The sequence below is a fragment of the Edaphobacter sp. 4G125 genome (assembly GCF_014274685.1).
GTDB lineage: Bacteria > Acidobacteriota > Terriglobia > Terriglobales > Acidobacteriaceae > Edaphobacter.
Genome location: NZ_CP060393.1, coordinates 1,156,451 through 2,079,196 on the forward strand (window position 1 = coordinate 1,156,451; position 922,746 = coordinate 2,079,196).

At 54.9% G+C, this 922,746-nt stretch carries 763 protein-coding genes, 6 tRNA genes, 1 other RNA gene and 4 pseudogenes (2 of these 774 only partly in view); 400 read left to right on the forward strand and 374 right to left on the reverse strand.

From position 1 onward, the window contains the following. The 3 genes from treZ to H7846_RS04835 form a co-directional block, all read left to right on the forward strand. Positions 1–3, forward strand: partial view of a malto-oligosyltrehalose trehalohydrolase gene (gene treZ / locus H7846_RS04825; RefSeq protein WP_186695380.1) — the 3' end only. It extends 1,746 nt beyond the left edge of the window; only the last 3 of its 1,749 coding nucleotides appear in the window; its start codon lies beyond the left edge, outside the window; it ends in the stop codon at positions 1–3. Positions 4–211: 208 nt separating this feature from the next. Further along, the gene (locus H7846_RS04830; protein WP_255460848.1) at positions 212–1,396 is read left to right on the forward strand and encodes a DUF5666 domain-containing protein; all 1,185 of its coding nucleotides are present in this window, start codon (positions 212–214) and stop codon (positions 1,394–1,396) included. Positions 1,397–1,446: 50 nt separating this feature from the next. Then, complete coding sequence (locus H7846_RS04835; RefSeq protein WP_186695381.1) at positions 1,447–4,371, forward strand: TonB-dependent receptor; 2,925 nt, start codon at positions 1,447–1,449, stop codon at positions 4,369–4,371. Between the two features lie 54 nt (positions 4,372–4,425). On the opposite strand, the gene hmgA is transcribed toward H7846_RS04835, so the two are convergent. After that, positions 4,426–5,721 carry a homogentisate 1,2-dioxygenase gene (gene hmgA, locus H7846_RS04840; protein WP_186695382.1) on the reverse strand — a complete coding sequence of 432 codons (1,296 nt, stop codon included), beginning with the start codon at positions 5,719–5,721 and terminating at the stop codon, positions 4,426–4,428. A gap of 218 nt (positions 5,722–5,939) precedes the next feature. Between hmgA and H7846_RS04845 the strand changes: the two genes are divergently transcribed. The 4 genes from H7846_RS04845 (at position 5,940) to H7846_RS04860 (ending at position 12,213) form a co-directional block, all read left to right on the forward strand. Beyond that, complete coding sequence (locus H7846_RS04845; protein ID WP_186695383.1) at positions 5,940–7,655, forward strand: alkaline phosphatase family protein; 1,716 nt, start codon at positions 5,940–5,942, stop codon at positions 7,653–7,655. Positions 7,656–8,016: 361 nt separating this feature from the next. After that, on the forward strand, positions 8,017–9,117 hold the full coding sequence (locus H7846_RS04850; protein WP_255460849.1) for an AAA family ATPase: 1,101 nt from the start codon (positions 8,017–8,019) through the stop codon (positions 9,115–9,117). A gap of 210 nt (positions 9,118–9,327) precedes the next feature. Then, positions 9,328–9,669, forward strand: coding sequence for a PadR family transcriptional regulator (locus H7846_RS04855; RefSeq protein ID WP_255460850.1), 342 nt, complete (start codon positions 9,328–9,330; stop codon positions 9,667–9,669). A gap of 9 nt (positions 9,670–9,678) precedes the next feature. Then, a complete protein-coding gene (locus H7846_RS04860; protein ID WP_186695384.1) occupies positions 9,679–12,213 on the forward strand; it encodes an ADOP family duplicated permease in 2,535 nt (844 codons plus the stop codon). Between the two features lie 20 nt (positions 12,214–12,233). Here H7846_RS04860 and H7846_RS04865 read toward each other — a convergent pair whose 3' ends face one another. Further along, positions 12,234–14,132, reverse strand: a complete 1,899-nt coding sequence (locus H7846_RS04865) for a M61 family metallopeptidase (RefSeq protein ID WP_186695385.1) — start codon at positions 14,130–14,132, stop codon at positions 12,234–12,236. Between the two features lie 47 nt (positions 14,133–14,179). Then, positions 14,180–14,746, reverse strand: a complete 567-nt coding sequence (locus H7846_RS04870; RefSeq protein ID WP_186695386.1) for a glutathione peroxidase — start codon at positions 14,744–14,746, stop codon at positions 14,180–14,182. A 70-nt stretch (positions 14,747–14,816) separates the two neighbouring features. Here H7846_RS04870 and H7846_RS04875 point away from each other — a divergent pair, with 70 nt between their 5' ends. Further along, entirely contained in the window at positions 14,817–16,685 is a 1,869-nt protein-coding gene (locus tag H7846_RS04875) for an APC family permease (protein WP_186695387.1), read from the forward strand. 98 nt (positions 16,686–16,783) lie between these two features. Here the strand turns inward: H7846_RS04875 and H7846_RS04880 are convergent, their stop codons facing one another. Next, a complete protein-coding gene (locus H7846_RS04880) occupies positions 16,784–17,965 on the reverse strand; it encodes a cysteine desulfurase family protein (RefSeq protein ID WP_186695388.1) in 1,182 nt (393 codons plus the stop codon). 148 nt (positions 17,966–18,113) lie between these two features. On the opposite strand from H7846_RS04880, the gene H7846_RS04885 reads away from it, so the two are divergent. Next, entirely contained in the window at positions 18,114–18,719 is a 606-nt protein-coding gene (locus H7846_RS04885) for a DinB family protein (RefSeq protein ID WP_186695389.1), read from the forward strand. A gap of 27 nt (positions 18,720–18,746) precedes the next feature. Here H7846_RS04885 and H7846_RS04890 read toward each other — a convergent pair whose 3' ends face one another. The 3 genes from H7846_RS04890 to H7846_RS04900 form a co-directional block, all read right to left on the reverse strand. Further along, positions 18,747–19,715, reverse strand: coding sequence for a hypothetical protein (locus H7846_RS04890; RefSeq protein WP_186695390.1), 969 nt, complete (start codon positions 19,713–19,715; stop codon positions 18,747–18,749). A 113-nt stretch (positions 19,716–19,828) separates the two neighbouring features. After that, the gene (locus H7846_RS04895) at positions 19,829–20,962 is read right to left on the reverse strand and encodes a citrate synthase (RefSeq protein ID WP_186695391.1); all 1,134 of its coding nucleotides are present in this window, start codon (positions 20,960–20,962) and stop codon (positions 19,829–19,831) included. A 107-nt stretch (positions 20,963–21,069) separates the two neighbouring features. Further along, positions 21,070–22,137, reverse strand: coding sequence for an NAD(P)/FAD-dependent oxidoreductase (locus H7846_RS04900; protein ID WP_186695392.1), 1,068 nt, complete (start codon positions 22,135–22,137; stop codon positions 21,070–21,072). Between the two features lie 129 nt (positions 22,138–22,266). Between H7846_RS04900 and H7846_RS04905 the strand changes: the two genes are divergently transcribed. The 3 genes from H7846_RS04905 to H7846_RS04915 all read left to right on the forward strand — a co-directional run bounded on the left by H7846_RS04905 (position 22,267) and on the right by H7846_RS04915 (position 25,411). After that, complete coding sequence (locus tag H7846_RS04905) at positions 22,267–23,091, forward strand: hypothetical protein (protein WP_186695393.1); 825 nt, start codon at positions 22,267–22,269, stop codon at positions 23,089–23,091. A gap of 368 nt (positions 23,092–23,459) precedes the next feature. After that, positions 23,460–24,647, forward strand: a complete 1,188-nt coding sequence (locus H7846_RS04910) for an acetyl-CoA C-acetyltransferase (RefSeq protein WP_186696187.1) — start codon at positions 23,460–23,462, stop codon at positions 24,645–24,647. Further along, complete coding sequence (locus H7846_RS04915; RefSeq protein WP_186695394.1) at positions 24,644–25,411, forward strand: class I SAM-dependent methyltransferase; 768 nt, start codon at positions 24,644–24,646, stop codon at positions 25,409–25,411. Before H7846_RS04910 ends, H7846_RS04915 begins: the two co-directional genes overlap by 4 nt. 3 nt (positions 25,412–25,414) lie before the next feature. Here the strand turns inward: H7846_RS04915 and H7846_RS04920 are convergent, their stop codons facing one another. Then, positions 25,415–26,887 (reverse strand): L-serine ammonia-lyase, encoded by a 1,473-nt coding sequence (locus H7846_RS04920; RefSeq protein ID WP_304487890.1) that lies wholly within the window; start codon positions 26,885–26,887, stop codon positions 25,415–25,417. A 119-nt stretch (positions 26,888–27,006) separates the two neighbouring features. Here H7846_RS04920 and H7846_RS04925 point away from each other — a divergent pair, with 119 nt between their 5' ends. Continuing rightward, positions 27,007–28,599: a YifB family Mg chelatase-like AAA ATPase gene (locus H7846_RS04925; RefSeq protein WP_186695395.1), complete on the forward strand. Its 1,593-nt coding sequence runs from the start codon at positions 27,007–27,009 to the stop codon at positions 28,597–28,599. A gap of 599 nt (positions 28,600–29,198) precedes the next feature. On the opposite strand, the gene H7846_RS04930 is transcribed toward H7846_RS04925, so the two are convergent. Continuing rightward, positions 29,199–30,221: an NAD-dependent epimerase/dehydratase family protein gene (locus H7846_RS04930; protein WP_186695396.1), complete on the reverse strand. Its 1,023-nt coding sequence runs from the start codon at positions 30,219–30,221 to the stop codon at positions 29,199–29,201. Further along, positions 30,218–31,327 (reverse strand): Gfo/Idh/MocA family protein, encoded by a 1,110-nt coding sequence (locus H7846_RS04935; RefSeq protein WP_186695397.1) that lies wholly within the window; start codon positions 31,325–31,327, stop codon positions 30,218–30,220. Before H7846_RS04935 ends, H7846_RS04930 begins: the two co-directional genes overlap by 4 nt. Before the next feature lie 226 nt (positions 31,328–31,553). Here H7846_RS04935 and H7846_RS04940 point away from each other — a divergent pair, with 226 nt between their 5' ends. Next, positions 31,554–31,967 (forward strand): DUF2237 family protein, encoded by a 414-nt coding sequence (locus H7846_RS04940; RefSeq protein WP_186695398.1) that lies wholly within the window; start codon positions 31,554–31,556, stop codon positions 31,965–31,967. Between the two features lie 201 nt (positions 31,968–32,168). Beyond that, positions 32,169–35,468 (forward strand): TonB-dependent receptor, encoded by a 3,300-nt coding sequence (locus H7846_RS04945; protein WP_186695399.1) that lies wholly within the window; start codon positions 32,169–32,171, stop codon positions 35,466–35,468. A gap of 65 nt (positions 35,469–35,533) precedes the next feature. On the opposite strand, the gene H7846_RS04950 is transcribed toward H7846_RS04945, so the two are convergent. Continuing rightward, on the reverse strand, positions 35,534–36,196 hold the full coding sequence (locus tag H7846_RS04950; RefSeq protein WP_186695400.1) for a GntR family transcriptional regulator: 663 nt from the start codon (positions 36,194–36,196) through the stop codon (positions 35,534–35,536). A gap of 65 nt (positions 36,197–36,261) precedes the next feature. Then, positions 36,262–37,152 carry a dihydrodipicolinate synthase family protein gene (locus tag H7846_RS04955; RefSeq protein WP_186695401.1) on the reverse strand — a complete coding sequence of 297 codons (891 nt, stop codon included), beginning with the start codon at positions 37,150–37,152 and terminating at the stop codon, positions 36,262–36,264. 29 nt (positions 37,153–37,181) lie between these two features. On the opposite strand from H7846_RS04955, the gene H7846_RS04960 reads away from it, so the two are divergent. The 3 genes from H7846_RS04960 to H7846_RS04970 all read left to right on the forward strand — a co-directional run bounded on the left by H7846_RS04960 (position 37,182) and on the right by H7846_RS04970 (position 43,194). Beyond that, a complete protein-coding gene (locus H7846_RS04960) occupies positions 37,182–38,444 on the forward strand; it encodes an MFS transporter (protein ID WP_186695402.1) in 1,263 nt (420 codons plus the stop codon). A 256-nt stretch (positions 38,445–38,700) separates the two neighbouring features. Continuing rightward, on the forward strand, positions 38,701–41,994 hold the full coding sequence (locus H7846_RS04965; RefSeq protein ID WP_186695403.1) for a TonB-dependent receptor: 3,294 nt from the start codon (positions 38,701–38,703) through the stop codon (positions 41,992–41,994). Between the two features lie 24 nt (positions 41,995–42,018). Next, a complete protein-coding gene (locus H7846_RS04970) occupies positions 42,019–43,194 on the forward strand; it encodes a sialidase family protein (protein WP_186695404.1) in 1,176 nt (391 codons plus the stop codon). Positions 43,195–43,341: 147 nt separating this feature from the next. Here the strand turns inward: H7846_RS04970 and H7846_RS04975 are convergent, their stop codons facing one another. The 4 genes from H7846_RS04975 to H7846_RS04990 are packed head-to-tail and all read right to left on the reverse strand — an operon-like array spanning position 43,342 to position 48,084. After that, on the reverse strand, positions 43,342–44,037 hold the full coding sequence (locus H7846_RS04975; RefSeq protein WP_255460851.1) for a cupredoxin domain-containing protein: 696 nt from the start codon (positions 44,035–44,037) through the stop codon (positions 43,342–43,344). Between the two features lie 16 nt (positions 44,038–44,053). Beyond that, complete coding sequence (locus H7846_RS04980) at positions 44,054–45,574, reverse strand: hypothetical protein (protein WP_186695405.1); 1,521 nt, start codon at positions 45,572–45,574, stop codon at positions 44,054–44,056. Further along, positions 45,571–47,385 (reverse strand): sensor histidine kinase, encoded by a 1,815-nt coding sequence (locus H7846_RS04985; protein WP_186695406.1) that lies wholly within the window; start codon positions 47,383–47,385, stop codon positions 45,571–45,573. The genes H7846_RS04980 and H7846_RS04985 overlap by 4 nt, the downstream gene beginning before the upstream one ends. A 12-nt stretch (positions 47,386–47,397) precedes the next feature. Beyond that, positions 47,398–48,084: a response regulator transcription factor gene (locus tag H7846_RS04990; RefSeq protein ID WP_186695407.1), complete on the reverse strand. Its 687-nt coding sequence runs from the start codon at positions 48,082–48,084 to the stop codon at positions 47,398–47,400. 244 nt (positions 48,085–48,328) lie between these two features. Here H7846_RS04990 and H7846_RS04995 point away from each other — a divergent pair, with 244 nt between their 5' ends. From H7846_RS04995 to H7846_RS05020, 6 genes are read left to right on the forward strand one after another with little or no spacing between them, the layout of a single operon-like run. Further along, positions 48,329–49,417, forward strand: coding sequence for a hypothetical protein (locus tag H7846_RS04995; protein WP_186695408.1), 1,089 nt, complete (start codon positions 48,329–48,331; stop codon positions 49,415–49,417). After that, a complete protein-coding gene (locus tag H7846_RS05000; protein WP_186695409.1) occupies positions 49,414–49,698 on the forward strand; it encodes a hypothetical protein in 285 nt (94 codons plus the stop codon). Before H7846_RS04995 ends, H7846_RS05000 begins: the two co-directional genes overlap by 4 nt. A 41-nt stretch (positions 49,699–49,739) precedes the next feature. Beyond that, positions 49,740–50,096 carry a cupredoxin domain-containing protein gene (locus tag H7846_RS05005; RefSeq protein WP_186695410.1) on the forward strand — a complete coding sequence of 119 codons (357 nt, stop codon included), beginning with the start codon at positions 49,740–49,742 and terminating at the stop codon, positions 50,094–50,096. Positions 50,097–50,099: 3 nt separating this feature from the next. Continuing rightward, on the forward strand, positions 50,100–50,591 hold the full coding sequence (locus H7846_RS05010; RefSeq protein WP_186695411.1) for a c-type cytochrome: 492 nt from the start codon (positions 50,100–50,102) through the stop codon (positions 50,589–50,591). Beyond that, positions 50,581–51,549, forward strand: coding sequence for an aldolase (locus tag H7846_RS05015; RefSeq protein WP_186695412.1), 969 nt, complete (start codon positions 50,581–50,583; stop codon positions 51,547–51,549). The genes H7846_RS05010 and H7846_RS05015 overlap by 11 nt, the downstream gene beginning before the upstream one ends. Then, positions 51,546–52,841 (forward strand): nucleotidyltransferase family protein, encoded by a 1,296-nt coding sequence (locus H7846_RS05020; protein WP_186695413.1) that lies wholly within the window; start codon positions 51,546–51,548, stop codon positions 52,839–52,841. Before H7846_RS05015 ends, H7846_RS05020 begins: the two co-directional genes overlap by 4 nt. Here the strand turns inward: H7846_RS05020 and H7846_RS17960 are convergent. The 14 genes and pseudogenes from H7846_RS17960 to H7846_RS05085 all read right to left on the reverse strand — a co-directional run bounded on the left by H7846_RS17960 (position 52,836) and on the right by H7846_RS05085 (position 68,538). Beyond that, positions 52,836–53,408, reverse strand: coding sequence for a radical SAM/SPASM domain-containing protein (locus H7846_RS17960; RefSeq protein WP_255460968.1), 573 nt, complete (start codon positions 53,406–53,408; stop codon positions 52,836–52,838). The two genes, H7846_RS05020 and H7846_RS17960, sit on opposite strands and share 6 nt — an antisense overlap. 48 nt (positions 53,409–53,456) lie before the next feature. Continuing rightward, a pseudogene (locus H7846_RS17965) lies at positions 53,457–53,864 on the reverse strand (radical SAM protein); the annotation flags it as partial. Then, positions 53,854–55,350, reverse strand: a complete 1,497-nt coding sequence (locus H7846_RS05030) for a B12-binding domain-containing radical SAM protein (RefSeq protein ID WP_186695415.1) — start codon at positions 55,348–55,350, stop codon at positions 53,854–53,856. The gene H7846_RS05030 and the pseudogene H7846_RS17965, both read right to left, overlap by 11 nt. Position 55,351: 1 nt before the next feature. After that, positions 55,352–57,286, reverse strand: coding sequence for a methyltransferase domain-containing protein (locus tag H7846_RS05035; protein WP_186695416.1), 1,935 nt, complete (start codon positions 57,284–57,286; stop codon positions 55,352–55,354). Then, positions 57,283–58,746 carry a B12-binding domain-containing radical SAM protein gene (locus H7846_RS05040; RefSeq protein WP_186695417.1) on the reverse strand — a complete coding sequence of 488 codons (1,464 nt, stop codon included), beginning with the start codon at positions 58,744–58,746 and terminating at the stop codon, positions 57,283–57,285. Before H7846_RS05040 ends, H7846_RS05035 begins: the two co-directional genes overlap by 4 nt. Beyond that, positions 58,743–59,723, reverse strand: coding sequence for a class I SAM-dependent methyltransferase (locus H7846_RS05045; protein WP_186695418.1), 981 nt, complete (start codon positions 59,721–59,723; stop codon positions 58,743–58,745). Before H7846_RS05045 ends, H7846_RS05040 begins: the two co-directional genes overlap by 4 nt. Continuing rightward, positions 59,720–60,535 carry a class I SAM-dependent DNA methyltransferase gene (locus tag H7846_RS05050; RefSeq protein WP_186695419.1) on the reverse strand — a complete coding sequence of 272 codons (816 nt, stop codon included), beginning with the start codon at positions 60,533–60,535 and terminating at the stop codon, positions 59,720–59,722. Before H7846_RS05050 ends, H7846_RS05045 begins: the two co-directional genes overlap by 4 nt. Beyond that, positions 60,532–61,929: a B12-binding domain-containing radical SAM protein gene (locus H7846_RS05055; protein ID WP_255460853.1), complete on the reverse strand. Its 1,398-nt coding sequence runs from the start codon at positions 61,927–61,929 to the stop codon at positions 60,532–60,534. Before H7846_RS05055 ends, H7846_RS05050 begins: the two co-directional genes overlap by 4 nt. Continuing rightward, positions 61,926–63,386, reverse strand: a complete 1,461-nt coding sequence (locus H7846_RS05060; RefSeq protein WP_186695420.1) for a B12-binding domain-containing radical SAM protein — start codon at positions 63,384–63,386, stop codon at positions 61,926–61,928. The genes H7846_RS05055 and H7846_RS05060 overlap by 4 nt, the downstream gene beginning before the upstream one ends. 40 nt (positions 63,387–63,426) lie before the next feature. Further along, positions 63,427–64,953 (reverse strand): B12-binding domain-containing radical SAM protein, encoded by a 1,527-nt coding sequence (locus tag H7846_RS05065; RefSeq protein ID WP_186695421.1) that lies wholly within the window; start codon positions 64,951–64,953, stop codon positions 63,427–63,429. Positions 64,954–65,360: 407 nt separating this feature from the next. Further along, positions 65,361–65,915, reverse strand: coding sequence for a hemerythrin domain-containing protein (locus tag H7846_RS05070; RefSeq protein ID WP_186695422.1), 555 nt, complete (start codon positions 65,913–65,915; stop codon positions 65,361–65,363). A 17-nt stretch (positions 65,916–65,932) separates the two neighbouring features. Next, positions 65,933–66,196, reverse strand: a complete 264-nt coding sequence (locus H7846_RS05075; protein WP_186695423.1) for a 4Fe-4S dicluster domain-containing protein — start codon at positions 66,194–66,196, stop codon at positions 65,933–65,935. A 37-nt stretch (positions 66,197–66,233) separates the two neighbouring features. After that, positions 66,234–67,889 carry a cytochrome c oxidase subunit I gene (ctaD, locus tag H7846_RS05080; protein ID WP_186695424.1) on the reverse strand — a complete coding sequence of 552 codons (1,656 nt, stop codon included), beginning with the start codon at positions 67,887–67,889 and terminating at the stop codon, positions 66,234–66,236. A 28-nt stretch (positions 67,890–67,917) separates the two neighbouring features. Next, positions 67,918–68,538 carry a DUF2249 domain-containing protein gene (locus H7846_RS05085; protein WP_186695425.1) on the reverse strand — a complete coding sequence of 207 codons (621 nt, stop codon included), beginning with the start codon at positions 68,536–68,538 and terminating at the stop codon, positions 67,918–67,920. A 113-nt stretch (positions 68,539–68,651) separates the two neighbouring features. Between H7846_RS05085 and H7846_RS05090 the strand changes: the two genes are divergently transcribed. Then, complete coding sequence (locus H7846_RS05090) at positions 68,652–69,398, forward strand: Crp/Fnr family transcriptional regulator (protein ID WP_186695426.1); 747 nt, start codon at positions 68,652–68,654, stop codon at positions 69,396–69,398. Positions 69,399–70,980: 1,582 nt separating this feature from the next. Here the strand turns inward: H7846_RS05090 and H7846_RS05095 are convergent. Beyond that, positions 70,981–72,105, reverse strand: coding sequence for a substrate-binding domain-containing protein (locus H7846_RS05095; protein WP_186695427.1), 1,125 nt, complete (start codon positions 72,103–72,105; stop codon positions 70,981–70,983). 315 nt (positions 72,106–72,420) lie between these two features. On the opposite strand from H7846_RS05095, the gene H7846_RS05100 reads away from it, so the two are divergent. The 10 genes from H7846_RS05100 (at position 72,421) to H7846_RS05145 (ending at position 83,641) form a co-directional block, all read left to right on the forward strand. After that, a complete protein-coding gene (locus H7846_RS05100) occupies positions 72,421–73,962 on the forward strand; it encodes an alpha-amylase family protein (RefSeq protein WP_186695428.1) in 1,542 nt (513 codons plus the stop codon). 96 nt (positions 73,963–74,058) lie between these two features. After that, positions 74,059–77,268 carry a TonB-dependent receptor gene (locus tag H7846_RS05105; protein WP_186695429.1) on the forward strand — a complete coding sequence of 1,070 codons (3,210 nt, stop codon included), beginning with the start codon at positions 74,059–74,061 and terminating at the stop codon, positions 77,266–77,268. A gap of 78 nt (positions 77,269–77,346) precedes the next feature. Further along, on the forward strand, positions 77,347–78,234 hold the full coding sequence (locus tag H7846_RS05110) for a DUF2334 domain-containing protein (RefSeq protein WP_255460969.1): 888 nt from the start codon (positions 77,347–77,349) through the stop codon (positions 78,232–78,234). A gap of 4 nt (positions 78,235–78,238) precedes the next feature. Next, positions 78,239–79,405 carry a M24 family metallopeptidase gene (locus H7846_RS05115; protein ID WP_186695431.1) on the forward strand — a complete coding sequence of 389 codons (1,167 nt, stop codon included), beginning with the start codon at positions 78,239–78,241 and terminating at the stop codon, positions 79,403–79,405. Between the two features lie 2 nt (positions 79,406–79,407). Next, on the forward strand, positions 79,408–79,806 hold the full coding sequence (locus H7846_RS05120; protein WP_186695432.1) for a sensory rhodopsin transducer: 399 nt from the start codon (positions 79,408–79,410) through the stop codon (positions 79,804–79,806). After that, the gene (locus H7846_RS05125) at positions 79,803–81,272 is read left to right on the forward strand and encodes a hypothetical protein (protein WP_186695433.1); all 1,470 of its coding nucleotides are present in this window, start codon (positions 79,803–79,805) and stop codon (positions 81,270–81,272) included. Before H7846_RS05120 ends, H7846_RS05125 begins: the two co-directional genes overlap by 4 nt. Positions 81,273–81,290: 18 nt before the next feature. Further along, a complete protein-coding gene (locus H7846_RS05130) occupies positions 81,291–82,028 on the forward strand; it encodes a PIG-L deacetylase family protein (RefSeq protein ID WP_186695434.1) in 738 nt (245 codons plus the stop codon). A gap of 14 nt (positions 82,029–82,042) precedes the next feature. Then, the gene (locus tag H7846_RS05135) at positions 82,043–82,519 is read left to right on the forward strand and encodes an EamA family transporter (RefSeq protein ID WP_186695435.1); all 477 of its coding nucleotides are present in this window, start codon (positions 82,043–82,045) and stop codon (positions 82,517–82,519) included. A gap of 2 nt (positions 82,520–82,521) precedes the next feature. Further along, positions 82,522–82,941, forward strand: a complete 420-nt coding sequence (locus H7846_RS05140; RefSeq protein WP_186695436.1) for a hypothetical protein — start codon at positions 82,522–82,524, stop codon at positions 82,939–82,941. Between the two features lie 559 nt (positions 82,942–83,500). After that, entirely contained in the window at positions 83,501–83,641 is a 141-nt protein-coding gene (locus H7846_RS05145) for a hypothetical protein (RefSeq protein WP_186695437.1), read from the forward strand. A 504-nt stretch (positions 83,642–84,145) separates the two neighbouring features. Here H7846_RS05145 and H7846_RS05150 read toward each other — a convergent pair. Then, positions 84,146–84,514, reverse strand: coding sequence for a hypothetical protein (locus H7846_RS05150; protein WP_186695438.1), 369 nt, complete (start codon positions 84,512–84,514; stop codon positions 84,146–84,148). Between the two features lie 250 nt (positions 84,515–84,764). Beyond that, positions 84,765–85,370 (reverse strand): carboxypeptidase-like regulatory domain-containing protein, encoded by a 606-nt coding sequence (locus tag H7846_RS05155; RefSeq protein WP_186695439.1) that lies wholly within the window; start codon positions 85,368–85,370, stop codon positions 84,765–84,767. Positions 85,371–86,325: 955 nt separating this feature from the next. Here H7846_RS05155 and H7846_RS18175 point away from each other — a divergent pair. Beyond that, positions 86,326–86,619, forward strand: a complete 294-nt coding sequence (locus H7846_RS18175) for an AMP-binding enzyme (protein WP_449240079.1) — start codon at positions 86,326–86,328, stop codon at positions 86,617–86,619. A 1,036-nt stretch (positions 86,620–87,655) separates the two neighbouring features. Here H7846_RS18175 and H7846_RS05160 read toward each other — a convergent pair. The 4 genes from H7846_RS05160 to H7846_RS05175 all read right to left on the reverse strand — a co-directional run bounded on the left by H7846_RS05160 (position 87,656) and on the right by H7846_RS05175 (position 92,052). Continuing rightward, complete coding sequence (locus H7846_RS05160) at positions 87,656–87,793, reverse strand: hypothetical protein (RefSeq protein ID WP_186695440.1); 138 nt, start codon at positions 87,791–87,793, stop codon at positions 87,656–87,658. Positions 87,794–88,297: 504 nt separating this feature from the next. After that, positions 88,298–89,218: a PfkB family carbohydrate kinase gene (locus H7846_RS05165; RefSeq protein WP_186695441.1), complete on the reverse strand. Its 921-nt coding sequence runs from the start codon at positions 89,216–89,218 to the stop codon at positions 88,298–88,300. Beyond that, on the reverse strand, positions 89,219–90,511 hold the full coding sequence (locus H7846_RS05170; protein WP_186695442.1) for an MFS transporter: 1,293 nt from the start codon (positions 90,509–90,511) through the stop codon (positions 89,219–89,221). Between the two features lie 47 nt (positions 90,512–90,558). After that, on the reverse strand, positions 90,559–92,052 hold the full coding sequence (locus H7846_RS05175; RefSeq protein ID WP_186695443.1) for a mannitol dehydrogenase family protein: 1,494 nt from the start codon (positions 92,050–92,052) through the stop codon (positions 90,559–90,561). A gap of 234 nt (positions 92,053–92,286) precedes the next feature. Between H7846_RS05175 and H7846_RS05180 the strand changes: the two genes are divergently transcribed. The 8 genes from H7846_RS05180 (at position 92,287) to H7846_RS05215 (ending at position 103,424) form a co-directional block, all read left to right on the forward strand. Then, positions 92,287–93,423: a GntR family transcriptional regulator gene (locus tag H7846_RS05180; RefSeq protein ID WP_255460855.1), complete on the forward strand. Its 1,137-nt coding sequence runs from the start codon at positions 92,287–92,289 to the stop codon at positions 93,421–93,423. Between the two features lie 246 nt (positions 93,424–93,669). Then, entirely contained in the window at positions 93,670–97,074 is a 3,405-nt protein-coding gene (locus tag H7846_RS05185) for a TonB-dependent receptor (RefSeq protein WP_186695444.1), read from the forward strand. 109 nt (positions 97,075–97,183) lie between these two features. Then, the gene (locus tag H7846_RS05190; protein ID WP_186695445.1) at positions 97,184–98,545 is read left to right on the forward strand and encodes an alkaline phosphatase family protein; all 1,362 of its coding nucleotides are present in this window, start codon (positions 97,184–97,186) and stop codon (positions 98,543–98,545) included. A 95-nt stretch (positions 98,546–98,640) separates the two neighbouring features. After that, positions 98,641–99,879, forward strand: a complete 1,239-nt coding sequence (locus tag H7846_RS05195; RefSeq protein ID WP_186695446.1) for an SGNH/GDSL hydrolase family protein — start codon at positions 98,641–98,643, stop codon at positions 99,877–99,879. A gap of 1,329 nt (positions 99,880–101,208) precedes the next feature. Then, entirely contained in the window at positions 101,209–101,505 is a 297-nt protein-coding gene (locus H7846_RS05200) for a type II toxin-antitoxin system RelE/ParE family toxin (RefSeq protein WP_186695447.1), read from the forward strand. A gap of 17 nt (positions 101,506–101,522) precedes the next feature. After that, the gene (locus H7846_RS05205) at positions 101,523–102,680 is read left to right on the forward strand and encodes a HigA family addiction module antitoxin (RefSeq protein WP_186695448.1); all 1,158 of its coding nucleotides are present in this window, start codon (positions 101,523–101,525) and stop codon (positions 102,678–102,680) included. Between the two features lie 21 nt (positions 102,681–102,701). Next, positions 102,702–103,166, forward strand: a complete 465-nt coding sequence (locus H7846_RS05210) for a hypothetical protein (RefSeq protein WP_186695449.1) — start codon at positions 102,702–102,704, stop codon at positions 103,164–103,166. 45 nt (positions 103,167–103,211) lie between these two features. Continuing rightward, the gene (locus H7846_RS05215) at positions 103,212–103,424 is read left to right on the forward strand and encodes a hypothetical protein (RefSeq protein WP_186695450.1); all 213 of its coding nucleotides are present in this window, start codon (positions 103,212–103,214) and stop codon (positions 103,422–103,424) included. A gap of 332 nt (positions 103,425–103,756) precedes the next feature. Here the strand turns inward: H7846_RS05215 and H7846_RS05220 are convergent, their stop codons facing one another. The 4 genes from H7846_RS05220 to H7846_RS05235 form a co-directional block, all read right to left on the reverse strand. Next, positions 103,757–104,749, reverse strand: a complete 993-nt coding sequence (locus tag H7846_RS05220; protein ID WP_186695451.1) for a hypothetical protein — start codon at positions 104,747–104,749, stop codon at positions 103,757–103,759. Positions 104,750–104,984: 235 nt separating this feature from the next. Further along, a complete protein-coding gene (locus tag H7846_RS05225; RefSeq protein WP_186695452.1) occupies positions 104,985–105,719 on the reverse strand; it encodes an AbiU2 domain-containing protein in 735 nt (244 codons plus the stop codon). A 47-nt stretch (positions 105,720–105,766) separates the two neighbouring features. Continuing rightward, complete coding sequence (locus tag H7846_RS05230) at positions 105,767–106,276, reverse strand: PIN domain-containing protein (RefSeq protein ID WP_186695453.1); 510 nt, start codon at positions 106,274–106,276, stop codon at positions 105,767–105,769. Then, positions 106,257–107,357 carry a helix-turn-helix domain-containing protein gene (locus tag H7846_RS05235; RefSeq protein ID WP_186695454.1) on the reverse strand — a complete coding sequence of 367 codons (1,101 nt, stop codon included), beginning with the start codon at positions 107,355–107,357 and terminating at the stop codon, positions 106,257–106,259. The genes H7846_RS05230 and H7846_RS05235 overlap by 20 nt, the downstream gene beginning before the upstream one ends. Before the next feature lie 176 nt (positions 107,358–107,533). On the opposite strand from H7846_RS05235, the gene H7846_RS05240 reads away from it, so the two are divergent. The 4 genes from H7846_RS05240 (at position 107,534) to H7846_RS05255 (ending at position 116,817) form a co-directional block, all read left to right on the forward strand. Then, a complete protein-coding gene (locus H7846_RS05240; protein ID WP_186695455.1) occupies positions 107,534–108,619 on the forward strand; it encodes a PIN domain-containing protein in 1,086 nt (361 codons plus the stop codon). 80 nt (positions 108,620–108,699) lie between these two features. After that, on the forward strand, positions 108,700–110,409 hold the full coding sequence (locus H7846_RS05245) for a hypothetical protein (protein WP_186695456.1): 1,710 nt from the start codon (positions 108,700–108,702) through the stop codon (positions 110,407–110,409). Positions 110,410–110,457: 48 nt separating this feature from the next. Further along, a complete protein-coding gene (locus H7846_RS05250) occupies positions 110,458–115,806 on the forward strand; it encodes a DEAD/DEAH box helicase family protein (protein WP_186695457.1) in 5,349 nt (1,782 codons plus the stop codon). Positions 115,807–115,872: 66 nt separating this feature from the next. Further along, complete coding sequence (locus tag H7846_RS05255; protein ID WP_186695458.1) at positions 115,873–116,817, forward strand: phage exclusion protein Lit family protein; 945 nt, start codon at positions 115,873–115,875, stop codon at positions 116,815–116,817. Between the two features lie 6 nt (positions 116,818–116,823). Here the strand turns inward: H7846_RS05255 and H7846_RS05260 are convergent, their stop codons facing one another. From H7846_RS05260 to H7846_RS05275, 4 genes are all read right to left on the reverse strand, one after another. Next, entirely contained in the window at positions 116,824–117,654 is an 831-nt protein-coding gene (locus H7846_RS05260; protein ID WP_186695459.1) for a hypothetical protein, read from the reverse strand. A 72-nt stretch (positions 117,655–117,726) separates the two neighbouring features. Further along, positions 117,727–118,470 carry a hypothetical protein gene (locus H7846_RS05265; protein WP_186695460.1) on the reverse strand — a complete coding sequence of 248 codons (744 nt, stop codon included), beginning with the start codon at positions 118,468–118,470 and terminating at the stop codon, positions 117,727–117,729. Positions 118,471–118,656: 186 nt separating this feature from the next. Next, a complete protein-coding gene (locus H7846_RS05270) occupies positions 118,657–120,447 on the reverse strand; it encodes a hypothetical protein (RefSeq protein ID WP_186695461.1) in 1,791 nt (596 codons plus the stop codon). A gap of 759 nt (positions 120,448–121,206) precedes the next feature. Further along, positions 121,207–121,281 (reverse strand) — tRNA-Phe (locus tag H7846_RS05275). 217 nt (positions 121,282–121,498) lie between these two features. On the opposite strand from H7846_RS05275, the gene H7846_RS05280 reads away from it, so the two are divergent. The 5 genes from H7846_RS05280 (at position 121,499) to glgP (ending at position 128,114) form a co-directional block, all read left to right on the forward strand. After that, positions 121,499–123,160: an adenosine deaminase family protein gene (locus H7846_RS05280; RefSeq protein WP_255460857.1), complete on the forward strand. Its 1,662-nt coding sequence runs from the start codon at positions 121,499–121,501 to the stop codon at positions 123,158–123,160. A gap of 54 nt (positions 123,161–123,214) precedes the next feature. After that, complete coding sequence (locus H7846_RS05285) at positions 123,215–124,123, forward strand: alpha/beta hydrolase (protein ID WP_186695462.1); 909 nt, start codon at positions 123,215–123,217, stop codon at positions 124,121–124,123. A 36-nt stretch (positions 124,124–124,159) separates the two neighbouring features. Then, on the forward strand, positions 124,160–124,468 hold the full coding sequence (locus tag H7846_RS05290) for a hypothetical protein (RefSeq protein ID WP_186695463.1): 309 nt from the start codon (positions 124,160–124,162) through the stop codon (positions 124,466–124,468). Between the two features lie 97 nt (positions 124,469–124,565). Next, on the forward strand, positions 124,566–125,930 hold the full coding sequence (locus tag H7846_RS05295; RefSeq protein ID WP_186695464.1) for a pyridoxal phosphate-dependent decarboxylase family protein: 1,365 nt from the start codon (positions 124,566–124,568) through the stop codon (positions 125,928–125,930). Positions 125,931–126,353: 423 nt separating this feature from the next. Further along, complete coding sequence (gene glgP, locus H7846_RS05300) at positions 126,354–128,114, forward strand: alpha-glucan family phosphorylase (protein WP_186695465.1); 1,761 nt, start codon at positions 126,354–126,356, stop codon at positions 128,112–128,114. 357 nt (positions 128,115–128,471) lie between these two features. On the opposite strand, the gene H7846_RS05305 is transcribed toward glgP, so the two are convergent. From H7846_RS05305 to H7846_RS05315, 3 genes are read right to left on the reverse strand one after another with little or no spacing between them, the layout of a single operon-like run. Continuing rightward, positions 128,472–131,762, reverse strand: a complete 3,291-nt coding sequence (locus tag H7846_RS05305; protein ID WP_186696193.1) for an efflux RND transporter permease subunit — start codon at positions 131,760–131,762, stop codon at positions 128,472–128,474. Positions 131,763–131,818: 56 nt separating this feature from the next. Continuing rightward, on the reverse strand, positions 131,819–135,004 hold the full coding sequence (locus tag H7846_RS05310; RefSeq protein ID WP_186695466.1) for a multidrug efflux RND transporter permease subunit: 3,186 nt from the start codon (positions 135,002–135,004) through the stop codon (positions 131,819–131,821). Further along, positions 135,001–136,479, reverse strand: a complete 1,479-nt coding sequence (locus H7846_RS05315) for an efflux RND transporter periplasmic adaptor subunit (RefSeq protein WP_255460858.1) — start codon at positions 136,477–136,479, stop codon at positions 135,001–135,003. The genes H7846_RS05310 and H7846_RS05315 overlap by 4 nt, the downstream gene beginning before the upstream one ends. Positions 136,480–136,684: 205 nt before the next feature. Here H7846_RS05315 and H7846_RS05320 point away from each other — a divergent pair, with 205 nt between their 5' ends. Together H7846_RS05320 and pheS are read left to right on the forward strand one after the other, a co-directional pair. Next, positions 136,685–138,175, forward strand: a complete 1,491-nt coding sequence (locus H7846_RS05320; protein ID WP_186695467.1) for a UbiA family prenyltransferase — start codon at positions 136,685–136,687, stop codon at positions 138,173–138,175. A 50-nt stretch (positions 138,176–138,225) separates the two neighbouring features. Then, complete coding sequence (gene pheS / locus H7846_RS05325) at positions 138,226–139,341, forward strand: phenylalanine--tRNA ligase subunit alpha (RefSeq protein ID WP_186695468.1); 1,116 nt, start codon at positions 138,226–138,228, stop codon at positions 139,339–139,341. Between the two features lie 6 nt (positions 139,342–139,347). On the opposite strand, the gene H7846_RS05330 is transcribed toward pheS, so the two are convergent. Both H7846_RS05330 and H7846_RS05335 read right to left on the reverse strand, forming a co-directional pair. Then, a complete protein-coding gene (locus H7846_RS05330; protein WP_186695469.1) occupies positions 139,348–140,100 on the reverse strand; it encodes a bestrophin-like domain in 753 nt (250 codons plus the stop codon). A gap of 10 nt (positions 140,101–140,110) precedes the next feature. Beyond that, positions 140,111–140,467, reverse strand: coding sequence for a phage holin family protein (locus H7846_RS05335; protein ID WP_186695470.1), 357 nt, complete (start codon positions 140,465–140,467; stop codon positions 140,111–140,113). A 113-nt stretch (positions 140,468–140,580) separates the two neighbouring features. Here H7846_RS05335 and H7846_RS05340 point away from each other — a divergent pair, with 113 nt between their 5' ends. Continuing rightward, positions 140,581–141,129, forward strand: a complete 549-nt coding sequence (locus tag H7846_RS05340; protein WP_186695471.1) for a pyridoxamine 5'-phosphate oxidase family protein — start codon at positions 140,581–140,583, stop codon at positions 141,127–141,129. 14 nt (positions 141,130–141,143) lie between these two features. On the opposite strand, the gene H7846_RS05345 is transcribed toward H7846_RS05340, so the two are convergent. Together H7846_RS05345 and H7846_RS05350 are read right to left on the reverse strand one after the other, a co-directional pair. Beyond that, the gene (locus H7846_RS05345) at positions 141,144–141,638 is read right to left on the reverse strand and encodes a nuclear transport factor 2 family protein (protein WP_186695472.1); all 495 of its coding nucleotides are present in this window, start codon (positions 141,636–141,638) and stop codon (positions 141,144–141,146) included. A gap of 67 nt (positions 141,639–141,705) precedes the next feature. After that, the gene (locus H7846_RS05350; RefSeq protein WP_255460859.1) at positions 141,706–143,346 is read right to left on the reverse strand and encodes an amidase; all 1,641 of its coding nucleotides are present in this window, start codon (positions 143,344–143,346) and stop codon (positions 141,706–141,708) included. Between the two features lie 238 nt (positions 143,347–143,584). On the opposite strand from H7846_RS05350, the gene pheT reads away from it, so the two are divergent. From pheT to H7846_RS05370, 4 genes are all read left to right on the forward strand, one after another. Beyond that, on the forward strand, positions 143,585–145,711 hold the full coding sequence (gene pheT / locus H7846_RS05355; RefSeq protein ID WP_186695473.1) for a phenylalanine--tRNA ligase subunit beta: 2,127 nt from the start codon (positions 143,585–143,587) through the stop codon (positions 145,709–145,711). A gap of 430 nt (positions 145,712–146,141) precedes the next feature. Beyond that, positions 146,142–146,399 carry a hypothetical protein gene (locus H7846_RS05360; RefSeq protein ID WP_186695474.1) on the forward strand — a complete coding sequence of 86 codons (258 nt, stop codon included), beginning with the start codon at positions 146,142–146,144 and terminating at the stop codon, positions 146,397–146,399. A 9-nt stretch (positions 146,400–146,408) separates the two neighbouring features. Further along, a complete protein-coding gene (locus tag H7846_RS05365) occupies positions 146,409–146,780 on the forward strand; it encodes a cell division protein ZapA (protein WP_186695475.1) in 372 nt (123 codons plus the stop codon). A gap of 39 nt (positions 146,781–146,819) precedes the next feature. Continuing rightward, complete coding sequence (locus H7846_RS05370; protein WP_186695476.1) at positions 146,820–147,434, forward strand: class I SAM-dependent methyltransferase; 615 nt, start codon at positions 146,820–146,822, stop codon at positions 147,432–147,434. 108 nt (positions 147,435–147,542) lie between these two features. Here H7846_RS05370 and H7846_RS05375 read toward each other — a convergent pair whose 3' ends face one another. After that, entirely contained in the window at positions 147,543–149,303 is a 1,761-nt protein-coding gene (locus H7846_RS05375) for an Ig-like domain-containing protein (protein ID WP_186695477.1), read from the reverse strand. Further along, entirely contained in the window at positions 149,201–150,697 is a 1,497-nt protein-coding gene (locus H7846_RS05380) for a right-handed parallel beta-helix repeat-containing protein (protein WP_186695478.1), read from the reverse strand. Before H7846_RS05380 ends, H7846_RS05375 begins: the two co-directional genes overlap by 103 nt. 268 nt (positions 150,698–150,965) lie before the next feature. On the opposite strand from H7846_RS05380, the gene H7846_RS05385 reads away from it, so the two are divergent. The 5 genes from H7846_RS05385 to H7846_RS05405 all read left to right on the forward strand — a co-directional run bounded on the left by H7846_RS05385 (position 150,966) and on the right by H7846_RS05405 (position 155,021). Beyond that, the gene (locus H7846_RS05385) at positions 150,966–151,601 is read left to right on the forward strand and encodes an FMN-binding negative transcriptional regulator (RefSeq protein WP_186695479.1); all 636 of its coding nucleotides are present in this window, start codon (positions 150,966–150,968) and stop codon (positions 151,599–151,601) included. 96 nt (positions 151,602–151,697) lie between these two features. Beyond that, positions 151,698–151,885: non-coding RNA, 6S RNA (gene ssrS, locus H7846_RS05390), on the forward strand. Between the two features lie 143 nt (positions 151,886–152,028). After that, positions 152,029–152,772, forward strand: coding sequence for a prolipoprotein diacylglyceryl transferase (locus H7846_RS05395; RefSeq protein ID WP_186695480.1), 744 nt, complete (start codon positions 152,029–152,031; stop codon positions 152,770–152,772). Continuing rightward, positions 152,762–153,871: an RluA family pseudouridine synthase gene (locus H7846_RS05400; protein ID WP_186695481.1), complete on the forward strand. Its 1,110-nt coding sequence runs from the start codon at positions 152,762–152,764 to the stop codon at positions 153,869–153,871. Before H7846_RS05395 ends, H7846_RS05400 begins: the two co-directional genes overlap by 11 nt. A gap of 43 nt (positions 153,872–153,914) precedes the next feature. Next, complete coding sequence (locus tag H7846_RS05405; protein WP_255460860.1) at positions 153,915–155,021, forward strand: VWA domain-containing protein; 1,107 nt, start codon at positions 153,915–153,917, stop codon at positions 155,019–155,021. A 3-nt stretch (positions 155,022–155,024) separates the two neighbouring features. Here H7846_RS05405 and H7846_RS05410 read toward each other — a convergent pair whose 3' ends face one another. Together H7846_RS05410 and H7846_RS05415 are read right to left on the reverse strand one after the other, a co-directional pair. Then, positions 155,025–155,663, reverse strand: a complete 639-nt coding sequence (locus tag H7846_RS05410; RefSeq protein ID WP_186695482.1) for a LuxR C-terminal-related transcriptional regulator — start codon at positions 155,661–155,663, stop codon at positions 155,025–155,027. Positions 155,664–155,671: 8 nt separating this feature from the next. Next, positions 155,672–157,078: a sensor histidine kinase gene (locus tag H7846_RS05415; protein WP_186695483.1), complete on the reverse strand. Its 1,407-nt coding sequence runs from the start codon at positions 157,076–157,078 to the stop codon at positions 155,672–155,674. A 183-nt stretch (positions 157,079–157,261) separates the two neighbouring features. Between H7846_RS05415 and H7846_RS05420 the strand changes: the two genes are divergently transcribed. Both H7846_RS05420 and H7846_RS05425 read left to right on the forward strand, forming a co-directional pair. Then, positions 157,262–158,215, forward strand: coding sequence for a bestrophin family protein (locus H7846_RS05420; RefSeq protein WP_186695484.1), 954 nt, complete (start codon positions 157,262–157,264; stop codon positions 158,213–158,215). A 16-nt stretch (positions 158,216–158,231) separates the two neighbouring features. Further along, positions 158,232–159,110: a universal stress protein gene (locus H7846_RS05425; protein WP_186695485.1), complete on the forward strand. Its 879-nt coding sequence runs from the start codon at positions 158,232–158,234 to the stop codon at positions 159,108–159,110. A 6-nt stretch (positions 159,111–159,116) separates the two neighbouring features. On the opposite strand, the gene add is transcribed toward H7846_RS05425, so the two are convergent. The 4 genes from add to H7846_RS05445 form a co-directional block, all read right to left on the reverse strand. Further along, positions 159,117–160,154 carry an adenosine deaminase gene (add, locus tag H7846_RS05430; RefSeq protein ID WP_186695486.1) on the reverse strand — a complete coding sequence of 346 codons (1,038 nt, stop codon included), beginning with the start codon at positions 160,152–160,154 and terminating at the stop codon, positions 159,117–159,119. Positions 160,155–160,163: 9 nt separating this feature from the next. Further along, a complete protein-coding gene (locus H7846_RS05435; RefSeq protein WP_186695487.1) occupies positions 160,164–161,747 on the reverse strand; it encodes an amino acid permease in 1,584 nt (527 codons plus the stop codon). A gap of 141 nt (positions 161,748–161,888) precedes the next feature. Beyond that, on the reverse strand, positions 161,889–162,044 hold the full coding sequence (locus H7846_RS05440; RefSeq protein WP_186695488.1) for a hypothetical protein: 156 nt from the start codon (positions 162,042–162,044) through the stop codon (positions 161,889–161,891). Between the two features lie 32 nt (positions 162,045–162,076). After that, positions 162,077–164,872 carry an ATP-dependent helicase gene (locus H7846_RS05445; RefSeq protein ID WP_186695489.1) on the reverse strand — a complete coding sequence of 932 codons (2,796 nt, stop codon included), beginning with the start codon at positions 164,870–164,872 and terminating at the stop codon, positions 162,077–162,079. A gap of 232 nt (positions 164,873–165,104) precedes the next feature. On the opposite strand from H7846_RS05445, the gene H7846_RS05450 reads away from it, so the two are divergent. The 4 genes from H7846_RS05450 to H7846_RS05465 all read left to right on the forward strand — a co-directional run bounded on the left by H7846_RS05450 (position 165,105) and on the right by H7846_RS05465 (position 168,090). Then, complete coding sequence (locus H7846_RS05450; protein WP_186695490.1) at positions 165,105–165,443, forward strand: hypothetical protein; 339 nt, start codon at positions 165,105–165,107, stop codon at positions 165,441–165,443. A gap of 216 nt (positions 165,444–165,659) precedes the next feature. After that, on the forward strand, positions 165,660–166,202 hold the full coding sequence (locus H7846_RS05455; RefSeq protein ID WP_255460861.1) for an LOG family protein: 543 nt from the start codon (positions 165,660–165,662) through the stop codon (positions 166,200–166,202). 79 nt (positions 166,203–166,281) lie between these two features. Further along, complete coding sequence (gene hmpA, locus H7846_RS05460) at positions 166,282–167,517, forward strand: NO-inducible flavohemoprotein (RefSeq protein ID WP_186695491.1); 1,236 nt, start codon at positions 166,282–166,284, stop codon at positions 167,515–167,517. Positions 167,518–167,655: 138 nt separating this feature from the next. Beyond that, positions 167,656–168,090, forward strand: coding sequence for an RrF2 family transcriptional regulator (locus tag H7846_RS05465; protein ID WP_186695492.1), 435 nt, complete (start codon positions 167,656–167,658; stop codon positions 168,088–168,090). Between the two features lie 89 nt (positions 168,091–168,179). On the opposite strand, the gene H7846_RS05470 is transcribed toward H7846_RS05465, so the two are convergent. The 5 genes from H7846_RS05470 to gyrB form a co-directional block, all read right to left on the reverse strand. Then, positions 168,180–168,602, reverse strand: coding sequence for a gamma-butyrobetaine hydroxylase-like domain-containing protein (locus H7846_RS05470; RefSeq protein WP_186695493.1), 423 nt, complete (start codon positions 168,600–168,602; stop codon positions 168,180–168,182). A 74-nt stretch (positions 168,603–168,676) separates the two neighbouring features. Continuing rightward, a complete protein-coding gene (locus H7846_RS05475) occupies positions 168,677–169,465 on the reverse strand; it encodes a sulfite exporter TauE/SafE family protein (RefSeq protein ID WP_186695494.1) in 789 nt (262 codons plus the stop codon). A gap of 37 nt (positions 169,466–169,502) precedes the next feature. Further along, on the reverse strand, positions 169,503–170,270 hold the full coding sequence (locus H7846_RS05480; RefSeq protein ID WP_255460862.1) for an ATP-binding cassette domain-containing protein: 768 nt from the start codon (positions 170,268–170,270) through the stop codon (positions 169,503–169,505). A gap of 55 nt (positions 170,271–170,325) precedes the next feature. Continuing rightward, the gene (locus H7846_RS05485) at positions 170,326–172,182 is read right to left on the reverse strand and encodes an amidase (protein WP_186695496.1); all 1,857 of its coding nucleotides are present in this window, start codon (positions 172,180–172,182) and stop codon (positions 170,326–170,328) included. Positions 172,183–172,285: 103 nt separating this feature from the next. Further along, positions 172,286–174,928, reverse strand: coding sequence for a DNA topoisomerase (ATP-hydrolyzing) subunit B (gyrB, locus tag H7846_RS05490; protein WP_186695497.1), 2,643 nt, complete (start codon positions 174,926–174,928; stop codon positions 172,286–172,288). A 791-nt stretch (positions 174,929–175,719) separates the two neighbouring features. Between gyrB and rpmI the strand changes: the two genes are divergently transcribed. From rpmI to H7846_RS05510, 4 genes are all read left to right on the forward strand, one after another. Continuing rightward, on the forward strand, positions 175,720–175,917 hold the full coding sequence (rpmI, locus tag H7846_RS05495; RefSeq protein ID WP_035350027.1) for a 50S ribosomal protein L35: 198 nt from the start codon (positions 175,720–175,722) through the stop codon (positions 175,915–175,917). 217 nt (positions 175,918–176,134) lie between these two features. Continuing rightward, positions 176,135–176,515, forward strand: a complete 381-nt coding sequence (gene rplT, locus H7846_RS05500) for a 50S ribosomal protein L20 (protein WP_186695498.1) — start codon at positions 176,135–176,137, stop codon at positions 176,513–176,515. Positions 176,516–176,673: 158 nt separating this feature from the next. Continuing rightward, the gene (locus H7846_RS05505) at positions 176,674–178,029 is read left to right on the forward strand and encodes an FAD-binding oxidoreductase (protein WP_255460863.1); all 1,356 of its coding nucleotides are present in this window, start codon (positions 176,674–176,676) and stop codon (positions 178,027–178,029) included. Next, positions 178,026–178,799: an SDR family oxidoreductase gene (locus H7846_RS05510; RefSeq protein WP_186695499.1), complete on the forward strand. Its 774-nt coding sequence runs from the start codon at positions 178,026–178,028 to the stop codon at positions 178,797–178,799. Before H7846_RS05505 ends, H7846_RS05510 begins: the two co-directional genes overlap by 4 nt. 6 nt (positions 178,800–178,805) lie before the next feature. Here H7846_RS05510 and H7846_RS05515 read toward each other — a convergent pair whose 3' ends face one another. Continuing rightward, entirely contained in the window at positions 178,806–179,441 is a 636-nt protein-coding gene (locus H7846_RS05515; protein WP_186695500.1) for a cysteine dioxygenase, read from the reverse strand. A gap of 175 nt (positions 179,442–179,616) precedes the next feature. Here H7846_RS05515 and typA point away from each other — a divergent pair, with 175 nt between their 5' ends. The 3 genes from typA to H7846_RS05530 all read left to right on the forward strand — a co-directional run bounded on the left by typA (position 179,617) and on the right by H7846_RS05530 (position 184,439). After that, positions 179,617–181,434, forward strand: coding sequence for a translational GTPase TypA (gene typA / locus H7846_RS05520; protein ID WP_186695501.1), 1,818 nt, complete (start codon positions 179,617–179,619; stop codon positions 181,432–181,434). 428 nt (positions 181,435–181,862) lie between these two features. Further along, complete coding sequence (locus H7846_RS05525) at positions 181,863–183,035, forward strand: glycoside hydrolase family 130 protein (protein ID WP_186695502.1); 1,173 nt, start codon at positions 181,863–181,865, stop codon at positions 183,033–183,035. A gap of 108 nt (positions 183,036–183,143) precedes the next feature. Next, a complete protein-coding gene (locus H7846_RS05530) occupies positions 183,144–184,439 on the forward strand; it encodes a glucuronyl esterase domain-containing protein (RefSeq protein ID WP_186695503.1) in 1,296 nt (431 codons plus the stop codon). Positions 184,440–184,549: 110 nt separating this feature from the next. On the opposite strand, the gene H7846_RS05535 is transcribed toward H7846_RS05530, so the two are convergent. Continuing rightward, a complete protein-coding gene (locus tag H7846_RS05535; RefSeq protein ID WP_186695504.1) occupies positions 184,550–185,167 on the reverse strand; it encodes a superoxide dismutase in 618 nt (205 codons plus the stop codon). A gap of 213 nt (positions 185,168–185,380) precedes the next feature. Between H7846_RS05535 and H7846_RS05540 the strand changes: the two genes are divergently transcribed. From H7846_RS05540 to H7846_RS05580, 9 genes are all read left to right on the forward strand, one after another. Beyond that, the gene (locus H7846_RS05540) at positions 185,381–187,816 is read left to right on the forward strand and encodes a glycoside hydrolase family 15 protein (RefSeq protein ID WP_186695505.1); all 2,436 of its coding nucleotides are present in this window, start codon (positions 185,381–185,383) and stop codon (positions 187,814–187,816) included. 124 nt (positions 187,817–187,940) lie between these two features. Beyond that, complete coding sequence (gene tkt / locus H7846_RS05545; RefSeq protein WP_186695506.1) at positions 187,941–189,944, forward strand: transketolase; 2,004 nt, start codon at positions 187,941–187,943, stop codon at positions 189,942–189,944. A gap of 188 nt (positions 189,945–190,132) precedes the next feature. Beyond that, positions 190,133–190,987 carry an oxidoreductase gene (locus H7846_RS05550; RefSeq protein WP_186695507.1) on the forward strand — a complete coding sequence of 285 codons (855 nt, stop codon included), beginning with the start codon at positions 190,133–190,135 and terminating at the stop codon, positions 190,985–190,987. Positions 190,988–191,014: 27 nt separating this feature from the next. After that, complete coding sequence (gene gnd / locus H7846_RS05555; RefSeq protein ID WP_370561354.1) at positions 191,015–191,971, forward strand: phosphogluconate dehydrogenase (NAD(+)-dependent, decarboxylating); 957 nt, start codon at positions 191,015–191,017, stop codon at positions 191,969–191,971. Between the two features lie 40 nt (positions 191,972–192,011). Then, on the forward strand, positions 192,012–193,568 hold the full coding sequence (zwf, locus tag H7846_RS05560; protein WP_186695509.1) for a glucose-6-phosphate dehydrogenase: 1,557 nt from the start codon (positions 192,012–192,014) through the stop codon (positions 193,566–193,568). Between the two features lie 110 nt (positions 193,569–193,678). Further along, positions 193,679–194,464 carry a 6-phosphogluconolactonase gene (pgl, locus tag H7846_RS05565; protein ID WP_186695510.1) on the forward strand — a complete coding sequence of 262 codons (786 nt, stop codon included), beginning with the start codon at positions 193,679–193,681 and terminating at the stop codon, positions 194,462–194,464. After that, positions 194,465–195,508: a glucokinase gene (gene glk, locus H7846_RS05570; RefSeq protein ID WP_186695511.1), complete on the forward strand. Its 1,044-nt coding sequence runs from the start codon at positions 194,465–194,467 to the stop codon at positions 195,506–195,508. An 84-nt stretch (positions 195,509–195,592) separates the two neighbouring features. Next, positions 195,593–198,184, forward strand: coding sequence for a M1 family metallopeptidase (locus H7846_RS05575; RefSeq protein ID WP_186695512.1), 2,592 nt, complete (start codon positions 195,593–195,595; stop codon positions 198,182–198,184). Beyond that, a complete protein-coding gene (locus H7846_RS05580; RefSeq protein ID WP_186695513.1) occupies positions 198,160–199,428 on the forward strand; it encodes an MFS transporter in 1,269 nt (422 codons plus the stop codon). Before H7846_RS05575 ends, H7846_RS05580 begins: the two co-directional genes overlap by 25 nt. 409 nt (positions 199,429–199,837) lie before the next feature. Here H7846_RS05580 and H7846_RS05585 read toward each other — a convergent pair whose 3' ends face one another. Continuing rightward, a complete protein-coding gene (locus H7846_RS05585) occupies positions 199,838–201,025 on the reverse strand; it encodes a glycoside hydrolase family 27 protein (protein ID WP_186695514.1) in 1,188 nt (395 codons plus the stop codon). Between the two features lie 157 nt (positions 201,026–201,182). On the opposite strand from H7846_RS05585, the gene H7846_RS05590 reads away from it, so the two are divergent. Continuing rightward, on the forward strand, positions 201,183–201,833 hold the full coding sequence (locus H7846_RS05590) for a pyridoxamine 5'-phosphate oxidase family protein (RefSeq protein WP_186695515.1): 651 nt from the start codon (positions 201,183–201,185) through the stop codon (positions 201,831–201,833). 9 nt (positions 201,834–201,842) lie between these two features. Here the strand turns inward: H7846_RS05590 and H7846_RS05595 are convergent, their stop codons facing one another. From H7846_RS05595 to H7846_RS05615, 5 genes are all read right to left on the reverse strand, one after another. Further along, complete coding sequence (locus tag H7846_RS05595; RefSeq protein WP_186695516.1) at positions 201,843–202,130, reverse strand: hypothetical protein; 288 nt, start codon at positions 202,128–202,130, stop codon at positions 201,843–201,845. Positions 202,131–202,196: 66 nt separating this feature from the next. Next, entirely contained in the window at positions 202,197–202,778 is a 582-nt protein-coding gene (locus tag H7846_RS05600; protein WP_186695517.1) for a hypothetical protein, read from the reverse strand. A gap of 19 nt (positions 202,779–202,797) precedes the next feature. Further along, positions 202,798–206,811, reverse strand: a complete 4,014-nt coding sequence (locus H7846_RS05605) for an NHL domain-containing protein (RefSeq protein WP_186695518.1) — start codon at positions 206,809–206,811, stop codon at positions 202,798–202,800. Positions 206,812–207,055: 244 nt separating this feature from the next. After that, a complete protein-coding gene (locus H7846_RS05610; protein ID WP_255460864.1) occupies positions 207,056–207,937 on the reverse strand; it encodes an EamA family transporter in 882 nt (293 codons plus the stop codon). Positions 207,938–207,941: 4 nt separating this feature from the next. Next, positions 207,942–209,240, reverse strand: a complete 1,299-nt coding sequence (locus H7846_RS05615; RefSeq protein WP_255460865.1) for a VWA domain-containing protein — start codon at positions 209,238–209,240, stop codon at positions 207,942–207,944. Between the two features lie 223 nt (positions 209,241–209,463). On the opposite strand from H7846_RS05615, the gene H7846_RS05620 reads away from it, so the two are divergent. Continuing rightward, positions 209,464–210,489: a VWA domain-containing protein gene (locus H7846_RS05620; RefSeq protein ID WP_186695519.1), complete on the forward strand. Its 1,026-nt coding sequence runs from the start codon at positions 209,464–209,466 to the stop codon at positions 210,487–210,489. 279 nt (positions 210,490–210,768) lie between these two features. Here the strand turns inward: H7846_RS05620 and H7846_RS05625 are convergent, their stop codons facing one another. The 9 genes from H7846_RS05625 to hisI form a co-directional block, all read right to left on the reverse strand. Next, complete coding sequence (locus tag H7846_RS05625) at positions 210,769–211,470, reverse strand: 1-(5-phosphoribosyl)-5-[(5-phosphoribosylamino)methylideneamino]imidazole-4-carboxamide isomerase (protein WP_186695520.1); 702 nt, start codon at positions 211,468–211,470, stop codon at positions 210,769–210,771. A 102-nt stretch (positions 211,471–211,572) separates the two neighbouring features. Next, positions 211,573–212,352, reverse strand: coding sequence for an imidazole glycerol phosphate synthase subunit HisF (gene hisF, locus H7846_RS05630; protein WP_186695521.1), 780 nt, complete (start codon positions 212,350–212,352; stop codon positions 211,573–211,575). Between the two features lie 49 nt (positions 212,353–212,401). Then, a complete protein-coding gene (locus H7846_RS05635; protein WP_186695522.1) occupies positions 212,402–212,695 on the reverse strand; it encodes a biotin/lipoyl-containing protein in 294 nt (97 codons plus the stop codon). Positions 212,696–212,698: 3 nt separating this feature from the next. Further along, positions 212,699–213,307 carry an imidazole glycerol phosphate synthase subunit HisH gene (gene hisH / locus H7846_RS05640; protein WP_186695523.1) on the reverse strand — a complete coding sequence of 203 codons (609 nt, stop codon included), beginning with the start codon at positions 213,305–213,307 and terminating at the stop codon, positions 212,699–212,701. 85 nt (positions 213,308–213,392) lie between these two features. Continuing rightward, positions 213,393–213,989 carry an imidazoleglycerol-phosphate dehydratase HisB gene (gene hisB, locus H7846_RS05645; RefSeq protein WP_186695524.1) on the reverse strand — a complete coding sequence of 199 codons (597 nt, stop codon included), beginning with the start codon at positions 213,987–213,989 and terminating at the stop codon, positions 213,393–213,395. A 132-nt stretch (positions 213,990–214,121) separates the two neighbouring features. Beyond that, positions 214,122–215,219 (reverse strand): histidinol-phosphate transaminase, encoded by a 1,098-nt coding sequence (gene hisC / locus H7846_RS05650; protein WP_186695525.1) that lies wholly within the window; start codon positions 215,217–215,219, stop codon positions 214,122–214,124. Then, complete coding sequence (gene hisD, locus H7846_RS05655; RefSeq protein ID WP_186696201.1) at positions 215,216–216,484, reverse strand: histidinol dehydrogenase; 1,269 nt, start codon at positions 216,482–216,484, stop codon at positions 215,216–215,218. The genes hisC and hisD overlap by 4 nt, the downstream gene beginning before the upstream one ends. 144 nt (positions 216,485–216,628) lie before the next feature. Next, positions 216,629–217,510, reverse strand: coding sequence for an ATP phosphoribosyltransferase (hisG, locus tag H7846_RS05660; RefSeq protein ID WP_186695526.1), 882 nt, complete (start codon positions 217,508–217,510; stop codon positions 216,629–216,631). Beyond that, a complete protein-coding gene (gene hisI / locus H7846_RS05665) occupies positions 217,510–217,851 on the reverse strand; it encodes a phosphoribosyl-AMP cyclohydrolase (RefSeq protein ID WP_186695527.1) in 342 nt (113 codons plus the stop codon). The genes hisG and hisI overlap by 1 nt, the downstream gene beginning before the upstream one ends. Positions 217,852–218,169: 318 nt before the next feature. Here hisI and H7846_RS05670 point away from each other — a divergent pair, with 318 nt between their 5' ends. Continuing rightward, positions 218,170–218,496, forward strand: a complete 327-nt coding sequence (locus tag H7846_RS05670) for a ComEA family DNA-binding protein (protein ID WP_186695528.1) — start codon at positions 218,170–218,172, stop codon at positions 218,494–218,496. A gap of 64 nt (positions 218,497–218,560) precedes the next feature. Further along, on the forward strand, positions 218,561–221,200 hold the full coding sequence (locus tag H7846_RS05675) for a SpoIIE family protein phosphatase (protein ID WP_186695529.1): 2,640 nt from the start codon (positions 218,561–218,563) through the stop codon (positions 221,198–221,200). On the opposite strand, the gene H7846_RS05680 is transcribed toward H7846_RS05675, so the two are convergent. From H7846_RS05680 to H7846_RS05705, 6 genes are all read right to left on the reverse strand, one after another. Next, positions 221,201–222,496 (reverse strand): LssY C-terminal domain-containing protein, encoded by a 1,296-nt coding sequence (locus tag H7846_RS05680; RefSeq protein WP_186695530.1) that lies wholly within the window; start codon positions 222,494–222,496, stop codon positions 221,201–221,203. A gap of 135 nt (positions 222,497–222,631) precedes the next feature. After that, on the reverse strand, positions 222,632–224,068 hold the full coding sequence (gene ahcY / locus H7846_RS05685; RefSeq protein WP_186695531.1) for an adenosylhomocysteinase: 1,437 nt from the start codon (positions 224,066–224,068) through the stop codon (positions 222,632–222,634). A 136-nt stretch (positions 224,069–224,204) separates the two neighbouring features. Then, positions 224,205–225,533, reverse strand: coding sequence for an MFS transporter (locus H7846_RS05690; RefSeq protein WP_255460866.1), 1,329 nt, complete (start codon positions 225,531–225,533; stop codon positions 224,205–224,207). Positions 225,534–225,551: 18 nt separating this feature from the next. Continuing rightward, a complete protein-coding gene (ada, locus tag H7846_RS05695; RefSeq protein ID WP_186695532.1) occupies positions 225,552–226,652 on the reverse strand; it encodes a bifunctional DNA-binding transcriptional regulator/O6-methylguanine-DNA methyltransferase Ada in 1,101 nt (366 codons plus the stop codon). A gap of 111 nt (positions 226,653–226,763) precedes the next feature. Next, positions 226,764–227,933: a methionine adenosyltransferase gene (gene metK / locus H7846_RS05700; RefSeq protein WP_186695533.1), complete on the reverse strand. Its 1,170-nt coding sequence runs from the start codon at positions 227,931–227,933 to the stop codon at positions 226,764–226,766. Between the two features lie 348 nt (positions 227,934–228,281). Further along, complete coding sequence (locus H7846_RS05705; RefSeq protein WP_186695534.1) at positions 228,282–228,704, reverse strand: helix-turn-helix domain-containing protein; 423 nt, start codon at positions 228,702–228,704, stop codon at positions 228,282–228,284. A 324-nt stretch (positions 228,705–229,028) separates the two neighbouring features. On the opposite strand from H7846_RS05705, the gene H7846_RS05710 reads away from it, so the two are divergent. The 8 genes from H7846_RS05710 to H7846_RS05745 all read left to right on the forward strand — a co-directional run bounded on the left by H7846_RS05710 (position 229,029) and on the right by H7846_RS05745 (position 240,979). Next, on the forward strand, positions 229,029–230,534 hold the full coding sequence (locus H7846_RS05710; protein ID WP_186695535.1) for a hypothetical protein: 1,506 nt from the start codon (positions 229,029–229,031) through the stop codon (positions 230,532–230,534). Between the two features lie 40 nt (positions 230,535–230,574). Further along, a complete protein-coding gene (locus tag H7846_RS05715) occupies positions 230,575–231,666 on the forward strand; it encodes an ABC transporter permease (RefSeq protein ID WP_186695536.1) in 1,092 nt (363 codons plus the stop codon). A gap of 108 nt (positions 231,667–231,774) precedes the next feature. Then, entirely contained in the window at positions 231,775–233,394 is a 1,620-nt protein-coding gene (locus H7846_RS05720) for a glycosyltransferase family 39 protein (protein ID WP_255460867.1), read from the forward strand. 161 nt (positions 233,395–233,555) lie between these two features. Beyond that, positions 233,556–234,641: an MlaD family protein gene (locus tag H7846_RS05725; protein ID WP_186695537.1), complete on the forward strand. Its 1,086-nt coding sequence runs from the start codon at positions 233,556–233,558 to the stop codon at positions 234,639–234,641. Between the two features lie 171 nt (positions 234,642–234,812). Further along, on the forward strand, positions 234,813–236,807 hold the full coding sequence (locus H7846_RS05730; protein ID WP_255460868.1) for a M13 family metallopeptidase: 1,995 nt from the start codon (positions 234,813–234,815) through the stop codon (positions 236,805–236,807). Between the two features lie 208 nt (positions 236,808–237,015). Beyond that, positions 237,016–238,293 carry a lactonase family protein gene (locus H7846_RS05735; RefSeq protein ID WP_186695539.1) on the forward strand — a complete coding sequence of 426 codons (1,278 nt, stop codon included), beginning with the start codon at positions 237,016–237,018 and terminating at the stop codon, positions 238,291–238,293. Positions 238,294–238,407: 114 nt separating this feature from the next. After that, positions 238,408–239,643 carry a lactonase family protein gene (locus H7846_RS05740; protein ID WP_186695540.1) on the forward strand — a complete coding sequence of 412 codons (1,236 nt, stop codon included), beginning with the start codon at positions 238,408–238,410 and terminating at the stop codon, positions 239,641–239,643. A 67-nt stretch (positions 239,644–239,710) separates the two neighbouring features. Beyond that, the gene (locus tag H7846_RS05745; protein ID WP_186695541.1) at positions 239,711–240,979 is read left to right on the forward strand and encodes a lactonase family protein; all 1,269 of its coding nucleotides are present in this window, start codon (positions 239,711–239,713) and stop codon (positions 240,977–240,979) included. 125 nt (positions 240,980–241,104) lie between these two features. Here H7846_RS05745 and H7846_RS05750 read toward each other — a convergent pair whose 3' ends face one another. From H7846_RS05750 to H7846_RS05790, 9 genes are all read right to left on the reverse strand, one after another. Continuing rightward, positions 241,105–242,241 carry an acyltransferase family protein gene (locus tag H7846_RS05750; RefSeq protein WP_186695542.1) on the reverse strand — a complete coding sequence of 379 codons (1,137 nt, stop codon included), beginning with the start codon at positions 242,239–242,241 and terminating at the stop codon, positions 241,105–241,107. Positions 242,242–242,313: 72 nt separating this feature from the next. After that, on the reverse strand, positions 242,314–243,018 hold the full coding sequence (gene pyrH / locus H7846_RS05755; RefSeq protein ID WP_186695543.1) for a UMP kinase: 705 nt from the start codon (positions 243,016–243,018) through the stop codon (positions 242,314–242,316). Between the two features lie 618 nt (positions 243,019–243,636). Beyond that, positions 243,637–243,900: a hypothetical protein gene (locus H7846_RS05760; protein ID WP_222597549.1), complete on the reverse strand. Its 264-nt coding sequence runs from the start codon at positions 243,898–243,900 to the stop codon at positions 243,637–243,639. A gap of 70 nt (positions 243,901–243,970) precedes the next feature. Continuing rightward, positions 243,971–244,633 (reverse strand): translation elongation factor Ts, encoded by a 663-nt coding sequence (gene tsf / locus H7846_RS05765; RefSeq protein ID WP_186695544.1) that lies wholly within the window; start codon positions 244,631–244,633, stop codon positions 243,971–243,973. 115 nt (positions 244,634–244,748) lie between these two features. Further along, positions 244,749–245,666, reverse strand: a complete 918-nt coding sequence (gene rpsB, locus H7846_RS05770; RefSeq protein ID WP_186695545.1) for a 30S ribosomal protein S2 — start codon at positions 245,664–245,666, stop codon at positions 244,749–244,751. 208 nt (positions 245,667–245,874) lie between these two features. Further along, positions 245,875–246,270 (reverse strand): 30S ribosomal protein S9, encoded by a 396-nt coding sequence (gene rpsI, locus H7846_RS05775; RefSeq protein ID WP_186695546.1) that lies wholly within the window; start codon positions 246,268–246,270, stop codon positions 245,875–245,877. 65 nt (positions 246,271–246,335) lie between these two features. After that, complete coding sequence (gene rplM / locus H7846_RS05780) at positions 246,336–246,770, reverse strand: 50S ribosomal protein L13 (RefSeq protein WP_186695547.1); 435 nt, start codon at positions 246,768–246,770, stop codon at positions 246,336–246,338. A 455-nt stretch (positions 246,771–247,225) separates the two neighbouring features. Then, on the reverse strand, positions 247,226–248,512 hold the full coding sequence (locus tag H7846_RS05785; protein ID WP_186695548.1) for a glycosyltransferase family protein: 1,287 nt from the start codon (positions 248,510–248,512) through the stop codon (positions 247,226–247,228). Between the two features lie 78 nt (positions 248,513–248,590). Further along, positions 248,591–248,974: a holo-ACP synthase gene (locus H7846_RS05790; RefSeq protein ID WP_186695549.1), complete on the reverse strand. Its 384-nt coding sequence runs from the start codon at positions 248,972–248,974 to the stop codon at positions 248,591–248,593. A gap of 121 nt (positions 248,975–249,095) precedes the next feature. On the opposite strand from H7846_RS05790, the gene H7846_RS05795 reads away from it, so the two are divergent. After that, positions 249,096–249,470 carry a hypothetical protein gene (locus H7846_RS05795; protein ID WP_255460870.1) on the forward strand — a complete coding sequence of 125 codons (375 nt, stop codon included), beginning with the start codon at positions 249,096–249,098 and terminating at the stop codon, positions 249,468–249,470. Between the two features lie 15 nt (positions 249,471–249,485). Here the strand turns inward: H7846_RS05795 and H7846_RS05800 are convergent, their stop codons facing one another. The 5 genes from H7846_RS05800 to H7846_RS05820 form a co-directional block, all read right to left on the reverse strand. Continuing rightward, the gene (locus tag H7846_RS05800) at positions 249,486–250,691 is read right to left on the reverse strand and encodes a transporter (RefSeq protein ID WP_186695550.1); all 1,206 of its coding nucleotides are present in this window, start codon (positions 250,689–250,691) and stop codon (positions 249,486–249,488) included. Positions 250,692–250,888: 197 nt separating this feature from the next. Beyond that, positions 250,889–251,575 carry a C39 family peptidase gene (locus H7846_RS05805; RefSeq protein WP_186695551.1) on the reverse strand — a complete coding sequence of 229 codons (687 nt, stop codon included), beginning with the start codon at positions 251,573–251,575 and terminating at the stop codon, positions 250,889–250,891. Then, positions 251,575–252,006 carry a hypothetical protein gene (locus H7846_RS05810; RefSeq protein WP_186695552.1) on the reverse strand — a complete coding sequence of 144 codons (432 nt, stop codon included), beginning with the start codon at positions 252,004–252,006 and terminating at the stop codon, positions 251,575–251,577. Before H7846_RS05810 ends, H7846_RS05805 begins: the two co-directional genes overlap by 1 nt. A gap of 71 nt (positions 252,007–252,077) precedes the next feature. Next, positions 252,078–253,646 (reverse strand): hypothetical protein, encoded by a 1,569-nt coding sequence (locus H7846_RS05815; protein ID WP_186695553.1) that lies wholly within the window; start codon positions 253,644–253,646, stop codon positions 252,078–252,080. A 459-nt stretch (positions 253,647–254,105) separates the two neighbouring features. Next, on the reverse strand, positions 254,106–254,720 hold the full coding sequence (locus tag H7846_RS05820) for a DUF4352 domain-containing protein (protein ID WP_186695554.1): 615 nt from the start codon (positions 254,718–254,720) through the stop codon (positions 254,106–254,108). Between the two features lie 37 nt (positions 254,721–254,757). On the opposite strand from H7846_RS05820, the gene H7846_RS05825 reads away from it, so the two are divergent. Next, a complete protein-coding gene (locus H7846_RS05825) occupies positions 254,758–255,522 on the forward strand; it encodes an ABC transporter ATP-binding protein (protein ID WP_186695555.1) in 765 nt (254 codons plus the stop codon). A gap of 535 nt (positions 255,523–256,057) precedes the next feature. On the opposite strand, the gene H7846_RS05830 is transcribed toward H7846_RS05825, so the two are convergent. Then, on the reverse strand, positions 256,058–257,998 hold the full coding sequence (locus H7846_RS05830; protein ID WP_255460871.1) for a M1 family metallopeptidase: 1,941 nt from the start codon (positions 257,996–257,998) through the stop codon (positions 256,058–256,060). Positions 257,999–258,130: 132 nt separating this feature from the next. Here H7846_RS05830 and H7846_RS05835 point away from each other — a divergent pair, with 132 nt between their 5' ends. Beyond that, a complete protein-coding gene (locus tag H7846_RS05835) occupies positions 258,131–259,015 on the forward strand; it encodes a magnesium transporter CorA family protein (RefSeq protein WP_186695556.1) in 885 nt (294 codons plus the stop codon). Here H7846_RS05835 and H7846_RS05840 read toward each other — a convergent pair whose 3' ends face one another. Genes H7846_RS05840 through H7846_RS05850 form a run of 3 tightly spaced genes read right to left on the reverse strand, consistent with a single transcriptional unit; the run spans position 259,016 to position 261,192 of the window. Beyond that, positions 259,016–259,936 carry a bestrophin family protein gene (locus tag H7846_RS05840; protein ID WP_255460872.1) on the reverse strand — a complete coding sequence of 307 codons (921 nt, stop codon included), beginning with the start codon at positions 259,934–259,936 and terminating at the stop codon, positions 259,016–259,018. It abuts the gene before it with no gap. After that, on the reverse strand, positions 259,933–260,583 hold the full coding sequence (locus tag H7846_RS05845) for a carbonic anhydrase (RefSeq protein ID WP_186695557.1): 651 nt from the start codon (positions 260,581–260,583) through the stop codon (positions 259,933–259,935). The genes H7846_RS05840 and H7846_RS05845 overlap by 4 nt, the downstream gene beginning before the upstream one ends. A gap of 36 nt (positions 260,584–260,619) precedes the next feature. Then, positions 260,620–261,192: a thioredoxin family protein gene (locus tag H7846_RS05850; protein WP_186695558.1), complete on the reverse strand. Its 573-nt coding sequence runs from the start codon at positions 261,190–261,192 to the stop codon at positions 260,620–260,622. Positions 261,193–261,244: 52 nt separating this feature from the next. On the opposite strand from H7846_RS05850, the gene H7846_RS05855 reads away from it, so the two are divergent. The 11 genes from H7846_RS05855 (at position 261,245) to H7846_RS05905 (ending at position 276,818) form a co-directional block, all read left to right on the forward strand. Beyond that, a complete protein-coding gene (locus H7846_RS05855; protein ID WP_186695559.1) occupies positions 261,245–261,532 on the forward strand; it encodes a Dabb family protein in 288 nt (95 codons plus the stop codon). 18 nt (positions 261,533–261,550) lie between these two features. Then, a complete protein-coding gene (locus tag H7846_RS05860; protein WP_186695560.1) occupies positions 261,551–262,051 on the forward strand; it encodes an HNH endonuclease in 501 nt (166 codons plus the stop codon). 114 nt (positions 262,052–262,165) lie between these two features. After that, positions 262,166–265,414 carry a TspO/MBR family protein gene (locus tag H7846_RS05865; protein ID WP_186695561.1) on the forward strand — a complete coding sequence of 1,083 codons (3,249 nt, stop codon included), beginning with the start codon at positions 262,166–262,168 and terminating at the stop codon, positions 265,412–265,414. Between the two features lie 663 nt (positions 265,415–266,077). Further along, positions 266,078–269,380: a vitamin B12-dependent ribonucleotide reductase gene (locus tag H7846_RS05870; protein WP_186695562.1), complete on the forward strand. Its 3,303-nt coding sequence runs from the start codon at positions 266,078–266,080 to the stop codon at positions 269,378–269,380. Positions 269,381–269,648: 268 nt separating this feature from the next. Beyond that, complete coding sequence (locus H7846_RS05875; RefSeq protein WP_186695563.1) at positions 269,649–271,196, forward strand: anti-phage dCTP deaminase; 1,548 nt, start codon at positions 269,649–269,651, stop codon at positions 271,194–271,196. A gap of 289 nt (positions 271,197–271,485) precedes the next feature. Beyond that, positions 271,486–271,902, forward strand: a complete 417-nt coding sequence (locus H7846_RS05880) for a biopolymer transporter ExbD (protein WP_186695564.1) — start codon at positions 271,486–271,488, stop codon at positions 271,900–271,902. Positions 271,903–272,021: 119 nt separating this feature from the next. Beyond that, positions 272,022–272,462, forward strand: a complete 441-nt coding sequence (locus H7846_RS05885; protein WP_186695565.1) for an REP-associated tyrosine transposase — start codon at positions 272,022–272,024, stop codon at positions 272,460–272,462. A gap of 152 nt (positions 272,463–272,614) precedes the next feature. After that, on the forward strand, positions 272,615–273,052 hold the full coding sequence (locus H7846_RS05890; RefSeq protein ID WP_186695566.1) for a hypothetical protein: 438 nt from the start codon (positions 272,615–272,617) through the stop codon (positions 273,050–273,052). 91 nt (positions 273,053–273,143) lie between these two features. Beyond that, the gene (locus H7846_RS05895) at positions 273,144–273,869 is read left to right on the forward strand and encodes a hypothetical protein (RefSeq protein WP_186695567.1); all 726 of its coding nucleotides are present in this window, start codon (positions 273,144–273,146) and stop codon (positions 273,867–273,869) included. Between the two features lie 265 nt (positions 273,870–274,134). Next, positions 274,135–275,613, forward strand: coding sequence for a sulfatase-like hydrolase/transferase (locus H7846_RS05900; RefSeq protein ID WP_186695568.1), 1,479 nt, complete (start codon positions 274,135–274,137; stop codon positions 275,611–275,613). Between the two features lie 377 nt (positions 275,614–275,990). Continuing rightward, complete coding sequence (locus H7846_RS05905; RefSeq protein ID WP_186695569.1) at positions 275,991–276,818, forward strand: phytanoyl-CoA dioxygenase family protein; 828 nt, start codon at positions 275,991–275,993, stop codon at positions 276,816–276,818. 140 nt (positions 276,819–276,958) lie between these two features. Here H7846_RS05905 and H7846_RS05910 read toward each other — a convergent pair whose 3' ends face one another. Continuing rightward, positions 276,959–277,633 carry an adenine nucleotide alpha hydrolase gene (locus H7846_RS05910; protein ID WP_186695570.1) on the reverse strand — a complete coding sequence of 225 codons (675 nt, stop codon included), beginning with the start codon at positions 277,631–277,633 and terminating at the stop codon, positions 276,959–276,961. A gap of 90 nt (positions 277,634–277,723) precedes the next feature. Between H7846_RS05910 and H7846_RS05915 the strand changes: the two genes are divergently transcribed. From H7846_RS05915 to H7846_RS05935, 5 genes are all read left to right on the forward strand, one after another. Next, on the forward strand, positions 277,724–278,458 hold the full coding sequence (locus H7846_RS05915; RefSeq protein WP_186695571.1) for an MgtC/SapB family protein: 735 nt from the start codon (positions 277,724–277,726) through the stop codon (positions 278,456–278,458). A gap of 414 nt (positions 278,459–278,872) precedes the next feature. Next, the gene (locus H7846_RS05920; RefSeq protein WP_186695572.1) at positions 278,873–279,184 is read left to right on the forward strand and encodes a YXWGXW repeat-containing protein; all 312 of its coding nucleotides are present in this window, start codon (positions 278,873–278,875) and stop codon (positions 279,182–279,184) included. Positions 279,185–279,230: 46 nt separating this feature from the next. Beyond that, positions 279,231–279,812: a KdsC family phosphatase gene (locus H7846_RS05925; protein WP_186695573.1), complete on the forward strand. Its 582-nt coding sequence runs from the start codon at positions 279,231–279,233 to the stop codon at positions 279,810–279,812. Positions 279,813–279,898: 86 nt separating this feature from the next. Beyond that, a complete protein-coding gene (locus H7846_RS05930) occupies positions 279,899–284,311 on the forward strand; it encodes a DEAD/DEAH box helicase (RefSeq protein ID WP_186695574.1) in 4,413 nt (1,470 codons plus the stop codon). A 2-nt stretch (positions 284,312–284,313) separates the two neighbouring features. Further along, positions 284,314–284,502, forward strand: a complete 189-nt coding sequence (locus H7846_RS05935) for a DUF5522 domain-containing protein (protein WP_186695575.1) — start codon at positions 284,314–284,316, stop codon at positions 284,500–284,502. Between the two features lie 9 nt (positions 284,503–284,511). Here H7846_RS05935 and H7846_RS05940 read toward each other — a convergent pair whose 3' ends face one another. The 4 genes from H7846_RS05940 to H7846_RS05955 all read right to left on the reverse strand — a co-directional run bounded on the left by H7846_RS05940 (position 284,512) and on the right by H7846_RS05955 (position 291,898). After that, positions 284,512–285,411, reverse strand: coding sequence for a tetratricopeptide repeat protein (locus H7846_RS05940; RefSeq protein ID WP_186695576.1), 900 nt, complete (start codon positions 285,409–285,411; stop codon positions 284,512–284,514). 77 nt (positions 285,412–285,488) lie between these two features. Then, positions 285,489–287,648, reverse strand: coding sequence for a VWA domain-containing protein (locus H7846_RS05945; protein WP_186695577.1), 2,160 nt, complete (start codon positions 287,646–287,648; stop codon positions 285,489–285,491). 19 nt (positions 287,649–287,667) lie between these two features. Further along, the gene (locus tag H7846_RS05950) at positions 287,668–291,117 is read right to left on the reverse strand and encodes a TonB-dependent receptor (protein WP_255460873.1); all 3,450 of its coding nucleotides are present in this window, start codon (positions 291,115–291,117) and stop codon (positions 287,668–287,670) included. 28 nt (positions 291,118–291,145) lie between these two features. Next, a complete protein-coding gene (locus tag H7846_RS05955; RefSeq protein ID WP_186695578.1) occupies positions 291,146–291,898 on the reverse strand; it encodes a DUF5666 domain-containing protein in 753 nt (250 codons plus the stop codon). A gap of 127 nt (positions 291,899–292,025) precedes the next feature. On the opposite strand from H7846_RS05955, the gene H7846_RS05960 reads away from it, so the two are divergent. Together H7846_RS05960 and egtB are read left to right on the forward strand one after the other, a co-directional pair. Then, positions 292,026–292,787 (forward strand): VIT1/CCC1 transporter family protein, encoded by a 762-nt coding sequence (locus H7846_RS05960; protein WP_186695579.1) that lies wholly within the window; start codon positions 292,026–292,028, stop codon positions 292,785–292,787. A 75-nt stretch (positions 292,788–292,862) separates the two neighbouring features. Then, positions 292,863–294,236, forward strand: a complete 1,374-nt coding sequence (gene egtB / locus H7846_RS05965) for an ergothioneine biosynthesis protein EgtB (RefSeq protein WP_186695580.1) — start codon at positions 292,863–292,865, stop codon at positions 294,234–294,236. Positions 294,237–294,252: 16 nt separating this feature from the next. Here egtB and H7846_RS05970 read toward each other — a convergent pair whose 3' ends face one another. Next, a complete protein-coding gene (locus tag H7846_RS05970; protein WP_186695581.1) occupies positions 294,253–295,032 on the reverse strand; it encodes a ThuA domain-containing protein in 780 nt (259 codons plus the stop codon). Between the two features lie 89 nt (positions 295,033–295,121). On the opposite strand from H7846_RS05970, the gene H7846_RS05975 reads away from it, so the two are divergent. Beyond that, the gene (locus tag H7846_RS05975; RefSeq protein ID WP_186695582.1) at positions 295,122–296,168 is read left to right on the forward strand and encodes a YncE family protein; all 1,047 of its coding nucleotides are present in this window, start codon (positions 295,122–295,124) and stop codon (positions 296,166–296,168) included. Between the two features lie 116 nt (positions 296,169–296,284). After that, on the forward strand, positions 296,285–297,328 hold the full coding sequence (egtD, locus tag H7846_RS05980) for an L-histidine N(alpha)-methyltransferase (protein ID WP_186696208.1): 1,044 nt from the start codon (positions 296,285–296,287) through the stop codon (positions 297,326–297,328). A 1-nt stretch (position 297,329) separates the two neighbouring features. Here the strand turns inward: egtD and moaC are convergent, their stop codons facing one another. The 10 genes from moaC to H7846_RS06030 all read right to left on the reverse strand — a co-directional run bounded on the left by moaC (position 297,330) and on the right by H7846_RS06030 (position 306,483). Beyond that, complete coding sequence (gene moaC, locus H7846_RS05985) at positions 297,330–297,794, reverse strand: cyclic pyranopterin monophosphate synthase MoaC (RefSeq protein ID WP_186695583.1); 465 nt, start codon at positions 297,792–297,794, stop codon at positions 297,330–297,332. Positions 297,795–297,857: 63 nt separating this feature from the next. After that, complete coding sequence (locus H7846_RS05990) at positions 297,858–299,120, reverse strand: molybdopterin molybdotransferase MoeA (RefSeq protein WP_186695584.1); 1,263 nt, start codon at positions 299,118–299,120, stop codon at positions 297,858–297,860. Positions 299,121–299,194: 74 nt separating this feature from the next. After that, complete coding sequence (locus tag H7846_RS05995; protein ID WP_186695585.1) at positions 299,195–300,391, reverse strand: tetratricopeptide repeat protein; 1,197 nt, start codon at positions 300,389–300,391, stop codon at positions 299,195–299,197. Positions 300,392–300,472: 81 nt separating this feature from the next. Next, positions 300,473–301,192, reverse strand: coding sequence for a 7-cyano-7-deazaguanine synthase QueC (queC, locus tag H7846_RS06000; protein ID WP_186695586.1), 720 nt, complete (start codon positions 301,190–301,192; stop codon positions 300,473–300,475). Then, positions 301,189–301,455, reverse strand: a complete 267-nt coding sequence (locus H7846_RS06005; RefSeq protein WP_186695587.1) for a putative signal transducing protein — start codon at positions 301,453–301,455, stop codon at positions 301,189–301,191. Before H7846_RS06005 ends, queC begins: the two co-directional genes overlap by 4 nt. 8 nt (positions 301,456–301,463) lie before the next feature. Continuing rightward, positions 301,464–302,096 (reverse strand): DUF3108 domain-containing protein, encoded by a 633-nt coding sequence (locus H7846_RS06010; protein ID WP_449240080.1) that lies wholly within the window; start codon positions 302,094–302,096, stop codon positions 301,464–301,466. A 298-nt stretch (positions 302,097–302,394) separates the two neighbouring features. Next, the gene (locus H7846_RS06015) at positions 302,395–302,952 is read right to left on the reverse strand and encodes a methyltransferase family protein (protein WP_186695588.1); all 558 of its coding nucleotides are present in this window, start codon (positions 302,950–302,952) and stop codon (positions 302,395–302,397) included. 93 nt (positions 302,953–303,045) lie between these two features. Continuing rightward, the gene (locus tag H7846_RS06020; protein WP_255460874.1) at positions 303,046–304,131 is read right to left on the reverse strand and encodes a glycosyltransferase family 9 protein; all 1,086 of its coding nucleotides are present in this window, start codon (positions 304,129–304,131) and stop codon (positions 303,046–303,048) included. Between the two features lie 12 nt (positions 304,132–304,143). Next, positions 304,144–305,181 (reverse strand): tetraacyldisaccharide 4'-kinase, encoded by a 1,038-nt coding sequence (gene lpxK / locus H7846_RS06025; RefSeq protein WP_186695589.1) that lies wholly within the window; start codon positions 305,179–305,181, stop codon positions 304,144–304,146. 3 nt (positions 305,182–305,184) lie between these two features. Continuing rightward, positions 305,185–306,483, reverse strand: a complete 1,299-nt coding sequence (locus H7846_RS06030; RefSeq protein WP_255460875.1) for a 3-deoxy-D-manno-octulosonic acid transferase — start codon at positions 306,481–306,483, stop codon at positions 305,185–305,187. 59 nt (positions 306,484–306,542) lie between these two features. Here H7846_RS06030 and H7846_RS06035 point away from each other — a divergent pair, with 59 nt between their 5' ends. From H7846_RS06035 to H7846_RS06105, 15 genes are all read left to right on the forward strand, one after another. Then, complete coding sequence (locus H7846_RS06035; RefSeq protein ID WP_255460876.1) at positions 306,543–307,214, forward strand: hypothetical protein; 672 nt, start codon at positions 306,543–306,545, stop codon at positions 307,212–307,214. A gap of 117 nt (positions 307,215–307,331) precedes the next feature. Next, a complete protein-coding gene (locus tag H7846_RS06040; protein ID WP_186695591.1) occupies positions 307,332–308,126 on the forward strand; it encodes an NIPSNAP family protein in 795 nt (264 codons plus the stop codon). A 613-nt stretch (positions 308,127–308,739) separates the two neighbouring features. Beyond that, positions 308,740–310,638, forward strand: coding sequence for a 1-deoxy-D-xylulose-5-phosphate synthase (dxs, locus tag H7846_RS06045; RefSeq protein ID WP_186695592.1), 1,899 nt, complete (start codon positions 308,740–308,742; stop codon positions 310,636–310,638). 110 nt (positions 310,639–310,748) lie between these two features. Next, entirely contained in the window at positions 310,749–311,306 is a 558-nt protein-coding gene (locus tag H7846_RS06050) for a DUF2127 domain-containing protein (protein WP_255460877.1), read from the forward strand. Positions 311,307–311,645: 339 nt separating this feature from the next. Then, positions 311,646–312,086 carry a division/cell wall cluster transcriptional repressor MraZ gene (locus tag H7846_RS06055; protein ID WP_186695593.1) on the forward strand — a complete coding sequence of 147 codons (441 nt, stop codon included), beginning with the start codon at positions 311,646–311,648 and terminating at the stop codon, positions 312,084–312,086. A gap of 77 nt (positions 312,087–312,163) precedes the next feature. Beyond that, entirely contained in the window at positions 312,164–313,066 is a 903-nt protein-coding gene (rsmH, locus tag H7846_RS06060; protein ID WP_186695594.1) for a 16S rRNA (cytosine(1402)-N(4))-methyltransferase RsmH, read from the forward strand. Between the two features lie 179 nt (positions 313,067–313,245). Continuing rightward, positions 313,246–313,773 (forward strand): FtsB/FtsL family cell division protein, encoded by a 528-nt coding sequence (locus H7846_RS06065; RefSeq protein WP_186695595.1) that lies wholly within the window; start codon positions 313,246–313,248, stop codon positions 313,771–313,773. Between the two features lie 44 nt (positions 313,774–313,817). Further along, complete coding sequence (locus H7846_RS06070) at positions 313,818–316,169, forward strand: penicillin-binding protein (protein ID WP_186695596.1); 2,352 nt, start codon at positions 313,818–313,820, stop codon at positions 316,167–316,169. 43 nt (positions 316,170–316,212) lie between these two features. Beyond that, positions 316,213–317,703, forward strand: a complete 1,491-nt coding sequence (locus H7846_RS06075; RefSeq protein ID WP_186695597.1) for a UDP-N-acetylmuramoyl-L-alanyl-D-glutamate--2,6-diaminopimelate ligase — start codon at positions 316,213–316,215, stop codon at positions 317,701–317,703. Then, positions 317,700–319,082 carry a UDP-N-acetylmuramoyl-tripeptide--D-alanyl-D-alanine ligase gene (locus tag H7846_RS06080; RefSeq protein WP_186695598.1) on the forward strand — a complete coding sequence of 461 codons (1,383 nt, stop codon included), beginning with the start codon at positions 317,700–317,702 and terminating at the stop codon, positions 319,080–319,082. Before H7846_RS06075 ends, H7846_RS06080 begins: the two co-directional genes overlap by 4 nt. Positions 319,083–319,226: 144 nt before the next feature. Then, entirely contained in the window at positions 319,227–320,363 is a 1,137-nt protein-coding gene (gene mraY / locus H7846_RS06085; RefSeq protein ID WP_186695599.1) for a phospho-N-acetylmuramoyl-pentapeptide-transferase, read from the forward strand. A 22-nt stretch (positions 320,364–320,385) separates the two neighbouring features. Further along, a complete protein-coding gene (gene murD / locus H7846_RS06090) occupies positions 320,386–321,741 on the forward strand; it encodes a UDP-N-acetylmuramoyl-L-alanine--D-glutamate ligase (RefSeq protein WP_186695600.1) in 1,356 nt (451 codons plus the stop codon). A gap of 19 nt (positions 321,742–321,760) precedes the next feature. Further along, complete coding sequence (gene ftsW / locus H7846_RS06095; RefSeq protein WP_186695601.1) at positions 321,761–322,852, forward strand: putative lipid II flippase FtsW; 1,092 nt, start codon at positions 321,761–321,763, stop codon at positions 322,850–322,852. Further along, complete coding sequence (gene murG / locus H7846_RS06100; protein WP_255460878.1) at positions 322,839–323,936, forward strand: undecaprenyldiphospho-muramoylpentapeptide beta-N-acetylglucosaminyltransferase; 1,098 nt, start codon at positions 322,839–322,841, stop codon at positions 323,934–323,936. Before ftsW ends, murG begins: the two co-directional genes overlap by 14 nt. 429 nt (positions 323,937–324,365) lie before the next feature. Beyond that, on the forward strand, positions 324,366–324,974 hold the full coding sequence (locus tag H7846_RS06105; RefSeq protein ID WP_186695602.1) for a class I SAM-dependent methyltransferase: 609 nt from the start codon (positions 324,366–324,368) through the stop codon (positions 324,972–324,974). Positions 324,975–325,098: 124 nt separating this feature from the next. On the opposite strand, the gene H7846_RS06110 is transcribed toward H7846_RS06105, so the two are convergent. The 5 genes from H7846_RS06110 to ftsZ form a co-directional block, all read right to left on the reverse strand. Next, on the reverse strand, positions 325,099–326,337 hold the full coding sequence (locus H7846_RS06110; RefSeq protein WP_186695603.1) for a hypothetical protein: 1,239 nt from the start codon (positions 326,335–326,337) through the stop codon (positions 325,099–325,101). A 602-nt stretch (positions 326,338–326,939) separates the two neighbouring features. Continuing rightward, the gene (locus H7846_RS06115; RefSeq protein ID WP_186695604.1) at positions 326,940–328,424 is read right to left on the reverse strand and encodes a sulfatase/phosphatase domain-containing protein; all 1,485 of its coding nucleotides are present in this window, start codon (positions 328,422–328,424) and stop codon (positions 326,940–326,942) included. A gap of 304 nt (positions 328,425–328,728) precedes the next feature. Further along, entirely contained in the window at positions 328,729–329,739 is a 1,011-nt protein-coding gene (locus tag H7846_RS06120; RefSeq protein WP_186695605.1) for a YXWGXW repeat-containing protein, read from the reverse strand. 259 nt (positions 329,740–329,998) lie between these two features. Then, positions 329,999–331,309 carry a penicillin-binding transpeptidase domain-containing protein gene (locus H7846_RS06125; RefSeq protein WP_370561359.1) on the reverse strand — a complete coding sequence of 437 codons (1,311 nt, stop codon included), beginning with the start codon at positions 331,307–331,309 and terminating at the stop codon, positions 329,999–330,001. Positions 331,310–331,448: 139 nt separating this feature from the next. Next, on the reverse strand, positions 331,449–332,903 hold the full coding sequence (ftsZ, locus tag H7846_RS06130; RefSeq protein ID WP_186695606.1) for a cell division protein FtsZ: 1,455 nt from the start codon (positions 332,901–332,903) through the stop codon (positions 331,449–331,451). A gap of 284 nt (positions 332,904–333,187) precedes the next feature. Here ftsZ and H7846_RS06135 point away from each other — a divergent pair, with 284 nt between their 5' ends. The 7 genes from H7846_RS06135 (at position 333,188) to H7846_RS06165 (ending at position 338,507) form a co-directional block, all read left to right on the forward strand. Beyond that, positions 333,188–333,505, forward strand: a complete 318-nt coding sequence (locus H7846_RS06135; protein ID WP_186695607.1) for a PadR family transcriptional regulator — start codon at positions 333,188–333,190, stop codon at positions 333,503–333,505. Further along, on the forward strand, positions 333,502–334,182 hold the full coding sequence (locus H7846_RS06140; RefSeq protein WP_186695608.1) for a hypothetical protein: 681 nt from the start codon (positions 333,502–333,504) through the stop codon (positions 334,180–334,182). The genes H7846_RS06135 and H7846_RS06140 overlap by 4 nt, the downstream gene beginning before the upstream one ends. Positions 334,183–334,327: 145 nt before the next feature. Further along, a complete protein-coding gene (locus tag H7846_RS06145) occupies positions 334,328–335,227 on the forward strand; it encodes an alpha/beta hydrolase-fold protein (RefSeq protein WP_186695609.1) in 900 nt (299 codons plus the stop codon). A 139-nt stretch (positions 335,228–335,366) separates the two neighbouring features. Next, positions 335,367–335,945, forward strand: a complete 579-nt coding sequence (gene greB, locus H7846_RS06150; protein WP_186695610.1) for a transcription elongation factor GreB — start codon at positions 335,367–335,369, stop codon at positions 335,943–335,945. 329 nt (positions 335,946–336,274) lie between these two features. Beyond that, positions 336,275–336,640: a YciI family protein gene (locus H7846_RS06155; RefSeq protein WP_186695611.1), complete on the forward strand. Its 366-nt coding sequence runs from the start codon at positions 336,275–336,277 to the stop codon at positions 336,638–336,640. A gap of 14 nt (positions 336,641–336,654) precedes the next feature. Beyond that, positions 336,655–337,236, forward strand: coding sequence for a dihydrofolate reductase family protein (locus H7846_RS06160; protein WP_186695612.1), 582 nt, complete (start codon positions 336,655–336,657; stop codon positions 337,234–337,236). Positions 337,237–337,331: 95 nt separating this feature from the next. Continuing rightward, positions 337,332–338,507, forward strand: a complete 1,176-nt coding sequence (locus H7846_RS06165; RefSeq protein WP_186695613.1) for an SPL family radical SAM protein — start codon at positions 337,332–337,334, stop codon at positions 338,505–338,507. Between the two features lie 21 nt (positions 338,508–338,528). Here the strand turns inward: H7846_RS06165 and tsaE are convergent, their stop codons facing one another. Together tsaE and H7846_RS06175 are read right to left on the reverse strand one after the other, a co-directional pair. Then, positions 338,529–338,969, reverse strand: coding sequence for a tRNA (adenosine(37)-N6)-threonylcarbamoyltransferase complex ATPase subunit type 1 TsaE (gene tsaE, locus H7846_RS06170; protein WP_255460879.1), 441 nt, complete (start codon positions 338,967–338,969; stop codon positions 338,529–338,531). Between the two features lie 86 nt (positions 338,970–339,055). Continuing rightward, complete coding sequence (locus H7846_RS06175) at positions 339,056–340,645, reverse strand: NAD(P)H-hydrate dehydratase (protein ID WP_186695615.1); 1,590 nt, start codon at positions 340,643–340,645, stop codon at positions 339,056–339,058. Between the two features lie 136 nt (positions 340,646–340,781). Here H7846_RS06175 and murC point away from each other — a divergent pair, with 136 nt between their 5' ends. The 3 genes from murC to ftsA all read left to right on the forward strand — a co-directional run bounded on the left by murC (position 340,782) and on the right by ftsA (position 344,848). After that, positions 340,782–342,227, forward strand: a complete 1,446-nt coding sequence (gene murC, locus H7846_RS06180) for a UDP-N-acetylmuramate--L-alanine ligase (RefSeq protein ID WP_186695616.1) — start codon at positions 340,782–340,784, stop codon at positions 342,225–342,227. Between the two features lie 201 nt (positions 342,228–342,428). Then, positions 342,429–343,619, forward strand: coding sequence for a cell division protein FtsQ/DivIB (locus H7846_RS06185; protein ID WP_186696215.1), 1,191 nt, complete (start codon positions 342,429–342,431; stop codon positions 343,617–343,619). Further along, positions 343,616–344,848, forward strand: a complete 1,233-nt coding sequence (gene ftsA, locus H7846_RS06190; RefSeq protein WP_186695617.1) for a cell division protein FtsA — start codon at positions 343,616–343,618, stop codon at positions 344,846–344,848. Before H7846_RS06185 ends, ftsA begins: the two co-directional genes overlap by 4 nt. On the opposite strand, the gene H7846_RS06195 is transcribed toward ftsA, so the two are convergent. Beyond that, a complete protein-coding gene (locus tag H7846_RS06195; protein ID WP_186695618.1) occupies positions 344,826–345,176 on the reverse strand; it encodes an antibiotic biosynthesis monooxygenase in 351 nt (116 codons plus the stop codon). The genes ftsA and H7846_RS06195 overlap by 23 nt on opposite strands. Positions 345,177–345,293: 117 nt before the next feature. Between H7846_RS06195 and H7846_RS06200 the strand changes: the two genes are divergently transcribed. From H7846_RS06200 to H7846_RS06235, 8 genes are all read left to right on the forward strand, one after another. Then, positions 345,294–346,286 carry an aldo/keto reductase gene (locus tag H7846_RS06200; protein WP_186695619.1) on the forward strand — a complete coding sequence of 331 codons (993 nt, stop codon included), beginning with the start codon at positions 345,294–345,296 and terminating at the stop codon, positions 346,284–346,286. A 161-nt stretch (positions 346,287–346,447) separates the two neighbouring features. Then, complete coding sequence (gene rplA, locus H7846_RS06205; protein WP_186695620.1) at positions 346,448–347,158, forward strand: 50S ribosomal protein L1; 711 nt, start codon at positions 346,448–346,450, stop codon at positions 347,156–347,158. Positions 347,159–347,245: 87 nt separating this feature from the next. Continuing rightward, positions 347,246–347,914 carry a 50S ribosomal protein L10 gene (rplJ, locus tag H7846_RS06210; protein ID WP_186695621.1) on the forward strand — a complete coding sequence of 223 codons (669 nt, stop codon included), beginning with the start codon at positions 347,246–347,248 and terminating at the stop codon, positions 347,912–347,914. Positions 347,915–348,046: 132 nt separating this feature from the next. Continuing rightward, a complete protein-coding gene (gene rplL / locus H7846_RS06215; protein ID WP_186695622.1) occupies positions 348,047–348,424 on the forward strand; it encodes a 50S ribosomal protein L7/L12 in 378 nt (125 codons plus the stop codon). Between the two features lie 604 nt (positions 348,425–349,028). Further along, positions 349,029–353,501: a DNA-directed RNA polymerase subunit beta gene (gene rpoB / locus H7846_RS06220; RefSeq protein WP_186695623.1), complete on the forward strand. Its 4,473-nt coding sequence runs from the start codon at positions 349,029–349,031 to the stop codon at positions 353,499–353,501. Between the two features lie 179 nt (positions 353,502–353,680). Beyond that, positions 353,681–357,871 (forward strand): DNA-directed RNA polymerase subunit beta', encoded by a 4,191-nt coding sequence (gene rpoC, locus H7846_RS06225; RefSeq protein ID WP_186695624.1) that lies wholly within the window; start codon positions 353,681–353,683, stop codon positions 357,869–357,871. A gap of 322 nt (positions 357,872–358,193) precedes the next feature. Next, positions 358,194–358,934, forward strand: a complete 741-nt coding sequence (locus tag H7846_RS06230; protein WP_255460880.1) for an ROK family protein — start codon at positions 358,194–358,196, stop codon at positions 358,932–358,934. A gap of 79 nt (positions 358,935–359,013) precedes the next feature. Continuing rightward, on the forward strand, positions 359,014–360,531 hold the full coding sequence (locus H7846_RS06235; protein ID WP_255460881.1) for an ATP-binding protein: 1,518 nt from the start codon (positions 359,014–359,016) through the stop codon (positions 360,529–360,531). On the opposite strand, the gene H7846_RS06240 is transcribed toward H7846_RS06235, so the two are convergent. Further along, positions 360,528–361,058, reverse strand: a complete 531-nt coding sequence (locus H7846_RS06240; protein ID WP_186695626.1) for a VOC family protein — start codon at positions 361,056–361,058, stop codon at positions 360,528–360,530. The genes H7846_RS06235 and H7846_RS06240 overlap by 4 nt on opposite strands. A gap of 150 nt (positions 361,059–361,208) precedes the next feature. Between H7846_RS06240 and H7846_RS06245 the strand changes: the two genes are divergently transcribed. Further along, a complete protein-coding gene (locus tag H7846_RS06245) occupies positions 361,209–361,466 on the forward strand; it encodes a GlsB/YeaQ/YmgE family stress response membrane protein (RefSeq protein ID WP_186695627.1) in 258 nt (85 codons plus the stop codon). Between the two features lie 50 nt (positions 361,467–361,516). Here the strand turns inward: H7846_RS06245 and H7846_RS06250 are convergent, their stop codons facing one another. After that, entirely contained in the window at positions 361,517–363,862 is a 2,346-nt protein-coding gene (locus tag H7846_RS06250) for a sensor domain-containing protein (protein ID WP_186695628.1), read from the reverse strand. Between the two features lie 327 nt (positions 363,863–364,189). On the opposite strand from H7846_RS06250, the gene H7846_RS06255 reads away from it, so the two are divergent. The 4 genes from H7846_RS06255 to pyk all read left to right on the forward strand — a co-directional run bounded on the left by H7846_RS06255 (position 364,190) and on the right by pyk (position 368,464). Continuing rightward, positions 364,190–365,314: a VWA domain-containing protein gene (locus tag H7846_RS06255; protein WP_186695629.1), complete on the forward strand. Its 1,125-nt coding sequence runs from the start codon at positions 364,190–364,192 to the stop codon at positions 365,312–365,314. Positions 365,315–365,397: 83 nt separating this feature from the next. Beyond that, positions 365,398–365,886, forward strand: coding sequence for a thioredoxin family protein (locus H7846_RS06260; RefSeq protein ID WP_186695630.1), 489 nt, complete (start codon positions 365,398–365,400; stop codon positions 365,884–365,886). A gap of 43 nt (positions 365,887–365,929) precedes the next feature. After that, positions 365,930–366,790: a YihY/virulence factor BrkB family protein gene (locus H7846_RS06265; RefSeq protein ID WP_255460882.1), complete on the forward strand. Its 861-nt coding sequence runs from the start codon at positions 365,930–365,932 to the stop codon at positions 366,788–366,790. A gap of 114 nt (positions 366,791–366,904) precedes the next feature. Further along, on the forward strand, positions 366,905–368,464 hold the full coding sequence (gene pyk / locus H7846_RS06270) for a pyruvate kinase (protein ID WP_186695632.1): 1,560 nt from the start codon (positions 366,905–366,907) through the stop codon (positions 368,462–368,464). 68 nt (positions 368,465–368,532) lie between these two features. Here pyk and H7846_RS06275 read toward each other — a convergent pair whose 3' ends face one another. Both H7846_RS06275 and H7846_RS06280 read right to left on the reverse strand, forming a co-directional pair. After that, a complete protein-coding gene (locus H7846_RS06275) occupies positions 368,533–369,561 on the reverse strand; it encodes a DUF6807 domain-containing protein (RefSeq protein WP_186695633.1) in 1,029 nt (342 codons plus the stop codon). After that, positions 369,554–370,903, reverse strand: a complete 1,350-nt coding sequence (locus H7846_RS06280; RefSeq protein WP_186695634.1) for a Gfo/Idh/MocA family protein — start codon at positions 370,901–370,903, stop codon at positions 369,554–369,556. Before H7846_RS06280 ends, H7846_RS06275 begins: the two co-directional genes overlap by 8 nt. 322 nt (positions 370,904–371,225) lie before the next feature. Between H7846_RS06280 and H7846_RS06285 the strand changes: the two genes are divergently transcribed. After that, entirely contained in the window at positions 371,226–371,759 is a 534-nt protein-coding gene (locus H7846_RS06285) for a PEP-CTERM sorting domain-containing protein (protein WP_186695635.1), read from the forward strand. A gap of 61 nt (positions 371,760–371,820) precedes the next feature. Here the strand turns inward: H7846_RS06285 and H7846_RS06290 are convergent, their stop codons facing one another. Further along, positions 371,821–372,360, reverse strand: coding sequence for a methyltransferase family protein (locus tag H7846_RS06290; protein WP_186695636.1), 540 nt, complete (start codon positions 372,358–372,360; stop codon positions 371,821–371,823). Between the two features lie 254 nt (positions 372,361–372,614). On the opposite strand from H7846_RS06290, the gene mutL reads away from it, so the two are divergent. Next, positions 372,615–374,576 (forward strand): DNA mismatch repair endonuclease MutL, encoded by a 1,962-nt coding sequence (mutL, locus tag H7846_RS06295; protein ID WP_186696217.1) that lies wholly within the window; start codon positions 372,615–372,617, stop codon positions 374,574–374,576. Positions 374,577–374,593: 17 nt separating this feature from the next. Here mutL and H7846_RS06300 read toward each other — a convergent pair whose 3' ends face one another. Next, a complete protein-coding gene (locus H7846_RS06300; protein ID WP_186695637.1) occupies positions 374,594–375,376 on the reverse strand; it encodes a hypothetical protein in 783 nt (260 codons plus the stop codon). Between the two features lie 279 nt (positions 375,377–375,655). Here H7846_RS06300 and H7846_RS06305 point away from each other — a divergent pair, with 279 nt between their 5' ends. From H7846_RS06305 to H7846_RS06315, 3 genes are all read left to right on the forward strand, one after another. Beyond that, complete coding sequence (locus H7846_RS06305) at positions 375,656–377,794, forward strand: hypothetical protein (RefSeq protein WP_186695638.1); 2,139 nt, start codon at positions 375,656–375,658, stop codon at positions 377,792–377,794. Positions 377,795–377,858: 64 nt separating this feature from the next. Then, on the forward strand, positions 377,859–378,659 hold the full coding sequence (cmk, locus tag H7846_RS06310) for a (d)CMP kinase (RefSeq protein WP_186695639.1): 801 nt from the start codon (positions 377,859–377,861) through the stop codon (positions 378,657–378,659). Positions 378,660–378,890: 231 nt separating this feature from the next. After that, positions 378,891–379,091, forward strand: coding sequence for a cold-shock protein (locus H7846_RS06315; RefSeq protein WP_022845525.1), 201 nt, complete (start codon positions 378,891–378,893; stop codon positions 379,089–379,091). A 312-nt stretch (positions 379,092–379,403) separates the two neighbouring features. Here the strand turns inward: H7846_RS06315 and H7846_RS06320 are convergent, their stop codons facing one another. The 5 genes from H7846_RS06320 to H7846_RS06340 all read right to left on the reverse strand — a co-directional run bounded on the left by H7846_RS06320 (position 379,404) and on the right by H7846_RS06340 (position 389,035). Beyond that, positions 379,404–381,896, reverse strand: a complete 2,493-nt coding sequence (locus H7846_RS06320; RefSeq protein ID WP_186695640.1) for a 2-oxoglutarate dehydrogenase E1 component — start codon at positions 381,894–381,896, stop codon at positions 379,404–379,406. A gap of 132 nt (positions 381,897–382,028) precedes the next feature. Next, positions 382,029–383,543 (reverse strand): UxaA family hydrolase, encoded by a 1,515-nt coding sequence (locus H7846_RS06325; RefSeq protein WP_255460883.1) that lies wholly within the window; start codon positions 383,541–383,543, stop codon positions 382,029–382,031. 109 nt (positions 383,544–383,652) lie between these two features. Next, positions 383,653–384,591 carry a polyprenyl synthetase family protein gene (locus H7846_RS06330; RefSeq protein WP_186695641.1) on the reverse strand — a complete coding sequence of 313 codons (939 nt, stop codon included), beginning with the start codon at positions 384,589–384,591 and terminating at the stop codon, positions 383,653–383,655. A gap of 18 nt (positions 384,592–384,609) precedes the next feature. Continuing rightward, complete coding sequence (locus tag H7846_RS06335) at positions 384,610–386,310, reverse strand: hypothetical protein (protein WP_186695642.1); 1,701 nt, start codon at positions 386,308–386,310, stop codon at positions 384,610–384,612. A 40-nt stretch (positions 386,311–386,350) separates the two neighbouring features. Then, on the reverse strand, positions 386,351–389,035 hold the full coding sequence (locus tag H7846_RS06340) for a penicillin acylase family protein (protein WP_186695643.1): 2,685 nt from the start codon (positions 389,033–389,035) through the stop codon (positions 386,351–386,353). Positions 389,036–389,163: 128 nt separating this feature from the next. Here H7846_RS06340 and H7846_RS06345 point away from each other — a divergent pair, with 128 nt between their 5' ends. After that, positions 389,164–390,768: a Na+/H+ antiporter gene (locus H7846_RS06345; protein WP_186695644.1), complete on the forward strand. Its 1,605-nt coding sequence runs from the start codon at positions 389,164–389,166 to the stop codon at positions 390,766–390,768. On the opposite strand, the gene H7846_RS06350 is transcribed toward H7846_RS06345, so the two are convergent. Further along, the gene (locus H7846_RS06350) at positions 390,765–391,787 is read right to left on the reverse strand and encodes a CPBP family intramembrane glutamic endopeptidase (protein WP_186695645.1); all 1,023 of its coding nucleotides are present in this window, start codon (positions 391,785–391,787) and stop codon (positions 390,765–390,767) included. The two genes, H7846_RS06345 and H7846_RS06350, sit on opposite strands and share 4 nt — an antisense overlap. Before the next feature lie 253 nt (positions 391,788–392,040). Here H7846_RS06350 and H7846_RS06355 point away from each other — a divergent pair, with 253 nt between their 5' ends. Together H7846_RS06355 and H7846_RS06360 are read left to right on the forward strand one after the other, a co-directional pair. After that, positions 392,041–393,033, forward strand: a complete 993-nt coding sequence (locus H7846_RS06355) for a DHH family phosphoesterase (protein ID WP_186695646.1) — start codon at positions 392,041–392,043, stop codon at positions 393,031–393,033. A 49-nt stretch (positions 393,034–393,082) separates the two neighbouring features. Continuing rightward, on the forward strand, positions 393,083–393,241 hold the full coding sequence (locus H7846_RS06360; RefSeq protein WP_186695647.1) for a hypothetical protein: 159 nt from the start codon (positions 393,083–393,085) through the stop codon (positions 393,239–393,241). A 75-nt stretch (positions 393,242–393,316) separates the two neighbouring features. On the opposite strand, the gene rseP is transcribed toward H7846_RS06360, so the two are convergent. From rseP to H7846_RS06375, 3 genes are all read right to left on the reverse strand, one after another. Then, on the reverse strand, positions 393,317–394,663 hold the full coding sequence (rseP, locus tag H7846_RS06365) for an RIP metalloprotease RseP (RefSeq protein WP_186695648.1): 1,347 nt from the start codon (positions 394,661–394,663) through the stop codon (positions 393,317–393,319). Between the two features lie 36 nt (positions 394,664–394,699). Further along, on the reverse strand, positions 394,700–395,890 hold the full coding sequence (locus H7846_RS06370) for a 1-deoxy-D-xylulose-5-phosphate reductoisomerase (protein WP_186695649.1): 1,191 nt from the start codon (positions 395,888–395,890) through the stop codon (positions 394,700–394,702). Between the two features lie 350 nt (positions 395,891–396,240). Continuing rightward, the gene (locus H7846_RS06375; protein ID WP_186695650.1) at positions 396,241–397,104 is read right to left on the reverse strand and encodes a phosphatidate cytidylyltransferase; all 864 of its coding nucleotides are present in this window, start codon (positions 397,102–397,104) and stop codon (positions 396,241–396,243) included. Positions 397,105–397,209: 105 nt separating this feature from the next. Between H7846_RS06375 and H7846_RS06380 the strand changes: the two genes are divergently transcribed. Together H7846_RS06380 and H7846_RS06385 are read left to right on the forward strand one after the other, a co-directional pair. Next, complete coding sequence (locus H7846_RS06380) at positions 397,210–397,830, forward strand: PadR family transcriptional regulator (RefSeq protein WP_222597551.1); 621 nt, start codon at positions 397,210–397,212, stop codon at positions 397,828–397,830. Continuing rightward, complete coding sequence (locus tag H7846_RS06385; protein ID WP_186695652.1) at positions 397,831–398,154, forward strand: DUF3861 domain-containing protein; 324 nt, start codon at positions 397,831–397,833, stop codon at positions 398,152–398,154. Here H7846_RS06385 and H7846_RS06390 read toward each other — a convergent pair. The 4 genes from H7846_RS06390 to H7846_RS06405 all read right to left on the reverse strand — a co-directional run bounded on the left by H7846_RS06390 (position 398,146) and on the right by H7846_RS06405 (position 401,025). Continuing rightward, complete coding sequence (locus H7846_RS06390; RefSeq protein WP_186695653.1) at positions 398,146–398,763, reverse strand: nucleotidyltransferase domain-containing protein; 618 nt, start codon at positions 398,761–398,763, stop codon at positions 398,146–398,148. The two genes, H7846_RS06385 and H7846_RS06390, sit on opposite strands and share 9 nt — an antisense overlap. A 34-nt stretch (positions 398,764–398,797) precedes the next feature. Further along, positions 398,798–399,712: an isoprenyl transferase gene (locus tag H7846_RS06395; RefSeq protein WP_186695654.1), complete on the reverse strand. Its 915-nt coding sequence runs from the start codon at positions 399,710–399,712 to the stop codon at positions 398,798–398,800. Between the two features lie 133 nt (positions 399,713–399,845). Then, positions 399,846–400,319 carry a nucleoside deaminase gene (locus H7846_RS06400; protein ID WP_186695655.1) on the reverse strand — a complete coding sequence of 158 codons (474 nt, stop codon included), beginning with the start codon at positions 400,317–400,319 and terminating at the stop codon, positions 399,846–399,848. Positions 400,320–400,491: 172 nt separating this feature from the next. Then, positions 400,492–401,025, reverse strand: a complete 534-nt coding sequence (locus H7846_RS06405) for a helix-turn-helix domain-containing protein (RefSeq protein WP_186695656.1) — start codon at positions 401,023–401,025, stop codon at positions 400,492–400,494. Between the two features lie 212 nt (positions 401,026–401,237). On the opposite strand from H7846_RS06405, the gene H7846_RS06410 reads away from it, so the two are divergent. Further along, entirely contained in the window at positions 401,238–401,855 is a 618-nt protein-coding gene (locus H7846_RS06410; RefSeq protein WP_186695657.1) for an HD domain-containing protein, read from the forward strand. Here the strand turns inward: H7846_RS06410 and pncA are convergent. Continuing rightward, on the reverse strand, positions 401,848–402,498 hold the full coding sequence (pncA, locus tag H7846_RS06415) for a bifunctional nicotinamidase/pyrazinamidase (protein ID WP_186695658.1): 651 nt from the start codon (positions 402,496–402,498) through the stop codon (positions 401,848–401,850). The two genes, H7846_RS06410 and pncA, sit on opposite strands and share 8 nt — an antisense overlap. A 2-nt stretch (positions 402,499–402,500) precedes the next feature. Further along, positions 402,501–402,980 (reverse strand): hypothetical protein, encoded by a 480-nt coding sequence (locus H7846_RS06420; RefSeq protein WP_186695659.1) that lies wholly within the window; start codon positions 402,978–402,980, stop codon positions 402,501–402,503. A 65-nt stretch (positions 402,981–403,045) separates the two neighbouring features. Between H7846_RS06420 and H7846_RS06425 the strand changes: the two genes are divergently transcribed. The 5 genes from H7846_RS06425 (at position 403,046) to H7846_RS06445 (ending at position 407,787) form a co-directional block, all read left to right on the forward strand. Then, positions 403,046–404,770 carry an acyl-CoA carboxylase subunit beta gene (locus H7846_RS06425; protein ID WP_186695660.1) on the forward strand — a complete coding sequence of 575 codons (1,725 nt, stop codon included), beginning with the start codon at positions 403,046–403,048 and terminating at the stop codon, positions 404,768–404,770. A gap of 75 nt (positions 404,771–404,845) precedes the next feature. Next, complete coding sequence (locus H7846_RS06430) at positions 404,846–405,721, forward strand: hydroxymethylglutaryl-CoA lyase (protein ID WP_186695661.1); 876 nt, start codon at positions 404,846–404,848, stop codon at positions 405,719–405,721. Positions 405,722–405,763: 42 nt separating this feature from the next. Further along, positions 405,764–406,543 (forward strand): enoyl-CoA hydratase/isomerase family protein, encoded by a 780-nt coding sequence (locus H7846_RS06435; protein WP_186695662.1) that lies wholly within the window; start codon positions 405,764–405,766, stop codon positions 406,541–406,543. A gap of 26 nt (positions 406,544–406,569) precedes the next feature. Then, positions 406,570–407,007, forward strand: coding sequence for an acyl-CoA thioesterase (locus H7846_RS06440; RefSeq protein ID WP_186695663.1), 438 nt, complete (start codon positions 406,570–406,572; stop codon positions 407,005–407,007). A 45-nt stretch (positions 407,008–407,052) separates the two neighbouring features. After that, positions 407,053–407,787 carry an SDR family oxidoreductase gene (locus tag H7846_RS06445; RefSeq protein ID WP_186695664.1) on the forward strand — a complete coding sequence of 245 codons (735 nt, stop codon included), beginning with the start codon at positions 407,053–407,055 and terminating at the stop codon, positions 407,785–407,787. Here the strand turns inward: H7846_RS06445 and H7846_RS06450 are convergent. The 4 genes from H7846_RS06450 to cyaY are packed head-to-tail and all read right to left on the reverse strand — an operon-like array spanning position 407,777 to position 411,200. Then, a complete protein-coding gene (locus tag H7846_RS06450; RefSeq protein ID WP_186695665.1) occupies positions 407,777–408,193 on the reverse strand; it encodes a cobalamin B12-binding domain-containing protein in 417 nt (138 codons plus the stop codon). The two genes, H7846_RS06445 and H7846_RS06450, sit on opposite strands and share 11 nt — an antisense overlap. A 52-nt stretch (positions 408,194–408,245) precedes the next feature. Beyond that, a complete protein-coding gene (locus H7846_RS06455) occupies positions 408,246–409,850 on the reverse strand; it encodes a M28 family peptidase (RefSeq protein WP_186695666.1) in 1,605 nt (534 codons plus the stop codon). A gap of 27 nt (positions 409,851–409,877) precedes the next feature. Next, the gene (locus H7846_RS06460) at positions 409,878–410,819 is read right to left on the reverse strand and encodes a glycosyltransferase family 2 protein (RefSeq protein ID WP_186695667.1); all 942 of its coding nucleotides are present in this window, start codon (positions 410,817–410,819) and stop codon (positions 409,878–409,880) included. A 30-nt stretch (positions 410,820–410,849) separates the two neighbouring features. Continuing rightward, on the reverse strand, positions 410,850–411,200 hold the full coding sequence (gene cyaY, locus H7846_RS06465) for an iron donor protein CyaY (RefSeq protein WP_186695668.1): 351 nt from the start codon (positions 411,198–411,200) through the stop codon (positions 410,850–410,852). Between the two features lie 121 nt (positions 411,201–411,321). Here cyaY and H7846_RS06470 point away from each other — a divergent pair, with 121 nt between their 5' ends. The 4 genes from H7846_RS06470 (at position 411,322) to H7846_RS06485 (ending at position 417,009) form a co-directional block, all read left to right on the forward strand. Continuing rightward, positions 411,322–412,161 (forward strand): hypothetical protein, encoded by an 840-nt coding sequence (locus H7846_RS06470; protein ID WP_186695669.1) that lies wholly within the window; start codon positions 411,322–411,324, stop codon positions 412,159–412,161. 996 nt (positions 412,162–413,157) lie between these two features. Further along, positions 413,158–415,023, forward strand: a complete 1,866-nt coding sequence (locus H7846_RS06475; protein WP_186695670.1) for a chloride channel protein — start codon at positions 413,158–413,160, stop codon at positions 415,021–415,023. Positions 415,024–415,237: 214 nt separating this feature from the next. Continuing rightward, the gene (locus tag H7846_RS06480) at positions 415,238–416,353 is read left to right on the forward strand and encodes an NAD(P)/FAD-dependent oxidoreductase (RefSeq protein WP_186695671.1); all 1,116 of its coding nucleotides are present in this window, start codon (positions 415,238–415,240) and stop codon (positions 416,351–416,353) included. Between the two features lie 20 nt (positions 416,354–416,373). Next, complete coding sequence (locus tag H7846_RS06485; RefSeq protein ID WP_186695672.1) at positions 416,374–417,009, forward strand: YceI family protein; 636 nt, start codon at positions 416,374–416,376, stop codon at positions 417,007–417,009. 61 nt (positions 417,010–417,070) lie between these two features. Here the strand turns inward: H7846_RS06485 and H7846_RS06490 are convergent, their stop codons facing one another. The 7 genes from H7846_RS06490 to H7846_RS06520 all read right to left on the reverse strand — a co-directional run bounded on the left by H7846_RS06490 (position 417,071) and on the right by H7846_RS06520 (position 422,717). Continuing rightward, positions 417,071–417,541, reverse strand: a complete 471-nt coding sequence (locus H7846_RS06490) for a single-stranded DNA-binding protein (RefSeq protein ID WP_186695673.1) — start codon at positions 417,539–417,541, stop codon at positions 417,071–417,073. Positions 417,542–417,799: 258 nt separating this feature from the next. Beyond that, complete coding sequence (locus H7846_RS06495; RefSeq protein ID WP_186695674.1) at positions 417,800–418,024, reverse strand: hypothetical protein; 225 nt, start codon at positions 418,022–418,024, stop codon at positions 417,800–417,802. An 18-nt stretch (positions 418,025–418,042) separates the two neighbouring features. Then, positions 418,043–418,600: a DUF420 domain-containing protein gene (locus H7846_RS06500; protein ID WP_186695675.1), complete on the reverse strand. Its 558-nt coding sequence runs from the start codon at positions 418,598–418,600 to the stop codon at positions 418,043–418,045. Beyond that, the gene (cyoE, locus tag H7846_RS06505; protein WP_255460884.1) at positions 418,600–419,682 is read right to left on the reverse strand and encodes a heme o synthase; all 1,083 of its coding nucleotides are present in this window, start codon (positions 419,680–419,682) and stop codon (positions 418,600–418,602) included. Before cyoE ends, H7846_RS06500 begins: the two co-directional genes overlap by 1 nt. Before the next feature lie 92 nt (positions 419,683–419,774). Next, positions 419,775–421,520, reverse strand: coding sequence for a DNA polymerase/3'-5' exonuclease PolX (gene polX / locus H7846_RS06510; RefSeq protein ID WP_186695676.1), 1,746 nt, complete (start codon positions 421,518–421,520; stop codon positions 419,775–419,777). 151 nt (positions 421,521–421,671) lie between these two features. After that, positions 421,672–421,893: a cold shock domain-containing protein gene (locus tag H7846_RS06515; RefSeq protein ID WP_186695677.1), complete on the reverse strand. Its 222-nt coding sequence runs from the start codon at positions 421,891–421,893 to the stop codon at positions 421,672–421,674. A 155-nt stretch (positions 421,894–422,048) separates the two neighbouring features. Further along, positions 422,049–422,717, reverse strand: coding sequence for an NUDIX hydrolase (locus H7846_RS06520; protein ID WP_255460885.1), 669 nt, complete (start codon positions 422,715–422,717; stop codon positions 422,049–422,051). Positions 422,718–422,945: 228 nt separating this feature from the next. Between H7846_RS06520 and bshC the strand changes: the two genes are divergently transcribed. From bshC to H7846_RS06540, 4 genes are all read left to right on the forward strand, one after another. Continuing rightward, the gene (gene bshC, locus H7846_RS06525) at positions 422,946–424,598 is read left to right on the forward strand and encodes a bacillithiol biosynthesis cysteine-adding enzyme BshC (RefSeq protein ID WP_186695678.1); all 1,653 of its coding nucleotides are present in this window, start codon (positions 422,946–422,948) and stop codon (positions 424,596–424,598) included. A gap of 57 nt (positions 424,599–424,655) precedes the next feature. Then, on the forward strand, positions 424,656–424,964 hold the full coding sequence (locus H7846_RS06530; RefSeq protein ID WP_186695679.1) for a hypothetical protein: 309 nt from the start codon (positions 424,656–424,658) through the stop codon (positions 424,962–424,964). 139 nt (positions 424,965–425,103) lie between these two features. Continuing rightward, positions 425,104–426,912 carry an ABC-F family ATP-binding cassette domain-containing protein gene (locus tag H7846_RS06535; RefSeq protein ID WP_186695680.1) on the forward strand — a complete coding sequence of 603 codons (1,809 nt, stop codon included), beginning with the start codon at positions 425,104–425,106 and terminating at the stop codon, positions 426,910–426,912. A gap of 27 nt (positions 426,913–426,939) precedes the next feature. Further along, a complete protein-coding gene (locus H7846_RS06540; protein ID WP_370561363.1) occupies positions 426,940–428,241 on the forward strand; it encodes a metal-dependent hydrolase family protein in 1,302 nt (433 codons plus the stop codon). Positions 428,242–428,314: 73 nt separating this feature from the next. On the opposite strand, the gene H7846_RS06545 is transcribed toward H7846_RS06540, so the two are convergent. Both H7846_RS06545 and H7846_RS06550 read right to left on the reverse strand, forming a co-directional pair. Beyond that, a complete protein-coding gene (locus tag H7846_RS06545) occupies positions 428,315–428,827 on the reverse strand; it encodes a DinB family protein (protein ID WP_186695681.1) in 513 nt (170 codons plus the stop codon). 119 nt (positions 428,828–428,946) lie between these two features. Further along, positions 428,947–429,708, reverse strand: a complete 762-nt coding sequence (locus tag H7846_RS06550; RefSeq protein WP_186695682.1) for an enoyl-ACP reductase FabI — start codon at positions 429,706–429,708, stop codon at positions 428,947–428,949. A 126-nt stretch (positions 429,709–429,834) separates the two neighbouring features. Here H7846_RS06550 and H7846_RS06555 point away from each other — a divergent pair, with 126 nt between their 5' ends. The 3 genes from H7846_RS06555 to H7846_RS06565 all read left to right on the forward strand — a co-directional run bounded on the left by H7846_RS06555 (position 429,835) and on the right by H7846_RS06565 (position 431,678). Next, on the forward strand, positions 429,835–430,263 hold the full coding sequence (locus H7846_RS06555) for a Fur family transcriptional regulator (RefSeq protein WP_255460886.1): 429 nt from the start codon (positions 429,835–429,837) through the stop codon (positions 430,261–430,263). Between the two features lie 250 nt (positions 430,264–430,513). Next, a complete protein-coding gene (locus H7846_RS06560; protein WP_186695684.1) occupies positions 430,514–431,053 on the forward strand; it encodes a peroxiredoxin in 540 nt (179 codons plus the stop codon). Between the two features lie 67 nt (positions 431,054–431,120). Further along, positions 431,121–431,678 (forward strand): carboxymuconolactone decarboxylase family protein, encoded by a 558-nt coding sequence (locus tag H7846_RS06565; RefSeq protein ID WP_186695685.1) that lies wholly within the window; start codon positions 431,121–431,123, stop codon positions 431,676–431,678. Positions 431,679–431,874: 196 nt separating this feature from the next. Here H7846_RS06565 and H7846_RS06570 read toward each other — a convergent pair whose 3' ends face one another. Continuing rightward, a complete protein-coding gene (locus H7846_RS06570; protein WP_255460887.1) occupies positions 431,875–432,939 on the reverse strand; it encodes a M28 family peptidase in 1,065 nt (354 codons plus the stop codon). A 110-nt stretch (positions 432,940–433,049) separates the two neighbouring features. Here H7846_RS06570 and H7846_RS06575 point away from each other — a divergent pair, with 110 nt between their 5' ends. Next, positions 433,050–434,147 (forward strand): lactonase family protein, encoded by a 1,098-nt coding sequence (locus H7846_RS06575; protein ID WP_186695686.1) that lies wholly within the window; start codon positions 433,050–433,052, stop codon positions 434,145–434,147. Positions 434,148–434,309: 162 nt separating this feature from the next. Further along, complete coding sequence (locus tag H7846_RS06580) at positions 434,310–435,494, forward strand: SH3 domain-containing protein (RefSeq protein ID WP_186695687.1); 1,185 nt, start codon at positions 434,310–434,312, stop codon at positions 435,492–435,494. On the opposite strand, the gene H7846_RS06585 is transcribed toward H7846_RS06580, so the two are convergent. The 3 genes from H7846_RS06585 to queG all read right to left on the reverse strand — a co-directional run bounded on the left by H7846_RS06585 (position 435,495) and on the right by queG (position 439,911). Beyond that, positions 435,495–437,669, reverse strand: a complete 2,175-nt coding sequence (locus tag H7846_RS06585) for a PP2C family protein-serine/threonine phosphatase (protein ID WP_186695688.1) — start codon at positions 437,667–437,669, stop codon at positions 435,495–435,497. Further along, a complete protein-coding gene (locus tag H7846_RS06590; protein ID WP_255460888.1) occupies positions 437,656–438,714 on the reverse strand; it encodes a YihY/virulence factor BrkB family protein in 1,059 nt (352 codons plus the stop codon). The genes H7846_RS06585 and H7846_RS06590 overlap by 14 nt, the downstream gene beginning before the upstream one ends. Positions 438,715–438,783: 69 nt before the next feature. Beyond that, positions 438,784–439,911, reverse strand: a complete 1,128-nt coding sequence (gene queG / locus H7846_RS06595; protein WP_255460889.1) for a tRNA epoxyqueuosine(34) reductase QueG — start codon at positions 439,909–439,911, stop codon at positions 438,784–438,786. A gap of 59 nt (positions 439,912–439,970) precedes the next feature. Between queG and H7846_RS06600 the strand changes: the two genes are divergently transcribed. Continuing rightward, a tRNA-Ser gene (locus H7846_RS06600) sits at positions 439,971–440,062 on the forward strand. 70 nt (positions 440,063–440,132) lie between these two features. Here the strand turns inward: H7846_RS06600 and H7846_RS06605 are convergent. Together H7846_RS06605 and H7846_RS06610 are read right to left on the reverse strand one after the other, a co-directional pair. Then, complete coding sequence (locus H7846_RS06605) at positions 440,133–440,933, reverse strand: family 1 encapsulin nanocompartment shell protein (RefSeq protein ID WP_186695689.1); 801 nt, start codon at positions 440,931–440,933, stop codon at positions 440,133–440,135. Continuing rightward, entirely contained in the window at positions 440,926–442,035 is a 1,110-nt protein-coding gene (locus H7846_RS06610; protein ID WP_186695690.1) for a Dyp-type peroxidase, read from the reverse strand. The genes H7846_RS06605 and H7846_RS06610 overlap by 8 nt, the downstream gene beginning before the upstream one ends. Before the next feature lie 209 nt (positions 442,036–442,244). Here H7846_RS06610 and H7846_RS06615 point away from each other — a divergent pair, with 209 nt between their 5' ends. Beyond that, on the forward strand, positions 442,245–442,472 hold the full coding sequence (locus tag H7846_RS06615) for a hypervirulence associated TUDOR domain-containing protein (RefSeq protein WP_186695691.1): 228 nt from the start codon (positions 442,245–442,247) through the stop codon (positions 442,470–442,472). A 61-nt stretch (positions 442,473–442,533) separates the two neighbouring features. Here H7846_RS06615 and H7846_RS06620 read toward each other — a convergent pair whose 3' ends face one another. From H7846_RS06620 to H7846_RS06670, 11 genes are all read right to left on the reverse strand, one after another. After that, positions 442,534–444,306 (reverse strand): AsmA family protein, encoded by a 1,773-nt coding sequence (locus tag H7846_RS06620; protein ID WP_186695692.1) that lies wholly within the window; start codon positions 444,304–444,306, stop codon positions 442,534–442,536. 21 nt (positions 444,307–444,327) lie between these two features. Then, positions 444,328–445,125: a signal peptidase I gene (gene lepB, locus H7846_RS06625; protein WP_186695693.1), complete on the reverse strand. Its 798-nt coding sequence runs from the start codon at positions 445,123–445,125 to the stop codon at positions 444,328–444,330. Between the two features lie 110 nt (positions 445,126–445,235). Then, a complete protein-coding gene (gene lepB, locus H7846_RS06630; protein WP_186695694.1) occupies positions 445,236–446,081 on the reverse strand; it encodes a signal peptidase I in 846 nt (281 codons plus the stop codon). Then, entirely contained in the window at positions 446,082–446,930 is an 849-nt protein-coding gene (gene rnc / locus H7846_RS06635; protein ID WP_186695695.1) for a ribonuclease III, read from the reverse strand. Positions 446,931–446,991: 61 nt separating this feature from the next. Further along, positions 446,992–448,770, reverse strand: coding sequence for a tetratricopeptide repeat protein (locus H7846_RS06640; RefSeq protein ID WP_186695696.1), 1,779 nt, complete (start codon positions 448,768–448,770; stop codon positions 446,992–446,994). A 628-nt stretch (positions 448,771–449,398) separates the two neighbouring features. Next, entirely contained in the window at positions 449,399–449,536 is a 138-nt protein-coding gene (locus H7846_RS06645; protein WP_186695697.1) for a hypothetical protein, read from the reverse strand. A gap of 2 nt (positions 449,537–449,538) precedes the next feature. Continuing rightward, complete coding sequence (locus H7846_RS06650; protein ID WP_186695698.1) at positions 449,539–450,282, reverse strand: cytochrome c biogenesis protein; 744 nt, start codon at positions 450,280–450,282, stop codon at positions 449,539–449,541. Positions 450,283–450,559: 277 nt separating this feature from the next. After that, complete coding sequence (locus tag H7846_RS06655; protein WP_186695699.1) at positions 450,560–451,249, reverse strand: heme exporter protein CcmB; 690 nt, start codon at positions 451,247–451,249, stop codon at positions 450,560–450,562. Beyond that, positions 451,246–451,752, reverse strand: coding sequence for a Cys-tRNA(Pro) deacylase (gene ybaK, locus H7846_RS06660; RefSeq protein WP_186695700.1), 507 nt, complete (start codon positions 451,750–451,752; stop codon positions 451,246–451,248). The genes H7846_RS06655 and ybaK overlap by 4 nt, the downstream gene beginning before the upstream one ends. Beyond that, entirely contained in the window at positions 451,749–452,444 is a 696-nt protein-coding gene (locus H7846_RS06665) for an ABC transporter ATP-binding protein (protein ID WP_186695701.1), read from the reverse strand. Before H7846_RS06665 ends, ybaK begins: the two co-directional genes overlap by 4 nt. A 40-nt stretch (positions 452,445–452,484) precedes the next feature. Further along, positions 452,485–452,934 carry a cytochrome c maturation protein CcmE gene (locus tag H7846_RS06670; RefSeq protein ID WP_186695702.1) on the reverse strand — a complete coding sequence of 150 codons (450 nt, stop codon included), beginning with the start codon at positions 452,932–452,934 and terminating at the stop codon, positions 452,485–452,487. A 140-nt stretch (positions 452,935–453,074) separates the two neighbouring features. On the opposite strand from H7846_RS06670, the gene H7846_RS06675 reads away from it, so the two are divergent. Next, entirely contained in the window at positions 453,075–453,428 is a 354-nt protein-coding gene (locus H7846_RS06675) for a PadR family transcriptional regulator (RefSeq protein ID WP_186695703.1), read from the forward strand. Beyond that, positions 453,425–456,094 carry an ABC transporter permease gene (locus H7846_RS06680; protein WP_255460890.1) on the forward strand — a complete coding sequence of 890 codons (2,670 nt, stop codon included), beginning with the start codon at positions 453,425–453,427 and terminating at the stop codon, positions 456,092–456,094. The genes H7846_RS06675 and H7846_RS06680 overlap by 4 nt, the downstream gene beginning before the upstream one ends. A gap of 59 nt (positions 456,095–456,153) precedes the next feature. Here the strand turns inward: H7846_RS06680 and H7846_RS06685 are convergent, their stop codons facing one another. Further along, the gene (locus H7846_RS06685; RefSeq protein ID WP_186695704.1) at positions 456,154–456,657 is read right to left on the reverse strand and encodes a YciE/YciF ferroxidase family protein; all 504 of its coding nucleotides are present in this window, start codon (positions 456,655–456,657) and stop codon (positions 456,154–456,156) included. Between the two features lie 249 nt (positions 456,658–456,906). Between H7846_RS06685 and thiC the strand changes: the two genes are divergently transcribed. Next, positions 456,907–458,385: a phosphomethylpyrimidine synthase ThiC gene (gene thiC, locus H7846_RS06690; protein WP_186695705.1), complete on the forward strand. Its 1,479-nt coding sequence runs from the start codon at positions 456,907–456,909 to the stop codon at positions 458,383–458,385. A 59-nt stretch (positions 458,386–458,444) separates the two neighbouring features. On the opposite strand, the gene H7846_RS06695 is transcribed toward thiC, so the two are convergent. The 3 genes from H7846_RS06695 to H7846_RS06705 form a co-directional block, all read right to left on the reverse strand. Next, a complete protein-coding gene (locus H7846_RS06695; RefSeq protein WP_255460891.1) occupies positions 458,445–460,616 on the reverse strand; it encodes a M28 family metallopeptidase in 2,172 nt (723 codons plus the stop codon). 81 nt (positions 460,617–460,697) lie between these two features. Further along, on the reverse strand, positions 460,698–461,093 hold the full coding sequence (gene mscL / locus H7846_RS06700) for a large conductance mechanosensitive channel protein MscL (RefSeq protein ID WP_186695707.1): 396 nt from the start codon (positions 461,091–461,093) through the stop codon (positions 460,698–460,700). Positions 461,094–461,181: 88 nt separating this feature from the next. Further along, entirely contained in the window at positions 461,182–461,487 is a 306-nt protein-coding gene (locus H7846_RS06705; protein ID WP_186695708.1) for a permease, read from the reverse strand. 140 nt (positions 461,488–461,627) lie between these two features. Between H7846_RS06705 and H7846_RS06710 the strand changes: the two genes are divergently transcribed. After that, positions 461,628–462,998 carry a hypothetical protein gene (locus tag H7846_RS06710; RefSeq protein WP_186695709.1) on the forward strand — a complete coding sequence of 457 codons (1,371 nt, stop codon included), beginning with the start codon at positions 461,628–461,630 and terminating at the stop codon, positions 462,996–462,998. 30 nt (positions 462,999–463,028) lie between these two features. Here the strand turns inward: H7846_RS06710 and mtnA are convergent, their stop codons facing one another. From mtnA to H7846_RS06725, 3 genes are all read right to left on the reverse strand, one after another. Further along, the gene (gene mtnA / locus H7846_RS06715; RefSeq protein ID WP_186695710.1) at positions 463,029–464,099 is read right to left on the reverse strand and encodes an S-methyl-5-thioribose-1-phosphate isomerase; all 1,071 of its coding nucleotides are present in this window, start codon (positions 464,097–464,099) and stop codon (positions 463,029–463,031) included. A gap of 12 nt (positions 464,100–464,111) precedes the next feature. Next, a complete protein-coding gene (pyrE, locus tag H7846_RS06720; RefSeq protein ID WP_186695711.1) occupies positions 464,112–464,717 on the reverse strand; it encodes an orotate phosphoribosyltransferase in 606 nt (201 codons plus the stop codon). Between the two features lie 442 nt (positions 464,718–465,159). After that, the gene (locus H7846_RS06725) at positions 465,160–465,807 is read right to left on the reverse strand and encodes a hypothetical protein (RefSeq protein WP_186695712.1); all 648 of its coding nucleotides are present in this window, start codon (positions 465,805–465,807) and stop codon (positions 465,160–465,162) included. 186 nt (positions 465,808–465,993) lie between these two features. Here H7846_RS06725 and H7846_RS06730 point away from each other — a divergent pair, with 186 nt between their 5' ends. Next, a complete protein-coding gene (locus tag H7846_RS06730; protein WP_186695713.1) occupies positions 465,994–466,719 on the forward strand; it encodes an N-acetylmannosamine-6-phosphate 2-epimerase in 726 nt (241 codons plus the stop codon). Positions 466,720–466,856: 137 nt separating this feature from the next. Here H7846_RS06730 and H7846_RS06735 read toward each other — a convergent pair whose 3' ends face one another. Then, a complete protein-coding gene (locus H7846_RS06735) occupies positions 466,857–467,633 on the reverse strand; it encodes a GntR family transcriptional regulator (RefSeq protein ID WP_255460892.1) in 777 nt (258 codons plus the stop codon). Between the two features lie 320 nt (positions 467,634–467,953). On the opposite strand from H7846_RS06735, the gene H7846_RS06740 reads away from it, so the two are divergent. Next, positions 467,954–471,202: a TonB-dependent receptor gene (locus H7846_RS06740; protein WP_186695714.1), complete on the forward strand. Its 3,249-nt coding sequence runs from the start codon at positions 467,954–467,956 to the stop codon at positions 471,200–471,202. Between the two features lie 209 nt (positions 471,203–471,411). Here the strand turns inward: H7846_RS06740 and H7846_RS06745 are convergent, their stop codons facing one another. The 4 genes from H7846_RS06745 to H7846_RS06760 all read right to left on the reverse strand — a co-directional run bounded on the left by H7846_RS06745 (position 471,412) and on the right by H7846_RS06760 (position 476,506). After that, a complete protein-coding gene (locus tag H7846_RS06745; RefSeq protein WP_186695715.1) occupies positions 471,412–472,584 on the reverse strand; it encodes a diflavin oxidoreductase in 1,173 nt (390 codons plus the stop codon). Positions 472,585–472,709: 125 nt separating this feature from the next. Further along, positions 472,710–473,600, reverse strand: a complete 891-nt coding sequence (locus H7846_RS06750; RefSeq protein WP_186695716.1) for a helix-turn-helix domain-containing protein — start codon at positions 473,598–473,600, stop codon at positions 472,710–472,712. Between the two features lie 70 nt (positions 473,601–473,670). After that, positions 473,671–475,314, reverse strand: coding sequence for a cytochrome c3 family protein (locus H7846_RS06755; RefSeq protein WP_186695717.1), 1,644 nt, complete (start codon positions 475,312–475,314; stop codon positions 473,671–473,673). A gap of 121 nt (positions 475,315–475,435) precedes the next feature. After that, positions 475,436–476,506 (reverse strand): sialidase family protein, encoded by a 1,071-nt coding sequence (locus tag H7846_RS06760; RefSeq protein WP_186695718.1) that lies wholly within the window; start codon positions 476,504–476,506, stop codon positions 475,436–475,438. 195 nt (positions 476,507–476,701) lie between these two features. Here H7846_RS06760 and H7846_RS06765 point away from each other — a divergent pair, with 195 nt between their 5' ends. Beyond that, positions 476,702–477,412: an SAM-dependent methyltransferase gene (locus H7846_RS06765; protein WP_186695719.1), complete on the forward strand. Its 711-nt coding sequence runs from the start codon at positions 476,702–476,704 to the stop codon at positions 477,410–477,412. A 70-nt stretch (positions 477,413–477,482) separates the two neighbouring features. Here H7846_RS06765 and holA read toward each other — a convergent pair whose 3' ends face one another. The 5 genes from holA to H7846_RS06790 all read right to left on the reverse strand — a co-directional run bounded on the left by holA (position 477,483) and on the right by H7846_RS06790 (position 484,474). Next, entirely contained in the window at positions 477,483–478,649 is a 1,167-nt protein-coding gene (gene holA / locus H7846_RS06770; RefSeq protein ID WP_186695720.1) for a DNA polymerase III subunit delta, read from the reverse strand. After that, positions 478,649–479,164, reverse strand: a complete 516-nt coding sequence (gene lptE / locus H7846_RS06775; RefSeq protein ID WP_186695721.1) for an LPS assembly lipoprotein LptE — start codon at positions 479,162–479,164, stop codon at positions 478,649–478,651. Before lptE ends, holA begins: the two co-directional genes overlap by 1 nt. Before the next feature lie 188 nt (positions 479,165–479,352). Next, positions 479,353–481,272 (reverse strand): ATP-dependent zinc metalloprotease FtsH, encoded by a 1,920-nt coding sequence (gene ftsH / locus H7846_RS06780; RefSeq protein ID WP_186695722.1) that lies wholly within the window; start codon positions 481,270–481,272, stop codon positions 479,353–479,355. A 224-nt stretch (positions 481,273–481,496) separates the two neighbouring features. Next, positions 481,497–482,594, reverse strand: coding sequence for a tRNA lysidine(34) synthetase TilS (gene tilS, locus H7846_RS06785; RefSeq protein WP_186695723.1), 1,098 nt, complete (start codon positions 482,592–482,594; stop codon positions 481,497–481,499). A gap of 98 nt (positions 482,595–482,692) precedes the next feature. After that, the gene (locus H7846_RS06790) at positions 482,693–484,474 is read right to left on the reverse strand and encodes a MutS-related protein (protein ID WP_255460894.1); all 1,782 of its coding nucleotides are present in this window, start codon (positions 484,472–484,474) and stop codon (positions 482,693–482,695) included. A gap of 58 nt (positions 484,475–484,532) precedes the next feature. On the opposite strand from H7846_RS06790, the gene H7846_RS06795 reads away from it, so the two are divergent. The 3 genes from H7846_RS06795 to ispF are packed head-to-tail and all read left to right on the forward strand — an operon-like array spanning position 484,533 to position 486,397. Beyond that, positions 484,533–485,012, forward strand: coding sequence for a GNAT family N-acetyltransferase (locus H7846_RS06795; RefSeq protein WP_186695724.1), 480 nt, complete (start codon positions 484,533–484,535; stop codon positions 485,010–485,012). A 54-nt stretch (positions 485,013–485,066) separates the two neighbouring features. Continuing rightward, entirely contained in the window at positions 485,067–485,783 is a 717-nt protein-coding gene (gene ispD, locus H7846_RS06800; RefSeq protein ID WP_186695725.1) for a 2-C-methyl-D-erythritol 4-phosphate cytidylyltransferase, read from the forward strand. Further along, entirely contained in the window at positions 485,780–486,397 is a 618-nt protein-coding gene (gene ispF, locus H7846_RS06805) for a 2-C-methyl-D-erythritol 2,4-cyclodiphosphate synthase (protein ID WP_186695726.1), read from the forward strand. Before ispD ends, ispF begins: the two co-directional genes overlap by 4 nt. A 36-nt stretch (positions 486,398–486,433) precedes the next feature. Here the strand turns inward: ispF and H7846_RS06810 are convergent, their stop codons facing one another. Further along, positions 486,434–487,237: an O-methyltransferase gene (locus H7846_RS06810; RefSeq protein WP_255460895.1), complete on the reverse strand. Its 804-nt coding sequence runs from the start codon at positions 487,235–487,237 to the stop codon at positions 486,434–486,436. Here H7846_RS06810 and H7846_RS06815 point away from each other — a divergent pair. The 7 genes from H7846_RS06815 (at position 487,184) to H7846_RS06845 (ending at position 499,254) form a co-directional block, all read left to right on the forward strand. Next, on the forward strand, positions 487,184–489,043 hold the full coding sequence (locus H7846_RS06815; RefSeq protein WP_255460896.1) for a M14 family metallopeptidase: 1,860 nt from the start codon (positions 487,184–487,186) through the stop codon (positions 489,041–489,043). The genes H7846_RS06810 and H7846_RS06815 overlap by 54 nt on opposite strands. 55 nt (positions 489,044–489,098) lie before the next feature. Further along, positions 489,099–491,033, forward strand: a complete 1,935-nt coding sequence (locus H7846_RS06820) for a CocE/NonD family hydrolase (RefSeq protein WP_186695727.1) — start codon at positions 489,099–489,101, stop codon at positions 491,031–491,033. A gap of 832 nt (positions 491,034–491,865) precedes the next feature. Then, positions 491,866–493,158 (forward strand): amidohydrolase/deacetylase family metallohydrolase, encoded by a 1,293-nt coding sequence (locus tag H7846_RS06825; RefSeq protein WP_222597552.1) that lies wholly within the window; start codon positions 491,866–491,868, stop codon positions 493,156–493,158. A gap of 94 nt (positions 493,159–493,252) precedes the next feature. Beyond that, positions 493,253–493,888 carry a response regulator gene (locus tag H7846_RS06830; RefSeq protein WP_186695728.1) on the forward strand — a complete coding sequence of 212 codons (636 nt, stop codon included), beginning with the start codon at positions 493,253–493,255 and terminating at the stop codon, positions 493,886–493,888. A 169-nt stretch (positions 493,889–494,057) separates the two neighbouring features. After that, positions 494,058–497,348: a TonB-dependent receptor gene (locus tag H7846_RS06835; RefSeq protein ID WP_186695729.1), complete on the forward strand. Its 3,291-nt coding sequence runs from the start codon at positions 494,058–494,060 to the stop codon at positions 497,346–497,348. 162 nt (positions 497,349–497,510) lie between these two features. After that, on the forward strand, positions 497,511–498,794 hold the full coding sequence (locus H7846_RS06840; protein WP_186695730.1) for an amidohydrolase/deacetylase family metallohydrolase: 1,284 nt from the start codon (positions 497,511–497,513) through the stop codon (positions 498,792–498,794). A gap of 220 nt (positions 498,795–499,014) precedes the next feature. Continuing rightward, positions 499,015–499,254 (forward strand): TraM recognition domain-containing protein, encoded by a 240-nt coding sequence (locus tag H7846_RS06845; protein WP_186695731.1) that lies wholly within the window; start codon positions 499,015–499,017, stop codon positions 499,252–499,254. Positions 499,255–499,324: 70 nt separating this feature from the next. Here the strand turns inward: H7846_RS06845 and H7846_RS06850 are convergent, their stop codons facing one another. After that, positions 499,325–501,367: a M13 family metallopeptidase gene (locus H7846_RS06850; RefSeq protein ID WP_186695732.1), complete on the reverse strand. Its 2,043-nt coding sequence runs from the start codon at positions 501,365–501,367 to the stop codon at positions 499,325–499,327. Positions 501,368–501,585: 218 nt separating this feature from the next. Further along, positions 501,586–502,890, reverse strand: coding sequence for a M24 family metallopeptidase (locus tag H7846_RS06855; RefSeq protein WP_186695733.1), 1,305 nt, complete (start codon positions 502,888–502,890; stop codon positions 501,586–501,588). 88 nt (positions 502,891–502,978) lie between these two features. Between H7846_RS06855 and H7846_RS06860 the strand changes: the two genes are divergently transcribed. From H7846_RS06860 to H7846_RS06875, 4 genes are all read left to right on the forward strand, one after another. Further along, the gene (locus H7846_RS06860) at positions 502,979–504,073 is read left to right on the forward strand and encodes a purine-nucleoside phosphorylase (RefSeq protein ID WP_186695734.1); all 1,095 of its coding nucleotides are present in this window, start codon (positions 502,979–502,981) and stop codon (positions 504,071–504,073) included. A gap of 88 nt (positions 504,074–504,161) precedes the next feature. Further along, positions 504,162–505,178 carry a class 1 fructose-bisphosphatase gene (gene fbp / locus H7846_RS06865; protein ID WP_186695735.1) on the forward strand — a complete coding sequence of 339 codons (1,017 nt, stop codon included), beginning with the start codon at positions 504,162–504,164 and terminating at the stop codon, positions 505,176–505,178. Next, entirely contained in the window at positions 505,175–505,429 is a 255-nt protein-coding gene (locus H7846_RS06870; protein WP_186695736.1) for an alanyl-tRNA editing protein, read from the forward strand. Before fbp ends, H7846_RS06870 begins: the two co-directional genes overlap by 4 nt. Before the next feature lie 144 nt (positions 505,430–505,573). Beyond that, positions 505,574–505,649: transfer RNA gene (locus H7846_RS06875), tRNA-Ala, on the forward strand. 710 nt (positions 505,650–506,359) lie between these two features. Here the strand turns inward: H7846_RS06875 and H7846_RS06880 are convergent. After that, complete coding sequence (locus H7846_RS06880) at positions 506,360–507,184, reverse strand: hypothetical protein (RefSeq protein ID WP_186695737.1); 825 nt, start codon at positions 507,182–507,184, stop codon at positions 506,360–506,362. A 269-nt stretch (positions 507,185–507,453) separates the two neighbouring features. On the opposite strand from H7846_RS06880, the gene H7846_RS06885 reads away from it, so the two are divergent. Beyond that, positions 507,454–507,768 (forward strand): hypothetical protein, encoded by a 315-nt coding sequence (locus tag H7846_RS06885; RefSeq protein ID WP_186695738.1) that lies wholly within the window; start codon positions 507,454–507,456, stop codon positions 507,766–507,768. A gap of 622 nt (positions 507,769–508,390) precedes the next feature. Here H7846_RS06885 and H7846_RS06890 read toward each other — a convergent pair. From H7846_RS06890 to H7846_RS06905, 4 genes are all read right to left on the reverse strand, one after another. After that, positions 508,391–511,864, reverse strand: a complete 3,474-nt coding sequence (locus H7846_RS06890) for a TonB-dependent receptor (protein ID WP_370561366.1) — start codon at positions 511,862–511,864, stop codon at positions 508,391–508,393. Between the two features lie 285 nt (positions 511,865–512,149). Further along, complete coding sequence (locus H7846_RS06895; RefSeq protein WP_186695740.1) at positions 512,150–513,340, reverse strand: glycoside hydrolase family 71/99-like protein; 1,191 nt, start codon at positions 513,338–513,340, stop codon at positions 512,150–512,152. A 440-nt stretch (positions 513,341–513,780) separates the two neighbouring features. Then, on the reverse strand, positions 513,781–514,983 hold the full coding sequence (locus H7846_RS06900; RefSeq protein WP_186695741.1) for a hypothetical protein: 1,203 nt from the start codon (positions 514,981–514,983) through the stop codon (positions 513,781–513,783). A 297-nt stretch (positions 514,984–515,280) separates the two neighbouring features. Then, positions 515,281–515,973, reverse strand: a complete 693-nt coding sequence (locus H7846_RS06905; protein ID WP_186695742.1) for a TetR/AcrR family transcriptional regulator — start codon at positions 515,971–515,973, stop codon at positions 515,281–515,283. Positions 515,974–516,130: 157 nt separating this feature from the next. On the opposite strand from H7846_RS06905, the gene H7846_RS06910 reads away from it, so the two are divergent. Then, positions 516,131–517,723: a DHA2 family efflux MFS transporter permease subunit gene (locus H7846_RS06910; protein ID WP_370561368.1), complete on the forward strand. Its 1,593-nt coding sequence runs from the start codon at positions 516,131–516,133 to the stop codon at positions 517,721–517,723. 238 nt (positions 517,724–517,961) lie between these two features. Here the strand turns inward: H7846_RS06910 and H7846_RS06915 are convergent, their stop codons facing one another. Further along, positions 517,962–518,627: a DUF5666 domain-containing protein gene (locus H7846_RS06915; protein WP_186695744.1), complete on the reverse strand. Its 666-nt coding sequence runs from the start codon at positions 518,625–518,627 to the stop codon at positions 517,962–517,964. 487 nt (positions 518,628–519,114) lie between these two features. On the opposite strand from H7846_RS06915, the gene H7846_RS06920 reads away from it, so the two are divergent. From H7846_RS06920 to H7846_RS18105, 5 genes are all read left to right on the forward strand, one after another. Then, positions 519,115–520,782 (forward strand): alpha-L-fucosidase, encoded by a 1,668-nt coding sequence (locus H7846_RS06920; RefSeq protein ID WP_186695745.1) that lies wholly within the window; start codon positions 519,115–519,117, stop codon positions 520,780–520,782. A 560-nt stretch (positions 520,783–521,342) separates the two neighbouring features. Further along, positions 521,343–522,011: an HD domain-containing protein gene (locus tag H7846_RS06925; RefSeq protein ID WP_186695746.1), complete on the forward strand. Its 669-nt coding sequence runs from the start codon at positions 521,343–521,345 to the stop codon at positions 522,009–522,011. A 377-nt stretch (positions 522,012–522,388) separates the two neighbouring features. Continuing rightward, positions 522,389–523,783 (forward strand): multicopper oxidase family protein, encoded by a 1,395-nt coding sequence (locus tag H7846_RS06930; protein WP_186695747.1) that lies wholly within the window; start codon positions 522,389–522,391, stop codon positions 523,781–523,783. Positions 523,784–523,824: 41 nt separating this feature from the next. Beyond that, a complete protein-coding gene (locus H7846_RS06935; RefSeq protein WP_186695748.1) occupies positions 523,825–524,772 on the forward strand; it encodes a GlxA family transcriptional regulator in 948 nt (315 codons plus the stop codon). Positions 524,773–524,876: 104 nt separating this feature from the next. Then, on the forward strand, positions 524,877–524,921 hold the full coding sequence (locus H7846_RS18105; RefSeq protein WP_186696231.1) for a twin-arginine translocation signal domain-containing protein: 45 nt from the start codon (positions 524,877–524,879) through the stop codon (positions 524,919–524,921). A 4-nt stretch (positions 524,922–524,925) separates the two neighbouring features. Here H7846_RS18105 and H7846_RS06945 read toward each other — a convergent pair whose 3' ends face one another. Next, complete coding sequence (locus H7846_RS06945; RefSeq protein WP_186695749.1) at positions 524,926–525,093, reverse strand: LysR family transcriptional regulator; 168 nt, start codon at positions 525,091–525,093, stop codon at positions 524,926–524,928. Between the two features lie 198 nt (positions 525,094–525,291). Continuing rightward, on the reverse strand, positions 525,292–526,740 hold the full coding sequence (locus H7846_RS06950) for a catalase (RefSeq protein ID WP_186695750.1): 1,449 nt from the start codon (positions 526,738–526,740) through the stop codon (positions 525,292–525,294). Between the two features lie 585 nt (positions 526,741–527,325). Between H7846_RS06950 and H7846_RS06955 the strand changes: the two genes are divergently transcribed. Together H7846_RS06955 and H7846_RS06960 are read left to right on the forward strand one after the other, a co-directional pair. After that, positions 527,326–527,655: a hypothetical protein gene (locus H7846_RS06955; protein WP_255460898.1), complete on the forward strand. Its 330-nt coding sequence runs from the start codon at positions 527,326–527,328 to the stop codon at positions 527,653–527,655. 83 nt (positions 527,656–527,738) lie between these two features. Beyond that, the gene (locus H7846_RS06960) at positions 527,739–528,035 is read left to right on the forward strand and encodes a hypothetical protein (RefSeq protein ID WP_186695751.1); all 297 of its coding nucleotides are present in this window, start codon (positions 527,739–527,741) and stop codon (positions 528,033–528,035) included. Positions 528,036–528,278: 243 nt separating this feature from the next. Here H7846_RS06960 and H7846_RS06965 read toward each other — a convergent pair whose 3' ends face one another. Beyond that, positions 528,279–529,169, reverse strand: coding sequence for a LysR family transcriptional regulator (locus H7846_RS06965; RefSeq protein WP_186695752.1), 891 nt, complete (start codon positions 529,167–529,169; stop codon positions 528,279–528,281). A gap of 103 nt (positions 529,170–529,272) precedes the next feature. Between H7846_RS06965 and H7846_RS06970 the strand changes: the two genes are divergently transcribed. Beyond that, positions 529,273–530,025 carry a glucose 1-dehydrogenase gene (locus H7846_RS06970; protein WP_186695753.1) on the forward strand — a complete coding sequence of 251 codons (753 nt, stop codon included), beginning with the start codon at positions 529,273–529,275 and terminating at the stop codon, positions 530,023–530,025. 384 nt (positions 530,026–530,409) lie between these two features. On the opposite strand, the gene H7846_RS06975 is transcribed toward H7846_RS06970, so the two are convergent. The 8 genes from H7846_RS06975 to H7846_RS07010 all read right to left on the reverse strand — a co-directional run bounded on the left by H7846_RS06975 (position 530,410) and on the right by H7846_RS07010 (position 543,822). Further along, positions 530,410–531,840 carry an efflux transporter outer membrane subunit gene (locus H7846_RS06975; protein ID WP_186695754.1) on the reverse strand — a complete coding sequence of 477 codons (1,431 nt, stop codon included), beginning with the start codon at positions 531,838–531,840 and terminating at the stop codon, positions 530,410–530,412. A 10-nt stretch (positions 531,841–531,850) separates the two neighbouring features. After that, the gene (locus H7846_RS06980) at positions 531,851–533,050 is read right to left on the reverse strand and encodes an efflux RND transporter periplasmic adaptor subunit (RefSeq protein WP_186695755.1); all 1,200 of its coding nucleotides are present in this window, start codon (positions 533,048–533,050) and stop codon (positions 531,851–531,853) included. Then, on the reverse strand, positions 533,043–536,216 hold the full coding sequence (locus H7846_RS06985; protein WP_186695756.1) for an efflux RND transporter permease subunit: 3,174 nt from the start codon (positions 536,214–536,216) through the stop codon (positions 533,043–533,045). Before H7846_RS06985 ends, H7846_RS06980 begins: the two co-directional genes overlap by 8 nt. 27 nt (positions 536,217–536,243) lie before the next feature. Continuing rightward, on the reverse strand, positions 536,244–536,636 hold the full coding sequence (locus H7846_RS06990) for a response regulator transcription factor (protein WP_186695757.1): 393 nt from the start codon (positions 536,634–536,636) through the stop codon (positions 536,244–536,246). A 57-nt stretch (positions 536,637–536,693) separates the two neighbouring features. Next, positions 536,694–537,110: a LuxR C-terminal-related transcriptional regulator gene (locus tag H7846_RS18110; protein WP_370561371.1), complete on the reverse strand. Its 417-nt coding sequence runs from the start codon at positions 537,108–537,110 to the stop codon at positions 536,694–536,696. 1,143 nt (positions 537,111–538,253) lie between these two features. Then, the gene (locus H7846_RS07000; protein WP_186695759.1) at positions 538,254–541,394 is read right to left on the reverse strand and encodes an efflux RND transporter permease subunit; all 3,141 of its coding nucleotides are present in this window, start codon (positions 541,392–541,394) and stop codon (positions 538,254–538,256) included. After that, entirely contained in the window at positions 541,391–542,530 is a 1,140-nt protein-coding gene (locus H7846_RS07005; protein WP_255460899.1) for an efflux RND transporter periplasmic adaptor subunit, read from the reverse strand. The genes H7846_RS07000 and H7846_RS07005 overlap by 4 nt, the downstream gene beginning before the upstream one ends. Further along, positions 542,527–543,822 carry a TolC family protein gene (locus H7846_RS07010; RefSeq protein WP_186695760.1) on the reverse strand — a complete coding sequence of 432 codons (1,296 nt, stop codon included), beginning with the start codon at positions 543,820–543,822 and terminating at the stop codon, positions 542,527–542,529. The genes H7846_RS07005 and H7846_RS07010 overlap by 4 nt, the downstream gene beginning before the upstream one ends. A gap of 152 nt (positions 543,823–543,974) precedes the next feature. Here H7846_RS07010 and H7846_RS07015 point away from each other — a divergent pair, with 152 nt between their 5' ends. The 4 genes from H7846_RS07015 to H7846_RS07030 all read left to right on the forward strand — a co-directional run bounded on the left by H7846_RS07015 (position 543,975) and on the right by H7846_RS07030 (position 549,392). Continuing rightward, on the forward strand, positions 543,975–545,369 hold the full coding sequence (locus H7846_RS07015; protein ID WP_186695761.1) for an ATP-binding protein: 1,395 nt from the start codon (positions 543,975–543,977) through the stop codon (positions 545,367–545,369). Beyond that, positions 545,362–546,018, forward strand: a complete 657-nt coding sequence (locus H7846_RS07020; RefSeq protein WP_186695762.1) for a response regulator — start codon at positions 545,362–545,364, stop codon at positions 546,016–546,018. The genes H7846_RS07015 and H7846_RS07020 overlap by 8 nt, the downstream gene beginning before the upstream one ends. 329 nt (positions 546,019–546,347) lie before the next feature. Continuing rightward, a complete protein-coding gene (locus H7846_RS07025) occupies positions 546,348–547,928 on the forward strand; it encodes an FAD-dependent oxidoreductase (protein ID WP_255460900.1) in 1,581 nt (526 codons plus the stop codon). Between the two features lie 552 nt (positions 547,929–548,480). Then, positions 548,481–549,392, forward strand: a complete 912-nt coding sequence (locus H7846_RS07030) for an N-acetylglucosamine kinase (RefSeq protein WP_186695764.1) — start codon at positions 548,481–548,483, stop codon at positions 549,390–549,392. Position 549,393: 1 nt separating this feature from the next. On the opposite strand, the gene H7846_RS07035 is transcribed toward H7846_RS07030, so the two are convergent. Further along, entirely contained in the window at positions 549,394–550,881 is a 1,488-nt protein-coding gene (locus tag H7846_RS07035) for a glycoside hydrolase family 125 protein (RefSeq protein WP_255460901.1), read from the reverse strand. A 133-nt stretch (positions 550,882–551,014) separates the two neighbouring features. Here H7846_RS07035 and H7846_RS07040 point away from each other — a divergent pair, with 133 nt between their 5' ends. After that, positions 551,015–553,333, forward strand: coding sequence for a GH92 family glycosyl hydrolase (locus H7846_RS07040; RefSeq protein ID WP_186695766.1), 2,319 nt, complete (start codon positions 551,015–551,017; stop codon positions 553,331–553,333). A gap of 72 nt (positions 553,334–553,405) precedes the next feature. On the opposite strand, the gene H7846_RS07045 is transcribed toward H7846_RS07040, so the two are convergent. From H7846_RS07045 to H7846_RS07060, 4 genes are read right to left on the reverse strand one after another with little or no spacing between them, the layout of a single operon-like run. Further along, positions 553,406–555,490, reverse strand: a complete 2,085-nt coding sequence (locus H7846_RS07045) for an FUSC family protein (RefSeq protein WP_186695767.1) — start codon at positions 555,488–555,490, stop codon at positions 553,406–553,408. Further along, positions 555,487–556,704, reverse strand: a complete 1,218-nt coding sequence (locus H7846_RS07050) for an HlyD family efflux transporter periplasmic adaptor subunit (protein ID WP_186695768.1) — start codon at positions 556,702–556,704, stop codon at positions 555,487–555,489. Before H7846_RS07050 ends, H7846_RS07045 begins: the two co-directional genes overlap by 4 nt. A gap of 12 nt (positions 556,705–556,716) precedes the next feature. Further along, on the reverse strand, positions 556,717–557,019 hold the full coding sequence (locus H7846_RS07055; RefSeq protein WP_222597553.1) for a YtcA family lipoprotein: 303 nt from the start codon (positions 557,017–557,019) through the stop codon (positions 556,717–556,719). Beyond that, on the reverse strand, positions 557,016–558,260 hold the full coding sequence (locus H7846_RS07060; RefSeq protein WP_186695770.1) for a TolC family protein: 1,245 nt from the start codon (positions 558,258–558,260) through the stop codon (positions 557,016–557,018). The genes H7846_RS07055 and H7846_RS07060 overlap by 4 nt, the downstream gene beginning before the upstream one ends. Before the next feature lie 283 nt (positions 558,261–558,543). On the opposite strand from H7846_RS07060, the gene H7846_RS07065 reads away from it, so the two are divergent. Both H7846_RS07065 and H7846_RS07070 read left to right on the forward strand, forming a co-directional pair. Continuing rightward, positions 558,544–559,467, forward strand: coding sequence for an AraC family transcriptional regulator (locus H7846_RS07065; RefSeq protein WP_186695771.1), 924 nt, complete (start codon positions 558,544–558,546; stop codon positions 559,465–559,467). Between the two features lie 73 nt (positions 559,468–559,540). After that, a tRNA-Gly gene (locus H7846_RS07070) sits at positions 559,541–559,615 on the forward strand. A 19-nt stretch (positions 559,616–559,634) separates the two neighbouring features. On the opposite strand, the gene H7846_RS07075 is transcribed toward H7846_RS07070, so the two are convergent. Next, on the reverse strand, positions 559,635–560,429 hold the full coding sequence (locus tag H7846_RS07075; RefSeq protein WP_186695772.1) for an META domain-containing protein: 795 nt from the start codon (positions 560,427–560,429) through the stop codon (positions 559,635–559,637). Between the two features lie 87 nt (positions 560,430–560,516). Continuing rightward, complete coding sequence (locus tag H7846_RS07080) at positions 560,517–562,151, reverse strand: S41 family peptidase (protein ID WP_186695773.1); 1,635 nt, start codon at positions 562,149–562,151, stop codon at positions 560,517–560,519. Between the two features lie 272 nt (positions 562,152–562,423). On the opposite strand from H7846_RS07080, the gene H7846_RS07085 reads away from it, so the two are divergent. From H7846_RS07085 to fmt, 6 genes are all read left to right on the forward strand, one after another. After that, on the forward strand, positions 562,424–564,364 hold the full coding sequence (locus tag H7846_RS07085) for a peptidylprolyl isomerase (protein WP_255460902.1): 1,941 nt from the start codon (positions 562,424–562,426) through the stop codon (positions 564,362–564,364). A 91-nt stretch (positions 564,365–564,455) separates the two neighbouring features. Beyond that, complete coding sequence (locus tag H7846_RS07090; protein WP_186695775.1) at positions 564,456–565,445, forward strand: 3'-5' exoribonuclease YhaM family protein; 990 nt, start codon at positions 564,456–564,458, stop codon at positions 565,443–565,445. A gap of 324 nt (positions 565,446–565,769) precedes the next feature. Further along, complete coding sequence (locus tag H7846_RS07095; protein WP_186695776.1) at positions 565,770–566,921, forward strand: glycoside hydrolase family 172 protein; 1,152 nt, start codon at positions 565,770–565,772, stop codon at positions 566,919–566,921. A 46-nt stretch (positions 566,922–566,967) separates the two neighbouring features. Beyond that, positions 566,968–568,143, forward strand: a complete 1,176-nt coding sequence (aroC, locus tag H7846_RS07100) for a chorismate synthase (RefSeq protein ID WP_186695777.1) — start codon at positions 566,968–566,970, stop codon at positions 568,141–568,143. Between the two features lies 1 nt (position 568,144). Continuing rightward, on the forward strand, positions 568,145–568,669 hold the full coding sequence (def, locus tag H7846_RS07105; RefSeq protein WP_186695778.1) for a peptide deformylase: 525 nt from the start codon (positions 568,145–568,147) through the stop codon (positions 568,667–568,669). Between the two features lie 548 nt (positions 568,670–569,217). Beyond that, the gene (gene fmt / locus H7846_RS07110) at positions 569,218–570,153 is read left to right on the forward strand and encodes a methionyl-tRNA formyltransferase (protein WP_186695779.1); all 936 of its coding nucleotides are present in this window, start codon (positions 569,218–569,220) and stop codon (positions 570,151–570,153) included. A 1-nt stretch (position 570,154) separates the two neighbouring features. On the opposite strand, the gene H7846_RS07115 is transcribed toward fmt, so the two are convergent. Next, on the reverse strand, positions 570,155–570,322 hold the full coding sequence (locus tag H7846_RS07115) for a hypothetical protein (RefSeq protein ID WP_186695780.1): 168 nt from the start codon (positions 570,320–570,322) through the stop codon (positions 570,155–570,157). Between the two features lie 286 nt (positions 570,323–570,608). On the opposite strand from H7846_RS07115, the gene H7846_RS07120 reads away from it, so the two are divergent. Both H7846_RS07120 and H7846_RS07125 read left to right on the forward strand, forming a co-directional pair. Then, entirely contained in the window at positions 570,609–571,328 is a 720-nt protein-coding gene (locus H7846_RS07120) for an AraC family transcriptional regulator (RefSeq protein WP_186695781.1), read from the forward strand. Between the two features lie 20 nt (positions 571,329–571,348). Beyond that, positions 571,349–572,623 carry a transcription antitermination factor NusB gene (locus tag H7846_RS07125; RefSeq protein WP_255460903.1) on the forward strand — a complete coding sequence of 425 codons (1,275 nt, stop codon included), beginning with the start codon at positions 571,349–571,351 and terminating at the stop codon, positions 572,621–572,623. A 5-nt stretch (positions 572,624–572,628) separates the two neighbouring features. Here H7846_RS07125 and H7846_RS07130 read toward each other — a convergent pair whose 3' ends face one another. Genes H7846_RS07130 through aroB form a run of 4 tightly spaced genes read right to left on the reverse strand, consistent with a single transcriptional unit; the run spans position 572,629 to position 576,810 of the window. Next, positions 572,629–573,423 carry a PASTA domain-containing protein gene (locus H7846_RS07130; protein ID WP_186695783.1) on the reverse strand — a complete coding sequence of 265 codons (795 nt, stop codon included), beginning with the start codon at positions 573,421–573,423 and terminating at the stop codon, positions 572,629–572,631. Continuing rightward, entirely contained in the window at positions 573,420–574,865 is a 1,446-nt protein-coding gene (locus H7846_RS07135; protein ID WP_186695784.1) for a cation diffusion facilitator family transporter, read from the reverse strand. The genes H7846_RS07130 and H7846_RS07135 overlap by 4 nt, the downstream gene beginning before the upstream one ends. 38 nt (positions 574,866–574,903) lie before the next feature. Then, positions 574,904–575,680: a bifunctional demethylmenaquinone methyltransferase/2-methoxy-6-polyprenyl-1,4-benzoquinol methylase UbiE gene (ubiE, locus tag H7846_RS07140; protein ID WP_186695785.1), complete on the reverse strand. Its 777-nt coding sequence runs from the start codon at positions 575,678–575,680 to the stop codon at positions 574,904–574,906. Next, the gene (gene aroB, locus H7846_RS07145) at positions 575,680–576,810 is read right to left on the reverse strand and encodes a 3-dehydroquinate synthase (protein WP_186695786.1); all 1,131 of its coding nucleotides are present in this window, start codon (positions 576,808–576,810) and stop codon (positions 575,680–575,682) included. The genes ubiE and aroB overlap by 1 nt, the downstream gene beginning before the upstream one ends. Positions 576,811–576,882: 72 nt before the next feature. On the opposite strand from aroB, the gene nadB reads away from it, so the two are divergent. Then, positions 576,883–578,505, forward strand: a complete 1,623-nt coding sequence (gene nadB / locus H7846_RS07150) for an L-aspartate oxidase (protein WP_186695787.1) — start codon at positions 576,883–576,885, stop codon at positions 578,503–578,505. Between the two features lie 71 nt (positions 578,506–578,576). Here the strand turns inward: nadB and H7846_RS07155 are convergent, their stop codons facing one another. Continuing rightward, complete coding sequence (locus H7846_RS07155; RefSeq protein ID WP_186695788.1) at positions 578,577–579,515, reverse strand: TerC/Alx family metal homeostasis membrane protein; 939 nt, start codon at positions 579,513–579,515, stop codon at positions 578,577–578,579. A gap of 46 nt (positions 579,516–579,561) precedes the next feature. Then, a complete protein-coding gene (locus H7846_RS07160; protein WP_186695789.1) occupies positions 579,562–579,759 on the reverse strand; it encodes a hypothetical protein in 198 nt (65 codons plus the stop codon). Positions 579,760–579,972: 213 nt separating this feature from the next. Here H7846_RS07160 and H7846_RS07165 point away from each other — a divergent pair, with 213 nt between their 5' ends. Then, positions 579,973–580,476: a DUF3761 domain-containing protein gene (locus tag H7846_RS07165; RefSeq protein WP_186695790.1), complete on the forward strand. Its 504-nt coding sequence runs from the start codon at positions 579,973–579,975 to the stop codon at positions 580,474–580,476. Positions 580,477–580,705: 229 nt separating this feature from the next. Here the strand turns inward: H7846_RS07165 and H7846_RS18065 are convergent, their stop codons facing one another. Beyond that, complete coding sequence (locus H7846_RS18065) at positions 580,706–580,927, reverse strand: GDCCVxC domain-containing (seleno)protein (protein ID WP_370561374.1); 222 nt, start codon at positions 580,925–580,927, stop codon at positions 580,706–580,708. Further along, a pseudogene (locus tag H7846_RS18115) lies at positions 580,924–581,579 on the reverse strand (mercuric transporter MerT family protein). Before H7846_RS18115 ends, H7846_RS18065 begins: the two are co-directional and overlap by 4 nt. Positions 581,580–581,645: 66 nt before the next feature. Here H7846_RS18115 and merR point away from each other — a divergent pair. Then, positions 581,646–582,044, forward strand: a complete 399-nt coding sequence (gene merR, locus H7846_RS07180; protein ID WP_186695793.1) for an Hg(II)-responsive transcriptional regulator — start codon at positions 581,646–581,648, stop codon at positions 582,042–582,044. Between the two features lies 1 nt (position 582,045). On the opposite strand, the gene H7846_RS07185 is transcribed toward merR, so the two are convergent. Genes H7846_RS07185 through H7846_RS07195 form a run of 3 tightly spaced genes read right to left on the reverse strand, consistent with a single transcriptional unit; the run spans position 582,046 to position 584,466 of the window. Then, the gene (locus H7846_RS07185; protein WP_255460905.1) at positions 582,046–583,188 is read right to left on the reverse strand and encodes a M28 family peptidase; all 1,143 of its coding nucleotides are present in this window, start codon (positions 583,186–583,188) and stop codon (positions 582,046–582,048) included. After that, entirely contained in the window at positions 583,185–583,964 is a 780-nt protein-coding gene (tatC, locus tag H7846_RS07190) for a twin-arginine translocase subunit TatC (protein ID WP_186695794.1), read from the reverse strand. The genes H7846_RS07185 and tatC overlap by 4 nt, the downstream gene beginning before the upstream one ends. Then, positions 583,957–584,466, reverse strand: coding sequence for a twin-arginine translocase TatA/TatE family subunit (locus H7846_RS07195; RefSeq protein ID WP_186695795.1), 510 nt, complete (start codon positions 584,464–584,466; stop codon positions 583,957–583,959). Before H7846_RS07195 ends, tatC begins: the two co-directional genes overlap by 8 nt. A 344-nt stretch (positions 584,467–584,810) precedes the next feature. On the opposite strand from H7846_RS07195, the gene nadA reads away from it, so the two are divergent. The 3 genes from nadA to H7846_RS07210 all read left to right on the forward strand — a co-directional run bounded on the left by nadA (position 584,811) and on the right by H7846_RS07210 (position 587,516). After that, on the forward strand, positions 584,811–585,950 hold the full coding sequence (gene nadA, locus H7846_RS07200) for a quinolinate synthase NadA (RefSeq protein WP_255460906.1): 1,140 nt from the start codon (positions 584,811–584,813) through the stop codon (positions 585,948–585,950). Between the two features lie 113 nt (positions 585,951–586,063). Further along, entirely contained in the window at positions 586,064–586,957 is an 894-nt protein-coding gene (locus tag H7846_RS07205) for an FkbM family methyltransferase (protein WP_186695796.1), read from the forward strand. 121 nt (positions 586,958–587,078) lie between these two features. Further along, positions 587,079–587,516, forward strand: coding sequence for a DUF2203 domain-containing protein (locus H7846_RS07210; protein WP_186695797.1), 438 nt, complete (start codon positions 587,079–587,081; stop codon positions 587,514–587,516). Between the two features lie 12 nt (positions 587,517–587,528). Here H7846_RS07210 and H7846_RS07215 read toward each other — a convergent pair whose 3' ends face one another. From H7846_RS07215 to H7846_RS07245, 7 genes are all read right to left on the reverse strand, one after another. Beyond that, a complete protein-coding gene (locus H7846_RS07215; protein ID WP_186695798.1) occupies positions 587,529–588,251 on the reverse strand; it encodes an RsmE family RNA methyltransferase in 723 nt (240 codons plus the stop codon). After that, on the reverse strand, positions 588,248–588,856 hold the full coding sequence (locus tag H7846_RS07220; protein WP_186695799.1) for a hypothetical protein: 609 nt from the start codon (positions 588,854–588,856) through the stop codon (positions 588,248–588,250). Before H7846_RS07220 ends, H7846_RS07215 begins: the two co-directional genes overlap by 4 nt. Before the next feature lie 105 nt (positions 588,857–588,961). Next, complete coding sequence (locus tag H7846_RS07225) at positions 588,962–590,065, reverse strand: AI-2E family transporter (protein ID WP_370561402.1); 1,104 nt, start codon at positions 590,063–590,065, stop codon at positions 588,962–588,964. Continuing rightward, positions 590,059–590,655, reverse strand: coding sequence for a shikimate kinase (locus H7846_RS07230; protein ID WP_255460907.1), 597 nt, complete (start codon positions 590,653–590,655; stop codon positions 590,059–590,061). The genes H7846_RS07225 and H7846_RS07230 overlap by 7 nt, the downstream gene beginning before the upstream one ends. A 227-nt stretch (positions 590,656–590,882) precedes the next feature. Next, entirely contained in the window at positions 590,883–591,176 is a 294-nt protein-coding gene (locus H7846_RS07235; RefSeq protein WP_186695801.1) for an anti-sigma factor, read from the reverse strand. Beyond that, positions 591,173–591,841, reverse strand: coding sequence for an RNA polymerase sigma factor (locus tag H7846_RS07240; RefSeq protein WP_255460910.1), 669 nt, complete (start codon positions 591,839–591,841; stop codon positions 591,173–591,175). The genes H7846_RS07235 and H7846_RS07240 overlap by 4 nt, the downstream gene beginning before the upstream one ends. Positions 591,842–592,003: 162 nt before the next feature. Further along, on the reverse strand, positions 592,004–593,107 hold the full coding sequence (locus H7846_RS07245; RefSeq protein WP_186695802.1) for a ThiF family adenylyltransferase: 1,104 nt from the start codon (positions 593,105–593,107) through the stop codon (positions 592,004–592,006). A gap of 245 nt (positions 593,108–593,352) precedes the next feature. On the opposite strand from H7846_RS07245, the gene H7846_RS07250 reads away from it, so the two are divergent. From H7846_RS07250 to H7846_RS07270, 5 genes are all read left to right on the forward strand, one after another. Then, entirely contained in the window at positions 593,353–596,571 is a 3,219-nt protein-coding gene (locus H7846_RS07250; RefSeq protein WP_255460911.1) for a POTRA domain-containing protein, read from the forward strand. Continuing rightward, positions 596,572–597,339: a SurA N-terminal domain-containing protein gene (locus H7846_RS07255; protein WP_186695803.1), complete on the forward strand. Its 768-nt coding sequence runs from the start codon at positions 596,572–596,574 to the stop codon at positions 597,337–597,339. It abuts the gene before it with no gap. Beyond that, on the forward strand, positions 597,336–601,709 hold the full coding sequence (locus H7846_RS07260) for a translocation/assembly module TamB domain-containing protein (protein ID WP_255460912.1): 4,374 nt from the start codon (positions 597,336–597,338) through the stop codon (positions 601,707–601,709). The genes H7846_RS07255 and H7846_RS07260 overlap by 4 nt, the downstream gene beginning before the upstream one ends. 50 nt (positions 601,710–601,759) lie before the next feature. Further along, positions 601,760–602,533, forward strand: coding sequence for a BON domain-containing protein (locus tag H7846_RS07265; RefSeq protein WP_186695804.1), 774 nt, complete (start codon positions 601,760–601,762; stop codon positions 602,531–602,533). Positions 602,534–602,607: 74 nt separating this feature from the next. Beyond that, positions 602,608–603,471, forward strand: coding sequence for a UbiA-like polyprenyltransferase (locus tag H7846_RS07270; RefSeq protein WP_186695805.1), 864 nt, complete (start codon positions 602,608–602,610; stop codon positions 603,469–603,471). Positions 603,472–603,521: 50 nt separating this feature from the next. On the opposite strand, the gene H7846_RS07275 is transcribed toward H7846_RS07270, so the two are convergent. Beyond that, complete coding sequence (locus tag H7846_RS07275) at positions 603,522–603,671, reverse strand: lmo0937 family membrane protein (protein WP_130418194.1); 150 nt, start codon at positions 603,669–603,671, stop codon at positions 603,522–603,524. A 143-nt stretch (positions 603,672–603,814) separates the two neighbouring features. On the opposite strand from H7846_RS07275, the gene H7846_RS07280 reads away from it, so the two are divergent. Next, on the forward strand, positions 603,815–604,663 hold the full coding sequence (locus H7846_RS07280; RefSeq protein WP_186695806.1) for a prephenate dehydratase: 849 nt from the start codon (positions 603,815–603,817) through the stop codon (positions 604,661–604,663). Here the strand turns inward: H7846_RS07280 and H7846_RS07285 are convergent. The 5 genes from H7846_RS07285 to H7846_RS07305 form a co-directional block, all read right to left on the reverse strand. After that, a complete protein-coding gene (locus H7846_RS07285) occupies positions 604,650–605,030 on the reverse strand; it encodes an EVE domain-containing protein (RefSeq protein ID WP_186695807.1) in 381 nt (126 codons plus the stop codon). The genes H7846_RS07280 and H7846_RS07285 overlap by 14 nt on opposite strands. Positions 605,031–605,073: 43 nt before the next feature. Next, positions 605,074–605,907 carry a glutamate racemase gene (murI, locus tag H7846_RS07290; RefSeq protein WP_186695808.1) on the reverse strand — a complete coding sequence of 278 codons (834 nt, stop codon included), beginning with the start codon at positions 605,905–605,907 and terminating at the stop codon, positions 605,074–605,076. After that, the gene (locus H7846_RS07295) at positions 605,904–606,533 is read right to left on the reverse strand and encodes a GerMN domain-containing protein (RefSeq protein WP_186695809.1); all 630 of its coding nucleotides are present in this window, start codon (positions 606,531–606,533) and stop codon (positions 605,904–605,906) included. The genes murI and H7846_RS07295 overlap by 4 nt, the downstream gene beginning before the upstream one ends. Further along, a complete protein-coding gene (locus H7846_RS07300; protein WP_186695810.1) occupies positions 606,530–607,339 on the reverse strand; it encodes an N-acetylmuramoyl-L-alanine amidase in 810 nt (269 codons plus the stop codon). Before H7846_RS07300 ends, H7846_RS07295 begins: the two co-directional genes overlap by 4 nt. A 103-nt stretch (positions 607,340–607,442) precedes the next feature. Next, on the reverse strand, positions 607,443–608,798 hold the full coding sequence (locus tag H7846_RS07305) for a DUF1015 domain-containing protein (RefSeq protein ID WP_186695811.1): 1,356 nt from the start codon (positions 608,796–608,798) through the stop codon (positions 607,443–607,445). 274 nt (positions 608,799–609,072) lie between these two features. Between H7846_RS07305 and H7846_RS07310 the strand changes: the two genes are divergently transcribed. The 4 genes from H7846_RS07310 (at position 609,073) to H7846_RS07325 (ending at position 613,480) form a co-directional block, all read left to right on the forward strand. Then, positions 609,073–610,167: a VWA domain-containing protein gene (locus H7846_RS07310; RefSeq protein WP_255460913.1), complete on the forward strand. Its 1,095-nt coding sequence runs from the start codon at positions 609,073–609,075 to the stop codon at positions 610,165–610,167. Continuing rightward, on the forward strand, positions 610,151–611,317 hold the full coding sequence (locus H7846_RS07315) for a VWA domain-containing protein (protein WP_255460914.1): 1,167 nt from the start codon (positions 610,151–610,153) through the stop codon (positions 611,315–611,317). The genes H7846_RS07310 and H7846_RS07315 overlap by 17 nt, the downstream gene beginning before the upstream one ends. Positions 611,318–611,319: 2 nt before the next feature. Then, complete coding sequence (cysK, locus tag H7846_RS07320; protein WP_186695812.1) at positions 611,320–612,237, forward strand: cysteine synthase A; 918 nt, start codon at positions 611,320–611,322, stop codon at positions 612,235–612,237. A 91-nt stretch (positions 612,238–612,328) separates the two neighbouring features. Beyond that, positions 612,329–613,480, forward strand: a complete 1,152-nt coding sequence (locus H7846_RS07325; protein ID WP_186695813.1) for a trans-sulfuration enzyme family protein — start codon at positions 612,329–612,331, stop codon at positions 613,478–613,480. A 465-nt stretch (positions 613,481–613,945) separates the two neighbouring features. Here H7846_RS07325 and H7846_RS07330 read toward each other — a convergent pair whose 3' ends face one another. After that, entirely contained in the window at positions 613,946–614,515 is a 570-nt protein-coding gene (locus H7846_RS07330) for an RbsD/FucU domain-containing protein (RefSeq protein WP_186695814.1), read from the reverse strand. A 48-nt stretch (positions 614,516–614,563) separates the two neighbouring features. Then, complete coding sequence (locus tag H7846_RS07335) at positions 614,564–616,756, reverse strand: DUF4139 domain-containing protein (protein WP_186695815.1); 2,193 nt, start codon at positions 616,754–616,756, stop codon at positions 614,564–614,566. Between the two features lie 235 nt (positions 616,757–616,991). Here H7846_RS07335 and H7846_RS07340 point away from each other — a divergent pair, with 235 nt between their 5' ends. Continuing rightward, positions 616,992–618,146 (forward strand): acyl-CoA dehydrogenase, encoded by a 1,155-nt coding sequence (locus tag H7846_RS07340; RefSeq protein ID WP_186695816.1) that lies wholly within the window; start codon positions 616,992–616,994, stop codon positions 618,144–618,146. Between the two features lie 37 nt (positions 618,147–618,183). Here H7846_RS07340 and H7846_RS07345 read toward each other — a convergent pair whose 3' ends face one another. Then, positions 618,184–618,369 carry a DUF3311 domain-containing protein gene (locus H7846_RS07345; protein ID WP_255460917.1) on the reverse strand — a complete coding sequence of 62 codons (186 nt, stop codon included), beginning with the start codon at positions 618,367–618,369 and terminating at the stop codon, positions 618,184–618,186. Between the two features lie 90 nt (positions 618,370–618,459). Between H7846_RS07345 and mazG the strand changes: the two genes are divergently transcribed. The 3 genes from mazG to menC are packed head-to-tail and all read left to right on the forward strand — an operon-like array spanning position 618,460 to position 621,300. After that, positions 618,460–619,299 carry a nucleoside triphosphate pyrophosphohydrolase gene (gene mazG, locus H7846_RS07350; protein WP_186695818.1) on the forward strand — a complete coding sequence of 280 codons (840 nt, stop codon included), beginning with the start codon at positions 618,460–618,462 and terminating at the stop codon, positions 619,297–619,299. A 36-nt stretch (positions 619,300–619,335) separates the two neighbouring features. Further along, positions 619,336–620,112 carry a GNAT family N-acetyltransferase gene (locus H7846_RS07355; RefSeq protein WP_186695819.1) on the forward strand — a complete coding sequence of 259 codons (777 nt, stop codon included), beginning with the start codon at positions 619,336–619,338 and terminating at the stop codon, positions 620,110–620,112. Positions 620,113–620,172: 60 nt separating this feature from the next. Continuing rightward, positions 620,173–621,300 carry an o-succinylbenzoate synthase gene (menC, locus tag H7846_RS07360; protein ID WP_186696242.1) on the forward strand — a complete coding sequence of 376 codons (1,128 nt, stop codon included), beginning with the start codon at positions 620,173–620,175 and terminating at the stop codon, positions 621,298–621,300. 2 nt (positions 621,301–621,302) lie between these two features. Here menC and H7846_RS07365 read toward each other — a convergent pair whose 3' ends face one another. Then, positions 621,303–622,229 carry a hypothetical protein gene (locus tag H7846_RS07365; RefSeq protein ID WP_186695820.1) on the reverse strand — a complete coding sequence of 309 codons (927 nt, stop codon included), beginning with the start codon at positions 622,227–622,229 and terminating at the stop codon, positions 621,303–621,305. Positions 622,230–622,382: 153 nt separating this feature from the next. Here H7846_RS07365 and H7846_RS07370 point away from each other — a divergent pair, with 153 nt between their 5' ends. Next, on the forward strand, positions 622,383–622,787 hold the full coding sequence (locus H7846_RS07370; RefSeq protein ID WP_186695821.1) for a bactofilin family protein: 405 nt from the start codon (positions 622,383–622,385) through the stop codon (positions 622,785–622,787). Between the two features lie 27 nt (positions 622,788–622,814). After that, on the forward strand, positions 622,815–623,450 hold the full coding sequence (locus H7846_RS07375; protein ID WP_255460918.1) for a class I SAM-dependent methyltransferase: 636 nt from the start codon (positions 622,815–622,817) through the stop codon (positions 623,448–623,450). 59 nt (positions 623,451–623,509) lie between these two features. On the opposite strand, the gene H7846_RS07380 is transcribed toward H7846_RS07375, so the two are convergent. From H7846_RS07380 to H7846_RS07390, 3 genes are all read right to left on the reverse strand, one after another. Further along, positions 623,510–623,749, reverse strand: a complete 240-nt coding sequence (locus H7846_RS07380) for a hypothetical protein (RefSeq protein ID WP_186695822.1) — start codon at positions 623,747–623,749, stop codon at positions 623,510–623,512. A 140-nt stretch (positions 623,750–623,889) separates the two neighbouring features. Next, complete coding sequence (locus H7846_RS07385; protein ID WP_255460919.1) at positions 623,890–626,250, reverse strand: APC family permease; 2,361 nt, start codon at positions 626,248–626,250, stop codon at positions 623,890–623,892. A gap of 118 nt (positions 626,251–626,368) precedes the next feature. Continuing rightward, positions 626,369–626,524, reverse strand: a complete 156-nt coding sequence (locus H7846_RS07390) for a hypothetical protein (RefSeq protein WP_186695823.1) — start codon at positions 626,522–626,524, stop codon at positions 626,369–626,371. Between the two features lie 44 nt (positions 626,525–626,568). Here H7846_RS07390 and lnt point away from each other — a divergent pair, with 44 nt between their 5' ends. The 8 genes from lnt (at position 626,569) to H7846_RS07430 (ending at position 634,320) form a co-directional block, all read left to right on the forward strand. Beyond that, entirely contained in the window at positions 626,569–628,206 is a 1,638-nt protein-coding gene (gene lnt, locus H7846_RS07395) for an apolipoprotein N-acyltransferase (protein WP_255460922.1), read from the forward strand. Between the two features lie 4 nt (positions 628,207–628,210). Then, positions 628,211–629,342, forward strand: a protein-coding gene (prfB, locus tag H7846_RS07400; protein WP_186695824.1) for a peptide chain release factor 2 whose coding sequence is annotated in 2 segments (ribosomal slippage) — positions 628,211–628,279 and positions 628,281–629,342 — 1,131 coding nt in all. Because the reading frame shifts where the segments join, the coding sequence is not laid out codon by codon here. 45 nt (positions 629,343–629,387) lie between these two features. Beyond that, positions 629,388–630,131 carry a class I SAM-dependent methyltransferase gene (locus H7846_RS07405; protein ID WP_186695825.1) on the forward strand — a complete coding sequence of 248 codons (744 nt, stop codon included), beginning with the start codon at positions 629,388–629,390 and terminating at the stop codon, positions 630,129–630,131. Between the two features lie 52 nt (positions 630,132–630,183). Then, the gene (locus tag H7846_RS07410; protein WP_186695826.1) at positions 630,184–630,684 is read left to right on the forward strand and encodes a DinB family protein; all 501 of its coding nucleotides are present in this window, start codon (positions 630,184–630,186) and stop codon (positions 630,682–630,684) included. Positions 630,685–630,713: 29 nt separating this feature from the next. Beyond that, on the forward strand, positions 630,714–631,136 hold the full coding sequence (locus H7846_RS07415; RefSeq protein ID WP_186695827.1) for a CoA-binding protein: 423 nt from the start codon (positions 630,714–630,716) through the stop codon (positions 631,134–631,136). A gap of 23 nt (positions 631,137–631,159) precedes the next feature. Next, entirely contained in the window at positions 631,160–633,268 is a 2,109-nt protein-coding gene (locus tag H7846_RS07420; RefSeq protein WP_186695828.1) for a protein-disulfide reductase DsbD family protein, read from the forward strand. After that, on the forward strand, positions 633,255–633,656 hold the full coding sequence (locus H7846_RS07425; protein ID WP_186695829.1) for a YybH family protein: 402 nt from the start codon (positions 633,255–633,257) through the stop codon (positions 633,654–633,656). Before H7846_RS07420 ends, H7846_RS07425 begins: the two co-directional genes overlap by 14 nt. 61 nt (positions 633,657–633,717) lie before the next feature. Continuing rightward, on the forward strand, positions 633,718–634,320 hold the full coding sequence (locus H7846_RS07430) for a thioredoxin family protein (protein ID WP_186695830.1): 603 nt from the start codon (positions 633,718–633,720) through the stop codon (positions 634,318–634,320). Between the two features lie 14 nt (positions 634,321–634,334). Here the strand turns inward: H7846_RS07430 and H7846_RS07435 are convergent, their stop codons facing one another. Then, positions 634,335–635,672, reverse strand: coding sequence for a replication-associated recombination protein A (locus H7846_RS07435; RefSeq protein ID WP_186695831.1), 1,338 nt, complete (start codon positions 635,670–635,672; stop codon positions 634,335–634,337). After that, positions 635,669–636,535, reverse strand: coding sequence for a TrmH family RNA methyltransferase (locus H7846_RS07440; RefSeq protein WP_186695832.1), 867 nt, complete (start codon positions 636,533–636,535; stop codon positions 635,669–635,671). Before H7846_RS07440 ends, H7846_RS07435 begins: the two co-directional genes overlap by 4 nt. A gap of 110 nt (positions 636,536–636,645) precedes the next feature. Between H7846_RS07440 and H7846_RS07445 the strand changes: the two genes are divergently transcribed. Together H7846_RS07445 and H7846_RS07450 are read left to right on the forward strand one after the other, a co-directional pair. Then, positions 636,646–637,290 carry an L-threonylcarbamoyladenylate synthase gene (locus tag H7846_RS07445; RefSeq protein ID WP_186695833.1) on the forward strand — a complete coding sequence of 215 codons (645 nt, stop codon included), beginning with the start codon at positions 636,646–636,648 and terminating at the stop codon, positions 637,288–637,290. A gap of 17 nt (positions 637,291–637,307) precedes the next feature. Next, on the forward strand, positions 637,308–638,021 hold the full coding sequence (locus H7846_RS07450; RefSeq protein WP_255460924.1) for a YdcF family protein: 714 nt from the start codon (positions 637,308–637,310) through the stop codon (positions 638,019–638,021). A 27-nt stretch (positions 638,022–638,048) separates the two neighbouring features. Here the strand turns inward: H7846_RS07450 and H7846_RS07455 are convergent, their stop codons facing one another. Further along, a complete protein-coding gene (locus H7846_RS07455) occupies positions 638,049–638,888 on the reverse strand; it encodes a DUF92 domain-containing protein (protein ID WP_186695835.1) in 840 nt (279 codons plus the stop codon). An 88-nt stretch (positions 638,889–638,976) separates the two neighbouring features. On the opposite strand from H7846_RS07455, the gene H7846_RS07460 reads away from it, so the two are divergent. Further along, positions 638,977–640,329: a YncE family protein gene (locus H7846_RS07460; protein WP_255460925.1), complete on the forward strand. Its 1,353-nt coding sequence runs from the start codon at positions 638,977–638,979 to the stop codon at positions 640,327–640,329. Positions 640,330–640,381: 52 nt separating this feature from the next. Here H7846_RS07460 and H7846_RS07465 read toward each other — a convergent pair whose 3' ends face one another. Together H7846_RS07465 and H7846_RS07470 are read right to left on the reverse strand one after the other, a co-directional pair. Continuing rightward, positions 640,382–641,308 carry an anti-sigma factor gene (locus tag H7846_RS07465; protein ID WP_186695836.1) on the reverse strand — a complete coding sequence of 309 codons (927 nt, stop codon included), beginning with the start codon at positions 641,306–641,308 and terminating at the stop codon, positions 640,382–640,384. Next, entirely contained in the window at positions 641,305–641,856 is a 552-nt protein-coding gene (locus tag H7846_RS07470) for a sigma-70 family RNA polymerase sigma factor (protein WP_222597554.1), read from the reverse strand. Before H7846_RS07470 ends, H7846_RS07465 begins: the two co-directional genes overlap by 4 nt. Positions 641,857–641,993: 137 nt before the next feature. Between H7846_RS07470 and H7846_RS07475 the strand changes: the two genes are divergently transcribed. Together H7846_RS07475 and H7846_RS07480 are read left to right on the forward strand one after the other, a co-directional pair. Next, the gene (locus H7846_RS07475) at positions 641,994–642,758 is read left to right on the forward strand and encodes a TlyA family RNA methyltransferase (protein WP_186695838.1); all 765 of its coding nucleotides are present in this window, start codon (positions 641,994–641,996) and stop codon (positions 642,756–642,758) included. A 32-nt stretch (positions 642,759–642,790) separates the two neighbouring features. Then, positions 642,791–643,651, forward strand: coding sequence for an NAD(+)/NADH kinase (locus H7846_RS07480; RefSeq protein WP_186695839.1), 861 nt, complete (start codon positions 642,791–642,793; stop codon positions 643,649–643,651). Positions 643,652–644,102: 451 nt separating this feature from the next. Here H7846_RS07480 and H7846_RS07485 read toward each other — a convergent pair whose 3' ends face one another. From H7846_RS07485 to H7846_RS07510, 6 genes are all read right to left on the reverse strand, one after another. After that, the gene (locus H7846_RS07485) at positions 644,103–647,462 is read right to left on the reverse strand and encodes an FG-GAP-like repeat-containing protein (protein WP_186695840.1); all 3,360 of its coding nucleotides are present in this window, start codon (positions 647,460–647,462) and stop codon (positions 644,103–644,105) included. Positions 647,463–647,924: 462 nt separating this feature from the next. Then, positions 647,925–648,845: a type I pantothenate kinase gene (gene coaA / locus H7846_RS07490; RefSeq protein ID WP_186695841.1), complete on the reverse strand. Its 921-nt coding sequence runs from the start codon at positions 648,843–648,845 to the stop codon at positions 647,925–647,927. Between the two features lie 232 nt (positions 648,846–649,077). Next, positions 649,078–649,839: an ABC transporter ATP-binding protein gene (locus tag H7846_RS07495; RefSeq protein WP_222597555.1), complete on the reverse strand. Its 762-nt coding sequence runs from the start codon at positions 649,837–649,839 to the stop codon at positions 649,078–649,080. A gap of 6 nt (positions 649,840–649,845) precedes the next feature. Continuing rightward, positions 649,846–650,952, reverse strand: coding sequence for an ABC transporter permease (locus H7846_RS07500; RefSeq protein WP_186695842.1), 1,107 nt, complete (start codon positions 650,950–650,952; stop codon positions 649,846–649,848). Then, positions 650,949–652,250, reverse strand: coding sequence for an ABC transporter permease (locus H7846_RS07505; RefSeq protein WP_186695843.1), 1,302 nt, complete (start codon positions 652,248–652,250; stop codon positions 650,949–650,951). The genes H7846_RS07500 and H7846_RS07505 overlap by 4 nt, the downstream gene beginning before the upstream one ends. Before the next feature lie 232 nt (positions 652,251–652,482). Beyond that, on the reverse strand, positions 652,483–653,757 hold the full coding sequence (locus H7846_RS07510; protein WP_186695844.1) for a Fe-S-containing protein: 1,275 nt from the start codon (positions 653,755–653,757) through the stop codon (positions 652,483–652,485). Positions 653,758–653,876: 119 nt separating this feature from the next. Here H7846_RS07510 and H7846_RS07515 point away from each other — a divergent pair, with 119 nt between their 5' ends. Together H7846_RS07515 and trxA are read left to right on the forward strand one after the other, a co-directional pair. Further along, complete coding sequence (locus H7846_RS07515) at positions 653,877–654,044, forward strand: hypothetical protein (protein ID WP_186695845.1); 168 nt, start codon at positions 653,877–653,879, stop codon at positions 654,042–654,044. Between the two features lie 55 nt (positions 654,045–654,099). Continuing rightward, positions 654,100–654,432, forward strand: coding sequence for a thioredoxin (gene trxA / locus H7846_RS07520; protein ID WP_186695846.1), 333 nt, complete (start codon positions 654,100–654,102; stop codon positions 654,430–654,432). Between the two features lie 82 nt (positions 654,433–654,514). Here the strand turns inward: trxA and H7846_RS07525 are convergent, their stop codons facing one another. Continuing rightward, complete coding sequence (locus H7846_RS07525; protein ID WP_186695847.1) at positions 654,515–655,036, reverse strand: hypothetical protein; 522 nt, start codon at positions 655,034–655,036, stop codon at positions 654,515–654,517. 146 nt (positions 655,037–655,182) lie between these two features. Here H7846_RS07525 and H7846_RS07530 point away from each other — a divergent pair, with 146 nt between their 5' ends. Both H7846_RS07530 and H7846_RS07535 read left to right on the forward strand, forming a co-directional pair. Beyond that, positions 655,183–656,583 (forward strand): hemolysin family protein, encoded by a 1,401-nt coding sequence (locus tag H7846_RS07530; protein WP_186695848.1) that lies wholly within the window; start codon positions 655,183–655,185, stop codon positions 656,581–656,583. Further along, the gene (locus H7846_RS07535) at positions 656,580–657,527 is read left to right on the forward strand and encodes an ABC transporter permease (RefSeq protein WP_186695849.1); all 948 of its coding nucleotides are present in this window, start codon (positions 656,580–656,582) and stop codon (positions 657,525–657,527) included. The genes H7846_RS07530 and H7846_RS07535 overlap by 4 nt, the downstream gene beginning before the upstream one ends. A 10-nt stretch (positions 657,528–657,537) precedes the next feature. On the opposite strand, the gene H7846_RS07540 is transcribed toward H7846_RS07535, so the two are convergent. Continuing rightward, a complete protein-coding gene (locus tag H7846_RS07540; protein ID WP_186695850.1) occupies positions 657,538–658,110 on the reverse strand; it encodes a helix-turn-helix domain-containing protein in 573 nt (190 codons plus the stop codon). Between the two features lie 125 nt (positions 658,111–658,235). Here H7846_RS07540 and aceE point away from each other — a divergent pair, with 125 nt between their 5' ends. Then, on the forward strand, positions 658,236–660,893 hold the full coding sequence (gene aceE / locus H7846_RS07545; RefSeq protein WP_255460926.1) for a pyruvate dehydrogenase (acetyl-transferring), homodimeric type: 2,658 nt from the start codon (positions 658,236–658,238) through the stop codon (positions 660,891–660,893). Positions 660,894–660,897: 4 nt separating this feature from the next. Here aceE and H7846_RS07550 read toward each other — a convergent pair whose 3' ends face one another. From H7846_RS07550 to H7846_RS07575, 6 genes are all read right to left on the reverse strand, one after another. Further along, positions 660,898–661,938, reverse strand: a complete 1,041-nt coding sequence (locus H7846_RS07550; RefSeq protein WP_186695852.1) for a VWA domain-containing protein — start codon at positions 661,936–661,938, stop codon at positions 660,898–660,900. Positions 661,939–661,967: 29 nt separating this feature from the next. Further along, positions 661,968–662,969, reverse strand: coding sequence for a polyprenyl synthetase family protein (locus tag H7846_RS07555; RefSeq protein WP_186695853.1), 1,002 nt, complete (start codon positions 662,967–662,969; stop codon positions 661,968–661,970). A gap of 186 nt (positions 662,970–663,155) precedes the next feature. Next, positions 663,156–663,656: a YajQ family cyclic di-GMP-binding protein gene (locus tag H7846_RS07560; protein WP_186695854.1), complete on the reverse strand. Its 501-nt coding sequence runs from the start codon at positions 663,654–663,656 to the stop codon at positions 663,156–663,158. Positions 663,657–663,694: 38 nt separating this feature from the next. After that, positions 663,695–664,558 (reverse strand): TatD family hydrolase, encoded by an 864-nt coding sequence (locus tag H7846_RS07565; protein ID WP_186695855.1) that lies wholly within the window; start codon positions 664,556–664,558, stop codon positions 663,695–663,697. 509 nt (positions 664,559–665,067) lie between these two features. Continuing rightward, the gene (locus tag H7846_RS07570; protein ID WP_186695856.1) at positions 665,068–667,677 is read right to left on the reverse strand and encodes an ABC transporter permease; all 2,610 of its coding nucleotides are present in this window, start codon (positions 667,675–667,677) and stop codon (positions 665,068–665,070) included. Between the two features lie 16 nt (positions 667,678–667,693). Then, positions 667,694–668,053, reverse strand: a complete 360-nt coding sequence (locus tag H7846_RS07575) for a PadR family transcriptional regulator (protein ID WP_186695857.1) — start codon at positions 668,051–668,053, stop codon at positions 667,694–667,696. Between the two features lie 170 nt (positions 668,054–668,223). Here H7846_RS07575 and H7846_RS07580 point away from each other — a divergent pair, with 170 nt between their 5' ends. The 3 genes from H7846_RS07580 to H7846_RS07590 all read left to right on the forward strand — a co-directional run bounded on the left by H7846_RS07580 (position 668,224) and on the right by H7846_RS07590 (position 669,938). Beyond that, positions 668,224–668,589 carry an ArsR/SmtB family transcription factor gene (locus H7846_RS07580; RefSeq protein WP_186695858.1) on the forward strand — a complete coding sequence of 122 codons (366 nt, stop codon included), beginning with the start codon at positions 668,224–668,226 and terminating at the stop codon, positions 668,587–668,589. A gap of 11 nt (positions 668,590–668,600) precedes the next feature. Then, positions 668,601–669,053, forward strand: a complete 453-nt coding sequence (locus H7846_RS07585) for an SRPBCC family protein (RefSeq protein WP_186695859.1) — start codon at positions 668,601–668,603, stop codon at positions 669,051–669,053. Positions 669,054–669,185: 132 nt separating this feature from the next. Further along, a complete protein-coding gene (locus tag H7846_RS07590; protein ID WP_186695860.1) occupies positions 669,186–669,938 on the forward strand; it encodes a DUF899 domain-containing protein in 753 nt (250 codons plus the stop codon). 63 nt (positions 669,939–670,001) lie between these two features. Here the strand turns inward: H7846_RS07590 and H7846_RS07595 are convergent, their stop codons facing one another. After that, complete coding sequence (locus H7846_RS07595) at positions 670,002–670,367, reverse strand: VOC family protein (RefSeq protein WP_186695861.1); 366 nt, start codon at positions 670,365–670,367, stop codon at positions 670,002–670,004. Between the two features lie 405 nt (positions 670,368–670,772). On the opposite strand from H7846_RS07595, the gene H7846_RS07600 reads away from it, so the two are divergent. Beyond that, positions 670,773–674,231 (forward strand): TonB-dependent receptor, encoded by a 3,459-nt coding sequence (locus tag H7846_RS07600; RefSeq protein ID WP_186695862.1) that lies wholly within the window; start codon positions 670,773–670,775, stop codon positions 674,229–674,231. Positions 674,232–674,340: 109 nt separating this feature from the next. Then, complete coding sequence (locus H7846_RS07605; RefSeq protein WP_186695863.1) at positions 674,341–674,820, forward strand: cupin domain-containing protein; 480 nt, start codon at positions 674,341–674,343, stop codon at positions 674,818–674,820. Positions 674,821–674,852: 32 nt separating this feature from the next. Here H7846_RS07605 and H7846_RS07610 read toward each other — a convergent pair whose 3' ends face one another. After that, entirely contained in the window at positions 674,853–675,863 is a 1,011-nt protein-coding gene (locus tag H7846_RS07610; RefSeq protein WP_186695864.1) for a zinc-dependent alcohol dehydrogenase family protein, read from the reverse strand. 102 nt (positions 675,864–675,965) lie between these two features. On the opposite strand from H7846_RS07610, the gene H7846_RS07615 reads away from it, so the two are divergent. After that, complete coding sequence (locus tag H7846_RS07615; protein WP_186695865.1) at positions 675,966–676,268, forward strand: ArsR/SmtB family transcription factor; 303 nt, start codon at positions 675,966–675,968, stop codon at positions 676,266–676,268. A 160-nt stretch (positions 676,269–676,428) separates the two neighbouring features. Here H7846_RS07615 and metG read toward each other — a convergent pair whose 3' ends face one another. The 3 genes from metG to H7846_RS07630 form a co-directional block, all read right to left on the reverse strand. After that, a complete protein-coding gene (gene metG / locus H7846_RS07620) occupies positions 676,429–678,813 on the reverse strand; it encodes a methionine--tRNA ligase subunit beta (protein ID WP_186695866.1) in 2,385 nt (794 codons plus the stop codon). A gap of 77 nt (positions 678,814–678,890) precedes the next feature. After that, a complete protein-coding gene (locus tag H7846_RS07625; RefSeq protein WP_186695867.1) occupies positions 678,891–679,241 on the reverse strand; it encodes a VOC family protein in 351 nt (116 codons plus the stop codon). A gap of 197 nt (positions 679,242–679,438) precedes the next feature. Beyond that, positions 679,439–680,191 (reverse strand): FadR/GntR family transcriptional regulator, encoded by a 753-nt coding sequence (locus tag H7846_RS07630; protein ID WP_255460927.1) that lies wholly within the window; start codon positions 680,189–680,191, stop codon positions 679,439–679,441. 178 nt (positions 680,192–680,369) lie between these two features. Here H7846_RS07630 and H7846_RS07635 point away from each other — a divergent pair, with 178 nt between their 5' ends. From H7846_RS07635 to H7846_RS07650, 4 genes are all read left to right on the forward strand, one after another. Continuing rightward, the gene (locus H7846_RS07635; RefSeq protein ID WP_255460928.1) at positions 680,370–681,458 is read left to right on the forward strand and encodes a hypothetical protein; all 1,089 of its coding nucleotides are present in this window, start codon (positions 680,370–680,372) and stop codon (positions 681,456–681,458) included. A gap of 170 nt (positions 681,459–681,628) precedes the next feature. Then, positions 681,629–682,276 (forward strand): nitroreductase family protein, encoded by a 648-nt coding sequence (locus tag H7846_RS07640; protein ID WP_186695868.1) that lies wholly within the window; start codon positions 681,629–681,631, stop codon positions 682,274–682,276. 17 nt (positions 682,277–682,293) lie between these two features. Further along, complete coding sequence (locus tag H7846_RS07645) at positions 682,294–682,755, forward strand: NUDIX hydrolase (protein WP_222597556.1); 462 nt, start codon at positions 682,294–682,296, stop codon at positions 682,753–682,755. After that, complete coding sequence (locus tag H7846_RS07650) at positions 682,752–683,714, forward strand: alpha/beta fold hydrolase (RefSeq protein WP_186695870.1); 963 nt, start codon at positions 682,752–682,754, stop codon at positions 683,712–683,714. Before H7846_RS07645 ends, H7846_RS07650 begins: the two co-directional genes overlap by 4 nt. Here H7846_RS07650 and H7846_RS07655 read toward each other — a convergent pair. From H7846_RS07655 to purB, 3 genes are read right to left on the reverse strand one after another with little or no spacing between them, the layout of a single operon-like run. After that, positions 683,711–684,328 carry a UbiX family flavin prenyltransferase gene (locus tag H7846_RS07655; RefSeq protein WP_186695871.1) on the reverse strand — a complete coding sequence of 206 codons (618 nt, stop codon included), beginning with the start codon at positions 684,326–684,328 and terminating at the stop codon, positions 683,711–683,713. The genes H7846_RS07650 and H7846_RS07655 overlap by 4 nt on opposite strands. 15 nt (positions 684,329–684,343) lie before the next feature. Continuing rightward, positions 684,344–684,958, reverse strand: coding sequence for a YkgJ family cysteine cluster protein (locus H7846_RS07660; protein ID WP_186695872.1), 615 nt, complete (start codon positions 684,956–684,958; stop codon positions 684,344–684,346). Positions 684,959–685,001: 43 nt separating this feature from the next. Further along, positions 685,002–686,309 (reverse strand): adenylosuccinate lyase, encoded by a 1,308-nt coding sequence (gene purB, locus H7846_RS07665; protein WP_186695873.1) that lies wholly within the window; start codon positions 686,307–686,309, stop codon positions 685,002–685,004. 148 nt (positions 686,310–686,457) lie between these two features. On the opposite strand from purB, the gene H7846_RS07670 reads away from it, so the two are divergent. Then, positions 686,458–686,919, forward strand: coding sequence for a MarR family winged helix-turn-helix transcriptional regulator (locus tag H7846_RS07670; protein ID WP_186695874.1), 462 nt, complete (start codon positions 686,458–686,460; stop codon positions 686,917–686,919). Beyond that, the gene (locus H7846_RS07675; protein WP_186695875.1) at positions 686,916–688,820 is read left to right on the forward strand and encodes a chloride channel protein; all 1,905 of its coding nucleotides are present in this window, start codon (positions 686,916–686,918) and stop codon (positions 688,818–688,820) included. Before H7846_RS07670 ends, H7846_RS07675 begins: the two co-directional genes overlap by 4 nt. Here the strand turns inward: H7846_RS07675 and H7846_RS07680 are convergent, their stop codons facing one another. Next, positions 688,821–689,078, reverse strand: a complete 258-nt coding sequence (locus tag H7846_RS07680) for a glutaredoxin family protein (RefSeq protein ID WP_186695876.1) — start codon at positions 689,076–689,078, stop codon at positions 688,821–688,823. Between the two features lie 108 nt (positions 689,079–689,186). On the opposite strand from H7846_RS07680, the gene H7846_RS07685 reads away from it, so the two are divergent. After that, complete coding sequence (locus H7846_RS07685; RefSeq protein WP_222597557.1) at positions 689,187–691,268, forward strand: glutaminase family protein; 2,082 nt, start codon at positions 689,187–689,189, stop codon at positions 691,266–691,268. A 65-nt stretch (positions 691,269–691,333) separates the two neighbouring features. Here H7846_RS07685 and H7846_RS07690 read toward each other — a convergent pair whose 3' ends face one another. Both H7846_RS07690 and ribA read right to left on the reverse strand, forming a co-directional pair. Then, positions 691,334–692,680 (reverse strand): Gfo/Idh/MocA family protein, encoded by a 1,347-nt coding sequence (locus tag H7846_RS07690; RefSeq protein WP_186695878.1) that lies wholly within the window; start codon positions 692,678–692,680, stop codon positions 691,334–691,336. A 256-nt stretch (positions 692,681–692,936) separates the two neighbouring features. Further along, positions 692,937–693,575, reverse strand: coding sequence for a GTP cyclohydrolase II (gene ribA / locus H7846_RS07695; protein WP_186695879.1), 639 nt, complete (start codon positions 693,573–693,575; stop codon positions 692,937–692,939). A 284-nt stretch (positions 693,576–693,859) separates the two neighbouring features. Between ribA and H7846_RS07700 the strand changes: the two genes are divergently transcribed. Further along, positions 693,860–694,612, forward strand: a complete 753-nt coding sequence (locus tag H7846_RS07700) for a CAP domain-containing protein (protein WP_255460974.1) — start codon at positions 693,860–693,862, stop codon at positions 694,610–694,612. Positions 694,613–694,699: 87 nt separating this feature from the next. On the opposite strand, the gene H7846_RS07705 is transcribed toward H7846_RS07700, so the two are convergent. Then, positions 694,700–697,978 carry a TonB-dependent receptor gene (locus tag H7846_RS07705; RefSeq protein ID WP_186695881.1) on the reverse strand — a complete coding sequence of 1,093 codons (3,279 nt, stop codon included), beginning with the start codon at positions 697,976–697,978 and terminating at the stop codon, positions 694,700–694,702. 140 nt (positions 697,979–698,118) lie between these two features. Continuing rightward, the gene (locus H7846_RS07710) at positions 698,119–699,255 is read right to left on the reverse strand and encodes an alginate lyase family protein (RefSeq protein WP_186695882.1); all 1,137 of its coding nucleotides are present in this window, start codon (positions 699,253–699,255) and stop codon (positions 698,119–698,121) included. Between the two features lie 149 nt (positions 699,256–699,404). On the opposite strand from H7846_RS07710, the gene H7846_RS07715 reads away from it, so the two are divergent. Continuing rightward, positions 699,405–701,642, forward strand: a complete 2,238-nt coding sequence (locus H7846_RS07715; protein WP_186695883.1) for a TonB-dependent receptor plug domain-containing protein — start codon at positions 699,405–699,407, stop codon at positions 701,640–701,642. 102 nt (positions 701,643–701,744) lie between these two features. On the opposite strand, the gene H7846_RS07720 is transcribed toward H7846_RS07715, so the two are convergent. Both H7846_RS07720 and H7846_RS07725 read right to left on the reverse strand, forming a co-directional pair. Continuing rightward, entirely contained in the window at positions 701,745–703,196 is a 1,452-nt protein-coding gene (locus H7846_RS07720) for a sensor histidine kinase (RefSeq protein WP_186695884.1), read from the reverse strand. After that, a complete protein-coding gene (locus H7846_RS07725; RefSeq protein ID WP_186695885.1) occupies positions 703,193–703,876 on the reverse strand; it encodes a response regulator transcription factor in 684 nt (227 codons plus the stop codon). Before H7846_RS07725 ends, H7846_RS07720 begins: the two co-directional genes overlap by 4 nt. A gap of 111 nt (positions 703,877–703,987) precedes the next feature. Here H7846_RS07725 and H7846_RS07730 point away from each other — a divergent pair, with 111 nt between their 5' ends. The 3 genes from H7846_RS07730 to H7846_RS07740 all read left to right on the forward strand — a co-directional run bounded on the left by H7846_RS07730 (position 703,988) and on the right by H7846_RS07740 (position 708,368). Further along, positions 703,988–704,410 (forward strand): EamA family transporter, encoded by a 423-nt coding sequence (locus H7846_RS07730; protein WP_186695886.1) that lies wholly within the window; start codon positions 703,988–703,990, stop codon positions 704,408–704,410. A 213-nt stretch (positions 704,411–704,623) separates the two neighbouring features. Next, positions 704,624–707,461: a bifunctional YncE family protein/alkaline phosphatase family protein gene (locus H7846_RS07735; RefSeq protein ID WP_186695887.1), complete on the forward strand. Its 2,838-nt coding sequence runs from the start codon at positions 704,624–704,626 to the stop codon at positions 707,459–707,461. Beyond that, a complete protein-coding gene (locus tag H7846_RS07740) occupies positions 707,448–708,368 on the forward strand; it encodes a type I phosphomannose isomerase catalytic subunit (protein ID WP_255460931.1) in 921 nt (306 codons plus the stop codon). The genes H7846_RS07735 and H7846_RS07740 overlap by 14 nt, the downstream gene beginning before the upstream one ends. A 17-nt stretch (positions 708,369–708,385) precedes the next feature. Here H7846_RS07740 and H7846_RS07745 read toward each other — a convergent pair whose 3' ends face one another. Further along, complete coding sequence (locus H7846_RS07745; RefSeq protein ID WP_186695888.1) at positions 708,386–709,249, reverse strand: IclR family transcriptional regulator domain-containing protein; 864 nt, start codon at positions 709,247–709,249, stop codon at positions 708,386–708,388. Positions 709,250–709,458: 209 nt separating this feature from the next. On the opposite strand from H7846_RS07745, the gene pgi reads away from it, so the two are divergent. The 3 genes from pgi to H7846_RS07760 all read left to right on the forward strand — a co-directional run bounded on the left by pgi (position 709,459) and on the right by H7846_RS07760 (position 712,847). Then, entirely contained in the window at positions 709,459–711,096 is a 1,638-nt protein-coding gene (pgi, locus tag H7846_RS07750) for a glucose-6-phosphate isomerase (protein WP_186695889.1), read from the forward strand. Positions 711,097–711,448: 352 nt separating this feature from the next. After that, complete coding sequence (locus tag H7846_RS07755; RefSeq protein ID WP_186695890.1) at positions 711,449–712,012, forward strand: YdeI/OmpD-associated family protein; 564 nt, start codon at positions 711,449–711,451, stop codon at positions 712,010–712,012. Positions 712,013–712,385: 373 nt separating this feature from the next. Beyond that, on the forward strand, positions 712,386–712,847 hold the full coding sequence (locus H7846_RS07760; protein WP_186695891.1) for a hypothetical protein: 462 nt from the start codon (positions 712,386–712,388) through the stop codon (positions 712,845–712,847). 16 nt (positions 712,848–712,863) lie between these two features. Here the strand turns inward: H7846_RS07760 and H7846_RS07765 are convergent, their stop codons facing one another. Next, a complete protein-coding gene (locus tag H7846_RS07765; RefSeq protein WP_186695892.1) occupies positions 712,864–713,328 on the reverse strand; it encodes a GlcG/HbpS family heme-binding protein in 465 nt (154 codons plus the stop codon). A gap of 217 nt (positions 713,329–713,545) precedes the next feature. Here H7846_RS07765 and H7846_RS07770 point away from each other — a divergent pair, with 217 nt between their 5' ends. The 7 genes from H7846_RS07770 (at position 713,546) to H7846_RS07800 (ending at position 720,556) form a co-directional block, all read left to right on the forward strand. Continuing rightward, a complete protein-coding gene (locus tag H7846_RS07770) occupies positions 713,546–714,736 on the forward strand; it encodes a GGDEF domain-containing protein (RefSeq protein ID WP_186695893.1) in 1,191 nt (396 codons plus the stop codon). Positions 714,737–714,800: 64 nt separating this feature from the next. Continuing rightward, positions 714,801–715,178, forward strand: a complete 378-nt coding sequence (locus H7846_RS07775; protein WP_186695894.1) for a group III truncated hemoglobin — start codon at positions 714,801–714,803, stop codon at positions 715,176–715,178. Between the two features lie 182 nt (positions 715,179–715,360). Beyond that, on the forward strand, positions 715,361–716,722 hold the full coding sequence (locus H7846_RS07780) for an alpha-L-fucosidase (protein ID WP_186695895.1): 1,362 nt from the start codon (positions 715,361–715,363) through the stop codon (positions 716,720–716,722). Further along, entirely contained in the window at positions 716,706–717,293 is a 588-nt protein-coding gene (locus tag H7846_RS07785) for a GNAT family N-acetyltransferase (RefSeq protein WP_255460933.1), read from the forward strand. Before H7846_RS07780 ends, H7846_RS07785 begins: the two co-directional genes overlap by 17 nt. A gap of 31 nt (positions 717,294–717,324) precedes the next feature. Continuing rightward, positions 717,325–718,854 (forward strand): helicase HerA-like C-terminal domain-containing protein, encoded by a 1,530-nt coding sequence (locus H7846_RS07790; RefSeq protein ID WP_186695896.1) that lies wholly within the window; start codon positions 717,325–717,327, stop codon positions 718,852–718,854. A gap of 56 nt (positions 718,855–718,910) precedes the next feature. Continuing rightward, entirely contained in the window at positions 718,911–719,822 is a 912-nt protein-coding gene (locus H7846_RS07795) for a dienelactone hydrolase family protein (protein WP_186695897.1), read from the forward strand. Positions 719,823–719,863: 41 nt separating this feature from the next. Next, positions 719,864–720,556, forward strand: a complete 693-nt coding sequence (locus tag H7846_RS07800) for a peroxiredoxin-like family protein (RefSeq protein ID WP_186695898.1) — start codon at positions 719,864–719,866, stop codon at positions 720,554–720,556. Between the two features lie 45 nt (positions 720,557–720,601). Here H7846_RS07800 and H7846_RS07805 read toward each other — a convergent pair whose 3' ends face one another. The 5 genes from H7846_RS07805 to ffh all read right to left on the reverse strand — a co-directional run bounded on the left by H7846_RS07805 (position 720,602) and on the right by ffh (position 724,517). Beyond that, a complete protein-coding gene (locus tag H7846_RS07805) occupies positions 720,602–720,877 on the reverse strand; it encodes a hypothetical protein (RefSeq protein WP_186695899.1) in 276 nt (91 codons plus the stop codon). Between the two features lie 612 nt (positions 720,878–721,489). Beyond that, positions 721,490–721,648 (reverse strand): hypothetical protein, encoded by a 159-nt coding sequence (locus H7846_RS07810; RefSeq protein WP_186695900.1) that lies wholly within the window; start codon positions 721,646–721,648, stop codon positions 721,490–721,492. Between the two features lie 145 nt (positions 721,649–721,793). Then, positions 721,794–722,258 (reverse strand): REP-associated tyrosine transposase, encoded by a 465-nt coding sequence (locus H7846_RS07815; RefSeq protein ID WP_186695901.1) that lies wholly within the window; start codon positions 722,256–722,258, stop codon positions 721,794–721,796. Between the two features lie 229 nt (positions 722,259–722,487). Beyond that, a complete protein-coding gene (locus H7846_RS07820; protein WP_222597558.1) occupies positions 722,488–723,120 on the reverse strand; it encodes a DUF4145 domain-containing protein in 633 nt (210 codons plus the stop codon). A gap of 11 nt (positions 723,121–723,131) precedes the next feature. Beyond that, positions 723,132–724,517, reverse strand: coding sequence for a signal recognition particle protein (gene ffh, locus H7846_RS07825; protein ID WP_186695902.1), 1,386 nt, complete (start codon positions 724,515–724,517; stop codon positions 723,132–723,134). 149 nt (positions 724,518–724,666) lie between these two features. Between ffh and H7846_RS07830 the strand changes: the two genes are divergently transcribed. Together H7846_RS07830 and H7846_RS07835 are read left to right on the forward strand one after the other, a co-directional pair. After that, complete coding sequence (locus H7846_RS07830; protein ID WP_186695903.1) at positions 724,667–725,599, forward strand: site-specific tyrosine recombinase; 933 nt, start codon at positions 724,667–724,669, stop codon at positions 725,597–725,599. A 3-nt stretch (positions 725,600–725,602) separates the two neighbouring features. Beyond that, positions 725,603–726,583, forward strand: coding sequence for a tyrosine-type recombinase/integrase (locus H7846_RS07835; RefSeq protein ID WP_186695904.1), 981 nt, complete (start codon positions 725,603–725,605; stop codon positions 726,581–726,583). Here H7846_RS07835 and H7846_RS07840 read toward each other — a convergent pair. After that, on the reverse strand, positions 726,507–727,736 hold the full coding sequence (locus tag H7846_RS07840; protein WP_186695905.1) for a two-component system sensor histidine kinase NtrB: 1,230 nt from the start codon (positions 727,734–727,736) through the stop codon (positions 726,507–726,509). The genes H7846_RS07835 and H7846_RS07840 overlap by 77 nt on opposite strands. 319 nt (positions 727,737–728,055) lie before the next feature. Beyond that, positions 728,056–728,382: a rhodanese-like domain-containing protein gene (locus H7846_RS07845; protein ID WP_186695906.1), complete on the reverse strand. Its 327-nt coding sequence runs from the start codon at positions 728,380–728,382 to the stop codon at positions 728,056–728,058. 201 nt (positions 728,383–728,583) lie between these two features. Between H7846_RS07845 and H7846_RS07850 the strand changes: the two genes are divergently transcribed. Genes H7846_RS07850 through H7846_RS07860 form a run of 3 tightly spaced genes read left to right on the forward strand, consistent with a single transcriptional unit; the run spans position 728,584 to position 732,530 of the window. Next, positions 728,584–730,032 carry a sigma-54-dependent transcriptional regulator gene (locus H7846_RS07850; RefSeq protein WP_186696253.1) on the forward strand — a complete coding sequence of 483 codons (1,449 nt, stop codon included), beginning with the start codon at positions 728,584–728,586 and terminating at the stop codon, positions 730,030–730,032. A 3-nt stretch (positions 730,033–730,035) separates the two neighbouring features. Then, complete coding sequence (locus tag H7846_RS07855) at positions 730,036–731,961, forward strand: sensor histidine kinase (protein WP_186695907.1); 1,926 nt, start codon at positions 730,036–730,038, stop codon at positions 731,959–731,961. After that, positions 731,961–732,530: a hypothetical protein gene (locus H7846_RS07860; protein ID WP_186695908.1), complete on the forward strand. Its 570-nt coding sequence runs from the start codon at positions 731,961–731,963 to the stop codon at positions 732,528–732,530. Before H7846_RS07855 ends, H7846_RS07860 begins: the two co-directional genes overlap by 1 nt. 62 nt (positions 732,531–732,592) lie before the next feature. On the opposite strand, the gene secA is transcribed toward H7846_RS07860, so the two are convergent. Together secA and H7846_RS07870 are read right to left on the reverse strand one after the other, a co-directional pair. After that, positions 732,593–735,607 (reverse strand): preprotein translocase subunit SecA, encoded by a 3,015-nt coding sequence (gene secA / locus H7846_RS07865; RefSeq protein WP_370561381.1) that lies wholly within the window; start codon positions 735,605–735,607, stop codon positions 732,593–732,595. Positions 735,608–735,736: 129 nt separating this feature from the next. Continuing rightward, positions 735,737–737,350 (reverse strand): DHA2 family efflux MFS transporter permease subunit, encoded by a 1,614-nt coding sequence (locus H7846_RS07870; protein WP_186695909.1) that lies wholly within the window; start codon positions 737,348–737,350, stop codon positions 735,737–735,739. 38 nt (positions 737,351–737,388) lie between these two features. Here H7846_RS07870 and H7846_RS07875 point away from each other — a divergent pair, with 38 nt between their 5' ends. After that, positions 737,389–737,892 carry a MarR family winged helix-turn-helix transcriptional regulator gene (locus H7846_RS07875; protein ID WP_186695910.1) on the forward strand — a complete coding sequence of 168 codons (504 nt, stop codon included), beginning with the start codon at positions 737,389–737,391 and terminating at the stop codon, positions 737,890–737,892. 1 nt (position 737,893) lies between these two features. Here the strand turns inward: H7846_RS07875 and H7846_RS07880 are convergent, their stop codons facing one another. Both H7846_RS07880 and H7846_RS07885 read right to left on the reverse strand, forming a co-directional pair. Then, positions 737,894–738,244 (reverse strand): DUF488 domain-containing protein, encoded by a 351-nt coding sequence (locus tag H7846_RS07880; protein ID WP_186695911.1) that lies wholly within the window; start codon positions 738,242–738,244, stop codon positions 737,894–737,896. A 24-nt stretch (positions 738,245–738,268) separates the two neighbouring features. Continuing rightward, on the reverse strand, positions 738,269–738,676 hold the full coding sequence (locus H7846_RS07885) for a cupin domain-containing protein (protein ID WP_186695912.1): 408 nt from the start codon (positions 738,674–738,676) through the stop codon (positions 738,269–738,271). A 145-nt stretch (positions 738,677–738,821) separates the two neighbouring features. Here H7846_RS07885 and H7846_RS07890 point away from each other — a divergent pair, with 145 nt between their 5' ends. From H7846_RS07890 to ribB, 10 genes are all read left to right on the forward strand, one after another. Continuing rightward, positions 738,822–740,222, forward strand: coding sequence for a dipeptidase (locus tag H7846_RS07890; RefSeq protein ID WP_186695913.1), 1,401 nt, complete (start codon positions 738,822–738,824; stop codon positions 740,220–740,222). After that, positions 740,223–740,936: a molybdenum cofactor guanylyltransferase gene (mobA, locus tag H7846_RS07895; protein WP_186695914.1), complete on the forward strand. Its 714-nt coding sequence runs from the start codon at positions 740,223–740,225 to the stop codon at positions 740,934–740,936. A gap of 263 nt (positions 740,937–741,199) precedes the next feature. Further along, positions 741,200–742,015, forward strand: a complete 816-nt coding sequence (locus tag H7846_RS07900; RefSeq protein ID WP_255460975.1) for an ABC transporter ATP-binding protein — start codon at positions 741,200–741,202, stop codon at positions 742,013–742,015. A gap of 328 nt (positions 742,016–742,343) precedes the next feature. After that, positions 742,344–743,855, forward strand: a complete 1,512-nt coding sequence (locus tag H7846_RS07905; protein ID WP_186695915.1) for a sugar transferase — start codon at positions 742,344–742,346, stop codon at positions 743,853–743,855. Between the two features lie 46 nt (positions 743,856–743,901). Further along, positions 743,902–745,578: an NAD+ synthase gene (locus H7846_RS07910; protein ID WP_186695916.1), complete on the forward strand. Its 1,677-nt coding sequence runs from the start codon at positions 743,902–743,904 to the stop codon at positions 745,576–745,578. A 49-nt stretch (positions 745,579–745,627) separates the two neighbouring features. Next, positions 745,628–746,701: a DsbA family protein gene (locus H7846_RS07915; protein WP_255460934.1), complete on the forward strand. Its 1,074-nt coding sequence runs from the start codon at positions 745,628–745,630 to the stop codon at positions 746,699–746,701. Between the two features lie 181 nt (positions 746,702–746,882). After that, entirely contained in the window at positions 746,883–747,341 is a 459-nt protein-coding gene (locus tag H7846_RS07920) for a rhodanese-like domain-containing protein (RefSeq protein ID WP_255460935.1), read from the forward strand. 88 nt (positions 747,342–747,429) lie between these two features. After that, positions 747,430–748,986 (forward strand): S10 family peptidase, encoded by a 1,557-nt coding sequence (locus H7846_RS07925; RefSeq protein ID WP_255460936.1) that lies wholly within the window; start codon positions 747,430–747,432, stop codon positions 748,984–748,986. Between the two features lie 165 nt (positions 748,987–749,151). After that, entirely contained in the window at positions 749,152–749,379 is a 228-nt protein-coding gene (locus tag H7846_RS07930; protein WP_020713518.1) for a hypothetical protein, read from the forward strand. A gap of 118 nt (positions 749,380–749,497) precedes the next feature. Then, positions 749,498–750,655, forward strand: coding sequence for a 3,4-dihydroxy-2-butanone-4-phosphate synthase (gene ribB / locus H7846_RS07935; protein ID WP_186695917.1), 1,158 nt, complete (start codon positions 749,498–749,500; stop codon positions 750,653–750,655). Positions 750,656–750,689: 34 nt separating this feature from the next. Here the strand turns inward: ribB and H7846_RS07940 are convergent, their stop codons facing one another. Continuing rightward, on the reverse strand, positions 750,690–751,385 hold the full coding sequence (locus tag H7846_RS07940) for an HAD family hydrolase (RefSeq protein WP_255460937.1): 696 nt from the start codon (positions 751,383–751,385) through the stop codon (positions 750,690–750,692). Here H7846_RS07940 and H7846_RS07945 point away from each other — a divergent pair. After that, the gene (locus tag H7846_RS07945) at positions 751,367–752,515 is read left to right on the forward strand and encodes a pyridoxal phosphate-dependent aminotransferase (protein ID WP_186695918.1); all 1,149 of its coding nucleotides are present in this window, start codon (positions 751,367–751,369) and stop codon (positions 752,513–752,515) included. The genes H7846_RS07940 and H7846_RS07945 overlap by 19 nt on opposite strands. Before the next feature lie 95 nt (positions 752,516–752,610). Here H7846_RS07945 and H7846_RS07950 read toward each other — a convergent pair whose 3' ends face one another. Together H7846_RS07950 and smpB are read right to left on the reverse strand one after the other, a co-directional pair. After that, positions 752,611–754,167: a leucyl aminopeptidase gene (locus tag H7846_RS07950; protein WP_186695919.1), complete on the reverse strand. Its 1,557-nt coding sequence runs from the start codon at positions 754,165–754,167 to the stop codon at positions 752,611–752,613. A 106-nt stretch (positions 754,168–754,273) separates the two neighbouring features. After that, positions 754,274–754,816: an SsrA-binding protein SmpB gene (smpB, locus tag H7846_RS07955; protein ID WP_186695920.1), complete on the reverse strand. Its 543-nt coding sequence runs from the start codon at positions 754,814–754,816 to the stop codon at positions 754,274–754,276. Positions 754,817–754,995: 179 nt separating this feature from the next. Here smpB and H7846_RS07960 point away from each other — a divergent pair, with 179 nt between their 5' ends. The 5 genes from H7846_RS07960 to H7846_RS07980 all read left to right on the forward strand — a co-directional run bounded on the left by H7846_RS07960 (position 754,996) and on the right by H7846_RS07980 (position 760,905). Next, on the forward strand, positions 754,996–757,530 hold the full coding sequence (locus H7846_RS07960) for a cohesin domain-containing protein (protein WP_186695921.1): 2,535 nt from the start codon (positions 754,996–754,998) through the stop codon (positions 757,528–757,530). Positions 757,531–757,616: 86 nt separating this feature from the next. Then, the gene (locus H7846_RS07965; protein WP_186695922.1) at positions 757,617–758,123 is read left to right on the forward strand and encodes a type II secretion system protein; all 507 of its coding nucleotides are present in this window, start codon (positions 757,617–757,619) and stop codon (positions 758,121–758,123) included. Continuing rightward, on the forward strand, positions 758,117–758,572 hold the full coding sequence (locus tag H7846_RS07970) for a type II secretion system protein (RefSeq protein ID WP_304487888.1): 456 nt from the start codon (positions 758,117–758,119) through the stop codon (positions 758,570–758,572). Before H7846_RS07965 ends, H7846_RS07970 begins: the two co-directional genes overlap by 7 nt. 201 nt (positions 758,573–758,773) lie before the next feature. Next, positions 758,774–759,406, forward strand: coding sequence for a PEP-CTERM sorting domain-containing protein (locus H7846_RS07975; RefSeq protein ID WP_186695923.1), 633 nt, complete (start codon positions 758,774–758,776; stop codon positions 759,404–759,406). Positions 759,407–759,744: 338 nt separating this feature from the next. After that, positions 759,745–760,905 (forward strand): M48 family metallopeptidase, encoded by a 1,161-nt coding sequence (locus tag H7846_RS07980; RefSeq protein WP_186695924.1) that lies wholly within the window; start codon positions 759,745–759,747, stop codon positions 760,903–760,905. A 141-nt stretch (positions 760,906–761,046) separates the two neighbouring features. Here the strand turns inward: H7846_RS07980 and H7846_RS07985 are convergent, their stop codons facing one another. The 3 genes from H7846_RS07985 to H7846_RS07995 all read right to left on the reverse strand — a co-directional run bounded on the left by H7846_RS07985 (position 761,047) and on the right by H7846_RS07995 (position 762,369). Continuing rightward, complete coding sequence (locus H7846_RS07985; protein WP_186695925.1) at positions 761,047–761,448, reverse strand: c-type cytochrome; 402 nt, start codon at positions 761,446–761,448, stop codon at positions 761,047–761,049. Between the two features lie 115 nt (positions 761,449–761,563). Beyond that, the gene (locus H7846_RS07990) at positions 761,564–761,740 is read right to left on the reverse strand and encodes a hypothetical protein (protein ID WP_186695926.1); all 177 of its coding nucleotides are present in this window, start codon (positions 761,738–761,740) and stop codon (positions 761,564–761,566) included. Between the two features lie 125 nt (positions 761,741–761,865). Further along, the gene (locus H7846_RS07995) at positions 761,866–762,369 is read right to left on the reverse strand and encodes a cupin domain-containing protein (protein ID WP_186695927.1); all 504 of its coding nucleotides are present in this window, start codon (positions 762,367–762,369) and stop codon (positions 761,866–761,868) included. A gap of 61 nt (positions 762,370–762,430) precedes the next feature. On the opposite strand from H7846_RS07995, the gene queF reads away from it, so the two are divergent. Continuing rightward, a complete protein-coding gene (gene queF, locus H7846_RS08000; protein ID WP_186695928.1) occupies positions 762,431–762,865 on the forward strand; it encodes a preQ(1) synthase in 435 nt (144 codons plus the stop codon). 79 nt (positions 762,866–762,944) lie between these two features. Here queF and H7846_RS08005 read toward each other — a convergent pair whose 3' ends face one another. Together H7846_RS08005 and H7846_RS08010 are read right to left on the reverse strand one after the other, a co-directional pair. After that, complete coding sequence (locus tag H7846_RS08005) at positions 762,945–763,556, reverse strand: PEP-CTERM sorting domain-containing protein (protein WP_255460938.1); 612 nt, start codon at positions 763,554–763,556, stop codon at positions 762,945–762,947. Between the two features lie 235 nt (positions 763,557–763,791). After that, a complete protein-coding gene (locus H7846_RS08010) occupies positions 763,792–764,868 on the reverse strand; it encodes a type III polyketide synthase (RefSeq protein WP_186695930.1) in 1,077 nt (358 codons plus the stop codon). 316 nt (positions 764,869–765,184) lie between these two features. On the opposite strand from H7846_RS08010, the gene H7846_RS08015 reads away from it, so the two are divergent. From H7846_RS08015 to H7846_RS08025, 3 genes are all read left to right on the forward strand, one after another. After that, the gene (locus tag H7846_RS08015) at positions 765,185–765,646 is read left to right on the forward strand and encodes a RidA family protein (RefSeq protein WP_186695931.1); all 462 of its coding nucleotides are present in this window, start codon (positions 765,185–765,187) and stop codon (positions 765,644–765,646) included. A gap of 388 nt (positions 765,647–766,034) precedes the next feature. Continuing rightward, a complete protein-coding gene (locus H7846_RS08020) occupies positions 766,035–767,288 on the forward strand; it encodes a spinster family MFS transporter (RefSeq protein ID WP_186695932.1) in 1,254 nt (417 codons plus the stop codon). Then, a complete protein-coding gene (locus H7846_RS08025; protein ID WP_186695933.1) occupies positions 767,285–768,463 on the forward strand; it encodes a glycosyltransferase in 1,179 nt (392 codons plus the stop codon). The genes H7846_RS08020 and H7846_RS08025 overlap by 4 nt, the downstream gene beginning before the upstream one ends. A gap of 9 nt (positions 768,464–768,472) precedes the next feature. Here H7846_RS08025 and ispG read toward each other — a convergent pair whose 3' ends face one another. Then, positions 768,473–769,705 (reverse strand): flavodoxin-dependent (E)-4-hydroxy-3-methylbut-2-enyl-diphosphate synthase, encoded by a 1,233-nt coding sequence (ispG, locus tag H7846_RS08030; RefSeq protein ID WP_186695934.1) that lies wholly within the window; start codon positions 769,703–769,705, stop codon positions 768,473–768,475. A gap of 64 nt (positions 769,706–769,769) precedes the next feature. On the opposite strand from ispG, the gene H7846_RS08035 reads away from it, so the two are divergent. After that, positions 769,770–769,846, forward strand: a tRNA-Arg gene (locus H7846_RS08035). A 578-nt stretch (positions 769,847–770,424) separates the two neighbouring features. On the opposite strand, the gene H7846_RS08040 is transcribed toward H7846_RS08035, so the two are convergent. After that, positions 770,425–771,324, reverse strand: coding sequence for an ROK family protein (locus H7846_RS08040; protein WP_186695935.1), 900 nt, complete (start codon positions 771,322–771,324; stop codon positions 770,425–770,427). A gap of 45 nt (positions 771,325–771,369) precedes the next feature. Then, complete coding sequence (locus tag H7846_RS08045) at positions 771,370–773,133, reverse strand: class I mannose-6-phosphate isomerase (RefSeq protein ID WP_186695936.1); 1,764 nt, start codon at positions 773,131–773,133, stop codon at positions 771,370–771,372. Positions 773,134–773,299: 166 nt separating this feature from the next. Between H7846_RS08045 and H7846_RS18120 the strand changes: the two are divergent. The 5 genes and pseudogenes from H7846_RS18120 to H7846_RS08065 all read left to right on the forward strand — a co-directional run. Continuing rightward, positions 773,300–773,470 (forward strand): annotated as a pseudogene (locus tag H7846_RS18120) (DeoR family transcriptional regulator); the annotation flags it as partial. Positions 773,471–773,482: 12 nt separating this feature from the next. Next, positions 773,483–774,091 carry a DeoR/GlpR family DNA-binding transcription regulator gene (locus H7846_RS08050; RefSeq protein WP_255460939.1) on the forward strand — a complete coding sequence of 203 codons (609 nt, stop codon included), beginning with the start codon at positions 773,483–773,485 and terminating at the stop codon, positions 774,089–774,091. Between the two features lie 124 nt (positions 774,092–774,215). Beyond that, the gene (locus tag H7846_RS08055; RefSeq protein WP_186695938.1) at positions 774,216–775,229 is read left to right on the forward strand and encodes an L-rhamnose/proton symporter RhaT; all 1,014 of its coding nucleotides are present in this window, start codon (positions 774,216–774,218) and stop codon (positions 775,227–775,229) included. Between the two features lie 201 nt (positions 775,230–775,430). After that, the gene (locus H7846_RS08060; RefSeq protein WP_186695939.1) at positions 775,431–778,868 is read left to right on the forward strand and encodes a TonB-dependent receptor; all 3,438 of its coding nucleotides are present in this window, start codon (positions 775,431–775,433) and stop codon (positions 778,866–778,868) included. Between the two features lie 178 nt (positions 778,869–779,046). Next, a complete protein-coding gene (locus H7846_RS08065) occupies positions 779,047–781,191 on the forward strand; it encodes a hypothetical protein (RefSeq protein ID WP_186695940.1) in 2,145 nt (714 codons plus the stop codon). Here H7846_RS08065 and H7846_RS08070 read toward each other — a convergent pair. Then, a complete protein-coding gene (locus tag H7846_RS08070) occupies positions 781,148–781,843 on the reverse strand; it encodes a GntR family transcriptional regulator (protein WP_186695941.1) in 696 nt (231 codons plus the stop codon). The genes H7846_RS08065 and H7846_RS08070 overlap by 44 nt on opposite strands. Before the next feature lie 300 nt (positions 781,844–782,143). Here H7846_RS08070 and H7846_RS08075 point away from each other — a divergent pair, with 300 nt between their 5' ends. From H7846_RS08075 to H7846_RS08090, 4 genes are all read left to right on the forward strand, one after another. Continuing rightward, positions 782,144–782,911, forward strand: a complete 768-nt coding sequence (locus H7846_RS08075) for an SDR family NAD(P)-dependent oxidoreductase (RefSeq protein WP_186695942.1) — start codon at positions 782,144–782,146, stop codon at positions 782,909–782,911. 8 nt (positions 782,912–782,919) lie between these two features. After that, positions 782,920–784,140, forward strand: a complete 1,221-nt coding sequence (locus H7846_RS08080; protein WP_186695943.1) for an enolase C-terminal domain-like protein — start codon at positions 782,920–782,922, stop codon at positions 784,138–784,140. Next, complete coding sequence (locus H7846_RS08085; protein WP_186695944.1) at positions 784,137–785,135, forward strand: L-rhamnose/proton symporter RhaT; 999 nt, start codon at positions 784,137–784,139, stop codon at positions 785,133–785,135. The genes H7846_RS08080 and H7846_RS08085 overlap by 4 nt, the downstream gene beginning before the upstream one ends. 147 nt (positions 785,136–785,282) lie before the next feature. Next, positions 785,283–786,638, forward strand: coding sequence for an alpha-L-fucosidase (locus tag H7846_RS08090; protein WP_186695945.1), 1,356 nt, complete (start codon positions 785,283–785,285; stop codon positions 786,636–786,638). Positions 786,639–786,709: 71 nt separating this feature from the next. Here the strand turns inward: H7846_RS08090 and H7846_RS08095 are convergent, their stop codons facing one another. The 7 genes from H7846_RS08095 to H7846_RS08125 form a co-directional block, all read right to left on the reverse strand. Beyond that, positions 786,710–788,188, reverse strand: coding sequence for a hypothetical protein (locus tag H7846_RS08095; protein ID WP_186695946.1), 1,479 nt, complete (start codon positions 788,186–788,188; stop codon positions 786,710–786,712). Between the two features lie 28 nt (positions 788,189–788,216). Beyond that, a complete protein-coding gene (locus H7846_RS08100) occupies positions 788,217–789,782 on the reverse strand; it encodes a hypothetical protein (protein WP_186695947.1) in 1,566 nt (521 codons plus the stop codon). An 88-nt stretch (positions 789,783–789,870) separates the two neighbouring features. Continuing rightward, positions 789,871–793,131, reverse strand: coding sequence for a TonB-dependent receptor (locus H7846_RS08105; protein ID WP_186695948.1), 3,261 nt, complete (start codon positions 793,129–793,131; stop codon positions 789,871–789,873). Positions 793,132–793,500: 369 nt separating this feature from the next. Then, positions 793,501–794,982 carry a hypothetical protein gene (locus H7846_RS08110; RefSeq protein WP_186695949.1) on the reverse strand — a complete coding sequence of 494 codons (1,482 nt, stop codon included), beginning with the start codon at positions 794,980–794,982 and terminating at the stop codon, positions 793,501–793,503. A gap of 549 nt (positions 794,983–795,531) precedes the next feature. After that, positions 795,532–796,596: a LacI family DNA-binding transcriptional regulator gene (locus H7846_RS08115; RefSeq protein ID WP_186695950.1), complete on the reverse strand. Its 1,065-nt coding sequence runs from the start codon at positions 796,594–796,596 to the stop codon at positions 795,532–795,534. A gap of 33 nt (positions 796,597–796,629) precedes the next feature. Further along, positions 796,630–798,210, reverse strand: a complete 1,581-nt coding sequence (locus tag H7846_RS08120; RefSeq protein WP_255460940.1) for a glycoside hydrolase family 27 protein — start codon at positions 798,208–798,210, stop codon at positions 796,630–796,632. Between the two features lie 1,287 nt (positions 798,211–799,497). Continuing rightward, entirely contained in the window at positions 799,498–799,731 is a 234-nt protein-coding gene (locus H7846_RS08125) for a hypothetical protein (RefSeq protein WP_186695951.1), read from the reverse strand. Positions 799,732–799,776: 45 nt separating this feature from the next. Between H7846_RS08125 and H7846_RS08130 the strand changes: the two genes are divergently transcribed. From H7846_RS08130 to H7846_RS08145, 4 genes are all read left to right on the forward strand, one after another. Further along, a complete protein-coding gene (locus H7846_RS08130; RefSeq protein WP_186695952.1) occupies positions 799,777–802,233 on the forward strand; it encodes a TonB-dependent receptor in 2,457 nt (818 codons plus the stop codon). Between the two features lie 58 nt (positions 802,234–802,291). Continuing rightward, complete coding sequence (locus tag H7846_RS08135) at positions 802,292–803,701, forward strand: PepSY-associated TM helix domain-containing protein (protein WP_186695953.1); 1,410 nt, start codon at positions 802,292–802,294, stop codon at positions 803,699–803,701. 72 nt (positions 803,702–803,773) lie between these two features. Further along, entirely contained in the window at positions 803,774–806,086 is a 2,313-nt protein-coding gene (locus H7846_RS08140) for a GH92 family glycosyl hydrolase (protein ID WP_186695954.1), read from the forward strand. Positions 806,087–806,217: 131 nt separating this feature from the next. Next, positions 806,218–807,174, forward strand: a complete 957-nt coding sequence (locus H7846_RS08145; protein WP_186695955.1) for a vWA domain-containing protein — start codon at positions 806,218–806,220, stop codon at positions 807,172–807,174. Here H7846_RS08145 and H7846_RS08150 read toward each other — a convergent pair. From H7846_RS08150 to H7846_RS08160, 3 genes are all read right to left on the reverse strand, one after another. Beyond that, the gene (locus tag H7846_RS08150; RefSeq protein ID WP_186695956.1) at positions 807,161–808,228 is read right to left on the reverse strand and encodes a Gfo/Idh/MocA family protein; all 1,068 of its coding nucleotides are present in this window, start codon (positions 808,226–808,228) and stop codon (positions 807,161–807,163) included. The genes H7846_RS08145 and H7846_RS08150 overlap by 14 nt on opposite strands. 166 nt (positions 808,229–808,394) lie before the next feature. Then, on the reverse strand, positions 808,395–810,065 hold the full coding sequence (gene groL / locus H7846_RS08155) for a chaperonin GroEL (protein WP_186695957.1): 1,671 nt from the start codon (positions 810,063–810,065) through the stop codon (positions 808,395–808,397). Between the two features lie 116 nt (positions 810,066–810,181). Further along, complete coding sequence (locus tag H7846_RS08160; protein ID WP_022845622.1) at positions 810,182–810,475, reverse strand: co-chaperone GroES; 294 nt, start codon at positions 810,473–810,475, stop codon at positions 810,182–810,184. A 369-nt stretch (positions 810,476–810,844) separates the two neighbouring features. On the opposite strand from H7846_RS08160, the gene H7846_RS08165 reads away from it, so the two are divergent. Next, complete coding sequence (locus tag H7846_RS08165; RefSeq protein ID WP_255460941.1) at positions 810,845–811,438, forward strand: Ig-like domain-containing protein; 594 nt, start codon at positions 810,845–810,847, stop codon at positions 811,436–811,438. A 12-nt stretch (positions 811,439–811,450) separates the two neighbouring features. Further along, a complete protein-coding gene (locus H7846_RS08170; RefSeq protein WP_186695958.1) occupies positions 811,451–812,179 on the forward strand; it encodes an SDR family NAD(P)-dependent oxidoreductase in 729 nt (242 codons plus the stop codon). On the opposite strand, the gene H7846_RS08175 is transcribed toward H7846_RS08170, so the two are convergent. Continuing rightward, on the reverse strand, positions 812,176–812,622 hold the full coding sequence (locus H7846_RS08175; RefSeq protein WP_186695959.1) for a DUF6249 domain-containing protein: 447 nt from the start codon (positions 812,620–812,622) through the stop codon (positions 812,176–812,178). The genes H7846_RS08170 and H7846_RS08175 overlap by 4 nt on opposite strands. 100 nt (positions 812,623–812,722) lie before the next feature. Between H7846_RS08175 and H7846_RS08180 the strand changes: the two genes are divergently transcribed. After that, positions 812,723–813,274: an RNA polymerase sigma factor gene (locus tag H7846_RS08180; protein ID WP_186695960.1), complete on the forward strand. Its 552-nt coding sequence runs from the start codon at positions 812,723–812,725 to the stop codon at positions 813,272–813,274. Then, complete coding sequence (locus H7846_RS08185; protein ID WP_186695961.1) at positions 813,271–813,600, forward strand: hypothetical protein; 330 nt, start codon at positions 813,271–813,273, stop codon at positions 813,598–813,600. Before H7846_RS08180 ends, H7846_RS08185 begins: the two co-directional genes overlap by 4 nt. A gap of 48 nt (positions 813,601–813,648) precedes the next feature. Here H7846_RS08185 and pdxT read toward each other — a convergent pair whose 3' ends face one another. Further along, positions 813,649–814,269, reverse strand: a complete 621-nt coding sequence (gene pdxT / locus H7846_RS08190; protein WP_186695962.1) for a pyridoxal 5'-phosphate synthase glutaminase subunit PdxT — start codon at positions 814,267–814,269, stop codon at positions 813,649–813,651. 596 nt (positions 814,270–814,865) lie between these two features. Between pdxT and H7846_RS08195 the strand changes: the two genes are divergently transcribed. Next, positions 814,866–815,636 carry an SDR family NAD(P)-dependent oxidoreductase gene (locus H7846_RS08195; protein WP_186695963.1) on the forward strand — a complete coding sequence of 257 codons (771 nt, stop codon included), beginning with the start codon at positions 814,866–814,868 and terminating at the stop codon, positions 815,634–815,636. A 119-nt stretch (positions 815,637–815,755) separates the two neighbouring features. On the opposite strand, the gene pdxS is transcribed toward H7846_RS08195, so the two are convergent. Continuing rightward, positions 815,756–816,709: a pyridoxal 5'-phosphate synthase lyase subunit PdxS gene (pdxS, locus tag H7846_RS08200; protein WP_186695964.1), complete on the reverse strand. Its 954-nt coding sequence runs from the start codon at positions 816,707–816,709 to the stop codon at positions 815,756–815,758. Between the two features lie 249 nt (positions 816,710–816,958). On the opposite strand from pdxS, the gene H7846_RS08205 reads away from it, so the two are divergent. After that, positions 816,959–817,681, forward strand: coding sequence for a glycosyltransferase (locus H7846_RS08205; RefSeq protein WP_186695965.1), 723 nt, complete (start codon positions 816,959–816,961; stop codon positions 817,679–817,681). Positions 817,682–817,705: 24 nt separating this feature from the next. Here H7846_RS08205 and H7846_RS08210 read toward each other — a convergent pair whose 3' ends face one another. After that, complete coding sequence (locus tag H7846_RS08210; RefSeq protein WP_186695966.1) at positions 817,706–818,212, reverse strand: PaaI family thioesterase; 507 nt, start codon at positions 818,210–818,212, stop codon at positions 817,706–817,708. Between the two features lie 211 nt (positions 818,213–818,423). Between H7846_RS08210 and H7846_RS08215 the strand changes: the two genes are divergently transcribed. After that, entirely contained in the window at positions 818,424–819,218 is a 795-nt protein-coding gene (locus tag H7846_RS08215) for a CAP domain-containing protein (protein WP_186695967.1), read from the forward strand. A gap of 26 nt (positions 819,219–819,244) precedes the next feature. On the opposite strand, the gene H7846_RS08220 is transcribed toward H7846_RS08215, so the two are convergent. Beyond that, positions 819,245–819,982, reverse strand: coding sequence for a dienelactone hydrolase family protein (locus H7846_RS08220; protein WP_186695968.1), 738 nt, complete (start codon positions 819,980–819,982; stop codon positions 819,245–819,247). Positions 819,983–820,051: 69 nt separating this feature from the next. Between H7846_RS08220 and H7846_RS08225 the strand changes: the two genes are divergently transcribed. The 4 genes from H7846_RS08225 to H7846_RS08240 all read left to right on the forward strand — a co-directional run bounded on the left by H7846_RS08225 (position 820,052) and on the right by H7846_RS08240 (position 824,128). Further along, positions 820,052–821,326 carry a lactate racemase domain-containing protein gene (locus H7846_RS08225; RefSeq protein WP_186695969.1) on the forward strand — a complete coding sequence of 425 codons (1,275 nt, stop codon included), beginning with the start codon at positions 820,052–820,054 and terminating at the stop codon, positions 821,324–821,326. A 211-nt stretch (positions 821,327–821,537) separates the two neighbouring features. Then, positions 821,538–822,791 carry a tagaturonate epimerase family protein gene (locus tag H7846_RS08230; RefSeq protein ID WP_255460944.1) on the forward strand — a complete coding sequence of 418 codons (1,254 nt, stop codon included), beginning with the start codon at positions 821,538–821,540 and terminating at the stop codon, positions 822,789–822,791. 36 nt (positions 822,792–822,827) lie between these two features. After that, complete coding sequence (locus tag H7846_RS08235) at positions 822,828–823,325, forward strand: gluconokinase (RefSeq protein ID WP_186695971.1); 498 nt, start codon at positions 822,828–822,830, stop codon at positions 823,323–823,325. A 26-nt stretch (positions 823,326–823,351) separates the two neighbouring features. After that, the gene (locus H7846_RS08240; protein ID WP_186695972.1) at positions 823,352–824,128 is read left to right on the forward strand and encodes an SDR family NAD(P)-dependent oxidoreductase; all 777 of its coding nucleotides are present in this window, start codon (positions 823,352–823,354) and stop codon (positions 824,126–824,128) included. A gap of 28 nt (positions 824,129–824,156) precedes the next feature. Here the strand turns inward: H7846_RS08240 and H7846_RS08245 are convergent, their stop codons facing one another. Further along, complete coding sequence (locus H7846_RS08245; RefSeq protein ID WP_186696263.1) at positions 824,157–824,981, reverse strand: ABC transporter permease; 825 nt, start codon at positions 824,979–824,981, stop codon at positions 824,157–824,159. 104 nt (positions 824,982–825,085) lie between these two features. On the opposite strand from H7846_RS08245, the gene H7846_RS08250 reads away from it, so the two are divergent. Genes H7846_RS08250 through H7846_RS08260 form a run of 3 tightly spaced genes read left to right on the forward strand, consistent with a single transcriptional unit; the run spans position 825,086 to position 828,460 of the window. Next, entirely contained in the window at positions 825,086–826,342 is a 1,257-nt protein-coding gene (locus tag H7846_RS08250; protein WP_186695973.1) for a glycosyltransferase WbuB, read from the forward strand. Positions 826,343–826,384: 42 nt separating this feature from the next. Continuing rightward, positions 826,385–827,470: a GDP-mannose 4,6-dehydratase gene (gene gmd / locus H7846_RS08255; protein WP_186695974.1), complete on the forward strand. Its 1,086-nt coding sequence runs from the start codon at positions 826,385–826,387 to the stop codon at positions 827,468–827,470. Positions 827,471–827,491: 21 nt separating this feature from the next. Next, positions 827,492–828,460, forward strand: a complete 969-nt coding sequence (locus H7846_RS08260; protein ID WP_186695975.1) for a GDP-L-fucose synthase family protein — start codon at positions 827,492–827,494, stop codon at positions 828,458–828,460. Here the strand turns inward: H7846_RS08260 and H7846_RS08265 are convergent. Together H7846_RS08265 and H7846_RS08270 are read right to left on the reverse strand one after the other, a co-directional pair. Beyond that, on the reverse strand, positions 828,457–830,244 hold the full coding sequence (locus tag H7846_RS08265; protein WP_186695976.1) for a RecQ family ATP-dependent DNA helicase: 1,788 nt from the start codon (positions 830,242–830,244) through the stop codon (positions 828,457–828,459). The genes H7846_RS08260 and H7846_RS08265 overlap by 4 nt on opposite strands. Positions 830,245–830,342: 98 nt before the next feature. Next, positions 830,343–831,353 (reverse strand): zinc-binding alcohol dehydrogenase family protein, encoded by a 1,011-nt coding sequence (locus H7846_RS08270; RefSeq protein ID WP_186695977.1) that lies wholly within the window; start codon positions 831,351–831,353, stop codon positions 830,343–830,345. Positions 831,354–831,784: 431 nt separating this feature from the next. On the opposite strand from H7846_RS08270, the gene H7846_RS18125 reads away from it, so the two are divergent. Continuing rightward, complete coding sequence (locus H7846_RS18125; protein ID WP_370561404.1) at positions 831,785–831,865, forward strand: hypothetical protein; 81 nt, start codon at positions 831,785–831,787, stop codon at positions 831,863–831,865. Positions 831,866–831,886: 21 nt separating this feature from the next. On the opposite strand, the gene H7846_RS08275 is transcribed toward H7846_RS18125, so the two are convergent. Next, entirely contained in the window at positions 831,887–833,479 is a 1,593-nt protein-coding gene (locus H7846_RS08275; protein ID WP_186695978.1) for a fucose isomerase, read from the reverse strand. Between the two features lie 7 nt (positions 833,480–833,486). After that, entirely contained in the window at positions 833,487–834,374 is an 888-nt protein-coding gene (locus H7846_RS08280) for a dihydrodipicolinate synthase family protein (protein ID WP_186695979.1), read from the reverse strand. Positions 834,375–834,532: 158 nt separating this feature from the next. Between H7846_RS08280 and H7846_RS08285 the strand changes: the two genes are divergently transcribed. Then, positions 834,533–835,246 carry a GntR family transcriptional regulator gene (locus H7846_RS08285; protein ID WP_186695980.1) on the forward strand — a complete coding sequence of 238 codons (714 nt, stop codon included), beginning with the start codon at positions 834,533–834,535 and terminating at the stop codon, positions 835,244–835,246. Here H7846_RS08285 and H7846_RS08290 read toward each other — a convergent pair. Both H7846_RS08290 and H7846_RS08295 read right to left on the reverse strand, forming a co-directional pair. Then, entirely contained in the window at positions 835,224–836,477 is a 1,254-nt protein-coding gene (locus H7846_RS08290; RefSeq protein ID WP_186695981.1) for an MFS transporter, read from the reverse strand. The genes H7846_RS08285 and H7846_RS08290 overlap by 23 nt on opposite strands. A gap of 113 nt (positions 836,478–836,590) precedes the next feature. Next, a complete protein-coding gene (locus H7846_RS08295) occupies positions 836,591–837,055 on the reverse strand; it encodes a metallophosphoesterase family protein (protein ID WP_186695982.1) in 465 nt (154 codons plus the stop codon). A 37-nt stretch (positions 837,056–837,092) separates the two neighbouring features. On the opposite strand from H7846_RS08295, the gene H7846_RS08300 reads away from it, so the two are divergent. Beyond that, the gene (locus tag H7846_RS08300) at positions 837,093–837,704 is read left to right on the forward strand and encodes an HAD family hydrolase (RefSeq protein WP_186695983.1); all 612 of its coding nucleotides are present in this window, start codon (positions 837,093–837,095) and stop codon (positions 837,702–837,704) included. Positions 837,705–837,825: 121 nt separating this feature from the next. Here the strand turns inward: H7846_RS08300 and H7846_RS08305 are convergent, their stop codons facing one another. From H7846_RS08305 to H7846_RS08315, 3 genes are all read right to left on the reverse strand, one after another. Next, on the reverse strand, positions 837,826–839,322 hold the full coding sequence (locus tag H7846_RS08305) for a M16 family metallopeptidase (RefSeq protein WP_186695984.1): 1,497 nt from the start codon (positions 839,320–839,322) through the stop codon (positions 837,826–837,828). An 8-nt stretch (positions 839,323–839,330) separates the two neighbouring features. Then, a complete protein-coding gene (locus H7846_RS08310; RefSeq protein ID WP_255460946.1) occupies positions 839,331–840,860 on the reverse strand; it encodes a M16 family metallopeptidase in 1,530 nt (509 codons plus the stop codon). Between the two features lie 100 nt (positions 840,861–840,960). After that, on the reverse strand, positions 840,961–843,495 hold the full coding sequence (locus H7846_RS08315) for a glycoside hydrolase family 2 protein (RefSeq protein ID WP_186695985.1): 2,535 nt from the start codon (positions 843,493–843,495) through the stop codon (positions 840,961–840,963). A gap of 198 nt (positions 843,496–843,693) precedes the next feature. On the opposite strand from H7846_RS08315, the gene H7846_RS08320 reads away from it, so the two are divergent. Continuing rightward, on the forward strand, positions 843,694–844,869 hold the full coding sequence (locus tag H7846_RS08320; RefSeq protein WP_186695986.1) for an ROK family transcriptional regulator: 1,176 nt from the start codon (positions 843,694–843,696) through the stop codon (positions 844,867–844,869). A gap of 20 nt (positions 844,870–844,889) precedes the next feature. Continuing rightward, positions 844,890–846,131, forward strand: coding sequence for a glycoside hydrolase family 88/105 protein (locus H7846_RS08325; RefSeq protein ID WP_186695987.1), 1,242 nt, complete (start codon positions 844,890–844,892; stop codon positions 846,129–846,131). Positions 846,132–846,392: 261 nt separating this feature from the next. On the opposite strand, the gene H7846_RS08330 is transcribed toward H7846_RS08325, so the two are convergent. After that, entirely contained in the window at positions 846,393–847,580 is a 1,188-nt protein-coding gene (locus H7846_RS08330) for an alginate lyase family protein (protein WP_186695988.1), read from the reverse strand. 300 nt (positions 847,581–847,880) lie between these two features. On the opposite strand from H7846_RS08330, the gene H7846_RS08335 reads away from it, so the two are divergent. The 4 genes from H7846_RS08335 (at position 847,881) to H7846_RS08350 (ending at position 856,450) form a co-directional block, all read left to right on the forward strand. Continuing rightward, positions 847,881–850,367 (forward strand): 3-hydroxyacyl-CoA dehydrogenase/enoyl-CoA hydratase family protein, encoded by a 2,487-nt coding sequence (locus H7846_RS08335; protein ID WP_186695989.1) that lies wholly within the window; start codon positions 847,881–847,883, stop codon positions 850,365–850,367. Positions 850,368–850,376: 9 nt separating this feature from the next. After that, positions 850,377–851,558 (forward strand): acetyl-CoA C-acyltransferase, encoded by a 1,182-nt coding sequence (locus H7846_RS08340; RefSeq protein ID WP_186695990.1) that lies wholly within the window; start codon positions 850,377–850,379, stop codon positions 851,556–851,558. Between the two features lie 16 nt (positions 851,559–851,574). Further along, the gene (locus H7846_RS08345; protein WP_186695991.1) at positions 851,575–853,386 is read left to right on the forward strand and encodes an acyl-CoA dehydrogenase family protein; all 1,812 of its coding nucleotides are present in this window, start codon (positions 851,575–851,577) and stop codon (positions 853,384–853,386) included. A 286-nt stretch (positions 853,387–853,672) separates the two neighbouring features. After that, positions 853,673–856,450 carry a protease pro-enzyme activation domain-containing protein gene (locus H7846_RS08350; RefSeq protein ID WP_186695992.1) on the forward strand — a complete coding sequence of 926 codons (2,778 nt, stop codon included), beginning with the start codon at positions 853,673–853,675 and terminating at the stop codon, positions 856,448–856,450. Between the two features lie 39 nt (positions 856,451–856,489). Here H7846_RS08350 and ppk1 read toward each other — a convergent pair whose 3' ends face one another. After that, a complete protein-coding gene (gene ppk1, locus H7846_RS08355) occupies positions 856,490–858,670 on the reverse strand; it encodes a polyphosphate kinase 1 (protein ID WP_186695993.1) in 2,181 nt (726 codons plus the stop codon). Positions 858,671–858,792: 122 nt separating this feature from the next. On the opposite strand from ppk1, the gene H7846_RS08360 reads away from it, so the two are divergent. The 4 genes from H7846_RS08360 (at position 858,793) to H7846_RS08375 (ending at position 860,312) form a co-directional block, all read left to right on the forward strand. Then, entirely contained in the window at positions 858,793–859,380 is a 588-nt protein-coding gene (locus H7846_RS08360; protein ID WP_186695994.1) for an RNA polymerase sigma factor, read from the forward strand. Positions 859,381–859,411: 31 nt separating this feature from the next. Beyond that, positions 859,412–859,741 carry a hypothetical protein gene (locus tag H7846_RS08365; protein ID WP_186695995.1) on the forward strand — a complete coding sequence of 110 codons (330 nt, stop codon included), beginning with the start codon at positions 859,412–859,414 and terminating at the stop codon, positions 859,739–859,741. 42 nt (positions 859,742–859,783) lie between these two features. After that, on the forward strand, positions 859,784–859,939 hold the full coding sequence (locus tag H7846_RS08370) for a hypothetical protein (RefSeq protein ID WP_186695996.1): 156 nt from the start codon (positions 859,784–859,786) through the stop codon (positions 859,937–859,939). An 85-nt stretch (positions 859,940–860,024) separates the two neighbouring features. Next, positions 860,025–860,312 (forward strand): hypothetical protein, encoded by a 288-nt coding sequence (locus H7846_RS08375; protein WP_186695997.1) that lies wholly within the window; start codon positions 860,025–860,027, stop codon positions 860,310–860,312. A gap of 56 nt (positions 860,313–860,368) precedes the next feature. On the opposite strand, the gene H7846_RS08380 is transcribed toward H7846_RS08375, so the two are convergent. From H7846_RS08380 to H7846_RS08400, 5 genes are all read right to left on the reverse strand, one after another. Then, complete coding sequence (locus tag H7846_RS08380) at positions 860,369–861,319, reverse strand: COX15/CtaA family protein (RefSeq protein WP_186695998.1); 951 nt, start codon at positions 861,317–861,319, stop codon at positions 860,369–860,371. Between the two features lie 25 nt (positions 861,320–861,344). Then, positions 861,345–862,199 carry a pyrroline-5-carboxylate reductase gene (proC, locus tag H7846_RS08385; RefSeq protein ID WP_186695999.1) on the reverse strand — a complete coding sequence of 285 codons (855 nt, stop codon included), beginning with the start codon at positions 862,197–862,199 and terminating at the stop codon, positions 861,345–861,347. Between the two features lie 27 nt (positions 862,200–862,226). Then, entirely contained in the window at positions 862,227–864,050 is a 1,824-nt protein-coding gene (locus H7846_RS08390) for a DUF885 domain-containing protein (protein WP_186696000.1), read from the reverse strand. Positions 864,051–864,094: 44 nt separating this feature from the next. Continuing rightward, a complete protein-coding gene (locus H7846_RS08395) occupies positions 864,095–865,009 on the reverse strand; it encodes a sigma 54-interacting transcriptional regulator (RefSeq protein WP_186696001.1) in 915 nt (304 codons plus the stop codon). A gap of 110 nt (positions 865,010–865,119) precedes the next feature. Then, a complete protein-coding gene (locus H7846_RS08400; protein WP_186696002.1) occupies positions 865,120–865,548 on the reverse strand; it encodes a BrxA/BrxB family bacilliredoxin in 429 nt (142 codons plus the stop codon). A 383-nt stretch (positions 865,549–865,931) separates the two neighbouring features. Here H7846_RS08400 and H7846_RS08405 point away from each other — a divergent pair, with 383 nt between their 5' ends. Then, positions 865,932–867,017, forward strand: a complete 1,086-nt coding sequence (locus H7846_RS08405; protein WP_186696003.1) for a UDP-N-acetylmuramate dehydrogenase — start codon at positions 865,932–865,934, stop codon at positions 867,015–867,017. Between the two features lie 246 nt (positions 867,018–867,263). On the opposite strand, the gene H7846_RS08410 is transcribed toward H7846_RS08405, so the two are convergent. The 3 genes from H7846_RS08410 to modA form a co-directional block, all read right to left on the reverse strand. Then, positions 867,264–868,022: an ATP-binding cassette domain-containing protein gene (locus H7846_RS08410; protein WP_255460948.1), complete on the reverse strand. Its 759-nt coding sequence runs from the start codon at positions 868,020–868,022 to the stop codon at positions 867,264–867,266. Then, positions 868,012–868,698, reverse strand: a complete 687-nt coding sequence (gene modB / locus H7846_RS08415) for a molybdate ABC transporter permease subunit (RefSeq protein ID WP_186696005.1) — start codon at positions 868,696–868,698, stop codon at positions 868,012–868,014. The genes H7846_RS08410 and modB overlap by 11 nt, the downstream gene beginning before the upstream one ends. 165 nt (positions 868,699–868,863) lie before the next feature. After that, entirely contained in the window at positions 868,864–869,595 is a 732-nt protein-coding gene (gene modA / locus H7846_RS08420) for a molybdate ABC transporter substrate-binding protein (RefSeq protein WP_255460949.1), read from the reverse strand. 83 nt (positions 869,596–869,678) lie between these two features. On the opposite strand from modA, the gene thrC reads away from it, so the two are divergent. The 6 genes and pseudogenes from thrC to H7846_RS08455 all read left to right on the forward strand — a co-directional run bounded on the left by thrC (position 869,679) and on the right by H7846_RS08455 (position 878,402). Beyond that, complete coding sequence (thrC, locus tag H7846_RS08425) at positions 869,679–871,076, forward strand: threonine synthase (RefSeq protein ID WP_186696006.1); 1,398 nt, start codon at positions 869,679–869,681, stop codon at positions 871,074–871,076. Continuing rightward, entirely contained in the window at positions 871,073–871,999 is a 927-nt protein-coding gene (gene thrB / locus H7846_RS08430) for a homoserine kinase (RefSeq protein WP_186696007.1), read from the forward strand. The genes thrC and thrB overlap by 4 nt, the downstream gene beginning before the upstream one ends. A gap of 210 nt (positions 872,000–872,209) precedes the next feature. Further along, positions 872,210–872,527, forward strand: a pseudogene (locus H7846_RS17970) (integrase core domain-containing protein); the annotation flags it as partial. 132 nt (positions 872,528–872,659) lie between these two features. Next, positions 872,660–874,024, forward strand: a complete 1,365-nt coding sequence (locus tag H7846_RS08445; RefSeq protein ID WP_186696010.1) for a TolC family protein — start codon at positions 872,660–872,662, stop codon at positions 874,022–874,024. Further along, positions 874,021–875,307 (forward strand): efflux RND transporter periplasmic adaptor subunit, encoded by a 1,287-nt coding sequence (locus H7846_RS08450; RefSeq protein ID WP_255460950.1) that lies wholly within the window; start codon positions 874,021–874,023, stop codon positions 875,305–875,307. Before H7846_RS08445 ends, H7846_RS08450 begins: the two co-directional genes overlap by 4 nt. Then, on the forward strand, positions 875,307–878,402 hold the full coding sequence (locus H7846_RS08455; RefSeq protein ID WP_186696011.1) for an efflux RND transporter permease subunit: 3,096 nt from the start codon (positions 875,307–875,309) through the stop codon (positions 878,400–878,402). The genes H7846_RS08450 and H7846_RS08455 overlap by 1 nt, the downstream gene beginning before the upstream one ends. A gap of 188 nt (positions 878,403–878,590) precedes the next feature. Here the strand turns inward: H7846_RS08455 and H7846_RS08460 are convergent. Continuing rightward, positions 878,591–878,665, reverse strand: a tRNA-Val gene (locus H7846_RS08460). Positions 878,666–878,906: 241 nt separating this feature from the next. Here H7846_RS08460 and H7846_RS08465 point away from each other — a divergent pair. From H7846_RS08465 to H7846_RS08490, 6 genes are all read left to right on the forward strand, one after another. After that, entirely contained in the window at positions 878,907–879,557 is a 651-nt protein-coding gene (locus H7846_RS08465) for an RNA polymerase sigma factor (protein ID WP_255460951.1), read from the forward strand. Positions 879,558–879,575: 18 nt separating this feature from the next. Beyond that, positions 879,576–880,079 (forward strand): anti-sigma factor, encoded by a 504-nt coding sequence (locus H7846_RS08470; RefSeq protein WP_186696013.1) that lies wholly within the window; start codon positions 879,576–879,578, stop codon positions 880,077–880,079. A gap of 81 nt (positions 880,080–880,160) precedes the next feature. Then, on the forward strand, positions 880,161–880,823 hold the full coding sequence (locus tag H7846_RS08475; protein ID WP_186696014.1) for a DUF3106 domain-containing protein: 663 nt from the start codon (positions 880,161–880,163) through the stop codon (positions 880,821–880,823). A gap of 169 nt (positions 880,824–880,992) precedes the next feature. Continuing rightward, a complete protein-coding gene (locus H7846_RS08480; RefSeq protein ID WP_186696015.1) occupies positions 880,993–882,285 on the forward strand; it encodes a peroxiredoxin family protein in 1,293 nt (430 codons plus the stop codon). 847 nt (positions 882,286–883,132) lie between these two features. Next, the gene (locus tag H7846_RS08485) at positions 883,133–884,092 is read left to right on the forward strand and encodes a sugar phosphate isomerase/epimerase family protein (protein WP_186696016.1); all 960 of its coding nucleotides are present in this window, start codon (positions 883,133–883,135) and stop codon (positions 884,090–884,092) included. Positions 884,093–884,247: 155 nt separating this feature from the next. After that, positions 884,248–885,393 (forward strand): Gfo/Idh/MocA family protein, encoded by a 1,146-nt coding sequence (locus tag H7846_RS08490; protein WP_186696017.1) that lies wholly within the window; start codon positions 884,248–884,250, stop codon positions 885,391–885,393. A gap of 15 nt (positions 885,394–885,408) precedes the next feature. Here the strand turns inward: H7846_RS08490 and H7846_RS08495 are convergent, their stop codons facing one another. Continuing rightward, complete coding sequence (locus H7846_RS08495; protein WP_186696018.1) at positions 885,409–885,888, reverse strand: cupin domain-containing protein; 480 nt, start codon at positions 885,886–885,888, stop codon at positions 885,409–885,411. Positions 885,889–886,066: 178 nt separating this feature from the next. On the opposite strand from H7846_RS08495, the gene H7846_RS08500 reads away from it, so the two are divergent. Beyond that, positions 886,067–887,572 carry an outer membrane beta-barrel protein gene (locus H7846_RS08500; RefSeq protein ID WP_186696019.1) on the forward strand — a complete coding sequence of 502 codons (1,506 nt, stop codon included), beginning with the start codon at positions 886,067–886,069 and terminating at the stop codon, positions 887,570–887,572. Positions 887,573–887,623: 51 nt separating this feature from the next. On the opposite strand, the gene H7846_RS08505 is transcribed toward H7846_RS08500, so the two are convergent. Further along, complete coding sequence (locus H7846_RS08505) at positions 887,624–888,583, reverse strand: carbon-nitrogen hydrolase (RefSeq protein ID WP_186696020.1); 960 nt, start codon at positions 888,581–888,583, stop codon at positions 887,624–887,626. A gap of 313 nt (positions 888,584–888,896) precedes the next feature. Here H7846_RS08505 and H7846_RS08510 point away from each other — a divergent pair, with 313 nt between their 5' ends. The 4 genes from H7846_RS08510 to mdh all read left to right on the forward strand — a co-directional run bounded on the left by H7846_RS08510 (position 888,897) and on the right by mdh (position 893,750). Further along, positions 888,897–890,324, forward strand: coding sequence for a glutamine synthetase family protein (locus H7846_RS08510; RefSeq protein WP_186696021.1), 1,428 nt, complete (start codon positions 888,897–888,899; stop codon positions 890,322–890,324). A 116-nt stretch (positions 890,325–890,440) separates the two neighbouring features. Then, entirely contained in the window at positions 890,441–891,217 is a 777-nt protein-coding gene (locus tag H7846_RS08515) for an SIMPL domain-containing protein (protein ID WP_255460953.1), read from the forward strand. A 134-nt stretch (positions 891,218–891,351) separates the two neighbouring features. Next, entirely contained in the window at positions 891,352–892,755 is a 1,404-nt protein-coding gene (locus H7846_RS08520) for an NADP-dependent isocitrate dehydrogenase (protein ID WP_186696022.1), read from the forward strand. A gap of 65 nt (positions 892,756–892,820) precedes the next feature. Next, positions 892,821–893,750 carry a malate dehydrogenase gene (mdh, locus tag H7846_RS08525; RefSeq protein ID WP_186696023.1) on the forward strand — a complete coding sequence of 310 codons (930 nt, stop codon included), beginning with the start codon at positions 892,821–892,823 and terminating at the stop codon, positions 893,748–893,750. Positions 893,751–893,818: 68 nt separating this feature from the next. Here the strand turns inward: mdh and H7846_RS08530 are convergent, their stop codons facing one another. The 14 genes from H7846_RS08530 to H7846_RS08595 all read right to left on the reverse strand — a co-directional run bounded on the left by H7846_RS08530 (position 893,819) and on the right by H7846_RS08595 (position 908,056). Continuing rightward, on the reverse strand, positions 893,819–894,340 hold the full coding sequence (locus H7846_RS08530) for a peptidylprolyl isomerase (protein WP_186696024.1): 522 nt from the start codon (positions 894,338–894,340) through the stop codon (positions 893,819–893,821). Positions 894,341–894,406: 66 nt separating this feature from the next. Beyond that, positions 894,407–895,168 (reverse strand): peptidylprolyl isomerase, encoded by a 762-nt coding sequence (locus H7846_RS08535; RefSeq protein ID WP_186696025.1) that lies wholly within the window; start codon positions 895,166–895,168, stop codon positions 894,407–894,409. A 343-nt stretch (positions 895,169–895,511) separates the two neighbouring features. Next, the gene (locus tag H7846_RS08540; RefSeq protein WP_370561388.1) at positions 895,512–896,783 is read right to left on the reverse strand and encodes a dipeptidase; all 1,272 of its coding nucleotides are present in this window, start codon (positions 896,781–896,783) and stop codon (positions 895,512–895,514) included. A 409-nt stretch (positions 896,784–897,192) separates the two neighbouring features. Next, entirely contained in the window at positions 897,193–897,939 is a 747-nt protein-coding gene (gene sdhB / locus H7846_RS08545) for a succinate dehydrogenase iron-sulfur subunit (protein WP_186696026.1), read from the reverse strand. Between the two features lie 23 nt (positions 897,940–897,962). After that, the gene (locus tag H7846_RS08550; RefSeq protein WP_186696027.1) at positions 897,963–898,958 is read right to left on the reverse strand and encodes an acyltransferase family protein; all 996 of its coding nucleotides are present in this window, start codon (positions 898,956–898,958) and stop codon (positions 897,963–897,965) included. Positions 898,959–899,145: 187 nt separating this feature from the next. After that, positions 899,146–899,358, reverse strand: a complete 213-nt coding sequence (locus tag H7846_RS08555) for a hypothetical protein (RefSeq protein WP_186696028.1) — start codon at positions 899,356–899,358, stop codon at positions 899,146–899,148. A 95-nt stretch (positions 899,359–899,453) separates the two neighbouring features. Then, a complete protein-coding gene (gene sdhA, locus H7846_RS08560) occupies positions 899,454–901,229 on the reverse strand; it encodes a succinate dehydrogenase flavoprotein subunit (protein WP_186696029.1) in 1,776 nt (591 codons plus the stop codon). Between the two features lie 99 nt (positions 901,230–901,328). Then, entirely contained in the window at positions 901,329–902,123 is a 795-nt protein-coding gene (locus H7846_RS08565) for a succinate dehydrogenase (protein ID WP_186696030.1), read from the reverse strand. Positions 902,124–902,317: 194 nt separating this feature from the next. After that, complete coding sequence (locus H7846_RS08570; RefSeq protein ID WP_370561389.1) at positions 902,318–902,941, reverse strand: non-canonical purine NTP pyrophosphatase; 624 nt, start codon at positions 902,939–902,941, stop codon at positions 902,318–902,320. A 335-nt stretch (positions 902,942–903,276) separates the two neighbouring features. Beyond that, positions 903,277–904,683, reverse strand: a complete 1,407-nt coding sequence (locus H7846_RS08575) for a hypothetical protein (protein ID WP_255460955.1) — start codon at positions 904,681–904,683, stop codon at positions 903,277–903,279. Positions 904,684–904,766: 83 nt separating this feature from the next. After that, positions 904,767–905,135, reverse strand: coding sequence for a hypothetical protein (locus tag H7846_RS08580; RefSeq protein WP_186696031.1), 369 nt, complete (start codon positions 905,133–905,135; stop codon positions 904,767–904,769). Positions 905,136–905,209: 74 nt separating this feature from the next. Continuing rightward, entirely contained in the window at positions 905,210–905,677 is a 468-nt protein-coding gene (gene fliS, locus H7846_RS08585; RefSeq protein WP_186696032.1) for a flagellar export chaperone FliS, read from the reverse strand. A gap of 18 nt (positions 905,678–905,695) precedes the next feature. Continuing rightward, positions 905,696–907,060 carry a flagellar filament capping protein FliD gene (gene fliD / locus H7846_RS08590; protein ID WP_186696033.1) on the reverse strand — a complete coding sequence of 455 codons (1,365 nt, stop codon included), beginning with the start codon at positions 907,058–907,060 and terminating at the stop codon, positions 905,696–905,698. Positions 907,061–907,207: 147 nt separating this feature from the next. Next, on the reverse strand, positions 907,208–908,056 hold the full coding sequence (locus tag H7846_RS08595) for a flagellin (RefSeq protein WP_186696034.1): 849 nt from the start codon (positions 908,054–908,056) through the stop codon (positions 907,208–907,210). Between the two features lie 236 nt (positions 908,057–908,292). On the opposite strand from H7846_RS08595, the gene H7846_RS08600 reads away from it, so the two are divergent. Genes H7846_RS08600 through H7846_RS08610 form a run of 3 tightly spaced genes read left to right on the forward strand, consistent with a single transcriptional unit; the run spans position 908,293 to position 910,124 of the window. Beyond that, the gene (locus tag H7846_RS08600; protein ID WP_186696035.1) at positions 908,293–908,565 is read left to right on the forward strand and encodes a flagellar FlbD family protein; all 273 of its coding nucleotides are present in this window, start codon (positions 908,293–908,295) and stop codon (positions 908,563–908,565) included. A 27-nt stretch (positions 908,566–908,592) separates the two neighbouring features. Beyond that, positions 908,593–909,372: a flagellar motor protein gene (locus tag H7846_RS08605; protein ID WP_186696036.1), complete on the forward strand. Its 780-nt coding sequence runs from the start codon at positions 908,593–908,595 to the stop codon at positions 909,370–909,372. Further along, positions 909,369–910,124, forward strand: coding sequence for a flagellar motor protein MotB (locus tag H7846_RS08610; protein ID WP_186696037.1), 756 nt, complete (start codon positions 909,369–909,371; stop codon positions 910,122–910,124). The genes H7846_RS08605 and H7846_RS08610 overlap by 4 nt, the downstream gene beginning before the upstream one ends. Here the strand turns inward: H7846_RS08610 and H7846_RS08615 are convergent. Further along, positions 910,090–910,521 (reverse strand): secondary thiamine-phosphate synthase enzyme YjbQ, encoded by a 432-nt coding sequence (locus H7846_RS08615; RefSeq protein ID WP_186696038.1) that lies wholly within the window; start codon positions 910,519–910,521, stop codon positions 910,090–910,092. The genes H7846_RS08610 and H7846_RS08615 overlap by 35 nt on opposite strands. A 200-nt stretch (positions 910,522–910,721) precedes the next feature. Between H7846_RS08615 and H7846_RS08620 the strand changes: the two genes are divergently transcribed. Both H7846_RS08620 and recO read left to right on the forward strand, forming a co-directional pair. Next, on the forward strand, positions 910,722–910,982 hold the full coding sequence (locus tag H7846_RS08620) for a 4Fe-4S dicluster domain-containing protein (RefSeq protein ID WP_186696039.1): 261 nt from the start codon (positions 910,722–910,724) through the stop codon (positions 910,980–910,982). A gap of 67 nt (positions 910,983–911,049) precedes the next feature. Continuing rightward, positions 911,050–911,787 (forward strand): DNA repair protein RecO, encoded by a 738-nt coding sequence (recO, locus tag H7846_RS08625; RefSeq protein ID WP_186696040.1) that lies wholly within the window; start codon positions 911,050–911,052, stop codon positions 911,785–911,787. Here recO and H7846_RS08630 read toward each other — a convergent pair whose 3' ends face one another. The 4 genes from H7846_RS08630 to H7846_RS08645 all read right to left on the reverse strand — a co-directional run bounded on the left by H7846_RS08630 (position 911,788) and on the right by H7846_RS08645 (position 916,110). Next, positions 911,788–912,069 (reverse strand): 4a-hydroxytetrahydrobiopterin dehydratase, encoded by a 282-nt coding sequence (locus H7846_RS08630; protein WP_186696041.1) that lies wholly within the window; start codon positions 912,067–912,069, stop codon positions 911,788–911,790. A 70-nt stretch (positions 912,070–912,139) separates the two neighbouring features. Beyond that, positions 912,140–913,219 (reverse strand): HD domain-containing phosphohydrolase, encoded by a 1,080-nt coding sequence (locus tag H7846_RS08635; RefSeq protein WP_186696042.1) that lies wholly within the window; start codon positions 913,217–913,219, stop codon positions 912,140–912,142. 113 nt (positions 913,220–913,332) lie between these two features. Continuing rightward, a complete protein-coding gene (gene glmU / locus H7846_RS08640; protein WP_186696043.1) occupies positions 913,333–914,742 on the reverse strand; it encodes a bifunctional UDP-N-acetylglucosamine diphosphorylase/glucosamine-1-phosphate N-acetyltransferase GlmU in 1,410 nt (469 codons plus the stop codon). 63 nt (positions 914,743–914,805) lie between these two features. Then, on the reverse strand, positions 914,806–916,110 hold the full coding sequence (locus H7846_RS08645) for an NCS2 family permease (protein WP_186696044.1): 1,305 nt from the start codon (positions 916,108–916,110) through the stop codon (positions 914,806–914,808). A gap of 160 nt (positions 916,111–916,270) precedes the next feature. On the opposite strand from H7846_RS08645, the gene H7846_RS08650 reads away from it, so the two are divergent. The 3 genes from H7846_RS08650 to H7846_RS08660 are packed head-to-tail and all read left to right on the forward strand — an operon-like array spanning position 916,271 to position 917,860. Next, positions 916,271–917,107 (forward strand): sulfite exporter TauE/SafE family protein, encoded by an 837-nt coding sequence (locus tag H7846_RS08650; RefSeq protein ID WP_186696045.1) that lies wholly within the window; start codon positions 916,271–916,273, stop codon positions 917,105–917,107. Beyond that, positions 917,107–917,496, forward strand: a complete 390-nt coding sequence (locus H7846_RS08655; protein WP_255460976.1) for a DUF1634 domain-containing protein — start codon at positions 917,107–917,109, stop codon at positions 917,494–917,496. Before H7846_RS08650 ends, H7846_RS08655 begins: the two co-directional genes overlap by 1 nt. 43 nt (positions 917,497–917,539) lie before the next feature. Next, entirely contained in the window at positions 917,540–917,860 is a 321-nt protein-coding gene (locus H7846_RS08660) for an HPF/RaiA family ribosome-associated protein (RefSeq protein ID WP_186696047.1), read from the forward strand. Between the two features lie 17 nt (positions 917,861–917,877). Here H7846_RS08660 and pgm read toward each other — a convergent pair whose 3' ends face one another. Continuing rightward, complete coding sequence (gene pgm / locus H7846_RS08665; protein WP_186696048.1) at positions 917,878–919,524, reverse strand: phosphoglucomutase (alpha-D-glucose-1,6-bisphosphate-dependent); 1,647 nt, start codon at positions 919,522–919,524, stop codon at positions 917,878–917,880. A 323-nt stretch (positions 919,525–919,847) separates the two neighbouring features. On the opposite strand from pgm, the gene H7846_RS08670 reads away from it, so the two are divergent. Together H7846_RS08670 and H7846_RS08675 are read left to right on the forward strand one after the other, a co-directional pair. Continuing rightward, positions 919,848–921,806: a DNRLRE domain-containing protein gene (locus H7846_RS08670; protein WP_186696049.1), complete on the forward strand. Its 1,959-nt coding sequence runs from the start codon at positions 919,848–919,850 to the stop codon at positions 921,804–921,806. A gap of 110 nt (positions 921,807–921,916) precedes the next feature. Beyond that, positions 921,917–922,746 carry the beginning of a glycoside hydrolase family 88/105 protein gene (locus tag H7846_RS08675; RefSeq protein WP_186696050.1) on the forward strand. Its footprint extends 1,108 nt past the window's final position, so 830 of the gene's 1,938 nt are visible here — the first part of the coding sequence; the start codon lies at positions 921,917–921,919; its stop codon lies beyond the right edge, outside the window.

The following is a 922,746-nucleotide window of genomic DNA, read 5'->3' on the forward strand; positions in this document are numbered from 1 at the left end:
TAGTAATGGGCTGATTTTTCCCATTCGGGACGAAAATCCGAGAGAATAGAGTGTCGGTTTCAAGAGGGATTCTCACCTTGGAATCTCGTCACACTCCGGAAACTTTTCAAATTCCACAGCGTCTTTCACGTACAGAACCACACGGAAAGACGTGCGGCACGGTAACTGCGTGACCATTACCAGATTTTGTGTATTTTTTGGACGGACAGACATGATGTGGACGAAGAAAGCTGTTTTGGCGGTTTCTCTCATCGTTACGGGAATTGGGGTAGAAGGGGCGCAGCCATATGCTGTGGCACAGGGCGCGCCCGCTGCAGCTCGCCAGATCGGAACTGTTAAGGCGGTTTCCGGTAACACCCTGACGCTGGCTACGGATAATGGTTCGCAGGTCAGCGTAAGCGTCGCGGAAGGCGCCCGCATTCTCCAGTTGGCGCCCGGCAGCACGGATTTGAAGTCGGCCCAGCAGATTGCCTTGAGCGATATTGCTGTGGGCGACCGTGTTCTGGTGACAGGAAAGGCGGCGGACGACAGCTCGTTCGCCGCGTCTCGTGTCATCTTGATGAAGTCTACTGCCATCGCGCAGAAAAATGAGTCTGAAAAGGCCGATTGGCAGCGACGGGGAGCAGGCGGTCTGGTTAATGCCGTCAATGGCACGACGCTCACCATCTCTTCCGGAACCAAAAAGATTCAGGTCGAGACGACAGCGGCTACGAAGTTCCGGCGCTATGCCGAGGATTCGGTCAAGTTTGAAGACGCGAAGCCGGGGACTCTGGATCAGATCAGGGCGGGTGATCAGCTTCAGGTGCGAGGCAATAAGTCCGAAGATGGATCGACGATTCAAGCCGAGGAGATTGTAAGCGGAACTTTCAAGAACCTGGCTGGAACGATTGCAACGCTGAATCCTGCCGCCAACACCATGACGCTTAAGGACCTTGCGACGAAGAAGACCATGACCGTCAGTGTTACCGCCAATTCTGACCTGCGGAAGCTGCCTCCTGAGATGGCGGCGCGACTTGCGGCTCGTGCGCGCGGAGGTGCTTCGTCGAATGGAGAGAGAGGCGCGGGAGGACCTCCTCCTCAAGGCGCTGCCGGTGCGGGGACCCCGCATGAAGCTGGAGCAATGGGTCGTCCGGCGCGGGCCGAGGGAGGCGATCTGTCCCAGATGCTCTCCCGCCTGCCGACCGAGACACTTGCAGATTTGAAGACGGGCGATGCCGTAATGATTGTTGCCACGGAACTAACGCCGGGCAGCGACAAAGTAACCGCCGTGACAATGCTTTCAGGAGTGGAACCGATCCTGGCAGCAGCGCCGAGCGGGTCTCCAGCTATGACGCTCTCACCGTGGAATTTGGGCGGTGGAGCGGCAGCGGCTGAGAGCGCAGGCGGCCCACAGTAAGAGAACGCACTCCCTGGTCGAACTAAGAAGTGATTGTATGAGGAGAAGGAATGGGATTTCGCAGGACACTGAAGGTCTTTTTGTTTCTTTTGATTGCCTTGATGCCTCTGGGGCTGAGAGCGCAGTCCGCAGGAGGGACGGTGCATGGCACCGTTACAGATCCTGATGGAGCGGTGATTCCAGGGGCGGCGGTTACGTTGACTCCGCCGAAAGGGAAAGAAGTTGTTGTTCAATCAAAAAACGACGGCAGTTATTCAGTCTCTGGTGTAACTCCGGGAACATATGCTGTAACTGCGACGATGACCGGCTTCGCGACGTTTGTGCGGCAGAACGTTCATGTCACAGCAGGGCAGTCGCTGGAACTTGATATTAAGATGGCCCTCCAGGTGGAGTCGCAGGAGGTCCAGGTTACGGCGCAGAATCAGCAGGTCAGCGTAGATGCCGACAGCAATGCCAGCTCGACAATCATCAAAGGTAAGGATCTGGACTCGCTCTCCGACGATCCAGACGAGCTTTCGTCTGAGCTTTCCGCGCTTGCTGGACCCTCTGCCGGTCCCAGCGGTGGCCAGATCTACGTCGATGGATTTACCGGCGGCCAACTTCCTCCGAAGTCCTCGATTCGTGAGATTCGTATCAACCAGAACCCGTTCACGGCTCAGTACGACAAGCCGGGCTATGGACGTGTTGAGGTCTTCACCAAGCCGGGCACCGATAAGTTCCATGGGAGCTATAGCATCCAAGGTGGCGACAAATCCTTCAACACCTCCAATCCCTTTCTTGGCCCGGGCAATACGCAGCCGGATTACCACACGGTCTTTATGATCGGGAGCATCAACGGGCCGATCAATCACTCTTCATCGTTTACAGTCGGAGGCTCGCACCGCAATATCGAGGACAACTCGATCGTGAACCCGGGTGGTTTTTATGCCAGCTCGGCGGACGCGACGAAGCCTTGCATGCCGGGGGATCTAACCTGCACCTACTATCCCTCGATTCCGGCGTCGGTACGCGCTGTGGCGCATCCGCAGACGCGTAGCGATATTTCACCACGAGTCGATTTTGCTCTGGGTGAGAAGAATACGCTGACCATCCGCTACCAGTACTACGTCAATGGGACGAAGAACAACGGAGTGGGCAATACAACCCTGGCGACCGCTGGATACAACAGCGAAGCGACAGAACACACGATCCAGGTGAGCGATACGCAGATCGTGAGCTCGCGAGTCATCAACGAGACCCGGTTTGAATATCAGCGGGATTACTCGACACAAGACCCGCTCAGTACCGATCCGACGCTCTCAGTTCAGGGTATCTTTACGGCTGGGGGTTCGAGCCAGGGTAAGCAGCACAGCACTCAAGACCATATTGAAGTGCAGAACTATACATCGATTGCTCTTGAGAAACACTTTCTCCGCTTAGGCGGAAGACTGCGGACGACGTCAGAGTCGTTGACCTCCTATCAGGGCGCGAATGGGACGTTTACCTATTCCTACCTTCTCGATCCGTGCACCGATCCAAATCCAAGCATCAAGAAGCCAAGCAATTGTGCTTCCAATGTGACGGTACCCTGCGACAAGCTGAATTCGGGTATCTCGTCATATCAATGCGGTATTCCAGGACAGTATGCGATTACGGCGATCAATAAGCCTACAATTCATGCTCGTCTTACCGATGTAGGACTTTACGCAGAAGATGACTGGAAGCCAAAGCAGAATCTGACGGTCAGCGTTGGAGTCCGTTACGAGGCGCAAAATGTCATCAATAGTGCCCACGATATTGCTCCACGCGTGTCTTTCGCCTGGGGTATTCCCCGGGGCGGAGGCAAGTCGCCGGTGACAGTGATCCGTGGAGGATACGGCATCTTCTATGACCGTTTCTCCCTGGACAATTACGCCAACACCCTTCAGCTCGATGGCTCGGCGCAAGTTCGATCGACCTATATCAATCCTGGTAGCTCTTGTGGTCCGCAGGATCCAAGTGGTTGTGGCACTGCTACAGCAAGCCGCGGAACCATCTACTCCTTGGGAGACGGGATTCGTAGTTCGTATACGCTGCAGGCTGCTATCGGTATCGACCAGCAGATTGGGCGCGTGGGAAAAATCTCGGTTAATTATGTAAACTCTCGCGGCCTGCATGAGTACTTGAGCCGGAACTACTTTGACCCTGCTACTGCAAACAGCTCATATAACTATCAGTTCCAGTCGGGAGGGGTCTATCGTCAGAACCAACTGATGGTGAATGGAAACAGCCGTCTGCGTGGTGTAAATCTGTTTGGCTTCTATGCGCTTAGCTTTGCGGATGCGAATACAACGGGAGCGAGTTTCTTTCCCACCAGCAATACGAATACCCGGGCCGACTATGGTCCAGCGAGTTTTGCTCGTCGCCAATTTGGAGTCTTCGGCGGCAGCATGAATTTTCGTTATGGTATTACGGCTAGTCCATTCTTGATCGCGATGGCCGGACAGCCATACAACATCATTACCGGTCTCGATCCGAATGGGACATCGATCTATAACGCTCGGCCGTATTTTGTGAATGGAAATCGCGGTAACTGTGCGAACCCTGCCGACTTCAGTGCAACACAGACCGGCGGTCTTGTCGCGGTTCCATATAACTATTGCACGGGACCGGCGAATGCTACCTTCAATCTTCGGTTAGCCAAGGTCTTCGGTTTTGGGCCGAAGATTGGTGGAGCGAATTCTGGAGGCGGTTCAGGGCCGCAGGGGCAAGGACGACATGGCGGTGGTGGCCGAGGTGGATTTGGCCCGATGGGCATGAGCGCAAGTTCTGGACATCGCTATACGTTCACGCTCGGAGCGCAAGCGATGAACCTGTTCAATATGGTCCCTTACGGAACTCCGACGAGCAGCTTGAGCTCTCCGCGGTTTGGTCAATTTACCACGCTGGCGACAGGGCCATTCAGCTCGCAGACAGCGGTGCGGCGCATCATGCTGCAAGCCACGTTCAACTTCTAACCTGAACCAGAAAAAACGAAAAGGCGCGATCCTTCTGACGATCGCGCCTTTTTTCTACTTCGATTTGAAGTTCTTCTTCAAAGGCAGCCAGCAGGTGTAGTACTCGTGCTGGCGAGCGGCTGTATCCATTGCAAATTTTGTAGGGCGGCAGATAAATCGAGTCTCAAACATGAAGGCAAGGGTGCCTTCGAGTTTTAAGGGTTTGAGTTCGGATTTTACGGCGCGGTCGAAACTCTCCGCATCGGGGCCGTGTCCTGACATGCAGTTATGCAGACTGGCTCCGCCTGGGACAAAGCCTTCGGCCTTGGCGTCATACTCTCCTTCGATCAGGCCCATGAATTCGTTCATGAAGTTGCGATGGAACCAGGGAGGACGGAAAGTGTGCTCGGCTACCATCCAGCGCGGAGGAAAGAGCACGAAGTCGACGTTAGCCGTCCCGGGAATCTCGCTGGGAGAGGTCAGCACTGTAAAGATGGAAGGGTCCGGGTGATCGTAGCTTACGGTGTTAATGCAGTTGAATCGGTGGAGATCATATTTATAAGGCGCATAGTTTCCGTGCCACGCGACAACGTCAAGCGGCGAGTGGTCGAACTCTGTGGTCCAGAGGTTTCCTAGAAACTTTGCGACGACCTGAAAACTGCTTTTGTCGCGATCGTCAAAGGCAGCGTGTGGAGTTAGGAAGTCGCGCGAGTTTGCAAGACCGTTGGCTCCGATTGGACCGAGATCGGGAAGACGGAAGGGTTGACCATAGTTCTCCAGGAGATATCCGCGGGCTTGCTTGTCACGAAGCTCAACACGGAATTTGATTCCTCGTGGCACAACAGCGATCTCGCCGGGAGATAGCTCAATAATCCCAAGCTCTGTGTGGAGTAGAAGACGCCCCAGTTGCGGCACGAAGAGGAGTTCTCCGTCGGCAGAGTAAAAGAAGCGGTTTTTCATACTGGAGCTCGCAGCATAGATGTGAATCGCGACTCCGGAGTGCATGCTTGCATCACCGTTACCGGCGAGAGTCGTCAACCCGTCGATGAAGTCCGTGGCTTTTGAAGGAAGTGGGAGCGGGTCCCATCGTAGCTGATTCGGTGGAGTTTCAATCTCGTTGAATGGAGTCGAGCGGACAAGTCCGTTCTCGATCCGTTCATACGGCTTGTGCATGACAGAGGGGCGAATCCTATAGGTCCACGTTCGACGATTTGTACTTCGCGGCGCGGTAAAGGGGCTTCCGCTGAGCTGCTCGGTGTAAAGCCCAAGAGGAGACTTTTGGGGAGAGTTTTGACCAATCGGAAGAGCGTGAGGAAGGGCTTCAGTAGCGAACTCATTTCCAAAGCCGGTGAAGTAGTGAAGATCAGACATTGAGGTACACCTCTCCTGACCGAGAAACTTCCGCGATCGAAAACCAGCTATCGCGCGGACACCGTAGCTTACGGCATTTGAGTGCTTCCTGTCTGCTGCTGTAAAAAAACAAACTTCAGGCAACCCAATACCGACGAGCGCTTTTTCTCCTATTTTTCATAGGACTGTTGCTACCCGCGTGTTCTGTGGAGAATAAGACATTTTGCCAGGAGGCAGTCATGAAAAAGATTGCTCTATTTCTCGCGTTTATTTCTTTGCTGGGTATTTCGGCAAGGTCGCAGGATGGGGATTCGCGGTGGAACGCACCCATTCGCCATGTTCTTCTGATCAGCATTGACGGGATGCATGCAGTAGATTTCGCCAACTGTACTCATGGGATAGCAGGAGTGAACAACGATAACCCGTATTGCCCAAATCTTGCGTCTCTTGGGCAATCCGGAGTGAGCTATGTTGGCGCGAGCACGTCGCGGCCGTCAGATTCGTTTCCGGGACTGATGTCGATTGTGACGGGAGCGACGCCAAGGACGATGGGAATTTACTACGACGTGGGCTACGACCGCTCGCTGGACGCTCCGGCAAAGACAACGGGCAATGGAGTGGCTGCGGGGCCGTGCACACCAGGCGGCGTGCCGACGGGTTCGGAGGCAGAGTATGAAGAGGGCATCGATCTCGACCAGACGCTGCTGAATGGAGGAGCTAAGGGAGCTGGACTGACGGATGGTGGTATAGCTTCGATTGACCCGATGCGGTTGCCGCGCGACCCAAAGAAGAACTGCGCTCCGGTGTATCCATGGGAGTTTGTGCGGACGAATACGATCTTCAATGTAATCCATAATGCCGGTGGATATACGGCGTGGTCCGACAAGCATCCGTCGTATTCATCGGTTGCCGGACCTGGTGGAAATTCAGTGGATGATTACTATTCACCGGAGATCAACTCAACAGTGGTCGCGCTCCCTGGAGTGCAGACGCCCGAGGGGCTATCGTGTGCAACGGTCCCGGATCCTTCACAGACAGGGGCGTGGACGGACAGCTTTAAGAACATTCAGTGCTACGACACTCTGAAGGTGAATGCGATTCTGAACGAGATTGCAGGAAAGACGCATGACGGTAAACATGCGAAGTTTCCGGCGATCTTTGGTATGAACTTCCAGGCAGTGAGTGTAGGACAAAAGCTGATTGAAAAAGACATAGCAACAGGTGGTTATCTGGATGCCGCCGGCACGCCTTCGCAGGAGCTGCTTGGAGAGATCAAATATGTAGACGATTCTATCGGCGAGATGATCGATGCCCTGAAGGATCACGGAGAGTACGATTCGACGCTGATCGTGATTACCGCGAAGCACGGCCAGTCGCCGATCGATCCGAACCGTTATCTTCCGGTTCCTGGACATTCGGGCAACAATGGCACGGACCCCGCAACTTTAATTGCGAACCTGATTCCTTATGTGCAGTCGCCGCTGAATACGACTGGGATTGGGCCTACAGAAGATGACGTCGCTTTACTGTGGTTACAGGATTCGAGCACGACGACTCAGGCGGTACAGATTCTGGAGAAGAACGCAGCGCAGGCAGGCATTGGTCAGATCTACTACGGCCAGTCGCTTGCATTGAACTACAACACACCCGGTCTTCCGCCGTACGGCGATCCGCGGACGCCGGACATCATTGTGGCTCCGAACGTTGGAGTGACTTATACCGGCAGCACGGCGAAGCTGGCGGAACATGGCGGGTTTTCACATGACGACACCAATGTCATGCTGCTGGTCGCGAATCCCAGAATCGGCAGCAAGACTGTCTATACGAACGTGGGTACAAACCAGGTGGCGCCAACCATCCTGAAGTTTCTTGGGTTTGATCCAAGGAGACTGGATGGAGTGAAGCTGGAGGGTACGTCAGTATTGCCTGATTTGCACTATCCAGAGTTTCAGTAATCTATTGAAGATAAGGGGCCCGCTTGTAACAGAGAGGGCTCTTTATTTTTGCAGTTCGGTCTTATGCAGGATGACCCCCGTATAAAAGTGTGCAAAATATTCTAAACAGATAACTTAGGTCCAGACCAGCCTGTGCATGTCTTATGCCATTCTGACAAGAAGCAGAAAGCCCGGCCATGTGGCCGGGCTTTCTTTCTCCTGATTTAACGCTATCAGTCATGTCAAGGATAAGTGTGGAAAATTGACTCTGCGAGCTTTGGCGATATCGAACGAAAGCGACGCTATTCTGTGTCTTATGATCCACACGGTCGCAGTTCAAGGTTACAGATCCTTACGAGATCTGATTCTTCCGCTCGGGCAGTTGAGTTTGATTACCGGAGCGAATGGAAGCGGAAAGTCCAGCGTGTATCGGTCGTTGCGATTGCTTGCCGATGTGGCGCAGAACTCTGTGGTGGCTTCTCTCGCTCGAGAAGGAGGACTGCCGTCGACTTTCTGGGCGGGGCCGGAGACGATTGCACGGAGCGTTCGGCAGGGAGTGCATTCGGTAGAGGGCCTTGCGAAGAATAAGGTCGCTAGTTTGAAACTAGGGTTTGGCGGCGACACCTATGGCTACAGCATTGACCTTGGCTATCCTCCACCAGCAACGACCATGTTCGGGCTCGATCCGCATGTGAAGCGGGAGTGTATCTGGCATGGCCCGGTCTATCGGAAGGCATCTGCTCTTGTGGACCGAAGAAACAATTTTGTCTGGCTCTCGACGACGCGGGATGAAGAGCCAGTCATGCTGACGCAGCATCTCTCTGACACCGACAGCATGCTTGCCAGTATTGCCGATCCGCAGCGTGCGCCGGAGATGCTGGCAGTTCGAGAGGCTCTCCGTAGCTGGCGCTTCTACGATCATTTCCGCACGGATTCCGAAGCGCCAGCGAGGGCTGCGCAGATCGGTACCTTTACTCCTGTACTTCATCCGGACGGAAGCAATCTTGCAGCAGCGTTACAGACCATTCTTGAGATTCGGTCTGACGAAGCGCTTGCCACGACGATTGAGGATGCTTTTCCGGGAAGCAGGCTTTATGTTGAAGTGCAGAACGGACGATTCGAGTTGCAACTGCAACAGCATGGTCTGCTACGGCCTCTTTCGGCAGCAGAGTTGTCGGATGGAACGTTGCGGTATCTGCTATGGGCGGCTGCGTTGCTCACACCACGTCCGCCAGAGCTGATGGTGTTGAACGAACCGGAGACCAGTCTGCATCCAGATCTGCTGCCAGCGCTCGCCAGACTCATCCTTGCGGCTGCGGCGAACACACAGATCATTGTGGTTTCGCATTCCAATGTATTGATTGAGAAGTTGACAGCCGCGGCGAGCTGTACGCGTCTTCATTTGTTGAAGTCATTTGGGGAGACGACGTTAGAGGGAGCGACTTTGTTCAATACACCAAAGTGGAGTTGGCCAGTACGGTAGATCAGCATTGGTAGCGAAGCAGATTTCTCTGTTTCGGCCCCTTCAGTCGAAATGACACATGGATGAGGGAAAGAGTTCGAGCTTTGCTCGAATGTCCCACACATGTCGCGATGCTCCATGTATGGGGCACCCACCTCCATAATGCATATGCTTACCCTGTTTGTGGGAGGGAAAACTTGACAAGTCTATCTATGCAGGCATAGATAATCTATGCCTATGAAATCTACACCTAAATCTTTGATGCCTTCAGGTGCCTTGGTGATGCTGATTCTGCGGGTGCTGCAATCCGGGCCGCTGCACGGATATGCCATTGCGCAAAAGATCCACTTGCTTTCGAGAGAAGTTCTTGGAGTCGAAGAGGGATCGCTGTATCCGGCATTGCAGAAGATTCTGCTGAAGGGATGGGCGAATGCAGAATGGGGAATCTCGGAGACCAATCGGAAGGTGCGGTTTTACCGACTGACGGCCGCTGGACGGAAGCAGCTGGAGGCTGAACTCCAGGACTACGACCGTGTGACCGAAGCGATTAAGACGGTTCTACAGACTGCGTAGGAGGCTGTGATGGGTGAGTTGTGGCGGAGAATGTGGTACCTGCTGAATCGCCAGCGTATGCAGGAAGAACTGCGGGACGAGATGGAGTTCCATCGCGAGATGGCGGAGAGCGCGGGTGCGGAGAGGAGATTGTTCGGCAATGCGGATGTGTTGCGAGAGCAGGCGCGTGAAGCGTGGGGCTGGACGTGGATCGACCGGCTGTTCCAGGACATCCGTTTCGGGATGAGGACCCTGACGCGATCCCCAGGGTTCACCATCGCCGCGGTGCTGGTGCTGGCGGTGGGAATTGGGGTGAATGTTGCGGCGTTTGGGGTGTTCGACATGTTTGTGTTGAAGCCGCTGCCGGTACGCGATCCGGATACGCTAGTGCGGCTGGAACGGAAGGGACCGGGTGGGAGCTTTGCTTCAAATGTAGCGTATCCGTCGGTTGAGTTTTACCGCGACCATGCGAAGACGCTGAGTGCAGTGTTAGTGAGTACGGACCGCGAGGTGGTGCTGGAGAACGAGAGCAAGCAGGTTCGTGCACGATTTGTGACGGGAAACTTTTTTCATGAGCTGGGAGCGGAGACGGCATGGGGAAGACTACTGAATGAGGACCGGGACGAACGTAAAGATGCAGCTCCAGTGGTGGTGTTGAGCCATACGTTCTGGGAGGAGCGGTATAACAGCGATCCAGCGGTTGTGGGTCGCGTAGTGCATTTGAATCATAAGGCGGCGACGGTAGTGGGTGTGGCTCCACGGAATTTCAGTGGGCTGGGCATACCTCATGAGCCTGCCTTCTGGGTACCGCTGACACAACAGCCCTACTTCGTGGAGGGCAGCACGGCGCTGACGGACACATCGCTGGGTGCCTACATGGATATGTGGGCGCGGCTGGAGAAGGGTGTGACGCCGAAGATGGCGGAGCAGGAGCTGACAGCCCTGACGAATGATCTGCGCAGGCAGTCGCCAGAGTCGGTGTGGAAGGACGAGAGAATTATCAGCAAGCCGGGCGGATATCTGCAGACGGTGCATAAAGATGACGTCCCGATGATCAGCCTGGTGGCGACGCTGGTGTTGCTGATTCTGACGGTGGCGTGCAGCAATCTGGGAGGTCTGCTGCTGGCTCGCGGAGTAACGCGCGGGCACGAGATTTCGATACGGTTTGCGCTAGGAGCGAGCCGAGGAAGGATAGTGCGGCAGCTCTTCACGGAAAGCCTGCTGCTGGCGTTGATGGCAGCTGCAGCAGGGCTGGGGTTGGGGTATGTCTTCCTGAAGGCATTTTTGGCGAATATGAATGTTGCGCCGTGGTTGGATCCTGTGCCGGATTGGAGAGTCGCGGCGTTTGCCGGTGCGGTAGGGTTGATCGCGGCGATTGTGTTTGGCTTGGCTCCAGCGCTGCAACTTACAGCGAGACGCAGAAGTGGTGCACGAGCACGGCAGGTGCTGGTGACAGCACAGATTGCTGCGAGCTGTGTGTTGCTGATTGTCGCGGGGTTGCTGGTCAGGGCGTTGCAGTTTGCAGTGTCGAACGATCCGGGCTATGACTACGAACATATTCTGGTTGTGGATCCGGACCTTGCGGCGCATGGGTATTCGGCTTCGGCGGCGAAGAGCTATCTCGACACGGTGCAGGCGAGGCTGCGCCAGCTGCCAGGAGTGATCTCGGTGGGGCTGACGTCGATGGCTCCGCTGGGGCACAAGAATGTAACGGGGCTGACGGGGTATCGATTTGGAATCTTCGTGAGCCGCGTGGAGCCGGGGTTCTTCGAGACGATGGGGATTGCACGGTTGAGCGGACGCGATGTGCAGCGCGGCGACACGGATGGGGATGTAGTAGTGAGCGAGTCGCTGGCGAAGCAGATGTGGCCAGCAGAGGCTCCGTTGGGTAAGCAGTTTCTGCTGGAGCCGACGGACCCGACCTCAAAGAAATTCACGGTGGTTGGCGTTGTGGCGAATGCTCGAACTATGTCGATGCATGATCCGGATGCGACGGAGCTGTACCAGATGAGCGATGATGCGTCGTTGCCCCACATGGTAGCGCTGGTGCGGACGCAAGGGAGACCGCAGGATATTGCCGCCGGAGCGAGGACGATTGCTACAGGTGTTGATGCTGGACTGTTTCCCAATGTTCGTTTGCTGAGCGATGCGTTTCATGAAGAGGTGGGATCGGTGGAGAAGGGCGCATTGATTGCGAGCCTGATGGGAGCATCGGCAGTTCTGTTGGCAGCTGTGGGATTGGTAGGGCTGGTGGCATACGCGGTTTCGCAAAAGACACGAGAGATTGCGATCCGTCTGGCTCTGGGGGCGAAGAAGGAGCATGTGCTTGCAGCGATGCTGCGGCAGTTTGTGGGACCGGTTGCTCTCGGATTAATTGCAGGCGCGGGATTAGCCGCAGCAGCATCGCAGATGTTGCGACGGATTCTGTATGGAGTGAGTGGGCTCGATCCGCTGAGTTATGCCGGGGCGATTGGATTGCTTGCGACAACCGCAGCGCTGGCGGCTTTATGGCCGGCACGAAGAGCGCTGCGGATTGATCCGATGGAGGTTTTGCGGCACGAGTAGAACTCATGCCGCAAGCAACGCTACTCGGTTTTCTTTTCTGTGGGTACTTTCTCTGGAGTAGTGAGAGGTTTCGTGATGTCGTCGAGGTAGGCTGGGGTGCCTTCGATGCGCTGAAGGACGGGGTAGCGCTCGCCGTCGTGGTAGTTGATGTCAGCCAGTCTTACGAAGGTATCGTTCTGCAGGATGAGGTGGATGGGCTCAGTCTTGCCCTTGGCGTCCTGGATAGCTTTTCGCAGGGCACCCGAGGAGTAGATGTTTCCGTCGACGGCAAGAACCTTTGTTCCGGGACCGATGTTGGCTTTATCCGCGGGGCTGCCCCATCGGACATCGGAGATGAGACCTTCGGCGGAGATGCGGAGGCCAAGGGAATACCACGCGCTACCGCCACGTCGCGCTCCGGCGGCTGCGCCGATCATCTTCTCTGAAGGGTTGGGCTTATCGGTGAAGACGAGTTTGTAGCCGCCGCGCTCGATGCCGTCGAGATCGGCGCGTGGGTTGATGTTGTCGATGCGGTCATGGATGAAGGTGGCCCAATCGTAGGGGAGCACCTGGTTGAGATCGGCGATCAGCTCCTTGCGGTCGTATGTGACGATCAGTGGACCTGTGTTGCCGCCTTTGGCCAGGAAGATGTGCAGGAAGTCGGTGAGGGACTTCTGGTTGTTGGTCTTCTGACGGATGAAGGTATCGGCGTCGAGCCAGAAGAGCTCGCCTTCCTGGTAGTAGTCCTGACCACGGCGCCAGTTGGCCCAGGCGGAATTGCCTCCGCGGAGGATGCTGGCTGCGATGGCGGTGTCTTCCGTAGAGCGCCACTGGCGGCCGGGCTTGTAGTCAAGATTGGCGGCCGACATAGCGAGGAGGTCGCGATACTGTGCCTGTGATTTGAGGCCAGAGCGCGCGGCGAGCACGTTGCCGAGGTACTGCGTCATGCCCTCGTAAACCCAGAGCAACGAGCCTTGCTGCATCTTGGCGAAGGTGTCCTGATAGAGGTTGTCGGGGCGGCGGTATTTGCCATTCCAGGAGTGAGTGAACTCGTGCGGGAGCAGATCGGCGTCGGCCAGGAGATGGGCTTCATCCGTGAAGGTCTTTTCGTCGGTGCCGTTGTCGGAGGACTGACCGTGCTCGAGACCCTCGCCTCCAGCCACATCGGAGAGTGTGAGGAGGAAATGGTAGGCGTTGTAATGATGCGAGGCGTAGGCAGCCTGAGCTTCCCGGACGAGGTTGTTGAGCTGTGTCAGGACCGCAGGGCGAAGGTTGGCATCTTCGGGCTCATCAGAGACGACGTCGATGTAGTGTTTCGGTGTGACCTCGGGAGCGAGAGCGAACTCGCGGAAGTACTGGCCGGTGATAACGGGAGAATCTTCAAGCTGCTCGACGGTGGTGACGGCGAAGTGTGTGGTTCCGCCCTTGGGGTGTTGAGGATCGTATCCGTCGGTTGGCGTCAGCGCGGTGCCAATGCCCCAGCCTGCCGGGACCGTGACCGACGGTTGAACGGGAATGTCCTTCACAGGCGTATTGGCGGGATAGAGGAGGAGCTTTTCCCACTCAAGCACGGCAAGCCTCTGTGAGATGCGCGAGGTAACGATGCAGTCAAGATGAGCGTGCAGGGTAGTGACGCCTTCAGGCACCGTGACATGGAACTGGTAGAGGTCGGTGTCATCGCGCCGCCAAGTCAAGGGTCTGCCATTCGCCGAGAAGACGACGCCGGTGATGTCGCTGACCGGGCCTGTAGGGCGGTGGTTCCCGGGGATCCACTGGGGTGTGGTGAGTGAAACCACGCCGGAGGTGACGGGGATATCGACCTCGGCGTGGTAAATCTTGCGGGGAGCATCCGAGAGATCGGCAGTGATCTTGATGGGAGTTTTCTGGGCGAAGGCAGAGGAGGTAACAAGCAAGGTTAGTACGACGAAACGGTTGAGCATTGAGCAGTCCGATCGTAAAGCGAAATTGGGTTGGGGAGGTGCTGGCCTTAGGAGGCCAGCGCAGATTCAATGGCGGCGACGATCTTTGGGTCGTCAGGTGTGACTTCGGGCGAAAATCTGGCGATGACGTTTCCTTTACGGTCGACCAGGAACTTTTCGAAGTTCCAGAGGATTCCGGGTTCGGGGTTCGTAGTGGCACCATTGTGCTTATCGCGGAGGAAGCCGTTGAGTCTTTCGCGGAAACTGGAGCGGGTTTCGCTGGTGGTGTTGGGTTGAGCGGCGATAAGGGCTTGATAGAGGGGATGCGTCGAAGGTCCGGTGACAGCGATTTTGGAGAATATGGGGAAGTCGACCGAGTAGTTGGCGCGACAGAAGGCTGCGATCTCATCGTTTGTGCCGGGTTCCTGAGCCCCGAAGTCGTTGGCGGGAAAGCCACAGACAACCAGGCCCGAGTCTTTAAATTGTGAATAGAGCTTTTCAAGGGCCTCGTACTGGGGCGTAAGACCGCACTGAGAGGCTACGTTGACCAGGAGCAGTACTTTGTCACGGTAATCGGCCAGGGAGGTTGGAGTACCGTCGATGCGCTGAAGCGGGATGTCATAAAGGTTAGGCATGGGTCCAGTTTATCGCCGGCATAAAAAAACACTGAAAATTTGACGAGCCAAGTTAGTATCGAATACGGCCATGTCATTTACTGATGTACTTTTTGGGCGCCCTCTGGCGTCCAGTGACGAACGCGCCGAGCATATCGGCGTTGCAGCGGGAATTCCGATCTTTGGACTGGATGCTCTGACGAGCGCGGCTTATGGGCCTGAGGCAGCGATGACGCTGCTGATCCCGCTGGGGCTCATGGGGCTGGATCATATCGTTCCTGTCATCTCAGCGATCCTGATCCTTCTGGTTATTGTGTATTTCAGCTATCGCCAGACGATTGAGGCGTATCCGAGCGGCGGCGGGTCGTACACGGTTGCGACGGAAAACCTCGGTGAGGGGGCTGGACTGCTGGCGGCGGCGGCCCTGATGATTGATTACATTCTGACGGCGGCGGTGGGTATTTCGGCCGGCGTGAGTGCGCTGACCTCGGCGGTTCCTGAACTGCATAATCATCGCCTGTCGATTTGTCTGGTGATTCTGGCAATTCTGGCGATTGTTAATCTACGAGGCGTAAAAGACACCGGTGCGGCGTTCATTATTCCCACATTTCTTTTTGTTGCAACACTGCTGACTGTGATTGCGGTTGGGGTATTTCGCGTTTATGCCAGCCACGGACATCCGGTTCCAGTTGTTATACCCCCTCCTCCTGCGGTCCAGACGGTGAAATATCTCTCGTTGTGGTTACTGCTGAAGACGTTTTCCAGCGGTTGTGCTGCGATGACAGGAGTGGAAGCCGTATCGAATGGTGTGATGGCGTTCGAGGAGCCTCGATCCAAGAAGGCGCAGCGTGCGCTAACAATTATTGTTGGGACACTGATTGTTCTTTTATTTGGCATTGCGTGGCTTTCGAAGGCTTACGGAATTACCGCGATGGATCCGGAGGCTTTTCACTATCAGAACGTTATTAGCATCCTTACTTCGGCGATCCTAGGACGCGGCTGGTTTTATTACCTCACCATGGGAAGTGTGCTGTTGGCGTTGTCGCTAAGCGCGAATACGGCGTTTGCAGATTTTCCGCGACTGGCACGAGCTATCTCCATGCATGACTATCTCCCGCATGTCTTCACGCTTCGCGGCAGACGTTTGTTGTATTCACACGGCGTCTATGCGCTGACCGGATTCACAGCGGTCATTTTGATTCTCTTCGGAGGCGTGACCGACCGTCTGATTCCGCTTTATGCGATCGGTGCGTTTCTGGCCTTCACGCTTTCGCAGGCCGGAATGGTGGTGCACTGGATGAAGGCGGAGAAGCACCCAGGACGTATATGGCACATGTTCGTCAATGGCTTTGGCGCTGTGGCGACTGGAATCACGCTGGTGGTTGTTCTTGTAGCGAAGTTTGTTGCGGGAGCCTGGGTGACGGCCCTGCTGGTGCCGCTGATGATCGGAATTATGCTGGGCGTCAAACGGCACTACACGCGTGTCAAGCGTGAGATGAAGGACATGACCCCACTGAACCTGAGCAACCTTGAGGATCCTGTAGTGGTGATTCCAATGGCTCGCTGGGACCGGATTGCAGAAAAGGCACTCCGCTTCGGAATCCTGATGTCAAAGGATCTGAAGATCGTCCATGTGCACTCGGATGATGAGCCGGTGGGCCTTGAAGCTGATTGGGAGAACAATGTGCTGGCTCCAATCCGGAAGGAAGGGATGAAGGAGCCAGAACTGGTGACAATTCCTTCGAACTACCGGTTCATCATCAATCCGTTGATGGATTACATCCTTGAGCTTGAAAGCACCCACCCCGGAAGGAAAATTGCCGTGTTGCTTCCGGAACTTGTAGTACGGCACTGGTGGGAGAACGCATTGCATAACCAGCGTGTTCAGCTGCTGAAGCTATTGCTGCTACTCAAGGGAAATCAGCGAATCGTGGTGGTGAATATTCCCTGGTATTTGTAAGGGAGAGATCGCGGCCCATAGAGAAACCACAGATTCTTCAGAAGATTCTAGCGGTACTTGAATATCCCATTCATGTCTTACACGGGTGGGATATTTGTTTATGCGGTGACTTCGGCGGGCTTTCCGTAAGTCGGCGAGAGTTCGCGGAGATGAGCCACAGCCGCTGGAATGATCCGGAGCGCTTCGTCTACCTCGGCTTCGGTCGTCAGCTTCGAGAGAGAAAAGCGAAGGGTGGCGCGTGCGCGGGTAGCGGAGAGGCCCATCGCAGTCAGGACATGGGAAGGTTCACTTGCGCCGGACTGGCAGGCGCTGCCTCCGCTGACGGAGAGGCCCTTGAGGTCGAGAGCGATCAGGAGAGCTTCAGCCTCGACGTGATCAAAATGGATGCTGGTGGTATTGGCCACACGAGGAGCTCCAACGCCGTTTACTCCTGTCTCTGGAATCTGTGAGAGGATGCCTTGCTCCAGACGATCACGAAGGGCAGCGAGCTTGGCTGGACCGTCGGCTCTGAACCACTCGGTCGCGAGCTCAGCAGCTTTGCCGAACCCAACAATACCGGGGACATTCTCGGTACCTGCGCGACGCTGACGCTCGTGGGCTCCGCCATGAAACATGGGAGAGAGCTGCACGCTACGGCGTACATAGAGGATGCCCGTTCCCTTTGGGGCATGGAATTTGTGCCCGGAGAGGGTGAGCAGATCAACGTCCTTGAGGAAGCCATGGGGGCTGACGTCGAGAGGGAGCTTCCCGCCTGCCTGAACAGCATCGGTATGGAAGAGAGCTCCGCCAGCATGGGCGATTCCTGCCAGCGCATCGATGGGCTGGATGGCGCCCGTCTCGTTATTGGCGTACATGATGCTGACCAGACGGGTGTTAGGCTTGAGCGCGGTGAGAAGCTCGGCGGGCTCAACCAGTCCCTGGGGAGTTACCGGCAGGAAGGTGACTTCTACACCGCGAGAGGTCAGCGACTGAGCTGCATGGAGCACAGCGTGATGCTCGATCGAGGTGGTGATGAGGTGGTCGCCCGGGGCGAGAACCCCAAAGAGGGCGAGATTGTCGCTCTCCGTACCGCCAGAGGTAAAAACGACCTCTGCGGGACGGCAATGCAGCATACCGGCTACGGCTTCGCGAGCGCGGTCGACAGCGGTTCGGGCCTGTTGGCCCTGCTGATGGATGGAACTGGCGTTGCCGTAGTGCTCGAGGTAGAAGGGGCGCATCGCCTCAAACACCTCCGGAAGTAGGGGGGTGGTGGCGTTTGCGTCCATGTAGATTCGCTGCATAGTTTTATTTTACTTCTGCTTAACTGATTCGTTGAAAATTACGAGGTTTTCGGGGACGAACAACATGCCGGGCGAAGGACAGGTTTGATAGCCTGAGCGCGGTTCTGCGGGTACTGCCCGCATATCGAGTGGACTGGAGAGAAAGACAATGATGAAACGGATGATTGTCGCGATAGCTCTGATGGGTTGTTGCATCACGGGAATGCGAGCACAGGTACCTGCCGCAGAGGCGAAGGCCACGATAGAACCGGCAAAGTCGTTCGATTCGGTCCTGACTCTCTTCGAGAATCAGTTCATGGGAGTGGCGAACGCGATGCCGGCGGAGAAGTATGGTTTTGCTCCCAGCGCGGCGATCTTTGTTCCATCGCAGAAGAGCGATTACCTTTCTCCAAACAATCAGGGTGTGAGGACCTTCGGACAGATGGTGGCGCATGTTGCTCAGGCAAACTATTTCTTTGCGAGCCAGGTTAGTGGGCAGAAACCGGATGTGGATGTGAAGGCGATCGCTAATATGAAGGACAAGGATCAGATTGTGGCAGCGGTCCAAGGGTCCTTCGCTTTTGCCCATAAGGCGATGGCTACACTGACGACACAGAACGCCTTTGAGAGTGTAACGTTCAAACCCCTGGGGCCCGATGCAACACGGACGAGCGTCGCGGGTTTTCTGGTAGCTCATGGTTTCGATCACTACGGCCAACTGGCAGAGTATCTGCGTATGAACGGAATCATTCCGCCGGCGAGTGAGAAGAAGTAGACCTGACGCAAGGCGCTCGTCTGTTTGTCAGCGCATGAGCTCGTCGAAGGAGAGATTCTCGCTGCTCGATGGAGCGCCATGTAGCGTAAATGTCAGGGATATTCCGACGTCATCGATCCCGCGGCGGAGACTGCGATTGTAGTAGCTGGAGAGAATTGTCTTGCGATTCAAGGGGATATCGATCGCATTGATAAATCCGTTGTCTTCCGTAACGTTATGACCGATGACAATGGTCGGGCGGCCTTTGCGATAGGCGCTGTAGATCTTTTGGTCGCCAATAGGAAGCTGTTCGTAAAGGTCGGACTCGAAGGAAGCCCAGCGAGAGAGATTCGAGACGAATCCAAGTTGGAAGTGCGCTAGCGGGCCGAGAGATGTGTAGTTTTTCTTAACCTGCCTGTTGACCAATGTTGCAGAGTCTCCCGCGCCGATCTCAAGCAGAGGAGTGAGGCGACGATAGTTGCGTGAAAATCGATTGTTGATGTCAAAGGTTACGCGGCCTGTCGTCAGGCCATAGTCCGTGTCGCCGGTTGGCGCTGTGAAAGAGAGGATGGTCTCATACGAGAATCTTTCGGGTGTGAACAGGGCATGGAGAGAGAAGAAGGCGTCTCCAAGCTCGCCTCGCTGCTTGACGAGCCGCTTGTCAGGCTTGGGGTGTGCGGCCTTACTTTCAGCCAAACGATAGAAGTAGATAGGGATGTTTCCTTCAATGAAGAAGGTGTTATTGATGGTGTAGCTGACGGAGGGGATGGCGAGAGTTGACCAGCCTGTGAGGGAGTCGTGGACGCTGGTGAAGGTAATCCCGGCATTGAAATTAGGCAGGATAGCGTTAGCATCCGGTTGATCAAGGTCCAGAGGGATGGTGGACAGGCTGGCGACGATTGCAGAGGGGTCTGCAGGGACAGGTGTTCTGGCCGCGGCTTGCGCTAGAGCGGATGAGGGGAGCAGGAGGCATAGAAGAACCCTGCAATATTGCCCGCTGGCCGAGAAGAATGACAAAACAGATGTCCTGATTGCTTGAGGATGGCATTTTTCTGAGCAGTTGCCAAGCAGGATTTAAGCCACAACGGGCGGGAAAATTTCCCGCCCGTTGTGGCTTAAAGGATTTGCTCTTAGCGATTTTCGATCGATGAGTAGGGCGCTGGATAAGCGGGCCCGACATACTCGGCGCGAGGCCGGATCAGACGATTGTCGTCGTGCTGTTCGATGACGTGGGCAGCCCACCCCGAGATACGGCTGACGGCAAAGATTGGTGTAAAGAGATCGATGTCGATACCGAGCAAGGTATAGGTCGAAGCGGAGTAGAAATCGACGTTGGCGTTCAGTTTCTTTTCCTGCTTGACGAACTGCTCGATCTTGCGAGAAAGCTCAAACCATTTCATGTTGCCGGAGGTCTTGCTCAGCTCTTCGGACATGCGACGAAGGTGGGTCGCACGGGGATCTTCAGTGTGATAGACGCGGTGACCGAAACCGGAGATCTTCTTCTTTTCGGCAAACATCTGGCGGACGTATTCGATGGGGTCGGCTCCGGCCTTATCGATGGCATAGAGCAGGCGCATAGTGGCTTCATTGGCTCCACCATGAAGCGGTCCCTTGAGCGCGCCGATGGCGCCGGTAATGGCGGAATGAATATCAGCCAGCGTCGCGGCGATGACACGGGCGGCAAAGGTGCTGGCATTCAGTTCGTGGTCGGCATGGAGGATCAGAGCGATGTCGAAGGTACGAACTGCGGTATCGGAGGGTTTCTCTCCGTTGAGCATCCAGAGGAAATTTGCGGCGTGCGAGAGGGAAGGATCGGCTTCGACGATTTCCTTTCCTTTGCGGATGCGATCGAAGAGAGCAACGATCATCGCGATCTGTGAGGTAAGCCGGTAAGACTTTCGCACATTGGCATCGTGGGAGTTATCGGCTTCGTCCACGTCGTACATGCTGAGCATGGAGACAGCAGTTCGCAGGACCTGCATCGGAGTTGTGGTCTTTGGAACGGTGCGAAGAAGATCGATGATCTTAGGGTCGACCTTACGAGCCTCGGCCAGCTTCTTTTTGAAATCTTCGAGCTCGGCCTTGTTGGGTAATTTGCCAAACCACAGGAGGTAGGTGGTTTCTTCAAAGGTTGAGCGCTGGGCGAGCTCATGAATATCGATGCCGCGGTACGAAAGCACCCCAGCATCGCCGTCGATCCAGCAGATGGATGAATTGGTGGCTACAATGCCTTCGAGGCCTTTCGGGGCAACAGCAGTTGACATAGATGGACTTCTCCCAGCAAAACGTAATTACATCTGGTTATAGCTCAGCCAGGAAACGATTGTCACGGTGACCGTTCGAATATCGTAAGGCTTGTGCGATTCCAGTTCTATGGTTTCCGTCGAGGAGAGAACGAGGCGAGGTCGACCTGAGGGGATTCTCCCAAAAGGAGTTGCGCCATAACGAATGCGGTTGCGGGAGCCAGAAGGATGCCGTTGCGATAATGTCCTGCGGCTACAAAATGGTTTTTTACGACCTCACCTAAAAGGGGAAGCCCGTCGCTGCTTCCGGGACGAAGCCCAGCCCAAGTCTCTGCTTCCTGAGCCTGGGCGAGATCAGGGAGGAGTTCGGTGGCGCGGGCGCGAAGTCTGGCGATCTCGCCAGGATAGACTTTTTTGTCGAAGCCGGCGTCCTCGACGGTAGCTCCGATGATGGCCCTTCCGGACATGGGGCCTGTGGTTCGGGGAACAATATAGATATCGGGTGTTCGAACGACCAGGTTAAGCGGCAGGGAGGATGGAAGCGTGACGGCGAGCATCTGTCCTTTTCGAGGGATTGCGCGCACATGTCCGGGAGGGAACTGGGTTAGTCCCCATGCGCCGGTGCAGTCGACCACGGAGGCGGGAGAAAGAACTCGATCTGCGGTGTGGACCTCGACATTTCCTGCATTGGAGCGAACAAAACGGACGGGTGTCTGAGAGATCAGTTCAATGGTTGTGGAACGGACGGCTGCCAGCAGAGCTTGCGCCAGCTCTCGTGGGTCGAGGCTGTTCTCGTCGAGGCGGGCGAATTGACGTGATCCCGGGGCCAGTTGCGGCAGTAGCAAGGAGAGGTCTTCGCGGGTTGCGAGAGGAAGGTGGTGACTCCTATTTGATGCATGAGCAGGAATCTCTTGCAGGGTCGTATTTGTCTGAAAAGGGACGATGATGCCGGAGAGGCGAAATAACCGAGCGAGGTAGTCGGGATAAAGAGAGCGGCTTAACTCAGACAAAGGCAGAAGCTCGGGAGGGTTATCAGGATCATTTGCGGCGAGCATGCCAGCCGCAGCGGTGGAGGCTTCGGCAAGAGGTTCACCCTGGTCGAGAACGGTAACCTTGGCGCCGCGGTGGTGAAGTTCAAGCGCGAGCGAGAGGCCGATGATCCCTGCTCCGGCAATGCAGATGTCTGAGTGGTCCATAAGACCAGTCTATGGTCTTCCGTAGGAAAGGGGAGAGAAGAGAGATATAGTCTGTTAGTGCCTGTTCATCAGTACGCCCAGGCAGAAGAAGCAACGCAGTGAAATTTAGGCAATCTGAAGGAGAGTGCGATGGAGGAAAGAGGATATGTTGAGGAGAGGTCGATCTCTGGAGCGCTGCTTGCAGTCGTGGCAATTTCACTGCTGGCGGCACTAGGAGGTTTGATCTGGTGCTATTCCCTGCAAAAGGACCTGGGAGCGGCGACCCAGAAGCTGACGGTAGCGGAGCAAAAGAATGCGGAGCTGAACCAGAAGCTGGAGGCGACGAATGCCCGTCTGCGAGCGACCAGCGAAACTCTGGGACAGAGTGTCGGAATGACCCAGAAGCAGCTTGAACTGAAGGCGCAGAGCATTCTTGCTCAGCAGAAGTTGGCTCAGGCGAAGCTGGAAGAGGCCCAGGCTGCAACCCAGAAACAGATCGGTGCCGTGTCGAGCGAGGTCTCGAACGTGAAGACAGATGTTGGAGGTGTGAAGACGGATGTCGCGGCTACCAAAACCGATCTGGAGCAGACCAAGACCCAGCTTACGCGCGTGATGGGCGATGCCGGAGTGATGAGCGGCCTAATTGCGAAGAACCATGATGAGCTGGAGATCCTGAAGCATAAGGGCGACCGGAACTACTACGAGTTCACCTTGCAGAAGGGGCAACAGCCGACGCTGCTTTCGACGATCAAGCTGCAATTGAAGAAGGCGGACCAGAAGCATTCCAGGTACACCTTGAATGTGAGTGCGGACGACAAGATCATTGAGAAGAAGGACAAAGGATTGGATGAGCCGGTGCAGTTTTATACGGGCAAGGATCCTGTTCTGTATGAGCTGGTGGTGAACTCTGTTGAGAAGAACAAGGTTTCCGGTTATCTTTCCACTCCGAAGAGCGTGAAAGTGCCTACGCCCTAGAAGCATTTTGCAGCTGACACGAAACGGGGGACGCTGATGGCGTCCCCCGTTTGTTGCCTTTGTTGTTGCTGGTTTACTTCTTCTTTGCGGCCTTCTTTGCAGCTTTCTTGGCCGGTGCTTTTTTGGCTGCCTTCTTCGTTGCCATGTGCCTATTCTCCCTAGTGATTAGACATTGCCTCTGCAACACGCTTCATTGCAGCTAACGAAGGTATAGATTTAGGGAAATTCACTGTCAAGAAAAATCCATCAATTTAGAAAAATATTTTTTGGAGCTTTCCCGCTCCGTGTTTCGTTCTTTGCGCGACTCGAAGGTGCACTCATCCAGAAAAGAGTCCTATACTGACGCGTTGAAGAAGAGAGGCATGTCGATGAATCAAGCAGTTCTTGTCTCCGCGGTTCGTACACCAGTCGGAAAATTTCAAGGAGCGCTGTCGGAGTTGTCCGCGGTGGAACTTGGCGCCATTGCGATTCGCGAGGCGATTCACAGAGCGAAGATTGATGCGGCGTATGTTGATGAATGCGTGATGGGCTGCGTACTTCCAGCGGGCCTGGGACAGAACCCGGCGAGGCAAGCTGCCTTGCGTGGAGGTCTTTCGGATACCGTCTCTGCGTTTACGGTAAACATGGTTTGTGGAAGCGGCTTGCGCGCGGTTGCCCTGGGAGCGCAGAACATTATGACGGGAGATGCGGAGGTGGTTGTAGCCGGTGGGATGGAATCCATGTCGAATGCGCCGTATCTTCTTCCGGGAGCGCGCAAGGGGATGCGGATGGGGGATGGAACCATTATTGATTCCATGATCCGTGACGGACTGTGGTGCGCCTGCGACGATCAGCACATGGGAATGACGGCAGAGCTGGTGGCGGAAAAATATGGCATTTCGCGTGAGCAGCAGGACGTGTTCGCGTTAGAGTCGCATCGCCGTGCTGCTGCCGCCTGGCGAGAGGGAAGGTTTCAAGCTGAGGTGGTTCCTGTCACGTTGGCTCCGAAGAAGAAGGATGGCGATCCGGTTGTCGTTCGCCGAGATGAAAGCATTCGGGAAGATGCATCTCTGGAGTCGCTGGCCGCTTTGCGGCCTGCATTCAAGAAGGATGGAAGTGTCACGGCAGGAAATGCTCCTGGAGTGAATGATGCGGCTGCGGCTGTGGTGGTGATGTCTTCTGCCAGGGCGAAGACGCTGGGACTTACGCCGATGGTAAGGATTCGCGCACAGGCGGTCAGCGGTGTCGAACCTCGATGGGTGATGATGGCTCCGGTGACGGGCGTACGCCGCGTGCTTGAGAAGGCAGGTTGGCATCGGGATGAGGTAGACCTCTACGAGCTGAATGAGGCCTTCAGCGTTCAGGCGTTGGCGGTCACACAGGAACTTGGCGTCCCACTCGAGAAGGTCAATGTGAATGGCGGCGCGGTGGCGATCGGACATCCTATCGGGGCAAGTGGCGCTCGTGTGCTCGTGACTCTGATCCACGAGATGATCCGGCGCGATGTAAAGAAGGGAGTTGCGGCGCTATGCCTGGGGGGAGGTAACTCGGTTGCGCTGGCGGTGGAGAGGGATTGAAGGAGAAGAATGTAGGTCGGTTTTCCGGGAAGGCTACGGCGTATGCTCGCTATCGCGAGAGATATGCTCCAGAGGTTCTGCTACCTCGACTTCGTGTATGGTGCGAGCTGATTCCAGAGTGGACAGTTGCAGATGTCGGAGCCGGCACGGGAATGCTGAGCGATGTCTTTCTCGAGAATGGCAATCGCGTCCTTGCGATCGAGCCGAACGAGGAAATGCGGCAGATGTGCGCCGATCTGCATGGCGACGATTTGCGTCTAGAGATCGTTGATGGAACGGCGGAGGCTACCGGCTTGGCTGCCTCCTCGGTGGAGATGGTGGTTGCTGGACGTGCTTTGCACTGGTTCGACCTGGACCGAGCGATGGTGGAGTTTCGTCGCGTTCTTAAGCCAGAGGGTTGGTTCGCGAGTATCGCCTTTGGCCGCAGGGAATCGGGGCGCGAAGAGAATGAGGCCTTTGAGCATCTTCTGCGGATGTATACAAAGGACCATGCCAGTACCCGAGCTACATATCAAGCCTATCGACGACTAGAGGATTTTCTAGTGCGCGACTATCGTCACGAGGAGATTGTGGGCTCCATGGAACTGGATTGGGACGGTCTGTATGGGATGGCAATGTCGATCTCTCACAGCCCACGGATTGATGATCCTGGATATGTTCAGTTTGAACAGAGCCTGAGGGCTTACTTCAACCGCTATGCGGTTGGTGGCGTCGTGACATGGGAGACTCGCTACTGGATCAACGTGGGTAGACTCTCTGCATAAGGCTCAGCACTCGATGATGTTCAATGCGAGTCCTGCCAACGAGGTCTCCTTGTAACGTGACTGCATGTCGAGTCCTGTCTGGTACATGGTTGCAATTACCTGGTCGAGCGAGAGCTTGTGGCCGAGTGTCTCGTGCATCGCCATGCGAGTTGCATTGATTGCCTTTACGGCCCCCATACCGTTGCGCTCGATGCAGGGAATCTGGACGAGGCCGCCGATGGGGTCGCAGGTCATGCCGAGGTTGTGCTCCATCGCGATCTCAGCTGCGTGCTCGACTTGATCATTTGTTCCACCGAGTGCGGCGGCGAGTCCTCCTGCTGCCATCGAGCAGGCGACGCCGACTTCGCCCTGGCACCCAACCTCGGCTCCGGAGATGCTGGCGTTCTCTTTGTAGAGGATGCCGATGGCGGCGGCAGTGAGGAAGTAGCGAATGATTCCTTCTTCGGCTATTTTTTCTTCAGAGATTCCGTCTGATTTTTTTTCGATAAAGCGCATGTAGTAGTGCCCAATAGCAGGAATCACTCCGGCGGCTCCGTTGGTGGGAGCGGTGACGACCCGGCCTCCAGCGGCGTTCTCCTCGTTGACGGCCATGGCGTATACGGTCACCCAATCCATCGGAGCGAGTGGGTCTTTTGAGCCTTCAGTTTCGAGACGGCGGGCCAGTCGTGGTGCTCGACGGCGGACGTTAAGACCACCGGGAAGGATTCCTTCTGTGGTGAGTCCACGGGCGGTGCAGGACTGCATGGTGTGCCAGATGGAGAGAATGCTGGCTTTGATCTGATCCTGCGGGGTGGCTATGGGTGCTCCCTCTACTGGTGAAGGACGGCGGATGGAGTGGTCACTGAGCAGAGCGACTTCGTTGGCGAGCAGAAGATCGGCGATGGCCAGATTGTGCTTGGCTGCGAGCGCAAGCAGTTCGGCAGCGCTACGGAACGGATAGGGAACAGAACGCGTAGTTGTTGTCTTTGCGTGCTGCTGCGCTTCGAACTCTTCAGCAGAGAGAATGAAGCCTCCTCCGATGGAGTAGAAGACATTTTGCGCGAGAAGATAGCCCTGAGAATCGAAGGCTGAGAAACGCATACCGTTTGGATGAGTCGGCTTCTCCGGATCGGGGTACATCTGGTTGCGGTGGAAGAGCAGGTGTTCGGCTTCGGTGAAGGGTATCGGGTCGCGATCGAGCAGGTAGAGGGTTCCGGTCGAACGGATGGCTTCGATCTCGGCGTCGATCACCTCGGGATTAACGGTATCGGGGGCTTCGCCCGTGAGCCCGAGAAGAATTGCGCGGTCCGTTCCGTGCCCGTGGCCGGTGAGGGCGAGAGAGCCATAGAGATCGACAATGACATGTTCTATATCTGCCAGATGTCCTCTGTGGTCGAGAGACTCCACGAACCGCAGTGCGGCTCGCATGGGGCCTACAGTGTGAGAGCTTGAGGGCCCGATGCCAATCTTGAAGAGCTCGAAGAGGCTGGTATTCACGACCATCATTGTAGGCCCGGGCGATGCAGTCTGCCGCTTCTGTGGGAGAGAGACAAGGCGGACAGCGATGCTATACTCGCCCAACACTTAAGCTCTCAAGGACATAGAAGTTTCTGACGATGCTTTTTAAGGCCCGTAGTGCTGCCGTTTATGGAATCGATGCCCACCTGATCGACGTTGAGGTCGATTTTTCTCAGATCAAGCTGGATAAAGAGCAGTTCAGCACGGTGGGTCTTCCCGATGCTGCAGTGCGTGAAAGCCGCGACCGTGTGCGATCGGCGATCAAGAACTCCGGGTTCGAGATCCCGCCGACCAAGATCACCATCAATCTTGCTCCTGCGGACCTGAAGAAGGAAGGATCGGGGTTCGATCTTCCGATTGCCATCGGCATTCTTGGAGCCTATGGCGCGTTGACGATCCGCGAATTGGACGACTTTCTTCTGGTGGGAGAGCTTGGACTCGACGGGACACTGCGAGCTGTTCCGGGTACGCTGCCGATTGCTGTTGCGGCGCGAGCGAATGGAATTAAGAACGTTATCGTTCCGGCAAGCAATGCTCGCGAAGCCGCAGTGGTCGAGGGCGTCAACGTGTATCCGGTGAAGAGCCTGATCGAGGTTCGCGAGTTGTTGAACTCTGCGGCGAACGGTCCGATTTCTGTGGCACCGCTGGCGGTGAAGGCGGGCGAACTGCTGAATGAGGCGCAGAGCTTTCCGTCTGACTTCAAAGACGTTCGCGGACAGCATGTCGCGAAGCGGGCCCTCGAAGTCGCTGCAGCGGGTGGACACAATATTCTGATGATTGGGCCTCCGGGTTCGGGCAAGACGATGCTGGCGAAGAGACTGCCATCGATTCTTGCTCCGCTGAAGTTTGAGGAGGCGCTGGAAACGACGAAGATCCATTCGGTTGCAGGCGTTCTCGATGGCGAGCAAGGTTTGGTGGCATACAGGCCGTTCCGTTCGCCGCACCATACGATCTCGGATGCGGGGTTGATCGGCGGAGGAATGGTTCCGCGGCCGGGTGAAGTCTCGCTGGCGCATAATGGCCTCCTATTTCTGGATGAGCTGCCGGAGTTTCCGCGCAATGTGCTGGAGGTTCTGCGGCAGCCGCTGGAGGATGGGACGGTGACGATCTCGCGGGCGGCGATGAGCCTGAGCTTTCCGGCGCGGTTCATGCTGGCTGCGGCGATGAATCCGTGTCCGTGCGGTTACTTCAATGACAAGCGGCGAGAGTGCATGTGTACGCCGCCGATGATCCAGCGGTATGTCTCGAAGGTTTCAGGGCCGTTGCTGGATCGGATCGACATCCATATTGAGGTTCCGGCGGTTGAGTACAAGGAACTTCGCGGAGGAGCAGCGGCTGAGGGTTCAGCCGAGATCCGTGAGCGTGTTCTGGCGGCTCGACGAAAGCAGCATGAACGGTTCGGCGAGACGGCGGAGCGGACCAAGGGATCGAGCAAGGCAGCTTCGCGGAGGGTCTTTGCCAATGCGCAGATGAGCACTCAACAGATCAGAATGTTCTGCATGTTGGAGTCAGACGCAGAACGAATGCTGGAGCGGGCCATGCAGCAGCAGGGATTGAGCGCCAGGGCACATGATCGGATCCTGAAAGTTGCCCGGACGATTGCAGACCTGGATGCCGCAGAGAGCATCGGGACGAAACATATCGCCGAGGCGATCCAGTATCGAACTCTGGATCGAAGTTACTGGAGCTGACCCCCCTCCCCTTACTTATTGCGCAAAGTATTGAATCGAAAATACTTATCTCCGCACTTGTTGCGCAAAATATTCTATCTAAATGATTTAGGTGCCAAAATATAGAAAATAAATGAGTTATGGGAATCGTGCGGAAGTTAGCCCCGTCTTTTTTCTCTACTCTTTCAGTGTAATGAAACGCACGGGGTGGATCTGCAATTTTGAGGGGTAAATTTTTTCTAATAAACCATTTATTTTGTGTGTTTTACAGGTTTTGGTGGTGTAGTCGGGTGTTGACAAGGGATTCAGGTTCGCGCTTCGCGCGAATGAACCTACTCATGTCGCTGTGCTCCATGAATGGGTATCCGATTTCTGGAGAGGAAGAAAATACGGGGATTTCTCCGCTCGTGCTTCGCAGTTCGGTCGAAATGACACTTTTGTGGTGGAAGCCGCGAACGAACCCATATCTGACGATAAAGCTGCCAGATATGGGGCGCCCGGCACCCGGCGGTGTGCCGATCTACCGCAGATCCTTCGATTCCGTTTGGCCAGAAAACCGCCAAACTTCGCTCAGGATGACACTTTATTGATGGTGCGAACTTTAGACTTAGGACACTAGCCTATTTCGCCTTTTCGGGTTCATTGCGGAATGCTGTGAAGGCTCGTTCGAGGCCTTCGCGGGTTGAGATCAGCGGGCGCCAGCCGATGCTTTTCAGTTTTGCATTGCTGAATTGGTTACCGGCCCACATCGCCTTTGTCTTATAGGGAGTGAAGATCGCCGGGAGCTGTCCACGCGAACGCTGGCTGTAGCGTTCTACCATCTTCGATCCCCACATCAGAGCAAAGTAAGGAATCGGGATCGAGCGCACGGGTCGTACCTTGCTCTTATACAGAGCAAGGTATTGCCGCGAGGTGACCAGATCATCGTCCACCACGTTGTAGACCTGATTGTTGGCCTCTGGATGCAGAGCGGCGACGACGATCGCTTCGGCGCAGTTGTCCACGTAGGTCAACGGAAGCAGGTTGTTTCCACCCAGGTGGATAAATCGTCCGAAGAGGCTGAGGCCGACGCGGTTGGAGAAGTGGCCTCCGCCTGGGCCGTAGATCACTCCAGGACGCAGAACGACCAGCTCGAAGCCATACTTCGCCTGATACTCCCAGAAGAGCTGTTCCTGGCGAAGCTTGGTATGGGAATAGACATCTCGCCACTCCGGATGGCGTTCGAGCGGAGTATTTTCGTCGACCAGGGCTCCACGCTGCAATTCGGCTACGCCCATAGCGCCAAATGAACTGACGAGAACCACTCGGATGGGACGCAGTTCGTTGGCAATGTTTTCCAGCAGGTTGCGCGAGGCGGCCACGGAGTCGAGAAACATCTCGGCGGGTGAACCTTTGAGCGCAGCCGCAGCATGGATCACCATATCGCAGCCAGCAATGGCGGGAGCGATTTCAGACGGGTTCCGGAGGTTTGCAGTGACGAATTCGAGGCGAGCCTGTGGGTAGCGGGCTGCAATGGTTTCGAGTCCTCGGGCCTTCGAGGTATCGCGCAACATGCAGCGCAAATCCGTTTCTCCGTGAGCGAGCAGACGCTCAACGATTGCCTTACCTAAAAAGCCACCTGCACCGGTGATGAGGATCTTCATCGTGCATCCTCCGCAACAGGTTTTGGATAGACCTGCTCAATGATGCGATCCATCACTGAGGCGACACGCAAGATCTCTGAATAGGGGATAGGAGGAGCTCCGCCTGTGCGGATGCTGTCATAGAACAATTCCAGCAACTTCGACATTCCGGCGAAGAAGTGGAATTCATAGCGACGGAACTGGCCGATGTTTTTCTTCGCCTCGGCCAGATACCGGCCAGCCATCTGGAGTGGTGGTGCCAGCCTGCCGACAGCGCTCGGATAGCGTTGCGAGGTTGTAGAGACGACAGTGCGATTATTGAAATCGACTTCGACGGTTGCCTTTGTTCCGTAGACCTTCATGGTGTTTGCGATTGGGCGGGCATGAGAGCACAGGCTGCCAAAGGCGGAGACATTTCCTCCGCGCATGTAGACCCGCAGCTCGTCCAGCATGGCATCGGTAGCGTTCCCGCGAACACCTTCTCGACGTTTATAGGCAAAGGCATGGACCTCAGGTTCGACATCGGGAAACAGCGGGACGATGCGATTGAAGATGTGATCCATCATGTTGTGAAACAGCTTGCCGGGGAGTTTATGTACCCAATAGCCAGGATCGCTCATCAGAACCTGGCCATAGTTTCCGGCGAGGTCGTATCCGATAAATGCTTCCACGTGCACGGGATCGCCTAGTTCGCCGCTTGCCAGCATCTGCTTGAACCGCATTGCCGGAGGATCGAAGTTGGGCCAGTAGTTGATCGTCATCTGACGTCCTCCGGCCACGACCACATCGATCAATTCTTTTGCCTCTGGAGCGGTCAGGGCCAGAGGTTTTTCCAGGAATACGTGGGCGCCAGCAGAGACGCACTGTCGCGTCAGCGCCAGATGTACCGCTGGAGGAGTTGTGATATGAACGACATCCAGCTTTTCGCGTTCGAGCATCTCGGCGGTATCGCCGTACCAGGCAGGAACCCCGTAGCGAACGGCGAGCTGTTCAGCGAGCAACGGCTCACGATCACAGACAGCGGCCAGTTCCGCTCCTTCCAGATACTTGACCACGTCAGCATGACCGTCGGCGATCTTTCCGCAGCCGATGATTCCAATCCGCAGCTTCCTTTTTGTTTCCAGCATCTTTTCTAGCCTATCGTATGGATTCCGTCGATTCTGGTAGAGGGTCCATTTGAAAGTATCTCAGGGGCTAAAGCCTATTTTCTCTTATCAAGGATGGCGGCATCCTTCGGCTGTGCTCAGGACAGGCTCAAAAGCCGTGCCCTTAACAAAAACAATTTGATCCACTACCCCAATTCGGAATGATTCCTCAGATGGGCCAAACATGGGATACTTTGATCGGGGAACGATGTCCAGCACTGAATTCACACCGGAACGCGTCAAGGCCCGCGGTAAAAATGTCCTGGGACAGCCACTTGATCTCTGTGGTTGCCAACCGATGACGGGCTTTTATCGTACGGGGTGCTGCGAGACAGGGCCGGACGACCTCGGAGTTCATACGATCTGCTGCATCGTTACGGAGGATTTCCTTCGTGTTTCCAAAGAACTAGGCAATGACCTGGTGACACCGATGCCCCAGTTTGGTTTTCCTGGACTTCGGCCCGGGGACCGATGGTGTGTCTGTGCAGCGCGCTGGCTGGATGTTCAGCAGGCGGGCGCCGCCTGCCCGGTTGTGCTGGAGGCTACGCACGAGGCCACGCTTGCAATTGTTCCCTTTGAAATATTGATTCAGTACGCTGTTATTCCCGATACGTTGCACTAGCGGGACTAGCTGTTTTCGCCGTTCTTTTCTCCGAGAGCTTGACAGACATCCCTGCATGGGATGACCGTAGAAGTAATACAAGTTTTTAGATTTTCTCCGCATTTAAACGCTCTTTGGCCAAAGTAGCCAGGAGCTGAATGCAGGAGTTTTCTTTCTACGCCGTTTTTCGTTGGTGTTGTTCTTCAAGGAGCCAGGACCCAAATGAGTACCCCTTCTGCATGTAAGCGTCTTCTCGTTCTAGCCGCTGCCGCGGCTTTTGTTGTCTCGGCAGCGTTGCCCGTCGCGGCGCAGACTTCGGCCGTGGGAAATATTACCGGCACGGTTACGGATTCCAGCGGCGCGGCAGTTTCCGGCGCGACCATTACCATTCTGAATAACGATACGGGCGCTTCGCGTACTCTCACGACCGGCAATAACGGGGACTATACCGCGCCGTTTCTGCAGCCTGGTCACTACGAGATCATCTTTACCGGGCCTGGCTTTGGTAAGGTCGATCGCAAGAACCTGGTTCTTACGGTTGGTCAGACCCTTTCTGTCGATGCATCTCTGCCCGCTGCCCAGGCTTCATCAGAGATTACTGTCACCGATGCATCCCCTCTGATCGACACGGAGAAGTCCGAGGTGTCGCAGACGGTTGGAACGCAGCTGGTCTCGAATCTTCCAGTCAATGGCCGCCGATGGGATAACTTCGTTCTTCTGACTCCCAACGTGGTCCCCGATGGTAATACCGGTTTGATCTCGTACCGTGGCATCTCTGGCCTCTACAACACTAATCTGGTTGATGGAACGAATAACCAGCAGGCCTTCTTCTCGGAAGCCCGCGGACGTTCTCTAGGTGCACCATACGTCTTTTCGCAGGATTCGATTAAGGAGTTCCAGTCCTCCGCCTCCGGTTACTCGGCCGAGTTCGGACAGGCTGCGGGCGGACAGATTAATGCCATCACTAAATCCGGAACGAACGCACTGCACGGAGATCTTTTCTACTACCTTCGGTACCCCTCGCTCAATGCACTGGATCCTTTTGCGAAGTTCACGGGTCTGCAAAATCATCAGCCCTTCCTGCTTCAGCCCACGGTTCACCAGCAGCAGCAGTTTGGCGGTTCGGTCGGTGGCCCCATCATCAAAGACAAGCTGTTCTACTTCTTTACCTATGATGGCTTCCGCAAGGTGAACCCGATTCTGTTTACCTCATCCATTCCCAGCACGACGATTCTGCAGTATGGGAGCAACACCTATCTCTCGAACGGCGTTGCCATCAATACCTGTCCGGCTCCTCTAACCACTGCTCAATGCACCGCGGCAGCGCAGTACATTACCAATAGCCTGACCGCCTTTCCCCGCACGACAACCCAGGACATCTTCTTCCCGCGTCTGGACTATCAACTCAACGACCGGAACCACCTCTCGGCCAGCTTCAACTGGCAGAACTTCAAACTGCCGAACGGCTATCGCACCGACAATACCCGCAACAACGACTCCAATACATCGAATGGGCGCAATGATTTCCATGAGCGATTCTTTGTCGCCAACTGGGAATCGGTCGTAAACGCGAATTCCGCCAATGCATTGCACTTTCAGTGGTCGCGCGATCTTGAGACGACGGGTTCCAATGCTCCTGGACCGGCCGTTACGATCAGCGGTCTGTTTGGTTATGGTGGCAACCTTGCTTTGCCGCGTCCCGCATTTCCGGATGAACACCGCTGGCAGATTGCGGATGTCTATTCAACCACTCATGGTAAGCACTCGCTCAAAGCCGGTGTTGATCTCAACTTTATCCATGACTACATCGCCAATCTTTTTCAGGGGAATGGAAATTACACCTACTCCCGCGGTTCGGGCGCGACGGCAACGGCCACGAACTTTACCGATTGGGTGCAGGACGTTTATGGGGTGAATGGCGCACGCCATTACCAGAACTTCACTCAGGTGGCAGACCAACTAAGCAAGGTTCCTGGAAGCGATGACTTTTGGAATAAGGATCTCTCTGTCTTCGCAGAAGATAGCTGGAAGATCATTCCTACATTCACGCTGACGGCAGGTGTCCGATACGATACGCAGCTTGTGCCTCAGCCTCCGCGCCCATATACCACCAGCGCAAATGGCCAGCCTAGTCCGCTGGGGCAGTATTACACCAATACGATCAAGATCAACTACAAGATGATTCAGCCTCGTATTGGCTTCTCGTGGTCACCGCAGCCGGGAACGGTCTTTCGTGGCGGATATGGCATGTTCTATGGCCTGACTTCGAACTCGACCTTTTATGCGCTGCGCGTGGAGAACGGCGTCTTCCAGCAGCAGTACAACTTCTCGAACGCGACTGCTCCGGGAGCGCCTGCGGCTCCCAACGTTCTATTTACGCCTCCGGGACCGGCATTGGCGGCTCCATTTGCCGGTGCGGCGACTCCGCAGGCAGTTGGACTTGGAAATGCAAGTTTGCCCACGATCTCTTTCCGTGGTCTGAGCCCCACGTTCTCGAACCCCTTTACCCACTCAATGGACCTCAGCGTCGAACAGGAGCTTCCGCTGCACTCGTCGCTCTCCCTGGGTTACGTGGGAACGCGCGGTCTGCGTCTGCCTTACTTTATCGATGTTAACCAGCCTGCGCCGACGACAACCCGGACGTACGACGTCTACAACGCAGCGGGTGCTCTTGCTCAGACGGTAACGGTTCCGTACTCGCCTTCGACATCGGCTCGGCCTTCTCCCAACGATGGCAGCATTCTGGCGGGCTTCAGTGGACTCAACTCCTGGTACCACTCGCTTGCAGCAACCTTCCGGAAGCCGATGGGGCATGGTGTCGAACTGTTGATCAACTACACCTGGTCCAAGGCAATGGATAACGGTCAGGTCTCTGGAGTGAATGGAACGTTCAACGGAACCAACGTAATCCTCGATCCCTTCAACCTGAAGAACAGCTACCCCAGCAGTATTAACATGACGCGCGAGTATTCCCGGTCTGACCTGGATATGCGCTCTCGCTTTGTTGGAAGCCTCATCGCGACTTCTAACTTTACCCTTCCCACCTATGCCCGGACGTTCGTCAATGGATGGACTCTCTCCGGTACCTTTACTGCGCAGTCGGCAAGCCCGCTGACTGCGTTTATGTCTAACAATCCCGGTGGTGGTCTCGATGGTTCGGCGACGGGTATGGGCGTCAACCTGAATAACTCTCCTGGCTCGACCTTCGGCCGCGCTCCATTCCTGGCCCGTAATAGTGCTGTCTTTGGTGGAGTCCGGAATCTTGACGCACGTTTGTCGCGCGATTTCCCGGTCCATGAATCCGTGAAACTCCAGGTGTTGATGGAGGCTTTCAATGCCGCCAATCGCCGTCAGGTGCTTGGTGTCAATTCCAATGCATACTCCTTCGCTGCGCCGCTTGCAGCAGGAGGAAATTCACGAATCGTACCCTACACGGTAACTCCATTTGGCGCTCCCACACAGACTTCGGGTGTGCTCTATGGACCTCGCCAATTGCAGTTTGCTGCGAAGCTGTTCTTCTAGACAGTTTTTCAAACAATAAGAAAGAGGCTCCTGTACAGGAGCCTCTTTGCTTTAGTAGATATTCGTTAGGCAATGGAGGATGGTATGACAGCATCGGGCGCAAGATGCTCATTGACACCTTTTCGGATCGTCTTCAGATCCCGGGAAAGGAGGGCTTCGAGTAGCTTTTTATGTGATTTGACGGCTGATTTCATCGTTTCGCCCGCGGCGTGACGCTTTAAGCTGACGAACGCGTAGACCGCGATACAGAGGCGTTGCAGCGTTTTCTCCAGCACTTCGTTGCCTGAAGCGCGCCACACGGCCTGATGAAATTTGAAATCCTCTTCAGCTACAGAAAAGTGATCGTTGTTCGCTGCCGCTGCACTCATGGCTTTGAGATGGTTTCGTAGCTCTTCTTCAATCTGCGGGGAGAGGCGGCTGGATGCGAGCTCAAACGCCATCTGCTCCAGATGTCGACGAACCTCCATCATCTGCTCAATTTCAGTGCGGCTGAGCTGGGTCACAGTCGTTCCACGGTCGGGAACACGGACAACCAAACCCAGGTGCTCAAGCTGAAGGAGAGCTTCGCGAACTGGAACCTGGCTTACGTTGAGCTGCTTTGCCAGATGCGCCTCACGCAGCGCTGTACCGGGAGCAAGATCGCCTGACCAGATTGCATCGCGCAACCGCTCAAAGACCTCTCGCGATTTACTGAGGGTTCGAACTGGACTTAAATCTCGGGTGGACACGCGCTAATCCTATCGGAAAGAGAAAGCACCGGCAATGCGAAGAAGGTGAACCACTGAAGAAGCCGTTAGTCGCGGCTTTCAGATTGGAGACGCTGCGTGACTTGTTCGAATTCTGTAAGAAGCTGTTGACGGCTTGCATCGGAGGGAAGCTGTTCTCCACTCATGAGGGGGCCGCAGTCCAATCCTTTCTTCTGCATAATGGCGCGCAGGGCAGGGAAGAATGGATATTTCAATAACGTCTCGATCACGTCATTGACCCCGATTTGTAAGCGTCTTGCTTGATTCCAGTCCCCTTGAGCGGCAGCGCGATAGATCGAAAGGTAAACCTCGGGCATGACGTTATAGGTGGATCCGATCCCCCCCTGCGCCCCCATGAGCAGCCCTGCGGCCAATGCCTCATCATATCCGTTGAAGACCAGCTTCCCTCGCTTCACCAGGCGCTGCAAAAGGTAGAAATTGAAGTCAGTAAACTTGACCCCTAATACATTGGGAAGATCGCAGACATCGATTAATTTCTCCGGCTCTGCAAAGGCATGGGGAGCGATTTTGGGAAAGTAATACACGATGAGAGGCAAAGGAGATATCGCCGCAAGTTCACTGTAGTAACTCATAACTGTGGAGCTATCCCCCTTCGGGGGGAGGCTGCTGATGGCATGAGCTCCGTGCCGCGCCGCGTGCTCAGCCAGCTTGAAAGCGTCCTGCTTTTGCGAGGCCCCAACATGAACGATCAACTTCTTATCTTTCGGAAGAGAGTGAGCCAGAGTCTCGACAAGCAGCCTTCGTTCCTCGGCGGGAAGGAGCAGTCCCTCTCCCGTGGTCCCCGCAACGTAGGTCCCATGAATACCGCTCTGAAGCAGATGATCGATCATCCTTTCGGCGACGGCGGGATTAAACTTTCTGTCGGAGGTCAAAGGAGTCAGGAAAGCGGGATAAATACCTCGAAGGTCGATGTTCAAGTTATGCCTCAATCTAATGATAATTGATAATGTATCATAAATCCGTGATTGAAACCTCTCAGCCCATCAAGTCGTCGCGCACCTATGCCTGGCTTGTGGTTCTGTTGCTAACGGTCGTATGGCTGCTTAACTATCTTGATCGCCAGGTTCTCTTTTCAGTCTTTCCTCCACTGCAGAGAGAGCTTCAGATCTCGAGCTTTCAACTTGGCTTGCTGGGAACCACCTTTCTTTGGGTATACGCGTTTTGTAGTCCATTGGCAGGGTATCTGGCGGACAAACTGGGCAGTAAGCGAATGATCTGCGCGAGCTTGCTGGTCTGGTCGGCAGTGACCGTCGCGACAGGACATGCGCGCACCTTTTCACAGTTGCTATGGCTTCGTTCGATCATGGGGGTAAGCGAAGCCTGTTATCTCCCCGCAGGGCTGGCGCTGATTGCCGCCTATCATGATCACCGTACACGAGCGCGTGCCGTTAGCCTGCATTACACCGGAACGTATATCGGTACCGTACTTGGAGGGACGCTTGGAGGGTATATCGCCTCGCAGTATGGCTGGCGATCGGTGTTCGGAGTCTTTGGCGCTGTCGGGTTGACTTACGCTCTTTTTCTATTTTTTCTACTGCGTGACCGCCGCATTGAACAACAAGAGATTACAGACGCGAAATCGTTGAGCATACTTCAGGCGGCTTCGAGAATCCTTCGTACTCCTGGTTTTCGTTCCTTGTTAATCGTCTTTGCGATCGCTTCGATCTGCGATTGGGCGATCTATACCTGGATGCCGCTTTACCTCTTCGAGAGTTTTCATTTTTCCTTGACCAAAGCTGGGTTTACAGCGACTTTTTACATGAAAGCCGGTGGTTTTGTCGGTCTCCTGATTGGAGGCACACTGGCGGATGCGTGGTTTCGCCGATCTTCGCAGGGGCATACCTTCACTCAGACCGTCGGCCTTCTTCTAGCCGCTCCATTTCTTATTTTGAGCGGCCTGACTCATACTCCGCTCTTGCTTTACGTAGCGATGGTGCTTTTCGGTTTAGGCAAGGGAATGTATGACGGTAACACCATGCCTGTACTTTGCGAGGGTGTTTCCGCAGAACAACGCGCGACCGCCTTCGGATTACTGAACTTTGCAGGAACGTTCTGTGGGGGCATCGTGGCAGCCGGTGCAGGCGGACTGAAGAGCCATCTCGGTCTGGGCGCCATTTTTAGTCTCTGTGGTGTCCTGCTACTTCTTGCGGGGTTTGTGACACTTCGCATCCGGATGGGGCCGCTCGAAAGAGGCTCGCTCCGAAGCTAAGAATATTGCCGAGAAGGATTATCCGGCGCGATCTCTGCTTCCTTTATTTCGGATGAAAACCACGCTGCAGCTGTGGCTTGAGCAGTAGAGCTGCGCCATTTTTTGAGTCTGGTTCGAAGAAAAAGATCTTTTTGAAAATAGACTCTTGACAAATTTATTCTCGATTATCAATTATCAATGACTATCAAGAGAACAACCCCATCTCCATCTCTCGAAGCCCTTGATGGCAATGAGAGTGAAGGATTCGAGATTTCGTATGAAGAAAACTGGATTTTCCCCGCTTTGTCTCAGCATCGTACTTGCGCTGGTGTTCGCAGGCTGTTTCGAGGGCCGCCTATGGTCGCAGGCGGTAGCAGTGGCCGAACTGCATGGGACTGTTACCGATACGTCCGGTGCAGTGATCCCCAATGCAAACGTGAAGGTCACTAACGCGGATACGGGAGCTATTCGCATCGCTATGAGCAATAGTGATGGGCAATTCAACGTTCCATCTTTGCCTGTGGGGCCATACTCGCTCAGAGTGCAGGCGACAGGGTTCAAAAATTTCGAACAGACCGGCATTATTCTGCAGGTTGGCGCCTCCGCCGCTGTGCAGGCAGTTATGGCAGTGGGAAGTTCTTCTGAAGTTGTCGAGGTGAACTCAAATGCGCTGATGGTTGAGACGCAGAACGTGGCTATCTCTACCGTGATCGACAACCGCGAGATCAACGATCTTCCACTCGATGGTCGGCTGGCTACGCAGCTCGTTCTTGTGGCCGGAGCTTCGGTTAATGTTTCGGGCGGCGACCTTACCGGGAGCAAGCAATTTTTCAGTTCGCAGGCTATTGCTGTCGCAGGTTCGCAAGGAAACTCGCTGAATTACATGTTGGATGGCAGTTATCACAACGATCCCTTTTCGAACGTAAATCTTCCTTTTCCCTTTCCGGATGCGCTCCAGGAGTTCAGCGTGTCGACCAGCGCGCTTCCAGCGCAATATGGAGTACAACCTGGAGGCGCCGTAAACGCCGTAACGAAGTCTGGAACGAACCATTTCCATGGCACGGTATTTGAATACTGGCGCAACAATGTTTTCAACGCCGTGGGGTATTTTTCTCAGAAAGACACCCTGCATCGGAACCAGTACGGTGGAACGATTGGAGGTCCGATTCGACGGGATCGCATCTTCTTTTTTGCTGGATACCAGGGAACTCACAATGTGCAGCAATCGGTTTCGACCAAGGCGCGAGTACTGACGCCTGCAATGATCAATGGAGACTGGTCTGCTTATGAGTCAGCGGATTGCGTATCGACGGGAAAGATGCGGCAGCTTCATGATCCTGACACCAAGAAGAACTATCTGAACAATCAGATTCCTGTTGGTAAGTTCAATCCATCTTCCGTAAAGCTGCTCCAGTATCTTCCTCAGGCAATCGATAAGTGCGGCAACGTTTACTACGGGATATTGAACAACAGCAACGATAACCAAGAGATCGGCAGGGTCGATTGGACGATAAGCCCACGACAGTCGATGTTTGCACGATACCTCATTGACGATTATCAGCTGCCCGCTACTTATGATCAGCACAATATCCTGGTCACTGCGCAGTCTGGTAATTATGAACGGGCGCAGGCGCTCATTTTTGGTCATACGTTTGTCGTCAGCAGCAGGACCCTGAATTCAATCCGCGCTGGATTTACGCGCAGAAGAGACGATCGTAAACCGTCCGACAGCGGCATCAATGGTCCGGCAATCGGAAGCAATATCTATTCCAGCGAGAAGAATTCGTTGCGGATGTCGATCAGCGGCAATTTCAATACGAGTTGTTCTTCCTGCGCTCGAGGCAAGTTCAACGACAACACCTTCATGGGGTCCGATGACGTTACATTGACGCCCGGACACCATCAGATTGATTTTGGCGGCAGCATCATGCGGATTCAGCTCAACCAGGAGAACAATTATCTGCTGGATGGGAACTATCTCTTTGCCGGTAATTACACAGGCGACAACATGGCAGACTTCATCTTAGGCAGATTAAGTCAGTTCAATCAGAGCGCACAGCAGGCCACTGCAAATCGTCAGACGTTGCCAGGACTCTATGCGCAGGACACGTTCCGCCTGTCCAGAAAATTAACGGTTATTGGGGGGCTTCGATGGGAGCCGCATCTGTTTCCGACAGATTATTTTGGTCGTGGAAGTTCATTTGACCGCGCGGCCTTTGATGCCGGTGTGCATAGCTCCGTCTTTGTGAACGCTCCTGCGGGGAGCTTCTATTACGGAGATAAAGGGATACGAAAGAATTTTGTCGAAAACGATTGGATGGGCTTTTCTCCGCGCATTGGCCTTGTTCTATCCCCACAAGGCGGGCAAGATGTATTTCGCTTAGGGTATGCCCTGCTGTACGACAATATCGAGCAGTACTATGACGAGCGAGTGCAATCCAACCCGCCGTTTACGAATGAAGTAGATAATACGAACCCTGGAACCTTCGATAATCCATGGGCGAATTATCCAGGAGGGAATCCGTTCCCAGCCAGTAAGCCAAGCCAGAATGTTCAGTTTCCCCTGTCTTCGCTCTATGCAGTTCTTCCCAACAAATTAAAGCCCACATACATCAGTCAGTGGAACGCCAACTTTGAACACCAGTTCAGCGGCAACTGGCTCTTTAGCCTGAGCTATCTCGGAAACAAGTCGACGCACATCTGGGCAGGTCGCGAAACAAACCCTGCGGTCTACGTTCCTGGGCAATGTGGCTCTTCAAATTGTTCGACGACTTCAAATACGCAGAACCGGCGTGTGCTTACACGGGCCAACCCCATTCAGGGTGCGTATTACGCCTCTATGCCCACGCCGAACGATGGAGCGAATGCAAGCTACAACGGGTTGTTGACCTCGCTGCAACATCGGTACAGTCATAACTTTTCTGTACGACTCAACTACACCTGGTCGCATTGCATCAGCGATTCCGATTTCAACATCGAGTTGACAGGACCGACTTATATGAATCCCGACAACCTGAAACAGGATCGGGGTGATTGTAACCACGATGTTCGCCATGTCTTCAACGGGACAGTGATTGCCACATCCAGATTCAATGGGCCTCGGCCATGGCACTTCCTGCTCTCAAACTGGAAGATCGCCCCCCTGGTCCGGATCATGTCTGGCGCTTCCGTTAATGTGCAATCGGGAATCGACAACTCTTTGACTGGGATAGGACTTGATCGTCCGAATCTGGTGACTGCTGACACAGTCTACAAGCGTGGTTATCATGCGGATCCAAACCATACCTACCTCAATGGCCTGGCGTTTAGTCAGAATGCAGTGGGAACATTCGGCAACCTGCGGAGAAATGCATTCAAAGGACCCGGGTATTTCGATCTGGATGCCTCAGCCAGCAGGATCTTTGATCTACGAGAAGGTTTGAATGTCGAATTTCGTGCAGATGCATTCAATGCCACCAATCACGTCAACTTCAATAATCCGGCAACGGGACTCAATTCAGGCACATTTGGTGAGATCACAAGTGCAAAAGCGAATCGTGTCCTGCAATTTTCAGCAAAGATTCGGTACTAGTGAAATCGCAAAAGGGGAAACCAGATGGTTCGGAAACTGACTTTCCTGGGGTGGATGTTGATAGCTGTTACGACGGTAGCGCAGCAACAGCAAGAGCCTCCGCCCCGGATGCAGAGCACATTGCTATGGCAGGCGAGAACGGAAGGTTATGAGACGTTTCGCATCCCCGGGATCGTTGCAACGGCAAAAGGAACAATCCTGGCGTATGGCGTAGGAAGACGTTTTCTGAAGGATGGTGATTGGTCCGATAGTGATATCCTTCTTCGCCGCAGCCTGGATGGCGGCAAGACATGGGAGCCATCGAAGAAAATTGCTGGAGACGGGCACGGAGTGACGGACAATCCTGTTGCGATTGCATCGCGCAAAAAAGGCTGGGTCCATCTGCTGTACCAGCATAACTACGAACGCATCCTCTACATGTGGAGCAAAGACGACGGCGCAAGCTTCAGTCACCCGGTGGACATTACTGCTGCCCTAGAAGGCTTGCGCTCGCAGTTTGCCTGGACCGTGGTGGCGCTTGGTCCAGGACATGCTATTGAGCTTCGCAATGGGCGTTTACTTGTTCCTGTATGGATGGCCGAAGGTGTTCAAACCGTCGATGGCCGTCGTAGACACGCACCGAGCGGAATTACCACTCTCTATAGCGACAATGGAGGCAAAAGCTGGCAACACGGAGACATCATTGCCGTCAATTCCACAGAGATGGTGAACCCAAATGAGATGCAACTGATTCAGTTGGCAGATGGAGTGGTCATGGCCAATATTCGTACCGGCGATACAGCCAGGCAGCGAGCTGTTGCCTTCAGTCCAGATGGAATCCATCATTGGACGAAGCCGGAGTTTGATCCTCATTTGTATGATCCCATCTGCGCAGCCGGAATTGTGCGCTACAGCATGACGCCTCGGGATGACCACAATCGCATTCTCTTTGTGAATCCAGACAGTGAATCCTCGCCCAAGGCGCATCAGGGAAACTCTGGGCCGCGCCAGAATTTGACATTGAAGATGAGTGAGGACGAAGGAGGAACCTGGCCCATCAAGCGTGTGTTACACGCAGGAAGCTCCGGGTACAGCGACATCGCAGTGGCGCCAGATAAGACGATTTATGTACTTTACGAGAGCAATCTCAATCCGTCTATCAAAGGGAATAGTCTCACGGTTCTTCGATTTCAGCTGGATTGGCTTAATCAAAAAAGATGACTCTGTAGAAATCGAGGTCAGCGGCCTCCGCTGAATTATCTTGCCTGCATGTTTTGTCATCACTTTGCCTGAGCAGGAAGGTTTAGGGCGCTCCATTCGAAAGCTATTCGATGATGTTTCTCGGACAGATCTAGTGATCGGCTTCGGTCAGTAGGCAGAGGTCGTCGCTGGCGGGTAGTCTTTCCCAAACTTGTTTTTGTGATGGGCAGGAATTGCATTTGAGGGTTTGAAATCCAGATGACCCAGGTCCAGCGAGTCGGAAGATATATCGACGATTCGATCAGACACGGATGGAAGTGCGGGGAGCAACTGCTCCGACCAAAGTTGCAATCGATACCTGCCGGGCGGAACGTCGTGAACAGTGACAGACCCCTTGGCATCGGATATGCCGAAATATGGAGAGTTCAGCGCTATAACGACCGCCCCCATTTCGGGATGGATGTTACAGAAGATGTAGGACACCCCTTCGCGGTCGAATGTGACGGAGCGGCGTGCTCCGGTCTCATAGAGGCCAAGATCAAAGCGCTTGCCGTTGAAGAGTGAGAAGACGTTGTGAAAGAAGGGATCGAGGTTGGGGAACTCAATGCTCGTGCCGGTAGGTACGACGAGAAGATGCGGGGTAAACTCCTTGTTCTTTTGAATGAGTCGCACGTTCTGCCGTGGGACCGGATGCGGTGTTGGAGCATCGATGGGGGTAAGCCATACAACCACGTTGGCAGGCGAGAGCCCTGGCGTGTGTTGCTCAAGGTGTATGGTTGCGGTGATCTCCGCGGCACGCGCAGCGATAACCGATACCGTAGTCAGCAGCAGAAACCACCATCCGTGTTTTGCAAGCTTCATCATAGGTTTGCGCGTGCCGTTAGAAGCGGTATCCCAAAGAAAGTGTAAAGATGTCGGCTGACGACGAGCTGCTGTTGATGTTGAAGGTGCGGATGTGACGGAACTCGGGTGAAAGAATGAGATATGTCTTCGGGCTGTAGATCAGGTTCGCCGACCACATCTGATTGCGAGCGCGAAGTTGAACCGCGCTCGCAGTGGACGGAATAATGATGGAGTGAAAGTCACGTGAGAAGCCATTATCAAGGCCAAAGGCTCCGTTCGCTTCGAGAACGCTGGTGAAGCGCAGCTTAGCTTGTGTCCAGCCACCAGCGTCGTTCAGGAGTCGAAAGGTCGAGGCGCCGGTGAGGGGGTCGTTGCCTGCGACGACGTTTTTGTAAACTCCACCGCCGAGGCCGCCAAGAGCGCGACCGCGGTATGCTTCACCGCTTAGCTCAAAGTGATGTGTAACCGGAAACTTCCAATCTCCGCTGATCGCGTAAGAGTCGCCATTGCGGCCGCCGTTATAGGCCTGACGAGAATAGTAGCCACCGATGCCGAACTGCAGCTGGCCGAAAGTATTTTGTTCGTGTCGGTTGAATGCGATGCGTGATTCGTACGCGGGTTGTCCGCTGCGTTCCCCTGCTGATGGCACACGATAGATGTCCGCATTGGTGTATCCAGCGGCGGGAGGATCCCATAGGCCGAACTCCCATGAGAGATTGCCACGTGATGACATATCGAACCGATGCTCATAACGGAGTTGAGGTGCCCAGGTCCAGAGATTGCCTGCCCACGCCATAGCCGGCTCGGCAACCGATGCGTATGAAGTTGGTGACAGCGGAGAGATGAGAGGTTCGACAAGGCCGACCTCCGCAGTATCGTTCTTCCACATCAGGCGAGCAACGGCGGTACGCATGTGAGCTAGCCCTCCTGTGGAACCGTAGTTGCTGTATTGAAGGCCTCCATAGAAGTCCATGTTGATCTCTGCATAGCTGGAGGCACCAGCCAGATGCGGACCGTAGGCTTGGACGCCAATGATGGTCTGTCGCAGACTGGCACCGAAGGCCGTTGATGGAGTGTCGGGAGCGAGCGGTACAGCGATCGTGGGCTGATCGAAGTTGTCGACGGCCCCGTGATTGGAGAAGGTATTGAACAAGAGGAGGCCGGTAAGTCGCAGAGGATACTTTGAAGCACTCTCGACTTTGATCTGCTCGTGTTGCTCAATCTCCGATTGCATCATTGCAATCTGGTCCCTGGCGTCAGGTGCAGGTGATGAGGCTGGCGTTACGGCTGCTTCTGCGGGTGGTGTCGTGGGCACTGCGTTGGCCGCGGCCAACTGCCCGCGCAGCGCATTAATCTGATCGCGAAGATGATCGATTTCCTGTTGTGATTGCTTCAAGTGGTCTTCCGCTGCGGAGAGCTGGGCGGCAATGCTCTCAAGCTGAGCCTGCGATGCCTGAGAAGTCACTGGAGTCGGCTGCTGTGCGAGGGCCATTGTTGACGCGAGAGCTGCAGCTGAAAGTAAACCGATGCAGCGGATCATGAGAAGGGATGTTTTCACGATGTCACCTTCGAAACGTCCGGAGAAGTGTCTGGGCGGCCGGCAACTTCAGGCCAGATGCTTCTGGGGAGGGAAATTGAAAAGACGGTGAGATGATCTGCCGTGCGAAAGTAGCGGATGTGGCCACCATGCTCGGTGGCGATGTGTTCCGCCAGCGTGAGCCCGAGTCCTGTGCCGCTCTGTTTGCCTTCGCTGACGAAAGGCATAAACATGGTCTCGTTTACAGAGTTTGGAACGCCATTGCCGTTGTCGATCACGCTAACACGTATGAAGTTGTCATCTTCTTCGAGGGAAAGATGGACAGCAGGCGCAGTAGAGGAGCTTCGTGCAGCCTCGCATGCATTGAGAAGAAGGTTATAGATTGCCCGGGAAAGTTTGCGTCCATCGACGTGTGCGCGGATATCCGATGTAGCGTCGAGTGTAATGGCAACGTCCCGCGCCGCGGGGTGGGACTTCATTGTCGCCACCGACCTCTCAAGAAGCACTGACATCATCTCGACGGATCGATGGAAGGCTTTGCCGGTCTGACTGAAGAGCAGAAGCGATTCCAGAAGATCGGTCATATCGTGGACTGCGTTGGTTGCTTCGGCGAGGAGTTCTTCACGTTCACTCTGCTGCAGGCTCGGACTGCACATGAATTCCGCATTGGCATAAATGGCGGAGAGATGGTGACGGAGGTCATGCGAGATGGAGCTGGCCATGCGTCCGATGGTGGCCAGCCGCTCAGACTGAACAAGTTCTTTTTGCGACTGTTCGAGTTGAGTGCGCATGCGATCAAACGCACCGGCGAGTTCGCGCACCTCTTCAGCGCCGCCCTTTATTTCCAGTGGATAGCCATAATCGCCTGCGGCCATCGCTCGCACACCTTGCATCAGCGAGCTGAGCGGTCGCGTGATGGATCGCGAGATAGCAAGAAGAATGATGGTGCCAGCACAGAGCACGAGCAGGCTCAGACCGGTAACCCAACGATTGACACGGCGGATAAGAGCCTGTCCCTGCTGAAAAGATTTTAGGACAACCAGGCGTGGTTCTGTGGCATCCGCTACATCTGAACTCAGTGGCCGCGTTGTTGCGAGATAACGCTGGCCATCGAGGCGAATCGTCTCGCCGTCCGTCGTCGATTCGATTCGAGGAAGCTCAGAGATCAGTTGATCATGCAGGTCCGATCGCAGCGTGCCCGCGAGTCGTTTATTGCCGTACGCGAATAGAACCTCTGCCGCTGCCGCTTCGCTTACCTGGCGAGCCACGGTGGCATCGAGCGCATAACCAACGACAAGGTAACCAAGGAGAGAGCCAGTTGTACGATCGCCGAAGACGATCGGCTGCGCGGCGACCTCGTAGAGTGCGTTATCAAGCACAATATAAAACGATTCCTCATCGTTCTTCAGATGTGAGGGAAGAGATAACAATAATTCGTTGCCAGAGGGCGGAGCGCCTTTGCCGTAGACGGCTGCGAGGTCGAGGCTGGAGTTGAAGAGGGCAAATAGATCAGTGTCGCTGGTCTTCCAGAGGGCTGCAGCTCCATCCTCAATGGTATGACGGTCGTTCGATGTCATGAGCGCCTTGATGGTTGGTAAGTCTGCGATGAGCGCAGCCTGGCGGCGCATGAGCTCATGGTGCTGTCGCTGAAGATTTTGGTATGTAGAAATCGAGTGACTGAGATCAGAAGCGAGTTCGTTGCGTGTCTGCTGTTCAACTATGATGCGGAGGATTAGAATGCTCAACAGCGTCCAGCCAAGGAAGACAATGAGAAGCGGCACCAGCAGCGTGGTACGCATGCGAACCCGTTCCAGTAGATTGGCGTTAACCATAATGTCTCTCGACTAAGAAGGCCCACCGACGAACTTATAACCGATCCCGTGCATGGTGCGGAAATATCGGGGATTCGCAGGGTCGTCTTCCAGTTTATGGCGCAACTTCATCACCTGGTTATCGACGGTGCGTGTGGTTGGGTATGAGTTATATCCCCAAACATCAATTAGCAATTTTTCGCGCGTGATAACCCGTTCAGGATGATTGATGAAGTAGCGAAGCAGTTTGAGTTCATGCGCCGTCATGATGACGGGTTCACCGTCTTTGCGGACCTCCATCCTCGCAAAGTCGGCAGTGATGTTTCCAAAGCGCATAAACTCGCTCGGCTCTTCGCGGCGTTGACGTCGCAGCGCGACCTGGACACGGGCGAGCAACTCGCGGGGACTGAAAGGCTTGGTGATGTAATCATCGGCACCAAGCTCGAGCAATAAAACCTTGTCGGCAATCTCGGAGACTGCACTAAGGATGAGGATAGGTATTTCTGGGAGCGATGCCCTGATGGCGCGACAGACATCGCGGCCCGACATCCCAGGCAGCATGAGGTCGAGGATGACGGCGTCGGGGTTGATGGTTTGGGCGGCGGCTACACCTTCCGTTCCACTCCCGGTGATCATGACGCTAAAGCCTTCGACAGTGAACTGACGCTGGAGTGCTTTCTGTATCCGCGGATCATCTTCGATTACTAGAATCTTCTGCATAACACGGCCTCGTCCGTACTCTCAGTGTGGAGTTAAATTAGCTGCAATGTTACGGGGATATCAGCAAAATGCAATCCTGTGACAAAACCCTGACAAATGAAGCCCGTCTGCGCCTGAGTCAACTGTAAGCCTCTAAAAGAGGTTTCGGTTCCCTAATTCGTGACGAACGGATGTCGGTACTAAGCCAACGCTAACGCACACAAGTAGATTGCAACCATAAGACAGCACCGTGACAAGCAGAGGTGTGCGCCGTTCCTATACTCGGCTTGTGCTCAAACAGATAGGGACTAAACGGAGCGACGTTCTCTTCTTCCTCATGATGGCCATGACGGCGAGTGCACAGCAGCCAAAACCAACCGGGGATCATGCGGGGTTTGTGCCGATCATCTCTGGGGGTGCCGGTTATGTTCATAACGTCAGTGGAGGTATTCCCACGCTGGAACCTCAGATCAACCCTGTGCTGCTTGTTCCGTTTGGACGGCATGTTTTGCTGGAGTCAAGAACGGATTTCACGGGATTCTTTGAACGGGAACATCTGACGGACGGACCCTTCAAGGGAAAGGTATTTAAAACAGTCGAGTTCGTACAGGTGGAGTGGTTGGCAAACACCCACTTCATCGTAGTGATGGGAAAGTATCTTCTTCCATTCGGTATCTACAATGAACGGCTGCAACCGATATGGATAAAGAACCTCCAAGATGCACCGATCACGGCCGCGGTTGGAACACGTACGAGTGGCGCCGGTGATGGATTCCAGCTGCGCGGAGTCGTTGTGCAGCGCCCTCGCTACACAATTCAGTATTCCACTTATTTTTCAGCGAGAAGCAATATCAATCAGCTACAGGCAGCTCGCACTGCGGGGGGAGATGTGAGCATATTTCTTCCTGCACCAAGGCTCGAGATTGGAACGTCATACCAACGCTTCCTTCAGGGCCAGCAGATCAACAGTGCCGCGACGTATGTGTCATGGCAGCCACGGCACATTCCGATGGATCTCAAGGCGGAGTTCGACGGCAGCTATTACGGTAAGGGTTACTGGCTTGAGTCGGCATACAACCTTACCGCGTTACCTGTACCAGCATTGATCCGAAAGGCGCAGTTCGTGGGGCGAATACAGCACTTCTCGCCGACGCATGGAGGAGGCAACAGTTTGCCGCGCGTCAACAATGAACGAGTCGATTTCGGACTGAACTACTATGTGCGCGATGATCTTCGGTTTATCTCAAGTTATGGGCGCGCCTTCAGTTCACAGGGGAACACGAATATCTGGAATGTCGGACTCACCTATCGCTTTCTCTTCCCGTTATGGCCAGCAAGGAGGCAACAACGATGACACGATCTCTGCTGAGTATCGCACTGGCAGCAGCAGTGGTGAGCCCGCTGCCAACGATGCAGGATAAGAAAGTCGATACCGCGACGCAGGCTCCGACAACCTCTGCCAACAGAAAAGAAATGACAGGCGACGATGTCTTCCGGGCCAATTGCCAGCGCTGCCATATGCCGCCAATGAGCATCTCTCAGCGCACCACCGGAACTGTTCTTATGCACATGCGGACGCGCGCGCGGCTATCAAGAGAGGATGAACTCAAGCTGCTGCACTTCATGGCTCCGTAGGTCCGGACCGCAGACAGCAAATACACCAAAGGAGAATATGGATGCGGAGACAGTTGTCGATAGCCCTGGTTGTACTGATTGCGAATACATTTGGCGTCGGCGAGATGGCAGCGCAAGAAGCACCCAGGACGATTGAGGTTCATTTGAAGAGATTCGCCTTTTTGCCATCCGAGATTACGGTGAAGAAGGGGGAGACCGTGGATATAAGGCTTATTTCGGAAGATGTAACTCACGGCCTCGCAGTGCCTGAGTTGAACATCAATCGCGAGGTCAGCAAAGGACATCCTGAAGACATTGTAATCACGCCACAGGCGGTGGGCGATTTTCACGGTCAGTGCGCAAGGTTCTGTGGAGTCAATCACGGGATGATGACTTTCACCATTCACGTTACGGAATAAACCATGAGCATCCAGCCCTGTGTGCGTTTTGTCGTCAGTCTGTTTTGCCTCTCCGCACTGGGCTGTCGCGTGTCTTCGCCAGGGAAGCTAGAGAGTGCGTTGATTCAATGGACTAAGCACCACGTAACGGTAGGTGGGAGCCGAGACATCAATCCAGTGCATGTGTCGAACAAAACAGTCGAGGATGGCAAGCAAATATTCGCTTCGTATTGTGTCGTCTGCCACGGTCGCGACGGTCAGAATACGGGGGTGCCTTTCGCGACCAATATGGCACCGCAGATTCCACCTCTGAACTCGGCTGTTGTGCAGAGCTATAGCGACGGACAACTGAAGTGGATTGTGGAGAACGGGCTTCGCCCCTCTGGCATGCCAGCATCCAAAGGCATCTTGACCGATGAAGATATGTGGACCATCGTCGTGTATCTAAGGCATCTACCTCCGGCGGGAAGCCTGGGCGAGCCGCGCGCATATTCAGGAGAAGAGTATGGCAAGTAAGACCGTCACTGTAGTCGAGCCAGAAGTGCCACTGCGCTATACAGAGACCTTTTTCCCTTTGGGCTTCCCGGTTCAGATAGAAACCAATCGCTTTAAAGTGTTGACGATTGCACGGAATGGCTGGGGAATGCTGACTCCGCGATACTCGCGAGAGCCGCTCCGGATAGCACTCGAGATCGTTGACGGTTTCCCAGGGATGTTAAGAGATCGACCCGAATGCCGAGTCGTTGAAAGTTCATTGGAGATCACTTTCAATCAGAACAACAAAGTCATTGTTAACCTTGCGGACGGCGTTGCCCAGGGGCGCTTGGACAGCGCCATTCTGCAGAATCAAGCGAGCTTCCAGTATTACGTGCTTGAAGCGGCTGTGTCGTCAATGATCTCCACGATGCATGCTGTTGCCCTGCACGCCGCATGTGTCGATTGGAACGGAAGCGGTGTCATGCTGTGTGGAGACTCGGGGGTAGGGAAGACCTCATTGGCATACGCCTGCTCCGTTGCAGGGTGGGGTTATTTGTCGGACGATGCGAGTTATCTGCTGCTCAATGGTTCTGATCGCACGGTGACGGGTAACAGTCGGCAGATACGATTTCGCGATGCAGCGATCCGATTATTCCCAGAGCTAGCGGGACGAGAAATAACACCGCGAGCCGTAGGTAAGCCGTCCATCGAGATAGAGACAAACGAGCTCGGTCCTATCCGGTGTATCGAAAGCACGACTGTACAACACATCCTCTTTTTGAATCGTAGTTCCGAATCAGATCCAGGACTCTATCCGATAAAGAGGCAACATGTCCTGGACTATTTCGCAAAGTATCTCCTCTTGCCAACCGAGGCTGACTCACGTGCTCGATTGGCGCTCGACCGCCTGATCAATGCGCAGACCTACGAATTGCGATATCAGCGACTTGATTGGGCCGTGAAGCAGATGCGCAGCCTGGTGGAGGCCGGACGATGATAACTGAATTCGAATCTAGGCTATCGAATAACTCCGTTATTCCGATGGAGATAAAAGCACTGATGGCTGCCCTCCATCTAACGAATAGACAGTTTGATGGCCTGCGAGAACTCAGCGACGAGCAATGGCAGCGCTTGTTTCACTTTAGTGATCTTGCACACGTCAGTCTGTCGCTCGCCGCGCTCGGTATCGAGGGTTTGCCGGTTTGGGTTGCTGATCGACTTCAAAAGAATCTTGAAGACAATCGGAGGCGCTTTCAACGTGTGAGAGATACCTACACTGAAGCGGCCAAGACCCTTCGCTCTGCCGGCGTCGATTTCATTGTGATAAAAGGCTTCACGCTTGCCCCTGATTTCGTGCCTGCGCCATGGTTGCGCCAGCAGTCGGACATTGATCTCTATTGTGCGCCGCAGGACATTGCTCGCGCAGAGGCGGCGCTCGCTACCGTCGGGTATGTCCCCGATAGAAGGTTGAACTATGGATTTGCCGATCACGTTCCAACGTTAATCAGGAAGGGTGAGTGGCATTGGCAAGGCAATGCCTTTGATCCGGACATGCCACTGTCAATTGAGCTTCACTTCTGCCTCTGGAATCGTAAGATCTCGCTACTACCCATTCAGCTAGATGAATATTTTATGGGGCGGTCCGAAGTGCGAGAGATCGCGTGCCTGCCGGTTCCATCGTTTACTCTCATAGATCAGATTGGGTATCTTTCGATGCATATCCTGAGAAATCTATTGGGCGGTGATTGCATCTTGCACCATCTCTTCGAGCTGGCTTCATTCTTGGCAGCGAGAGCACATGATGCAGTTTTGTGGAAAACATGGCATATCCTGCATGAAGAATCACTGAGGCAGAAGGAAGTACTTGCCTTCGAGTTGGCGAGGCTATGGTTTGGGTGTGACCTGCCTGCCACTGTAGAAGACATGATCGCTGAATTACCTGAAGCGCAGCTTCTTTGGTTGAGATATTTTACTTTCTCTCCATTAGAAGGGATGTTCCTGGCGAACAAAGATGCATTATGGTTACATTGGTGTCTGCTTGAAGGTTCTAAACAAAAGGCGATCCTGTTGCGCAGACACTTGTTTCCCAACCAGACAGCAAATCTTAACGTACCATGGGCTGTTCTGAACGAACGAAAGGCTCACGAGGGCGACGAATTCGCTGACAGGCGAAGTAAAGTTGTGCGCCTAATCGAATACTATTGTCGTCGACTCCTTCCGTACTGTGCGTTACGTGCCAGAACGCTATACCGAGGTGCGGTCTGGGCTGTGCAAGACGAACTTCTATGAGTCGTAGTTCAGAGAGCAGACACAACGCTGGCAGGTCGGGTTGCTTTTGACATCGAGTACCTGACGGAAGGCCTTTGCTTCCGATGTGTTTAGCGCTAGATGCAGTGGCAATAATTCCGTACTGCCTATTTTCTTGTGGAAGAAGCATGGTCGAATGGCGCCGTCAACTTCAACGACAGCTGAGACCCATGGCGCGTTGCACATCGGGGCAAGGAGGGGCAATTCTCCGAGGATGCGCCGAAAGTAGCTGACTATTCGTCTTAACTTTTCTGGATTCTCCACGATGTACCCGCTTGCGAAATCTTCGACGTTTTGCGCGATGAGAAGTTCAAGCTCCTCTTCAAGGAGTGCCGCTTCGTAAGATGCGATTCCGATTTCTGCTTGTCGTGGGATGGGCCATATCAAATCTCGATTGAATGCCTGAGATGAAGTGTCGACAGCCAGGAACGATATGGAGTCGGAGCAAATATCTTTCGCTGCATTGACGGTCTCTCGAAGACAGCCGGCATTTGCTTGTTGGATGGTGCTTCGTGCATAGATAGGAAAATGTGGACGAATTTGCCGCAACCTTTGGATTCCATCACGCAGAAGATCGTACGCGCCAGGTACACGACGAATGGAATTGTGTATGCTCCGCGGCCCGTCGAGAGAGACGATCACATCGTCAACACAGTCTGCTATCGTCTCCGCCTTCTTGCCCAGCAGCAAGCCCGTGCTGAGCAGCGTTAGATGTACATCGCACTCTTTCAATATTGTGCAGAGCTCGCGAAGGTGAGCGTGAAGGAGAGGCTCACCGCCGGTAAGGACTATTTGTCGCACAGCAAGTGTGCGAATGGAGTCCTGATATGTGCGAACCCTCTCGATGGAGAGTTGAGAGCCAGCGGGGCGCTTCCAGATATCACACATGCGGCATTTACAGTTGCAGTTTTCGTGCACATTCAGAATCAGAATCGGCAATGAGTCAATGGTGCCTTCGCTTCCGGCCGTTTCCGCCTGCGGGACGGATTGTAATTCAACAGACATTCACGGCCTCGGTCGGTAATTCTCTACCATCGATTAGGGAGCGTCTCCGCACGAGATGCTCAGAGAGAGCATTAATCCATATTTCCCATGGAAAGGAATAGTTTCCATGATCGATCCGCCAACGCACCGGCTTTACCAGAATTTTTCTGAATGCTCGCTGTATCCGTGTGGCCCCGTGAGACGAGCGATCGGCGTGGCGATCGATAAGAAAGTAGTGAAGCATGCGATTGAAGCGGATCAGATTGACGTCCCGCAGCCACGGAAGCATATTGACGCCAAGAGCAAGATCGCCCCACTCCTTCAGGCTGCGCGGCTCGCTAACGCCCATCTGGCGCAGTTGAGGCCAGATAGGAATGCCTGGATAAGGCGTAAAGATATTTGGTGAAAAGCGCGCATTGGAGAAACGTCTGCCGATGTCACTCATTGTTTTGAAAGTGATCTGCCGATCGACCTCTGTCTCTTCTGGGTAACCGAAGATGAGATTGAACGTAACCTTGATGTTTCCGATCGCGGCGCGCCGAGCCGTCTCATACATCTCATCGATATGCTGATGCCGCTTGTTCATCAATTTCAGAACTGTCTCGGAAGCGGATTCCGTACCGAAACCCATATGCATTACCCCGCTGGCACTCAAAAGACGAATCTCATCTTCTGTCATGCGACAGATAAAGTCGGTTGAAGCCTGGAACGTCCAACGAAACTTTATGCCGGAGTCAACTATGCCCTTCGCAATCGCGATTGCACGGCGAAGATCTACAGGAAAGTTCGAATCAAGCAGAGCAATCTCTTCAATCTTGTAACGCCGTACCAGCTCCGTCATTTCGCGTACAACGCGTTCGGCGGATAATGCATTGAATCTACGTTTGTAAAAGACCGTGTCGGTGCAGTAATTACACGCGTACGGACATCCGATGCTGGTTGCGTACGCTAGTTTTCGCATGCCTTCTGCTCTTTCGTATGCGTCGTAGTCAACCAGGTCGAATGCAGGTAGCGGCAGGTCGTCGAGCGGTACAACGGGGCGATCAGGATTATGTGTTCGCATCACACCGGTCTTCCATGAGATGCCGGTAATATTCTTCAAAGAGAGGCCCCCTGCGAAAGCCTCGACGACCTTACAAAATGTGATTTCTCCCTGTCCACGGACTACAACGTCGATGTAAGGTTCTGCGAGTGTCTGATCAGGAAGCAGCGTTGGGTGCCATCCGCCGAAGACCACAGGCAAGTTCGGGTGTAAGGACTTAGCAAGTTTCGCGACTTCTATTGCGCCGCGGATCATAGGTCCGGTCAGAACTGAGATGCCCAGGCACAAAGCATCAGCAAGAGTTTCTGAAATTGCTTTCTTATACTGCGGCACGACAGCAGCATCGATGATGACCGGCTCGAAACCGTTTTGTCGCAAGGTAGCTGCAAGTGCGAGAAGGCACAGAGGCGCTCCTAGAGGCTGACCTTCATACGGTGGATAAAAGAGGATAACCTTATGTGACACGTTACACCTCGCTCATTGAAAGGCGCCGCCCATTGAGAAATAGGTTGCTAACGCCGAGAACTTCAGCAGCTGACGTGAAGAGATCACGGAGTGGGGCATCAATCCAGCGCGACAATCCATCAATGGATATGCACGCGAGGTTCCAGCGTGATTTATAGGGCAGACGAGGCAATATCTCGGGGGATGCCAGCCGCACGACGCCTCGCACCATCACAAGTTCCACGTCGCGCCAACTGATTGAGGAAAGGAGTGTGGCTGGGTCAAGTGCTGTGGTGCGTACAGCGAATAAATCTGCGGGTGAATGCGGCCCGATTCGCCCTTGTCCGCTCTTTAGGCGGAGAATCCTTGCCGGGAGCCGCGTCACTGAGTCGTATATCGTTTGAGCAGATAGACCAATTTGTTCATGGCAGAATCCAATTTCGTCGAGGAGATCACCTGTCGCGGTAAGGGATGAATCGCTTCCAATGGCAAGCCTCTCGACGGAAAGGAGTTGTTGCAGTGAAGGAAACCGCGAAAACAAGTAATCGTTCGATGAGGGGCAGATAATCAGCGATGCACCTTGTTGATTGAGTCTCTGGGTATTAAGCGGAGTCAACGCAGTGCCATGCACTAAGACCAATCGTTCGTCGACTAGGCGAAGCGCTTCCAATTCTTCGAATTCGTTGACCGCCGCAGAGTCGATACCTTCACAAGCATGAAGTATGAAAGGTTGTGAAATGGTTGATTGTCGGTGTGCACCTTCAAGGTTCGTGGCAAAACGAAGAGAATGTTCCCACCCAAACCCTTTAACAACATTGATGGGAAATCGATGATCGTCAAAGACAGGATGGAGAGGATTGTGATGGCACACCGTTGTTACGCCGCACAAGATATTGCGGAGGCCCCCCCACCAAAGCCGTACGTCCTTGGGAACCTGTTTATGCAGGTCGATTTCTCTGGAATAGCGGCGTTGGATTTCCAGTGCCCATTCTGTCGCGTTTTTATAAGGTGGATCACCGAGACGTGGGAAGAGGGCAAACTCGAGATGATCGTGTGCGTTGATCAACCCTGGAAAGAGACTGTAACCAGATAGGTCGATTTCATCACAAGCTGTATCGAGCGGCTTTGCCGTATTGATCGTGATCTCGTCGCGTCGTATGGCAATATCAGCGACAACCGATTCTTGCGGGCCGAGAACGCAGCGGGCATCACTGAGAATGAGCTCGGGGGCGCCGCTCTCTACAGATTCTCGTATGAAGTGAAGGATGTAGATGGCTGGCCTTCCGGCTGCCCTCCTATACTCTGCCTCTTTGCCCTTTGAGCGAAAAATACATCGCTCGGGTTCGCCAAATGACGGCTCATAAAGAGAGGCAAGACGCAGACCGTGATCTGCCATGGCGGTGATGATGCTTGCGAGGGAGTGTGGCCGAGCGTCTAGGCGCACAGGACCTTGTGAAGAATGAAAGCCACGCTTCCAGCCAAGTTCGATGGCTGTTTCGGGATGCATATCTGTGAGGAATAGTTCTCCGCTTCTGCGTAGGGTTCTTGTCAGTTCCTGGGCAAAGAACCCTATCTCAGGTATGTAGCTGAGAACGAAGGATGCGAGTGCGAAATCTATTGACGCAGTGTTGATAGGCAGGTGGGGCAAATTTGCCTTGAGAAGCAAAGTATTGTCCAGATGTTTCCGGCGTGCCACAGCAAGCATCTCGCTGGAATTGTCGACACCGCAAACCGATCGCGCTGATCCAAAGCGTACCAGGCGCTCAAGCCAGCGGCCAGTACCGCAGCCGACATCCAAGATGTCTTTGCCGTCGATGTCTGGGATTACGCAAGAGAGAAATCGCTTTTCAAGCTCAATGAGTGGATTCGCTTGTTGGTCATAGACGCGAGCCCATGCATCGAATGCGTATAGGTTCGAATCAGTGAACTCCTCACGGTCTGTAGCTGTATTGCTCAAAGGCTCTCTCGTTTGGGTTTGCGCAGATTGATAAAGTTATGGGCCCACTGAAGTTCTATTGGGTAGTTATAGATTCGAAACGTATAGCGCCATGCGCTCAGCGTCTTCAGCATGAGGCGGCTCCACCTCGGCGCTCGGATGTCCTGCACGGTAGGCCAGCGTGAAGCGACGACTAGTTCGAAGTTGTCGATGAGCTCCTTGGTCGTTTTGCGCAGCCAGGGGACACTGGTATCGATGCGAAGCGTAAAGTTCATCCACTGTTTTGTTGCCCACTCTGCAGGCGTCGATGGGAATGCGATCTTGTCGTCAACGTTCCCATACATCTGCCCTGGTTGAGGGGTAGGAGTGTAGTGCTGAATGATGATCTCGCTATCAGGATTGATACGCTTGATTCTGCGAATGAAAGCAAGTGTCTCTCGCGTATCCCTATCAGGGTCCTTGGGATTGCCGACGACAAAGGAGAACTCGGGGATTATTCCGAAGCGACGTGTTCGTTCGGCCATGATGAGGGTCTGCTCTGTGGTGATGCCTTTCTGCATGTCCTGCAAGACCCAGTCGGCGCCTGACTCAGCTCCGAAGAAGATCATGGTACAGCCGGCGCGTGCGATTGCCGCCATAGTCTTATCGGAATAACGAGACATAATGTCGACGCGCGCTTCGCACCACCAGCGCAGATTAAGTGGAGCTATCAGCTCGCAGAGCTTCTGCGTATGATCTTCGCGCAGAAAGAAGTTCATATCATAAAACTGAACGGAATCGGCGTCGTATCTCGCGACGAGGTGTTTAAGAATCGATACGGTACGCTCCGGTGACTCCATCTTTTCGTCTCGTCCATAGGCGGCATGGACGCCACAGAACGAACAGTTGAATGGGCAGCCAATACTGGCGTGATGAACCGCGGTTCGTTTGCCGAAGAACGACGGACGGAGATAACGTTCTACTGGAATGCGGTGGTAGGGAGACCAAGGGAAGTTGTCCGGCCCCTTCATCGGACGTTCAGCGTTATTGTGATGCAGCCCGAACTCATCCTTGTACGAAAGACCTCGGATGGAAGACAACATGCGCTGGCCTCGTATCGCCTCGATCAGCTCGATGAGCGTCTCCTCTCCCTGTCCACGGACAACGTAGTCGACGTATCGGGCGTTGAGCGCCGCTGCGGGATAAATCGATGGGAAATAGCCGCCCCATACGATCTTCACGCCGGGACGCAGACGCCGCACTTCACGTGACAGGTCCATGCCAGCCACCATCTGTGGTCCCGGCATCACCGAAACCCCAAGTAGGATTACATCGTTGTTGTCGATGAGCGTAATGATGGCGTCGAGTGGATCATCGTCGAGATTCCCATCAACGATCGTATATCTCTCACGCCCCTCCAGCACAGCAGCAAGCGCAAGCACCGCTAGCGGCATGCGGCAGTTGCGAGGCTTCGTGGCGCGAGGATGGAAGAGGATAATCATGCAGATTTCTTTGCGGTGTAGATGCGAAAAGTTGAAGGCTCGCGATGCTTTTTGAGTCTCGCTACCAATGGGCGCAGCGACCAGCGGAGGCCGTAGTTGGGGCTATGCCGTTGCCAAACAAGATTGAACTGACGAGCAAGCTGTTCCAGGCGTTGATCCGTGAGAAACTCTTGACTGCGAATCGAGTTGGAGAATATGCCAAAACGGCTGAAAAAATGAGAGTGGCGCTCGGCGAGCATTCGCTCGCCGCTCTCTTGGCGGGAATACCATGGCGAGTCTGCGATAATGAGCAGCCCCCCAATTCTCAGGCACCGCAATGCTTCCTGAAGGGTCCGTTCATAGCTCTCTGTGTAATGAAATGAGGCATTGAAGATGACTGCGGCAAATTGGGCGTCTGAAAATGGCAGGCGGTTGCACTCGGCTCTAACGCGCATGAATGGTTGAGGCAGATGTGAATCATAGTGGGCAGATGCTCCAAGCCCATCCATCTCATTGACGAGAAGATCTACGGCGACGGGACGTAGTCCCATTTGTGCGAGTCTGTAGCTAAGCCACCCGTTACCCGCACCGATGTCTAGAACCCGGGGTGCAAGTAAATGAGAGTTAATTTGAGGCAGGATACGGTCTCTTAAAAACCCATACGTAATAGCGCGAATCTTCCATTGATCAGCGTTCACGGCGGATCGACTGACACTTGGAAGCTTCAGGTAGTAGCTGCTGTCGTGGCTTCCGCGTCCCTCCGCCGTGCGTATATATTCATAGTCCTTTATAAAACGCGCATAATATGTCATCCGCTCGACTGGCAGTGCATGCCAGATTCCCTCCTTGAACTCCATCGGGAAATGGCACTCGATGCAGGCAAAGGTTGGGACTTCTGCTTCAATCGTCTCCATTCGTGCAGTGCAACGCGGGCAGCGGATCTTGAGGCCGTCGATTACTGCCGGATGCAACAGCTTGTATGTGGATTGAGTAATCATGCGGGTAGCCTCTCAAGATGCAAAAGCATGTGATCGCCTAGTACGCGAAGCCCGGGAAACCGCCGAATAGCGGCATCAGTTATTTCAAATAAGTGCAGAAGGCGGGGACGCTGAGAGATCCAGGAGTCCGCATAAGAAGGAGGTACCGTAACACCGATGCCGGTGATCGAGATGAGGCGGAAGTGACGGGAAAAGCTCTTCCGAATCCCGCTGCACAAAGGATAGTAAATGGGTAGCGTGACGTCGCTGAGGCAGGTCTCGTGGTAACCGTTCCACCTGCGGAATGCTCGTGAGGTATCGCCACGAAGTAGATACCACACCATCTCCCACACGCAGTAGCGCGCCGAAAAGCACAGTAGTGTGGGGGAACGTGGGAGCAGGAGTGGCGCAAGAGCTTCAGCAATATCGTCCAGGTTTCTAACACAATTGAGGCCGGAGAAATTCGAAAATACGCCACTAAAAGGCTGCTCGTGGGCAACTTCACTGATTCTCTCTGTTGCCTGCACATAGAAACGAACGCGATCAGAGACTCCTTCGAGCAACGCCTTCTTGCGAGCCTCCGCGATCATTGCTGTCGATACATCACATGCTGTGACGTGAAAGCCTTGCCGCGCGAAGTGAAGCGCATCTTCACCCGTCCCGCAATTGAGCTCAAGCAGGCGGCTATGCGGAGTGAACACATGTTGCGCGCATTCCCATACGGCTATGCGCTGTGCGCGGCCGACAGAAGTCTCTGTAAATTTCTTGTCGTAGTCTGGCGCAAGGCGATCGAAGGCGAGGGCAGCAACCCTGTTAGGGATCGCGTGTATCACTGTTCCACCTCGTTGTAAGCGGCCATCATCGCAGTGCGGATGTCGCGAATACTCTTCTGCATGAGTGTAAGATCCTGCGATGGCGAACCCGCCTCATCTTTTGCACGGGAGAGCGCGACTTCTTCGCGAAGTAACATGTCGGCGTGGGAGTAAAAGTTGCGGGAGCGCCTTCCTTTTATGCGAAGTTCGCGATCTGAGGTCTGACCCCATGGAGCAATCTGGATCAATTTATTCGATATGCGATCGTAGTAGGGGGTGCCTTTGATCGGATATGAGACAGTGGTGAAGAATATGTCCGGCTTCGAGGTAGACACGTGCCTGATGGTCGCTTCAATATCCTCAAGGTCTTCGCCCTCGTATCCCCACATCAGGAACATGCCACTCTGCACACCACGTTCTCGGCACATCTCCACTGCCCGATGCACCTGCTCGATCTTGACCCCGCGATCCATGGAATCGAGAATTCGCTGGGAACCGCTCTCAGAACCGATCCACATACGAAAACAACCTAGCTCGGTTAGTAGATCCATCATCTCCGGTGTCAAACGATCCGCCCGCGAGATGCATTCGAAAGGAATGCGAAGGCCTCTTCGTTTCATCTCGTCGTAGTAAGTACGAATCCACTGGTGATTGATGGTGAAGACATCGTCGGAGATCCACACCATGTCTGGAGCGTAGGTTTGAAGCAGCCACTCAACCTCGTCAACGACCTTGATCGGATCTCGACGTCGATGGCTTTGTCCATAGACTTGATGGCTACACCAGTTGCAACGAAACGGACAACCTCGAGCCGTAATAAAGTTCACTGAACCCATCCCGTGGTGTTGGCGCCATGTCTGGACATAGCGAGGCAAGTCAATAGCATCTCGCGCTGGCCACGGCTGACGATCCAGGTCTCGCATTTGCTCGCGAGGAGCGTTCTTGTGCAAATTGCCATCATGATCCAGATAGGCCAGCCCGGAGATATCCGAGAAATCAGATTGTCCGACCCGAAGTGCATGAAGCAGCTCCTCGAGTGTGTTCTCACCCTCACCGAATACGACGAACTGCGCCCCTTCTTGCAGGTACTCCAAGGAGTACGCTCCAGGCTCAGGACCTCCTACGATCGTGGTCCATCCTGCATTCCGTGCCGCTGCGAGAATCTCAACAATATTGCTGCGCGTCATCAGATTGGCGTAGAGGCCGAGCACTGACGGCGGTTCAGAATCGAGGAATCGAAACAGCTCTGCCTTGTTTGAAAACGTGGTATCGAAGACGTCTACATCAAAGCCCTTCGAGCGAAGGTGCGAACAGAGATATAGAATTCCCAGGGGCGCGTAGGGCTTCATGATGACACGCTCCTTCGGGTCCTCGAGAAGAAAATAGCCGTGTGCAAGAACGAGATCGCGCATCATGCCCCCACCTTGATTGTCAGTCGATCGAGGCTGACGAAGCCCATGGAGCGCGAGACGGGCTCTTCTATATTGCGTGCCCGGCTTGTCGGCTCCAGTCTGTGGACCTCATCCCAGAGAAGGTCCGCATCGCGCGATGGTGTTGTCCAGTTATCGACCTCGGCGTGCAGAGCATTGCGGACAGCTCGGTAAAAGTCAGTTGTGTATTCGGCCTTAAACAGCATGCAGAGATCGTCGCTTTCGATCCAGTTGCGTTTTGACCCCAGTTCCGCCCGGGTGCGTTCGTAAAATACCGTGCCCGGCAGAGGATATGAAAATGAGATCCCGATATCGTCTGGGCGCGTATCTCGCACAAATTTGATTGTCTGCTGAAGCTCTGGCCAGCGTTCACCTGGGTAGCCAAACTGCAGGAAGTAGCACGCGCGGATGCCGGCGTATTTCAAACGTCTTCTCGCATCTTCAATGTCAGATATCGTCAGCCCTTTGTCCATGGCGTCAAGTATCTTTTGAGATCCAGACTCGACACCCATCCAGACCTCCTTGCATCCTGCTTGCTTGAGAGCTTCGACAGTCTGATCTGTGATTAGATCGGCGCGGCTCTGAATCTTGAATGGAATCATGGCGTGTCGCGCAGTTACCTCTCGGGCGAAGTCCTGAACCCAATGATGATTGAGCGCAAAGACATCGTCGCTGAACCATATGTGATCCGCATGGATGGTGGATTTTAAGAGACGCATCTCCTCGGCCACATCAGCAGCAGGACGCGAATGGAATCTGTTGCCCGAGATTGGTTTTGCGCACCAGTTGCACCGGAAGGGGCACCCGCGGCTCGCGACCATATTGACTGAAAAGTACCCATGCGCCCGCGTCCATGCCTCTTGATACAGAGCAAAATCGGTAAGATCAAGTGGCGGTATGGAAAGTCGTGCCCATCCAGGATTCAGAGAAAGTGATTGTGCTGGATGGACCGTTGTCCCGGGCCCAGTTCGCAGTATAAGGCCAGGGATTTGATTCGTTGAGCTGTGATTGATGATAGCGAGGCATAGATCGGTCAGGGCTGCCTCGGCCTCGCCGCGCAAGAGGTAATCGACCCCGCGATCGAGAAATATGTCAGGATTATCGCTGGCATCGGATCCATGAATCACCACCGGTATCTTTCGATCGCGAGCCATCTGTGCAAAGGTCCATGCGACTTCGCGCATGCGGCTCAGGCACATCTTGGTAAGAAAGTTGAAGTCATCTTCGTAGATTGCGACGATCTTAGGTTTCGTCTCGTCGAGAAAAGATGAAAACTCATTCGGGTCTCGCATCATCGTATCGAAGAGCGCTACTGTGAGCCCCTTGCCTCGCAAGGCGCTGGCGGCGTAGAGCGTGCCCAGAGGCCGATAGGGTTGCATCTTCTGCTTCTGCTTCGAGTCGTACTGCAGGTGATATGTGTGTGTGAGCAAAATGTCTATCAAAGCATCACCTCCATGGAGCTCGAACGAAATAGAGACGACATTAGCAAGTTGCCTCCGCCGGTGTGTTTGCCAGTCGTTTTGCATCCACTGCCGGTTTGGTCGAGATGTGTTTCTTGATCTTGTCGTTGATCCACAATTCCAGCGGCATACGGTACACGTCATGATCCAGACGCCACCGTGCAGGCAGAGAGATCGCCTTCTGAACCAGGCGTGTGATCCTTCCACGTCGATCGGCGGCGATAGGTATTCGATCAAAAGCGAGCCGCAGATAGTCGCGCGTAGTTTGCAGGCGTTCGTGCTCTCTTCCATCGAGCCAGGGCAGACGCGTATAGCGTGGAAAATAATCCGCCCATGCTTCGAGCGAGGTTGGCAGATCGATCCCTAGTTCAGTTGTCTTGGAAAAGATGGGAGAGCCGGGGTAAGGCGTAAAGATGTTCGTCCAGAACTCGGCGCCCGGAAAACGGCGACAGACGCTCATCATGAAGTCGATGGTCTCGCGCCGCTCTTTGCGCCCTTCTCCAGGAAACGCGAAGATGATGTTGAACGAAGGACGAATCCCTGCCTCGAGACAACGCGCTGCGCTCTCATAGATCGATTCGAAGTCCTGCCAGTCCTTATGCATCGCCTTCAGAACTGCCGGTGAACCCGAATCAACACCCTGGCAGATCTGTCGTAGTCCGGCACGCTTGAGCATGCGCAGGTCTTCAGGCGTAAGACGGGCAACGACGTTGCTGGTGGCTTGAATACTCCAAGTGAAGTGTGAGTTTTCGCGGACCAGGCCCTCAGCGATACCGCGTGCGCGGTCCATGTCGACGAGAAAGTTATCATCGACCACCCAGATCATTTCCAGTGCATAGCGACGGCTGAGGTCTACCGTTTCTTCCACAAACTGCTCGTGCGGCAGAGCGTTCCACTTACGTCCGTAGACTCCGGCGTTCGTACAGTAGGCGCAGTTAAACGGACATGCCAGGCTTGAGGTATACATTGCCCAGCGGCGCCCACACTTGCGTTCGTACGCGTCGAAGTCTGCGATGTGATATGCCTTTGGAGGCATCTCAATAAGCGGGCGCAGTGCGCGCTCCTGCGTCAGGATCATCCTTCCATCACGCTTGAAGCCGATACCAGCAATCAGATCTGGAGCGGCACCCACCTGAAGATGGCTTACCAGTTCGAGAAGGCCGTCTTCTCCCTGGCCGCGCACAATGTAGTCGATATATGGAGCCTCGAGCGTCTGTCCAGGTAAGAGCGAGGGATGCCAGCCGCCGAGAATGATCGGAAAATCTCCGCGCCACGCCTTGATGCTCTTGGCGATATCGACGGTTTCACGGATCATCGGGCCGGTAACAAGGGAGATACACAGACAAAGTGCATCCTTTACCTCGCTTAGGATTTTTTGTTTAAAGTTTGGCGTTATTGTCGAATCCACGAGGACGATCTCGAAGCCGGCCCGCAGCAATGGAGTTGAAACTGCCAAAATGCCGAGTGGGGCTGTTGCTTCCGAGCTCGCGAAGGAGGGAAAGAAGAAGACAATCTTCTTAGAGTTTCGTAGTGCTCTCTCCGTGGCCATGAGGGGAGTCTAGAGAGATGACTTCTAAGAGTTATCAGCGAACTGTCTCTATATCGTCTTCGTTTTGCTGAAGCGCCGTCGTTGTAGGCGACGCTTTTCTTCACGGCCTTGGCGTGCGATGGGAGACCGAGTCCGACAAGGCAAACGGCTGAACAATGGCAGGAATGATTGGTGGATCCGATCGGGATCGAACCAATGACCTTACCTACACGGAAATGGCAAATTGTTGGCTGTAAGAGACTTATAGAGTCGGCATAACCGGTATTTACGATCAAAATGCTACAGTTTTTCTACTGCAAACTTTTTCACCAAGCGGAGCATGGGCTGGCTGTGGGGCCAGGGGAAGATACCCCGCTTCAGGGTTTGACGTCAGATCTGGAGCGGCATAAAGAGCTGATGTATATATTTCACCGCCGTAAGATTCCGCGGCGAGCGGCCATCTCTCGGCCAACCAGATCTTTTTCATTGCGCGACAATACCCCATCAGCCAGAGCAAAAATCTCGGCCTCTTCCATGACAAGATGGCGTTTATAAAGCCTCGTGAGATTGGCTAAGAGAATTCTCATCTGTCGAAAGTCTTCTTGCGAGAGAGCGCCATCTGATAGCCACCGACGGCCAATGGCGTCGACATCGTCATGATCGGCTTCCGCTTGTCTATGATCAACTTCAAGTTTTTCGATCTTTTCTAGTGCCCGACGAACCCTAGGTATGTTCTTGGCTCGCAGAACAGGAAATAGCGACTTCTCTTCATCCTCCGTATGCCTTGGACCTGCTTCGCGGAAGTACCAGAGAGCCTTTTCCAAAACTGTTCGCTGATCAGGAGTAAGTTGCTTTTCAGCAGCCTGTGCACAAACACTAACAAGTACGTTTAGAAAATACCGTATCCGTTGATGACAATCACTCAACAGACCAAGCGGATCACTAAAATCACTCTCGGGTTTTCCGCCTATCTGTGTGAACATCGCAAATCCAACCTCGCCTACTTTCTTACATAGTGTTCTGCGTTGATCTGCACATACTTTTCCCATTTTTCCGGGAGATCGCCTTCAGCATAAATTGCAGACACCGGGCAGGCTGGAACGCAAGCTCCGCAGTCGATGCATTCAATAGGATTGATGAATAGCATGGAGTTGGAGCCAAAATCGCTCTCGCTCTTTTTCGGATGGATGCAATCTACTGGGCAGGCATCGACACACGCAGTATCCTTTGTCCCAATGCACGGCTCGGCAATAATGAATGCCATATGCTCATCCCTTCTTCTGTTCGCCGCCTGACATTACTCAGAATGCAGTAAGCGATTTGTCAGCGACTACCGTCGGATTGTCGATTCTTCCATAATCGTAAGCCTCTCTTGTCACAACCTGGACTTCCAAAAAATTTTCGGTGATGGGTGGTGATTGAGTTGTCCATTCCAATCCTGAAGCGCGCCATGGGTTGTTTCCAGCAATCTCTCCGTATCTCAAAGACCAGAGGAGATAGGCAGCTGGCAATAAATAACCGATCGCAAGAACGGAGGCCCCGGCCGTGGAAAGGGCGTTCAGCACTTGAAACTCCGGAGGATAGGAGTGATAGCGTCGTGGCATACCGAGATAGCCAAGGATGAATTGCGGAAAGAACGTGAGATTAAAACCAATAAAGAGGACACATGCAGCGAGCTTTCCCAGTTGTTCCGAATACATCCTTCCAGTAATCTTTGGCCACCAGAAATGTAGGCCAGCCATATAAGCGCTGATCATGCCGCCGACCATAACGTAATGGAAATGAGCCACGATGAAGTAGGTCTCCGTCATCTGGATATCCATGCCTAAAGAAGCGAGCATTACCCCGGTCATGCCACCCATTGTGAAAAGGCCGATGAAGCCAAAGGCATATAGCATCGGAGTCGTAAAACTTATAGAGCCGCGGTACATCGTTGCTGACCAATTAAAGACCTTGATCGCTGAAGGAATGGCGACCAACATACTCATGAGTGAAAATACCAACGCCGAATAATTGGATATGCCCATAATGAACATATGATGGGCCCAAACAAAGAAGCTAAAGATGGCGATGGCAACCGATGAAAATGCGACTGCGGTATAACCAAAGACCCGTTTTCTGCAAAAACACGCAATCACCTCAGAGATGATTCCCATTCCAGGCAAGATCATGACATAAACAGCTGGATGAGAATAAAACCAAAATAAGTGCTGAAATAGGAGCGGGTCGCCGCCTAGTTTGGGGTCGAAGATGCCGAGCCCTAAGACACGTTCCAGCACGATCAACACAAGCGATATCGCGATGACGGGAGTTGCAAGAACGAAGATAATCGACGTCGCATAATAGGACCAGATAAAGAGGGGCAAACGAAACCAGGTCATTCCTGGGGCGCGCATCCGATGAATGGTGACGATGAAATTGACTCCAGTCAGGATGGAAGAAAACCCTGCGACAAAGATGCCCATGGCCGCGCTGACGACATTACTGTTCAAGTAATGAGTGCTTAGTGGAGTAGTAAAGGTCCACCCCGTATCCACGCCGCCAAAGATCATCGAATACAACTCAATAGCACCTCCAATCATAAATAGGTACCAACTTAGAAGATTGATCTTTGGGAACGCGACATCTCGGGCACCAATCATGAGAGGAATGAGGAAATTTCCCAGCACCGCGGGCGCCACCGGTACAAGGAAGAAAAAGACCATAATGATTCCGTGGATGGAAAATAACTTGTTATATGTATCAGAAGATACTAGATCGCCTGCAGGAGTCAGCAATTCCAATCGGATGAACGCTGCGGCCAAGCCGCCAATGACGAAAAAAAAGCTTGTCGTGAGGATATAAAGAATCGCAATACGCTTATGGTCTTGAGTTAGCAACCATGACTTTAGACCAAATCCGTTATTGAGGTAGGTCCTTTCGGGTAAAGTGGGTGCTATCGCTGGTATCGTTGCCATTTCTTTCCTCTTCTGCTTTTGAATCTAGCTATGTCGTGCGACTTTGGATCTGAACTGGCGAAACGCTTTCTCCGGGTAAGACGTCCTGCGTATTCTGAGGCGAAATCCTCGTAATTTTTATGCGGAATATATTGGGCCCACGCTCGAGGTATTCCCACTCTGCTTGTCCATGTCGCAAACTCTCAAATTGCTGACTCAGAGGCACCGGGTCGTGATCATTGAGAAGCTGGAAGGAACTTCCCACGGCCAACGAATCGAACTTTGCGAAGATGAGCGGATGGCGTTGCGGGCGTGGCACTGTGCGGATATCGATTTCGTCATCCAGGTCGGTAGGCTCCCCTCTGACGGTTCCTGTCGCGAGTACCAGGAGGGCCGAATCTTCATATGCATCAACGTGATGCTTAATTCCGGCTGCGATGCTGACAACTTCTCCTGAATGCAGCTCGCAAGGAACTTCCTGTTCATAGAAAATTACGTGTCCGCGAACGACATATACCGTGACCTTTCCCGATGTCATGTGTTCAGGAACAGACTGACCGGCTTTTATTCCGAGGAGAACCAGACGATAGTCCGGGCTATTGATCAACACCTTGGGCTTGAATTTTTGGCTGTCGAATTCAATCAAATCATTCAGATTATGTTTGAGCATCGTGTCCTCTCGTATCTCGCACCACTCCTCTCGTTTGTCCTGAACTTACTCCGCGTCGATCAGATGTGCTATGACTTGAGTCGTACAAGAAAGCGACACTTGGAGTGAGCAAAATGGAGAGGATCGCTGCTCTGCGGCGCACGAAATTATTCAGTGAAGTAAACACCGAAGGGATTGCCAAACTTGCACAGAGAGCCACAGAAATGCAGTTTCAACCTGGGGAAATGCTGTTTTTCTCAGGCGATACAGCAAAGGGGTTATTTGCAGTTGTAAGTGGTAAGGTGCGTGTTTTCCGGCACAATACCGAGGGTCGAGAGCAAGTAATGCATATGGATACCGCCGGTGCAACGATTGGCGAAGTTCCCGTGTTCGATGATGGGTCATATCCCGCTTCTGCAATCGCGGAAGAAGCTACAGAAGTTTTATTTATCAATAAGCGGGATATTCATGCCTTTTGTCTAGAGCATCCGACTTTCGCTCTGAGGGCGCTAAAGCTGATGGCAGAACGGGTAAGAAGGCATGCTCAACTGGTCGAGGCATTGTCTTTCCATGAAGTTGGCCAGCGGCTCGCTTTGCTCTTGTTGCATGAGGCAAGGAACAACGGGGTCGATGCACGTGGCTATTCGACATTCAAGCTAGCTCTCTCCAATCATGAAATCGCCATCCGCATCGGTTCCGTGCGTGACGTCGTCTCCCGTGCACTGGCACGGCTCCAAAACGAAGGGATGGTGATTATTAAGAGGCGTTCTGTAACGATTCCAGATTTCCATGCTCTCGAGCTCTATTCGGAAAATCGTTGTAAGCAACGAACCGCATCGCCGAGGCTGGCGGTCGGCAAGAACACTGAACGCGTTCAATAATCCATTCAAGAGATGTTGTGGAGCCCTTCAGGCAACGCACGGTTTAGTCCGGACCCTATAGAAAACCCTCAACGTTGGAAAGCGGAGTACAGGAAAATGGTAATACTTGTTTAGATAAATTATTGATTCTAAATGATGGCCAGAGACGGCTTTGTCTAGCATTACACACCGCTGCACGTTCTCTGAATGGCCTCATCCTTTATTCAGCGGCTTGATGTTTGTGCGGGATCTGAACCCGCAGCCTTTGATTTATGAGTGGCTGCGCACTCGCGTATCTAACTGATTCTACGACTAAAATGGCAACACAGCAGTAGTGAAAAGTACCCAATAGGCACTCCTAATAGCAAGTTTTGAACGAAGACGGCTGGCGATCGAACCTACTGGGGAATCGAAGCGGGAGTCGAAACCTGCATCCCGTCCCAGAGTCCTGGTTGCGATCTCGTATTCCTTGACGATCCTAGCTGGTGATCAAGAGCGTAGCACCGACTATGCTGATCTGTGGACACCTAAGACATTTTGGCAGGTCACGATCACCAGCCTTAATTTCGAGGCCGGCTTATCGGCGAGACGGGTTCGTTTCGGCAGTCCACAACATTGCATATCCCACTCGTTGACTCTACACCCACCCTGCTTGATTCCCTGACCTGCAAATTGTCGCGATGGAGTTCATAGCAGCATGATGGCTATCCAGAGCCTATCGAGTGTTCTCTTTGGCGGTTAGATAGACACTGAATTCTAGGTCCTACTTTTTCTTGACACTGATTCAGATGTTTAGCTAGACTCTGCTACACATAAAATAAAATAATTTTTTATATACAAAAATCAAGATGACGATTTCACCCGTTGCGACGACACCGTGTTCCGATGACTGCGAGCCGACTTTGGTCTTCAAGGCCGAGCGATAAATGGCAGCATCGACTCTCCTCTCGAACCCCAGCCGGCACCGAGCTTGCATCAAGACAGCTCATCAAGAGTGCGAATAGAAACAAGGTGGAGAGCAACGGACGATGCCAGAGAAAATGAGTGTGAACGGATCAATAGTCATGAAACGGGTGAAGAAGAAATCTAAAACGAAAAACAGAATGGAGCGGGATAGAGATCAGCATCCAAGCAACAGTGAAAACCATCCCTCTTCCGGTATTCCCGATCATCTTCCATGCAGCTCTGCAAGGGTCCAATAAGCGTTTCGTCGGGTTCATTTCCGCGCTTTAACGCTTTGCTCAGTGCGGCTAAGTTACTCAAATTGCGTCAGAACGAGGATTGGGGTGGTTCGAAACAGAAGATCTATTCGAAATCGGCCAAGGGCTCTCGTTTCACAAGCTTACGTAGACGGATGCCCATCATGTTGTCCTCTTGACTAGACACAAGTAGTTGGTCGGTCATGGGGCACAGTACTGATCATGGGGCTTAGTGCCAATCATACCGACGACAATTGGAATAAGTTGCGTCGAACGCTGCTCCAGGATTCTTGTTGTGTTTGCGTGTGCGCAATTTTTTTGAAATACGCGAGACAAAGATCGGTGAGACAGGCAGAGGACTTGGAGAATATACCTAGTGGGCTGGCACGAGATGCACTAGAGGTTTAGGCGTAACCCAAAAGCCCATCATTTGGGTAGAATCGGTCGACATTCTGTGGGGTGATAAGAGAATGTTTGATGAAGATTGCTGGTGGAAGCTTTTTATCTGTCAGCAGATCCAATGCGATTCTTAGCAAAGCCGGGCCGTACTTCTCGGGAAAGTAAGCAACTGAACCAATGAGACGGGTTCCTGGCCGACGTAATTCTCTTCTCGCCTCAGGCGCCGCATTCTGTCCCATGATCGCGCAGCACTCCAGTCGTCCCGCTTCTTCGAAAGCTTGTAGTGCACCAAGCGCTCCCATATCGCCGAGCGCGAAAACCAAGATGCGCTTCGATTTTGTATACCGCAAATACCGACGGACAACTAACAAGCTTCTCCTCAAATCGTCGTCGCCATCAAGATGCGCAACGGGCCAGTGTTGGCTCTGTGGTAGCGATTCGGCGAGCCCGGCCAGTGACCCAGCAAGACGCGCCTGCGGTAAAGGGCCGGCACGGTGCTGTTCCATGAGAACAATCTCGTCCACGTTCCCCTTCCAGCGCACCTTCGCCCAAGCAGCAAGGTGACGACCTCCGATTAGGCCTGCTTCATAATTGTTGGCGCCAAAATACATCGCGCCTGGATGAGGCACTTCAACTGCAATCAAAGGAATGTTTGCGGCTGCACACTTCTGAGCAACAATCGGAGCGACGCTATAGTCAGTCTGATATTCAATAATGAGGTCGACACGTTCTTTCACGAGGCTTTCGATTGCACGCAAAGCGCGTTTGCGACTAAATCGATTGTCGGCGACAACAATATCGACGTTGTAGTCTTCGGCTGCCTTCATTAACCCTTGCGTAATTTCTTTATTAAAAAGAGATTGGTCCCCGCCGCTTGCAAATCCGATTCTGTATTTCATGCGCTTGCGGAGTTGAATTGGCGCCCCATATTGATTCGTTCCCTGCTTCTCCAGAAATCCACAAGCGCTCAGAGTATGCAATAGGCGAAACGCCGTAGCTCTATCCAAACCCGTTCTGGTGACAAAATCACGCAGATGCAACACCTCACCCGGTGTTTCGAAAGCCGTTAGGATTTCTGCGGCCCGAACGATGGATCTCACCATGTAGCGCCCCGACTGGGATTCAGTCATCTCGTTACTCCTGAAATAATTTCAGTAATTGTAATACTTTCAAATAAGTCCCTCATGATAAGGAGAGGTAAATTTGCTTGTAAAAAGCAATATCTTATTGAATAAGCGAGATAATCTCTCAGTATTTGATCTTTACTATGCATTTCATCAAATGAAATTTATTTAGTGACTCATACGGTGCTTGACCCTAGAGAACATCGTCGATAGGTTCTTTCAAAGACTTAGCAGAGACATAGAAAGAAGCGATCTATAAGACGCGAGAATGTCTTCTAGACGGAAGCGAGAGGGTAAGGTTTGATGCAAAAGAGTCTACGGATGAACCGCCGCGATTTCTTGGGTTCCGCAGCCCTATGTAGCATTGCCGCCGCCGCGCCTAACCGGATCACGGCACAAGGGGTTAATCAGATGGCGGCACAAGGGGTGCTGAGCAATTTAGCTGACCTAGGCGCTGGTACCATCATGCGCTCATTCTCGGCAGACGATCATCGCCGTCGCTTGGAGAACATTGCCGCTTGCGAGAGTCGCATTCGGAAGTGCGGGAAGAAGCACCTTATCACCAACTACATACCCGGGCAGGTCTCTTACAACATCGGCGAGTATCCGTCGCGCACGCCGTACAATCCGGACGAGTATGACGAAGCAGAGCTCGATCGCCTGCATGCTGGCGGTATACGTCTCATCCAGCTGATGGAGGACTGGAATGACCTGCTTCGGTTATTTGGAGGAGACAAGTTCACTGCGGTGAACCCCGCCGGTCTGCGGCGATTCATCAACATGGCTCATAAGAGGGGAATGAAAGTCATTCTCTATGCTTCAACCGGCTACATGCAAGAGGGGGATCCGGATCTCCGCGAGGAATGGGTTCGGGGCGGGCCAGGGAAGCGACCAGTAGTAAAAGGCAATCATTGGAAGCTCATTCGCTGTTCGCCAGCTAGCGCCGGTTGGCGTGCGTATATTCTGCCGCGCACGTTGCAGGTGCTGGACGACTATGGTGCAGATGGATTGTTTAACGATTGGGGTTACATTCCACTCTACAACAATCCTTTACCGCCCACCAAGGATGAGGTCTTAGCGTTTCATGAAAGTAAGGGTCACGACGCGGCTCTCGAGGACATGGTGTCGTTGATCTATTCCGAGGTAAAACGTCGCGGCGGTATCTACAAGCTACATGCTGATCGGAACAATCGCCCGATGTTTGATGCGCAGCTATATGACTATCTTTGGGTTGGCGAAGGAGTTGGAAGCCTCGATAAGACTCGACAGGACACAAAGTACTACCCACCCTATGTGGTGCCGTGTTTTGATTTCCGCAACGGCAAAGTGGATAACCAGGATGAGATGTACCTGCAAACGATCCCTTATATGCAGTTCCCACTTCTCCTTGCCGGGCGGCCTATGACGGGCGAACGTGGATTCATCCCCGGTGTCGAGTACATGCCGGAAGAGAAAGATAAATTACGTCGCGAGTATCACGAAGTATGGGACTACTATCGCGCACATCCCAACGGACCATTCGTATATGGCCCATGGGATGCATTTCCGCCAAACCCGAACGCTCGAGCAACTCACGCTCACTGGCTTGCTCGTTACCTTCCTCTCGTACAAGAGGGAACGTGGGCTTATATCGATATTGGTGATTCCGATCTCTTTGTAAAGCCATTGCAACTCAACGTAGTCACCTCGACATTTGTAAACCTCGAGACCTATCTCGTTCTGGCGAATTATGGCACAGAAGAAGCGACAATCGAGACCGCTGACACTTATTTTTCGGCGTATGACTCGACGAGTGCACCAAGCAAAGTGTGGAAGTTGAAGGGGCGATCTTTAGTCATTTTGCGGAGACAGCACCCCCTCTGATCGCAGCACGGTTTCACGATTAAAAGTACAAGAGCGCATTCGGACGCAGTTCTGCGCCAGTAATCTCTCATACCCAGATAACCCAGGAGGATGGTTATGTTGCCATTGAAAGCCCTAAAGTCTCTCAGCGTCGCGGTGGTCGCTCTATGTTGCGCTAGTGTGACTTTCGCGCAAACGACTGCTTCCATCGTTGGGAATGTGACTGACGCTAGTGGTGCAGTCGTTGGCCATTGCTCCGTACAGGTTGTCGAGACGTCGACTGGGCAAGCGCGAACGACAACCACTGATGAAACAGGAGCATATCTGTTTACACTGCTGCCACCTGGTTCCTACTCCATTCGGGTAGAGGCAGCAGGCTTCAAGGTAGCCATTCGTACGAACGTTGCCGTTTCGGTACAGGCTAACGTGCGAGTGGATATTCCCCTTTCCGTTGGGAATGTCTCCGAAACGGTGACGGTTGCCAGTCAGGCTCCAGCTGTCGATACGCGTCAGGCTTCGATTGGAGAGACCATCGATTCTGAACGGATGGTGGAAATGCCATTAAGTGGCCGAAGTCCTACAGCGCTGCTTTCCTTGATTCCCGGAGTTATCGTAACCGACCCCGGAGTGTCACCCACCAGTTACAACGTAGTTGTACAAGTGGCAGGCGGACAACAGAGCGCGAACAATTTCATCTATGACAATACCCGCTATAACTCGGTCCAGTATGGACAAGGAAACCCGCTTCCTCCACCTGACTTTTTGGACGAGATGAAGGTTATTACGAATGCCTATGACGCTGAGAAGGGACTTGCAGCCGCGGCAACCGTTCAGGTTGTGACTAAATCGGGCACCAATTCGTTCCACGGCAGCCTTTTCGAATTTCATCGTGACAATGCACTAACAGCGAGGAATTACTTCGCGCCAAAAACACCGTTCCTCATCCAGAATCAATTCGGGGGCACCATAGGCGGCCCTATTATTCGCAACAAGACGTTTTTCTTCTTCGGTTACCAGGGGACGGCTATCCATAACTCCGTCTTGAATAACGCAGCGATCCCGCCAACGGATGCGGAAAAGAATGGTGATTTTTCACAATCTGTCGGTGGTGTGCCAGTTGATCCAGCTACAGGTCAGCGCTTTCCCAATGGAAGAATTCCCAGTTCGCGTTTTGATCCGGCGGCAGTCAAATATTTATCCATCATGGCTGCTGCGAATTCTGCCGGGGGCGGCTACACCAGCCTGAGCCCCAGCATAAACAATGGCAAGCAATTCGCGCTTAAGGTAGACCACAATCTCACAGGGAATAATCAACTTAGTGGACGATATTGGTATAGCCGCGGCACATCGAATACGCCCAACGGCAATCTTCCGTTCGGTCAAACCAACTATTCATTGCGTTTTCAGAATCTCAACGTGTGGGACATCCATACATTTACTCCAAATCTTCTGAACATGGCGTCATTCGCCTGGAACAGAAAATTTGAGGCTCAGACAAATGCAAATATGCCGTTCAATAATCCAAAGGATGCCGGGGTAAATCTACCTGACACGTACACTCATCCCTACCCTCCGGCCGTCAATATTACTGGCAGAGTCAATCTGACACCCGGAACCGCAGGCGATCCTTTACGACAGGATGCAACAGAAGATTTCTCAGATACGCTCACTTGGATCAGCGGAAAGAGTACATGGAAGCTTGGAGGTAACTATGACCGAGTCCGCTTCGGACCTGATCGAGCTTCCTTCGATAACGGACGATTTGCATTCAATGGGCAGGTCACAGGTAATGCCATGGCGGATTTTATGCTGGGGCAGCCCAGCTCGTTATTGCTCTACGACGAACAGGAGAATCACCGTACCTATTGGGTTGGATTTTTCGCTCAGAACGACTACAGAGTGTCTAAACGGATCACGCTCAATTTGGGCCTTCGCTATCACTATGAGCAACCAACGGAGCAGGTCGATGGGAATTCTGCCACGTTCATTCCGGGTTTTCAATCGACTCGTTTCCCGAATGCGCCAGCTGGAATGGCTTTTGCTGGGGACCCCGGAATCCCGAAAGGGATCTTCAATCCACAGTATCGGAATTTTAACCCTCGATTCGGTATCGCATGGGATGTTTTCGGTGACGGCAACACGAGCCTTCGCCTCGGCTACGGTATCTTCACCGAAGTTCTTATCAATGGATACTCTCAATATCTGAGCTTGAATCAGCCGTTCCTTGAATCATTCACATTGACGACTGTTCCATCGTTCTCAAATCCATTTGGGACTGGAGGGCTCGGGTTCACTGTAGTTCCTGGTAATCCAGCCGCTCAGTATAATCCCGAGACTGGACAGGCGCAATTCTTGCTTCCCGTTACGGGTTGGGGAGCCGATCAATACATGCCCAATCCCAACCTCCAGCAATTTAGCGTGTCATTGCAAAGGCAGCTGATCAGGGATTTTTCTGTGGAAATCAACTACATCGGTAGCGCGGGTCGGCATCTCCCTTTGGTCTATCAAGCGAATCCGGCAGTCTACCAACCCGGAGCTACGCTGGCCAATGCAAATCAACGCAGGCTGTTTGGGGGTGGAAAGATATCGGGTGTTACCTATTTCAAAGATGCGGGAACAAGCTCTTACAATGCTCTCGCATTGAGTATGAAGAAGCGCCTTTCAAAATCTTACTTGATCGATGTTTCCTATACCTGGGCTCGCTCGATCGACATACAGTCGGGTCAACCTTATACGGCATCGACGATTCAAGACCCATTCAATTTTCGCGGAAGTCGTGGTCTGTCTGATTTTCAACGAAAACATGTCTTGGCTATCTCTGGTTTATGGGATCTACCCACGTGGCACAGTGGTGGTTTCTTTGGGCGCAATATTATCGGGGGTTGGCGTCTGTCAGGAATCTTCGGCGCACAGAGCGGAATGCCATTCAATGTAGTCAGCGGGCGTGACTACTCGCTGACCGCAGTCAATTCGGACCGTCCTAACCTTGTAGGGAATCCGGTTCTTTCTTCCGGAAGATCCCAGGAACAGATGATTGCTCAGTACTTCAATACAAGCGCATTTGTTGCAAATTCAGCGGGTCAATATGGGAATTTTGGCAGGAATGCTTTGGTGGGACCAGGTTTAGTAAATCTGGATTCCGGTCTTTTCAAAGAGATTCGGGGCTGGGAAGACACACGCTTTCAATTCCGCGCAGAGTTCTTCAATACATTCAATCACGCGAACTTCTCAAATCCCGTGCCGACGCTTGTTTCACCGGCATTCGGGAGAATTCAGAGCGCGGGCACAGCACGTCAGATCCAGTTTGCGATGAAGTTTCTATTCTGAACACAAAAGGTCGCCTTCATCGCGTTTTATTAGCGTGTCAGCGGGATGGCACATTCCAATAAACGGACCACAGAGACGATGATATTTTGTTTGACTGTCGACGACGTTTGCCTCGAAGGCTACTCCACTGAAGAGGATATGCATGCCCTACTGCAGTTCTTTAGGTCAGAAGGCATCCTATCAACTTTCTTTGTGGTGCCGCGCGCTGAAAGAATTCGGCTGCAAGAAAGACCTGGATATGTAGAACTGTTGAAACAAGCTTTAGCGCAGGGACATGCACTGGGGCAACATGGTCTTGAACATGATCGTTTTGAGACGGGTATTCCTCCGCGGATGATTTTGGACTTGCCTCACGAATCGGCGTCGCGGGAACGATTGGCGAAAGAGCAGGCAGCGATTGAAGAGGGTCTCGCGGTTCCCAAGCTTCGAGAAAGGCTTTGCCAAGGACGTCAAATCCTAGAAGATGCGCTGGAGTGCAAGATAGGAGGTTTTCGAGCTCCATGCCTTTCGACGTGTGAGAATTTCTTTACTGCGCTGAGCGCAGAAGGGTTTTCCTACGATAGTTCGATGTATTTACAGGAGGGGGGGTGGGACCTTCTTCAAGGAAAGGCACTCGCTCCGCGACCGATCTCGCGTGTCGATTTCGACCGTTCTCAGCATTCAAGTGGAATAAGATCGCTCCCGCTGACTACCGAATACACATGGTATCTCCGGCAAACAGATTTCGAAGCAACGATGGCACTGGCGCAACATGATTTCGATTCGTGCCTACGCGCCGGCATACCATTTGTGACGCTCGCGCATGTTTCTCCGCTAAACCAGTGCGAGGACGGATGCGGCTTCGACTTCTATCGCCAACTCATCGCATATGCGCACGAAGCTACATCTGCTGTAGGCGACGAACTTCGGTTACTCAATCTAGATGAAACCTATGAAGTACTTTTCGATGAAAAGGAGCTTGCCTGAGAATATGATTACGATACCCAAAGCCGAATTCGAAGACCGTATTTCGCGTATACAAGCAGCTTTCGACATACAGAAGCTCGACGGTCTGATGGTCTACGGAGATGAGTACCGTAGAGAGAACCTCCGTTACGTTTCCAATTTTTGGCCGATATTTGAGCGCGGCGCCTGTTTTATTCCCAAGACGGGGAAGCCCATTTTTGCGGGTGCACCCGAAGGAGAGTGCTACGCCAGAGAGATGTGCCCGTGGACCGACCTCAGAAATATTAAGGAATTTGCCTGCGTTTCTGTCCCAGAAGAAATTGAGTATCCCTTAGCCAAATTTTCTTCTTTGCGGCAAATCATTGGCGACGTTCTTCGTGGGGGACAGCGGTTGGGCGTCGTTGGCAAGTTCGATATGCCAGGACCAATCTTGGATCGTGTACAAAATGCGCTTCCGGGGCTCGTGATAGTCGAAGCAGATTCAATCCTCAGAGACCTACGGGTGGTGAAGAGCGCCAACGAGGTTGCCTGTCTGCGGGAAGCAGGACGAATCGCTTGCCTCGGATACGAAGCATTAGTGGCATCGGCAGTACCCGGAAAGAGCGAGCTGGAGGCGACCGGCGCGGCAGAAGGCGTGGCGCGCTCGGCTGGAGCCGAAAGCATCCCGTTTACCGTGTTCGGTAGCGGCCAGCGTACAAACACAATCATTGGACGGCCCACTCGCAAGATCATCCAGGACGGAGAGATGGTGATGGTGGCTTTTGCGGTTCAGTATGAGGGATACATCGCAACGGTTGAGTATCCCTTTGTTGCCGGTGTCGCCACCGATGCACAGAAGCGCTTCTTGAGTGCACTATTCGAAGCTTCCACCATACAAGTGAGTTACCTCAAGAATGGAGTGATATCCGGAGAGATGGTCCGCGCGGTTAAAAGCGTGTTCCAAAAGCACAAACTGGAGCGATACGATCTGTATCCTCCCATGCATGGTATTGGTTTGGCGGAGGCCGAATCGCCCTATCCGGATGAAAAGGCGACATATCCACTACGCGCCGGGATGTGTGTGAACTCCGACATCAGTCTCTTCGGACACCTGGAGGGCTCCAATCGAATTGAAGAGGGATTTGTTATCACCGAGTCCGGTTGCGAATCCCTAACACCCTCTATTCGCGCCGCCTGCGCTGCCGGAGTTTAGCCATGACAAAGCACGGCGCGAAGATTTGGTACTTCGTTGATGGATATCTCCCCGAGAAAATCGGCTCTGGGCCCATGGAAGCGCACGAGGCTCTAATGATTTTGAATCCCAATGCCGCTGCGGCGACGGTCTTACTTGATTTCTATTTTGAAAACAAAGATCCAGTAAAAGGCATCGAGGTGATTGTCGGTGCGGAGCGTGTACGGGCTTTGCGGCTCGATCATCCTGGCGATATTGGCGATCTAAAAATTCCTTCCTTAACGCAATATTCTCTGCGTCTTCGGTCGGATGTGGACGTTGTGGCCCAGTTCGGAAGGTTGGATACCACGCAGGTCAACATGGCGTACTACAGTTGCGCCGGATTTTGCACTAGCAGCGAAAATAACGAGGCAAACAAATGAGTGATGTGACCGTGTCGTTCGAAGCGGGAATTGGTTCCGAGTTCGGAGATATATTGTCGAACAGGCCAAACATTTCTGAAAAGTTAAAAGTGGGTCTTTTGGCATGTGCTTATTTCGAGTATTGGCGTATGTTCTCTCCGGAATTTAGGCAAGACGTCGAAAGTGATTTGGAACGTATCGCGAAAAGGCTTGGGAAGGACGTTGATCTCATCTACCCGGGGGTAGTGGACACGCTCGATAGCGCGGACCGAGCGGGTCGCGCTTTCGCCGAAGCTGGCATCGGGATGCTTATCGTTGTCGATGGCACCTACGTGCCCGACTATATGGCCCTCCAAGCGATCGACTATATCCCGCATGTTCCTGTAGTGATGTTTACGACGCAAGTGGAAGAGAACATCACCCCCCAGGACAATTACGAATATCTCATGCGCAACAGTGCAATGATCGGCACTGCTCAGCTTTCAGCTACGTTTACAAAGATGGGGCGAGAATACGACATTGTGGTGGGCTCGCTTGCCGAAGAACGTCCGTTTGAAGAGATTGCTGGGATAGCTCGTGTACATCTCGTCGTCGCTCGCTTAAAGAAATTGAATATTGGTGTCGTTGGCCATGTGTTTCGGGGAATGTACGATCTGGAAAATGACCGGACCAGAGTGCGAGGTTTCCTTGGGCCCAATGTCATCACGGTTGAGCTTGCACATCTTCTTCGGCAGTGGGAAGGCGTGCAGGACGAAGACACAAGGGAGGTTGCAAAGACTCTAGCTCGGCGCTTCCGCCAGCAGGGACCAAAAGAAGAGGATTGGTACAGATCCGTACGGCTGGCGATCGCCATGGAGCGCTTGGTTGAACATTTGCGCCTAGATTCGTTGTGTGTGCTAGGGCAGCATCACATCGAAAAAGCTACTGGAGCGCCGACCCGACTTGGCGCCTGTATGATGCTCGAAAAAGGAAAGCACCTCGTCGGGTCGGAAGGAGACATTATTGGTCTTACGATGATGCATATCCTGTACTGGCTTACAGGGAATTCACCGCTGGCGGCCGAATGGGGTCAGTACGATGCTGCTCACAACGCGCTCTTGCTTGTTGGACATGGCATGGCCTCACCTGCGCTCGCTGGCTCCGATGACCGCATAACGCTAACCAGCGCCCCGGAAGAATGGGGCTTTCAGGGGGCGGGTATCAATATGGAATTCATTATGAGTCCGGGAACAGTAACAATGGCCCATATGCTCGACACGCCGAAAGGATGGCAAATGCTAATCTCTGGAGGCGAAGCGCTGGATTACCCATGCCTTCCTTGCCAAGAGGTACACGCTCTGGTCAAGGTTGAGCGGCCAGTGAAGGAATACTTAGTGGAGCTACAGCGTCGTGGTGTCACTCACCATGTAGTTGTCGCTCACGGCGACGTTCGGCGCGAATTACAAAAATTAGCGTCGGTCCTGCAGATTGGATCGTTCGTTCTTTAACGAAAAGAGGATATTCGATTGAAAGCACTTGTTCTCGGCGCGCATCTCGATGATAGTGTCATTGCCCTCGGTGGAATATTGCGCAAAATGGCGAATGCGGGATGCGATGTAAATGTCGTTTGCTTCGGCCATAGTGATGAGGACTTTGCGGATATTGCCGACAAAGAAACGGCCGCGGAGCGTATTACGGCTCAGGCTGTCGCAGCTCACAAGATCCTCGGAGTGAAGTCGTTTGAATGTTTCCACTATCCAGACTATGCAGTTCAGGAGAACCGAGAGACATACCGGCTTTGCATTGAAAGTATCCGCAAATACGAACCGGATATCGTTTTTGGTCACTCCTGGAATGAATATTTTCAACATCGGGCGATGGCGCGCTTGAGCTGCGACTCATGGTGGCAGGCGGCTTGGAGTTGCAGTGCCGATTTAGGACCGCCATGGTTCGCAAGGTCTCTTTACCATTTCGAGGTAATCCAATCGCTCTCAGAGCCAAGCGATATCGTCGATATTTCCGAAACTTTCGAGGCGAAGATGGCAGCCTGGCGATGCTTCCAATCGAGTTCGGATATCGTCGAGCCGAAATCAGAGGATGAAAAATCTTCTCGTCGAAACTATGGCTCAACGATGGGATCGCTAACTGAGCAACTTGAAACGCGCGCTCGGTATTACGGAAGTCTAATTGGCGTTAGATATGCGGAAGCATTGAAGAGATCCGATTTCCTCCCCCGAGCAGTACATGACATCAAGCTTCTTTAAAAAAGGTAACGACAATGCCCTATGGATTTCTTTTTCTGGCCGTAGCGAGCCTCGGCATGATCGGTGTTTTGCACAAGGTGGCGGATCATAGGCGATGCCGGCCAGAGGCCATCAATTTATTTATCTTTCTTGGTGGCGTTGTAGTAATGAGCGTACTCTCCTTCTGGCGCTTCGGAGCTGCAGGCGTGCTGGATACCCCCCGTATCGCATGGGTTACTGCTGCGACGTGCGGTCTTCTTGCCTCTCTGGCCATCTTGAGCTTTCAGCGCGGAGTCCGGTACGGAAAAATATCAACAAGCTGGCTCGTTATTAATCTCTCAATGGCCGTCCCTACTGTGTTATCGATTGTGGTCTACCGCGAAGAAATCACGAGACGACGAGCGGTTGGGTTGCTGTTGGCTGTTGCGACGCTTGTTATTCTTTGGCGGGAAAGAGTGCGAGAGGAAGCAAGCGGCGAGGTTATTGCCATTGCCCAAGTGCCGGAGAAATAAATATGTATCAGCGTTACATGGCATTGGCATTTGTTACTAATGGCCTCGGAGCTTATGGGCTTCGTGTTTTGGCCGGCGCGGGCCTCGGGAACCTAGAAACCCGATATTTAGTGATATGGTATTCGGCCGGCTCGATCCTGGCTCTCGCGGTTGCCATACCTCACTTGGGTAAGCTTGCGGTAAGGGAACTTGGCATCGGCATTTTGATGGCATTTTGTAGCGTTCTTGGACAGACCGGTATGGCTCTTGCAATGTCGGGCGGAATTCCAGGCTACGTGGTTTTTCCTGTGGCAGTTGGAGGTGGTCTAATTTTAGTGGTGATGGTAGGTGTATTTGTGTTTGGTGAGCGGCTGAGCCTCCTCATTGGTATCGGAATCGCAAGCGGTCTTGCATCTCTGATTCTTCTCGCACTGCCGAGTTGAGCATCTACTGTTCTAGGAGTTCGCAGCAGGAATAGGACGCATTGCTCTCCGCGGGCCCCTTTGTACTGGACGATAAATCTTGGGTAAATTGGCTGCAGTATTGCATGACATATATCTGCGGTACGCGCCTCCGGGAACTTTGGAAGTTCCTGAAAATCTCAACTTGCTTCCCATAACCAGCTTTTCTTAGATAGTGCTTCTGTGTGCGGCGATCCGATACAGTCTGCGTGACAGAGTTACCCAGCTTGTAGCCAATTGTGTTGACTGTAGGCATGGCATTGGACATCTGCGTCCTGGCGGTCTCAATCGTGAAACGGGAATCATCGCTAGTATCCAGCCGCACAAGCCGGTACTCGGAGCGACAAGGAGAACCATCGTCGCCTTGCGGTATTTTGGCTTCTGAATATCAACATCAGGTCTATCCCGGACTACTGGGAACCCAGGAAAGGCGTGAAGATTCTTCAATTGGGTGGGTGACCTTCCGGCAGCTTGATCGACTAGCTTTCTAGATAGAGTTTCCACTTTCAGGATCTCGCTATATCACTTCGGGCCGAAGTGTATGATGATTTCCTGTTTTCGCGCTGAAGTTGTTCTGGCGGCTGTTGCCACCGTTGGGCAGCAAAGTGAGGAGATAGTCAGCCTGCATGAGGCGCCATCCAATGTGCGTACTCAGGGAGACATCGATGCCTCCACCGGTTGAGGCAGAGAAGGCATTTGCAGAGCCGGAGGAGGAACTGCTTTGGGTATAGAGGCTCCCATTGGCGTGGGCTCCGAAGGACAGTGTCGATTCCGGAACTTTGAGTGGTGCAGTCGACCCTCAAAACCACACTTTCAATTAGGGGGTGCGTGTCATTCCGATCAGCTTGTCGGCTAGCAAGTCGCAAACATCGCAGGACTCGGGGATCTCCTTTCGCCTGTAAACATACATAAGACCTGGGTTCTTTGGAAAGATTGAAGCCGGAGGCGACGATCTCGACTCTTCAAGGAAAAAGCTTAATGACCACGAATTCCGAAGATGCTCCCGATACAGTAAAGCCCGTGAGGAGCATGAAACGTTCAAAGGCCCCTTCCGCCACGTATTTCCTGCGGGGAGTGTGACCGTTATAGCCCTTCGATTTCAATAGTTGAGCCCCTGTCTCACAATCGAGAAGGGGCTCGAAGAGTATGGAGCACCATAGCTAGCCAATGTCGGTCGTTCAATATCTCATTGTTTATTCAAGCTGCGAAGATAGTCGCCAAGCTCGGTGTGGATTTCAGGACGATCCCACATAAACTTTCTGGGGAATTGCCTAGTGAGAACATATGGAGCAGGTTCAGGCGGCATCATCCGTTTCATTTCAGCTTTTGTCGCGCGGTATTCGCCGATTCTGTACCCATACATATCAAGATGGCGTATCCCAAGTTTCAAAGCGACTTCGCATACACTCTTGATCTGAGCAGCCGTCGGGTACTTTGCGGGAGCGGTGCCTAACTCTTCAGCTGTTGGCAGACCAGAAGGTATAGATAATCTTTTTCTTGTCTCCAACCACCCGATGCACACTTTCGATTGCATAAGCGCGTGGTACTGGCTCAACTCCGCTCCCAAGACAGACTGGGAGGGAGATTTCGTCACGATGAAGCATCTAGGATTTACTGATGTGCTTCTATCCTGGGGGCTTGACACAGCGGGACTCATTACTCGCAAAGAAGACACGAAACAGGCAATGCGTTGGGCTCATAGGGCCGGCATGGGTTCTTACGTGATCGTCTGGCAGCCTGAAGCCAATTCTCTGCCACGCATCGCGGAGTTCGTTCACATAAACGCTGACGGCAAAGTGCTCGATTCATTCGATGTCTTTAATCCCACGTGGCGCTCGACTTACTGGAAAAGCTACCTCCAGGAGATCGCGAAGACATACGGTTCCCGGAGGAACCCCGGTGTAGGAAGTCTTCGGTCCAACAATGATGTTCGAGGCTGTAGCAGCCAGATCCATTGCGTGGCGCCCTATGATGGGCAAATTGGCAACTTTTTTCTCGTCTATTGTTTCGCCGATGACTGCGTCGTCGGTTGAAAGAGGCGGATTCGTTGCGGAGATTGTGACAGCAGAGTTTGTTGAGCCCACACGGAGCGTGATGTCGGTGCGCGCTGCTAGATTCAACTGCACAATGGTTCCCTTGTTCACGACCTTTTCGAAGCCGACCATTTCAACGGATACATCGTATGTTCCAGGTGAAACATAGGGTATTGAGTAATAACCCTCTCTATTAGTAGTCCCCGCATACGAAACGTTGGTGGCCATATTGACTGCGCTCACTGTAGCACCTACTATGACGCCGCCCGATGGATCTGTGATGGTCCCCACGAGTGTGGTGTTGTTTGCGATTTGTGCCCAAATGCTGACGGAGAATGAAAGAAGTAACGTTAGGAGAAAACGATGCAACAAGTACATAGATTGTCCTTCCTGTTTGCAGCAATTATTCCGGCGGATAAGCAGAACAGTCCGCTATCGTCGTCGCCCATTCAGGGATATAAGTGAGGGTATGCCGCTCCGCACCCTCGGATGTCTCGTCCTGTAGGTTATGGAGGCCATAATGGGATACGGGGCAGGGATTACAAGCATCTTCAGATCGGAGTTCAGACCGCTGGACAAATTCTCTAATCTCTTATCTCCAGCTGCACGGATTCTCGATTTCGAAGACATATTATGCACTCCGCCTTGAAGGCAATGATTCTGCCATCCCAATCATCGGTGCCGGTGGTAGGGTTCCCACCATTACGAGCCTCTAAATATCGCTTCCAGTCGTACAAGCGGTGATTCGTTATACCGCCAGAAATCATCACCAGCGCATGGATATAAATGAGAGCGTGCAATCTCTTAGTTCTTCATCAGATTGTGCTCAAAACTGTCTGAATGTGAGCGAGACCCCAAGCCTTTCGCACCGATACTTCGTGCATAGGAAACAGAAGAGAGGATGTCCGACAATGCACAGTAAAACATTCAAAGACATTCACCAAAGTGCAAACCTGCTTGTTCTGCCAAATGCTTGGAGCCTGCGACTCCTGGCCGCCTGTTGACCGACGGCTCCAAAATGTAAAACAACTGCCTTCGTTTCGTGCTTAGGAAAGTGTTGACGTCCGATTTCTCAACGAGTGTTTGGCGATGATGCATCAGCCGGCTGCATTACTCCCGAGCAGCGTGTTTCTCGGTATACATGCACATGCGCGTCGTATTGAGTTAGGAGTTACGTTGGCCTCGAACAGCCAGACAAGTGGACGGGAAAAGGGTGGTTTCGTAGAGGAGATGCGGTCACAATCGATTTGGAAGGGATAGGTAAAAATCACGGATCGTCTGAAGGACCTGATCAGGTCGGGCGGGGAATGGATCAGCTCGGCCGACCGGCAGAATGCGTTGGTTGGACACACGGCGATCCGAGAGGCGGCTGTCATTGCTGTGCCCCACCCGAAATGGCAGGAGCGCCCCCCTAGCTCTAGTGGTCCTGAAAGAGAATCTGACCGTTGACCCTTGCGAGGTGCGTTCCTTCCTGCAGCAAAACTTCGCGTCATGGCAAGTGCCCGATGCATTCATGGTTGTCGCGGGGCTTCCACATGCTTCAACCGGAAAGTTGCAGAAGAGCAACCTGCAGGAGCAGCTCAACGATTGGCGATGGGATACTGATCGCGGAGTTGCTGTGTCCTGACTGCTCCCTGACTTTGCTCAAGGGAGGCGCAGGGAGATCCGTTACATGCGCTCAACGAGTGATAATAGGGCAATGCACTCATCGAGCTTGCCCTGTGCTCTGCATTGTAAAATGTGCTCTTGAATCCGACTTTCCCACGCTTTGTCGTCCGTGTCGCGTTGATGCGACCCGTAAGTGTGGGTCCATTTGCGGGTCCAATAAGGGGCCCATAAGCGTTTCGTCGGATTCTTTTCCGCTCTTTAGCTCTTTGTTTTGTGCAGCTAAGTTACTCAAATTGCGTCAAAACGAGGATTGGGGTAGGTGAGATCATAAGTTCGACCATTCCAAGCTCAAGCCGCGATGCGGAGAACCAGCCCTCTAATGGGAATCGCAAAAGGTGTGTAATGCAGGTGGTGGCCAGAGACGGGATCGAACCGCCGACGCCGGCCTTTTCAGGGCTTCCTAGCAAGCGAACTAAGTAGTCTGGAATCAGCGGATATGTTGAGACGGTTAGCGTTATGCCCTTCTCGATTTAGGATCATCTGGGATTGTTTCGACCATACGATGATCGTGTATTGGTCGTGCGAGCCACGACCTCGTGGCGAATGTCCACCCCCACACAAACGTATCACTGGATCCCGATCTAGCGACCGCACAAACATGCGACGCCGTTCGGATCACAAATGGTTGTGCATACTCCCCCATACACTGAAGCAGAAGACGAAGCACATTGAAGATATCAGATCGCACGAATCGAAGAGGACGCCCCTACAGCTTGTAATGGATGTACAGAAAGTGCTCGCGACCCTGATGTCATCATGGATCCGAGCCCACACTCTATAGCTTGCGGCGGTTCCGCATCCAAGTTGTTGATAAGAACCGTGGCTTGACTTTGCGAGCTCTCTCGGAACGTCGCGAGATCCTTGGCTCCATCGTCATCCCAGCGGAGTACCTCGCTCTCTTCCCCACGGCTCAAATCAAAAAACTGCGAAGCAAATGTTAAGTTTGGTGCTGGGCTCAGCTGTACTGGTGATGTAAAAGCCCGACGAGGATTTTCTCACAAGGCTTCTGTGCCTTTGTAGTAGATGCTGGCGGCCCAGGTCTGTGGATTGGGACAATTGTCGTTGTATCCAGCTAGACCGAAGCAGAGTTTAGCGCTGCTGCGTGTGAGTAAGGAGTTGAGGTAGATGGCCATGCCCTCCGGTTCGCGTTCTCCGATGGAGTAGCCGGCATTGGAGCTACTTTGCCAGGTAGTGCCTGTGTTTAGTTATATTTTTGGGGGAAGGTGTGGGGCTGGCTTGTGCGTCATTTCGTGGCGTATGGAAATCTTAGACGGGGGGATAGTTGGCGTTATATACCCGGTACGGGCGGTTTCGATTCGCTCGCGATCGACTTCTATGGTGTTAGAGAGTTGCAAAGACGCAGCTCGCGACTGAGCTGGTTTCGTCGTCCTCCCAACACTGCGCGCGGTGTTGGATCAAATCAAGTACCACCTATAAACAGACTAATGTCCTTTCTTCAATTTTCCCCGAAGGGGCTGGCCTGGATAGTGGGGCATTGATTGACCTGCAGAGAAAGGCGAAAGACTGTGTATGCCTTAGGTCGAAAAATCGTGGCTGATTTTGAGTTCTTAGGATGCCTTCTGTCCTGAAATAAGATTGGCATCCGTATGCTGCGAACTGCGGTTAGTCTTAACGCCTCATTGCTGAGCGATGTGATTGCAGTCTCCATAGGTCCACTCGGGAGTGGCACCCGGACGGCTTGCCACCAGGGCGCCGGCCGCGTTTGCGAAGCGGGCAATATCTTCAGTAAGCCACTTGGAGTGATATCCATGCAGGAACGCAGCTGCAAAAGCATCGCCCGCCCCCACGGTGTCGTGTACCTCGATAGAAAATCCGCTGTGGGTATCTACGGAGCCGCTGCTATAGATCAAGCAGCCTTCCGCGCCTAGCGTTACGCACATCGTATCGATGTCGTATTCGGAGGTCCATTGCTGACAGAAGGATGTGAGATCGAAGGTTTGCGATGAGGGATGAGCGAGTCCAGACAGGATTTTTGCTTCATCGAGATTGAGCTTCATCACATGGCAACGATGGCTCAATCGCTGTACCAGCGCATAGTTCCAATGACCCGTACGAAGGTTCAGATCATAGAAGCAACGAACATTTGGCTGGGTGTAAATGAGTTCCGCGATGAAATCTTCCAGAGCAGGTTCCGTCTGAAGAAGGGTTCCAAAGTAGATCCATTCGATCAATCGCAGAGTTTCTGCGGAGATGGAAGATGTACTGGTGTCGATGCGATCAAATGCGACAGGGCGGGGTATATGGAACGTCGTTTCTCCGCTAGGAGTGGACTCGACGAGCGCGATGCCTGTCGCCTCGCCGGGCACAATTTGAACGGCCTTCGTGCTCAATCCAAGAAGCTTCATTGCATCGATCGCTCGATAGCCGCGATCGTCTGCGCCGACGCCGGTAATCAGTGTGGCTGCGCCACCGAGACGCTGAATATTTGCGCTGAAATTAAGCGAGGCTCCGCCGAGAATCTCTGTGCCGTCAAATATGTCCCAGAGGATCTCACCGACAGCGAGCACACGTATCCCCTCCCCTGTAGTATTTCTCATCTACGCGTGACTCCCTTGCGCAACCCTGTCGGTCTCAGATTCGTTTGGTAGTTTGAGGGTGTAGCTGATAAATGCCGCAAGCAGATACAGACCGGCAAAGACCCAGATGACACCTTCAATACCGAAGCGAGGCAGGCAGAGTCCCACGACAGCAGGGCCAAGCCAGATGCTCATGCCGGAGCCGAGGTTCATGATCGACATGGCCGCTCCGCGCGCTTCGGGCGCCAGAGATGCCATGATCGCGGCGATCGGAACATAACCGGCGAGTGCTATGCCGTAGGCCATGCCTGCAAGCGTGACGAGCAGATAGTTCGGGCCGAAAATGTGCGGCACATAATAGAGGCCGAGCGTCGTAAGTGCACATCCGCACGAACCCGCGAAGGTGATTGTCTTTCTCCAGCCGATGCGGTCGCCGACGATACCCCAGAAGAGATTGAAGACAACGTTGGTGGCGAACATGATGCTGAGGATGCGTAGCCATTGCGGAAGTGTGAAGCCGACCGTATGCACATAGAAGATTGGAAGACAGACAAGGAAACCGAATTCGGAGGTCGTGGTGACGGTTGCGACGATGCCTCCAAGCCCGACCTTAGGTTTTTTCCATGCGATGGAAAGACTGGATAACACGACCGCGAAAGGGTTGGCATCACGGTTTGCCGCAGGGCCCGCACCGCGCGTTTCTCTCACGCCCAACAGTGCAATGAGTCCACCAGCGATAACCAGGGCCAAGGAGATCCAAAGGCTGCGATAAGCGCCGTAGTGCGGAACAGAGTAGCTGGCAAAGAGTGAGCCAAGGGTGGGAAGGCCGCCTGTGCGAGCACACCAGAACCAGCCAACGGCAGTGGCGAGATAGCGCTGCGGCGTGATGTGTGTGATCCAGATGAGAAAACCAAAGGCGAACAGGGGATATCCAAATCCCCTCAACATGTAGCTCGCCAGAATGACAGGAAAGTTATGAGCATGGATCCCGAAGAGCAGGAAGGGGATTTCGAAAACGACCCAGATGATGAGTCCCATCCACATGACGCGCTTGGCTCCGAAGATATCGGACAGTGCGCCGCTGAGCCAGGAGGCGATGGCGGCCGTGACACCATAGAGCGTAAAGATGAGGGCAATGCGTGACTCGCTGAAGTGAAGCTGATCCAGCAAATATGGGGAAAGGAATCCTGCTTCCACGCCGTCGCCGATCATGAACAGCAGCAGGCCTAGATAACCAATCGCCAGTCCAGGATGCATGCCGAGGCGTTCGAGTCTGGATGCTGGTGAATCTGAGCGAACTTCAAGTTCTTGCATGCTTATGCTCTCCGAAAGAGTATCTATTTTCGCGATGATAGTTATGCCTATGAGGCGATAACCGAGGTTATTCCTGCGTAAACGCCATCTTTGCGCAACCGGTCAAGATTCTGTTGCACGTCGTTCACGAACTGCGTGGACTGAGAGGCGATATCGCCAAACACCGAGGTTGCGTTGAGTGCGAGCTTTGCATTACCGCCGCCTTGCGCGAGGAATTCGGTGAAGAGATGGCCCGATGCGTCGGCAATCGTAAACGAATTGCCGCGATCATCCCTGCCCCTTATGGCATGCAACCAACTGGCGATCACAAACGGGATTACTCTTGGACGCCGTTGCTGCTTCAGCAACTCTGGAACAGTGGGCATGATAAATTTCGCAATCTTTGCGGACGCCTCCGAGCAGATGCGCATCACCTGATCGCGAATCGTAGGATTTGCGAATCGGTGCAGGATGCTCGCCTTGTAACTGTTCAGATCGAGACCTGCAATATGCGGAACGGCAGGCGTTGTCTCTTCTAGGTACGTTTGTACAAGCCGATGAATTAGAGGATCGGCAGCAGCGTCCGACACCAAAGTGTAGCCCAGGACCGCAGCGACATAAGCCAGTGTGGAGTGCCCACCGTTGAGCAAGCGCATCTTTGTAATCTCGTAGGGCTTGACGTCGCTGGCGATCTCCGCGCCTGCCAGTTCAAATCGCGGGCGAGCACCGGCGAATGAGTCTTCGATGATCCATTGGCGGAACGGCTCGGTGACGACTGGAGACTTATCCACGATGCCGAATGCAGCATTGATGGAATGACGATCCTCTTCCGTTGTAGCCGGAGTAATGCGGTCGACCATGCTGTTGGGAAAGGCGACATTGGCTTCGATCCATGCGCCCAGCTTGTCGTTGCGCAATGTTGCAAACGCAACCAAAGCCTGGCGAGCGATCTCTCCATTTCCTTGCACGTTGTCGCACGACATAACTGTGAATGGCTTACCGCCATTGCGCATACGCCGTTCTGCCGCAGAGGCAAGATAGCCGAGAAAGGTGCGTGGCGAAAGGGGGAATTCAAGATCATGCAGCACATCTGAGTGCTCAGTACAGAAGCGTCGCGTCGCGTCTTCGATGAAGTATCCGCCTTCAGTAACAGTAAGAGAGACAATCTCGCACTCCGGGGCACTGAGCCGTTGCAGTACCGCCTCCTGTGCTGCGGGAGCGAAAATGTGTTCCGTCAGTGAGCCGATGAGCCTCAAATCGCGTGTACTGGCATCCCGGGTCAAAACGCAGTAAAGATAATCCTGGCTCTTGAGGGCCTGGTGAATCTTCAGGTCGCCAGGAAGCAGTCCTATGCCGCACTCGCCCCATCGCGGCTCTGCCGGATGATGTAGAAGGTCGTCGAGATAGACAGCGAGATGCGAGCGATTGAATCCCCCGACGCCAAAGTGAACGATGCCGGGAACAAGCTCAGCCCGGTTGTACTTCGGCACCTGGGCTCGCCGTGACAACTCGGAGAAGTTCTCCATGCAAAGAGTTATGGGCGGATGATCAGCAATCTTCATCGTTGTTCAGTTCCTTGGTAGTTCTTCATTGAAGGCAGCCGGTGAAAGGGAGCTCTTGGGGTGCGATCAAATTGGATGCAGTAAGTTGATGAATATCTAGCAACAAGATGTATACGTAATAAGTGGCTAAGTTGTCTACATGTACGTTACATTCAAGATGCGACGAGCGGCAGAAGATTACTCATCAAACCAAGGGCCGGCAGCTGTTGCTAGATTTATGGAGAGTTCCATTTGTTGACCAAACTGCGAAAAAACGGGAATCCATTGAGAGCAGAAGACTCAGATCAGCCGAAGTACAAACTGATTTTTGATGCACTTCGACAAGGCATTGCCTCCGGTGAGTACAAGGAGGGAGCCCGGCTGCCCAGCGAGGGAGAGTTGAGCCGACGTTTTGCTGCCTCGCGCATGACGGTGGTAAAGGCAATGCGCGAGCTGCAGCAACAGGGACTCGTAGTGCGCCGGGTTGGTTCAGGAACATATGCGGCTCCCCAGCAGGGCAAGGGAAATGGCCTGTTTGGTCTCCTGATCCCAGAGTTGGGAGAAACGGAGATCTTCGAGCCTATCTGTCAGGGAATGGCGCAGTTCTCCCACTCCAGACAACATTCGCTAATCTGGGGCAACCTAAACTCCGGCGAGAAGAAAGAACAGATTGCCGAGGAGCTTTGCCATCAGTACATCAAACGCGGGGTCTCCGGTGTCTTCTTCGCGCCGCTCGAACTGACGCGCTCCAAGGACCGCGTCAACCACAAGATTCTTGTCGCCCTGGATCGCGCACAAATCCCCGTAGTTTTGCTGGATCGCTGTGTTTCTCCATATCCTCTGCGCAGCCGTTATGACCTGGTAGGCGTTGAAAACCGGCGTACCGCATACATCGCGACCGAGCATCTCATCAACCAAGGCGCGAAAAAGATAGCATTTTTTGCCAAGGAACTTTCCGCTTCTACAGTCGATGCCCGCATCGCGGGGTATCGCGAGGCGCTGACCACTCATCGGCAAAATGGCACGCACGATCTTGCGTTTCGTGGGGAACCGTCCGATGACGCTCTGGTTGCATCGATCCTCGCGAAACACAAACCCGACGCATTTCTTGCGGCAAACGATCATACCGCTGCCAACCTCATGCAGAGTCTTATGCGTTTAGGCCGCAGCATCCCCGACGAAATTCGCATCGTTGGCATCGATGACGTTCGCTATGCCAGCCTGCTCCCGATTCCTCTCACCACGCAGCATCAGCCTTGTCCGCAGATCGGGATGGTAGCGATGTCCACGATGTTGCAGCGACTGGAAAGCCCGGACCTTCCGGCCCGGGACATCTTGCTGAGTTGCTCTCTGGTAGTACGTGAGTCCTGTGGCGCAAGACTTGTGAAATAAGCCCCATTTTCTGAAGCACCGTACCGCTTGCAGGCGGGAGATTCATTGCATGCTTGCTTAATGGCATATACAGGTTTGTGGACATATTCACGGTAAATTGATTGACATTGTCTACTTTAGCTAAGTAGAAATCGATTTGCTTGTGCGTAAGGTCGCAGGACCTTAATCCAACGAATCAATCCCATCAATGTTGACACTAAAAAAAATTGAACAGTTATACGGTCGTTTGGCCGATGGAGGTCGTAAGTGCGTATCTCGTGGTTGAAGCATTTGGTCTATGTGGCGGTCCTCTGCGTAGTCGGGTTTTTCGTTCCCTCTGCGTATGCCCAGAACAGCCAGCTCGTCGGTGTGATTACGGATCCCGATGGTCTCTCTATCGGTGGTGCCGCTGTCGAGGTTCGAAATGAAGGCACAGGAGTCTTTCATCAGACGACCACAACGAACTCGGGAGAATTCACAGTCCCTGGATTGAGCTCTGGTTCCTATACAGTGCGCGTCACGCAGCGTGGGTTTGAGACAGCGGAGCGAAAGGGTATTACCCTGTTTGTCGCGACGACCACCCGTCTCGACCTTCATCTTTCGATTGGCCAGCAGACGCAGACCGTCAGTGTGGATGCCGATACGGTGCTGCTCCAGCCGGACAACGCACAACTTTCCACCACGGTTACGCGAGAGCAGTATGACGAACTCCCGCTTGTGCAACAGGGGAGGATCCGCAGCCCAACAGCCTTTGTCTACCTTGCGCCCAGTGTGCAAGGTAACTATAACGCCACGGGGTCGGAGAATGTTGCGGCCACGAACTACATCTCTGTCAACGGAAGCCAGATGAAGCAGACCGAGTTCTATCTCAGCGGTCTTTCTTCCGGCCAAATGGCAAACGTAGGTAGCTACAACGAGAGCGCTCCGCCGGTCGACGCCGTGCAAGAGTTCAAGATGATCACGACGATGGTTCCTGCGGACTACGGTCACACAGGCGCCGCTGCTGGAATCTTCGCAATCCGTAACGGCACGAACGCCTGGCATGGATCGGTCTACGAGTATTTCCGGAATAATGTGCTAGACGCACGCTCGTGGGGCGCGGTCACGCCGCCGAACACCAAGCAGAATGAGTTTGGCGCGACGATTGGTGGGCCAATCATCCTGCCAAAGCTATATGACGGCCACAACCGCTCCTTTTTCTTCTTCTCCTACGGAGGCTCCCGCAAGGCTGGCATGGACACGCTGAAGACCTCGCAGATTCCTACGCCGGCTCAGATTCAGGGCGACTTTACGGGAAAGAACATCATTTACGATCCGGCAACGACTCGTCTCAACTCCGCGGGTACAGGCTATATTCGCGATCCATTCCCGGGAAACAAGATTCCGATTTCGCGTATGGATCCCACAGCGATGAAGATCGCCTCGTATTACCCAGCTCCTAATGCTCCTGGCACGCTGAACTTCAGAACGTATATCGGCGAAAAACTGCTGAATCCGGATGTTTACACAGCGCGTGTTGACCATAATCTGACACAGGCGCAGCACCTTTACTTCACTCTGGTGCAGACTCGTATTCCGCGCTACAAGCCGGAAGGCTCAGGATTGCCGCAGCCGCTCTCGACGGTGTACAACCAGTTTCTGAGGGCCACTACGACTCGTATCAATCATGACTGGACGCTGAGCAGCAGAGCGATGAACAGTCTTGCCATTGGCTACTATCGTATCTTCGCGAGAACGAAGGACGGTGGCAGCGAGTTTTCTGTTCCCAACCAGATCTCTGCGTCTCGTCCGAACATCACCTTCAGCAATGGGTACGCCTCGATCTCGACCGATAATGGTCAGAAGACCGCGGAGCATCAGTATCTTCTCGGCGACACGTTCTACTGGACCAAAGGCGCGCACAACTTCCGTTTCGGCGGAGAGTTCCGTCGGGTGCACTTCAATGCCAATGCCCCCAACCCCGGCACGAACACACTGGCCATGTCGAACCTCGAGACGGCCAATCCAACCAGCACGGGCACGACGGGTGACGGGTTCGCCAGCTTCCTGCTGGGACAGGTGCACAGCGGTGCTGTGACCGCGCCTGCCATCAATGGAATGCGCTACTCGTATGGCGGTCTTTTCGCCCAGGACGACTGGAAGATCAGCCATACGCTCACAATGAACCTGGGTGTTCGCTGGGAGTTCGAAACCATTCCTACGGACGCGCATGACAGAAGCAGCTCGGTTGATTTGACCCTGGCAAACCCAGGTGCAGGAAATCTTCCCGGTGCTCTCGCGTTTGCCGGAACAGGCGCTGGCCGCACGGGAAGCCATTCCTTTGCATCCACGAAGTACGCCAGCTTCAGCCCACGTATTGGACTGTCCTATCAGGTCAATCCGCAGGTCGTGGTTCGCGCTGGCTATGGCATCTTCTACACCGATCTGGGTTGGAACTTCGGCACGGCGATCGATAACAACGGCTTTACTCCTGCTGCCAGCTTCACCTCAACCAACAATGGAATCACTCCTGCATTTACGCTGGCTTCGGGCTATCCTGGCTCACCAAGCCTGCAACCCTCCATCTCGCCGACCCTGTTGAACGGACAGAGTGCAAACTATCGAGATCGTTCGATTGGCAATATGCCCTACATCCAGCAGTGGAATGGAAGTGTTCAGTACAGCCCGGCCAAATCCTGGATGCTTGAGGTGGCCTATGTGGGGAATACGGGACATCGTCTCCTCGACTCCCAGTTCTCGAACATCAACCAGGTAGATCCGAAGTACCTTTCTCTCGGTTCGTTGCTCACCGTCTCTGCATCTTCCGCGGCGGCGCAGGCGGCTGGAATCAAACTTCCTTACGCTGGATTCACAGGTACGGTCGCGCAGGCTCTTCGGCCGTATCCTCAGTACATGACTCTCACAAGCGTATCGGCGAAGACCGCATACTCGAATTACAACGCAGCGCAGGTGATCGTCAATAAGACCACCAGCTTCGGTCTGCGCTTCTCCGGAAACTATACCTTCGCGAAGAACATGGGCATCAACAGTCCAAGCTGGATGGATAGCACCACCGACAGCGTTCTTCAGAACTCCTTCGACCCTGGCGCGGAGTATGCCATCAGCCCAATCGATGTGCAGCACGCCCTGGTTCTGAACTACTCGTATGAACTGCCGTTCGGGAGAGGAAAGAAGTTCCTGTCCGGAGGAAAATTCACGAACGCGCTGGTAGGCGGATGGAAGGTCTCTGCGATCCAGCGATATCAGAGCGGCTTCCCGCTTCCGATCAAGACCAGCAACTCACTGCCAATCTTCAATCGCGTCATGCGTCCGAATGTCGTTCCCGGAGTTGATCGTTCGACGCATCTTTCTGCGAACGAATATTTCCCTGGATCGAGCCGCATCATTAACCCGAATGCGTTTACACAGCCTGACCAATATAGCTTCGGCAACGCGAAACCGACCTACTCTGACATCAGGGCATTCCCGATCTATAACGAAGACCTTGCTTTCATGAAGGACACTCATATTACCGAGCGAGTGACCTGGACCATTGGCGCAAACTTCTTCAATGCGTTCAATCGCCACCGCTTTACCAGCTTCAATACGACGTGGTCGGATGCCGCTTTCGGTCAGTCAACGGCTGTCAGCGCTCCCCGCTACGTCCAGATCAATACAAGAATCAAGTTCTAGCGACCGAGCACGAACAGCCTCTAGACCTCAACCTGACGGTGTTTCGAGTCTCATAAACTGAAACACCGTCTTTCTATTTATTCCACAGTAGTTCTGGGAGATATCGATCTTGCTTCGCAACGTAATGTTTCAACTTGCTTTGGCTGCTTCGGTGTCGGCAGTCGCTATCCATACAAACGCCGAAACGCCAAAACGTCATCCTGTACTGATGATCTCAATCGACGGCCTGCGCCCCGACTATGTAACGGAAGCGGACAAGCACGGTCTGAAGATCCCCGTCCTGCGCTCGTTTCTGCAAAAAGGCGCGTACGCGGATAGCGTGCAGAATGTATCGCCCACGGTCACTTATCCGAATCATACGACGCTGGTGACCGGCGTTTCGCCGAACGAGCACGGCATCTACAACAACACCGTCTTCGATCCCATGGGGAAGGAGCAGAGCGCATGGAACTGGTACGGAGCGCAGGTGAAGGTTCCCACGCTTTGGCAGGCGGCAAAGGCCAGCGGCCTTACCACCGGAAGCGTTCTGTGGCCCGTCACGGTGCATTCCAGGGGAATCGACTACAACGTGCCGGAGTACTGGCGCACCAAGACGGAGTATGACCACTATCTTCTGGAGGCGGTGTCCACGCCATCCGGCTTTCTGGAAGAGGCAGAGAAAGATGCAGGTCCTTTCTACTCAGGCGAGGGCAATCTCGTTCTGGATGAAAAGATCACCAGAACCGCAATCTCCATGATCCAAGCCCACCATCCGGACCTCGTGACGATTCATATCGTCGCACTGGATCATTTGGAGCACGCGCACGGCCCCTTCAGCCCAGAAGCGAACGAGACGCTGGAGCAGATCGACGCGAAGGTCGGCCGGATCATTTCCGCGGAGCTGCGAGTCCATCCTGATGCGGACATCGTGATTACTTCGGACCACGGTTTTTTGCCGGTAACGCACAAGATGAATCTGAATGCAGCGTTGGTGAAGGCGGGACTCCTTACGGTGAGCGCGGGGCCGAAGCCTCATGTCACCGCCTGGAAGGCATTCGCCTGGAGCGCAGATGGAAGCGCTATGGTCGTGCTCAACGACAACAGCGACAAGGCAACGGAGCAGCAAGTTGCACAGCTGCTAAGTGATCTCGCGAAGGACCCTGCGAACGGAATTAATCAAGTGTTATCGCGTAGCGAGGCTGCTGCTATCGGCGTACCGGAACAGGCAGCTTTCATCGTCGATTGGAAGTCTGGCTATCACATGGGCTCAGGTCTCAGCACGCCACTGGTGGAAGACACAGCACCTGGAGGCGCTCATGGATATCTGGCAACTCATCCCGAGCTGCATTCGTCGTTCTTTATTGTGGGACCGGATATCGCCAAAAGTAAAAAGCTAGGAACAATCGATATGCGTCAGATCGCCCCAACCTTGGCGAGGGAATTGGGTATCGTCCTTCCTTCAGCAAAGATGCAACCACTTACATTGAAATAGGCCGCCGCTAAGCAACCGTAATTGCATGAGTAATCAATGTGCAAAGCTTCACAGAGCTTCGATCTCAGATCGAGAAAACGAAACAGTAGGAATCCATGAAATTAATTTATTGTCTGTTTGCGGTTAGCTTGATTGCAGCAAGGACGGTCACTGCGGAGTCCTTCTGGATTGGTACATGGGCAGCAGCACCACTTCGTGCTGAACAAGCGCATGTTGATAAAGTCAGGATAGGAGAAGCAGAAAGGACTATCCGACAGACCATTCGCATCTCGCAAGGCGGTTCTGAGGTACGCATCTCTTTTACGAATGAATTTGGCCTTCTCCCGTTACAAATCAAGAACGTCCATGTTGCCATTCAGAAATCGAAAGACACTATCGATCCAGCATCAGATCATGCCGTGACGTTCGATAACCTTACGAATATTACGATCGCCCCAGGAGGTTATGTAACGAGTGACCCGATCAAGATGACTGCACCACCATTAAGCAGCCTTGAAGTAAGTGTCGTATTGCCCGAACAGAAAATTGATGGGATCACATTCCACGGCACAGCAGTTTCCAGCACATACATAGCCACTGGCGATCACGCTCAAGATCCATCGATTCCTGTTGCGGAGGTAACTCATTCCTGGTATTTCCTGAAGAACATCCAGGTGAAAAAGGAAAAGGGTTCTGCAGCGATTGTCGCAATCGGCGATTCGATAACAGATGGATCGTTCTCTGAATATGACGTGAACCATCGGTGGACTGATCGCTTGGCGGAGCGCTTGGTACACAATCGAGGGACAAAACATCTATCTGTTATGAATGCGGGCATTGGAGGAAACCGCCTACTACATAACTACATAGGCCAACGAGCGTTGGATCGATTTGATCGAGATGTATTATCGGCACCGGGCGTGAAGTACATCGTGCTGTTAGAAGGTATCAACGATATTGGCTTCACAGGCAAGCCGCGTGGAAAAGGGGATCAGATTACCATCGAAGAGCTTATTGCAGCAATGAAACAACTTATAGATCGAGCTCATGCAAAAGGGTTGGAAATTTTTGGAGCTACGCTGACTCCATATGAGGGCGCTCGCTACTCTACACCCGAAGGTGAACAGATGCGCCAGACCATGAATGCATTCATTCGCAAATCGGGTAATTTCGACGGTGTTATCGATTTCGATAAGGCGGTTCGCGACCCGGGCAATTCGACGGCACTGTTTGCAAAATATGATCACGGTGATCATTTGCATCCTTCCGATGCTGGCTACATAGCCATGGGAGATGCAATAGATCTGTCGCTCTTTTCAGTGAATCCGCAAAAAGCAAACAAGTCGGGTGATTGACATCCTGGGCGCCAATGTTTAGAGCAGTTTCAAGTGAGAACCTTCTCGAACAGATACTCTCCTCGTGCGCGCAGGACATTGGGAATTATATGGCGCCGTCATTGCCGCATTAATTCGAGCTCCGACGCAACAAAAACTGCCGCGAAAGGCCGATGACCTCTTCAGCGCAATATCCCGCACTACCTGGGACGATGGTCTGTCATACAAGGGGCGAAGTCCGTTCCCAAAAAAACGAATCCATTAGCTGCAACCTTCGGGACGGCTTACCCAGGTCGTTTAATATCTAGCCCAATCAGGGATCGCAGAAGGACTACGGCTATGAGTTTGCATCAACCTCCGCGCGGGAAGTCCGAGACATCGTCTCCGACAAGCGGCAGCGATGGTTTCGATTCGATACGAACACCCGTGTAACTCTTCCAGTGTCCGATCTCCCCAAAATAGGCTACGGGGATGCCAGAACAGATTTTCTGAGGCTGGGGAGGGAAATGCAAGATGCATCGGATCAAATACAGCAATCTGCAGTCCCACTTATTAAGGTCCTGCAGGCCGTGGCTGGAGCGGTGTCCAACAGAGTGCCAACGCGACATCTATAGAGAAGGCGGTCATTAAGTGCGCCAGCATAGGAGTTAGTGGCGTGCAGGGAGGCCCGCCAAAGTACTTATTTCTTCGTCGCAGTTTGCATAACTGGTCCCCCAGCAAAAAAGCGATTTTTGAATAGGCTGGCGTCGCCATTCTGAGACCGTGCATCTCGCACATTCCAATAGGCTTGGAAAATCATTTCATCAGCAAGGTAGCTCACGACCAATACACGACCACATCGAAGAGGCACCATATTACTCAAAACAGGGTAGTTATAAAGAAACATGAAAGCCTACCGAACAGGGAGGCTTATGATTGGTTTCTTGTAAGCTATTGATTCTAAATGGTGGCCAGAGACGGGATCGAACCGCCGACGCCGGCCTTTTCAGGGCTCGCCTCCCAATTTGCTAAGCGGTTTAGAATCAACATAAATACTTCAGAATGAGAGGATTGCAAGGACTAAAGATGTAGTACTGAGTGGCATAGATAGGTGCCTTTTGGTACGCAAAATGTGTCCTATATGTGTCCGAAACTTTTAAGTGTGGCTTGGGCACCTCTTGGTGTTGTCTTGACGATTATCGCATCGGCCCTCCGATGGAGGGCGGATGCGATAGTTCCTTGTTCCTCTCTCGAACTTGCCTGAAGCGTGTACGGCCTTCCCGCTCTCCACTACCTATTACAACTTTCCGAATTACATTATGTGTAATTCATGTATACTGAAATAGGAAGCTAAAGAGAGGCTGCACTTGCATGGATGTTCGTTTCAAAGATCCAAAGCTCGATCGGCTGGAGACGGATCCGACCTACGATGCCGGTTTCTCCCAAGCGATCGTGACGGCGTACCGGAGCAGGATGCAGGTCATCCGGGCAGCTTCGGACGAACGGGTCTTTTACAGCTTGAAGTCTTTGCATTTTGAAAAATTGAAGGGCAATCGCAGCTCCCAGCATTCGATGAGGTTGAACAAGCAGTGGCGTTTGATTATCGAGTTTGAAGGAGTAGCGCCCAACAAGCTCGTCGCGGTGATAAGCATCGAAGACTACCACTGAATGAAGCGAAAGAGGTGATGATCGTGGAGGTAATGGACAGAACTCCGGCTGAGGTATTTCCTCCGGGTGAGTTCATTCGGGAGGAGATTGAAGCGCGTGGATGGAGCCAGGTAGAACTTGCAGAGATTCTCGGGCGTCCTCCCCGCTTAGTAAGTGAACTGATTGCCGGCAAGCGGGCAATCACGCCGGAAACGGCGAAGGGATTGGGAGAGGCTTTCAATACCGGAGCACAGTTCTGGATGAACCTGGAAAGTTCGTACCGGCTTGCTCAGGTTAAGCAGGACAGCAGCAATTCAGTAGCGCGACGAGCGAAGCTGTACGAAAAAGCTCCGGTAAAAGAGATGATGCGGCGGTACTGGATTCAGCCGACCGAGAACATCGACGTTCTGGAGAAGAGTGTGATGGACTTCCTGCATATCAAATCTCTTGATGACCAACCGCAGTTGTTGCCTCACGCAGCACGGAAGTCCACTTCTTACATCGAACACACTCCTGCGGAGCAGGCGTGGCTCTTTCGTGCGCGACAACTCGCGCAGGCAGTGGATGTGAAGTCGTTCTCGGAGGCGTCCTTCACCACTGCTCTTGCACGGCTCAAAACCCTGTTGCGTGATCCTGAAGACGTGCGCCAGGTACCACGAGTCTTGGCCGATGCAGGCGTTCGGTTTCTGGTCGTTGAGACATTGCCACAAACCCGAATAGATGGCGCGTGTCTCTGGCTGAATGACAAATCCCCGGTAATCGCAGTGTCACTACGGTTTGATCGCATCGATGGATTCTGGCATACGCTTTTGCACGAGTGCGCACATGTGAAACATAAAGATGGCCTGGAAGCTGGAGGTCTACTCGACTTGGATCTAGTAGGAGAAGGCTCTGGCACCGGCGAAGAAAAACCTGCAATTGAAAAGCGCGCTGATGACTTCGCTGCTAACTTCTCGATTCAGAAAAGCGACCTCGACAATTTCATTTTGAGAGTTCGGCCGCTCTTCTCGAAGACGAAGATTCAAGGCTTATCAGCTCGGCTGAATGTTCATCAAGGTATAGTCGTCGGCCAACTCCAACATCGCAAAGCAATCCCATATTCGCATAGTCGGGAAATGCTAGCGAAGGTACGACACATCGTGACCGAAGCAGCACTGACGGATGGGTTTGGCAGTTTTTTGACAACAGCGGTTTGATCTCAAACTGTGAGGAACGATATGTCCTATAACGAACAGCTCCAGCGAATTGTGAAGAAGTATGAGGACGCAGGAAATCCTCTTCCAGCCACTGCACACGATATTGCAATTTGGGCCATTGAGCAGGGCCTATGGCAACCGCAGCGTTCGACTGTCGTGGATCGCTGCGCGGAGGAGATCGCTCGCGCAATGCGCGAAGAGCATATCACCGATCCTCAAGGTCGTCGCGTCCGCGTGAAGCATGTTGCGACAGTGGAACGAAACGGAAGGCAGGCGGCGTTTTGGGCGGATATGCGCACGGCGCCGCGCGAGCACATGGAAATCGCGTTCCAGCAACGCCGGCAGCAGATTGTCGGGGACTGTCGACAATTGAAATGGGATGTGGATAGCTACAACCAGAACCACAATGACGGCGAGTCACTTCAGATGGTTTTTGACTTCACACTCGATTTGGAGGAAATTGAGGCGCTTGCTGCCATTGCCTGATTTGAGGCTTACTTGCGTAGCTACATTTTTTGAAGGAGGAACGAAATGAAAGAACCCGGACTGGATAATCGACATCGCGATAAGAATCCGCCTAAGGCCGGCGAGATTCAGCAAAAGCGCAGTGACACACTGAATAAAAACCTGCCGAAGCCAATTCCGCAGTTTTCACCCAATGCGAAGCTTGGAACCATGCGCGTGGAAACAGGTAAAACAAGCGTGGAGGCAGTTCGAAGAGCGGCCAAACGATTGCGGCCATAACGCTCGCTCGTCCCGTGGTCAAGCAATCGACCATTTCAATAATCAATTGATTCTTCTGAGGCTGAACTCCAAAGCATTCCCGGAACGGTCTCGGTGATTTGCCGATGGTTGAGTTCTCGTTCCCGCAACGCTTTCTCGGCCAGATTACGATCCTCATTGCGGTTCAACGGACCTTGACTACCAGAGCTTCTCGAACGGCGAGGATGACACGATTTATGAAGTAACGTGCAAAGAGTGTGGACACCGGACCACATCCTAACGATGGGATGGCTCAGACTTGCGCGCCTCTCATCAACGCGGAGAAGCTGATCGCCGGATATAAGCTCTGAGTTCTACGGTAATTTGGTTTGGGATTCTTCTTCTGACGAAGTGTCAGCAAGCCGGTGCTTTCCTCTCGGCAGGAAGAAATTGGCGCGAATCAGGGCAATTGCAGGCTGAATCTTCTTAGAACCGTTGCTTTCTTTGATCGAGAACTCGCGATTTTCGTGGAGCAATTCGTGCAGTGCCAACGCCGTCTCCAGCGTATTCAGAAGCCGCACGATTTCGGTCTTCGTGTTGGGCGGTTCGGTTCTTCCGTGTTGAACGCCATGCCGGGAGAGACCAGCAGAATCAGGAATGTTTAAGGGCAGATTCCCCCAGAGCAGCTTCACGACCTTGAGCAGGGACAGCCAGATCGCGGCGCAGAAAAGATCTTCCTGCGCTTTCTCGGCGATCACACCCTTAGCCCGAAGTGTCTTCGGGACATCTGTAGACGCGTGGAGAGATTCTGGGTTCAGGGTCTGTATGACCCTCTCTAGCATCGCAATAAGATTCGGAACAGCGATGGCGTAGTCTGCTCGCCGTATAGCTCGGAAACATTGCGGCAGCACAGTCTGAAACTCCGAAAGATGCGGATCGGTACAGAGCCGCGCTTCCATTTGCGACCAATCGGAATCCATTGAGTCGAATCGTTGGACCAGATAGGCCGCGGCAGCTTCACCATCTGGTGAGCGAAGAAAATCGATGAGTTCCGAAACCGTGAGTTCGGTAGGGACAGTCCAGCCACAATCAGCCAGCCGCTCCACCTCTCCAAGCATCTCCGCGAACCGTTGGGAGGCCTCGTCCATTTCGACGAGGAAAGTACCTACCTTCGCTCCCACTTCTTGGACCGCTTGGCCAACACGTAGGAACGTTTCGCGGTTATCTTCAACCCAAGTAAACCAAGCGTGGCGAACCATTTCGATCTGCTGAAACAATGGCTGGAGATAAGGAGCAAGAACGGTTTCCAATTCTGATGGCGGAAGATTAGCAGCCTTGCGGAGCTCGGCATCAATTTGCGCCTTCAACTCTGCTCCGAGATTTCGTTGCTCATTCATTCTGATACCAACTATTGCTGTGATTCCACTGCTCGATCGTGCTTCGATTCTCTTATAGAACAGCAGGGGGCGCCACCTAACCAAAGCTGCACCGGCCAACTCGAACCCGGCGTTCGCCCGACGCGGCACCCCAAAGATCCCCTAATCGCCCAGCATGCCCCTCCCATGTCGTGGCTTGCTCTGCCCAGCACACGCCGCGCGGCCCTTATAACTCACGGCCAGCGACGTCCCTAACCACGTCGCGCAAAAAGCGTCTCGGCGTCAGGTCGAGTGCCTTCGTGCCGCGCATGCCCACCCTAGGCCTCATCCCGTTGTCGTAGAAAAAGCGCAGTCCACCCATTAATTGGCGTAACGTGTCGAGGGTCTCCCCAAGCTCCACCCTGTTCGTCTGTTCAAACATTGCGCGGGCGTCAATCCCAGCGGGCCGGTGCCCGTAGTAGGAGTTTCTGATAGGTGAGTAGATTGTCTCGATTCGGCGTAGATGGCTTGAGACCTCCGTCTTCAAGAACCGGAAATCTGTACCGCTGCCGGGGATCCAAGCGCTTGCCAATAAATGACTCGTAAGACTGTCCGTTAGGCCTCGCTTCGCAAGCCTCCGCCCCAAAGCGTCCGTTGAGAAGAATTCGGGATGGTTCATTGCGCCATTAAGTACGCGCGTAACATTGACGGTATCGGACGAATTGTCGCAAAGCCTGCCCAAGCCCATAAACATTGACTCTTGCAGGCAAGCCCGAAAGACGTTCCAGAACAACGGCGTTTTATTGAACGCTGCGAGCGCGATCTCGCTTTCATTGCTGAGTCGGAAGAGTTCCTCAAGGAAATTGAATACGTCGAGAACATGGGTCAGTTGATTGTCTATGTGCTCCAACTCCCTAATCCAATCTGCTTCGGTTAGTTCCCTAATTGGATTCAGCTTTCCTAAATTCTTCCTATTTCCCATTCCAAAATCCTCTTGTCTGTGGACCTGGCTTGGCCAACTGCGGTTTGTCACTTAAGCGTCTGATAGCGTCGAATATATCCAGCCAGCTCTTTTTTCGGCAGCCGGACTGCCGGGTCTGCCGCAAGTTGTGAGAGTGCCTTGTGGAGCTGTGCCGCCGAAGAGAGCTTGCCTTCGAAGAGTTGATCACAGACCCAGAGCACGCCGTGCACTTCGATACGGCTGCTCTCCGCCAGCGACCGAAGCTCTAAATCTCCAGTGAGCAAGATACAGCCGGAGTGTGTCTCGGCGAGAGCAAACGCGAATCCATCGTGAATGCTGAGGCGTGGCCGAGCACGAATGACATCGCGCGCCCGAGAGACCTGCGGTCCCGGCAGGTCCACTACTTTCAGGCCCGCCTCAAACAGAACTTTCTTCTCTCTTGCGGTGAAGCTTAGAAGCTCTTCTTCGAATAGAGTGTTGGGGATGAGAATCTCGAACGGCAGGCGGAGAAAGCCCGCCAGCAGAGCGGCCTTGCGCAGATCAATGAGGCAGCTGGTGTCACTGATGATGATCCGCATGGTCGATCTGCGGTCCTTTCAGGCCGGCCTCGACCTTCGGTAGGGGGATTCTCAGCAGTTCGGCCGCCTTACTCAGCGACACGAAGTTCTCGGCAAGTGCGCGATAACAGAGGCGTTCAAAGCGCCTGGGGCGCTCCCGCTCGCCGCGGATCTTCTCTTCCTCAAGCTCCTCGGGCTCGTGAGTTCGCCAGCCGCGTGCGATCGTCTGGAAAGCGTAGGTCAGAATGGACTCGTTGATTACGCCTATCTGTTTGAGGCGCATGAGCAATGCTGCTCCGCTAACGCGGTAGAGCCGTTTTAGCGCGATGAGTTCCTTGTAGCCCAGAGCGTTGCGCTGCTTGCCCACCTCGCGCAGCAGGTGCTCTTGTGGCATCAGAAAGGCACCGGCAAAAAGGTTGGCGGCCTTCTCTTCTTCTTTGTCGGGAAGGCTGGTTGGGTCGATGACGCGGTGGGCGAGCTCGTGGGCCAAGGTCAGCCGTCGGCGTTCGAGCGAGAACTGCCGGTTTACGACGATGACCGGCAGACCGGGAGAGCCTTCCTCTCTCGCTACGATGCAGGTGAATCCGGAGACACGATCGGGCAGATCGACGATGAGGACCTTGAGCCCCTTCTCTTCGAGCAACTCGGTCATATTGGGGATCGGGTCGGTGCCGAGCATCCACTTCGACCGGACCTCGCGGGCGAGGCCTTCGGAGTCTTCGATTCGCTGAAGTTTTTTGAGGGTCGCGAAGGGCGGCTTCCACTCTGCGCTGTCGAGGTCGAGAATATGCTCGATCTGGAGGTAGCGCTCGATCCATTCGAGGACTTCGGTCTCAACGGTCGCGCGATCAGCCGAGGTGGTATTGGCCTTAGTGCGAAACTCGACGCCGGAGAGCACAAGTCCTTGGGTATCCATGAGGTAAGTGACGGATACTTCGAGGGCTTTAGCTAGCGCGATTAGGACACCGGAGCTGGGAATGTCCTCTCCCCGTTCATACTTGCCGATGGCCTGCGCGGTGACCCGGTTGTCCATCTTAGCGGCCAGATCCCGTAGCGAGAAGCCTGCCTTGCGGCGGGCGAGCAGGATGCGGTCAGCAATCATAGGGCGTCTCCGTCGGTTTACAAATGCAAACCATCTGTATTTACTGTAAACTATTATGTGAACATGCTCCGTAACTACGAAAGTACCTTGCCGCATTCATTTCGGCGCACCTGGATTACCGGATCAATGGAAATAGCAGCATGGAATACAGGCACAAATCCGATTCGGAGCACGCAATGGACCGACTCATTCGGTCCGACATTTTGCCGCACGTCGTCGAGCTTACAGAGGCAATGCCCGCGCTCGCGGCACTGTGGCCTCGGGTTCTTCAGATGCGACTTGTCTTCGACGCGAACCGTGTTCACGCCGAACTGCGCTGGCGCCTGACGCGGCGAAAGAACCCCTCGGATCGCAGCGCCATCCATGAAGCAATCGTTGCGGGTGTGGTGGTCCTTTTTGCGCCGGAACAACTGAAAAGCGAAATAGCAAAATACCTCGAAGACATTGCGGAAGACACCGGTGTCTCGGTCGCGGATGTGCAGCGGGAATGGGAACTCTTCCAGAAGCACCTCTGTTTCTATGAACCGAAGAGTCGGCCTTCCTCCGCTGAATCGTATGCGGATGTCGATGACTTCCCGTACCTCGCGACTTTGCGCGAGGTGGACACGCAGGCTGTCTACACCTCGGACCGTCATCTGGCCGCGATGCACGCTCCGGTTGTCTCCGCTTTTATCGACACCCACCTGCGCGACTACGCCCGCGCAAGCAGCGTTCAGATTGTGCTGCAACTAGGCTCATCATTTTCCGTGATCGTGAGCTGGGAGTTTCTCTGCGCTGCCTACCGCCTGTTTACCCGTTCTATCCAGGCACTGAAACGGCTCCCGCCTGCAGCACAAGTGGTCCTGGCAGGAGTCACCGCCGCTGCTGTCCTTAACCCGAAGAGCCGGGAAAAGCTCATTGCCGGCTGGAACTCGCTCTTTCATTCCGAGGCCGCCGCTCTCGTTTGGAAGGCGATCAACCATCTCGTGCTGACGGCGGACGCGGCGAAGCGAGACGTCGACAATCACTATTCGCATCTGCATACGGTCGTTCCGGCACAGCAACGGCGGCCTTTGCTCCATCACATCCGTGCGGTCTGCGTTGCGGCCGGTTCGGGAATAAACCTTGATGAGTTGGAGCGTCGCGTCCGGCGGGGTGGATATGAAAGCCGGTCGAAGACATCTCGGCAGTACCTTTGCCGAATTCTTCGAAGTGATGAATCGTTCATCGAACTAGCGCCTGGGCTGTGGTCGCTTCGCACCACATCGGGCTCGCCGAATTGAGATGAGCGTGCCCGCTCGATCCTGGCTATTTAGTGCCTGGTACTTGGCGGCGCACAGGAAGTGTAGAAAGCAGCCAGATCATGACTGAAATCGAAACATATCTCCGGTATCAGGATGTCTTCGGGACGGCGTCGAGCCTTGGGCAGTTTGAGACGCTGATGCGCGCGCTCGATCTCGGCCTTATGCTCCGACTCTTCTCTCCGGTCAACACTATATGTGCGCGCAGGGGCCTGCCGAACCGCGACCAGGCGCAACTCGGGCTCATTCGAGAGTTGTTCGATGAGGCTACAGCGCGGAAGACGCTTGCGTATGGAACCAGCAGTGGTCGCGGCATCACCGTCTTCCATCGAAAGCAATGCCTGTTCATCTTGCGTGAAGCGATGCGGCTGTGTCCCGACCTGCCCGGGATGCAGCCCGCAGATATTCGGGAATCGCTTGCGCTGGTCAGCCTCATGGCAAACGACCACGTATCCGCGACGTCCCAGCAGGGCACCTCAGCGCTCGACCAGATTGCAGCTCTGATGTGCGACTTCATTCCTGTAACGGAGGCGAATGAACTCAGGTTCGAGATGGCATCTGTCTCGCGGATGCACAAGATAGTCCATGACATCGCACCGGCGCGAGCACAGGAGCCGGCTTACTTTGATATCGGCCAACTGTTTGAACAGGCAAGCAGGCTTCCCCTGACGACGTACGAGGCCCTCAGTCTCGCTATCATGCCCCGTGTCATTAAAAGTGCTGTCGATGTTCTGACCCACTCGCCTGACTACGGCGTTCATATAAACTTCTTCGACCAAACGCAACTCTCTGAGAGTCAGCGCGATGCGTTCTTTCGTCTGCTGGCGAGGACCCCAGATGAGTTCCGGGCGCGCGTGGAGGGCCGGGTTCCTTCTCTCAGTGATTTCACGATCTTTAAGGAGACACCCTTCCTGCGTAACCCGGATCGGCTCGTCCCGATGGACATGACCGCTTGCATGGAAAAATTTGAAGCCTCCGTCTTCTGGACGATCTTCCGGTCACTCCCCGAGAAGCAGAAGGAACCCTTTACGTCCTTCTGGGCGACTGTCTTCGAGGACTACATCGACTGGCTGCTGACCAATTCCGTTGATCAATCGCTGAACCGTTTTTATCCGTCGCCCCGGTACGCCGATGGCGGCCGCGAAGAGGTCTGCGATGGCATTGTTGTCTCCGGGACAACGGCCATTTTTATCGAGTGCAAGGGAGGTTTCATCCGCGGAGACGCCAAGTATGGAGGCGACCCGGCCGCGTTGAGGGTTGAGATTGAAAAGAAGTACGTCACACCGAAAGGTGTTTTTCAGATTGCCAAGGCCATCCGCACGGCAACGACTCGCGCAAACCAGCGCCCGATCGAGGGAGTGGACCTGAGTCGAGTTACGACAATCATGCCCGTGCTGATCACCCGCGATGACATCGGAGACGGGTTCTATGTCAACACGTATTTGAACGCTCGGTTCCAGGACGCGAAAAGAGAGCTGGACATTTCGAAAGCCATCGGGCCTGTTTACTGCACGCAGCTGATCTGCATGTCGGTGGATGTCATCGAGAAGCTAACGCCCTATCTCATCGATACCCGCCTTTCGGGAATACTCGCGGACCGTATGATGTCTGATCGGGATTTGAGTGCTCCTTTTTTTATGAAGCCACTCTCTTCGCTTTCGGCGAAGGGCACCCGGCCGCCACACCTCTTGAGAGAGCTCAATGCGGAGCTCAGCAGGGTTGCTGCGGCATTTCTCAAGGTTGAACCAACGAGCGAGCGTGACGCTGCCTGATAGAAGCGCCAAGCGATTTGCAGGCAAGGATGATGGGGTTTACGGGAAATGGCAACAGATCTCACCACCGAGGATAGCAAGACGTTGAGGGAAAGCTCATCAGCTGCCGCGACTGGCGGCAAAGGCTATACCTTTGCTGATAAGGTGGCCGCAGGTTTCCTCGTGCAGATGCTTGCCCGTGCTTTCCCGCTCGAAGCGACGCTGGGGTTTATCGCCGAGCTTCATTTCGAAACGAAGGAGTCCGGCAGGAACCTAGACGACCTTCACCTGGTCCTTCAGAACAGCGCCGGTGTTGCCCGCTGGTCCGTCTCCATCAAAAGCAATCGGCAGCTTTCGGGGAATGGGTTCAACAATACGCTGGTGGGTGATCTCTGGGCGGATTGGAGAGGGGAACGAGGCGCCAGCTTCGACCCAAGCTCTGACGTATTCGGGCTGATCACGGGCACGGTTGCTGATGGACCACTGCATGATTGGGAGGAACTGCGGCAGGAGGCAGCAGACCCGACGCCAGTGCGATTCCTGCAACGGATCGATGGTGAGAAGCAGATCTCCGCAGCAAAGAAGAAGATATTTTCCAGTCTTTACCCGACCGTAAGCCCCAACCAGGCACAGCGCGAGGCCACCGTGCGTCTGGCGGCACGGCTGCACGTGCTGCGCTTCGATAAAAACCTGGAAGAGGGGCGTTATATCAATCAGTGCGCCTTGTTAGTTTCTTCGGGCAGTGTCGAAGAGGGCACAAAGCTATGGAATGCGCTCTGTCAGCTTGCGGCGGACAATCGCGGCACCGGCGGATATTTTGATCTGCAAAAACTGTTGCAACGTCTTCGCGGCACCTTTGACCTGGTTGAGTACCCCGACTTCAGGGCGGACTGGGCGCGACTGGACGCGATCAGCGGAGACAATCTAGCGAACGTGAGGTCGGTCCTTGGTTCGGGCATTCATTTCGATCGAACTTCCGAACTTGCCGCTATCTCAGAGAGCATCGGCGAACACAGGATCACCTTCGTGGCCGGCGAGTCCGGCTCCGGCAAGTCTTCCCTCATCGCGCAGCTTGCACGCGAACCTGGCAGGTTCGGCCACACTCTCTGGCTGACGCCAGCCCAACTGTCGAAGACGAGCCAGACCGAGATCGCAACGAGCAATGGCCTGCGGCACACGCTGCTCGAGTTGGTCCGCTCCTCCTCTCGGAGTTCCTCGCTTCTGGTGATTGATGCGTTGGAGAAGTTCGAAGGTGAAGCCCGGTCGCGGGTCATTGAGCTGCTCCGCACAGTTTCTGAGAGAGGCTTTGCCGGATGGAAGGTCGTCATCTCCGGGCATCTTCAATCATGGGAGAAAGCGCAGGGTCTCCTCCGAGAAGCCGGTGTCACTGACTTCGTCAAGACCGATCTTGAACTGCCAAGCATCGCGGCGATCCGGAGTGCGGTTCAAAAGGTTCCGGGAATCAATTTGCTGCTGTTTCGTCAGGAACTGCAGCAAATCCTACGCAATCTCATGGTGCTGGATTGGGTCTTGCGGACCAACGTAGTCCAGAGCTTGTCGAACGAACCCGGAGGGCGGATCGGAGAGACCGGTCTGATCAACCTGATCTGGGAGCACTGGATTGGGAAGGATCGAAGGCTCCAACGCGACAGACTCCTTCGCGAGCTGGGCGAGCACGAAGGGGAAAAGCTGAGCGGCGCGGTGAGCGTCGATGCCATCCAAGACGTCCAGCTCCTCGACCTGCTTGAGACTTTGTCGAATGAGGACCTCGTCAGGATTACCCTGCCGACGGTGCGGTTCACCCACGACCTCATGGGTGATTGGGCACGGTTCCGCGCCCTGTCCAATCTTGACGGGAATTCGATCGCAAGAATCCGGACGGTCGTCCAAAGCCCTCGTTGGAATCGTGCCATACGGCTCTATGCTCAATCCCTACTTGAGGGGAAGGCGGACCTCGCCGACTGGAATAAGGCCCTAGCTGACCTCGATGCGCTGGATGCGGAATCGAAGGTGACAAAGGACCTCTTCCTGGAGGCGCTGATCTTCGCGACCGACGCGATACCGTTGTTGGAGGCAGCTTGGACGAATCTCATAGCCGATAAGGGGAAGCTCCTTAATCGGCTGATGGATCGGCTACTCTTTGTGGCCTCGTTCCCGGACCCACGGCTTCGTTCCTTCGTATCCGAGGAGAATGCTCAGGCATCGGAATCCTGGTTCCGCATTCCCATGCCGCTCCATTGGATTCCCGCTCTTTTCATTTTCTCGGCACACGCGGAAGATGTCGCGACGCTTGCCCTGAAAAAAGGGGCTGAGGTCTGTACGCTCTACTTGCGGAACATGCCGGCAGAGATGCCTGGTAGAAAGGAAGCGGCACATCTTGCGTTTGCTCTGGCTCGCGAACTTCAAGATCAAGTAGCGGCGTGGCCTTATTCCGGACGGGACAGCAAGGTCGTTTACGAGGCGATGCTGTTTGGAGCCGCTGAGGATCCTGACAGCGTAGCCCAGGTGGCCCTCGAAATTGCAGGTCGCAGGGCGGAGCCGGATCACGCAGTAAATCGCCGCGACCGCGCGGAAGAAGAGGCGGCAGCGCGCGAAGCGCGTTGGAGAGAGGAGCATCCGGAAGAGTACGAACAGCGCAGGATCTCTGTGGCATCCCTGCCGGGGGGCAGTTACTTCCCGAGTCGCAGACGATCGCCACTGCCCGATGGGCCGCAACGACGCATTCCCGAGGGTTTCCGCAGCGCGGTTATGGATTGGAGCGCCCTGACGTCTCTGATGCTACTCCGGCCGGATGCAGCGAAGGAGATTCTCCTGGCCGTCTGTCTAGAGGACCCAGGACACCGTGACCAAGAAGGGCCGATTCGCTCTTTTGGTCTTGAACATTGGCTGAACGGCTATCCCCCTATCTACTTCAAGGGTCCTTTCTACACCTTTCTTCAGCAATCGCCTCAGGCCGCTCTGGAGACGATCGTGAAGCTCTCGAATATTGTCACGGAACAAGGGCTGAGAGCCGAGCGAGTCGACCCGCTCAACGCCGACGATCGCGAGCGCTGCGCCCTCAAATTCACGGTCAAGGGGCGGACCGTCTATTGGTTCGGCAACGGACAAATCTACTATCTCCATCGGGGCGGGCGTCTCAATGATGATGTCCTTGTCTGCGCCCTTATGGCGCTTGAGAAGTGGTTGTACGACGAGCTGAGTGCCGGCCGGGAGATCGACAACTACGTTCAGTACATCTTCGAGAACGCCACATCCCTTGCTTTCGCGGGGATTCTGGTATCGGTCGGCTTGTATCACCCTGCGTTGTTTCACGGTTGCCTACGGCCACTTTTAGGAAACATGCACATCTATGAATGCCAGAGCCACGCGGCGTTGAATGAGAGCTCCGAACCGTGGAGGATTTCCTTTGCCGGGCGGCCGCAACAAGAGATCCAGCTCGCTATTCAGTGGAACCGGATGCCGCACCGCTGCGTCCTTCTTCGTGATCTGGTGCCAAGACTCCTTGTTGAGAACACTGAAACGCAGACGTATCTCAAGGAATGCGCGGCAGAGTGGGAAGCAACTGTGAAGCCGACGACCGACGACGACAAGGAGAGTTTCACGTTGTTCCTTGCCCGATTCAAGCCCGAAACCTATGTGCTGACACCGCGACCGGACAACATGATCGAGATCAGGCCGACTCTGCCAGACGAGGTTGAGCAGAAGAGGCAGGAGTCGCAGGCAGAGGCTGAGTTCCGCTTGTTATCGCACGGCATGGCGCTGCAGGCCCGCCAGATCCTCAACACCGGGGAAAGCCTGACCGCAGACAAGCTACCAGAGTTCTTTCAGCAGCTCCAGAGGATACATCAACCCGAGTATCCGGATTCTAGTGAGGACGAAATGCGGATTCGCCTTCAATCGATTGCTGGCGGACTCGCAGTGCTTTTCATCTACCACCGAGCGTGGTTGTCGGTCAACGAGGGCATGCAACAGTGGTGCTTCGATGCGTTGAGGAATCTGCAGGACGCCCCTACCGAAGAGCATGAGGGGCCCGAGTCCGGCAATATGGGGATCTGCGTCGAAACCTTTCTCGGCGAACTTGGCGTCTTCCTCCTGCAGGAACGACAGGACGAGTGGGTCAAGCGGTTGGCGTTTGAAGGAGTGACAGGCTTTTATTACCGCTCAACACGTTTGTCGATGGGGAGAGCATACCTTTGCCGAGAAGGACTCGGCGAGATCTTTGATGAACTGATCTCCGTCGTTCTGCTATGGTCTGCTCTCAGGCGCGGCGCAACGCGGAAAACAGGGCGATACACCCAACGGCCGGTTCTTCCTGGCTATAAGTCGGCTCTCTGTGCACGTTTCCTCGACGGCAGACTCAAGCGGCGTCCGGTCACGGTCGCGATGGCTACTCGTCTCGGGGCAAACCTCGTTGAACGCGTCGAGCGGCTTGACCCCTCAGAGATCGCCAGGAGGCAGTGGGAGAAGCAACGCAAAGCCTTCGACAAGAAGGATCGGGACCGCGATGCAAGCCGCGAAATGGCGCAGGTCGATTATGAGGTGATCGTCGCCGGATTTTGCTTCCTTTCACTCGAATTGACTTCCGGTGAGCAGACCGACCGGAGTCGCGCCACGGGATATATCCGGCAACTCTTCGATCTTGAGATGACGACTCTCCCCATTCTCGAGGGAGAAGACGAAGGGAGAGAGGTCGGCGGCACACCCTATGAGTTTGATCGCTGGATACTCGGTTTGGCAGCCGAACTGCTCGCCACTGTCACCTCGCAGGACCAGGCGCGGGCGATTTATGAACCAGTGTTGCGCCGCGGACCTGCTGCCCACTATTGGACGCGCGATTTTCTTCAATCCTGGATGACCAGCGCACTCCCGCGGATGTCTGACCATAAGCTCTTTGCCGAGATCTGGCAGGGTATGGTGGACTACACGTTTTCGCTTCCGCTATGGGTGGGAAGAAGGCCCGGCATTTGGTTCCATGCCGAGGACCTGTCCGTCGATCTCATGGGCTTGCGCACCGACGCGGTGAAGGTCTTCGGTCGTAAAGAATATGCCGACCTTACAAGGGTAATGGCGCCGACGTTCAAAGGGTGGGGCGATCAGTGGTTGAAGTTCGGTCGCGTCGCGGCATGGTTTGCCAATTATCTCGCCACAGAGTCTGGAAGGTCTCTTCTTCCCCAAGGTATCCAGCAGCTTAGCGAGGTTGTGGGTTTCTTTAGTGAACGTGATTGGGAGGAAGGAGGGCTGCCGCTGACTCTTACGTCTGCCTTGGCTGCGGGCTGGCGGTACGCCTCCAGTGAGATTACAGCAGATGCGGCCCTAAGAGAGGCTTACCTTCGCATCCTGATGGAGCTCTGTTCCCGCTCTGTCGCAGAAGCGATCCATCTGAGGGACCGCATCTCGCACATCATTCCGATGGGCTAATGCACGAGCGTGGGCCCCTGGATCAAAGCGATGCACGGCGTTAGAACGAATCTTCGAGGTGATCTGTTGAACTCCGTAAAATCTCCGTCTCTCGAATCGTTTGAAAAAATCGTAGCAGCTGTGCTGGCGCGCGTACCTGATGGAAGCACGCCGACATTTTCCCTCCTTCCGGAGATTTGGGCCGCTCCACAGGCGATTGCCCCGGAGAAGCTGAACTTGTTGCTTCCGCTACTGCGTGAAGTAAAGCTCTATCCGCAAACATGCGACTTCAGGTTTTCCACCTCGGGCGATTATCTCCATATCTCCGATGGGGCTCTCAACCTGATCTGGTGCTCAAGCTATACTTCGTGGTTCATCTATCAGGCTTACAGTAGAGCTCAGAAAAATGGGAGAGATGTTGTGCGCTTTGACGACGACACAAAGACGGAGGAAGCAATCAATCTTTATCAATGGGCGATTCGTAGCGTGCGCAACAAGACATACACTCCGTGGCCGGAGGGCGCGCCACGGCCGACGAGAACACCTGTGCATGGGAGTGAACTGCATCTGGCCAACGAGGTATTTCTGACGTGCACAGCGTGGATGCTGCTGCACGAGCTAGGACATCTTGAACGAAATCATCCGTTCCTGACATCTTCCCGTTCCCTGGATGAAGAGCATGAAGCTGATTTCTTCGCCACGGATCATGTCCTCGGCGGGGTCACGAATGAGGATGTGCGATTCAAGCGGAGCGTCGGGATCGTTGTGGCGAATGCCATCCTACTTGTGCTCGAACTGATGAATGGCCCGGTCACTTCTCAGACACATCCACCTATCGAGGAGCGTATCAGCCGAAATCTTCGCGGACCCCAACTTGAATCCGACAATAAGATTCATGCGTTCGCAACTGCGCTGCTTCAGTTTCACCTCGGCGTAGTCGGGATCTTCCCGCAGTTGGATGAGCGCGCCCTGTTCGGAGAGTTCGTAGACGATTTCTGCCTAGCGGTCAACCGGTGGAGGAGATCTGCCTGACTCTGGTTATGGGGAAGGCGGCAGCCATTCGTTCTTCTCTAGGAATGAAACAATCATGCGCACGTTCATCGTAATCGCCTGAAGTCGATGAGGGAGCGTGTCGTTCGGGTGGCAAGGAGCCGTCAAGCCATCGAGCCACAAATCAATATCAGCAAGAGGATTGGCGAACAACTTCATGCCACGTTGCCAACCACTCAGCGAAAAACGGGCTGCGGGTCCCTCCATCGAGGACATTGGACGAACCTCAAGCTTCTCAAGCCGCGTGCCCTCGGGAAGCTCAAACAGAGGCCGATCTATTGAAATTCCGGCGATAAGGGTGTGCAGGCGCCGATGCCTGTCTATCCGAGCTAGTTCGTTTAGGAACCGCAGGCATCGATTCGAATTCAAGACCAAGAGAGAGGCTTCGAGCGGCGGCTCGGCGAACGGTTGAGTCACCTCGATGAACCGTTGTCTGCCGACATTTAGCAGTGCGATTTTTCGAGATTGCTTGGCCCATTCTTCCTTCCTCTCGCAAATGGGAAATTCGATGGAAGATGTTTTTGGCGGAGGATTTTGACCAGAGTCTTGAATCGCAGACGCGTAGACAGCGCCGTCGAGCGCAGCCCGCAGCTGATACAAGAACTCTCCGAGTTCGAGTTCGAGATTCTCTGGGAGCGGTTCGACTTGATTGACGTCTAGAGTCCCGGTACCGTCATCTTTGACGAACAGTGTGACCGCGAGCAGACGCATAATGTCGAGACCGTTCCAGATCTCGGCCGTTTCGTTTGAGTGATGGACAGCACGACCGATTCTCGCGTGGCATTTTGAAAAGAGTTCCGAAACACTCGTCTGTGCCATTAGGCAAAATCCTCAACACCACAACAACTGATAGGACAAACTTCCGGATCGCCGAACAGGATAGTGTGGAGGCTACTTCAACCGCATGGTACCTTCGGCGCTGTTAATGAGAATTTCCTTGAACGGCAGACCATCTTCCTTGTGAGCTTCACGAAAAGCCTCAACTTGTTGTGCATCGACCAGCGCCTCCACACCGATCACCAAAGTGAGGTCTTTGACCGCCTCCGGGCCGCCATATCGTCTCAGTTTCAATGCAAGTCCAGCCTCGATCCAGCTGCCATCGTCGGGAAGCTCGGTCGCGACACCTGGGGTGAGCACGAGTACTTCTGGATTGGCTTCATCCCGGAACAGGACGACATTGGACAAGTAGCCGCTCAACTCAGGGTCAATAGCAAATAGTTCCATGAAGTCGAGCGCGCGCGTGTCCTGCGGCGGTTCAGGCTGGCGCGCCGCCAGATAGTCGGCAAGACTTTCAATCTGTGCCCGAGGGATGCCACGCTCCATAGCGTATCCGAGCGGTGTGAAGCCAACGGAGAGGTTGGACGCATGTCGTATCTTGAGCGCTGTCGTCAAATCACGCACGAAGCGCGCAAGGTTCTGATTGTCAGCTCTTATTTGGTAGTCGTGCGGGATGGTCACTACCTGAACCATACGTTCAGGGAATTCCTGGCTTCTGCTGACAAAGAGGACGTCAGCAGGCTCCCAGTCACTTGAAATCACCTCGTAGTCTGCGCCAAGCTCCTGGTTCAGGTAAGCTGCGGCTTCTGTCCCCTCTGCAAGTTCGCGTCGTTTCTTTTCGACTTCCTTCGCGCTCATCAATGGTGCCTGACTCCTCTCTCAATACCAATACAGATCATAAGGTCAGGCAGCCAAACTGCTGCTTATCTGAATGGTGACATGACGTGTTCTACGGAGCAGTAAGACAACGAGGCCGAGATCGTCGAGGACATCATTGTGACCCCCAGGGTATGCGGGGCCAACGATTCGCTCACCACAAGACGGTCACGCTGCGGAGGCTTGGTCCTGCGGAGGGTCCGCCGGAGCTTTCCACTTCTCGCCTGGAAACAGATAGGAAGTGATCGTCTCAAAGAGATTCTGGAGGATCTGCTCCAGCCGCGGCGACGCCTTCCGCCCAAAGTCCTTGAACTCGGATAAATAGTCATGCATCTGGGAAAGGACTTCGACATCCCGCACGGTGCGATGATGCAGCGCGTAAACAAAGTCAAAATCCACCGCCTCGACGGAATGGATCATGCTTTCCAGATCGTGAATGCTGAGAACCGTCAGAGAGCGAACGACGACTCCCGATCGCAGCTCATGACTACGGAGACGCTGCTGAAATCGTAGGTTGAGATACCAGTTGAGGCCGGGCACTCGAAATATGTGATCCTGGAGCACAAGGACGGGTACGACGGCCCGAACTACGTCGGAGTCTATTCCATCTATGGAGTTAATCTTCCGTTCGTCGGCCGCAAACGCAGATGCGATGCCGTCAGCGAGCTGCTCGCAGCCATCCGCGAACTTCCGGTTCAGCTCCTCCAGAAAGACCTTGGAATCGCCGGAGTAGCGCGCCTTTCTCGACAGGAATCCGCCCTTGTACTCGCAGGCCACGAGGACCCCTCCTTGAATCAGAGCACCGTCAAAAGCTTCCTCCACGGTGCCGGCAAACTTGGGCGAAGGGAGATAGCTGACCGGGAGGTTGGTCTTCATGTCCCTGAACAACCAGTGGACATACTCCTCGAAGAGGACGCCCCATACATTGAACAGCGTCTGCCTCATCCGAGATGGCAAGCAATCATGGAGCGTCCACTGCACTCCCGTGTGGCACTTCTCGAGGATGAAAGTGGTATCGGCCGGAGCGAGTTTGGATGACTCCAGACGAATTAGTGGAGTCGACCGCAGCGACACCAAGTCGTACCGGGGGTCAGTCTGTCCCTCGGCAAGAATCCTCTTACGGAGTTCATCCGGTGAGCTCGATATGGTCTGCAAGACGACCTCGAGCTCGTCTTGCGTAATACCTGACTCCCCACGGAAGATAGAGGGGTCGATCTGCATATATTTGACATCAGGTTGGACCGATGAGCCGATGCCTGTGAAATATGCGTAGATCGAGAACACTACAAGAAGCCAGCGTTCTAGCGAGATACCCACGCCCTTTTCGAATTCAGTCTCAAAGTCAAAGCCAGGATACTGACGAGCGATGCGGGACTTTACGGTCGCGTCCCGTAGCAGCATTCGGTACATCACCTCCAGCCGCGGCATCAGGTGGTCGGCCTGGGGCGCATTGGCAAGCTCGAACCCCGCAAGCGTCTGAACAATCAACTCAACCCGCCGGTCGTCCTGGGTTCCTACCGTCAGAGCCGCAGCTTCCTCCTTGCTGACGAGGAGATCGTTCACCATGAGGCACGCACGGCCGATGAGAAAGCGAATCCTTTCATCCTCGTCATCTCTCGGCTGCAGCGCTGGGTCTCCGACGGTCAATACGATGCGGAGAACATTCAGGATGCTGTGGGGCAAAAAGATCGGCCTGTCCTCGCATCTAGCGAAGGGCAGCCGTTGCTTGACCCGAGCGAAGGATTCGTCGTCCAGGTGGCCCGCGAACAGTTGAGCCTGAATCTTGCCAAAATTTTCGCGGCTCTTTTCCTGCATTGCTGCGCGAACGAGAAGATTCATGTAAGACAACACATGCGTAGCATGGCGCAGCGGTATTCCCTTGAGCAGCGACACGAGCCCATTCGTCGTTGGCCTCTCGTCGAAGAGGTCGGAATACGTGATGTAGAGGCCTGGTTTCATCTGGGAGGCCTGCTTCTGGCCCCTCTCTCTGCGCGACGTGCCTTTGCAGCGCTGGACGGCTCCAGTTTACATCAAATACGATTTTCTTTTTATCGTAAACCGAATGGCGACGATCCGAGCAACACTTCGATGACGGCTCCGCAGCTTCTAACGGCTGCGGAACTCAATAGCGATCTTAAGAAGACATGCAGTGAGCACGCCTCAAAGCTGAGGCTCTGGTGCGCGAGTTCCAGTGCGACGGGTTTCCATCGCTGATCCCAGTCACGACCTCTCCATCGAGCAGGGTGCGCGACTTTCTGATTCCAAACGAACTGGAGATTGCTATCACATCGGTCTGCGGCCCCAAAGCCGCCAGCTCTCCTGGAACGAGAAGCGGTTGTTGTTGAGTCGGTTAAGCAACCTAATCAGTTGGCGAGATGATTCTCTCAACAAGACCTCTACATACCACTCCGTACAAGAGAGACCCATTCAAAAAAATTGAGTGTGTCTCATCCAAATCCATACTTTCCGCTAAAAACCCGGGAAATACGGTAACAAAACGGGTGGGAAGACACTTAAATGTGTCCTATATGTGTCCCTTTGAAATATATGGATTTCCTTTTGGGGTAAACTATTGATAATAAACGACATAACAAAGATCAATTAGGGACGCCAGCCTTTTGAGGGCTAAGAAGTCTATGTTATTCAAAACAAATGTCTTACCGTAAAAACGAAAAAGCCACCTGAAAGGTGGCTTGTCTGTAAGTTGTTGATTCTAAATGGTGGCCAGAGACGGGATCGAACCGCCGACGCCGGCCTTTTCAGGGCCGCGCTCTACCACTGAGCTATCTGGCCATGGCTAGGTGCAAACGCTCAGTTTCGGGGAACGCCAGGAGCCCCGGAGCGTACGTCTGATGCATCGACCTTTTTAAGGGAGCTTGTCGCAGGTGAGAGCCGGCAACGCAAACGCAAATCAAGTATAACAATCCGGAGCCATTCTTCCAACTCTCCGAAATTCTCAGGCAATTTCTGGTCGAGTATCCTGCTCATACCGCTTCCATAAGGACACCATATGCTTCGTTCTGCCTTCTATCCGAGCATCGCATTTTCTTTGTGCCTCGCCCTCATGGGAGGAGCCCAGGCCCAGAAACCTGTCGCCTCCAGCCCTCAGGCCACAGTCTCTGCGTCCGAGCAGCGAGCCGTCCGCGCTTTTAATGCGGCTGTGGAAAGCCCACTTCAGATCACGGCCTTTCTTGCCGAAATGCCAAAAGGCGGCGATCTCCACATGCACCTGAGCGGAGCGGTCTATGCCGAGAGCTTCATCCGCCAGGCTGCTGCCGATGGACTCTGTTATAGCCCGAACACTCGCAGCTTCTTTAAGCCATCCGCTACGACTCGCAGCATGCCTCCTCAACCCGTCTGTGGAGAAGGGAACCGTCGCGCTGAAGATGCCTTGAAGGACCAGGTGCTTTACGATGCTCTGATCGATAACTTCTCGATGCGCAGCTTCGTTCCCAGTGCAGGAGTCAGCGCCCACGACCAGTTTTTTGCAACCTTTGCTCGCTTTCAAGCCTTAGGTCGAGCCCATCTGGGGGAGTGGCTCGACGAGGTCGCCAGCCGCGCCGCAGCCCAGAACGAGCAATATCTCGAGGTCATGCACACACCTGACTTCTCCGCGGTTGCCAAGCTAGGTTATTCCATCCCGTGGCCTTCAACTCCCGCTGAGGCTGCCAGCAGCTCCACGGGCAATGCAACTGGCGCTGACGCTGCGGATCTCGCAAAACTCCGCGACGAACTTCTTGCCAAGGGGCTGCGAGAGATTGCCGTCGCCAATCGCAAGGAGTTTGCCGACGCACTCGATGCGCGTAACCGCATCGAACACTGTGGAACGCCCGCAGCAGCTCCGGCCTGCAAGGTGAAGCTCCGTTTCCTCTACCAGATCCTTCGTGGCTTCCCTCCGCAGCAGGTCTTCGCTCAGACTCTGCTTGGCTTTGAGACTCTCCAGGCCGAGCTCGACTCCGGCCATCCCATCGCGATCGGCATCAACTTTGTCATGCCCGAGGATGGTTACCTCTCCATGTCCGAGTACCATCGCCAGATGTTGATGCTCGACTACCTGCACAGTGTCTATCCCAAGGTCCACATCACTCTTCATGCTGGCGAAATCGCTCCTGGCCTGGTTTCTCCCGATGGGCTCCGTTTTCATATCCGCGAGGCCATCGAGCATGGCCATGCCGAGCGCATCGGCCATGGCGTCGACATCATGTATGAAGATCATCCACACGAGCTATTAAAGGAAATGGCCTCGCATCACATCATGACCGAGATCAATCTCACCTCGAACGACGTCATCCTGGGCATTCAAAAACAATGGCATCCACTGCCGATCTATCGAGCAGCCGGAGTTCCCGTTGCTCTCTCTACCGATGATGAGGGTGTCTCACGCATCGACATCACTCACGAATACACCCGCGCCGCGCTCGACTTCCACCTCGGGTATCTCGATCTCAAGCGCATGGCTCGCACTTCTCTGGAGCATAGCTTTCTGCCAGGAGCCAGCCTCTGGGCACAGCGGGATCAGTTCACTGCTGTAAACACTGCTTGTGCTGTGCAACCACTAGGTTCCGAAAGTCCCACTCCAAAATGCGCGGTTTTTTTGCAGGCGAACGAAAAAGCCGCTGAACAGTGGCAGCTCGAACATCGATACAAAGTCTTCGAAGCCACTGTTCAGTAAAGTTGTTTGCATCTTTTGTCATTCCATAGCGAAGTGGAGGAATCTGCTTTTACTATGTTGGCTGTGCGAATCCACCTTCTTTTCACCCTTGCTCTCCTTGTGCTGGTTGGACCTGCACTTCACGCGCAGCAGACTACACTTCCGCTTTGGCCTAACGGCAATCCAGAACCGTATAGCGGAGGCCCGGAGGCAGACATCACCAAGCCCACCGATCCCTTTGTTGCAGGTAAGGTGCTCCAGCACCTGACCAACATCGGCAAGCCAACGCTAGCCTTTTATCCTGCTCCCTCGAACCACAACACGGGAGCCACCGTCGTCGTCTTTCCCGGTGGAGGCTACCGTATCCTCGCCTACGATCTCGAAGGTACCGAGGTCTGCACCTGGCTCAACTCTATCGGCGTCAACTGCGCTCTTGTGAAATATCGCGTTCCGATGGAGAAGCGCTTCCCCGAGAGCACTGCCGATCTCGAAGACGCGCAGCAGGCTGTACGCCTGACTCGTTCTCACGCCGCCGAGTGGCATCTCGATCCCCATCGTGTCGGAGTCCTCGGCTTCTCCGCGGGAGGCCATCTCGTCGTCATCCTCGGCAATCACCCCGATTTCAAGCGCGCGGACGAGCCAGCCAGCGAAGCAGCGATCAGCGCGCGACCTGATTTTGTTGTTGCCATCTATCCGGCTTATCTCGCGGAGCCTCCTGCGCTCACGCAGCTGGCAGAGGGCATCGATCCCAGCGCCAACACGCCGCCGACCTTTCTTCTGCAAGCTGAAAACGATCCCGTTCATGTAGAAAATGTTCTGGTCTATGCCGAGGCTCTCAAGCAGTTGAAGGTTCCTGCTGAGCTTCATGTCTACTCAGAAGGTGGTCACGGCTATGGTCTTCGCCCCTCGGAGCTTCCCATTACGCACTGGCCTTCTCTGGTCGAGACATGGTTGCATACCATTCACGCTCTGCCGGGGCGTTAAGATAAATCTGATCGTCGTTAGAAAGGGCGCACCCGTATGAAGAGAGTCCTCCAGATCCTCACACAAGCCTTGCTGTTCTTTGTTCTCTTTGCCTTGGGAAGTTTTCTGCATCCGTTCAATTTGCACTGGGCAACGACCGTGACTCCAGAGGGAACGAGATTCTTCGTTGCGGATGGCCTATTGCTCGCCCTGGGAGCCTTCCTGGCCATCGTCATCGCTCAATCCTTTCGCAAGCGCCTCTGCAACACACCACGAACGATCATTGCCTTTGTTCTCGCAGTCGTTGTGGGCTACATCGTCAAGCTGGGTTTCGTGACGACCGAGGTTATCCGCAACCAGTTTTAAACCGTCCAACAATTGGATATAAGGAAGTGTCATCCTGAGCGAAGCTGCATAGCAGCGGAGTCGAAGGATCTGCGGTTATCAAAAAGCCAAGGCTCGCATGACTGACTCCAATCTCTTCTCTCTCCTCTCCCGTGCACAGAGTCTTCTCGACAAAGGCTTCGCCACACTTCCTTTGGCTCCTTCTCAGTCGCTTGACTCTCAGGCCGCGGAGATTCTCAACGAGGCCGCTACTCGCCTGCACGATAACTATCCTTACGAGCATCCTCTTTATGCTGGCCAGATGCTCAAACCGCCGCACCCGATTGCGCGTGCAGCTTACGCATTGGCCATGTCGATCAATCCGAACAACCATGCGCTCGATGGCGGCCGCGCCAGCTCCGCGATGGAGATCGAAGCCGTCGCTGCTCTCGCGAAGATGTTCTCCTGGCCACAGCACCTTGGCCATCTCACCAGCGGGGGCACCTTCGCCAATCTCGAAGCTCTGTGGATCGCCGGTCAGCTGGTACCAGGGAAAAAGATCGTAGCCTCCGATCAGGCCCATTACACGCACTCGCGTATCTCCGCTGTGCTCGGGCTCCATTTTGTAAGTATTCCTTCCGATGACACAGGACGCATGGATCTCGTTGCGCTGGAAGCTGAGCTTGCCACCGACAAGATTGGTACTGTAGTTGTCACGCTTGGAACCACGGCAATAGGGTCTGTCGATCCGCTCGATCGAATTCTCGCACTGCGCGAAAAATACGGGTTCCGGATTCACGTCGACGCCGCTTACGGTGGCTACTTTACTCTGGCGTCAAACCTCGCTCCACAGGTACGAGCCGCCTACGACGCCATCCCGCAGGTAGATTCCGTCGTCATCGATCCTCACAAGCATGGCCTTCAACCCTACGGCTGCGGAGCCGTGTTGTTCCGCGATCCTACCGTGGGCCACTTCTATAAACACGACTCACCTTATACTTACTTCTCTTCGAAAGAACTGCACCTCGGCGAGATCTCCCTCGAGTGCTCCCGCGCCGGAGCCTCCGCCGTTGCTCTATGGGCCACGCAACGACTTCTTCCCTATATGCCAGGAGGAACTTTTGCTCGCGGTCTCGAATCCGGGCGCAACGCCGCACTCGAACTAAACCACCACGTTGCCGCAGATACCCGTTTTATGACGCCGCTCTCTCCTCCGCAGCTCGATATTGTCTTCTTCGCCGCTCGCGATCCCCACACCACACCAACACCAGAATCTTCCTCTGCGCTCGCGCAACGCATCTTCGATCAGGCAGCACAACTAGATCTTCACCTCGCGCTGGCGAACCTTCCAATCCGATTCTTTCCGCCCGGCAGTTTTCCAGGCCACTCGACCGGCACAGTCACCTGCCTTCGCTCCGTCCTGATGAAGCCGGAACATTTCGAATGGATTGATCCAATATGGCAGCGTCTCGTCCAGGCCACCCAAGAGGCTCTTCGCTCTTAGAGCTTGCTCTGCAAGGGATAACCACGGTAGTCAGAAAATCTGTGCCACCCTGAGCGACTCCGAGCTGGTCGAGGAGGAGTCGAAGGATCTGCGGTTTCACCAGAAATCCTGCCCTTTCCATCATTACTGAGCTGCTTAGCAACGGGTACCCCTACAAGCTTCCTCATCAAAGGGAGTGGCTCCCTCAGGCGGAGTCTCACCGAAAACAGAAAGCTTCCCATAAAATTCCCTATCCCTAAGAAAACCCTACCGTTTTCACGGAAATGAACCAGAATTGGTGCCTACTCTTGCACAGTCTCAGGGGCATGGTTTGATAAACTCACGCCAAACATACCTGAAACGCTTACGTTCAACCCTTTTGGGTAATCTGCGTGCCAGGTGAACCGGTATAAGGCCTCCGGTTTTAACGAGGATGACCGCCGCATGAGTATTTCCAAAGCTGTTCCGTCCACCGACTTCGATCTCTCTAGCCGAACCATCGCGTACTTCTCCATGGAGATCGCTCTCTCCCCCCAGCTTCCTACCTACTCCGGTGGTTTAGGAATGCTCGCCGGCGACACCCTTCGCTCTGCCGCCGACGCCTCAGCCCCGGTGATGGCTATCTCGCTGGTTTATCGTCGCGGTTACTTCCGTCAGCAGCTCTCCGATGTGGGGCAGCAGACCGAGGTCGATGTCCCCTGGGATCCAGCCTCTCTTCCCATTGCCGGACCGACTGTCTCGATTAATATTCAGGGGCGTCCTCTCCAGCTTCGTGCCTGGCGTTACGACGTCATCGGAACCACCGGTCATATCGTCCCCGTCTTTCTTCTGGATAGCGACATCGAAGACAACGACTCCTGGGATCGCAAGCTTACCGACCATCTCTATGGTGGCGATACCTACTATCGCCTCTGCCAGGAGGCCATTCTTGGCCTCGGCGGAATCGCTCTTCTCCAGGCACTCGGAGCAAGGCCCGAGGTCTATCACATGAACGAAGGTCACGCCGCTCTGCTCACCATTGCGCTTCTCGAAGAACGGCTCAACGGAAGAACCCTGGCCGAGGTCACCGATGCCGATCGTGCAGCGGTCCGTCAGCGCTGTGTCTTCACGACCCACACTCCCGTTCCAGCCGGACACGATCAGTTTGGGCTCGACCAGATGAACCAGGTGCTCGGCCCCGAACGGGGAGCTGCAATCGAGACGGCAGGTGGTCTCCATAACGGCTTGCTGAACATGACTTATCTCGCCCTCTGCCTCTCCCGTTACGTCAACGGAGTGGCCATGCAGCATGGCAAAGTCTCCCAGTACATGTTTCCCGAGTACAAGGTGCACTCCATCACCAACGGTGTTCATGCTGCAACCTGGATGGCCCCATCTTTCCAGGAGCTTCTGGACGATGAGATTCCCGAGTGGCGTACCGACAATAACTACTTCCGCTCGGTCTATGGAATCGACCCGGCACGCATCTCGGCCTGTCATATCAAGAGCAAGCATCGCCTCTTCGCCTGGCTTGCCCGCCGCACCGGACACTACTTCAACCCGTCAGTCCTTACCCTCGGTTTTGCTCGTCGTGTAGCGACCTACAAGCGTGCTGGTCTGCTGTTGCACGATCCCGAACGGCTCTGCGTTCTCGCGGAGAAGATCGGTGGCCTGCAGATTCTCTACGCAGGTAAGGCCCATCCGGCCGATAACGCCGCTAAAGCGCTCATTCGCGATGTCTATGCCGCAGCTGCGAAGCTGAACTCCGGCTCGCTCAAGATCTTCTACATCGAAAACTACGACTGGGAACTCGGTGCGATGCTCACTCAGGGAGTCGACGTTTGGGTCAATACTCCGCGCCGCCCCTACGAGGCCTCCGGAACATCGGGAATGAAGGCAGCTCTCAATGGCGTTCCCTCGCTCTCGGTCCTCGATGGCTGGTGGATCGAGGGTTGTGCCGAAAATACTACAGGGTGGGCGATCGACGACGCCGAGACCGAGGAGATTGAAGCGAACAATCTCTACAACAAGCTTGAAAAAGCTGTTGCTCCTCTGTGGGCAAATCCCAATGCCTGGGCGCGACTCCAGCAGCACTGTATTGGCATCAACGGAACCTTCTTCAATACCCAGCGTATGTTCAGCCAGTACGTCGCCAACGCTTACTTTCCGGCAGGCACACCAACCGACGTGTCGCAATCAGTGGCGGATGAGGCCGCTCTGGTTTAGGCTGCATCAACTAGCTCGATCTTTCGACTCCAGACTCCCGATGGTCCATCAAAAGTGCCATCCTGAGCGAAGGGTGTCGCGTTTCGCGACCCCCGAAGTGAGATGTCCAAATTATTGTCAAGGGGCTTTTCTGCCTAACGGACACAAAATAAAACGGATATCGATTGCAGATCCGCCCTGTTCCCTCCGGTAAAATAGAAATAGCAAAAGAAAGAGCCCGATTCATTGGACCGGGCTCTTTCTTTGCGTCCCACCTGCCGTCAGTCGGCTGGTCCACCCTTATCTTATTTATTTCGAATACTTTGTGAGCTTTTTGGGGAGGGGGGTATAGGAGAGCCCACCCCTTGACCCAACCCCTCAGTCTCCGGCGACTGCCTGCGGCTCTCGAGCAGGACTCTTGTGCGCACTGGCCGCCATTCTCTGGATTCGCAGCCGCAGCCGATCAAAGAACAGATAGACAATCGGAGTCGTAAACAGGGTGAGGCACTGCGAGACGATCAGACCGCCGACAATAGTGATTCCCAGCGGGCGCCGCAGCTCGCTCCCTGTACCAGTCCCGAGCGCCAGCGGCAGTCCGCCCAGAAGCGCAGCCATGGTGGTCATCATGATGGGGCGGAAGCGCAGCAGGCAGGCCTGATAGATTGCCTCTACCGGCGTCTTACCCTCAAGTCGCTCGGCAACCAGAGCGAAGTCGATCATCATGATGGCATTCTTCTTCACAATGCCGATCAACAGGATAATGCCGATCATTGCAATCACGCTCAACTCGACATTGAAGAGCAGTAACGCCAGGATCGCTCCCACGCCTGCCGAGGGAAGCGTCGAGAGAATCGTCAGCGGATGGATGAAGCTCTCATACAACATGCCCAGCACAATGTAGACCGCGATCAACGCCATCAGGATCAGCCACGGCTCGCTCGAGAGCGATGCCTGGAAGGCCTGCGCAGTTCCAGCGAAGCCGCCGTGCACCGACGAGGGCATTCCGATGTTTACCCTGGCCTGTTCGATGGCCACGGTCGCTTGGCTCAGCGAAACGCCCGGCGTGAGATTAAAACTGAGTGTAGTAGCCGGCGACTGCGATTGGTGATTCACCGTCAGTGGAATACGCTGCGCCTCGTAGTGGGTAACAGCCGAGAGAGGAACCATCGCACCGGTGGTGCTTTTGACGTAGATACCCTTTAGCGAATCGGGGTTGCGCTGATACTGCGGCGCGACCTCCATCACGACGTGATACTGGTTCAACGGTCGATAGGTGGTCGAGACCTGTCTCTGCCCAAATGCGTCCGATAGCGTTGCATCGATGGTTAACGGTGAGACGCCCAGTCGCGATGCAGTATCGCGATCGATCACCAACTGGGCCCGCAGCCCCTGGTCCTGCTGATCGGTTGCCACATCTTTAAGTTCGGGCAGCTTCTCCATGGCTGCCATTAACTTTGGAGACCACTCTTCAAGGTCCTTCAGGTTATCTGAGGTCAAGGTGTACTGATATTGGGTTGCCGAACTGCGGCCGCCGATTCGAAGCTCCTGGTAGGACTGCAGATAGAGCATAGCCCCTGGCATTCCCGAAACCTTTGACCGTAGACGGGCGATGATCGCGTCGGCGGTATCGCCCCGCTCGAGGCGTTCTTCGTCTGGTTTCAGCGAGACGAACATGTTGCCCATGTTGCTGCCACCACCACCTGGACCGCCCCCGCCCACAAAGGACATCACATTCTCAACGCCAGGATCTTGCTGAACGATCGCTGCCAGTTCCGCTACCTTCGGCTTCATCGCATCGAACGATATGTCCTGTTGTCCGCGAATCTGTCCTCCGATACGACCAGTATCTTGTTGGGGGAAGAAGCCCTTGGGAACCAGGAAGTAGAGATAAACATTCAGGACGAACGTAGCGATCCAGATAGCGAGCACCAGACCCTGGTGTTGCAGAACCCACTTCAGACCGTGCTCGTACTCCTCGGTCAGCCAGGCCAGTCCCCGCTCACCCATACGGTAGATGCGTCCATGCTTGCGCTTGTCGTGCGACTCCAGAAACTTCGCGCTCAGCATGGGAGTCGTGCTCAACGAGACGACTAGGGACATCATGATCGCGATCGATAGGGTGACGGCAAACTCGCGGAAGAGCCGTCCGACAATCCCTCCCATCAACAGGATGGGGATGAAGACAGCGATTAGCGAGGTGCTCATCGAAAGGACCGTGAAGCCGATCTCTTTGGAACCGTCCATCGCCGCCTTGAAGGGGCTCTTGCCACCTTCCAGATGGCGCGAGATGTTTTCGATGACTACGATCGCATCGTCGACCACGAAACCGGTCGAGATCGTTAACGCCATCAGGCTCAGATTGTCCAGCGTGTAGCCCAGAAGATACATGACACCGCAGGTTCCCAGAAGGCTCATCGGAACCGAGACGCTGGGAATCAGAGTGGAGCGGATCTCCCGCAAAAAGACGAAGACAACCAGGATCACGAGCAGAACGGAGATGATCAGAGTTCGCGTGACGTCCTTGATGGAGGCGCGAATCGTCGTCGTTCTATCGAGTGCCACATGAAGCTGAATGGCGGGTGGGATGGAGGCCTGAAGTGAAGGCAGCAGCTTCAGGACACTGTCGGTCGTTTCGATGACGTTTGCGGTCGAAGTCTTGAAAACGATGACTAGAATGGCTGGTTTGCCATTGAAGAAGCCGCCCGTGTAAATGTTTTCTACGCTGTCGACGACCTGGGCGACATCTTGGATGCGGACGATGCCGTGGGACGCCGCCGCGGGACTCGCACTGGAGGTTGCAGTGTTTGAGCTGGAACTTGGGGTCGAACTTTGATTTGAAGCGATCGCGCTCTGGAGGGAACTGGGGAGACCGCTGGAAGCAGCGGCGGAGCTGACAGGGCCTCGGTCGGTAGCAATGATCAGGGGAGCATAGGCAGCGGCGTCAAAGAGCTGATCGGTGGCGCTGATAGTCCAGCGCGTGGTGTCATTCTGTAGATATCCCTTGGGCCGATTTACGTTGATGGTGCCGATAGCCGCCCGCAGAGCCTCAAGCCCCAGGCCGTAGTTGAAGAGCTGGGTCGGATTGGCTTCAATCCGCACAGCAGGCTTGGCACTGCCGCCGCAGAAGGTCTGGCCGACGCCTTCCACCTGAGCAATTTTCTGCGCCAGAATGCTGTCGCAGGCGTCGTAGATCTGAGGCACTGAGAGCGTATCCGAGGTCAGTGCCAGGATCAGGATGGGCGAATCCGCGGGATTGATCTTGCGGTAGGAGGGATTTTGGGGAAGGTTTGCCGGTAGCTGACTGCGTGCAGCATTGATAGCGGCCTGTACATCGCGTGCGGCACCATTCACGTCGCGACTCAGATCAAACTGTAGGACAATCGATCCGTTTCCCAGCCCGGAACTGGAGGTCATCTCATTGATGCCCGCGATTCTGGCGAACTGCCGCTCGAGTGGCGTGACGATAGCCGAAGCAACCGTTTCAGGATCAGCGCCAGGAAGTCCCGCACCAATAGAGATGACCGGATACTCAATCTGGGGTAAGCTAGCGACCGGAAGCATCTTGTACGCCACAACGCCGGCCAGAATCATCGCGATGGAGAGCAACATGGTGGCTACTGGTCGCTTGATAAATGGCGCAGAAAAATGTACGCCCGCCGCCTTCGGCATCTTGGCTACCTCTTCGCGTGCGTGATTCAGATCGCGATCTGGAGTGAGATTTTCCATCAGTCCGCACTCACCGCGTGTTCATGCTCACGGAACTCCGCATCTGCTTCGGCGGTGTGGAAGTACTTCCTCCCGATCCGGTCAAAGAAAAGATAGACCACCGGAGTCGTGAACAACGTCAACACTTGCGATACGATCAGGCCACCCACGATGGCGATACCGAGTGGCCGGCGGAGCTCGCTTCCGGTTCCGGTTCCCATTGCCAACGGGACCCCGCCAAGCAACGCGGCCATAGTCGTCATCATGATGGGACGGAAGCGCAGCAGGCAAGCCTGGTAGATCGCCTCCTCGGGCTCCATGTTGTGCTCGCGCTCCGCCTCAAGGGCGAAGTCGATCATCATGATGGCGTTCTTCTTCACGATTCCGATCAGCAGGATGATGCCGATCAGAGCGATGACACTCAGGTTGACACCGCATATGAGCAGTGCCAGGATGGCGCCTACACCAGCGGAAGGTAGTGTCGACAGAATCGTGATCGGGTGGATGTAGCTTTCATACAGTACACCCAGGACGATGTACACCACGATCAGAGCCGCAAGGATCAATATCGGCTCATTCGAAAGCGAGGCGACAAAGGCCCGCGCGGTTCCCTGGAACTCTGCGTTGACGCTGGGAGGCAGATTCAGCTCGTCCTTTGCGCGATTGACGGCTTCTACAGCATCGCCGATGGACTTGCCCGGTGCCAGGTTGAAGGAGATGGTTACGACGGGGAACTGGCCCTGATGATTAATCGCCAGCGCGGCCTTTCGCTCTTCCAGGTGGGTGAAGGTCGAAAGAGGAACCTGTGTTCCGTTTGAGCTCTTGACGTAGATGTCGTTCAGCGACGAAGGAGTGAGCTGGAACTTTGGCGCGACCTCAAGCACCACGTGATATTGGTTCTGTTGGGTGAACATGGTTGAGACCTGCCGCTGCCCGAAGGCATCGTCCAGGGTGTCGTCGATGTTCTGAGGCGTGATTCCCAGCCGCGATGCAGTGTCGCGGTCGATCACCAGGTGAGCCTCAAGCCCGTCAATCTGCTGGTCGCTGGCGACGTCTGTCAGCTCTGGAAGCTGACGGAGCTTTTCAAGCATCCGGTTGGTAGCGGAAGCCAGTTCCTCAGCATTTGCGTCCTCGAGCGAGTACTGATACTGGGTGCGGCTGACGCGATCTTCCACTGTCAGGTCCTGCAAGGGTTGCAGGTAGCACTGGATGCCTTCAATTCTCGCCAGCTTCGGTCCGAGCCTTCGAATGATGTCGACTGCCGAAGTGGAGCGCTCTTCGCGGTCACGAAGATTAATCTGGATGCGCCCGCTGTTCAGCGTGGTGTTAGTGCCATCGATTCCGATGAAGGAAGAGATGCTTACAACGTCCGGGTCTTTCAGGATCTCTGCAGCCAGGGCCTGCTGCCGCGACTTCATTGCATCGAAGCTGATCGTCTGAGGGGCCTCGGTGATGCCGAGCAGAACGCCCGTATCCTGAACCGGAAAGAAGCCTTTGGGTACGATGATGTAGAGGTAGATGGTTAGGACAAAGGTTGCGAGAGTCACTAACAAGGTGAGCGTCTGGTGGCGGAGCACCCATCGTACGCCGACCCCATACTTCGCGATGACGTAATTAAAGAACTGTTCACTCTTGTGATAAAACGCGTTTTGTTCGCTCGCGGGCTTATGCTTCAGCAGCTTAGCGCACATCATTGGCGTCAGCGTCAGCGAGACGACGCCTGAGACCAGGATAGTGACCGAGAGAGTCACCGCAAACTCGCGGAAGAGACGGCCGACGATGTCGCCCATGAACAACAAGGGAATCAGTACGGCGATCAGCGAGATGGTCAATGACAGAATGGTGAAGCCGATCTGCTCGGAACCCTTGAGGGCAGCAGTCAGCGGATCATCCCCCTCTTCCAGATAGCGCGAGATGTTTTCAATCATCACGATCGCATCGTCGACGACGAAACCGGTCGAAATGGTCAGCGCCATCAGGCTGAGGTTGTTAAGCGAATAGCCCAGCAGGTACATCACCCCGAAGGTGCCAACGATGGAGAGCGGCACGGCGACAGAGGGAATGATGGTGGCTGCCAGAGAACGCAAGAAGAGGAAGATGACCATCACGACCAGGGCGATGGTCAGCATCAGCTCGAACTGTACATCTTTGACGGAGGCCCGAATGGTATTCGTCCGGTCGGTCAAAATCTCAACGTTGACGCTTGCAGGGAGAGCTGCCTTTAGCTGAGGCAGAAGACGCTGCACCTCGTCGACGACGCCAATAATGTTGGCTCCCGGCTGACGCTGGATATTGAGAATGATGGCAGGTTTTAGCTGGGAATCCCGTCCGGGAATCTCATTGCCGTTGGCATCCTTGCTGGGTGGTTGGGCTGCAGTTCCCACCCAGGCGGCCTGGTAGAGGTTTTCGGGGGCATCGATTGAATTTGCTACGTCGGAGAGCCGAACCGGAGAGCCGTTCCGGTAGGCGATGATCACCTTGGCGTAATCGGCGCTGGAGAGCAACTGGTCATTGGCGCCGATGGTGTAGGCCTGATGTATTCCGTTCAGGTTGCCCTTGGCCTGATCGACGTTAGCGGTGCCGATTGCAGATCGCAGGTCTTCAAGGCTCAGCCCATAGTTGGCCATCGCCGTTGGATTCGCCTGGATCCGGACTGCCGGTTTCTGGCCTCCGTTGATCGAAACCAGGCCGACACCAGAGAGCTGAGAGATCTTCTGGGCCATCATGGTATCGGCGAGATCCTCAACCTTGATCATCGGCAGGGAGTCGCTCGAGATCGCAAGGGTCAGGATTGGAGCGTCAGCCGGGTTGACCTTGCTATAGACCGGAGGAATCGGAAGATCTTGCGGTAGATAGCTGGAGGCGGCATTGATGGCAGCCTGCACGTCCTGCTGTGCAATGTCGATCGACTCATTCAGGTCGAACTGGAGCGTGATAACGCTGCCCCCGCCCGAACTGATGGAAGTCATCTGGGTAAGGCCCGGAATTTGGCCGAATTGGCGCTCCAGCGGGGCCGTGACCGACGAGGTCATGACCTCCGGACTTGCGCCCGGATAGAACGTCATGACCTGGATGGTGGGATAGTCCACCTGGGGAAGAGCGGAGACGGGCAGCTGCAGATAGCCGACCCAGCCGGCAAGCAAAATGGCCACCATCAGGAGCGAGGTGGCCACCGGCCGGAGAATAAATGGCCGGGATGGGCTCATGGCTGGCTGCCTCCTGTACGTCCCTGATTCGCCGGTTGACCGGAACCATGATCAGAAGAACCGGCCCCCACACCTGTATCGGCGCGGTTCGGATTCACAGCACGAGGTCCGTTGGGATTGGAAGATTGCTTGGGGCTGACGCGACTGCCATTCCGCAGCTTCTCCTGGCCGTCGACGACGACCGTGTCGCCAGCCTTCACACCACTATTCAGGATGACCTGCGCCCCTTCCGTCAGGTCGACCTTTACAGTCGTCGCTTCAACATAGAACGGCGGCTGCTTCTGGCTCTGCCCTGAACCTGCGCTGTTGCCCGCGCCTGCATGGCCTCTTCCACCTTTATGTCCTGCCGCAGCGCTTTCCTGCAAATCAGCGGGAGGATTGCCCGGCTTTACCGTGTAAACATAGTTACCCTGCGATCCGGTCAACAACGCGGCGGCCGGAATCACAATTGCGTTCGGACGTTGTTGAAGTACCAGACGCACATTGACGAACTGGTTCGGGAATAGTGCCCCATCCTTATTATCGAAGACGGCCTTCACCTTTACCGTTCCAGTCGTCGTGTCGATCTGGTTATCGACGGTGAGAACGGTTCCCGTGGCGAGATGATTTGTGCCGGAGCGGTCATACGCTTCTACAGTTAGTTTTCTCCCCTGCCGAATCAGATCGAGAACTTCGGGCAAATGGTCTTCAGGAAGAGTGAAGATCACGGCGATTGGTTCAAGCTGGGTAACGACGATCAGTCCATTGGTATCGGAAGCATGCACGATGTTGCCCGGATCGACCTGACGAAGACCGACGACTCCATTGATAGGGGACAAAATCTTGGTGTAATTCACGTTGACCTTCGCGGCCTGGATCGCCGCGAAATCGGCTTGAATGGCGCCACCGGATTGTCCGGCGGCGGCGACCATCGCTTGAGTGTTCTCCTGTGAGACAACGCCGGCATTAAGCAACGCTTTGTATCGATCGGCTTGCGCTTGATCATTGGCATGCTGGGCCTGATCGCGTGCCAACTGGCCCTGGGCCTGGGCAAGAGCTGCCTGATAAGGAGCGGGATCGATCTCTGCGATCAGCTCTCCCTGCCTTACCCGTTGCCCCTCTCGCACATTCACCTTGATGAGTTGTCCATCGACCCGAGATTTAACCGTGACCGTGTAATAGGCAGTCACCGTTCCCAGGGCAGTCAAATAGATGGGCATGGTTTTTTGCTGAACCTGGACGGTCTGTACAGGTGTAGGACGATCCATCATCGCCGCCATCTTCTGGCCTTGAGCGGTCTGGTTCTCGGTGTTTTGGCGGATTTTCCAGACGGCAGCCCCGATTGCCAGGGCAATGACGAGCAGAATGATCCACTTCCGTGCACCCGAACGCTGAGATGGCTCCGGCTCGGGCAGGGAAGGATGCGACTTTGCGGCAGGCAAAGCTGCCTTGGTCTCTTGTTCGCTGATGGGGGCTGATGACATTGGCGCGCTCACCGTGCTCTCTTGATTTCCGAAACTGACTGTAAAGAAATGTTCAAAACAGGGGTCTGAAGGTTCCTGCGGAGCCTCCAGAATAATTAATAATGACGTAGAAGGAGAACTGTTTGTTTCGCCTCGTTTGTGTCAAAAAGAGAGACAATCTTACGGATACTGCTATTTTCGTCCGGTAATCGTTCCTTAAGGAAAGGGAATCAGACCTTTGGCCTATTCCGATTCTGTTCTTAGTTCAACAATTCAATCCGCTTTATGTGTCGATCTCGATGGCACCCTGGTCAAGTCGGATACGTTAGTGGACTCGGCGCTGGCGCTGGCGAGATATCGACCGGAGATGCTGCTCCGGATCCCCGGATGGCTGTTTCAGGGCAAAGCCGCCCTCAAGCGGCACATCACCTCGGCTGTCTCCTTAGATGTCACGCACCTTCCCTACAACCGGGAATTACTACAATATCTTGAACAGCAACATGCGATCGGCCGCCAGATTTACTTAGCAACTGCCGCCGACTCGGCGCTGGCCCAGAGGGTCGCCGATCATCTAGGTCTCTTTGATGGCGTTTTGGCTTCGGATGGTGTCCTGAATCTCGCCGGTTCGAATAAATTGGCCGCCTTCCGGCAGGCTTTCGGGGAGAACTTCTGCTATATCGGCAATGCCCTCCCCGACCTCACCCTGCTCGAGAACTGCCAGTATCCGATGGTCGCGAACCCCACGCGGGGTCTTCGCTCTGCCCTGCGCAAGGCCCGCATTACTCCGGCCCACACCTTCCTCGAAAAAGCCTCGCCCATCAAGGCATGGATGAAGGCCATTCGGATTCATCAGTGGGCGAAGAACATCCTGCTTTTCCTGCCCATGCTGTTGGCTCATGCGCTGCGACCGGCACTCATGGTTGCGGCCGTTCTGGCCTTCTTTGCCTTCGGCTTTTGCGCCTCGGGCACCTACATCATCAACGATCTATTGGACATCGAAGCCGACCGGCAGCATCCCCGCAAGCGCCGTCGACCCTTTGCCTCCGGAGACCTTTCGGCCATCTCAGGAATCGCCGTTGTGATCCTGTTCCTGGTCATCTCGGTTGCAATTGCGATTGCGTTACCTCATGTGCTGTCGCGGTTGGCTCCAGATCTCGCGCTGAAGAGGCCCTACCACTTTTTGACCTGGCTCGGAATCTACGCTGTCACTACGCTGGCCTACTCACTTCGCCTGAAGCGGGCCGTGCTGGTCGACGTTATCGTGCTCTCCGGCCTCTACACCATCCGCATTCTGGCCGGCTCGGCTGCAACTGGAGTAGAGGCTTCGGCCTGGCTGGGCAGTTTCAGCATCTTCTTCTTCCTCTCATTGGCTTTCGTCAAGCGATTCGCTGAGCTTGGAAACCTGCGTGAGCGCGGAGGAGCCACAGCCAAGGGACGCGGCTACCACATTACCGACGTAGAGCAGCTCCGCAGCTTTGGTTCAGCATCCGGTTATGTCTCGGTCGCGGTGTTGACGTTATACATTTCAAACCTCGACGCTGCCCAGCTCTACAGCCACACCAAACGGTTGTGGTTGCTGATTCCCGTGCTTCTGCTCTGGATCAGCCGCTTGTGGCTCAAGGCATCGCGAGGTCAGCTGAATGAAGATCCGGTGGTCTATGCCATTACCGACAGCCGCAGCCTTCTGCTCGGCGCCATAGTCATCGCTATCGTGTTATCAGCCCTGTAAGGTTCGAGGAATAGAGAGAGAGAAGAAGCATTTATCCTGATAACTGAGACATGACAGACACCATTCCTCAGCTGAACAGCTACGACCCCTCCGCCCTCGATCAAGCCTTTGCCACCCTCTCGGAAGAAGTTCGCCAGCAGAGTGGCTCACTGAAGACTTCCGAGGAGCAGGAGGCATTTCGTCTCCACTGGCTTGGCCGCAAGCAGGGCCGCCTGAAGCTGATCTCCGAGGCATGGCTCAAGTCCGCACCTGCCGAGGCACGTAAACCGCTCGGCATGCAATTCAACCAGCTCAAACAGCAAATCGAGCAGGCGCTGGAAGCGCTCGCCGCTACCAAGTCCTCCGCTACGGTGCAAGGGATTGATATCTCTCTCCCCGGCAGCGCGCGTCGTCCGGGAATCCCGCATCCGCTGCTCAGCACTATGCACGAGGTGGTGCGGGTCTTTCACCAGCTCGGATACTCGACCAATCTAGGCCCGCAGGTCGAGAGCGATTTCTATAACTTTGAGGCTCTCAACTTCCCGCCTAACCATCCGGCGCGCGACACCCAGGACACGCTTCAGATCGCTGGCCAGCAGGTCCGGCCTTCGCGTGATCGCCTGCTGATGCGGACCCACACTTCGCCGGTGCAGATCCGCACTATGATCGCGCAGACTCCGCCCGTGCGCATTGTGATCCCGGGCAAGGTCCATCGCAATGATGCCGCCGACGCCACCCACTCGCCGATCTTCCACCAGATCGAAGGGCTTTGCGTCGATACCAATATCACCTTCTCGGACCTGAAAGGGACGCTCGATCACGCCATGAAGGCGCTCTTTGGTTCCGCGGTTAAGACCCGCTTTTTCCCCAGCTTCTTCCCCTTTACGGAACCTTCGGCAGACGTACAGATCTCCTGCATTTTCTGCGGAGGTTCAGGCTGCAGAAAGTGCAAGCACTCCGGTTGGATTGAGCTGCTGGGCTGCGGCATGGTTGACCCAGCGGTCTTTGCCGCTGTCACGGCAGAGCGTCGCAAAATTGACCCAGCCGATGATGCCTACAATCCAGCCAGGATCTCAGGCTTTGCCTTCGGTATGGGCGTCGAACGCATCGCCATGATGCTCCACGGAGTCTCAGACATCGGTCACTTCTATTCCGGAGACATGCGATTCCTGGAGCAGTTTGCATAAAGCTCTTTACCGCAAGCTATCTCGCAAACTCTCAAGATTCTGCGGGTGCACACGAATCACCCCGCGGCGAGGGCTGTCGATATCGGCGATCAGGAAGAACGAGATCGAAACCACCAATGGGAGCACGATAAACAACTTTGGCTGGAGCCGCTTCGCTCCATAACCGAGCAGCCCATTTGCGAAGATAGCAATCAAAAACATCAGCCCCCAGGCAGACTCCGGAATCCTGTTCCACCACGCTGCCTGTGTGTAGCCCTGCGAATTGATTACGTCGTTCATTCCAGCAACAGCAAGCGTGGTCAGAGGAGATGGTTGGGCGGTCACCGGACGAACCACTGCCTGCCACAGCTGGTCTTGGACCGAGGCTCTCTCGAGAGCGATCTTCTTCAGCTCCTCGTGGTCTCGCGTCTCATAGAAGGCGATGCGGAGGTCTGTGTATCTTCGAAGAAGATCTCGAATCCGGTTCGCGTCTGCTTGCGGTAGTAGGTCTGCGCGGACATACTCTGTCCCAATGGCATTAGCCTCGGCCTCTTCGTAGGTTTTGCGCTGGTCGTAACGGCCAATTGCCATCGAAAAACTGAAGCCGATAATCAGGCCCAGCAGGGTCAGCGTCGCTCCCTGAATGAGGTTGAAATCTGTACGCAGATCCTCATCGAGCCTCCGCCTCTGTTGCAGCCAGCCACCGATCCAGGCTGCCAGCCAGAGGACGAAAAACGAGATCAAAAAGACCAGACGTGGATAGTTCAAGAGCGACTCCATCGAAATCTCTTTAAGACTCGGAACGTCCTCCGCGGAGCCCGATGAAGCCAAAAAGGATCTGAATCAACGCCAGGGCTAGCGCGCCGAGAAACGCTGCCTTGAATCCCGTCACTGCAAAGCCGGGGACGAACTTGCTTGAGAACCAGAGCACGACGGCATTGATTACCAGGAAGAACAATCCGAAGCTCAGAATGCCCAGCGGCAGAGTGACAAACTTCAGCAACAGGCCCAGTGTCGCGTTCAATAGTCCAATCACGATGACAGCGATCAACGCCGAGACGAATCCGCTGATTTCAAATCCCTGAACAAAATGAGAGACGATCAGGAGCGCAACGGCATTTAGGATCCAGTGCAGTAACCAACGCATAACGTCCTTTCTGTTGCTGGATTCGGTGCTTCGACCTGAAGCATACGCGAGTCCTATCCTCCTTACCATCAAAAGTTTGGAGAGTCTCGTAGGAGAGGCTCTAAACTATCTCTATGGGCAAAATGTTTTCTGCCATTGAACCGGCCCATCGTGAGTTCATTGAGCGCCAGCACATCTTCTTCAACGCTTCGGCCGCGCAGCAGGGACGGGTAAACGTCTCTCCTCGCGATGTGGCTTCACTGCGCATACTCGATGACCATACGGTGATCTATCTCGATCGCACCGGAAGCGGCAATGAGACGGCGGCGCATCTGATTGCCGACGGGCGCCTGACACTCATGTTCTGTGCTTTTGAGGGTGCACCACTGGTCATGCGGCTCTACGGCAAGGGACGGATCATCGCTCGTCGTAGCCCGGAATATCTCTCGCTGCTTGCAGCACACTACGGCAACATTGAGGCACCCGGAGCTCGTCAGATTGTGCACCTGACGGTCGACTCCATCCAGACCTCGTGCGGCATGAAGGTCCCCTTCTACGACTACGTAGGCGAGCGCGACCAGCTCGATCGCTGGGCTACGGTCAAAGGCGAGTCCGCACTTGAAGAATATCGACGGCAGAAGAACAGCGTGAGTATCGATGGACTACCCACAGGGCTCGTATAGGCCTGCTTATCGACTCACTTCGCTCCATGATGGTCGAAGCTGATTACGCGCGTGACCTTCCAGGCACCATCCCTGTACTGCCAGAGGTGGATAAATTTTGCTTCTCCCACTTCGCCGTGGTCTTGTTTCCACGGATGCGTGAAGCGATGTACGCCGATCTCAACGGCGCCATAGTCTTTAATCGGATAGATCTCAAGCGATCCGGCTACCAGCTCCCGTTGCACCTTGCCGCAGATGTTGTTCCGGACAGCATCAAGAAAGACCTGTCGCCCCACGGCCAGCCCGGTCTTGTCATGGTAGAACTCAAGGTCCTCGGAAACCAGAGCTTTCATCTTGTCGAGATCGCACGTGTTGAAACCATCGAAGAGCTGTTTATCGAGCGCGGTGATGGCGCGAGTAAGCTCAGCATCCGTCTTGATGGTATCCAGCGATGGGATACTTTGTGCGTTCAATGGAGCCGACAAAACAGCAGCGAAGACAAGAGCAACTACAACAGAGAATCTACCCATAGGGAATGCCTCCTTGAAGAACGACATCCCCGATACGCGAATCTCTCACCAAAGGTTCACGCTACAACTACTTCTTTGCTCCCTCCACCAGCTTCGGAAGCCTGCGGTTATGGGTCGCTTGTTCGTAAGCATAGGCGTACCCGAACAGGTCGCCATCCTTCCAGCGCACGCCGGAGATCTCCAACCCGAAGGGAAGCCCATCGGCATAGAAGCCTCCCGGAAGCGAAACCGCCGGAACTCCGATGCGATTGACCCATCCCGTCTCGCTGTAAGGACCAGCCGTAGAAGCTCCGGGAACGGTTTCGTCATATGTCGGGATCTGTAGAGCGGGATACACGAAGCCATCCAGCTTCCATTTCCTTCGTGTCTGTTCGTAGATCTCGAGCGCCTTGCGCTGAGGGCCGTAATAATTTGCCTCAGCCTCAGGATCGCTCTCAAGCAATCTCTGTGGCATCACCTCATTGCCAGTCCTCGTACCGCCGATCATGTAAGCCGGGAATGCATCTCCAATAGCCTTCTCATATTCGGCAACGGAGTGGTACTGCGGCGGTCCAAAGTCACGCAGAAAGTTGTCTACGCCCTCTCTGCGATAAGGCCGCGTATTCACCGAGCGAATCACCATAAAGAAGCTCTCCGGCAGGATCTCTTTGTCGATGATGACCGTTGCTCCAGCGGCCTTTAGTTGTTCCACTGCCTTCATGAAAGCTGCACGCGTTTCCGAAGAGACTGCACCGCTGTTGGGAGGAGCATCAGGCCCGGTTCCATAGATACTTGGCGAGCCTTCCAGCACAAACCAGGGCACACCGAATCGCTTACCCTTCAACGCGCCTTTCTTCAGGTATTGCGTATAAGGCCGAGCCTCAGCCTTTTTCGTCGCGCCTTCGGTCCACTTGTCCAGCGGATCTTCGGCCTGCATCACGTCGAGCGTAATAGCTGCGCTGGTTACATCGCGAGCTAGCGGACCGGTATTGTCGCGCAGCCAGTCCAGCGGATGAATCCCGGCGATGCTGGTTAACCCCCGAGACGGCAGAAATCCGACCAGGCTATTATTCGCCGCAGGCTGACGGATTGAGTTCGCTGTATCTGTCCCCGTACCTACGACCGCGAAGTTCGCCGCCAAAGCAGTCGCTGTTCCACCCGACGATCCGCCCGGAGAGTACCGCACATCGTACGCATCGCCCGTGCGCCCTCCGGCTGTACTGATATTCGTGTCGCTCGCCGCGAAGTCCGGCATGTTGGTCTGCCCCAGAATCACCGCGCCCGCCTCTTTTAGACGCTCCACTACGACGGCATCGCGAGGGGCGACGAGTTCCTCGCCTGGCTTCAGGTAGCCCTCCCACCCTGCGCTCGTCACCAGGCCTTTGACGCTGGTGTTTGTCTTAATCACAATGGGCACTCCCCACAACACACCATGTTTCGCAATCTTCGGCGCAGCATCCTCTTCCGCGGCGCGGCGCAGCGCTCCCTCGCGATCGACATGCAGCAGGGCCCGATAAGTACCGTCGTAGCGGTTGATCCGGTCCAGATACCACTGGGTCACCTGGGTAACGGTGTACTTATGTGCTGCATAGAGAGCTTCGATCTGCGGCACCGAGACCTCCATCAGGTCGCGGTCCATCATCGATGAGTCATGCGAGGGATCCTGAGTCCACACCGGCATTGCACCCATCGCCAACGCCACAGCAAACACACAGATCCCTCGCCTCATCTGTTCCTCCGGTTCTGCCTTTTAAGCACAAAGGCTACCAGAATCGCGTTTCTTTAATGCTTCTTTGCTACTTCGCTCAATATGCCGTCCGGCCTTGTTAAGGGCACGGCTTTAGCCGTGCCAAAGAAGTTTCCTGAGAAAAGGGGCTTTAGCCCCTGAGGTACCTCTTTCAAGCTGACCACTCCTTGTATGCCTACAGTTTCCTCTTGTAGAACATTTAGACTGGAAGCTGCTCATCATGAAAGTTCTTACAAGCTGGCTGCGCCATTATCTCCCCACCCTTACCGTCACTGATCGGCAACTTGCCGACGACCTCACCCTGCGCGGCATCGCCGTCGAAGGTGTGCATCCTCTGGGAGAAGGCAACGGCCATCTGTTCGAGATGGATATCACCACCAACCGCGTCGACGCCATGAACCACTACGGCATCGCCCGCGAGGCTGCGACCATCTATGGTCTTCCTCTCGAACCTCTGCATCCCAGGCTGCCCGTCGGCACGCTGGTGGATAAGCCATTCCCGGTCCGTATCGCGGATGACGCTCGCGGACTCTGCGGTCGTTTTACTGCGCAGGTCCTGCGCAACGTCAACATTGCACCCAGCACTGGGCTCATCGCCGAGTACTTCGCCCTCCTCGGCCAGAAGCAGATCTCGAACGCGGTCGACGCCTCGAACTTCACCCTGCTTGGCATGGGACACCCCACTCATGCCTTCGACCTGGACAAGATTGAAGGCGGCATCGTTGTCCGCCTCGCGCGCAAGGGAGAGAAGCTACGTTTGCTCGATGGAACCGAGCGCACCCTTGAGGCCGACGATCTCGTCGTCGCCGACGAGAAGAAGGCCCTCGCGCTGGCAGGAGTCATGGGCGGTTGGGACTCGATGATTACTCCCGAGACGAAGAACATCCTCGTCGAGGCCGCGTGGTTCGATCCCGCAACCGTTCGCCGCAGCTCGCGCCGGCACCTGTTGCATACCGATGCCAGCCATCGCTTCGAGCGCGGAGCCGACTTTAACGCCGCTCCTCTCGCGAATGCCCTCGTATCGCAGCTCATCCTTCAAGGCGGCGGCTCGGTCGAAGGCGAGTTGGTGGACCTGATCGATTCTGAAGTCGCCGTACGCACCGCCGATCGTCCATCCATCGAGCTTTCGGTTGCTGAGGTCAGACGTCATCTCGGTACCACCCTTGATCCCGAGGGCATCACCAGCGAGATCGTCTCCCGTTTCCTCACCTCGCTTGGCTGTGAACTGGTTCTGCACGGGCTTGATCTCTACTTGGTGAAGCTGCCCTCCTGGCGTCTCGATCTGGAACGCGAGATCGATCTCGTCGAAGAGATCGCCCGTGTCTACGGCTACAACCGTTTTGCCAATACGCTGCCCACGGCGCTGCCGGTCACGGACTATTCTTCTGCCGCCGCCGAGCGCGCAATCCGACGCAGGCTGCTCGAGCTTGGTTTCAGCGAGGCGGTCTCCAGCACCTTTGCTGGTCAGCAGGACGCCGCGCTCTTCTACGAGTCCAGCGTTACGAACACTAAGAAGAAGACCGTTGCAATGGAAAATCCTCTCTCAGAAGAGGCATCGTTGCTGCGTCCCTCGCTTGTTCCCGGCATGCTCGCCATGCTGGCACATAATCTCAATCGCGACGTTCAAGAGGTTCGCCTCTTCGAGCAGGGCGAAGTCTTCACCGGCACCGCCGCGCCTGATGCTGGCTGGATCTCCGAGGTCCACGAGGCTCCGCAGCTCTCGCTCGGCATTACCACCGCGTCGCCCTCTCCCAGCAACCTCTACCCCGCCTCCGACGCGCCCATCTTCGAGCTCAAGGGCATCATCGAATCGCTGGTTTCCCTCTTCGCGCCTCCCGGAGGGGCCGCTGCTCTCACATTTACAGCCAACGGAACTCCTTCGTGGCTCGAACCCGGCCGTGGCGCTGTGGCCCTGCTCGACAATCAGCCGCTGGCCAGCTTCGGTGAACTGGCTACGACCGAGCGCGAATCCCGCAAGCTGCGCCAGCCGGTCTACCTCGCGCAGATTGATCTCGCCCGCCTCTACGAGCTTCCTCTTCGCCGCGCCACCTCGCACGATCTCTCGCGCTTCCAGGCCGTCGAGCGCGATTTTTCCTTTGTCCTTCCCGATACTGTCCAGTGGCACACCGTTGCTGCTGCGGTCGACGCTCTTGCCGTTCCCGAGATGCAGAGCCGCACGCCGGTCGAGATCTGGCGCGACCCGAAGAAACATCCCGGTGTCTATTCGCTGCTGTTGCGTACGGTCTTCCAGTCGCATGAGCGTACGCTGCGCGACGAGGAATTGTCCGGCTGGTCGCAGCGAATCATCGATGCCCTGACTGCCCTTGGCGGAGTCCTGCGCGCCTAAACTTCGATAGTTAGAGAGTGTCATCCTGAGCGATTCCGAGTGCAGTCGAGGAAGATCTCCGGTTCTCATTTACGCGCACGTTCCCAACTGTGTCATTTCGACCGAGCGCGCAGCGCGAGTGGAGAAATCCCGCATTTCTTTGTGACATCAGATGAGTCCCCGATATATTCTCCGCAACCGTTTGTCGTGGAATAATTCGGTTCGTTAAGCACAGCTTCAGAGCCTGCCCCGAGCGCAGTCGAACGGGTGCCGAAAAAACCTAAAAAAAAGGGGCTTTAGCCCCTGCGGGACTTCCAAACTGTTTTGCGACAGTCTCCTGCCAGGCCTATTGCAGAATCCGATGCACCCATCTGGATTCCCCCTGTGAATATCCACTTCTTCGGCATCTATACTTTTCAGCAGAACATTTTTTGAAGTGGGAGTAGATGTCATGAGTACAGCAACGGTCAGCGTCGACGAATTCCAGGCCCTCGAACAGAAGGTGCTTCGCGCCGTCGAGATTATCAAGCAGGAGCGCGAGGCTCGCGCCAAGGCCGAGGCTGAGATCGCCAATCTTCGCGAGCAGATTGAGTTCCAGACCCTCGTGGCTCAGGAAGCCCAGACTGCCGTCAACACTTTGACCAAGGATCGTGACAACGTTCGCCAGCGCGTCGAAAAGATGTTGCAGCAGATGGACGAGCTGGTCTAGGAGAACCGGATGGAATACAACTCCTCCCAGACTGTTGCCCCACCCACTCAGCCAGAAAACCTGCCGGAGAGCAGGGCGATCGCCGTCGAGATCTACGACCAGATCTATCGTCTGCGTGGAACCGACCCCGCTTATATTGAGCGACTTGCCCAGGTCGTCGATGCCAAGATGCGGGCCGTCTCTTCCATGGGCAACACGGTCGACTCGCTTCGTGTCGCCGTTCTTGCCGCTCTCAATATCTGTGACGAGCTCGAAACCCTTCGTCAGCGTTACGAGGCTCTCGCCGGAAGTCTCACGGTCTCACAGGTGACGTTACGCTCCCGTGCCGGTTCATTGGCAGGAATGCTTGACGAAATTCTCGAAGATCGTAAGGTCGGTTGAACGGGAACAGCTTCCTTTCCTATCGGCAAAAGAGGCGGGATGAGCATCGGCGCAAAGTGGGAGGCAGTCTACAGCACTAGGGCTGCAGACGAGGTCAGCTGGTTTCGGCCACACCTCGAAACCTCTCTGGAGTTGATTAACCGCTTTGCGGGTGGTTCTTCTGCAGCAATCATCGATGTGGGCGGCGGCGAAGCCACTCTGGCCGACGACCTCCTGCAGCAGGGATTCCAGAACCTCACCGTACTGGATATCTCAAAGACCGCACTTGAGGTGGCCAGAAAACGAATCGGATCTGCCGCAGATCGTGTGCATTGGATCGTCAGCGATATTACAGAAGTCAATCCGCCTGCATCTGCGTATGACCTTTGGCACGACCGCGCAGTCTTTCATTTCCTGACCATGCCCGAAGCGCGAAAAGCCTATATCGAAAGGGCCACTTCCGCGATCAAGGCGGGTGGACATCTGGTTCTGAGTACCTTTGGTCCCAATGGTCCCACGAAATGCAGTGGACTGGATGTGATGCGTTACAGTCCTGAAGCTCTACAGGCCTTGCTGGCTCCAGCGTTTCGTCTTGTCGCAGATCTGACCGAGATCCACACCACTCCCGCAGGCGCCGAACAGCAGTTCACGTATGGCGTGTTTCAGAAAAGCTGATTCCTTCTACAGAATGAATTTGAAGTGGCATCATCTTTGTTAGTGCATGGCTTCAGAGCCTTTCCGGAGCATAGCTAGGACAGGCCAGAAGTTGGAAGAGACAGAAGACTACGGCGTTACGGTCAGGGTCAGCTGCACGGTTCGAGTGATTCCGGTGGTCATGCCAGTCGCTGTAACCGGTATCGTATATGTGCCCGGCGTCGCCGATGGCGGAATACTGACGGGTGGAACACTGACTGAAGCGCCTTTGCCTCCGCAGCCGCTAAGCATCCCGGCTATACAGGCGAATGCGAGGAAGAGGCCGCAGAGACGTAGTTCTGATCGCATGCGCAAACGAAGTCCAACGAAAGAGAGCAATCCGACTGGACAGAGCAGAACCGCCAGGGTTGTCGCTGAACGGCGAGTGGGATCTAAACGCATGGCGTAGCCGGGAACGGAATTCGTATCCACGTACAAGGAAACAGAAGCTGATCCTCCCGAGGCGAGTGTGGGGGCGGACGGGGTAAAGCTGCAGCTGACGTATTGGGGGAGCGTGCCGCAGGTGAGCGAGATAGTGTCGGCGAAGCCATTGAGGCTCGAGAGTGTGACCGAAGCGGTCGCATGGTGCTGGGTCTGGATCGTCAACTGCGGGTTCGAGAGGACGAGTGTAAAGTCCGGGGAAAGCTGTATGGTCTCGAGCAATGGTGCTGACGTGCTTCCGGTGTGTGTCGCATCGCCAGGATAGGTGGCACTGAGTGAGTGCACTCCAATGGCGAGAGCGGATGTGTTCAGTGTTGCATTGCCCTGGGCATCGAGAGGGAGTGAGGCAATCGGTGCGGCACCATCGAGGATAGTAACAGTTCCAGTAGGGATGCTAGAGGGACTTTTCACAGTGGCGGTGATGGCGACGCTGCTTCCGAGGGATGCTGGGTTCGGTGAAGCTGTGATGCTTGTACTGGTTGGGAGGTTGACGACTTGTAACAAGGCGGCGGTAATGGTTTGTGAGCTCTGGTTGAGCTGAAACGCGGCAGTGATCGTGTGTGTGCCAAGAGCCAGGCTGCTGGTAGAAAGGGACGCGGCTGATGCTGTACCGCTTGTTGCGGTCAATGGCACCGCCCCAATTAGTTTTGCACCGTCGCTAAAGTACACCGATCCGGTAGGCGGGGCCAGGCCGCCGCAAGTGTTGACGACCGAGGCGGTGAAGGTGATGGGCTGGCCAAGGGTCCCCGGATTGGTGGAGGAGACCAGAGTGCCGCATGTCGAGTTGCCGGTGACGCTTACCTGCACAGTCTGACTATCCCCATCGAAGTACGGAGTAGGAGAAAAGGTGGCGGTGATGCTGTGAACGCCTGGAGTAAGGGTACTTGTGGAATACGTAGCCACGGCTGTGTTGCCGGTGCCCGGCACCAGGGTCTGGTTGGAAAGGATAGAAGCACCTTCAGTGAATGCCACGATGCCGGAGGGCGGCGAGGCAGGAGACGCGGTGCTGGTGACGGTGGCCGTAAAGGTGACCGACTGGTTGTAAGCAGTCGGATTGGGGGACGGGGTGAGAACAAGGGTCGACTGCGACGCAGGAACACGCACATAAACGACCATGCTTGTTGCGGAGGAAAGGGACGTGGAGCCGGCGTAGCTTGCTGTGAAACGGTAGATGCCTGCCGGGAGCTTGGGGAGGCTGAGCGTCGCGGTACCGGTTGCGTCTGCATTGACGGGAGGGAGAGGAACATCATTCTGAAGAAAAGTGATGGGAGCGGAGACGGGGCCGCTGGGCGAGCGCAGAATTGCGGTCAGGATAATCGGCTCCGGCCTGAGCTGATAGTAGGTAGAGGGGGTAAGCGTAAGGGTGGAAATGGCCGGAGTCTGGGAGCCTGAGGCTTCGTAAGCACCCATGTCGATGACGGGATAGCCAATGCCTTTGGAATCCTGACGCGTGGGTTTCCATCGAGGTCAGTGCCGGCAATGCCGGCGGCAGAATTGTTCGCAGAGTCCACCGACGGCGATGAGGGGCCCAGGTGCAAGTCCGTAGAGGAGGCAAAGAGGGGATTCGCGGAGATGTTGCCATTGAGCCCGATGAAGGATGCGGGGTATCCGCAATCGTTCAGAAAGAGCGCGCTCGAGGAAGTCTGCATGTTGTAAATGTTGTTGTGGTCGAAGACGGGAGGAGTTCGATTGACGCCAGATACTCCTCCCAGGGAATCGCAGTTGATGACAGGAGAGACGGACGAACTGCCGATGATGAGATTGTTGAACAAGGCCATCCGCGAGTAAAAATCGCTGAGAACGACCTCGGCAAGTGGGCCGCGGCCTGTGTTGTCGTAATACGTACCAGCAGTGAGATTGTTGTAGAGGGTGTTGTTAGTGGCGACCATGGTGACCGGGGCCACGCCATAAGGAACGGAGCCAAAGAAGGGAAAATAGTCGAAGTACAGGCCGCCGTAGCGATTGTTATAGATCAGGTTCTGACGGACGATAACGTGCAGGTTGTCATCGGTGCGCTGAAGATCGCTGACACCGATTCCCTTGGTGGTTCCACGTACGGTGTTGTCCTCAATGAGGACGGGACTGTTAGCGTTGACGCCTATGCCCGAGCCAGAGCAGAAGGTACCATCGCCTTCGATGAGATTGCCGCTGATGCGGGTCTGCGCCGGCGCAATCTGACCAGGGAGCGTGCTACTTACCATGTTGATGCCGTTCAGCGCGTAGACATAGCAGTAGGCCTGACCGGCGTTTGGAGCGGTTGTGACGATATGGTTATTGAGGATGTTTACGCTTCCGCCTTGAACAGTGATGCCGTAACCCCAGTTCGCGCGGATTATGTTGTTCTGAATGGTGGCAAAGCCGTATGCAACGACTCCACCGTTAGAGGGTGAAAGTGAAGTGGCTCCATTCTGAATTGTGAAGCCGTCGAGGGTAATGTTGAACCCAATACCGGCGTTGATGTTAGCGACCACATTGTTCTTGCCGCCGTCCACGATCGTCTGCGCCGCTCCTTTGTCGCTCCGGACAGTGATCGATTTGTTCTGAATCTGGAGATTCTCGTAGTACGTGCCAGGCGCGACCAGGACGGTGTCGCCATTCTGAGCGGCGTCGATTGCAGCCTGTATGGTGGGTTGGTCTGCCGGAACATGTATCGTACTCTGCGCACAAAGAGCCCGCGTTCCTGTCAGGAGAAGAATCGCGACGATCATGGCAAGGAGCAGCGGAGATCTGACGGCGACCAGTGTCGCGCGGGCACAGCAAAACGACCGGCAGGCCCGTGTCGGGGCGAATGTGACAAGATTCATAGGATCTTGGCCACCTTATCATTTAGTCAGCCATACCCAAAATGGAGCCAAAATTCGTTGTCAAGCTAAAAACCTCACAACATACACAAAACAAATAAGATCGATTTGCGAATCCACCCCTACCCACTTGCTAAAATAGAACCTATAAGGATCAGAAGTTCAAAAAGCTGAACCTCCGGGTTAGCCGATCAGGGATAGACCTAGTCCGAACCTAAACCAAATTAATCCAATACTTTGCGAGAAATTGATAGGGGGGAGGGGGCGGCGTATGTACATTCCGAAACACCATGAAGAGACTCGCATTGAGGTGATCGATGGCCTGATGCGGTCGCAACCCCTGGCCTCGCTCATTACCATGGGAAGCTCCGGCCTCTTCGCCTCTCATCTCCCCATGGTGCTTCACCGCACCGACGAAACCCGGGCGATTCTGCGTGGTCACCTCTCCCGTGCCAACAGTCAGTGGAAGGAGTTCTCCCCGGAGATCCAGGCGTTGGCCATCTTCTCCGGCCCGCAGCACTACATCACGCCTGGCTGGTATCCAGAGAAGGCTGAAACCGGCAAGGTGGTTCCTACCTGGAACTATGCCGTGGTCCATGCCTATGGCCCGCTCCGCATCATCGAAGATCCACAGTGGCTCCTCACGCATCTGCATTCGCTCACCGATACGCATGAGTCCTCGCAGACTATGCCATGGAAAGTAAGCGATGCTCCCGAAGATTTCATCGCAGCCCTTCTCCGAGGGATCGTAGGAGTAGAGCTCACCATCGAACGGTTGGAAGGGAAGTGGAAGGTCAGTCAAAACCAGACCGAACGTACCCGCGCTTCCGTAGTCGAAGGGTTGGCAGCCCTCAACACCGAAACCAGCCTCGCCATGCGCGATCTGGTCAAGGGAGAACGCCCCTGATTTTAAGATTGAAATAAATTCACGAACCCCGCATATTTCCGCGCCTTCGTCAACTTGCAAAGCGTCCGCCTCGCAGGTAGCATCACAACTCAAGAGACCGGCCTGCAAAGCAGGTGCGCGATCCACGCTGGTTGAACCAACATTCATTGAACAGGGGCCTGGCTCGTATATATGGTTCGGTGTGCAACGTCCGCCAGTCCGGAATGCCTAAAGAGCCACGGCAGGGTCCCACCGTCTTAGGACGGGTTCACCAGCGCATCTGCGCACGGCCCCGCGGGTCGGTCTTCTTGCTTTCTAACCTAGCCGCATCTTCTATTCGTCTAAATTCTGGATGTGTCATGCTGAGTGAAGCCCGAAAGGCGCGAAGAGCCTGCCCTGAGCGAGCCAATGGCGAGTCGAATGGGAAGGATCTGCGGTTTTACAAAAAATGCACCCCATCTTTCTCCACCTCGGCTTCCTCACCCTGCCCACCTTCGGGGTGCTGGCAGCCATCGGACTGATGCTCGCGCTCAGCCTCAGCCTGAGAACTGCCGTAATTGTGGGAGCCAAACCCGACCCTTTATGGAACGCCGGACTCTTCGCCATCATTGCTGCGTTTGTTCTCTCTCGCGTCCTTTTGGTCGTGACGAATCTGCATACCTTTTTTACCTATCCCATCATTCTGCTGATGGTTCCATCGCTTACGCCGCTTGGGTTGTTGCTGACAGCGCTGGTGACCCTGATCTATCTCCGCGTGCGCGCCATGCCCATCCTGGCTTCACTCGACGCCTGGGCTCCATGCGGAACCTTTGCCTGGGTCTTCCTCGCCCTGGGACATTTCGCAGAAGGCAGCGATCCGGGGCTCCCCAGTAATCTTCCCTGGGCCGTCGCGATGCCCGGAACCGTGCGACAGCATCCGGTCGCGATCTATGCCGCCATCGCCGCCGCAGTAATTACTGTGGTCCTGCTGGTGCAGCTTCCGCGTCGTCACCGCGATGGCGATGCCGTCGCGCTTGCATTTGCTCTGAGTGGACTGGCACAGTTCCTGCTCAGCTTTTTCCGTGAGCCAGCGCTTTACCCTGGAACGCTGGGTAACCTGCTTGACCCGGTTCAGTGGTTAGCTCTTGGAATGATCGTCTTTGCCGGAATCCTCTGGCAGCGACCGCGAAGGATGGCCGCCTATGCCGTCTAAACACATGCTGCCCAAAGGCAAGCGCCGCCAGACGGTGAAGCCGGAGTATCGAGCGACCCGCGGACTAGAGCCACTACCGCAGCCGGTGATTCCTGTACTGGAGATGGAAGAGGAGGCAGAAGATCGCCTGCATTCCTTTTCTGCTGCTTCTGAGGCAGCGGGTCTGCGATTGGATCAGTACCTGGCCCAGACGATTCCCGACATCAGTCGTGCGCGAGTGCAGATGCTCATCGAGCACGGTCAGGTGCGAGTCAACGGCCAGCCTGCCAAGGCCAAGCTCAAGATCCAGGGTGGAGAGGCGATTGAGATTGAGGGCGCTCCGCATCCGCCGCCGCTCCATGCCTTTCCGGAAGATATCCCGCTCAACATCCTTTACGAGGATGACCACCTGGCGGTGATCGATAAGGCTGCCGGCATGATGGTCCATGCAGGTTCGGGAGAGACCGACGACGAGCGCAATCATGGCACGCTGGTGAACGCCCTGCTCCACCATTTCAATCAGCTCTCGCATGTCGGCGGTGAGCTGCGCCCCGGCATCGTACATCGTCTGGATAAGCAGACCAGCGGCATCCTCGTCGTAGCCAAGGACGACAGCACCCATCGCAAGCTGGGGGAGATGTTCGCTAACCGCGAGCTTGAGAAGACTTACATCGCCTTAGTGCATGGCAATCTCTCTCGCGACAACATTACGGTGAACCTCCCGATTGGTCGTGATCTTGTCCGCCGCACCCGGATGACGACGCGTCGACCGTCAGAAAGCGAAGGCGTCCGCCCGGCAGTTTCGCATGTCAAAGTGCTCGAACGCATACAGTCACCCCGATATGGGCAGTTCACTCTGGTTGAGGTTCGCATCGAGACTGGGCGCACGCATCAGATTCGCGTCCACCTCCAGGCGCTCGGACATCCCGTTGTTGGGGATACGCTATATGGCGCGCCCCATAAATTCGGCCAGGAGCCACAGGTACTTTCGCTCGATCGCAACTTCCTCCATGCCGCGCGCCTGGTTTTCCAGCATCCTAAGACCCGTAAAGTGATGACGATGGAGTCTCCTCTTCCGGCAGAGCTCCAGAACCTGCTGGGGTTCCTCCGCGCCGATTAGCAATCAGGTTGGGTAGAATGGTTGTCAGAAACTAGTGAAAAGAATGAATCGTTCTCTCAGGCTTTTATCAACATTTTTTGCATTGATGGTGGTGCCTCTTTTCGCACAGGCGCAAACGCCTTCTTCCTCCACCACAAATCTTCCCGCGGCTCCCAGCGCGAGTTCTAAAGTTTCCGCGCCTGCCCCTCAGCAGTCACCAGCCGTAGCTCCGTCGCAGCCAGCTACGACGACCGCGGCACAGCCCCCCGTGGCTGCGGCACAACAGCCAGCGGTGAATCAGACGCCTGAAGACCAGGCCCCTGTCAACGAAGCGCCAACGATTCGGGTGCAGGTCAACGAAGTTAATCTGATCTTTACGGTCACTGATAAGAAGGGCCGTTTTATCACTGGTCTGAAGCGCGAAAACTTCGGGCTCTTGGACGATGGACGCCCTCCAGTGGCTGTGCTTCGCTTCAGCCAGCAGACCAACCTTCCGCTTCGCGTCGGCATTATGCTCGATACTTCGAGCTCTATTCGTCAGCGCTTCCAGTTCGAGCAAGACTCCGCCATCGAGTTCCTTCTACAGATTCTGCACCGCAATGACCGTGCGTTCGTAATGGGGTTCGATATTGAGACGGACATGTCGCAAGGATTTACTAACAATATCGACCTGCTGAATCAGGGTATCCGCAAGCTGCGCCCAGGTGGGGGTACGGCACTTTACGATGCGCTTTATAAGACCTGCCGTGATCAAATGCTGACCCTTCAGGAAGATGGTGCAGTACGGCGTGCCCTTATCGTCGTCTCGGACGGTGATGATAACTACAGCCGTGCACAGCAGTCGGACGCGATCAAGATGTGCCAGCGTGCTGAGACGATTGTGTACACCATCAGCACCAACGTCAGCCCCAGTAAAGATAAGGGCGACGACATCCTCAAGACTATCTCTGAGGCGACAGGCGGTATGGCATTCTTCCCGGTAAAGATCGAGGATGTTGCCACGGGGTTCCGCAACATTCAGGAAGAGCTTCGCAGCCAGTACTCCCTGGTGTATCGTCCGGCAGACTTCAAACAGGATGGCTCCTTCCGAACGATCTATCTGCAGGCTCTCGATCCTCGTTATAAGGTGCGCGCCAGCAAAGGGTATTTTGCTCCGCGTCCAAAGCCGTAAGTTTTAAAGCTGATCGCGATATTTTTCGATTGCCAGCAAAACCAACTGCGATCGTGTGCGCACTCCAGTTTTCGAGAAGAGTTGCTGCAGTGTTGCTTTGACCGCGCTCTCCGAGATGTCGAGGTTCGCAGCAATCTGCTTGTTTGCCAGTCCCTGAAGAAGATATCGGAGGGTAATTCTCTCCCGCTCTGTAAACCGTATGGTCTCCTGCGGCTGAGCGGCCGCTACAACCGCCTGAAGATATTGCTGATCGATCAGGACTCTTCCTTGTGCAACCTCCAGGATTGCGCGCTGAAGGTTTTCTGGCGACTCCTGCTTGTGAAAGATACCCGAGATACCACCCTTGATGAGAGCCAGCGCGTTCTTGTCGGGAAATCCTGCGGTCACGACCAGAATCTTTCCGGCAAAGTTCATCGATTGCAGCGGGCCGAGCATATCGAGGGCGTTGTCTTTTCCCAGGTCGTAGTCCAGCACAAGCACATCGACCGGCGTTGTTTGCAGATCGGCCAAGGCCTGTGCGGGATCGCCGCTCTGGCCTGCGATGATAAAGCGGCAATCTGAGCCAAGAAGGCGACGTAGCCCTTCGCGAAAAAGCGTGTGATCGTCGAGCAGGTAGATGCGGATAGCGCCAGTTGGGTTCATGCGTGTTCCTACTCGGTCTCCTCTGTTGTGTGAGCTAATCCTTCTTCATTCTGCGCGGCGGTCAAGGTGATCACAAAGCAGCATCCAACCTCCACCGGTTCGAAACGAAGCTCGCCTCCGAAGCTCTCGATCAAGGCGCGAGAGACATAAAGGCCAAGGCCGGAGCCATCTGAGTCCGGCCGAAAGGGTTGGAACAGGTGTTCGGTGGTCTTCATTCCCGGTCCTGTGTCGCAAACGCGAAGCGAGACTCTTCCATCGTGGAACGAGGTATCAATGGTGAGTCTTGGGTTCGGTGAATCCTGAATTGCGCGTAAGGAATTCTGAGAGAGATTTAGAAGAATCTGGATAAGCCCCTGGCGATTTGCGCGGGCTGCGGGTAAGTCTTCCGGAACATGCCAGTTGAATTCACCATCGATATCGATCCAGTCCTGTCCGATGATGATGCGAACTTCTTTGGCCAGGTCCTGCAGGCGAACCGGAGAGATCTCCATACGTACTTTTCTGCGAAGGTCGACGGAGGCAAGATCGCGCAGCCCTGTCGCCAGGTTTTTCAGCGCGGCGAAGTCTGGATGTTCCGCGATGTCGTCGCTCCGCTCCATGTTGGAGGCGACAACAAAGATAGCGGAGCATAGATTTCGTATCTCGTGGGAAACAGCACTCGCGAGGATTCGATCGTGACTTACGATCTGCTCGTACTGCGCGTGCTCTCGCTCTCGTACTTCGTTGGCCACATCGACAACGATCGCCGCGAGATGACGGGAAACACCTTCACCGTAGATCGAAAACCATGTCGTTGCAGGGACAAGAGTTCCATCCCCTCTGCGCGCCCAGGCGCTGGCGGACGTGCTGACATCACCGATCCCGGAAGGGAGTTGCAGAGCGTCGTAGAACAGAGGAATGAAGTTACGAATGTTCTGCCCCAGGAGTCCTTCGGCTGGCTGCAGGATATTTGCGGCCGCCTTATTTGCGGCTACGATCTTGCCATTGGAGTCTATAGTCAGAATGGCGGCGGGGCTGCTCTCCGCCAGTAGCCTTGATTGCTCCTGGGCGCGACGCCTCAAGCGCTGTTCGTAGCGCAAACGAGAGTAGTGTTTGAGAACTACACGGCGGGAATCTGCAATCTGATAGATCCACAGCCCACAACCGGTATATGCAATCGTCGCCATGCTGAAGCGGAGCATGTGCTCGAGCGGCGTTTGGTCGGCGGTGAATCGCCCGCGAACATAGGCGCAGAAGATGGCCGCAATCATGATCTGCCAGCGATCGAGAATTGTTGCGGCGATCATCACCGGAAAGATGTAAAGGATCCCGAGAGAGAAGTTGAAGTCGTAATACCACTCGAGAATGACGAGAAGGACAACAAGTACCAGGGCGATTGCGAAGATACGACCCTGGCCGCCTTCGGCCGTTCGCATGCGAACGAATCGTCGATAGAAGGTATTCACTTCTTTAGATTAGCCGTCGTTTGACCACAGATCGAGGACGAATAGCCAAAAGATAGGTTTTTTGCCATCTTGGGAGTGTTTCGAAAGAAGGGCTGGAAGATAGGAACCTGTCGTGTAGATACAAGGGTCTAATCGGAGTAATCAGGAGTTTGGATGATCGTTCGAGATCGATTACCGTTGAAGCGAATCTGGCCGCAAGCCTGGAAGCGCCTGTTGGTATTGCTTATCTTCGATTGCACGGTAGCCATTGTTTATTCCATCTTTCATCATGAATGGATCTCTTTAAATGGCTTGCCGATTGCGCCTTTGGCCTCAGCTCTGACCATCTTTCTCGCCTTCCGCACAAATGCGGCGTACGGTCGATGGTGGGAGGCCCGCCAGCTCTGGGGGCAGCAGGTGAACACCTCTCGCGCTCTTGCGGTGCAGTTTCTAACGATGTTGGACGATGAGACAGAAGACCCGCACCGTATTCCCTTACGGAACTCCCTTGTCCTGCACCACATCACCTTTACGCACGCATTAAGATGCCATCTACGAAGACAGACCGCGCTACCTGAGGTGCGAACACTATTAGGCGAAGACGCTGCCCGCGAGTTGAGTGTCTACAAAAACCTTCCCGCCGGACTTGTGTTGCGAATGGGTAACCTGCTCCGGCAGGCGCGCAATGAGGGCATGCTGGATAGTTTCCGCTGGACAAAGATTAATGAAAATCTCACCGTATTGACCAACATCCAAGGCGCTCTCGAGCGCATCAAGAATACGCCATTGCCCAGGCAGTTTGACTACCTTCCCAGTATTCTGGTCGATGTTTTCTGCTGGTTATTGCCACTGGGGTTGGTTGAGGGATTGGGACTAATGACTCCCATCGCCAGCGTTTTGATCAGCTTTATGTTTATCGCTGCAGACCTGATGAGTCGCGAGATCTCAAACCCATTTGAGAACACGATTCACGATATCCCGATGACGGCACTCTCACGCACGATTGAACTCAACTTGCGAGAGCAGATGGAAGAGATCGATCGTGAGCGAGGCTGGACGGGAGGCGCGAGATATCGTCGCTCGCGACCAATTACAGATGTTCAACCTGTTGACGGATTTGTGTTTTAGGACAAAGGAGAGCGCTATGCTCGATCAATCCACTGAGATTGTGTTTGCAACGGACTTTTCCGATTCAAGCCACGCTGTTATTCCGACCGTGGCACGCTGGGTAGACACCCTCAACGCAAAGTTGACCTTGCTTCATGTTTATAACCCGAATAAGACGTTATATCGTGAGGCAGAAGTCCTTCTCCGGTCCTTCTTTGCGGAGGCGGATAACTACAAGTATTGCGATCGCGTCCTGATCAGCGGCGATCCCTGCGAGGGGATCATCGCTTACTGCGAACGCCGTCCAAATGTTCTGTTAATGCTTCCTCCGAGTGATCTGACAGGACTGCCACGTCCCTGGCATCGGTCACTGCGCGCCCGGCTCATAAAGCGTCTTTCGATTCCAGTGTGGACCGTGGGACGCGTCAATGTTGGTAACAGTTCGCCCTCTGGAGATCATCATATTGGTGTGTGGCTGGGTGACCCGGAAGATGGTCTTTCGCACTTGCAGCAGGCGGCGCGTTATGCCTCAGAAACTGGAGGTACGTTGCATCTGTTGCATGTAGTGGATGAGGTCAATGAGGGGTCGATGCTCAAGCCTCTTCTTTCGAATGGCCCGATGGGCGAGGAGATGGCGGATACATGGCTGCAGGAGATTGCTGACACGTTGGACGCGGATTGCAGGGTCGAAATTCATGTTGCGCAGGGAAGGATGTCGCGCGAGCTTCCTCAGCTTCTGCGGCGCAGCGGAGTCGACATGCTGATGCTGAATCAACAAAGCGCAGTGCAAAACAGTTGGATCATGGGGCCGGAGATTAATCCTGTCTTCCGGAAGTGTGCAATCAGCTTGATTTGCATGCCGTACTATGCAAAGTTCGAGGAATTGCATCGGCAGATGGCAGAGTCTGCCGCTTAGTCTGTATCAGATGTACTGTTCGACACGCTGCAACAGGGCAAGCTTTCGAGTGGGTTCGAGAAAGCTTGCCTCAACGGCATTGGAGGCAAGTTCACGCATCTGTTCCAGAGTGAAGCCGTAGCGCTCTTGTGCCAGAACGTATTCCCCCAGCAGATCACTACCGAACATCGGTGGATCGTCGGAGTTCAACGTAATCATCAGGCCCGAATCGAAGTAGTCTCGTACCGGATGGTCTTCAAAACATTTGCAACATCCGGTCTTGATGTTGCTGGTGACGTTGATCTCAAGTGGAATCTGTTTTTGTGCAAGAACTTCGAGCAACTCTACGTCGTGTTGCGCAGCCAGAGCATGACCAATGCGTTCCGCGCCGATATTGATTGCAGACCAGATGCTTTCTGGACCTACGGATTCTCCGGCGTGAGCGGTCAGGCGTAGTCCTGCTTCCTTGGCTTCTTTGTATAAATCGCGGAACTGATCGGCTGGTCCGCGAGCCTCATCGCCACCGATGCCGATGCCAACGAGACTCGGATATTTTTCGCGAAGCTCAGCCGCACGCCGAAAAACGCGAGCGCACTCTTCCACGCCGAAATGGCGAACGGCATCGACGATCCACAGCAAGGTAGTGCCAAAGTCTTTTTCCCCACGGATGCGACCGCGCTCGATGGCTTCAACGTAAGGCTCTACGTCGGTCTTCTTCCAGTAGAAAATGATACCGAAGGAAATGTACACCTCGGCATGGACCACGCCCTGATGGGCAAGTTCGCGGACCATGTTATAGGTAATCAGCTCGTAGTCGGCAGGTTCTTTCAGACGTTCAGTGACGGCCTTGAACGCCATCAGGAAACCAAGAAAATTTTCATACTGATAGAGAGCACGAGCGGTTTCGAGCGTCAGCGGTTCCTCATCGTGACGTTTGCTCAACTCAACCAAGGTTTCTGGCTTGATCGTGCCTTCGAGATGAAGATGCAATTCAGTCTTTGGAAGACCTCGCAGCCATTCCATCGGGTCGATCTCAGAGTTCTGTTTTACGAGCCTTCGAGCCATCTTCTTATCTTAGGCTTTTGGCGAGTAAAACTCACTTCGCTTCCGGCTATAGAACGCATAGACGATGAGCCCCACGACGAGCCACACGAAGAAGCGCAGCCACGTTTTGACGGGAAGTCCCGCCATCAGCAAGGTACAAAAGAGGACGCTTAGGACCGGGATCACAGGGCCAAAGGGAACCCGAAAGCCGCGATGCCGCTCGGGTTGCCGAGCGCGCAGGACCAGAACTCCGATCGAGACCAGAACAAAGGCGAACAGCGTGCCGATGTTCGACATTTCGGCGAAGGTCCCCACGTCGAAAAGGCCAGCAGGAATAGCGACAAGAAATCCTGCAACCCAGGTGGCAAAGGCCGGAGTCCGGAATCGCGGATGGACCTTGCTGAACGCGCCTGGCAACAGTCCATCGCGCGACATCGCAAACCACACCCGCGCCTGTCCAAGCTGAAAGACGAGGATGGAAGAGATCATGCCGACGATTGCGCCCAGCAGCACGGCCAATCGAACCCAATGCAGGCTATGACCTCCGGGCATTAGGGAGACACGTTTCAATGCATTTACGACGGGAGCGGCATCTCCGGCGACGGTTTGCCACGGCACTATACCGGTCAATACAACGGCAACGCCAATGTAGAGGATGGAGCAGACGATCAGGGTCGCTAGAATTCCGATCGGTACATCTTTTTGAGGACATCGGCACTCTTCACTCGCCGTGGAAACAGAATCGAATCCGATATAGGTGAAGAAAATGATTGAGCCGCCTGCCAGAATTCCGCTCCATCCATTGGGAGAGAAGGGGACATAGTTGTTGGGATGGATAAAGCTCAGTCCGAAGAAGACGAAGACCAGAATGGCCATGATCTTCACCAGGACCATGATGTTGTTCGTCCGTGCCGATTCGCGAATCCCACGCACCAGAACCACCGTAAGCAGAAGCACAATCAGGAACGCCGGGATATTGAAACCCATGTGCCACCCGGGCGAATAGATATTGTGTCCTTCGAGGTCCTGCAGACCCAGTGGCAGATAGGCCGGTGAAAGCCATTGCGGAGAGATTCTGATGCCGAGCCAGTCCAGTAAGTCGACGACGTGCGCGGCAAAGCCCACACTTACGCTCATGTTGCTGAAGGCGTATTCGAGGATAAGGTCCCAGCCAATGATCCATGCCACCAGCTCACCCAGCGTCGCATAGGTATAGGTGTAGGCAGATCCCGCGATGGGGATCATGCTCGACAGCTCCGCATAGCAGAGCCCCGTCAAGGCGCAAACAATGGCGACCAGCATCAGTGAGACAGCAAGAGCCGGTCCCGCTCCAGGACGTCCAGCTACGGCTCCACTAGTGTGATGCAGCAGACCGACGATCAGGTCGATCACTGGAGAATCCGAGATCTTGACCTCGGTGGCGGGATTGCCGCCGATTGCTGTTCCGATCACTGTAAAGATGCCCGAACCGATTACGGCGCCGATTCCAAGCGCAGTAAGGCTTACCGGTCCCAGCGATTTCTTCAGCGCGTGCTCTGGACGCTCCGATTCTGAGATCAGCTTGTCGATCGATTTAGTTTTAAAGATTTGCCTGGCCAGCGCCCTGCTCCTCAAACAGAATTGCCCGGCAGAAATCGTACCGGACTCACCCAAGAATCACCATACCTTGAAGTAGGGAACTTGTTGGGGAGGAGCGTCCTTCCGGTCGAATCGAGCTCAATGCCCGACTCGCCCCGGAAGGCCTCATGGATTGAACTAACGCTTCGACTGACCACGTACCAGCTTGCGTACCTTTGCTTTGTTCGAGCCACGTGGGGTCGTACGCTTCGCCTTTGGGGCAGCCTTCTTGCGGGAAGCCCGCTTGACCTTCTTGCGCTCAGTCTTATCGGTAATGCTCTTGGTATTTGCCATTCGTCTCTGTGTCGAATCTTTCTCTTTGAATGCTAAAGGCGTTCCAGCTGGGCAAACTTCTCCACCAGCTTCTTCACGCCATGCTGTTGAAATTGTACTGTAATCTTGGCGTCATCCCCATCTCCTTCACGGCGAAATACCGTTCCTTCGCCGTATTTGGGGTGCCGGACACGAGTTCCTTGCCTGAATCCGGTCTTGCCCGTGGGTTCCGGAACCCCCATCTTCGGGCGTCCTGTCGTTGCCGCCGGCTTTTGGCCGCGACCAGCAAAAAAGCTGGCGATATTGTCCAGAGATCCTGATCCGCCAGCTTGTCCACGGGGTACGCTCTTCCGGCTCGTGCTGGCATGGGATCCCTCGCGCTTTCCGCTCTGGTCCTCGTCTTCGTAGCTCCAGTGGCGTTCGCCACCCTCGTATTCATTGCGGCCAAAGCGGTTGGCCTTGGGATATGGTGTCGCATACAGTCCGCTGTAATCTCCACTGAACTGCGGTCTCGCCGGCGGGCTCCCCAGGTCTTCCACCAGCCGAGACGGAACCTCTTCGAGGAACCGGGACGGTACACTCTGCTCCGGCATATCGTTTCCGTAACGTCGGCGATAGCGGGCGCGGGTCATCACCAGCGTATCCATCGCCCGGGTCATACCCACGTAGCATAGCCGCCGTTCCTCCTCCAGACCCGAAGGGTCCATCATGGTGCGAGCGCTGGGAAACAGACCTTCCTCCATGCCTGCCACGAAGACCAGGGGGAACTCCAACCCCTTTGCCGCATGGAGAGTCATTAAGGTCACCTTCGCTTCAGCCGAGTACTGGTCCGCGTCGCTTGCAAGTGCAGCATGGTCTAGAAACTCGTCCAGAGTCTCACCACGCTCTTCCGCATCCTGAGCAGCGTTAGCCAGTTCCTTCAGGTTCTCAATGCGGGAGAAGGCTTCAGGAGTCCCTTCCTCTTCGAGCGAGCGAATGTACCCGCTGCGCTCGTTGATGAACTTAATCAGTTCAGGCAGGGTAGCCTTGCCCCCTGGAGTACGGAACGCGGGGCGCTCGTTGCCTTGGCCAACAAAGGTGTCATCCTGAGCGGAGCGGAGCGGAGTCGAAGGATCTGCGGTCTTCTTTTTCCTCGGCTCTTCCTTTAGCGCAACCGGAGCAAATGGATTGAAGCTCGCAGAGTCAACTCCAAGCCCCGCATCCGAACCCTGAGAATTTTCCGCTGCAATGGTCGAGATCTCCTCGCTCGGCCCGAAATCAAAGGCAAAGTTGAAGCTGGTATCGAACTCCTCATTCTCACCCGCAATCTCCGGAGCTGTCTCGGAGATGGTTTCCTCTGATTCTGTGCCGAACCCCGAGACATCAAACGATTCATCTTCGTCTATCTCTTCATTCACATCCTCGGTCAGTTTCTCTGCAAATCCCGGCCCAAGCATCGCGCGCGCATCGCCAATCAGCCTGCGAAAACCCTCTAGCGAATTCAGTGTTCGCTGCGGCAGCAGACGATCTTCCATGGCGCGGGCCATTGCATCCCACGTACTCATCCCCGAGCTCAACGCCATGCGCTCCAAGGTTTCCATCGTGGTTTTGCCGATGCCTCGCGGAGGAGAATTTACCACTCTCTGCAACGCAATAGAGTCATGCGGATTCTGCACAAGCTTCAGATAGCTCAGAAGATCTTTCACTTCGGCACGATCGTAGAAGCTGAAGCCACCCACCATGTGGTACTGGATCTGATACCGCCGTAGGGCTTCTTCTACCAGCCGCGACTGCGAGTTGGTTCGATACAACACAGCACATCGTGGCTCATCTGCCTGCTGTCCAGCTTCGCGCAGATACTGTTTAATGCGGTCTGCGATAAACAGAGCCTCATTTTCCCCGTCGGGAGCCTCGTAGTAGCCGATCAGCGAGCCACCTTCGCGCGAAGTCCACAGGTTTTTGCCCTTGCGCTGCGTGTTCTGGGACACCACGGCACCCGCGCCCTCAAGGATCACTTGCGTCGAGCGGTAATTCTGCTCCAGGCGAATCGTCTTTCCATTCGGAAAGTCTTTTTCGAAGTCGAGAATATTTTTGATGTCCGCGCCGCGCCAGCTATAGATCGACTGGTCCTCATCGCCGACGACGCAGACATTCTTCTCCGGACCTGCCAACAGCTTCATCAATTCATACTGCGGCCGGTTCGTATCCTGGTACTCATCGATCATCAGGTAGCGATATCGCCGGTTGTATCGCTCGCGGACCTCAGACGAAGACTTTAGCAGTCGCACTGTCTCCAGCAGCAGGTCATCGAAGTCCATCGCATTGGCCTTCGCCAGTTCCTTACGATAGATCTCGAAGATATGCGCGATCTTCTCTTCCATCGGGTTGGTCGAGGCAAGAAAATACTCCTGCGGATCGATCATGTGGTTCTTTGCCCAGCTGATTCGACCCAGCGCCACACGTGGCTTCAAAGATTTGTCATCGATACCAAGCCGTTTTAGCGCCGCTTTCACGACCGCCTGCTGGTCTTGCTCGTCATAGATGGCGAAAGTCTTCGTCAGCCCCACGCCATTTACGCGCAGTGCTTCGATATCGCGTCGCAGGACGCGTACGCAGAAGCTATGGAAAGTCGCCAGCGTTGGTTTTGCCAATGTCGAATGCCCAAGAATCTTCTCGACGCGCTCTTCCATCTCCTTCGCGGCCTTGTTGGTGAAGGTCACCGCGAGAATAGAATCGGCGGATACACCGCGCTCTTCAATCAGGTAGGCGATGCGATGCGTGATCACTCTCGTCTTGCCGCTGCCAGCACCCGCGAGCAACAGTACAGGTCCATCCACGGCGCGGATACCTTCCTGTTGCTGAGGATTCATATTTTCTAAAAGACGACTCAATCTGATACACGCTCCATCTGTTTCTAATTTTAACCTTCACGACACATTCGCATCTTCCACACGCAGTTGGTCACCGTTTCTACACACTTCGTCACTCCACAAAATCTTTGGGAACTTCTGCGAGTCCAATGCGTATCGACTTATCGAAGGGCTTTCTGAACCATGGCAGCAAGCCCATCGTACGAAATGCAAAAACATCCGGGAGCTAACAATGAAATTCCGCAATCTTTGTGCAGCCACTGCTATCGTCGCCACCTCGTTGCTCGCATCGCCTGCTGTTTATGCCGCCACTAGCGTGCATTCACCTGTTCGGGCCATGTTCGCCAAGACAAAGAATGTCAAGCTCACCTTCCTCAACGACACCGGCTCACCCATGGAACTGAAAGCCGGTGAGGAAATCATCAAGCTGGAAGCGGGCAAGCCCACTACGGTGAGCGTGCCAAATGGAACCCGTGTCGTCTCCAACACTGCGACTTCAACCCATCAAGTCGGTTCCCTCATCACAGAGATCAACACTGCGCTCAACGGCGCAACGATCCACATCAAGTAAAACCTTCCCATAAAAAACTCCCGGCCTTTGAGGCGGCGTCCCGATCAGGGCATCGCGTCAAGGGCCGCATCCCTTTTATTCATTCATATACAAAGCCATCAGGCACATCTCCATTTCGCTCAAATAAAGTGTCGTCCTGAGCGAAGCGCAGCGTAGTCGAAGGATCTGCGGTTGCATTTCACACTGTATTGCCAGTTACCTTGCTATTCTCAAAATGTGATCCGCAATGTTGCTATCTTTTGTGCCTCCTCAGATGGCGCAGATCCTCTCTACCGCCAATCTGCCATTGCATTAGGCCGCGCTCTTGCAGAAAAGAACATCGGCGTTATCTACGGAGGAGCAAATGTTGGCCTGATGAAGGCTGTCGCAGAATCCTGTCTCGCCTGCCAGGGCCGCGTCGTTGGAGTTATCCCCGAGGCGCTCGTCGATCTCGAAATCGCTCATCGCGGATTGACGGAGCTGCACATTACGACCACGATGCATACCCGCAAGGCGAAGATGGCCGAACTTGCCGACGCCTTCCTCATTCTGCCAGGCGGTTTCGGAACACTCGAGGAGATGTTCGAAGTTCTCACTTGGCAATATCTGCGTCTACATCAGAAGCCCACCGTTTTGATCAATATCAACGGCTTCTATGACAAGCTGCTCGAATTTCTAGACCACTGCGTCACGAAGGGTGTTCTCAAGCCCCACGCTCGTGAGCTGCTTCAGGTTGCGGATACGATAGAAGAGGTTTTCTCTCGCATTGCACTGCTCTAATTTCGATTATCGACCATTTGTTGCCATAATCGACCAATTCAAGTGAATATGTATTTCAAATACATATTCAGGAGCTAGCATGCTGCCTCAGCAAAAAGACCTCGTCAAAGCTACAATCCCTGCGCTTCAACAGCACGGCGAAGCCATCACCCGGGCTTTTTACGGGACGCTCTTTGAGGAGCATCCCGCCTTGCTCAACGTCTTTAACCCTGCCAACCAGCAAAATGGCGGACAGGCCCGCAGCCTGGCTGCATCCATTCTGGCTTATGCTGCGCACATCGATCACCTCGATCAGCTTGGTGGAATGGTCAACCGTATCACGCATAAACACGCCAGCCTCGAGGTGCAGCCGGAGCACTACCCCATCGTGGGCGATCATCTGCTGCGCGCGATTCGTTCTGTTCTCGGCGAGGCAGCTACACCTGAGATTCTCGATGCTTGGGGAGCGGCCTATCAGCAGCTTGCAACGATTATGATCGGTGTCGAACAGGATCTGTATCAGAAGGGAAGGGAGCAGACCGGCGGATGGACTGGTTATCAGCCGTTGCTTGTAACCCGCAAAGTCGTGGAGAGTGAGACCATCACCTCGTTCTACCTCGCTTCTCCTGAGGGGCGCCCGCTCCCTCGGTTCCAACCAGGACAGTACCTCGCGGTCAAAGCGCATGTCGCGGATGCCCCCTTCCAGCAGATTCGCCAGTACAGCCTCTCCGGGACCAACGATGGAAAGACCTATCGCATCAGCGTAAAGCGGGAGCTCGCCCCGGGACATATCGCCGCTGCAAACAATGGGCTGATCTCCAACCACCTGCATGACGACGTCCATGAAGGCGATACCATCCTCGCGCATGTTCCCCAGGGAGACTTTACGCTGCGGCAGAATGACCGACCCGTTGTGCTGCTGAGCGGAGGTGTTGGTGTCACCCCTGCCATCTGCATGCTGCATCACCTTGCCTCCCAGTCCTCGCGGCCGGTCCTCTTTATCCATGCGGCGCAGCAGGGAAGCCACCATGCCTTCCGCGACGAGATGCGTTCCCTGACTTCTGCGAACCCCCATCTTCGCAGTCTGGTGTTCTACGAGAAGCCTTCTGCTAGTGATCGCGCTGGTGAGGACTACGACCACGTCGGTCGCGTCTCCGTGGAAACCCTGCGCCAGCATCTGCCGCAGCAGACAGCGGATTTCTACTACTGTGGACCTGTGGGCTTCATGGGCGCAGTCGAATCGATGCTCGACTCCTTGAATGTTCCGCTCGAATGCCGTTTCAGCGAAGCCTTCGCTCCCGATCCCTCCTTTGCGACTGAGATAGCGCGAGCTTAAGGGCAGTCTCCCGGCTGCTATCGCTCCCTGAAAGTGCCTCGGACTTCGCTTGTCGCATTCGCGCGGCAAGCGAAGTCAAAGGATCGGCCATCTGCTTCCGACTACACTATTCAGGATCAGCTTAGGAGCAACATCGGCATGAACATTACCCGCTTTTCGGATCTGGCCCTGCGCCTTCTCATGTACCTCGGCAGTCGTGCCGAACCCATGCAGGCCACGGCTACGGTTCGGGAGGTAGCTGAGCTCTTTAATGTTCCCTATGCGCACCTTGTTAAAGTAGCGCATCAGCTGGGGCAGCATGGATATCTCATAACCACCAAAGGCGCAGGAGGAGGTCTTCGTCTGGCTCGCCCTGCTGAAGTTATCCGGTTGGGAGAGGTGCTCCGCATCACTGAAACCTCCGACGCGGTTATCGATTGCACCACGCAACTCTGTCCGCTCGCCGGGGCCTGCATTCTCAAAGGCGCCCTCGATAGTGCCTACGCTGCATTCCTCGACACGCTCGACCAGTACACGTTGGCCGAGGTCGCAAGAACTCCGCGACTTCAGAAGCTCGTCACCTTGAAGATATAGCTCAAAGATAAAAAAGAGTGCCATCCTGAGCAAAGTTTGTCGCACATATTGTGCGGCAAACGTAGTCGAAGGGTCTGTGGTTCCGGCGTTTACTGGTTGCAGTTCTCGCATTGGCATACGCGCCGCAAATACTCCCATGAGTAGATGCCGCTCTCGTGCCCATCGCTCCACTTGAATTTGACCGCGTATTTTCCTGCTGGAATCACCTCCAGCGGCCGTATTGGAGCCTCATACATCGGAAGTAGCGTCTGTGGCTTAGGTTTTGGTTCTCCAGGCTTGCGTCCGCTGTGTCCGCGTTCTTCATGGCAGGTTGCGCAAGGGCAGGCATTTCTTAGCCACGCAAAGCTCCATGCGCTGCGATGGCCGTCCTTCCAGTCGATCTCGACTCCGGTACCCTCGGTCTTATGGACCCTGACCTTAACTGGAGTAACCGCTTCTATGGGAAGCTTTTCCTCCACTGTAGCTCCGCTTGCCTCATCGGCGCTGACGATCCTGATTCCTTCGTGACTCATGTCCCTGCTTCTTTCTTATCGTACTGCGAAAACGATCGACAATTTATCTGTCGGGTTTGGCGCGACGTTGATCCTTATCCCAAACTTCCATTCTTCCAGAAGAAGTAGGCGGCGATGATACATCCTGTTACGACGACGATCGCGCGCAATACATTTGCATTCATCCTTCGCGCATATTGAGCTCCTACATAGCCCCCTGCACCGGCAAAAACCATCGAGACCAAACAGTATCTCCATACCACTGCTCCACTTAGGATGAAGGTCAACACCGCGCACAGATTTGAAAGGCATGCTGCCAGCACCTTCATGGAGTTCAGGGCGTGCATTTCCTCAACACCAAATAGTGCCAGCACCGTCATCACCAGAAATCCTGCACCTGCACCGAAGTATCCGATGTAAAAACAGATCGGCAACAACGCAAGAAATACCGGAACGATGGCAATCTTCCTCTCCACATGCGGTGTCGCAGAGCGGTTCTTCAGCCAGCGCGAAACCGGTCCACTCAACCCGAAGAGCAAGGAAGCGATCAACAGCAACCAAGGCACCATGTGCAAAAAGGTGATCTGTCTTGTATGCAGCAGGACCACGGCTCCGGTGATGCCTCCAGTAATGGAGGCGACGACTACCACCGGCAGTAGATCTCGTCTCAGATCGCTTCGTAGCGCTGCAACGGAGGTCAACTGCCCTGGCCACAGCGCAACTGTGTTGGTTGCATTTGCCTGAACTGGAAGAACACCCACGCCGAGCATGGCGGGAAAAGAAAGGAACGATCCCCCACCGGCCATCGCATTCATCACCCCGGCAATCAGCGATGCAGTAACCAGCCAGGCATAGCGCCAGTGCGGAATTGAATGGAAGAGCATTCCATTCAATTCTATGGGGCGTTCTATTATCGCTCGCTTACAGGCGCATCTCTGGCGTCGCCGCAATCAGTTCGCGCGTATATGTCTCTTGCGGAGCATCACACACCTGCTTGCAGCCCCCCAACTCTACCAGTCTGCCTTTTTGCATCACGGCTACCCGATCGCAAAGATATCGCACCAGTGGCATCGAGTGCGAAATGAACAGATAGGTCAGCCCATAGCGCTGCTGCAGATCACGCAGCAGGTTCACCACCTGAGCACCAACGCTTACGTCCAGCGCACTTACCGGCTCATCCAGGACGACGAACTCTGGCCGCAGCGCCAACGCGCGGGCAATGTTGATTCTCTGCCGCTGCCCTCCACTAAACTCGTGTGGATATCGCTCCAATGCCGAGTTGTCTAACCCCACCTCTCCCAACATCTCGGTCAGTTTTGCTTGCAGGGTCCTTTTCCCTCTTACTTCCTGATGGATTGCAAACGGCTCCGCCAGAATCTCTCGTACTCGCATCCTCGGATTCAATGCAGCAAAAGGGTCCTGAAAGACGACTTGCATCTTGCGCCGCATCGCTCGCATTTCAGATGAGCTCATTGCCAACAAATCGCGACCGTCATAACTCACTTCACCTGCAGTCGGCTCGATCAATCGAAGCAGCATCCTCGCCACGGTACTCTTACCTGATCCTGATTCACCCACCAGCCCTAGCGTCTCGCCTCGGTGAATCGTGAATGATACATCGTGCACAACGCGCACTCCCGCGCCATACTCCTTGACCAACCCGCGAGCTTCGACGAATACATCTGCCACAACCACTCCCCAAAACTGACAACCTGAAACCTGTAACTGACAACTTTGTTGTATCTCAATCTAACTTTGGATGCAGCCGATGAAAACCAGTCTTTTCCTGATAGGCCCAAGCAAATGCAGCAAGACGCGCATCCGAATACAGTCCACCCAGGAATGTTAACGACACCGGAGTTCCCGGTCCCCCTACATTCCTCCGATCGCCATCCTCCGTATGATTCGGCAATGGAGCATCTCCTCCTCTCACTCCATTCGGCACAATCACCGCTGGATGCCCGGTAAGATTTGTCGCAGAAAGCTGAGCCCCATCGCTGGGGGTCACAATCACATCAACCTCATTGAAGAGCCTCTCCATTGCGTCGATTGTCAACGTTCGCGCCCTCTGAGCCTGGATGTAGTCCACCGCGGAATAGAAACGCGCTCGTCGAAATGAATTTGGCCAATCGAAGCTCTGCTGTCCATTCAGCAAGGCATCGCGTCCACTCAGCGTTAATTCATCAAATGCTGCGGCAGCTTCTGCACCAAGCAGACGTGTCTGATCTCCAAAGTGATATCCCTTCGGAAGCTTTACTTCGATTAGATTTACTCCCATCTTCTGTAGTGCCTCGAGCGCTGCCTGTCCATATCTTGCGTCGTATGCATCGCGTGCGGTTTCTCTCTTCTGCTCTTCCGTAGCATCCTTCGACAGGTCCTGCACGACAAACTCGTTCTTCAGATATCCGATTCGTAACTTCTTCCAGTCATACTCAGCGTCCCAGTTGAAAGCCGCATCCTTCACACTACGGTCGTGTCCGTCCGGGCCATAAATCGCGCTCATCACCAGCGCACAATCTTCCACGCTCCGGCAGATCGGCCCGATCTTGTCCATCGTCCAACTCAGTGTCATGGCCCCTGTACGCGGAACAAACCCGAATGTCGGCCGCAGCCCCGTTACTCCGCAACGTGTCGATGGGGAAGAGATTGACCCCAGCGTCTCTGTGCCAATGGCAAACCCCACGCATCCCGCTGAAACGGCACTCGCGCTTCCTGCCGAAGATCCGCTCGATCCCTGTTTCGGATTCCACGGATTCCTCGTCCGTGCTCCGAACCACAGATCGCCCTGCGCCAACGCCCCCATGCTCAGCTTTGCGAGCAACACTGCGCCCGCTGTGTCCAGCCGCTGCACTACCGTAGCGTCATAATCGAACTGTTGTTGCTCAAATCCTCCCGCACCCCATGTCGTGCGATATCCCTTCACCGCCAGCAAATCCTTCGCGCCCCACGGAATCCCGTGCAGCGGTCCACGATACCTGCCCGATGCAATCTCTTTATCCGCATCTGCGGCCTGCTTTAGCGCGCGCTCTTCCGTCAGCGTGATCACGAAGTGCAATCGCGGATCATACCGCTTCAGCCGTGCCAGGTACATCTTCGTCAGCTCCATCGAGCTGACCTTGCGTCGCCTGATGAGTTCTGCCAGCTCTCGCATTGTGGCGAAAGCCAGCTTTTCTTCTTCGCTTGCTCCTGCTTTTAGACCACTCACATCCGGAGCCTTACCAGGCCGCGCTGGTTTCCGCTCCGTATCCAGCTTCATTCCTGCAGGTACCGGATCAAAGACAAACGCCGGAGCCACGTTGTTCGGAATCTTCATACTTCGAATGACCAACACCGAATCACGTTGCTCTTTCAGGTCTTCCAACACCATAGCCTTTTGCTCGGTTGTTAGCTTCAACCCAGCAATCGCGGCGGCGGCATCGATCATCTCCGGAGTGATTGCAGCCAGATGATCGTGATCTACTCCGGCTCCATCAAAACTTTTGGAGTCCGCTTGTACGGCCATCCCCCACAGTACCCCTGGTAGCAATGTCTTTCCTAAACCAGCCGCTGTACACACTCCTAGAAAGTGCCGCCGGTTGAGCATTCCAGATTGTTCGTTCATGCGGGAATTATTGCACTCCATCCGGGATGGACATAGAAGAAAGGCAATAAAAAAGTCTGGCACTTTGGTGCCAGACTTTTCGTTAGTTTTGTTTGCGCTTCGTTTAGATATCCAGGTTCTTTACATCCAGTGCATTCTCTTCGATGAACTTCCTGCGGCTCTCGACATCTTCGCCCATCAGGGTGGTGAAGATCTCTTCGCAGGCCGCAATGTCTTCCAGCTTCACTTGCAGCAGCGTCCTGCGCTCCGGATCCATCGTGGTCTCCCAAAGCTGCGGAGCCGTCATCTCGCCCAGACCCTTGTATCGCTGGACTTGATACTCTTTGCGACCCTGTTCGATCACATATTCGAAGACCTCGCGTGCCGTTTGCTTCTCTACAGGATCCTGTGATCCCTTCGCGGCGCGCTTACCCGGCTTGGCTTCTAGGGCTGTGCCTGGTGCCGCTGCCGTCTCAGCTACACCCTCTTCCGCGGCAACCTCCTCGGCTTCATCTGTAGCATCGGCCTTCGTTGTCTTCGCTGCATACTCGATCACGAATGGCCCAACCAGCTTGTCCTGAATCTGTGCGTGCTTGGCCAGCATCTGTCGTGTCTCAGGAGCAGACGCCAACACCCAGTCGATCTTTCGAACTGCTCCCTGAGCATCCGTAAAGTTCACCGAGTACATCTTGTGCTCCTCGTCGAACTCCACGTCGCCCACATGCTTGAACTGGTAAGTCTTGGCCACAGCTTCCAGCTTTACCTTCATAGCCTTCAGCTTCTCCGGAGACTCGAAGTCAGCACGCTTGGCCGGCTCCTTACCCTCATGGGCAAACAAATCGGCAAATTCGCGCGTGACCTCTTCGTTGCGCAGACGCTTTTCTACCTTGTCGAAGAAGTCGAGATAATCCTTTAGCTGCGACATGAACTTCGTCAGTGCCGCACCTTCCAGCTTTGAGGCTCCTTCGCCGTAGCGGATGATCATGCCGTCCGACGCGCGTTTCACCATCACGTTCACGTATTCGCGGTCATCCTTGATGTATTGCTCGAACTTGCCCTTCTTGATGCGGTACAGCGGTGGCTGCGCGATGTAGACATGTCCGCGCTTGATTAGTTCCGTCATGTGGCGGAAGAAGAACGTCAGCAGCAGTGTGCGGATGTGCGATCCGTCGACGTCGGCATCGGTCATCAGAATCAACTTGCCGTAGCGCAGCTTCGTCGCATCGAAGTCTTCTTTGCCGATGCCGCAGCCCAGGGCTGTGATCATCGCGCGAATTTCTTCGTGGCCCAGCATCTTGTCGTAACGGGCTTTCTCAACGTTGAGAATCTTACCCTTCAGCGGAAGAATCGCCTGGAACTTCCGATCGCGACCCTGCTTGGCGGTTCCGCCTGCGCTTTCACCCTCGACGAGGTAAAGCTCGCAACGGTCCGGCTCACGTTCGGAGCAGTCCGCCAGCTTGCCCGGCAGTCCGCCGCCATCCAGCGCACCCTTACGGCGGGTTAGATCGCGTGCTTTGCGTGCAGCCTCCCGCGCTCGTGCCGCGTCGATGGCCTTGTTGATGATCCTCTTGGCGACCTGCGGGTTCTGCTCCAGAAAGGCTCCCAGACGCTCATTGATGAACGCCTGTACCGTTCCCGCGATGTCCGAGTTCAGCTTGCCCTTCGTCTGGCCTTCGAACTGAGGCTGCGACAGCTTTACGCTGATCACGGCGACCAGGCCTTCGCGAACGTCATCGCCCGAAAGGTTTTCTTTCACGTCCTTGAACAGGCCCATCTGCTGGCCAGCCCAGTTGATCGTGCGGGTCAGCGCCGCTCGGAATCCTTGAAGGTGCGTTCCGCCATCAACAGTGTTGATGTTATTGGCGAAGGTAAAGATCGTCTCGGAGTACGCATCGTTGTATTGCAGCGCGATCTCCATGGCCACGTTGTCACGCTCGGCCTCCATATAGATCGGCTTGTCGTGCAGAACCTGCTTGCCCTTGTTCAGGTGCTTGATGAACTCGGCGATGCCGCCAACGTACTTGAACTCCTGATGCTTGGCTTCACCCGTCTTCGTATCCGTCGTGCGCTCGTCGGTCAGGTGAATCTCAAGCCCCTTGTTCAGGAAGGCGAGCTCGCGCAGCCTCTGGGCCAGCGTGTCGTAGTTGTACTCGGTGACGGTGAAAATCGACTTGTCCGGCAGGAAGTGGATCTTCGTTCCGAGGCGTTTGCTTGGGCCAACCTGGCGTAGCTTGCTGATGGGGTCACCCTTGGAGTAGTCCTGGGTCCAGGCAAAGCCATCGCGCCACACTTCAACATCGAACTCTTCGCTCAGCGCGTTTACGCAGCTTACGCCTACCCCGTGCAGACCGCCCGACACTTTATAGTTCGAAGCGTCGAATTTGCCGCCCGCGTGCAGCATCGTCAGCACCACCTGCACGCCCGGCATAGTCTTGCCGTTCACTGTTTTGTTGTCGACGGGAATGCCGCGACCATCGTCCGTCACGGTAATGGAGTTGTCCACATGGATCGTCACGTCGATCCGGGTGGCATGCCCCGCTAGGGCTTCGTCCACCGAATTGTCGACCACTTCGTAGACCAGGTGGTGCAGACCCTGCTCGCCGGTTGAACCAATGTACATCGCCGGCCGTTTGCGGACCGCCGCCAGACCTTCGAGAACCGTAATGTTTTCAGCGGAATAATTGCCCGTTGCCTTGGGTTCCGCCGTGGTTGCCGTCTTCTCGTGTTCCAAAACCTCTGTTCCGGTGGGGACTGCCGTAGTTGCCATGGATCTCCTGAAAAGTGCGGGGAAAAATCTGCGGGAACCCTGCTCTCCGGAATCCGCAAAAAGCCGCGTCAATCAAGGACTTCCTACAGGTTTCAACCGGGATTTTTCGTAACTTAAGTATAACATGCTCAGGGTATCGAAACCCTCGGGATTGAAAGGGAATCCTGAGCGATTCCTGCCCGTTAAGTAATTGATAATAAAAGATTATACCGCGTTGTCCTCAAGTGGCCTGAATACAGGCTGCCACAGCTTCATCTCATCCTGCCATTCTGAGCTGTAGGTGAAGAATTCCTCTATTCCGAATTCGAGGTAGAGCGGAAATCGGAGTAGGTGGCCCTCCCTTCTGCGTGTTGTTTTGGCCGGATTCGTTCCCCCTTCTTCCCATAGGTGTCATTCCGACCGAGCGCAGAGTGCGCGCGAGTGGAGGAATTCCCGGACCCCGATCTCTGTCAAGTCCTGAATCGCCCCAAACTACACATTCTAAGTTAGATATCGTTTGCAAAAATACGCCTATCTCTCCTGTACCATTTAAGTAGGTTTCCAGAGGATCCCTTCTCTCCTGCTTCTACTCGGCTGGTACGCGGCTAAAGCAAATATTTCGAATACTTTGCGCGAAAACAGGGGGAGGGGTCCCTAGGAGTTAAGGGCACGGCTTCAGCTGTGATGTAGGCGTATTTTGCGATGAAGGGCTTTAGCACGCTGATAGCTTGGCAAGGCTTTCTCTCCCCGTCAGCAGCTGAACTCAGGTATACTCAATAGGTTGTATAAAAGTAGTCACTCAGGAATCACCAATGCCAAAGTTGAAGACACACTCAGGCGCTGCCAAGCGCTTCAAGAAGACCGGCACGGGCAAGTTCAAGCGCGGCCAGTCCAAGATGCGCCACATCCTCACCTCGAAGAAGACCAAGACCAAGCGCCACCTGCGCTCGATCACCCTGGTCTCTGAGGCGGATTCGGCCAAAGTCGCCCGCATGATTCCTTACGCCTAAAGAAAGACCGTGGAAACAGGTCTTTTTAAGCTAAAGGAATTGAACAGTTTTCAGATCGAGCCGCTGATTACAGCAAAGGGTCAGTCAAAGCGTAAAGGCCCCTGGAGAATCGTAAGCACGAGCGAAGCGAACTCCACCGAGATCTGAAGTAGCAAGCGAGTGAAGAGGTATCTCTTACCTCCAGCCGCTAAACGAACTACGCAAAAGGAGAACTAAGATGCCCCGCGTAAAACGGAGTACAAAACGCAGCGACCGCCGCAAAAAGATTCTTAAGCGCGCAAGCGGTTATTTCCTCACGAAATCCAAGCTCTATCAGGCAGCCCAGGAAGCCGTCGAGCGCTCCCTGATGTTCGCCTATACCGGACGCAAGCAGAAGAAGCGCCAGTTCCGCTCCCTCTGGATCGTCCGCATCGGCGCTGCCGCCAAGCTGAACGGTCTAAGCTACTCGACCTTCATCGACGGCCTCAAGAAGGCTGGCAATCAGCTTGATCGCAAGATCCTTGCTGACATCGCCGCCAACGATGCGGCAGGCTTCACCGCCCTCGCCGAGCAGGCCAAGGCAGCTCTCGCTGCCGCGAAGTCCGCAAAGGCTGCGTAAGTTTTAGAAGAGAATTTCAAAAAGAGGCGCAGCCCGGCTGCGCCTCTTTTTGCATCTGAGTCAAAGAATAGAGAAACGCAAAGGAAACTTAACGGTCGTCTTATCGGTGATCGTCTATGCTTGAAACTATGCCGACTGCTCAAAAAGAAACCAGGCAAATGAGCCTCCGCAGTACCGGCGAAGAGTCTTCGGTGAAAGCTCCTTTCGAATCATGGGGTCGTTATCCCCTCTATCGGGCCAACGTTATTCCTTTGCACTGGCAGAGCGACTTTCCTGCCGTTACGCAGAACCTGCACAACGGAATCCTTCCTGTCGGCCTCGGGCGTAGCTACGGTGACGTAGGTCTGCTCAAGGACGGTAATCTGCTCGTTACCACGGGCATGGACCGCATCATCGCCTTCGATCCCGAGACAGGTCTGCTTACCGCAGAAGCTGGAATCTCGCTGGCACAGATTCTTGACTTCGCCGTACCGCGTGGCTTCTTTCTTCCGGTTACTCCTGGAACGAAGTACGTCACCCTTGGCGGTGCCATCGCGAACGATATTCACGGCAAGAACCACCACGTTGCCGGAACCTTCGGTTGTCATGTAACCGAGTTTGAGCTGGTTCGCTCCGATGGAACCGTTATCCGTTGCTCGCCTTCCCAGAACCCTGAGTTCTACGCCATGACGATTGGCGGTCTCGGCCTAACCGGATTCATTCGCTGGGCGACCCTGCGACTCAAGCCCATCGTCTCGCGCAAGATCGATTACGAGGGCATCCAGTTCCACGGTATCGATGAGTTTCTCGCCCTTACCGAGGCCAGCAAAGAGATTGAGTACACGGTGAGCTGGGTCGACTGCACCTCGACCGGAAAAAACTTCTGCCGCGGCATCTTCATGCAGGGCGATCACTCGACAAAACGCGCCGAGTTGAAGCGTTCACCCGAGCCGAAGCTGGTCTTTCCCTTCGACGCTCCCGGATTCCTGCTGAACCATCTGAGCGTCGCGGCCTTCAATACGCTCTTCTTCCATAAGCAGATTCAGAAGCGCCAGGTTACCTTGCAGGATTACGAACCCTTCTTCTATCCACTCGACAAGGTCCTGCACTGGAATCGCATGTATGGAAAGAGCGGCCTCTTGCAGTTCCAGTACGCGATCCCGTGGGACCTCGCGCGCGAAGGTACGGTCGCAATCCTAAAGGAGGTCGCAAAGTCTGGCCTCGCCAGCTTCCTTGCGGTCCTCAAGGCCTTCGGCGATGTTCCGTCTCCCGGTGTGATGAGCTTTCCCAAGCCGGGCATCACGCTTGCGCTCGACTTCCCGATTAAGCCGGATAAGAGCTTTCCGCTTTTCGAGCGGCTCGCCGATATGACGCTTGAGTTTGGCGGACGGCTTTATCCTGCGAAGGACGCGGCAATGACCGCTGCGCAGTTCCAGGCCTTCTATCCGCAGTGGCAACAGCTGGCCCGCTTCCGCGATCCCATGATCACTTCCAGTTTCTGGGAGCGGGTCACCGGAGACCAACCGAATCTATGAGTCAAAGTCAGATCGCAAATACCTCCCCATCGCAACGCAGGATTCTTGTTCTCGGGGCCACCTCGGGAATCGCCGAGGCGACTTGCCGCATCTGGGCCTCGCAAGGCGCGAGTCTCTTTCTCGTCGCGCGGAATGCTGAAAAACTCGCTGCTGTGGCAGCCGATCTCCGCGCCCGTGGAGCCAGCTTTGTCGATACCGCCGTCTCCGACCTCGACGATACGGATGCGCATCCAGCCCTGCTGGCCCACGCGGTGAACTCGCTTGGCGGACTCGATGTGGCTTATCTGGCGCATGGTGTTCTGGGTGATCAAACTCGCGCCGAGCAGGAATTTAACACCGCCGCGCACATTCTTCATACCAACTTCATGGCTCCTGTCTCGCTCGTCACCTGGCTGGCGAACTTCTTCGTTCAGCGACGCTCCGGTGTGATCGCGGTATTGTCGTCGGTCGCTGGTGATCGTGGCCGCAAGTCAAACTATGTCTACGGCTCATCGAAGGCTGGCCTCTCGGCGTTCCTTGCGGGGCTTCGCAACCGTGTCGACCGCGAGGGTGTCACCGTTCTAACCATCAAACCCGGCCCGACAAAGACAGCAATGACAGCCGGAATGAAGGGTGCGGAGAAGTTTGCGGACGTCAATGCCGTTGCACGGTCTATCGTGGCGGCCATCGATAAACGCAAGGACAATCTCTACGTTCCGTTCCAGTGGCAGCCCATCATGTTCGTGATCCGCCACATTCCAGAGCGCGTCTTCAAGAAGCTGAACCTGTAAGGCTCCTTACTTCTCGATGCGGTGGCCTTCTTTGCTGAAGTAGCTTAGCTGGCGGCGATAGCAGCGCTGGTGTTCGAGGTCGAAGGCGATGCAGGAGTCGAAGGGCTTCGAATAGACATGCAGGCTGATGCAGCCGGTTTTCCCGGCATTTTCGATCTGATGAATCGTCTGGAGCTTATCGACAGTCACCATTCCGGTGCCTTCGGCGCAGCTTACGGTGCGGATCTTGTCGAGCTGGATCTCCGTGGCGCCGCCGAGACAGTCGATGTTAACGACGTTCTGGTTCTCAGGAGCGTTGCAGCGTTCGTGGTGGTATTCGTGGGTGAAGATCTCGCCTTGCGATACAGTCATCCAGCCGAGCTGGCCGTTGTGAGTATGGATCGCGGTCTTTTGACCAGGCGACCAGCAGATGGTCATGACCTCGAAGAGTTCATCGCGGTAGATCAGATTGCGTGTGTAGAAACTGTCGCGCCACCAGACGTAGTCGTGCAGCGCTTCGGGACGCAAGGTGGTTGCGGCCATGTATTCGGCGATTCTGTCTTTGGTGATAAGGTCCCGCTCCAGTTCGCGTAGTCCGGTGACGAAGTCCGCTACGCTTGTCCGCAGCGGGTGGGTACAGTCAGCAATCTCTGGAATCGACATGGATATGCTCCTCTACTGAGCTTCCATTATCTCGCGGATAGGCGGCATTCAGCAGGTTTTAACGGAATGCGGTTTCTGGCGGCATCGCTCGGCTACCTGACTGCGGTAAACTATAAGACGCGCGCATTTTCAGTTTTTCCCATCCTTGAGGCGCGAAGACAGGACATTCAGAGCAGTGAGCACCCAGCAGACGATCCGTAACATCGCCATTATCGCCCACGTTGACCACGGCAAGACCACGCTTGTTGATGCCATGCTCCGCCAGTCGGGCACCTTTCGCTCGAACGAGGCCATCGCTGAACGAGTCATGGACTCGAATGATCTTGAAAGAGAGCGTGGCATTACTATTCTGGCTAAGAACACGGCCATCCACTACAAGGGTTCGAAGATCAACATCGTCGATACGCCGGGCCATGCCGACTTTGGCGGTGAGGTAGAGCGCGCACTGAAGATGGTCGATGGTGTGGTGTTGCTGGTCGACGCCTCCGAGGGGCCGTTACCGCAGACCCGTTACGTGCTGGGCAAGGCGCTTGAGGCGAAGCTGACTCCGATCCTGGTGATCAACAAGATCGATCGCCCCGACGCCCGTCCTCAGGAGGTCGTCAACGAGGTCTATGACCTGTTTATCGACCTCGACGCCGACGAGAGCGTGCTCGAGTTCCCGATCATCTACACCAACGGTAAAGCGGGGACGGCAACGATGGACCTGGCTAAGCCGGGCACGGACCTGATGCCTCTCTTCGACCTGGTCCTTAACACGATCCCGGTCGCACCCGGCTCGCCCGACGGCGATCTGCAGGTGCTGGTCACCAACCTCGATTACTCGGATTATTTGGGTCGTCTGGCGATCGGCCGTGTCTTCAACGGCACCCTGCGCAACGGGCAAGAGGTCAACGTCTCGCGCGCTGATGGTTCGCTGGCACCGGTCAAGATCACCAAGCTCTTCACCTACGATGGCCTGAAGCGTATCGATACCGACTCTACCGAAGTTGGCGACATCGTCGCGATTGCGGGCATTGAGAACATCACAATCGGCGATAGCTTCTGCGCAATTGAGGACCCAAAGCCACTGCCGCGCATCAAGATCGATGATCCGACGATTGCGATGGTCTTCTCGGTCAACAACGGTCCGTTTGCGGGCAAGGAAGGCAAACAGGTCACCAGCCGCAACATCAAGGAGCGTCTGGACCGCGAGCTACTGGTTAATGTCTCGATTAGAGTCGAGGACACCGGGTCGCCGGACAGTTTCAAGGTGATGGGCCGTGGCGAGCTGCAGCTCTCCGTTCTGATCGAGAATATGCGTCGCGAAGGCTTTGAGCTGATGGTCTCGCGTCCAACAATCGTCACCAAGCGTATTAACGATGAGTTGATGGAGCCTTCGGAAATCCTCTCGGTAGACGTTCCCGAGGAGTTTTCGGGCACGGTTATCCAGAAACTTGGGCCGCGCAAGGGCGAGATGGCCAAGATGAGCAATCACGGTTCTGGGCGCGTTCGCATGGAGTTCAATGTGCCGTCGCGTGGCCTGATCGGTCTGCGCAACGAGATGCTGACCGAGACCCGTGGCACGATCATCATGAACTCGATCGCCGGCGACTATATTCCATACACGGGCGAGATCCCGCAGCGTCCCTCTGGCGCGCTGATCTCCGACCGTCAGGGTACAACGACGACATATGCTCTTTCGGGCTTGGAGGATCGCGGCATCCTGTTCGTCCCCGATGGCATCGAGGTCTACGAAGGCATGATTGTCGGCGAGCACTCGCGCGATAACGATCTCGACGTGAACTGCGTGCGCGAGAAGAAACTGACCAACATGCGCGCTTCGGGTTCTGACGATGCTCTGCGCTTGACGCCGTACAAGCAGCTGACCCTGGAGCAGACAATCGAGTTTGTGGCTGATGACGAGCTGGTTGAGGTGACTCCGAAGTCGCTGCGTATGCGTAAGAGAGTCTTACAGGCGAATCGCAGGCCACGAAAAGGACAGGTGGAGTAAGAATTACCTTTTCCTGAAACGGATTTGAAAATCCCCCACCATGGACCTAAATGCATGGTGGGGATTTTTGTTTAGGATGCGTGCCGCCGAGTGATCTCCAGCACCTCTTCGGCCGCTTCGAGAGGAAATTTCAGCTTCGGAATGGCAGCACCCGCTGCAAAGCGTGATGCGGAGGCAAGATCAGAAGCAAGGAGTTCTCGTTGAAGAGTACGAGCCTGGTTCTTTAGATGTTCGAGGTTTGAGCGCGCGGGAAGTTCGCGTAAGGACAGGACTCACTCCTTCTTTAGGGTCTGTGATCCGCTTCGTCGGCGAGAAGAGAGTGGTTGAGATGAAACAGGCCTTCAAAAGTAGGATGATCCCTTTCCGCGGACGGGGTGCACCCTTGATGTGCATCTTAAAGCTAGCATTGTGAGTCAGGGAGCGTTCAGATGAAGAGAGCGTACTTTGGGTTTTGCGGATCGCAGAGGTGGTGTCGCGTGCTTGTGGCAGCGGGGATTGTCTTTACGCTGCACGGACAGGTCGCTGCACAGGGAAAAGCTGCATTGAAGAAGGCTGATTGGATGATTGGACCGTTCGAGAGACCGGTGGAGAAACCGGTGATCAGTCCGCTCAAGGAACCGACATTTACCGATCCGATCACGTTGGAGAACGTCCATTGGGAGGCGCTCCATACGTTTAATCCAGCAGCGATTGTGCGGAATGGAAAAATCGATGTGCTGTATCGCGCCGAGGACGACACGGGATCGATGATGATCGGCGGACATACCTCGAGGATTGGGCTGGCGGAGAGCGATGACGGTATTCACTTCGCACGGCTGCCGACTCCAGTGCTCTATCCGGGGCAGGATACTCAGAAGGAAAATGAGGTTCCTGGTGGAGTGGAAGACCCGAGGCTCGTGGAGCGGGAGGATGGTCTGTATGTGATGACCTATACCCAATGGGCGCGCGAACGAAATAGTTACACGGTGGGAGTCGCAACGTCGAAGGACCTGCGCACATGGACGAAGTACGGACCGGCGTTCGGGACAGAAGGCAAATATGCGACCTTGAAATACAAGTCCGCAGGGATTCTGACTCAGAGGGTGGGAGATCGTCTGATTGCAGCGAAGGTGAAGGGCAAGTACTGGATGTACTGGGGCGAGATCCAGATCCGGCTGGCGACCTCGAATGACCTGATCCACTGGACACCAGTGGAAGATGCAACGGGGCAGCCGATCGTTCTGATGCGTGATAGGCCGGGACTCTTCGACAGCGCATTTCCGGAGGTGGGACCTCCGCCGCTTCTAACGCGCAATGGAATCGTCGTGATTTACAACGCAAAGAACGCTGAGAATGGCAGCGGCGATCAGAGTCTGAAACCTGGAACGTATTCGGTGGGTGAGGCGCTGTTTTCAGGGAGTGATCCGAGCAAGTTGCTCGAGCGTCCGGAGAAGCCGATCTTTCAACCGGAGCGGTCGTATGAGAAATCTGGACAGTACAAGGCGGGAACGACATTTGCTGAAGGACTGGTTTTGTTTCACGACAAACTTTATCTGTACTACGGCTGTGCGGACTCGCATGTGGCAGTCGCGACAGCTCCCGTTCCGGATGGGATGAGGTAGCCAATCGCATCATTGCTTGTTGCCGAGGTGAAATTTCAAAGGTAAATTGTTAGTCCTATTGAAACTAGCGGGCCTGGGAGCTCGTACTCGGTGAGGAGTGTGATTGCGATGAAGATGAAGCAGGCGATTCCCGCGTGTGTGATGATGCTATGCGCGATGGCATGGGGACAGAATCCACCTCCTAGCATGGTCGCGGGGATTCCGGTGAACTACGACGAAGCGAAGGTGGGGACATATACGTTTCCTGATCCTCTGATGTTGAACAATGGCAAATCGGTGAAGGATGCAAAGACGTGGTGGAAAAAGCGGAGGCCGGAGATCGTCTCGATCTTTGAGAAGCAGCAATATGGGATTGCTCCAGGACGTCCCAAGGAAGAGAGTTTCGAGGTGGTGGAGAGGGGTACGCCTGCGCTGAAGGGGAAAGCAATCCGGAAGCGAGTCGATATCCATCTTTCGACAGAGAAGAACACGCCAGTGATCCATCTGGTGGAGTACCTTCCGGCGGCAGCAAAGAAGCCGGTCCCGATGCTGCTGAGCATCAGCTTTGGCGCGCCATCCAATTCGGTGGACGATCCGGGGCTTCCGGTAGGTGAAGTGTGGGATATAAAGACCCACGCGAAGATTCCTGCGAACAAGGCACGCACCTTCGGCAAGTTGAATGTAGAGCCGGTTCTGGAAGCGGGAATTGGAGTGGCGACCTTCTACTACGGCGATGTCGACCCGGACTTTGCCGAGGGCTTTGCGAATGGAATTCGCTCGCATTACCTCAAGCCTGGAGAGACAAAGCGTGGCCCGGAGGATTGGGGTTCGATTGCAGCATGGGCCTGGGGGATGAGCCGTGTGCAGGACTACTTCGAGACTGACAAAAGCGTGGATGCGAAGCGGGTGGCGATCCATGGAGTCTCACGGCTGGGTAAGACAGTGATGTGGGCCGGAGCACATGACCAGAGATTTGCAGCGGTGATTGCAAGCTGCTCAGGCGAGGGCGGAGCCGCGCTGAGTCATCGTGACTACGGCGAGACGATTGCGCACCTGACGGCGCCAACGAGGTTTCCATATCAGTTTGCAGAGAACTACGGGAAATGGGCGGGGTTCCCGGACAAGGCTCCGATGGATGCAAATATGCTGATCGCGCTGATTGCGCCGCGGCCACTACTACTGCAAACAGGAAATACGGATTACTGGTCCGATCCGAAGGGAGAATTTTTAGCGGAGGTAGCGGCAGGGCCGGTGTACAAGTTGCTGGGCAAGAGTGATCTGGGAACGGAGACATGGCCTGCGGCGAAGCAACCGATCCTGCATGATCTGAGTTACTACATGCATGACGGCGGGCACGGGATGGTACCGAGCGACTGGGACGTCTATGTGGAGTTTCTGAAGGTGCATCTACATCCGGAACGGTAGGGATTGGATCGCGCGCGTTGCTCGGCTCAGAATGACGATTTAGGGAAACGGTTAATGCAGAAAGAGGCTACCGGAATGGCAGCCTCTCGCGTGTGTTTTTGTATTGAAGTTTACTTATAGCTCTTTGCAGTGGCGAAACGCTTGTTGACCTCATCCCAGTTGACGGTGCTCCACCATGCGGCGAGATAGTCAGGACGCTTGTTCTGATATTTCAAGTAATAGGCATGCTCCCAAACGTCGTTGCCGAGGATGGGGTAGTGGCCCTGCGAGAGGGGATTGTCCTGGTTGGCGGTGGTGACGATCTTCAGCTTGCCACCCTCGAAGATGAGCCAGCCCCAGCCAGAGCCGAACTGCTTTGCGGTAGTCTCGTTGAACTGCTTCTTGAAAGATTCGAAGTCACCGAAGTCAGCCTTGATCTGGGCTGCGACTTCGCCGGTAGGCTCGCCGCCACCCTTAGGCTTCATGATCTGCCAGAACATGGTGTGGTTGACGTGTCCGCCGCCGTTATTCTGCACAACTTTGCGCACATCTTCGGGGATCGCGCCGAGGTTCTTGATGAGATCTTCAGGTGACTTGGAGCCGAGCTCGGGATGCTTTTCGATAGCGCCATTGAGGTTGGTTACGTAGGCCTGGTGATGCTTGTCGTGATGGAGCTTCATGGTCGCTTCGTCGATGTGGGGCTCCAGTGCGGCATAGTCGTAGGGCAGAGGGGGAAGTTCGTAAGCCACTGTAATCTCCTGTCTTGTGTTCAATCCGGTCGCAATCGGCAGGCCGGGGGTTCATTTGTTCAGATGCCTGTGACGCCGGGAGCGATGCAAGCCAGCGCGTTTCGGATTCGATATTCGTAACCCTGGCCATCATAGCGCAATTGCAGGAATTGATTTGCGATTCATCTTCGAGGAGTAGTACGACATCGAGGGATTTGCGTTCTAATAGCAGCTATGAGCATGCTTGCGGCAGGTTACCGTTGGCTGGACGATGAGGGAGCAGCATTTGGCGCACCAGGACTGGAAGGGCGATGGACCTCGAGCCGGAAGGATGCTGTGGGAACAGCGTATTCGGCTTCGAGCCGAGTTTGGTACACGCTCTCGCATGGAATCCTGAACGAGATTTATTTTCCAACGATCGATCGTCCGCAGACGCGCGATATGGAACTGCTGTTTAGCGACGGCGAGACATTCGTACATGAAGAGAAGCGTGACTTGGAGTACGAGTTCGAGTATGTAGATAGAGCTGCGCTGGCAGTCAAGGTGAAGTCGAAAGAACGTGGCGGACGATATTGGGTGACGAAGACCTTTATTGCGAATCCGCACTCGTCTGTTGTGCTGATGCACGTCAAAGTCGAAGGCGAGAAGGCGCTTTTGCAGCGGATGAAGTGCTATGCTCTGCTGGCCCCGCATTTGAACGGAGGTGGTGCGGGAAACTCAGCGCGAAGCATCGATGTTGCGGGGAAACGAAGCCTGTTGGCGTGGAAGGAGAATACGTCGCTGGCGATGGGAGCCAATTGCGGATTTACACGGTCGTCATGCGGCTATGTCGGTTCGAGCGATGGATATCAGGACTTGTTTGATGACATGCGCATGACATGGCAGTTTGGGCAGGCGCTGGATGGGAATATCGCCGTGATGGGCGAGATCGATCTCGAAAAGAATCCTGAATTCACTATTGCGATTGCATTTGGCGACGGTCATCATGCTGCACTGACTGGGATGCTACAGAGTCTGGCGACGCCATTTGAAGATCATCTGAAGCGATTCCTGGTGCAGTGGGAGAGAGCTCGCTCTCCGGAGCATCTGACCAAGGCCGCGACAGATGGAGGATGGCTTGCGAGAATCAGCCAAAATGTCCTGCTGACGCACGAAGACAAGAGTTTCTCGGGCGCATTTATCGCATCAGCTTCGATTCCGTGGGGAGCATCGAAAGGTGACTATGACCTGGGCGGATATCACTTGGTGTGGACGCGTGACATGGTCCAGACTGCGACGGCATTATTGGCCTGCGACCGAGAAGACACGGCACTGCGAGCACTGGTGTATCTGGCTTGTACACAGCGTCCGGATGGGAGCTTTGCACAGAATTTCTGGATCGATGGAACGCCGTATTGGCAAGGCATCCAGCTCGATGAGGTTGCATTCCCCATCATTCTGGCGTGGCGCTTGTGGAAGCGCGAAAAGCTGGGGAGTTTTCAGGTATTTCCTTTTGTTGAGCGTGCCGCGAGTTTCCTGATCAAGTACGCTCCAATTACGCAGCAGGAGCGCTGGGAGGAGACGGCGGGGTATTCACCTTCGACGCTGGCAGCGGTGATTGCGGGCTTGATCTGTGCGGCCGATATTGCGCGTGCACATGCTTCGCTGGAACTGGCCGGATTTTTGGAAGGATACGCAGATTGGATCGAGGCGCACCTGGACGAGTGGACAACAACCGATGACGGTGTGGTACTTCCAGAGGTGAAGCGTCATTATGTGCGGGTTCATCCTCCATGTCCAGGCGAACCATTTCACGATGACAGCGTTCCGGTAGGTTCGTTCCGGATCGCCAATCGTGGACCAGAGGAAAAAAGCGTCTTCGAGGCTCGCGAGGTAGTCGATGGCGGGTTCCTGGAGTTAGTGCGATACGGAATCCGAAGAGCAGACGACCCACTCATCGTAGATTCACTGAAGGTGGTCGATCATGTTCTGAAGGTGGATACTCCGTTCGGTCCATGCTGGCGCAGATATAACCATGACGGTTATGGTCAGAAAAAAGACGGCGGACCTTATGACGGTTGGGGGCAAGGTCGCCCATGGCCCTTGCTGACAGGTGAGCGGGCGCACTACGAACTGGCGGCAGGGAAAAATTGCAGCAAACTGACCACGGCGATCGAGGGGTTTAGTTCGAAGGGCGGCATGTTACCGGAACAGATCTGGGATGAGGCCGATCTTCCGTCGAGGAGAATGTATCTAGGACGCTCCGCGGGAGCGGCACAGCCGCTGGTATGGGCCCACTCTGAATATCTGAAGCTGTTGCGGTCATTGGCCGATGGCGAGGTCTTTGACCGCATTCCCATTGTTGCGGAGCGTTATGCGGTTGCTCCCGGCGAACGGAACTTTAAAAATCATCTGGAGATCTACTCTGCAGGGCGGCCGGTCAGGAAGATTCGGGCAGGATCGACGCTGCGAATTGTGGATATGGGACATTTTCGGGCGGTCTATACGACAGATGACTGGTCGACGGTCAAAGAGGTGGTTTCGACGCTGGTGAGCGCATCAGGAGCCTATGTAGATATTGCAACGGACGCTAAACAGGCAGGGAAGATCATCTTTACGCAGTGCTGGCCCCAGGATGGTGAGCCAGACCGTTGGCTTGGGAAAAATGTGGAAGTTGAGATTGTGTCCTGATCCGAAGATGCGGGAAGGATGGTTCGACCTGTACACTGGATAGGGCTCTTGTCCTAAATCGAAATTTAAGCGAATCGAGCGCCGCGACGAGCGCGCCGGAATCTGAAGAGGAAGAAAAAGAAGAATGAGCGAACAGCAGAATGATCAGCAGAATGCGCTAGACCAGCTCTCCATCAATGCTCTCCGTTTTCTCGCCGTGGATGCGGTACAAAAGGCGAATTCAGGCCATCCCGGTGCTCCTCTGGGTTGCGCCCCGATCGCCTATCTGCTCTACCACAAGTTGATGAAGTACGATCCGTCAGATCCAAAGTGGATCGACCGCGATCGCTTTGTGCTGTCGAATGGACATGCTTCGGCATTGTTGTATGGCGTTCTGCATCTTGCTGGCTACGATTTGCCGATATCGCAACTGGAGCAGTTCCGCCAGTGGGGATCGCACACGCCGGGGCATCCGGAATATGGTGAAGCCCCTGGCGTTGAGGTTACGACGGGGCCGCTCGGACAGGGATTCGCAATGGCCGCAGGTCTTGCAACCGCGGAAAAGCATATGGCAGCTGTTTACAACCGCGATGGGCACAAGATTATCGATCACTACACCTATGCTTTGTGTGGTGATGGCGACCTCATGGAAGGAATTTCGCACGAAGCAGCTTCGTTGGCCGGAACGCTAGGCTTGGGCAAGTTGATTGTGCTGTATGACGACAACCTGATTTCGTTGGATGGTCCGACAGAGTTGAGCTACACCGAGGACGTGACAGAGCGCTTCCATGCCTATCACTGGCATGTACAGATGGTGGACGACGGGAATGATCTTGTTGCGCTTGAAGCAGCGATCAAGGCGGCAAAAGCGGAAACGACGAAGCCTTCACTGATCCGTGTACGCACTGTGATCGGTTATGGCAGTCCCAAGGCAGGCACCAGCAAGGTGCACGGCGAACCCTTAGGGGCAGAGGCCGTCAAAGAGACCAAGAAGAATCTCGGCTGGCCTGAGGATAAAAGCTTCTATGTTCCCGAAGAAGCCGCGAGGAACTGGGCTCAGGCCAAGGAGAAAGGCAAGAAAGCCCACGCGGAGTGGCAAAAGAACTTTGACGAGTACAAGAAGGCCTATCCCGAGCCGGCTGCAGAGTTTGATCGCGTTATCAAATCGAAGCTCGCCGATGGTTGGGAAAAGAAGATTCCGACCTTCCCGACAGAAAAGGCTGTGGCGACCCGTAATGCTGGTCAGGTAGTGATGAACGCCGTTGCCGGAGTTGTGCCTGAGTTGTTCGGCGGGGCAGCCGATCTCACGGCTTCAACCAAGACGATTTTCAAGGACTCGCCAAACTTCCACGTCGATCCCAAGGGGCGCAATGTTTTCTTCGGTGTGCGCGAGTTTGGAATGTGCGCGATGGTGAATGGCATGGCAGCCCATGGCGGATTGATTCCGTTCGGTTCGACGTTTTTCACCTTCTCGGACTACGCGCGTAATGCGATCCGTCTTGCAGCGCTGATGAGCATACACTCGCTGTTTATCTTTACGCACGACTCGGTGGGCCTTGGTGAAGATGGACCGACGCACCAGCCGATTGAGCAGCTGATGTCGCTGCGTCTGATTCCGCACCTGACGGATTTCCGTCCTGCTGATGCAAATGAGACAGCAGCAGCATGGCAGTTGGCCCTTGAGCGCAAGAGCGCAAGCTGGATGGCGTTATCTCGTCAGGATCTTCCAGTATTGGATGCCGCGAAGTACAAGGTTTTCGAAGGCGTACGCAAAGGAGCCTATGTGCTGGAAGAAAAGGGTAAGGACATTATCCTTATTGGCACAGGCTCAGAGGTTTCGCTAGTGATGAAAGCCGCAGAAGAGTTGAAGGCGGCAGGCATTGGAGCCACGGTGGTCTCCATGCCTAGCTTCAAACTGTTCGACGAACAGGACGAGGCATACAAGGTTTCGATCTTCCCCGAGAACACACCGAAGCTGGCGGTTGAAGCAGGTTCGACGATGGGCTGGTACAAGTACGTCGGTCACAATGGTGGCGTGATCGGAATCGATCGCTTCGGCGCTTCGGCTCCTGGACCGGTTGCCATGGAAAAGCTGGGCATCAGCGTTGCACATGTTGTCGAAAAGGCGAAGCAGCTAGTGAAGAAGTAAGAAAGAGGGCGAGGAGAAAATTCCTCGCCCTTTCCTATAACGGACGAATCCGCGTCCGATGGGCGGTGGCGGGCATCCAAAAGTGAGAGGCGATGAGAATCCAGACTCTCCAGGTGGTATTCGATGAAGTTCGTAAGAGGGCGGGTTTCCGCTCTTTTATGGATGCGCCCGAATGTTGAGGAGTAGGAATGGCAGAGACAGGTAAGCCGCGCGTATGGTTCATTACGGGTAGCTCGACCGGATTCGGTCGGCTACTAGCGGAAGAGGTCCTGAAAACTGGAGATGTTGTTGTCGCAACTGCGCGCAAAGTTGAACAGGTTGCCGACCTTGAAGTTCAATATCCAGAACGTGCACTTGCACTCGCATTAGACGTGACGAACCAGCAGCAGGTGAATGCAGCTGTTGCCAAGACGTTGGAGCGATTTGGCCGTGTAGACGTGTTGGTCAACAACGCTGGTTACGGAGTAGCGGGTGCGATTGAAGAGGTCTCCGACACAGAGTTGAGGCCGATGTATGAAGCAAACGTCTTTGGCTTGTTGCGTGTAACAAGAGCCTTTCTTCCCCAGCTTCGCAAACAGCGCAGCGGTCATATTCTGAACTTATCTTCGATTGGTGGACTGACGGCCGGACCGGGGTGGGGGCTGTATCAGAGCACAAAGTTTGCAGTAGAAGGTCTATCAGAGGCTCTTGCCCAAGAGATAGCTCCTCTGGGGATTCGCGTCACGATTATTGAGCCGGGACCATTCCGAACGGACTTTCTGGGGCGTTCGAGCCAGGAGGCTACCAAAAAAATTGAGGATTATCACTCGACAGCGGATAACGCTCGCTTATACCGGAGTGAGCAAGATGGAAAACAGCCTGGAGATCCATTGAAGGCGGTGCAGGCAATGATTCAAGTGGTGGATTCTCCGAATCCTCCGTTGCGTTTGTTGCTGGGCGCAAGCGCACTGAAGCGTGTGAAACAGAAGATTGAAACGTGGCAGAAGGAGATTACAGCCTGGGAGCCGGTAACGGTAGGCGCTGATTTTCCGGAAAGCCAGTAAAGTTCCCCTATAAGTGTTGACGGACGAGTGCAGAAGAGTTTCCAGGTACATCGTCTAGTAAGGAAAGGAAAGAGGATGGAATTAGGAATTATCGGACTCGGCAAGATGGGATTCAACATGGCAGAGCGGCTTAAGCTCGCGGGGCATAAAGTAGTCGGGTTCGACTTTAACAAGGATGCGACGGCGAAGCTGACTGCTTCGGGCTCGCTGGGCGTGAACTCCCTTGAAGATCTGGTGAAAAATCTCTCCGCGCCACGTGCTATTTGGATCATGGTTCCCTCGGGCGATCCCGTGGACCAGACGATCGCAGAGCTCGAGGCATTACTGGAGAAGGGTGACACCATCATCGATGGCGGCAACTCGAACTATAAGGACACGCAACGTCGTCATGCGACCGTGACGGCGAAGGGTTTTGAATATGTCGACTGCGGAACCTCCGGTGGAGTGTGGGGGCTCAAGGAGGGCTACAGCCTGATGATCGGCGGTGACAAGGCTCCTGTGGAACGGCTGACTCCGATCTTTCAGGCGCTGGCTCCTTCGCCAACTGAGGGCTGGGGGCATGTTGGGCCTTCTGGTTCAGGGCACTTCGTGAAGATGGTTCACAACGGAATCGAGTATGGCCTGATGCAGGCCTATGCCGAGGGGTTCTCGATTATGAAGGCGAAGCAGGAGCTGAATCTTGATCTGACGCAGATCTCGCATATTTGGCAGAAGGGCTCCGTGGTGCGCTCGTGGCTGTTGGATCTTACAGCAGGTGCGTTGGACAAAAATCCCACGCTGGCAGGACTCGAAGCTTGGGTTCCAGATTCAGGAGAAGGGCGCTGGACTGTGATGGAAGCGATCGACCTGAACATCTCCGCGCCGGTCATTACAGAGTCGCTGATCCGCAGGGTGCGCTCGCGTGAGGAGAACAACTTTACGGATCGCATGATCTCGATTATGCGTGGTGCATTCGGCGGCCATGATGTGAAGAAGGCGGAGTAAGCTGCAGGGCAGATTGGAAAGAACGAGAGGATATTAATTTATGGCTACTACACAAGTGCAGGTTGCTCCCGATAAGCTTGCGGCCGCGCGTGGCTCTGAAAGGACGCCGGAACCTTGCGTTGTTGTGATCTTTGGAGCGTCGGGCGATCTGACTAAGCGTAAGCTGTTGCCTGCGCTTTATCATCTGGAACAGGCGAACCTGTTACCGAAGGATTTTGCCGTGTTGGGTGTGGCGCGGCGGCCGCTGGAGCAGAGCTTTGCTCCGGACATGAAGGAAGGCATTATCGCGGGTGGAGGTGTAGAGGAGAGCGATCCGAAGCTGGCTCCCTTCATCAACCGTGTGCAGTACTACGCGATGAACTTCGATGATGATTCGGGCTACGACGGTCTGAAGAAGAAGCTGGTGGAGATGGACAGCAAGTTCAATACCCGTGGCAATCGCCTGTTCTACCTGGCGACGGCGCCGGAGTACTTCTCGGACATCATCAACTATCTTGGTCATCACAAGATGGCGCAGCCTGAGTCGGATAAGGATGGCAAAGCTCCGTGGGTCCGCACGATCATCGAGAAGCCGTTCGGACACGATCTTGAATCGGCACGTGCTCTTAACGATGAGGTCAACAAGGTCTTCAACGAAGATCAGATCTTCCGCATCGATCATTACCTGGGCAAGGAGACGGTGCAGAACATTCTCGTCTTCCGCTTCGCCAACGGCATCTTCGAGAACATCTGGAACCGCAACTACATCGATCACGTCGAGATCACCGCTGCAGAATCGATCGGCATCGAGGGGCGTGGGCCGTTTTATGAACAGGCCGGCGCGTTGCGCGACGTAGTGCAGAACCACGTGATGGAATTGCTGAGCTTCGTTGCGATGGAACCGCCAGTCTCATTCCAGGCGGACGCGGTCCGTGCGGAGAAGGTAAAAGTATGGAAGGCGATCTCTCCGATTCATCCTGCCGATACGGTGCGTGGACAGTATGGTCCGGGCACTGTTGACGGCAAGTCAGTGCCAGGATATCGCCAGGAAGATCGGGTTCATCCACGGTCACAGACCGAAACCTATGCTGCGTTGCGAGTGGAGATTGAGAACTGGCGCTGGGCCGGAGTTCCGTTCTATATTCGCGCCGGAAAGCGACTGGCAAAGCGCGTGACGGAAATCACAATCCAGTTCAAGCAGCCGCCGATGCTGCTGTTCAAAGGCGGAGAGTGTCATGACAGCGATGCCATCAAGCCGAACCTGATCTCGATGCGGATTCAGCCGGATGAAGGCATCTCGCTGAGATTCGGTGCAAAGCTGCCAGGGCCGAGCATGGATATCAGTCCGGTGCAGATGAACTTCAGCTATGCAGATGCCTTTGGCAAGTCGTCGGCGAACGGCTACGAACGCCTTTTGCTTGACGCCATGCTGGGTGACGGAACACTGTTTGCCCATCGCGATGGCGTAGAGGCAACGTGGGCGCTTATGACGCCGATTCTTAAGGCATGGGCAGAGACTCCAGTGAAGGACTTCCCCAACTATGCCGCAGGCACTTGGGGACCCTCTGCTGCCGATGCGCTGCTCGAATCCGAAGGGCGCAAGTGGCGTAAGTTGTAAATTGAATGATGGGCCTCCAGTTTTGGCTTTCTGCTGAAACTGGAGGCTTCCGTCGTTTTAGAGCAGTGAGACGGACTCACCACGAAGAGTCAGGAGACCCAGAGGAGATCATGCGGCGTCCTACAACTGTTACATATCGCGTTTTTCCAACCCCACTTGAGGTCGCGAAGGCTGCTGCTGAGCTCTTCACGAATTCAGTTACTACCGCTGCAGCAGCGCGTGGCATTGCACGTGTGGCCATCTCAGGGGGAACGACTCCGAAGGCGATGTTTGCTCTGCTGGCTTCAAATGATTTCGTGAAGCGAATTCCGTGGGACAAGCTGGATCTCTACTGGGTAGACGAGCGCTGCGTCGGACCGGAGGATGCGGACTCCAACTACCGCATGACTCGTGAAGCGTTACTGTCGAAGGTGCCTTTATCTGCCGAGCGAATTCATCGCATGGAAGGTGAACTGGAGCCCGAGGAGGCTGCGGCACGATATGAGGCGGCGATTCGCAATGGATTCCGGCTCGAGGGAGCGGAGACGCCAACCTTTGACCTTGTGCTATTGGGCATGGGAGACGACGGCCATACGGCCTCGCTGTTCCCCCACACAGAAGCTCTCGATGACATGACTCACATCGTTGTTGCCAACCATGTCCCGCAGAAAGATACCTGGCGCATTACTCTGACGTGGCCGGTGATTAATCAGGGTAGGGAGGTAGCATTTCTGATTGAGGGCGCGGGCAAGGCGCAGGTTCTGAAAGAGGTCTTTCAGGGACCATACCAGCCGGAGACTTATCCTTCGCAGATCATTCGTCCGGCAAGCGGAAAACTGACGCTCTTGCTTGATACTGCGGCAGCCGCTAAGCTGCCAGAACCGGTAAATGGAACCGGAACTCTGGAGTTGAAATAAATGATTCTTGCTGGTGATGTTGGCGGTACAAAGGTCCACCTTGCTCTTTATGACTTCACCGGAGGTCAGTTGCATCCGCTCCGCGATCAGAAGTTTCCTGCGCATCAGTTCTCCTCGCTCGATGAGGTGGTCAATAAGTTTCTCAGTGGAGACGAGAGCATCCCGGCTACGAACCGGAGTGAAATTCTTGCTGCCTGCTTTGGCTGTCCTGGGCCGGTACGCGATGGCAGACTGAAGCTGACGAATTTACCGTGGACGTTAGATGTGCGCGATCTTTCTCGCTCACTCCAGATCAAACATGTCCTCCTGATTAACGATCTTGAAGCCAATGGTTACGGAATTCCAGAGCTCGCAACAGACAAAATTTTCACTTTGCATGAAGGTGACAAAGATGCAGTGGGGCATCGTGGTCTGGTTTCCGCAGGGACAGGGCTCGGGCAGGCGTTGCTGATCTGGGACGGCAAAAAGCATAATCCTGTTCCCTCCGAAGGGGGTCACTGTGATTTTGCGGCACGTTCTACGCGTGAGATTGCCCTGCTTCAGTATCTGAAGAATAAGCTGAACGGCCGCGTCAGCTTTGAGCGCGTTGTCTCCGGGCTCGGGATCAAGAACGTCTATGGATTTCTGCGCGATGTCGAAAAAATCGATGAGCCGAAGTGGCTGTGCGACCGCATGGCTGCTGAAGATCCCAACGTTGTCATCGGAGAATGCGCCGAAGATGGCTCGAGCTCTATCTGCTTTGAGACGATGAAGCTCTTTGCTTCGGCATATGGAGCTGAGGCGGGTAACGTAGCCTTGAAGGTGCTGGCGACAGGCGGTGTCTATCTTGGTGGAGGTATTGCGCCCAAGCGTCTGAAGACGATGCAGAATGGTTTCTTTATGCAGGCTTTTCTGGACAAAGGGCGCATGTCGGCGCTGTTGCAGTCGATGCCGGTTCGCATCATTTTGGATGAAACCTGCGCTTTGCTGGGAGCGGCAGCCTACGCAGAGGCGCGTGCTGCAGAGCTGAGCGGGATTTCAGAGCGGGCCGCTTCATTGAAGTAGAGTAGGAAAGCGGGAGAGCCTTGGCCACAAAATCCTGACGGGTTTGGTGGCTTGGCCGCGTTCGTTCGTTATCCTTAGAAAGATATGTCTTCGAATCGTGTCTTCCCTCGCGCTGTCTTTTCCGCGTTTATTTTCTTCTTTGCCGCTACGGTTGACGTTCATGCGCAGCGTCTTCCTGGCGGTGTGCACCCGGAGCACTACTCGCTTACGTTGACGCCTGATTTGAATGCAGCAACGTTTACAGGCGAAGAGACGATTGATGTCGTTCTCGATGCTCCAAGCAAAACGATTACTCTGAATGCAATTGAGATTAAGTTCCTTTCCGTGAAGGCAGGATCGCAAACCGCAGAGGTCTCCGAAGACAAAGAAAAGGAGCAGGCGACCTTCACTTTTCCTGAAGCTCTCCCCGCGGGTAAAACGACACTCCGAATCAGCTATACCGGAATTCTGAATGATAAGCTGCGTGGCTTTTATCTCTCGAAGACGAGGGCGCGCAACTATGCCGTGACGCAGTTCGAGCCGACCGATGCGCGGCGCGCTTATCCCAGCTTTGATGAACCTGCATTGAAGGCGACATACGATGTCTCACTCATCGTCGACGTTGCCGATACGGCAATCTCGAATACGCAGATTGTCTCCGATACGCCGGGGCCCATTGCAGGCAAGCACACGCTGAAGTTTGCGACGACTCCGAAGATGTCCACTTATCTTGTGGCCTTTCTCGTAGGTGACTTCAAGTGCACCAGCGGTAAAGCTGATGGAGTACCGATTCGCGCCTGCTCAACACCTGACAAGGTTGCGATGACGAAGTTCGCCGTTGAGAGCGCAGAGTACATTCTCTCGTACTACAACAAGTATTTCGGGATTAAGTACCCCATGCCGAAGCTCGACATGGTGGCGCTGCCGGACTTCGAAGCTGGAGCGATGGAGAACTTCGGTTGCATTACCTATCGTGAGACCGATCTCCTGGTGGATGCGAAGTCCAGCTCGATTCCTGCAAAGAAGCGTGTTGCCGTCGTCGTCGCTCACGAGATGGCACACCAGTGGTTTGGCGATATGGTGACGATGCAGTGGTGGGACAACCTGTGGCTGAATGAAGGCTTTGCTTCCTGGATGGAAACCAAACCCATAGCCAAATGGAAGCCCGAGTGGAACTTCCAGCAGGATGATGCGCAGGAACTGGATGCAACGTTGAACCTCGATTCGCAGAAGACGACTCGCACGATCCGCGCCAAAGCCGAGACCCCGGACGAGATCAACGAGATGTTTGATGGCATCGCCTATGGCAAGGCAGGCGCTGTTCTGGGGATGGTGGAGAACTACTTGGGCGAAGAAACCTTCCGCCAAGGCGTGCACAACTATCTGGCGGCACATCTATACGCAAATGCGACGGCTGAGGACTTCTGGAATGCGCAGACTGCGAATTCGCATCAGCCGGTCGACAAGATCATGCAGAGTTTTGTGACGCAGCCAGGCGTGCCTCTGCTGACTCTGTCGCAACAGAATGCCGGAGAAGCGCCACTGACGCAGAGCCGTTTTTTTCTTTCAGGAGCAGCCGATTCATCGCAAAGCTGGACGCTTCCAGTCTGCGTGAAGAGCGATGGCAAACCCGTATGTCAGCTCATCACGCCTTCCGATAACGCTCTGAAAATCCCAGCCGGGGCGGACTTCTTCTATGCGAATGGAGCGGGTAAGGGATACTACCGCACGGCTTATACTCCGTCCCAGCTCGAGGCGATTACTGCAAAGGCTGAAACTGCTCTGACCCCGCCGGAGCGCATTGGGCTACTTGGAGATCGTTGGGCATTAGTTCGCTCGGGTCAGGGAACCGTTGGCGATTATCTGAACCTCGTGCTGGCGCTCAAGACAGATCCGAATGGCCTGGTTATGGAGACTGCGCTCGACAAGGTGAGGTATATCGATACTCGCATCGCGACGGATCAGGATCGTCCACAATTTGCCGCGGTTTTGCGGCGTGAATTCTCTCCGGTTTATACCGCTCTGGGCCAACCGCAGCGCGGGGAATCCTACGATCGTCAGCAGCTTCGCGCCGAGCTGATGGGAATTCTAGGAGCTGCGAAAGATCCTGCCGTGCTTGCCCAGGCAAAGATGCTGGCGAATCAGGCTTACGCTGGTGGGAAGAAAGAGCGCGGGCTCGATCCAATCCTGACCGACGAAGCGATTGCGGTTACAGCAAAGAATGGTGATGCCGCTCTTTATGAAAAAGTGATGGCAGCAAGCAAGGATCCGAGCGATCCCGGGCTTCAGTCCGACGCGTTGCGTACTTTGGCTATGTTTCCCGAACCCACGCTGGTGAATCGAACGATGGATTATGCAGTCTCCGGGCAGGTCCGCAATCAGGACAGTTGGATCCCGATGGTCATTCTGCTCTCAGGGCGCGATACCCGCGAGCAGACCTGGTCGTACATCCAACAGAATTGGGACAAGGTCCATGCCCAGTTCACGACAAACTCCGGTTCTCGGGTCGTCGGCGCTGCCGGAAGTTTCTGCTCTGTCGAAAAGCGGGCTGAGGTCGCCAACTTCTTTGCAACGCATAAGGTCGATGCCGCAGAACGCACCCTGGCGAAGGCGCTCGACAGTATCAACGATTGCGTTCATCTTCGCGAGCAGCAGGAGCCAACTCTTCGTGAATGGCTGGCAGGCAAGGCAAAGTAGTGACGACCTCGTCTGAGGTTGTGACACCTCCGCGATCTTTATTTCGTCAGTGGGCTCCAGTCGCGTCAATGACGCTGCTGGGCCTGCTGAGTTATGTGGATCGCAGCGTGCTCGCAATTTTGAGCCCGACGATTCTCTCGGCGCTGCATCTTTCAGCAACGCAGTACGGTTATGCGATTCTCGTCTTCAGTCTGTGTTACATGCTTGCGAATCCTATCTGGGGCTTCTGGATGGATCGCGCCGGCTTATGGATGACCACGCTGTTTGCAGTTGCCTTGTGGTCCGTAGCATCGGGAAGCCACGGCCTCATGGTAGGCTTCGTCAGCCTGTGTGTCGCGCGTGGTGTGCTCGGCTTTGGCGAAGGCGCGACTTTTCCTGCCGGGCTCAAGACCGTGAGTGAGACGCTGCCACCAGAGCAACGATCCTTCGGGCTTGGTATCGCTTACAGCGGAAGCTCTCTCGGTGCCGCGCTTACGCCATTGTTGATCACTCCGATTGCGATTCGTTGGGGCTGGCGCGCCGCCTTTGGTGTCACGGCGGTGCTCGGCCTGCTATGGATTGCGTTGTGGCTGCTGCTGCGAATCTCCGGCTGGTATGCAGCACCGGCGAGATCCACTATTCTCGCCTCAACGACGACGGGCAAATCGCGTTGGAGCAAGAATCTCTTTGCTGCTGCGGTTGTCTATGGTCTTGGAGCTGCTCCTCTGGCCTTCGGACTCTATGCAGCACCGCTTTATCTGACGCGTGTACTGCATCTGAGCCAGGCCTCTCTCGGTCATCTGTTGTGGCTGCCTCCAGCAGGATGGGAGGCAGGCTATCTTATCTTTGGCCGTCTCGCAGATCTCCGAAACCGGAACAACCAACGGGCGAGTCGTCCTGCCGGCATCTTTTGGCTACTATCGGCAGCAGGGTTCCTCATCCTGCTTGCTCCTGTTGCCGCAAACAGCTCAGTTCCCGTTGCGGCGACGATGCTTCTGTTCTTTCTACAAATGTTCGTCGCCGGAGGATTCGTGGTCTTCGCGCTCTCTGACGGCATGGCGGTGTTGCCGAAGGAGCATTCAGCTTTTCTCGCCGGTTTCAGCATTTCGGCCTGGGCCCTTACGACCGGGCTCCTGATGCCAGTTCTGGGCCACCTCTTCGACCATCAGCGCTACAACCTGACGTTCTGGCTGGTGGCGAGCCTGCCGCCGATTGGAACACTCTTGTGGCGAGTGCTGGCATCTCCTTCCGAAAGACAATTCTGACGTCGCGCTTTCTTCAGGAGTCCCCTCCCCCTGTTTTCGTGCAAAGTATTCGAATCATGTATGTTAAGTCCGGACTTCGCTGCGCACGTTTCGTGCCAGACTGATATGCGACAAAAGCAAAAGCCCCGGGTATCCAGGGCTTTGAGGTTTCCTCTATTTCTATTTTAGAAGATTCGATGAAGTAATTCTGCAATGAAGAAATCGTTTTGTTTGTATGAATTAGATCGTTTTGGGACTTGACAGGCCCGATGAGTCTCTGAAAAAGCGGAGATGCAGGAATCCCGTTCCTCAGAGGCTAAAGCCTCTTTTATTCTGCTTACTTACGGCATTATTCGGCTGCTTTCGGGACAGGCTTTGAGCGAAAAAGGGATCGGCTGATCGGCGGACTTGCCGATCAGCCGACTCGCGGTTATGGCTTTACCCGAACCATCACGACACCGTGGCTTGGAACCTCGGCGGAAAACGACCCCCTTACTGCCTTCTCTTCCTTTTTCGTCCACAGGTCACGAACTGAGGCTGTGAGCGAATCCGGATAGCCGATATCGGTCCACGAGGCCGTGATCTTTGTCGGCGTCTTGCCTCGGTTGACGAGAGCAACTGCACGGCCACCATCTGCCAGCTGCTTCGACCAGATGTCAAAGTCAGCTGTTTTTTTCACACGCCGGGCCTGCTGGCCGAGCGGGTCCTGATCGATGGCGATCACATCCTTGTTGAGAAGAATCTCCTTCGTGTCGCTGGACATGTTGGCGATATCATTTCCGGCCAGCATGGGAGCCGACCACATCGCCCACATGCTGAAGTGGGTCTTGTACTCGTCTGTGGTCATGCCGCCATTGCCGACCTCGAGCATGTCAGGATCGTTCCAGTGTCCCGGGCCAGAGTAGCTCTCGATCCCATCCATCAGATCGAAGATCTGAGTCAGACCGCCGCCGCCCCAATTGCGTTTGCAGTCCCAGCAGTCCTGAATATCCGGTGTCGCGCGCCAAAGATTCCCGATTGCTCCGGCCCAGAGCCAGGGTTTAGTCGAGCCCCATTCGCAGATGCTGAAGACGATGGGTCTTCCCGCAGCCTTCAGCGCCTCGCGCATCAATGTGTATGAAGACTCACTGTTCTGTCCGGGCAGGGTATTACACCAGTCTTCTTTCAGATAGTCGACACCCCAGGCGGCATATTGACGTGCGTCCTGGTACTCATGGCCGATGCTTCCAGGCCGCTTGGCGCAGGTCATCGTGCCTGCGTCCGTGTAGATTCCAAATTTCAGACCTTTGGAGTGGATGTAGTCGGCCAGTGCCTTGATGCCTGAAGGAAACTTCTCCGCATCGACGACAATGTTGCCCTGGGCATCGCGGCCAGTTTGCCAGCAGTCGTCGATAACGACGTACTCGTAACCCGCATCCTTCATGCCGTTCGATGCCATCTGATCGGCTGTTTCGCGCACGACCTTTTCGTTAATGCCTTTGCAGCCAAACTTATTCCAGCTGTTCCATCCCATGGGGGGCGTGCGGGCCAGTCCATTGTCGAGCGCTTTGCTCATCACTGGAGTCAGCATCAGAAAAACCGCGACCCAGATACAGGTCCGCTTACGGCCTATATTCATGTTTCCTCCTGCTTTCGCTTTCGTTGTGAGTTGTAACTTTATTGTTTTGCGAAGAGAATTCTACCTCTCTTGAATGAACCTTTCATGCCCGATTGAAACGACGCATCGCCCGGTGAACCTGCGAATCCAATAAGAACCAGGAAGGGAGAGGGTTGCTATGGGGCGCAGGTTTGCTCAGATCGCCTTTACGCCGCACGTCAAAGAGGAGCAGGTGCGGCAGGGAAGTTATCTCCAGTATCAGCGGGCAGAACAGAATGGCCGTGCTGACCATCTTCTGACAGAACATGAGAGCGAATTCATTCAATCGCGGGACTCTTTCTATCTTGCGACAGTATCGGAGACTGGATGGCCCTACGTTCAGCATCGAGGCGGACGGCCCGGCTTTCTTCATGTTCTTGATGAACACACGCTGGGGTTTGCGGACTACCGCGGTAATCGCCAGTACGTCAGTCTTGGAAACATCAAGCACGAAGATCGAGTCGCGCTGTTTCTCATGGATTACCCATCCAGAAGCCGCCTTAAAATTTTAGGGCACGCTGTCGTACACGAAGGAGAGGCCGCTCGCAGCTATATTGATGTGCTGAGCAGTCCGCAGGACAGGAATCTGATTGAACGGGTGATCCTGATCCAAATTGAAGCCTTCGATTGGAACTGCCAGCAACACATCACGCCACGTTATACCGAAGAACAGATCCTGAACCTGATGGACCCGGTACGTCAAAGACTCGCTGCACTGGAAACGGAGAATAAACGGCTGCGGCAGAAGGTTGAGATGCTATCGCAGGCCTCCATTCCGCAAGTGACATAACGGCACTGACTACATGATGCGAAAGCGTTCCCGCATCAGGCGCTGAAAGCGCGGCTTCCAGATTAGATCGTAGGCCAGCTCCTTGCCCGGAAACATTGCCAGCGCAGCCTTTCTGGAATCGGCAATCATCTGCGAAGCCTCGTCGATGGTCAGAGTGCTGTCTTGCGCGATGGTTTGCATCACCATGTTCATCATGAATTGCAGACGCCGTAACCGCTTGTGTTCGGCGGCGCGTTCGTCTGCATCCGGCACAACGAGATTCTTCTCAGGGTCTTTCAGGTCCTGCTTCTGTTCCATGTGATCCTGCCTCCGCTGCTCTCACACTACTCCTTATGGGATGCTTTGAGCGGCGACGAGGTTCGATCAATAGATAGGGATGCGAAAGACGATTCCCGCGGCGAGTTTGAGATCATGCTGAACGTTACTGGCCCCGTTCGGGAACTGTGTTCGCACATAGCTGGCCTCGATGGCGCGAACGGCGATGTGGCGTTTCCAGTCCACATCGAGTCCTCCGCCAGCCTGCATTGCAAAGGCATTGGCCGAGCTGGAAGCTCCGTTTATAGCTGGGAAGGTGGCATCGAAGCCATGCGCCGTACCCAGCAGTGCCTCGCCATAGAACCGCATCCTGCGTAGCGGAACTGTGTAGCGTGGTCCGGCGACAAAGCTGATTTTGCTGAAGCCTCCTTTATCCGTGCCAAGGTTGCCATTGTGTTCTCCGGTGACATTGAAGGCTGCGCCGAGATTTTTGTAGAGAGGGAAGGCGAGTTCGCCGCTTGCGCCCTGTAGCCAGGCGGAATCGCCGCCAGTGGTCTTAATACGCTCCGCCGAGTACATCACGCTCGCATCCAGAATCGGCAGTGGCCCCTTCGCTGGTGCTTTTTGTGCCAGGGCCGTCGTCGCAATCATCAGTGCTCCAGGCAGGAGCATCCTCTTCATTCCTTGCATGGGTCGGTTTTCCTTCCTGTTACTGGAGGTTGAGGGTGTAGTTCATCGTGCGCTGAACGCTGCCGCTGGTTACGGTCACGGTGACGGCGTAGTCCTTTGGGTTCTGCGCAAAGATGCCGGTATCGGAGCCGCAGCCACTGACTCCGGCGGCGCTGATGGCCAGCAGGACGATCAGCACTCCTGCGCGCCCAATGCGGCGGCGGACGTTGCGTACTCCGAGGAACGGAAACAGCAGTAACGCCAACGCGAGTTTGCTCGAAGAGCGAGGTAGCTTTGCTGTTGCGGAGAGCTTGGCTGTCTGAATCGTCATCTGCACCTGGCCACCTGCGGAACCGGTGGGGAAGCCCGATGGGTTGAAGGTGGCTGTTGCTCCGGCAGGTAACCCCGATGCGATGAAGGTGACGGGAGCCGAGAAGGTCCCTGAGGCCGGAGTCACGCCGAAGCTGAAGGTGGCGGCGTTGCCGGGAATTACGCTCTGGCTTCCGCCACCTCCGTTCAGTGAGAAGTCCGGAGAAGCGATGGTGATCGTTGGAGTCGTGATTGTTGTCGCAGGGGCAAAGTTGGTGTCGCCACTGTAAACCGCAGTGATGTTGTGTGCGCCGACCGCGAGTGCAGTGGTGCTGAGCGTTGCCTGACCTGCGCTTAATGTGACTGTGCCCAACAACGTGGTTCCGTCCAGGAAGTTGACGCTTCCAGTGGGTACTCCGCTCGTAGTCGAAGCAACCGTCGTGACGAGCGTCACCGGTTGACCGGCAAAGATAGTGCCCACGTTTGTGGAGAGAATGATGGTTGCCCCTGCCTTGCTGATGGTCAGGATTCCGTTGCCATAAGTGACGTTGTAATTGGAAAGGTTCGGACCCGTCACCGTGGGGACAATGGGATAGGTTCCGGTTGACGAAGTTGTTGTTGCAGTTGTTGTCGCGACGGGAGTGAAGACATCCCCGAGGATGGTTCCGGTCACGGTGGCAGTCAGTGTGGGATTCGCTGCGCCGTAGACCCGCGTTGCATTGCTGGCTGTCACGGTGAGGGGGACAGGATTCACTGTAATGCTTTGCGTTATCTGTGGCGCGGCGTTGTAGTTTGTATCGCCAGGCTGGTCTGCCGCCACCACGATGGTGCCTGCACCTGTGATGGTCAGGGTACTTCCACTGAGAGTGGCCGGGCCGGAGACAACACTGAAACTTACGGTCAGCCCTGAGCTTGTTGTAGCCGAAAGTGTGATCGGAGCATCCCCGTAGGCTGCGGTGGAGGGAGCCGTGAAGCTGATCGTTTGTGTGCCTTGGGTCGCAGTGCCACTGAGCGAGATGCTCTGAGTGGCATAGCCAGGAGCAGCGGCGTTGAGCGCGTTATCCCACAAGGTGACCGCGCCGGTGAAATTACCCGCGGAATGAGGCGCAAACTGCGCCGCCAGCGTGCAGGAGCTGCCCGCAGTCAATGTCCCGGGAGCCGAAGTGCTATACACCAGCGGGCAGGTGGTGTTGCTGCTGGTGTCTATCGCAAATCCCGAAGCTACGCCTGGATTGCTGCCTGTCGATGGAGTCGGGAAGGTCAGGTCCTGATTTCCGAGGTTTGAGACCGTGATGCTCTGCGAACTGCTGGTCGCGTCAACTCCGGTCTGCGGAAAGTTCAGCCTTGCGGTGCTGACATCTACCTTGCGGATGCGGTCGTTTCCAAAATCCGCGATATAGAGATTGCCTGCGCCGTCTACAAAGATGCTATTGGGGTTGTTCAGTTGAGCACTGGTAGCCGGACCATTATCTCCACCATAGCCTGAAGAGCCATTGCCGGCGATGGTGGTGATGATTCCGGTTGCGTCCACTTTGCGAATGCGGTTGTTTCCGGCTTCCGCGATATAAAGATTGCTCGCGTTGTCTATGGAGACACCGACTGAAGTGCGAAGTTGAGCGCTGGTGGCCGGGCCATTATCTCCGCTATAGCCTAAAGTGCCATTACCAGCGACGGTGGTAATGATACCGGTTGCTGCATCTACTTTACGGATACGGCTATTTCCGTAATCCGAAATATAAAGATTGCCCGCGCCGTCTACTGCAACTGCATTGGGATAGTTAAGTTGAGCACTGGTAGCCGGACCATTGTCTCCACTGTAGCCTGAAGAGCTATTGCCGGCGACGGTGGTGATGATGCCGGTTGCTGCATCCACTTTGCGGATACGGCGGTTTAAGGACTCCGCGATATAGAGGTTACCGGAACCATCTGCCACAACATCATTTGGGATGGCCAGATTGTCGGCAGCGGTGGTGATGATTCCGGTTGTTGCATCCACTTTGCGGATACGGCTGTTTCCGACATCTGCAATATAAAAGTTGCCCGCGCCGTCCACGGAAACTCTGATTGGATTGTTGAGTTGAGCAGCGATCGCTGGGCCATGATCTCCGCTATAGCCTGCAGAACCATTTCCGGCGACGGTGGTGATGATTCCGGTCGTTGCATCGACTTTGCGGATAAGGTTGTTCCCATAATCCGCGATATAGAGGTTGCCGGAACCGTCCGCGGAAACACTGCCTGGAAGGCTGAGTTGGGCGCTAGTCGCTGGATTGTTATCTCCGCTATAGCCTCTTGTGCCATTTCCAGCTATTGTGGTGATCGTGCCCGGAGTAAACCCGACCTGGGGTCCCGTACCGGAACCATAAAGATTCGTCGTTGCGAGGGCGTTTCCGGAGCTGTCCTGGATGATGATCGCTCCCAACCGTTGGCCCGGATATCTGGGGGTAAAGGTGACATCGACCGTACACATCGTTGTGGTGTTGTAGGTCTGCACCTTGCACAGAGTCGTGCTGCTATCGTTGGGGGTCGGGTTGAAATCCAGGCCGGTCGCTCCCTGAGTAACGACCTTGACCGCTCCAATAGTGGTGCCGCTGGTTACCTGATAGTTGACTGTTATCTGCTGGCTGCATGGGGCGGGAGCCGTTGCTCCAGCGAGACAGACATTCGCCGTCCCCATGTTTTGAGCTCCAGACTTCCATGCCCAGGTATCGTTGACAGCGCTGCTACTGGAAAAACCTCCGAAGAGGATGACCTGGCTATGCGCCGCATCGTACGCCATCGAAAGGGCGGTTCGGCCCGAAGGGGCGTTTGTCTGAGATTGCTGTGTCCAATTGGTCCCGTCCCATGCCCAGGTAGCGTTATTGCCGGTGAATCCCCCGAAGAGGACAGTCTGGTTGTGCGCAGCATCGTACGCCATCGCAATATAGTAAGTGCCGCCTGTTGGTGAATTGGCTGGTGTCTGTTGTGTCCAGTTCGTTCCATCCCACGTCCAGGTATCGGAAGGGCGATTGCTGGAAACAGTTCCGCCAAAGAGGACGACCTGGCTATGCGCTACGTCGTACGCCATCGTAGCTGCATATCTTGCAGAGGGCGAGTTGACCGGTGTTTGTTGCGTCCAGTTGGATCCATTCCAGGTCCATGTGTTGTTCGTTTCAGCATAAGAGGTGTCCCGACCGCCAAACAGAACGACCTGGCTGTGCGCCGCATCGTAGGCCATCGAGGCATAGGCCACAGGTGCGGGGGAAGTGGCTGGAGCCTGTTGCGTCCAGTTGGTTCCGTCCCAGGTCCAGGTGTCCGCCAGAAGGTTGTTGCCGTTATTATTTGCAGAACCGCCAAAGAGAACGACCTGGCTATGCGCTGCGTCATACGCCATCGTTGCCCCCATTCTTGCAGGTGGCGAGTTCGTTGGAGACTTCTGGGTCCAGTTGGTCCCATCCCACACCCAGGTATCGCCCAGAACGGAGTTGTCCGTTCCTCCAAAAAGGACGACCTGGTTGTGCGCTGCATCGTAAGCCACTGCAGCTGAACCTCGTGGTGACGGCGCATTGACTGGATTCAACTGAACCCACATCGGAAGCTGTGTAACCTGCGCCTGTGCGCTTCTGGTGGTTGTGCCTACCAACAGGAAAAGAGCCAATCCTGTCCAGAGAGAAAGACGAGGTGCCGTCTGAAGTTTGCGTAAAAGATTGTTCTTACGAATGCATGCGAAGAAAACCTCAACAGAGAACCACAAAGCAGAAAAACGCATGAGAAACCTCAATCCATCCTGGAAAGATGAAGCCAGCCAAATCAGAAGGTGACGATGTAGTAGATCTTTAGCGACGACAGAAGAACCCGCAGAAACCATCCGGAGCGGTTCTTCGGATGGCCAAAGCAACAATCCTGCAATCTTTTGCAGGTTAAATGATTTCTTTAGCTTGTCAAGTAGGAATGGATTTTGCAAATCAGAGGAACGATTAGACTTAGGGCATCCTGCTACAGCGTGGCGGAGTTTAGAGGGTAATCATCACTACTGCCGCAACCGCTACCACCATTCCGAATCCCTGTCGTCGTGTCGGACGTTCATGCAGCATCCAGGCCGCCAGCAGGATTGTCGATGCAGGATAGAGCGAGGCCAGCACTGCGGCGACATCCAGCCTTCCGGCTCGGGTGGAGGCGATAAAGAGCAGGTTGCCGCAGGTGTCCAGAAGCGCGGTCGAAAAGGCCCAGAGCACTGCCCGGCGGGGTAACCATCTATCCGCGCTATACCGGTTACCCGTGATCGCCATCAGAATCAGGAAGAGCGAGCATGTCGTCAGGCTCCCGATCCTGGCTGTTGCCATGGGCCAAATGATTCCAGCGGTTCCGGCAAATTTCAGCAGGGTAAAGTAAACACCGAAACCTGCACCTGAGAGGATCGCAAGCCAGGTCGTCTTTACGGGAACCGGTTTGGCCTCGGGATTTTCCCCCGCGGCGATCATCCAGATGGCAACTCCGGCTACCACGAAGCCGGCGATTCGCCTCCCCCCGGGCCAGCCTTCTTGAGCGCTCGAGATCGCTGCGGGGATGGCTGCTGCCAGCAGGCCGCTGACCGCAGCCGGAACGCCCATCGCTCCCTGGGCCAGCGCAATGTAAAAGCCGGTGAGTGAGAGTCCGCCCATGACACCGGCCAGGAGCCCGCAGTAGAGCGGTATGCCATGAGGAAGTGGATCTCCGCGCAGAGAAGCGAGGGTGATCAGTACGCAGAAGCTGACCGCATGGCTGGTGAGGACGACGCGCAGTGTTCCCGGGACGGAGCCACCGGCGCACTTCGTCCCCATGCCTCCAGAGAAGTCACCGCCGCCCCAAAGGACGGCGGCGGATAGTGCCAGAAGTGCGTTTGCTTGAAAGACCACCAGTCTATTTATCTGGAGTGACGGTATTGACCGGGCGGGAGTCACTCGCCGAGGGATAGTAACCCTTCTTGGCGATGACCGTCAGATCCGGCCGCAGGATGCGTACATCGATCGTGCGGTACTTGCCATCGATAAACGGCTGATGGGTGTAGTAGCCGATCAAGTACTGTGTCCGAACCTCTTCGAAGATCTTCTGGAAGCTCTGCTCGATGCCACGCTGACGGAACTCTGCATCCAGATTGCCTCCAGTTTCAGAGGTATAGATGGGTAATACGTTGTCGCGCATGGTGTATGGCAGGTGGATCTTGTCGAGGAATCCAAGGACGGGGAGCGAGGAATCGCCAACGAGGGTGCCGAATACGGAGATCTGGTGTCTCAGAAGATAGCTAACGACCTCCTTCGTCTTGACCTTCGATCCATACTCCTTACCGTCGCTGATCACGTAGATCACGCGCCGACGGCCTCTCTCGCGCGTGGTCAGCGACTTGGCCGCCTCGAAGATGGCGTCGTTCAGGGTATGGACTTCCTTCGGAACCTTCAACTCGATGGCCTGGCTGTTGCGGATAGGCGCGGTATTTGGGTCAAATTGACGTCCATTGATTACCGTGGTCTGTGCCAGCGGTCCGCCCATGTTCATGTAGACTTCGCGACCCGTGCTCTTGGAGTTGTTGAGTGCATACTCCAGACGGGCGCTGTTTGCGGCGGTAAAGTCTGTCCTCTTCTGAGGTCCGTTGTTGTAAGTGTAGACCGCGACCTCGTCGTAGGGGGCGAAAGCTCCCTGGAGTGCTGCCAGAGAGTTATTGACCTTGGCCATGTTGTCCGGTGTCAGGCTCTGATCGATCACGATAGCGACCGAGAGTGGTGCAGGATCCACGGAGAAGTTGGTAATCCGCTGCGGTTGGCCGTTCTCATAGACCCGGACTTCGCGCCAGGTAATGCCCGCAACCTCTTGTTGTTTCTTATCTTTGACGGTGAAGGGAACTTCGACAAAGTTCGTCCGCACAACCAGTTTAAAGGCGTTAGCTCCCATATCTGGCGGTGGACCTTCGTCCGGCTGTTGCTGCTGAACGGCAGGAGCCGCGGGTTGGGCGGGTGCTTGCTGATCGGCTGGAGGATGATCGCCGTTAGAGGTTGGGGTCGTTCCCATGCCCGGCCTGACGGTATCAAGAGTGGGCAGGCCAACCTGCGGTCGTGGCGCATCCGGAATCTGTTGCGCTGCCGAGGCCTCCTCGGTCGCTTTTTGTGTCTGCTGTCCCAGCGCCATAAATGCCAGAACTCCCGCCAGTACGCTTTGTCTTACCAATCAACCCCCCTGCAAGCTTCCACCGGCAATCTGCTCCGAATGTTAGCAACTACCAGAGTACCAGCGCCGGGGTGCTGAAGCTATCCCGGCGTTACCCTATCTTTAGACTTCTCCCACCTATTGGATGTTGTGCTTTGTTATATCGTTACACCGCCAACGCCAAGAGGGTCCTCTGGATGATTTTTTCGCTGACTTAGAGGCCGTTTCGCTCGTCTATCCCCATATGCGCCCTTTTCGGAGTGTCCTGGCTGTCTTGTGTCTCTTATCTTTTGGCCCTATTGTTCTGTCCGCCCAGGAAGCTCCGTCGCCCGGAGGACCTCCACCTGCCAGCAATGCTGCTCCAGAGCAGCCGGTGGACATTGGCGATACCCAGACACTGAAGGTAAACGTCAACCTGGTGAACGTCTACTTTTCGGTCCGGGATAAGAACGGCTACATCACAAACCTGCACAAGGACGACTGCCAGATCTTCGAAGACAAGGCCCTGCAGAAGACCAAGAACTTTACCCAGGAGAAAAACCTGCCGTTGACGATTGGAATTCTGCTGGACACCAGCGGCAGCCAGCAGAACGTTCTGCCTCTGGAGCAAGATGCGGGAGCAGAGTTTCTGAAGGACGTGTTGACTCCCAAGGATGAGGCATTTCTGATTTCGTTCGACATTAATGTGGATCTGCTGGCCGACTATACGAACTCACCGAGTGAACTGCGACGAGCGATGCAGAAAGCCTCGATCAACACAGGCGCGGGGACAGGCTCGGTCACGGGCAACAGCACGCCTCGGGGAACACTGCTTTACGATGCCGTCTACCTGGCGGCGCACGATAAGCTGCGCCAGGAGGCAGGACGAAAGATCCTCGTCATCCTGACCGATGGGCAGGACCAGGGATCGCAGGAGAACATCAGAACCGCCGTAGAAGCTGCACAGAAGTCCAACGCGATTGTTTACGTCATCCTGATTGCGGATCGTGGCTTCTATGGCGGATTTGGCTACTATGGCGCGGGTGATATGGACAAGCTGGCGAAGGAGACCGGCGGCCGCGTGATCAATGTAGGGAACAACGGCAAGAAGCTACAGGACGCCTTCAACCAGATTCAGGACGAGCTGCGAACGCAATATCTTGCCAGCTATACGCCGACAAACCTGAAGGCTGATGGCACCTTCCGCGCCCTGAATATCGATTGCGGCAAGGATACGAAGGTGCAGGCGAGGAAGGGATACTACGCTATCGCGGACTCAAACAGCGAGTAAGAAAGTTGCAGGTTGTCGCGGGTATCGATAAAGGGTGCCTGTTTGTTTTCGGCAGATACAGGGATTCTTTGCCGCCGTTTTGCCTGGCTCAGAATGACGATGACAATCCGCAGATCCTTCGGCTTCATTTGGGCGCGCGAAAGCATACCCGAATGAAGCTCAAGACGACATCTTTAAGAGGTAAGCGAGATTTCCCCATACCGCCTAGTTATAGGTTGTCAGTTGAACTACTTCTTTTCCACACAAATGACAAACTGCAACCCTGTAACTGACCACTTCCTAGGCATCCATCGCTCCGCTATAGACGGCCATTCCTGCGACGGCATCGACGCCCATCTGGTCGAGCGCATCGACTTCGGCGCGTTCCTTGATGCCGCCCGCGACGATGAGTTGTTTGGCTGTGGTGGCGCGCAGGATTGCGGCAACATCGATAGGGAATCCAGTCATGGTGCCTTCGGTATCGACGTGCGTGTAGAGGAAGGCTGCACAGTAGTCCTCAAGCCAGGTGACGGCCTCTTCGGGCGTGAGTGCGACGTTTTCTTTCCAGCCGCGCACGGCGACCTGACCGCCTTTGGTGTCAACGGAGAAGACAAGCTGCTCTTCACCGAGGGCATCGCGCAGTTTTTGAGCGAAGTCGAGATTGATGAGCGGATGACGCTTGCGGTCGGCCTCGTTGTCGCCGCCAAAGAGTGAAGAGCCATAGATGAGGCGCCTGGCGCCAAGATCGAGCACGCGCCTGCCGTCTTCAGCAGTGCGCAGACCGCCGCCAACCTGGCAAGGCAACTTCGAGGTGAAACGCGAGATCAGATCTGCGTTTGAACCTTGGCGCATGGCAGCGTCGAGATCGATGAGCTGCACGAGCGGGTATTTCGAGAAGCGTTCGATCCAATAGTCGAAGTCGTCGAAGGCGAGCTTGAGTTTTTCGCCCTGGACGAGCTGGACGATGCGACCTCCCATAAGGTCGATGGATGGAATTAACAAGGGTCCTTCTCCTGTGTATACGTGATCGGTCGGGAAACAATGACTTCAGGGGCTGAAGCCCCTTTTGCTGCGTTTTTGTTCGGCACGGCTAAAGCCGTGCCCTTAACAGGGCAGACGCACAGAGACTCCTGTGCGCTGAAGTTCTGCTTTAAGTTCACGTGAATCTGTTATGCCGAAGTGAAAGATGCTGGCGGCGAGTGCAGCGTCTGCTTTGCCGCGGCTAAAGACGTCCGCGAAGTGTGCTGCGGAACCCGCACCGCCAGAGGCGATGACGGGGATTTGCACGGATTGGGAGACAAGCGCGGTCAGCTCGCAGTCGAAGCCCGACCGCATGCCGTCGGTGTTCATGCTGGTCAAAAGGATCTCGCCTGCGCCGCGCTGTTCGGCCTCGCGTGCCCATTCGATCACCTTGCGGCCCGTGGGCTTGCGGCCACCGGCGACGAAGACCTCGGCATCGCCTACGGGGTCGGCAGAATTTTCGGCGCGTCGTGCGTCGATGGCGACGATGACGGCCTGCGCGCCGAAGCTGGCGCCGATCTCGCTGATCAGCTCGGGCCGCGCGATGGCGGAGGAGTTGATGCTGACCTTGTCGGCTCCTGCGTCGAAGACGGCTGCGGCATCTTCGGCAGAGCGGATGCCTCCGCCGACGGTGAAGGGAACGAAGAGCGTTGCGGCAGTGCGCTTCACGGTGTCGAGCAACGTGCCGCGGCCCTCATGTGTTGCGGTGATATCAAGCAGCACGATCTCGTCGGCTCCTGCAGCAGCGTGGCGGTGCGCGAGTTCGGCGGGGTCGCCCGCGTCGATGATGTCAACGAACTGGATGCCCTTGACGACGCGTCCGTCACGGACGTCTAAACACGCGATAATTCTCTTCGTTAGCAAGGGATGTTCCTTCCGCACTTTGCGTCAAGGCAGGCGATGATGCGTTTGGTCAGCATGGTTGAATCCTTACGGGTGTGGAGGCGCTTACGACGCGCTCGGCTCCTTCGGCGACGATACGTGCGATGGGCTCATCGGGCGAGAGGGTATCACCGGTCGATGCGAACCACTCGGCGACGAGGCCTTGCAGTGGCGCGCGCAGATGAAACTCGTTTTTGCCGTCCATCAGTACGGCGATATTCTGGCCGGTTCCGACGAGCGTTCCTTGAGGTATAAGTTGCTGCGTGAGTTTGTACGCAGGCTGAGGCGACTCTTCGGCGAGTTCGAGTTCGTAAACAAAGGGCATTCGCTAAAGCTCCACGAAGTTCTTGAGTATCTGGAGACCAACGGCGCTGGACTTCTCGGGGTGAAACTGCACGCCCATCACGTTGTCGCGCTCGACGACAGCGGTAAAGTTGCCGCCGTAGCTGGTGGTAGCGGCGGTATCGGCGCTCACTGGCGCGCGCCAAGAGTGCGTGTAGTAGACGAAGCCGCCATTCTGGACTCCACGCAGCAGGCGTGAGTCCTCGCGGATGTTCTCGAGCGAATTCCAGCCTACGTGAGGAGATTTGAGTTCTGCTCCATTGAAAGCGGCGGGGAAACGCTCGCATTTTGCGGCAAAGTGCCCGAGGCCTGCGGTGTCAGGTGCTTCGGTTGAACCTTCGTACAGCCACTGCAAGCCCACGCAGATGCCGAGGAAGGGAGTGCCCTTCGCTACTACCTCGCGTACTGCGCCGGTAAGCGAAAGGTCCTCAAGCAACTGCGTCGCCTGAAAGTGTCCCACGCCGGGAAGGACGATCTTCGTCGCGTTACGCACGTCGTCCGGCGACTGCGTGACGTGCGTCTCCGCGCCGAGGTAATTCAGCGCTTTGAGTACGCTGGTGAGATTGCCCGCTTTGTAGTCGATGACTTGAATCATAGGCACTCCGCGCCAGGGAGCAGAGGACGGGGAATAGGGAACAGTCGTCCTATCCCCGCGTCCATCTGTTTGCGGTTCTCCGGCATTACAGTAGCCCCTTCGTACTCGGTAGAATCTCTGCCATCCTCTCATCGCGCGAGCAGGCTCCGCGCAGGGCGCGGGCGAAGGCTTTGAAGATTGCTTCGATCTTATGGTGGTTGGAGCGGCCGTACATCGTCTTGACGTGGACGTTGGCCTTGGCTCCGCGGGCGAAGCCGTCGAAGAAGTCGGCGAGCAGCTCGGACTGGAAGTCCCCCACCAGGCGCACCTTCACTTTGTCGTCGACGACGTAGGCGACGCGGCCCGAGAGATCGACGGCGGCGACGGCGAGCGTTTCGTCCATTGCCATGACGAAGTAGCCCGCGCGCAGGATGCCCTTCTTGTCGCCGAGTGCTTTGTTGAACGCCTCGCCCAGCGCGATGCCCACGTCTTCGACGGTGTGGTGCTGGTCGACGTCGAGGTCGCCGTTGCAGGTGAGCGTGAGGCCGAAGCCGCCGTGGCGGGTGAAGAGCTCGAGCATGTGGTCGAAGAAGCGGATGCCTGTCGTGACCTTGTAGACGCCGGTTCCGTCGATGTTGAGCTTCAGGGCAATCTTGGTCTCGGTGGTGTCGCGCTTAATTATTGCGGTGCGTGCTTTTGGCATTCTTTCCCTCAGGGGCTAAAGTCCCTTTCATTTCAGCTTTCTGATGGCACGGCTAAAGCCGTGCCCTTAACAAAACCAGATGATCTAAAACAAACTTCGCCAAACGGTGTCTTTCTCTAGCTTAGTTCCATCCTAAAACTCGGACTTCCAGCCGATCTCATCAAGCGATGCCTTGAGCGCTTCGAGGCCGCGCGTGACGTGCTCGCCGATTCCAATCGTGATGCGAACGTAACCATCGCAGCCGGGGTCGGTAGAGCGGTCGCGCAGCAGTATGCCGCGTTTGCGCATTGCAGCGACGAGCTCTCTGTGGAGCGGGCCGATTTTCATCAGCACGAAGTTGGCGGCGCTGGGGAAGTAATGCACGCCCAGCTCGTCGAGGCCACCCATCATGCGTTCGCGCCCGATGCGAATCTGTTCGGCGTACCAGGTGATGTAGGCATCGTCTTCGATGGCAGCCGTGAGACAGTCAAGCGCTACGCCGTTGACGTTGTATGGCGACGAGACCTTGTGCAAGTAGCCAATGAGTTCGGGGCTTCCAGCGAGCATTCCGATGCGAAGGTTTGCAAGACCGTATGCCTTGGAGAAGGTACGGGCGACGATGAGGTTCGGCGTGGTGGCAAGGTCGTTGAGCACAGTTTCGCCGTGGAAGTGAAAGTAAGCCTCATCCACCAGGACAACAGCGTGGGGAGCGGCATTGGCGATGGCCAGAATCTCAGAGCGGCCGACGGTGGCTCCCGTGGGATTGTTGGGAGAGACTATAACGATTAGCTTGGTGCGTTCATTGATGGCGGCGAGAAATCGCTCGAAAGGGAACTGCAGCGTCTCGTCAGCCTGCACTTTGACCAAGTGACGAGTCATCATGGAGATGGAAACGTCGTACATGAAAAACGACGGGGGAGCGATGATTGCTTCATCTTCGGGTTCGAGAAATGCGCAACAAACCAGATGAATCGCTTCATCGACTCCATTGGTCAAAAGAAGCTGATTTGACGGGAGGCCGAGGTGCGCGGCGACCTGGCGCTCAACCGGTTCACGCTCAGGATAGACCGTCAGTCGTTCGGCAGGGATCTGCTTGAGGCGGTCCATCACGACCGGCGATGGCGCAAGCGTGTTCTCGTTGAAGTCGAGGCGGAGTGCGTTGTCACGCCCGGCAAGCGGAGGGTGATACTCGGGCATCTCGAGGATGAGGCGGCGCGGCTTGACGGTGACCTTGCTCGTAGGTGTGCTCATCGGGTGGACCTCATTCTGACGCTGACGCTTCGGGCGTGGCCTGTGAGGCCTTCGGCGGTGGCCAGTGCGATGGCATGCGGGCCTAGTTTCCCGAGGCCCTTGCGAGTGTACTCCTGCACGGTGATGACCTTAACGAAGTCCATTACACTGAGGCCCCCACGGACGCGACCGACGCGGCCGGTAGGAAGAACATGGTTCGGGCCGGAGATGTAGTCGCCCATCGACTGCGGAGCGTAATCGCCTACGAAGACGGAGCCAGCGTTCTGGACCCATTTGAGATCGGCGGCAGAATCGACGGTGAGGTGCTCCGGAGCAAGACGGTTGGTCAGATCACGGGCCTCGGCAATCGTTTTGGTGATAAAGATGGCGCCTTGTGCGGTCAAAGACTGTTTTGCGAGCTTATTGTCCTTGGCCTGAAGTTTGACCTCGGTCGCAACTTCTTTCGCGAGGACTTCGTTGCTGGTAATTAGAACGGCGAGTGTCTCGGGGTCGTGCTCGGCCTGGGCGACGAGGTCGGCAGCGATGCCAGGAGCGTAACCTTGATCACTCGTCACGACGATCTCCGTGGGGCCGGCGGGCATGTCGATACCGCACTCGGTGGAGACGAGTTGCTTGGCCGCAGTGACAAAGAGATTGCCGGGGCCAACGATCTTATTAACTGGCTGCATCAAGGCGGTGCCGTAAGCAAGCGCGGCGATGGCCTGGGCTCCGCCGATGCGATAGAACTCGTTGACTCCGGCGAGGTAGGCGGCGGCGAGTGTCTCTCGTGCTGGTTTGGGAGAGCAGACGACGATCCGTTCCACTCCGGCGACCTGAGCGGGAGTGACAGTCATCAGCAACGTGGAGGGAAGGGGATAACGTCCGCCGGGGACGTAGCAACCTACCGAGCCGAGCGGACGAATGATCTGGCCGGTCTTGACTCCGTCGGCGGTGGAGATGCTCCACTCTTTCGGCAGCTGGGCTTCGGCGAAGGCGAGGATGTTGCCACGCGCGACCATCATGGCTGCCTGTAGCTCAGGAGCTGTAGCTTCCCACGCCGCCTGCATCTCTTCGCGGGTAACGAGAAGGGGTTGATTCTTCTTCAGGCTGTCGAACTTCGCGGCATATTTCTTGACTGCTGTGTCACCGCTCTTGCGAACATCTGCGAGGATGCGGCGAACGACAGGCTCAACCCGCGCAGTGCTGACTGCGCCACGCTGCTCAATAGAGGCGATCAGCGCAGCAGCGATCTTTGCGGTTCGGCCATAGGTTTTGACCAGCTTCATCATGGCTCCAGTATTGCTGCTCGTGTTGAATCGAAGCTTACATTGTGCTGACCAAGGGAACCGCAGATCCTTCGATTGCGCTCCCGTTGGTCGCTCCGCTCAGGATGACACGATACAAAGATGCCGTATTCGGCATAACAAGCGTTATAAAACGACTTTGCTCAACGGATATTCGACGATGCCGGTGGCTCCGACGGATTTCAGCTTCGGAATCACGTCGCGGACTTCGGCCTCATCGAGAATAGTATTGAGGGCAACCCACTGTTCATCGCTGAGCTGAGAGATCGTTGGCGAGTTGAGAGCAGGAAGCACCGCGAGCACGAGGTGCAGGTCCGCCCTCTTGGCATTGAGCATCAGACCGACTCGACCCTGAGCGGCGATGGCAGCGTTGAGCATGAGCGAGATGTTGTTGATCTTCGCCTTCTTCCAGTCATCTTGCCAGGCGGCCTTATTGGCGATGAGCTGTGTCTCGCTCTCCATCAGGGTCTCGATGATGCGCAGGCGGTTGGCGCGTAACGAGCTTCCCGTCTCGGTGACTTCGACAATGGCGTCGGCAAGCGTTGGAGGCTTCACCTCGGTGGCGCCCCAGCTGAACTCGACCTTGACGGGGATGTTTTTGGACGCAAAGTAGCGCTTGGTGAACTCCACCAGTTCGGTGGCGATGATCTTGCCGGCGAGGTCTTCAGGCTTCTGGAAAGGAGAGTCCTCCGGAACAGCGAGCACCCACTTTACCTTCTGGCGACTCTGCTTCGAGTAGGTGAGGCTGGTGACGTATTCCACGTCGGTCTCGTTCTCAAGCACCCAGTCATTTCCGGTAAGGCCGGCGTCCAATGCACCATGCTCGACGTAGCGCGCCATCTCCTGGGCTCGAACGAGCATGCACTCAATCTCGGGATCGTCGATGGTTGGAAAATAGCTGCGGCCATTGGCGAAGATCTGCCATCCTGCACGCTGGAAGAGCGCGATGGTGGCGTCCTGCAGACTGCCTTTGGGGATACCGAGCTTCAGTTTCTTGATCGTGCTCATTAGTTCTTCTCCGTTTCGATCTTCTTGGTGAAGCAGCTTACGGTGCCTTCGTGGCAGACCAGGCCATCGCCTTCGACCTCAACGCGAAAGAGCAGGGCGTCGTTGTCGCAGTCGGTCGAGGCTTCGATGATGCGCAGACGGTTTCCGCTGGTCTCGCCCTTCATCCACAGCTTGCTGCGGGTGCGACTCCAGAAAGTGACGAATCCTGTTTCCAGCGTCTTCTGGTAGCTGGTCTCGTTGAGAAAGCCCAGCATGAGCATCTCTCCGGTCTTGTAGTCCTGGACGATGCCTGGAACCAGGCCATCCATCTTGGCAAAGTCAATCTTTACTGCTTCTGACATTCCGACATCTCCCGTTTCTTTTGTTTTGAACAAGAAAAAGCCCGCTCGCGGAGTGCGCGTTAGCGGGCTTTTTCAGAATCCTGTGATCTGCGTTCGTTACTTCGCAACACCGGACATAGCCGCCAACACGCTTTGCGCATGGTGATGGTGATGATACCCGTGATGGAGGTTCAGCGAACGCATCGCAGTTTCAGAGTAGCGTTGGTGCCGTCGGAAGTCAACTATGGCGGGAGATTTCCTGATTGACGCCGTTCTTCGACTCTCGTAGTCTTCCGGTGGAACTGCTGTCCACCCCTAGTGCAAGGAGCTGAATCCACTATGCGCATCTTTCGAAAGACCCTTCTGGCGGCATCGCTTTTGTTAACACTTCCTCTCACCCTGACCGCGCAGAAGGCTGCTACGACCAAGGCTTCGACGGCAAAATCTGCCCCGGCGGCGGCTACCCCGGACAATAAGCTCGATATCAACACCGCCACGGCGGACCAGCTGAAGGCCTTTTCTGGAATCGGCGAAGCCTACTCAAAGCGGATTATCGATGGGCGCCCGTATACGGCAAAGAATCAGCTGGTCTCTCGCGGCGTTCTGCCGGAGAACGTCTATAACAAGATCAAGGACTCTATCATCGCCAGCAAACCGAAGAAGTAGGCAAGAATAGATCTTTCTGATTAACCAGGGCTGGCTGCTACTATGCAGCCAGCCTTTTTCTCTTATGTGGCAACGATCTGCACGTCTGCAATACATATTTCTGGCGCTGGTGGCAGCGTTGGCGCTAACGCACGTCTATCTCGGCATTCAGAACACTTACCAAAATCTTGCGAACGGACAACTTCGCTCCAGGCTTCCTTTTTATGACAGCTATTATGGGCCGTTTGTTGCTCATGTAAATCCGGAGGGAAGGGCAGCAGGGCTTGAGAATGGAGACCCTGTTCTTGCAGTCAATCAGCGTCCATACAGCGGAGGCATCGTCCTTTTGCAGGCGGTCCGCAGCAGCCAACCTGGTCAGCCTCTGGAGATTACCTACCGCAGGGGAGAATCTTCTGCCGTGCTTGCATCGGTTGTTTTGCGCGCAGAACGCGATGCTCCTTCTTCGATGGTCGCATGGGTGCTTCACTTCGCTTTTCTGCTAATCGCTCTGCTCTGTCTGCTGGTCGGCATCTATGTTGTCTTTGCCCGGCCTCACAGCTTGAATGCGTGGCTGATCCTTGGCATTCTCGCTTATTTCGATCCGCTGTTTATCGATGCATCTCAACTTAGCGGATCGCTGAGACTGGTCGCCCAGGTGTGGAGCGATCTTGCGCAGACCGCGATGCCTCTCTGCCTGATGTCGTTTGGGATTTATTTTCCGGAGCGATCGTCGATCGACGTCCGTTTTCCCTGGATTAAATGGGTGATCGCGATCCCGATTCTGATCCTGTTTCCGACGGACCTTCTCTACATCTATGGGCATGGATACAATTTTGCGGCTTCTGCATGGCTGGATCCCTGGTTCTACCGGATTGCGATCGTGGAGGATGTCTTTGCCGCGCTCGCCATCTCCTGTTTCTTCCTTTTTCTGGCGCCTAAGCTGGTGCAGAGCAGGGGAGACGCGCGTCGTCGTCTCCGCATTCTTTATTTTGGGTCCTTCATTGGACTGACGCCTGCATTTGTCCTATTCCTTGTTTCCCTGATTCGGAAATCGGATTTTGGCCAGGACATCAGCAACTGGATCATGGTTCCAGTGCTGGCTGTCCTGCTGCTTTTTCCGATTTCACTGGCCTATGTTGTTGTGGTTCAGCGGGCGATGGATCTTCGCCTGCTGATTCGCCAGGGAACGAAGTATTTCTTTGCACGTAGCACGATCTTTGTGGCATCCATCCTCCTGGCCGGATGGATGTCCTATGCACTCAGCCTCTTTTTATCGAGTGCGAGTCATCGCCACCCGATGGACTTCGTTCGTATCTTTGCGATCATCGGCTTATTTTTTTTCTTTCGCTTTGTTCTCTCCAGACGCCTGCAGCAGCGTATTGATCAGAAGTTCTTTCGTGAAGCCTACTCCTCTGAGCAAGTGCTTTCCGAGCTTTCTGAAGAGGCCCGTAATTTCACTGAGGTCGAACCTCTGCTGCACACCATTACACAGCGGATTAGCGATACATTGCACATTGATCGGATTGCGGTCTTTCTTCATGCGGGAGATCACTATCGTCTGCAACTCGCTACTGGCATTCCTGTCACAAGTTCCATGATGCCTCCCATTCTGGGGTCGCTTTCTCTGGCCGAAACTTCGGCGACGATTACGAACCTTACTCGCGGGCGCGCCCCTGCGACGATCTACCGCGATGATCCATCGAGCTGGCTGCTTGAGGCCACCGAAACGGAACGGACAGCACTGAACGATCTCTCCGCGGAACTGCTGGTTCCACTGCCGGGGCGCAAAAAGCTGGCTGGAGTGATGGCTCTTGGGCCGAAACGCTCGGAAGAACCTTATACGAGGATGGATAAACAACTACTGCAATCCGTGGCTACCCAGGCAGGTCTGGCGCTTGAGAATGCGGAGCTTTTGGAGAGCCTGAGCAGCGAGATTGCGCATCGCGAAAGAGTTTCGCGTGAGATTGAGATCGCCCGCGAGGTTCAGGAACGCCTCTTCCCGCAGGGATCTCCCCGGATCGAAGGAGTCGACTTGGCGGGGTTTTGCCGTCCAGCGCAGGTTGTAGGAGGGGATTACTTTGACTTCTTCCTTTTGTCCGGGAGTCCGGTTACTTCAAGTGAGCCTAGTAACGAGAGAGCGCGACTGGCGCTGGCATTAGGCGACATCTCGGGCAAGGGAATCTCTGCGGCTCTGTTGATGGCAAGTCTTCGGGCTAGTCTCCGCAGTGCGGCACAACTGCAACCCGGTGATCTGGCAACGCTCATGAATCACGTCAACCGGTTGGTCTATGAGTCCTCCACGGCGAACCGCTACGCGACCTTCTTTTATGCAGAGTATGATCCGCATCTCCGCCGGTTGACGTATGTGAATGCCGGGCATAATCCGCCGGCCATTCTTCGTGGAGAGACGGTTTTGCGGCTTGAAGCGACTGGTACTGTAATCGGGCTTCTTCCCGATACCGATTACACTTGCGGGAATATCTATCTTCAGCCAGGCGATGTATTTCTTGCCTTTACCGATGGAATCTCGGAGGCGATGAATGCGGCAGATGAGGAGTGGGGCGAAGACTGCATGATCGATGCTGCGCGAGCATTGCTGCGCCATCCGGACTGCATTATCACGGCAGACCAGTTGCTGCAATGCATCTTTCAAGAGGCGGATCGTTTTACCGCAGGTGCACCGCAGCACGATGACATGACCTTGCTGGTTTGTATGATTCGCTGATTACTTCAGTTCCATGACGACGATGCGGCCGTCGGATTGGAAGCTCCCACCGGTCGCTGTCTTTGCGTCGAGCAGCGGATTGGTTGGAGTAACGTAGGCAGCACTGGAGAAGACTCCGGCGGCATCGAAACTCTGCAGCAGGTAATCGCGCTCCTTATCGATCTCGGGATCGATCTTGTGGGTCACGCCACCGTTGCGCTGATCTTTTTCAAAGCCGATATCGTGTGTGGCAGAGCCTACCCAGAGCGGCCGACCTGCGATTGTCTGGTCCGTTTGCCAGACACGGAGGTGATGACGTTCAGCAGCGACCAAAAGGGGATCAGCGCGAGCGAAGGACATATCTTGCGGACGACCGAAAAGATAGAGGGTACTCATCGGCATCGCGGTGTAAGCTTCTTTGCTTAGGGTTTTCAGCAGGCCATTGAGGATGGCATCCTGGACGGACTTATCGACGGCAACCCAGCCTGCTGCCTTGAAGGCATCCTGGACCTGCTCTTTGGTTCCGACCATTGCGAAGTTCACCATGTCCCCGGGATTTCCTTCCCCTGAGGCAACATCGGAGACGCGACGCGGAACATCGTCGAAGGCAGCGGGCGTAATCACTGTATTGATGGGGGCAGTTGGAGTAGAGACCGCTTTGGGCTGGACCTTCGGTGCAGCAGCGAATTTGATCTTTACGGTGTAGTCTCCCGTGAAGGTGAGATCGCTGCTGGCGTTTACACGAAGATAGAGTTCGCCGGTTGTCGGCATCGGAACCTGGCCAGAGGCTCCGATGGAGAAGGGAACAGAGGCTCCCATATCGCTGACTCGGCCGATCACTGCACCGACTTTTGCCTGGTTGAGAGGGAACTGACGGATCAGGTCCTTCCACCCGCGGTCTACGCCATCCGGTGTGGTCTTGCGTCCATCGGCCAGGCTGATCTGTCCGGTCGTGGTGAAGGTGGCTACTTCGCCTGCGGCGACGACTGCTCCGGTGTCGAGCCACTCGGAGTCTTTGAGCTTGAACTCATAATTCTGTTTGTGAGCAGCCACAGCAGCGGCAGTTTTAACCTGCTTGTCGCGCATACTCACAATGGCCTGTACTCGAGGTCCGATCGCCGGAGCGGCTGTTGCCGGTACAGGGGAAGGTGGTGTTGAAGTTGTAACCGGTGGCTGTGGCGGAATCGGGTTCTGTGATGTAGGAGTATTTTCCTGCGCTTGGACTGAGACGGTACAAATACCAGCTCCCAGCAGGAGTGCAAACATGAGCGAAGAGGGCGATCGCCGATAGTGGGGAAAGCGGTTGCAGGAATTCATAGCGATTCTCAATCTATGATGCTGAACCCGGCCCAGGGGCTCTTGTCGCTCTATTGTTTCACCAAAAGATCTCCAGAGATTCAAAGGGAAAGCCGCCGGGTGATCCGGCGGCTGGATACTTTGGTTGAGCAGATTTTAGTAACGATACTGCTCGGACTTATAGGGACCATCCACAGAAACTCCGAGATAATCGGCCTGCTTCTTCGAGAGAGTGGTCAGCTTCACGCCGATTTTCTCAAGGTGAAGACGTGCGACCTCTTCGTCGAGCTTCTTGGGAAGAATGTAGACCCCGGGCTTGTAGATGTCCTTGTTCTTCCAGAGATCGAGAGCGGCCAGCGTCTGGTTGGAGAAGCTGTTCGACATCACGAAGCTCGGATGGCCGGTGGCGCAGCCCAGGTTTACGAGACGGCCTTCGGCGAGGACGAAGATCGCGTTGCCACCGGGCAGGGTGTATTTGTCGACCTGCGGCTTGATGTTGAGCCGGGTGACGCCCTTGGCTTCGTTGAGCGCATCCATCTGGATCTCGTTGTCGAAGTGTCCGATGTTGCAGACGATCGCCTGATCCTTCATCTGTTGCATGTGCTCATATGTGATTACATCTACGTTACCGGTTGTAGTCACGTAAATGTCGCCTGTCCCGAGCGTCTCTTCGATCGTCGTGACCTCGTAACCTTCCATCGCGGCCTGTAGCGCGTTGATGGGATCGATCTCGGTGACGATGACACGAGCGCCTAAGCCGCGTAGTGAACGGGCGGAGCCCTTACCTACGTCACCGTAGCCGCAGACCACAGCGACCTTCCCGGCGACCATCACGTCCGTGGCGCGCTTGATGCCGTCGACCAGCGATTCACGGCAGCCGTAGAGGTTATCGAACTTCGACTTGGTGACTGAGTCGTTGACGTTAATGGCAGGGACGAGCAGCTTGCCCTGCTCCATCATCTTGTAGAGACGATGAACGCCGGTCGTGGTTTCTTCAGCGACGCCCTTCCACTCCTTGGCGATCTTCTGGAAGTGAGTGGGGTCTTCGGCGTGAATCTTCTTCAGCAGGTTCTTGATGACCTGCTCTTCCTGGTTGCCTGAGGGCGTATTGACCCAGCCGTCGCCCTTCTCGAGTTCGACGCCTTTATGGATCAGCAGGGTGACGTCGCCGCCATCGTCGATAACGATCTGTGGGCCGAGGCCACCCTTGTGGCGAAGTGCCTGATCGGTGCACCACCAGTACTCTTCGAGCGTCTCACCCTTCCAGGCGAAGACGGGCACGCCAGCGGCGGCGATGGCGGCGGCGGCGTGGTCCTGCGTAGAGAAGATGTTGCAGCTTGCCCAGCGAACGTCGGCTCCCAAGGCGACCATGGTCTCGATCAGCACGGCCGTCTGAATCGTCATGTGCAGCGATCCGGTAACGCGTACACCTGCCAGCGGCTTCGACGGAGCGTACTTGTTGCGGATAGACATCAGGCCGGGCATCTCCTGCTCGGCAATGTCGATCTCTTTACGTCCGAAGTCTGCGAGCGACAGATCGGCAACCTTGTACTCGGTCGCTACTGCAGTTTTATCGATCGTGGCTGACGCCATGGAAACACCTCTTTTGGGGATAGATTACTACTGAAAATATGACGACGTTCTTCTCTTCAAGGATACCATTCATAGTTCTGGTTCAAGGTCAGGAAAGAGAGTTGGGTGCTTCCTGAAAAGAAAGGGCGCGGCGGCTTCAGGATTGAGTTTGCTGTTGTTTGAGTCCGCGAGTTGCAATGCTTACTAGAGCCGCGATCAGAGCAAGAACACTCACTGCATAAAGCCCATTGGAGAAGCTGTGTGTTGCTTCTCGAAGTCGTCCAGTAATGTAAGGTCCCAGAAAGCCCCCAAAACCTCCAAGGGTGGTGATCAGAGCGACTCCCGCAGCGGCTGCTGTTCCGGCGACGGTGCGCGTCATCAAAGCCCAGAAGGGCCCCATAGTGCTCCATAGACCCATCGCCGCCAGACAAAATGCGCATAAAGCGATGGAGACGCTACCTGCCATTGCGGCCCAGGCAAAGCCAGCTGCGGCTAACGCCATGCATCCAGCCAAGTGCCCACTTCGTTCGTTGGAGCGATCTGAACTCCAGCCGATGAAGACGGTGAAGGCCGCCGCAAGAAGATATGGCAATGTGGAATAGCGTGCAATCATGCTCGCGTCATGTCCGGCATTGCTCGAAAGACTATCGAGCATGAGCGGCATCCAGAGATTAACGATGTAGACGCCAATCTGGATCGAGACATAGACAAAGGCAAGCATCCATACCGCAGGAAGCCGAAAAGCATCGGTAAAGGCGTGATGTTTCGTTGCACCATAACGAGCGCGATCCAGCTCAAGCTCGTTGGTCAGCCAATGTCGTTCTTCCGCAGTCAGCCAATCGGCCTGTTCCGGACCATCCTTGAGGATAAAGAGCACGGAGACGCCTAGCAGTATGGTGGGAATCCCCTCAGCAATAAAGAGCCACTGCCATCCATGCAAACCCCAGAGTCCATCCAGCTTTAGCAGAGCGCTGGAGAGTGGACCACCGACGACTCCGGCCAGCGAAGTTGCCGTCATAAACCAAGCTACGGCACGTGCACGCTCGTGGGAAGGAAACCAGTATGTGAGATAGAGCAACATGCCAGGGACAAATCCCGCCTCGCCGACGCCGAGGAGAAATCGGAGCGCGTAGAACGAGCCGGCTGAATGGATGAATGACATGCAGGAGGCAATCAGACCCCAGGTAATCATGATGCGTGCAATCCAGAGGCGTGTGCCGACGCGCTGTAGCACCAGATTGCTCGGCATGTCGAAGAGGGCATAGCCGAGGAAGAAGATTCCGGCGCCGGTTCCATAAACGGTGTCACTGAAGCCGAGCTGCCGCTTCATATCCATGGCGGCGAAGCCTACATTGACGCGATCGACGTAGGCCACGATGTAAAGCAGAAACAGGTAGGGAATGAGCCGCCACGTGATCTTGCGGTAGAGAGCGCGCGCATGAGTGGAGTCAATATCGGGTGTATTGGTTATTTCGCTCGGCGTCACGCTCCCTACTGTACCGGATCAGGAGGAGAGTGCGAACTTCTTCTCTACCTCCAGTAGCTTGCGTTTGCGTTCAGTTCCCCATCGATATCCCGTCAGTGAGCCATTCTTTCCGACGATACGGTGGCAAGGAACGACGACCGCGACCGGATTCGCGGCGCACGCTCCGGCGACGGCTCGGGTTGCCGTCGGCGAACCAAGTTCGGCTGCAAGCTGGGAGTAACTACGCGTCTCACCGCGGGGAATGGCTTGTAGCGCATTCCATACACGCTGTTGAAATGCCGTCGCACGCACGTCGAGCGGGAAGGTGGCTGCGGTGGGATGTTCGCCTATCTGGTTGATGATGTACTCGACCGCTTCAGCAAGCCAGCCTGACTTCGGCGTCTCGACTATTAGAACGGCATTCTGAAAACGCTGCCGAAGGATTTCAATGACTTCACCATCGTCTTCTCCGAAGGCGATGGTGCAGATCCCCTTGTCGGTTGCGGCTACGAGCATTCTGCCGAGAGGGCTGTCAGTCGTTGTATAGCGGACCCTGATTCCCTGGGCGCCGTTCCTCATCTCGCGCGGAGTCATCCCCAACTTGGCTGCACTGTTTTCATAGAGCCTGCTGCTGGATCCAAAGCCAGCAGCGTAGATTGCATCGGTTACTCGCATGGTGGACTCCCTGATGGATTGATTGAAAGTTTTGAGGCGCTGCTGTCTCGCATACTGCACGGGGGTGACCCCGAAGATGCGCAAGAAGGCGCGATGTAGAACCAATCGGTTGGTTCCTGCGGCCCTGGCTAAACCGCTGGTGGTGATCCGTTCGCCGACATGCTTTTCGAGGTAGCGTGCGGCGCGAGCAACGGCCCTGGCCTGCGGATCGGGAGCCGGTATCGTTCGTTCCGGATGACACCGTCGGCAAGGGCGAAATCCAACTTCAATTGCCTCGTCGAGAGTCACAAAGAACTGAACGTTAGCCTGCGTCGGTCTTCGGCTGGGACAGGTTGGGCGACAGACGATCCGGGTGGAGCGGACAGCATAGAAGAACTTCCCATCGGCACCAGGATCTCGCTCTAATACCTGCTGCCAGCGCTTGGCGGAGAGTATGTCGGTGATGTTGCCTGTGGTCATGCTCATATCTAGTATCTTCCCGCGAATGGCGAGTCGCTACACTCCGAATTGTTCGTTCAATGTAGGAAGGGCGAGCCCGGAAGGACTCGCCCTTTTACTTACTTTACTATGTGCGATTTACTTCGCGACAGCGAGTGCTCCTGCCTGTTCCTTGAGAGCAGCGGCCTTGTCGGTAGCCTCCCAGGTGAAGGCGTCGCCAGTGCGGCCAAAGTGACCATAGGCCGCTGTCTGCTTGAAGATAGGACGGCGCAGCTGAAGGCTCTCGATGATGCCCTTGGGGGTCAGCGAGAAGTTCTTGCGAACCAGTTCGACGAGCTTGACCTCATCGACCTTGCCGGTGCCGAAAGTGTCGACCAGCACGCTGACGGGCTCGGCGACGCCGATGGCATAGGCGAGCTGTACTTCGCAGCGGTCAGCAAGACCGGCAGCGACGATGTTCTTGGCAACGTAACGCGCCATGTAAGCAGCCGAGCGATCGACCTTGGTGGAATCCTTGCCGCTGAAGGCTCCGCCGCCGTGACGGCCCATGCCACCGTAGGTGTCGACGATGATCTTGCGTCCAGTCAGGCCAGTGTCGCCCATCGGTCCACCGACGACGAAGCGACCGGTCGGGTTGATGTGGTACTTGGTGTTCTCGTCGAGCAAGTTGGCAGGAATGACGGCCTGGATGACGTTCTTAAGAATGTCGGCGCGAAGCTCGTCGTTGCCGACGGTCTCTGCATGCTGTGTCGAGATAACTACGGCATCAACGCGTACCGGCTTGTGGTTGGAATCGTATTCCACCGTGACCTGGCTCTTGCCATCGGGACGAAGGTATGACATCAGTCCGTTTTTGCGGACCTCGCTGAGCTTGAGTGCGAGACGGTGCGCGAGAGAGATGGGAGTCGGCATCAGCTCGGGGGTCTCGTTGGTCGCATAGCCGAACATCATGCCCTGGTCGCCGGCGCCGCCGGTGTCCACGCCCATCGCGATATCGCCAGATTGCTTGTTGATGGTCGAGATCACTGCGCAGGTGTTTGAATCGAATCCATAGAGAGCGTTGTCGTAGCCGATCGACGCGACGGTTCCGCGAACGAGGGCCTGAAAATCGACGTAGGCCTTGGTGGTGATCTCACCGGCGATGACGACGAGGCCAGTGCAGGTCAGGGTTTCACAGGCCACGCGGCTGTAGGGGTCCTGCGCCAGGCAGGCGTCGAGAATGGCATCAGAAATCTGATCGGCGATCTTATCGGGATGGCCTTCGGTAACGGACTCGCTGGTAAACAGAAAACGCTCGTGTGTAGACAATACAAACTCCTTCGGGGCGGGCTGCAGAGGACGTATTCCCCATGCTTTGATAGAACCCTCTTATTTTACCTTTGGCGAAAGCGGCCTATCAAAGGTGTACAGTGACCCGTCGCGTTTGGGTTCTCAATGGCAAGATTCCGCATTGAATGGATGTGGTGAAAGAGAAAGAAAAGGTGTCACCGAAGCAGACGCCGAAGAGATAAGAAACCAATAACTTAGAAGATGAATTTTGCTCCAAGTTGAAGGGTTTGCTTATCGCGATACTCTGTGATGTTAGAGGAGATCTGCGGCGCGCTAGTCGGTCTGCATTGACATCAGTTTCGGCAACGCAGCGCTTTGTTCAGAATTTTACGAAAGAAACAGTCGACCGTGAAGAACATACTTCCAGACGCCCCACCCAAGAACAACGAGAGCGCCAATCATAACAACAATGCCGATCCAGCGAGGATCGATGCGGGATCCGATGAGGCCGCCACGATTTTTGCGAATATTTTCGGCAAATTCGGCCCACTCTTCTTCTGTCTCCACTGTACCGCTCGACCTTAAGTCGGCCTCGAACCGTTTCAGCCAGTCACCTTCTTCAAGACCTGCAGCACGGAGATAGCTTCGTACGATCCCCTTGCGAAAGACCCCTCCAGGGAGCTCGTTGTATCTTCCAGACTCGAGCGCTTCGAGATGACGCACGGAGACCTTTGTGATCTCGCAGATGGTTTCCAACGTAACCTGCCTGCGTTCGCGCTCTCTTCGTAACTCTTCGCCGAATCGTTCCATTTCCTTGGGCCCGTTTTTAACGTTTCAGACTGCCGTGGTTCAACCTCATGGATAGGTGGTTTTGGGGCAGGATAGTCTTCTTTCCGAATCAAGTCAAAGGTTGAATACCCCTTAGTCCCTTGGAATCAAAGTGGTTAGCTCATATAAGTATGAAATGGTCCTCGATTCAGAAACAGAAGTTTTGACGGCCCTTTGGTAGCCCTTCTATGATTAAGGTGCCCCAGAACTGACTTTCCTGGTCGTCTTCAGGCCGGATAGTTCCTTGTCTGTCCTTTATCTTCAACGGCGGTTCCCCGGAAGACGCGGAGGTCGAAAAGAGAACGCGTGCGCATCCCTTTCCCCGTTCACATCCCTTTATCGCGCGTAACTGCTTTTGCTGCAATGCTTTTGATGGTCCAGCTTCATCAAGGGACTTCTCCTGAATTTGCCATCTACAGTTTTCTCTTCATTGTTGTAGCGGGGGTTACATTCAATGTCGCCGGAGGGTTCTCTCGTACTTCGGGCGCGTATGTTTTCTGCTACGCAGTTCTGGCTGTGATTTTGGGACTTTGCTGGAAGGCGGTCTTGGGAGAACCCGCGGATAGCAATCTTAAAAATCCAGCTCTCACTATGCAAGCGTATGTGGGGTCCATTGTGGCGATGCTAATTGCAGTCATCATTAGCAAGAGGCTGACCCCGCGACGTCCTTTGTTAGGGGAGTTATTAAAAGGGACAACGATTCAAAATGCGACGGTAGGGTGCCTGGTGACGGGAATAGCGGTCACGTTCCTCTTGTACGTGATACCGACCAAAGAGGGGAGTATTCTCAGCGCATTAGCCCAGGTGAATCGTTTTCTTCCTATTGCCCTCATTCTGGGGGTCATGCATACGGTCCGATCGAGTGGCGGACGGAAAAGCATGAATACTGCCGCCCTGATTGCGGGCGGAGTATCCCTTGCTTCGGGATTGGTTTCCTTTTCCAAAGAAGGCATTTTTACGCCTTTCGCTTGCTGGTTTATCGCCGCAGCTTCGCAAGGGTACCGCCCGTCGAAGGCGCGGATTGCAGGATTGATTTTTATGTTTTACCTGATGGTGCACTATCTAGTGCCCTACTCGCAGTATGGAAGGAATTTTAGAGAAGATGCCACGTTGTCTGAGAAGGCTGCTCTAGCAGTGGGCTTTCTGGGGGACCTGGGGCGAATTCGCACCGACTACGAACAGTTGAATCAGGAATACGAAAACACTCCGATCCAGGCATATTTCAATGCTCCGCAAGGCTTTATGGATCGTTTGCAGATGATTTCCATGGACGATGGCTTGATTTACGTTACGGAACAGCGCGGACCTCTTGGACCCTACCCTCTTCTAATGGGATTTGCGAACCTTGTTCCGCGCTTTCTATGGCCCAATAAGCCGTCAATCAACTTCGGAAACTTCTATGCGCACGAGATGGGAATGCTCTCGCCCGACGATGTTACGACCGGAATCTCCTTTTCCCCAACCGGAGAGGCATACCACGTAGCCAAATGGTTAGGGGTCTTTTTCTGGGCCCCCCTGCTTTGGATATTGCTCTTTGTTATTTTTGATACTTTATGCGGAGATACGAGGAGTTCTCCCTGGGGTCTTGTAGTGTGCGCATATTTCGCCCACCTTGCACCAGAAGGGGCATTAGGTCAGGTTATTTATTCGTATGTATATGTGACGGTGGGCATCATCTTTGCTGCACTTTCCGCAGCGTATTTCATGCCCATCCTGGGAACCTTGATTAAGGGGCCGGAGAAGGCACGCATGCATCGTGTGGCGGCTGTTCGCAGCATTCCCCGACGTCCCGACCCATTGCCGCCTCAATAAACCAGGATTCCGGGTTCAACTGCCATACACTAATACATGCATGAATAAACTTGTTGTCGGCAATCTTGTCCATCGTCCCCTTCGTTCTTTGATCAGCGCGCTGGCGATCGCGATCGAGGTCATTATGATTCTCTCGATTACGGCGATCCTGCTGGGCAAGATCAGCGGATTCAAGGCCCGTCAGAACGGGATTGGAATGGATATGATTGTGCGGCCCGCAACCACGAATAATTTTCTTGGAATGAGCTCGGCGGCTGCCTCCATCAAGATTGCCGATCTGCTGGCCAAGGTTCCCCATGTGGCCGTAGCAGCCCCCGTAAATATTAATCTGACCGGCTCGCTCGATAGTATTTATGGAATTGACTACAAGAGCTTCAATGGTCTGGAACCATTCACTTATATCGCTGGCGGTCCTTTTCAGGGGCCCGATGACGTCATCGTGGACGATTACACCGCGACCGGAAAGAAGATCGGCGATACGATCTCGATTCTGAATCACAGCTTCCGAATCTGCGGAATCGTAGAACACGGCAAAGGGGGACGAAAGTTCATTCCCATTGAAACGATGGGGAATCTGACAGGAACCGAAGGGAAGGCTTCGCTCTTCTATCTCAGGACAGATGATCCTCCCCGCTACCAAGAGGACGTTCGCAAGGCCATTCTTGCCATTCCGGGGATGAGCCAATACAACGTCAGCACGGCGGAAGAGTATCTTTCCATGATCTCTCCAACCCGGCTGCCGTATATGGCTACAGCGATTCGTGTCGTTGTAGGCATTGCGCTGGTGATCGGATTCCTCGTGATCTTCCAGTCCATGTATACGGCAGTGATGGAGCGGACACGAGAGATTGGCATCCTGAAATCCCTAGGAGCTTCTCGGCTCTATATCGTTTCTCTGGTTCTGCGTGAGACTGCTTTTATCGCCGTCGCAGGCATCGTACTCGGGATCGTTGCCAGCTATCTGCTAAGTTCGGCGTTGAGCGCGCGCTTTCCTACGTTGGACTTTGTCATCGATCTGCCTTGGGTATGGAAATCGGCGATTATTGCTTTTGTTGGCTCAGTCCTGGGAGCGCTTTACCCGGCCTATAAGGCAGCGGGGAAAGACCCAATTGATGCACTGGCTTATGAATAGGCTTTGGTCGCCGCCGCATCTCAGAAATCGGAGCGATCTCTGCGAATGATGGCGCGGATCTTTCAGGTCAGAAACATGGGCTCTTATAGGCAAACATCACATCGTAGTTTGAAGCGGATCACGCTCCGCCGTTCGGCAGAGTTATTTCTGCTTGCCATTGCAGCAGCCTTTCTGCTGTTGCACCTGGTTCATCTCCGCGCTGATTTTCCTAACCACTCCCCATGGATGGACTGGGCGAAGTACACCGATGAGGGATGGTACGGCGATGCAGCCATTCGGCACTTCCAGCGTGGAGGCTGGTATGTCCCTGGAGATTTTAATCCGGCTGCCGCGCTTCCTGTCTGGCCTCTGATTGAAGGCGCAGTCTTTCGCGTTACCGGAGTCAATGTGGTCGCAGCCCGCGCGTTAACGGTGGCCATCTTTGGACTTATCCTGGCGAGTGTTTATCTTCTTGTGCGGCGATGGCAGGGGCGATCTTCACTGGCCCCTGCCGTGGCTGTTCTGTTGCTGGCGGTTAGTCCGTACTGCTATGCGTTCAGCCGTATGGCCATCCTCGAGCCGATGCTGATCCTGCTGACCCTGCTGGCGCTCCTGGCGGCATCTTCTTTGCCTGACGCCGATGCGGTGAGAACCTCATGGTTCGACTGGAGGCGAAGGGCGCTCCCTTCCCTGGCTCTGGGACTTTTGCTGCCACTCATGATTCTGACCAAGACGACCGCAATCTTCCTGTTTCCTGCCATCGGATGGATGGTCTTCGCTCGGTCAGGGCACAAAGCAAAGAACGCTCTGAAGGTCGGTGCTCCCATTGTGGCATTGGGGATCCTGGTTTGGACCGCTTATTACGGACTTGTCGTTCGTCCGCATTTCCTCAGCGATTACCGATATCTCTTCAGTGCCAATGCCTATACCGGCATTACCGCACAGAATGCCCTGGAGGTCTTACGGGATACCTTCCAGGATGGAATGTGGGTCGGAGATCTGCTTTATCCTCTCGGACTCCTTGCCATGACCGCGACGTTCTTTTTTCGCCCGCAGCTGTTGAAGAATCCTCTGCTCACCGCGTTGCTGTTGTGGATTCTTGGCTATCTAACATTTATTGCCTATCACAATAATCTGCAGCCCCGGTACTACCTTGTGCTCGCGGTTCCGTTTACGGTTGTTCCTGTCATCGTATTTGCCAGCTTCTGGAGTCAATGGCAGGGGCGCCCAACGGTCTCCTCCGTTGCAGGAGCCATTGGAGCAGTAGCATTGTTGATTGTGGCTGTAACGGATGCGGGCCAGACGATCAGCTATGTGACTCACCCGGAGTACACCTTCGCCAGTGCGGCGGATCGTATCCGTCAGATCGTCGAGTCAGACCGTACGCATAATCCGTTGGTGCTTTCGATCAGCGGCTCGGACCTGTCTTTGATGACCGGGCTTCCTTCCATCTGCGATGACTTTGGCACGATGGAATTAGAAGATAGAGTGAAGGTATATCGCCCCGGTTGGTACGTCACCTGGAACCAGGTGGATGATGACAAGATGGATGCCTTGACGCCGATCTATCACTTGAAACGGGTAGCGTCCTTTCCTGCGATGGATGATCCTGAGCGGAACCTGATGATTCTCTACCGGCTCGATCCACCTGAGGCCACGCCGCGACGTCGTTCCCGTCCGCGGCCGATTCCGCAGTTTTTGCGCACTGGCTTTGGGCAACAGGCAGATCCTCTTCAGCTTCAGCATTGAATTTTCTGCCCCTAAATCAAACCTGCTGCATCCGAGACTTTCTACTCCGCATCCATCTCTTGGCGAGGTAATGTATTCTCTGAATTGTCAGGAACCTGGAAGCCGAGCCTGAACTAAGTCGCTGTTGTTTGCGAAGTTAGAATCTGATTTCAAGGAGAGCTATGCCGAATCAGCAGGAGGTGCGGTGGTCACAGTTGAAAGTGGGCCTCATCGTCCTGATGGCTTCGGTCATTCTGGTCACCTTGCTTTTTTTGATGACCAGCTCGGCGGGTCTCGGAATCTTCTCGCATAAGCTGACCATTACTACCTACTTTGAGAACTCCGCAGGCTTGAAGCAGGGAGCTGCGGTCAATCTGCAAGGCGTCACCATCGGGACCGTCAAGACCGTTACGGTGGTAGCCACACCCGAAAGAAAGCTGACCCCCGTCAGGGTGGTGATGAAGCTCAATGAGAAGTACGCAGAAGAGCTTCACAAGGATTCGAAGGCATCCTTAACTACGATCGGTGTTCTGGGCGATACCGTCATCGATATCAACAGTCAGTTTGCTGTCGGTCCGCCACTACAGGATGGCGACGAGCTCAAGACGCTCGAAACCCCGAGCCTGACCGATGTTGTTAAGGCGAGCCAGGGAACGATTGAAAGCCTCAATGTGATCCTGGCCAAGATGAATACGATCGTCGATAACCTTCAGTCAGGAAAAGGGTCGATCGGGCAGCTGATCAATAATCCTGATCTTTACAACAAGCTCAACAGTACAGTGGACGAACTGCACAAGCTGACGGTGAACCTGAATCAGGGTAAAGGAACGGTTGGTAAGCTCGTCAATGACGATACCCTTTACAATCGTCTGAACGAGACGACGGCGAAGCTGCAAAATATCGCGACCGAGTTGGACACCGGCAAGGGAACTGCGGGCAAGCTGTTGAAGGATCCCGAGCTGTATGACAATCTCAACTCCACCCTAAAACATGCCAATTCGTTGATGGCTGATGCGGATGCCGGCAAAGGCGGACTGGGACTGATGTTGAAGGACCCCAAGTTCCGCAAGCAGCTCGACGATACCTTTACACAGGTAAATCAGCTGGTCACGGGAATTAATCAAGGAAGAGGCACACTCGGTAAGCTGGCGACGGAAGATACGCTTCACACGAACATGAACAATCTTCTGACTAACAGCAACGATTTGGTGACGGCAATTCGTCAGAATCCCAAGAAATACCTCACCATCCATCTAAAGATTTTCTAGCTTTTTTACGGGGCAAAACGCTCATCCTCGCCTTTCCTTTGCCGAATCGCGGGAGTAGTGTGAATACATTCAAGGTTTGATTGTTGATCTGCTTCAAGGAGAACCATGAGAAGAATCGCGTCCAGGTTTTTGCTTCCAACCCTTTTGTTATCCGTTGGCTTATTGTCTGCGATGGCAGAGGACGCATCGGGCCCCAAGTCTGCCCCTAAAAAGCCCGTAATCTTCGATCAGTCAGCGATCGATACCTCGGTCGATCCGTGTGTGGATTTCTATCAATACGCTTGCGGAAACTGGCGCAGGAATAATCCCATCCCGCCAGATCAGACGCGCTGGGGGCGTTTCAACGAGTTGGCGGAGTACAACAATTACCTGCTCTATTCGGATCTCAAGGCCGCAGCGGATGCTCCCAAGACGCCTCTGCAGAAGAAATATGGTGACTATTTTGCGGCCTGCATGAACTCGGATCTGGCCAACCGGCTGGGTGCGAAGCCGATCGAGCCCATCCTCAAGACTATTGATGGCTGGAGCGACCGCAAGCAGTTCGCAACCCTGATGGGGGCGATCGAGAACAAGTATGCGCTCAGTTACTTTTTCACCTTTGCCTCCGATCAGGACCAGAAGGACTCCAGCAAGCAGATTGGCGAGGTTGATCAGAGCGGTCTGGGGCTGCCTGATCGTGACTACTACCTGAATCAGGACGATCGCTCGAAGAAGCTCCGCGCTGAGTATGTGGAGCATGTCACAAAGATGTTCACGCTGACAGGTGACAACCCTGAGCAGGCTGCAAAAGAGGCCCAGAGTGTCCTTGCCATCGAGACGGTACTGGCCGAGGGGTCCATGTCGCGCGTCGATCGCCGTACTCCGGCAAATGTCTATCACGTGATGACAATTGCAGAGTTGCGGGCATTGACCCCGGAGTTCGATTGGAAGGTCTACTTTGCAGCCAAGAAGCAGAGTGCACTCAAGACGGTCAATGTAGCTTCGCCTGGATTCTTCAAGGCGCTGAGCCAGGAGCTGTCCTCAGCCGATATGGATGCCCTGAAGAGTTATTTGCGCTGGCATACGATTCATCGCTACGCTGCCAGCCTGAGCGATGCTTTTGTGCAGGAAAATTTTCATTTCTATGCTGCGACGCTGGCTGGGCAGAAGGAGCTTGCGCCTCGCTGGAAGCGCTGCACGCAGTCGACGGATCGTGCTTTAGGTGAGGCTGTGGGCCAGGACTGGGTCGCGAAGAACTTCCCTCCTGCAGCAAAAGACAATATGGAGAAGCTCGTCAAGGCTCTCGAAGCTGCGCTCGCAGAGGACATTAAGCATCTGGATTGGATGAGCGATGCAACCAAGGTTGAGGCCCAGAAGAAGCTCGCTGCTTTCCGCAACAAGATCGGCTACCCGGAGAAGTGGCGCGACTATTCTTCCGTGAAGATCGATCGCAACAACCCTATAGGAAACGTGCAGCAGATTTCCGCCTTCAATGATCGTCGCGATCTGGCCAAGATCGGCAAGCCGGTCGATGAGAAGGAATGGGACATGACTCCGCCGACGGTCAATGCCTACTACAATCCTGCGATGAACGACATCAACTTTCCCGCAGGCATCCTGCAGCCGCCGTTCTATGACTTCAAGATCGATCCTGCGGTCAATTTCGGCGGTATCGGAGTCGTGATCGGGCATGAGATGACGCACGGCTTTGATGACCAGGGAAGCCAGTATGACCCACAGGGAAATGTGCGGAGCTGGTGGACCTCGGAGGACAAAAAGAAGTTTGATGAGCGCACCGACTGCGAGGTTAAACAGTACAGCAGCTTTGAGGTGGCACCTGGCCAGAACCTGAACGGCAAGCTGACGTTGGGCGAAAATACCGCCGACAACGGAGGGCTCCGCATCGCCTATCAGGCTCTCATGAGTACCCTCGCTGAAGAACATGCGTCCCAAACGGCAAAGGTCGATGGCTACACGCCGGCGCAACGCTTCTTCCTTGGCTTCGGACAAGTGTGGTGCGAAAACGTAACGGAACAGGCGGCCCGGCTGCGTGCGAAGACCGATCCTCACTCCTCGGGTCGTTGGCGCGCGAACGGCACGGTGCAGAACTTCGACGAGTTTGGCAAGGCCTTTGGCTGTAAAGTAGGGCAGCCGATGATGCCGGTCAATGCCTGCCGCGTCTGGTAAGACCTGTGGGGGAGGGAGGGAGTCCCTTCCTTCCCCATACCTTCGGGGTTTTTCGTAAAGTCAGTGCTCGTCAATATTCGTGGAACGAAGGTGGCACAAACTCGTCTCACCTTCTACAATGTCCAAAGGAATTTATCCCTAGAGATTGGCTCGCGGGCAGTAAGCGGCTTCAGGAAATGCCTGGCGTCGGCGAGGATTAAGGAAACGCATGAGGTTGAGCAGGGTTGGCCGTTTTTCGTTGGCCTTAGTAGTATCCGTTGCGATAGGTCTGGGCATAACAGCATGCGGGGGCGGTACGGTCGCCTATATCTGGGTGCTTGGTACGCAGTACAACCAGGTCGGTGCATTCAAGGTCGACAACTATTCAGGCAACCTGACCCAGGTGGTGGGATCGCCTTTCAGTTCTAATGGCACCAATCCGATCGCGCTTGCGATCAAGCCTGGCGGCCGTTACGTTTACGTGGTGAATAAGGGAGTCCCCGCTGCAGGAACGACTGCCGCCACCCCTGGCAATATCGCGCTTTTCAGCGTGGGCGGAGACGGTACGCTAACCTTCCAGCAGACCTATACCAGCCGCGGCAGCACTCCGGTCTGGGCTACAGTCAGCAGCGATGGTAATTACCTCTACGTGCTCGATACGCTGTATCCGGACACTCCGGAGTATCCCAATCCCAATGGACTGGGCGATATTACGGTCTTCGCCATTGACAACAACACTGGCCGCCTGCAGCTTGTGCCCAACCAGCAGTTTAAGGACAGCAACCAGACCCAGCTGACCTTTTTCCCAGTGGGCAAGGTGCCGACCATGATGCGCGTTTCTAACAGCTGTCTCTTTACCATCAATACTGGCGATCAGACGGTTACACCCCTCGCTGTGGGAACGAGCGGACAGTTAACCATAACGGCAAATTCGACCATCACGACCGGTGCCGGCAAGCTCACTTCGATCAGCACCAACGGCAACTACGTATACCTGACTGATGCAGCCGCGACTGCTGACAGCCCCGGTGGACGTATTCTGCCTTATACAGTCGGCGCGGGTTCCTCGGCCTGCTCCCTCAACACCCTAACCGGCGGTCCGGTGAACAATCTACCGCTGACTTCGAATCCGGTTTATTCCATGACGGACAACAAGGGCAAGACACTTTATGTTCTGAACCGTTCCTCACTCGATCCAAACAACCCAACCAGCTCAATCTCGGCGTTTACGATTGATCCCACGACAGGAAAGCTGTTCGTTCTGGGAACTGGAGCAGGCGGTGGCACTCCCCTGCCTGGCAATCCGTACGCAACGGGTTCCGGCCCGGTCTGTATGGTGGAAGATCCTACGAATCAGTGGGTCTACACCTCGAATAATATCGACAATACGCTCACCGGAAAGAGAATTAACTCGGTCTCTGGTGAACTAGGACCGTTACCACGCAACTCGACCTTCCCGACCGTGGGTCAGCCTACCTGCATGGCGTTGAGCGGAAGCGTCAACTAGCCGTTGTGAGTTAATTAAATCCGCCGCATTCTCTTTCAAGACAGGAGATGCGGCGGAAAGAACCGCTTCCTGGATTGACAGTAAATGGAAGCGGTACTGGAGTAAGAGATACACATGAGCTTGAAGACGATGGGCCGTGGAGCATTAGCCTCAGTAGTGTCCGTGATGATGGGGCTTGGCCTGACGGCATGTGGCCGCGACTATACCGTCGGCTACGTCTACAGCGTTTCGTCGCAGGCGACGGCTGGCCTGGTCAACGGTTACAAGGTCGATTACCAGCAGGGATACCTGGTTCAGCTTGCGAACTCTCCCTTGCCCTCTGGAGGGAAGAACCCCGTCGCTGTGGTCGCTTCTCCCGATCACAAGAGCATCTATGTCATCCACCGCGATGACTCCAATCTGGTTCACTTCCTGATCGGAGTCGACGGTAAGCTCTATCCGCAAAAAACCTATAACATCAGCGGTAGCTTTGCGACGGACGCATCGATCGATGCCTCCGGCAAGTTCCTCTATGTGACGTACACGTATCAGAACTCTCTTACTTTCAATCCGGATGGAACGGTCGCAACGCAGGGACAGCTCTATACTCCTGCCAACCCTGGCCCTGGCGGCGTGTCGGTCTTCCCCATCAACTCGGATGGGACGTTGAATGCTCCGCGAAATGTCAATGTGGGGCGCAATCCGGTCAAGATCTCTGCGACGAATCCGAACCATTTTGTATATGTCGTGGATCAGGATGCCGAGACCAATTCAAATCTCTTTGGCTTTTCGCAAAATTCGGACGGTACTTTGAACCCCTTGCCTGGGGTCACGATCAATCCCGGCAATGTAGTTTCGACAGGCTTTCCGTCTGGAATTACTCCTGCGGGCATTATTGTGGACAGCACGGGTTCCCATCTTTACGTCACAGACCAGACCGCAAATACGGTCATGGGATACTCGATTGCTTCCAATGGAGTTCCTTCCATGTTGGGAAGCGCCACCACTGACTCCGTTCCCGCTGGTATGGCAATCGATCAGACCGGAAAATATCTTTATGTCGCAAGCAATGGTGCTGGAGCCATCAATGGATACACCTTTGCTTCCAATGGTCAACCGGTCCGTTCCAGCACAGTCGGAAGCTATCAGGTCGGTACCGGGCCAACATGCCTCTCCTTTATTGGAGCTCCGAGCAGTGGTGAGCCGACTCACGCCGTTTATCTTTACACTTCCAACTACCTGGCCAACAACATCTCGGGAATTCAGATGAGCCCGTCGGACGGGAGTCTCCGGCAGATTCAAAAGACGCCGTTTACCACGAACGCATTACCCTCCTGCCTTGTGACTGTGCCCGCTATCTCCGGGAGTTGATCCACTAAGGTTCAGGTGTGCAAGATTAGAATGAGCATGGCGGTTACCCGCCGGATGAAGGAAAAGGATGAGTTTAATAGGGAAGATCTTCGAATCGACGTCGACGGATGTAGCCGTTATGCCGGTGATCAGGAAGACCTCGGCGGTTTCACGAATCGTTTCGGTCCTGCTGTTGACCGGTGCCTTCGGGCTGACGGCCTGCACTCGCGACTATACAGTTGCCTATCTTTACGCAACTGCTGCTGGTGCTGGAATCAATGAGTACGCCGTCGATTACCAATCCGGCGCCCTGGTTCCCATCTCTGGTTCTCCGGTCGCCGCGGGAAATAACCCTACCAAGCTCATCGCGTCTCCTAACGGACTCTTTATTTATGTTCTGAACCAGGGGGATTCCACGGTTCAGGAGTTCGCTATTGACGAGGGGTCCGGCAAGTTGACCTCGAAGAATACTTATCCCACAGGATCGCGCCCCACTTCGTTGGCCATGGATGCCGCAGGTAAGTTTCTCTATGTGACCTTCACCTATCAGCAGGGATACTCCGATGCCAACCCAGGTCCGGGCGGCGTAAATATATTCCCGGTGAATGCCGACAATTCGTTGGGCAATCCTACCGTTCAGGTTGTTGGAAATAACCCCGTTGGAGTTGCCACAACGAATCTCAGCAACTTCGTCTATGTTATCGATGCAGAGCCGGCCATCGGCTCCGGATCGCCAGTAGGCTACATCCTGGCATTCTCCCAGAACACCAGCAATGGGGCCCTGACTCCGATCGGTAAGACCAACATCTCTACTGATACGAGCGGAAAAACGGTTGCGATTGGTTATGGCGCAGGAACTGTACCCAGCGCGATTGCTATCGATCCGACGGCCCGTTTTGTCTATGTTACTGATCGCGCCACCAATCAGCTCTATGGAAACGTCGTAATCTCGGGTGGGCTCCTGCAGCCAATGCAGAACTCTCCTTTTGCTACGGGACTGCTGCCTATGGCTGTTACGGTCGAGCCGCGCGGAAAGTATATGTTTGTGGCTAACTATAACGACAATACGGTCAGTGCCTATGTGATCAATGGGGCCACTGGCGCTCCTACAGGGGCAGTCGGCTCCAGCGCGACCAAGGTTGGTACCGGACCGCTTTGCCTTTCCATCGAGCCTGCTCTTGGCATCTACCTCTATAGCTCTAACAGCCTGGACAATACGACCAGCGGCTTGAAGATGGATGCTCACAACGGAACGCTGCAGAATGCGCAGAACACTCCGTACCCCGCGTCGGGAACACCGAGCTGCGTCGTCGCTGTCGCTAATGGCTCGCACGCAACCCAGGTGGTCAACCCCTAATCAGGGGCGCGAAAGATCCCAAGATGCAAACCAAAAAGATAGGACTCGCTTTTAGCGAGTCCTATCTTTTTGGAGAAGGCGGTCTGAGATCTCCAAAATGAATCCTCTCTTCGGAGAGGCTTTATTTATGCAGTCCTGCGTGAAGTTGGTGGAAAGCGGTTGAGAATGGCTCTGCGAACCGGGTTTTCGAAGAACTTGTAGATCAGGATCGACAGGACCAGCAGTACGGCATAGGAGATCCAGGGATCCAGGTTCGCTACATGTAGCCTTTCCGGCAAGTGGTATTGGTGAATCATGACAAAGAGATTGAAGTGGAGCAGGTAGAGGCAATAGCTGCTCTCTCCGACCAGTAGCAAGGGACCCCAGGAGAAGACCTTCGCGATCGCATGCTTTCCGCTTAGACCGAAGACCAGCAGCGTAAAGAGTGGCAGCAGGAGCCCGCCATGCAACACGAGATAAGGCACATGTCCTGCTGCCAGATAAAAGAACAGCCCAAGTCCAGCAAGCGCTATAGCAGCAAGGGTCATGCGTCGTCGCTCCGAGACCGTGACCAGGGTTTGCAGTCGTGAGAGAGCAATCCCGGAAAGAAACGTCGGCGCATAGGGCAGAGGCGTGTACTTCAGAAAACGAATCAGTGTGGTCGAGGTGTAACGGTCGACCGGTGAGGTCAGATGCTCTGGGTTGAGCCACAGATAGAGCATCGCTGGGATCAGATCAACTACCCAGAGCACAAAGATCGCCAGGACCAGCCGGGAGGGTTTACGTGGCCAGGGAAGACGAATCAGCCAGGGGAAGGCGGCATAAAACGCCATCTCGCAGGAGAGCGTCCATGCCACCGTGTTCCAGAAGGTGGCGAGGGAAGGGCTCCATCCCTGGAGGAGCAGGGGGGTCATCACCAGTCCCTGCCAAAACTCCGAGGCCGAGCGGGCATGCCACTCCAGCTCGAGCATAGGAAACGAGATCAGGAGAACGAGCAGGTAGACCGGGTAGAGACGCGAGAACCGAGCCATCCAGAAGTCGCGCTTCACGAGGTTGGCGCCGCGGTCAAAGTAGTTGTAGGAAAGGATGAAGCCCGAGATCAGGAAGAAGACATTGACGAAGACAAATCCATGCTCGACGAACGGACGAATTGGGCCAAGGTACGGGGGAGTGAAATGAAACAGAACGATATTGAAGGCCAACAGGGTCCGGATGCCCGTCAGTGCCGGCAGGGGAGGCTTTCGGGCTGGTTTCACCAGGGGCGTCGTTGCAGTAGAAGCCAAATTCCAGTGTCCTGTATAGATTGAACGCGCTCCTCGGCTATTTGATGCGCGGAAATGGAAGCACGAGATGATTCAGGCGGTGACTAGGGAGCCGATCTTCTCGCCCGAAACCACGCGGACGATGTTGCCCGGTTCTCGCATACTGAAGACCATCATGGGCATATTGTTGTCTCTGCATAACGAAACCGCTGCTGTATCCATGACACCCAGATTCAGGCGGACAATATCGTTATAGGTAATCTGATCGAACCGCGTTGCTGTGGGGTCCTTCTTCGGGTCGGCGCTATAGATGCCATCGACCGAGGTTGCCTTGAGCAGAATGTCTGCCTTGACTTCCATGGCGCGCAATGCTGCGGCTGTATCGGTCGAAAAGAACGGATTTCCCGTCCCGGCGGCAAACACTACGATGCGGCCTTTCTCAAAATGACGAATGGCGCGGCGTCGGATATATGGTTCCGTCACCTGATGCATCTCAATGGCGCTCATCACGCGGCAGAAGATGCCTCGCTTCTCAATCGCGTCCTGCAGAGCAATAGCATTAATGACGGTCGAGAGCATCCCCATGTGGTCCGCCGCAACCCGGTCCATATCGATAGCCTGCTGGGCGACACCGCGGAAGAAGTTTCCTCCTCCGACCACGATACCCACCTGGCAGCCCAGGGCGTGAACAGCAGCGATCTCTTCGGCTACTTTGTGGATGAAAACTGCATCGATACCGAAGCCTCTGCCTGCGGCCAGGGCTTCTCCGGAGAGCTTGAGGAGGACTCTTTTGTACATGTCAGGTTCTAGTATCGCATGGCGGAACAGCCGCTTCAGGCAGGGAAACCGCCCTTGCCTGGATCAGGGAGTTCTTGCGAGGAGCAACTTCACAGTTTCCTGTGCAAACTCCGCACATGTCTCACAGCTTGCAGGTGCCACACGGCATCCGCATCGCTCGATGATGGAAGGTCAGGGCGGTCAAAGTTGCTGTAAAGGCTCCTCCCAGTAATGACGGTCGGAAGGGAATACAAGATTTGCAGCAGGCATGGAGAAACGACCAGTGACTGCGGCAACAGAGCCGTTTGCACACTGAGCACTCTCGATGTCCTACGCGGGTTTTTTTACGGGAGGCGAAGTTAAATATGATGGAAGAGATCGAAGGAGCCAGCATGCTTTCAAAAGCGGTTGGCTTGACAACACTTGCTGCGCGGATCATCGTTCGTCCCGCTTTCCTGCCCAAGGCATAAGAGATAAAAACTTTCAAAAACTTCAAAACTGGGAACGTTTATACCCAACAGAATTGATTCCTGTCGAGATGTCATGTTTTGCATAGTGGCATGAATCGTCAACATTGCCAGAGACAACCTTCAAAGCTGGCTTAGAGAAGAAAGAGCCTGGGAAGTCCCAGGCTTTGGATCAATCCTTATACGGATCGAATTCATTCGCCCCTGCCATGGCTACCCCCAGAGGGGTGAGCGTGTGGAGGACACGAATGGTCTTGTCGTGCGCGGTTAGCACCTCAGGCAACCACGCAAAGTTGTGATGGTTATGCACCTCTTCGACAATAGTGGTTCCCAGCAGACGCGCGACACGAGCGTAAACCCAGTCGCGACCCGCGTAAGCGTAAACACCACCGAGCTGTATCGCAGCGACGTACTGCGCACCGAGGTCAGCGCTCATCGCGTTCAGAGCAAAAAGAAGAGCCCAGGCTGTCGCCCGGGCTCGTTGGTCCTGCGAGTCTGAGGTCAGCTTATGCTGAAGCCTCCTCCGAGGAGGTCTGGGCGGTGGTGGCAACAGTCCAATTGGGGTCGCCTACCTTGAAGCGGGCGAAGCGGCGCACGCTGATGTTTTCGCCGAGCTTGCCGACGCGGGCAGCGATGATCTGCGAGATCGTCTGGCCCTGGTCTTTGATGAACGGCTGGTCCAGCAGGCAAACCTCTTCGTAGAACTTGCTCATCTTGCCTTCGAGCATCTTCTCGATGATGTTGGCCGGCTTTCCACTCGAAGCAGCCTGGGCGCGATAGATGTCCTTCTCACGCTCGATGTCTTCGGTGGTGACATCCTCGCGGCGAACATAGCGCGGGTCGGCGGCGGCGATGTGCATGGCGATATCGCGCAGCAGCTCCTGGAAGTCAGGCGTGCGGGCCACGAAGTCGGACTCGCAGTTCAGCTCAACCAGGACACCGATCTTTCCTCCGGCGTGGATGTAGGTTCCAACGGAGCCTTCGTTGGTCGTGCGCGAAGCCTTCTTGGCGGCCGAGGCCATGCCACGCTTACGGAGGACGACGAACGCCTCCTCCATGTCGCCCTTGGCTTCCTGCAGGGCCTTCAGGCAGTCGCCCATCGGGGCGCCAGACTTCTCGCGAAGCTCTTTGACCAGTTTCGCATCGATCTTTACGGCAGTTTCAGACATTGGTAGATCCCTTCTTCAAGTAGAACGAAATTCAGACAAAAGGGGCGCGGGATTTACCCGCGCCCCCATGATTCCAGATGACGGTTACAGCACTGCGAATGCGGTGCCTGGGGGCTTAGGCTCCTGCGTCGGCGACGGCCGAGTCCTGCTCGTCGATCGAGGCGGCAGCCGGTGCCTTGCGGATGTTTCCGCCCAGAACGGCAGCGAGATCGACGTTGTCGTCCTCGTCCTCGTCTGCAGCGGTGATGGTGGCCTGGATCTCGGCAACTTCTCCGTCTTCGCCAACGAATTCAGGCGAGACCTCGGTCTGCTGAACGTCGGCAACCTCGTCCGAGAAGGCACGTTCAGAAACCATCTGGGCGCCCTCGTAGGCCGAGTCAGCAATCTTTGTCGTGAACAGGCGGATCGCACGCAGAGCGTCATCGTTTCCGGGGATCACGTAATCGACTACCGTTGGATCGCAGTTCGTGTCCACGACCGCGACGACCGGGATGCCGAGCTTACGGGCCTCGGAGACGGCGATGGCTTCGTTGTTCGAGTCAATGACGAACAACGCATCCGGCAGGCGCTTCATGTTCTTGATGCCGGCGAGGTTGGTCGAGAGGTGCTTCCGCTCACGCTCGAGCTTGATGACTTCCTTCTTGGTCAGCAGCTCGTAGCGTCCGTCGGTCGACATCTCGTCGAGTTCCTGCAGGCGCTTTACCGACTTCTGCACCGTTACCCAGTTGGTCAGCAGACCGCCGAGCCAGCGCGAGTTGATGTAGGGCATTCCGGCGCGGTTGGCTTCTTCGGCCACGGCATCCTGCGCCTGGCGCTTGGTGCCGACGAAGAGGATGAGCTTGCCAGTGGAGGTAAGGTCGGTGACGAACTTCGACGCGTCCTTGAACATCTTGAGCGTCTTCTGCAGGTCGATAATGTAGATTCCGTTACGCTCGCCGAAGATATACTCCTTCATCTTCGGGTTCCAGCGCTTGGTCTGATGCCCGAAGTGAACTCCGGCTTCGAGCAGCTCTTTCATCGTAATAGTAGCCAAATCGATCTCCTTGGTTGAGGCCCAAACGGAGTGTGTTCATCCTGGACCTGTATTGATCCCCCGTAGGGGAGATTGGACTCCTTGCCGCAGAAAATATTTCTTCTGCGGGTGTTGCGAACAGGAACCGAACCCCTAGGATCCGATTCCTGTCAAAGCTGAAATTCTCGAAAGCAAAAGCAGCAGCCAAAAACTTTGCTGAGGAGCTTTTCTATCGCTTCGAGAACTGGAACCGTGCGCGAGCGCCCTTCTGCCCGTACTTCTTGCGCTCCTTAGCGCGCGAGTCGCGGGTGACGAGGCCTTCGCTCTTGAGCGCCTTGCGGAGCTCAGGGTTGAACTGCATCAGAGCGCGTGCGATGCCGAGCTTGACCGCATCCGCCTGACCCATCACGCCGCCGCCACGAACCGTGGTGATGACGTCAAAGGTCTCGCCGATATTTTCGATGCCGAGCGAGCGCTTAGCGGCAGCACGCTGCTGCGCCGTTACGAAGTAAACGTCAACGTCCTTCTTGTTGACGGAGAATTTGCCGCTGCCCGGGCGCAGAAAAACGCGCGCAATCGAACTCTTGCGTCGGCCGGTGCCATAATACTGGACGAGATCTGCCATGTTGATCCTCAAAATCCTTTTCAAACGGGGCCGAAGCCCACAAACTTAGTTGCAAACCGCCAAACTTAGACAGTCGCTTCGAGAGCCTCAGGCTTCTGCGCCTGATGCGGATGCTTGTCGCCCTTGTAGACCTTCAGCTTGGTCGCCATCTGACGGCCCAGCTTGGACTTGGGGAGCATGCCTTTGACGGCCTGCTCAATCACGGCTTCAGGACGACGCTTCAGCAGGTCCACGAAGGACTCTTCGCGAAGACCGCCGGGGAATCCGGTATAGCGGCGATAGAGCTTCTGGTCCGCCTTGAGGCCCGTCAGAACGATCTTTTCGGCATTGACAATCACAACATGATCGCCGGTATCAATATAAGGCGTGTAAAGCGGATTGAGCTTGCCCGACAGCACATTGGCTGCCTGCGTAGCGAGCCGGCCAAGGGTCTTGCCGCTCGCGTCGAGGACAAACCACTTGCGTTGAATATCTTTGGGGCTCGGGATTCTGGTAGACATCGTTGTATTACTCCTTGCTTCTGCCGTCTTCCTTGGTCGGCGCACTACGGAAGAATCCTGGAACAGATGGGTGCTGCAAAAAACTGAAGATGAACCAACAAACGCCCTAGCCATCTCCCTGCAAAAAGAATATTTCGCAGAAACGAACTGCCGGATTGCGCACAGAACCTGGTTCGTGGCCTGAGAATGTGGGTGCTTTAGGGCTTAGAAATCCAATCGCCCGGGTGGATCCACTCAATGTCTCGCAGGTACACAGAAGCGTACACGCAAGACTGCGCGAGGTTTAATCATATCGGAGGGGATACAGAGAGTCAATGATCGAAGGGGGGCACCCCCCAGATTTCACCCAAAAGGGGTGCGAAGCCCTAGACCGCACGCTTCACACGCTTTATCGCTAAGCCATAAAACTGATAAACAACACAATCTAATATAGATAGTTAGTCTATCTCTGCTCCTTACGGATGGGAGGAGAGGGATGGATCAAACTCCTTCGCGGAACAAATCTTCCGAAGAGCAAGTGACAGGAGCCATCCATAGCCCCCGATCAGGGCCAGTTCCAGTGCCAAAAATACGAAATATACAGTACGGCCCGACAGGAGACCGAGGTGAAGTTCCTGGGCCGTCAATTGATTGAGAATCGTTGCCCAGTAGCTATGCTCGACGACTGCAATCACACTGAATCCTGCGAGTCCCGCAAGGTGAAGCCAGCGCCGTGCATCGATCGAGAGGCAGATTGGAAACAGCGTCAGCATCAGGTACGGAGGCCAGGACTTCTTCGAGAAAAACAGCAGAGCCAGCGAAAGAGCGGCGACTGCAAAGACGATTCCTCGCAGACGCACCTCCGGGGTAGCTCCTCGAAGGGTTCGAGCAAGTAAGAGGAAGATTGCAGCGAGGACTGCGACCAGCAGAAGGTCCCAGATTCTGGAAGGAACCGTAACTCCCAGAAGCGATTCCACTACGTACGGAAAGCTACCCGCTCCTTTTTTGTCTCCTTCGATCTGCAGAGGGACAAGGATCGGAAGATGCATGGCAACAAAGGCGCCATAGATGAAAAGGATTGGAATGGCCATTCCAACCACCCAGCGCCATCGTCGCGGAAGAGCGAGAAAGAAGGCCGGTACATAGAGCAGCGGAAGGAATTTGATCGCTGCGACCGCCGTTCCGATCGTAGCGCCGGAAAGCAACTCCTTTCTTCGCGAAAGGAGAAAGAGAGAGAGCGTCACGAAGACGCCTACGATCACCGTATCCTGGCCATCAACGGCGACGAACTGAAGGCCGATTGCGCTGCAAAGATATAGAAGAGCTCCTGTACGAATCTCCGTCTCCGACAGAATCCTTCGTCCAAAACGAAACCACAGCGGAAGCAGGGCAATCTCGGCAAGGATGGAGAGCAGGATGATCGCAAGCGGACTGTGCCAGATGCGGATTACCAATGCATCGAGGTAAGGGTGGAGTGGAGCATAACTGCTGGGGAAATCCCGGTAGGGAAGCAGGCCGTGGAGAATCGATTGGGCCTCAGGCCAGTAATAGGCCGGTACATCCCCTCGCGGAGGAATCCGGAGCAGGAGAAAGATCAATCCAAAGAGTCCCAGCCGGCTGACTGCGAAGGCAAGACTTATACCGCGATCAAAGTCTATTTTTGAAAGCCGTCTTGGAAAGGAACTGGAGCAGGTCGCCACAGAGGCGATTCCGGCGAAGACTCCAAGAGCTCCACGGGCAATAAGGGTCTGTTGGCCGGTCAAGGTTGGGGAGGTCCTCCTTCAAGGGATTATGGCATCTCTATGTCAAGGATGATGAAACATTTTGCAGACTCCAGATTTTTAGGCGGTTTCAGCAATGACAACAGCCAGGGCGAGGTCTCGACTGTGGGTCAGACTGAGAGAAAGTCGGGCAATTCCTAGCTCCTGCGCCCTCTCCTGCGCGCGTCCGGTCAAGTGCAGGGTGGGGCGCCCGCTTGGTTCGCGCTGCACCTCAATCTCCTTCCAGGTGATTCCACGACTGATGCCGGTACCGAGCGCCTTCGCCCCAGCCTCTTTCGCTGCGAAGCGCGCAGCAAAGCTCTCGGCCGCATGTTTCTTCTTTCTCTGGCAGTAGGCGATCTCGCCGGGAGTGAAGACCCGATGCAGAAAGCGTTCTCCGAACTGATCGATGCTCAGCTGAATCCGGCTGATCTCGATCATGTCGGTTCCTACGCCGAGGATCATCGAGTTACTCCCGTGTGTCCGTTCGTCATATGACCACCGTACTGCGAACTGTATCAAGCTACAACCTGTTAGTTCCGATAAAGGAGGAGACGGCCATCGGTTTGTATCCCCAAAGGGCCCAATGATATTGATGACATCGCTTGAGATTCAGAGTTTCAGCTACGACGAACGTTCCGGAGTTCTACCGGGTTTGATCGCCTCGCTCGCCGACTGTGGCGGCTGGGTCCTGGACCGGCGAACGCTCTCTACCAGCATGACTGAACTCAAGATTGAGGTTCAGCTTCGGTCGATCCTCGATCTCTATAGCTCTATTGTTGCCATCGGCCTCGAGCTTACAAGGTCGTCGCATATCGCGCTTACCGACTTGTGTACCTGTCGGAGAAACCTGACGTCCCTGACCGATCTTGGGCAGGTCATCACGATAAGGATGGAAATCAGCTTTCTTGAGGAAGTAACCTTACACTCGCTCCTGAACTCAGGCAGTCCTCCAGCCTAGCCATGAGGAAATCTCTCACTCGTGAACGCTGTTTTTGAAGATGCGAACGCCACTCTTGGGAGTCCACAGAGAACGACGAATTGGCAATCCGACAGAGAATTGCAGATTCGGTGTGTCCGGCGTCAGTCCGACCCCAAAGCTCAGGTCGAGGGTCCTTCCAGGCGCGTAGAGATACGACATGCCGAGTCGCAGGGAACCTTCAACGAGATATGAAGCAGGCACAACCTGCCCATTCACAGTCGTGGATTGAGTGAAGCGTTGATCCCAGCCGATCGTCATCGAAGTTTCGGGATTCAGAGAGAGGATGGAGCCAAGCTGGAAGCCGATAGCATTACCCGGGTTGAAGTGACCCGGAATCGAAATCGGCTGGCCGTTTGAATCGGTCGACTGAATCGTATGGGTTCCTTTCAGGTTCGCGGTGTACGAGAGATTCCCGAAGAAGACAACGGGGTCATTCGACTTGGCTGCCGTTAGATTTCCCTGGACCGCATAAAAACCGGTACCGAGCGCAGTCTGGCTGCTATTGAGGTTGAAACTGTCGATTCCAGTGGTGGTCTTGAAGCGCACGTTGGCCAGCAGGTCAGGGACGCGATCATGCTCCATGGTCAACTGGCGCGAAAGGCCGAAGGCGATATCGCCGAGCCCGAAAGTACTCTGCGAGGTCTGGTTGTTCTCGGCATCGACCGTACGATTCAGTTGGTAACCATAGGGAACATAGGTATCGAACTGTAGCTTGTGGGGAAGTCCGAGGCGAGCGGTGAAGGTCGGGAGCAGGAGATCCTGGCGGACGCGTTCCGAAGTAATGTCTCCTACGACAAGCACTGGCAGCAGGGCAAAGCCGTCGATGGTGAGGTGATCGGAGGACGAGCTGAAATATGAGGTTGTATTGTCAAGCTCAAGAGTTCCTGAGGGAAGCAGAAGGCCGCCACGAACGATAAGTGCCTGATCGAGTGCCTGGCTGGCCTGCCGCTCTTCTGCGTCGTATCCGGAGTTGCGCACCACGGCTGTCGCCGCTGCCAGCGTGTTCGCATGGGGAGTCGCAGCCGCCGGTGCGCTTACGCTGGAAGAGGCCGGCTGAGCCGAGATGAGGTCGCGAGGAGACGACGTAGTAAAGTTGCCTCCATTTACGCGCCACTCCAACTCCTGTACGCGTTGCAGAAGATTGCGAATGATTGCATCGCGCTCGCGTAGCGCATCGTTCATACGTTGATTGACTTGCATCAACAGTTCCTGTTGTGAAAGAGGCTGCTGGGGGGATTGCGGTTGCGCATGTGTTGGCTGCGGATTGGCCGATTGATTCTGAGCCAGAGATGTATGTACCCCACAAAACAGGAGAGCCCAAAACATCAGCCTTGCGGAAGAGAGTTGCCGAAGAGAGTGCATCGATCTGGCCTTTGTTTGCTGCATCGTTTGTTGGATCAGTAGAGATAGTTCGGCGGAATCGCGACTCCAATCTCGCGTTGAATGATGCTGGGATCGGGAATTGTGCGGGATGCGATCGAAGGTCTCTTTTCGGTCAACATCAGGTCTGTCGGCGGATGAACGATGAAGACGATGCCTTCTTTCCATAGCGATTGAAAGCGATCGACCCGCATGGTGATGTTTCCGAATCCGGGATCGGCGATGATAACGTGCCCCTCCACGATCTTGTGTACGACGATGAAATGATCAAAGCCCTTCATACGGATTGGCACGATGACAGAGGTTTTCTGTTCGGCAAGTTCTTCGATGGACATCCCCGTGAAACCCTCTGCGTGATAGCCGCGTGCCTGGGCGAAGCGTTTTAGATCCAGCAGCGAGAATCCGCCGCGGGCACGCACTCGAACCGGATCAACTCGATGCAGGATCCAAACGACGACTGCAGTTTCCGGGGTATTGTCTTTGAATTCATAGGTCAGCAGCGTGCTGAGAGCAGCAGCACCACAACTCATGTCCCACTTCTGCCGTATTACACCTTCTTCGCGAATCTCTTTGAGGCTGCGGATCGGTTTGCTGTATTCGTCTTGAGCTTGAGAGAAGACCACACTGGGAAAGATCAGAGCGCCCGCCATGACCAGCGCAAGCGCTCTGTACCAGGACCTGAAACGAACTGCGAAGAGCGTCATCAGTGTTTCCCGTTAAGGTTCGACTGCGTCAGAGTTCCGACAGTCGAGTTGATATTGACGTTGAGATTCAGCAGGACATTGATCTTCGAGTTCACTGCGTTAATATTCACCAGTGAACTAAGATTTTGTTCTGCATTGCCATTCATGCTGAGTGTGCCCATTGTGGTGCCCCCAATAGGGCCGCTCTGCAGGGCAAGTGAGCCATCACTCGAGACCAGGCCGTTTGGAGTCTGAGCTTGGCCTTGGAATTTAACAACTCCATTGGAAACCTCGGCAGAGATTGTGCCGGCGGTCACTTTGTCGAGCGCGGCATCGTTCATGGGTTGTGCTTTGGCGCGCGCCTTGGATTGGACCTTGGTTTGGGCCCAGCCTGTCGGCGTCACAGCAAAGCTGAACAGCATCAGGATCGCTATCACGAAAGTTCGTCGCATAACCTGCTCCTTGCATTCGGTAATGCAAGGCGTGTGTAAGAAACTCGATGCTTCTTACACACGCCTGCCTGTTAGCGATGCTGCGAGATGCTGTTGGTCTGGGTCAGCGTCGGAGTCGAGTTCATATTCGAGGTCCGCGCTACGTTGATTCCATTGGCAACCATGCCGCCGGCTGCATTGACGATGTTCATCGCCGTCGCATTGGCCAGTGCAGAGCCTGCCAGGGCAACGGTGTAGTTGTTGGTGGTTGTTACGGTCGAGCCGTCCACAGCAACATTCTGTGCGCTTGCATTATCGAAACTCACTGCTCCCTGAACGTTGTAGACCTTGCTCGAGGACGTTACTGTGTGATCCGAATCAGAATTGGAGTCGGTTGTGGCCAGGCTCGCAGATGTCGACTTAGCGGAGCTGGTAGAGTGCGTCGTCGTGCTGGAATTGGAATCATTCTTCGCCGACTGAGATGCATTGGAACTCGCACTGTTCGAGCTGGAAGCGCTCTGCTGTGCCTTGTTCTTATTGGAAGAGTCCGCATTCTGCGATGCATTGTTGGAAGCAGAATTTGAGGACGAATTTGCGCTTTTCGCAGCATTCGAAGCCGAGCTCTGGTTGGAAGCAGAGTTGTCAGTGGATGCCGACTGATTCGCGCTGCTGGAACCATTGCTTGAAGTCGCGGAGTTGCTGGCGGTGTTATTGCTGGAGGATCCGCCCTTCGATGCGGACAGATTATCTGCTCCATTGCCTGTCGTCGTAGAGGTTGCGCCGTTGCTGGACGATCCATTGTTGAAGGCCGAGTTTCCTACGGAAGTAGCGCTGCCGTCAGGAGCATTGGCGGAAGCGGTGGCTCCGCTGGCGCTGGCCGACGAAGTCGCGTTGCTGGTCGCGCTCTTGCTGGCGGACGAGTTATCGGTCGACGAAGCCGATTTCACGTTGCTGGCATTTTGCGCGTTATTCGAGGCAGAAGCATCCGTTGCTGAGGCCGACTTGCTGGCTGTATTGGATGCGGACGAGGTGGTCGCTGAAGAAGAGCTCTTGCTGGCGCTCTGCTGCTGAGCAGCATTCTTGCTGGCGCTGGAGCTGTTCGACGAGCTACTGTTTGCCGACTTGGTGTTCGACCAATTGTCGGTGTGGTTGGAGGTGTGATTGAACGAGGCGTTCAGGCTTGATGACGAGGTGCTGGTCGTCGTCACATCTGATGCGCTCGAGGTATTGAGCTGTGAGTTTGCCCCACGTTTGTAACCGGTCAGCGAAGCGCCTGCCGGATCGGTTTGGGTGATGGCATTTCCCTGGCCGACGTCCGCGCTGGCAGTATTGCCTTGCGTTGTCAGGCTGCCGTTATAAACATTGACGCCATTGGCAACTGCAGCATCGGAGGAGCTGACGATATTGATACCCTTCGCAGCATTCAGCGCGCTTCCTGAGAGCGAAACGCTGCCCGTATTGTTTTCTGTTACGGTCGAATTGTTTGCTGCCAGTGCGGAGCTTTCCTCGCCAGCTGCAGTGACTTTATCCATCTGGTTGTCGCGCAACGCGTGGGTCTTGCTCTGCTTTTGCGGATGCGAGTTCGATTTGCTCTGACCGTAAACCTGTCCAGAGACGACTAAGGCGGTTACGAGAGTGGCGGTAGTAACAAGATTTTTCACTTCTGCCTCCACGGCTTGGATTTTGGCAATACTTCACCGTCTATGCAGCGCAGACTGCATAACGGCCAAAATGATGCCGTTCAGGCTTTCCCACAAGCAGCCAGCACAGCATCGCGGATTCAGTCCCAGGGAGCTTCTATTCAGAAGCGCAAAAACATTTCGATTTCCACTCGCCTTCACTGCTCTCAGAAAAACGTGCAGCGATCATGGAAGGAAAAGAGCCCGATTCACAAAGCTGTTGTAAGAATCAGCTTCACATCGCTTGTAGCTCGACGCGTGTGAAATGGTGGCCCAGATGACGGTTTCGCTCTAGTGCAATCTCTGTGCCAATCCTATGTCTTTCAGATCCTGCGTAATTGAGCAGCCGAAAAAGAGAAATTCGCAAAGCTTTGCAGGCAAAATGTGAAAATTCAGTTTTCCAGCAATTCTTTGCGTATAGATATACAGAGATAGTCTGGATCAGTGCTGAACCTCAAGCCGGATGTAAACCGGAGAGTGCAACAAGCTGTCGCGATCGCCCAGCAGAAGAAGGTAGGGGAGCCTGTGTCCGTGCGTTAGGACGAGTCGAAGATCCGTTGCATCCTTTGCGATCTTGAAGACGGGCTGGCTCATAACTGAATCGCCCGGCAGAACCGTTGTCGACAGGCGAACGCCTTCCAGTCCGGACCCCTGGTTCCAGACCCGGCCCTGCGAATCGACGAGATAGGCTTGCAGAGTTTTGTCGCCTTTCCTCTGCTCATGGGAATGATTGGTGATTCGGATGGAGACTCGTAGGACCTGTTCTCCCTCGTTGGCAAAAGAGCTGGGGATACTCTCGATTCGTACCACGGTAAAACAAAGGCTGCCAAAACATTGCTCCTGCCCCTGTGCAAGGATGCGTGGTTTGGTTGAGAGTGAAATCGTCAGCAGTATGGCAATGTAAAGCAGCCAGATGCCCCCAATCCAGACAAGATGCCGACGCGCCTTGGAGCGCTCTTGCCGCAGGAATGAGATCGTTACGCCAGCAAGACCGATCAAGGTCCAGCCGATCAGCCCCCATAGCGCCAGTTCGGTCCAATTTATCCCTGATCGCATAGAAAGGTCCCGGTCACGATAAACTCAAAGGTAACTCATGGCGACTACTTCTTCCTCTTCTTCGAGCACGGCAGCCACAGTTCAGCCCATCATCGTAGCCCAGGACCTCGGCAAAACCTATCGATCCGGAAAACTTGAGGTGCAGGCGCTGCGAGGAGTCAATTTTTCAGCAGATCCAGGCGAGTTTGTGGCCATTGTCGGGCCCTCCGGATCAGGAAAATCGACATTGTTTTATGTCCTTGGAGGACTCGCGCAGGCCAGTTCCGGGTCGCTATTTATTGATGGCGCTGAATTTTCGCGGCTTTCGGATATCGAACGCACGCGAATGCGTCGCGCCAAGATCGGTTTCGTCTTTCAACGGTTCAATCTTCTTCCAACACTGACGGCAATGGGGAATATCGAGATCGCACATGATATTGCGAATCTGGGAGCAACAGAGAAGAAGCCTCTGGATCGTCCGCTACTCGATCACCTTGCCGACCTGATGAATATCAAGGGCAGGCTGGAGCATCGGCCGAACGAACTCTCAGGAGGCGAACAGCAGCGCGTCGCCATTGCCCGCGCATTGATCTCGCGTCCGGCAATTGTGTTGGCCGATGAGCCGACAGGTAATCTCGATACGAAGAACTCTGATGCTGTACTTAGCATGTTGCGGCGTTCCAGCCACGAGCTGAACCAGACCGTGCTGATGATTACTCATAACCCTGAAGCTGCGCAGATTGCGGATCGCATTCTGCATATGCGCGATGGACAGATTACGAGTATTGAAAAGGGAACCGGGCGCGTTGTTCACGAAGCGTGAGGAACCTTACTACTTTGAGCATCCCATTTGGACTTCCAGAGTAATAGTCGTTTCTATCCATGCTGCTGAGCCATTCAGCAAATAGGGTTTATAGACCCAATTGTGAACAGCGTTTGTCACTGGCTCTCTGAAGGCTTCACGGCCTGAGATATAGTCCAGTCGATTAATTTTTCCCTCAGGATCTATGAGGGCGTGCAGTACGGAGACACCACTGCCTTTCCAGCTCTCCGGCAGAGGCTCACCGCATCGGGGTGGAGGCGGATATTTAGGTATATCGCGCCGGATTGAATTGCTAAGCATAATTCCCGAGGAGACTCGTACAGGATGCTTCTCACTTCCTAATGGAGCCTGAAGATCAGTTGTGTAGGAAAGAGGGGCTTTTGAGGAGATGCTGGTCTGGCTATCCATCGGGTACTGTATCGGTGATAGTCCAAGTGCGATACATAAGAGTAACTGTAATCTCATGGGACCACCTCAGCCTGACGTCGCTATTATGCAGCAAAAAGCCGCCAGCTTTGCACCGGCGGCTTTTTGTTTATTCGGCTGATTTTGTATTGTTGCTGCGATCATCATCTGGCAGCTTGTGATCAGGGTCGATCGTAACCGAAGCAATCGGCTTCTTATCGTCGGACGACCACACGTATTCGCCCTTGCTGAGCCAGGTCTCCCATGGCAGGCGGAAGCGCTCCGAGGTGCCATCCTTGAACTTCACCTCGACTGTTGCTGGAAGCACAAGCTGGCCTTTGTTCTGGATGGTCATCGTAGCGCCATCGATCTTCTCGACTGCCATATCGAACTTCCAGTGGTTCTCGTACCAGCCGCGCCAGAACCATCCCAGGTCTTCTCCTGCCTCGCTCTGCATGGCGCGGAAGAAGTCCGAGGGCGAAGGATGTTTGAAGGCCCAGTCGCGAATGTATTTGCGGAAGGCCCAGTCGAAGCGGTCCGGTCCTAGGATCTGCTCACGCAGTAGTACCATCCCATAGGCTCCTTTGAAGTAGCTGACTGGATGGCCGAGTCGTCCGGGATAGCCGTCAGCAGGGAAGAGAACAGGCGGTGCAGCCGGGTCGTCAATCACCTTCAGGATCATGTCCGGTGGTTCGCCACCAGCGGAGTACTCGGAGTCGCGCTTGGGGCCATATTTGCCCTCGGCATACTCGTCCGATTCGAAGATATCGATGAAGGTGTTAAAGCCTTCGTCCATGAAGGCATTGCGGCGCTCATTGGAGCCGACGATCATCGGGAACCAATCATGGCCGATCTCGTGCGCCGTCACCCAGAAGAGGAACGAGCCTTTGTCTGGAATACCATCGAAGACGATTCCTGGGTACTCCATGCCGGTGGAGAAGCCTGCGACGTTGATGGCTGCGGGATAGGGATATGGATACCAGCGCTTCGAAAAGTTTTCGACCGAATTCTTTACGTACTCGGTGGATTTTGTCCAGGCATCCTCGCCCACGCTCTCGGGCGGATAGACGCTCATCGCCAGTGACTTCTTGCCATCGGGAAGATTGATCTTGGCCGCATCCCACACGAAGACCGGTGAGGCGCTGAAGGCGACATCGCGAGTGTGATCCATGTGGAAGTGCCAGGTTAGAGCCCCATCCTGTTTCGGACGGCTCTCTGATTTTCCGATTTCCTCCGGCTTAATAATGTAGACCGTCGAGTCGCTGTTGCGGGCCAGTTCCAGCCGTGCGACCTGCTGCAAGGTCAGAACTTCCTTCGGATTCACAAGCTCGCCCGAACCTGCAACGATGAAGTTTGAGGGGACGGTCACGTAGTAATCGAAGTGGCCGTATTCGAGATAGAACTCACTACCGAGATAAGGCAGCGTATCCCATCCGCGCAGGTCGTCGTAGACACACATCCGCGGATACCACTGCGCCATGTCGTAGATCTCGCCCTGTTGGGACTTGCCCCACGAGGTGCGCCCACCCCATATGCCCGGGATCTGGTAGTGATACCTGATGTGGATCTTCAACTGGCCGCCCTTCGGCTTCAGTGGCTCGGCAAGACGAATCTGCATGCGTGTGTCGGAGATTATGTAATCGGCCTTGATGCGCTGTTTTCCAGCTTCGATCTCGACTGAATCGAAGATATAACCTTCCGATGAAGGACGAGGTCCGCTCTCTTCCGTATTGCGTCTCCCTCGCAATGCAGCGCCATAGGCCAGACGTGAACGCGAATCCTTGCGATAGATGTTCTGTTCTACATGCAGCCACAGGCTGGTAAGCGTATCGGGACTGTTATTGATATAGGTAATGGTCTCAGTAGCGCTGAGCTGCTTCTTCGCTGGGTCAATCGTGGGGTGGAGCTCGTAATCCGCTTCATTCTGCCAGTAGCCTGGTCCGGGCGCTCCATTACTGGAGCGATAGACGTTGATCGGATCCGGCATGATGAAGGGCGCGAAGGTCTTGACCGGATCGTAGGAACCCTGCTGCGCCAGGGCGAGAGGTCCGGCTGCGGCGAGTAGAAACACGAAAACGCTGCGGCAGTTTATCAATGGAGTGTTCCTCGTGCAGAATTTTGGGTGAGCTTACCCTGAATATACGCCGCAGCCGGTACGATGGACGCATAGAAAGCGACTGTTTCAACGGGAGATCAGGACCTCATGCCGTGGTATCAGCTCGATGATCCTCACGATCCAAAACTTGATGAGCTTGCGCAGAAGTACGGCCTGCACCCTCTACACATCGAAGACGTGCGCAGCGCAGATGAGAGCGTTAAGGTCGACTCCGGGGCGAACTATACCTTCGCTGTGCTGAAGCCGGTCTATCTCCGGCCTGATCCCGATTCCCCTACTGAACAGATGCCGACCTTCACCACCATCGACATCTTCGCGGGCAAAGACTTTTTGATTACCATCGTCGATCCCGTTTGTCCCGCGACGACAGAGGCTCTGGAACGCGCTCGTCGCGATGGAGATGATGAGCACCCTGCCCGGCTGCTCTATCTGATCCTCGATACGATCGTCGATCGTTACTTTCCTGCGATCGATCACTTCGACGACCGTATTGACGAACTGGAAGATGCGGTTTTTGATTCACCCTCTCCCCAGATCCTTAGTCAGGTTTTTGCCATTAAGCGCGAGTTGATAGACCTGCGGCGTGTGCTGGTGAATACGCGGGATGCCTGCCTGCATCTGCAACGCGATTCCACCACCATCATCGATACTGAGCATCAGCTTTACGTGCGCGATACCTATGACCACGTCGCTCGCCTGCTGGACTCCGTAGAAACGCAGCGCGACCTGCTCAACAACACGCTGGATATTTATCTCTCTTCCGTCGCCAATCGCACCAACGAGGTGATGAAGGTGCTTACTGTGTTAGGCACCATCGCACTCCCTGCGCTTGCGATTTCGAGCATCTACGGCATGAACCTCAAAGGGCTGCCCTTTGAGGAATCTCCTCATGGAGCGCTCATCGTCGGTCTTCTCGCACTTGCCTGCACAGGGCTGCTGCTTTATCTTCTTCGTCGTATGCGCTGGTTCTAGCTACCAGAGAATATCGTTGACCGGAACTGTAGGAGAAGAAAGCTGAGTCTCTCCAAGCATCTGCCGCAGATTGATCTCGATGACCCGGCAAATCGAGGTCAAGGGGATATCGTTAATCGTATTGTCGAAGGGAGCTTCAAGATCGCGGCCGATCTTATCCAGTGCAAGAAAGATGAAGCCGACCAGTGCGGATCCTAGAGGAGTGAACCATCCCATGCTTGCTCCCATGGCGAGCGGAAGCAGAATACAGAAGATCTGTACGCAAAGCTGGGGGAGATAGTCATATTGGCGGGGCATGGGAGTGTTCTTGATGCGCTCGGCACCTCCCTGTGCATCGACCAGATCATTCAGTGTTTCGTCCAGTGCTCGCCACTGCATCGCGTCGATCCATCCGCGATCGAGCAGGTCGTTTAGAGCAGTGCTCTGCCACTGCTGAATTGCTACAGGAACGTTTTTCTCACCACGCAGCCTGGCAATTTCTTCTGGAGAAAGAAAGTCTTCAATCTCATTCCACGGCTCAAGCTTCCGCAGATGCTGGCGCAGAGCATGGGTCCAGGCGATCTGGTAATAGACCATCTTCTGTTGTATCGCCTCAATCTCGCCGGGGTGGGCATTCGTCGGTCTTCGAATCGTCGTGGTGATCTGACGCGCCCAGCTTCGCGAGTTGTTGACGATTGTCCCCCACAGCGTTCGCGCTTCCCACCACCGCGCATAGGATGTCGTATTACGAAACGCAACAAGAATGCTGATTACCGAACCCAACAGAGAGACCGGAATCATATTCAGGGCAGCCCAATGCAAATATCCTGCCTTGTATGCTGCGACGATTCCAATGTCGTAAATCAGCAATACCACCAGAGGCCAGCCGATATATCTCACAGTGAGCAGCATGAGCCGCCGGCGACGAAGAGGAGAGATCATCCTTTATGCTTCTCCTGGCCGATCGAGTGAAATCCCCGTTCGCCATTTTCAGCAATACGAACATCGCCGGCGCCGATGTCATAGACCCATCCTGACAAGGTCAGCTCCTGGCGTGCCATCGCGCCAGCAACAGAAGGGTGTGTTCTGAGGTGCTGGATCTGCAGAAGAACATTTTCTTCCGTCAGGCGCTTCAGTCGCTCGCTTGGCTTCTCATCCTTAGGTGCGAGCGAATCCGCTACGCTCATGGCTGCATCCGCGTTTCGCATCCAGTTCTTCACGCTTGGTAAGGTCTCGAGGCTCGCCGGATCCAATAATGCTTTCATCGCGCCGCAGTCACTATGTCCACAAACCGCAATGTGGTTCACCTTAAGCGCAGCGACGGCGTATTCAATCACGGCGCTGACGCCGCCCATCATCTCGCCGTAAGCAGGAATAAGGTTGCCAATATTGCGCATGACAAAGAGCTCGCCGGGGCCGGACTGCGTAATCAACTCAGGATCAATCCGTGAATCCGCACAGGTAATAATCAGCGCTGCCGGCTTTTGCGGCTCGCTTTCCGCCTTGCGATAGGTCTCAGTTTGTTCGGGATAGACCTCGGCCTGAAACTGTCGAATCCCTTTCTTCAGCTTCTCAAGAACCTTATCCATTTGCTGCCTCCGCTAATTTCCAGATCGTTCCCTTGGTTATTGCTTCCACTTGATATTGCATCCAACAGCAAACCTTTGATTCGGATCCGGTCTTTTGTCTGCGATTACGGCATCAATTGCGGCTCTCAGATCCTTACCTGTGACCGGAATATCATTGCCGAAGTCTCCGCGTCGCGGCCTGCTGTCATCGAGTTGTCCACGATAGACAAGCTTCATCTCACCGTCAAAGAGAAACAGATCTGGCGTACAGGCAGCATCGTACTCGCGGGCGACCTCCTGGGTCTCGTCATAAAGATATGGGAAGCGAAAGCCCAGCCGTTCCGCCTGCTTCTTCATCTCCTCCGGGGAATCCTCGGGATACGCTGTGACATCATTCGATGAGATAGCCACAATCCCAATCTTCCCTTCGTAATCTTTACCGATACGCGCCAGCCCTTCTTCCACATGCTTTACGTAAGGGCAATGGACGCAGATAAACATCACAAGCAGTCCCTTGCGCTCTGCGGCAACATCGTCGCGCCCGACGGCCTTACCCGTAACTACATCGGTCAATTCGAATGGCGGAGCCACCGTGCCCAGCTCGACCATCGTCGATTGCGTTCTCGCCATAACTCCTCCAGGTGCTCGAACTATTCTAAGCGGTTCGGATTAAACTCAGCTCATGGTCATTCACACCTTCCTCTTTCGCTGGAAGCCCAATGTCACCTCCAGTCAGAAACAACGCGTTCTCGAAGAGATCCAGGCGCTTCAGAGACAGATTCCTGGCCTGCTCGAGGTCTATGTCGGGCACAATTTCTCTCCTCGTTCGCAGGGGTATGCGTTTGGTGGTGTCATGAAGTTCGCTGATCGTACTACTTTCGATGCCTACAACGATCATCCTGCGCACCAGAAGCTCTTAAGCTGGCTGATGCCTCTGATCGAGCCGGTTGAAGTCGACTTCGAAATTTAATCCGATACTTCACGCAGCATGATTCCTTCTCGCACACTTCCCGGAGGCCGCACCCGCCGCAGCGATCTTCCTGTTGGCCCCAGCGGTCTTCCACTTTGTCGCTGGTGCGAGCTTGAGATCGTTGCGAAACGCCGTCGGACCTTCTGCAGCGACTATTGCGTACACCAGTGGCGCCTGCGTACTGATCCCGGATATCTTCGCGATCAGGTCTTCGCTCGCGATCGTGGCCATTGCGCCACCTGCGGAATCGACACTATGGCCGCCTACGCTGCACTCAAGCGCGCACGAGGAGTGGCGCGCGAGGCCGGGCTTCGCCTCTATGGCATGAAGACCATCTCAAGTCGTCGCAGCCTTTGGGACGCCGACCATATCGTTCCGGTCGCAGAAGGAGGAGGCCAGTGCGACCTCGACAACCTTCGTACGCTCTGCCTGCTATGTCATCGCGAAGCGACGGCACAATTGAGGGTCCGGCTTCAACAGAAGAAGAGCAAGGTAACGAACTCGTCTCCCGCCGATTAAAAAGATCGTGACTTGTCTACGGTCCGCTCTGTTATCGTTGCTTCCACCCCTGGGTCTTAAATTCAAAATGCACGTATGCTGCTGTGCGTGTGATCGCACATGGCAGGAGGCTTCATGGCATCATCTCCGGAATCCCCATTTGATCCGGTCTTTCAAGAAGCGGAGTTGCGCGATGGTGCTGCCAAAGCCTACTGTGACCGGCTCGCGCAACAGATCAAGGTGCATCACACGGCTCTTGCTCCCCATACGGCCAAGAGCGCATTCGCGCAGTCCTGGGCAGAGGCCTTCCCCCATGCCGTTCCTGAACTGGAATCGGCAGCCCAGGAACATATTGCGACACTCCTCCACACCACGCCACGAGCACAGGCGCGCATGGCGACGCTCATCGAATATCCACCCGCCAAATGGCTCCTCGAGCAGGAACTTGCGGCGAAAGGTCACTGGCCTCCCGTCGATCCCGCCAAAGACGCTTATGCCGTAGCCGATCAGCTCGGTCTCGCCGGCATTTGTTTCTCCGGCGGAGGAATCCGCAGCGCAACTTTCAATCTCGGCATCCTGCAGGGTCTTGCTGCCGCTGGCCGTCTCAAATCCTTCGACTATCTCTCCACTGTCTCCGGCGGAGGGTACATCCACCAGTTCCTCGCCTCCTGGATCGCCTGCGAGAACATCGAGAAGGTTCAGCAGCAGTTGCAGCCGCTTCCCGGACCTCCCGCTACGCGTGACTTTTGGCCCGAGCCTCTGCGCTGGCTGCGCCGCTACTCCAACTACCTCACGCCGCGAACCGGCTTGTTTACTGCCGATACCTGGGTTGCCTTCGCGATCTGGGCGCGCAATACCTTCCTCAATCAGATCGTCCTGATCTCGTCGATTCTGCTCGTGCTTCTGTTGCCCCACTTCTATCTCAGCTCGCGCGGGCGAGTAGCTCACTTTCTCCTCGATCATGGAATCGTAACGGCGGCGATCGTCTTCGGAGGTTTTCTCTTCGCCTCCTGTGTCATCTTTTTTACCCAGCTCAAACATCCGTCGTCCGATCACTGCCATCCCGTCGAAGAGGCCGGCTTTGGCCAGGGCGGGGTGCTTGGACTGGTCTTCGCTCCCATCCTGCTCTCCATACTCGTCTTGTGTCCGTATCTCTACCGCTCCTCCTTCTGGGCGGGGAACCGGCTTCCTGAAACCACGCCTCATTCCACGTCGGAGGTTCGTCACTGGAACCGTGTGCATCGCGTGATCGGCACAGTTGCCTGGCCAGAGAACACCGGCATCGTCCCCCCCAGCACTCGTGTCTACATCAGCCATCTCCATCGGCTGGCCCAGAGAGAAGCCAAACCCACTCAAAACCCGGCTGCCACGAAGCCTTCGATCCCACCCCCTGGCGAGCCGGATGCGATGGCGAATATCCATGCCTGGCAGTCCGCCTATTCCTTCCACTGGTGGAGACCCTTTACCGGATTCGATGAAGACACCTCTACTTCCTGGGTCTTTACCGCCCTGCTCGCTGGAATCGCTCTTCTGGTTTTCTCAGCAATGCGCGCCATTCCGAAAAATTGGCGAAGGCTCATCGTCCTTCTCGGTATGGCTGGCGCCGTGGGATGCGGCTACGTCCTCATCCATCTCTCCCGGCTGGCCATCTTCATCGTCTCGTTCTTTCTGCCCCTTGAGCATGTCACGCGCACCGCGATTCCGCTGCTGCCATGGCTTGGCTTGACCATCGTTTTCGTCTCCATCGAGATTGCAGGCGGTCTCGTCGGCAACCTCGTCGATGGTTCAGTCCGGGAGTGGTTCGCCCGTCTGCGCGCCTGGAGCTTTCTCTTCGGCATCGTCTGGTTCGCCGTCACTGCCAGTTCGCTGTTAGGAGCAGGCCTCGTCTCCTGGCTCTTCCATGTCGCTCACGCCGGAAAATCTCTCAGTATTGGCTGGATCGGGACCACGCTGTTCAGCGTCATTGCAGGCAAAAGTTCCTTGATCAGCGGTACATCGAAAGAGGAAAACTCAAAATCCTCCAGGCTGCTGAACGCTCTGGTCCTGATCGGTCCACCCGTCTTTATCGTAGGTCTCGTTCTTGCGCTCTCCTGGGTCACGGAAAAGGCGCTCGCCACCATCCAGTCGCAGATCGGAAACTCTATCCTTCCCCACAGTGACTTTCTGTTCCTGCTCGCTCTTCTTGCGGCGACGGCGCTGCTCTTCGGCTGGCGCATCGATATCAATGAGTTCTCTCTTCATGCTTTCTACCGCGATCGCATCGCCCGCTGCTACGCGGGGGCGAGCAATCCCGACCGGCGGCCCAATCGCTTTACCGGCTTTGCCGCCAGCGATAAGCGCCTTCGCCTGATCGACCTTCTTCCTTCGCGCTTCAACCATGAAAGCCAGAAGGACCTCTGGGCCAACGACTGCGGACCGGATGCGTGCTCAACAGAACCCCAGCCGCCCACCTACCAGGGGCCGTTCCCCATCTTCTGTACCACCCTCAATCTCTCCTTCGGGCAGGACCTCGCCTACCAGGAGCGCAAGGGCGCTTGCTTTGCTTTTACACCGCTCTACTGTGGGTATGACGTTGGCTGGACCGAGGCTGATACCAATCGCGTGCAGTTCAACGGATATACGCCCACACGCAGCTTCGCCTATGACGACGGCGGTCCGCACATGGCCACGGCTGTGGCAACTTCAGGCGCTGCCATGAGCCCCAACTGGGGATTTCATACCAGCCCCACGATGGCCTTTCTCCTAACCATCTTCAACGTCCGGCTGGGCCTCTGGATTCGCAACCCCCGACATAAGCGCTTTCGCCTGCGCGGCCGGTACAGCAATCCCTCTTCGCCTTGGTTTGGGCTCTTCTATCTGCTGGCCGAGCTCTTCGGAATGGTCAACGACGAGGCCGCCTTCGTCTACCTCACTGACGGAGGGCACTTCGAGAACATGGGACTCTATGAACTCGTCCGCCGCCATTGCGCCACCATTGTCATCTGCGATGCGGAGCAGGACGGAGATCTCACCTTCCAGGGAATCGGTATGGCCATCCGCAAGTGCCGTATCGATCATGGCGCCGAAATCTCTCTGGATCTAACGCAACTCGAGCCTGCCGGGACCCCTCCAGCCAGCCCCTACTGCTGCATCCCCGGAACGATCCGATACTCCAACGGCACCGTCGGCCAGGTCCTCTACATCAAGTCGGTGTTTACACGCGATCTTCCCGCCGACCTGGTCAACTTCCGTCGGGAGAATCCAACCTTCCCCAACACCAGCACTGTCGACCAGTGGTTCAGCGAGTCTCAGTTCGAAAGCTACCGCCGCCTCGGACAGCAGTACGCTAGCTCCGATCGCGTCCATACCTGGCTCGACCGTTACCTCCCGGAACGTCCGGTATAAGAAACTTCCGCGACCTGAATTGACGATAGGTCTGCTAAACCTTGGACGCCGTTTAGAAAGTGTCATCCTGAGCGAAATTTGGCGCGCAGGAGCGCGACCTAAACGGAGTCGAAGAGCCTGCCTTGGAAGGGATCTGTGTTCGTTCTTATTCGTCATTCTGAGCGTGGCGAAGAATCTTTGTACCAAGAAGCTGCTCGGAATCGGCACTAACCTCTATCTGCAACAAAAGTGTTAGACTCTCCGGCTGTTTTTGCGCTCGCTCCCCCTTCCTCATCTACGCTTGTTATCGAGCGATTCCACGACTTCCACAGCAGAATCACCGATTTCCACGCCCCTCGGTGATTTACCCTCTTGTAAAGAGCGGTATTCCCGCAGACAACACAAGATGTTGTGCTTTATACTTGACATACCCTATAGGCGGCGTTACTTTCACGACTGCAAGTAAAACGTGAGATCTCGTTGAGGCCACGCCAAATGAGTTCCGCCTGACTTCAGCCCGTTGCTTCTAAGGTTTGCGCCAGTTCGTTGACGCGCCATCGTCCCAACGCCCTGAAGCCCCCAAAAGACCCGCCTCGCCTCATTTTATGAGCCCGAGGCCAAGCACAAACCGGAGACGACAGTCGCTCCGGGCATCCAATTTAAAAGAAGGAGCCAGCTCCCCCAATGGCAACGATCTCGAAGAAGACGACCCCTGCTGCCGCCGTAGAACAAACCACGACACCCACTTCCACTGCTGCCACGAAACGAGCCCCCGGCCTCGCCTTTTCGCGTCACTTCACGCGCGCCGGAGTTTCGCCCTTCGATGAGGTCACCTGGGAGCTGCGCGATGCCGTTATTCAGGACTTCAAGGGTCGCACCATCTTCGAGCAGAAGAACGTTGAGGTTCCCTCCGACTGGTCGATGACCGCGACAAACATCGTCGCCTCCAAGTATCTCCATGGCCAGCTTGGAACTCCCGAGCGCGAGACTGGCGTGCGCCAGCTCGTCACACGCGTCGCCGAGTCCATTCGCGATTGGGGCCTCGAGGGCGGTTACTTCGCCTCTGCCGAGGACGCGACTGTCTTCTTCGACGAGCTTAGCCATCTGCTTTTAAACCAGAAGGTCGCCTTCAATTCGCCTGTGTGGTTCAACGTCGGCTGCGATCGTCTCGAGCCCAACTCCGACGCACAGAACTGGCACTGGAACCCACACACCTGCGCGATCGAGTTTTCCGTCACCGGCTACAAGAAGCCGCAGTGCTCTGCCTGCTTTATCAATTCGGTGAATGACTCGCTCGACTCCATCCTCACCCTGGCCAAGACCGAGGGCATGCTCTTCAAGTGGGGATCGGGCACTGGCTCCAACCTCTCCAGCATCCGCGGTTCCATGGAGACTCTCTCTGGGGGCGGAGTCGCCAGCGGTCCGCTCTCCTTCATGCGCGGCTTCGACGCCTTCGCCGGCGTCATCAAGTCCGGCGGCAAGACTCGTCGTGCCGCCAAGATGGTCATCCTCAACGTCGACCATCCCGACATCATCGACTTCATCGAGTGCAAACAGAAGGAAGAGGCCAAGGCCTACACGCTCGTTCAGGCGGGCTATGATGGCTCCGGTCCTGACTCCGAGGCCTACAGTTCCATCTTCTTCCAGAACGCCAACAACTCCGTCCGCGTAACCGACGAGTTCATGCAGGCCGTCGAGGCAGATGCCACCTTCTCCACCCGCACCGTCAAAGGCCGTACGCCCGTGCAGGAGTACCGCGCCCGCGACATCATGAACAAGATCGCCGAGGCCACCTGGCAGTGCGGTGATCCCGGAATGCAGTACGACACCACGATCAATCGCTGGCACACCAGCAAAAATACTGGCCGCATCAACGCGTCCAATCCCTGCTCCGAGTACATGTTCCTCGACGACTCGGCTTGCAACCTTGCATCCTTCAATCTCCTGAAGTTCCTCACTCCGGGAGGCCAGTTCGATATCGTCGCTTATCGCAAGGCAATCGGCATCGTCACCACGGCGATGGAAATCATCGTCGACTCTGCCGGTTACCCCACTGAATCCATCGCGAAGAACTCGCACGACTACCGCCCGCTCGGCCTCGGCTACGCCAATCTCGGCGCGTTGCTGATGGCCTTCGGTCTGCCTTACGATTCCGACGCCGGACGCGACTTCGCCGCCACCGTCACCTCCATCCTCTGCGGCGACGCCTACTGGCAGTCTTCGCGCATCGCCGAAGTTTGCCCGCCGCTCGGAGCGGCCACGCCGCTCACCCAGCAGGCCGGAAAGAACACCAGCGAGAACTGGGACGGTTCCACCGGAGCCTGCCCTGGCTTCTACGTCAATCGTGAGCCTTTCCTTGACGTCATCCGCATGCACCGCGCCGAGGTCAACAACATCGGCAAGTCGAAGTCTTCGGCTGAGCCTTTTGTCGCGCCGCAGCTTCAGGAGCTCATCGACGCCAGCCGCGACGCCTGGGACGGCGCACTTTCCCACGGCGAAAAGTTCGGCTACCGCAACTCGCAGGTCACCGTGCTCGCACCCACCGGAACCATTGGCTTCATGATGGACTGCGACACCACCGGCATCGAGCCCGACCTCGCCCTCGTCAAGTACAAGAAGCTCGTCGGCGGCGGCATGATCAAGATCGTCAACAACACCGTTCCCTCCGCGCTCTTCAAGCTCGGCTACACCAACGCTGAGGTCGATGCCATCGTCAGCTTCATCGACGCCACCGGCACCATCGAAGGCGCTCCGCACGTCAAGCCCGAGCACCTCGCCGTCTTCGACTGCTCCTTCAAGGCCGCCAAGGGAACCCGCTCCATCCACTACATGGGCCACATCAAGATGATGTCGGCCACCCAGCCCTTCCTCTCCGGAGCCATCTCGAAGACCGTCAACCTTCCTCACGACGCCACCGTCGACGAGATTGCCGAAGCCTACATTGAATCCTGGCGTCAGGGCCTCAAGGCCGTCGCTATCTATCGTGACGGATCCAAAGGCTCGCAGCCGCTCAACGTCTCTGCCGATGACAAGAAGTCGGAGAAGAAGACCGAGGCCGTCGCCAGCGAAAGCACTGCTGTTCTCGCCGCCGCTGAAGCCAGGCTCAACGCCCAGGCACACCAGATCGCCGAGCTCGAGCTTCAGATCAAGACCATCACCGAGGCGGCCAACCGCAACTCCGACGCCATCGACGCGCAGGCCCCGCCTCGCGCCGTTCGCAACCGCCTGCCCGCCGAGCGCGCCAGCGTAACCCACAAGTTCGGCCTCTCCGGACACGAGGGCTACATCACCGTCGGCCTCTATCCCAACGGCCAGCCCGGCGAAATCTTCATCCGCATGGCCAAAGAAGGCTCCACCGTCTCCGGACTCATGGACTCCTTCGCCACCGCCGTCTCGCTCGCGCTGCAACACGGCGTGCCTCTCAAGGTGCTCTGCGAGAAGTTCGCGCACACTCGCTTCGAGCCCTCCGGCTGGACCGGCAACGAGCAGATCGGCTACGCCAAGTCGATCATGGACTACATCTTCCGCTGGCTGCAGATCCGCTTCCTCTCCGGCCAGCAGCTCTCACTCTTCGCCGGACTCGCACCGCAAGCGGCAGTCCCGGTCGAAGGAACGGTCAATGCACCCGGCAACCACGTCATCCCCTCGCTGAGTGCCAGTGTGGATGAAGGTGTCATTCCGAGCGAGCGTAGCGAGTCGAGGAATCCCCGCATTCCTTCGGAAGCGCCGAGCTTCTACGCCCCCGAAAACACCTACACCACCACACCACCCCAGCAGGGAATCGCCCCCGATCCAACTAGTCCCTCGGCCCTGGGCTCTAGTCCCTTATCCATGGAGGACCGCGGAATCTATCACGCAGCCAATGCGCTCAAGTCCATGGTCGACATGGGCGACGCCCCAAGCTGCGCCACCTGCGGAGCCATCATGACCCGCAACGGCTCCTGCTACCGCTGCATGGAGTGCGGAAGCACCAGCGGCTGCAGCTAGTACCTGATTTTCTCAGGTCGACACTTCGAAGAAAGGAGGCGAGTAGCTTGGCAGGAACGAATAAAACACATACCGGGTATCGCGACTCCGGCAATGGTCAGTTTATTAGTAAGACCAGCTTTGAACGTCGTAACCCGAGCACAGTTGAAAAAATCCGGATTCCTAATCCAGGACACGGAAATAGTAAATAAGTCGATTCCTAAAAGAGCCCCGGTAAGGGGCTCTTATAGCGTAGGAAAAGCTTTGAACGTTTGGTATTGGAGGCGGTGTGAGCAATCAAACCCATTCATCTCCGGAAGACAGCGAGATAGTTGTTGGATTGGTCTGTGCTGTTGGTGTGAATTACAAACAGTGCGTACATGTCATAGAAGCTGAATTCAGAAAGATGGGGTATGTACCGCGGCTGGTTCATTTGAGTGGCCTGATGGATACTTTGGCTCAGCAATTTGAGCTTGAACCAATAAAGAGCGGATTGTCTGAACTTGAACGCATTCGTGCAAGAATGAATATGGGGAACGCTCTCCGTGAAAAAACAAAGAAGAACGATCTGATCGCATTGTCGGCGATACAACAGATTAATAGTTTGCGCGAGAACAATGGCCCGGCATTGGGAACAGTCAATATTTTGGCAACACTCAAGCGCCCTGAAGAAGTGAGAGCTCTCCGACGAGTTTATGGGGCTGGTTTTTTTCTAATAGGTCTTCACGACAGTGAAGCTGGTCGAATAAATTACTTAGTCGACAATCAAGGAATTGATAAAGTATCTGCAAAACGCTTAATGGACGATGATCAAGACGATCACAAGTCGGCAGGTCAACTAACTCGTGAAACTTACTATCTGTCGGATGTATTCGTAAGTCTGGAAAGAAAGCGTTATAAAGAGCAGATTTCGCGGTTTGTGGAATTGTTGTTTTCGCATCCCTATCACACACCAACCCGCGATGAATATGCCATGTTTATGGCGTTTGCTGCATCGCTGAAATCTGCTCAGCTAGGTCGCCAAGTAGGAGCGTCAATTGTCTCAGAAGTGGGCGACGTGGTCGCATTGGGTTGCAACGATGTCCCTAGACCCGGTGGCGGTCAATACTGGTGCGAAGACTCAGATGATAAGAGAGATCATGTCTTGCGCAGGGACACGAACGATGTTCAAAAAAAGCTTATTCTCAGAGACCTTCTTTCGAGATTTGGTTGTGATGGACAGACTGATGGGGAGATTGAGGAAAAGGCAAAAGGTTCGCTGCTCGCAGATATTACAGAATTTGGACGTGCGATGCATGCGGAAATGGATGCGCTAATGTCATGTGTGCGCAATGGGATTACCGCGAGAAATGGAATCCTATATACAACGACCTTTCCCTGCCATAATTGCGCTAGACACATATTAGGGGCTGGCATCAGCCGAGTTGTCTATATTGAACCATATGCCAAGAGCGCTGCCCTAGATTTACACTTTGATGGCATCACAGTTGATAAGTTTAACGACAATAAAAAGAAATCAACAGCTGGAAGTCGAGGTAAGATTCCATTTGAGTCGTTCGTAGGCGTTGGTCCAAGACGATACAGCGATTTGTTCATCATGAACCCTAGTTATGGGTTGGGCATCAAACGTAAACGTGACGGAAAAACAATACCGTGGCCAAAGGATGGCAAGAAACCGAGATTGCCAATGCACGTCACTTCATATCTTCAACGTGAACAACTGTCAGTTGACGAAATGAAAGTGCTAACCGCCGAAGGGAGACGGCGAAATGGCGACAAAAGCGCAAACAGCAGAATTTCAAAAGTTCCAGCGGCATCTAGAGCGAAACGCTCGTGATTTAGAAACTTGGCCGAACTGGATGCGTGACGCTGGGCGAGCGTCGATGGGACTTAAAGCAGATCGGTCGTCTAAAACCGATAAATTTGTAAATAGCGAACGCCCTATTCCCTCTGTTAAAAAAGTTTCTAAGTAAGGTCGTGCTCTCCAAGATAGATGGTCACATCTAACTTCACAATTGGGTGGGGTGAGTGCCTACATTTGTCCCATCCTTGTCGTGGAGCGAAGCTCGAACTCTGGAACCTCCATCTCATCTACGGTGTCCAAGCAAACATGGAGGACTCACCTCATGTCTAGCAGGAAACTCCGCACCGAAATCAACGTCACCCCGCTCATCGACATCCTTCTTGTACTGCTGATCATCTTCATGGTCATCCAGCCAGTCGCGGTTCGCGGTCTCGACGCGCTTCTTCCTCAACCTCCTAAATCTCCCGATCACTCGGATCAGTCGCAGGCAATCGTGGTTCAGCTCCTCGGCGATAGAGAACATGGCGTCACCTACAAGATCAACGAGACTCTCTTAGGCAAACGCGAAGTCGAACAGAAGCTCACCGAGATCTTCGCCACCCGAAGAGACAAAGCGATGTTCATCAAAGGCGATGCCGACCTGGACTTCTCACAAATCGCCGAAGTCATCGACTACGGTCATCAGGCCGGTGTGGACAACATCGGAATCATCACTCCACGAACCACCAATCCCCAATAAATCCGGGGTGCGTTCGAGCTGATGCTCGAACGCCTTGTTAAGGGCACGGCTTCAGCCGTGCCGCAACAGTCACTAGAGAAAAGCGGCTTTAGCCGCTGAGGTACGTTTACAATCGCCGCATGGCGATCCCGAGCCGCACCGCCAAGCCCGGCACCTACTTCATCACGACAGCTACTCACAATCGTCGAAGACTCTTCCAGGTCGAGAGCAATGCCGAACTCCTTCTCGAAACCATCGACCACTACCGTGCCAGCTATCTGCTGCATGCCTATGTCGTCATGCCTGACCACGTCCACTTGCTTATCACTCCGACTGACATCACAATCGAGCGAACCATGCAGCTCATCAAAGGTGGTTTCTCCCACGGCATGTCCTCGAAGCTTCCTGTCTGGCAGCGAGGCTTCACCGACCATCGCATTCGCGACGTAGACGACTATGTCATTCGCTTGAACTATCTTCATCAAAATCCAGTCGAAGCCCGCCTGAGCGACACACCCGAAACCTACCCTTTCTCTTCCGCTAATCCGAAGCTTCGTCTCGACGAGTACCTCAGCGGCTAAAGCCGCTCTCCTGTGCACAAGGCATCGGCACGGCTAAAGCCGTGCCCTTAACAAGTCTGTGCATCAAAGTGATGCATACAAGCTCGTTAGAGTGTGTTCTCGAAACCTTCCCAGAACCCCGCTGACGCATCTAATCAGAAGGAGGGCTATCCGTGCGCTACCCATCTTCCACTCAAACCATCTCGCTCCTTACCTTAGCCTTTGCCATCTACAGCCTGAGCGCCTCCGCCCAGAACACCCAGACTCCACCGGCCTCCTCCCAACCTGCCAATCAAACTCAGACCCAAACCCGCAGCCCTGGCGGAGACGTCGGCAGTGGAGCCGGTGATGTCGGCAAGGGCACTGCCAAGGGAGCAGGAGCCGCAGCCAAGGGTGTCGGCAAAGGCGCTGGCGATCTTGTCACCCTCCATCCTATCGACGCTGCCGGTGACGTTGGCAAGGGAGCAGTCGGCGCCGGAAAAGACGTCGGCGTCGGAGCTGCGAAGGGGACCGGAAAAATCGCCAAGGGTACAGGTCGCGGTATCGGCAAAGCCTTCCACCACGGCCATCACAATGAGACGACCTCGTCCTCATCCAACCCACAAAACTAAAGTCGCCAATTGCGCACTTGCCCCTCTATCTCGCGCAGATTAATCTAACTCCGGTTCTATTGTTTCCATCTTGCGGTACGGAGAGCGATTGATGCGTCGTCCTGTCTTTGTATTCCTCAGCCTTGTTCTTCTCACCGTGTCGTGCGCCTTCGCGCAGCAGCAACTTACCAACGTCTACGTTACGGGCGACAATAACGGCTTCAGCGCCGCAGGTGCGAACGACTCCGCAATCGATCTCAAGAAATCCCTGACCAACAAGAAGACCCTGCGCGTTGTCGACTCCCCGGCAGAGGCCGACATCATCGTTCGCATCGACTCCCGCGATTCGCACAAAGAGGTGGATGGTTACACCACGAATACCAATCGAAGCGACGACGGTCGATCCTCTACTCGAACCACCACCACGAATGACAAGACCGTCCGGAATCTCCACGCTACGCTTATGGCTGGCACCTTCACCCAGGCTCTCACCGCTCAAAGCGAGATGAGCTGGCGCTTCGCCGCCGACAACATCGCCGGACAAGTCGAACGCTGGACCCGCGAAAACTATTCCAAGCTGATGGCTCGCCGTGCCTCAGGAGGAAACATCGCTCCTCTTCCTTCATCGTCCGATCAGACTTCCGCACCGCCTCCGTCTCCCGATTCATCTGACCAGACTGACGAGTCCACGATCCACCCCGGCATGACCCCCGACCAGGTCACCAAGGCCCTCGGGGAGCCACAGAAGAAGGTGAACTTCGGAACGAAGTCCCTCTGGACCTACAAAGGTATGCAGGTCGTCTTCGAGGGTGGAAAAGTTACCGATGTAAAGTTCTAGCCTCTCCAAAACCTGTCAAGCCCCAAACCTGCATAACTCCATGAATTCAGAAGAGAACCACGTTGCGAATTTACCCCTCTCGTCTCGCTACAATTAAAGGAGATAAAGGAGACGCAGGAATCGCCGTTTCGAAAACCTAAGATATTCGCAAACTGTAGTCCGGACCTATGTCTTTATTTTGGAATACTTTGCGCGAAAAGTGACGGGGTGGGGTGTCCGGTAGCAGTACGATAGAACGGAACCCAAAGAAACGAGTACCTGCACCATGAATCGAAGAAAGTTTATTGGACTCAGCTCGACGGCTGCCCTTGCTGCTGTGCAACCGCGTTCGGCCCATTCGCTTCCACCCGCCTCCGCCGATCAGCGCCCCAACTTCCTCTTCATCATCGCGGACGACATGATGTTCCGCACCATCAACTCCATTAACAACCCTGAGGTCCATACTCCGAACCTCGACAAGCTGGTCCATTCTGGCTGCCACTTCACCCACTGCTTCCATCAGGGAGGATGGTCCGGCGCAGTTTGCGTTCCCAGCCGCACCATGCTGAATACGGGACTCTCAACCTTCCGCGCCCACCGCAGCGACTCTGACAATCAGGCAGTCGCCACTCCGGTCTGGGGCCAAACCCTGCGTGAAGCCGGTTACGACACCTATATCGCCGGCAAGTGGCACCTCGATGCTGTCTCACTCCAGCGATCCTTCAGCGAGATGGGCCCCGTGGCCCCCGGTTATCTTCCCTCGACACCGGACATGTATAACCGCCCTGCGCCCGGCAACAACTGGAGCCCAACAAACCAATCCCTCCTGGGGCACTGGTTGAAAAAAGGAATTTGGCTCAATCATCGCGGTGACGAAACGATCCAGCACTCGAGCGAGCTATACGCCGACGCAGCCATCGAGCACCTGACCAAAGCCGTGCCCAAGAAGACGAATCCCTTCTTCATGTATATCGGCTTCAACGCTCCTCATGATCCGCGCCAGGCCCCGCAGGAATATCTCGACATGTATCCCGTCGAGAAGATCGCCGTTCCTCCGAACTTCTTGCCGGAACATCCCTTCGATCAAGGCGAACACAAGACCCGAGACGAACTGCTGGCTCCGTTCCCGCGCACCGAATACGACATTCGTGTCCATCGCCGCGAGTATTACGCGATTATCACGCACATGGATGCGCAGATTGGCCGCATTCTCGATGCACTGAATGCATCCGGTAAAGCCAAGAACACCTACGTCATCGTCACTGCGGATCACGGACTCGCCGTTGGCGAACACGGCTTGATGGGGAAGCAGAACCAGTACGAGTGCTCAATGCGAATGCCGTTCATTATGGTCGGGCCCACGATCAAAGCCGGCAAGCGCGTGGACGAGATGGTCTATCAGCACTCGATGTACGCCACGACCTGCGATCTAGCAGGAGTAGAGATTCCGAAGCACGTTGAGTTTCCTTCGCTGAAGCCGATACTCCACTCCGACAATCCCCAGCCCATCAACGATGCGATGTACGGCCGGTTGACCGACCTGCAACGTTCTATCCGGACCAAGCAGCATAAGCTGATTTTCTATCCTCGCCTCAATCGCTATCAGGTCTTCGACCTTGAGAAAGACCCATGGGAGATGCACGATCTCGTCGACGACTCCTCCTATGCCGGGGTGAAGCAAGACCTAATCCAAAAGCTCAAAGAAAAACAAAAGGAATTAGGAGATCCGTTGGACATCGACCATCCTTCCAAGTCCACTGCATAATGCCTCCTCTGGAGGAGGCAAACAGACACGTAAGCGACGAAGTGCCCATTCATGCGATGAAGTCGCATGAATGGGCACTTTCGCTTAAAGAACGAAGGTGGTTTTCCTTTCGACTAACTTTGAAAGTGCAACTCTTTGCGCCTTGTGGATAATTTTAAATAACCTCTAAATCACTCTGGCTCAACACTTCCACTTCAAGCTAAGATCGTTGCATTTCTCGATAAGGAGATTTGTCGATGCCTGTGAACGTGAACCGGCTTCTTCGACATGGAGCAAGTCTGCCTGCGCTTCTCGCTTTTCATTCTCTAAACCTGCCGTCAATAGAGAAGCGGCTTTTTCGTTCCCATATTCGAGCCAAAGAAACTCATCAACCCAGATTGCCTGAGCTTTCTCTGGTAGAGCGCAGAATCGTTCTCGAATTGAAGAACGAAGGGGTATCCGTTACCTCTCTTGCAGAGCTAGCTATCGATGGAACAACAGAGATGGTGATTGCCGGTACCGAGATCTCTCGTGCGCTCTCCACGCTTGCAAAACGCCCGGATCATTTCAGCGGCCGGAAGGCGGTCAGCGCGGATATCGCGAGTACAGCCAGCTATCGGGCCATCTTTAACTGGGGACTTAACCTGTCTTTGTTGCGCATCGTAGAAGGATATCTTGATCTTCCTCCTGCCTATGATGGTCCTAAAGTCGCCTATACTCCCGCAGATGGCCGTCAAGCGGGAACCCGTCTATGGCATCGTGACCGTGAAGACCGCCGCATGTTGAAGGCTGCGATCTATCTGACGGATGTTCCTGAGAGTGGAGGGCCACTTCAGTGTCTTAAGAGCCAGATCTTCGATGGGCCGATCGATCGCGAATTCAGTTATCCCGTATTGAGCCATGAAGAACTGGAACAGAAGCTCAAGCGCAAAATTGCGGAAGAAGACATCACCTCATGCACAGGGCCCGCAGGAACCATCGTTTTTATGGATACTGCTCGTCTTTTCCATCGCGGAAAACCAGCTGTCTCTGTTGATCGTCGTGCGATCTTTCACAGTTACTTTTCTCGGAATCCCAGGCATCCTTTCTTTTGCGAAAGGTCTGATCTCTCTCGGGGCGAACTCGAGCAGTTTGCGGCAGGAATGTCTCCCATACAGCGGGATGCAGTCTTATGGCGAAATTATCTACCCAGTCTCGCCAGGATTGTTCCTGCTAGCGTTACATAAAGAGAACAACGAAGTTCTCCGTTTCGATGATGGTTTGCGCGAACCACGGAATGCTCTTTTAAGTGGTCATGCCCGCAAAGGTGAAGTATTAGTTCGTGGAGATGTAGGTAAAAGGAGGGTGCGAGTATTTTGTAAATCTGCTACTTTGCCACGATCTCCGCATAGCAAAACCCATTTCTCTCGATCCGTTTTTCGGCGGCTACAGGAATCGGTTGTTTAAACATTGGCCCTGCATATGCGAAGGTATGAAACTCTCCGTTTTCTCCGCATGGATCAACCCCGACCGGTAGCTCCTTTACCAGCTCTGCATTCCAATCCCTTCCCGCAAAGTTTGCAGGAACTCGTTTCGGGTCGACACAGGTCAACCGCGCCCTTAGGCCAGCTGACATCATCTCCTGTGTCAGTTGGTCCGTTGGAACTCTCCATAACGGAAATATTGGCTTTAATCCTGTCCCTTTGAGTTTATTCTCGCGGTACGCTCGAATCTCCTCCAGAAAGAGATCCCCGAATGCAATTCCGGAAAAACCCTCCTGGATTGCCTGCTTACACACAATTCCCATCCGTCCCTCGTACTCCTCGTTCGAGCAGGGGAAAGGGAGCGGCACCTTCCATAAAGGTAGTCCTGTCGCTTCTGATTGGCGTTCCAGCAAATCTTCGTGGAATCCATGGATGGCTACTCGCCTGAAGCGCTCATTTATTGTCGTCAGCAGCCCCGCAACCTCATACTCATTCTGAAATAGACGGGCCTGCCGCAACACATGCAGCGCCCATGCTGAATCCTTTCCTCCGCTCCAGCTCAAAAGAATCTTCTTCATCTTTGTTTAATCGCTCTCCGCCAAAGTTATCCCTTTGTAAGAGGACTGGATATGATTCGCTATTCTAAGCAGGAGTTATAGCTTCGAACGATGACCAATCCCTGGCTTCATTGGTGGACCGACTCCGTGCCTTTGCTCGATCAATCGAGCTTTCCACGGCTTTTGTTGGCGTTGATTCTCGGAGCCTGCATTGGGGCTGAACGGCAATGGCGGCAACGCGCTGCCGGACTTCGGACCAACACTCTTGTCTGCTTCGGAGCCGCAGCCTTTGTCGACCTTGGCCTGACCGTTGCTCCTGGAACCACACAGGTTATTGCCTACGTTGTCTCGGGTGTAGGCTTCCTCGGTGCCGGCGCCATCATGAAGGACGGTGGAAGTATCCGCGGTTTGAATACCGCAGCTACATTATGGTGTTCTGCCGCTGTTGGGGCCTGCGCTGGCGCTGGTGAGATGCTCGATGCTGTCTTTGTGACGGTACTCCTGATCGGGATCAACTCCGTCCTCCGTCCACTCTCTCGCTATATCGACCAGCGTTCTCTCGCGATGATGGATACGCAGGCGCTATACCGTCTCCGTCTATTTTGCGAAAGTGACTCTCAAGTCGACGCCGAGTATCAGGTAACCCGCGCGATCGCCTCCCGCCTGCTCGTCCTGCGCGAGATCCGCGTCGAAAAGGTGGAGGAGACAGATACCTCGGTAATTCAGGCCATTCTGGAATCGCCTGCCCATGACAAAACCGATTTATCTGCCATTGCCGAGGATCTGCGGAGCTTCTCCTGGACCCGTTCTGTCGAATGGATGGAAACCAGCGCAGAAACCGAGTAAAATTATTGTTTCCAATGAATTACTGAGAAAGTCTTGAAAAAGAAGATTACGTGCGTAATTATGTTTTGGAAACTTTAGTTCTGCCATCTTTTCATCCAATTTAGGCCTCTTCATGTCAGCTGAATCTTCAGCAATAGCGCAATCTGAAACCTCGGCTTCGAACGTCACACAGGCATCCCGTTCCAAGCCACTTTCTCCAGTTGTCTGCAAACGCTGTGGGAATTACCACACGGTGCGCGCATTCCGAAAGACATTCTGGCAAAAGGTGGTTTGGGTCCGTTTTGGGTACTATCCATGGAAATGCCTTGATTGCTCAAATCGCTTTCTTTTTAAAAATCGAGGTCACTTCTAAACCAGGCTCCATTGACGCATCACATTCTTTGGATCCGGGTTTTATCCCGGTGGAGACGAAAGATGGTCAATAGACTCCTTCTGACTGCCGGCTGCGTCTTGCTATTTCTCCTGGCATCTGCTCAGGCCCAGGCTCCTCCTCCGTCATATCCTCGTATAGCTCCTCCACCTCCTCCGCGCGAGGCTATCCCACCTGTTCCTCCGACTCATCCTATGTGGGTCTGGCGCGGAGGCCATTATCGCTGGTACAGCGGCCGCTACGTCTGGGTGCCTGGAGCATATATCCGCCCACCACGCCCGGGTTATCGCTGGTATCCCGGACGCTGGCGTGAGACTCCTCGCGGCTGGGTCTGGGTCGAAGGTCGCTGGCATTGAACTACGGCGCAGTAAGGCCTTCGCTCCATCGCTATATGATCAAGAGATGATAGCTGAAGCCCGCGCAGAGAAAATCAAAGTTCTCATCTTCGACGTCGATGGTGTTTTGACCGATGGACAGATCTTCGTAATTCCCGGTTCCGATGGAAAGGGAATTGAGTCCAAGGGATTCGCTGCCCATGATGGTTTAGGAATCTCCCTGGCACGTCTTGGAGGGCTGCGTGTTGGAATCATCACCAAGCGCAACTCGCAGACAGTTGCTATTCGTGCCCGTGATCTGAAGCTCGAGTTTGTCTACCAGGGCCAGGCGCACAAGATGAATGCCATCCGCGAGATTCTCGAGAAGACCGGTTATACCATCAACGAAGTTGCCTATGTTGGAGATGACATCATCGACCTTCCCGTGATGCGCCAGTGTGGGCTCGCAATTGCTACAGCCAATGCCCGGCAACAGGTGAAGGATGTGGCGCATTACATCACTCCAAACCTCGGAGGCTTTGGGGCCGGTCGCGATGCCATCGACTTTATCCTTTCGGCTCAGGGAACGCTGAAACAGGTCATCGAGCAGTACCTTGATGAGGAAAATCCGGCAGCTGGAGTTGCCGACGTCGGCGTGGGAAATATGTAGTGCCTGGCAGGGCGGCGAATGAGTGGGTAGCCACCTGCTAAGTTGTTGGCGAACAAAGATCGAACAAATCCGCGCTAAAATATCCCATGCCTTTGGCTGCCGAAGCGCTGGAAATCCCGACCTCGCTCGCATGGGCGCATCCGGTTACGGCTGAATGGTTCCTACGCCGGTTTGGTTCGCCGACGGAGCCGCAGGAAGAGGGGTGGCCTAGCATCCTGGCGGGGAATGCCACGCTCATCTCGGCTCCTACAGGAAGCGGAAAGACACTTGCAGCTTTTATGGTCTGTATTGACAAGCTGCTTCGTGAAGCTATCGCGGGAACATTAGCTCCGACGACACAGGTCGTCTACGTCAGTCCACTTAAGGCGCTTTCAAACGATGTACAAAAGAATCTTGATCAGCCGCTGCGCGAGATTCAGCAGCTTGCATTAGAGCGCGGATATCTTTCAACTGAGATTCGCACAGCGGTAAGGACGGGTGACACCTTGCCGAAGGAGCGCGCTGCGATGCTGCGCAATCCGCCGCATATCCTCGTCACCACACCGGAATCGCTCTACATCCTGCTTACGGCAGGGAAGTCGCGCGAGCACCTGCGTCGTGTGCATACGGTAATCGTCGACGAGATTCATGCAGTAGCCGACGACAAGCGTGGCGCTCACCTTGCGCTTTCATTGGAACGGCTAGACGCCCTTGTATGCGGAGAAAACCGACTTTCGCCTGGAGCGTATCTCACGGGACTTGCTGCGACTCCGCAGCGCATTGGCCTTTCGGCCACACAGAACCCGATTGAGTTAGTGGCTGATTTTCTTGCGGGTGTTCATCCGGAGAGAAAGCGCGCAACCATCGTGCAGGTAGGGCAACGGCGCGAGCTTGATCTTGCGATTGAGGTTCCGTCTGACGAGCTAAGCTCTGTAGTTACTACGAAGATGTGGGAAGAGATCTTCGACAAGCTCGCCGCTTATACAAAGACGCATCGTTCCACGTTGGTTTTCGTAAACACGCGGCGTCTGGTGGAGAGGATTGCGTTCGCTCTTGCCGAGCGTCTGGGGCCGGAAAATGTGGCGGCTCACCATGGCTCGCTTTCTCGCACTCTCCGGCTCGATGCCGAGCAGCGATTGAAGAGCGGCCAGATCAAGATTCTGATTGCAACGGCCTCGCTCGAACTGGGAATTGATATCGGTGATGTCGATCTTGTCTGCCAGATCGCAACGACACGTTCTGTTGCCGTCGCCATGCAGCGGATTGGTCGGGCAGGGCACTGGCGAGGAGCTGTTCCGAAGGGCCGCCTTTTTGCAACGACGCGGGATGATCTGGTGGAGCAGGCTGCATTGGTTCGTTCGATTCGTTCTGGATCTCTCGATCAGCTCGAGATTCCACCAGAACCCATCGATGTTCTGATGCAGCAAATCGTAGCGTCTTGCGGATCCGAACCATGGGAAGAGCATGCTCTCTACGCGATGTTCACTCGAGCCTGGCCCTATCGCAATCTCACTCGCGCTCGCTTCGACGAGATTGTTGCGTTGCTCTTTTCGGGAATCGAATCGAGTCGCGGACGGTATGGTGCCTATCTCCTGCGCGATGGTATTAACGGTCAGCTTCATCCACGACGTGGGGCGCGGATGATCGCGATCTCGAACGGTGGCGCAATCCCTGAGACGAATCTCTACTCCGTCATCCTTCAACCTGAAGGTGTGCAGATCGCGACTCTGGATGAACACTTTGCAGTGGACTCTTCTCCCGGCGACATTGTTCTGCTCGGCAATTCAAGCTGGCGTATCCAGCGGATCGAGGCAGCAGGTCGTGTTCTTGTTGAGGATGCGCACGGCGCGCCACCGAGCCTGCCTTTCTGGGAAGGAGAGGCACCGCAGCGCACCGCTGTACTTTCCTCTGGCGTGGCAGAATTGCGGGAACAGATTTCAGCGCTTGTCCCGAATGTTGTTCCCGGTCACATTTCCCCCGCCGATTCGGAGGTCGCAGCTGCAACCGCATGGTTGATGACGGAGTGCGGCCTCTGTCCTGGCGGAGCGCAGCAACTGATCGAGTACATCGTTACAGGGCGAGCGGTTCTCGGTGCGGTTCCATCGAAGACGACAATCATCGCTGAGCGCTTCTTCGATGAAGGCGGTGGGATGCAACTCATCCTTCATGCTCCTTTCGGAGGGCGGATCAACAAGGCTTGGGGACTAGCGTTGCGAAAGCGCTTCTGCCGTGGATTCAACTTCGAACTGCAGGCTGCTGCGACCGATAACGGCATTAACATCTCGCTTGCGGAGCAACACAGCTTTCCATTGGCTGATGTCTTCCAGTTCCTTACAGAGCACACAGCGAAGGAGCTTCTCGAACAGGCATCGCTGGCTTCACCCATCTTCAAGACTCGCTGGCGGTGGGCTGCGGGGCGGAGTCTGCAACTTCTGCGTTTCTCTAAAGGCAAGCGAATCGCTCCGCAGATCCAGCGCACGCGCTCTGAGGATCTACTAGCCAGTGTCTTTCCCCAGGCTGCGGCCTGCTTTGAAAATATCGAAGGAGATATTCAGATTCCCGATCATCCTCTCGTCGATGAAGTGATGAAAGATGTACTCAGCGAGGCGATGGACCTTGAGGGGCTTATCGAGGTTCTTCGCGGAATCAATGATGGGCGCATCCGCTGCTTGGCAGTAGATACTCCGATGCCATCGCAGTTTGCCCACGAGCTGCTCAATGCAAATCCCTATGCTTTTCTCGATGAAGCTGGACTTGAAGAGCGCCGCGCTCGTGCGGTTTCTTTATCGAGGACACTGCCCGCTAGCGTTCTCGAAGAAGCGGGAAGGCTCGATCCTCAGGCGATCGATGAGATTCGCCGCGAGTGCTGGCCTGACCTTCGCGATGAGCACGAATTGCATGACCTACTGCATTCGTTGATCGTCCTTCCAGTTGAGTTCTTCGCCAGCCGAATCGAGGCTCGTGACTGGCCCGTGTTCTTCGACCGTCTGCTCCGTAACGGCCGTGCCAAGGTTGTTGATAGCAACGGGATCATCTGTTGGGCATCAGCAGAACGAACGGAGCATCTGGCTGCGCTATGGCTTGATAATTCAAGCGTCGTTTCAAAAGAAGAGGCTCTGCGGCAGTGTGCTCAGGGATGGGTGCAGGTGCTTGGCCCTACCACAGCCTCCTCTTTTGCAGAACGACTTGGGCTCAATTCTGCCGAGGTCTTCCAGGCATTTCTTGCGATGGAGATGCAAGGTTTGCTGATGCGAGGAATCTTCGAGTATCAGAAATCTGTACACGATCACGAGATCGAATGGTGCGAGCGTCGCATCTTGCAACGCATTCATCGTCGCACCCTTCATTCGTTGCGCAAACAAATTGAGCCGGTCTCGCCCGCGGTCTATATGCGATGGCTGCTCGGCTGGCAACATCTTGCGCCACAGACGCAGCTGAGTGGCGAAGATGGCGTGCTTGAGGCTTTACGTCAGCTCGAGGGATTCGAAGCTCCGGCGATTGAGTGGGAGCGCACCCTGTTGCCGTCGCGGGTTGCGAACTACGATCCCCGATGGCTGGACGCTCTTTGCCTGTCGGGTGCTGTAGGTTGGGGACGCATCTCCCCCCACCCCGCCTGGTCGAATGCTGACGGTGCGGGGCCTCGACGTGTTGTCCCTACCAATGCAGCGCCTATCACGTTTTATATTCGTGAATCTGCCGAATGGCTTCCCCATGCCCTTGCACGCGAACGAGTCGAAGAATCGCGGCTGAATCAGGCTCTCAGTCCCGAGGCGTTAAAGGTTCGCTCCCTGCTGGAGCAGCGTGGTGCGTGCTTTGCGAACGACATTGGAAGAATCCTCGGACTCTCAAGACAGTCGACGCAGCAGGTTCTATGGGAGCTGGCGACCGCTGGGCTGACCTCTGCTGATGGATTTGATCAGTTGCGGGCCATGATGGATCCTCGCCGGAAGTCATCCTCTGCCGACACGTCGGCTCGGCGTGCGGTACGCACAACCGCTGGAAGATGGTCGTTGTTTAACGAAGCGATTCATGCCGCTCCCGATCCTATTGAGCGGGCACGTCGCAATGATGAGGCGCTGGAGTCTTACGCACGTATGCTACTCGCTCGTTACGGTATTCTCTTCCGTGATTTGCTAACACGTGAGTCGAATGCTCCTAAATGGCGCGAACTGGTTGGGGTTCTTCGCCGCCTGGAAGCTCGTGGAGAAGTAAGAGGCGGGCGCTTTGTTACCGGATTTGGCGGTGAGCAGTATGCCTTGGCGGAAGCAGCGGATTCACTTCGCACCTCACGCTCGCGTGAGTGCAGTGCGGTGATCGCAGTTGCAGCAGCCGACCCGCTCAATCTCGCAGGGATTGTTCTTCCGGGAGAGCGCGTAGCCTCAGTACCTGGCAGGCAGGTTCGTTATCGCAATGGCAAGCTTTACGAAGAAGGCTCTCTCGTTACCGCAGAAAAAATGGAAGAGGTCGCAATGCCCCTTACTTCAGAGTTGAACCCAGCCGCAGCTGCACAGCTTTTCTAGTGATGCCGCATCGAGTTCCCAAGGCGGACGAGAAGGTCACTTCGCAAGAGAGGCAATCGGAGGATGCACCTTCAGACCTTGCGCCGGAGGACTTCTATTACGAGGGCCCTTACCTCGTCTTTACGGCGGCCTATCACCTCAAACGCGGATATTGCTGTAACTCCGGCTGCCGCCACTGTCCATATCGCTAAAAGTAACGATCAATGTTTTTCAGGAGGCAATGGTGGGGGAGGTCCTGATCCTTCCGCGATCGTCGTCTTTCTCTCACGAAGTTCCTTGCTGTTCTTTACGATGACAAGGATGCGTGGATCTTTCCGATAAGAAGCAAAGACATCATCCGAACCCATAGCGCTCAGAATGTCGAATCCCGCCTCGCTGGCCATCGTCAGATATCGCATTGTTGTAGGATCATCGCCTCGTTGCGCGTAAAGGCGGGCGAGTTCGAAACAGAAGCGGGCGTGGTCTTCAGGAGACAGCATCCGTGTGGTAATCCCGAGGGACCCATGATGCTGCAGCATATCTGGATCAAGCTTTAGAGCTATGTCATATTCCTTGCGCGCGCGGTCGAACTCTTTTCTATCGAACAGAGCTGTCCCCATATTGGAATGATAGGTGGCAGATTTTTTATCTAGCTTGATGGCACGCTTGTAATTCCCGATGGCAGCGTCGAAACGTCCACTTAGATATTCGATCACGCCAAGATTATTCCAGCCTTCAGGATTTTTCTTATTTGTTTTTATAGCTCGCTGAAAAGATACGCGCGCCGCAGAAAAATCGCGTAGTTCCAATTGGGTGACACCCATCTTATTGAGCAGGCGGACGGGATCACCGCCACGATTCAATGCATAGCCGTAGTAGTCCAACGCATCTTCAAGAAAGCGACGAGCGCGCAGAATATCGGCGGCAGATTCCAACTGAGCTCCGGAAGAAACTCCTGGATCGGGAAGGTGAGCGCGAACAGAACCCCATGCCGGACTCTGATGATCGAGCGCACGTGCCTCTTCATGCGTCAAAGGCTTCTGCGCGAGGGCCTTCGCGGGGAGAAGCAATAAAATGCCCAAGCCAGAGATGAATAAAAGGAAACGGCGGAAGCGAGTCATAGCACACCTCCGAAAGCTACGCTCAAATCATCCGCTTCGTTGCTGACACTGTCAACGGCAGTTCGTCACTGAAAAAGCTATCGCGATTGCTCGATGGGAGTGCTCACCGCTGTTTGCCGTGGAGCTGCGGCTGGCGGTTCAACTCGAAGCGCTAGCCGTGGGAAACTGAAGCTGCCACCGGCATCGTCGATTACGTTGATCTGGCAGATGTATGTTCCTGGTTTCAATTGTGTTAGCGGCACATCGAACTGAAAGGCCACAGCTTGTCGCTCAGGTACGTTGATCGCATCTGCCGAAACCAGCGGCGTCTCATACACCTTTACTCCTCCACTTAGGAACTCAATGCTGGTCAGCACTTTGATCGCCCCCGATGGCCTTCGCGTCAGCCCCGGAGATGCCTTTGGCGCAGATCCTTCATTCTTCTGCCGCGTTGGATCATAGACCTCATAGAGGAAGTAGAGGTGCTGGTCCTGGCGAAAGACGTGAGCTACGTTCGGAATCCACGCCACCCCGTCCCGCACCAGCGGATTGGTGCTTTTCTTGGTATCAGGGGTCTGTTGGCTGGCCAGAACGATAGAACTCAGCTTGAGTGGGATTTTCTTGAGGTCCGGGACCTGGAGGTCAGTCTCGAAGCTCCCCATGCGTCCGGTTTGATTCTCTCTTATGACGAACTTCAGGTGATAGCGTCCTGGAGCTAGCGTAAAGCCCGTGGAATATTGAATATTCTTTCGCGTCACCTGTTGCGAAGAATTGAGTGCCAACTTCACGGTATCGCGTACGTTCCCTACAATGATTCCCTGGGCGTTCTTTACCTGTCCCATAATGTCGATGCTGGCCTTATCGCTATCGCCGTTTTTCAGGAAGGGAATCTGCGAGCCAGGCACAATCAGTGAGACGGGGATAAAGAACCGGTTATCGTCCATGCGGAAGTAAAGTGCCTGCAGATAGACCGCGACGTCAGTTGCGGGCAGGTCGCTTCTCATCTGCTCGGTCAGCGCCAACTCTCGATCTTCGCTCTTCTGGTGTTGGAAGTCTGCCGCTGCATAATATCCAGGCCGGTAATCCAGCTTTATGTCGTTGCGGTTTACTTTGATTGTCAGCTTGCGATAGCTTCCATCGTGCGTCGTATTGGTCGAGCGGAAACCGACAATGTAATACGCCTCTGTGTCGTTCTGAATCTGCTGAAAAGCGGGAGCAAAGTCGTTTGAATCGAAAAACGCCTTTCCGCCGGTATCGCTTGAAAGCGTCCCCAGCACCTCCTGCGAGCCGAAGTTCGAATCGAGCTGACTCTGCATCGCCCCGCCACTATAGGCTGTTGTTCCACGAAGGCTTCCCTTGGAGGCATCGCCGACCGGCGGCAGGGCTTGCAAGCCGCGCGAGTCCACGCTGTAGATCGCCATATTTGCTCGCACTGCGGCGTTCGTCGCTGCACGCATACTGGCCTGATTCTCGACCCCTTGCCTTGTCAGGCCGCCGGAGAAGTAGAGCAGGCTTTTACGCTGGTCCACGCGTTCCAGACTCTTGGCAATGGTGCGGATCGCATAAAGTTCTCGATCTGTGTTCAATGCGTTGTACTCCGAGTCATCAGCAGTAAATGAAGATGCATCGTCCGAGGTTCCTCCGGAATTGCCCCCTTCGTTTCCATTCGCAAAGCCGGTTCCTTCGGTGCCGTTGTAGCGTCCAACCGTCCTTAGCAGGGCGGCTTTATCCGAGGTAAAGTCCTGGTCCATGCTTAGCGAAGTGTCCATGCTGACCACAGCGACAAGATCAGCAGGCTGCATCTTCTTATTGATATAGTCCTGTGCGGCTTCAACTGCGCGATCTACATCTTCAGGTTGCATACTGCTCAGATCGAAGAACATCACGATCAGGCGATGATCTTTGAGTTGCGTCGGATCTGCAGCAAATTCACGATTCACCAGATCTGCAATCGAACTCTTGCCGCTGACCGTTGTCTTCTCGTGCAGGGCAACGGCTTCGTTGACATCCTGATAGTCAAAGCTGGCGATCTTTTGCGGCTTACCGTTTTCGAGAACGGTAAAGTCGTTTGCAGTAAGTCCCTTTACGATGGCTCCCGTCTTCTTGTCACGAACTACGACATTCGTGAGCACGATATCGCTCTGCACCTTGAGGGTAAAAGTGCCATCAGGACCCGCCTGCTGGGCTACTGCGGGAAGGCTGTATCCAGGGAAACCTGCCATCGCTCCCGCCAGGATCGCTGCTGTAAATCGCCGCATATACCTGTATCCGTCCTTCCTAGAACCTGTACCGGGCAGTGAAGGTAAACTGCCGCATATTGGCCGTTGAGGTCACCTGTCCGAAAGTTCGCGAGTTCAAAGTTGTATCAATTCCCGAGTACTGCACTGTATTGAAGACGTTATTCGCCGTGATGCGCGCTTCAAAGGAACGCATCTCTCCCAGCGAGACTGTCTTCGAGAGCGATCCATCTACAGCCACCGTACCAGGGCCTTCGATCGATCCACGGGATGCTGTGCCAAAGACGATTGTCGGAGAAGGTGTAGTAAAGGCGGTCTTGTTGAACCAGTTCAGAATCGTCCCCGAGCCTGCAATGGGTTGCGAAAAGTCCCGGTTTGGTCGTAGAGAGTTATTCGTTCCAGTGGCTGTTGCATCGATCGTAGCCGTATAGTGCGGTGTGTAATAGGTGCCGGTAGCGAAAGTAAAGTCTCCCGAGGCGGAGAAGCCGTCCAGCGCCTTCGACCAGAAGCCACCTTGAGAGAAGAAGGCACGGTTTGGCCCAAAGGGAAGTTCAAAGACCCAGTTTCCCGTCAGCTTCTGGCGAATGTCGAAAGAGCTATTGCCTTCCTCTGCGTTCAGGTCGAGATCATTCTGTGCTGGGACTGCAGTAGAACCCCCAATGGACGAGGCATTGTCGATCGAGTGTCCATATTGATACGTGGCCTGCAGAGAGATCCCCTTTTGCATCCGCTTGCGTGCATTGACCCTTAGCGCATTGAAGCGGGAGAAGCCAAGAGAGTCCTCATAGTTGAACGGTTGCGCAGTGGGATTGAGAATCTCGGTGGCCGTGCGGTTTGGGGCGCGAACGATATCGAGATTGCCGCCCTGAGCGCCGTTATACCCAACATTCAAGACAATTCCCATCGGCAGCGTTCGTTGGATATCGAGATCCCAAATCTGCACGCGCCCCAATCGGTAGTTCAGATTAACGCTATAGTTGTTCTGCACTGTCGCAGTGGAGCAGTTGAAGGCATTGGCCAACGCGAGCGTGCTGCAGCCCTGTTGGTTCGCAATATTTGTCTGCGTAACGGAGAACGGTGGTTGAAACGCAAGTTGCCGTGCAAAGGTACTGTATTGCGTCGTGTTGTAGTTAATTCCATAACCGCCACGAATTACCATCTCTTTGAAGAACGTTCCTTTTGGACGATAAGCAAAACCAAAACGCGGAGAGAACATGGTGCGATCAGGATTAACCAACGAGCGCGGGAATCCGCCGCTATACGGCCCCACCTCATCAGGTGTTACTGGCGTGATCAGGGTAAAGTTTGCATTGTGATCAAGATTAACGAGCCGGTTATCCTTTTCGACATAGGGTGAGAAGTATTCATACCGTATCCCATAGTTCAATGTCAGGCTTGGCAGAACCCTCCAGTCGTCCGTTGCGTACAGATCGAATACATTGGCGCGTAGATAACTCTTCTCCAGCCCGGCTTGGATGGCAGCTTGTTGTGGCAGTCCAAGCAGGAAGTCGGCAAAGCCGTAACCGCCGGTCTTTTGGGTAGACTGAGTCGCATAGCCGGTGAAGGTGAAGGCACCGAGAGGACTTGCTCCACTCTGCAGGTTGCCTGGAGCCGTCAGGCTATCGGAATGCACACGACGGATATCGCCACCGAAGCGAAAGTTATGTTTTTTGTGCATCCAGCTTACGAAATCACTGAACGAGATGGTCTGACTGATCGAGTCGCTGGGGGCGGTCTGATTGATTCCGCCCAGTCCCGAGAATGTGAGTGAAGGCACGCCAAAGTAAAAGGGATTCGCCGCAACCGCTGCGTTGCCAATCAGGATGCCGGAATCTGCCGCTGGGCTGACGGTGCCGTTCGTAAAAGAATTCAATGTCGTGGCGTGAGAACGGTTCCATGTGATCGTTGCATTATTTGTGAACCGGCCGTAGCCAATGGTGTATCCCGCGGAGATGTTGTATCCATCTGATGCCGTCTTTCCGCTCAGTGGTAGAAAGACGTTCGGAGCATCGGAGGCCGAGTGGCTGTAGTTGAATCCGACATTGATGTTCTGGCGAAGACCCTTCGGCGCATTGGCCTGCTGACGCCGTCCAAAGTTACCGAACCCAGCATTCTGACCAAAGTTCCGAACGTAGCGGCTGTTGATACTCAAGCCATTCTGTCCTGCGGAAGTGATTGTCTGGTAGTTGTATCCCTGTGCTCCAGTAGCTGTGATATTGGGAGCAGGATAGAACTTCAATAATGAATTGGCTTGCGATGTGATGCGATTCGCACAGATTACATTCAATACGCCATTGCATTGGAACTGCTGTCCGGTCAGAGGGTCATAGATCGGTGTAGCGAGCAGTGAGAAGTCTCCGCTGCGTTCAGCCGCGGATGGAACTGTTGCATATAAATTTTGCGGAGTCGTATTCTTCTTCCCCGTGATATTCAGGAAGACAAATTGTTTTGTGCTTGGTTTGATTAACCCGGGAATAAATGGCGATCCAGCAAAACTCAACCCAAACTGGTTGCTGCTGTATGCAGGCTTAACGACTGGCGCTCCTGTGAGAGAGAAGTTGGTGGCATCCAGCGCTCCATTTCCTCCCTGGTAAAAGAGTGCGCCATGCGGTTGTGTAGGGTTGAATCCTCGGCCACCTCGTCCTCCTCCCCCACCGCGTATCATGAATCCGCCTCCGCCAGGTCCTCCACCATACCCACCTCCGCCTGGCCCTCCACCCATAACCATGATGCCGCCCAACATGCCAGCGACCGCATTCGCCATATCCGCGTTTGTGCCACCTTGCTGTCGCGCGCGCGCCATCGCATCTTCCACGCGCTGCCGGATATCATCCTCGCTCAGGTTGGCGAGTCCATTAGTTTGTCCCATCTGCCCGCTTACAGCCACAGAATCGGCCGATGCCGCATCGCCCCCCAGTCCAGACAGCGTAGGCAGCTGGACGCCCGTATTCCCAGTACCCGCGCTCGCATCGGAGAGATCGGATGCACCCTGGTTTACGCTCAGCGATTGCATACCTCGACCGACCGCGTTCGCCAGCGCAGTTGCTGCCGCGCCTTGCTGGCGCTGCTGCTGTTCCTGCTGCTGCTCTACCCTTGAGGCCAGCTGCATCGTAAAGTCGGCCGTCTGGTCTGCCTTGCCGCCATTCTGTTCAGCGGTGTTGACCAGGACTTCCTTGGTCTCGCCAGCGAAAGCGGCAAGCTCTGCCTTAACAACATAGCGACCATTCTTCGGAATCGCCATGGCGAACGAGCCGGTGATATCGGTCGTCGTCGCATACTTTTTCCCGGTTAGCGTATTGATTGCGGTGATGGAGACTCCAGGCAACGGGAAAGCGCCGGTCTTTACCGTTCCCCGAATGGTGCCACCGGATACGGGTGATGGTGTAGGAAGCTGGGCCGGAGCCTGCACAGTGCTCTCGTTCTGCGCGTAAACCAGGGGAATCCCTAGAACGAGCATACACAACGTCGCTGCTCGAAACGTTCTCTTCACAAAAGACCTCACGTCAATCCGGGGAACATCATTGCTTCGAAGAGGCAGGCGCTGGCACTGCACTACTTTGGGGAGTGCCCTCACCAGTGCGCATCCGCATACCCATTGCACCCTCTGCTCCCTGAGGCAAAATTGTCAGGTTTGTGGGTACGAAACTTCCATGTTTGACCGATCCCTGACCCGCGATCATGTCTCCCACTTTTACATCTGCAAGCGTTACGATCTCGTTGTTGCCAGAGGCTTCAGTTGGATTTGCGCCGCCGTCGGGGGAAGCCATTCCACCGCGGCGTCGTCCGGCTTTGCGGAACGAAGTCGTTTCATCAACTTCAATCGTCTGGCTTACGTGATCAGGCCTCATGATTGTGAGTTTCACATCATCGATTGCCGTTACCTTGCCGGTGATGTAGATCTTGCCTAATCCCTCGCGCATTTTCTTGACTTGCTCGGCATCCATGACTGCAACAAACAGGGCATGTAGCGTCTTTTTGGAAGCGTCTAGTTCGCCCATGGCTCCAACGCCGTCACCCACTTTGACATCGGTCATCTTTACGGGTTGGCGATCTTTCATCAGGCGGGTATTTGGAGTAACTGCAATCTCATAGGTATTTCCCTCGTCTGTTTTGATCGAAAAGTGATCAGCCGTAACGGCGGTTACCGTTCCCCGAACCATGGGGCCACGCGCAAAGGCAGGCGCGCCGCTCCCTTCCTGCGCCCTTATCTTTTCCGCTCCAGAAACGGCAATCGCAGCCGCTAAAATATACCCCATCCATCTCGTTCTCATCGGTCTTCCTTAGCGTTCCAGAAACCTGTGCTCATACAGACGTGTATTTAGCTGGAAAGACGCTGGTATAAGCAAACAAAATTCCTACCTGAATATCCCCACGGACCCTTCGGTCTACACTAGCTGCATGTCTGAACCGGTTCGCCCAAATACTCCTGTTTCTTCTCGTCAAACTCCCTCTCTTGAAAACGGGCAGGTTCACGAAGAAAAGCACTTCGAGTCTGGTGCAATGGTGCGCGATATTGTGATCGGCCTCTCAGACGGCCTCACTGTGCCCTTTGCTCTTGCTGCAGGGCTTTCAGGTGCGGTGGCTTCTTCGAGAATTGTTGTTTTAGCTGGTCTGGCCGAGATCGTTGCCGGATCAATCGCAATGGGTCTTGGCGGATATCTGGCTGCTCGCGGAGATGCCGAGCACTATGCCTCTGAGAAGGAGAGAGAACAGCGTGAGGTTATTGAGATGACTCACGACGAGGAAGAGGAAATCTACGAGATCTTTGAGCAATACTCCGTTCCTCGTGCCAATGCTGCTCCTGTACTGGAAGCCCTTAGGCAAAATCCGGCAGCATGGGTCGAGTTTATGATGCGTTTTGAACTTGGGCTTGACGAACCTCCGCCTGGCCGTGCCTACCGTTCCGCTCTCACGATTGCCTTCTCCTACATCGCAGGTGGGCTCATTCCGCTCATGCCTTATATGCTTATCGCTGAAAATAGCCTGGCACTGCAATTTTCTGTTGTGATTACGCTGGTAGCTCTGGCTATCTTTGGCGCACTGAAGGGGAGAATCGTCGGAACAGGCTGGCTTCGCAGTGCAATCCAAACCGTATTGATTGGAGGATGCGCGGCGGCGGCAGCCTATCTGTTGGCCCGCTTGCTGAATCAGTACGCGTAATAGGTGCGGAAGAGAAAAAGCAACAAAACCGATACCAATCCCATCCCATAGAACAAACGGCGAAAGGATAATCGTATGCCTGCTTCTATCGAAAATGCCGCCCTCGCACTTCTTGCCCGCTTTAAAGCGGTTCGAAGCGCGACGCTTGCTCTCTGTCGACCGCTCTCGCCGGAAGACATGATGGTGCAGTCCTGTCCGGAAGCGAGTCCTGTGAAGTGGCATCTTGCCCACACCAGTTGGTTTTTTGAAACCTTTGTCCTCTCGGAGTTTCTTGCCGGTTATACCCCCTTTCATCCGGACTTCCGCTGGCTCTTCAACAGCTACTACAATTCACTCGGAGAGATGCCTGAAAAGAAGTTGCGCTCCTCTTTTTCCCGGCCACCTGTGGATCTCATTCTCGCTTACCGTACGCATGTGGATACAGCAATTGAACGCCTGCTGCAATGTCCAGCAGAGGACGAAGCCGCGCGTCGTATCGGGCTGGGGATCGAGCACGAACAACAGCACCAGGAGTTAATTGCAACCGACATCAAGCACGCTCTCTTCACCAATCCTCTTCATCCTGCGTATATCAATCCTGTCGAACCAATACCTGCTGCCGCCATTGCTCCTCCACTCGACTGGGTCGAGTTCGCGCCAGGTCTTACAGAGATAGGCTTCACGCCTGATCCTTCAACAACAGACGCTTTTGCCTTTGACAATGAGGCGCCGCGCCATCCTGTCTACATTGCTCCTTTCCGTCTTGCGACTCGCCCTGTAACCTGCGCGGAATATCTCGCCTTTATCGATCAGAACGGCTATCAGAGGCCTGAGCTTTGGCTTTCCGAGGGATGGACGACCATTCGCTCTGAAGGATGGCAGGCGCCTCTCTACTGGCAGCGCGATTCCGAGACGAAGTCCGGCTGGTCGATCTATACACTTCACGGGCTCATTCCTCTCGAAGACCTCTCTGAGACTCCTGTCTGTCACCTCAGCTTCTTTGAGGCTGACGCTTATGCACGTTGGGTGGGTCATCGCCTTCCCACGGAGTTCGAGTGGGAGTATGCAGCGTCGCAACTTCAAGCGCTGACAAACAACTCCCCATCGCAACCACAACTCCCGATCGCTCCTCTTTCCACTCCATCGAATGCGCAATCGGCTTATGCCAATCTGCTCGAAACCGGACACCTTCATCCCACGGTGGCCAGTCATCTTCCTGGATTGCAGCAGATCTTCGGAGATACATGGGAGTGGACGGCCAGTCCCTACACGGGCTACCCCGGCTACGCTTCTCTCCCTGGCGCGCTCGGCGAATATAACGGAAAGTTCATGAGCTCGCAGATGGTCCTTCGTGGTGGTTCCTGCGTTACGCCGGCAACTCACATCCGTGCGACCTACCGCAACTTCTTCGCGCCTGCTACGCGTTGGCAGTTCTCTGGAGTCAGACTGGCGCGAGACCTCGCGAAGTAGATAGCAAAGGGAAGAACTATTTCTCCAGCGATGCGTTTCGGATAGCGTTCTTCGTCTGTCCAATCCACACAATCGCATCTTCCATCATTCGATTCTGAATATCGCTGGTGAAGATTTTGTCGCCATGACCCATATTCATATAAAGCATGCGATAACGCGTGTTCGTCCACATCACTGGAAGATCGCCGCCACGAAGAATATCCTTCATCCCCAACGGATAGTTGGAAGATGCCAAAGTTAGCAGCACCTTTACGTCCTTGTTCTCACGTGGAGATGGCTTCCAGATGTACCACTCGTTCGCGGGAGATAGAAAATTGGCAGGCAGATGTCGCGTTACCGGATGTTCAGGGTGATCGACTGTGAGGGTTGCCGGCAACGGCGGCCAGTTATTCCCGTAAAAGACGCCCCCTCCAAGAAAGCGAACGAACCACGGCCATTGCGTGTTCTTGTCGTTATAGGCGGCAATATGGAAGCCCAGCCATCCGCCTCCGTTTTCCATATATTGCTCAAACGCTGCTCGCTGTTGCGGAGTATGGGGGAAATCATCCAGCCACAAAACGATCTGATAGTCGGCCAGCTTCTTTTGATTTAAATCATTCCAATCGTTCGTTGGGGTGAATTCAAATCCATCATGTTTCGCAGCGCCCTCGTAGAACCGGATCGCCTGGTGGGCGAATTCAACATGATCGTGCTCGACCGTATCGGAGTAAAAGGCGAGTACGCGAAATTTTGGCGACTGTGCGAATGCTGTGATGCTCAATGCTGCTAGCGCAGCAAGCTGTAAAACTCGTCTCATTGACTGTTCCTGAAGTCTGCCCTGTAAAATTTCATCTCATTGTAGATAAGCTATACGCAAAAAGCTTTATCAAGACTTTAGAGGTCAGGATGCGCGCCGGACTTTTCTTTCTCAATTTTGTATTTTCCGTTGTATTTCTACCGGCCTTACACGCCCAAGCCCCTCCACAAACGGCGCTCATCAACCGCGATGCAGCGATGTATAACGAAGACAACCAGAAGCTCTATCTTGTGGACCAGATCCATAATCAAATCGTCGCAATCTCTTCCAGCGATTCGTCGCAAGTAATTCCTGTCGGCTCTGCCCCTATTGCACTTGCTCTCAATCCCACGACCGGCATGCTTTACGTCGTCAACTCCGGAAGCCGCAATGTTTCTGTCATTGATACCCACAAAGATGCCGTTGTCGCTACCGTTCCTACAGCGGCGCGACCGTATGCCATTGCTGTCGATGTGTCCTCCAATAGGGTTTACGTCTCCAATACCTTTAGCAACATGCTGACCGTCGTGGATGGAAAGACAAATGCCGCGAAAAATCTGCCCACAGGTTCAGCGGACGTCATCCTTGTGGGGGATCGTCAGCATGTTTATCTCTTCGGATACGAAAGCGATACGGTTACAGAACTCAATCCCGATACAGGCGTCATGACAAAGCTCTCGGCCGGCGCCATGCATCTCTGGGGAGCGGTACTCGATAAGCAGACTCTCTATATCTCGCACGTTCAAGGTAAGAGCCTGGCTACAATCGACCTTGCCACGCATTCCATTCAGAACTTCACCACCGGAAACATGCCCTGTGCGATCGTACAAAGCAAAAAGACAGGGCATCTCTATGTAGCAAACTATGCAGATGGAACCGTTTCGGTCTTTGGCGAAAATCGCAAGCTCGCCACCATCCCAGTCTCTCCTCACCCACAAGCACTCACTTTGGACGAAGAAGTTGGCCTCCTCTACGTGGCTAGTCCGCAACAGAACTCCATCACGGCCATCGATACCCGAACCAACCATGTTCGCAAGACCTATTCCGGCCTCGAACACCCGTATGCGGTCGGGGTAAATCTCTCAAACCATCATGCATATTCCATCAATCTGGCGGAAAATTCATGGACAGCCCTTCAGCCGGCAGAGGCCTACTGACACCGTCTCGTCAGCAGCATTACCGATTTTTCGTTCTGAAGGGCGAAAACCTGCATCCAATGGCTGTGCGGTTTGAAGGCCGCCCATGCCAAAAAGGAGACATCCGTACAGTGCCTATGCTGCCCGCGGCTACTGATCCGCTCTCTCTCAGCACTTCTCTTTGTACCCTGTCCCCCATCGATGCTGTCGCTGCTGAGGCGCGTTCCGGCCTCTTGAGCGCTCCAAAGACACTCTCTCCCTGGCTCTTCTACGACGAAAACGGTTCCCGTCTCTTCGAACAGATTACCGAACTGCCCGAGTACTACCTAACCCGTACCGAACGAGGTATCTTCCACGCATATGCGGACGAGATGATTGCATTGGCATCGGAGCCTACGGGGAGCGATCCCGCTCCCATCTTGACCCTTATCGAGTTGGGTGCTGGTACTGCAACCAAGACTGGGATTCTTCTTCGGGCCGCCGTCCGACGACAGAAGACGGTAGTTTATCAACCGGTCGATGTTTCAGAGACAGCGCTTGCAGAGGCCACAGAGAATATCCGTGGCCAGATCCCTGGCGTTACAGTGCGATGTCAGGTCGCCGATTACACAACTCAGCCGCTTCCTCTGAACCGCTTGCCAAACACTCGTACGCTCGCCCTTTATATTGGTTCGAGCATCGGCAACTTCTCTCCTGAACAGGCACGCGATGTTCTCTGGAATCTCCGTTCCCAGCTATTGCCCGGAGACAAGCTTTTGCTCGGTACAGATCTTGTCCCAGGAAACTTCAAGAGCATTGCGGACCTTATTGCCGCCTATGATGACGCTTCAGGAGTAACCGCTGCCTTCAACCGCAATGTTCTCGCTCGCCTCAATCGCGAGCTGGGTGCTAACTTTCATTCCGAAACTTTTGAGCATCAGGCGCGCTGGAACGCCTCTGAATCCCGTATCGAAATGCACCTCGTATCAAGTCGTGCGCAACAGATCCACATCCCTGCCAACTCTTCTGGCCCCTCGTTCACGCTGGGGTTTGCACGAGGAGAAAGCATTCACACGGAGAACAGCTACAAGTTCACTCCAGAACGCACTCAACGCCTGTTGCAGTCCGCAGGCTTCGCGCTGGATCGTACATGGAAAGATGAGCAGCAGCTCTTCGCAGTTAACCTGGCGACTGCCATTTGAATCAGGGGCGGCGCCACTCTCCGCTCTTTCCGCCACTCTTGCTTACCAGTTCTATCTCACGGATACGGATTCCTTTGTCGAGCGCTTTGGTCATGTCGTAGATCGTAAGCGCTGCAACAGAGGCTGCCACCATCGCCTCCATCTCGACGCCCGTTCCTGCAACTGTTGCGGCGGTGGCCCCCACAGAAACTCCTCCCTCGAGGATATGAGTCTCCACATCAATAAAACTCAGCGCCAGCGGATGGCACATCGGAATCAAAGTTGAAGTCTGTTTAGCTGCCTGGATTCCAGCAAATCGCGCGACTTCCAGCGGATTTCCCTTCGGGTTCTTTGGCAGTGCAGCAAGCGCCTCTGGCGAGAGTTCGACAAATGCCCTGGCCTTCGCCTCGCGCTTCGTTGCAGGCTTCGCGCTCACATCGACCATGTGGGCCTGCCCCTGATCGTCATAGTGCGATAACTTCGTCAATCGGAAATGCCTCCCAGCATCAAACAGAATTCCTGCCTCTACTTTAGGCTGATCTTCAGGCAATCATCGCAAAAGAACCGTGACCACATCATCTGCCCTAAACCCTGTGGTACCTTCCGGCAGAACGGCATAGCAGTTGGCTCGCGCATTCGCCGCCATATCGCCGGATCCCTGCCAGACCACCAGCTTCACCTCAGGACGTTGCCGGGTCGACGTAAGCCGAGCTGGTAAAACTCTCGTCAGGCCGGGTTTCCCTGGAATTTCTTCGCTCAAAGTAGCCTGTATAAAACGCGGCCCTTCTACTGGAGCTCCTCGCATCGCCCGCAGAAGCGGCTCGACAAAGCAAGCAAAAGTGACCTGAGTTGAAACAGGATTGCCCGGCAGCCCGAAGAAGTACATCGCATGCATTCCCTCCCGTTCAGGCAATCGCCCAAACACCGCTGGCTTGCCCGGCTGCATCTTCACGCCCGTAAAGAAAAACTCCGCGCCAAGAGATTGCAACACCGGCTCGACTAGGTCATACTCCCCCATCGAAACGCCACCGCTGAGTAAAAGTAAGTTTGCCGTCCTTGCCCCTCGGATCCTCTCTTCGATCACCTCCTGTCGGTCCTGTGCGATCGGTTCGCGAACAGCTTTGCCCCCCGCTCTCTCCACCAACGCAGCCAGCCCATAGCTGTTCGAATTCCGAATCTGCTCAGGTCCCGGAGTTTCTTCAATGTCCACCAGTTCATCACCCGTAGCGATAATCGCGACGGTGGGTCGCACAAATACCACCACTTTCGCTGCTCCACATGCTGCGGCCAAGGCAATCGTTGCAGCGTCCATCTCGGTTCCAGCCGCCAGGACTTCGTTGCCGGCGTGAGCTTCGCTTCCGCAGGGGACGATGTTTTCTCCAGCCGCCAGTCTGCGATCCTTGTGCAGGCGAATCGCAGAGTCATTTCGCTCCACATGTTCCAGCATCACCACGGCATCTGCGCCTGGAGGAACCGGTGCTCCAGTCATGACCTCAATCGCCTGGCCTACAGCCAACGGAGAACCTTCCCATTGTCGCCCCGCCTGAACCTGCCCCACGACGGAAAGCCATCTTTGTGCCATCACATCCGTTACCCGGACTGCAAACCCATCGCGGGTTGAGCGATCAAAGGGCGGATGGTCCCGATCTGCAACAACAGAAACTGCCAGCATTCTTCCCAGGGAATCGCCAAGCGATACCGTTTCGGTCGGTTGTTGTCCAACATGTGCCGCCTCGGCCAGGACAATCCTTAAAGCATCATCGAAGCTCACGAGACGTTCACTCTCGCCTCCACGCACACTGGCTAATTTCATCCATTCTCCTTCTATCGGGCCAAATGAAGAAGGCCCCGGCAACGCCGAGGCCTTCTGAGGAGTAATTGAACAGCTTACCTCTTACCGCCCTTACCGGCCTTGTAGCTCGACTTGATTTCTGCTCCAATGCCCGACAGAATGCCCTTCACCTCTTCGACGCGAGCCTGCTCATTCGGAGAAGCCAGCTCGATGTACTCCTGATAGGCCTCGACGCATCCTGGGGGAGCGACGATCTTCTGCGTCTTCGGATCAACCGTTGCCTTGGGGATCAAGGCCTGCCCCTTGATGTAATACGCATCGGCCCGCTTCGGATCGGCAGCGATGGCCTTGTCAGCGGCCACAGCGGCTTCGTCCAGCTTGCCTGCGTTGTACAGGGTCGCAGCTTCGTTGTAGTAGTACATGCCTGCGTTGGCCGGAAGAGCCTTCGCTGCCTGCTCATAAGCGTCTGAAGCCCCCTTACCATCGCCACTCTTCGCCAGGGCCTGTCCCATCTGGTTATAGGCCGCAGCGGTTGTCTCCACGTTGGGCTTCTTCGAGGCGGCATTGGCGTCAATGGCCTTCTTGTAAGAAGCAGCAGCATCGGTGTACTTCGTCTGGATCGTCTGATCGACGGGCTTACCCGCAGCCTTTGCTGCCTTCGCTGTTGCATCTGCCGAACCCAGTTGAGCGTCACCCAGTGCTACCCACAGAATGCCTTCATCCGGCTTCTGCGAGGTGGCTTGCTCCATAGCGCTGATGGCGGCATCGAAGTTCCCGGCTTTCGTGTCTGCACGTGCCTGGGTCAGCATTGCGTTCAGGTTTGCAATCTTCGCGTTGGCCTGCGTAACTTCAGAGTTCTTTTTCTTGAACTCCTCCAGCTGTTTGCGCTCTTCCGGAGTCATCTTGTCGAGGTACTCTTTGCGAGTCATGTCGAAGTTCAACAAGTGGTCTTCGCCTGCGGCGAAGTTCACATTGTCCAGGTAATCGACACTCTTGCCTTCCTGAAAAACGATCGCAAGGTAATTTCCCGGAGCGATTCCTGTCCCCTTGAAGTTACCGGATGCATCAATCTCAAACGTATTCGTATATTTACGGCTCTTCTCATCCGAGGAGCGGTCCTGGGTCAGCTTAACCTCGCCCTTCACGACGGGAGCGCCGATGGCATTGTTGACGTGACCATGCACACTGGCAGGAGCAGGTTGTTGTGCCCGTCCGTTCTGCGCTACGAGCGCGAGCACGAGCGCCAGGCAGGCCCCCAGACCTACGCTCCATTTTCTTCCGATACGATTCATGAGTTTCGTTCTCCTGGTTTCAGTTCTCATCTGACCCGCCAATGGCCGGCCGTGGCTGGTTCTCAATCCTGCAACACTATGTTACCGATTGGATGCTGTTTTTGGGCTGGCATAGGGTATGGGATCTACAGCTCCGGCCTCACGAAACGCCCGCAGACGCAGAACACAGCTCTCGCAGACGCCACATGCCTCCCGTTCACCGGAATAGCATGACCAACTTACATGGAACGGTGCATCGAGTTCAACTCCCAGCCGCACAATCTCGCTCTTTCTCATTGCAATCAAAGGGGTCTCGACCCGAATATCGCCCTCTTTTGTGCCGCGCCGGATCAGTTCATTGAAGGCGTCATAATAAGCGGGCCTGCAATCCGGATAACCGGAGCTGTCCTGTTCCACCGCTCCAATAAAGATTTTTTTCGCTCCCACGACCTCAGACCAGCTCACGGCTGCTGAGAGAAAATGCGCATTTCTGAACGGGACATAAGTGACCGGGATCTCCGCTCCGATCTCCGTCTCTTCCGCCGGAGCATCCGGAACCGCGATCGAGCTGTCCGTCAGGGCTGAGCCTCCGATCCTGCGGAACAGATCCATCTTGAGTGGCAGAAACTCCTTCGCTCCGGTAAGCCGCGCAATCTCAGTTGCAGAGACAAGCTCCTTCGTCTCGGTTCTCTGTCCGTAGCTGAAGTGCAGGGAATAGACCTCGTAGTCCCGTGCCGCCAGTGCCGCGCATACGGTCGAGTCCATCCCGCCCGACAGGCAAAGCACTGCCCGCGGACGTGTAGCATTTGTGGAAATCGTCATTCTCCATCCTCCGCAGCGCTGGGATCATAAACCTCCGGAGCTGGTAGCAGCTCCCGCGCTACGTCTTCATCTCTTCGATGTACCATCAATCGCGCCCGAAATGCTGCCCCAAGCAGCTGGTTCGCGCTCTCGCCGTGCAGAAAACACTCCAGACCGGCGGCCTCTAGCATCCCTTTAGCCATTTGCGCTTCGATGGGGTCCTCAAAACGTGCTACGGCTACATACTGTTCGGGATCGAATCCTGCTGCCGTTAGTTCGTTCATTCCATCCCTCACTTTGTCTCGTAAGACTGGAGTCGCGCCGTAATCGTGCCCCAGAACAGGCTGGCCCGTACCTGCACCGGAATATGACGGGCATCGTCCGTGTACCAGATCCAAATCTTGCCGCGGTTCTTCACAATACCTTCATCAGCGGTCGGTTGAACCCGTATCGTCTGGAACGTCCCGGCAGGAGTTTTAATCTCCTCTTTGGCCTCAACCTTCATCGTTACAGTGACCGTTCGCATGGAGTCTGCCAGCGGAAACCGGAAGTCCTGTCCGACAACCAGCGGATGCGAGCCCACATAAAAGATCGCAGACAGGGAATCTGTGACGCAGGCAGGAATGGAGGCCGAAAGCTGTTTCGTCGTTCCCTTTACCAGATTGCGCTCCACCAGCGACTGTTTTCCTTGGTTGTAATTGAAGCTCAGATCACTGGAAATCTTTCTTCGGCCTTCCAACGTCTGCTTCGAAAAACCGCCTGAGCAACCCGTTTTTGTATCGAAAGACGATTGAAACTTATCCACAACTGGGAAGAGCATCGTCACTCCACCGACAGTATCCGCCGTGGCCGAAATCTTCTGGGTGGTGCCCTGTAGTTCTGTCTGGATGACAGCCACTGCTGCCGTAAATACTCGCCAGTCCACCGAGTAAGTCAGGGTCTGTTTTGTAGGAAAGACGTACCCGGCAGGAGGAGGTTCCAGCGTGGGAATCGGTCCCGTCTGCGGCGGAGAAGGGAAGAGACGCTGCGTCAGCGACTGTGCCGTACAAACCGTGCACGCCAGCCAGAACAGGACAGGGAGAAAAAAGATCGTGGAACGTTTCGACAGAGCTAACTCACCGGGATTGGAATGGATGGGGTATTCGAACCGCCATAAAACTCGTTCACTGCCATCACTTAAAGAGTTTCTAAACCTCTGAGAATCGCTCTCCGGCGATCTTCACCTACCTTAGCAGCAGAAGACGGGCTGCCAGCACGGCATAAAGAGCTGCAGCACCCATAAGGGCATTGTACTCGCGGTGATGCAGGTATCTCTCCCGCGAAAATCTTCCCGCCGGAAGGTCGTTCTTTGCCGCAGTCAGCCGGGGAAGTAGTCGCGGCACTTGGCGGGCATATTCCTCAAATCCGGCAAAATGAGAGCGCAGATACTCCTCCTCCGAGCGAATCGTCGGCAGATAGATCCCCAGGAACCCCGCCGCAAGCGCCACAAAAATCACCCAGCTCCCCGACGCCCACGCAAAGCCGAAAGCAATCATCATCGAACCCAGGTACAGCGGATTCCGCGTATAGGCATATGGGCCGGTCTGAGTCAGTTCTGCGTTCTTCTTCACATATCCGGCGGCATAGCCCCGCAACCACACCCCTGGAACCACCAGCAACAGGCTCAAAGCCATCAATTTCCACGTCGGCCGCGCCAGCCACAGAAATGCCACTGCGAATACAAATCCCAAAGGCACCCGGATACGTTGCGCAATGCGCTGCCAACTCGTTCGTTCACTCACTCGTCTACCTTACCTTAGCAACCATAAATTGGGTGCCCTATCTTCGGCTCGCGTAGCGAGACTAAGGTGGGGCATTCGCGCTAGACGCGAACCCTAGAGGGCCATCTCGTCAAAACCATCGAGTAATCCCATTGCCGCTTCCACAACCTCCTCCACCGTAATCGCTAGTAGTCCAGCCTCCGGTTCGTTCAGTCTTCTGTGATCGCGACGCTCGCCTCCATGGCGCAGCACACGTGCCTGTGTTCCATATGGACCATTCCGCGCAGGGTCTGTCGGCCCAAACAACGCCACAACGGAACGTTCCAGCGCGGCAGCCAGATGGAGTGGCCCTGTATCTCCAGCAATCACCACACTTGCTCGCCGCGTCAGTTCAATCAGCTGCGGAAGGTTCCCCGCCACCGCCGTTGCATATCCTTCACTTGTTCCCACTACCTTTTGCGCGACTACATCGCCTTCTCTCGATGCATTGACGATCGACCGAATTCCGCGTCTCCCCAACTCCGCTGCGACCGCCCCAAACCTCTCTGCTGGCCACTGCTTTGCTCCCCATCCTGCCGTTGGAGCCAGTAGCGCAAACCCGTCCTTTGCATCAGCAAGGGACTTCGACAAAACCGCATCACACGCCCGTGCCGCTTGTTCGGAGACAGCAAACCTTACCTGAGCTGGTTGCAGTTTCTCCCCCACAGCTCCGCCAAGTAACTCGCATCCCTGCTCGATTACGTGGGGCATTCTCGACTCGATGCGTTTGCCATATAGCCACCGTGCAGGCCGTTCCTTCGGGTCCTCAGGACCGACTAAATTCCCAGCTCGGGACATCCGCCCGATCACTGCCGATCGGATCGACCCCTGCATATCGACACACAGGTCAAATCCTTCTGCAAGCATCTCCCCGCGTAACGTGGCAATTGCCTTGATTGTCTCCATGGAGACTGGCCGCCGCTTCCACTCTCGCGTTGCAGCCAGGATTGTCCTGTCCACCAGCGGCCTTCCCGAAGCCAACTCCGCAGCCTCCAGCAACGGAAGCCAGCGAGATTCTACCACCCACCCAATCTCCCATGCTGGATGTCGTTCGCGAAGCGCTGCCACTGCGGGCATCGTGTGCAGAATATCGCCCATCGCACCGATCCGCACGATCAGTACGCGTCGTGGCTCTCCTTGCATGTCGTTCCGGTTTGCCAAGCGCTCATTCTCTCATGACCGTTCCGGTGCTTTTCTGCGGTCCAGTTCCGAAACCATGCTGATCAGTTGTGCCATTGATTCCTTTTCGTTGATCAGTTCGACTTGCAAACGGGCTAGGATCACCGGTCCTACTGCTTCCAGGCGCTGAAGCATCGGAGCAGTAAGCTTCACGGCATCTTTTTCGGTGGTTACAAAACCGTTGGCTCCCTTTTGCCGAGCTTCCTCCAACAGCCTCGATATATCGCGCTCCTGGTAGCGATAGTGATCCGGGAAAACAACCGTATCCAGCGCTTCATACCGCGAGCTCTTTAGCATCTGGCTGAAGTTCTCCGGCCGTGCAATCCCACAGAACGCCAGCGGCAGCGTCGGCAGCGTGCTTTCCTTTTCTGCCAGGCTTAAAGTTCTGCGAATCGTCCAGACAGCGAATCCATTCCCTCGATCCTGCAAATCTTCGAGAGCCTGTTTCAATTGCGCAGCTTCGTCTTCGCGAACGACAACAACGTCCGCTTCGCTGACTGCTGTCAGCGGTTCACGAAGATTTCCTGCCGGCAGTAACACATCGTTGAGATCGTCCACCGTAAGCAGCACGATATCGATATTGCGCGACAGTCTCAGGTGTTGAAACCCATCATCCAGCAGGTGGACTCCAATTCTGTCGCCGCGCCACTCCTGTTCCGCGAGAAGTCCCGCGCGATAACGTTCGACTCCAGCAAATACGGGAACGCCCGTACGCTGCGCCAGCAGCACAGGTTCATCTCCATGCCATGCCGGATCATCGAACGGCTCGACTCGTTCCACCAGGTTCGAAGCGCGTCCATATCCGCGTGTCAGGATACTCACACCATAGCCTCGACGCCGCAGAATCCCCGCCAGCATCGCCACCATCGGAGTTTTACCCGCTCCACCCGCCGAGACACTTCCGATGCTGATCACCGGCGAAGACAGCCGGTTTCGCTTCAGCCATCCCCAGCGATACATCCTGCGCTTTATGGTCACGATTGCGCCGTACAGCGGCGACAACGGAATCAGCCAGCTTCTCCGTGCATTCATCGTCTAGCCTCTATGCAATCGGCCCAATAGGCCCACAAGAGCGTCCAGAGTTCGTCTCGTCGCTCCTGCCTGTGCTGTAAATACTGCCTGGCCCCGCTGACCCATCTCTTTCGCGCCATTCTCGTTCATCAGCAGATCGGTGACTGCATTCGCTAAATCCGGTGCTGCAACGATACGAACCGCTTTCGCGGCCTGCATCGACACAACAATCTCGCGAAAGTTCTCCCACGATTCTCCCATAATTATGGGAACTCCAAAACGTGCAGGCTCCAACGGATTGTGTCCTCCCATCGGCACCAGGCTGCCCCCCACAAACGCCGCTGTTCCCAAGGAGTACACCGATGCCAGATCTCCAATCGTATCCAGCAAAATCACTCCCTCCTGACCCAGTGAAACTTCTCCTGGCTGCAACTTGCTTGCGCGGACGACATCAAATCCGGCCGCTTCTACCAGTCCCGCAACAATATCGAACCGTTCCGTCCGCCGCGGAGCCAGAATCAACACCGCCTCCGGTGTCACCTCTAGCACCTTCGTCCATGCCTCCAGCAGCATCTTCTCTTCGCCATCCAATGTGCTCCCTGCGACCAGGACCTTCGCTCCAGCAGGAATCTTCTCTCGCAGCAAGGCCGTCATCGCGCTCTCACCCGCGGCCTTGATGTCGTACTTCAGGTTCCCGCTTGTGCGAACCCGTTCTTCCGGAGCCCCTATCTCCACCAGCCGTGTCGCTGTCTCCTCACTCTGCGCTAAGAACAATGAGACGTGTTTCAGAAGCGGTTTCCATAGCGCTCTCAATCGCCGATATCGAGGAAACGACCGGTCCGATACACGCGCATTGATCACTGCAATAGGAATCCCCTCGTTTGCGCACTCCTGCATCAAATTCGGCCACAACTCGCTCTCCATCAGAACCAGAAGCTCAGGGCCCAGCGTCTTCAAATACCTCCGTACCAACACAGCGAAGTCCAGAGGCAGATAGAACACCGGCGACTCCCCGCCCAGCCGCTCACGCGCCAGCTTCTGCCCCGTCTCTGTGGTAGTGGAGACAGCAATCACCCAACCCGGAAGCGCCTTGCGCATCTCCCGTATCAACTCGGTTGCAGCCACCACTTCGCCCACAGAGACCGCGTGCAGCCAGATCGTTCTACGCCCCGCGACAGCGCTCCTCAGTTCGTCAGGAATCCTTCCCAGGCGCCCAGCCAGCCCTGCGCGATACCGTCCACTGGTTGCCATCCGCAGCAGCCACCATGGAGCGCCCAAAATCAGAACGAGCGCCAGCAGCGCGCTATAAATCGCCAGAATCAACCGAAAGGCTCTCCCTTGCTTTACCGGGTGTATCAGCGAAGATGATAATCAACTTGCCTATGAAGTCCTACTTTTTCCGTACGTTACGAAGGTCACTAGCGTTCCTGGCCGTCATGGTTTTCCCTCTGGCAGCAGCTCATGCCGGTAGCAAAAAAGCTCCTCCCGTGCGGCCCGCGCGCGAATATCCTGCCTACGACGCCCACCCTCAGGAGCACGTCACCGTCGCGATCGACCCCTGCACCGAACCTCGCGACTGCGACTTTTTCCGGCTTCCTTACATCCGTCACTCTCTCATACCAGTCCGGGTCATCATCACCAACGACAGCGATGCCGCTCTCAACCTTGAGGAGGTGCGGATGCAGTTCATCTCCGCCAATAACGACAAGCTTCCCGCTGCCACTCTCGACGACATCAACCGCCGCCTCTTCTCCACCAAAGAAGCCAAGGGAACCAAAGTTCCTCTCATTCCGCTCACCATCCACCACCCACCCGTCGACAAAAAGATCACCCAGGACGATCAGGACTTTGGCTTTCCTTCCACAACCGTCGCCCCCCATTCCACCGTGGGCGGTTACCTCTTCTACGATGTCAAGGGTCTCGACGATCCGCCCCTCAAAGGTGCCGAGATCTATGTCAAGATGATCCACACTGCCGCAGGAAAGGAGCTCTTCGCCTTCTCTATCCCCTTCAACAAGTGGTTTGCGGCCAAATCCGGAGCTTCTAGTCGTTAGCGCAACAGCCTCGTCCATCTTCCAAGTGGAGCGACAAAGAATTCCTTATTTTCTTCTAAACCGTTTAACGCTCATAGATTAAACTGGCAAACCTGAACGTAAATCCAAGGAGAACCTGTGCGAAGAAGAAACTTTCTCAAAGCTGCGCTCGCTACCACGGCTGCGTCCCTCACTACCACGGCTGCGACTGCACAAACCTCTAACTCCCCACGAGAGTATTACCAGTTTCGTAAATACATGCTGCGTAGCGGCCCCCAGACGCGCCTGGCCGACCAGTTCTTCTCCTCGGCACTGATTCCTGCGCTCAATCGCCTTGGCCTCTCTCCCATCGGCGCCTTTCGCGTAGAGTTCGGTCCTCAGACACCTACCATCTATCTGCTTATTCCTGGCACAAATCTTGAAACTCTTGTCGACGTCGATCTCCTGCTCGCCAAAGATAGTGAGTTTCTCAAAGCGGCCGAACCCTTCTGGAGTGCCCCTGCAAAAGAGCCTTCCTTCGAGCGCATCGAAAGCACGTTGCTCAAATCTTTCGAGGGTTGGCCAAAGCTTGTTGTACCCGCCGCTGCTGCCAAAAAGGAAAAACGCATCTTTCAGCTCCGTACCTACGAAAGCCCCACTCTTGCCGATCACGTCCGCAAGGTCGAGATGTTCCATCACGGCGAATTCGAATTCTTCCGTCGTTCGGGATGTGGTCAGGTCTTTTTTGGTGACGGGCTTATCGGTCCCAATCTGCCCAAACTGACCTATATGCTTACTTTTCCTGATCTCGAAGCCCTCAACGCTGGATGGGACCGTTTCCGCGCCGATCCGGATTGGAAGAAGCTCTCCGCTGATCCTCGCTATAGCTTCGAAGCAATCGTAAGCAACGTTGACAGCCTTGTCCTTTCTCCCGCGCCGTATTCTCAGGTTTAGAGGCAAGTTAGCATCATAAAAACTAATGTCATCCTGAGTGCAGCAGGCTGCGGTTTTCGGAGTCGAAGGATCTGCGGTTGTGTCGTTCAATAAACCATTGTTTTCTCAAGGTGGGATCCTCCACTCGCAGCCGTTGTAAAGTGGCTGCGAGTGGAGGATTCCATCGCCGTTTCTCATCTGTGAAATCCTGCCATTGCTGCCTACCGTCATTCTGAGCGGAGCGAAGAATCCCCGTATTCATCTCTCTGAAAGCACACTTCACAAACCCGCCCTCCGACACCTGTCAAGCCCTAAACTCGAATAAGTAACTGAATACAATAAACTTATTCATTGCGAACTCATCCTGTTGTAACTTCTATAATGGAAGTAGCGTTGGAAGAGCTCCTCGAAGAGATCAAAACAGTCTGCGCGTGGCAAGTCCGAGCCTAAAGTATCTGGATCGAATACTTTGCGCAAAAAGGATAGGGGGGCCTCTAATATTCCGCTTCCACGTCCGAGGCCGTATACTCAGAAACTGCCATAAGAAGACCGAAGAGTCCTCAGGCTGTCAGTAGCGTCCAATCTCAAGGATCGACTCTAAGAGACTAGGATTTTGCATCTTTCAGGAAGTCAGATGGACGGGATACTAAACAGAATCAAATCTCCAGCAGACGTTAAGAAGCTCTCCATGCCTGAGCTGGAGCGGCTCGCGGAAGAGATTCGTGAGCGCCTCATTACCTCAATAGCCAAGACGGGCGGGCACATCGGCCCTAATCTTGGAGTGGTTGAGTTGACCATTGCGCTCCACTATGTCTTCGATACCCCTGCTGACAGTTTCGTTTTTGACGTCAGCCACCAGGCCTATGTCCATAAGCTGCTCACCGGACGCGAAGATCGTTTCCATACAATTCGCCAGCCTGAAGGACTCAACGGCTTTATGCTGCGCACCGAAAGCGAACACGACAGCTACGGCGCAGGCCACGCCGGAACCGCGCTTTCCGCCGCTCTGGGGATGGCGGTTGCGCGCGATCTCGCAGGCGGCAAAGAACACATCGTCGCTCTTGCCGGGGACGCCGCCTTTACCAACGGAATCTCCTTCGAGGCCCTGAATAATATTGCCGCGCAGACGCGCCGCATGATTATTGTGCTCAACGACAACGCCTGGTCCATCGACAAGAACGTCGGAGCCATCGCCGAGTACTTCCACAAGATCACTGCCAATACCACCTTCAGCAATCTGCATGACAAGGCGGCCGGACTGATCGAGAGGTTCGGAGGAAAAGCTGCGCGCCACGTCGTTCGTAAGGCTGAGGAAGCGGCCAAGGGACTGATCGGTCCGGGCATGCTCTTTGAGGAATTTGGCCTCAGCTACTATGGCCCCATCGACGGCCACAATCTTCCGCTGCTAATCGAGACCTTTAAGTTCCTCAAGCAGCAGAACAAGCCGGTTGTGCTTCACGCCATCACGCAGAAAGGCCGCGGCTTCCAGCCAGCTCTGGAGAAGCAGAAAAAGTTCCACGGCCTCGGACCCTACGACCCCGAATCCGGAGAAACCAAGTCTGCGGGCCAGAAGACCTACTCAGAGATCTTCGCCGAAAGCCTGACCAAGCTCGCCGGGATGAACGACAAGGTTGTCGCCATTACTGCGGCCATGCCCAACGGAACCGCACTGGACCTCTTCCGCCCGCATCATCCTTCCCGCTACTTCGACGTAGGAATCGCGGAAGAGCACGCCGTGATCTTCGCTGGTGGCATGGCGACCAAGGGTTACAAACCCTTTTGCGCTATCTACTCGACTTTTCTGCAGCGAGCCTTCGATCCTATCGTCCATGACATATGCCTGCAAAACCTCCCCGTCGTCTTCTGCATGGATCGCGGTGGACTCAGCGGTGACGACGGTCCCACGCACCACGGGCTCTTCGACATCAGCTATCTCCGCAGTATCCCGAACCTCATCCATATGGTTCCCAAAGATGAAGATGAGTTGCAGGACATGATGTATACCGCCATGTTGCACGACGGTCCGTCAGCTGTTCGCTACCCTCGTGGTATCGGGCCAGGAGTTGCTATCAAAGAAAAGCCTGCTGCGATCGAGATCGGCAAAGCCGAAGTCGTCCACGATCCGGGCCGTGTCGATGTCGCGATCTTTGGGCTCGGAGCCATGTTCTCCGAAGGCACTCGCCTGAAGGAGATGCTTGAACACGAGGGGTTCTCCGCAGCATTGATTGACCCACGTTTCGCCAAGCCCGTCGATCGCAGCTGTCTTGCAGACTTCGGTTCACGTGCTGGTCTGCTGATTACGTTGGAAGATCATGTTCTCGCTGGAGGCTTCGGATCTGCTGTGATGGAAACACTGAACGAGCTGGACCTCAATGTTCCCGTCGTCCGGATCGGATGGCCCGATAGCTTTATCGAGCATGGCAAAGTCGAAGCTCTGCGAGCGAAGTATGGCATCACTGCGGAAGCCGCGCTCGAGAAGGCACGGCCGCATCTTACCCGGCTGATGGAGCGTGTTCTGGCGAAGCACTCATAATGGCAGGATGCTTGAATTAACGCTCCAGTCACAATGTTTCCATCTTGTTTTGTTCGGGTTCTCTGGCTCCGTTGACAATTCGCTTGTTAGCCCGTCAACTGAGAATCAGGATGCCGACTCAATACAGCACGGATCGCGAATGGACGGAGACGATGGAGAAAACCTCCAACGCGAATGAGCATCACCACCGCGATCGCGGCCTGCTGATGATCGGTCTCTTCAAGCTGGGAAAAGCTATCCTGTTCTTCTTCCTGGGAATGGGCGCGATCCATCTGCTCCACAAAGATCTCGGCGACGAGATTATGCGTCTGGCGCGAGAGTTGCGGTTCGATCCCGAAAGCAAGATCGTCTCTCTGATCCTCGAAAAGGTCGACTTGATCGACGATCATCGACTGAAGCTGATCAGCTTGGGGACCTTCGGATACTCTGCGCTTGCTCTTACAGAAGGCATCGGTCTGATGCTCGAGAAGGTCTGGGCAGAGTACCTCACTCTGATCCTGACCGTCTCCTTCCTTCCCTGGGAGCTCTTCGAGCTGAGCCGTCACCCCAACTGGTACCGGTTGAGCCTCCTCCTGATCAATCTCGCGGTCCTCGCCTATCTCGTCTGGCTTTTGAAGAAGAAAAGGGTCGGAGAGAAGAGCCGGGTTCTGTCACGTGAATCCATTTAAAGAAGGGTTCTCAGGAGGTTTCGCCTTTATTTCGCCTATCAAATCCATCTTGCGCTACGCAAGTAACGTTCTTGACATGAACCGGATTAGTAAACCCAATATGTAGTAGTTATCTAGTCAGCTAACCCAATTCGCTGAGTTATCCACATCCCATTGTGGGAATCCCGCTCTTTTTCCTAAATTCCATGCTTTACATGACCTTCTGACTGGAGGACTATGTGGATGGAAGTGGTAAAAAGTGGAGTAAAAGGGACTGGGATGAGCAAAGATTTGCAGAAAGTCTACCTCACGCGGCCCTCCTGCTTCGAAGGTTGAGTAGAAAAAGGTATCGAGGTTGTCATGTTCAGGGGAAATCACCCAACCCGCGTGGACGAGAAAGGCCGGCTGAAGCTGCCGGCTGAGTTCAAGCGCCGGGTGGACGAACTGTACGGGCCCCAGTTCTACATCACCAGCAAGGACGGGAAGCGGGCGGAGGTTTACCCGCTAAAGGAGTGGGAAAAGATCGAGGAGAAGCTGGCCGCGATCCCTTCCATGAACCCGGCTAAGAAGAAGTTTCTGGACGTGACGAACTATTACGGCCAGGTAGCAGAGATGGACGCGCAGGGGAGATTGCTGTTGCCGCAGATTCTGCGGGAGTCGGCAAAGGTTGTGGGAGACGTCGTTGTTCTGGGCTCTCAAACGTTTCTAGAGGTCGTCAACCACGACTCGTTCAAGGCCGAGCTCGAGGCTCAGCCGATGACCGAGACCGATATGGCGGCGCTGGCAGATTTTGGTTTATAGGAAGTCCGGCAAGCTGATTTTTCAGCTTGCTGGAAAACGAAGTTGGCCCCTAGGGGCAGCACAGAAGGCGGGAAGTGATGATGAGACCGCAACATGTGCCGGTTCTTTTAGATGAGGTAATCGAATACCTGAATGTGCGACCTGGCGGAGTAATCGCCGATGCCACGCTCGGTCTTGCAGGCCATTCTTCGGAGATTGCGAGGAGGCTTGGGCCAAAGGGAAAGCTGATCGCGTTTGATCGCGACCCCGAGGCGATGGAGCTGGCGAAGGCGAGGCTTGAAGAGCTTCGCGCGGAGCTGGGCAACGAGATGCCGGAGGTGAAGTTGATTCCCAGGGCATTTTCCACGGCGGCCAGCGAGATTGAACCAGCAAGCCTGGATGGATTGTTGGCAGATATCGGCGTCAGCAGTCTGCAACTGGATGAGGCGCACAGAGGATTTAGTTTTCGGGCCGATGGGCCGCTGGACATGCGGATGGATCCGCGCAGCGAGTTGACGGCCGAACAGGTGGTAAATCAGGAAGACGAAAACGAACTCGCCAACCTGATTTACGAATTCGGAGAGGAAAGGAGGTCGCGGAGAATCGCCAGAGCAATTGTGAGGGCCCGGCCGATTACAACGACGGCAGAACTTGCCAGAGTGGTATCGGCCGCGGCCCCAACAATAAACAGATCTGAGCGAGGCCAGATTCATCCGGCGACGAGAACCTTTCAGGCGCTCCGAATTTATGTGAACGACGAACTGGGAGAGATTGGGAAGCTGCTCGAAAGCGCACCCTCTCTTCTGAAGCCGGAAGGAAGACTGGTTGTCATCAGCTTCCACTCTTTAGAGGACCGGTTGGTTAAGGATGCATTCCGCGAGGCGGGGCGTTCTGAGGTATACGAGGTTTTGACGAAGAAGCCGGTAACAGCCGGTGAGGAAGAAGAAAGAAGAAACCCGCGGTCGAGAAGTGCAAAGCTGCGGGCGGCAATGAAGTTGTGATGGTAATGCTTGGTTCTGAATGGTTTGCGGTACGGAAAAAAGTGATCGGGCCGGGGTTGTCCCACCGTGCTTTCAGGCGAAAGACAACCAGTAGCAAAAAGTCCCATCCTCTATCAACGATCCCGGCCCGGTTTCGTTTTGAGGTGTGAGGCGAAGAAAGAAGTTTTGAGAGGTGCGCGATGGCAGCGTCGGCGATGGCAGGACAACAGATCGAGATCATGGGAGCAGCGGCAGCAAGACCGCAACGCCGCACCGTCTCCATTGCAGAGCGTAATCGCGCCCTGCTCGAAGCGCAGCGCAAAGCCCGTCGCGGCCCCACACCTGAGGTCTTCTTTGCCAAACATCTTGACAATACGCGCCTGGTGAAGGCCGATGATCCGGAGCGTCGCCGCGAGATGCGCCAGTTCGCCACTGTGATGAGCATGCTCTTTGTGCTGGTGATGGTGTACGTGTGGCAGCACTTCATGGCTATCGAGATCGGCTACAAGGTAGAGGCTCAGAAGCAGCAGGTGGAGCAGCTGCGGGAGCAGAACCGCCAGTTTCGTTTAGCTGAGGCACAGCTTACTGATCCCGAGAGGATCGATACTCTGGCCAAGCAGCTTGGTCTCGATGCACCTCAACCCGGCCAGGTAGTACATCCTGATGCAAGCCTGTCGAATGCGCCGGTATGGGCAGAGGCAACGGCTCCGGCGATTGTGGCCCGGTAGGGAAAGGCAGTTGAGAAACAGCGTTTCAGCAGAACAGGATTGAGATGAATCAAGCGCCACGGCAGACTTTAACCGCTCCGATCCGGAGGATACGGTTTGCCCACGTGGCGCTTTTTTTCATGTTCTGGACGGTGGCAGTCAGTCTGCGTCTGGTCTGGCTGCAGGTGGTGCGGCATGGTGAGTTTGTGGAGCGGGCCGCCCGTCAGCAGCAACGGACCTTTGAAGTGGCTCCCCGTCGCGGTATGCTTTACGACCGCAACCTGAAGGAGCTGGCGATGACGGTGCTGGTCGACAGCATCTATGCGGTGCCCAGCGAGCTTGGAGAAAATCGCGCGTCAACTGCGGACCTTCTCGCGAAGATTGTTCACTCCGACCCACTTGACGGTTTTACTACCGAGAAACAGATGCTGGCGCGCTTCAATGCCTCGCGCAACTTTGCCTGGGTGGCAAGACGCGTTTCGGCCGAGACCGCCACGCGTGTTCGTGAGATGAATCTGAAGGGCGTCTACTTCCAGAAAGAGTTCAAACGCTTCTATCCGAATAATGATCTCGCTGCGCAGGTGCTGGGTTATGTCGGTATCGACGACACGGGGTTGGGCGGGCTCGAGCGTGAGTTTGACGACGAGATGCATGGAACGCCCGGTCATGTGCTGACCGCGATCGATGCCAAGCGCCATGTTCTGGGTAGCGAAGAGAGTCAGCCGATGCCCGGTGAAAACCTGGTGCTCTCCATCGATGCGAACATCCAATACATCGCCGAGCGCGCGCTGGATGCCCAGATGGAGAAGATGAAGGCGGCGCATGGGACGGTTGTGGTTCAGGATCCGCATACCGGGCAGATCCTTGCTTTGGCTATCTCGCCACGCTTCAATCCCAACGACCGGCATCACATCGACGCCAGCGTGCTGCAGAATCTTGCCGTAAGCGATGTCTATGAGCCAGGCTCGACCTTCAAACTCGTAACCTATGCAGCGGCACTCGATGGAGCCGGAGTAGAGCCCACGGATATTGTTGACTGCCAGGGGGGGGCCATGACGATGTATGGTCGCACCCTGCATGACGACAAGTCCGATCACTTTGGCCGAGTGACTGTGCAGTATGCGCTTGAGCACTCCAGCGACGTGGGCGCAGCGAAGATGGCGTTGAAGTTGGGGAACCAGAAGTTCTACGACTATATGCGCGCTTTTGGCTTTGGCGATCGCTCGGGAATTGAGCTTCCCAGCGAGACGCGCGGTTTGTTGCGGAACCCGAAGAAGTGGGACGCGACCAGCATCCTTTCGTTGGCAATTGGGCAGGAGATCGGTGTTACGCCGGTACAGCTGGTCACCATGGTCAGCACGATTGCGAATGGTGGAGTCTATATGCCTCCGCATATTTTGTTGAAATCGACCGATCTGATGCGCGGCGATCCAAAGTTGCAGGCTATTGCGTTTCGCCCAACGAATCAACTTCCCTCTCCTCTGCCCGATGGCTCACGCCGTGTTATCAAAGAGCTGACCTCGGCGAAGATGCGCATGATGATGGCTAGCATTGTCACGCAGGGCACTGGTAAATTGGCAGCGCTTAATGGGTATAGTGCTGCGGGTAAGACGGGGACTGCTCAGAAGATCGATCCTGCAACCCGGACCTACTCTCATACAAAGTTGGTGGCCAGCTTTGCAGGTTTTGCTCCTGTAAGTAATCCTGCAATCTCGGTGTCGGTTGTGATTGATACCCCCACAGTGGGTACACGTTACGGAGGCACGACCAGCGCACCTGTCTTTGCAGAGGTGGCACAGCAGGTGCTTGAGTATCTCGGGGTTCCGCACGATCAGCCGCTCAAGACAACGAAGCAGCAACAGATGGTATTGGCGGAGAAAGATATCTCCGAGGATTCGCTGCGGGATAACGGGGCAAATCTGAACCAGATGTTCGCCGACATTAATAATCTTCCAGCAGATGACCCGCTGCGTGCTGCGGCAAACGGTGCTGCGCCTGCGACTTTGGACGTCGAGGATAAATCCATTGCCGCAGCTAAGCCGCCAGTTTCAGCATCTGCGAAACCTATTCCCGCGGCCGAGACAAAAAAGGGGTCCAAGCTCTTTGAACTTCCTGCAAAGATGCTTGCTTCACTTCGCGAGTCGAAGAATGATTCGTCAACCGAGCCTTCCGTGTCTGCACCGAAGGTGAATCCCGCAGTGCAGGTTCGTGATGATGGCGGAGTTGTGGTTGATTCTACAAAGCGAGTTGCGGTGCCTTCGTTTGAGGGCAGCTCTTTGCGAACGGCCGTCGAACGTGCTGGACAGGTGGGGCTTCGTGTGCAGCCCGTCGGCAGTGGTCTCGCGAAAGAGCAGGCTCCTGCGCCGGGAACGATGGTTCCAATGGGAACAGAGATTGTCGTAAAGTTCGCCCGCTAGGATTGCAGCCCGTTTCAAGAACCCCACCTTTAGAATCGTGAACATGAACTGGAAGGATGTCCTGCACGAAGTCGAGACGATAAGCTCCGCAGTGCTGGAGGCTGCCGTTCATGGTGTCCAGTACGATTCGCGCCGGGTGCATCCGGGCGACCTTTTCGTTGCCATGCGTGGTGGCACTGCGGATGGAAACCGATTCATCGATGTTGCGATCGCTCAGGGCGCGAAGGCAGTTCTGACCGATTCTCAAGAAGCTTACGATAAGCTTCGACGCGATCATGTGAACGTAGGTGCTGGGTTGGTCGAACACGGGCGCCGCGCTTTGGCTGAGGCGAGTTCGGCAATCTTTGGCCATCCGCAGCAGCATCTTGCACTGAGCGGAGTCACAGGGACAAACGGAAAAACTACGACGGCCTTTCTGCTCGAAGCGATGCTGAAAAACGTAGGTCGAAGCTGTGTATTGATTGGCACCATTGAGACCCATATCGCTGGAGAGGTGCGTGAGTCCCCGCATACTACGCCTGAGTCACGCGATGTACTGGAGCTGTTTGCCGAGGGAATTAGGGCTGGTGCAACGGAAGCGGTGATGGAGATGTCCAGTCATGCACTGGAACAGGAACGTGTCTGGGGTTTGCCGGTTGACGTGGCGATCTTCACCAATCTGACGCAGGACCATCTGGATTTCCACGGAACGATGGAGCGTTACTTCGCCGCGAAAGCACGCCTGTTTGAAGGAGTTGGCGCACCACCTCCGCGCGTCGCCGTGGTGAATATCGATGATCCTTACGGCTCAAGGCTCGCAGAGAGCCTCGAGCGTTCGCAATTGGTGCGGTATGGATTAGACCCGGAGGCCGATTTTCGTGCAGAGGACGTACAGATTCGTGCGGGAGAAACGAGGTTTGTGCTGAGGACTCCCGCTGGCTCGATTCCGATGCAATCTTCCTTGACCGGACGGGTGAATGTCTACAACCTGCTGGCTGCTTCTGCAGCGGCATGGGCGCGTGGACTCACACTGGAGGAGATCGCCCGTGCAGCTTCCGCAGGCACGCAGGTTCCCGGTCGGTTTGAGGTCGTTCCTTCCAGCAATGGAGTGGCCGTTGTGGTCGACTATGCGCATACCGACGACGCTCTGCGCAATCTGATTGCGCTGGCTCGGGAGTTGGTGCGAGACCACAACGGGCGCGTCATTACTCTCTTCGGCTGTGGTGGCGATCGAGACCGCACCAAACGACCTCGCATGGGGAGAGCAGCAGGCGAGGGAAGCGATCTCGTTGTTCTTACCAGTGACAATCCTCGCAGCGAAGATCCTGAGGCGATCATTGCCGAGGCGCTCGTTGGAGTAAAGGAGACTGGGACGGAATGCATCGTCGAGGAAGATCGCGCAGCTGCGATCGCAAAAGCAGTCCACGCTGCACGTGAGGGAGACATTGTGTTGATTGCGGGCAAAGGGCACGAGAAGGTACAGATGTTGAAGAACGGCGCAATTCCGTTTGATGATGCAGCAATCGCCGCTCGCGTGTTGAAGGAGATTGGATGAAGTTGACGTTAGGCCAGATTGCTGACTGGATTCATGCCGAGGGTGATTTCGATACCTCCGCCGAAGCTCTGGGATATGCCATCGACTCGCGGACCATCGGTGCTGGCGAGCTTTTCTTTGCCGTAAAAGGCGAACGGTTTGATGGCCACGACTTCGTCGCTTCTGCGCTCGCTGACGGAGCAGTCGCGGCCGTTGTAAGCAATGGATGGCTAGTCCCGGCAGAGGTCGACGAAACAAAGCTGCTGCGTGTGGCTGCTGACTGCGAAGACTGCGTACTGAATGCCTTGCAGCGGCTAGCCCATGCTGTGCGCAAAGATTGGGGCGGCCGTGTTATTGGTGTCACCGGTTCTGCTGGAAAGACCACTACGAAGGAAGCGGTCGCCCAGGTGCTCAGTGCGCGCTTTCATGTGCTGAAGTCGGCCGGGAATCTGAATAATGCCTTTGGCGTGCCGTTGCAGCTGTTGCGACTTGAGCGGGAGCATGAGGTCGCCGTGATTGAGATGGGGATGAATCATGCGGGTGAGATCGCGGCACTCGCGAAGATTGCTGAACCCAATTGGGCCGTGGTTTCCAATGTCGCTCCTGTCCACATTGAATTTTTCCCTGATGGCCTCGCTGGAATTGCTCGGGCAAAGTACGAGCTGGTTGAATCGCTTCCTCCCGACGGTATCGCCATCCTGAATGCCGATGATCCCAACGTGAAGGAGTTTGGTCGTGGCATGGGGAATCGCGCCATCTTCTACGGTCTCAGCCAAACCGCGCAGGTTCGTGCCGAGAAGATCGAAGTAGCAGGCATAGAAGGAGTGCGTTTTGAGGCTGTCGTCCACGGCGAGCGGGCTGTAGTACGGCTTCGCCTTTTGGGGCGCCACAACGTATTAAATGCTCTGGCGGCAATTGCTGCTGGCGTGCAAAGCGGAATCCCGCTCGGTGAATGTGCGGCAGCGATTGCAGAGCTTCATCCTGCCGACAAGCGCGGCGAGATACTGTCATGGCACGGCGCGACCTTGATTAATGACTCCTATAACTCCAATCCGCGCGCTCTCGACGCGATGGTTGATGCACTGATGGCGATGCCGGCAGAGCGCCACATCGTGATCGCAGGAGAGATGCTGGAGCTGGGCTCCGAGTCGGAGTCACTTCATCGGGCGTGCGGAACGCGGATGGCCGAACGCGGCGTCTCAAAGGTCCTGGGAATTCGAGGGGCCGCTGCTGCGCTGGTCGGGGGTACTGTTGAGGCTGGTGGAGATGCCACTTTCCTTGCGACTCCGGAAGAGGCTGGCACGTGGATGCGCTCGAACCTGCGCGCCGGAGATGCCGTTCTGCTCAAAGCCTCTCGTGGAGTGCGTCTGGAGAAGGCGCTTGCCGAACTTGGAGATTGAGCCGGTGGAATGAAACTTGGTTCGGGGTGGAAAATCCTGAGGAAACAGGCGAAGTTAGCCTGTTAATATACCTCTAGCCTTGCGCTTGGTGCGTTGGCGATTTTATGTAGCTATTCTTGCGGATCTCACTCGAAGGCGGACGTTTTGCTCTATTGGCTGCTGTATCAGAAGCTCTTTCCATACTTTCGCCTGTTTCGCATCTTTCGTTATCTGACGTTTCGCACGGTCTTTGCCAGTCTGACGGCGCTCCTGATTGGCCTGCTGATTGGGCCGTACGTCATTGAGCGACTGCGCGAGTTCCAGATCGGCCAATATATCCGCGAAGAAGGGCCGCAGTCCCATCAGAAGAAGAGCGGCACGCCGACCATGGGCGGCGTGCTCATCTGCATCTCGATCCTTGTGCCCACGTTGCTCTGGTCTGATCTGTCGAATCCTTTCGTATGGCTGGTGATGCTCTCGACGCTTGCCTTTGGCGCCATTGGGTTTGCGGACGATTACATCAAAGTGGTGCACCGCAGGAACCTGGGTCTTACCGCTCGCGCAAAGCTCGGTCTACAGCTTCTGGCCAGCGCTGGGGTCGCGGTTGCTCTGTTGCAGCTCCAGGCTCACGGCAGCTACTCCACTCGCCTGCTGTTTCCTTTTCTCAAGCACTTCCGGCCCGATCTCGTATGGGAGTCACTCGGCCATATTCCGCATCTTCACTGGCTGGCGTTTATCCCGTTCGTCCTCTTCGTGATGATCGTGATCGCAGGCTCCAGCAATGCTGTGAACCTTACCGATGGACTCGATGGGTTGGCGATAGGCTGTACGATCATCGCAGCCGCCGCTTTAACGGTGCTCACCTATGTCAGCGGCCATGTTGTCTTCGCCGATTACCTCGAGCTACAGCGCATGCCTCTTGTCAGCGAACTGACCATCTTCTGCGGGGCCATGGTCGGAGCGAGTATAGGCTTCCTTTGGTACAACGCACATCCGGCGGAGATCTTCATGGGCGACGTTGGATCGCTCGCTCTGGGAGGTGCGATTGGCACAGTTGCTGTCGCGATTAAGCAGGAGCTGCTGCTGCCGTTCATCGGCGGAGTATTCATTCTCGAAGCTCTCAGCGTGATGCTTCAGGTTGGAAGCTATAAGCTGCGCAATGGAAAGCGCATCTTCAAGATGGCTCCGCTGCATCATCACTTCGAGCTTCTTGGATGGTCCGAATCGAAGGTGATCGCGCGGTTCTGGATTCTAGCGCTGATCTTTGCTTTGCTGGCGCTTACTACGTTGAAGCTGCGTTAATGGGTGTGGTCTGATGGAAGCCATGGAACTGAAGAATAAGCGCGTCTTAGTGGTGGGATTAGGGAAGTCGGGCATTGCCGCGGCGATGTTTCTGCGTCAGCAGGGAGCACAGGTTACAGTCAGCGATGCTCGTAGCGCGACGGCGCTTGCGAAGGAGATTCCTGCGTTGCTTGATGCAGGCATCATGGTCGAAGCCGGTGGGCATGGTCTGTTGACCTTTCGCCGCCAGGACCTGATTGTCATCTCTCCCGGCGTGCCGCTCGATACACCCGAGGTGAAGCAGGTGATCGGTTACGGGATGCCGGTCATTGGCGAGCTTGAGCTTGCCAGCCGCTTCCTTAAGGGGCGGATCGTCGCGATTACCGGCTCGAATGGCAAGACGACCACGACTACATTGATCGGCAAAATCCTTGCAGAGGCACAGCTTCTTACGCTGGTCGGCGGAAACATTGGGACGCCCGTAATTGACCTGATTCCTAAGAGCACTGACGAGACGATCGATGTACTCGAGGTTTCGAGCTTCCAGTTGGAGACGATTGAGCAGTTCCGTCCCTGGATTGCAGTTGTGCTTAATATCACGCCCGATCATCTGGATCGGCATGGCAGCTTTGAGAACTATGCGGCCATGAAGACTCGTATTACTGAGTTGCAACAGGCGGATGATTTTCTGATCCTGAACGCCGAGGATAAACCGACACAGATGGTTGCGGTCAAGACTAAGGCGCAGATCTTCTGGTTTTCTCCGCGTAGACCCATCAAGCAAGGGGCGTTTGTCCACGGTGAGAGCATCGTTTTCATCCCGCGTGAGGGCGCTAAAGCGGAGCCGATCATGCCGGTTGCGGAGATTCCGCTCAAAGGCTCGCACAATGTGGAGAACGTTCTGGCAGCGGTCTGCGCAGCTCGGCTTGCCGGGGTTCCGGCGGAAAAGATCCGCAGCGCGGTCACCAGCTTCAAGGCCGTTGAGCACAGGTTGGAATTTGTCCGCTCCCTTCATGGCGTGGAGTACTTCAACGACTCTAAGGCAACCAATGTCGATGCGACCATGAAGGCAATCGCAGCTTTCCCAGGCGGAGTTCACCTCATACTCGGCGGTAAGGATAAGGATTCGGATTACACCTTGTTGGTCCCTCTACTGCGCGAGCGGGTCAAAGCTGTTTACACGATTGGTTCTGCGGCAGAAAAGATTGAGCGTCAGCTTCATGGAGTCGTGAAGATGGTGGAAGCTGGCACGATGGACGCCGCCGTGCGCGAGGCGCAGAAGGTGGCGGTTGCTGGCGATGTTGTGCTGTTGGCTCCGGCCTGCTCGAGTTTCGATCAGTTTGAGAACTATGAGCATCGCGGCCGGGTCTTTCGGCAGATTGTGCAGGAGTTGAGCTGAAGTAGGGAAGTGAAGTGAGATGGCGAAGAGGGTAGGGGTCGATAAATGGCTCTTTGGAGTGGTGCTGCTGCTGGTCCTGTTCGGACTGGTGACAGTCTTTTCTGCTTCGGCTGTGATGGCGAAGTCGACCTTCGGCAGTCCTTATTACTTCATGATCCGGCAGGGACTCTGGGCCATCTCGGGCCTGGTTGCGCTTACTCTGCTGATGCAGGTGGATTATCGCCGCTATAACAATTCCAAGTTCGTCTACACCGCCGTTGCAGTCACCATGGTGCTGTTGATCGGCGTCTTCGCGATGCGCGACTCGCACAATACGCATCGTTGGTTCCGTTTCGGATTTGCGAGCTTTCAGCCCGCGGAGCTGGCCAAGCCGACACTGGTTCTGTTTCTTGCCTACTTCCTGCAGACGCGCATCCATAAGATGGATGACTGGAAGGGCACTGTTCTCAAGGCGGTGCTTCCTCCCATGATGTTTGTCGGGCTTATCCTCATGGAGCCTGACCTTGGCACAGCTATCGTTTGCGCTGCGGTCACTGCGCTGATGCTCTATCTTGCCGGGATGCAGGTGAAGTATCTGGGCTTCGGTCTGCTCGCTTCGGCCCCGGTTCTTTATTACATGCTCTTTCGTGTGCCCTGGCGCAGGGCGCGCATGCTGGCCTTTGTGAATCCTGAGGCTGATCCACGTGGCACAGGGTTCCATATTTTGCAGTCGCTCATTGCGGTTGGAACGGGAGGGCTGCGTGGACTTGGGCTGATGGAAGGCAGGCAGAAGCTCTTCTATCTGCCGGAGCCGCACACCGACTTTATCTTCGCGAATATCTGCGAAGAGCTAGGACTCATCGGGGCGTTGTTGGTCATCGCTCTCTTTGTGTTCCTCGGCTATCGCGGTCTGCGCGCAGCGTATCTTTCGACCGATCCCTTTGCTCGATTCCTTGCTTTTGGCCTTACTACGACGGTACTGATCCAGGCGTTCTTCAATATGAGCGTCGTTGTTGCCCTGCTTCCTACGAAGGGAATCACGTTACCGTTCATCTCTTTCGGTGGGACCTCTTTATTTGTCATGCTCGCCTGCATGGGGGTCCTGCTGAACGTTACTCGTGAGATCGACTAAGGTGGCCGCTGGGCTGCGAGTTCTGATTGCAGGAGGCGGGACCGGCGGCCATGTCGTTCCCGCATTGGCAATTGCGCGGGAGTTGCGAGATGCACACGGCGCGGAGGTTCGGTTTGTGGGAACCGCTCGCGGGTTAGAGACGCGACTTGTTCCTGAGGCAGGTTTTCCGCTCGAGCTGATCAAGGTTGGTCAATTGAAGAATGTCAGTCTTGCGACCCGAGTACGGACCTTATTTGATCTTCCTCTTGGCATCCTGCGATGCGTCGGGCTGCTGCGAAGTTTTCGGCCCGATGTGGTGATCGGGGTGGGTGGTTATGCTTCCGGTCCGGCGATGATGGCGGCGATCCTGTTGCGTGTGCCAACACTGGCCTTTGAGCCGAATGCGTTCCCTGGGTTGGCGAATCGCTTGGTTGGCAAGTACGTCAGCGCTGCTGCGGTGAATCTTACTGAAACAACGAAGTACTTCCACAACGCTCGTGTGACCGGAACTCCGGTACGGCCGGAGTTCTTTGCGATCCAGCCGAAGATACCAGGAGAGGGGAAACGGCTTCTGGTCTTCGGTGCGAGCCAGGGCGCGCGCGTGCTGAATGAGACGATGCCAAAGATCATGGAGCGTCTGTTTGAGGCGTTTCCTGATCTCACGGTGGTGCACCAGACCGGCGCTCGACATGCGGAGACGACCGTTGCGATTTATGAGCGCGAGAAGGTCGGCTTCGAACGCGTTCGAGTGACTCCTTATCTCGACGATATGGCGGCTCAGTTCGCTGCTGCCGACCTGATTCTGTGTCGCAGCGGGGCCAGCTCAGTCGCAGAGGTCGCGGCTGCAGGGCGGGCAGCGGTGCTGATTCCGTTTCCACAGGCGGCGGACGATCACCAGCGGAAGAATGCGGAAGCGTTTGTCGCTGCCGGAGCGGCGGAGCTGATCATCGAAGCCGAGCTTACTCCAGAGCGGTTGTTGCAGGTGCTCTCGGGGTTACTGGCCGACGACCGTCGGCGAGCAGAGATGGGGCAGCGAGCCAGAGCGCTGGCGCATCCAGATGCGGTTCGAGAGATTGCCGGAATGGCCGCCGACCTGGCTCGGTAAGGGAACCCCTCCCCCGTCAAAAGTGCGCAAAGTATTCAAAATACACAAGTTAGGTTTGTACTTCAAGTGCTTTTGAGTGGCGATCGTGAGGTTGTGTGCCTTCTCTGAACCTCTTCTTTAAGTGTAGCGGGAAGGCGAGGGGTAATCTGCATTTCTCTAGTGGATTTATCTCGTTTACTTTGTGTTGGATACGGAATTGAGAGGCTTGACAAATCTAGGAGATGTATTTTTGCATTTGGGGACTCTCGAAGGAAATCAGTCGCTTCACCCTTGGGCTCCGCTCCGGCCTTCGGCAGAGCGGAGGCCGCTTTCGCGGCGGCATTTATGGCACCCATTCGACTGCGCTCAGGGCAGGCTCTGAAGGCGTGCCCTTAACAGTTCGATTTCAATCAGCCAAGGCATACGATCAGCAACTGAGATGATGAAGGCATGGCATTGAGTATTCAAGAGCAGTTTGGGCATATTGATATTTACGTTTTCGATCAGATTCTGCGAGGAAATATCGCACCTGGAATGCGTGTTCTTGACGCTGGATGCGGATATGGTCGCAATCTGGTCCATCTACTGCGCGAAGGTTGCGAGATCTTTGCAATCGATCTGGACCGCGATGGTGTGGAGCACGTAAGACGGCTTTCCGCTTCGCTGGGAACCGGGCTTCCAGTAGAAAATTTTCAAATTGCTCCCATTGAACAGATACCCTTTCCAGATGCTTTTGCCGATGTTGTGATCTGTAACTCGGTACTTCACTTCGCTCGAGATGAGGAGCATTTCAGGGCGATGCTGGCGGAGTTATGGCGAGTTCTAAGACCTGGAGGAATGCTGTTCTGCCGCCTGGGCTCGAGGATTGGCATGGAGTTCGAGCGAGTACGGGGAGGTCGGTTTTTGGTGGGAGACGGTTCGGAGTGGTTCCTGGCAGATGAGGAAATGCTGATGGAACTCACGGAAGAGATGAACAGCGTACTTGTGGACCCATTGAAGACCACGATCGTACAAGACTACCGCTGCATGACGACCTGGGTTCAAAGGAAACAGCGCTAGATGTCTCTGCTTTAGTCATCACAAGGGCGTTTTAAGGGACTCGGCGGAAAAAGAATCAATAAGGGTGGTGGTCGGTGGGGATTCAGGTCATTTAATAGGGCTGCGCAGACGCCGTCTGACTGGTTTAGTAGGGGATAAAATTGCCCGCATTTGGATCTGGATAGCGGAGCCTGTCATTTTGTGCGATGCCTCGTTGCAGTTCAGCCCTGATCTCGGGAGTATCGGGGAGGATGAGGCAGCGCTCAAGATTTAATGGCTCCGGCTTCTTTTCGCCATGCATTGACAGAAGCAGGAAATGCTCTCCAGGAGTGAGGGGCGTCTCAATTTTCAATGGTGTGTATTCAAATTGACCGTAGTACCTGAAGGTACTAGTTATTACATCGATAGATTCGCCGGGGTTATATTCGGCAGAGCCTTTGAGAACGCTGTCTAGGCGCACGGTAGCTTTCTCATCCACCTCAATTAGTCGCTGCTCCTGAGATTCCCTTAAGGAAGTTACGCTGAATATCTGATCCGCTTCGCGACCGCGAGCGAAAATTGGAACACGGCACTCGACAGGAAGCACAGTTACCTTGGAGTTCACTTGATTTGCTGATCCAGGACGGTCGTCATAGAGATGCCAGCCTTCGGATGCGGGATAGATGTCCTCAAGATAGCGGCAGGGCATGAAATTCGTGAGGCAGGATAGATTGAAGGTAGTCAGCCAACGTATCTCCGATTCGGGAGCGTCCGGAACGAACGATACCCTTACCATGTTGCAAAAGGAGCAGCCTCCGGGACGGTTGTACGTATAGTACGGATGTTTGGCTAGCTGGTCGCTATAGGTGAGGAGATACTCGTCCGAGCTTAGGCGACTCGCGGCATGGCTGGTGGCGATGAGCGCGTATCCGTCATTCACGTGAAAAGAGGGAACCTGGTAGCTGAAGACAGCGCTCTTTCGCGCGACGATGGCGTCCTGAACGACGAAGGTCGTTCTCAATGTCGCAGGTCTGCTGGCGAGGAAACTGAAAGGAGTAAAGATGCGTGAGGCTGCTAGGACAATAGAGCTATTCTCCCACGCTCCATGAGGTAGTCGCTGTGCCATTCTTATCTCAGGACTCTGCAACTCGATGGTGTAGCGACAGAAAGAGGCGTTGCAGTCGCCCTGATAGTGTCCGTACTTACCCCATTTACGAGTGAGGTTTTCTGCTTCGGGCCACTTGGTTTGGCGGAGCTTTAGAGCTTGGAAATCGGCCATCATGTGCTCCGCCTGCCGCCTGAAGAGGTAGGTTTGAATGCGGAGAATGGCCGCAAGGAGAAGGAAAAGGACGATCACCGTTATGGCTGCGCGGCGAAGTATACGAACTGTAGTGGCCCATTTCATTGCGTTATCTAAGATCACACAATTGTTTCCTATCCGCATTAGAAAATATCGGATGGCGAGTTCAGCTTCGATATGCCGAGTTCACAGAGGCAGTGTGCGGTTCGCATCCCTGTCGGATCACGAGCGTATCGTCGGGAATCCGGAAGTTTCAAACTGATCGTAAGCACCGCGCCAGCCAAAGGCAGAGATTAGTCCCTTAAAGTCGGCTTGTGGGAAGTAACGAAGCAAGTTTCTCTCCATTCAGGGGTGCTCGATCAATCGATGTCAAAACCTGACCCTTTAGAGCGGAGCGAGCAAAGCGCCGCAGATCCTTCGACTTCGTTTGGCGTGCTCCAAACTCCGCTCAAGATGACACTTTGATCGTGCCAGGAATTTCTGGGACGGACAGGAGAATTAGAAATACAGGGATCCTTCGTCCTTCGGTTTATACCTCAGTCCTCAGAATGACGGCGAGGTAGTGGAAACGGCGCACGGTAAGAACGTAAACAGCAGATTCCTCCGCTTTCTGCCCCAGCGAGTAAACTCGCCGGGGACCTGTTCTCGATGGAATGACAACGAGAGAGAAATTGTCGGAAAAGCTTGTGCAATTTTTTTGACGAAACCTAAATCTTTTGCCGTTCCGGGACGCTGGAGCGCAGCGCTTCGAGACGCTGTTCCAGATGTGTCTGGATGGCAGCATGTTCGGGCTTGTTGTAGAGGTTGTTGCGTTCGCCGGGGTCGGCCTTCAGGTCGTAAAGCTCGCCCTCGCTGGGGTTCATGACATAGCGAATGAGCTTGTACTGTTCGGTTCGGATTCCACGATGAGGCGCGACCTTCTCCGGGTTGGGCCACTCGTAATACTCGTAGTACCACTCCTTGCGGAAGCCGGGATCAGCGTTGGCAGAGAGAGGGATCATGCTCTTGCCTTGCATGTGTTTCGGCGTGGGAATACCGGCGATGTCGAGCAGCGTTGGAGCGATGTCGATGTCGAGAACCATTTCGTCGCGCACGGTGCCCGGTTTAATGCGCTCGGGATAACGAACCATCATGGGAACGCGCAGAGAAGGCTCGTGCATGAGGCGCTTGTCGAAGAGACGCCACTCGCCGAGGAAGTATCCGTGGTCGGAGGTGTGGAGGACGGCGGTGTCGTCGAGGATGCCCTTCTTTTCGAGATTGTTGAGGACGCGGCCGATGTTCTCGTCAACGGCGACGAGTCCGGCGTAGTAGTCCTTCGACATGCCTTCGAGCGAGCCGCAGGCAACGTGAGAGTTTGTGGTGCCGATTTTGTTTTCGGCGTCGATGAAGCTTTGTGGCTTGCCGGGATAACCTTTGAGGTCATCATCGAAGGTTGCAGGCTTGGGAATCGGAGTGCCGTTGTAGAGATCGAGATGGCGGCGGGGGCGGAAGAAGGGTTCATGCGGAGCGACGAACCAGACGAGAAGGCAGAAGGGCTTGTCGCCGCGATCCTGATCGAGCCACTCGAGTGCCTTGTCGGTGGTGAGGTCGTCGGGATAGACGGCATGATATTGCTTCTCGGGGCCGACGACTCCGTTACGCCCTTCTTTGAAGAAGGGATTTTCATAGTTATTGCCGGGATCGTTGTGGCCGAAGTAGTAGTCCCAGTTACGCTCTTCGACGCCGTTGTGCATGTGAACCTTGCCGAGGATAGCGATCTCGTAGCCGGCCTGCTTGAGAAGGTCGGTGAAGAGAGGAATGTCGGCGGGCAGTGGCTGGCGAAGATGTTCGTTGGAGAGGGCTCCAGTAGAACGGGAGTACATGCCAGTGAGAGCAGAGGCGCGGGCGGGAGCGCAGAGCGCATTGGTGCAGAAGGCGTTGGTGAAGCGCATTCCTTCTTTGCCGATTCGGTCGTGGTTCGGAGTCTTCAGAATCGAATGTCCTGCGATGGAGAGAGCATCGGCACGCTGGCCTTCGCCAAGGAAGTAGACGATGTTGGGACGCTTCGTCGTTGCCTGTGCAGCGTGAGCCGAGGGGATGCCGGTGGCGAGAGTGCCTGCGACGGCGAGCGCGCCTTGCAGGAAGTCTCGGCGGGTGGCCTTTCCTCCTTCGGAAAGAGATTCTTCAGGTGTGATCGGCTCGGACTTCGACATGCATTCTCCTTGAGGGGATGATTCGTGTGTTCCTTCAGTGTAGAGAAAATAGCGGGCCGACTGATGCGTTTTTGTGCATAGTGCACGAGACGATAAGGGTTTCGTATGCGAAAACGCAGATCCTTCCCCATTCGACTCGCTATGCTCGCTCAGGGTAGGCTCTTCGCTTGCGCTTCGCTCAGGATGACATTTTTCTATGTCGCAAATTTTTGGATGCAAAGCGAAAAATTAGAAATACAAAGAAAAACGGGCTGAGATTTTGATCTCAGCCCGTTTGAATCACAAGGCAGATTGCTGGTTGTGTTTATCGGTGACCGCCACCACCATGGCCGCTGCCACCGCCGTGGAAACCACCACCGCCGCCGCCATGGAATCCGCCACCACCGCCGCCGCCGTGGAATCCACCGCCGCTGTAACCGCCACGGGGCGCGCTGCTGAAGCCGCCACTATTGCCACGGAAGCTACCGGAGTTGCCGCCGAAGCTGGGGCGTGCCTGGTTGCTGGCGTATCCACCACGGTTTCCATAGCCCTGTGACGGGCTGGAGAAACTGCGGTTGTTATAGTTCTGCGAAGGAGCCGAGCCGCGGTTGAAGTTCTGGCCGTTGTTGCCAAAGTTATGTTGCGAACCGGTCGTGCCGCGGAAGTTATTGCGGTCGAAGGAACCACGGGAACCACGCGTTGCGGAGACATTGGTGAATCCGTTGCGGGTTCCCGAGGCGTAGTTGTTGCCACGGTTATTGAAGTACGACCCGCGATTTCCGGCGTAGTTATTGCCGCGGTTGACCCAGCTTGAACCTCCAGGGCGTCCGTCAAAGTGGCCGGCATAAGGACGGTTATAGACGTAACCGCCACGATAGCCAGGGCCGAAGCGGTTATAGCAACGGTTGTACCAGAAGTGTCCTCCACCCCAGTATCCGCCGTAGAAACCTACACCGAAGTAGCCGAAGCCATAGTTGACTCCGCCGTAGTAACCGACAGTGGGACCCCAGTAACCGGCGTTCCAGAAGTATCCGCTGGAGCCATATCCCCAGTAGCCGGGGGTCCAGAGCGCACCGACGTAGGGAGGAAGCACCCAGGCGCCGTCGACCCACTCATAGCCTTCGCCAGTCCAGGCCCAATAACCGGGGGTCCAAATGTAGCCGTCACCCGGCATTGCGGGCTGAGCATATACAGGGATTACGGGTGGAGCGATTGCAACAGAGACGAAGACTCGAGCGTGTGCGGTCGCAGGAGTTAGAAACGCTGCGCCAGTAAAGAAGGCCGCCCCTAAAATGCCAGCGCCTACAACGTTGCGAATTTTATCGGAGAGGTTCATTGCCTACCTTCGCCGAGGATTCTTCGTTTTTGCCCGACCGGGCTGGGCTTCGAGAATCACCAGCTGAGGTTCCTGCCCGCTTTGCGGATCAGGCACTCGATCTATTAGACCCGATTTTTTGAAGTTCGTTGCACAAATATGAATGAGGATTCAGTGCCAGAGAATTTGTAGGAAAGGAAAGACCTTATTTTGTGTCTCATAGGCAAAAAGATGCCCTGCCTAGGAGGCAGAGCATCGGATGATTTGGGATGGAAAGAAGCTAGTCTGCTCCCCCTAATGCTCCTACAGTCTGTTGCGACTTTGGCTGGAAGTAGCTCTTATCCCAGAGTGCGCGATAAAACTGCCCGGTGAGCTCGGCAGCCTTCGGGCCAAAGGTGGGACGCCCACCTTCGAGGAAGAAGACGGTTACCAGTCTTCCATTGGGAGTGTCGGCGTACGAGCCGAACCAGCCGAATCGTGTTCCATTGTTGGAGCAGGTTCCGGTTTTACCCATGACGGGGAACTCGCTGAAGCTGGTACGCAGCGAACGTGCTGTGCCGTACATGACTGCGCCCTGCATTCCATCCACAATCTCAGGAATCAGAGGCGCGATATTCAGTTGACGCTTTACGCGTGGCTGGAAGGTCGCGATGTCGATGGAGCTTTCAGGATGTTGCAGATAGTAGAGCGTTCCCCCATTGGCGATGGCGGAAACGATGGCTCCCAGTTGCAGGGGAGTCATGGAGACGCTTTCGCCAAAGGAGCACATTCTTCCTACGCCGCCGAGCTTCGCGGGCAGTTCTTCGTCCGGGTAGATGCCGAGTTGTTCGCCCTGAATGTGATAGCCCGCCAATTCACCGAGACCGAATTCATTAGCGTAGTGTTTGACCCGTTCGAATCCAAGGGTCCGGCCCAGGGTTTCGAAATAGGCGTTGTTCGAGTGAGCCAGCGCATCGGTGAGATTCATGCGGTAGCGTCCGCCCAGGTTGACCGGCGTATCCCGCTTGATGATTCCTTCTTCCAGGGCTGCGAGGGCGACGGTGAGCTTGATGGTGGAGCAGGGCTCCGCGCCCCGCGAGAGCGCAAGCTTCTGGTTCACCATGGCGAGGATGCGTCCGTTCGAGGGATCGATAGCGAGCGCGGTGCCGTTCATGTTGCCCAGAGCTTCAATCAGAGCTGCCCGAACGTTTGAATCTTCCCCCTCGGTTACATCGCCGAGCGTTAGATTGTCGGCGTAGGAACTGGCGGAGAAGTGCTCATAGTAGCGCGTCCGCCGGACTGCAAGCTTCGTTCGTGTCCCATGGCGTCGGCTGGAGGCTGTCGTTTTGACTGCAACCTTTTTCTTCGAAGTGACCTTACTTGTGGAAGTGACCTTACTTGTGGAAGTGACCTTACTTGTGGCGGCCTTCGTTTTAGCTGTGGTGCGCGAGGTTTGCTTTGTGGCAACGCGCGATCGTCCACCGACGGCATGCGCTGTCCCCGAGGATTGATGTTTCGCAGACCGCGACGAGGTCGTCGCCGTTGCCTCTCCTCCGGAACCTACAACCAGGCCCAGAAGGACTCCGCCCAAGATCCTGACCCAATTCGACACCAGGAGCTCCTTCTTAATCAGAAACAGAATGTGCAATCAAGTTGCCAAAGATGCAGGCAAAAATCTGGGAACAAACTCACCGATCCGTTATTCCCGTCCTGCAAACATGCTACCGTGCCCCGCTTTTTGCTGTGGGGCTTTAATGACTACGCCTTAGAAAGGCTGGAATATCAAGCTCATCCGACTCTGCGGGATCGGGCTGCGCTGCGGCGCTAAACGGAACACGAGCAGCGGCTTCGACGGCCGGACCATCCACTTGGACGTTTTCAGCAGTTGAAAAGTAAGCACTTTCCCGCACTCCAGTTTCGACCCGAGTCGGTTCTTCGAGGGGACGTGGAACCGCCCTGACCGGGGTGGCCTGGAAAAAGTCGTCGTCGAAGACAGAGGCAGGCACAGGGACCAGCTCTGGTGCTTTTGCCTGGGGCTCGGGTGTAAAGGCTATCTCTTTCGGTTCGGCTGCAAGCGGTCTTGGTTCTGGTTTTGCGGGCTCTTCGCTGAGAAACTTCGGCATGGTGGGACGGGAAACAGAGATGCGGGGTTCGATCGGCATCTCGTAACGGACTGTGGGGAGGGTCGCCTCGGCCAGCATCCTTTCACGGCGCGCAGGCATCTCCTGTTGCTTGAATCCTGTGGCGATGACGGTGATCTTTACCTCTTCACCCATCGACTCATCCTGAACGGCACCGAAGATGATGTTCGCGTCTTCATGCGCGGCGTTTTGGATGATCGTCGAGGCTTCGTTGACCTCGTTGAGTTTCAGACTGCTCGATCCGGTAATGTTGATCAGAATGCCTCTAGCTCCATCGATTGCACCAGATTCCAGAAGAGGAGAGGCCATCGCAGCCATGGCTGCTTCTACGGCGCGATTCTGTCCCGCACGCACGGCTGTACCCATGACGGCATAGCCCATTCCGGCCATCGTCGTCTTGACGTCGGCAAAGTCGCGGTTGATCACGCCGGGGATGGTGATGATGTCTGAGATGCCCTGAACGCCCTGCCGCAAGACATCGTCGGCAATGCGGAAGCTTTCGAAGAAGCCCGCGTCTTTCGCGACTGCCAGCAACTTCTCGTTGGGGATGACGATGACGGTATCGACGGATTCGAGCAGTTCCTGCAGGCCGCGTTCGGCCTGCGTCATACGGCGCTTGCCTTCAAAGCCAAAGGGCCGGGTGACTACGGCGACAGTCAAGGCACCCATTTCGCTGGCAAGCGAGGCAATCACAGGAGCTGCACCGGTACCGGTTCCTCCGCCCAGGCCGGCGGTAACGAAGACCATGTCCGCGCCTTCGAGAGCCTCGATGATTTTGTCGGAATCTTCCAGTGCAGCTCGTCGACCTACATCGGGATTTGCGCCTGCTCCCAGACCGCTGGTGAGCTTGACGCCAAGCTGCAATTTCACAGGAGCGAGCGATGTCGTGAGAGCCTGCACGTCCGTATTCGCCGCGATAAACTCGACGCCTTCGACCTTGGCCGCGATCATACGGTTCACGGCGTTATTTCCGCCTCCACCGACGCCGATGACCTTGATCTTCGCGCCACGGGGAACTTCGTCGTGATAGTGGATACGGATATCGTCTTCAGGCAGATTCGACATAAGATGCAGTGCTCCTTCGTTACCAATTCTCACATCATCGCAGTCGCAAAACATCCGCGTTTTCCACCCCCCGTACCATCGTTGGTTCAGCCAGGAGAGGATGATTTGTTTTCAGGTCGTTGAGGCGACCTTTTCTTCGATAGAACGACTCCTCCTTCGGAAGGGGGAGGGAGAGGCAGCAAAAGTTTTCCTGAGGGGGCGTTGTCGGAAATAAAAACGGAATTAGGGCGCAGCTGATTTTAGAGTTGACGTGTGTGTAGAATTAGTTCTACATTGCAGAGGTAATGGCGATTGGAGAATTTGAGTATCTGCTGCTCGCAGTTGCGAGTTCCTTGGGGGAGGATGCTTATGGTGCATCGATCCGGAAGCGACTGATGGCCTATGGATACCCGCGATCCGTTGGAGCGATACAGACTGGTCTTGACCGGTTAGAGAAGAAGGGTCTCATTACAACTCGACTGGGAGAACCCACTGCGGAACGCGGAGGCCGAGCCAAGAGAATGGTCCAAGTTACGACAGCAGGCACGAAGGCAGCCGTTGAGTTTTACGACATGATTCACACTGCCAGCTGTGGTGTGCAGTGGATGGAGAACATGCGGTGAACCGATTTCTGTTTTCGCTAGTTCGGCTATTACCCCCTTCTGACCGCGAAGTGGTGTTAGGTGATCTATGCGAATGCGAGGCAACAAAAACAGAAATCTTCCTCAATCTCTCCGAGTTGGTCTTGCTACGCACTTTACAGCCATATGCTGATTGGAGAGTGTGGGCCTGCCTGGGACTTATACCGTTTCTCGCAATGCTCCATATGGGAATCGGCATTGCATTGGCAACCCAGTTCCGGCATTGGCACATGAGCAATTACGGCGGCACATCGCCATTCCTAGCAGAAGTCTTCCGTTTGAGCCTCCTATTATTAACAACTTCTGTGACATCGAGCATGTCAGCTGTTTTGATGGCTCGTCGTACGCCAATTGTATTGTTGTTTGCAGCCCTGTTGCCGACCATGCTTTGTTTTTATCAATACCATCAAGCTGTTGGAGCTTCATCCTTCTGCATACTTTTCTTTCTACTGCCAGCAATTGGTGGGGTATGGCTTGCTTTCCGAAGGCTACATCCGTGGTTTCTCTGGTTCACGACGGCCGCTCTCTTCCTGGCTCTCGTGACGGATCCGCGTCTCGCCAATAACAGATCGACATTGCTCAACGCGTCTCTTCTGATGTTGCCCGCACTCTACTGCTCGTTCACGCTGAATTATCGAGGCCGCAATGCTCCTGCATAACGGAATACACAGGCTGCCAACGCTCCTGGTTCTAGTGTTTGCCTGTCACTTTGCTTTCGCACTCGATGAGGGGACTGTTATTGAGCGGCAGATCCAATCGACGAGTTTGAAGCAAAACAAGATTGGTACCGACACTGTAAGAAGATTGGCGATTTACCTGCCACCCGGTTATGAAGTCTCCCATCAGCGATATCCCGTAATCTATGTTCTTCAAAACGGAAGCTATCGTGGGGATTTCGATCAGCATCACGCATCCGCGGTCTTCGATCAGGCGATTGCGAAAGATGTCATTCCCCCTTCCATTGTCGTTGCGGCGGATTTCTCCACGCCATTGGGACCTTCCTGGTACGTGAATTCACCTATAACAGGCAATTGGGACGACTTCGCTGTTAAGGAACTCGTGCCATATGTCGATGCGAATTTTCGTACGCTGACCAGCAGGTCTTCACGAGCCATTATCGGTAGCTACTTAGGTGGATATGGGGCCCTTCGATTGGGCATATTGCATCCTGATATTTTCGGTACCGTTTATGCCATGCATCCAGTAGGAACAGGTTCCGGTGTTCAGGTGTTTACTGCTCGCCCAGATTGGGCGCTGCTTATGAGTGCGATGTCAATCGATCAGGTAAAGAATGCAGGATTCTCAACTCTTTTTCTCACGATGTTTCAGGCTTTTCTTCCGAACGAGACCAATGCTCCTCTGTATGCCGATCTTCCAATGAAGGGCTCGTCCGGCTCTTATGCTGTCGACACAGAGCGAATGAAGATATTGCGATCACGGTTCTTCATCTCGGAGCTTGTTCCTCAACATCTTGAACAAATCAAAGAGCTGGGAGCCATCAAGATGGACTGGTCACGAAACGATGCGATTTATGACCATATTTATTCGAACCAGGCGTTTACCCATCTTCTTAACGAATATGGAATCGAACACGAAGCCGAGGAATTCAATGGAGTGGGTGATCCATACTGGGGAAAGCAGTCAAGAATGCTGAAAGAAGTCTTGCCGTTTCTCGCGGAACATTTGCAAACCGATTCGAAATAATACGATTCGTGCAAACTAAGAACATGCTTTTCACATTTGATTGACCATAAGCAGATTTATCGGTATCAGTTGGAAGTCATTTTCGGATTAGTATCGATAGACGCCGATCGATCAAATCGCGCTTAGAGAGGACCGCAGGATGCGAAAAGGATTCACGAGGCGACCGAAAGCAGAGGCGCCGACGGTGAACCACGACAAAAACTACATCACTCCAGGCGGAATCGAACGCCTGAAAGCTGAGCGCCACTTTTTGCTCACCCGGGATCGCCCGGCCGTAGTGGAGGTCGTAGCGTGGGCTGCAGGCAACGGGGATCGTAGTGAGAACGCCGACTATCAGTACAGCAAGCGGCGACTACGTCAGATCGATGGACGAGTTCGCTTTCTGACCAAGCGAATCGAAGCCGCGGAGGTGGTCGATCCGGAAGCCCCGAGAACGGGGCAGCGGGCGACAAGGGCGTTTTTTGGAGCCACCGTGCGCTTTGCGAATGTCGCGGGGGCAGAGCGAGTGGTGAGCATCGTCGGCACAGATGAAGTCAATCTCGACCGCAACCACATCAGTTGGGCTTCCCCCCTGGGGCGCGCATTAATGAAAGCGGCAGAGGACGACGAAGTGGTTCTTCATGCGCCGGGCGGCACTGAAGTCCTAACCGTGCTGGAAGTACGGTACGAGCGCATCTCCGTAGAACCGTTCCGCGAACCACCTGAGTCCGAAGTCTAGATCAAGCGACGATAAACACCGTTGTCGCCATAATGAATTACTGATTACCGAGATAGATATCGCCAATTCCGGACCCCTTGTGGGGATTATCAGGCCAACTATGAACCTGATGGCGGAATTTTCGAAATGGCTGGAGACGGACGAAGAGGTTCTTTTCTCTTGGGAATAACGAAGTCTGTCAGGTGCTCCTGTGAACTGCATGAAGCTGCGGCCAGAACTAAAAACATTCCAAAATAATCTTTCGTTTGTCGAATTCCGGTCTGGCCGTTCGTTGTATTAGTGAAGGCCGGATAAGTGATCCGCCTGAAAGATCATTTATAGGAGAAGCCATGCCGCAATATCTGGTTGCGATTCATCATCCCGACAACTATGACCCGTCCGTGGAAACGGAAGAGATGGGCCGCGATATCGATGTGCTCAACGAAGAGATGAATGCTGCTGGTGCCAGGTTTTTTGCCGGGGGCCTGCAATCGGCTCTCCGCGCGAAATCATTACGTAAGCAGTCCGGTGGAGAGGTGCTTATTACCGATGGACCCTACCTTGAGACCAAGGAACACATTGGCGGTTTTTGGATCCTCCAGTGCGCCAATATGGATGAGGCCGTGGCGTGGGGGCGCAAAGCCGTTGTCGCCTGCCGTTCATCGGTCGAGGTGCGCGAGTTCCACTTCCGTCCACAGAATGATAGCCGGGCTTAGAAAAGGAGACTCAAATGAGAAAGCTCAAAATCATCGAACACATCTCTTTGGATGGCGTAATCCAGCACTCCGCTGATGACAACGATTTTCCCTACAGCGACTGGACCGCGCCCTATCGGACCCCCGCTGGCAGAGATGCCGTCCTCGCAGCGCATGGCGGAAATTTCGATCTGCTGCTTGGCCGCCGCACCTACGATTCCTGGTCGGTCTACTGGCCGAAGGTGCCGAGCAGTCCTCTGTCTGACGGCCTCAACGCAGCGAAGAAATACATCGCAACCCATCGACCGGAAAGCCTTGAATGGGGCCCGTTCGAGGGCCTTGGACCGGACATCGTCGAGGGAGTTCATCGCATCAAGTCGCAGGACGGTCCGGACCTAATCCTATGGGGTAGTTCAACGCTGGTATCAGTGTTGCTCGAACGTGGGCTCGCGGATGAAGTCCTGCTGCTTGTCTATCCGGTTCTACTTGGCACGGGCAAGCGCTTTTTTGCGGAGGGAACGCCGGCACGCTCCTTCGAACTCATCAGCACGAAAGCAATGCCGTCCGGCATCGTCCTCAATCACTACAAGGTCGCCGGACCTTTGAAAACCACATAGATTAAAGCCCGTACTATGAGCACTATAGCCTGTTGAGAACTTCCCCTTGACCTTGGGAAAAAGCAGGGCTAGGCTCGTTATATCAAGGCGAATAAATGGCGAAAATACTCAACACCGCTGAGCCACTTTTTCCCATCCTGAATCAGCCCTCCGCCAGGTTGCTTACAGGAATCGCCCGACACGCCTTCGAGGCGACACATGCGGATGACGGCCACCTGATTGAGTTCCGTGCTCTCAAGGTGCGCAGCATCCTCAGCCGTGTCGCCTCGAAGCGCTTAAACTGGATGGCCTGGGGGATCAATCCCTATCGCGGGTGTGAGTTTGCCTGCCGCTATTGCTACGCCCGTTATACCCACGAATTCATGGCTCCGGCACCGGGACAGCCTCAGCCGGTAGGACAGCCTGATTTTCGTGATCCCATTACCTTCGAGCGCCTCATCTTCCTTAAGCAGAACGCCGCCTGGCTTTTGGAACAGGAGCTACGCCGTCATCATCCGGCTGACCATATCGCAATCGGAACCGCCACCGATCCATGGCAGCCAATCGAACGTCGCGCCCGCATCACCCGCAGTCTGCTGGAGGTCTTCGGCCGCCATGCAGGCTACAACATTGGAATCGTCACTAAGTCTCGTCTCATTCTCCGCGACACGGACCTGTTACAAGAGATCAATCGACGTAACCGTCTCACCGTTCACATCACCATCACAACGCCGGATGCGGAACTTGCGCGCAAGCTGGAGCCGCGCGCTCCTCGACCCGATCTTCGCCTGGATACGGTTCGCCGCCTTCGCCAGGCGGGTATCGCCACGGGAATTCTCTGCTCGCCGCTGCTGCCGGGAATTACCGACACCGAAGAGGCCATCGATCGCATGGCCCGGCACGCAGCTGAAGCTAACGCGAGTTTCTTTGCTGCGAGTCCGCTGTTTCTTAAGCCGTGCTCCCGTCCTACCTATCTGAGCTTTGTTCGGGAGCACTTTCCTCATCTTGAAGCGGACTATCATCGCCGGTTCGATCATGCCGACTTTGCTTCGCGGAATTATGCACAACACCTGAGCCGGATCGTTGCAGAGGCGCGTGAACGTTACGGACTCAATCGCCGTTGGAGAGATGATCCCGAGGAGTCGAGTGAGTCAGACAACATTTCACTGTTCGCTCAGAACACTTCTTCCGCGGTAGATCCACGTCCTCGTGATCCCGCGCTCCAGGCACCGCCGCTACGGAAGTCAGCGATGTCTGCCAGGGTGGCTACGCAACAACGTCTCTTCGCCTGAGGCTTTCGGTCATTACGTCTGTCAATTCCAGCGCACACGCATCTCGCGCTCGTCACCGCCATTTTCGCCATGTGCCATCGCAATCTCGGCGTCCATCCGTGAGACGATGCTCTCGAAGCGCTCCCCCCATTCGACCAGGACCAAAGCATCCGGCTCGGAGATCATCTCTTCCAGCCCAAGTGTGGCCAACTCACGCTCGGTTTCCAGACGATACAGATCGAGATGGTAGATCTTTACCTTTGGTCCGTTGTATTCATGCACCAGCGTAAAGGTGGGTGAGGTGACATCTTCTTCGGTGGCGGCACCGAGAGAAGCCGCGATTCCTTTGACCAGGGTTGTCTTTCCTGTACCGAGTTCGCCTCGCAACACCACCAGCTTTGGTGTAGGTAAAAGAATTTCAGCGATCCTTTCAGCGAGTGCCAGCGTGCCCGTGACGCTGCGGGTACGGAATCTCTTTTCCAACGAAAACTCTTTAGTCAATATTTATCCTTATTGATCATTTATCTTTATTTATCCTTCTTCTTTCGGACACTTTTATCTTTCTTCCCTCAGCGTAGCCCGCAGATCCAGACCAACCCATCCTCGTCCTTTACGCGATAGCGGAAGGCATTCGAGAGATGCATCACTGTGTCGGTTGCCAGCACGGTGTGCTCGTCCATCTCCCGTACTGCGAAGTCTGCCGCGAGGCCATGCAGATAGACCGCTGTTTCAACTGCATGTGCTACATCATCAGGATATTGCGCCAGCATTGCAGCAACGATTCCTGTCAGGATATCGCCGCTTCCTCCCTTGGACATGGCCGGGTTTCCTGTTGTGTTCACGGCGATTCGCCCATCGGGATGCGCAACTAATGTTCTCCAGCCTTTGAGCACCAGCGTCAGCTTGTGTTCGGTTGCGAATTTGCGCGCCAGGCTGATGCGGTCGGCTTCGACGTCCTTCACGGTCAGTCCGGCGAGTCGCGCCATCTCTCCGGGATGGGGCGTCAGCACCAGCGTTCTGCCAGCTCCATTCAGCAGTTCATCTTTTCCGTCGAATGCATTCAGTCCATCGGCGTCGATCACGATGGGCAGCGTCGTCTTCTCCAGCAGCTCTCGCGCTACGGCACTTGCTTCGCCTCGCTGCGAGAGTCCAGGGCCGACGGCGAGTACGGTCATCCGCTGGAGTAGTTCTTCCAGCTGAGAACCTTCAACGTTCGATAGCGCGACTGCGCCGTCGGAGCCCTCCTCCAGGGGTTTCAGCATTAGCTCGGGCGCGATTCCGGCGACCAGATCGGCAACTGACTTCGGAACCGCGGCGGTCACCAACCCAGCTCCAGTTCTGAGCGCAGCCAGCGAGGACATCGCGGGAGCACCAGCGGTTCCATAACTTCCACCGACGATCAGCACGTGACCGTACTTTCCTTTGTTGGAGTTTGGGCTGCGAGGCTTCTCTGCAATTGCTTTTGAACTGCCCGTCCAGTGCAGTCCATCGCCTGCGGGGATCGCTTCTTCAGGGGAACCGATGTTGGCGACGACAACAGGACCCGTGGTCATATATCCGAAGACGTGGGCGAGTTTAGGAGCCGTAAACGTCACGACCGCATCTGCACGGAAAGCACCTTCGACTGTCTGATTGGTCGAGTCGGCGTCCCATCCGCTTGGAAGATCGACTGCAACTACGGGCACGTTGCTCTGATTTATCCAATCCCGCGCTACTGCGGCGAGGTTGCGTAGAGGGGGGCGGAATCCTGTGCCGACGACTGCATCGAGCAAAAGATCGGCAGGATTTAATTTGAGTTCTACGAAGGTTTGCTGCAATGCTGCTTTGTCGTCGATCTCGTAGATGGGAACCTTTGTCTCTGCGCGCAGACGGGCCATCGCGTCAGAGGCTTCTCCCTTGATGGCATCGATTTTTCCGAGCAGTACAACCTGGGTCTTGAGCCCCGCCTGTGCCAGCACACGTGCCGCGACGACGCCATCGCCACCGTTGTTTCCTTTTCCGCAGAGTGCAACTACGCGTCGCGTCTGAGGGAACCTGCGTTGCACGAAGGTCGCCACCGCATGGCCTGCGGCTTCCATTAGCGCGCTAAGAGGTGTCCCGAACTCCTCGGCGGTTCTCCGGTCCACCTGGCCCATCTCTGCCGCGGTAAGAACTCTCATTATCTTCTACTGTCCCATCTTCTATTTTCTCTTCTATTCCATCTGCTAATTTTCTACTACCCTATCTACGGATTGCAGGCAAAACAGGCATTTTTATCCACGGATTCTGCTCTCCTCGACTGCTAAAGTTGTGAATATGCCGCACACGCCTGCCTCTTCCGCTCCGCTCTTCTTTGCTCCGACGCACCGCATCCACTTTATTGGGATTGGCGGGATTGGGATGAGTGGGATTGCAGAGATTCTACTGACGATGGGATACACCGTCAGCGGGAGCGATCTACGACGCTCGGCGGTGACGGACCGGCTGGTAGGCCTGGGCGCACGGGTCTTCGAGGGACATGCGGCTGCGAATGCTGCCGGAAGCGATGTCGTGGTGACGAGCTCGGCGGTGCGTCCGGATAATCCGGAGGTGCTGGAGGCACGAGCACGGAAGATTCCCGTGATTCAGCGTGCAGAGATGCTGGCAGAGCTGATGCGGCTGAAGTATGGGATTGCAGTCGCAGGGATGCATGGAAAGACCACGACGACGAGCATGGTGGCTTCGGTGCTGGCTGCTGGAGGGCTGGACCCAACGGTTGTGGTGGGTGGACGTGTGAATGCGCTGGACTCGAATGCGCGGCTGGGGAACTCGCAGTACCTTGTGGCCGAGGCGGATGAGAGCGATCGCTCGTTTCTGAAGCTGTCGCCGGTGCTCGCCGTTGTGACCAACCTGGATCGCGAGCACATGGACTGCTATCGCGATATGGCGGATGTGGAGGCAGCGTTTTTGGAATTTATGGACCGGGTTCCGTTTTATGGAGCTTCGATGGCTTGTGTGGACAATCCGCTGCTGCGGTCGGTGCTGCCCAAGGTGAGGCGGCGACTCTACACCTATGGCGAGAGCGAGGATGCGGACTTTCGCGTTAACTCGCTGAAGCGGGATGGAGAGGGATTTTCTCGGTTCGAGGTGATCTATCGCGGAGCGACACTTGGTCCGTTCACGCTACACGTTCCAGGGCGGCATAACGTGTTGAATGCCACAGCGGCGGTGGCGATTGGGGTACAGCTCGGTATGGCTCCGGAGCAGATTGCAGTGGGCCTGGAGAGTTTCCGTGGAGTCGACCGTCGCTTTCAGGTGAAGGGAACGGCACGCGGAGTGACGGTGGTGGACGACTACGGCCACCATCCTACGGAGATTCTCGCTACGCTGAAGGCCGCACGTGAGTGCGACTATGGACGGGTGCTGGTGCTTTTCCAGCCGCATCGTTATACGCGGACCCGCGACCTGATGCAGGAGTTTGCCGGAGCATTCGGCGATGCGGATGTGGTCGAAGTGCTGGATATCTATCCGGCGAGCGAGGCTCCGATCGCGGGGATTACGGGTGACACGCTGGCCCGGTCCATTCAGAGCAAAGGGGTGGAGTATGCAGCGTCCATGGCCGAAGGGGTAGAGCGGCTAGCAAGGCAGGCGCGGGAGGGCGATGTAATCCTGACGCTGGGGGCGGGGAACGTCTCGCAGGCGGCGAGGATGTTGCTGACGGCTCTGGATGAAGGGAAAGAGGATAGCAGAAAGGTGGGAGTAACGGACGAGGTGAGTTCCTGAAAGGGTACAAGGCAAGAAGTTGAGGGATAAGGAACTGGGGTTGCGGGGATATAGTCAGAATGGCGATTCTCGCGGCCCTGCTCGGGTTTGCGAAGTAGCAATGAATCTTCGAGGCATGGAGTTGGGGTGCTGGAGGCGCCAGAGCAGGATCACGTCTCCGAAACAGCCTCGGCTGGTCGAAGAACATCTGCGCCGAAGAGGATGATGGCCCGAGAGTTCACAGATTTTGAGGACGAATTCGACGACGAGCCACTGCCGAGAAGGCAGAGCGGCATTCGTGTGAAGCTGCGTGGGGGCTTACCTCGGTCGCGCGGAGGCAAAATCGCGCTTGTCGCGATTGTTTTAGTCCTGATCGGTCTATGCGGAGCGCTGGCAATGACTGCACGGACTGCGATTCTGCACGATGAGCGCTTCCTGATTCCTTCATCGACTGCGATCGAGACGACTGGCAATACGAATGTGACGCGAGCGCAGTTGGTGGCCCAGTTCGGCGAGGATATCGAGCGAAACATCTTCCGAGTGCCGCTGGAGCAGCGTAAAGCTCAGTTGGAGCAGTTGCCCTGGGTCCAGCAAGCCACAGTGATGCGGCTGCTGCCGAATCGCTTACGGGTGGCTGTAGTGGAACGGACGCCGATCGCGTTTGTGCGGCAGGGAAATCGCATTGGGCTGGTCGATGCCAATGGAATTCTGCTCGATATGCCGTCGAACGCGCAGGGAGCAGTGCACTACTCGTTTCCGGTGGTCACGGGGCTGGTGGCAAGCGATCCGTTGTCGCTGCGGGCCGCTCGCATGAAGCTGTATACGCGATTCACCGGTGAGATGGATGGGGGAGGGGAAAAGATCTCCGAGAAGCTCTCGGAGGTGGACTTGTCGTATCCGGAGGATGTGCGAGCGGTGATTCCGGACAAGAACGGCGAGGTCCTGGTGCATTTCGGAGAGGACAACTTCCTCGATCGATACAGAAAGTTTGAAGACCACCTTGCAGAGTGGAGACAGCAGTATCCGCGTCTGGCCGCGGTGGATATGCGGTATGACCGGCAGGTAGTGCTGGAGATGCAGCCGGGACCATCGGCTCCGGCGACGACCGGCGGACAGCGGGCTCCGGTCGCAGAGAACAAGAAAGCAGTGGCTCCTGCGGTTCCGGCAGCGGCTCCGGCTAAAGCGCCGACGCCGGCGCATTCAGGTGGGGCGGCTGCGAGTCATGCTGCTCCAGCAAAGAAGACAAAAGCAAAACCACCGGTTAAGGGCAAGAAACCGGTGGCGAAGAAGGGCGCTTCCGCGAAGGCGGTGAGAACAAGTGGGGAGTCATTTTGGGTCCATCCGAAACAGCAGTTAACGGCGGTAGCAGGGCAGAGCTCGAATATTCATCCGGCGCAGGCGGTTCATCCATGAAGAATCAGAAGCCAGAGAATCTGATTACGGTGTTGGACGCAGGAAACACGAAGAGCAGCGTGCTGGTGGCAGAGCTGCACGATGGCGTATTGCGTTACCGAGGACACGGCGTGGAGCCGTCCCGAGGAATGCGCAAGGGCCTGATCGCGGAGCTGGGTCCCGCAGCTGAAGCCATCAACCGCGCGGCACTGACGGCTGAGCGATCCGCTAAAGCGGCGATCGAAACCGCTGTTGTAGGCATCGGCGGAACGCATGTGCGCGGAATGAACTCGCGTGGTGGAATCAGCCTGGGAAGCCGAATGCGCGAGATCACGCGCGAAGAGGTCCGAGCCGCCGTTGACCGTGCGCGCAGCGTAGCGTTACCTCCGGACCGCGAGGTGCTCCATCTGTTGCCACAGGAGTTCATTCTGGACGAACAGCCCGGGATTCACGATCCGATTGGCATGGTGGGGAACAAGCTGGAAGTCAACCTTCATCTCTCCACCTGTTCTGGAGGAGCGGCGCAGAGTGTTATCACGTGCGCGAATCGTGCCGGACTTGAAGTGTTGGACACGGTCTTCGAGGGAATTGCGTCGGCGGAGGCGGTACTGGGCGCGGACGAACGCGAACTGGGTGTCTGCGTGGCAGATATCGGTTCGAGTACGACTGAGCTGGCGGTATTCTTTGAAGGCTCGGTAGCGCACACGGCTGTGCTGCCGATTGGCGGAGACCATTTCACCAACGATCTTGCAGTGGGCCTTCACGTCACCGTGGAAGAAGCCGAACATCTGAAGAAGAACTACGGACACTGCGTGGTTACAGCGGTTCCTCAGATGAACGAGATTGAAGTTGGCGGCGATCTGGCAATCTCGGGCGGTCAACCGGCGCGAACGGTACGGCAGCGTTTTCTGGCCGAGATCTTGGAACCGCGGGCCCGCGAACTGTTCACCATGATGCGCGATAACCTGCGTCAGGGAGGCGTGTTGGAGGCGCTGGGAGCAGGTTGTGTGTTTACCGGCGGCGGCTCACTCATGGCGGGTTTGTTGGACAATGCGGAGAGCCTTCTGCGCGTCCCTGCGCGAATCGGATATCCGGTACCGTTGTCGAAGATGCCGGAGGAACTGGTGCGTCCAGAGTTTGCAGCGGTGATTGGGATGCTTCTTTACACTCATCGAACGCAGGTTCGGAGAGCCAGCGAAGAACAAGGACTGAAATCGAAGCTAAAGGCTATTTTTGCAGGGAGCTTTTAGACAAAGTAACGGAACTTTCTAAAGGGGAGCTTGCGGCGACCTGATAGTGATGGGCCAGAAGTTCGACACGACTCAGCAGATGTCGGGCCTCGGGTTCAAAGACAGCAACTTCATACTCAGGACCGGCAAAACGCTTTACAGAGTCAAGCGAATCGAAGAGGTTGATGACGACAAACTCGACTTCTGAGGGCGTATCTTTCCGCAGGACATAACCGCCGCGATAGCCTTTGATCTTGCGAAGGTCAGGGAGGACGGTGGTTTTTAGCAGATGCTCATAGGCATCTGCGTTGTCGGGTTCGGTCCATCCTCTCCAATGTCGCGCAATCATGTGTTTTCCTTTCCCGGAGCGTGTTTTCTGGCGAAGAGCTATGTGTTGCATCTATAGATGATGCGATGTCATCCAATGGAATACATCCTTTCAGATTGAAAATCCGGAGTGCGTGAGATGGAGCAGAGACGGCTTGGCCACGAAGGACCACTGGTGTCGGCGATTGGATTAGGCTGTATGAGCATCGGTATCGCCGATGTCTACACCAGTAGCGTGCAGGATGACGAGAAGGCTGTGGAGTTGATCCATCGCGCACTCGATCTCGGAATCAATTTTCTCGATACAGCGAATATCTATGGCGATTCTGAGTTGAAGGTTGGCAAGGCGCTGCGTGGGTGCCGGAATGAAGTCGTTCTGGCGACGAAGTTCGGGATCGTGATGGGATCCGATCTACACAACCGCGGTGTAGATGGTAGTCCTGAGAGCGTACACCGCAATTGTGACGAATCGTTGAAGCGATTGGGAGTTGATCATATCGATCTTTACTACCTGCATCGTGTCGACCCCCAAGTTCCTATTGAGGAAACCGTGGGGGCAATGGCAGAACTGGTCAAAGCAGGAAAGGTGCGCCATCTGGGGCTTTCGGAGGCTGCTCCGAACACGGTGCGTCGTGCGTACAAGGTCCATCCCATTGCCGCACTACAGAACGAGTACTCGCTGTTTACTCGCGACCCGGAAGAGGAGTTGCTTCCGGTTCTGCGTGAGTTGGGCATTGCTCTTGTGGCATATAGCCCGCTTGGACGTGGGTTTCTCGGGGCCAGATTCCGCAGCGTAGATGATCTTGCTCCAGGAGATTGGAGGCGAGGAAATCCACGTTTCCAGGGAGAGCAGTTTGCACGCAACCTTGCGATTGTTGATCGATTACAGGAAATTGCCGAGGAAAAGCATTGCACCGCCGCGCAGTTGGCGTTGGCCTGGTTGCTTCACCGCAATCCAGATGTGATTCCGATTCCGGGAACCAGTAGCATCGGGCGCTTGGAGGAGAACATTGGAGCGGTGCAAATTTCCTTCAACGACGAAGACTTCAACCGAATCGAAGCGGTGTTGCCGAAAGGGGCGGTTGGAGGAGAGCGGTACGCGCCGGAGATGATGAAGATATTGAATGGTTGATGTACGCGCGATCGAAGACCAATCGCCTGTAATGTGTTATTTTGGTTGACCTGCCCATCTCCTTCTGGCATACTCAAAAGAGCGTCTCAACTCGCCGTTGAGACCAGTCGATAACCACGCCCCGGAGAAGCAGATCCGAGAGGGGTGGGAGATGAGGGAAGATGGCTAGGAAGATTTCGAAGAATCTGGCGAAGGCGCGTGCGTTGGTTGAGCCCCGTCCTTACGTTCTGGCGGATGCGGTTCCGCTGCTCCAGAAAGCAAAATACGCAAAGTTTGATGAGACGGTTGACCTGACGATGCGTCTGGGTGTCGATCCCCGTCATGCGGACCAGATGGTTCGCGGCACGGTGGTTCTACCGCATGGTTTGGGTAAGACCAAGGTTGTGGCTGTTATCGCTTCTGGCGACAAGGTGAAGGACGCGCAGGCCGCTGGCGCCGAGTTTTTCGGTGGTGAAGAGTTGGTCGAGAAGATCCAGAAGGAGAACTGGACGGACTTTGATGCTTTGATCGCGACTCCCGACATGATGAAGTCGGTTGGTCGTCTGGGTAAGGTCCTTGGTCCTAAGGGGCTGATGCCGAATCCGAAGACGGGTACCGTGACCACGAACGTGGCCGATGCGGTCAAGGAGATTAAGGCTGGTAAGGTTGAGTTCCGTACGGACAAGACTGCTCTGGTGCATGTTCCCGTGGGTAAGCTTTCGTTCGATCCGCAGAAGCTGATCGACAATGCGACAACGGTGATCACCAGCGTGGTTAAGGCGAAACCGGCTGCCGCCAAGGGCAAGTACATCAAGGGCGTGACGCTTAGCTCTTCAATGGGCCCTGGAATTCAGCTGGATTATGCGGCGGCCGAGGCTGCTGGAAAGGCGTAATCGCCTCTCTGTTCAGGATTTGGTTGCGATGGCGCAGCCCACAATTTTTAGCTAGCAATAAGGGCTAGCAGTGAAGGCTAGGATTTTATGGCACTGTCCAGATCACAGAAGTCGGATAAGGTAAAGAAGCTCGCGGCGGAGCTTGAAGTTTCGACCTCGGCTATTATCGGTACGTTTACCGGGCTGACGGCGGCGAAGGATTTTGATCTCCGCAAGACGGTTCGCGCGGCGGGTGGCCACTATCACGTGGTGAAGAACAAGCTGGCTGCGAAGTCGGCTGAGGGGACGAAGGTCGAGGAGGCCCTGAAGGGGCTGAAAGGTGTCACTTCGGTGGCGTACACCTCGGGCGATCCGGTTGCGCTGGCCAAAGCTCTCTCAACTTGGGTGAAGGACAATTCAGAGTTCACCTTCAAGTTGGGAATCGTAGACGGCAAGCTGCTCACGGTCCAGGAGCTTGGTGAACTGGCGACGATGCCGGGCAAGGAAGAGATCTTTGCCAAGCTGTTGTTCCTGATCAATGCTCCGGCGCAGCGTCTTGCGACGGTCATCAATGCCACTGGACGCGACCTGGCGGTTGTGATCAACCAGGGTGTTGAAAAGGGTAAGTTTACAGGTGCGGCTCCTGTGGCTTCGATTGCAGCGGCCCACGCCGAGGAATCGTCGGCAGGTGAGCAGCCTTCCGGTGCGGCTCAGCCGGAGAATGCGACGGCATCTCAGGCGGGCGAGGCGGCGACCACGGCTCCTGTCGAGGGATAAAGAAGTTTCGTTCCACCCTTTGGGTGCGTCATGTCTGGGCGCAACGGAAACCTGAAAGGCGGGACAACCGGGGCGAAGCGAGCTTCGGAGAATCATCGGTAACACAAAGTTCAGAAGTATTGGAGAAGAAAAATGGCGGATATTCAGCAGTTGGAAGATCAGATTGTTAGCCTGAGCCTGCTTGAGGCATCGGCTCTGGTGAAGAAGCTCGAAGAGCGTCTTGGCGTCTCGGCGGCAGCGGCAGCGGTTGCTGTTGCTCCGGCAGCGGGCGGCGGTGCGGCGGCTCCGGCAGCCGAGGAAAAGACCGAGTTCACCGTGATCCTCAAGGATGCGGGCGCGAACAAGATCAACACGATCAAGGCTGTACGCGAAGTCACCAGCCTGGGCCTCAAGGAAGCCAAGGACCTGGTCGATGGCGCTCCCAAGCCCTTGAAGGAGAACGTCTCGAAGGACGATGCAGCGGCGATTGCCAAGAAATTCGAAGGCGTTGCCACCGTCGAGATCAAGTAACTTTACCCCAGTTGCACGGCCGGGCGGAACGAGTTATTCTTGAAGAGAAGCTTCGTTCCGCCTTGCTGTGTTCTGCTGGCGGACGTGCGGAAGATACGGCGGTATTCCGGTCCATCCTCCTTTTTGGGAGGCTAAGGGGCCGGCCATTATGCGTCTCAAGCGGCGGATGCGCATAGTGAAACGGCATTAGGCGGACGGCAGCAGATTTTGGGGCAGGCGAGCCTCAAATGGCGGCGGAAATTTCTATTAATACGATCGAAATAGTGCACAAGTCGACCTTTGCGCTCGTGGGACACGCTGTCTCTGCGAGCGCTTTGCCGCGTCTCTGATGGATGCCTCCTCTGGGGAGCAGTTTGAAGCGTGGATGCACGAGATGTTGTGAGAGTTTTGAAGATTTTGAATTTTTCAGAGCCAATGCGCCGTAGTTGAGGCCAGCAGGATATTTTGCGCGCGGGTGAGTTGGGAATCGAGGACCGACAAAACCCGAAGAGAGATAGGCGCAACAGAAGCAACCAGGAGAGTCAGGACCGGGGCTCTCCCCCTTTGAGGACGGTACAAAACGTCTTTCCGAGGGTCCTCGAAGGTACTGATTCAGGGAGAGAGCATGTCCAGCGAAATGCGCGCGATCCGCAGTCGTCTTGATTTTTCGAAGATTCCAACCGCAATTGAAATTCCCAACCTCATCGAGGTCCAGCGCCGCAGCTATGAGCGCTTCCTGCAGATGGACAAGCTGCCGCAGGAGCGTGAAGATAACGGTCTGCAGTCAGTTTTTACCTCAGTCTTCCCGATCACTGATTTTCGCAATGTGAGTGAGCTTGAGTTTGTCGATTATTCCATCGGCAACTGGGAGTGCAAGTGCGGCTACCTCAAGGGGTTGAATCACCTGCGCACGGCCTGCACCCACTGCGGCCACATGGTGATTACTGACCCGTTCCACCCAGGCGATGTGCTTTGCAACTTCTGCGGAACGTACAACAAGAACACCCCAGACTTCTGCACCAAGTGCGGCGATCCGGTCGGTCTGCAGTTGAAGTACGACCAGGCAGAGTGCGAAGAGCGCGGCATGACCTATTCGGCCCCGCTGAAGGTGACGATCCGCCTGAAGATTTATGACAAGGACCCGGAGACGGGCACGAAGACCCTGCGCGACATGAAAGAGCAAGAGGTCTTTTTTGGCGACATTCCGCTGATGTCGGCCAACGGAACGTTCATCGTTAACGGCACCGAGCGTGTCATTGTGTCGCAGTTGCACCGCTCGCCCGGCGTCTTTTTCGAGACGGCCAACAACCGCACCTACTTTCTCGGCAAGATCATTCCGTACCGTGGCAGCTGGGTTGAGTTTGAATACGACCAGAAAAACACCCTTTACGTCCGCATCGACCGCAAGCGCAAGTTCCTGGGAACGATCTTCCTACGCGCCCTCGGTCTGCGCACGGACGAAGAGATTCTGAAGACCTTCTACACGGTCGATACCATCAACGTGAAGGACGGCAAGCTGAGCTGGAAGGTCGTCGCCGAAGGCACCCCGACGAATCTGCAGGGAACGCGCCCTGCTGCTGCCATCACGATCAAGGGGGAGGAGGTTGCTCCTGCGACTCGCAAGATTTCGGCTCACTCGTTGAAGGCTCTCCGTGCTGCGAAGGTCGAGGCGGTTGAGGTCGAGACGAGCGAGTTCGACGGCGCGATGACGGCCGCCGATGTTGTGGATCTGACCACTGGCGAGCTGCTCTATGAGGCGAACCAGGAGCTGACTGCCGACAAACTACACAAGATTCAGCAGTCGGGAGTCACCAGCTTCGAGGTCTTCTTCCCCGAGCGCGACGACGTGGGCAACATCATCACGAACACGCTGCGTCGTGACTCCGTTCGTAAGCCGGAAGAGGCCCTGATCGAGATCTACCGCAAGCTGCGTCCGGGTGATCCCCCGACCCTCGATACGGCGACCGCGCTCTTCGAGGGCATGTTCTTCGATCCGCGTAAGTACGATTTCTCGCGCGTCGGTCGTCTGAAGTTCAACATCAAGTTGTACGAGAATGCCGAAGCTACCGGACTGGATCACCGTACGCTGACCCCGGATGATTTCTACGGCACGATCAAGTACCTGCTGAAGCTGCGCAAGAATATTGGTGTGGTCGACGATATCGATCACCTCGGCAACCGTCGCGTCCGCGCTGTCGGTGAGCTGATGGAGAACCAGTTCCGTATCGGCCTGGTCCGTATGGAGCGTGCCATCAAGGAAAAGATGAGCGTGTATCAGGAGATGTCGACGGCGATGCCGCACGACCTGATCAACGCGAAGCCGGTGATGGCCGCGATCCGTGAGTTCTTTGGAAGCTCGCAGCTTTCGCAGTTCATGGACCAGACGAACCCGCTCTCGGAGATTACGCACAAGCGTCGTCTCTCGGCCCTTGGGCCGGGCGGTCTGTCGCGCGAGCGCGCGGGCTTTGAAGTCCGCGACGTGCACCCGACGCACTATGGTCGTATCTGCCCGATCGAGACCCCGGAAGGTCCGAACATCGGTCTGATCTCCTCACTGAGCTGCTTTGCCCGCATCAACGAGTACGGCTTCATCGAGTCTCCTTACCGCCGTGTTAAGGAAGGCCGGGTACTCGACTACGTGCAGGTGACCAATGCTGGTGAGAGCGGTCTTCGCCAGGGCGACTACCTCGAGATCAACGAGGCGAAGAAGATCAACGACCAGCTGAAGAAGGACAAGAAGCGCTCGATGGAGGTTTCACCCTTCAGCTTCTACCTGTCGGCTTGGGAAGAGGACCGTCATACGATTGCACAGGCGAACATCGAGCTCGACGAGAAGCAGAACATCGTTCAGAACATCGTCGACGCCCGTCGCCAGGGCAACTTCGTTCTCGTGAATAAGTCTGAGGTTGATTACGTCGACGTTTCGCCGAAGCAGCTGGTTTCGGTCGCTGCCTCGCTGGTTCCGTTCCTCGAGCACGACGACGCGAACCGCGCTCTGATGGGTGCGAACATGCAGCGCCAGTCGGTTCCGCTGCTGGTTTCCGAGGCTCCATTTGTCGGAACCGGTATGGAAGGCGTCACGGCACGCGATTCCGGCGCCGTCATTCTGGCCAAGCGTAATGGCATCGTGGACTCGGTCGACTCTGAGCGCATCATCGTCCGCGTGGAAGGCGAGCATCACCCGACGCAGCTGTCGCGTGAGGTTGGTTCGGACATCTACCAGTTGACGAAGTTCAAGCGCTCGAACCAGAACACCTGCATCAACCAGAAGCCGGTAGTCCGCAAGGGCGACCGCGTGCTGAAGGGGCAGGTCATCGCTGACGGTCCGTGCACGGAGCAGGGCGAACTTGGTCTCGGTCGTAACGTGCTGGTGGCCTTCATGCCATGGCGCGGATACAACTTCGAGGACGCGATCCTGATCTCGGAGAAGCTGGTCCGCGAGGACTACTACACCTCGATCCACATCGAGGAGTTCGAGATCGAGGCCCGCGACACCAAGCTGGGACCAGAAGAGATTACGCGCGATATTCCGAACGTCTCCGAGCACGCTCTGCGTGATCTGGATGAGTCGGGCATCATCCGTATCGGCGCCAAGATCAGCCACAACGATATCCTCGTTGGCAAGGTGACGCCGAAGGGCGAGACGCAGCTTACTCCTGAAGAGAAACTGCTGCGCGCCATCTTTGGTGAGAAGGCCGGCGACGTTCGTGACGCCTCACTGACGTGCCCTCCAGGAATCGAGGGAACGGTTGTCGACGTCCGTATCTTCTCCCGCAAGGGACAGGAGAAGGACGAGCGCGCCAAGCAGATCGAGACGGAGCAGATCGAGAAGCTCGAGCGCAACCTTGCCGATGAGATCCGTATTCTTACCGACGAGCGTCTGAAGCGGTTGGAAGCCATTCTGGGCGGTAAGGAAGTCCAGGCCGATCTGCACGACGAGCGCACCAATAAGAAACTGCTCTCGAAGGGCGAGATCCTGAATCGCGACACGATCGAGCTGATCTCGACGCGTAACCTGAAGCGTATTCGTTATGCTGACAAGGACCCGCGTGTCAACGAGCAGATTGATGAGATCGAAGAGATGACCTCGCGTCAGATCGACGTTCTGCGCAAGATCACCAACGAAAAGATCACCAAGATGGGCAAAGGCGATGAGCTTGCGCCTGGCGTGATCAAGATGGTGAAGGTCTATATCGCGATGAAGCGTAAGCTTTCGGTCGGCGACAAGATGGCCGGACGCCACGGGAACAAGGGTGTTATCGCCCGCATTCTGCCTGAGGAGGATATGCCGTACCTTCCGGATGGAACGCCGGTCGAGATCGTCCTGAACCCGCTGGGTGTGCCTTCGCGTATGAACGTGGGACAGATTCTCGAGACGCATCTTGGCTGGGCCGCGCATGAACTGGGCCAGCAGGTTGCTGAGGCTGCTGCGAAGATGCAGTCTGCCAACGAGGTCCGCGAGCTCTTCAAGGCGCGCTTCGCAGGAACAGCAGCTCTCAACCAGCTTCTTAAGCTGGACGACGAACAGACTCTGCGCGTCGCCGCCGGCATGAAGCGCGGTATCTGGTTTGGAACGGCAGTCTTCGACGGCGCCCGTGAGAACGAGATCAAAGCGTTGCTTGGAGCTGCTGGTCTTCCGACCTCGGGTAAGAGCCTTCTGTTCGATGGCATGACGGGCGATCAGTTCGAGCAGCCCGCCACGGTCGGCTACATCTATATGCTCAAGCTCTCGCACCTGGTCGACGACAAGATCCACGCTCGCTCGATCGGACCGTACTCGCTGATTACACAGCAGCCGCTGGGTGGTAAGGCGCAGTTCGGCGGACAGCGCTTCGGTGAGATGGAAGTCTGGGCGCTGGAAGCCTACGGCGCAGCTTACATCCTTCAGGAGCTGCTTACCGCGAAGTCTGACGACGTTTATGGCCGTACGAAGATCTACGAGGCCATCGTCAAGGGCGAGGCTGCGATTGAGCCTGGTGTGCCGGAGTCGTTCAACGTGCTGATTCGCGAGTTGCAGTCCCTCTGCCTTGACGTTGAACTTGTCAAGCAGGGCGAGCAAAAAAAGCAGCCGCAGCCCGCAATCGCCGCAGCCGACTAACGATCGCTTCCGCGGTCAGGTCTTCGATCGAAGACCTGGCCGGTCAGGAAGCAGAGAAGAGATTGAAGAAGTAGCAGCGACGAAGTTGAGGTCGCTGAAGTAGAGATAGCAGCAGTAACAGGCAGTGAGGCAAAGGCTAACGACCGGAAGCCAAGAGCTGCATACGGAGAGACAAAAATATGTTCCGCTCCAGCCCATTTGAACTGACCAGCCCGATCGCTGACTTCGACGCGATTAAGATTCAACTTGCCAGCCCGGAGAAGATTCGCAGCTGGTCGCACGGCGAGGTCACGAAACCCGAAACCATCAACTACCGCACCTTCAAGCCGGAGCGTGACGGCCTGTTCTGTGCCCGCATCTTTGGTCCTATTACGGACTGGGAGTGCCTCTGCGGCAAGTACAAGCGCATGAAGCATCGCGGAGTGATTTGCGATAAGTGCGGAGTTGAGGTCACACTGTCCAAGGTTCGCCGCGAGCGCCTTGGCCACATCGAGCTGGCCAGCCCCTGCTCGCATGTGTGGTTCTTTAAGGGCCTGCCTTCGCGTATCGGTCACCTGCTGGACATCTCGTTGCGCGAACTTGAGGCTGTGCTCTACTTCGAGAGCTACGTTGTCGTCGATCCAGGCGACGCTCCGGTGAAGGAGCGCGAGATCATCAAGGACGAGAACCGCTTCCGCGAGCTCGACCAGCAGTATCGCCCCACGGGTTTCCGCGCCATGATGGGTGCCGAGGCAATCAAGGAGCTGCTCAAGCGCGTCGATGTCGCTGAGCTGGCGACCGAGCTGCGTGAGCGCATGAAGCAGGAGTCGTCGCTTCAGAAGAAGCTCAAGTACTCCAAGCGTCTGAAGATCGTTGAGGCCTTCCGTAAGTCTGACAACAAGCCGGAGTGGATGATTCTCGATGTGATCCCGGTTATTCCGCCTGAGCTTCGTCCTCTGGTGCCGCTGGATGGCGGACGCTTTGCGACTTCGGACCTGAACGATCTGTATCGCCGCGTAATCAACCGTAACAACCGCCTCAAGAAACTCATGGACCTCCATGCGCCTGAGGTCATCGTGCGCAACGAAAAGCGCATGCTGCAGGAGGCCGTCGATGCTCTGTTCGACAATGGCCGCCGTGGCCGCGTGCTGCGCGGTGCGAACAACCGTCCTCTGAAGTCGCTCTCCGACACCCTCAAGGGCAAGCAGGGCCGCTTCCGTCAGAACCTGCTCGGTAAGCGCGTGGACTACTCGGGCCGTTCCGTAATCGTCGTCGGTCCAGAACTGAAGCTGCATCAGTGCGGTCTTCCCAAGAAGATGGCGCTCGAGCTCTTCAAGCCCTTCATCTATCACCGTCTTGAGCAGACCGGTCACTGCACGACCATCAAGCAGGCCAAGGAGATGGTGGAGCTGCAGGAGCCCATTGTGTGGGACATCCTTGAAGAGGTCATCAAAGACCACCCAGTTCTGCTGAACCGCGCTCCGACGCTGCACCGCCTCGGCATTCAGGCCTTTGAGCCTGTGCTGGTGGAAGGTAAGGCGATCAAGATTCACCCGCTGGTCTGCACCGCCTTCAACGCGGACTTCGATGGCGACCAGATGGCTGTGCACATCCCGCTCTCGCCTGAAGCACAGATCGAGGCCAGCGTGCTGATGCTCGCTTCGCACAACATTCTCTCGCCTGCCAGCGGTCACCCGATCACGGTTCCGACGCAGGACATGGTGCTTGGCCTCTACTATCTGACCAAGTCCAAGGTGAATGCGAAGGGTGAAGGACGTGTCTTCGCGAACATTGAAGAAGTGCTGATGGCTCTCGAAGCCGGACAGGTAGAGACGCTGACGCCAATTCGTCTGCGCTACACCGGACATGTGCTCGACATGACAACGGCCTACGATGATCAGGACATCCTGCACACCGAGCCGGTTGAATTCAACAAGCAGTACGTCAATACCACGGTAGGTCGCGCCATTCTGAACGACGCTCTTCCCGAAGGCATTCCGTACATCAACGGTCTGCTCAAGAAGAAGGGAATCGGTCAGCTGGTCAACTACTGCTACCTGAACCTCGGTCTCGAATCGACGGTCAAGACACTCGACAGGATCAAGGACCTTGGCTTCCGTTATGCGACGCGTTCTGGTCTGTCGGTCGGTCTGGACGACATGGTCATCCCGGAGTCGAAGTACACCACCGTTGCCGAGGCTGAAAAGCAGGTCATCAACGTGCAGCAGCAGTACCTCGATGGTGCGATCACCAACGGTGAGCGGAACAACAAGGTCATCCAGATGTGGTCCGGTATCACCGAAAAGGTTGCCGATGAGATGTTCGGCAACATGAAGAAGGCGGACAAGGAAGGAGCCATGAATCCGATCTACATCATGGCCGACTCCGGCGCCCGTGGTTCGAAACAGCAGATCCGTCAGCTTTCGGGTATGCGCGGTTTGATGGCCAAGCCCTCGGGCGAAATCATCGAAACTCCCATCACGGCGAACTTCCGTGAAGGACTTACCGTGCTGCAGTACTTCATCTCGACGCACGGAGCCCGTAAAGGTCTGGCCGATACCGCTCTCAAGACCGCGGACTCGGGCTACCTCACACGCCGTCTGGTCGACGTTGCACAGGATGTCATTATCTCGCAGCACGATTGCGGCACCGTGGAAGGCATCTACGTGACGCCGATCATCGAAGCTGGTGAGACTATCGAGCCTCTGCGCGACCGCATCATCGGCCGCGTCTCGCTTGAGCGTCTCAAGGACTTCGAAGGCAACGTTATCGTCGACGTCAACCAGGAGATCGACGAAGATCTGGCCAGCGCGATCCAGGCTGCCGGTATCGAGCGCGTCAAGATCCGCTCTGTGCTCACCTGCGAGTCCAAGCGCGGCGCCTGCATCCTCTGCTACGGCCGTAACCTCGGCTCCGGCAAGATGGTTGAGATGGGCGAAGCCGTCGGCGTTATTGCGGCACAGTCCATCGGCGAGCCCGGAACGCAGCTCACCATGCGTACCTTCCACATCGGTGGTACGGCGTCCCGCGTCTCTGACACCTCGCACATCGAAGCGAAGAATGCTGGAACTGTTCGCTTCATCAACCTCGTCACCGTTCGTTCCAAGACGGGCGACCTGGTTGCGATGAATCGCAATGGCTCCGTCGCGATCGTCGACGAGAAGGGACGCGAGAAAGAGCGCTACGCTATCGTCTACGGTGCCAAGCTCAAGATCGAGGACGGCGCAACCGTTGCTCTCGGCGATCGTCTCGGCGAGTGGGATCCTTACACCTTCTCCATCCTTACGGAGATTGCAGGAACGGTCCAGTTCAAGGATCTGCAGGAGGGTGTCACCCTGCACGAAGAGATCGACGAGGTCACCGGCCTCTCGCGTCTCGTCGTCGCGGATTCGCCTGACGAGAAACGTCAACCAACCATCGTCATCAAGTCCGCGCAGGGCAACAAGCGCTACCTGATGCCGAGCCGCGCTCACCTGATGGTGGCCGATGGCGACGAGCTTTCTCCTGGCGATGTGCTGGCGAAGATCCCGCGCGAGACGACCCGCACCAAGGACATCACCGGCGGTCTGCCGAGGGTTGTCGAGCTCTTCGAGGCCCGCAAGCCGCGTGATCCGGCAATCATCTCGAAGATCGATGGTGTCGTTCGCTTCGGCGATGTCTCCAAGGGGCAACGTAAGGTCTACGTCACTGCCGACAACGGACAGGAAGAGGAGTACAGCGTACCGCGTGGCGTCTACGTCAACGTGCAGGAAGGCGAACGCCTTCGTGCCGGTGATGCGCTCATCGACGGTCCGCGTAACCCGCACGACATTCTTGAGGTGCTCGGTGAGCGCGCATTGCAGCAGTACCTGGTCAACGAGATCCAGGAAGTCTACCGTCTGCAGGGTGTGGCTATCTCCGACAAGCACATCGAGACGATCGTTCGGCAGATGCTTCGCTGGGTCAAGATCGAAGAGGTGGGCGATACCAACTTCCTCATCGACCAGCAGACCGACCGGTTCCGCTTCAACGAAGAGAACCAGCGCGTGCTGATGAACGGTGGCAAGCCGGCGATTGGCCGCTCGCTTTTGCTCGGCATCACCAAGGCGTCGCTGTCGACCGACAGCTTCATCTCGGCTGCCAGCTTCCAGGAGACGACGCGTGTTCTCACCGAGGCCTCGATCAACGGCGCGGTCGATACGCTGCGCGGTCTCAAGGAGAACGTCATCGTCGGACGCCTCATCCCCGCCGGTACCGGCATGGAGTACTACCGCAACGTCCAGCTCAGCCCAGAGCTGGAGGAAGTGGCAGCTCAGGTCCAGGCCGAGGTCCAGGAAGCGCACGACGCCGAAGAGCGCGAGCTCGAAGCGATGCGCATGGAAGGCGAGCAGGAAGAGATGGCCGCCGAGTAGGACTAGCTGTTGAGGCATACACGCCTAGCGGCGCAAAACTAAGGGTGGACTCGAATGAGTCCGCCCTTTTTATTGTTATCGTTATTATTTTCGTCATGAACGGCCAAATTTGGGGAGCTGTTGTTGCCGACGCCGGGCATGGGAAAAGAAGAATACGATTGTCAATGACTTTATTTTTAAGAATAAACCCACATTATTTTCAATAATTTGTGAGGAATATTTATTCCCTTCTATATCGATCGAAGAATCCATATTTTGGATGAAGCTGACCGTAAACGATGGCTGCTTTCATTGTTGCGAGAGAGGAGTGGTCTCTGCCTGTATGCTTTTCTCCATGAAAAATGTTCTCGTCATCGACATCGGCGGCACTCACATCAAGGTGGCATCCAACACGCAGCGAACTCCGCTGAAGATTCCTTCGGGCCCGACGATGACTGCGAACCAGATGGCGGAACAGGTCATTCTTGGAACAAAGGGATGGAATTACGACTGTATTTCTATCGGCTATCCTGGGCCGGTTGTGGATGATCATCCCTTAGGAGAGCCCCATAATCTTGCTCCCGGATGGATCGACTTTCCTTATCAGAAGGCGTTCAAAAAACCGATTCGATTTATCAACGACGCGGCGATGCAGGCTTTGGGAGGATATCGCGGTGGGCGGATGCTCTTTCTGGGCATCGGAACCGGGCTTGGCTCAGCAATGATTCTTGAGGGAATCGTGGTCCCACTGGAGCTGGCTCATCTTCCGTATCGGAGAGGCAAAACCTACGAGGAGTATCTTGGCCTGGAAGGGCTGGAGCTCCGCGGAAAGAAACGGTGGCGCAAGTCAGTCCTGGATGTTGTCGAACGGCTGATGGCGGGGCTGGTTTGCGAGTATGTTCTTCTGGGCGGCGGGAATGCGAAGCTGATGAAGCGTTTACCACCTCACGTTGTGTTGGGCGCCAACAGCAATGCGATTGAGGGCGGCATTCGGCTTTGGCAGAGTGCAGAGGAGAGGAATATTATCCGGGTGCCGAAACAGGACATTCCTGTCCGGCCCAATTTGGGCCAGAGACGACACTAGAAGTAACTGGACGAGTCTTCGTGCCGAAATTCGGGCTGCTCTTTCGGTAATTGAGACTTCTGTTTTAATCAGAGATAGCTTGTCGATAAGAGGAGTTTGTATCGCTACGCCCTCCATTCCCGATCTCTCGGCTGTATTGCAGAACACGACTGCGCCGGTGGCTGCCGCACCGGCAACCCCGACTGCAGTTGAGGAGGTTGTTGCAGCGCTCAAAACGATTCCTGCGCTTGAAGGGTTGACTGATCCGGAGTATCGCTGGTTTGCGCATCACAGCACAGAGCGCGTAGGGCCCGATGGCGCTCTCATCTTTCGTGAGGATGAGCCGTGCTTCCACATGATCATCATTCTGCGTGGCGAGGTGATGGCGCAGCGGCGCAAGTCTGGCCCGGTAGCGCGTTTTGTCGGACGGACTTCACGAGTGACCGGCAAACTCCCTTTTTCACGCATGAAGGCCTGGGGAGCAGACGGCAGTAGCGTCGGCCCGGTCTGGGTGCTGGACATCCATGAAGATCTTTTTAACGAGATGTTGCAGGTAATTCCTTCGATGACGCAGCGGTGCGTCGCTCTTTTGCTGGATCGTGTCCGGGATTTCACGCGTATGGACGAACAGGCAGAGAAGTTGATTGCGTTGGGCAAGTTGGCGGCGAATCTTTCGCATGAGCTTAACAATCCGGCGTCAGCGGCGCAGCGTTCCGCCACGAGCCTGTCAGCAGAGCTACGCAATGCCGATGAAGCTAAGTACCGGCTTGGCCTCTTGTTTCGTTCTGAAGAGGAACTGGAGCAGTACAACACCTGGGCCCGGCAGGCGAGAGAGTATACCCGCGCATGTGCAGGGTATTCTCCCATCCCAAGAAGCCCACTCGAAGCTAGCGATTATGAGCAGGAGATCGTACGCTGGCTGGAAGAGCATCAGGTTGCGTCGGCATGGAGCATTGCGCCTACGCTGGCCGAGAGCCGCCTTCCCGTAAAGATGCTGGATGCTTTAGCGGAAATGCTAAGTTCTGAGAAGCTTTCATCTGCAATTGGTACGTTCGCCAGCTCGCTTCGTGTGGAGCGCATGGCCGATACCGTCGTCGATTCCAGCGACCGTATCTTTGAGCTGATCAGTGCGATTCGAGGCTACTCCTTTATGGACCAGGCGCCGGTGCAGGATATCGATCTGCGTCAATCGATTGAGAATACGCTGGCGATGTTCCGCTCGAGAACAGGAAGGGTCGAGATTCATGTGGAGTCGGAACCGAGCCTTCCTGCCGTGAGCGCCTATGGGAGCGAGCTGAACCAGGTATGGTCGGCCTTGATTGAGAATGCCTTGGATGCGATGCATGATCATGGCATTTTGACGATCTCGATCCGGGTGACCGGGCAGACGGCGATTGTAGAGATTCGCGACAACGGTTCCGGCATTTCGGAGACGATTCAATCCCGCATCTTCGAGCCCTTCTTTACGACGAAGCCAATGGGGACTGCGATGGGGCTTGGCCTCGATACCGTGCAGCGAATCGTCAATAAGCACTCCGGTTCTGTCGCGGTCGATTCCAAACCACACGCCACCTGCTTTCAGGTTCGCATCCCGATCAATCGGCTGCGAGCGTATTAGAGGTGCGAAGAAGAGTTGTCGGCAGGCCCAATCTTTTCGGACTGTAGCTCTGCAAACAGCGATTTCAGGTCGAGAGGCCGGGTGTACATGGCAAGATCGCCATTCGCGTCGCGAGGCCATTCCTCCTGAGGCTTGTCCCAATAGAGCTCGACGCCGTTGCCGTCAGGATCGCGGAGATAGAGCGCTTCGCTGACGCCATGGTTGGCGGCCCCTTCAAGCGAGATGCCGGCATGGAGAAGACGTCGCAGGGCATCGGCCAATGCAGCACGCGTGGGATAGAGTAAGGCAAGGTGGTACAGGCCCGTTGTTCCAGGAGCAGGAGGTTGCCCACCGAGGCTCTCCCAGGTATTGAGAGCGATGTGATGGTGATATCCGCCGGCGGAGAGAAATGCAGCAGAGTGTCCAAACTGCTGAGTGACCTCGAAGCCCAGAACGCCATGATAGAAGTCGAGAGCGCGATCGAGGTTCGCGACCTTTAGGTGGACATGCCCCATTTTGACCTGGGGATGGATGGCGGGCTGGCTCATACCGAATTAGATGATTGGGGAAGAAAGAAGAAGCATCGAGCCGCCTACAAACAATTCAGGAGCAATCTTTACGGGGTTGGAGTATGCTGGTGCGCACCACGGGGTTGTCCGGGCCCCTGACCTCGTAAATCGAGTTCTGGAGGAGTACCTATGTTTAGCCTGCTTTGGACCGCGATTATCGGATTAGTCGTTGGTGCACTTGCCAAGTTGATCATGCCGGGGAAAGATCCTGGAGGGATCCTGGTGACGATGATCCTGGGAATTGCCGGTTCGTTCCTGGGAACTTTTCTAGGGCGTCTGGTGGGGCATTACCAGGAAGGTCAGTCGGCGGGTTTCATCATGTCGCTGATTGGAGCCATCATTTTGCTGGCGATCTATCACTTTTTCAAGCGACGGAGCGTCGCATAAAGAACCGGTGGGGTCCTGCTCCACGGGTGTAGAAGCGATCTCATGATCGACTAAATATTCTGCATGACATCGATGCTGCCGTGCATGTGTACGGCGGCAGCCAGTTCCTTTGCGGGCACAGGGAAGCCAAGGTAGTTTCCTTGCGCTTCATCGCACTTTCGTCGGATGAGGAAGCGAAGCTGTTCTTCCGTTTCGACGCCCTCAGCGACGACGCGGATCGCAAGGCCATGCGACATTGCGATGATGGTTCTGACGACAGCCGCAGCATTCGGATCGATCTCGGCCTGCTTGACGAAGCTCTGATCGATCTTAAGGCGATCGACCTGGTACTGCAGAAGATACGAGAAGCTACAGAAGCCTGTGCCGAAGTCGTCGATTGAGATGCGGGCCCCCAACTCGCGGATGCGTTGCAGCTTTTCGAGGTTGTTGCTGGAGTTGACCATCAGGATGTTCTCCGTGATTTCGATCTCCAGACAGCGCGCAGGAAGTCCGCTCACAGCGAGCGCATGTTCGATCATCTGCACCAGGTCACGCTGCTGAAACTGCCGCGGCGAGAGATTGACGGAGATGGTCAGATCGGTGCCAAGCTCGTCCTGTAGCGCCTTGCCTTCGCGACAGGCGGTCATAAAGACCCATTCTCCGATGCTGAGAATTAGCCCTGTCTCCTCTGCAAGAGGAATGAACTGTCCAGGGGAAACGTTGCCCAGCTTCGGATGACGCCAGCGCAGCAGGGCCTCTACGCCCGTGATAAGCCCGGTCGAGAGCGAGATCTGTGGCTGGTAGTTCAGAGAGAGTTCGTCGTTGGTTAGGGCATGACGAAGAGCGTGTTCCAACGAGAGACGATCGGCGGTCTCTTTCAGCATATCCTCGCTGAAGATCTGGTATTGGTTTCTGCCATTCTCCTTTGCGGCGTACATGGCGGAATCCGCCCGTTTTAGAAGGTGCTTGGCGTCGGCGGCAAAATCAGGATAGATGCAGACCCCGATACTCATGGTGACGTTCAACAGGTGCTCATCGACACGGATCTCCGGCGACATTCTGGAGATGAGGTTCATGGCGCAGTGCTCGACATCCGCGACGGTAGTGATGTCCGGCATAACGACGACAAACTCATCGCCCCCCACACGAGCCACAATGTCGGTACCGCGAACGGACCGGCGGAGGCGCGAGGCTGTTTCGACGAGGATCTGGTCCCCCGAGGTATGGCCCAAAGAGTCGTTGATTCGTTTGAACTGATCGATATCGATGACGAAGGCTGCGACCTTGGTCCCATAACGCCGCGCTCGCTCCACAGCCTCGACCGTCTTATCACGGAGCAAGGCGCGACCGACCAATCCGGTCAACTGGTCGTGGGTTGCCAGGTGCGTGACGTACTGCAGCATCTGACGGCGCTCGGCGATATCAACGGCGATACCGACAAACCCGCTGACGTCGCCCGTATCGGAGGTTACGGCACGCATAGCCAGGGTGATGGGAGTACGGCTACCATCACGCTTCACCAGCGTCCACTCCTTCTCCTCCATCTCGCCGGCGAGTGCACCTGCGGAAAGAACCTCAAAGCCATTGAGATCCATCGTGTCATCGGTTGCTGCCGAATTTCTGGCTGCTGCCGCTAACTCGCGTTCATCGTGCAGGGTTGTCAGAGAAGCCTTGTGCACCAGCTCGTCGCGACTGTAGCCCGTAAGCTTCTCGGCTGCGACGTTCATCGCTGTAATCGTTCCCTGGACATCGGTGGCGACGATGCTGAAGGGAGCATTCTGAAATACGGATTCAGTGAACTCTACGAGTTGTTCGTACTGGGCTTGGGTGGCCTTTGCGATGCTGATGTCGCTGCATGTGACCGCAAGCCGATCTCCCAGTTTGACGACCTTGTAACGAATCCATGTGACCTGTAATAGGTTTCCTTCGGGTGCCGGGTATTCCTGGTCCAGTGGAACGCCGGTTTCGATCACTTCGCAATACCGTTCGAACCGTTCCAGTAGCTTTGCATCGATGTTGGATTCGCGGAGGTTCTTTCCGATCAGTTCCGTGCGAGACCTTCCGATGAGCTTCTCCATCATCTCGTTCAGATATTCGATGCGGAAGTCGGTAATTTGCCCGGAGGCAGAACGAACCGTTTCAAGGATCGAAAGTCCGTCGAGGCTGGCTTCAGCGGCCGCAATAAATCTGGATTGAGTCTGTTCGAGCTGTCGAATCAGTTCTTTATGCTTGCGCTCGCGATAAAAAGATAAGATCGCGAAGAAGATACTAAAGGCAGCAATCACCCCTGCTGCAAATTCGAGGAGAACCGCGCCTTCGACGCGCGAAAATCCTCCGGCGATCATGCAAACGGGAAGCACAGAGAGACTCGACTTCCAGGTCCGCGGTTGCGAAAGGGCAAGCACCCGATGCTTCAAGAAATTACTCCGGAAAATAGCGCATTTGATGGACAGCAATGCTATGCAATAGCGTAAACCGGTTTCCACTGCTTTTCTTCAATGATGCAAAGTAGCATCTACGCTTTCGTTTTGAAACATGTTTCGAAAGAAAATCATCTACCCGTATTGATTCCGGTGGGTCAACCTATCTTTTTTGTTGGAGATCGGGGTGCTTTGGCGATGAATTTCTACGGCATTTGCCCTGTGATTCGTTACTAAAGTCTATAGACTGATGGTCAAATTTGTCCTGATCGGATTGCACACATTACTCCGAAACACTCGATATGAAAGCCGGGTTATAGAAGCATGATCCATAAGGCTGCATTTGTTCTGTTATTTTTGGTTGGTATTTTTCCTCTCCCCGCCGTGATTGCGCAACAGGCTGGCGCAGACATTGCCAAAACTGCTGCGGATCTCTCTGTTGACGCCCGTCTGGTCAATCTTCCTGTCGTGGTACGGGACAAAAAGGGCGTTCTGGTTCAAAACCTTACCAAAGCGGACTTTAGCCTTCAGGTCGACGGTCATCCACAGGTCATCCGTTACTTCGATATCGATACGGATCTTCCTTTGACACTCGGGTTGCTGGTCGATACAAGTCTTAGTCAGCGCTCGGTCATTGATGAGGAACGCGATGCCAGCAGCTCATTTCTTGACGAGATGCTCAAAAAGCCAAAGGATCAGGCGTTCGTCATTCAGTTTGCCCGGCAGGTTGAACTTCTCGGAGATCTGACCAATTCGCGTCCCAAGATTCAGGCTGCGCTGAAACAGATCGATACTCCATCTCCAAATTCACGAGCTTCATCCGATCCGGATAGTGATAACAGTTCTGGAGATCGCGGCGGCGCGAGGCGTTCTCATGCCGGAGGAACGGCACTTTACGATGCGGTCTTTCTCGCTTCCGATGAGTTGATGGAGAAGCAAAAGGGACGTAAGGCCCTCATCATCTTGTCAGATGGTGTTGATCGCGGCAGCAAAGAAACCTTGAACAAAGCGCTGGAAAGCGCACAACGCGCCGACACAATCATCTATGCCATTTACTTCAAAGGAGAACAGCCGCAGCAGCAGGATTGGGGACGTCGTGGTGGTGGAGGCATGCGTTTTCCGGGCGGAGGCGGCTATCCAGGAGGGCGGGGAGGAGGCGGGTACCCTGGAGGTGGTTCTCCATCCCCGAGAAGCGAGAACCAGGTAGACGGCAAAAAAATCCTCCGCCAGCTGTCCGAAGAGACTGGCGGCAGATTATTTGAAGTCTCGAAGAAGCAGCCTGTGGCAAAGATTTATGACCAAATCGCTGAAGAGTTGCGTGCGCAGTACCGGCTCGGCTATACGCCGGACCAGTCTGCTTCGGCAGAGGGATATCATCAGGTCGATCTGACCGCGCATCAGAAGGATCTCTATATTCAGACGCGTGACGGCTACTATATAAGCAAATAGGCATTGGACATCTTTGCGATCCTGCGGTAGCTCGGGCATCATGGAAGTTAGGTAAAACCAAGTGCCCGTCAAGGAGACTGCATATGCTCAATCGATTCCGGACGATTCCAGTTATGGCTACTGTACTGGTGAGCATGGCAACTTTTCCGGCTGCAACGCAGATGAAGACGCCTTTTGTTAAAAAGCATCTATATTCTTCGACTGCAGACCCGAAGGCCGATATCGCCGCCGCGCTGAAACAGGCAAAGGCTGAGAAGAAACGGGTCATTCTGGACTTTGGCGGTGACTGGTGTGGCGACTGCCAGGTGCTGGACATTTACATGCACGAGAGCCCGAATACGGAATTGATTGCAAAGCATTTTGTGGTTGTCCATATTGATATTGGGCGTATGGACCACAATGTTGACGTTGCGGACAAGTACAAGGTTCCAATCAAAAAGGGTGTTCCGGCGCTGGCTGTGCTCGATGCCAACGGCCGTCTGCTGTATTCGCAGCAGAACAAAGAGTTCGAGAACATGGAAAATATGAAATCGAGCGACGTAACGGCATTTTTGAGACGCTGGAAGGGCTAATCTCAACCAACGTTGTATGCTGGGGGCCACGGATCTGGACTCGGTGAGACAACTCCTGCGCATCCCCATCCTTCTTCATCGCGCTGCGTTGCGCGCGATGAAGCATGACGTTCTGAATCTTGCCCAGTCCTCAGCCTATTCGGCAATAGTGGCCTTGTTTCCCACCTTAATCATTGCGGCTGCGGTGATTGCGCTGCTGCCGGATACGGCTCCTGTTCGTTCGCAGTTGGGCGCATTCTTCGATCGCGTGCTTCCTCCAGAGGTGATCCCTATTCTGGGAAGCTACTTTACGGCCGCGCCGCACAAGAGCAAGTCGGCCCGAGTCGTGCTTCTCTCCCTTCTTGTTTCCGTTACGGGAGGTTCGAGCGTAATTGCGACCTACATGGAAGGCTTCCGGCGCGCCCATAACCTGCCTTCGGATTGCTGGACCTTCTGGGGAAGACGTGCACGAGCGTATGCTCTGGTTCCACTCTCACTCGTTCCGCTTGCGATTGCCAGTTCGCTGATTGTCTTCGGACATCTGATCACGCTCTGGCTCGCCCTGCATGTCATGCCATCGGTGCGAACCGAAGTCTACATCATGGCGATTTTCTTCCGTTGGCTGATTGCCCTCACGGGGTCCGTGGGACTCATTGCGTTGATCTACCACATGGGGACGCCGATCCGACAACCCTGGCACAGAGTTCTCCCTGGAGCCATTGCCGCCACGGCCATGTGGTTTGTGACGACGCTGGTCTTCGGCTGGTACGTCACCCGGTTTGCAAATTATTCCCAGGTTTATGGCTCTCTGGGGGCAGGAATTGCATTGCTTTTCTGGCTCTACATCGTCTCTTTAAGTGTGCTTTTTGGCGCTGAATTCAATGCGGTCTTTCTGGCAGGAGAAAGCGCTGACGTTGCATCCTGAAGCGTTTTACCCTTAAAGGCCTGCGCACGGTTAGAATGGCCAACAACAGGAAAATCATTGGTCATACCTTCGATTCCTTCGCGAAGGCCACAAAAAAGGATCCAGCAGCAAGTTATGAATACCGCGAATCCCCTGCTTAACGACGCCTACTCAACCGATAACGGGCGTCTCCGCCGCGCCAAAATTGTAGGGACTCTGGGCCCCGCCTCCAGTTCAATCGAGGTATTCCGGCAACTTGTTCGTGCCGGGTTGGATGTGGCCAGGTTGAACTTCTCTCATGGATCTCATGCGCAAAAGGCGGAACTGATCAAGATGGTTCGCCAGGTATCGCGCGAAGAAGGGAAGCCGATCTGCATCCTGGCCGACCTGCAGGGACCCAAGATTCGTACCGGCAAACTTAAGGACCACAAACCAGTTCAGTTGATCGCTGGTAAGCAACTGATTATTACTCCGCAGGAGATCGCTGGAACGGCCTCGATGGTCGGGACAACCTTTACCACTCTTGCTGAAAATCTCGAGCCCGGTTCCCGCATCCTGCTCTCCGACGGACTGATCGAGTTACGTGTCGAGCAGATCAAAGGCGGCGACGTCGTCTGCAAGATCATCAACGGCGGCGTGCTTGGCGAAAACAAAGGCATTAACCTTCCCGGAATCCCTGTAAAGGTTCCTTCGCTTACGGAGAAGGATGAGGAAGATCTGGTCTTTGCCATTGGCGAGGGTGTCGACACCATTGCAGTCTCTTTCGTGCGTACGGCTGATGATATCCGCCACGTCAAAAACCGCTTGGCGGCCCTGAAATCCAACGCGTGGATTGTCGCCAAGCTGGAGAAGCCCCAGGCTATCGAGCATCTCGACTCGATCCTGGAAGCTACGGACGCCATCATGGTGGCTCGTGGTGATCTCGGTGTCGAGGTTCCTCCGGAGAAGGTTCCGGCGATTCAGAAGCACATCATCCGTCGAGCCGCGGAGTATCGCAAGCCTGTGATCACGGCGACCCAGATGCTCGAATCGATGATCGAGAATCCTCGTCCGACCCGCGCCGAAGCCTCCGACGTCGCCAATGCGGTCTACGACGGAACCGATGCCGTGATGCTCTCGGCTGAGAGCGCTGCTGGCAAATATCCTGTCGAAGCCGTGGCTATGATGGCCAAGATCGTTGCTGAGACCGAAGAGCAAATTCATCTCGATCCTCCGGCGGATTCGCGTCACCCACGCGGGCTTCGCCTGTCTGTCGCCGAGACGATCTGCGAGTGCATGGCGCACGCCGCCGATGATCTTGACGTTGCGGCAATCGCGATCTTTACCGAGACCGGTGCGACGGCGCGCCTGCTCTCCAAGTACAGGCCCGATCCTCCGATCTATGCGCTCAGCCCCTTTGAGGAGGTCATCAATCGATCGATGCTTCTCTGGGGAACATATCCCATCCTCTGCGGCCGCTTCCACGACACAGACACTCTGGTCAATATGGCTGAGGAGATTCTCGAAAGCCGTGGGAGTGTGCAGGAACGACAGATCGTAGGTATCGTTGCCGGAACGCGTACCCGCTCCGGAGCGACCAACTTTATGCGCCTTCACATGATTGGTGATCGCGATACGGAGCCGGTAGGCGCTTCGAAAAAATCGAAGAAGCCAGCGAAGAAACCCGCAGGGAAGACCGCGAAAAAGAAACGGTAGCTTGCCTGTCTTTGTGGGCAATAGAGAAAGCCGCCTTCACAGGCGGCTTTCTCTATCTGCAAACAGTTCTACTCTGCTTCGAATGCACTCGCAGTTTTGTTCATCTCCTCAGGCGTCACGGCATGAGACGAAATCACGATGCGGTACTTGAAGGTTGCTGAAGTTCCTTTTTCAATCGTGTAATCGAACTGCGATTGCTTGGGATCAAAGATCTTCCGTCCTAGGGGATTCGCCGCAAAAAGGCCGTATCCTCGTGCGTGCCAGTATGTCGGATAGCCAGGATTGCCAGTGTGGTCGAAGATCGCAATTGTCTCGGTATGGCCATCCGGAGTGTGTCCGGTCAACTCGCACCACTTACCACGTGTCGACCAGACCGCATCGCCCTCTACACCTTCGCTGGTGCGATAGACCCCTGTCGCTCCGGCTGTATTGCCCATCACCTTGGTGGGCCGACCGCTGGCATCGGCAAAGGTGCCGCCCTTCTCGGTCGGTGATTCCAGGAAGTGGGCTACGCGGATACCGAGTACGCCCTCTTTGTCGTCGTGAAAGACGACCTTGTCGAGCGCGTGCAGCGTAACCGTCATATCAATGGTGCGTGCATCGCCCTTCTGTGAGAAGACATACTTCGTTCTCTGGTTGAAGATCTTCTCGCCCGCACCAGTCTCCCACATAGAGTCGACAATCAACTCGCCCTTGGGTCCACTCTTTGCGGAGACGACACGTTCGTGATGAATGGTGCCCATCTTTGGCCGCTGCTCCGGCTTGATGGCATCCGAATTGTTCCAGAAATCAAAGCCATTCGCGTTGCCGTAGTTGAACCACAAGCCAGCATGGTGCGGATGGTCCACACGTTCGGTTTCGCGCGGAGCTAATGGATACCCCCGCGTTACCGTCACGCCATCGGAAGCAACCAGCGGAAATAGAACTGGCTTCTTCAGCGTCGATGGCCACATATACGAGGTGAAGGGTTTGCCGCCGATGGTCACATCGACGCGCTGGTGCGCGTCATCTGTGACCACCTTGACTGTGTTATCTGCCGCCATTGCCACCTGCAAACTGCCAATTGCCAGTAAAGACCCGAGAAGCAGACTACGCATAGACCTTGCCTCCAGCCAGAATCTGCTCTGTCTTCGGATCGAAGGTGACGCGTTGGCCGGTCTGGATCGCCGCGACGTTCATGCACAGTGCAACGGAGTGGCTGTATCCGGCATCGACGTGCGCATTCGGCTGCTTGCGCGAGCGAACGCACTCCATCCAGTTCCGCATGTTTGCTGAGGTCTGCTTGTCGACTCCGGTGTTCGCCGCGGTGGAGGTCGCTTCAGCCTCGCCCAGTGAATAAGTGCCCAGCAGGTCTTCCTTCATGCCCATCTCAGCGGCAGCCCTTGCGGTCAGACCGCCAGTGGAGTTCACAATTTGCTTGTCCATATCCAGAGAACCACCATTGGAGTAGTAGATTTCCTTCACTCCTCCTGCGGAGTTCGTCTGACGCGAAGAGTAGAGCACCTGGAAGCCCTTGCTCGGATCATCAAACGGGCCGTAGTCGAAGACTGCCGTCATCGTGTCCCAGTTTCGGCGGCCATCATGCCACTGGTAGATTCCGCCATTGGCGACGACGCTGCGCGGAGCCTTCAGTCCTGTAAACCAGTGCACGGTATCGATCTGGTGCACCAGCCACTGATCAGGAATTCCCGAGGAGTAAGGCCAGAAGAGACGGAACTCCAGATACTTCCGAGCATCGAAGGGTTCGTAGGGCTGGTCCATCAGATAGCGCTTCCAGTCCGTGTCTTGCTCCTTCAGCAGCGGCACGACATCGGGCCTGCGCCAGCGGCCAGGCTGGTTCACGTTCCAGGTCATCTCCACCATGTTGATCTCGCCAAACTTACCCGACTGGATGTACTCGTAGGCCCTTTGATAGCTTGGCGTCGAGCGGCGCTGTGTGCCGATCTGAACGACCTGTTTACTGGCGTGGACCGCCGCACGGATGGCCCGGGCATCCTTCATGGTGTGGGCCAGCGGCTTTTCGACGTAGGCATCGCGTCCGGCCTTGACCGCTTCGACGCCATGTTTGGCGTGCTGAAAGTCGGCGGTAGCGATGAGTACCGCATCGACGTCCTTGCGGGCATACAGTTCATCGTTATTCTTCACGGTGTCGACCTTGCCACCGCCCTTCTTCTCGATATAAGCGACACCCTCTTCACGACGGCGATTCCAAAGGTCCGAAATAGCGACAAACTCAAAGTTCAGCTCCTTGCTGTGCTGCAGGAAGGAGGGAATCAGGGAACTTTTCATCCTGTCGCCGCAGCCCACCACGGCGGTCCGTACACGGTCGTTGGCGCCCACAATCTTGGCGTAGCTGGTTGCGTTCCACGTTGCAACCGTTCCGGCTACCGCCGCTCCCATCTTCACGAACTCCCTGCGGTTCGTCCTCTCGAGTGTCATTCGATCGCTCCTTATCTCCGTTGTTGGAGAAAATGCCTGTTTTTTGATGCCAGCGAAGTGTACAGAAAACTTAAGAGGTCTGGCCACTTTTATCCGAAAAGGACAGACAGACTCTCGAAAAGATGGAGTTGCCATAACGTTTCCCTTGAGAGGCGCAGAAAAGGGAAAAACATTTCCTTTTTAGTGGCTTTGAACGGCCAAATAACCAAAAAGAAGGTTTTTGAGGAGGGTTTCCGGCCAAAAATGAAGTTGCAGAGTTTGGCACACAAGATGCTTACAGGTAAGGCGTAACGAAAAATTCCCCTCTCCCGGCGGACAAAAAATGCGTTTTTTCAAGGCTCTGGCTCTTTCTGTGGTTGCTCTGGTTCTCTCGGCTTCAGCACTTCGTGCAGATACCGTTACCTATAACCTCACCCTGACCCCGTATGCGGGCTCGATCTATGGCGGAACCGGAACCCTGACTCTGGAGGGTGCTCCTTCGGCGACCGGCATTTCGGACTATACCGTTGCGGCTGGCAATCTCGATGATGTCACCTTCAACATTGGCGGTCAGACCTTCACACTCGCAGGAGCGGACGGAAACACCCTTGTCCGCTTTCTCGATGGCCAGTTGAACGACATCACTTTTTCCGAGATGATCGGGGCCTCGCCCTATCGCTTTACCTTCCACTCGACCAGCGGATATGCCTTCTATTACAACGACAACCAGGCGGCGTCCTACGGTAGCTTCACCGCTTCGCTAGCGCCTTCTACCTCGCCGGTACCCGAGCCTCAGTCCCTCGCCCTCTTTGCAACTGGACTTCTCGGCGGTGCCGGAGTGCTGGGCCGCCGTTTCCGCTCTGTCAAAAGCAACTAAGTTTGAACGTACTTGTTCTGCGAGCCTCGACCCGTTCTATGGGGTCGAGGCATTTTTTTGATCAGCGCAGGAAGGGAAGATAAGCCGGAGTCGAGAGTTTGTATTGACGGAAGCTGTCCCCAAACCGCTCCTCCAGCAGACGATCTTCAATCCGGACTCGGATTTCGGTCCCGGCCAAGAAAATCATGGTGGCAATCACAAGGAGCAGCGTCGGCGCTGTTATGAATCCGATGGCCCACAGCACGCATAGCATGGATGTGTAGATCGGATGACGAACGATCCGATAGGGACCGTTGCGAATCAACTCATGCTCGACGCCGATGGCAGCATCGAGGCGAAACTGCTTTCCCAGAGTGCGGGTTGCGGTCCAGGAGAGCAGGGCAGCGAGCAGAAAAAATGCTATGGCGATCCCGATCCGCCATGAAGGACGTGGTTCGCTCCAGTAGCCGCCTGCAGCGACGAGCCCAATGCCGACGAACTCGAGCAGTATCCCCCAGCGCGCCTGTCGATCCACCGAAGCCAGATTACTCGAGCCCTGCTTCGCGATAAGAAAGGGGGCGAACCACAGGGCGACTCCTCCAGCAACAAACAATCCGAGCATAGACCTACCATGCTACCGCCGCCTTAGTGCCGCTTGAAGTACTGGATCTCCCGTTCGTGTTGTTCGGCCTTCTCGCGTGTTGAAAAGGTCCCGAGATTCTTCCGCTTTTTGGTCCTCGGATCGACATGCCGGGAATAAATCCTGAACTCTCCGCTCTTCAGTTTGCGAATCATCTCTTTTCACCTCTCTCTTATGAGATGCGTTGCAGTTTCGGCTCTGTTTTCCGCATCGCGCCCTCGCCATACAATCGAGAGATGGGCCGCATCCGCATCCTCTCTGACCAGGTGGCAAACCAGATCGCCGCCGGCGAAGTCGTCGAGCGTCCGGCCTCTGTCGTCAAGGAGTTGCTGGAAAACTCGCTCGATGCTGGAGCCACACGCCTTCGCATTGAAATCGAGGGCGGCGGCCGCAAACTCATCCGCATCGCCGACAATGGCCACGGCATGATGGCTGACGACGCTCTGCTCGCCTTCGAGCGCCACGCTACCTCGAAGCTCCGTACCTCGGATGATCTGCTCTCCATCGCCACGCTTGGATTCCGTGGCGAAGCCCTGCCTTCTATCGCTTCCGTCTCTCGTCTTACGCTCGAGACCCGTGCCGCCGAGGAGGACTCCGGCACCATGATCGAGATCGCCGGAGGCAACATTCTTCGCGTGGAACCCGCAGGTCTGCCGGTTGGAACGACGATCACGATTCGCGACCTCTTCTTCAACACTCCTGCACGGCGCAAATTTCTTCGCTCTGAGCAGACCGAGCTCTCACATATTGCCGCGCTGGTTACTCACTATGCTCTAGCGAATCCTGCGAAGCACTTTGAGCTGCACTCCGCCACGCAATCTCTTCTCACTGCGCCGATCGCCGCAACCAATGCCGACCGCCTCTTCCAGATCTTTGGTAAGGAAACCAGCTCGCACATGATTCCCGTTGTGGCTGAGATCGATTTTGCCCGTGCAGGCATTCCCGAGCCACCTCCCTGGAAGCGTGAAGCAGACTATGAGCCGCCTGCGCCCGGTTTCCTTCGTTTCTCCGGCTTTGTTGCGAAGCCCGAGCTGCAGAAGCTCAATCGCAACTCGATCTACATCTTCGTCAATGGACGTCTCATTCGTGATCGCCTTATTCTGCACGCGCTCACCGAGGCCTACCGGAACATCATTCCGCCGACCTCTTATCCCGTTGTGCTGCTCTTTCTCGAGATGCCGCCGCAGGAGGTCGATGTCAACGTACATCCTGCCAAGACTGAGGTTCGTTTTCGTCAGTCTGCGTTTATTCATGACTTTGTTCGCGATACTATTCGAACCGCGTTGATGCATGCTCGTCCGGCAGCCAACTTCCTTCAGGCGCTTCACAACTCTCCGGTCGCCAGTGCTTCGCTGCTCGTGGATGTCAGTCCGCTTCCCGGTGGTTCAGACCAGCAAGGACTAGCCCAACCCACCTTCGATCCACAGTTTCCAGCAACGGGATTCGGCTCCGAGCCCGCTCCGACCTCAACGGATGTAGCCGCTTTTACCCTGGAGTCAGCCGCGGTTCCACCCTCACCCGGTCGACTTAGCTTCAACGAAGGTTCAATCCCCGTCGGTTACGACGAGTCCTCATCCATCCCGCTCGAACCAGAGGGCGAAGCCCGCACCCTCAATGCTCTCGCCACACTCAGACCTCTCGGACAGCTTCAAGACTCCTTCATTCTTGCTGTCAACGAGGAAGGACTTTGGATCGTCGATCAACACGTTGCGCACGAGCGCGTTCTCTTCGAGAAGATCCTTCGCGAGCGCGAGGTGGAAAAGGTGCAGCGCCAGCGCCTGCTGATGCCCATGCTTGTCGATCTTCTCCCTGGACAGATGATTGCTTTCGCTCGTCTTACCGAGGAGTTGGAGCGCAATGGCTTCGAGGCCGAACCCTTCGGTCCGCAGACCATCGCCATCAAAGCTGCTCCCGTCGGTCTCGAAGGTCGCGAGCTCGAACGCATGCTCGAAGAAGTCCTCTCCGTTCCCGAGCGGGAGCAGCAGGTTGAGAATGCAGAAGCCCGTCGCACCCGTATCGCTGCGTCGATCGCCTGTCACGCGGCCATTAAGATCAACACTCCGCTGGAGCCAGCCAAGATCAACTGGCTACTTGCCGAGTTGGCCAAGACCGACCATCCCACGAGCTGCCCTCATGGCCGTCCTATCGCCTTGCGCTACTCGCTCAAAGATATTCAGCGAGCCTTCAAACGTATTTGAGCGGACTGATTCTCTTCCTACGTTCCCGGTTGAGCGGGAATGACATTGAGGGTCAGCTTCGTTCCGCTTGCGAGTGAAATGTTGTCGCCATTCCCATCCAGCACTCCAGCGCTGTCCGGTGTTGTGGGTGCGCTCAGAATCACATTGGGTTTATTTCCAACGGCGACGCGGTCCTGCGTACTCTTCAGCATCTGCCCTGGTGTCGATTGTGCTTGAGATCCTGTGTTCGTCGACATTGCAGGAGCACTTGGAGTCGGTGCAGTCGCGCTCGTCGATCCTCCTCCCGGAGAAGCTCCACCACCTGAAGGTGCTGACATAGACCCTCCGCCCGCGGAAGGCATTGCTGCCATACCATTTGAGGCGTTCTCGGCTGGAGCCGTAACCGACGTGACGGCAGCTCGAATTGGAACCTCCTGCCCATCCTTCAAGACAGCACGATTCAGTGCCAGCACCAGGTGCGAATTCTTATCTTCTTTTGTCTTCGCCTTCACATCGACAACATTCCCAACCAGTTTGGTTCCCTTCGGGAGGTCGGTTCCGTTAGGAAGCTTAGCTTCCGTTGTTGTCTTTGCATTGACTGGATCTCCCACTTTTGCCTTTTTGCTATCAATGCTTTTCGTAAGTTCCGCCGTTAGGCTAGCAGGCTGAACTTTCAAAGCCTGTGAGGAGTCTGGGGTTGTAGCCGGAAAATTGGAACCCGTTTGCGTGGTACTTGGCGTCATTCCAGGAGAGGTTGGGGTCTGCGCTTGCAACGTGACTGCCATCACCGCGAGCGAGACAAGGAACAAAGTTTTCGTCATAGCGTCCTCCTTTCCTGGTAGCAGATGTGCTACCTGTATCCCTCCTCAGACGACACCTTGTGCAAGACCGTTGCCTCCCGCAAAACTGTCGTAAATCCGCAATTTACAAGGGTCTGGCAGCTCGGCGCATGGAATCTTGCGGTATCCTAGAAGAGACATCTTGCGGAGACGCCGTCGTTCATCGCGCTCCGCTCCTGCTGAAACCGGGAATCGTCATCCATGGCCCAGGCTTGTGGATTTGCCATTGCGCTGAAGTAGCGCGGGCAGGAAGGCTTTATTTTGAATACGTCCATTGTTCCCACCGCAAGTCAGCTTGCCGCGACGCGCCTCGTCCATTGGCATCACGACGCGCAGCCGCTTCTTACCCTCGATCTTCTGCGAGAGTGGGTTAACACCTGTGGACTTGTTCTTTACACGCCGCGCCCGCATCTTGCGGCCCCTGCGCCGACCTTTGTAGAAGCCGTACTCGGTTCTGCGAATCCTTCACCTGCGCTTCAGGACCTGGAGCAGCCACGCATTCTTCTTGCTCGCCTGATTGCAGAAGGTTCGGTCATTCCGCTGCATCTGTCTGGTTCTCCTACAGGAGCAGGTACCGAAACCCCGGACTTCCTGGCCTCTCCTGCTGTTCTGTCTTACATCTTTACCTTGCGGGGCGATAAGGCATGGAAGCAGCCACCCGTCACCAGTGGAGCAGCCAAGGTCTCTCCTCTTGCGCTGGCCACCTACAATATTCTCGCTTCGAAGGGCCGTCTTACCGTGACCGAGCTCGCCAGCGAACTCGCCAATGAGGTGACCGAGGCCGCGACTCTTCGTGCCCTGACTGAGCTGTGGGGACATCTTCGTGTTCTTCCTGTCCTGCAGGCCGATGGAAGCGCCACGCTCTGGGAGCTTACAACCACCCGTCATTCTCGACAGATCAAGGCTGGCGCCAATGCTGGTGTACCCACTGCTCTCTCTGCCTTGGTCTCGCTTTATATCGGCCAGGCAGTTCTTCCATTGGAAGAGGAGATGGAGACCTTCTTATCTCCTCTGTCGGCACGCTCCCGCATTCGTGAGGTCGTTCGCGCTCTCATCTCTGCCCGTCAGCTCGATTCGCTTGTCATCGACGGAAAATCGCACCTCTACATTGCAGACGAGCTTCCTGTCTTCGCTCCTGTTCCCGAGTCCGTCGTGGTTGAAGCCGGCACAGAAGCTACATCTGCTGAGGACAATGCAGGAGAGGGATCCTCGGAACGAATCTCGAAGTTTGTCTCTTCCACACGCAAGCCGTTTGAGAAGAGTGGACGGGAGAGATATGTAGCAGAGAGAAATATAAAAACAGAAAGAGATACAAATAGGCCCGATGCCGATCGTAGGCCAAGGCCATCGCGCCCTCGTGGTGATTCTGAACGAGAGCGACGCCCTTTCCGCCGCGATGGAGAACGTCGTCCTGTCGAGCGCTCCGGCGGAGATCGTCCCGCGCGTCCGAGTTTTACCCGTCCATGGGACGAAGAAAAGCGCGACCGCCCCGCTCGCCGTCCATACTCGCGCGAAGACCGTACCGGCGACGACTCCAGACCTGCCAGACCTCGCTTCGATCGCGAAGACAAACGTCCCTCGTTCGGCTCGCGTCCGTTTTCAGGTAGGCCGTCTGGCGATAAATTTTCAAGCAGACCCTCTGGAGATAAGGTCTCAGGTAGATCCTTTGGCGATAAAGAACGCCGTGACTTCAAAGGGAAGCCTTCTTTTCGTCGCGATGAGCAGGACCGTCCATCGCGCCCACCGCGTGACTTCTCCGGCAAGCCCTCCTTCCGTCGCAATGAGGACCGTCCGTCGCGTCCGCCGCGCGATTTCTCTGGCAAGCCTTCTTTCCGCCGCGATGAACAGGATCGTCCGCAGCGGCCACGTCGCGACTTTTCGGACCGTCCACCACGTCCGTCGCGCGACTTCTCCGACAAGCCCCGATTCTCCCGTGAGCGTGATGGAGCAGGGAGCAACGAGCAGGGCAGGCGTTCTGCTCCCCCTTTCCGCAAGTTCGATGCGCCGCGCGAAGGTTTCCGCAAACCGCGTCCGGAAGGGCAGAAATTTGATCGTGCCGCAGAGACAGAAGGTTCTGAGGCACGTCCGCGCCGCAACTTTGGACCGAAGAAGCCTTTTTCTTCGGAGAAATCTTTTGGAGGCAAAAAATCCTTCGGTCCGAAGAAGAGCTTTGGAGGTGGAAGGTCGGAGCGTCCTTCAGGAGAGTTCAAGCGTTCCAGCTCCGGCGGGTCGAAGTTCGCAAAGAAGTCATTTGGCAAACCGGGCGGGCGATTTGCCAAGAAAACCGATGGAGCGCCTTCTGCGAACCGTGGTCCCTTCGACAAATTCAAAGGCAATCAAAAACCTTTTAAAAAGCGTTCAGCTCCACCGCATAAAGGCAAGAAAAATCGCGAGGAGTAGCTTTCTGGGAACCCCGTCAACTTCCTTGTCGCGTATCGAAAATCAAGGTTTAAGATAAGCCCGAATGAGTGAGAGCAGTCACGCAGTTTCAGATTTGGCCAGCACTCCCGCCAGCCGCCGTGCGCGTCCGGTCATTGCTATTGACGGTCCTGCCGGCGCGGGAAAAAGTACGCTTGCCGCTTATCTCGCGCGTCGTTTTGGATTTCTCAATCTTGAAACAGGTGCCATGTATCGTGCACTCGCTCTCAAAGCCATTCAAAATGATCTTGCTTTCGACGAAGAGCAACCTCTTCTTGATCTTGCCGCTTATACGCGCATTCAGCTGGAACCCCAACTGGAAGGCAACCGCGTTCTGCTCGATGGCATGGATGTTTCCCGTCGTATCCGCGATACCGATGTAACGGCCGCGGCCTCGCGTGTCTCGGTTCATCCGCGCCTTCGCTCTTGGATGGTGGAGCAGCAACGCGCCCTGGGCGCCCAGGGTGGAGTGGTGATGGAAGGCAGAGATATCGGAACAGCGGTTTTTCCCGACGCCGAGGTCAAGATCTTTCTCGATGCCTCTCCGGAGGTCCGGGGAGACCGCCGTTATCGCCAGGTCTCGCTTCCGCCCTTTCCAGATCGCGATGATCCTGAAGACGTGCCTGTTACCAAGCCTACGAGTGAACAGATTGCAGCCCATCAGAAAATTCTGAAGGAGCTGAAAGAACGGGATGAGCGGGATCGAAGCCGGGCCGAATCTCCCCTTCGACCTGCTTCCGATGCGGTCATTTTGGACTCGACTACGCTCTCGCTGGAACAAGTACTCGAAGAGGCCGAACAGATCGTCCGTTCGCATATCACCGACGGTAATCTGGGCAGCAAATAACTCTCCAACTCTGCAAATCATCTGGAATGAGGATCTGAGCCTCGTTTTCCTCAATGCTTGAGGTTGCCTCATGAACGGTGCAAATTCAAAAAGTTTTCTAAAAAAAGTTGTGGGATATGCTAACCTTCTCACATCGTTTGAAACAGATTGGTTTTGCAATGCTTGTCTGCGCGAATCCCCGATTTGTATCTAGCGGCAATTCTTTAGTTGGAAACGAAGGAAAGAAACAACATGGAACAGGGAACAGTGAAGTGGTTCAATGACGCAAAAGGGTTTGGCTTTATTAGCCGCCAGAACGGCGAGGACGTGTTCGTGCACTACTCGGCGATCAATTCGAGCGGTTTCAAGAGCCTCCAGGAAGGTCAGGCAGTCCAGTTCAACGTAGTTAAGGGGCCAAAGGGCTGGCAGGCTTCTGACGTTCAGCCTCTCTAAGCTACACACCGGATTGCAGTTACCGGTTTACAGAAGGGGATAGCTTCTGGCTATCCCCTTCTGTATGCACCTAAGATCTTCGAAAATCCGCTGTCAAGAGCTATTCTCTATAAACCATGTCTTATCAGCAGCTTGCTTCTGCAGATTTGTGCCGCTCAAATTGGTAAGATTAAAAGAAGAAGAACAAAGGCCCATCCTCAGGATGGGCCTTTGCTTTGCATGAATATTGATCAAGAGAGCTGAGGTCCGAAGCTAAATCTTTTCTTCCAAAGACTTTAGAGCTAAATGAGGGGGAGGGGGCTCCCCTCATCTTTATCGGTCTCCCGCAAACCCTAAGGCCATATCGACCAGGGTCTTCTCCTCAATATCGTGTGCTTTGGCTGAACCGGTCGCCGGAGTAGCGCTGGCGCTTCGCTTCACGCTCAGCACTGCACGATCGCGGGCCACGCGACGAAGCAGAGGCATCACGTAGGTGTAAGCGCCCATGTTTGCCGGCTCTTCCTGCACCCAGACGATCTCCTCGGCATTCGGATACTGATCGAGTGCGGCAAGCATCTCCTCTTCCGGCCAGGGATAAAGCTGTTCCAGGAAGATGATGCCGACGCTCTTGTCCTTACGCTTCTCGCGCTCGACACGCAGGTTGTGCCCGATCTTGCCGCTGCACACCAGCAGCCGCCGCGGATTCTGTGCCTCATGATCTGGAAGTACATTCAGGAAGCGGTCTTGCGCAAACGCCGCAATCGGAGACGCTGCATCCGGGTGGCGCAACATGCTCTTCGGGGTAAAGACGACCAACGGCTTGCGCCACGGACGCATTACTTGACGCCGCAGCAGATGGAAGTGCTGGGCCGCAGTCGAGGGTTGACAGATCTGCATGTTGTCGTTGGCTGCAAGCTGCAGATAACGCTCGATGCGGGCGCTGGAGTGTTCTGGTCCCTGTCCCTCGTAGCCATGTGGAAGCAGCATAACGACACCAGAGAGCAGGCCCCACTTCGCTTCACTGGCTGCGATGAACTGATCGATGATGATCTGCGCTCCGTTGGCAAAATCGCCAAACTGAGCCTCCCAAAGTACCAGCGCCTCGGGATAGTCGCGAGCGAATCCATACTCGAAGCCAAGCACTGCGGCTTCAGAGAGAAGCGAGTTGTAGACCTCGAACTTGCCCTGCTTGTCGCTGAGATGCGAAAGCGGAGAGTAGCGAACTTCGGTCTCTGTATCCACGAGAACTGAGTGACGCTGATTGAAGGTTCCGCGCTGCGAGTCCTGACCCGTCAGACGAACCAGCGTTCCATCCTCAAGCAACGAAGCATAAGCGACCAGCTCGGCCATACCGTAGTCGAACGGTTTCGCTCCGGAACCCATCTCCTGGCGCTGTTCGAAGAGCTTCTTCACCTTGGGATGGATATGGAAATCCTTCGGAACTGTAGTGAGCTTCGTCACCAACTCGTGGACGCGCTCAGCAGAGATTCCGGTGTTCACCTCGTAAGCCGGATCGTACTCGCCGCCCTTGTACTTGTCCCAGTACGAGGGAAGGGTGGCCATGTGAGGAATCTGATCCGCCTGGGTTGCTACCTTCTGCTGATCGAGATACTCCTGCTGGATCGCCTCAGCTTCCTTCGTTGGATTTACACCGATCTTTTCTGCGTAGATCTGATAGAGCGGCTTGTGGTCCTTGATGATGGCGTAGCGCCGGGGCTGCGTGACAGTCGGATCGTCGACTTCGCTGTGACCATGACGGCGATAGCCAATCAGATCGATGACGACTCCCGAGCCGAAGCGCTGACGGTATTCGGTCACGATGGTCGCAACACGAACGACTGCATCCGGATCTTCAGCATTGACATGGATGATGGGCATCGGCAGGCGCTTGGCGATGTCGGTCGAGAAGCGCGAGGAGTTCGATTCCTCAGGGTTTGCCGTGAAGCCCAGAAGGTTGTTGACGATAACGTGGATGACTCCGCCCACGCTGTAGCCCGGCAGCGTCTCCATGTTGAGAGTCTCGGCCAGAATGCCCTGTCCGGAGAACGCTGCGTCGCCATGGATCAGGATGGGAAGCACCTGCTTTTTGCCTCCCTCGCCGATACGCTCCTGGCGCGCGCGGGTGCGACCAATCAGTACGGGATCGATCGCTTCAAGATGGCTCGGATTCGAGGCCAAGTGAAGGCTGATGATCTTACCGCTCGGCGAGGTGTAGTCGCCGGTCGCGCCGAGATGGTATTTCACATCGCCACCGCCCAGAGTGCTGCGCGGATCGACGTCTTCAAACTTGGTGAAGATCTCCGATGCAGGCCGGCCGATGGTGTTCGTCATCACGTTGAGGCGGCCGCGATGGTTCATTGCAATCATCGCCTTCGTGACGCCCTGTGTGGAGCCGGTCTCGAGAATCTGATCGAGGAAGGGAATCAGCGCGGTGATCCCTTCGAGAGAGAAACGTTTGGTGCCGAGATATCGCGACTGGATGACCTGTTCGAACAGGTCAGCGTGGATCAGTTGTGTGAGGATCTTTGCCTGGTTCGGTTTGGAAGAAGTTTTTTCAAACTGCGACTGGAGCCACTGTCTCTGCTCCAGGTTGGCAATGTGCATGAACTCGACTGCGATTGTTCCACAGTAGTAGCGGCGGGCTTCCGCGGCGAGTTCTCCCTCAGGAACAGTAACGGGAAATGGTTCTGGGGGAAGGTATTGTCCGAGTGGGTCCAGCGAGGCCTGCAGGTACCCCCATCGGCGAAAGCTGTCGAACACGGATTCGCGTTCTTGTTGATTTGGTGTGGCGGGTGCTTGAGTCAACGCCTCTGCCTTGGTGGCCATTGCTTCCTCGATCTCTCTTGTCAGTCGCGGCTCGACTCCAGCTTCTCCTGCGCCGGAGACGGCTCTGCTTCTATGCTAGTCCTTTCACAGAACGACTGCACACGGATTCCTGCAACTTCTGTTGATGCAGGTCTATAAAGTGGCACTTTGAAGCCACGGCTGGAACTCTTCTTCGCCGAATCCGTGGAGTTCGCTGCGGGTTAATTTGCCAGAAGCAATTGCAAGAATCTCCTTGAAGATTGCGGCTCCTGACTGCTCTACCGTCTCCTCACCATCGATGATGGAACCGCAGTTGAGATCCATGTCGTCCGACATTCGACGAAACAGTGCGGTATTCGAAGCAAGCTTGATTGAAGGGGTTGGCTTGCAGCCGAATACCGAACCTCGTCCAGTGGTAAAGCAGATCAGGTTGGCCCCGCCGGCAACTTGACCAGTCGCAGAGACTGGATCGAAGCCGGGCGAGTCCATGAAGACAAGGCCACGCTGTCGTACCTGCTCTGCGTAGAGATAGACCGCATTCAGATTCGTTGTTCCGCCCTTAGAGACGGCGCCAAGAGACTTCTCAAGGATGGTGGTCAAGCCGCCAGCCTTGTTGCCGGGCTGAGGATTGTTGTCGATCGAGCCTTTGTGCCGCGCGGTGTACTCCTCCCACCAGTGGATGCGCTCGATCAGGCGATGTGCGATCTCAGGATGTGCGGCGCGGCGGGTGAGCAGGTGTTCGGCTCCGTAGATCTCCGGCGTCTCCGAGAGAATGGCAGTTCCCCCGGCACGCACCAGGCGATCCACCGCGACTCCCAGCGCGGGATTGGCGCTGATTCCCGAGTACGCATCTGATCCACCGCATTGCAGACCAATCACCAGGTGCGAGGCTGGAACTGAGGAGCGTGTAACCGCGTTGGCCTGTTGAAGCATCTCGTAGATTTTTGCGATTCCACTCTTGATCGTTGCGGTTGTTCCGCCTTCTTCCTGAATCGCCAGAGCAGCGACCGTGCCGGGTTGGCCGATGAGTGGAACCAGGTGATCGATCTGATTTGTCTCGCAACCCAGTCCAAGCAGAAGGACCGAGGCGAAGTTTGGATGAGTTGCGTATCCGGAAAAGACGCGGCGCAGGAGATTGGCAGGCTCGCCGTGCTCTGCCATTCCACAGCCCGTGCCGTGTGTGATCGCTACCACGCCATCAACGTTTGGGTAAGCGCTTAATATCTCGGGCGTAAAGTGTGCAGCGATGCGGCGGGCGACCGAAGCAGAACAGTTCACAGTGGTCAGGATGCCCACATAGTTTCGTGTCCCTACGCGGCCGTCTGGTCGCACGAAACCATCGAAGCTGGTTTCATGCTGGGTGAGCTGTGGTGCATCGGTGATGAAAGTATTTGTACCGATAGCGTAGTCTCGCTCGAAGTCAGCCACCGCAAGATTCTGAGTATGGATGTGTTGGCCCTTGGCAATCGGTTGAGTGGCAAAACCAATAATCTGGTCGAACTTGCGCACGGGGCTTCCAGTATCGATCGCTTGAAGAGCTAATTTGTGTCCAGCAGGGATATCGGAAAGCGCAGTGAGTTGCAACTCGGGAATGAACTCACCCGCATTCACAGGCTGGAGGGCCACTGCAACATCATCATGTTTCCCGAGCTTGAGGACGTGAGCCACTATCGATAGGTTCTCTTCAGCGGATATATGCGCGAAGAGTGGTATGACCAAATTTACTCTGAACTGGTCGTTTCTCCTAATGGCCTCTGTGGGGTGAGTTGCGAGAGAGCTAATGTTTGCGCTCAACCAGATAGCTGGCGAGGGCTTTTAGAGGGTTGGCTGCCTGACCGAAGGGCTCGAGAGCAGCAAAGGCGTCCGCAATCAGCTCTTCCGCATCTTTGATGGACTGTTCGATCCCGAAGACGGCGGGCCATGTTGCCTTGATACTGGCGGTGTCCTTTCCTGCGGTCTTGCCAAGCTCTTCAGAGCTCTGGGTCATATCGAGGACGTCGTCGACAATCTGGAAAGCCAGCCCAGCCTTCTCTCCGAAGGTACGAAGCCGTCCGATGGTATCGGCGTGAAAGTCATGATCGATATGGGCGAGGCCGAGGATGCCGCCGGAAACGATCGAGGTGGTGATGAGAGCTCCCGTCTTGGCACGATGGATCGATTCGACGAGTTCGGCGGTAGGCTGTTTTCCTTCAGATTCGATATCGACAACCTGGCCACCGATCATGCCGGGAGGAAGTGGACTGTTTGTCCCTACACCAGTCCCGATGGCCAGGGAGACTTCGCGCAGGACAGAGACGGTGGTGGCGGGCGGAGTGGGGAGCTGTGCAAGGGTCTGGAAGGCAAGCGTCTGGAGCGCGTCTCCAGCGAGGATGGCGATGGCTTCTCCAAAGACGACGTGGCAGGTAGGCTGCCCGCGACGGAGATCGTCATTATCGAGTGCGGGCAGGTCGTCGTGAATAAGGGAGTAGGTATGGATCATCTCCAAGGCCGCACCAAGATCAGCGGAGCCATCGGGAATCTCTCCAGTCTGCGAGGTCATGCGGGCAGCCTCCATTGCAAGGATGGGACGCAGGCGCTTACCACCGGCAAAGACAGAGTGGCGCATGGCGCGATGAATGGAGTGAGGCAGGGTATTGGGGGAAGGCAGCAGGCGTTCCAAGGCAGCGTCTGTAAGTTCAGCGCCAGCGCGAAGTAGATCTTGTACAGAGGGATTCATCTGAACTCTGATGATAAATCAGATGACCGGGCTATTTTGCGATGCGGCGGTGTGCTGCCTTCTGCGAAAGAGCAGAATAAGCGCGGCGAGAGAAAGACCAGAGAAGAGGTTGCCGAGCCACTGATCGGGAAGAGTCGCATAGGTGATCTCGATACGCGATGGACCGGCAGGAAGCGGAATGGCGATCAAACCGTCTTTGCGGTGCAGAAGAGTGGTGATAACGGTTCCGTTTCGGGTGATACGCCAAGCGGGATAGTTGCGCAGATTGAGGATAAGGGCCGCAGGGGTCGTTGGGGAGAGTTCGAGGCTATGTGGAGCCGGTGCCGGAGTTGCGGAATCAGGCGCGGAGGCACTTGGGGATGGTGCTAACCAGTATCCGGGGTTTCCCTGGTTAAGGGAGTCGTTGTCGGCGGTGGTAGGAGTGTACTCGTCGGTAGGGTCAGTCCCAGGATTCGAGGAACGGAAGATGGCGAGACGTTCGGGGATTGTGTCTTCGGGGTAGCAGTACTGATGGAAGAAGTGATAGCTGGGCAGAGCCAGGAGGATCGCAGAGAGTATGACGCACAGACTTGCGCGGCGCGGGATTCTGGGGAGAGCTGTGGCGACGGTGAATCCGAAGATGCATGCAAGTACAGCCAATAGCCGCCATGGGAACTGGAGGAAGCGCAGCTCCGGAAGATATCTCCAAAGCGGAATGGACCACGGGGTCAGCATGAAAGAAATGACGAGGGCCAGGAGGAGAAAAGTAAAGCGGAGACGGCGTAGAGAGGAACTATTGGGCGACTTCGTCGAAACCCTATAACTCCAGAGGAACGCGAGAGCAGTAAGAGCAATAAGAACGACGGCGACGATGGATGCCGTGAAGAGAACCTTATCGTGCTCAGGATCGGCGGTGTGTTGAAAGAGGAAGTTGTCCCAGGGGCGTAGACCGGGAAGGATGGCAAAGTTGATCTGGACGAAGCGTCGCTCCCAGGCGGCAGGGATCAGGTAGAAGGAAGCGAGGCCAAGACCGAGAAGCGCGCCAAGCGCTGAGTTCAGAGCAAGCGATCCAGGTGGGGAGGAGCTCTCGTTGCAGTTCTCGCTTATGGTGCTCTTGCCTACTGGGGTAACGGCCATAAGGATACGAATGAAGATGAGGAGAGCCATTGCATAGCTGCCCATGACGGCGGCGGGAGCGTTGGTGAGCCAAAGCAAGGCGACGGGGATGGCTACTCCTGGGATGGTGACTCGTTTTTTGAGGACAGCATAAAGCGCGAGAGGCATCCAGGCGGCGGCGAGGAGTTCGGCGTAAGCGGAGCGTTCGAAGGCTGTGTAGAGAGTGTAGGGATTTGTGAGATAGATTGTGGCAGCGATGAGTGCAGCATTGGGAGAGACGAAGCTGCGTGCTGTGTAGTAGAGCGTCAATCCGGCTCCGGTAAGAGCGAGCCAGGTATAAGCGATTGGTGTCCATGTCCAGGGCAGGATCAGGCCAAGGAGAGATCCAATCCACCAGGAGAGCGGAGGATAGAAGACAAAGCGCGGTTCTCCTGCATTCCAGGCAGGAGTCGCAGCCCAGTGGGGGAAGAAGTTTCCGTGGGCGAACTGATGTGCCGCTTCGAACCAGTTAATGATGTGGAAGTCGAAATCGTGGCCGCAGGAGCAGCCATGAACGAGGAGCGGAGCGATAGCGATGAGCGCGGCCAGAGGAAGAAACAGGAGTGGCCGACGATCATCGAGCATAGAAAACAGGGTACTAGGAGCCAGCGAATAGGGGCTAGGACTAATTGGGCTTCAGGATCAGCGAGTGTTTTGTCGCTGCGTTGACGGCGGGAGTGGTGAAGGGCATCGGAAAGGTGGTGCCGTTGTACCATGCTGGCCATTGGTCAAGGAACCAGGGGCTAGCAGGATTGCCGGATTCTCCAAGCACGAGATTCAGAGTCGAGCGGTCGAGATCGGAGAGGTCTGCGGTAAAGCGCTCAGACGGACCGAAGGCTCGCCCGACTTGTTTGATAGTGCTGCCATCGCCACTCTGTGGTTTGACCCCGGTTCCAGTGGGCATATCGATGAGGGCGTGAAAAATGGCCGAACGTGAATAGATGGGGTGCTCGATGTCGACAGGAGACGCTTGCCCTTGTTTCCAATGCGAGAGATCGCTGGGTGCCTGGGCGTCGGTGAGGCCACGGCTGACGGCAGCGGTGAGAAGTTCGTTCCAGTTAGTAAATCCGGGTGGCAGCCAGCGATCGGGCGTATGCATGATGATTTGTTCGGCCGCGTAGCTCTTTTCCCCCCAGGAGTAAAGCTTCCAGAGCGGAACCATATTGCCCTTCGTATCAGGATGAAGTCCGGCGCCGACACGAGGCTCGAGGATCAGCTGCCAGAGAGCTTCGCGGGCAGCGTTCACGATGGGAGGTGCGGAGGAGTTGGCATCGACCTGCCCGTTCCAGTTCCGAAGAATATCGGCGGCCTGGTGGAGTCGCTTATCTTTTGTGGCGGAGTGATCGATGGAGTAAGCGAGGCGCTGCGCGATGTTGCGATCGAGATCAGAGTAGATATCTGTCTGGAGGGAGAGCATGTCTGCGGCGGTGAGGTGGTCGCGGCCGAGAAGCACCTTCCAGATGCGTTCGTTGCGATAGGGAGCAGCCCAGTTGAGGGTAAGGGTATAGGGGTAGCTGTCGGAGGTGACTCTAGAGTTTGCTGTTGCCAGAACACCGTTCTGTGGGTCGAAAGACTGCGGAAGCTGGACGAAGGGAATGTATCCGATCCAGTCGTAGTGACCGGTTACGGTGTCGACGGGAATAGGGCTCAACGGGCTGCCGGGTGGAGGCGTAGGCGCAGGTTGGTCAGAGTTTTGCTCCGGGGGATTTTTTGCTGATATAGCCGGAACAGGGGCAGGTGAATTAGGAGCCAGAGGATTGCCACGTAGAGGGATTGCGCCGACGGCGTGGTAACCGATGTGTCCCTGATCGTCGGCATAGACGACGTTTTGTGCAGGGCCGCCGAAGTGTGAGAAGGCTTCGAGGAAACTAGGCCAGTCGCTCGCTGCGTTGATGTGGAGGAAAGGAGCGGCAAGTGCCGTGGGATCGTAGATGACCCAGCGAAGTGCCAACGTCCTCTTTTCAGAAGGGAGAAGTGGAGAGATGACCGGAGTTGGAATGCCACCGTGAAGAGTGGAGGCGACATCGAGTGTGACGTCGGCTTTGCCACGGATGTGGATGATCTCGGTTTGATGGAGGACAGGGTGCCAGGTCCCATCGGCGGACTGGAACTCCTCAGAGGGACTGGACCCGCGAAGGTGTTCGATGAAGATGTCCTGAACATCGGCGCCGAGGTTAGTAAATCCCCAAGCGATGTGATCGTTATGTCCGACGACGATAAAGGGGAAACCGGGAAGAGATACGCCTGCGACGTGGAAGTTGCCGAAGGGTGCGGGTGCGGAGAGATCTGCCTGATACCAGACTCCCGGAACGCTGTGGGCCAGGTGCATATCGTTAGAGAGCAGAGGCTTGCCGGTGGTTGTGCGGGTGCCGGAGACGACCCAGTTATTGGAGCCCGAGAAGCAAGACTCGCAGACAGGTCCAAGAGCGCGGGCGAGGGCGAGGATATCGCCAAGCGATGCTGTGGGGATATTCGGCGATGTGAGCTTTGATTGCGACTCGTCCAACGGAATGTCAGGGAGTTCCTGTGGCGCGGTCAGGTCAACGATGGGTTGTTCGGGCGGATGGTCTCGCCATGAGCCGACGGGATAGAGATCATTAACGAGTTCGGCCGGCAGGCGGGAGGCGATAGCCTCGCGGCTGAGTTTGGTGGGGAAGCTGTTCGTGAGGTCTTGAAACATGACCAGGCCGATAAGGATGGAATCGCGAGGTGTCCAGGGGGTGGGCTTGTAGCGAAGGACGCGGAACTCCAAAGGGAGATGATCGCGTTGGACGGCAATGGATGCATTGACTCCTCGGGCATAGGCTTCGAGGTAGTGAAGCTGTTCTGCTGGGAGGGAAGAGATCGCCCGATCAGCGGTGGCTCGGAGCTGGAGGATGCGCTGGATGCGATCGTGATCGAGAAGACTCGGTCCCATGATCTGTGCCAGCTCGCCGGCGGCGTGGCGACGCAGGAGATCCATCTGGAAGAGACGATCTCCTGCGGTGACAAAACCCTGCGCGAAAACCAGATCGTCGAGAGATGTGGCGCGGATATAAGGGACGCCATGCGCATCGCGCTGAACCGTAACGGGAGCCGAGATCCCGGAAAGGACGAAAGTGCCATCGGTCTGCGGCAGCGAGGAAACCAGGATGTGATGCACATAACTACGCACAGCGAAGAAAGCCGTAAGTCCGACGATGAGAAGAATGGATATGGAGATGGTCAGGAACCGCGGAAGACGGCTGGGACGATGAACAAGGGGCTGGCTATCGCTGCGCCTGCGGCGGGGGACCAGGGTGGGCTCTGCGTTGGGTTCGGAGAAGCTCATTTCGCTATGCAAAAGTCTAAATGCTGGCTCGAGATCTTTTGTGACAGGACGAGGGCCACGAGACACGAGTACTCCAATTTTGATTTACTGAATCTGTAGAAACCCATGGGAGCAAGGAGGAGGTTCATTTGGAATCAGCGGCCAGTCTCCATGCGATCGAGAGAATGGTATTGCTGCTGCTGGTGCTGGTGGCAGCATTTGCAGTAATCGCTCATCGTTTGAAGGTGCCCTATCCCATTGTTCTGGTATTGGCAGGGTTGGGACTAACTTTTCTGCCCCACATGCCGCATATTCCACTGGATCCGAATCTGGTGTTCGTGATCTTTCTTCCGCCGTTGCTGTACTCTGCGGCATGGACGGTCTCGTGGAGAGACTTCCGGCGAAACCTACTGATCATCTCTTCGCTTGCCATTGGTCTGGTGGGTTTCACGGTCTGGGGCGTGGCGGAGTTCTCCGATCGCTTTATTACAGCACTGAACTGGAAGTCTGGTTTTTTGCTGGGAGCTGTGCTGGCTACGACGGATGCCATAGCAGCGACTTCGGTGGCGAAAGCGCTGGGTCTTCCGCGTCGCATCGTCGATATCCTTGAGGGCGAAAGCCTGCTGAACGATGCTACAGGCCTGTTGGCACTTGAGTTTGGCTTACGTCTGCTGGAACGAGGTGATCTGCCCACCTTGGGTGCAGGAACGGCTCGCCTGGTTTACCTGATCGTCGGCGGTCTCGGGATTGGCTTGCTGATGGGCGTTATCATTGCGGAGTTCGAAAAATTTGTCGATAACGGCCCGGTGGAACTAGTCCTAAGTCTAATTGTTCCGTATGCAGCCTACCTGGCGGGTGAAGAGGCGAAGGCATCAGGAGTGCTCGCAGTGGTCGCGTGTGGGCTCTATATGAGTCGACAAAGCGCGCGTGTCTTTTCGCCAAACGTACGGATTCAAATTGTCGGAGCCTGGGAGGCGATGACATTCATGTTGAATGGCATTGTCTTTCTGCTGATCGGCCTGCAGATGCCCTATGTATTGGCGGGCATTCGCGGCGACCACAATTTCATGATGCTACTGAAGTATGGAGCGATCTTCAGCGTAACCTTGATTGCGCTTCGTATGATCTGGGTTGCTCCGGCTGTGTGGTTGACAAACTTTGTGAATTGGATAAAGGACCGCAAAGAACACATCACTCAGCGAGAGACCTTCGTGATTGGGTGGACGGGAATGCGAGGCGTTATCGCTCTCGCCGCAGCATATTCGGTCCCGGAGACGATCAATGGCGTGGAGTTCGAGCAGAGAAACCTGATCATCTTCCTGACCTTCTGCGTGATTTTGGTCACATTGGTACTCCAGGGACTAACGTTGCCTCGAGTGATTCGTACGCTTGGGCTTGCGGGCGAGACGGGCATGGAACCGGAGGAGCGTGAGGCGCGAACCCTTGCTTTGAAAGAAGCTCTTAACTTTCTCGAGAAAAATCGCCAAGGGAAGAGCGATTCGCTGATGCATGCATACGATGATCTGATCGATCGTTACGAACACCGGCTGGCAGAGTTTACAGAGGATGATTCGGAGCACGGTGCAACCAAGGCGCAGATTTATCAGGAATTGGTGCGAGCCTCACGAGGCGCGTTGGAAGCAGAGCGAGCGACAATCATTCACCTGCGCGACGAAGGTGCGATCTCAGACGATGTCCTGCGGAAGTTGGAACGAAGACTTGATCTAGAAGAGAGCAAGTATCGGATCAGCTAGCCGAGAGACACTTCTTCTGTTGACGTAGGTTGGGTTGTTGGCATCAGGGAGGCGTAGCTGCTTGCGCTTCTCGGTTGGGTAAAGTGGATTGCGGCTGCCAGCAACAGCAGGGGAATGAGGCAGAGGATGCTGCCTTCCGGTCCGGTGGTTCCTCCACTGAGCAAAGGTGAGCCTATGGGGTGAGTCTCCAAGAGGCGATGTTGGAAGAGAGTCCCACTATCAGCAACGCCGTAAAGAAAAGACTGGCCGTAGTCCCATGCTGCATGTAACCCTATGGCCCACCAGAGCGATCCGGTTCGCCAGAGACTGAAGCAAAAGATGAGAGAGGCGAGCCCTGCGCAGACAAGTCCGGCGGGACTTTCGCCAGGGTTCGAGCCGTGCACCGCTCCGAACCCGAAGGAGACGAGAAAGGCGGAGATCCAGAAGCCAACGGCTTGAGGATCTGGTTTGCCTGGAAGATAGTTGGCTATTCCGGACAAGCCGCGAGCCAGGGTGTATTGCAGATAGCCGCGAAACAGATACTCCTCAAAGAAGCCAATCGCGAGGAACCCAGGGATCCAGAGCAGGGCATAACGGAAGATGGCTGATCCTGTGAGGAGACGGCGATCAATCGCAAGCAGGTTTGCTTTGAGAAGGATGAGGATTAGCAAAGAGATTGCGAGAAGGCCGAACAGTACTCCGACGAGGAAGCGGGTGGTTTTGTGAACGCCCCCCAAGCCGTAGAGGTGGACAGGGCGTTGCTCTATCCTGCTCATGATCCAGGTGACGAGAGCGATCGCGAGGAAGGAGACAGCTTCAACGATGAAGACGGGCAGGGGGCCAGGAACGCGCTCCATCGCGTGAGGCGCGACCAGGCGCGTTGCGTGAAGCAGAGAGGTCATCGCCCAGATCGATGTGAAGAAGAGCGTAACAGCGACCAACAGGCTCCAACCGGCGCGAAGGCCATGGGGTCCGAAGAGGATTGGGGAAGACTGCGGGGAGGTCGGCGTGCGAGGAGTGTCGGGAAAGGTATCTGGCAAAGGGGGGCCTCGGTGCTTTCAAAGAGCATATATGACCGGTGTGTAAAGACGCTGCAAAAAGAAAGGCAAGGATTCTTCGCTGTGTGATGCTTCGTTCAGAATGACGGAGGAAAGAGAAAATGCAGGTCATTCGACCTCTCTTCCTGCGGTCACTCCTCCCAGGAGGACACTCCGAGGGGTGAATGAGCCGAGAGCTGCGATATTCTAAAAACTTCGAACGCGATCGTCTTGCGTTCGGCATGGGAGTCACACGTTGGACTGCAAGATCTTTTATCACGACAAGTGTTTTGACGGAGCCTGCTCGGCTTCAGTCTTTACGCGATTTCATCGCGAGTGCATTAAGACAGCTTCATCGTTCTCCTATCACGGCCTGGTGCATCGGGCAGGTGCGCTGTTTGACGAGCACGAGTTTATCGACGGCGAGAATGCGATCGTCGACTTCAAGTACTCAGCTTCGAAGAAGGTGACCTGGTGGTTTGATCATCATCTGAGCGCATTTCTAACTCCTGCTGACCAGGCAGACTTTGAGCGGGGACAGGCCGATGGCTCTCAGGCGATGCGAAAGTTCTACGATCCGAAATACATTTCGTGCACCAGCTTGATTGCGCACGTAGGCGCAACGAAGTTCGGGTTCGATGTGAAGCCCCTGGAAGAGTTAATCAAATGGGCCGATATCGTGGACGGCGCAAGGTACGAGAGTGCTAAGGCTGCGGTGGAGATGGCAGCTCCTGCAATGAAGCTGACGATGGTGATCGAGAGCACGCAGGATGAATCACTCGGAAAGAAACTGATTCCGATCCTTACTGAGATGCCGCTGCAACAGGTGCTGGATCAGCCTTTCGTTCAGCAGCTGCTAGGACCGCTGATGGAAAGACACCATGCCGCCCTGAAGCTGATCGGCGAGCGCGCTTCGATGGAGCGTGGCGTGATCACCTTTGACATTACTGACCATCCGACCGAGGGATATAACAAATTTATTCCGTACTATCTTTTTCCGAATGGGACGTACAATGTGGGGCTAAGTAAGTCGAGTTTTCGGACGAAGGTGGCTGTGGGCACCAATCCTTGGACCCCGTTGCCGGCAGAGAAGCTGGTGAATCTGGCGGCGATCTGTGAGCGCTACGGTGGCGGCGGACATGCCAGGGTCGGGGCGATCAGTTTCCCTCCGGATCGGGAAGAAGATGCTCGTAAGGCGGCAGGTGAGATCGTTGCCGAATTGCGGGCAAAAGAGGTCACCGGGCAGTAAGCAACGCAAACACCGCATCGGGGCCTCAGAAAGAACGTGGAGGTATGCGATGAATCCTGTCCTGTGGGGTGGTGTCGTCGTAATCCTGCTGGTGCTTGTGGCTGCAATCACGATGGGCAAGACGAAGTGGGGCCGTTCGGAACTCGATCAGTCTTCAGCAGGACGACCTCGGAGTCATGGCCGCGTGAGCGGAGGAGATGACGACTAGTGAGTCGGTAAGAAATCAAAAGCGGTCAGCACAATATCATGCTGACCGCTTTTGATTTCTTGATATGTTGCTGTTCTATGGTTTGACCTTGTTGAAGATATCCAGCTTGGTGATGTCATTGAAGATGACCATCGCAGCGAAGACCAGGATACAGACAAAGGCGACCTGATAGACGCGCTCCTTAAGCTGCTGGTTCAGATCACGGCGCATGATGGATTCCACCGTGAGGAAGAGGATCATTCCACCGTCGAGGATCGGAATGGGAAGCAGATTGAAGATACCGAGATTAAGCGAGATATAAGCCATCAGGCCGACCAGAGGCATCCAGCCGGGCATCGATGCCGCCTGATGGATCTGTTGGCCGATTCCGATAGGGCCGGAGAGCGAGCGTACGGAGACCTGGCGGGTGAACATCCGCTTGAGGACCTCGACGATCAGCATCGAGCCTTTCTTGTTGTACTCCCACGACGCGACCATGGCCTTGCCGAAGGGGAGCCGCTCCACCTTGACGGGAGGTTGTACAGGACGGAAACCGAGGCGGTAGTCTTTGGAGCCGTCTCCAACTTCAGCAAGCTGCGGTGTGATTTCCAGGGGAACGGTGCGGCCTTCGCGAAGGACAAGCAGTGAGGCGGGCTTGCCGGCCTGGTCCTGCAGGAAGGCGAGCAGAGCTGGAACGGAGTGGAGTTGGAGACCGTCGATAGAGGCAATCTGATCGCCGGGCTTGAGGCCAGCGCGAGCGGCAGGCATGTTGGGTTCCAGAGAATCGACCTGGACCGGAACATTCTGCATCTTGGGGATGAGGCCGAGCCTGTCGAGAGAGAAGTTGTCGGCTCCCTCTTTGGCCTCGACGAAGAGCCTGGTATTCACTCGCTGCCCATCGTGTAGGTACGAGAAGGCAATGTTCTGATTGATGTTGAGCAGGGAACGGACTGCAACCTGGTCCCAACTGGGGCTTTCGATCGTATCGTAATGAACGATCAGGTCGCCGGAATGGATTCCGGTGCGCGAAGCCGGGGTGTTGACCGGGATGTAGTCGGTGAGGGCGGGGCCGGAGATGTATTCCTGCACCTCATTGTGCAACATGGAGACGCCGGTCATCAGGCCGAATGCGAGGATGAAGTTGGCGAAGGGGCCGGCAAGCGCGACCAGGATACGTTGCCATCGAGGATGGGCATTGAAGTCGCCCGGATCCGTCGGAGCTTCACCGGGGTTGTCCCCGGCCATCTTGACGTACCCGCCAAGAGGAAGAAGCGAGAGGCGATAGTCGGTATCACCGCGGCGGAAGCCAAAGAGGCGCTTTCCGAAGCCAATGGAGAAGGTTTCAACCCGGATACCGCAGAGCTTGGCGACGGCAAAATGGCCGAACTCGTGCACAAGGACCATAATGCCGAGCACGATACCGAGTTGAATGATAGTGGACATGAGAGAGTAAAGACCTCGTTCGGAGAATCGATGCGGCTACCGCAGGACGCCGGAGAACTGTTGGGAGATTACATCACGGGCACACGCTCGTGCCGCAAGATCGGCTTCGAGCACCTCCCGGATAGACGAAGGATGCCGACCTGAGGTTTGTTGCAACACCTTCTCTATTGTACGTGGGATGCCGAGGAAAGAGATGTGACCTTCAAGGAAGGCGGCTACAGCGATTTCATCGGCGGCATTCAACGCAATACATGCCTCTCCACCGGTTGCGGCGGCTTCGTAGGCGAGACGCAGGCAGGGAAACCGCTCAAGGTCCGGAGCGGAGAAGTCCAGTTGACTCAATGTGGTGAGGTCGAACTGAAGGCCGGAAGCCGGGGTCGCGTCGACACGTTCGGGATAAGCGAGCGCATAGAGGATGGGGAGACGCATATCGGTGACTGAGATCTGCGCGAGGATGCTGCCATCGATAAACTCCACCATGGAGTGGACCGTGGACTGAGGGTGGACGGAGACGCGAACCTGGGCCGGAGGAAGTGAGAAGAGGCGGCAGGCCTCGATGACCTCAAACCCTTTGTTCATCAGAGTGGCTGAGTCGATAGTGATTCGCTGACCCATGACCCAGGTGGGATGCTTGAGGGCCTGGGCGGGAGTGATGTGCTCGAAGGCTGGAGCAGGCGTGTTGCGGAAGGGACCCCCTGAAGCCGTGAGCCAGATCCGGCGCACCTCGCGGGTTTCACCACCACGCATGCATTGATGCACCGCGTTATGTTCGGAGTCGATGGGGAGCAGAGCGACGTTATGCTCTTTGGCAGCGGCCATGATGAGTTCCCCGGCGGCGACCAGGCACTCTTTATTGGCGAGGCCGATGGTCTTCCCGGCTTTTACGGCGGCGTAGGTGGCCTCGAGTCCAGCAACGCCAACGATGGCGGAAACGACAAAGTCGACCTCGGGTAGGGTAGCAACGCGAACAGTTCCGGCGGTGCCGTACACGACCTCGATGCTGGAGATTCCAGCCTCTTTGAGGCGCTGCCGGAGCTTTGCCGCGAGTTCCTCCGTGGCGATCGAAATCACTTGGGGGCGCCACTTCGTGCACTGCTCAAAGGCTGCATCGAGATTCTGACCGGCGGCCAGAGCGATGGGCCGGTAGCGATCGGGAAAGGACTCGCAGATGGAAAGTGTGGAAGTTCCGATAGAGCCGGTCGAACCGAGTATGGCGAGTTTTTTCACGATGGTTATTGTCTCAGAGGCTTCCAGTTGACGCTTTGCTGCGGTTACGGTGAGGGGCCCCCCCCCTGGTTTTTGATGCAAAGTATTCAATCTATGTAGTTTAGGTTCGGACTTGATGGATATGCGAAGAGCCGTTTGTCCGAGCCCTTTGATTTAAGTCGAGCCCTTTGATTTAAGTATAGCGAATGGAAGACAGAAGAACTGCAAATCGATATGGCTTGTTTTCAGTGATTTAGATGAATTTTTGCTTGACACGAAAAACAACCATAGATCCTTCGACTCCGCTACGCTCAGGATGACACTTCATATTTTATGGCAAAGCATTTTTAGGGGAAGGTCCCTTGTGCGAGTTAAAACCTACCCAGGCCGAAGTCGTCCTTGAGCAGGAGAGCGAACCAAAGGACGGGAGCGGCGACCAGAAGAGCATCGATGCGGTCGAGAATGCCGCCGTGGCCCGGGAGCATGGTTCCTGAATCTTTGACCCCGGCTCCGCGTTTGACGGCGGATTCGAGTAGATCACCGAGCTGTGCGGCGATATTGATAATGGCGGCAAGAGTCAGAGTTTGCCAGATGGGTTCGGTGATGTGCAGAATCAGATTGCCACGGGCGGTCAGCGTGTCGCCAATCCAGATGACGAGTCCAGCAGCTGCCATGCTGCCAAGAATGGAGGCGATGGAACCTTCCCAGGTTTTGCCCGGGCTGAGTCGAGGCGCCAGCTTATGCTTGCCGAAGGCTTTTCCAACATAGAGTGCTGCGATGTCGCCAGACCAGACGCAGACCATCAGGAAGAGAACGAGTGCGGGACCGTCCTCCTGCTTCCAGAGCATGGGGACGATCGTAAGGGGATAGGCAATCCAGATGAGGCCAAACAAGCCTTGGGCGGTATCCGGCAAAACCTGAATCAATGGGGCGCGGAAGCCGTTCCAGACAAAGAGGATCAGAGTCAGAGCGCTAAGAACGGGGAGCTGCACCTCCACCGGAAAGTTTGGCAGAGTGACGACAAAGGCCAGGGCGGTTGCGATGACCATCCACCAGACGGGAATCCTCAGGTGCGCGTTGTGAGCTTCGGCTCCAACGGCTGCGAGCTTGAGATATTCGTAGGCTGCCAGTTCGGCAACCAGCGCAGCTCCGAGTGTGATCATCCAAAGCTGCCCAAAGAAGATCAGAGCGAAGACAGCCAGGATCAGGACGATTGCGGTGAGGATTCGCTTCATGGAAGACCAAGGTCAAGTGTATATGCAAGGTTTGTTTTATTTCAGACGACTGTTGACATATAAAGATATATCTTGATACATTCTTTTCAAATGGAGGTATTCATTATGTTTCATAAACATTTCAAAGGCTTTCGTGGAGGATGTGATCCCCGTGAGGCCCAGCAACAGTACTTTGAGCGGATGCGCTGCGGACAGGAACGCTTTGCCGCTGGATTTGGTGAATTTGGCCGCGGTCGTCATGGACGGGGGCGAGGGTTTGGGGCTGGTCCCTGGGGCGGCCGCATGTTCGGCGGACAGGACCTGCGCTACGTGATTTTGCAATTGATTTCGGAGAAGCCGAGCTACGGTTACGAGATCATCAAGTCGATCCAGGAGCGATTGGGCGGCGTCTATGCTCCCAGCCCGGGAATCGTCTATCCCATGCTGACGATGCTTGAGGAGATGGGATATGCGAGCGTAGCCGAAGAGGGTACGCGGAAGCTGTATTCGATCACCGAGGACGGAGCGAAGGCTCTTGCCGAGAACAAGGCGATTGTCGATGCGATCTTTACTCGAATGGAGCAAAGCCGCAGTGAGTATGCGCGCCAGCGTCCGCAACAGATCGAACGTGCCATCGAGAACCTGCGTATGGCATTGCGGATGAAGATGGGGTCCCTGACGACGGAACAGGTCCATACCGTTACGGACATCATCGATGCTGCTGCCAAACAGATCGAGAGGATTTAGATGAACTCCTACCGATACCGTGTAACGGTGGAGAAGCTGAGCGATGCCAGGGGCGAACCTGTCCACGGGCAGAGCCTCAGCTTCTACACGGCGAACCATGATGACATTTTGGCTATCGTGAATCAATTGCAGAACGAGTTTCCGTTCGATTCGGGAACAGCTGCTTCGCTGGGAGTGGGCCTGAAGCTCTTCAGCGAGGTTACGCTAACTCGTCGAAGCGATCCTATGTTCGACAATATTCGTCCGGCATTGGCGGAGTTTATCCAGCAACTGAAGCAATCTCCCATTGAGACAGCTTCTTCGCTGAATGAACTCCTAAAGTGAAATGAGTCGCTCGATTTCAGAGGCAAGCGTAGTGCATCTGGAATCGGTCTTCTTTGCGTGGTTCAGTAGTTGCATGATTGCTTCCTGTGCGCCGACTGCTGTCAATTGCAGATTAAGCCTTACGAAGGCTCCTTCCAGCAGCTTCTGGGCTTGTTTCGGTTTGCCACGTTTGCATGCCTTGATGGCAGCCACCGCGTTGGCAAGTGCACTCTCGGTCAGAGACCAGTCAGATGGTAGATCAGAGGCCCTGGGGTCGCAGTCAGGATTGCGGAGCGCCGAACGTGCAAATATTTCCAAATCGACACGCCAGAATGGTGGAAGATCTTCGAACCTCAAAAAGATGAGGCGGTGTCTGGGAGAGTTGCGAAATTCCGGGTCGATACGGAGCGATTGAATAACGTGTATCTTCGACAGGCAATCATGGATATTGCGTACGGCAGACGGAAATTGGGCGTCGTCGACCTCCCAGAGCACATCGATATCGCTATATGCATCCGAGGTGCCGTTTGCGAGCGATCCACGCAGGCAAGCCGTCGAGCTGGGAATGTTCTCGCGCAGGCCGTCGAGAATTTGGCAGGCAATCGTTGTCCTTACGGACAGATCAGGCAATTGTGGTTCGGGTAAGAGGCAAAATGCCGGAAGACTAGCGGCGTGTAAGTTCACGCGGCGATAGCTCGGTGGCAATCTCGGTTTCGAGTTCGGAGACGGGTTGCAGCGTGTCGATCTTCTCGTCAGAGTTTTCGTTCAATCCGCCGAAGCGGCGATCGCGGCGCTGATAGTCGGCGATGGCTTCGAGCAGATGGACTCCACGGAAATCGGGCCAGAGCCGATCGGTGATGTAGATCTCGGAGTAAGCAATCTGCCAGAGCAGGAAGTTGGAGATGCGCTGCTCACCTGAAGTGCGAACGATCAGATCAGGATCGGGCATGTGCGCGGTGTAGAGTGCGCGGGAGATTGTAGATTCGTCGAGTGAATCCAAAGCTCCTGCGCCAAGCAGATCTTCGACTGAGCAGCCGCGAGTGTGGGCCTCGGTGGTGAGGTCTGCGAGGATGCGACGAACGGCATCGACGATCTCGGAGCGGGCGCCATAGTTGAGTGCAAGGGTCAGGGTCGTCCCGGTGTTCTTTGCGGTGGCCTCCATGGCCCACTGCATCGTGTCCTGAACTTCCTGGGGAAGATCATAGGTTCGGCCGATATATGCCATGCGAACGTTATTGTCGTTCATCCGCTTGACGTTGCCGATCAGGTAGTTCTTGAGCAGCTTCATCAGGAAGCTGACCTCGGATTTTGGCCTGCGGAGATTGTTTTCCAGGGAAAAGGCGTAGAGCGTAAGGAAGGGAAGGTTGATGCGAGAGGCGGTTTCGACGACGTATTGAACGCTTTCCGCTCCCTGTTGATGGCCGAGGAAACGCTTCAGGGCACGCTTACCTGCCCAACGCCCGTTCCCATCCATGATGATGGCAATGTGCTGGGGAAGACGGGCGGGATCGAGTTGCCGGTAGACACTCTGTTCCTCGGCAGAGAGCTCGTGTACGCGGCTGGGATGATTCGACGGCAAAAACTACCTCACAACCCATGACGCTAGCACACTAGAGTAGGCGGCGCAATGAAGGCCGTTGTGGGTAAAGAGAGCAAAAGTTCAGGTAAACGATGCGATAAACAGGTTCTGCGGATCGTTTTGCTTGAGGATCTTACACGTTGGGTGTTTGTTTCCGTTGCCACTTCTCATACAGGCCTATACGCGAGCTCAAACGGACCGGAACATGGTTAATCTTCATTGATTGTTCGGAAAAGGGTTTTGCCATTTCTTCATAGATCTTTGCGGTTGACAGTCCGAACGGCGTCCCGTCGTCATTGGAATAGGCATAAACAACCTCGCTGATGCCAGCTAGCCGCATTGCAGCCATGCACATCGGGCATGGCTGGCCACTCGCATAGACTGTGCAGCCAGCAAGATTGGCGGAATGGAGTTTCTGGCTGGCAGCACGAATGGCGTTTAGTTCTGCATGTGAGGTTGGGTCATTCGTTCTGAGAATTTCATTGACTCCGGTAGCCAGGACTTCTCTGTCTTTTACGACAACTGCGCCAAAGGGTCTGCCATTGTTTTCGACGTTGGCGTATGCAAGTTCGAGTGCATTGACGAGGAAACGCTGTTCATCGGACATAGATCTATTGTGCTCTTCAGATCCGTGAGAAGGGAGATTGGATCATCTTTGTGAAAGAAAGTCTCCATGAAATCAGATTCTCCAAAGTCGTTTTAAGGAGGAATGCCGCGCCTCACCCTGTCAGGGGATTGGCGCGGCGCGGAGATGATGGAGGGCAGACGGCCAGCGTCTGTCAGGCCGTGCGACGGCGTCCTGCTGCCAGTTCGCGTACGTGATTCAGGAAGATGGAACGCTGAAGTGCGTCCAACTGCGAGGTGTACGCAGCGATCTCAGCCAGAAACGGATCCGTCATAAGAACGGCGGTTTCGTCACGATGGCGGGTGCTGGAGTCACGCAGCAGGGTAGAGATATCAACCTGCAATGCCCTGGCGAGACGGTCGAGCGAGGAGAGCGTAGGCATGGCCTTGCCGTTCTCGATCTTCGAGATGTAGGTGCGGGGCACGTTCATGCGCGTCGCCAGTTGACGCTGCGAGAGGTTCCGAACCTGACGCAGCTCTCGAACCGCAGCAGCGACCTGCAACCCATCGGATGACTGGCTTGCGGGGGGAACGATGGATAGTGGGGTCGGAGCCACCTCGGGTTCTTCAACCTCGAGCGACTTGTGGCAGCGGCGGCACAGGGAGTTGGCTGTACGGAACTGCACCAGGCTGCAGTGGTCGCAACGCAGAACTTCACGCTGCTCGACGGGGGCCATCATAGTTGCCATAAATTGTCTTGACGCGGGCGGGCCCAGAGCAAGGAACCGCGGCGCACGTCCGATAACGAACGATGCGATGTGCCTAGATTGACACCGGGTTCCTTTGGAGTCAAGAGGAAAACGGAAGTTTCTTAGTAGAATGTCGGGAAAAACCAGAAGAGAACCAAAGTAGTAACTTGTCGGGCGAGAGACGAGAGAATAAAGGGCCAGAGGAGATGAGCATGAAGAACTTTCGACGGGACGATGCGCAGGCGTTGCTGGAAGAATGGACGAAAAGCGAATCGCTTCGTAAGCACGGCATGGCGGTATCGATCTGTACGGAAGCCTATGGCCAGCGAGAGGCCGAGAGGCTGGGGCTTAACGGAGCGGAGGCTGAGGCTTTTGTGGAGCAGTATGCTTGCGCGGGACTGCTGCACGATATGGACTATGAACGTCATCCGTCGCTCGAAGAGCACCCATTTGTCGGTGTGAACCATCTGCGTGAACTGGGCTGGCCAGAGCCAGTGCTGCACGCCATCCTGGCCCATGCGGATTACTCAGGTACGCCGCTGGAGTCGCATCTGGACAAGGCACTCTTTGCTTGCGATGAGCTGGCAGGCTTTCTGACGGCGTGTGCGTTGGTGAAGCCGACCAAGTCGGTCCGCGACGTGGAAGTTGCCGGAGTGAAAAAGAAGATGAAAGACAAGGCGTTTGCGCGGGCGGTGAAACGCGAGGACATTACGACTGGAGCGGAACTGCTGGAGATTCCGCTAGAAGAGCACATTGGGAATTGTTTGAAAGCGATGCAGGAAAGGGCAGAGGAGTTGGGGCTGGCAGGAACAGGCCGGCAGGTTAGCTAGTCAACACGTTGGCCTGGATCAGCTGGACATTTTTGTTGGCGAAAGCGGCTTGGGTTTCTTCGACCGAGCCTGATATTCCAACTGCTCTTGTCGCATCCTCAATCACAATGCACTCAAACCCCGCAGCGGTTCCATCGATTGCAGAAAAGCGAACGCAGAAGTCGTAGGCCAGTCCGCAGAGAAAAATGCGCTTCAGCCCTCTTTCGCGTAGGTAGCTGGCGAGGCCGGTGGGAGTCTTGTGATCGTCTTCGAGAAAGGCGGAGTAGCTATCGATCTCGCGGCGGAAGCCTTTGCGCAGGATCAGCTCCGCATGGGGGATGTCGAGGCCGGGATGTAGGTCTGCTCCAGGAGTTCCCTGAACACAGTGATCGGGCCACAGGGTTTGGGTTCCGTAGGCGACCTCGATGGTGGTGAAGGGCATTGCGCCAGGATGTGATGAGGCAAAGGAGATATGTCCGCGTGGGTGCCAGTCCTGGGTGAGGATAACGTGTTCGAATCGCTGGCTGAGCCGGTTGACGATGGGGACGATCTGATTGCCGTCTTTAACTGCGAGTGCGCCTCCAATTCCATCAACTGCAGGGCAGAAGTCGTTCTGCAGATCGATGACGAGAAGAGCGTCGGTAGGCTGGGGAGTGATAGACATAGCTATTTACCCTTGCCGGCTGTGTTCTGGATGGTCCTAATCTTGATCTCTGATTGCTTGCAGGTCTTGTCTTTGCAGATTCCTGTGATCCAGACCTCGCCGGAACCGAGCATGGCTCCCTGGTAGTTGACGAAGAGGTCTTCGTACTTTTGCTTTGTGATCACCTCGGCGATGTGCGGGGTCATGATTTTGTCGTATTGCGTGATGAAGCTCTGCGGGGTGCGGATGGTCATTGCGGCCTTAGTGCGTGGGTTGACCGTGATGGGATAGCTGACCATCGCCGCTACAGCAGCGGCATCGTGCTTTTCGACGGCTTGTTTCAGGCTGGCAAAGAACGTCTGGAATTTTGCGGCATCGCCGATGTTGTCCGTGATGGATTTGTCTATTTCAGCGTGGCTGCTTTGCGCAACGACGAATTGCGGCGCTACAAACAGAGCACCGAGGAGAAGGATCAAGCGAGGCGCTGTGACGCGGAGCTTCATGGGTTCCCTCCAGGAATAGGGTAACTTGAACATGCTATGCTGGCAGGTCTTCTGTGGATGGTGGAATGGCAGAGCAAGGAAAGCTGGAAAACACACTTGAGTCGAAGCTGGATGTAAAATCGGCGCGGTTTGCCGCGAACAGAACTGCGATGCTGGCGCTGTTAGGTGGCTTTCGGGAACAAGAGGCGGCGATCCGTCAGGGCGGTGGAACGAAGGCAGCAGAAGCGCAGCGAGCGAAAGGGCGGCTGACGGTGCGAGAGCGTCTGGCGCTTCTGTTAGATGAGGGAACCGAATTTCTGGAGCTGGGTTTGTGGGCGGCGCATGGGATGTACGAGGAGTTCGGCGGCGCTCCAGGTGCGGGAGTCGTTACCGGGCTGGGCCGCGTGAGCGGACGGCTGTGCATGATTGTGGCTAACGATGCAACCGTGAAGGCAGGGGCGTTTTTTCCCATGACGGCAAAGAAGGTTCTGCGGGCGCAGACGATCGCACTGGAGAACCGCATCCCGACGCTGTATCTGGTGGACTCTGCCGGAGTGTTTCTGCCGTTACAGGAGGACGTGTTTCCTGATCAGGACGACTTCGGTCGGGTCTTTCGCAACAACGCCGTGATGAGTGCGCTTGGGGTTCCCCAGATTACGGCGATTATGGGGATGTGCGTCGCGGGCGGAGCCTATCTTCCGGTGATGACCGACACGGTCCTGATGACGGAGGGCTCGGGCCTGTTTCTTGCCGGGCCATCACTGGTGCAGGCGGCCATCGGTCAGAAGACTGATCCGGAGGAACTGGGCGGAGCGTCGATGCACGCAGAGATTTCGGGCACGGTCGACTTCAAGGAACCAAACGATCATCTGTGCATTGCGCGTTTACGATCGTTGGTCGAAAAGATTGGAGAGCATCCCGAAGCTCCGTTCAGCACTGTGCCGTATACGGCTGCGAAGGATGCACCGAAGTACACGGCAGAGGATCTGTATGGCCTGATCGATCCCGATCCGGCAAAAGCTGCGACAAATGTCTACGACATGCGCGACGTGATTGCGCGAATTGTCGATCGCTCTGAGTTCGATGAGTACAAAGCGGACTTTGGGCGTACTGTGCTGTGCGGTTATGCACGGATTGGGGGCCGCGCAGTGGGCATTGTCGCCAACCAGAAGGTGCATCAGCAGCAGACTGTAGCGATGGGCCCGCAGGCAGGCACGAAGCGCACGGAGTTCGGTGGTGTGATCTATACCGAGAGCGCGCAGAAGGCGGCGCGGTTCATCATGGACTGCAACCAGAGTCTGATTCCACTGATCTTTCTGCATGACGTAAATGGCTTCATGGTGGGCAAAGATGCGGAGTGGAGCGGGATTATTCGCGCTGGTGCAAAGATGGTTTCGGCGGTGAGCACGAGCGTGGTTCCGAAGATTACGGTGATCGTCGGTGGCAGCTTTGGCGCAGGGCATTATGCGATGTGTGGCAAGGCCTACGACCCACGTTTTATCTTCGCCTGGCCAACGGCGCGTTACGCAGTGATGAGCGGAGCCTCGGCAGCGAATACGCTGGTCGAAGTTCGAGTGAAGCAGATGGAGCGCGGCGGGAAACATCTTTCGGAAGATGAGAAGAAGGCGATCTTTGAGGAGATCAAAGCGACGTATGACTCACAGGCTGATCCTCGGTATGGCGCGGCACGGATGTGGGTGGATGCGATCATCGATCCGGCGAAGACTCGTGAGGCGCTGATGACGGCACTGGAGGCTTGTGCGCTGAATCCGGAGGTGGCGAGGTTTAATCCTGGGGTGTTGCAGACGTAAGTTCTATGAGAGACAAATACAGGGATTCTTCGCTACGCTCAGAATGACGAAGAATGTAAGTTGTAGGGGTAAAAAGTGGCGACCAATGTAGTAAAGATCATTGAATGTCCGCGCGACGCATGGCAAGGACTGCCCTTGCATATTCCTGCGGAGGTAAAGGCGGACTATCTTCGTCTGTTAATTGCAGCAGGATTCAAGCACATCGACGCCGTTAGTTTTGTCTCTGCGGCAGCAGTGCCGCAGATGACGGATTCCGAGAAGGTGCTAGAGTACCTCGACGCTCCGGATGATACCGAGATCATCGGGATTGTCGTTAATGCGAAAGGTGCGGAGCGCGCCATCAAGACCGAGGCTGTGCAGACGCTGGGGTTTCCCTATTCCATCTCACCGGAGTTTTTGAAGCGCAATCAGAACCAGACGCCTGAGGAGTCCTTGGAGGCCCTCGAACAGATCGGCACATTAGCGTACAAGTCCGGGCTCAATGTGGTGGCATACATCTCGATGGCTTTTGGAAATCCTTATGGCGATCCGTGGTCGATCGACGAGGTGGTGGATGCCTGCGATCTGCTGATTGATTCGGGAGTGACGCAGGTGTCGCTTGCCGATACGGTTGGTCTTGCAACTCCGAAGCTGGTTGCTGATGTGGTGAGCGATGTTCTCGCAGTGCATGATGGAATTGAGGTCGGTGTGCATCTGCATGCGCGGTACGAAGGTGCGAGAGAGCGGGTGCGTGCGGCCTACCAGGCAGGATGTCGCCGTTTCGATGCCGCGATCGGCGGGTTGGGAGGATGCCCGTTCGCACAGGATGTCCTGGTGGGAAATCTCGCGACTGAGATGGTATTGGAAGAGTTGCGAGAACTGGGAGCGGAGCTTCCACCTCTTACTCCGTTAGAAAGTATTCAGACAGCAAGCGCGGAGATTGCACGGAAGTATGGCACTAAAGTGCAGTGAGTTGTCGTATTGCGGTAGGATGCGGTGGGCAGCGAGGGAACGATGAGCTACAAGACGATTCTGGTAACAGAGGCGGATGGTATCAAGACAATCATGCTGAACCGGCCAGAGCGTCGTAATGCGATGACTCCGGAGATGCAGGATGAGCTGATTACCGCACTAGAGAAGGCTGCTTCCGGTCAGTGCCGAGTGGTCGTATTGACGGGCGCAGGTGAAGCATTCTGTGCCGGTCTGGATATGGTGCATCTCCAGACCATTGCAAAGAAGTCACAGCCTGAGCATGTTGCCGATGCCGAACGTGTGTCTCGTCTCTTTCGCACACTCTATGAATTGCCTAAACCGACCATCGCGATGGTGCAGGGGCCGGCGATTGCAGGAGGAACAGGGCTGGCCATGATCTGCGACTTCACGCTGGCCGCGTCGGGTGTGAAGTTTGGGTTCACTGAAGTGAAGATCGGGTTTGTGCCAGCGCTTGTATCTGCATTTCTTACATTGCAGGTAGGAGAAAAGCGTGCACGGGACCTTCTGCTGAGCGGTAGGCTTTTTTCGTCAGAAGAGGCTGAGCGTCTGGGGCTAGTGAATCATGTTGTGCATGCCGAAGAGCTGGTTGAACATGTCATGTCATTGGCGCGATGCCTCAAAGGGAACAGTCCACAATCGATGGCTGCGACCAAACGCCTGATGGCTATGCAGAACCGCGCCTGGCTGGATGCTGCGCTTGCTCAGGCCATGACGGCCAATGCGGAGGCCCGCGCGATGCAGGATTTCTATGAAGGCGTAACGGCGTTCCTTGAGAAACGGAAGCCTGTCTGGGGCAAGTAAGTGAATTCCTTCGATAGACTGAATAGATGAGCGAAGGAACCAGCAGAGAACCTGTGATCAGTGAATCCCGCTTGCGGGTTCGCTACGCTGAAACCGATCAGATGGGCGTGGTCTATCACGCGAACTATCTCGTCTGGTTTGAGGTGGGTCGCGTGGACTTTATCCGTACCCTGGGCATGGATTATCGGTCGATGGAGCGGGAGGACGGTCTTGGGATTGCTGTGGTGGATGTTTCGGCACGTTATAAGTCACCTGCCCGGTACGATGACGAATTGATCGTTGAAACCCGTTTGCTTGCTGCCCGAGGGCCAGTGATTAAATTTGGTTACAGGATTGTGAAAGCTGCTGACCGTGCAATCCTTTGCGAAGGCGAAACGGTGCATGTCGTGGTTGGCAAGGACATGCAGAAGCGCACTCTTCCCGAGAAATATGCGAAACGTTTTGCCGAAGTCCTCATCAGATAACCTGAGTCGATTCGATGGATATCGAATGGATAGGAGCGATTTGCGATGAGCACAAAGAAGGTAGCGCTGATTTCCGGCGCAAATAAGGGAATTGGTTTCGAAACGGCACGTCAGCTGGGAAAACAGGGAATTACGGTTTTGGTAGGAGCACGCGATTTGGGTAAGGGCGAAGCCGCGGCTTCGCAGCTCAAGAAAGAAGGCATCGATGCTCAAGCCATTCAATTCGATGTTGTCAATCCAGCCGACATCAAGACTGGTGTGGAGAAGGTCGAGAAGGAGTTCGGTAAGCTGGACATCCTGATCAACAATGCCGGGATCATGTTGGAAGGAATTGGCGGCAATAATTCCTCTACAGTTTCGGAGGAGATTCTGCGCAAGACATTTGATACGAACTTTTTCTCAGCCATCTCTGTAACGAGAGCATTTCTTCCTCTCCTTAAAAAGAGCGAAGCGGGTCGTATCGTCAATGTGTCCAGCATACTTGGCTCGCTGACCCTACACGCAACCGAAGGCTCGCCGATCTATGAGGCGAAGTCGCTGGCTTACGATGCTTCGAAGACTGCATTGAATGCGTTCACAGTTCACCTCGCGCATGAGCTCAAGGGAACAAAGATTAAAGTGAACTCCGCGCATCCGGGGTGGGTGAAGACCGATATGGGGACGGATGCTGCTCCTATGGAGATCGCAGACGGAGCGAAGACAGAGGTTGAACTAGCGACTCTTGGTCCGGATGGTCCCACAGGGGGTTACTTCCATCTCGGTGAAGCAATCAGCTGGTAAGCAGGCCGCGCGGCTTTACGTTCTCGCGAATAAATTGAATTGTTGTCTCAAGCGGCGTCCCGGGGCCAAAGATGGCTGCAACGCCGCTTTCTTTCAGGAGAGGGAAGTCTTCCTGCGGGATGGTTCCACCGACCACAAGAAGAATGTCGTCTGCGCGTTGCGCGTGAAGTAGGTCTCGAATGCGCGGGACAATGGCGTTGTGTGCGCCGGAGAGGATCGAGAGGCCGATACAGTCCACGTCTTCCTGGATGGCCGCAGAGACGATTTTCTCCGGTGTTTGTCGTAGACCCGTGTAGATGACTTCCATTCCTGCATCACGAAGGGCTCGTGCGATCACCTTGGCCCCACGGTCGTGACCGTCGAGGCCCGGCTTTGCAACGAGAACGCGAATCGGCGGTTTTGCCATGCGCCGCGAGTATACGTTCTCGAACCTGCTTAACGGAACTCCGTTCGTCCAGCTATTTTGCGGGCTCGCTCCCAGCAGGGAGAAATTGGATCGTTTTGTCGGAGCTGGCCAGATCGGCAACAGAGAGATAGACCAGTCGCGCGATTTTCGTCAGCTTGGGATAGTTGATGCGATCCCAGGTGTCGTTCTCGGTGTGGTAGTCCGGGTGCAGGCCGGTCTGGAACTCGACTTGGGGGATGTGCAGTGTGGCGAACCAGAAATGATCACTGCGCGACCAGAGCGAGTCGGGATCGACGGTATCCATTTTGTAATCGAGCTTCAGGCCTGCCTGTTGATTTTCGTGATCGATGATCCGGCGTAGCGCAGGGTTGTAGCGCGTTCCAAGAACATTGACCATGTTGACGTTGCGATCCGCTGGTGTCGGCCAGTTCGCATCGTCTTCATTGCGGCCGATCATGTCGAGGTTCAGCGTTGCGACAGTCTGGTTCAGCGGAACGACAGGGTGGGTCACGTAATAGTAAGAGCCCAGGAAAATTCGCTCTTCGGCATCATAGGCGAGGAACAGAATACTGCGTTTCGGTTGAACTTTGCCTTTGGTGAATGCTCGCGCTACGGAGAGCATTCCGGAAACGCCCGAGGCATTATCGTCAGCGCCATGATAGATATGCCCGTTGGAAGTTCCCATGTGATCGTGGTGTGCAGTCAGAATGATGGTCTGGGCCTTCAGTTTTGGGTCAGATCCCTCGAGCAAAGCCACAACATTTCGACCCTTATGTGCTTCGATTCCTGTGTAAGTCTTCGAGACGCAAGCGGAACTCTTTGGCAAATCAAACGAGCTCGGTTGTAAGGAGCGATCGATTGCGGCTTGAAGACTATCGGCAGTTTTTCCGTTAGGTGCGAGAAGCTGATCGGCGATCTCCCGCTTGATGATGAAGACAGGAATGTCCCACATCTCGCCTGCTAGTGCGTATGACGGCTCTCCAGTAGGACGTGGTGATGTCGGAGGAATCGGCTTTACATCGCGAGGAATACGATCCTGAACGATGAGGATGCCGGCCGCCCCACGCTTTCGCAGCTCTTCGACTTTGTGCCAATTGAAAGCGTGGTAACTGTCCCAGGTCCCCATGAGCCTTGAATTGGGGTCGTTGGCTTGCGGCTCACGAGTGAAGACCATAGCAATCTTTCCCTTGAGGTCGATTCCTGCGAGATCGTCGTAGTGGAACTCCGGCGCGCTGATTCCATAACCGGCGAACGCGAGTTGGCCGCATGCTTCTGTATTGCGCAGACTCTGGCGAGCGAGCTGAAAGTCGTGGCCGAGTGAATAGCGATGTTCTTTCCCTTCGATGGTTGTAGTCAGCGTGGTACGTTCGGCATCCGGCCTGCCAGTCAGGATCTCCATGTTCTGGAAGAAGGTCCCGTTGTCTCCCATGGGCTTGAGGCCGAGGCGCAGGAATTCGGAGGCGATGTAGTCGGTCGCGATGTGGTCTTCCAGGCTGCCGCTGTTACGGCCAGCAAGATTATCCGAGGCAAGAAAGTAGATGTCGGCCTTGAGGTCGTTCGGTTGGATGAGATCGGCAGCCGCGTTGATGGTCTTGCTGGTTTGTGCGGAGAGCGGAACGGTGAGCAGGAGAAGACAAAGGAAAGGACGCGAGAACATCCGTCCTTTGTAGCATGGCTTGGCGAATCAGTCTTCGGACAAGGTTGTCTGCCAGGCTTTGGCGTACTTCCAGCTCGTATATGTGGAGTGATAGAGGTGCAGCAGAAAACCTTCGCGGCCGTCGAGAAAGCCGAAACGGAAGATGAAGTTCCAGAGGAAGGTGAAGAGGGGAATAATGGCGACGTTATAGAGAAAACTCCACAAGGAGCGACTGGTTTTCCCTTTCGAGACGATGATCTCGGCTCCGAGCGTGCTGTATCGATCCATGTGTTCGATGTAGCTCTCAATTGTGGGGTAGGCGTGGTGGATGAGATCGTGGTGGAGTGTGTCGAGCGTTCCATCGAAGGCAATTGTCTCGTGCACAGGCCGCTCGGTGAAACGGGCAGGCGGTGCAAAGTTGGCCGTGTGACGACGGAAGAGGCGCAGCTTGGGATCGGGATAGTAGCCGCCGTAGCGAATCCATCGCTTAAGGAAGAGATTGCGGCGACGGATCATATAGGCATCGGCCGCGGGCTTACCGCGCAGAAGTTTTCGAATCTCCTGCTGAAGCTCGAGAGACAACTCCTCATCGGCGTCGAGGGAAAGGATCCATGTGCCGGTGCACTTTTCGATGGCCGAGTTTTTCTGAATGGCGAAGCCTTTCCAGGGTTCCAGAAAGACCTTTGCGCCAAAGTTTCGCGCGATCTCGAGGGTGCGATCGGTAGAACCGGAGTCGATGACGATGATTTCATCGGCGAACTGCACGCTGGATAGAGTGCGGGCCAGGTTGGCTTCTTCGTTCTGCGTGATGACAGCAATCGAAAGCGTCTGGCGAATCGGGAGCTCCGCCGATTGATTTTGATCAGACAGAGGCTGTTCCGCAACTCCATCAATGGAGGTGCGGGAGGGGGATTGCGACGGAGCTTCGTGATCGAGGTTCAATAGTGGGATTGTGCCACATCCATTCCGCTTGTCTATCCCCTGAAGCATAAAAATCTCCTCCCTCTTTCGTGGAGTTGATCAGGAGAGCGAGATCGAAGTGTCCCCCAGATGCTCCTGCAGGAGTCTCTGGGTAAGGGTCTTGAGATTCTCGCCGGTCTTGGGGAGAACGAAGGCGCGGGCTTCGTCCGACCATTCCAGTTTGAAACTGGTGGTGAGGGCGGAGATCCAGATCTGGCGGACCGGAGTATTGGGGGTAAAGACGAATTTACTGTCGTCGTGCTCGAAGACGACGTTGAGGACGCCGTTTTTTTCTTCGGTTTCAAAGGGAATCTCGTCTGCCTCGCTTTGTTCTTCTGCCCGGATGAGGGACTGTTTCAGAGCATCGAGAGCTTGGTCGGATTCGCGGCGGAAGGTGGCTTCGTCGAGCATACAGATAGTGTAGCGGTTTAGATTTTCGGCGGATTGAGTAAAATCGAGGGATCATAAAGCTGGAAGAAGGATTCCAGTAGCTGAATACCTCCACAACATAAACGGGATAGAAGGAGCTTTTTTGCGCAGAGTTCTATTGCCGTTTGTTTTTCTGGTCCTGTCGTTGACTGCTTACGGTCAGGACGGGTTTATCCGAAATTTGGCCGCCCAGTGGGAGGCGCGCGCGACCAGGACTCAGGCTGCTCAACCGAAGTGGAGCGTGCCGATGTTTTCTCCTTTTCCCATGGTGGCGCAGGTCTATCGAGCAGACTTTATCCGCCAGCGTACCGCCGCAGGTAAGAGCAACTGGAACATGGGCGGCGGCAAGGGATTCAACCTGATTCCGGCGAAGAATACGCAGGTCGATATCTTTGTGCCGGGCTACATGATACGTGGCGATGGTGGCCAGGACGGGTTCGGCGACATGATCCTGCTGGGCAAGTACCGGTTCCTCTCCAAGACGGAGAAACAAGGGAACTACATTCTAAGCGGGCAGCTTTCGTGGCACATCCCTACAGGGAGTTACAAGAACGGCGCTCCGGCTGCTTCGTTTACACCGACACTGGTTGGAGGGAAGGGGTTTGGCAAGCTAGCCCTCATGAGTTCGGTTGGTGGCAGTCTACCGACCTCACAGACCTCGACTACTGGAAGGGCGATCCACTGGAACTCGGTTGTGCAGTACAAGGTGGGGCGCTATTTTTCTCCTCAACTGGAGATCAACACTACCAGCCACATTGGCGGCAGTCGTGACGGGAAGACGCAGACGTTCCTGTCGCCTGGAATCATGGTTGGTAAATTGCCGATCCGATCGATAGACAACAGCCGGTTAGGGGTTACGGTCGGGGCCGGGTTTCAAATTGCGACGACCGGCTTCCACACCTATAACCATGCTCTTGCTACCAGCGTGAGGTTTGTGTTCTAGAGATCTTCCCCCCCCGGCCATTTTGGTGCAAAGTATTCTATTCATATAACTTAAGTTGGTACTTCATATACAGAAAGCCCCGGAAGAGTCTCCGGGGCTTTTCTGTGCTGATTTAAGAATATCAGGATGAAGGGTGCTGTTCTGCATCGTAGATGTGGCTTGGTTTGTATGGGTTAGACGGATTTTGGGCTTGACAGGGATTTTAGGGGAGGCCGCTACGCGATGCTTCGCTCAGGACGACGTGGAAGAGGAGATCTGATTTCGGTCTATTTCGACTGTTCTTGGGGGTGAGGGTTCGAGCTGCGCTCGAATGTCCCCACACATGCCTGAGGCATGTATGGGACACCCGACTTGACTGAGACCTTGGAGAGAAACAAAACAAATTCGGGTATTTCTCCACTCCGGCCTGTGGTCTCCGGTCGAAATGACACTTCAGTGGGGTGCGTGGGAATAGTTCGCACTGATGCGCGAATGGCCCACTTTGGTCTCGTATCGACTTGCGTCATCCGTACCGAAGATGGAGTCCCCGGGAGTGGTGTTAGGCTGCTAGGTAGCAGGTCTGCTTAAGATGGTTTCTGGCGAGCTCAAGGATCGCGCGGAAGCACTCGAACCGGAAGTGTCAGGAGCTGCCTTCTGGCGGCTGTCTGATCTCTGGAGCTCTCACTGTAGCTTGTTGCGGTTCCGCGCGAAAGCCGACCGTTTAAAGAAACAAACCCCTTTCCTATCAATCCGTATCCGTGCGGTGAATCTTAAGCTCGCTATACCTTTTTGCGACGATTCAGTATTGTGCCTATCGAGCAAACCGCAGATCCTTCGGCTTCCCCTTCGACTCGCTACGCTCGCTCAGGGGCCGCTCAGGATGACACATTTATGGCAATCATTTCAGACTCAGAACCCTAGCTTCTTTTGGCAGTTAAAGGCTTGCGCTGGGGCGTTCGTACTTTCTTCTCCGCTTTTGCCCGTGGTTCATTTTTGCAGGAATTCCAGGAGATGCTCATGAGTCCTTATGCGGCCTATCCGCATCGCAAGCCCTCCCTTCAGGGGCTTGGAGATTTCACCACCACTGTGAGGGTGATCCCGATCTCGCTGATTGCGATCGTAGTTGGTGTGATAAGCACGTTTGTGGCCTGGGTACTGTTCAAGCTGATCGGATTTTTTACGAATCTTGCTTATTACCATCGATTGGATACCTCCTTTGCTTCTCCTGCGGGAAATCAACTGGGCGTTTATGCCGTCCTAGTGCCGGTTGTCGGATCGATCATTGTGGGTCTGATGGCGCGCTATGGTTCCGAGCGTATCCGAGGCCACGGGATTCCGGAGGCGATCGAGTCGATCCTGATGAACGGAAGCCGCGTTCAACCGCGACTGGCGATTTTGAAGCCATTGTCTGCTGCGATAGCAATCGGGACGGGCGGCCCGTTTGGAGCCGAGGGGCCGATCATTATGACGGGTGGCGCCTTCGGCTCAATGATCAGCCAATTTTTCCACTTTACGAGCGTGGAGCGTCGCACCTTGCTGGTGGCGGGCGCATGCGCCGGTATGTCAGCGACTTTTGCGGCTCCGCTGGCTTCGGTGCTGATAGGCGTGGAACTACTGTTGTTTGAATGGAAGCCACGCAGCGCGGTTCCAGTTGCACTGGCGAGCGCAACTGCCTACGTGGCCAGGAGCTATTTTCTGGGACTGGGGCCGATGTTTCCAGTTCCCACACACGCGGCCTTCATCGGACTTTATGGCATTTTGGGATGCGTCATTGCAGGCCTTGCTGCTGGTGGGCTCTCGGCCCTGTTGACGTTGGGGGTCTACGCCGCCGAAGACCTGTTCCGAAAGCTGCCGATTCACTGGATGTGGTGGCCGGCGATTGGTGGCGTGTTCGTAGGGTTGGGAGGGTTGATCTTTCCGCAGGCGCTCGGGGTTGGGTATGACGTGATCCGGGAACTTCTGCAAGGGAATGTTCCGATCAAGATTTTTGCCGGGGTCCTGCTGGTGAAGTCGGTGATCTGGGTGATCTCGCTTGGCTCGGGAACCTCGGGCGGCGTGTTGGCTCCGCTATTGATGATGGGAGCTGCCCTTGGTGGTGTCGAAAGCATCTTTCTTCCGCACCTCGGTCTGGGGTTCTGGCCTCTCATCGGCCTGGGCGCGATTCTGGGCGGTACGATGCGCTCTCCGCTTACGGGCATCGTGTTCACCCTGGAGTTGACCCACGATTTCAATATGCTTCTGCCGTTACTGGTGTCTTGCTTTATTGCTCATTTATTCACGGTGCTCACTCTGAAACGATCGATCCTGACGGAGAAGATCTCGCGTCACGGCTATCACCTGAGCTGTGAGTATGCTCTTGATCCTCTGGAGATTCTGTTTGTGCGAGAGGTGATGAGGACGAATGTTGTCGTTCTGCCTTACGATCAGACGCTGGAAGATGCTTATAGCCTGATTCATTCGACCGACAATCCCAAGGGACAACATCTTTTTCCCGTACTCGGGCCGGGTGATGAGCTGGCTGGAGTGGTGACTCGAAATCAGCTGGTCCAGCTTTATCAGAAGATGACCGCTCGGGCCTCAACGATCAAGCTTTCTGAGATCGCAACCCAAAAGCCTCAGGTCGCTTTTGCGGATGAGCCTCTCAAGGTCGTGGTGAATCGAATGGCCGATTCGGGCTTTACGCGCTTTCCGGTTCTCGATCCAGAAGGAAACGGAAAGATCGTCGGTATGGTGGCGCTCAATGATCTGTTGCGCGCCAGGACGAAGAACCTGGAAGATGAGCGTGCCCGGGAGAGGGTATTGCGGATTCGTATGCCGTTTGGAGCAGCACAAAAGAGCGAAAAAACTACTGACGAGGAACTCATCCCCAAAGGGAGCTCCTGAAAAGGAGCGACATGTGTCCATCCAAGAATGTTTTGGAAGCTGCTCGCCCACTGTTGCCGACACGAGAATTTGGGTTATTCCTGGCGCACAGACCGAAACATATGTCGCACGATTACGTCTGTCTCTAGAGGCACTGCACTCGTCAACAACGGTTTGGTCCGATGCATGGGGCAGAGCCATTCGTGCGTAGCGAGGAAAGGAATCGTGGGCAAGATTGATTCATTCACGTACTGATGTGCTGATTGTTGGGGGAGGTCCCGCAGGTCTTGCTTCTGCGATCGCGCTCCAGCAAAGAGGGATTGACTGCGTTGTAGCCGATGCGATGCCACCGTCGATCGATAAAGCCTGCGGCGAGGGGCTTATGCCCGACGCGATTGAAGCCCTGCAATCGTTGGGGATTACGATGACAGGCGAAGATGGGCATGCTTTTCAAGGCATTCGATTTTCAAACTCCAGCCATCGTGTGGATGCCACCTTCCCTGAAGGACACGGCCTCGGAGTTCGCCGCATTCGTCTGCATGATCGGCTTGCACAATATGCGCATGATTCTGGTGTCCGCCTTCGATGGAACAGTCACGTAAAGCTTCTTGATCGTCGCACTGCCCTTATCGATGACAGAGAAATCTCGTTCCGATGGCTTGTTGGAGCGGACGGTCAAGGCTCTTCTGTACGTCGCTGGGCTGGCCTCGATCAAACACTCAAGAAGCAACTGCGATATGGTTTTCGCCGTCATTACCAGATTGCTCCGTGGAGCGGCTACGTTGAGGTCCACTGGGGTGCAGGTGGTCAACTCTACATCACCCCTGTTTCGGCGGAATCTGTATGCGTCGTATTTGTCACCCGCGACCTAAAGCATAACCGTAGCGACATGTTTTCGGCATTCCCTGAGATTGCAGACCGTCTCAAAGATGCCCCGCTGATTTCGCAGCAGCGCGGTGCTGTGTCGGCCACACGGAAGTTGCGACGAGTGGCCGATGGGACGGTTGCTTTAGTGGGGGATGCGTCAGGTTCCACCGATGCGGTGACGGGGGAGGGGCTCGCGATGTCTTTTCGGCAAGCGCAGGCTTTAGCAGAGGCGATCGAGGCCGGGTCGCTCGAACAATATGATACTGCACATCAGAAGATCGGCAGGCTTCCCCACACCATGGGCTCGCTGATGTTGACGATGGATCGCTGGCCTTCCATTGAAGCACGTGCTATGCGAGCATTTGCGTTGTCGCCAGAGATTTTTCGTGAATTGCTTTTTGTTCATATGGGGGCAAGTAGCCTGATGGAATTCGCATTCGGTTACGGCCCTCGATTCGGCTGGAAGCTGATCCATCAAACCTAGTACAGATGAAGGATTCGTCGATGCAGCAGCCAATAAAAACGATGATCCGCAAGATTGAAGTCTTGGTCGTACAGAGCATGTTCCTGCTGCTCTTTGTCGGTACTGCATCGGCACAGACGGACCGCCAGATCAGCATTCATCTTGATCCTGCAGCAACCAATGTTAGGTGGACTCTCGGTGATGTCCTTCACGTAGTGCATGGCACATTTAAGCTGAAGCAGGGCGTGATCAGCTACAACCCGCTTACTAAAGAAGCAAGCGGGCTGATCGAGGTTGATGCGACGAGTGGTGAGAGTGGTAACTCAGCTCGCGATCATAGAATGCACAAGGACGTATTAAACAGCGCCCAATATGGGGTTATCACTTTTCGCCCCAACCGTGTCGAAGGGACATTCGATCCGACAGTTCGCGGAGACTTCGTCGTTGATGGGATCCTCAATCTCCATGGGCAAAACCATCCCATGAAGATAAAGGTATCTGCTCAACCCAAAGGAGGGGATGGACTCTCAATCGAAACCCATTTTGCTGTTCCTTATGTTGAATGGGGTTTGAAAGATCCGAGTACCTTCGTTTTGCGAGTCAGTAAGGAAGTCTCAATCGACATTGACTCCGCTGCAACGATCACAAACGAATCCGGCGCTAGAACGCAGCCATGAAAAATCGGTAAAGCCCAGTAAAGGAGTTTACCGATTTTGTCTCAATCTCTATCGAGATGTTTTAGAAGGGGATGTCGTCGTCGGTGATGCCCTGATCGGCGAAGTCTTCAGCGGGAGCGGATGGCCGTTGATCAAAGCTGCTGGTGTTGGAGCGAGAGTAACCACCACCACCGCCAGTGCTTTCGCCGCGTCCAGCGCCGCCGCCGAGAAGGCTCATTTCGTTGACGATGATCTCGGTGCGGTACTTCTTCTGGCCGGAATCCTTGTCGTCCCATGAACGGGTCTGAATCTTGCCTTCGACGAAGATCTGTGTGCCCTTTTTGACGTAGTCACGGATGATCTCGGCGGTGCGGTTGAATGCGACGAGATTGTGCCACTCAGTCTTGTCCTGCCAGTTTCCCTGCTGATCTTTGGCTCGCTCAGCGGTCGCGAGAGAGAGGCTGGCGACCGTAGTGCCTCCTGCGGTAGAGCGAATCTCAGGATCTTTGCCGACGTTGCCGAGAAGAAAAACTTTATTGACGCCTTTTGCCATGCGGATGCTCCGATTGTTCAGGTTCTGAAGGTTGAGGATAGCAGATGGGGCGAGCATAAAGGGGGCTTAACACTGATCTTCACCGAAGACACCGATTTCGAAAGATAACAAATACAGGGATTCTTCGTCCTTCGCCTGAAGGCTCCAGATTAAACGCAGATCCCTCGACTCTGCTGCTGCGCAGCTTCGCTCAGGATGACACTAAAGGGGAATCGAGAATATGAAGCTTCGATATAGCCAGGAACCATCCACCTGCAACTAGCGGCGGCGGTCGCCGAAGACCTTCAGGATGGCCAGGATAAGGGTGAGCGAACCGGTGGGGAGGCATCCCATGGCAACCATGAGGGCGAGCCAGCCGGAGTTGGTGTGCGGGCCCTGGTGGCCGATTCCTCCGAAGAAGAGGTGGATCGAGATGACTGCAGTAACGCCGGTTCCGAAGATCCAGAGCCCTGTGCGGAGAATTTTACGAGTATCAGCTTGCATGAGGACCAGAGTTGCGGGTTAGTGGATGGCCGACTGCATCCAGTAGACGACGACGCCTGTGATCGAGACGTAAAGCCAAATAGGCCAGGTATACCGGGCGAGTTTGCGATGCGCAGGAAAGCGTCCGGTGAGCGAGAGAAAGAACGTGATAAGGATCATCGGCAGGGCGATGACCGAGAGAAGGATGTGGGAGAGCAGGAGCTTCCAGTAGAAGGGCCACCAGGGGCTTAGACGGTTGAAGTGGGTCTCTCCGTGGAGGGTGAAGTTCACCAGGTATGAGACGAGAAAGATCGTGGAGAAGATGAACGCCGTGAACATGGCGGCGCGGTGCTGGGGAATCTGTCGCGCTCGGATGAAGCGATAGCCGAAAAGCAGGGCGATGGTGGAAAGCCCGTTGAGGATGGCGTTGACGAGCGGGAGCGAGCGGAGCTGGGTTCCAGCGACGTCGGTGGGGGTATGGAAGTAGACCAGCCAGCAGATGAAAGCGCTGGCCGCGGCACTGACCAGAATGATGGCCGCAATGACAGAAGGAGGCGTGCGAAGAGTCGCTGGTGGAGGTGTCGTGCGAATGTCCATCAGAAGAGCAAACGTCCTTTCGCGTCGAGCATGAGAGCGGCCATGAGTAAGGGGAGATAGATGACGGAGGCTTTCAGGAGGTCGCGGGCGTAGGCGCGGGATTCTGGCGCAGCAGGGTCGCGCGTGATACGGGCAAAGCGGACGGTGTACCAGAGATAAGCCAGCGAAAGGGCCACAGCGAAGATGGCGTATGGGATTCCTGTGACTCCAAGCCAGGTGGGCCATATGCTGATGGGAACCATCAGGACTGCGTAGAAGAGCGACTGGATGACAGTGGAGCGGGCGGCAAAGTTTTGATCGGGTTGCGTTGGAGTGAGCCGGATTCCAGCGGAGGCGTAGTCTTCGCGGTACATCCATCCGATGGCCATGAAGTGAGGGAACTGCCAGACGAAGAGAATAGCGAAGAGCGCGATGGCGGGCCACTCGATGATGCCGCGAGCGGCGGTCCAGCCGATGAGTGGAGGAAGGGCGCCGGGAAATGCTCCGATAAAAGTATTGACGACGGTAATGCGCTTCAGTGGGGTGTAGATGCCGACGTATCCAACGGCAGTGATCAGGGTAAGGGTTCCAGTCAGAAGATTGGTGACGTGAGCGAGATAGAGCGAGCCGAAGAAGATGGCAGCAAAGCCGAGGAGGAGTCCGTGGGCGAGAGAGATTCGTCCTGCGGCCATGGGGCGATTGGCTGTGCGGCGCATGAGGGCATCGGTGCGGCGCTCCAAGGCCTGGTTGAGGGCGCTGGAGCCGCAGGTGACGACGCCGATTCCGATGAGGGCCTGGATGAGCCCGGCGTGAAAGGGACTGATACCACTGGCTAATGAGCCGAGGTAAAAGCCGGCTCCAGCGGTAATGACCACCATGACGGTGACACGGAGCTTGAACAGGGTTGCGTAATCGGCAAGCAGACGCGATTCTGCCGCGGCTTTCTGGGCGGAGAGTGCCGTCGGGGTTGTTGCGGATTGCGCCACGATATAAGGATAACGCGTTTGGATACTGAGCGGTCTGAGAGGACGATTAGCGCACGGTGGATGGGTCCGAGCTGCGCTCAAATATCCCCCAGACATGCGGCGATAAAACTGCGTCATGTATGGGGCGCCGCATCCGACAGACCCTTCGTTTGTCATGTTTATGCGCGCCAAACTTCGCAAGGGATGACAGGATTGGGCAAGGCGTCAGTTCAGGAGTGTGGGCGTAGCTGCGTGAGCAGGGCTTCGGCAGAGGGTTGGGTGTTCAACACATCGGCGGCAGTAAGCCAGGCGCGGCGGAGTTGGGTGATTCCGTAGCGGACCTGGTCGAGCTCGGCGGTGGAATGGGCATCGGTGTTTACGACAATTTTGCAGCCGTGTTGTTTGGCCAGACGCAGGTGGAGGTCGTTGAGGTCGGCTCGGGCGGGGCTGGCGTTGTGTTCGACGGCGACTCCAAGTTGAGCAGCGCGTTTGAGGATGGCTTCGATATGGACGGCATAAGGATCGCGCTTGAGGACCTTGCGGCCAGTGGGATGTCCAAGGATGCGGACGGAGGGATTTTCGATCGCACGGAGGATACGGTCGGTCATTTGCTCGACGGGCTGGTCGAAGCGGCTGTGAACGCTGGCGATGACGATGTCCATTTGGGCGAGAGTTTCGTCGGACAGGTCGAGCTCACCTTCGGCGAGAATGTCGACTTCAACTCCGGCGAGAATGTGAATCCGTCCCTGCATCTCGGTGTCGACCTCGCGGATGCGCTGGATGTGCGCGAGCGCGCGGCGGTCGTCCATGCCGTTGGTCATGGCGAGATTTTTGGAGTGATCGGTGATGGCGATGTATTTGAGGCCACGAGCGAAAGCGGCTTCAGCCATTTCGCGGATGGTGTTCGCGCCGTCGGTCTCGACAGTATGCATGTGCAGATCGCCGCGGATATCGGTGAGAGTGATGAGCTCAGGCAAAGAGTGATTGGCAGCAGCTTCGAGTTCGCCGGAGTTTTCGCGCAGCTCGGGTGGGATGTAGTCGAGATCGAGAGCGCGATAGATAAGCTCTTCGGTTGTGGCGGCGACGATGGAATTGTCTTCGACGCGAAGCAATGCATACTCGTTGAGGGTCATGCCACGTTTGATCGCGCGCTGACGCAGAGCGACGTTGTGCATCTTCGAGCCGGTGAAGTACTGCAACGCTGCACCGTAGCTTGCGCGGGGGAGAAGACGGACGTCGACCTGAAAATTGTTGCGGAGGGTGAAGCTGACCTTGTTCTGGCCACGGGCGAGGAGCTTGTCGATGAGAGGGAGCGTGGCGACGTGCTCGACGGCTGCCGCGACGACATCGGGTTCGCAGGCTGGACCGGTTACGAGCAGATCGAGATCGCCAACCGTCTCGCGTCCACGACGGAGCGAGCCTGCGGGAGTGATCTCCTCGATGCCGGGGAATTGGCGAATGAGTTCGGAGATACGATCCGCCTGCTCACGAGCCTGATCGATACGAAACCGGCTTGAGTTCTTGCGGTAGTCTTCGATGCCTTTCAGAAGTTTGACGGTAAATTTTTCGCCGAGGCGGGGCAGGGTATTCAGTTGGCCTGCTTTGGCCGCCTCTTCCAATGCGTCGATGTCACTGACCTGGAGGGCGGACCAGATGAGGGCTACGGTTTTGGGGCCCATGCCGGGGAGGTGCAACAGCTCCAACATGGTGGGACGGTATTTCTTGAGCAGCTCTTCGCGGAGGGTGGTGGTGCCGGTATTGACGATGTCAACGATATTTGCTGCCATGCCCTTACCGATTCCTGCAATGGCGAGGAGCTGTTTGGGATCGTCGGCTAATTGAGCGAGCTGGGTCGTTTGCTGTTCAACGGCTTCAGCAGCGCGACGGTAGGAGCGTATGCGGAAGGGATCCGCCGCATCAATTTCCAGCAGAGCGGCGGTTTCTTCCAACACACGTGCAATCGAAATATTGTCCATGAGGATTGACCCGGAGTCGGCATGCCCAGCCGAACTCCTGAGTCAGTATGCAGCATTCTGTTTCGAATTGCGCACTCTGGGGAGGACGCAACAAGGGCAATGGGGCAGACCTGGATTCCGCAAAAGATTTCTGCAACAGAAAAGTCTGGAATCAGCTGGCGATTTCCTTGATACGGAAGACCTGATCTGCCTGCGGTCCCTTGGCGCCCTGGATGATGTCGAACTCGACCTCATCCCCTTCTTTCAAACTTTTGTAACCATCCCGTTGGATGGAGGTGTAGTGAACGAAGACATCGGCCCCGCCATCCCGGCCAAGAAAACCGTATCCCTTTGCATTGTTGAACCACTTTACGATGCCTTTGTACTGTGCCAAGATCCTGCTCCTTACAACGAACGATTCCGAGTGCCCCCGATTTTGCTCGTAGGGGAACCCATGGAAAATCTGACGCCAAAGAGAGGAGCAGGGTTTTCTGAAGAAAGATTCGGAATCTTGGTAAGTGGTGATCTCCCGTCAGTAACAATATTTGGCTAGAGACGGTTTTCCCGGCGCAGACGATCGAAGAGCATTAGTCCAATCAATGTTTTGCCGTCATGGATCTTATTTGAAGATGCAAGGGAGAGGGCTTCGGACAGAGGCATCCGAACGATCTCGATCTGCTCGTCGGCCTCGGGCTGTGCGATGCCAGCACGGACGTCGCGGGCGAGGTAAATCTGCATCCATTCCCCAAGGAATCCGGGACTGGCGAAGTACTTTGTCAACAAGCTCCAGCGCTTGGCACGGTAGCCGGTCTCTTCGATCATCTCGCGCTTCGCGGCAGCGAGGGTCGATTCTCCGGGTTCGACGCGGCCAGCTGGAAGTTCAAGCAGAAACTGACCGGTGGCGTGGCGGTATTGGCGTTCGAGGATGACGTCGGGATCGGCGGGATTCTTTGATTCGTCGACAGCCAGGATTACGACAGATCCGTTATGACGGATGACTTCGCGGACATTCTTGACTCCGGTGGGCTCGATGACCTCGTCGCGATTGACGGAAAAAACCTTTCCTTTGAAGACGACCTTCGAGGAGAGAACGCGAGTTTTGGCTTTTGAGCGGACCGCCGTAAGCTTTGCAGCGTTCATTTTTGAGGATGTGGTTGCCTTTGGCGAAGTTCCGACACGCCGGGCGACTTTTGTCGTGCTCTTAGTCTTGAGAGGCATAAGGCTACGGTATCATCCCTGCATCGGAGATTGCGGTAAATACATCCAACGAAACAGGGGGCCGGGAGATCGGAAGTAGTGCATCAGATCGTTTCCGGGTTGCATCTGATAAAGGACATCAAGCAAAGTAATTTAACAGGATTTTCAGACGAGGAAACCAGGGAAGCTCTGCTCGCGGATTCAGATCGAGTCTGCGGAAGAACGAGGACTTGAGGATGAAGGCCGGCGATGAGCGTTGAGTGTTATCCGATAACGGTATTGCCCCACATCTCGCAGCTGTATCGCGATTATCTTGTGATGGGCGAGAATGCCGATTCGCCGGTGCGCGGGTGGTATGGCTCGGGAAATTCCGGGGGGCCGTTCGCGGGTGGATGGATGCGAACACCGTCTCCTGGTGTGGACGGCAATCGCCTGGGCGATGAGCTTTTGCGCCAGAATCAAATCTTTGGTGCTGGGCAAGAGACGCTGGCCAATATTGAAAAACTTCGTGCTGGAGCCCGCGCCGTGGTGACCGGTCAGCAGGTCGTCTTGTTCGGCGGTCCTTTGCTGACGCTTCTAAAGGCCGCAACGGCGATTTCTCGTGCGCGGGAGGCGACCCGTATTACGGGTGTGGAGCATGTCCCGGTCTTCTGGATGGCGACCGAGGACCATGACCTTGCTGAGGTCGACCAGACTGCACTGCTGACGAAGACCGAGGTGGAGAGGCTGAAGGCGGGCCTGCGGGTTCCGCACCCAGTGCCAGTGGGTGATGTGGGGTTGAACTCCGAGACGGCACCTCTGTTGGAACAGGCGATTGAGCGCGCGACGGAGCTGCTGGAGTATGCTCCGGTGTCGGAATGGATTCGCGAATCTTATCTGGCGGAAGGCGCGACCCTGGCCACGGCGTTTGGCAAGTTGATGGCGCGCATCTTTGCCGAACAAGGGTTAGTGATTGTGGATGCGGCGAGCCGCGAATTCCATGCGATGGGCGCATCGACTTTGCGGTATGCGATTGAGCATGCGGATGAACTGCACAATCATCTGCTTGCCCGAACCGAAGAGCTGACGAAGGACGGATATCACGCGCAGGTACTGGTGGGAGAGTCGTCCTCGTTGCTGTTTCTGTTGGATGGAGAGACAGGGGAGCGTTTGGCGCTTCGTCGGGTGAGTGATCCTGCAAGCCAGGAGAGGCAGTGGCGTGCAGGTCCGCATATTTATTCCACGGAACAATTGCTGGAAGTCCTCGAGCGGTGTCCGGAACATCTGAGTCCGAACGCATTGCTACGTCCTGTGTTTCAGGACACGGTTTTGCCGACGGTGGCATATATCGGTGGGCCTGCGGAGATTGCGTATTTTGCGCAGAGCGCTGTGTTGTATCGAGAGATCCTGGGGCGGCTTACTCCGGTATTGCCACGTCTGAGCGCCACTCTGATTGAGCCTGCGATTGCAAAGGTGATGGAAAAGGACGAGGTACAGCTTCCGGATGCGATGACGACAGCATCGGAACTTGCTTTGCGCCTGGGTGCCCGGGCCATGCCGATCCAGCTGAAGCGAAAACTAGCTGCTGCGGGCAATGCACTAGAGACAGAGCTGGACGCATTGACGGAGTATCTGCGCGGTATTGATGCCTCGCTGGGAACAACGGCGGAGACATCGGGATCGAAGATGCTTTACCAGATGAATCGGCTGCGCCGTATGGCGGCGACGTATGAACTGCAGAAAGAGGCTTCGTTGAGCAAGCATGCTGCGACGATTACTCTGAACGTCTTTCCGGACGGACATCCGCAGGAACGGCTTCTGGCCGGCGTGTGGTTTCTTGCACGCTATGGCGATGGTCTGATCGAGCGGTTGGTGCAAGTGGCGAATAATCAGTGTCCAGGCCACGTAATCGTTCGGCTGTAGGTTGCTCTTTCGATTCCTCTGTGCGGAGCATTAGAATGACGCACGAGGGAATTTGTTATGGGCCTGAGTGATCAGCCATTTGAAGTGATGTGTCCGGACTGCGGCGGCATGTTGAAGGTCGATCCGGTGAGCCGCGCGATCATCTCGCACAAATCTGCGCCGAAGAAGAAGATGTTCGAAGACTTTGGTGAGGCGGCGAAGGCGTTGCGTGAGGCTGACGCCAGGCGAGATTCGATTTTTCAGCAATCAGTAGAGGCGCAGAAGAACAAAGAAGATGTGCTGGCGAAGAAGTTTGCCGAGGCTGTGAAGAAGGCGAAGGAGACTCCGCTGGGAGATCGCCCGTTGCGAGACTTCGATCTGGATTAGGTTTCTAATCTTCTGCATGTGCCTGCGTGGAGTAAAAACGCAGATCCTTCGACTTCGCGATCTTCGATCGCTACGCTCAGGATGGTATCTGTGGATTGAAGTACGGTACAAGATCGCTCTGGGCGTTTAAACTTGAATCATGCCACCGATTTTGAATGCGCAGGGGCTTTCGAAGAGCTTCGGCGCTGTGCCCCTCTTTCGCGATATTGCATTTACAGTCTCCGATGGAGATCGAATTGGACTGATTGGTCCAAATGGAGCGGGGAAGAGTACGCTGCTGAAGGTTCTCGCGGGTGAAGAGGATGCGGATGCAGGCGATGTCGCTGTTCGCAAGCGTGCCCGTATTGGGTATGTGCGACAGGAATCGACGTTTGCTCGGGGAGTGACGGTCCGGGAGATCCTTGAAGCAGCACTTGCGCTGGGACATGTTGCTGAGGCTGAACGGGAAGGAAAGCTGCGCGAGGTGAGTGGGCGGATTGGCCTGCCGGATTTTACTGTCGAAGCTGCAACGCTGAGCGGAGGATGGCGTAAGCGTCTGGCCATTGCCGAGGCGATTGTGGCCGGGTCGGATGTTCTGCTGCTGGATGAGCCAACGAATCATCTCGATCTGGCCGGTATCGCATGGCTCGAAGAGCTGTTGAATGCGGGTGATTTCGCTTCAGTCATCATCACGCACGACCGCTACTTTCTTGAAAATGTGTCGACGGAGATCGTGGAGCTGAACCGCATCTACGCCGATGGCTTGCTGCGAGTGCAGGGGAGCTATTCCAAGTTTATCGAGGCAAGGCAGGCTTATCTGGAATCGCAGTCGCGGTTGGAGGAGTCGCTACGCAATCGTGTGCGAACGGAGATTGAGTGGCTCCGTCGCGGTCCGAAGGCGCGAGCGACAAAAGCGAAGGCGCGCATCGATAACGCACATCAACTGATCGATCAGCTGAAGGAGGTGTCGTCGCGCAGCCAGAGTTCTACCGCGACGATTGGGTTCGAGTCGACGGACCGGCAGACGAAGCGGCTGGTTGAGTTGGATGATGTTTCCGTTGAGTTGGGTGACAGGAAGATCGTCGAACACCTGAATTTTCTGATCGCCAATGGAACGCGAGTTGGACTGGTGGGGCCGAATGGAAGCGGGAAGACGACGATCTTGCGTATGCTCACGGGAGAGCTTCCGCCGTCTTCGGGAGAGATCAGGAAGGCGGCATCGCTGCGAATCGTTTATTTCAGCCAGATGCGCGAGCTTCCTGAGGGAGTTACGCTGCGGCGTGCGTTGGCTCCCGATTCCGACTCCGTCGTCTATCAAGGACGCGTGATCCATGTTGCCAGCTATGCCCAGAAGTTTCTGTTTACGGGCGAGCAACTGAATCAGCCTGTAGAGCGGTTAAGCGGTGGTGAGCGCGCCCGCATCCTGATTGCGAGGCTGATGTTGGAGCCTGCGGACCTGCTGCTACTGGACGAGCCCACGAACGATCTTGATATCACGACGCTCGAGGTGCTGGAAGAGAGTTTGTTGGAATACAAAGGCGCGCTCGTGTTGGTAACACACGATCGCTACATGCTGGACCGCATCTCGACGACTGTTCTAGGTCTGGATAGCAAAGGGAACGCTGCTGTATTTGCAGATTATCCGCAGTGGGAGCAATGGTTTCTCAGTCAGCAATCGGAGCAGAAGCCGGAGCGAGAGGAGCAACCGAAGAAGTCTCCTGCTGAGACAAATATAGTATCGGCGAAGAAGAAGCTCTCGTACCTGGAGGCTCGGGAGTTTGCTGGGATCGAGGCGAAGGTAGAGGCAGCCGATGCGCGATTGGATGCAGCGAAGACGCGAGTGAATGATCCGGTGGTGGCAGTGGATGCGGCGAAATTGACTGGGGCGCTGGCAGAGATGGAGGCGGCACAGGCCGAGGTGGATACTCTCTATGCTCGCTGGGCGGAGCTGACCGAGAAGGCTGGTTAGCATCCCCTGCTGTATGCTGCTGGCACTATGAAAACACTCACCGCTGGATTCTTTCTTGCGCTGGCGATGTCCTCAGCGTCTGCTCAGCAGACTTCCACTGCGAAGCATCCGATTGTCCTACATGCGGCGCACATGCTGGATGTTGCAGGGGGCAGGATCATCAGCCCTGGAGAGGTTCTGGTTGAGGGAGACAGGATTCTGGCAGCGGGTAGCTCTGTGGAGCATCCTGCGGGTGCGGAAGTGATCGACCTGGGGAGTACGACGCTGATGCCCGGCTTGATTGATGCTCACGTTCATCTCTTTCTTCATCCCGGAGCAGAAGATCTTCAGACCGTAGAAGAGAGTATTCCGCAACGAACCTTGATGGCAGCAGAAGCTGCGCGGCTCGATTTGCTTGCTGGTTTTACTGCCGAGCGAGACATGGGGACGGAAGGCGCGGGTTGCGCCGATGTCGCTGTTCGAGACGCGATTAATTCAGGTCTGATTCCGGGGCCGAGAATGCGAGTGAGTTGCAATGCCATCGATATTCTTGGTGGGCATGAGGACGCGATTGGCTATAACCCGGCGCAGCATGTGCTCTCGAACGCCGATTATGCGAACTCGGCTGAAGAGCTGGTGAGAGTGATGCGCGAGCAACGCAAGGGAGGAGCGGACTTTACGAAGATCTACGAAACGGGGAAGGATTCGATCGAAGGCAATCGATTTATCACTCCGTATCAATACACGACGGAGCAGCTTGCCGTTGCGGTTCGCGAGGCGGAGCGCACGGGCGGAGATCGAAACTCAGGACGTGGAGTGGCGGTTCATGCAACCGGAGAGCCTGGAGCTGGATTTGCTGTAGCTGCTGGCGTTAGTTCCGTGGACCACGCTTATGTGCTGAGCGAGAGCACGATGAAGGCCATGCGTGAGAAGGGCATCTTTGCAGTTCCTACATTTGCTATTGGAGAGTATTTTGCAGGCCATGCGGCCACTCCGGAGCGTGCGTCACAGCTTAAAGCAGAACAGGCACTTCACGCAGCCGAGTTCAAAAAGCAGATGGCTGCGAGTGTTCCTTTTGCCGTGGGCAGTGATGTCGGGCCATTTCCTCACGGTACACAAGCACGAGAGATGGAACTGATGGTTCAGTTCGGAATGAAACCCGAAGACGTGCTTCGCGCCGACCTGTTGAATGGAGCAAAGCTACTCGGGTGGCCAGGCCAGATCGGCGAGCTGAAACAGGGCTACTTCGCAGATGTAATCGCAGTGCAGGGGAATCCTCTGGAAGATATTTCCGTGTTGCGTAAGGTGAGCTTTGTGATGAAAGGCGGCGTTGTGTATCGCCGCCCCTGATCCAAACGCAGATCCTTCGACTCCGCCCTTTGGACTTCGCTCAGGATGACAATTTAAAGCAGCAACGATTGGCTTATTTCGGCGACCACTGTTCGTCTGCTGAGGGGCCGTAGAGAGCAGGAACAGGGATATCGTTGAGACGCAGGTAGACGCCGAGCTGTGCGGTGTGATGGACGAGATGGTTGAAGCACATCTGACGGAAGGAAAGCGCGCGCGAGTTGTTCGAGATTAGGTGTTCGCCATAGGAGAATTTCCAGAGAGCGGAGAGAGCATCATCAGAGGAGGCTGCGATTGCGTCACGGCAAGCTTTTGCGGATTCGTCCAGGCGCTGAAGGCAGGCTTCGCGGGTGGTGAACTCCAGCGAGGCATGAGGGCGCTTCGGATTCGCCAAGTCCATGTCATCGTCGAGCATGATGTAGGAACCGAAGAGGGGGAGTGTGGCGCAGTGCATGGCCAGCTTGCCCAGTTCCATCGATTTGTCGTGACACTTCCAGTTGTTCTTGCCCTCGGGAACGCGTTCAAGAGTGCGGCGGGTATTGGAGATTTCGATATCGAAGTCCTGTAGGAGAGTCTCAGAGATCTTCATGGCTATCCTTTTCCATATAGATTTTCAAATTTCATTGAGTCTGTTTTCAAAGCAGCGAGAAGCATAAAGAGAGGCTGCTGACATCATCCTGTCAGCAACCTCTCTGTCTCATGATTTTGTTACAGGCCGGTAACGTTGTATCCGCAATCGACAAAAGTAACTTCGCCCGTGATACCGCTGGAGAGATCGCTCGTAAGGAAAAGAGCGGTATTGCCGACCTCGGCAGTCTCGACGTTGCGGTGCAGAGGCCCACGCTGTTCGACGGCTGTCAGGATGGTGGTGAAGTCGCTGATCCCACGCGCGGCGAGCGTCTTGATGGGGCCGGCGGAGATGGCATTGACGCGAATCTTCTTTGGGCCCAGATCGGCAGCGAGATAGCGCACGATGGATTCCAGGGCGGCCTTAGCTGGGCCCATGATGTTGTAGTTGGGAAAGACTTTGTCGGAGCCGTAGTAGGTGAGGGTGAGGATGGAACCACCGTCGGCCATCAAAGGTTCGGCAGCGCGAGCGAGAGCGATCAACGAGTAGGCGCTGATATCGAAGGCCACGCGGAAGTCTTCGCGGGCTGTCTGGAGAACGGTGTTCTTGATATTCGGCGCGAAGCCAATGGAGTGGACGAGGATGTCGAGCTTGCCGTAGGCCGTTTTGAGCTGCTCGAAGACGGCATCGATGTCGGCGTCGATGGAGACGTCGCATTTGAAGGTCTTTGCGGAAGGAAGCTCGGCGGCGAGCTCATCGGCATCGCGCTGAAGGCGCTCGTTCTGGTAGCAGATGGCGAGGGTTGCACCGGCCTCGGAGAGCTTCTGGGCGATGGCCCAGGCGATGCTGCGCTTGTTGGCAAGGCCGAAGACGACGGCGACTTTCCCTTTGAGATCGATCATATTTCTGGCTTGTCTTCTCCTATGGACTACGCAGCTAAGGATAGCAGGCATGGTGCAAAGGAACGGAAGTGTGGATTAGTAGTTCTATCGGATAATAACTTTTATTGTTTTTGGTATACTGGAAATGTGCACCAGACCTCCTCAAACTTTCGTCAGCTCTGCGCCGATCATGGAATTGCCATGACCCATCAGCGCCAGGTGTTGTATGAGGTGATGCATGGGATGGAGGGGCATCCCAGTCCGGAAGAGGTCTACGCCAAGGTCAAGAAGAGAATTCCGGCGATCTCATTGGCGACGGTCTATAAAAACATTCATTTGTTTGTGGATAGCGGGATCTTCCGCAAGATGAGTCTGCACCACGGCTCCGTGCGTGTGGAGATGAACGATGAGCCACATCATCATATGGTGTGCTCAAGATGCAAAGCCATCACCGATATCGGAGAAAAGGAACTGGGGTTGACCCCGGCACGGCGAAGACTCTCCGATGGCTTTCTGGTGGAACGATATTCGGTAGATGTGATTGGCTTGTGCGCGAAGTGTCAGCAGGCGCAATAAACAAGAGCTTAGTCTGCGCTAAGTGCCTGCATAAACTACAGCGCTGAAAGCGGCTTCGGCAGCGATAACCCGCCCGAGTTCAGGTAGGACAGAAGTCGTGTTTTCGACGTAACTGATTGATAATAAAAGAGAAATACATTTACATCGAGAACTTTTCTTGTTAGAATAAGACATGCGGCTTAAGCACGATTTTTGATGTCATGAACGTTGAAAAATTGATCACTACAAACCCTAGAGAGGAGTAAAAACTATGCTACAGATCGGAGAGAAGTTTCCTGATTTTGAGCTGACTGCTACGATTTCGACCGAGAAGGATGAGGCCAAGGCTTTTAAGGCGATTACCGGAGATACGTATTCCGGCAAGTGGAAGCTGTACTTCTTCTGGCCGAAGGATTTCACCTTTGTCTGTCCGACCGAGATTGCTGCCTTCGGTAAGCTGAACAGCGAGTTTGCGGACCGCGACTGCCAGATTCTCGGCGCAAGCACCGACAACGAGTATGTCCACGCTGCATGGCGCACGCATCATGCGGACCTGAAGGACCTGCCCTTCCCGATGCTGTCGGACATCAAGCGCGACCTGAGCGGGCAGCTTGGCATTCTGGACGAGAAGGCCGGCGTAGCACAACGCGCGACCTTTCTGGTCGATCCGGACAATGTCATCCGTTTCATTTACGTGACCGATCTTTCTGTGGGGCGGAATCCGCAGGAGGTTCTGCGCGTGCTCGATGCATTGCAGACGGATGAGCTTTGCCCCTGCAACTGGCAGAAGGGCGAAGCGACCCTGGCCTAAACGTTGTTTGTTGAAAGAGGCGCGGCTCGGTGGGGCCGCGCCCGATTTTTAGGAAGAGAGGGGAAAGATGGCATTAGAAGATCTGATTGGAAGTCTGCCGGTTTATGCGAAGGACCTGAAGCTGAATTATTCGTCGCTGGTGAAGCAGAATACCGAACTGACCCCGCAACAGCTGTGGGGGACGGTGGTGGCATCTGCCATTGCAACGAGGAATCCTGAACTGACGGCTGCTGCGATTACTGAAGCGGAATCGGCGGGTCTGACTGGCGATACGATCGATGCGGTTAAGGCGGCCTCCGCAATTATGGGGATGAATAACATCTACTATCGTTTTCATCATCTGACGAAGAATGAGAAGTACGCTACGTTGCCAACACGTCTGCGCATGAACGCTTTGCGCGGCCACAAAGTCGACCATGTCGACTTCGAGCTATGGTGCCTGGTGGTGAGCGCGGTCAATGCCTGCGATAAGTGTGTCGATTCGCATGAGCGAGTGCTTCGCGAAAAGGGCGCGACAGAGGAGCTGATCAATGCAGCGATTCGCGTCACGTCGGTGATCCACGCGATCGGAGTTGTGCTCGATTCGGAGAAAGCTGCTCCAACTCCCGCTGTAGCGATTGCGTAAAAAGATTGCAAAATAAAAAGAGGCACTGAATAGTGCCTCTTTTTGCATGCTGGCGGAAAACGTAGCCGAAGGATCTGCGGTGGCAAAGATTGAAGATAGTGGCCAAAACGCAGATCCTTCGACTTCGCGATCTTCGATCGCTTCGCTCAGGATGACACCTTTGTGGGTTTGCTTTTCCTCTCCATGAACTATGGAACTAGGGCTGTTTCGATGGAGGGTTGGTCTGCGGGTTGCCTCCAGGATTCCATGCAGGTTTGAAGGTGGAATCGGCCAGCCAGCGAATCGGGCCAACCATGGAGTGGATGGCATTGGTCATGTGAGTGAAGTCGATGGTGCGGACCTCGTCTGAGGGCTCATGGTAGTCGTGGTGGAGTCCGAAGCTCGATACGGTATGGGCGATGATGCCCTGGCGGGCGAGGGCATAGTTGTCGGAGCGCTGAAAGAACTGCTCCTTTGGGTGGGGATCGTTCATGAGATGAGCGCCGTGTTTTGCGAGCTCGGGGCCGAGGTTGGAGCGGTCAAAGCCGGTGAGCCATAGGGTTCCTGCAGGGACTGCGGAGTCGGGTCGGCCGATCATCTCAAACTCGAGATTGGCGATGATGTTGGACAGAGGAACGGGAGGATGGGCAAGAAATGCCTGGTTGCCGAAACCGCCGATCTCCTCGGAGCCGAAGAGTGCAAAGACGATGGTGCGCTTGGGGCGAGGACCGGATGCAAGCAAATGGGCCAGCGTGAGGACTGCGGTGGTTCCAGAGGCGTCATCGTCGGCGCCGTTATAGATGGGATCACTTTGTGGGGTCGCGGATACCCCTAGGTGATCGAGATGGGCGGTCAGAAGGATGACCTCATCTGGCCGCGAAGAGCCACGAAGAATGCCAATGGCATTCCAGGTCTCCTTGCGCGGAACATCTTCATACTTTGAGAGGTACTTCTGGAGACGTGACGGAAGCGGGTCGGGAAGCTGGGCTTTCTGGAGGTAGGTCCCATTGTTACCACCCGGTTCGAGTCCCAGCGACTGAAACTGCGAAGCCGCAAAAAGAGCAGCCAGGTGCTCGTCGCGAGTGGCCGAACCACGTCCGCGAAGCTCGTCGCTGGCAAGGAAGTTCATGTCGGCCTGAACCTCTTGTTTCAGAGAAGAGATTGCAGGAGCCTTTTTCGTTTGTGGAGAGTCGAATGAGTGGGCGGGTTTCTGTCCTGCAATCAATACAAGACACAGAAGCGCGCTGGAACTGCAAAGTGAAAGACGTTTGCCGGTGGACATGCGGGCGATTATAGATCAAGGGTAAAGTTGAAGCAGTGGGGAACAGGAAAGCATTGGTAGACGCGCAAGAAAGAGGTTGGTTCCGGCGAGTGTTATTGGCGGTTGTGCCGATGATTTCGGCATTGACGGGCTGTGGAGGCTTCTTTGTTCCTCCGAACAATGGCGGCGGAGGCGGCGGAGGCGGAACCACGACGGGACGTGTTTATGTTGCAAATGCAAAGACCGCGACGACGAGCACGATCTCCGGATTCACGATTGGAACCGGAACCCTGACAGCGGTCAACGGGTCGCCATTTACGTTGAACTATGTCCCTGTAGCGCTTGCGATCTCTCCCAATAATTCGTATCTCTATGCTGCCGGGCCAAGCTCGATCAATGTTTATTCGATCAATTCGGACGGATCGCTGACACAGGTTAATGGCGGAGCTGTGATCAGTGTCGCCTCGCTGGATATATCTCCCGATGGGCAATGGCTGTTTGGTCTCGACCAGCTTTCTAATGTTCTGGACGAGTTTCAAATCAATTCATCCACGGGGGCATTAACGCCGGTTGCCAGTAATATTCAATATCCCGTTCCGAGCGGAACGACCTCGTGGCCCCGGATGATGGTAAAGGTAGCCCCGTCTGGCAATTATGTGTTTGCAGCGCTCGGTACGATAGGGGATATTGTTTTCAGCTTGAATACAACGACGGGCGCAACGTCCTGGGTGCAGCAGCTTAGGTTGAATTCTTCGAGCACAAGCGATAATGCGCTGGCAGTCGATAGCACCGGCTCGTATTTGTATATAGCAAGGAGCGGAACTAATGGTGGTGTGGCGGTTTATACCATCGGAGCGAATGGAGTTTTGAACTCCATCTCCGGTTCTCCGTTTGCCGCAGGATCGCAGCCGTTCTCTGTGACGCTGGACACGACGGGCAAGTATCTCTACGTCGCTAATCGAAATGCTGGAACAATCTCAGGCTATTCGATCGGAACAGGATCGGCACTGACGGCGCTCAACGGTTCTCCCTATGCCAGTGGAACTCAAGTGAACTCGCTTGGTGTAGACAAAAGCGGAAAGTATCTGCTGGCCGGTGCCGGGGGAGGTGGTCCCGATTTATCGATGTATAGCTTCGATGCCACCACGCTCGGGAAGCTCAATCTGACTACGAGCGTTGCGACCGATACAGATCCGGCTGGAGTGGTGGCGATTGCGGTGACCCACTGAGAGGTATATGAACCGATAACATCCCTTGATTTGCAAAGATCGTCCAAAAATCAGGGTGTAGGTTACCAGTAAGATAAAGAAATACTCGACAGAGTTGTGGAGCCAGAGGTCATCGTTTCACCATTCCGACAGATCGATGCAACATTGCACCACAGACCAACCATGTCGCTTCGACAGGGGTTTCTAGCAGGATGCCTTGTCCTGGCGCTTAGTGGCTGCTCAAAACTTCGGCCTAAGCCGGAGACACAATATGTGTATGTCACTTCAAAGCAGACGTATCTGCGTGACCGAGTGGCTGCTGTTTCGAACCGTACCGCCACGGTGGAGAACGGTGCGAAATTGCAGGTCCTGGAAAAAGGGCGCAGGTTCTATCGTGTCCAGACACCGAAGGGCGAGCAGGGGTGGATTGACGAGAGAGCAGTTGCAACCCAGGAGATCTTCGATCAGTTTGAGACGCTTGGGCGCGAACACCAGAACGATTCTGTCGTCGCGAATGCGGTGGTCCGCGATGACGTTTACCTTCATACAAAGCCGGGCCGTGATACAGATCGCCTGTTTCGACTGACCGAAGGCGAGAAGCTGAAGTTGTTGCGACGAGCCACTTTGCCGAAGCCACTGCCGCCGGGACAGCGACCTCCGGTCAAGCCAGTTACGACTGCCGCCGGGACCACGAAAGATAAGACTGGAGCGCAGAAGGAAGCCGCTCCTGCTGAACCAGCGCCACCTATTATGGAAGATTGGTGGTTGGTTCGTGACTCCAGGGGAGATACGGGATGGCTCTACAGCCGCATGATGGATGTTGATGTTCCGGATTCGATTGGCCGCTATTCTGAAGGCCAGCGGATCGTAGGAGCGTACATCCTGACGAAGGTCAACGATCCGGATGCTCCACAGGATGACAAGAATATTCCCGAGTATGTGACGGTACTCAGTCCATACAAGGCCGGGCTGCCGTATGACTTTAACCAGGTGCGTGTATTTACATGGAACGTAAAGAAGCATCGATATGAAACGGCCTTCCGGGAACGGAATATCGAGGGGTATCTTCCGGTCGAGATCAAAATGGCAAAGGACCCCTATGCGAAGAATCCTGCCGGCCTGATGGAGGCTCCAACCTTCAGCTTCAAGGTGTTGTCAGCGGATGCGCCTATTGTTATCCCCGATCCGGTGACCGGAGCAATTGTTCCAGGAAAAACCAACCTCAAGACGTATCGGTTGGAGGGCAGTATTGTGCGCCGTATTGTGGACCCGACGATTCCTCCGCCGGATGATGCTCATCCCGACCCGATGCCAGTGAAGAAAAAGAAGGCAGCGGCTGTTTCGAAGAAGCCGCGCCGTAGACGATAGCTACAGCTGACGCGCCAGGACCAGGGTGATATCGTCAGGCTGTTCTGCTGCTCCGATCCAGGCATCAAGAGCCTGCATCACCTGACTCGAAATCACATGCAGCGGCTGATCGCGATAGCGACGGACGACTTCCATGAGCCGCTCCTCTCCGAACTCGCCGAAATCATTCTCTGGTTCGGTGACGCCATCGGAGTAGCCAACGACGATGTCGCCTGAGTGCATCTGGAAGCTGTCTTCTTCGTACTGCATTCCATCCATCAGGCCCACGACCGTGCCGCCGCGGTCCAGGCGGCGCACCACACCATCTCTACCCAGCACCAGCGGTGGAAGCTGGCCGGCATTTGAATAGGTCAGCATCGACGACCGAGCATCATAGTGAGCGAGAAACAGGGTCGCGTACTTTTCTGGTTGGGTGCTCCGATAGAGGTGGCGGTTCAGGAGTGACAGAATTCGCCCCGGCGATTGGAACAGCTCATCGCAGTCGCCTCCGCGCTCGTCGCGGCTTGCCAGCAGACCGGCCAGCGCCGATTCGCTGTAAACCAGCTCCTCGCTGGCGAAACGATATGCACGTACTGCTGAGTGGAGTGTTGCCATCAGCAGTGCAGCAGAGATTCCCTTTCCGCTGATATCGCCGATCGCGATTCCAACACCGGTCTCTTTGCGGTTCGGATGGCCATTATGTGCCGCTTCATGAAAGACAAGAAAGTCGTAGTAGTCGCCACTTACCGATCGCGCCGGTCGACAGATGCCATGCAGCTCAAGTGTTGGAAGACTTGTGATCTGGCGTGGAAAGAGGTTGGCTTGTACTTCCTGTGCGATGGAGATCTCGTTCTGCAGCCGTTCCTTCTCTTTTTGCTCTACAAGAAGGCGCTGCAAGGAGCCAGTCATCTTATTAAAGGAACGGCTCAGTTCGGCGAGCTGGTCTTGACGTGTGACGCCGATTCGATGGCTGAACTCTCCGCGGTCGATCTGTTGCGTTGCCTCGTAGAGATCGGAGACGGAGGCGGTCATGGTTCTGCTCAAGCGGATTGCCATGATTAAAGCCAGCAACTCGATCAGGGCAAAGAGAACGCATAAGGCGATCAAGCCGATTCGATAGGCATCGGTGACGAGGCCGCCAAGCGATGCTCCAAAGAGCTGGTTGTAGAGCAGGGATGGACGAGAATCCATCCGGATGGGGACATTGTCCCGTTCGCCGGTCCCCCAGTCTGTAACGCCGACCGTCGAGAGAAAGTGCACCTGGATATCGGCGAGGTTGACTCCAGGAACCTGCGTCCCTCCAGAAACTGAGTTTTCGCGCGCCTTCTGGGCGGGTCTTCTTGTCGGCGTCCTGGAAGATTCCGCTGTTTTTGCAGCCTGATTGGAGCTCGGTTCGCTGCCTCCAAGCCGTTCTGCAATCAGTTGTGCCCGTCCTACGCCGCGGGCGATGGAGTCCATCATCTGGCCATCAACGATAAGGCTGGTGACGACACTCAGGAGCCGGCCATCATTCAGTCGCTTCTGGTTAACGACAGCCAGGTAGAGTTCTCCACCATCGAGCACGAGCCCCTGGAATTGTCCTTCCTTGAGTTCGGTTGCCCATGGAGGTAAACCAAGAGGTGCCTTCCCCTGGGGGACACCAAGAAGTACAGGGGCGCTGTTGAGATAGATCGATATGACACGATGCAGATTACCTCGAGTCATATCGGGGTTGTCCCTCAGCTCAATGGCATTTGCTGTCAGCGAAGCGGGGTTTTCCTGAATGAGAATGGCAATATGCTGCAGTCGATGAGCGTTATCGCTGCTCATTTGTGCCAGTTCTTCTTGCATGCGTGAGTTGGCCAGATGGATTGCAAACTGGCCTGCGGCAACATAGGCCGAAATCATGACAAGCGTAAAGAACAGTACGACCGGAGCCAGCCCGATCAGCAGGTAGGTGACAACGAGCTTGTTTCGCAGGCTCCACAACATCCGTCGGCGAACAACGCGGACCAGCAGGGGGATTCCTGTAGCGACCAAGGCTATTCCCACCAACACCTGAACCACGGTGAAGAAGGTCCCGAACGAGCCGGGAATCATCCGCAGCACAAAAAGCAGGCCAAACCATATCGCCAGCCAGAAAACGGCGGCGGGCAACCCCGTGGGGGGCTTTTTGCCCATCCATTCCGGCCAGTTTTGCTTGCTAGCGATTTGCATTCTTTTTCTCTGCCTCCAGTGTCGCTCGGCGCTCTTCCATTTTGGCCTCACGCGCAAGCCGGAGGGTAAACCGTGTTGCCGAAACCTGCGCTCCTGCCAGAACCAGCAGGCCCGAGAGAAACGCCCACATCATGAGTCCAACCGAGATATAAAACGGCCCATAGACCGATTGAAAGTCGAGCCAGGGCAAGGCCCGCACATAGAGATACTTTGCCAGTTCCCAGAAGATTCCTACCATGAACGCTGTCGGAAGAACCGCCCGAGCGGGAATCTTGCGATTGGGAAGAATCCAGTAGATCAGAAAAAACAGCAGAATGCTCAGGATGATGCCACAGCCCTTCAAAAACCATGCGGCGGCGAAATCGTACGCAGGGGTTTCGGTATGACCAAAGAAGACGAAGGTAAGAAGGCTCCTCGAACCTGAGCTGAAAGCGACAGAAGCGAGGGCAAGAACGCCGACAGCGAAGGCCAACCCCAGGGAGACTACCTGGTTATGGAGATAGCTGCGATTTTTGGTTACCCCCCAAACGTTATTCAGCGCTACTTCCAAAGGAAGAAAGACTCCCGTGGAACTGACCAGAAGCATCACTACAGAGAAGACCTGAACCCCTTTGCGAGGATGCGCGAGCAACTGCATGTTCCTCATCACAAAATCCTGCCCGACGGGGAGGAAACCGCGCATCATATCGCCGACGACCTGTTCCATTGCCCGGGAGTGGAAGACCCTTCGGCAGATGGTTAACAGAAGCACGATAAATGGAAAGAGCGACAGAATTGCATTTGCCGCTACGCTGAAGGCGTAGGTGTGGACTTCAGTTTTAACCATGTAACGCAGCAGGGCTGCGATCTGAGGCCAGAAGCCAGGCTTTCGTACTGTTGGAGGAACCCGTTCAATTGGCAGATTGGGGCCGGTCTTCTGCTCGTCAGGCTTCAGCGACATCGCGCTGGCCGCTCGAGGGACTTCAGGTCTATCTGCATTGGGTGGAAGGATCGAAAACATAAGAGGTAGAGAAGGTATCTGATCGCCATTTCGTGGTGTCAGCATTTCTCTGCAATCCAACTCTGATGCTAGCAGAGAGATGCATAGATAAATCAGGCGTCCGATGGTTCTGGTTTAACGTTCGTGAGTTGAAGAAGTAATCTGCTGGATAGCCCAACGTGCGCTTTCGGCTAAGACCTCATCTTCGCTTTGGCTCCATGCTTCAAGGTGAGGCAGAAAATCACGATCATGACTGTTTCCCATTGCAATTGCTACATTCCGATGCAGCCGTTTGCGGCGAGTTCGCTCCAATGGGGAACCCTTGAAGAGTTTTTTGAAGCCTGCCGAATCCAACTCTGCCAACCATTCCAGCGCGGGGTTGATCAGCTCTGGTCTGGGCTCCATACCCTCTCTTACGGTGATGGGAGCGCGACGGTTCCATGGGCACACGTCCTGGCAGATGTCGCAACCAAAGATCTGACGTCCGATAAGATTTCGCAGGTCTTCAGCAATTGCACCTTTCTTTTCGATTGTGAGATAGGAGATGCAGCGAGAGGCATCCATTTGACGAGGAGCGATGAGAGCCTGCGTCGGACACGCATCAAGACAACGCGTGCAACTTCCACATCGATCGACTGTAGTATCAATCGATACTTCGGCTGCGACTGGAATGGAGGTCACAATCACCGAAAGCAGAAGCCAGGATCCGAGATTCTGGTTGATGAGACAGGTGTTCTTTCCTGTCCAGCCAAGCCCAGCCTTCACGGCTGCTGATCGCTCCACGAGGGGGCCGGTATCGACATAACATCGTGTTTCGCAGGGCACACGTTCCTGCAAGGCAGACTCGATCGTTCGCAGTCGTGTCAGCAGTTCGTCGTGATAATCGGTTGGGACCATCTGGTCTTCGCTGTTTCTGCCGCTCCAGGCATAACGCGCAATCCAACCTGTCTTTGGAGGGGCGGGAGCAATCGAAAGCGGAGCCTCAACGTTGTAATTAAAGGCACAGACGATGACGGAACGAGCCCACGGTATGGCTACTTTTACACCGCTCCGTACCAGGATCCCTTCCTGATCGCGGCGTTTGAGATATTCCATCTCTCCGGCGCGGCCAGCATCGATCCAGGCTTGAAAGCGATTGGCGTCACGTTCAGCAAGTTCGCTGTGCGGAGAAGGTACGGGAGCGATGCTAGCAGTATCAAAGCCCACATTCCTGGCCTGCTCCTGCATCCACCTCACCAGCTCAGAAGTCCACTCGACTGACACTTCGCATCCTCTTCACAAGCACTTTCCGCATGCCTGGATTCAGGGTAAACTGAATATACGGAGAGTTGGCAGAGCCCGGTTGAATGCACCTGACTCGAAATCAGACATAGTCGCAAGGCTATCGGGGGTTCGAATCCCTCACTCTCCGCCATCAACCCCTCACAAATCCCTTATAAATCATATAAATTCAGAGAAAATAGACTTAGAGTTTTCTCTAATTTTTATGATGGAGAAAGTGCGACAGAAGCTTCGCTGGTTAAGACTCGGAAAGTAAATGTCTCCTGAAGGTACAACTTCACGGTGGAATCGTTATGGCTGAGATAGCCGATCGAAACATCCTGTCCAAGGTTGAGTTGGAAATCGCCACCTCGTGTTGTCAGAATGAATGCACCCTCAATGGCTGGTGCCCAAAGAATATTGCCGTCGATGATACGCTTCACGTGTTCAAGGACGGGATAGCCTTGATCGCGAGTTTCAGCAAGTGCCGTATATTCATTGGCTCCAAGCACAACCGAGTATGGACCGTTAACTCCGACGAGCCTTAGCTGGCTCAACGCGTGTGCTACGGCGTCTGGGTAATCTCGCACATCCGCAGGGAGCATGCTAATAGGGTTGCTGGTGCTTTGACGAATACCCCGGATGCTTGCTTCGCGGTAGCCATTGAAGATGGCTCGGTCTTCTGCAAAGGCTAGTTTCTTTGCAGCATCCTTGGCAGGCTGCCAATCGGAATCATTTGATCCTCGCTCGACATCGTCAATTGTTTGGCGGGATAACTCGAAAAAGACCCGCAATTCAACAAGGGATTGAACCTCGCGCAGGTTGGCAACAATGCCATCAGCAGGAGCAGAGATCGATTGCAAGTGGCCGGTTCCGACTCCAGGCATAGCAGCGCCACCGGGAGTTGGGACATCCACAACTCGCCGCCCCGCTAGATACCTTTTTAGTGTTCTTGTCGTCTCTTCTTCAATTTGTGACCAAGCGGCGGCAGAGATAGGCGCGAGTTCTTTATGGAGGTTATTCATCTTTTTTTCCCTCTTTTCCCTCTAATGACAATGAATCCCTTCGGTTCTCTTCTTTGAGCGATCCAATGCCAAGTGAGTCATCGTGATCAGGTAAAACCGAAGGCGGCTCAGGTGTGAGTTGTGCACCTGTTGCTCTGACGTTCGGTGTGTTCGTGCTGATATTGTCGAGAAATGTTGCGGCCGGTACGAAGAACAGTCCACCAGTCACCGGTTGGCTGAAATCAAGTAGGCGATCATAATTACCAGGAGGGTTTCCCAGGAACATGTTCTCAAGCATTTTCTCCGTAACTCGTGGAGTACGGCAATAACCGATGAAATATGTTCCAAACTCACCTTGCCCTGGCTTGCCGAAGGGCATGTTATCCCGCAAAATCTGAAGCTGTTTTCCATCTTCTTCGATGGATGTCAGTGCATTGTGCGCATAAGGAGGCTTTTCGGCATCGCTTAATTCGATATCAGACAGCTTTCTGCGGCCGATGATAAGTTCCTGTGTCTCGACGGGAAGGGCATTCCACCTCTTCATATCGTGTAAGTATTTCTGCACAATTACATAGCTGCCGCCTGCAAAGGATGGGTCTTCGTCACCTACAATTGCAGCATCACGGGCAGCATCTCCTCTTGGATTTTCTGTGCCATCGACGAATCCCATGAGATCGCGATCATCAAAATAGCGAAATGCCTGGACTTCATCGGCGACTGAAACTGTATCTCCAAGGGCATCCATAATCTGAGTAGCTAGTTCAAAGCAGAGGTCGGGACGCTTGGCACGAATATGAAATAAGATGTCGCCCGGAGTGGAGACTGCATGACGGTTTCCTGCATGCAAATCTCGAAAGGGATGAAGTTCAGCAGGGCTTGGTGACCCAAAAAGATGGTTCCATGCATCCGAACTGAATCCGACGACGCATGTAAGACCGGCCTCGATATTTCGAAATTCGACAGCGCGTATAAGTCCCGAGAAATCTGCAAAAAAAGAGCGTAAGGCTGGATAGTTGTTGCTCTCAGACCGAATACAAAGAACCAGGAAAATCGCTGAGCGCGTTAGCGGGCCGACTACCGGTTGGGGTAGAACAACTTCATTTAGCGCCTTAGAAGTACCCATTTATTTATTCTCAAGCCATGATCATTCTGGCGTGCTTTCTATCTTAGGTCGTATGCATCATCATAAGCCTGTATGCCTCGGCACCCCCTGCGTGGCACGCAGCAAGTGCCTCTGAATGTTTTTCTCATGCGATCATTGTTCGCAATCAGCAGGCCAAGTTTAGCAGATGGCATTTTCGAAGAAATAATTTCAGTGGAGGAGGCTGCAGGATGGCGAGAACGTTTAAAGTTGGCGATCACGTAGGTTGGAATTCTGAGGCGGGACAAGTGTCAGGAACGATTATTGCTATACACACCGGCGATTTTATCTACAAAGGGTATGTACATCATGCGTCAGAAAGCGATCCCCAGTATGAGATCAAAAGCGATAAGACGGATCATATTGCTGCTCATAAGGGGAGTGCTCTAAAACTTCTGCATGGAGATGGTGAAGTGTGAACAACGTCGCGCCTACATTGACAGGAACTATCTTCATCGCAAGAGAGCAGAAATGCAGTCTTCAATGATGATGGCGTCGCTGGCCGGTCTTTGCGGGTTTGCTAGTATGAACCGAATTGTCCTGCCACGTCTGCGTGCCCTTCCAAGGGCGTGTTGCCGTGAGGTCGATGTGAAAGAGCCCTGTTGTAGGACTCTTCGTGGGAAGTGCTTCCAGCAGACCTTTCCCCAAGGGTGGAAACGCCTGGGCCAAAGTTGTGAGGCGCTCAAGGGTGGCGTTTCCGGCCAAATGTAGCGTATAGCCAACGGAGTCCAGATGCCCAGAGAGAAGGACAGGATCGTGTCCTCCAAGCTGCAAGGGGACAGGATCTAATGTGAATCCCTGCTTCGGGCCAGTTGCAGAAACTGCATTTCGAGAATGGGGCAAGGGTAAATGAGCCAATGACTCTAGATGGACATCTCCTGAGAGGAGTGGAGTTTTTGCTTCTCCAGTGGTGACGGCTGCATTATCCAAAGTGAGTTGGCCTTGCCATTGATTTGCAGATGAGGCGGGTTGGTCTTGGGAGACAGAGCCAGTTGCCCCATAGGTCAGCGTTCCGGTGAGCATTCCGCCAATGGCAAGGTTCTGCGGAATCGTGGAATTGGTGGCCCTCAACCATGTGAGAAGCGTAGAGCCAGGAATCTTCGGAGCCGTGATCTGTATTGATGCTTCACGGGGGAGATGGACATTAGGGATATTTCCCGTGAGGACGATGGACGATATTTGCGAAGAACTGGCAGGAGGCCAGCTGCAACGGAGATCCTCAAAAGCATGAAATATCCCCGTAGCCGTGGCAAAGCACTCCGCTTCCGTGGTGAGAGGTTTCTCAGGGATGAAATCGGCAGGGCGAGCATCAATAAGTCGGAGCCGTGTGGAGATCGCGCTCTCGCCAAAGGTCCCTCGAATATGAGTTGTGAGGTTCATCTGACCGCGCCAGCCAGCATCGTGGCCGAAGAGAACGCGAGTAGCCTCGCCCAACTGAGCGTTTCTCCATTGGCCTTCAAGGTTCAAGGGAATCTGGCTAAGAGAAGGGGCGGCTCCCAGAGTTGTTTCAAGCTCGATGATCCCGGTATCGGACACATTGGAGTCCGTTCGTGTTGGTCGTGCCCGAAGACGAAGATGCCATTGATGAGGATCGGGAAGCCAAAGAGCAAACTCTGCTTCGACGAGTGAGAAAGGAAGTTTTTCTTGCTCCTGCTTGATATTCAGGCGAGCTCCCGTAGCTTCGATATAGGGGAAGCGGGGAGCGGGGCCAGCTCGGCGCTGAGCGGTCGGAGCCGTCTCGATCTGCGAAGCATGAAGCATGATGCCTTCGATGTTCCACTGACCGTTGGCAGCATGGACAAGATTGACGCTCGGATCGGTGAAGCTGATCGTGGAGAACTCTACGCGGCGGCGCCATAGAGAAGACAGACGAAGCGTCGCGCGAACAGAGTTTGCCCGGATGATCGGCTCATACCCAAAAGCAGGGTCTTCACCTACGACAAAGTTATCGATCGTAAAACCTGGAAGCGGAAGAACGGTAAGCGAGATCCGATCGAAGTGGACTGGACGGCCGATACTGTTTGAAATACTTGTGGCGATCCGTCGCTGATACCGGCTCACATTGACCAGCGGAGGAAGAAAGAAAAGCAGCACAAGGGTAGCAATTCCCCCATAGAGAAAACGAAAACGCCGAAGGTGCCCACGACGGGTGGGAGACGTTTTTGGCGCGTTCGAAGGTGCACCAGCAGGTAGATCCACCATTTCATTCTGCTGGACTGATATCCCGCGATCGGATGGATAAGTCTGTTCCATGGGGATGTTGGATCGCACCTCTTATCGAATTACGTGGAAAGTGCGTTTCCATCGCGTCTGATCGAAGATGTGGATAAGGATGTGGCCCATGAAGGAGAGTCGTTCTCCGATGCTTTGTTTGTCAATTTGATCTGCAGGCGTTTCAAAGGACCAATAGACAAACATCGGTCGACCTACGATGTTTTCACGAGGAACAAATCCCCAGTAGCGGCCATCGAGCGAATCAGGACGATTGTCTCCCATGGCGAAGATCTTGCCTGGAGGAACCACCAAGTCACCGTTCTGGATATGTGTTGGGAGCTCATACTGCCAGCTTGCCGTGACCTGATACATGGGATCAGGAGGGATGCTGGGGAAGTCGTCGCGATAGGCATTGAAATCGTGCTGGGGATTGCCATCGGATACTGGCATGGCAGCATAGGGCTCGTTCTGGGCCACTCCGTTGAGGTAGACAACTCCGTTTCGCAGATGAATATGGTCGCCGGGAATACCGATTGCACGCTTCACGAGAAAAAGATCGGGTTCACCTGGCTTTAGAAAGACGATGATGTCGCCGCGCTTAACATCGCGATAATAGGTAAAAGGAGCCCATTTGGCCGGAGGAGCCAGCGAGATTCGGTCGACCAGGACGTGATCGCCAATAAGCAGCGTCTTGACCATGGAAGCGGACGGAATCTCAAAGTTCTGAAAGACAAAGGTCATGACGAAGAGACCGACAGCCAGCACACTGGCAATGGAGGCCAAAGATTCGAGAGCCGTTTCTTTCTGCTCCTCCACCTGGGCTGAAGTTTCTTCTTTCTCAACAGATTCCATCGTCATCGACTCGTTTTTCTCCGGAAGACCTTCTCTTTAGTGTATCTCTCACGAGAGTTCTCCGGTTCTCTGAAATCAAAGGAAAGAAATTCGATGTTTTGAGGGGAATAAGTAATCTAACGAATGATGCGGAAGACCCTGTTCCAACGGGCAAACTGGAAGGAGCCAGATGATGACGCGGTGCTGCCAAGAGAGAGTCCCGCAGCATGCGGTGCAGCATAAGTCGAGTTTTCTTCCTGACGTAAAGAGAAGTAAATCATCAGGGGACGGCCCACAATATTTTCGCGAGGAACGAAGCCCCAATACCGGCTGTCGTCGCTGTTATTCCTGTTGTCTCCCAGAACAAAATAGTTTCCGGCAGGAATGATGAGTTCTCCATCATCGATCAGCTTGCGCATGCGGACCCACCAGCGGGAATCAATCTCAGGATCGGCGCTTTGAAGCCGGGGGAAATTATCGCGAAAGTTGTCGTAGCCAGCAGGATGATAGACCGCGTAGGGCTCATTCAATGGAAGCCCGTTGATAAAGACGTGGCCACCGCGAAGGCGAATATGATCTCCGGGAATCCCCACGATGCGTTTGACGAGGTGGGTGGCCGGATCCAGGGGGTAATGAAATACGACCACATCTCCCCGGTGAATTCCCGGAGAGGGAAGCAGAAGAGAGCCAGTCGAATCGGCTGCGACCTGTTTGTCGACCAGGAGAAAATCACCCACCATCAGGGTTGGTTCCATGGAGCCTGATGGAATCCGGAAGGGTTGCACAGTAAACGCAACAATGAAAACCGCGATGACGATGATCGTAAGCAGAGACTGAATGGCAGGAAGGAGCCCAGGTTTGCTGGAGTAGGAACTATGACCGACTGGCGGCGGTTGCGTGGGGGGCGTCCCAGCAGGGACGAACCCAGAGGCGGACTGTCCGCCTTCGCGTAATGGGCCGGGGGAGAGTGTGGGCGGGCTCATTTAAATACTCTGATGCGCAGATGTCGTTCCGGGAGAGTGCTTGGAGGTGCTCTCATCTATCTGCGAAGGATCTTGTTCAGCTAACAGCCGCTCGAAGGCGATGCGTGCAGCCTGCTGCTGGGCCTGTTTTTTTGTGGTCCCTTCGGATTCGGCCAAAGCCCTGGATCCTCCACTTCCATCCGAGATGCGAACCTCGATGCGGAAAAGTTTCTGGTGATCGGGGCCACTCTGGGCAGTTAGGACATATTGGGGTTGACCATAGCCCGAGGCCTGAAGGTGTTCCTGGAGAGCAGACTTGTGATCCCCGATGGCTCCGCTGAAGGTGTCTCCTGCGTTGAGGGCTCCTTGCAGGGTCGGGAGAGAGGGCTCGATGATGTGACGCTCAATGAATGAGCGGGCGACTTCCAGACCTCCGTCAAGATACAGAGCCGCGATGACGGCCTCCAGTGCATTCGCCAGCAGGGCAGGCTTTTGTCTGCCTCCACTCTGTTCTTCTCCGCGCCCCAGGCGAAGCATCGCTCCAAGCCCAATGCGTTGCGCGACAGAGCCAAGGTGGCGACGGCTGACAAGAGAGGCCCGCAGCCGGGTCAACTCACCTTCCCGCGACCGGGGAAAGCGTCGATATAGGCTCTCTGCGACCGCAAGTCCCAGAACCGCATCCCCCACGAACTCGAGTTGTTCGTTGTCGGCGGAGGGATCGAGAAGAGTCTCCGGATTCGTCTCGTAGGCGAGCGAACGGTGGGTTAGGGCCAGAGTCAGCAATTCAGGCCGCTTAAAACGGTGTTCCCACAGAGGAGTGAGCGGCAGATTTGACGGTGCTTTTGTGGGCTTTCTGCGGCGCGTCGACATGCTTCCTCTCCCCAAATAGCTTACTCAATGGGTTGGACGCTCCAAAGAGGCAAGTTGCTCATCATTGGGGCGAAGATGGTGGTCGATAGGCGTCCTTCTCTGCTTTGCCACTCGGGTCTAAAGGCTCGTTATCATTATCGTTATCGTTTGCGCGTCGTGGAAGAAGGAAAGGCTCTTTAAGACCTTTCTCCGCGGCGGCTTTCGTATCCGGTTGGGAGTCGCGAACGGCAAGAGCCGCTTTATATTCAGCGATTGCTTTGGTTCGTTCGGGATTTTCCGCGTCCGGTCGCTCCGGATCGCGGGCGATATCGTAAAGCCGGCCAAGATAGATATGTGCCCAGGCCAGTGTCCGGGGATCTTTGGCTAAGGTCAGGGTCTTGTTGAGATGGGTCATCGCCGAATCCGGATCTCCTTGAATCAACTCCACCCTTCCAGCCAGATAGTTTGCCTGAGGGTCATTCGGATTCGCCTTGAGGGCTTCCTCGGCCATCATGCCTGCGCCTGCGGTGTCGCCCTTCATCAGCTTCATCTCGGCCAGGTCGAGCCCCTTGAGCTGGCGCGGAGCGCGTTTGACGAAATCATGCGAGCCTTCCGGCAGAAAGACGACTTGTTCTGCCGCATGGCGTTGACGATCGACATCCATGCCGTAGACCATCTCGGCGATGTCTTCCTTCAGGCTTCCGCCATCTTTTTGCATCTGCCCAAGCTTATCGTAGAAATAGCCTGCCAGAACCCATCCCTGGCGTACATCCAGATCGACCTGCTTGCGTCGAGCGGATTCTGCCTGTCGCTCCCATGCGGCTAATTCGGCTTCGTAGTTTGTCAGATCTGCACGCTGTTTAATCTGGCCGGGGCGTTTCGGCTTTGGAGCGTCCGCTTCCATCGTCTGGGCCTCCACGGCTTTGATCAAGCATTCGGTAATAAAGGCCGAGATATCGGACTTGTAGATGAAATCCAGTGGAGCATCGTGCACAGCCTTGAGCAGGGGAAGTAGTCGATCCATTGCGCTCGCCCGGGCATAAACCAGCGGCTCAATCTCGTAGTGCAGATAGGTATGGCGGATCTGGTCCATGTGGACCTGTCCGAGGGGATTTCCCGCTGGTGACGAGACGACGATATAGTCGCTGCCGTAAATGCGCGCATTCGTCATCGAGGGTGACAGCATGGGTTCCAGTAGAACCAGAAAGCGGCGTCCATCGTAACTCGAAACCGGCAACCGTAAATAGATATTTGTGTCGAGAATCGCTTTGGTGAGCGGGTCGTGGACCAGGTTGACGAGCTGTTCGTAGTCGGAACGATGGGTGACCCAGATCGCGTGGAGATTCATATCCTCCGCGAAAGTCCGCAGAAGCGGGAGAATGTTTACCACCTGCGTCGCATCCGGCGGAAGCTCTGTTTCCTCAACGGAAGGGGTCAACTGTGGCAGGGGATTGAGATATAGCGAAAGCGAGATGTACTGCGCCAGGTTCAGGGCGGGGTCCGAGAGAGAATGATCCCGGATATAGGTGCAGAGGGCATCGCGGTGGTCGCGTGCCGCGGGAGTACCGGTAGCGAGCGCATGGTTAATCTCCTCCCGAATCTGTTTGCGAATAGGAGCCGAGTTTTCCAGGTCGGAGTCGTATCCACAGGCATTGAGCGCAACCGCAAGATCGAAAAGCGGCTCGCTTGTCTCCAGCGTAATTGCAGCTCCACCGGCCTCGGGCTGAGTGACCCTGGGGCGGGCAGGGAGCCGTTGCCGGTCATTTTCCAATGTGGAGGAATTCGAAGAAGACGAGGAAGAAGGGGACTGAGAACTGGAAGATTGGGCGCCTGCACCTGGGGTAAGAGCCAGGGCTGCCAAAAGAAAAAATCCTGCGGTTTTGTATGGAAAAGACACGTGATTATTCAACTCTTTCAGGGAGTGTAGGGGAGAGAAAAGGGGAAACGCAAGGATGAGAGGCACGGTCCCCTTTCCGTTGATCCCAAGAGAGATGGGACCTGGCGTACTAAACAACCGAAGGAAACGATGCCACTTCTCCTCAATCTACAGAATCCCTATCGATTCTAGATGCAAGCAATTGGAACAGACTGTCGCGCCATATATTCCGTGCTTCTCTCGGATGGAGAACCGGTCCCCCAAGGAGCTTTTGGAGAGGGCCCCCTCCCCCTGTTTTCGCGCAAAGTATTCGAATCATTGCAATTAAGGTTAGACCAGTATCCCCAGAGTGCAAGAAAAGCCCCGGGCCTGAAGCCCTGGGGCTTTCTATATTTATTTTAGAAGAGGGGAAGGGGTAGATTTGCAAAACGAGGGAAACCGGTTTCTGACTTGTTTTGTTGTAGATACGGGCGGTATGCGGGTTTGTGGGGCTTGACAGGCGTTGTTCCGGATTTTGAGGTTCGCAAAATACGGGGATTCCATCGACACCTGTGCTTCAAATAGTGAACCGATTCCCCCTTCGACTTCGCTCAGGGCAATCTGTCGAGACAGCCTAAATGGAATCAGTTTTCTTCCAATTGCGGACAAGCCAGCCGAGATATCCCAGTTGGGTCACAATGACCCCGACATAGACAAAGACCAAGTGGCGATGAACCATCGTGGAGAAGTTGAAGAAGGTCTGCCAGGTCATTGTCAGCGCGCTCCGTTGCTGGGAGTTTCGAGAGAGGCTTCAAGAGCCATGAGAGCTGCCTCTTGCTCGGCGAGCTGGCGGCGGCGTTCGATGGCGAAGCGGAAGCCCAGAAGGAAGATTCCCCACATGGCCCACCCTGCAAGATTCCAGAGAACGGCGGGAACAAATTGGGGGGCGATGCCGCCTCCATTGGGGCCAAAGACAGGAGCGGGATGCTGGGTGCGCCACCACTCGATCGACATGAAGTCAATGGGGACGTCAATGGCGGCAAAGATAGAGAGAATGGCAGCCAACGTCGGCGTCTGCCCAGAGGGAGAGAGACGACGCAGAAGCATATAGCTGACATAAAGCAGCCAGAGGATCAGCTCAGAGGTGAGCCGGGCGTCCCATGTCCACCAGATTCCCCAGGCGGGCTTTCCCCAGAGCATTCCCGTGGCAAGCGTGATCCCGACATAGAGGATCGTAATCTCCGCTGCAGCGACGGCAAGAGCGTCTGCAGTCAGTGCTTTTAGCGGGTCACGTCGTCGCCAATAGAGAAAGGCAATGGAAGCAGCAAAGTTGATGTAAGGAAAGACGAGGCCGAGGATGGCGTGCGCGAAATGGTAATAGAAGATGCGATGGAGGTCTCCCATCGTCTCCTCAGGCGGAGCGATAAAGATAGCTTGCCGGAAACCAAGGACGAGCACCACAACTGTGGCGGCGAGCCAGAGCCAGGCAACATTACGAAGAGTGGAGGGACGAACCACGAAGTTATTTTATCGCGGATTGTTCCGTCTGGCCCGGATTTGCACGAGGGAAGGAAACTACAGAGATTTCTCTGAGGAGTGGAACGACGAAGAATGATGGTGGGAGGGGGAAAGAAGGTGGTAGAGAAGCAGATCCCTCCACTTCGCTACGCTTCGGTCGGGATGACACTTTTACAGGGAACAGGGAACAGGGAACAGGGAACAGGGAACAGGGAACAGGGAACAGGGAACAGGGAACAGGGAACAGGGAACAGGGAACAGGGAACAGGGAACAGGCTTATTCCGCGTTGAGGACGGTTTCAAAGAGCAGGATGCAGACGGTGGTGTAGATGACGTCATAACCGATGAGCTGGTTGATCCAGGTTCGGAGGTAGACAGGGTCGAGTTCGGCGGTGATGACGCCGGTCGTAGCCTGCACCATCATCACAATGGCGGGAAGCGTGAGAGGCAACAGGATCAGGGGCAGAAGAAGCTCACGGCTCCGGGCACGCAGGCCCAGAACGGCAAAAAAAGTGCCGTTGACGACCAAAGCCCAGGTGCCCAGGGGAAGGATAAGAGCAAGCAGCCAGGCGTTCCCCAAGACATGCAAATTGAAGAAGATAACGAAGATCGGCGCGAGAACAGCCTCGACAACCAGGACGAAGATCATGTTCGCCAGCGCCTTGCCGACGAAAAGGGCGGAGGCAGGCGAAGGCGCCATGCGTTGAGCTTCCAGAACCTGATTTCGCTGTTCGCGGGTCCAAGACTGGTTAAGGGCGGTAATCGAGGCGAAGAGAAGGCCGACCCAGAGGATGCCTCCAGAAATCTGACGGGTGACCGTGGGGTATCCGGCCGGATCGAAGGCGAGAGAGAAGACGACCACCATCAGGAGCACGAAGAAGAGCATGCCGTTGATGGAGTCGCGTGAGCGCCACTCGAGACGGAGATCTTTGAGAAGGTGTTCGAGGACGAAGGAGAGATACTTCAACGGGACTCTCCAGTGGGGGCTTTCGTCAGATCCGCGAGCGTGGCTTCCGAGGCGCGAAGGTAGTCAGCGGGAGACATAATAAGCTGCAAGCCGCGCTGCCCGGCGGAGACGCTGATGACATCGAAGAGTTCGATCATTTCATCGGCGAAGGCGGGGAAGGGCTTCTTAGCACCCATAACCGTGACACCGCCGCGGATGTATCCGGTGAGCGGCTCGACATCTTTGAGGGAAGCCAGCTCTGCCTTTTTGGCTCCTGCGGCGTGGGCAAGTTTCTTAAGATCGAGCTCGCTGTCTCCGGGAATCACGGCAAAGAGGTGCTCACCAGTATTCGTGTGCGAAAGCAGAGTCTTAAAGACCTGCTTGGCAGGCAGGCCAATCTTGCGAGCAACGGAGATAGCAGTCAGGTCTTCGGGATCGACCTCGTAGGCACGAAGTTCGTAAGAGATCTTGAGGGAGTCGAGGAAGCGGGCGGCGTTGGTCTTGGCCGGGGCAGAGAACTTCATCGGCTCCCCCGGGTGGAGATATCGACGATCTGGCCCTGGCGCATGGAGAGAGTGCGTTCTGCGAGAGGCTCGGCTAGCGAGGCTTGATGGGTGGTGAAGATCAGGGTGCGGGCTCCTCCACCGGGCACAGGCCAGGTGCGAAAGTCGGCGAGGAGCTCAACAAGGTGAGCTGCGCTGGAGACGTCGAGATTGGAGAAGGGTTCGTCGAGAAGAAGTAGCTCGGGATCGGTCTGGAGGACACGAGCCAGGGAAGCACGCTGGCGCATTCCCTGGGAGTACTGGCCCACCGGTCGGGTCAATGTGGGGTCGAGGCCGACAGCGCGCAGTGCCATCTCGGGCGATCCAACGCAGGCGCAGCCGTCACCGCGGTGTAGCTTTGCGAAGTAGGTAAGGTTCTCCATCGCGGTCAACTCGTCGTAGAGCATGGTGGAGTGACTCATATACGCGATGCGATTCCGCTGGCGATGCGGCGGTTCTCCGAAGACGGTGGCATTGCCACGGGTGGGAGAGATCAGTCCGGCAACAGTACGGAGCAGGGTCGATTTCCCTGCTCCGTTTTCTCCCAGGATGACCGTAGCCGAGCCCACAGGAAAGTTCGCAGATACGCTGCGCAGGGCAGCAAAGGAACCATAGATCTTCGAAACCGAGACGAGGCTCGCGGCTTCAGCGCGAATTGGAGCGACAGTAGACATGCGTGTGCTGCTGTGGACTCAGCCAGTATAGGTGGAGCTCTTAGCGAGAAGCAGGAAGAGCAGAGGCTGTCGTCGTGGGTGCCTGGTTTGCGGCTGGAGCGTACTTAGAAGCGCATTTGGCCTGGAGCTGAGTGGCATGGAATACGCCATCACGGCCATAGGTGCCTACGGCGAGCGCCTGGGAGTCGTCCTTGAAGGTGTCCGGCGGAGGCTCGGAGCCTTTATAGGTTACGCGCAGGGTATGCCCCTGTTCGAGTAGCGTGAAGGTCGCGTTGGTCCCTGAGCGCTCGATGCTGCCCGGGGCAACATTCCCGGCCACGCGGAGATGACGCGTGTATGCCTTGTTTCCCATGCCCTGGAGCTCACTGATCGTGACGTAGTAGCTTTTGTTTTCGCTAACGCCGGTGATGGCCAGGTAAGCGACGGTCCCCAGGATGAGGACGGCGGCGACGATGATCTTCAGCGAGCTTTTGCGGTCAGGGGTCGGCATGGCTTTCTTTTATCTTACGCCTCTGGAGCGGGTAACGCGCTCGAATACCGGATTCTGGCCGGAAGAGAAAATCCCGGGAACTTTTGTTTTCCTGTGGCGTATCCACAGGTATAAATGTGGGGATGCCACAGGAGAAGCGAATGGGAGACGCGAAACTAGACCTTTTGCAGGGAACCTTGGACCTGATGGTGATGCAGACTCTGGCGGCGATGGGGGAGATGCATGGCTATGGAATTGCCCGGCGTATCGAGCAGGTCAGTGGTGACGAGGTTCTATTGAACCAGGGCACGATCTATGCGTCACTGGTCCGTTTACAGCAGCGTGGATGGATCGAGGCCGAGTGGGGAGCGTCGGAGAATAACCGGCGGGCGAAGTTCTATTCGATTACCAAGCGTGGACGGAAACAGCTGGCTGACGACACAGCCTACTGGACGCGCCTGTCGGGCGTGATGGGGCGTGTGTTGGCTATGGGGAAGGAAGGGGGTGTCGAATGAGCGCAGGGCGAGAGTCTTTCCTGGATTTTCTACGACGGGCGATGGCGCAAACCGGCGCGTTCTTCCATAAGGAACCGTTGGATCGCGAACTGGATGCAGAGATCGCCTCGCACATCGAGATGGCGACAGACGAAAACATTCGTAATGGAATGACGCCAGAAGAGGCGCGGAGGAAGGCCATGGTGAAGTTCGGTGGAGTGGAGCAGGCCAGGGAGCGCCAGCGAGAGTCGCGTGGGTTGCCGTGGCTGGAGACTGTATTGCAGGACCTGCGCTATACGATGCGCACGCTGGGACGTGATCGCGGCTTTGCGACCGTATCCATTTTGATTCTTGCTTTAGGGATCGGGGCAAATGTTGTCGTCTTCAGCGTGGTGAATACGATTCTGCTGCGCCCTCTGCCGTTCTATGATCCCTCGCGATTGGTGTGGATTGCTCCGGCGGATGCGAAGGGGTTGTCGGCGTCCACGTATTCGGTGGATGCATATGAAGACCTGCGGTTGATGAACAAGTCGTATGAGGATGTAACCGGGTATTTTGCATTCTCGACAGAAGACAACTACAAACTCACCGGACGAGGCGTTCCGCTGCCTGCGACAGGAATTATGGTGGCGGGGAACTTCTTCCATGTGCTGGGTGTGGAGCCGATGCTAGGGCGGCAGTTTACTCCGGAGGAGTCGATAAAGGGAGGGCCTGCGGCGGTGATGCTCTCTTATCCATTCTGGCAGCGGCAGTTTGGCGGGGACCGCTCGATTGTGGGCAAGACGATTGCGATGGATAACAAACCAGTAACGGTGGCTGGAATTTTGCCGGAGAGCTTTGATTTTGGCGCAGCATTTTCGCCGGGCGCTAAGGTCGATGTCCTGACCCCATTGATCATGGACGACATCCGTTATGAAGGAAATACGATTGCCATCATTGGGCGTTTGAAGCAGGGTGTCACGCTGGCGCAGGCACGCTCTGAGGCGAAGACCCTGTTCCCACAGTTTTACTGGGGCAAGCGTTTCGCGGATTCCAAGGGAAACTATACGGCTCAGCCGATTTTTTTGAAGGACTACATCAGCGGAAAGCTACGCCGATCATTGATCGTGCTATGGAGTGCTGTGGGAATGATTCTGCTGATTGTTTGCGTGAATCTTTCGAACCTGCTGCTGGCTCGTGCTGCTGCGCGCAGCAAGGAATTTGCGTTGCGGAGTGCTCTAGGGGCGGCGCGTGGACGTTTGATTCGTCAGTTATTGACGGAGAGCCTGGTACTGGCTGGTGGAGGGGCTGCTCTTGGGCTCGGACTGGCATATGGGCTTCTGCAGTATCTTGCCCATCAGGGGTCGATTGCGCTGCCGCTGTTGAGCAGCGTGAAGTTGGATGGCACAGCATTGGCATGGACGCTGTTGATCTCGGTATCGACAGCGATTCTGTTTGGACTGATGCCCGGTATCCGGGCTTCACGCACGAATGTTCAGGAGGCATTGAAAGACGGAGGCCACGGAACGACGGAAGGCCGACAGCATGAGAAGATGCGCACGGCATTGGTGATCTCTGAAGTAGCGTTGGCGTGCGTGTTGTTGGTCGGTGCGGGGCTTCTGCTAAGAAGTTTTCTACACGTATTGGATGTGGACCTCGGGTTCCAGCCGAGTCGTGCGGCTGCTGTGCGAGTCGACTATGACGATGGTGGGAGCACAGAGAAGCGGAGCGCTATTCTGCAGAACATCGCGGACCGGGTCGGCGGTCTTCCGGGGATTGACGCGGTGGGTTTCTCTGATAATTTGCCGCTCGATCGCAATCGCTCGTGGGGGGCTCCGCGGATCAAAGGCAAGACGTATAAGCCGGGGGAATTGCCGGGAGCGTTTGTCTATATTGTTTCGCCGGGATATCTGAGGGCGATGGGGATGCGTCTGCGCGGGCGGGACTTTACCTGGCAGGACAACGACAAGAGCGAAGGCGCTGTCATTTTGAATGAATCCGCTGCGAAAGGTCTATGGCCGAATGAGGATGCTGTCGGCAAGATGGCGGTCATCGGAAACAAGGATGTTCGGGTGATCGGCGTGATCGCGGATGTTCGAGATACGAGTGTCGAAGGAAAAGTTGGCTGGCAGATGTACCTGCCCATGATGGAGAAGGACTGGGGCCCAGATGGCGCTGTACTCGTGGTGCGGAGCAGGCTGCCACCAGAGCAGTTGGCGAGTAGTGTGATGCGGACATTGCGCGAGATCAATCCAAACCAGGCGGCGGTGGAGTTTCGGCCCATGCAGCGCCTCGTAGATCATGCGGTTTCACCGCGCCAGTTCTTCATGCTGCTGGTAGGTATTTTTGCGGGGCTAGGGCTCTTGTTGGCATCGTTGGGAATCTACGGCGTGATTTCATACTCCGTCACACGCAGAACGCAGGAGATCGGTGTGAGAATGGCACTCGGAGCATCGCCTGAGAACGTACAGATGGGTGTGCTGGCGAAGACGTTACGCATGACTGCGATAGGAATTGTGGTCGGTGCGATTGCGTCGTTGGCGGTTGCGAATCTGATTGCATCCTTGCTCTTTGGTACGAAACCAACGGATCCAATGACCTTTGTTGCGATGGCGGTTGCGCTCGGTATTGTCGCTGCGTTGGCCGGATATCTTCCGGCACGCAGGGCTTCGCGAATCAATCCGATGGTTGCGTTACGAAATGAGTAGTCTCCTCAAAAAAGCAACCCGGCAGGTCGTTTCCTGCCGGGTTGCTTTTGGGACAGCAGCTACGCTGCGGCCTGCAGATTGACTTCTCCTGAGATGGAACTGAGCAGCTTATCGGCGGCTTTCTCTTCGGAGAGGATGGAATCCAGGATGCGCGCATCTTCCGCCAGGCCAAGTATGCTGGCCCAGGTTCGGAGCGTGCCGTAGATGGCCATTTCGTGGTGTTCCATCTGCTGCGCAGATGCAATCAACGTAATATCCCGAATCGTCGCATTGGAAGTGTCCTTGATGCTGTTTCCGGATTCAGTAACAAGGCTGCTCATCGCTTTACAGGCTTCTGTATCGCTCTTGCCCGTTGCCTTGCGGAGAAGTGATTCGATGTTGGCAACATGACCTTCCGTTTGGCGAAGGTGATTGTGGAAAGCAGTTGCGAGCTGCTGGTCGGTCGACTTCTCAATCATCTTGGGCAGGGTGTTGGTAATCTTTCGTTCCATGTCGAGAGCTTTTTTTAGATTGCGGATATAGAGCGTACGCAAATCTTCGATATTGCCTGAGAACATCTTCATCGGGGAACTCCTTTGTCTGACCGCACAAACTGTGGGTGCCATGTAAGCAAATGCGGGGAATCGGATTCCGTGGAAAGACGGCAACGTTCGCCGGAGTACTCACGGTCGTGCACGTTCTTGTGTGGGTTGGATGCGGATAGGAGCGTTAGGTTGGCCGACGGAGTGAGGCTCGTGCGGCGCTCCCAATACAGCGATATACTCGGGGTACGTCCTACGAATGGCGCAGTTTTTCGTTTGAAAGAGGGTTTTATGGGTACACATGGCAATCATCCGAGTGGAAACGGCACGAACGGCAACGGATACAAGGTTCCGACAGGCCGGGCGGAGTGGATCGTCAAGCGAAAGGCTGAGGCCGAGCGGACTGGCGACTGGAACATGTCGCAGATGCACTTTGCGCGTAAAGGTTTGATTACTGAAGAGATGGTGTTCGTGGCTGAGCGCGAGAAGGTCTCGGCAGAGAAGATCCGTAATGAAGTGGCTAAGGGAACGATGATTATCCCAGCCAACATCAACCACGTTGAGTTGGAGCCGATGTGTATCGGTGTCGAAAGTCTTTGCAAGATCAACGCGAATATCGGGAATTCGGCACTGGTATCCAACGTTGATGAAGAGTTGCGCAAGCTACACACCGCGGTCCACTTCGGCGCGGATACGGTGATGGACCTTTCGACAGGCGGAGATATTCCGACGATCCGTGAGGCGATTCTGCGGCACAGCCCCGTGCCGATCGGAACGGTTCCGATCTATGAGGCGCTGAGCCGTGTGAAGCGTGTCGAAGACCTGAATATCGATCTGTACCTTGAAGTACTCGAAGAGCAGGCGCAGCAGGGCGTGGACTACTTCACGATTCATGCCGGTGTACTGATCCAGTACGTCCCGATGGTGGCTAAGCGCATTACCGGAATCGTTAGCCGTGGCGGCGCGATCATGGCGCAGTGGATGACCCACCATCACAAGCAGAACTTCCTGTACGAAAACTTCGACCGCATCACGAAGATTATGGCGAAGTACGATGTCAGCTATTCGCTGGGCGATGGTCTGCGTCCAGGCTCTGTCGCCGATGCGAGCGACGAGGCACAGTTTGCCGAATTGAAGACTCTGGGTGAACTGACGCGCGAGGCGTGGAAGAGCGATGTGCAGGTGATGATCGAAGGCCCTGGCCATGTTCCAATGGACAAGATCAAAGAGCAGGTGGACAAAGAAGTGGAGTACTGCGATGGTGCACCATTCTACGTGCTCGGACCGCTGGTTACCGATATCGCTCCGGGATACGACCACATTACGTCTGCGATTGGCGCAGCAATGATCGGATGGCACGGAGCCGCGATGCTCTGCTATGTGACTCCCAAGGAACATCTGGGATTGCCAAACGAGAAGGATGTGAAGGACGGCATTATCGCTTACAAGATCGCGGCCCATGCTGCGGACATTGCGCGTCATCGCCCCGGTGCTCGCGACCGTGACGATGCGATCAGCCATGCGCGGTACACGTTTGATTGGGACAAGCAGTTTGCGCTTTCTCTCGATCCGGACACGGCGCGCGGTATGCACGATGAGACGCTTCCGGATGACTATTACAAGGAAGCTGCTTTCTGCAGTATGTGCGGTCCGAAGTTCTGCTCGATGAACTGGTCGAGCAAAGTGGATGAGTTCAATGAGCGTGAGCACGGACTGAAGAAGCCAGACCTTACGCAGATCGTAACTGAGCAGATGGCCATGAGAGGCTAATCCAGACGAAGTAAATAAAAGGCCGCCCAAAAGAGGCGGCCTTTTATTTCTTGGCTAGATTACTTGCCAGCAGATTCAAGAATGCCTGCTGCTCGATTCAACGCTTCGGTCAGTTGAACTAACTGTTCTCGAGCACGAGTTGCATCCGGTGTGCTGATCGCTTCGTTAACTCCCGGGATCACAACGGCAGCGTAACCGGTGTACTCTCCGGGAGCGTAAATGGTGTGTTTATACCAGGGGCGATGAGGAAGCCCCTCGGGATTCAGTAAAGCCCCTTCTGCCTGGCGTAATGCGTTGTTAAGAGCTGCTGGATTTGAGGGAGGAGTCTGTTGATGAGTGCGAATCGCAGCCCCTGACGCTTCGAAACGGCGAGCTGCTTCTAAGGCCGGAGCGAAATCAAGATTCAACTTGTCGGCTGCCGCGTGTTTCTGTGCGGTTTCGATATAGCTGACGATCTCCTTGCCATAGAGTTCGTAGTCGTAAGGCAGCACGTCAGCATTGGCCATATGCAGGATCTGAAGGCCAAAGACGCGCGCCTGTTGCTGTTCATAGACGAAGGTAGGGTCAGCGAATTTGACGAACCAGTTGTAGTTATCAAAAGCGGAGTGATAGACCCCGTATGGTCCTTCAGAGCCTATGTCGGTTGAAGGGACTCCGAGATGCTGGATGAAGGGAGTGTAGTCGGAGCCGGAGCCAAGATCTCCCACACGAACATCATTGTCCACCTTCGCATTGAAGCGTGAGGGTCCTCCAGGAGTTCCTGCGCTGACCGACGTGCGGCGTCCGGCCTCGCCCTGCTGATCCAGCTTCCATTGCTCGTAGACGGTACCGCCCTTGGGCGAAGAGACCTGTTTGGTGACCTCGCGAACAAATTGTTTCAGCGACGGTACAGCAGAGGCCTTGAAGTCAGGTCCGGAGACTCCGACATCGGTGTTGAAGTAGGCGACTGCATGCGCGAGTTGCGCAGCATGTTGTTCAGCCCATTCCGTTGAACCCATTAGGCCCTCTTCTTCGGCGTCCCAGGAAGCAATTACGATACTCCGCTTCGGCTTCCATCCCTGCTTCAGCAGCTCGCCAAGGCCATGGACGGTTTCGAGCATGGCGGCCGTGCCGGAATTCGGATCGACGGCTCCGAAGACCCAGGCATCGCGATGGTTTCCAGCGACCACCCAATCATTTTTCTGCGCTGGGTCGGTGCCTTCGATTGTGCCGATCACGTCCCAGATAGTCCGCAGTGCTGTGTCCTGCTCCAGGTTCATATGAACTGTGACCTTATTGGTCCCACCGACGTGATAGGTGAAGGGAAGCGCCCCCTGCCATTCTCGTGGGGAAGTTGGACCGTCCAGATGTTTCAGAATAGGTGCAGCGTCCTTGTAGGAGATTGGATTCGCAGGAATGGAAGGCTGATTTCCTTTAAGTTCACTGAGAGGGATACGCTTCGAATCAGGAAGATCAGGGGTTGAAGCGATTCCTGGAGTTTGCGGGTCGCCAGGATAGATCGGAAGAAACTGAACGGAGCCTCGTTGCACTCCCGATTTCGGACGGTAAGGGCCTTTGGGATAGATATCGCCTCGGTAATAACCGTCGTCCGTTGGGTCGGAATAAATCAAAACCCCTTTAGCGCCGTATTGCTGTGCGATATACACCTTCACCCCGCGGAAATTGCCTCCATAGCGGACGAGGACGATCTTGTCCTTTATGCTGACTCCCATTTCGGCCAGTTTTTTGAAATCAGCAAGATTGCCGTAGTTGGCATAGACAACCTCTCCGGTAACGTCGCCAGAGGGTGAGGAACCGTTGAAGGCGGGGAAGATGCGTGGATCATTCTGGAACGGATCGCCGCCATATTCCTTTGGATCGACATGTTCCGGAGTCGGTCCGGACATCAACTTCTTGCCATCGTCCGTAAAGGCCTCGATTGAGATCTTTACGGGCTTATTGAGCAGAACTTTATAAGGAACGATCTGCGTCTCGAGTCCAGCGGCTTTGAATTTATCGGCTACATAAAGAGCCGTGGCGTAGTCTTCCTGCGAACTGGCCCAGTGGGGAGCTGCGGTCAGGATTTTGAGGTGCTCTCCCGCGAGTTTGGCGTCGGGAACAGCGAGAAAAGCGGCATCCCATTTGGCCTGCTGGCTGAAGTCGCGATAACCGAAGACTTGGGGTGCCTGGGCATAGGCAGAGAAAGAGGCGAGAAGAAGGGGGCAGGCCAGAATTCGGGCAGCAGCGCGCAAAAGAAGACCTCTAAAGAAATTTAGAGGTAGAGTATCGCATCCTGCGCGGTATTCCATAGACCGCGCAGGAAAAGCGATGTTTTAAGCGACGGGCTGGCTGCAGAACTTGCAGCGATGGGCTCCGAGAGGAATGTCGGAGAGGCATTCCGGGCACGGCTTTGTCGAAGCTGCTTCAGGTCCCTTAATACGAGCCAGTAACTTCTGGACCGGAAGCACCAGGAAGAAGTAAATGACAAAGGCGATGATGAGGAAGTAAATGATGGCATTCACGAAGTTCCCATACTTAATAGGGGTTCCGTTCAGATGGAAGACTAATGCCGAAAAATCAGGTTTACCGGCAACTGCAGCGATCAATGGCGTGATGATGTCGTCGACGAGGGATTTGGTGATGGCTGAAAAGGCAGCCCCGATAATGACTGCAACAGCAAGGTCGATGACATTCCCTCGAAGGACAAAGTCGCGAAAGCCCTTGAGCATGAGAGATTCCCCCATAAAGAAAAATCAAGATTTACTTACAAAGAATCAGGGCGAGTATACGACAAAGCATCGTGTCAAAAGCAAAAAGTTATTCTGAATGCGTGAGCCAGAGAGCATAGGGATACAGGAGAAAGAAGAGAATCATACTGAGCGCCATCAGGTCCATGTAGATGAGCAGTAGGACTCCTCCATGATAGAGATCCCAGCGAGGTCGCATGCATCGAACATGATCGATGGCTCCAGCGATGGCCCCCAGCGTAGGAAGGACGATCATGGGATTGGCCCGGTTGTTCGGAAAATCCGAGAGAAGGGCTGCTGCGCCGAGACTGAGAAGAACAAGAAGAGCTCCTCGAAGAACGGAGCGACGACGCGGATTGAAGAAGTTCAGAATCACCAGACTCTCTTCAGGGTAGAAGGTTTGCGGCAGACTTGGCGATAGGCGCCCCGTTCTTGTATGTGTGCAAGATATGATGAAGCCGGTCTACTCCTAACGTATCTTGAGGGAATAGAGACCGTTATAGGCTGGGAGAGGGTGTGAAGGCGATTGAAGAACATAGCGTAGAACCAGCGTGGAATCAGCCCATCCATGCGGCAGCACGGTACTCCTGGACTGCATTCGCATTTCTAATTCTGGCTGGCATCGCGATCCGCTTGTGGATGCTCTGCCTGGTTGCACATGCTCCTTTGGCTTCCGATTCCACTGACTACAAAGAAATGGCGGAGCTTCTTCTTGGGGGCAGGCGTTTTGTTCCGTATTGGCCCCCAGGCCTCTCTCTCTATTTGGAACCGATCCTGGCGGCTGGAGGCAGCGATCTCTGGCTTCGCGCTTCAATGTTGCCTTGGTGGCTGCTGTTCTGCGCAGGTTTTGTGCGACTGGCCCGCGATCTCCGAGTGAATCAGAAAATATCTCTCCTGCTGCTTGCGATCCTTAGCTTTACTCCAGCACTAGTCCATTTTTCGATTGAACCGATGACGCAGATGCCCTCCGCGGCGCTCCTGCTGCTGGCTTTGAGTGCGGCTTTTCGGTGTGCCAGCGGTGCAGGGGGGATGGAGGTTTTGTTGATGGGAGGATCGCTGGGGTGGCTTTCGCTCGTCCGTCCCAGTGCGTTGCCTCTGCTGGTCGTGCTGCCGGCGCTTGTGTTCTTTCGCCGCAGGCAGATGCTACGGCCATTATTAGCTGTCGCACTTGGTGGCGTGATGATCTTTGCCTGGATTGGGAAGGTGCACCAACTCTCCGGGCAGTGGACGATCAACAATTCCAACGGCGCGAATCTGTACTACGGGAATAATCCATGGACGCCTCTCTACCGGACGTGGTACTTCGGTTCCCACGCCAAATTGGGCTCAGAAGAGATTCGGCAGTTTCCGGAGTACGAGGAGATCGTCCGTCGTGTCGCCTCTCTGCCAGAGACTGAGCGCGGGGCAGAGTACAAGCGCCTGGCCGAGCAGTATGTGCTGCATCGACCGGATATGTTTTTATTGCGTACCGTGAACCGAGTCCGGTGTTTCTGGGGCTTCGATATCTTTACCGCGGCAAACCTGCGCGGTGCAGGTGGTTCAGCGGCACGATGGTTTCTACCGGTGTTTTTGCTCGATGCTGCTTGTTATCTGGTCGTAGCGGGCTTCGCCTTCTACTGGATTGCGGCGGCTCCTGGTATGTTCTGGCGCAGGTGGGAGGTTTGGCTGCTGGTCGGGGCCATCGTGCTCTACGCTCTGCCGTACTGGATCTCGATGTCGCACCCGACGTACCACTTCCCGATTGTGGCTCCGTTGGTTTTGCTGGGCGTGCTCGCACGAGACCAAGCTCAGTCCCATCGAACTGGAGCGTCGTGGCGAGGCTGGGCGGCCGTCGCCGTGCTGGCGCTGGTTCAGGTCGAGTGGGTGTACTTCCTGACGAAGTCGTAGGTCCGACACACACTCTATCGAGAGAGTGTGTTATGCGGAGACAGGCTCGGAGTTTGCGGTCTTCTCGAACATTTCTTTGATCGACTGTTCGTAAGGTGCGCGAAGGACGCCGTGCTCGGTGATGATGGCGGTGATGTACTTCGCCGGTGTTGCGTCGAAGGCCGGGTTCTGGATCGCTGCTCCGTTGGGAGTCATCTGCTTGCCGTTCGAATGCGTGACCTCAGTGGCAGAGCGCTGCTCGATAGGTATGTCATCTCCATTGGCAGTTTGGAGGTCGATTGTCGAGAGCGGTGCAGCGACATAGAACGGAATGCCATGCTCCTTGGCGAGGACGGCGACCGAGTAGGTCCCGATCTTGTTGGCGGTATCTCCGTTGGCGGCGATGCGGTCGGCTCCGACGATGACAGCCTGAATCTTGCCCTGACGCATCAGTGAGCCGGCCATGTTGTCGCAGAGAACTGTCGTCGGAATGTTGTCGTGCAGCAGTTCCCAGGCGGTGAGGCGAGCGCCCTGCAGATACGGGCGAGTCTCGTCGGCGTAGACGTCGATCTTGTGTCCGCGCTCGACGGCGGCACGGATGACTCCGAGAGCCGTGCCATAGCCACAGGTGGCGAGCGCTCCCGCATTGCAGTGGGTCAGAACAGTGCCTGCTTGCGGGAGCAGAGCAGCGCCGTGAGCTCCCATGGACTTGCAGGCAGCGATGTCTTCGTCATACATCTGCTGAGCTTCCTTGATGAGGGCAGCTTTGATCTCCGGGATCGAAGTGCCTGCGGCAGCGAGATCGTTGTACTTCGAGCGCATCCGCTCGATGGCCCAGAAGAGATTAACAGCGGTGGGCCGGGTTTCGGCGAGCGTCTTCGAGATGACCTCGACCTCTTGATTGAGGCTGGCGATGTCGGTCGCCTTGCTCTGGCTGACGCCGAGCGCGACGCCCATGGCGGCGGAGACTCCGATGGCCGGTGCGCCACGGACGATCATGTCGCGGATAACGGTTGCGACCTGTTTGTAGTCAGTTGCGAGGACGTAAGTCTCCTCGAGAGGAAGCTTGGTCTGGTCGAGGAAGTTAACGCCGCTGGGAAGCCATTCAAGGGTAGGGATCATGTCTTTATCAGTTTACTTGTTCCCTCCATGAGCCGCGATATGTGCGGCACGCACATCGTTGGCGGTGAATAGGGCGTAAAAGGGCGCGTGAGGAGCGGCGGCTTCGATGTTGGCGCGTCCGCCCTGTTCGCGGTCGACGAGGCAGAGGACTCCGATGACGTTCATGCCGGATTCCTGCGCGGCCTCGATGGCGGTAATGGTGGAGCCTCCGGTGGTGCACACGTCGTCAACGATGACGACGTGCGCGCCGAGTTTATGGAAGCCTTCGATGCGGCGTCCCGTGCCGTGAGTCTTTTCGGCCTTGCGGACGAGGAAGCCATGGACGAGATGGTCGTGCTTGTGATGCAGGTGATTCCAAGCGCTTGCGCTGGCAGTGTTGGAGACCAGGGGGTCGGCTCCCATGGTGAGTCCGCCGACGGCTTCGGCCTGGGGAAAGCGCTCGCGGATGAGGTCGTAGAGGAGGAGACCGGAGAGGCGTCCGCCTTCGGCGTGGAGTGTTGTGGTGCGGCAGTCGATGTAGTAGTCGGACTTCTGGCCGCTGGCGAGGGTGAAGTCTCCGAGTCGGAAGGAGTGGGTCGCGATGAGGTTCAGGAGAGCAGTCTTATTGTCGGCGGACATGATTCTGTACAGATTACCCCCTCCCCCACTTTTTTGCGCAAAGTCTTCGAAACAGATGCTTTAAGTCTGGACTTCGATCTGATTTCTATTCTCTTCTGTTTTGCTTTCCTATTTTTATTGTAGTGAGGAGAGAGGGGTGAATCCGCAATCTGTAATTCTTTTGATTTGAGGTGGATAGGCGGTTTTCGGACTTGACAGAGGAAAATACAGGGATTCCTGGTGACAGAGATGATTGGCGGGGAAATTTAAATGCGGGGATTTCTCGACTTCGCGGCCATGCCGCTTCGCTCGAAATGACATTTCCTGGAAGTAGTCGAGGTAGAGGATTCGCACGGTTGCACGAATGCAAATGTTCCCCTCGTTTCGTTGCGCTCCATGAATGGAGCGCAACGTCACAGATGCTCCACATTAGCGGCCTCGCCACGAAAGACGGGGCACCCACTTATTTATTGTTGTTTTGTTGTTGCTGACGTAGCCGCATCAGTTCGTCGTAGATCTGCTGGGGTGTCTTTACTCCGGAGGACGAGGACTGGGAAGGGGATCCTGTCTCGGCAGGGGCGGGTGAGTTATTGGACTCGGATGGAGGAGGGGGTGGGTTTTGTGGAGGAGCCTGGGCGGGTGGTTCTGAAGGTGCGGGGATACTGGCAGCCTCAGGATTGTTGTCGAAGCGCGCCGCGTTGGGATTGGGAGGAGAAGGGCGGCCGTTGCGTGGCGTAAGGATGAGCTGCGGGGTCTTGTCGCCGGAGCTGGCGATGAAGAGCATGTTGGTGGAGGTGCCATCGAGGAGCTGGCCAAGTACTTCGGAGAGACTGCCGGGCCCGTATTTGCCGAAGACGCGTTCTTCCGCAACTCCACCGGTGATGGTGACACCGGCGATCCGGGAGATTTCGTGAAGGATCTGGTTGAGGCTGGAGTTATCGGCCTGGACGGTAAGCTGGTCGTTGGCATAGGTGATGCTGGCGCGGTTGGGAGACGAAGGAGCAGGCTGAGTCCATGGCGCCTGTGCCGCTGGTGTCTGCATGGACTGCGCCGCGAGCGGCAAGGTGAGGCAGAGCAGAAAAGAGAGCCGAGTTGGATTCGGGAGAGGCATGCTCTGGGGTAATGGTACGACGAACGAGATGAGGAAGCGTCATCGCATTTCTTTGGGGGAATGGTTCGAGCTTTGTTCGGTATTGAGCCTGATGAGCAACCTGCTCGCAGAAGTATGACCAAAGAGGTTGCCGCGAGGGGGTTTTCGGGATAAATCTTACAGATAGAAGATGCCTTGGGAGGCCATTTGATTGCAGGATGGAAGAACAGCGGAGGAGAAGCTTTTTCTTCTCTCAAGGGGAGACTCATTGTTTCGTGCCAGGCTGATCCGGGCGATCCAATGGACGATCTTGACACAGTGACCAGGATGGCGAGATCAGTGCTTCGTGGCGGGGCTGCGGGGCTGCGTTCGGAAGGAGAGCGAGCGACTCGAGCCTTTCGAGGGATTACGGCACAGCCCCTTATCGGCATGGTGAAGACAAAAGATGCGAAGGGCGAGGTGTACATTACACCGACGTTCGCATCTGCGCGGGCTGTTGTAGAAGCAGGCTGCGATATTGTTGCGCTGGACTGTACACTTCGCAGGCTGAGCGAAGCAGAGCCGTGGCCGGAACTGATTCGGCGTATCCATGAGGAGCTGGACAGGCCGGTTCTGGCGGATATTGCGAGCCTGGAAGATGGTCTGGCTGCCGAAGAGGCGGGAGCGGATGCGGTAGCGACGACGCTTTACGGCTATACGGCTGAGACCGCAGGGATTCGAAGCGTGTCATGGCCTCTGCTGGAATCGCTGATCGGGAGAATGCGCGTTCCGGTGATTGCCGAGGGACATATTCAGCAGCCTGACGAGGTTCGCAGGGCGCTGGGGTCAGGAGCCTATGCAGCTCTGGTAGGCTCTGCGATTACGCGGCCGGAGACGATTACGGCGCGCTTTGTTGCAGCGACAAGAGACGGGGTTAGCTTCAAGATTGGTTGAAGGAACCCGCAGATCCTTCGGCTCCTTCGGCTTCGCTTCTCGCAGGTTGATCGCGAGAAGCGAAGCCGAAGGATGACACTTCTCCCGCAAAAAAATAGCGAAGAAACTGTGCGTTGCCGGTATGACCTACGTTGCGGTTACTCAATTGTGGTGGTTGGGACGCGGATAAAGGCGCGGTAGCGATCTCCGCGGTATCGGGAATAGGCGACCTCGATCGGAGTTTGTTCAGTGGTAATGATGATGCGCGAGATGGAGAGAACGCTGGAGCGGCGCGGGATGGTCAGGAGTTCGGATTCTTCTTTGGTGGCGGGAAGCGCTTCGATAATCTCGTCAGCCCAGGCGACACGCACGCCGTAGCTTTCGCGAAGGGTGTAGTAGAGAGAGTGCTTGGCGAAGTTGATGCGCTCCAGCCCGGGAAAGGGGGCCAGCGGAATATACGAGGTCTCTAAAGCCATGGGGATGCCATCTGCCAGCCGAAGCCGGTGAAGCTTGATGACGGAAGCGTCGGAGGAGATTTTCAGACTTTCAGCCAGCTCTTCTCCAGCGTGGACCACGGCCTGTTCCAAGAGCTGTGAGCTGGGTTGCATGCCGCGCTGCTTCATGTCTTCGGTGAACCCACGAAGATGCATGATGTTTTTTTCGAGCTTGGGGCTGGTGACGAAGGTCCCACGACCTTTCTGGCTGTGTGCGTAACCTCTCGCTTTGAGTCCGTGGAGAGCCTGACGTGCTGTCATGCGGCTGACCTTGTACTTTCGCGCTAATTCTTCTTCGGAGGCAAGGAGGTCGCCATCGGAGAGCTCTCCCGACTGAATCTTCTCCATCAGGGCTCGCTGGATCTGATAGTAGAGCGGGATGAATCCATTCTTATCCAGAACATGGGGAGAAGAGGCGGACGAAGCCTGAAGTTTTGACACAGTACGGATCTCCTGATTTTTCGTGTGTGTTGTTTCTAACGTTCTCTGCGAGTGGTTGTCCAGAAGTACGTTAGAAATCGTGTGGTCGTTCCATTTTTTTGCTCCTTTCAAGGGGAGAGATTATTGTGCCCCTGGTAAATCCTAAAAAAATATCTTGCCAATTTCGTACAGTTGTCTATACATTAAGTCAACTTTACAACCTGACGGATTTCAAAATTCAGGCGTGCGGTCAGAATCGGCCGAAGCGGGTGAAGGGCAGGTCCTATAAAAAAGTCCGGGATTGCGCGACTTTCGACCAAACATACTTTGCGGAGGTTTTTATGAGAGCACGCATTGCGCTATGCAGCGTCTTTCTTTTTCTGGTCAGTTGCTCGATGGCATTGGCACAGACGATTACGGGATCTGTAACGGGAACAGTAACAGATGCCAGTGGAGCGGCAGTCGGCGGGGCGAAGGTGACCGCTGTGAATATCGATACCGGCGTTCAGACCTCGACGGCCACGAACAGCGCCGGCGTCTACACAATTCGCTTTCTCCAGATTGGGCATTACAAGCTGAACATTTCAGCACAGGGATTCAGTTCGTCGACGGCTGGCCCGTTCGCGCTTGAAGTGAGCCAGGAGGCCAGGGTCGACGCGAAGCTGACGGTCGGTTCGGTGAGCACGAATGTGGAGGTTACCTCCGAGGCCCCCATTATCAACACGGAAAACGCGACGACGGGCGATGCTATTACGGCCACGCAGGCCACGGAGCTTCCCATACAGGCGCGAAACTTTGCGAACCTGACGACGCTCGTGGCGGGTGCCGTGGCACCCGATCCGAATGCTCACAACATGGTTGGACGCAGCAATTACAACGGTGGCTTCTTCGTCAACGGCAACCGTGAGCAGACGAATAACTACACGTTGGACGGAATGGACATCAACGAGTCGATTGACAATTACATCGGTTATAGCCCGAATGTCGATGCGATTGGAGAGCTCCATATCATCACGGGCAATGCCACCGCTGAGTATGGCAACGCCAACGGCGGCCAAGTGGTGATGGTGACCAAGAGCGGTACCAACCAGTTCCACGGCAATGCCTTTTGGTTCCTTGAGAACACGAACCTCAATGCAAATAGCTGGGCAAACAAACACACTTCGGACAAGGCATCGATTGGACCTGTTCCTTCGCTGAACCGGAGCATCTTCGGCGGTACGTTAGGCGGGCCGATCTTCCACGACCGCGTGTTTTTCTTCATGGATTATCAGGGAGCACGGCAGCATAACAGCACTACGGAGACGCGCTCTGTGGCTACAGCAGCAATGCGCCAAGGGTTTGTCCCAGGGCTCGGAACGACTGTTGCCATTACAAACCCAGCGGCACAGTATCTCTTCGCTCATCCTGAACTGTATCCATTGCCCAATACTGCCAGTACGAACCCGAATGGGATCATCGGCAACTATCGTGGGATCAGCGCACAGGCGACCCATAACGACCAGGCCGATGTAAAGATCGACGCCAACCTGACGGCGCACGACAGCGTTTCGGGACGCTTCTCGATTGGACGCGAAGGCAGTGGTTACACAAAGGTTTCGCTCCCAACGGATACTCCTTCCAACAATTCAGACCCTTATACGGGCTTCGTTCTTAACTGGACCCATACTTTCTCTAACAACATTGTGAATGAGGCACGTGCCGGTTTTGGCCGCACGCGTTACACCAATGAGGCGGCCGATGTCGCTGGTATGCTCGGGCTGACAGGGAACCAGAAGCTGGGGATTCCCGGAACGCAGGTTGCACCCGGAATCTCAACGCTCGATGCATCGAACTCCGGCGTCGATGCCATCGGCGGCGGCTCGGGCGGCGGCAACGGTGTGCAGTCTGACAGCATTGTGAACGCCTTTACCTATGGCGACAACGTCAGCTGGCAGATGGGACGACATACGCTGAAGTTTGGCGCGCAGTTCCTCCGCTACCAGGCCAACCGGAATTACTCCGGCAACGATGGAGCGCGCGGCTTCTTCACCTATACCAACGATGCTACTGGCGATGCGTGGAGCGACTTCCTTACCAACCAGGCCTTTCAGTACGGACAAGGTTCGTACACCGACGAGTGGGGCCAGCGTCAGTGGCGCGACGCTCTTTTCGTCCAGGACGACTGGAAGGTAACGCAGAACCTTACGCTGAATCTCGGCATGCGCTGGGAGTGGGACCAACCGCTCTATGAGGTCAACAACAAGCAGACCAACATTAATCTGACCACCGGTGCGATTCAGTTCGCAGGCAAGGATGGAAACAGTCGTGCTCTCTATAACGCATACTGGGGCGGATTTATGCCGCGTCTCGGTTTCGCCTACACTCCGGATCGCTTTGGAGGCAAGTTTGTGGTGCGAGGCGGTTATGGCATCACGAACTTCCTCGAGGGCACAGGCGCGAACCTGCGTCTGCCGCTGAATCCTCCATTCTTCCTGGATGCCTCCGGCAAGCATGCGCCAGGGGGAGCTTACTTCCAGGTGCAGAATGGATTTCCGCTGCCGCCGGATGCCACAACTTTCTCGGGTAACGTGCGTGCGTGGGACCCTAATCTGAAGCCTGCACTGATTCAGCAGTACAACCTGACGACGGAGTATGAGGTGAACAACTCGACTTCGCTGGTAGTAGCGTATCTAGGACAAACTGGCGACCATTTGGTCGATCCTCGTGAGGGCAACCAGCAGAAGTGTCCCAGCTGTCCACGCCCGGTCTCCGCACTACCCGGACTCTCGCAAGTTACACAGGTCAGTCTGACGGAATCGAAGTCCAACATGAACTACAACGCCCTGCAGATCACCGGCCGTCGCCGTCTGAATCATGGACTTGAGTTCTTGACTAACTACACCTGGAGCAAGTCGCTGACCAACAACCTCGGCTACTATGGCGCGGGCGGCGGCGCAGCGGCCTCACAGGGCGCCTACTGGCAGGATTCCTACAACGGAGCAGGGGACTACGGCCCGGCGTTCTTCGATACCAAGCACATCTTCTCCTTCTCGGGTTACTACGACCTACCCTTCGGCCGTGGGAAACAGTTTGGAGGGAACATTAACCGCTTCGCTGACCTTGCGCTTGGCGGATGGAAGCTGGGCGCTGTTGCCAGCCTACATTCGGGCATGCCCGTGACGGTGGCTTCGGCGACTTACTATAACGTCAACCAGCGTGGCGATCGTGGCAACCACTATCGTCCACTCAAGATCGTTGGAAGCAGCGTCGACCACTGGTTTGGCACCGATCCTTCAGCTACGCAGTGTCTTACCGATGTGGATAACGGTGTCTGTGCCTACGGTGAAGAGTCGTCGACCGGCTTTGGAACCGCGAGGGTTGGTTCAGAGCGCGCTCCCAGCTACAAAAACCTGGATGCCGCGTTGAGCAAGGCGTTCAACTTTACGGAGAGTAAGCACCTGGATTTCCGTGCGGACTTCTTCAATGTGTTGAACACCACCAGTCTTGCCCCTCCGAGCAACAGCACCTCGTCGAGCAATTTCGGTCAGATTACGAATACGGTTTCGACCGAGCGACAGATTCAGCTTGCCCTGAAGCTGGTCTTCTAGAAGACCTACTTTAGATCAAGGCTCATTTTCTTTCCGCCCTTCCTCCCCTGGTCCGGGAGGGAGGGCTTTTTTTATTCAAAGGGGAAAGAGTAAGAGGGCTCCGAAGAGCCCTCTTGGGGGGGGAGATACGGCAGATCCTTCGACTACGCGGTTGATACCGCTCCTTTCAGGAGGACACCTTCGTCGAGGAATCCAGTCGTTGTTACAGATTAGTAAACGTCGCGCTGGTAGCGCTTCTGCTTCTTCATGTTGGCCAGATACTCGTTGGCGTGTTCGAGCGTGCCGTTGGATCCCTGGGCGATGGCGTCGAGGAGAGCGAGTTCTACATCTTTGGCCATGCGAGTAGCATCGCCGCAGACGTAGAAGTAGGCTCCGCGCTCAAGCCATTCGTAAACCTGCTTCGCATTTTCCTGGATGCGATCCTGCACATAGACCTTGTTGTGCTGATCGCGGGAGAAGGCAGTGTAAAGAGTGAGGAAACCATCCTTGACCATGCCTTCGAGCTGCTGCTGATAGAGGAAGTCCATCTTCATACGCTGCTCACCGAAGAAGAGGAGGTTCGAGCCCTTGGCTCCGAGGGCCTGGCGCTCCTCGAGGAAGGCGCGGAAGGGAGCGATGCCGGTTCCGGGGCCAACCATGATGACAGGAACGTCATTGTCTTCGGGGAGGCGGAAATTATTGTTGGAGTGCAGGAAGATGGGAAGGGACATTCCCTCGCCAGCACGGTCGCCGATGTGGCCGCTGGCGACGCCCTGACGGTTACGGCCGTGGGAGTCGTACCGGATGACGCGCACGGTGGTGTGGACGCTATCGGGATGAACCTTCTGGCTCGAAGAGATCGAGTACATCCGCGGTGTGAGACGCTGCAGCACGTTGAAGAGCTGCTGCGGATCGGTGATGACGCCGGGGAAGTCCGTGGCGAGATCGACGAACTCGCGACCCCAGCAGTATTCTTCGGCACGGGCGCGGTTGTCGGGACCCGTGAGATGCTGGAGTCCTTCGACGTTGGGGGCGAGCTTGGCGTACTGGCCGACAGAGCCGCGAGCAAGCTTGCCGATTCCGAGGCGAGTACGGAGCGCCTCTTCGAGGGAGATTTCGACCTTGTAATGGTCGAGGACGCGCTCGTCACCCTTGTAACCAAGGGCCTTAATCGCATCGGCGACAGCCTCAGGCCGATTCTCGGGGATGATACCGACGGCGTCGCCGGGGGTGTAGGTCATGCCCTCTTCCACCGCGAGCTCGACATGCCGGGTCTCCTTCTCGGAGCCTTCGCCGGTGAGGAGGTAATTGACATTGACGTGAGAGGTGTACGGGTTGTTCCGTGTGTACTTTTGGGCGTGCGCCGCCCCAGCTTTCGCTTCCTGGTCCAAAACTTCGCTCATGCCTTTATGGTAAATGCATCGTGGGCAAATTGCGGAGTGTGAAGTGCAGTAGAACCTGAAGAAATCAGGGTTCAGCCGGGTGCGCGGCGATTCTGGATTCACGTTAATCGTTCTTCCAAGAGGCTTTAATCGGCGGCAATTTTTTGACGGAGGGTATTGGGGGTTAGCCCGGTGGCTCGGCGGATGTGGCGGGCGAGATGGCTCTGGTGGGCAAAGCCGCAGGCGGCGGCGATCTCGGCCATGGTGAGGCCATCCTGCATGAGTAGAATGCGAGCGCGCTCGACACGGCGCTGAATGACATACTGATGGACCGGAACTCCCATTGCCTGCCGGAAGAGAGTCTTCAGGTGAGATGGACTGAGATCAGCGATTGAAGCGATCTGTTCGAGCGAGAGATCGTCAGCGATCTGGTCCTCGATGAAGGAGAGAACCTGTTTGAGCCTGCGGCCAGAGAGTGCAGTTCGAGGCATGCGTTGTTGCTGAGCAAGGGAGCTGTGCTGTGCGATGAGTCGGGAGGTCATGGCGACGACCAAGCCTTCGGTATAGAGACGACCGGAGGAGTGGCCGGATTCGACCTCACGATGGATCGCGTTGGCGATCAGCTCGAGTTCAGGATCGCGGATTTGAAATCGATTGCGAATCTCAATGCGTGAGGGATTGTGACCGGCGTCCTGCGCCACGGAGTGAATCAGCGATTGTGGCAGGGCGAGGATGAGGTTGCGGTCGTTGTAATCATGCGCTACCCAGGTGCTTGGTGTGTAGGCAGGGATGATGTCGACGTCGCCGTGGACGGCAGAGCCTCGATATTGCTTGCCATCGCGGCGGCAGGAGAGGAGTGCCGATGGGCCGACGTGGATACAAAGGACAGTGTGTTCGATGCCTGGAAGACTGATGGAACCGATCGGATCCTGCCGTAACTGAAGGACGACGTTGTGAGCAGTTGTTGCCTGCGAGAAGATCTTCGGAGCTTCCAAGGGGAGAGGCTTGGGGCGGGATGGAGGAGGACGCGAGGGCACGGTCTTTGACCATTAAAGATGAGTGGGAAGCGGTTGGAGGTGAGAATTATTTTAGGCGCCGATTTGACGTTTATCGCGTAACACGCCATGGCGATGTTGTTGCCCAAGATAGCAATTGTTTATTAGCCCAATCGGTGGACCTGTCTGTGTGACAAGACGTGCATGGATTCGGCATTTTGTACTTATCTGTCATAGCTGGCGAAATGAATCGGAAGGTATGGGAGCGGACGAACGAACCTGGTACACCCTCACTCTCAATCTTTGGCATGTGGCAGGCGATGCACTGACTTCCTGAGCTGTCCGCCTTGTGGTGAGTATGTTCCTCTATAGTCGCCGTGTGTGGTCCATTCGGAGATCCCGATCCATGGCAGTCAAGACAGAGTTTGTCAGCGGGTTTGCGCAGTTGGGCGTAGTTCTTTGTCCCGTGGACATCATGACAAGACGCGCAGGTAACGCCATGGCGATACATCACGCTCTGTACGAAATCGTTACCCTGCATCCGGTTTTTATGAGCTGTTCCATCGGCGAAGTACAGAAAATCCGTTTGCCCCAACGTGACGTCTTCGAGCTTCCAGAAATCCGCCAGATGCAGGCCGACATGATAGCCAACAGGCCAATCGTAGGCTTTGCCTTCGATAAAACCATCGCGAGGTTGTCCCTGAGAGTGGCACTGGATGCAAGTATCGTTGGAGGCAACGTCATCCATCTCGGACGGATTCAGGATATTTGTGCGGAGCGGATGTGCGACATGCTCACTGCCAGGTCCGTGACAGCGCTCACAACCGACATTCCATTCCGTGACCTGTTTCGTGTGGATGTCATAGTTTACAGAGTGACAACCATCGCAGGTTGGCCCTGTCGGACGCTGCATGTTTCCGGATGGATAGTAGGCTGTCCACCAATCAGCACCCGCATCAGGGACATGATATTTGAGCCATTTCTTGTTGCCTACATCCCATTGCACGGGCAGGGGGTAGTAATCCTCTCCGATTTTGGTGAAGTAACGTTGCTTCCATTTGCTGCCGTAGACGAAAGCCACCTGATCGACGGTAAATGGAGCGATGGTATTAGTGCGGAGATCGGGAATGATCGCGTCGGAATGGGTCTTGGGGTCGAGAACAACATTCGCCATTGGAGTCTTCTTCCAACGCTCATAGATGGAGGCATGGCACCTTTGGCAGGATTCAGAGCCGACATAACGTGCCGAGCTGGCGATATATTCCTTGCTGGACATTTCCTTTAGTGTGCCGGAATGAAGGCTGCGAATATACGTTACAAGCTTCCAGCTTTCCGATGTCGATTGCGAATGCATAGCGGGCATACCAGTAAGCTGTACCCCATGCTCAATGATGTAGTGGAGGTCTCCGTCGGTCAGGTTTTGTGTCGGAGTGGAATGAAGGTCAGGGACGCGAGGATATTGATTTGCTCCAATCGGAGTAATTCCGCGGCCATCGATTCCATGGCATGACGAACAGCGTGCAAGAAAAGCATCCCGTCCTTGCTGTAGTGCGACTGGGTCGTCGGCTAGAGGATTTGTTTTGTGGTTTTCGGTGCGAGGAATCGCAAAATTGCGCACAGATCTTGCCACAGCCGTTTCGAACGCATTGGGTGTAGAAGAAGCACGAAACCCACGCCATCGGACCAGTGCTGCTCCCAAAGCAATCAGGATCAGCAAAGAGGCAAATACGATGATCGCAACTTTCGAGATCTTCATCGGTTGATTTCAGACCCATCGTTTCGAGATCAAATCCACCAAGAGCTACTTATTTTGAGGATTCTATCCGAAGAAATGTGAAGGTCCCATGATTCTGCGTAAGCACTCGAAAAATTATGCGTCAAGGAATGCTGGATAAAGGTACGCGGGTGAAGGCGATGCGTTTTCGTTGCCAGGTATAGGTGATGTACACGTTGGAGTCGCGGCCCTGAATGATGGCGGGGTAGGAGTATTCGCCGGGATCGCTTTCGAGAGTCTGAAACATGGTGAAGTGCTCGCCATCCTTGCTAACGGCGAGGTTGAGAGGGCTGCGGCCTGTCGTGGTGTTGTTGTAAACGAGGACTACCCGGCCATCGCGAAGTCCGACGGCATCGATACCGGAGTTGGGATTGGGTAGATCAAGAGGATGGGCCTCGCTCCAGGTGATGCCGTCATCGTAGGAGTCGGCGGCGCAGATGCGTCCGATGTCACGGGTGGAGCGAGCGTAGAGCCGAAGATGCTTTTTCCCGAGACGGACGATGGCAGGCTGGATGATTCCAGTGACATGCTCGTCGCCAGACTTGAGGGGCGGTTGGACGGGCGCAGGCGAGGGCATAAGGCGGCCGGGTACGGTGATGGGGCCGAACTTGTGCCAGGTCTTGCCCTGGTCGGTGCTACGGTCGACCCAAGCGGCCCAGGTGGAGTAGCTCTCGACAGAGGTTCCGCTAACGATGGTGTCGTCTTCGAGGACGAGGGGTTTGTCTTTGATGGGGCCGAGGAGGCCGGCGGGAAGGTGTTCAGGTGCCGACCAGGTATGGCCTTCGTCGGTGCTGACGAGGCGGGCGCCGCTCCATTCACGGGCATTGCGGCCGAATTTGTAGTAGAGCCAGAGGCGGCCGTCGCGAGTTTCGAAAAGAACTGGGTTCCAGCAGGCGACGTTCGGTTCGCGCACTAGCAGAAATGGCTTGGACCAGCCTGTGGAGGTCCGGCGAGCGCCCCAGATGGCGACATCGGGAGCGTTCTCGTGGGTTCCACCGAACCAGGCTGCGAGAATGTCTCCGTTCTCGAGCTGAACGAGCGTCGAGGCATGGGCTGAAGGGAAAGGGGCGGATGTGTAGATGAACTCTTTTTGAGGGTTAGCTGCAGAAGACGGCAGTGTGAAGGTCATGGTGATGAAAAGAAGTGCAGTCAAAAGGGATTTAGATTTATTCATACGGCGGGCTCTCGTTTAAGGACAGATTTTCTATTGAGGCAACCAAACAATGATTGCAATTGTATCCATCTGAATTCTCCAGGTTGGCATCAGAGGGTACAAACTCAAAAAGAGGTGCACGACTGCATGGCTAACAGACTGATAAGAAGGTTCCTGCAGGTGCTAGTCAATCGTGGGCCATGGGGTTTCTGTGTATTGGCGACGCAGAAAGTCGGACAGAGACTCGGTTTCATCAAAGTGCCAGAGTCGAGCGCGGGCGCAGCCAGGGGTGGTACCGGAAGAGCGATTCATCCCTTTGATGAAGAGTACGGGACGGATACGAGTGGGCTGATCTTTGGAGATGACTTATGGAGCACGGCCTACTATGGGGTGACTCCGTCGCTGCTGACGCAGATGATCGGTGCCTTGAATCTGGATTGGGAGCGATTCACGTTTATCGATCTGGGATCGGGAAAAGGTCGAGCGTTGCTTCTGGCCTCGCGATTTCCATTCAAAAAGATTATGGGAGTGGAGTTTGTTCCAGACCTGAGTACTGTCGCTGCGGCTAATATCGCGAAGTTTGATCCTTCGTGGAAAGCCTGCCGAGAGATTGAATCGATCACTGGAGATGCGGCGAAGTTCGAGTATCCGGAAGGACCGTTGGTGATTTATATCTACAACCCTTTTCTTGCGCCGGTTCTGAAGAAGTGCCTGAAGCATCTGTCCAAGTTACTCGAAAAGGAGCCACGTGAGGTTTATCTGATCTACGGAAATCCTGTGTTTGAACGACTGGTAAAGCGCTATGCTCCGCGGTTCGAACAGCAGTGGGACCGGATGTTCTCGTTTACAACGGAAGAGGCGGCGGTAGATCGGTTTGGCAGTAAGGAAGAAAGAGTGATTTTGTGGAAGTACGCCTATAACAGATGATTATGCTTTATTCAGCCAAGTTTCCTGGTGTTGAATGTGGGGGAAGCCGGGCTTAAGCCGAAGTGAGAGTTTACATCTCTATCGCGAACTGCATGGAGGGTTCGTAGAGTGAGGATTTAGGTTCGGCGCAGAGGTCGAGTACGAGACGCTCGAGCACGAGTACTTTATTGACAGGAGAGCTGCGCAGCTCAAGATCGGCGCGTGCAACCAAGCGCAGGGCGCGGGTGAGTTCGCGGCGCGACTTGTAACGGCGGGCCTGACGGATGAGGTCTTCTGCGGCGAAGGGCGGCATCCGAAAGCCCTGCCAGAGTGCCTGCCAGATGGCGCGCGAGTCGCGGACGTTCTTCTCGAGAATGATGAGCATCTGGCGGAAGGTGCGGGCCAGCATATAGAGATGACCGATCGCGGCGTCTTCGCCACCGTCTGAGGCGTTGAGCAGGCCGTGTAGGAGCGCGAGGGCGCGGGGACGATCCTTGGCGCTGATGGCGTCTGTGAGCTCGTAGAGGGAACGCTGCTTGGCGGCGAGCACCATGGTTTCGACGTCGCCGAGGGTGACGCGATTCTTCCCTTCGACATAGAGGAGGAGCTTTTCGAACTCGGAAGAGATGAGCATCATGTCGGCTCCGAGCGAATCGGCGAGTTCGCGGGCGGCGTCGGGGTCGAAGCGTACGCTGCGAGATTCGGCGGTATCGGCGATCCAACGGACGGCGTCATTCTCGTCGACGCGGGCCAGCTCGACGGTGCCACACCATTCCCCGAGTGTTTCGCGGATGCGGTCGAAGCGCTCCTTGTCCTGATAGTCCATGCGACGGACATCGGTGGGGATGCGGATGTGATCGGCGACGAAGAGGATGAGTGCCTGTGGGTTCGGCGAGCGAAAGTAGGCTTCGATGGCGGCGAACTCTTCTTTTTTAGAGCCGCGACCGTAGAGGTTCTTGATGTTGCGGATAAAGAGAACCTGGAAGGGAGCCATCAGGGACGGCGTCTGAGCGCGGTCGAGGGCCTCGAAGATGCTGGTCTCAGAGAGATCGAGATCGTGCAGGGAGAAATCGCGAAAGTCTTCGGGGACGAGGGTGGAGAGGACGGCTTTGCGGCAGCGGTCGTAGAGAAAGATCTCATCGCCGACGAGAACGTAACCAGGACGAAGAGAGGATGGCGAGGCGATCTCGGTGAGAAACCGATTGGTGGAGGCAAAGCTGCGGAGCTGAGGGCCGGAGCTGGTGGGCGGGGTCGACATCAGAATGACTCCAGCATATCGCTGACGACGGTCTGGGCGAAGTCCCTTGACATGCGTGAGACGGCGGGGGAACCTTCCTGGATAAAGGTGTTGAGATCCTGGGTGGACTGGTACTGTTCGTGGAAGGTGATGGCATCGTTGCGATAGAGGACCGTGCCATCGTGTGCGGTGAGGGCGACACGAGCTGTTACGGTGACGAGATAACTGGAGGACTGGCCGCTGGTGGAGTCATAGGTCAGCGGGGTGATGGTCTGGGTGAGGATGGTGCCGCGCAAGGTGGCATCTGCGCTGGGCGAATCCGAATTGAGGATGCGATAGCGAGTACGGGTGTTAAGCTCGCGGATAACGGCCTGGGTGAAGGCCATCTCAGTATGGTAGGCCTGGGAACGCGTGGAGAAGATGGGAACGGCCATGGTGCGGACATTTGAGGGAATGTGCGTGGCGGAACCGGCGGTGTGATAACCGCAGCCGGTGAGGAAAGCAGTAAGAACAAAAGTGGCGAGATGGAGCTTCATGCTGTTGGTCTTATTGTCGCATCCACGTGCCAGCAGGGTATTGTGGACAGGCTGAGGATATCAACGCAGATCCTTCGACTCCGCTGCGCTCGGCTCAGGATGACACTTTGTTTTATGGTGCGATCCATGCAAAAAGCAGAGGCAGCCACGGGAGCCGCCTCTGCTTCGATGCTGGGTTGAAAAATCGTTTATGCCGGGGAAGGCTGACCTTCGTTGAAACCAGGCTTGCGTCCGGATTCAGGCTTGAGAACCTTCTGAGCATCGCCGCCCGATCCTGGATCAACGGCAGCAAGGGCCGAGCGTAGAGGCGACAGCTCTTTCCCTTCGATGATCAGCTTGATTTCGTGGGCGTCCAGAGTCTCGCGTTCCAGCAGGGCGCTTGCGAGCCGGTGCATGATGTCCTGGTTCGAGTTGAGAAGGTTATAGGCCGACTGATACGCGGTATCGACGAAGTTGCGAACCTCGGCGTCGATCTGCTTGGCGGTCTCCTCGGAGAAGTCACGGTGCTGGGCGATCTCACGGCCGAGGAAGATCTGCTCTTCCTTCTTGCCGTAGGTCATCGGACCGAGCTTGGACATGCCGAACTCGCAGACCATCTTGCGGGCGAGCTCGGTGATGCGCTCGATATCGTTGCCGGCGCCAGTGGTCATCTTGCCGAGGAAGATCTCTTCAGCGCAGCGTCCGCCCATGAGGGTCGCGAGCTTCGTCTCGAGATACTCCTTGGTGACGGTGTGCTGGTCTTCCTCAGGGAGATAGACCGTGACGCCGAGAGCCATGCCACGCGGGATGATGGTGACCTTGTGAAGCGGGTCAGAGTCTTCACGCAGCGCGGAGACGAGCGTGTGGCCGGCCTCGTGATAGGCGGTTACCTTCTTCTCTTCGTCGGTCAGGAGCATGGACTTGCGCTCGGCTCCCATCATGACCTTGTCCTTGGCAACCTCGAAGTCGTACATGTGCACGGCCTTGCGGTTGTAACGGGCAGCGGTGAGGGCGGCCTCGTTGACCATATTAGCGAGATCGGCACCCGAGAAGCCTGGGGTCCCACGAGCCAGCACGTTCAAGTCGACGTCCTCTGCCATGGGAACTTTCTTCGCATGGACCTTCAGGACCTCTTCACGGCCACGGATATCGGGACGGTCAACGATGACACGGCGGTCGAAGCGGCCAGGGCGGAGCAAGGCCGGATCGAGAACGTCGGGGCGGTTGGTCGCAGCGACGAGGATGACCCCGTCGTTGGACTCAAAGCCGTCCATCTCGACCAGCAACTGGTTGAGGGTCTGCTCACGCTCGTCGTGTCCACCGCCGAGGCCAGCGCCGCGGTGACGACCGACTGCGTCGATTTCGTCGATAAAGATGATGCAAGGGGCGTTCTTCTTGCCCTGCTCGAAGAGGTCACGGACGCGCGATGCGCCGACACCGACAAACATCTCGACGAAGTCCGAACCGGAGATGGAGAAGAAGGGGACGTTGGCTTCGCCTGCAACAGCACGAGCCAGCAGGGTTTTGCCGGTTCCTGGAGGTCCGACGAGCAGGACGCCTTTAGGGATGCGTCCGCCGAGGCGCTGGAACTTCTGGGCCTCACGGAGGAACTCGATGATCTCCTTGAGCTCTTCCTTGGCCTCGTCAACGCCAGCGACATCCTTGAAGGTAATCTTCTTCTGCTGCATGGAGAGCAGGCGGGCACGCGATTTACCAAAGCTCATGGCCTTGTTGCCGCCGGACTGCATCTGGCGCAGAAGGAAGAACCAAAGGCCGAGCAGCAGGGCAAAGGGCGCGAGCTGAATCAGGAAGCCTAGCCAGGCGTTCGAGTTCTGGTCCTTGATGGTGATGTTGACGCCGTGGTCGCGGAGCGTCTTGTACATGTCCGGATAGTTGGCCGGAACCGTGGTGTGGAACTGAGTCTTGTCGTCTTTCCAGTGCCCGGTGACCTCAGAGCCGTTGACGATAACGTCAGCAACTTTGCCCTGGTCGGCATCGTTGAGCAGCTGAGTGAGGCTGATGTTCTTCTCCTGTCCGGCTCCTGCTCCCTTGACGACGAACTGCCAGAGGAAGACCAGGCAGGCGATCATGAAGACCCAGATCAGAATTTGTTTGACGGTCGAGTTCAAAGCGTGTTCCTCATTTTCCGGCCTGCATCGCCGTGATGCGCAAACGACTTGTCAGACCCGGCTCCTTCTGTAAGGAGCCTACATCGATTAGACGATAGTGATAAAGGAAGGTTCTGTGGGTGACCGGCAGCAAAGTCCACCGGCACCGCAGTAACGGTCCTACCCCCGTCAATTACTTAAGATTCTACTCTTTAGGGTGAGGATTCAAGCGGTAAAAGGGAGTTTCAGGGAAAACGGGTGAAATCTACCTCTCCAATGACTTCGGTGGAGAGCTGCAGCTCGCGGGCAGAGCGCTGCGCTCGAAGACCGCTAGCCAGGTGTACAGATGCTCCTGAGCGAGCGGCGACGGTGGAAAGTGTTGCAAATCCAGCCAGAGCCAACAGCCGGGTCGTATCGTCGAAGCTCAGCCGGAAGCCAAGTTGGCGGGCAGCGGCTCGTAGAACGCGGCGGCGGAGAGCCGGATCGAGGGTGCGAAGACGGTCGATCTCGATGGAAACAGAGGAGGTTCCCGGGGCGGTAGAGACCGCGCGACCTCCTCCACGAACGGGCTTGCCAGGGAGAAGAAGTTGGGGAAGGATGCGGGCGAGCTCGGCTTGCCAGCGGAATTCTTCCTCGCGGGCCAGCTCAGCCAGATTGGCTAAGGTGTGGTCAATAGAGGGGTTATAGGTGCGGAGTTGGGGGAGCAATTCATGACGGACCCGATTACGGGTATAGGCCGTATCGGCATTGGTGGAGTCGGTGTGCCAGGGCTGGTTGCGGGACTGGAGGAATGCTTCGATCTCGCTGCGACGAGTAGCAAGCAGAGGGCGAAGGATGTTTCCCGAGCGCTGGCCAGTTTGGTGGATGGAGACGATGGGGTGGATGCCCGAGATCCCTTCGGTCCAGGCTCCGCGGAGGAGTTTCATCAACACGGTCTCGGCTTGGTCGTCGAGGGTATGGGCGGTGAGGATGGAGTCGGCGTGACCGGAGGCGATGAGAGTGCGAAAGAAGGCGTAACGAACCTCGCGTGCGGCCTCTTCGAGGGTCTCGCGGTTTTCGGCAGCTCGGGCCGGGACGTCGGCGCGATGGATGTGGAGAGGGATGTCGAGCTGGATGCAGAGATCTTGTACGAAAGCCAGGTCAGCGTCGGATTCGGCGGCTTCGCGGATGCCGTGGTGAACATGGGCGGCGGAGAGACCGACTCCGAGAGCGTCACGTTTAGCCGTATTGGCTTCGTGAAGCGCGAGAAGGAGAGCGACGGAATCTGCTCCACCGGAGACTGCGACGCAGAGGCGGTTGCCAGGCTGGATGTGGTCGCGGCTGAAGGGGAGAGCAGTTGGCATGAGTCTTCATCTTAATTCGAGCGGTGGGTAGAGAAGTAGATTTCTCAACTTCGCAGCGGACGATAAAACTGTCCTCTGCTGTGGTCGAAATGCCAGACTTAGACGTCTAGTCCGATGAGACGCATCAGAGCAACTCCATTGCTCCGGGTGACAGGACCATCGCGGAGAATGAAGTCGAACTTCATCTTTCCGTCGTCGATCTCGTCCTGGAAGTGCATGTTGTGGATGAGATTGCTGTGAAGTTGCGTAAGAGCGAGGTCGTGGGTGCTGATGAGGCCGATGGCAGATGTTTCAAGCAGCGAGTTCACGATGCCCTGGGCCCCGATGAGACGGTCACGCGAGTTGGTTCCTTGCAGCAGCTCATCCAGAAGGAAGAAGAGCGGAGGCTGCTGATTTGCTAGGTCGCGGACATGGCGAAGGCGTGTGATTTCAGCATAGAAGCGGGAATTGCCTTTCTGGAGGGAGTCGTTGACAAGAATGCTGGCGCCGATGCGTAGGGGTGTGAGCTGAAGCGAATGAGCGCGGACCGGCGCTCCGGCCATGGCGAGCACTGTATTGATTCCCGCAGCGCGCATCAGAGTGCTTTTGCCAGACATATTTGAGCCGCTGATGAGAAGGATTCTGTGATCGCCGGTAAGAGCCAGATCGTTGCGAACACAGCGCGCATCGGGAATGAGTGGGTGTCCGAGACCCGTAGCCTGGAAATGAGGGGCGCTGGAGAGAAATTGCGGAAAGGGATCGGAGGGATGCTCGAAGCTGTAGGTTGCGAGTGAGAGAAGGGACTCCATCTCACCCACGGCGGCAAGACATTGCGGAACAACAGCGCCAAAGTGCCCCCGCCAGGAGTCGGCGATGAAGGCAAGCTGAACGGAATACAGAAAAGGGATGTCGATCAGCCGCATCAGCGGATTCTCGAGGGATTGAATGTACTGAACGATGATATCGAGGCGAGCGATGGCGTGAGAGGCGGTGATCTGACGGGTGGAGAGACTCCTTTGCAGTTCCTTGAGGACTGGGGAGTCGAAGGTTTCCTTTTCGATGCGTGAGAGCAGACAGGAAAGCAGTTTGAGATCGGCAAAGGCATGTTCTGTTTGATGGAGGACAGACTGGACTCTGCTGCGATGGAGTAGGACAACGATTCCTTCGAGTAAAAGGACGATGAAGAAGGGAGAGCGTTGGCCAGTTGTTCCCCAGAAGATCGCTGTTGCGATCATGAGGGCGACGAGAATGAGGCAGAGCCAGCGGACAAGAAGGTTAGTGAGTTGAAGGGGAGATTGTGCCCAGTGCATCAATGCATCGGGATGGACCGCGGCCTGGAGCTCTTTGCTGCAGGTAGCCATTTCTTCTCGAAAGTCGAGCCGGTCGCGAAGGTCGGTGATGGCCTGATGGCGTTGGTGAATCGCATCGAGGGAAGACGGTTCGAGCAGCCAGGAGGCAAGAGTGTCCTCGCCCATGCGGGTGCGCGCGACGGAGAGAAGTTCGAAGAGACTGCCTTGTCCGAAAATGTCGAGATCGGCGGCGTAGAGATGGTTAGAGATGTCGAAGCGGTCTCCGCGCTGACCAAGGCCATGCCAGCGGTCTTCGATGCGAGCAATGCCTTGGTTGTAGAAGTCGACAGCACGTTTGGCGATGGCCTGACGGTGCAGGATCTTTGCGTGATAGGCGGCGATAGCAATGAAGAGCAGAGCCGGCAACGCAACCCAGCCGAGAGCGAAGCTGTGGGAGCGGAGATAGATCCAGAGGACAGCTATCTGAGCAAGAACGAGGAGAAGACGAAGGTTTCCAAAGCGGATGTGAATTGCTTCAAGGTGCGCGACCCGAAGTTCGCGAGCTTTCAGCTGATGCAGGTACTGATCAGATGGAGATACGGATTGCGACACAGAGTCATTATTACTCGTGCAGGAAGACAGAAATGTTTTGATTTCTATACATTGAAGAATGTTCGAGACGAGAGTTGCAACGGTAGAGGATGCGGAGTTGATTGCTGAACATCGGCGCAAGATGTTTGCAGAGATGGGCGATAGCAGCGCGGAGCAGTTGCAGGCGATGAAGGAAAGCTTCGTTCCGTGGGTGCGAGAAAGGCTGGTGGATGGCCGTTATCTCGGATGGATTGTTTCTAATGGTGAAAAGGTGGTAGCAGGTGCGGGAGTGTGGTTCATGGATTTTCTGCCGCACTGGCGTGACCTGAATCCGCAGAGAGCATATCTGACAAACTTTTATGTCTCAGCTGAGATGCGTGGGCAAGGGCTGGCTCACGGGCTGGTCAGAAGGGCGGTCGAGGCAGCGCAAACACGAGGGATCAAAGTGGTGATCCTTCATGCATCTTTAGCGGGACGGCCGATCTACGAGAGGAATGGGTTCAAGGCTTCGAATGAGATGATGCTGGATCTGGGTGGAGAGTCAGCGTTTGAGGATTGAGCGAGCCATGCCTTGTATACGATTTAACCGTTCTATCTTGTATACTTCGCGGTTATGCGAGTTTTTGTCATTCTTCCGGCAGCGGGCATCGGTACGAGGATGGCTGCCGGAACTCATGGGGCTGCTCCGAAGCAGTTTTTGAGCATCGGCGGCGTGCCGGTTCTGGTGCGTTCTTTGAGGGCGTTTCTGGAAGTGCCGCGTGTGGATGTCGTGTGCGTGGCGGTGCGCGCCTCGGAGCGCGAGCGTGTAGAGGCGCAGATCAAGGAATTTGCCCTTGGACCGCGAGTGCGAGTGGTTGAGGGTGGCGACTCCCGGCAGGAGTCGGTCGGAAACGCGCTGGCGGCGTTGGAGTCGGCAGACGAGGATTTGGTGCTGGTGCACGACGCTGTCAGGCCGCTGATCGATGCAGCGACGATTGAACGGACGATCGAGGCAGTCGAGAAGCATGGTGCTGCGATTGTGGGTTTGCCTGCAGTCGATACGATCAAGCAGGTAGAACGTACAGCCGAGGGGGCAATTATTACGGCGACGATTCCGCGTGAGCGGGTTGTGCTAGCTCAGACTCCGCAGGGTGCTCGTGTCGGACTGCTGAGGGGTGCTTTCGCCGAAGCTGAAGCGGATGGTTTTGCAGGAACCGATGAGGCAAGCTTGCTGGAGCGTGCTGGGATTGAGGTTGCTGTGGTGCCGGGATCGGCGAAGAACTTTAAGATCACTCAGCCGGGAGATATCGAGTTGGCGGAGTTTTATTTGAAGCAGGCAGGTGCGCGATGAGCATGAGAATTGGTTATGGGTTTGATTCACATGCATTCAAGCCGGGTGTGCCGTTGGTGATTGGTGGATTGCCGATCGAGCATCCCGAAGGATTGGCAGGGCACTCGGACGGCGATGTGTTGCTGCATGCAATTACGGATGCGTTGCTAGGCGCGGTTTCTGCAGGGGATATCGGGACATTCTTTCCACCGAGCGATCCGCGTTGGAAAGGTGCGGCGTCCGACATCTTTTTACGGACGGCTCTTGAAGAGGTTGCGACAGCGGGATACAAGATCGTGAATATCGATACTGTGCTGGTGATGGCAAAGCCGAAGATTGTGCCCATTGCCGGTGAGTTGAGGGAGCGCGTAGCCCAGCTGCTCGGGGTTAAGCCGGGGGAAGTAGGGATTAAGGCGAAGACCCCGGAAGGGCTTAATCAGGACCATGTGGCCGTTGCTCATGCCGCTGTGCTGCTGGAGAGTGTGAAGCTGGTCGATCCTCCGGCGAAGCTGACTGCAACGGCGGATGTGGATGACGATATCGATGAGGTCGTCAAAGGATTGGTCGGTGGGGCGCACGATATGTCAGCGCTGGGTCGAAAGCGTCCGGCCTTCGATACAGACGATCTAACCTAATACCACTGCGGCCGCGGTCATCCGCGGCCACCAAGTTTATTTCGCAATTGCCATGGCGAAGCCGTCGTAGCCTTTTACTCCAACGGTCTGGATGGCGGTGGCGTCCAGTTGCGGGTGGCTGCCGAGGCGTTCTAAAAAGGTACGGGTTCCGGTGACTCCGGCGTCGCGACTGTTGCCATCGACGATGGCGCCGTCGCGGACGACATTATCGGCGATGATCAGGGTGCCAGGGCGGGAAAACTTCACAGCCCAGTCGAGATAGTTCGGATTGTTGGGTTTGTCGGCGTCGAGAAAGATGAAGTCGAATGGCGCGGGTTTTTCGGCGTGGAGCGCGGCAAGAGAGTCGAGCGCCGGGCCAACGCGGATATCCACCAGCGAAGAGAGGCCAGCGCGCTGGATATTGGAGCGGGCGACGGTGGCGTGCTTCGGGCTCAGCTCGAGGGTGATGAGCTGACCGTCCTTGGGGAGCGCGCGGGCGAGCCAGATGCTGGAGTAGCCGCCCAGGGTTCCGATCTCAAGGATACGGCGCGCTCCCTGAACGCGGGCGAGCAGATGCAGCAGCTTGCCCTGGTTGGGCGCGACGTCGATTGCAGGCAGGCCGGCGCAGGCGTTGGCTTCGAGCGCCTCTTCAATGCGCTGATCGGGATGAACAAGAGTGTCTGCGAGGTAGCGGTCGACGGCGTTCCAGAGGTTCTGATCCATATAGCCAAGATAGAGTTTTGCCGTCAGGGGAGCAAGCAGGGTGCTAGCGTGTGTACGAGGGTAATGATGCGAATTCGGTGGAGCGTGGCAGCAGTAGCAGCGATCGCGAGTATGGTGTATGGGCAGACGGTGGCCCATCCAAGATTGACAGATGCACCGACGGTAGCACCGTGTACCGTTCAAGGCGAGTGGGCGACTCCTGCGGAAAAGAACTGCTATGCCACTACGCCGGACTATGCAGGGACGATGGCTTATCTGAAGCGCGTGCAAGTAGCGGCTCCGGGACAGGTGAAGATCGAGCCTTTCGGAAAGACCGGCGAGGGACGTGAACTGGACATCGTAATCGCTTCGCGCGATGGGGTCTTTGATCCTGCCGCGATTCATGCGGCGAAGAGGCCGATTGTTCTGGTGCAGAATTCGATTCATGCAGGCGAGATGGATGGTAAAGATGCGTGTCTGGCTCTGTTGCGCGACATGGTGATCACGAGGTCGAAGGCCAGCCTGCTGGAACGCGCGGTATTTGTGTTTATCCCGATGTATAACGCCGATGGGCATGAACGCAGGAGCCGCTATAACCGCATCAATCAGGATGGTCCGCAGGAGATGGGGTGGCGCGGCAATGGAACCAACCTGAACTTGAACCGCGACTACCTGAAGGCCGATGCTCCCGAGACGCGAGCATTTATGGCGATGTTTCATCGCTGGCTGCCGGACTTCTTTGTCGACGATCACGTGACCGATGGAGCGGACTATCAATACGACGTGACCTTTACGATCGATGATGGGCCGAATCTTCCGACGGCAACGGCGAAGTGGGTCGATGATGTGGCGACGCCGACACTCGAGAGATATGTCGATGAGCACGGACATCTAGCTTCGCCCACCTACATCACGCTGGCGAACGATAACGATCCGGCACAAGGGCTGGGATTTAACGATAATCCCCCGCGGTATTCCACCGGTTACATGATCCTCGAAGGGCGTCCAGGGATGCTTGTCGAGTTGCATATGTTGAAGGACTACAAGACGCGTGTGACAGGAAACTATGAGATCCTGTCTGGGCTGATGGAGCTTGTGAATCGCGATGCCGACAAGCTGATCGCGTTGAATGCGGCTGCGGATCGAGAGGCCGAAACGATGGGCGCGCATCCGTTGAGCAATGTGAAGTATCCTCTGGCCTTGGCGTGGGGAGGACAAACGACACCCTTTCTGTTTCGCGGTTACAAATACACGCGTGAGCTGAGTGCAGTTTCAGGAGCGATGTGGGTGCGGTATACGCATGAGCCGTGGAGCGTTTCGCTGCCTGCGCAGACAGGATATAAGGTGACGGCGGAGGCGGCTGCTCCGGCGGCATACATCATTCCGGCGCAGTGGACGCAGGTGGTCGACGTGTTGGCGGCGCACCAGGTGGAGATGACGCGAACGATGGCTCCGTGGAGCGGGACGGTGGAGACCTATCGCTGCGCAGGGATGGCATGGCAGGAGCCGCCCTTCGAAGGACGGCATCCGACTTTCAATGGGGAAGCTCAGCACGATCCTGGGAAATTCGGCAGTTGCGTGCTGGTGCGGGAGAAGTTGGATTTTCCTGCTGGTTCCGTTGTGGTGAGGCTGAACCAGAGGCTGTCGCGGGTCGCGATGGCGTGGTTGGAGCCGGCGGCTCCGGATTCGGCGATGCAGTGGGGCTTCTTCGACTCGATTTTTGAGCAGAAGGAGTACGGAGAAGCCTACGTGCTGGAAGAACTGGCGCGAGAGATGATGGCGAAAGATCCAAGACTGAAAGCAGAGTTCGAGAAGAAGGTTACGAGCGATCCTGCGTTTGCAGGAAGCCCACAGGCTCGGTTGGAGTTCTTCTACGAGCGATCTCCGTGGTATGCAGCGAATCGAATTGGGCTGTATCCAGTAGGAAGGTTGAGCAATCTGGATGGAGTTCCAGTCGCGAAATGAGCCTACTGCTGTAGACTACGGTACGTCCAAATCTCCTCCTCGTGAAGGTGAGTGAATGAAAGCAGGGCTTTGTTTTGCTGCAGGCTTGTTTCTAACGGGAATCTCAAGTGCAATCGCACAAGCTCCGGCTGCTTCTGACGATTTTGTTCGAACACATTATGCGAAGTACGAGTACCGCATTCCGATGCGTGATGGTGCAAAGATGTTTGCCGCCGTATATGTGCCGAAGATGGGTGCATTTAAGGATCCGGGGCCGTATCCGTTCCTGATGACGAAGACTCCTTATAGCTGCGGGCCTTATGGCGTGGATAACTTTCCGCAGCGAGTCGGACCGAGTCGGGAATTGATGGAATCCGGTTACATCTTCGTCTGTGAAGATGCACGGGGGCGTAATGCCAGCGAGGGCGTCTTCCAGGAGATGAATGTACACATTGACGATAAGAAATCGCCGAAGGACGTGGATGAGTCGAGCGATATGTATGACACGGTCGAGTTTCTTCTGAAGAATGTTCCGAACAATAACGGCAAGGTTGGAATCACCGGCATCAGCTATCCGGGCTTCTATACCTCGGCGAGCATTATTGATTCTCATCCTGCGATCAAAGCGGCGAGTCCGCAGGCTCCGATGTCGGACCTGTTCTTCAATGATGATGCCTACCACGGTGGTACGTTCATGTTGAGCGCGAACTACGGGTTCTATCGCAACTTCTACCCACAGAAGAATCCAGTCATCCCTGCTGCAAGATCTGGAGGGCATGAAGCTTCGAGCAGCGAGAACCCTGACAGCTATGCAATGCTACTGGCTGCAGGACCGACGGGAAATCTGGACACTGGCAAAGAATATCTGGATGGGAAGAACTGGTTGTTCCACGACCAGCTGGCGCATACGGCTTATGACGATTACTGGCAGAAGCGTGATCTTTCGCGTCATATGAAGAATGTTCATGCGGCGACGATGGAGGTCGGCGGCTGGTTTGATGCCGAGGATTTGTCAGGGCCCTTCAAGACTTTCCATGCAATCGATCAATACAACCCCGGCAATCAAAACACGCTGGTGGTTGGTCCGTGGACCCATGGCGGATGGTCGCGCGGAGATGGGGATCATCTTGGCGATGTGATCTTCAATGCGAAGACCGGGGTGTTCTATCGCGAGAAGATTGAGTTTCCGTTCTTTGAACACTATTTGAAGGACAAGCCCGAATCGGCATTGCCGAAGGCATACGTCTTCGAGACAGGAACCAATGTCTGGAGAACCTACGACGCGTGGCCTCCGAAGCAGGCGACAGCAAAGACGCTTTACTTCCATGCCGATGGCAAACTGAGCTTCGATCCGCCGACCGAGAAGACGGGAGTCGATGAGTATGTGAGCGATCCGGCGCATCCGGTGCCATTTGTTGGATACCCGACCGATACGGTTCCGCAGCGGTACATGGCCGATGATCAGCGGTTCGCTACGACGAGATCGGATGTGCTGGTTTATGAATCGGAGCCGTTGACTGAGGATGTGACGATCTCTGGACCGGTGAGACCAAAACTGAAGATCGCCTCGACGGGAACGGATGCAGACTTTGTGGTGAAGCTGATCGATGTGTATCCATATGACTATTCCAATCCGGAGGGAACCGAGTCTGGCAATAAGCGCGTTCTCGGTGCTGCTCCACTGGTGATGGGAGGGTATCAGCAGCTGGTGCGAGGCGAACCGATGAGAGCGAAGTTCCGCGATTCATGGGAGAAGCCGACGCCGCTTACCCCAGGAAAAATCACAACGGTCAATAGCGAGATGCCGGATGTGAACCACACCTTCCGAGTTGGCCATCGGATCATGGTGCAGGTGCAGAGCTCGTGGTTTCCGCTGATTGATCGGAACCCGCAGACGTTTACCGATATTCCGACTGCAAAGCCGGAGCAGTTTGTGAAGGCGACGGAGAGTGTGTACCGGAATTCGTCGGCAGCGAGTGGAGTCGAAGTGCTAGTGCTACCGAAGCCCTAACCCCTGTATATCCAGCAAAGTATTCATAAATAATGATTTAGAGTCGTACTTGTTCTGTAAAGTATTCAAAACACTAGGCACACTTTGTAAAGTGCAGATTCTCAAAGAGAAAGCCCGAGCTTGAGTGCCCGGGCTTTCTCTTTGTCTGATGGTTCTATTTTAGCTGGTCGAGTGGAATGATTTAGCACTTTGTGGATGGCTGAATGTGTTTGTTTTTGTTCGGCTTACCGACTTTTTAATAAGATGTGGGCTTGACAGAGTATTTATTGACATCACAGGCAGGCCCACAAAGACTCTTTACATCTCGCTGATTGCCGGTTTGCTGCGCAACGCAAGTCTGCGTGAAGGCACGCAAGGCGTGCCGCGTTCGACCTATTGCTTCCAGCACATCTACGCCACGCTCCGCACTGGACGGCATGATCAGCGTGCCTCTCTTTCTGAGAAATTAGCTTCACTCTCTCCCCACTCAATCTTGGTTTCTATGTCTTTCTGCTGGAGTGCCTGGCACTCCCGTCATCCCTAATCGGACAATCTGCCGCAATCGTCACTGAAGTTTCACCTCCAATTGTCACTGGCAGAGTGGGCAGGTGGGTTCGGCGTAATTTGTGAGACGAATGTGCAATACCAACTAATGTGTTACTAAAACAGCAACTTTGCTCCTAGTTTTCTAGGCATTTTGACTTATTGAAGCCTAGGGCACAAATCGGATGACACATTTCGGTTCGTTGTATTTCAATTAGGCCGCTTTACAAATGTGTGACGAGTCCGACTGCTGAGAATCCCCGGGCCTCCGCAAAAATCAATTTACCGTGGTTCTCTCAGGAGATCGATTTTGAAACGAATTGTTAGATTTTTCCTTCTCGCTATTAGTGTTAGCTCATTCCCTTGTCTGTTACAAGCACAGTCAGCAACATCACCAAAATTCGATCTTTTGCTGAAGGGTGCTCATGTCATAGACCCTAAGAACCAAATCGATAGGGTTACAAATGTGGCCATTACAAATGGTCACATCGCCAGTATTGACGACAATATATCGAACGGCGAAGCGCGGAAGGTAGTAGACCTGCATGGACTGTATTTGATCCCCGGAATGATTGATATTCACGTGCATGTGTTTCCACGTTTTGTGCTCCCGTCAGGAGCACCGCCAAGTGAGGGTGTTCAACCCGACTCCTTCTCATTCAAGAGCGGAGTGACCACTATGGTGGATGCTGGTAGTACAGGTTGGAAGGAATTTCCTGAATTCAAGCGGCGCGTTGTAAATACCTCAAAAACTCGTATTCTTGCCTTTCTCAATATCGTAGGCGCAGGTATGGGAACAGGAAATGATGACAACGTTGCGGAGATGGATGCTAACGCCGCAGCCCAGATGGCCCTTGCCAATCCCGGCTTGATTGTTGGTTTCAAGTCCGCTCATTATGGAGGCCCAGGCTGGACATCCGTAGACAATGCCGTAAAAGCAGGGAATCTGGCGCATGTGCCTGTCATGGTTGACTTCGGTAAGATTACGCCTCAGCGCAACATCAATGTGCTCTTCGCTGATAAGTTGCGACCAGGCGATATTTATACACATTGCTTCTCGGGACATCGTGAAGAGGTCCTCGAAAATGGCCAACTGAATCCAGCAATGGTGCAGGGCCGGAAGAAGGGTATCTATTTTGATTTAGGCTTTGGCGCTGCCAGCTTCTATTGGTTTGTTGCTGATCCTGCATACAAAGCTGGTTTCTATCCTGATTCGATTTCGAGCGATCTCCATATGAAGAGTATGAATGCCGGGATGAAAGACATGACCAATATGATGTCGGAATTAATGGCACTCGGCTCTTCCCTGCAGGATGTAGTGAAGATGTCAACATGGGATCCCGCTCGTGAAATCAAACATTCCGAACTCGGAAATCTTGATGTAGGAGCAGAGGCTGACATCGCTGTGCTCCGGTTAGAGAATGGTCATTTTGGATTTCTCGATTCTGCTGGTGCGCGTAGATATGGAACAGGTCGCCTTGTAACTGAACTCACTCTCCGTAAGGGTGAAGTGGTTTGGGATCTTAATGGTCTTGCGGCCGAAGACTGGCAGAGCTTCCACTATCGCAAGGGTCCGTTTTATTCGAATGGTGCTATGAGATAGCCGTTCATTTCGTAGTGATAATTCAAAAGCTGGCTACTAATTTCGGTGTAAATACGCCGAGGGGATATATGCGCAAAAACTAAGGAATATACACATGAAGGAAATCCGCGTCCTTCTTATTGATGACCAATTTCTCACTCGAATTGCTTTGCGGTCTGTTTTTGCTGGACATCCGCATATTCGAATTGTTGGAGAAGGCTCAGACGGCGAGCAGGGCGTTGAACTCTATCGATTGCTCCAACCTGATGTAGTTGTTCTTGACCTGCGTCTTCCTCGGCTGAGTGGATTCGATGTTATCGGGATCCTGCAGAAAGAGCCGTGCCCTGCGCGCATTGTTGTTCTTTCGAGTTACTGCGGCTCGGAAGACATATACCGTGCGATGAAAGCTGGAGCGATGTCTTATTTGTGCAAGGATGCAAGCGCATTAGAGCTGGTTAATGCAATTGAGAGCGTCAATCGTAATGTTCGATACCTTCAGCGATTAGTTCGTGACCGACTGTCTAAACGGATCTCGGCTATGGAACTTACTCCTCGCGAGGCAGAGATTTTGCGCTGCATTTCTCAAGGCTTTACGAACAGCGAAATTGCTAACCATCTCAACGTTACAACCCAAACGGTTAGAGACCATGTTTCTGTGGTGCTCGACAAGATGGGAGCACGCGATCGGACTCAAGCAACTATTTACGCTTTGCAACGAGGCATGTTCCATTTCGATTGGCCGACCGACTAGGTCTATCTACCTATTCACATATCGGTCAAGTAAAGGATGACAGACTGTGCATCTCGTCTTGTAATCGGTCAATCGCGAAAATTGATTGTTTGTGCCGTTTTGCATTTGCAATTTTGCAACAGTGGTGAAGTTTATTCCGGGTTCTTACCGTACTTGAAGGAGTTCGAAAATGAAAATTAAAATACTGATGCTTTGCACAGTAATTCTCTTTAGTGTCTCTCTGGGGCGGTCACAGGTTGCTAACAATACTTCACTGGTAGGAACGGTTACTGACAAAACCGGAAGCGTGATTCCGTTTGCGTTGGTAGTTGGTACTAATCAAAATACCAAAGTGCAGTATTCAGGAAAAACAAATCAGGACGGCTACTACTCTATTCCATTCGTCAGCCCCGGAACCTATAACGTCACGGTTTCTTCATCGGGTTTTCAGACCTCGACGACTTCCGGCGTTGTGGTCACAACCAACGTGGCAGTTCGTACAGATGTAAGCCTGGCGGCAGGCTCAACCGAATCGGTCATTAATATATCTGCTGACACCCCAGTCATCTCGACGGATGATGCGCTAATTGGTGAGACAGTCGGTCAGGAGATGGTTCGAGATCTTCCCCTGAATGGACGCAATCCACTTGATCTTGCTGCCACAGCCTCTAACGTTACGATCAGCGCAGGCGGTACCATGCTGACGGGAAACCCTCCTGGAGTACGCGCTAGTGGTTCTGGGACTCGGCCGATTAACAACAGCATCTCGCTCGACGGAATCTCTTTGATGAATAACCTCATCATGACTACCACACTCACGCCGAATCCTGATGCTGTTGAATCTGTGCAGACGCAAAACGGAAATTATCCAGCGCAATATGGTGATTATCTTGGAGTCCACATCAATATGGTCACCAAAAGCGGCAGCAACGCCTTCCATGGAACTGTATTCGAGTACATCCAGAACGATGCTTTTAACGCGAAGAGTTGGCTCGCACCATCGACAGCAAGGAAGAGCCAACTCCGCTATAACCAATTTGGCGGCGTAATCGGCGGCCCAGTGATTCTTCCTCATCTTTACAACGGTAGAGACAAGACTTTTTTTATGGGTTCGTATCAAGGGCTTCGAGATCACGAATCGGCGTTCACGATCGGAACTGTGATGACCAACAAGATGCGCGCCGGAGATTTCAGCGAGCTAACTAATAAAACCTTTTATAACCCAAACACTAGGTTCACTCTATGCTCAGCTCCGACTTATGCCTGTCCGGCCGCACAGTATGCGGGTAATATCATTCCCGTAAATCCGATTTCTGCCAAGATTCTTCCCTATCTGAGTGCACCTACTGGCCCAGGAATAACCTCAAACTGGTCGGGAAATCTTCCCAGCATGGTTAATCTCGACTCTACGGTTGATAGGGTGGATGAAAATATTGGTGAGAAGATAAGACTTTTTGGCAGGTTCGCCTGGCAGGGAGTCTCGAATTACACCCAGGCGGTTAACCTTGCGAACACTATTTACAACGTTACAAAGACTCGAAATGGAGCTTTGGGATACACGCATATCATCACTCCGAAGCTCATCAACGATTTTCGGTTCGGGTTCAACGTTCTCATAACGCAAAACGTGGATCAGCAATATCAAACACACCAAACATCGGCAGGGTCAGATCTTGGGATCCCAGGTTTTACGGCTGACGTGGACAATGCAAATCCCGGTTTGACCGATATGACAATCAGTGGCTATCAGGGCATCAGCCAAACGGGTACAAACTGGTTCCAAGACGACCGCCAGCTTACTTTTTATGACCAGATCAACTATGCCCTGAATAAACATAACCTTATGGCAGGTGTTAGTTTCAGAAAATTTACGATCGGTCGTATGGGCACAAATGCTGCACGTGGATCGTTTACTTTTGATCAAACACTGAATGGGGCTACCTCAGGGGCCGGCGATGGAGCGGCGGCTTTTATCGGAGGATCGCCAACTAGCTATGTTTCGCCCCAGTTCCAAAGTAAAGGAGAAGTAGCACAGTGGCGCGACGGATTCTTCGTTCAAGATACTTGGCAGGTATCACAGAAGCTAACGGTTGAGTATGGTCTTCGTTATGAGCTGCCCCAGGTAGCTTACAGCCTCAACGGTGTTGGCCGAATTATGGACCCCACACTTACTACGCTATTTCCTGCAATTGGCGGGACATCCGCACAGAATGCAGTCAGCTACCCCGGGTTCAAATTTACAAATCCGAACCACGACAATATTAGCCCGCGCCTCGGATTTGCATACCGCGTTCAGGATAAAACTGTAATTCGTGGTGGTGCTGGCATCTATTACAACGCTAATCAACTCAATACCTATACGCTCTCGTTCGGCTCGTATCCGTATGCAGCGGCTGTAACTCCGTCTGCTGGTTTTGGCACGACACCATCGTTTACTCTGTCCAACCCGAACGTTCCGGCTGCTGCACCCTGGCCTGGTCCGGCAAATAATCCATATCAGAATATCGCGATTAGTCCTAACTTACCCACGGCGCGTATGTATCAATGGAATGTCGATATTGGAAGAGAGCTCTGGTCCAACGCGGGTATCGAACTCCAATACATTGGATCGCGAACCATCCACTTAGATGAGAGTTATTATCCCAATCAACCCGCTCCCTCGCCGATTGCGTTCTCGCAATCTCGTCGCCCAAATCCCGCAATCGGGCAGATTCGCTTGATTAAGAACGATGCGTTCTCGACCTATCATGGCTTCACTGCTATTTTGCGCCAGCGTGTATATCACGGAGTGAATGCGAAACTTAGCTACACCTGGTCCCACGCGCTGGATACGACCGTCGATTCGAACGGCGGAGGTTCCGCCATGTGGCAGGGACATCTCAAACTGGACTACGGTAACTCCAATTATGATATTCGGAACCGTTTCGTCGGAATTGTTTCGTATGCATTACCGGGCTTCGATAACAGAAGCTTGATGATCCGTCGGGTGCTTGGGGGATGGCAGGCGAATGCTATCGTGGACCTTCGCACGGGCGCTCCTCTGAATGTCACTCTAAATACCAATATAGCCAATGTAGGTGGAGTGGGATCTCCGCAGAGACCTAACTTTGCTCACCAGGGAAAGACAACCTGTAGTCGGCAGACAGTTACGGGCAGTGGCGGTTCGGTAAGGAATAGCTGCATCGATGCTACGGCTTATGTCAATCCAGCTGCTGGAACCTTTGGAAATCTTCATCGGAATGATATTTATGGGCCAGGCGCGGCGAATACCAACTTTTCTCTCTTCAAAACCTTCCCGATACGGGAACCGATGGCCCTCCAATTCCGTGTTGAAGCATTCAATCTGTTCAACCATCCCAACCCTGGTAACCCGAATACAGTATTTGGAGGACCCTCGTTCGGCTTCATTACTACAGCGAATACCTCCTATACAACAACGGGTGCGCGCGTCATGCAACTTTCCGCCAAGTTGAACTTCTAAAGACCATACCTGATCGGCGGCCGCCAATGTGTGGCTGCTGATCAGTTTTTAGGGAGAAATCGATTCCTGAGTTGTGAATCGGTCTCCAATACCTTGTTTTATAGATGCCTTTCCAAAAGCCATACATATTACTGAATATTTCCCGATTTTTAAGGAGATGACATGAAGCGGATTGCTGGAATTTTTAGCGTGTTTCTAATCTTGTTCTCTCAACCACCTACGATGTTAGAGGCTCAACCAGCAACAAAGTATGACATTCTGCTCAAGGGCGCCCATGTCATCGATCCAAAGAACCTTGTCGACAAGGTTACGGACGTTGCTGTTGTAGATGGGCATATTGCGAGTGTTGCCGATAATATCTCAGTTTCCGATGCCCGAAAGGTCATAAATCTGACTGGACTCTATCTGACTCCAGGTTTGATCGATATTCACGTCCATATTTATCCCCGTGTAGGGCTGCCGCCAGGGTCGCCTATGCAGGCCAGTATTCAGCCAGACGCTTTTTCCTTTCGTAGTGGTGTGACTACGATGGTTGACGCAGGAACTACTGGTTGGAAGGAGTTTCCTGAGTTTAAGCGCCGCATCGTAGAAGGCTCAAAGACCCGCATATTGGCTTTTCTCAATATCGTTGGTGGAGGCATGGAGATGGGCCTTGATGACAATGTCTCCGAGATGGATGCTAACGCCGCAGCCCAGATGGCGCTGAAGAACCCTGGAGTGATCGTTGGCTTCAAGTCAGCTCACTACGCAGGAAAGGGTTGGCCATCGGTAGAGAATGCTGTTAAAGCAGGGAATATGGCCCATGTGCCCGTCATGGTTGACTTCGGCTATCTGAAAGGAGAACGCAGCCTCGACGCGTTGTTTAGCCAGAAGTTGCGGCCAGGCGATATCTATACCCACTGTTTTGCCGGGCATCGCGTAGAAGTTCTCGATAACGGTGCGCTGAACCCGGTGATGGAGCAGGCCAGGAAGAAGGGAATCTATTTTGATATTGGTTTTGGTGCGGGTAGCTTCTATTGGTTTGTTGCGGATGCAGCCTATAAAGCCCACTTCTATCCCGACTCCATCTCGACAGACCTCCATATGGGTAGCATGAATGGCGGGATGAAGGATATGGCCAACGTCCTTTCCGAGATGATGGCTCTGGGATCTTCAATCCAGGAGGTTGTGAAGATGTCAACCATGGCTCCTGCCCGTGAGATTAACCATCTCGAACTGGGCAATCTCGACATTGGATCCGAGGCCGATATCGCTGTATTCAAGTTGGAGAAGGGCAATTTCGGCTTTCTTGACTCTGCAGGAGCGCGTCACTCCGGCACAAGCCGCCTCGTTACCGAACTCACTTTGCGCAAAGGCATGGTGATGTGGGATCTTAATGGGCTCGCTACCCAAGATTGGAAGGCCTTCCCATATAAGAAGGGACTCAACGATCCCTATCGTAAATGAAATATGAGCCTTATGACAGGAAGGGACTGACTCGCGAAAGTGTTGGCGACAGCATCGAACCGGCGCCGGATGTGGACGGCAGACCAGCTACCGGTTGACAGACGAGAGTGTGAAGAAGGGTCATCGCGCGACTGATCTGGGTAACGGAGCGTTCAACAACCGTGGCCTGCACCAGATGATGAGGGAGTGGCGTACGCCGGCCATAAGATCTGGGAGTTCTATGCGGGCCCGGTCTACGGCGGAAGCGATATTGAGCCAGTTCGTGACGAAGGTCTTCCTGAAGGCGAGCGAGCCGTATGCGCTGGAGTGGATTTCGAAGGTCATTGGAGAGGTGGAGGTGGAACGCCTTCGCGGGTCGCGCACGAAGGGCGCGTTCCCGCGTGGACGTGAGACAGAGCAGCGCGACATCACGAGCGAGCCGTTGGTGATGGACAAATGTTTCTTGGATAGTTTCTTGTGAAACGCCTCAAACAATAGCGTTCTCCCTTGGAGAGCAGTAGTCAGCGAACTGTTTGAGGCTTGCATGTTGACTACCAGATACGGACACGCGCTTCTGGCGCTAAGTAGAGTTTTTCTCCTGGTTTGACATCGAAGGATGTGTACCAGCCGTCAATGTTACGGACGGTGGCCGCGCGGTACATAGCAGGTGCGTGAGGATCTGTGAGAATGCGCTGGCGCAAGGTGTTGTCGCGCATTTTAGTTCCCCAGCTTTGCGCGAAGGCGATGAAGAACTGCTGGTCTCCGGTTAAGCCATCCTCGACGGGAGCGGATGAGCCTTTGAGGGAAGCGTGATAGGCATCGAAGGCGGCTGCGAGGCCAGCGACGTCGGCGATATTTTCTCCGAGGGTTTGTCGGCCGTTTACGGATAGATCAGGGAAGGGTTTATAGGCGTCATACTGTGCGGCGAGCGCGGTTGTAGCTGTTTTGAAGTGCGCGAAGTCTTCCGGAGTCCACCAGTTGCGGACGCGGCCCTTGGAGTCGAAGGCCGCACCTTCGGAGTCGAAGGTGTGGGAGATCTCGTGGCCGATGATGCTTCCGATGGAGCCGTAGTTTGCAGCTGCAGGAGCCTGAGGATCGAAGAAGGGCGGCTCAAGAATGGCAGCAGGGAAGTTGAGCGCATTGTGGAGCGGAAGATTGACCGCGTTGACAGTCTGGGGCTCCATGGTCCATTCGCCACGATCGACGGGCTGGCCAATGCGGGAGAGTTGATAGCGGTACTCGAAGAAGCTGGAGCGCCAGAAGTTGCCGAAGAGATCGTCGGACTTGATCTCGAGACCGTTATAGGAACGCCACTTGTCGGGATAGCCCACGGAGACACGCAGAGTGCCGAGTTTGGCGATAGCTTCTGCCTTCGTTGTTGGAGCCATCCAGGTGATGGATTCGAGACGTTGATGGAAGGCGCTGAGGAGGTTTGCGACGAGTTCCTGAACCTGCTTCTTTGCTTCAGGGGAGAAGTATTTCTGTGCGTAGATTTGGCCGACAGCATCGCCGAGCCAACCGTTGACGATGAGGATGGCGCGTTTATCGCGCGGGCGCTGTTGTGTGGTTCCGGTGAGAACCTTCCCGAAGAAGTTGAAGCGCTCATCCGCGATGGCCGAAGAGATTCCGTTTGCGTAGGTCTCCATCAGGTGGAAGGCGAGGTAATCTTTCCAGGTGTCGATTGGGGTAGAGGCGACGAGGGCGGATTCCCCGGTAAAGGAGGTTGGCTGCCAAACGATGAAGGAGGTTTGATGGTCGAGTCCAGCGGCGCGGAAAAACTCCTTCCAGTCGAGGCCGGGGGCCTTCGAGGTGAAGTCGGCAGGAGTCCAGGTATTGTTCGCTTTATGGATGTCTTCGTTTTCGGCGAGTGATAGATGCTTTTCCGCGATGGCGTGTTCGAGAGCGATGACGCGATCGGCGCGCATCTCCGACTGATCGAAGCCGCCCAGTCGAAACATGGCAGCAACATGCTGCTGATACTTTGTGCGGACTTCCTTCATGTGCTCACTGTCGGTGAGGTAGTAGGAGCGGTCTGGGAGAGCAATGCCGCCCTGCATGAGATAGGCCGTGTAATGGTCTGAGTCGTTGAAGCTGGGCGCGACCCAGAGGCCGAAGAGATTCATGGTGTGAAAGTTGGTGTTATTGAGAGCATCGACATCGGCGCGCACGGTGAGACCGAGAGCGCGAGCGAGATCGCGCTGATTGTGGATAGAGTTGATCTCCGCGAGATGAGCCTTGAGTTGCGAAGGGCCGTTTTTCTCGATCGCGGTTTCATCCATATAGGAGTGATAGAGATCGGCGATGCGTCGCTGGTCGGTTCCGGGCGCTGCATTGGATTTGGCGGCTCCGTCGATGATCTCCGCGACACGCTTGTCGCTGCGGTCGGCGAGGAGATTGAAGACGCCGAGCGAGGTGCGGTCGGGCGGAAGCACGGTGCGCTTGATCCAGTCTCCGTTGGCGTAGAGGTAGAAGTCGTCGCCGGGGCGGACGGAGGTGTCCATGCTGGAGGGATTAATGCCGTGGATGGCTGGGGTGTCCTGTGCATGGAGTGGAATCGCAAAGAGGAGGGCAAAAAGAACGTCACGCAAGTGCATATTTTGTGGTGCTCCGATGCGGTTAGTTATGGCCGCAATGAAAGAGGGTACATGAAAGGGACGGGGAGGTGGGAGAGGATGTGATGAACGGGGGGCGATGGGGGAGCTGAACCGCAGATCCTTCGACTCCAGCAGCTACGCGCTTTCGCTCAGGATGACACTTTTAAAAGATCAAGATGGGATGCTCGCGTTGGTAACGTAGGCATCCCTCTGCGAATTTATACCTTTGCGAAGGGGTCTTCGAGGGAGGGGCTTTGTGGGGTGAACATATCACCTCCGTTGGGAGTGACAACCCAATCGTCTTCGAGGCGGATTCCGAATTCACCGACGATGTAGATGCCGGGCTCGTCGGAGAAGGTCATACCGGATTCGAGTGGTGTGTTGTTGCCGCCGACGAGGTAGGGCCATTCGTGGCCATCCATGCCAATGCCGTGGCCGAGTCGATGCGTGAAGTGTTTGTATCCGGGACCGTAACCAGCGTCAGTAACCACTTTGCGCGCAGCATCATCTACAGTGTGAGAGGGAGCACCAGCCTTACCGGCAGCGAGTGCAGCCGATTGAGCTTTATGGACGATGTCGAAGACGTGCTTCTGTTTGTCGGTTGCTTTACCGAGGACAAAAGAGCGAGAGATATCGGACTGGTAGCCTTCGACGAGGCAGCCGTCGTCGAGCAGAATGATTTCGCTTTCGCGGATGACCTGCGGTTGAAGAGAGCCGTGCGGTAGCGCGGAGTACTCGCCAACCTGACAGGAGGCGAACCCCGGGAAACCGGTGCGGTTGTAGCCTGCGCTGATAAGGTCAGAGACCTGACGGTTCGTCATGCCAGGTTCAAGGGATTTGAATGCGGCCTCATAGACCCTGAGGGTGTTGTCGTTGGCAAGGCGCATGAGCGCCAACTCTGCCGGAGATTTGACGGCGCGGCAGCCCGCGGTGATTGGAGTTCCGCTGACGGCGGTGAGTGTGGAGCTGGCATGTGCGGTGCCATCGGAGAAGGCGAACTGCGTGCGTTCCTCGACGCCGACCTTTCCGGTGGAGATTCCCGCCTCTTTGAGGGCTTTGGTGAGCAGGGAATAAGGGTTTTCGTTCTCCTGCCAAGTGTAGACGCGCGTGACCGACGCTTGCGGGAGCGTGGCGGGTTTAGCTTCCATGCGCTCGCGTACACGACCTTCTTCGAAGCTGGGACAGACGATGAAGGGATTCCCCTTGGCGGGAAGGACCCAGGCGAAGAATCGTTCGGACTGGCCCCAACGCAGTCCGGTGAAATAGGTCAGGGAGGTTCCTGTGCAGATAATGAGCGCATCGAGTTTGTTTTTTGCCAGAAGCTCGCGGGCGCGCTCGATGCGGTGTTCGCGCTCTTCGAGAGTGATGGGGACGGCTTCTTTACGGCGGTCCGTTAAAGCGGCGATGGCGGGAGGAAGCTTAATATCCGAAGATGCAGAAGGAGGGCGCTGGGCCTGAAGAGGCAGAGAAGGCGCTGCTGCGGCTGCTGAAGCTGCAAGGAGGAAGCTTCGTCTTGTAGTCATGCGCGGAATTGTAACGAAAGAAAAGAAGGAGCACATCAAGAAAAGCGAAGAATGGTGCAATGCACGGTAGCCTATAGGAATGTCACTTTTGCGCGTTGTTGCCGCTTTGTTCGTCGTTGTCTTTTCCTCTCTTTCCTATGCCGCGGAGCCCCCGGTAATTCGCCCGAAGGTCGTGGTCGTAACTTACTTTGAGGTTGGGAAGGATACGGGAGACCGGCCAGGCGAGGCGCAGTTGTGGGTCGAGCGGGACCATCTGGACCGCGTGATTGAGGTTCCGGGAATGACGCATGTAGTCCGTGCGAATGCGGATGGGACAGAGATTGTGGTGGTAGTTGGGCCAGGGCAAATTCGTCCTGCGGTGAATCTGATGGCTTTGGGGTCTGATTCGCGCTTTGATCTGCGCGAGAGCTACTGGATCCTAAATGGTATTGCGGGAGTGTCTCCGGAGGATGGCTCGTTGGGAGCCGCATTTTGGACAGACTATGTTGTGAACGGCGATCTACTGCACTTTATCGATCCTCGCGAGATGCCTAAGGACTGGCAAGACGGATACTATGCGATCGATAAGAGCCGACCTGGAGAGCAACCGCGTGTGGTGCAGGGCTCGGCGGATGATGTGCGGAACTGGGCGCGAGACGTGGCGCACATCGATACACGAGGTACGGTCGTACAGATGAATCCAAAGATGCTGGAGTGGGCTTATGGTCTAACCAGGGATATGAAACTTCCCCAGAACGAAGCGATGCGAACGCTGGGAGCACGGTACAGGGGATTTGCAAAAGCGCAGCAGCCGCCGCAAGTTGCGATTGGAGCTAACATTGCGACGGAGACCTTCTGGCACGGAGCAAAAATGGACGCATGGGCACATCGTTGGGTGCAGTATGCGACGGATGGAAGAGCACGCATGGGAACGACCTCGATGAATGATTCCGGTGCGATGGTGGTGTTGTATTCGCTGACGCGATCGGGGAAAGCGGATTGGAATCGCGCCGTTTTATTGAGAACTGCAAGTAATTTCGATCGCCAGCCAGAGGGAATGACTGCGGAACAAAGTGCGAACAGCGAGAAACATGCTGCCTTTACCGGTTACGAAGCATCGCTTGAAGCGGCTTATGAGGTCGGCAGCCGCGTGGCGAAGGCGATCCTTGCAGGAGAGGCGCCGGCCACTGCGAAAGTGCGGTAATCGGGTGAATGTGGATGGGATTTTGTCCCGGATGATAGTTTCAAGGTCTGGACTTCAATGTAGAGCTGTTTTTGTGAGGCAAAACGACATGGCAATGATTACGACGGTGCAGCAGCACATTTTGCAGCAGCAACAGAATTTGTTGAAGTCGACGGGACGAGAGGCGACGGGAACGTTTAGCTGGTTACTGAGCGGTATTACGCTGGCGACCAAGATGATTGAAGCGAAGATTCGCGCGGCGGGTCTGAGTGATGTGTTGGGTGCAGCAGGCGCGGAAAATGTTCAAGGTGAACAACAACAGAAATTGGATGTGTATGCGAACCAAGCGCTGTTGCACTGCCTAGGGCTGCGCGATAGCGTTGCTGCCCTGGTAAGTGAAGAGGATGAGGAGCCGGTGACCTTCAACCGCGACTCTGAAACTGGAAAATACATCATCGTCTTCGACCCCTTGGATGGATCGAGCAACATCGATGTGAATGTGAATGTCGGAACAATCTTTAGCATCCTGAGGCGTATGCCTTCGGAATTGGGCACCCTGGAGGAGTCGATTCTACAGCCTGGATTTAGACAAGTGGCCGCTGGCTATGTCGTCTATGGGCCATCGACGGTGCTGGTCTATACGACAGGCAATGGAGTGTATGGTTTTACGCTGGACCCGAAGATCGGCGCATTTGTGCTGAGCAATGACAGGATGCAGATGCCGGAGCAGGGAAGCTATTACTCGGTGAATGAGGCGAATGCGGCAGGTTGGCCGGAGGAGTATCGCTCATACATTGCGATGCTGCGCGAAGGGAAGCTAGAGAAGACATACAGCTCGCGTTACATCGGGAGCCTGGTTGCGGATTTTCATCGCACTTTGCTGAAGGGCGGTGTCTTCCTTTATCCGCCGACGTTGAAGCAGCCTAAGGGCAAGCTACGACTGTTATATGAGGCAAATCCGCTGGCATTTATCGCGGAACAGGCAGGAGGTGTGGCAACGAATGGGACGGAGCGAATTCTGGATATTCGGCCTGAGGGGATTCATCAGCGAACTCCACTGTGTGTGGGAAGCCCGCGCGAGATGGAAGCGCTGCAGGGAGTTCTGGCAGGAGTGGTGGCGTCGTGAGCTTTTCTGCAATAGTGCTAGATATCCGTGAAGAGAGTCGCGTTGGTGGCAGACAGCGATGGCAGCTCCTGCTGGACAGAACGGAGTTCTCCCCGGGAGGAACGGGGATGCTGGAAGCGATCGCGCGCAGTGGAGCAAAACTGATTGTGCCGGTTTTCGGAATCGTCGAAGAGAACGGCGAGATCTGGCACCAGGTGGAGAAGCCTCTGATGGCGGGAACCGAGATTACCGGAACGGTTCACTGGAAGTGAAAGCGTTTTCGGATACATTTAGCCATTGGCGGACGAAGATGGGGACGATGGATTGTTTTGAGGGAACGCCTCCTCCCTGATACACTTAGAGAGTCGATTTGGCGCCAGAAGCTGTTCCCAAACAGCGATTTTGTGTACCGAGTAGGGGCTGTAGCTCAGTTGGGAGAGCGCCTCGTTCGCAACGAGGAGGTCAGCGGTTCGATCCCGCTCAGCTCCACCATAGAATCAATAATTTGTGGCACATATATATAGCGTGTGTGAATTCTGCGATGCGTTTGTGTCGTAACTCACTCGTTTACTCTCAAACTCAAAATCATTCGAAACAGAGCGTCTGATAGATAGAGAATCAAGCGCCGACCGCTTCGCCTGCGACATGCGAATCGTGTTGGAGCATCTTAGGGGAGACGTGCCATCAATCGACATAACCGTAGCCATGCCATCACGGAACTAGCGGAATTGCAGGCCAGTGATGCATTCAATGCGGGATTTGAGGTAAGCGCGATTCAGAATGAGAGCAAATATTGTTCTCTGGTGGATGTTTGTGATGCTGATTGGTGTTGGAGCCTCTCCAGCTCTTGCAGAAGGCAGCCCACAAGCATCGTCATCATCGAAAGTAGCGAACAAACCTGCTCATCTGTTTACTGTCGGATGCCATGTGCCAGGTTTGGCTTCCCTCGTATAGGCCGAGACGAAGACGCGGCGCTCTACTTACATCGAGAAGGCCGCGATTTCCGACTGACCAAGAAATCGTTAATGTTGCACTGTCGCTTGAGCAGCGTGATCAGCTCCGTGGTTTGAGCGATCAATACGTTCTGCTTGAAGTGACGGTTCGATCGCGCAAGGTTTCAGACGGATGCACCTGTCGCAATTGTTAGAACTGCGCCCTTGATATCTCTGAACAGCGTCAGAATTCTCTTGTGGATAGTCGGCCTAAAGTACGTGGCAGGCGAGTATATCGACATGCCTCGGCGAACCGGCCATTGTATTGAGGTGGAGGAGTAGTTCAAAATGTTGCGCGGCTCTTCCATTCTTTAGACCACAGCTCAGCAAAATAGACCTCATGCGTTGCACGTCAGCAACAAGGCGGCCAGCAGCTTCAGTTCCTTCGCTATTCGCTCCGGCAATCAGGAGCACGTGCCCGACCTGATCCAGGTTCGGAAGGAATGCCACGATCGCGAACGAATCTCCCGTAGCCCAGCCCATGGCTGTGGGAGTATAGATTGCCTGTTCGTTGGCTTGGGGATGAACGTTCTGGATAAGCTCCGATCTGCGGACTGGATCGAAGACAAAACGAAAGTCCAACTGATCATTGAACATGGATGTCCATGGATTGGAGACGGGACTTCCGAGGAAGATAAAGTTGTCATCGGTTTGAATGTCAGCCAGCTGAAGATTGCGAGCTCCACGCACATTGATTCGGCGAGAGTTTGCCTGAGCAAGCTCGGCAATCTGCACAGCTATGGGGGCATCAACAGCAGCTGATTTGTCCCCGATGAGAACGTTGCGCGCAAGCCGGTCTTCTTCAGGTGTCAGATCGTTTGGTGTCGGTACATAGTTGTGGTTCGCGTAATCGGAGACGGAAACGGCCCGCCTCGTCAGGAATTGAATCTCAGCGATATTCGGATCACTGGTGATCAGCCAGATCGGATGCGGTGAACGGAAAAGAATCGACCAAGGAGGTATGAGTTGTGAAGTTGAGCCAGTCGGCGACGAATGCTTTCCAATAAATACAACTGCCCCGAGGATGCAGGCCAACACAATGCCAGCAAAGATGAGCCATTGCCGCAGGGAACTAGGGAACGGCTTAGCGGAACATCAATGGGAAGTTTGTTGGCGGGGTTTGCCAGAGAGCCAGTGACTGGGGTCACCACCTCAGTGGCAACGGCTACGAGAGGTTGAGGAACTGGTTCGGCAAGCGTAACGAGGATCTCGGGTTTCGTTGCCGTCTCGAAATAGATCTCTGGAACATAGGTTCCCGTTGGCAGACTAATATGGAATGAACCATTTGTTCCGTATTTACCGTAATGCTGGAGCAGTCGTTTCCGAACGTCGCTCGCTGTCACGCGGACGATGGCGTCTTCGCCGGTGTCGTAGGACGGGGAACGACCGAAGAGTTCGACCCCGATCATGCGCTCTTTCAGGGATTCGAAGTGACCTGCGACGGCTTGGTTCACGATATAGCGCAGAAACTGTCCGCTACGCTGGCTGCCTCGGAATGCGGCACCTTCCACAATCTGACGGAGATGCTCCTGCAACTGAGCGCTAATCTCTTTGGACCCCGCGATGCGCTGGAGTTCGATTTCTCTTTCATCGATCGGATGCATGGGATTACCGGGTGACTAGCATTTGACTTCCCAGGATGAGAGCCAGCCTATTCTAGCATCGCAGCATGTCCGTCAAACTTCGTACCACACTCTACGGGTAGGCACCGTTAGCGTCTACGACCCATCCTGATAGCAATGTTTTCAGCATTTTACTGATCCGTTAGGCTGGGCACTAACGTTGCTGTCTGATTGGTCATGCCCATTTGTAGGGTTCTTGCAAGCAAGCCAAGAACGCTACATCATAAATGATGATGAGCATGATCCAACACCGAGCACGAGCATTATTTCTGTTACCACCAATGAGCCCAGTGATGGTAGCAGTCGTGACTATGTGATATCCCGGTCCACTAACGGTCAATCTGCAGGCTGAACGTATGGGGCAGGGATCGGGCAGAATCTACACGATTACAATACAAAGCCGCGATTTCTCTGGGAACACCAGCAGGGAAACAACGGCCGTGGTTGTGCCACACGACCAGAGGTAAATAGGGTATTGAAAACTCGCAAGAAATCCTCCGACAATAGGATGATTGATCGCTATGTGAAGCAACCATCAGGATGGTTCCAAGATTCCGCATCATCCTGATGGAGAGCCAAGGTTGACGTTTCTTACTCCTCCACAAGTTTTTTGCGATGGTTACCAGGTCAATCGGGCTTTGACTTGACCACTGCGAGCTTGTCCACTCGCTGTGATTTGCCCAAAGGTTCCGCCAGTAACACTGCCATTGGGTGGGCTAAGCTGTCGGTTATTGAAGACATTAAGCGCGTCAAAACGTAATTCGAGCGTTACACGATCTGCAAATGTTTGCTTTCGCGCTAACCCCATATCCCATTGTCCATAGGCTGGACCCCGGAGGTCAGGCTCAATGCGATTTCCCGTACCCACTGTAAAGCTGGCTGGAATCGCATATGCAGTGGTATCAAACCAGCGTTGTGGAGTTTGGCCCGTCTTAAGGTGAGGATCGTGAAGTCGGTCTGCTACCGCTGTTATTCCCGGAAGATATGTATTGCTAGGAGCGGTAATAACGATAGGGAGTCCGCTTCCATATGCTGTTACGCCAGCAAGTTGCCAATTAGCAATCATCTTTGAGGCAAGACCTCTGCCAAGTACACGATGTCCAGGGCCAAAGGGCAGTTGGTAAATATAGTTGATATTCAGGAACTGTGGACGATCGTACTCTGCCAACCCACGTGTTCTTGCAAGGTTATTGGGGTCAACGATTGCGCCGCCACGACCGTTATAGCGCTCGTTAATATTGTTAATATCCTTGCTAAGTGTGTAGGCAATCTGAAAATAGAGTCCATGCGCATCTCTGTGATGTAACTGTACCGTCATGGCGTCATAGTACGAATCCCCGACTGGATCGCGGCTCCAGGTGACTCCTGTGTATTGAGGAAATGGAACGAGCGTCTGACTGAATGGAATTGTCGGTGCGCCTAGCGACCCAGGAAGCTTGCCTGCATAAGGGTTCGGGACTTGTTGGTAGAGCTTGGGACCATAGCTCAATGCACTAATCGGAGCCACATTACGAGGAAGGCTATACCAGAGATGCAAGCCGCGCGATCCTGCATACGCGACCGTGAGCACCGTATTTCCTGTGAGCGCCCTTTCCACACTTAAGGTTCTGTCCTGGAGATAGGGAAGTGTGCCGGGCCAGAAGGGGTCGCCGATTCCTTGTCCAACGAGATAATTGGGGGGATCAAGGTACCCCGAGGCGAAGGGATTGTTAAGCGTGCCTCCAGGAGGTGGTGTATTCGGAGCTGGAGAGGGCGGGCCAAGATAAACGCTTGTCGAAGCCTGTGGTCCCGAGCCAAGGACTGAGCCACCAGTATTGGTGGTATAAATAATTCCATATCCCCCACGAATAACCGTGTTTTGTCCGATTTGCCATGCGAACCCAAGACGCGGTGAGAAGTTGGTCATCTTTGTGTCCGTCTGATTTCTGGGGTTACCTCCGACTCCGGCAAATTGCAGAGCACCCGGTAAGCCAAGGACTGGATCCGGCTTCGTAGGATCAAACCATGCAAACTGGTTATGACGATCAGTGAATCCTGTAAGGATGTCATAGCGCAGCCCGAGATTCAGGGTAAGGTGGTTCACTACTTTCCAGTCATCCTGGAGGTAACTGGCGATATTCTTCTGCGAGGCCGTCAGTGACGGGTCTTTAGTAATCTGTCCGCCGCTGGGAACGCCAAGAAGGAGCGAAGCGAATCCCCACCCGGAGTTAACGGACGAGACGCTGGGATCAGGACCTTGCACATATCCCCTACTGAAAGAGAAGTTTCCCGCCGGCCAAGTGGGTCTAAATTCGTTGAAGTAGACGAAGAGGTAGTCGACTCCGGTCTTCAGAGTATGTGCGCCTTTATTCCAAGTGAAATGTGCTTGTCCTTCGTAGCTTCCTTCAGCATCGTTGAAGTAAGAAGACGAAGTCGCCCCTAAAGGGGATTCATCCGAGATGGTGAAGGCTGGAAAAATCTGTGTTGCGACACGGCTTACGAATGAGCCAGGAAAACCAAGACTGCCAGCGTCAAAGCCTTGGCTATACATTTGAGTTTGGTTCAGTACCCGATTGAAATTGCCGCGGAATTCGCCCACGAGATTTGAGCGCATCGTCCACGTATCACTGACGACTCCTGTCCATGCAGTGTTAAGAAAGGTTCCTGGATCTCCATTCCCGCCAGCTTGCGGGAATGCAAGTGTGACGGTTGGAGTACTGGCCTTTGAAGAGGCGCGGCCTACACGCACAAACGCTTTGTGATTGGCGCCAATATTCTGATCTACGCGAGCAAAAAAATTGTCTTTGCTTGTAGTGCGGCTAGGCGAAGCAACGTAATTGTTATAGATACCCTCAATTCCAGTTGTGTTTGGTAAGGGGTAATAAGAAAGAACTTTCTGCGCAATGCTGTTGATTCGCCCCGGGCAAATGACATTGAGAACCCCATTGCAGGAGAACTGACTTCTGGTCCACTTGTTTGTTTGTCCTGGAACCAGGGTGGTGGTCGTGGGATCATAAATCTTGATCTGCTTTCCGCTTTGATCGACGAGACCCGAAAAATCTCCAATACGCATCGCTTGCGTGGGCACGGAAGCCTGAATTGCATCGGGTGAAACACTTGGATTCCATTCGATATTGAAGAAGTAAAAAGTCCTGTTTCTGCCGTGGTATATTTTGGGAATCTCTAGTGGGCCTGCAACGCTGAAACCAAATAAATTGTTGTGTACCGGTGCTCTGGGCAACTTCACGCTGTTGCGGTACCAACCGTTTGCGTTATAGAGCGTATTGCTGTTGTATTCATAAGCACTTCCATGGAAGTCATTCGTCCCAGACATTGTCGTGGCGGTAATGATACCCCCACCAGACATTCCATATTCCGCTGAGAAATTGTTGGTGATGAGTTTGAATTCTCCAATGGACTCTGTTGGCGGGGTCAGCGCTATATCTCCGGTTGAACTGTTTACTTGGGTCCCTCCATCCAGCAGTACGTTGCTGGTATTTGCCATTCCCCCGTTAATCTGTGCTTGAAGGGCGGAATTCTGTTCCGGTAGAACGCCTGGCGACAAAAGATCCAGATTGTAACCGCCACGGCCAGGTATCGCGATAATTTGCTGTCTGTTGTATGTCTGCCCTAGCTGTGAATTTTCTGTTTCCAGCTGAATCGCATTAGCTTGAACAGTAACCTGCTGTGAAACTCCGCCTACCTTCAAAGTGAGATCTACGGCTGTGTTCAGGTTAACTGTGAGATTTACCCCGGTAACAACCGTCTTTGAAAAACCAAGTGCGTCTGCGGTGACGTCGTAGGTCCCATGAGCCAGATACGGAATAGTGTAATAGCCATTGCTATTCGATACAGTCGATGTAAGAGTCTTGGTGGACATTTCAAGAGCTGTTACCTTAGCGCTGGCGACTACCGCGCCCGATGCGTCTCTTACTATTCCAGTAATGGTGCCCTGTTCAGCTTGTCCGAATGCTAGTTTGGTGAATGCCATGAGAACTAAAAGCATTGATAAAGTTGCCATGATATCGAACTGAATCCGCCCATTTGCACTCGTTTTCCCAACAATTGGGTTCTTGCCCACACAGGTACGCTGCCTGAGACCGATCTGCACCATTAATTCCTCCTAAAGTCGACCCACGTTTTTGTTCCTAAGAAGATTGATTGTCGTGTTTACAGAACTCCAACATTTGAGCGCGAGACAGGAGAGTCATGTCAACGTTAGCGATCTTTCTAACGTCGCAATAAGTCTTTTATTTTCTGTGGTATAAAGATAGATCTGTTTCTAACGGTCGATCTGCCTCATGTGTCCTCATCGGTCGAAGGAAAATAGCCAACCGGAGCAGGGAATACTAAGAATGGATCGTGCAATGGGTCGTGGAGCGGTCAACCAGGCTTTCATTCATTGTGCAGTCTTTGCAATACCGAGAGCCGTAGCTGGCCGAATTGGTATCTGCTCCGTGGGAGGAGCCGTTCCATGAAACATCTGCGAGATAGCTGCCGAAATTTTTAGATACCAATCGTTGGGCAGAGTCTCTCCGTCTGCATCAAGAGTCAACCAAAAGCCGGGCTTTGGCGCATCTTTGCGAGACGGAGCCGCTTTGAAGATCGCAGTTCCCTCGTTCACTTCGTCAAACATCGCGATTTTTACAAATGTGGCGCCAGCGGTTTTTGCGTTGAAAGCCTGTTTCCATAGAAAACGGCCTCCTAGTCGGGGAATCTGGTTTTCTGCTGAATTCCGATTTAGGTTGTGCCAAGAGAAGCCAGGGAAAATCACTGGCATATAAGACTGGCCTTGCTTGCGTGTTTGGACAAGATCGGGAATCAGGTGAGTCTCTTTCCACTGATTTGCGCCTTCGAGAGTCCGATATCTTCCTACTGACCAGGGTTGAACAATATCGAGTGCGGAATAGACGGCTGCCCACCCTGAATTCGAGGAACTGTCTGCGCTCAAGGTTCTCCACCCCGCCGGAACGCCACCTATCACGCGGACATGTGCCGTGTCCTTAAACCATTTGACGATTCTGAGTCCAAGTGCCGGATCCTGAAGATGGTCGGCATCACCGAACCCGAGTCCCCAGATCGCAACGATAGGTTTTCCATGATCTCGCAAATAGGCAGGGCTCGAGGTGACCTTTAGGTCTTTGGTGAGATACCCCCAGTCGTCTTGCAGTTGCTTCAGGGCGGTTTCTTGATGTGCTCCGCTCAGATCGTATTCAACGCTGAAGAGCCGCCCATTGACTTCTGCTGCGGAGCGGACGTTCCTGAGGACTGTATCTCCTTCCATTTGTTGCGAATGAATTGAATTGATGAACCTCTGCAGCAGGACGCCATCGATCTCATAAGTGCGCATCCATTCAAAATGCTTCTCGACGGTATCCTTAGAAAAGGAAGAGAAAACATAGGCAGGTTTGCCATTTATAGTGACGCCTGGCAGCAAACATCGTGAAGAAGGCTTAAGCTCGTTGGTCTCAGGATAGAGATCGACGGCCATCGTGTTAGGCGAAGGGACACCCCTCGACCAGTGACTCCACTGATTAGCAGGCGAACCGTCACCCGGACAGCGGAACCATCCCTGATATCCCACCAACACTTTACCTTCCAAATCCGAAGGTTTTGGTTTTGCCGAAGAACTGGGCGGTATTCCAAAGATGAATGCGAGACAGCTCAACCACGCGCACCGAATAACCCACCCGCGTGGAATGCAACCGACTGAAGAACGATGCTTTGGCAATTTATTTCCTATTTCGCGCAGCAGAGCTTAGAAGAAAATCTAGTTTGTGCCAGGCTATCTCACGCTCGGGAGGTTTTCGCAACGCTACAAACGTCCTCTAACGTGCATCCATACAAAAGCATGCAGCGATGCCCTCTTTGTAGCAGCGCGCCTAACAGTAGGCGAGCTTGACTTCGCTAAAAGCGAGCGTAAATTTGGATGGTCAGAAACGTGCGTTGGGGGTAATTTGAGGCTGTAGCAGAGGAATTTGCGTAATCGTCGTGAAATTATTCTGCTTTCGAAAATTTGCCGGCCTTGTTTCAGGGAAGAAGGTGGCAAGCCACAACATCGAAGGCTGTAGGCAATCCCGCCATCATTCTCAGATGGATAAGTATCTGGAACTGTTGGGCGGTATTCGAAGTAATGAAAGAGGGGTGAATGCTGCATCGTTTAAGCGCAGATGACAAATTCAATGGATCTGTCACCAGCTCCCCGGCAGCCTTTGTGCCTTCTGCGTTTTCACCGGCCAAGATCAACACGTGCCCAGCATGATTTGTTTTTTGGATAAAACTGATAGTGGCAAAGGATTGGCCGGTAGCAAAGCCCTTCGCCGTCGGAATATACTGCAACGGTTCGCCGGAATGCGGGTGAACATTCTGAATGATTTCTTGCCGGGATGCTGCATCGTAAACGAATCGGAAATCCAGTTGATCATCGAACAGTGATGTCCATGGGTCGGTTCGGGGGCTACCGAGAAAAATCAGGTCATCGTCTGTATCCAGATCGGAAAAATGAAGATCTCGTGCCGCGCGGACATTGATCCTGGTCTCATTCTCTGCTCCCAGCCGAGCAACGCCCGCAATAATCTGCGTATCCACGGTGGCAGCTTTATCTCCGCGAAGAATGTCGCGGCATATGTGCAGTATTTCCGGTGGAAGTGAAGATGCATCGGGAACGTACTGCTGGTTCGCGTAGTCCGATACCGAAACGGTCTTCCCTGTGAGGCCTTGAATCTCGGCAATATTCGGATCGCTGGTAACAAGCAATGGAGTGTGCTTCTCCGCAAAGACGGTTGACCAGGGAAGGGCCGAGGTCGACCGAATTGGCTGGGCTGGAGCCCCACGATGGAAAACCCAGAGGCTAAAGGCACAGATAAGCAGGCAAGAAGCAACTATCCACGTTGTTCTTAACTTCAGCACTTTGAGCGGCTGTACCGGAGAATCGGAGTTTGTCTCAGAGTGTGCCTCTGGAGTGGATGCGGCCTCGGCCAATGGCTGGTCAACGGCGCTGGGGAAATCTGGGGTATCACGGGTGAACTCTGGGATATAAGAGCCAACGGGAAGGTTAATGCGTAGGTTCGAAGAGGATTCGGATGTGCGCAGGTAATAGTCGGATAAGCGCTTGCGTACATCGCTTGCTGTAACGCGTACTATCGCATCTTCACCTGTATCGTAGGAAGGTGGCCTCTTGAAAAGCTCAACGCCAATCGCCCGTTCTTTCAAGGCATCGAAATGGCCGATCATTGCCTGTTCGCATACGTATCTCAGAAATTGAGCGCTGCGCTGGCTACCACGGAATGAAGTGCTTTCGATGATCTCCTTAAGATGTTCTCGGAAGTTCGCGATCTCACTCCTTGTGTTGAGGGGGCTGGCAACTTCGTTGCGTGTTTCTGTTTCAGGAGTCGGTTGCATTACGGACCATCTTTAATTTGACCACGCTTTTCTACATTGCAACGAAGGCCTGTCAATTGTCGCATGTGATGACACTATTGGGGACGGTGTATGCGTTTCCACTAGATTCCTCCTCGGACCGTTGCACATTCAGGAGCCTTTTAAGGCATGGCCACTGGAGGTTGAATAAGCACGTAGAAACATTTCAACGGCGGCATCGATGCGTTGTCGTTTTTCTTTCATGCTGAAGTTGTCCGGAACCCCAAGCATTGTCCAGCGAACGTATCCGCCGGTAATGAGACTCATCAAGTGTTCTGCCATGATTTGAGGATCACTCTTAACGAGTCGTTGTCGCTTGATCTGCTCCTCCATGTATTTGGCAAGAACAGTGACGCCACGTCCAGGGCCCAGCTCGTAGAAGCGCTTTCCCAGATCTGGGAATCTCGATGATTCCATGCCTATTACTCTGACCATCCCACGTTGATTTTCCGAAAGAACTAATTGCAAAAGACGAAAACTATATTCTTTGAGCGTGTGTTCCATCGGCAGATCAGGCTGCAATGTCGTTGCAAAGTCGTTCAGTATTAACTCCATGCGCCGCTCTAGAACCGCAAGGAATAGCTTCTCTTTATTCGGATATCGGGCGTAAAGAGTTGTCTTTGAGCAATTTCCGCGGCGCGCGATCTCGTTTGTGCTGGCACCTTCGAAGCCATGCTCGATAAACACTGCTGCGGCCACATCCAGAAGCTCGGCAACGCGGTTATCATCGAGCCTTGTTTGAATAGACGCACTCATCCCTTTCTTTTTCGCGCGTTCTCCTTTTGCTGATAAGAGATCCTTCATCGAAATTTATCTTACTGATCTTTTTCTGCATCCAGTCATCGTGGGATACATCAGATACAGTACCATACGGTATCGTTACGCGAAGGCTAGTTTTTACTCCATGTAATCGATGCCCGGTCGCGAGGGGCTTCAGTAAATGGCGACAGAGACACTTGCAGTGGAACAATCTGCTCCGGTCACACAGCGATGGAAGCCAGCAGTCAATCCCTGGCTGATCGCTGCTACCGTAGCCCTCGGTGCATTTATGGAGGTATTAGACACCTCCATCGCGAACGTTGCACTTCCTCATATTGCCGGAAGCCTTGGTGCCAGTCAGGACGAGAGTACTTGGGTTTTGACGGCGTATCTTGTTTCTAATGCTGTTGTGCTGCCAATGGGTGGTTGGGCGGCAAGCATTATTGGGCGGAAGCGCTTTTTTCAGCTATGTCTGCTCATCTTTACGGTCAGTTCTTTTTTATGCGGTATTGCGCCTACGTTGCCCATACTTTTGTTGTGTCGTGTCATTCAGGGGGCTGGTGGCGGTGGTCTCCAACCGATGGCTCAGGCCATTATGGCCGATTCTTTTGAGCCACAACAAAGGGGGCTGGCTTTTTCTCTCTATGGCCTCGTTGCTGTGCTTGCCCCATCCATCGGGCCAACACTCGGTGGGTGGATCACCGACAACTACAGCTGGAACTGGATTTTCTATATCAATATCCCTGTGGGAATCTGCTCGATTATTCTTACACAGCGTCTCGTCGAAGACCCACCGTGGATGAAGGCTGACAAGAAGAATCTCTCGAAGATCGATTCACTAGGGTTGACCTTGCTCGTTCTGTCGATGGCATCGTTGCAGATCATGCTGGACAAGGGAGAGGAAAAGGACTGGTTCCAGTCCACCTTCATTCAGGCCTTTGGTATTACTTTTGCCATTACATTCATCGCGTTGATTGTCTGGGAGTGGCGCGCTAAAGAGCCGATCATGGACTTGAAGCTTCTCAAATCGAGGAACTTCTCTGTGTGTTGTTTTCTGATGCTGATCACTGGAGGTCTGCTCAATGCGTCCACGGTCCTGCAACCGCAATTTGAGCAGGCAAGCCTTGGATATACGGCAACAATCGCGGGTCTTTCCCTCTCTGCAGGAGGTATTCTCCTGGTGATCTTAATGCCCATGGCTGGACAAGCTCTTGCTAGAGTTCCGGCGCGCAATCTCGTTCTATTCGGTTTTGCAGTTTATGCAATTTCGTATTACTACACAGCGACACATCTCAATCTGGGATTGAGTTTTGGGGCCAACTCTTGGCTGAGGGTGATACAGGTCGTGGCTATTCCGTTTGTATTTATTTCCGTGACCACAGCCGGTTATTTTGGAATGCCTTCTGAAAAGAGCAACCAGATCTCTGGTTTGATTAACTTTGTCCGGAACATTGGCGGAAGCATCCTGATTTCCTTAACCGGTGCTGCGGTTACCGAGAGGGGACAATTTCACGCTAATCAGCTGCTTCAGTATGTAACGCCCAGCAGTCCGATATTTCAGAGTGAGCTTAGGTCATTACAAAGTTCCCTCAGAGGAGCTTTCGGACCGGCAAATGCAAGTTATCTTGCACAAGCGCAAATCTACCATCGATTGCAAGAGCAGGCGAACCTTCTTGCATACGTTGATGTCTATTTCTATCTGTGCGCGCTTTCGCTCTTGATGATCCCATTGACCCTACTGCTTCGCAAGAACAACCCGAAGGAAAGCGCGAAAAGTCAAATCGCTGTTCATTAGAATTCGCCATAATAGGTTTCGTGGAATAGGCCCGAACTGGCGATAAGGAATTAGTCTTTCGCCGCATCGCTAAACGCTGGCGAAAATGCTCGATAAGTTTTATCCGGCAGGCTTTGCTGAGATGTTAATCCGAGAGGTTGTAGTAGGACTGACCCGTGGAACTGCGGATTCTGCACGTCGTCCTTACAAACCCGAAGCCCCTCAGAAGCTGAGGATATGGTCGAGCGGACGTCCTACATTAGAGTGCACCAACAACCTCGAAATTGGGACTGACAAAGATGTGATGCGGCCAGTTAACGCCAATATTGTGAACTTCGTATTCCCCGCCACTCAGCATCACAACGCGATCGACAATGCCCGCAGCGTAACTAGCTAATGCTGCCTTGGTCGCCTTTTCGGCCATGATGCCACTGACAATCATCCCGGCCCCTTCACTGTAATTGGCAGAAATCTGACCGACCTGTTTTGGCGCGGATGGCGCGCCGCGTTGGAACGGGATCACTCCATAGGCGGAGAAACTCGTAGGGTGGTTCTTGTCGGCATCTCGCACAATAACTTGGCTGGCTGCGATGGATCGACCGTTGACCATCCCGAGTACGAGCACGTCGTCACCTTTTGCGAGGACACTCGTTGTGGTCGGAGTTGTTCCCTTCAGATACTCCGTAGAGAGCGACTCGTTGACGAGCACCTTCTGATCGGTCCATGTTGAAACCATGAAACTCGACGACGACATGCTCTCAATCGTTCCAACGACTCCTCCCGTGGCTGGCCCGGAGCGGGCATTAGATCCTCTGCTGTCACGCGCGCTTTGCGCCGAGATGGGTTCGGGAAGTTCGAACATTGCCATCAGCGCGATGGTTGAAACGGAGATAGCAAAGACCTTCGTGAATTGCCGAAAGAACATGGAGTAATGCCTTTCGCAATCCGCCGACCTTGCACGATCACGGACTGCATCTGCGTGCCTTTTGTCACTTACTGTAAACGTGTTCGAGGCTCCAGGCCGCTTTTGTTATTGACGATCACAGTGGAGTAATAGTTTACGAGAAACTTTATAGATGTATAGGCTTGCGACTTGATGGTGGATGCTTTTCGAAGGTGAATCCAAATCGTTAATTACACAGCAAATTGCCTAATTGCTGCACGATCAATGACCATATGGTACTGACATCTACTACACTCTCCTCGGAACTAGCCTTATCGGAGCTGTTACTCCTGTAATGGCCGGTAATACGGGCGATGTGACGATCACGAGCTGGAGTCGGCTTTCAGAATGGTGCGTCCTGTCTGTCGGCAATGAGCGGTAGTACTTTGACGGCGTCGCAGAACTCAGTTTCACACACTGGTACCAGCACTGCATGCACCTTTGGCAATAAAGCAATATGATCGGATGGATGAAGCTCTTTCTCGTTGGCCTGCTTGCACTCTGTTCGACATCTCTTGCGCAAGAACATGTCCAGGATAAGCCCTTTCCGCGCTCGGAACCTCGTCCGTCCGCTTCTACGGTGCAGCAGTGGCAGGACCGCAAGTTTGGCATGTTTATTCATTTCGGTTTGTATTCCCAGCTTGGCGGAATGTGGAAAGACAAGAAGATCGACAATGGCTACAGCGAGCAGATTATGGCGAACGCTCCCGTTCCACTCGATGAGTATGCTGCGACAGCGAGGAGCTTCAATCCCGGCAAATGGAATCCCGATGCAATCGTTGCTCTGGCGAAGGCTGCCGGTATGCGTTATATCGTCATCACATCCAAACACCACGATGGCTTCAATATGTTCCATACAGCTCAAACGAAGTACAACGTTGTGGATGCCACGGCATATCACCGCGACATCGTGAAGGAGCTTGCCGATGCCTGCAAGCGCGGCGGGATTGGCTTCGGGGTGTACTACTCTTCCATCGATTGGCACCAGCCCGGAATGGATCACTACATTGAGGGCAACAGCAACCCGCTGAGCGAAGTACATGCGCAGTTTAACGTAGCTCAGCTGCGTGAGTTGTTATCGAACTACGGCCCCATTACCGAAATCTGGTTCGATATGGGCAAGCCGACTCCTGAGCAGAGCAAGCTCTTTGCAACCACGGTGCACAACCTGCAGCCACAGACGATGGTGAGCGGCCGCGTGTGGAATTATCAGGGGGACTTTACTGTCATGGGCGACAATGAGGTTCCAGCGTATGGCATTGATGAGCCTTGGCAGACGCCCGCCTCCATCTTTCCTGAGACCTGGGGCTATCGTTCATGGCAGAAACGTGACAATCTGCAGGGCAAGATCCACGAGAACATCACGCGACTCGTCCAGGTCGTAAGCCGTGGTGGCAACTACATCCTCAATATCGGACCAGAAGGCGACGGCTCGGTGGTGCCTTACGAAGCTGACGTACTGCACGGCATCGGCGCGTGGCTCAAACCCAATGCGGAAGCAATCTATGGTACGGCGGCGTCCCCATTTGCTAACCTCGAATTTGGTTATGCGACCGTAAAGGGCAATGCCGTGTACCTGTTCGCGAAATCATTACCAGCTGACGGTATGCTGCGTCTTCCGCACGCGAGCCATACCCAATGGCAGTCCGCAAAGATGCTCGTTTCAGGCAAGCCGCTAGTGATGCACACCGGTAGCGATGAGCTCTTCGTGAAGGTTCCAGCTGATGTCGCAACCGGTTATATGCCCGTCATCAAGCTGCAATTCCGAGGCCCCCTTCATATCGATGAAGTTCTGCCCCCTGTGGGACCGCTGACGCTTGATCCGAGTACTGCAGAGAAGTTTTACAACTACAACGGCGAGGGATACGAAGCGCCCAAAACGCTCTACAAATATCGTTGGGGCGTTTCTGCGGGATGTGCCGCTCTTATCTTTCACGTTGACGGGGAAGGTAGCATCACCTTGATCAGTAATGGCCACGCACGGCTGATTCCCGTGCAAGAAGGCACTCGGGTGGAAACAACTATCGGTGCAGACCATACGCTGGAACTTACTCCACCCGAGCCTTTTGAGAAGGGCACGTCGTTGCCTGTGAAGATCCGATCGATCGAGTTTACGCCAGAGGCTTGTAAGCGCTGAAAAGACGGGGGAACTTGTCGGTGCCCGGTACCGAACAATCTCGGAATCCTTGGCAACTTCATGTACACCGCTACCCGTCTCGATCGAGTCGATCGGGGCGAACGACATCAGAAATACCGTGTTGAACGCCTTGACGACACAATTAGGATGGATAGGTTTGTCCTATTCATTCATTAAAAAGAGTGCTGTTTGAGAAATCTCAAAACAATTCGATTGAACTCGCGAGGGTTGCTCCAGCACTGGGAAATGACCAGCAAGCGACGTTGACCTATATTTGGTTGAACCTTCTATCATCGCCAGTGCGCCTCTAGGGTTGGAAGATAGTTCCGGGTGTTGTTGACTGCAACGACATAAATACGTTCTTTTCGGACATCGGATCTATCGCCGAAGCGATTCAAGTGTGCTTCGGAGAGCTCATCTATAGTGATTCAATACATGCTGCAACGGCCCTATAGATGCGCACGTTGAAAATGTCCGAAATTGCTGTATCCGTGTCATGGAGATTCGCTCAAGGCGAAGCTACCGTAATTCCTGTGAGAAGGCTCACAGGAGAAATGCAAATGACTACTTCGAATTCTGACCTTGCTTCGGTGAAGTCGATCACCGGCATCAATATCCCTGACACAAAGCTGGCGCGAGAGATTACCGAATTCATTCGGGACACAGAGACGGAGCTGCTCTTCAACCATTCCAGCCGTGTCTACTACTTTGGCGCGATCGCCGGCAAGCAGCGTGGACTGAACTTCGACCCTGAACTACTCTATGCAGGCGCGATGTTTCACGACATCGGTCTGATGCCGAGCCATAGCAGCCCCATAGACCGCTTCGAAGTGGATGGAGCAAATGCGGCTCGCGCCTTCCTGAAGTCCCGCGGTATTCCGCAGCAGGATCTTGATACGGTCTGGACTGCGATTGCTCTGCATACAACCCCAGGCGTTCCTGAGTACATGCATCCAGTCATTGCACTTGTAACAGCAGGGGTCGAGATGGATGTGCTTGGATTGACCTACTCTCAGTATTCCGACCAGATACGGAATGCGGTCGTCTCTGAGTATCCTCGCACTCCGAACTTCAAGGAAGACATCATTCAAGCGTTCTATGACGGCATCCATAAGAAGCCAGATACTACCTTCGGCAACGTCAAGACAGATGTACTCGCAGATAAAGATCCGAAGTTTGTGCGTGGCAACTTCTGCAGCGTAATCCGCGCCTCAGGCTGGATTGCGTAGCTTAACTTACAAGCCGCATTGCTCAAAGGCCCTCATTCGAAAGAGTGGGGCCTGCTTGAACAGTCAATGATTCCAGAGAGAGAAGCCGGGGAGGGAAAGGAGGCATCGTGCGATCCGAGCTAGTCATGTGCGCATCGAAATGCATTCCCAGCCGATATCTGTTGACTCATGCAGTTGCCAAAGCCACTCGGGCATTTCATCGTCCGAATACACGAGTTGCGGAAACCACGAACGATGTCTTGCGACAGTTAAGCACTAAGAATGATCCGAACGTTCTGTCCGTCCGGTTCCCGATCGTCTTGCTGGCCGCATGTGTCACGGCGGTTGCCGCGTGCATACCGTGTGCTTCACAAAGTCGTTCTCCAGAAGTGTCCCGAGTGATTCTTACTACGCCTCCCGAGGTGTATTCTCCCGTCGTTCTCGCGGCCGTCAACGATCCCGTCACTGGCAAGGGAGCATTTCAATTTCAGGGTCGAGATATTCCTCCCGTGATTCACGCCCGTCCTGGAACGACATTGCATGTCACGTACGTCAATTCCATGACGCGCCACTCCCATGAGCAATGCGTCGATGGATCCTGCATGAATATGACGAATCTCCATTTTCACGGCCTTCATGTCTCGCCCGATGCTCCGCAGGACGATGTCATTTCGATGATGGCAAACCCAGGAGAGACATTGCATTATTCGGTTGTGATTCCTGAAGACCAGCCCCCAGGGCTCTACTGGTATCACACACATCCTCATGGCGAGAGCTATCAACAGGATCTGGATGGAATGTCTGGGGCTATCGTGGTCGATGGTATCGAGCGATATGACCCCGAAATTCGGAACATGACGCAGCGCATCCTCGTTCTTCGCGACCGGGTTACGTCGAAACACGATCCAACAGCGCAAGTGTGGCGGAATGCCGTTGAGGTCTCCCAAAACTGTTCTACAGCGACTGAGGTGCCAGAACGCATCTTTACAGTGAACGGGGTGGTGCGCCCCCGGATTCCAATTGCTCCGAAGGAACGGCAGTTTTGGAGAATTGTGAACGCATCGCCGGATCTATATGCCGATCTCAAAATCGACGGAGAACAACTGGAAATCGTTGCCCTCGATGGCATGCCGATTGGATTTCACGATCCGGGCCGAAAGACAGAATTCGCGAATCATATTCTCTTACCGCCAGCAGGGCGTGTGGAGGCAATCGTTACCGGTCCGAGGGACGGACGAGTAGCGTCACTTCGAACACAATGCTTCGACACGGGGCCCGATGGAGACCCGAACCCCACAATGGTGATCGCGGATCTCGTTCCCGGTCAATCGCATGCCAACCATCCTGAGATAAAGGGAACTGTTTCCGGTCGAGCATTCTACAAACCGGTTCCGTATAAGACTCTTGAAAATGTCGAATCACGAGCGCCGGACTACACAGTCAGGTTCACAGAGGACAAGCACGGCTTCTACATCAATGATCGCAAGTATGGGCCAAACGACCCGCCAATGACGACGGCCAGCATCGGTTCGTACTATCACTGGCGCGTTGTAAATTCCACTCGTGAGGTGCATCCGTTTCATATCCACCAGGTCCATTTTCTGGTGTATAGCAGAAATGATCAGTCAATGAAGCAGCCGGTATGGCTGGATACAGTCAATGTCCCGGTCGGAGAGAGTTTGGATATAGTGATGGATTTCACTGATCCGATCATTCGCGGCGTATCGCTCTTTCATTGTCATCTGCTGAGTCACGAGGACAAGGGTATGATGGCAAAGGTCCTATTTAAGTAACGTCGTGCGAGGTGGTACGACCACTCTCCTAAAATAAAGGCATGAGAAGGATTGTCATTACCGGTCCCCCGCCAGTTCAGGTCTTGGATGTGACCGGTCCACTTGAGGTTTTCTCAAATGTTCAGGATTATCAAGTCGAGATCGTAGCCACGGATGGCTCGACTCACCTCCAGACCAATCGAGGAATTAGTCTGGGAGGCGCAGTACCTCGTGACAGTATTTCCGGTTCTATTGATACGCTTGTTGTTGCTGGTGGCCTCGGCGCAGAGAGTGGCCAGTACGATGATGGGTATCTTCGCTGGATTTCGGACACGGCAGGCAGATCTCGACGTATAGCTTCGATCTGCACCGGTGCTTTCATCCTTGCGGCAGCAGGCCTCCTCGATGGCAAGCGGGCCGTGACACATTGGAATTTCTGCGATCGACTTGCGCGAGAGTTTCCTCAAGTGAACGTTCTGTCGAATCCCATTTTTCTTCGCGATGGCCCGACCTATACCTCAGCCGGTATCACGGCCGGAATTGATCTTTCGCTCGCTTTAGTGGAGGAAGACCACGGACATCAAACCGCTCTCGCCGTAGCGAGGCAATTGGTCATGTTCCTTGTTCGCCCTGGAGGACAGGCCCAGTATAGCCACATGCTCTCTCGGCAGGCAACAATACACGAACCCCTTCGAGAGTTGCAAGTCTTCATGCTTGAGAATTTGCGTGCAGACCTCTCTGTCGAGGCTCTTGCCGACAGGATAGGAATGAGTCCACGGCACTTCTCACGCGTTTGCCTGCGTGAGATGAAGATGAATCCAGGGCAGTTTGTTGATCGTCTGCGCGTGGAGGCTGCACAGCAGATGATTGATAGCTCTTCTATGGGGCTGAAGGAGATCGCTGATGCATGTGGCTTCGGCTCTGCGGATTCGATGCGCCGCACATTCCAGCGCGTGATAGGGATTACGGCTGGCGAGTATATGCAACGATTTAAGCGGGTGGACTCCTAGTTTTTTCCCGATTTCCGAAAGTGTCGGAAAGACGTCGTTGATGCATTGACCTATTGAAACCTAAGGTGGTCTTGAAGCGAAAAGGCTTGCTCAGGAGATAGACGATGAATCGACGTTCGTTCTTGAAAATGACTTCTGTTGCCGCATGAGCAATCACAACCAGCAGAGAAACTGAATGAAGAGTTGTGCGCCGACCGATCGCTCGAGCCTGCGAATCTGAAGAGAAAGTGAAGGCTGCGTGATGCGTTCCTGAGCGGCAGCTTTGGTGAAGCTGCCATATTCGGTGACTGAGCAAAAATACTTGAGCTGTTGAAGGGTCATTTTTTCGTGAAAACCATCTGCATTTGTATGAGCGGGGCAAACGCTCTTTTTGAGAGATCACTACAAATTTTGGGTAATCGCACTGCTTAACCGGTACAGGTGATCTCGCACAGTTCGAACTTCTTGCAAGAAGAACTCCGCAACAGTCTCAAATGTCGCGGAGTCAGTAGGTTTCAAGGCTTACAGGGAACGTTCGGGTTACAGCTCACCGGCGTCAAATGCTTCAAGTGCTTTGACAACACCTTCTCCATAGGCTGGGTCAGCCTTGGCGCAGTTGCCAACATGACGCTCACGAACAACCTGCGATGCCGGCCCGAGAGCACGTGCAGTGTTTTCAAACAAACGTTGCTTTTCTTCGGGACTGAACATGCGAAACAAATTGCCCGGCTGCGAATAGTAGTCATCGTCGTCTTTGCGGAAATCGAACTTCTCCGCATCTCCATCGATAGCCAGCGGCGGTTCGGCAAATTCCGGTTGTTCCTGCCACACACCGTGACGATTGGGCTCGTAGCTGGGAATGCCGCCATAGTTGCCATCGACACGCATCGCACCATCGCGATGATAGGAGTGGAACGGGCACTTCGGAGCATTCACCGGAATCTGGTAGTAGTTCACACCGAGGCGATAACGCTGTGCGTCCGCGTAGGAGAAGAGACGCCCCTGCAGCATCTTGTCGGGTGAGAAGCCGATGCCTGGCACGGTATTGCTCGGTGCAAATCCAGCCTGCTCCACGTCCGAAAAATAATTTTCAGGATTGCGGTTCAGCTCCATCACGCCAACCTCAATCAGAGGATAGTCGGCATGAGGCCAGACCTTTGTCAGATCAAACGGATGAATATGGTAAGTGTTTGCATCCTCTTCATTCATGATCTGGATATACAGAGTCCAGCGAGGGAACTCCTTCCGTTCGATCGCCTCATAGAGATCGCGCAGGTTTGACTCACGATCTTTGCCAACTAACGCTTCCGCTTCTTTGTCTGTAAGGCATTGGATACCTTGTTGCGTCTTGAAGGTGAATTTCACCCAGAAGCGCTTGTTCTCGGAATTGATGAAGCTGTACGTATGGCTGCCGAAGCCATGCATATGGCGGAAGGAGCGAGGAATGCCGCGATCACTCATGGTGATGGTGACCTGATGCAACGATTCAGGCAGGCTCGACCACCAGTCCCAGTTGTTATCCGCGCTGCGCAAGCCGGTTCGTGGGTCACGCTTGACGGCGTGGTTGAGGTCGGGAAATTTCAGTGGATCGCGGATAAAGAAGACGGGGGTGTTGTTTCCAACCAGGTCCCAGTTTCCTTGTTCCGTATAGAACTTCATCGCGAAACCGCGGATATCACGTTCAGCATCCGCCGCTCCACGCTCGCCCGCGACCGTGGAGAACCGCGCAAACATCGGAGTGACCTTGCCGATCTCAGAGAAGATCTTCGCCTTGGTGTACTTCGTGATGTCATGAGTAACCGTGAAGCTTCCGAAAGCGCCAGCGCCCTTAGCGTGCATACGCCGTTCTGGAATCACTTCGCGGTCGAAGTGAGCCATCTTTTCGAGAAACCATAGGTTCTCAAGCAGAGCTGGACCACGTTTGCCTGCGGTCTTTATGTTCTGGTTGTCATCAACGGGAGCGCCGAACGCTGTTGTCAGTTTGCCCATAATTTTCCTCTCTTTCGTAGTTGGTTAGTGGTGGTTGTCGGGCTGTGCGCTCACTTCAGGCACGCTCGGAAAGCCCCGAAACAATGAGCCCATTGAAGCGAAGTCGTTATGCGAACGGCGTTCTTTGCCATCTCCATCTGAATCGTGCTGCCCATATCAGCAACTTAAGTCCAGGCCGACGAAACTGCCATGACACATATCCGTCGTTTTCGGACATCTTCGAGACATATCGCGTAGGTTCCAAGCGAGGCGAATCCTGCAAATGGGGAGCAGCACGTCTATCAGAGGTAGTGCAGGTGGGACTGCACTACCTCCATCAGTTCACGTTCCTCCCATTAGATGGGGCCACGACAGATGTCCCAAATTGCCTGAATCTCGTCATGGTGCTGGGACTTCGAGTGCACTAGCGTAAGACCCGAAGGGAGTATCTACTGGACGACTGTAGATCGACAGGATCGGTGAAAGAGACTCAGAAGTCATCGAAGCCGTGCCAGCCTGGGCGTTAGTGATCCAGGGCGGATTGAGAGGGCTTCGATCGGCCCAATCCATTCGACCTTCGACTATTGCTATCAGGGGGAGCTTAACTTGCTGACGAATCTGCTTATCATTCCAACTATTAAAGCCGCCGTGGAAGCTTTTCAATCTGCTGATAGGGGCGCATGGAAGCGTCTATTTACGTCGAAGGCTGATCTTTATGAAGACGGATCCCCGAGTGATCTTGAACGCTTCACGCGGGAAGCACTTGGGCATGACTACTTCTTATCGATTGACCGTGTTGCAAACAACGGTCTCTATATCGAGGGCGATTTCAATTCCGCCAAAAATGGTATTTCCCGGATCTACTTCAACTTTGAACTGAACGATTCAGGAAAGATTAAGCGCCTCGACATCGGTCGGGTTGAAAATACAGATTAGATACGCAATTTCACTTCGTCCCAGATTGTCTCTTCGACACTTTCAAACCGAATTAAATGAATAACTCTCAGAAGGAGATTTATTTGCCAGATTCACAAGTGTTCCGATTACTCTCGAGCGCCCTTCGCCAGATATTCCGTTTTGACTGGGCGGCATGGAAGAACCTAACGGGCGAAGAGCAACGCAAGGTAGAAGAAGAGTCAATCGATCTCTTTGAACGATGGGAGAAGGGAACTGGAGAGCTGCTGCCGCGTATTCAATCCGCTCTGCTTTCAATTATCGGACACGAGAGCAATGTTCTGCTTCTTTACTTTCGAGAGACGTTTGACGAACTGAATCGTCTTGAACTTGAGCTAGCACACTCAGTTTCAAGTTTCTGATTCTTCAGCACTCCTACCTCTCCGTCACCGCAATGGGTCTCTATGAGACCTCGCGTCATTAGGGTAAAGCATTGTTCGACCTCGTTCTAAGCAAGCCCTTTTTATGAAGAAGCCTGAGTTCCTCAAGAGCATTTTCAGAAACCGTCAGCAAAAGGGCTATACGCTCTACAGAATGAGCGGTTCCTTATTGCTGATCAATTATTGCAGTCTATTAGAGGCGCACCGGAAATAGCGCAACCAAAATCATTTAGAAGTAATCATGGTGCTTTCGAACCACTTTACGAAGGCTCGGGCTTTTGTGCTTGTCAGTTTTCCCGAAGGATAGATTACCCAGAGTTCCATCGGTGGAAGACTCCATTCTTTGAGAATGGGAATCACTGCACCAGACATAAGTTCAGGAGCAAACATCCAGTGCGACGTGATGGCAAACCCCTGTCCGGATAGAACGGCTTCACGTATACCTTCAGCCGCGCTCAAGGTAAGGCGGGCACGAAGCTGTACTGAAGTCTCCGAGGTTCCACGCCGAAAGATCCATTCCTGACCTCCCGAGCTTTGACCATAGATAATACCGTCATGTTCAAGTAAGTCTACTGGATTGGTAGGAACACCTTTTCTTGCCAGATACGCCGGGTTTGCGACGACATATCGTTTCGCTTGAGTAAGTTTTCTAGCTCGCAATGAAGAATCGGTAAGTGTGCCAAGCCGTATAGCTACGTCAATATTCTCAGCGACAAGATCAATAGTGCGGTCATCCATCACGAGTTCAAGTCGAAGCTTAGGATGTGCATCAAGAAACGCTCCAAGTTTTGGAACAAGATGCAGTCGTGCGAAGGTGACTGGCGAGCATATGCGGAGACGACCTTCGAGCCCTGAAGCCACCCCTTGCGCTGCCACATCAGCTTCGTTCGCCTCCGCAATGGTGCGTACGGCACGTTCATAAAAAGCGATCCCCGCTTCTGTAGGCGATAGCCGTCGGGTGGAGCGGATAAGCAAACGCACGCCGAGCCTATCTTCCAATGCTGCAATGGTTTTCGAAATTGTCGGCTGACCGATCCTGAGATAACGTGCCGCTGTGGAAAACGACCCCGTCTCCACGACCCTTACAAACGTCTCCATCTCACGTAATCGATCCATACTTATTCCGAATGAGAATAGATGTTATCACCAATTATCGCCTACTCCATCCGAATCGAAATCGATACGCTCATATCCATTAAGACAGACAGGAGATGGAGCGATGGAAAACAAATTTGCAGGTAAGGTCGCGGTTGTTACGGGTGGGTCAACGGGTATGGGATTAGCAACGGCCAAACGTTTTGTCGAAGAAGGTATAGATCACGTATTTATTACTGGCCGCCGCAGAGAGGCATTGGACGCAGCGGTAGCCGAAATTGGTAAGAACGTAACTGCGGTAGAAGGTGATGTTGCGAATCTAGCAGATCTCGACCGGCTCTATGATGTTGTCCGGAAACAGAACCGTAAGATCGATGTGCTCTTTGCGAATGCCGGAGTTTCGCAGCCGAAGCCGATTGCAGAGGTCGATGAGAAGTTCTTCGATCTTCACTTTGATGCTAATGTGAAGGGACTTTACTTCACCGTGCAGAAGGCATTGCCTCTGCTGAATGATGGTGCTTCAGTCCTCCTCAATGGTTCAATCGCTACCACTAAGGGATTTCCCGGTATCAGTATCTACAGCGCAACCAAAGCTGCGGTGCGCTCTTTCGCTCGCACGCTGGCGAACGAATTGGGCAATCGTCGCATCCGCGTGAATACGCTTAGTCCTGGTCATATCGACACTCCATTACTAGAGCAGTGGCAGCAAGGGAATGCTCTGACGAAGCTGAAGGAAGAATTTGCGAAGAATGTTCCGTTGGGACGTATGGGCACCCCTGATGAGATTGCCAAGGCTGCTTCTTTCCTGGCATCCGATGAGTCCAGCTACATCAATGGTGTAGAGCTCTTTGTAGACGGCGGCGTCGCGCAGATCTGACACAAACATCGAATGGAGAATCAGCGATGATACTCAGCCCAATTTGATGTCTTCCGTTCTGAGTTCATGGCCAAGGTTCCACCAGAGATTCGTGAAGCTATGGCCAGCGCCGACATGAATGGTCCTCGCCAAATACATATGTGAATCTTCGAAAAGGGATGGTGCAGGAAGGGGAAACTTGACTCCTACCACATTTTTGCGAGCATGAAATGAGATGCGGCGAACTGTCCTCCTCTGTGAATGGTTAGCTAGGCTAACTTTTCGCCGCTTTTGATTGCTGGCAGTTGTATCTTTGTTATTTCCTTGGTGTTGAACCCTCCCGCTCCTTGTTGGCAATAGCCTGTTCTTTACGCTGCTTTTCTGTTCAGTCTTCCACTTTTCATTCTAGGGAGTTGTGGTTCCGTTCCATCCACCGCCAAGCGTCTTTATCAAAACAACGGATGCGACCATTCGTTCGCCCGCGATCTGTGCGGCTGTTCGTTCATTAGCGAGTACAGTCTGCTCTGCAAATACCACATCAAGGTAACTCACGAGCCCGCCTTTATAGCGTGAAATTGCGATATCCTGCGCTTCTTTTGCTTCGAGCACAGCCCTGCCTTGAGACTGTGATTGTTGTTCAAGAAAATGCAAAGCAGAGAGTTGATCTTCTGTCTCCTGATATGAGACAAGAACCGCCTTCTCATACTGAGCTAGGGATTGCCTGTATGCAGCCCGCGCCTGCTCCACACCAGCCTTCAGGCGGCCTCCTGTGAAGATAGGTGCAGCGGCGGACACACCCAGGGAGGCGATCGTGTTCTGCAAGTTCACCAGGCTGGTAGCATTGCTACTTTCGTAACCCGTCAGGGCAGAAAGAGAGAGTTGGGGGAAGTATGCGGCCTTTGCCACCCCAATTTGAGCAGTTGCGGCGGCAACGTTTCGGTCAGCTTCAACAATATCTGGACGGCGTTCCAACAAATCCCCGGGCAATCCAATCGGAATTTGGGGTGGCACAGCATTATTCGGAGATCTGGGAACAGAAAAACCCTCCACCGTGCGTCCGAGCAATACGGCCAATCCATGTTCGAGCTGTGCGCGTTGAATCTCAAGAGCTTGCTCCTGTGAGATAGTCTGGTCGAGAAGTGTCTGTGCCTGCTTTACCTCAAGCTCGCTGCCTAGGCCATGTTGAAACAGGTTCGTTGTCAGCCCAACGCTCTGCTTCAGCGTGTCAATCGTGCTGTCAAGAATTGAGAGCTCCTTGTCGGTCTCGCGCAGGTTGTAGTAGCTCACGGCGACATTCGCCTCGACCGAGAGGGTAACGAATCGGAGATCGGCTTCAGTGGCTTCTTGTGTTGAACGGGAGGATTCGATCGATCGTCGTACGCGTCCCCATGCATCGATCTCGTAACTTGCGAAGAGAGGCAGCTGAATATCGTTGTACGTCGCAGCCCGGCCGGCGGTGTTCCCATTATTCGGACGATTTCTTGCCTCACGCGTTCTAGCAGCAGATATATCTGCTCCGACTATAGGAAGAAGTTGGGAGCGCGTTGCTTTGGTAATAGCCGCTGCTTGATCAACATGGGCTACGGCGATTTTGATATCCCGGTTTGCGGCATCTGCTTGTGATTCCAGATCATTCAAGACAGGATCGTGGAAGACCTTCCACCAGTCTTCGTTTGCGATTGGGTTCTGGCCACTGCTATTCGGGCCGATTGGAGGCGCGCCCGTAAACGCTGGTGGAATCGGAACGGATGGCTTCTTATAGTTGGGTCCCACCATGCATCCAGTCAGGAGAACGCAAAGAAGGAAAACAGCAAAATTGCGATGAATGGCGTTCATCGTGGCATCCTCAATTCTGTGTTCCGGTGTTCTTGGTCTGTACTTCTACGCGCATTCCATCGACCAAGTAGTCCGGTGGGCTTGCGACGACTGCGTCACTCTTCGAAATTCCACTCGTAATCTCAATGGTGTCACCGAAATCGCGTCCGAGCGCTATCTCCTTTAGTCGAATCTCGCTTTTGTCCGTTACTATGGCGACCTGGGGGCCCGCAGCCTGATAGAGGACCGCTCCAGACGGAATGATCAACGAAGGTACCGGCACTGAAGGACGGAGATGTACTTCGGCATAGGCTCCCGGCATCAACTGTCCGGATGGATTTGGCACGTCGATTTCAGTAAGCAGAGTGTGAGACGCGGCGTCGATCGCGTGGCTGCTACGAACAACGCTTCCTTGAAACTGTTTTCCGGGAAGAGCCGTAAGTTCGAGTGTTGCGCTAAGGCCATTGGCAATCTGTTCGCTATAGTTCTCAGGTACAGAAACAAATACCCTGACTGTATCGATCTTCGAGATCCGGAAGAGTTCAAATGTGGCTCCTCCGTTCCCCGCGTTCACGAGATCTCCGATATCGGTCCTGCGCTGCGTGATAATTCCATCAAATGGAGCAACGACGCGCTCGAATCCCTGCATCTGTTGAAGGCGGTTTACGTTTGCATTCGCTGCTTGCAGGTTTGCCTTTTGTGCTTCTAGATTTTGGTTGTTTTGATCGACATCCTGCTGCGAGACGGCATTGGTGACAATAAGTCCCTGATATCGTTTTGCCGTAATGCTGGCAAGAGTGAGATTGGCCTGCACCTGGCTGAGACTGGCGCGCGCCTGGCTTAGCTCTTGATCGACCTCGGGTGATTCGATGACGGCGAGCAACTGGCCTTGACGGACATGCGTTCCGATATCCGCATACCAGTGAGCGACATAGCCGTTCGTTCGCGCATAGATAGGCGAGTCTGAAAATGCCTGGATCGTACTCGGCAATGCCAAGTCACTACTGGGTGCTCCGCTCTGCGGATGAATCACAGAGACAGGCTCTACCTGTAGTGCATACGTTGTCACGGCAAGTTTGTTGCTCGCCTGCGCGCGGAGAACCAGTGCAACTGCGCCGACTAGGCAAAGTACCACCGGAGCCAGAAGAAAAAGCCGCACGCCGCTTCTCTTGCTCGAGGGTGAATGAGGAACGAGCAGCGTGTTCTCTGTTACAGGAGTTTCGCTAGGCATTGGCTGCCTCCAAATCTGTTTTGGGAGATTTTGAATTCTGTCGGATCATGGCAAAGATTATTGGAACAAAGAAGAGCGTTGAGATGGTAGCAAATAACAGACCACCGATTACGGCGCGACCAAGAGGAGCGTTTTGCTCTCCGCCATCACCTAACCCAAGCACCATTGGGATCATGCCAATGATCATTGCCATCGCAGTCATGATGACGGGGCGAAGACGCGTGGCTCCTGCCTCCAGCGCCGCCTTGAATGCGTCCTTGTTCTCTGCGAAATGTTCGTTCGCAAAGGTGATGACGAGAACACTGTTAGAAGTGGCGACACCGATGCTCATGATTGTTCCCATCAGCGCAGGCACACTTAATGTTGTGTGTGTAAGAAAGAGAAACCAACAGATGCCAGCCAACGCTGCGGGCAGCGCCGTGATAATGATGAAAGCCTCTGTCCAGGATTGGAAGTTGACGACAAGGAGTAGATAGACCAGAGCTACAGCGAACGCAAGCCCATAGAAGAGGCCGGTAAAGGACGATTGCATGGTAGCAACTTGACCACGAGTTACGATCCGGCTGCCTCTTGGAAGTTTCTTCGAAACATCCGCCACGACTCGCTGGACGTCATTTGCAACTCCGCCGAGGTCGCGTCCCTGCACACTGCCATAGATATCCACGACGCGCTGAACATCATAGTGGCTGACCACGGCCGGCTCGGACATCCTCGTCATAGTGGAGAGGTTCTCGAACAGCTGTGGAGCCGGAACACTAGGAGAGTTCACTGGTATATTGCCAACCGCATCAATCGAATCGAGCTTGTATTGCGGAGTCTGTACCGCAATGTTGTAGGAGACGCCGTTCTTTGGATTGAGCCAGAAATTAGGGGTTGTCTGAAAACTCGAACTGAGCGATACCAGTACGTTGTCCGCAACATCACGTTCCGTCAGACCGACCTGCTGAATTCGTGTTCGGTCGATGTCATATTGCAGTCGAGGTTGATCGACGAGCTGCTGAATATGGACATCAACGGCTCCTGGTACGGCCCGTATCTTCTCGGCAATCTGAGCGGCGATCGCGAAGTTGCCTTCAAAATCATTGCCGACAATCTGAATATCCAACGGAGCGGGAACGCCAAAGTTTAGTGTCTGACTAACGATGTCAGCGGGCTCAAAAGAGAATGAAGTCCCAGGGAACTGCTTGGGTAGATTCTCTCGCAAGCGAGAGACATAGTCCGCAGTGGGATGGTGTTTTGCACTTAACGAGACGAGAACCTCAGCATCGGCATTTCCGACTGTGCCACTGTTGCTGTAGGAGAGATTGATACCACTAGTGGGCAACCCGATGTTGTCGAGTATGCCATCCGTTTCGCCGGCGGGAATCTGAGTTCTGATATAACGATCAACCTGATCGACGAGACGTGCTGTCTCCTCTATACGGGTGCCCGTCTTCGCTCGCACATGCAGGCGAAACTGGCCTGCATCCACATAGGGAAAGAAATCTCTTCCAAGGAGTGGGATCAACAGCAGGCTTAACAAACAGAAGGCCAGGAAACAACTCGCAAAAATCTTTCTTTGCTCCAGGCATTGCGTTAAGAGGTGAAGATATCTATCGCGAAGCGCCTCAAAGCCGCTTTCGAAGCGCTGGTGGAGGCGGCCGAAGCGGCTGAGGGGACGGTTCCCTGCTATGAGGCGGTGTTGCTCAACCTCCTTCGGGAGCAGGAACATCACCAGCGTTGGAACGATTGTGCGAGAAAAGAAATAGGAAGCTAGTAAAGCAAATACTACTGCTTCAGCAAGAGGTACGAAAAGGTATCTAGCTACTCCAGACAAGAAGAACATCGGGACAAAGACGATGCTGATACATATCGTGGAAACGAATGCCGGAACCGCGATCTCCTGGGCTCCGTCGAGAATTGCTTGATACAACTCCTTCCCCATGGCTACATTGCGCTGCATATTTTCGATCTCGACGGTCGCATCATCAACCAGAACGCCTACCGCAAGAGCCAGACCACCCAGGGTCATGATGTTGATGCTCTCTCCCAAAGCGCTGAGGGTGAGCAGGGAGGTAAGAATCGAGAGAGGGATCGACACGCAGATGATCAACGTGCTTCGCCAGCTTCCGATAAAGACGAGGATCATGATGGAAGTAAGGCAGGCCGCAATCAACCCCTCTCGAACGACTCCGTTCAGAGAGGCTTTTACGAAGATCGATTGATCTGCGAGTGGATGCATCACAAGCTCATTGGGGAGGGTGGCTGCAATACGCGGAAGAACGGCGCGGATTCCGGCAACGATGGCGAGTGTTGAGGCACTGCCCGCCTTTTCGATCGTCAATAACGCGCCCCGCTGCCCGTCCTGTCGCACAATATTCTGCTGAACTGCGAAACCATCCCGGACATTTGCTACATCGCGGATGAAGATGGATCCACCGTTTACCGTTTTTATTGGCAGAGCATTGAGCTGGTCAACTGTAACTGGGGTCCCGTTCAATCCAATGTTGTATTCCGTTTTGCCAATCTTGGCGGTGCCCGAAGGCACAATGACATTCTGCGCGTTCACGGCATTGACGACATCGACGGGCGAAAGCCCTTTCGATTTCAGCTGAGAAGAATCGATATCCACCATGATTTGGCGGACCTTTCCTCCATAGGGCAGTGGTACAGCGGCTCCGGGAACTGTGGCCAACTGGGGTCGAATAAAGTTCGATCCAAAGTCGTTAAGTTGTTGTTCAGAAAGGCCCTTGCCGCTGAGTCCAAGTTGCAGGATTGGAACGGTCGACGCACTATACTGAATAATTAATGGGGGCGTAATGCCAGAAGGTAATTGCTTGAGAGTCGCTTGAGCCTCTGCCGTAACCTGGGCGATTGCTCCATCTACGTTCGCCTGCGGCTGCAGGTAAACCTTAATGACGGAGACACCGTTCAGCGACTGAGATTCAATGTGTTCAATGTTTCCGACGGTCGTCGTCAGAGCCCGTTCGTAGATGGACGTGATGCGCCTTTCCATCTCGGTAGGAGACAAGCCATTGAACGTCCAGATGATACTCACCACGGGGATATTGATGGACGGAAAGATGTCCACGGGCGTTCGCATCATCACCGGACTGACCAGAAAGAGGAGAAGTGCCAGAACGACAAACGTGTACGGTCGTGAGAGCGCGAGCCTAACGATCCACATCTCTTGAACCTCCTGAGGGTGTTTTGACTAACAACTTGCCGCGGCTCCATTTCGCGACGGCCTTACCGTGCGAAGGAACTCTTCTCCATCAATTGGCTTGTACAAAAATGCAAATGCACCTTGAGCAAGAGCGCGGCTGCTAACCTTATCATCCGGATGAGCCGTAACGAAGATGGCAGGCCGCGTAGGAAGGGTAGCCACCAGTCGTCGCTGTAACTCGCAGCCATTCATCCCAAGCATTCGGACATCAGTAACTAGGCAATTTACAGAGTCGAGTTTTCCTGGTTGAAGCGCTTCTTCGGCTGAACTGAATGGTCTGTCCTCTATCTCAACCGCATAAAGCAGATGTTCCAGCGACTCTCGCACGCATGCATCGTCATCTACCAGGGCGACGATGCAATGTTGCTGATGGTCTTCCACCGATGGCTCTCCTTCGACTAACAATGTGATCGTAGGAGATTGATTAGCAGCTGCCAATTATCGTTTTGTATTAGACCCTAGCTCTTTGGAATGCCAAGCTTTCCCGCAATTCGCACGATATCCGCGAGAGATTGCGGCCATTTTCTTCATGATTTGGCCTCTGTGGATACGAATGGTGATATCACTGGTACCTAATTCCCATGCCGTCTCCTTGTTCAACAGACCCGAGACAACATACGGAAGGACCTCGCGCTCTCTGGGAGTGAGCAGCAAGTATCGTTTCTCTATCGCATTGAGTTCCGCGCGTTTTTTAACCGTAGCTCGCCGTCGAGACGAACAGCGCTGTCGATGTCGTGAAGCAATTCTTCTGGCTCGAAAGGCTTTGAAAGGAATTCCATCGCACCGGCTTTCATGGCCTTGACAGCTGAGAGGATGTCCCGTGACCAGCAAGGAAAATGATGGGAGGATTTTCACGCCGAACTTTAGCCGACATTCCGACTGTGCGCGGGATGGAAGTTATAGGTGCCTTACCTCGGTGTTGAAATAGCCCCCTACCTATCTATCACCGCGAGTTTCGAGGTGAGCGAGATAAGTCGGTCTATGAAAGTATGTGAACCCCATCTCGAACATGCTTGAGGCAATACTTGAAATTTCCTGTAACGAGCCAAGCCCAGCTTTATTGGCAAGAGAGAGGAACGGAATATCCTTCGGGTCTGGACCGCGATGAATCGAGGTATCGGGGTCCGGAAGATGCAAACTCTCTTCGATCAAAAATACAGTCATAGAGGAGAGAGGCCAGAGCATCTAAATTTTCACGTCGTACGATCTCCCGATATCCATCGACAATCCACGGACTGGTTACAGCCTGGATCTGGCCATCGAACAACTAATCTATAACGAGCTTGCCCTGTTAGCAAAACAGTTTTCTCCGCTAGACAAAATTTTCAATACCTTGGAGCCACGGTTCGAAATTCTCGAAGGAATACTTGGCACATGCGAACGAGAAACATCAGGCAGTTTGTCATTCCTCACCTCTTTCATGTAGCCAAAACGGCTACGGAGAACAACGGCTCATGCACTCTTGGAGGGCCGATTGTATGTATTGCCGGTTATGCTGGGTTATTGTTGTCCCAATTCGGGCCAATAAAGAATTGGCTATAGGTCATTTTTCATGTAAAGACGCTATTGTTTTTAATAACCATGGATTAAGAATTAGCTTGTTAGCGTTTTTCGCAATGAAGAGTTAGTGGTCGATCCCTCTCAACTACACCAAAAATCTAGCAGTCGATTTGATTTGAGGAGCGACAAAAACAAAATCGAACTATCGAGAAACATCAGGCGGTTTGTCATTCCAGGCACAAGCAATTTTCTGGCGCATTTTCGCCTTTTTAATCCTTCTTCTCAATGGAGAACTTTTCGTCGGTTTTTGGATCGATGATTACCTTCTAAAGACTGCGGAGAGTGCCTCAAGTAGGACCATTACTACACACCAAAGGAATGCGACCGTTACTAGAATGGCTCCTGTGCGATGAAGCCAAGTCAGTGTTTGCTTGGACGCACTCTTTTTGCTTCTATGGTGCAGATCAACTCTTAGTTTGGAACTAACCGGTCGCATTGTTAGTTCTCAAACTCATCGGATCGTGAAGGCAAAACATCCTTATCTCGCGCGACCCAGACGTACAGAGTGGGTAAAAGGAAGATGCTGATGAGGAGGGCTGTAATTAATCCGCCGACGATAACAATGGCGAAAGGGCGCTGAGAGTCAGACCCGATGCCGTGAGACATGGCAGCAGGCAGTAGTCCGAAGGTGGCCACGAGCATGGTCATCATGATGGGCCGCAGGCGTAGCACGGCGCCTTCGACCGCCGACTCTTTGATAGTCATTCCGTTGGCCCGCAGTTGATTGATGTACTCAAGCATGATGACTCCGGTTTGCACGCAAACGCCAAAGAGAGCAAGAAATCCAACGCCGGAAGAAACGCTGAAGTGCGTGCCTGTAATAAGCAAGGCCAGCAGGCCGCCTACCGGCGCCATGGCAACGCTGGCAAGAATCAGCATGGCCCACTTGAAGGACTTATACATCGAATACAGGATGATGAAGATCAGTAATACGGTAAGCGGCACGATGATCATCATTCGCTTCTGAGCGCGCTGTTTACTCTGGTACTCGCCTTCCCATGCGATGCGATAACCACGAGGAAGCTTGACCTGCTTATTGACTTTATCAATTGCTTCTTCAACCGTACTACCGAGGTCGCGGCCTCGGACACCAAATTTGATGGCAACGTAACGCTGGTTATTTTCGCGAAAGATCTCTGAACCTTCGTCACTCTCCTGCACGGTACAGAGTTGATCGAGCGAGACGCGCTCGCCGGAAGGAGATAGAAGACGAATATTGCGGATCGCTTCCTTGGTATCGCGATATTGCGGAAGATAACGCATTACCAGGTCATAGCGCGCTTCTCCGCGCAGGACCTGTGAAAGAGCGGTACCACCGACGGCGGTTTGAATGGCATCCTGCACATCGGCGATGTTGATCTGAAAGCGCGCTGCCTGTTTGCGGTCGACCGTAAAATTAAGATCCGGCTGGCCGGTCACCTGCAGGATGCCGAGGTCGGTGATTCCCTTGATTCGGCTCATAACTGCCGCAGCCTGCTCGGCCTCATTTTCAAGCACGTGGAGATCATCGCCGTAGATTTTGGTTGCGAGCTGACCTTTGACTCCGCTGACGGCTTCTTCCATGTTGTCTTCGATTGGCTGTGAAAAGCCCCAGATGGCACCAGGAAGTTTTTGGGTCAGCTGTTCATTCATGGCGGCAATCAGAGAGTCCTTATTGCCATGAAAGACAGGTCTCCACTGCTCCTTTGGCTTCAGATCGACGAAGTACTCTGTGTTGAAGAAGCTAGTGTGGTCCGTACCATCATCGGGCCTTCCTGTCTGACTGGTGCACTGTGTCACTTCGGGGAAGGAACAGAGAAGGATGCGTGCTTCATTAGTGATACGAATGCCTTCGCTTGGCCCCGCGCTTTGCGGGAGGATGCCGCGCACCCAGAGTGCGCCTTCATCGAGGTGAGGCAGGAACTCGGAACCAATCACACCACTAAAAGCCAGAATAACGGCAATTAGCAATGCGAAGAGTGCGCTGCTTACGGTCACCCAACGATGCTCGATTGCCCATGTAACACTCCTGCGATAGTGCGCAGTCAGGAAGATCATCACTGGGTTGTGCCACTCTTTGGCTCCTTTACGAAAGAGGAAGCTGGCAAGCACCGGTGCAATGATGATGGAAAACAGTAGTGCCCCCAATAACGCGAAAGCGACTGTCCACGCCATCGGTTTGAAGAGCCTTCCCTCGACCGCTTGCAGCGTAAAGATGGGCAGATATGCAGAAATGATGATGCCAATGGCATAGAAGACAGGCCGCTGTACTTCGTGCGCCGCCTCTGCGATGCGGACGATTGGCGGTCGGCTGTCCTCCTGTCTGTGGCCGAGATGACGGACGATGTTCTCCACCATCACGACAGCGCCATCAACGACCATACCGAAATCCAACGCTCCGAGCGAAAGCAGATTGGCCGGAATATGTTTTAAGTCAAGGCAGATAGCTGCAAACAGAAGGGAGAACGGTATTGTGATGGCAACAATGAAAGCGCCACGCACATTGCCGAGGAAGAGAAAGAGAATGATGACAACGAGAATGATACCCTCGGTCAAGTTATGCAACACGGTATGTGTCGTGAAGTGCATCAGGTCGCTGCGGTCGATAAAAGGGACCAGCTTCACGCCCTGTGGAAGGATGTGGTCGTTCAGCTCCTGCACTTTCTGATGAATGCCTTCAAGCACCGGCTCGGCGTCGGCGCCCTTTTGCAGTAGAGCGATTCCCTCAGTTACATCCGGGTTATCAAGGATCTTGCCGTCCTGACGATGGATGACATGTGCTACCTGACCGAGGCGGATCTTTGCTCCTTGCGAGACGGTAGCGATGTCCTTAATACGAAGGGCTGTACCGTTCTTTGTAGTGACTACAGTGTTCTCGATGTCCTGAATATTGCGGACGAGGCCAACTTCACGAATGTTGATCTGCTGAAGGCCGGCCTCGATGAAACTACCGCCGGCATTGGCATTATTGTTGGCGATCTGCTGCTCTACTTGCGAGATACTGAGCCCATAAGAAATCAGTTTCTCTGGGTCGATGCGAACCTGGTATTCACGCGTGGGGCCACCGAAGGAGTTGACGTCGACGACTCCTGGGACTGATTTAAGATTCTTCTCGACAACCCAGTCTTCAAGCGATTTGAGCTCCATCGCGTCGTATTGCGGATTCGAGCTCTGCAGAGTAAAGAAATAGATCTGGCCGACCGGGCTCCAGTCAGTTCCCATCTGCGGAACGACTCCTGTAGGGAGTGTGACCTGCGAGATTCTTTCGAGCACACGCTCGCGGTTTTCAAAATTTGTTGTCTCTTCACCGAATACCATTTCGACGGTCGAGAGGCCAAAGAGCGACCAGGAGCGGACATGAGTTACCCCGGGGATGCCGTTGACCGCGACCTCGATGGGGATAGTGACCTGTTGCTCCATTTGTTCGGCCGAGATTCCGGGCCACTGTGTAATTACGTCAACATAGTTATTGGCGACGTCGGGATATGCCTCCACCGGTAAGTTGTGGAAAGAGATCATGCCCCAGCCGAACAGCAAAATCGCAACCGCAAGTACAAGGAAGCGATTTTGTAGCGAGAAGTCGACGATCTTGCGAATCATCGCGCCTCCAGCATCGCTTCCATCTGCAGCGCACGGGCGACGACCTGTTGGCCTGGGTTCAAGCCTGAGATGATCTCTTGCCGATCACCTTCGAGCATCGAGCCGGTATTTACCTCCACTCGACGGAACTGCGTACCACCCGACGGTATGAAGACCCATTGACGATCGTGCAGATGCAAAATCGCAGTGGTGGGTACAACAGCACGCACTTCCTTCGTGTTGCTTTCAAGCGTTGCTGTAACGAACATACCGATCTTCAGGATTCCCGGATTAGCCACCTCAATGCGGACTTTGGCTGTGCGAATGCTGGGGTCAAGTACGGGGCCTATGTCGCTGATGCGACCCATCAACACTCTGTCCGGATACGCGTTGAGTCGGATCTGCGCTGATTGTCCTCGTTGTATTTTGGGAAGGTCGTTCTCATAGACATCGCAGAGAATCCAGACTACGGACAGATCGGCAATGGTGAAGGCGTTTGATGAGCCGGAGAACGTCACGCCCGCAGCTGCACCATTGGTCACATTCTGCGCGACGATGACCCCCGAAATCGGCGCATACACATTAACAAGGCTCGATGGATGATCCTTGCGGGCGCCGAGTGTTTCGAGTTGCTGTTCGGCTGCATGTAGGTCGGCTTGCGCATCTTTCTCTATATCTTCGGCTTGCTCCAGCTGGGCTTGCGAGATTGCACCGTGAGTGTAGAGGTCCTTAGCACGGATGTAGGCCCGGTTCGCAAGCTGCTCGTCGTTAACAGCTTTCAGATAGGTGTCATACGCGTTGGTGATGTCCGGGCTTTGGACGCGCAATAGAAGGTCGCCCTTCTTTACATTGTCGTCAAGCCTTGCTTTGATATCTACGACACGTCCGCTGGCTAGAGAGATGACCGGAACCTCGCGTGAGATGTCAGGGGCCACTGTGCCAGTAACGTTGAGTTTGTTTGCCGTTTCGAATCTCTCGGCGACAACTAGAGGGAACTGCCCCAATTTGTCGACGCTCACCACGTCGTTGTTGCCGTTCTCAATTACCTGCGTTGTTGGAGGCGCACCATCGACAGGATTGAATTTCTTCTCGCACGCTGTCAGCAGAAAACATATGCTTAGACTGCAACTAAATTTCAAAATAGACTGGCTTGTCACGGGATCACCTCACGCCCGACGGCAAGATTCAGTTGACCGGTCGCCGTCAGATACGAGCCAATCAGCTGCGCGTACGCCAGTTGCACGCCGCGGTAGTCACTTTGCGCATTGAGAAAATCCATCAGCGATGCACCGCCGTGCTGCCACGAATAAGTGACCGTGTCACGCACGCGCAGTGCTTGCGATAGGTATTTATCTTTGTACGGCCGTAACAGAATGACATTGCTGTTCACAATTGCATAAGCAGAATCCACATCGCTGAATACCTGAGCGCGTGTCGCTTCCGAAAGTTGCTGATTGCGTCCAATGTCAAGCTGTGTGCGTTGCTTTTCGCCCTGGTTGCGATCGAAGATGCGCAGCGGGATGCTCACGCTGGCTCCTATTGTCTGATGTGCGTATTGATTGTTAAACGACGGATTGTAGGTGTACCAGCCGCCGAAGGTTGGATCTGTGGAACCGTTCGCGGCAGCCAGCTTGTGATTCGTCGTCGCCTGCTGAATCGACTCAAGCGCAGCTTTCAGGTCCGGACGGGTGTCGAGCGCGGTCTGGCGATAGGTGTCGAGCGACTCCAGCTTGTCAGAAAAGTCGAAGGCACCTTGCACGTCGAACTGTTCCACGGGGGTACGGTCGTTCAACAGCTGCAACAGCTGAATCTTTGCAGTGCGCAGATTGACTTCGGCGGTCTGCAGGTCGGACTCATACTGCACACGTAGGAGTTCGATCCTGTCCAGATCAATCTGCGCCAAATCACCACTCTTGAAGCGTGCACGGCTCATTTCAATGATCTTGTCGTAGTACTCCAGTTGTTGGTGTGAGATGTCCACGATCGTTTTGGCTTCAAGAGTCTGTACAAATTGTGTTCGTAGAGTAAAGAGCAGGTTGCGTTCGAGGTCCTCATGCAAAGAGGTTGCAATTTGAGTACCTTCCTTGGCGCTCTCGAGCCGCAATTCTCGTTTGTGCTGACGTTCATGCAGGTAAGTAACAGCTGGTGACACCTGCGTGCCCGCGGTTGGTTTCCATATTCCTTGATACCGCGCAATCTGTGTGCCGTCGCTTGATAATGTGAGGCTCGGATTTGGCCGCAGGAAAGCAGTGATCTCTTGCGCCTTCATCTCATCTACATTGATGGCGTCAGCACGCAATGTAGGATTGGCTGCTTCAAATCTGCTTCGGACCTGATCCCACGTATAACTCGTCTGAGCATACGAATACTGACCCCACAGAACAAAGGCACAGACGACAATATTTGATAAGAGGTAGGAGAACGTATTGTCACGATGGATTGGCTTCATTGCACGGTCGCAGGCTTTGTTGCAAAAATGTCTGCAATTCGTAGCATGATGGCTCTGGCTCGTCGCGACTATCCTATCTTCCAGGTGGCAAGGCTATCTTTCAGCCGAGAGGGTATTCCGGGACAGGTTTCGCAGATAATGAAAGAACGATCATGCTTTCACTTTTGTTTCAAGGAAGCAGAACTTCGGTATCGGTCCGCGCGGGGCTTCTTATTGCCGCAATTGCGGTTCTTGATCTGTGTCTGGCCAAAGAGCTGCCGATGGGCTTTTTGTACCTGTTACCCATGCTGATGGTGGGCAGGGTCTTCGGTCCATGGTCTATTGGTGTGGTTGCCTTACTGTGCACAGCGCTTACAGAGATCTTCGATGCCTTTGCCTGGAACCTGCGGACGGGGTTGCCGCGCGATGCGCTCTATTTCGTAGCATTTTTCTGCGTCGGGCTTTTTGTTTACGAAGCGAATCGCAATCGTCAGATTGTCCTTGGCCACTTACATGAAATTGAACTGCAGCGCGATGCTCGGCTCGCAGCAGAAGAGCAACTTCGTGTACTAATCGAGAGTAGTCCAGCCGCGATTATTACCGCGGACGCGGACGGATGCGTGCTGATGGCGAATCAGGCAGCGCACCGCATGCTGTCACTTGCGCCGCTGTCGCTTCCTGGCCGATCTATCCACTATTATTTCCCGTCGTTGGCTAACATCTCCCGTCGAGACTCTAGTCATCAGTTACTGCGCGCTGTTATGCAAGCGCGTGGACAGCGCGACGACGGCGAAGTATTTCTGGCAGATATCTGTTTTTCCACTTATCAGACCGGCAATGGTTCTCGTATGGCAGCAATGATTCTCGATACATCCGAAGACCTGCGCTCTCGCGAAGAGTCGAGTCTGCATCAGATTCTCGCCGGGTCTCGAATCGTTGCCAGCGCACTATCGCATGAGATTCGCAACATCTGCGGCGCTATCGCAGTGGTGTATGAGAATTTTTCGCGCAGCGGTCTACTTGTGCAGAACAAAGACTTCGAGGCATTGGGTAATCTAGTCCTCGCACTTGAGAAGATTGCCGATGTCGACTTGCGCCAATCGACCGATCAGGTCACAGCTGTTGACCTTACCTCCGTGCTCGAAGATTTACGCATCGTAATTGCGCCATCGCTTCGAGAGGAGGGGATTGCCAGTACATGGAACTTGCGGCCAGACCTGCCGCCAGTCTGGGCCGATCGCTCCAGCCTGCTCCAGGTTTTTCTGAATCTCGCCACCAATAGCATTCGGGCACTCTCAAACAGTAGCGATAAACATCTGACAATTGCCACGGTTGCTGAAGGGCACCGTATACTTGTCGAGTTTACCGATAGCGGTGGCGGTGTTGAATACCCTGAGCGACTGTTCCATCCATTTCAGCAAGGAGCTCAAGCCACTGGTTTAGGGCTCTATGTGTCACGTGCCTTCATGCGTTCGTTTGGTGGTGAACTGCGTTACAGACCGTTACCTGACAGCGCTTGCTTCGTTATTGAGCTAACGCCTACTGTTAACGGGAGACCGCATGAGTGAACTCCTTCGCATCTTGCTGATCGATGATCATACACTTTTCCGTGAGAGCCTTGTACGACTGCTTGAAGCTGAGCCCGGTTTTCAGGTAGTAGCCCATTGTGCCACGGCTACAGAAGCTGCAGAGCTAATTAAGGGCACTGTAGTTGATATTGTGTTGCTCGATTACGATCTTGGAGAAGAGGTCGGCACGACTCTACTTGAAAAGATCCGCATGCATAAGGATAAGCCGAAGATTCTGATGGTTACTGCCGGCATGCGTGACAGTTTGATACGCAATGCGTTGAGCGCAGGCGTTTCCGGCATTATCTTCAAACATAGCGGCCCCGGCCAGCTCATCGAAGGGATCCATAAAATTGCGCGTGGAGAGATGTGGCTCGATACAGGTGCTATTCGCTCACTGATCGCCGTAGATGAAGTGCCAGCCTCTTCGCATACGCCATCTCTAACTGCACGGCAGTATCAGGTGCTGCGCGGCATACTTGACGGTTTAACTAATAAGGAAATAGCGTCAATCCTTGGAGTTTCGGAGACTTCAGTCAAAGCCGTTATCCAGGAGCTTTTCCATAAAGCTGGCGCAAGGACGCGCAGTCAATTAGTTCGGATTGCAATCGAAGAGCATTCAACAACTTGGCTAGCGGAAGATCATTAACAATAAATAGGCCAGCAGTCTGACACAAAAAGTAAATGCCCTGCATGTCCACAATGCTGGCACCGTCGATATGCCAAACCGCTGAGGCGGATGAGATGGTGGAAGCGTATGTGTAACGGATGCTGCAGAGTTCCATTTTGCTTCGAGATGGTGACATACACGGAGATACAGGGGGAACACCCCGTTGCGGGTCGGGCCGGTCGCGATTCATACATTTAGGGGCAAGTCCCGGAAAATTCCGCTCAAAACGTGTCAGAACTCATTTCCAATGGCAATATTCTGTCATGCTCAAAAAATACAGGCTTCTGTTCTGGTTCGTTTTTCCCTTTTTGATATTTTCGACTTCCTCTCCTATTACGTTTGCTGCTCCGATCACGGCAGATTTGGTAGTGTATGGCGGCACGGCCTCTGGAGTGGTTACAGCCTATGCCGCGGCGAAGGAAGGGCTTCATGTAATTTTGCTTGAGCCCGGTTCTCACCTAGGTGGCATGGTTACCGGCGGATTGTCGGCTACCGATGTTGCTTACTTCCCGATTATTGGAGGTTATGCCCGCGATTTTTACCGTGAGGCTGCGGCACACTATGGAGTTCATACGCTGAACAAACATAGTGATTGGTTGTCTGAACCCAAAGTGGGTGAAGCCATATTTACGGAGTGGCTTCAGAAGACTGGAGTTGAGGTCCATTTTCATGAACGGTTGAAAGAGAAGCATGGCGTAACCATGTCGGGCTTCCATGTCCGCTCCATCAAGACCGAAGACGGCCAGATATGGCAGGCGAAGGTATTTGCCGATTGCAGTTATGAAGGTGACCTGATGGCGCAGGCTGGGGTGAAGTACACCGTAGGCCGCGAGAGCAGGGAAGTGTACAACGAAGATCTTGCCGGCGTTCGTGTGGATACCCCGAAGCACCAGTTCCTCTGGAAGATCTCTGCCTATGACGACAAGGGAAAACTGATGCCCGAGGTCATGCCGGGACCGATGGGAGCGGATGGAGCAGGCGATAAAAAGGTCCAGACTTATAATTTCCGACTAATTCTGACAAACAATCCTGCCAACAAGCTGCCCTGGACAAAACCTGAGGGATATAACGTCGCCCAGTTTGAGCTACTGGCGAAATATCTGAGCCAGTGGAAGGAGAACATGCACCGGGAACCGAGGATGGGCGATGTAATGAATCCAGTGGCGATCCCGGACAAGAAGGCTGATTTCAACAATAACGGAGCCTTCTCCACGGACTATATCGGACACAGCTGGGATTATCCGGACGGAAGCTACGCAAAACGGAAGAGGATCTGGGACGCCCATCTTCTATATACGAAGTCGTTCTATTGGTTTCTCGCCTCCGATCCTCGTGTCCCTAAACCTCTGCAGGATGAGGTCAATAGCTGGGGCAGGACAAAGGACGAGTTTCAGGATACAGATGGCTGGCCCAACCAGCTTTATATCCGCGAAGGCCGGCGCATGATCGGCATGTATGTGATGAAGCAGTCAGACCTGCAGACCAACCGGACTAAGCCCGACTCGATTGCGATGGGCTCTTATAACAGTGATTCGCATAACATCCAACGAGTAGCCATGCCGGATGGAAGCGTCCGGAATGAAGGGGACGTTCAGGTTCCGGTGAAACCTTATGAGATCGCCTTTGGCACCATCCTGCCGAAAAAATCAGAGACGAATAATCTGCTGGTCCCGGTCTGCCTCTCGGCATCGCACGTGGCGTATTCCTCGGTCCGGATGGAGCCGCAGTACATGATGCTTGGACAAGCGGCTGGAGTGACGGCGGTGCTTGCTATTCAAGGTAAAAGTGCTGTCCAGGATGTCAGCATTGCGGCTCTCCAGGAGAAACTGCGAAGCCAGAAAGTAATCCTCCATCTTGATCAACAGGTACTCGGAATCGGCGTGGAATAGGCATAAATCTTTGAAAACAGAGGAAGTATTGCGTGACGTAACAGCTTGGAACCTCCTAAACTCTATCGAGCAAACGATAGTGCGGCGGTAACGGAATAGAGCAAATCTGATTCGGATCGAAGGTGTCCATCCGAATTCGTAAGAGTTTTCGGGTGAGGCCATTCATGGAGAAGTTTTGAAAATAGCTGCTCAGCTATTCGTTATAGGTCTGTTCTATGTGTTTCTTGGTTTTGTGCAAGGGCAGATTGCGAATGGTGTTATTACCGGTCGCCTGACTGGTACTCCAGGAGCCATCGTGTGGGGTGGAGATCTTTCAGAAGAGACTTGGTCATCCGCGCGGTTCCTTCAGAGTTGTGCGCACAATCGCATCTCAAAAAAGCAATTCTTATCCTTATTAATCAGCTGGTAGGGAGGGAACACCAAACTTCTTTTCTGCCGCAGAAACCAGCAAGTTCGTTGCAGTGATTCCTGTTTCTGTTATTTCTCATTTAATATGAAACGTCTGCTTCGTTCTGGCGGGGCGGGCTTGAGATCAAGTACGAGGACAATTGGTTGGCGCTTTATCTTGCCGTAGATCTTGGTGGAACCAAAACAGAGTATGTTCTTGCCGACGAGACGCGCGAGCTTGCGCGCGTTCGTGGGGGCACAATCAAACGCATGCGTACGGATGAGGGGACGGCAGACCAGAACTTCATTCAAGCATTAGCAGAGCTGGAGAAAAAGAGCGGGTTGTCGATCAGGGATGTCGCACGAAGCTGTGTTGGAGCAGCAGGAATTACGGTGGCACTGGTGACAGATTGGGTCCGCAAGGTCTTTGCAGAACACGTGGGCGGCGAGCTGATTCTTGTTGGGGATGTCGAGATTGCGCTGGATGGCGCATTTTTTGGTGGCCCTGGCGTTCTGGTCATGGCGGGCACAGGCTCAAATGTCGCAGGGCGTTCGAGCACAGGAAGATTGACCACTGCAGGCGGATATGGTCCGGCACTGGGTGATCAGGGCTCTGGAGCCAGGATTGGCCAGCAGGCGTTGCGGGATATCTTTATTGCCATCGATGAAGAGCGAGAGACGACACTTTTGCCTGCCATCCTGAAGCTGTGGGATCTACCGGGAATCGATGAGCTGGTAGGGTATGCGAACCGGATACCTTCTCCGGATCTGACGAAGCTGGCTCCTGTCGTGCTCGCCTGCGCTGAGGCAGGCGATGCCGTAGCACAGCAGGTGCTTCACCGTGAAGCGGAGGAACTGGCCCACCTTGTACGGATCGTGATCAACCGTCTTCGCAAAGATGACCCACGGCCAGACTGGATTCCAGACCTGGCTTTTACCGGGAGCATTCTGGAGCACGTAGCTCCGGTGCGCGAGGGTATCGTGGAGGAGCTTCGACGCGATACCCCCGCACTCAAGGTTATTCCAGGAATGGTCGATCCTCTGCTGGGAGCCCTTTGGAGGGCCCGCCACGGATAAATCATGCTCGCAGAAGCTCAGGATGCGTTTCGGCAAGTGTGCCGAGCAGTTCGCCGAAGAGCGTGTTGGCCCAGGCGAACCATGCACGGGTGAAGCGCTGAGGATCGTCTTTGAAGTAGCTTTCGTGCATAAATCCAAACCCGACGGCCGATTGTTTCAACATCTGTAATGAGTGGCGAATCTCATCGTTGCGTGTGCTGGTGAAAGCATAGATAACCTGCGACATAGGCCAGATCATGTCGCGGCCAACATGCGGACCTCCGATGCCTTCCCCTGCGCTTCCACGGAAGAACCAGGGATTGCGTTCGCTCCAGCAGAAGGCACGAGTGCGGGCATAAAGAGCAGGATCGGGTGAACTGGCGAGGTAGGGAAGCGCTAGCAGGCTCGGTACATTTGTATCGTCCATCAGGAGCTGGCTTCCGAAGCCATCGATCTCAAAGGCCCAGATTGTTCCTTCGGGGGTTGAAGCGATTGCGTGCTGCTGTAGTGCTTGCTCCACTTCGGTAGCGAGAGCGGCTGCCTCGTTTGCGAGTGCATCGTCGTGGAGGATGGTCTTTGCCATCTCTGCGAGCTGGCGAAGAGAGGTGACGGCGAAGAGATTCGAGGGAACGAGAAAAGGGAAGATGCAGGCATCGTCTGAGGGGCGGAATCCCGAGGCGATGAGCCCTACGGGTTTAACGGGATTGCCAAGGCCAGAAGCGGGAAGTGTCTCGGTAGATATATCGGAGATGCGCTGAAAACGATAGGGTCCATCGCCATTCTTGCGTTGCTGGACGCGGAAGGTGCTGACGATGAGCTTCATGGCTTCACGCCACCGTTGATCGAATGGACCGGCATCGCCTGTCTCTTTCCAATAACCATGCGAAAGGCGAATGGGGTAGCAGAGAGAGTCGATCTCCCACTTGCGTTCTCCCACGCCGCGTTTCAGATCGGTCTTGTCCTTGAGGCTCCAGGACAGAGGAGGAGCGTTGAGGTCGGCCATGAAGGCGTTTGCGTAGGGATCGATGAGGATACAGCGAGCTTGTCGCCGGATGACACCTTCGAGCAGATTGCGCAGCCGTCGATCGTTTTTGGCAAGCGGAAGATACGGCCAGACCTGAGCAGAGGAATCGCGCAGCCACATGGCGGGGATATCGCCTGTGATTACGGCGGTATCGGGTTTGCCCTCGAAGGTGCCGGGTTCGACCGTGGTATCCAGTGTGTTGGGAAAGCAGTTATTAAAGAGGGTATTGAGCGTTGGATCAGCAATGTGCGTGGAACGTTCTTTCAGAAAGGCCTCAACGGCATCGCTGACGAAGCGACGTTCTGAAGGCGCGGGGCGCCCCTTCGACATATCCCAGGGAGCTTTGGTGGCGGGAAAGTCTGGCGATGTCTGCGGAGAGGCATCACTCGACTGCTGGCTCGCATGAAGAGATCCAGGAAGAAGCGTGACGGCGGTGGCGGAACGAAGAAATTGGCGTCGGGACGGTGTGGCTCGCAAAATATCCATCGACTGCATTCTGTCACAGTTGCCGGTGTGATAGCGCTTACGCGAGAATAGAGGCCATGCCGGTACGTTTCTTCGGAGCGGCGAAGTACGCTGCGACAGCCATCCTCGAACTTAGCATCAAATCGGAGAATCCATGATCAGCCGTAGAAGATTTCTTGGGCGTAGCGCTGCCGTGTGCGCTGCCAGCGCTCTTCCTTTGGACAATATTGCCCTTGCTGCCGTGAGTCCTTCAGAAGATCCGCTTCGTTGGGTGGATGCTCGGATCGGTACCGGAGGACATGGGCATTGCTTTCCTGGAGCTGCGCTGCCGTTCGGAATGGTGCAACTGAGCCCGGATACCTTCAACGATGGATGGGACTGGTGCTCGGGCTATCACGTCTCCGATAACTCCATTATGGGATTTAGCCATACGCATCTGAGCGGGACCGGTTGCGGCGACCTGCTTGATTTTCTGGTCATGGCAGGAACAGGTACAGCACATCTTGTTCCGGGAGATCGCAGCAATCCGGACACAGGGTATCGCTCGCGTTTTGACCATGCAGACGAACGGATGGAGCCTGGCTACTACTCTGTCCTGTTGAAGGACTACAAAGTACGCGCGGAGTTGACTGCGACCGAACGCACAGGGCTGCATCGTTACACATTTCCTGCAAGCGATCAGGCTTACCTGATCCTCGATTTGCAGCACGGATATGGCCCAGGAGCCGGGCCATGCGATTCTGCTGAGCTGCGTCAGGTTGCTCCCGATACTCTCGCGGGTGGAAGAAGGACTTCGGCATGGGGAAAGAATCGTCATGCTTATTTCACTCTGAAGGTTTCCAAGCGTCCGGATCGCATCGTCTTCTACTCGGACGACAAGGAAGTTCCTGCCCCTACCGGATCGGAAGAGCTGAAGGGGAAGAATCTGAAGTGCGTTCTCTACTTCAAGACGAAGGCGAATGAGCGCATTCTGGTGAAGACCGGCATCTCAGGTGTCGATAGCGATGGTGCGGCAAAGAATCTTGTTGCAGAGGCCCCGGAATGGGAGTTTGATAAAGCTCGTACCAAGGCGCGTGAAACCTGGCGACGGCAACTCTCGAAGATCAGCGTGGCCGGCGCGAATGAGACGCATAAGCACATCTTCTATACGGCTCTCTATCACTTGTCGTTAGGGCCAACTCTTTATGACGATGTGGATGGACGCTATCGCGGCATGGACAATCAGATCCATACGCTGGCTACCGGTGAGCATAATTTCTCCACGTTTTCGTTGTGGGACACTTTTAGGGCCGCACATCCGACGTATACGCTTATCGAACAGGAGCGCGTGCCGCTATTCGTAAATACGTTGATCCGTATGGCCGAACAGAGCCCCGAAGGAATGCCGATATGGCCGTTGATGTCGACTGAGACAGGAACGATGACCGGGTATCACTCGGCAGCGGTGATCTCTGAGGCCTGCAATAAAGGGTTCACCGGCATCGACTACGAGAAAGCTTATGGCTTGATGATGAAGCGTGCGATGGTCGATGACTGGCGAGGTCTTGGCTACTATCGCAAGCTCGGCTACATCCCTGCGGATCGAGAAGGCGAATCCGTCTCGAAGACCTTCGAGTATTGTTACGACGACTGGTCGATCGCTCATGTCGCACGCAAGTTAGGGAAGAGCGACGATGCTGCAATGTTAGCGAAGCGCTCTACGAACTACCGCAACTACTTTGATAAGTCGGTTGGATTTATGCGGCCTAAGCTCGAAGATGGGAGTTGGACTTCGCCTTTCCGTCCGATTGACATGGGCCATTCGAAGAAGTGGCGCGACTATACCGAGTCCAATGCGTGGCAAACGACCTTTGGAGTTCAACACGATGCGGCAGGCCTGATTGAGTTGTTTGGTGGAAACGAGCCCTTTGTCACGAAACTCGATGGGCTTTTTACCGCTCCGAGCGATCTCCCAGAGGATGCACCGCCGGATATTGCGGGCCTGGTAGGCCAGTATGCGCACGGCAATGAGCCATCGCACCATATTGCGTATCTGTATGTCTATGCGGGAGCACCGCACAAGACCCAGGCACGCGTTCGCAGCCTTTTGGAGACGATGTATGCCGCCAAACCCGATGGAATGCAGGGTAACGAAGATGTCGGGCAGATGTCGGCGTGGTACATTCTCAGCGCTTTGGGGTTCTATCCCGTCGATCCGGTGAGCGGAAACTATATCTTGGGCTCGCCTTTGTTTGAGAATGCAACGGTGGATCTTGGCAAAGGTAAGAAACTTGAGATTGTCGTTGAACGGAAAGACCCAGCTCACCAATACATTCAGTCATTCTCGTTGAATGGAAAGGCACAGCAGCGTACCTGGTTCCATCACTCAGAGATTGCGCAGGGAGGAAAGCTGCTCTTTACCATGGGGCCTGAACCGAATCCTTCCTTGGGTTCAGCGGAAAGCTCGTTACCTCCATCACTGCATCTTGGATAGTTCAAGACAAAAATAGCTATCATTCAACGACGGCGTTGTGGATTCGTCCACAGCGCCGTTTTGCATTTCTGATTAAGCTATTTGAATCTCGCGCAATATTGCATAGAGAGAGGTTGTGAGGCGTTTTGTTGTTACGTCGTTTCCCTGCGTCTCTGATGCGGGTCTATCGAGGCGAAGCGTTGGGTTCAGTGGAGAGAATGCTTCTCCCCCCTCTATTTTTTGTGCCAGCTGATACAGGGTTTGCCTGGACAGCGCCATCGCATGGATGGCAAGAGCATCAGGCGCATTCTCTTCCGATGCAATGGCGTGATGGATGAGACCTGTCTTAATGAGTAGGAGCGCGCGGAGTCGAGGCAGATATCTTCTAGCCTGTTGCAGTACGATCTCTTCCGACGGTGCCTTGGGATATGGCTCAAACAGGGAGGCATCGAGCATCGACCATATCTTGTCGAAATTACGGATCACGTCTCGTGTGTTGCTTTCCAGAATCTTGTCTTGAATTGAAGGATCGGCAAGTTGCGATTTGGAGAGATCAGCGATCTGCCGAATCGTTGCCGTCAACGTATCACGAATCGATTCGGTGGCCGATTTATCCCAGAAGTGATCAAAGATGAGCCACATAGCGCCAATGCCCAGCATGATGCCAAGAACCGTATCGCGTGCAGGAATCAGAGACGAAGTGAGGGAAAATCTTCCTAGATTGACGAGTTCATAGGCAAATACAATCTGCACTCCAGCATATGCAATCCGTGGCCCGGAGGTTGCGACCCAGGCGCCGATAGAGATCATTGCAGCGAAAAGGAACGTATAGCTTAGGATGGAATCAATCTGTGGAAGAATCGTGACCTGTGCGGCAAAGCCAATCACGCAGGCGCCAATTACGATACCGCCGAAGCGCATTAATTGTTTGTGTCTGGCTGCGCCGGTTACGGGAAGTGCAGTCAGGATACAAGTCGCAATCGATGCATTTAATCCAGTCCATCCCACGCTCATATAAAGCATGTAACAGGCGATTGCACTCAATGTTCCACGGACGGCGAACTTAAAATGTTTTCTTCCTGAAAAGGCATCAGATACAAAAAAATGAAAGTTTTGCCTTCGTGGCGAAGCAATTGGACGATTCTCACCGCGGTCCCACATGGTCTGGGAAAAGCTCTCGGAAAGCAGTTCTACGGTACGCTCGATCTCCACAAGGAGGGGGTTATGAACCAGGTGTTCTTCTTGGAGATCGATCCACTCGGCAGCCTGATCGTTCGCAAGGCTCTCCTTCAATGTTCTGAGTTTTTGAATCAGGACATGGCACAGGTTTTCATCGGCGGGAGAGGAGGCATACTTGTTGTCGACAAGTGGCAGGCAAAGATCGACAAGCCTGCCCATCAGAATAACAGCGGTCAAAAGGCGTTGCTCGGTTTCGAATGAGTATTCGGCATGATTGATATAAGCTCGTAGCGTCTCGATGCCGCGCGTTGAATAGCGGCGAAGATCGCGAGCCAGGTTGCCGCTGTCAGCCCACCCGGAGATATAGTTTTGAAGAGTTTTCTCCACAATCGCGATTCTCTCCTCAATCCCTTCAATGACTGCTCCAGAGCGATGTGCACGTGAAAACACAAACTCGATCAGCACGGTCACAAGGCATCCGAGAAGGATCGCGAGAAGCATGAACAGCGTTTGCCGCAGCCGTAGGTCAGCCGTTACGGCCTGATCCCAGATGCCGATTGTGTTTGTAATAAAAAGTCCCAGAGAAAGCGCTGCTTCATACACTCGCATAATGCTCACCAGGTAGAAGACAGCAAACAGACTTACCCAAACCCACATCAGATGAAGGAAAGGTGAACCGGTCGACAGCATCGCTCCGAGAACGACTTCGATCGTTCCTAGCGTGCAGGCTCCCGCGATCCACGCTGCCGATCGCTTGGTCGAGCGGAAACTATCGCGGGAGATGAGAAGAGGCGAATAGGCTCCTAAAACGCCTCCCGGAATGCGGAAGACGATAATGCAGAACATGACGAAAGTGCACGCCAGCACCATTCGTAAAACCAGGATCGGGCGCCCTGGATACCAATTCAACTCGCTCCGTAGAAGTCGATAGAAGGAGGCAGCCCGAGATTCTCCAGTGGCTTTGGGGTGGAGTTCCATCGAGGCGGCTTCCCCATTCATGACTTCGGTCCCATCCCTACAATGGCAACTTCTCCAACTCTCAGGATCTCCTGAGGAGGATTCGTGATTCGGATGCGAACGGGGTAGCGTGAGGCAAGTCGTACCCAGTTGAGGGTCCGTTGGACATCCGGTAATCCTTGCGACAGTTTGCCAACGACATCGGGATCAGGAGTGACGCCATAACCCACGCTCTCGACATAACCCTTCAGTCTTGTATGAAGATTGGCCATAAGGTAGATATCCGCAGGTGTTCCAGCTTGCAGGTGCTGAATCTGGGTCTCGCGGAAGTTGGCAAGCACCCACCATGTTCGTGTGTCGATCAGGGTGAACATCTGCTGACCAACCTTGGCGTATTCCCCTTCGGAAATCGTTAGATTCGTAACTCGCGCGTCGAACGGGGCTACAACACTGCATTGCTCATAGTTGTATCGGGCGAGACGAACTGCAGCGGCTCTGCTCTCACGCTGCGCAATCAATGGCGCAAGAACAAGAACTGACTGGGAGGACGCCTTAACCTGGGCATTTGCTTGTGTCAGTTGGGCGATGGCCTGTTGTTTCTGGGCAGTCGCCGAAAGCAACTTCCCTTTTGCAAGTGCTAGTGCGGAGCGCGCTTGTTCGACCGCGGCGGTCTTGGCATCCGCCAATGACCGAGCGCGTTGTACGTCATCGGGCGTTACAAACTCTTTTACGAGTAGCGGTTCGATACGATGAAGATTGCTGACCGCGTAGTCTGCGTCGGCCTGGGCTTGCTTCAAAGAAGCCTGAGCCTGTGCAATGGCAGCTTCGCTGACCTTGATCTCGTCGTCGGAACGCGTTTCGTTCGCAACAGCATTCTGCCGGCCGGCATTGGCCACATCGACAGTGCTTACCTGTGCGGAGATTCGGCGACTCTCATTTTCAATATCACCTTCCAGACGCTGCTGTGCAGCCAGCGCGTCCTGCAGAGCGTAGAGATATGGGCGGTCGTCGATCTTATAAAGGAGGCTACCCTTTTTCACGAACTCGTTATCGTGGACGGGCAACTCGACGACTGGGCCGGCGACGAGAGGAGCCATGCCGATAATGTTGGCTACGACCTCGGCATCGTCGGTGCGTGGATAGCTCGTGACGGTATAGATGGTTAGGAGCGATGTTAGTACGGCTCCCGTTACGATAAAAGCGCTAATTAGAGTTCCACGAGTGATGGGTGTCGTTGGTGATGTGTTGCCGTTCAAAACAAGACCTCGCTATCGAAAGAGAACAAGCCACAGGCTGCAACTGACGAAGATGATCAGGCACGGATACAGTAATGCAAGCGGCCAAAGCTGCTCGATGATCTTCCAGCGCGCAAAAAGGTAATGAGCAAATGCAGTGACGCCGATACCGACGGCGCAACAAATGATCCAGGCGGGAAAGTATGAACCCAGCACGTTGATCGATGGAGAGAAGGAACAACCGTTTAAGGCGAGCATCATGACCGCGAGAGCGCTCACGGTCAGGCCTTTCAGGATTGATTGGGACACAGCTGGAGTGAAAGTGTTCTTGCTCACGGTTGGTTGCCTTTGGGATGTTGTGTCAGCAGAGAGCCGGTTCTGAAAGCCAGATTCATAAAGGACTGAAGCACCTGTGTGCGCGCCGTGACATCGACAGCTCTGGCGTGGGCGAGGTCGCGCTCTGCGGAGAGCACGTCCAAGATGTTGCGGACTCCGTCTTTGTACGATTCGACCGCGGCCGAATAAGACTCGTCCGAGGCGGCCAGCAACGAGATTGCTGCCTTCCTCTGGTTCAGGGCTGTCTGTGCGTCTGCGTAATCGCTCCATACGTGATCAGCGACTTTGTCTTCCTTCTCGCGTACTTCCTGGACTGCGGTTTCGCGCTCGGCCTTTGCTTTTGCCAGACGGTTCTCTCGTTTGAAGCCGTCGAAGACAGTCCACGTAAGGCTAAGCTTTGCATCGTACGTGTAGGTCTTGCCATAGGTCCCTTCATATTTTTCCTGCTGTCCCCAGGCGCGAAGCCAGCCTTTTGAGCCGTCGAACGTCAGCTTGGGAAAGTATGCAGACCGTGCCAGTTTGATCTCCGCGTCAGCTGCCTTTACTTGCTCGATATTAGCTAGCAGGTCGGGACGCGTCTGGTAGGCGCCTTCGATCGCATCTTCCACTGTCTGGTCCATTGTCTCTGGGATGGCAAGGTTATCCAGCTCCTGGACCTTGAATGTTTTGGTGGGAGAAGCAGTCAGCACGGTTGCTAGATTCCCAAAAGCAGACTTTTCATCCCCGAAGGTGCTCTGCAGTTCGTAGTCTGCCTTAGCTGTTGCGGCTCGCGCTTCCAACAAATCGGGGAGAGTCGCCAACCCATTTGCCTTGCGTTCACGAACGGCATCCTCCACGGCTTGCGCGTCACGAAGATTGACCTCTGCCGCTTTCCGCAGACCAATCGCGTTGAGCAGCTGATAATACGCCGCCGACACCTGCTGGATCAGCACCAAGTGCTCATTGTTGAAGCTGAGATTTGCTGCCAGCAGTCGCGCCTTCGCTGCATTGATCTCATCTCTTCGTGCTCCGAAGTCAACAAGGGTGTAGTCGAGGTTGAGCGCTGTTTCGAACGCTCCAATATCTTGAAGGTAGAAAGATTGATAAAGCAGTGGTGGATTCAAAAAGGTTCTGCCTGCTGCAGAAGCGAGCACCGTCGGATACAGCTCACTCTTTGCGATGCCTAACGAGGCTGCTGCCGAACGTGCTTTTGTCCACGCCGCATGTGTTGAGGGATTATTGTCTTCAGCGATATCGATCAACTGTCCGAGCGTATAGGACGTGTTGTTATCAAGAGACGCTTCATGCCGGTACAGAGGGATGGAGGACGATCCGAAGAGACTTCGAGGGGGTTCCCATGGTGAAGTCGGAAGGGGAGGGGCTTTCTGAGCCTGTAGCGTTGATATCGTTGTAAATGCAAGAAACAAAAGGAGCAAGGCTCCGCAAGGGGTTGGCACGACACCATTGTTTCAATCAGGGTAAGCGATAGTCTTGTACAAAATCGCTTTTTGAAGCTTCGGCACACAGGCTGGTATTATTTTTTATATGGATTCTGAGGGGAATCATTGGGGTAAGCCCTTTGTTGACATCACTTCCGACCACCTCCTGGTAGGAACCGACTCTGAAATACAGTCTGATCATGGTGACGAACCGCTCCATCGTGGAGAGAGTGCGCGCCTCTGGAGGCATGTAAACCTTTATGAGGTTGAACTCTTTCATGGTTCCTATCAGAAATACCAATTTGCAAAACACTTTCATCGTGTTCCCGCGATTGGCGTAGTTGATCGCGGAGCCATGAGCACTTACTGCCGACGCGAAAATCATGTTGTCGGAACGGGAACCGTACTGCTCTTGAATCCCGGCGACGTGCATGCTCCCGCACCTGCAGGGACATCGGGCTGGAGCTTCCGGATGTTTTATCTAGATCCGTCTTTTCTGGCGACGATATCGCCAGACGGTCAGCGGGAGATTCCACGCTTCGTGGCCCCGTTTGTTCACGATCGTGAGCTTGCGAACAAACTATTCCGACTTCATGTGGCAATGGAATCGAAGGGTCAGCGGCTCGAATTCGAAGACACCTTTGTCTCCATTCTACTTGATCTGACACAGCGATATGCCGAATCGCCATCTTCCTCCGCGTCGGTCAAGCAGGATCGTTCCGTAATTGGGATGGCGTTGCAATACTTGGAAACGAACTATCATCGCAATCTGAGTCTCGCAGATCTGGCCAATCTCTCCGCGTATGGTTCATCACATTTTCTGAGGCTCTTCCGGGAGACGGTTGGCCTCACGCCTCATGCGTACTTGACCCAGCTTCGTGTGGAGCGTGGGATGTCTCTTCTTCAGTCCGGCCTGTCGATCGTTGAGATCGCCAACTGCTTGGGGTTTGTGGATCAAAGTCACTTTACGAAGAGCTTCAAAAAGATTCTTGGCGTGACGCCTGGCAGATATGCGAGTTGCTTTGCCTGAATCAAGTGAGGAAGATCGCGTCCTGTCGAAGCATGTTCAGAATATCGCCAAGACGCTATAATCATGTCACCGAGCGGGAGTAGTTCAGTGGCAGAACGTCAGCTTCCCAAGCTGAATGTCGCCGGTTCGATCCCGGTCTCCCGCTCCAATCTTTCATCTTCGTCCTCTTATTTGGATTTAGGGTCTTCAGTTACAAAGCGGGCCAGCGGTTTGCCATCCTCATCATCCAGCTGTAGCTGTCGATCTACGATCTTCCAGCCGCGTACGTGCTCCAGTACCGCAAGGAATTTGCTTTCGGTCTCCATGCCGCGCATACAAGCCATTCGCGTACTGGCGACTCCCTGGATTCGCAGCGAATGGCCATCCAGTGTGTAGGCTCCTGTCAGTCGGTTACAGCCACCTGATCCTGTAACGCGGCTACCTTCCGAACGGAAGGTAAGATTGGCCTCCTGTTGCTGATCGGCTGGAGTAATCGCGCGATCTCCTATCCGTACGAGCTTCCAGTAGGTGTCGCGAAAAGAGGGAGCTCCCTCAGCGGGATTTTCCGCTGCCCGGGAGACGCGACGCATCATCATCATTCCAATCTCGCTCCCATGGCCCTGCGTTAACACTTGGTAACGCAGGGCTGTGGTGAAAAGCAGATGGCCGCCGACCATAATGCGAGCTCGCACCGCATACACGTGGTTTGGCAGAATCTGTGTCGGGTCATAGTGGATCGTAAAGTGAAAGGGAGGGCTTCCCGGTTGTTCGATTCGAGCTTGTCCAAGAGCAGAAGCAGGGGCATCAACTTGGGAGACATCCTCAAGCGTTGCCTCGAAGATGGCATCGGGCGGAAGCGCAATGCGTTCGCGATAGGTGGCTGCTCCGTCAAGTTCCAGGGACTGTTGCGCGAAAACTGCTCCACCTGGCAGGAAAAGAAAAACGACTATGGCGATCCTGCATCCCTTAGCGATTCCTTTCATTAATCACCTCCAACAGCTATCACTATAGATGTGTAGAAAAAGAACGGCCCGCGTGATTACACGCGGGCCGTTCTGCGAGAAGAATGTTTAGCGGTTTGCGGCAGTGTTTCGTTGCGCTAAGGCAAGCTTCAGATGCTCCTGCAGAGACTGTGCCTCCGGGATATAGGTGATGGCTTTGGCGATCTGAGGATCCCATTCTGCCCGGACCTTCAGGCCTTCGAGTTGTCCGAACTGCGAGGTAAATAGGTCGCTCTTGATGTTCGTCTTCAGCCAATCTTGAACCCCGGCAATGTCCTGGTCGGTATATTCGATCGGCGGATCCTGTGACTTCAAAAATGCTTTGAATTCCTGGAGAACTCCATCATCTGCGACAAAGTCTTTGCTAACCGAGCCGTGGACTGCCAGGTAGTGCTTGCTGAAGTTGAAGAAGGCATAGTGCTGGACGAGAGAGTCCTGGAAGCGGTTCGTCTTCGGATTGTCGATGGCCTCGTCGGGCGTGATGCCGCCGCCGCCATAGACAGTGCGTCCAGAATCCGTCAGCTTTACCTCAAGATTGCTCTTGTCCTTCGGCTTGATGGAGGGATCGCGCACGTAATAGTAGTCATACAGTGAAACATTGCTGTAGTTCCGCTGAATCAGCCGACCAGACGGCGTGTAATAGTGATAGGTCGTCAACGCCAGACCCGTGTTGTCCGAGGTCTGAAAGACGGTCTGGACGAGTCCTTTTCCGAAGGTCGTTTCGCCCACGATCAACGCGCGATCATGATCCTGCAATGCGCCGGAGACGATCTCAGCAGCGGAGGCTGTGTTCCGGTTTACAAGCACCACAATGGGATACTTCGTATCGGACCCGTGAGCTGCGCGATATACCTGGTCCGGAAATGCGCGGCCACGTTGCGAGACAACGATCTGGCCCTTCTGTAGGAACTTGTCGCTCATGTTGACTGCTTCATTCAACAGGCCGCCAGGATTTCCACGCAGGTCAATTACTAGGCCATTGATATTGCCGAACTTGTCCAGAGCATCACCTACTTCGCGGCTGGTCGTCTCCATAAAGTTCGTCACGTGCATGTAGCCGATGCCTGGCTTGATTAGAAAGGCAAGATCGACCGATGGGCGAGAAACTTCATCGCGCACCAGATCAAACTCCAGAGGTTTAGGTGCTCCTTCACGCTTCATCGTGACCAGGACATGCGTATTACGAGGTCCCTTCAGCATCGAAGCCACGGCAGCGGAGTCCATTCCATCGGTACTCTTTCCATCTACCGCCAGAATGACGTCGCCGGGCCGAATTCCCGCCTTATAGGAAGGGGTACCCTCAAATGGATACAGCACAACAATCTTCATGCCATTTTTTGCAGCAGAGTCCGGCTGCGGCTGGATCGTCATGCCCACACCGTAATACCGGCCGTGCTGATCTTCGCGCATCTGCGCATAGGCTTTGGGGTCGTAGAAATTTGAGTGAGGATCCAGCACATGCAACATGCCGGGAATAGCTCCGTCATAAATTGCCTTATCAGCCTTGTCGGGAGTCATCTTGTCGGCGTAGTTCTGCTCGACCAGCGAATACACGTTGGTAAAGTTGTGCAGACTATCGCGCAGAGTCGATTCGTCCGTAGCCGATTGAGCGGCGACCCTCTGATTGATGAAGGAACCGGCCACTGCGCAGGTGGCCAGAAAGACGGTGAGAGAGAATAGTGCGCGGCGTGTGCGGGGTGCCATCGATTCGGTGACCTCGGAAAAGGCAAACTGCACAGAAAGACCTGTGCAGAAGCGGTCTACAAATAGTGTAAACGCGCGTCTTCCATTGGACGGAGTATAGCATCGGCGGGTAAGCCGAATGATCTCTGGAAGGGGAATTCGCCGTTTGTGCTGTCGGCGTTTAGAATGATGGGACGGATATCGTCCGCTGTATTGAGTTGGTCTAAATGAATACAGCGGCGTTGGGACGTAAGTGATCCCTACCGTGGATGTTGGCAGAGATACGAGTGACGATGACCTTTCGAATTTCGCAGTTTAGGGCAGTATGCGGGGTAAGCCTGCTGGTACTGCCGATTGCGGCCCTGGCTCAGGCGCCGCGGTATCAGAGCCCGATGGCCGTTCCCAATGCGCCGCAGCAACAGATCACGCTGCCCACGCCCCCCGCCATCACTCCGAATGGCGTCGTTGTGGAAGACGTGATCGCCAGGATTAATGACCAGATCATTAATCGCAGCGATATGGAGCGTTCCGAGCAACAGCTTGCGCAGGAAAACCAGCAGAATCAGGTGAGTCCGGAAGATGCTGCGGAGCGCCAGAAGAACCTGCTACGCGACATGATCGACCAGCAGTTACTGCTTTCGCGGGCGAAAGAACTCGGCCTCAATGCCGATGCCGAGGTTATCCGGCGACTCGACGAGATCCGTAAGCAAAACCATCTGGATTCTATGGAAGACCTGGAACGTGCTGCACGGCAACAGGGCGTCTCGTTTGAGGACTTCAAGGCTAATATCAGGAACAATATTCTGACCCAACAGGTTGTTCGGGACGAGGTAGGACGCCATATCCAGATGACTCAGGGGCTGGAGCAGGCGTACTACGACGCTCATAAGAACGAATTTGCTCAGCCGGAACAGGTTCGCTTGAGCGAGATTCTGGTTCCAACGCCGGCCGACGCCTCGGAAGCGGTTGCTGCTCAAGCGCAGGCGAAGGCTGACGATATTGCTGCCAAAATTAAGGCGGGCGGAAACTTTGAAGAACTGGCCAAGGCGAACTCCGGTGGCCCAACCGCTTCTCAGGGAGGAGATCTCGGCCTCTTCAAGCGTGGGGCCCTGGCGAAGGTTCTGGAAGATAAAACTTTCGCTCTCCCGGCTGGCGGCGTAACGGATCCCATTCGCACCCGTCAGGGTTTTGTCATTCTTAAAGTCACTGAGCACCAGCAGGCTGGCGTTCCAGCGCTCAAGGACATCGAGCCTCAGATTCAGGAAGCGATGTACATGCAGCAGATGCAGCCCGCTCTGCGTGCCTATCTGACGAAGCTGCGCGAGGATGCCTACATCGACATCAAGCCGGGATTCGTGGACTCTGGAGCTAGCCCTCGCCAGACCAAACCCGTCTTTAGTGCCTATGCTCCTCCGACTCCCAAGAAGAAGCATGAAAAGCAGCGGTTTGACCGTGGCGGCCGTTTCTCTACGGTAAGTAAGACGACCTCGGCCCCAGCGGCAACGCCAGCAGTGGCTGCGGCTCCGGCGGCAGAATCCACTCCTGCCGCAGCCACAGCAAATGCAACAGCAGCTGCGACGACGAAGGCCAGCAGCAAACCCTCTGTTCCGGGCAAGCCGAAGAAGATCAAGCGCGAAAAGGTTCGCTTCGGGCAGGCTCCGCGCAATGCGCTTCCTCCGGGGCCGCAAGAGACCGCGGAAGGAGCAGGCGCTGGAGAGGCATCCTCGACCCAGGCAGCCGATGCAGGTGCAGCGATTGCTCCGGGAGCGGCGATGGCGCCGACTGAAAGCACGACCCAGGTCCTCTCTGGTGCGGATGCGGACCCGTTGGCTCCGAAGCCCACAGTTACCGGGAAGACCCGCTACAGCGCTCGCGCGAAGACCGAGGCCGCCGAAAAGGCTGCCAAGAAGCAAACTGCGGTCAAAGAGAAGGCAGCATTTACCCCGAAGGCCGCAACCACCCCGGAAGTCGAGGATCGTAAGCAGCAATCGAATCCGCTGGGCCTGAACGGCGATACGGCAACGAAGAAGAAAAAGAAGCGGGAAAAGGGGCAGCCCAAGGAGCGTCTGCAGGATAAGCCGACCGCGGCTCCTGCACCCGCTCCTCCACCCGAGCCGACTGTGAACCCATCCCTTGGAGGCACTCCACAAGGATTGACTCCGACGCCGGTTCCTTCGCAGGCAACAAATCCGCCAGCTCAGCCGCAGCAAACTCCCGTTCCGGCACCCCAATAGAGCTAACCATCAAAACTGTTTTTAGTGGTTACAAAACGCGAGGCTTTGGCCTCGCGTTTTGTATTGAGTGTCACAGCGTATTCTGGTGTTAATGAAAGACTTTTTTATCGCGGATGCCCCCGAGTTCGAAAACGCAGTTGTGACTTCTTACTTCGTCCTTTCTTCTTTGCAGATTCGGGAGCGGCGCCAGGGCGGCGGTCAGTTTCTTTCTGTCACGCTGATCGATAAGACCGGGTCCATGCCAGCGGTGATGTGGGATGATTTTTCAGATTCGATCGCAGCATGTTCTGAGGGCTGCTACGTCAAGGTGCAAGGGCAGATCAACCGTTATCAAAACAAGTTCCAGATGTCCCTCCAGCGCCTGCGTTTTGCTGCGGAGAGCGAGATCGATCCTGCAGATTATCTTCCTGTTACCCAGTTCAATGTTGACGAAATGTGGGAGGAGCTGCGGGGGTATGTCTCACGTTTCGCGAATACAGACTTGCAGAGGCTTGTCTTCGCTTTTTTGGATGATCCCGAGATTGCGGCAGCATATCGAAATGCTCCAGCTGCAAAGCTTCTTCATCATGCTTGGATCGGCGGTCTTCTGGAACACGTGGTCACGCTGGTGCGTGTTTGCGTGACGATTGCACCGTTTTACCCCGAAGTCGATCCTGATTTACTCGTTACGGGCGCCATTCTTCATGACGTTGGAAAAATCCGCGAGTTGTATTGGAAGTCGAGCTTTGGTTACACCCTGGAAGGCCAGTTGATCGGTCATATCAACATTGCCCAGGGGATGCTGGTCGAAAAGGTTCGTGAGCTTCAACCGTTTCCAGAAGAGTTGCGAATCCTTGTGCAGCACATGATCCTTTCGCATCATGGCAAGTATGAGTTCGGTTCTCCGAAATTGCCCATGACTCCTGAGGCACTCCTGCTCAACGTACTTGATGACCTTGAGGCCAAGATGCAAACCCTGCGGAATGCATTTGCGAACGCCAAAATTCAGGGTAAAGGCTCTGATGAAGTTACGGATTGGGTTCGTTCGATGGAGCGGCCTCTCTTCAACTCTCAGAATTATTTGAAAAAAGAGCAGGAATAGAATACGAGGTTTTTGACTAAGAAAGAATTACCGACATTCGCACCACATCCATTCCCGGAGTGCTATTAGCCAACGATGCGCCAGGCCTGCAAGACCCAAAATGGCACAGGCTTCGAGCATTCTGCTTGGAGCAAAGCAGGATGTCCAATTGGATAGCGCCACACATATGACAGTCGGGGTTTCTACAGTAAGTGCGGGATGTAGTGATCGATTTCTCCACTTTCCAAGTGGATATGTGATTCGAACAACCTTCCATCGTCTGTAGCCCTGACATCTGTTGCTATACTCCTCCCTGCACGTAGTCCAGTAGAGGAGCAGGGATTGATGCGTACTCGAATGATTCTGGCAATCGCCGTTTTAGAGCTTAGCGTGGTATCCGCAGGGGCACAGATTCCATCCTGGATGCCGGACCCGACCCAGCAGCAGACCTACACGATGCACCGTTCTTCCAGCAGAGAATCAACGGGTGCTAATGCCGACTACCGGACCCTTACTCCGGGGCAGACACTCACGATTCTCGATGTGGATGGTCCGGGTCTGATCTCCCATATGTGGTTCACGATTAATGCTCCTGAGCCATATCACCTCAAGCGCATCGTGATGCGTATGTATTGGGATGGAGAGCAGTCGCCCAGCGTCGAGGCGCCAATTGGCGATTTCTTTGGACTTGGCAATGGTATGTACTATGGGTGGCAATCAGCCGTGCTCAGCGCCGGTTCAGATCGTTCGCTCAACTGCTGGTTTCCGATGCCGTATGCCAAACATGCGCGTGTCACGATTACGAATGAAGGCAAGATGTCGGTTAACAGTTTGTACTGGAATATCGACTACAGACAGGACTCGAAACCTCTTCCTTCCGGGACGCTTTATTTTCATGCCGATTATCGTCAGGCTTACCCGAACCATGGGTGGGCGAAGGATTGGTACTCCAATGGTGACCCGCAGGTGAACTATCGCCGTAATCTGGACGGCAAGGACAACTACACATGGTTTGAGGCGCAGGGGCACGGCCAATTTGTGGGAGTGACGATGTCGGTCTTTCAGAACCAGGATGGCTGGTGGGGAGAGGGGAACGATATGTTCTTTATTGACGGCGATACTTCTCCTACGATGGTCGGCACTGGATCGGAGGACTATTTCCTTGGGGCATGGGACTTCGGAGGTCCAGCTCAGTTTGCGCTGCATGGTTCACCCGTTGTCGGGCCGGAACTTGCAGGCTCGCGCTCCAGCGTCTACCGGTTCCATTTGGATTCGCCCATCCCCTTCAAAAAATCGATGCGAGCGACGATTGAACATGGCCATGCAAATGGCCGCTCTGACAACTTTTCTTCCGTGGCGTACTGGTACCAGGCAGAGCCTCACGAGCCTTTTCCTGCGCTTCCGGAGATGAGCGAGCGTATTCCAACGCTGCAGTTTGTTGGGGGGCCGGGGAATTCCAAGGAGCCGTATGTTCCCGGAGCACCTCAGCCGCGCTGACCATCGGCTGATTGAGGAAAGAGGCATTAGAATGGAATGATTGACTATGCTTCGATTTTCAACAGCAGGTGAGAGCCACGGCGAGAGCCTTGTTGCCTTAGTAAGTGGTCTTCCGGCCGGAGTTCCGGTCGATCAGGAGTTCATCAGCCACGAGCTATGGCGGCGCCAAAAAGGCTATGGGCGTGGCGGCCGTATGCGCATCGAACGGGATACAGCCCATATCCTCACCGGGGTTCGCCATGGAAAAACCATTGGCTCGCCTGTCGCGATGACGATCGCGAACAACGATTGGAAGAACTGGACTGAGATTCTTCCGGTGGAAGAAGGCGATCCCGCTAAGCACAAGGCGGTCGCTTCGCCTCGTCCGGGCCATGCCGATCTTGCCGGAGCGCTGAAGTACAACTTTCCGGATGCGCGCTACGTGCTGGAGCGTGCCAGCGCTCGTGAATCCACAGCGCGAGTCGCTTCTGGTGCGCTTGCAAAACTGCTCCTGCGCGAGTTGGGGATCGAAGTGCTCTCGCATGTGATTCGCGTGGGCAAAGCAGAGCTCTCGCGCCCGGCACAGTGGAACGAAATTGTTGCCTTATCGCAGAAGGAAGAGGTTCTGCTCAACTGCGTCGATCCTGAAGACGAGGCAAAGATGAAAGCCGAGGTCGATGCCGTCCTTCGCACTGGCGATACCGTTGGTGGAGTCTTCGAAGTGGTAGTTCATGGTCTGCCTCCTGGGATCGGTACGCATGTCAATTGGGATGAGCGCCTCGATGGCTTGCTAGCCCAGGCAGTGATGAGCCTTCAGGCTGTGAAGGCAGTCGAGATCGGCCGAGGAGTGACAGCAGCGGAGTCTCTGGGATCTACAGTCCACGACGCGATCGGATATGAAGCCCCGAACGAAGCTTTCACAAAATTTTCGCGCGAGCACAATAATGCCGGAGGCATCGAAGGTGGCATCTCGAACGGAGAAGACGTGGTCGTGCGCGGATATCTTAAGCCGATCTCGACTCTTCGCCGTCCTTTGGGAAGCGTCAGCTTCGAAACTCGTGAACCGGTGAAGGCGGCGTACGAACGCTCCGATGTTTGTGTGGTGCCTGCTGCCGGAGTTGCATCAGAGGCCATGGTGGCTCTCGCTGTTGGGCGCCTGGTTTTGGAGAAGTTCGGGGGCGACTCGCTTCTGGAACTTAAGCGCAATTACAACGGCTATCTCGAACAGATAAGAGCATACTGACGTGGCAAAAACGACCAAAATCCATGAGATCGTAAAGTACCCCGAGCCTGTTCTTTCAATACCGGCTCGACCCGTGACGGCCTTCGACGAAGATCTGAAGACTTTGGTGGAGGAGATGTTCGAATCCATGTATGCGGCCCACGGCATCGGCCTGGCGGCGCCGCAGATTGGGCTCTCAAAACGTCTTACGGTGATCGACGTTAACTTCAAGAAAGACCCTGCAGACCAGTTGGTGTTGGTCAATCCGCAGATCATTGAGCGGGAAGGGAAGCAGTTTGAGGAAGAGGGCTGTCTTTCGCTGCCTGAGATACGCGAAAAAGTTAATCGGGCGGCAAAAGTTAAAGTCCGTGCGCAGAATGTGAAGGGGGAATGGTTTGAGATGGAAGGCGAAGAGCTTCTGGCTCGGGCCTTTCAACATGAGATCGATCACCTTGATGGCGTTCTTTTCATCGATCGGCTCAGCCGGCTCAAGCGAGATCTTCTGATTCGTAAGATCAAGAAAATGCAGAAGAACGGAGAATGGTAAACACTCCTGTAATCACGCATTCTCTTGCATCGTTGACGACCCTCTTTGACACGTCGCACACTTATAGAAGTGAGCGCTTGAACGTCGGCAACTCCAATCCCCAGGAGACCCCGTATGCGTACTTTTCTTTCTTTGTTAGTTTTTCTGTTTTTTAGTTTTCCACTCCGGGCCAGCACGATTCACAATCCTCTGGTTTTTCCTGGAAACCATATGAGCCTTTGGGCCCCTGCTTTTTCTGCAAACATCAGGCCCTATCTTTCAGGCACGGCTGAGTCTTTTGACTCTGACTCTCCTGTCCCTGCGACTTCACTTACGATCAGTGATCTTTTCTCTCCGGTTCAAAGGGCAGATTACGTTGCCGATGAGGAGTCGAGCCGCGACTCGGTAACGGAGTTTGCCAGGGCGATTCCGGAACCCGCCTGCTGGATTCTTGTTGCCACCGGCATATTGGGTGTATCTCTCTTGTTTTCCGATCGTGACCCTGCGAAGGGGGAATACCTTTCCCACTGAGATCAAAATCAATACGCTTCCGTTAGCATGGAGACAGGATGAAACTTGTCTTCTGCGGAACTCCGCAATTCGCTGTACCTACGCTTGAGGCGGCGCTCGCTGCCGGGCACGAGATCGCTCTCGTTCTCACGCAGCCTGACAGGCCGGTCGGGCGCGACCAGAAGCTACAAGTCCCTCCGGTGAAACAGACTGCGTTGGCGCACGGCATTCCAGTCCTTCAGCCCGATAAGATCAAGAACAACACTGAACTTCGCGAGAGGCTTGAGGCGATCGCGCCAGATGCCATTCTTGTGGTCGCTTATGGCCGCATCATTCCGCAGTGGATGCTTGATCTTCCACGCTACGGCAACATCAACCTGCATGGTTCGCTTCTGCCGAAGTATCGAGGAGCCGCGCCAATCCAATGGACAGTTGCCAACGGCGAGACGGTTACAGGCGTGACTACAATGCGGCTTGATGCTGGACTCGACACAGGGCCTATGCTACTTGCGCAGGCCGTACCCGTCCGTGAGGATGAGACGGCCGTAGATGTGTATGAGAACCTTGCTGCGGTTGGGGCTCCGCTGATGGTGGAGACATTGCGGCGGCTGAAGGCAGGCGATCTGTTTCCTACATCGCAAGAACATGCGGTTGCATCACACGCGCCGATTCTTACCCGTGAGGATGGGAAAATCGACTTCTCTCGCACGGCAAAGCAGATCTATGATCGTTGGCGTGGTTTTCAGCCTTGGCCTGGTGCTTTTACAACATTGAATGGGAAGAAGCTGATCATCCATCGTATGCACCCGGTGGAGGAACACTCTCTGGCTGATCCTGGCGTGGTCAGGATAGAGGCATCGACTCTCTTTGTCGCTTGTGGGAGCTATACCACGCTTGTGCTCGATGAAGTGCAGCTTGAAGGAAAACGTCGTATGCTTGCTGCGGAGTTGCTGCGCGGTTATTCGATCAATTCAGGCGAGCGACTGGGGGAATAGCCTATAGGCGTTGCAAAAGCAGCAGAAACATCGCAACTGCGAGCAACACGGAGGCGGCTAGTGTTGCAGTGATATAGAGGGCTGCCACCCGTTCCTTGCCGGGCTTCGGACGGGTAATTCCCACACTCCAGATAAAGCTTTCACTTATGAGATTGGTCAATCTTCTCATTTTGCCTCCATCGATTCACTTAACAAGATGAACCAGGCCTTTCCATTGGATATGCAATTCTTGCGGTGAAAAGCCTGCGTTGCTTCTTTCCCTTCAGAGGGGCATCCTTAAAGGAGTGAAGGATGCCGGTCAAAACAGGATCTCTGTGGTTCGGGGCAATCAGCTTGTCCCCTTGCTACCCTGCTGTTCGCACGAGGGCAGGGAGCAGCCATGGCGAGGGGTGCTGCTAGAACGCCATACTATTGATCCCCTGGAACTTCCTGAGCACGAACATCATGAGCTTTGCTTGCATCTCCAGATAAGCGGCGATGATCGAATGCAATGGTGGTCCGGCGGACGTCATGGAACAGAGAATACTTTTCCTGGTTCCATCATGCTGGTCCCCGCCGGAACCCAGGATCGCGAGTTATGGCATGGTTCTTCGGAGCGGTTGATTCTTTCGCTTTCTCCTGAATTTCTGGAACAGGTGGCTGCCAACGCAGGGGCCAAGACACCTGAGTTCATCCCTCGATGGTCTCTTCAGAATGCATCTCTGCAATATCTTCTTTTCGAAATGGGACGTGAGGCGGCGGAGGGATGGCCGCTGGGTCGTCTTTACGCCGATCTAACCGCAACAAGTCTCGTCAGCTTACTCTTGCGTCACCACGCAGCCGACCCTATGGACTTCAGGACCTTGCGTGGCGGTTTACCCATGCCTCAACTTCGTCGCGCGATGGAGTACATCTCCACAAATCTCGATCGGGATTTAAACCTTGAGGAGATTGCACATGAGGTTAGCCTCAGTTCCTTTCACTTCGCTCGCGAGTTCCGTGCTTTAGCCGGGAAAACACCCTATCAATATCTTCTGGATCAACGGATGGAACGGGCCAAAGATTTGTTGAAGAATCATGTTTGGAGCATGCAAGAGATCGCCGCAATGGTGGGATTTCGTTCTCCGGTCAACTTCATCCGTACCTTCCGCCAGCGCATAGGGACGACTCCCGGCGAATGGCGGAAACATTCTTAATAACAGGAACTATCTCTGCCTTGCCCAAATCTCCCATCAAATCGAAACCAATTGCGCCTGCACGTATAGCAGCCTTTGACATTCTCTCGCAGGTTGCTGCAGGAAACGGAAACAGCGACGATCTTCTGTACTCTGCGGCAACCGCGAAGCTCTCGTCGGAGGATCGTAATCTTGCCACAGCGCTTGTTCTGGGAACGCTGCGCTGGCAGATTGCGCTTGACGCGCGCATTCAGTCGCAGCTTCAGCGACCGGATCAGCGGCTGGCTGAGCCTGTTGCTATCGCGCTTCGCCTAGGAGCATTTCAGCTTCTTCATCTCGATCGCATTCCGCCTCATGCTGCCATTAATGAGAGCGTCGAACTTACACGCTTCGGCGGCCATCCGCACGCCGCTGGAATGGTGAACGCCATTCTGCGCAAGCTCATTGGAGCGAAGCTGCCGGGCCAGTCGATCCATGAGAACGCAGCGGCGATTGCGAGGAGACTTGCCCATCCGCAGTGGATGGTCGAGCGCTGGATCAGTCAATATGGTCGCGCGGATGCGATCAAAATCTGCGAAGCCGATCAGGTTGAACCAGCGGAGCCTGTTCTCTTCAATGACAGTTCAGACACAAATCTCCCACGTATCGATGATGGCTCGAGGCTTGTTGCTGAGCTTGCTGCTGCCGCTGCTCCGCAGGTACGGCTGGTCTGGGATGCTTGCGCTGCTCCCGGAGGAAAGACGCTAATCCTTGCGCATCGACTTCCACAAGCAGAGATTCTCGCCACCGACGTAAGTTCCCGGCGACTGGCTGCAATGCGAACACGCCTTGCCAGCTACTCCTACACTGCGAAGATTCAGATGGAAGTTGTAGACGCGAGTGCGCCGGCAGACTCCAAACAGCATTTCGATTTAATTCTTGCGGATGTTCCTTGCAGCGGTACGGGAACACTGGCTAGGAACCCTGAGATTCGGCTGCGGCTTGAGCCGGATGGTCTCATCCGCCATGTTGGTCGCCAGCGCAAAATTCTTCGTTCCGCACTCTCTCGATTGGCTCTGGGCGGCCGTCTGATCTACTCTACGTGCTCGTTGGAGTCGGAGGAGTGCGAGCAGGTTGTCGAGGCTGTTCTTGCGGAGCCAGAGTTTGCTTCCTGCGTCCGTCTCCTTCCGTTGGCTCCATGGATCGATTCTCTTTCCGCTGGCGGGCTGCTGAAGAAGCCACTGAATGGGGTGGTTCGTGGTAACGCTCTCCGCACTCTACCTGGAGTTCATTCGGGAGATGGCTTTTTCGCCGCACTCATGGAACGGATTTGCTAAATCAATCAGTGTGTGAGCGAGATCTGCACCGTATCGCCACGCGTTACACGATGGCCTGCGAGCGGGATCTGCGCTACGACGATCCCGGGAGTCATAGGCATCATGGGGGCCGACGCACCCCCCGTTGGAGCTGACTGGGGCGTTGTAGGAGTTACGTCTTCTGCGCTTACAATCCGCAGCCCTGCGGCTCCTGCCCGTGCATATGCTCCTGAAATGGTAAGGCCGACGAGCGAAGGCATCACGTACGCGGCGGTTGTGTCTTCTGTCGAATCATTCAGCAAAATACTGACGCGCGGACGGTCGACGCCTTCAGCTCCAGGAGCAGGACTCTGCGCCAAGACCACGCCTGCCGAGCCTGGCATCGCAACATGGCCAACGGTTCCTAACTCAAGGCCCAGTCTCCGCAGATTAATGGACGCGGCACGTTCGCCTTCGCCTTGCAGATTGGGGATTGAAACCTGTTGTGTACCCAGGCTTTCGGTGACTCGTACAGGCCACTGTCGCCGAACCGTCGCACCCACAACTGGATACTGTGCCAGCACTTGTCCTGCGGGGATATCGGGGGAATAGAAGCGATTCTCAAGCTGTAAGCGCAAACCCATCGAGCTGGTCTTTCGGCTGGCCTCTGCAATCGTCATATGGGTAAGTTGCGGGACCTTCACCTCGTGCCCATGAATTGCCAGACGCATTGCCAAAAAGGCAGAGATCATCGCGACCGCGACCATCGCCATGGCTCCCAGCACGATATTGAAGAAGCGCCGTACTGCGCTCCAGCCTATAAAACGAACCCGCACCTTCATCGCTTATTGTCCGTCGCCGGTTCCGGGTGAATCAGCAGGCGATCCACCTCGGGTGCATCCAGTTTAAATGCTCCCTCCAGGGCCGTGATAATCGCATGGACCTTCGCCATCGGAAGATCATCCGGCAATGTGCAGTGACAATTCACCTGCAGGTGTGCTCCCATCCGAGTCACGATAACGTCATGGATGTCGAGAATCTCAGGAAAGGTTGCTGCTGCCCGGCGGAGCCTTACCTCGAGCTGCCGATCGCGTTCCTGCGACTCCGGTTGTTCAATCGTTGCAGGCTCACTCTCGATGTGAGTCAGGATAGAGGTCACATCCGGAATCTCGCGCCGAATCTCCGCTTCCAGTTGGGTAGCCAGTTCATGCGCCTGTTGCAGATACATATTCTCATCGACTTCGAGATGCTGTTCGACCTGAAGATGTCCGCCTACACGCTGCACAGTTACGTCATGGATGGTCAGGTTCATGCGCGCCGCAACGGCACGAATGCGGTCGTGAATACTCTCCGTACCTGGGGCCATCGGAACGGTATGGACAACAACATCGGCTCGTGGGAGATGCCGCTTAACGACGGCGGTAGCCTCCCGTGTGATTTGTTCTGTTCGTTGAAAGGTCAGGTTCCTTGCTAGTCCAAGCGTCAGATCCGCGAAGGTGTCCGAACCGGATTGCCGCGTCCGCAGGCGGTTGACGGCTAGTACTCCATTGATCGCCTTCAGGTCGTTCTCAAACTCCTTTCTCATCGCCTCGCGGCTCTCTTTCGGAGTTGCGTCCAGAAGAGCATCAATCGTTCGCCGCACCAGCTTCCAGGTCACGTAGAGGATGATTCCTGAGACGATCAACGCTGCGATCGGATCGGCCAGTTCAAGAGTGCGAATGTTCCAGTGCGTGCCAGTGAAGGCCGCAGCCAGACCAATCAGCACGGCCAGCGAAGACCAGATATCCGTACCGAAGTGAATTGCATCGGCCTCGAGCGCCTGACTTGCCGATTCGTTGGCGATCTTATGAAGTTTGCGCGAGCGGGTGTAGTCCACTAGGATGGCCAGAATCAGCACCGCAAATGGCCAGATTGAGGGTGTGAGAGAAAGTCGTTCCCTAAATGTAATTCGGCGGATAGCTTCGGTCACAATCCAGATGCACGAACCCAGCATCAACACGCATTCGATAAATGCTGAAAGGCTTTCTACCTTGCCATGGCCGTAGTTATGAGTGTCGTCGGCAGGACGGTCGGCCATTTGGACGGAGAAAAGAGTAATTCCTGCTGCAACCAGATCCACTGTCGAGTGGGCGGCCTCCGAAAGCATACCCAGCGATCCGGTGAGGAGTCCGGTAACGAACTTCAGCACCGTAATCCCTAGCGCTGCCAGCACAGAAAACAATGCGGCTGAGCGCTTCTCTCTAGAAGTCGGACGCGGTTTTTCGGACATGGCCGTATAGCTCATGGAGACTCAATCCTACCGTGCCTGTCGCCTGCTGTGCACTATGGTTTTGTCGCGCGATATAAGCCTGCTGTGCCGAAGGTATAACCCGCCCAAGTCGCATCCTGAAATCCCGTGGAGCGGATCATCTCCAACATCCTCGCCGGTCGTGGAAAACGACCTACCGAGTCGGGAAGATAGCGGTATGCTTCGGCATCGCCTGAGATCATGCCACCCACACGGGGAAGCACATGCTTGAAGTAGAGGTTGTAGAGAGAACCTGCAAGGCCCTCGGGTTGGTTGAAGTCCAGAATCCCGATCTGACCACCCGGCGCCAGTACACGGTAAAGCTCTGCCAGCCCCTCTTCGTAGTTGGAGAGATTCCGGAAACCAAAGGCCGATACGACCAACGTGAGTGAGCTATCGCTTATTGGCAGATGAAGCGCATCAGCCTGAATTGCGCGGATATTCTGCCCGGAAAATTTTTCCTGACCGCGTACCAGCATCTCGTGGGAAAAATCGACAGCCAGCACTGGAGCTTCGCCTGCACCGGCAGGACGGTACTTCATCAGCGCCAGCGTCATGTCCCCGGTGCCGCAGCATAGATCCAGCACAACGGCCTCAGGACGACGCAGCACATCACGGAAGCTCTTCGCTGCCCGTGTCCACCACCAGCGGTCGACCCCCATGGAGAGTAGATGATTCAGCAGGTCATACTTCGGAGCAATCGAATCGAACATCTGCTGCACGTTGGCTGCGGCAGATTCCTGTGTCGTCGCGCCAGTAGGGCGCGCTCCCAGGGAAACCTCGTGCTCCAGCCGCGCCTGTTGTTCTGCCATTACGTGCGCTTCCTTCTGGAAAGATCTTTACTCTGTCCGCGCATCAGCGCCAGCATCCACTCTGCGGCAGCCAGCATCTCGTCGCGAGTTACATCGCGCACGATCGTGACTTCGCCGATCTTGAGCGGCAGGATAAAACTCAAGGTGCCGCTGCGATTTTTCTTGTCGTTGGTGGTTAGCGCTACTAGTTTTGCCGCTGTTGCTTTGAAGCCACTCATAGGGCCATAGCGCAAGATGAGCCGGATGATGCGATCGGCCTCGGCTTCAGAGATCATTCCGCGTATCAGTCCAAGCCTTGTCGCTGCAATGCTTCCCCAACCGACAGCTTCACCGTGCAATAGCTGCTTGTACCCTGTTGCGGCTTCGATCGCATGACCCAGTGTATGGCCATAGTTTAGGATCATCCGCAGCCCTGATTCGCGCTCGTCATTGGCAACAACGTCGGCTTTTACTCGCACGCTCGCCGCGACAACGTTCGTCAGAGCCTTCACCTCTCCGCGCAGGACCTCGTTGGCATGAGCTTCCAGATACCGGAACAATCGTGCATCCCGGATAATCCCTGCCTTGACGGACTCCTGCAATCCGGCTCGCAACTCTGTCGCAGGGAGCGTCTTCAGCAGATCGGTATCGGCAAAGACTGCCAGAGGGTGATGAAAGCTTCCCACCAGATTCTTTCCCGCGGCAAGATTGACCCCGGTTTTGCCGCCGATGGAGGAGTCTACCTGTGCGAGCAGCGTCGTCGGTACCTGCACATAGGACACGCCGCGCATGTAGATCGCCGCCAGGAATCCCGTTACGTCTCCCACAACGCCGCCACCGAAGGCCATCAGAAGGGAATCGCGGTCAGCTCCTGCGGCGGCAAGCTGTTCCAGCAGAGATTCCAGCGTGCGCAGACGTTTATGTCTCTCGCCTGCGGGAAGAAACAGCACTGTTGGCTGTTCCTGTTTGCCAAAGGCGGCTAATACCTTTCGCCCCCAAAGTCCCCAGATCTCAGGTGAGGTGACGATAAACGTACGGAAGGGCTTGCCCTTCTTTAATTTCTTCAACCGTGCCGGGAGCGTCTTCAGCAATCCCGAGGCGATCACGATCTCATAGCTTGCGCTGGGTGTCTTGAGTTGAATCGAAGGCACAATACCTTCATCCTATCGTAAGAATTTCCATCCAGCCTGCCAGAACGGGTAGCATCAAGAGGAGGAGAGGCCGTGCCATCTGTAGCATCATCTGTCGGTTCCAACCCTTCTGACCCACGCGGACATCATGTCGATTTTCTTGTTATAGGAGCTGGAATCGCCGGTCTCAGCGCAGCAATTCGTCTGGCTGGCGTCGGCTCTGTTCTGGTCGTAACTAAAGAGGAATTGGCCGAATCCAACACTTCCTACGCCCAAGGAGGCATCGCCGTCGCGATGGGCGGCGATGAAGATGTAGCTCTTCATCTAGACGATACGCTTGCTGCAGGCGACGGTCTTGTCGAGAAAGAATCGGCGCGCCTCCTGGTAGAGCAAGGACCTGTCCGCGTACAGGAACTCCTGGAATGGGGAACCAGCTTCGACCGTGAGAATGGCCAGCTGATGTTGACTCGCGAAGGCGCGCATAGCCGTTCGCGCATCCTTCACGCCAACGGAGATGCAACAGGAAGGGAGATTGCGGTCTCTCTTCTGCGTCACGTTCGTGCAATCCCCAATGTTCGTCTTCTGGAATGGACGACCGGCATCGACCTGATCGTCGAACAACACAACCGAGTCGCGGGAGCCATTCTGCTGGACGGGGAAGGTGGCATCCTTAAGATCTACGCTCGCGCCACCCTGCTTGCCAGCGGAGGCGCAGGGCAGGTCTACAGCGACACCACTAATCCTGCTGTGGCTACAGGCGACGGCATTGCGATGGCATGGCGCGCAGGAGCCGCTGTCGTCGATATGGAGTTTTATCAGTTTCACCCCACTGCATTCAGTGCTCCCGGAGCGCCAAGATTTTTATTGAGCGAGGCCCTTCGCGGTGAGGGCGCAATCCTTGTCAACGCCAGCGGAGAACGTTTCATGCTCAAGGAGCATCCGCTGGCCGAACTCGCCCCCCGTGACGTAGTCGCTCGTGCAATTACACGCGAAGGCATGGATGGCCCTGTCCATCTCGACATGCGACATGTCGCGAAGGACCTTCACGAACGCTTTCCCGGTATCTCGGCGTTTCTCGCGAAGTATCATCTCGATCTCAATCGGGATCTGGTTCCTGTCCGTCCGGCCGCACATTATTTGATGGGAGGCATCCTCACCGATGTCCACGGCCGCACGACGCTTCCGGGGCTCTATGCTGCGGGAGAAGCAGCCTGCACCGGGGTTCATGGCGCGAATCGCCTGGCATCCAATTCTCTGCTTGAAGGGCTCGTTTTTGGCGCTCTTGCTGCCGAGGCCATGATGGCCGATCGCATATCCAATCTGTTTCGGCCGGAGTCATTCCCTTCCATTTCGGTCCCGGCCGAGCGCACGCCGGACGAACAGGTGGAACGATGGATCGAAGATCTTCGCAACAATATGTGGAAGTTTGCCGGGCTGCTGCGCGATGCTCAGGGACTTCAGCTGATGCAGCATAAACTTCAGGCTCTAGCAGGGACGATACCGCAAGGACTCTCACGACGTGCCATTGAAGCTCGCAATCTCTATACGGTCGCTTCGCTTATCGTTACTGCTGCGCTGGCCCGATGCGAGAGTCGTGGAGCACACTTCCGCATGGATTATCCGCAGCACAATGCAGAGGCTCTTCACTCTGTCCTGTATCGCAACGACATCTCCTTCTGCCGCTCTCTACTGGAAGCATTTGTAACGCAGCAATAAAAAGCGATGTCTGTATAACAGTTACGGAAAGAATGACGGCGCAGGTTCTTCGCGCCGTTTTCTTTAATCTGCTATGCGTTTCCCGCTTCTGTTGGCTTCCGGATCAGCGAGAGGCCAATGGTAATTGCGAGCATCGCCGCGACCACTCCCAGGGAAACCAGGGGGCCGATCTCGATAAAGTGAGAGGACAACATCTTGAGGGCGGCGAATGCGAGAACCGCAGCCAAGCCATAGTGCAGATAGCGAAGTTTCGTCAGCAGGTGGGCCAGGAGGAAGTACAACGACCGCAGCCCCATGACCGCCATGATGTTCGATGTGTACGCCAGGAAGGGGTGGCGTGTGATCGAAAGGACCGCTGGGATGGAGTCGATCGCAAACACCAGGTCGGTGACCTCGATCGCAATCAAGGCCAGCATCAGGACTGTCGCCATTCGTTGGCCGTTCTCTCGTACAAGGAAGCGGTCCTGGCGAAGGCTTACAGGGCGGAGCTGGGAGATCCACCTAAGCCAAGGCGGTGTCTCTTCTTTCTGCTTCTCATCTTCAGGAAGAACAAGACGAATTGAAGCGATCAGCAGGATGACAGCAAACACGTAGCTAACCCATTCGAAGCGGGCGAGCAGCTCGAGCCCGGCTGCGATAAAGGCGCCGCGCATGACGATCGCTCCGGCCACGCCCCAGAAGAGCACTCGCGGTTGATTCGCCGGTTCGATGCGAAAGAGTTTAAAGAGCAGCAGGAAGACAAAAAGATTGTCGATCGAGAGAGCTTCTTCGATGGCGTAGCCCGCGAGATACTGGGTTGCGGCAGTCCCTCCAAGCGAACGCAAAACAAACAGCGCGAAGACAAGGGCCGCGCCTACCCACAGAATGGTGGCGGCTACAGAGGTGGAGTGCAGGGTCTCGTCGGCAGGCTTTTTGGATCGCTGCCAGCGAATGTACAGGTATTCCGTTGCCATCAAGGCAAAGACGAAGATATGAAACCCAATCCAGTGGCTGACCGGTGTCGAAGGCATCTCTTAGGATGCTATCGCGCTTTGAGCACTTAGAAGGGAAGTGGGCTTAGTGCGCTCCCAGAACCATGGCATAGACGGTGTAGATGCCGAAGGCAAGCAGCCCCCAGAGGGCAGAGGAAAAGATCACTCCCCGAACGATATCTCCGAGAGGATGCGTATCAAAGTACCCTGCTTGTTTCTCCCATCGTCCGGGCCAGACCTCGTGATCATTACGCTGACGAGGCAAGATTTTTGAAAACGTCATGCTATTTCTCCCAAGTTATCCACAGGCTATGGAGCAGGTATCTACCTTGCTATCCCCCATTTGGGGTATATCGGCAAGTTTTATGAGCGCATGAGGAGCCAAGAACCTTGCCTAGAGAAAATCCTGTTTTTTCATGACAGAGAGCAGGGAGCGGAGTAGTATGTCCGCCCAGGGCCCTTTGTACCTATAAAACCTAGAACAGGAGCTTTTTCCATGAAGCTTTTTTCGTCGTCACTTTCACTTCTTGCGATTACATTCTTTGCTGTTTCAGCCCATGCTCAATCTGCGCCTCCGGCGGGAGCGACGGGGCTTTGTAAAGACGGGACTTACACCACTTCCGCAACCAAGAGCGGCGCTTGCCGTGGGCACCAGGGCGTAAAGCAGTGGCTTTCGGCCTCTGCAGCGCCAGCGGCGGCCGCTGCGCCAGCCAAGGCTGCGACCCCTACGCCAAGTCTGGCTCCGGCAGCGGCTCCAGCTCCAATGAGTGCCCCCGCGGCGTCCGCGGCTCCGGCGAAGGCCGCCCATACGAACCTGGCGAGTGTCGCTGCGGCTCCTGGTGGTGGCCCAGGCATGGTATGGGTCAACAGTTCGTCGAACGTCTACCACTGCTATGGCTCGCAGTACTACGGTAAGACCAAGCAAGGATCTTATATGTCAGAGGCCGATGCGAAGGCCAAAGGAGCGCACGCGGACCATAATCATCCATGCTCCAAGTAACCCTCCCCCCTAGTATTTTGCGCAAAGTATTCAAACCATTTGATTTAGGTTCGTACTTTGATGCCAAATTGGCCCTTCCCGAAGGTAGCTGAATTCAGAGCAAAAAGACAGGGAGAGCAGATCCATCTGCTCTCCCTGTTTCTATTGTATAGATACGCAAAGGGTGTTTCTGCAATCTATATCCCATTGTCTTCCAGCTATTTAGGTCAAATATGCAGTTGACAGGGTTTCATGAAGAACAGCAGCAGCTCTTTTGTTGGACAGGTGGACACTTTACAGAGCCGAAGGAGCAGAAGACACAGCAATCTCCTGATTTGGGACGCAGTATCGTGTGGCATCCGGCACACTCATGGAAGAATTGGCATGAGTCCGTAGGCATATTCTCCCGTGTCGTATGCCCGCACTCCGGGCAGGTGAGGAGGGACTCGAGAATAACGGCGTCCGGCGTCACTTCTGTTGTCCTTCCCTATGTACCTTTGAGGGAAAACCTGCATTTGCCGTAGCTTTCACCAGCTCCGACGGGCTTGTTTTGTCAGCGTCGAACCTGACTGTGGCCGTTTTGTGATCGTAGTCGACCTTAGTTTCAATTACGCCGTGAACTTTCTGCAAAGCCTTGTGAATCGTAATCGAACACATGGCACAGGTCATGTTCTGAATATCCAAAACGGTGGTTTGAGGAGTCTCCGCAAGCGCGGAGACCGGCAGGATAATGAGCAAAGCGGCAAGTAATTTGCGCATGGTCTACTCCTTTAGCGATAGAGAAGAGGCAAGATCCACGGGCTGGCTACGAAGATGAGTACGACCGGTGCTAACACCCAAAACAGCACTCTTTGCACATTTCGAGTTTGATCGGCAACGCATTTGTTCCCAACGGAACAATCCTTCGGGGTCAGATAGAGACTGCGGAAAGCCAGCCCAAGAAATACGACGGTCAACACAATGAATACAGGACGAAAAGGCTCAAGCGCCGTCAGGTGAGTGATCCACGCGCCGCCGATACCGAGGCTCAGAAGGAGAAGAGGGCCCACACAGCATGCGGACGCGCCAATTCCGGTCAGCACACTGCCGACAAGAGCTGCTTTGGTATTGAGTACAGGTCGCATATGAAATATCTTCCCGTTTTTTACTCTAAACTCCGTACCATAGTACGGAGTCAAGGGGAGAGGGACATGCCTGAGAACTTAACCATCGGCATGCTGGCGAAACGTGGCGGCGTAAATGTCGAGACCATTCGTTACTACCAACGGCGAGGGTTGCTGCAAGAGCCGCTAAAACCGTATACGGGATTTCGACAATATCCGCCTCAATCCGTAAGGCGCATTCGCTTTATCAAACGAGCGCAAAGTCTGGGGTTTACTCTCGAAGAGATTCATGGCCTACTTGCCCTGGACGAACGGAGAGCTTGTCGGGAGACGCGCGGTATGGCGGCTCATAAGCTGGAGTTGATTGAAGAGAAGCTCGCAGATTTGTCCACAATGAAGAAGGCACTCTCCCGGCTTGTGCGTGCCTGTGATGCTTCATCGGAAGGTACACCCTGTCCGATCATTCACCTTCTGGCGGACGATTGACCTATCGGTGGAGATTGATGAGCCGAATCATCTCGATTAGAAGATCGCCTGAGATCTGGAGCGAGCGAGCGCTGATCTTGTCGAGGGTATCGAGTTCGGTGTGGTGATATCCCCCTTCGGGGTGTTCCCGCGTGGGTGGGCCATACTCAATATCCACGACATCGAGTACGGGGACTCCGCGCTGGCGGAAGGGAAGATGGTCGTCCATGACTGCCGTTTCGTTCTTGAAGACGTAGGCCGAATGCCCCGTGTTCTTCGCCGCGGTGGCCAACATATCGAGCAGCCAGGGAGTGGAGTTGGAGTCGCGGTCGATGTTCAGGTCTTTATCGCCGATCATGTCAGCCACAAGAAATGCCTTGATCTTCTGGAGGATTCCTTCCTGCGACCACTTTGCTGCCAGATGGCGGGTTCCGTAGAGCGAGTCGCGGTCGCTCCAGGACTGGATGGCCTCTTCGCCGTCGTCGAAGACGAGCCAGACGCTGTAGCCCTCGGGTGGATGAGCGCGCAGGTAGTTGCCGAGTTCGATCAAGAGAGCGGTGGTGGCACCGCCGTCATTGGCTCCAACGAAGTTGATGTCGCGCAGCGGGTAGTTCGTCTCGTAGTGGCTTGCGATGACGATGATGCCGTCCTTCTTGCCGGGATAACGGACGATGAAGTTCTTCATCGCAAGTTGACCCACGGGGGTAGAGGCGGAGAAGCTGTCGGTTTCGAAGTTGCCCTTTGCGGCCTCGGCGGTGAAGTGCGAACGGATGAATTCTTCCGCTTTCGCATGGTCCGGGGAGCCGATCCAGCGATGAGGTGCGACAGTGATGAATTGCTTTGTCAGCTCATAGGCGGCCTGTCCGCTGAATTTATGCGTTGCGCGGGATGCGTTTTGCGTTGCGACTTTTTGCGCGTGCGCTGAGGGCATGGTGCTGACGAGGATGAGAACAAGCAAAGACAGAAATGCGGGGATTCCTCCACTTCGCAGTCGCCTGATGACGACTGCTTCGGCCGGAATGACAACGGTGGTGGGTTCATCCGTAGCAGATCGCAGATCCTTCCCATTCGACTCGTTACATTTGCTCAGGGCAGGCTTGCCTGCGGCTTGCTCAGAATGACACGCTAAGATGCGCGAGTGTTTCGTGAACGGACGGGTGTTCATGCCGACTTCGCCTCTTTGCGGCGCGCAGGATTGAAGATCCAGGCGACGCCGACGCCGACCATATAGAGCACCAGCATGGGCATGGCGAAGAGGCACATACTGACCGGATCGGGAAGCGGGCAGATGATGGCCGCGATGATGAAGATTACGAGAATTGCATAACGAATATGGCGGATCAGGAACTTCGCATCGACAATTCCGAGGATAGAAAGGAAGAAGATGAGGATGGGAAGTTCAAAGGTGATACCGAGGCCGAGGATGACGGCGAGGAAGAAGCTAGTGTAGTCCTCGATGGTGATGATGGGATGAAAGCGGCGGCCAAAGTCGCCGATCAAGACCTTCAATGCTCCGGGAAGTACCCAGTAATATCCAAAAAAAACACCGGACATGAACAGCGCGACTGTAGCGGTCATGAATGGAACGACGTAACGTTTTTCATTCGAATACATGCCGGGCGCGATAAAGAGCCAGATCTGGTAGAGGATAAAGGGAGACGCAAGGATGGCACCGCCGACCAGCGAGGTCTTCAGGTAGAGGTTCAGTCCATCGGTCGGGTGTGTAAAGTTCAGCTGCAGGTTCAGCATGTCGATGGGTCTCGACACGACTCCGTAGAGGCGTTCATGAAACGCATACGCGATCATGAAGCCGAGCAGTAGATAGATGACAGAACGGATGAGCCGCTTGCGCAGTTCATCCAGATGCTCCATCAGGCTCATGCCTGGAAGCTCGGCGCGGTCGGTGACTGCCGCGCGAGCGCGATCGACCAGATCAGCCATGCAGTTGTGCCTCACTTACGATGTGGTCTGGAGCGTCCGGGGTATGGCCTTCTGAAGGGTCGGAGACGGAGCTGACCTGTGCTGGATCTTCGACCTGGGGGACGGAATCAAATGCTTGCGAGACGGGAAGTCCCGTTGACGGCGGCATCAGATTGAGTTCTCCGGAAGTTGCGATGGGCAGCGGAGAGGTTTCGGGGACGTCGAGCGTTTCTGCTGGAGTCTCCGTCGTACCTTCGGATGGAGATGCGATGGTATTTTCTGATCCGTCGGTAATGGCCGGCGCTTCCGGAGCGGCCGTCTCCATGGCAGCGATCTTTTTCTGCTGCTCGACTTGCTCGGATTGGCGAAGCTCTTCTTCCATCTGCATCCGAAACTCGTTGGAGGCACGGCGGAACTCACCCATCAACTTGCCTAGTTGACGCGCAAGCTCGGGCAGCTTCTTCGGACCGAAGAGGATGAGAGCCAGGATAAAGATAAAGGCGCTATCGCCGAAGCTCGGCATGATCCCCTTTATGATACGGCCTTGTTCGAAGACGAACAATGGGCGAGCAGTATCCCTTTATCGTGTTGTAAAATTGGTGATGTAAAGGCGGTTTCAAGGCGGAAGAAAAAGATGTGTCCTTCCGGCCAGGAGAACGTCCAATGTAACAAAGCGGTGAAAGCCGCTGGCAGGTCGGTAAGAAGTCTGGTTGCAACATCCCCGTGGATTGGGCAAAGGCTCAAGTGAGCCGGAGCAGCGAATCCACTGCAACTGTGCAGTGCATGCTTTCAACATCCCCGTCTCAGAGGCAAAAGACGGCGCGGAGTTTGCGCCTGACGCTTCCGTGAGACTGAAGGCGGAGTACTTTGAGCGTACTTATGGAAGAGGCCGCGGTAATGACCGCGGAGAGTGCAGTTCAGGAGTCCTGTTCCCTCGAGAACTATCTTTCGCTGCCGGACCACACCATGGACGACCGCATTGCTGCGGCGCGTGCCACGTTGGGAACCGACGTCGTTTTGCTGGGGCATCATTACCAGCGCGACGAGGTGATCCGGTTTGCCGACTACACCGGTGACAGCTACAAGCTGTCGAAGGTCGCTTCGGAGACAGATTCGAAGTACATGATCTTCTGCGGCGTTCACTTTATGGCGGAGACCGCTGATATCCTGGCGAAGCCCTGGCAACAGGTGATTCTGCCGGATCTCAACGCCGGTTGCTCGATGGCCGATATGGCCGAGATCGGACAGGTCGAAAACTGTTGGGACTCCCTGGAGCGCGTCGGGCTGACCGATGATCTGGTGCCGCTGACGTACATGAACTCAGCCGCCGCGATCAAAGCGTTCTGCGGAGAGCATGGCGGGTTGGTCTGTACTTCATCGAATGCTCGTGGAGCCTTCGAGTGGGCCTTCGCCCGTAAGCCGAAGATCCTCTTTCTTCCGGATCAGCACCTGGGGCGCAATACCGCGTTTGCGATGGGAATTCCCCTGAACGAGATGGTGGTCTGGGATCCGTATCAGATCAATGGTGGAGTCACTTCGGACCGCTTGAAGGCAGCGAAGGTGATTTTGTGGAAGGGACACTGCTCGGTGCATCAACGATTTTTGCCGGAGCATGTCGATCGCGTGCGGGCGAAGTATCCGGAGATGCAGGTGATCGTTCATCCGGAATGCCGCTGGGAGGTCTGTCAGAAGGCAGATGCGATCGGGTCTACGGAGCGCATCATTGATGTGATCGAGAAGGCTCCCGAGGGCGCAAGCTTTGCCGTAGGAACGGAGATCCATCTGGTGAACCGGATGGCAAAGCGTTTTGCTCCCCTGGGCAAGAAGGTCATTACGCTGGACGATGCCGGATGCCTTTGCACGACAATGTATCGGATTTCTCCACAGCATCTCGTATGGTCGCTGGAGAACCTTGTGCAAGGCCGTGTCGTCAACCGCATCAAGGTGGATGACGAGGTAAAGCACTGGGCAAAGGTCGCGCTGGATCGGATGCTCGAGGTTCGGTAAGGTTCCACGAGGCCAGTCGGGATAGCATTTACGATATCTTGACTGGCCTTATTTGCGATATACAGCTATGCTGTTTCCACCAAGAACGCCATTCCTCCCCAAGGTGGTTGTTGATGGCTTTTGATAACGTCAGAAGCATTCTGGGCATTCACTCTCCCCTGAGCAGCTTGAAGCTGTTGTGCGTAGCGGCGAATTTTTCTCGCCCCAAATTCAGAACCGTCTGGCAATCGATGCTCCGGCCTTTTGTCCATCATGACGAGGTGGACATCCGATACCGGTGCGCAAAGTGTTACCGGACGATCCACCTGCGTGTTCCGGAGCTGGAGAGCGATTTTCTTAGTACGCTTGAGCTTGGCGCACGCGATACTTACGAGCTTGACGATGGGTTTCATCCGGACCTCGTGATCGACGGTGGAGGGAATATCGGGCTCTTCACGCTTCGTGTGTCCGCGCTCGAATCCGGCGACGGGAAAAGGCCTCGATTCGTGGTTTATGAACCTATGCCGCATAACAGCGAACAGTGCAGACGCCACCTTGCGGAGAACAAAGTCGACGCAGAGATTGTGACCGCCTGTCTTGGCGGAACACGCCGCACTGTCCCTTTCTATTGCCGCAGCGCAATTGCCAGCAGTTTCGATCCGACGAAGCCTTACGATCGCGTGATGGAGATGCCTGTCCACCTGCTTCAGGACGCCATTGGAGATGTTCCTGCGGAGCGCATTCTGATTAAGCTCGATATCGAAGGCATGGAGGTCGAGGCACTAAGCGCCTTATTGCCTACGGAAAAGAGACCCGTGTATGTCGTCGGGGAGTTGCATGACGCTGCCGTGAATGGGCCTGAGCTGGAGAGTCTATTCCGCATGCATGGATGGACCTTTCACTGTGGCACGGTGGCACAGAATCAGGCGCTCTTTCACGCGTGTTCGCCGTCAGCCCTTCCCATGTTGCGTTCCATGGCTCCATTTCACACACCGCAGAGCTTAGCTTCCGCAACTGTGGTTCATTAAGAGTGCAAGGAACTCCTGTAGTTTTGATTGTTCGTTGAGGGGCTTGGTACCCTTTAAGGGTGTTGACGCATTTCCAATCGTGCAGCCTCCTCTATGGCAAGCGCCTGAAGGAGGTCCTGGCTTGAGCAGAACCTTTACCCTGAGTGAGGCGCAGACACTGCTTCCTGTGCTGGAGGCATTGCTGCGCAGAGCGCAGAAGTCGGGGACGCGCGCTGCTGAGATTGAAGCTGAGCTGGAGCAACTACGGCAGAAAATCTTCCTCCAGGGCGGCGTTCATGTGGATGTTGCCACTGTGGCCAGGCGCCGAGCCGAGCGGGACAAGGCACTACAAGACACGAAGGACACCCTGGCGGAGATCGATGCAATCGGCGTACAGGTGAAGGATCTGGAAAAAGGACTTCTGGATTTTCCCTGTGTGATGGATGGGCAGACGGTTCTGCTGTGCTGGAAACTGGGCGAGAAAGAGATCGGATACTGGCACTCTACCGAAGAGGGATTCGCCGGGCGCAAGCCGATTGATGCGCGGTTCGGAAGAGCAGAGCGTGAGCGTCCGAACTGAGCTCTGCTTTCGTTAAGAGAGATGAGACGAGAGGATGGCGATGGCAGCGATGGCTGCTGTCTCCGCGCGAAGGATGCGTGGTCCGAGGGTGACAGAGCGCCATTGATGTTCTGTAAAGAGTTTCATTTCTTCTGGAGTCCATCCACCTTCGGGTCCAATGGCAAGAGCATAAGTCAGTGAGTCCGTAGAGGGAGAGTCAGCAAGGGCGGCGGCGATGGTGGTGTTCTGCTCGGTCTCGGACAGCAGGATGCGGACGGGATCCGATAACTGCTCCAACGCAGATTTGAGGGGGGAAGGCCCGGAGATTTCCGGGATCGTGGTCCGACGAGATTGTTTCGAAGCTTCGAGCGCAATGCGTCGCCAGCGTTCGGCGCGTTTTGCTGCTGCTTGAGCGAGATGCTTTTCCGTCCTGCGAGCAAGGATCGGTGTGATGCGAGAGACACCAAGCTCCGTGGCTTTTTCGATGGCCCATTCCATGTGGTCGAATTTGAAGACCGCCAGCAAGAGATGAAGCGGGAGAGCGGTGTCTGATTCGAGTTCTTCGTGAAGTGTGAAGATGACCTCTGCGGGAGAGACGCTGGTGATCTCTGCACGATGGAGAAAGCCTCCAGCGACCACGTCGTAAATCTGTCCGGGGGCAGCACGAAGGACGCGGGCAAGATGCTCGGCCTGTTCTCCTGCAAGTGTGGCGGTGGTCGTGGTCCAGCGGTCAGCGATCCAGCGGCGGCGGGTCATTCTTCTCCTGTTGGCTGATTATCCTCGTTGGAAGACGAGCTGTTTCCAAACGGGATCGTAACGGAGACGGGGCCCTGGTGGTAGAGGACAACATGAATCGTCGCGGATCGGCGATGTTCCCACACGTCCTTGGTCACAGGAAAGTGGAGAACCACGAGCCCTTCGACGGCCTTGCCGGATTCAACTAGTGTCTCCCGCAGCAAAAGAGGATCTTTGGCGAGGGGCCGAATGGCGGGGAAAGCTGTGTAGAGATTCTCGAGGTCTTGTTTCTGAACGGCGCTTACCTGAATACGCTCGCCTTCAGGAGTCACGAGCGTGGCGCGGAGGTCCTTGACGAAGAGCGGAAGATTGAGGCGATCTTCGATCCGTAGCGTTGTCAGAACATAGAGATCGTCCTGGGCCTGGTTGCGACCTACCAGGATGGAATCACCTTTGAAGTCGGTGTGGGTAGGGTAAGCGACGGTGCGGAGGACGGTTAGTTTGGCTGTGCTGTGCGGAGTGTAGCGAAGGACGAGTGCCAGCGCTATACCGAGGACCAAGAAGGCTATCAATACAGGAGCCAACAGGTTACGGCGACCGGGTTGGGCAAACTTCAGCTCGGACACTTTGCACAAGGATAGCAAACAGCATTTTGTATAACGATATTTTTTCTTGAGCGCTTATTCCTCTTGAACGGTATACCGATTGTTACAAAATCCATGGGAGGAGGACTAGGCCGGTTCTTTATAGACGACGTACTCCTCAAGCAGGACGGCGATCAGCGCAGCGGTGGGGACCGCGACCAGGGCACCTACAATGCCTGCCAGTGCCGTTCCACAGATTAGAGAGATGAGTACTGTGAGGCCGGAAAGCTGGACGCTACTGCTCATGATGCGTGGGATCAGGTAGGCATTTTCGACATTGATATAGCACAGATAGAAGATGACCACCCCGAAGAGCTTGGTCCATGAGTCGAATGCGGCGACGATGGCCGAGAGCGTGATGGTAAAGACTCCGCCGGCAATGGGAATGATGTTGAACAATCCCATGAGGAAGCCGAGGAGAAGGAAGTAGCGGACGTGCAGGATGGCAAAGACGATCGTTGAGCAGACTCCGAGGATCAGCATCAGGAGTCCCTGGCCAAGTAGCCAATTGCTGATCTTCTGGTCGGCCCGTTCGAGCGTGGCCCCGAGACGCTTGCGATGAACTGGCGGGAACAGCGAGAGGACGAAGTGGTAGGCAATGTCTCCTTCAAACATGAAATAGATGCAAAGGAACAACGCAGAGAGAATGTCGAAGAGGTGAGAAAGCCAGTTGGGGAGGGAGGCCATTAGGTAGCTGGCCGTCGTGGTCAAGGCTGCTTCCGCCCGTTTGACGATCTCATCCACGCCAAGTCTGTTCGCGATTGGCAGCTGATGGATTCGCTGCATCATTTTAGGAATGCGGGCGGGTAGATCGGCAGAGAACTGATTGAGATCGTGCAGGACCGGAGGTAGCCCGACGATAAGAAAGATTCCTACGATGAGCGCGACACTGACGATGAGAAGGAAGATGGCGGCAGGTTTAGAAGCGCGACGACCGCGAAAATCGATCCGTATGATGCGATTGACGATCGGCATCAGAACTGCAGCGAAGAGCGCGCTGACGTAGATGATGAGAATCTCTTTGGCTAGAAGCCAGGCAAGGCCAAGCAACAGCAGAATCGCAAAAGTGAAGAGAATATGCCCGCGGACGATTCGGCGGGAACGGTTCTCTTCAGGGATTGGATCGTCGGTCGGCAGCAGATTTTCTCCTTTGAAAGGTCCCGAAGATTTTGGATGCGGACAGACTACGATTTCGACGCCTTGAAGCGAAGTTGTGAGATTTGGTTCAGGCGGGTGAGGATGGCTTCCACGGTATCTTCTGGGGTAAGCTGCGAGGTATCCACAATGACCTGTGAGATACGGACATAGAGCGGACGGCGGCGATCGAATCGAAGCTGCGCTTCAGTTGGGTCTGCAAGAACCGGGCGATCGATCTCCTGCAACATGCAGCGGTCGAAGAGAGTCGGAAACGGGGCATCGAGAAAGACGCCAAGGGTATCGGGAGTTTGCTCAATCAGAAGCCGGTTCGTCAGCCCCTCGGGAGTTCCGCCTCCCAGTGCAAGGACGATATGGGACTTGCCGAGCGCCGAGGCAAGAGCCGTGGATTCAAGGCGGCGGAAGTGGGGTTCTCCATAAGCGAAGAGCTGTGGAATTGTGGCGCCGGTTCGGTTCTCCAAATGGGTATCAAGATCAAGAAACTCCCAGCCGAGGCGTGAGGCGAGCAGGCGTCCGACGGTCGATTTTCCGGCTCCCATGAAGCCGGTGAGAATGAGTCGTCGCAGAGAGGGGACAGAGGACATGGTCTCGATCTTGCGGGTGATTTCTTGAGGTCGTGCTGACATCTGATTTTCTCCAGGAACTGCCATTAAAAATGAAAACCGCGACGTTGAGGTCGCGGCTTGGGAAGATCTTCAGACTCTGAGAACGATTCAGAGGTACATGCGAAGGTTTCTCCGGCCGCGGACGCAATACCAGGAGCGGTAGCTAAATCGGCCGGTTTGAAAGCAATTCATCATGTTGGTGTAAGCATACCTATGCCGTTCCGAAGACGCAATGAAAAATTTTCGAATTATTTTTCTCCGGATTTGACGGCGTAATCCTGTCCCTCCGCCTCAATACCCTGCTGGATTCGCTTCCAGACGTTGTCGCTGGGTTCGTGGGTAGGTTGGAGAAGCTGTCGGGCCTGGTCGGCGATGTATTGAAGGTCCCGCACCAGGGCAGAGCAGTTTTCGCAGGTGGTTAGATGTTCGTGCAACGTGGGATTCTCAGTGATCCCCGCAGGGTTGGCAGCAAAGAGGTCAGGCAGCTGTTCCTGGAATTCAGCGCAAGAGAGGGAGTTGGATTTCGAATGATGGGAGGTCATAATGCCGCTTCCTTCAGGTCGGCCTGTGAGGTTGAGGTGGTTGGCTCAGGCCGGCGGAGCAGTTCCCGGAGCTTTAGGCGCGCCTTATGGAGCTGAGATTTGCTGTTTCCCGTCGAACACTCCAGCATTTGGGCGATCTCATTGTGCTCAAACCCTTCCACATCGTGAAGAACAAACACCATGCGGTATCCCGGGGGGAGGGAGGCAACGGCACGTTCCAGCGCGACGCGATCCACTGAACCGGCAAGCTGCGAGTCGCGGCTACCGAAGTCACGTTTCGGGGAGTCTTCTTCCGAAGGATTGATGGTCTCTTCCAGAGAGACAAGCTGCAATCCTTTTTTACGAAGATGCATCAACACAAGATTGACTGTGAGTCGATGTAGCCATGTGGAGAAGGCACTTTCTCCTCGGAAGCTTCCGATCTTGCGAAAGAGATGAAGAAAGGCTTCTTGCGTCATGTCTTCTGCTTCGGAGACATTGCCAAGCATGCGTAGGCAGAGCGTGTACACACGCCGCTTATGAAGCGCGTAGAGTTTTGAGAATGCTTCTGCATCGCCCGCTTTCGCGCGATCAATGGCTTCGGCTTCTCCTGCAATTGGGGGATTTCTTTTAAAGAGGCCTGGGGCGGCCTTTTGTTCTGTCATCTGCAGACCTTGAACAGACATGGCTTAACTCCGGTTGCATGAGACGTGCTCAACGTTTGTTTCGCCTGATTCCAGCCTACAGCAAAACAGGAAAGATTTTGTTGCATTGCTATTGGAGTCATCGAGGAATGAAAAGGTTGGTTCGTTCCGCACACCGCGGAAAAACGGTTTGAATAGTGAAGTTTAAGAGCCAATGAAGCGCGCATAAAGAGAGCGCGCAACAGTAATATCGGTTGTTCCCTGAACAATCGCCCGGCCGTCGGCGAAGAGTGTGAGCGTGTGTGGGCCGCGCTCGAAGCGGAGGAGGAGATCGTTGAAGCGAACCGCACCGTGAGGGGTAAGGCGATCACGCATCGCGGCGAAATCCACAGGGCGATGATGTTCGTGAATCTGGACGGAGTTTCTCCCGCAGAGCGTAATGTGTGGGCGATCTGTACCTGCCAGGTGCGTAAACTCGCGATGACCGCAGACAGTGCACTCTTTGCGGGGTCTGGCCGTCGTGATCTCAGACTGCTCTGAGCTCCATAGATCGAATGAGAGCATCGTGCGACGCATATGGTGCGCTTGACCGGTCAGAAACTTGAAAGCTTCGGTCACTTGAATTGAGGCCGCGAAATTAACTGCTGTCGCCAGGATGCCGGAGGTATCGCAAGTTTCCACAGGGCCGGAGGGTGGCTTGGGGAAGATGCAGGCGAGGCAAGCGGTCGGTTCCCACGGGAGATTCTTTGTCTCTTCGCGAGGAAGGATATTCATCGTCGCTGCGTAGGCTCCGATGGCAGCGGCATAGATCCAGGGTTTTCCTTCGCGAACAGAAAAGTCGTTGATGAGATAGCGTGTCTCAAAGTTGTCGGTAGCATCGAGAATGATCTGGCTGTCACGCAGCAGCTCGTCGATATTCCCGGGAACGAGATCGGCGATATGTGCATGAACGCGGACGTTTGAATTGAATAATGCAATCTTGCGGCGTGCGGCTTCAGCTTTAGGAAGGGCCTGGAGGGCATCTTCTTCATCAAAAAGAACCTGCCGCTGGAGGTTCGATGGCTCGACGAAGTCCCGATCAATTAGGGTCAGGGTTCCGATACCGGCACGGGCCAACAGAGAGGCAGTCGCGGCTCCTGTGGCTCCGCAGCCAACTATAGACACGTGCGCCTGGGCGAGTTTCCGCTGCCCCTCAAGCCCGATTCCGGGAAAGAGAATCTGGCGGGAGTAGCGTTCCTGGTCGTCAATAGCAAAGGGGGCGCTGGTCACGGGACGTGGGAAAACGGAATCAGGTGTTAGGGGATGCATAAACCAGCTTTCGCTATCCCGAAGGATGCTCCTGTTTCGTAGTATAGGGAATGCGTAGCGTTATGGGAAAACGGCACTTTCGTGTGCCGCAGCATCCAAGAAAGCGCAAGACGTTGCGCTGTGGGCTAGTCTTGCAATGCGAATGAGTTGCGATGTTTGGGTGATGGGACGGAGAACGAAGGAAAGGTGTCTTTTTGGGTCAGCAGGGAAGAGGTCGAATTCCGGCAAGGAGTAGCGGAGGAACGTTGAAGCGTGCATTCGTGAGCTTGCTTTGGATGGCCCTGGTCTCGTATTGCATGGCACAGACGCCTGATACGACATCGACTCCTGCTCCGTTGACGTCTGCAGAGAATCCGCCCGTGCCGGGCAGAGGAGAACCAACGCTCTCACCTGAGACGCCGCAGGCTGCTGATACGCAGACCTCTCAGCAGCAGAATGACCAGGCTCCGCTTGTTTCAGCCGGACCAGGGCTTTCAACTTCTGTATGGGAATGGAAAGGGCTGCTTGTTCAGAAGATTGAGTTCAATGGGGTAACGTTTGAACCGAGTGATACTCTTCCGCGAGAGCTCCCTCAGCATGCAGGAGAACCGTTAGATCCGGAGAAGGTTCGAGAAAGTACTCGAAAACTCTTTAACAGCGGACGTTATCGGGATCTTACGGTTCGTGCTGTCAAGGAAGGGGGCGGAATGGCGCTCATCTTTGACGGTGTCCCGCGGTATTACGTTGGGCGAGTGACGATTTCTGGCGTGAAGAACGATCGCCTGAGTTCATTGCTGGAATATGCAACGAAGTTGAGTCCTGGGACGGCATATACCGACACCTCGGTATCTACAGGAACAGACGGAATTCGCGATGTATTGAAATCCAATGGATATTACGAACCAAAGGTTTATGCCGGAACGACGATCGATCAGCCAAATAGCCAGATTAACGTCGAGTATGACGTCAATATTGGCCCACAGGCCCGGATTGGCAATGTAAAGACAGAGAGCCTAGAGCTGGGGATGTCCCTGGAGGAGTTTCGAAAAAAAGGAAAGCTGAAACAGGGCAGTAAGGTTACTCGCGATACGGTCAGCAATGCCCTTACGCGGCTTCGTTCGCAATATCAGAAACGGGACCGCCTTGAAGCTACGGTCAGCCTTTTGAAGCAGGCCTATGATCCGCAGAGAAAACAGGTGGACTATGACTTTCAGGTGAACCAGGGGCCTGAGGTTAAGGTGCTGGTGGAGGGCATAAAGGTCTCAAGAAGCCGTCTGCACTTGCTCGTTCCAATCTTTGAGGAGGGGACGATCGACAATGATCTGCTGAACGAGGGGATGCATAATATCCGCGACTTTGTGCAGCAGCAGGGCTACTTTGATGCCACGGTCGATGTGAAGGTTCTCGGTGAGAAGACCTCTGCGGAGCGGGTAGTATTCACCGTGGACCGCGGGATCAAGCACAAGGTCGTGACCGTTGAATTGAAGGGGAACCACTACTTCTCCGATGACATTCTTCGCGAACGGATGCGCGTGAAGAAGGCCGATGCCTATCAGCGCAGCGGACGATATAGTCCTGGCCTGGTGGCCGGCGATGTGAGCGTAATCCAGACGCTTTATCGAGCAAATGGATTCGATCAGGCGCAGATCACGACCGATGTGAAAGATACAGATGAAGGGAAAGATCCATCGAAGAAAAAAGAGGGTCGGATCTCGGTTGTGTACAACATCGTGGAAGGCCCTCAGAAAAAATTTGGGACGATCAATATCGTCGGCGTTGATCCTGGCCGGCTCGCAGATGTGAAGGCCCTGATGAATACGCAGGAAGGGCAGCCGTTTTCCCTGGTTACTCTGGCGGGCGATCGCGATACTGTACTGACGTATTACCTAAGCCATGGCTTCGATAAGGCCCGTGTAGATCTACAGCTTCCCAAGGGAGATGATCCTACGCGGAAGGATGTTTCTCTGCTGGTCGATGAAGGGCAACAGGTATTCGTAAATCGGGTACTGCTCTCTGGCCTGCACTTTACAAGAACCAAGGTGGCAGAGAGCCAGATTCTGGTGCATCCCGGCGACCCTTTGGACCAGACAGCGTTGCTGGAGACGCAACGCAATCTTTACAATCTCGCTCTTTTTAATGAAGTGGTGACGGCAGTGCAGAACCCCAAGGGGGATGCTCCGCGCAAGAATGTCCTTGTTCAGGCGACGGAAGCCAAACGCTGGAATGTTACATACGGTGTGGGCTTCGAGGCGCAGACAGGAAATCCTGGAGGAACGACACAGACAAACTCAGGAAATCCGGGGGCCTATTCCCCGGAGGGCAGAACCGGGGTTAGTCCTCGCGTATCGCTCGACGTTGCGCGAATTAATCTTCGCGGAACGCAGGATTCCATTACTCTTCGCAGCACCTATGGATTACTAGAGCAGATTGCCGTTCTTACTTACCAGAATCCAAACTCTTTCGGGTCGAAGAACTTCTCCACTTCGCTTGCAGGCGGCTATACCAATATTCAGAACATCACGACGTTTGCCTCGTCGACATTGCAAGGCAGTTTTCGCGTCACGGAAAAATGGAAGCGTACGGACACCTTTATCTATGAATTTCTTTATCGTCGCGTCAAGGTGGACCCCAATAGCCTGCGAATTTCATCGGACCTGATACCTCTGCTCTCTCAACCCGTTCGTGTTGGCGGCCCGAACTTCACGTGGTTTCACGATACCCGTCAGCCAAGCCCGTTGGACGCCACGAAAGGGACCTACTCTACCCTCCAAGGTTTCTACGCGTCGTCGAAGTTTGGTTCGCAGACAGACTTCTGGAAGCTGGATGGCTCGAATTCCACGTATTATCCGCTCTTTCATCGGCGCTATACGCTCGCCCGCAACACGCGCATTGGCTACGAACATACGTCGGGCCCGAATCCTAATGCAGGTAATCCGGTGTGCTTAGGCGATCTGCGAACGACAAATCCTACCTGCAATGCTGTACCTCTGCCGGAGAGACTCTATGCTGGTGGCGCTACGTCGCATCGAGGGTTTGGCATTAATGGAGCCGGTCCGCGAGACCTACAGACCGGGTATCCAGTCGGCGGATCAGCAGCCTTCATCAATACGCTGGAACTGCGGATGCCCCCTCCAACGCTTCCTTATGTAGGAGACAGTGTCAGCTTTGTCTTCTTTCACGATATGGGGAATGTATTTCAGAATCCTGAAGATATGTTTCCCAGCTTCTTGAACTTCCGTCAACCGAATCGCGGGATCTGTCGCAATGTTTCAGGTACGATCGGACATTGCAACTTCAATTACTTCTCTCATGCAGTTGGTATCGGGGCGCGCTACCGAACCCCGGTCGGTCCTATTCGATTGGATTTCAGCTACAACCTGAATCCGCCGATTTATCCGGTCACGAATGACTACAACGGCAAGCCCCCGTATGTCGGCGAAGGGAATCACTTCAATTTCTTTTTCAGTATTGGACAGAGCTTCTAAATGCTGCGACCGGTGCACAGTTCGGCGATGTGGTGGTTGAGAGGATTCGTACTTCTCATCAGTACGACCTCCTGCGCTGTATCGCAGCAGATCTCCAGCCCGACGCTTCCGCCTCCGCGAGCCAGCGTGCCGACGAAGCCCGAACCTGGGACCGAGATCGACGGTATTGTGGCCATCGTGAATGGTACGGTGATTCTGGAAAGCGATGTGGATGAGGAGCGAAGATTCGAGAACATTCAACCTTATCGAGGATCGGCAGCAGATTTTTCGCGTGATCGCGCCATTCAACGACTGATTGATCGAACACTGATTCTCCAGCAGGCTGCGGTTGAGGCCGACCAGATTGGCGTTTCAGATGAGGAACTGAATCGGCAACTGCAGACATTGCGGCAGGATATTCCTGCGTGCCGCGAATATCACTGCGAGACTGATGCAGGATGGCAAAAATATCTAACCGCGAATGGTTTTACCGTACCGGAATTTCGAGACCGCTGGAGAAAGCGGATGGAACTGTTGCGGTTGATCGAGATCCGCTTCCGCAACGGCATCCATATCACCGATGAGGAGATCAAGGACTACTACGAGAAGAACATGCTTCCCGAGTATGCGAAGCAGAAGGTGACTCCGCCAAAGCTTGAGACGATATCGCGCCGTATCGAAGAGGTGCTGCTGCAGCAAAGAGTCGGAAGCTTGCTGCGAGATTGGTTGCAGTCGTTAAGGGCGCAGGGAAATGTATGGATTATGAAACCGGGTGAGGTGGCGCCGTGAGCGATCAGTCGCAGATGCCGCCTTCTCCTGGTGATGATCGAGAAAAGCTGGAGGAACGTCTTCAGGAGAAGCGCCAGCAGATTGAACAAAAGCTGGGAGAGAAAAAAGAGCAGATCGAGCAGAAGTTGAAGCAGGTGAAGCGGTCGATTGCTGCACGCATTACTCGTGGAACGTTATGGACTGCTGGTAGCCTTTTTCTTCTTCTGCTGGTCGTTTTCGGTATCTTCGCCTGGTACACCACCACCTCAGATTTTGAGCACCGTGTACAGAAAGAGGTTGTTACTGCTTTAGGGGATGCAACTGGTGGACGGGTTGAGGTGAAGCGAGTTCACTTCGATTTGTGGCATCTTGCTGTGCAAGTGGATGGTTTGGTAATTCACGGGTTGGAAGGTCCACAGGAAGCCCCGTATCTTTCGATCAACAAAATTTTGGTCAGAGTTAAGATCATCCACCTCTTTTCGCGGGTGGTTGGGCAGGGTGTAGCATCCCATATAGCGCTGAACTATCTTCGCGTGGAGCGGCCGCAGTTTCACCTGATCGTCGACAAGGATGGACACACCAACCAGCCTGTTCCAAAGCATCCGAGCACCAGCAACACTCCTGTAACCGATACATTACTCAATCTACGAGCACGGACGGTTGAACTGGCAGATGGAGTAGCCCTCATCAATGATCATGCGATTCCGTTTGATTTTGCTGCGCGCGATCTTGATGCAGAGATTCACTATCTCTCCCATACCGACCGGTACGGTATCTCGGTTGACCTGAAGGACCTGCGCACCCGGTTGAAGCATGAGGTCGAGGCACAGTCTTCGTTACATGTAGAAGCGGAGCTGGGACGTGATGAGGCGGAGCTGAATCAGCTGAATCTTCTGACCGGAAAGGCGTCGCGACTTCAGGCAAGCGGAAAGCTGACTCATTTCGCGAAACCGGAGTGGCAAGCAAAGGTAACCGGCTCTCTGGAAGTCAATCAGATTGCGGTGCTCACCGGAGTTGATGAGCTTAAAGCTGGTTTCCTGGATTTGAATCTTGAAGGGCGCAACTGTGTAGAAACGACTCCGCAGGAAGAAAAGAAAACGCCGTTTTGGCAACGGCTTCGCAAGCGGTCACAACAGAAAGCGGCTTCGCAATCGACTGCGGTTGAGCAGGGATGCCCAGCGCCATTTCTGGTTGCTGGTTCTGCAAAGATGCGAGGTGTCGGCTATAAGGATGAATACGTCACAGTGCGTGGCGTAGATGGTGGAACACAGATACGGACGACTCCGTCAGAGTTGGCGTTGACGGAAATGGTCGCGAAGCTGCCAGGCGGAGGATCGGTTACCGGTGATCTGCGGATTGAAAACTGGCTGGGTGAGCCCAATGGAAAGACCTCGTCGAAAGCTTCCGAAACGAGTCACTCGCACGCCTATATCGATGCGGCCCTCAACAGGATTCCATTGAGAACCATCATGGACATTACTGCCGAGCATTACGGAGACCTTGGCTTCGATACTGCCGTGAGTGGCCCGGTAAAGGTGGAGTGGGGAGGCGTTGCGAGAGATGTAGCAGATACCGTTGAAGTCAATGGAGAGCTGAAGCTCGCTTCCACAGGAGTTGCCAGAGCTGGAGTTTCTTCCAATACCCCGATGAGCGGACAGATTCTGGCGCATTACACCGGAAAAAATGAGACAGTCCTAATACGGCAGGCATCTCTGCAGACTCCGCAATCCACGATACAGGCCAATGGAACGCTTGGAGTCGATCGTGGTGATCCGTTGACTGCCTTGCGCGTGGAGTTAACGATCCGTGATCTTTCGGAATATAACCAGCTGTTTACTACGCTGGGGCTGGAGGCAAATGGAAAGAAAGGAAGTGCGGCCATCCCCGTAAAGCTTCACGGGGCGCTGCACTTTACCGGAACGGCCCAGGGAGCTGTGAGAAACCTGGATGTCAAAGGGCATGTTCAAGGGTCCGATCTTGAATTCGCTATGGGGACGACTGACGCGCTGATCGATTCCTTGGTCGCGGATGCGGAGTACTCACCCAATATGGGAGTCGCAGTCGCCAGCTCAACAATTCATCGTGGCACCGCTGTACTGAATACTTCCGGAACGATTCGGCCCCGACGTGAGGTTTCTCCTCGGGGCGTCGTCTCTTATGTGTGGGATGAAGGATCTGCGATCGATGCCCAGGTTCAGATTGCGGACGCGCAGATCACGGATCTGTTGCAGGTCGCTGGGCAGCAACAAAACATCCCCATCAGTGGGACGGCCATGGCGAAGGTGCATGTTACAGGCACAATCGCGGACATGAACGGCGGCGGCCAGGTCCAGCTCAAAGGAGGAGCTGCTTATGGAGAGCCCTACGAGTCGCTGTCGGCCGATCTTGCCGTGCAGGGCAAGGAGATAAGTGCGACGCATGTTCTCCTGAAGTTGCATGGGATGCAGGTCGCTGGAAACGGAGGCTATGACCTTGAGAGCCGGCGTTTTTATGGTCATGTAGAAGGCCAGGACCTGATGCTGTCAAAGTTTGAGACCATTCACAGGAACGCGCCAAGCATCGATGGCCGGGTGACTCTGGTTGCGGATGCGAATGGTTCGATGACGCAGCCTGGGCTGCGCGCAAATCTTCGGTTAGACAAGATGACGTATGCGGGTCAGATACTAGGAGATGCTACCGTCGAAGCCCATAGCGCTGAGGAAAAGCTCTTCTTCACTGCAAATTCGAATCTCGCGGGATCGAAGTTGAACTTCGATGGGCAGACAGAACTGACAGGGGATTATCTGACTCAGGCAAAACTCTCACTGGCCAATTTCGATATCAGCCGTCCGCTTGCGCTGTTTGGACCGGGAAACATCAAGGCCCAATCTGCGATCAATGGAACGGCAACAGTGCAGGGTCCGTTGAAAAATCCAAAGGCACTCAGCGGCGTGGCTCAGTTGGATAACGTCGATATGAAGCTGCAGGGGATAAACCTGAAGGCTGCCGAGCCTCTTCGCGTGAGCCTGCGCGATGGAACCGCAACGTTGGAGAAGGTTCATATTACCGGCCAGGATACGGACATGAACTTCTCTGGCACGGCGCAGCTTTTTGGAGCGACCGATCCGAAGGGAGGCAAACTTAACATCAAAGGTGATGGTGGAGTCAGTATGGCTCTGTTGCATACCTTCGATCCTGACGTGATCTCCAGCGGAAGGGTCCAATTTACAGTGGCAGCCGGCGGTCGGGTCAATAATCCTTCGCTCAGCGGCAAAGTGCAGCTTGAGCATGTCAATATGGCGCTCGATGGTGTCCCGAATGGACTGAGCGATATGAACGGAACGCTGGTCTTTGCGGAAGATCGCCTACAAGTGCAATCCCTCACTGCAAAGACGGGTGGAGGTGATCTGAAGATTGGAGGATCCCTGCGCTTCCGGAACGGATTTTATGCTGACCTTACAGCGACGGGCGATGCGATTCGCGTTCGCCTGTATGGTTTGAGCGCTACAGCCAATGCCAATCTGAAACTTCAGGGGACATCGACAAGTTCTTTGCTTAGCGGCAATATTCTGATCACTCGTTTTGGGGTCGGCCAGGACGTGGACTTCGCCGCCTTTGCTGGTAGTGGAAGTACCGTAAGCGCTCCTCCCGATCCAGATGCACCCTCAAACAAGGTTCGTCTTGATGTTCGTGTGACGAGCGCTCCCCAGCTCGACTTTCAAAATTCTTATGCGAAGCTGGCTGGTTCGGTCGACCTGAATATTCGCGGGACCATTGCTGCGCCCTCGATCCTGGGAAGAATTCAGATTACGGACGGCAGCGCAACCTTTGCGAATACGAAGTATCAGCTTCAGAGGGGTGACATCTATTTCACGAATCCGGTGCGAATCGATCCGACGATTGATATCGATGCAACGGCACAGGTGGAAAACTACGAAGTCACCGTAGGACTGCACGGTACTGCAAGCAACCTTAAGCCAACCTACCGCTCAGAACCGCCGCTCAGCGAAGCCGACGTATTTGCATTGCTGGCGCTCGGGCGCACCCAGGAGGAGGCCCAGATCTATCAGCAACAGCAGAAGGCTGCGGGGACTGATCCAACAACCAGTGCGTTGCTGGGCGGAGCCTTGAATGCGACGGTTAGCTCGCGTGTGCAAAAACTGTTTGGAGTCGGTAGCGTAAAGATTGACCCCGCTTTCGTGGGTACTCTGGGAAATTCTTCGGCAAGAATCACGATTCAGGAGCAGATTTCCAAGCAAGTGACGGCGGTATTTGCCACCAATGTCAATACGTCGGCTCAGCAGCTGATCCAGGTCCAGTACGATCTTACCCATAACTCGTCGATTGTGGTTACCCGTGATGAATCCGGCGTATTCAGCGTTGTTTATAAGTTAAGAAGACGATATCGATAGAAACATTGATGGCATCTTAGGTTTTGAATGTAGTGCTTAGGAGGCGGTAGATGGAGAGAACGAAAAATATTGCCGCAATACTGGTTGCTTTTTTGTTGATCGCGGGATCAGGCAGAAGCATTGCCCAGTCCCAGCCAGCTAATTCGCAGGACACCGAGATTCAGGCAGATGTTGCCAAGGCACTGGATAACAAGAGATTCAAAGATGTTCAGGCTACCGTGCACAGCGGAATTGTGACCCTACGGGGGACAGTTGGTCTTTACGCCGATAAAGAAGACGCAGATAAGAAAGCTCATCATCGTAAAAATGTAAAAGCCGTTCAGAATCTTATCGAGGTCGCAGGTCCGACCGTTGAAGATGTGACGTTGAGAAATAAATTGGCAGAAAAGTTGACCTATGACCGTGTGGGCTATGGGACGACAGCTTTCAACGCCTTTACCATCAGCGTGCAGAACGGCATTGTCACTCTGGGGGGAGTGGCTTACGGTCCTACCGATAAGGACTCCGCGTTGAGTCTTGTAGCGAACTATCCCGGCGTAAAAGATGTTGTCGATAACATTGAAGTCGCTCCGGTTTCATCCATGGATGACCGGATTCGCCTCGCCACGGCGCGGGCTGTCTATGGAGCGCCGCAGCTTAACAAGTATGCGATTGATCCGGCAAAGCCGATTCGTATTACGGTCATCAATGGAAACGTCACGTTGTCGGGCATGGTAGATAACCAGAGTGACAAGGATGTAGCAAATATCCGGGCCAATGGCGTTCCTGGGGTCTTCAAGGTGGTCAATCTCCTCCAGGTCGCGGGAGAAACGAACGAGAAATAGGCGCAAATCCCCGATTCTCTCCAGGTCGCAGAGAAAAATACCCCTCTGCGACCATCCTCTTTTAAGATGGTTCTATGAGTTTGTGGAAGAGTACTGCTGTCACGCTTGAGATGATCAAGTGGGAGCACTCAATTTTTGCCCTGCCATTTGCCCTTACAGGTGCTGTCCTGGCCGCTGGTTCCTGGCCGTCGGCTCGTGTTCTAGGGTGGATCATTGTCTGCATGGTTGCTGCGCGTTCTGCTGCCATGGCCTTCAATCGTCTGGTTGATGCCAGGTTGGATGCAGCAAATCCGCGAACATCGATGCGTGCCATTCCAGCCGGAGTGTTGAGTGCGCGGTTCGTCGCCGGATTCGTCCTGATCTCTTCTGCGGTCTTCTTTCTCGGCGCTGCGATGCTCAACCGGCTTACGTTGCTGCTGGCGCCGGTGGCCTTGGCGGTGGTGCTCGGCTACAGCTATATGAAAAGGGTTACGCGTTGGTCTCATCTCGTCCTGGGATTGGCCCTGGGAATCGCACCTTCTGCTGCTTGGATTGCAGTAAGGGGATCGCTCGATCCGAGAATCATCCTTTTAACGCTTGCGGTTCTGCTATGGGTAGGAGGCTTCGACGTCCTTTATGCCTGCCAGGACTTCGAGCATGATCGCAACGTTGGTCTAAATAGTGTTCCGCAGGCATTCGGCCTTACAGGCGCATTCTGGATCGCTCGAATCATGCACCTTGGAATGCTGGTGACTTTATTCGGGCTGGTTCATTCTTTTCATCTGGGCAGGGTGGCTGTGGTCGGAATCTGCGTGGTCGCTCTCCTCTTGCTGTATGAACACCTGATCGTTTCACCAAAAGATATCCGAAGAATGAATGCAGCTTTTTTTACCTTGAATGGAATCATCTCGGTTGTGTTCTTCGGCTTTATCGCGACCGATGTCCTTCTCCGCAGATAAAGAAATGGCCCTCAATCAAGGGCCACTCCAGATGGATGGACTCAGGCTGACTATAAAGCTCTGCGACCGCTCAGCAGATTGAAGATCAGCACAATAATCGCCAAAACCAGAAGGATATGGATCCAGCCACCTAGGGTATAACTGCTTACTAATCCAAGGATCCAGAGAATAAATAGAATGATCGTTATCGTCCAAAGCATGGTTATCTCCTGAAAATAGGGATATCTGCTCCACGCATGAAACCCTGTTGTGCCTGCGCGGCCGTTCCTGTTGTAAGGTGCTTTCCATGTAGCACCGGGTTGGCCATCCGCGAATAAAATAGAAGTCCAATGGAGGCAGCTGTTTGAAGATCGCGATTCAGGGAGAACTGGGTTCTAACAGCCACATGGCGACGTTAGCCATGCTGGGCAACGATATTTCTGATCTTGGCATCGTTCCGTGCAATGTTTCAGCCGAGGTGATGGCGCGAGTGATCTCCGGCGAAGCTGATGCCGCAGTGCTCCCCATTGAAAACAGCCTTCACGGCTCGGTTGCAGAGCATTATGATCTTCTGCTCGAACTCGATGTGCGCATCGAACGCGAGAGCCTGCTTCGTATTCGACATAATCTGATTACAGCTCCTGGAGTAAAGCTGACTGAGATTCGTCGAGTCATTTCGCATCCGGTCGCACTCTCTCAATGCAGGAAGTTTCTCGCTTTGCATCCCGAGTTCGAGGTGATGCCGTTCTACGATACGGCGGGCAGTGTGAAGCATGTCATGGAGCAAGGACTAAGAGACGTTGCAGGAATCGCGCCTGAATTGGCCGCAACCCAGTATGGAGGCGAGATTCTTGTCTCCTCCATTGAGGACCATACGCAGAACTTCACGCGTTTCCATCTAATACGCCGCAGAGAAGATCCCTGGCTGGCTGGTCCTCTGCAGCCAGAAGATAAGATGAGTCTTGCTTTTGCGATAGATCATCGTCCGGGTACGCTTGTGGCTGCACTCGAACGTCTCGCTGGGGCCGGGGTCAATCTGACGAAGATCGAGTCCAGGCCAGTCCCCGGAAGCCCCTGGGAGTATGTGTTCTATGTCGACGGTCGCTTTGATCGTCCAGAAAAGGCAGAGGTAGCCGTTGCGGCGATGACAGAGCACTGCAGAATGATTAAAGTGCTTGGGCGCTATCGAGCGGCTGCCGTTACGACAGAGTAAGCCAGTCGTACTGCTCTTCCGTAATTGGCACCACCGAGAGGCGGAACTGACGGAAGAGGATGGAGCCTTTGAAGATTGAGGATTCCCGGATCTCGGCTAGCGGCTTTTCGCGCTTCAGTTTCTTGACCGGAGCAATGCGGACGATGGGATTCTTTGGGTCACTCGGATCAACCGAGACAACCTTTGCCGTGCCCACTGCGGCTTTGCCGATATTGGAGTGATAGATGACGAGCTTATCGCCCTTCTTCATATTGCGCAGCGTCAGCAGAGCTTGATTATTTGAGATTCCATCCCAGGTGGTTTCTCCATCGCGGACGAGATCATCATAGGAATACTTGTTTGGTTCGGTCTTGAGCAGGTAGGGCATGAAGACAGGTTACCGCGCAGCAGTATCTTCTATAAAGAAATCTTCAGCCGCCCAGGTCGACGAGTTCCACAGATGGTAATGTCTGGTTGAGAAATGCGGAACCAAGCCGTTGGAACTTTTCGATGGAGTCGGTGGCATAGAAGACGCATCCCGGCGATCCTTCCGCAATGGGTGTCGCTCCTGGAATGCTAGCCGCGACAGCGCTTGCAGTTGCTGCTGCCGAATCGATGATTTGCATGGGATGATGCAGCGTCTTCAAGGTAGTTTCGATCAGTGGTTTCAGCAGTGGGTAATGGGTGCAACCCAGCAACAGGATGTTAGCCTCCGGAGCCTGTTCCAGGGCTTCCAGCAGATAAAGCCGTAGCACCTCAAGTGTGACCGCCATATGTGCTGGCTGGTCGAGCCAGCCCTCCTCAACGAGCGGTACTAAAAGCGGGCAGGCTTTTTCAGTCACACGAAGTCCAAGCTGATGCAGAGTGCGACTATAGGCTCCAGATTGCGTTGTTGCGGTCGTCGCGAGCACCAGAACGTGAGATCCGGCGATGCCTTGGGGGCTCTTCTCCGCAGCCACCAGGGCAGCTTGCGCTCCGGGTTCGACCACACCCACTACAGGGAGGGGAAGCGCGGTGCGAATATCCTCAAGCGCCAGTGCAGTCGCGGTATTGCAGGCAATCACCAGGAGTTCGGCTCCTTGATCGGCAAGAAACTTTGCGCTGGAGATCGCGTAACGTGCGATCGTCTCGTGAGATTTCGACCCATAGGGGAGCCGCGCTGTATCGCCGAGGTAGACGAAACGGGTATCCGGGATCAACGGCAGAAGCTCGCGCAGTACGGTCAGTCCGCCAAATCCGGAATCGAAGACGCCGATCGTTTTCATGGTTGGGTGGCTTCCTCGCTCGGGGCGGTCGCATGGGTTGCGATGTTATTGAGTGGATACGCGCGATTCAGGCTGATATGGCCTGCCAGAGTCTCTCGTGGTTGACCATCGACCAAAAATCTCGCCTCGTTGTACTCCGGAAATGCGGCGTGCAAAGTCGCAAGAATCGAGTCGAGAGTAAGTTCTTCTGCCTCAATTCCTGAGGGGTGGTTGTCCGCAAAAGAACTGTGTAGGTTGATGAGGATCGTCTTGTTCGAACGACCCTTCACAGAATCTGTGAGGAAAAACACATCATCGACAGATGGTCCGCTTTGCAAGTGATGCGCTGAATCGTTTGCGGAATACTGAGTCAGTAAATGCTCCAAGAGAACCCGCGCCCGCAGAGATGGATCCTGTGGAAGCGCCACTTGAGAGCGAATTGATCGTAGGGATGCGTCCGCATCCGAGGCCATATAAAGCGTAACCTCTCCGGTGGCTGCGGTTGTTGGAGCTGCAATCGGAGTTGCGTCATTGAGCGCGGTGAGCCGTTTGTGCGCCTCACGGCAGCCATGCATCAGGAAGGCTCCCATCAGCAGAATGCACGCGATCAGGCTCCAAAAGAGAATGCGTTGATAGCGCGGAATCATTGCGTGGCTCCTGCGTGTGGGCCAGAGCCAGAGTCTGTGGGAGACGGTGCATTGTGCGTGCGAAAGGATGCCAGTCCGGTTGCGATTGCATTGATGATGCGCTGCTGATAGGCCACATCGGTGGGGGCAGTTGTATTCCCAGAAGATTTCAGTGGTGCGATCTCAATCGCAACTGATGGGCAAATCAGATTGTCGATCGGGGGAACTGACGCACGAAGAAGCAACACGGGGACATGCGCTGCATCGAGAGCGAGGCCAACCTCATTCGCCAGGCGCAGGCTCATCGGTAGAACAGCGGCTTGTGCCTGACTCCAGGGAAGCACCCGATTGAGCGAAGGGTTTCCTTCGGGAAGGGAAGAAGAGATCAGATGAACGCCTGTACCCGTGGAACTTGCATGAATCACGATGCACGCAATGGGACGGTCGTGGTTCGCGATTCCTGCGCGTTGGTCCGTTGGAATTTCATTGGCAGGATCGGAGTCTCGAGTCATTACTACCGTAAACCCTTGGGCTGTAAGCGCGGGGCGAAGTCGTTGTGCGAACGTCAGCGTTACGTTTTTTTCTACCGCGCTGTTGGCCAGTTGCGCTCCTGCATCGGGTCCTCCATGGGCCGGATCAAGAACGACTAAATTGCGATAAAAGGCCGGTAGGGGTCTTGGAGGCGCTGGCTGGGGAGTCGCCGTCACGCCTGGAGTCGCCGGAGCAGGAACTGGCCGCGGCGTTCCCTGCGCAAGGGCCGCGCAGTGCAATCCTCCAATCAGAAGAGAAAGCGCGGCTTTGAGGATGGAGGTGTGAGTTTCAGTCACGGTTTGGGGAGTCTATCCAATCCTGTTCGGCAGTTGTTTCAAAGGCCCTACCGAAAATATACTGTCTCGGCAGGGCCTTGAGCCTGTTTCGTCGTACTGAAGTTTAATCGAGAGCGTAGATTGCTAGTCCGCTCAGCAGCTTGGGATAGAAGTCGGTCGACTTCTGTGGCATCACATCTCCCGCCAGCGAGACATCCTTCAACTGTTCCAGCGTAATCGGCTTGATCAGGAAGGCGATGTTGGCATCTCCCTCGGTCACCATCTTTGCGGCCTCGTCGGCCTCGCGTAGATAGCTTACGCTGCCCAGGCGCGTAATGGTTTCCTGATCCAATCCCAGCAACTTATCGAGCACCACGCGATGCAATTGCACGACATCGAGCTGTCGCTGGCGTTGTGGTACGTCCTGAAGCAGCTTGTCGATGACGTCCGTCTTCGCGGTGAGGAGATAGCTGCCATCGATCGTGACTGCGATGAAGGCCGTTCGGTCCGTGCTTGAGAGCACAGAGAGATTGGGGGAGGCTAGTTCCTTGATGTCGAAGTAGGCGCTGGCACGCGTAATAAAGTCCGGAGAGGAAAAGTTCTCCAGCCCATGAACAACGCGGTGGGTCGGCAGAATCGTGATTCCCGGAGCGTCCATGTTGACGAAGGTCATCATCATCGCCGCCTCGGGAAACGGAGGAGCAGGCAGATTTCCGGGAGAGAGCTTTTCGTCCTCGTCGAGAGGTTGGTTCAAGGGTAGCTTCAACTGTGCCGAGCGTTCCTTGGCATAGGCGACTGAGGTTTCGTAGCGGTGGTGTCCATCGGCGATGATCAGTTTTTTGTCCGCTATGGCCGTAACAAGAAGGTTGATCAGAGCCGGATCGGTCAGCTTCCATACGCGATGCACAACCCCGTACTCATCGGTGATTGCCAGATCGGCTGGGTTCTCGTCCTTCCCATCCGGACCCTCGACGCCGAAGATCAGCTTTTCCGCCGTAAAGGCCGGGTCGGAGTAGAGCATATAAATTTGTTCGCAGTAGGTGCGCGTCGCTTTGAACAGGCTCATGCGATCGCTCTTATGCTTCGGAAAGGTCTGCTCGTGGCGGTAAACAACTTTGTCGGCATAGTCGTAGAGGTGGCCAAGGGCAATAAAGCCTCGCCGCTCCCGAACCTCGTTGGTATGTGGAACCGTATAGGTCTGCGAGTAACCGTAAAGTGCAGGCTCGGCCTCTTCCTTGAGAATGCCCTCTTTACGCCAGTCCTTCAGGGTTTCGGCAGCGCGGGTATAGACGTTCTCCTGGTCGTTGTCGCCGGCCAGATGTTTGCCCAGGATCACGCGGATCAGGTTATAGGGGCTCGTCTCGTAGTAACGGTCCTGCATGGCCGGAGAAATCTTGTCATATGGCTGGGTGACGACGTCTTCCATGTTGACGCGGGCGGGGTCGTAGCGAAGGGCGCGGAAGGGGTAAATGCGGGCCATGCGGTCTGTTAGGTTCTCCCTCAGGTGTGAGTTCGTATATTTCGATTGTACGGGGCGTGCCCGCAACCCGTCGGCTTCAAATGATCATCTGTCTGCAAAGGCATGACAAACAGGCATGGAAAGGCGTCTATAAGGAAGTAGGAGCACATCGGCCGGATTCGGTGTATATTCTGCGGACGGAGTCGAAATGACCGCCTGGTGAGATGCAATCTCCGGCAGATCGAGCAAAGCAGGATCGGGCCGGAACCAGACAGGTCGCGGAGATGACCAGGCCATGCGGAAGACGATGAATTTCGGATTAGGGCGGAGATCAGGGACGGCTTTTGGATGGCTCCAGAGGCCGTTTCGAATCATAACCCTCCTTCTATTTGCCTTGCTACCGGTCTATGCCGGAATCTCTGCCTGCGCCCAGGAGAATCCTTTGGGCGAGGTCAATACCCAGCCTCCCCCTCCTGCGCCGAAGTCCCCGGAGGATTTAAAGCCGGTTGTCGAAGGCGCAAATAATGTTGCCGCGAATGCGACTTCCCGACGGGATGCCCGGATCCGGGTCGATGTTAACCTCGTTCTGGTGCCTGCAACCGTTACCGATCCGCTAAATCGTCTGGTAACTGGCCTGGAGAAAGAAAACTTCGAGATCTACGATAACAATGTCGGGCAGTCGATCAAGAGCTTTTCGACCGAAGATGCGCCGGTGACGATCGGAATCGTCTTCGACCTGAGCGGAAGTATGAGTTCCAAATTCAATCGCGCCCGTAAAGCGCTCAGCGAGTTTCTGCGAACCTCCAACCCACAGGATGAATTCTTCGTCGTCGGCTTCAACGACCGGCCGGCTGTTATCGTCGACTACACTTCGGATGTCGATGACATTGAGGCGCGCATGGTAATGCTGAAGCCCGAGAACCGAACAGCGCTGATCGATGCGACCTATCTCGGCATGATGAAGCTGCGCGATGCCAAATATGAGCGCAAGGCCCTGCTGATCATCTCCGATGGAGGCGATAATCGCAGCCGTTATACCGAAGGCGAGCTGCGTCGCGCAGTCCGCGAAAGCGACGTGCAAATCTACTCCATCGGCATCTTCGATCAATATGCTCCCACTCAGGAAGAGCAGCTTGGCCCGATTTTGTTGAGCGATATCTGCGAGATGACCGGCGGGCGGATGTTCCGCGTGGGAGATATTGCCGACCTCAGCGATATCGCTACTCGCATTAGCGCAGAATTGCGGAACGAGTATGTGATTGGTTACAGGCCATCGGATATGAAGAAAGATGGCAACTGGCGTAAATTGAAGATAAGACTGGTTCCGCCACCGGGGTTACCTCCGCTGACGGTCCATAATCGCCAGGGGTACTATGCACCTTCGGAGTAAAGCTCTGCTGTGGGGAGCCGTTGTAGCAGTAATGCTGGTTGTTCCCTGCACAGCAAATGCGTGGGGGCAGGCGAAAACCCCTCCATCGACAACAGGAACAGTGCAGCAGTCGTCGCAACCTTCCCTGACGGTCGATCGCGATCCTATCGCTTCCCCCGATCCGGATACCCCGGTCGCGTCTGCAAATGAGGACGGTCGGACAGAAGCTCCCGAAGGCCAGATCCAGCGAGGAGCTGGCGGCAAATACACCCTCCGCACCGATGCCTATGAGGTGCGCCTTAATGCAACCGTGCTCGATTCCAGCGGCAAGTCGATCCTCACCTTGGGGAAAGACGATTTCAAGGTCTTCGAGGATGGCGTTCCGCAGACTATTGCATCGTTTCGACACGAAGATCTTCCAGTTTCCATTGGAATCCTGATCGACAGCTCGGGTTCGATGTACGACAAACGCGCAGCCGTCGAACAGACCGCACTGAACCTGATCAAGCTTTCGAACAAGGATGACGAAGCCTTTGTGGTGGATTTCTCCTGGGAGGCATTCATTGACCAGGACTTCACGAATGATATCGACAAGCTGCGACAGGGGTTGAACTACATCAAATCGAGTGGAGGAACTGCCATTTACGATGCTCTGGTTGCTTCGGCCGATTACCTGACGAAGAACGCAAAGCATCCCAAGCAGGTTCTGCTGCTTGTTACAGACGGCGAAGATAATGCTTCGACAGCCTCTCTGGAGCAGGCGATTCGCAGGATTCAGGACCTGGATGGCCCAGTGATTTATTCGATCGGTCTGCTTTTTGGCCAGGATACCGACAAGCGTGAAGCGCGTCACGCCCGCCGCGTCCTGGAGACTCTCAGCGAGCAGACCGGAGGAGTGGCCTACTTTCCGCGTTCTCTGAAGGACGTGGACCCGATTGCGGCTGAGGTGGCGCAGGACATCCGCACGCAGTACACCATCGCCTATCACTCCACGAAGTCGCCGGCGCTGGGGGGGTACCGCCAGATTCGCGTCGACGCGAAGACGAAAGGCATGGGCAAGTTGTCGGTGCGGACAAGAACCGGATATTATCCGCGAATTGCCGCCGGTGCTTCTGCCTCGGGTGAGGCGGCGTCCAACGCCAAAGGAAACGATACGGCGACACGGCCCTGAGGATGAGAAGAGCAGAGACGATCATTGAGCTTGTTGGCCAGACTCCCATCGTACGTCTGGCAGCGCTGGAACCAGAAGGCGGAGCGGAGATTTGGGCCAAGCTGGAGTATTTGAACCCTGGCGGAAGCATTAAGGACCGCGCTGCGCTGGGGATTGTGCTGGATGCCGAACGACGAGGTGTGCTCCAGTCAGGATCGACCATCGTCGAGGCGACGGCGGGAAATACCGGCGTCGGCTTGGCGCTGATCGGAGTCAACCGCGGATACAAGGTCGTGCTTTACGTTCCCGAGCAGTTCGCTGAAGAGAAGTGCATCCTGATGCGCGCTTTGGGAGCAACGGTAATCCGGACTCCTGATGCTGAAGGCATGGCGGGAGCAATTCGTCGGGCGCTGGAGTTCGAGCGCGAGACCGAAGGCGCATTTGCGGCGTTGCAGTTTGAGAATCCGGCCAATCCTGACTTTCATGAACAGACAACCGCCGTCGAGATCTGGGAGCAGATGCAGGGCAGCGTGGATGCCTGGATCTCGGGCGTTGGCTCAGCGGGGACGTTCACGGGCGTTTCGCGCTTTCTGAAGAAGAAGCGCGATGACATTCTCTGTATCGCAGTCGAGCCGCAGGGAAGCGTTCTGCAGGGTGGTGAGCCGGACAAGCACAAGGTGGAAGGGATCGGCGTCTCGTTTATTCCAGCCACGTTCGATCGCAGCGTTTGCGATCGTGTGATTCGCATCATGGACCCCCAGGCATTCGAGATGGTGAAACGGTTAGCGGCGGAAACAGGCGTCTTTGCTGGTTCCAGCGCTGGCGCGATGGTCTGCGCTGCTGTAGAAGTGGCGGCTGAACTTGGCAAAGGCAGACGGGTCGTTACGGTGATTCCCGATTCGGCGGAACGGTATCTTTCGAAGGGGATTTTCAACGGTTAGGTCGTGGTGAGCCTGAGCGAACCGCAGATCCTTCGACTCGCTGCACTCGCTCAGGATGACACTTTTTTGAACACGATATTGAGAGGCAAACATGGTTGAGGCTAAGAAGTTAGGTTTTGCGACACGGGCGATTCATGACGGACAAGAACCGGATGAGTTGACCGGTGCGGTAAATGTTCCCATTTACCTGACCTCGACCTACCAGCAGGAGGCGATCGGGAAGAACAAAGGACATGAATATGCCCGGCTGACGAATCCCACGCGCGATGCCTTGGAGGAAAGCCTCCGGTCGCTCGAAGGTGGTAAGAGTGCGCATGTCTTCGCTTCAGGGATGGCAGCGATTACAGCGATGCTGACGATGATGAAGACAGGCGATCATGTCGTCTGCTCGGACAACGTGTACGGAGGTACACAACGAGTTTTCGACAAGGTGCTGTCGAATTATGGCCTCACGTTCACCTACGTCGACACAAGTGTTGCGGAAGATGTGGCGAAGGCAATTCGTCCCGAGACAAAGCTGGTGCACATCGAAACGCCGACGAATCCGATGATGGCGATTACAGACATCCGTGCCGTCGCTGATATCTGTCATGCGAAGGGTGTGGAGCTGAGCGTGGACAACACCTTTCTCTCGCCTTATCTGCAGAGCCCGATTGAACTGGGCGCAGATATTGTGATGCATTCGACGACGAAATTTCTGAATGGCCACTCCGACGGATTGGGTGGCGTTTTGGTCTGCACGACTGACGAGCAGGCAGAGCGCTTCCGGTATGTGCAGAAGTGCACCGGTGGGATACTGTCGCCGTTCGAGAGTTATTTGCTGCTGCGTGGCGTGAAGACGCTTGCGGTTCGAATGAAGCAGCACGATGAAAACGGTCGCGCGGTGGCGGAGTTTCTGGCCGGACATAAGGCGGTGAAGAAGGTCTTTTATCCGGGGTTGAAAGACCATCCCCAGCATGAACTGGCCAAACAGCAGCAGAGCGGCTTTGGGTCGATGATCTCGATTGAGCTGGGTTCCTTTGATCGGGCCAATGAGTTTGCCCGACGACTGAAGCTTGGCTACCTTGCGGAATCGCTCGGGGGAGTGGAGACGTTGATTTGCCATCCCGCGACGATGACTCACGCAGCGGTTGGAGCCGAGGGACGGGCGAAGCTCGGAATTACTGATGGACTGATGCGAATCTCCGTCGGGATCGAGGATGTGGACGACATCATCGCGGACCTGGATCAGGCCTTAGCGTAGATCCAATGCAGGTCCCTTTCAGGGCAGGCTCTTCGGCTGCGGCAGCTACGCTGCCCTCGCTCAGGGATGACACTTTCCGGGAAACACCATGTTGCGGAACCACCCCCCCTCATCTTGTTTTGCGCAAAGTATTGATTTCAAGTCGGTTGATGGCGAACTTGATTCGTAAAATATTGAATTTGAATGGTTTAGATGTCAAAATATAGAAAACAAAAGATTTACCGATAGAAAGCCCCGGCTTTGCCGGGGCTTTTTCAACTCTTCTGAAATTAGTTTAGCAAGCTGAAGGGAGTGAATCTGCACTTTGCTTTCAGAATGGAAGTCTTGTTTTATGTGTGACTTGTAGCGATTTTCTATAAGAGCAGGGCTTGACAGGTTCGCATGATGGCTTCTTTCTGAAAATCCTCACTCTGGGAGATTGTTACTTCGAGTGAAGATTTCGAAAGGGCGACCTTTTGTCTTCGTTTATCGCTTTGAGCTGCCAGCCTTCATCGCCTGACGCAACGTCTGCTCGTCTTTATCGCCCCAGTACTTGCAGTCCAGTCGTAGAAAGACCGAGGTATAAGGCATCGCCATGTTGGTCTTGAGGACCAACACTTTGTAGGTCTTGCCTGCTTCGCTGATCATGCCCAGAATCTGCTCGTGCGGAAGCGACTGGATGGAACGGCCATGCAGTGTTTTTTTGAGATCTTCGCGGTAGCTGTTTATCTTTGCGAAGTTCTGCGAAGGGACAAATGGAAGCTCAGCATCCAGATAGACGTCAGGGGCGACGTGAATGGAATGGTCGATCGCATTGAGCACGGCACTGGTCACAGCGAGTTGATCGGTGCCCGTCTCAATCGTCTCGATTCCTGGAGAGACCTGCAGAGGATAGGCTGAGTCGACGATCAAAATCCAATTGCGATGGCCCAGCAGCGGCAGTTGTTGTTTGAGTTTGCTCTGCCAGCTGGTAGAGGCAGCCTGCGCGGAACACGCTGGAGTGAAAGATGCTGTCGCGATGAGTAAGAGTGTTGCAAGAACGTTGATTCTTCGCATGAAAACTCTCCGGCCCTATGGTCGCATACTCGTAAGAGCCCGGAGAACTTAGCTTCGGATTTGTCCGATGTTGAGGGATTCGATTTTGTTATCGAGGTCTTGTTGCGCAGCATCGCGTTGCTGATGAAGGGTATCGAGCTCCTTTCGCAGAGCGGCTAGTTTGTCTTCCTGTTGATTGAGCTCGTCGGTATAGCGTTTGGCGAGGGAGCGTTCTTCAGAGGAACCTTTGAGCGTGGAGAGATTTTCGCGAATGCGTTTCTGGTCTTCAGTGATCTGATTGATATCGGCCTGGCGAGCCTTGATTTGATTGTCGAGAGAAGCGAGGGCGCGTTTTGCAGCGAAGACGGGTTCGAGTTGCTGAAGGACGGTGGGGTTGGCGTTGCGAAGGATAAGGGTGAGTTGCTCGTCGGTGGTGTTGACGAGACGGAAATGCAACTCGAAGTCGCGGCGTTGACCGATGTGAAGACGGACAGATTCTCCGGCGGCGGTGGCGACGCGGAAGCGATAGGCGTCTGGCGTGGTTTCGGCGGGCTGAGGATCAGAGTCGAGTTTCCAACCTGAGCGTTTGGGCTGCTCGACGATGACGGTGCGTGGATCGGGAGCGGAGTTGTGAACAATGTATTCGACTTCGGAGACCTCGCTAGTCTGCTGGCGGAGGACTCCTTTAACGATGGAGAAGGAGAGAATGCGTTGTGTGTCGTGGGAATAGTCGGTGGTGACGCGGATGGCTTGGTCGGCGGCGTAGGAGAGGAGGCGACGCTCCGAGGGATGGATGGGGTCGAGGAGACCTTCGCCTCCGAAGTTTCCGTTTTCGACGATGGAGAAGGAGCCTCGGTCGAGGGTGAGGTTGCTGGAGTTGGTGATCCAGAGCGCGCGGAGTGGGCGCGGTTGTGTGGGAGACCAGAGAGACACGCGCTCGACGGGAAGTTTGGACTGGAGGATGGGAACGAGTGCGGACTCGTTTTTGCGAATGGTGACAGGATCGGAGAGTTTGTACTCGAAGTAGTCGTCATAGGCAGAGGTGGTGGTGTTGGGAGTGATGGAGTCGGCTGCGGCGGACTCGTAGGCGACCATTGGCTCTGCTGCCACGGCGACGGTTTCATTGGTATTGCCGATGCCTCCCATGACTCCGCTGCTGATGCGTTGCGGATTCCGGGATTTGAGCGCAAACCCGTTGCCGCTGCCAACTCCTGAACCTGCGCCCATGCCGGACATTCCAGCTACGCCTGCCATCTGAGGTGCGGCCTTTGCGGATTCGATACTGCTCTCATGGGTTTGAGGAGTGAGTTGGGCATCTTGTGCGATGGGAATATCGGGACGGCGAGAGTAGATGGGTTGGGAGAGAGGTTGAATAAAGCTCTGTGGAGAGCCGGCGATTAGGGAGAGCTGCACGTTGTTCCAATCGGTGCCGACGGTGTTATCGACGACGGCCCAGCCCTGGAGTGTGGCAGTGGAAGGCGTGGTGCCAGAGGGCGAGTCCGTGAGGAGGATACGGTAGGTTGACTTCCAGATGGGAACTTCGGAGATGTAGGAGACACGAAGCTGGCGGGTACCAGTGCCGTTGTCGCGCAGGGAGAGGTGGCGGAGTCCTTCGGAGCGGTTGGCGGCGATGAGTTCGAGATAGCGGGAGAGGTCGCTGTGGAGGGATGAGTCGAGGAGGCGGACCTGAGTGGAGGGAGTGAGCTCAAGGGAGCGAATGGCGCCGGAGTCGGAGATAACGGTGAGGAAGCGCTTTTCAGCGGCAGGGGAGTTTTCGGTTGGACCTGGGACAGAGCGAATTTCGATATTGAGGATGCGTCCAGAGAAGGCAGAACCGGAACCGGCGACTTCGACGTGAGCGCCACGGATGGCGGAGTAGAGGTCTGTGGCGGAAGGGTCTTCGGAGAGGGCGAGAGGAAGGGACTTGAGCTGCTGGCCGAGTGGTGTGGCGGAGTTGTAGCCTGCGCCGGTGATACGTCCTCCGTTGAGGTCGATTGCGGTGAGGGACTGGAGGACGTCGTTGAGCTGTGCGGTGGTGAAGTCGATAGTAACGGTCTGGTTGCCAGTGACAGAGCCAGAGTGTTCGAAGAAGCCGACTCCATTTTTGTAAAGGGCGATGCGGGTGACGGGGAGAGCGTTGGACTTCTCGGAGGAGGGAGGTTTTGAGGCTGCGGACTTAATGACTGCGGACGGTGTCTTTGCGGTCTGAGCGGTAAGGGTGAGGGCGGAGACAAACAGGGCAGATGCAGTGAGGGAGCGCAAGGTAAACCTTTCGTCCGGCTAAGTTTGTTGCTGGGTCTGTAGACTCCGACGAACAGAGAAAGGTTCCCATTGAGAGTGAAGAAAAGTTTTAAACGGAAGAGGATATTTGATCGTTGCAGAGGCCGCGCTGGGATGCTTTCGGATTGCGAAAACAGAATGGGAGAGACAAAAGTGCGAATGCAGGAGTATGGTTTTTTCTGATAGTTGTATTAGTTTTATTTATGGAGAGACGACGATGTTTCTGACGGAAGAGCAGGAGCAGTTACGGAAAGAGGTGAGGGCGTTTGCGGAAAGAGAGGTCGCTCCGCATGTGATGGAGTGGGATGAGAAGAGCGAGTTTCCGCACGCGGTGGTGAAGAAGCTGGGAGAGATGGGGTTGATGGGGGTGATCTTTCCTGAGGAGTTGGGCGGAGCAGGGATGGGGTATGTGGAGTATGTGACGGCGATTGAAGAGCTGTCGCGGGTGGACGGAAGTGTGGGGATTATTGTTGCGGCACATAATTCGCTGTGTACGAATCACATCATGATTGCGGGGAATGATCCGCAAAGGAAGCGTTGGATTCCAAAGCTGGCGAGTGGAGAGTGGCTGGGGGCGTGGGGGCTGACGGAGCCGGGGTCCGGAAGCGATGCGGGAGGTGCTCGCACGACAGCGGTGAAGCGTGGAGATAAGTGGGTATTGAATGGGGCGAAGACCTTTATTACAAACGGAACGTATGCGAACTGCGCTGTGGTTTTGGCGGTGACCGATAAAGAGAAGGGCGCGAGCGGTGGGATTACGGCGTTCGTTGTGGAGAAGGGAACACCAGGATTTCGGCCGGGAAAGAAGGAGAACAAGCTTGGGCTGCGGGCGAGCGATACGGCGGAGCTGATCTTTGAGAACTGCGAGGTTCCGGAAGAGAACCAGATTGGCAAGATCGGTGAAGGCTTCAAGGACGCGATGCGTGTGCTGGATGGAGGAAGGATTTCAATTGCGGCGTTGAGTCTGGGGATGGCGAGGGGTGCACTCGATGCGGCGAAAAAGTATGCGCTAGAGCGGCGACAGTTTGGAAAGTCGATTGCGGAGTTCCAGGGGATTCAGTTCAAATTCGCCGATATGGCGACAGAGCTGGATGCGGCGTGGCTGCTGACAATGCGGGCGGCGACGATGAAGGATAAGAAGCAGAAGACGACGATGGAGTCGGCGATGGCAAAGCTGTATGCGAGCGAGGTCGCGTGCAGGATCTGCGATGAGGGAGTGCAGATTCACGGAGGGTATGGGTTCATCAAGGACTATCCGGCGGAGAAATTTTACAGAGATGTCAGACTGTGTCCCATCGGTGAGGGGACGAGCGAGATCCAGCGGATGGTGATTGCACGAGAGCTGCTGGGGAAGGCTCCGAGCAGGGGGTAAGTTTGGATGATTTCTCCCGCGGTGGGCCTAAAGGGGCCTAATCTTTCAAGGCACGGTAGACCAGGGTGAGGAGCGCGGAGGTCAGGACGACCCAGGCGAACTGATACCAGTAGAAGAAGGGGAAGCCTAGCAGGACTGGGGTTGTGCGCGCGTAAAGCTGGGGGAAGCAGAGGGCAAGGTAGGGCACTGCCAGCAGAATCCAGAGAAAAGGTTTATTTCTCAAGGACGTATTTTTATCTGGTTTGCCTGTCATGGTTGTCTTCCAGACGATGCTATCACGGAGAAAAGTAGAGCAATCGGATAGAGTGGAAGTATGGAAGCTCCAAGGGAAGAGGCAGCGCGGAACCTGCTGGAATCGGTACGGATTATGGCGCGGCTTCGCGGACCGGATGGATGTCCCTGGGACCGGGAACAGACCTTTGACACGATCAAGCGGTACACGCTGGAGGAGACCTACGAGGTCTTCGATGCGATTGAGCGCCGTGCCTGGAGCGATCTGAAGGACGAGCTTGGCGATCTGTTTTTGCAGGTCCTGTTTTATTCCCAGATGGCGACAGAGGCAGGGTATTTCGATATCAGCGATGTGGCCGAGAATCTGAATGCGAAACTGATCCGGCGACATCCTCATGTCTTTGGCGATGTCGAAGCTGCTGATGCGGCGACGGTGTTGAAGAACTGGGAAGAGATTAAGCAGGAAGAGAAGCGAGCCATACCAGAGAAGGCACCGGCTTCAATGTTGGATGATATTCCGCATTCGATGCCTGCATGGATGGAGGCGGGGAAGCTGGGATCGCGCGCGGCGAAGGTTGGGTTCGACTGGCCGGACACTGAAGGGCTATTTGCGAAACTCGAAGAAGAGATCGGCGAGTTACAGGCCGAGCTACACGCGCCCGATAAAAAAGCCGAAGCGATTGAAGATGAGCTAGGCGACCTGATGTTTACGGTTGCGAATCTTGCGCGACATCTGAAAGTAGATTCTGAATCGGCTCTGCGTAGAGCGAATGAGAAATTTCGCAGAAGGTTTCAGCAGATGGAGAGGGCTGCCGGAGGTCGCGAGGGACTGGCCGCGCTCGGGGCGGATGAGCTTGAGGAGTTGTGGCGGCAGGCCAAGAGAGATAACGATTCGGATGGGATTGACGGTTCTGCCCAGTGAAAATGGTGCATTTGCGAGGTTTGTAGAGAAGACAAGATGAGTGCGAAACCACAAGATTCGATCGAGATTCGGCCTTTGACGGAGTTGGAGGAGTTTGAGCGTTGCGTGACCCTGCAGCTTGAGGTTTGGGGTTACAGCGATGGTGATCTGATTCCGCGGCGCGTTTTTCTGGTCGCGCAAAGGATTGGCGGCCAGGTGCTGGGTGCCTTTGATGGGAAGACGATTATTGGTTTTGCCATGGGACTGCCGGGATATCGAAATGGCCACTCCTATCTGCATTCGCACATGCTGGCCGTGTTGCCGGAGTATCGCAATGCCGGATTGGGACGAAGGATGAAACTGGCCCAACGAGACGATGCGATTGCACGGGGGCTGGACCTGATGGAGTGGACCTACGATCCGCTGGAGATCAAGAACGCGCATCTGAATATTGCGCGGCTGGGGGCGATCTCCAGGCGGTATAAGCCAGATTTTTATGGGCCTTCCTCTTCTCCCTTGCAGGGCGGGCTGCCGACGGATAGGCTATACGCGGAATGGTGGCTGAAGTCTCCCAGAGTAACGGATATTCTGCGAGGAGAGACCCAGCCGATGGAAGTGATCGAACGCGTTACTGTCCCGCACGCCATCTACCAGTGGAAGCAGGACCCTCAGCAACGATCTCTGGCGAAGCAGGTGCAGAGTGCAAATCGTGAGGCTCTGCAGATGGCCTTCGACCGTGGGTTGAGCGTTTTGGGTTACGAGCGCGATGCAGAGGGCAACGGCACATTTCTGCTTGGCCGATGGAATGATGTAGAGCAGGGAGCCTGGAAGTAACGCGGACACGAAGAGCCGCATAAATCGGAATTACAGCTAAGAGACGGGAGCAAGTTGATGCTGAATATTGATGCGATTCATATGCGGGAGATCAACATGCCGCTGGCCCATCCGTTTGAAACCAGCTTTGGTCTGACAACGGCGCGGCGCATTCTTCTGGTAGAGCTGGAGAGTGAAGGACTGACGGCATGGGGAGAATGCGTTGCCGGGGAGCATCCTTATTTCAGCGACGAGATGATCGATACGGCGTGGATCATCACGGAGACGGAACTGGCTCCGCGATTGCTTGATGCAAACATCGAACACGGCGGAGATGTTCCTGACCTGCTGAAGCAGGTACGCGGTCACCGGATGGCCAAGGCTGCCCTGGAGAGTGCAGTGTGGGACCTAGAGGCGCAGCAAAAGAAGGTTCCTCTGGCAGAGCTACTGGGAGGAACACGCGAGATCATTCCGTGTGGAGTCTCTATTGGGATTCAGCCAACGTTAGAAAAGCTGCTGGAGAAGATTGAGACGGAGCTGGAAGCGGGATATCAACGCATCAAGCTGAAGTGTAAGCCGGGCTGGGACAATCATATCTTTGAAGCCGTTCGCAAACGGTGGCCAAAGATCCTGTTGAGCTGCGATGCGAATTCGGCCTATCGGATGAAGGATTTCGATCACATCGCGACATGGGACCAGTTTCGTCTCCTGATGATTGAACAGCCGCTATGGTACGACGATTTTTACTTCCACTCCATGTTGCAAAAGAGGATTGAGACAGCGATCTGTTTGGATGAGTCGATTCGTAACCGTCGTGATGCGCTTGCGGCAATCGATATGGAGTCGTGCCAGATTATTAACATCAAAGTCGGGCGTGTTGGCGGGTTCAGTGAGGCAATTGCCGTTCATAATGTGGCCGCGGAGCGTGGGATTCCAGTGTGGTGCGGCGGAATGTTAGAGACAGGGATTGGACGAGCGCACAATATCGCACTCTCCTCGTTGCCGAACTTTTCTTTGCCTGGCGATGTTTCAGCTTCGGCTCGTTATTGGGAGCAGGACATTATTGAACCTGAAGTCACGGTGAGTAAGAAGGGTGAGATTGTGGTTCCTACCGGAATCGGGTCTGGTTATACGGTGCTGCCGGAACGAATCGAGAAGCTGACCGTGCGAAAGCAGACTCTACGGGCGAAGGCTCGGGTCACTGCATAGCCTTAGCGCGTTGGAAGAGGCGTGTTCAATAGAAGCTGAATTGCCTCCTGATAGCTCATGAGAGGGACCTCCTGGAAATTCCAGGCATCGACATCGGTTTTGATGTCGAGGGTCTTTACCATCAGAGCGCGAATGGTAATGCGTTCGCGGAAGTGGGTATAGGTCCATCGGCCATTGCCGGCGTCGGCCTGTTCAAGCGTGAGTTGACCACCAGGGTAAATGTGGGCGAGCATCCCCCATCCGAAGTTGACACCACGGAAGATGTTTCCTTCCAGGCGGAGCACCTGCCGAGATTTTGGGTCGAACCAAGCGCGTCCCTTGAGCCCTGTGAGAGCTTCGGCGGTTGTGCTGGGAGGATGGAACTTTGGGTTGGGTACGTAGTCGATTACGACCTCAGTGATTCCGGGATTCTTGCCAGTTTGAGGCTGACCCGGAGCATAGGTGTAGAGCATTGCATCGGGCATTAAGCGAATCAGCTGATCCGCGATCTTTTTTCCGGATTCGCTGTTTTTGACATGCTTCGCGAAGCCCTGGGGGTCGCGAAGCATGTTGTTGAGGCGCTCACGTTCTGCTTTGTCCTGTTCCTCGGTGAGAGGCTTCCCGTCGCGAAGGATGAGACGTGCTACAGTGCCATCTTTGCTTTCGATAACGTCGCGAACCTGGTCACCTTTTGTATCGACGATGTGCATACGGTAACGAAGGTAAGAGCTTTTATCGTGAATGGCCTTCAGTTCATTTTCGACTGCGCCAGCGACCCAGTCTCGCGGCGGGATGGAGAGTAGAGAGGAAGCGTTTGCCGAGACCGAGGTTTGAGCTTGGCAGATCGAGGAGAATGGTCCTGAAGAAAAGAGAAGAAAGAAGCCAAGGCAGAGAATCTGGATTGCAGCAGGACGGTGCGTCGTTTTGCCTTTTAGTGTTCGATGAGGCATTGGATGAAAGGGATGATTCTTCCTAGGCACGATTGATTATCTTACTTATGACGTATCGGGCAGGGGAAAGTTTTCCTTGTTTGCCACATACGAGGCGGTTGGGTATAGTTCGGGCAAGGTGCAGAAGGCCGGAAGTTTTGTTGAGGAGAGGGAATGAAACCAGCAGAAGGGTCCACTGTCATTGGCAAGTCGGTCCGTATTCATGGGGAGTTGTCTGGCAACGAAGATCTATATCTTGACGGCGATCTCGAAGGAACCATCACGCTTCCGGACCATGCGCTGACGGTTGGGCCGAATGCGCAGATATTGGCGGAGATTCGTGCCAAGGAGCTGACGGTGTTTGGTAAGGTGACAGGGAATCTGCATGTGAGCAGTCGGGTGGACATTCGCCAATCGGCAGTGGTGAATGGAGACATCTTCAGCGGGCGCCTGGCGATCGAAGAGAATGCCACGATCAAGGGGAAGGTTGTCCTGGGAGAGAATGGACGCGGCTCGGAATCCACGTCTGCGGGAACAGGCCCCGGACAAGAATCGCTCTTTGTTGAATCCAAAGTATAAAAGCATAGATGAGAAGGAAGCCGAACGATGCGTAATTTCTTTGGTGGTGGAGAAGGTACGGGATCTTCGCGCGGGCCAGCGAATAAGATTCCACGGCACTCCAGCGGCTGGAAGGATCTTCAAAAGTATTTAAAGGAACAGGAGTCACTTCGAGTTCTGGATATTGGTCCAACTTCTTCGACGAATATTAACTATCTTACGAGCCTCGGCCACAGCATATATATGGCGAATCTAGTAGAGGAGGCTGCCAGACCGGAATGGGTGATTGCAGGCGAGGGTGGAGAAGGAAATTCCTATGATGTCGATCGATTTATCGAGTCGAATTTAAACTTTTCGGGACGAAACTTCGATGTCGTAATGCTGTGGGATACGGCAGACTTTCTGCCGGAAGCATTTGTGGGGCCCATGTTCGAACGGCTCCGCGACGTGATTGTACCGGGCGGACGGATGCTGGCTTTCTTTCATTCCACGAATGACCCGAACGCGGCTTTTTGCCGGTATCACCTGACCGATACTGAGATGGTGGAGATGCAGAAGGCGGGAAGTTATCCTTTGCTTAATAGCTATAACAATCGCAAGATTGAAAATTTGTTGAGCGAGTTTGCTAGTTATCGGTTCTTTCTAGCGAAGGATAGTCTGCGCGAAGTGATTGTGACGCGCTAGATACTTTGGGAAAAAGAAAGGCGCAACCATCGAGATTGCGCCTTTTCTCTTTACGATTCTTACTTCCCGGAGGTCTGTTTTCTACGTTCGGCCCATCGCTTCTTCATGGCATCCGCGATACGCTTTCGGCCTTCAGGACTCAGCTTGCGCTTCTTTTGTCTTGGTGCGGTGTTTGAGCTGCCCTTGGGGCGTCCACGATTGGAACGAGCTGGTTGAGAGGCACCTGCGAGAAGTGCGCGAGCCTGTTGTAACTTCTTAATCTGGGCATCAATCTCAGCGATAATTCGAGTAACTTCCACCTATATCTCCCTTTTAGACCGGAGTAAGAATCAATCTCACGAAACTAACCCACAAGATTCGAACAAAAGCAATAAGTAGACGATACAGGACTTACTTCCGCGCCGCAAATTTACGAGCGATTTCCTTAATTATTTTCTAACTACTTTGTATCCGGATTTTCCGCTAGGTGCTCGGGTTGAGAGAGCAATGCATATCCAGGCCCCGATTTATCCAATTCTTCGTGATAGAGGGTGCCGAGCCCGCGCCGTTGCGTGGCGCGTTGCAGATCGTGCTGAAGACGAAGGAGCAGTCCTTCTTTATCCTGAGCAAATTCCGATGCCATGCGAGTTAGCGCATAGGTCACAACATCGCTGTGGTGAAGGTTACGCATGCTGGGATCGCGGCGCAGATTGAGCCACAAACGGTGAACCAGTTGGACCTCGTCGGCAGGGATCGTCGGAGCATGTGGACCGATATGGAAACTAAGTGCTTCTCCATCGGGTTTTATGACGTAAAAGGTGAACTGGCGTTTTGGCTCGGGAAGAGCTTCCCAGGCTTGTCCAACATGGTAAGCCTGTTCTTCGGCTGTCAACTTGCTAGAGAGTCCTGAGATAACGGCAGCGGCGTCCAGGGAATTTGCGGTTCGAACAAGGGCAGCAAAGATGTCTCCAGCAGGAACGACCAGTAGAGAGATGTGTTTCCCGAAACTCTCTGCGACCGACACGGCCTTGGTAAAAAGCATCTGCTCGTGCTCGCTGAAGAGTTGTTCAGAGGCTTCCACATACTCCGGTCCGCCTACCCCCATCATGCGAGCGGCGAGAACGACGATGTCCTGTTCCTCGGTATTGGTATGCGAGAGAGCCCATTTGAGGGCGAAGGGAGTGGCCGCATCGCGCATAGTGACGATGACTGCTCCTGGACGAATCTCCAGAGCAGAACAACCGACTGTGTCCTGATGCTCAAGCTGGAAGTGCTCTTGCATCTGTCTGGTTTTCAGGTCATGGCGGCGTTTGTTGTCCCGTTCTGAAAGCCAGAAGACAACGAAGAAAACCGCGGCGAAGACTACGCCGCTTACGGTAGCGACGGACTTGGTGAATAAATTGACGATTGCGGTTGTAAACAGAACGAGAAAGACAGAGAGCAGCCCGAGTGGAATTTCGAACTTGCCGATGTGCAGGTTGAGAGGTACCTTCCAGCCGCGTTCGCCCTTGTATTTCCAGCGGAGGACAAGCATCGCCAGCGCGTTGAAGGTAAAACTCCAGATGACGCCGAATGCATAGGCTTCGCCGATGATAATGACGTTGCCCCGAGTGAGAGCAATGACCAGCAACTGGAGTCCGGCGACGAGGTTGACGATTCGATAGCTGGTTCCATATTTCTTCTGTGGCTTGCGGAACCAATCGGTCAGCACGCCATCTTCGGCGATGCGCATGAGAACACCGGTGGAACCAACGATTGCAGTGTTGACGGCTCCGCCAAGAATAAAGAAGCCAACCAGCACGACAAAGCACCGGAAGATGATGCGAAGAAGCTCTGGCCCCACCATGTACATCGCCATGCCAGCGATGAGATTGTCGCGGTAGACGTGTACCCGAACCGCGTCGGGGATGATCATCACAGCGAGCATGGTGCAGATGCCGGTGAAGAAAAAGCTGTATGTCGCGATAACCAGTGCGGCGCGTTTCAGGTTTTTGAGCTTGGGATGTTCAATCTCTCGATTGACCTGTGCCAGTGATTCTTCGCCGCTCATAGCGAGGACAGAGTGCCCGAATGCCATTAGAACTCCGAAGAGACCGAGAGAGGTCGCAAAGCGGGTTCCTTTAAGAAAGCCGAGAGCGTCGGAGCTGAAGTGCAGATTCGACGGGACGGGAAGAGGAGGAAGCTGGGCTCCACGATGAAAGACGGTAAAGAGCCCCCAGGCCAGAAGGACGACCACCATCACGGTGGTGATCTTCATGATGTCGAGTGCTCGCTGGCTGGACTCTTCGATCCCTTTGATGTTCTGCCACCAGAAATACAACGTGATGGCCGCGGCAATAAAAGCAGAGGCCAGATCGGGCCGCAGATGAGGGGTGGATACCCAGTGGAACCGATGGCTTGCGGAGACCATCAGGTCGTTAAACATCCCGATGATGTACTGGCCGGCAGAGACACCTGAGATCGGTCCGGTCAGCACGTAGTCGAACATCAGAGCCGAGACGCTGATCTTTGCAAAGGTGCTGCCCAGGGCTTCTTTGACGATGCGATAGACGCCGCCTCGCGTAAACATCGAACAGCTTTCAACGTATACGGACCGGACTGCATAGGCGAAAAACACGACTCCCAAGATGAGCCAGGGGGCAGATTTTCCCACTGCTTCTTCCGCAAGGCCGCCGGCGTAGAAGGCGGAGGAGCCTAAATCGTTGAGGACAATAGCGGCCGCACGCCAGAAAGAGATGAACGTGAGCATGACCGAGGACGCTACGACGAGGCGCACCCGGTTGGATTGCGGCAGAACGGCAGGATTTTTTATTGAATCCATTAAGTTATGAGGGACGCCTCTCGAACCGGCGTCCGCGTCCAGAAAGCTCCATCCCACGATAGTTTAAGAGGGAGCTTTTCCAGCGTCAATTGGTAAGACCATATCTAAGACATAAGGCCTAGAGCTCATCTTCTTCGTCTTTTGTGAAGACTTCCCGCAGATCGCGCAAGGTTGTGACGATAACGACAAGCATCGATCCTGCGATTCCTACAAAGAAGAGCGGCACCAGAATCGACCGTAGCAGATGAAGCAGAGGATCCATATCCACCGTCATTCTAAACCTCTGGCGAGCAAAGGACAGATGGTAGACTCAGCGCAATGCGACTTGTCCCGGGATGGTTGTGGGTGGTGGCGGCCCTCTCTGGGGTACTGCAGGTTCTGTGTTTCCCCATTGCAGGACCTGTCCCGGCCTGGCGCGCGGCTTTTTGCTGGGTGGCATTAACTCCGCTGCTTTGGGCGCTTACACAGAAGAACAGGCAGGGGAAGGGGCTAACCGCTTCTGAAAGCGCAACTCTGGGATATCTTTGTGGCTTTTGCTGGTACCTGGGGAATTGCTACTGGATCTACCAGACGATGTATCTTTACGGCGGTCTGGATAAGCCGATTGCTGCGGGAATATTGATTTTGTTCTGTCTCTATCTGGGACTCTACCATGCGTTGTTCGCCGGCATGTTTGGTGCGGTGCGATCTTGCTTCGGAACGCAGATTGCGTTATTGCTAAGTCCGCTTGTGTGGGTTGCGGTTGAGCTGGCCAGGGCGAGAATCACCGGATTTCCGTGGGACCCGCTAGGAATGGCCCAGATCGACAATACGGCACTAACCCGGCTGGCTCCGATTACTGGAGTGTATGGGCTGTCGTTCATCATCGCGCTGGTCAATGCACTGTGGTTGTTGCGTATTCAGGTCCGCGAACGGCGACATACGCGGCTTCTGCTAACAGTTGCTGGAGTGGTATTGATCGTGTCGTATGTCGTTGGTGTCCGGAAGATCGCAACGCGACAGAATGAACGCACCGATGCCACGGCGACCCTGCTGCAACAGAATCTTGAGGTGGGTGCGGCAGCCAAGGGGCCGGAGCCGTCGACACAAGAGCTGCTCGATTCCTTCTCTTATCTCAGCCGGTATCCGGGGACGAAGGTGTACCTCGGGAACCCCGGGAAGAGAACTCCTCAGGTTACATTTGCACCGAAGGCTGGTCCTCAGGATGCTGATCTGATTGTGTGGCCGGAGTCTCCGGCGCCGTTTCAGGAAGACGATCCGCAGTTCCGTGCAGCCCTTTCGCAGCTGGCGCAGCAGGCCCATGCTCCGGTGATCGTAGGAAACATCTTTCTACAGCAGACGAGTTCTGATTCACGCGGATACTCGATGTTCAACTCTGCCGCTTTTGTTACGCCCCAGGGAGAATTCGCCGGACGCTACAACAAGATGCACCTGGTGCCGTTTGGAGAATATGTACCGTTCAAGGGTCTCTTCTTCTTTGCGCAGAGCCTGCTACACGAGGTGGGTACTTTCGAGCCGGGCACGTCGAGAACCCTGTTTGCGGTCAACGGGCATCGTTACGGCACCTTCATTTGCTACGAGTCGATCTTTGGAGATGAAGTCCGCGAGTTCGTTCGCGATGGGGCCGATGTATTGATCAACATCTCGAACGATGGGTGGTATGGAGATACTAGCGCTCCATGGCAGCACCTGAACATGGTGCGGATGCGGGCGATTGAGAATCATCGCTGGGTGTTGCGGGCGACGAATACGGGTGTGACCGCTTCGATCGACCCCTATGGTCGTGTGATGGAGTCTGCTGCACGTCACGAGCGGACGAGCATTCGCGTGGGCTTTGGATATGAGCACGATGTCACCTTCTACACGGCCCATGGCGACTGGTTTGCATGGCTCTGCGCGGTGGTAGCGGTTGTTGCATTTGGATGGAGCCTCCGGATGAGGGATGCCGTAAACTAAAGTTATGTTGAGTGATCTGGAATACACGTACTCCCCGGTGCGCGAAAAAGTTCGCGATCTGCGGGAGTATCTTTGACGCTCCGCGTCTGAAGCGTGAACTAGCCGAAATTGAAGAGAAGACCGCTGACCCATCGATCTGGGCCGACCCTGCGCGTTCGCAGCCGCTGATGCGGGAACGAAAGCGGATTGAGAATCTGTTGGCGGATGAGGGCGAACTGGCGCGTCGCGCGGACGATATCGAGGCTTACTTTGAGCTTGCGCGCGAGGGGGAGGACACGGAGTCCGATCTCGCACGTGAGATTCCGGCGCTGGTGGAGTTTGCAGAACAGCTGGAATCGAAGACGATGCTCTCGGAAGAGAGCGATCCCCTGAATGCGATCGTGGTGGTACATCCCGGCGCGGGCGGAACGGAGTCGCAGGACTGGGCCGAGATGCTGATGCGGATGTACATCCGCTGGGGTGAGCGGCAGAACTTTAAGGTAGAGATCAACGAAATTCAGGATGGTGACGAGGCTGGTATCAAGTCGGCCACGTTTACGATCTCCGGCGAGTTTGCCTATGGATTGCTGTCGGGTGAAACCGGTGTACATCGGCTGGTGCGCATTTCGCCGTTTGATTCAGCGAAGCGGCGCCACACGAGTTTTGCTTCGGTCTTTGTTTCGCCGGAGATTGACGACACGATCGTGATCGACATCAAGCCGGAAGACCTGCGTATCGATACCTACCGCTCAGGCGGCAAGGGAGGGCAGCACGTCAATACGACGGATTCCGCGGTGCGTATTACTCACCTTCCCACGGGCCTTGTCGCAGGTTGTCAGAATGAGCGCTCGCAGCACAAGAACAAAGAGAAGGCGATGAAGCTGCTCCGTTCACGACTCTATGAGTTCGAACTCGAAAAGAAGAAGGCCGTGTCGAAGAAGTTGGAAGACTCGAAGCTGGATATTAAGTTTGGCTCGCAGATTCGCAGCTATGTGATGCAGCCTTATCGCATGGTGAAGGACCTGCGGACGAGGGTTGAGGTTGGAGACGTGGACCGCGTGCTCGATGGTGATCTGGAGCCGTTTATTCGTGGATATTTGAAGATGCGTCGTGAGGGTGGAGTTCCTGCCGCTGTGGCGGTCGACGACGATCTGTAAAAAGAGCTAGCGCCGTGGTTGGCTGACAGCAGATACTTGGTGCCTATGAATCATTCTGCTGCGGTAAAGCCGGACTACGGCATCGATGCCCCTGCAGTACTTCGTAATCTGTTTCTCTTTGGTGGGCTGTGCCTTGTCCTGGGCATCGTTTTGCCGCCAGTCCTACATCTTGGCCCGGTGAAGCTGATTACGCGGCCTACGTTTCTTTGGCCTGCATTCTTCCTCCTTCTGGAAGGCTGTTTGTACTTGCTCTATGTCAAGGTAGGCAAGTTTCATCATCGCGACTTTATCCTTTCGCTCCACAACTGGCGCGGTGATGAACAGATACTCGATGTTGGATGCGGACGCGGTCTGTTGCTGGCCGGCGCAGCGAAGCGGCTCAACGCGGGGGGACATGCGACAGGAATCGATATCTGGTCGGCGGAGGATCTATCGGGCAATGCAGAGGCCGCCACGCAACAGAATCTTGAGCTTGAGGGAGTAGCCGCGCGCTGCACGCTGGTGAGCCAGTCCGCAGCGGAGATGCCGTTTCCGGATGCGTCCTTTGATGTGGTGGTTTCGAATCTCTGCCTGCATAACATCTATGAGAAGTCTGCCCGCATGGCTGCTCTTGGACATATTGCTCGTGTTCTGCGGCCAGGTGGAGTGGCTGTGCTCTCGGACTACAAGAAGACCGGAGAATATGCTTCTGAGCTGCGAAGACTTGGACTTCAGGTAGAGAAGAAACGGAAGGGGATGTTGACCACTTTTCCTCCTCTGGTGGTTGTGGTGGCCCAGAAGCCGTTGTGACCTGCTGCTGCCTGCGAGCATCCAAAGCACAGACTCTCAGCGAGGTGTTTGGATGGCAAAGACAGTAGAAACGGGAACAGAGGAGCTGCGGAAGCAGCTTTTAGCGTTACTGCAGGGTGGTCAGGCCCATGCAACGTTCGATGAAGCTGTGGCTGATTTTCCTGTAGAGCACCGGGGCACAGTGCCCGAGGGATTACCGTACTCTGCATGGCAGTTGCTCGAGCATATTCGTATCTCTCAGCGAGACATCCTGGAGTTCAGCGCACCGCCGACGGGCGGATATCAGCCAAAGGCGTGGCCCGAGGATTACTGGCCGAAGTCTGCGCAGCCATCATCTGCCCATGTCTGGGAAGCATCCATTGCCGCGATCCGAAAGGACCGCGAGGCGTTCGAGAAACTCATCCTGCGCCCAGAAGCCGATCTGTACAAACCCTTTCGCTGGGGCGAGGGTCAAAATCTCCTGCGCGAAGCTTTGCTGATCGCCGACCACGCGGCTTATCACATTGGCGAGCTGATTCTGCTGCGTCGCTTGTTGGGGATCTGGCACAAGTAAACTGATCGGGATCGAGAGGATGTTCGGCAATGAATGAGCCTGAGGTGATTCGAGCGATGCTGGGGAATCCTCCTGCGGAGCCCCGCACCATTGCGGTCGTGGGGCTTTCGAGCAATCCTGATAAGCCGAGCCACTATGTTCCGGCCTATATGCAGCATCATGGCTACCGCATTTTGCCTGTCAACCCACAGATCGACTCGGTCCTTGGCGAGCGGGCGTATCCGACGCTTGCCGACCTTCCCACGAAGCCCGATGTGGTGAATGTTTTCCGGTTGCCGCAGTTTATTCCCGGGATCGTCCAGCAGATGCTGGATCTTGGTTTTAAGAATCTGTGGGTGCAATTGGGGATTGTGAACCTTGAGGCTGCGGCGAAGGCGGAGGAGGGTGGTATCTGGGTGGTGATGGACCACTGCATTATGGTCGAACATCGCCTTGCTGGGCTTCGTGGATGATTTACCCCCTACAATGGAGTGTGATGAGTTTTCGGCGTTATCTCAGTCTGTCTCTGCTCCTGTTCTGTGTCTTGTTGACGGGATCGTCTGCCTGGGCCCAGATTCCGGTGGTTGGTGACGGCGGCCCTGGCCCTGTAAAGGCGCAGCACCTGACGGTAGAGATGGTTTCCATGGCACCGTCGATTGCACCCGGCGGAACGCTGGATGTGGGCCTGGTCATTACGCTCGAAGAAAAGTGGCACGTCTACTGGATCAATGCAGGGGATTCGGGGGAACCTCCGCGAATCAAATGGACGCTTCCGCACGGCATCACTGCAGGGCCGATGCAGTTTCCCGTTCCCACGCGGCTTCCTCTGGGGCCGTTGATGGACTTCGGTTATGAGGATGAGGTTGCGTTTCCGGTCAAGCTGACCGCAGCCAAAAATCTAAAACCTGGCCCGATTCATCTGGACGCTCGCGTGGACTGGCTGGTATGCCGCGAGGTCTGCATCCCCGGCAAGGCGCACCTTGGGCTGAATCTGACCATTGATCCAAAGGCGACGGCTCCTGCGCAGCCAGTAGGTGCGCTGGGTGAAGCATTGGGACTTCTTCCCAAGCCGCTTCCTGAAGGAACGAAACTGAAGATCACCGGTGGGAAGAATGAGTTTGTCTTCGACCTGATGACTGGGGATCGGATTACTGACGCGGAGTTCTATCCATTCGATACGGAGCAGATCGCGAATGCAGGCGATCAAGATGTCGAGCCACTTTCGGACGGTGTGCGGCTTCGTGTACCGCGCGCGCCCGAGCTGACGAAACTTCCAGCCACGTTGCATGGAGTGATCAAGCTTGATGACGAGACTTCCTACGAGGTGAATTCTCCAGTGGTTGCAGGAGAGATCCCGCGCCAGGCAGGACGCGGTGCGGTGCCTGCTGGAGCGAAGGAGCTGACGGTACTGGCGGCGGTCAGTCTAGCCTTCTTCGGTGGCATCATTCTGAACCTGATGCCTTGCGTTTTCCCTGTGCTCTTTCTTAAGGGACTTTCGCTGGTGCAATCTTCCAATGAAGAGCGAGGACGCATCCGGCGTCATGGCCTGGTGTACACGCTGGGAATTCTGGTCTCCTTCTGGGTGATTGTTGCGGCGTTACTGATTCTTCGGGCGGGCGGCAACGAGGCTGGCTGGGGTTTCCAATTGCAGTCGCCGACATTCCTCGCCATTCTTTCTTCTGCAATCTTCTTTTTTGCGCTCTCGCTCTCTGGGCTATTTGATATTGGTCTCTCGCTGACCAGTGTCGGCGGGGGGCTGGCGCAGAAGCAAGGCTACACAGGGAGCTTCTTTACTGGAGTGTTGGCCACTGTCGTGGCGACGCCATGCACCGCTCCGTTTATGGGAGCTGCCATCGGCTTTGCTCTCGCGCAGTCCGGTTGGATCACCTTCGGGGTCTTCACTGCGCTGGCGCTTGGTTTGGCAGCACCGTACCTTCTGCTGAGTTTTCAGCCTGCATGGACGCGGCTGCTTCCTCGCCCTGGGGCCTGGATGGAGGTCTTTAAGCAGGTTACGGCGATCATCTTCTTCGGCACCGTTATCTGGCTGGCCTATGTCTACGGCAATCTCTATGGTTCTGAACAGGGTGTCTATCATGTCGCTCTGCTGCTAACGTGCTTCTTGTTGCTTACCATCGCGGGATGGGTCTTGGGCAAGTGGCCTGCGCGCTGGTCCAGCTCGATCGTTGCGGTACTGATTGCAATTTTTGCTCTGGCGGTTCCGCTCTATCAGCCGAAGCAGACAACGCTAACGTGGCAGCCCTACTCAGAGCAGGCGCTCAATCAGGCTCGCGCAGAGGGTAAACCTGTGTTCATCGACTTTACAGCAGCATGGTGCCTGAGCTGCCAGGTCAATGAGCGGCTGGTACTACGATCGGCGGATGTGCAGCATGAGTTTGCGAAGAACAAGGTGTTGCTGCTCAAGGCAGACTGGACCAAGTACGACGCGGAGATCACGAAGCAACTCGCTTCTGTCGGTCGAAGCGGAGTCCCAACTTACGTAATCTATCCTGTCGGCAAGGGAGCGGCAGACGTACTGCCGGAACTGTTGACGAAGGACATTGTTTTGACTGCCCTGAAAAAGGATACGAGTCATGAGTCAGAGTGATGAACAGCAGATTCGGACTGTGATCGATGCTTGGATCAAAGCATCCCGTGAGGGAGATCTGGCCACGGTGATGAGTCTGATGACAGATGACGTCGTCTTTCTTACACCGGGTAATGCACCAATGCGGCGTGAGGACTTTGCAGCTGCTTCAAACTCGATGACCGGCAAAATCAAAATAGATGGTTCGTCTGAAATTCAGGAGATTACCGTTACAGGTGATCTCGCCATCTGTTGGAACCGGCTTGAGATTGTCGCGACTCCTTTGGAGGGCGATGGGACGCCGGTCAAGCGAAAAGGAAGTACTCTCTCGGTCTTTCGTCGTGGACAAGATGGGAAATGGCGCATCTGGCGTGACGCCAATATGTTAGGTCCTGCCTCACCAGCCTAGTTGCGCGATTCTCTCCATTAGCACGACAATAACGTCTACAAGTCTCCGTGGAGGTGACTTTATGTCCCGTTGCCGCCTTTTCTCCCTCTTTCTTGCCGCAGCATCGTTTCCCCTCTTAGCCATCACCCCGGGAGGTCAGGCCCCGGACTTTAAGGGCACTGATTCCAATGGTGTGATCCATACCTTGTCGCAATATCGCGGAAAGTATGTGGTGCTGGAATGGGCGAATCGCGGATGCCCCTACGATCAGAAGCATTATCTGAGCGGCAACATGGAGGCACTGCAAAAGCAGTGGACGGACAAGGGTGTCGTCTGGCTATCGGTGCTCTCGTCTGCTCCTGGCGAGCAAGGGAATGTCACTCCGACCGAAGAGAATGAGTACCTGAAGAAGATGAAGGCCGCTCCTACAGCGGCGTTGCTCGATCCAGAAGGGAACATTGCGCGGCTCTACCAGGCCAAAACAACGCCGCATATGTTTGTGATCAATCCGCAGGGCAAGCTGATCTACCAGGGCGCAATTGATGACAAGCCGACGACCGATCAGGCCGACATTAAAACGGCCCACAATTATCTGAACGATGCTCTGAATGCGTCGATGTCGGGTAAACCGGTTCCTGTGGCAAGTACGCGCCCGTATGGTTGCTCAGTGAAGTACAAGGACTAAATCCCAAGAAACGCCTACTTCCGCTTGTCAGCCTTGATGCGAGCAATTTCTTCCATGCGCTGAGCCAGGAGCTTTTCTCGGCCCTCATGCGTTGGGGAGTAGTAACGTCGGCCCGCGAGCGAAGGCGGCAAACACTCCATGTCGGCGACGCGGCCTTCAACATCGTGGGCATATTGATATCCCTTGCCATAGTCCAGCTCCTTCATCAACTTCGTTGGAGCATTGCGCAAGTGCAATGGGACAGGTTCGGCGGCAGTCGTCTGAATGTCGCCACGAACCATGTTGTAGGCCATGTAGACGGCATTGGACTTGGGTGCAAGGGCAAGATAAACGACTGCCTGAGCGAGTGCGAGCTCACCTTCAGGATGCCCGAGGAAGTGCATCGCATCTTTCGCGGAGAGGCAGAGATTGAGCGCCTCCGGAGCAGCGAGGCCGATGTCTTCTACGGCCATGCGCACCACACGTCGAGCAACATACATAGGATCTTCGCCAGCCTCAAGCATTCGTCCCATCCAGTAGAGCGCTGCATCTGGATCGGAGTTGCGTACGCTCTTGTGCAGCGCCGAGATGATGTCGTAATGTTGTTCACCCTGCTTGTCGTAAAGCAGAACGCGCTGCTGGAGTGCTTCAGCTGCAAGGTCTTTTGTGAGGAGATGTTCTTTGCGCCCCTGCGCGAGCCGAACTGCGACCTCAAGAGCATTCAGAGAGTTACGTGCATCGCCGCTGGAGTAGGAGGCGATGGTTGTGAGCGCGTCGTCATCTGCCGCGATTCCCCATGAACCCAAACCACGATCGGGATCGGTGAGAGCCCGGCGCAATAAAGAGACGATTTGTTCTTCTGTAAGCGATTTGAGTGTGTAGACGCGGCAGCGTGAGAGCAGTGCAGCGATGATCTCAAAGGAGGGATTCTCGGTTGTTGCTCCGATCAGGCGAATCGTTCCGCGCTCGACATAGGGAAGGAAAGCATCCTGCTGGGCTTTATTGAAGCGATGAATCTCGTCGACGAAGAGAATCGTACGCGAGCCCATATGCGAGGCCTTTTCTGCATCGGCCATTACCTGCTTGATCTCCTTGATGCCGCTGAGAACGGCGGAGAACTCAATGAAGGTGGATTGCGTGCGCTGCGCGATGATCTTGGCGAGTGTGGTTTTGCCGGTTCCCGGAGGCCCCCAGAAGATCATCGAAGTAGCATCGTCGTTTTCGATGGCGACGCGGAGAGGCTTGCCTGGACCGAGCAGATGTTCCTGACCGACATATTCTTCTAGGGTACGTGGGCGCATCCGTTCGGCAAGTGGTGCCTGGCGGGGGGCCTGAGAGGCCGCGGCGAGCGGGGTGGAGTCGAAGAGGCTCATCGGGTCGCTCCTGTAGGACGGCGACGGAGCGGCCCGGGGATGGTTTCAGTGGCGGAAGGAGCCGCAGACGAGCGCTGACGCGAGGCCTCATAGAGTAGTAACGAGGCGGCGATAGCTGCGTTCAGACTCTCTACCGGACCCGGACAGGGAATCGTGATGCGTGCCGTGGACATCGCCAGCCACTCCGGTGCAAGACCGGCGCCTTCGTTGCCGATCAGGATGGCGCATGGCTGCCGCAGGTCCGTTGCATTGGCAGAAAGAACTCCCTCATCATGGGCTGCGCTTACGGCAGCAAAAAGGCGGAGACTGTGCGCCGTTTGCAGCGCGGCAATCTCCTCTTCCGTGGCAGAGACGACAGGGACACGAAAGATGCTGCCCGCGCTGGCGCGCAGGGCCTTCTGGTTCCAGGGGCTGACCGTGCCCGGTGTTGTCAACACGCCTGTGGCACCAAATGCCTCTGCAGAGCGGACGATCGTTCCAAGATTGCCGGGATCCTGCAGGCCAGCTGTGATGACGAACAGCGGGGAAATCTGGCGATCCAGAAGGTTCTCGAGGCTGTATGCCGGTGGCTCGATCAACGCGGCGATACCTTGTGGAGATCGAGTCTCCACTGCGCTGGCAAAGACATCGGAGGAGAGATGCAGGACCTCCGCTGTTGCAGGGGGTACAATCGTGATCTTCTGTCGTTCGATGAGGAAGATCGTCTTGGGAGTAATTCCGCTACGGATGGCCTCTTCCAGAAGATGATGGCCTTCGATCGCAATTAATCCCTCGGAGAGGCGATCGCTTCCTGTAAAAGCTGCACGCAGCTGTTTGACGCGAGGGTTGGTTCGGCTGGTGATCACGGTTGCTGTTACGGCCATTCTCAGCAGTTTACGCCGTCCTGCCTTTGCTTTTTGCAATGAGGTTTGAGCAGAGGTTAGCGATATGCTATGTTCCGAGATGGCCGCACACGGCACAGGAGCTCCACGATTTGACGGCCGAGACACTTCGCATTCATCCAGATGAGCCAGAACCTGAGCTTGTCTCTCAGGTGGCAGCGCGGCTTCATGCCGGTCAAGTTGTGGCTCTGCCGACCGATACTTTTTATGGTCTGGCGGTTGATCCGGTGAACCTCCGTGCGGTAGATCGTATCTATGAGCTGAAGTCCAGAGCGCGGCATAAGCCGCTGTCATTGCTGATCCATGATGTTGCGCAGGCGTACGAGCTGGCACGAGGATTGGATACGGCCTTCGACCGTCTGGCGGAACGCTTCTGGCCAGGCCCGTTGACTCTTGTAGTAAAGGCGGGCTCCAAGCTGCCTTTGCGAGTGACGGCCAATACGGGCAACGTCGCTTTGCGCGTTCCCGAGGCTGCGATTCCTCGCGCGGTGGTGGAATCGCTCGGATTGCCCATTACGGCAACCTCGGCAAATCTCTTCGGCATGCCGGAGTGTACCTATGCCAATGGCGTTCGAGAGCAGCTGGGGAACAAGATTCCTCTGATTGTGGATGGTGGCCCCACGGCGCGCTCTGTCGCAACGACAATTGTCGATCTTTCAGGTGGCGGAAGTTCATGGATGATTCTGAGAGAGGGCGCAATCCCGACACACGAGATTGCTCTGACTCTACAACGCTGAAAGATTAGAACTCCCCCATGAGAGGGAGATACACTCGAAGTTCCTACCAGGTCATGATTGTTCCGAGCACGAATCTACGCGGCAGAAGACACTCTACGGAGTGGGTCGTGTTGCGCAGTCTGTTGATTTCTTTCTTCGTGATTGCGGTCGCATGGTCGGTGTATGTCGTTCAGCAGATCTCCGAGGTCGCCGGACAGGACGAAGCACAGAAGGCCGATGCCATTGCGGTCTTTGGAGCCGCCGAGTATCGGGGACGGCCTTCGCCCACGCTGCATTTCCGTTTGGACCATGCGGTTGATCTTTATCGGATAAAGATTGCTCCCATTGTGATTACTCTTGGTGGTGGTGGAGATAAGGATTCCGGAAATACCGAAGGTGGGGTAGGCCGCGATTATCTGCTGGCCCACGGAATTCCATTTGGAAACATCATCGCCGAGACCAGGTCAACGGACACGGAACAACAGGTGCGTAGACTGGCTGCGATTGCCCGCGATTTTAACCTGCACCATATTGTGGTGGTCTCCGATGGCACACATCTGTTTCGCATCCGTGAGCTTTGTCAGAGCGTAGGTCTGGATGTGTACACCTCGCCTCGGGCGACCATCGGCCACATCGGCCAGTGGGATCTTGCGATGCGCTACGCCCATGAGGTGCTGAGCTACACCGCGTGGAAGCTGCATCTGAATATCGGGTGGCTGCGGAGAGGGTTCTCCGGAGACGACGATTTCTAAGCATTCTGCCGTATCAGTGCAATCGTATCAGTGCAATAAGGTAGCAAGCAGCGCGGCCAACAAGGTGGAGCTGAAGTTCACTAGATCATTGCCAAGCCATCCCCGGCGTTCGATCGTGGCTCCCAGAAGGCTGTCAAATAAGAATCCGGCTGCCGCGGCTGCCCACAAACCGGCCTGGGTAGGCCAGAGCGGATGCCGCAGTGCGCTAGCAGCAACGACAATAGCTGCGGCGATCAGGCCCGCGATGGTTCCGGGGAGGGTGATGCCTCCGTCCGTTCCAGAAGGCACTCTGCGGCCTGTTGTGATCAGGCGGGCCGGAATGCCTGAGGCCTGACCGATCTCTGAGGAGACCGTGTCGGCGGCGGCCTCCGCCAGGGCGGCGATGCAGCCATCGTATCGACCGGCTGCGGCAAAAAGTCCGGCTATGCCAAGGTTTGCGACAATCTGTGAGGCGCTTCTGCCGCGACGCGACTCGGAGAGGCCACGAATCTCTTTTTGATGTTGTTTATATCGGGTTGCAGCAAAGGTCAGCACAAAGACGGTGAGCAGAGCGCCGATCAGAAGGTGCGGATCCTGATCCGGCAGATACCGGGACCAGGCCAGCGGAGATTGGGCAAGGATGAAGCAGATCAGAAACCCTATGGCAGTGGCGCCGAGGGTAGCGGCCCGGACAAGATAGACCCCGCTTGCAAACACCGCACTGAGGATAAGCGGCATGGCCAGAGGCCAGAGTGGAAGAGACAGTCGCAGCGCCGCCAACAGTGGCATGACCGCTCCCAGCACAAGCAGGGGACCGACGACCCAGAGCAGGAGGCGGGATTGGCTTCGATCCCGGATCGCGGAGATGGATTTTGGTATTGGCTGCATTTCCCCAACCATGCCAGGTTTTCTGGCGTCCGTGATTTACAATCTGACCTAGAGCATAGCCAACATCAGCAGTACGGCGGGAGCAGTTTTGCATCTAGGAAGAATCGCAGCAGAAGGAACCCCTCAGGCTCAGAGCCACCGGCGTTCGAGATGGTCTCGTATCAAGTCATTCTCCGTCTTTACCCTCGCGATGGCCTCTCTTGGTTTCGTCGCAGGGTGCGGGAACACCTATCGCCCTGTAGTGTCAAGTATCAACCCTGTAGGGCCGGCAGCTCAGCCGCAAAAGTTTGCCATTGTGATTTCTGATCCAGGATCGAACCTCCCGGGACTGGTTACAATTGTCGATTTCTCCGGTGATACGGTTCTGGTGACTGCAAATACAGGTGTCTCCCCTTACTTTTTGATGTTGAATGCATCGGGTACGACTGGCTACACCCTGAACCAAGACCATACAATGACCAGCTTCGATATCTCGACCAGCTTGCAGACTCGTGACATGGTCCAGACGACGCTCTTCACCAACGCCAATCCGAATAGCATCTTTTCGGATTCAACTGCGTTGTTCCTGACGGAAGCAGGGCGAAATGCCGTTGCCCAGTTCGGAGGAACGACTCCGGCACTGGTCCAGGAGCTGTCCGTCGATCCCGGATATACTCCGGTCTACATTGCTGGATATTCAGGGTCTCCTCGAGCCTATGTGATCAGCCAGAATGCGAGTGGTGGAGCCGGCCAGGTGGCAGCGATTGAGATGTCGAGCAAGACGATCTCGACCAGAATTCCTGTTGGAACCAACCCGGTCTACGGTGTGATGACTGCTGACGGAAAGCGCGCCTTCATTATGAACAAGGGCGACAATACGGTTTCGGTGATCAACGCGCAAACCAACCAGATGGATGCTGTTCCTGCTCCTGCGGTCAATCCCATCCCTGTGGGGATCGCGCCGATCTGGGCTGACATCGCTGCGACCCGCAACGAACTGGTGGTCGCCAATGAAGGCGACGGTACTTCCAAGGGATCAGTCAGCATCATCAACATTCCACTCTGCTCCGCGATTGCTCTGCCGGGCAATCCGAACTGCGATCCGAACAACCCGATCGATGCGAACGGCTTCGGCCAGGTGTTGGCCACGGTGCCAGTCGGTGTGGATCCGCAGATGGTGGCGGTACTTCAGGACGGTTCCCGTGCTTATATCGTGAACCGCGCGGACAGTACAGTCTCGGTCGTGAATCTGACGACGAATACCGTTACAGCAACGATTCCTGTTCCCGCGACGCCCCATCCGAACTTCATCTCGGCTATCAACGGAACCCCGACTGGAAAGGTGTACGTAACCTCTCCTGAATCCGACCATATGACGATCATTCGCACCGACACCGATATCGTCGAGACGACAATTCCGTTGCAGGGCAAGGGAGTTATGGTCCGGACGCAGCTTCCCTAATTCAGGAAACTAGCCCGTTCGAAAGCAACAGCCTCGCAATGCGCGAGGCTGTTTAGTTTCCGGCAAGAACGATCGGCATCGTCGGGCTTTGAGACGGGCCTTCTTCCAGCGTCACTCCAAAGGCCTTTGCTTCGCTCCTTTTTGCGAGTGAAGAAAGAACAAGGCGGACATTACCCTGCGCATCTGGAGAGAAAGTTCCCGCAGGCATGGGATCGCCACCCTCAGCAGGAATTAGCCATAGCTCGTAGGTCTTTCCTGCCTCAGGAGCCGGCATATTGCTGGCGAAGAAGAGCAGGACGCCTCGGCTGGCACTATAGATCACGCGTCCCTGCGGGGCAGGTCCCGATGCTTCAGCAGAGGGGGAAGAGAGCAGGACCTGCTGCGCTGCAGGATCTTTCAGCGTGTCGAAGATCTGCTTTGCGTCTGAGGAGTTGTCTGTGCGGCTCTCGTGGTGAGAAATCAAGGCGCTTGGTTGACCTACCGGGTGCGATCGATAGGCCTGAAACCAGGCAACGCCGAGGCCGGTGGCAGCTATCCATCCCATCCAGAACAAGGCCGTACGAAGCGGATTATCGAATCGAGGTTCTGGTAGATCGGCGGTGGCAGCACTTTGTCTTCGCGTCGTGAAAGGAGCATCCTGCGGACCGCGACGGGTTGCGAAGGTGAGGTCCGGCTCTACGGGAAGATCGGCGGGCTGGAAGGTGTCGTCGCTGACAGCAGGCTTTACCAGCACTGGAGTGGGGAACTTCTTCTCCCGCCCTGCGCGGCGAAGGATGCGTTCGCGGACCGCGCCCGCAGGCAACTGAGGATCCAGGGCCGAAGTATAGGTCGTCAGGTCTCCCTGCACTCGTGAAAGCTCCTGACGACAAAAGGCGCACTGGGAGAGATGTTCTTCGACCGCTGTGTGCTCGTCAGCCCCAAGAAGTTGCATGGTGAACAAGGCAAGGTCTGCGGCTTCGTAGTGGAACGTTGTATTCATACCCAGTTAGCTTCTCTCAAGGAAAATAGAACATCCGTGATCGTTCCTTTGAGAAGAGGAATAGGCTCAGCGGAGACCTCAGCCAGCTCTCGCAGGCTGAGTCCATCATACAAAGCCATCTCGAAGAGCTTTCGCTGTTTCCGCGGTAGATTCGCCACCGTGAAAGAAGCCTTTTCCGCCAGAACAGCTCTCTCTGTTTCGTTTGCAAGATCGTACACAAGCAATGGAGCGAGTGTGCTGGAGGAAGATTGAGGTCTTCTCCGGAGCATGGCGATCGCTCTGTTCCTGGCCGTGATAATCAGGTACGCTCCCAGGCTGACGCGTCGAGTGAGCGAGATATTTTCCGGAGAGCGCCATATCTCTACGAAGAGGTCTTCAAGCAGTTCCTCAGCCGCTGTCGGATGGCGTAGCACCCGGAGAGCCACGGCGTAGATCATTTCGCTATAACGGTCGTAAAGCGCAGCCAGGGCGTATGCTTCGCCGCGAGCGACCTGTTCCAGTAGCATCATGTCCTCCTGTTGTGTTGGGGCGACAGGAGGAGCTTCCATTCTTCGTGCAGCGGATCGTATCTGTGTCATGGGATTTAGTTGCGCGGGAGCTTTCTTTCCTGTCACTCTAACGCAAGGCGCGACACAATGTACCTTAATGAGAACGCGCACTGTTCCATTTTGGAACGACAGCTCCCATGAAGAATCGTTTGGACAAACTTCTCGTCGATCAAGGACACGCTGCTTCGCGTGAACGCGCGCAGGCGCTGATCCTGGCTGGACGGGTGTTGGTGAACGAGCAGCGTGTGGATAAGCCTGGCGTTTCGATTCCAGCCGATGCGGTGATTCGTATGCTGGGGTCGGACCTGAAGTATGTGAGTCGTGGCGGCCTGAAGCTGGAGCACGCGCTTGCGCATTGGAGCATCCTGCTGACAGGCGTTCATGCTGTCGATATTGGTACTTCGACCGGCGGTTTTACCGACTGCATGTTGCAGGCGGGAGCGTCGACGGTGTTGGCGGTTGATACAGGATACGGACAGATCGCGCAGAAACTGCGCGACGATCCGCGAGTGAGTCTGCGCGAGCGCACGAATGCGCGAAAACTGGTCGCAGGGGAACTGCTCGTCTCTGGTCAGGCTACTCCGTCGTTTCTTGCCATGGACGTCTCGTTCATCTCGGCCACGCAGGTGCTTCCGGCGGTGCTGGATGCGCTGAGCACCGAAGAAGCGCGGTGGAAGGGAACCGCAGTGGTGTTGATCAAGCCTCAGTTCGAGGCGGGGCGGCAGCACGTAGGCAAGGGCGGAATTGTCCGCGATCCCGAGGCCCGCAGACTCGCCATCGATAAGGTCAGCGATTGTGTTGCCGAACTTGGCGGCTTGCGGATGGATGTTATCGACTCCCCGATCCAGGGCATGGAAGGGAACCACGAATATCTTCTGCGTGCGGTGTTTGAAGAAGGCTGAGTTCGAGCCATCGAGCCGGTACACTAACAATCATGTTCAAGGCTGCTATTATCTCGAAGCCACAGAAGCCCGAGCTGGCCACCATTCTGCCGGAGCTGCTGGCGTGGCTGGAATCGCATGGCTATGTAACTCTGCTTGACCCAGACAGCGCGGCCTATCTAGGCGAGCAGATCGCATCGATTCCGCGTGAGGAGATGCCGCAGCATCAACCAAACCTGGTGATCGTCCTGGGAGGCGATGGAACGCTGCTGGCGGCGGCACGGGCCTTTGCGCATTCTCCAACGCCGATCCTGGGAGTGAACCTGGGCTCGCTGGGGTTCCTGACCGAAGTGCCGCTGACGGATCTCTATACCTCGCTGGAGGCGTGGTGCGACAACTGCGCCAGTATCGAAGAGCGCGACATGATGCATGCCGAGCTGCTTCGCGAGGGCAAGGTGGTGAAGCACTGGGATGCTCTCAACGACATCGTTGTCTCGAAGGCCGCGATTGCACGTATGGCGGACTTTTCTATCGAGATCGACCAGCAGTTTGTGGCGGCGGTGCGGGCCGACGGTATCATCATCTCGACGCCGACGGGTTCTACGGCTTATAACCTCGCCGCTGATGGGCCGATTGTGATGCCGACGGTAAATGCGCTAGTGGTGACTCCGATCTGTCCGCACCTGCTGACGATCCGCCCCATCGTGGTTCCGGGAGACTCGGAGGTCAACATCCGAGTGGAAGGTGTGCCGAATCTGACCTATCTCACCGTCGATGGCCAGGAAGCTGTCGATCTACAGCTTGGGGATGAGGTCCATTGCCGGCGTTCCAAACATAGTGTGCGGCTGCTGCGTCCACGGAAGAACGGTCTTTTCAGTGTGCTGCGCAGCAAGCTGAGCTGGGGAGAGCGGTAAGGCCCCTCCCCTTATTTTGCGCAAAGTATTCTATCCAGGTGGGTTAGGCTCGGACTAGCCGCGCAAAATATTCCAAATAAAAGACTTATAGTTCAAAATATAGAAAATAAATGGGTTAAGTCAGGAAGTTTTGGCGCGTCTTAGCTTTTTCTCTTAATTTCAGTGTAGTGAACCGAGCAGGGCAAATCCGCAGTTTTGGAGGATTAAATTTCTTGCTAAAAACTGTTTACTTTGTGTTGGTTAGCGAACAAGCAGGCGAGTGAGAGGGATTGACACGGATTTACACGGCAGTCGGCGCCGTAATACCAGTGCAAGCCAACTGTCGAGATGATCCGGCCCGTCTGAACAAGCGCATTTGTCATCTTTTTGGCGTCAGTGAAGATCCATCGGCCGCTGGCCGCAGACCTTCATCATCACCAACGAGCGATGAACCGATGGCGCTCGTACCGGCTTAGTTGCTGACATTGATACTTAAGTTTTCGGTATGGCTAACCCCGATACTCGCGTCTGAGAGTACGATTCCGACGGTGTAGGCCTTGGTGGTCGGGATCGAGGTGGAATTGTTGCTGCTGCTCGTGCCGCTGGAGCAACCGGCGAGGGAGGCTGCACCGAGCAAGGCGACGAGGCCGATGAGGCAGACATGCAGTTGTATGGATTGGCGCCAGCGCCGTCTGCCGGCTGCGAGAAATAGTAGAAGCGAGGCGTAGAGCGGTCCGTAGCTGGTGCTGCTGGACTGTGCGGCGACGAAAGACGCCGTCGGAATGGACAGCACCGCCTGTGCGGGGGCTCGACCGGTGGCATCGATGGTCGTTGTACCGCAGTTGATGGTTTTGCAGGAGATGGTGACGATACCGGTGTAGCCGTTGATCGGCCCAAGCTTGATCATCCACTGCGCGTCATCGCCTTTCTTGACGGTGGCATTGACGACTGTTGCGGTAATGGAGAAGTCCGGAGCACTTAAGACTGGGTAGAAGAAAACGTTGGAGGAGGGAGCGTTGGCGATGTCGCCGGAGTAGGACACCGTGATGGGCGTATCGCCTGTTGAGTTAAAGGTGTAATCGAGGTCGCCTGCTCCGTTCGTGAGAGTGACGGTGCCAAGGAGCGTCGTGCCCCAGGTGAAGGTGACCTGCCCCGTGGGGTTATAGCCGGCAACGGAGGTGTGCAGCGTTACCTTGCGGCCTTGGTAGATGTTTCCGTTCACGGAGATCACGGAGAGATTAATGCCGGTGTACTGTCGAGCAACGTTGATACTGAAAGGAGCAGAGGTGACTGGGAGGTTGTTGGTATCTCCGGAGTAGGTGGCGATCAGCCTGTAGGTGCCGGGCTGGGTAAAGGTCGGGATGAACATGGCGGGGAATGGCTGCTGCTGCCCTTTGGGTATTGTGACTGTATCGAGGACAGTGCCGTCGTCGGTGGAGAGGGTAACGGTGCCTGTTGGGTAGGAGCCGACGATGGTGGCGGTAAAGTAGGCGGGAACGGAGGTTTTGAGATTCGTGTACTGCCCGGAGAGGGTGATTGTTGGGGAGACGGCCGTTCCCAGGGTGTTAAGGAGCGGCATGGCGGCGCCGGAGGCGAAGACGATGTAGTCGGGCCCAGTGCCGGCGCGCGCAGATTTGTTGAGGCGAGCGAGGGAGGCGGTGAAGGGTCTTTCGGTGCCAGTGGTGTAGAAGTTGGGGTCAGTGGTGAAGTTGCCCTTGCCGTCTCCATAGGCCACGGTGGTATAGGCCATGCGGTTATAGGACTGGATGATGAGGTCGAGGTTGCCATCGCCGTCGAGGTCGGCCGAGGTGGCGGTGATGAAGTTGACTCCTGCGGGCATGGTAATGGTGGCGATGGGGGTGGAGACGAAGCTGCCGTCGTCCCGTCCGGCGTAGATGGCGTTATTGATCAAGATGTCGGCCTTGCCGTCGCCATTGAGGTCGGCGAGGAGGAGTGGCGTGCCGGAGGAAGGCAAGGGGATGGCTATGAAGCTATTACTGCCCTGGTTGATGTAGGCGTTGTGCCCCCAGACGAGATCGAGCTTGCCGTCGCCGTTGAGGTCGGCCGCGAAGGGTCGAGAAACGATGCCGGAGGGCTGGATGTCGATGTTGACGACGTCGGATAGATTGGCCCCTTGAGGGAAGGTTCCGTCGCCGTTGCCGGGGATGAAACCCACGCCGCTCGCCAAGAGTTGCTTTGGATCGTTGTAGGACAGAGCGATGTCGAGTTTGCCGTCTCCGTTGAAATCACCGGTTACGACGCCCTGAGGATTGATGTAATTCTGAGAGGTACTGGTGCCGATGTAACCTTGAAAGCCAAGGCTGGTAAAGGTTCCGTCTCCGTTTCCTTTGAAGCTGGTAAGAGAGGCTGCGAAGTCGGCCCAATCCGGGCCGTAGATGGTTGTGGATCTCGCTGATGCGAGTAAGGCGACGTCGAGTATACCGTCGCCGTTGAAGTCGCCACTGATGGGAATGCTGCCATAGGGGACCGCGATATTGGAGGAGAGAGGGCTGAAGGTCCCGTCTCCGTTACCTTTCTGGCTGGAGAGTGATCCAAGGAGCTGCGCGGCAGTGAGGTCGGAGAGGCCGTCTCCGTTGAGGTCGGCGACTACGGGACTGTCAGAGAAGTAGGTGGCAGCGATGCCGTCGAAGGCTCCAGTGCCATCGTTGTGTAGGACGAAGTATCCGGCAGGCGTGTTATAGACGATGTCGACGCCCTTGATGCCGTTGCGAGCGCCGTAGAAGCTGCCCGGTGTGACGTAGGACTTGCCGACAGTGAAGTTGCCGGTGCCGTCACCGATGAGTGGTGTGGAGAGTGCACCTGTGAGCAGAATATCCAGTTTGCCGTCGCCGTTGAGGTCGAGGGGATGGATGGATACGACACCGGTGTGGACCGGAGTAATGACCGTGGCCTTTCCTGAATTGGGAAAGGAGATACTCACGACGGTTCCACCGGCGGAGTTGCTCAGGTAATAGCTAACGATCTCGAGCTCACCGTCATTGTCGAAGTCGGCTGCTGCGAGGGTGCCAGGGTCAATGATTAAAATAGGTGAACCAAGGCCAAAAGTCCCATCACCATTGCCGTAAGAAACACGCGTAACGTAATTGGAGATGCTGTGATCGCCTGCACCGGTCAGGATATCGAGCTTGCCGTCATGATTGACATCGGCAAGAAGAAACTGGTTTGAGTTGATGTAATTGTCGTTGTAGGGATAGTTCAGAAAGAAGTAGCCCGGATACGCAGTGGGTGGTGCGAAGGCGATGCTAGAACCTGAGGTTCTGTTGATCGCAACCTGTATCTGTGCGTCCGGTGAGACGGTAAGTCCGCTAGACCGGTCAGTGGAGTAGATGAGATCGGGGAGGCCGTCATTGTTGAGATCGGCGGCCTGGTAGTGGCGGCCGCTGTTAGCGAGCGTGGTGGCGGAGGTGAAGGTTCCGTCGCCGTTGCCCGTCAGGATGACGGTGGTGTTCTCGCTGCAGGCGACGATGGCATCGAGCTTCGAATCCTTATTCAAGTCAGCAAGCAGGAGCGCCGTAGCAGTGCAGGAGGCGACAGCGGTGGTGGTGCCGATAATAACCGTAGAGCCCGAACGCAACGCTGGGGTGAGCGTCGTGGTGCCGCCGCTGGTGGTGGCGTAGAGGGTATCTGAGGTCCCATCACCGTTCATGTCGCCATCGGTCATGGCCACCGGCGAACCGACAGGATAGGGTTCGTATTGAAGTACCGGGAATATCGGCTTCTGAGGAGCAGCGAGGGCGACGGGAGTGGCTTCAAGAAGCGTAGCGGCGAGAAGGATGGCAGCAAAGGGTACCAGGGGGCGGAAGAAGGTCATTCAGTATTCCCGGAAAAGTCGTTCAAAGGCAATGCAGACCTTATTTTGCCTCATGGCAAACGATCTATCCAATACTGAATTGCAAACTGTTCGATGTTCCATAATGGTCGGGTATTCCGAAGAGGACTAGAAATGACAGGCAGGCCTTGGGCGGCGATTGCTTCCAGGTAGACAAGGTAGACAAGATGGAGGACTTCGACACTTATGCCGAATCCCTCCGAAGAGTAATTTGTGTCGTAATTGGCAATACTGAACTTGGATATGGACCGAGCACTCGACGAGTGCTAAATCGCCAACGCGCTCACAGACACCCGATGAGTACCGATATGTCGGCTTATCGAAAGTGGTCAATTGTTGCTGGTCCTCTTTGGTCAGAGTGACGAATTGGAGGTGCTTTATGAGCGCAGATTTCTTCGACTCCCTCGACTGTGCTCGGAGTCGCTCAGGATGACACTTATTGGGCTAGCGGCGAAGCCAGATGGTTTCGATCTGGTGGTCAGAGCCTTTGTTCAGGATCAGGTCGGCACGCTGACGAGTGGGCTGGATGTTTTCGACCAGATTAGGCAGGTTAATCTCGCGCCAGATGGACTGTGCGGTCTGAATGGCTTCTTCGCGGTCCAGCGTGCGGTAGCGATAGAAGTAAGAGGCGGGGTTCTGGAAGGCGGTTCGTTGAAGCGCGAGGAAGCGCTCGACGTACCAGCGCTCGAGGTCGTCCTTATCGGCTTCAAGGAAGATGGAGAAGTCGAAGTAGTCAGATGCGATGACCGTAGCGCGGGGAGGAGCCTGGAGGACGTTGAGCCCTTCGAAGATCAGGACATCGGGCTTACGGACGGTTTGTTTCTGGTCGGGGAGGATGTCGTAGCTCAGGTGCGAGTAGACCGGGGCCTCGATGACGTCTTCACCGGATTTGACGGCGTGAAGAAAGCTAAGCAGACGGGGAAGGTCGTAGCTTTCGGGGAAGCCCTTGCGGCGCATCAGACCTTTTTCTTGCAGGATGGCATTCGGGTAAAGAAAGCCATCGGTGGTAATGAGCGCGACGTTGGGTTGACAGGGCCAGCGAGAGAGCAGCGCTTGTAGAGTGCGAGCGAAGGTGCTTTTGCCGACGGAGACACTTCCGCTGATCGCGATCACGAAAGGGGAACGCTCGTTTTTCCTCCCCACGAATGCATTTTGCAGGGCAAGCAGTTGTTGATCGGCTTCGAAACGGAGCTTGAGGAGGCTGGAGATTGGAAGGTAGGTCTTGGCTACCTCAGCCAGAGAGAGGCGATCACAAAGACCTCTCAGTGCGGCGATATCTTCATCGGTGAGAGGAAGAGGAGTATTGGGGCTGAGGGCGGCCCACTGCTGCCGGGTGAAACGTCGGAACGGACTGGATACGGTCATGCAGTGTCGATTTTATTTCCTTGATGTGCTGTTACTGAAGTTCGTGCGGATATAGGGAGATCGACTGCGGATGTTGTTTATGTAAGTCACTTTAAATTCGGGGATTTCTCCACTCCGCTGCGCTTCGGTCGAAATGACACGGTGGGGTGGATTTAACCGCAGATCCTTCGACTCGCTACGCTCGCTCAGGATGACACTGCATTGTGAGGTCACCGGCAATGATCCGAATTACTTATCGATCGATACGGCCGAGAGAGACTACGGGGCCGCTGACCGGATGGCAGAAGACCTTGCCGTGGCTGAGGGCGATCTTTCTTTGCGCCAGGGCGGCCATTTCGGGGTCGTGGGTGACCATGACAATGGTGTGGCCCTGGGCATGGAGGTTCTGGAGAAGCTCAGCCACAATCTTCTGATTGGCGGCGTCAAGATTGCCTGTAGGTTCGTCGGCGAGGAGGATCGGCGGGTTGTTGATGAGTGCCCGGGCGATGCAGACGCGCTGTTGCTCTCCGCCGGAGAGCTCGCTGGGGAGATGCTCGGCGCGATGACCGAGGCCGACGCGTTCGAGGGATGCACGAGCCTCCTTTTCATCAGTCATGGAGTGAAAGTATTGCGCGAGCATTATGTTCTCAAGCGCTGATAAATAAGGAATTAAATGGAATTGCTGAAAAATGAATCCGATCTTGTCGGCGCGGAAGCGATCCAGCTCGGTCGCGGACATTGTGACGACGTCGACGCCGTCGATGTGGAGCTCACCGGAGGTGGGGTGATCGAGGCAGCCGATCAGGTTGACCAGGGTGCTCTTGCCGGAACCGGAAGGGCCGGTGATGGCAACCCACTCACCAGCCACGATGGCGAAGGAGGCGTGATCGAGCGCGCGGACGACTCCGGCGTGGCCGGCGTACTCCCGGGTGACTGCATTGAGCGAGATGACGGCGCAGTCGGGGCGCGTCTCCAGATCGATCAGGTTTTCCATGGCCAGACTCTTTTTTACCATTTTTAGTTACTCCCCTTTCAGCAGCGCGGCGGGTTCGAGAGAACGCAGGACGCGGACAGGAAACAAGGCTGCAAGCGCGGCGATGAGGAGGTTGAGCAGCAGGACAAGGGGGAGCACGCTGATGCGTGGCAGAGTCGCCGTATGGAAGTTGAGCTGGCTGATGATCCATGCGGCAGCAGAGCCGAGGATGTATCCGGCGGCGACTCCGGCGAGCGCGAGCGCGACGGCTTCTAACAGGAAGATCGCCATGAGGGTGGTCTGGGAGCCGCCAAGCGCCTTCATCAGGGCGAAGTCGCGGCGGCGTTCGAGGACGCTTGCGGAGAGGGTTGCCAGGACGCTTACGGCGACGGTGAGGGCGATCAGCAGGACGGCTCCGTACATGAGGGCGTGAGTCTTGTCGACGATACGGGACTCACCTTCGACGAGCTGTCGGACGGGCTCGACCTTCATGCCGGGCAGAGCTTTCTGGATGCGGGCGAGAGCGGATTCGACCTGTGCAGCTCCGCCGGGGACCTGGACTTCGATGACGCTTGGTTGTGCTCCCGTCCATTGGGTGAAGGCGGTCATCGGGATGTAGATGCGGTTGTCTTCGTCACCGCCGGTGTGAAGTCGGCCTGCACCTTTCAGTGTGATTGGGTGACCGGAGAAGGTGAGCTGTACATTGCGTTCGTCGGCAACGAATTGGGCAGCGCGTTGACCGAGGAGGGCAGCGTTTGCGTCAGAAGATGCGGGCCAAGCATCGACCTGCCACCAGGAGTTGAGCTTGTGGGCTGCGTCGAAGTCGGTTCCGGCTACGACGACAGGAGTTCCACGATCGGTGGTTGCGACGGCGTAGCCGAACTCTGCGGCCTGAGCGTCAAGACCTACTGCGGAGCGAACCTGAGCGAGAGCGTCTTCGGGAAGGTGCGTCTCTTCGGGAGCGGTGATGACGATGTTGGCTCCGAAGCTGCGGAACTCGTGATGCAGCTTGGCATCGAGATCGGCGTAGAGAGTGAGCAGGGCCGTTGCAACTGCCGCAGAAACGGTGAGGGCGATCAGCGCGGAGAGACTGCGAGTGCCACGGTGCAGTAGAGAACGGCGAAGAATGGAAGTGATGCTGATGCGGCGGCTCATGCTCCGGCCCTCAGGATGGTGGAGGGATCGGTGGTCAAGGCGCGCCGGATCGCTGGAGTGCTGCCTGCGAGCGCCACGGTGAGCGCGAGCGCGATGACAACGGGGAAGAGAACAGGAATCAGCAGGGAACCAGCAGAGGCTGAGGCTGTGGCGAAGATGCGCGCACCAAGCCATGCAGCGAGGCCGGAGCCGGCGAGGTATCCCAGGCCGCCAGCGAAGATGGCGAGCAAGCCGGTTTCCGCATAGAAGAGCAGGGCAACGGTGGTCTTGCTGGCTCCCAGGGAACGCATGAGGCCGATCTCGGCCTGACGCTCGAGGATGGCGGTGGCCATGGCAGCGCTCACGGCGAAGCCAGCAGCCAGCAGGGCCGCAGCACTGATGAGCCACATGAGTCCGCTGATGCGCTTGAGCACGTTGCCCTCGCTCTGCTCGACGCGGCGAATCTGCTCGGCGCGGCTTCCAGGGATGGCTTCACGGATCTGGTAAGCAATGGAGTTGGCGTAAGGACGGCAGTACCAGATCTCGCGCAGCTTGGGCGAGAGGGAATCGGGATCTTTGCGGGCGAAAGCATCCTCAGGTTTGGTGCGGGCGGAGACTTCGACGCGCGAGACGGCATCGGGGGTTCCGGCGATCTGCTGTGCGGCATTGAGAGGAAGCAGAAGCCGATTGTCTGTGGAGTCTCCGGTAGAGACGATGCCGGTGATATGGAGAGTCTGTGAGGCAGTCTGGACGGAATCGCCGGTCTTGAGGTTCAGATGCGAAGCAAGAGAAGAGCCGACGACGGCCTCGGTACTCTGAGGTGTCGTGGCTTGCTCGCGAGGCCATGCGCCTTCGAGCTTCCAGAGGGGATGAAGGGCAGGGGCGCCGGTCATGAGCGCTGTTCCTCCTCCGCTACTCAGTGAATGATCGAACCACAAGCCGGTGGCGTTGGCGTCGACTGCTGCTCCGGCTGCGGTTTTGCCGATGATGTGGACTGGTAACTCAGGGCTGACGCCGGTGATGTTGTTGGCCCAGAAGATTCCACGCAGCTTTTTGAGGTCGGACTCTTTGAGGTAGGCACCGCCGGAGACCGGCTTTACGTCGACTCCGCCGACCTTGACTTCAAGTTGATCGGCGGCAGGATGGACGATGATGTTTGCGCCATAGACGGCGAGCTCCTGATGGATGCGATCTCCGATGGTAGTCGCGAGCGCGAGCATGGCGGTGACGGCGGTGGTACCGAGCAGAATCGCCAGACCGGCAAGCAGCTTGCGCCGTCGCTGGCGGCGGAAGGATTCGAGGAGGAGACGGAGGAACATCAGCGAACCTCCTGATTAAATAGCCGGGAGGGGCCTGAGGTAGAGAAGCGGATTTCTCCACTACGGTGGCAAAGTGCGCCACCTTCGGTCGAAATGACAAGGTCTTTGCTGGAGGGAAACCGCAGATCCTTCGACTTCCTCTTCGACTCGCTGTGCTCGCTCAGAGTCCGCTCAGGATGACACTTTATAAACAACTCAATCGGCCACGGTTTAGATAATGAGATCGGCATAGCTAGCGCTCGAAGACCGGAACCAGCGTCTTGAGGTCAGCGGCCTGAATGGTGACCTGTCCGCCTGCGATGCTGCTTTTTAGGGGAATGGGGTTACAGCCGCCTTCCATGCCCATGGACGAAGGATTGAGCGGAGACGCGCACATCTTGCAGGTGATTCCCTGGCTACCGATGTAGAAGCCGACTGGGCCGCAGATATGACAGGCGTCGCCGACAGAGACGATGTTACCGTCGGGCTTCTTGAAGAGAAGGAACCGGACTTCGACGCTTCCGCCTTTGCCGTCCTCGACGTTGACGCCGTAGCGGTGAAGCTGGCTGTCGTTGATCTGGGACGCGGGTACGGTGACCTGGCTACCGACGAGAGTGACGGCAGTGGTGGGCGAGAGAGCGGTTGTGCTCTTGGCGTATATGAACTCGGCGGTCGAGAGGAAGATGAAGAGGAAGCTGGTGGCGACGACGGCGGTCATCCACATTTTTTCGCGGCGCTGGGTCCACTCGGCACGACGGCGGTCTGCAGGAGTGGCATCGGCGGGCAACGAAACGGGAGCGCGGCGGCGATACTCCATCAGGATCATGAGTCCGGCGAGCGCCATCATGGTGACGAAGAAGAAGAGATCGTTACGGACGATGGGGCCGATGAGCCGCATTTCGGCCTGGCTGGAAGGAAGGACACCATTTTCACTGAGCTCGTGCAGTCCGCTAACGATCAGCTGGAAGGCAACGAAGTAGAGGATGACGGTGGTGACGCGGAAGAAGCGCTGCAGGTTGATCTTGACGCTGCCGCGGATGAAGAGAACACCGAAGACGACGGCAACAGCGACTCCAAGCAGGGTGCCGATAAAGCTCAACAACTCGGTGGAGTTGAGGGTGACGGCGGAGAGGATCAGGACAGTTTCGACGCCTTCGCGGAGAACGAGGAGAAAGACAAAGAGGAAGAGGCCGAGCTTCGAGACGCCTTTTTCGGAGGTGTATTGTGCGACCCTTTGTTCGATGTCGCCGCGCATACTTCGGGCCGTCTTGTGCATGAACCAGATCATGCTGATGACGAAGACAGCGGCGACCAGCATGACCCAGCCTTCGAAGATGTCGCTGTTGATCTGCATCCGAGCGATGATGATGGCACCGGCGACACTGGCGGCGAGGGCGGCCCCAAGGGCCCAGAAGACGGTCCGTTTCAGCTCGGAGCGGCCGATCTTGGTCAGGTAGGCGAAGACAATCCCGACGATCAGCGCAGCTTCCACGCCTTCGCGGAGAGTGATGATAAATGCCTGCAACATAAGGTGGTTCTCTCCCTCAAAAGGGTCCACCGAAAAGCACTCCGATGCGAACCCCTGCCCGTACGCAAAGCGATTGGAATGATTCGCCTAGCTCAATAACCAGTCTAATGAGGACTAATTTGGTCGTCAATCGGGGAATGGTGAGGACACTGGAGTTTGAGGTTGAAATATTTTTTTCGTCAGTCAAAGATAATGAAAATAAACCTTTTGACGGAGAGGGCAATCCTGGCTTTGGCTGGGGTGGCGGTTTTGAAACCGCAGGCCACTTCAAACATCTATTATTGTAAAGATTGCTCGGCCAGCTTGGGTGGCAATCGCAGAGCACTCTTGGGAGGAAAGTAAATGGCAGGACAGTTTGTAACCGAAGTTAACGACGCGAATTTTGAGAAGGATGTCCTTCAATCGGAGCAGCCAGTTTTGGTGGATTTTTGGGCGGCCTGGTGTGGTCCGTGTCGCGCACTTGCTCCCGTCGTTGATGAGGTTGCCAGCCATTATCAGGGCAAACTCAAGGTCATGAAGATGGACGTGGATGCGAACACCGCAACGCCGATGCGTTATGGAATTCGTGGAATTCCTGCGCTGCTGATCTTCAAAGGCGGCCAGGTTGCCGATCAGATTGTCGGTTATGTGCCGAAGGACACGATCGATAAGTCTGTCAGCAAGGTGATCGCTTAAGAGAATTAAGTTTCTGCAGAAAACGAAGCGGCCCGGCACTGAACCAGGTGCCGGGCCGCTCTTTTTTTGTTTAACCAGGAGCTTATCGCTGACCGATTAGGACCAGATTGTTCGGTGCGATGCGACAGCTTTCTCCTTTGGAGATGTTCCACTTCGACCCGTCAGCATACTCGATGGATTGCAATTCGATTGAGCTTACGGTTGCGAACGAGCGCGCTACGAAATCGATTGTAGTTTTACCGTTTCCCGAGAGATTCAACTTCAGGTCGAAGACCTTTTTCATCTGCGGAGTATTTGTGCTTCCCGCAGGGAGGATTCGTGTGGAGGCATCATAGCCTCGAACCAGAAGTGAAGCTCCAACTATATCTTTCGCTCGATGGTTGTCCCATTGGAGTTCCAGCGGTAGTGTCGCCGTCGCAGGCCGGTCCTTGATCTGAACGATAGAGCCCGCACCCCGATGTTGTGCGAATAGCCCGACTGGGCAGCTTGCTTCCATGATCTGGGGAACGGATATGGCTACAACCGATTGACTGGCAGCAACCTGCGGAAAGGCAGGATATGAGCTGAGGAGAAACGCGAGAGAGAGGGTTGAGACACGATTCATGGTGGACCTCCCAGTCGCAGAAGTTTAGCGCATTCGATAACTTTTCTGCGAGTTCACTATACGGTGGCTAGAGTCATCTGCAATCCATAACTGGGATTTCAAATTCTCCTAAGCGCTTCTCGGCATGGAGATTACACTGGTCATTAATGCTGGAATGGATCCTTTTTCGCGTCATCCTGGTGGCCTTTTTCATTCTGGCCAGCAGCTTCTTTGTCGCGGCCGAGTTCGCGCTGGTCAGTGTTCGGGAGACCCGCATCCAGCAACTGATCGCTCATGGGCGGCCGGGAGCGCGGACGGCGCTCAAGCTCAAGCATTCGATCGATGAGTTTCTCTCCGCTGCTCAACTTGGGGTGACCGTTGCCGGCCTCGCTCTCGGTTGGATTGGCGAGCCGGTGGTTGCCGATATTCTTCTGCGTCTGACCGCAGACTGGCTGCATCGGCTTCCTCCTCACGCCACGATCTACGCGCACGGCGCGGCGGTGATCGTGGCCTTTGCCCTGATTACTTACTTCGAGGTCCTGCTGGGCGAGCTGGTTCCGAAGTCGCTGGCTCTCCAGCGCACGGAACGGATTGCCCTTGCTATCGCCGGCCCGATGGATGTTTTTATGCGCATCAGCCATCCTATCCTCAGGCTGATGAACTCGTCGGCGGCCTTCGTGCTGCGGCTTTTCCGTGCTCCGCTCAGTGGCGAAGGAGGCGTACACTCTCCCGAAGAGCTCAAGCTCATTGCGACCGCGACGCGGCGCATGGGGTTGCTACCAGTCTTTCAAGAAGAGATTATCCATCGCGCTATTGAACTGAGTCATGTGGTTGTTCGCGAGATCATGACACCTCGTGGAAAGATCTTTTCTCTTCCTGCGGACATGCCTGTCGAACAAGCCAGCGCGCGTATCGTCGAAGAGCAGCATTCGCGCATTCCGGTCTATGATCCCGCGGGGCCGGGAACAGACAACATCAACGGAATCGTCTATTCGAAGGACGTCTCGCGTTTTATGCATCTTCGTTCGGTTGCCTTGACTCTGGGAGGCCGTGGGCAGTCTGGAATTACGCTTCGTCAGATCATGCGTCAGCCAACGGTGGTTCCGGAGACAAAGCTCGCCATCGAACTCTTACAGGAATTTCAGCGGAACCGTCGCCAGATTGCGATCGTTGTCGATGAGTTCGGGTCCACAGTTGGGCTGGTCAGCGCGGAAGATATCCTTGAGCAGCTCGTCGGTGAGCTGGACGACGAGTTCGATGTCACGCGTTCGGCGCTTTCAAGTGCGACTGGTGTGATGTCGCTGGATGGCTCGACCTCGCTTCGTGATCTCCGCAATGAGCTTGACTGGGAGTTTCCGCGCGAAGCGGGGGTTGAGACGCTGGCGGGCTTCCTTCTTTCAGAGCTGGGTCATATCCCTGTCGCAGGCGAGAATATCGATTACGAGGGGCGCCGTTATACCGTAACGGAGATGAACGGCCATCGCATTAGCCGCATTCATGTGGCCCCTATTGATGCCCCTATTGAGTTCGCACCTTATGAAGAAGAGAGCAGGGAAGCTACGCAATGAAAGTTTCGCTATGGCGACCGTTTCGCCGTGTCCTGCTCACTCTGCCTGTACTCTGGGTTGTGGTCTCGCTGGTCTTTCTGCTGATCCATCTTGTTCCCGGCGACCCCATCGTCCAAATGCTGGGCGAAGGAGCTACGGCTTCTGACATTGATGCTCTGCGCCACGCCTATGGACTCGATGCTCCCTTGTTGGAGCAGTACACGCATTATTGGGGCGGCATTCTTCATGCGAACCTAGGGCAGTCGCTTCGTCTGCATGATTCAGTAACTCATCTTCTTCTGCAACGCTATCCCTATACGCTGGCTCTCACCCTTGCGGCACTCGCGATTGGGATTGCAACGTCGGTTCCCGCCGGGATTGCTTCTGCGCTGCATCGTAATCGTTGGCAGGATCGCACGCTTGGGGTGCTTTCGCTTGTCGGGCTCTCGTTTCCTAATTTTGCACTGGGGCCGATCCTGATCTTGCTCTTCTCGATTTCGCTGGGATGGTTCCCTGTTTCTACGGCCGGGAATGGAGGTGTGGGAGACTTTCTTCTTCACCTCGTGCTTCCAGGGCTAACCCTTGGTCTCTCGTTTGCCTCTGTGTTGACCCGCATGGTGCGAACCGCAATGCTCGAAGAGTTGGGGCAGGACTACATCCGCACGGCGCGAGCCAAGGGACTGCCTGAGCGCACAGTTGTCTATCGTCATGCTTTGCGGAATGCGTTGATTCCGGTGCTAACGGTGATTGGACTTCAGTTCGGATCGCTACTTGCCGGCGCGATCGTTACGGAGACGATCTTTAGCTGGCCTGGAATCGGTCGCCTCACGATCTCTGCGATCTACAACCGGGACTATGCTCTGGTGCAGGGATGTATCCTCGCAATTGGATTGACGTATGTCCTGGTGAATTTGCTGACTGACGTGGCTTACACGATTGCGAATCCACGGATGCGAAGCAGCTGATCACACAGCATCAGACTGTGACCAGGACGACGAGCACTTGAGCTAACGCAGATCCTTTGCGCCGAAGTTTGTGGTGAAGCGCGGCATCATAGGTTGCGCAGTCACCAGTGGTTAGAAGCAGGAGTCTGTCCGCCACCTGCACTTCAATCTTCCCTTGCAGAACAAAGAGGAACTCTTTCCCCTGGTGATTGGGAACCTCATGCTCCAGAAACTCAGGGCCGGGGGAAACGACATAAGCTGCCAGTGGAGTTTTATGAGTCCCAGTCAATAGCGCTTCGAGTTGATAGGTTTTGCGGTCGCCGGTCTTCCTTCGTTCGGAACGGCGTACTACGACAACATCTTCCTCGTTCGTCTTTTCCCCGAAGAGCTGAGCCATTCCTGCCCCAAGAGCTTTGGCGATGGCTTCGAGGGTGGCAAGCGAAGGGGTCTTTTCTCCTCGCTCAATGCGTGACAGATGGCCTTTGTGGATACCAATCGACGAGGCCAGAGCCTCAACGGTCATTCCTTTCTGTCTGCGAAGCGCGCGAATTCTTCCGGGAACGGTCATCTTCTCAAGTATGGTGTGCTTCGCGTTTGTTGGCAACAGTAATCCTATGGACAACTTGTTGTCCATAGGATTACTGTTAATTCCGACCCAATTCCTGGGCTGAGCGAGGTTTTCAAATGTATTCCGCGGTGATAGCAGGTGACAAAACTTTGACAGAGGAAGTGATCGAATTCGCAGATCCTGGGCAGACGTCCGAATGGCTCGAAGCGCTTGATCAGGTCTTCGCTGCTGATGGCAAGGAAGAAACCATTCGCCTGCTTCATGCCCTTTCAGATCGCGCGGCTCAATTGGGAATACCACCTGCTTTAACGCTCACAACCCCATATGTGAATACGATTTCGGCGGCGGATGAAGCTGGTTTTCCCGGCGATGAAGAGATGGAGCGCAGAATTGAAAACCTGCTCCGCTATAACGCACTGGCCATGGTGGCACGGGCTAATAAATACGATGAAAATATCGGTGGTCACATGGCTTCGTATGCCTCATTGGCTACATTGTTCGAGGTAGGCTTCAATCACTTCTTTCGGGCTTCCATTGGAGGAAAGCCAGGAGACATGGTTTATTTTCAGGGACATTCTTCGCCGGGGATTTATGCGCGCGCCTTTCTGGAAAGGAGATTAAGCGAACAGCACCTGATTAACTTTCGCCATGAGTTGCGTGAGCACTCTGGTCTGTCGTCTTATCCTCATCCCTGGCTGATGCCCGATTTCTGGCAGTTTCCTACCGTGTCAATGGGGCTTGGGCCGATCAATGCGATCTACCATGCACGGTTTATTCACTACATGGAGAATCGCGGGCTGATTCCAGTAACAGATCGAAAGGTCTGGGCGTTTCTTGGGGATGGTGAGCAGGACGAGCCGGAGACGCGTGGAGCTCTGACGGTAGCTTCGCGCGAAGAATTGGACAATCTCATCTTTGTCGTCAACTGCAATCTACAGCGGCTCGATGGACCTGTTCGCGGCAATGGAAAGATCATTCAAGAGCTTGAAGCAAGCTACAGAGGTGCAGGTTGGAATGTGATCAAGTGTATTTGGGGCAGCGGCTGGGACGCTCTACTCAGCAGAGATCATACCGGCCTACTCCAGAAGCGAATGGCTGAATGTGTTGATGGTGAGTATCAAGCATTCAAAGCACGTAGAGGAGCTTACGTTCGCGAGCACTTCTTCGGGAAGTATCCAGAGCTTTCGTCTCTCGTGGAAGGAATGACCGACGATGAGATTGGAGAGTTAGCTCGTGGAGGGCACGATCTCATCAAGGTCTACAACGCCTACAAAGCTGCGGTCGAACATCGTGGGGCTCCCACGGTCATTCTTGCGAAGACGGTCAAAGGATATGGTCTGGGCGATGCTGCAGAAGGAAGGAACTTTGCTCACAACACGAAGAAGTTGAGAGAGCAGCAGCTAGCCTATGTGGCGAAACGCTTTCAGATGCCGGTCCCCAAGGAGAAGATCGACGATCTGGAACTTTATCACCCGGGGGAAGCAAGCCCGGAGATTCAATATCTCCATAAGCGCCGCAAAGCACTTGGCGGGTATCTACCGGCTCGCGATTCTCATAGAGAGATTGCTTTTACAGCTCCGCCGCTTGAGATCTTTCGGGATGTTCTTCTTGGCTCTAAAGGGCGAGCAGCATCTACGACCTCAGCATTGAATGGTGTGATCAACGCTCTTCTCAAGCAAAAAAATCTTGCGAAGTATATTGTCCCGATTATTCCCGATGAAGGCCGGACATTTGGAATGGAGTCACTCTTCCGTCAGGTCGGAATCTATGCGTCGCATGGGCAACTTTACACGCCGGTCGATAGTGACCAATTTCTCTACTATCGCGAATCGAAGGACGGGCAGCTTCTGGAAGAAGGTATCTCGGAGGCAGGTTCGATGGCCACATTTACAGCAGCGGGAACGGCTTATGCTAACTTCGGCCTTCCGATGATTCCGTTCTTTGTGTATTACTCCATGTTTGGCTTCCAGCGCGTAGGAGATCTTGTATGGGCTTTTGCGGACGCCAGAGGCAAAGGCTTTATGGTGGGCGGAACGGCAGGCCGGACTACTTTGCTCGGTGAAGGTTTGCAACATATGGATGGACATAGCCATGTGCTGGCGAGCACAGTTCCCACCTGCGCCTGCTACGATCCAGCCTTTGGTTACGAGATTGCGGTAATCGTTCGAGACGGGTTGCGGCGTATGTATGAGGAGAAGGAAGACCTCTTCTACTATCTGACGACATATAACGAGAACTATCCTCAGCCTTCGATGCCGGAAGGAGTAGAGGAGGGCATTCTTAAAGGGCTATATCGTTTTCGGGCTGCCGAGTATGGAAAGGCCGAGATACATCTCTTCGGTTCTGGCCCGATTCTCAACGAGGCACTTAGAGCGCAAGAGCTATTACGCGAGCGATTCCAGATTGAGGCGGACGTTTGGAGTGTAACCAGCTACGTTGAGCTACGCCGCGAGGCGCTTGACTGTCAACGATGGAACCGTCTTCACCCTGGGGAACAGCCTCGTGTTCCTTATTTGTTGCAGACTCTTGGAGACGACAAGCAGCTTCCAATTATTGCAGCCAGCGATTATATGAAGGTACTGGCGGATGGGCTCGCGCCATGGTTGCCGGGGCAAATTACGGCATTAGGGACGGATGGTTTCGGCCGGAGTGAAAATCGGGAGCACCTGCGTCGCCACTTTGAGATTGATGCTGAGCATATTGCTTTCGCTGCAATCAGCCGCCTTGCGAGAGATGGGAAGATCCCTGTGAAGGTTGCCGAGGATGCGATTAAGGCTCTCGACATCGATCCAGACAAGCTTGATGCAGCGCGAGCCTGAACGACTATTTTTGGGATGAATCTGAAGGCCCGCTCAACCAATAGCCTGTCCTCGCTGAGACGTTCAGCGAAGGATATTGGGGGAGTCGAACCTGGATTGGATGGAATCCAACTTCGGATGAGGTCGGAGTAAAGCTGAGGATATAGCGATTACGGATATGGTTATCAATCGTCATTAATTGATTTTCGAGTTCGCCTTGATTCCCAAATTTGACAGTTTCCCCACCTGAAAGTGTTGCTACTTCAGTCGCTATATCTTTTTTCATCGCGTCAATCACCATGTTGAGGGGCTCAGAGAGATGGAAATAAGCCGAATATGTTCCATTGGGCAGAGTGATGGGCTTGTTATCACCCCCTATTTCTTTCCATGCGTTTTTAAGTCTCGTTTGCTGAGGCGAAAATACCAGTGAGTAAATGGTTGTGTTGGTTTCCCCGGTGATGCGGGCGATCTCTTTCGCGGTTGTTTTACTTCCTGAATCCTGCGGCTGCGATAAGAGCAGAATGATTCTGCGATGATTGGCGGGTTGCTGCGCAAGCAGGTTCAGGGCGAATTTGAGGCCATCCATGATGGCAGCGCCACTGTCGCCTGGATCGGGGTGGTTGATGGCGTCTGTCCACTGTGTAATGTCTGACGTAAATGGTGATGCAGCTTCAGGCTTGCTATCAAAGTTGACGATAGAAACCTGGTTTGGCGCTCCACCAAGCATTGAGGCAAGAACTGTTTCGAGGCCGCGATATTTGTCGAACTCTCGCGGGGCAGCACCACCAGTTTGCATCAGTACGACAAGCGAGAGCGGTTGCCGGGTCTCTTCGTCGAGAGTGAGTTTTTGTGGAACTCCTTTGTCCGTAAGAAAGAAGTCGTTTGCATGAAGAGAGTAGACGGTTTCTTTTGCAGCTGACTGGACGAGGGCAGGAACAAGGACAAGCCTGGCGGTACTCTGAATGGTTGTTGGTTCTGGAACCTGATTACTGACAGGGCTACTTTGCGCAAGGGCTGCTGATGTAAGTGCAACGAAGCATGCGAGCAAGGAAAGCATGCGCAACATGTCGCAATTGTATTCCTATAGCGAAGGGCTTAGCGGTCGCGACTGGTAACGAAGCCCGGCACCCAGAGCAGCGCGCGTTTTGCATCGGACGGGGGAAGGTCGGCGACGGATTGTCGTGCGGCCTCAGCATAGGCGCAGGCCGTGTCCATTGCATACTCGATCGAGCCGTGGCGACGGAGAATCTCAAGGATCTGCAAATGAGAGACATGAGCGAAGCTTCGGTCATTCAGCACGGTGCGGATAGCTTCGCGGTCGGCTCCGGTACCGCGTTCTAGCGCGTGGATCACGGCCAGCGTTGCCTTGCCTTCGCGCAGGTCGCTGGCGACGGGTTTGCCCAGAACATCTTCGGCAGCAGTCAGATCGAGGACATCATCGACGATCTGGAAAGCTAAGCCGAGATTGCGGCCGTACTCGCCGAGCTGAGATTCAACCATTGCGGCGTCGCCAAACTCATGCGGAGTAATCGCTGCTCCGAGCTGCATCGAGACTTTGAAGAGACAGGCGGTCTTGCGATAGATGAGGTCGAAGTATTCTTCCTCATTAATAAGGTGGCCGAGTTTTTCAATCTGGAGCAGCTCGCCTTCGACCATCTGCTGGGTGAGCGAGATGAGCAGGTCGAGGACGTGAAAGTTCCGCTCCTCAAGAGCCGCAGAGAAGGCCTGCATGTAGAGCCAGTCTCCGGCGAGGACGCACTTTGAATTTCCCCAGGTCGTGTTGGACGACGGACGTCCACGGCGGGTGTCGGCTTCGTCGATGATGTCGTCATGGACGAGAGTCGCGGTGTGCAGCATCTCGACCACAGCTCCCAGACGAATGCGGCTGTGGTTCGTCGAGCCGAGAGCTTTGGCCGCGAGCAGAAGGAGCAGCGGACGGATGCGTTTGCCTCCGCCGGCGATGAGGTACTGGGCAATGTCTGTGATGACTGCGACTTTGGAGGAAGACTGTTGGGAGAACTCCTGCTCAATCGCTGCCAGATCGTCCCGAAGAAGGTCAAAAACCTCGGCAGCCGTCGCGATGGAGATTGTGCTCACGTGGATTCAGAGTAACAGGATGTTTACCGAAGAGGGCGACCGGCTCGAAAATCGCACGGATTTTCAAACCGGTCATCCTGAGCTCCTGATGTGTTCGTTACCGAATAAGACCGCAGATCCTTCGACTCCGCTACGCTCCACTCAGGATGATACTTCGTAAGTAAGTGCCAAAATGAAGCGGTTCCATTAATTACTCCGATAGTTGGTGAACTGGAGTTCGACGCCATAGTCGCCAGCACGGAGCTTGGTGATGATTTGCTGGAGGACGTCGCGGTCCTTGGAGGTAACTCGGACGGTATCGCCCTGGATACTGGCCTGGGCCTTGAGTTTGGAGTCCTTGATGGCGGCGACGATCTTTTTGGCATTTTCGGAGGCGATGCCCTGCTTGAGCTTGATCTTCTGGCGGACAGAGGAGCCGGCGGCGGGCTCGATTTTCTCGTACTCAAGGTTCTTGAGGGAGATGCCACGTTTGACGAGTTTCTGGGAGAGGATCTCCTTGACGGCTTCAAGCTTGTACTCATCCTGCGAAGCAAGCTGAATGGTGTCGGTGCCCTCGAGCTCGATCTTCGATTTGGAGTCCTTGAGGTCGAAACGCGCGCCTACCTCTTTTGAGGCCTGATCGATTGCGTTTTTGACCTCCTGAAGCTCTACTTTGCTTACGACGTCGAAGCTGTTATCCGCTGCCATGTGTTTTTCCTTCTCTATAAATTTCGGGTTCTATTATGTCAGTTCTTCCGGGTTTCGCGTGTGGAAGGGAAGAGGCGATGAAAGTTTTCGGTCGTAACGGCGGCCAACTCCTCGGGTGAGATGCCGCGAAGCTCGGCGAGGGCTGCCGCGGTATGAGTGACCAGGGCGGGTTCGTTGCGCTGACCGCGATGGGGAATGGGAGCGAGGAAGGGAGCGTCGGTTTCGACCAGAATGCGATCGGCGGGAGCAAAGGCGGCGGCATCACGGATTCCCTGGGCCTTTGGATAGGTCAGATTGCCGGCGAAGGAGAGGTAGAAGCCGAGGCCGAGAGCGCGTCGCGCGTCGTTCACGTTGCCGGAGAAGCAGTGCATGATGGCGGGAAGGCCGCTGGGGAGAAAGTGCTGCTCGATCAGGTTGTAGGTATCGGCGGCAGCGTCGGCAGGACCGTATTTCTCTTTGGCTTTTGGAGTCGCAAGCTCGGAGGTCCGGCAGTGGATGATGATGGGCTTGCGAACCTCGGTGGCGATCTTCATCTGGGCGATGAAGGCTTCCTGCTGAACGGGGATCTCAGGATTTTCAAGGTGGTAGTAGTCGAGGCCGATTTCACCGACTGCGATGCAGCGGGGATGGGAGGCGAGCCGGGAGAGCTCGATCAACCCCTCCGGGGTGGCGTTGTGGGCCTGCTCGGGGTGGATTCCGGCACTGGCGTAGATGCTGGGGAGTTGGTTGCCGGAGACCGAGGTGGCGAGGTCGAGCGCAAAGTGCATCTCGGAGGGGTTTTCACCGATACCGATGGCGAGGATGGTCTTGACCCCGGCAGCCCAGGAACGGCTAAGGACTTCGTCGCGTTCGGTTGGGTGTGTGTTGTAGAAGTCGAGATGCGCGTGTGAGTCGATGAGCATGCCTCCCCTCCCCGGGAATTGATGCAAAGTATTCAATCTATGAAACTTAGGTCTGGACTTCTATTCGGAAAATGACGAAAAGTCCTGATCTATCGAGTTTATGTGGTGCAAAGTATTCATAAAACAGGAATTATTGGGCTTTCAGGTTATGTTTGCCTGTTTGCTTTCTATCTTTATTTTATCGGAGAGAGCGGGGTAGATCTGCAACCGGGATGTGCTTTGTTTAGTTGGAGATGGGTGGGATTGGGGGTTGACAGGGTATTTTGCTCCCCCGAGTGCGACACCAGTTTCATAGATGTCGGCAAATTTGATGTTTTATGGAAAACGAAATGCGGGGATTTCTCCACTACGCCGTCGTCTACGACGCCAGCTCCGGTCGAAATGACACATCGGTTAAGGATGACGAATAGAACGGATAGAGAAACGGGTTACTCCCTGTTCGACTCGCCTCCGGCACTCAAGACAGGTACTCCGCTGTCGTAAGGGCACTTCTAAGGCGATCTCTCGTTTCACTCTGTCCGCAGAGCGACCATCGGGTCTACCTTTGCTGCCCGCGACGCTGGGAGATAGCTCGCAAGCAGAGACGACACCAGAAGAACGCACATGACTGCCAGGAACGTTTCGCCATCCCAGCGCGTTACCCCAAACAATAGACTGCGAAGAAGCATCGTTGCGGCAAACGAACACAACAGACCGCCTGCGATGCCTGTAACTGAGAGCCGCAGGGCTTCCCGCATCACCAGGCTATACACCGCAGAACGTTGTGCTCCCAGAGCTACGCGAACTCCGATCTCGCGGCGCCGTTGTGTCACCGAATACGAGATCACGCCATACAAGCCCAACGTGCCCAGCAGCAAAGCCATTCCTGCGAATCCGCCGACAACCCACGCGGCTGACTTGTGCAGATAGGTTGCCTCCGAGTTGCTTATGCGGTCAGACATCGTCTCTTCACCATTCACAATAAGCGCAGGGTCGAGTTGTCTCAGAGCCTTCGCTGCCGATGGAAGAACTACTCCCGCAGGCTGCGATGTGCGAAAGCCAACATAGAAACCGCCCGTCGTGGCCTGATCAAACGGTTGATAGACCGCAGGCGTTGGCTTCATATCCAGAGGGCCATCCTTAAGGTCGGCGACGATTCCGACGATCTCGAACGGATGTTCGGGATCGTATTGGCTGATAATTCGCTTGCCAAGTGCTGACTCGCCGCCAAACTCCTGCTGTGCCATTGTCTGATTGATTACTGCAACGCGTGGTCTGGAGCCATCATCGGTGGGTGCGAAAAAGCGTCCTGCGATCAGCCGTGCTCGCAGCGTCTCGAAGTACCCCACGCCCGCGATTTGATGGATCGCCTCATTGCCTTCTCCGACGTAGGATCTGCCTTCGACACGAAAATGCCCAAATCGGCTGGTGAATCCTTCGCCACTGCCGACGGCAGGTTCTCCTGCAACGCCGACAGACTCCACGCCTGGGAGTTTCGAAAGCCGCGATACGATCTCCCGTTCGAGCGCGATGTTATGCACATTGTCGTCCCATTTCCCCAGGCGCACGACGTGCAACAGCGCCAGCTGGTCGGTTGCGATTCCCATATCAACATGCAGGAGCCGGTAAAAGCTTTTCGCCAACAGGCCTGCGCTGACCAAGAGCACGACGGTGATGGCCAGTTCGACAACCACAAGACCCGATCCCGATCTGCGCCACGATCTGCCGCTGGACGAACGACCACTTTCGCGCAGACCCTCCTGCATATTGAGCCGCAACAGATGAAATATCGGCGCTGCGGCAAACAGTACACCGCCAAGAATCGCAATTATGCTTGCGAAGAGCGGAATGCGCAGATTCCATTGCATTTCGTCCAGGTAGGGCATGCTGATCAACGCATGCGCTGGAATTTGCTGTTTCAGAACACCGAGCGAAATAAAGGTGAGAGTGAGTCCAACGGCAAGACCGCATGCAGCCAGCAGAAAGCCCTCAACAAAAAACTGTCTTATCAGTCGAAGCCGAGGAGCTCCCAATGCCTCTCTTACTGCGATCTCTCTTCTGCGGCCCTCGGTCTTCACCAACAGAAGGCTCGAGACATTCACGAAGCCAATCAGGCACAGAAGCGCAGCACCACTCAGTAACGTAATCAGCATCGGCTTGACGTTTCCAAGGATCGCCTCTGTCAGTGGAAAAATCGTCGATGTTCGATCACGGTTCGACTTCGGGTACTCCTGTGCCAGTTCTTTACTGATGGCAGTCAGATTTTCGGCTGCTGCAGACAACGACACATTCTCTTTCAGCCGTGCGATGCCGTAGTAAGGAAAGCAGCCAAAATTGCCTTTGCATCGTCCGCGCAGCGGTATCCAGAACTCAGCCCGCCCCACCGGAGCAAAGTGAAAGTCATGCGGGAGTACACCGATGATGACATACGACTCACCATTGATCGTGGTTGGGTGTCCGATGATTCCTTTGTCGGAGCCAAAGCGTTTCTGCCATGCCTCATAGCTCAGGATCACCGAGGGAGTTGCGGAGGGTTCTTCTTCCCCCTGGCGAAAATCCCGTCCCAGAGACGGAGCAACGCCGAGAGTGTGGAAGAATCCGTCACTGATCAGCGCGCCCGATGCTTCTTCCGCACCGCGAGGATTTCGCAGCGTTACAGTTTCCGGTCGATAGACATCGAGTGAACTAAAGACACGGTTTCTTCGTCTCCATTCCTGGTAGTCAAGATAGGAGAGGTGATAACGGTCGCCCACAGGAATGTGTTCGTAAAGCGCAACCAGGCGGCTCGGTGCACGATACGGCAACGGCTTCACCAGCGCGGCATCGACAAACGCATAGATCGCCGTGCTGGCGAACAATCCTAGCGCGAAGACCGTTATCGCCGTTAGCGCGAACGCAGGGCTCCTTCGCAGCTGCCGCACCGCATAGCGCACATCCTGCACCAGGCGCTCCAGCCCCATACCTCCCCACACCTCGCGCGAATCTTCCGCTGCAGTGAGAGGATTGCCAAACTTCCGCTTCGCCTCTCGTTGTGCCTCTTCTGGAGACATTCCTGCATCAAGGTTCATCTGCGTCTCGAGCGCAATATGCTCTTCGATCTCTTCCAGCAGTTGTTTTCTGCGACGACCCCAGCTGATCATCCTTGCTTTCTCTCCACTACGACTTTTCTTCTGCCACTGGCGCAAGGATTCTTGCGATTGCATTCGCAAACCTCTCCCACTTCGAGGTTTCCGCATATAACTGCTTCCGCCCTTTTGCAGTCAGCCGATAGAACCGCGCTTTACGATTGTTTTCCGAGATCCCATCCTCGGCCGCGATCAACTCCGACCGCATGAGTCGTTGCAGCGCGGGATACAAGGATCCGTGCCCCACTTGCAGCACCTCTTCGGAACGCCGCTCGATTGTGCGCGCAATGGCGTGGCCATGCGCTTGTCCCGGCGCCAGGGTTTGCAGAATCAGGAGGTCCAGGGTCCCCTGCATCAGTTCAAGTTGCTCTTTTTGTGCTTTGGTCGTCATTCGACCTGAGATTAGTCTGACTTTGGGTCGAACGTCAAGGGGAGTAGGCGGATTTGAGTTAATGCAGGAATTCCTTCGCTGGTGCTATGCATTCAGTTGGAATGACACGCATATAAGGAATTTAGAGATTGTCACTTGACATATTCCTATATAGGAATATATTGAGATGCATGACACGAAAGGCACATCCGACGGACGTCTTCAGCGCAATCGCTGAACCTCGGAGACGCGAGGTCATCACCGTGCTGTCCGACGGACAGGAGTATGCCGTCAACGAGATCGTCCTCCGCATGAGGATGGCTCAACCCGCTGTCTCTAAACACCTGGGTGCACTGCGTAAGGCCGGCGTGGTGACGATGGTCAAACGGGGACAGCATCGTATGTATCGCCTTAATGCTGAGGGCCTGAAACCGGTGCACGACTGGGTGAAGGTTTTCGAACGCTACTGGACACACCAGGTTAGCGAGATCAAACGGCGTGCTGAGCGGAAGGCGCTGGAACGGATGATCCGCCTGGACGACGATTCAAACCGATAAGGAGAAACACAATGGCAGCCACTGTAAAGGAAGGTGTCGTACAGGCCTTCGAGATCCTTAAAGAAGAGGAGATTGCGGCCCCGATCGAGATTGTCTTCGAGACGATTCTTGAGCAGATGGGGCCGTTGAACTCAACCCCGGAAAAGCCGATGCCGATGGTGTTGGAGGCGTGGCCGGGCGGACGATGGTTCCGCGATCTGGGCAACAACACGGGCCACTTTTGGGGTACAGTGCAGGCGATTAAGGCGCCGTCGCTGCTCGAAATTTCAGGGCCACTCTTTATGTCGAACCCCGCCGTGTCGAACCTGCAATATCGCCTTACGGAAGAAGACGGCATAACTCGTATGCGCTTTGTGCACCGGGCGATGGGTTGGGTAGGCGATCAGGAGCGCGGTGTGGACGATGGCTGGAGTCAGTTGATCGGACGAATCCGCACGGCAGCAGCGGCACGGGCAGGGAGGTAAGTATGTGCCCCTTCTGCATGGCGTCTGCGGTGTGGATTGCCGCGGGTGCGATTTCGACGGGCGGCGTTTCTGCGCTCGCCGTCGCAAAGATCTGGAACAAAAAAACGCGTGAGCGCGACGAGGGAGAAAATCATGACAAGCAATGAGCAGATCGCAGGAATGAAGAAGCCTCCGGTTGTGTCGGCGGAGGAGTGGCAGAAGGCGTGGCAGGAGATGCTGGTCAAAGAGAAGGAGCACACCCGTTCGCGTGATGCGCTAGCTGCAGCGCGACGGCGAATGCCCTGGCAGATGGTCGAGAAGGAGTACAGTTTCGAAGGTCCGCAGGGAAAGGTTTCGCTGCTCGATCTGTTTGAAAGACGGCGGCAGTTGGTACTTTACCGCGCTTTCTACGATTCGAATGTATACGGCTGGCCAGACCATGCATGTGTCGGTTGCTCGCTGGGTGCAGATCAGGTTTCGCATCTCTCGCACCTGCACGCGCGAGATACCACGCTGGCCTATGCTTCACGCGGATCGCAGGAAAACATTGCCCGTCTAAAGCAGCGGATGGGATGGGAGAAGATTCCCTGGTTTACGATTACGGATGACTTCGATAAGGACTTCGGCGTGGATGAGTGGCATGGGCACAATGTCTTCTTCCGTGACGAGAACGACAAGATTTTCCGCACGTACTACATCAATAATCGCGGCGATGAGGCGATGGGCAGTGTGTGGAGCTACCTGGACCTGACTCCTCTGGGGCGGCAGGAGGATTGGGAAGACTCACCAGAGGGTTATCCGAAGACGGATCGTTACAAGTGGTGGCGTTGGCACGATGCTTACGGGAAAGAGGATGAGAAGTGGAACAAGGTGGTTGATCAGGCCACAGTGACACTGAATCTGTAAAAACTGGCAGATATTTCGGGTTGTTCTCCGAGGGTGCACCTTTCGAGGTGCGCCCTCTTCGCATCAGTCGGTCGTGGCAGGCTGCCAAAGTTCGACGCGATTTCCTTCCGGATCGGTGAACCAGCCAAATTTTCCGAAATCGTAGCTTTCGCGTTTTGGATCGACGGTGACATCTTCTTGTATCAAACGGTCCAGCACTCCATCGAGGTTATCCACCTGAAGATTGATCATCGCTTTCTGTGCGGGAGGAAAGTATGCATCCTCTTGCCTGAAGAAGGCGAAGACGATCTGAGCACGTTGCGTCGGGGCAGGGAATGCAAAAGATCCCTCGGACTTTGTTAGGCCGAGATGTTGCTCGTACCATCGGTATAGAGCTTCTGGATCATTCGCTCGCAAGAATATCCCGCCAAAGCCAGTGATTGAAGCCATGCAGTCTCCTATGAGGAACGTTCGTCCAGAGAGTTTACACCTGGAGAATTGCAGTGCGAATTCAATTACTACGCTGTCGATTCACCGCGCGAAACGCGTTTGTGATGAGTGATCAGACACTACTAAAGAGTAGTCACCTTGTATGAATAGAGTGTGTTTATCCTTCCTTTTAACCTTTTACACTTTATTGAAAACACAATGGATGACTGGAGTTTCGGTGAATTGACTGGAATCCATGTTTGGAATCCTCTACGTTGCGCTTACCGACGTAGATAAGAATCTCCACTGCCATCCTGGCTGCCCTCGCGCCTGTGCAAAGGTCGTCGGCTTTGTTGTGAGTAGACAGGATCCATATCCGATAACTGTGAGCCCATGGCTACAGCACAAAGGCACAAGGTGATCCCAATGCTTTCTCGATTTATGCGAACGACCCTTCTTCTCCTGGCCTGTCTCGTTCTATCCCAGGTTTCTCTCTGGTCCCAGGATTTCCGCGGGACAATCTCCGGAAAGGTAACGGACTCGAACGGCTATGCCATTCCGGATGCAGATGTTGCAATCCACTCCCAGCAGGATGCAGGCACTCAGACGATCAAAACCGATGAGAATGGGATTTACAAAGTTCCATTTCTGAACTCGGGAAATTATGACATTACGGTGACGAAGAGCGGGTTCAACGTCGCAAAAAGTGTCAACGTAGTTGTTTCGCTCGCCCAGACGACCCAGGTTGACCTGACGTTATCCCCCGCGGGATTGAACCAGGAGGTCGTTGTTTCGGCGGCGCCTGAATTGATCGATACGCAGTCCTCGGACAGGGGTATGACGATTGAGCATACTCGCGTGGAGAATGCCCCACTTCAGGGGCAGAATATCTTTGCCCAGGCGTGGTCTGCTCCAGGTGTTGCGGTAACCTCGGGGGCGCAGCGTCTTCGTCCTTTTGATACCGCCGGCTCTACGAATATGTCGATCAACGGTAGCCAACCGGGCGGAAACCAGGTGCTGGTGGATGGAACGTCAGCTCTCTCGCAGTCCAGCACGGTTGCCTATGTTCCTCCTGTTTCGGCAACGGAGGAGTTTCGCGTACAGACCTCAGTCTATGACGCTCAGTATGGATGGACGAGCGGTGGTGTGGTGAACGTGGTGACGAAATCGGGTACGAATCGTTTTCATGGTTCGGCCTACGAGATGTTGCAGAACACGGTACTGAATGCGAATACCTATAACTCGAACTACACGGGGCAGCCACGTGGAGCTTCGCACATCAACACCTTTGGAGGTTCGATTGGCGGCCCAATTCTGAAGAATCGTATCTTCGGTTTCTTTGCTTATGAGGAGTTGCGGCAGTTTATCCCAGACCCGTTTACGACTTCTGTTCCGACGGCACTGGAACGCTCGGGTGACTTTTCGCAGTCCTACTATGGCACCGATGGCAGCGGAAAGAAGCTGCTGAGAACGATCTATAACCCCTATACCACCCGTCTGGATCCAGTAACGAAGAAGTATGTGCGCGATCCTTTCCCTGGCAACGTTATTCCGAAGTCGATGATGAGTCAGGTTGCTCAGAATGTGCTGGCGGGGTTGCCGACGGGCAATGTCCCGGGGAATTCGGTGACGAACCTGAATAATCTAGTCAACGGACCGGGCTCGCGGAAGTTCTCGGACCTGTTTGCTAACTGGGTGGTACGCGGTGACTACGTGATCTCTCCGGAGACGCGTCTGTTTGCTCGCTACTCGCGTAATAAGTTGACGGAGGCGCGAGGCTTTATCTATTCCACAACGAATACCGTCAATCCTTTCGATACAACGAAGAACTCGCAGTACAACCGCGAGAACCATAATGCGACGCTGCAGTTTACGCACGTCATCAACGCGAAGATGACCTTCGATCTGCGTGCAGGGTTTGAACGCTTCCTGTTGCGGAATGGTGCTTTCCAGGGATTGAAGTATGGTCTTCCGAAGCTGGGCTTCAGTGACACCTTTGCCGGACAGGTGCCGGACAATATCCCAGTGATGAACATGGCGGGTTATGGTGGCGCCGGTGCTCAGCCGCAGGGCGTTAGTCCGATTTCGCAGGGAAATGCTTTCCAGGGGCTGCTATACATGCAGCAGGGTCGTCACACGTTGCGCATGGGAGGTGAAGTTTACCTCAACCGCGTCTACTCTATTGACCCTGGTTTCAGCTCGGGTAACTTTACCTTCAACACGATCTTTACCGGCAGCGATCCGAATGCGGCCAATTCCTTCTCTGGTAGCTCGATTGCATCATTCCTGTTGGGAGCACCTCAGTCGGGTTATGTGGATGTGAACACGTCCAGTGCGCGACAGCAGATGCTGAACTCGCTGTTTATCCAGGACGACATTCACATCTCGGATCGCTTGACGATGAATGCAGGACTGCGTTGGGACGTGATGACTCCACTAACCGATCGCCACAACGCGCTTGCCCGCGGTTTCGATTACAACGCCGCGAGCCCGCTGAGTGTGCCGGGTCTGACGCTGAAGGGCGGCCTTATCTATGCCGGGGTGAATGGTGTGCCGCGCGGCATCTTCAATCCGGACTGGAACAACTTCGGCCCTCGTGTGGGAGCTGCATATCGGGTCAACGATAAGACGGTCGTTCGTGGAGGTTATGGTCTGGTGTACTCGCAGACCTTTGACGATCCAGGAAATGCTCCTGGGTTCAGCCAGCAGACGGCGATGGTGACTTCGGTTGTGACGGGAATTCCTCTCAATACGCTGGATAATCCATTCCCGAACGGCATTCAGAAGCCTGTGGGGGCGGCGCTCGGCCTGTCTGCAAATCTTGGTCAGAACCTGACCTTCGCCGATCCGAATCGCCGCGTGCCGTGGACGCAGCAATATTCCGTTGAAGTGCAACGCGAAATGCCTGGGCAGATGTTGTTTACCCTGGGATATGTGGGGAGCCATACGGCCGGTCTTGAGGTGACGCGCTCCATCAACGAGGTCTCCGCGAGCGACCTTGCGAAAGGGACAGCGTATCTTTCGGCCAGCGTGCAGAACCCATTTGCCGGATTGTTGCCAGGGACATCGCTGAATGCGGCTACCGTGCAGCGCCGTCAACTGCTGCGTCCATATCCGCAGTTTCTTACGATTTCGCGGATGGCGGAGTCGTCTGGCGGTTCAACCTATAACGGGATGCAGGCTCTGTTGCAGAAGCGTATGAGCAACGGTGCCAGCGCGACGCTCTCTTACACCTATTCGAAGACGCTGGGGGAGACGTCGTTTGCGAACGCGCAGGACGCCAATCCTGAGAAGGTTGTAGCTGCGTGGGACGTGGCACACAGTATCCAGATCAATGCGGTCTATAACCTGCCGTTTGGCCGTGGCCAGCAGTGGGGCTCGAACTCACCAGTGGTGGTTCGAGCGTTGATCAGCGGCTGGCGCGTCAGCGGTCTTGCCCGCATTCAATCGGGTATGCCACTGACGACTCCGACCGGGGTGATACCGACGGGAGCAAGCGCGAAGCTTGGAAATCCAACCCTTACCCGTTGGTTCGATACATGTACTCGTCTGAGCACGGGAGCCCTGCAAAATTGCCAGCCAGGGGAGTCTCCTGTCTGGGCTACGCGTCCCTCGGATACGCTGCAAACCTGGAGCACACGTCTCAGCTACGTGCGCAACCCACCGATTCGTAACCTGGATGCCAGCATCATGCAAGTGACTCCAATTCGTGAGGGGTTCACATTCACCCTGCGGGCTGACTTCCTCAACCTGACGAATACGCCGCAGTGGTACAAGGGACCGGTAACCGATGCGACCAACAGTAATTTTGGCGCGATTGCCGGCACTACGGACCAGTCGAATCTGCCTCGCGTGATTCAGATTGTAGGGAAGTTCAATTTCTAGCCCACCGATGCTTACCCGCCCGGATGGAGAGGCTTTCCATCCGGGATTTTATTTTGGCGCGGATGTTGTTTCTCGTAAGAAGACGGGCAGATCGGTTAGGATGTCGGGCATGAGAAACTTCAACCGTCGTGATCTTTGTATTGCTCTTTCGGCGCTGGCGGCAGCAGGGAGTTTGACGCAGCAGGGTGAAGCGCAGTCGAAGTCCAGTGAAGTGCTTTCGCAGTCGCATACGTGGACCTTCGATTCCTTGCCAGTGAAGCATAATGCCAACGGCGGAGCGGGCCGTGCGGTGGTGCAGGGAATACTGGCGACAGGCGAAGCTGTCGAGGTACACGAGACGACACTGCCGCCAGGGCAGATGCCGCATCCGGCACACAAGCACCGTCACTCGGAGTTTATGTTTATTCGCGAGGGGGACCTGGAATTCGACAACGACGGGACGAAGGAGCGCGTAGGGCCGGGAGGAGTAATCTTTGCGGCTTCGAATGTAATGCACGGACTGAAGAATGTAGGGACGACGAACGCGAACTATTTTGTGATCGCGATTGGAAGAGAGACGCCGATGACGCCAGTGAGTAAGGCGAAATAAGTCTCATTAAGAGCTGTGCTATAAAAGAGCGCTTAGCTGCGGACGCGAATGACGATCTTGCCGAAAGCTCCTTCTTCAAGACGGTCAAAGGCATGGCGAGCGTCGGCAAATGAGTAGACCGAATCGATAACAGGGTGGAGCTTTACCTCATCGAATTTGCGCAGCATGTCTTCGAGCGCGCGACGGGGTCCGACGGAGATGCCGCGTAGGATGCCGTGTTTCTGGATGAGACTGAAGAGCGGAATGGTGGCGTCGAAGCCATCGATGATGCCGATGATGGAGATCTGTCCTTCGGGGCGGATGGCCTTGATGGAGCGGGCGACATTTGGGCCGCCGACGACCTCGAGGACCTGATCAACACCTTGGTTATTTGTGAGTGTCAAAGCCTCTTTTTCCCAGTCAGGATGGGTCTTGTAGTTAATGGTGTGGGTGGCACCGAGGGCTTTGGCGCGCTCTAGTTTTTCGTCACTGGACGAGGTGACGATCGTAGTGGCCCCGAGGGCGGAGGCGATCTGAAGGCCGAAGAGGGAGACTCCACCGGTACCTTGAAGGAGGACGGTCTGGCTGGAGGAGAGACGGCCTTGTTCGACGAGCGAGTACCAGGCAGTGAGTCCGGCGCAGGGAAGCGCGGCTGCTTCGTCGTTGGTGAGGTAGGACGGCGCGAGGGCCAGAGCGTGCTCGGTGAGCACGAGATATTCGGCGAGCGCTCCGGGAATGATGTTGCCGAGAGTGTAGAGGGTCTCCTTGGCGGTCGGGTGGCCGTCGATCCAGCGTGTGCAGTAGTTGGTGACGACACGGTCGCCGACCTTGAAACGGGAGGTATCAGGGCCAAGGGAAACGATCTCTCCGACAGCATCGGCTACCTGGGTCATGGGGAACTCAAGGTGAGGGTTGTAGGTACCGTCATAGAGCAGCTTGTCACGATAGTTGAGCGCGACAGAGGATACGCGAATAAGAACTTCACCAGGACCGGGAGTGGGTTCAGGGATGTCGTTGAGGACGAGATTTTCGCGACCGAAGGCCTTAAGCTGCCATGCTTTCATTGTTGGTTCCTCCCTCAATCGATAGTTCGAATAAATTCGAACCATCGTATAATCGAACTATGAACGAGACGACGCCGTCTTGTCAAATCATGGGAGAGTAAGATGCCGATCTTTTTACCGAAGGAGCCGTCCCGGAAGGAGTTGCTGCTGACGGCAGTGCTATACGCGCTGAGCGATGAGATTCGTTTGGGAATTGTGCGTCAGCTGGCGGAGAGGGGAGAGCAGGCTTGCGGGGTGTTCGAGGTAGACCGGCCGAAGTCGTCGCTTTCGCACCACTTCAGGGTGTTGCGGGAGTCGGGGGTGGTGTCGACGAGGAAAGATGGAAAGACGCTTTTGAACACGCTGCGACGGGAGGACCTGGAAGCGAGATTTCCGGGTTTTTTGAAGGCAGTGCTGAAAGGTTAGTTGTCAGCTGCAGGTTGTCAGTTGCGGATGAGCAAACTGGTGTCGGTATGACGAGCAAGCCGCAGATCCTTCGACTCCGGCTGCGCCTTCACTCAGGATGACACTTTGAAATTAGCAACTGATAACCAGCAAAACCGACAACCTGCAATTGCAACACTACTTACTTCAATCGTGAGCCAAGTTCGATCTCATCGCCTTCGGCAAAAGTGGCGAGGATGGGCTTGCCGTCTTCACCGTGCGAGGCTGCGAGCAGCATGCCATGGGATTCGAAGCCGCGCATCTTGCGGGGGGCGAGGTTCGCAACGATGATGATGCGGCGTCCAATGAGATCTTCAGGTGTGTACCACTGGGCGATTCCGGAGAGGATCTGGCGCTTCTCGTAGCCGAGGTCAACCTCGAGGCGGAGGAGTTTATCGGCCTTGGGAATGCGCTCGGCGACGAGCACCTTTGCGACGCGGAGATCGATCTTGACGAAGTCGTCGATGGCGATCTGTGGAGTGGATTCGGCGGCGGCGAAGATCCCCGAAGCAGGCGCTTCAGTGTGAGGTGCGGGAGGTTTGGCAAGCTCGGGAACAGGGGCGGAAGAGGCCCCAACCTGTGCGCCAGGATTCTCGTGTGGGAGCTCGCTGGTGCGCGGAGCTGCTCCGGGATGCGTGGAGTCGGCGGGCGCAGGTTTGGTGTGGGTGGTCTTCTCGTCGACGAACTTAGAGAGCACGGGAGGAGTGGGCGTCTGTTCGGAGTCGGTCATGGTCTGAATGAGTTCCTTGGGTGCGCGAGGGAAGATGGGGCCGAGCGATCCGAGTTTCGTGCCGGGTTTGAGGCCGCCCCATTGGAGGTTGTTGAGTTCGCCGTTGCGCGCTGCAACTTCGATATCGCCGAGGCCAAGCTGAGCCCATACCTTCGCGGTGGAGTAAGGGAGGATGGGGTAGAGCAGGGCGGTGATGACGCGGATGGCTTCGGCAGTGGTGGAAAGAATGGCGCACAGATCTTCCTTTGCAGCAGGTTCATCCGACTTGGCGAGTTTCCACGGTGTTCCGAAGGAGAAGAAACCATCGACTCCAGTAATGAAGGCAGCAATGTTGGTGAGCACACGGGTGAAGCGAAGAGCGGCGAAGTCGTCGGCAGTGCTATCGATGAGGACGACGGCAGAGCCTGCGATCTTGTTGGCCGCCTCGGCGAGTGCGTCGGTGGCGGGCGAGGTCAGGCCAGGGTGCGTGGCATCGAGGTTCTTCTCGATCATGGTCAGCGTGCGGCTGACTAGATTGCCGTATCCGTTAGCGAGGTCGGAGTTGTAGCGCTGAACGAGGGCATCGAAGGAGAAGGATCCGTCCTGGCCGAAGGGGATCTCGCGGAGGAGGAAATAGCGGAGGACATCGGAGCCGAAGAGGTCCTGCTCAGCGTGAGTGCTATCTGGAAATAGGCTGGCGTACACAAGGTTTCCGAAGGCATCGAGGATGGTTTCGGTGCGGACGATGTTGCCGCGCGACTTGGACATCTTCGACTCTTCGAAGAGGAGCCAACCGTGAGCTTGAACTTTCCTGGGTAGAGGAAGGCCTGCAGCGAGGAGGAAGGCCGGCCAGTAGACACAATGGAAGCGGATGATCTCCTTGCCGACGAGGTGGATGTCAGCGGGCCAGAACTTTTCCAGCTTTGCTTTGTCTTCTGGATTATCGCTGCCATAACCGATAGCGGTCATGTAATTGGCCAGCGCATCAAGCCATACATAGATGACGTGTTTCTTCTGGGAGGTGCTGGCGGCGGGCTCGGGAACGGGGATCCCCCAATCGAAGGAGCTGCGCGAGATGGAAAGGTCTTTGAGGACTCCTGGGATGTAAGGGTTGCCGCCAGGTGTGTATGCAGGCTCATCAACTCTCGTAAACTCGATTTCTTCAGCCGTTTTGCCGCTGTTTGGAAGCCATACACCCTCATCCTTTCCTATTTGGTTTACAGGTCCGCGGAGAAAGCTGAGGACTTCGTTGCGGCGGGATTCGGGCTCGATGCAGAAGTCGCCGGATTCAATGAGATCGATGAGCTGCGACTGAAATGCGCTGAGGCGGAAGTAGAAGTTCTCTTCGGTGACGGTCTCGGTGGGTTTGCCGTCGGGGCCGATGGTTCCGGGAGGGCCATCGACGAACATTTCTTCACCGACGGAGTACTGTCCGGTGTAGGTGTCGAGATAGATGTGGCCACGTGAGTAGAGTTCGCCGAAGAGTTTCTGAACACCCTGGACGTGACGGGGCTCAGTGGTGCGGATGTAGTCGTTGTTGGTGATGCCCATGCGCTGCCAGAGAGCGCGGAACTGAGCAGAGACTTCATCGGTAAACTGCTGCGGGGTGATCCCAGCGGCCTGGGCAGAACGCTGCACCTTTTGGCCATGTTCATCGGTTCCGGTGAGGAACCAGACGTTATCTTCGCCGAGGAGCGCACGCTGACGGCGGGCGATGACGTCGGCCGCAATAGTGGTATAGGCGTGGCCGATGTGTGGGCGCGCGTTGACGTAATAGATCGGCGTAGTGACGTAGAACTTGTTCTGCTTGTCGGACATGGGGCGTAAAGGTCAGTTTATCAGGGGAAGAAGAGGTACCCCATTTACGGGAATAGGGTACCTGAGCAATTTCTGACTTATTCAGACCAGACGGCTAAATGATTGCCATCGGGATCGAGGAAGTGAAAGCGCCGTCCACCCGGAAAAGCAAAGATCTCCTTATGGATGGTGCCTCCGGCAGCTTTCACCGAGGCTAGAGTGGCTTCGAGGTCGCGGCTGTAGAGGATGACTCGGGCGCCGCCAGAATCGACCCGCTCGGCTCTCGTAAAGCCGCCTTCAAGATTTCCGTCACTGAAAGAGATGTAGTCCTCTCCCCAGCCCTGAAAGGTCCACCCAAAGACTCTGGAGTAAAAGCCCTTGATCGCTTGCGGATCTTTGCAGGGAAATTCGATGTAGTTGATCGCGTGGTGCTTGTGATGCCCAGTCATGATGTACTCCTTCGGTTAAGAGGCTGATTTGAGCGCAAGATCACTGCGCCCGCATGGCCTCCGTTCACAACGCTGCGGGTTGAGGTTGTGAGTAGAGTCTCCTGACTGGAACCTGAACCGTGAGAGCGGGCGGAGACTGCCGAGGTACGGTTACAGGGTATTCGGGCACCCGGTGATTCGCAAATGAGATGTGTGGATTAGTCGGTGACCGTCTCGACGGCGTCGGCAGACTGTGAGATCTGTTCGATCTCTGCTGCCTGGGCAGTGCGGGCAAGGTTGAGGTGTTTTTCCATCGCTTCGCGTGCGTGATTCGGATTGTGCGACCGGATGGCACGGAAGACCTCGCGGTGCATCTCAGCGGATTCCTTCAAGTCCTTGGCGTTCTGGACGGTCTTGGAGCGATATTCGTAGAGATTGGCCGTGATGGTTTCCATGAGCGCAGCCAGAATAGGGTTTCCTGCAGCACGGGCGATGGTGCGGTGGAATCGCACATCGTGGATGAGGTACTCCTGAGGATCGGTGATGGCGGCGTACATCTCGGCGACCTCTTCTGCAAGTTCGGCGACATGTTCATCGGTGGCGCGCTCGGCGGCAAGGGCGGCGATGGAAGACTCGAGGACAAGGCGGGCTTCGAACATCTGCCAGGGAAGGAAGCCGTGGAGAACTCCGAGAACAGAGAGCGAGCTGGAGTCGAGGGCGGGAGGGCCGCTGGAGACGAAGGTTCCTGCACCATGGCGGCTCTTGAGCACTCCCATGGCAGAGAGGAAGCCGATACCGGCGCGGAGGCTGGAGCGGCTGATCTTAAGCTTGCGAGCTAACTCCCGCTCGGGGGGAAGGCGATCGCCGGGTTTGACCTCACCTGAGGCGATGAGAGAGCGAACATGCTCGACGACCTGCATGGTGAGCTGGCTGTGCGGGGTAGCGTCGCTGACGGTCTCTTTTTTAATCAAGAAAATCCTCAATCACTCAATTAAACGAGTGGGAGAAGGGTAACACGGAGGAAAGGGGAAGAGCTAAAGACGAGGCAGGGTGTGCGTGAGATCCACTCAAATTTGTGATGGATAGAGAGCCAGGTTATTGACAAGTTCTTAGCGGCTGGGAGAACACATTTCTTATGCGTCAGGAAAGATGGAAGAGCTTCGTACTAGACTTGAATCGTCGCAGGAGGTTTCGGTGCGGAAGTTCGGTTGCCATCGGAAGATTGGGGAGTGGGGCGGGATGGTGGCGCTCACGGTGATGTTGGCGTGTAGCGTGGCAGCTCGTGGTGAGAAGTGCACGACACAGTCTGCGATGACGGAGAGCGATCGCAACGCCCTGGCCGAGGCAGCTCGTGGAATGGCCGAGAAGGTTTTGGTGAACGATGCCGCAGGTCTGCAGGCGATCACGATTGATCAGTATGCGAAAGATTTTTCTGCGATTCAGGGCGCTGTAGGAAACGCTGCTGCAAAGATCAAGGGCGCGACGCTGGTGGTGGAGCAGGTGTATCTGCTGGATGCTAGCGATCTGAAACCCGGAGCGGATGGAAAGTTCGCGACTGCTCAGTTCCCGTGCACGCTGAACCGGTCGATTGCAGAGGCAGATTTCTCCATCCCTTCGCTGCCTGCAGGCAAGTATGCTTTTGCGATCGTGGAGGCGCAGGGGATTCCTGCGCCATGGCGGTTGTCGTTTTTGATGCAGCAGGTTCAGGGGCAGTGGAAGATGGGTGGGTTTTATCCGAAGCCCATGACAGCTGCCGGACACGACGGGCTATGGTATTGGACACAGGCCAGGACGATGGCCAAGAACAAAGAGCAGTGGAACGCGTGGCTGTATTACCAGCAGGCTGAGGCGCTGCTGAATCCATCAGAAATGATTCAGAGTACGCACCTGGACAAGCTGCGGAGCGAGCAGACGGAGGTTGCTCCTCCGGCGTTGTCCGAAGGAGTCAGCGCCGATTCACCCCTAGTGGTGAAGGGAGCCGATGGAGCTGAATATCACTTCACTGGATTGGGAGTCGATGATTCTCTCGCAAAGGACAAGATCGATGTGACAGCGCGGCTCAAGGTGGACCAGATTGGAGATCCTGTGGCAGCGAGAAAGCGAAACACCGACGCGATGAACGCGCTGGTTGCGGCTTATCCCGAACTGCGCAAGGGATTTCATGGAGTGTGGGTCTTTGCAGAGGCGCCGGGACAGAGCCCATATGCGACAGAGCTGGCGATGAGCGAGATTCATTGATTCTCCAACGGCTATTTGGTTACTAGAAACCTTTTGCGGAGATTGATTTCCTGTTTTGTTCAGAAATAATTCTCGAAATGCTATCTTGAAGACGCCTTTGTCTTTCGTAACAGGCCAGTAAGCCTTGTTATTAAAGACGACATCCTAAAGTACAGAGAAGACAGAGGACGATGGCGAATATCAGGAAGTCTTTACCCCAGGCAATTGCAGAACGGCGCGCGACTCCTAGTTTCGATGGAGCACCGATTCCGTTGGAGGATCTGAAGCAGATTCTCGACGCGGGTCTTCATGCGCCAAGTGGATACAACATGCAGCCGTGGCGCTTTGTGGTGGTTCAAGCGCCCGAGCAGAAGAAGAAGCTGCGCGCGGCCAGCTTCAACCAGGCGAAGGTGGAAGAGGCCTCTGCGGTGATTGTGGCATGCGGTGATGCCGATGGATGGCGCAAGGACCTGGACCTGATGATCCAACAGGGTCGTGAGGGAGGGATGCCCGAGAGCTACGCGGCTCAGGCCAGTACCAGCGTGTCGAACTTTCTTTCCGGATTCAGCAGAGAACAGATGCATGGGTGGCTGAACAAGCATGTGATGATTGCCCTGACTCACATGATGTTGATGGCCGAGGTGATGGGATACGACACCGCTCCGATGGAAGGTTTTGAGCAGGACAAGGTGCATGAAGTATTGCGGCTGCCGATGAGCTACTGGGTGGTGGCGCTGCTTGGGATCGGACATCTGAAGGGGCCGGACAAGTACTACGGCGGTCGTTTTGAGATGAGCCATACGGTCTTTGGCGAAGAGTTTGGCAAGCCACTGAAGTGAAAAACGAAGACACAGCTGTGAGGAGCGGGCGGGAGTATCCGCAGGCTCCGATCGTCGGCGTGGCGGCGGTGGTTGTATGTGGAGAAACGATTCTTCTTGTGCGCCGCGGTCGCGAACCGATGCGGGGAACATGGTCACTGCCGGGAGGAGCGCTCGAATTGGGCGAAACGACGGCTGAAGGAATCGTCCGCGAGGTCTGCGAAGAGGCGGGCGTCCAAGTGCGACCGGTTGAGGTCATCACCGCGCTGGATCGGATTATCCGCGATGAGGCTGGACGAGTGCGGTTCCACTATGTACTAGTGGAGTGGCTTTGTCTCGTGGAAGAAAAAATCCTTCCAGAGTTGTTGTGTGGAGATGACGCCATCGAGGCCCGGTGGATTCCTTATAACGAGGCGTCTTTGGCCGAGTATGATCTTGGGACAGATACCCTGGATGTAATTGAGCAGGGTTGGAAGCTTGCGGAGACGAAGGCGCGATGAAGATTGTGCTGCGGGTCTTGCTGGTTGTGTTGATCATCGTCGCGATTGCGGGCTTGACGTTCTATTTCAACCCTCTGTGGGTTGGCGATCAGATAACCAGTTTTCAGCTATGGCGTGCGGGCGTGAAGAGCGAATATGTTGAGGCAGGCGGCTATCGACTGCACTACTTTGAGGCGAAGCCGACGCATGGGGACGGCGCTCCTCTGCTGCTGATTCATGGGCTTGGCGCTCGCGGCGAAGACTGGCGAGCGATGATTCCTGCGATGGCGGCGAGAGGATTCCATGTGTATGTTCCAGATCTTCCCGGGTACGGACGTTCTTCCAAGCCGAAAGATGCGGATTACTCGATCTCAATGGAAGAGAGAGCCGTCGTCGCGTTCGCGCAGGCGATTCATCTGCCGCATGCCTTTGTCGGCGGATGGTCGATGGGTGGATGGGTGGCAATGAAGATGACGCTGGACCATCCAGAGATGGTGAATCGGCTGGTGGTTTATGACAGCGCAGGGATTTATTTCCCGGCAGACTTCGGTTCGGAACTTTTTGTACCAACGAATGCTCCGGCAATCGCAAGATTAATGAAGATGCTTTCACCGCATCCAAAACCGATACCGGAGTTTGTAGAGCGTGCGGTGTTGCGGAAGATTGCGCATAACAGTTGGGTGGTGGTTCGCAGCGTATCTGCGATGGCGAATGGGCGCGATCTGCTGGATTTCCGGCTAGAAAATATCCATCAGCCGACGCTGGTGGTGTGGGGATCTGCGGACGAGCTGATTCCGCTCGAGGTAGGGAAGCGAATTCATGAGTCGATTCCCAACTCGTCGCTCAGCCTTATTAAAGGATGCGGTCACCTGGCTCCACTGGAGTGCTGGCAACCAGTGGCAGAGGCGACGGACGAGTTTCTGCGGGCGCAGCCGCCGATGCAGAGAGTGGAAAAAACCTTCTTTACATCAGGAAACTAATCTTCATCCGGGTGCCACTGATAAGCGCCCTCTTGAGGTAGACCAATGTGCGCAAGGACGCGATGGACGAAGTTGCGGGCCATCTCGGCGATGTCTTGCGGATGGTTGTAGAAGGTGGGGATGGTAGGGAAGATGGTTGCTCCTGCTTCGGCCGCAAACTGCATATTGCGAAGATGAATGCGGTTGAAGGGCGTCTCGCGCACACAGAGAATGAGCGGGCGCCGTTCTTTCAGGCAGACATCTGCAGCGCGATGGATAAGGTTTGACGCCAGACCGTTGGCGATCGAAGCAAGGGTTCCCATGGAGCAGGGAAGCACGATCATGGCACTGGTGGGGTAACTGCCACTGGCAATGCTGGCGCCGATATCGGATTCAGCGTGTTGGTGGAGCTTTGGGCAGGGGGTGCCGATGAGTTTTTCAGCAAGATTATTGCGTCCACTCAAGGAGAGTTCTTCGGCAAAGACGCGAAGGGAGCTTTCAGAGACAACGAAATGGATGTGGGAGACTCGATTGTCGTTGGCGAGGGCGCGGAGTATCTCGGCGGCATAAATTGAGCCGCTGGCTCCTGTGACAGCGAGCGTGATGTTGTGCGTTGATGTATGGGATTCAGGCACAGAAATGATTATCGCTTATGCAGAGCGAAGAGCGTAAGCGACGAGGGTCTCGCCGTGGAGGTTGTGTGCGGCATTGTAAGCCGCGTTGCTGTCGGCTTCGAGTGAGGGAATTGTAGGGTCAAGCTCTGCAGCGGCGATCTCTTCAGTGGAGGCGTGAATGAAGCAGAGCTCGCAGGTTGCGAGGTTCCCTTCAGGAGTACGCATGGGTGGGCCAAAGGTGCGGCAGACGATAGGCCGGTGTTCGTAGAGGTCGCAAGTGCCAGTCGTGGGATCGAGCGCAGGGCAGGGTTCGGTGTCGCCGATACTGTTGTCGGATTCGTCGGTGAAGAGCATGGAGTCTTCGTAATCCTCGTAGAGGATACCGGTAGCATGATCGCCAGGGAAGAGTGGGGAGATGCGAGCGAGAGATTCGACAGTGCGAGTGCGAATTTGTGCTGCTCGTTGTGGATCCAGTTGTTCGAGTGCATCGAGGCCTTCGCGCAAGCGAGCAGCGTCCTGATGGGAGATAGGGAAGACCCCATGGCAGCATTGTGTGCAGCCAGGACGGCAGACGAGGTGCGGGCCGCTGCGTTGAGTGGAAGAGACGAGGGCAGCGTCGACGATCTGGACAAATTCAACCGAAAGATTCATCGCTGCTCCCCCTGTAGTCATTCCTTACTGGGTAGACAAAGGGTTATGCGGGCGTTTTAAGCACGCGTTCGAAAATTGCATCCACATTGGCCAATTGACGGTTGTAGTCAAACGCGTGGGCCAGCTTTTCGGGGCTGAGTCGCGCTGTAATCTCGGGAACCTTGGCAATCTCATCGCGGAAGACGAGGTCATTCTTCCAGGAGTTCATCGCATGGCCCTGGACGAGGCGGTAGGCGTCTTCGCGGCTCATGCCAGACTCTGCAAGGTCGAGCAGAAGTTGCCCAGAGAAGACGAGTCCACCGGTGGATTCCAGATTCTTCAGCATACGGGCAGGATAGACGAGCAACTTCTCGATGAGGTTCGTTGTCTTTGCGAGGAGATAGTCCGCCAGAATGGTGGAGTCGGGGAAGATGACCCGTTCGGCAGAGGAGTGCGAGATATCGCGTTCGTGCCAGAGAGCGACGTTTTCAAGCGCAGTCTGGGCGTTGGAGCGCATGACGCGGGCGAGTCCGGAGATCTGCTCACTGGTGATGGGGTTACGCTTGTGCGGCATAGCGCTGGAACCCTTCTGCTTCTCGGAGAAGAACTCTTCGGCCTCTCGAACTTCGGTGCGTTGCAGATGACGAATCTCGGTTGCGATCTTGTCGAGAGTGCTGGCCAACACGGCAAGTGTCGAGATGTAGGCGGCGTGGCGATCGCGCTGGAGCACCTGCGTGGCGATGTCGGCGGGCGTAAGGCCGAGCTCCGCGCAGATAGCTTCTTCATGCTTCGGCTTGAGATGCCCAAAGGTACCTACGGCTCCAGAGAGTTTGCCGACGCGGAGATCTTCGGCGGCAGCATCGAAGCGCTTGAGATTACGCTGCATCTCGGAGTACCAGAGCAGCAACTTGAGCCCGAAGGTGGAAGGCTCGGCGTGGATTCCATGGGTACGGCCGATAATGGGAGTGTTCTTGAACTCGAGGGCGCGACGCTTGAGAACCTCGGAGAGAGCGACGATTCCTTCACGAATAATGGCAGAGGCTTCGCGAATCTGAAGGGCCTGCGCGGTGTCGACGACATCGGTCGAGGTGAGGCCGTAGTGCAGCCAGCGAGAATGCTCCGGGTTCGCAATGTGCTCAGCGACCGTGGTGGTAAAAGCGATGACGTCGTGGCGGACCTCGGCCTCAATGGCGTTGATGCGGTCAACGGTGAAATCTCCACGATCACGAATAGCATCGGCAGCTTCTTGCGGGACGAGGCCAAAGCGCGCAAGAGCTTGCGAGGCAGCTACTTCCACCTTGAGCCAGCAGCGGTATTTGTTTTCGTCAGACCAGATGCGACCGATGACAGGGCGTGTATAGCGGGGGATCAAGGTGCAGGCTCTCCAGAAGATAGAAATGTGGATATCCTCTCTATTTTACTTCGAGGAGCATTTGCGCCCTAAATGGGTGTCGATTCAGGTTGTCTGGTATTTATGTCGTTATACGATATAATCGTGATGCGACATAAACGGAACCAAGATGACCCTGGCGAAAAAACAGCGAGCTACAGGACAGTCGGAGCGGCTAGGCGACCTGGCGGAGTTTCGATACCGTTTGCGGCGATTTCTGAGCTTCAGCGAGGTGGCCGCGGAAGAGGCGGATATTTCGGCGCAGCAGTATCAATTGATGCAGGCCGTTGCAATGGTGCCTGAAGGGCAGGGGTGTTCGATTTCGTATCTGGCAGAGCGAATGGTGTTGCGCCATAACAGCGCTGTGGAATTGGTCGATCGCGCGGAGCGATCGGGACTGGTAAGGAGAGTTGCGGATGAGAACGATCACCGCCGCTCGCTGGTGGAGCTTACGGAGCGCGGAAGCAAGACCCTGGCAACACTGGTCGATGCCCATCTGCTGAAGATCGAGGCCGAAGGCCCGGAGATGGTTCGGGCATTGCAGCGGTTGATCGGCGGCCGCAATACGGCAAAGAAGAGTGGAGCACGATGAGCGCTGCGATAAGCCGGCTTCGGGACTATTCGGTCGATGCCCGAGTGCTGTATGTGAGCGCCTTGGCTATGGTGCTGGGTGCTATAAGTGGGGTGCTTGCCTGGGTCTTGATTGAATTGATCAATCTGGCGATCAACCTCTTCTACTATCACCGGTTTTCTTTTGTAGGAGTTGAACCGGCAAATCATCACCTTGGTTGGTGGGCGGTCTTCGTTCCAGTCCTTGGCGGATTGATTGTGGGGCTCATTGCGCGGTATGGATCGCCGAAGGTGAGAGGGCATGGTATGCCGGAGGCGATCGAGGTTGTTGTCTTCAATGGGGGACGTGTACAGCCACGGGTTGCGATCTTGAAGCCAGTGGCGACTGCGATCTCGATTGGATCAGGTGGGCCGTTTGGAGCGGAAGGCCCAGTGATTATGACAGGCGGAGCAGTGGGGTCGCTGCTGGGGCAACTGCTTCCGATGTCAGATGCGGAGCGCACGGCGCTTATGGTTTCTGGTGCTGCTGCCGGAATGGCGGCTGCCTTTAACTGTCCGATGTCTGCCATTCTGCTTGCGGTTGAACTGCTCCTATTTGAATGGAGACCACGCAGCCTGGTTCCTGTTGCTATTGCTTGTGTGACGGCAGGAGCAATTCGCCACATGCTGTTAGGCGCAGAGCCGATCTTTCGCATGCCGCCGACGACCGTTGTGATGCACCATGCGGCGATGATCGGTGCGCTCCTGATGGGTGTACTGGCTGCTTTATTGGCTACAGGATTAAGTCGCGCAATTCATTTTTTTGAGACCAGCTTTGAACGATTGCCGATTCACTGGATGTGGTGGCCAGCATTGGGCGGCATTGTGATTGGACTTGGCGGATTGATCTTTCCGCCAGCATTGGGTGTGGGATATGGCGTGATCCGGCAGTTGCTGAACGACCAGGTGACATGGCACCTGCTGGTGGGCATTCTGCTGGTGAAATCGACGATCTGGGTCGTCTCCCTTGGATCGGAAACGGCAGGCGGTATCTTTGCGCCACTGTTGATGATCGGCGGCGCAATGGGAGTCATTGTAGGGCATTGGCTGAACCCGATCTCGCAGGGAGCATGGGCTGCCATCGCCATGACCGCCGTTGTTTCCGCTGCTCTCGGAGCTCCGCTGACATCTGCAATGTTTGCGGTGGAACTAACACACAACGGCGGCTTGATGCTTCCGGTATTGCTGGCCTGCGTAACGTCGTATGCACTCAGCGTGTTGTTGCAGCCTCGTTCGATGTTGACGGAAGGACTGAGCCGCAAGGGGCTGCATCTCTCGCGCGAGTATGGGGTGGATCCATTAGAGACGGTGATGGTGCGCGAGGTGATGCATACGAGCGTCTTTGCTTTGCCTGCGAATGCGACGCGACAGGACGCCATGGATTGGTTGGAGAAGATGGACCAGCGCGGAAGCGAGGCATGGTCGCACTGGCAGAGAATCTTTCCCTTAGTCGGAGAGGACGGAAAGCTGGCTGCGATTCTGACGCGAGGCCAGATGATTACAGCGGCAAGTGGGGGAGAACCGACAGACCCACTGATTGCTGATGGTGTGACTTCTCCTGCAATAGTCGATCCGTGGGAGACGCTTCGAGTAGCCGCAGAGAAGATGGCTGAATTGAATCTGAAGTCCTTTCCGGTGGTCGATCATGAGAGAACTCTGCTAGGGATTTTGAATATCGATGATCTTCTGATCGCTCGAAGTAAGGCTTCGCTACGAGACAGGGAAAAGCATAGAGTCCTTCGCCTGCGCTGGCCCTTTCGGCGCAACCAGGAATCTCAATCTCCTATCGATCACCTGATTGATCGTGTATTCGAGAGCACGCAGCTTCAATCGTTCGATCCTGAGAACAAGGTAGTAGAGACGGAGAATCCACGGGAGAAATGATCAGGAGTTTTTGACGCCGAAGAGTTCTTCCATCTCATCGTGAAGAAATCCATAGCCAGGTCGATACGGTTGAATCCACTTGCCATCGAGGACGAACTGGGGGATGGCCCTTTTCCCTACATTGGCTAAGACAAGATCAGCCGCGCCAGGAGTGGCTTCGATATCGATCTCCTTGTAAGAGATGTTGTGAGTGTTCAAGAAGCGCTTCGCTTCGCGGCAGTCGCGGCACCATGCCGCAGTGTAGACGATAAGCTCCATCCTTTAATTTTAGCTGAGGACACTTCGCAGGCGAACCGCCGAGGCAATATCCAATCTCGCGTATAAAGGTAGCGAGAAACCTTACCAAAGGATACGTGGATGAAGAGGATGAAATCGACAGCTTGCTCCCTGTTGGTGATGATATGTCTTTCTGCAGCAGGACAGCAGCATCGCGCACCGGCAACGCCGCTGGTGACAAATGATCCATTCTTTAGTTTGTGGTCGATGGGCGATAAGCTGACCGATGTTCCTGTAAAACACTGGACGGAAGTCGCGCAGCCGATTCTCGGCCTGATTCGAATTGATGGAAAGACATTCCGCTGGATGGGCACAACGCCGCATGGATATTTCGGCATGCCAGCGATTGAAGCGATGGAGCAGCGATCCGTAGAGCTGACTCCTCTGCATACGCGCTATGTCTTTACGGCAAATGGATTGGAACTTGCCGTGACATTCTTCACGCCTCTCTTTCCGAAGGACCTGGATGTAATGTCGCGCCCTGTAACGTATCTGAGCTGGAGTGTTCGATCAGCTGATGGAAAGCAGCACCAGACGGACCTGATGCTGGACGTCAATCCGCTGATCGCAGTGGATCAACCCGGCCAACAGGTGACATGGTCGCGGAGCCACGCGAAGGGGTTGACGCTGTTGAACGTGGGATCTCGCGATCAACAAACGTTGCATCAGTCCGGAGACCGGGTCCGTATCGATTGGGGATATTTCCATCTTGCAGTGCCTGATGCAGCCGCAGCGACGGTATCAATGGCAAATCGTGGCATTCCTTCATTTGTTTCTTCAGGGAATCTTCCGGAGACGGATGATTCTTCCATGCCGGTTCCTGCAGCCGGGCATCCACGCGCAGCGCATCTCTCTGCAAAGCTGCCATTGGGCATGGTTGGAACTGCGAAGGTAGAGCGCCATGTGGAACTGGCCTATACGGAGGGATATGCCATCGAGTATCTCGGCCGTCGACTTCGCCCCTATTGGCAGCGCAATGGTATGACCGAAGCTGCGATGCTCGAATCTGCAGAAAAAGAATATCCGTCGCTTGAAGAGCGCGGCGTGAAGTTCGATGAAGAAGTGATGAAGAACATGGAGAAGGCGGGAGGAGCAGAGTACCGATACCTGACTTCATTGCTCTTCCGTCAGACCATTGCGGCGCACAAGCTGGTGGCGGATATTGATGGGACGCCGTTGTTCTTCTCCAAAGAAAATGACAGCAACGGATGCATCGATACGGTCGATGTAACGTATCCTTCTTCCCCATTCTTTCTGCTCTTCAATCCAAAGCTGCTGGAGGCGCAGCTTGAACCCGTGATGCGTTATGCGTCGCTTCCGCGATGGAGGTTTCCGTTTGCACCCCACGATCTCGGAACGTATCCGCTGGCGAATGGTCAGGTGTATGGAGGCGGCGAGGAGAATGAAGCGGACCAGATGCCGGTGGAAGAGAGCGGCAACATGATTCTGATGGTGGCGGCGCTAGGCCGAGCAGAAGGGAACTGGGACTTCGCGAAGCGCTATATGCCGCAGCTTACGCAATGGGCAGAGTATCTCGAGAAAAAGGGAATGGATCCCGAGAATCAGTTGAGCACGGATGATTTTGCCGGACATCTGGCACACAATACGAATCTTTCAATTAAGGCGATCGAAGCACTAGGAGCCTTTGTCGAGATTGCTCGCGGAGTCGGCGACACAAATCTGGCGAACCGTTATGAGAAGATTGTGCGCACGCTTCCTGAGCAGTGGGAGAAGATGGCGTTCGATGGCGATCATTACATGCTTGCCTTCGATCAGCCGGGCACGTGGAGTCAAAAGTACAACCTGGTATGGGATGATCTGCTGGGCCTTCACCTGTTTCCAAAGAAGGTTATGGAAACAGAATGGAAGTACTACAGCACACAGCTAAAGCCTTATGGGTTACCTCTGGACAATCGCAAGACGATTACGAAGTTGGATTGGCAGGTGTGGACGGCAAGCCTTGCGAGCAATTCAGCGCAGTACGACGATCTGATCCATCGACTGGTGGTATGGGCTGATAACACCACCTCGCGGGTTCCGACGACAGACTTCTACGATACGGTGAGTGGAAAGCAGATAGGCTTTCAGGCGCGATCCGTGGTCGGCGGTGTCTTTATCAAGGCATTGATGCAGGAGCAGACGCTGCGTGGGAAATCCCTGTCCTCTCATTAGAGGTGCAGGGTGCAGAAAAAGAGAGCGCCATCACGGCGCTCTCTTTTTTGATCACATTCCCACTTCTACGAAGCCGTTGTCTTGAGTGATCCAAGGGTGGTTTCAGCACGGCCCTTCCAGCGTCCACGAAGAAAATCAGGAACCTTCTGCGGTGCGCTTCCCTGGGCTACGGAGGCAATGCTCAACGGAACGACACTGGCCCACAGGGCGGCATCGTAGACATCCATGTCGGGTGGAACTCCTTCACGGAAGCAGCTAAGCAGGCTGTAAAGCATGAGGAAGTCCATGCCGCCGTGGCCTCCCAGTTTTTTCCCGATCTCCCCCATCTTCTCCCAGAGAGGGCTTTGATACTGCTTGAAGTCGTCGAGCGAGGTATATTTCTCTCCGCCTTCCTGGCCGTCGAAGTAGATGCGCGGGGGATAGTCTTCGAAGACCCCTTTGCTGCCGGCAATTGCATTGATCCGGCTGTAGGGAATGGGATTAGAGGTGTCGTGTTTGACCGTGATGGTGCGGCCCTTCGCCGTTTTGATCAACGAGATATTGAAGTCGCCTTCTTTGTAGACTTCTTTCCACTTGGGATCGCCGGCCGGAACATGCTCTTTACGATATGCACTGAATCCTGCTTCCGGAGAGCTCATGGAGACGAGATATTCGAAGTTGTCGCCGCGAGCGATGCCCATGTAATTCGCAACCGGGCCGAGACCATGGGTCGGATAGAGGTTTCCGTTCCGAAGCGTATGTTCTTTTCGACGCCACAATCCTTCGCCCTTGTTGGAGAAGAGCTCTTCGCGAAGATCGTGGAGATATGCTCCTTCTCCCCAGAGAAGCTCGCCGAAACGGCCATCCTGCACAAGTTTCAGGACGAGCGTTTCATTGTATCCGTAGCAGCAGTTTTCGAGCATGGTGCAGTGACGGCGCGTCTTTTCCGAGGTGTGCACGATCTGCCAGCATTCTTCGAGCGTGCGAACTCCGGGGACCTCGAACCATACGTGTTTTCCGTGTTCCATCGCTGCAACGGCCATGCGCGCATGCCATATCCACGGCGTGGCAATCATCACGAGATCGAGATCGTTCCGTGCCACCAGCTTTTCGAATGCGAAGTCGCCATCGGTATAAAGCTCAGGTGATTTGCCGCCGGCTTTTTCTACGAGCTGTTGAGCATTCTTTGCGTGATCTTCTGCGATATCGCAGATCGCAAGCACTCTTCCGTCCGCGGCAAGGAGATTCTTGAGCAAAGATGTACCGCGGCCCCCTACACCGATGATGCCGATGCGCGGGTCCTTGCGTTCGTATGGAACGCCAACCATCGACTGCAAGGACCCTGCAACTTCGGCAGCTGCATTGCGTGTGGTGAGGACTTCAGCTGCTCCTGCAGCACTGAGGGCAATAAACTCTCTTCTGGAAAATCCCATGCTTTCTCCTTGGCGTTAAACTCGATGCGTCTGCGAAGCGAATCTTATGGAGGAGTTTCAATGAATGTGGAGATATCGGGCAGATTGCATCGTTCTATTTCGCAATCTACGCATACCCTTATTAAAAGAAACTAAACACTCATAAAAGTAACTAAAGAGATATGGTGGCTGTCAAGGATAAAGTTTGAGGGATGGGGAATTGGAGATAGGTTGAGCGTGTGCTTTCGCTCGATAAGTCAATCGATAGGACGTGGCGTTAGCCGACGAGATGTCCCATCTTGTCCCGCTTCGTCTGAAGGTAGCGCAGATTTGTCGGTTCAGCCGGAACTTCGGCGGAGATACGCTCCACGACTTTAATCCCAGCCTGCTCGAGCGCCTCGACCTTGGCAGGATTATTGGTGATGAGGCGTACGGCATGGACGCCAAGCTGCTTAAGGACCTCGGCTGGAAGCTCAAACTCGCGGCAATCGGCCTTGTAGCCCAGTTCGATGTTTGCCTCGATCGTATCCAGGCCCTGGTCTTGCAGCTCATAGGCACGGAGTTTTGCCATCAATCCGATGCCGCGGCCCTCTTGTTGCTCGTAGAGAAGAATGCCGGAGCCTGCCTCGGTGATCGTCGCAAGAGCAAGCTCAAGCTGTTGGCGGCAGTCACAGCGCAGCGAGTGAAAGACATCACCGGTGAGGCACTGGGAGTGAATCCGGACAATAGGAGGAGCGGAGTGAATGTCGCCCATGACGAGGGCGACGGCTCCTTCGACACGCCGAGTCGAAGCGGGCAACGTATCGTTGCAGGGCTCAGGATTGTCAATAATGCCTTCGAAGCCAAGAATACGGAAGTGTCCCCAACGAGTTGGGAAATCTGCATCGGCAACTTTATTAACGGCAGTAAAAGGCATCTCTTTCTGATTATACGGTTCGGCGCTCACAAGGATTAGATTCGAAAGGAAGTGCCGCAGATGCAGAATCAGCCGTTACTCTTAGTTATGGGAGCGCAACAGGCGCTGTCCTTTGGTGTCTTATTCTTTTAGAAAGCTGTGGTCCTTCTCTTTTTCATCTGCCTTGTTCTAACTGTTTCATGGGATTTTTGGCGATGCAGATGAAAAACAGATCTTCCAACTTATTCCGATTCCTCATCTTCGGTGGTCGTATCATTTCCTGGATTGCTGCGTGTCTTTTGGCGGTGTTTTTTCTGCCGATAGCGGATGCAGCGACTTCCTCGCAGAGGCAGCCTTCACCCAACGTTGCGGAACAATATCTGCTGGTTGCGGTCAATCAGGAACGGGCTGCGCGAGGGCTGCCGCAGCTCCAGAATGATCCTCTCCTCGCACACGCGGCACGGTTGCATGCGTTGCAGATGGCCAGATATAACAGCATCTCCCATCAATTCCCCGGAGAACTGGATCTGGCCGAACGCGGTGCGCAAGCGGGAGTTCGTTTCTCGAAGATCTCGGAGAATGTCGCACTCGGACGGGATGCTTCCGCCTTACACGAGATATGGATGCACTCCCCAAAACACCGGGCGAATCTTCTGGATCCTCACGTGAATGTCATCGGCGTAGCTGTTGTAGCACGAGACGGCCAGTTCTATGGCGTGGAAGATTTCGGAGCGCTCGTCCTGGCAACTCCTTATAACTCGCAGGAGTCTGCTGTGGCGCAACTGCTTGCTCAGAGGGGATTGTCCGTCGGTCCCGCTAACAGGACTGCTACTCTGTCGGAGGCCAGGCAGACCTGCACGATGGAGACAGGTTATGCCGGTCAGTACAAGCCGTGGTTCGTCATGCGTTATACGGCGAGCCGCCTGGATCGCCTGCCGGAGCAGCTGGAGAGTCGTATCCAGTCAGGCCGTTATCATCGTGCGGTGGTGGGGGCGTGTTCTGTGGATAACGGATCGTTTACGGCATACAACATTGCGGTACTACTTTATCTGAAATAAAAAGACCGCAGAAGCTGGAGCTTCGACGGTCCAAGGAGACAAAGAAGAGGTCGCCGGATCTGTGTCCTGACGACCTCGGGGTGAGGTTTAGAAGCTGGCTCGCAGCGAGAGCTGGATCTGCCGGTTGGCTCCAATGCCAACCTGATTGCCCACGGTCGAAGAAAGCACACCGAAGGCCGAGCCAGCGCCTGAAGGTGTGAACGGGGTTCCAGGCTGCGATCCATTCCCAACTGCTGTTGCCAGGGTCTGGTTCAGGCGAACCGTTCCTGGATTGGCATAGTTGGGGTGGTTAAGGATGTTGTAGACCTCGGCGCGGAACTCTACAGAGGCCCGCTCCGTTGCGCGAAACGACTTGCCAAGTGTCATATCGAGCTGAGCAAGATTCGGCCCGGACAGATCGTTGCGTCGATAGTTGCCGAAGGTTCCCGGAGCCGGCGTAGAGAAGGCCGCCGGATTGAGATATTGGAAACCATTTTTGAGGTAGGGATTGACGCCAGGTACAACGTTGGGCCGACGGATATTGCGGCTGTTCCCGCCGCCGGGCACATTGACGACTGCATTGGTCTGTACCGCGCCGTTGACGATGACCGGGTTGGCAAAGGTCTGGCCTGCGATGGAAGTTCCAGGCTTGCCGACGTAGGCCAGGTCCGGCCGGGTGATGAGGACATCGATAGGCAGACCGCTACGGAAGTTAACGATCCCTCCGACCTGCCAACCGCCGCCGAGCACATTCCACGGTCCCGAGAGGGAGTAGGCCTTGCCATGGCCGAAGGGCAACTCGTAAAGCACGGTTGCATTCAGGCTATGGCGGATATCGAAGGTTCCGCGCCCATATTCCATACCGAAGTTGTAAGGGTTCTGGGCAGTGGTCGCTTCGTTCGATCCGCTGGAAGTTCCCAGCTCCTTCGCCCAGGTGTACTGCGTCCCGAGGGAGAGTCCGCGGGAGAAGTGCCGCTGCAGCGAGGTTTGAAGAGCGTTGTACATATCGGTTCCGCCCGAGGTCTTATAGTCGATCTCGGCAAAGCGGCCGCCGAACTGTCGTACAGCAGTACCGACACCGGTCGTGGGGTTGGTATTCACGCCAGTGATCAGGTTCGTGATGGAGCGAAGGAAGAGGTTCCGTCCCGTCGATCCGACGTAGCCGACCATCAACTGAACCTGGCCGGGAAGGCGCTGTTCGATGGAGGCGGTGTAGGTGGTGACGCGCTCAGGAACTTTGTAGTTCGGAGCATAAGCACGAGGCTGATAGCCCAGGGTGGGGCTGTTGATGTCGTAGTTGGCGTAGACATCGTTTGTCGGGTTGATGGGGTATACCTTGCCGGAGGTAAAGGTACGGGTAACGCGATCGTTTGCTTCGGGTTGGATCTGGTCTTCCGTCTGACCGGGACCGTAGAAGACGCCGCCGCCGATGCGGAAGACCGTATTGCCGTTGAGTGAATCAGGAGCCCAGGTGAGGGCGAGACGAGGGCCGAAGTTGACTTTCGAGCTCTGGAACCAGTCGCCGGTGTACTTGGGATAGATGGTTCCAGCAGCCATGTCAAAGAAGACGTTCTTGTTCCGAACCTCGTGCAGGGGTGAGTAGTACTCGTAGCGCAGGCCGTAGCTAAGGGTAAGGTTGCGCTTGATCTTCCACTCGTCCTGCGCGTAGCCGATGTAATAGGCCTGTTTGACCTGCGCGTTCCCGCTGAGTCCAGTGAAGGGGCTCTTGTCGCTCAGATCACCGTAAAAGGCGATCTGCGAGGGGGTATTGTTTCTGAAATCATTGATGCTGTTGAAGGTGTAGGTCGTTCCACCAAGCTGATTGTTGTAGAGCGAGATCGGGCGAATCTCAACACCGAACTTGAGGTTGTGGTTTCCCTTGATGACGGAGAGGTTATCGATGTAGGAGAGAGTCTGCCCGGTATAAGGAGCTCCCACGCCATTGAACGAGCTGGACAGACTGATGAGCGATCCCACGTTAGTGAGGCCCGCGATGGCGATACGCGCGCGGCTTAGATCGGCGTTGGGGCTGGGCCCGGCGATTCCCTGGACCCGCATTTTGATGCCGTTATAGCCGAACTTGGTTTCGTTGAAGATGCGTGGGCTCCAGACCTGTGTCCACGCCAGCACGCCATTCTGCGGAACAGAGACCTGACCGAATTGGCTCAGAGAAGCGTCCTGAATCTGTGAGGAAGTACCCTGGTCGATGTTGTAGCGAGCGTAGAGCCCGAAGCGATTGTTGATGTGATAGTCGAGGCGGATTGCGCCGAAGTCCTCGTTGATACGGTTACTACCGACAGTCGTGACGGTCCGCGAGGCGAATGCCGGATCCAGCGGAAATGGATCTGCGGGAAAGGCGGCCAACAGCGGATAGACAGGGCTGGTGGTGGGGATCTGCGATCGCGTGTAGTTGCTCAGCGTCGCCTGCGTATAGGGGGCTGCCCAGGTCTGGCGTAGACCTTCGTAAACTGCGAATCCGAAGAGTTTGTCCTTGAGGATGGGACCTCCGATGGAACCTCCGAACTGATTCAGACGGAACTTGGGATTCCCCGCAGATGAGTTTCCGGTTGCTCTGCGATTGAAGGTGTTTCTAGCGTCGAAGAAGTCGTTGCGGACGTATTCGAAGACGGATCCGTGCAGGTTGTTGCTTCCTGACTTGGTGATGAAGCTGATCTGGCCTCCGGTGCCGGTTCCCATCTCAGCCGGATAACTGGAGGAGTCGATGCGGAACTCCTGAATAGCCTCAAGAGATTGCTGAAGGCGGAAGAGCGAGGTCAACTCACCATTGAGATTGCCCGGGGACGTATCGATGATGGAGGTCGATTCGATTCCGTCGAGACGAATGATGTTCTGCTCAACAGCGCGGCCGGAGAAGCGGATGTTATCGAAGGTGCCGGAACCCGAGTTTGTGGCTCCTGGAACGAGAAGATAAAGCTGTGAGATTTGGCGACCGTTGATAGGTAGCTCCTGAATCTCACGGGCAGCAACGTTACCACCGATTCTTGCTGAATCAGTTTCAAGGGCGGCTCCTCCAGCATCGACCGTAACTACGGTCTGAGCACTCTCAATATTGAGAGTGAAATTACGATTGATCTCCTGTCCTACCTGGAGGACGATCCCCTTGGTCTTCTGGGAAGAAAAGCCGGAGTGAGAGAGCTCGAGGGTATAGGTGGATGGGGGAAGTTGGGTGAGTGTGAATTGCCCAGAGTTGTTGGTGGTGGTGACGCGTTGCCGGCCAGTATTTTCATCCGTAAGCGTAACCTGCGCATCTGCGAGGACGGATTCGGATTTATCGGTAAGGAAACCGGTGATACTTCCTGTGCTGGTTTGTGCAAAACTCTCGGAGAATAAGACAAACAAAATAAATAACAAACGTGTGAGTTTCATTTGGCCTCTATAGGAGCGAGTATTCGGGGCGAAAATGAAAATCACGTTACTTTTCGATGAATAACAGAACTATTTGGCAGGTTGTGTGTCTAAAATGAACCGCTTTCCGATTGAGTGTTAATGCGAAATAAATTTTTTGATTATGACCGCGACCGTGTACTCCATAGGAGCGGCTGTCGGATCGGGAACGTGCGATCAAGTTCTGGGATGGATGTATCCGCAGGCAGCGTCTTCCACAGGTCGGCGTATTCAGGGCGGCTGTATGCGCGCGCAGCGAGAAGGAGAGCGGGGCGTCGCAAAGGGAGCGCATTAAAAAAAGCGGAATCAGCTTTGTAAGGCCAGGACCCTCGATGGCCAATAAAAGGAAACATGCGGGCTACGGCGACCCGTATACCAGGGCCATCTTGCAGTTCGTAGCCCCAGACGTTTTCGAACCGCGTAGAAAGCAGCTCGCAGCAGCCGGCAAGCATATCGAGGTTGAAGAGACTGTTTCGGTAGGGATCGGGTGTGGTGAGTTCGCGTGGGAAAGAGCCATCGAAGCTGATCTGGGCCCGGATGGTCGAGCTGCGGAATTGGTGACGAAGCGTCGTCAGAGGGCGGTCGTCTTTAAGATTGAGTCGGGCACAAGCGGCAGCCTGCAGGAGCCATGAGGAACCATTGTGGTCCCGGGAGTCGCGGGCGAGTCCGGCGGTGCGGGAAGTATTGAGCCAGTCGAGGTAACCGGTAAACCAGGTTATGGTGGTTAGCTGATCTTCCTGCGAAAAGGCCTCGGAGCTCGCTAGAAAAGGGATGGATTGCGCGACTTCGGCGAGGTGCACAGCTTCCACTAACCCTTCAGGTCGCCCGGCCTTTGCGGGCGGAACGACCTGCGCATACTCGAGACTCGGCTTCATGGAGGTTTCCGGAGAGACAAACCAGGCGCGGAGATGTGCAACTGCCTGGCGAGCATATCGCTCGTCTTTGGTTAGAACGTAAGCCGAGGCGAGAGCGGGCACAATGTGGGCGAGGGAGAGGAGAGCGTCACGATGTGCGGAGAAACCGTCTGGCTCGGAGTAGTAGTCGCGGGAGGATCCGGGAGAGTTGGGGGCTGGCAAGGTAGTAAGGGGGGAGGGTGGTTGTGACAAAAAGCGATCAGCCGCTGCGAGGATGCGGTCGTGATCGATGAGCGCGACGTTAGGGTGAGTAGGGGTTCCTGTGGCAGGAGTCTGGGCAGGCAGACGAGTTGATAACAGAAGAGCGGCAGCCTGAGAGCAAAAAAGTCTGCGAGTAGTTTCCATATCGGCAACCTGGTGCGGGAAGGGTACCACGCTCTCCCAGGGGTGACCACGCTGGAGTTTTGCTCTTGGAGCGCAAACAATTTGCGCCGTATGTACGTCATACTAGCAATCTGCTTATCTCCGATTCGATAAAGCCATAGGATAGAAGGATGATGATCCCTGGGAAGATTGCGCGCTGGTGCGCATCGATATGTTTGTTGGGCATGACTTTTCCTGGTTTTGCAGCGGAGAGAACGGTCAAAGTTTGCGTGCGTGATGAGAAAGGCGGCGCACTTGTCGGTGCGGTGGTTCGGAGTGGAGCGCAGCAGGCAACTAGTGACCCCTCTGGGTGTGTGGCGATCGCTGTGATCGGCACGCAGAGCATGATCGAGATTTCGCATGATGGATTTTCCCCCATAAAACAGGCGGCGGGAGGCGGAACCGAGCTGGATGTTGTACTGCGTGTTGCCACGATCAGCAGCACGGTTGAGGTGACTGCAGCCCGTATGCCATTGGCGTTGGATGCGAGCGCGAGCAGCGTGCGGAACATCGATTCCGGCGAGCTGAAGGAAATTCCTGGATTCGCGCTGGATGACCGGCTTCGGCAGATTGCAGGATTTCAACTATTTCGCAGAACGAGTTCGTGGGTGGCGAACCCCACGAGCCAGGGAACATCGCTGCGCGGATTGGGGTCCACTGCGGCGAGCAGGACCCTGGTGCTGAGCGACCAGGTGCCGTTGAACGATTCTTTCGGTGGATGGATTCATTGGAACGAGATTCCTGAATTGGCAATGCGGCAGGTGGAGGTCATGCGTGGTGGAGCTTCAGACCTTTATGGATCAAGCGCAATCGGCGGAGTGATTGACGTAATCCCGGTGATTCCTGGGGAAGGTCGCCTCCAATACGGATTGAATGTGATGGGCGCGCAGGAAGACACCTCGACTGTAAGCGGATTGCTGGCAGGATCGGTGCGTGGATGGAGTGGGTTAGGTGCATCGACTTTGTTTCGTACCGGGGGCTATGTTCTGACAGCTCCGGAGAGCAGGGGGGCCGTTGATATTCCTGCTAATGTCCATTCTCAGAATGGCAGGATAGAGATACGACATGGATTGGGTACAGATGGCACGATGTTCTTGCGTGGAAATCTGTTGAATGAGGCTCGTAGTAATGGAACTCCGCTGACAACGAACGCGACACGAATCTGGCGATATATAGCAGGCGCGGATTGGAATGATTCGGAGGCAGGAAGATTCCTGTTACGGTTGCATGGAATGAACCAAGGATACCGGCAAAGTTTTTCATCTGTTCCGGCTGGACGCAATAGTGAGAAACTGACTCGATTGCAGCAGGTTCCTTCCGCTCAGTTAGGGGCATCGGGCCAGTGGGCGCGCGCATTTGGTCCTGTAACAGCTGTAGCGGGCGCCGATGTGCTGGATACACGAGGAACAGATGCGGAGACCCCTGTCTCGAATAGCGTTTTGCAGGCAACGGTGAGCACCAGCGCACGGCAACGTGATGCGGGAGCTTACGGAGAACTGCTGTGGCAACCGCGAAGTTGGTCGGTGGCGCTGTCATCGCGTGTGGATCACTTTGCAAGTTTTGATGCAAAGCAGATAGGCGCGACTCCTGCACCAACCTTGCCGGAGATTGCAGAGACACTTTTCAGCCCGCGGCTCGGGGTGGTGAAACAACTTCGTGGAGGACTATCGCTAACCGGTTCGGCGTTTCGTGCTTTTCGCGGGCCTTCGTTGAATGAGTTGTATCGCACAAGCCAAGTGGGACAGCAGGTAACGCTGGCGAATCCGGCATTGCGCTCGGAGAGAGCGACAGGATGGGAAGCAGGAGGTCTGTTGAATCTGCATCGAGTTGGCTCGGTGCGTGCCAGCTACTTCTGGACCCAGGTCAACCGACCTGTAGCTGCGGTGACGATCAGTTCGACACCAACGAGTTCGACCTTGCAGCGGCAGAACTTGGGGCAACTGACGAGCAAGGGTATTACGCTGGAGGCAGAGATGAGGCCGATATCGTTTGTCGTTCTTAAAGGCGGCTACCAGTACGCAGATTCGACAGTAACGAAGTTTCAGGCTGATCCAACTCTGGTGGGCAAGTGGACGGCGCAGGTCCCCCGCAACTCTGGCACTCTGGAAGCGAGGCTGGAGCGGGAGAAATGGGGAACATTTGGGGTGTATCTGCGAACGAGTGGACATCAATTTGATGATTCGTCGAATCAATACAGGCTGGCTGGATTTGCCCAGGTTGATCTATATGCAGAACACGGTTTTACTCGTTGGTTGAAGCTGTGGACTTCGGTACAGAATGTTGGCAATGAGAGGATCGAGGCGGGGAGAACTCCGCTGCTTACGCTTGGAGCGCCGAGAATTGTGTCCGCTGGAATCCGTTTGCAATGAATTAACTAACGTTCTGGCAATCACTCCGTTGTGTAATTAGTCGTCGATTCTCGCTTGTTCCGTTTGGCTCAAATCAACAACGCTGCTTGACGCATAGAAGCTTCAGGAATGGGTTGTGAGCGATGCAGAAAATGAAGGTCCTTCATCCTGAATCAATGCAGGAAGAGATACTGTAACGGAGGCTCCCTGGGGGAGGCGGTTCAAGATCTGAATGGAGCCGCCTGCACGATCACAGATTGCTTTGCATATGGAAAGCCCCAGGCCTGATCCACCGCTTTTGCGAGAGCGCGACGGATCTCCTCGATAGAAAGGTTCAAAAATATGAGGAAGGTCATCCGAATGAATACCCTCTCCTTCATCTTGAACGAATAATTTCATCCAGGGCCCTTCTGATGTAAGCGTAACGCGAATGACGCTCCCTTCAGGACTATGTTGAAGTGCGTTCATCAGCAGGTTAGAACACAAAAGGATAGCGTCGCGGCTGTCGACAGGGACCTCAGCTTTGGTGTAGAGCTCGGTCGATATATTGATTTCCTTGATTTCAGCGAAGGGCTGAACCTGTTGTGCCGCCGCTTCAATACTCTTCCAGAAAATACAAGAGGTGGGCTTATCGTTGGTATTGGAAGATGGTTGTTCCAGACGGGCCAGCGTAAGCATCTTTTGGATAGTTGTCTCCAGACGGGTCAGGTCATCGAGAGTCTGTATTAAGCCGTGATCGTATTCTTCTTGGGAACGCTTTCGCATCCTCAACAATTGCATCGAAGATTTTACGATTGCGAGATCGGTCTTCAGCTCATGTGCGGCATCGTGAGTGAGACGACGCTGCTGCTGAAATGAATCTTGCAAACGAGAGAGCGCAGCTTCGAGCGCATTCGCTAGAGGGCGCAATTCGGTGATCTCTTTAGCGCTTGCAGGAGGATCAAAGCGGCAACTATTCAAATTAATTCGGCCTGCTTCATGAGCAAGTTCATAGACCGGAGAGAGGCTCTTCCGGACCATCCAGGCTAGAACGACGGCGGTAATGCTTAGGAGGAGAATTGTAGCGATTGCGAGAAACCGGGTTGCTTCGAGAACCTCATGCCATAGATGTTTTGTGGGCATGCCATAGGTTACGGTGACTCTATATTCAGTTCCCCCGTTTGCTGTTCCCGGATCAATGATGCGTATCCCGTGAAGGACTACAAATCTGTACCCTTGCCCCTTGATTTGAGCATTATGGAAGGTGGGATCTATAGACGCGCGTTCTTCCGAAAAAGAGGGAACGATGCCTGCGGTGCCTAAGATGTTTCCTTTTTCATCTTCAACGCGAAATACAGAGTTTTTCGTCAGATGGATTCCGCGCATATCCATAAGAAGATTGTCTGAAATATCGTCTGCATCCTGAACAGCTCCAAATAGCGTCTGAGCCGTACCTGTCAGCGCAGTATCGAACGCATTCAGTCGCAGTTGGCGTTCATGGATTGCAACTGTTCCGATAAGAGCAGCTGCGGCGAGCAGTTCAAGTGTAAGTACCGTCAGAATGAGGCGGCGCGTCATGGAAAAGGGCCGATTCATCCAACAGAACCCTCCTGATATAGACGATAGCCGCGGTGGCGTAATGTCTCAATCAAGGGTTCGCTCCCTGCGACATTCAGCTTTTTCCTGAGATTTGAGACGTGTGCTTCAATGATGTTAGAGTGATGCTCCCAGTCAAAGTCATAGAGATGTTCGAGCAGCTCCTGCTTCGATACAACAGCACGTGGGCGATGGAGAAGGTACTCCAGAATGCGGTATTCAGTAGGAGAAAGGTCGATGGATTGGCCGTTCCGGCTCACGGTTTGGTATATCGTATTGAGCTTTAGATCTGCGATGGCAAGCACAGGCGTCGCTGCACCCTTCGATCGTCGAATCAGCGCTTTGATCCGGGCCAGAAGTTCTCCCAGGTCAAAAGGCTTGCTTAGATAGTCATCTGCTCCAGCATTGAGCAGTTCGACGATCGATTCTTTGCCTTCCTGAGCTGTAAGGATAAGGACGGGCGTATGGAGCTTCGCCTGTCTCATATCCTGAAGCACCCGTTGCCCGCTTTTGCCCGGAAGCATGAGATCCAACACGATCGCATCGTAGACGCCTTGCGTGGCAAAAGCTGAACCTGTATTTCCATCTGCAGCATGATCTACTGCAAGGCCCGTCTCACGTAAGGCAGCGACGATATTTTCCGCGAGCCTTTGTTCGTCTTCGATCAGGAGTACCCGCATATCCACCTTTGGATTCTTTCAATTGCTCATTAAAGCAGGCTGAAGGTCGTTAATGCTGGTAACAGTGGATTTTTCTGCTGTCATGAACACCTCAGCCATAGACTAAAGACCATGAACTGGTTGACTTGGTCCTTACTTTCCGCCGTCTTTGCGGCCGCGACGGCGCTTCTGGCAAAGCTGGGCGTCGCTCACGTCGAATCGAATTTAGCGACAGCCGTGCGAACCACGGTGGTGCTCGTTCTTGCCTGGGCGGTGGCGTTCAAGTTCGATTCCCACCGCCAGCTTCAATCTCTTGATATGCGGAGTCTGGGATTCCTGATCGCTTCTGGATTGGCAACTGGGCTTTCGTGGCTCTGTTACTTTCGTGCGTTGGCGCTAGGGCCAGCTTCAAAGGTCGCTCCAATCGATAAGCTGAGCGTCCTCTTCGTGATTGTGTTGGCATGGCCCATCCTAGGAGAATCTCTTACAACCGGAAAACTGATCGGCGGGGGCTTGATCGCTCTGGGAGCTGTGATTTTAGCGGTTGTTAAATAGCAGATTGTTGGAAGATCATGAATATGGTGGTGGTTATCAGAGTCTCTGCGAATCGAGAAACCTTGGATGCGCGCATGATTTACATGTGCAGATCAGCAGCATAAGAGATTGTTGCCGATGATCATGGAATAACTTAAGGATGCTTTAATGGGTCACCAGGTGCGGCACAGTATCCGTGTGTCTGTTGGTCGTAGATCATTAGCGGAGAAAAGAATGATTCAGAGCAAGTTCGCAACCCTTGTACTGACTGCGACGATCGTTGCAGGAGGTTGTTTCAGTCAGGTTCTTGCACAGCAAAAGCCAATCGATCTGCCGACGAGCAAGCAGATTCTGCCTCTCGCTCCTGGAGATCCTCAGCGTGTGAATAGCCTGCCAATCTCTATGGCCGTCTCTCCAGATCGGCGCTACGTAGTAACCGTCAATGCGGGATATGGGACCTACGAATCTCGTTATATGCAATCTCTCTCGGTGCTGGATACGCAAACCGGTAAGTTAGAAGATTTTCCCGAGGACTGGACGCTCGTAGGAGCGAAGCAGACCTTGTATTCCGGTCTAGCTTTCAGTCCTGATGGAAGTCACATCTATGCCAGTTTGGGGTCTGAGACCGATCCTCTGGGTGACGGCACAAAGAGGATGGGAAGCGGCGTAATTGTATATGGCTTCCATGATGGGAAGATTACGCGCGAGAAGCTGTTGAAGATTGGGATGCAACAGCTTGCTCCTGGAAAGAAGACGCTACTGGTGGGGGGAGTTGAAGGAGATAAAGCCGTTCCGTTTCCTTCCGCAATTGCTGTTCTCGGAGAGCAGGGTAAAGAAAAACTTCTAGTGGCCGGAAATCTCTCCGATGATGTGCTGTTGATGGATGCGTCCACTGGCGAGGTAGAAAAACGATTCGATCTGTCGGAGAACAGTTCCGTACCATCGGTTTATCCCATCGCACTGGCTGTTACACGGGACCAGACCCGAGCTTTTGTTGCATTGTGGAATGCTTCGGAGGTTGTGGAGCTCGACCTGAAGAATGGCGTTGTTGGCAGAAAGGTGGCTCTTCTTAAGCCGACGCTTCCGACTGCAGCGGGAACCCATCCTGTCGTTCTGGAGATGGCTCCCGATGAGCGAACGTTATATGTAGCGCTCTCCAATCGCGACGCGGTTGCTGCTCTGGCGATTGATAAAGATCAGTTCAAGGTGAAGGGATATTTTGATACTCGTCTGCCGGGGCAGAGCTACTTTGGTGCGGAACCAGACGCTTTGGCAATCTCACCGGATGGCAAACGGTTATATGTCGGAAATGCGGCTTCGGACGCGGTCGCAGTCATTGATACAACCAAACTGACCCCGAAGGTGGCGAGTCGCGGCATGGTAGAGCCCGTGGGATTTGTTCCTACTGAGTGGATGCCTACTGCAATGACGCTTCTGAATGGCAAGCTGTATGTCGCTACGGCGAAAGGGAAGGGAACGGGGCCAAATAATTTTCCGCAGAGGATAACGGAAGAGACAAAAGCGCGGTACCAAAAATCAAAGTTTACCTATATCGGAACGTTAATCTATGGTTCTCTGGCCTCTCTTGATGTTGCTGCAATGGAACGTGAGCTTCCGCGCTTGACGGCAGAGACATTGGAATCAAACCGTATGAAGGCAGGAGAAGAGAAGATCCGTTTTTACGACGGATCGAATAGCCGTATCAAGCATGTGATTTACATCATCAAAGAGAATCGAACCTATGATCAGATCTTTGGCGATCTCGAGCAAAATGGGAAGCGTGTTGGAAATGGTGATCCAACACTGACGATGTATGGAAAGGAGATTACGCCGAACCAACATGCTCTGGCGCTTCAGTTTGGCGTGCTGGATAACTTTTACGACTCGGGTGAGGTCTCCGGCGATGGACATGTCTGGTCAACTGCAGGCATTGGAACAGACTATCTGGAGAGGACGTGGCAGCAGTCTTACCGTGGCTCGCAGAGGACCTACGACTTCGAAGGAGTGGTTGCGGAAGGCTATCCATTGTTGCAGAACATCCCAGATGTGAATGAACCATCGAGCGGTTATTTATGGGGAAATCTGGCACGGCATGGCATGACGTATTATCACTTTGGCGAGTACATCTCTTCGACATTCTGTGATGTAAAGAAGAGTGGTAGTTCGCAAGAAGGGCCTTTGCTGGAAGGATTACATTGTGCTCAGTCTTCAATCAGGCCGGGAGAGAAGATTCCTGCTGAGTGGGGTGGTGGTGAGAACAAGTGGCCGTGGGCGATCCCGCTTCTGGCAAAAAACATCGCGACCAAGCCGGAACTGGTAGGTCACTTTGCGCCGGAGGCACCGGACTTCAACCTGCGTATCCCCGACCAGATTCGCGCCGAGGTCTTTCTGAAGCATTTTTCAGGTTGGATGAAGGATCGCGAGACTGGCAAAGATACGATGCCAAACTTTATTCTGCTTCGGCTTGGTGACGACCATACCGCTGGAACCACTCCGGGAGGCCCGACTCCGAAGTCTTCGGTTGCTGATAACGATCTTGCCATCGGACGTGTTGTCGATGCGGTTTCTCACTCCCCTTACTGGGACGATACAGCGTTTTTCATTCTGGAGGATGATGCTCAAAATGGTGCAGATCACGTAGACGCACACCGCAGTTTAGCGTTGGTGATCAGCAAATATGCTCCAAGAGCGAAAGATGAAAGTGCCTTTGTGGATAGTCGGTTTTATTCGACTGTCAGCGTGATCCGGACGATGGAGACGCTGCTAGGGCTTCCTCCAATGAATAATAACGATGCGTTCAGCTCTATGATGAGTTCGCTGTTTACGGGGCCCGGCGATCAGAAGCCCTTTACGGTCAATACGGTGAATCGTGATAACGGCCTGATCTACACCGCCAACCAGAAGACTGCTGTAGGCGCTCGTGAATCGATGAAGATGGATTTCAAACATGCGGATCGGGCCGATCCGGTCAAATTGAACGTTATCCTATGGAAGGATGCGATGGGCGAGAAGCCCGTCCCGCAGATGCTTCTCGAAAAGAGAAAGAAGATCAAAAAGGATGACGATGACTGAGATTGCTCCGTTCCGGCTAAAGCCGTGGTTCAGTGAAAGACCCTGGGGAAGAAAGAGTCTGAAGCCGTGGTATGAGGATACAGGCACAACAGAGCTGGTGGGCGAAGCGTGGCTGACCGGGCCGCAGTGCGTTGTAGAGGGAGGAGATCTAGAGGGGAGGACTCTTGCAGATTTGAGTCGCGAACTTGGAGGAGAATTTCCTCTATTGGTAAAGCTCCTGTTCCCGAATGAAAAGTTGTCGGTTCAGGTGCATCCGGATGACGAACAAGCCAAAGCGGCTGGTGAGACGCGTGGCAAAACCGAATGCTGGTATGTACTGGAAGCAGAACCCGGCGCAGCAGTGGCTCTGGGGCTAAAGCCTGGTTCCGATACGGAGAAAATCAAAGCCGCAATTGCGGACGGAACGATGGAATCCCTGATGGAGTGGGTACCGGTCCAGGTAGGGGATATGCTCTTTGTCGATGCCGGAACTGTGCACGCTATCGGGCCCGGCGTTGTTCTACTGGAGACGCAACAGACCAGCGATGTGACCTATAGGCTTTACGACTATGGCCGTCCGCGCGAGTTGCATCTTGAGCAGGGACTGAAGGTCATTAAGCCGAAGACGGCAGCAGGTAAGGTCGCTCCCAAACCCATGGAAGGATTCACCCGCCTGATCGAGCAGAAGTACTTTATTGTGGACCGCTTCGATCTTGAGGAGATGGAAGAACGGCAGATCTCGATGGAAGGCGCTGGATGCCTCGTCGGTCTTCAGGGAAATGTTTGGATCATTACGCCGGGAGAAGAGATAGAACTTGAACCCGGAAAGGCCGTGGTGATTCCTCAGGGCACTGGAGAGGTGATCGTCGAAGCAGAGAAAGGAGCGACCTTTGTGCGGTGCGTCGCTCCTGTTTCAGGGAACCAGTAAAACGGGATAGGCAGTTATCAGCGGAGAAAGACCGCAAGCTCGTTGGCTGCATTCCGAAGATGCGGAAGGAACCGGGTCTGCATCTCGAGTGTCGAAAGCCGGGGTGCGCTTCCGCTGAGATTGATCGTGGCCACGGCTCGACCGTTTGGTGCGAAGACTGGAACCGCTAGGGAGCGTAACCCAACTTCATACTCCTGGTCGCATAGGGCATATCCGTTGCGTCGCACATTTCTTAGCAACATCCGCAGTTTTTCAAGGGAAGTTACTGTGCGGGTGGTGTGTGGAACGAGATTGACGCGGGAAAGATAAGCCTCAAGTTGCTCGGGTGGGAGATACGCGAGCAGGATGCGACCCATGCTGGTGCAGTAGGCGGGCAGGCGGCTTCCGATATGAAGGTCGACCGCCATCACTCGATTGACGGTGGTGCGGGCGACATAAACGATGTCTTCACCATCCAGGGTGGCGACTGAAAAAGACTCGCGTAGCGCAGAAGACATGCGTTCGAGAATAGGTTGCGCGGCCGAGGAGAGCGTGTTGGAAGCCGTGTAGGTATGCGAGAGCGTCAGCATACGGGGGCGCAGGGAGTAGCGGGAGCCGTCTTCAGCACCTGCAAAGCCAAGTTTGGTCAGCGTGTACAGACAGCGCCGAACTGCGGCACGAGAGAGTCCCGTGCGCACACTGAGCTGTGAGATCGTCATCTGGGGATTCTGCTGGGTGAAGGCCTGAATAACAATAAGACCTCGCGCAAGCGAGGTCATAAAGTTTGGGTCTCCGGTAAAGACATCCAGCGCGGCCGCGGGTGTCTGCTTTTGAGGTGCGGGTGCAGAAGGTGCAGGAGGGAGAGGCTCAGACGGAAGCGGGCGGCGCGGAGTAAGGCTCATGGTACCCCTTTCAGGCCGACCTCGAGGGCGATAGCCGGTCTTTACATACGATAAACGCACGACCTCTTCTCCTGCAAGTCCTGTTTCCTACATGGGCATACAGCCTATGAGAAGATACAGCCGGAGATGTTCCTTTTTGTGCCCAGAGCACATCTGAAGTTAAGACGCCTGATTTAACAACAAAGTAGAAGAGGAGAACACGAAAGCACATGCAGACCGCAACCAGCTCCACACCTCTCGTCGATCGTCCGGCCTGGAAGTCCCTGAAGGCTCACGCGGATCAGATTCGTGGGAGGCATCTGCGAGATCTATTTAAGGAAGATCCAACTCGTGGAGAGCGTCTGACGGCTGAAGCGGAAGGTCTCTTTCTCGATTACTCCAAAAACCGCGTTACCGATGAGACATTGAAACTCCTGGTGCAGCTTGCGGAGCAGTCGAAGCTACGCGAGCGCACGGAGGCCATGTTCAACGGCGAGAAGATTAACATTACCGAGAACCGTGCCGTTCTGCATGTTGCCCTGCGCGCACCGAAGAATGAATCGATCGTTGTGGATGGCGAAAATGTCGTACCTGAGGTCCACAAAGTATTAGAGAAGATGGCTGCTTTTGCTAATCGGGTTCGGAGCGGCGAGTGGAGGGGACACACCGGCAAGAGAATCCGCAATATTGTGAATATTGGCATTGGAGGCTCCGACCTGGGCCCCGTGATGGCCTATGAGGCGTTGAAGCACTATAGCCAGCGTGATCTGACCTTTCGTTTCGTCTCCAATGTGGATGGCACAGACTTTGCTGAAGCGGTACAGGATCTGAATGTCGACGAGACCTTGTTCCTCGTGGCGTCGAAGACGTTTACCACGCTCGAGACCATGACGAACGCTCACACCGCGCGTGAGTGGGCGTTGAAGTCGTTGGGAGATGAGAAGGCCGTCGCGAAGCACTTTGTCGCGATCTCAACGAACGCTAAAGAAGTCGCAAAGTTCGGCATCGATACAGAAAACATGTTCGGCTTCTGGGATTGGGTTGGTGGACGCTACTCGATGGACTCGGCCATCGGCCTTTCGACCATGATCGCAATCGGGCCCGAAAATTTTAATGAGATGTTGGCGGGTTTCCATGCGATGGACGTGCACTTCCGGACGACCCCTTTGGAAAAGAACCTGCCGGCATTATTGGGGCTGCTGAGTATTTGGTACACGGAGTTTTTCGATGCGCAGACGCAGGCTGTATTGCCGTATGAGCAATATCTGAAGCGCTTCCCGGCATACCTGCAACAGTTGACGATGGAGTCCAACGGCAAGCACGTGACCCTGGATGGCGCAAAGGTGAACTATCAGACGGGGCAGATCTACTGGGGCGAGCCCGGGACCAATGGGCAGCACTCGTTCTATCAGCTAATTCATCAGGGGACCCGCCTAATTCCCTGCGATTTCATTGCCTTTTACAAGTCGCTCAACCCGTTGGGACGCCACCACGACATGCTGGTCGCGAATGTGTTTGCACAGGCCGAAGCGCTTGCATTTGGCAAGACGGCGGAGCAGGTGAAGGCCGAGGGTACTCCGGACTGGCTTGTTCCGCATCGCGTCTTCGAAGGAAACCGCCCTTCAAACACGATTCTTGCTGACGTGCTGACCCCAGCTGCATTGGGCAAGTTGGTGGCGCTGTATGAACATGCAGTGTTTACCCAGGGTGTGATCTGGAACATTGATTCCTTCGATCAGTGGGGTGTTGAGCTGGGCAAGGTTCTGGCGACGAAGATTCTGGGTGAGCTGGAATCAAAGGACAAGCCGAAGCTGGATCACGACAGCTCGACAACGAACCTGATTGAGTTGTATCGAAAGAATAAGTAGAGGAACCTCAAATAGCCGCAGTTCAGAAGATCTGCGGCTTATTTCTTTTAATCGTTTTATCGGGTGTCCTCTTCATGCGGTTTCATCGCATGAAGGGGAGCATTCGCAGGCGCGAACCGCTTCTAGGCCGTATCCCCATATAGGCAGCCGATCTTCGATTGCTTTTGGTGATTGGGCCGGGAGCAGTTTTATATCATTGGTCGTGAAATTTATCTCTATTGTCCCAATAGGTATGGAAATACCAAGCTCTCTAATACCGCTATCGAAAAGAAATTGTCTGCCGGTGCTACAACACGGAACTGGGCAACTACAAAAACTCTTCTGACTATGATGCAGTAAAGGGACACAATTTATGCAAACCTTGCATTTCAAAACAGCGGTGGATTTCCGACATTGGTTGGAGAAAAACCATGTGAATTCAGAAGGTATATGGTTGCGCATTTTCAAAAGAGATTCGCATGAGAAATCTGTGACCTATGCTGAAGCGCTGGATCAGGCACTTTGCTATGGCTGGATCGATGGCCAGAAAAAAACCTTCGACAAACTATCCTGGCTTCAGAAATTCACACCAAGACACCCTAAAAGCGGTTGGTCGAAAATAAACACTCAGCATGTAGAGCGCCTTATGAAAGCAGGAGAGATGACCCCTGCAGGGATGGAGGCAGTTGAAGCAGCAAAAGCAGATGGCCGATGGGAAACTGCCTATGCTTCATCCAAGGATGCTCTCCCGCCGGAAGATTTTCTGAAGGAATTGAGTAAAAATAAAAAAGCAAAGGCATTTTTTAATACGCTTAACAAAACAAATGTTTATTCGATTGTTTATCGCCTCGAAACGGCAAAGAAGCCGGAAACCAGAGAAAAACGGATGAAGATGATTCTTGCCATGATGGAGCAAGGCAAAACATTTCATCCTTAAACCTACGTTACATTTGGCCCCTTCCTGACCTTTTCCCAGGGGCTGGCCCCATATCGTAAAAGCCTTGCTGTTACCCTCTATAGCTTGAGTCTGAATCTCAGCGTCCCAACAAACCTGTCAAGCCCCTCACTCCCCTGTACAAACTCTCCATCCAAAACAAACCAAACCACTTCCCCACCCAGAAACAAACCTCTGGAAAGTGCTGATTTACCCATCCCAACTCTCTACAATAGAAAGTAGGGAAAGAAGCAAAGCCCCGGCACACGCCGGGGCTTCTTTATTTAACTCGCAGTTTGACAGTCGGACTGCGCCCGAAGTCCAGACTTAAACAATCTGCTTTGAAGACTTTGCACGAAAACAAGGGGGGATACCCATGCACAACGAAGCCACACTCAACAACGACCAGCCCGATAACGACTACCAGTGCCACCACATCTTCCCCGATAACGCCCGCTGCGGCAGTCCACGAATGCGCAACGAGCAGTTCTGCTACTACCACCACGACTCCCGCCGCCCCGTCGTTCGCCCGCACGAGCGACTCGCACGTCGCAGCACCTTCTCTCTCTTTACCCCCACCGATCACGACGCCATCCAGGAATCTCTCGGCGAGCTCCTCATCCGCATCGCCGCCAACGACATCGACCCACGCCGCGCCGGTCTTCTCCTCTACGGCCTCCAGATCTCCTCTGCCAACCTGCGCCGCAAGCAACGAGCTCAGCAAACCCAGCTTCGCTCTCAACCCTCAACCCAGGCCACCCATGAATCCGAACCGAAATCGAACGTAGATTCTCAGGCCCAGTCGTATTCGCAAACGACCCCGATTGCTTCCCCGTAAGGTAGACATCAGATCGTCATTGTTTGGGAAGCGCGTCAAGACCGGATTGCGCAATGGCTTCATCAATCTCCGATTTGGCTCCACTCGCGGATATCCCACCCAGAAGCTGCCCATTCACCTTAATCGGCAACCCTCCTTGATTCGGGAAGAATTCCGGAAATGCCAGCGCTTCCGTGCTGCCCTTTTTGATCGTCTCTGCTCCTTCTCTGGAAGGTTTGCCGTAGAAGGCCGCATGGCGGGCCTTCCTTTGAGCAAATTGAATCGTACTCAGTGAGGCCGTTTCGCCCTTTTCCAGAAAAAGCAGATTGCCGCTCTCATCCACGACGCAAATCGTCACGGAAACATTAAGCTCTTTGGCCTTTGCCTCTGCCGCCGCAACCATGACTTTGATATTGGCAAGATCCAGATACTTCTTGCTTGGAAGATCAGCCGCGGAAGCCACCATCGCTGGAAGAAGAAAAGCCGCTAGGAATCGATTCACAAGTCCCTCCCGTAAAAGTTATGCCTTCCAATCTACAAGAGGCCGGGAGCATACATTCCAAACTACTGACCATCGGGCACCCGCAGGGCGAAACGACTCATTATTCAAAACGGGCTGATGAGATGCCACCCCATTACTCATTGGTAAACACAGTAGGTGACCAAACCCTATCCCATTGGCATAAAATTGTCTTTTCGGTTTCCCCGAGGCACTCCCATTGGACATCCACACACTCCATGTCGAGCATGTTGTCTTTCTTGCCTTGTATTGTGTCCTCACCCTGACCAATTCCTGGCTCTATAAGGGAATGAAGGGGGTTAACGGATTCTGCGCCTACAGCTTCTTTGTTCTTCTTGGAGCCCTCGCTGTGTCCCTTCGCGGACACATTCCTGCTCCCATCTCCATCCTCATCGGAACCATCCCCGTCTCCATCGGCTACGCCTTTCTCTTTGCCTCGGTCCGCGACTTCTTCAACGCGCGCACCCACCAGTTCTATCTCCAAGCCGGCCTGCTCTGTCTGATGGTCATCGCCATGGTGCAGTACGGCTGGATTCAGCCCGACACCAGCAAACGGCTCATCGCATACAGCCTTCTGCTCTGCCTCCAGCAGGCCCAGACTGCTTACCTTCTCTTCCGTACCCATGATCCGGCGATCCGGATCCCCTGTACCTCGCTGGCCCTGATGATGTCCGCGCTGTCTCTCAGCAATCTCGTGCGGCTCACCGGAGTCTTCCTCCATGGAGCGCCGCGAAACTATCTCGATGCTGGCCCCTTCCTCGTCTGGATTCTCATTGCGAACTGCTCCCTGCAGGGCGGCATCATGATCTCCTACGTCTGGATGACCGCCGCCATGCTGCGCGGCAAGCTCGAAGTGCAAGCGACCACCGATCCGCTCACCGGCACCCTCAACCGTCGCGGAATCGAAGTCGCCGCTGAGAAGAGCATCCTCGCCTGCAAGCGTGACTCCTCCCCCTTCTCCGCCATCATCATCGACCTCGACGACTTTAAGGGAGTCAATGACACCTATGGCCATCACTGCGGCGACGCCACTCTCATCGCCGTTGCTTCCTGCCTTCAGCGAGGAATCCGTCCCGGCGACCTTCTGGCTCGCATCGGTGGCGACGAATTCGCCATCCTTCTTCCCAATACCGCGCAAGATGAAGCCACCGAGATCGCCGAACGCCTGAGAGCTTCCATCGCCGCAACCGACATCCTCTACGGCCAGGTCAAGACAAAGATCACCGCCAGCTTTGGACTCGCCCAGATGCAGCCTTCCCTCGACACATGGGAGGAACTCTTCCTCATCTGTGACAAGCTGCTCTACGAAGATAAACGCTCAACGATCCGTCCAGACTTTTCGCAGGAACTCAGTGATTCCTCCCGTCTGGATCTTCTGCAGCCTCGCTGAAGAGAATTGGCAACGCTAATCCTTCACGGTGTCATTTTGGCTGAGCGAGTCTTAAAATGTCCTCATGGAACCCTTGATCACCGAAGCCGAGATCTCCACCCTCGTCGACACCTTCTACGACAAGGTTCGCCGCGACCCTGATATCGGCCCTATCTTCAACGCCATCGTCGGTGACTGGCCCCATCATCTCGCCACCCTTAAGAACTTCTGGTCTACCGTCCTGCTCACCACCGGCCGCTACAAGGGCGACCCCATGATGACCCACCTCCAGCTCCCTCTCGACCCTGATCACTTCTCTCGCTGGCTCGCCCTCTTTGCCGAAACCGCCCGCGAGATCTTCCTACCCGAAGCAGCCTCCGTCGTCATCGCCAAATCCGAGAGAATCGCCGAAAACTTTCAGGCTGGAATCGCCTACCAGCGCGAGCAACGCTCCAGGTCCTGAATGCTTTCCACACCCTAGCCTCTTGACACGCCTGTTAAACTAAACCTATAGACAAGTGGAAAAGCCCGGGCACTCCCCGGGCTTTTGTTATGCTCATTTCATCGCCTGTCCGAACCATCAAGTACAAACCTAAACTGTTTTTTCCGAATACTTTGTGCATTTTTGTACCGGGGGGAGTATCCATGACCAAGCCAAACCTGAAGAGCATCGTCTTGATCGCCGCAGCCCTTCTAACGCCACTCGCTCCGGCCCAAAGTTTTCCTGATGTCAAACCAAGCCCAGCTCAACTTGCTTGGCAGGACCTCGAAATTGGGGTCATCATCCACTTCTCTACCAACACCTTCCTCAATCGCGAGTGGGGCGATGGAACCGCCTCCCCTTCCGTCTTCAATCCCAGCCACGTCGATACCGACCAGTGGATGCAGGCCGCCAAAGCCGGAGGAGCAAGGTATGCGGTCCTCGTCGCCAAACATCACGACGGCTTCGCGCTCTTCCCTAGCGCTCACACCGACTACTCCGTCAAAGCCAGCCCGTGGATGAACGGTAAAGGCGACCTCGTCCGTCTCGCCTCCGCCTCCGCCCATCGCGCTGGGCTTGGCTTCGGTGTCTATCTCTCCCCCTGGGACCGGCACGATTCTCGATACCCTGACCCAGCCGCTTACGATAAGTACTACCTCGCGCAACTCACCGAGTTGGCCAGCCATTACGGTCCACTCACCGAGTTCTGGCTCGACGGCGCAGGCTCTGCCGGGCGCACATACGACTTCGACAAAATTGTTCAAGAGCTGCGCACCTATCAGCCCAACACCCTCGTCTTCGCAGACACCGCACTCTATAAAAATGCTGACATCCGTTGGGTCGGGTCGGAAGATGGCACCGTCCCATACGAAAACTGGAACGTCATCGACCGCACCGGCTACCTGCGCTGGCGGCCTGTCGAAGCCGATACTCCGCTGCGCAAGCTGCACTGGTTCTGGCATCCCAATGATGAGGCTTCGCTCAAAACCGTTGATGAACTCGTCCACGTCTATAACAAGACCGTCGGACACGGAGCACAGCTCATGCTTGGTATCGCACCAGATGATACCGGCCGCCTACCAGAATCCGACGCCACCCGTCTTCGCGAGTTTGGCGAAGCCATCCAGCGCCTCTATGGGCCTGAGCATAACCTCACCCGCCAGGCAACACATGTCCTCAACGATCCTGCAAATGCAGCGATCGATAATGATCCCTCCACCTTCTGGTCAGCTCCCGAACGCCACGCCACTCTCGAAGTCCGCTTTGACAAGCCTGTAACCTTCGACCGCACCCTCACCATGGAATGGCTCAACGAGGGCCAGCGCGTCGAGGAGTACAGCATCGAAGTCTTCCAGAACGGAGCCTGGAAACAGATCGTCCATGCCCAGGCCATCGGACATAAAAAGATCGATATCTTCCCGCCTGTTACAGCACAGCGTGTTCGTCTGAATCTTCTCTCGACCATCGGTTCTGCCGGAATCCGTGAGTTCCAGCTGTTCAACGGATCGAATGCGCAGACCCGTTGAACAGCGCTTTTATACTGACCCAATGGCTAGTTTTTCCTTGCGTATAGCAACAGCAGAAGATGTTGCTAGTATTCGTGAATTGATCGATGCTTCTGTACGAGGTCTTCAGGCTGGTGACTATTCACCAGCCCAGATCGACGCATCGCTGCGGACCGTCTTTACTCTCGATAGCCAACTGATTAAAGACGGAACTTACCTGGTCGCGTTTTCCGAGAATGGCGAGATGGCGGGCTGTGGTGGATGGTCGAAGCGTAAGACCCTGTATGGCGGAGACCACCAGGTGGAAAGAATTGAATCCGAACTGCTGGATCCAGCAGTCGATGCAGCAAAGGTGCGAGCAATCTTTATCCATCCGCGATTTGCGCGTATGGGGCTTGGCAGTAAGATTCTGGCCGCAGCAGAAGAGGCAGCGAGGCAAGCTGGATTTCACCGCTTCGAAATGGGAAGCACTCTGACCGGTGTTGCCTTATACACGCTGAAAGGTTATCGCGAAGTCGATCGGGTAGTGGTTCCGGTAGGGACCAATGAGTCGATTGAGGTTGTGCGCATGGTGAAGGACACATCGTTGTAGGCTGATAGATACACGTTGGGAGGAATCTGGAATGTCGCAGATGGAGATCGCCAAAGGCGCAGACGAGTTATACCTTCTGTCTGGAATGTCGAACCGGCACGGCCTGGTCGCCGGAGCAACCGGGACCGGCAAGACTGTGACCCTGCAGGTGATGGCCGAAGCGTTGAGCAACATCGGCGTATCAGTGTTTGCCGCCGATGTAAAAGGCGACCTTTCGGGCATCAGCCAACCCGGAAAAAGCTCTCCCAAGTTCGAGGATAGGGTAAAGTCTCTGGGACTCGGCGAATGGGGCTTCAGCGGTACGCCCGTCGTCTTCTGGGACGTCTTCGGAAAAGAAGGACATCCGGTGCGGGCAACCGTCAGTGAGATGGGGCCGCTCCTGATGAGCCGAATCCTCAATCTGAATGAGACTCAGACCGGCGTTCTGACACTGGTCTTCAAGATTGCCGACGACAATGGACTGCTCTTGCTGGATATGAAGGATCTTCAGGCAATGTTGCAGCATGTCTCCGAAAACGCCAAAGAATACCAGACACAATATGGCAACATCTCAGCAGCAAGCGTCGGAGCGATTCAACGTGGACTTGTTGCCTTGGGACAACAAGGTGGAGATCTCTTCTTCGGCGAACCTGCTCTTAATATCGAAGACCTACTGCAAACCGATGCGCACGGCAAAGGTGTCGTGAATATCCTGGCAGCAGACAAGCTGCTGCAATCGCCACAGTTGTACGCGACGTTTCTTTTGTGGCTAATGAGCGAGTTGTTCGAAAAACTTCCAGAAGTGGGAGATCCGGAAAAGCCAAAGCTGGTTTTCTTCTTCGACGAAGCTCACCTGCTGTTCAACGATCTTCCTTCGGTGCTGCAATCGCGAATCGAGCAGGTCGTCCGGCTGATTCGTTCAAAGGGCATCGGCGTTTTCTTTGTGACGCAGAATCCTATTGACGTCCCCGACACGGTACTCGGGCAGCTTGGTAATCGTGTGCAGCACGCCTTGCGAGCCTTCTCCCCGAAAGACCAGAAGGCAGTCAAATCCGCGGCGCAGACCTTCCGCGCCAACCCAAAGCTCGATGTAGAGGAAACCATCACTCAGCTCGGGGTCGGCGAAGCACTGGTCTCCTTCCTCGACGACAAAGGAATTCCCGGAATCGTCGAACGTGCAATGGTGTTGCCACCGCATAGCCAGATTGGCCCCATTACTCCCGAGCAAAGGACCGCAATTATTCAGTCGTCTGTCGTTGCAGGAGTGTATGACACACCGGTGGATCGTGAATCAGCCTACGAGAAATTAAAAGGCAAAGTAGCGACTTCGACCGCAGCTTCTAGTCCTGCCTCTGGCGGAGCAGGCGCAGGCACAGTCGAGCATGGCTCTGGATGGTTAGGCAGTCTTGAATCCGCAGGAACGATGCTCGGAGGTGTATTCGGCAGTGGAGGTTCACGCCGGGGCGACACCGTTGTACAGGCGATGGTCAAGAGCGCAGCTCGCACCATGGGAAGCACCGTCGGGCGCCAGATCGTACGTGGCGTGCTTGGATCGTTGCTGGGTGGCTCGTCGCGGAGATAAACCCACACATCACTTTTGCATTGTCGAGTCAGATTATCTCGGCATACACTCCTCGCATGCGCCGACTTGTGGTTTGCCTCCTCGCCCTCGTGTTGACCGTCTCTGTTCCTGGCTTTGCCCAGCAGTGGGCGAAGACAAAGCTTGACGCTTCGCCGCGCCATCGCGAATACGTCACTCTAAAGCATGGCAACCGGTCTTTGCAGGCCTTCGTTGTCTATCCCGAGGTCAGCGGCAAAGTTCCTGTTGTCGTTCTGATCCACGAGATCTTCGGTTTGTCGGATTGGGCCAAGGAGATGGCTGACGAACTAGCCGCGGCTGGCTACATTGTTGTGGCGCCTGATCTGCTCTCCGGCTCTGGCCCGGATGGCGGTGGAACCGACTCCTTTGCTGGAGTGGACGCCATCACCAAAGCAGTTTCCGGATTGAACGCCGACGTCGTTAATGCCGATCTCGATGCTGCCGTCGATTATGCGAAGAAGCTTCCGGCCTCGAACGGCACGGTTGTTACCGCCGGGTTCTGCTGGGGTGGAGGAAAATCCTTCGCCTTCGCAGCACATCGTAAAGACCTCGCCGCCGCTTTTGTCTTCTATGGCCCGCCGCCTTCGGACTTCTCGACGATCACGGCTCCTGTATATGGCTTCTATGCCGGAAACGATTCACGCATCGGCGCCACCCTTCCAGCTACCACGGAGGCGATGAAGGCCGCGGGCAAAAAGTTCGATCCCGTTACCTACGATGGTGCCGGGCATGGCTTTATGCGTGCAGGAGAAGACCCGGGTAACACCAATCCTGCGAATAAAACCGCACGCGATCAGGCTTTTGAACGCCTGACTTCCCTGCTCAAATCGCTTCCTGCGACACACGGTTCGATCTCTTCACCGCGTTCTTCGAAGAAGCCTTCTGGCGAAAAAGGCCTTGCAGCCACTACGGTCTCCTGTCACTCCGGCTCCACGGCAACCGCAATGTAGTGAACCATGCTGGTTAGCGAAGGGGCTGCGATAATAGATACGTGGCTTCCTCGCTTAATACCTCGCTTCAGGACCAGCTCGACCGTATCACTCAGAACACCCGTGCACTGGTGCAACCGGAGCGCCTTGCCTTCTCAGAAAAGGTGATCGCTGAACTCTTCGCCAGCGGAATTGAAGAGCGCATCCTGAAACCTGGAACAACCGCACCAGCCTTTTCTCTTCCCGATGCGCGGACTGGCAAGCCGGTTCACTCCGGTGACCTTGTCGCGCTTGGTCCGGTTGTCATCAAATTCTTTCGTGGCCGCTGGTGTCCGTACTGCGTCACCGAGCTTGAAACCTGGCGCGATCTCATCTCTGAATTACGCAGCCGAAACGCGATCTTTGTAGCAATCTCGCCCCAGGCCCCGCGCCAAAATGTCTTTATGCTCGATCAACACGCGTTGAATTTTCCGCTCCTCACGGACGCGGGATGCACCATCGCAGAGCAGTTCGGAGTAGCTTACAGCGTCTCGCAGGAACAACGTCGCTACTTCCAATCGATTCTCGTCAATATCCCCTTCAACAATGCGGGGCTCAGCTATCACACCGCAACCGAGGCAAGCTGGCGCCTTCCAATTCCCGCGACGTTCATCATTGACCGGGAGAATACAATCGCCTTCTCCGAAGGCCACGCAGACTTCCGCGTTCGTCCCGAACCTGCTGACGTGCTTTCTGCACTTGACAGACTTCCATAGTGAGCCGCTGATAGAACAACTTCGATCGCAATTTTCTTCGCTACTCTACGACCTCTTCACCGGCTGGGTTTGCTGAGCTCGTTGCTTGCGGCGCAGGTTGGCAGAGGAGATCTGGAGGCCGTAGAGGAGAAGGCCGGCGCGGCGCGGGTCGATATCGTTGGCGGCGATGCGGATGAGGAGTTCGCCGAGAGATTCCTGAATCGCATCGTGATCGGTGGGGGTAAAGAGAGAGAAGGTGCTGCGGCGTGCGAGTCGCTCGTGCGGGCGAACGACGGGGCGGCGGGAGTCGTGGTGGTAATAGCAGAACTGCTCGTTGCGCATTCGCGGACTACCGCAGCGGGCGTTATCGGGGAAGATGTGGTGGCACTGGTAGCCATTATCGGCCTAGTCGTTGTTGAGTGTAGCTTCGTTGTGCATGGGTATCCCCCTTGTTTTCGTGCAAAGTCTTCAAAGTAGATTGTTTAAGTCTGGACTTCGGGCGCAATCCGATTGCAAAACTGCGAGTTAAATAGGGAAGCCCCGGCGAGTGCCGGGGCCTTTTTGTTCCTGCTTCTATTGTAGAGAGTTGAGGTGAGTAAAAAAGCAGTTTCAGAGGATTTGTTTTCCGGTGGGGAAGTGGTTTGGTTTGTTTTGGATGAGGAGTGTTGGTGGGTTTTATACAAAGCCCAGGGGCTTGACAGGAATTTTGGGTGATCGCCTGATCGGGGTGGCGGTGCGAACAGATCAGTCGCTTCGTCCCTTGGACTTCGCTCAGGCCTACGGCAGTGAGGTAGCCCGCTTCGTGGGGCGATTCTACGGCACCCATTCGACTGCGCTCAGGGCAGGCTCTAAAGCCGTGCCCTTAAGCAAAACGGTTCGAGCTTCGCTCGAATGATCCCAATCATGGGGTACCCGATGTATCGGTTGGATTTTGATGTATGGGCCACCCGCCCATCAGATGTTGAATCGCAGGAGTCTTGCATTCATCCTGGCGTCGGCGATACGGCGTGCGCGTGCCTTGTCCTCTGCTGCTCTCCATCGCTCTCCCGACAGAATTATCAATAGCGGGAGGAAAAGGGCTGCAAAGATAGCGACAAAGATGGCGAGTTCCATGTCAGTCTCCTTCGAACAGCTTATACTTTCCGGGCTCGGACGGGCGTGGGTTGATTTTAGGTGTCAGGTTCGCGCTTTGCGCGAATGATCCCACATCTGGCTTTGCCAGATGTGGGGCACCCGCACCCGATTCGTGGTGGTTCAGTCAGGGTTGGGTGATGAGGACGGGGGAGGGTTCGTTGAGAAGGTAGTGGCGGTAAGAGGACCAGGGCCAGTCTTGGGGGTGGGAGACCAGACCTCGGGTGACGGGGTTGCGGTGGATGTACTTCAGCTTTTCAACTCGCTTGTTGTGGGTGTGGACGTTGAAGTCGTAGTAGCGGGTCTGCCAGAAGGGGCGCTCAGTGAGGTTTCTGGAGACGGAGATTTTTAAGGCCTGGAGGGCCTTGGAGAGTGGGGCATGGGGAGGTTCGGAGACGAGGAGGTGGATGTGCTCGGGCATGACGACGTAGCCGAGGACTTCGAAGCCGTAGGTGGAGCGGGTTTGTTCGAGGGATCTCAGGAAGGTGTCTTTGGATGACGGGGTGTTGAGGTAGGGTTTGCGGTGGTAACAACTGAAGGTGATGAAGTGGTCGTCGTCTTCTTGTTGGTAGCGCTTAAGGCCCAGCGGCATGGGTTGATTTTAGGGTATCGGGTTCGCGCTTTGCGCGAATGATCCCACATCTGGCTTTGCCAGATATGGGGCACCCGATTGGTGGTGGTTCGGTCAGATGTGGGCCACCCGTCCAAAGATTCATTCCGCTTGTCAGAACATTAGGGTCAAATCTAATCTCCGATGTGAGCGCTCTTGAGTAGATAACAATCGCTCATCGATCTTTGGACAGGTTCGCCGAGCTCCGCATTCAGTTAGTGGTTGATTCGTCTGAAGGATTTTTCTTGCGACGTTTCTGGAAACGCTGAAACTGATCTTGGTATGTGAACACATATTGGACAAGCGCTTCAGTGAAATCGAGCGTATCCTGACAGTCCTCTTTCGAAATTGTGCATTCGACACCATGCGCTGCTTCGTTACCGAGTGTTCTAAGCATTTCGGCCCATTCGAAGAGTCTGGCTTCGATAATTTGGTTGTCCTTCAGCTTTTTCAGGCTTTGGGATAGGTTCGGGGCTTTTATCCCATGTTCCGCACATAAACCTTCTAATGTTTTCCGGCACATGATGGCGCTGGCTGTGAAGGCCTTCGCCTTGAAACAAGCCACCGCCTCCTTGAAAGCTTTTTTAATCGAGTCCGGAACGTGCCATCCAAGCTGCCTGTCGCGAGGGGGAAATACTCTGGATGGAGGATCGTCATCGAATCCACGGCCATAATCGCATTGAACCGCAAGCATGGCTAGACGACATCTGGGACAGGATGCAAAAGTCCATTTCCCTGGAACGTCCTCTAAATTGCCTTCATCGTCGTATGTACCTCCATCATCATGCGTCGCGATGACTTTAGCGTCTACAAGCGCAGAGCAATGCTTACATTCGAGAATCACTCTCGTCTCCCTTATCTACCGAAGCGCTGCCGTCCTTGAAGCTGGCTCATCATTCTCTGCTGGGCCTTTATGCCGCCGCCTGAGCCCATGGTCTTGAAGACCTTTCGCATCTGGGCGTACTGGCGCAGGAGGTTGTTGACGTCCTGCACGCTGGTTCCGGAGCCGTGGGCGATGCGTTTGCGGCGGGAGCCGTTGATGATCTCGTGGTCGAGACGCTCACGCTTGGTCATGGAGTTGATGATGGATTCGACGCGGGTGAACTGGCCTTCGTCGACGTTGTCGATGGCCTGCGACATTCCGGCGAAGGGGCCGACGGAGGGCAGCATCTTAAGAATGGACTTCATGGAGCCCATCTTTTTGATCTGACGGAGCTGGTCGCGGAAGTCCTCGAGGGTGAAGCCGTCGCCGGAGAGGGCCTTCTTGGCGAAGGCCTCGGCCTTGCCCTTGTCGAGTTTTTCTTCGGCGCGCTCGATGAGGGTGGCGATGTCACCGTGTCCCATGATGCGGGAGACGATGCGGTCGGGGTGGAAGGGCTCGAAGGCGTCGGGCTTTTCGCCGGTGCCGAGGAACTTGATGGGCTGGCCGGTGATGTGGCGGATGGAGAGGGCAGCGCCGCCGCGGGCGTCGCCGTCCATCTTGGTGAGGACGGCTCCGGTGATGGCGAGGCGATCGTTGAAGGCCTTTGCGGAGTTAACGGCGTCCTGGCCGGTCATGGCGTCGGCGACGAAGAGGATCTCGGAGGGGTTGAGCAGCTTTTTGAGCGCCGCCATCTCGTCCATGAGCTCGGCGTCGATGTGGTTGCGGCCGGCGGTGTCGACGATGAGCATGTCGCAGCCGAAGTTGGCGGCTTCGCGCTTGGCTTCTTTTGCGAGACGGAGGACGTCGTCGGAACCGGGCTTCGCGGACTCGACCTTGCCCTCGTAGAGATTGGCACTGATGGACTGAGCGACTAGGCGCAACTGCTCGCGCGCGGCGGGACGGTAGACGTCGACGGAGACAAGCATGGGGCGGTGTCCGGCCTTTTTGAGCCACTGGGCGAGCTTGCCGGAGGTGGTCGTCTTACCGGAGCCCTGCAGGCCTGCCATGAGGATGACGGAGGGGGGCTGCGAGGATTTCTGGAAGCGGGCGGTGTCCTTGCCGAGGAGATTGACGAGCTCGTCGTTGACGATCTTGACGATCTGTTCGGTGGGTGAGAGAGCGGTGGCGACCTGAGAACCGAGAGCGCGGGTGCGGATGTGCTCGATGAGCTGGTCGACGACGGCAAGGTTCACGTCGGATTCGAGCAGGGCGATGCGGATCTCGCGCAGGGCGTCGGAGATGTTCTCTTCGGTAAGGGTGCCCTGGCCGCGGAGGTTCTTAAAGGATCGCTGGAGTTTTTCAGAGAGATTCTCAAACATGACTGCTTCAAGTTTAGCAAGCCGAACGGGTTGGCGAGTGAATGGGGTCTCCTGTGGAAGAGAGGGTGTGTTGTCCGGTTCGTACCGAGGTGGATACCGGGTGCATTGTGCGACGGTTGGCGAGGGGCGTGCGCGGAGATAATGAAGCCATGCAAGGACAACCTCAGGTGCCCGGAAACGTGCAGATTGTACGGGAGTACATGGTGTATCTGCGCGTGGAGAAGGGCATGCGACCCGCGACTTGTGATGCCTATCGGCGTGATCTGGAGCAGTTTGCTGAGCATGTCGAGGGGAGCAACGGGCTCCTGGTAACGGCGCGGCAGGAAGATGTCTCGGGATTTATGGAGGGGTTGCGCAGGAACGGCGTTGAGTCACGTTCGATTGCGCGCAAGCTGAGCGCGCTGCGAGGGTTCTATCGCTGGCTGTTGATGGACAAGAAGATTACGCACGATCCGACAGTGAATGTGGAGACTCCGTCGAGCTGGAAGATACTGCCGAAGAGTCTTGCGGAAAATGAAGTCACGGAGATGCTGGAGCGGACCGGCGTAGCGGCCAGGGTTCCGGATGCCGATGGGTTGGCGCTACGAGATCACGCAATTCTGGAGCTGCTGTATGCCGGGGGATTGCGGGTGAGCGAGATCTGCTCATTGCACGTAGAAGATTTGCAGCTGGATGCAGGTCGAGCTCTGGTTCGAGGCAAGGGAGATAAGGAAAGGATTGTTCCGCTGGGGCGGTCGGCGGTGGAGTCTCTGGAACGATATCTGAAGCTGGGGCGCTCGGAGCTTGAAGGCGTGACAAGACAGCGTTCGTTGTTTCTGAGTGTTCGCGGCAGGCCGCTGACTCGGCAGTGGGTGTGGGAGATGGTGCGGTCGACGAACCATCATGCGAGCCCGCACAAGCTGCGGCATAGCTGTGCGACGCATATGGTGGAGCATGGCGCGGACCTGCGCAGTGTCCAGACATTGTTGGGACATGCGGATATTGCAACAACGCAGGTGTACACGCATGTCGCTCTGGGGCGATTGAAGCAAGTGCATCGAATGCATCATCCGCGGGGAAGAAAGATCGCGTCTGGGGAATAGCTTATGGAACAGGCTACGAAAGAAAGCGAGTTTCATGAGCTGGCAGAACGATTTCTGGCGATGCTCTCGAATGAGCGTGGAGCTTCGGAACATACGGTGCGGGCGTATGCACGTGAGATCCGCAACTTCGCAGCTTATCTAGGAGAGACATTTGGACAGGAAGGTCGCATTGGAAGGGTCGAGCATACGCATATCCGGTCGTACCTGGGAGTACTGTACGAGCGGGGACTGACGAAGGCGAGTGCAGCTCGAGCGTTGGCTGCGGTGCGGAGCTGGTTCAAGTGGCTTGCGAAGGAGAAGCTGGTGGAACAGAATCCAGCGTTGCTGGTGAGCACGCCGAAGTTGCCGAAGCATCTTCCACGGGTTCCGACTGCCGAAGAAGTCAATCGCGTCCTCAATTCGCTGGAAGGAGCAAAGCAGAACGAGAAACAGATGGAAGGTGAGCCAATTGCATGGCCGGAGCGCGAACGCGTCATCTTCGAACTGCTGTACGGATGCGGGATTCGCAACTCAGAGCTTGTGGGGTTGAATTTAGACAGCGTGAAGTGGGGAGATGAGGCGATCCTGGTGCGCGGTAAGGGGCGCAAGGAGAGGCTGGTTCCCCTGGGAGATGAGGCTGCGATTGCGTTGCGCGCGTATCTGCCCATTCGGGCAGAAAGACTGAAGGCTGCGGGCAAAGGTGTTCTGCAACATGAAGGTCCGCTGCTGATCAATGTACGGATGCGCGGCGATTGCCGACTGACGACGCGTAGCGTGGGACGAATCGTAAAGGCAATTGCATTGAGCAGAGGTCTCGCAGCGGATGTGCATCCTCATACGCTGAGACATGCGTTTGGGACGCACATGTTGGAGGAGGGCGCGGACCTGCGGGCGATTCAGGAGATGCTGGGACACGAGAGGCTGTCAACTACGCAGCGTTATACGCAGTTGACGGTGGGGCAGGTTCAGCGAGTGTACGACGAGACGCATCCACGCGCGAAGTAGAGCCGCTCTCTTCGATAGGTAGAGAGAGTTGGCGCGAGCCTGGTTCTGCCGCCTCGCTGGAAGGGGCTTCGCTGATCCGAGGCAGAAAGATGGAAAATACTGTCCCCTTGCGTTCAGCAGCCTGGCTGCTGCGGACGCTGATGTAGCCTTTGTGACGGGCGATGATCTGGCTGCTGACCCATAGCCCGAGGCCGGTCCCAGTTGAGCCCTTGGTGGTGTAAAAGGGCTCAAAAAGTTGACGCAGGGTGGCGTCGCTCATACCCGATCCCGAGTCAGCGATGCTGATTCGGACGCCCGGTGACCCTGTCCGCGCATCGAAAGCTGGATGAATGCGTACCCGAAGATGGCCACCGTTGGGCATGGCATCCAGTGCGTTTGCTACCAGGTTGACAAGGACTTGCCGCAGCTCGCCCTGATTCAGAAACATCGAGGGTATGGGAGCATATTCCTTCTGGACGAAGATATTGCATGTTGTTAATCGGCCCAGATGAAGAGAGAGCGCGCTGTCAGCGATCTCGGAAAGCGACGTCGTAGCAGCAGACCCACGATTGTTGCGGAAGAAACCGAGGGTCTCGGCGGCAATATGGGAGACGCGCGAGAGCTCATGTTGAGCCAGTGCCAGGTAGCCATGGGCTTCTTCAGAGAGCACCTCCTGCGACATGAGATAGAGCAGGTTGGTAATGGCTTCGAGCGGGTTATTGATTTCGTGTGCGATGCTGGCGGCCATGCGACCGGCGAGTGCCAGCTTGTCGGCGTTGCGGAGGGCTTCTTCGGCGCGGCGGATCGAGGTAATGTCTCGAGAGACCTTCGATGCTCCAATCAGCTCTCCTGCAGAGTTGCGGATCGGAGAGACGGTCATAGAGACAATGACGTCGCTGCCATCTTTGTGGCGGCGGATTGTCTCATAGTGGTCTACGGTCTCTCCCCGCCGAACCATCTTGAGGACGCGCTCTGCGTCTTCCTTGGAGTCCTCGGGGGCAAGTTCTGAAGTGTGGTGGCCCAGTATCTCGGCTTCGGTGTATCCGAAGGTTCGTTCGGCGCCTTTGTTCCAGCTGGTAATGACTCCATCCAGGTTACTGCTGAGGATGGCGTCGTCGGAGGAGTCCACAATGGCTGCGAGCAATGCGAGACTTCGGTCAATTTCCTGTCTCATCGCCGTTCCGTATCTGGAAACAGAAAAAGATGGATCCAAGTCACCTGCGAGCTGCCAAAGAGGTTCATCGAAGGTAACAGTTTTATCCAGGTGTGGACTTTGCTCTCTTTTTTTTTCTGCATCCCTCTTCGAACCAAGACGCCAACGTTCCCAATCCATACAGGCCCCCAGCGGAAGGCGGCATAGCCATCGTGTTTTTTTGGCATTTCGCCGCTTCTTTTAGGTAGGTAGGATGCGGAAACCGGGAAAAAAGGATGGCGAAAAGGAAAAAGAGAGAGGAAGAAAATGCCGTAGTACGTGAAATTTTTCTCGCTAGTACCTAGTATCTGGAGACGCGAGGATCGATTGCCCGTGCCCAGTGGTCGATTCCGCCAGAAAGAGATTGCACATGCTCAAATCCCTGATCACGAAGCCACATCGTGACAGAGAGGGAGCGCATGCCGTGATGACAGAGGACGACGATCGGTTGATCTGGATCCAGTTCCTGGTGCGCGCGGGAAGAGACTTCTCCCATGGGCATCAGGAGCGAGCCCGGAAGACTTGCAATGTTGAACTCCCAGGGTTCGCGAACGTCCAGCAGAAGGGGTGGTGCATTTTGCTGGATCTTCTGTACCAAGTCTTCGGCGCTGATTTCGGGTTCAAGCACAGAGCAAGGATATCAGTATCTTGAAGAGAGCACCTAAGGTTGAACGTTAATAAGCTAAGGCTCTTCAGTGGCTTAGAGTTTCGTGACAGTTTTCGGGTTGGAGGGAGTTGCCAAGGAATACTTTTTCAAGAGGTACACTTAAGGATTCAGAGGCATCCAAGCAGATATCTATCTGACAACTCTGGTTAAGGAAAGCAGGAAATTTTGGAACGAGTTTTGATCGTCGAAGACGAAATCCATGCACGCACCGGTTTGACTGAGTTGATTGGGAGCTGGGGGTATAGGACGGAAGGCGCTGCCGATGGTGTGGAAGGCCTGGAGAAGGCGATCTCGTGGAAGCCGGCGATCGTGGTGACCGATTTGAAGATGCCGCGCATGGATGGGATGGGATTGTTGGATCGTCTTGCGGAGCTTCCGGACCACATTGCTGTCGTGATGATGACAGCCCAGGGCTCGATTGAGTCGGCTGTGGAAGCGATGCGGAAAGGGGCGTACGACTATGTCCCTAAACCGGTGGACCCGATGCGGCTTCGCGTTATTCTGGAGAATGCCAGTCGGCAACATCTGGACTTTGACCTGCATGAGAAAATCGCGCCTATACATCACGATGACGATGTACTAGGACCGTTGGTAGGAAGATCTTCCAGTATGAAGGAGATTTTCTCGCTGGTCGAGAGAGTCGCGCCATCGAATGTCAGCGTATTGGTTACAGGGGAAAGCGGAACCGGGAAGGAATTGGTTGCTCGTGCCCTGCATGAGCTGAGCTCGCGACGGACCAAACCATTTATTGCGGTGAACTGCGCGGCGATTCCTGAAACACTGATCGAGAGCGAGATCTTCGGTCACGAGAAAGGCGCATTTACCGGTGCCCTTGAACGAAGGGCTGGATGCTTCGAGTTGGCCGAGGGGGGGACCCTGCTGCTGGATGAGATTGGCGAGATGCCCGCAGCGACCCAAGCCAAGCTATTGCGCGTGCTGGAGGATCGCAAACTGCGGAGACTCGGAAGCAAGACGGAGACGCCGGTGGATGTGCGGGTGGTTGCCGCAACCAATAAGGACCCGGAAGAGGCGGTGGCCGTAGGTGAGCTGCGAGGCGATCTTTACTACCGCCTGAATGTATTCAATATCCAGATGCCTCCGTTGCGAGAGCATGTTGAAGATATTGCCCTGATTGCGCAGAAGATGATCTCCGATATGAACGAGCGGCACAATTGCACCGTTACGGGGATTAAGGATGCTTTACTGAAACGGCTTACGGTTTATTCCTGGCCTGGTAACGTGCGTGAGCTGCGCAATACGATCGAACGCGCAACAATTCTGGCAGGCTCGGGGATGCTGGGACTTGAGCATCTGCCGCCAAACTTTGGGGAGCCTGGTTTTGCTCCTGGAATGGGTAAAGCAGGTCGTTCGATGGAAGGAGCGTCGGATTCTGCACGGCCCAGTGAGATCGAGCGCTATCTCGAAGACCAGAATACGGTTCGAGTTGAGGTGGGAACGACGGTCGATGAGGCTGAACGTCAACTGATTCTGAAAACGCTGGTGGCGACCCACAACAATAAGACCAAGGCTGCGGAGATTCTGGGGATCAGCTCCAAGACATTGCAGAACAAGCTCAAAGAATACTCGAATCAATCTGCTGTGGTGGATTAAGCAATGCGTCTGAAGACGAAGCTGGTGGTGTCGGCTACTGGACTGACGTTTGCGATCGTTGCAGTGCTGTCGATTCTGTTTGTCGGAGAGTTGTTGCGACAGAGAATCGAACAGACGGCAGCGGCCAACGATGTGCTCGCCAGCCAGGTGACATTGATGACGAGGCAGGCGATTGAGACGGGCCTGCGGGCTAATCCTCCTTCGGACCTGAGCGATGAGGCGCTATCTGCAGCGGTTACAGATGCATTGCGCAACTACCAGCCGCTAACGGATGTAATGAACGCCATCATTCGCTATTCGCCTACAGTGCAGGATGTCAGCGTTACGGATGCCCAGGGCATCACCATCGTCAGTACAGATCCGGGGGAGGTCGGGCAGTCTCTAGAACATCGGAACAGCCTGGGAAGCATTCAGAACGGCAGCATTGCGTATCAGCGCAAGCAGGTCTTCGGGAGACCTCAGGTCTTCGACACAATGCAACCGCTGGATCGGAATGGAAAACCCTTTCTCGTGATCCATGTCGGAGTGCGATCGACGTTTCTTCGAAACTCCTATGAACCATGGTTGAGAGCGGCTGGGCTGTTCGCGCTTCTGGCTGCGTTGGCTGCCATGCTTGCCTCTGCTGTGCTGGCAAATGCCGCGTTGCAGCCCATTGAGCAGATCAGCCGACAACTGGAAAAACTAACCTCGCAATCGGGTGAGGCGGCGGCGGGATCGAATCAGGACGGAAGCGATACGGTGGTGCGGGTGTCGCAGACGATCTCGCGGCTGGGGGAGCAGATGCGCTCGCAGGAGGCAGGGTACACGGCACTGCAAGCGAATCTGAACCAGATGCTGGATGCCTTGCGGGATGGTGTGCTGTTGTTCAATGCAGACGGCCGAGCGATGATGGTCTCGGATGCGGTGGCATATTTTCTGAACCAGCCCCAGGACGATCTGATTGGCGAACGCGTAGAGGAGATCTTTGCGCCCGGTACGGCTCTGGGCTCTGCGGTGCACTCTGCTTTTGCGGAGGGAGAATCGGTAAGCGCTGAGAGTGTCACCCTGGAAGATGGACGGCAGGTACAGCTTTCCATCGACCGGTTCGATGATGGTCTGGGAGGAGGCAGTCTGGGAACGCTGGTGACGCTGCGGGACCTGGAATCTGTGCTGCAACTGGGACAGGAGTTGGAGATATCGCGTCGACTGGCTGCGATTGGCCGCCTCACCGCGGGCGTGGGGCACGAAGTTAAGAACCCAATCAACGCAATGGTTGTGCATCTGGAGCTGTTACGCAGCAAGTTGGCGATTGCGGGGCCGGATGCGTTTGGAGGAGCGCAGCGGCATGTAGACATTCTTGCAGGCGAAATGCAGAGGCTCGATCGCGTAGTGCAGACGCTTGCCGACTTCTCTCGTCCTATGGAGATGAAGTTGCGTGACCATGATATGCGTCAGGTAGTCAATGCAGTCATTGAGCTGACGGCAGCGGAGATGCATGAAAATGGCATACAGGTGGAGGTAGATGCTCCTGCCAAGCCTTTGATGGTTCGGATCGATTCAGAACTGGTTCGACAGGCACTGTTGAATCTATTTCTGAATGGGATGCAGGCGATGGCGCAGGGAGGAAGACTACGCATTCGGCTTTATCGAGATCACCTATTTGCTGTGGTAGAGGTAATGGATGAAGGAACGGGTATCCCTGCGGAGATTCTTCCGCGTATCTTTGAACTGTACTTCACAACGAAGACAAGAGGGAGTGGAATCGGGTTGGCGATGACCTATCGCATCCTGCAGATGCATGGCGGAGCCTTGGATGTGAGATCGAATGCTGATCCCCAGGCTCAGGATCGTGGAACGACATTTACAGTTCGGTTGCCGATTGCTGTGGTGGAAACGAGAAAGGCCGTTGCGGCTGAAGCCAGTCGCCGGGTGATAGGAGAGCACGTTTGATGTTGGATAGGAAGGTTGTGGTGACGAGATCCGCGATGCAATCTCTGGGGCTGGCCTGTGTGCTTGTCTTTGGAGTGAGCGGCTGCCGCCACAAACCAGTCGTGCCCCCTTTGCCTCCGATCACACAGCCTGTCGATTTGGTTGAAGTTCCGCGCCAGGAACCACCTCCCATGATTCAGCCTCCACACATCACCTTGCCTCCGGTGCCCGTGGCCTCTGGCGCTCATCCCCATCGCGAACGCAGACGAAGAACGGCGACGGCGAATGCATCGACCCCTGAGACAGAGCCATCCTCGACCAGCTCTCCCGAGACTGCCGCAATTGGTTCTCTTTCCTTGGGGGGAGTTGCGAATCCGCATGCGCAGCAGGAGGCCGCCGACTTGATTACTTCGATTGAAAAGCGGCTAAATGGTTTATCTGCTCAGAAAGCTGAAGGAGAAAAGCAGCAAGTGAGTCGCATCAGAAATTTTGAGAAGCAGGCCCAGGATGCGCTGAACTCAGGGGATGTCGAAGGAGCCAAGACGCTGGCGACCAAGGCGCGGCTGCTGTTGGACGATTTAGAGAAATAATTTTTTGCAAAAGAAGAAGGGCTGACCGTATCAGGTCAGCCCTTCTTCTTTTCTTTATGAGACTAAGCTTCTGCCCCGTGGCATTTCTTGAACTTCTTACCAGAACCGCATGGGCATGGATCGTTGCGACCAACCTTTGCTCCTGTGACTCGTGGGGAATTGCCGTTGGTTGCGGTAGCCGTTCCCACGGCGCGGGCCTGATCCAGCTCGCGCTGCTTTTTCTGTTGGAACTCACGCTCCAGCGCATCGATGGTGGTGGAAGGAGCACGCGTAGGAATAGGAACCGGGGCGTGTTGTGGTGGAGCGGCTTCTTCAGCTGGAGGAGTATTTCCCAGGGCAGAGCCTGGGGGCATGAATCCTCCGAAGCCTGGAGGAAGCTGGTCGACGCTCTCGATGGGAGTACCATCCGGGCCGATGATCTGCATCCGGTAGAGGTGACGCAGCGTATCTTCCTGGAAGCGCAACATCATGCTCTCGAACATTTCAAAGGATTCCTTCTTGTAGGCCACCAGAGGATCCTGCTGAGCATAACCGCGTAGGCCGATACCTTCCTTCAGGTGATCCATCTGGAGAAGGTGGTCCTTCCATAGACCGTCGAGCACGCTCAGCATTACGACGCGTTCGTGATAACGCATTGCCTGCTGACCCAGGATGCGCTCCTTGATCTCGTAGCGCTCCTGCAACTTGGTAAAGATGGCCTCACCCAACTCATGGTGGCTCAGATTCGAAACATCGATCTCGTTCTCAAGATGCACGCCGAATTGATCGTAAAGCTGCGAGAACAGGGCTTCGACCTTCCACTCATCCGGGTGGACCTTCTCTGGAGCGTTTTCGTCGAGCAGGTTGGAGAGAATCGTGGAGAGATAGTCGTCCGTGATGAGCTGTTTCTGGTCGACGCCTCCCATAAGCTGTTTCCGCAGGCCATAGACGGCCTCACGCTGCTTGTTCATCACGTCGTCGTACTCAAGGACGTGTTTACGGGATTCAAAGTTCTGGGTTTCGACGGCCTTCTGCGCGGCTTCGATGCGACGGGAGATCATGCCGCTCTCGATGGGGACGCCCTCTTCCATGCCGAGCTTCTGCAGCAGGGTCGAGACCCACTCGCGCGCGAAGATGCGCATCAGATCGTCTTCGAGTGAGAGATAGAAGCGCGAACCGCCGGGATCGCCCTGGCGTCCTGCGCGTCCGCGAAGCTGGTTATCGACGCGTCGACTCTCGTGGCGTTCGGTACCGATGATGTGTAGACCACCAGCGGCGATGACGGCCTCATGTTCCTTCTGGGCGGCGCTTGAGTGCGCAGCGACAGCGGCTTCCCATGCCTCCTGTGTTGCCTCGAACTCCTGCCCCTGGTAGTAGAAGCGGAACATGCCTGGCCCTGCCACGGGAGAGATGGTTCCCTCGGCAGCAGAGACAGCACGCGCCTGGGCTTTGCGGACGAGGTCCTGACGGGCGATGAAGTCTGCATTGCCGCCGAGAAGGATGTCGGTTCCGCGACCCGCCATGTTAGTGGCAATCGTAACCATGCCAAGGCGGCCCGCCTGAGCGACGATCTCGGCTTCCTTCTCATGGAATTTGGCGTTCAAAACAACGTGGCGCACGCCTTTGCGCTTGAGAATTTCGGATAACAACTCCGATTTCTCAATGCTTGTGGTTCCCACCAGGACAGGCTGACGCTTCTCGTGAAGCTGGGCGATTTCGTCGGCTACGGCGAAGTACTTCTCCTTCGCGGTGCGATAGACGACGTCCGGATATTCGATACGTAGCATCGGCCGGTTGGTCGGGATCACGACGATGTCGAGCTTATAGATATTGTCGAACTCAGCGGCCTCGGTTTCAGCGGTACCGGTCATGCCGGAGAGCTTTTTGTACAGGCGGAAGTAGTTCTGGAAGGTGATAGTGGCCAGCGTCTGATCTTCCTTGCGGATCGTAACGCCTTCCTTGGCTTCGATGGCCTGGTGCAGACCATCGGACCAGCGGCGCCCGGGCATCAGACGGCCGGTGAACTCATCGACGATGATGACCTCGCCCTCTTTGACCACGTACTCAACGTCTCTCTTGTAGAGAGCGTGGGCCTTGATGGCGGTTTCGACGTGATGCTTCAGGTCCCAGTTTTCCGGATCGGCGATGTTCCCGATGTCGAGCAGCTTTTCGATCTTCTCCCAGCCCTCGTCAGTAACGGTGATGGCGCGAGCCTTTTCATCGATGACGAAGTCTCCGGTCCAGGTTTTCGTCTCCAGCTTTTCGATCAGTTCGCCTTCTTCGAGCTGGGGGATAATGACGTTCACACGAACGTACTTGTCGGTGGTCTGGTCGGTGGGGCCCGAGATGATTAGCGGTGTCCGAGCCTCGTCGATGAGAATGGAGTCGACTTCGTCGACGATGCAGTAGTAGTGACCGCGCTGCACCTGATCGGCCAGCTCGAACTTCATGTTGTCGCGCAAGTAATCGAAGCCGAACTCGTTATTGGTTCCGTAAGTGATGTCGGCAGCATAGGCCTCACGGCGCTGCTGGTCGTCGAGGTCGTGCACGATCACACCGACAGAAAGCCCCAGGAAGCCATAGATCTTGCCCATCCATTCGGCGTCGCGCTTGGCCAGGTAGTCGTTAACAGTGACGACATGGACGCCGTGGCCAGCCAGCGCATTTAGATAGCAGGGAAGCGTGGCGACCAGGGTCTTACCTTCACCGGTCCGCATCTCGGAGATTTTGCCGGAGTGTAGGACCGTTCCGCCAATTAACTGCACGTCGAAGTGGCGCATCTGCACCACGCGGCGGCCGGCCTCGCGAACAACGGCGAAGGCTTCCGGAAGGATCGCGTCCAGCGCGTCCTTTTCTGCAGCATGGCGCTCGTCTGCATCTTCGATTCCTGCGGTAGCGTCGGCGATCCGTTTCCGAAATTCTGCCGTTTTGTTGCGAAGCTCTTCATCGCTGAGGGCCTGCAGGGCCGGTTCCAGTGAGTTGATCTGGGCCACAAGGGGCAGCAGGCGCTTGACTGCGCGATCGTTACTGGTTCCAAAGACTTTCTTTATGACTGAGTTAAACAAGCCTGTGTCCTTTATGCCGTCTGTAGACGGCATATCTCCTGTCGCCTGTCAGCGACATTTCCAGTGTAAATGTTTCGGAGAAGAGCCGCTCAGATGTCTGCAAATGGATAAGTGATTCATAGCAGGATAGAAACGCCAAACCCGATCTTACGACGCCCGGATTTAGTGTCCACCCATCGTCTCCGGATCTGGTTTGACGTTCTTATCCGGCAGCCGCATCACAAACGGCAACGGAACCAGGCACAGGATCACGACCGAAAGGATAAAGAATGCACTCTTGTAGCTCAGCATGGAGGCTTGGCGGAGCATCTCCTGGTAGGCACGACCGACGGCCATCTGTGCTGCCGTAGCCGCGGGTACTCCATGTGAGGTGAGGATGGATATAACGCTGTCCATGTACCGGCGATAGGGAACGCTGCCGGGGATCACATTGGCGGCCAGAGCTGCTTGATGCACCTGGGCGCTGCGGGCGATAAACGTCGTCAACAGGGCTGTTCCCATGCTGCCGCCCAGGTTGCGGGCGAAGTTGGAGAGGCTCGAGATTTGGTTGGTCTTGTCGAGGGGGACTCCGACGTAGTTCAGCGTGCTGATCGGGATAAAGATAAAAGGAAGCCCAATGACCTGGAGCATGCGCCATATCGTAACGGTTCCGAAGGCGGTGTTCAGGTCCAGACGGGTCAAATTATAGATACCGGCGGCGGTCGCGATATAACCCAGGGCGACCATGACACGAGGATCGCCTTTGCCCAGAGTGCGGCCAGCGACAGCCATCATCACCATCATCACAAAACCAGCAGGAGACAACACCATGCCGGCCCGTTCCGCCGTGTAGCCCAGAAGCACCTGAAGATATTGCGGGATCAGAACGGTGCTTCCAAACAGCACCATACCCAGAATCAATTGCAGAAAGACGGCGGTTCCAAAGTTGCGATTTTTCAGCAGCTTTAAATCGACAATGGGGTGCGAGTGGTTCCACTCCCAGATAGCGAAGACGATTAATGTGACCACTGCGAGAATCGCGAAGGTGGTGATCATCTGCGATCCGAACCAGTCTTTCTCCTGCCCTTTATCCAGGGTGAATTCTAGGAAGCCAACACCCATAGCCACCAGGCCCAGGCCGAAGAAGTCTACTTTTTCGTGCTTGGCTTCTTCGCGGCGCAGCTTCAGGTGAGGTGGATCTTCCACCATCTGATTGCTCAGATAGAGTGACAGCAGGCCAACGGGGAGATTGATGAAGAAGATCCAATGCCAGTTGAAGTTATCTGTAATCCAGCCTCCGAGTGTGGGGCCGATGGCAGGCGCGACGACTACAGCCATTCCGTAAACCGCAAAGGCCTGACCGCGTTTTTCGATGGAGAAGGTGTCGGCGAGGATTGCTTGTTCACTGGGCGCCAACCCACCACCGCCTGCTCCCTGCAGAATGCGGGCAATGATCAGCATGGGCAAAGTCTGTGCGATACCGCAAAGCAGCGAGCAGACTGTAAACAACGCGACGCAGGTCATATAGAAGCGCTTGCGTCCAAAACGATTGGAGAGCCAGCCCGAGATGGGCAAGACGATCGCGCTCGAGACCAGATAACTGGTCAATACCCAGGTGGCCTCTTCCTGACTGGCGCCAAGCGTTCCGGCCATGTGAGGAAGCGCAACGTTTGCAATCGAGGTGTCCAGCACCTCCATAAAGGTCGCCAGAGTGACTGTAAGGGCGACGAGCCATGGGTTATGGCGCGGCTTCCATGCAGCGAAGGAGAGGTCCGGAGTGGCGACGGCAGTCGACATATCAGGCAACTGATATAATATCAGCTAACTGATATTTCGTGGCACACCGAAACCACAAAACGAGGCTTGAGGCAGAAAGCGACGGCCAGCCCATCGCATTGCAGAGGCAGGCGCTGCGGAATATGAAGCGCATCCTGCTGCATTTCCGTTCCCGCATGGATGAAAGGTTGCGTCCACAGGGAGTGACGACAGCGCAGTTACAGGTTCTCTTCGCAATCCATAATTCACCAGGAAGCTCTGGAGCGCAGCTTGCGCGAGCCTGTTACATTACCCCCCAAACCACGCAGACCCTGCTTCAACATCTGGAGAAGAACGGCTTCATCGTTCGTGGTAAAGATCGGGTCAATGACCGTATCGTTACGGCCAGAATTACTCCGGCTGGGGAAGAGCTGATCAAGACGATTGAAAAAGAGGCCCACGTCATGCAAGGCAATCTATGGAGAGGAGTCTCCGAGCACGAGTTAGCTGGACTGGATGCTTTGCTTCAACGATGCCTGCAAAATCTGGGAATGGTAGACGACCTCTCGGAAGACTGTCGCTGAGTTATCTCTTGCGCTCAAGAAGTTTCTGCAATACGACCGCCTGGTTGTGCTCTTCGTCTTTTGCTCCATACAGCAAGGTGACTTTGCTCTGATGGGCGAGTTCTTTTAGCTGCGAAAGAGAGTCGTGGTCATGCTGCAGCTCGGCCAGGTACCGTTTTTGAAACTCCGACCACTTTGCAGGATCGTGACCAAACCATTTGCGAAGTTCATTGCTGGGAGCGACATCTTTGAGCCATAAATCCACTGCGGCATCTTCTTTGGAGAGGCCGCGCGGCCAGAGACGGTCGACAAGAATTCGCTTCCCGTCTGCTTTAGCGGGGGTCTCATATACACGTTTGATCGGGATTTGCATCTTGTCGCTCTTTCAAAATATCTATTACGTTCCATAGCCTCGATGCTTCATGGCCAGCAGCTCCTGGTTGCTTGGCCAGGAGATTGTCAGCAGAAAGGCCGAATCTTCGAGCGATTCGACTTCGTGTGGGATGGAGGCTCCTAGCGTTACCAGGTTTCCTGTGCGAAGTTCGTGGGCTTTTCCCTGAGCGGTAAAGCGGATTGCGCCCTGGATGACCTGGACCGAGAGGGTGCCATCGGCGTGATGCTCCTTCATCCGGGAGTTTGGCTCCATGGTGATCAGTACCGTTCGGAAGTCCTCTTTTTTAAAGAGAGTCTTTGCATAGTGGCCGGCAGACCATGGTTTTTTATTGCGAGAGTCGGCGATCTCTTTTACCAAATCGAACTGGGCAAAGCTATCAATCATGTTTCCATCGGTTTTTGATGTGGTCATGAATACTCTCCTCCAATGCGGGTTCATCCTACGCCTTTCTTTCTTTGGATGCATATTGTTACCAATAGGCTGACTTCGGTGTGAGCTTCATTGCATACTGATGTTTCGTGCATATGCGTTTGATTTGCGCGAAGGGAGTGGATTTATGACGGAAAATACCGCGGCAGCGATCGAATTTGCTCGCAGTCATCGCGATCGATTTGTAGACGAGTTGAAGGCGCTGTTGCGTATCCCTTCCATTTCTACTCTGCCGGAGCATGCTGGAGATGTGCGGCATGCCGCCGAATCGGTTGTCGCAGAGCTTCGCCGTATCGGTATGGAGAATGTGCGCCTCATCGAGACCACGACAGCAGAGCATCCAAATGGGCATCCTCTGGTCTATGCGGACTGGCTGCACGCGGATTCTGCCCCGACTGTCCTCTGCTATGGCCACTACGATGTGCAGCCTGCGGAGCCTCTGGATGAGTGGACAACGCCACCCTTTGAGCCAACCGAGCGCAATGGCAATCTTTATGCTCGTGGCGCAGTCGACGACAAAGGGCAGATGTGGATGCACGTCAAAGCGCTGGAGTCGCTTTTCGCAGCGAACGGAGGCAAGCTGCCGGTGAATGTTCGTGTCCTGATTGAGGGTGAAGAGGAAGTCGGCGGAGAGGGGATCGCATGGTTTGTCCGCGCGCATGGAGACCAACTCCGCGCCGATGTTGCGCTCGTCAGCGACACCGAGATGTTTGCTCCGGACCTTCCGACACTTTGCGTTGGCTTGCGCGGAATGATCTATACCGAAGTTGAGGTTCGCGGCGCTCGCACGGACCTGCATTCGGGCATGTATGGGGGAGCGGCGCCGAACCCCTTTGTTGCACTGGCTCAGATCATCACAAAGTTGAAGGACGAGAATGGCCGCATTCTGATCCCCGGGTTTTATGACAAAATCTCTCCTCCTACGCAGGATGAACTTAAAGCATGGAAGGCACTGCCCTTTGATGAGGAGCATTATCGGCAGACCGAGGTCGGTTCACCAGAACTGACAGGAGAGCCTGGTTACAGCGTGCTGGAGCGCACGTGGGCGCGTCCCACTTTGGATGTGCATGGAATGCCGGGAGGTTTTATCGGAGCAGGGGCAAAGACGGTGATTCCGGCGAAAGCTATAGCGAAGATTAGTATGCGTCTCGTTCCCAACCAAACTCCTGCTGAGGCATTTGCTCAGTACAAGGCGTCCGTTGAATCGATTGCTCCACGGGGAGTAGAAGTCGTCGTGCGGCTGATTCACTCCGGCGATCCGATCGTCGTCTCCACGGATAATCCTTACGTGAAGTCGGCCACAACGGCGATGCACGAGGTCTTCGGTACAGAGACAGTCTTCGTGCGCGGAGGAGGCTCTATCCCAATCGTGGGAGATTTCGTTCGTGAGCTGAAGATTCCGACCCTGATGATGGGCTTCGGTCTGCCGGACGACAACCTTCATGCTCCGAACGAGAAGTTTCATCTGGCCAACTTCCATCGCGGGATCGAATCCATCATCCGTTTCTTCTGTCTGGTTCAGGCATAGATGGAAAAGTTTCCGATTGCGGCATATGTTCTGGCAGGTGGCCGCAGTTTGCGCATGGGGCGAGATAAGGCCACCCTTCTGCTCGGAGGCAAATCGCTGATCGAGCACGCTGTTCAAAAGCTCGGTGCGATAACAGATGAAGTTTTCATTCTGGGCAATCGTCCGGATCTGTCCGGGTTTGCTCCGCCAGTTCCTGACCTGCACGAGCATTGCGGCCCATTGGGTGGAATGGAAGCTGCGCTCGCTCATTCGAGCCACCACGACTGGATACTGGTGGTTCCCGTTGACGTGCCCTTTGTTCCCATTGCTCTGCTTCGGTCCTGGATTCGCCGTGTACTTCGACAACCATTTGCACGGGTGGCATTCTTCACAGTGGATGAAGTCGCTCAACCGACGATTTGCCTGTTGCATCGAGAGATAGCTCCCTCTCTCGCGGAGGCGGTGCGTCAATCGAAATTCAAGCTGTATCCCGTGTTGGAGGAGGCTGCCTGCACGTTGGCCGAACGCAAAAAGGTTTCGATCGAGGAGATTCTTCTGATCCAAAGATGGGAGTCCACGAAGGGCCTTTCGCTTTATTCAGAATTAGATAACGGGAGGGAAGAAGGCCTGACGCCTGCTCAGCGTTCGGCAGCGCACCTATGGTTTGCAAATCTTAACAGTCCGGAGGAGTTGGCCGCGGTGCAATCGCATCTGAATGCTCTTGAAGAGGAATGAAGCGACGGCGGATCCATTGCAGCATTGGAGTGCAACAATACAGAAGGGGATACGGAATGGCTGGAGATACTCCAGAACTGCCGCAGAACAACTCATACGATTCGCAAAACATCGCAGGGCGGGACCGGCGAGATGTTCTGGGAAAAGAGGGTCAGGACGGCTCTGCGCATATCTCAGACGATCAGTTGGAGCCGCCTGCTGAGGACTCAGTTCCACTGACGGCGGAGGTTTCGGCCGAGGTCGCTCCAGTAGTAGAAGAGTTCATGGGACAGGCCGCGCAGCAGAACGAAGCCGCAGCGGAGGCCGTTCCAGAACATCGCAATCGTCCTGGCCCCTATATCTCCTTTGAGCATGTCTCCAAAGCTTTCGGTGGTGTCTCGGTGCTCGAAGACGTCAGCTTCTACGTTCTTCCGGGAGAAACGCTCTGCATCCTGGGCCGTAGCGGAGTGGGAAAATCCGTCTCTCTGCAGATGCTGATGGGGTTTCTCAAGCCTGATAGCGGGACGATCAAGGTGGCGGGTGACGATATTACAGCCTATGACGAGCGGCAGATGCAGGCCGTCCGTCGAAAGGTGACTATGGTGTTTCAGAACGGGGCGCTCTTTGATTCCATCACCGTTGGCGAAAATGTTGCGTTTCCTCTGCGCGAACGAGGAGAGCTTTCGGAAGAACAGATCATGCAGGTGGTGAAGGGTTTGCTGGAGATGGTGGGAGTTGCCGGCATGGAAGACCTTCTGCCTTCCGATCTTTCCACCGGAATGAAGCGCTCGATTGCCATTGCACGTGCACTGGCAGCCCAGCCTGAAGCGATTCTGTATGACGAGCCCACCACAATGGTCGATCCCCTGATGGCGCATCTATTGGGCGATTTGATTGAAAGACTTAAGGAGCAACTTCATCTCACGAGCATTGTCGTTACCCATGACATGCGTTTCGCAAAAAAACTTGCCGACCGCGTCGTTTTTCTTCACGCGGGGAAGGCTCATTTCTTTGGCACGATGGAAGAGATGGAGAGAAGCAGCGATCCGATTCTATCTGAGTTCCTTCAGCTCGATGAACTTGTTGTCCCCGTGACTTAAAAACAGACAAGGATGCGTCTACGAGAAGATCAGAAAAGGTTGCTTAGCCGCTATTCCACATTTGTGGAATCCACAAAAAGCTCATTCTCATCTAAAACAAGATAGAGCGTCACTTGCGTAGCTTAGCGCTTCCCGGGTATCTTAACTAAGAAGACATCACCAACTTTGCAACGAACGATTGCAAAGTGACTGCATACAACTTTACGCCGTATCTCGTGTCGAATTGATTAACTGTTACGTTCTGTTCGGATTGACGTAAGTCCTGCAAGCCGTCCTAATCCAACTTTTTCTTTTATCGCCTGGGAAACCTGGTTATGAGGCATAAGCTATGGCGACTCCAGACTATTTGCAGCAGGTCATTGTCTCAGGACGAAAATCAGTTGCCCAGGGCAATCGGGCTGGTTCTGCTACCGGCATATTTCGTCGTCCCTCAGTCACAAGTCTAATCTGGGCCTCCCTGGATCTTTTTACGGTTTTGGTTGCAGGCATCGCTTCGCTCCGGATTCATGGGGTACTGCCAGCAGGGATCACGACTCTTTTTCTTATTCCGCAGCTCTTCAATACAACGCCGCATGTTCTGTTGCTATATGTCTTGTGGTATGCGCTCTGCCTGATCTTCTTTTCGCGTTCCTACGGACTTTACGGTCCCGTTCAAACCCGCGGCGGACTGCATGAACAGCGTATGACGATTCAGGCTTCGCTGACTGCCGGTCTTATCCTTTGCGGAACGCTCTATATATCCAATGGCAGCGCTGTCTCCCGCACGGTCGTCATGCTGACGATCTTTTTGACGACCCTCTTGCTTTGCGCACGACGTACATGGGAACGACGCAGCTTCTATCGCCGCAGTCTCGCTGGGATTGAAACGCGCAATGTGCTGATCGTTGGAGCAGGGCGAGTCGGACAGGCTTTGCGCAATCATTTGGAATCGCTCCAGCACCTTGGGTACCGCTTCAAAGGATTTATTGCTCTGACGGAACGCGAGGCGGAACTTGGCAGTACCGATGTTGTGGGCGATGTACGCAACTGCCTTTCACTAGCGCGTTCACTTTTTGTCGATGAGATCTTCTTCTCCGTTCCTGGAGACAAAAAGCTCGTCATCAATATGGTGGAAGAGGCACGTCTTGCCGGTATCGATGTTCGGGTAGTTCCGGACCTCTACGATGGCTTGGCCTGGAACGCTCCTGTGGAGTATATCGGTCAGTTTCCGACCATTCCGCTCCATCGCCGCGATTTTCCGCTGGGCGCCTTCCTGCTAAAGCGGGCGCTTGATATTACGCTCTCTTCGGTTGCCCTCATCGCTCTTTCTCCCTTGATGCTGGCGATTGCGGTCGCGATCCGTCTTGACTCCAAGGGATCGATCTTCTATCGAGCACATCGAGTTGGTCGCAAGGGCCGCGACTTCTCTTGCTACAAGTTCCGCACGATGGTGCAGGACGCGGACAAACTCAAAGAGGAGTTGGCTCATATGAATGAGCGCGACAGCGTGCTCTTCAAGATTGCCAACGATCCGCGGATTACGCGTGTCGGCCGGATTATGCGGAAGTATTCTCTCGACGAGTTGCCCCAGTTCTTCAATGTTCTGCATGGTGATATGAGCCTCGTCGGCCCTCGTCCTCCGATCGCTCGCGAAGTGGAGCAGTACGATATCGAGCACCTGCGTCGCCTTGACGTTCTGCCCGGTATTACGGGGCTATGGCAGGTGGAAGCCCGACAGGATCCGTCGTTCGACAGCTATATCTCGCTTGATACTGCCTATGTCGAAAACTGGAGTCTCTGGCTCGATATGAAGATTCTTGCTCGTACCATCGGGGTTGTCTTCGCCGGAACTGGGAGCTAGTCACAGAGACCCTGCGTTCCGGTGAGGGAAGCGGTAGACTAGAGCCGTGAAGATAGCTCTGGCGCAGATCAATCCCACGGTAGGCGATTTCACTGGAAATACAAAAAAGATCCTTGAATTTGCTGCTCGGGCTGCAGAACAGCAAGCCGAGTTCGTCATCTTTCCTGAACTGGCGATCTGCGGATATCCTCCCGCCGATTTTCTCGAAAAGAAGGCTTTTGTCGATCGGGCGGCTCAGGCCGCTGAAGAGCTTGCAGCATGGACTTCTGCACCAGGGCGTCCTGCTCTTCTCGTCGGCTCGGTGATGGCGGTTGATTCGGCCATCGGAAAACGAGTCCGCAACGTTGCGGTTTTACTTGCGGAAGGTCGGGCCACTTTTGTTCAGCAGAAGATGCTTCTGCCCTTCTACGACGTCTTTGATGAGCAGCGATATTTTGAACCGGCCACCTCGCAGTCTCTCGTGTCCTTGAACGGCCAGCCCCTGGCGATCACCATCTGCGAGGATGCATGGAACGATAAGGACTTCTGGCCTCGTCAGCTTTACCCCGTTGATCCTGTGGATGCGCTAATGCAGCAGTGGCAGACGGAGGCAGAGCAACTTGACCGCTATCCTCGCCTAATCGTGAATATCTCAGCTTCTCCGTTCAACCAGGGCAAGCCGGCAGTACGACAGAAAATGCTTGCGGCGATTGCGGCTCGGCACAATGCTTTTGTGGTGATGGTGAACCAGGTGGGGGGTAACGACGGCCTTGTCTTTGACGGTTCTTCGTTGGTTCTGGATCCAACAGGCACTGTCGTTGCTCGCGGAGCCTGTTTTGCTGAAGACCTCGTTGTGGTGAATGTTCCTCATACTTCAGCCGCTGCTCCTCTTGGTTGCGATGAGATCGCTGAGGTCTGGCAGGCGCTTGTGCTGGGCACTCGCGATTACATCCGCAAATGCGGATTCAGCAAGGCTCTCATCGGGCTTAGTGGAGGGATTGATTCGGCGCTGGTGGCTGCGATTGCGGTGGAAGCTCTTGGCGCTGAAAACGTCGTTGGCATCGGGATGCCGAGCGAGTACTCCTCACTTGGTTCGATCGAAGATGCCCGTTATCTGGCCCGGAATCTGGGGATCCGTTTCGAGCTACTTCCGATTCACGATGTCTTTGCGCAGTTTCAGAAGACGCTTGAGCCTCTCTTTGCCGGAACTTCGTTCGGCCTTGCGGAAGAGAACTTGCAATCCCGCATTCGTGGAACTTTGTTGATGGCGCTCTCCAATAAATTTGGCGCGCTTGTTCTTACGACGGGAAACAAGAGCGAGATGTCAGTGGGATACTGCACCCTATATGGCGATATGGTGGGTGCACTTGCTGTTATCGGCGATGTTTATAAAACCCGCGTCTACCAGCTCTCGCGCTATGCTAATCGAGAGCGAGAGGTGATTCCCCGCAACACGATTGAGAAGCCACCATCAGCCGAGCTGAGGCCCGACCAGAAGGATACGGACTCTCTTCCGCCCTACGAGGTCCTCGATCCCATTCTCGAGGCCTATGTCGAGCGTTTTCTTTCTGCCGAACAGATCGCCAAAAAGCAAGGGATCGATCCTGCTCTCGTGCGGTCGGTTCTGAAACTCGTGGAACAGAGTGAGTACAAACGTCAACAGGCAGCGCCCGTCCTCAAAGTTACCCAAAAGTCCTTTGGCACAGGGCGTAGATTTCCCATTGCTGTCAAGGTTCAGGTTTAATATCGAATACAGCGCGGCCTACCGGCCGACCCCGAAGGAAGGTTTTGAATTGAAGAGAGCATACCCCCTGTCATTCGTATTGGCATCGTTCGTCTGTGCAGCCCAATTTGTCTCGGCTCAGGCACCTGCCCAGCAATCTTCTCCTGCACCTGCGGGAGCATCACAGGCCAAACCGGCGGCCAAGCAACCGTTGCAGCTTCAGTCCCTTGATCCCTCCAGTCATCCTGACCCATTTCCTCCGGTCAATCTCAAATACTTCACGGCCTCTACTCCTACTGTGGAAACAGTGGACTCTTTTCTTAAGGCTCTATGGGGATACGATCCAGATCGCATCTGGCGCGTAGAAGCGATTCAGACCACCCAGGCTCCTGGAGTGAGCAAGGTCGTGGTTTACGTCACAGATAAAAAGCCAAATGCCAAGGTTGCTTCGGCAGCCTTTTTTGTTATGCCGGATGGCAAACATGCCATTGCCGATGCCACTGCGGTCATTCCCTTTGGGGCGACTCCTTTTGCAGATGCGCGTAAGACCCTCCAGGAACGGGCCGACGGAGCCTATCGCGGGGCTGCCAGCAAAGATCTTTTGCTGGTAGAGTTTGCTGACCTGCAGTGTCCGCACTGCGCGGCCGCCCAGGCTACCATGGATCGCATCGTGCAGGACTTCCCGAATGCGCGCGTGGTTTTCCAGAGCTTTCCCCTGACCGAGATCCATCCCTATGCTTTCAAAGCGGCTGCTTATGGCTATTGCGTTGAGAAGCAGAAGAACGGTGCTTTCTTCCCATTTGCCACAGAAGTCTTTGCAAAGCAGACAGCCTTGACCTCCGATACAGGCGATCAGACCCTCAAAGACGCGGTGACCAAAGCTGGACTTGATCCCAATGCGATCGATGCCTGTGCTGCCAGCGCCGACACGAAAAAGGAAGTTGACGCCTCCACCAAGCTGGCCCAGGATCTCGGTGTCGATCAGACTCCGATGCTGGCCATCAATGGTCGCATGCTTCCGCTCACTTCGAACGTGCCCTATGAGACCCTGAAGACCATCATTTCCTACCAGGCATCACAGGACGGCGTCAGTACAGGTGCTGCGCCGGTTTCGCTTCGTTCTGCACCCAGCCTGACTAAATAACTGGCCGAATACCCTTCCTTTCATCGACGGGATTTTGAGTTTTGGGCTTTCCTGAACTCAGAGTCCCGGTTTATTTGGGAGAGGAGGAGGCGCAGCCTGTTCTCTATCGTTCCGGTAGAATCCCATTGCACCTGATTGGAATCTGAACCTATAGCCCAAGGAATGTGGGAAGGAGGATCAAGTGCTCTACGCGACCGTAGTTTCGGTAACGGTGGTCATTGTGCTTGCAGCGATTGGCTTAGTGATTTGGCGTATCCGATCTAGTCGGTTACGCGAACTCGATGGTCATAGCATTGACGCTCAGACTCTTCATGATCTGCTACTCCCGGAGCCTCGAGTCCTGCTCTTCGATGTGCGTCAGCCGCTCGATCTACTGGCCTACTCGGAGAAGATTCCAGGAGCGGTCCGTCTGGCTCCGAAAGATGTTATGTCGAATCCTGCCCTGATTCCGCAGGATCGCGATGTTGTGGTGTACTGCACCTGTCCAGGCGACAAGACCAGTCGCGAGATCATTCAACGCGGACTCGCGCTCGGACTCCGGCGCGTGAAGCTGCTCTATGGTGGACTGGATGCTTGGAAGCAGAAGGGGTATCCCGTGGAGCCCTACAAAGAGTCTTTTCGCCTTGATACTGCCGTCTGAACCGCTCTTGCGTGGCTTGTCATAGCTCGGACTGAAGGTATGATGGACGCATTCAGAAAGACAGCGACGGAAGAGAAGGAGCCTCCATTTGAGCCTCAATGCCTGGAAGAGATTGCGTCTGGCAGCGGTGATGGTCCTGGCCGTATCGGTATCTGGGAAAGTGCTGGCCCAGGTACCCGAGAAGCCTAAAAACCAGGAGGAGAAGAAGGAAGACGTCGGGATCCCGGTGCCGCCGGAGACCAACTCTGTTACCAAGCACGATATTACTCTGGGCGGTCAGGTGATTCACTACACGGCAACAGCCGGCAACCTTCTTATTCGCGACGAACATGACCACCCCAACGGTAGCATCTTCTATGTGGCCTATACCCAGGACGGGGTTGACGCCAAATCGCGTCCGGTCACCTTTTTCTATAACGGCGGCCCCGGTGCAGCGACCATCTGGCTGCATATGGGTTCTTTTGGCCCCATACGGGTGATCACCCAGAGTCCTGAGGCCAGCAGTCCTGCTCCCTTCAACTGGGTGCAGAACGAGTACAGTCTGCTCGACAAAAGCGATCTCGTCTTTATCGATGCTCCTTTGGCTGGATTTTCCCGCGCCGTAGGAAAGGGAACCGTCAAAGACTTTGCTGGGACCGACCAGGACATCCAAGCCTTCCGCAAATTCATTGAGCGCTACATCACGGTGAATCAACGCTGGAGTTCTCCGAAGTTCCTCTTTGGCGAGTCTTATGGAACGACTCGCTCGGCAGGACTTGTCTCTGCCTTACAGAACGATGGAGTCCCGTTCAATGGAGTCGTTCTGCTGTCTTCGATTCTCAACTACAACATTAGAAATCCAGGATATGATACTGAATCTATTGGATATTTCCCCTCATTCGCTGCGATTGGTTATTACTTCAAGAAGGTGAAGGCGACCGGCAGTATGGCCGACTGGGTCCAGCAGGCCCGTGAGTTTGCCCGTGGTCCATACGCTCAGGCGCTTGCCCAGGGAGATCGTCTTCCCCAGGCCGAATTCAATGCCATTGCAGCCCGCGTTGCTGCCTTTACGGGACTCAAGGAGGAGTACGTCAAAAATGCCCGACTGCGTATCTCTGCCTCGCGGTTTCGCAAAGAGCTTCTGCGCGATGATGAGCGTACTTTGGGGCGGTACGATGCCCGCTTCATGGGCTGGGATCCGGATGAAGCTGGCGAAACACCCGGATACGATCCTTCTGAGAGCGGTATCAGCGGAACCTATGTTGGGGCCTTCCATGACTATATCCAGCGTGAATTGAAGTACATGAGCCAGGAACCCTACTATACTTCGGCGCCTGGGGTGAATCAGGCCTGGGATTTCAAGCATCGTGCTCCAGTTCAGGGGCGAAATGAGCAATCCAACCCGGATACAGCGCTTGATCTGGCGGATGCCATGCGAAAGAATCCGAAGCTGAAGGTCTTCTCGGCCAATGGTTATTTCGATCTGGCAACCCCTTTCTTTGCCACGGAATATGACCTGAGCCATATGGAGCTTCCTTCGAAGCTGATTGGGAACGTGGAATTCGGTTATTACCCGGCCGGACACATGGTTTATTTGAACGTCGACGCTCTGCGGCAGATGAAAGGCGACCTCGCAAAATTCTATGCCGGAGCGCTCCATAACTGAGGCAGTCAAAGGGGTTGCGGCTGGTTCGGAGAAGCCCTCGGAATAGCCGAAAACCCTTGATTTTATTGGGAAATTTGACATAAAATAGCTTTGTGTTCTCTTCTCCTTGCGGTCTTCTGTGAAGGAAAAGCCTAGGCACAACACATAGGAAGAGGTACTTGCATAATGGCAAAGCGTCGTGGAAATCCGAATTGGGGCAAGCCGGAACCGATCGGCCCTGTCGTCCCAACGGTCACATCGTTTGAGCAGGTCGTAAAAGAGTTCAAGCTGACCCCCGACCAGTACATCCGGTCGACCCGGCTGCGCGAATGGGCGCGTCGGAACAAAAACTCGAAGTACATCCCTGAGGCACTTCTGGAAGCCTGGGGCTTTGAGATTGAGTCGACCCTGTAGTACGAGAGTTCCGTAGAGTAAAGAACGCCACCCCTTTCGGGTGGCGTTCTCTTTTTGCGTCGAAAGTATGATGAGAAGAGTCGAAAGAAACGAAAGGCCTAAATTCAGGGAGGCGACGATGTTTGCCGATGTCAGAGAAGCCGTTGCGGAGTTCCGTGCAGGAAAGATGGTGGTCGTCGTCGATGATGAGGACCGCGAGAACGAAGGCGACCTCACGCTGGCGGCAGAGTTTGTCACGCCCGAGGCCATCAACTTCATGGCGAAATACGGCCGCGGACTGATCTGCCTGACCCTCACCGAAGAGCGAGCCGACTATCTTCGATTGGGGCCGATGACCCAGGAGAACACCTCACGCTTCGGCACAGCCTTTACCGAGAGCATCGAAGCCCGTGAGGGAGTGTCGACGGGCATCTCCGCAGCGGATCGTGCGCATACCATCTGTGTTGCCATCGATCCCAAATCAACCTCCCAGGACCTCGCTCGTCCTGGCCACGTTTTTCCCTTGCGTGCGCGTAAGGGGGGTGTTCTCGTTCGTGCTGGTCAGACGGAAGCGTCCGTAGACCTCGCACGGATGGCCGGTCTGGTTCCTGCTGGCGTGATCTGCGAGATCATGAATGACGACGGCACCATGGCTCGTGTGCCCGATCTGGTGAAGTTCTGCGAGCAACATGGTCTGAAGATGGTCACGGTTGCCGATCTCATCCGCTATCGGCTTCAGAACGAACGCTACATCCATCGTGTTGCTGAATCCCTGATGCCGACTCCGTATGGAGATTTTCGTTTTATCGCCTACGAGAGCGAGGTCGATGGTGGCGAGTCGCATGTCGCGCTGGTCTACGGCGATGTGGGGGGCGATAACAATAGCGACGAACCCGTCATGGTTCGCGTTCACACGCATTGTCTTGCAGGGGATGTTTTCGGGGCAAGCCTCTGTGACTGCCGAGCTGTTGTCGAGAACTCGCTTCGCATGATCGCTGAGGCTGGGCGGGGTGCACTGGTCTATCTCCACAACGGCAGTGCTGGCTTTGGAATTGATCGCAGCGCCGCTCCAAATCGCGTGACCTTCCATCGCGATCTGAGGCACAGAGAGCACGGAGACGATCGTGCGCAGCGAATCCTGCGCCAGGTCGGACTCGGTGGACAGATTCTTTCCGACCTGGGAATTCACAAAATTCGGCTGCTGACCAACCGGCCTACTCACGTCCCTGCATTACAAGGATTTGGAATCGAAATTGTGGATCAGATCCCGGTGTCTCTTTCCAGCGCGGTGAGATAACAAGGAGCGGCTACTTGACTTTGCCTGCGACTGCTTACGGTTTCAAGAGCGTAGCGAACCCGCGCTCTTCCATCTCTCGCTCGAACGCATCATGGTCGCTGTACTGAATCGCCTGCAACCCAACTGCGCGAGCAGCCTCAATATTTTCGGCCTTATCGTCGAGAAAAAGGATGTTGCCTGCTGGCGTTTCCAGTCCTTTGACGGCTGCCCTGTAGATTCCTTCCTCTGGCTTTGCCATGTTGAGTTGATACGACCAGATACAGTGGTTGAAGCCGCCGAGCCATTCGAACTTCTTTAAAAGCCCTTCGGTCATGGCGTCCCCGATATTCGACAGGATGCCCGTACGCATGCCTGCACGCTGCAATTGCTGCGCCCACTCAACCATTGGCATATTCAGACGCGTCCACAGATCGATGTCTGCAGCCATCAGTTCCTGGACCTGCTCCGGCGTAAAAGCCGTTCCGCCAGATTTGGCAACCTCTGCCCAATAGGTCAGTCCATTTAGATCATTACGATCGTATGCGTGCCGAAAGGCCCAGTAGCCCTGGTGAAAAGTCTTCTCATCGAATCCGGAGATGTCCTTCATCCGTTGCCAGGCTGCGGGATCAGGAGAAGTGGAAAGAACCATGCCGTAGTCAAAGAGAACTGCTTGAATAGGGGTCATCTTCATATTGTAGGGAAGCCATATGACGATGCCATTAGCATTGAAGAGTGAGTCAACGTTTTTCATCCCGAACCGGATGGGATCTTGCCGAAAGCGCCTTCGCCGAATCTATTCGCCGTGTCCGTTCCCAAGGGCGCGATCTGATCGATCTCACCGTCTCCAACCCCACTACATGTGGGTTTGATTATGATGCTGAGGCGATCCTGGCTCCACTCAGTGACCCTCGCGCGCTCCTTTATGATCCTGACCCCCGCGGAATGCTTCGCGCTCGTGAAGCTGTGACGAGCTATTACGCAGACCATAAAGCGGAAGCCGATCCAGATAGTTTGGTTCTGACGACCAGCACCAGCGAAGGCTATGGCTATCTCTTTCGTCTGCTCTGTGATGCGGGAGATGAGGTACTTGTCGCTCAGCCAAGCTATCCACTCTTCGACTTTCTCGCCGATCTCGAAGATGTGCGCCTTCGCCCTTATCCGCTCTTCTACGACTACGGCTGGTGGATCGACTTTGCGGAGCTTGAGCGCAGGGTTACCTCGCGCACGAGGGCTATTGTGTTGGTGAATCCCAACAATCCCACTGGTCAGGGGACAAGCCTGGAAGAGCGCCAGCGGCTCGAAGAGATATGCCTGCGCCATCAACTTGCCTTGATTGTCGACGAAGTCTTTCTCGATTATCCGCTCGATACGGTTCGCCTTGAGTCCTTCGCTCGCGGTCCCCATCCTGTACTCACCTTCGTGCTCAGCGGAATGAGCAAGATTGCTGGCCTGCCTCAGATGAAAGTCGGCTGGATCGCGGCTTTCGGACCGGAACAGGATCGAAAGCCCGCTCTGGCTCGGCTCGAAGTGATCGCCGATACCTTCCTATCCATGAATGCTCCCGCACAGTTTGCTCTACCTCGCTGGCTCCAGGGACGGGGAGCGATTCAGCAGCAGATTCTTCTGCGAGCAACAGCAAATCTGGCTGTGATCAAAGCCTCCGGCCTCGAAGCCCTGCATACCGATGCTGGTTGGAGCACCGTCCTTCGCCTTCCCCGTATTGGTGTCGGCGCGGAGGACCTGCTGGAACGAGAGGGAGTCATCGTTCATCCCGGCGCTTTCTACGGTATGGCCGAGACAGAACGAATCGTTATCAGCTTGATCGCTTCTGCAGATCAATTTACTCAGGGAGTACAGCGGATAAAAACCCTTGCAGGTTGACCGACCGTGGATCCCGCAGATCGACACGGATAAAAAGCATTTGTAGGTCGCTCTTATCCGTGTTAATCCACAAAATTCGCGGTTGTTTTTTCGTTCTAAGCTGAATACGTCCGGACCCACTCAAGAATCGAGCGGACAGCAATACCGCTCGGTCCTTTGGGATGCCAAGGCTTGACCTCTTCGTTCCAGGCGCATCCTGCAATGTCCAGGTGGACCCACGGAGTATCCTCAGCGAACTCCTTGAGGAACATTGCTGCGGAGATGGCTCCGCCCCAACGCGATCCGCCCGTATTCATGATGTCCGCGATCTGACTCTTGATCTGGTCTTTGTAATCGTCGGTGCAGGGAAGTCGCCAGAATTTTTCTCCTGAGACTCGAAGAGAGCGTTCGAATCGCTCATAAGCGTCCTCGTTATTTGAGAACACTCCGGCGTTGATCATCCCCAGAGCCACCACGCAGGCTCCCGTCAGGGTGGCCGCGTTGATCAGATGCGTGCAACCCAGCGTCTTGGCATAGTGCAGACCATCGGCCAATACCAGGCGCCCTTCCGCGTCTGTGTTCATAATCTCGATCGTCTTGCCGGACATCGCCGTAACGATATCGCCCGGCTTGTAGGCCGTGCCGCTCGGCATATTCTCCGCAGAACAGAGGATCCCTATGACCTTTACGGCAGGCTTTAGCTGCGCGATAGCCCGCATGGCGCCGATCATTGCCGCTGCTCCGGCCATGTCGTACTTCATCTTTTCCATACCGTCGGCTGGCTTTAGCGAGATGCCGCCAGTATCGAAGGTGATCCCTTTCCCCACCAGCCCGATGACTGGGCCGCCGCTTTGTGGAGTGTTTCCTTTCTCTCCTTTTGGCTCATAGGTCATTACCACTAACGCGGGTGGTTGAGCCGATCCCTTCGCCACAGCCATAAAAGCGCCCATCTTCAGATCTTCCAACTTGGCTGTGGAGTAGACCTCACACTTCAGACCCATTTCGGTACACATCGCCTTAGCGCGTTTGCCCAATTCTGTAGGAGTCAGGACATTGCTCGGCTCGTTGACCAGGACGCGAGCAAAATTCTGTGCCTCACCGACGATGCGCCCCTCTTCAAATCCCAGCTGAATCTCTTTTGTGGTGGACTCTTCCGTCGTCGGTGAAACCACAGTGAGGTTCTCCAGAGACGAGTCCTTCCTGTCGCTCTTATAGGTGTCCCAATCCCGTTCGCTAATCACGGCTCCTTCAACGAGCGCGCGACACAATAACGTGCAGGGGAGGTTGTCCAGATGTTCGTCTGAGAGAGCGTGGTCCTCTGGAAAGGCAATCGCCATCTGCCGAACGCCGCGAGGTTTGGCCGCCCGAATTGCCGCTCCGGCCCCTTTGCGGACCTCATCCACCGATAGGTTTTTTGCTTTGCCCAGGCCTACGATCAACAGCCGCTCAGCCTTCAATCCGTTCGGTTTATGAAGCAGCAGCTGATCGCCCAAGCCGCTCTTAAACTCTCCGGAGGCGATCACTGCCGCTGCTGCATTAGTAATCGCGCTCGAGGTTGTCAGCAGAGCGATCAGCGGTTCTGCATCCTTCCCGATAGCGATATCAACGGCCAGTACCGCGAGGAGGGGAGTCGCCAATCCTGCTGCGTCCTGAAATACCAGCTTTATGTCCATGGCAACATCCTAACCCGAGCCGCCATGCCTTTTGGCTACAGAAGTTTAGAAACACTGAGGGAAAAATATGAAATCGCAGGAAGAAAGGCTACATGTGCTGGCAGAATTACCTGCGCTGCCCACGAGCCATGGCGGCCCTGGCCTCACGATCGGCTTCGCGACGACGTTCCGTCTCGCGTTTGTCCCAATCCTGCTTCCCCTTAGCGAGAGCCAATTCGCACTTTACGCGTCCATTACGAAAATAAAGCCGCGTCGGAATCAGCGTATAGCCTTTCTGCCGGGTCAGGGCTTCCAACTTGCGCAGTTCCTCTTTGTGCAGCAGCAGCTTCCGGGTGCGCAGCTCTTCGTGGTTCATCGTATTGCCATGGCTGAAATGCCCGATATGCGCGTTCAGCAGAAAGCATTCGCCATCTTTCAAAAGGCCGTAGGCGTCCCGCAGGTTGGCTTTGCCTTCACGGATGGATTTCACCTCGGTCCCTCGCAGGGAAACCCCAGCTTCAAATCGATCGGTCAGGAAGTAGTTATGACTCGCTGTTCGGTTGACGGCGGCATCCCGCTGACCGGAGGCGACAGGGTCGCGGTCCTTCGGCTTGGTTCCCGTAGTCTTCGGCTGGTAAGCCGCAGTCGGATTGGAGAGGGAACGAGACATGAATCTCTTATTTTACATGCTGTTAAGCAGCAGGATCTTGTCTCACTTCCATCGTCTTGTATCGTCTAAGCTGTAAAGCTCTGGCCTGTTTCTCCCGATTCCTCTTCTCGCTGTACCGGTCTGTAGAAAATCCCGGGCGCTGGGTTTCCGGCCAGAGAAGAAGGAAAGCGTAGTCGCGAATGCTATACTCACCCGAGCGCAACAGCCTGGCAGGCAACGCCCCCACAGGCAGCGTCCTCCCCGGTGGAGATCCAGGGGCAGGCGTGTACTCCGGCAGACGCCTCACTCTTTTCGGTGTAAAGGACGCAGACGAACGTAGAATGGGTCGCGGTAAGAATTTTTCTCATCTCTGGATCGCCTCGCGCGCCGCTCAGGCGCTTCCCGCTCTCTTCTTGACTGTTCTCTTCAGCGCCTCGGTGGCCCATGCGCAGTCCGCCAAGACATTAGATAAACGGGGCCAGGACGCCGAAGCTCGCCATGACTACGACGCCGCCTACGAAGACTATCGCCAGGCCATGATCAAAAGCCCGAAGGACATGCGCTATCGGGCCCACTTCGAGTTGATGCGTTTCCAAGCGGCCGTATCGCACGTTGACCGCGGGCGCGTCCTCCGTCAGAATGGCGACCTTCAAGGGGCCTACAACGAGTTCACTCGCGCGATTGCTATTGATGGAGGCAATCAGACCGCCCAGCAGGAACTCGACCAGGTTAAAAAGGAAATTGCAGTGCAGCTTTCGGCTGCACCGCTCCAGAATCCACAGGCTAGTCTCCCTGAGACCTCCGATCTGGCGACCATTGCGGGACCGATCACGCTCAGGCCTGTCTCGAACGATCCCATCACGCTCCATATGGTGGAAGATGTCCGCAACGTCTATCAGGCCATCGGCAAACTTGCCGGCCTCAACGTCATCTTCGACCCTGACTATACCTCTAAACGTATTCCAGTTGACCTGGTGAACGTCAGCCTCGCAGATGCGCTTCGCATCGTAGGAACTGTCTCTGGGACTTTCTATAAGCCGGTGACATCGAACACCATCTTTGTCGCGCAGAACAATCCCACCAAGCGCCGCGACCTCGACGACCTTGCCGTCCAGACCTTCTATCTCACCAATGCCAGCCAGCAGGCTGATGCCAACGAAGTCCTCACGGCGCTACGCAATCTTCTCGACCAAAGCTCCAAAGTCACTCTTGTCCCCAGCCAGAATGCAATCGTGGTGCGTGCTACGCCCGATCAGCTGTTGCTTGCCCAGAAGCTGATGAACGATCTTGACCGCGCCCGGCCTGAGGTCACCGTCGACGTAGCAATCCTCCAGGTGAATCGCGACAAATTACGGAAGCTCGGCATCACCCTGCCACAGTCCATCACCATTACTCCGCAGGCTTCGCCCAGCACCTCCAGTAGCAGCTCGTCCTCCAGTAGTAGTGGAAGCACTACGCCGAATAGCTTCACGCTCAACACGCTGGGCAATATGAATGCCACGAACTTCGGTGTCACAATTCCTGCCGGGACCTTGGATGCTCTTCTGACAGACAGCGACACCCGCATCCTGCAGAATCCTCGCATCCGCGCTACCGATGGGCAGAAGGCTTCACTCAAGATTGGCCAGAAGATTCCCATTGCCACTGGTTCGTACAACGCGGGCGTAGCTACGGGTGTTGCCAGCATCGGCGTTCAGACTCAGTTCACCTATCTTGACGTTGGCGTCAATATCGACATGACTCCGACGGTTCATTACGACCGCCAGGTCACCCTCAAGATGCACATGGAGGTCTCCTCCCAGCAGGGGTCCGTGACCATCTCGGGCGTGACCGAGCCTATTATTGGTCAGAATGTTGTCGAACAGACTATCCAGCTCAAAGAAGGCGAACCCAGCATCCTCGCTGGCCTGGTCAGCAAAGAAGAGGACCGTGGCCTCAGCGGAACCCCCGGCCTTAGCGAGCTCCCGCTCTTCAAATACTTCTTCGCGTCAAACTCTCGAGAGACAAAACAGAACGAGATTGTCTTTGTTCTCATTCCGCACATCGTTCGTGAATCCGTCCTGACCCGTCTCAACCGCCGTGCGATCGATACTGGTACCAGCAACTCGTTTGAGCTGCGACAGGATCCCACGCTTTCGGCGCAGGATGAATTTGTCGGCCCGGCTCGGCCCCAGCAGATCGGTCAACCGACTACGGCGGCCAACGCTGCTTCTGCGGCTGTGCAACAGTTGATGCAACAGGCACAACCTCCGACTCCGCCTCCTCCGGGATCCACGACGCCTCCTGCGAGTACCGCTCCGCAGCAGACACCAGCCGCTGGTCAGCCGATCAGCCTCTCCGTCGCGCCTCCTGCAGGAAACCAGGCAGTTGGAAGTACCTTCCAGGTCTCCGTCAACGCATCCGGTGCGAATGACCTCTATGCTGTGCCTCTGCAGATTCAGTTCAATCCCGCCGTTCTGCAGTTGGTGAATGTAGACGCCGGAAGTCTTCTGGGACGTGACGGCCAGCCTGTCTCTATCGTCCATCGAGATGAGGGCAACGGCCTGGTGACCATTTCTACCTCGCGTCCGCCCAATGTTCAGGGAGTCAGCGGACAGGGAAGTGTTGCCACGCTGACTTTCAAGGCCGTAGCGGCGGGAGATTCCAATCTCGCGCTGGTCAAGGTAGGTGCGCGGAACAGCTCCCAGGCCAATCTGCCTGCGGTCGGCTCACAATCTGTGGTGCATGTGAAGTGAGTGTGTTGCACAACTCGATTGCTTTTCTCCCTCTATCGTTCCATGACCTTAGAAGGGGACATCTTGAGCGAAGTCATCGCAGAGGAATGACGCAGGGGCCTGCCCTGAGCGTAGTCGAAGCGAAGGATCCGCGGGGTGCAAATCTCTCAAATCCCGAAGCCGGGTTGACTCTCGTGGAGCTTATTATCGTCGTCGCGATTCTTTCCATCCTGGCGACGGCGGCAATTCCCATCGCGCGTTTTCAGGTTCGCCGCGAAAAAGAACGTGAACTGCGTCGCGACCTCTGGGAGATGCGGGCCGCGATCGACCGTTATAAGGATGCTGCGGATAAAGGCGCCTTTCAGGTCAAGGCCGATTCTTTAGGCTATCCTCCCGATCTTCAGACACTGGTCGATGGAGTCGAAGTTCAGGGAAAGAAGGTTCGTTTCCTCCGTCGTATTCCCGTCGACCCAATGACAGGAAACACAGAATGGGGGATGCGGTCGAATCAGGACGACCCCGACTCTGATTCCTTCGGGGGCCAGAATGTCTTCGACGTCTATTCGAAGGGGCAGGGAACCGCCCTTGACGGTACAAAATATTCCACATGGTAGCCAATTCACCAATTCGTCGTTCCTGGTTGTCGCTCAGGCCGAATCCGCAAAGCGGCGTGGTGGAGAGATCTCGCGGCTTCACGCTCATCGAGCTGGTCATCGTGATGACCATTATCGGTTTGCTTGCCGCGATCGCTGTTCCAATGTATATCCAGAGCGTTCGCCATGCCCGCGAGGCGGTCCTGCGCGAAGACCTTCGCACCCTGCGCTCTGCCATCGATTCCTACACGATCGACAAGCAGAAGGCCCCCCAGTCCCTTGAAGATCTGGTGCAGGCTGGCTACATCAAATCTATGCCAGTCGACCCCTTCACCCATCGCACCGATACCTGGGTCCCTGCCCAGGATGATACCTTCCAGAGCCTTGATCAGACTGATTCCGGAATCAACGATGTCCATTCCGGCGCTCAGGAGGTCGGTTCTGACGGGACCAGCTATTCCAGCTGGTAAGCAGGAAGGTAAATGTAGGGAAATCCAAGGGAAATTCGTGTGAAAAGTTTTTCCTATTTATTCGGAAGTCCTTGGGGATCCCCCAGTCTGATTTAGAAAACTCGATATTTTTAGGTTTTTTTGCCGTTTTGGAAATGGCCACCCAAATGCTATAGGGTAGGTTGTTCCATCTCTTCACAGAGATATTTAGAAAGGACTGCCATGATCATCAAGGCTCTATCACGATTTGCCATGGCTCTCGCTGCAGCAGCTCTTCTGGTGCCTGTCGCGAAGGCTGACTCACTTTTTGTCGGTTCCCAGGCCGGTTACTGCTGCTTCAACGTTGACCTTTTACAGGTGGACTCTACCCATATGCAGGTTACGGTTTCTCTTACTGGGGGAGCGCAATATTTTGTCAATTCAGGGGGAGGAAACCATCCTGGGTTTGCCTTCAATCTTGCTGGCGATCCGGCCGTTTCGGTGACATCGATTAACGCTCCCTGGACTCTTTCCAGTTTCTCTCCGAACCCTGTGAACTCCAATGGGCCTAGCTTAGGGACGTTCGACTACTACATCACCAACCCTGGCAACGGAGCCAACGCACACAATCCTGGCCCGCTCGTCTTCACGCTTTTCAATGCTTCTGGAATCAACTATAGCGACTTTGTTGCGAACAGCGCTGGCTACTACTTTGCTGCGGACATTATGAATGCGGACGGAAAGACTGGAATGTCTGGTATCAGCAATCCTCCGACCTCCACTTCTCCCGTTCCGGAGCCCTCGTCCTTGGCGCTTTTGGGAACAGGGATCATTGGAGCTGCTGGTTTTGTTCGCCGTAAACTGCTTCACTCCTAATCGGATACTTTTCTTTACCTTGAAGGCCCTCGGTTTTCGAGGGCCTTCAGCATTTAACTGGGCTACTTTCAATATTTTGGCCGATGAATTTTTGCTGCAGGCGATATTACTCGTGGCTCCCGCACTGTCGCCTATGCGAGCACTGATGGTATTACTGCCGCAATCGCAGCACATTGCTCGCTCATCTTCTAGGTACATCATTGAAGCCATGAGGGGCTGGATTCAAAACCAGCGCTTCTCCCATTTGTCTACCACGACTTTTCAGGAGCATACTACGTCTAAGTAGTTGTGGCCGAGTTGTGTCTTCCCTGGAAAGCAGCTCGCCAGGAGACTTTCCTATGCGTCCCGTACATCTCAGTCTGGCCGCCCTTCTCGTGCTCTGCACGGTCTCCTACGCGCAGACCAGTTCACAGACGCCTTCTTCCACCCCAGCGCCTCCCCCGGGAAGCTCCAAACCTGTTCCTGGAGCGCCTACGGCTACTCCGGAGGAACAGAAGGCTGCCAAAGAAGAAGCCAGCAAAAAGGCTGACTCCATCCCTTCTCCTGGGGAAGCCCTTGATCCGCACATCAAGGCAGGCAGTGAAGATGACGTCAACGCCATCGGAACCCGCAACATCGGCGGTCGCGGCCTTGGCAACTGGTACTCCACCGACTGGGAGATCCGTAACGGCAAGATGTACTCGATGGAGATCGAAAAGTCGGCCCACATGGTCACCGACCCCGTCGTCAACGAGTACGTCAATCGCGTTGGCCAGAACATCGTCAAGAACTCTGACTGCAAAGTGCCCTTCACCATCAAGGTCATCGACTCCGACGAGATCAACGCTATGGCGTTGCCGGGAGGATTCTTCTATGTCAATTCCGGCCTGATTCTCGCAGCCGATGAAGAGGCTGAGCTTGCCGGCGTCATGGCGCACGAAACTGCTCACGTTTGCGCTCACCATGCTGCTCGCCAGATGACCAAGATGAACTACGCCCAGATCGGCTCGATCCCGCTGATCATCTTCACCTCGGGATCCTGGACTGGTTATGGCATATACGAAGCAACGCAGCTTGCTATTCCTATTACCTTCCTCAAGTTCTCACGTGTCGACGAGGCGGAGGCCGACTGGCTGGGCCTTCAGTACATGTACAAGGCGGGATACGACCCCCAGGCGTTCATCCAGTTCTTCGAGAAGATCGCCGCCCTCGAGAAACATAAACCCGGCACTCTCTCCAAGGTCTTCTCCGATCACCCGCAGACGCCGGACCGTATCAATCGTTCCGAGGAAGAAATTGCGACCATTATGCCGCCGCGGCCGGACTACATTGTCTCCACCAGCGAGTTCGATGACGTCAAGGCTCGTCTTGCCCGCATCGAAAACAAGCGCAAGCTCAACGATAAGAAAGATGGCAACAAACCGACGTTACGCCGCACGGGTACGACGAATAACGATCCAAACAACCCCAATAATCCTTCAAACTCCGACGATCGTCCGACCCTAGGCCGCAGGGATTAGGCTCAAAGCCGGAAGTTGACGATTGCGCCAATACAGATCGCGGCTAGCTCCGAGCGTTCATATCGGCAACGGCTAGGCTATTGATCGAGTTGCGAAGATGCAATAACCCATTCTGAGATGTGAAGTTGAAGATGTTCGTGTTCACTTTTTGGAAAACGATCGCACCAGCACAACCAGGTTCCACACATCATCATCCTTTGCGCGCGCGATCTCTTCGGCTGGCATTTGGCCTTTACCGTTCCTGATGATGTAGAACAGCTCTCCATCCGTCATGTCTTTGAGAGTAGCTGGATTGGTGTAGTCCTTCATCTGAAGCTTCATGTCGGCGACGGCATCACCCTTCCCATCGCCGATTGTTCCATGACAAAGGGCACAATCGTACCCGTAAAGCTTCTTGGCGTGAGCCAACGACTCTGGTGTCGTCTTGACCGGATTCACCATGCGCACCGCTTCAGCGGGAATAACTGTCGGCGACGGCCCAGGAGTGGGTTGTTGTGGCGACGATGCGAGAAGTAGCGTACAGCAGAAAAAAGGCTTCAACATACGAGCCTCCATATTTGCCGAGCGAAATCTTATGCCTCAGCCGCTCCAATAGGAAGCTTTATTTTTTGCATCCACATTCTTGCCGTTTTCGGAAATAAACCAACCTAGGGCACCTTCAAAACTCGGTTCTGTACTTCGAATGCGTGTCAAACCCCAACACGCAATTCCACTCCAGCCACCATGCCGAAGAGATTGGGGTGACATTCGGCGTACTGCCTTCATTGCGCGACACAGCCAGCACCACCGGAGTGCCAGCGTAAAGAATCGAGGGATAAATCGTCTGATGCGTCATGCAGATTCTTTTCGCTGCGATTACTTCTTTAACGATAGGAATCTTCTCTCTCGACGCAACACTCCGTGTGTAGTCAAACTCGGTTCTCAGATGTTCTATCCAAGAGGCGCAAATTTCAGAGTCGGTTACAACAACTCCGTCTTGTATTTCGGAGCCAGCCCAAACACTTTCTTCCCGAGTTCTTCCATGGCTGGGCCATCCAGCTTCGGCGGAGCCTGGGTTCGCGTAGCAACCTGGACTCCCACCTCCTCGAAGAATCGTTCCTGTCCGGCCGGAGCACAAATGCAAAGCATCCGCGCAACGCTCTTCGATCCGTTATGAAACTGGTGCGGAGCATTCGCAGGAACATGCACTGTCTCCCCCGCCTTCGCCGTCATCTTCTTTCCGCGAAACGTAAACTCCAACTCCCCCTCCAGTAAGGTGAACGTCTCCTCGAAATCGTGACGATGGGGAGGAGGCCCGCCCCCAGGAGGAACATGCATATCGATCAGGCAGTAACGTCCGGCCGTGTCTTCGCCATTCAATAGAACTGTGTATGTATCCCCAACTAATCCCAGGTGTAAGGCGTCCTCGACGTCCCTTATCACCAATGCTCTCGTCAAATCGTCTGCCGGAATCTTCTCGCTCATCCTGACCTCTCTTGGATGTTCATTGAACACCCTCTTTATGAAATATCGCTAAAATAGAGCTATGCCCAAGAAGGACAAATCGAAGAAGACCACCGGCTACACTGACGATCACGCCGCTTCCGGCCTGGATACAAAATTTCCTGAGATCGAAACCTGGCCCAATCAATTCCCGGCCTACGAGATCCTCATCGACGACCCGGAGTTTACCTCGGTTTGCCCCAAGACCGGTCTGCCCGACTTCGGTCGCCTCACCATACGCTACATGCCCAACAAGCGCTGCATGGAGCTCAAGTCACTTAAGGAATATCTCTTTACCTATCGCAACCTCGGCATTTTTCAGGAGAACATCGTCAACCAGGTTCTCAACGATGTTGTTAAGGCGACCGATCCCGTCTGGGCCAGGGTCGTTGGCGACTTCCGTCCGCGCGGTGGTATCTCGACCATCGTCGAAGCCTTCTATCCTCGCCCTAAAGACTCGAAAGGCCCGCGCTCCTAGCTGCAAAAAAATCCCTCCTCTTCAGCCCACAATGGAAGCCAAAGATGGAGGGATGAATCTGCCTTTATGAAAGCTGTTGTTATGTGTGCATTGCGTTTGCGCGACGACGGATCAGCCCTGCCAGTCCAAGAACTCCGCTTCCTAGCAATGCCAGGGTCGAAGGCTCGGGAACGGCAGAAGCAGATGCGGAGAATGTTGTTGAAGTCTGCCCGTTGACGAGTTGAGTAGTAAAGGTGAAGCTGCCGGGAGTTGGATCGTAATCTACGACGCCCGTAGCTGTAAAAAAGCCATTGCCTGTTGCATCGAGACATGTGGCATTGAGGCAACCGGTCACATTGCTGATGTACTCAGCGTTATAGTCTGTCATATGGAACGCGAAGGTTTCTCCGTTTTCCGTAATAGTAAAAAGTTGGACCGGACTGATTGCCGGCGGCACCATGTTTTGGCCCTGGGTGTAGGGAAGAACACCGCTCAAAAAATTAATTGGATTTCCATTCGTCAAATACAAACCGAATGTTCCAGTATTTGCTCCAGGTCCTCCCGCTACGAATCCATCAAAAAATTGGATCGTAGAGGAAGTAAAGGTGTCATCCCCAAAAGCGGAGACTGTTCCTGTAATTGAATCGGCGTGAAGTGCCGTGGGTGCAATAAAAGCAGCAGCCAAGGCAAAGACAGCGAGCGGTCTTAACATGAAGGTATACCTCCAATAGATGAGCAAGATGCGGCATCGTGCGACCGTATCGCTCATAAAATGCACGTTAATGACCAATGACTACCGCTGTCGCACACCCCGGCGATAATTCATGAGTTAACTACTTACAAAATCAGGGCGGAAAATTGTGAAAAGTCTTTTTCAGAAAACACGCAAATTTTTGCATATAAAAATAGTGTTATAAGAATTTTTTTCTCATTCTGGCGTGAATTCCTTACCATTGCAGCAACAATAGCTCTGAGCAGAATGCCGGTCCCATTGCTCCCATCATGCTGTAACAGCCTGGACTCCCCGGGCGATTCTCCAGATACTCCTTCATCACGGTGAGCACAGAGGCTGACGAAAGATTCCCGTGTCGGCGCAGGCTGTTCCACGAGGCTGAAAGGGCTCCTGAGGGAAGATTCAGACTGTTTTCCATCGCCAGCAGCACCTTGGGGCCACCGCTATGGAAGATGAAACTGCAGATCTGTCCCATGTGCATATCCTGTTCGCTAAGAAATGTTTCTACGGTCTTTCGCAGCTCTTTGTTGACCAGTTCGGGTACATCTGCTGAAAGCACAATATTAAATCCGCTATGGTTGATGCTCCATCCCATCAGATGCTCCGTATCCGGATAGAACGTAGACCTTGTCGCCACCACCCGAGGACACGGTTCCGCTACGCTCGTCGGCTTTAGAGCATGCGGCGTCTCTTCTCCGGCAAGCACGACTGCGGCTGCGCCATCACCAAACAATCCGCATGCAACAAGTGCTGCCATAGAGGAGTCCTGTTCCTGCCAGGTGAGCGAACAGAGTTCGACGGAGAGCAACAATGCATATTGTTTTGGATACGCTCGGACATAATCTGCTGCGCGCGCAATGCCCGCTGCCCCGGCGACGCAGCCTAATCCGAAGATAGGGGTGCGCTTGATGTCGTGCGGAAAGCCCATTCGATTCACAAGGCGAGCATCGATGCTTGGACACGCAATGCCGGTGACTGAAGTAAAGAAGATGGCTGAGATATCTGCGGGAGTCAGACCAGCCTGGTCCAGTGCCTTCTGAATGGCCTCTTGTCCAAGCTGCATAGCTCCCTGGATCCAGGCATCATTCGTTGGACCAAAGCCTGAGATGCTTCCCAGGGTTTCCAGTGGAAACATGATGTGACGGTAGTCCACGCCACAGTTCGTGTGAAGGCGATCCATGACTTCGGGCATCGCCAGCTTGTCTTGCATACGCTCTTTCAATGCTTCCGTAATCACGGCCTGGGGATAACGGTGAGGCGGAAATGCCGTACCGACGGATGTAATGCGCATAGGTCTGAAAACCTCTCAGAGGTTGGGGAGTTTCGGGCACACCAATGACTGCTCATTGGCAAACTGCTATGGGGCAGAAATGTCTGGAACCCTGCGCTCAGAGGCTGGGGGGAAGGTGTTACATCCAGCACGCAAGGGAAGAAGCCGAAGATCGGCAACAGGCCCAGTATAAGTCACAAAAGATCGCTCCATCCCAGTGTTTTTCTGGATTTTTCAAAAAAACCGGGCCTGCTCGGGCAAGTGTCTCATTTCACGTTCGGTCGAATTCGATACTATGGTCGAGTTTTCTATTCGTACTGAGAAGGAGTGATTAAAAATGGCATCATCGACACGCAGAGGTCTCTTGAAGAACGCAGCTGCAGCCGCAACGGGAGCCGTCATGGCCGCCCCTGTGGCATCGGCTCAAACGGCGGCGCGTACCGTCAAAAAAGACGCTACCGGAAAAACTCCAGGTCCTTTTCCGTTTACGCCTGTCGTCTCGTTTGGCAATCTCCTCTTCGTCTCCGGTGTCGGATGCCGGGTTCCCGGAACCATCGAGGAAAATACCAAATGGGTCCTTGATGAGATCGAAAAATATCTTATTGCCTCTGGCTCATCGCTCGAGAAGGTACTGAAGGTCAATGTTTTTATGGAAGACATCAAAGACTTCGACCGCATGAACGCTGTGTACAAGACCCGTAAGTGGGGCACAGTCTTTCCGGCACGCAATACGGTTCAGCCTGCCAAACTTCCTGCGGGTGACTACGGCCTCGCGATCGACTGCGTTGCCTACGTGTGAGATCGAAGTCATTCACCTCAGCCTGTTTTTCTGTCTCAATACCTTTGTCATCCCAGCTGGGGGACAGAAATCCTGTCAAGCCAGGATCTCCTCTAACTCTCACGATTCAGAGGAGATCTTGATTGCAGAATCTCTTCATCTATCTCGCTAAAATAGAAATAGGAAAAAAGATAAGTCAAGTAATAGAAATCGGAAAGATTAGAAGTCATATGTCCGGCTCATTTTGAGTCGGACGTGATCGTTTAACGCGGTAGAGAAGACGCAGGTACACACTTATCTTATTTATTTCGAATACTTTGTCTCATTTGTAGGGAGGGGAGGGGTTGTTTGTTGTCCAACCGACACCCAGTCAACTGAAACGCCTCGAGGCTGCTATCCTTTCCCTCACATGGCCTCCACAACCAAATCCAGGGTGACCGGTGCAGTTGCCGGAGCGACGACAGCGCTTGTGCTTCTCACCGCGCTCAACTTCGTCAACTACATCGACCGGTACATCCTTCCAGGCGTGCAGGAGCAGATCAAGCACGAGTTCCTTCTCTCTGACGAGCAGATCGGAAGCCTCACCCTCTGGTTCATGCTCGCTTACATGCTCACCTCGCCCATTACGGGATGGCTCGGAGACCGTTTTCCGCGAAAACCGATGATCGTCGTCGCGGCCCTCTTCTGGAGTGCGATCAACTTCTTCACCGCGTCGGTGAACTCTTACGAATCACTGAATCTGCGCCATGCAGCGCTCGGTATCGGCGAGGCCAGCTTCGGAATCTTCGCTCCAGCGCTGCTTGCGGACTTCTACCCACCTGAGCAGCGCAACCGCGTGATGACGATCTTCAACATCGCGATTCCCGTCGGAGCCGCCCTTGGATATCTCGTCGGCGGAGTCGTCGGGGAGCACCACGGCTGGCGCATGTCATTCATCGTCTCTGCCATTCCCGGAGTGATTTTGGCCCTGCTCATCCTCTTTCTGATGAAGGAGCCGGAGCGCGGAGCCAGTCAGCACGAGAAGGCAAAGTTTGAGAAGGGAACCGTTCTAAATCTTCTGAAGAACAAGGCGTACCTTGCCTCGATCCTTGGGTATGCCGCCGTTACGTTTTCATTGGGTGGAATCTCGTGGTGGATGCCGTCCTTTCTCGAGCGCGTTGGAGGGCGTTCGCAGGCCAGCGCAGCTTTTCTGATGGGAGCGATCACTGTGGTGACAGGCCTGCTTGGAACCATCACCGGAGGAGTTATTGCGCAGCGCTGGTCGAAGAAGACTCCGAAGGCTCTCTACTTAGTGCCCGCCATGAGTGCGGCGCTTGCGGTCCCACCGGCCCTGGTCTGCTTCTTCGGTCCGAAAAACCTGACGATCCCTGCGCTCGCTCTCGCGATCTTCCTCATTTTTCTCGGGACCGGTCCTGTAAACGCTGCGACCGTCAATGCGGTTCGTCCGGAGGTCCGAGCGACGGCAATGGCTGGACAGCTCTTTATCATCCATGCGCTTGGCGATGCCATCTCACCGCGCGTAATCGGAGCTGTCAGCGACCGATCGAACCTTAGTTTTGGATTGGGCTCGACTTTGATTACGCTTGTTCTGGCTGCGATCATCTTCTTTTTCGGCTCGCGTTACGCTCCACCGCTGGGCGAAGAGGAACCTGTTGCAGCATGATTGCACTACTCATCATCGCCTGGCTTGTGACCCTGGCCTGGCTCTGGAAGGCAGCAACGGCAGTATGCGGGTTGCCACACATTCCTAACCTGCTTGAACCAAAGTTCGATCGCGCTCCGGAAGGCAGTCCGTCAATCACGGTTATCGTTCCTGCACGAGACGAAGCTGCCGCATTACCTTTGTGTCTTTCATCGTTGCTCGCACAGGATTACAAGAACCTGAGGATTATTGCTGTGGACGATCGCTCAACCGATGGGACGGGAGCGATCATGGATGCTCTCGCGGTTCATCATCCAGAGCGTCTGCGTGTGCTGCATGTAAAGCAGCTTTCCGCAGGATGGCTAGGCAAACCACATGCGATGGCTTTGGCTGCAAGGGATGCGATTGTGATGGAGCGTCCTGATTACCTGCTTTTCACCGATGCAGATGTAATCTTTCAATCCGAAGCGATTCGCCGTTCACTCGCGCAGGCCGTCGCGACGCAAGCGGATCACTTCGTCACGTTTCCAACGCCATTGGTCAAGACCTTTGGCGAAGGCGTGCTGCTCGGTTATCTGGGGGTGATGGGATTGTGGGTGACGCGGCCATGGAAGGCCGCCGATCCCAAAGCGAAGCGCGACTTTATTGGTATTGGTGCCTTCAATCTGCTGCGAACTGAAGCGTATGAAAAGCTGGGTGGATTCGAGGCGCTACGGATGGAGATACTGGAAGATCTTGTGCTCGCGCGCAAGGTCAAGCTTGCTGGGCTGCACCAACAAGTCGCGACGGCGCCAGGCATGGTGAGCCTACACTGGGCAGCGGGAACGATGGGTGTGGTGAAGGGAATGACCAAAAATCTCTTCGCCATCTTCCGTTTCCGAATCGAAGTCGTTGTGTTTGCCTGTATCGCCTTGGCGGTCCTTTGCCTTGGGCCGATCGGTTTTCTCTTTCCAGCGCAAACGAAGTTTCCAGCGGAGATCGCGTTGGCTTCCATAGCGGCACTGTATATTGTTTCGGCGCGTCACTCGAAAATCTCGCCCTGGTACGCGCTGTTGTTTCCAGCGGGAGCTGCGTTGTTTCTGTACTCGCTGCTTCGCTCGTCGTGGATTACGGTACGCGAGGGTGGAGTGACGTGGCGAGGCACGTTTTATCCGCTGGTAGAGCTTCGCCGCGGGCTGGTCTCCCTTCGCGAGTAAGGAATTCGATCAGGCTTCGACGAGAACTTTGCCGTAACGCTTCTCAACGTATCCGTCGAGGATCTGCTGGAACTCTTCGACGATGTGGTCGCCCTTGAGCGTGGTGTAGAGCTTGCCGTCTACGTAGACGGGGGCCTTCGGCTCCTCGAAGGTTCCCGGCAGAGAGATACCGATGTTGGCATGCTTGGATTCGCCGGGGCCGTTGACGATGCAACCCATGACTGCAAGCTTCAGCTCTTCGACGCCAGGATACTGCTTCTTCCATTCAGGCATTTGCTCAGCCAAGTATCCTTGGATGCGCTCGGCGAGCTCTTGGAAGTAAGTTGATGTAGTGCGCCCGCACCCAGGGCAGCTGGTGACCTGGGGCATGAAGCTGCGGATGCTCAGGGACTGAAGAATCTGTTGTCCGCAGCGAACCTCTTCGGAACGGTCGCCACCTGGGGTCGGCGTGAGCGAGACTCGGATGGTGTCACCGATGCCACTGAGGAGCAGGGGAGCGAGACCAGCAGCGGAGGCAACGATACCTTTCATGCCCATGCCAGCTTCGGTAAGCCCGAGGTGCAGAGCATAGTCGCAGCGTCGTGCAAGCTCAGTGTAAACATCGATCAGGTCACGCACGCCGGAGACCTTGGCTGAGAGAACGATTTGATCGCGGCGCAGGCCGTAACGTTCGGCAGCGGCGGCGTTGTCGAGCGCGGAGACAACCATTGCCTCCATCATGACATCACGCGCAGGCAGTGGATCGGACGATTTGGAGTTCTCGTCCATCATCTTGGTGAGCAGCGCCTGGTCGAGCGAACCCCAGTTGACGCCGATGCGCACAGGCTTCTGATGTTTGACGGCGACCTCAACCATCGTGCGGAAGTTATCGTCGTCTTTGCGTCCGATAGAGACGTTTCCAGGATTGATGCGATATTTCGAGAGGGCCTTTGCAGTGTCAGGGTATTTGGTGAGTAGAAGGTGACCGTTGTAGTGAAAGTCTCCGATGATGGGAGTGTTCCAGCCCTTCTTCTGAATACCTTCAACGATGTAGGGAACAGCCTTTGCGGCATTGTCGTTGTTGACCGTGATACGGACCATCTCAGAACCGGCGCGTGCCAGAGCTGCAATCTGCTGAACGGTGCTTTCGACATCCGCTGTGTCGGTGTTGGTCATGGACTGCACTACGACCGGCGCATCGGAACCTACACGAACTCCACCAATATTGACCGTAACCGCACGACGACGCTGTATCTCGGGCATAAACTCTCCACCCTTAAGTTTATCACTCAGCAACGAAATACCCTCGCGATACACTAAGCTGTAAGGCCCGGTAGCTCAGTTGCATAGAGCAGCGCACTCCTAACGCGAAGGTCGCAGGTTGGACTCCTGCCCGGGCCACCATAAACCCCTATAAACGTTGATGATTTATCGATACCCCGAAGTGAGGAGAGCGTGAGATTTGCCTTGTGCCGCTTTGTGTCATTTTGTCTTTCTTTTACATCGGGACGTAGTGAAATAAACCTCACGGAGAGGGTTAGGGATTGTCGTTTTGTACGTTTAAGGCAGCTGTTCGTTTCATCGACGAGCGGTTACCCTCTTGGGCAGGGCGCTCTAGATCGACGTGGTGGATCAGAACCCGCCCATAGAGAGACGGAGAGCCTTTAGACGGCCCTCCGCGATCAGATAGCCAAAGCGACCTGGCACTTATCGAGGACAGGTATGTGGCCTCCCTTCGGAGTAAAGGAGGCGAGCCGTTGTGCTTATGCTCCCGAATCCGTTACAGACCGTTGCGTCTCGGTTGATGTGTGCGCGACCAAAACATTGATGATTTGCGCCGAGCGATGTAGGTAGTCTCATGTCCACGGAAACCCGTTAGCCCAAAAGCTCTATGGTTCGCATGGTTTCCGTGATCCAATCGACCTAGCTGCTCGACCTTGCCATAGTACTTTGGGGAGGATGCGCCTATCGCTCAATTGGTTTTAAATAGATTCAGTCTGTTGTCGAAACCAGGCCACGATTGAACCGCGCAAAGCCGCTTTCTCAAAGTGAGAGGATATTTTTAGAAGATTTGTCAGATGATCTTTGCCGGAGAGGACAGATGGTAGGAATGTTTCCGAACTCCGAGAAATGGAGCCGCCTAAAACGATGATATCGGGTGCGAGGGGCAAGAGATAGACTTCGATCACGCGGCCAAGCTCGTCTCCAAATGCCGACATGATTTCAGATGCAATCGGATCGGTGAAAGAGTTCTTTGTGATCTCTTTCACTGATTGATATTTCCCCCCGCGGTCTTCCTGCAGTTTCATGATTCCTCGAGTAGAGACAAAATCTTCGACCGTGCGATCTCTCCACGGGAGGGCATAAAGATCATTGGGGAGAACATCCGTTACGGAAACCGGTCGGCCATCAATTGCAAACGCGGCGCCAATTCCCGTCCCTAAGGTAATTCCAATGGCCCTCGCCGCGAAGGGTTCTTGTAATTCGCCAAGAAGAAACGCATCAGCATCGTTGAGAAATATGATTTTTGTTCCGTCGAGTCCGAACTGATCGGCGAGACATTTACGAATGTTTAAGCCATACCAGGCTGAGAATTTATGTTGCAGCCGCGAGACTCCTCCGGGATAGTCGAATGGTCCAGGAATCGCGACCGCGATTCCTGCAATGTTCCCAGACAAGGTTAAAGCAGAGAGAGCCATGCGACCGGCCTCAGCGGCCCGATCCAGCAGATATGTAGCCGAACCTCCCTCATCTAGAGCAAGAGACGCGCTGGATCTACTCAGTGGATTGCTTATGTCCACAGCCATGGCGGCGACGTGACTGCCTCCCATGTCGAAGCTTAAAAGAACCTTGTCATTGGTTGATATTGTCGGGGAGGACATGGCTTGTGCACCTCAGGGGAAGAACCGTCTCGTACCATTTGCATTTCATGATTCCGTATTGTTGCCGAGCCCAGGCACGGATCGAACGAAAGCTTTGATGGTTGCGCATGCCATACCTGGGACAGCAGGGCGAATGGTGTAATGCCCTACAGCGGCGGGCACGATGAAAGATTCGGCGTAGTGAACGATAAACGGAGGAAAAAGCCCTAAGGGGCTTTCGACGATCGCTTCGTGCCCCTGGACAAGATTGAGGACATTGAGGTTTCCTTGTGTGTCGTGCGGTACAGTTCCGGTGAACCAATGGCGCCGCGTTTCGATGAACTGCGTCTCGTGAAGGCCGGTTGATTCTTCACGCCAGTGGTCGCTCTCCGCGATCGTCTTATGGCGATTGATCAGATCCTGCTCCACCCATCTTGTGGTTCGATTCCAGCAGATGTTCTCTATGCCATGATCCAGGTGAATTGGTCTTGGGGAACCATCAAGACCGAGTCGTCCCCAATCCCACAACTTAAACGTGAAGATATAAGGCGTTGCACTGATCTCAAGAACGACTGTGTCGCGTCCAGAACAGTGGATTGTTCCAGCTGGAATTAGAAAATGATCGTGTTTGTGAGCAGGGAATCGATTTACATAATGTTCTGCGTCAAATTCGATCGCATCACTTTCTTGTGCTTCTCTCAACTCTTTTGTCATGGTTTCGCGATCGATGTCCGACTTTAAGCCCAGGTAGACGCTTCCATCTTGCTTGGCGTCGAGGATGTAATAGCTCTCGTCCTGGGTATACTTCATCCCGAATTCTCGTCGGATATATTCCCGTTTGGGATGAACCTGCAAGGAAAGATTGCTACCGCCATAAGTGTCGAGGAGGTCGAATCGAATGGGAAATTCAGCGCCAAAGCGCGAAACGATCTCTTTCCCGAGTAGCTCCATGGGATGAAAGAGCACGAGATCGAGCGCAGGGATTTCCACGGTCTTTTCCCCGAACCGAAGAAGAATACTATTTTCTTCGGGAACGCAATCGAAACACCAGGCATAGTTTGCCTGATCGCGTGGTAAGCCGAAGACTTCCTCCATCCAATGTCCACCCCACGGACCCGGATCAAAGAAAGGAACCACTCGAAATGGCTGATGTGCGAGGAGGTTCAAACCCGCTTTAAAAAGCTCTGTGGTAATCAATTTGGGCAGGGAAGGAATATTGGTGTCTAGTAAAAAGTTGGCTTTGGGGAGAACCTGTGTCTTCAGTTGATCGGCTACACGCCAATCGACGAAGAAGCCGCGCTTGTACTTGAGTGACGGACGTTCAGCTCGATTCGCAATTCCCAAATTGCCGATTTCGCCTCGTCGCTGGCGTTGTTGAATCTCCCAACGCGCCATATCGGCATAAATGACAACGTCGAAGTTCGGAATGAGGAGCGAGGCTCCTGTACCAATTACGATTGTGACATCCGGATTTGCCGAAGTTAGTTCGGTGCGAGCCGCATCTAATTTTTTGGCGTCTACGAAATCCCGGATCGCGAGTGAGTTCATTTGGCCAAAGACCGGATCGTCAGTGAGATATGGCTCGACAAGCTCATTGATTTGATCGGGAGAAAGGTACCAGTCTGCGGCCAACAGTTGCCGATGTGGACCGAGTTCTTGGCGGAGATAGGAACTCAGTTCCTCGATCGACACTCCTGGATAGCATTCGATGCAAACCACTCCTGTTCCCTTGGGTATGGAGGATCGGATTTTATTGCCGATAGCGGGCCATCCCTGAATGCAGTCGCGATCTTCTGCAGTGACTTGAATATATGGGGTCTTGTCATACATATCGTCTTCAGCCTTCCCCCAGCGCTTCCCGATGATTCATTCATAATGAACGATACATCGCTTATTAGTCAAAATTAAGATCGAAATCTTATATTAAGAAAATTATAAAAGAGGGGACCATGGCATATCAGTCATCCCCTGCAACGAGCATTGTATGGTTATCGATATGGCCCGAGGCAAAGAGAAACAGGTACAAAGACACGAGCAGATCCTTAGTCGGTTACAGGAAGTAGGAGAGATAACGATTGAAGAACTGTGTGCGGAACTCGGTGCGTCCGTTGTCACGATTCGTCGCGATCTAGACGAACTCGAACAGAGATCTCTTCTGAAAAGAACTCGAGGTGGGGCGATGCCGATCGGTCCTCTGTTCTATGAGCCGTTCAAAAAGGATCCATCTTTTCAGGATAAGATCGGGAGTTTTGCGGAAGAGAAGCGACGAATTGCGCGAAGGGCATCGGAAATGATCACTCCAGGCACGACGGTTGCGCTGACGGGCGGGACCACGACAACTGAAATTATTCGATGTCTCAATACCGTAAGCGGAATCACAATCGTCACGAATACGGTTAACGTCGCCATGGAATTGAGTTCACGCAAAGACATTGATGTGTATGTCACGGGTGGTCATCTGCGCGGCAACTGGTTCACTCTTGTGGGTCCTCTCGCAACAACATCTGCGGAGTTATTGTTTGCCGACATTATGTTTCTTGGAGTCGATGGTCTCGAAGTCCATCATGGGCTGACGTGTTCCCATCCCCAGGAGGCAGAAGTTTTGCGATTACTCGCCGGTCATTCAAAACACTTGGTCGTGGTCGCGGACTCAAGCAAGATCGGAAGTGTGTCGAAGTGGCTGCTGTGTCCCACTCGCGAGATACACGAAATTATTACGGATACGGGTGCGAAGGATGAGGCTATCGCGCCTTTTGAAGCTATAGGAATTAAGGTTCATCGAGTTTAGAGAGCGCTTAAAGTAACCTAGCGATCCGATTCTTATCTCCAGATCATTTGACTTATATCAAAAAGCCAATCTAGCCTCAGCATTATTGAGCGCTCAAAAGAGGCAGGATTGGAGAGTCCACGTCATGGAGAACGAGTTTGCCGGGTTGGTTTTGCTGGTGGTTGCAGGTGTGATGAACGCGTGCTTCGCGCTTCCCATGAAGCTGATGGGAAGGTGGGGTTGGGAGAACATATGGCTTGTATGGAGTGGATTTGCTCTCGTCGTACTCCCCGTGATGACAGCCTCCTTGTTCGTTCCTTTGCTTGGATTCGCTCTTTTGGCGGGAGGTCCAAGCCTTCTTCTTCTGATTGGGGCATGCGGGTTTGCCTGGGGCGTCGCCCAAGTATTGTTTGGACTTGCCATTGACATGATTGGCATAACACTCGCGTTTTCCATCGTGTTAGGTCTTTCTGCCGCCGTGGGAAGCGTCGTGCCTTTTTTCCGGATTGCTCTTCAACGTGGTTTCGCGTCGACGGATTTGCGATTCGGAGGCGCTCTCGCGGTTGTTTTGAGCGGGGTGTTCTTGTGCGCCTGGGCCGGTAACTGCAGAGATCGGTCAAGACCGCGAACAAGTGCGGGGTCCAATTTTCGTCGAGGATTGATCTGTGCGGTCTGCAGTGGACTGGGGGCTGCGGCGATGAACATCGGGATATCCCTGGGAACACCCATCGATCTGTTCGCCAAGGCACATGGTGCTCGACCCGCTTTAAGTAATATCGCAGTCTGGCTTCCACTTTTAGTAGCAGGCGCGATCCCGAACCTGATTTATTGCGGGATGTTGCTTCATCGCAACATGAGCTACGGCAGATTTGCTGCGGAGAGAACTGCATGGTATTGGGTTGGTGGTTTGCTCATGGCCGTGCTGTGGTTTGCAAGCAGTATTTTGTACGGCATCGGCGCTGGCGGAATGGGGCGCTTCGGTTTGGTGATCGGATGGCCGACGTTTATGGCGGCGATCGTGATTACTGCCGGGATCGTCGGAGTTGCAATGGGTGAATGGAAGGGAGCATCGGCACGCGCGTCTGCTCTTCAAGCTACCGGCATGCTGGTTCTCGTCCTCTCAATCCTTCTGCTCGCGCAATCCAATGGAACGATGTGAATCTCTCAGGGAGTTTTGGGCGCATCCTGTGCGCAACGCCGCCCTCGACCAAAGATCGCCTAAATGGTTGCTAGAGATCGAAATAAGCAAAAAAGAAAATTAATACGATCTTTTTATTGAATTTAGATCATTTTAAAGATACAGTTCTCCTGTTTGGGGAGGGCCGTCGACCTCCCGAGGTCTGTGGAGGAGGCAAGGAAGATGAAATTTGGAACGATTGTCCGAATAAAGGCGAAGATACGGTTCCTTACGATGTGGGCCATCCCCTGTGTCATGATCGGTGGGCTGCCGCATAGTATGCGAGCGCAGACAGCGAATGCGTCACTTTCAGGACGCATTACGGACGCGACGGGAGCGGTGATTCCCGATGCAGATATTGTTCTGATACAAACTTCGACTCATGTCACGAGCGCAACGAAATCGAATCACGAAGGTTTGTACACCTTTCCTTCTGTTAAGCCTGGCGAATATTCCATGTCGGTCAAGAAGACTGGTTTTGGAGACGCGACAATCAAAGGTCTATCGCTCAGTGTGCAGGGAAATGTGTTGCGGGACGTCACGCTCGCGGCAGGATCGACCACGGAAACGATTACCGTCAATTCCGAAACGGAAGATCTGGTGCAAAAGACGAGTTCCGAACTCGGAACCGTAATCGATCAAAAGACCATCCATCAATTACCGCTCAACGGAAGGAACTTCACCCAACTGCTTACGCTTACACCTGGCGCAACTCCGATCAGTACCTCCCAGAGCGCTGGGGTTGGCGTGAACGATCTGGCTGTTCTTAGTGTACCGACGGCGAGTGTGGCACAGCCATCGATCCAAGGACAAACCAACCGTTCCAATCTGTATCTGCTGGATGGTGTGGTTAACACCGAGATGACGGGCAGCGTTTATGTTATCCCTCCGATTGTTGATGCGATGCAGGAGTTCAAAGTGCAATCTCACGACGACAAGGCTGAGTATGGAAGTGTACTCGGTGGAGTCATCAATGTAGTTACAAGAAGCGGAACCAATTCACTTCACGGCGCTGCGTGGGAATTTGTAAGAAACAATATCTTCGATGCTCGAGACACCTTCCGTGATCAGGACAGAACGGGGCCGTCTGCTTTTCGCCAGAATCAGTTTGGAGCCACTGTGGGTGGGCCGGTACTTCTGCCCAAGGTTTACGATGGACGGAACCGCACGTTTTTCTTCTTCGGGTATGAAGGATGGCGCTATCGGCAAGCAGCGCAGGCGCGATATCGTGTACCCACGGACGCGGAACTTGCGGGTGACTTTTCGCACTCGATCCTGCCGAACAATATTTACGATCCTGTGACAACCAGCGGTAGTGCGGCGACCGGCTATACACGCATGGCTTTTCCAGACAATGTCATTCCTGCAAGCAGAATCAACTCGGTGAGCGCTGGCTTCATTAAGGCATACTATGCGCGCCCCAACCTCACCGGAGACCCTCTCTATAATGCAATCGTGACTCGTTCCAACTCGAATGATTCCGATCATTATATGGTTCGGCTGGATGAGCAACTGGGAAGTAAGAACGCCATCTTTTTTCGTTACGACCGGCTCAATGTGACGAACTTATCTCCTGCCACCATTAGCTTGAGCACTGGAGCGTCCGTGCCCGCACAGAATCTGGGGGTGGGATGGACTGGAGTATTAACCAGTAAATTGTTGGCCGATGTCCGATTCGGAATCAGCAAGAGGCCGTTTTCACGATTCCAGCAAGACAGTGCGGGGCTTGGTCCCATGCAGGGCCTTGGTTTTACCAGCGTCGGAGGGACGGTATTCAACCTTGCGACTCCCTATTCCAATGGGGGGATGCAGATCGCGAATACTATTGAGAGTCCCGTGCAGAACTGGTCTCCTAGTCTCACCTGGGTCGCTGGCAATCACAACCTAAAGTTTGGCATGCAATACATCAAGCAGGGAAATGATTCCAATAGCCCTGCATATGGTGGATATACCTTTGCGAATGACCAGACAGGAGATCCACAACAAGTGGGGACAACTGGAAACTCGCTTGCATCTGCTTTGTTAGGCCTTCCATCTCAGATCAACAATACAACCACAGTAAGCAACAGCAATCGTGTCTCGACCTATTCCTTCTACGCGCAGGATGTTTGGGCTTTTGCTAAGCGAGTGACGATAACCTATGGCCTTCGCTTTGATCATCGCAGACCATTTTCTCCATCTGGTTCGACGATGGTGAATGGACTTACCGTGGATGGCTTATGGTGGATCGGTGCGGACAAGCTGCCACCCCCGTGCAGTCAAACGGGTCAGAGTCCGTGTATCCCCGGTGACGGAACGCTTGGTTCGATTCCAAATGGCGACAAGATCCTTCTATCGCCTTACGGTCGGGCCTGGGGGCCAGTTCCGAGATGGGACGATTTCGGGCCTCGCGTTGGTATCGCCTGGCGTATCACAGACAAGATTGTGCTTCGTGGTGGGTATGGTATCGTTTACGACCCGATCATGGGTTTTGAACAAGACTGGAAGGGGTTTGCTGGATCATGGCCAGCCACCGGTTCGGTGACTGCCTCAGTGGCGATTAATCAAGTGGGGGCATCTGCCACGCCGATCCAAGACACATTTAGTTCAATCGGTAAGGCTCTGCCTGATCCCAATCCTTGGAATACCGTGACATGGTTTATGGACCCCAAAATTCGTGATCCGCGGTCGCAGCAATATAACGTCACGTTGGAACACGAAATTGCTCCGAACTTGGCCCTGTCCGTTGGTTATGTAGGGAGTCACTCTGATCGGATGAGTGTGACAGGAATTTTCAACACGGCTCAGACATCTGGTCCTGGAACGCCCGCGCAAGTGGATGCACGTAAGCCTTTTCCATGGGTTACGGCCACTCCTTTCATGAGCACTGACCGGGGATCTGCAGATTACAATGCGCTGCAAGTAAAACTGGATCGGAGGTTTGCCAATGGCCTTCAATATCTTGTGTCTTATACGTTCTCGAAATCGATTGATGAAGGTGGTAGTGGGCTCTTCGATGTGGAGAATGGGCCGGGAGGCAGCTCTGCTCTGCAGAACTATTACGATCTTCGCAACAGCAGAAGCGTTTCGTCCTATGACGTCCCGCACTTTTTTTCTATGGCCGGCTTATACGAGCTTCCATTCGGACGTGACAAGAAATTATTGAATCATGGGATCGCGAGTTATGTTCTTGGGAACTGGCAGTTGAATGGCGTAGCCCAGGTTCGCTCCGGTCAACCGTATAATCTGAGCGTCTCTGGGGATGTTGCAAATATTGGAACGTCATTTTCCTGGTGGAACTATGCGAGACCCAATCAGATTAGTAACCCAAAGCCGGAGCATCCAACTCCACTGAAGTGGTTCGATCCTGCGGCGTTTGCAGTTCCTGTCAACTCCTATGGAAACTTCAGCCGAAACTCACTACGAACATCTCATGTCGCAACTGCGGATGCTTCATTATTCAAGAGCTTCCCGTTCAAAGACCAGCTCGCACTTAATTTCAGGGCCGAGATTTTCAACATCTTCAACATCCAGAACTATGGAGCTCCCAATACAACGATCGGTGATCCCGGCGCTGGGCGGATAACCTCAAACGTATTACCGCCACGGCAGATTCAGTTGGGTCTACACCTTAATTTCTAACGCGATCAATGTCTCTTTGACAGGCAATTGATGGTTTCGATTGCCTGTCATTTGTTTTCAGACTGACAGAAGGAACAGGTTCGTAGCGATGAGCAGATCGAAGATCCGGAGAAGAGTGCAACCCAAGACAATATTTAGTAGGCGTCAGTTTTGCGGGGCAGGTGCTTCGGTACTTGCCATGGCATTTCTTCCGTCTCGTTCACTTGCTTCCATCCACGAAACGAAGCGCGCCGGAGTGTTGGGTATTCCGACACTCGATGAGCTAGAAACGGGATGGCTCGACTGCGATCAATTGGCACATATGCCTTCACTTCATAATTTTCATGAGATGGCCGCCTGCGCGCCAGATCTGATCGGCGTGAATTTTTTACCCGGAGGACAACTCTACAGGGATTCCGGGCCTCGCTGGTATATCTATAACACCCTGCCCCTCTGTCGCATGTCGGTCGACGGCACAGAGCATGACAGTAAGAGTTGTAAGTGGTTCGCCTATCAATCGGTGAGGCGTACTCAGACTCCGGACCTCGAGATCGTAACGACGAACCGTCTTGTTATGGAGGACTCTGCCATCTTATGGCGAGTCAAGTTTAAGAATACGAGCGGAATAAGGAAGACCATACGCGTCAAAATCGATACGAAGGGCGCCCGCAGGGATGCCAGCGGTGGAGTGCAGTTAATCGCTCGATCGCGGGAATTCGCGATGAATGCGATCTACCAATTTTTCGATTCCCCGATGGCCGGGACGAGCGATTCCTATGTGGAATGGGAGTTGAACCTCCTTCCAGAACAGGATCATGAAATTCGTTTCTGCATGAGAGCGAGTGCTGAAGACGCAGAATCTCAACATCTGTCGCCCATATTATGGTTCGAGTCGGAGTGGATTCGTGCCAAGAAGGTATGGGAGGATCGCTGGAACAGTGCTTTTACCCCGGGGAACAACTTCTTTTCGGGGAATGCTCCTACACTAGTCACGAGCGATGCTGCGATTCATGAAATCTATTATCGAAGCGTGTTGACTCTTCTGGTCCTACTCCGTACCAACCTTTGGAGTGACAGAACCTTTATTACAAGTGGGGAACGAGCCAAAGGTGTGGTCTATTACTGGGACACCTCACTCTTTTCGACTTTATTCGCCATGCTTGAACCCAAGCAGATGAAAGAGCAAATCAAGCTCTTCCTCGAACAGGATCCGCACGAGGATGCCGTTATCGTGTTCAAAACTCGACGCCCTCCCTCGCCCGAGCGAATTACTAGTCCTAAAGGGTGGGACCTTCGAGGATACGCAGCGAATGATCTCTCTATCTTTCGCTTGACATGGTCGTACTTGTCCGTAACACAAGATGAAAAATTCCTGGATGAGAAGATAGCCGATCAGACAGTAAAGAAGCGACTGGAGGTCTTGGCAACGGATTGGAAGAAACTGGTGCGTGAGCCATCCGACAGGCTCGCGGACTATGGAGAGGCCCCCAATCTTTTAGAGTGTGTTCCTACTTATATCAATAAAGTGCCTTCCTTCAATGCTGCAAACGTTTGGATGATGCGCGAGTATGCCGACATTGTCGATTTATCGGGTAGTCATGGGGAAGCGAATGAACTTCGCAGGGAAGCAGAAGACATTGCCCTGGCAGTAATGACTCTATATGTGCCGGGCCAAGGTGTATGGGCAAGTCTGCATCGGGATGGTAAGCGGGTTGAGATGAGGCATTGCTATGATTTCGCTACGGTTGGCAGGTTTATGGCCGCAGATCTGCCGCCTACAGTGCGTCAGGAGATGGTTGAGTTTGTTCAAAGGGAACTGCTTGCCGAGAAATGGATGCGTGCCCAATCGATGTTGGATGTGGCAGTAGCCAACTCCGATCGTCCCGATCACGGCCCGATGGGCGCCTATGATGCGTGGCCAGCAGTTACCGTTGATGCGATGTGCACTCTCGGATACTGGAAGGACGCGGTTCCTTTCCTGCGGCGGACCAGAATGGCAATCTACGAGGGTGTTTACGCACAGGCGCATGAATTCTATGGGCCACGGCGGCGGGAATACGATGCCCCGGTTCGGATTGCGCAGCGAGAAGGTTGCATGCGGGAATGTACTGGAGGTGGTGCATTTGCCGAGACAATTATCAACACGCTCTTCGGATTCATCCCGAAGCTAGGGAATCCCTTGAAGCTATTCGAGCCCCATACTCCTCGAGGGTTTGTGGGAGAACTATGTCATGTGCGTTTTGGAAATGACCAATTTGGGATTCGGTCCGACAGCTCGGGGTTGCACTTGCGAAAAGAGACTAACGCCAGATCTGGTTCGCATGGTCGGCAAAGCGAAGAATAGCATTTCGAACCGTCAACTCGGCGATCGAGGCTTCTCCTTCTGCTATAGCACGTACCATGGCGCGGTGTCGTTCGAGGTCCGGTTTCCAAGCTGTTGCTAGCGTTGCGTTTCCTCCTAGACGCATCGAGACAAAGGCAAAGAGCGGTACCAAGAGCATGCGCGCATGCTGAGATAGGACTTCATTGCCGGTAAGTTCACAAAGTTGCAAATGGAATCTAAGATCGGCTTCGAGCAGAGCCGTCAAATCCTTGCTTTTAATGGATTTCGCCATATTGGCGATTGCATGTTCCAGGGCAGAGAGATCCTGACCGGACTGGGTGAGGATACGGGCAGCCATTCCTTCGAGCGCAGCCCGAACTTCATAGATTTGGGCCACTTTCTCGGGAGAATATGAGCTAACGCGCGCACTGCGTCCAGAATTTTTGGTTGCAAAACCTTCGGAGATAAGAATGTTGATGGCTTCACGGACAGAGGTTTGAGCAACACCAAACTTACTCGCCCAGAATTTTTCAATGATGCGAGAACCCTGGGGTAAGTTGCCACGAACAATTTCGTTTTTAAGTTGTTCCGCAAGGGACGATTTGATCAGGAGAGGTGGGCTGGCAATAGTTTTTTTTGATGCTTTCATTCGATACCGGCGAGTCGTTGTCAAAGAAGGACTCCTCTTCGCAGAAATCCTCTTGCATGGCGTTGATGCTAGCACAGAACCCCTGGATGGCCTGGATGGTCGTCCGATGAGAGATAGGCTTGCTTCGTTAATTCGGACGTCGTTCTTGTTCGTTTTATTTTCTTTTTCGAAAGTCACTCTCTTTGTATAAGAGCGCTCATAATCCTATCCTTCCCCGGAGAGTTCTCATTTAGTCAGTGATAATCTATCTAGCCTTCTCGTGCGGGAATTCTGTATAGACACGTTTGAGCGCTCAAATGTATAGTTCTATTCGGAGTCTATGAAGTGTCTGGAAGCTTATCTGGCAAGTGTGTCGTGGTGACTGGTGGAGCTCAGGGGATTGGCTTGGAATGTGCGCGGGCCTATGTTCGAGAGGGTGCTCAAGTTGCGATTTTGGATTTGTCGATCGAGCAAGGAGAGCGGGCTGCGGTCATGCTCGGTCCTGTTGCCCTGTTCGTGCACTGTGACATATCCAGTTCTTCATCCGTAGAAAAAGCGGTGTCTGTCGTGCTCGCTGCATTGGGCAAAGTCGATGCGCTCCACAACAACGCTGGAGTCGCAATGCCGTCAAAGCCGTTGCACGAGACTGACGAGGCAGAATGGGACCGACTCTTCGGGGTGAATCTGAAATCTGTCCTTTGGACTACGAGGTACTTTTATAAAGAGCTGCTCTCTACGCGCGGCACGATTCTGAACACCGCAAGTATGGTCGGCCTCATCGGTCAGGCGAATCATGCAGCATATGTTGCAACCAAAGGTGCTTTGATTTCTTTGACCAAAGCGATGGCATTGGACTATGCGGCAGATGGAATTCGGGTCAATGCTATTTGTCCTGCAGGGGTGTGGACTCCGATGCTTCGGCAATGGGCCGCAGAGCAGGAGAACGAGGCTGACATTGCCTCCTACCTTGATCGCATCCATCCTCTAGGAAGTTGCCCGGAAGGTGATGTTATCGCGGATGCAGCTGTCTTTTTGCTTTCAGATGCTGCCCGGTTTATTACTGGCTGTGCGCTGCCCGTCAGTGGCGGAGCTGAACTTGGCTATCGACTTTAGGAGAGACGATGCAGATCAAAACAATTTTCGCGGAAGATCGTCGATTTCCGTTGGAACCGGGTGCAGGTTCGGATGCAGTTCATTCCAATCCAGTCTATTCCTTCGCGGTTACGCAACTGACGCTCGATACTGGTGTAACGGGAACTGGAATTGTACTTACGATGGGCCGCGGGAATGAACTTGTGTGCAATGCGATAGGTCTTCTGAGCCTTCAATTGGTGGGTAGAGATATCGAAGAGCTGATGTCAGATTTTGGCCTGACATTTCGGCTGCTGGCAGATGATCCGCAGCTTCGCTGGTTGGGACCCCACAAAGGGGTAGTTCATCTCGCCCTTGCATCGATTACGAACGCTTGTTTTGACGCCTGGGCCAAAGCAAGGCAGGTTCCGCTTTGGAAACTTCTTCTCTCTCTTTCTCCAGATGAGATCGTGGCGTTATTGGACCTCAGTTACCTGGAGGATGTGTTGGATACGCGTCGAGCCACAGAACTGTTGACGACTCAGATGTCTTCTCGTTCGGAACGAGAAGACGTACTTGCGGCGGGCTATCCGGGCTACGATACGAGCGTTGGGTGGTATCAATACAGTTCGATGCAAATGGAGGACCGAGTTAGACGTAGCGTCGACGCGGGTTTCAACGCCTTTAAATTGAAGGTAGGTGGGTCGCTGGAGCATGATCTCGTCCGCGCACGAGGGTTGCGAAAAGTTGTTGGAGATCAAGCAACGCTTATGTTTGATGCAAATCAGCAGTGGAGCTATCCCCAGGCTTTGATCGCATGCAAAGAACTTGCAACCCTCAATCCACTTTGGATCGAAGAGCCCACGCATCCGGACGACGTGTTTGCCCACAAGTCTCTAGCGAATGCTGCTGCTCCCATTGCATTAGCTCTGGGGGAGCATGTGCCGAATCGAGTGATCTTTAAGAATTTCCTGCAGGCGGAGTGTGCCAAGTTTCTGCAGCCTGATTGCACTCGCCTTGGAGGCGTGAGCGAATTCCTTACCGTAAGCTTGCTGGCAAGAATATTTGGTGTGCCCGTGGTGCCTCATGTGGGAGATATGGGACAGATCCATCAACATCTTGTCCTTTTCAATCATGTTGCTTTGGGACACCCGAAGACATTTCTCGAATACATTCCTCATTTGAGCACGCACTTTGTCCATCCAGCAGTGGTCAAGGACGGCCGATACCAAACTCCCCAGGAAGCCGGAAGCAGTAGCGACCTCGTATGACAGCGAACATGGTTGGAATTGCATTGGCACTGTTTGGAGGCATAGTCGTCGGCAATTGTATGTCGCCGATCAAACGCATTAAGGTTTGGCCATGGGAGTGTACGTGGCTTGTTTTTAGTTTCGTGTCATTGCTTCTGGTTCCGGTGTCGTTGTGCTTTTACGCTGTGCCAGGTTGGCCCGCGCTCTACTGGGGATTGACTGCCCGTGACTTGTACCCTTCCTTTGCATTCGGTTTCGGTTGGGGAGTAGCGCAGGTACTTTTTGGCATCGCCATCCGACGGCTCGGAATGGCACTGGGATTCACCGTGGTTGTTGGACTGGGTACTGTCTTCGGCACCCTGATTCCGTTCTTGGCGCATCGGCAAGGTAGCCTGTTCGCCGGAAGAGGGCTCATGCTGGTGTGCGGCTGCGCGTTGATGACGCTTGGGGTGGGATTATCGGGTTGGGCCGGGCAAATGAGGGATTTCAGGAAGCATGAATCTTCCGCGGCGAACTATCTGTCGGGATTCATCATTGCTACGATCTCGGGTGTATTGTCTTCAATGCTCAATTTGTCCCTTTCCTTTGGTGGAGGGATCAGTGAGGCGGCTGTGAAGCGAGGTGCCCACTCTGCAGTCGCGGTTGTTGCCATTTGGCCCATTGCTCTCGCAGGAGGACTCATCCCCAATTTCTTTTACTCGTTCTGGCTGCTTATTCGGAATCGCAGCTGGAACAACTTCAGAAAGCCAGTTCCGGATGGGCTCTGGAGCGGATTGATGGGCTTCTTGTGGATCTCCGCGGTTGTACTCTACGGACTGGCAACTTATCAGTTGGGGCCGCTCGGGGACTCCGCAGGTTGGGCGATCTACCAGATCACCATGGTGCTAACAGCGTGCATGGCCGGTGTAATCGCTGGCGAGTGGAAGAATGCTTCGCGACCATCCGTGACAGCCTTTCTCGTTAGTATCCTCCCGCTGCTGACGGCGACTGTCATCCTCGCGAAAGCGACGAAATAAGCAGCCTTCTCTCTCTGTAAGTTCTTCGCGCTTTCTCCTAATTCAATTCCAGCTGACTATAGTGAGCGCTTAAACATCTAGATTACATTTAGACAAAAATAAAAATATTTGACAATAATTCGATATTACATCTAGTGTTAGGTGATTATGAGCGCTCAAACTGCTTCGAGGCGTCACTTTCTCAAACTGGGTTCTGCGGCCGGGGTTCTCTCCATGTTGCCGCGATTTGCAGTCGCAAACGATCTCGATAATCCTCATACGGCATGGTTTCGCAAAGCAAAGTTTGGCATGTTTATCCATTGGGGACCATATTCTCTGGCTAGCGTCGAAGCGTCGTGGCCCATCATGCGGCCGTCTGGGAAATGGAATATCAGCGAAGCGGAATATCGTTCTCTTTGGAAGCGATTTAATCCCACCAAGTATGATCCAGATCACTTTATCGATCTAGCGCGCAGCGCCGGTCAGCAATACATGGTCTTCACAACGAAGCACCATGATGGTTTCTGCATGTTTGATTCTGATTACACGGATTACAAGATTACAAAGACGCCGTATGGCAAAGACATCGTTGGCATGCTTGCAGATGCTTGTAAGAGGCGCGAGATGCCGCTCGGCTTTTACTATTCGCCACCGGACCTCACGCATCCAGGATTTCGTGACACGTCCAAGTTAGCAAAAGAGAACTGGAATGGGGAACCCAATCGTCCAGAATGGTCGTCCTACCTCAACTACATGGAACTGCAACTCACGGAGTTATTGACGCGATACGGAGATTGCAAGATCATCTGGTTCGACGGCCTGAATCATCAGCAGAAATACGATGGCCAAAGGTTTCTTAGGCTCATTCATACCCTTCAACCCAAGACCTTGGTTAATGATCGCATTGGGGTGCGCGGCGACTTCGTAACCCCGGAACAGTTTATCCCAAAGGCGATTCCTACAAAGGACGTGGAGGTGCGTGGGGCCGATCCCAGTATTGCTTTTCATCAAGGAGTACCCCAGGCAAGCGAGTTCCAGCTTTGGGAAACTTGCATGACGATCAATAAGACCTGGGCATACAACGCGAATGACCGCGACTTCAAATCCACACAAGAGTTAATTCGTGCCCTCATTGAGGTGGCGAGTCGAGGTGGAAACTTCCTCTTGAACATTGGGCCGCAACCAGATGGCCTTGTGCAGCCAGAATTTCAAGAACGACTTCGGGGTATCGGAGACTGGTTAGAAATCAATGGAGAGTCAATTTTCGATACAATCTATGGACCGATCCAAAATGTGGCAGGAATAAGAACGACCTCTGGTCGTGATCATGTCTATGTGCATCTTTTTGATCCACCCAACGGATCGCTCGTTCTCCCGGATTTTGCGCGGAAAGTGGCGTCTGTACGGTTATTGGCCACAAGTCAACTGGTACGGTTTTCGCAGACTGAACAAGAAGTAACGATTCAAATTGTCGATCTACCGCGGACTTCGAGTGTGAATGTACTGGCACTTAGACTGATTTAGAATTCTCCTTCGCTGAAGGGGATACTTCCTGCCGAACTGCGATTAATGTCTCTCGCCTCTTATGCAGGTATTCATCTGGAGGTGATAGCGCAGATCGGATCACTTTCGACCAAAATTGTGGCCCCAGGGGCAACGGCTATATCTGTCCAACTGATTGGGAGGCCTTCTGAGGTTATCGTGTGATGCGCAGGCGATCTTTTCCCATCAACTTTCAAATATGCAAGATTTCCTGGGAACTGAGCTCGCCAACGAAGGAGTGGCCCGGAATTGTTCTTCAAAGATGTGCTTGAGGTTCCCTTGTGAGTTACATCGATTTGATTCTTTTTGATGGATAGAGATGTGAGCGTTGCACTATCGGTATTCTCCGGCAGTCTCGAGAATGTGCTAAGGTCGAATCTTTCAGAGGGGGTGCCGGGTATCACGCCCATGACTCCACTGACGATGGCTTCAATGACTGCATAAGACACCTCCGGGTATTCTCTCCGCTGTTTGTGCGGGGCGCTGAGGTCGGTCAGCACTTGGTAAGCGGTTTGGTTTCTTCCATAGCGGAAAAGAATAAGAGGAAGGTAGCTCTCCTCCTCAATGTTGATCTGACTCCAATAGGAAGGTGAGGAGAGGTAGCCGAGTGCACCGCGAATATGTGCTGGGTCTTTGGCTGCCGCAAAATACAGTACAAGTGCGTCGCCGGAGCCGTACCCGCTAAGGTCTTTGCGGATAGTGCCAAGATAGTGTGCATCATGTTCTGACCAAGCTACTCGCTCCAGCAGCGACTGGACGGCGTCGGCGTCTTCCCGCATCTTCTTCACAAGAGATGTATTTTTTACGTTGATTTCCTGAAAGGAGTTCAGCGCGCGGTACTCGGCCGCCAAAAGATCGGCGCCGAAGATAAAATCGTGCGTGCCCTCGGAATAGCTAGGGATGCCCCTTGCCTGAACGAAACGGCCTTCTGCCTGTCGGCGATTCGCGATGCGTGGCCGATGAAGAATCGTCTTTGGGGCGAGCTGCCAGGCCTTGATGTAGCTGCTGGTCGTGATGCGAAAGAAGCGTTGAAAGGCGGGGTCGTAGCGATAGCTGTCGTCTCCGGTCCAGCGCCACATACGGGTGCTGGCGTCTAGGACGTCGAAGTTTGCGGGTAGATTGAACCAGAAATTAGTATCGGAGATATAGTCGGCGGCGGAGGGGCGGCCTTCGCCGTCGATCTCCCAGTAGGCCGCCCAGTCGCGCGATTCCACTGCGGATTGAGCAAAGCGGCGGAGCATGTTTTTGTTTGCGGTGTAGAGACCGAGCGCAGCCGCACCCCCTGTCTGGTGAGAGACATCGCGCATGCAGAAGGCATTGCGGCCGGGAAGTGCTGCTTCGTACCACGGCCCGATTGTCGTCACCCCTGTTCGGCTGTATTCCAATGCCTGGCTCTTCGCCCACGCGAAGGATTGTGCTAGAGATGGAACCGATGAGGTGAAGCCAAGTGGTGAAGTGGCTGCCTGCTGTTGCGCCGGGGCGAGGTGGACTGCGGCGAGAGATACCAACAAAACAAATGGAAGCTTCTTCACTTGCACCCTTTCTTTCACGCAACGATTGTTAGCGAAGAATCATAACGAGTCCAGGCGATGAGATGTCGCCCTTCGTTGCGGAGTGCAACCCAAAGTCGCGCAGATTTGTCTCGCTCAAATGAAGGCTGCGTCCATCGATGCGCACGAGATGGGTTACATCAAATGCTTCGTTGGAAGCAAGGTCCTGGGTAAAAACACGTTTTCCTGCGAGCGGACGATCAAAGATGAGACTGAGCGAGGCAAAGATACCAAAGATGCCGTACGGCCCTGGCGCATCTCCGACGTGTAGCTCGACATTTGCAAGAGGCATGTACCAGCCGTGACCGGGGCGGGTCCGTTCCTGTACGCCGATCGCGACTGCTCCACTTGGGAACTTCGCTGCAAAGACGAAAGGCTTCTCGCCCCTTGATGTGACCTTGGGTAGAGCGAGGTTGCGTGCGATGCAGGCTGGTGCTCCTTGATGGACCAGATTGCCGACGAGGCTGCTATCCCAGGTCTGTCCGAGCTCGAAGTTCCAGCTATCAATCAGAATTTCAGTGCTGACCTGGACGCTTCCCGAGCCTGCAGCAAAAGGGCGAGCGATACGCTGCCAGCGCAGGGCGCGAACCACTTCGTCCATACGGCGTTTGGCTTGTCGCGAACCATTGAAGAATAGGTCGACATCTGCACCCGGTCGCAATCCGTAGAGAGGGTGGCGCATGACGCCCATGGTGCACCCCATGACCGCAGCGACATAGACTTCATCTTCCACGTTGAGAAGAGTAGATAGATTGGAATGTCCTTGTGCACCTTTCAGCATTTCGGCGAGACGGTCGAGTGTCGTAGGAAGGGAAAGAATAGAGGTCACGTCATAAGTTCGATACACGTCAGTATTGGCCAAAATCTCTTGCCGGCGTGTTCCCCAGCTCTGTGTGCCGAATCTTCCACCGTCATGCCAATCGCCATTGAGCGGAGGTTCTCCGTGAACATGTTCAAACTGAAGCGGAGAGCGATTCTTTCTGCGCAGATCAACCAGATGGAATTCTGGATCGCCGATGTCGACTTTCCAATAGCGAATCTCCGCATCGAGGCTGATCGCCTCCAAATGTTCGTCCTGCGGACCTCCTGGTGTGTTGCGGCACCAGAGTGCAGCCCCACGCCAGTTAGCCGCCCGAATAGCTTTGTTCAGCATCGAGAGCCGTTCAGCTGGAGACCCAGGGAAAGACGGAAATTTCGTAGCATCGAGCTCGAAGGTTGCTGTCCCACCGGATTCCCATCCATCGTCCAGCAGGAGGTAAAGATCTTCTCGTACGCTAGGGAAAAAGTCATGGGCCCAGCCTTGCTTTCCCAGCAGAACTCTCTCGTTCATTGCTTGGTGAGCGAGTCGACTACCAGAATCTCCCTCGAGGATTTCCGGAGATACGTCCTTTAGGTGGTGCCCGTACATATAGTTCTGAATGGCCCAGGTACACCAGTAGTTTGGTGTTCCACTTGGTTTTGCGGGAACCAGGTTCTCCCCAGTCCTGAGATTAGATGCTGCCGGAGCCGACAGATCACTGAGACCAGTCGCTAGTGCAGTCGCAGCTCCTTTGAGGACAAACTTCCTCCGATTCACAATAGCCCTTTCCCTGATTCTTTTTTGCGAACGTATTGCGGAGAGCGCGCTGTGGATGGATGCAACCGCAGCGCGCTCTGTCGTTGTGCTAAAAGGTGAAGTGAGCCCCAATCTGCAGCTGGCGCGGATTTCCTCTTGCACTGCCGATCTGACCAAAGTTGGAGTGCCCGAGGTTTGTGTCCGGATTGGAATAGTACGGCGTATTTGTGAGATTAAAGGCATCCAGTTGTACGCTAATCTTCATCGATTCGTGGATAGTTTCGGATTTCGACAAAGACAGATCCGCGTTGTGGAAGCCGGGGCCGTGGACCTTTCCTGAACCTGAATTGCCCAGTTGGAGTGCTGCCGGTGTCGTGAAGCAGCTTGTATCGAACCATTTTGAAATCGCGCCGATCGTTCGAACAGAATTGCACGTAACATTTGCGCGATTGCTCACTCCGCTGCCGAGGTTGTCGTAGGCTGCTGTGAAAGCAAGAGGGCTGCCGGACTGCAGCTTCGTGATGGTACTAAATTGCCATCCTCCGAAAAGTACCTCTGCCGGACGTGGGGCTGAGGTAAGCCAGCGCTGACCGGGGCCAAACGGCAATTGATAGATGAGACTGGCGATGAAGTTCTGCGGAATGTTAGGAGCCTGGTTTCTGCCTTCACCCCGGTTGTAGCGATCGTCGAGTGGCCACCAGACGCTCATATCGTCGATCTCTTTTGACCAGGTGTAGTTCACACGCCCGACCAGCGAGTGAGAGATGTTAACCTTCGTCTCAGCTTGCAACGCATGATAGATAGAGGAACCATCGGCGGCAGCGTAGTCCATGTTGGTCGCGTACTGCTGTCCGGCTGAGTTGAAGTACCTGTAGGGAAGGCGCGAGTTATAGGGCGTATTTCCTGGCGGCGGGGTGTTGATGTTGTAACGCCGGAAGAGATGCACTCCACGGGTACCGACATAGGTGATGCTGAAGGCGAGCGAATCGGTGACTTTTTGTTGTACACCAACGTTCCATGCATAAGCCACGTCGGGTTGCATCTTTTTCGTCATAATGCTGACGGTGACCCCTGGCGGAGGTGCGACGGATGCTGTGGTTGAGGTGGGAACATACTGCGGCAGGCCAACCACGCTGAGAGGTTGTAGAGGCACGTTGCGTTGCTGGGCAGGGCTATTGAAGACTTCAAAGAAGGGGAAGTTGCGCTCGAGAAACCCTCCCATTGCGCCAAAGTTTCCAGGGAAGTGGGTGATACCAAAGGCGCCGCTTACAGTGGTTCCGCCACTGGTGGGGGAGTAGGCAAAGCCAACGCGCGGCGAGTAGCCGCCATAATAATTGTCCACGTTGGGCGCGCGGTTGCCATCTTTGGCAAAGTCAAGAACGCCAGTGGCGAGATTGAAGTTGGACTGACGGTTGTTTTTGTCAATGGCCGCTGTAATCAGGTCCCAGCGTAGCGCAAGGTTTACTGTAAGGGTGCGGTTGACACGGTACTGGTCTCCCGCATAAATACCTAGCAGGTTGGCTCGGGTAGCAGGTTTGGTCGCGACGAAACCGCGGTCGAGGCTAGAAGGGAGGCCGAGTAGGAAACTCGCAAACTGGTTGCCTCCGATTGGAGTTGTACAGCTTGGATCCAGGGTGCAACTGCTGGTGTAGTCGGAGATGTAGTTGAAATCTCCGTTCTTGTTCGCGTCTGAGTTGGTGAGTGAAGCCTGCAACCGCCGGTAGTCCTCGCCGAAGGTTACCGTGTGCTGACCCCAGACCTTGGTTAGATTATCGGTGATCTGGTAGGAGTTGGAGATACGTTGTGAGTTTGTCCAGCCTTGAGAGCCGGTCGACGCGATGTTTCCGATGCTGAAGTTGCCTATCCCCGTCGCCCCGAAAATTGCGCTGTTTCCGTTCGGAATGCCGAGTGCTGTATTTTCGTTGGTGCCAAGGTCGTTGCCGAAGTCCTGTGTATAAAAACGATTGAAGCCAAAGCGCAACTCGTTGAGCATCGTCGGCGAGAAGGTATGGTTATAGCCAAGAGCAGCGTTGTGATTCCGGCTCTTGGCATTGACGTCACCAATCTGAATAAATGGTGTTCCTGGCGAGGGAGCCGAAAGATCGCGCTGTTGGTAGGACTCACGACCGAAGATGCGGTCGCCATTGCCGAACTGATAGTCCAACTTGGCATCGAACTGATGGCTCTTGTCGGGTTCGACGGTGTTGGCTTTGTAGTTGTTGCTGGTGCTGGTTTGGTCGGTTGCTGCGGGCCATATCTTGTTTCCCGACACCATATTGGCCGACACAGGATCGAAACGGTTGGTAGGAATTTGCCACGCGGGTCCCTGCGGAGTGTTGACGGTGGGAAAGGGAGCTTTTGTCAACGGATCGTAGATTGGAGAAGGGAACTGGCTCTTCAAGAATGTGCCCTGCGTCATCAGCGTTGTAGGAACGGTAAGAATATAGCTGATGCCATTGCTGAGGAGAAGCCCCTGATAGTCGACGAAGAAGAACGCTTTGTTGCGCAGGATGGGGCCGCCGAACGATCCGCCGAACTGGTTGGCTCGATATGGAGCCTTACTCGTTGCACGCCACTGATAGGCGTTGAGTGCATCGTCGCGAAAGAACTCATAGGCGGAGCCGTGAAAATTGTTCGTGCCGGACTTGATGAACGCGTTGACCTGTGCTCCACCATAAGTCCCAACGGTGATGTCCGCGTTATTTGTCGAGATCTTAACCTCATGGATGGAATCGAGCGGTGGCGTGACATTAATGAAGGCGTTGAGCATTTCCATGTTGTTTACGCCATCCAGGGTGTAGGTCGTGCCGCCCCAAGGCATTCCGTTGACGCTCGCTGTAATTGGCCCGGATGCTCCGGCGCCGGCGGCAGCCTCAGGCGCACTGCCGAAGCCAGCCTGCACGGAGCCGGGAACGGTCTGCACCAGCTGCGAAAAGACCCGGCCGTTCAGAGGCAGGTTCGTAACCTCATGAGCATCCAGCACCTCGCCTAGAGACGAACTCGTGCTGTCGATGAGCGGGTTGGTGGCAGTTACCGTGACGGATTGGTTTGTTGTTCCGACCTGGAGGGTGAAAGGGACGATTGTGGCGTTATCCACCGTAACGATATTGCCCTTTGAGATGACGGTCTGCATTCCGGCCGCCTCAATCTGGATTCGATAATTTCCAGGTGGTAAATTGTTGACTCGATATTCACCTCGCGAATCGGCGGTCCCTGAGAAACTTATCCCAGTGTCCTCGCTTGTGACCGTTACTTTCACGTTGTTGACCGCTGCGCCCGTCGAATCCAGAACCGTCCCGACGATGCGCCCGCTGACACCTTGAGCAAGCACCTGGGACGCAGTCAAGATGAGAAAAAGCGCCAACGTCATCCAGCCGGCTGCTGGCAAGTTTATGAATCTAATCCACTTATATCTTCTAGTTTCTTGCGATTGCATCTTCCCGCCTCCCCTGATCTTTCGAATGCATCAGCATTTCAAAAACACTTGCCACGCTAGAATGCGAAGCGACCAGAGACTAGTTACCCGGGGATACCACAAGGCGACATAAGATATTTTTCTAGTTATTTCAATACGTTTCACGGATGTTACATGGTGCGTTACAAGCCCTGGGGAGACTTGTTGTGCTTCACCAACGGAATGGCGACAGGCTAAATCTGCAAGTTGTTTGGTAAAGTGCGTCCGGCCGGAGGATCTGAAAAGTTCGAAAAAGGCGTCAGGTTATGAATTGAACCAAACGGCCTAGTTTGCCCGGGGGGGCATTTGCGGGTTTCCCATGTTGGCTGCCTGAACCCGGTGAACGGAAATCAGATCCGCACCGAGGACTTGATATCCTTTAGCAAGGCGTACGTGAACGAGGGCTTGAAAAGGGGTAAGGTCTTTTTTCCCTTTATCTCCAGGATCGCTTAGGGCCTTACTTAGGCGTTCAATGCCGTACTTCGAGGTCACAAACATCGCGGCCCCCTCAGTACCTTTAGTGTCGAGCCCGCCGATGATGGCAATCGAGCGGCCAGGTGTGACACCTGGTGCAATTGTGACGATACCGAAGTCTGCTGTAAGAGCCTTGGTGTTGGCATCGCGTTCTGTGTGATATGACGAGGCCTCGCCGTCCCGCGGGTGAGCGTTCAATATCTGGGCGCGCCATTGTTCATGATGTTGGTCTGGATTGCTGTAACTGAAATCGCCTGCGGTGAGTAGCTGCTCGACAGCGGGATTCTGAAAGGATGAGCCGAGCAGAATGACGTTGTGTTGGTTGAGATCATTCGGGCCCACATCCCGGCTCGATTTGATAATCGGTTTCAAACCCATGTGGCCAAAGAGCGACGCCAGCATGGCAACGGACTCCAATTCACCGGTTCCGGTATATCCATTTTCGTAATACAGTTGCCCGGCTTTTGCTACGATTTCAGGGTTCGACGCAAACTGGCGCGCCACGTGAGGGTCTACGAGCGCTCCGCGGCTATCGATCGCGCCATGACGAAATCGGAACAGGTCATTCGAGTCATCCAGGAGAAAGACGGCATCCGGGTAAGCAATCACAGGAGAGGTATCGTTACCAAGAAAACGTCGCCAGAAGGCTTCGACCAGGCCATCATCGACGGGCCCGGTATTGAGGGCGTTGGCTTCGCCTGTATGCAGCTTCATTGCAATTTGATGGATTGCCAGCCAATAACCGAAGGACATCATAAGAGTAGCTAAGGCGAGAAGTTCGCCGATGGTGCTCCAGCGCAGTTTTGTTCGAGAGACGCTCTTTGTGCCGGCTGCTGCGTCGATAGGTGCGGTTTCCAGTGAGTCAGTATCCGCGATAGACCCGGATTTGCCTGTAGATAAGTCGCCCCGATGGGAAAGCGAAACCGCCATTACCTCGAAAGTGGGCACGTAGTGGCCCTTCGGAAACTGAATCAGAATGGGATCTCGGCTGCCTTCGTCATCGTAGTACTCCTTAAGTTTGACCCTGAGACGGTGGCTTTGCACCCTGACGATTGGGTCTACTTTCGGGTCGAAATCGGGTTTACGACCCAGCGCCTCGACGCCGATGGTGTATTCCTTCAGACTCTCTGCTGAGCCACCGATGGTTTTATCTGTCAGGAACTGAAGCAGTAGTTGAAGTGTGGCAGCGTTGCGAAAGGTGGCGGACTGGACGACACGCCGAACCTGATCTCTGTATTCCTCAACCGACGTCTCGCTTACATGTGAATGCGCGAACGTGCTGGCGTTTTCCAATTCGCCCCTCAAGTAATTCCTGAATGAGAAAAATCCTAGCAGTTCATTAAGAATTTGATCAACGTGGACGCTGCGGGTTGCTCGTGGGGTGCACACTAGGCAAAGGTGTTGGAGACGGAGTCCGATTGATGCTCTATCAATATGGTGCATCAGGAAGAAGCAAAGATCGCATACTCAGTTCGCCGCTATCGTCTGTTGCTGCAGTGGAGTTGCGTGCTCCGCCTGGAAAATGATAGCCAGTCAATGGGCGATTCTGCGAATCTCTCTCGATCTGGAGAAGAAACTCTTTATATCCTTAGCTGCCACAGCCGCATAGTAGTGGGTGGTGAAGTACCTGTAAATGTCTGTATTGACTCTGCGCGCCTAGCGTGACAGGTTGGAAGTCAAGCTACTACCGCACTTGAGCTATGTATCAAAATTGAAATAAGTACTTAAATTGAAAATGTATCCGGAAATTTGCATATCTTGTCCGTCTACTAGAAAAGCGAATTATGCATGGATGATTTGGGTTGTTCGGATTCTATCAATCCCTCCGCGGTCACGCTGAGTTCAGTTTTTGTTCTGTGCAGATCGAACTCCAACGGTATGTTTTGTTGATTGCGATTCCCCCGATGGTTTTGGTGGAGGGGCAGTAGAACGGCGAGCGATCAACTCTGTAGCGATGATGTGGTTTGCAGTTCGCTTTCGTGACCCAGGAATGGCGTCGTAAAGCGCCATGAATGCTCTTAAGGCAATCTCAACACGCGAGACGCGAATGGTCGTGAGCGGCGGCTGCATGAGGCCGCTTAGTTGAATATCATCGAATCCTATCAGGGATAGTTCAGATGGAACTTGAACACCACGTGTGTACGCCGCATCGAGAGCTCCGATCGCTGTGAGATCGTTAGAACACATCACGGCGGTAGGAGGGGAGGGAAGATCAAGTAACTCATTCATGGCGGCCTGGCCACCATCGACTCCATGATTTCCAGTGCGGATGTACTCACGCCGAAGCGTAATGTTTTGCCGTTTAAGTGAGGAAATGAATGCGTTCCGTCGTGTCACGGCTGACTTCAAGGTTGGCGGACCCTGGATCAAAGCAATGCGCTCGTGCCCAAGCTGCAAGAGATGGTCGATCGCAAGAGCGATGCCATGTTCGTAGTCGATTGTGATATTGCTGATGTTGCGACCAACCTTACCAGTATCCAGAAACACCAAGGGAATATCGCGACGGCTGAGTATCTGGATCAGCTTGGGCTCCATCTCAGAGGTCATGATCGCGACTCCATCGACCTTGTGTTCCAGTAGTCGTCGTACGCATTGCTCCATGCGCTTCAGATCGTAGTCGGTATCAACGACCAGAGTTTCGTAGTCGTACTCAAGCGCATGTCTTTCGAAGAGCTTTACTAGATCGGGAAAGAAGGGGTTAGTGATATCCGAAATAATCAGGCCATAAGTATAGCTTTTACCTGAGCTGAGTATGCGAGCATAGGTATTCGGAAAGTACCCGAGCTGCTTTGCCGCTTTATGTACGCGGTGTTCTGTCTGTGGATCGACTGGTGCCGATCGCGTAAATACACGAGATACTGTAGCGGAGGAAACCCCAGCCGCCTTCGCTACCTGGCGGATATTCATTCCTTCAGTTCCTCCGCTCCAGCATTCTTCGCACTACCTTCTCACCCGGAGCAGTACCACTCCGTGACGCGGTACTGAAGATGCAAAATGATTGCCAGTTGCGCTGACGTCTTCGTGCTTCCAAAGGTCGTGGATATGCAGTTTCTTCCCCGTAAAGGAAGGGTCGATACTCGCCAGGTTGATTGTTTCGGGAACCGCCTGTTCTCCACGATTGAAGATGCCAACAATGATGGAGCCATCGCCCATCTTTCTTGTAAGAACTTCAATGTTTCCATCCTTAGAGAATTCTTCCGTCGGCAACGCGGCGGAATCCTGATCAATTGCAATGACCTCTGCATTCATCAGAATGGACTTCGTTTCATCTGACATATTGCGCAGGTCGTTACCAGCGATCAGGGGAGCTGAAAGCATCGACCAAAGACTCATATGGGTTCTATATTCATCGGCATTCATTCCCCCATTACCGATCTCAAGCATATCCGGATCGTTCCAGTGACCAGACCGAGTGTAGGAAGCGATAGCAAGTTGCGAAAAACCTATTCTATCCATTGACTCCCAAGTGTCGCGTATGTCCCCTGTTGTTCTCCATAAGTTGCCTCCGGTCTTCGCGCCCCACTTCCAGGGAGCGTTTTCGCCATATTGGCAGAGACTGAAAACGATGGGGTGTTTCGTGGATTGAAGCGCAACCCCCATCTTCTGGTAGAGACCACGATGATTCTGTTCTGAGGAAGGATAGATATTGCGTGCGCTACATAAGTCATATTTAAGGTAGTCGATTCCCCAAGCCGCATATGTCTTTGCATCCTGCGCCTCATGACCGAAGCTGCCGGTATAGCCAGCACAGGTCTTGGGTCCAGGTGAAGAATAGATGCCGAGCTTGAGACCTTTGGAGTGAACATAGTCAGCGAGTGCCTTCATGTCAGGGAACTTTGTGTTGGTGAGGATGTTGCCATCTTTGTCGCGCCCTGCTTCCCAGGTGTCGTCGATGTTGATGTAGATGTAGCCAAGCTTGTTCATGCCGCTGCTGACCATGGCATCGGCCATCTCGCGAACGTCTTTGTCGGTGATCTTACCCGCGAATTTATTCCAACTGTTCCATCCCATCGGTGGTGTGCGGACCAGGCCGTTATCAGGGACATCAATGAGATGAGGGAGAGGCAAGGGAGCCGGGGGCATGGCAGCTTCGTGCGTCGTGCGTTCAGCATCGCCAGTCATTGCCTGTCCACGGAACCCGATGGACGTAAGGGTGATTTTCCCGTCATGGAAAGTGCCATCATAAACAACAGGACGACGGGCAAAACCTCCAGGAGAGCCTGCCGGAACTGGTGGCGGTACGGTAGCAATATGCACCGTGGTGCCTTTGATGCTTCCTTCTATCGGGATTCCGTCCGGGGCGCGACCAAGCCATTTACCGGTGAGTGTCTCACCGTGCTGTTCCAACTGGAAGAAGATTTCGCGATAGGTTCCATCTCCATTGGGAGCACGCAGATTCCAGTAGCCGGTCAGGTCACCTTGTGCAAATGCAGGCAGACTGAACGCTATGAGTGCAATAGCGTTCAGGCGCAATAAAGTAAACCGTTTAGAAACCATTTTGCAAGTATTTGAAACCTGCATGAGATATCCCTCTCCTTGTAGGAAACGATGGCGCACCCCTGATTTTCAGGGAGTATCTTCGCGAGCAATGTAACCGATTTCATGTGATTTGTGCAAGACATGTCCACGAAATCGTGAAGTATCGGGTAGGGGGAATTATCCTCAAAATAAATCATTGCAGTGGAGGGAACTACGACGGATCGTATGCTTACTCTCGTCAAGCTTTCGGTTTCCTTCTGGATGCGAAAGCACGGCTTCCAAACCATTCTGGATGATGAGGTATTTAGCGTGTTAGAGATTCTGATTTTTTAGTCCGGAGTGGTGATATTCGGCTAAAGCTTGCAAAATCTCCTGCAGATGCGGTTCAATCGAGTTATTGCGAAAGCTTCTCTCCATTTTGTTGCTGGTTGCCTTCAGTTTTCTAGTTGCTGCGCCGCTTTTCGCCGGAACAGCAGAGAGAGAAGCTCGTCTTCCTGCATGCTGCCGTAAAAACGGAAAGCACCATTGCATGATGGGGGCGGAAAGCGGTCAGCAGCTTGCGCACGCAGGGCCGTATCTTACGGCCCCCGTTGAAAAGTGCCCTTACTATCCAAAAGCTGTAAAGGCATTGCGCTCTTCTGACTTATATACGGTCACGACCGCGGAAGCAGTCTTTGCTTCGCTGGTAAGTCATCCTGCACGCAAAGCCCAAACGGATGCAAAATGTCGTATCTCGCGTGATCGCTCCCGACTAAAGCGCGGCCCCCCAACATCTTTCTTCTTGTAGATCGCTCAGTTTTCCGCTGATTAATGCAGCGCGGAGGCTGACCGACTTTATTGCGCTCCATGGTCCCTTTGATGCAAGATCTGTAACTGTCAGAAGGCCTCTGCTCCTTAGGCAGCAGTTCTCTATCTCGGCGGTTTCTGTCTAGATCTTCCATCCGAAGGACGACAGTCATTGAGACGCGACTTGGACCTCAGATGATGAATCACGCTTCTGTGAAACCAGATCCTAGATGGAAGAGATGCGACGTATTGAGAAAAGCTTGAAGGAGAAGACATGGTGCGTAAGCATCATTATGCTTCTTGTTTTTTCCTTTTCGTTGCAGTTTCTATCACTGATATTTTCTCATCTTCCAGCCGAGGCATCGCTTCCAGCCTGTTGCCGAACGCACGGAAAGCATCACTGTGTGATGAACAAGGATTTGTTCGCACCTAGCCAAGGTCCCCACTCCCCTGAAATTGTTCAAGTCCGAGAGAAGTGCCCTTTTTTCGCAACAACTCTTGTGAGTTGGCATGGACACGAATTCAGATTGAATGTTGCGGATCTTATTTTTGCTGAGATCGTCTCGCATCCTGTTCTTCGGCCGCAAATAGCTGCGCTTCGTAGAATTTCATTTGACCGATCTCGTCAAAAACGTGGCCCTCCTTCGACATCTCTCCTTTAATTTTCTGAAAAGAGCCGGATGATCCGGCGCCTGTAGAGGCTTCCATGTTGTCTGTGCAAGACGAACAGAGGATCTCTGCCGAAATGTCTTTTGGAGAGGAACGATGCGTTGCCATTGGAGAAGTATATTTTTTCGCTTATGTGTTTTCTTTACTTTATCCTTGAGCCTTTCGGCTCAGACTCCGCTAAGTGCGACGACTGCTGGACAGGTTATTGGCCCACAAGGAGCGGCCGTTGCAAACGCACAAATCGAGACCCGTCAACTTAATGGTTCATTTGTGGCTCGTCGGATATCGGATCAGGATGGCCGGTTTTCGATAGGTCAGTTGCCGGTAGGGCAGTATGAATTTCATGTTGAACACGCCGGATTCCGAGAGCTGATTCGGCAGGTCGAGGTCCATGCGGAAGACAGCCTGTTTTTGAGTTTCCCGCTCACACTATTGTCGATTACAGAAAATGTCACGGTCAGTGCGCAACCTTCTCTGATAACAGAAACGCCACTCAGCCAGACTCGAGCTTCCATAAGCCGTGAAGACTTCAAAGATTCTCCAGCGATAACAATTGCAGATGTACTGGGTTTGGCGCCGGGAGTCACCTTTGTTCAAGGCAATGGCCCTCGTGATGTTGCCATCTCTGTTCGCGGCTCAAGCACACGCCAGACATATGGCGTCCGTAATGTACAGGTCTTTGAAGATGGTTTTCCTGTGACTCAGCCGGATGGTCTGGCGAGGACAGATCTTACGGATCCTCATGCGTACAGCGGTGTAGATGTGATTCAGGGACCGTCGTCAGCGCTTTATGGAAACTATGCGACAGGTGGAGCCATCAATTTCCATACACGAAGTGGAAGTGAAATTCATGGACTGGAAGTAGGGGCGGACTTTGGAAGTTTCGGTTACTACAACGATTATCTGACCTATGGTGCTGGAAGCGATCGGTATCAGATTGCTGCATTTGTAAGCAATGTCCGTGCAGATCAGGTAACGGTAAATAATCAATTCAATACGGTAACCGCGAATATCCTTGCTAATTTTGTGGCAACGCCGCATGATCGCATGACTTTCAAGTTCATAAACAATGATCTGAACACGAATCTCTCAATTCGACTCTCTCGGGCACAATATCAAATCAATCCATATCAAATAGGCTGTGAGATCTATAGTTCTTCTTTTGCTGCAAATGGATGTGCCAGTGTCAGCGTTTATGTTAACGGCTATAACGGTGCTAAGAAATCACTAGGAGCTGCGGAAGCTGGTTTGAATCGTCATGATCGTCGCACGATCGTCGGAGCTCGCTACGAGCGCGATCTTACGTCCAATACGACTTGGCAGACGCAATTTGTATGGGATAACCGCGACGCGAATCAACCAACCAGTTCCTCGGCATATCGTGGCACTCTTCCATCTTTTAATCTGGAAAGTGATGTTGTACGCCATGGATCTTTGGCGAAGCGCCAAACGACTATCTATGCTGGCGGATTCTTCAACTATGAGAACATCAACTCTCAAAGCTCAAATCTAATGCCTGGGGGCGACGCTACATTGGGTGGCGCAACTCAGACCGTCATCGGAACTCATCTCAACACCGGTTTCCGCGGACGCGCCGAGTTCGTTCTAGCGGAACGGTGGACTCTGGTTGCAGGATTTGGTGGCGAGTATACGCGTTTGAATGCGCTGGCGAATAACTTCACTTATCCGATTGCTGGAACACCTGTTATCTCACCCGTTTCGGCGAATCGTACCTTCTTCAATGTTGCTCCTGAAGTGGGAGTACAGTTTCATCCTACCCATGCCTGGAGTATTCACGCTCGCTTGGGGACAGGCTATGGGACCCCTCAGGCAACACAACTATTCACGAATGCGCAAGGCCAGTTCGGGAACAATGTAACCCTCAAAACGCAACGAAACATCGGAATTGATGGCGGAGCTGAATGGTCGATTGGTTCTATGTTGCAGTTTTCGGGCGCGCTATTTTACGAGTGGTTCCACAATGAGCAGGTGACGCAATCGGCTGGAGTTAATCTACAAAGCTATACCTTCAATGCGCCCGCTTCCACGCATCGTGGCGTGCAGGCAAGTATCGATCTACGCCCGCTTCCCCACGCTATTGCAGGGCTCAGATTGCGGGCTTCCTATCTGTATGACAATCAGATCTACACCCGCTACACCGAACAGCTAACGACAGGTGATGTGAGTAATAGTTTCTCGCGTAATAATAAGCAAATTCCAGGTGTTCAGCCGCATTATCTCAATGCACGGATTATTTATGACCAGCCAGTAGGGAAGCTGCATGGTTTCGGAGCATATCTGGAGACAAGCTGGCGAGATAAATATGCTCTCGACAATGCCAATTTTCTTTATGCTTCTGGCTACACCCTTCTGAATCTAAGCACGCATTACGACATGCCTTCTGGACATGGAGCCCTATCGCGATTGAGATTCTTTTTCGATATCCAGAATCTTGCTGACAAAATCTATATCGCATCTGCCAGCAATATTACGAACACCTTGAATCCGGCGGGACAGCAGAACGGTGCAAGTGTATTGGCGACTTCGACAGGCTCGATCTATGCAGGTACGCCACGAGCTTCTTACGGCGGCGTACGAGTTCGTTTCTAACGTTATTCCAACTAGCTGGTGAGAACGACGGGTTTGTTCTCGCCAGAGGAGAATCGCAATGAATGACACTTTGGAGACAGCAGCTGCGGACGAGCAGGCCCGTCGGGTCTATCGCGCGGTCTGGCGATGGCACTTCTATGCTGGAATCTTTTGCATTCCGCTGGTGATCTGGCTTTCCTGCACTGGTTCAATTTATCTCTTCAAACCGCAGATTGAACGTTGGCTGGACAGGCCATACGATCACTTTGAAATTCATGGTTTACAGGCGACACCGGAGCAGATTGCAAATGTTGCTCTCCGCGCAGTGCCCCATTCCAGTCTTCACTACTATGAGCTGCCACCATCTGCAAATGCGGCGACGCGGGTGATTGTTGGTGTAGGTTCGCAAGAATTCCGTGTTTATATTCACCCACAGACGCTTCAGATTCTGAAGATTATTGATGAAGATAAGCGCCCTATGCGGATTATTTTTCGATTACATGGCGAGCTCCTTGCTGGGGATTGGGGCTCGCGTGTAGTCGAGTTAGCTGCTTCGTGGGCGATTGTCCTCATCGTTAGTGGTCTGTATCTCTGGTGGCCGAGACAAGGCGAGAGATTAGCAGGAGTTTTCTGGATCCGGTTTAGAAGAGGGTCCAGGATCTTCTGGCGAGATCTGCACGCAGTTACTGGACTCTGGATCTCCGCTTTTGCGCTTTTTCTGCTTCTTACAGGATTGCCCTGGGCGAAAAGTTGGGGGACGTATTTCCAGCGAGTTCGCCAAATAACAGGTACAGCGGTCGCACTGCAAGACTGGACCATAGGCCGGTCCTCAGAATTAGCCGAGCGTGAAGGATTAAATAGAAACAGTGTTACGACAGATGCAATGGATCATTCCAATCATGTGGGCCATGCAATGTCACATTTGCCTTCGAATCTTTCGCTGGTAGGCATGAACCGGGTTGTTTCGGCTGCAACAGCCCTTCATCTTGCTTCACCAGTGCTAATTACCCCATCGGCGAAGGAAGGCGCTCCCTGGGTAGTTAAGTCAGATGCACAGAACCGTACATTGCGAACTATCATTCTGATGAATCCGAATACGGCTGCGATAGTGAATCGCCAGGACTTCAATCAACGTCATATTGTCGACCGCGTGCTCGGGGTCGGAATCGCGGCGCATGAAGGCCAACTCTTCGGACTTGCAAACCAACTTCTCGGCCTAATAACTGCAATGGGATTGGTAGCGCTTTCTCTGAGCGCTATTGTGTTGTGGTGGAGACGGCGCCATGTAGGGGTTCTAGGGGCGCCATTGCCAACAACAAAGCCGAGGTGGTCTATAGCTCTGGTAGCAGTTATTGTTGTGCTCGCCCTCTATCTTCCTGCTATGGCTGCCTCGCTTGTTACGGTGATCATGTTAGAGAAACTTCTTTTTTCCCGGGTTCCACAGGTAAGCCGTTGGCTCGGACTTTCGACCGCAACTCGTGATTTGTAATCAAAATTACAAAGCTGCTTTATCGAAGATAAAAAGCGCATATTACGTTTTCTTCTGCTGTACTGTTGAACCATGAAGAAGTTTTTTGGCTTTGTGCTTGTTGCAGCTTCAATGGCGTTTGCACAGACATCCGATCCGCTCAGGTTTGTTGATCCGATGATTGGTACTGGTCCGGAAGGGCATACATTTCCGGGTGCGACTGCGCCGTTTGGCATGGTCCAGCTCTCGCCTGATACGCAGATTCGCCCGTTTAAACAAAGCTACAAGTGGGCAGCTGGATATCGCTATGAAGACACGACAATTTTGGGTTTTTCGCACACACATTTTTCTGGAGCGGGACATAGCGATCTTGGCGATGTGCTTCTGACTCCGATCAGTGGCGACAGCGTTCCTCTTGAACCCGGAGATCCGGAGAAGCCCCATTCAGGCTACCGCTCCAGGTTTTCACATGCAGAGGAACATGCCGAGGCCGGTTACTACAGCGTGTTTCTAAAAGATTCTGCCGTTCATGCAGAACTTACTGCCAGCGAGCGCGTCGGAGTTCATCGCTATACATTTGCTGGTGGCGCACAACGCCATGTTCTACTTGATCTTCGCAGCAGCATCTATAACTATCCCGGCAAGGTGCTGTGGTCGCGCATAAGAATCCGCAAAGACGGTACTGTAACCGGAATGCGCGAGACCCGCGGTTGGGCGCCGGGCCGGCAGTTGTATTTTGCAATCCGTTTTTCTACGGACATGATTGGGCATGCGCTCTATAACAAAGAAGATCTGCCAGTCTATCGCGGCTTCAAAACGCCTGGAACATCACCTCAAGATACTCGGAGTATCGAAGGCCGGGGACTTGAGGCCGTATTTGACTTTGCGTCTTCCTCTGCTCCACTTATCGTGAAGGTTGCACTCTCCTCAGTAAGCGAGCAAAACGCAATTGAGAATATGGACGTGGAAGTACCCGGTTTTGACTTTGACCATGTACGAGCCACGACGCAACATATGTGGAGAGAGCAGTTGGCACATGTTGAATTTCAGGCTTCAATCCCAATGCAAAGGTCGCTTTACACGGCGTTTTACCACGCCCTTATGGCTCCAAGCATAAGCATGGATGTGAATGGAGAATACAGGGGACCTGACAATCAGGTACATCGCGCCGTAGGTTTTCGCTTTGTCTCGACCCTTTCTTTGTGGGATACCTACCGTGCAGAACAGCCGCTCATGACTCTCATCGAGCCGGAACAACGGACGAACGATCTGGTTCAATCGATGCTTTCCTCTGCAGAGGAAAGCCCATTCGGAATTCTTCCGGTATGGCAGTTTCAAGGGCAGGAAACCTGGTGCATGATCGGATATCATGCTGTTCCGATGATTGCTGATGCGTATATGAAGGGAATCCGTGGTTACGATGCCCAGAAGGCTCTCGATACGATGATTGCTAGCGCAACCTATGCACCCTACGGCAATCTCGGACAGTATATGAAGCTTGGTTATGTCCCGGTCGACCATGATGACGAAGCAGTTTCCAAGACTGTGGAATACGCTTTTGATGACTGGACGATCTCACGCATGGCTGCAGCAATGAATAAGACTACAGTAGCTGCGACTTTTAGGAAGCGTTCTGCATTTTGGCGAAACAACTTTAATACAGCAGATGGATTTACTGAGCCTCGGCTCGAAAATGGAAACTATCGCAAGCCTTTCGATCCGGCTAAGGCAGGGGCAGGTAGTGGTTTTACTGAAGGTAATGCGTGGCAATACTCGTGGTACCAGCCACACGATGAGCAGGGACTGATCGATCTACTGGGAGGTCGCGACAACTTGATCGCCAGACTCGATGAGATGTTCGATCAGAAAGTCGATCCTGCCATGTATGCCAACGTTGAAGACATCTCAGGGATGATCGGTCAGTATATTCATGGCAATGAGCCTAGCCATCATCTTGCGTATCTCTACATGTATGCGGGCGCGCCATTGAAGACGCAGGTGCGGCTGAAACAAATTGTAGATTCGCAATATAAACCTGCCCCTGATGGCCTAGTTGGCAATGACGATCTTGGGCAGATGTCGGCATGGCTCATCTTTACTTCGTTAGGTTTTTATCCGGTAGCGCCCGGATCCAACGAGTATGTTTTGGGGAGGCCATTTGTCAATCGTGCACGAATTCACCTGCCGAATGGGAAGCTGCTGACTATTGACAGTGTGGATATGATTGAAGGTCACGATTTTCTGAAAGATGTTTCGCTCAATGGTAAATCCCTGGATCGCAGCTTTGTGACTCACGAGGAACTTATGAACGGCGGCGAGCTCAAGTTCACTTTTAGTAGCGAGAAAGAAGCAAAATGGTCTCATGGCACTTTGCGCGTGCCATATTCCGAAACATCTCCTCATTGATTCAACGCTGCCGGCGACAGAGTGTTGCTCTGTGAATCATGTTTTAGTGGGGAGAATACTTTTCAAAGAAATGGAGTCTGCCAAGGATCAGAAACGTCTAAGTCCTTAGGATAGGAAAGGAAGGAAGACAAATGATCCTCCGGAGTCTCTTACTTGCGAGTGCAATCTTAGGTTCATCTTTGGCTTATGCTCAGGAAGGACCAACGCCAACGCAGGCGATTGTTACAGTGAACTCTAAATCTTCTCAGACCCTGACCGCGCAAAACTTAAAGGTTAAGGTGAATAATCGTGATGCCCAGGTTGCGGCGGTTACTTCGATCAAGCCGAATGGAACCCAGGTAGCTCTTCTCATTGATGATGGTTTGCGAACCTCTGTTGCTCGTCAACTGTCCGATATCCGGAGATTTATTACATCTCTACCAGAAGGAACTGAGATCTTTGTCGGATATATGCAGAACGGACGAGTCGTTCCTGCCCAGGTCTTCACAACTGATCACGCTGTTGCGGCAACGAGCCTTCGCATTCCGATGGGCTCTCCTGGAGTGAGTGCCAGCCCTTACTTTTGTCTTTCAGACTTCGTTAAGAACTGGCCCGGCAGCTCAGGCTCAGAAGGTGCATTACTGACTCCGAAGGCACGATTTGTGATGATGCTGACCAACGGTGTCGATCCTTACAATGGGAGCGTCAGCCCGATGAATCAGAACAGCGTCTATGTCAATAACGCCATCCGCGATGCCCAACGCGCGGGTGTTCCGGTATATTCCATCTACTATGGCAATGCTGGAATCCGCGGTGGCGCGGCAAGTTTCAGCGGCCAAAGTTATCTCGCTCAGGTTGCCGATGATACCGGAGGTAGAGCTTATTATCAGGGGTTGGGGAGCCCGGTTTCTTTAACGCCCTTCTTTGATCAGTTTCGCAAAGCAATAGGAGAAAGTTATGTCGCAAGCTTTTCAGCGCCAGCGAAAAACAATGAACTGGTTGATCTGAAATTTTCGACGACTCTGCCGTCTGCAAAACTGCAAACGCCTCGTCAGGTTCGTCCAGGAACGCGTATTATTGCTCGTCAGCAGGCTCTCAACCCAGAGTAAGGCCTGCTGCTTTATAAATTGATTGGATGTGCTGCATATCCTTGAGACCTTCTTCGCCAGGAGTATCCGGCGTTCGGTTTTCAAGGATGCAGCGGCTGAAGTGATCGATTTGGCGTGCGAACTGCTTCGGATCGGGCTCCGGGTTCTTTTCGTCGATCCTGGTCGGCGGTGTGTTGCGATCGCTCCGATAGTTTGCGGTGAGATGCAAGCCCTGATAACCGAACTCGTCGACTTCGAGCCAGCCCTTCGAACCAAATACCTTGTAATATCCAGGCATCGAAGCTCCGTAGGTTGTTATGCAACTTGCTACAGCTCCAGAAGGGAATTTCATGGTCCAGGCGAGATTCTCCTCGACACCCTGGAATCGGCTATCCTGATCCGGAGTGGTTGCAACTGCCGTAAAGGCTATAGGATCTTCTCCGGTTAGATAACGCGTCGCATTAAGCGAATAGATGCCAACGTCCATCAGTGGACCGCCGCCGCCAAGGGCGCGCGTCGAACGCCATTCATTGGGAGCAATATTGAAGCCATTCGCACTATCAATGGCCTCTACTTTGCCGATCGCTCCATCGCGAATCAGTTTGATCGTTTTTAACGTAATCGGCTCGTAGTGAAGTCGATAAGCGATCATCAGCTTCACATTTGCCAATTTGCACGCCGAAATCATCTGCTCACATTCAGCAACCGAGATTGCCATCGGCTTTTCACACAACACATGTTTACCAGATTTCGCCGAACGGATCGTGTACTCCGCATGCATGCTATTGGGCAGACAAACAATAACGGCATCGATGTCTTTGTTCTCACGGATTCGCTCGATGTTTTCATAGCTGTAGATCGAGCTTGTTGATACGCCATACTGTGCGGCGATTCTCTCAGCTTTGTCACGATGGCCGCTGACAAGTCCTGTTACGCGCGCAGTGGAGCTCTCCGCAATACCGCGCATGTGATGGTCGGCGATACGGCCCAGTCCGATAATGCAATAGCCGATCTTGCGGGCAGGGGATTGTGCTATCAACGGGAGATGATGGAGTGCGCTTGCTGCAACTCCCATCGCTCCAAGTTTTGCGAAATCTCTTCGTGAGGTCATATTTTTAGATGAGCAGAATGCGTTGGAATGATGTAACGCCAACAGCATAGAACATTTCTGGTGAAAAGCGATTTTTACAAGAAAGAAAAAGCCCCCGGATCCGGGGGCTTTTCTTTGTGATGAATAAGGACTAGTACATGCCGTCCATGCCGCCGCCATGGTTATGGCCGCCAGCCGGGGCTTCCTTCTTCTCCGGAATCTCGGAGATCATGGCCTCGGTGGTGAGCATCAAGCCAGCGATCGAGGCCGCGTTCTGGAGTGCAGTGCGGGTGACCTTGGTTGGGTCGATGACGCCGGCCTTGACCAAGTCCTCGTAGGCGCCGGTTCCGGCGTTGTAGCCGAAGTTGTTTTCCTTCGACTCGTGGATCTTGCCGATGACGACTGCGCCCTCTTCGCCTGCGTTGGAGACGATCATGCGCAGCGGCTCTTCGATGGCGCGGCGGATGATCGATGCACCGATCTTCTCATCGCCTTCGAGCGACTTGATGACGTCGTCGACAGCCGAAGCTGCGCGAACCAGAGCGACACCGCCACCGGGGACGATACCCTCTTCAACGGCTGCACGGGTTGCGTGCATCGCGTCTTCGACACGGGCCTTCTTCTCCTTCATCTCGGTCTCAGTTGCAGCACCGACCTTGATGACGGCAACTCCGCCAACCAGCTTGGCTAACCGCTCCTGCAGCTTCTCGCGGTCATAGTCCGAGGTGGTCTTGTCGACCTGAGCGCGAATCTCCTTCACGCGCCCTTCGATCTCCGCTCCCTTGCCGCCGCCATCGACGATGGTGGTGTTGTCCTTGTCGATCGTGACGCGCTTGGCGGTGCCGAGATCCTCGATCTTGACAGACTCGAGCTTGATGCCGAGGTCCTCGGTGATGGCCTTGCCACCCGTGAGGATCGCGATATCCTGCAGCATAGCTTTACGGCGGTCGCCGAAGCCAGGAGCCTTGACGGCAGCGACGTTCAACGTGCCACGCAGCTTGTTGACCACCAGGGTAGCTAGGGCTTCACCGTCCACGTCCTCTGCGATGATGACGAGCGGCTTGGCCGTGCGGGCGATCTGCTCGAGCAGGGGGAGCAGGTCCTTCATCGAAGAGATCTTCTTCTCATAGATAAGGATGTAGGGGTTCTCGAGGGCAGCTTCCATGCGCTCTGCGTCGGTGACGAAGTAGGGCGAGAGGTAACCGCGATCGAACTGCATGCCTTCCACAACGTCGAGTTGCGTCTCCATGGTGCGCGACTCTTCGACGGTGATCACGCCGTCCTTGCCGACCTTCTTCATTGCCTCGGCGATGATGGTTCCGATCTGAGCGTCCGAGTTAGCCGAGATGGTTCCGACCTGGGCGATCATGTCGCCGGAAACGGGCTTCGACAGCTTGCTCAGAGCGCCGCCCTGAACCACGCCGTGCTCGTCGCGCTTACCGATGATGGCCTCAACGGCCTTGTCGATGCCTCGCTTCAATGCCATCGGGTTTGCACCGGCGGCGACAGTCTTAACTCCTTCGCGGTAGATGGCCTGCGCCAGAACAGTCGCAGTGGTGGTGCCGTCACCGGCAACGTCGGAAGTCTTCGACGCAACCTCACGCACCATCTGTGCGCCCATATTCTCAAGTGCATTGCCCAGTTCAATCTCCTTGGCGACAGTCACGCCGTCCTTGGTGATGGTGGGGGAGCCGAACTTCTTTTCGATAACGACGTTGCGGCCCTTCGGACCGAGAGTCACCTTGACAGCGTCAGCGAGCGTATTGACGCCACGCAGGATTGCCTGACGGGAATCTTCTCCATGCAGAATCTGCTTTGCCATTGCTTACTCCTGTTGCCGGCAGTAGCCGGCGAAAAGTTTGTGTTATTGCTGAATTCGTTTTTGAGTCCATTCCAGTCGGAAATGCGGCGAAGCCGCGTACCGCTGGATGCGCAGTCCTACTTGAGGATGCCGAGGACTTCCTCTTCGCGCATGATCAGGAGCTCTTCACCATCGAGCTTGATCTCGGTACCGGAGTACTTGCCGAAGAGGATCTGGTCGCCAGCCTTGACGTCAAGCGGGAAGACCTTGCCTTCGTCGTTCGACTTGCCCTTGCCAACCGAGATCACCTCGCCCTGCTGGGGCTTTTCCTTCGCGGAGTCGGGGATGATGATGCCGCCACGAACTGTTTCGCTCTCTTCCACACGGCGGACCAGGATACGATCGTGCAGCGGTGTAAACGTCTTCGCCATTGTTACCTCTCCTTATTGCGGTTTGGTTCCCCGAAGAGAAGACCTCTTCAAGGTGAAATCACGCATCGACCCTTCTAGGCGATCGTTCGCCCTGGCCGGTGCAAGCTGTTGGAATTGCTAGTACCGTATCCCTGAATGCCCTGAATCGAGGAGGGAAATTGCAGTTGGTTAGCACTCAACTCTTCCGATTGCTAACGATAGGATACCCATTTGCGAATGTCAACTCAGGGAGATGAAATCTGAGTGAAAGTCGCGCAGGGTCAATTTGATTACTTTATAAGTGGCTGAATATAAATGGAAAACAATCTAAACATTTTTGCGGAAGACAGTTTCGTGCTCCGCTCCACTGGAGGGCGTAAAATAACGCCCATGATGTTGTCTCGCCGTGTCTTGTTTCGCTTCTTTCCTGTCTGCATCGCTGTGATCCTGACGGCCTCTGTTCTGCTGGCTGAACAATCTCCAGAACGGCATGGCCGAAAGTACAAACCGCCGCCGGAAACCTCAAAGATCACCGTCGAGGTCAAGAAGAAGTTCAATGGCAAACCCATCATGAACGCTGCTGTCATCTTCAATCCGTTTAAAGATGGCAAAGACATCGGCAATCTTGAAGTCAAGACAGATCCGGATGGCAAAGCGACGATCGACATCATCCCCACCGGTTCTCTGGTGCGGGTGCAGGTAATCGCCAACGGGTATGCGACGTTTGCCAAGGACTATCAGGTAGACGATACGGCCTACAACATCGAGATTGAGATGCTGCGCCCCCGCGAGCAGGTTTCCTCTTATGTAGATAACGACGGGAAGGCTTCTTCGCGGAAGTGGGGGGTCCAGGAGCCGGTCCGCCCGAAGGCTTCTGGCCAGAAGCCGGATTCGAGTGCTCCTCAGCCTTCGAAGCCCGATTCCACGCCGCCCTCGAATTCTTCGTCTGGCGGTTCGGCGCAGCAGCCTGCGCCGCAGCAATAGGACAGTGACCGCATGAAGCCTCTTGCAGGAAAGGCCGCGCTGGTGACCGGTGCGGCCCGGCGCATTGGGTGCGCGATCGCGCTTGCCCTTGCGGAACAGGGAGCCGATGTTGCGATCACCTATCGCGACTCGCAGGCGGAAGCCGAGCAGACGGTTCGCGATCTGGCTGCGCATGATGTCGAGGCACTGGCGGTCCGCTGCGATCTTCGCGAGCCTGCGGACATCGAGAATGCGGTCTCATCCACAGTCGAGCAGTTTGGCCGGCTCGACCTTGTGGTCAATAATGCAGGGATGTTTGAGTCGGCCGCTCTCGAAGCGATTTCGGTCGAACAGTGGGATACGATCTTCGCAACGAATACGCGCGCCCCTTTCCTGGTGGCCCAGGCGGCGCTGCCACATCTACGGGCGGCGCAGGGAAGGATTGTGAACATCGGCTCGCTGGGAGGGATGCATGTGTGGGCCACGCATGGCCACTACTGCACCTCGAAGGCGGCGCTGCACATGCTTTCGCAGGTGATGGCGAAGGCATGGGCTCCGGAGGTCAGTGTGAACTGCGTGGCTCCTGGAATGATCGTCCAGGGCGAGATCGAAGAGGCTTACGAACACTTTGCCCGGAAGACGCCGATGCAGCGAAATGGAAAAGCTGCCGACGTCGCGACAGCTGTATTGTTCTTTGCAACTGCTCCGTCATTTATTACTGGACAGATTCTTACGGTCGATGGTGGCCTGGGACTGAGTTAGTGAGACTGGTCCGGCTCGATCTCCATGCCGAAGCGCGAGAGTTCGCGCTTCTGCAGGTTGTAGTCGACGAAGAAGCCAATGCCGATGGCCAGCGGAATGAGCCCGACGGCGGCTCCCGCGAGGACATTACGTTCACTCACGATCACGCACAGGGCAATAAAGAACAGCATCAGGCCAATTCCTGAAGAGACCAATATGATGCCGGCGCGACGTGCGTTGCTCAGACTGCGGAGAGGGTCTTTCGGGGGAATTTCCTCCTCGCGAACCTGACCCAAGACCTTCTCGATGTCCTCGATGGACATGCCGCGGGCGAGCATGGCCATGCGCTGATCGGCACGGATGCGCTTGTTGTGGGCATTGGACCAGATGCCGCTGATAATGGCGACGATAGCGACGGCGAAGGCTCCGATGGGAATGATAAAGGGGCTATTGAAGACTTCCATAAGGCTTCTTCCTTTCTGCCAGCGTTAGACAACGGGGCGATATTTAAGTTTCATTCTTCGTACTGAAACTTTCGGCACTTTGTGAGGTCTAACGTTTTTCGTGAGCCTTGATCTTAGCTTCGAGCAGGTGGTGCGAGACCATCAAGCAATGGTCTTCCGCACCATCTATCGAATGACAGGGAGTCGCGAAAATCTGGAGGATCTCGCGCAGGAGGTCTTTCTCCGGCTCTATCGGGCGCTGCCTAACTTTCGCGGAGAGTCGCTCGTGACCACCTATCTCTATCGCATCGCCGTCAACGTCGCTCAGAACGAGTGGAAACGACGCAAACGTCAGGAGCGCCCGTTGGTTTCCATCTCAGAGGAGACCAACGCCTGGGAAGACCGGCTTGAACATCCTGCTCAGAATGCTGAACAGCAGATGGAGACACGTGAATTTCGTCTTCTTTTAGAAGAGCAGCTGCAGGAGCTGAGTAGCATCGAGCGCACAGTGCTTGTGCTCTACCATCAGGAGGAGCGAAGCTATGAACAGATTGCGGCGGCACTCAACATGCCGATTGGAACGATTCGAACGCATCTGCATCGCGGGCGAAAAAAGCTGCGCGGGCGGTTGCAACAGGCGCAGGGGAGGGCGACGTGTCCGGTGACGAGATGAATCCGTTTGAAGTGCAGGCTCTCGATGCTCAGATTCAGCGAGAGCTGGAGCGTATGCCCGATCTCTCAGGGGCCATTCCGGCGGACTTTGCCGCTCGGGTGGCGGCGAAGGTGCCGGCGAAGCGTGTGTCTCCTGCGACGACTGCTACTCATTACGGAAGCAGACTCGTGTGGGTGAGCCTTGTTGTGTTGTCGATCCTGTTGATCGTTCTTGCAGGGGAGAGTTTTGTTCACTCCACCATCGGAATCGCTATCGAATGGACCCTCTGTGCCCAATTTCTTGCGATCGTGATCTGGCTGGGAACGCGTCGCTGGAGATCGAGTTAACTGATTCCGTCCTTTAGAACCGCAGATCCTTCGACTCGCTCTGCTCGCTCAGGATGACACATTCTTGTTGGTAGTTCTTTTATACTGACGCACCATATCCAGGAAGAGTTGGTGGACGCGAGTATCGTGTCCAAGCTCCGGGTGGAAGGTCGCAGCCAGCAGGTGTCCTTCGCGGACCAGAACGGGGTCGCCGCCACGCGTCGCCAAGGTTTCGACTTCTTTTCCGGTGCGGGTGATGCGTGGGGCGCGGATGAAGACCATCTCCAGGGGAGCGCCGGGGAGTTTTGATTCGGCCTGGAGGATGGTGGAATCAACCTGGCGCCCATAGGCATTGCGCTCGACGGTGATATCGAGTGTTCCGAGGGATTTTTGGGCGGGATGAACCACGTCCTTGGCAAGGAGAATAACTCCGGCGCAGGTTCCGAAGGTTGGGGTGGAGTGGACGAAGTCTTTCAGTAACTCGAAGAAGCCGCGCTGCTCCAGAAACCGGAGCATGGTGGTGGACTCCCCACCGGGCATGATGAGACCGTCCAATCCTTCAAGGTCGGAGGGGAGGCGGACAAGCCGCGAGGTGGCTCCGAGACGACGGAGGGTCTGGGCATGGGCATCGTAGGCTCCCTGTAGGGCAAGTACGCCGATGATGAGCCCTGTGTTGTGACCTTCCGCCATGTCCCCCTCCCCCTATCTGTTTGGTGTCAAAGTATTCCAAAGATGGAACTTAGCCCCGTACTTCATGAGCTGGGATCTCTCGTCTGATGTTGAGATTGATCCTATGAGACTGTTCCTATTTATTAAGTATAGAGAAAAGGAGGGAGTAATTTTGCAGTGGGCAAATCATTTCCTATCTTGAAGATAGCGTAGGAGAGGGCTTGACAGTCGATTTCTCTACTTAAGTTGGGATGACACATGTCTTTTTGAGGGTGGCTGACGATGATGCGGGTGGGTTCCCATCGATACAGGGATTCTTCGTCTACGGCTCGAAATGACGACGAGCAGTGGACGAAGATGGGACGCCCGGATTTGTTGGAAAGCGAAATGCGGGGATTTCTCCACTTCGCTGCCGTCTGTGACGCCAGCCTCGGTCGAAATGACACTTTTATAGGAACGTGACTCCGTTATGGATATAGGGTGTGAAACGCAGATCCCACTTGGCTTCGCTCAGGGTGAGCTCTTCAACTGGCTCCGCTCGCTCAGGATGACAGATTCCTGTGAGAGGAAAGATGAATGCGATATCTTTGCGGAAGTAAGGCGGAGGTCTTTCAAGAATGGCAAGTAGAGCGGCAAGTTATCCGAGCCTCGAAGGCAAGGTGGTTCTGGTAACGGGAGGTGCCAGCGGAATTGGTGAGTCTATTGTTGAAGCCTTTACGCTGCAACGGGCGCAGGTTGTGTTTCTGGACATTCAGGATGATGCTGCAAAGCAGCTCATTGAACGGCTGAAGAAGACAGTGGAGGTAGCGCCGGTCTATCGTCACTGCAATCTGGCCGACATGGAAGATTTAGATCGCACGATGAAGGAGATCGTCGCTCTGCACCCGAAGATCGATGTTTTGGTGAACAACGCGGGCAATGATACCCGGCATACGGTGGAAGAGGTGACGTCGCAGTCCTGGGATGAGCTGATGGCGATCAACTTAAAACAGCAGTTCTTTATGGCTCAAACGGTGATTCCTTCAATGAAGAAGAGTGGTAGGGGATCGATCATCAACATGAGCTCGATCAGCTGGGTGATTCCTTCAACCGGAGTTCCCGTGTACGTGACGGCGAAGGCGGCGATTGTGGGGATGACCCGGACGTTGGCCCATACGGTCGGGAAGGACAATATCCGAGTGAACAGCGTGTTGCCCGGAGCCATCCTGACTGAACGGCAAAAGAGGTTGTGGCTGACGGAGGAGTACAAGGCCGAGGTTCTGTCGCGACAGGCGTTGAAGAGGATGATTCTTCCGGAAGAAGTAGCACGGCTGGTGCTGTTTCTTGCGTCAGATGACAGCTCGGCGATTACGAACCAGAGCCATGTGATCGATGGAGGATGGGTGTGAGACGCACCAGAATGGCGCGAAAAGGTGGTAAGAAGAATTTAAGAGATGTTTGATACTTCGACTTAAAGAAGAAACGCCACCGAGTAAGCTTTCGGTGGCGTTCTAACTATTGTTACCAGTTACCAGCCGCGGGTCTGGAGGAGTTCGGATTCTTCGAGAGCGGCAGCGGCGAGGCCCTTCATGGTTCCGGTGACCTGCTCGCTGGCCTCGGCGACGATCTTGGGATCGTTGTAGTGGGTAGTAGCGATGACGATAGCCTTGGCGCGGGAGACAGCCTCTTCGCGCTCCTTGGGGTTGTTCTCGACGTCGAGCGGGGTGGCGCGCTCCTTCATGAAGATTCCGGAGCCAACGAAGACGGCCTCGGCGCCGAGCTGCATCATGAGAGCGGCATCGGCCGGGGTGGCGATACCACCGGCGGAGAAGTTGGGAACGGGGAGCTTGCCGGTCTTGGCGACCATGCGGATGAGTTCGTAGGGCGCCTGGTGGACCTTGGCCTGGTTGTAGAGCTCGGCCTCGTCGAGGACGGTAAGGGCTTTCATCTCGCGGACAATCTGACGCATGTGCTGGACAGCGTGGACGACATCGCCGGTGCCGGCTTCGCCCTTGGTGCGAATCATGGCTGCGCCTTCAGCGATGCGGCGACAGGCCTCACCGAGGTTGCGGGCTCCGCAGACGAAGGGCGTGGTGAAGGCGTGCTTGTCGATGTGATAGGTCTCGTCAGCAGGGGTGAGGACCTCGGACTCGTCAATGAAGTCGACGCCAAGTTCCTGCAGAACCTGGGCCTCGGTGAAGTGGCCGATGCGGGCCTTGGCCATGACGGGGATGGAGACGGCTCCCATGATCTGCTTGATGAGCTTGGGGTTGGCCATGCGGGCGACTCCGCCTTCAGCGCGAATCATTGCGGGAACGCGCTCGAGCGCCATGACGGAGGTGGCTCCGGCCTCTTCGGCAATGCGGGCCTGCTCGACGTTCATGACGTCCATGATGACGCCACCTTTCAGCATCTCGGCGAGGCCGGTCTTGAGGCGGAGAGAAGAGGATCCGAGGTTGCCGTTTGAGGTGTGGTCTGCCATGACGATTCTCCTTGGGAGCCGCGGTTCTGATCAATTTTGAGGGTGAGCCGCGAGAGATTTAAGTTTAGCAGTTTTTATGAATGAAGGATGAAGGGAGCCGAGGGAACCGATAGTGACGAAATGGGATGGGTAGGCATGAATCATCCATTGATCATTGAAGGTTGTTCATTCTGGATTCGCAGAGAATTAAACCGTTGTTTACAAAGCTATCGATGGAGCGGTTCAAGCTCATGGGGACGGGGGATTTCCATGAGCGCTGAGTTGACGATCGTGATTCCGGCTAAGAATGAAGCGAAGATGTTGCCCAGGTTGTTGAAGTCCCTGGCCCGACAGGATTATGAGGGGATGGCTGAGACCCGGGTAATTGTGGCGGATGCCGGGTCGACCGATGGAACAGTGGAGGTGGCACTGAGCTTTCGCGATCGCCTGCGGGTCGAGGTGATTGAGGGAGGACTCCCATCCGTGGGGAGGAACGCGGGTGCACGCCTGGCTACGACGCCATACCTTCTGTTTCTGGATGCTGATGTAGAGCTTGCAGAGCCCACTTTGCTGCGTCGTGCCCTGTGGCGGATGCGGCGAAGGAAGCTACACCTGGTGACCACCAACATTGCCTGCCGTGAGGGAAACTTCTTCGACGACCTGCTCTATGCGGGAAATAACTTTATGCAGTATGTGGGGTCGTTTCTGAAGCCGTTCGCGACAGGGATGTTTATGCTGTTCGACCGCGAGGTCTTCTGGGCATTGGGAGGATTCAACGAGTACGCCTTGTTTGCGGAGGACTACCTGCTTTCCAAGGGAGTGGCGAGGGCACGTTTCAAGATCGTGCACGGAAAGATCTTTACGACCAATCGGCGGTTCCGAAAGCTGGGGCACGGCAGAATGGTCTGGATGTTCTTCAAGACCATGTTGCATAGCTGGAACGATGGATACTTTTTGCGGGACCAGGGATATTGGGAAGAAGAGTCGATTTAGCGTATCCGTCGGCGGAGGTGTGGATCACTCTTCTGGCTGGGTGAAACCGGCGCGTGCGAGCATGGCAGGATCGAGCACGATGAAGATAGCTTGTCCGCAGGCCAGCACGGTTCCATCGGGAGACAGAATCTCAGCCTGGTGAAAGAGCTTACGTCCCTCGCGGCGCAGGTGGCGGCTGGTCACCTTTAGAGGCTGGTAGAGAGGAACTGGCCGGAGATAATCGATCTCCATGTGCCGGGTTACGGCAAGAAGATCGAGGGGGCGATTGAGCTTGCTCATGGCCTCATCGAGCAGGGTGGCGACGATACCGCCGTGGACGTATCCGGGCGGGCCTTCGTGGGCGCGATCAAGCTGAAAATTGGCGGCTGCGGTAGGGTGCTGCGGGTCTGATGCATCGGTGGAGAAGGCCAGATGCAGTCCCTGCGGATTGGCCGAACCACATCCAAAACAATGATTTGCCCGCTCATCAATAGTAAGGGTTCCCTGCAGGGAAGCAGCAGGAACATGACGGGCTGCGTCGGTCGCTGACATCTCTCGAGCGACGGTAGCACAAAACGGGCATGGGGACAGAAATCCCGGGCGCATCCCCCAAAAGTTGTATTACTTTTGTGTATTCCGCTTCCTAACATTTGTATGAGGGATGGTCGATGACGAATTTATCGGCAATCCTTGTTGATTCATGCAGATGAAGCGAAATAATCCAGGCCGGTTAAGCTTGATTCAGCGAGCGAAATCATATGCGATGTCGCTCGCAATGGTTACTTTCGTTCTGACTCTAGCGCTCGCGGTTTCGACCCCTTTATTGGCTGCGTCGATTCCAACGCCAATGCCTCGGCCGACGATGACGGCGGAGCAGAGCTTGTTTGCCGCAGCTAATCGGGAACGTGTCGCTCGTGGAATTCCAGAGCTTCGCTATGATCCGGTTTTGGCGGAGGCAGCGCGGTTTCATGCGTTGCAGATGGCAACCCGTGAGGATATCTCGCATCAGTTTGCCGGCGAACCTGATCTGGCGGAACGAGGTTCGCGGGCGGGAGTGCGCTTTTCACTGATCTCGGAGAATGTTGGAGAGGCACCGAACTCCGCGATGTTTCATGAGCTGTGGATGCACTCGAAGGGGCATCGCGAGAACCTGCTGGATCCTGAGGTGAACTCGGTTGGAATTGCGGTTGTGAACAGAAACGGCCAGTTCTATGCCGTAGAAGATTTCGCTGCAACGGTAGAGTCTTTGAGTTTCGATCAGCAGGAAGATGCAGTCGCACAGACTCTGACAAAGGCCGGGTTGGAGGTTGGGGCCAATGGGACGACCTCTTCGCAAGCCCAAGCGCGGTTGGCGTGCAAGATGGATTCTGGTTTTCCGGGAGCCAACAAACCTTGGTACATCATGCGCTATAGTGCCGACCGGTTAGATCAGCTGCCGAGCCGTCTTAAGAGCCAGATCCGATCAGGACAATACCGTCAGGCAGTCGTAGGAGCCTGCCAGGATTCCGCAAGTGGTTCGTTCAGCGGCTACAACATTGCGGTTCTGTTGTATCCCTAGTTTGTCTGCCTTTCCCCCCTTATTTTTTAGGAGAGTGTCTCTCGAAAGAGCTCTATGAGCTTGGCGTATGCCCGCTCGGCTTGAGGCTGGTTGTAGGCGGGGTTGTCGGGAACGGTCCAGCCATGATGTGATCCTTCATAGATCTCACTCTCGAAACGCCCACCCCAAGCCTTAAGCGCCTTTACCAATTCCATGATGGCATCGGCATCCATGCTCTTGTCGTCGGTGGCATGACCGAAGTAAAGACGAGCGTTCACCTTGGGCAAGACGAGATGAGGGCTGGCAGGAGAGTTGGCCTTGTAGAGTCCGCCGCCATGGAAGGATGCGACTGCTGCGACCAGATCGGGTCGGACGGCAGCAGCGCGTAAAGCGATCCCTCCACCAATACAGAAACCGACAACCCCGATCTTCTTTCCAGAGGTGTGTGCAGCCAAGGTATCGAGATAGACGGCAAGATCTTTGCCGAGAGCTTCCGGGGTCAGAGGGGCGGACAGTTCTGCTATGCGCTGTGTCGTTGCGGGGTCGCCAGATTTGCGAGGGAAGGAAAAGACTGGAGGGCGGCTGGTCCGGTAAAACTCGTTCGGCATGAGCACGACATAGCTTTCGGCGGCGAGGCGGCGAGCCATCTGGCGTTTCGTATCCCGAATACTGCCGATATCGGGAATAAAGAGTATTCCGGGGAGCGGATGATCGGCATCTGGGGTAAAGAGTACGGCGTCTGCTGTACCGTCAGGGAGAGTCAGTTGAAGGTCCTGCTCCGTCATGTCGTCTGCTCCTTAGGTCTCTCTAAAATTGGTTTTACCACGTTGGGCGACGGCGTAAGATGAACTCTCATGAGCCTCTATTTTTCCGCTGGAAGTCCGACCACCGAGATGTCGGTGGAGGATCTTCGTGCCGCCCTCTTCTCTGCGTTGGATGCAATTGGCAATAAGAACAGAGTTCTTGCGGTTCCTCCAGACTTTACGCGGTTTCATTCGCAATCCGGGGTTCTGACGGAGTTGGCCTGGCAATATTATGGCAACCGTTTGAAGGATGTTCTTCCAGCGCTTGGCACGCATAAGGGGATGACCGATTCGGAGATTGCCACGATGTATGGCTCGACGCCGCGGGATCTTTTCCGTGTGCATGACTGGCGCAACGATGTTGTGACATTGGGCGAAGTTCCTGGAGCGTTTTTGTACGAGGTGTCGGAAGGAAAGGTAGATTACACCTGGCCTGCACAGGTGAACAAACTGCTTCGGGATGGTGGACACGATCTGATTCTTTCGATTGGACAAGTGGTTCCCCACGAAGTGGTAGGCATGGCGAACTACAACAAGAACATCTTTGTGGGGACAGGCGGTTCGATGGGGATTCATCGCTCGCACTTTCTGGGAGCAGTTTATGGAATGGAGCGCATGATGGGGCGGGCCGATACGCCTGTACGCCGTGTGTTGAACTATGCCAGCGATCACTTCGCGAAAACCCTGCCGATTGTCTATGTGCAGACGGTGGTGGGGAAGAATACGGATGGAAAGCTGGTGGTTCGCGGGCTTTATATCGGCGACGATGTGGAGTGCTTCAATCTTGCAGCTGAGCTTTCGCTCAAGGTGAATTTTCAGATGCTGGACCGTGAGATCAAGAAGGCCGTAGTCTTCCTTGATCCTCATGAGTTTCGTAGCACATGGTTGGGAAATAAGAGCGTCTACCGAACACGCATGGCGCTTGCCGACGGCGCGGAGTTGATCGTACTTGCACCGGGTGTGCATGAATTTGGTGAAGATGGAGCTATCGACAAGTTGATTCGCAAGTATGGCTACTGCGGAACTCCGCGAACGCTGGAAGTCGTTAAAGAAGATCCTGCGTTGGCGGGGAATCTGAGTGCTGCGGCGCATCTGATTCATGGATCTTCGGAGGGACGCTTCACTATTCGTTACTGTCCTGGACACCTGACGCAGCAGGAAATTGAAAGCGTTCATTTCCAGTATGGCGATCTGGCTGAGTACAGCAAAAAATACAATCCGGATGTTCTGAAGGATGGCTGGAATGTGGTGGATGGCGAAGAGATCTTCTACATTTCGAATCCAGGGCTTGGGTTGTGGGCGTATCGAGGGCGGTTTAAGGATTAGGAGCCATCTGGAAGATGAAATGCGGGGATTTCTCCCATTCGATTCGCCGCGCAGGCTACTTCGCTTCCGTCTGGTGACGACAGCCTCAATCGAAATGACACATTGAAGGTTGGTCTTTTTGAGATGACATTGCATCTTGGGAGAGATGTAGGTATTCTTAGGCTGGTCTGAGTGGTTGGACCAATATGCGCTGCAACGGATGACACTAAAAATGAAACAGCTCCCGAGGTTTTCCATAGGGGTAGGCGACCGGTTCGCCCACCAGGCCAAAGCGCAGCTTGCTGCATGCATCAAGGCGAAGGATGCCGGTTTAGAGGTTGCGCCTGTTTGGAATAAGTCGAACAGGGAGCACAACATCATTGGGAGTGAGCCCTCGCAGACGCGGAAGGCTGCCGACATAGCGGTGAAAGAGCTCGGATGGAAAGCCGCCTATTACCTGGATGCGGACCACATCAACCTCAATACAGTTGAGCGGTTTCTTGCTCCATGCGATTTCTTCACCCTGGATGTTGCCGATATGATCGGCAAACCGGCTGATCCGGCGGATGTGAAGGCGTTCGTTTCGCGTCATCCTGAGTTGATTGGGGCAGTGACGATTCCGGGAATCTCCGAGCCTTTCCACACGGATGAGGCTTTTGTGGCTGGAGTGGCGAATAAGTTTCTTGCTGCGGTACAGGACGCAGGCAAGATCTATCGATTTCTGGTGGAGAAAAAGGGAGAGGGGAACTTTATCCCTGAAGTTTCGATGGACGAGACGGACTCTCCGCAGACTCCAGTAGAGCTGCTGATTATTCTTGCTGCGATTGCTGATGAGAAGATTCCTATTCAGACGATCGCGCCGAAGTTCACCGGACGATTCAACAAGGGTGTGGATTATGTCGGCGACGTCGCTCAGTTTGCTCGCGAGTTCCGCGAGGACATCGCAGCGATTGCTTTTGCGGTGAAGAAATATGGTTTGCCTGCCAATCTAAAACTGAGTGTCCATTCCGGTTCAGACAAATTTTCGATTTACAAATCCATCCACGATACTGTGACCTCGACGGGAGCGGGAGTTCACCTGAAGACCGCGGGAACAACTTGGCTGGAGGAGTTGATTGGTCTTGCCGAGGCAGGTGGGCAGGGGCTTGAGATCGCGAAAGAGGTGTATCGCGAAGCCTATGGTCATCGTGAAGAGCTGTGTGCTCCATATGCAACGGTTATCGACATCGACCCAGCGAAGCTACCGACGCCTGACGCAGTAAACGGATGGACGAGCGAACAGTTTGTCTCCGCCCTGCGGCATGAGCAAAGCAATGCTGCATACAACCCAAGCCTTCGTCAGCTTTTGCATGTGGGTTTCAAGGTCGCGGCGAAGATGGGAGATCGCTATCTAAAGGCCCTGGAGGCGAACGAGGAGAGCGTGGCAAGGAACGTAACCACGAATCTCTTCGATCGACACATCCGTCCTGTATTTCTGGGCCGGTAGCGGCGAAGTAGTCGCTGAGAGGATATTCTGGAACGGATGATCGTTGTACTGATGGGGGTTAGCGGGTCAGGCAAGACCACGATTGGCGAACGGCTTGCCGAACGCATGAGAGCGGTTTTTGCCGATGCGGATGACTATCATCCTGCCGCCAATAAGGAGAAGATGGCAGCCGGGCATCCCTTGAATGATGAAGACCGCGAACCCTGGCTGGAGATATTGAATCGCCTGATGCGCGGTTGGCATGACGAAGGCAAGAGCGGTGTGCTGGCCTGCTCGGCGCTGAAACAGAAGTATCGCGTGACGCTCTCGCTGGGGATTCCTTCTGAGGCTCTCCGTTTTGTGTGGCTGGATGGCTCTGAGGAATTGATCTCAGAACGTCTGGCAGCACGTCATCATGAGTTCATGAACCCAAATCTATTGCAGAGCCAATTTCAGGCCCTTGAGCCACCGGCGGATGCTTTGCGTATAGTGAATGATCGGGCTCCAGATGAAGTGGTAAGCAGTATTCTGGAAGGGCTTTCAACAAAAATATAACGAATCAAGGCAGGAGAGGACGTACCATGGCGCATCCATTGTTTGATCTGACCGGAAAGACAGCGGTTGTTGTAGGTGGAACCTCAGGGATTGGATTGGCCATGGCCATTGGTCTTGCTGAGTCGGGAGCGGATGTTGTGGCGAGTTCCCGCCGCGCTGAACAGGTGGAAGAGGCCGCTCAGGCTATTGAAGCAAAGGGTCGCCGGGCTCTTCGACTGACCTCGGACGTAGGGGACCGTGGTTCGCTGGAGGCGTTGCTTGAGGGGACGTTGAAGGAGTTTGGCAAGGTCGATATCCTCATCAACTCCGCTGGAAAGATTAAGCGTGAGCCGACGCTGACGGTCTCGGAAGAGACCTGGAACGACATTATGGATACCAATGTGACGGGGACGCTGCGTGCCTGCCAGATCTTCGGCCGTCACATGCTGGAGCGCGGTTATGGGCGCATCATCAACATCGCTTCGCTCAATACCTTTGTCTCTCTTAAGGAAGTGACGGCCTACGCGACCAGCAAGGCGGCGGTTGGTGCGCTGACGAAGTCACTTGCGGTGGAGTGGAGTTCCCGAGGAGTGACAGTGAATGCGATTGCCCCGGGAATCTTTCGTACGGCACTAAACCAGAAGCTGCTGGATGAGAGTGAGCGCGGTAAGGAACTGCTTTTGCGCACTCCCATGGGTCGCTTCGGAAAGACCGAGGAGCTTGTCGGCTCGGCGATCTTCCTTGCCAGCGATGCTTCGACCTTTGTGACGGGAGAGATCCTTGTGGTTGATGGCGGATTCCTCGCCAGCGGCGTGAATCAATAAAAATCTAGTGCTTGTATGGGAGAGAGGGTTATAACCCCTCTCGAAGACGCGTGCGCGGGTCCATGTAATCTCTCAGTGCATCCCCAATAAAGTTGAACGAAAGAACGCAGAGCATCACCGCCATGGCGGGGAAGAAGACCATGTGCGGTGAATCGAAGAGGTGGGAGCGGGCATCGTTCAGCATCGAGCCCCAGCTTGCGGCTGGTGGGGGTACTCCTAGCCCCAGGAAACTCAACGTGGCTTCGGCCATGACTGCGGTTGCCATTCCGATAGCGGCCTGCACGATCAGGGGCTGAAGGATATTGGGCAGTATGTGGGCTGCAAGAATTCGGATGTCCGAGGCGCCAAGCGCGCGGGCGGCTTCCACGAATTCTCGTTCTTTGACTGCCATGACCTGTCCGCGGACGAGGCGAGCGTAACCTACCCATCCGGAGATGGCGAGCGCGATGATGACATTTCCCAGTCCCGGGCCCATGAAGGCGACAAACGCGATGGCGAGAAGAATCCCTGGCAGAGCAAGGAACGCGTTCATTACATAGATGTTGATGACGGTATCGAGCCAGCCTCCGTAAAAGCCAGCCAGACATCCGGCAACCAGACCGATGGCGAGCGAGAGTCCGACGACACTGATTGCAACGATGAGGGAGATACGCGCGCCATAGAGGGTACGCGAGAGGATATCTCGGCCAAGCTCATCGGTTCCGAACCAGTGGGCCCCATTCGGTCCAAGCAGGCGACCATGCAGGTCAAGCGCGGCGGGATCTTTGGGGGCGAGGATGGGAGCGAACACTGCGCAGATTAGAAATAGAATCAGCAACGCTGCTCCGATGACCGCCAGAGGATGTTGCTTCATGCGACTGAGCCAGGCGTGTTCCATCTCTTCCAGGATTGAGGATACAACTTCTGTTGCGGCACGGAGAGGCTATACAGAGAAACACTTTCGGTAAACTGTTGTAAGTGCGAATCCTGATCTACGGTCTTAATTACTCCCCAGAACTGACAGGGATCGGAAAATACACAGGCGAAATGGCATCCTGGCTTGCTCGGCGCGGGCACGAGGTGTGTGTCGTCACGGCACCCCCTTATTATCCTGCGTGGAGCATCCGCGAGGACTATCGCGGCACTCTTTATAGGACCGAACGCCATTTTGGCGAACCGCTGGTCTATCGCACGCCACTTTATGTTCCAGCGAAACCGTCTGGTCTGAAGCGGATGGCGCACTTGTTCTCCTTCATGCTGGGTAGTCTTCCTATCATGTTTCGGCAGTGTTTCTGGCGTCCGGATGTGGTTTTTACGGTAGAGCCGACTTTTTTCGGGGCTCCAGTTGCGGTGCTCGTAGCGAAGGTGACGGGTGCCGCGTCGTGGCTGCATGTGCAGGACTTTGAGATCGACGCTGCCTTCGATCTCGGCCTGCTCCCGGCCCATGGCCCGGTTCATTCGATCGCACTTGGTCTGGAGAAAGCTTTTACCCGGGCCTTCACTCGCGTTTCAAGTATCTCGAGCAAGATGGTCGAGCGGGCTGAGGCGAAGGGGGTTCCTTCCAATCGGGTCACACTCTTTCCGAACTGGGTCGATATCGATGCTGTCCATCCGCAGGACCCCGATACTCCAAATTCCTTCCGGCATGAACTTAGCCTGGAAGGCAAGATCATTCTGTTGTACTCAGGCAATATGGGGGCCAAACAGGGGCTTGAACTGCTGGCTCCGTTGGCCGCTTTATTTGAGAAAGACCCGCGCGTCCATTTTGTCTTCTGCGGCGATGGTGCCTTCCGACCAACGCTTGAATCGCTCGTAGCCAATCGATCCAACGTAACTCTGCTTCCATTGCAGCCCCTTGAGCGGTTGAATGATCTGCTCAATGCTGCTGATATTCACCTGTTACCGCAGAAAGCAGGAGCGGCCGACCTGGTCATGCCTTCCAAATTGACAGGGATGCTTTCGAGCGGACGTCCAGTGATTGCGACTGCGGATGCAGGTACGCAGGTCGCCCGCGTTGTCAGCGGGGATTCGGCTGATGAAGCCTGCGGGCTTGTGGTTCCCGCAGAAGACCCAGCAGCGTTGTACGCAGCGGTCGAAGAACTTATCGAAGACCCTACGTTGCGCGCTAAGTTAGGCGTAAACGCTCGTCGCTATGCGGTCAACCACCTGGGGAAGCAGCAAGTGCTCGAACAGTTTGAACGCGATATTGAAGAACTGATTTCATCGATCAGATAAACTGAATCTAGCCCACCCCGGAGCCTAAGGAGAACAGACGTTTTGAAGAGAGCCCTGATTACAGGAGTCACCGGCCAGGACGGAGCGTATCTTGCCCAGTTTCTTCTCGCTAAAGGCTATGAGGTTCATGGCATCAAACGCCGTACCTCGCTGTTCAACACGAATCGCATCGATCATCTCTACGAAGACCCGCATCAGCCGAATCCTCACTTCATCCTGCATTATGGCGACCTCACGGATTCTTCATCGCTGATTCATATCGTGCAAAAGGTGCAGCCGGATGAGATCTACAATTTGGGTGCCCAGTCTCACGTACAGGTTTCCTTCGAACAGCCCGAATATACGGCCGATGCCGATGCCATCGGGCCGCTTCGTTTGCTGGAAGCGATTCGCATCCTGGGACTTGAGAAGAAGACGAAGTTTTATCAAGCATCAACCTCAGAGCTCTACGGTCTTGTCCAGGAGATTCCACAACGCGAGACGACGCCTTTTTATCCGCGTTCGCCCTACGCTGTGGCGAAGATGTATGCCTTCTGGATCTGCGTGAACTATCGTGAAGCTTACGGAATCTTTGCCTGCAACGGCATTCTCTTCAATCACGAGTCGCCCCTGCGTGGCGAGACCTTTGTGACCCGCAAGATTACACGCGGTCTTGCACGGATCAAGGTTGGTCTACAGGACACTCTCTATATGGGGAACCTGGATGCCAAGCGCGATTGGGGCCATGCCCGCGACTATGTTGAGATGCAGTGGCTGATGCTCCAGCAGGAGAAGCCGCAGGACTACGTCATCGCCACTGGCCATCAGTACAGCGTACGTGAATTCATTAATCGCTGCGCAAAACGGCTCGAGCTGGACCTCACATGGCAGGGGAGCGGTGTCGAAGAGAAAGCGTTCGATAGAAATGGGAAGCCTATCGTTGCTATCGATCCGCGTTACTTCCGTCCGACTGAGGTTGAGACACTGCTTGGTGATCCTTCGAAGGCTAAGCGTGAGCTTGGTTGGACTCCCCGCACCAGCTTCGAGCAACTCGTCGATGAAATGGTGGAAGCTGATCTCAAAGCGGCTCAGCGCGATGCTCTTGTTCGGAAGCATGGCTTCGACGCTTACAACGTTCGCGAAAGTTAAAATCAGGATACGAGCCTCCCTATGAACAAAGACTCTCGCATCTTCATCGCCGGTCATCGCGGACTCGTCGGTTCTGCTATCCATCGCGAACTAACGCGACTCGGATACACCAAGGTCATCACCCGTCCACGCGCCGAACTCGATCTGCTGGATTCCACCGCAGTTAACAACTTCTTTGCGGAAGAGAGGCCGGAGTATGTTTTTCTTGCTGCGGCGAAGGTCGGCGGCATCCTCGCGAACAATACTTATCCCGCAGACTTCATTCGCGACAACCTCGTCCTGCAGACCAACATCATCGATGCCGGCTATCAGAACCAGGTGAAGCGCCTGCTCTTTCTCGGCTCTTCCTGCATCTATCCCAAGCTGGCTCCGCAGCCGATGCCAGAGTCTTCGCTGCTGACCGGCCCGCTGGAGCCGACGAACCGTCCCTATGCGTTAGCGAAGATCGCAGGAATCGAGATGTGCTGGAGCTATAACCGTCAGTATGGGACGCAATATCTCGCAGCCATGCCGACCAATCTTTATGGTCCTGGCGATAACTACGACCTTGCTAACTCGCACGTTCTCCCGGCTCTCATTCGCAAGACTGCCGAGGCAATCCGTACCAATGCGTCAAGCGTCACAGTCTGGGGTACTGGTACACCTCGTCGCGAGCTTCTCTACTCTGACGACCTCGCTCAAGCCTGCGTCTTTCTGATGAATCTAGAAGACGAGCGTTACAACACTCTCCTGACCGAGAACGAGCCGCCCTTGATTAACATCGGCACTGGCGAGGACGTTACGATTCGCGAGTTGGCCGAGACAGTCTCTCTCGTATTGGGATTCAAAGGCTCGTTCGTCTTCGACGCAAGCAAGCCCGATGGAACTCCACGCAAGCTGATGGATGTCACCCGTCTGCATTCCCTTGGCTGGCACCACACCACCAGTCTCGAAGAGGGAATTCGTCGAACCTGGGAGCAGGTTCGCGAGCGCCTTTCTGTTGCATCCTAGTTGCGGGCTAGGGTCTTGGGTCGCCTCTTTCTGTGACTCCCTGAGCGGCGTCTGGGGGCGGCAGTATCCTTTATCTCCTCTGTAAGCAGGACTGTAAGGTCATCTCCTTCATCACGCGTTCGTCCCTCGTAGGTAAGGGAGGCGCGTTTGAAGTTGATGACATTGCCTTCGGTGTTGGTAAAGGTGTCGCTCGTCAAGGTAATTAGACCGGCGCGAGTGAGCGCGTTCAGGTAAGCATCGAACTGCTTGCGATCGATTCCCAGTGCGAGATCAGTATGAAGTTTTCCGGTCGCTCGTGGCGCTGCTCCGTCGAGTGCACGCAGAATGGAACGGAGTTGTCTCTTCTCCTGTGCGGTCGGTTGGCGAAACGTCTGTGCTTGTGCACGCTCAGGAGAACAGAAATCGCAGTGTCCGCATGGGCGAAGACCATCCGTTGTATCGCCAAAATGCTGAATCAGAGCAGTCATGCGGCACTGTGGAGTCTCTGCGAAACGTGCCATCCTCTCGATCTGCGCGCGGCGAAAGGCAAGCTGTGCTTCGTACCCGGAACGCCAGTTGTTCTGGCCGGTAGCACGAAGATTTTCTGCTATATCGGCTACGGCTCCCCCTTGCGCGATCAGCTTCTCCGCTGCGCGCTCAAAGCTCTCAAGATCAAGCCGGAGCTCCTTTCGCAGCACCTCAGGAGTTTGGAACTCTTCAGTCAAGATGCGAGCCAGCCGTGCAAGCTCTGTGGCTGGAGGGTAATCGCGCTCCAGAAAGAAGTCGTGCATTTTGCGATCGGCGAAGGAGTGCAGCAGTACGGTTCGAGAGGGCTTCCCGTCGCGTCCTGCTCGTCCAATCTCCTGGTAGTAGGCCTCGACGGACGCGGGTAGAGCCGTGTGGATCACTGTGCGAACGTCAGATTTGTCGATGCCCATGCCGAAGGCGATCGTGGCAACGACTATTTCCAGCTGGCCCGAAAGGAAATGACGCTGCACTCGCTCGCGCGTCGCCGGATCAAGCCCGGCGTGGTAAGCGGCTGCTCTCCCTCCAAGTTGTGAAGCTAGTTCTTCGGCGGCTTTGCGCGAAGGCGCATAGACGATCGCAGGCCGGTTCTCTTCCACCTTCAGCAGATCGACGGTGAACTGGTTGCGGCGCGGCTTAGAAAGCTCGACTACTTCGATGGCCAGATTATGCCGTCGGAAGCCATGAATAAATAGCGATGGATTTTGCAGGCGAAGCTGGCTGGCAATATCACGCTGTACCTCGGGAGTGGCAGTTGCAGTCAGCGCCATGACCGGAGCAGGACGCAGCGAAGGCAGATACTCTCCGAGCATGCGGTAGTCCGGGCGAAAGTCATGGCCCCATTGCGAGATGCAGTGCGCTTCGTCGATCGCGATCAGGCTGGGTTTGCGTTTGGCCAGCATCTCCGGAAAGCCAGGCACGCGCATGCGCTCCGGGGCGATAAAGAGAAACTGCAGGGTTCCGTTCAGGTAATCGCGGCAGGCTTGGCGAGACTCCTCTCGCGATAAACCAGAGTGGATGCGTGCTGTTTGCAGCCCAAGTGCGGCCAACTTTGCGGATTGATCCTCCATGAGCGCAATCAACGGGGAGATCACCAGTGCGGTACCGCCACGTGCGAGGGCAGGCAGTTGGTAGCACAAACTTTTTCCTGCTCCTGTCGGCATAACCAGCAAAACATCACGACCTTCAGTCGCGGCACGACAGACGGGCTCCTGATTGGTACGAAATTCGGAGAAGCCAAACGTTTTATGAAGAAGATCGGAGAGGGAAGTGAAATCCATGAGGCCCTCTCGTCATCTTCGCATATTGTTTGCCTCGGTGTATTTGCAAGAAGCGAGAATTCAGAAAAGAATCTATTCGAGATTCTGCTGCATCTGTGTCACTTCTCTACTTGAACCAGGATCTTGGTAAATGCGGCAGGTCGATTGCACCACTCTGCAAGAATTGCCGGCGTCTCTTCCATGCTGACGATGGCCGAAATGGCTCTCTCTGTCGGAAACTTACCCTGCTCCAGCATAGTGATCACTTCTCGGAAATCTTCCGGCAACGCATTACGCGAACCCATGATGTCCAGCTCCTTCTGGACGAAGAGTCGTGTTTCATAATCAACAGGTTCTTTTGCATACCCGATATACACGACCCGTCCAGCAAAGGCGACCTCCTGGATGGCCGCGCGATAGGTCTCAGACAAGCCAATCGCTTCAATAATTACGTCCGGCCCGTGGCCTCCGGTCATCTCACGCAGACGGGAACGGAAGTCTTCATCGGCCGAGTGAATCAGGTCTGTAGCACCGGCAGCGCGAGCCGTCTCTAACTTTGCATCGTCGAGATCGATGGCGATGGTGCGAGCCCCACGAAATGCTGCTCCCGCAATGGCACCTAAACCGACACCGCCACAGCCGAAGACCGCTACAACATCGTTTGCGGTCACCCGTCCACGCGCGACCGAATGGACACCTACAGTCAATGGCTCAACAAGGCAAAGTTCTTTCAAGGAGAGCGATGTTGAGGGATAGACTTTTTCCTCTGGAACCGTGATCCATTCGGTCAGCGCACCGTCACGCTGCACACCGAAGGTCTGATTGTGCTGGCAGGCATTAGGTCGTCCCCTGCGGCATGAAGCACAAAGACCACAGCTCGTATAAGGTGAAACAGTAACGGTTGTTCCTGACGGAACTGATGAAGAGCCTTCGACCACGGTTGCGGCAATCTCGTGCCCGATGATTCTCGGGTAGGTCACTAAAGGATTCTTACCGCGAAAGCTGTTGAGGTCGGTTCCGCAGAGACCCACCATCTCTACTTTGAGCAACAATTCTTTTCCCGACCTCTGCGGCTCGCTCTTGTTTATGATGCGAGCGTCGCCAGCCGCCATAAGCGATATAGCTTTCATCTTGTCTCTTTCTTCATTGCGCAGAGTTTTACCTGCGATCCCAGTTCATTAGACGTGAATTAGTTGCACGTCTAGAACAGTTAGGATCTTGAAATAGGAGCTAGCCTGCGATGGCAGATTCTGTTTCACGGCAAGATTTTATTCCTTCTATGTCTATCCTTGCAGTTACTGCATTCGCGTAGTCAAGCAGTGTTCGTAGCAAGTCGGTTGAACCGAGTGCCAAACTCTATACGGAATTGGAAGAATAAGCCCATGGTGGAATTTCCAGGGTACCTTATGCGAAGCTCCGATCTGGTCACATGGCGAGCTTTGAGCCGAAGATACTGGATGGAATCGTTCCCATCGAGCATCCATACAGAATCACCACGCAGACTGAGACTGATCGCTATCGCTCCATTTGAGAAGGCAAAGCAGAGACTACTGCAACAATACTGACACTGATTCCATACTATGCGTGGGCGAACCGTTCCCCTATGCCGATGCAGGTCTGGATTCCGTTCGTCGAGTCATAAACGGAATCCAGATTTTAGTTGTTAGAAATTCACTCCGCAGAGATGTACGTGAATCCCAAGTCCAGAGCACATCGCAGCCTTGACGGCCAAGGCCCGCAGGGCCTCTTCCCGACTTCCTGCATACGCAATGCTGACGTGGTTTGCCCGATGGCGAGCCATGAACTGGTTGCGTGAGACTCCTTCTGTGACGACGCTCACCATTGGCCACTGGCGCGTGACTTCGTTCCATCGTGCCTGGGTCTCTTCTTCAGGTAGGGTAATTACCTTTGCTAGCCCCATGTCGATGTGTAGCTCGCCACCTTCGACGAAGACGCGGCTCCACACGATATCTCCAGGACGCCCGATCCCCTTCAGGGTTCCTCCACCAAGCGGGAAGTACATCGGGGGTTGGCGGTCGCTCTCTGATCCTGCATATCCGTTAACAAAGTGGCTTGCTGGAGCCGCTCCTGAGATCTGCCACAACCACACAAAGTCGTTTTCGTACTGTCGTCCCCATCGAACATCGTGTAGGGTCGTGGAAGGATCGAGTCCCAGTGCCTTCCAGCACCGGTTTGTAATAACTGCGTCAACGCCGGCGCATTCATCCACCTCGTTGAAGTGTGGAAGGGAGTCGCTTCGGAACAGTTCGTCCGCGCCTGTCTCATTCAAGACAGGAGGCCGGTCAGGATTGTTCAGCAAGCCTTCCACGAGATCTGAAGCCGGGACGAGATCTTTCAAACCTTGCTGATACTGGATGCCAATTGCATCGCAGCCGAAATCGTCAGCGATGCGCAGAGCAGCGATATACATCTTGCACTGCTGAAGAATCTGTGTGTCGGTCAGCTCTGTCGCTTCATCTTTTCCAGTATGGAAGGTGAGTCCCTTTGCATCGAGCCAGTTTCTTACATTCTGTGCTTCTTCTGCGGAGACTCGTTGCATTCGTGCATATAGGGCCGATTGGCTCAGACGCTCTTTATAAAATCCCGAGCGGTTCATCTGCTCATCATCGATGATGGCGTTGTACATTCCCATGCAGCCTTCATCGAAGACACCAAGAATGATCTTGCGTTCGACAAGTGTTTTTGCAAGCTGTTCACCTGTCTCGCGCTCCTGCTTCGGCAGGGAAGAGAGACTTAGCGAATGAACGTGGGAAAGGTCATGCTTCACTTCGCCTGTGCGCAGCCAATCGCGAATGATATTGCGGGAAAAATCATCTTGAAATGTCTCGCTCCAGATGCTGGAGAACCGAACTCCTGCCTTGACCATCGATCCATTCAGGTTCAGAAGCCCCACAAGACCGGGCCACTGTCCCGACCAGTTTGCAGCCGTCAGGATCGGTCCTCGATGCGTACGCAGCCCCGGCAAAACATGATGGGTATACTGCCAGGCAGCAGTTGCGAACACCAAAGGAGCTTCGGCCGGAATCTTCCGGAAGACATCCATTCCCATGCGCTGGCTTGAGATGAACCCATGCTTCAAGCGACCGTCGTAAGGGAACGCCCGAACCAGTTCATAACCTTCTTTGGCAAAGACCTCGACCAGCGTTTGTTCCAGTTCGGCTTGTGCGGGCCAGCATGTTTCGTTAGCAGCCTGCCGAAGGTCTCCACTCGTCACTAAGTAAATCTGCTTATTCATCCTGCCCTCACTTTTGGTTCAGTTCCTGTGAAAACCACTTAGTAAACCATTCCCGTAGTTGCTCCGCTTCCTGCTTGCGCTGTGGGGAGAGAGGAAGAGGATAGGATTCCTCGGTAAATCCACGAACAGCGCTGGCCACCTTCAGACCCCAGGGAGTCGGCAACGGTCCAATTTTATGGATGAATAGCTCCAACTGTCCTCGGAGTTGACCAAAATTAGGTTCTTTTCTATCGCTGAAAAACAAAGAGAGCATCAGCTCTGGAAGAGCGCATGCGACACCTGAGACCACGCCGTCGCAGACGCCTTCTGACAGCGCGTCACACAGAGCGCTGTCATTGCCAATCAAACGTGTTGCCGGGATATTTTCACGGGTAATCGCCCGCACAATCTCCAAAGAGCCGCTACTGTCTTTTATCCCTTGGATGTTGTTGTGTTCTCTCAGGAGGGTGAGAACTGTATCGGTGTCGAGTCCGGAAGTAAACTGCGGCAAATTATAGAGCAGGATCGGAAGTTCAGTCTCCGATGCTACAGCGTGAATGAATTCACGAAGATCATCCTGTCGATACGGGAAAAAGTAAGGCATTGGGAGCAAGATCCCACTCGCGCCCGATGTTGCTGCCACTTTCGTGCGACGGATGGAACCCCGAGTATCGGCTGCACCAACTCCACAGAGAATATCCATATTGGGAGCCACGGAGCGAGCTTCTTGCAGTAACAGCCGCAATTCCTCTTCGGAATTGGATGTAAATTCTCCGGTGGCTCCGTTGATGGCATAGCCACTTAGTCCTTTTTCTTTCAAAACTTCTACTTGATGGCGATAAGAGGGAAGGTTCAATTCTCCGTCGTCGTTTCGAGGAGTCAGTAGAGCAGCATATACGCCATTAAAACGGTTCATTTGTAAAAGTATACATGTAGTAGTTTATATGTCGACATTATTCATAATTTTAAAATGGAAAATTCAATTGCTACACATCACGGAATAGAATGTTCTAAACTCAACTCGAAATGCCACGACGATCCATTACGCACCATCCAGGAAAACAGTCTGTCCGGATGAAGGCTTACCAGTTGATCCAGCATAAGATTGCAAGCGGAGAACTTCGTTCGGGCAGTCTGATTTCAGAACTGGCGATCTCAAAAGAACTCGGAAGCAGCCGAACTCCCGTGCGAGAAGCTGCAGGACAATTGCTTGCAGAAGGTCTGCTGGAGCTTAGTCCCGGAGGCGGGATTGTTGTCACTCAGCTGACCCGTCAGGGAATTATCGATCTTTATGAGTTACGCGAAGCGCTTGAAGTTTTTGCGGTGGGACGCGCGGCTCACGAGGGAGTGAAGGCAATTGACCAGAAGCGTCTGGAAGGTTTTCTCGAAGAGACCCAGGTGTTGATCAAAGAGTTGAAGGCCAGTAGCAAGAGGGAGCTCAACGCCGAGCAGATGAAAAGGTTTACAACCTCTGATCTGGCATTTCACGCACTGTTGATTCGTATTGCGGCGAATGCGCGGATTCTGAAGGTCGTCAATGATACCCGCCTGATGATTCGCATCTTTGGAATCCAGCGTAGCGGTCACAAGCGCGAAGAACTTGAGCGAATCTATAAACATCATCGGGCTATTCTTGATGCTGTGATGAACCGCAACCCTGAAGAGGCCCGGCATTTATTGGCCGAGCACATTCAGGTGAGTAGTCGAGAACGCCTTGAAGAGTTTGACCTGTGGGAGCGCGAAAATCACCTCGCGAACCTTGATGTTACAGAGTCACTGTATCTCTAGTGCGAAGTTGATTTTTCTTCATGGCACGGGCAAGAAGAAGCAATGCGCCCGAGAGGCCAAGGTAAATGAGAGATGTGGCGCTGATGCAGGCGCTCATGCCAAAGCGACGAGACCCGGCAGCGATCGCTATTGGCGCTATGCCTCCTCCAAGCCAGCCGAGTGAGTTCATCGTTCCGGCTGCTACTCCGCGACGATTCACCGGAATCACATCGTAAAGCGACGCCCAGATATTGGCATCGTACAGGCCCTTAAAAAATCCGAACCCTATCATGCTTGCAATCAGGCCGGCCATTGTCTCCGTCCAGCCTGTTAGAAAGATCAGAGGGGCGCCGCAGAGAAGCCCCACGGCCTGGATGATCTGGCGACCTCCAATCCGCTTTGATGAGATCCGGTCCGCCAGTACTCCACCCAGCAAAACGCCGGATACGGAAGCCACCTGAAGATAAGCCGTGCTGCTGAAACCGGCCTGACTTAAGGTGAGATGGAATTTGTTGTAGAGATATGTCGGGAGCCAGGTTAGAAAGACCACGGCCACAAAGTTTGCCCCGATAAAAACTCCCATCAGAGCCATAGCGTAGCCGTTGGAGAGTACTTCGCCTGCTTCGTGAAAGAACCTGGCTTTTGTGCCCTCGGTCTGCAGGGGAGATGTTCTATGTGGTGAGCGGAGGCAAAACAGAAGAATCGCACAGAGCGCGATTCCGGCTCCTCCAAACCAAAAGAATGAGGTGCGCCAGCCATGCTGTTCCGCAATCACAGCGGACAGGGATCCGCCTGCAATGGTTCCGATATAAACGCCGGATTGATGCAGGGCCATTGCGCGAGATCGGGTCTGTGCTCCGTGGTATACCCCGATGAGCGCCATCGCCGCTGGATAATAGAACGCTTCTCCTAATCCTCCGAATGTCCGGAAAAAGACCAGCCCGCCATAGCTATGGCAAATAGCCGTTCCGGCGGTCATGAGAGACCAGAACGCAAGCGCTCCCAGGATTACGCCGCGGAGAGACAGACGATCTGAAACCCATCCTGCGAACGGACCGGCCAAAGCATACATCCACATAAAGGATGAGGCAACGACTCCCAGTTGCAGGTCGCTAAGTCGAAGTTCGGTGCGAAGCAGAGGAAAGATTGAAAAGATTGCCTGGCGATCTGCGTAATTGCAGAAACAGACGAACCAGAGCATTCCAATGAGCCACCAGCGATACGAAGAGGATGTTTTTATTTCTTGTTCCATAGAAAGAATCAAATCCGGCGAACACCAGGCCTGTTATAGAGGGATCCAAGCCTGCGTGCGTTAGTTGCCGACAATTGTATTATCGTGTCGACAATTTAGCCAAATAATGAATTTTATTTTTGAACCGGGAGCTCTATGATCTGGGCTTCGACGCTTTTCTCGTTCACCGTAACAAGAGCCAAACTGATGGGCAGGCTGAATCGTCTGGGACCCGCACTGCCGGGATTTAGATACATTACCCCGTGCTTCGTCTCCACAATTGGCTTATGAGTGTGCCCGCTGACGACAACATCAATCTGCGCTGCTTTTGGATTGAGATCCAGATCATGGATCGAATGCACGATGTAGAACAATTTTCCGCCTAACTCAACGGCTTCAGTTGCGGGAAGCGCAGAGCAAGCTCCGGAGACGTCTACATTACCGCGAATGGCGGTTATGGGTGCAATCTCCTTTAGCGCATCAAGGATCTTTGGATCGCCCACATCACCGGCGTGCAGAATATGTTCTACGCCTGCCAGTGCTTCCAAGGCCTCAGGTCGCAGTAATCCATGTGTATCCGAAATTACGCCAATCCGCATATAAGCTCCTTCACGAGGCTCTCAGTACAATCATTCCATGGCTTTGGATTTAGAAAAGGGAACATTCGATGCTCTCATTTTCGACTGCGACGGCACCCTTGTCGATAGTGCGAATGCGCATTTGTATTCCATTCAACAGGGGCTTGCGCCGCTTGGTTTGACGATGAGTCCTGAGTGGTATCACAAACGAACCGGCCTTGGCCCAGAGGACCTTCTTGATGCGTATGAAGCCGAGTTCAGGGTGGAATCTCTGGTTCGAGAAGATTTTTATGAACGGGTGAACCAGGCGTATCTTGCGAATCTTCACCTCGTTCAGGAGATCAAGGTCGTTACTGAGGTTGCGCGAAAGTGGTTCGGAACGGTCCCGATGGCTGTCGCATCGAATGGCATCAGAAAGAACGTGGAAGCCACCTTGATTGCCCTGCGACTAAGACCCATGTTTTATACCATCGTAACGAGCGACGAGATCGAACGACCAAAGCCGGCGCCGGATGTTTATCTGGAAGCTGCTAAGCGTATGCGAGTACTGCCCAAGCGTGTCATTGTCTTTGAAGATACGAATGAAGGACTCGAAGCGGCACATCGGGCTGGGATGAAGGCAATCGATGTACGCGAGGTACGGTCAGGGGACTGTCAGCCCGTCGCATAGATGCGGTTATGTCTTCGGCGCATTTGAAATTCTAGGTTAATAAATCAAAGGGCTCGGCTACATACCGAACCCTGTTGATTTAACTTGCTGAACGATTCTGGCAAATGCGAAGTACATTGATTTACTGTTCAGACTTACCGGGTGGCGGCGGAATAGTGATGTCCAACGGAGTGACTGCCCCCATGGAACTGAGCGGGGGTTTGATCTCGGCTTGATTTCCGACAACAACGACTCCGAGTTTCGAGGGATCGACATATTTATTCGCGACTCGAGCGACATTTGCGGCTGTTACCTTTTCGATGCCAGTCTTATATTTCTCGAGGAAGTCGGATGGATAACCGTAAAAGGCAAGGGTGACTTGTTCGTTGAGAGTTTTCTCGGGCGAATCGTAGTGGAAGATAAAGGAGTTCAGAAGCTGGTCCTTGGCCTTCGCCAGTTCGCTGGCCGAGGGAGGAACGGTTTTGAGACGTTCGATCTCATCCAGCATGGCTTTTGTGGCCGCCACGGTCGATGAACTTTTGGTCCCGGCGATCACGTAGAAGATGCCAGGGTGATCATACGAGGCCCCGAAACTGCCGCTGACATCGTAGGCAAGGCCGAGTTTGGTGCGAACGTTCTGGACAACGCGCGAGCCAAAGCCTCCAGAGAAGATCTCGTTCATCACGCTGAGAGCGTAGTAGTCGGGGTTGGAACGCTCGGTGCCTAGACCAACAATAAGAACATTGGACTGATTGACATCCTCTTTTTCAGCAAAGCGGATGCCGGGTTTGGGGTCGGTGAAGGTGAATTTTTCCGAAGCTACGACCTCTCCGCGAGGAAGCGATTTAAAGGCGGAGCGAAGTTTTTCCTCCATCTCGGATGAATCAAAATCGCCGGAGACAGAAACGATCATCCCATTGGGAACGACCGTCCGATCGTGCCAAGCCTTTAGGTCGTCGAGTGTCACAGCGCCGACGGTGGCATATTCTGGCTGACGGCCATAGGGGTTGGTGGCGCCATAGACGAGCTTGACGGCTTCCCGGATTGCGATTCCGCTGGCATCATCATTGCGCCGAGCGATGCCTGTATCCAGTTGCTGCTTGGCCAGCGCGAGTTTGTCTGCCTTGAAGTCCGGATGCAGGAGCAGATCCATCGTGGAGGCGAAGACCGAGTTGAAATCTCCCTTCAGGCTCGACCAGCGGAGAGAGGTGTTGGCTGCTCCTCCAGAAGACTCGATACTGGCGGCTTTGGATTCCAGCTGATCGTCGAGCTTGTCGCCGCTGGTCGTAGTCGTTCCACTCGTACGCCATGTTTGTCCGTACAGAGAAACCATGCCGATCTTATTGGCAGGCTCGTCGCGGCTACCTCCGCGTATGAGGATGCGGCCATTGATGAAGGGAAGTTCGTGATCTTCCTGCAGGAAAATCACAAGCCCATTGGCCAACTCAACCCGTTTCGGCTGTTGTGGTTTAAAAGCGTGCAATGGGGGAATAGGAATCTTCTTCCAAGGCTGTGCAGGAGCCACGACAGCCGAAGCCGGTTTTGTGGGTGCAGCTGCCGCTTGCGCGAAGCAGAAAGAAGAGGGAAGGACAGTGGCAAGAACAGCTATTGCTGCGATTGCCGTGCGATTCCAGTTCATCAAGCTCTTCACTCTGTTCCTCCCGATGTCTTCATAGGCTTTTGCGGCGCGACGAATTCGATACGCGCGCTGGTGAGATTGCTTTCGACGAAGATCTTATTGGCAACGCGACGGATATCGGCCTTGGTGACAGCATTGATCTTGTCGAGTTCGCGGAATAGCTCTCGCCAATCGCCGTAGCGTGTCTGATACTCGGCGAGTTGGTGCGCCAGGCCGTCATTGTCGGCCAGACCACGAAGCAGATCGGCCCGGGCACGAGTTTTGAAGCGGGCCAGTTCTTCGTCGGTAACATCTTCAGTCTTCAGGCGGTCAAGCTCCTTGTGGATCGCAGTCCGCATCTCTTCAGGGTTATGACCGGGAAGCGGAACGGCATAGAAGGCGAAGAGCCCTGGAAACTTCTCGCCAGGGAAGCCAGAAAAGCCTTGGGCTTCGGCAGCGATCCTCTGATCGCGCACCAAGGAGCGATAAAGACGCGCGGTGCGGCCATTGGAGAAGATATCGGTAATGGCGTCATAGACAGAGTCATCAGGATCGCGATAGTCCGGGCGGTGGTAGCCCTCAAGATAAAAGGGCTGTGTCGCCTCACGGATTATGACTGATTTTTCCGCGAACTGAGGCGGTTCTACGGTCGTCATTGGCGTCGGCTTTGGACCGGCGGGAATCTTCGCGAAGTAGCGCTCAAGGACGGGGAGAGCATCGGCCGCCTTCACATCGCCCACAACGGCGATCACGATATTCGAAGGAACATAGTATTTCTTGTGGAACGCTTCGGCCTCGGTCGCCGAAACCTGGCTGATCTCGCTCTCCCATCCTACGCCGCTGCGGCCATAGGGGTGCGCGACATACGCCGTCGCGAGAAACTGTTCGACCATGCGCCCGATCGGAGAAGAATCAATGCGCATGCGACGCTCTTCCTGGACGACATCGCGCTCCTTATAGAACTCCCGCTGCACGGGGTGACCAATGCGCTGGCTCTCGAGATAGGCCCAGAGTTCCAGCCGGTTTGAAGGCATCGACCAGAAGTATTGGGTCGAGTCTTCCCCGGTCGAGGCGTTGATACCAACAGCCCCATTCTGCTCGGCGATCTCTGAGAATTGATTGGGGATGACGTATTTTTGTGCGGCTTCCTGCGCATCTTCAAATGCTTTTTTGAGTTGAGCGAGCTTTGCAGGATCTTGGCCGACGCGCTTTCTGTACTCGTCATCATATGCCGCATAGGCCGTCTCCACCTTGGCCAGGGCAACCTTTTCGGCAGGGTAGTTCGTTGTGCCGATCTCGGTTGAACCCTTGAAGGCCATGTGCTCGAACATATGGGCAAGCCCGCTTGCACCCTGTGGGTCATCGGCGGAACCGGCATCGACGAGGGTGTAGAAGCTGAAGACCGGGGCTTCGGGACGTTCGCAGACGATCAGAGTCATGCCATTCGGCAAGACCTTCACCGTGGTGCGTTTTTCAAAGCTCGCGAGGTCCTGCGAGTATGCCGCACTACTGAAAGCGAGGCCCAGAATAAAGGTTGCGAGGATGCGTCGAAGGCGCACGCGAAAAACCTCCTGAAATCTACGGTCAAAACAACTACTATACAGCGCGGTGCGGCTTGATGTTCGACGCTCGACTCTTGATAAAAGATACGGATTTAAATCAGATCGACGGAACGATGAGCAACGCACCCTGAATCCCAGGGGATTCTACGGCGATGACAGACTGCCCTGTTCCCGTGCGCTGAAGGCTAATGCACGCCCGTCCATTTGCCATCTCAACGACACGAGAGCCACTGGGCGTGCCCAGATTGTCGATCAGTTTGCCGCTTCCCGCAGCCGAAAAACGGACACGGTTGCGGGCATCAAGACAGAGCGCACCTTGTGCATCGAGCAGCGTTGCCTCGACGGTGATCTTATCTCCACTACGTTTGGCTTCTGTAAGGACGAACTTTGCGGGCTTGGACCAGGTTTGGGTCTGGTACTGGAACCCGATCTCATCCGTGATCATAGTGGCTCCTTTTTTTGCTATAACTCGGAGCTTGTTGGCCCCTCCTGTAAATGGAACCATCCACCGCAACCCTGCGGCAGGAAAGTCCTGGCTGTTGCGGTGACGCACTCCTGCGGAGACACCATTTACAAAAAGTTCTGCGGTCTCACAATTGGAGTACACCTTAACCATCTTCTGTTCCCCTGGTGCTCCCCATCGTACTGGCCATGTGTGGCCATAGATGTGCGCCATGGGCGTCTCACTCCAGTAGGACTGAAAGACGAAATACGACTCCTTCTTCTGCATGTCGCGTGTGATCACACCTTTTTGATTGATGCGAGGGACTGGATTATCCACCCGCAGCGGAGTTGTGAAGTCTTTGAAGACCCACTGTGCAGATCCGGCAAACCAGTCGAGAGTCTCTTGTACCTTCAGATGCCAGTCGAAGAGATTACAGGCGTAGGTCTCCGACCAGTCTCCATCGCGTGAGACACGAGCTTCGCCGCCGGTGTGAAGGTAGGCGAGGCCACGTTCATCCGTTCCACGGCCGGTAGCGATTTCCGCGAGAACCTTGTCGGGATTTTCCGAGTGACGGCCTGCATGGCTGTCGGCTCCCCATTCCGCATGGAAGAGATGTTTCACGCGTTCGCGCTGAGTTTCGAGTGATTTCTGATACTCCGGATAAGTACCGCTATACCAGCCCGCCCATATGGAGGGTGAATAAACATCTGGAATGTCGCGGGCGAAATCGCAACGGCGGATGGTTGTCATGCGTGAAGGATCGAGTTGGTGCGAGAGATCACGCAGCTCGGTAAGATAGGCGCGAATCTTTTGTTGGTTCACTTCAGGATATTCAGTAGGCCAGTCATTCTCATTGCCCAGGCCCCAGAGCAGGATGCTCGGATGGTTGTAGTGTTGCGAGATCATGTTGCGCAGGGTGCGACGGCCCATCTCCTGAAAGACTTCGTTTCCAATCCCACCACGGCACCACGGAATTTCTTCCCATACAAGAATGCCGAGACGATCGCATAGATCCAGCACTCGCCGCGACTGCTGATAGTGGGCCAGGCGAATGAAATTCGCTCCCATCTCCTTAATCAGGTGCATCTCCTGCTCGATCAGGTCATCTGGCATGGCAGCGGCGTAGCCAGCGTGATCTTCGTGGCGATGGGTTCCACGCAGCAGAAGCCGTTCGCCGTTTAGTTTGAATGGGCCATGATCAATCCATTCCGTGTGGCGAATTCCAAAAGATTCCTGTGCCGTGTACTCGCCATGAGCCGTCTTGAATCGAATATGGCACGTATACAGGTCTGGAAGAGCAGGGCTCCAAAGCTGAGGTGTCTTCGCTGTAAATCGTGTAAGCGTCTTCGTCCCTGTCCAGGATGCAAGATTCTGCTTTGCAATATGAATTCTGGTGCCCTTGGGATCGAAGATCTCGATCTCAAGCTGAACTTCTCCAGGGTCGCGGGTTGGATTGTAGAGAGAAGCCTCGACTTCAATCTCCGCGGAGGATTTTGGAGTTGGAAGGCTGGTTTTGATGTGGACGGTCTCCAACGAAATTGCAGGAACGTAGACGAGATTGATATGTCGGTAGAGACCGCCATAAAGAGTAAAGTCGCTCAGGTCTGAGGGCATTCGATCCAGGTCGCGCGAGTTATCGCAAAGAACCGCAACGGGGATGCCACTCGGTTGAGCCTGCTTTTTCTGACTTACGGCATTTGCCTGGGGCGATGCAGCAAGCTGCTGAACTGCATCAGTAATGTCGAAGACGAACTCGTCATAGCCACCGATATGCTGCCCTACTACAGAGTCGCCTGCGTAAACGGTAGTCGTTTGGCCCGCGCCTTCAAAGTGAAGAAGGGTTCGTCCCTGCGGATAAGGATTGGCGACTGGGATGTGAGTGCGATACCAGCCGTGCCCACGATAGGCAGGTGTATCAGGATCGCACCCATCATAGGCGTTGAAGCAGTGAGGTATCTCGACCGCTTTCCAGGTGGCGACTTCCTGACTGTGCCATACCTCCCACGTCCCTCCAAGCGTTTCGCGCAAAAACTCCCATCCCGACGACAACCTCACGCTGGTTTGAGCATTGGTGTCGGAGCTTTGAGCCAATCGCACCAACGAAGCGCCCAATGTGGAGTGCGAACCGAGCGAAAGGGAAGTGGTTGCGAAAACACTGGATTTAAGAAATTGCCGCCGGGTAGGCATAGAAAGGTGCACTCCAATGGATGGATTCTCCGGCCAGAAGCATTGTCTGAGGGATATAATTCAGACCACCTACAAAATGCCGGTTTCTCAGTGATATAAAGATTCGTTGCAGAACCTGTCAAGCGGACCGTGAAAGGCGGCCTTCTTGTTCAGGGAATATCTTCAGATGTACACTTGCGGTTTCCGTTGAGAAAATAAATGCCTTTATCCTCGGCACCACCCTTTACCTTCACTCGAAAACAGAGCGCTTCGAATAAGACGCCGCGACAGATCAATCGCAATCTCGTCTTCAATCTCATTCGTACGCGTCAGCCCATCTCTCGCGCCGATCTTGCAAGGGTCTCCGGGCTACAACGCAGTACGATCTCGTTGATCGTCGAAGACCTCATTCGTGAACGATGGATTCTTGAGGGCGCTATCGGAAGACTGCCCCGGGGACGCAGGCCAACCTTCCTCGAGTTGAACCATCAGCGTGCTGTAATCGCGTTGGACATCCATCCTTCGCAGACGACCGTTGCCGTTACCGATCTTGGAGGAAACATTGTTGCGCAGAACATCGTTCTCCTGCCGAAGGATCCGAATAAGGCGATCGCTCCCATCGTGGCTGCGATTCGAAAGCTGATGGCTGACCACGATGGGCGGTCCTTCGATGGCGTGGGGATCAGTTTGCCGGGACGTGCGGATCCGAAATCCAAGAAGCCCATTTTTGCTCCGAACGTGAGCTGGCCTTTGCAGAGCCTTCAGACGAAGATCCAAAGGGCCACGGGGCTGAATGTTGTTATGGAAAACGTTGCCAACGCCTGTGCTCTCTCCGAGGTATGGTTTGGTGACAGCGATGGCCTCAATGATCTTGTTGTGGTCAATGTCTCTGAAGGTATCGGAACCGGAATCTTCTCCAACGGCAGGCTGCTTCGTGGCGCCAACGGCATGGCGGGCGAGTTTGGCCACGTGGAGATGGACTATAACGGGCAGCCCTGCGGATGCGGCGGCCGTGGTTGCTGGGAGACAGTCGCATCCAACCGGGCCGGACTCCGCTACTACCACGAGATCAGCCGGCGTCCTGCTCCCTCGAGCTTTTTGGCACTGGTCAAAATGGCGCAAGCCGACGATCGCCATGCAATTCAGGCCCTGGAAAAGATGTCCTCCTTCCTTGCAAGGGGACTGCGCATGATTGCCACTGCTTTGGCTCCCAGCGAGGTTATCGTCGTGGGTGAGATTACCGGTGCCTGGCATCTCTTCGGTCCGAAGATCGAAGCAGAGTTGAAGCAGAGTGCATTTTCTAAAACTCCAAAGCTTCGTCCCTCGTTTGAGGGCAATACCGCTCGGCTGCGCAGCGCAGTCGCTCTTGTTATGAATCACGGACTTAACGGATAAACGAAAGGACCCCCTTCTCTATGTCTCTGGCAGAACTTTTCCGACCCCATCGCTCGCGTTTCGACCTCTCCGCCGCTTGCCGCGTCTGTGCACTTAGTCTCTTTGCCCTGGGCTCGGTGGCAGGATGGCAAACCCAGGTGTCTGCGCAAACACCATCGACTGCCAGCGCGAAGCCGGTGCCAGACTCCAAGGCGTCCGGCGATGCGCCCGATGATCCGGGACCGCTGGCGACTGACATCTCTTCAGAGTTGAAGCCGCAGGCTATCCAGGCTGTCGTCAAGAAGGTCGCGGCCTGGCAGGTGAAGGTTGCCGAACCGACCTTCAATCGCCTGTGGACTTACGCGGCGCTCTACGACGGCCTGCTTGCCGCCTCCAAGGCAACGGGCGATCCGGCTTTTCGCGATGCCGTGCTGAAATTCTCCGAAGAAGAGAAGTGGCAGCTCATCGATAACCGCTTCCCGCACGCGGACGACGAGGCGATGGGCAAGGCTTATATGGATCTCTATTTGGGTGACTCGAAGAACGCTCGCAAGCCGGAGCGGATGGCAAACACCAAGGAGATCATGGATCGTCTCGTGGTTCGACCTGATGAGCCGAAGCTGCTGTGGTGGTGGTGCGATGCCCTCTACATGGCTCCTCCCGTGTTGTCGCGGATGTATCTTGCGACGGGAGATAAGAAGTATCTCGACTATATGGACCACGAGTGGTGGCTCACTTCGAAGACACTCTACAACCAGCAGGATCATCTTTACTTCCGTGATGAGCGTTACCTTACCCAGAAGCAGGCCAATGGGAAGAATCTTTATTGGTCACGTGGAAACGGTTGGGTCATGGGCGGGCTGGTGAAGGTTCTCGAGATTATGCCAAAGAACTATCCCACACGCGCCAAATACGTCGAGCAGTTCAAACAGATGGCCGAAGAGGTCAAATCCATCCAGAGTAAGGATGGGTTGTGGCGTTCCGGTCTGCTCGATCCGGATGCGTACGATCTGCCGGAGATCTCGGGCTCAGCCTTCTTTACCTATGCCATCGCCTATGGAATCAACGAGCACATCCTCGATCGCAAGACCTATCTTCCCGTTGTCGAGAAGTCGTGGGCGGGAATGCTGAAGCATGTCTACGCCGACGGGCGGCTTGGTTCGATCCAGCCGGTCGATGGTCAGCCGGGCAGGTTCAAACCGTCGTCAAGCCATGTCTATGGAGTCGGCGGATTCTTGATGGCAGGTTATGAGATGAACCGGCTGGCAGGAGGAAAACGCTGATCCTTAATCCTGTCAAGCGATAAATCGTATAAGCCTTGTTATTTCATGGATTTGCATTTGCAAATCCAATCATCCTTCCCTGTTAGAATAAAAGCAGAGTAAGAAAAACAACCCCGGGTTTCCGGGGTTGTTCTCTTAAGTCGTTTGTAATCTATATTTTGGCATCTAACTCATTTGTTCCCAATATTTTACGCATCAATATCTCGTTAAGTTATTGAAAAGATGTGCTTTCCTCCGATGGGTGATAGGGGGAGGGTGTCTTTAGGAAATCCACAGAAGAGGCTGACGAATGGGGAAGTTCCGGATGACCTCGGGGACGGTTGGGTCAGGATTCAGCTTCTTCCAAACGGTGATGTACTCCGGTTTGTCGTAGGCCAGACCGGCAAAGAGCAGCGCGGGATTGCGAACCGGAAAATCATCCCAGTGCTCGACATCATGGGCGAAGGGCCACTTCGATTTGTCGTCGACAAAGGGGACCATAAATTCCATCAGCTTCTTCAGGCCACGACCATCTGGCGTAGAGAAAGCCCACAGATTTTCCTGCGGGACAGTGAGGCTCTGGGCGACTCCGCAGAGCACATCCATATCGAAGAGCGAGTAACTGTAGGGTTTGGTTCGAGCTAATTCGAGGGGAAGTCTTCCGTCCGGTGCGATCTGCTCCGGGACCAATACGGTGCGGAAGCGGTCGCGGCACCACTGCATCGCTTCGTTGTTCTCAGTAAAGCGGGCGAACTCACCGGCCTGAAGGACCCAGCAGGTGCCGTGATTATTTTTTGCGTCGCGCTCTTCCTGCCCGTTCTTCGAGGTGCGCATCCATTCCAGATATTCAGCAAACCAACGTTGAATCTCATTGCCGGAGTTCAGGACACTGGCTCGATTTAAGAGGGTTGCCGCGCGTGCGACTTCGACAAGATGCAGAGTGTCGATGATGCCGGTGCCGCGGCCTTTGCTAACGCCGAAGATGGCTTGGGCGTATTGAAGGTTCGGATTCATTTTTGTGGCTGGATCGACAAACCACGCCCGCAGATGTTGGCCAGCATGGTCTGCATACTTTTTCTGGTGCGTCAAAACCCATGCGGCGGTTAGGGCGGGGACGATGAGGCTGAGCCGAATCATGGCCTCACGGTGACCGTTGAAGTTGGCAGGGTTGGATTCGCCATCGCGACGAATATAGGGTCCGCCTGGATTTTTGGGATCAGGCCACCAGTAGTCGCCTTCGGAGAAGAAGTCGTGCGGTCCACCCGGGCTGCGATCGGAGTGCGATGCCGTCACCGTTACGGGCTTCTCTGCAAGGTACCGGTTCGCAGCAGAGAGAATACGTTCGCGGTCAGTGGATGCTACGAGGGAATAAGCTCCTTGGACGGGTGCGGCGGATAAGCGCTGCCCTGCGACGTCGGCGGCAACTCCGCCAGCCAGCATGCAAAACTCTCTTCTGGAGAACGATTTCATGTTGCCGGTTCCTGTTTTATGAAAGATGTTTTTTATATGTAAATGATCTGCTTGTCCCGACGCCCCATCATAACGGCTTTTGTTGCGTCGACAAAGATTAACTGCAGAAAAGCGATTTTCTCCACTTCACAGGACGATGGCACTGTTTTGCTTCGGTCGAAATGGCAGGTGAGAGATACAAGAATTCTTTGTAAGTGCAGATTCATCAATGATTCATAGGGCTTTTCTTGACTCACTGAATGGCCATTCAGTATTCTTCCTCCGCGTTGAAATACTTTGGATGGGGGGAGAGAAAACTGCATGGCGAAAGATTCCGCTCCGGTCCGAATGATCCGCAAGGTTGCAGTGCTTGGGGCCGGCACGATGGGGTCGCGAATCGCAGCACATGTGGCAAATGCAGGAATTCCTGTCGTGCTGCTCGATATGGTTCCTTCTGGAACCGGTCGCGATGCCCCGAAGTCCGAGCGAAGCAAGTTTGCGCTGACTGCTCTGGAACTTCTTAAGAAATCGAAGCCCGCCGCTCTTTATACGGTTGACTCTGTGCGACTGATTACGCCGGGTAACTTTGATGACGATCTTGGGCTGATTGCGAGCTGTGACTGGATTGTCGAGGCAGTTGCTGAAGACCTTGAGATTAAGCAGGGGCTTTATAAAAAAGTGTTCCAGCATCGAAGCCCGGATGCTGTTCTGACGACCAATACGAGCGGGATCCCGATCGCGAGTCTTGCAGAAGCTCTGCCTGTTGAGGTGAAACCATTTTTCTTTGGGACGCACTTCTTCAATCCGCCGCGCTATATGCGACTCCTGGAAGTGATTCCATTGGCTGAGACCGATCATGATGCTGTCGCGGCCATCACGCACTTCTGCGATCAGCGTTTGGGCAAGTCGATTGTGACCTCACGCGATACACCGAACTTTATCGCCAACCGCATCGGAACCTTTTCGATGGCCAATGCGATCCGGTTGATGCAACAGCAGGATCTGAGCATTGAACAGATCGATGCCCTGACAGGCGCACCTTTGGGTTGGCCCAAGACAGGGACGTTTCGTCTGGGGGATATGGTCGGAATTGATGTTCTGGCGCATGTGGCGAAAAACTTTGAGGCAAAGGCCGCACGCATCGGCGATGAGCGAGCCGATGTAAAACTGCCTGACTTTATTGCAACCATGCTGGAGAAGAAGTGGCTTGGCGATAAGGTAGGCCAGGGTTTCTACAAGAAACAAGGCAAGGATGCTGAAGGGCGAGACGTTCGTCTGGTGTTGGATTGGAAGACGCTTGAATATTCTCCAACAGAGAGGCCAAAATTTGCTTCGCTGGAAATGGCGAAGAACATTGAATCGACCTCGGCGCGTGTTGCTCAGCTTCTGAAGGGTGATCCAGCCAGCGACAAGGCCGCCCAGTTTTACTGGGCATTATTGACGGAGCTCTTTACCTATGCGGCGAACCGCGTCTCTGCCGATGGCAGCGAGCCTGCCGCGAATATCGTCGAGATCGATACGGCCATGCGCACCGGATTCAACTGGGAGTTGGGGCCATTTGAGATGTTTGACGCTGTTGGCGTTTTAGCGACGACGGAGAAGATGCGTGCAGCAGGCACTCCGGTTGCGGAGAATGTCGAGAGGCTGCTGAAGTGGACTGAGAAGAATAACGAACCGAATCCCACCTGGTATAAGGACGATGCCAGCGTACCGAGTGGGCGGCTCTACTTCGACCCCTTCAGCGAAAGCTACAAACCCGTGCCCGCAGTCTCGGGAACGGCGTCTCTTGCGACGATCCAAAAAGCTCGCGGGGTGATTAGGAAGAATGCCGGAGCATCACTCATCGACCTGGGAGATGGAATTGCGGCCATAGAGTTGCACTCGAAGATGAATGCGCTTGGTGGCGATATCGTATCGTTCGTTACGCAGACATTGAAGGCTTCGGGTGAGCATGTGGCGAACTTCGAGGGCTTTGTTATCACTGGCGATTCGGCGAACTTCTCTGTCGGCGCTAACCTGATGCAGCTTCTGCTGACCATTCAGGATGAGGAGTGGGACGAGGTTGATCTTGCGGTGCGGGCCTTTCAGGGAATGACGCAGGCGATTAAATTTTGCCCCAGGCCTGTTGTCGTTGCTCCTTATGGGATGTGCCTTGGTGGTGGGGTGGAGATGAGTTTGCACGCGGCAGCGCGGCAGGCACATGCTGAACTTTACATGGGACTGGTGGAGACGGGTGTGGGGCTGATTCCCGGTGGTGGCGGCTGCAAAGAGATGCTCCTGCGCTCCATCGAGGCAGGTTCGAGTATTCGGCCAGATGCCCGTGGCGAGTCGGTGGAGATCTTTGAAGCGATCAAGAAGAACTTCGAGACGATTGCGAAGGCGACGGTATCGACCTCGGCAGCCGAAGCGTATGGCTTGAACTTTTTACGACATAGCGATGACGTTACCGTGAATCGTGATCGGCTGGTGGTGGATGGAAAGCTGCGAGCGCGGGCGTTGGCAGATGCTGGTTATGTGCCTCCGGTGCCGCGTGCTGACATTCCTGCTCCGGGAGAGTCCATCTTAGCGACGCTGAAGCTGGCGGTATGGACGATGCGCGAAGGAGAGTATATCTCGGATCATGATGTGAAGGTTGCAAATCATGTAGCGAAGGTGTTGACCGGGGGGGCAGTGGTGCCGGGAACGCTGGTAAGTGAACAGTATCTGGTTGATCTGGAGCGTGAGGCCTTCCTCTCTCTCTGCGGCGAAAAGAAGACGCAGGACCGAATCGCCTTTACGTTGAAGACGGGAAAGCCGCTGAGGAACTAGGAGCTCTGTATGAGGGAAGTCATCATTGCGTCGACGGTTCGTACAGCGGTTGGAAAGGCCCCACGGGGTATGTTGCGTACGACGCGCCCTGATGACCTCGCAGCCTTCGCGATTAATGGCGCGCTGGAGAGATTGCCTCAGTTGGATCGTTCAGAGATCGAAGACGTAATTCTCGGCTGTGCGATGCCTGAAGCGGAGCAGGGAATGAATGTTGCGCGTGTGGCGAGCTTCCGTGCAGGACTGCCGGTGACAGCGTCGGCCATGACGATCAATCGGTACTGTGCTTCGGGGTTGCAGTCGATTGCGTTGGCTGCCGATCGGATTCGTGGTGGATCGGCGGATGTAATCATTGCTGGAGGCACAGAGAGCATGTCGTATGTGCCCTTCGGCGGAAATAAAATCTCGGTGAATCCGTGGCTCGTGGAGAACTACCCCGGCAGCTATATGTCGATGGGGTTGACAGCGGAGCGAGTCGCAAAACACTACGGCATCGGGCGAGAGGCGATGGACGAGTTTTCCTTCCAGAGTCATCAGAAGGCTTTGGCTGCGATTCAATCGGGAAGATTCGAAGACGAGATTGTTCCGATCAAAGTGGTGAATACTGCACTGGACGAAAAGGGTAAAGCGAAGACAACCGAAGCGATTTTCAAGACGGATGAAGGTCCACGGGTTGATACCTCGCTTGAGGCTCTTGCAAAGTTGAAGCCGGTCTTTCATGCCAAGGGAACGGTCACGGCAGGGAATTCTTCGCAGACTTCGGATGGCGCGGCGGCCGCGGTGGTGATGTCGTCTGAGCGGGCGAAGGCTCTGGGGATCAAGCCGATGGCAAGGTTCGTCGCATTTGCTTATGCGGGTTGCGATCCGGAGGAGATGGGGATTGGTCCGGTTCACGCGATCCCCAAAGTACTCAAGATGGCGGCGCTTACGCTGGATCAGATTGACGTGATTGAGCTGAACGAGGCTTTTGCGGCACAGTCGCTGGCGGTGGTGAAGGTGTTGGGCATCGATCCCGCGAAGCTCAACGTTAACGGTGGAGCGATTGCGCTGGGGCATCCATTGGGATGTACCGGAGCCAAGCTGACAGCGACACTGCTGCGCGAGATGTCGCGACGTAATGCGAAGTATGGCATGGTGACGATGTGTGTTGGCGGAGGCATGGGCGCGGCGGGAATATTCGAACTGGTGAATTAGCAAGGCGAGGTGATCGATGGTTACATTGACGGCTGCACCCACGGACAATAAGAAGGTCCTCTCCGGTGGCAGTTTCCTTATCTCCAATCCTGCACCCGCTGATTGTTTTTTCCCGGAGGACTTTACCGAGGAGCATCGTCAGATCGCGCAGACGACGGCTGAATTTGCCACGAACGAGATTGTCCCGGCATCCGACGCGATAGAAGCGAAGGATTTTGCCGTGACACGGAAGCTGATCAAAGCTGCGAGTGAACTGGGGCTGACTTCGGTTGATATTCCGGAGGAGTACGGCGGGTTGGAGATGGACAAAGTCACCTCCGCTATCATTGCGGACAATATCGCCAAGCAGGGAAGCTTTTCGGTCTCGTTCTCGGCCCATGTAGGGATTGGAACACTGCCAATTGTTTGGTATGGAACGCAGGAGCAGAAGAAGAAATACCTGCCAAAGCTGGCCAGTGGCGAGTTTATTGGAGCCTATGCACTGTCTGAATCTTCCTCCGGTTCCGATGCATTGAATGCGCATACGCGTGCGGTGCTTTCGGACGATGGGCAGAGCTACACCCTGAATGGCGAGAAGATGTGGATTACGAACGGTGGTTTTGCCGATCTCTTTACGATCTTTGCCAAGTGTGAGGTGAAGGAAGGGAAAGATGCAGGAAAGGAGCGGCTGACGGCATTTCTGGTAGAGCGTGGGACCTCCGGTTTTACGGTAGGGAAAGAGGAGCACAAGCTCGGTATCCGGGGTAGTTCGACCTGTCCGTTAATCCTGAAGGATTGTAAAATTCCGGCGTCGAATCTGTTGGGCGAGGTTGGAAAAGGGCACCATATCGCCTTCAACATTCTGAATGTAGGCCGGTACAAGCTGGGGGCTGCTGCTGTCGGGGGCGCTCGAATGTCTCTTGGTAACGGCATTCGCTATTCAAAGGAGCGCAAAGCGTTCGGGAAGCCTATTGCCGAGTTTGGAATGATTCAGGAAAAGCTGGCGGACTGTGCCGTTGGCGTCTTTGTTGGTGAGGCGATTTCGTATCGCACGATCGGGATGATCGATGCTGCTCTTGCAGAGGTTGACAAGCACGATACAGCTGCGATTCAGAAGGCGATTGAGGACTATGCTGTGGAGTGTTCGATCTGCAAGGTGTGGGGATCGGAGATGCTCGACCACGTGGTTGATGAGGTGCTTCAGATCTATGGCGGCTATGGCTATGTAGAGGACTATCCGGCGGAGCGGGCTTATCGAGATTCGCGCATCAACCGCATCTTCGAGGGAACGAATGAGATCAATCGTCTGATCATTACCGGTTGGTTGATGAAGTCGGCGATGGCGGGAAAACTGGCGCTGATGCCCGCGATTAAGCAGCTAATGGATGAGGTGATTGCAGGTCCACTGGAGAGGGAAGAACGTGAAGGAGCGCTGGCAGAGGAATATGCGCTTCTGGCCAATGCAAAAAAACTGACCCTCTTTGCCGCAGGGGCAGCAACACAGAAGTACATGCAGCAACTCGCCGATCAGCAGGAGGTGATGGGGGCAATCGCTGACATGGTCATCGAGGTCTATGCAATGGAGTCGGCCATTTTGCGCGCCGAGAAGGCGGGTCAAAAGAGCGCTGCTGAGGTTGCTGTTGCGATGGCGCGAATCTATGCAGAGGCTGCGATGGAAAAGATTGAACTGGCTGCCCGAAGGGTTATCGCTACTGTCGCTGAAGGAGATATGCTGCGAACGCAAATGACCATCCTGCGCAGGCTGGCAAAGCATGACCCTGTCGATGCTATCGGTCTGCGCCGTCAGGTGGCTCAACATGTGATCCAGGCGGGGAAGTATGCTTTATAGCTCGATACTATCGGCCCGATTTGGGATTGCTGTTGCATATTCTTCTGCCGCAAGGGGCGATTCTTCAGCATACTGATGAGTATCCAGTCCACGGCTGGTAAAAATTTACTGAGTGCTGCGTCCTCCCCATGTTTTTATCGTCTATCGTGTCGGATAAATGCAGACCTACCGAAACCTTTTGTTGCGCTTCAGGTCTATAGAAATGCTTTTCCGGTTCTTGGGCGGTTTTAACCTAATTGGCCTCCGCGGAGGCAGCAGTATCAACGTAAGAAAGTTGTTGGGAAAAATGTCGATCCGTAGCAATCTGGTCTCCCGTTTTCTAGTTTCTTTCTTCGCAGTTTTTGGGCCTTCTTTTGCGAATGCGGCAACGCCCCAAGCTCGCATCAGAACGGCGATCACCGATGCAGATCGAGCCCCTGTTCGGGAGACGATTTCGCCGAGGGTGAAGCAGTCGGCTGATTTGGGAGAGGCTTCCAGCGGACGCACGCTTTCGGCGGTTACGCTTCACTTTAGTTTGACGACTGCCCAGCAGGCTGATCTGACGCAACTTCTTGCTGATCTGCAAAATCCCTCTTCTCCCCATTACCACCAGTGGCTTAATCCGCAGCAATACGGAGCGCGGTTCGGACTTGCCAGTGCTGATATGGCAAAGGTCCAGTCCTGGTTGACGGGAAAAGGTCTTCAGGTGGTTGCAGTCGCTCCCAGCCAGAACTCGATTACAGTGAGTGGAACGATTGGGCAGATCGAGAGCGCTTTCAATACCAGTATCCATTCCCTAACAGAGAACGGAGTGCAGCACATCTCGAACGTTACAGATCCGCAGCTTCCTTCGCCGATTGCGAACCTGGTGGTGGGCATTACCGGGTTGAATGACTTTAAGCCTCATTCGCGTGCAATTGTCCGGCCACACTTCACATCATCGACGACAGGAAATCACTATATCGCTCCGGGCGATTTTTATACGATCTACGATCTGAACCCTCTGTTGCAACAGCAGAATATTAACGGGTCTGGAATTTCGATTGCGGCTATTGGGCAGACTGATATCAGCTTGGCGGATGTTGCCGCGTTTCGTTCGGCGGCGGGACTTCCGGCGAATGTCCCCACAATTGTAAAGGCAACAGGATACGTTGCTGGGACTGTATCCGCTGATATCGATGAAGCCCAACTGGATGTTGAGTGGTCGGGAGCTGTCGCTCCAAACGCAAGCATTCAGTTTGTTACTGTGGGAGCCAGTTCGACGGCTTCGGTTGTTGATGCCCTGCTTTATGCGATTACAAATAATGTCGCGCCGATCATTTCGTTGAGTTACGGGAACTGTGAATCAGCCTGGGGCCAATCAAGCCTGAATACGCTGAACCAGTACTTTCAACAAGCGAATGCGCAAGGCATAACCATCTTCAGTGCATCAGGTGATTCCGGTGCGACGGATTGTGATACGGCTCCCCCCGCAGACTTCGGACTTGCGGTCGATTTTCCCGGAAGTTCCCCTTTTGTCACTTCGGCGGGCGGAACAATGTTCAATGAAGGTTCGGCTACCGGGACGACATCTTACTGGAATTCAAACAGCAGCTCTTCGACCAATAACGCTGGATCCGCGTTGAGCTACATTCCAGAGGTCGTATGGAACGAATCGAACTCGACCGGTCTGTCTGCCGGCGGAGGAGGAGCGAGTGCGTACTTCGCCAAGCCTGCCTGGCAGGTAGGTACAGGTGTTCCGCAGGACAACGTACGTGATGTGCCGGATATCTCTCTAAACGCAGCCGCAAGCCACGATGGATATCTCTTCTGCTCGCAAGGATCGTGTACGAATGGTTTTAGAAACTCTGCGGGTAATCTCAACGTAGTTGGAGGAACCTCGGCTGTTGCGCCATCGCTGGCGGGAATTTTTGCATTGATCGAGCAGCAGCTTGGAGGTGGTACTACTGGCAGGCTAGGGAATATCAATCCAATGGTCTATGGACTGGCGAATGGTCAGTTTGCCAGCAGCGTCTTTCACGACATCACGAGCGGCAATAATAATTCCTCGTGTCAGCTGGGCACTACAGACTGCCCGAGTGGAGGGTCAATCGGCTACAGCGCAGGTACGGGCTACGATCTGACGACTGGCTGGGGTTCTTTGGACGTAGCGAATCTCGCCGCGAAGTGGAGCTCGGCGACGCCGACCGGAACTACCAGTACTACAGGTACGGCGCTCTCGAATACCACGGTCACAGCAACGAATAATGGCAACACTTGCGGTGTCTCGGGTGCTCTCAATCTTACGATTACGGTGACCAATGCTAGCACCAGTACGTCATTAGGGGCTCCGACAGGAAACGTCCAGATCGTGCTTGATGGCAAGCCGATCTCTGGAGCGGTCGTCACGCTCAGCAATGGGACAGTATCCTACTCCTTTACCAACAGCCAGATCTCAGGGAGCCACAAGGTCGGAGCGGTTTACCTGGGGGATAGTACATACTCTGGCTCGCAGGGAACATTGGCGGCGGATTTTACCTACTCGAATCAATCTGATTTTTCTTTGTCGCCCTGCACGAATAACACTACGGTCGCTTCGGGAGCAACAGCTTCAGGGATCACCTTTACGGTAGCCTCTCTGAATGGCTTCAACGGTCCGGTGACTTTCAATGTTGTTGCGACTTCATCCATTGCCGCATCCTATTCGTTCTCGGCTTCGTCGGTGAATCTCGCGGCGGGTGCTTCTGGTACATCAACTCTGACGATAACCGCATCGCAGACGACGACAACTACATCGAGTTTGCGTAAAAATGATCGCCCGGGTTCGCGCTGGTATGTGGCTGGATCTGGGATAACTCTGGCAGGACTTCTCTTCTTCGTTATGCCTAAGCGCCGTCGCTTTACGCCACTTCTTGTGTTGCTGCTCTCTATGGGAGCTTTCAGCATCTCTGGATGTGGTGGGGGCAGCAGTAGCAGTAACAACAATAATCCCACACCGGGTGGGACAACGAAGAATGCTACCGCTGGAACCTACATCCTGGATGTGACGGCGACGGCGTCGAACGGACTTGTTCACACTTCAACCATCACGTTGAAGGTGCAGTAGGGTCATGGATGTCATCTCCTATTGGGAGGTGACATCCAGTCAATCGCCAGAAGGTTTTCTGACAAGAATCTTTTCTTCAGTCGAATCGGTGACAAGACTCATTAAGTAATCCTGAGCAGCGAATGATTCACCGCTCTTTAGTGCACGGATATACTCTCCATTTGGTTGTAGCAACCGAGCCTTTGTGTTGTCTTTCAGGTAGGAAGCTAAGATCTCGTCACGCAGACGTTTCTTGAGGTCGGGTTGTGCGATGGGAAAGACGACTTCGCATCGCTCCACCAGGTTTCTTGGCATCCAGTCGGCACTGCCGCAATAGAGCTCCTCTTCGCCGCCGTTTTTAAAATGAAAAATACGGCTATGTTCCAGAAATCTTCCGACGATGCTTCGAACGCGTATCTTTTCGCTGAGGCCCTTCACTCCCGGTCGTAGCGAGCACGTTCCACGGACAATCAGATCAATCTCCACGCCTGCCTGTGAAGCCTTGTAAAGCGTCTCGACTGTGCGTTGATCCAGAAGGCCATTCATCTTCGCGATAATACCCGAGGGATGCCCGGCCTTCGCATGCTCGGTTTCGCGCTCAATCAGACCGATGAGCTTGTCCGCCAATGTGAGTGGAGCCACGAGGAGTGGGTCGTAACTTGTGGATTCCGTCTCGGCGGTCAGGTAATTGAAGACCTTCTGCACAGCAGAGGTTAGTTCGATGCGTGAGGTGAGCAGGCTGATGTCAGTGTAAAAGCGGGCGGTGACTGGGTTGTAGTTTCCAGTTCCGAGATGAGCATAACGCCGCACTATTCCATCAGGATCGCGGCGAACCAGCAGGGCGAGTTTGCAATGAGTTTTGAAGCCATAGATGCCGTGATAGACACCAACGCCTGCGTCTTCCAATTCACGTGCCCAGCGGATGTTGGAGTCTTCATCGAAACGCGCCATCAGCTCGACGACAACGGTCACATCTTTGCTTTGGGCCGCTTCAATCAAGGAGCGAAAGATGGGAGAGTCCTTACTGGTACGGTACAGCGTTTGCTTAATGGAAATGACATTTGGATCGATCGCACCAGCTTCGATAAATTCCTCGACGGTAGAGTAGGAGTCGAAGGGATGATGGAGCAGAACGTCTCTCTTTCGTAGTTCATCGAAGATATCTGTGCTTTTGGGGCTGAGCCTGAACTCCTTGCCGGAGAAGACGGGAAACTTTAGCGCCGGCCTTTTGACTTCGGAATACAGATTCATTAGTCGAGAGAGATTGACGGGACCGTCGGTTTTGTAGACCTGCCAGGGTTCGAGCTCGAAGTTTATGCGCAGCCGCTCGACGATCTCCTCAGGCGCGCTGCTTTCAATCTCGAGTCGCACGGCGTCGCCTTTGCGGCGATTGTGCAGCTCCGAACGCACGCTCTCCAGCACAGAACGCGACTCTTCTTCCTGCATATAAAGATTGCTATTGCGAGTCACGCGAAAGGGAACGCGGGTCAGGACTTCATATCCGCGAAACATCTTTTCTACCTGTGATTCGATCAGCTCGTGCAGCATGATGAAGTCGTAATAGCCGTCTTCACTGGGCAGAACGATCAGGCGGGGAAGGGAACGCGGGACGGTTACAACGCCCAAAGAAGGTACCGTATTGCGCGAACGATCGCTACGCTTCCTCTTATAACGCAGGAGCAGAGCAAGGCAGAGTGCCTTGTTCAAGACACGCGGGAAGGGATGCGAAGGGTCGATTGTCACGGGAGTGAGGAGGGGATCGACTTCATCGATATAGAACTGCGATGCATGCGCGCGGGCAGGCTCGCTGAGCTCTCCCCAACGCAGGACCCTAATCTTCTCCTTGTGCATGGCTGGGAGAAGGAGCTGGTTCCAGCAATGATATTGAGCAGCTACAAACTCAGCCATCTGCTTGCTGATGAGATCCAGACGCTCCTCAGGGGTCAGACCACCTTCATCCGGAAATGGCTGGTGGAAGCCTTCTTCGAGCCTTTGGAGTGTTCCAGCTACCCGAATCTCAAAGAACTCATCCAGGTTGCTGGCTGTAATTGCAAGAAATTTCACGCGCTCGAGGAGGGGGTTTTCAGGGTCCTGCGCTTCTTCGAGCACACGTTGATTGAACTTGAGCCAAGACTCGTCGCGGTTGAGAAAATAGCTCTCTACAGGCTTTGTGGACGCCGAAGACTTCCGTTGGGCAGAGCCTTTTAGGCTTGCAGCTGTGGATCGTTTCTCCGTGCTCATACAGGTCTATGAGATTACCCTACATTGTCGAGCGCAGTGTAAATAACCGGCAAATGTCGGTTATCAAAAAATATCTCTTGATCCATACAATATTCCTCTCCCCTTATACGTCCTTGCAAGAGATGCCTGAGACACCCATCGATAGTTGGAGAATTACGGAGCAGAACCGGCTCTTCTCTGAGGCTATGGAGCGGAACTGGCCCAGGCTGCGCAATTTCTTGCACCGATACGCCAGAGATACAGGAGAGGCAGAAGACATCCTGCAAGATGTCTTTTATGAACTGCTCGAGGCCTATCGCATGATGAAACCGATTGAGCATGTCAGCAGTTGGCTCTTTCGGGTGGCGCGGAATCGCGTGGTGGACCTGTTTCGGAAGAGAAAAGCTGCGTCGTTGAGTGAACCTGCTATGGCTGAGGATGATAGCTCATCCTTGACCCTGGAAGACCTCCTACCTTCCCCAGACGAAGGACCGGATGCGATTTATGCGCGCATGATCATGTTGGAGGCAATCGAAGATGCCATTGAAGAATTGCCGAAGGAGCAACGCGAAATCTTTATTGCTCACGAGGTGATGGGGGTCAGTTTCAAAGACTATGCCGCTGAGACGGGAGTTGGAGTGAACACCCTTCTTTCGCGAAAACGTTACGCGGTGTTGTCTCTGCGGCAGCGCCTCCAATCTCTGTATGACGAGGTTGCAGGAGAAAAATGAAAGATCAGAGTTGTGTGGTCAGGAGAAAGCGATGAATCCATATCGAATGCAAAAGATAATGAAAGTAGCCCTGCTGGTATTGGTTATTGCCACTGCGCTGGGATTTTTGGTGAAGGGGTTGTGGAATGCGTTGATGCCGGGGCTCTTCGGTTTGCACCCTCTCACCTTCTGGCAGGCGCTGGGACTGCTTTTGCTTTCTAAACTTCTCTTTGGCGGCTTTCGCCCAGGCCCTGGAGGCCGGGGACGCTGGAAGCGACGCTTTCGGGAGCGTTGGGAGCAGATGAGTCCAGAGGAACGCGAACGGTTCCGGCAGGGAATGCGCTGTGACCGCCGTCCATTTGGCAGGCCAATCGAACCCTGATTTTTTATTGCGGGAGCAGCCATGACTTCAGGAGATTTGTCGATGAGCTGGAAAGAGATTCCTAAGACAACCTTTGAGCTGTCTGGACACTCTACCGAAGAGAGAATCGCAGAGCTTGAGATGGAAAATACGCGGTTACAACGATTAGTGGCAGAGTTGCTTCTTAAAAATCAGCAGTTGCGGAAACAGGAGGCATGATGCGAATTATGCTTCCTGTTGTTCCCACTGGAATCCTTCTATATTCTTAGTTGGCCGTCTGCGATCGGCACGGCAGGAGAGACGAATGAACATTAAGAAGTCCGGGATCTTTGCACTGGCGTTGGCAACCACACTCACCCTGACTGCAGTTGCTCAGGATGCTTCACAGGATATGAAGAAGGCAGGAGCGGAAACGAAGTCTGCCACCAAAGATGCAGCGCACGGTATCACCAAGGGCACGAAGAAGGCCTATCATAAGACTGCTGAGGGGACAGAGAAAGCCTACGACAAGACAGCCGAAGGGACGAAGAAGGCTTATCACAAGACCACTGATGGTACGAAGAAGGCTGCTGACACGGTTACAGGAAAGTAGTTGTCGCAACCACAGTTACGCGAAAATGGCCTGTTCTTCGATGGGCCATTTTCAGTTTAATACTGGGCGGGATGAGATGTGGGTTTCCATAATAACTGGGCGGAGAGCGTCACGAGTGCAGTCCAGTAGAGATCGGCTCCCAGAAGGTGCACGATCTGCATCCACGTTGGCGCCAGCAAGACGATATCCAGCACCCCCAGCGCGAACTGTATTCCAAGCAAGATGAGAACAAGAGTTGCGAGACGATTTGCGCCTACCCGTTTCGCTTGCGTGATGATCCAGATCACAAAGGCTGCAGCGATGAAAGCGCTCAGTGGATGCACGCCGCGCAATCGAAGCAGCAGAGGAGAGCTTGAAGAGAGATCTTGCTCGATTGCTGCGCGCAGACTGGAGACAGGGAAGAGAGTGTCACCAAGAGCTGCCAGCGACCCGCTAACGCCTACGACGATGGTGGCGACCAATCCAATCACGATCCATGTAGCTCTGGCTCCACGCAGCCGCAGATGGCGTGTCAGCTGGCCGGTCTTCAACATGACGGCTGTCAGGGTCAAGGCTCCGAGCAGCAGAAGAGTATTGCTCAAGTGAATGGACAACATTACAACGCGGCCAACAGACTGGTTGCCGGTCACATAACCCAGTTTGACTAGTAGTGCGCCGAGAATCGCTTCATTGACCAGTAGGATTGTCGAGGCTACGGCCATTAGGCGTGCAGCCTGGCCTTTGATCGTTGAGCGAAAGGTCCAGATGAGTAGTGCTGGTACAAAGAAGATTGCTCCGCCGGTCATGCACCGGTGTGTGAACTCGATGATGGTATCGGCGCGCGGTGAGAGTGGAATGACCTGCCCATTACACAGTGGCCAGTGATTCCCGCAGCCTGCCCCTGATCCTGTGGCACGCACCAGTGCACCCCACAGGATCACGAGAATGTTGTACGCCACCACAAACCATGCATAACGCACCAAAGCGTGGGGAGCCTGCCTGACCGATGCCGCAGTTGTGGTAGCCATACAGATATTGTACGAGCGTTAAGTCCTAGCCGTTGGCCAGTTCTCTCGCCCGCTGGGTAGCCCGTTTGACAGCCTTGATGAGAGTTACACGTAACCCGCCCTCTTCCAGCTCGAGGATTCCGTCCACGGTACAGCCAGCGGGTGTTGTGACCGCATCCTTCAGCAATGCAGGGTGATAGCCAGTCTCGAGCACCATGCGGGCCGAGCCCAGGGTCGTTTGCGCTGCCAGCAACGTGGCGACATCGCGAGGCAGGCCAACGTTGACTCCGGCCTCTGCCAGGGCCTCGATAATGATGTATATGTAGGCTGGTCCCGAACCGGAAAGGCCGGTTACCGCGTCCATGTGCTTTTCATCGACGACAACGGTGCGTCCAACGGTCTGGAAAACCTTCTGGGCGATGAGCATCTGCTCTTCGGAGACGAATCTGCCCGGGCATAGAGCTGTAACGCCGGCTGCCAGCATAGAAGGCGTATTTGGCATAGCGCGAACTACAGCAAGATCATGTCCTGCGGCCTCTTCAATGCTATGGGTCTTTACCGAGGCGGCGATCGAGAGAATCGTCTTCTCTGGCGATAGCGCGGGGCGAATGTGTTGAATCAGCGCGGGGACCTGTGCAGGTTTGACTCCAAGCAGAATCACATCTGCCTGTTTGGCCGCTTCAAGGTTATCTGTTGTCACATCGATGCCATACTGGGCCGAAAGCGCCTGAGCGCGATCTGGATGGTGAACAGTGGCAAAGATCTGGTCCGGCCCAAGAAGGTTGTTCTTCAAAAAGGCCTGCAGAAGGATGCCTCCCATCTTGCCTGTGCCGAGAATAGCCACGCGCAATTGAGGCATCGCCGGAGTCGGCGCTACAACTTCGTACGTTTCGTCGCTCATTTCAAAAGGCTATCAGACATGGCTGTATTACTTCTTCTGAGCGGCGATCCAGGCGTCCACCTGCTTCTCCAGAAGATCCATGGGTAACGCACCCGAATCCAGTACAACATCGTGGAAGGCTTTGAGATCGAACTTTGGTCCAAGAGCAGTCTGCGCCTTCTGGCGTAGCTCAAGAATCTTCAATTGCCCCATCTTGTATCCCAGTGCTTGGCCTGGCCACGCGATGTAGCGGTCGACCTCAGCCTGGATGTTCGGTTCGTCGATGGCTGAGTGATCATGGAAGTAGTCGACCATCTGCTGACGGGTCCAGTGCTTGTAATGAACACCGGTATCGACTACCAGCCGGATGGCGCGCCAGATATCGGCTTCAAGGCGACCGTAGTCGCTATAGGGATCCTGGTAGAAGCCAATCTCTTTGCCTAGTCGTTCACTGTACAGGCCCCATCCTTCGGTGTAGGCGGTGAAGTATTCCTGTTTGCGGAACTCCGGAAGGCCAGTTAGTTCCTGTGCGATCGAGATCTGGAGATGATGCCCGGGAACGCCCTCGTGGTAGGCCACTGCTTCTACTGATGCGAGAGAGCGGTCAGCAAAGTTGTAAGTGTTGATGTAGACACGTCCGGGCCGTTTACCATCCGGGCTGCCGGGATCGTAATATGCCGCCGCCTGATCTTTCTCGATATAAGCCGGTACGGGAACAACCTCAAGCTTCGCCTTGGGCAGAGTTCCGAACAATTGCGGCAGCTTCGGCTGCATCTGCGCGATGTAGTTCTTATAAGAATCGATTAAAGCTTCCTTCGATGTCGGATGCAGCTTGGGATTGGTTTTCATCGCCGCGCTGAAGCTCTTGATGTCCTGGAAACCAAGCTTCTTGACGATGACGAGCATCTCGGCCTCGTCTCGTTTCACCTGCTCGAGACCGATCTCATGGATCTCCTCGGGAGACTTATCCATGGTCGTGCTCTGGCGAACACGGAAAGCGTAATAAGCGTCTCCATCGGGCAGCGACCATACGCCGGGCTCCTTACGTCCAGCAGGAACGTATTGCGCCTTTAGAAAGCGAGCGAAACGCGCATAGGTAGGAAGCACCGTGGTGACGATGGCCTGCGCCATTTCCTGCGTGATTCGCTGACGATCAGGTGTGCTGATCGATGCGGGGAACTTCTTGAGCGGCGCTGCGAACGGGCTCTCTTCCGGCTTCTGGTTTGCGATTGCCTCGGTTTGAGCGACGACCTTCTCAAGCAGGTAGGCAGGCGGGACGCGGCCTTCATCCATTCCTAGTTGCATGTCGGTCATATTCTGCGAGAAGACGGTAGGAATCTTCTTCAGTCGGGTGATGTAGTCGTCATAGTCTTTTACGGTCTCGAAGGTGAGATTGTTGACCAGTTGCACGATATCGGTATGGAAGCCGCTAAACTGATTGACCGGCATCTCCCATTCCTTGAAACGGGCAGCCTCTTGAGCATCTGTCAGGTCACGAATCATCAGATCGCGGGAGAGAATCTCCTGCGACTTCAGGCCGGTTGTATCGATTGCGCCCAGGCGATCGATGAAGACGCGACCACGGGCAAGGGAGGCATTGACCTCCTGCACGGAGTAGTCGCTCCATTGGTCGTTGTACCGTTTGTCGCCGAGGAAGGACGCAAACTCGGGGGAGTGCTTCAGCCGGTCCTGCCATATCTCGTCCAGCAGTGAGGCGAGAGCTTTACTCCGCTCTTCGACGGTCTGTGGCTGATCCTGCGCGGTAGCAACGGCGGTGGCTTGTGCCCATGACGTGGAGGGGAGGAGATTGCCTGATCCAAAGACCAAAAGACCAGCTGCTACACGAACCGCGACCGATGAAAGCTTTTTCATGCACACCTCAATGTTTCATGGGTCAGTGTATCGCGCTAAAAGGTTCAGTTCTGGGGCTGAAGCCTCTGTTCGGAAGAGCCTTCCAGCATCCGGTAGAGAGTTGACCGGCTGATGCCGAGAATTTCTGCTGCTCGAACCTTGTTTCCAGAGCAGTCGCTCAGTACGCGCAGTACGTGCTGGTCGATCACATCCTGCAATTTGAGGGTGCTTCCGGCTTTCCGCAAATCCGATGATTGGACGGCTGTGCTCGCGCTCGGAGATAGAGATAGGTCCTCAGGATTGAGCGTTGTTCCACTGCATTGCAGAACGCCATTGTGGATAACATTTTCCAGCTCTCGTACATTGCCTGGCCAAGAGTGCGTCAGCAGTCTCTCCCAGGCCTCAGGAGCAATCTCTTCGATCTGTCTCTCATACTGGATTGAGAATTTCTCCAGAAAATGTTTTGCCAGGGAGGGAAGATCCTCCATCCTTCGTCGGAGAGGCTCCAGGGGAATTTCGATCGCCAGGCGATGGTAGAGGTCATGACGAAAGAGCCCGGCGGCCGCCATCCCTCGCAGGTCCTGAGTGCTCGAGACAATCAGCTTGGTTCCGGTTCGCTGGTCGAGAATCCTCAGGAAACCCTTCTGCGCCTCAATCGGTATCTCTTCGATGCCAGCGATGAAGAGTGTTCCTTGTATGGCTTTCTCCAGCATGGAGCGAAGCAGGGAGGGATCTTCAGCCAGCACAGAGGCATGGCAGAGCAGAAACTGTTCATCGGCGCGACTGCTTCTGGCGTGCAGAGCGCGCGCGACGCGCTCTTTGCCTGTTCCGGTTTCGCCGCGGACCAGCACGGTCCGGAAGTGTGGCCCGATACGCTCAATCTGCAGGCGGACGCGCTGTGTTGATGCGCTATCTCCGATTAGCGTTGGAGCATTGTCGTGTGGGTTATCTGAAACGCGGGTTAAAGCCGAGAGAGACATGCTGTTCTCTCTATCGGCGCAATGGACTTAGGCTTGAGAAAAATTGCTCTGAAAAAATAAGGCCCGAGAAGGAGGGGAACTCCATCTCGGGTCAGAAGATGAATAGGAACTTAGGCGGTTGTCGTTTTGGCGCAGTAAGTATCGAAGGCGCGGGTCAGTTCCTGGGCGATTGCCGGGGCCGTGGAGGTTTCGATGGCCGAGCGCTGCATCAGGTAGACGAGCTGACCGTCGCGCAGAATCGCAATTGCGGGCGAGGTGGGCGGATGTCCCTGAAAGTAGCTACGAGCGCGCTCTGTGGCCTCGCGGTCCTGACCGGCGAATACTGTGACGGCTTGATCCGGTTTGGTCGCGTGCTGCATGGCCAGACGGACACCGGGGCGCATCTTGCCTGCTGCACAGCCACAGATCGAGTTCACAACGACCATCGTGGTTCCGGGTTGCGCCAGCGCCGCATCGACCTCGTCAGATGTGCGGGTTTCTTTAAGGCCGGCGCGGGTCAGCTCCTCGCGCATCGGAATGACCATAATCTCTGGATACATATAACTTCCCCCTCCGAACAGACACCCGAACGGCGCCTGTCGTTTGATTCTACGGGTATGATGTGAACCTCTGCTACCCCTACCCCCAGTAAAAGTATGCAAAGTATTCAAAGTAGGGTAGATAGGCTCGTACCTGCCGTGCACGTCTGCTGCCAGATTGAAGATGGCCCACTTAGTGCGTTCGAAGCTCACTCCGTTAGGAAAATCGAACTTCTCCCTACTTTAAGAATATCAGCGGTGTCAATACCGGACGAAGATTCAGGCGGTTCCCAATAACCGCAGGTCCTTCGACTTCGCTGCTGCGCAGCTTCGCTCAGGATGACAGTTTAGTCTTGTAATAGCACCGTTCGTTAATGATCATCTCTGTCAATGCGACTGAGAGAATGTTGTACTCTCAAGCGGTGCCCCTCTCCTCACTCAAAATTCAAGAACAGGTCCTCCTGGCGCCTTACACCACATTGCAGGTTGGAGGAGCGGTTCGGTATTTCCTAGAGGTTGTAAACGAAGCGCAGGTGGAGGAGGCGGTTGCCTTCGCCCGTGAGCAAAACCTGCCCCTGTTTGTTCTCGGAGGCGGAAGCAATCTGCTGGTTAGCGATGCGGGCTTCGACGGGGTTGTGCTTCATATTGCGATTCATGGAATCAAAGAGCATCGGGAGAGCAACGTCGTGCTGCTGGAGGTGGGAGCAGGGGAGAACTGGAACGCTGTAGTGCTCTATGCGGTTGAGCGTGGCTATGCCGGGGTCGAGTGTCTCGCGGGGATTCCGGGCAATGCTGGGGGAACGCCAGTACAAAATGTAGGAGCGTATGGGCAGGAGATCGCAGAGACTATCGCGGGTGTACGCGCTTATGATCTCGAATCCGGTGGATTCGTCGAGTTCGATTCTGCTGAGTGCCATTTTGGCTACCGCCGGAGTCTCTTCAATACCGAGGCATGCGGCCGGTACATCATCACGAAGGTTGTGTATCAACTCCAGCCCGAGGGAGAACCGGCGTTACGGTATGCTGATCTTCAGCGTCACTTCAAGGACAAGCTCGATGCAGGAGCGCAGCCGTCGCTGCGACAGGTGTACGATGCGGTGCGATCGATTCGAGAACAGAAAGGGATGCTGGCAGGGCAGGGAGGTTCCGATGGCCGGAGTGCCGGATCATTCTTTAAGAACCCTGTGGTTCCGCACTCGGTGCTGGAAAAGATCGCGGGCACACTGAGCATCGACACGAACGGGATTCCTCATTGGCCTACTACAGAGGGGCAGATAAAGCTGTCTGCAGCATGGTTGATTGAGAAGGCCGGGTTCGCTCGAGGTTTCGCTCTTGGGAGTGCGGGAATCTCGTCTCGTCATACTCTTGCTTTGATCAATCGAGGCAACGCGACTGCGGCGGAGATCTTTGCTCTACGCGATGCGATTCAAGACAAGGTGAAGGTGCTGTTTGGAGTGCAGCTTGAGCAGGAGCCGGTGCAGCTGGGGTAGAGACTTAACATCGATCGGCACCGATACCACCAATTTTCGAGCGACCGTGGATCGGCGTGGATGGAACGGATTTGTTTTAGTCCAAATGACGGATAAATGCGGGGATTTCTCCACTCCGCGGCTAAAGCCGCTCCGGTCGAAATGACATAGGTGAAGGTTTCTTGCAAAAAACCACAGGGATTTTTCGCTTCGCTCAGAATGACGTGTGGGGGACGGGTAGAGGCTGCGTGGGGCATACGGGCAAGGTCATTGTTCTGCGCGGAGTTGATCAAGTAGTCGCTGTCGTTCTGCTGCCAGTACGGAGGTTGCAGGGCCCTGTTCAATCACTTTGCCATCTGCGATTTTGATGACCTCGGCTACAAGCAGAAATGCCTCGCCGACATCATGGGTTACTGAAAGGACCGGGACTTGCCATCGAGATAGCCACTGCCGCAGGCCGGTCAGCAGCTCGTCGCGGAGCGTGGCATCCAGTCCATTGAACGGTTCGTCCAGCAGCAACAGAGGTCGGTTGGGACCTACGAAGGTCACTGCCGATAGTACGGCTCGTCCTACGGAGGCTCTCTGTCGCTCGCCTCCGCTCAGGTCGGCTGGTTTGCGGTTTGTCAGCTCGCTTAGATGGAAGAGGGAGATCACCTCGCTCGTGAGATTTTGAGCGGCGGATTTTGCTCCAGGGGGAAGCCCATACAGCAGATTTTCGTGGACTGACATGTGAGGGAAGAGCCATGCGTTCTGCGCCGCACTGCGTATGGGCCGCAGATGCGCCGGAACGAAGACCCTTGCTTCTGTATCCAGCAGCACACTCGCAGTTGGTTTATGAACGATGTGTCCCTCTTCGGAGCGCACGAATCCGGCAATTGCCCGCAGAATTGTTGTCTTTCCGCTGCCTGAGGGGCCGAAGAGCACGGTCCATGGGGTCGTTAGTGTGAACTCCACATCGAGCGCGACGCCGCCGACGCGATGCCGCATTTGAACGCTTAACAGGCTATCGGGCAACTTATCTGACAACGTCGGCCTGCCTTCCATCGCTTCTGCGCACGCTGGGCAGCAGGTAAATCACGACCAGCGCTGCCATTGCGAACGCTATAAGGGCCAGTGCCGTCCGATTGGCGGCGACGTAGTTGCCATCCTGCACCAGGTCGTAAAGCGAGATTGAAAGTGTGCGTGTCGCACCGGGGATGTTGCCTCCCAGCATCAACACGACGCCGAACTCTCCCACGGTATGGGTAAAGGTAAGCACCGTGCTGGTCAGAAGGGAAGCGCGCGCCATAGGGAGGACGATAGAGAAGAAGAGGCGTGTGGGAGAGGCTCCCAGTCCTGCGGCGGTTTCGATGTATCCGCGCTCTACGGCCTCAAAGCCAGCCACCAGTGGCTGTACTGCAAAGGGCAGGCTGTACAGCACGGACCCGATCAGCAGACCTTCGAAGCTGAAGGCCAGAGGATGGCCTACGATGCGAATCAGCAGACGCCCGGGAGCCGTCAGCGGCCCCATCGCGATCAGCAGATAGAAGCCGAGTACGGTCGGAGGTAGCACCAGGGGTAGTGCCACAACTGCCTGCACCAGCGCTCGGGCCATTCCGTGCCCTGATGCGATCCACCAAGCCAGAGGCAGCGCAATCAGCAGAAGGATCGCCGTTGTGCTGGCAGCCAGCCGGAGCGTCAGCCAAAGAGCTTCAAGGTCCATGAAGAAAGCCTAAATGGATTCAGTGTCTCGACCTATAGACGAGGATCAGTATTCACCAGACCGCAGATCCTTCGACTTGCTCCGGATGACACTTCTGTCGGCTCGGGTTCCTCGATTCACCGTCTTTATCTGTTTTTGACGTTGAGATGGTCAGGATGGTCGCGGCTACTTCACAGGCTCCAGACCCATCGGAACCAGCGAGGCTTGTACCTCGGGCTTCAGAAGCCAGTTCAGAAACGCGTGGGCCTCGGATCTTCGATTCGACTTCGCCATCACAACCGCACACTGCATGATGGGGGGATAAGAAGAGGTGGGGACCCGGACGAAGGTTCCCTCGGATTTAAACCGGGGAGTGCTTGCAGCCGTTAGCGAGATCAATCCAAGCTGTGCATTGCCCGATTCCACAAACTGAGCTGCCTGCGCGATGTTTTCGGCGACGACCAGATGCGGCTTGACGATGTCGTAGACCTTCAGGTGCTTCATGGCGGCAACAGCAGCTTGCCCATAGGGAGCGCGCAGGTCGTTGGCGATTGCCACAGCAGTTACGCGTTTGTCGGTGAGCGAATCAAGAGTGATGGGTTGCAGGGGCGAATCTTTGCGTGCCCATAGCACCAGCGTTCCGCGAGCATATTGCGTCGGAGCGGTTCCATCGGCCAGACCTGCGGCCACGACTTTTTCGGGAAAGACGAAGTCTGCTCCCAGGAACAGATCCATCGGCGCGCCGTTAATGATCTGCGTTGTTAGATTTCCGGAGGAGCCGTAACTGATGACCAGTTTTATGCCGGTCGCTTTCTCGTAGCGGTGGGCAAGTGCGGGCAGAACTGGCTGCAGATCTGCTGCCGCAGCGACATGCAGTTCTTTTGTCTGCTGTTGCGCGACTCCCGATATCGCAATCAATGAGCAGAGGATTGCTGCTAGCCTCACCAGTTTTCGACGAGTTTTGGGTTCATCCCGTCGAGTACGATACCCTAACTTAACCCATGAAAGTTGCGACACATCAGCTCCGATGTATAGAGTGCGGCGCCAGGATCGATGGCAGCGCCGTCAATAGCATATTCCGCTGTCCCGAATGCAATGGTCTTTATGACGTTATTTATCCCTGGTCGACTCTGCCGAACGGTGATACTCCGGCCTCGGATTCCAAGCTTCCGAATGCCAGTGCTCTCCGCTGGCTCTGGCAGGAGCGTCGAACCTCGACCCTGCCAGTAGACCAATCCGGTGTTTGGCGTTTCCGCGATCTTTTCCCTATCGTCGAAGACCTCGATCATGTGGTGACGCTTCGGGAGGGGAATACGCCTCTTTATGATCTTCCGCGTGCTTCAAAGGCCCTTGGCCTCAACTGGGTGCTTGCCAAGCACCAGGGTATGAATCCAACGGGTTCCTTCAAGGACACGGGCATGACCGCTGCATTATCGGTTGCTCGTGAGCGCGGCTTTGAGTGGGTGGCGTGCGCCTCGACCGGAAATACCTCTGCTGCGATGGCGGCGTATGCAGCCCGAGCGGGGATGCGCTCCATCGTCTTTATTCCTGAGGGCAAGATCGCCTGGGGCAAGCTCTCACAGTCGATGGACTATGGTGCGCTTACGGTTCAGCTGAAGACGGACTTCGACGGTTGTGTCAACGTGTTGACGGACCTTGTTAGCCGTTTTCCGATCATGCTGCTTAACTCGGTCAATCCATATCGCCTTGAGGGGCAGAAGACTCCAGCCTTCGAGATGCTCGAGCAGCTTGAGTGGCAGGTCCCAGAGCACGTCATCGTTCCTGGCGGCAATCTGGCCAACGGTTCTGCGCTGGCGAAGGGATTCGCTGAGATTCATCATTTAGGGCTTATTCCACGAATGCCGAAGATCAGCATCATTCAGGCTGAAGGAGCGAATCCGCTATACCGCACCATTACGGAAAACGGTGGCGAAGAGTTGATCCCTGTGAAGGCAAACACTCGTGCTACGGCTATTCGCATCGGGAATCCGGCATCCTGGCGTAAGGCTTTGCGCGCGTTGCGGACCACCGGAGGGTGGTGCGAACAGGTTACGGAGCAGGAGATCGCATTGGCCAAGGCCGAGATTGGCTCCGAGGGCATCGGCTGCGAGCCTGCTTCGGCAGTTACGCTGGCTGGCCTCAAGAAGCTGGTTGCACAGGGCAAGATCGGCAAGGAAGAGCGCGTTGTGCTTATCCTGACCGGGCATACGCTGAAGGATTCGAACTACACCATCGACTATCATCGCGGAGAGCTGTTTACAGAGGAGGAAGAGGCGCAAATCTCTTCTGCGGATAAGTCGCTGCATGCGGCTCTGCGGAAGCCTCCGATTGTGCTCGATGCAGACACGGACACGGTCTTTCGGGCGCTGGAATCGCAGATGAAACTGGTCCACGCATGAGTACTGTCCCTGCCGATCTGACTTCGCTGGTGCCGATCCGGTTACGTCTGCCTGCGACTTCGGCCAACCTGGGGCCGGGGTTCGACGCACTGGGGTTGGCCATGTCGCTTTACCTCACGATCGAGGCGGAGGTCTCCCAGACAGGGGCATTCCTGATCGAGGCGACAGGACGCGATGCCGAGGCCTGTTCGGTGATCGAGAATAACCTCATCTTCACGACCTATGTGGATGTGCTGGCGAATTCAGGGAAACTCGCTCCGCGCCTGCATCTCCGGATGAAGAACGAGATTCCTTTGGGAATGGGATGTGGATCGAGTGCCGCTGCGCTACTGGCGGGTGTGTTTCTGGCGAATCACTTCGGGCAGCTTGGATGGAGCAGTCAACAAATCCTGGAAGAGGCTTGCCGAAGGGAAGGGCATCCGGATAACGTGGCGGCCTGTTTTTGTGGTGGGATGACGGTTTCATCCATGTCGTATGGTGCTGTAAAAACAGCAACATATGGAGAAAACCTCAACTGGAACCTTTTGTTAGCACTCCCGTCAGCGAGCCTTTCGACCAGCAAGGCTCGGGCGATGCTTCCGGCGCAGTACTCCCGGGAAGATGCGGTGGCGAACATTCAGGCTACGGCGCTGCTCGTCTCGGCATTTGCCCTGCATCGCGGAGACTTGCTCTCCACGGCGATGCGGGATCGCATTCATCAGCCTTATCGGATGGAGGCGTGTCCCTTGTTGAAGAAGCTTCTTCCGCTTTCGGGTAACGAAGGGATCCTCGGAGTTGCCCTGAGCGGAGCAGGGCCTTCGGTGCTCCTGATTACCGGAGGCCAGGTTGAAGTCGCCAAAAAATCCATTCAGAGCGCAGTTGAGGGGCCGGTTGAGGTCGTCCAGACCTCGATTGCAACCGGGGCCGAGATTGGTAACCTTTAAGTAACAATTGATTTGGTTACCTAAGATTCCTTTACGTTTTTGATGGAGTTGCAGTACCTTTGTGCGTGTGAGCAGTTCTGGGGAGGGCTGCTACGCCGCCCGTTGACCCCTTTTCAGGGGTCCGGGCGTTCTCGTTTTAACTTGTATTTTTCCAACTCGTCAACTTCTTTAGCAGCAAGAGGTGCGGACTCCAACAGGTCGAGCGCGAAGGTTATCGCAGCGCTGGCTGATGTGATGGTGATCAAGGGCGTGCCGGGCCATCTCCGTTCGGACATGGCCCGGGTTCGTGGCCCGAGATCTACGCAAATGGCTGGAAGTGACTGGAGCGAAGACGATGTACATCGAACCGAGCTCGCCGTGGGAGAACGTCTACTGCGAAAGCTTCAACTCGAAGCTCAGAGATGAGTTCCTCAACGGCGAGATCGTTATTCCATCCAGGAACTGAGAGTGCTCGCTGAACGCTGGCGCGTCCACTACAACACCGTCAGGCCACACTCTTTGCTGGGCTACAAATCGCCAGCGTTGGAAGCATGCCGAGCAGCCGTCTGAACTCAGAAATCACCGCGCGACACTAACAAAACTTCTGGTGCAAAACATCGGTCAGACCCTTATGTCGCAAGCGTTAAGCGGGATTTAATGTTCTCTTTTTAGCGTAAGAGCATGATGTGTCTTAATGTCGGAAATGTCCTTCGTATTGGGATCTTATTTATCGCAGCAGTAGATACGGTTGGCATTCCTTTGGTCTCGCAGGGGCAGCAGGCGGACGTTATTCCAACTCACATATCGCTCACCGACGCGATTCAGAGAGCAAAAGTAAATGAACCGGTGTTTGCGGCCAGCGTAGCCAGCCAGAAAACTGCTGCGATTAATAGTTATCTCGCCAAAGCGGCCCTTTTGCCATCCGTGACATATCACAATCAGGTCTTGTTTACGCAATCAAATGGCCAGCACAGCACAGGGGCCCCCGCAGGGCTTCAGTCTGGTCCCGTTTTTATCGCAAATAATGCGGTTCATGAATATACAAGCCAGGCGTCGATCGGTGAGACGATCGGTCTTAAGCAGATATCGGATGCAAAGGTTGCTTCTGCTAACGCTGCTCTTGCCAATGCTGAGTTAGAGGTCGCTCGCCGTGGCCTCGTTGCGACCGTCGTAAGTTTGTACTATCAAGTCGCTGACGCTGAAACGAAACGCCAAATCCTCACGGAAGCCGTGCAGGAAGCCTCAACCTTCACCGACCTCACTCAAAAGCGTGAAGCTGCTCGTGAAATTGCGCACGCCGATGTGATCAAAGCTCAACTCCAGCAGCTGCAGCGTCAGCGTGATTTGAGTGATGCCAATGTCTTTGCTGAAAAGGCCCGACTGGAACTGGCGGTGTTGCTATTTCCGGACCCCCGGACGCTATTCTCCACTGATCCGCCTGGTACTGCTGCGGTACTTCCAACACAGGATGAGGTGAATCGTCTCGCATCCGCTAATAATCCGGAGATTCGGAGTGCGCTTGCAGGTCTTAAGGCGAGCAACGCCGCGGTTACTTCTGCCAGGGCTGCCTACCTTCCTGATCTTGCTCTCAACTTTTTATATGGAATCGATGCGCCACAGTTCGCGAAACGCGGTGCTGGTCCCGATTATGCCAAAAATCTTGGTTATTCGATTATGGGAACAGTCGACATTCCGGTTTGGGACTGGTTTTCTACTCAGAAACGTGTAAAGCAGAGTGAAATTCAGCGGGATGTCGCGAAAGTCACCCTGACAGCTGCACAGCGGCGGTTGATTGCCAACATTGATGAGGCTTACTCCGAAGCCGCAGCCGCGCAGAACCAGCTGGCGCTTCTCGATCAAAGTGTCCAGACTGCCGCCGAAAGCCTTCGGCTAACGAAATTGCGCTATACCGCGGGTGAATCCACGGCGCTCGAGGTTGTCGACGCCCAAAATTCGTACCTGACCACAGAGACCGCTCGTGCGGGCGGTATCGTTCGCTATGAATCCGCTCTTGCAGCACTCCAACTTTTGACAGGAACTTTGTGAGCCAGATTATGAATACGGTGATCCGCTTAGCACGTAAAAGCACAAAATATACAACGTATCTGCTAGTAGTCAGCCTGTTTCTTGCTGGCTGTAAGCAGCCGGACAATAGCAATACAGCAGCTTTGGTCACGGTACAGGCCGAAAAACCGGAGAAAGCGGAGATATCGGAACATATTATGGCCGACGCAAGTCTCTCTCCGCTTGCGCAGGCGGCGATCGCTCCGAAGCTCACGGCACCGGTACGAAAATTTTTTGTTCAGCGGGGATCAAAAGTCAAGGAAGGCGATCTGCTGGCCGTTCTCGAGAATCGTGATCTTGCGGCACAGGTTGTCGATAATAAGGGCCAGTTCGATGCAGCCGAAGCCGCATATAGCATGCAGACGAAGGCGCAGGTCCCTGAGGACTATCGAAAGGCCGAACTGGATATGGCCCAGGCCAAAGCTCAATTGCAGCTTCAGGAGGGGATAGTAGCTGCGAGAAAGAGGCTGCTCGACGAGGGTGCGATTGCGGGGCGAGATTACGATACGGCGGTCGCAGCTTTGGTGCAGGCGCGCGCCACTTTTGACGTCGCCCAAAACCACTTTAGTTCGCTTCAAAACGTCAGCCGCGAAGCGACCTTGAAGCAGGCGGCGGGACAACTTTCCTCGGCGAAGGGGAAATATCTGGCGGCAGAGGCTCAGGTTTCTTACTCCGAAATTCGCAGCCCGATTTCGGGTGTTGTCACCGATCGTCCATTGTTTGCTGGTGAGACAGCGAACACCGGCAGCCCCCTTATCACGGTAATGGATACATCTGCCTTACTTGCAAAGGTTCATCTGGCACAGACGGTGGCCCAACGTCTCAGCCTTGGAGACGAAGCGTCTATTTTGGTGCCAGGCGTTTCTGATCCGGTTCCCGCAAAAGTATCTCTTATCAGTCCTGCTCTCGATCCAGGCAGCACGACTGTCGAAGTCTGGCTGCGGCTTGATAACAAGGCTGGCAAGTATAAAGCGGGAACTCCAGTGCGTACTTCCATCACGGGACGAACAATTCCAAATGCGATCAAGATCCCCCTCACCGCGGTTCTTACAGGACAAGATGGATCGAAGTCCGTCATGGTCGTAGGCAGTGATGGTGTTGCTCACAAGAAGGGAGTCCAGCTAGGGATCAACGATGGGGAAGACGTTCAAATCACTCAGGGATTGACGGGATCCGAAATGGTTATCACTACGGGTGCCTATGGACTGGATGATGGAACAAAAGTAACGATCGGCAAACCAGATGCCGGTGGAGAAGACAAATAATGCTACAGCCTCAAGATACTTCTCAAGACCGCCCCTTCTGGTTAGTACGATTCCGTGGTCCGATCTTCTTCTTTCTGATTGTCCTTTCTCTCGCCGGTATCTATGCAGCCCAACAGGTGCCGATTTCGGTGTTTCCGGATACCAACTTCCCCCGTGTCGTGATTGGCGTGGACAACGGTGTCATGCCTGTTGAGCAGATGCAGGTCACCATCACGAAACCGATTGAAGATGCCATCAACTCCGTCCCTGGTCTGTTGACGGTACGCTCAACGACGAGTCGTGGCTCAGCGGAGGTGAGCCTCTTTTTTGACTGGAAAGTCGATATGTTCCACACGCTCCAACTGGTCGATGCGGCGCTCAGCAAGGTGCGGCAAACCATCCCTACAACAGCAGTTATCACGACCAATCGACTTACGTTCGCTACCTTTCCGATCCTCGGGTACAGCCTTACTTCAGATCGCTTGTCACAGACTCAGCTATGGGAACTCGCAACGTACCAGTTGAAACCTCCTTTGAACCGCGTGGCTGGTGTAAGCACAATCACGGTGCAGGGAGGCAAGGTCCCGGAATTCCATATCGTGCCGAACATGGCGCGCATGCAGATCGCAGGTGTGACGATCCTCGACTTGGCAAATGCTGTTCAAGCGTCAAACATTATTGATTCACCTGGTCTCTACGAGTCGAATCATCAACTGATTCTCGGCCTCGTCGGAGCGCAGGCCCATGATGGAGATCAATTGGGGAGGCTCGTCGTGAAGACCACCGCAGGCGGCGCTCCGGTTAGAGTCTCAGATGTCGCGACTGTTCACCCTGGAGTACTTCCGGTTTATACCGCCGTTACTGCGAATGACAAGCCGGCAGTACTGCTTAATGTCACGCGTCAACCTGTGAGCAATACCGTTTCAGTTGCAGATGCGGTTGCTGCGAAAGTGCAACAGCTTATGAAGACGCTTCCTCCCGGCGTCAAGCTCGAGCCATATTACGATCAGTCCGAGCTCGTCCGAGAGAGTATCCGCAGTGTCCGAGACGCCATCCTCATCGGTCTTGGACTAGCCTGCATCATCCTCTTCCTGTTTTTGGGAGACTGGACCTCGTCCTTAGTGGCGGGACTTGTCATTCCCGTTACCGTCGCAATTACCATTCTGTTTCTTTGGATGATCGGAGAAAGCTTTAACCTGATGACGCTCGGTGGCCTTGCAGCTGCGATCGGACTGGTGATCGACGACGCAATTGTGGTTGTCGAGAACATAGTCCTTCATCGCGACCATGGCGAGACTCGAGCACAAGCGGCTCGGCTAGCCTTGAAAGAGATCGCCGTGCCTCTTGTGGGATCTACGATCACCCCCGTTGTCGTTTTTCTTCCGTTAGTGTCCGTAACGGGTGTCACGGGTAGCTTCTTCCGCGCGTTGGCTATCACGATGACCGTTGCTTTGTTGACCTCTCTTCTGCTGGCCGTGACGTGGACACCGGCCTTGAGTCTGGTACTACTCCGCGAACGTTCGGCCGATGGAAATAGATCTCATGAAGAGCACGGGCGTCTGATGCGAACGATCCTTCAATGGCATGAAAAAGGGCTCGGTTGGTCACTTAGTCATCCGCTCGTCCTCCTTGGCTTGTGTGTCGTACTCGTCTTTGCGAGCTGGTTCTCCTATAAAGCTCTCGGATCAGATCTTCTGCCAGCCATGGACGAAGGCGGTTTTATTCTCGATTACATCATGCCCGCCGGAAGTTCCCTGACTGAAACCAATCGTGTCCTAGAGCATGTGGAACGCATTCTCCACAAGATGCCTGAGGTGGAGAGCACCTCTCGCCGTACCGGCTTGCAGATGGGATTAGCCGCTGTAACCGAAGCAAACACTGGCGATATCACCGTGAAACTGAAGACAAAGCGCGACCGCGGGATCGATGAGGTCATGGCGGACGCACGTGCTGAGATCAAAAAAACTGAACCTGCGCTCGACGTTGAGTTTACTCAGGTCCTGCAGGACATGATCGGCGATTTGTCGAATGCTCCAGAACCGATTCAGATCAAGGTATTCGCCAATGACCCGGTTCTTCTTTCTGAACTAGGCCCAAGGATTGGAGATGCCATCAGCAAGATAGGTGGCGTTGTCGATATACAGAACGGAATCGACAACACGATTAGTGGACCAGCAACCAACTTTCAGATCGATCCAAGTGTCACTGCCCGGTTGGGTTTCACTCCCGTTGAAGTTGCGGAGGATGCAACCTCAATACTCGACGGAGTAACAACCACAGATCCGTTGATTGCAAACGGACGGCCGTACACCGTTCGAGTGCGGCTCGGAGACGAAACCCGCCAGTCTCTTGATACGATCCAGAACACCGTATTCAATAGCGCCAGCGGAAAGCTAGCCAATATTGGCTCCCTGGCACAGATCACACAGCTTCCTCCTCAGAATGAGATTAAGCGAGAGAATCTGGAGCAACTGATTACGGTGACTGCCCGCCTTGAAGGGTCAGATCTAGGAACAGCGATCTCTAAGGTTCAGCAAACGATTCAGGCGATGCACCTGCCGCCGACTGTTCGCATCGAGTACGGTGGCACATATCAGGAACAACAACAGTCTTTCCATGAACTTCTTCGTGTATTACTGCTTTCCCTTGCTCTAGTATTTGGAGTTCTACTTGTCGAATTTCGAAACTTCTACGCTCCAGCTGCGATTCTGACCTCGTCAGTCCTGTCGATTGCCGGCGTTGTCTTTGCGTTGATGTTGACAGGAACAACCTTCAACGTCGCCTCGTTCATGGGGCTGATTATGGTCATCGGTATTGTGGCGAAGAATGGCATCCTGCTGCTTGATGCGGATGAACGATATCGTCGGGAAGGAGTTTCTGCACGCGACGCCATGATGCATGCAGCACAACGCCGTTTGCGCCCGATCCTTATGACAGCGACCGCCGCAATCTGCGGAATGTTGCCCTTGGCCTTTGCGCTAGGCTCAGGCTCTCAGATGCTACAACCTCTCGCTATCGCGGTTATCGGAGGATTGGCGATTTCAATGATACTGAGTCTCATCGTAACCCCAGTGGTTTACTACCTGTTGACGCGGTCACATTCCCAGGCGTCGTAAAGCTCACTCAAGTAAAAGACCCGCCCGATAGTGTGCCCCGACATCGGCCAAACGACAGGTGCTGAGTAAGGCGGTGGATGTATTGTTCAATCGCACGTCCCTAGCAGGTAGTCTCTCAATGAGACAGGAGTGTCACCATTTCAAACCGGAGCTGCCCCGATTTTCGCTGTAAGTGATTGATAATTCTATGGTGGGCACAGCAGGATTCGAACCTACGACTTCCACCGTGTGAAGGTGGCACTCTACCGCTGAGTTATGCGCCCTTATAGGGGGAACAAAAAAGACGATGAGGTCTTCCTGTTTCTATTCAAGATAGCATCTTCATTGACCATCTCTCAATAAGCCAGCTAAGAGATTGAAATGATTGGAACAGCTTGACGGAGATAGGTGGACGATACAATACCGTAACGAGTGAGCATGCCTCTTCCCCCTCATCCCGATTCTTCTCAATCTCAAATTTCCGGGGAAACGCAACCGGGAGGCGAAGATGGGGTTAGCAAGAATATGGCAACGTTCGCTGTCAGTCCGACTCTCCTCCAGGACTTACATGCTGCTGAGCAGCATCGCCCGGCTGGAGACTTCGCGCAGATGGACGATGCCGCCATCATGCTGGAGTTGCGCTCCGGCAACATGGCCGGATTCGATTTCCTGATTCAGAAGTATCGCAAGCCGATCATTCACTTTATGTACCGCATGGTTCATAACCAGGCGGTTGCCGAAGAGCTCGCCCAGGAAGTTTTTCTACGCGTCTACCGTTCGCGGGAGACGTACCGTGCCGAAGCGCGCTTCAGTACCTGGCTCTATCGAATCGCGACGAATCTTGGCGTTAACTATGCTCGCGACACCCGCCACGAACGGGCCGCGTCAACCGTCTATCTCGATGAGGTTGATTCCGAGACAGGGATGACGCCAGACCTTGCGGACGCGACTCCTGGTGCTGAAACCAAGATTTTACGCCGGGAGCGGCTGGATGCGATTCGCCAGCATGTTCTCGCCTTGCCGGAGCGTCAGCGGATGGCGGTGCTGATGCATAAGTATGAGGGGCTGGACTACCGGCAGATCGGAGACGTGCTCAAGTTGAGCGAATCGGCCACGAAATCGTTGCTCTTCCGCGCGTACCAGACCCTGCGGGGGAAGTTGAAGGAGTTTATTTAGTTTTTGGAGTGAACTGCTATGAAATGCCGCGACTGCCAATCCGCACTTCCGGACCTTCTGCTCGATCCGGCTGCGCCGTCGAATATTCCGGCGCGTATGCATATCGACTCCTGCAATGAATGTCGCAAGGAGCTTGAGTCGCTCCAGGCAACTTTCTCGCTGCTCGATGCCTGGGAGGCTCCTGAGCCTTCTCAATACTTTAATCAGAAGCTGGCGGTTCGTCTGCGCGAGGAGCAGACGCAGGTACCGGCTGGTTGGCTGGAACGCCTGCGTTATCGGCTGCTCTTCAATACCGGACGACAGTTTCGTCCTGCGCTGGCTGGAGCGTTGGCTCTTGTCTTACTCATTGGTGGAGGGGCATTTGCCAACCTTTCTGATTTACATATGGGGGGGGCCAAAGTATCAGCGGCTGTAACGGATTTGCAGGTTCTGGATAAGAATGACCAGGCACTTCAGACCATGGATCAACTGTTCCAGGATGATGTTCCGGCAGATGACGTTTCAGTTCCCCCTTCCAGTTAGTGCGAGAAATCATTGATCTGGGGAGCGGAGAAGGGATTAAGCTTAAAAAGCTCCCCTGCACAAGTTTGTTCGATTGACTGTATGCCTTTGTTCGATCCAATCCGCCGTGCTCCACGGGCAGCGGTACTGCTGCTGGCGGCGTTGTGTCTTCCTGCCGCAGCCATGCAGAGAGCTGGTGGTGGAGGGCACAGGGGAGGCGCGCCGCCTGCGCCGCGTATGACGGCGCCTCCCGCGCATACGTCTGTTCCCGGAAATCGTCCTGGGGGGAATCATCAGGAGCATCTGCTGCAGTGGATGCAGCATCGCAACAACCTTACGGCAGACCAGCAACAGAAGGCTCTGGAGCGTGAACCGGGTTTCCGTGATCTTCCTCCGGAGACGCAGCAGAGGATGCGGGAGCGCCTGTCACAGCTGAACAATATGCCACCGGAGCAGCGTCAGCGGTTGCTGGAGCGCAACGAAGCGATGGCGCGTTTAACGGTTCCGCAACGCCAGCAGGTTCGCGACACGATGAAGCAGTTTGGAAGCCTTCCTGCCGATCAGAAGAAAGAGGTGGCCCGGGCGTTTCACGATCTTCGCCAGGCACCGGAGTCGCAGCGGCAGAGTTTGTTGAACTCTGATCGTTACCGCCAGCTTTCGGACCAGCAGCGCAATGCGCTCTCCGGCCTGCTCTCCATTGAGCCGTACCACGTCATCATGCCAAATGGAGGAGCTACGCAAGAGGGTGCTTCCGGCCCTCGTTAGCGGTTCCTCTTGACTGTGTGGTGGTGGTCTTCTACCCTTAAATCAGGAATGAGTATTTCTCGCACTCTCTGTTGTCGCTGTTGCCGCTTCTAAGCTGGCCGCGCGGAGATGTGTTCTAACACTTCCTTCTGCATTCCTTTCCCCTGAAAACCAAAGAATCGAGTTTCCTATGAACGCCCTTACAGGGAGGCTGTTTGCTGTTTCCGTTCTTGCGGGGTTTTTCCTGGCGTCTTCCTCTGCCTTTGCGGCCTCTTCTTCCATTGATGGGATATGGGAAGGAAGCGCTTCGGTACGCGGGCAGGAGGTTCCGCTGCGCCTGCAAATCAGTGGGCCTGCCACAGATCTCCATGCTGCTTTACTGAATGGTGCGGAGCAGTCAGTGGCTTCGTCTGCCAAACTTCAGGATGGCAAGCTGCTGTTGAACTTCAACTACTTTGCCCGCAGTCTGGAAGCCACGGTTGCAGGCGAGCAACTGACGGGAACCTTCGGTACAACGTCTGCTTCACCGAAGGCTGCGCCGCGCGTTCCGGTGACTCTGCATCGCGCTTCCGCAGTTTCAAACGTCTCCACGGGGCCGGATATACACGGCGATTGGGAGATTGCTGTTTCCAGCTCGAAGGGGGAGTCTGCATGGCAGCTTCGGATTGATCCAGCGACCAGGGATGCGGCTCCCGCTACGATCCGGGCCGTGATTCAGCGCATTGATGGCGATACGGGCTCTCTTTACGGAGCCTGGGATGGAAATCAATATAAGGTTAGCCACTTTACGGCAGCGGGGCCTGCGCTGTATTCGATTGTGCCGCGGGAGAATGGGACGCTCCTGGTCTCAAATCTTCTGGCAACCGAGACCCAGAAGGTTCAAGCCCGCGACCTTGTAGCGCGTCGGCCAGCGGAGGCGCGTAAGGAAAACCTTGCTGCGCCTACTGAGTCGACAGAGCAGACGAGGATCAAAGATCCTTCGGCTCCGTTTACCTTTAAATTTCCTGATGTCACAGGCAAGGAGGTTTCGAGCTCGGACGCTCGCTTCCGCGACAAGGTGGTGATTGTTGCAATTGGCGGTTCCTGGTGCCCGAACTGCCATGACGAAGCTCCCTTTTTGGAGAGCCTCTACAAGCAGTTTCATGGCAAAGGGCTGGAGGTCGTAAACCTCAGCTTTGAAGAAGAGGATCAGCTACAAAACCCGACACGTCTTCGTGCTTTCATTCAGCGATATGGAATTACTTATCCGGTGTTGATTGCGGGCACTCCGGATCAGCTGACCGAGAAGATTACGCAGGCAGACCACCTGAACTGCTGGCCGACCTCGTTCATTCTGGGGAGGGATGGCCGCGTGCGCGAAGTGCATGCCGGATTTGCAGGACCTGCGAATCCTCCGGCACATCAGGCACTCGAGCATGAGGTAACCGCGTTGGTGGAGAAGCTGCTCGCTGAACCTAGGCCGGTCCAGAAGGCGTCGTTTTAGCCCCCCCCCCGGGGGGGACGGTGCGCAAATCGTTTGTTTTCTATGCTTTGCGCGAAAATAAACATGTAAAATATAGAAAACAAATAAGTTAAATATCAAAATATAGATTTAAAACAAGATATGGTCAGGGTTGGTCCCTGACCGTACACATCTCGCTTCGCTCGATGTATGGGGCACCCGGTGAGCACCGGGGCTCTTTTTATGTCCTATTTCTATTCTAGAGAGTTGCGCCAGTTTAAAAGCAGTTTCAGAGGAATTGTTTTTCGATGAGTAAGTGGTTTGGTTTGTTTCTGATGAGGAGTTTGAGGGAACCCTTCCACGAAGGTGATGGACTTGACAGGAATTGGAGGCGGCGCGAACGGCGAAGATCAGTCGTTTGCTCTGCGAGCTTCACTCTAGCCTTCGGCAGAGCGGTAGCGCCTTTGGCGCGGCTGATTATCACACGGCTAAAGCCGTGTGCTTAAGCAAGGCGACTGATCATCATACGACTAAAGCCGTGTGCTTAAGCAAGGCGGCTGATCATCATACGACTAAAGTCGCGTGCTTAAGCAAGGCGGCTGATTACGGTTAAAGCCGTGCCTTAAGCAAGGAGGTTCGCGCTTTGCGCGAATGTCCACTCATGCCTTCGGCATTAATAGGGCATCCGAAGTACGTTGAATTTTGACGTATGGGCACCCGGTAGAAAGAGCGGTCGAGAAGCAGATTTCTCCGCTTCGGGCCTGTGGGCTTTCTGTCGAAATGGTGCTTCTGAGGGGATCGCAGATGGATTGGTGTCTGGCGAGAGGCTTCCTCACGGGGTATTATTTTTTAGCGCGAAAAAAGTTTGATTTCAGGAGCCGAGGGAAGCATGAGGGTTGGTGTTTTTACGCCGTTGTTGTCGCAACTTTCGTTCGAAGATGTGCTGAAGAAGCTGAAGTCTTATGAGATTCAGACCGTGGAGCTGGGAACAGGGAACTATCCCGGTGATGCACACGCCAAACTTTCGATGTTGAAGAATAGTGCTGAGCTGGCGGAGTTCAAGAAGAAGCTGGACGATCACGGTTTCAGCATCAGTGCATTGAGCTGTCATGGAAACGCGCTTCATCCGGACAAGGCAAAGCGTGAAGCTGCTCAGAAGGTAAGCCGGGAGACGATTCTGCTGGCCGAGAAGCTTGGCGTGAAGACGGTTGTTGATTTCTCCGGGTGCCCCGGCGATTCTGCTACGGCTACCCAACCCAATTGGGTGACGTGTCCCTGGCCTCCAGATTTTCTGGAGATTCTGGATTGGCAGTGGAACGAGGTGGTGACTCCGTACTGGATCGAACATGCGAAGTTTGCTGCCGATCACGGAGTGCGTATTGCGATCGAGATGCATCCAGGTTTTGTGGTTTATAGCCCGGAGACGCTGTTGAAGCTGCGTTCGATTGCGGGACCGAATGTGGGATGCAACTACGATCCGAGCCACATGTTCTGGCAGAGCATCGATCCGATTGCGGCGGTTCGCGTCCTTGGCGATGCGATCTTCCATGTCCATGCAAAGGACACGCAGATTTACACGGCGAACCTGATGAAGGCCGGCGTGCTGGATACGAAGCCGTATACGGACGAGCGCAACCGGAGCTGGATCTTCCGGACCTGCGGGTATGGTCACGGAGCAGAGTGGTGGAAGGAGTTTGTTTCGACGCTGCGCATGTTTGGATATGACGATGTGCTTTCGATCGAGCATGAGGACAGCCTGCTTGCTCCCGAAGAAGGTCTATCGAAGGCGGCAAAGTTCCTGAACGAGATTGTGATTCGAGAGCAGCCCGCAGCAGCCTGGTGGGTATAACAAGGGAACGTATCGAGTCGAGGATCTGCGGCAAATTGGATTAGCCGCAGATCCTTCGACTTCGCACCTCGCGATGAAACTGCGAGATGCTTCGCTCAGGATGACACTTTGAATATTGAGTCGTGAAGGTGTGATTCACGATACGAGGAGAAGACGTGAAACGGGTGAAGACTGCGGTCGTAGGAACTGGATTTATGGGGCGTGTGCACCTTGAGGCGCTGCGCCGTGTAGAGCATGTAGAAGTGATTGCGGTTGTGGGGAGGACGGCAGAGTCCGCAAGGAAGCTGGCCGATGCTTATGACGTTCCTCTTGCAACGGACGATTATGCCGAGCTGCTGAAGAATCCTGAGCTTGATGCAGTTCACATCTGCACGCCGAATGCGCAGCATTATCCGATGACGAAGGCCGCGATCGAGGCAAAGAAGAATGTTCTTTGCGAGAAGCCGGTGGCGATGTCTGCGAAGGAGGCTGAGGAACTTGCGGCTCTTGCGGAGAAGGTGAAGGTTCGCAACTGCGTGTGCCACAATCTGCGGTTTTATCCGATGGTGCAGCAGATGCGCCGGATGCGCGAGGCAGGCGAACTGGGTGAGATTCTGGTGGCCCAGGGGACCTACTCGCAGGACTGGCTGTTATATGACACGGACTGGAACTGGAGGGTGGACGAGGCTGCGTCCGGAGCTTCGCGCGCGATGGCCGATATCGGGTCGCACTGGTTCGATTCGATCGAACACATCACTGGTCTGCGCGTGTCGTCGCTCTGCGCGGACTTGCAGATCTTTCATCCCACCCGGAAACGCCCGAAGCGCAGCGTAGAGAGCTTTACGGGCAAGCTGCCGACCGCGGAGGATGTCGATGAAGTTCCGGTAAAGACGGAGGACTTCGGAGCGGTGATCTTCCGCCTGGGAGATTCGGCGCGTGGGGCGATGACGGCAAGCCAAGTCAACGCCGGTCGTAAGAATGGCCTGAGCCTTGAGGTCTATGGAACGAAGAGTTCGGTGGCGTGGAACCAGGAGCGGCCCGATGAGCTTTGGATCGGTCATCGCAATACGCCGAACCAGATCATCATCAAGGACCCCTCGTTGCTGCTGCCTGCAGCAGCCCGATACGCCGATCTTCCGGGAGGTCATAGTGAAGGGTATGACGATACCTTCAAACAGGTCTTCCGGCGGTTCTATGCGTCGATTTTCGATCCATCGGCGCCGGTGGAGTATCCGCAGATTACGGATGGGCTGCGCCAGATGAGGGTTCTGGAAGCCGTACTAGAGAGCTCCAGAACCCGCACCTGGACCAGCCCGAAGTGAGGAATTGCTCCGTAGTTATTGAGAGACCTTTTGTTTGAAGACGATATAAGTGGCGGTTGTGTTGGGCGTAAGTTTCACCCAGTGAGGAACGCCAGCCGGAATATGGGCGATGTCTCCTGCGTGTAGAGTGACCTCTTTGCCGCCTTCAATCGAGGTCGCAAGGAATTCTCCGGGTTGATCGCCATTGGGATGCTGACCCTTTAGGGTGCCACCTGTGATGAGTATGACGCTGCCCTTGCTGATGACCATCTGATCGGACCAGTGCTGGTGCAACTCGGCCTCGCCGGTGCGAGCGCGGGCTACGAAGAGTGTTCGGGAGACGGGTGTCTCGTCTGTTTTCTCGTTGACCATTCCCGTTGCGCTTGCCTTAGCAGCTTCGAGCAGCCTGGCCTGATGTTGTTGAATCTCGGCAGCGGTATGGGCGGTCTGTGCTCCGGCCTGGGCCGATGCGGAAACTGTTGCAAAGAGAAGGGAACAGAGGATTTGCGATTTCACAAGATTTTCTCCCGGAGTAATAGTGGGAGGATTCTACGGTTCGTACGGCGAAGGGAGAAGGGACGAAAGACCTAGAATCTGCTGGTTAGCAGGCCCTTAATGGATTCCTTATGGAAGTTTTACTGCATCATTACCGGGTGATCTGTTGTTCTATTAGGCATCTATGAGATGCCAATTTTTGCGTTCCGCTATCTGCGTCTTCATCGTGTTGAACACATTGTTTACCGGGGTTCAGAGCCGTGCTCAGGAATCCAGCGTTGCGAAGGATCGAGAGGTCGAGGAGCTACGCCAGACGGTGCGAGATCTGGCAGCGAGGGTTGCTGCGCTGGAGGAACAGTTACACAAGCAAACTACGGTGGCTGTTCCTGCGCTGTCGACGACTTTGAATGATGGGACACCAACGGTGGCTTCGTCCAGCTCTTTGAGTGCGGTGAAAGAGTCTGAGGTTTCGAAGGGAGTGGCTGCGCCAGCAGAGTCATCAAATCCGGCGGTGGCGAAGAGTTCGAGCGCTGCGCCAGCAGAGTCGCAGGTGGCAGCGGTTGTCCCAGCACAGCTGCCGGGTGGAGCTACGCTGAACTACTACTTCGATGGCTACTATGGTTATGACTTCAACCATCCCACTGGGAGGGTGCAATACCTGCGTGCCTATGACGTTTTGAGCAATGCCTTCAGCATCAATCAGGCGGGGCTGGTGCTGGCGATGGACCCGAATGTAGAGGAAGGGCGACGATATGGTGTGCGCCTGGATCTTCAGTTCGGACAGGCGACGGAGACCTTGCAAGGGAATCCAGCGAACGAACCCAGACCGGAGATCTACCGGAACATTTTTCAGGCTTATGGAACCTATGTCTTCCCAGTGGGCAAGGGGCTAACGGTGGATGTAGGGAAGTGGTCGAGCTCGATGGGAATCGAAGGCAACTATACGAAGGACCAGATGAATTACACGCGGTCGTTCTTCTTCAATTACCTGCCGTTCTATCACATGGGCGTGAGGGCAAATTACAAGTTGAATGACAAGGTAGCGGTGAACTACTGGCTGGTGAATGGGACACAACAGTCGGAGCCGACGAATTCGTTCAAAGATGAATTGTTTGGGTTGGCGTTGCAGCCGAAGAAGAATGTGTCGTGGACGATCAACTATTACCTTGGCCAGGACCATCCTGATGTGACGCAGAATCCGCAAGGCTGTGGAACGGCTCCGATACAACCGGGACTATGTCTCCAACCAATCACGCCAGCGCCGGACGGGAAGCAGCACATCTTCGATACCTATGCGACATGGAATGTAACCCCGAAGCTGACGTTGGCAGGGGAAGGGGATTATGTGATTTCGCGGTTGTGGAAGAATGCTGCTCCGGGCCAGTCTTCCGCGCCTTCGCATGTGATTGGCGGGGCGGCGTACGCACGGTATCAGTGGACTCCGAAGATGGCTCTGGCAGGAAGAACGGAGTATCTATCGGATCGTGGAGGATTATTCAGTGGAACAACACAGGCTCTAAAGGAATTTACGGGTACGTATGAGTACAAGGTGGCGGATGGTCTGCTAACGCGACTGGAGTATCGGAGGGACTGGACGAACAGGCCGTTCTTTTTGACGAACAAGCCGGGAGTGTTGTCGCAGAATCAGGACACGCTTACGGTGGGGTTGGTTTGGTGGTATGGCGGGAAGCAGGGGGCTTGGTAAAAGGCGAAGTCCCGGCGCAAGATCGCCGGGACTTCATAGAATTGAGGCTTATTAGTCTAAAAAGCGCTTGGCAATGCCTTCGTAGGCGTCGATTCGTCGGTCGCGTAGAAAGGGCCAGTGTTGGCGGGTGATCTCGATGAGCTTGGGGTCGAGGTCGGCATAGAGGATCTCTTCCTTGTCGTGGCTTGCCTGGGCGATGATGCGGCCGAAGGGGTCGGCGATGAAGCTTCCGCCCCAGAACTCGAGGCCGGATTGTGGGGTGTGGTCGCCGGGGCCGCGAAGCTCGACGGTGGCGGGGTTGCCGTCGGCGGCGGTGGTCTTGAATTTCACGTCGCCGTGCTCGTGGCCTACGCGGTTGACGGCGCAGGCGAAGACTCCGTTGGCGATGGCGTGGGCGCGCTGGGCAGTCTGCCAGGCGGAGTACTGTGCCTCGCCGAACTCCGATTTTTCGGACGGGTGCCAGCCGATAGCGGTGGGGAAGAAGAGGATCTCTGCGCCGCGGAGGGCGGTGAGGCGAGCGCCTTCGGGGTACCACTGATCCCAGCAGACGAGGGTGCCGACGGGTCCTTGCGAGGTCTGCGTGGTCTTGAAGCCGAGGTCACCGGGTGTGAAGTAAAACTTCTCGTAGTAGAGCGGGTCGTCAGGGATGTGCATCTTGCGGTAGACGTCGGCGATGCGGCCATCCTTCTCGATGGTGACGGCGGTGTTGTGGTAGAGGCCAGGGGCTCGGCGCTCAAACAGGGAGGCGACGAGGACGACGCCAGTCTCGCAGCAAACCTGAGAGAGTTTTTCGGTAGACGGGCCGGGGATGGATTCAGCAAGGCCAAAGAGGCCGTGGTCTTCGCGCTGGCAGAAGTATTGCGCCCGGAAGAGCTCGGGGAGGCAGACGAGAGTCGCTCCCTGGCGTGCGGCCTCGTAGACTCGTTCGGCCGCCTTGTCGAGGTTGAGCTGAGTATCGGGCGAGCAGGACATCTGGATGAGGGCGACGCGGCGAATCGAGGTCTTGTTCATAGCTTCTCTCTATCTTACTAAGGGCTTTTTCGAGCGAGAACGCGGCCCGCATTACGGACGAAAGAATTTGTGCGAAGCGGCGCGGGTCTTTCGAAGATGAGCCGACATTGCAGGTCCGGTAGCGTGCTGCCAGGAAGGGCGCCGTTTTGCGGCCAGAACACGCGAAAACTCCTTTTTTCGTGCGGGGATTTCTGTTAGTTTTTAAAAAGGTCTCCTGCCCACGATGCCAGCGGACCTTGCCTCCACCCACACAACCAATTTCCGTTTAGCCGACCCTGGTCGTCGTGTATCTCATTGCAGAAGGAGCAAGACGTTGAGCGAATTTCGTGATTTTCTGGAGCTTTCCTACTCTGAACTTGAGGATTTGAATCTTCAGGCCAAGGAGCAGCGCAAGAAGCGCGTTGCTGCCGATGTGATTCAGGAGGAGCGTCTCAAGTACCTGACCGACGAGCGCCGCATTAAGGCCGTAACGGTGTTGTTCAGCGACCTCGAAGGCCGGCTGCATATGCTGGACTACGACAAGAAGTTCCTGGTCAAGAGCTACGACAATCTTACGTTTGACGGTTCTTCGATCCGCGGCTTTACGGCGCAGCGTGAGAGCGACCTTCGTCTCGGCATCGATTGGAGTGCGTTCTACTGGGCTCCTGCAGACGTCTTCGGGCCGGGTAAGGTGCTGGTCTTCGGCGAAGTCATCGACAAGAATGGCGGAACGTACAGCGCCGATATCCGCGGCGTGCTGAAGAAGTTCTCGGAACAGTTGTATGCCGAGCAGGGATACACCCTGAATGCAGCGAACGAGATTGAAGGCTTCCTGTTTGAGGGTGTCGATGCGGAGCGCAAGTTCCACGAGACGGGACTCTTCGAATACGTCAACAAGGGTGGCTACTACCACTCTCTGCCTGGCGATCCTCTACGTGAGTTCATCGATACGACGGCCGAAGTGCAGCGCGCGATGGGCTTTGAGAACGAAAAAGACCATCCTGAGGTTGCGCCTTCGCAGTTCGAGATCAACTACACCTACGGCGACGTGGTTACTGCTGCCGACCAGATCCAGCTCTACAAACTGATTTGCCGCCAGATCGCGAACCAGATGGGTATGACGGCCAGCTTCCTGCCGAAGCCTGTTACCGGAGTGAATGGATCGGGCATGCACACTAATGTCTCGATCACCAAGGGGGGCAAGAACCTGTTCTGGGACCCCAAGGGCGAGGAGAAGATCTCGAAGATGGCATGGCAGTTTACGGATCGCATCCTGACGCACGGCAATGATCTCTGCCTGCTGCTGAATGCAAGCGTGAATGCGTACCGTCGTCTCGATCCGCACTTTGAGGCACCGAACCAGATCAAGGCTTCGGCGACGGACCGTGGCTCGATGGTTCGTATCCCCATCGGTAATGAGAAGTCAGCTCGCGTCGAGGTACGTTCGGTTGGACCAGATGCGAACCCCTACATGGTGCTGTACTCGATCTTTAAGACAGGTCTCCATGGCGAAACGGCGAAGATCAAGAATCTGCGCCAGGCGGAGCGTTATCTGCCAGACAACATCTATACCGCGATCGAGAACTTCCGTGGTGCGGATTGGAACAAGAAGCTGTTGGGTGCTGATGTCGCTGGACGCTATGCGGACCTGAAGCAGGCTTCGGCAGATCGTTGCCCGCGCCTGCTGGGAAGCATCGTGAAGGCGCCGGAGGTTCAGTTCCATCACGATGTCTACAACCAGCTCCTGTGGAACATCTTCTAATCAGCTAGCCATAGAAACAAAACAGAGGCCCCGGCATCGACCGGGGCCTTCTTGTATGTGGCGTTGACATCTCATCCAGACTGCTGCATTCTGCTCATGTTCTCCGGAGGGTATGCTTGGAAGCCACACGCGACAATCCCTGGTTGGTTCCGACAGCTGTACTGGGTGGATTTCTTTTCCTTGGCCTTGTGCTGGGCGGATGGCTGCTGGGGAAAGAGATCAAAGAGACGCGCCTTGCGGACCGTTATGTAACCGTAAAGGGGTTAGTGGAGCGCACAGTGAAGTCTGACAGTGCGATCTGGCCGGTGACCTTCAAGGAGACGGGCAACGATCTGCAGCAGGTCTATGCGAAGAGCGAAGAGGACCGTGCTGCGGTACTCAAGTTTTTTACGGCGCAGGGAATTGCCACACAGGAGATTTCGGTCGGGCAGATCCAGGTGACTGATAAGCAGGCGAATGAATACGGCGGAAATAACCAGGGTGGACCGCGATACATTGTGCAGCAGACGGTGACCGTCAGCTCGAATGATGTGGACAAGATCTCCAAAGCCGGCCAAAAGACTGCGCAGCTCCTGCAGGCGGGCATTATTGTGATTGGCGGATATGGGCAGGGGATTCGCTATGTCTTCAACGGTCTGAATGCTCTGAAGCCAGACATGATTACGGAAGCTACGAAAAATGCTCGCGCATCTGCGGATCGATTTGCGGCGGATTCCGGAAGCCAGGTAGGCTCAATTCGCTCTGCCAACCAGGGCGTGTTTTCGATCTCTGCCGCAGATGCGGGAAGCGGAGTTGGGCCGGGAGAAGAAGGCGGCGCTGCAACCAGTCCGGATTCCAGCATCATGAAGAAGGTGCGGGTTGTGGCCACCGTGGACTACTACCTGGTGAAGTAGAGTGGCCTACTTATAAGCAGGGGATCAGATCAACTCGAAGTGCGATTATCGCAATAAACGTGCGAATATTGCCAGAGCTTCTTCCTGAATGATAGCTTGGACTTCTCACAATCTCACCGGGAGAAGATTCATCTATGCAGGAGAGTTACAACGGGATTGCGGTGCCGAAGGACGGAGCGCCGATTCAGTATGCCAACGGAAAATACACCATTCCTGATAACCCTATTATCCCTTTTATTGAAGGCGATGGAACGGGGCGCGATATCTGGAAGGCATCGCAGCGCGTCTTTGATGCGGCGGTAGAGAAGGCCTATGGCGGCAAGCGCTCGGTGAAGTGGTTTGAGGTGCTGGCCGGAGAGAAGGCATATCGGCAGACCCAAAACTGGCTACCGGATGACACGGTTAAGGCTACAGTAGATTTTCGCGTTTCCATTAAAGGGCCACTGACCACGCCGGTGGGTGGCGGTATCCGCTCGCTGAACGTCGCTCTGCGACAGTTGATGGACCTATATCAGTGCGTTCGCCCGGTGAAGTATTACTCTGGCGTGCCGAGCCCTGTAAAGCACCCCGAGAAGCTCGATGTGGTGATCTTCCGCGAGAATACCGAAGACATCTATGCCGGAATCGAGTTTCGTGAGGGAACTCCTGAGGCGGCGAAGGTGCTTTCGTTCCTGAACGACGACATGCTGAAGGGTGGCAAGAAGAAGATCCGGTTGGATTCCGGTGTGGGAATCAAGCCGATTTCGATTACGGGATCGAAGCGATTGGTGCGCGCTGCCATCCAGTATGCGCTGGACAACAACCGTAAAGTCGTGACGCTGGTGCATAAGGGCAATATCCAGAAGTTCACTGAAGGAGCCTTCCGCGAGTGGGGATACGAAGTTGCCACGCAGGAGTTCCGTGAGCACACCGTGACCGAGCGCGAGAGCTGGATTCTCGGTAATCTCGAGTCCAATCCGAGCCTGACGGTGGAGGAGAACGCCGCTTTGATCGAGCCGGGCATCGAGTTTGCTCCCAAGCCGTTTGTCGATGAGGTGATCGCTGAAGTGAAGGACGTCCTCGAGAAGATCGGCAAGTCGCACGGTAATGGCGTGTGGAAGAAGAAGATCCTGGTGAACGATCGCATCGCCGATTCGATCTTCCAGCAGATTATTCTGCGTCCGGATGACTACAGCGTGCTGGCGACGACCAACCTGAATGGTGACTATATTTCGGATGCTGCTGCGGCGCAGGTCGGCGGCCTTGGAATCGCTCCTGGCGCAAACATCGGAGACGGTTATGCGGTGTTCGAAGCGACGCATGGCACCGCACCGAAGTATGCGGACAAGGATGTGATCAATCCGGGTTCGGTGATTCTTTCGGGAGTCATGCTGTTCGACTTCATCGGATGGAGCGAGGCGGCAAGGCTGATCGAGTCGTCGATGGAGAAGACCATCGGGCAGAAGTTCGTCACTTACGACTTCGAGCGCGGCATGCAAGGCGCAACGAAGGTGAAGACGAGTGAGTTTGCGACCCGGATGATTGAGAACATGAAGTAAATCTTTGAGGCCGGACTACAGAGTAGTCCGGCCTCAAACTTATTGTAATTGTCTTAGGAGAAACGATGCGTAAGAAAGTAACGATTGTTGGCGCTGGAAATGTGGGTGCGACGGCTGCTCATTGGATTGCTTCCAAGGAGCTTGCAGATGTTGTGTTGATCGATGTGATCGATGGCGTGCCGCAGGGCAAGGGGCTCGATCTGCTGGAGGCGTTGCCGATTGAGAAGCGCGATGTCTCGGTGATTGGAACAAATGACTACGCGGATACCGCGAATTCGGACATCGTAGTCATTACGGCAGGCATTGCGCGCAAGCCGGGTATGAGCCGCGATGATTTGCTGAACACGAACTTCGGCATTATGAGCGATGTGGCGGCGAAGGCGTTGGCTGCGTCGCCGAACGCGATCTTTATCATCGTCTCGAACCCTCTGGACGCAATGGCGCAGACCGCATTCAAGAAGCTGGGTCTTCCGCGCGAGCGCGTGATTGGCATGGCGGGTGTGCTGGATTCGGCACGCTTCCGCACGTTCATTGCACAGGAGCTGAACGTTTCGGTTGAGAATGTGACGGCGTTCGTACTCGGCGGGCATGGCGACACGATGGTTCCGCTCTCACGCTACTCGACGGTGGCGGGTATTCCGATTACGGAGTTGATCCCGGCGGACCGCTTGAAGGAGCTTGAGACGCGTACGGCAAATGGCGGCGCGGAAATCGTCAAGTACCTCAAGACGGGCTCAGCTTACTATGCTCCTTCGGCTGCCGCCGTAGAGATGGTGGAGGCGATCCTGAAGGACAAGAAGAAGATTCTTCCTTGCGCTGCATATCTCGAAGGCGAGTACGGCATCAAGGGCCTCTATGTTGGTGTGCCGTGCAAACTGGGATCCAAGGGTCTGGAGCAGATCATCGAGATCAAGCTCACCGCAGAAGAGCAGACTGCGCTGCAGAAGAGCGCTGATGCGGTGAAGGAACTCTGCAGCGTGATTGGCGTAGCGTAAAACTATATTCACTTCAAATCAAAAGCCCGCTCGATGGAGCGGGCTTTTGATTTACCTATCGTTCAGAATTATGCAATCCGCTCGATGGTGACGGATTCCAGAACCACAGGGGTTTTGGGTCGATCCATGCCATCGCGGGCAACCTTGCTGATCTTCTCGACGATATCGTAGCCTTCAACCACTTCACCGAAGATGGTGTGCTTTCCGGTGAGCCAGGTGGTGGGGGCAACGGTGATGAAGAACTGAGAACCGTTGGTGTTGGGGCCGGCATTTGCCATAGCGAGTTTTCCGGGCTCCTGGAAGCCGTGGCGCGAACCGCGGGTTTCGTCGGCGAAGCGATAGCCGGGACCACCCATGCCGGTGCCTTCCGGGTCGCCACCCTGGATCATGAACTCGGGGATGACGCGATGGAAGATCGTGCCGTCGTAAAGTTTGTCGCCCTTCTTGCTGCGGCTCTCCCACTGCTTGGTACCCTCGGCGAGACCGATGAAGTTGGCGACGGTTTCGGGTGCGTCCTTCTCGAAGAGCTCAACGACGATGTTTCCCTGGGATGTGTTGAAGGTTGCGTAAGTTCCTGGCTTGCGTGCCATGTAGTCTCCTTTGGATTGGAAGGTTGTGAGTGACGTCTCTCAGGAAAAAGCAGCGAGAGACAAAAATTACTGAGGTGGCGCCGCAGGGGGCTGTGCGGCAGGCGGTGCAGGTTCCGGGGGTATAGGCTGGCCATCGCGGACGATCGTGATCTTGTTGATCACGACTGGAGTGACAGGCTTGTCGTTATCGTCGCGCTGTACGCGCGCGATGGTGGCGACCATGAGGACGGTATGCGAATCGCACTGGCCGAAGATGGTGTGCTTGCCGTTGAGGTGAGGAACCGGAGCTTCCGTGATGAAAAACTGTGAGCCGTTGGTGCTGGGGCCGGAGTTTGCCATGGCGAGGCGTCCGGGTTCATCAAAGGTGAGGGAAGGATCGATCTCGTCTTTGAAGAGGTAGCCGGGATCGCCGCGTCCATCGCCGAGCCGGTCGCCGCCCTGGATCATGAAGCCGGGAATGACTCGGTGAAAAGTGGTTCCGTTGTAGAAGGGCTGGCCGTGAACCTTCTGGAGCGTTTTGGGATCGGTCCAGTCCTTTGTTCCTTCAGCGAGGCCGATAAAGTTGGCGACCGTGACGGGGGCCTGGGTGTCGTATAGCTTGCAGGTAAGACGGCCCATGGTGGTGTCGATGACGGCGGTGGGGCCGGTGGGGGTAACGGGCGGCTTGGCCTGACTGGTGGTGCTCGGTGCGTCAGGAAGGTCTTGCGAAGAGACCCCAGTTGCCGGCGTCGACTGCTGAGACTGCGGCGCCTCGGTGGGAGGCGGAGAAGACTGAGCCCAAGCCGGACTGCTGAAGGCCAGAGCAAGTGCAAGGAAACGAAGCGTCATGCGTAGTGGAACTCCATAGAACAGGCTAACGCAGAGATTCTTATGGAGCAATTCGGCGCAGAGGCATCAGCCTGTTCCGGAAGAGGATGCGCCTTCCTGCTGCGGATTGTGCTCGATAGGCCATCCGATCCGTGATGACCCCCTACCACCATTTGCGCGCAAAGTATTCAATCGATGCGGCTTAGATTAGTACTTCGGATGATAGAGGCGTTCTCTTAGAAAAACGGAAGAACCGGATATTTTTAATTCTAACTGGTGAACAAGGATAATCTGCGATCCCTATGTATTTAGAAACATGGTTGTTAGCTCCTCCCGGGACTTGACAGGCATTTTCTGAGAGGAGTTATTTCTGGCCCGGAGCGATGACAGGTGGCTTTTCCTGGGCTGCCTGAACGGCGCGGAAGACACGGAGCAGGTTGCCGCCGAGGAGTTTGTGCATATCTTCAGCGGTGTAGCCGCGTGCCATAAGTGCTGCGGTGACTTTAGGCAGGTCGGCGGCGGAGTCGATCCCAGCAGGGGGCTGAGGAATACCGTCGAAGTCGGTTCCGATGCCAACGTGGTCGATACCAGCAACCTTGATGACGTGATCGAAGTGATCGATGAGGGAGTTGAAAGGGGCGCGGCCGATCTTCGCGGCGTACTTACGGTCGATCTTGTCGGAGGCTTCGAAGGGAACGGGGAGGCCCTTCGCTTCGTATTCGGCTTCGAGCGCGTCCTGTTCCTTTTGACGCTCGGGTTTGGATGCGTTCCATGCGGTACGCCAGTTTTCGTCGATGAAGGCAGGGAAGAAGTTGACCATGACGACTCCGTTGTTCTTTGCCACTGCGCGGAGCATATCGTCTGTCATGTTGCGTGGCGCCTGGGTGAGAGCGCGAGCGGAGGAGTGTGAAGCGATGACAGGAGCTTTGGTGATCTCCATGACGTCCCAGAAGGTCTTGTCGGAGACGTGAGAGATGTCGACCATCATGCCGAGGCGGTTCATTTCGGCAACGACCTGCTTGCCGAAAGGGGTGAGGCCGTTATGGTGCTTGACGGTGGGGTCGTCGATGTCGCCGGAGGAATCGGCCCAGTCGTTGGTGTTGGACCAGGTGAGCGTCATGTAACGGACGCCGAGGCGATAGTAGTCGCGGAGAAGACCGAGGGAATTTTCAATGGAGTGGCCGCCCTCGATTCCCATGAGCACGGCGAACTTGCCCTGCTGGTGTGTGGAGATGATCTGGTCGGCGGTGGTGCAGAGAGCGAGCTTATCGGGAGCGCGGCGAACCTGTTCGAGGGTGGCGTCGATCAGCTCGAGAGTGCGACGAGCTGAGTCGCGCGCAGAGTACTGGCCGGGGTCGACCCAGATGGAGAAGAACTGGGCATCGAGATTGCCCTTCTTCGCGGAGTCGTAGTTGAGCATGCCTCCGTTGAGCGGATCGGTAAAGTTCCAGTGCTCATCGAGGAATCGCTGTGGAGTGTCGGCGTGAGTATCGATGACGATGGCAGAGTCATGAACGGCGAGAGGATCCTGAGACGACATGTTCTTCTTTCCTGCGGCTTGGGGAGACTGCGCAAAGAGCGCTGTCGAGAGAAGGAATGCACAGACGGCTGCGGCGGATGGTTTGGTTGTGTGCATGAAATACTTCATGAGCCGGTGATGGAAATTGTAGCAAGGGTTCGGGTTGCGCGCTGGGAATGTCGGTTATGTCGCGGATAAGGAAGCCAGGCCCTCAGCGGCTAAAGCCGCTCGGTTTTGTGATAGCCATTTTTGGCACAGCTGAAGCCGTGTCCTTAAGCAAGGTGGTCGCGCATTCGCGCGAATATCCCACTCATACCGCTTTGCATTATGAATGGAGCACCCGGCACCTGGCTTGTTTTGGGGAACACGTTTTTGGGGCTACAGCATAGTTAAGGCGGGCGAGATGTGGTGATTTCTCCACTCCGCTCTCGCCTGCGGCGTTCGCTTCGGTCGAAATGGCACATCCATGATTGAAAGTAAGAAGCCCACCTGTGATGGTGGGCCTTCTTGTGAGGTGTGCAATTGGCTATCGGGATACGAGATCTTTGACTTGCTGGATGAAGACGTCGCGGCCCATATCGCTGATGGCTTCAGTGAGCGGGAGTTCTTTGGGGCAGGCTACGACGCAGTTCTGAGCGAAGCCGCATTCCTGAATGCCACCATCTCCAGCGAGAGCACGAAGGCGATCTTCGGCGAGGACGGCTCCGGCGGGGTCCATGTTGAAGAGCTTCGCTTGAGCGATGGTGGCGGCTCCGACGAAATTGGTGGAGACGTTGAACTGGGGGCAGACCTCCATGCAGCAGCAGCAGCTGATGCAGTTGGAGAGCGGGTAGCGCTGCTCCTGCACCTGCGGGAACTGGCGAGGCCCGGAACCGAGGTCGTACGTGCCATCGATGGGAACCCAAGCCTTAACCGTCTTGAGGTTCTCAAAGAGGACGGAGCGATCGACGGCAAGGTCGCGGACGACAGGGAACTTCGAGAGTGGTGCGAGCTGGATGGGCTGTTCCAGCTTGTCGACGAGAGCGGAACAAGCCATGCGGGCCTTACCGTTGATGAGCATGGCGCAGGAACCGCAGATCTCCTCAAGGCAATTGGAGTCGTAGGTGACGGGCGTTGTGGCCTTGCCGCTGATGTCGACGGGGTTCAACGCGATTTCGCCGAGCAGAGAGGTAATGTTCATGCCGGGGCGATAGGGAACCTCGAAGGTTTCGGTGACAGCAGGGGCATTGGGATTGGCCTGACGCTTGATCTCGACTTTGATGGTAGTGGGCATGGTCGTTTTTCCTTGGCTATGCTTTAGCTGGGGGTGACGGCGGGATACTGTGTCTTGATCCGTCGTGAATGTGCGAGTGCGAGTGAGGGTTTCTCAACGAAAAACCAGGAGAGCGGAGCCGCTACGGCGATGGCTAGAAATGTGAGCGTGAGCGCGGCCCAAGGATGGGTGCGGTAGAGCCCCAGGGCGACGACGACCTGGATGAGGGGCCAGTGCAGGACATAGATGCCGTAGGAGAAGTCTCCCCAGCGTGTGGGGCCCTTGACGACGGGCAGCAGGAGACTCGCCCAGAGGGTAAGGGTGGCGACAGCCGCTGGACGGAAGACAAACCATCCTGTGGCGACGTACACGACCCAGAGTAGAGCGGCACCAAGGGCGAACCACTTGCCATTGGCCTCAAAGAAGCTCAGATGGTAATGGATGAGCGCTCCAATGATGAAGAAGGAAAGCTGGCCGGGAAGCTGGAGAGCGAGCGTATTGTGATCGGCCATCGCGACTCGGTAGATGATGGACAGGACAAAGAGCGACCACAGCACGACATCGCGGTTGAGGCGGCGGCAGAGCCAGACGATGAAGGGAACGAGGATGTAGAACATGACCTCGATCTTGATGGTCCAGAGGGCGCCGTTCATGCCGGTGCTGGGATTGGAGGCGAAGACGCCGGGGATCGATCCAGCAAGAAAGTTGGCGAAGATGAGGTTCGCGAAGAGGAACCGGACGACGTGAAAGCTGCCATAGCAGAAGGCAATGAAGAGGCAGAGAGCCGTAGCCAGCCAGTAGCCGGGGAGGATACGAGCAGCGCGTTTGATGAAATAGTCGCGCAGGGAGGAAGAACGCTCGTAACTGGCAAAGATGAGGAAGCCAGAGATGGCGAAGAAGCCTTCGACAGCGAGGTGGCCGCTGAAATAGCGGGGAAGCGGCTCAAAGAGGCTGGCTCCGCTGATGTAGCCGACATGGAAGAGAACAACGACTGCAGCCAACAAGAGGCGGAGAATATCGAAGTTATTCTCTCGTTTCATGAAGAGGCCACCCTGTCGCAGAACAAACGTTTGTGGGAGAGAAGCAGATTTCTTCCACCCCACCGAGCAGGACGATAAGACGGTCTTGCTCCGGTCGAAATGACACTCTTGTTAGGAGAAGCGGTAGTGGGAGCGAGGAGTACAGAACTTTCCCGCGGCCTGAGATTGTAGGAGCTTTCGCCGGGCGCTAGAAGATGCTGCCGGTGTGACCGGCCTGCTCCTTCTCGAGCGTTACCAGAGAGATGCCCTCTTCTGCACAGGTGAGATGTCTTCCGGATGCCTCGATCTGCTCGATTCTCTTTCGAATACTTCTGTTGTAGAGAATGATGTAGGTCCAGAGCGCGATGAAGATCGCCGGAAGGATCAGAAAGACGAAGTAGTTGGACGCCGTTTCTGTCATGAACGGTTAGATGGCGGTTCCCGGGTTGGAGGATACTCAGGAGCATCATTTTCGTCTTCCGTACTAGTTATTAAAGGGCGGATTCCTCCAGGTGACTATGCCGTGGCGTCGTAACGGCGCGGACGCGGTTTGATGTGGCTGATGTCGACGTCCTCGAACTCGAACTTTGGGGCGTCGTTGACGAAGCTGGCCTTGGTGGTCTTGAGGAACTTCTCGTCGTTGCGGTCCGGGAAGTCAGGCTTGTAGTGCGCGCCACGGGATTCGTCGCGGAGTAGCGCTCCCTGGACGATAACGCGGGCGAGCTCAAGCATGTTGTAGAGTTGGCGGGCGAAGGCGAAGCTGGTGTTGGCCCATTGGCTCTTGTCGGAGAGATTGATGTTGCGATAACGCTGTTGGAGCTCGACGATCTTCTCGTCGGCCTCTTTAAGGCCAGTGTTATAACGGATGATGGTCGCGTGCTTGGTCATGGTCTCGCCAAGTTCGCGCCAGATCTTGAAGGGATTCTCAGTGCCAGGGTTGTTGAGGAGGATATTGTTGGCCTCCTTCTGACGCTGGAATTCAGCGGCATGGCCACCATCGCCTTCCTGCGCGGGAAGGGACTTCGCATACTGCATGGCCTGCGGTCCGGCAACGAAGCCGCCGTAGATGCAGGAGAGCAGGGAGTTCGCGCCGAGGCGGTTAGCTCCGTGGATGGAATAGTCGGCCTCGCCAGCGGCGAAGACGCCGGGGATGTTGGTCTGCTGGTTGAAATCGACCCAGAGGCCGCCCATGGTGTAGTGCATTCCAGGGAAGATCCTCATCGGGACCTTGCGCGGGTCGTCGCCGACAAACTTCTCGTAGATCTCCAGGATGCCTTCGAGCTTATGCTGACGCTCGGGCGGGAGGTGGGAGACATCGAGGTAGACCTGCGGCTGGCCGTCGATTCCCATGTGGTGCTCGTAGACGACCTTGAAGATGGCGCGGGTGGCCACGTCACGGGGGACGAGGTTGCCGTACTTGGGATACCACTCCTCAAGGAAGTACCAGCGGTCGCTCTCGGGGATGGACTGCGGGGCGCGTTTGTCGTTCTTATCTTTGGGAACCCATACGCGGCCACCCTCACCGCGAGCCGATTCGGACATGAGGCGGAGCTTGTCTTCGCCGGGGATGGCGGTGGGGTGGACCTGGATGAACTCTCCGTTCGCGTAATAGGCGCCCTGTTGATAAAGCGCTGATTGAGCTGATCCGGTGCAAACTACTGAATTCGTGGACTTTCCGAAGATGGCTCCGTTGCCGCCGGTGCAGATGATGATGGCGTCTGCGGGGAAGGTGCGAAGCTCCATGGTGCGGAGGTCCATTGCGCTGATGCCGCGGCAGACTCCTTTGGAGTCGAGCACGGCGGAGAGGAACTCCCAGCCTTCGTACTTGGTGACCTTGCCCTCGGACTCGTAGCGGCGAACCTGCTCGTCGAGCGCGTAGAGGAGCTGCTGGCCAGTGGTGGCTCCGGCGAAGGCGGTGCGGTGGAAGAGGGTTCCACCAAAGCGACGGAAGTCGAGCAGGCCTTCGGGGGTGCGATTGAAAGGAACACCCATGCGATCGAGCAGGTCGATGATGGCCGGACCTTGTTCGCACATCTGCTTGACGGGGGTCTGGTTGGCGAGGAAGTCGCCGCCGTAGATGGTGTCGTCGAAGTGAGCCCAGGCGCTATCGCCCTCGCCCTTGAGATTCTTGGCGGAGTTGATGCCACCCTGAGCGCAGACGGAGTGCGAGCGCTTGACGGGGACGATGGAGAAGAGGTCAACCTTGCCGCCCGCTTCGGCGATCTTGATGACGGCGGAGAGGCCGGCGAGTCCGCCGCCTACGACGATGATTCTTGGAGTTGCTGCTGCCATTCGTTGTCCCTCAGAGGCTAAAGCCTCTTTCTATCTATGGCGTTTTCGGCATCCTTCGACACCGCTCAGGGCAGGCTCTAAAACCGTGCCCTTAATAAACTATTTCTGTAGCGTGATTGCGGTTGCCGGTACTGGCGCAGAGGGCATATGAACCGCTGCAGAGGTTTCGGGCATGACATCTTCCGGAGCCGGTGGTGCGGTGACGACGGCGAAGATGCTGCCGAGTCCCATGAGGCAGAGCACGATGCCGACGACGGCGCAGACGTAGCCAAACCTCTTGCGAGCTTTGTCCCCAGGGGTGATGCCCCACTTGGCGGCGAAGAGCCAGACGCCGTATGCGAAGTGCCAGGTGGTAGCGATCATTGCGATGACATAGATGGCGATCATCCACGGATTGGAGAGCTCGTGCTGTACTTTGGCGAAGGCTGCACCTGGATGCTCGGGGAGGCTGACCCCCATAAATCGCTGTCGCAGGACGTGCTGAATGATATAGAGGAAGGCAATGATTCCCGTTACACGCTGGGAGAGGTACATCCAGTTGCCGGCCCAGGGGTAGACGTTGACATTATTCCGTCCGCGAACGGCGATGAAGAGACCGTAGAGAGCGTGATAGGCGAGCGGGATGAAGATGAGTCCCCACTCGAGGACGCGAACCAGAGGCAGGGAGTTGAGGAAGAGAACCTGCTTGGCATAGGCGACAGGGCCGTTGACGATCTCGAAGTTGGAGACGATGTGCTCGATGAGGAAGGCGCCGATAGGCACGATTCCGGTGAGGGAGTGCAACTTGCGCCAGAAGTAGGAGTGTCCTTCGCCAGCGCGAAGCGGTTGCACGCCAGGCTGGATCCCCTGTTGGGACGGCGTGGCGGATGGGGCTGGCGGTGCGGCAGAGGCCATGTCGGAACTCCTTAAGCTCGTTGGGAGTACTGCTGCGCAGATATTGCGACAGCAGGCTGATTATTCCGCTCCTGTTACGCCAACGTCAAGAAATCAACGGCTTCTGGTGCGGTTATCGTCAATTTTGTGCGATTAAGTAGCAAATAGAAAATGCGATTGATTCGGTCGGGATTTTGAGGTGTCCCTGCTTCTCTTCATGCAAGTTGAGGCCGCAGGGCACGAAGCGCTCGGCCACGATGGCTGAGAGCGAGTTTAGTCTGCAGGTCAATCTCGGCCATGGTCTTTTCCAGTCCGGGAAGAAAGAAGAGAGGATCGTAGCCGAAGCCGGAGTGGCCCCGAGGTTCGAAGAGGATGATTCCTTCAACAGAACCGTCGGCAATTGCGAGAACCTGCCCATCTCGTGCAGCTGCTAATACGCAGCGGTAACGAGCCTGTCGGTCAACTTCCGGAACGTTTCGCAATGCATGTAGAAGACAACGGTTGTTTCGTTCATCGAGAGAAAGGTCTGGCGATGACGTGAATTCTGCATCGTCGCCGTAGCGCGCGGAGCGAACGCCGGGTGCTCCATGAAGCGCATCGACCTCGAGACCAGAGTCGTCGGCCAGGACGATCTTGCCTGGGGCAAGGCTGGAATAGTAGATCGCCTTAGTGCGGGCGTTGCCCTCGAAGGTGGGTTCATCTTCAGGTGGGGCAGGGATATCAGCCAAACCGGGAAGAGGAAGGATCTCAGTATTGGTCTCTTGGGCCTTTGCTGTTGCGGAGAAGTCGCGGAGCTTGCCTGGGTTCGAGGTGGCAACGTAGAGGATCATTGTTTTCATTTAAGCATTGAGAGAGATTCGGTGGGCCCTTCCGCGGTTGCATTCCTCCTAGATATCAGTTGCATTCCCTCCTAGATATAAAGACCGTACAGATTGGGAACTGACAAAGGATATCCGATGTCACTTCGCCCTTTGGGCTTCGCTCCGGCCTTCGGCAGAGTGGAACCGCTATCACGGCGACTTTTGCGGCACCCATTCGACTACGCTCAGGGCAGGCTCTAAAGCCGTGCCCTTAAAAGCGGTTCGCACTGTATGCGAATGCCCACCTTCGTCGCTTCGCGACGAAGATGGGGCACCCGATTCTAGGCTGATAGTCGTTGAGATTCTTCGATTGATTATGGTGCGATGCGGAAACGTACGAAGGCTGCGACTCCCCAGGGATGATTTCCGTAGGTGGCTTGTAGGGAATCGGGCGTGTTGTAGGTGGTGAACTGTGCACCGGGAGCTGCGGTGATGTGTTTTGCGATACGGAAGTCACGGTCGTAACCGAAGCTGAAGGCAGCGACGTGCCCGATGGGTTCTTCGTGGAAGTGTGAAGGTGTTGGTTCGTCAGGGTTGAGCAGCAGTTGGTTGGAGCGAGCGGCGTTTTCGATGCGTGTCCAGACGTAGTTCTTGCGCGAGAACTTGAGCAACGATTCGGCGAGATAGCTGTTCATCCTGCCGTGTGAGTTGGTGCGCCCCCAGATGAGGGTGCTGGACCAGTTGCCGGTGGTGAGTCCATTGGCATCGCGTGGGCCGAAGGAGCGGTTGTACATGATGGATGCGGTTTGGCGCTGCTGGTCTTCGTGCGCGTTGGGTTCAGGATCCGTGATGTGTGCGATGGAGTATTGGATATTCCAGTTGGGGTTGGGTGCGAAGGTCAGACGCGAGGAGTAGCTATCGATGGCGAGGCCATTCTCTGAGGGCTGGAACTGCCAACGACCTTCGCCGGGTTCGCCGCCATGAAAGCCAGAACCTTCGAGCCGAAACCATCGCCAGGTGAGTCCGGTAGTCAGGACGTTATAGGCAATGTGGGTAGAGTCTTCCTGATGATGGCCGAGGGCGGCGAGGGGATTTTCGGAAGCAGACATGCGGTGGGGGAAGGCAACGGGGCCGATGGCGGGATCACCGATGGGAGCAGCATAGAAGCTGAGGAGCGTACGTTCGCTGAGCTTGATGTCGTAAAGTGCTCCGACCTCCATGAAGAAGTTATGTGGATGTTGTCCATCGACGATGGGCTTGCCGAAGGCGGTTTCGCCCTGCTGGAAGAGCAGAGGATATTGGCGAGCGGTTACGGTAGCGGGTTCCAGTGAGAACATCGCGCGCAAGGTAAGCTGGCCGGGACCGACACGCCGCATGGCCATGGGCATGATCCAGTTGGTGGAGAAGAATTTATCGCCTCCGCGGCGGCCTTCAGGAGTCTGTGCAGCCTGCTGTTGGGTATCGGTGACGAAGGCCTCGCCATGCAGCATCCACATCCAGGGTCCATGCCAGCCCATGACCATGTACATGGGGGTTGAGGCGGGCTCGACGGTGGTGCCGGAGGAGAGATGATTGAGCTGGGCTTCGATCAGGTTACCGGGCTGCATGATCATGCCTGGCATCTGTGCCATGGAGGACATATCGTGAGAGGAGTGGTCCATGGAATTCATCGAATGATCGGCAGGCATCTCGGAGGATTGCTGGGCGAGTGCGGGGAGGCCAAAGAAAAGGGATGCAGAGATAAAGGTGCGTAGAGATCTACGCCAGGTACGCGGGAACACGGGTTCTTCTCCTGAAAGCTAAAGACAAGGGGCTACGATGCCTGGATGAAATCCGGGCAGGTCTTTTGGCGGGGGCTTCAGGATCAGATTCGGAGAGCGATCAGCGGCGGGGTTTGTAGTGGTGTAGGTCGCGGCAGAGCGAATTGGTAGCTAGTTGCGATGTCCAGTGAGGGAACAGGAATTGCGACAAAGGGAAGCGCTGCAAACTGTACTAACTGAGACTCAGTGGTAGAAGCAGCCGATGCAGGCTGATGGTGAACCACGCAGCACTGATTCGAAATTTGCAGATCAGGAGCATGGCTTGGGCAGCAGGCGTGTGCTGGAGCGCTCATACTGTGGCTCGCGTGATCCATCTTTTGCTGTGGCGGAGCTACAGCAAAACAGGCTGCTGAGCTGACGAAGAAGGCCAGCAGGCAAAGGACCGAGACGAAACTGGAGAGCGTGCGCTTCATGCTGTTACTGATAGAGACGGTTCCATGAGGAAACCATTACAGTCTTTTCTCATTTTATCAGTAGAAAAATGAAATTATGCTGACCAGCGGGCCGAGGCAGGTTGTTCGGTGATGGAGGAAGGAGGAGGAGCGGAGAATAGCTCTTCTTTGGTACGGAGTTCGCGGGGAAGTACACGGCCCGCATCTGGATTACGCGCCGCGACAGTCCAGGCATCACGAACGCTACGGATGCAGGCGATGACCTCGTGAAACTGTTCGATGGAGGTGGCATGGGAGGCCTCGAGCGACATCGTGAACATGGCGGCGTAGAAGTCCGAGAGCGATTCAGACGTGCTTTGGGCCAGATCGGGGCGAAGACGGGCCTGCAGGTACATCAGGATGTCGAGCGCTCGGCCTACGGCGATGCGGCGTCCGCGAGTATCGTTCTCTTCGATGCACTGGATAGCGCGATACAAAAACCGAATCGTTCCATCGTAAAGCGCGATGATTAGTTCGATACCGGTGGCGCCCATGAGCGCCTGCCGTTGGTAGGTTGAAACCATCTGATTCTCCTTGCGGGGCTACTGACCAGACTTATAACCGGTGATTGCGCTGTAGAGCTGATCAACCATGTTCAGCTGGCCAGGAAGCGACTGGAGGATCTGATTCGCGGTATTGAGTTCATTGGTCAGGCGAGTGCGATCGTCTGCTATGCGCGCTTCCTGATCGCTGATGTTTTTGTTCAGCATGGACTCCTGGGATGAGTTTTGTTGCAGGGCCAGGTAAATGGCGCCTTTGGTCGAGGTACTGCTCAAACCGCCAAGCATGGATGTGAAGGTCTGTCCGAAGCTATTGGAGTTCTGCAGAAAGCCCATGACATCGGTGAAGTTCTGATTGAGTGCGCTATCCAGGGTGCTCACATTCAAGTTCATCTGCCCATGCTGATCTACGGTAATACCGAGCTGTCCCAGGCTTTTGATCGCTCCGCTGGAGGATCCTGAGAGGAGTCCCTGAGAGAGTTGATTCTGAATCATTGCGAGCGTGGGGTCTCCGTAGAGAGGCTGTGGGTTACCGTTGGAGTCTTTTCCTTCCTGGGTTGTGATGTCGTTTACGACGGCGTTATAGGCCGTAACGAAGGCGTTAAAGGTTTGTTCGATAACGCTGTTGTTGTTCGTGATCTGGACCTGTACGGGCTGGTTGGGATTAGGGGAGACGGAAAGAAGCTGAAAGGTGACTCCGGGGATCAAACCGGTGACGGTGTTGGATGCGCTTGTAGTGTTCAGTCCATCCACGTTGAGGCTGGCATCCATCCCCTGCATGCCCTGTTGGAATCCGATGGAGGTCCCGGTGACGTCGTTTGTGAGGGAGGCACTGAGAGAGATTTCACCTGCGGCTCCGCTGGTCTTGCTCACCAGTGAGAGTCGCGAGCCTGTGGTGTCAGTCACGATGGAGGCGGAGACTCCCATCGATGCAGCGTTGATGGAGGCAGCGAGTTGCGAGAGAGTTTGACCGCTAATGTTGAGGGTCTGATTGTTTCCGCCGATCGTAAGGGTGAGAGATCCGCTTAAGGTGCTGGTTGCGTCGGTGATCTTGTCGGAGTACTGAGAGGATGTCTGAGCAAGGTGATTCACGACGATGGTATGACTACCTGCCACAGCCAGGTTGCTGGCCGAGGAGAGAGCGAGCACATCGGGGTTCGAGCTGGACCCCTGCTTGGAGGCGAAGACGCCGTTGAAGTCGGTGAGGTTTTGCAGGGCAGTCGCGAGGGTGGAGAGATCCGTTCCGAACTTGCTGAGAGCAGTATCCTGCGCCTGGAGATTCGTCAGCTGTGTCTTCCATGGTTTTTCAATCGCCTGCTCGGCAGCCAGAATCTGATTGACGGTGGAGGTGACATCGAAGCCCTGTCCGCTGTTGATCGGGCCAAAATTGATTCCAACAGTACCCATTTGTTTTCCTCTCGGCGGCTGCGGCAATGGAGGAGCAATTAAAAGTCCTAAGGCAGGAAGGCAAAATTAGGCCGTTCTCATTGCTCGCTGGAGAATGCAAAAAACCAATGACGGACGGCTTAAGCCGTCCGTCATTGAATCGGTTGATTACTGGAGGAGTTTGAGGACATCCTGCTGAACCGCATTGGCCTGAGAGAGCGCGGCAATGCCAGTTTCGCTGAGGATTTTGTATTTGGCCATATCGCTGGTCGCCTGGCCGTAGTTGGTGGCACGGATGTTGTTTTCCGCTGAAGCCAGATTGACCGACTGTGAGTTGGCTACGTTGGCTGCGGCATTGAGTTGGTTGATGTTGGCGCCGAGGGTGCCGCGCTGGTAAGCGACGTCCTGAACGGCGGTGGTGAGGGTGGTCAAAATGCTGGATGCAGTGGTCGCACTCAGGGTGGCATTGGTGGTGAGGTCGGCCCCGCCGCCGCCCGAGGTAGTTCCGACGCTGCTCTTGGCGAGCGTTCCAACCGTTTGCGCGAAGGTGCTTGCGCCCGACGAGGTACCGTCACTGACGAAGATGTTAACTGCGGTTGCGGAGAAGACGTTGTTGCCGTTGTAGTTCGTCGTCTTTCCGATGTTGTCAATCTCGGTCAGTATGTTTTGATACTCCTGATTGGCGGAGCCGACCTGACTGCTGTTGAGTGTGCCGTTGGCTGCTTCGGTAGCCAGGGTGATGGCGCGCGTGAGCAGGTTGGTGACCTGAGCGAGGGCTCCGTCGGCGGTTTGCAGCATTCCGACGCCGGCGCTGGCATTCTGGGCCGACTGGGTGAGAGCGGCGACGTTGGCGTGCAGACCGTCCGCGAGGGCAAGGCCGGCGGCATCGTCTGCACCGCTGTTGATGCGTGAACCGGACGAGAGCTGCGTCAGCGTGTTCTGCAGGTTCTGTTGTGTCAGGTTCAGGTTGTTCTGCGCGTAGATGGCTGAGATGTTGTTCAATACACCCAAAGACATGGGGGAACACTCCTCTTTATGGCTCGAATTGAGTTACCGCACCGCCTGTCTCTAGTGCCCGGATGTTGGGAGAACCCTCGATCCGGATGACCTTGTGAAAAGGCGTTGCGTTCCCACCTCTCATCGGCGCGGTAGCAGGGGACTTGAGTCGAGTCCTCGGAACCTTGGTAATGGAGGGCTGCAATCTATTGGATTTGTATTCGGGTGCCGATAGAGAGGCAAGAGGAAATGTCTCCATGATTGAATTGACCCGCCTGAATGGCAGTCGTCTGAGTATTAATTGCGATCTCATCAAGTACGCGGACTCTGCTCCTGATACGGTTCTGACCCTGGTGACCGGCGAAAAGCTGGTCGTACTGGAAGCTAGAGCAGAAGTAACGAAGAGAATCCTGGAGTATCGCGCATCGATCCTTCGTTGTGCGTGGCCGGATGCGGGCACGGCGCTCAGCGCAAAGGGGGCGCATTCATCGCAGGAACTGGCTGCTGAAGCCGCTAAAGCTACAACCTAAACAGCAGATCTTTTGGAAGAGGATGTTATGGACATTGCCAGCATTGGTGGCATCATCGTCGCGATTCTCGGCATTCTGGCCGGCATGATGATTGAAGGCGGAAGCGTCAGCCAGATTACCCAACCGACCGCAGCCCTGATTGTGATTGGAGGCACCACGGGGGCTGTGTTGCTCCAGTTCCCTCTGAAGATTGTTTTGGCTGCTCTGCGACAGATGTTCAAGATCTTCTTTTCTGGAAAAGAAGATAACGAAGAGGTTTTGAAGCAGCTTGTCCAGTTTGCGAACAAAGCAAGAAAGAGCGGCATTGTTTCGCTTGACCAGGATCTTAGTTCGGTGGAGGACCCGTTTTTTCGTCAGGCTTTAATGCTTGCGATCGATGGAATGGAGCCGAGCGAGGTCCGGAAGATTATGCAGATGGAACTGGACAACAAGTCAGAGATGGAGGAGAAGATTCCGCAGGTCTTTGAAGCAGCTGGTGGATACTCACCGACGGTGGGAATTATCGGCGCCGTATTGGGGCTTATCCAGGTGATGCAACATCTGGACAACATTACGGAGGTAGGGCGTGGAATTGCGGTCGCCTTTGTTGCCACGATCTATGGAGTGGGGTTGGCGAATCTGATCTGCCTGCCTGTTGCGGGTAAGTTGAAGATTCGCCACAGAGAGGAACAGATGGTGAAGGAGATGATTCTTGAAGGTGTCATCTCGATTTTGGAGGGAATGAATCCTCGCATGATGGAGACGAAGCTGCGAACTTTTCTGGCAGATGGTCACGCAGTTGAGATGACGGCGGAGGTTGCAGTATGAGTCGGAAGAAGGAGCATGGGCATGTGAACCATGAGCGATGGCTGGTGTCGTACGCGGATTTTATTACGCTGCTCTTCGCGTTTTTTGTTGTGTTGTTTGCTTCTAGTCAGGCCGACAAAAATAAACAGGCGCAGATCGCAGCAGCCATGCAGATGGCGTTTACTCCTTTAGGTGGTTTTGAGGCTCATGCCAAAACGCCTCCACTGGAAGCAACGTCAGGCAGTTCCCCTGTTACAAAACCCGCAGCGCTGGCGATGCCATTTCCTCAAATGGGCAGGGTGACTCCTGCTGAGGAGAAAATAGAGTCCAGGCTGAATGAAATGATCCGGCAGGCTGCGGCGAAACTGCCAGAGGGAAGCATTACGACGCGGGTCACGCCAGAGGGATTGGTGGTCTCTTTGCATGAGATTGGATTCTTTGCCTCGGGTTCGGCCGGAGTTCGCAAAGAGTCGACTCCGACGCTGAGGGCACTCGCAGCAATGCTTCCTGATTCGCCTCTCCGTGTGGAGGGGCATACCGATAATGTCCCGATCCATACATCGCGATACTCGTCGAACTGGGAGCTTTCGACGGCTCGGGCCAGCATGATAGCCCGGTTTCTGCTGGAGCATGGAACGATGCATCCCAATCATGTTGCTGCTGCAGGGTATGCGGAGTTCCACCCGGTGGCCTCAAATGCTACCGCCCAGGGGAGAAGTCAGAACCGGCGGGTCGATATTATCCTTTTGCGATCCCCAACACCTTCACAATGACCCGTTTTGATCGCTGTCCATCGAACTCCGCATAGAAGATGCGCTGCCATGTCCCGAGGTCGAGGCGCCCCTTCGTTATAGGAAGCGTGGTTTCATGATGCAGTAGAAGCGCCTTCAGGTGAGCGTCGGCGTTATCTTCGCCGGTCTGGTGGTGCTTGTAGCCGGGCCAGCGTGGGGCGAGCTTTTCCAGCCAGACGCCGATATCCTCGATGAGGCCATCTTCATGGTCGTTGACGTAAATCGCTGCAGTAATGTGCATGGGCGAAACGAAGCAGAGTCCGTCTTCGATACCGCTGCGTCGCACGATTTCTTCGACTTGCGGTGTAATGTGGACCATCTCATAACGTTGACGGGTGTTGAAGGTGAGGTATTCGGTATGGGCTTTGGCTTGCGGCATGAAGATAAGGCTCCCCAAAAGAGTTTCTTTAGGTGAGCATACTTGGCAGCCTTTATTGGTGAGCAACCGAAATAGGTCTGAATGAGTCCTATTTGTGGGGCGAGTTTCAGATTATGGATTGCACGGATTTTGCTGCTAGAATCGGAGCAAACGCCCACAACTGAAGATTTCAGACGCGGCAAAAGGGAGAGATTAGAGAGATGGCTTATGTGATTGCGGAACCTTGCATCGGGACGAAGGATACGGCCTGTGTTGATGCTTGCCCGGTCGACTGTATCCACCCGAAGAAGGATGAGGCTGGCCACGCCGATACGGAGCAGCTGTACATCGATCCAGTCGAGTGCATCGACTGTGGCGCGTGTGTTCCTGTGTGTCCGGTGTCGGCGATCTACGCAGGAGACGACCTTCCGGAGAAGTGGGTGAACTTCCAGCAGAAGGCTGCCGACCACTACGGCCGCTAAATTTACACCGCAGACGCGGGAAGAAGATGCGCGTGGCTTTTGCCGCGCGCTTTTCGTTTGGTGAACGATGAGACAACGGCAGAGCGAGGCGATTGTCCTGCGGACATGGCCTTTTGAAGAGGCCGATTTGCTGGTGAGCCTTCTGACAAGGGACCAGGGGCGGATCAAGGGAGTGGCACGCCATGCCATGCGGTCGCGGCGTAGGTTTGGCGGAGCTCTGGAGCCGATGACCTACGTCCGGGCCGCGTATGCAGAGAAGCCGAAACAGGAGCTGGCGCGGCTGGATGGATTTGAGATTCTATGGTCTCCTCTTGCAGAGAAAGTTGATTATGGGCGTACTGCAGCGTTGGAGTTTGTTGCAGAGGTCCTTGAAGAGGTCCTTCCGGAACAGGCTCCGGATGATGCCGTGTTTCGACTGGCCATCGCTGTCATCGAGGAGATGCACGCCGGACGAGTATGGATGCCGGTAATGTACTTCGCCTTATGGATCAGCCGCCTTATGGGATGGATGCCGGCGCTTGGGCGTTGTGTCGCCTGTGGTGCGGATCTACGCGGGATGTCTGTGTGGTATTCACCACTGGCGGATGGGGTGACGTGTGAGGATGATCGGGGCAACCAGAGTTTGCTGTTGCCTTCAGGGGGCATTGCGGAGACGCAGAGGATCTTTCGCTCGTCTGTCCGAGAGCTTGCACAGGAAGAATGGCCAAAGAGAAGGGCTGAGGCACTGCGTCATTTTGCGATCGCGCTTCTGGAGCGCCATCTAGAGCGTAGGGTCCGCAGCGCGCGTGCCTTGGAGCGCATCTAGTTATACGAGTTCGTGGCTCAAACGGGCTGCCATTTTGGCGTCTCGGGTGGTGATTCCGCCAGCATCGTGCGAGATAAGTCCAAGGCGAACTTTGTTGTAGCGAATGTCGATGTCAGGGTGATGCCCGGCTGCTTCGGCGAGTCCGGCAACCCGGTTTACGAATGCCATCGCCTGAACAAAATTTTCAAAGGTCCAGTCGCGGACGAGCTTTCCCGATTCGAGCTTCCATTCAGGATTCTGCTTGAGTAGGGTGTCAACGTCGGATGTGTTGAGGACAGTCATGTCGCCTCCCTGGGATGTGGTTCCCATGCTAAAGCGATGAGAGAAAACAGGGAACGGTTGCAGGGGTGGGTCAGATTGCTGTGAGGGCGTCAAAGCCAGGTTGTTCAGCTTTGTCCCGGATCTTCTGCCAATGGTCGTGGGGGATTTTCAAAAAAACTTCGACAATGGCGGGGTCGAATTGTGTTCCAGAACATGCAGCGATTTCAGCACGGGCAGCTTCAAACGAGGTTCCCTTACGATAGGGGCGGTCGGAGGTCATAGCGTCGAGCGTGTCGGCGATGGCGAAGATGCGCGCTCCCAGGGGAATATGTGTCCCCTTAAGCCCTCGTGGGTATCCAGTCCCATTGAAGCATTCCTGGTGGGCATAGACGATCTCGGCGGCATCGCAAAGGAAAGGTATCTTGCGCAGCATCTCATACCCTCTTTGGCAGTGCTCACGCATGATAGCGATCTCGGTGGGGTCGAGGCGTCCTGGTTTGAGCAAGATGGCGTCCGGAGTTGCGATCTTTCCGATGTCGTGAAGGAACGCCCCGCGAGCGATTGTGCGTAAATCGTCGTAACTTACGCCCATAGCTCTAGCCAGTTCGATGGTATAGGCGGTGACCCGCTTTGAGTGTCCTTCCGTTTCTTGATCGCGCAGGTCGAGAGCATCTCCCATTGCTTCAATGGTGATATCGTAGCTGCGCTCAAGATCCTGCATGATCGCCCGGAGTCGGCTGGTGCGAGTGGAGATGATCTCTTCAAGATGTTGCCGGTACGCAGCATTCTGTTGGAGATGTCTTCGGTGCTCGGCGGCACGAGCGACTACACTTTCAAGCTGTTTCCGTTCGAAGGGCTTCAAAAGATAATCGAAAGCTCCACGGCGGAAGGCATTGGTGGCGACATGGATGTCCCGCACAGCCGAGAACATGATGACGGGAAGGTCGGGGTGATTTGAGGTGATCCGGTCAAGAAGCGCAAGGCCGTCTGTCCCGGGCATCATAATGTCGGACAAGACGAGAGAATAGTGGGGGTCCTGACTTAAAAGGTCGATGGCTTCGTTTGCGTCAGAGGCAGTAACAGCAGAGTGCCCTCCATGCTCCAGAAGGCTCGCAACGATACCGCGCGATGGCGCTTCGTCATCGACAACCAGGATTCTTTCCTGCCGCATTTGCTCCCTGAAACTCCTCTGCGTGGTGCGCTTTGCTTTCCTGCAATATCGGCATTGAGGATAGAAGCATTATCTATGATTGGACGCTAGAGTCTAGCGTTAATTATTTCTGTCTACTGAGGCTGCTTCTTGCGGTTCGCCACCCAGTCTGGTTTTACTATCTGGCGGGCGCGGCCGAGCGCCAGCGAACCGGAGGGAACATCTTCAGTAATGCAGCTCCCTGCGGCGACATAAGCACCAGATTCAATGGTGACCGGAGCAACCAGGGTCGAATCGGAACCTACGAATACATGATCCCCGATAGTGGTTTGGTGTTTATGGACGCCGTCGTAATTGCAGGTGATGGCGCCAGCTCCGATGTTGACACCTTCTCCGATGGCGGCGTCACCAAGATAGTTAAGGTGATTGGCCTTCGATCCCGCTCCAAGAGTCACTTTTTTTGTCTCGACGAAGTTGCCGACGTGAGCGCCGGCTCCAATACGGCTCTCTGGGCGGAGATGAGAGTAAGGGCCAATGATGGCCCCCTCTGCAATGACGGCGGAGTCCATGATGCATCCGTTGCGGACGGTAATGTTGTCACCCAAAGAGGAGTTTTGAATGACAGAGTAGGAGCGAATGCGGCAGTCAGAACCGATGCGTGTTGAGCCAAGAAGTTGGACATAGGGTTCGATGACCGTATCCGGTCCGATAGTGACCTCGCTGTCAATCACCGATGTTTCGGGACGGAAGATAGTGACGCCGGAAGCCATCAAACGTTTCGCCGTTGCGAGGCGCATCGCGGCATCCAAGTGCATCATTTCGGCAATGGTGTTTGCGCCGAGGACTTCGTCGACGCTTTCGGCTTGAACGGCAATTACCCTCTGGCGATCAGAGACAAGCATGGCAGCGACATCGGTGAGGTAGAACTCTCCGTGGGCATTGTCGGTGTTGAGCAGATCCAGTTTGTCAAAGAGTGCAGAGGTACGGAAGCAGTAGATTCCAGAGTTGATTTCAGGCGTGGCGAGTTGATCGGGAGTGAGGGACTTCTGCTCAATAATGGCGGTAACTTCAGGGCGATCTGGCGCGACGCGAAAGATGCGACCATAGCCGGTTGGATCAGGCGGAACCGCCGTAAGAATTGTCATTGCCGCTTTTTCGCGAAGATGAGCTTCGCAGATCGAAGCGATGGTTTCAGGACGGATCAGGGGAACATCGCCGGACAGCACAAGAAGATTTTCTGGAATTGAGGTGCCGGAGAGTGCGAAGAAAGCTTTCACCATCTGGAGCGCATGACCGGTCCCACGTTGCTCCGGTTGAAGAACGAACTGGATTCCGGTGGATTCCACGGCTGCGCGAACGCTGTCGGCCTCGTGTCCGATAATGCAGTAGATTTGGTTCGCAGGGACGACCTTTTCAGAAGCTGCGATCACGTGAAGTAAAAGCGCCCTGCCGCCGATTTCATGGAGAACTTTGGGACGCTTGCTCTTAAGCCGTGTCCCTTTTCCGGCTGCCATAATCGCGATAGCGAATGCTTTGTTATCCATTGTTGCTTATCTTCTCATGAGGGATTCAAATCCACGAATGAGATTCAGGCATTGGAAGCGGGTTTAACGATGAAGAAAGAAGAAGCGCATCAGGAAAAGAATGGCTAATAGATAGAGCATCCAGCTGGAACGTTTGGCCCTCCCGGTAAGAACTTCCAGTAGAGCGTAGCTGGTGAGTCCAAAGCTGAGACCATCGGCAATCGACCATGTGAGTGGAATGGTGGTAACGGTCAGAAACGCCGGGATGGCAATCACCGGATCGGTCCATTCGATCTGGCCCAATCCGGTGACCATCAGGCCGCCAACCAGGATCAGCGCTGGTGCCGTGGCGAAGCTGGGGATAGCTCCTACAAGCGGAGCGATGAATAGTGAGACCAGAAACAGAGCACCTGTCACGATGGCGGTTACTCCGGTCCGCCCGCCTGCTGCAACGCCTGCGGAGGATTCGACATAGCTGGTTACGGTGCTCGTTCCGGTCAGCGAGCCAACAATCGTGGCAGTTGCGTCGGCAAAGAAGATGCGGTTCAGTCGCGGAATCTGATGATCGGGTGTCATCAGATTTGCCCGTTCCGAGACGGCGACGAGGGTGCCGATGTTGTCGAAGAGATCGACGAAGAGAAAAACAAAAATGATTTCCGCGGCTCCAATCCGAAGCGCTCCGCGAACATCAAGTCGGAAAACGGTCTCGCTCAACGAGGCCAGGTGATAGGGAACTGGGGCCCAGTGGACCTGTCCCAAGGCCAGTCCGGCGGCCATCGTTCCGAGTACCCCGATCAGCATGGCAGCTCGCACCCTCAAAACCTGTAAGGTCGCGATCAGGATCAGGCCGAAGATGGCGAGCGCAGTCGTGGGAGCCCGCAGGTTTCCTAAAGCCACCGTTGTCGTTGCATTGGGAACGATGATGCCAGAATTACGGAAGCCAATGAAGGCGATAAACAGGCCGATGCCGCCAGCTACAGCAGCGTGAAGCTGATGCGGAATTGCGCTGACCAGCATCTGGCGAATCCCGGTAAAGGTGAGGATGAGAAAGATGACTCCGGAGAGAAAAACCGCTCCCAGGGCAGTTTGCCAGGGAACGTGCATTCCCTTTACGACTGTGTAGGTGAAGTAAGCATTCAACCCCATTCCGGGAGCCAGAGCCAGGGGATAGTTGGCGAAGGCACCCATCAGAACGCTGCCAAAAGCTGCGCACAGGCAGGTGGCTGCGGTGACGGCAGCAATCGGCATCCCTGTCTCATGCAAGATAGCGGGATTGACGAAAATGATGTAGGCCATCGTAATGAACGTCGTACATCCAGCCAGAATCTCCGTACGCCAGTTGGTTGCTCGCTCCGTAAAGCCAAAATACTGTTCCAGTCGTGAGCGCATCCGCCTCCCGTTCTATTTGCTGAATAAGGGTTACTTTCAGGATACGTGAAGGTGATGCCGCGGCTGCGCAGAACTTCGCATGAATCGGCCGTCTCCAACGGTTGTGGCGGTCGAGCCTTCTCCGTAATAGAGTGGACTCATTCGGTGTCGATGGAGGGGGATGCCCGCTTACGAGTTTACGTTGATTGTTTTTTTTGTATCAACGGCCGCCGGCCTTATTGGAGCATTAACAGGCCTAGGCGGTGGAGTCATTGTTACCCCGGCCCTTACGTTGCTTCTTGGGGTCGACATTCGTTACGCCATCGGTGCCAGCTTGGTCTCAGTGATCGCAACCTCTTCTGGAGCCGCAGCGGCTTATGTTCGAGATGGATTGTCGAATATACGAATCGGCATGTTTCTCGAACTGGCAACAACCGTTGGAGCCATCTGTGGCGCGATGCTTTCTACGAAGATTCCAACGGCTGCTTTGGCGGTCATCTTTGGGCTCGTTTTATTGCACTCGGCATGGCAGACAAGCCAGGCACGGCATGACGGGAACCACGAAACGACCCCAACTCCGCTTGCAGAGAGACTGAAATTGAATGGCATTCTGCAAACGGAAAATGGGAATCTTGCTTACTCCGTATCTCGCCCAGGGGCCGGGTTTGGCTTGATGTATATTGCGGGCTTGCTCTCCGGGTTGCTCGGGATTGGCTCAGGCGCTCTCAAGGTGATTGCAATGGACCGGATCATGAGGATCCCTTTCAAGGTGTCGACTGCGACCAGCAGCTTTATGATCGGCGTCACCGGAGTGGCCAGTGCGGCTATCTACCTTAAGCGCGGATATATCCATCCTGTGATTGCATTGCCTGTCATGTTCGGAGTTCTTTCCGGGGCAATGGTGGGAGCGCGCCTTTTACCTCGGCTTCCCGTGCCCGTTCTACGGCGCATATTTGCTGTCATCGTCGCTGTCATTGCAGTCCAGATGATCATCGAAGGAATCAGGGGGAAGGTGTGATGGAGGTCAAAGATCCTCAGCTTCAACGAATGATCGGATTCACTCTTCGCTCGGGAGTGATGGTCGCAATCCTGATCGGCCTTTTTGGAGGGACAATCTTCTTTCAGGCTCATCGCGAAGACACGGTCGCTTTCCATGTCTTTGCCGGAACGAAGTCGCTCTATGCCTCTCCGATACGAACGGTACAACAGGCACTCCACCCCCAGGTCCAGGATAAAGAAAATCGCGGACTCGCGATTGCACAGGTAGGAATCATCTGCCTTTTGCTGACCCCTGTGATCCGGGTGGCTTTTTCACTGATTGGATTTGCTTTGGAACGTGACACGGCTTACGTATGCATCACTGCGATCGTCTTAACGACATTAACAATTAGTTTGCTTATGCACTGAGAATGAGTTAAACATTTGTTTCGCAAATTCTGAAGAGGTGATTATGCAGATCTTGGTCAATGGCGATAACCAGATTTCGGTGGATGCACGACTCACTGAATTTGTTCAAGACGAGGTGGGACGAGCTTTAGGGCGATTTGGAGGTCGTTTGACGAGAGTAGAGGTCCACCTCAGTGATCACAATGGACCAAAGTCGGGCGCTTCACCCGACAAACGATGCCTTATTGAAGCCAGACCTTCGGGATGGCAGCCTGTCTCGGCGAGTGATGATGCGAACTCAGTCGCGGAAGCGGTATCGAACGCAGCAAACAAGATGAAATGTCAGCTTGAAAGCGCATTTGGGCGGGCTGCAGATAAGCGATAATCTGCAGCCCGCAACGGCTATGCAATTGCGGCATCGACCAAGGCTTGTGCTTCAGCCTGAATCTGCTTCAGGTGATCCGCACCTTTGAAGCTTTCGGCATAGATCTTGTAGACGTCTTCTGTGCCGGAGGGGCGTGCCGCAAACCAGCCGTTCGCGGTTGCAACTTTCAGGCCGCCGATTGGTGCATGGTTACCCGGAGCTTCTGTCAGAATTGCCGTAATTGGTTCGCCCGCAAGTTCTTTTGCTGTGACCTGCGAGGCAGAAAGTTTGCCGAGCTTGGCCTTCTGTTCCTTGTTGGCAGCTGCGTCGATACGCTGATAAACGGGTGACCCGTATTTAGCAGTTAGCTCCTGGTAGAGCTCTCCTGGATCGCGTCCTGTGCGGACGGTCATCTCGGCGGCAAGGAGGCCGGGAATGATGCCATCTTTGTCGGTAGTCCAGACGATTCCGTTCCGGCGAAGGAAACTAGCACCAGCCGATTCCTCTCCTCCAAAACCGAGCGAGCCGTCGATCAGGCCGTCGACGAACCATTTGAAGCCGACGGGAACCTCGAGCACGGGGCGATTGAGTCCTTTGGCGACTCGGTCGATGATGCTGGAAGAAACGAGAGTCTTGCCGATTGCGGTTGTATCCTTCCACTCTGGACGGTGGGTGAAGAGGTACTGGATCATGACTGCCAGATAGTGATTCGGATTCAGCAGGCCGGCAGATCGAGTGACGATGCCATGTCGATCATGGTCGGTGTCGGAGGCCCAGGCCACGTCATACTTCTCTTTATTGGCGATCATGCTGGCCATGGCGTATGGACTGGAGCAGTCCATACGGATACGGCCATCCCAATCGAGAGTCATAAACCGGAAGGTGGGATCGACGTTGCGGTTGAGAATCTCCAGGGGAAGGTTGTATTTCTCGGCAATCCTCGGCCAGTAATGAACTCCTGCACCTCCAAGCGGATCGACGGCGAGTTTGAGCTTCGTCCCATGTAAAACAGAGAAGTCGATCACGTTGGTCAGGTCGTTTACATAAGCGGTGATGTAGTCGTGCCGATAGGTCTTGTCAGCGCTCAGCGCACGAGCGTATGAAATGCGTTTAACATCCTTCAGGCCGCTCGCAATGATCTCGTTGGCGCGGTTCTCAATCCATTTTGTGGCGGCGGTATCGGCAGGTCCGCCATGGGGAGGGTTGTATTTGAAGCCGCCATCCTCTGGAGGATTATGAGAGGGTGTGATCACAATGCCATCGGCACGGTGCAGCTTCGGATTGGCATTGTGAGTCAGGATCGCGTGAGAGAGCACAGGCGTTGGCGTGTAGCCCAGATGTTCGTCGATCATGACTTCAACGTTGTTGGCGGCGAGAACCTCAAGCGCAGTGGTGAAGGCAGGCTCTGAGAGAGCATGGGTGTCACGGGCAAGAAACAGAGGCCCAATCGTATGCTGGCCCGTGCGATATTCAACAATCGCCTGCGTAATTGCAGCGATGTGATCGTCATTGAACGATGCGGCAAATGCCGAACCGCGATGCCCAGAGGTTCCGAATGCAACCTTTTGCGCTGGCACGCTGGTATCGGGATGAAGCGCGTAATACGCGGTGATGAGGCGAGGGATATCTACAAGGGTATCGAGCGAAGGAAGGTGGCCAGGTTGATTGCGATCAGATGAACTCATCGAAGATACATATCCTTTGTCTGTTGAACTTCTCACCTCTGAGATGCGAGGCAAAAGAGAAGGCCGAGTCGAATCCAAAATAGAACTTTTTAGATGCAGGGATACTACGGAAGTTGTAGCCGTTCTAGTTGTATTTCCGTGTGACCTGTCCTAAAACGAGGGTACTCCCAGTTTTCTGTTTCATGAGTTGCTGGTTTATCGCCGGCGATGGCAACGTGCATTGCAGAGTTTGGATCGTTGTTAAAGCAGACAGCCCTCTGTCAGTTTAGATGAGCTGCGGAGGGCGCTGGCGAGAATCTTCAAGAAGGTGCGTTCGAGTCCTGATGTTTCGGTGGTGGACGGGGTTCCTGATACTACTTCTCTCGGTCCATGCATCGGCCATTGAAGCAACATTAGTAGCAGACGCACATATTAATTCGGCCCGACCAACCGCAAATAGCGGAACTATTTCGAATCTGAATGTAGGAGGCGGATATACAACCCTCCTTCAGTTTGATCTGGGGACTCTGCCGACAGGGACTACAGCTTCTCAGATCTCCCGAGCAGTACTTCGACTCTTTTGCAATCGAGCGGATGCGCCAGGCATGGTTAACCTTGCTTTGATCAGCGCAGGCTGGGGCGAGTACAGCGTTACCTATGCAACACGTCCTGGGTTGGCTGCCCCTGTACAGTCGTTTCCAGTCAATCAAGCCGGAGCCTATGTGACGGTTGATGTAACGCCTTTGGTGCAGGGGTGGATCGCCGTGCCTTCCGGCAACAATGGCATCGCTCTCACGTCGGATACGGGTATCTTGCAGTTCGATAGCAAAGAAAATGATCTGACCGGTCATGCTCCTGCGCTTGAGATTCAGCTCGTATCGCAAGGGCCAAAGGGAGATACAGGGGCAACCGGAGCAACGGGATTGCAGGGGGCGGAGGGACCTGTCGGCCCGCAAGGTCCGATCGGCCTAACGGGAGCTGTTGGGTCCCCCGGGGCGAGAGGTGACACAGGAGTGAGTGGACCTAAGGGGGATATGGGACCGGTGGGTCCACAGGGCCCCCAGGGACTTCAGGGGGTACCGGGGCCACAAGGAGAGAGTGGTCCTGCCGGGCCAGCAGGACAGCCGGGAATGGGTTATCAAGGAACCTTTTCCCTTGTTAAGACCTATTCGTATGGCGATGTCGTCTTCTGGCAGGGAAGCAGTTACGCTTCGCTCGTCAACGGTAATTTTGGAAACGTCCCGACGACAGGCTCTGTGTGGTGGGGACCTCTCAGTTCTCAGGGGGCGACAGGTGCTCAAGGGGCAATCGGGCCTCCAGGTCCTGTGGGCATGACCTTTCGTGGTCTTTACTCTTCATCGGTCACTTATGCGGCTGGTGACGGCGTGACCTACGATGGCGCCGGGTATGTATCTCTGACGAATGGAAACCAGGGAAATCTTCCGGACCAGGCTCCTGCTGTCTGGGGAAAGTTTGCAGCGGGAACGCAAGGACCTCCTGGAGTGACTGGCGTCCAGGGAATTCAAGGTCCACAGGGAGTTCAGGGGCCAGTGGGTCCTCAAGGATCTGTGGGAGCAACTGGACCCCAAGGGTTACAAGGTCCTTCAGGACCGGCCGGAGTGAGCTTTAAAGGGGCATGGTCGGTGGCGACAAGTTATGTCGCAAATGACGCGGTCTTCTATGACGGCAGCACCTATTTCGCATTCGTGACGAATATTGGAGTGCAACCGGATACCTCCACAACGGTCTGGGGATTGTTGGCTCAGAAAGGAAGCGCAGGGGCAACCGGTCCGGGCGGGCAGGCAGCTACGGTCAGTGTCGGGACAGTTACAACAGGAGCGCCAGGAACTCCGGCTTCGGTGACGAACTCCGGTACTTCTGCTGCGGCGGTTTTCAACTTTACGATTCCGCAAGGGGCAGCAGCCAGCGGCGGGGCAAGCAATGGAAGCGCCTCCTTTGCATCGGTCTATCACGCGGTTTCATTTACTACGCCGTATTACTCCATCAGCAATACAAACCAGGCGGCGAATGAGACTGCTGCTGTTCTGACCTGGATTCCTGAGGGGTGTGGGGCAACATCATTAGCAGTCTATTCGCAGCAGGGCAATACTATTACGGTGACGATGCGCATGGGAATACCAGGTTCACTTGCGAATACGTCCTTATCCTGTTCGGTTTCCACGGGCTCGAGCTGTACCTCACCGGTCAGCGTTACGATTCCCGCGGGAAACTTCGTCGACCTGATCGTCACAGGAGCGAACGGAACCTCGGCAGGCGTCTGGACCTCATTGTTGTGTAATTAAGCTGAATCTTTCTCTACTTCTTATCTGACGTCAACCGCACTCGCAGATCAGGAGAAGGAGCAGGTATGCTGTTGTCTTGCTGATTTTAGATGCGCTGTGAGGTGTAGAAGATGGGGTTGTTTCGAGTTGCGGCTTTTGGATGTGCCATTGGGTTCCAGGCGATTTGGTGTGCCGGAGCCTGGGCTGAGGGAGCGCTGAAGATCGATCAGCCATCTGCGAAGATGGCTGAATCCGTGATGCGCCAATGGCCAAACGGCGTAGTCTCGACACAAAATCATCCATCTGCTTGGGGATATGAAGAAGGTGTTTTATTGGACGGAATGGCCGCACAATGGCACACTACCGCCAATGGCGACGACTACCGTTACATCAAGGCCGCAGTCGATAAGTACGTCACAGAAGATGGAACCATCAAGACCTATCATGCGGATGCTCACAGTTTGGATGAGATTGAGATGGGGCGGTCTGTACTGCTGGTCTATCGTGTGAGCCAGCAGCCAAAGTACTACAAGGCGGCGAAGTTCATTCACGATCAGCTTGCGTCGCAGCCCAGAACTTCAAGTGGAGGCTACTGGCACAAGCAGATTTATCCGAACCAGATGTGGCTCGATGGCGCTTATATGGCCGAACCGTTTCGCGCCGAGTATGCCGCGACCTTTCAACAGCCGGAAGATTTCAACGACATTGCCAAGCAACTTCTGTTGATGGACCAGCACATGCGTGACGCAAGAACAGGTTTGTTGCGTCATGGATGGGACGAATCGAAACAGATGAAATGGGCCGACCCGAAGACTGGACTGTCCCCTGAAGCATGGGGAAGAGCGATGGGGTGGTATGCGATGGCTCTGGTGGACGTGTTGGACTGGTTTCCAGTCGATCATCCTGACCGTCCTGAGCTTGTTCGTGCTCTGAATCGCGTGGCGAAATCGATTGTGACTTA

Bases quoted from the DNA above. Each gene is read 5' to 3' on its own strand.
- rplT (WP_186695498.1), top strand. From the start codon at position 176,135: ATGCCCCGCGTAAAACGGAGTACAAAACGCAGCGACCGCCGCAAAAAG.
- H7846_RS07425 (WP_186695829.1), top strand. From the start codon at position 633,255: ATGAGTCAGAGTGATGAACAGCAGATTCGGACTGTGATCGATGCTTGG.
- greB (WP_186695610.1), top strand. From the start codon at position 335,367: ATGCGAAAAGGATTCACGAGGCGACCGAAAGCAGAGGCGCCGACGGTG.
- H7846_RS05850 (WP_186695558.1), bottom strand. From the start codon at position 261,192: ATGGCGAGAACGCAATCGACGATGGTCGAGCTGGGCACGGTGGCTCCG.
- H7846_RS08120 (WP_255460940.1), bottom strand. From the start codon at position 798,210: ATGCAGGTTTCAAATACTTGCAAAATGGTTTCTAAACGGTTTACTTTA.
- H7846_RS05295 (WP_186695464.1), top strand. From the start codon at position 124,566: ATGACTGACTCCAATCTCTTCTCTCTCCTCTCCCGTGCACAGAGTCTT.
- egtD (WP_186696208.1), top strand. From the start codon at position 296,285: ATGCTGCCCGCGGCTACTGATCCGCTCTCTCTCAGCACTTCTCTTTGT.
- H7846_RS05620 (WP_186695519.1), top strand. From the start codon at position 209,464: ATGCGCCCTTTTCGGAGTGTCCTGGCTGTCTTGTGTCTCTTATCTTTT.
- H7846_RS06200 (WP_186695619.1), top strand. From the start codon at position 345,294: ATGGAGCAGAGACGGCTTGGCCACGAAGGACCACTGGTGTCGGCGATT.
- H7846_RS07905 (WP_186695915.1), top strand. From the start codon at position 742,344: ATGGCGACTCCAGACTATTTGCAGCAGGTCATTGTCTCAGGACGAAAA.
- pheS (WP_186695468.1), top strand. From the start codon at position 138,226: ATGACAGACACCATTCCTCAGCTGAACAGCTACGACCCCTCCGCCCTC.
- fliD (WP_186696033.1), bottom strand. From the start codon at position 907,060: ATGGGTACTGTTGGAATCAATTTTGGCCCGATCAACAGCGGACAGGGC.
- H7846_RS08160 (WP_022845622.1), bottom strand. From the start codon at position 810,475: ATGGCGAAGACGTTTACACCGCTGCACGATCGTATCCTGGTCCGCCGT.
- H7846_RS07990 (WP_186695926.1), bottom strand. From the start codon at position 761,740: ATGACGCATCAGACGATTTATCCCTCGATTCTTTACGCTGGCACTCCG.
- H7846_RS07535 (WP_186695849.1), top strand. From the start codon at position 656,580: ATGAAAGTTTCGCTATGGCGACCGTTTCGCCGTGTCCTGCTCACTCTG.
- H7846_RS07010 (WP_186695760.1), bottom strand. From the start codon at position 543,822: ATGAAGCCAATCCATCGTGACAATACGTTCTCCTACCTCTTATCAAAT.
- H7846_RS05880 (WP_186695564.1), top strand. From the start codon at position 271,486: ATGTCTAGCAGGAAACTCCGCACCGAAATCAACGTCACCCCGCTCATC.
- H7846_RS05995 (WP_186695585.1), bottom strand. From the start codon at position 300,391: ATGAATCGTATCGGAAGAAAATGGAGCGTAGGTCTGGGGGCCTGCCTG.
- H7846_RS06885 (WP_186695738.1), top strand. From the start codon at position 507,454: ATGCTGGAGCAGTCGTTTCCGAACGTCGCTCGCTGTCACGCGGACGAT.
- H7846_RS06975 (WP_186695754.1), bottom strand. From the start codon at position 531,840: ATGAACGCCATTCATCGCAATTTTGCTGTTTTCCTTCTTTGCGTTCTC.
- H7846_RS08175 (WP_186695959.1), bottom strand. From the start codon at position 812,622: ATGGAAGTCTTCAATAGCCCCTTTATCATTCCCATCGGAGCCTTCGCC.
- pyrH (WP_186695543.1), bottom strand. From the start codon at position 243,018: ATGTACAAAAGAGTCCTCCTCAAGCTCTCCGGAGAAGCCCTGGCCGCA.
- H7846_RS05510 (WP_186695499.1), top strand. From the start codon at position 178,026: ATGAGTCAAAGTCAGATCGCAAATACCTCCCCATCGCAACGCAGGATT.
- mutL (WP_186696217.1), top strand. From the start codon at position 372,615: ATGGGCCGCATCCGCATCCTCTCTGACCAGGTGGCAAACCAGATCGCC.
- thrB (WP_186696007.1), top strand. From the start codon at position 871,073: ATGAGTACTGTCCCTGCCGATCTGACTTCGCTGGTGCCGATCCGGTTA.
- H7846_RS08615 (WP_186696038.1), bottom strand. From the start codon at position 910,521: ATGCCGCAAGCCAAAGCCCATACCGAATACCTCACCTTCAACACCCGT.
- H7846_RS06065 (WP_186695595.1), top strand. From the start codon at position 313,246: ATGGCAGCGTCGGCGATGGCAGGACAACAGATCGAGATCATGGGAGCA.
- H7846_RS07840 (WP_186695905.1), bottom strand. From the start codon at position 727,736: ATGAGACAGGAAATTGACCGAAGTCTCGCATTGCTCGCAGCCATTGTG.
- H7846_RS05225 (WP_186695452.1), bottom strand. From the start codon at position 105,719: ATGGGAAATAGGAAGAATTTAGGAAAGCTGAATCCAATTAGGGAACTA.
- sdhA (WP_186696029.1), bottom strand. From the start codon at position 901,229: ATGGCAGCAGCAACTCCAAGAATCATCGTCGTAGGCGGCGGACTCGCC.
- ada (WP_186695532.1), bottom strand. From the start codon at position 226,652: ATGAGCATGACCACAGGCAACATCACCGACATACTCTCCGCCAAGCGC.
- H7846_RS05820 (WP_186695554.1), bottom strand. From the start codon at position 254,720: ATGCGATCAGGGATAAATTGGACCGAACTGGCGCTATGGGGGCTGATC.
- H7846_RS05530 (WP_186695503.1), top strand. From the start codon at position 183,144: ATGAAGATGAAGCAGGCGATTCCCGCGTGTGTGATGATGCTATGCGCG.
- H7846_RS07720 (WP_186695884.1), bottom strand. From the start codon at position 703,196: ATGAATCGGCCCTTTTCCATGACGCGCCGCCTCATTCTGACGGTACTT.
- cysK (WP_186695812.1), top strand. From the start codon at position 611,320: ATGAGAAGAGCAGAGACGATCATTGAGCTTGTTGGCCAGACTCCCATC.
- H7846_RS08315 (WP_186695985.1), bottom strand. From the start codon at position 843,495: ATGCCTACCCGGCGGCAATTTCTTAAATCCAGTGTTTTCGCAACCACT.
- H7846_RS07970 (WP_304487888.1), top strand. From the start codon at position 758,117: ATGGTAGCCAATTCACCAATTCGTCGTTCCTGGTTGTCGCTCAGGCCG.
- H7846_RS06120 (WP_186695605.1), bottom strand. From the start codon at position 329,739: ATGAACCTCTCCGATAAAATTCGCAACGTTGTAGGCGCTGGCATTTTA.
- H7846_RS08470 (WP_186696013.1), top strand. From the start codon at position 879,576: ATGAAATGCCGCGACTGCCAATCCGCACTTCCGGACCTTCTGCTCGAT.
- pgm (WP_186696048.1), bottom strand. From the start codon at position 919,524: ATGAGTTCATCTGATCGCAATCAACCTGGCCACCTTCCTTCGCTCGAT.
- H7846_RS05195 (WP_186695446.1), top strand. From the start codon at position 98,641: ATGAAATTAATTTATTGTCTGTTTGCGGTTAGCTTGATTGCAGCAAGG.
- H7846_RS07475 (WP_186695838.1), top strand. From the start codon at position 641,994: ATGAAGAATCGTTTGGACAAACTTCTCGTCGATCAAGGACACGCTGCT.
- rnc (WP_186695695.1), bottom strand. From the start codon at position 446,930: ATGTCGACGCGCCGCAGAAAGCCCACAAAAGCACCGTCAAATCTGCCG.
- H7846_RS05515 (WP_186695500.1), bottom strand. From the start codon at position 179,441: ATGTCGATTCCAGAGATTGCTGACTGTACCCACCCGCTGCGGACAAGC.
- rpoB (WP_186695623.1), top strand. From the start codon at position 349,029: ATGTCCAGCGAAATGCGCGCGATCCGCAGTCGTCTTGATTTTTCGAAG.
- H7846_RS08380 (WP_186695998.1), bottom strand. From the start codon at position 861,319: ATGGCTACCACAACTGCGGCATCGGTCAGGCAGGCTCCCCACGCTTTG.
- pgl (WP_186695510.1), top strand. From the start codon at position 193,679: ATGCGGCGTCCTACAACTGTTACATATCGCGTTTTTCCAACCCCACTT.
- H7846_RS08150 (WP_186695956.1), bottom strand. From the start codon at position 808,228: ATGGGAGTTGCAGCAAGCGCACTCCATCATCTCCCGTTGATAGCACAA.
- H7846_RS05705 (WP_186695534.1), bottom strand. From the start codon at position 228,704: ATGGAACGATTCGGCGAAGAGTTACGAAGAGAGCGCGAACGCAGGCAG.
- H7846_RS05910 (WP_186695570.1), bottom strand. From the start codon at position 277,633: ATGAAGAAGATTCTTTTGAGCTGGAGCGGAGGAAAGGATTCAGCATGG.
- H7846_RS05350 (WP_255460859.1), bottom strand. From the start codon at position 143,346: ATGAGGCGAGGGATCTGTGTGTTTGCTGTGGCGTTGGCGATGGGTGCA.
- H7846_RS07835 (WP_186695904.1), top strand. From the start codon at position 725,603: ATGGAACAGGCTACGAAAGAAAGCGAGTTTCATGAGCTGGCAGAACGA.
- fliS (WP_186696032.1), bottom strand. From the start codon at position 905,677: ATGGTTTCAACCTACCAACGGCAGGCGCTCATGGGCGCCACCGGTATC.
- H7846_RS07095 (WP_186695776.1), top strand. From the start codon at position 565,770: ATGCGTACTCGAATGATTCTGGCAATCGCCGTTTTAGAGCTTAGCGTG.
- H7846_RS05790 (WP_186695549.1), bottom strand. From the start codon at position 248,974: ATGATCCTCGGCGTAGGAACCGACATGATCGAGATCAGCCGGATTCAG.
- hisH (WP_186695523.1), bottom strand. From the start codon at position 213,307: ATGATTCAAGTCATCGACTACAAAGCGGGCAATCTCACCAGCGTACTC.
- H7846_RS08005 (WP_255460938.1), bottom strand. From the start codon at position 763,556: ATGTTAAGACCGCTCGCTGTCTTTGCCTTGGCTGCTGCTTTTATTGCA.
- pyrE (WP_186695711.1), bottom strand. From the start codon at position 464,717: ATGTCCGCCGACAATAAGACTGCTCTCCTGAACCTCATCGCGACCCAC.
- H7846_RS08050 (WP_255460939.1), top strand. From the start codon at position 773,483: ATGCCGATCGGTCCTCTGTTCTATGAGCCGTTCAAAAAGGATCCATCT.
- H7846_RS05760 (WP_222597549.1), bottom strand. From the start codon at position 243,900: ATGAGCGCTGACCTCGGTGCGCAGTACGTCGCTGCGATACAGCTCGGT.
- H7846_RS08105 (WP_186695948.1), bottom strand. From the start codon at position 793,131: ATGACGTTGGCGCTTTTTCTCATCTTGACTGCGTCCCAGGTGCTTGCT.
- H7846_RS07790 (WP_186695896.1), top strand. From the start codon at position 717,325: ATGTCGCAGATGGAGATCGCCAAAGGCGCAGACGAGTTATACCTTCTG.
- H7846_RS04900 (WP_186695392.1), bottom strand. From the start codon at position 22,137: ATGGACCACTCAGACATCTGCATTGCCGGAGCAGGGATCATCGGCCTC.
- H7846_RS05330 (WP_186695469.1), bottom strand. From the start codon at position 140,100: ATGGAGTCGCTCTTGAACTATCCACGTCTGGTCTTTTTGATCTCGTTT.
- H7846_RS07505 (WP_186695843.1), bottom strand. From the start codon at position 652,250: ATGTTCCTCCGTCTCCTCCTCGAATCCTTCCGCCGCCAGCGACGGCGC.
- H7846_RS05310 (WP_186695466.1), bottom strand. From the start codon at position 135,004: ATGAGCCCATCCCGGCCATTTATTCTCCGGCCGGTGGCCACCTCGCTC.
- pdxT (WP_186695962.1), bottom strand. From the start codon at position 814,269: ATGGCGGAAGGTCACAACACAGGGCTCATCATCGGCGTACTTGCCCTA.
- murC (WP_186695616.1), top strand. From the start codon at position 340,782: ATGCCGCACACGCCTGCCTCTTCCGCTCCGCTCTTCTTTGCTCCGACG.
- H7846_RS07385 (WP_255460919.1), bottom strand. From the start codon at position 626,250: ATGGATTCAATAAAAAATCCTGCCGTTCTGCCGCAATCCAACCGGGTG.
- H7846_RS07020 (WP_186695762.1), top strand. From the start codon at position 545,362: ATGAGTGAACTCCTTCGCATCTTGCTGATCGATGATCATACACTTTTC.
- H7846_RS07795 (WP_186695897.1), top strand. From the start codon at position 718,911: ATGCGCCGACTTGTGGTTTGCCTCCTCGCCCTCGTGTTGACCGTCTCT.
- H7846_RS05575 (WP_186695512.1), top strand. From the start codon at position 195,593: ATGTCTTCGAATCGTGTCTTCCCTCGCGCTGTCTTTTCCGCGTTTATT.
- H7846_RS08210 (WP_186695966.1), bottom strand. From the start codon at position 818,212: ATGTCAGCGACCGACGCAGCCCGTCATGTTCCTGCTGCTTCCCTGCAG.
- H7846_RS05415 (WP_186695483.1), bottom strand. From the start codon at position 157,078: ATGCGAACGGCCGAAGGCGGCCAGGGTCGTATCTTCGCAATCGCCCTG.
- H7846_RS06240 (WP_186695626.1), bottom strand. From the start codon at position 361,058: ATGAGCCAGCCCGCCATCCATCCCCAGGTCAAAATGGGGCATGTCCAC.
- H7846_RS06845 (WP_186695731.1), top strand. From the start codon at position 499,015: ATGCGGGCCCGGTCTACGGCGGAAGCGATATTGAGCCAGTTCGTGACG.
- H7846_RS07075 (WP_186695772.1), bottom strand. From the start codon at position 560,429: ATGAAAGGAATCGCTAAGGGATGCAGGATCGCCATAGTCGTTTTTCTT.
- H7846_RS18175 (WP_449240079.1), top strand. From the start codon at position 86,326: ATGCGTTGGTTGGACACACGGCGATCCGAGAGGCGGCTGTCATTGCTG.
- pgi (WP_186695889.1), top strand. From the start codon at position 709,459: ATGCAGACCGCAACCAGCTCCACACCTCTCGTCGATCGTCCGGCCTGG.
- H7846_RS07950 (WP_186695919.1), bottom strand. From the start codon at position 754,167: ATGGACATAAAGCTGGTATTTCAGGACGCAGCAGGATTGGCGACTCCC.
- H7846_RS06320 (WP_186695640.1), bottom strand. From the start codon at position 381,896: ATGGCCACCAAGGCAGAGGCGTTGACTCAAGCACCCGCCACACCAAAT.
- H7846_RS08140 (WP_186695954.1), top strand. From the start codon at position 803,774: ATGAAGAAGTTTTTTGGCTTTGTGCTTGTTGCAGCTTCAATGGCGTTT.
- H7846_RS06795 (WP_186695724.1), top strand. From the start codon at position 484,533: ATGTTCGAGACGAGAGTTGCAACGGTAGAGGATGCGGAGTTGATTGCT.
- H7846_RS07670 (WP_186695874.1), top strand. From the start codon at position 686,458: ATGACCCTGGCGAAAAAACAGCGAGCTACAGGACAGTCGGAGCGGCTA.
- H7846_RS08650 (WP_186696045.1), top strand. From the start codon at position 916,271: ATGCCCGCTTACGAGTTTACGTTGATTGTTTTTTTTGTATCAACGGCC.
- H7846_RS05090 (WP_186695426.1), top strand. From the start codon at position 68,652: ATGGAGAGGATCGCTGCTCTGCGGCGCACGAAATTATTCAGTGAAGTA.
- H7846_RS05165 (WP_186695441.1), bottom strand. From the start codon at position 89,218: ATGAGAAATACTACAGGGGAGGGGATACGTGTGCTCGCTGTCGGTGAG.
- rpoC (WP_186695624.1), top strand. From the start codon at position 353,681: ATGTTCCGCTCCAGCCCATTTGAACTGACCAGCCCGATCGCTGACTTC.
- H7846_RS06570 (WP_255460887.1), bottom strand. From the start codon at position 432,939: ATGTCCACCGGCAAACGTCTTTCACTTTGCAGTTCCAGCGCGCTTCTG.
- recO (WP_186696040.1), top strand. From the start codon at position 911,050: ATGAGACAACGGCAGAGCGAGGCGATTGTCCTGCGGACATGGCCTTTT.
- H7846_RS07255 (WP_186695803.1), top strand. From the start codon at position 596,572: ATGCTGCGACCGGTGCACAGTTCGGCGATGTGGTGGTTGAGAGGATTC.
- H7846_RS05420 (WP_186695484.1), top strand. From the start codon at position 157,262: ATGATCGTTCGAGATCGATTACCGTTGAAGCGAATCTGGCCGCAAGCC.
- H7846_RS04935 (WP_186695397.1), bottom strand. From the start codon at position 31,327: ATGCTGGAAACAAAAAGGAAGCTGCGGATTGGAATCATCGGCTGCGGA.
- H7846_RS06935 (WP_186695748.1), top strand. From the start codon at position 523,825: ATGAGAAGGATTGTCATTACCGGTCCCCCGCCAGTTCAGGTCTTGGAT.
- H7846_RS05810 (WP_186695552.1), bottom strand. From the start codon at position 252,006: ATGCGACGAACTTTCGTGATAGCGATCCTGATGCTGTTCAGCTTTGCT.
- H7846_RS08635 (WP_186696042.1), bottom strand. From the start codon at position 913,219: ATGCGGCAGGAAAGAATCCTGGTTGTCGATGACGAAGCGCCATCGCGC.
- H7846_RS06135 (WP_186695607.1), top strand. From the start codon at position 333,188: ATGGCGATTGGAGAATTTGAGTATCTGCTGCTCGCAGTTGCGAGTTCC.
- H7846_RS07365 (WP_186695820.1), bottom strand. From the start codon at position 622,229: ATGCCTCATCGAACACTAAAAGGCAAAACGACGCACCGTCCTGCTGCA.
- H7846_RS07640 (WP_186695868.1), top strand. From the start codon at position 681,629: ATGGCGAATATCAGGAAGTCTTTACCCCAGGCAATTGCAGAACGGCGC.
- H7846_RS05270 (WP_186695461.1), bottom strand. From the start codon at position 120,447: ATGAAACCAGGCCTCTACATCACGTATTCCGACCTCTTCGACGAGAGG.
- dxs (WP_186695592.1), top strand. From the start codon at position 308,740: ATGGACGGGATACTAAACAGAATCAAATCTCCAGCAGACGTTAAGAAG.
- H7846_RS07245 (WP_186695802.1), bottom strand. From the start codon at position 593,107: ATGCATCCCCTAACACCTGATTCCGTTTTCCCACGTCCCGTGACCAGC.
- H7846_RS05395 (WP_186695480.1), top strand. From the start codon at position 152,029: ATGCACCCCATCTTTCTCCACCTCGGCTTCCTCACCCTGCCCACCTTC.
- H7846_RS07635 (WP_255460928.1), top strand. From the start codon at position 680,370: ATGGAAGAGCTTCGTACTAGACTTGAATCGTCGCAGGAGGTTTCGGTG.
- H7846_RS08350 (WP_186695992.1), top strand. From the start codon at position 853,673: ATGTCGATCCGTAGCAATCTGGTCTCCCGTTTTCTAGTTTCTTTCTTC.
- H7846_RS08045 (WP_186695936.1), bottom strand. From the start codon at position 773,133: ATGTATGACAAGACCCCATATATTCAAGTCACTGCAGAAGATCGCGAC.
- ybaK (WP_186695700.1), bottom strand. From the start codon at position 451,752: ATGAAGTTCTCTGCCCCGGCCAAGACCAACGCCGCCCGCTTCCTCGAC.
- H7846_RS07625 (WP_186695867.1), bottom strand. From the start codon at position 679,241: ATGACTGGGCATCACAAGCACCACGCGATCAACTACATCGAATTTCCC.
- H7846_RS05925 (WP_186695573.1), top strand. From the start codon at position 279,231: ATGATAGCTGAAGCCCGCGCAGAGAAAATCAAAGTTCTCATCTTCGAC.
- H7846_RS07565 (WP_186695855.1), bottom strand. From the start codon at position 664,558: ATGCTCATCGACTCACACGCGCATCTCGACTTCTACAACACACACCCA.
- H7846_RS05210 (WP_186695449.1), top strand. From the start codon at position 102,702: ATGTCCTATAACGAACAGCTCCAGCGAATTGTGAAGAAGTATGAGGAC.
- H7846_RS06915 (WP_186695744.1), bottom strand. From the start codon at position 518,627: ATGTTCTTTCGGCAATTCACGAAGGTCTTTGCTATCTCCGTTTCAACC.
- H7846_RS04875 (WP_186695387.1), top strand. From the start codon at position 14,817: ATGTCATTTACTGATGTACTTTTTGGGCGCCCTCTGGCGTCCAGTGAC.
- H7846_RS06400 (WP_186695655.1), bottom strand. From the start codon at position 400,319: ATGTCCGATGAACAGCGTTTCCTCGTCAATGCACTCGAACTTGCATAC.
- H7846_RS06255 (WP_186695629.1), top strand. From the start codon at position 364,190: ATGATCCATAAGGCTGCATTTGTTCTGTTATTTTTGGTTGGTATTTTT.
- H7846_RS07595 (WP_186695861.1), bottom strand. From the start codon at position 670,367: ATGGCTTCAATCACTGGCTTTGGCGGGATATTCTTGCGAGCGAATGAT.
- H7846_RS05715 (WP_186695536.1), top strand. From the start codon at position 230,575: ATGAATAAACTTGTTGTCGGCAATCTTGTCCATCGTCCCCTTCGTTCT.
- H7846_RS08170 (WP_186695958.1), top strand. From the start codon at position 811,451: ATGAAGCCTCTTGCAGGAAAGGCCGCGCTGGTGACCGGTGCGGCCCGG.
- H7846_RS07240 (WP_255460910.1), bottom strand. From the start codon at position 591,841: ATGTCTGTTCAAGGTCTGCAGATGACAGAACAAAAGGCCGCCCCAGGC.
- H7846_RS05095 (WP_186695427.1), bottom strand. From the start codon at position 72,105: ATGACTGAATCCCAGTCGGGGCGCTACATGGTGAGATCCATCGTTCGG.
- lepB (WP_186695693.1), bottom strand. From the start codon at position 445,125: ATGACGATGGAATCTGTTGAGAAAGAAGAAACTTCAGCCCAGGTGGAG.
- H7846_RS07780 (WP_186695895.1), top strand. From the start codon at position 715,361: ATGACCAAGCCAAACCTGAAGAGCATCGTCTTGATCGCCGCAGCCCTT.
- H7846_RS06680 (WP_255460890.1), top strand. From the start codon at position 453,425: ATGAGCGCAGGGCGAGAGTCTTTCCTGGATTTTCTACGACGGGCGATG.
- H7846_RS06185 (WP_186696215.1), top strand. From the start codon at position 342,429: ATGATGGCCCGAGAGTTCACAGATTTTGAGGACGAATTCGACGACGAG.
- H7846_RS05825 (WP_186695555.1), top strand. From the start codon at position 254,758: ATGGCGACTACTTCTTCCTCTTCTTCGAGCACGGCAGCCACAGTTCAG.
- H7846_RS07315 (WP_255460914.1), top strand. From the start codon at position 610,151: ATGCACCTTCGGAGTAAAGCTCTGCTGTGGGGAGCCGTTGTAGCAGTA.
- H7846_RS05105 (WP_186695429.1), top strand. From the start codon at position 74,059: ATGTTGCCATTGAAAGCCCTAAAGTCTCTCAGCGTCGCGGTGGTCGCT.
- H7846_RS05160 (WP_186695440.1), bottom strand. From the start codon at position 87,793: ATGGCCATCTACCTCAACTCCTTACTCACACGCAGCAGCGCTAAACTC.
- H7846_RS06165 (WP_186695613.1), top strand. From the start codon at position 337,332: ATGGCGAAAATACTCAACACCGCTGAGCCACTTTTTCCCATCCTGAAT.
- H7846_RS05445 (WP_186695489.1), bottom strand. From the start codon at position 164,872: ATGAATCCTCAGCAACAGGAAGGTATCCGCGCCGTGGATGGACCTGTA.
- H7846_RS04880 (WP_186695388.1), bottom strand. From the start codon at position 17,965: ATGCAGCGAATCTACATGGACGCAAACGCCACCACCCCCCTACTTCCG.
- H7846_RS07045 (WP_186695767.1), bottom strand. From the start codon at position 555,490: ATGAATGGGGAAGCCGCCTCGATGGAACTCCACCCCAAAGCCACTGGA.
- H7846_RS05990 (WP_186695584.1), bottom strand. From the start codon at position 299,120: ATGAAATTAGCCAGTGTGCGTGGAGGCGAGAGTGAACGTCTCGTGAGC.
- H7846_RS08225 (WP_186695969.1), top strand. From the start codon at position 820,052: ATGAGCCTCTATTTTTCCGCTGGAAGTCCGACCACCGAGATGTCGGTG.
- H7846_RS04860 (WP_186695384.1), top strand. From the start codon at position 9,679: ATGGGTGAGTTGTGGCGGAGAATGTGGTACCTGCTGAATCGCCAGCGT.
- H7846_RS08345 (WP_186695991.1), top strand. From the start codon at position 851,575: ATGGTTACATTGACGGCTGCACCCACGGACAATAAGAAGGTCCTCTCC.
- H7846_RS07495 (WP_222597555.1), bottom strand. From the start codon at position 649,839: ATGGTAAAAAAGAGTCTGGCCATGGAAAACCTGATCGATCTGGAGACG.
- H7846_RS07065 (WP_186695771.1), top strand. From the start codon at position 558,544: ATGGATTCTGAGGGGAATCATTGGGGTAAGCCCTTTGTTGACATCACT.
- H7846_RS06645 (WP_186695697.1), bottom strand. From the start codon at position 449,536: ATGACCTGGCAGACCTTCTTCAACTTCTCCACGATGGTTCATCGCCAC.
- H7846_RS05370 (WP_186695476.1), top strand. From the start codon at position 146,820: ATGAGCATCGGCGCAAAGTGGGAGGCAGTCTACAGCACTAGGGCTGCA.
- H7846_RS06380 (WP_222597551.1), top strand. From the start codon at position 397,210: ATGTTTCATAAACATTTCAAAGGCTTTCGTGGAGGATGTGATCCCCGT.
- glgP (WP_186695465.1), top strand. From the start codon at position 126,354: ATGAGTATTTCCAAAGCTGTTCCGTCCACCGACTTCGATCTCTCTAGC.
- H7846_RS05580 (WP_186695513.1), top strand. From the start codon at position 198,160: ATGGCTGGCAGGCAAGGCAAAGTAGTGACGACCTCGTCTGAGGTTGTG.
- H7846_RS05975 (WP_186695582.1), top strand. From the start codon at position 295,122: ATGCGCGCCGGACTTTTCTTTCTCAATTTTGTATTTTCCGTTGTATTT.
- H7846_RS07355 (WP_186695819.1), top strand. From the start codon at position 619,336: ATGAGTGCGAAACCACAAGATTCGATCGAGATTCGGCCTTTGACGGAG.
- H7846_RS07870 (WP_186695909.1), bottom strand. From the start codon at position 737,350: ATGTCGACTGCCGTCGCCACTCCGGACCTCTCCTTCGCTGCATGGAAG.
- H7846_RS08320 (WP_186695986.1), top strand. From the start codon at position 843,694: ATGCCTTTATCCTCGGCACCACCCTTTACCTTCACTCGAAAACAGAGC.
- H7846_RS06580 (WP_186695687.1), top strand. From the start codon at position 434,310: ATGTCGCTTCGACAGGGGTTTCTAGCAGGATGCCTTGTCCTGGCGCTT.
- H7846_RS08455 (WP_186696011.1), top strand. From the start codon at position 875,307: ATGCTACAGCCTCAAGATACTTCTCAAGACCGCCCCTTCTGGTTAGTA.
- H7846_RS05960 (WP_186695579.1), top strand. From the start codon at position 292,026: ATGTCTGAACCGGTTCGCCCAAATACTCCTGTTTCTTCTCGTCAAACT.
- H7846_RS05940 (WP_186695576.1), bottom strand. From the start codon at position 285,411: ATGACTCGCTTCCGCCGTTTCCTTTTATTCATCTCTGGCTTGGGCATT.
- H7846_RS08540 (WP_370561388.1), bottom strand. From the start codon at position 896,783: ATGCACACAACCAAACCATCCGCCGCAGCCGTCTGTGCATTCCTTCTC.
- H7846_RS06275 (WP_186695633.1), bottom strand. From the start codon at position 369,561: ATGCGTAGTCTGCTTCTCGGGTCTTTACTGGCAATTGGCAGTTTGCAG.
- ftsA (WP_186695617.1), top strand. From the start codon at position 343,616: ATGAAGAATCAGAAGCCAGAGAATCTGATTACGGTGTTGGACGCAGGA.
- H7846_RS08195 (WP_186695963.1), top strand. From the start codon at position 814,866: ATGGCAAGTAGAGCGGCAAGTTATCCGAGCCTCGAAGGCAAGGTGGTT.
- H7846_RS05125 (WP_186695433.1), top strand. From the start codon at position 79,803: ATGAGTGATGTGACCGTGTCGTTCGAAGCGGGAATTGGTTCCGAGTTC.
- H7846_RS08485 (WP_186696016.1), top strand. From the start codon at position 883,133: ATGAGGGTTGGTGTTTTTACGCCGTTGTTGTCGCAACTTTCGTTCGAA.
- tatC (WP_186695794.1), bottom strand. From the start codon at position 583,964: ATGGCTGATCTGGTCGATCGCGCTCGCGCGGCAGTCACCGACCGCGCC.
- H7846_RS05345 (WP_186695472.1), bottom strand. From the start codon at position 141,638: ATGGGTAGATTCTCTGTTGTAGTTGCTCTTGTCTTCGCTGCTGTTTTG.
- ctaD (WP_186695424.1), bottom strand. From the start codon at position 67,889: ATGGCAACGATACCAGCGATAGCACCCACTTTACCCGAAAGGACCTAC.
- H7846_RS06070 (WP_186695596.1), top strand. From the start codon at position 313,818: ATGAATCAAGCGCCACGGCAGACTTTAACCGCTCCGATCCGGAGGATA.
- H7846_RS05400 (WP_186695481.1), top strand. From the start codon at position 152,762: ATGCCGTCTAAACACATGCTGCCCAAAGGCAAGCGCCGCCAGACGGTG.
- H7846_RS04970 (WP_186695404.1), top strand. From the start codon at position 42,019: ATGGTTCGGAAACTGACTTTCCTGGGGTGGATGTTGATAGCTGTTACG.
- H7846_RS07465 (WP_186695836.1), bottom strand. From the start codon at position 641,308: ATGAATACAACGTTCCACTACGAAGCCGCAGACCTTGCCTTGTTCACC.
- H7846_RS06300 (WP_186695637.1), bottom strand. From the start codon at position 375,376: ATGACGAAAACTTTGTTCCTTGTCTCGCTCGCGGTGATGGCAGTCACG.
- H7846_RS06500 (WP_186695675.1), bottom strand. From the start codon at position 418,600: ATGGACATTCGCACGACACCTCCACCAGCGACTCTTCGCACGCCTCCT.
- H7846_RS07600 (WP_186695862.1), top strand. From the start codon at position 670,773: ATGCTTTCTCGATTTATGCGAACGACCCTTCTTCTCCTGGCCTGTCTC.
- smpB (WP_186695920.1), bottom strand. From the start codon at position 754,816: ATGTCTCGTTCCCTCTCCAATCCGACTGCGGCTTACCAGCCGAAGACT.
- H7846_RS07560 (WP_186695854.1), bottom strand. From the start codon at position 663,656: ATGGCAGCGGATAACAGCTTCGACGTCGTAAGCAAAGTAGAGCTTCAG.
- H7846_RS07760 (WP_186695891.1), top strand. From the start codon at position 712,386: ATGCACAACGAAGCCACACTCAACAACGACCAGCCCGATAACGACTAC.
- queC (WP_186695586.1), bottom strand. From the start codon at position 301,192: ATGACGATTTCCACAAATGCTACACGTCCGCGGGCAGTGCTTTGCCTG.
- H7846_RS05885 (WP_186695565.1), top strand. From the start codon at position 272,022: ATGGCGATCCCGAGCCGCACCGCCAAGCCCGGCACCTACTTCATCACG.
- H7846_RS06425 (WP_186695660.1), top strand. From the start codon at position 403,046: ATGGCAGAGCAAGGAAAGCTGGAAAACACACTTGAGTCGAAGCTGGAT.
- H7846_RS08475 (WP_186696014.1), top strand. From the start codon at position 880,161: ATGCCTTTGTTCGATCCAATCCGCCGTGCTCCACGGGCAGCGGTACTG.
- H7846_RS08445 (WP_186696010.1), top strand. From the start codon at position 872,660: ATGATGTGTCTTAATGTCGGAAATGTCCTTCGTATTGGGATCTTATTT.
- H7846_RS07440 (WP_186695832.1), bottom strand. From the start codon at position 636,535: ATGGCCGTAACAGCAACCGTGATCACCAGCCGAACCAACCCTCGCGTC.
- H7846_RS08335 (WP_186695989.1), top strand. From the start codon at position 847,881: ATGGCGAAAGATTCCGCTCCGGTCCGAATGATCCGCAAGGTTGCAGTG.
- ispD (WP_186695725.1), top strand. From the start codon at position 485,067: ATGCGAGTTTTTGTCATTCTTCCGGCAGCGGGCATCGGTACGAGGATG.
- glmU (WP_186696043.1), bottom strand. From the start codon at position 914,742: ATGGATAACAAAGCATTCGCTATCGCGATTATGGCAGCCGGAAAAGGG.
- H7846_RS06670 (WP_186695702.1), bottom strand. From the start codon at position 452,934: ATGCCGACCCCTGACCGCAAAAGCTCGCTGAAGATCATCGTCGCCGCC.
- H7846_RS08270 (WP_186695977.1), bottom strand. From the start codon at position 831,353: ATGAAAGCTATATCGCTTATGGCGGCTGGCGACGCTCGCATCATAAAC.
- H7846_RS04965 (WP_186695403.1), top strand. From the start codon at position 38,701: ATGAAGAAAACTGGATTTTCCCCGCTTTGTCTCAGCATCGTACTTGCG.
- H7846_RS05015 (WP_186695412.1), top strand. From the start codon at position 50,581: ATGGCAAGTAAGACCGTCACTGTAGTCGAGCCAGAAGTGCCACTGCGC.
- H7846_RS08605 (WP_186696036.1), top strand. From the start codon at position 908,593: ATGGACATTGCCAGCATTGGTGGCATCATCGTCGCGATTCTCGGCATT.
- H7846_RS07305 (WP_186695811.1), bottom strand. From the start codon at position 608,798: ATGGCCCGCATTTACCCCTTCCGCGCCCTTCGCTACGACCCCGCCCGC.
- H7846_RS05055 (WP_255460853.1), bottom strand. From the start codon at position 61,929: ATGATGCGCGATCTCGTTCTTGCACACGGCTATTTTCTTCTCGAGGAC.
- H7846_RS05475 (WP_186695494.1), bottom strand. From the start codon at position 169,465: ATGCTCTTCCATTCAATTCCGCACTGGCGCTATGCCTGGCTGGTTACT.
- H7846_RS05800 (WP_186695550.1), bottom strand. From the start codon at position 250,691: ATGCAAGTCAATCAACGTATGAACGATGCGCTACGCGAGCGCGATGCA.
- H7846_RS05240 (WP_186695455.1), top strand. From the start codon at position 107,534: ATGGACCGACTCATTCGGTCCGACATTTTGCCGCACGTCGTCGAGCTT.
- tsf (WP_186695544.1), bottom strand. From the start codon at position 244,633: ATGTCTGAAACTGCCGTAAAGATCGATGCGAAACTGGTCAAAGAGCTT.
- rplA (WP_186695620.1), top strand. From the start codon at position 346,448: ATGGCTAGGAAGATTTCGAAGAATCTGGCGAAGGCGCGTGCGTTGGTT.
- H7846_RS07685 (WP_222597557.1), top strand. From the start codon at position 689,187: ATGAAATCGACAGCTTGCTCCCTGTTGGTGATGATATGTCTTTCTGCA.
- H7846_RS08015 (WP_186695931.1), top strand. From the start codon at position 765,185: ATGGCATCATCGACACGCAGAGGTCTCTTGAAGAACGCAGCTGCAGCC.
- ispF (WP_186695726.1), top strand. From the start codon at position 485,780: ATGAGCATGAGAATTGGTTATGGGTTTGATTCACATGCATTCAAGCCG.
- H7846_RS05305 (WP_186696193.1), bottom strand. From the start codon at position 131,762: ATGCCGAAGGCGGCGGGCGTACATTTTTCTGCGCCATTTATCAAGCGA.
- H7846_RS07015 (WP_186695761.1), top strand. From the start codon at position 543,975: ATGCTTTCACTTTTGTTTCAAGGAAGCAGAACTTCGGTATCGGTCCGC.
- H7846_RS05675 (WP_186695529.1), top strand. From the start codon at position 218,561: ATGTGGCAACGATCTGCACGTCTGCAATACATATTTCTGGCGCTGGTG.
- pyk (WP_186695632.1), top strand. From the start codon at position 366,905: ATGAATACCGCGAATCCCCTGCTTAACGACGCCTACTCAACCGATAAC.
- rsmH (WP_186695594.1), top strand. From the start codon at position 312,164: ATGATGAGACCGCAACATGTGCCGGTTCTTTTAGATGAGGTAATCGAA.
- H7846_RS06745 (WP_186695715.1), bottom strand. From the start codon at position 472,584: ATGAGCGAAGTTTTGGACCAGGAAGCGAAAGCTGGGGCGGCGCACGCC.
- H7846_RS08465 (WP_255460951.1), top strand. From the start codon at position 878,907: ATGGCAACGTTCGCTGTCAGTCCGACTCTCCTCCAGGACTTACATGCT.
- trxA (WP_186695846.1), top strand. From the start codon at position 654,100: ATGGCAGGACAGTTTGTAACCGAAGTTAACGACGCGAATTTTGAGAAG.
- polX (WP_186695676.1), bottom strand. From the start codon at position 421,520: ATGGACAATATTTCGATTGCACGTGTGTTGGAAGAAACCGCCGCTCTG.
- H7846_RS05070 (WP_186695422.1), bottom strand. From the start codon at position 65,915: ATGTTCACACAGATAGGCGGAAAACCCGAGAGTGATTTTAGTGATCCG.
- ribB (WP_186695917.1), top strand. From the start codon at position 749,498: ATGTTTGCCGATGTCAGAGAAGCCGTTGCGGAGTTCCGTGCAGGAAAG.
- mscL (WP_186695707.1), bottom strand. From the start codon at position 461,093: ATGCTCAAGGGCTTTCGCGACTTTGTCCTTCGAGGGAATGTCATCGAC.
- proC (WP_186695999.1), bottom strand. From the start codon at position 862,199: ATGAGCGACGAAACGTACGAAGTTGTAGCGCCGACTCCGGCGATGCCT.
- H7846_RS07690 (WP_186695878.1), bottom strand. From the start codon at position 692,680: ATGGGATTTTCCAGAAGAGAGTTTATTGCCCTCAGTGCTGCAGGAGCA.
- holA (WP_186695720.1), bottom strand. From the start codon at position 478,649: ATGTCGACCCCGCCCACCAGCTCCGGCCCTCAGCTCCGCAGCTTTGCC.
- H7846_RS05175 (WP_186695443.1), bottom strand. From the start codon at position 92,052: ATGAAGATTGCTGATCATCCGCCCATAACTCTTTGCATGGAGAACTTC.
- H7846_RS06755 (WP_186695717.1), bottom strand. From the start codon at position 475,314: ATGAAGATCTCGAAAGTTGCGATCATCGTATTTGCCTCTTTGCTGATC.
- H7846_RS07940 (WP_255460937.1), bottom strand. From the start codon at position 751,385: ATGAAAAACGTTGACTCACTCTTCAATGCTAATGGCATCGTCATATGG.
- H7846_RS07270 (WP_186695805.1), top strand. From the start codon at position 602,608: ATGAGTTTGTGGAAGAGTACTGCTGTCACGCTTGAGATGATCAAGTGG.
- H7846_RS06475 (WP_186695670.1), top strand. From the start codon at position 413,158: ATGAGTCCTTATGCGGCCTATCCGCATCGCAAGCCCTCCCTTCAGGGG.
- H7846_RS05845 (WP_186695557.1), bottom strand. From the start codon at position 260,583: ATGGATAAGGTTCTTGAGAAGCTGAAGAAAGGGATTCGACAGTTTCAG.
- H7846_RS07830 (WP_186695903.1), top strand. From the start codon at position 724,667: ATGCAAGGACAACCTCAGGTGCCCGGAAACGTGCAGATTGTACGGGAG.
- H7846_RS04990 (WP_186695407.1), bottom strand. From the start codon at position 48,084: ATGCAGAAGATTCTAGTAATCGAAGATGATCCGCGGATACAGAAAGCA.
- cyaY (WP_186695668.1), bottom strand. From the start codon at position 411,200: ATGCTCGACGAAGCCACCTTCCGCCGCGAATCCGACCAAGCTCTCGAT.
- H7846_RS08090 (WP_186695945.1), top strand. From the start codon at position 785,283: ATGAGCGCTCAAACTGCTTCGAGGCGTCACTTTCTCAAACTGGGTTCT.
- H7846_RS06260 (WP_186695630.1), top strand. From the start codon at position 365,398: ATGCTCAATCGATTCCGGACGATTCCAGTTATGGCTACTGTACTGGTG.
- H7846_RS07530 (WP_186695848.1), top strand. From the start codon at position 655,183: ATGCTGGAATGGATCCTTTTTCGCGTCATCCTGGTGGCCTTTTTCATT.
- H7846_RS06375 (WP_186695650.1), bottom strand. From the start codon at position 397,104: ATGAAGCGAATCCTCACCGCAATCGTCCTGATCCTGGCTGTCTTCGCT.
- H7846_RS07580 (WP_186695858.1), top strand. From the start codon at position 668,224: ATGACACGAAAGGCACATCCGACGGACGTCTTCAGCGCAATCGCTGAA.
- H7846_RS05505 (WP_255460863.1), top strand. From the start codon at position 176,674: ATGAGCCTCCGCAGTACCGGCGAAGAGTCTTCGGTGAAAGCTCCTTTC.
- H7846_RS07155 (WP_186695788.1), bottom strand. From the start codon at position 579,515: ATGCCTTCGACACCGGTCAGCCACTGGATTGGGTTTCATATCTTCGTC.
- H7846_RS08340 (WP_186695990.1), top strand. From the start codon at position 850,377: ATGAGGGAAGTCATCATTGCGTCGACGGTTCGTACAGCGGTTGGAAAG.
- H7846_RS07890 (WP_186695913.1), top strand. From the start codon at position 738,822: ATGACGGAAAATACCGCGGCAGCGATCGAATTTGCTCGCAGTCATCGC.
- H7846_RS06050 (WP_255460877.1), top strand. From the start codon at position 310,749: ATGCCGACTCAATACAGCACGGATCGCGAATGGACGGAGACGATGGAG.
- H7846_RS06230 (WP_255460880.1), top strand. From the start codon at position 358,194: ATGCTTTTCTCCATGAAAAATGTTCTCGTCATCGACATCGGCGGCACT.
- mazG (WP_186695818.1), top strand. From the start codon at position 618,460: ATGGAAGCTCCAAGGGAAGAGGCAGCGCGGAACCTGCTGGAATCGGTA.
- H7846_RS07130 (WP_186695783.1), bottom strand. From the start codon at position 573,423: ATGAAGGTGCGGGTTCGTTTTATAGGCTGGAGCGCAGTACGGCGCTTC.
- H7846_RS07165 (WP_186695790.1), top strand. From the start codon at position 579,973: ATGAAGCTTTTTTCGTCGTCACTTTCACTTCTTGCGATTACATTCTTT.
- H7846_RS06575 (WP_186695686.1), top strand. From the start codon at position 433,050: ATGATTTCGGCATTGACGGGCTGTGGAGGCTTCTTTGTTCCTCCGAAC.
- H7846_RS07455 (WP_186695835.1), bottom strand. From the start codon at position 638,888: ATGCAGCCAATACCAAAATCCATCTCCGCGATCCGGGATCGAAGCCAA.
- H7846_RS05865 (WP_186695561.1), top strand. From the start codon at position 262,166: ATGGCATCATCTCCGGAATCCCCATTTGATCCGGTCTTTCAAGAAGCG.
- tilS (WP_186695723.1), bottom strand. From the start codon at position 482,594: ATGCCAACTGCTCTCCCCTTCAGCCGCGACCACATCCAGCCTGGCAAC.
- H7846_RS07420 (WP_186695828.1), top strand. From the start codon at position 631,160: ATGAGTTTTCGGCGTTATCTCAGTCTGTCTCTGCTCCTGTTCTGTGTC.
- H7846_RS06855 (WP_186695733.1), bottom strand. From the start codon at position 502,890: ATGACTACAAGACGAAGCTTCCTCCTTGCAGCTTCAGCAGCCGCAGCA.
- H7846_RS08215 (WP_186695967.1), top strand. From the start codon at position 818,424: ATGTCGCTCGCAATGGTTACTTTCGTTCTGACTCTAGCGCTCGCGGTT.
- H7846_RS05955 (WP_186695578.1), bottom strand. From the start codon at position 291,898: ATGAGAACGAGATGGATGGGGTATATTTTAGCGGCTGCGATTGCCGTT.
- H7846_RS08395 (WP_186696001.1), bottom strand. From the start codon at position 865,009: ATGTCTCTCTCGGCTTTAACCCGCGTTTCAGATAACCCACACGACAAT.
- H7846_RS06830 (WP_186695728.1), top strand. From the start codon at position 493,253: ATGAAGGAAATCCGCGTCCTTCTTATTGATGACCAATTTCTCACTCGA.
- H7846_RS06610 (WP_186695690.1), bottom strand. From the start codon at position 442,035: ATGGGTACTTCTAAGGCGCTAAATGAAGTTGTTCTACCCCAACCGGTA.
- H7846_RS08570 (WP_370561389.1), bottom strand. From the start codon at position 902,941: ATGAAAACAATGATCCTCTACGTTGCCACCTCGAACCCAGGCAAGCTC.
- H7846_RS06675 (WP_186695703.1), top strand. From the start codon at position 453,075: ATGGGAGACGCGAAACTAGACCTTTTGCAGGGAACCTTGGACCTGATG.
- H7846_RS07185 (WP_255460905.1), bottom strand. From the start codon at position 583,188: ATGAACACCCGTCCGTTCACGAAACACTCGCGCATCTTAGCGTGTCAT.
- H7846_RS07660 (WP_186695872.1), bottom strand. From the start codon at position 684,958: ATGAATCTTTCGGTTGAATTTGTCCAGATCGTCGACGCTGCCCTCGTC.
- merR (WP_186695793.1), top strand. From the start codon at position 581,646: ATGCCTGAGAACTTAACCATCGGCATGCTGGCGAAACGTGGCGGCGTA.
- H7846_RS08330 (WP_186695988.1), bottom strand. From the start codon at position 847,580: ATGAAATCGTTCTCCAGAAGAGAGTTTTGCATGCTGGCTGGCGGAGTT.
- H7846_RS07885 (WP_186695912.1), bottom strand. From the start codon at position 738,676: ATGACCACATCAAAAACCGATGGAAACATGATTGATAGCTTTGCCCAG.
- H7846_RS05140 (WP_186695436.1), top strand. From the start codon at position 82,522: ATGTATCAGCGTTACATGGCATTGGCATTTGTTACTAATGGCCTCGGA.
- H7846_RS05155 (WP_186695439.1), bottom strand. From the start codon at position 85,370: ATGTACTTGTTGCATCGTTTTCTCCTAACGTTACTTCTTTCATTCTCC.
- H7846_RS07085 (WP_255460902.1), top strand. From the start codon at position 562,424: ATGACCTTTCGAATTTCGCAGTTTAGGGCAGTATGCGGGGTAAGCCTG.
- H7846_RS07550 (WP_186695852.1), bottom strand. From the start codon at position 661,938: ATGTTGCGCATGCTTTCCTTGCTCGCATGCTTCGTTGCACTTACATCA.
- H7846_RS08365 (WP_186695995.1), top strand. From the start codon at position 859,412: ATGAATCCATATCGAATGCAAAAGATAATGAAAGTAGCCCTGCTGGTA.
- H7846_RS07900 (WP_255460975.1), top strand. From the start codon at position 741,200: ATGGGACAGGCCGCGCAGCAGAACGAAGCCGCAGCGGAGGCCGTTCCA.
- H7846_RS07980 (WP_186695924.1), top strand. From the start codon at position 759,745: ATGCGTCCCGTACATCTCAGTCTGGCCGCCCTTCTCGTGCTCTGCACG.
- H7846_RS06315 (WP_022845525.1), top strand. From the start codon at position 378,891: ATGGAACAGGGAACAGTGAAGTGGTTCAATGACGCAAAAGGGTTTGGC.
- H7846_RS08405 (WP_186696003.1), top strand. From the start codon at position 865,932: ATGTTGTACTCTCAAGCGGTGCCCCTCTCCTCACTCAAAATTCAAGAA.
- lepB (WP_186695694.1), bottom strand. From the start codon at position 446,081: ATGAGCCCGCCCACACTCTCCCCCGGCCCATTACGCGAAGGCGGACAG.
- H7846_RS06590 (WP_255460888.1), bottom strand. From the start codon at position 438,714: ATGCTGACACCACGAAATGGCGATCAGATACCTTCTCTACCTCTTATG.
- H7846_RS05235 (WP_186695454.1), bottom strand. From the start codon at position 107,357: ATGATTGCTGACCGCATCCTGCTCGCCCGCCGCAAGGCAGGCTTCTCG.
- H7846_RS05595 (WP_186695516.1), bottom strand. From the start codon at position 202,130: ATGGAACAGAAGCAGGACCTGAAAGACCCTGAGAAGAATCTCGTTGTG.
- ribA (WP_186695879.1), bottom strand. From the start codon at position 693,575: ATGCCTTTTACTGCCGTTAATAAAGTTGCCGATGCAGATTTCCCAACT.
- H7846_RS05135 (WP_186695435.1), top strand. From the start codon at position 82,043: ATGCCCTATGGATTTCTTTTTCTGGCCGTAGCGAGCCTCGGCATGATC.
- H7846_RS04865 (WP_186695385.1), bottom strand. From the start codon at position 14,132: ATGCTCAACCGTTTCGTCGTACTAACCTTGCTTGTTACCTCCTCTGCC.
- H7846_RS06340 (WP_186695643.1), bottom strand. From the start codon at position 389,035: ATGAGCTTCTCCGAACCCAACGCAGAGCCCACCCTGGTCCCCCGCCGC.
- H7846_RS07930 (WP_020713518.1), top strand. From the start codon at position 749,152: ATGGCAAAGCGTCGTGGAAATCCGAATTGGGGCAAGCCGGAACCGATC.
- H7846_RS08555 (WP_186696028.1), bottom strand. From the start codon at position 899,358: ATGACAGAAACGGCGTCCAACTACTTCGTCTTTCTGATCCTTCCGGCG.
- H7846_RS07880 (WP_186695911.1), bottom strand. From the start codon at position 738,244: ATGCAAATCCCGATCAAACGTGTATATGAGACCCCCGCTAAAGCAGAC.
- H7846_RS05405 (WP_255460860.1), top strand. From the start codon at position 153,915: ATGAATCGTTCTCTCAGGCTTTTATCAACATTTTTTGCATTGATGGTG.
- H7846_RS06905 (WP_186695742.1), bottom strand. From the start codon at position 515,973: ATGAAGGATCTCTTATCAGCAAAAGGAGAACGCGCGAAAAAGAAAGGG.
- add (WP_186695486.1), bottom strand. From the start codon at position 160,154: ATGGCTCGAAGGCTCGTAAAACAGAACTCTGAGATCGACCCGATGGAA.
- H7846_RS04885 (WP_186695389.1), top strand. From the start codon at position 18,114: ATGATGAAACGGATGATTGTCGCGATAGCTCTGATGGGTTGTTGCATC.
- rpmI (WP_035350027.1), top strand. From the start codon at position 175,720: ATGCCAAAGTTGAAGACACACTCAGGCGCTGCCAAGCGCTTCAAGAAG.
- H7846_RS08065 (WP_186695940.1), top strand. From the start codon at position 779,047: ATGGCATTTCTTCCGTCTCGTTCACTTGCTTCCATCCACGAAACGAAG.
- H7846_RS06725 (WP_186695712.1), bottom strand. From the start codon at position 465,807: ATGCCTCTCCCGAATCCAACTCGGCTCTCTTTTCTGCTCTGCCTCACC.
- H7846_RS05075 (WP_186695423.1), bottom strand. From the start codon at position 66,196: ATGGCATTCATTATTGCCGAGCCGTGCATTGGGACAAAGGATACTGCG.
- H7846_RS06385 (WP_186695652.1), top strand. From the start codon at position 397,831: ATGAACTCCTACCGATACCGTGTAACGGTGGAGAAGCTGAGCGATGCC.
- H7846_RS08670 (WP_186696049.1), top strand. From the start codon at position 919,848: ATGTTTCGGTGGTGGACGGGGTTCCTGATACTACTTCTCTCGGTCCAT.
- H7846_RS05680 (WP_186695530.1), bottom strand. From the start codon at position 222,496: ATGAATTCCTGCAACCGCTTTCCCCACTATCGGCGATCGCCCTCTTCG.
- H7846_RS07715 (WP_186695883.1), top strand. From the start codon at position 699,405: ATGATGATCCCTGGGAAGATTGCGCGCTGGTGCGCATCGATATGTTTG.
- H7846_RS07000 (WP_186695759.1), bottom strand. From the start codon at position 541,394: ATGATTCGCAAGATCGTCGACTTCTCGCTACAAAATCGCTTCCTTGTA.
- lptE (WP_186695721.1), bottom strand. From the start codon at position 479,164: ATGAAGCTCCATCTCGCCACTTTTGTTCTTACTGCTTTCCTCACCGGC.
- H7846_RS07575 (WP_186695857.1), bottom strand. From the start codon at position 668,053: ATGACGACCAAAGCACAAAAAGAGCAACTTGAACTGATGCAGGGGACC.
- H7846_RS05725 (WP_186695537.1), top strand. From the start codon at position 233,556: ATGCCGAATCAGCAGGAGGTGCGGTGGTCACAGTTGAAAGTGGGCCTC.
- H7846_RS07310 (WP_255460913.1), top strand. From the start codon at position 609,073: ATGCGGAAGACGATGAATTTCGGATTAGGGCGGAGATCAGGGACGGCT.
- hisD (WP_186696201.1), bottom strand. From the start codon at position 216,484: ATGAAGCTGGTCAAAACCTATGGCCGAACCGCAAAGATCGCTGCTGCG.
- H7846_RS05285 (WP_186695462.1), top strand. From the start codon at position 123,215: ATGTTGGCTGTGCGAATCCACCTTCTTTTCACCCTTGCTCTCCTTGTG.
- H7846_RS08135 (WP_186695953.1), top strand. From the start codon at position 802,292: ATGAATGACACTTTGGAGACAGCAGCTGCGGACGAGCAGGCCCGTCGG.
- fmt (WP_186695779.1), top strand. From the start codon at position 569,218: ATGAAACTTGTCTTCTGCGGAACTCCGCAATTCGCTGTACCTACGCTT.
- H7846_RS05470 (WP_186695493.1), bottom strand. From the start codon at position 168,602: ATGAGTCACGAAGGAATCAGGATCGTCAGCGCCGATGAGGCAAGCGGA.
- H7846_RS06685 (WP_186695704.1), bottom strand. From the start codon at position 456,657: ATGAAGATGTTCTCAGGCAATATCGAAGATTTGCGTACGCTCTATATC.
- H7846_RS06155 (WP_186695611.1), top strand. From the start codon at position 336,275: ATGCCGCAATATCTGGTTGCGATTCATCATCCCGACAACTATGACCCG.
- H7846_RS06950 (WP_186695750.1), bottom strand. From the start codon at position 526,740: ATGGGCAAACTGACAACAGCGTTCGGCGCTCCCGTTGATGACAACCAG.
- H7846_RS06620 (WP_186695692.1), bottom strand. From the start codon at position 444,306: ATGGAACAGACTTATCCATCCGATCGCGGGATATCAGTCCAGCAGAAT.
- thrC (WP_186696006.1), top strand. From the start codon at position 869,679: ATGAAAGTTGCGACACATCAGCTCCGATGTATAGAGTGCGGCGCCAGG.
- H7846_RS07710 (WP_186695882.1), bottom strand. From the start codon at position 699,255: ATGGAAACTACTCGCAGACTTTTTTGCTCTCAGGCTGCCGCTCTTCTG.
- coaA (WP_186695841.1), bottom strand. From the start codon at position 648,845: ATGACCGTATCCAGTCCGTTCCGACGTTTCACCCGGCAGCAGTGGGCC.
- glk (WP_186695511.1), top strand. From the start codon at position 194,465: ATGATTCTTGCTGGTGATGTTGGCGGTACAAAGGTCCACCTTGCTCTT.
- H7846_RS05540 (WP_186695505.1), top strand. From the start codon at position 185,381: ATGAGCATGCTTGCGGCAGGTTACCGTTGGCTGGACGATGAGGGAGCA.
- H7846_RS05010 (WP_186695411.1), top strand. From the start codon at position 50,100: ATGAGCATCCAGCCCTGTGTGCGTTTTGTCGTCAGTCTGTTTTGCCTC.
- H7846_RS07675 (WP_186695875.1), top strand. From the start codon at position 686,916: ATGAGCGCTGCGATAAGCCGGCTTCGGGACTATTCGGTCGATGCCCGA.
- H7846_RS08305 (WP_186695984.1), bottom strand. From the start codon at position 839,322: ATGAACTGGAATCGCACGGCAATCGCAGCAATAGCTGTTCTTGCCACT.
- H7846_RS06605 (WP_186695689.1), bottom strand. From the start codon at position 440,933: ATGAATAACCTCCATAAAGAACTCGCGCCTATCTCTGCCGCCGCTTGG.
- H7846_RS05170 (WP_186695442.1), bottom strand. From the start codon at position 90,511: ATGCAAGAACTTGAAGTTCGCTCAGATTCACCAGCATCCAGACTCGAA.
- H7846_RS05065 (WP_186695421.1), bottom strand. From the start codon at position 64,953: ATGGCCACGGAGAGAGCACTACGAAACTCTAAGAAGATTGTCTTCTTC.
- H7846_RS08595 (WP_186696034.1), bottom strand. From the start codon at position 908,056: ATGTCTTTGGGTGTATTGAACAACATCTCAGCCATCTACGCGCAGAAC.
- H7846_RS07330 (WP_186695814.1), bottom strand. From the start codon at position 614,515: ATGCGAAGAATCAACGTTCTTGCAACACTCTTACTCATCGCGACAGCA.
- H7846_RS05450 (WP_186695490.1), top strand. From the start codon at position 165,105: ATGAAATTCCGCAATCTTTGTGCAGCCACTGCTATCGTCGCCACCTCG.
- H7846_RS06335 (WP_186695642.1), bottom strand. From the start codon at position 386,310: ATGCTCGATGATCGTCGGCCACTCCTGTTTCTTCCTCTGGCCGCGCTC.
- rseP (WP_186695648.1), bottom strand. From the start codon at position 394,663: ATGTCCACTATCATTCAACTCGGTATCGTGCTCGGCATTATGGTCCTT.
- secA (WP_370561381.1), bottom strand. From the start codon at position 735,607: ATGCCGTCTACAGACGGCATAAAGGACACAGGCTTGTTTAACTCAGTC.
- H7846_RS08085 (WP_186695944.1), top strand. From the start codon at position 784,137: ATGACAGCGAACATGGTTGGAATTGCATTGGCACTGTTTGGAGGCATA.
- H7846_RS05115 (WP_186695431.1), top strand. From the start codon at position 78,239: ATGATTACGATACCCAAAGCCGAATTCGAAGACCGTATTTCGCGTATA.
- H7846_RS07745 (WP_186695888.1), bottom strand. From the start codon at position 709,249: ATGAGCCTTACTCCGCGCCGCCCGCTTCCGTCTGAGCCTCTCCCTCCT.
- H7846_RS07610 (WP_186695864.1), bottom strand. From the start codon at position 675,863: ATGAAAGCATGGCAGCTTAAGGCCTTCGGTCGCGAAAATCTCGTCCTC.
- H7846_RS06850 (WP_186695732.1), bottom strand. From the start codon at position 501,367: ATGCACTTGCGTGACGTTCTTTTTGCCCTCCTCTTTGCGATTCCACTC.
- H7846_RS08375 (WP_186695997.1), top strand. From the start codon at position 860,025: ATGAACATTAAGAAGTCCGGGATCTTTGCACTGGCGTTGGCAACCACA.
- H7846_RS06835 (WP_186695729.1), top strand. From the start codon at position 494,058: ATGAAAATTAAAATACTGATGCTTTGCACAGTAATTCTCTTTAGTGTC.
- H7846_RS05440 (WP_186695488.1), bottom strand. From the start codon at position 162,044: ATGGCAAATACCAAGAGCATTACCGATAAGACTGAGCGCAAGAAGGTC.
- hisG (WP_186695526.1), bottom strand. From the start codon at position 217,510: ATGAGCACGATCAAGAAACTGAAGCTCGGTATCCCCAAAGGCAGTCTG.
- H7846_RS06665 (WP_186695701.1), bottom strand. From the start codon at position 452,444: ATGTCTACTGTCGCTCCAATTCGCGCTGAAGCCGCGAGCCTCGTCTCG.
- thiC (WP_186695705.1), top strand. From the start codon at position 456,907: ATGGGTACACATGGCAATCATCCGAGTGGAAACGGCACGAACGGCAAC.
- H7846_RS07405 (WP_186695825.1), top strand. From the start codon at position 629,388: ATGAATCATTCTGCTGCGGTAAAGCCGGACTACGGCATCGATGCCCCT.
- H7846_RS04985 (WP_186695406.1), bottom strand. From the start codon at position 47,385: ATGGTTAACGCCAATCTACTGGAACGGGTTCGCATGCGTACCACGCTG.
- H7846_RS05385 (WP_186695479.1), top strand. From the start codon at position 150,966: ATGTACATTCCGAAACACCATGAAGAGACTCGCATTGAGGTGATCGAT.
- H7846_RS05795 (WP_255460870.1), top strand. From the start codon at position 249,096: ATGATATTGATGACATCGCTTGAGATTCAGAGTTTCAGCTACGACGAA.
- H7846_RS08040 (WP_186695935.1), bottom strand. From the start codon at position 771,324: ATGTCCTCCCCGACAATATCAACCAATGACAAGGTTCTTTTAAGCTTC.
- H7846_RS07215 (WP_186695798.1), bottom strand. From the start codon at position 588,251: ATGACCCGCCGCCGCTGGATCGCTGACCGCTGGACCACGACCACCGCC.
- H7846_RS06820 (WP_186695727.1), top strand. From the start codon at position 489,099: ATGAAAGCAGGGCTTTGTTTTGCTGCAGGCTTGTTTCTAACGGGAATC.
- H7846_RS04945 (WP_186695399.1), top strand. From the start codon at position 32,169: ATGAGTACCCCTTCTGCATGTAAGCGTCTTCTCGTTCTAGCCGCTGCC.
- H7846_RS05230 (WP_186695453.1), bottom strand. From the start codon at position 106,276: ATGCGGATCATCATCAGTGACACCAGCTGCCTCATTGATCTGCGCAAG.
- H7846_RS05590 (WP_186695515.1), top strand. From the start codon at position 201,183: ATGGGGCGCAGGTTTGCTCAGATCGCCTTTACGCCGCACGTCAAAGAG.
- H7846_RS07485 (WP_186695840.1), bottom strand. From the start codon at position 647,462: ATGACCTTCTTCCGCCCCCTGGTACCCTTTGCTGCCATCCTTCTCGCC.
- H7846_RS06160 (WP_186695612.1), top strand. From the start codon at position 336,655: ATGAGAAAGCTCAAAATCATCGAACACATCTCTTTGGATGGCGTAATC.
- H7846_RS07855 (WP_186695907.1), top strand. From the start codon at position 730,036: ATGCGTCTGAAGACGAAGCTGGTGGTGTCGGCTACTGGACTGACGTTT.
- H7846_RS05895 (WP_186695567.1), top strand. From the start codon at position 273,144: ATGCGTCGTCCTGTCTTTGTATTCCTCAGCCTTGTTCTTCTCACCGTG.
- H7846_RS05485 (WP_186695496.1), bottom strand. From the start codon at position 172,182: ATGAACGAACAATCTGGAATGCTCAACCGGCGGCACTTTCTAGGAGTG.
- H7846_RS08620 (WP_186696039.1), top strand. From the start codon at position 910,722: ATGGCTTATGTGATTGCGGAACCTTGCATCGGGACGAAGGATACGGCC.
- aroC (WP_186695777.1), top strand. From the start codon at position 566,968: ATGCTTCGATTTTCAACAGCAGGTGAGAGCCACGGCGAGAGCCTTGTT.
- H7846_RS08660 (WP_186696047.1), top strand. From the start codon at position 917,540: ATGCAGATCTTGGTCAATGGCGATAACCAGATTTCGGTGGATGCACGA.
- H7846_RS08645 (WP_186696044.1), bottom strand. From the start codon at position 916,110: ATGCGCTCACGACTGGAACAGTATTTTGGCTTTACGGAGCGAGCAACC.
- H7846_RS05425 (WP_186695485.1), top strand. From the start codon at position 158,232: ATGCTCGATCAATCCACTGAGATTGTGTTTGCAACGGACTTTTCCGAT.
- H7846_RS07195 (WP_186695795.1), bottom strand. From the start codon at position 584,466: ATGCCGAGCTTCGGCGATAGCGCCTTTATCTTTATCCTGGCTCTCATC.
- H7846_RS05600 (WP_186695517.1), bottom strand. From the start codon at position 202,778: ATGCAAGGAATGAAGAGGATGCTCCTGCCTGGAGCACTGATGATTGCG.
- tkt (WP_186695506.1), top strand. From the start codon at position 187,941: ATGAGCGAACAGCAGAATGATCAGCAGAATGCGCTAGACCAGCTCTCC.
- H7846_RS05380 (WP_186695478.1), bottom strand. From the start codon at position 150,697: ATGAATCTTGTCACATTCGCCCCGACACGGGCCTGCCGGTCGTTTTGC.
- H7846_RS07525 (WP_186695847.1), bottom strand. From the start codon at position 655,036: ATGAATCGTGTCTCAACCCTCTCTCTCGCGTTTCTCCTCAGCTCATAT.
- H7846_RS08010 (WP_186695930.1), bottom strand. From the start codon at position 764,868: ATGCGCATTACATCCGTCGGTACGGCATTTCCGCCTCACCGTTATCCC.
- H7846_RS06420 (WP_186695659.1), bottom strand. From the start codon at position 402,980: ATGAAGCTCCGCGTCACAGCGCCTCGCTTGATCCTTCTCCTCGGTGCT.
- H7846_RS08205 (WP_186695965.1), top strand. From the start codon at position 816,959: ATGAGCGCTGAGTTGACGATCGTGATTCCGGCTAAGAATGAAGCGAAG.
- H7846_RS07810 (WP_186695900.1), bottom strand. From the start codon at position 721,648: ATGGAACTCGCCATCTTTGTCGCTATCTTTGCAGCCCTTTTCCTCCCG.
- H7846_RS05835 (WP_186695556.1), top strand. From the start codon at position 258,131: ATGCCGTGGTATCAGCTCGATGATCCTCACGATCCAAAACTTGATGAG.
- H7846_RS05735 (WP_186695539.1), top strand. From the start codon at position 237,016: ATGAGGTTGAGCAGGGTTGGCCGTTTTTCGTTGGCCTTAGTAGTATCC.
- H7846_RS05340 (WP_186695471.1), top strand. From the start codon at position 140,581: ATGGGCAAAATGTTTTCTGCCATTGAACCGGCCCATCGTGAGTTCATT.
- pdxS (WP_186695964.1), bottom strand. From the start codon at position 816,709: ATGGCAGACCACACCTCAAACGGCAACCTCGGATCCTCTTCTCTCCGC.
- H7846_RS08220 (WP_186695968.1), bottom strand. From the start codon at position 819,982: ATGACGGAGCAGGACCTTCAACTGACTCTCCCTGACGGTACAGCAGAC.
- H7846_RS05730 (WP_255460868.1), top strand. From the start codon at position 234,813: ATGGCAGAGGACGCATCGGGCCCCAAGTCTGCCCCTAAAAAGCCCGTA.
- H7846_RS05045 (WP_186695418.1), bottom strand. From the start codon at position 59,723: ATGATTACTCAATCCACATACAAGCTGTTGCATCCGGCAGTAATCGAC.
- H7846_RS05265 (WP_186695460.1), bottom strand. From the start codon at position 118,470: ATGAGCGCGAAGGAAGTCGAAAAGAAACGACGCGAACTTGCAGAGGGG.
- H7846_RS08230 (WP_255460944.1), top strand. From the start codon at position 821,538: ATGAAACAGCTCCCGAGGTTTTCCATAGGGGTAGGCGACCGGTTCGCC.
- rplJ (WP_186695621.1), top strand. From the start codon at position 347,246: ATGGCACTGTCCAGATCACAGAAGTCGGATAAGGTAAAGAAGCTCGCG.
- H7846_RS05205 (WP_186695448.1), top strand. From the start codon at position 101,523: ATGATCGTGGAGGTAATGGACAGAACTCCGGCTGAGGTATTTCCTCCG.
- H7846_RS07725 (WP_186695885.1), bottom strand. From the start codon at position 703,876: ATGCGGGTACTCCTGATCGAAGACGAACAAAGGCTCGCGGAAAATATC.
- H7846_RS04895 (WP_186695391.1), bottom strand. From the start codon at position 20,962: ATGTCAACTGCTGTTGCCCCGAAAGGCCTCGAAGGCATTGTAGCCACC.
- H7846_RS05870 (WP_186695562.1), top strand. From the start codon at position 266,078: ATGGCAACGATCTCGAAGAAGACGACCCCTGCTGCCGCCGTAGAACAA.
- H7846_RS06460 (WP_186695667.1), bottom strand. From the start codon at position 410,819: ATGCTTCAGGGGATAGACAAGCGGAATGGATGTGGCACAATCCCACTA.
- H7846_RS07965 (WP_186695922.1), top strand. From the start codon at position 757,617: ATGACGCAGGGGCCTGCCCTGAGCGTAGTCGAAGCGAAGGATCCGCGG.
- H7846_RS07230 (WP_255460907.1), bottom strand. From the start codon at position 590,655: ATGTCAGCACGACCTCAAGAAATCACCCGCAAGATCGAGACCATGTCC.
- H7846_RS07160 (WP_186695789.1), bottom strand. From the start codon at position 579,759: ATGACGTTTTCAAAAATCTTGCCTCGTCAGCGTAATGATCACGAGGTC.
- H7846_RS06080 (WP_186695598.1), top strand. From the start codon at position 317,700: ATGAAGTTGACGTTAGGCCAGATTGCTGACTGGATTCATGCCGAGGGT.
- mobA (WP_186695914.1), top strand. From the start codon at position 740,223: ATGGAAAAGTTTCCGATTGCGGCATATGTTCTGGCAGGTGGCCGCAGT.
- H7846_RS05605 (WP_186695518.1), bottom strand. From the start codon at position 206,811: ATGCGTTTTTCTGCTTTGTGGTTCTCTGTTGAGGTTTTCTTCGCATGC.
- H7846_RS06485 (WP_186695672.1), top strand. From the start codon at position 416,374: ATGCAGCAGCCAATAAAAACGATGATCCGCAAGATTGAAGTCTTGGTC.
- H7846_RS06840 (WP_186695730.1), top strand. From the start codon at position 497,511: ATGAAGCGGATTGCTGGAATTTTTAGCGTGTTTCTAATCTTGTTCTCT.
- H7846_RS06495 (WP_186695674.1), bottom strand. From the start codon at position 418,024: ATGCAAGCTGATACTCGTAAAATTCTCCGCACAGGGCTCTGGATCTTC.
- H7846_RS04910 (WP_186696187.1), top strand. From the start codon at position 23,460: ATGAATCAAGCAGTTCTTGTCTCCGCGGTTCGTACACCAGTCGGAAAA.
- H7846_RS07235 (WP_186695801.1), bottom strand. From the start codon at position 591,176: ATGACCTCCCATCATTCGAAATCCAACTCCCTCTCTTGCGCTGAATTC.
- H7846_RS05920 (WP_186695572.1), top strand. From the start codon at position 278,873: ATGGTCAATAGACTCCTTCTGACTGCCGGCTGCGTCTTGCTATTTCTC.
- H7846_RS06280 (WP_186695634.1), bottom strand. From the start codon at position 370,903: ATGACACTCGAGAGGACGAACCGCAGGGAGTTCGTGAAGATGGGAGCG.
- H7846_RS08080 (WP_186695943.1), top strand. From the start codon at position 782,920: ATGCAGATCAAAACAATTTTCGCGGAAGATCGTCGATTTCCGTTGGAA.
- H7846_RS07650 (WP_186695870.1), top strand. From the start codon at position 682,752: ATGAAGATTGTGCTGCGGGTCTTGCTGGTTGTGTTGATCATCGTCGCG.
- H7846_RS08655 (WP_255460976.1), top strand. From the start codon at position 917,107: ATGGAGGTCAAAGATCCTCAGCTTCAACGAATGATCGGATTCACTCTT.
- H7846_RS07500 (WP_186695842.1), bottom strand. From the start codon at position 650,952: ATGAGCCGCCGCATCAGCATCACTTCCATTCTTCGCCGTTCTCTACTG.
- H7846_RS04830 (WP_255460848.1), top strand. From the start codon at position 212: ATGATGTGGACGAAGAAAGCTGTTTTGGCGGTTTCTCTCATCGTTACG.
- rplM (WP_186695547.1), bottom strand. From the start codon at position 246,770: ATGTCTACCAGAATCCCGAGCCCCAAAGATATTCAACGCAAGTGGTTT.
- H7846_RS07590 (WP_186695860.1), top strand. From the start codon at position 669,186: ATGACAAGCAATGAGCAGATCGCAGGAATGAAGAAGCCTCCGGTTGTG.
- H7846_RS07135 (WP_186695784.1), bottom strand. From the start codon at position 574,865: ATGAGCTATACGGCCATGTCCGAAAAACCGCGTCCGACTTCTAGAGAG.
- H7846_RS08520 (WP_186696022.1), top strand. From the start codon at position 891,352: ATGCAGGAGAGTTACAACGGGATTGCGGTGCCGAAGGACGGAGCGCCG.
- H7846_RS04905 (WP_186695393.1), top strand. From the start codon at position 22,267: ATGGAGGAAAGAGGATATGTTGAGGAGAGGTCGATCTCTGGAGCGCTG.
- H7846_RS06450 (WP_186695665.1), bottom strand. From the start codon at position 408,193: ATGGCAAAACCGCCGATTCGCGTTCTCGTTGCAAAGCCGGGCCTCGAC.
- H7846_RS05260 (WP_186695459.1), bottom strand. From the start codon at position 117,654: ATGGCACAGACGAGTGTTTCGGAACTCTTTTCAAAATGCCACGCGAGA.
- H7846_RS04835 (WP_186695381.1), top strand. From the start codon at position 1,447: ATGGGATTTCGCAGGACACTGAAGGTCTTTTTGTTTCTTTTGATTGCC.
- H7846_RS06560 (WP_186695684.1), top strand. From the start codon at position 430,514: ATGCTACAGATCGGAGAGAAGTTTCCTGATTTTGAGCTGACTGCTACG.
- H7846_RS08285 (WP_186695980.1), top strand. From the start codon at position 834,533: ATGAAGGCTTACCAGTTGATCCAGCATAAGATTGCAAGCGGAGAACTT.
- H7846_RS05805 (WP_186695551.1), bottom strand. From the start codon at position 251,575: ATGACGCTCTTCGCAGTTCGTTTCAGGTCCTGGTACAGAGCGCTTGCG.
- H7846_RS05020 (WP_186695413.1), top strand. From the start codon at position 51,546: ATGATAACTGAATTCGAATCTAGGCTATCGAATAACTCCGTTATTCCG.
- H7846_RS05860 (WP_186695560.1), top strand. From the start codon at position 261,551: ATGATTCCTTCTCGCACACTTCCCGGAGGCCGCACCCGCCGCAGCGAT.
- hmgA (WP_186695382.1), bottom strand. From the start codon at position 5,721: ATGTCTGATCTTCACTACTTCACCGGCTTTGGAAATGAGTTCGCTACT.
- H7846_RS06535 (WP_186695680.1), top strand. From the start codon at position 425,104: ATGCCACCGATTTTGAATGCGCAGGGGCTTTCGAAGAGCTTCGGCGCT.
- H7846_RS04855 (WP_255460850.1), top strand. From the start codon at position 9,328: ATGCCTATGAAATCTACACCTAAATCTTTGATGCCTTCAGGTGCCTTG.
- H7846_RS07470 (WP_222597554.1), bottom strand. From the start codon at position 641,856: ATGGAAGCTCCTCCTGTCGCCCCAACACAACAGGAGGACATGATGCTA.
- H7846_RS07435 (WP_186695831.1), bottom strand. From the start codon at position 635,672: ATGAGCCTCTTCGACTCCACCCCGCTCGCCGCGGCCTCTCAGGCCCCC.
- H7846_RS07295 (WP_186695809.1), bottom strand. From the start codon at position 606,533: ATGATTCCGCGCTATCAACGCATTCTCTTTTGGAGCCTGATCGCGTGC.
- H7846_RS06965 (WP_186695752.1), bottom strand. From the start codon at position 529,169: ATGGATCGATTACGTGAGATGGAGACGTTTGTAAGGGTCGTGGAGACG.
- H7846_RS06245 (WP_186695627.1), top strand. From the start codon at position 361,209: ATGTTTAGCCTGCTTTGGACCGCGATTATCGGATTAGTCGTTGGTGCA.
- H7846_RS07730 (WP_186695886.1), top strand. From the start codon at position 703,988: ATGAACTGGTTGACTTGGTCCTTACTTTCCGCCGTCTTTGCGGCCGCG.
- H7846_RS06440 (WP_186695663.1), top strand. From the start codon at position 406,570: ATGAGCGAAGGAACCAGCAGAGAACCTGTGATCAGTGAATCCCGCTTG.
- H7846_RS07035 (WP_255460901.1), bottom strand. From the start codon at position 550,881: ATGGATATTTTGCGAGCCACACCGTCCCGACGCCAATTTCTTCGTTCC.
- H7846_RS08115 (WP_186695950.1), bottom strand. From the start codon at position 796,596: ATGAATATCCGCCAGGTAGCGAAGGCGGCTGGGGTTTCCTCCGCTACA.
- H7846_RS05110 (WP_255460969.1), top strand. From the start codon at position 77,347: ATGATATTTTGTTTGACTGTCGACGACGTTTGCCTCGAAGGCTACTCC.
- H7846_RS05215 (WP_186695450.1), top strand. From the start codon at position 103,212: ATGAAAGAACCCGGACTGGATAATCGACATCGCGATAAGAATCCGCCT.
- H7846_RS07390 (WP_186695823.1), bottom strand. From the start codon at position 626,524: ATGACGGTGGATATGGATCCTCTGCTTCATCTGCTACGGTCGATTCTG.
- H7846_RS04845 (WP_186695383.1), top strand. From the start codon at position 5,940: ATGAAAAAGATTGCTCTATTTCTCGCGTTTATTTCTTTGCTGGGTATT.
- H7846_RS07275 (WP_130418194.1), bottom strand. From the start codon at position 603,671: ATGCTTTGGACGATAACGATCATTCTATTTATTCTCTGGATCCTTGGA.
- H7846_RS06285 (WP_186695635.1), top strand. From the start codon at position 371,226: ATGCGTTTTTTCAAGGCTCTGGCTCTTTCTGTGGTTGCTCTGGTTCTC.
- H7846_RS07570 (WP_186695856.1), bottom strand. From the start codon at position 667,677: ATGATCAGCTGGGGTCGTCGCAGAAAACAACTGCTGGAAGAGATCGAA.
- groL (WP_186695957.1), bottom strand. From the start codon at position 810,065: ATGGCAAAGCAGATTCTGCATGGAGAAGATTCCCGTCAGGCAATCCTG.
- H7846_RS08370 (WP_186695996.1), top strand. From the start codon at position 859,784: ATGAGCTGGAAAGAGATTCCTAAGACAACCTTTGAGCTGTCTGGACAC.
- H7846_RS07860 (WP_186695908.1), top strand. From the start codon at position 731,961: ATGTTGGATAGGAAGGTTGTGGTGACGAGATCCGCGATGCAATCTCTG.
- H7846_RS06540 (WP_370561363.1), top strand. From the start codon at position 426,940: ATGAAAACACTCACCGCTGGATTCTTTCTTGCGCTGGCGATGTCCTCA.
- H7846_RS05335 (WP_186695470.1), bottom strand. From the start codon at position 140,467: ATGCGTTGGTTACTGCACTGGATCCTAAATGCCGTTGCGCTCCTGATC.
- H7846_RS05360 (WP_186695474.1), top strand. From the start codon at position 146,142: ATGAGTACAGCAACGGTCAGCGTCGACGAATTCCAGGCCCTCGAACAG.
- H7846_RS06920 (WP_186695745.1), top strand. From the start codon at position 519,115: ATGAAGCTCTTTCTCGTTGGCCTGCTTGCACTCTGTTCGACATCTCTT.
- H7846_RS07375 (WP_255460918.1), top strand. From the start codon at position 622,815: ATGCGTAATTTCTTTGGTGGTGGAGAAGGTACGGGATCTTCGCGCGGG.
- H7846_RS07415 (WP_186695827.1), top strand. From the start codon at position 630,714: ATGAATGAGCCTGAGGTGATTCGAGCGATGCTGGGGAATCCTCCTGCG.
- H7846_RS08020 (WP_186695932.1), top strand. From the start codon at position 766,035: ATGGCCTCCACAACCAAATCCAGGGTGACCGGTGCAGTTGCCGGAGCG.
- H7846_RS08390 (WP_186696000.1), bottom strand. From the start codon at position 864,050: ATGAAAAAGCTTTCATCGGTCGCGGTTCGTGTAGCAGCTGGTCTTTTG.
- H7846_RS08060 (WP_186695939.1), top strand. From the start codon at position 775,431: ATGAAATTTGGAACGATTGTCCGAATAAAGGCGAAGATACGGTTCCTT.
- H7846_RS05855 (WP_186695559.1), top strand. From the start codon at position 261,245: ATGGTCATTCACACCTTCCTCTTTCGCTGGAAGCCCAATGTCACCTCC.
- murD (WP_186695600.1), top strand. From the start codon at position 320,386: ATGGAACTGAAGAATAAGCGCGTCTTAGTGGTGGGATTAGGGAAGTCG.
- H7846_RS08185 (WP_186695961.1), top strand. From the start codon at position 813,271: ATGAATCCGTTTGAAGTGCAGGCTCTCGATGCTCAGATTCAGCGAGAG.
- H7846_RS05915 (WP_186695571.1), top strand. From the start codon at position 277,724: ATGACCAATCCCTGGCTTCATTGGTGGACCGACTCCGTGCCTTTGCTC.
- H7846_RS08295 (WP_186695982.1), bottom strand. From the start codon at position 837,055: ATGCGGATTGGCGTAATTTCGGATACACATGGATTACTGCGACCTGAG.
- H7846_RS08610 (WP_186696037.1), top strand. From the start codon at position 909,369: ATGAGTCGGAAGAAGGAGCATGGGCATGTGAACCATGAGCGATGGCTG.
- H7846_RS06410 (WP_186695657.1), top strand. From the start codon at position 401,238: ATGAAGAACTTTCGACGGGACGATGCGCAGGCGTTGCTGGAAGAATGG.
- H7846_RS05005 (WP_186695410.1), top strand. From the start codon at position 49,740: ATGCGGAGACAGTTGTCGATAGCCCTGGTTGTACTGATTGCGAATACA.
- H7846_RS08300 (WP_186695983.1), top strand. From the start codon at position 837,093: ATGGCTTTGGATTTAGAAAAGGGAACATTCGATGCTCTCATTTTCGAC.
- pncA (WP_186695658.1), bottom strand. From the start codon at position 402,498: ATGTCTATCACTCCCCAGCCTACCGACGCTCTTCTCGTCATCGATCTG.
- H7846_RS07985 (WP_186695925.1), bottom strand. From the start codon at position 761,448: ATGTTGAAGCCTTTTTTCTGCTGTACGCTACTTCTCGCATCGTCGCCA.
- H7846_RS08550 (WP_186696027.1), bottom strand. From the start codon at position 898,958: ATGAAACGAGAGAATAACTTCGATATTCTCCGCCTCTTGTTGGCTGCA.
- H7846_RS06980 (WP_186695755.1), bottom strand. From the start codon at position 533,050: ATGCCTAGCGAAACTCCTGTAACAGAGAACACGCTGCTCGTTCCTCAT.
- H7846_RS08280 (WP_186695979.1), bottom strand. From the start codon at position 834,374: ATGAACCGTTTTAATGGCGTATATGCTGCTCTACTGACTCCTCGAAAC.
- H7846_RS06565 (WP_186695685.1), top strand. From the start codon at position 431,121: ATGGCATTAGAAGATCTGATTGGAAGTCTGCCGGTTTATGCGAAGGAC.
- H7846_RS05290 (WP_186695463.1), top strand. From the start codon at position 124,160: ATGAAGAGAGTCCTCCAGATCCTCACACAAGCCTTGCTGTTCTTTGTT.
- H7846_RS08400 (WP_186696002.1), bottom strand. From the start codon at position 865,548: ATGTATCCAGAGATTATGGTCATTCCGATGCGCGAGGAGCTGACCCGC.
- H7846_RS05525 (WP_186695502.1), top strand. From the start codon at position 181,863: ATGAAGAGAGCGTACTTTGGGTTTTGCGGATCGCAGAGGTGGTGTCGC.
- H7846_RS08055 (WP_186695938.1), top strand. From the start codon at position 774,216: ATGGAGAACGAGTTTGCCGGGTTGGTTTTGCTGGTGGTTGCAGGTGTG.
- H7846_RS06900 (WP_186695741.1), bottom strand. From the start codon at position 514,983: ATGATCGGCCATTTCGATGCCTTGAAAGAACGGGCGATTGGCGTTGAG.
- H7846_RS08275 (WP_186695978.1), bottom strand. From the start codon at position 833,479: ATGAATAAGCAGATTTACTTAGTGACGAGTGGAGACCTTCGGCAGGCT.
- H7846_RS07585 (WP_186695859.1), top strand. From the start codon at position 668,601: ATGGCAGCCACTGTAAAGGAAGGTGTCGTACAGGCCTTCGAGATCCTT.
- H7846_RS05200 (WP_186695447.1), top strand. From the start codon at position 101,209: ATGGATGTTCGTTTCAAAGATCCAAAGCTCGATCGGCTGGAGACGGAT.
- H7846_RS05585 (WP_186695514.1), bottom strand. From the start codon at position 201,025: ATGAATATAGGCCGTAAGCGGACCTGTATCTGGGTCGCGGTTTTTCTG.
- H7846_RS07040 (WP_186695766.1), top strand. From the start codon at position 551,015: ATGATCAGCCGTAGAAGATTTCTTGGGCGTAGCGCTGCCGTGTGCGCT.
- H7846_RS06925 (WP_186695746.1), top strand. From the start codon at position 521,343: ATGACTACTTCGAATTCTGACCTTGCTTCGGTGAAGTCGATCACCGGC.
- mtnA (WP_186695710.1), bottom strand. From the start codon at position 464,099: ATGATCCCTACCCTTGAATGGCTTCCCAGCGGCGTTAACTTCCTCGAC.
- H7846_RS07480 (WP_186695839.1), top strand. From the start codon at position 642,791: ATGTTCAAGGCTGCTATTATCTCGAAGCCACAGAAGCCCGAGCTGGCC.
- pheT (WP_186695473.1), top strand. From the start codon at position 143,585: ATGAAAGTTCTTACAAGCTGGCTGCGCCATTATCTCCCCACCCTTACC.
- H7846_RS08260 (WP_186695975.1), top strand. From the start codon at position 827,492: ATGAACAAAGACTCTCGCATCTTCATCGCCGGTCATCGCGGACTCGTC.
- H7846_RS07080 (WP_186695773.1), bottom strand. From the start codon at position 562,151: ATGGCACCCCGCACACGCCGCGCACTATTCTCTCTCACCGTCTTTCTG.
- H7846_RS05375 (WP_186695477.1), bottom strand. From the start codon at position 149,303: ATGGGTGCTTACGAAGCCTCAGGCTCCCAGACTCCGGCCATTTCCACC.
- H7846_RS08125 (WP_186695951.1), bottom strand. From the start codon at position 799,731: ATGGCAACGCATCGTTCCTCTCCAAAAGACATTTCGGCAGAGATCCTC.
- fbp (WP_186695735.1), top strand. From the start codon at position 504,162: ATGGCAATGATTACGACGGTGCAGCAGCACATTTTGCAGCAGCAACAG.
- H7846_RS07510 (WP_186695844.1), bottom strand. From the start codon at position 653,757: ATGTTGCAGGCATTTATCATCACTCTCCGCGAAGGCGTGGAAGCTGCG.
- H7846_RS06490 (WP_186695673.1), bottom strand. From the start codon at position 417,541: ATGGCAAAAGGCGTCAATAAAGTTTTTCTTCTCGGCAACGTCGGCAAA.
- H7846_RS06455 (WP_186695666.1), bottom strand. From the start codon at position 409,850: ATGTTCTCGCGTCCTTTCCTTTGTCTTCTCCTGCTCACCGTTCCGCTC.
- H7846_RS06330 (WP_186695641.1), bottom strand. From the start codon at position 384,591: ATGAATCCCTCTGTACAAGATCTACTTCGCGCTGGCGCTGAACTTACA.
- H7846_RS06115 (WP_186695604.1), bottom strand. From the start codon at position 328,424: ATGTCGAAGTCCGAGCCGATCACACCTGAAGAATCTCTTTCCGAAGGA.
- H7846_RS06445 (WP_186695664.1), top strand. From the start codon at position 407,053: ATGAGCACAAAGAAGGTAGCGCTGATTTCCGGCGCAAATAAGGGAATT.
- H7846_RS07995 (WP_186695927.1), bottom strand. From the start codon at position 762,369: ATGAGCGAGAAGATTCCGGCAGACGATTTGACGAGAGCATTGGTGATA.
- H7846_RS08325 (WP_186695987.1), top strand. From the start codon at position 844,890: ATGTCTCTGGCAGAACTTTTCCGACCCCATCGCTCGCGTTTCGACCTC.
- H7846_RS04975 (WP_255460851.1), bottom strand. From the start codon at position 44,037: ATGATGAAGCTTGCAAAACACGGATGGTGGTTTCTGCTGCTGACTACG.
- H7846_RS05930 (WP_186695574.1), top strand. From the start codon at position 279,899: ATGCCTTTGGCTGCCGAAGCGCTGGAAATCCCGACCTCGCTCGCATGG.
- H7846_RS06970 (WP_186695753.1), top strand. From the start codon at position 529,273: ATGGAAAACAAATTTGCAGGTAAGGTCGCGGTTGTTACGGGTGGGTCA.
- H7846_RS07785 (WP_255460933.1), top strand. From the start codon at position 716,706: ATGCGCAGACCCGTTGAACAGCGCTTTTATACTGACCCAATGGCTAGT.
- H7846_RS08290 (WP_186695981.1), bottom strand. From the start codon at position 836,477: ATGGAACAAGAAATAAAAACATCCTCTTCGTATCGCTGGTGGCTCATT.
- H7846_RS06360 (WP_186695647.1), top strand. From the start codon at position 393,083: ATGAATCCTGTCCTGTGGGGTGGTGTCGTCGTAATCCTGCTGGTGCTT.
- H7846_RS05945 (WP_186695577.1), bottom strand. From the start codon at position 287,648: ATGCGGCGATTTACAGCAGCGATCCTGGCGGGAGCGATGGCAGGTTTC.
- hisB (WP_186695524.1), bottom strand. From the start codon at position 213,989: ATGCCAAAAGCACGCACCGCAATAATTAAGCGCGACACCACCGAGACC.
- bshC (WP_186695678.1), top strand. From the start codon at position 422,946: ATGAGCGTTGAGTGTTATCCGATAACGGTATTGCCCCACATCTCGCAG.
- rplL (WP_186695622.1), top strand. From the start codon at position 348,047: ATGGCGGATATTCAGCAGTTGGAAGATCAGATTGTTAGCCTGAGCCTG.
- ftsZ (WP_186695606.1), bottom strand. From the start codon at position 332,903: ATGTCGAATCTGCCTGAAGACGATATCCGTATCCACTATCACGACGAA.
- H7846_RS05250 (WP_186695457.1), top strand. From the start codon at position 110,458: ATGGCAACAGATCTCACCACCGAGGATAGCAAGACGTTGAGGGAAAGC.
- H7846_RS06550 (WP_186695682.1), bottom strand. From the start codon at position 429,708: ATGATCGATCTCAAAGGGAAAGTCGCCGTCGTCTTCGGCCTTGCCAAC.
- hmpA (WP_186695491.1), top strand. From the start codon at position 166,282: ATGCTGCCTCAGCAAAAAGACCTCGTCAAAGCTACAATCCCTGCGCTT.
- H7846_RS08025 (WP_186695933.1), top strand. From the start codon at position 767,285: ATGATTGCACTACTCATCATCGCCTGGCTTGTGACCCTGGCCTGGCTC.
- H7846_RS06615 (WP_186695691.1), top strand. From the start codon at position 442,245: ATGGCGAGAACGTTTAAAGTTGGCGATCACGTAGGTTGGAATTCTGAG.
- H7846_RS07370 (WP_186695821.1), top strand. From the start codon at position 622,383: ATGAAACCAGCAGAAGGGTCCACTGTCATTGGCAAGTCGGTCCGTATT.
- H7846_RS06945 (WP_186695749.1), bottom strand. From the start codon at position 525,093: ATGACCCTTCAACAGCTCAAGTATTTTTGCTCAGTCACCGAATATGGC.
- H7846_RS08265 (WP_186695976.1), bottom strand. From the start codon at position 830,244: ATGGATTTCACTTCCCTCTCCGATCTTCTTCATAAAACGTTTGGCTTC.
- H7846_RS07755 (WP_186695890.1), top strand. From the start codon at position 711,449: ATGCAAACCTTGCATTTCAAAACAGCGGTGGATTTCCGACATTGGTTG.
- sdhB (WP_186696026.1), bottom strand. From the start codon at position 897,939: ATGCCCACTACCATCAAAGTCGAGATCAAGCGTCAGGCCAATCCCAAT.
- H7846_RS05935 (WP_186695575.1), top strand. From the start codon at position 284,314: ATGCCGCATCGAGTTCCCAAGGCGGACGAGAAGGTCACTTCGCAAGAG.
- lnt (WP_255460922.1), top strand. From the start codon at position 626,569: ATGCGACTTGTCCCGGGATGGTTGTGGGTGGTGGCGGCCCTCTCTGGG.
- H7846_RS07265 (WP_186695804.1), top strand. From the start codon at position 601,760: ATGGAGAGAACGAAAAATATTGCCGCAATACTGGTTGCTTTTTTGTTG.
- H7846_RS07705 (WP_186695881.1), bottom strand. From the start codon at position 697,978: ATGAAACTCACACGTTTGTTATTTATTTTGTTTGTCTTATTCTCCGAG.
- H7846_RS08580 (WP_186696031.1), bottom strand. From the start codon at position 905,135: ATGAAGCGCACGCTCTCCAGTTTCGTCTCGGTCCTTTGCCTGCTGGCC.
- H7846_RS08530 (WP_186696024.1), bottom strand. From the start codon at position 894,340: ATGGCACGCAAGCCAGGAACTTACGCAACCTTCAACACATCCCAGGGA.
- H7846_RS07430 (WP_186695830.1), top strand. From the start codon at position 633,718: ATGTCCCGTTGCCGCCTTTTCTCCCTCTTTCTTGCCGCAGCATCGTTT.
- zwf (WP_186695509.1), top strand. From the start codon at position 192,012: ATGGCTACTACACAAGTGCAGGTTGCTCCCGATAAGCTTGCGGCCGCG.
- H7846_RS08535 (WP_186696025.1), bottom strand. From the start codon at position 895,168: ATGACGCTTCGTTTCCTTGCACTTGCTCTGGCCTTCAGCAGTCCGGCT.
- H7846_RS07450 (WP_255460924.1), top strand. From the start codon at position 637,308: ATGAGAGGGAGATACACTCGAAGTTCCTACCAGGTCATGATTGTTCCG.
- H7846_RS08505 (WP_186696020.1), bottom strand. From the start codon at position 888,583: ATGAACAAGACCTCGATTCGCCGCGTCGCCCTCATCCAGATGTCCTGC.
- H7846_RS06105 (WP_186695602.1), top strand. From the start codon at position 324,366: ATGGCATTGAGTATTCAAGAGCAGTTTGGGCATATTGATATTTACGTT.
- mdh (WP_186696023.1), top strand. From the start codon at position 892,821: ATGCGTAAGAAAGTAACGATTGTTGGCGCTGGAAATGTGGGTGCGACG.
- H7846_RS07605 (WP_186695863.1), top strand. From the start codon at position 674,341: ATGAGAAACTTCAACCGTCGTGATCTTTGTATTGCTCTTTCGGCGCTG.
- H7846_RS07960 (WP_186695921.1), top strand. From the start codon at position 754,996: ATGCTATACTCACCCGAGCGCAACAGCCTGGCAGGCAACGCCCCCACA.
- ispG (WP_186695934.1), bottom strand. From the start codon at position 769,705: ATGCCCGAGATACAGCGTCGTCGTGCGGTTACGGTCAATATTGGTGGA.
- H7846_RS08245 (WP_186696263.1), bottom strand. From the start codon at position 824,981: ATGAAGCAACATCCTCTGGCGGTCATCGGAGCAGCGTTGCTGATTCTA.
- ftsW (WP_186695601.1), top strand. From the start codon at position 321,761: ATGGCGAAGAGGGTAGGGGTCGATAAATGGCTCTTTGGAGTGGTGCTG.
- H7846_RS04940 (WP_186695398.1), top strand. From the start codon at position 31,554: ATGTCCAGCACTGAATTCACACCGGAACGCGTCAAGGCCCGCGGTAAA.
- hisC (WP_186695525.1), bottom strand. From the start codon at position 215,219: ATGAGCACACCTACGAGCAAGGTCACCGTCAAGCCGCGCCGCCTCATC.
- H7846_RS06530 (WP_186695679.1), top strand. From the start codon at position 424,656: ATGGGCCTGAGTGATCAGCCATTTGAAGTGATGTGTCCGGACTGCGGC.
- H7846_RS05840 (WP_255460872.1), bottom strand. From the start codon at position 259,936: ATGATCTCTCCTCTTCGTCGCCGGCGGCTCATGCTGCTCACTGTGAGA.
- H7846_RS04960 (WP_186695402.1), top strand. From the start codon at position 37,182: ATGTATCATAAATCCGTGATTGAAACCTCTCAGCCCATCAAGTCGTCG.
- H7846_RS05100 (WP_186695428.1), top strand. From the start codon at position 72,421: ATGAACCGCCGCGATTTCTTGGGTTCCGCAGCCCTATGTAGCATTGCC.
- H7846_RS05245 (WP_186695456.1), top strand. From the start codon at position 108,700: ATGACTGAAATCGAAACATATCTCCGGTATCAGGATGTCTTCGGGACG.
- H7846_RS05740 (WP_186695540.1), top strand. From the start codon at position 238,408: ATGAGCTTGAAGACGATGGGCCGTGGAGCATTAGCCTCAGTAGTGTCC.
- H7846_RS05550 (WP_186695507.1), top strand. From the start codon at position 190,133: ATGGCAGAGACAGGTAAGCCGCGCGTATGGTTCATTACGGGTAGCTCG.
- H7846_RS06520 (WP_255460885.1), bottom strand. From the start codon at position 422,717: ATGCCTCTCAAGACTAAGAGCACGACAAAAGTCGCCCGGCGTGTCGGA.
- H7846_RS05040 (WP_186695417.1), bottom strand. From the start codon at position 58,746: ATGATTATCCTCTTCCATCCTCGCGCCACGAAGCCTCGCAACTGCCGC.
- ubiE (WP_186695785.1), bottom strand. From the start codon at position 575,680: ATGGCAGAACAACAGGCGCGGCTGGAGCACGAGGTTTCCCTGGGAGCG.
- ffh (WP_186695902.1), bottom strand. From the start codon at position 724,517: ATGTTTGAGAATCTCTCTGAAAAACTCCAGCGATCCTTTAAGAACCTC.
- H7846_RS05670 (WP_186695528.1), top strand. From the start codon at position 218,170: ATGCGCATCTTTCGAAAGACCCTTCTGGCGGCATCGCTTTTGTTAACA.
- H7846_RS06055 (WP_186695593.1), top strand. From the start codon at position 311,646: ATGTTCAGGGGAAATCACCCAACCCGCGTGGACGAGAAAGGCCGGCTG.
- H7846_RS07340 (WP_186695816.1), top strand. From the start codon at position 616,992: ATGTTTCTGACGGAAGAGCAGGAGCAGTTACGGAAAGAGGTGAGGGCG.
- H7846_RS08480 (WP_186696015.1), top strand. From the start codon at position 880,993: ATGAACGCCCTTACAGGGAGGCTGTTTGCTGTTTCCGTTCTTGCGGGG.
- H7846_RS08240 (WP_186695972.1), top strand. From the start codon at position 823,352: ATGGCGCATCCATTGTTTGATCTGACCGGAAAGACAGCGGTTGTTGTA.
- gyrB (WP_186695497.1), bottom strand. From the start codon at position 174,928: ATGGCAACTACGGCAGTCCCCACCGGAACAGAGGTTTTGGAACACGAG.
- H7846_RS06435 (WP_186695662.1), top strand. From the start codon at position 405,764: ATGAGCTACAAGACGATTCTGGTAACAGAGGCGGATGGTATCAAGACA.
- H7846_RS07815 (WP_186695901.1), bottom strand. From the start codon at position 722,258: ATGCCGCTGGGCCTTAAGCGCTACCAACAAGAAGACGACGACCACTTC.
- cmk (WP_186695639.1), top strand. From the start codon at position 377,859: ATGAGTGAGAGCAGTCACGCAGTTTCAGATTTGGCCAGCACTCCCGCC.
- H7846_RS07205 (WP_186695796.1), top strand. From the start codon at position 586,064: ATGGCTTTTGATAACGTCAGAAGCATTCTGGGCATTCACTCTCCCCTG.
- ppk1 (WP_186695993.1), bottom strand. From the start codon at position 858,670: ATGAGCACGGAGAAACGATCCACAGCTGCAAGCCTAAAAGGCTCTGCC.
- H7846_RS07975 (WP_186695923.1), top strand. From the start codon at position 758,774: ATGATCATCAAGGCTCTATCACGATTTGCCATGGCTCTCGCTGCAGCA.
- murI (WP_186695808.1), bottom strand. From the start codon at position 605,907: ATGAAAACGATCGGCGTCTTCGATTCCGGATTTGGCGGACTGACCGTA.
- H7846_RS07285 (WP_186695807.1), bottom strand. From the start codon at position 605,030: ATGCCCTACCTGCTCAAGACCGAACCAAACAAGTATTCCTATGATGAT.
- lpxK (WP_186695589.1), bottom strand. From the start codon at position 305,181: ATGAATGCACGGAGAAGCTGGCTGATTCCGTTGTCGCCGCTGTACGGC.
- H7846_RS06890 (WP_370561366.1), bottom strand. From the start codon at position 511,864: ATGGTGCAGATCGGTCTCAGGCAGCGTACCTGTGTGGGCAAGAACCCA.
- metG (WP_186695866.1), bottom strand. From the start codon at position 678,813: ATGTCCGACAAGCAGAACAAGTTCTACGTCACTACGCCGATCTATTAC.
- H7846_RS05145 (WP_186695437.1), top strand. From the start codon at position 83,501: ATGATGATTTCCTGTTTTCGCGCTGAAGTTGTTCTGGCGGCTGTTGCC.
- H7846_RS05635 (WP_186695522.1), bottom strand. From the start codon at position 212,695: ATGCCCTTTGTTTACGAACTCGAACTCGCCGAAGAGTCGCCTCAGCCT.
- H7846_RS08600 (WP_186696035.1), top strand. From the start codon at position 908,293: ATGATTGAATTGACCCGCCTGAATGGCAGTCGTCTGAGTATTAATTGC.
- modB (WP_186696005.1), bottom strand. From the start codon at position 868,698: ATGGACCTTGAAGCTCTTTGGCTGACGCTCCGGCTGGCTGCCAGCACA.
- H7846_RS07735 (WP_186695887.1), top strand. From the start codon at position 704,624: ATGATTCAGAGCAAGTTCGCAACCCTTGTACTGACTGCGACGATCGTT.
- H7846_RS05745 (WP_186695541.1), top strand. From the start codon at position 239,711: ATGAGTTTAATAGGGAAGATCTTCGAATCGACGTCGACGGATGTAGCC.
- H7846_RS06405 (WP_186695656.1), bottom strand. From the start codon at position 401,025: ATGGCAACTATGATGGCCCCCGTCGAGCAGCGTGAAGTTCTGCGTTGC.
- H7846_RS04925 (WP_186695395.1), top strand. From the start codon at position 27,007: ATGCTTTTTAAGGCCCGTAGTGCTGCCGTTTATGGAATCGATGCCCAC.
- H7846_RS08565 (WP_186696030.1), bottom strand. From the start codon at position 902,123: ATGGCCTCTGCCGCACCGCCAGCCCCATCCGCCACGCCGTCCCAACAG.
- H7846_RS07615 (WP_186695865.1), top strand. From the start codon at position 675,966: ATGCCGATCTTTTTACCGAAGGAGCCGTCCCGGAAGGAGTTGCTGCTG.
- H7846_RS07775 (WP_186695894.1), top strand. From the start codon at position 714,801: ATGGAACCCTTGATCACCGAAGCCGAGATCTCCACCCTCGTCGACACC.
- H7846_RS08235 (WP_186695971.1), top strand. From the start codon at position 822,828: ATGATCGTTGTACTGATGGGGGTTAGCGGGTCAGGCAAGACCACGATT.
- cyoE (WP_255460884.1), bottom strand. From the start codon at position 419,682: ATGACGCAGTTTTATCGCCGCATGTCTGGGGGATATTTGAGCGCAGCT.
- queF (WP_186695928.1), top strand. From the start codon at position 762,431: ATGCCCAAGAAGGACAAATCGAAGAAGACCACCGGCTACACTGACGAT.
- H7846_RS06585 (WP_186695688.1), bottom strand. From the start codon at position 437,669: ATGCAAATCGCTAGCAAGCAAAACTGGCCGGAATGGATGGGCAAAAAG.
- rpsI (WP_186695546.1), bottom strand. From the start codon at position 246,270: ATGGCAGATCTCGTCCAGTATTATGGCACCGGCCGACGCAAGAGTTCG.
- H7846_RS06195 (WP_186695618.1), bottom strand. From the start codon at position 345,176: ATGATTGCGCGACATTGGAGAGGATGGACCGAACCCGACAACGCAGAT.
- H7846_RS06740 (WP_186695714.1), top strand. From the start codon at position 467,954: ATGAGAGCACGCATTGCGCTATGCAGCGTCTTTCTTTTTCTGGTCAGT.
- H7846_RS07115 (WP_186695780.1), bottom strand. From the start codon at position 570,322: ATGAGAAGATTGACCAATCTCATAAGTGAAAGCTTTATCTGGAGTGTG.
- hisI (WP_186695527.1), bottom strand. From the start codon at position 217,851: ATGTCAGAAGCAGTAAAGATTGACTTTGCCAAGATGGATGGCCTGGTT.
- H7846_RS04930 (WP_186695396.1), bottom strand. From the start codon at position 30,221: ATGAAGATCCTCATCACCGGTGCAGGTGGCTTTTTAGGTAAGGCAATC.
- H7846_RS06005 (WP_186695587.1), bottom strand. From the start codon at position 301,455: ATGAACGAACTAACGGCAGCAGGATTCGATCCCGAACAGTATGTAGCC.
- ahcY (WP_186695531.1), bottom strand. From the start codon at position 224,068: ATGGCGTCAGCCACGATCGATAAAACTGCAGTAGCGACCGAGTACAAG.
- H7846_RS06810 (WP_255460895.1), bottom strand. From the start codon at position 487,237: ATGGGCCACCGTCTGCCCATACACCATACTCGCGATCGCTGCTACTGC.
- H7846_RS05900 (WP_186695568.1), top strand. From the start codon at position 274,135: ATGAATCGAAGAAAGTTTATTGGACTCAGCTCGACGGCTGCCCTTGCT.
- egtB (WP_186695580.1), top strand. From the start codon at position 292,863: ATGCCTGCTTCTATCGAAAATGCCGCCCTCGCACTTCTTGCCCGCTTT.
- H7846_RS06175 (WP_186695615.1), bottom strand. From the start codon at position 340,645: ATGAGAGTTCTTACCGCGGCAGAGATGGGCCAGGTGGACCGGAGAACC.
- H7846_RS07680 (WP_186695876.1), bottom strand. From the start codon at position 689,078: ATGGAGCTTATCGTCTACACTGCGGCATGGTGCCGCGACTGCCGCGAA.
- H7846_RS07740 (WP_255460931.1), top strand. From the start codon at position 707,448: ATGACGATGACTGAGATTGCTCCGTTCCGGCTAAAGCCGTGGTTCAGT.
- H7846_RS08630 (WP_186696041.1), bottom strand. From the start codon at position 912,069: ATGACTGTCCTCAACACATCCGACGTTGACACCCTACTCAAGCAGAAT.
- H7846_RS07090 (WP_186695775.1), top strand. From the start codon at position 564,456: ATGAAAGACTTTTTTATCGCGGATGCCCCCGAGTTCGAAAACGCAGTT.
- H7846_RS08360 (WP_186695994.1), top strand. From the start codon at position 858,793: ATGCCTGAGACACCCATCGATAGTTGGAGAATTACGGAGCAGAACCGG.
- H7846_RS06035 (WP_255460876.1), top strand. From the start codon at position 306,543: ATGAAGTCCTACTTTTTCCGTACGTTACGAAGGTCACTAGCGTTCCTG.
- H7846_RS06075 (WP_186695597.1), top strand. From the start codon at position 316,213: ATGAACTGGAAGGATGTCCTGCACGAAGTCGAGACGATAAGCTCCGCA.
- H7846_RS07410 (WP_186695826.1), top strand. From the start codon at position 630,184: ATGGCAAAGACAGTAGAAACGGGAACAGAGGAGCTGCGGAAGCAGCTT.
- H7846_RS05280 (WP_255460857.1), top strand. From the start codon at position 121,499: ATGCTTCGTTCTGCCTTCTATCCGAGCATCGCATTTTCTTTGTGCCTC.
- H7846_RS05365 (WP_186695475.1), top strand. From the start codon at position 146,409: ATGGAATACAACTCCTCCCAGACTGTTGCCCCACCCACTCAGCCAGAA.
- H7846_RS06985 (WP_186695756.1), bottom strand. From the start codon at position 536,216: ATGTGGATCGTTAGGCTCGCGCTCTCACGACCGTACACGTTTGTCGTT.
- H7846_RS04870 (WP_186695386.1), bottom strand. From the start codon at position 14,746: ATGCCTAACCTTTATGACATCCCGCTTCAGCGCATCGACGGTACTCCA.
- H7846_RS05410 (WP_186695482.1), bottom strand. From the start codon at position 155,663: ATGAACCCAACTGGCGCTATCCGCATCTACCTGCTCGACGATCACACG.
- H7846_RS05120 (WP_186695432.1), top strand. From the start codon at position 79,408: ATGACAAAGCACGGCGCGAAGATTTGGTACTTCGTTGATGGATATCTC.
- H7846_RS05970 (WP_186695581.1), bottom strand. From the start codon at position 295,032: ATGAGACGAGTTTTACAGCTTGCTGCGCTAGCAGCATTGAGCATCACA.
- H7846_RS05465 (WP_186695492.1), top strand. From the start codon at position 167,656: ATGAACATTACCCGCTTTTCGGATCTGGCCCTGCGCCTTCTCATGTAC.
- H7846_RS05085 (WP_186695425.1), bottom strand. From the start codon at position 68,538: ATGCTCAAACATAATCTGAATGATTTGATTGAATTCGACAGCCAAAAA.
- H7846_RS05000 (WP_186695409.1), top strand. From the start codon at position 49,414: ATGACACGATCTCTGCTGAGTATCGCACTGGCAGCAGCAGTGGTGAGC.
- H7846_RS08165 (WP_255460941.1), top strand. From the start codon at position 810,845: ATGATGTTGTCTCGCCGTGTCTTGTTTCGCTTCTTTCCTGTCTGCATC.
- H7846_RS06760 (WP_186695718.1), bottom strand. From the start codon at position 476,506: ATGAATAAATCTAAATCCCTTTTGACTGCACTTCTTTTCATCACCATG.
- H7846_RS07325 (WP_186695813.1), top strand. From the start codon at position 612,329: ATGGTTGAGGCTAAGAAGTTAGGTTTTGCGACACGGGCGATTCATGAC.
- H7846_RS06290 (WP_186695636.1), bottom strand. From the start codon at position 372,360: ATGCTCGGATTGTTTGTTGCTGGAGGAGTCGCCCTGTGGTTCGCCCCC.
- H7846_RS06110 (WP_186695603.1), bottom strand. From the start codon at position 326,337: ATGAAATGGGCCACTACAGTTCGTATACTTCGCCGCGCAGCCATAACG.
- H7846_RS06545 (WP_186695681.1), bottom strand. From the start codon at position 428,827: ATGAAGATCTCTGAGACTCTCCTACAGGACTTCGATATCGAAATCTCC.
- H7846_RS08145 (WP_186695955.1), top strand. From the start codon at position 806,218: ATGATCCTCCGGAGTCTCTTACTTGCGAGTGCAATCTTAGGTTCATCT.
- H7846_RS07805 (WP_186695899.1), bottom strand. From the start codon at position 720,877: ATGCGCAACGAGCAGTTCTGCTATTACCACCACGACTCCCGCCGCCCC.